Raw genomic sequence first — 922746 nt, 5'->3', positions numbered from 1 at the left:
GGGCAAGCATTTACTGGCCGACCATGATCTCGTACATTATCGTTGGTCTGACCTGGAAGTGGATATTCGGCGATTCGTTCGGCATTCTGAATCACATCCTGAACACCCTTGGCTTCGGGTCGATTGGCTGGCTGACAGATCCGTTCTATGCGAACTTATCGGTCATCATTGCTACCCTCTGGTCGAGAGTGGGATTCTTCATGGTCATTTTCATAGCAGGGCTGCAATCCATTCCTGTCGATATGTACGAGGCCTCTAGTCTGGATGGAGCTTCCCGCTGGAGAACGTTCCGGGATATTACGCTTCCGATGCTCAAGCCGACCAGCCTGCTTGTCTTTATGGTGGCGCTCATCGACGCCTTCAAGGCTTATCCGCTGATGTTTGCCCTCACAGGAGGAGGCCCCGGCAAGGAGACCACGTTCATCGTACAGTACATTTATGAAATTGGCTTTTCCAAGCAGGAGCTTGGTATGGCCAGTGCGATGTCTGTCATTCTATTCGTAATTATCGGGGCGTTCACGGCCTTGCAATTCCGTCTTTCGAAAGGAGGAGCTGACTAATGCTGATGCGACAAGCGAAGATAGGCACTTATGTGATCTTGATCGCCCTAACGATGATCTGGTTATTCCCGGTTCTCTGGACCGTGCTGTCCTCCTTCAAGACGGAGTCCGAGCTATATAGCTGGCCGCCTGCAATTCTGCCGGAGAAATTCTCTCTGGAGCACTTCATCACAGCTTTTGCCAAAGGGAACTTCGGGACCTATTTCCTGAACAGCACCATCGTTACCATTACATCTACGATTCTATTGTTGCTAATCAACACGATGGCCGGCTTTGCCTTAGCCAAATATCGGTTTAAGGGCGATACGATTCTGCTCGTCGGATTCATCTCTACCCTGATGATCCCGCTGGAGGTCATTATGATTCCGATCTTCAAGGTCATCTCATTCCTGGGCTTGTTCAACAGTCTCTGGGGCATCATTATTCCGCCAGCAGCTACACCAACAGGGGTATTTCTAGTGCGACAATATTTGCTGTCTGTCCCGGATGAGCTGCTGGAGGCCGCACGTATGGACGGTGCGGGGGAGTGGAAGATCTTCTGGAGTATTATCCTACCGATTGCCAAACCGATTATTGCCGTGCTCGCGATCTTCTCGTTCATGTGGCGGTGGGATGACTTCCTGTGGCCGCTCATCGTTATCAGTGATCCGGCGAAATACACGATTCAGCTGGCATTATCGAACTTTATCGGAGAGTATAACGTCGATTGGGGAAGTCTGCTGGCGATGTCGACGATTACGATGATTCCTGTGCTGGTGGTATTCCTTGTGTTCCAACGTCATTTCATACAAGGCATTACGACATCAGGGATGAAGGGGTGAGGAAGCTATGACAACGGATGATCATGAACAACGTAACCAACACGAACAACACAGCCAACGTGACGAGCATGTGCTAACGTATGCCCCGCTGCAGCTGAAGCATCGTGTGATTAATAGATGGCTTATCAGTGGAATCCTGACTCGCAGCGTGCGTTTCGAGCCCATGACGATGGAAGGGGATATCAACGATTGGCTGATTAAGGGCTTCTCGATTCATGAGAATCCCTGCCGCAAGGAATTCGTGGATGAACGCAGGGCGACGCCCCCACAGCTACCGTTCACGGTGCCGCCAGTGTTGGGGGACAGGGTCTTCTTGTGGGAGACGGAGGCCAAGTGGGACATCTATTTTCCATGGGGCAACTCACGGGTAGAGGCTTCCGGCTTCTATTATGTGCCGACGCACATGCTGAGGTACGGGCGTACTCTTGTAGTGAGTCCTGTCTCACATACGGCAATCTTCAACTTGAAGACCTGCGGTGGAGTGGCGCTATGGGTAAACGGGCATCTCGTTAGCGACTTTACGCCATTCACCAGAAATATTGAGCAACAGACGCAGGTGGAGATCAAGCTTGAGGCGGGAACGAATGAGTTCTTCGTCTGTCATGAGGACCTGGCGGAGCGGGATACATTGTACCATTTTACGCTGGAATACACCGGCCCTGAGTCGATTGCGATTCAGCTTCCGCTTACGGAGTCGGAGAAGGCAGAAGAGATTATGGTGATGGAGCGAGCGCTCGACATGGCGTACTTTCCGACGAGTACAGCCCAAGACGAACAGCTCCGCATAGTCTTCGACAAGCCGTTTAACGAGGACGTTCGTTTTGGCGTGTCCTACAACAGCTTCTTCGATGGCCGATATACGATGCAGCGGGAATTGAAGGCAGGGCAGCAGGAGCTTATTCTGGGCCACACGGATGATTTTGGCGCGGACTATAAATATTTTGAGTTGATTGTTCAGATCGGAACCGCAGAGATTCGCAAGCTACTCGGTATCGAGGTGTACAATAGTCGCTTTCAGCCACAGGACAGCGAAGTCCTGAGTGTACAAGAGCGCAAGCGCATCGCGCTGGAGTGCGTGGCTACCCTCGGCATCCCGAATATTCATACAGCGATGGCCAAGCTTGCGACTGGAGGCGACCCAGCGGTTGCGCGGGATATGATTGTTCAAGGACTCATTGGCATACGAGAACGGCGGGACTGCGCTGATTTCTACCTGGTCGCCCTGTTCCGGCTGTGGAGAGATTATCGCGATAAGGGCATATTCGAGGAGGAGGTCTGGCAGCAGATCAAGGAGACCATGCTTAACTTCCGATATTGGATCGACGAGCCGGGCGATGATGTCATGTGGTTCTTCAGCGAGAACCATGCACTGCTATTCCACACCTGTCAGTTGCTGGCGGGCCAGCTGTTCCCTGACGAGGTGTTCACGAACAGCGGTGAGACAGGCACGCAGCGCAGGCTGAAGGCGGAGGGGCAGCTAGTGGAGTGGTTCGAACGCTTCTTGACGGAAGGGTTGGCCGAATGGAATTCGAGCGCGTATATCCCGATTGATTTCCTGGGCTTGATCCAGCTGCATGACCTTGCGGAGCTGCCGATTCTGCGGGAGCAGGCCAAGCGAGCGATGGATCTACTGTATTCGTACATGACAGCGGAGGCACATGAGGGGCGTCTAATGACGACCTTTGGCCGTAGCTACGAACGAGAGCTGATCGGCGGCTATACGGCAGGGACGACCTCGCTGATCTGGGCTGGCTATGGCGTGGGAAATGTGAACAGCACCAGCTTCAACGTATCCGTATACCTGTCAGACTATACGCCTCCGCAAGACTTTGCTGAGCGAATCAGGCTGAATCCTGAGGAAGAACTGGAGTTCCGCCTGGAGCAAGGAAAGGACGGGTACGCGAAGCTTATACATTACCGGACAAATGCATATGTCATGTCCAGCATTGCTGACTTTCGGGCAGGCTTGAAGGGCTATCAGGAGCATGTGCTGCATCTCGCGTGCTCGCCTGAGGCACAGGTGTGGGTGAATCATCCTGGCGAGATTTACGCGCACGGCTCGGGACGGCCTTGCTTCTGGGCAGGTAATGGCTACTTGCCGAAGGCAGGACAATATAAGGGGCTAGGCCTCCTGCTATTCGATATTGATGAGAATCATGATGCAGATTATACACATGCTTACTTCCCGACCTATGCCTTCGAGCGTTATGAGCAGCACGGGTCTTGGTGCCTGGGCAAGAAGGGTGACGCTTATGTTGCGCTGTATGCCGCCAACGGCCTGCAGCTCACAGAGCAAGGAACGAACCGGGGACGGGAGCTCATCTCGAAGGGTCGACGCAATCTGTGGCTGGTCCGGGCGGGAGATCGCCAGGAGTTCGGTTCCTTCGAGAGCTTCAGCGAGCATGTGATGAAGATGCCGCTCACAGTCTCCGTGGAGACATTGACGATTGGATTGGTTGATCCGGCATATGGGGAGGTAAGCTTCGGCTGGCAGGAGCTCTTGATGGTGAATGGAAAGCCAGTTCACATCGAGGGCAGTGGAGTAGAGGGACGATTGATCCGTAAAGGGAGGCTGACATCTTGCATTTGACACAGGATACGATGCTTGGCGCGATCGAGCGGGTGTCTGGCGCCATGCGATCCATGACAAACGAAGGAATGGATGAGATCTATCCGATCGGATTGATTGATATTCATCTATGGGAATGGCCTCAGGGCGTAGGTCTATACGGCATGTACCAATATTACGAGGAGACGAAGGATGCAGGAACACTTCAGTTCCTGAAGGATTGGTTCGATGCTCGCATTCGCGAAGGACTCCCGGAGAAGAACGTCAACACCTGTTCGCCGCTGCTTACACTGATCTCGCTGTGCGAGCTGACAGATAACGCTGAATACACTCAGGTATGCGACGAGTGGAGTCGCTGGATTATGGACCCGGAGAACGGATTAATTCGTACCGGAGATCATGCCTTTCAGCATATGATTACTGGTGATCCGAATGACGGACAGATTCTGATCGACACCTTGTTCATGACGGTCCTTTTTCTAGCGAAGGCAGGGGCATACTTCCAGCGCCCAGCGTATATCGAGGAAGCAAAGAAGCAATTCCTGATTCATATCAAATATTTGTATGATCGCCATTCAGGATTGTTCTTCCATGGGTGGGATTTCCAAGGAAGACACAACTATGGTGCTGTTCGTTGGGGACGCGGTAACGGCTGGTATACCTGTGGGCTGGTGGATTTTCTGGACATGGTGGAGCTGGAGGATGGAATCAAGCAATATTTACTGGATACGATGCACAGCCAGGTAGAGGCGCTTGCGGCTCTACAGGCAAGTGATGGCATGTGGCACACGGTTCTGGATGATCCCACGTCTTACGCCGAGACATCGTGTACGGCTGCCTTTGGGTATGGCATTTTGAAGGGCGTACGCAGAGGCTATTTACCGCAGGAATATTTACAGGTCGGACGCGAAGCACTGCAGGCGGTGCTCCAACGCATCGACGGGAATGGGGTGGTCGGGGAGGTCTCGTACGGCACTCCTGTCGGTCAGGATGCGCAATTCTATAAGGATATCCCGATAAGTCCCATGACGTATGGTCAAGCGTTAACACTTCTGATCTTGATGGAAGGGCTGCGTTACGCCAATACTTCGAACTGATATCGTGATGTAATCGTGGCGTCATTCCATGTGGGGTGGCGCCCTTCCTTTACTCCGCAGAGGGGGGAAGTACGTAGTCGTATGTCTGTGTATTCAAAAATATAACAGTGAGGGGCAACAGCGGATGAAGATAAGTACGAAGCTTATAAATGTAGAAAACAGCGCCCGTCATCTCGACTTGTTCACGAATGCTGCCATATTCCGAGTGATGCTGCTAACGGATGATATCGTGAGAATTCGCTGCACGTTTGAGGAGGATTTTCCCGAGGAGGCCTCTTACGCACTAGCGATGACTGCTTGGGAAGACAAGCTCAATTCTGTGGTCCCTGACCGTAGAACAATTGAAGCTCTCCCTGTACAGTACGACGATGAGGGCACTCACCTCTTCTTGTCCACACGGACATTGCGTATACGCATCTACAAGGAACCGTTCGCCATAGAGATCAGGGATACAGACGGGAATCTGCTGCACGCCGACCTGAAGGAAAGATCCTATGTTCGTGATATGCAGGGCAGACTCTATCATTATACTTGCCTGGACGATCAGGATTATTATTATGGCTTTGGTGAAAAGGCAGGGTACCTGAACAAAAAGCATCGCCGTATGAGGATGCACAATGTGGACACTATTGGGTATGACTCGGAGCATACAGACCCCTTATACAAGCATATTCCGTTCTATATCAAATGGAGCGGCAGTAATCGCACAGCCAGCGGGCTGTTCTACCACAATTCGCATGACTCCGTCTTCGACATGGGGTGCGAGCGGAGTGGCTACTGGAATAAATACTCCTATTTTTGCGCCGATGGTGGCGAACTGGACGTGTTCTTCATTCATGGCCCTCATATTCGTGATGTAGTAAGGCATTATACGGACCTCACCGGGAAAACGGTGCTCCCTGCCAAATACTCACTTGGGTATATGGGGTCCACCATGTATTACACGGAGCTGGAGCAGGATTCAGACCAGGCCATTCTGGGCTTCTTGGATAAATGTAAGGAAGAAGGAATTCCTTGTGACGGCTTCTTCCTGTCCTCGGGATATACGACCGGGTCCGATGGGAAGCGGCATGTGCTTCACTGGAATCATGATCGCTTCCCCGATCCGAAACGATTCGTTGAGGAGATGAAGAAGATGGGCGCAGCGCTGGCTCCGAACATCAAGCCGGGCATGCTGGCGACGAATCCGTTGTACAAGGAATTCGATGAGGCTGGTGCCTATATTCAAAATCCGGCAGGAGAGCAGTCACACTTGGACCGATTCTGGGGTGGGCCGGCCTCGTTCGTAGACTTTACGAATCCGCAGGGTAGGGCCCTGTGGAAGAAGCATTTGCAGCATTCTTTGCTGTCGCTCGGGATTACCTCTATCTGGAACGATAACAATGAGTATGAAATCAATGATTCGCAGGCGCTATGCCATGTCGAAGGAGATCCGAAGCCTATTGCAGGCTTGCGTCCTATTATGCCGAATCTGATGGCACAGATGGCGTATGAGGCCATGGATGAGGCCGCTCCAACCGTTCGCCCATATATTGTGAACCGGGCTGGATTCGCCGGTATTCAGCGGTACGCACAGACCTGGGCAGGGGACAATAACACCAGCTGGAAGAGCTTGAAGTTCAACATTCCCGTTATTCTCGGCTTGGGGCTATCCGGTGTTGCCAATCAGGGCTGTGACATCGGTGGTTTTTTTGGTCCGGCTCCTGATTCCGAATTGTTCGTACGGTGGGTACAGAATGGAATCTTCCAACCCAGATTCTCCATTCATTCGTGCAACACAGACAATACGGTGACAGAGCCGTGGATGTATCCGGCCTACACACCTTATATTCGGGAAGCGATTCAGCTTAGATACCGACTCGTGCCTTACCTCTACTCCCTGCTGTTTGAAGCATCAACAGAGGGGGCACCGATAATGAGACCGCTCGTGTACGAGTTCCAGGATGACGATCGGGTGTATGGCGAGAGCTTCGACTTCATGGTGGGTACCTCGCTGCTGGTTGCGAATGTACTGGAGCAAGGCGCTTGTACAAGGGAGCTATACTTGCCGAAGGGGACGGAGTGGGTTGAGTGGAATACGCGGACAAGATACGCTGGCGGGCAGACCGTTCAGCTTGATGTTACGCTGGGATCTATTCCGATGTTCATCCGAAGCGGCGGCATCATTCCCATGGCACCGGGGCTGATGAATATCCACCAGGATCGGGTCGAGCATCTGCATCTGCTGGTGGAGCCATCGGAGGAGGCCTGCTTTGTCTGGTACGATGACGATGGAAGCAGCAACCGATATAAGCAGGGAGACTATGCAAAGACAACAATCTGCATCGAGAAGGACAAGGATACCCGAATCTCGTTCATGCATGAGGGAGACTATCGCACCACCGTGCAGACCATGGTTGTCGAGGTGTTATGCAGAGAGGTAGCCCCCGTTCAAATTAACCTGAAAGGCATGAAGCTCCCGATGTTCCTTAGGAGAGAGCAATGGGAGGCTTCGGCCGAGGGCTGGTTCTATGATATGGAGCAGAAGGCAGCCATCATGAAATATGACAATCCGCACGAGGACTATGACATTCGTATGAACTTCGATGTAAAGGATCTGATTTCGATTTAACCAATATCTTGGGGGGGCAACTGTGAGTATAGGGCCGCTGCAAGCGGGGAGCCCTGTCGACCACTGTTACGCTCGCTGTTCTTTTGGACGAATATTAAGCAGATGAACGGCAAGCTTAAAAGGCGGAGTCTATGCTTCCGAAGCAGCTTTTTTGCAAAAAGCTTTCAACTTCGTTTCTTTAGGACTTTCCCGCTTTCCGCTCACCACTACGCTCCTAGAGCATTAGGCATGACGGAGACCGGATCATACACTGACCGGTCTCTCTTCTGTATCAATCCTCTATATCAATCTTCTATATCAATCTTCTATATCAATCTTCTATATCATTCCTCTGTAATCCCCTTCACCGTCTCTCCTTCGACTAGCACAGGCGAATAGTAGGTACTGTTCGGCAGATCCTTCTTACCCTGCAACTTCTTAATCACCCAGTCCGCAGCATCGCGTCCCATCTGTTCCTGAGGGTGAGTCAGGGTGGTAAGACGGATATTCGCATTCTTGGCGATATAGGAATTGTCCTGCCCGATAATGGATAATTCATCGGGGACGGAAATATTCAGCTGGCGGCACACATTCACCACTTCGAGCCCTACCTCATCGTTATAGCAGACCACAGCCGTCAAGATGTCTCGATTCTCCTGCAGGAAGGTCTTCAGGCTGGTGGAGAGCTCCTGCTTCGTCTCAGTATCGAAGGAGAGAACTTGCTCCGGGTGGAAGCGTAGTTTGGCTTCACCAAGCGCCTTGATGTAGCCCTTCATTCGATACTTGCCTTGCAGGTCATCCATCTTGGAGATAATACCAATCTGAGTGTGACCCTTGGAGATCAATTCCTTGGTCGCCAGATAGCTGGACTGCACATCATCAAGGCAGAAGAAGGGAACCTCCAGCTCTTCATAATAAGCATTAATCATGATGAAGGGGACTTCCTGCTCCTTGAAGGAGAGATAGTAGGCGATATTAGGATTGAACAAATTGCTCTTCGTAGGCTCCACGATCAAGCCATCCACGCCGAAGGACAGCATCATTTCCAGTGCCTTCTTCTCCTGAGCCACGTCATTATTGGTGCTGGCTAGCAGCAATGAGTAATTATCCTCATTCAGTCGACCTTCAATCCCGCGAATAATGGACGGAAAAATATAGTCAGAAATGTACGTCGTAATGACACCGATCGTTTTGTTACCCGTATTTCCGCTGGCCTTGGCCCGATATTGGTGGCTAACATAAGTGCCAGAGCCCTTCTCGCTTCTCAAGAATCCCTCATTTGATAATTCCAATATAGCCTTGCGAACCGTCTGACGGCTCACCTGATATGTATCCTGCAAAGCCGATTCTGTCGGGATTTGTTCGCCTACATTGTAGACCCCGGACAGAATGTTGCTTTTGATATCGTCAATGATCACCTGATATTTTGGCTTCAATTTCACTCACTTCTTCCATAGTTGTTCGCATACGAATTCACGCTTCTGAATTATTTGTGTGGACATATTTTAGCATGATATAGAGATTATTCAAACCGTTCGCCAGCTTGTACATACAAAGAAAGATACTGAACATAGACTGATTCGCACAGGATTCATAACAATCTATATATAGTTGTGTGTATATATAATAATGATAATTGACAAATGTACGTACAAAAAAATATACTAAGGCTGTAAGTAAAGGAAAGCGCCTTCTTTCGATTATTAGGCTATTCATTACCGTATCAGAGAGGGGACCAACGTGAGCATGAATCATGAGCAGATTCAACAAGCGGTTACCGGGGGAGACACGTCCCTTGGGATCGAATTCGGTTCCACCCGCATCAAAGCCGTGCTGATTGATCGTCGCTTCGAGACGATCGCATCAGGTAGCTATGAGTGGGAGAACCTCCTGAAGGATGGTTATTGGACGTACAACTTGACGGATATTATTACAGGTATGCAGGAAGCTTACCGTGAGATGAAGGAAGAAGTGGAGCGGACGTATGGAGTCTCTCTTCAAAAGATAGGCTCGATAGGGTTCTCGGCCATGATGCATGGATATATGGCATTTGACAGCACAGGGGAGATGCTGGTTCCATTTCGGACCTGGCGTAATGCGACAACTGGCGCCGCTGCCAAGGAGCTGACCGAGCGATTCCAATTCAATATCCCTGAACGCTGGAGCATCGCGCATCTCTATCAGGCTATGCTGAACGAGGAACAGCATGTGCCTCGCATTGATTTTATAACGACATTAGCTGGGTTCATTCACTGGCTGTTGACAGGCAATAAGGCTATTGGTATCGGGGACGGCTCCGGTATATTCCCGATTGATGAAGCCACGCAGGATTACAATGCTGCGATGATTCAGCAGTTCGATGAGCTCGTGGCCGCCAAGGGTTATCCGTGGAATCTGAAGGATATCCTTCCCCGAGTGTATGGCGCAGGGGAGCAAGCAGGGGTACTCAGTGAAGCCGGGGCCCACATGCTGGACGTATCACAGCAATTACAGCCCGGTATTCCGCTCTGTCCACCGGAAGGTGATGCCGGGACAGGGATGGTAGCCACGAATAGTGTACGGAAACGCACCGGGAACGTCTCGGTAGGTACTTCTGTGTTCGCCATGATCGTACTGGAGAAGGAGCTCTCCAAGGTATATCCAGAGATTGATCTGGTCACGACGCCGAGTGGTAGTCCTGTTGCCATGGTGCATGCTAACAACTGCTCCAGCGATCTCAATGCCTGGCTGGGTATATTCCGTGAATTCTCTGAAGCCATGGGCGTGAAGGCTGATCCGAGCCAATTGTTCGGTGTACTGCTGAATAAAGCACTGGAGGCCGACCCGGACGGTGGTGGCTTGCTCAGCTATGGATATTATTCGGGCGAAAATATTACAGGTCTGGAGCAGGGACGGCCATTGTTCGTCCGCTCACCAGAGAGCAGATTCAATCTCGCTAACTTTATGAGGACGCATCTATTTGCAGCCTTTGGTGCTCTGAAGCTTGGTATGGATATTTTGACCAAGGAGGAGCATGTGGCTATTGATGGCATTCTCGCTCATGGCGGGCTGTTCAAGACCCCTGTCGTGGGGCAGAAAATGGTGGCAGCGGCCATGAACGTGCCCATCTCCGTGATGGCAACAGCTGGAGAAGGCGGCGCGTGGGGCATGGCCATTCTGGCTTCCTATATGGCAAATAAAGAGCAGCAGGAGACTCTGGAGGACTTCCTTGATGAGCAGGTCTTCAAGGATGTCGACGCACAGGAGATGGCTCCAGATGCCTCGGATGTGAAGGGCTTCGAGCTATTCATCGAGCGGTATAAGCAAGGTCTTGCCATTGAACAGGCAGCAGTTGAGCATTTTCTGGAGAATGGAGTGAACTAACATGTTGGAGCAACTGAAAGAGGAAGTATACCAAGCGAATCTGGAGCTACCCAAGCAAGGGCTCATCAAATATACCTGGGGCAATGTGAGCGCTATGGATCGTGAAAGCGGTCTGTTCGTGATCAAGCCCAGCGGCGTGTCTTATGAGAACATGAAGCCCAGTGACATGGTCGTGGTCGATCTGGACGGCCAAGTTGTCGAAGGAGATATGAGACCTTCATCCGATACAGCGACACACGCCGTGCTGTATAAGCATTATGCCGAGATAGGCGGCATCGTGCATACGCACTCCACCTGGGCGACCGCCTGGGCACAAGCGGGGCTGGATGTACCTGTCATGGGAACGACACACGCTGATACCTTCTACGGCTCAGTACCATGTGCCCGTTTCCTGACCCAGGAAGAGGTAGACCGTGGCTACGAGGCAGAGACAGGCAGGGTGATCATCGAGACATTCGAGGAGCGTGGGCTGGATATTCTGGCCGTGCCCGGCATTTTGCTGCAAGGTCACGGGCCATTTACCTGGGGCAAGGATGCCAAGTCAGCGGTCATGAACAGCGTTGTACTGGAGGAAGTGGCGAAGACGAATCTGTTCGCTCGTCAGTTGAACCATTTTGCACCAGAGCTGCCGCAGCGCATATTGGATAAGCACTATTTGCGCAAGCACGGCAAGGATGCCTATTACGGGCAGAAATAGCTGCAACCAGTGGGGTTGAATGATCTTACGAGCATTGTCGTTAGCGGAAAGTGGGGAAGCCCTAGAGAAACGAAGTTGAAAGCTTTTTGCAAAAAAGCTGCTTCGGAAGCATAGACTCCGCCTTTAAGCTTGCTGTTCAACCGTTACTTATCTTAGATGACGGAACAACAAGCTTAACAGCGGTCGACAGGGCTCCCCGCTTGCAGCGGCTCTACACTCACTTACATTTAATCCGATCGAGAAACTACATTCTAAATATTGAGTCCATATCCTAGAAAAGAGGTAGAATGACCATGACAACCGCAGTGAAAAAGGAATTCTGGTTCGTTGTAGGCTCCCAGCATTTGTACGGGGAAGAGGCATTGGCGGAGGTTAAGGCACATGCGCAGGAGATGACAGATGCGTTGAATCAAAGCGGCATCCTGCCTTATCCACTTGTGTTGCAGGATCTGGCGGTCAGCGCAGACAAGATTACGACGATTATGAAGGAAGTCAACTATCGCGATGAGGTAGCCGGAGTCATCACCTGGATGCACACCTTCTCCCCAGCAAAAATGTGGATTCGCGGAACCAAGCTGCTGCAGAAGCCTTTGCTCCACTTGGCTACTCAATACAATGAGAGTATTCCTTGGGCCACCATTGATATGGACTTCATGAACCTGAATCAGGCTGCCCATGGAGACCGTGAATATGGATTCATCAATGCTCGCCTGCGGAAGCAGAATAAAATCGTTGTAGGCTACTGGGAGCGCCCAGAGGTACAACAGCAAATTGCAGATTGGATGGACGTAGCTGTAGCATACAACGAGAGCTTCAGCATCAAGGTAGCCCGCTTCGGGGACAATATGCGCAATGTCGGCGTAACCGAAGGCGACAAAGTAGAGGCCCAGATTCAATTCGGGTGGACCGTAGACTACTTTGGCATTGGAGACCTCGTGCAGGTCGTGAACGCTGTGAAGGACGAGGAAGTCGACGCATTGTTCGCTGAATATGCAGAGCTGTATGAATTTGATTATGGCACCAACAGCAAGGAATCCTGGGAGGCTAGTGTAAAAGTACAAGCCAGATACGAGATTGCCATCAAACGCTTCCTGGATGCAGGTGGCTACAATGCCTTCACTACGAACTTTGAGGATCTGCATGGCATGAAGCAGCTCCCTGGTCTGGCTGTGCAGCGTCTGATGGCACAGGGGTATGGCTTCGCGGGCGAAGGAGATTGGAAGACGGCCGCCTTGGATCGTCTGCTCAAGGTCATGAGCCACAATGAATCGACGGGCTTCATGGAGGATTACACCTATGAATTGGCCGCGGGGCAGGAGGCCATCCTGCAATCCCATATGCTGGAGGTAGACCCGTCACTGGCTAGCAGCAAGCCTAAGATTGTCGTGTCTCCACTAGGCATTGGCGATCGTGAAGATCCAGCTCGTCTGGTCTTTGATGGTAAGGCTGGAGACGGTGTCGTGGTGTCCATGGCGGACTTTGGCACACATTACAAGCTCCTCATCAACGAGGTTACCGCTTTCGAGCCGACTGTACCGGCTCCCAAGCTCCCTGTAGCTCGTGTGCTCTGGGAGGTCAAGCCGAACTTCCAAGACGGCGTAAAAGCCTGGATCGAGAATGGCGGCGGGCATCATACCGTGGTCTCCCTGAATCTGACGACAGATCAGATTGTGACGTATGCGAAGCTGGTGAACCTGGAGTACGTCATCATTAAGTAATTAGTTGAGGTAATTCTAAGTAATTATAAGTAAGTAATCCTTGGGTTAGTCTACTTCGAAGGTAGATACGAAGGAATTAGCTTACGTGGCCCGAGGAGAAATAGGCCTATATAGTATCATAATGAGGACCGTCACCGTGTGCAGTTGGTATAATAACCAATAGCAGTGGTTGCGGTCCTTTTTCCTGTTCCAAGACGTCCAATGTGTAAGGGGACGAAATGGTAAAGGAAGCAGCGGAAGATCAAAGGGGAAAATGAAAGGATATTACAGGATGTCCATGGAAGATAAGCTCAGTGAGGAATTGCGGAGTAATATGGTTGAGAGTAACGATTTGCTGGAGCTAAGAGAGCTCCTTGTTACCTTCAAGGATAAAGGCATGTCAAAGGATAGCATGTATACATGCCTGAATCAGCTGAGAGGTAGCGTCGAAGAGGATGACATTATACTAGAGCTGTTAGATTTTGTTGTGGGGTATTGTCGACCTGAATTGGACCTATTCAAATAGCTGTATATACCTCAAAATACTACAATTAGAAGGGGCGGGGGAATTCCATGTTCCTAGATACATTGAAGAACCAGTTAGCTCAGCATCAATCCTTATTTATCGGGGAGTCTACGGCATTTCGCTGTGCGGTCATGATTCCGTTGGTCCAGGTGGGGGGCGAATGGCATGTTCTATTCGAGGTCCGCTCCTACACGATGCGCAAGCAGCCTGGTGATATCAGCTTCCCTGGGGGGCGTATTGATGCGACAGATGCATCACCACTCGGAGCCGCTTTGCGAGAGACTCATGAGGAGCTGGGGATTGATCCCGAGTCGGTGCAGATTGTAGGACCGTTAAGTCCGTATGTGGCCTCGCCGTCCTTCGTAGTCTATCCCTTCGTAGCGAAGGTGGATTACGACATGATCATTCATGCGTACAATAGGGATGAGGTGGAGGAGGTATTTACGGTGCCGCTCCAGTGGCTATTAAGCTACGAGCCTTATATGCATCAGGTGTCGGTTGAGCCTGTGCCCGCACCCGATTTTCCTTACGACAAGATCATGAACGGGGCCAACTATCAGTGGAGAACTCGGCCCATTGAAGAGTGGTTCTATGATTACCAGAGCTATACCATATGGGGCTTAACGGCCAGGATTCTAAAGCATTTTATAGAGATTATAAGGTAGCGTGTTGCTTTGCTTGCAGACCTCTCTTGAGTAAGTCAGGGGAGGTCTGTTCATGGTACCTACTTGTACATCCGAGTAATCGGATGAAGTACAAGTACTGGTTGTCCAATTATAGGGTTATCCTATAAAGGCTATTTGTATTATATATTTGAACAATAATACATTGACACTTATGATACCCTTATAGCTTACTGATCGTTCATTGAATTCATGATTAGTGGGAGATTCAAGGGAGGTAGGGTGAAATGTCGATATACCAATTCCAAGTGAACAAGATCGATGGCGGCTCCGTTCCATTAACTGCTTACCAGGGCAAAATTCTAGTGATCGTCAATACAGCAAGCCAGTGTAGCTATTCCCGTCAATTCGCTGATCTTCAGCAGCTTTACGATGGCTACAAGGAGCAAGGGTTAGAAATACTCGCCTTTCCCTGTAACCAGTTCAACGATAAAGAGCCGGGCAGTAACGCTGAAGTGGAGCAATATTGTAGAGGCACTTTTGGCGTGACGTTCCCACTGTTCGAGAAAATAGAAGTGAGAGGACAGAGTGCACATCCATTATTTCAATATTTAACGCAGCAAGCACCATTTCAAGGCTTTGATCTTCAGACTTCGAATGGTCAATGGATGGATAATTTTTTGCAAAATAAGTACCCGGACATCTACGCTGGGGATGGGGTTAAGTGGAACTTCACCAAATTTGTGATTGATCGTCATGGACGTGTACAAGCTCGCTTCGAAACGACGACGGAATTGATAGAGATTGAGCCGATTATCCAATCGTTGCTTTAGCCATAATTTTGCTCCGTCCCACTGACTAGGGAACCCACTCGGGTTGCGGCAGGATTACCTAAAAAACTCATCCTTTCGCTGATTTGCCCATTCATCTATCCTGAAATAACATGGTCCAGGTCTATGACCGTATGATGTTATGGAAGCCTCGAATTTGCCGAAGGGAAATTGACGCCTTCTGTGACATTTCATCTTCTGCTGGTGCAGCCTGAATTGGAGGCAGATCCAAGCTTAATGCGGTCCCAATCGATAATGAACAGCTGTCCATCGTCGGCAACAATAACATTCTGTGAAGTAATATCGCCGTGTATCAATGTGGGACGCAGTCTTTCCTTCGCCAAAAGGTCTATAATCTCCGGGCTCTTTAATTCCGTCTAGGGCCGATCCGCAAGCTGGTTACAGGATGGGCCGAGCCTTTTATACCATGTGTGGACCCAGCTATTCGTTTGGCTTGCTGCTGCCATCCGTCTGCGAAAGAGACGGTCATGGTTCTGCCATATGCGGATATGATCGTAAAAGGGGCTTTTATCGGACAGGAACGACTGGATGCTGCATGCAAGGAGGAAAGGGCCCGTCCGAGCTTTTCGAAATCCTCTTGATTGTCCATGCTTCTTCCATTGATCCATGTGGTGAAATATAAAACGGCAATAACAAGCTCTCAGGATGGTTTTCCCAAGAGCTTGTTGGCTAGCACGATTACACCTGTCTTACAACATCATCCGCATCGGTGGCGTAGGCCAGATCTTTCTGCGCTTCCAATGCGTCCAGTCTCTTCAGCAGGGCGGCACGGATCTGCTCATAGGCGTCGCTCCCCAGCGCCATCCGTAATGGGCCCTCTCCCTGATCTACACGCTGTATGATTTGCTCTGCCATTTTATCCGGGTCGCCAACCACCATCTGATTGAATGCGCTCATATCGATGCCCGGCAGCTCGCCCTTCATGAGGCTGACAAATTGGCCAGCCTCCTGGTCCCGATATACATCCATCCGTTCTCCGAAGACGGCATTACTGGTAATGAAGTTCGTACGAATGCCTCCGGGCTCCACCATAGTAGCCTTAATGTGAAATGGGGCTGCTTCCCTGGCGAGCGCTTCGAAGGCTCCCTCAACGGCCCACTTGGATGCACAGTATAGTCCCATGCCTGGAATGGAGTAGTGTCCTGCCATGCTTGAGATCTGTACGATGTGCCCGCCGCCCTGCTTGCGGAAGTGAGGCAGGATGGCACGCGCTGCACGGATGGAGCCTAATACATTCGTCTGGAACAGATGCTCGATCTGCGTGTCGCTTGCTTCCTCAACAGCGCCATACAACCCATAGGCTGCGTTGTTGACAAATACATCAATCGTCCCCAGCTCGGTGAAAGCATGCTCCATCACTTCTGCAATCTGCTGCGGATTCGTCAGATCCAGATTAGCCTGCCACAGCTGGGAGCCATACTGCGCTTGCAGCTCATCCAGTACACCCGGCTTGCGGACCGTTGCGGCGACCCGGTCGCCCCTGTCCAGCAATCGCTGCGTTATACGTGAAGCTAGGCCGCCTGAAGCACCTGTAATAAGCCATGTCTGCATATACCACACAACCTCCAATCGTTGTAATCCTCTGTATCATATAGACAATTGGAGGCAGCTAACCACAGCATGCTTATACTATTAATGCTAGTAACAGGCTAACGAGAAGCGTCCTCTTCCAGCAGCCGCAGCAGTCTGTCTTCCGTGCCCGACCCGGACACGGGGACAAAGAAGCACCAATGCAGTCCCGGATCGTTGTCTATAGCAGAGGCGGAGTGGATGACGAACTCCAGCTCCTGACCGCCAGGAAGACGAAATAAAGCCGTGGCTACGCGCTTTTGCTTGATTTCATAGAGCTCCCAGTAGTAATTGAACTGTGCACTTTCTCGTCGTAAACGTTCGAACCGTTCCATGTACAGCAGGTTGTCCTTGAAGCGCTCAAAGCCTGCTCGCATGACCGCTGCGCTGTAACGGGCAAAGTCCTCCCAATTTACCAGCCTTTCGCGGTATTCCGGGTGCAGGAACGTAATGTTCATCATATATCGTTCACTCTCCGGCAGGCTGCCGAAATCCGCCACGATCAGCTCCGCAGCCCGATTCCAGGCGATCACATCGGTACCTTCATCCGTGACGAAGGAAGGATAATGCAACTGATCTACGATCTGTTGCAGAAATCCGGTATTCCTTCCGCCACTATTCAATGTGGTACCTATACTAGCCGGGTCCATACCGGCCAGATCCAATAGATGCTTCTGCTCATCTTCGTCAAGCTGTAGCGCAGCGCCAATACTCAACAGCACCTCTGGCGAAGGGTTGACCTCTCTACCCTGCTCCAGCCAGGTATAGTAAGTCACACTGATGTTGGCGAGATAGGCGACCTCCTCTCGCCGAAGCCCCGGCGTGCGTCTGCGTCCCGGCAGCGGGTCAATGCCTGCTTCTCTGGGCTGCAGCCGTTCCCTGCGCGACTTGATGAATTCGCCGAGCGTGGATGCATGACGGTTTGTTTTCATATAGATCACCTTCCTTTCATACACCAGCCTATTGCACTGCTAATCCTCAAACACAGAACGAACAATCATAGATACGGTATCATCATATAGCTGAATGACCTCTTCTTCGCGCCCCAGCTGCCCGCCCAGATATAGATGAATCACCCCGTGCAGCGGTGCCCAGATCAAGCTGACCATCAATGTAACATCACGCTCATGCCCCTCCCGGGATTGCTTCTCTGCAGCCCCAATCAGGGCCGATACTTGGCTGAGGGCGGTCGTTATCCCCTGAAGGCTATCCTCATCTGGCTTGAACTGGGCAAAGGCTCCCCCGAACATCACCTGATAGAAGCTGGTATGCTCTTGACTGAACCTCCAATACGCCTCGGCAAGCCGTCGCATGTCGTTGGCAGGATCACCTGTCAATGAGACAGCTTCGAACATCTGAGCGAGCACGCGACAGCCTTCCAGGTAGAGGTGCTTGGCCAGGCCTTCTTTATTGTCAAAAAGGTTGTAAATAATCTTGGTGGAGCATTCCATTCGCTCCGCAACACGACGTACGGTTACCGCTTCGGGGCCTGCCTCTCGCAGTAAAGCAATGGCTGCCTGAACAACGCTTTGACGTAAATGCTCCGAATGCTGCTGTCGTGCTTCCTGAAGCGTGGAGGCGGTTGTCTTCAAACTTTGTCTAGACGAAGAGTTCATAGCGATTCATCCTTATTTTACATTTGAGTTTTTCATAGGAAACACTGTTACTACCGAGCATTGTACTGGCTTTACGATGGTGGGTCAAATGTAATGAAACTTGTATGGGCTCCTAATGGCTGTTGACAGGGATGATCACATTGGGTTACATTGTTATCTATAAGAAACAGTGTTACCAACAAAAAACTATGTTATCGAAAGGGATGAATAATTATGACAAAGCAGCAACAACGACATGGACAATGGGCATTAATTACAGGGGCTTCTTCGGGGATTGGTCAATCCTTCGCTAATGAGCTTGCTTCCCGAGGAAATAACCTTGTGCTAGTAGCCCGTTCCTCAGCAAAATTGCAGGAGCTTGCCAAGAAGCTTCAGCGGCAGTACCGCGTTAAGACAGAGGTAATTATAGCGGATTTATCACTGGCAGAAGCACCTAAGCAGGTATACGAGGAGTGCAGGAAGCAGGGAATCGAGGTGGATCTGTTGGTTAATAATGCAGGCTTTGCCACCCATGGCCTGTTTGAACAAGTGGAAGCTCTGCGTCAGCAGGAAGAGATCATGCTTAATGTCCTGGCGGTGATGAACATGTCGCACTTGTTCCTTCCAAGCATGCTACGCAAAGGTAGCGGAGCAGTCATCAATGTGTCCTCGACGGCAGCCTTTCAGCCTGATCCTTACATGGCTGTGTATGGAGCGACCAAGTCATTCGTGCTCTCCTTCACTGAGGCCTTACACGAAGAGAATCGCCAGCGCGGAGTCAAGTTCCTAGCCCTGTGCCCGGGTGCTACAGAGACTGCATTCTTTGATGTGGTCAATGCGGAAGAGGCCTCGGTCGGACGGAGGGATACGCCGGAGCACGTTGTACAGGTTGCTATGAACGCACTGGAATCGGGCAAGTCTTATGCGGTTCCTGGTGGACAGAATTATATGGTGGCGCAGCTGTCCCGTTTCTTGCCGCGAAGATCAATCCTGAGCATTGTGGGTGGCATGCTTCGACCGCGTCATTCGCGAGAGGCCACAGCATCTCAGGGCTGAGATCTTAAGTGATGTAATACCTACTCCATGAATGATACTGTGAAGCCCCTCCGGTTCACTCTTGTCTTGCTTCTGGCAAATTGCTGCTCGCTTGCTCCATGTTCATGGGGATTTCCTTCGGGGAGCCAAGGATTTAACGATATCGGTAGCGTGGGGGAGGCAGTATTCAGCTATGACCGTACCTTAACCGCACACTCCATCGCCTTTGTCGGGCTGGTCATGCCGCACATGCAAGGAAGCTGGTCGGTGTGAATTATACCTACGTCATTTCGCACATTATCAATTCTGTAGCAGCTATTAGACTAAGTGGTTGTGGCTGCTATTTACTGTCCGGTATGCTCACTATACCAGTCATTGGCCTCCTGCAGCACCTCGGCTCCGCCAGCACCCATGAACTCTTTAACGAACTCGTCAAAATACGATAGGGGCTTCTCACCCGTGATGATGGCAACGTAGGCTTTATTCTTCAGCTTCATCAGCTCGGGTCCATACCTGCTCAAGGCTGGAGTGGCAATCTCCAAGGCATTGTAGATACCGTCTCGGTCAAGCTTCTGCGTCGAGGCCCACTCTGCGCCCCGGTCTGTGGGCATCCGTGGTACCGTCATGCCAAGATTGGCGCCGATCTTGTTCTGATAGCTAAACATGCTGTTGTAGGGCGGCAGGACGATGACATCCTTCCTGCTGGCATCAGCCCATTCCCAATGCCTGCCCATGACGCCATAATTCATGGACGTATATTCGTCCAGATCGGGATTGGCACTGACGTAATCCAGCATTTGCAGAATTCGCTCCATCTTGCCTGGCTCCTTGGCGGCATCGGCCCCGATAGCCGTGAAGCTCATCAGCATATCGTAGGCCTTGGAGCCTCGTTGTCCATAGGGTCCCGTGAAGGGCTGACCGAAGGTAATTCTTGCGTCGGGTTCCTTCGCGAGCAGCTCCCGAGCATTGAAGGTTGCGTCTACAGGTGACTCTTCCGCAGCCATCCCTTCGCGGTAGTGCAAGGTCTTGTAATCGCCCTGCTGGACCCAATGATAATAATTACCCTTGGAGGTCATGCCGATTCTGCCCTGAATAAAGGCGTGCGAGAGGTGCTTGTAGCCGCCCTTGTTCTCACCAGTGATAAATTCGGGATCAATCACGCCATCCTGGTACCATTTGCGGAGGTATTGCAGAGACTCCTTCATCTCTGGCTCCAGAGCGCCGATGACCAGCTCCTGATCCTTCTTACCAAAATACAGCTGATCTGCGAAGACGATCTGACCGAAGGCGCCGAAGACGACATTCATGCCCTCACTCGATAGACCATAGGTGTCCTTGAGGCCATTGCCGTCAGGATCGCCATTCGCAAAGGCGTAGATAACCTTCTCGAACTCCTCCAGCGTCTCAGGTACCTTCAGACCAAGCGTGTCCAGCCAATCCTGGCGATAGACCACTGGAATCCGGTAGATATTCGTAGGATTCACGACAGGGATACCGTAATATTTGCCATCAATGGTGCCATAGTTCTCATAGGATGGAGCATGCTCGCGGATCGCCTTCAAGAGGTTGGGGGCGTTCTGCTCCAGCATGTCTCTTGGTATCTCTGCGAGCATGCCTTGCTGCTGATACTTGAGAAGATCCTGCGGCTGTCTTATCCTGAATAGATCAGGAATGGCTCCTTGTGCCAGCTTCATGTCGAGAAGTGACTCATAGCGGTTATTCTCAAGGTTCCATATATCCAGTCGTAGGTTGAATTTGTTCTCGACATACCGAACCATCTCGGCATCCTCCGGCACGGGGAGATTCTGATGCATCGTCCAGGAAATATGGAATTCAGGAGCAGCAGAGGCTACTGAGGCCCGAGGTTCGTCTATGTCTGTAGTGGATCTCACTACCGAATCACAGCCGCTAATGAGGCCTAGCCATATGACTGCGGCAAGAACGCCGAAGCGCTGTAATCTCTTCATTTTCATGCTGTGGAACCTTCCTATGCGTTATTCGGACTCGTAGGCTGCAGGCCAGCGGTAGATGCTTTTCATGTACAAGATGTCAGCTTCACGTCCGTTACGTCTGCTCTACGTGTGCTATGTCTGCTTTACTTGTGTTAGGTCTGCTTCAAAGTACGCAGGTAATTGCCTGGCGTACAGCCATGGATTTCCTTGAATTTTTTGATAAAATAAGCCGCTGTGCCATAGCCTACTGTAGCCGCGACCTGCTCGACGGTCATGTCGGTGGTCTCAATCAGCGCTTTGGCCTGCTCCATACGCTGGTTGGTTATATAGCTTGTGTACGTGACACCGAGTTCTTCCTTGAAGAGCTTGCTCAGGTACTTTGGACTGATATACACCTGTGCAGCTACCGCCTCAAGTGATAGATCCTCTGCCAAGTGGCTATGGATATACTCCCTCGCAAGTTCAATGCTGGAGACGGCACGTTCACTGTTGCGCTTTTCCATCTGCATCATGAAGTCGGCAACCACATCCACGAGCCAACTCCGGAACTCCAGAATATTCTGAATCTCCATATACTGATAGTACAAATCCAGCTTCCCTTGCTCAGGGTGGCTGTACCGAACATTCTTCATATAATCGGAGACGGTGAACACCGTGTTCGATAGTATAAAATGACAGTAATCCGCAGGATAGTTATCCTCGCGCATAGCGGCGACGAGCTGGTCAAGCACGATTGTGACTTCATCCGCTTGTCTGGCATGCAGCTTCTCACGGAAGCGAACGAGAATGGATTGTGGCAGCTCCTCCAGACTATGCTCTCGCTCCAGTAAATGATGATCCCGCAGAATCGGCATCTCCGGCAAGAAATACCCGTATTTCATCAAGGCTTGTGCCTTGTTATAGCTCTCATGGATGTCCGTCAGCTCCTGCACCCAGGAGCCCCACGCGAGCTGAAAGTCCAGACTGAGTTGCTGCCGTCCTACCGTGAGTACGAATGCAGACAGCTCCTCCAGTAGCAGATTGTTCGCTTCTTCGGCACCCAGTATGATCACCAGCTTTTTGTCAGGCAGCTCTTCGGCAAGGATGTGGCTTCGCGGATGGCTTAGTGAAGGACTATGCGACAGGGAAGCCTCCTCCAGCTGCTTGATCATTTCATGTACCACATATTCCATATGGCTGGAGCTTAGCCGGGCGAACACTTCTCCAGAGTTCACGACTATACAGGCATAATGGCGAAAATCATGCGGGAGACGCAGGTGACTTCGTTCATTCGACCATTCCTCACGGGAATAGCCATTGCGGAGCAGGGTCAGTATCGTATTATGCTTAATGACCGAGCTGCTCGCGAGCAGGGTCTCTTCAAGGCTTGAGACCTTATCGCTTAATCGAAGGAAGGCTGTGTCGATCAGCTTGAATTCATTCGTGACCTGCGCAGCCCCAGGATCGAGCGAATCCTTAATTTTGCCGACCAGCCGTTTGATCGGACTGTAGCTTGCTCTGGCCAGAAAGCCGGATAGTGCAATTCCGATTAGAATGACCAGCAGACAGATACCGAGAATCAGCTTCTGCACGACAATGGTCTTCTCATAATAGGAGCTGGCAGGCATGGCACTCATGATCTTCCAGCCTGTGGATGGAAGAGTCTCATAGGATACTACATAGGAGGTGTCATTGACCATATTGTGAAAACTTCCGCTCTCCGCAGAGGACATGAGGACGTTGATCACCTCAGAGCCATAAGCTGGAGTCGGCCCCTCCTGAGACAGATCGGAGATGCTGGTGCCAGAAGAATCTACTATAAACGTACTACTGTATGGAGATGGCATCATATTTTGAATGATACCGTTAATGGCGCTTTCTTTGACATCAATAGCAATCATCAGATCGGCGTTCTCGCCAGAGGCTTGAAAGGGGTAGCTGTGGGCATAAGTGATCAAGCCAGCATCATGGTTATCAGGCAGGCTGGATGGGGCATCAACTGGAGCCGGACGGACTCCTGTCCATAGGCTACTGTGCTCGTTGCTCCGCATACCTTGGACCCAATCGGCCAGCACGCTCGAGCTACTGCCTTGATCTGCTTGATATTCAAGCCCGTAGATGGAAGAGAGCAGAATATTCTGCTTCGGATTATATAGATGAATAGCATGTACGATGTCCGAGTTGCTGGCTACTTTGGACTTAAGCAGCTCCTGCAGATCAATGACCCTGCTCAGGTTGCTGTCCAGGGATGAATCGGCGAACCATCGCACATCAGCGTTCCTGTTCAGTGAGATATCCAGATAGATCTGCTGGACTCGCTCCAGAACAGATGTCTCAATTGTATGAGCTGTATTCTCAAGAATCATCTGATGCTTGTCGTGTAATTCTTGTTTGTAGTTATTGGAGAAGTATATATAGAAGACAGAGCAGAGCAGCAGTACAATGACAAGCACAATAGAAATGTAGGAAAATGCCAGATTGGCGAATACGGAATTCCACTTTTTCAAGATATACTCTCCCTCCCGCTGCGATTATACACCACACCTTTCAGGGCTTATACACAAGAAACTGTCGAATTTCATTAACGGAATGTAAAATTAGCACCTTCATTATAGACGATATTTGCTTGGTTTTTACATAAATCTTCATAAACTAGTGAGAGCATCCCAAATTGATATAAAGGAGAAATTGTTATATTGCTGTAGAGCACGCTCCGATGCTAGATTGGGGTCGAATCGTTCGATATCCAAAAAGATGGGAGCAGACAAATTGAAAAAGAAGTCCACTCGAAAGCTAGTATCTGTGACGTTGGGATTGATGTTGCTGTCCAATGGCGTTGCCTTAAATCCTTCTTATGCTGTATCGGGCGAGTCACGGACTCCATCCACGGTTGAACTACCGGCAGCTCCGGTATGGGGGCATTTTGTAGATACCTACAAAAATAATACTTCCGTAAATAAGGAGGTCTACTCGAACCCTTCGATCGGGGTATTGTCTGGCTTCCTGGAGCTGTGGACCCCGGGAGATTCCTGGGATAACGGGACAAAGCTGAACAGCAGCGTGCTGGATGCCAACATTCAGTATGTGGTCGACTTGTCTAAGACCCGTAGTGCAGCAGATGAGGAGCGAGCCTACTACGATGACCGCCGGAATCAGTCCTATGGTGCTGTTGAGGGTCTGGGGTCTTTAACTGAGGTGTACCGTGAGAAGTCCGGCACATATACGACGATTAACAGCATTCCTGAGAATGCTACATCGGTCAAGTACAATGATGGCAACGGCTCCAATAAGGCGGGAGACTCCGACTCCGAACTGGGCAAGATGGTTGACCTGATCGGGAAGCTGCGCGGTAACTATGCTTCGACTCAACAAGCAAAAAATTACTATAGCTACGCTCGTCCATACCGTTGGGCTAACGATACTTCGATCATCGTGCCTACACTGGTGCCAGCGATCAGCCAGACGCCAGCGACGGACGGAGGATTCCCGAGTGGTCATACGAATGCTTCGTATCTGGCGGCTCTGTCACTCGCCTATGCTGTGCCTGAGCGCTATCAAGAGATGCTGACCCGAGCTTCCGAGATGGGGGATAGCCGTATTGTAGCCGGGATGCACTCCCCATTGGATGTCATGGGTGGGCGTGTCCTAGCAACGGCGCTGGCTGCAGCTACGCTGAATGATCCCGACAATGCTGAGCTCAAGAAGGCAGCCTATGATCAGGCACACGAAATCTTGCTGACCGAGACAGGGACCGCAGAAGATCGCTTTACCAATTATGAGCAGAACAAGGCGCAATTCAACCAGCGTCTGACCTACAATTTCCCACAAATTACTTCGACTACGAAGCCTGTGAGTGTACCTAAGGGCGCGGAGGTCTTGTTGGAGACTCGTCTGCCTTACCTGAGTGGTGAACAGCGCCGTGCAGTGCTGGCTACTACTGGACTGCCATCAGGCTATCCTTTACTGGATGATCCAGAGGGCTGGGGACGCTTGAATCTGTTTGCAGCGGCAGACGGATACGGTGCCTTCCACAACGATGTAACGGTGACGATGGATGCCTATCAGGGTGGATTCCATGCAGAAGATCGCTGGCGCAATAACATCTCCGGCGTCGGCAAGCTGACAAAGGAGGGGGCAGGTACCCTGAAGCTGCAAGGTCGCAATACTTACTCCGGTGGTACACAGATTAATGCAGGTACCCTGGAAGGGGACTCTGCAACAGCCTTCGGTAGCGGGGATGTATTCAATAATGGGGGTACCGTTGTAGAGAATGTATATGGTGCCATGACGATTGGCGGTAACTTCACACAGACAGCCGGTAGTACCCTGGAGCTGAACCTGATTCGCTCCGATGACGTGGTCGATATCCAAGGCACCGTCCAACTGGCAGGGGCTCTGCACGTGAAATTCGCAGATGGCTATGTACCAGGCAGAGGCTCGATTACCTTGATCACGCACGGAGCGAACAAGCGGACAGGAAGCTTCGATGCCGTAACGATCACTGGCGTACCAAGTCAGTATAATGCCAAGATCGTCTATCAGACAGACAAGGTTGTGCTCTCCATCACGTCCAAGTCAAGCTCTGACAGCTCATCCGATGGCTCAGGCTCTACAGGTGGATCATCTGGTGGAACGAACAACGGAGGAACCTCGACAGGGGGCTCAACTACTGGCGGCACAAATAGTGGCGGGACGACTCCTGCGACACCTGCGGATACTGGTGCAGCGTCCGAGCAACCAAGTGGCGTGAACCCGTTCCAGTCAAACGTCATTACAAGGCAAGCTGTGCTGCAGGCGATCACTGATGCCATTGCTGCGGCAAGCAACAGAACGACATCATTCAATGATACAGCTAATCATTGGGGTAGTGAAACCGTTGGAACAGCGGTCAAGCTGGGCGTCGTTGATGGATACAGTGATGGTACCTTCCGTCCTGACGCTACGGTGACGAGAGCGGAGTTCGTAGCCATGATTGCCCGTGCATTTGGTCTGACAGCGGGCTCGGCTTCCACTGATTTCAAGGATACCTCTGCTCACTGGGCAGCAGGCTATATTGCGACGCTGGCGGAGAAAGACATTGTGAACGGATACGAGGATGGTAGCTTCAAGCCGAATGCGACCATCTCCCGTGCTGAAATGGTAACGATCATTTCGCGTGTGCTGAATCTTGAGGTATTGGCTACAGGTACGCCAGCCAGCTTCACGGACGTGAGCAGTAATTACTGGGCAGCGCAAGCCATCCAGCAAGCCTCGTCTGCTAATCTGGTGCAGGGGATGTCCGCATCCACCTTCGTTCCTCAGAATCATGCTACTCGTGCCGAAGCCTTGACGATCATTATCCGTGCTCTGAAGACGGATAGCTCTATTAGTGCATTAATTGAAGGGCTGTAATGATATTCAAATGAGTTAGAGAGAAGGGCCATATCCCTCCGCTACGGGGAGGGATATGGTTCTTTCTTTATTTAACGGTTTTACCATACAATTTTTCTTAAAAATTTCGAAAAATTATTAAAATCTTTAAGTAATAGTGATACACTAATATCAAAATCATCCAGAAAGTTGTGTGTGAGTAGGTGACACACGGATTTGTTAGGCGACTAAGCAGGAGCGCAAGCATCCTTCCTGCAAATTGTAGGGGAGAAGGACGGTATAATGAGTAACCGAGAATTGAACACAGACGTTATTTTAATTGGTGCCGGAATTATGAGTGCAACGCTGGGAGCACTGCTAAAGGAATTAGTGCCGGAATGGTCAATATCCGTGTATGAACGGCGAGCCAGTGCAGGCGAAGAAAGCTCCAACGAATGGAATAATGCGGGTACAGGCCATTCCTCGCTGTGTGAGCTGAATTACACCGTAGAACAACCGGATGGATCTATTGATATAAGCAAGGCTATCAAGGTCAATGAAGAGTATCAATTTTCGAAGCAATTTTGGTCATATCTTGTGAGCAGCAACCGGATTTCAGATCCGCGAGACTTTATCGTACCCGTACCACATATGAGCTTTGTGCAGGGCGAACAAGATGTGATTTTTTTAAAGAAGCGTTTTGAAGCGCTTTCAGAAAATCCGTTGTTCGAAGGCATGGAATTTACAGACGACCCGGCCAAGCTGGCTGAGTGGATTCCGCTAATGATGGAGAATCGGGTAAGCAACCGACCGCTAGCAGCGACCAAGATCGACTCTGGTACAGATGTTAACTTTGGCGCTTTAACGCGCATACTATTCAAGCATCTGCAGCAGAGCAACGTGAACATTCATTATAATCATCAGATCGAAGATATAACACGGAATGCGGAAGGCCTGTGGGAGCTGAAGGTGAAAAATCTGGAAAGCGGTGTCACAGAGCGTCGCTCCGCCCGGTTTGTCTTCATTGGCGGCGGTGGCGGCAGTCTTCATTTGCTCCAGAAATCGGGTATTCCAGAAGGCAGAGGAGTTGGTGGGTTCCCGGTTAGCGGGCTCTTCATGGTATGTAAGAAGCCGGAGATCGTTGCCAAGCATCGTGCCAAGGTCTATGGTAAAGCCTCCGTCGGTGCACCGCCAATGTCTGTACCGCATCTGGATACACGAGTGATCGATAAGAAGGAGCTATTGTTTTTTGGGCCTTTTGCAGGATTCTCACCCAAATTCCTGAAGTTCGGCTCTATCCTGGATCTGCTCACCTCTGTCAAGCACGATAATCTGGTGACGATGCTGGCGGCAGGTGCGAAGAACTTCCAGTTGACCAAGTATCTCATCGGGCAAGTCATGCTATCCAAGGAGCAACGCATGGAAGCTCTGCGTGAATTTGTGCCTGATGCGAAAGGTGAAGATTGGGAGCTGGTCGTCGCAGGCCAACGCGTGCAGATTATCAAAGATACGCCAGCCGGTCGCGGGACGCTTCAATTCGGTACAGAAGTCATCAGCGCAGCAGATGGCTCGATCGCAGCTCTGCTGGGAGCCTCGCCAGGTGCATCAACAGCAGTCTCCGTTATGCTGGAGGTCATTCAAAAATGCTTCCCGCAGCAGCTGCCTGCCTGGGAGGCGAAGATCAAGGAGATGATCCCGTCGTATGGGGTGTCCTTGTCCAAAAATCCGGAGCTTCTGCAGGAGATACACAGAAATACCAATCGTGCGCTGGCATTGACCAACGAAACATGGGAGCAAGAGGAGAAGAAGGCGGTCAGCAATTAATTAAATCATGCTCCATTGGGAGCGTGGATATACACATCATATTAGAGGGTGTGGCATGAAGGAGGGGGGGGCCCCTCTTTTTTGTTGTTTCTTCAATATTATTGATATGATGGTTGGAGTGACGAGCAGTTCTAGAACGGTTAGTGACGATTATGCTGATTTATAATTAATCACGTTGGTGTGCTCATCCTACGTCACGGCTGCCTGCCGTATGGTGCATGAAATGTCGGAAAGGGCGACATTGCCTTTGCTATGCTTGATTAGGGAGGTGCTGACATGGATTCATTGGAGCAATTGAACAAAGCGCTGGATTACATTGAGGCGAATCTGACGGAGCCCGTGGATTATAAGGAGGCGGCCAAGATCGCCTGCTGCTCTGAATACCATTTTACACGAATGTTCTCATTTCTTGCGGGTATATCTCTGTCGGAATATATTCGGCGGCGACGCCTGACACTGGCTGCTTCGGAGCTAAGCAAGGGGAACAACAGAATCATAGATGTTGCGTTGAAGTATGGATATACCTCGCCAGACTCCTTTACGAGAGCCTTTCAGGTCTTGCATGGTATCACGCCCTCGGAAGCCAGAGTTCATGGTCAGCCGCTGAAAGCCTTCCCGAGAATGACATTTCAGTTAACGATCAGAGGAGGCAGTGAGATGAACTATCGTTTGGAAGACAAGGAAGCTTTTCGCATTGTAGGAATCAGGAAAAGGGTCCCGATCCAATTTCACGGTGTCAACCCTGAGATCGCCGCCATGTATGCGACCTTGACACCTGCATGGATTGCCGAGATCAAGGAGCTGTCGAATATGGAACCAGCAGGACTAATTAGTGCATCTATTCATTTCAGTGAGGGACGAATGGAAGAGAAGGGAGAACTCGATCATTATATTGGTGCCGCCACGACAGAGCATGCGCCAGAGGGAATGGATCATGTCGAAGTGTCTCCCTCTACGTGGGCTGTTTTTACGGCGGTGGGCCCTTTTCCATCAGCACTTCAGGAGACTTGGGGAAGAATCTACGCTGAATGGTTCCCGTCCTCGGATTATGAGCTGAGCGAGGGGCCGGAGATGCTCTGGAATGAGCACAAGGATACTTCTTCGCCCAACTATAAAAGTGAGATATGGATTCCTGTTCGCAAAAAACGTCAGCAGTAGCTCTATCCTGCATAGCGGTATAGCAACATCAATTGCGCTCATTCCACGAGGGATGGGCGTTTTGGCATGCTCGTGCACTCATGGATCGTAGCTGTATTCCTGCTGTGGTGGTAGCTTCTGTATGTCTGGGCTCTGTAAGGGCTGCAAGATACTAGTCGTTATAAAATGTTCTGGAGAATTGGCAGGGGGATATGAATGTGTCATGGCGGTCTATTAGATACCCAAGCCTTCCTACGAAATATGCATAGTATATAGAGAACTCAAAAAGAACCAGAGTTCGACAAGCGAAGTCTAATCATGGGGGGGAGATGGGATGAAAGGGTTAATCTTGTGTGCCGGACGCGGGACAAGACTCCAGCCTTCCACGTATACCAAGCCCAAGTGCATGTTGCCTGTCAATGGAGAGTATATTCTGGTATCAATCATCAAGCGACTGATTGCTGTGGGAATTAGTGAGATTGGCATCGTGGTAAGCCCTTTACAGAGCGAAATTCAAGAGACGATCGGGACGGGGGAGCGCTGGAACGCATCGATCACCTACCTCCAGCAAAAAGAAGCGAAGGGATTGGCGGATGCCGTCAGATGTGCGCAGTCATTTGTAGCGGACTCACCCTTTTTGTTGATGCTTGGCGACAATGTGTACGATGGGGAACTGTTGCCACTGATTCAATCGCTGGAGAACAGGAAGGCGGCGGCTTCCATATTGCTGCAGCAGGTGAAGGACCCGCGTCAATTTGGGGTAGCGGTCGTCCGGGAGGGACGGATCATTCATCTTGAAGAGAAGCCTAGTGTTCCCCAGTCTGATCTGGCTATCATCGGTGTGTATGCCCTGACTGCGGCGATCTGGCCAGCCATTGAGCAACTGAAGCCATCTGCACGCGGTGAATACGAGATGACTGACGCGATCCAACGGCTGATTGCAGGGGACAAGCATGTAGCTTACAGTATTACTTCAGCTCGATTTTTTGATATAGGCACACACGAGCGTTGGCTTGAGGCCAACCAGTATACAATGGATCAGGACCCTGATAATTTTACGAGACCAGCCCATCTGGACCCTTCAGTGCAGTGTATACCTCCAGTCAGAGTTGATCCGACGGCCCGTGTTACGAACAGCGTCATTGGACCTTATGTCTATGTTGGACCAAGCAGTATTGTTGAGCATAGCATTCTGAGGAACAGTATTCTGACCGAGCAAGTGGAGCTGTCCCATATACATGCGGAGAGCAGTGTGTTCGGGTCTCGCGTACGACTACAAGAACAGACAACTCAAGAAAGCCCGGCACGTCATATCCTGGGAGATCAGGCGACGGTCACCAGAAGCCCATCCGATGTGAAGGAAGGCTCAAAATAAACCGGGCATCCCTTGGGGATGAGTCCAATCCAGTGCTCGGGATACACATACCCTAAAGTATTCTAATGCATTAGACCATTATGCAAAAGAAAACTTCCAAGGGGCAGGTGATCCTGAGCATGGTTGAGTTGGTATTAACGCTCAATGATAAAGACGGGAGCTACACGAAGCATGCAGGCGTAGTGCTTGCATCCGTGTTCTCCCACACCCAGCAGACACTGAATGTACACATTGCGCATGATGACACCGTTAGTGAAGAGAATATTTCGAAACTGATCCAGTTGGCAGAGGACTTCGGTCATAACATTTACTTTTATCGTGTAGAGATCCCGGAGGATCTTAGGGCTGTAGCGGCCACTGTAAAGAAGATTAACTACTGGACGATGGCGAGCATGTTCCGGCTGCTGTTCACGAACTTTATCGAGGCAGAGCGCGTGATCTATCTGGATTGTGATATTCTGGTCAGTCTGGACATCAATGAGCTATGGAGTATTGATCTGGGCAATCGCTACCTCGGTGCTGTTCTGGACCAAGGGGCCAACATGCAGGAATACTGTGCTTCCATAGGTCTAAACGGAGCGCGGTATTTTAACTCCGGGGTGATCCTGTTCCATCTGGATAACATCCGCAATCATCCGAGCTGGTACCAAGAAGTGCTTCAATTCATGCAAAGATACCCACTCATGAGATTGCCGGATCAGGATATCCTGAATGCGGTGTATGGTCCCAATTATCTGACACTGGCTAAACGATTCAATACCTTCGCCTATGATGAGCTGGATCTGAGCAATAAGATTGTTCACTTCGCCGGCGATTCGAAATGGTGGGAGCCCGACTCTCCAGCATTTCCATTGTATAATCACTTCTTATCCATGACGCCATGGGGTAAGGAGCTGCCGGCAGCCGAAGGAGTTCATACAGATCAGGCTGTTGTCCCTGTGGATGCACCTTCAAAAGTTGTACATCTTGTGGGAGAGTCGACGCCTGAAACTCAGCAGGAAGCACATCATGCTGCAGTACAGCAGGCTGAAGTGCAGCACGCCGCAGCACATCTTGCTGAAGTCCAGCAGATTGAAGTCCAGCACGCAGCAGCGCATCATGAAGCAGTCCAGCAGATTGAAGTCCAGCATGCCGCAGCGCATCATGAAGCAGTGCAGCAGATTGAAGTCCAGCATGCCGCAGCGCATCATGAAGCAGTCCAGCAAATTGAAGTCCAGCACGCAGCAGCGCACCATGCCGCAGTACAACAAGCTGAAGCGCACCATGTTGCAATACAGCAAGCTGAAGCACAGCAAGCAACAGCAAGACATGAAGCAGCACAACATATAGTAGCTCAACATGCAGCGCAGCAAGCGGCAGCATACCACGCAGCCGTGCAGCATGAAGCAGCCCATCAAGAAGCTGCACCGCTGGTAGCAGCCCAGCATGAGGCCTATCATGCAGCTGTCGAGCACGTAGAAGAGCATGCTGCGGATGTGCACCATGCAGAGGCACAGCCTGTGGAAGCAAGAGCAACCATACAGCCAGCGCCTGTGCTGCCACTTCAGCCGCTATCTATCGGGGTGAAGCCACATGCGACGAAGAGATGTCCCGCGAAGAGGCATAGACTATCTTATGGTAAAGCACGGCGCTTGAAGATCAAATGGAGAAGAAAGCAATGGCTTCGCGCCAAAGCTCGTCGCTGCGCGCGATCCCGTTCTGGCAAAGCTTTGGTAGTCGTGCGTCTGGGGCTGCTCAAGCGTCTGTATGCGAAGAAGAGAGCCATGCGAATCAGACAACAGAAGCTGCAGAAGTGTGCATTGCGATCGCGTAGAAGCAAGTGTGCCCGACATTAATCAGTGAGGTTAGCGCAGCTGAATGAAGCTTGACTCCCACGTCTTCAAGATACTGGCATATTGCTCGTGGTCAGGCTTGGCAAACGGCACACGCTCGATAACCTGCCGAATCACAGTAAAGAGGTCACTCTTCAGCTGCTCATCGCTGGTGTAGGGGGCTATACCTGCCGCATACTGAAAATAAGCATCACGATTAGGGAGTTCTTTCATTTCACCAGGCAGTAAATCGTTGTCATCCGTAGCCATGATCAATACGGCCTCACCGAACGGTGAGGCCATTTCGACTTGCTCCAGCTTGTCCATTAAGCCCATCAACTCGGGAGTGATTCGGTGGTATGCTTTCGTGTATGCTCTGTTTTTGGACACAACAGCGATAGAAAATTGAATAGTAGTTCCCTCCTGAAAAAAGAGATTTGGATGCCGTATAATAAAAATTATAGAAATTTGGGATGGACGCAGCAAGGCTCAAGGTATAATGAAGAAGTGAAAATAGGATAAAAGATATTAAAAGAAACTAAAAGAAGCTAAAAGAAGCTAAAAGAAGCTAAAAGAAGGGTGGATACCACATCTATGGAATCTCAATTCATCAGTTACAGATTGGAGAGCGACGGCACAACCTACACGAATGAGAATATTAACGCCTCACTGATTACCGAGTTAATTACCAATCTCGATCTGCAGGAATACGTTGTGCTGGCGCCGTCCAGACCGATAGGGAATAGCATATATCTGCAAAGTGCCTTTATGCATGACGAAGGTCGACTAGTAGTAGAAACCCGACTGCAATATGAAGATGGTAGCTTCAAGCATTATAGTCACATCACAGATGATCCCCAAGAAATTATCCCTCTCTTCCTTGATTATTGGGGACAAGAGAAGCTTCCGAATCTCGATGGCTGGCAAGATATCACGCATGAATTTTAATTAGAAAATACAGACAAATATATATTTATATGAAAGTCTTTCACTAACCTTGTCCTAATTGATTGCATAAGCACACAAAATGTTGTGATTGTCTCATGTTGCCGTAGCGACAGGTCTGATATAGTGAAAGCGCAGTTCAAATTGAAAGCGCTTCATATACATAGAGGGTGCTGCGCTCAACAAGACGGTGAGAGGGGATATGCGAATGAGAACAACTAGACAGGCCTGGTCGCTGCTGCTGGTCGTGGCCATGGTGCTGAGCATGTGGTCATGGCGGCAGGCGCCTGCGGCTGCGGCAGGAGAGGCTTGGAGTGTGGCAAACGGAGGGTTCGAGACGGATTGGTGGGCCGATGCCTCATGGCAGGTGACCCCATCAGATTGGGGACAGGTGAGCATCGAGCGCTATAATTATGCCGATGATTCCTTCATGACACCGTATGAGGACACTTATGCATTCAAATATTGGATTAAGGATACAGCGTCAGTCCAACAGGATATTAAGATTAGTCAGACGCTGTTGGATGTGCCGGCAGGCAGCTATGAGCTGTCAGTGCATTCCATGGGCGGCGATGGCGAGCAGGCAGGTCAGGTGCAGATTTTTGCCAATGGGGACAGCAGCAGTGTAGCTCCTACTACTGGCTACAACCAGTGGGGAGCGGTGGCGCTCAAGTTCGTGCTGACCGAGGATGCTCCGCAGCTGAGCATTGGCGCGAGGATCAGTGGTCTACCAGAGGCTTGGGGCTATCTGGACGGCTTCGAATTGAAGCAAGTGAGCACGGATACGAGCCAGCCAGTGCAAGCAGATATCTTTGTGAAGAAGGTTGAGGGGCTGAAGTCTGATTTCATCAAAGGTGTGGATATATCGAGCGTGATTGCTCTGGAGCAGAGTGGGGTCCGCTTCTACAACGAGGAAGGACTGCAGCAGGATCTGTTCCAGACGTTCCAGGAATCTGGCGTGAACTACGTCCGGGTGCGTATTTGGAACGATCCGTATGATACTGCAGGTCGTGGCTACGGCGGAGGTAATAATGATTTGGCCAAGGCCATCGAGATGGGTAAGCGGGCTACCGCGAATGGAATGAAAGTTCTGGTAGACTTCCATTATTCTGATTTCTGGGCCGATCCGGCCAAGCAGCATGTACCGAAAGCGTGGACGGGCTTGTCCTTTGCTGAGAAGGAGCAGGCTTTGTACGATTTCACCAAGCATAGTCTGGAGCAGCTGCTCGCAGAGGGCGTAGATGTCGGTATGGTGCAGGTCGGCAACGAGACGAACAAGTCGTTCGTGGGCGAGACGGATTGGGCGAAGATCAGTGCTTTGTTCAATAAAGGAAGTCAGGCCGTAAGGTCGGTCGATCCGAATATTCTAATTGCGTTACATTTTGCGAATCCAGAGTCGTCTGGTCGCTATGAATCCTATGCCAAGGCTCTGGCAGATCATCAAGTAGATTACGATGTATTCGCCAGCTCCTACTATCCGTTCTGGCACGGTTCACTGAGTAACCTTACGTCTGTGCTGAAGGACGTGGCAGACACCTATGGCAAGAAGGTCATGGTCGCAGAGACGTCCTATGCCTATACGGCGGAGGAAGGAGACGGGCATGGGAATACTGCGCCAAAAAGCTCAGGTCAGACGTTGAACTACCCGATCACAGTACAGGGACAGGCGAACTCTGTCCGGGATGTGATTGAGGCAGTTGCCAAGGTAGGTGATGCAGGGATCGGTGTATTCTATTGGGAGCCAGCCTGGCTGCCAGTCGGACCGAAGGAGAATCTTGAGCAGAACAAGCTGTTATGGGAGCAATATGGCTCAGGCTGGGCAACCAGCTATGCATCTGAGTACGATCCTGACGATGCAGGCAAATGGTATGGCGGAAGTGCGGTTGATAACCAGGCATTGTTTGACTTTACAGGCCATCCGTTGCCATCCATTAATGTGTTCAAGTATGTAAATACCGGAGCAGTGGCCCCACTAAAGGTAGACGGGGTCAAGGACGTGTTGCTTACTGTTCATGATGGTGAACCCGTAACCCTGCCAAGTGTGGTCACAGCCACCTATAATGATGGCAGCACTGGCAAACTCACGGTAGTGTGGGATCAGGATGCGTTATCTCAGGCTCTGAGCAAGGGGGCAGGTAGCTATATCATTCCAGGAACCGCAAAAGGTGGACATCCAGTGCAGGCACAGCTGGAGATTCTTCGACAGAATCTGCTGAGTAATGGTGGCTTCGAGCAGAGCGACCGAAGCATGTGGGAGATCACGTATGGTGCTGGATTAGCACCGCATACGGATTATCAGCATAAAGCAGCCGATGCAAAGTCAGGGGAATATTCCTTGCATTTCAATTCAGATCAAGCTGTGGATTTCCAAGTACAACAGACAGTCACTGGTCTGAAACCGGGATACTATGATGTCTCCATGTTCATCCAGGGAGGCAATGCGAATAACGCAGACATGAAGCTGTTCGTAGAAAGCGGAGAACAGAAGCTGGAGGCGGCAACAGGAGTGAGTGGCTGGGTACAGTGGGATCAGCCAGAGCTTCGTGATGTGAAGGTAACGGATGGCACACTCACGGTTGGTGCGCGGATCCGGGCAGATGGTGGAGCATGGGGAACGCTGGATGATTTCTATCTTACGTTCGCTAGAGAATTGGAGGGTGCAGGTTCAGGTGAGGGAGAAGGTCCTGAGCCGAACCCAACACCAAACCCAACACCGAACCCAACACCAAGTCCGATTCCTACGCCTTCTGAAGGCTCCAAGGATCGCTCGTCCTCCGGTGGCGGAGTGTCCGCTCCAAGTGAGCAGGTGCAGGTCCAGGTTGATAACGGCTCGAACGGTCTGTCATCGCTCGCTAATGTGACGATTGAGCGCTCCACACAGGCGGATGGCACCAAGAAGGACAAGCTCACTTACCAAGCAGCTCAGGCAGTTGAGGCTGTAGCAGCACTGAGCAAGGACAAGAGCGCAGGACAGACGGGTATCCGGCTGGTGCTGCCAGATCCCAAGGATGAGGTATCCGAGCTGGAGTTCAATCTGCCAGTAGATACGGCCCGGACGCTGGCGACTGGGGAGCTTAGTCTTGAATTGCACATGAATGCCGTGCGCCTCATTCTTCCAGCCTCCACACTGGCTGCATTGAATGGAGATCGTCAGATGACATTCAAGCCGATCAAGAACGAGACTGCCATTCGAGAGCTCTCGAATCGTGCGAAGCAAGAGCGTATCATGCAAGTTGCCGCAGGGCAAGGTGAGGTAAGCGTTATTGGTCGCCCTGTTACCATAGATACGAATATTCAAGGACAACAGGTGGAGCTGGTACTACCACTGTCACAGCAGTCGCTTCCGACTGCTGGAGAAGCGCGTGAGGCGTTCCTCAGCAAGCTGGTCGTGTATGTGGAGCATAGTGATGGCACCAAGGAACTGGTACAGCCAACTATTGTACAAGCAGGCGATGTACCTACGGGTCTTGCCTTCACCGTGAACCGATTCAGTACCTTTGCCCTGCTGTATCTGGAGCAAGGTGAACAAACGGGTACAGAACAGGCTAATAAAGGACAGACAAGCTCACAGCCGTATATGCAGGGTTATCCGGATGGTACCTTCCGTCCAGACCACACTGTGTCACGGGCGGAGCTGGCCGCTATTCTGTTCCGTCTAAGCACAGGGCAGGAAGAGCAGCTCATCTCCTCTTCTACGGCGAACCAAAGTGTAAGCTATGCTGATGTAGCACAAGCAAGCTGGGCATCGGAGCCGATTGCAGCCGTGACAGCAGCAGGGTGGATGAAGGGCTACAACGAAACGGCCTTCGGACCTGAACGTCCGGTGACGAGAGCCGAGATGGCAGCCGTGCTCGCTCGTTGGGCGAAGCTGGACGGGGAAGCCACGGCTTCGTTCCCCGATGCAGTTGGGCACTGGGCACAGGCTGATATCGCACTTGTGCAGCAAGCGGACTACATTCAGGGCATGCCTGACGGTACCTTCCGTCCAGACCAGACTCTGAGCCGGGCCGAAGCTGTCACGTTGTTCAACAGGGTACTCAAGCTGGAGGCTGCAGGCGATGCGGCTACTTCTCCATGGTCGGATGTGCCGTCCAGACATTGGGCTTCTGCGGATATTGCCACAGCGACAACCGAGTAGGACTAAGCAAGCTTGGACTAGATGTAGTTATATATTTGAAATAGTTTGAACCTTGGTTTCAGACCAAGATAGTAGATGAGAATCCCCTTACAGAAGACGGTATCCTGAGAGCTATGGAGCTCAGGTACGGTTGAATGCAAGGGGATTTTGTTCATATCAACAATACGGGCCGGCAAGCTGGCTCTATTTCTAGTTGAGCACTTGAAGCTGAATGGATTGAATCTAGTTATAGATACAAGGATCAGTATATTGGTGAATATATTCACATGAAAGTGGAAGTAAGCTATACTTCTTCTATAAAATAAGCAATACAGGGATAGATTGTAGCGAGTTGACCTTGCCCCATAAGCTCTAGCGGGTCTTTACTAGGGCGGGAATTGTACATTGCCGCCTGTTTTCATATAGTATGTGTAATAACTATGTATTCAGGATACGCCTAGTCGCAGAAGGAGGATAAAATATGAAGTCAATCACCGTGCAGAAATTAATCGACACGTTCAAATTGGAGGTGCTTGCGGGAGCCAGTCGTCTGGATCGCACGGTTACGCGTCCACGTACGCATAGGCCAGGTCTGGAGTTTGTTGGTTACTTCGATTTTTTTCCTATGGAACGAGTACAGGTGCTCGGGCGTAAGGAGATCACCTATCTACTAACGCTTAGTGTAGAGGAACGCAAGCTACATATCGGAAATATTGTCAAATATCATCCGCCATGCTTCATTGTCACGACGGGACAGCAGGAGATCCCATACCTGCAGCTATTCTGCGATCAGGAAGGCATTCCCCTGCTGCGTACATCCGAGACGACGACTGAGTTCATGCCGAAGCTGGATAGCTATCTGGTGAAGGCTCTAGCTCCTGAAATGGCAATCCACGGCGTATGCGTCAATGTCTCGGGCATCGGCATCCTGCTTAGAGGTAAGTCCGGCATCGGCAAGAGTGAGACGACCCATACCCTTATCCGTCGTGGTCATCGCTTCGTGGCTGATGATATTGTGGTCTTGAAGAAGCTCGGACCTGAGACGCTGCTGGGAACACACAATGAGACGACCCGCGAATTCTTGGCGCTCCGTAGTATTGGGCTGATTAATGTCGTCAGGCAATATGGGCGGAAGGCATTCCAGGATGAGACGCGCATTGTGCTCGATATCGAGCTATCTCCGTGGCGGGAAAATGCACTCAATAACGAGCTTGAGGTCGTACCACAGTTCACGGAATATCTGGGGGTCCAGATCCCTCATATTGAGGTCCAGCTTCAGCCAGGGCGTGATGTAGCGGGATTGATTGAGGCTGCGGCCAACAATTGGTACCTCAAGCAGCTAGGCTATAGTGCGGCTGAAGAATTCATGCAACGTATTCATGACGGAATGCAGTCCTAAGCGCTGTAGCTATGGCTTGGCATAGCCGTGGTCACTATGATGTAGCCCAATGGATACCCAACATGTCCACGGCTTGTAGCTTGTAATGCTTCATATCTTTTAGCCCATTTTTTTAGCCACGGTTACTGGGCGCAGCTGTTGGGCCATGCATGATGTTATTTGCTGTGTTTAGGCAGTGTGGCACCATAAATTCGACCACCTGATTGAATCAGTAGCTGTTGGTCTACAATCTCGATCCCGATGAAATGACCTGAAGCGACCTTGTAGATGGCCTCGTCCATCATGGTCTGAGTATCTTTTGCTAATAGGCGACCATTATCCAACCCAATCCATAGCTTATCCATAATATCTAGATGAGTGATACGAGAGTCCGATGTGTAGACAGGCATTGCCTTGGATTGTGTTGGTGCGTTAAAGGCGATGCGAGACAAGGTGCTGCCACCATGATCATTCGCCTGTACAAAATAAATGAAGTCCTGTGTTGCATCTACAAGATAAGCGGACTGCTGCTCTACAAAGTCTACAGGTTCATACTGGAAGGTCTGAAGCATTTTTCCGGTACCATACTCAATCCGGTCTATAGTCAGCGCATAGCCTTGGTCCAGACCGTTATTATTTCTTACGGCGTTAAGGGTGCCGTTATCTCCACTCATGATCTGCTTGTAATCACCATCCAGGGCCCATTTTACTTGACCTGTATACGTGCTGATCCCGTATATTGGGTTAGTTGTGATAGCACCGCTACTCACGGAGCTGGCGACGATTGTTCCACCTATGTACTCTATTTTGTAGCCATAGCCCGTCTTGCTCTCGGCGTTCCACTTCAGCTTGCCAGAGTTCACGTCATATGCTGCCATCCCATGGTGATCGGCTACGATGACCATTCCATCATATACTTCCACACCGCTTGCCTCGTAGGGACCTTCCTTGGTCTTGGCACCGACACCAGGCTTGACCCATACCCCTTTGCCTGTCTTGCCATTGACCTTGTGGATTCGTCCAGCTGTGTCAGCATAGTATACATAATTGGAGCTATATGCGGGGGGAGAAGCTGGTGTGCTTTTGTACGTCCATTTTGCCTTACCTGTCTTAAGATCAGCAGCAGCGAGATATACACCCGCTTTGTAGATGACCAGACCCTCGTTGGTAATTGTGGTATCGAACTGCGTTTTATCTTGAGCCGCTACAACCTTTTGCCAAGGTGGCTCGATTGTCTGGACCGTTTCATTCGTTGCTGCAGTTACTGGATATAGATCAGAGACCGGAGCCAGCAGCCCCCCGAGCAGTAAAGTTGCAGCTGTGAGTGTAAGTATTCTTTTGGCTGGATTGAATTTTGTTGTGTTCATAGATAGAGTACCTCTCCTTCTGCTTCCGATAATAAACGGAGGTCCTATCTTAGACGAATAATTATAGGTAAATGTTGCATATAAAGAAGCGTGCAGTGAGGCCTTATCAGTTCTGTAATGATCGTGGCTGACGCTTTGCGTCACCGCCAGACAAGCATGTGTCTTTCAGTTGGATTGGAGGGGTCATAAGAATGAATAGAAGGCATATGCCAGCGATGATTCAGTGGCATCTGGATCCGGCTCGTTTTCCTGATGGTGAATGGATGCGGGACATGATTGTGATGCTTGGTGACCATGAGAATCGTCAGGATGGCAGGTCTGTGGGTGGCTCCTGGACAGTACTTGTACGAGTTATGGAGCGTAGCGAAGGTACATGGGATACATTCGGAGATGTCGCCTTTATTACGGATGAGGCGCCGTGGCACCTCTTGACTCCGGGCTTTACTTTCGAGTTGTGGGCGGGACGTGATATTGCAACGGTCACCGTCATGTAAGCACAGGGATGCCCAATGAATGAACCAGCTGAGGGCATCCGCTGAGTGTGTATTTTTTAACCTTCTCTTGAAAATAATTTATGACGTTGGAGGAGAGTGAAAAATGCTATTCGAGTATTTCGTCTGCGGAGCCAGCCACACCATCCCAGTCCCCCGATATACGTTGACCAGTCCTTCACCAGACATAGCCGATCCTAACCGGGTCTTACCGGATTTCTCGACACTGAAGTCCAAGGAATGCGACCACATGATGGCAAAATCACCATCCACCTTCAGCACATCATTCTGCAGCTCGACGACTACAGCCTCTTCGGTTGGGATCGCTACTTCCACAGCTAGTACGCCTCTACCTCGGGCACTAAGATTGAACAACCCCTCTCCGCCCAAGGCGGCAGAGGATAGCGTCTTGCGCGCGACGACAGACAGCTTAAGCGAATTCTCACACGCCAGGAAAATACCATCCTCCATGACAATTTCATCGTTATCCACATCAATCAGCCATATGTATTTATAGGTGGTCTCTGTCAGGATTGTGCCATTGCCCCGGTAGACTGGCTTGACAGCACTGGTCCCCGTCACTTTGCTTGATATGAGATTTCGTACCAGGCCTCCTACGCCCTGCACACCAGAGGTCATCTCAATGTTACCGACCATGTATTGCATAGCTCCTGAATTCAGAGTCACTTCATTGTTGTTGAGTTCGATCATGAGCTGCTTGCTGCGCATATTACTTTTGCTCATGAAGAAATTGGACTGTGCCTCAGCCAGTGTTGTGCTGCTCAAATCCTCTTTATATTCTATGACTGCAAAGCCGCCAATCTCTTGCTTAATCACAACATTTGGATTATCTTTCAGGTTGTTAATGGTGTATGCCATATATGCTCTTCCCCTGTCTGAAATAATGTGAGTCATCAGTAACCTGACATTTCTGACATGCGTGCCTGCTGTGAATTTGAACGCTTAACCCACCTCGCCTCTTCACATATTTGCCCACTCACCCCAGATTATAACGCCTTCCAGACCTATAATGAACCAGAATTCCTATATGTTCCTGCTGTTATTTTTGAAATGGACAAATTCACTGTGGCATTATCAGTGCTTAATAATAGAAACGTTTGACACATGTAAATAGTTAAGGGCACCTTTTTCATTTCATTTTATGCTCCCTGCGTAGCAGATAGATGAAGTAAGGTGCGCCAATGATGGCGATCACGATTCCGACCGGGATCTCGCGCGGGATCAAGACAGTCCGACCTACCCAATCACCCAGTAGCATCAGATTGGCTCCAATCACTGCCGACACAGGCAGACGCCATTGATTGCGGGCCCCGACCAGTGCTCTGGCGATATGAGGAGCCAGCAGACCGATGAAGCTGACCGCGCCAACAGCGGAGACGGCCACCCCTGCCAGGGTAACGGATAGCAGTATCTGCCACAGACGTTCTTTGCGCACGAACAATCCCAGTGACTGGCTGAGATCGTCTCCAATCTGCAGAATATTCAGCTTTCGAGCTTGGAGCAGTACGATGGCAAGCATTAGTATGATCAGCGGAGCGAGGGGAGTTAACTGATCCCACCCTCTCCCCCACAGACTCCCTGACATCCACAGCAGCGCCATATTCACATTGGCTGGATGGGTCACCATGAAATACTGAATGCCAGCCTGGAACACGGCACCGACGGCGACTCCGACCAGAGCAAGCGACGCCGGAGACAGTGTGAGTCTACGGCTAGTCAGGATTAGAATCAGGAAGGACAGCATGGCTCCGGCAAAGGCGGCTACAGGCATCCATTGTGCAGCCGCGCCCGGAAGCAAGAAGATCAGTGCCACAGCGGCAAAGCTTGCTCCCTGTGTTATACCAATCACGTCAGGACTCGCAAGTGGATTGCGGAGCAGCGATTGCAGAATAGCACCAGCTACCGCAAGACCTGCGCCAGCGCAGATTCCGACCAGTACCCGGGGCAGGCGAAGCTCATGCACGATAAAATAAGACGGGCTCTGCGGTTCTGTTAGTCCGCTAAGAACCTGTGGTGCAGTGATAGGTACTGCTCCTGCTGCAATCGAGAGCCAACATAGCAGCACCATTAATACGAGACCGCCGATAAGCAGTAAGCCTCTCTTCATCCTTTACCTCCTCCTTGGCGACGAGCTAGATAAATGAAGGCAGGAGCTCCGACCAGTGCCGTTACGATGCCCACTGGTGATTCGAACGGAAAAGCAATCCAGCGGCTAATGACATCGGCCAGCAGCAGCAGAATGCTGCCCAGCAGGATCGTGAATGGAGCAAGCAAGGTTAGTCTGCTGTTCTTGCCAAGCAATGCCCTCGCAATATGCGGAACGATGAGGCAGACGAAGCTGATCGGCCCACAGATGGCGACTGCCGAGCCAGCGAGCAGCACTACGAGCAGCATGACCCCGGCTCGGACAGCATGAAGCCTCGTGCCAAGTCCGACAGCGACCTCATCATCCAGTTCTAGCATGCGCAGCGAGGGTAGTAGGCACACAAGGATAACTAGTGCGCCGCACAGGATAGGAAGCAGCAGTTGTATATGCTGCCAGCTGGCATGATTCACGGAGCCTACTAGCCAGACGATCATACTCTCTGTTGAGTATTGATTTAGGATCATGGCTCCTTCGGTCAACGCAGCGAACAGGAAATGCACGGAGATACCCGCCAGTGCAAGTGTAACGGTTCGCCGAGGACCGCTTCCAGCCAAGGACCAGACGGTTAATGCACCGACTGTAGCTCCTACGAACGCTAGACCGATTGAGGATAGCAGGCTGGTAACTGGCAGGAACAGGAGCCCTCCTACCACTGCCAGTGAAGCCCCTGCATTAATGCCGAACACATGCGGAGAGGCGAGTGGATTCTTGGTCACTAGTTGAGTGAGTAGACCCGCTAGTGCGAGCATTCCACCGACGATGCTGGCTAGAATGGCCCTCGGCAGCCTAAGCGTACTGATATATAGATGCTCTTTGGACGTTGGATCAGCATGCACAATAGCTTCAAAGATGGTTCGCCACTGCATCTGAGCAGGTCCGACCTTGAGACTGATCAGGAAGCAGATGATGAGTAGCACGAAGCTGCCGAGAAACAGAAGCAGCAGAACCGCTACGCGGTTCTGCTCTTGCTTGTCATGATGGGTATGTGTTGCGTCGCTCATCTTATTGACCCAAGCTTGTCGTAATGTCAGTCATGATCTGCTCCGATCCAAGCAAGCCACGGGACAAAGACCAGTTGCGCCGCTCGACCGTGAAGATGCGATGGTGACTTGCAGCATCGACTTTACTCCACAGCGGATTTTTCTCCCATTCATTGACAACGGTTACTTCCTCGGTCGGCATCAGGAACAGCACCTCAGGATTCAGTTCTACAAGCTGTTCAAGTGTCAGCTCAGGATAGGACTTCTCGTTCTGCAGAGGATCGGTGAAGCCCAGGAGCTTGACGATAGAGCCGGTATACGAATGATCCGAGTGGCCGAAGAAGCCTTTGGGATTCACGACAGCTGGAAGCACAGTAAGGCCTGAAGTGGACAGCTTCTGCTTGGCTTCCTTCACGAGCTCTTCATGCTTCTGCAGGCGTTCTGTCCCCTCCTTCTCTTTGCCTACAGCCTTGGCAATGATATCGAAGTTCTTTAGCATTTGATCATAGTCTGCCTGGAAATCATCCAGCACCAGAACAGGTGCAATTTGTTCCAGCTGAGACAATGCTGCACTGTGTTTGTTAATGTCAGCAATGATGAGATCCGGCTGTACAGAGCTGATCAATTCAATATTGGGCTCATAGCGTGAGCCAAGTGAGGTGTACTGGCCCAGTTGATCCTTGACGCTATCCATGAACAGCTCCGGTGTGCCGTCATCAGCAATGCCTACAGGTTGCACACCCAGCGATACCAGCATATCCGTAAAGCTGAAATCCATGGATACAATCCGCTCGGGTACCTTGTCCAGCTTCAGCTCCCCCCGTGCATCCTGTATAGTAATGGAACCAGCAGCCGTGCCTGAGTCGGTAGTGGCCGCTGATCCTGAATCGGTATGATTTGAGCCTGCTGTAGAACCTGTATTACTTGCCTGACCACAAGCTGCGAGACTTACCGCAAGAATGAGGATTAGACTTAAAGAAAAGAAGTGTTTGATACGATGCAGCATGATGCTCCCCCTTGATAATGATAATTATTATCGGTAATTTTAACACTTCATTTTCTGATTATACATGTCTGAATCCACGATTCATCATGCTGAATTATTCGATTTCATGAAGCTGCTGTATATACTGGGTCGGGCTGCTCCCCGTGACTTCCTTGAATGTACGACTGAAATGAAAATAATCGTTAAATCCGACGCTGTGTGCCGCCTTCTTGGCAGACGTCTCCCCCTGCGCGAACAGTTGCTTTGCCCGCTCCACACGGAGCCGTTTGAGGTAGCCGCCCACTGTGAGGCCTGTCTTCTCCTTGAACAAGACACTGTAATGTCCCTTGCTAAGGCCTGTCCGCTCCGCCAGCATAGGCAGTGTCAGCTTAAGCATGTAGTGCTCCTCGATATATTGAATGGACTTCTCCATCTGCGAACCCGAGGCTCGTAGCTCTCCACTTAGCTGGCTCTCGTACATACAGAAGCTCAGAATTCGCTCCAGCATCATGCGGTTGCGGAAATGCTGTGCCTCCACCTCATCCTTATTTTGTTCCGGTGGATTCTCCTGAGCTTGCAGTAGCCCATCGACCATATATCTGACCTTCACATCGCTTAAGAGACGTTGGGGTCCATTCCAGTCCCAAGGCGCATGCTCTGGTAAAATTCGATACACAATGACGGCATATTCTGCTGCTCGTCCCGTCGGGATTCGGACCTCAAGCGTTCCGGCTCCTGAGTGGCAGGCGTATCCATGGGAGATTGGTATGGACTCCCCCGTCCCCGTTACCATAATTAGGTATCCCTGCTGCACAATGATCAGCTTCTCATATCCCGTCTCAGGTATGATTGTACAAGGCTCATGGAATATTTCTATGTGCTCAAATACCGGGATGACTGCGTTTAGCTGCTCAAAGCTCATAAAAATTCCCCTTTTATATAGTTTGCAGTAATTCATATGTGTTCTTAATATAGCATGACTTATGGCTGTTATTTAGCTAATTGTCGACATATGAGGAAGCTGATTTATTCCGTTTTAATAAAGGATTTGACATTTGGTCGAGTTGTAACTAGAATGGTTATAACGGTGGTGATCTTAATGAAACAAATTAGCAGCAGGTTCTCGATCGCCGTCCATATTCTGACCTATGTCTCATGCATGCCTGAACAGTGTACAGGGGATGATATTGCTGATAGTGTGAACTGCAATCCGGTCATTGTACGCAAGATTATGGGAATGCTGAAGAAGGCTGGGCTTGTCGAGGTCCGTGCAGGTATTGGCGGAGCACATTTGACCAAGTCTCCTGAGGAGATTACCCTTCTCGATGTATATCGTGCTGTGGATGTTACGGAGGATAATCAGCTATTTGGTTTCCATAACCCGGTACCGGCATGTCCTGTAGGCCATGCGGTGAATACGGAATTAAGCATGCATTTGAAAGCGGCTCAGGATGCGATGGAGCAACGCTTGAATCAGGTTACGATCCAGCACATTATAGTTCAGCCACAGCTACTATAGCGTTCGAGAACGAACATAAGAGGATGGCTGTTTGTGGTGTGTCACACGATATCGGAGAGTGAATGCTCCAGACCTTACTCTCTGGTATCTTTTATATAGATGCTCATCAATGAGCCTTTTTTTAACCCCGCGTTGTAACTATATATGTTATAACTGTTTTTGTTACGACGTGATGATATATACAATCCAATAACGATTTCAGATGAATATGGAGGAAATGAACATGGCAAAATTGTTAGTAACAGGAGCAACAGGACAACTGGGAGCATTGGTGGTTGAGTCCCTACTAAAATGGGTGGAGGCTAAGGATCTGGCGGTCAGCGTACGAGATCCTAAGAAGGCTGAGCATCTAAGCAAGCTGGGTATTGATGTGCGTCAAGGGGACTTCACCGAGCCGGAATCACTGCGTGCTGCATTTGCGGGTATTGATCGTCTTCTCCTGATCTCCAGCGCTAGCGGCGATCGGATTGCACAGCATAAAGCGGCTGTTGATGCAGCTAAAGCAGCAGGCGTTCAATTCATTGCCTACACCAGCGTAGCTAAGGCTCAAGAGAGCGGGCTGTTCCTGGCACCGGATCATCGGGAGACAGAGAATGCAATTCGTGAGTCAGGCATCACTTATGCTATTTTGCGCAACAACTGGTATTTGGAAAATGAGGCTAGCACCATTCAGGCTGCACTGCAGGGAGCCCCATGGCTGACTTCTGCTGGCAGCGGTAAGGTGAGTTGGGCTGCACGGCGTGATTATGCTGAGGCTGCTGCTAAGGTGCTGGCAACAGAAGGGCATGAGAATGTTATCTATGAGCTGTCCGGCAAGCCTCTGACCCAAGAAGAGTTGGCCGCCTTGGTTCAAGAGGCGAGTGGCAAGGACATTCAAGTTCAACAGGTTAATGATGAGGCCTACACCGAGACCTTGAAGGGTGCTGGTGTGCCTGAGGGAGCATTGCCGTTCCTGTTACTGATCCAACAGGGAATTCGTGCGGGCGAGCTGGATGTAGAGAGCACTGACTTCGAACGCGTATTGGGACGTCCGCTGACTCCTCTGAAGGTTGCACTTGGGCAGATCATCAACCAAGGCTAATGCTCCATTTCACTTACTAATCTAAGATATCCATTCCCGTAAGCACGGGAGTTCCCTGCCCGACTCCGTAGTCGGACCCAGCAGGTTCATATATTAACGAGAGCCTTCCGTATCACTGGAAATATAGTGGTGGAAGGCTCTCGCTGTATTTAAAGGGATGATTTTGTGCTAAGCCACGTAGTTATATGTAGCTGGTATTTGAAAATATAGAACCTCTCGACTATTTCCTAATCGCCCTGAGCTTCTGGTAGAATAAGGAGAGCTAATCAGATGCATCCGGATTCCTGCATAGCGCCCGTCGCTATCCCCATGCGAGTGAACAGGGTATACGGCTTGCATGCATTCGGAGGCCAAGTGGAAGAGGGAGGTATACATAGATGGATCAGGAATTAGAAGCGCGTTTGAATCAGTGGCATGAGGATGATGAATTTGATGAGATTGTAGAGGCGATCACGGCAATCCCTTCTGCTGAGCGAGATTATGATATGGTGGGGCATCTGGCCAGAGCCTACAACAATCTGGGCGAATATGATGAGGCACTGCAGCTGCTGCTGTCTGTAGCAGAGCAAGGCAAGGAAGATCCGGTGTGGCAGTATCGAATCGGATATGCCTACTACTACTTGCTTCAGTATCCTAAGGCAGTAGAAGCTTTTGCTAAAGCCCAAGAGCTGGAGCCAGATGAGCATTTAGCGGAATGGGTGGAGATCAGCCAAAAGAAAGCGGAGCGTCATGAGCGGCAAGAGCAGCGTGCAGCAGCAGCAAGGGCCAAGCTGGATCAGAGTCGGGTGAATCTAGCAGATGCGGAGCCATTCGCCGGAATGGACCTATCAGCGTTCTGGGACGATTCTGAATATGCCACTACAACCTATGTGTCCGAGCCGCCAACAGAGGAGCTGATTGCCTCCGTGGAGGAGGAACTGGGCTATAAGCTGCCAGCTTCGTACATCGCCTTAATGAAGGTGCAAAATGGTGGCGTACCACGAAATACGAGCTTTCCAACAGAGGAATCGACCTCATGGGCAGAGGACCATATCGCCATTTCGAGCATTATGGGAATTGGGCGCGACAAGTCAGAATCCCTGTGCGGAGATTCCGGTAGCCGATTCATGATTGAGGACTGGGGTTATCCAGACATTGGTATAGTGATCTGTGACTGCCCGTCTGCCGGGCATGATGTGGTGATGCTGGATTATCGTGCTTGTGGCAAGGATGGAGAGCCTACAGTCATTCATGTCGATCAGGAAGCGGATTACGAGATTACGTTTCTGGCCCCGGACTTTGAGAGCTTCATTCGTGGTCTGCGTCCAGATGAGGATTTTGAGGTCCCCGAGGAGGAGCGGAAGGCAGAAGAGCTGCACAAGGTGAATACGGGATCATTCTCTCCGTTGCTAACGGAGCTGTGTGCGGCAGTGACGGAAGTTGAGGATATCGAGCAAAGGCTTCGTGCCGTCGCAGCGCGCATTGTGGAGGAGAAAGGACATTTTGCGTTGCATGCAGATGAGCTTTCTCTGCTGATGTATGACGTACAGTTCTTGCTCTATACCCGTGTGCATCCGAATCCTACTCGCGATCAGTATCTGGAGGCATATCGGGACATTATTGCCTTTGCGCCGGGGTTCGGGACGGGTGGCTATGCGGAAGCCTTCATTACAGACTGGCTGGATGATCGGAATTGGCAGGGCATCATCTTGCGGGATCAGGGCAAGCTCCGGCTGGCTGACCAAGCGGATAGTGATATTATCGCACGTCTGAAGGCTGCTGCTGAGCAGATCTGATTCGCTCGAAGTCGGAGTTGAAGAAGCTGGAGTCTAGCCTGGGGAGGAGGCAGTATGTACAATCCATGGTATCGAACAGGTTGGAAGAGCCTGTCTAGCGATGAGAAAGACACACAGATGCGCGAGCTCGCACGGCAATTGCCACCGGGATTTACCTATGCAGGGCTGAGTCGCTTTGCCCGTCATGGGCAGGAGCTGGAGACGGGGGTCTTCGAGCGGACGCGCTCCCGCTTTGTGTTCGTTCCGGGTGACCAGGTCACGCTCGGTTGGGAAGCGTCTCTGCACCAGATGGACGAGGCTACGCTCACCGAGCTGAACGAGAGTGCTGCAGAATTTGGCGTTGATAACCTGGAGGAGCTGCTGGGTCAGCAGATGTCTCCTGTTCGTGAGGCGGAGATTACACCGCTGCTTGTCGAATGTGGCCTCAACTCCCTCGGCTGGACTCAGGTAAGTGCTGAGGAAGCCGCGGAATATGGGGGAACGGAGTTGCAAGAGGCCATCGCCCATCTCGAAGAACGCAGCAGCCACAGCTATGAGCTGTATCAATCCTTTCGCGTGGAGCGCCGGAAGAACGGTCAGGGCTTTGATTACTATTTGTTCAACGAGGATCTGCTCTTGGAGGAGTTCGTCGAAGAGGTTCATCGTCTGGGTTATGACCTGTTGACGGAGGATGAGTGGGAATATCTATTCGGCGGCGGGGCACGCTCGCTATTTCCCTGGGGGGACAGCTGGAATTACAAAATGAAGCTGCGGCATCTGGAAGAACTGGCGGAGGATCCGCATCAGGACTATGTCCTGGAGCTACCTAATGGCTTTGGCATCCAATTCGCAGGTGACCCCTATAAATACGAGCTGACGGTACCGCATTCGGAGGGCTCGAAGCATTCGGAGCCATTCATACCCAAGGGTGGGGATGGTGGAAGTCTGCTATGCGGTGGCTCTGGCGTAGTGATGGGATATCTCCCGGCCACGGCTACTTCGTATCGTGATCTTTTTTATAAGGAGCTGGAGTGGGAAGAGATCATGGATACCATGTACTTCAGAAGAATCGTAAGATTGGAGTCCAGAATTGCAGCGATTTAACAATGATGGACAGGAATAAAGAGGGCTAAGCGCAGATGGAGGTTCATACATTCATCTCAATTCATTGACCCGAGCTCTTTACATTTTGGTTGAATGTATTCAGAAAAAGTCCGCCAGTAGCCATCTTGATGATGGACTGACGGACTTTGGTGTCTAATTAGAGTTGGTGTGGGACTGGATACTGAACAGTACGCAGCTTATCAGGATTAAGCATGACATAGAGTTGCTCAATATGTGCTTGATCCGGGGTCAGCTTCAGACAGATGGCGCCGATTACCTTGCCAGCCTCCAGTAAGGCAAGCTGTAGCTCGCCATTCATGATGGTAGGTGCCAGCTTGAGGTCACGCAATGAAGTAAAGACCTTGCGAGAGGTCAGAAGCGCAAGGACACCCTTCTGTCCGTGCATCGGTCTGGCCACGGTGAAGACCTTCCCACCGCCGTCCGAGATCAGCATAGGCTTCTCTGCCAGCAGCTCCAGCATGGCATGAATATCATATGCCATAAAGGCCGCTGTGAAGCGGTCCAACAGAGCTGCCCTGCCTTGGTCCACTCTGTTCCGATCTACTTGGTCGCTGGGTGCCGTCATGCTCCTGGCTGATTTGAGGAATTCTGTGTGAGTTACTTTGGCTGCTGTGCTCCCTGTTTTTTCTACAGAGTCCATATGCTCGCCAGTACCTGTTCCCGACTGCAGGCGACGCCGGGAACGACTGTAGAGCTGACGACAGTTACTCTCGGTCATGTCTAGCGTCTCGGCTATATCTTTGTAGGGATACTGAAAGGCTTCCCGCAGCACGAAGACGGCACGCTCCTCAGGTCTGAGCTGCTCCAGCAGTACCATGAAGGCATAGGACAGCTGGTCCTTGCGTTCCGTGAGCACCTCCGGGCTATCGACAGCTTCTCCGAGTGGCTCAGGCAGCCAGGCACCTACATAGGTCTCTCGCTGCATACGTGCAGAGTTCAGGCGGTTGATGCTGCGATTGACGATCATTTTCGCAATGTAGGCCTTGAAATCCCGCACCTCTGTCAAGGATCGAGCCTTCAGCTCGATGAAGCAGTCCTGAACGATATCTTCTGCATCAGTGACAGTGCCAAGCATGCGATAGGCCACGGCAAAGGCATACCTGCGATAATCGTGGTACAGCTCCTCCAGAGTAGGAACGTCATCGCTGCCATTGGTTGACTTGCTGTCCTGTGGATTCTGCCTGCCCGGTCGGTTCTGATGATGTGCCGCTTGTGCGTCCATGGAATATCTCCTTCCGGTGGGTAGTGACCTTTAGGCCTCGAAGCAGCCTGGATACATACCTGTAGAGATCGCGATCCGGTTCCAGCTATTTATCGTATTTATCGCTACGATCAGATCCACGTAATCTTCCTCGCTATAGTGCTCCCGCACTCGCTCATATAGCTCCAGCGGTACACCTTGCTCCGAGATTCGAGTGACCTTCTCGGCCAGTTCCAGCATAACCCGCTGTGGGGCTGTGAAGATCGGGGCTTCACGCCAGACCGGCAGCAGCATGATCTGTTCACTATAATTGCCAAGCTTCATCAGGTCCTTGGCGTGCATATCTACGCAGAAGGCACATCCATTAATCTGCGATACCCGAATTTTAAGTAGCTCATATAATACCTTGTCTGCAAAACGTGAGGATGTATGAGCCTCCATCGCCATCATGGCCTTGAATGCTCCTTCATTTGCCGTTTTGTAATTGAATCTCAGATTCATAGTGAATCGCCTCCTGAATTAGTCTTCAATACAGAAGACCATTCAGGAAACGATTCTGTGACAGAGGGGCTGAACTTTTTCACATGAAATCAAAGAAGTAACGAACAACGTGGAAAAATACAGGCGAGGTATACGCCAGGCTGTCCACTCGACTCAGGTAGCTCTGCTTGAGCGCCACGAATTTATCGTCATCTCCAATCAGCAAGTCGCGCTTCAGTACGGATACCGTGAGACTACCGAAGAAGCCGCTTAGGCTGATCAGCATTCCACATACGATACCGAAAACGGGATCAAGTGGCGTTAGATACGGATAGATCAGATAGGAGACAGCTGTCGTCACAACGAATGCGCTGATGAAGCCCTCCCAGGTCAGGCTGGGGTTCGCCGTCGGAACGACCTTACGTCTGCCCCAGTAGAGCGAAGCCAGATAATGCACCACATCATTCAGCTGTGTCAGCACGACAAGGAACAGCACCAATCCACCGCCATATTGCGGGGTAGCGAATTGGAAATACGCCAGATGGCTCAGTCCGAACACCATGAGCATGAGTCCCCATTGGGTCGAGCTGACACTGCGCAGAAATCCGACAGTTCCTTTGTTAATAAGCCGTGGAATGGGCAGCAGCAGGAAGACATAGAGTGGAATGAAGACAATGAACATGCCATACCACTCGATATAGATCCAGTAGAACTGAATGGGAATCGCCAGGTAAGCCCACAGGAACAAGCGCCGATCAGCTTTGCGGGTACGAATCATGGAGAAGTACTCCTTAAGCGCGAAGAACGTGAGCAACATGAGCGATAGTAAGGACACGACCGGATTAAACAGGGTAGCTAGGCAAAAAATAAAAAACATGCCCCACCAGGTCTTAATCCGCACGCCAATAGCGCTATAATCTTTGTCAGGCTGGAGGCGGGCTATAATCGTGTAGGCGAGATGAACGGCTGCAAGAGCTACGAAGATCAAGCCAAGCGTAAATAGTGAACTGTGAAATAACTGGTCTATGGCAATCACCAACTTGTCTATGCGATATGGAAAGTTACTTGAGTGGGCACGGGTCAGGGTTCCTATATCCGCACCCTATGTTGTATTATGAAGCAATAATGCCATCCTGATAAGGAGAAATGTTCGAGATGACAGCTGATCAGTCCATTTATATTCTGCTCACCAATACGGGAACTCTGTTCACCAAGGTGATTCAATCCTATACAAAGGCACCTTATAATCATGCCTCGATTGCATTCAACCGTGAGCTGTCCGAGCTGTATAGCTTCGGTAGAAAGCATCCTAACAATCCGCTACATGGCGGCTTCGTGCGAGAGGATATCAAGAAAGGCACCTTCAGCAAATATCCTGAGACCACATGTGTGATCTATGAGCTTCGTGTCACAGGGCGTGAGGTCGAGAAGATGAGAAGGGTGCTGGATATCTTCATTCGCAGTCGCCAGAAATTCATGTACAACCTTCTTGGTGTCATCGGGATTACACTCAAGGAGCCCGTCGAATTCAGCAATTCGTACTTCTGCTCACAGTTCGTGGCCGAGATTTTGCAGCGTTCAGGCATCAAGATCTGGAACAAGCTCCCTGCGCTGGTCACGCCGGACGATTTCAGGCAGACGGATCGGTTAGAGCTGATCTATGAAGGGAAGCTGAGCGATTATGAGCCGAATGAACCGATACCTGACAGCAGGTGAGTGATGGCTTCGTCCAGGGCGTGTTCTCCTTCCTGATCGCCATAATTTAGCATATGGGGCATAATATTCACATAGCAGCACTCCCCGCTCTGGATGTAACGATATACAATCTGGGCTTCATCAATAGCATCCCGACTCATGCTATGCTGAGGTTCTGCGAGAGTAGTGTTTCCTGAATCTTCATCATCTTGCATGCCCTGCAATCCATGTATAATAGCAGAACGCAGCGTTCTACGTTGCTCTGTAGCTGTAAGCTCCAGGACATCCAGCAGCGTAGAATCCATAATTCGGCTGCCTGTGACCAGCATCAGCTTGGCACGTCCGTCTTCCATCCGCTCCAGCACAGCGATCTGATGATTCACGGCTGCAAATTCCACGACCTGCTCATGACGCAGCAGGAATCGTACGGCTTTTAACTGATCCCTGATTCGGGCGGCTACCTCAAACTCATATGCTTCGCCAGCCCTATACATGCGCTGCTCCATGTCCTCTAGTATGCTCTGATCCTTCCCTTGTAGCAGAAGACAGATTCGTTCTACCCGTTCATTGTACTGCTGGATGGCCTCCAGCTCTCCTGTACATACCCCAAGGCATAGTCCAAGCTCATAGTTCAGACAAGGAGAACTGCCTGAAAGCATCGCCCCACGTCTCAGATGTGGATGGCTGCACAATAGCTGCAGTGCTTCCTGAAGACCATATAATGCTTGCTCAATCATGCTTCTGCTTGTGTAAGGTCCCCAGCTTCGCTCAACCTGAATGTCCTCAGGAGTGTCGATAATCTCTATATGCTTCAGTGCCCCGTTTGAACGCAGTGCCAGATAAGTATAGGCCAACGGATTTTTCATCTTGGCATTGTACATCGGCTTCCATTGCTTAATCAGCCTGCATTCCAGCATGAACGCCTCGAACTCTGTATCCGTGTGGAGTACCTCCAGATCCCGGATCTGCTGCACCAGACGCTTGACCTTGGGAGAATGAGCCGTATTTTGGTGAAAATACGATTGAACCCGCTTTCTCAGAGCCTTCGCCTTTCCAATATAGATGATGGTACCGAACTGATCCTTCATGAGATAGACACCGGGGGTTAGCGGTAGATGATTCACCTTTTCCGTCAAATTCATGACAAGTCCTCCGATCTATACGATGTACCCTACATCTATTATAAGATTATAGAATGGATTAGCCGCCTGGTGAAGCCCGAGGCAAGAGGAGTGAGAAGGGAACGTACTAGTACGGAAAGTGGGATTTGAAGTGAACCTGAGGATCGTAGGCCTTGAGTAGGTCTTGACAGGAACGGGATATTCATATATTTTGTTATTATCAATTAGTTATTATTAAATAAAGAATAACAAAAAAGCTATACGTGACAGGTTCATTTAGACGCAAACACATTCTTTAGTGCCTTCGTTGATCTTACAGTAATTTGTTGTAGGGAAATGAGTGCTGGATGTAACTTGCAGAAGACGACATATGACGATGATACAAGAAGCTACATAGGGCAAGTAGATACATGGGGGAGGTAGACGAAAATTATGATCTATAATGTGGAACAGCTGCGCCGTGCTTATCAGGCGGGGAGCCGCTTTAAATATATGATGTTCTGGGGCCACACACCGCCTGCTGACGGTACACTGAATGCGAGCTGCTTCAGTCAATGGTGGAAGTGTAGCTTTGAGATTGAGGGCGTGACGTACTCTTGCACCGAGCAGTATATGATGGCAGAGAAAGCGCGGCTGTTCGGAGATGAGGAGATGCTGGAGAAGATCCTGGAGGCACGTCATCCGAAGGAAATGAAGGCTTATGGTCGAGCAGTGAAGGACTTCGATCAGCAGCTCTGGGAGCAGCAGCGCTATGATATCGTTAAACGAGGGAACGTGGCCAAGTTCACGCAAAATCAGGATCTGGGCCAAGTGCTGATGAATACGAAGCAGCGAATTCTTGTCGAAGCGAGCCCACGAGACCGTATCTGGGGTATTGGAATGGGGAAGAACAACCCGGATGCCGAGAATCCGATGAAATGGCGTGGGCAGAATCTGCTAGGCTTCGCCTTGACAGAGGTGAGGGACCAGCTGGCTGCGTCTCGGTAACAGAATCGGCTTCGCAGAAATGCGATCGACAGCTTTTCCGATGGTGACATGAATATCAATGCTGAAGAGTAGAGAGTAGAATTTGCTACATGTCTGTCTGGTCTGCACGGTAGATATGTCTTGATTCAGGAGGTTAGGATGACATTTCAAGAGCGGGAACAGGATTTATTCACTGTAGAGGAGCGCTATCTGCTGGCGCATTGTATCTCTGCTGATGCGAAGATGGGCGCGGGCATTGCGGTTGCCTTTTGTCAGCATTTTGATCTGAATTCGCTGCGGGAGCAGGCGAGCATCAAGCCACTGGATGTAGGAAGCTGTTATCAGGTGGGCCGTGTGCTGAACCTGGTCACGAAGCCGAAATATTGGCAGAAGCCTTCGTATGCCACGCTGACAGCAGCGCTCGTGGACATGAGGAACCAGTGTGTGCAGGCAGGAATCGACAAGATCGCCATGCCTCGTATTGGCTGCGGACTGGATCGGCTTCGTTGGGATAAGACCCGGCAGATCATTCAAGAAGTTTTTGAAGAGACGGATATAGACATTGTGGTATGTTCGCAATAGATAGGCTTGAAGATTAACAGAGAATATAAGTAGTTTGTTTCTAGCACGAGTGTAAATAGTAGACAGAGTTCCACAGGAAACAGATTGAGTATGAGCTCGCCTTGGACAGGCGAGCTTATTGGTTGTGCATTCCAATGCTACCCTAGTAAGCAAAGTGAAACTCAGTTTATAGTATGTATAATTGTTATAACTACTACAAAGTCTAGGACGGAGGTTGTCATCATGCTAAAAGACGAACACGTACTACAACTAATAGCAGAGAGCGGTCTCGACCGTATGGGAGGAACACTGGAGCAGACGACTCTTTTGTCGAACCGGATACATGTCACTCCTTCGACCGATGACGAAATCGCAGTCGGGAATTCAAAAATCGGAGGGAATCCTGACCTGCACGCTTCCGTTGACTGGCCGATGTATGACGGAAAGCCTCTGACGTTTATCGCACAAATACAGCTGAACGAAGTACCATGGAAGCCTGAACCACTACCACAGTCAGGGCTATTGTCCTTTTTCTATGAAGCAGTCGATCAACCGTGGGGCTTTGATCCAGAAGAGGCGGGGCAATGGAAGGTAATATATGTCGCAGACATGGCAGGACTTGAACGCAAAGCCAAGCCTGCAGAACTAGTGAATCGTGACGAAGCCGAGGCGGAGGCACTCGCAGTCAACTTTTCTGTGCAAACGACGTTGCTTCCACCGAGGACGCTGGAGATGAAACGGCTGGGACCAAATGCTGATGAAATGGATAAGTACATGGATCTCAGGGAGAGCGTGGTTGAGCATAACGGCGCAAATACAGTTATCCATCGCTTCCTCGGACATCCAGACCCAATTCAGGGCGACATGCAGTTACAAACTCAATTGGTATCAAACGGAATTAATTGTGGCGATGCCTTCGGCTACCGGGATCCAAGGCGCGAGGAGCTGGAGCCGGGTGCAGAGGGCTGGAAGCTACTGCTCCAGATTGATTCTGTGGAGGAGCTGGGACTGATCTGGGGTGACTTCGGAATGATCTATTTCTGGATACACGAGGACGATTTGAAGAACGGTGATTTTGAACGAGTCTGCGTCATATTGCAATGTGGCTAAATCAAGAGGGACTGCCTTTTCAGGCGGTCTCTTTATTTTGTATATCGTTATTCATCAATTCACTCTCTGCTAGTCATTAATCATCCTGAGCTCGGGACACACAAGTGAGCAGTTCGATCTCATCAGGAGGGTGTGTCCTATTTCTCAAGTGAAAAGGGTTCGATGATGGATAGCTCAATATGGGCTGAATGTCTAAACGTGTCGAAAATTACAGAATAAACGGGTATATTTTTATGATTTCTGGGATATGGAGCACTGTGTCCCCCGTAATTAGTCGTATATAATCATACTGGGGATGGAAGCGCTGGATAAGCTCCCCTTTTGTTACATACTACTGCAATAGACTGGAGTCAGGCCGCCTTCATTGTCAGGCTAATAGGAATAGGCGGCTAAGATAAGGGGGAAAGCGGTCGGTGTGCGGATAACAGCGGATATCCATCTATGATGACGGTTCCTAGATTTGGCTGACATCGAGTTGGCCGGAGATCAGTGAAACGGTAACACCGTATGAAGGCAAGAAGGAGTTGAGAGATGATGCCCCTGCATTTGAAAGAGGTCCGTCCTGAGGACCTCGGCGAAGTTACACTGCTCGTGGGCGACCCAGCCCGAGTAGCGGTATTGGCGGAGGCCTGGGACGAGGCTGAGGAGATCTGCAACAATCGTGAGTACAAGCTGATAAGCGGATATTGGAAGGGGCGTAAAGTCTCGGTCTGCTCCACGGGCATCGGAATCAGCTCCACAGAGATTGCGGTCATCGAGCTGATCGAACTGGGAGCCCGTATGCTGGTGCGAGTCGGTGGCTGCGGAGCCTGGCAGAAGCACATTGCCCCTGGGGATCTGATCGTGAACCACGCTATGGCACGTGAAGCGGGGACATTAGGAGCATATGTGCCAGATGGTTATCCTGCAGTTGCTGATTCATTACTGGTAGGAGCTCTCCTGCGAACTGCGCATGAGCAAGGCTTCACTGTACATACCGGAATTGGGCTTACGACACAGACATATTATCTGGGCCAAGGACGTAAGCCAGCGATCGGGCAAGGACCTAACCCTGAGGATTTGATGTCCTATTGGCAGCTACGTGGAATTCTGAATTGCGAGATGGAGACGGCAGCCATCTATGTGCTTGCCTCGATGTATGGGGTCAGAGCAGCGAATTGTCTGGTTGCTCATGTCAGCCGGACAACGGAGCAGTGGGTGCCAGATGCGGATTATCATACGATTCATGCCAAGGCGGCTACGGCGGTTCTGGATGCGTGTTTTACGTTAAGGAATGACATCTGAATTCTTAAGTATGAGGACCAATTACAGCACGACATATCAGAAAAGGGGTGTTCATCGACGTGACGACAGCCGCAATTCGCATACAGGATGTAAGCAAGGTCTACAAAAGCAGTGGTGGACGGGAAGTACAGGCTCTCACACATATCAATCTGGATGTAAGACAAAGTGAATTTATCTCGATCATCGGTCCTTCGGGCTGTGGCAAATCAACCCTGCTGAGAATCTTGGCCAATCTGGAGCCGCCCACAAGCGGCCAGATGGACTGGAAGGATTCGGCCGACAACATCGGATTTGTATTTCAGGATGCTACGCTACTTCCTTGGAAAACGGTACTACAGAACGCCAGATTCCCGCTTGAGGTAAAGAAGCTGCTGAGCAAGGACAGTTTAAGCAACCTGGATAAGCTACTGGAGCTAGCTGGGTTAAAAGGGTTCGAGAACGCTTATCCTCGTGAGCTATCTGGTGGGATGAAGCAACGTGTATCCATTGTGCGTGCGTTATCCTATAATCCGGATGTACTGCTCATGGACGAGCCGTTCGGCGCACTTGATGCGCTGACCCGTGACAAGATGGGCATCGAGCTGATGCGAATCTGGGATGAGACGAAGAAGACGATCCTGTTCGTTACCCACAGTATTTCCGAAGCTGTATTCTTATCCGATCGGGTCATTGTCATGTCTCCCCGTCCTGGCAAGATTGATCAGGTTATAGATATCGAGCTGCCTCGTCCCCGCACGGTAGAGGTGAAGGAGACGCTTGAATTCGTTAATTATGTCAAGACTCTTCGGGAAGTGTTGGGATAGGATGGCTAGACTTAGAGTAATCGGGGAATATGTCGCAGCCGTCTTCATTCTCTTGTTGATTTGGTCGTTATATGTTCATTTTTTTGATGTCCCAGCATTCCTCTTGCCTACACCCTCAGCTGTAGGAGTAGCTATGATTGACATGTTCACCACGCAGGATCTCATGTTTCATTTCTCCGTGACAGCAGGCGAGGTCTTTGCCGGTTTCCTGTTTGGTATACTTCTGGGCTGTGTAATGGGCTATCTAATTGGCAAAGTCAAGCTACTGGAGGAGGCCTTGATGCCTTATATCCTCTTGGCACAGACCGCACCCAAAATTGCATTGGCACCCTTGTTCGTCATCTGGTTCGGGTTGGGAATTACCTCCAAGCTGGTACTGATTATCTCGATGGTCTTCTTTCCGGTGATGTTGGGTACGATCTTCGGACTCAAGAGTATTACATATAACCTGAAGGGCCTGATGCAGATTACAGGCTTGAACTGGTGGCAGAAGGTGCTGCAGGTGGAGCTTCCGTATTCCATGCCACAGATCTTTGCTGGTCTGAAGGTGGGGATGGTGCAGGCCGTTATTGCGGCTATTGTAGCGGAATGGATTTCTGGCGAGAATGGCCTAGGGTACCTGCTGGTCTTCAACAGCACCACTTACAACTCACCCATGCTGTTCGCCTCCATTATTTACACTATTATTGTGGGCATTATTTTCTATGCGTGCATCGGCCTATTGGAGAATCGTCTCTTGTTCTGGCACGACTCCAAGCAGAGCAGATCATAGCTGGCCTGCGCAGAGCTGTTCGTCTTAGTAATGCTAAGGTCTAGATATAAAAAAATATTACACGTAGGGGGAACATGGTATGAAGAAAGTAATGATGTTACTGATGTCTGTGTTGTTGATCGGTGTGCTGACAGCGTGCGGAGCAACGGGGAGCAGTGATGGCTCTGCGAACACAGGTCAGGATTCCGGGAAGAAAGAGGCTGCTAACGGTGAGCTACGCAAGGTTACTGTTCAGATTGATGGGGCAGCGGTACCTTATTATGCTCCAATGTATGTCGCCAAGGAGCAAGGCTTCTTCAAGGAGCAAGGACTGGATGTGGAGTTCCTGTATGCCGATGCCGCTACTATCATACGGAATGTCGCTGCTAATAACGTACAGTTCGGCTTTCCGAATGCAGACACGGTAGTTACAGCCAAGTCTCAGGATCTCCCGGTAAAAGTCGTACACACTACATACCAGCATGGCCTGGGTGCCACGATCTTCAAGAAGAGCAGCGGTATCAGTACTCCTGCGGATCTTAAGGACAAGACGATTGCCGTGACCAGCTATGGCAGCCCCAACTACATACAGCTGCAAGTATTGCTTGAAAGCCATGGACTTAGTATTCGTGACGTTAACGTGAAGATTGTAGGCAGCGGCGCGATCGTGAATGCTCTGGTTGCCGATGAAGTAGATGCGATCATCTTCTCCATGCTGAGAACGGTGGAACTGCAAAATAGCGGTGAGGATGTCGCAGAATTCCGCTCCGATGAAGTCCTCCCCTCCTTTGGTAACGTTGTCGTGACCTCCGAGTCTTATCTAGCGTCCAATAAGGAGGATGTTATCGGATTTACCACAGCACTGGATCAAGCGCTGGACTACATTATTAAGGAAGGCAACATAGAATCCTCCATCCAAATGTCCGTCGAGAAGTACGCTCCTACTTTTGCAGGTAAAGAAGAAGTTGTAGCCAAGATCTTCAATGACGTATTCGTTCCTTACCTGTGGCAAAGTGAGCTCACCAAGACAGAGGGTTACGGAGCAGCAGACATGGCAAGATGGCAGACAGCTATCGACAGTCAGCAGAAGTTCGGCATTATTGCCGAGTCGTTCCCAGCCGAGGAATTGGTACTGACCAATCTGAAGTAACACAGGTGATAATATGAGGAAGAGTGTACGCAAGACCACTATTACGCTGTTGACCTTTCTGATCTTCGTGGTCCTGTGGCAGATGTATGTATCTGTGTCTCAAGTACCTGCGCATATATTGCCTGGACCGATGAAATATGTTTCAGAATTTCTTCGGATTACTAGTACAAGCAGCTTCAGTGAGCATGTTACAACTACATTGTATGAGATTGCTGTCGGCTTTGGCATTGGCTGTGTGCTTGGTTTGGTCTTCGGATATGTGCTGGCCAAAAGTGAGCTGATGGAGCGTCTAATTACGCCCTATGTTGTGCTTGCCCAAATTACGCCCAAAATCTCAATCGCTCCATTGTTTATCTTATGGTTTGGTCTCGGGGCGAGCTCCAAGATTGCACTGGTGATCCTGGTTGTATTCTTTCCCATCATGGTGAACACCATCATTGGGATTCGCTCCGTGGAATCCAATATGAAGGACCTGTTACATGTCCTTAGAGCTCGTCCGCTCCAGAAGTTCCTCTCGGTGGAGATTCCGTATTCTCTGCCTTCCATTATGGCGGGTGTGAAGGTGTCAACTACCTACGCGATCACAGGGGCGGTCATTGGAGAAATGATCGGCGCCAAGGCTGGACTCGGCTATCTGGTCATCCTTGGTAGTGAGACCTATGATATCAACCTCATTATGACAGCGGTGCTGATCCTCAGCGTCATGGGACTGGTATTATACACGCTGTGTGGGTACGCAGAGAAGAGACTACTGCATTGGCATGAATCTCAGGAGCAGGTCATGTAATATAAGTGGGCTAGAGCAGCCTGAACTAAGCAAGATCAATGGGTGGCGAGCAAAGCAGCTCAAAATGTGGCTACAAGGCAAGATACAGTAGGATCGGTACATGGGATATCACCCATGACCGATCCTTTTTGGCTGAAGCTGAACAGCGGTCGACAGGACTTCCGCTTGCAGCAGATATATACTCACATTTACATATAGTCCGGTTAAGGTACTAGGTGCGACGTGAGATGTGTAATGTGTAATGTGTAATGTACATGAGCAATGGTTGATCAGGGTTCCTCTACATAGTCTTGAAGAGCCCGCAGCTTGTCATCCCAGTACGGCTCGAAGAAGTGAACCCATTGCTGCACCTGTGACAGCGGTTCGGATTGAAGGGTATAACGCGTCTCGCGTCCTACTCGCTGCGACTGGACCAGTCCGGCTTCTGTCAGCACGAACAGATGCTTGTTGATCGCAGTACGTGTGATGGGAAATTGTCTTGTGATGTTAGCGACCGCCATCTCCTGGCCTACAAGCAGATGCAGAATCTGGCGGCGTGTAGGGTCGGCAATAGCCTGGAATACATCATATTTGGTAGCTGTAGCAGACATAGTTAACCCTCAACATACTGGACAAGCCTGTCGTGAACGATGTCTTCCCAGCCCCCGTTCATTCGTTCCCTGATGGCTGCATGTGGTTGCCCGAATTCGGTAACCGTCTCTTCATCCCAGCCTGTGTGAATCAAGGTGAATTCAGTCGTGTGGGAGGTAATAGCCCGCAGCTCAAAGATGAGCCGCCAGTCCTTGCCCCAAGCGATCTCCAATCGTGAATTAGGGTCAATATCGATCACTTTGCAAGGAGAGTCTCCGAATGGCCCGGCATGAAGAGTGAACTCATATCCGAGAATGGGCTCAAATGTACTCGGCATCCACCAGGCTGCTATGCCTTCGGCAGTGGCTACGGCATTCCAGACCTTCTCGATCGGGGCTTTCAGTTGCACGGTTTTTCGAATGTCGGGAATAGATGATTTTTCAGGCATAAGGGCCTCCTTTATAATGTGACACCTAGAGGTGTTCTTTTTGTTTTGTTCAATATAACACCTAAGGGTGTTATGTTACAAGTCTTCTGTTATTTTCATACTGGAACCTGTAACTTGTAGCTCTATAACTTGTGGCTCTGTATCTCGTAGATCCGTATTGGAGACAGGGACATTTGTATCTACGGTGAATCCTAGTCTTCCCGAATGATGATTGAGCCAACCAGAATTGTGATTCATAGAGCTGCATGTTATGGTGGGATTGGACAGCGATTCAATGTCGATTCTTAAGATGGAGGTGTCAGACGTCATGAAAGCATTATTCATTGGAGGAACGGGGACGATTAGCTCTGCCATTACAAGCTCTCTGCTGGAGCAGGGCTGTGAGCTGTACTTACTCAACCGGGGAACGCGAAATGCTTCTCTGCCGGAAGGTGCTCGCCTTCTACAGGGAGATATTCATGATGAGACGCAGGTGTCCAGTCTGTTGGAGGGACATGAGTTCGATGTGGTGGTGGATTTCATTGCATTTGATCGGAAGGATGTAGAAAGGGATTTTCGCCTTTTCCAAGGCAAGACCAGGCAATATATCTTCATCAGCTCTGCTTCCGCTTACCAGAAGCCGCTATCCGACTATCGGATTACGGAGGGAACTCCACTCGCCAACCCTTACTGGGAGTATTCACGAAATAAGATCGACTGTGAGCATTACCTGATGACACAGTACCGGGAGCAGGGCTTTCCGGTCACGATCGTAAGGCCTAGCCATACCTACAGTGAGCGCTCCATTCCACTTGGGGTATCGGGTGCCAAGGGTAGCTGGCAGGTTGCCAAGCGGATGCTGAATCATCAGCCTGTAATCATTCACGGGGATGGTACCTCGCTGTGGACGATGACGCACAGTAGTGATTTTGCCAAAGGCTTCATCGGGCTTATGGGCAATATCCATGCAATCGGGGAGGCTGTGAACATCACCTCTGACGAGACAGTAACCTGGAATCAGGTGTACAGTATCGTAGCTGATGCGCTGGGTGTACCACTCAAGGCCGTATATGTACCGTCGGAATTTCTGGCTGCATGTGGTGGTGCCAAGGATTATCGCGGTGGGCTGCTGGGCGACAAAGCACATTCGGTCGTCTTCGATAATGCCAAGCTGAAGCGCTTGGTCCCTGACTTCGTGGCTACGACGCGCCTGGATCAGGGGATCCGTCGTACCGTGCAGCATATTCTGGAGCATCCTGAGCTGCAGACAGAGGACCCGGAATTTGATGTGTGGTGTGACAAGGTTATATCTGCACTAGAAGTAGCAGTGAACACGGTGCGAGGCGAATAGATAGATGTACTAATGTAGGGTTATTTGAACTCTTGTATGGCCTGAACTCTTTAATCATTAAAAAGTAGTCGATCCCAGAGAGCGTGTTCTCCGGGATCGGCTATTTTTCGAGGTCGGGGCAAGGGTAGCGTAGCCTTGCTACCGAATTCCATGGACATCCTTAAGGCTGTGATTGGCCTGTAACGCTATTGCCTGATTTCGTAATATAGTAATCCAGCTTGGCTCCGCTCCAGAAGTGGAAGGTCAGCTTAACCTGTCCATCACGTACAGAATTGAAGAATTCAGGCTGCAATTGAATGTGCTGTGCGTTGTACTGCGGAACAAAGGTGGTGTGGAATTCTTTGAACGATGTCCAGTCGTGCGGGCCAGCATTGCCGCCTGACGTATATACGGCCTCCATGGTGGCCAGTCGATCTCCCTTAAATTGAGTCGGAATCTGGAAGCTGTTAGTCGTGCCTGTAGCGCTGTCTAGCTGCGGTGTGTCGTATACGATGATGTGCCATTTCCAGTCTGCTCCACCGCTGAATTTGGCTGTCAGCACGGCTTGTTGGCCATGAGTATTATTGGAGATCAGGCCTTGCAGTGTTCCAGCCTTCAAAGTAAGGGTATTACCGCTGATTGTGTAATCCTCGCCTTCCACCAAGGCTGTGGCTCCTGCTTTCAGCGAGACCAGTCCGTGTCCGTTCCAATTCATGGGCAGTGGCTTGTCTGTAATGGACTCTCCGGCTCTCAGAAATAACAGATCGCTATTCCCTGTTGCAGAGCGTCCTGTCCAGCCTGCCTTCAGAACGGCAAATAGATCAGGATCAGACCATGTGAAGGATTGACGGCCAAAGTGCTGTCCATTATCCCATAGCATCGGGGCAATTCCTTTATCTTGCAGATAGTGTCCCAGGAACTCGAAGAATTTCAGCTTCTCTCCCTGTTGAATGACGTCGGTATTCTTATCAAAGCCGAGGAGTCCATATTCACCCAGGATGACCGGAATGCCGCGTGCGACAAATGTGTTGTATACTCGATCAAAGGTGTTCGTGATGTCACTGCGTACCTCCTGATTGAAGGTGGTAAATCCAGCAAGATTTACGCTGAAGGGCCAAAATCCATAAAAGTGGACGGTGGCTATCAGATTCGGATCATCCAGTTGCTCAATCGTGTCGTAGAGCTCGTCCATTCGTTCTTGTGTTGGTGATGCCTCCAATGTGGAGAGCACAAGCGGACGTGTGGCATTCTCACCGCCTGAGCTGCGTACGATATTGTGGAAGGATACGTTCAGCTCCTCAAGCATGCTGAAGGACAGGGCTTCGCTGGTAGTACCGCCATCGCTGAAGCGAGGCTCGTTGACGCTCTCCATCATCAGCTTGGAGGAATGGTTCTTGAAGCGTTCAGCAATCTGCTCCCAGGCAGCATCATAGCGGGCTCGGACCTGTGTACGATTCTGCTCCATATGGCTGATCCACACCCAGGAATCATGATGGAGATTGATCATGACGTATAGATCTTCGTCAAGTGCCCAGTTCACGACTTGCTCTACCCGATTCAGATAGGCAGGATTAATGGTGTAATCAGGTGCAGGGCCGATGTGAGCGTTCCAGGTGACAGGAATACGTATACTCTTGTACCCTTGGGCTGCGACGTTCTGAATTAATTGCTGTGTGATGGGTGGATTGCCCCATGCAGTCTCGTCAGAGCCTACAGCGTCCAGTGAATTACCAAGATTCCAGCCGGGAGCCATATCCTCAACGTAGGACTGCAATGAACTCGGAGTAGCATTGGAGGAGGTGACTATGTCCTCACGGCCTGATTCCTGAGCAGAAGAGGCGGAGGGGAATACACTGAGGAGCAAAGCGGCAATGACGGCTAACGGTAGAAAGACCTTTCGTTTACGCTTGATCATGGTTACTTGTCTCCTTCACCATATATTGTAAGCGCTTTCTCATACAGAGTAACATACAAAATTTGGAATAAATACCCTCATTATTCGTCTTGATTTCATGTAATAATTAGAGTTATATCCTTTTATTTACATAATGTGAGCCTTGAAAAGATGCCTGTCTCCACATACATCTTAATTACGCACAAAATTTGATGAATGAGGCTTGCAAGTATAGAGAAAATAGTTCAATATAAAGATAAGTTGTGAGTAGAATTAAGTAAGTTGCTAACCAAAAGGTTGTAAATATGATATTCAAAAATCATCGTACAGGGAGGCTATTAACATGGAAATTGGAATTACAACATTCGTGGAGACTTCACCGGATGTGAAGACAGGCGAGGTCATGAGTCATGCGCAGCGGCTGCGTGAGGTAGTAGAGGAGATCGTATTAGCTGATCAGGTTGGCCTGGATGTCTATGGTGTCGGCGAACACCATCGTGTGGATTATGCAGCCTCTTCCCCTGCTGTTGTACTCGCTGCGGCTGCTGCTCAGACTTCCCGAATCCGGCTTACCAGTGCGGTTACGGTCTTATCCTCAGACGATCCTGTACGGGTGTTCCAGGATTTCGCGACATTGGACGGGATCTCGAATGGTCGTGCTGAGATCATGGCGGGGCGTGGCTCCTTTATCGAGTCGTTCCCATTGTTCGGCTATGATTTGAATGATTACGACGAGCTATTCGATGAGAAGCTGGATTTGTTGCTGAAGCTGTGTCAGTCGGAGAAAATCACTTGGGAGGGCAAGCATCGGCCAGCTATTCATAATCTGGGTGTGTACCCGCGTCCAGTACAGCAGACATTGCCTGTCTGGATTGGAAGCGGCGGTAATCAGGAGTCCGTTGTTCGTGCTGGCTTGCTAGGTTTGCCACTGGTATTGGCCATTATTGGTGGACGCCCCGTACAATTCGCTCCACTGGTGGAGCTGTACAAGAAGGCAGCAGCACATGCAGGACATGATGTCTCCAAGTTAACCGTTGCCTCTCATTCGCACGGCTTCATTGCGGACGATGATCATACAGCAGCTGAGAAGTTCTTCCCTCCAGCTCAAGCTGTCATGAATATGCTGGGCCGTGAACGTGGCTGGGGCCATTACAGCCGTGCGACCTTCGATGCGGCTCGTAGTCCTGAAGGTGCTCTGTATGTCGGCGATGCTGAGACTGTAGCCAAGAAAATCATTCACCTGCGCAAGGAAGTCGGCATCACTCGCTTCATGCTGCATGTACCGCTGGGTACAATGCCTCATGAGGAAGTCATGCGGGCAATTGAGTTGCTCGGGACAGAAGTAGCCCCACGTGTGCGTGAGGAGATTGCAGCGTGGGAGGCGGCAGGTCAGCCGAAGGAATAAGTCACGTCAACGGCCAACGTCAACTCATCTGCGAACGTAAGGTATGTCATATCCGAGCCCGGTTCCCTTCGCTATAATTATTTAGTTAAGCCATTAATACCTTGACCGAGTCTAAGTTCATGTGAGTGATCTAGGGAAGCGTCTCTACACTCACATTCGATCTGGTCAAGGTAACGAGGCGAATTCAGGAACCGGGAGGGTATCTTCTTTGACCGTAGGAAATGTATACAAAGCACTTGAGCTGCAGGAGCCAGATCAATATGAGCTGGATGGGCTGGAGGTTGGTGTAACTTCGAATTGTAATCTCAAATGCGACTACTGCTGTGCCTATAAGCGTGATGACGGAAATTGCATCAGCGGCCAAGAGGTCATTCGCGTGATCAGTGAGCTACCTACGCTGAAGCGGGTGCGCTTGTCCGGCGGTGAGGTCACCCTGAGATTTCAGGATTGTCTGGACATTATTCAATACTGCTCCAGCCATGGGATTGATACACAGCTGAATACGAATGCCAGCCTGCTTAATGAACGGCGTGTCATGCAGCTACATGAAGCTGGTGTGTCCAATATTCACATTTCATATAACTTTACGGATGCTGAGCGGTATGCTGCTTACTATCGAGTGCCTGCCCAAGTTCATGCGAAGATCGAACATAACATTCGAGCTTGTACAGAAGCAGGTATCAGCACCGTGTTGGAGACGCTACTGTTCGATGAGACACAGGGCCGGATGCTGGACATCAGTGATCGTGTATATGATCTGGGTGTCAGAATCCATGAGATCCAGAACAGCATCATTATGGATCATCGCGGCTGGAACAAGATCGCTTCACGCGAAGCACTGGTTCGTTCGGTTCAGGAGCTCATTGCGCATAAGCAGGAAGATATGATGCTGTACTTTACATGTATGGATCGCTTTGCAGATCGTCTCGGACTTCAAGGCCAGCCTGGGGTGTATTTCTCCAATTGCGTAGATGGTACTCGTCAGCTTCATTTGCACGGGAACGGAGATATCATTATCTGTGAGCTCTGTCATCCGGTGGTGATCGGCAATATCTATCAAGGTACGTCTCTGAGTGATATATATCAGAACAGGCCACAGGCCTTACAGGAATATTTGGAGAAGCTGCCATGCCCGGCGTATGAAGCACTCTTCGGCGGTGAGTGAACCTAAGTTATCAATTAATCTTTAGCTTGTGATAGCCAGTACGCTTGTTCATCATATGAACCATGTGGCCGGATACATTCGTATCCGGTTTTTTGGTATACCCTGAGCAGGAAGGACCATACTATGCAGACAGTGCATGGTTAGGGATATCCGTGTTCAGTCATCCAGAAAGGGATGAAGTGAAGCATCGGGATTCATTTCGATATATGGGGCAAGAAGTATGATCCATGGCTGTGGTATGTATTCAAGCTGGGAGGCTGTGTAATGGGCAAAAAGATGAACCTGCTAATCTTCAGTGGGGATTACGATAAGGTCATGGCTGGATTGATTCTGGCTAATGCTGCTCGGGATATGGACGTGGAGGTGACGCTTTTCTTTGCATTCTGGGGGCTGTTGGTGCTGCGTGACCCCGAACGAATGACGAACGAAGGCAAGACGCTGCATGAGAAAATGATGAGCTGGATGACACCCAAGGGACCGGAGGAGCTGCCGCTCTCACATATGAACTTCAGTGGACTGGGCAAACAGATGATGACAGATATGATCGAGGAGCACGAGGCTCCAAAGCTGATTCATTACCTTAAGGGGGCACGCAAGAAGGATGTCCGGTTCTGTGCCTGCAAGCTGTCTGTCGAGATCATGGGCTTCAAGCCAGAGGAGTTCATTCCAGAAGTTGAGATTATGGATGCCCAGACATATTTGGGGGATGCACTTCAGTCGGATATGCAGCTGTTCATATAGGCAAAATTCCAAAAAGCCCCTGCATACATTGCAGGAGCTAACTCGGGCTTCATTTACGCTGAATAGCTTCTAAATACCTAAAGTGAATAGGCTAGCTGCGAGGCTTGAAAATACCAAACGGACGTCCTACAGGAAGGAACACTCGTCCAAAATGGACATTCAGTACTGCTGCGCCTGCGCCATAAAGGGATAGCAAACCGATCGCCATCTCAGAGTATGCTGCCAGTGCGTGTGATGCTTCCTCTGCAATTCCGAAGGCGTTCAGTGTGAGTCCAAGGAACAGGAAGTCGATCAGCAGGAAAATGAAGAATAGTACCTTGTGTGTCTCCATGGCCCCGATGGTCATGAAGATGGTGAAGATCAGGTACCCTGCGAATGCAAAGCCAAGCTGACGTCCATCCACCTGAGCGGCCAGCTCAGGGCCGAACGTACCGAGCTTGATCATCCAGCCAGCTGCCATAGAGAACCAGAAGAACGCATAGGCTCCGAAGGCTGTCATGCCGAAGGTGTTGTTGTGCTTGGCATCCAGCAGACATGCTAGTAGCTGGGCACAAGCTCCCAGGAATACGGCCCATGGAATGACGAGGCCAAGGCCTTCAGTCAGGCCCAGCTTTTGGGACGAAGCGACGAGTGTGACGATCGCCAGCCCGAATAGACCAATCCCGCTAGGATCGGCCGTTACAATCTTGACTTGAGTATGCGATGCGCTTTGCATGTGTTGCCAATGCCTCCAATATTATGGGTTCGTCATCTCCGCACGGAAATGATACAGCCTACAGTATAACGGATGTGAACACGTTCGCATAGAGCATAAATTGGGAAAGCTTTGTGTCGGGAATGGACTGCTGCTGCGGAGCTCAGTACATAGTGAACAGATGTGATTGTAGCCTACTCAGGAGGTATATTCATGATTAATAGAATAAAAGAAGAAAAAAAAGAGACCTGATTCAGAGTGAGTCAGGTCTCTTCTATGCACAAATGCTGTATACTGCATGCTGTTATAAGAAATTAGTATTTGTCTCCAGAGAACTTCGGATTAGGTCCATACTGATTATCCGTTGGCTCGCTATCAAGGCAAAGGAAATACAGTACAACAAAAGCACCGAATGGAACGAAACTAAGCAAGTACCACCAACCGGATTTGCCAATATCATGTAGACGACGAATAATTACAGCCAAACTAGGAAGCATAACAGCCAGAGAGTACAGGTAGACTAGTAGAAGCTCAATGCCAATCAGTTGCCCTATTATCGCAAGAACTAGAACAGCGATAGCATTGAATAGCGCAAACATCCAGTACTCTTTGCGTCTTGCTCTTCCAGAGAAGCCAACATAATTTTTCAACACCTTTAAGTACCATTCCATAATAAAATAAATTCCTCCTCAAAAATATGTAATATTAATCACAGCATTCAGCATCCGACAAATTATACCTTAATTAGCGTATGTCGGAAAGACCATAATATTCCTGAAAAGATAAAATTAATAACATAAATAGATTTTTTTAAGTCATATTGATGTGAGCTTTGAATTTTGGCTATGCTAGCAGTCTGAATACGAGATTATAAGCATATACATAGGATCAAATAAAAATAAGCTTATTATAAGCATGATATGATATATTTGAGAAAATATGACTATTAGGGGGAGCAACTTTGGTAGGACGTAGTGGTAATCCGACATTAAATGACAACACTTTTGAACGGGACGACTTTTATGGCTCACACGAGCCAATGACGATTGGGGGCACGGTCAACAAGGCATTCATGACATTGGCCATTCTAATCGGTGCAGCTATCGTTTCCTGGACCATGTATTTCAACGGGTATTCAGTGGGAGGACTCATCATCGGTGGAGCTATTGCAGGATTGGTTCTGGCCTTGATCATTTCCTTCAAACCAACAACAGCGCCATATTTGGTACCTGTATACGCTATTGCGGAGGGCCTGTTCGTGGGAGCGCTGTCTGCGAACTACGAGGCTTTATACTATGGAATTACCCTGCAAGCCGCTCTGTTGACCATGAGTGTATTTGTAGCTCTGTTGTTGGCTTATAAATCAAGGGTCATTCAGGCTACCCAGAATTTCAGATTAGGCGTATTTGCTGCCACTGCAGGCATTGCATTAATGTACCTGCTGAGCTTTGTTCTGAGCTTCTTTGGTATTACCGTACCTTATCTTCATGATAACAGTCTGATCGGTATCATTATATCGCTCGTCATCGTTGTAGTAGCTGCGCTCAATCTGGTCCTGGACTTTGACTTCATTGAGAGAGGGGCTGAGCAGGGGGCACCCAAGTATATGGAGTGGTACGGTGCTTTCGGCCTGATGGTTACGTTGGTGTGGCTGTATCTGGAGATGGTCCGTCTTCTCGCGAAGCTGCGCAGTCGTGACTAATTTGGGTAATGTCATCCTGTAGCTTTACAAATGGCTACTATGTAGAAGCAATCTTCCTAGTGAAGATTGCTTTTTTTGTGCTTGTGCGCACGAAGTGATAAGCCCTATTAAGTAGAGCTACTCTAATTCGGTTTGCCTTTAATCAGAATGTTCGAGGCCTTGCCGAAGTCAATACCTACTTTACCCGTCAACTCGGCCACCTTTTGTGCCAGGACGACTGCATTCACACCACAACAAATCAAAGCCACATCGAACTTGTCGCGGTTTCGAATCATGAATTGCAGGGCTTCGGTCATCTGTCCGTATTGGGAGAACGGGTAGGTCAACGTAATCTGCATCCGGTAAGGATCATTCTGAAGTACGCTCTTCAGTTGCGCAATCGATTGATACATGAGCATAATTCGTCGTCCGTGCAGCATGGCCCAGAACCGCGGGTTCTGCGCGAGCTGGCGATTGATCCATGCTGGACAGGTGTGTGTGGGATGGATTTGATAGTGGGTCATGATCTTGTTCGTCAGCTCTCGTTTGAGATAAGTAGGAGCCTGGATAATCTGATCTCCGGGGGGGAGCAGACCTACAATACTGGCTCTGCGGATTGAACGGACCAGTAGATTCCTGAGTGAAATATTAGGAAGCTTTACCCCCTTGTGTCCCTGATTGGCTTTGATGACCCAAGGCTCCTGCAAAATCTCATCCATGGACATGATGGTATTTTGTGACAGTACCAGGTTCTCCCCGTCGCCAATCCGAACCAGTGAAAAGGGTTGCCCTTTCTCCAGGGCCATACCAATTCTTCGGATGACTTCTTCTTGCCCCAGATGGACGCTATTGGCCATATCAGCACACTCCTTTGCAGCTTGCATCTCCTCGTAGAGATTCTATGAACAAAAGCGTGCGGACGCTTGTACTCCAGACCTGATTGGAGTCAGAAAAACAACCTGTTCCGCCTTTGCACCTGATACCATATCGCGGCAGAGCTAGCGAATAACTATCTTTTGCTGATAGCTAGCGATTGTCCATTCCAATTGAAAGGATCATTCATAAGTTAATATATGCTGCGAGCATAGGAGAAGGATATCAACGCAAGGAAGTGAGTGAATGTCAAGCAAAAGAGTTGTGATTGAAATCAATTTCAACAACTATGGCATCGACCCTGCAAGGCTGACGGAGTCGTGGATTGCCAACCGGATCGCCATCTTTCATAAATATACGCTGCGAAGTCTGAAGAAGCAGACGAATCAAGATTATTTGTGTCTCATCAAGACAGCAGGCGACTGCGAGCAGATCATCAAGTCTGTTCTAGGCAAATATCCACCGCTTCCACCGCATATCCGCTTTGTGACCAGTATCGAGGCCAAACGTCAGACCGAAGCCTATATTGCAGGCTATGAGGATTTGTACATCGCCCGCCAGGATTCGGATGATCTCTTTCACAAGACCTTCGTCCAACAGCTCCACCAGTTCAAGCATAAGCCTATCACCCAAGTACTGATTACCCAGAATGGCTACATGTGGGATACCGTAGAGAACAGCATGATACCGATGTATTTTGAATCACCGCAATATTATACCCTCATCTATAGTGTCAAAGCCTTCATGGCTGGCAAGCGCTATAAGCTTCCCGGAGGACACGGCTATGCCATCAAGATGCGCCATGAGCTACTGAAGCCGCGTAACTATGTCAATATCGTGCATCCTTCCATAACCTCTAAGAAGCGGCTGCCGGCGCATATTACCAGACTGACCCCCGCTAATATGAAGAACATTCTGAATGACTTTATGTAGTTAGCATTTGGGCATTCAAATCCAGAGTAGGACAATACCGAACCGGTAGCTACCTTTAACATTCCAAGACAGGAAGGAGATTCTCATGTTCAAAGACAAGACGATTCTGATCACAGGCGGTACGGGATCGTGGGGGTATGAGTTGACTCGGAAGCTGCTTAAGAAAGCCCCGCGCGAGATTCGTATCTTGTCCCGTAATGAATTCTCTCAGGTCAAAATGCAGCGAACGTTCCAGTCGGATGTAATCAAGTTCATCATTGGTGACGTACGGGATTATGAGGCCGTTCATGAGGCTTGCCGCAGTGTGGATTATGTATTCCATCTCGCTGCGCTCAAGCATGTGCCTGTCTGTGAGGAATACCCGCAGGAAGCGCTCAAGACCAACGTGCTTGGCACGGAGAATATTATTAAGGCCAGTATTGAGCAGCGGGTGGAAAAGGTTATTGATGTCTCTACCGACAAGGCTGTGGACCCGATTAATTTCTACGGCATGACCAAGGCGCTCGGAGAGAAGCTGATGATTCGAGCCAACCGGTTGAGTCCGCATACCCGCTTTGTATGTATCCGCGGAGGTAACGTGCTGGGAACGAATGGCAGCGTGGTGCCACTGTTCAAGCAGCAGATTCTGGATGGTCAGGATCTCACACTTACGCAAAAGGATATGACCCGGTTTTTCCTAACCGTATCGGAGGCCATTGATCTGTTGCTAGAGGCTTCACATGCGGCAATTGGCGGGGAGACGTTCGTGATGAAGATGAATGCTTGTCTGATTACGGATCTGGCCAAGACACTGGGCAAGTACTTAGCCAAGCGTGAGGTAGGCTTTAGAGAGATCGGGATTCGCCCGGGAGAGAAGCTGCATGAGGACCTGGTGTCACCGTATGAATCTCCATACACCTACAAGTACAGCGAGCAATACTATGTCATATTGCCTTCCCATCCTTCAACGGAGCTGGTGGAGAGGTATAAGACATATCCAGCGGTTACCTTTGACAAATACCATTCCAATGCAAATCTTCTAGATGAAGAGGGGATTGCGAATCTGTTGAAAAGAGGCGGCATGCTGGCCGCGGATGCCCGTCCGCTCAGATAACCGCTTGAATAATAGGCGGGAGGTAGAGTCAGATGGCGAATAATGATCAGGTGAATCTGCGCTATTATGGCTTGGTGAATTCCGAGCAGTCCCATGAAGCTACACGCCAGCGCGTACACTGGATATGCAAGCGAGTGGTGGGGAACACAGTGCTCGACATTGGCTGCAGTCAAGGGATCACCTCCATATTGCTAGCCCGCGAAGGCTTTCAGGTCACAGGAATTGATATTGAGGATACAAGCATCAAGTATGCCAAGAGTGAGCTGATGAAGGAATCGTTGCTGGTGCAAAAGAAGGCGCGTTTTCTACTCAAGGATATAACGATGCTGCAGCCTAAGGAAGGTACGTATGACACGGTCATCATGGGGGAGATTCTGGAGCATTTCTCTCAGCCTAACAAGCTGCTGTCAGCTGCTCATCGTCTGCTGAAAAAGGGGGGGAGGGTCATTATTACGGTGCCCTTCGGCTACCTTCCCTTTCATGATCATAAGCAGTCCTTCTATGTGGGCAGCTTGTGCAGACTGCTGGAGTCCTATTTCGATGAACTGAGTGTCGAGGTACAGAGCAAATATATATGCTATGCAGGTCGCAGGAAGGATCAGATTAGCAAGCAGATTGATACGGAATTCAAGGTTCCGCAATTACTCAAGTGGATGCAACAGGATCAGGCCCAGTATCTCAATTATGAGAAGAAGAGCGATAAGCTACTCAGGGAACGCAAGCAGTATATGGACAGCAGGGATAAGAAGCTGCAAGAGCTGCGTCAGCAATCCGAGCAGCTTGGCAAGCAGATTGAGGTGCTGCGAGCTCAATTGGCGCAGGAGCGAGTGAACGTTGCCCATTTGCGAGGACAGCTGAACAGCGGACCAGGGAAATAAGATTCAGAATGCTTGTCATAGTACGTAATGCTACGGATTCAAGTGTGCATGAGCGTCTCTGCCAATGGGCAGTCCATGATCAAGCTATAGAGATGAATAGTCAGACTATGGAAAGGATGTGAAGGCTGCCTAAGGGCAGCCTTCTTGTCTTGGAATTAGACCATGCAGCGGTGGCCACTTCCCGCAGTATTGGCTACCTTGTAATGGTGGTTGTATTCACGATATGGAGTCCGTCCACCTGCTATTCTCTACACATGAAGTGATGGTTCCATCCGCATGGGTCTGCTCAGGTGTGATTATTCTACGGGCAGGCGATATACAGCAAAAGGCTCCTGATGAATATAACGGCTGCTCGCATTCTCCAGCCGCTGTGCAATATCGTCACTGTAGGACAAGTCTACACTTGGCAGGCTTTCAAGCAGCTGCTCTGGACGAGTGGCACCTACAATAACCGTAGAGACCGCAGGTTGGTGCATGAGCCAAGCCAGTGACAGAGCTACAGGACTGGTATTCAGCTCAGCAGCCAGCGTTCCAACCTCTGTCCCGAGTTGAATCCGATCTGGACTCAGAAAGCGTGAGAAGTTAGGGTCCGTGTCTGCTCTGGACCCTGAAGGAACTTGTCCCTGAGCATATTTGCCTGTCAGGATTCCTCCAGCAAGGGGGAAGTAAGGGATAATACCGATGTCCTGATCAAGGCAGAGAGGCATCAGTTCTCTCTCAGGAGTGCGATCTGCAAGGGAATAACTGACCTGGACAGATATATAACGAGCGAACCGCTGCTGCTCACTGATGCTGAGTGCCTTCATGAGCTCCCAGGCTGCATAGTTAGATGCTCCGATATAGCGGATTTTACCGGCAGATATCAGATCATCCAATGTGCGAAGAGTCTCTTCCAGTGGTGTTGATGGATCGAAGGTGTGAATCTGATACAGATCTACATAGTCTGTCTTGAGGCGACGAAGACTATCCTCCAATTCGCGCTGGACATGGAGACGCGAAGAACCAGCTTGATTCGGCCCCTGTCCGCGAGGTAATCCGGCCTTGGTCGCTAGCACAGCCTCATGCCGTCGCCCTTGCAGCGCAAGACCGATGATGCGTTCCGACTCGGTGTTGGCATAGATATTGGCGGTATCCAGGAACTGTATCCCTGCATCGAGCGCGGTGTGGATGATTCGAATGGAGCTCTCCTCGTCAGCTCGTTTCCCAAAGGCATTCGTACCCAGTCCTAATGCAGATACCTGTAGACCACTGTGCCCCAGACGGCGGTAATGCATGTTGCTCACTCCTTTGCATTCAGTTGGTCCTATTATTGCAAATACTCACTGGGCCATGCAATGTGCCAGCTACAGTGTCAATGCGCTCTTGCTAAAGTGACCCATTCATGCCGCGTGCAGATCCTCGTGCTTGGCGCCCTCCTCTTGGTCCTACTGCGTGTCATACGCTAGTCTGCTAAGTGTGCGAACGGACAGTATTCGCATGTGCGGTGGTGGTTGTCTCTTGCCGCTGTAGACTGAGACTCCATAGAACCAGCAGTACAGCTAAAGCGACCATGAGTCCACCCACCCAGGTGGTATGGATCAGCCCGATACTTGCGGTTACTTGTCCGCCGATGAATGCACCTAACGCAATCCCCGCATTGAAGGCTGCGATATTCAGGGCAGAAGCGAAATCCACGGCAGTAGGAGCATATCGCTCAGCCAGAGTAACAACATAAATCTGCAATCCTGGTACATTCATGAAGGCCAGCAAGCCCATGAGCAGTACCGTTATTAGCCCAAGCACGGAGTCCGCTGCAGTCCAACCGAGAATGAACAGGACGACGGATTGAGCTATGAACATGAATAAGAGTGCTCGTAGCGGCTTTTGATTGGCGCCTCGCCCTCCAATAATATTACCGAGCGCAATAGCTAGCCCATAGATTAATAAGATGACGGCCACCGTCGATTCACGATAGCCTGAGATATTTTGCAGCAATGGTGCGAGATACGTGAATACCGCGAAGGTTCCGCCATAGCCTAGAGCAGTCATGGCAAAAGCCAGCAGCAGCCGCTGATTCGTAAGCAGCTTGATCCGGTCTCGCATGGAAGCTAGCGAGCCTCCGCGTAGATCTGCAGGTACTAATAGCTGATTGGCTATCAAGCTCACTATACCAATAATGACGATCGCAATGAAGGCAACGCGCCAGCCCCATTGTTGTCCAATCATGGTACCCAGCGGAACCCCGGTAATGGTTGCTACTGTTAGGCCGGAGAACATGATGGCGATGGCACTGGCCCGTCGGCTTGCAGGCACGAGATCGGCAGCAATGGTGGAACCGATGGACATGAATAGACCATGGGCGAGAGCAGATAGCACTCTGGCTACCAGCAGCAGGACAATACCTTGAGCCGCAGCAGCCAGGCTATTGCCGAGAATGAAGACCAGCATAATCCCGATCAGCAGGTGCTTACGCCGTATTCCTGAGGTCAGGGAGGTTAGAATCGGTGCTCCGAGCATGACGCCCAGCGCATATAAGGTGACGGTCAGGCCAGCAGTCGTAACGGATATATGAAGATCATTGGCGATCAGGGGAAGCAGCCCTACGCTAATGAACTCGGTCGTTCCAATGGCAAATGCGCTAACGGCAAGAGCTAGCAGAGCCAGCCTGCTCCGTGCATTAGATGTAGACATGAAATGGATCACTCCTAAATATTGAGATGTGTAGCAGGTAAGTGCTATTATGACTGGAAGGAATACAGATGAATAGTACGTACTTTTTAGTGATATAAGTACCTGAAAGTAATGTAGGTACTTTTTGGTGCCTATTAGAACATACAAAGCGATAGGATAATGGAGGTAATGAACGTGGGAAAGAAATATAATATTTCTGTGGAAGCAACACTTGAGGTAATCGGGGGGAAATGGAAATGTGTGATCCTCTGCCATCTGACACATGGCAAAATGCGCACCAGTGAATTGAAGCGCGTGATGCCCAGCATTACGCAGAAAATGCTGACCCAACAGCTGCGAGAGCTGGAGGAGGATGGCATTGTGAACCGGATCACCTATAACCAGGTGCCCCCGAAGGTTGAATATGAGCTGACAGAGTATGGTAGAAGTCTGAAGCCCATTCTCGATTCGCTCTGTGCCTGGGGGGAGCAGCACATTGTTCGGGAGTATGGCGATAAGCATACGGTACTGGTAGATAGTCCGTTAAACCGGTAATTTTGAGCCCTATAGCAGGGTCCGAAACAACCATTAGGAAGGCTATAGACAGTCTCAGTACAGGCGTAAGTTACTGGGACCAACTGCTTTTACCGTTCAAATGATCCTTAATGAAGATTTTAAGGAATCGGAGTAAATTATTTACTTCTTAATTCCGATATATTATTGATAACATATACTTCATTGAAGAGAGAGTGGTCCGCGATGCAAATGAACGGTATTTATGCATCATCAACTTCAAGCACTGTGGCAGTAAAGAATAATCAGTCTGCTACAAGATCGCTTGCCCCTGCAGATAACAAAGCTTCGGACGCAGTAGAGACGTACACCCCGAGTGTGATTGACGAAGGACAACAGGAGCTTCGTGCATTGGGAGGGCGGTGGATTGGTGGAAGGGAATTTGGTTCGCTTCACGGTACGGACTACTCAAAGAATTTTCAGGATGATGTGAGCGGATTTTTAGTAAAAAGCGCATATGAACGTGATCAACTGCTTCAGCGTTACACAGGAGACGAATTGAATCAGCGTCTTGAGCAGTACGATAAGCAAGTTCAACTTAAAATAGAGGATATTGCGCAGACAACTGCAGATACCTTGGCCAACTATCTGAATTATGAGAGTGATTCATTATTTGAATTTGACAACGCTATGCAGAAGGAGTTTCTCTCTACCTACGAGCCCATCTTCGATAAGGATCAGTTGGCTGGTCGAATTAAGAGTATGCTACAGGAGCAGCAACAGATATTAGGCAAGTTACAGGCAGAGCAAGGAGACAAGTGGAATCAGGTTGTTGAGCAGGGTGGTAAAGGACTTACAGACTTCCGAGACCAATTGAAGCAAGCAACAGGCCAAGCTTTTGCAACGGAGTCTACATCCTTTCAGGATATTAGCTATCAGGACGTGGCGGAAGTATTTAATGCGTTGGTCCATACGAGCACCAGGGCATTCAATTCAACGAGTCTTAATCCCGATTGGATAGCCAACACGCTGGGAGCCGCACGTCTCAAGTTGGATTTGTATTTGCAGCAATCGCCAATGTCTTCTGCGATCAAGGAGCAGCTGAGCCAGTCTGTGGATGCTGCGATGAATAACAAGCTGAGGGTCGCCGAATTCAAAGACTACAGATCTTCGCTTATGATTAATCCTAGGTTCCGGGAGAAATTCAAGTCTTATGATGAGATGTCATTAGAGATTAAACGTATGTTCGACAAGCAAATGCAGGACCCTGACGCGAAGAAGACTGTAGGAGTCATCATGTGGGAGAGTATGAAGGGGCTTCTGAATCAGAAGCCGGAAGATCTTCGCAGTGGCCTGATTAACGCCTTTAATAGCTTGCATCATAACATGATATCTGCACCGAGTATGGAAGGGGATGTAGAGCCCAAGGCCAAGCTTGAATTTGCCAATCAAGTTCGAGATGAGAAAGTGGAAGACTGGAACAGCTTCATTTCTTCCCTGAATATGGACCAGCAGCAAAAGAGCACGCTAACTATACCCAAGAATAGCATTGATATCAAAGTGTAGTCGTGTATAACATAGAGCCTCCGTTCGGTGTCTAGCCGGACAGAGGCTCTTCATGTATGTGCTAGTTCGAGGCTTCAATTCCCGATTAGGGGAATATCAAGCTGAATAGGCGAATCGATCTGTAAAGGGTAAGAGCTAATCGTCATCAGCATTGGACCGTGGGCATTGGCGCCATTTTAAAATACATACTTTCAAAATAAACGGAGCGCTCATTTCCTTTAGTTAATGCGATATCACTCTTCCAGCTTCGTCCTCTTTCATCGACCAGTTCCAGCTGTGAGAAGTTAAATATCTCTTTCTGCAATAACTCCATCTAGTTATCTGAATCATTCCTTTCGATATCTAATGGATTGCGCAGCTGGTCCAAGGCCCTGGCACAAAAGGTCAGTATTAGAAGCATTACTAACAACCATTCCCTAGACCCATTCCCAGTGTATAACAAAAAGGCAGTGCGACTCGCACTGCCTGTCTGAAAAATCATTAAATATTACCATAGATCTTTAATGAGTATCACAGGCCTAATTTCTATGACCATGGTCAGTAATGAATTTCTATTACCTTAAATCAGGCCAGATTGCTGTAGCAATCTTCTTAGAATGGCTGCTGTCTCAGCTCTTGTTATCGACTGCTGTGGTGCAATCGTGTTCGATCCGCGGCCAGTGACCAGTCCAGTGTGGATGCTCGTTGCGGCTGCTTCCTTCGCCCAGCTCGCTACCTGGGCTGCATCTGTGTAGCTGGACAATTGCTGTACCGCACCTGCAGGTACTTGGCTGTCTAGTCCGGTTACTTTCATCGCCCGCGCGATCAGAGCCATCGCTTCCTGACGGGTAATGCGCTCTTGCGGACGGAATGTACCGTCCTCGTAGCCACCGATCAGGCTGTAGCTGGAGGCAGTGTTTACGACATCTGCATACCAGTCGCTATCACTGACATCACTGAAGCTGTTGCTTCCTTCACCTGGCTTCAGACCAAGTGCACGTACGACGACAGCTGCGAATTCTGCGCGTGTAATGCTGCGATCCGGCTCGAATGTATTGTTCGAGACGCCGCTGACAATCATACGCGATCCCATATCATTCACTTCAGTCTTGCTCCAGTGGTTCGCTACATCCGCGAACGTTTGCGGGTTATAAATGGCACTATATGCACTATTAGTCAAGCTGTTAATCTGTGCATGATATACGCCATTGACTTGCGTGACTTTAGTTGGTACATGACGAACGCTGCCATCAGACTCAAGTACGATGCCTGTTGTAATCTGACTAGGATCGATGTTGGCTGGAAGGGTAATCGTGCGCTCTACGTAGCTGTTGAATTGGTTCACAGCTACTTTTTTACCGTCATAAGTAGCAGTAACGTTGAATTCCACAGGTGATCCGACAAGGGTATATCCGCCTTGTTGTGCAGCAGATTCGGCTGCCTGTACCGTAGTATTGCTCAGACGAGCGATCTCTACCTGCAGTTTGATGTTCTCCAGGGAGGCATTGCTGTTCAAGCCAAGCTGTTGAGCCAAGCTGTTAATCTGGATCTGCTGTGCAGGCAAAGTGTAGGTTGCTGCTTCGGTCTGGAGCACGAGTACCGCCTGCTTGTCCTCCATGAGCTTCACGGTCTGTCCGTTCAGTTCACCGATGACTGCATCTGCATTCTCACTATCGCTGCCTGAGACCGGAATAGTCACTACGGTACCCTGACTTTCGGAATTCAGCTTCTGGGCAATAGCCTCAGCATTTACAGTAATCGTCACTACCTTTTGCCCGTTCACATCAGTAGTCGTCAACGTTCCAGCAGATTCGGCTTGTCCGTTCACCAATACCTGAACGCTGTTGCTTGTGTTATTGCCAGTCGAAGGAGGTGTTGCTCCACCTCCACCAGTTGAACCACCAGTGCTTGATGAGCCTCCAGTCTTACCGTTATTAATGGTGTCATCAGAGCTGCTGGTTCTGCGGGTAATGAGCAGTGTGTAGGTCTTCTTCGTGCTACCATCTGGTGCAGTTACTTCGATGGTTACGGTATTACGACCACTTGTGAGAGCTATGTCTGCACTGTTTCCACTTGTGCCATTGATCAGAATGCTTGCACCCTCTTGGGCTGTAGCAATGCTAATCAACACGGAGCGAGTTGCATTGTTCACTGTAGCAGTGTACTGCTCTACATCCGGGTTGAAGGCTGGAGTCAGATTCAGTCCCGGAATTGTGATGGCTGTCAGGGCGGCATCCTGTGATGGAGCTACGGCCTGACGAGTCACATGAATGATGTATGTCTTCGTTTGTCCATTTTGTGCAGTTACCACGATCGTAATTGGATTGCTGCCTACAGACAGGGTAATAGGCCCGCTCGCCACGCCACTTGTCACGACAGAACCATTCACTGTCATGGTTGCATTCTCGTCGTCAGTAGCTGCAGTAACTGTGATGCTGCGAGTTGCATTATCGACTTCCACATCGTAGACTGCTGTCTTCGGGGCGAAGGCCGGAGATAGTGCACCACCAGACAATGTCAGCTCGCCCAGATAAGCATTGTTACTAACCAGGCCAAGGCGATTTATCACCAGATTGTAGGTATTGCTATTGCCGTTCTCGGCAGTAACCTTGATCTGTACAGGATTCAAGCCCTCTACCAGATCAGAAATGGTATAGGTATATACCTCGTCTGTTACGGATTGGTAAGTCACTCCTGTGACCGACAGTGTCTGACTAAGCTCTGGTTTGGTCAAGGAGAACTTCAGGCTTGTTACTTCAGGAGCCACATCGACTTCATAATCCAGTTCTTCAGGCGTGAAGCTTGGCTCTAGCGTACCTTGTTCGACACTCAAGCCAGATAGGATGGCAGAAGCCGATTTCCATTTCGCATACAGTGTGATATGGCTAGTCACTGGCGTATGGAATTCATAAGCCTGAGTCAGTTCGCTGTCTGTGTACCAGCCGAAGAAGGAGTAGCCAGGTCTCTCAGGAGACGGAGGCTCCACTGCAGCATGGTTGTAGCTTACTTGTTGGCTATCAATGCTCGTACCTCCGTTGGTTTCGAAGGTTACAGTTGCATCCGCATTTTGCCATTGGGCGTAAAGGTTGACGTCCGCATTGTCGATTGTGAACGTATCATCCGAATTATACTTGATGCCGGTTCCGTCTGCTGCTGTGTTCCAGCCCGCGAAGGTGTAGCCCGCTCTCTCCAGATTCCCTGTATTTCCAGCTACGGTGACTGTAGGGGACACAGTGGAATAGCTATTGTTGTCTACTGGTGCAATACCTGCATCCGCGCCATTGCCATTGTAAGTGACATTATATTGGGTAACCAGTGACTTCACCGTTAATTTACTACTAACTGATTGATCTGTATAAGCGACATACGGAATGTCATTGGAGTCCAGAGCAAACGATACAGACTGTACTTGATTAGTAGTAGTAGGTCCTGTAAAGTTACCTCCTCCAACAGGCTGCCACTGATTACCTACGAGCTTTCTGATAGCTCCAAAAGGCGGCTGCACGAAAGGAGTCCCGTTGTCGCTATAAGCAACATAAGGGGTTCCTTCGGAATCGAAGGCCAGAGTGTTGTCTCTTGTACTGCTAACAGAGAAGCCACTGTTTCCTACAGCCTCCCACTGGGTTCCAGTGAACTTTAATACAGTAGTTTTATAAGAAACGTCTCCATTTGAAAAAGCAATATAAGGAACATCGTTGGGGCCGATTGCGATCGCGTGATTCGTAGATTGACCGGCTGTGAGCTTGTTAGCCCCCACGTAATTCCATTGCGTACCGTTGAACTTCTTAACGGACAATCTGTAATTGTCTGTTCCGTCACTGTACACGACATAAGGGGTGTCTTGAGAATCCAGAGCGAGAGCCATTTCATTGGCAAAGGTTGTGGTCACTGGCGCTCCACCCACGGTAGACCATGCATTATTTGTGAACTTTATGACTACAGCTCTAGTCTGATTCGGGTGATCTCTGAAGAGTACGTAGGGATTATTTGCGGAGTCGAAAGCGATCTGCATACCATTCGCTGCACCTGGTGAAAGGTTGCCACTCCCTACAGATTCCCATTGGCCAGCAGTGAATTTCTTAACTGCTAGTCCATAACTGTTGGCCCCATCCTGGTAAACAAGGTATGGTGTACCTTGCTTGTCAATTGCCAGGAACAATTCATTAGCTTCTCCCGAAGAGAGCCCAGGGGTTCCCACGGCTTCCCACTGGCCATTCACAAATTTCATTACTGTTGCCTTATCGGCGTTCCCTACATCCTTAAAAGCAACATAAGGAATATCTTGAGGGTCCACTGCTACTGAGATATATTCGGCTTGTCCAGCACTGATTCCAGCACCACCCAAGGCAGTCCATGTGTCAGTAGCTGCATGAGCACGGTCTCCCCCCCATATGTTAAATCCAGGGATACCACCAAGGACTAGTAGACAGGCGAGTATCGTTGATACAGCTTTTTTTGCATTCAGGAAATTCCTGTTCATTCTCGACTTCCTTTCTCTAGTTGGTCTGTAAGTCACAAGTCTTAAGGACTATTGTAACGATGATCACTGAACCGATTCTGAACAGGAATCCCCATGCTTTCTCTCTTGTGTTCATCTTTAAAATTTGGGACAATGAGCAATAGGGCAAAAAGCAAGTAGTGTTTGTGATAAAGTGGCTTGAAATTGTCGTATACGAGGATCATTATGGAGATTGAAAAGAGGATAGCTATGAATAAGCCTTCTATATATGGATTAACGCTGGAGCAGCTGACGGGATGGCTGGGTGAGCGCGGATACTCCAAGTTCTGGGCCACACTGGTGTGGGAAGAGCTGTACCGCCGGAGAGTTACGGATTTTGAACGAATGACAGAGGTTAAGCCAGAGATTGTACAGCTGCTGTCAGAGCAGTTCGTCATGCATACGCTAAGTGAGCATGTGAAGCAGGAATCGCGAGACGGCACGGTCAAATTCCTCCTGAGACTACAGGATGGCAATCTGATTGAGACGGTGCTGATGCGGCAAAAGTACGGCATGTCTGTCTGTGTAACGACGCAGGTAGGCTGCAACATCGGGTGTAGCTTCTGTGCCAGTGGCCTCATCAAGAAGAGCCGGGATTTGTCGGCAGGCGAGATTGTGGAGCAGCTGATGAATGTGCAGCTGTATCTGGATCAGCGTGGACAAGATGAACGAGTCACTCACATTGTGGTGATGGGAATTGGCGAGCCGCTGGATAACTTTGAGCATGTATCTAACTTCGTCCGTATTATTAAGGATCACAAGGGCTTGGCTATCGGGCCAAAGCGTATAACGGTCTCAACAAGTGGTCTGCCAGAGAAGATCAAGGAATTTGCGGATAGTGACCTGCAGGTGCACTTGGCGATCTCTCTGCATGCTGCTACCAATGATCTGCGGACACGAATTATGAAGATTAACCGTGCTTTCCCGATCGAGCAGCTGATGGAGGCTGTCGATTATTATGTGGAGCGCACGAAGCGCCGGGTGATGTTCGAATATATCCTACTCAAGGATGTGAACGACCGCAGAGAGGATGCAGTTGAATTGGCACGGCTGATTGCACCTCGTCGTGGAAGCTCTAGTATTAATCTTATCCCCTACAATCCTGTTGATGAGCACAGCCAATATCAGCGTAGCGAACAGGAATCTATTGTTGCATTCTATGATATTCTGAAGAAGAATGGCATTAACTGCACGGTACGGCTTGAACATGGTACGGATATCGATGCAGCATGTGGACAGCTTCGTAGCAAGCAGATGAAGAAGGATGCAGCAGATCGCAAGCAAGTAACAGCCGGTTAAGGGGCGGGCAGAGGAAGAAGCGTGTACCTCGATGGGCGCGCTTCTTTTTTTGGATTTTTCATATACAGTGATTCGGATAAAGACATGACAACTAAGGGATGTGATTGCTAGAGATGAAGAGGCGTACAAGCAGTCTTATACTTACAGGTACAGTGACGCTGGTCGTGGTAGGCGTAGCTCTTGGATGGTGGTGGTATAATAGCATGGCTGATAAGCCCTCACGTGCCACAGAGCAATTCATCCTGAAGCATATGACGAATTCAAACGGCACGTTGGCCTCCTATCTACAGGCTGATATATCCGAGCATCCAGATATCCCTGCAGGCCGAGAGGCATTGTCGGAGTCATTGGGACTGTGGATGGAATACGCAGTCATGAAGGAGGATCAGCAGCTCTTCGAGAGTAGTTATCGTGTGTTAATGGATCGCTTCCTGAACGATCAGAAGTATGTGACCTGGAAGCTGGAGCCGGATGGAAGCTCTACCGTGAATACGAATGCCCTGGGAGATGATTTTCGAATCATCCGTGCTTTGTTAGAGGCCTCCAGTGTATGGGAGCAGGAAGGAGGAGCTTACGAGCAGACTGCTGAAGTGATATCCAAGACATTGCATGAACAGGTACGTAACCAGGGCTATTTTGTTGACTTTAATGATTTCAAGCATAGCTATGTCCCCGAGACGTTAAGTCTTGTCTATGTGGATACGGTTGCCCTGCGCGGCATGCGGGACAAGGGATGGATTGGACAGGAGGAATACAACCAGTATGAGCAGATGCTGTTAACTTTACCGGAGGATGGGACCTTCTTCCCTAGAACCTTCAATGTAATAAGCGGGGAATATCAGTACGCGGACGAGGTGAATCTGATTGACCAGCTGATTGTAGGCATCCACATGGTGGAGGCTGGTCGTAGACCAGAGGCGCTCATAGAATTCATGAAGCGTGAGTTCGCAGAGCATGGGGGATTGAAGGGGCGCTATGCGGCAAGCACATTGCAAGCGCAGGTGGAGTATGAATCTCCGGCTGTCTATGGGCTGGCCATTCTTTTGGCGCTGGATATGAATGACCGTCCATGGGCTGAGCAGCTATACGCCCGTATGATTACCTTCCGTAAGAATCATGGTGCCTATGCTGGAGGCTATGTATTTGATCAGAATACACATATGTTCGATAATCTGCTTCCATTGTTGGCTGAGAGGGCGCTTGGAAAATAGCAGGAGGTGGTAGCCTATGAAGAAGCGAAGTGTGCCGCGAGGAGCCGTCTGGGCATACGTTGTCTTAATCAGTATTGCAAGCTTGCAGCAAGTAGCGCTATATCTGCATAGCCGTATCCATGGTGCCTATCAGTTGACGGAGCTACTACTTCTGATAGGTAGCCTTGTGGCTTTGGTCGCTGGCTTGTTACTTTCTGTACGCAGGACTATCATTTGTGTGGGGATGTTCCTGATTGCCTATCCAATCTGGCTTGTCTCATACAACAACATCGGTGCATGGAACTTGTTCTGGCTGCTCCTTATTCCGGGAAATGCAATCATCGCATCTCGTATACAATCGCTCTTGCGCCGCGAATCTCCAACAGAGAGTCTATACGGACCGCAATCAACCAGCCCAGGTCTCAGGCTATGTACGAATCTGGGCAATAAGGAAGCGTTACAAGAGGCTGTCATGAGACACTCCAATCTGGCACGTCGCTTTCCTGAATGCTATAGTCTGTGCATTATGATGTTCAAGGTAAAGCCGCAGCCAGCGGATACGGAGCCACTAGATTCTGTAGGCTGTGCACGATTGTTGATGGATCTATCCAATTCGATTCAGAGGGAGCTAAGATTCGATGACTACACTTTCTTCATAGGAGAGGGGAGGTTCGTCATTCTATGTCCTATGATGAATGAGGATTACATACAGTTGCTCATTGGGCGGCTGAAGGCGGCTCTGATGGAGGTGGAGTATATTAACAGCCAGGGACATCATATACAGATTATTGTTCGTTCCGGAGCTATGGTGTTTCAGCTGGAGCAATGGGAGCAGTACCCATGCATTGATACTGTCATTTCCGAGCTGGAACACCATTCACGAACAGATCTGGATGTTCAGGGGCTATCAGTAATAAGGTAGGATTATCTTTGGCTAAAATGCGTTTAACAAGGATAACGGATGCCCTATGCTCACTGGCTGTCCCTGATGATCGGAATCCCCGTAGTACTGCCATTCATTTGTGCTTGCGTCATATACGTAGTCTGATTGCCATTGTGCGCCGTGATCTGCGATTGCCTCAATCGCGGATAAAATGTATTCGATCTCCTGATCTGTCATCACTGGATGCAGTGATATTCTCACCCAGCCAAGCTTGAGCGACATGTTGCCCTGATCAATCTGGTCTGTCATGGCCTTAGACTCAGATGGTCCAAGCTGGAGCAGATAGTGTCCATAGGTGCCAGCACATGAGCAGCCTCCTCGTGCCTGAATCCCGAAGCGATCGTTCAGTAGACGTACAGCCAGATTATAGTGAACTCCCTCAATCAGTAGAGATACAATACCTGCACGATCCTTATGCTGTCCTGCCAGCACAGAGACTCGGCTGATACGACTCAACCCTTGAAGCAGTCGTGTAGTGAGCTGCCGCTCACGCTGTTCGATGCGACTTATACCCATCTGCTCCTTCAGACGAATTGCCAGTGCCGCACGGATAGCTTGCAGGAATCCCGGTGTTCCTCCGTCCTCTCGCGCTTCAATATCACCTAGATAGCGATGCTCTCCCCATGGATTCGTCCATGATACAGTTCCACCTCCGGGCTGTTCCGGTATTGAACTGGTGTATAGCCTGGAATTCATAATCAGCACTCCACAGCTACCAGGACCACCAAGGAATTTGTGCGGTGAGAAGCAGATTGCATCCAGTTGCTCCAGTGGATTACTTGTATGCATGCGAATCGTCTCATATGGTGCACTTGCTGCGAAATCCACGACACAAATGCCACCGTGCTCATGCATGATGCGGGCCATTTCATGGTACGGAGTGCGGAGACCTGTTACGTTCGAGCAGGCTGTAAAAGCACCAATCTTATACTTGCGCTCACGGTGCTGGTAGAGCACGGCCTCAAGAGCGTTCAGATCGACCAATCCATCTGTTCCAGGGGGAAGGCACCATACCTCCGCATAGGTCTCCGCCCAGGAAATCTGATTCGAATGATGCTCCATATGGGTGACTATGATTAGTGGACGATCCTCAGATGCCAGAGGCAGGAGCGGCGTTTTTTTCAAGCCTAACAGATGCTGCAGCTTGTGGACTGCACCGGTCATTCCTGTTCCAGCGAACAGGATAACATCCTGCTCATCTGCATGGACATGTCTCTTGATCATCGCTTTTGCCTCATGGTAGGCATCTGTCATGGCTGCACTGGTGAGATTCGAGCCTGTATGGGTGTTGGCAACTAACGGTCCTATGTCATGAATCATGTAATCCTCGATGGGACGATACAGTCGTCCGCTGGCCGTCCAGTCAGTATATAGCAATCTTTGTCTCCCGTATGGCGTCGCGAAGATGTGGTGCTGGCCGATGACCTGATTACGATACCATTGAAAATAATCCTCCGATGTACTGCGCGGCGCATAGGTGGCACGGCCAATTATTGCCTGGAGCATCATGAGCCTCCTTTTGCATTCAGTCTGCTATGTAGCCTACGCTGGAAGGTGCTCAAAGGTTAATGAAAGCTAAGTATTTTCACTGTTCCGACTTAAATGCTAACTCCAGGTGCAGATACCCACCTAGGCAAGATACACCGGAGCTTGCACTTGCGGTTGTGCCTCCGAAGCTGACTACTCAGCAATTTGCCTCATATACCAGCAGCCGAACAACAGAATCTGAAGCATTCTCCAGCCCGTGACTCCAATTCGGTTTGTTCAATATCACATCTCCTGGCTTTACATCCCTCTCTTTCCCGTTTACCGTCATTCGTCCCTGGCCCTCCAGAACCACGTACACTTCCTCATTCTGCTTGTGCCCGTGATAGCCGATAGACGTGCCAGGGGGAAGCTCCATGTAGTAGAAAAATCGTAGCTTACTGTCATAATCCTCTTCACCGAACAGCTTGACGGATTTCACCTCTCCTTTGCCCTGATGGCTGCTGGCGATTCGCAGCGGTGCCTCCAAAAAATTTCTGACAATCATCCTCTATCCCTCCTATAGAAATTCCTAAAAACAACCACACATTTGTCTCGGAGCTTAATCGTTCAAATTGGTATTTCGCTAAAGATTCGGACAAAGCCTGCATACGTTCCTCATCTCTTGAGGCCATGCTGGTGCTCGTTGATGCTGCTTATGACATCCGGTGTGGGCTAGTTGCATAGACTCGTTGGTGCTTACAGCTCTGTGCTAGCTGTGGAATTCTGAATTAACTTCGTCAGCTCCTCATACCAGGCGCCAATCTCCTCATCTGTTGCTGCTGTATCCAGCTCGCTCAGCTCTGACAGTAGTATGCGTTTGTCCTCTGGGCTCAGCTTGCTGGAACCATTGTCCTGATCTGCGAAGGCAGAGTTGAGATTCATGACGAACGGAGGCAGCATACCGTTCATGGCTAACAGTTCCGAAGGAATCCCGCTAAAATCACTTGCCTCTTCCTCTGCTTGCCTCATTGGCGGCTGTGGTCTCAGGCTCTCCATAAGCTCCATAACCTGATCAAACAGCTCGGATACTTCCTCATCTGTAGCTACCGAGGCATCAAAATCTGTCAGAATATTCTGCAGCTCCGCAAATGGATCGATCTCCTCTTCTGTTCCTCTGGAAGATTGCCCTGTGACCGAGCTGGACGTTGAGGCTTCTGCAATAGCTTGCTGGATCGAGCTGAGCAAGGATTTCTCCTGATCCGTGGTCAGCGGTTCCGGTCGTGGTGGCCTGCTGTAGGTACCTGTTGGAGTAATGGCTTGCTCTCCAGACGTGTGTTCGGTGTATTCTGCACTTAACTGCAGCGAGTCGTGATTTCCTTGTTCTTGTCCCGCAGGCTTGGGAGGCAGTGCAGGAGAGTTCTTCTGTGCATGGTTTACACTCCCGTATTCTGTAGTTGTGTAAGATAAGAGATTACGGTAATAGTCGGTGCTAATAGACATAGTGGAGTCCCTTTCCTTTCAGCGTGATCAATTTGGTTTGTTGTCTATCCTCTTTCACATTCAACGCCCTATTGCAGCGCCCACAGAGCAGTTCATCGGCTGCGAAGCTGAATTTAGACTGAAGGTAAGTTGAGTAATTGTTGAAGATGTAGGGCGTTATGTATGGAGTTGGGGGGGAGTGATGCGAGAACGGTAGATGCATGAGACCACCAAAGGTGGGAAGTGGGGGAGGGCTATGGATATACGTGAACTGGAGTGAGGTTCGTAAGACAGCACAAAAAAACAGCCAGATGAACAAGGGGACGTTGCTCCCACATGGGATTAATAGCGGACATCTGACTGTCTATGATATAGGATTAGTTTGGCTGAACAGATTATGGTCATGTGGTAGGCATCAAATAGCTCTTCGAATAGGATAGTGTATAGGCCGCACTCTCTTCATGAATCTCGTTGTTGTTACTGAGCGGGCGAGGACTCCGTTTATAAGTCAAGCGATTGTATTTATTAATAAGCTCGTCCAATACCATGGATTGCTTCAACACAATCGGGTGACTCAGATCATAGTGCTTGGCCAGGTTATAGAGCTGCTGTCGAGCTACATCAATGCTCTGCTGCAAGGACTTCTGATGGATCAACCCTACACACCTCCTTCTGTTGGGTTATTCTGTGTGTGTGGGCCGTATCTATCAGTAGCTAGAATCCCACATCCTTAGTTTAGGGGGATATGTCTATATCTGGGTGTAAATAATTTGGACATGTTACATATCCAGTTGCAGGTTGGAATGTCATGTGGAGTGAAGCCTGAGGAGCTTGAAACCTAGGTTAATTATCTTCACTAACAAAATAAAAAGGTAATACGAGATTTAGCTCTCATATTACCTGTCTACGCCAAATTACTTATTTAATTAACAAAAAATTTCCATGTTTCTAATATTAGATACTGATATTTAAAAATGAACCTAATTAACCAGATCCATGTTGGTCAAGGTTGGTAGTAAAAGGAGGTGCAAATTTTCCTATACCATGAACGTATGGGAATATTACAAAGCTAAATGCTATGAATATTATGAAAGCTTTCTTTTTCATAGGGTTTCCCTTTCTGTAAGGAGAATATTTTGGTAACTAGTCTTAATTTCTATGGATGCATAACCTCTGTAACGCTCAAATAAACGGATACTCTTTAGTATACTATCTATATCATTGATATTAATAGATTTTTTGAATCCGTCCAGTAGGTATTTAAAACCATATGAGTACATAGACTTTTCTAAATAATATAAAGCTAACTCATAGAGAAAACGAACAGATTGCTCAGCCACCATTTGTTCTGTGTAATTTCCTAATGCTTCTTGCTGCTCCATCCATCTACTGATTTCGGATTCATATCGAATGAGTATCGGATCAACGTCCGCATGATAGCGATTTGCTACGACAATGATATTTAATAACGCAGATGAAATCTCATATTCTTTAGTCTCAATATATGCGATGTAATCAGGTAGTATACTTATGTCACCAGACATTAATTTGTTCACCAAGGTATTAGCTTCAGCCCATTCCTGAAAAAGTGACTTCCATCGCAAAGTTTCAGTGTCGTTCTCTTTAACCCAATTAAGATCGGCATAATCGTATGTAAATTGGAGCGCTTGATCATAATCACGAGAAGCTTCACTAGCACCTGCACGTAGAAGATTACAATAGGCGATATAAAAGAAGAGGGGTCTTCCGGGTGTTTTCTCATCGGCTACTCTGCGCCTTCTAGAACTCTGAGACATGAAATATAAAATCTCTGCTTTTCTACCCATTTCCTTGGCGACCTCTTCAACCTTATCCCACCGTCGCAAGGAACGATAGGTATTAGCCAGATCCTTGAGTGCATCCAACTGATCAATCTCATCCAGACGCTCCACGAACGGCTCGAACTGAATGGCGGCTTGCAGATTCTTGGAATGATCCTCTCCCAATCTTAAGGAGAAGAGACGATATTGACACAGAGCCAGGCGCTCTGAATGCTGTCTGCGCTCACTGGAGGCAACGACATCGTAAAGGATTGCCGCAGCTTCACGCTTGTTATCCTGAAAGAAATCCTCGGCCGTCTCGAACAATAATGGAGAGTACGTCAAATTATCAATTAGCAGGGCTACAGCCTTCTCCATACAGCTCAGCTTGCCGAGCTCAGCACATCGATACAGGAAGGGTCTGATCCTCCGCCAGTTCAGTGGCGCATTGATAAGACATTCTTCAATGTACTGTTCGTAAAAATGCCCATGCTCCAGCCCCATTACGGTGGTAATGCGGTCAAGCTGGTCCACGGCAATCACTTTGTTACCGCTTAGAATTGAACTGATCGTTCCTGGATTAAGGCCTGAGATTTTTCCCAGTTGACTAATATTAAGTGCTTTCAACTCCATGTAGTTCTCAAGTTCTGTGCGAATCGTGGTTGCCTGTGCCAATATAACCACCCCTTAAAGCTTAACATTAGGATCTGATGAGCGTCCAGATATACGTTTGGAATAATTTATTAAATTTTTAACTACAAGAACGCTACTATGTAAGGGAGCCTCATCTTCAATCCATCATCAAATTCATATGTAATTTTTTTCCTTATGATTGTTACAAATATAACCATTTATTGGACGTTGGTCAATTGTTTTCTTCAAATTTCTATTAATCTGGGTTGGATAACAGGATTTCTTCTCTCTTCGACCTTACACAGCTATGCTAAAATAAACTCCAGTTCAGTTCATTAAGAAGGAGGAGAAGCAAGATGAAACGAATGGGCTGTTTGCATGCTCACTATTCGAATATCTCCTATATTGAAGAAGCATTTCACGATAAAGGGATTCAGTGGATGCATTTTGTAGACCCAGGGCTTGTATACAGCTCAGACCCAGAGCGTGATCCGGGTGATGAGGGGGCGAAGCGGCGTGTTAGGGAGCAATTGGATTGGATGCAGCGATGCCAACTGGATGCAATTCTAATCACCTGTACCTACTATGCTGCTTTGCTGTCACAGCTCAGCGATCCCATATCCAGTGATATTCCGATTCTAACGATTGATGAGCCTTATTTTGTGGAGCTTTGCCGTATGAATACCCCTCAACTACTCCTGTTCACCAACCCCGAGACGGTACAGGGGACGATGAACCGTTTACAGCAATATGCCGTTCGTTCAGGTCAGACTGTGCAGGTGGAGACGGATGTCATTGACGGGGCCTTTCCACTCCTTATGCAGGGAGACAAGGAAACGTATGATGCCGTTATATCGGAGCGTATTCGTCTGCTGCTAGAGCAGAAGCCTGATTATAGACTCTCTGTAGCTCAGCTATCTATGGTAGATGCTGTGAAAGGGCAAGTGGATCACAGGGGGAACCAGATCGGACATCCGCTGAAGCCGCTGGTTCGCGAGGTGTTGTCAGTATTGCAGTTGGAATCCTGAGCAGGTTATCATCGGTTAGGCGAGAAATGAGACAGACACACAAGTGACTGTAGCCAAGACCTTTTCACGGGGTATGCTGTTACACGATCTTGATACTTTTAAAGACGGGAATAGAAGCAGTTCAGGAAATGTGGAGGACGTACATGTATCGTATTGTTATTTTTCAAGGGCCAAGCGCTTCGGGTAAAAGCACGCTTCAGGCTATGCTGGGACTGCCGCGTGTAGTCACCTGGACCTCTAGACCACCTCGGGACGGTGAGAAGCATGGACAGCATTATTTCTTCGCTACGCGAGAAGAGCTGGAGTTCATGTACAGACAAGGTCGTATGGCAGAGATGTCCACCTATCACGGGGAGCTGTACGGAACTTCACTTCGCTCACTGCAAGAGGCCATAGAGGGAGGAATGACCGTCTCTACTGTTATGGATGCACAGGGGGCAGCAGTGGTTAAGGCGCTTTTTCCTGACCAGACGCTTCTAATTGGCATCGCAGCAGACCGGGAGCAGATTCACAAGCGACTGCTGGAGCGCCAGAGCTCTCCTGAGGAGATCAAGCGCCGTCTCATGGGCTTTGATCAGGAGATACAAAGTTTGGGGCAGTGTGATCTAATCATTAATAATAATGATGAACAGCTGCAGAAGGCCGAGGGTGTAATCCAACTTCTGAAGCAGGCACTGTTAAAGTAGTTGATGTAGTATTTTGTGTGGGGCGGAAAGGCTGAACAAGGGCCCGCGAAATGAACACAGCCACTGTGAATAGGTTAATCCTATGACAGTGGCTTGTGTGATATACTTCCAGATTATCGGTTAATTGAATAACTATAGCATGATCCTGCGCTCGTTTTGAAGGTGAGTGATTCATTTCACATGTGAAATCCGCCCTTTGTATTATAGTGAGAGGAATGCAAAAGGGGAGGTTCACTGTGGCTAAAGTAATCTCAAATGTCCGGTATGCTCCGGATATCAGTGTGTTGAAGGTGGAGGGCGATTATGCAGGCGCGATGGGGCAATTTTATATGCTGCGCTGCTGGGACAGCTTTCCCGTGTTGTCACGTCCGATCAGTATATATGACATAGGGGACGGCTATATCGCATTCATGTTCCGAATCGTCGGCACGGGGACAGAACTGCTCTCTGAATTACAGCCAGGAGATGAGATCCAACTGGAAGGACCTTTTGGTCAAGGCTTCCCCGAGGTGGAAGGCCGCATAGCACTGGTAGGGGGAGGCATGGGAACAGCACCTCTATATATGGCTGCCAAGCGGTATACACAGGCTGAGGTATTTCTGGGATTTTCGACAGCGGCCTTTGGCGTGTCTGCTTTTGAGGAACGGACAAGTCAGGTCAAGGTTACGGTAGGTGCCGAGAGTATTTTGGAGCATGTCCAGCCTGAGCGCTATGAGTATATTTTTGCCTGTGGTCCACATCTGATGCTGGAGGCGTTGGCTCACAAGGTAGAGGGGACTGGAGTAAGATTGTTCCTGTCTGCTGAGAAACGTATGGCCTGTGGGATAGGGGCCTGTCTGGTATGCTCTGTGCAAGGACCCCATGGCAATCGCAAGGTATGTAAGGATGGACCCGTATTTGAAGCAGGGGAGGTGGATTGGAATGCACTCCATGACCTGTAATATAGCAGGGGTAGAGCTGAAGAATCCGGTCATTATGGCCTCCGGTACCTTCGGCTTTGGACGGGAATATGCGCAGTTCTATGATCCTTGTCTACTGGGAGGGATTTCTGGCAAGGGCATTACGCTTCACCCTCGCGCGGGGAACAAAGGCTCGCGGATGCAAGAGACAGCATCAGGAATGATGAACAGTGTAGGTCTGGAGAATCCGGGAGTGGAGGCCTTTCTAAGGGATGAACTGGAGTCCATGACACAATGGGATACCGCAGTTATGATCAATCTTGGAGGAGCCGACATCGAAGAGTACGTGAAAGCAGCGAGTATTATCAATGATGCCTGTGCTGCCCAGCGTCGGGAAGGATTACGGACAGCGGATATGCTGGAGCTCAATATTTCCTGCCCGAATGTGAAGGAAGGCGGTATGCAGTTCGGTATCCGCACCGAGGTGGCTCGTCAGGTCGTACGAGCGGTACGAATGGCAACAGCTCTTCCGCTGATCGTGAAGCTGTCTCCGGGAGCGGAGGATTTGACGGCTATGGCGGTCATGTGTGAAGAGGAGGGAGCGGACGGCATCTCGCTGGTCAATACCTTTCAGGCCATGAAGATTGATATCCGTCGCCGTCGCAGCGCCTTCCAGCAGACTTATGCGGGTCTATCGGGACCAGCGATCAAGCCAATCGCTCTACGGATGGTCCATCAGACAGCCCAAGCGGTGCGCATTCCGGTCATAGGAATGGGGGGCATCACCTCCGCTGAGGATATCGTAGAATTCATCATGGCAGGGGCTGCTGCCGTGCAGGTTGGGACGTATAATTTCATGAATCTGCGAGCCGGGGTGGAGCTAATCTCAGGTCTGGAAGCATGGATGAGACAAGAAAAGGTACAAGCTCTGGATGAGATTAGAGGAATTGTATAGTTTTATATATTTTTGTTCGCTTTTCGTTCTCTAAAACTGCGGCATATGTTATAATATTCCATAACAACAGAATGGCTTAGATGGGCGGTCGGCTAGTCTCCTGTAGGGGAGGTGAAGCCTGTGGAGGTGAAGGATGCACTGACACTCATGATGACGTTCGGTTCGCTGCTGATTGCGCTGATTGGACTTGTCGTCACTATTGTCGTTGCACTGACCCAAGACAAAAAGAAATAGACCGCCCTGTCGAAAGGTAAGCGGTCTATCTCATGTACCAATGCCTGCAGCCTACCGCCCTTGTAAGCGGACTGTTGCCGAAGAGTAAGGATGCGCCAACATCCTTACTCTTTTTCTATAGACGATAGAATATAATCTGTCTACAGTGGAGCGAACCATTCTATCATCATAAGAAAAACTTCCGCTAAGTGCGGTCTGTCTTCTGTGAAGCAAGTCGACAGATGTTATTCTTAGGGTACACAATCTTTTTACATTTTATCACAAAGTTGGTCATATTGACAACGGAGCATACGCCTTAATCTGCAGCTTTCATGGGCTATTGTCTACAGGAGTAGGTCTCAATCCCATCCACATTAATCCTGCCCTACGCTCTCCAGAATGGCATCCCCGGCAGCGCTGATACGGATGTGAGCATAGCGGGCATTTGTCTGTACATCCAATCCAGTGCCTTCTGGCACAAAATAGCTCTCAATACCATAGTAGATCCCACCACCTCCGGACATCCTGCCGTTCAGCACGAGCTCTCCGGTCTCAAGCGTCTCACCAGGCTGATATAGTCGTTGGAAGGTGTAGACCCCGTCGGCACCCGGGGCAAGCACGACGCTTACCCGTGCTCTATAAGGCATTGCAATCAGCTTCTCCTGTGCTGGAGATGGCGGATTTGAGATGGTATAGCCCAGTTGTACATAGTCCCCTTGCAGCAGTGAGCGGGGGTCCACTGGCATGAGCTCCAGCTTCACCGTTGTTCCTGACTGCAGCAGTGTCTCCTTGTAGACTGTCACAGAGCCGATGTAAGCCAACTGCAGTAGAATCACCAGCCCGATGGCAATCGTACGTCTGCGAATCAAGCTGTTGTGCGGTATGGAGTCAGCGGCCTCGGAGCTATCTGCGGCCCGACGGGCAGCTATATAAGCGAGCGCCAGTGCAAGGATCCCCAAGAGAGCCAGTGTCAGAGACTTGTGCAGCAAGGGCCATAAAAGGTCATAATACTGGAAGCCGATAAACAAGAACCAGAACACCACGCTTATAGTCGCATGAAGTATCCTATGCTGCTGGAGGTATCGGAATGCCAGATAAGTGACTACAATAAAGTTCAAAATATTGAACATTAAGTGACCGTAAGGGATTGCGGACTGTAGGAAAGACAGCCACAACAGGAAGAGCAGCGTGAAGAACAAGCTGCTTTCTCCGAGATGCTTGCGTGCATTCTCATGCAAGGACGGGGCTGTCAGACGGGAGTGAGCAGCCAGAAGTCCTCCGTTGATCAGAGCCAATATCATCATCATGTAAGTGAAGCTGCGCGGTACGTCGTCCAGCAGCTGATACAGCATCATGCCCATGCTGAGATTCCAGATGGCATGCGTGGCCCATAGCTGTGTCCGTCCTTCGGAGCGCAGCCATCCAAGTCCGATCAATAACGTGATGATCATGGATACAGCGAGGTTATCTATCCATAGTGCAGCGATGACCCCGATAATGTACCCGATGCAGAGCATTGTATAACGAATCACGGAATCCACGGAACGCCATATCGTCATGGAGACCATGAAGATTAGACTCAGAGCGAGCAATCCATACTCTGGATGCGACAGTCCGGTGGTAATGAGCGCTAGCCCGATCAGGGAAATGCTTCCGATCAGAATCCCTACGATCTTAATGATTCGGGATACGAGTACGCTCATGATCGAACGTGCATCGTGTGTCGAATCTGAATCTGATGGTACAGGCTTCGATTCTAAGCTGTCTGCCGGGGCAGCGATCTCCCGATCAGTGTGTGCTTCATCGACACCAGATTCGGCATTTCTGGTCTGCTCCAGCCTGCGCAAATAGCGGAAGAACAGTACATTTCCCGTCAGCAGCGCTGCGACGAAGATCAGGCCGTACAGAAAAAATAGCGTCGACGAGTGATACACCGTCAGCTCAATGAATTTGAAGACCGCGAAGCCCGAGACAGCCAGTGCATTCAGAGCTACGAAGGTCGTATTGAAACGCACATGAAGGAAGTAATAGAAGCCTGCTGCCAGCATCCCCACCCAGAGCACGTTCAAATACACTCCATAGGTCTCATAATAGAAGGAGTTGGACAGGAACCAGAGTGTAATGTGCAGCACGACGAAGCTAAGTATACGCAAGGCAGGTGAACGTAATCTTCGACTCTCGATCAGGATGAATAGCACCAGATTCACCAGCAGGAAAATGAATCCATACATAAGCATATAGGGCTCTTCATACGCCATGAATACAGAGGACGGTATGAAGTAGAACCATAGCGCCAGATGTACCAGGAAGTACGACAATACATAAAACGCTGGATAGCGCGTAATCCAGGCCAAGAGCAGTGCAGGGATGGACCAGACCAGAAACAGTACATAGCTATTGGCGTGAGCATTGTAGATCTGATCCAATAAGGCAACCGCCGTTCCGAAGGAGATACAGCCCCCGACTAGCACAATATTTGACAGGAAATGCTGATGTCCGAATAGCCCCTTCATGCGGCTCAGCACAAAGGATACTCCATAGAACAGGATGACAAGTCCGGTCGCCAGAGAAATTTTCCCCAGCCGATCCATACCACCCCAGTTCGCAGCGAAGAAATAGATCATGGCTGACAGAATGAGCGAGATTCCCAGCAGAAAGCCCAGTCGCACCGCTTGAAGTCGTAACATGAGTTCCACAGATCCTTTCCCGGTTGCGCGTAATGTGATTGTAGATGCTTTCATTATAGAGGACTTTACCTTTGGCTCCAAATGATAAATCAGGTAAGAATTCAGGTATTGACCCTCACGCTTCGTGATACTTTATAGTCAGTGGTGAAGGGAGGATGAATCATGGCCATGAGAGTAAAAGAGGTCGCCAAGCTGGCAGGCATTAGTGTGCGCACACTGCATCATTATGATGAGATCGGTCTGCTCGTCCCCAATGAAGTGACTACAGCAGGGTATCGCCTGTACTCGGAGGATGACCTAGCTCGGCTACAGCAGATTCTGTTTTTCAGGGAGCTGGATTTCCCGCTCAAGCAGATTCAGGAGATTCTGAGCAGTCCTTCCTTTGATCGGGTAGAAGCACTGGAGCTGCAGCAGAATATGCTGCGTGAGAAGCGACGGAGGCTTGATGTGATGCTGGATACGATTGAGAAGACTCTGCAATCTACAAGAGGAGAGATAACGATGACAGCAAGCGAACAATTTAAGGGTTTTGATTTCGGGAGTAATCCCTATGAGGAGGAAGCGCGCAAGCGCTGGGGAGATGAAGCCGTGGATGGGGCCAATGCCAAAGTCAAGGGAATGCCCGCAGATGAGAAGCAGGCCATGTCTGATCGCATGAATGCTATCTACTTCAGGCTCGCTGCACTACGAAATGGTGTACCAGACAGCACTGAGGCACAGGAAGCCATCGGGGAGTGGTATGCATTTCTCAATAGCATGGGTAGTCACAGCTATACGCTGGAGGCCTTCAAGGGCTTGGGGCAGATGTATGTGGACGATGAACGTTTTACCCGCAATATCGATCAATTCGGAGAAGGACTTGCTCTGTTCATGCGAGATGCCATGGCGATCTATGCTGTTCGGCGGGAGGACTTACAAGAGAATAGCTGACAAGAGAAGAAAGATAAGAAACTCACAGTTGATCTAATCGTGGTGCTAGTTGTGAGCAGGAGCCCAGTAGGAAGAAGAGCGCAGGCCGCTTCAAAGTCCATGATTTCGGTGGCACTTGGAGCGGCCTTATTGAGCATATATTTTATGCTGACGTGATCGAGCCCGACGACCTTGTGGATGCTGTATCGAATCGTCATACCTGGCAGAGCTAGTGAACATATTACTCCTCCTCCTCGCGACGACGAGCCGAGCGCAATCGGTGCACAATCGTTACCGGAGCTAGCGTGCAGATGGTGGCAACGGCCCCCAACAGCAGACCCTCGGTCCATGGTTGATCGTTGGATAACGCCAGGTAGAGGACGAAGACCAGCACTCCAAGCATGAGGCATCCCAATACTTTATAGGAGTAGGGCCTGAGGGAAGCCGTCTTTGGCTCCTCATGATCTACAGAAATATGCAGTTGAGCATAACCGAGTACCACCGCACTTAGCATGAATACAAGCCACAATGGATTGGCGATCATCTGACGGGGGCCCTCCGACACTGCCTGATAGCCCAGTATAGCCAGAATTCCCAGGGACTGCACCATAAAAGCGAGCTTGATATGCTTAAGCTGTGCAAGTACCAGCCGTTCGTCTGTAATTTTCTTGAACATCGTTATTCCTCCTTATCCTTCCAAAATAACTCATCCAGTGATTTGCCTACTTCGTGACAAATATCAAGACATAATTTGAGCGAGGGATTGTAGCTTCCCTTCTCAATGAGGCTAATCGTCTGTCTTGTGATGCCTGTCTTGGCGGCAAGCTCCTGCTGGGTCAGCCCCGCAGCCAGTCTGGCAAGTTTGACCCGGTTGTCCAATGAAGACAGCACCTCCCATCTACTTTAGATTGTAACATATATATTCCATAATGGAATATATAAATTGCATTATTCTTATTTTTAATACCCTATACTCTTAACACCTCTTCCGTATCAAGGGATTATAATCATATTCATTCTCTGCGGGTAGGGGATAGAATTTATAAGGTAGAATGCATAGAAGTCGGCCTAGATAATGGAGGAAGGAAGCGAGGAGCAATGAACCGATACGCTGAGTTGAAGATAGCTCTCTCCAGTCTTATGGAGGAACACGGTACTCCGGGGATGAGCGTGGCTGTCCTGCAGGGTGGACAGATCGCGTGGAGTGAGGGGCTAGGAACGCTAGAGAGAGGCAATGATCGTCCAGTAGCACGAAATAGTCTGTTCCATGCCTGTTCCATGAGTAAAATGGTGACAGCATTAGGAGTGCTACGTCTTGTGCAGCAGGAGCGGCTCAGACTGGATGCAGATGTGAACGAGTATCTTGAGTCCTGGAAGCTGACAGAAGGCCCGAACATGAGGAATTCTATGGAACAGGACATGGGTCATGAACGGGAAAAGGACATGATCGGAGATCGTGGTAAGGAGGTAGACCAGCATATCCTCGTCAAGCATATGGATGAAGTGTCAGATCAGAGACCGCGCTACCAGATCAGTGTTACGTTATCGCAGCTTCTGGCTCATCAGGGAGGGCTGGAGGACCCGGAGGGCAGCTTTGATGCATGTCGGCCTGATGATCAGGTGCCCGAGCTGGAGGACATTTTGGCGGGACGCACCCGGTATCTCCAGCAACCGCTGAAAGTAAGCTATGTACCAGAGAGTCGGTTCAGCTACTCGGATGCGGGGTATTGCGTCATCGAGCTGATCGTTGAGCAGGTGACAGGTTTGCCTTTTGCGGAGGCCATGGATGAGCTGGTCATAGGACCACTAGGGCTTCGACACACGTCATTCTGGAATTCGGCTGCCGATCCTGAAGGAAGGACATTGCCCATGGATATTGAAGATATGGATATTGAAGGTGGGCGCGGTATTGCGGCAGGTCATAATGCTCAAGGAGAGGTCATTCCTGACAGACGAGCCTATTATCCTTATCAGGCAGCTGCAGGGCTGTGGACCACGGCGGAGGATTTGGCACGAATGCTGGTTGCGCTTATGGAAGCTTGGCGAGGGGAGTCTCAAGCATTCCTGCGACCAGAGCTGGTTCGTTATATGCTGACAGGCTTTGGTTGTGAGCCAGCTGCGGGGCTTGGTATCTTCCTGCATTCCGCCGATGATGTCCTTCAGATCTTGTCCAGAGGCTGGGGAATCGGCTTCCAAGGCATGATGATAGCTTTTCCACAGCTCGGAATGGGTGCTGCTGTCCTGACGAACATGGACCCCGGCAGACCGCAGCAGGAGTCGGTGGTGGGGGCTGCACTTCGCGAGATAGCCAAGGCCTGTTCTTGGCCCGGGTCTCAAGGGTAGATGATAGGATTATATTATGGAAAAAAAGAATATTGGTTGTCCTAGTACCAGGTCCTAGGATTTAGGAGTATAATATACATAGCTACACAATTGATCATAAGGGAGAGACCTGTCTTTGAATTTTGAACAGTGGATTGCACCTGAATATTATAATCTCACGTCCGAGATGGAGAATCACCCGGCGGAGCGTGTGGCGCTGCGTTGGCTGAGCGACCATGGAGACACGGAGGAGATTACATATGGAGAGCTTCTCGATCAGGCGAATCGTCTGGTGGCTGGGCTCCATGGCCTAGGATTAGAGAAGGGAGATCGTGTGCTCGTCATGGTCCCTAGGCAGATAATTGCCTATATCATTTATATTGCTTGTCTCAAGCTGGGCTTAGTTATCATTCCATCCTCTGAAATGCTGAGAGCCAAGGATCTCGAATATCGCCTGCGTCATTCTGAAGCTCGTGCTGTCATTGCTTGGTCCGATACGACGGAGGAGGTGCAGAAGATTGAAGCTGATCTGCCTGCCCTGGCACACCGTATTGTCGTTTATTCTTCTACGAGCATGCAGGAAGATGCATCCGTGACACCATCAGGCTGGGTGAATCTGAGTGAGCTTATGCAGGGAGCACCAGATGCGCCTATTTCTGTACAGACTCATCGGGATGATATGGCGATCCTGGCTTATACTTCAGGAACGACGGGCAATCCCAAGGGCGTGGTCCACAGCCATGGTTGGGGATACGCTCATCTGCGGATTGCTGCATCCTTGTGGCTGGACATTCAGCCTTCAGATACCGTATGGGCTACTGCCGCACCTGGCTGGCAGAAATGGATCTGGAGTCCGTTCCTGTCCGTGTTGGGCCGGGGCGCGACGGGCTTCATTTACAATGGTGGGTTCAAGCCTGGACGTTATCTGAAGCTGATTGAGCAATATGGAATTCAGGTATTGTGCTGCACGCCTACTGAATATCGGCTGATGGCGAAGGCAGAGGATCTGCCTGGCTACGATCTGTCCAAGCTGCGCAGTGCAGTATCGGCGGGAGAGCCGCTGAATCAAGAGGTGATCGAGATCTTCCAACGGCACTTCCATCTTACAATTCGCGATGGCTATGGACAGACCGAGAGCACGCTGCTGATTGGCAGTCTCAAGGATGCTCCGCTTCGGATTGGCTCCATGGGACAGTCCATCACACCGGGGCTAATCGAGGTCATTGATGAGGAAGGACAGCCACTACCGGCAGGTGTGGTGGGAGATATCGCTGTCCATCAAGATATGCCGGCCTTGTTCCGCACGTATTATCTGGACCCGGGTCGCAAGGAAGCCAGCATGCGCGGAGCCTATTTTGTCACGGGAGACCGGGCGAGCAAGGATGAAGAGGGGTACTTTTGGTTCGAAGGTCGCGGGGATGACATTATTATCAGCTCGGGCTATACCATCGGTCCATTTGAGGTTGAAGAAGCGCTTATGAAGCATGAATTAGTCAAAGAATGTGCAGTCGTTGCCAGTCCTGATGAGATGCGGGGGCATGTCGTTAAGGCGTTCGTGGTGCTGCGCAACGAATCTGCAGCTTCCCCAGAGCTGGCGAGAGAGCTACAGAATCACGTAAAGGCGATTACGGCACCTTACAAATACCCGCGCAAGCTTGAATTCGTGAGCGATCTGCCGAAGACCAGCTCTGGCAAGATTCGACGGATAGAACTCCGTGAGCGGGAGAATAACCAAGCGTAAAAGACTAAGCCAAGGGACCAAGGGTCAGCAATCAGGCACAAGCCAGAGTAGTGTGGTTGAATTTACATGATGAGGTGAAGTAGAGAAGCCTAAGCTTCATATTCATCGGGTGATCAGCAGAAGCTGAATCATTGCCCTGTAGCAGATGCTGAGTAGCTCTGCACATACATCAAGAAGGACACACGTAGCGACCCACCTTATAATAAAAGGGCCTGAAGCCGGGATACACTCTCCTTTGGCTTCAGGCTATTTGCATTGGATTATGAATCACACCACGGACTGCACCTGCCGGATATAGAAATACCTAACGATGACGAAGTATATGAACTGGATGAGACAGAAGATACCTAGCACGGAGGCGGATTCCCAGAATAGGGAGTATTCGAACATGTTCGACAAGGCTGTCAGGGCCACGGCACCGTGCACTAATGCTATTACAATGGGAGTGAAGAACAGCAGGGAAATTTGCTGTGTAAGCACATGGCTCAGCTCCTGCTTGCTCAGTCCCAGCTTGGCAATAGCTTTGAATTTCTCTTTATCCTCATCCAGATCGCTATAGAGACGGAAGTAGAGGAAGCTGCCAGCTGATACGAAGAATACAATGCCAATGAACAGGCCGATGAATAGGATGGGGGCATAGCCCTTGATCGTATCATCCAATTGATAGTCCCTCGGAAGGAATTGATATTGATCTCCATATTGCTTAAGCGTGCCCAGCAGGGCTTTACCTGCTGCAATAGCGCCGGGTTGTCCTGCTCTACCGTTCCACGCATAATAATGCTCTTGCTCGGCTGGCTTGCCTAACTGCGATTCGATATGATCTGGAACGATAAGATAGTGTAGTGAACCCGGCAGTAGATGGGATGTGACCTTCTGCTCTGCCCGGAGAGTGAGCTTGGATGATGTGATGAGCGGCTTGCTCAGCAGCTCGGAATCTTTCGGTGCAGCAAAACCGTAATCAGCCCCTACGACTATTGGAGCGTTGCCCGCAAGCTTGATCGGATCTGCCTGCATCAATCCGGCAAAGCGGTTATACTCTGATAAGCTGATCATCAAGATAGGTTGTTTTTGACCCTCGATCTGATAGTAATTCAGTCGGACATCGCCTCGCGTAGCCTGAATCTGCTCACGTTGAAGTGTCGATTCGATCAACTGCAGATGCATCTGCTGCTCAGTGTCTCCTTGCTTGGATACATAGTGGAAAATGTATGGGTTTATTTCAATGAGCGGCTTGGTCAGCACCGTGCGGAAGCCATACAATGAACCAATAGAACAGAAGGCGACAGTTGAGATAATGGCTACCAAGAAGAACGTACGTGCATTATCCTTCATGCGGTAGGACAGGTCCGAGAATAACAGCATGTTCGTCTTCTTCCAGAAGATTTGCTCCTTCGATTTGAGCTTGCGAATCAGATAGACGCTAAGCTGTGTGAAGAATAGATAAGTGGCGATGCATACCATGATGACTACAGGAACCAGCAGAAGTACCACTTCTACTCCCTTGGCCTTCATGGATAACGTATAACTAATGCCAATCAAGGCAACTACCAGTAGCGAGAGTAGTAGGGAAGCCTTGGGCTCTCCCTTGGATATCTTGTTGCTCTTGATCAATTGGATAAGCTTGCCGCTACGCAGCACCAACGCGATGAACAGAGAGATGAGCACGAACAGAATCAGAAATGCGATTAGTGTTACTGTGATAGCCTGCCACGGAATGTAGAAGGGCAGACTGCCCCCAAGCTGGAGAATGTTCTCTCCGAGTAGCAGGATGGCTTTGGCGAATATAAGTCCAAGCCCGATACCTCCTGCTGAGGCTGCGAGGCCGATCAGCATATTCTCCAGGAAGACCATGCGTCGCAGTTGCCCATCCGACATGCCCTGCAGCATCAAGAGACCGAACTCCCGCTTACGGGATTGCAGGAACGTACTCATGGAGTACAGCACGAAGAAGAAGGAGAATACATAGATAATCCATTTGGAGGAGGACAGGGCTGTAGCGGCACTGCCATGCACATTCTCTCCGCTGAGCATCGGATGATAAGCGAAGATCGAGAAGGTGAAGAACACCATTACCGTGAAGAGGCTGCTTAGGAAATAGGCGGCATAGAGACGCTTGTTCCTGAGGACATTATTAAATGCGAATTGACGAAATGTCATGGGTATGGCCTCCTAACAGTGACAGCGTATCGATAATCTTTTGGAAAAAGGTCTGTCGGTTATCGCCACGGTTAATTTCGGTATACAGCTGTCCGTCGCGGATGAAGATGACCCGGTGGCAGTAGCTTGCTGCCATAGCGTCATGAGTTACTAGCATCATGGTTGTGCGCTGCGTATGATTGATCCGCTCCAGCATTTCCATGACATCGCGCGCAGATTTGGAGTCCAGATTACCAGTAGGCTCATCCGCTAGCAGTAGCTTGGGCGTGTGAATCATTGCTCTGGCAATGGCTGCCCGTTGGGCCTGCCCGCCTGATATTTCGTATGTGCGCTTGTTCAGGATGCCAGTAATGCCTAGCTCATCGGCAATATTGCGAGCCTTCTCCTTCATATCCTGCACCTTGTGACCATCCAGGGTGAGAGGTAGAACCATATTCTCCTCTACCGTAAGAGTGTGCAGTAGATTGAAGTCCTGAAATACAAAGCCCAGCTCCCGCCGGCGAAATCGGGCCAATTCGTGCTTCTTCAGCTTCCCTGTGTCCCGGCCATCCACCAATATACTCCCGGTTGTTGGTTCATCAATGGTAGCAATCATATTTAGCAGTGTTGTCTTCCCGCTACCCGATGGTCCCATGATTCCGACGAATTCTCCCTCCTCAATGGTGAACTCGATATCCGTCAAGGCTCGATAAGCGATATTGCCAGTATAGATTTTACTAACTTTATTGACATTCAGCATGACAGCTTCCCCTTTCGTCAGCATGCCGCATAAGCCTCGCAAGATCAGCTACCCTAACAGGATGGACCTTCATCGCATCGACTATGCTGGCTGCCTTTCAGTTGTGCATCTATCAGATGTTCACAGTATAGTGCTGATGTCTCCATCTGAACCATCGAATCAGCTTTCACTTTTATTACATGCGTGTAAGGTTGGGGGTGCCTTCCATGCTTCGTTCCACTCGTTCAGGCGGATTCATGGTGGAAGGAGGAGAAGAGAATGCGGACGGTTGTCCTTTCGCCTTCTATGGATTCCAGCTCAATACGATGATCCAGGCGGTCAGCAGCCTCCTTCGTCAGATACAGACCCATGCCTGTAGATTCGCGGAAGCCTCGACCATTCGCCCCAGTGAAGAACGGGCTGAAGACACGCTTAAGATCCGCAGCCGGGATACCAACACCTTGATCCCGGACTTCGATGTAGGCCTGCTTCCCCTTCGCGCCAGAGGTAATGAGTACCTTGTCATGCTTTCCGGCGGAGTACTTGACCGCATTAATCACAATCTGCGAAATCATGAAGAAGAGCCATTTCTCATCAGTATCGACGCGAATGTCTTGTAGGGTACGAACCTCTGGATATACGTGACTGCGAATGAATAATCGCTTGTTATCATGCAGCACCTCGTTGACGAGCTTGGCCAAGGTCACGGATCGGACGTGAAAGTCCTGCTCAAAGCTACGCAGCCGGGCCATGTACAGGACGGTGTTCAGATTGGAGCGCATTTGCTCCAGCTCTGCACGAATGCTCGCTCCCTCAGGCTCATCCATCTGTTGTACGGTTAGCTCGATGACCGACAGAGGGGTCTTCATCTGATGCACCCATTGGTCCATGAAGGTCAGATGCTGACTTTGCTGTGCCTGGGCATGGTTCAGCTGGGTCTGGTAGTGCTTGTATTGGGTATGCAGTAGCAGCTCCAAAGCTTCGGAGATCGGTGCTGTGTCCATGGTGCGGAAGGAGGCATCCAGCTTGAGCATAGGTTCACTCAGACGCTGATAGTAGCGACGTCGGCTGATGTAGTGGTAGATAAGATAGCAACTGAGCAGGAATATTCCAAGGAAGATAGAGTAGAGCGCTGGCCGAAGATTACGGTAGCCGTCCATCCAATAGATGGACAATATGAGTACAAACTGAAGGCATTGCACTACAACCAATAAGGCGTGCTCTCGCAGGAATAATCTCATCGCTCCTCCTCCTGCAGCCAGGAGGTATTCAGCCGGTACCCTGTACCGCGCACGGTCTCAACAGCATCCTCGACGCCCAGCTCCTGGAATTTTTTGCGGACCCGAGTGATATTGACGTTCAGTGTATTCTCATCTACGAAGGCTTGGTCGTCCCACAGCTTCTCCAGCAGAGCTTCTCTACTAGCTACCCGGGGATGGCGTTCCATCAGGCTCTCGATAATATCGGATTCCTTGCGTGTCAATGTCACGGTTCGGTAATCCAGACTCAATTCCAGTCGCTCTGGGTAGAGGCGTAGCCCGGCCTTCTCTAGTATCTGCTCCGTATGTTGAGCGGCATATTCTCCATAGGCACGACGCAGATGGCTGCGGATCTTGGCCATCACGACTCCATAATGAAAGGGCTTCGTTATATAATCATCTGCCCCGTTCTCCAGCGCCATGATCTGATCCATCTCACCAGCACGAGCGGAGATGAACAATACTGGGCACGTAGAGACAGCCCTGATCTGTCGGCACCAATAGTAGCCATCGTAACTGGGCAGATTCACATCCAGCAGGACCAGATCAGGGGAGTGGGTGTGGAATTCATCCAGTACATGCTCGAACCGGTGGGGCTGAACCACTTCATAGCCATACTTTGATATATGTGATTGCAGCAATTCTGCAATTTTGGGGTCATCCTCGACGATCATAATTTTTTGCATCACATAGAACGCTCCTTATTTAGCAAGGTGTACTTGTACTCATATATCTTAACCTTACATCGTACAATTGTACTGATCATATTCAGCATGAATCTACGGACTATTATAACATTCGTGTGCAAAACGTATCGATCAAGTCCATCGTGGGCGGACAGGTATGCTGTGAGAGATGTCCCTCCACTAGCTGCTGCGGCGGTTATTAACATATAGGCTAGACAAGTATGCTAAAAATCCTTGAAACCTGTCCGCAGAAGGTGTACTATACATGTTACCGTCAAAATGCATTTTGTCTGATTCGTGAGATGCAGACAAGACAAAATGCCAGCTCATATAATCTTGGGGATATGGCCCAAAAGTTTCTACCGGATGACCATTGCAATCGTCCGACTATGAGTGATAGCGTATCTAGGGTTCCGTTTCTTTGCCGTGGGCAGGGAAGGGCTGGTCCGAGCGATACGGGCACAGGATGACTGTGCTACACCTACAGGGACAAAAACCCAGAAGGACAGGTTCACTTGAGCGAAGTACGTCAAGGGATCTGTCCTTTTTTGCGTTTTCTGGACAACTGCACATAGAAGGAGAGAGATTCGAGCATGAAAGTATTACAAGAGCGTATTCGCCAGGAAGGCGAGATTCTGTCCGATACGGTCCTGAAGGTAGACTCCTTCCTGAATCATCAGGTGGATCCCATGCTGGCTTTGGAGATTGGAAGGGAGTTCAGTCGCAGGTTCCGGGACGAGCAGATTACCAAGGTACTGACCATTGAAGCGAGCGGGATTCAATTCGCCATGGCGACGGCGATTGATCTTCAGGTTCCATTTGTCTATGCCAAGAAGAAGAAGGCAATTACACAAGGTGAGCAGGTATTCTCTGCACCTGTCCACTCATTTACCAAAGGCGAGACCTATCAGATCAGCCTTGCACGCAAATACCTGACCTCGGGGGATAAAGTGCTGATCGTCGATGATTTCCTGGCTACGGGTGCTGCCTTGGTAGGTCTGGCAGATATGGTTGCTGAGTCAGGTGCTGAACTTGTCGGCGTTGGCTGTGTCATCGAGAAGAGCTTCCAGGAGGGACGCGGATTGCTGGAGGAGAGAGGCATTCGAGTGCACTCACTGGCGCGTATCGCTTCGATGTCCCCCGGACAGATTGAGTTTATAGAAGAAGAGATGTACATCTATTGAGTCGTAAGAAAGAGATATCTATATAAGGCAAGTAACTGCACAAGATAAGTAACTGCACAAGATAAGTAACTGTACAAGATAAGTAACTGTGTAAAAAAGAGTACTGGTGAGTTCGATTGAATTAGAGGAGAAGTGAACGTGAATATGTTAAGTAGACAAAAGATTTTCGCACTAGGCTTCCAGCATGTCATGGCGATGTATGCCGGTGCTATTGCGGTGCCGCTCATTGTAGGTGGAGCTTTGGGACTGACACCTGCCCAGATGGCTTATCTGGTCGCAGCAGACCTGTTCACCTGCGGGCTGGCAACACTGCTGCAGATTATGCGCAGCAAGTATTTCGGCAGCGGTCTTCCGGTGGTATTGGGTTGTACCTTTACAGCGGTGGGACCCATTATCGCCATTGCTTCAACCTCGAACCTTGCGACGGCCTATGGCGCCATTATACTATCCGGGTTATTCGTCGTGCTGTTCGCACCACTATACGGGAAGCTGCTTCGCTTCTTCCCAACTGTAGTGACGGGCTCTGTCGTTACCATCATTGGGCTTACACTTATTCCGGTAGCGATGAACAATGTAGCAGGTGGTCAAAATATGCCCGATTTCGGCGAACCACGCAATCTGTTGCTGGCTCTGGCTACACTAGTGATCATACTGCTGGTTAATCGACTGGCTACAGGCTTCCTGCGTGCCGTCTCCGTCCTGCTGGGCTTGGCTGTCGGTACCGCTATGGGCTACTTCATGGGTATTGTTAGCTTTGAAGCTGTTGGCTCGGCGTCCTGGATTAGCATTGCACAGCCCTTTTACTTCGGTAAGCCCGAATTCAGCGTGATGGCTATTATTACGATGATTATCGTGAATATCGTCAGTATGGTGGAATCGACGGGTGTGTATCTTGCAGTTGGGCGTGCTACTGATCAGAAGGTAGAGCAGCGTCAGATTGTGAACGGACTTCGCTCAGAGGGAGCGGCGATTATGCTCGGTGGCCTTCTGAATGCATTCCCGTATACCGCGTTCTCTCAGAACGTTGGCCTCATTACCTTGACGCGAGTGAAGACACGCAAGGTAATCTTCGCGGCGGGCGCAATTATGGTCGTGCTTGGGCTGCTGCCCAAGCTGGCCGCATTAACGACGGTGATTCCTAATGCTGTTCTGGGCGGAGCCATGATTGTGATGTTCGGCTCGGTAGCTGCGGCGGGTGTATCTATCCTGTCCGAAGTGAATCTGCGCAAGGAGAGCAATCTGCTTATCGTGGCTTGCAGTATTGCCGTGGGTCTTGGTTCAGCTGCCGTGCCGCAAATGTTCGATCAGGTGCCGGAGTGGCTCAAGATGCTCCTGCAAAGCGGCATTGTGACAGGTTCCATTACAGCGATTGTATTGAACATATTCCTTGGCAATCGTGGAGAGGAGCCAGAGGTGTCGACCTCGGATCTGCCAGCTCCAGATGCGCCTGCTACGAATTAAAGAGCGTATCGGATAGATGAATAAGCTTATAAGTTTATAAACGTATGGACGAAGCTTATAGAAGCTTGTACTTGTACTAGGATAAAACCGTTGTGATTGCGGCTCATGGCTGTGATCACAACGGTTTTTTTTGCTAAATAGGACTTCACCAGCTCCAAGTGTGTTTATAGTACAGATAAGCTCCACTTTATTCCTTGGCATTCCAATTTACTCATGGCATCCACCTCAACTTTGAGGCCTCAGACTCATCTAGCCTGTCTTGCCTCTAGGCTACCTAGAATAGTCTCTTCAACTCTACTCCGCTGCTTCTACTCCGTAGACCTCTCTGTACAAAATTCCCCGATAGTCCTTGAACTGCTGCGGCGTTAGTGGAGAGGGATAGCTCATGATAAGCAGCTTCAATTCATCCGCATTCTGGCGAAGTGGAGGCTGCACATAGTCGAATGCATTGAGACAAAAGCCAAGTCGTTCATAGAATCCGATGCGTCGCTTAGCCATCTCTTCCTCCGGTGGCTCTACCTCCAGAATAATCGGTCCCTCTGCTTCTCTCTCCTGTATGAACTGTTGAATCATGCGTGCCCCGACACCTCCCCCTCTTAGCGTGGGGTCTACTGCCAGATGCTCAATGAATGAGAACCCCGGCAGTCTCCACCCGGCTAGGAGGGCGGTAACTCTACCGGATGCGTCTTGCTCTGTATGAAGGGAATAGAAGGCATGATGTAACAGCTGCTGTTGATGCTCGAATATACGGAATTCGCTCTCTGGAAAGGATAGCTCCATGAGCTGATACACTTCTGTGAATGGTGTGTAATTCATAGTGGATGTCACGTCTCCATTTTGTAATGTGATTGTGATAAATATGATTTTGAATCGCGCCCCGTAAGTTTATTGTAACGCAAAAAGCCCTTCCTGACCCCTGACGGAGCCATGGAAGGACTTGAATTAGTGTATTCTATACTCGTCCTACATATTCTACGATGTACAGTACGGGCTACAGTATGGCTCACGAAGACGGCTTGTCCGGTGCGAGCTGAATGACTGTAAGGATGCTCAACATAAGTGAGCGGTATAATGGTCAGGCGCGGATAGCTGAGTATACCCCATTTAACACCTCATGGGCGGGTGCGCCGTTCATGTTTTTCGAAATGACTCTTGTCTTGGCGAAGTCACATTCCTTGGATAGCTCCGCGGCCAGGGCTTTCTCACCTGTGAAGATGAGCTCCTGCCAACGCTTTTGCTTGGAGAAACGCTGCAATACAGGGATGATTCGTTTCATCCAGCGCTGTTTATTCACGGCGATCCGCTCATCGTAGTTCTCCTTCTGAGTCCGACCTGACACTTTCTTGACGCTCTCGGCACCGATATGCTCACGCCAATTCTCCGTCTGACTGTCCCAATCGAAGCGATACTCCTGATGAATGTTGCCGAGCAGAGTATCCAGCACCCGGATATGGTCACTACCGACCTGAATGACACCTGCAGCCGGATATTGAGTGAATACCTCGTTCATCTCATCAAGATGGGGAGAAGACTCCCAGTAGAACGCATTGGGGAGCTGCACCTGCAGCTTCTCCAGAAAATACAGATCGCCGGAGGAGCTTGCAATGACAATAAGCCCTTTCTTTAGCGTTGTGCGATGACTGTTGATGTCCTTCTCGACCTTGGCACAGAGTCGCTTGAGCGTCTTCTGCTGCTCAGAACTTTCTCCTGAATGAGAGTACTCCATGAGCTTCTTCAGCCCATTCTTCAGACGTAGCGGCCATTCGGCGTTGGCACCATTGGCGGTCTCGGTATTGAGATAGATGGTCAGGAAGCATTCGGATGAAGATTGTTCATACTGCTGAACGGCCTTCCACTTATCAATCCATTTCATGTATGCATCATCCTCCTTAAGCTTGATTACCACACATGAATAAAAGTAAACAAGCTAGTTATAGAATACAAATATGGAAAAACGGAGGGAAATAGAGCCTGGACTACCATGGTGGAGGAATAGGTTGATTAGAGGCAAGTCGACAAAATTTTTCAGGGTGCAATCCGCTATAAAAGTTCCAGAGGTCTGTGTTCAATCTGGCCTAAGGTCCAGTAGGGAATCCGTGCGCAGGTCTGTTCTTGAGCAGCAGGGTTGGAATTTATAATTAGCCTCAGTTCGTTGTAATGAGGTGAATCGGTAATGAATCACAATAGGGAAAAGGTTCGGCACATTCACAAGCGCGATGAGGCCAGTCTATATGTCCTTCTGACAGACACTGGCACATGGTTCAGCACGCTCATCAAGCAGGTAACGTCGGCACCATACAATCATGCGTCGTTGTCGCTGGATGCCAATCTGAAGAATCTATACAGCTTTGGACGGAAGCGGCCCTATAATCCGTGGGTAGCGGGCTTCGTCCGCGAGGACGTGTATGGGGGGGTCTATCGGCGCTTTCCACATACGAGGTGTATGCTGCTTCGTCTGCCCGTCAGTTATGGACAGAAGGAGAAGACAGCGGGCCTGCTGGAAGCCTTTGAGGAGCGTGAGGGTGTCTATCGGTACAATCTGGTAGGGCTATTCGGTGTATTGCTGAACTTTAGTGTTGAGCGGGACAATGCATTTTTTTGCTCGCAATTTGTGGCAGAGGTACTTGGACGGACAGGAATCCAGCTGTGGGAGCGTTCATCTGGGCTGGTAACACCGTTTGATTTTGGTTGTCATCCTGCATTTGAGATCATCTACGAAGGGTATCTGTATGATTACGCAGGACTGGATCAATCGCAGTTCCATGAGAATTGTCCTGTATCCGTTCAAGCATTGTAGCGCACAAAATAGAGCTTAAGAAGTAGGTCCCTCCCTTGGAGGGGGATGGACTACTACTTTGGTACCATGTGACCGTATGCTTAAGTAGTGGATATATTCGACTAGAGAAGTATAAGATATGGGTCTTGGCATCCCATCCATAAATATTTTTATTCCTTTTACTTTTGTTCAACCTTCCGTAGATATGCTTTATAGTAATCTAAAAGGAGGGCGTGTATGATTACAATTCTTATCGTTGAAGATGATGAGATGGTGCGTCTTTTGACGAAAGCGAAGCTGGGCCCGTTATATAAAATCAAAGAAGCAGCTGATGGCAAAGAAGCGTTGGAGGTTCTCGACCGCGAACATATTGATCTGCTCATCGTGGATATTCAGATGCCAAACATGAATGGGTATGACCTGGTGCGGTCCCTGCGGAATGTCAACGATATGACGCCTGTGATCATGCTGACGGCCATGAACACCTTTGCCCACAAAAAAGAGGGATTTGCCTCGGGCGTGGATGATTACATGACGAAGCCTATCGACTATGAGGAACTTATTTGGCGTATAGAGGCACTGCTGCGGCGAGCACAGATTGCCAACGAAAAGCGAATTGTGATCGGTAACCTCTCGATGGAGCAAAACACCTTTTCCGCTAAGTATAACGAAGAGACCATTCCACTAACAAACAAGGAATTTGAACTGCTGTACAAGTTTCTCTCCTATCCCAATGTCGTATTCACCAAACAGCAGTTGATGGATGAGATTTGGGGTTACGATTCCGAAACGGAGTACGATACTATCAAAACCTATATCAGCCGTCTGCGTAACAAGTTTTCGATGTGCAAGGAATTCGAGTTGGTATCCATTCGGGGGCTAGGATATAAAGCGGTCATCCATAAGATGGGAGGCGGCCATGAAACGGTATAAACAAGACGAAGTCTTTAGGCTGGTTCAATTCCGGTGGGTTCTCATTGCAGATGCAATCGTAGTTGTCGGCGGAGTGATGGCCTATGGGCTTATCGCTACATACTGGCTGGGCATGACGAGAGATAACGCTTTTTCCATGCTGGCAATCATCCCGCTTATGATGATTGCTGTCGGTTTGGGAACATTTTTTACGCTACGATCCGTCCGCAGGAAAATGGGTGATCTGTTGATTGGAATAAAAGAAGTATCCAACGGCAATCTAGAGGTGCGGTTAGACAGCAGAAAGGCGGAAGAATATGCACCCATCTATGATGGATTTAATCGCATGACTTCAGAACTGAAAAACACAAAGGCAGAGATGCAGAACTTTGTGAATGAGTTCTCTCATGAATTCAAAACGCCGATTACTTCAATCTCCGGATTTGCCCAACACCTTATTGATACAGGAGATGGCATTGAGAGCCCAGAACGGATTCAGTATCTTCAGGTCATTGCCGATCAATCCCTTCGTTTGTCTGCTCTATCTCATAACATGCTTCTGCTTTCCAAGGTCGAAGCCTGCGAGATCATCACTGAAAAAGAAGCATTCGATTTATCTGAGCAAATAAAACGTTGTGTAATCCTGCTGCTTCCGAAAATTGAACAGAAGAAGATTGAGCTGGAGCTGGATGTAGACGATATATTTTATGTGGGCAATGCGGAGCTGATCGAACAGGTATGGATCAATCTGCTTAGCAACGCCATCAAATTCACCCCTGAATATGGGGAAATCAAAATCTCCGCCAAATGCACCTCAGATCAGCTTACGCTTACATTTTCAGACAGTGGCGTGGGCATGGACGAAGCAACCGCCGCGCGTATCTTTGAGAAATACTACCAACACGATACAACCTCCACTGTGCGGGGGAACGGTATTGGCCTGTCCATTGTTTTACGTATTATCTCCCTGTGTGGCGGTAAGATTCGTGTAGAGAGTACACCACAGGAGGGAAGTACCTTTATCATCGAGCTTCCCATTTAATAAGTGCATTATAAACGAGTGCAGTATAAATGAGTGCAGTATAAATGAGTGCAATATAATAGAGATAAAAAACAGTTGAAGCACAAACCTTGGTGAAGGTTCGTGCTTCAACTGTTTTTGCTTAAGCACACTTATCATGAAAGAATCGGTTTGATTTTACTTTGGTTCAACCTTCGCAGGCTAAGATACGAATATCAACAAGAAAGGAAGTACCTTTGTTCGACGACCCGCTGTCTGGTAGGCAGTAAGTCTATTAATCTGATGAAATTATGAGAGGAGAATCATTATGAACAAAAATATAACGAAGGTGTTGGTGGCGGGTGCGACAGCCTTGGCCATCATGGTTGTTGCTGTGGGGTGTGGAGCGAAAACGGGCTCGGGTCCTGCTGTGAGTGCGGCAAGTTCGATCCCAAGTGAGTCTGCGGTCGTTATTTCTGATTCCTATGATAATACTGAGGAGCTGTCGGCTACTTTTCCGGTCATCAACCCTACTCCTATTGACACACAAATGGGGAAAAACATTCAGAATAGACTGCTGAATGGGTTTGAAAACTGGAACAGAGGCTATGATGCATGGGAAACCTGGGGCGACATTCTGTATACTGAGGATTCCCTGTACAACGTTCATGGTGTGAAGCTCACCTTGAAGGAATATCAGGATTCCATGAATGCGACGCTGCAGTCCAGCGACATTCAAATGGGCAACTTCAATAATATGATCATCTCCGGTGACTGGGCTGCGATTCGCTACGATATTTCAACGACCAACAGACAGACCCAAAAAACTTCAGATGGAAGTGTGATGGAGTTTGTGCACTTCAAGGACTATGGAGATGAGCTGGGCACTCGAGTTGTGGAAGGCTGGGCAGGAACAAAGGGTGCAGATTTTGCTGGTCTGACGACCTTCCAGACTGACGCTGCGAAGACGGCGCAGCAGGCGGCATTGGATGCCATCGTGAATGCGACGATCCCTGATACAACGGATCTTGTAGCCAAGTATCCTGTTACCTATCCTACGCCGATCGAAGATGATATGGCTAAGGATATTCAACAGGCCATATTGAACGATTTTGAAAATTGGAATAAAGGGATGGATGCTTGGACGGAAGGCGCAGATTCCTATTATGACAGCAACCTGCAGTACCATACGAATGATACAACCATGACTCTTGAGGAATACAAGGCTTCCGTCAAGAACGCTTCTGAATCTACCGAAGTAAAGCGTATTCGCTTTGATAGTATGATAATCAGTGGAGATTGGGCCGCCATTCATTACAGAATTACCAATCAGGACACGAAGACTGGCGAGAAGACTGCCGGTGATGTGATGCAGTTCTTGCATTTCGCGAAGGACGGCGACAGCGTGAAAGTGATTGAAAGCTGGACCAAATAATAAGCCCATCTATGTTTGACTACACAAAAACAAATTATTAAAGTCAAGGACAAGGATGATGAGCGCTGCGTCAAAGTCGCTAATTACAAGTCCAGATTTGCCTGACAAGCAGAAAACATAGCAACCACGCGAAGTGTCTGACAACAGATTCTTCACGTGGTTTCTTTACATTAGATCAATGTTTACTATTGTATATCCCTAGTGCCACAGCATGATTGAGTTCCATTTCAAGTCCTCCTGCCGTATAATGAAGTCGATTTTAATTTCATACAACTCACACTCAGCATATCGTATGAATCAGGCCCATTCCTGATGATTTCTGCTGTGTTTTCCCCTTGGGCAATTAGGGGATGCTGAGGGATAACATATTGGCTATTCGGAAGGACAGTGCATTGTGAAGAACATACTTTTTATTAATACCGGGGGGACTATTTCATCCTCTCACCAAGAGCATGGATTAACCCCGACGCAATCGGCAGATAACATTCTGGAGCAGATTCCCCAGCTGCGCACGATCTGTCACATTGATGCGCATGATCTTATGAGCATGGACAGCACGAATACGCAGCCAGAGGACTGGGTGCTGATGGCGCGACTGGTGCGAGATTCGTTGCCGAAGTACGACGGGATTGTCATTGCACACGGTACAGATACGATGGCCTACACCGCCTCAGCACTGAGCTTCATGCTGGGTGCGCTGGATAAGCCGGTAGTATTGACCGGATCACAGGTGTCTATTCTGGCCGAGAATAGCGACTCGCAAAGGAATATCATTGATTCCTTCGTGACAGCCTGCAGTGAAGCAGCAGGTGTGTTCGTTGTATTTAATGGCAAGATTATCAACGGCCCGCGCTCCTCGAAGATCCGCACGCGTAGCTACAATGCCTTTGAGAGCATTAACTATCCTTATATTGGACTCGTGGAGCAGGGCACGATTGATTTCACGGAGGGGCTGTTGCCTGCTGCACCCATGGACCATGTATATAATGAGAGCTACTCGGCGGGCGTATTCCTGCTGCGCCTGATCCCGGGCACGAACCCGGGGATCTTCGACGCGATTCAAGCTCTTGGCTATCAAGGGATTGTCATCGAGGGCTTCGGTATGGGCGGTGTGCCATTCAAGGAGCGAAGTCTGATCGACAAGATTGAGCAGCTCATGAAAGCGGGCATTAGCATAGCCGTGACGACTCAGTGTCCGTATGAAGGTGGCGATCTTACGATCTATGAGGTCGGCCAGAAGGTGCTGGAGAAGGGGGTTATCCCCGGCTATGATATGACGACAGAAGCACTTGTGACCAAAATGATGTGGGCACTCGGTCAGTCCACGGATTCGAAGGAGGTTGCCCGCATCATGGCAACCAACTATGCGAATGAAGTGACCATTCCGAATTCGTGACGCCAAGCTGAGCTTCTCGGGCACTAGCGATCATCATTTAGCGTCCGACCAAGGTTAGAGACTATTCTTCTCATCGTCCATTACCTCATGCTTCGGGTGGGAACCATACCCGCCGCAGATCCACCCATCCCTGACTGTTGAAGGTAACGCCGCGCAGGGAGGGGAGGAATGCGGTCTGTACTGGATGCTCATATAAAATATACAGCTGATGCTCCTTCATTAGCAGCTCCTCAATCGTCCGAAAGCCGGTATCTCTCGCAGCTGCGTCGGGCTCACGAATGATGGCTTCCAGCCTGGATCGGATGTCTGTACGAGTATGTGGCTCGACATGCTCGCTAATGGTCGAATACAGATCGTACAGGCGAAGCTGCTCGTCGCGGTCCCGAATGAGCGAGAAGACGATCAGATCGGCTTCCAGCCGGATGGGCCCCTTGAATTCCTCAGCCGAGGAAGAAAAGACCTGACAGGCATAACCACATGCCTGAAGACTTACAGCAACCTGTTCCGCATCCGCCTTGTAATGATTAATGGTGGCAATGCGCAGCGGCTCGAGGGCTTGCTCCTTATTATTGGTAGTCGAGGGTGCCTTTTGCTGCGCGGCTGATTTCGTCGTTGACTTTGCTGCTTCCTCAGCTACCATAGTCCCTCTCTTCAGACCATTCCATATGGCGGCTCGTATGGCCGGATCGCTCAGCGGTCCGGTCTTTTTGGTGTTGAAGGTCACGAATTTGCGGACAGATACATCCGAGTGAATCTGACTCCAGGCAGCGGAATCCCTCACGGCTGGATTGTGAATAACGTGGAAAGGAGAGAGTGGCTCGTTAGACCCTGCCTCCATGTCGATCCCGGTGTCGACCTCACCAGTCGAGCCTTCTGTCATCTGCCAGGGAACATGTACAATCTCAACTCGATCCAGATGAGCGCGTTCCTGATAATAATGCTTGAACACCTCCAGCACACACAGATTGTCGTTCATCTCGCGCAGCTGGAACGGGCCGCTCCCAATGGGTCGCTGTCCGAATTGCTTGTCACCGAGCTGATCCAGGTCTCGGGGTACAATAGCCGCCCGGCTAGTACACAGAAAAGGCAGAAATAGCTCATTCGGCTCCTTCAGCTCCATGGTCACCATGTAGGGATGGAGTGCACGAACTGATTGCAGTTGCTTGAATATCGCGCTGTACAGCATCCGCTGCGAGGTCTGCATTAATCGTTCGAACGTATAGACCACGTCATAGGCAGTCAGCATTTTACCATTGTGAAACAGCACCTCCTTGCGCAGATAAAAGGTATACAGCTTGCGCGAAGCATCTGTCTCCCATGCATGGGCAATGCCAGGCACCAGCCCTCCAGTGGTGTTCGACTTGCGGACCAGGCCGTCAAAGATATGGCTGGACACGAAGGATTCAGCAAGTAGATTCATGTAAAGTGGATCGACCGTATGCAATTGCTGCCGAATCGGCAACCGTAGCATGTCGATCTGCTTGTTGCTGCGAACCTCCGAGTGACGTCCGAAATAGGTCATGAACCAGCCCTGCAGCCGTTCCTGCAATGTAGCCGACGGAGAGTGTGATTGTAGTTGGTCCATGGCTCGCTGAATATCGCGACGATTGATGGCCTGCATCATCGACTGGACGGCGATCTCCTCAGGTCGGGTCAGGAACGTTAAGGTAGACCGACGTCCGCGTCCGCGCTGCGGTGTCCAGCGAATCCAGCCCATCTGGGCCATCCGGTTGATGATCGTGAGAGCATTACGATGGGTGCAGTCAAAGGTTACAGCCAGCTCGTCCATCGTAACGAAAATTTCATTATTTTCCCCATAACGGGCGTGAAGCCTTAGAAATTGGCTATGTAATTTCATCCTCGTGTTCACTCCTAAAATAGGAAGTTTGTCATCTTTTTTCTTCTCTTTATCTTCTTATTTTATCATCTACAATAGGTCATAGAACACGATGGAGGTAATATTTAAATGGAAAATTCATGGCTCTATTCCGATCGTCGTCCCTTATATTCCTTGTTAGGTGCATTCGTGCTGGCGGTTGTTCATCAATATTTATTTTTTGGTCATGATCCGGCCGTCTCTTATCCAATCTTTGTTGCCTGCTTGTACGGCTACATGTATGTATTCGCAAAGGATAAGCTGCGTCCATTCACCTGGTTCGGCTGGTTGATGTTCACCGTGATTATGCTGTTGTCGTTGACCTATGTACTGTTCTCGAATGTGGTATTTTATGTCATGAATCTGCTGGTCATTCCTGGATTGTTCTTCATACATATGGCCTATTCCCTCAGTGAACGCCGTCTGGACTGGTCTGTGCTGAAGCTGGTGGGAGATGCGCTCGATCATGTGATCGTCCAGAGCCTACGCCATGTTCCTACTATCTTCCGCGTCGTGAGAAGCACGAGTGGGCGCAGTATGGATGAGGAGCATAAGCGGACACTTGGCAAAGTGTTGATCGGACTACTCATTTCGTTACCATTACTAATCGTTGTCGTCACCTTGTTATCTTCAGCGGATGGGGGCTTCAACCACATTCTCTCACTGCTGCCGAACTGGCTGGGACGTCAGGTGAGCTTCGGAGAGGGAACGGCACGTTTCTTATGGGTGATCTTCTTCGGACTGCTGTTCTTCATGTATCTGTGGGGGTTCATTGACTTCAAACGTTATGAATCGGAAGCCAAAACAGGAGATGCACTGGAGGAAAGACTGGCTGAATGGGCTGCAGATGTCGAGAAGCCAAGACTGGACCCTATCATTACAGCCACTGTGCTGATTGCGATCAATATGGTCTATGTGTTGTTCGTAGCCATTCAGTTCAGCTACCTGTTCGGGGCGGGGCAGGGGCTGCTGCCAGAGGGACAGTCCTATGCGGAGTATGCACGTAGCGGATTTCTGGAGCTCGTCGTAGTGACAGCGATTAACTTCACCATCATACTAATTGTAATGCTGCTGAGTGGAGAGGAAAAAGGTCTTGTACAGTCCATGAATCGCGTTATGCTGTATGTCCTGCTTGCCTGCTCTGGAGTCATGCTGTATTCGGGATATCAGCGTCTGCTGCTGTACGAGGAGATGTATGGGTATACCTATATACGTTTTCTTGTCCATGCATTTATGATCTTTCTTGGCTTGCTGCTAGTCATTGCTGGTTGCCGGATTCGCTGGAAGCAGATTCCTCTGGCCAAATGCTACATTGTACTCGGTCTATGCGCATATGTCTTAATGAATTATATCGGAATGGACCAGATCATTGCCGAGAAGAATATCCAGCGCTATCGTGAGACAGGGCGAATTGATGCCATATATCTGAGCAATCTGTCGGTGGAGGCGACGCCGAAGCTGATTGATTTCTCGAAGGAATATCCAGCGATGAGAGGCTACTTGCAGGACCGGTATGATGTTATGACATCGACGGGTCACGAAGGCTGGCAATCGTTCAATCTATCACAGTATCGAGCGATGCGGAATCTGGAAGAAGCTCTTGGTGAGGTCGCCTTCAATTATATGAAATAAGAGTCTCTTGGATAACGAACAACAAATAACAAATAACAAATAACTAATAACTATAAGAATATCTGACCGTTGTACGTTGCTTGGCTTCACAGCTGCGAAAAAGGACTTGATAATAATTATCATTATTGCTACAATGAGATAAGATGAATTGAAGCTATTGGATAATGAAAAAAGGAACCCTGGCAGGGGCTCCTCTTATGGAAAACATAAATGGCTATACAAGATGAGTTAAAGTCTTATTTAGCTTCGAAGGTTTTGCAGTCAGTTTGCTCAGAGTTTTTAGCCTTCTCTGGAGAGTGGCTGACAATGTAGATGGAGCTTGCGCTGCATTTGTTGTTCTCAGCCCAGAAAGTGCAGGCGTTAACTTCACACAGTACGTCTTTTGCCATATTGTTCGCCTCCTTTACGTGGTGTAATTAGGCAAGCAATTGTAGCTAGGTACAGGCAAAGCCTGTCCGAACGATCCTCCTTGTAGGGCAAGGGGGATTTTGCTATACCTGAATATAACAATATCAAAATTCACAGCAACTTGCAATCTGGAGCTTGCTACATGAATGAAGCAAGCTACGCGAGCATGGTTGCAGGGCTATTTTAAAGGTATTAACCATATTCGACAGCGATATAACTACCGAATTTTTTGATGGCAACATTTTTGAATTTCGTAACTGTTTGACTTGTGGACTCCGTAACAGTTGTGACGACATGGATGACTCCACTAAATGGAATACCTTCACTACTGATTTATTTGCGAATTTGCAGTTATATAATATATGAAGAAGGACGCCGAGAATTCGGCGTCCTTTCGTGCATTTTTAAGGCTCTTTTTAGGGCATAGTGTACGGTATGACGTATGGTTGCGTGTATTCTATGCATATATCCTATAGGAATATGAGTACGGCCAGTCCTGCCAGCAGACAGTAGATGGAGAAGACCAGCAGATTGCCCTTGGCCATAATGCCCATGAACCAGCGTAATGCAAAGTAAGAGGCAATCAACGAGCAAATGAAGGCCAATGAATAAGGCACTAGCAATTGACCCAGCATCGGGTCTTCCAGCATGTTGCGGCCCTCCAGCACCATCGCTCCGATACTGACCGGAATGTACAGGAAGAAGGAGTAGCGCAATGCCGTCGCTGGCTTCATCCCTGTGCCCATAGCTGCTACGATCGTAGAGCCTGATCGGCTAATTCCCGGAAATAGCGCCACACACTGTGCCAGGCCCACAATGATTGCATCACGGTAGCGAAGATCGTTATCCTGCTTGCGTCCTCGCATATTTCGAATCAGCCACAGCGCGATCCCTGTAATTAGCAGTGTTACGCCAATGACATTCAGGTCCTTGGAGTAGCGATCCAGCAGTCCGCCTAATAGAGGCTGGAAGATGACAATGGGGACTGTACCGACGATGACATAAATGATGAACATGAAGTCCGCACGAGCCTCAGGCTCTCTTTTTCGCAGATACAGCCAACCATTCCCAGCAATCCTTACGATATCATGACGATAGATAATCAGTACCGCGATCAAGGATGCAAAGTTAACCAGCACCTCAAAGCTCAGCCCTTCGATATGTATGCCCAGTAGATGCTCCGCAATAATCAGATGCCCGCTGGATGATACAGGAATTGGTTCGGTTACTCCCTGTAGAAGCCCCAGAAAGGCATACTTTAACAATTCAAAGAAATCCATCAGTATCTCCTCTCTCCTATATATTGGTCGGGTTAATCTATGTTACTGCCCGCTCATCTAAGTATTGTACTAAAAAAGTATAGATTAGAAAAATATAGCGATAATAGAGGTGCATTTTCTTACTGACCTAGCTGACATCTTGGGATATAATATGAGGAATATCGACAGAGAGATGATTAAGGGGGATTTTATGAGTTTGGGCAAAGGAACATCGAATACACAGTCGTCAGGGGGGGAGCGCTTCTCGTCCTTCGGCTTTATTATGGCTGCCATCGGTAGCTCTGTAGGATTGGGGAATATGTGGAAGTTCCCTTATATTACAGGACAGTATGGGGGAGCGGCGTTCTTCCTGATCTTTATTGTCTGCTTGTTGCTGATTGGTATGCCGGTCCTGCTGGCAGAGTTGTCTATTGGCCGGAGTGGTCGGGGCAGCGCGTCTTCGTCCTTCACCAAAGTTGGCGGTGGACCCATCTGGGCTCGCCTCGGAATACTGCAGGTCATTACGCCATTTCTGATTCTTTCGTTCTATGTCGTCATCGCAGGGTGGACATTATATTATGCTTTTGCTGCGTTTTCAGGTCAATTGTTCAAGCAGACGGATTTCAGTGGGCAATTTGGCAGCTTCATTACAGGTTATGGTGCGCTAGGCTTCCAGCTTGTAGCTTTAGCCATTACGGGCTGGGTTGTAGCACGCGGTATCTCACAAGGCATTGAGAAATTCAACAAAATTCTCATTCCTGGTCTGATTATCCTCCTTGTCATTCTAATGATTCGTGCCGTCACACTTCCAGGAGCGGCAGAGGGAGTAGCCTTCTTCCTCCAGCCAGACTTCTCCAAGCTGACAGCACAGTCGGCGTTGGTCGCATTGGGACATGCCTTCTTCTCACTGTCTCTCGGGATGGGGATCTTAATCACTTATGGTGCTTATGTGGATAAGAGACAGTCCTTGGGTGCCGCTTCATTGGCCGTTGGGGCAGGTGACTTGATCTACGCATTTGTTGCAGGTCTGATTATTTTCCCAACGACGTTCTCATTTGGTATCGCTCCAGACTCAGGACCATCTCTAGTATTTATTGCACTCCCGGCTGCTTTCTCGGCTATGCCGCTTGGAGCCATCTTTGGGGGCTTGTTCTTCGTATTGCTAGCCTTCGCTGCGCTCACTTCGGCGGTCTCCATATTGGAGGTCCCTGTTACGTATGCTATGGATCGTTGGGGCTGGACTCGCAACAAGGCTGTTGTCATCACTTCGGTACTAGCATTTTTGCTGGGCGTTCCGGCGGCGATGTCGCTCGGGATGGTACCTGAACTGACCTTTGGCGGCAAAGCCTTCTTCGACTGGCTTGATTTCATTACATCGAATATATTGCTTCCTGTTTGCGGATTTATTATCACGATATTTGTAGGCTACTTCTGGAAAAATGCAGGAGAGGCTGCTGGATTATCTGCGGGCTGGTTCAAAGTATGGCTGTTTATGATGCGTTACGTGGCACCAATTCTCGTCTTGCTGGTGCTTCTGCATTCTACGGGGATCATCAAGTTCTAATCCCGTCATAGTCATGCATGCTGTGCATATTGTAAAATGCGTAGAATCAAACGAAAAGTAGGGGGGCTCCAAGCCAACAAATGGCTGGAGTCACCCCTTTTTTGTGCTTCCAATGTGAATATAGAGCCTCTCGAACAACAACAAGCTTAACAGTGGTCGACAGGGGTCCTTGCTTGCAGCGGGCACTATGCGCATATTCGGTCAATGTGCTAGACTACGATGCCCCGGAGCCTAAGAACGGTTCTCCGTTTCTCCGTATGCTCAGTGGTACATCCCTCAGCTCTGATCCCAGAGCATCCTGCAGTTGGAACAGTTGCTCGCTATGATAGACGCCCTGTGGCATAGGTACACGATACAGGAGCGCTGCGATCGCTGCTGCTACGCGGGCTGTCATGGCGGCCTCACTACTACCTTGCAGCATATATTCCATGTACATCGGCTTGTTATTCACGCTACCCCGTGCATCCACCTTGACGGCAAATACAGGTTCACCCGCCCGCAGCTTACTGAATAAGTAGACAGCAGCCCGGCGCAGCGGGCCGAACCGCAGCAAACGGAATACGCCTGCCGCCCGCAGCCAGGCCAGCAGTCTGCTGACGATAGCCGAGTCCAGACACAATCGTGTGGAGACGGTCGGGATCGCAAGTGTGCGTGGCAGAATATGCTGGTCCGAGAAATTAAATCTGTAGGCGGTGTGTCGTCCCAGCGTTTGACCGAAATCAATGACTTTGCCATCCTTGAAGCTGGAGACGGTAGTCGGGACCCCTTGCTCTATGACTTCGTATTCGGTGTTCATGTTATCAATCGTCCATTCAATGGCAGCCTTGCCGTGGGAATCGCCCAGTCCAAGCATGACGGATATGTCTACTTCATGTGTCTCATCCATGTGATCAGCGGCATGCCGGCTCAACAGGTTCGTCAATCCGGGTGCCAGTCCAACGCTCAATACAGCAGTAGCACCCTGCGATAGAGCAATCGGGTGGAGGGCTTCGACCTGAGACAGGAACGCCCCATTTGCTGAAATATCAACGTAATGAATCCCCATGCTCAGACAAGCGTGAACAAATGCTGTGTCAGTCTGATCCATACACATGACAACCAGTCTGATGTTCTGGAATAGTTCCGGGCGCCAGTCGCTATGGATGTCCAGTTGTAATGGAAGTACTTGCCCATCTGTAGTAGCGCAGAATTGTTCTGCGCGCTCCATGCTTCTACCTGCTGCGAATATTTTCCCAGGATAGGTGGCTCCCAGTGCTCTGCAGATCATCTGCCCCGTATGCCCGTATCCTCCGATTACAATAATCTGATCTCTCATCCGAATAATCCTCCATTCATATAGCTGATACCGATCGCGGCTCCTACGGCCATCCCTGTGTTGCGGGAGAGTGCGATCATGCTGCCTGTAGAGCCTGCCAGCCCAGCTGGCGTATGCCTCATAATGAAACTGTTGTTGGGTGATACCGTTAATCCCATCCCGAGCCCTAGCAAAATAAGCATGCAGCTTATCCCTACAGTTGGCATGTCGTTCAGATTCAGCACTAGCACAAGAACACAAGCCGCTGTAATCGCTATTCCGATCAGCATCCACTTTCTCGGACCGTGTCGATCGGAGAGATACCCGGCGAGAGGTCCTGACACAGCGAGCATGAAAGGATAGGCGCTTAACATCAATCCAGCCGCTGAAGCTGGCAATGAGCTTCGCAGTAGATAGAACGGCAAGGCAGTTACAACCGCGTTCGTAAGCATGAATGAGGCACAGCTGACGATTAGCCCCAGACGTACAGCCGACATGCGCAGGCTTGCCACCGGAACGAACGGATCAGGATGACGCCGCTCACAGCGGTATAAAGCCATCAGGATAAATACAGCTGCAGCGGGCATGACAAGAGGATGCCAACCGAGTGAACTGCCTTGCGTAAGATTTGTGATCAGCAAGAGCATGAGGGTGATGAATAGTACGGCACCTGTATAGTCAAAGGCTTTTCGCACCTGCGTTGGTATAGCTGCGGGAATATAACGGTAGGCCAGCCAGGTAGCCAGGCTGGCAGCAGGCATATGTACGATGAATAGTGAGCGCCAGTTAACCCATTCCACTAGTAATCCACCAACAGCAGGGCCCGCCATTCCTCCCAAGGCTACTGCCGTACTGACCAGGCCGAACGCTCGTCCTTTATGGCTTTGAGGCAAATGAATACTGATCAGAGCCATATTAGTGGCCTGAAACATGGCTGCACCTGCCGCTTGCATGATCCGTGTGACTAGCAAGAGGGTCAGGTTGGGGGAGCAAGCCGCCAATATGGAGCTTATGCCGAACACAATATACCCGAGATTATGTATGGTTCGACTACCATAGCGGTCAGCAAGCTTGCCCATCACAGGCAGCAGGGCAGCAATCGCCAGCAAGTATCCCGTTGTAATCCACTGCACAGTATTCGCACCGCTATGAAAGACAGCTGCAAGATGAGGCAGGGCCATATTGACGACACCTGCTGTAAAGTGTGAAATAAATACTCCTATACAGACAGCAGCCATCATGGGGAGATAGGAAGAGGGACGTGCTATGGTGCATGATGTATTGTCTGGCTGCAACTTAATAACCTCCTGTAGCCATATAGATTTTGTTCATACATATAACGCTTTTTCTGTTACTGTTAATTTCGTTTTTTTTGTTTAGTAACTATACTATTATGACAAAAAAATAAGCTGCCAACCTGGCATCTTGATCGAATATCGTATCAGATTGAATGATATGGGGAGCGTCGTGGTCAACAGGACTCCCCGCTTATGGCGAATATTCTCCAATTTGATCTGGTCAGACTAGCGCACCCATAAACTAGTGCTCCAAAAAAGAATTAAGCTTCTCTATACAATGCTCGAAAATTTCAATCTCCTGCTCGCTTAGCTGCAAGCGTAGCTGCTCATAGAAGCGGATGTGCACCTCTTCGTGAGCTATATAGGCCTCCTTCCCTTTATCTGTCAGTGAGATCAGTACACCCCTTGAATCTGTTGGGTGCGGGGAGCGCTGGATGAGCAGCTTATCCTCTAATTTTGCCGTGAGTTGGGTCACAGCCCCCTTGGTAATTCCGAGACGGTTGGCCAGCTCGCTCATGAGCAGGTCCCCATTTGGGCCGATGGCATCAATGGTGTGAATCTCACTAGGCGTCAGAGCTCCTGCTGCACCAAAGCTGTACGGCTGTCGCTCCAGGCGGCGAAGCTGCATAATGAGACGTCCCAGATTACGGGAGCCTTGCTCGGATCGTTGTCTTCTGTCCGGCATAGGTTGATCGGTAGCATTATTGTCCATGCATTTAGTTTAGTTTCTAAACTTATAAAAATCAAGCCAAAGATTCTGACCATAGAAAATAAACATTAGAATATAGTCCCAATGCACTCACGGGAAGGTTACAATGGTTCTATAACCATGCGAAAATCAGCACCAAGGCGCTCACGAGAAGGATACAAAAGTTCCGTAACCATACGTTAGTTCCGTAGCCATGCGTGGAAGCCCCCAAGCTTGCTGTTATGCAGATGAACGAATAATATCTTCTCAACTATCTTCTGTTGATGGAACACCGCTCTTGGAATGTATACAAAATGCTCTCTCCAAGGGGTTGTTCACGAATGTAGAAGGGAAATACACATGTGGTATCAGAGAGGAAGTACATATGTGTTGTAGGAAAGGATGTACAGATGAATGCAGATTTGATCATGACAATTCTGACCGGTTGCCTTGTAGTGGCTGGTCTATTGATCTTGATATCCATAGTGCTGTATAGCTGGCGTAATGGCATCTCTCCGATGCCCTCGCCCATCGAGTCGCGGGCTGCCGTGGCTGCGGAGCTACAGCGTCTGGGTCCATATGGAACTCTCCTAGAGGCAGGCTCTGGCTGGGGCTCATTGGCGTTCTATCTGGCTCGGAATTGTCCGGGCTGGCGGATTACAGGGGTAGAGAATTCCATGGTTCCATATGCATGTGCCTGGCTGCGCCTCGGAGTCGTTAGCTTCTTGCTGTCTTGGGGCCTGCCTTCCCGCCCTGATCAATCGCTTGGGAAGCGTCTTGTATTTCGAAGGGCCGATCTGTATGAATGGCCCTTGGAGCAGACAGATGTTATCGTCTGTTATTTGTATCCTGCCGCTATGAAGCGGCTCAGTGGCTTGTTCCATGAGCGTCTATTGCCGGGAGCAATTATTATTAGCGTGTGCTTTGCCCTGCCAGACTGGCAACCAGAGCGTGTCATTGTCTGCAAGGACATCCAGCGGACAAGGGTGTACGTCTATAGAGCCTGAGTGATTCATGGGTAAGTGGCTTTTGCATAAGGGACGGCGATTGTACGGACAGAGAATTCTGTTTGGGCAGTCGTCTTTTTTGTTTCTTTTTCAATTTTGAAAATGAGGACTTAAGTTAATTTTGTTTGTTTATTTATAGATAATATTTAATTATGTCTACAAAATAATATTGACTAACTAATGGATGATGCTCATAATACGAAGGGTAACATCCGGCCGGATGAAAGTGATGATTGCGGGCTGCGCCCGCTTGGAAAGAGGTTGGTACAGGTGTTGAAGAACCGGTATGTGCTTACGGTCATTTTCTCGCGTGTATGTCTGCATTTGGGGATATGGATACGGAATTTTGCAATCTTGCTCTATGTTACGGAGCTAACGAATAACAATCCTGTCTATGTATCTGTGATCTCTATTGCTGAATATGCACCTATATTTGTATTTGCGGTCATTGGTGGGACCTTTGCGGATCGGTGGCTACCAAAGCGGACGATGATCTGGTGTGATGTGTTATCAGGCTTGTCCGCCTTCGTGGTGCTACTGACGCTGGGAACCGGCTCGTGGTACGGCTTGCTGCTGGCTACACTCGTGTCTGCGATTCTATCCCAGTTCTCCCAGCCATCGGCAATGAAGCTGTTCAAGCAGCATGTTCCCGAAGAGCAGCTACAAGGGGTCATGGCGATGTTTCAATCGCTCACTGCAATATTCATGGTCATTGGTCCTGTCGTAGGAACCTTTGTATATCAGCAATACGGAATTGTTGTCTCCATGCTGCTGATGGGTGGCCTGCTGTTCAGCTCAGCACTGATTCTGGCACAATTGCCCAAGGATACCACAGAGCGTGCTGCTGCCCGCTATGATTCGTTCATCCATGAGCTGAAGGCAGGGCTTCGGTACGTGTGGTCTAGCTCTGTCCTACGGACGCTCGGGGTAGTATTTGCCTTCACAGGCTTGGCCTCTGGGCTGATTCAGCCTTTGTCTATCTTTGTGGTAATGGAGAATTTGGGGCTGGATAAATCCGCTCTGAAATGGTTCATGATGGCGAATGGAGCGGCGATGCTGCTCGGGGGAGCTTGGTTAATGGGAATGGCTGGCAAGATCAGACCACAGACGCTACTCGCTGTAGGCCTCTTGTTCAGCACGATCGGTACGCTTGGAACGGGCTGGTCTCATAGTGTTCCACTTACGATTGTATTGCAGATGTTGAATGGCCTTGGCTTCCCATGCATCCATATCGGGATCAATACGCTTCTGCTGCGCAATACCGAAGCAGGCTTCGTGGGAAGAGTGGGTGGTACGCTAATGCCAGTGTTCACGGGGCTGACCGTTATTGGAATGTCTATATCGGGGCTGCTGAAGGTTAGCTTCTCGTTAATGGGTGTATTCGCTGCGGCAAGTCTTCTATTTCTGGTGGCAGCGTTGTGGTTGGCTCCGATGATGAGAGGAAAGGGGATGCGTACATGGGGCAGTAGCACGGAGGGCTAGAGTTAAGCAATAATCTTGAATAGCACCCATCAATCCCTTGGCTGTCCATGTATAATGGGGGAAGAGATTCGATGGCGAAGGATGTTGCCAGTATAGAAAAGTGGTGATCTGCTTGTTCAAGATTATGCTGATCGAGGACGATGTGTCCTTGTTCACAGAGATACGAGATCGGTTATCTCAGTGGTCCTACGAGGTGCATGGGGTACTGGATTATGACCGTGTGCTGCAGGAGTTCACGGTATTGAAGCCGGATCTGGTCATTATGGATATTCAGCTCCCCCGCTATGACGGGTTCCATTGGTGCAGGATGCTGCGCTCGCACTCGAATGTGCCGATTCTCTTCCTGTCCTCACGGGACCATCCGATGGACATGGTCATGTCTATGCAGCTAGGCGGGGACGATTACATCCAGAAGCCTTTTCATTTTGATGTGCTAATTGCCAAGATCCAGGCTATCCTGCGGCGTGTCTATAATTACAGTACACAGCAAGCAGAGCTGCGAGTATGGCGGGGAGCTACAATTGAGTACGGCAAAAATACACTAACGTGCGCACAAGGAAGCGTGCAACTGACGAAGAACGAGATGCTGATCCTCAAGCTGCTGATTCATTGTAAGAACCAGATCGTCGGACGGGAGGAACTCATTCGCGCCCTGTGGGATCATGAGCAATTCGTCAGCGACAATACCCTAACGGTGAATGTGAACCGTCTGCGAAGGAAGCTGGAGCCACTGGGTTTGGACGGCTATGTCGAGACGAAGGTTGGCCAAGGTTATATCGCTACGGATGAGGATTGCATATGATCCGCAGATATGTGAGAGAGAAACGTAGCTGGCTACTGCTCATTCTGATTCTGCAGGGACTAACGATATTCGTTGCATTTGTGGACGTGAGTGTTCCACTGCTGCCTATCTTATATATTGTTGGGCTGAATTGGCTCATCTGTATAGCGTTTATGGTAGTGAGATACCACAAGGAGACACGCTATTACCGTAGTCTAGAGATGTGGGATCATATCAATGATCTGGATGACCTACAGCCCGCTGATCGCCCGTTCGAATCTATAGTGCACGAGGCATTGAGCGGCCAGTCTGCACGCTACGAGACTGAGGGTGCTGTGCGTCTTCGGCAGCTGGAGCAGGAGAAGGATGAGCTGCTATCCTGGATTCATGAGGTCAAAACACCGCTGAGTGCGATGCGACTCATGCTGGATCGTGTTGGAGACCCGGAATTGAGAAATGGGCTATCTCATGAATGGCAGCGAATCCATCATCTGCTCGATCAACAGCTGCACCGGAAGCGGATTTTGTCCATAGAGAACGATCTAATGATTACCGAGACGCTACTGGAGCCTGTATTGAATACAGAAATCCGTGCTCTGCAATCGTGGTGCATGTCCAAGGGCATCGGCTTTGAACTGAATCTGGATGCTAGGCAGGTGCTGACAGACCCCAAATGGCTAAGCTTCGTATTGCGGCAGCTCCTTACGAATGCAGTGAAATACAGCGAGTCATCGGACATTCTCATCCACAGTCACGAGCGCGCTGGGCATGTCCAGCTCATGATTCAGGATGCCGGGCGGGGAATAGAGAGGCGTGATTTGCCGCGCATTTTCGAGAAGGGTTTCACCTCCTCGCGCAACCGCCAGCAGGGTGATGCGTCGGGAATGGGACTGTACCTGACCAAGCAGGTGACCGATGCGCTGCACATTCAATTGGAGGTCACGTCGACACTGGAAGAAGGCACTTTGTGCGTACTGTCTTTTCCCAGGCGCAATAGCATGATGGATATATGGGGCGTGTGACAATAATGTCACATGCTTCTTCCTTTTGTTCGGCGAAACGAGCGACAGTGGGGTGTATCACCCGTATGATGAGGGTTAGAAGGAGTTGATATGAGATGTGGATACTGGAAGCTCATAATATATCTAAAGTATACGGCAACAAGTGGAACCGCCAGAAGGTGCTCAAGGGAATTGATTTGCGAATTGAAAAAGGGGAGTTCGTCGGGATCATGGGAGCCTCCGGCTCTGGAAAGACGACATTGCTGAATGTGCTCTCCTCCATCGACAAGCCCAGCGAGGGCAGTATTGTGATCGAAGGGCAAGAGTTCACTGCTATGAAGGAACGGCAGCTTGCGGAATTCCGTAAGCATCACCTGGGGTTTGTATTTCAGGAATATAACCTGCTGGATACACTCACTGTGAAGGAAAATGTGCTGCTACCTCTCTCCATCACCAAGCTTTCGAAGCAGGAGGCACACACAAGGTTCGAGGCAATTGCCAAGGAGCTCGGCATCTATGAACTCAGGGACAAGTACCCGTCCGAAATCTCCGGTGGACAGAAGCAACGTACTTCGGCAGCAAGGGCCTTCGTGCACAGGCCAAGTATTATTTTCGCTGATGAGCCAACGGGGGCTCTTGATTCCAAGTCCGCCTCTGATTTGCTGAACAAGCTGGCAGAGCTGAATGTCAGCGAGCAAGCCACGATTGTGATGGTGACGCATGATCCTGTCGCAGCCAGCTTTTGTAGCCGCGTTGTGTTCATTCGGGATGGACAGATCTACACCCAGCTATACCAAGGAGATCAATCGCGACAGGATTTTTTCCATGACATTATGACTACGCAGGGGGTATTGGGTGGTGTTCGCTCATGACCTTGAGCTATCTAATAGTTAGGAATTTGCGGAAAAATCTCACGAATCATTACCTGTATGTGATTGCACTCATCTTCAGTTCAGCCCTGTATTTCTCCTTCGTGACCCTGCAATATGACCCCTCGCTGAAAGAGATGAAGGATTCTATTAAAGGCTCGGCGGCACTTGGAGCCGCCTCGGTGATGCTCGTAGCGATCATAGCTATTTTCCTGCTCTACGCTAATACAATGTTCATTAAGCGGCGTAGCAAGGAGATCGGGCTGCTTCAATTGATCGGTCTGACGAAGGGACGGATTTTCGGGATATTAAGCGCGGAGAATCTACTGCTTTATTTTGGCTCGCTGATATGTGGTATTGGAGCGGGGTTTGCCGTCTCCCGGCTGCTGCTGATGGTCCTGCTGAAGGTGATGGGATTGCAGCAGGAAGCAGCACTTCGCTTCTCGGTGGCTGCGCTACTGCAGACGATCCTTGTGTTTGCCGCGCTATATTTGCTGATTATGATTATGAATTACGGCTTCATACGGGCACAGAGCATCCTGTCTCTCTTCAGTGCAAACTCACGCCCGCAGCAGCGTGCAGGTCACTTATCCCTCTGGGAAATGGTCATTGGCTTCCTCGGAATCGGCCTTATCCTGCTTGGATATTACATGTCGGCACGAATGTTTGAGAAGGACCCATCCAATGCCCTTCAGCTCATGTTGATGATGCTGTGGATTCTGGGTTCTGTGATTGTAGGGACATATATGTTCTATAAAGGCTCGGTTAGTCTGATTTTCTACTATATAAGGCGAAGCAAGCAGGGATATTTGAACATTCAGGAAGTGCTGTCTTTATCGTCTCTGATGTTCCGTATGAAGTCCAATGCACTGCTTCTCACGATCATTACGACGGTATCGGCACTTGCAATCGGGCTACTGTCCCTCAGTTATATTTCCTATTACTCGGCCGCAGCAGTGGCGAGAGAAAATAGCCCTGATGATTTTGCTTTCGTTGATGCATCGTCCAAGGAACGGTTCACCGCCGCTTTGACGGGGCAGAGAATCCATTATACAGAGGTTGAGCGACCAAGTGTAGCGGTCTCCGCGAACATCTTGGGAGTGCTCTCAGCCGAAGCCGTTCCCGATCAGCGATGGTCTCACCTAGAGCTCCGGGTTGTAAGTGACAGCACTGTGGAGGGAGTAACCTTGGGCCCTGATGAGGTATTGTTCATGGGCTATGGAAGTATTGCTCGAATACAGGTCCCGCTGCACGAGACCGGGCAGGTAACGTTCGCTCTGCGAGAAGGTGTGGCAACGCTGCAGCTTGTCGGCCTTGATGAGACTTCTATTTTGCCGGGCTATTATAGTCGATTGGTCCCCGTAGCCGTGGTATCGGCTGCCACATTTCAGCACATTGCGAAGTACAGCTCACCCATCCTACAACAGGAGCCATCCACCTACTATGGTATTCGTATATCGAATTACTCTGATCAGACGGAGGCTTACGAGATCTATACCAATCAGCAACATGAGCCTCCTAGCACATCTCAACAGCAGCTTATGCTGAACGGGCGTGCTCGGATGGGTCTGATTATGTTCATAGTCGGGTTCCTGGGGCTGACCTTTCTGCTGACATCTGGGTGCATTTTGTACTTCAAGCAGATGGACGAAGCGGAGGAGGAGCGAAGTAGCTATACAATTCTGCGTAAGATTGGATTCGCTGAGGATGATCTAATGCGGGGCATTCGACTCAAGCAGTGCCTCAATTTCGGTATTCCATTGTTGATCGGACTGAGCCATAGTTATTTTGCGGTGAAGTCGGGATGGTTCTTTTTCGGTACAGAGCTAGTTACCCCGATGCTGCTTGTGATGAGTGTCTATACCTTGCTGTATTCATTATTCGGTGTGCTATCTATACGTTATTTCAAGCAAGTTATTCATACCTCTCTATAAATAAAGTTGAAATTTGTCGGAAAAATGTGACTAATGTCATTGCGAATGTATAAAAAGCCCGGATTATTTTACCGATACATTGATTGTTATATGCATCTTCATGAAATTCATTTAGGTCTATATTAACAATTATCGGGAAAAAAGGTGGCTCACGACATGAGAAGCATGAGCATTGGCACAAAAATAAGTATCATCCTGATTGGCATCATTCTCGCCTATTCGGTAGCCATAGGAATCAGTGTGGCTTATGAGATGAAGCGCGGTATAGCTGCGTTCGCTACGGAGAAGGCCAAGCGGGATCTGGACATGACAGAACGTTTAATTCAATACAAGCATCCAGGTGACTGGGAAGTGCGAGACGGACAGCTATACAAAGGGACCACCTTGATGGACGGAAACTTTGAATTGGTGGATGAGATTGGTGAAGCCTCTGGGGATACCGCGACAATCTTTCGGGGAGATGAGCGTGTAGCTACCAATGTCATGATCGACGGGGAACGGGCGGTCGGGACCAAAGTATCCGGGGCTGTGGCTGAGGCTGTGCTGAAGCAGGGGCAGAGTTATTATGGGGAGGCTGTGGTGGTCGGCCAGACGTATCAGACCGCTTATGAGCCGATTCGCAATGCGACTGGAGAGGTCATCGGTATTCTCTATGTCGGTGCTTCCCAATCGCTGATGGATGTGATTATGGCCTCATTCTTACGTACCTTTCTTATTGTGGGTCTATTGGCGATGACAATTACCTTGGTGCTGATCTTATGGTATATACGACGGGTCAGTCGCCGGATTCAGCGCGTATCGGCTGCGATTAGGCAGGCAGGTACCGGTGATTTTACACAATCGGTTACAGATCCGGTGCAAGATGAGATTGGTCAACTGGCCGGTGGCTACAATGAGATGAGACTGAATCTGCAGGAGATTATTAGCCGAGGACTGCAGGCAGCTCATAAGGTCAAAGCATCAACAGGAATGCTGCAGCAGATTGCCGAGCAGACCCGTAAAGAGTCACAGCACATTGCTTCTACTGCAACGCAGGTTGCTGATGGGGCGGATAGTCAGACCAAGAGCACTGCAGAGAATCTGAAGGCGATGGAGGAGCTGTCTGCAGGTGTGCAGCGTATCGCTGAGCGTGCAACTTACATCTCCAGTTCAGCAGCTTCCTCGCGGAGCCAGGCATTGATTGGCGGCGAGACCGTACAATTATCCGTCAGACAGATGTCTGCGATCCATACCTCTGCCCAAGAGACGGAGCAGGTCATTAGCCTGCTGGAGCAGAAGTCGCACCAGATTCATCATATGGTAGGGGCTATTCAGGACATTGCGCGCCAGACCAATCTGCTTGCGCTGAATGCATCCATCGAAGCGGCCAGAGCAGGAGAGCATGGGAAGGGCTTCTCTGTCGTATCCGAGGAGGTGCGTAAGCTGGCTCAGCAATCGGCGGAGTCGTCCACCACCATTGAGAAGCTGGTTAGCGCCATGGAGCTTGAGATGAGCCAATCGACGGCCTCCATGTCACATGTAATCCGCGAGGTCGAGGAAGGACTGCGGTTAACGACAGAGACAGAACGTCATTTCGGGCATATTCTGGAGATGAATGCCCAGATCGCCGGGGAGCTGGAGGATATGGTGGCCACTACGGAGGAAATGTCGGCAGGAGTAGAAGAGATTACAGCTTCGGTACATGAGATCAGCCACCACGCTGTGCAGGCCAGCCTGAACGCACAGCAGACCGCGAGCTCGGCAGCCATGCAGCTGGATTCGATTGAGCAGGTGAAGACCTCTTCAGATGCTCTTTCGGAGGTATCGGATGAGCTACATACCTCGCTGAGTCAGTTCAGAATCTAGAGCAATTAGAATCTATAGCAATATGTAAATAAATCCCTCTAGGCTGCAACAATCCCCCATGCTCATACGTCCAAGGGCTGAGGTGAGGATATGAGACCGAAGGTTGTGTGGTTGGGAATTTGTATCTTGGCATTGCTGCTTACGGGAACTTGGACTATGGCTCCCGCTCCTGCATATGCGTGTTCCTGTGTAGAGCCGGGTCCGGTGGAGGAGAGACTGGAGCGAAAGACGGCTGTATTTCAAGGGACGGTAACCAGCATCAAGGAGCCTGCCCTGAAGAAGATGATGTCCAGCGAAGATCCCGTGCAGGTTACTTTTGCAGTGAAGCAATTGTGGAAAGGGGAGCCTCATGCAGAACTAAGCATACGCACAGCTATGTCTGGGGCAAGCTGCGGCTACGAGGGCTTCCGGGTGAATGAGGAATATGTGGTATTCGCCTATGGAGACCCGGATGATCTCAAGACGGGGCTCTGCGAGGGGACGAAGCCTGTCACTGAAGCTGGCGAGGAGCTTACCGTATTGGGGGAAGGATACTTGCCAGATGATCTAGAAGCATCAGATGGCTCTGGGCGAACGGGTCAAGTGGACTCCTCTGGACAGCAGAGTGAGTTGTCCGAGCAACAGGTGGGCTCTGGAAGAACGGCGTCTTCTGGCCATCTAAGTCCCATACTTGTGGTGCTAATCGCTGTAGTAGCTATTGTTGTACTGCTATTGGGTGCGCGCAGGTTCTATACCCGCAGAAGATAAACTGCACAGGCAGGCCTATCACCTGTAGGAGAACAACGTACGTCTATACACAAGAGAACAAGAATTTTTGAATTAACAGTTTTCAACGTTTTTTTATAAGAAGGGGGCTGTCCCTAAGGCCAAGTTAATGACCTTTGGGGACAACCCCAAACAAAAAGTGTATCTCGCTGATAAGCTGACGATCAGCTATTTTTAAGCGAAATAACGTTCTCCGCCGCACTTACAATATCCTTTACTGTCAGCTTATAGAACTCTTTTAGGTATTCAAGCTTACCGACCTGACCAAATTGTTCATGGACTCCGATTCGCCGCATTCGGGTAGGGCAATATTCGCTTAGAACCTCGGCCACTGCGCTTCCCAGACCGCCAATAACATTATGGTTTTCCGCCGTGACGATTGCTTTTGTTTTTTCGGCGTACTTCACAATTAAATCTTTATCGATTGGTTTAATGGAGAACATATCGATTACAGTTGCTTCGATTCCTTGTTCTTGCAGCAGGTCTGCCGCTCTCAAGGATTCCGCCACCATAATACCGCTTGCAATAATGGTGACATCGCCTCCTTCACGCAGAACCTTGCCTTTCCCTGCTTCAAAGACGTCATTTTCAGGATACAGCTTTACTGCATTTTTGCGGATCGTTCGGATGTAATGAATACCGTGCTCTTTTTCGATTTTGCGAAGCAAGTAACGCAGCATGGTGGAATCGCTCACTTCGTATACATGAGCACCGGGAATCAGACGAACTAGACCGAGATCTTCGAATGCCATATGGGTACCGCCGTTATGCTCAGCTGTTACTCCGGCATCAGAACCTAATATTTTGATATTCGTTTTTGCATAACCGCCTGAAATGAACAGCTGGTCAAAGGTGCGGCGGGTAGCGAACTGGCCGAATGTATGCACATAAGGGATTCTTCCTGTAAGCGACAGGCCGGCTGCAACCCCCATCATATTCGCTTCCATAATGCCGGTATTGATGATTTGCTCCGGAATCTCTTTGATAATTTTATTCGTGGAGATCGCGCTCATTAAATCAGCTTCCAAGCCGATGACATTGGGATTCGCCTTCGCCAGCTCCATTAACGTATTGGCATACATTTGACGCATTTCTACGTTCTCTAATTCATAGTGTTTGGCACTTGCGTTCATCATGACTCCACAGCCTTTCCAAGTTTAGTTTCCAATTCCGCAATCGCACTTAAAATAGCGGCTTCATCTGCTTCACTGGGGCGAATATGATGATTGTCGGCCTTTTCTTCTAAATAAGGAACGCCTTGCCCTTTGACCGTATCTAAAATAATCGCAATCGGCTTATTCTTTTGTGCTTTTCCCTTTTCAATAGCTTCATAGATTTCCTGTAACGAACTGCCGTCTACCTTCATAGTGTAAAAACCAAAGGCATTAAACTTCTCCTCAAAATCCAGCGGATCAATAATATCCTTCGTCAAACCGTCCAACTGCTTCTTATTGTCATCCACAAATACAAAGAGACGGTTCAGCTTATGATGTGCCGCGAATTGGATAGCCTCCCAGCACTGCCCTTCGTTTAATTCGCCATCACCCACGATACAGTAGGTGTAATTCTCTTTATTTGATAGTTTATGAGAAAGAGCTACTCCAACAGCCGCCGAAATTCCTTGGCCTAGAGATCCTGTTGTCATATCAACGCCAGGTGTTAAATTTTTGTCGGGATGTGAAGGGAGCTTCGTGCCATTTTGATTTAACGTATACAGAACCTCTTCGGGAAAGTAGCCTTTAGCCGCCAAAGTGGCATAAAGCCCCGGTCCGCCATGGCCTTTGGAGAGAATGAAATAATCACGTTCCTCCCATTTGGGGTTGGCTGGGTCCAGCTTCATCACTTCGCCATATAATACAGCCAGGGCCTCAACAATGGACAAGCTGCCGCCGTAATGGCCAAAACCAAGGTGATGCAGCTCTTTTAATGTTTTTAAACGGACCTCATCACGAAACAACTCCAATTTTTGCCAATCCAAACTCATTATAATTTCCTCCCTTTTGTATACCCGCGATACTGTCAACAAAACTGGAAGTACTTCCTGAAGCAATCATATATTAAATCGTTTTCAACATGACATGTGATTGGGAACAAACGATGTTCAGAATAGAATGACAAAGTTGTGCTAAAGCTAGTTTTGGACAAAATCCTGTTCCTGGAATAGACCTTTTCCGGACGGTTCAAAAGTTTTCTGCAAAAAGTGATATAATCCGTCTTCTTTATATGAATAATCTGTTATAGCATCCGCATGTTTTTTAACAAAATCAGAGGCGTTTGTCATGGCAACAGCATAGGAGGCCAACTTGAACATAGGAAGATCATTTTCCCCATCCCCTACTGCCATGATGCTGTCTTTAGACAATCCGAATTTGTCGAGTAAATGCTCAATGCCGGTTGCTTTTGAGACATTAGCCACTGCTACTTCCACGCTATGCTCCGAGGAGGAAGTACTGGTAAATGCTATTTGTTTCTTTAAATTGTCCAGCTCCATTTTCCATTCGTTAATGAGCTCCGCATTCTTACTGAAAAAATATACTTTCAAAATATTTAGTGCATGTAAGCGATCTAGCCAATCCAACCTCTCGTTTACGGACATTTTCCTGGACAGCCATTCATTTTCTTCGACTGTATCCGGTTTAGGGTCTGTTATACGCTCGCATATATAAGGTTTGTCTTGCTTGAGAGCGAAGCTCGGTCCTTCATTCGGATGAACTTCATAATAGATTCCCTTACTCCTTGCCTTCTCCACCAATTCCGACACAAGTGCAGGAAGAAGCGTATGTTCGACAATCTGCTCCTGACCAACGAAGACGGACATCCCATTGGCAGTAACCAGACCATCTACTTCTAAATCATGGGGCCAGACGTCTCTGACTTCTTTCAAAGTCCTTCCCGTTGCAATAAAAATAAATTTTCCACTTGCTCTCAGTTCCATAAAATATTTTTTTAGCCTATCACTTACACGGCTATACTCATCAAGCAAAGTGCCATCCATATCTAATACAATAATTTGATAAGGCATGTTCTCACCTTTCTATCCTTCCATAACATGGTCCAGGCCTATGGCCGGATGATGTTATGGAAGCCTCGAATTTGACGAAGCGAAATTGAGGGCCTTCTTTAAAAATAAAGGGGCTGCTTCAGCCTGAGCCGAAACACCCCCGGTGAGCCTAATCATTAAGCTTCATTGGCCAGCGAATCATGGTTTGCTTTGTTTTTCTTGAAGAAACCGAATACGACTGCCAATAGTACCAGTCCAACGACCGTTACGGTAACACCTGTAGCTCCAAACGATTTGGCGATATTTCCAAGAAGAATTCCGGAAGCCGCAAAGTCGGCATCAGAGAACGTTGTACTTGCAAAACCGAGGTTGCCGAGAACTGGCATTAAGAATACAGGCAGGAAGGTAATTAACAATCCATTCACAAAAGATCCCAGGGTAGCGCCGCGAACACCGCCTGTTGCATTACCGAATACCCCTGCTGTCGCACCCGTAAAGAAATGGGGAACTACACCTGGCAAGATGATAACGGACCCTGTAGCGGCAAGAATCACCATTCCCACGATCCCGCCAAGGAAGCTGCTGAAGAATCCAATTAACACCGCATTTGGCGCATATGGAAAAACAACCGGACAATCGAGAGCAGGCTTGGAGTTGGGAACAAGCTTGGTAGAAATCCCTTTGAAAGCGGGTACAATTTCAGCTAATACAAGCCGGACCCCAGAAAGGATGACGAATACCCCTGCCGCAAAGGTAACGCCCTGAATAACAGAGAACACAAGGTAATGAGTACCGCCGCTAAGTTCTGTCTCAACATAGGATGGGCCGGCAAAGAGAGCAATGATGACATACAGAACTACCATCGTTAACGAGATGGTCACAGAACTATCACGCAAGAATCCCAACCCTTTAGGAAAATTAATCTCCTCTGTTGAACGGGAGCCTTTCCCGACAAGCTTCCCTATAAGTCCAGAAGCAACGTAACCTAAGCTGGAAAAGTGCCCGAATCCTACGCTGTCGTTACCCGTGATTTTCCGCATGATGGGTTGGCAAATGGCCGGAAAAACCGCCATGATTAGACCTAAAGCAAGGGAACCGACAACAATCAGCGGGGCTCCTTTTAGACCTGAGACAACTAGAATAACAGCAAGCATACAAGCCATGTATAAGGTATGATGACCCGTTAAGAATATATATTTTAACTTTGTAAAGCGGGCAATCAAGATATTCGCTATCATGCCAAAAAACATAATAAAGGCGGTGACACTGCCAAATTCATTAAGAGCCATGGCAACAATGGCCTCGTTATTCGGAACAACGCCTGTTACGTGAAAGGCGCTCTGGAACATTTTCCCGAATGGATCCAGAGACTGAACAATGATTCCAGCCCCTGCGGAAATGACCAGAAAGCCCAGGAACGTCTTGGTTGTTCCTTTAACGATCTCACTTGTAGGCTTTTTCTGAATAATGAGTCCCACTAGAGAGATTAACGCAACCAAGACGGCTGGCTGGCTCAAAATATCCATCATCAATTTGAGAATTCTTTCGCCCATGATATCTGTCCCCTTTTATTTTCCTTAGAATAGAGCTTTCTTCCGTGATTAGAGCAATCCCTTTTCCTGGAATACATCCTTAAGCTTCGCACGAAGACCGTCCATATCTATAATGCTATCAATAACAATAACCTCCCCTAAATGCCCCATTCCTGTGGCAATATCCTTTGCAGCGATAAAAAGATCCGCTGAATCCGGAGTTGCCGAGCTAAGATCGGAATGGTCTACTTCGATACCGTTTAAACCAAACTCCGACAGGATTTGTTGAACATTCATCTCGAGCATGAAGCTGCTTCCTAACCCTGTACCGCAGATTGCCAATATTTTCATGATAATTCCTCCAACTTTTAATTTTTAATAGCTTCAGCATTCACTTATGAAGACCATTGCGTATTACGCCGTAGCAGAATATAGCTTAAATAAGTCAAGAATTTTCTCGATGGACTCTTCCTCTTTTAAAAGCTCTATGTTCTTGGTATCGCTGAGAAGCTTCGTTAACTGAGTAAGCGCCTTAAGATGTGTCTTGTTATCATTGGCCGCAACACAGAATAATAGCCGGACAGGGTACTTTTCGTCATTTAAGAAATATACCGGCTTATTTAGCTTTAAAAAGCTCATCCCTACTTGATTCACTCCCATTTTAGGACGTGCATGCGGGATCGCCACTTCATTGCCAATGACTACATACGGGCCTAAGGTCTTAATATTTGAAATCATTGCATCAATATAGGAAGGCTCAATCGCTCCCTTTTCCAGCAACGGTTGTGCCGCTGCTTTTATGGCCTCTTCCCAATCGAGGAGTTGTTCCATAACTTGAATCGTTTCTTCTTTTAATAAATCGCTTAGCACAGGCTGGTTCCTCCTCTGAATATCTATTTTTTTATGAAAAGTCAGTTGACTTAATGCGCCGGACAATCCTTTCTCATCATAGATGTTTGCATAACGCTCAATCGTTTGGAGAAGCTCCTTCAAGGATATGTCATGGTACTCAATACCAAAGAGCTGCTGATACACTTCATTGACTAATCTGTTTTTTTCATTTGGAGTCATGATTGGCTTTACATAAAAGTATGGAAGCGTTGATTCGAGCTCTACCGTCGAGAAGATAAGATCATATTGATCGATATTCTCATTTTGGTATCCCTGTAAAGACAGTGTTTTTTCTACGGTGATTTCCGAGAAAAGCGACTCTATCAGGTGTTTTACCATCAAAGAAGAGCTTACTCCGCTTGGGCAAACGACAATCGCTCTTTTCTTTTTCGGCATGGCTTGCTGCGGTTTTGCCAACAGTGCGCCAAAATGCATCGTAATAAAGCCGATTTCTTCCTCTGGAATATTGATGCTTAGTAGCGATCCAATGGGCTGAAGCAGCTCTTTTACAATGGTATACAGCTCATTGTGTTCACTTTTAATTTGATCGAGAAGCGGATTATGAATAGGAATCCGATATTTCATTCGAAAATAAGCCGGCTTCAAATGCTGATATAATGAGTGAATGACTTCATCCTTTTTTTCGAAAACAATGGCCGCTTTATATTCAAAATCAACGACGAGCTGTTCACATAAGTTAAAGAGCAAGTCCCGGCTCCCGTCCTGAACAGAGCGGCTTCCTAAAGACAACCCTAGCAATTGAGTGGTGAAATAGCATAGTTCATTGTCATCTTCCTCAAAACCCAGATGATGAAATAATGCTTTTGCCACGGACCACATCTGATCTTTTCTTAATAGCTCGATTTCATCACTATGAAATCGCACGAATTTTCTTTCCCGATGACGGTAAGCATAGACAATGAGAAAATAGGCAAATTGATGTACACGTTCCTCTACGAAATATAGATGAAAGTGCTTCTCCACCTGCACAAGAGCACTGTGAATAGAATTTAACGGAATTAGTTCTTTTCGATCACGTACTAGATAGTTGATTAATTTTCCGAAATAAGGAATTTGCATCAGCTGTGCTAAATGGTGCTGAACCAGTGTCCTCTTATCAGACTCTGTACCCCGAAGATGATAGCCTCCCTGCCTGGAATAACGAATTTCGACCAAGAAAGGTTGATTCATTTCATTTGCCTTTTTCACATCGGAAATCACTGTGTTTTTACTTACCTGTAGAAGCTGTATTAAGTGAACCGATGAAATGTGCTCTTGGCGTATAAAGAGGTACAGGTAAATGAAAATCAAACGTTCCTCTTCTGTTAAAAACAAATCTTGTTTTTGATTCTCCGATTGTTGCTTCCGATAAAAGTTCACCACCTCTTCCGGCACCATGATGTGATTCATTCCTTTGTACGGAATGGCAGGAAGTGTTCTCTCTTTCAACCAATAATTGATTTTATCCAAATCATAGGCAATTTGCCTTTTGGTTAATTGAGAGTGCTCCATGAGCTGATTCATGGTTGTATTCTTTACTTTTAAAAGGTGCTTCAGCAGAAAGGCAGGTCGTTTATCAATCATCACTCGGAAACACCTCCTGAAATCATCATATAATAAACCGCTTTCATTTTGGTGAGTCATTGAGAACAAACGATGGTGAGGAGAGAATAACAAAATTGTGCTGAACCTAATTTTGGCCAAAACCCTGTTCGTACCCCTGTTACATTTTTAACATCCCCGCCAGGCTGTCTGATGATGCGTAAGGCAATCCGGTCTTGCACAGCAAACGAACAAAACATTTCGATCTACATATTGAAGATTGAATAATACTTGGGGATTTATGCAAAATGCTCAATGTAGTAAAATATTGGAGAAGTCCCTGTTGTCCCAGATTTCTCTAGTTGCTATACATATTATTCATGGCTTCATACATAACATTGGAAGTGGGCAGTCCATAGTCTATCGGACTGTTCAAGCGGAGGATAAGCATGAAAGACTTCAGAGAACAGCTCCGGCACATTCAAGGTGGTCAGGAGCGACTGCTGCAGGAGTATGAATCCCTCGTGCGGGAATATGAATCACAGGATCTGCTGCTGGAAAATCAAGTGCTTCGACAGCAGGCAGAGGAGCGGCAGAAGCGTCTGGCAGAGCTCCAGCTTCGACTGCGCCAGCTGGAGGAGGAGAATGGAAGATTGCGGACCTCCTTGGCCGAGCAGATGATGGATGAGAAGCTGAATATCCTCAAGGTATCCCGTGAGAAGCTGAGTACGTACTTCGGCACACAGTCAGCGGGGCACATGAACAGGCTCGCTGCGCTAGAGATGGAGACGCGCACACGGATCATCCGACTCTTCCAGCAGGCTTCAGCAGAGCTGAAGACAGAGCAGCAGGAGCTCGCCATGATGATGCAGCGGGTGTCGGCAGAGCTGAATCAACGGATTGAGCGTCACCGGGAGAAGGTTCAAGCTGCACAGAGTCATCTGCGGGAGCAGGTCACAGGTCGTCTGGATGCTATGGCGCATGAGGAACTGGATGAGGCCACCATTCAGCGGAGAATCAAGCAAAATCAGATCGAAATGAAGATCGGCCTGAACTGGATTAACAAGCTTGGTATTTTGCTCATTATTCTGGGAGTAGGTGCAGCATTTCGTTATAGCTATGCAACCTGGTTCAACAGTTATATGAAAGGAAGTGCGTTCTTCCTGCTCGGCCTGCTTCTGCTGGGTGGAGGCGAGTGGTTATTCCGACGTCAGAAGCAGACTTTTGCATTAGGACTGCTAGGCGGAGGAATCTCGGTGTTGTATGGGTCCATTTTCTATAGTTATTTCTTGTTGGATATCATCAGTCTGTGGCTCGGTCTAGCCATGTCTGTGATTGTATCCTTGCTGGCAGTGCTCTTGTCATTGCGTTATCAGTCCCGTACGATTCTCGGCCTGGCACTGGCAGGTGGGTATATGCCACTGATGTCCTACATCTGGGCGAGCTCAGGTCTGGAGGGGAATGCAGTCTATGCTGCTATGGTGTACCTGTTCCTGTTGAATGCAGCGATCCTGATCGTGTCCTTCCGAAGACGGTGGGAGATTATTCATCAGATCAGCTTCGTCCTTCATACACCATCTTGGCTGCTGCTGCTGTCCTTCACGGAGAACGTGCCTGCCGCTATCCTGTATACGATGCTGTCCTTCCTCATGTATCTCGGCATTACTTTGGGCTACCCGTTCTTGCATAAGGCCAAGCTGAAGGTAACGGACATCGTACTGCTGGCCTTGAATACCATGATTAGCTGCGTGTTGGTCTATGGATTGTTCAATCAGGCCGGCTGGCAGGATTATCGTGGATTGCTGGCATTGCTATTCTGCGCTGCTTTCTGGGGACTTGGGAAGCTGACCGAGAGAACGGCACGTCAGGAAAAGTCGGCTGTCATCCTTTTCTATATCACTTCATTAACCTTTGCCATTCTGATGATTCCATTCCAGTTGGGTATGCGCTGGCTGTCCATGGGCTGGCTGGCAGAAGCGGTGCTGCTCATTATTTATGGCAGCAGGCATCAACTGAAGTCGATGGTACGTGCAGGCTGGGGGATATTGGTGCTGTGTCTGGCAGCATTTCTACTCGTGGATGCTACGGTCTATCAGCTGTTTGGCGTGGATGAAGCCTTCTTTGAGCTAAAGTACACCTTTGTGATCGCAGGTATGCTTGGAGTGACCCTCCATTATGCTGTCAGCCAAAGGCGTGGGGAAGCTATGGAGTTCATGCCCTATGAGTGGACGCTAATCAGGGTCTTTAAATGGATCACCCTCATCAGTCTATGGTTCTATTTCTTGTATGAGGGGCACGTAAATTATACACGTTTCGTACCGCAGGATTGGGTGCATAATGACTATTATCATGCGCTGCTGCTGGCAGGCCTCACCATCGGGCTATCCTATATACTGGACAGGATTCAGATCCTGGAGGACACTGTAGTTCGTTATTACCGTGCGGCTCTCTATGCGGTAGGGTATCTCATCTGTCTGTATGTTCTGCTGGCCATACCTACGTTCCAGTGGGAGCGTGATATGCATTCCATTAGTGAATACGTAGCTCTGGTCATCCTGTTCGTGGTGCATGCATTCATCTTCCTTCATGTACGTGATGTGCTGCTGCGCTTCATGCAACAGCGCTACGCCAATGCTGAGCTGTATCCAGTCATTATGGGATTGTACCTGCTCTGTATGCTGACGGTGTTCATGCTGGTGCAGCTGCGACTTGGGGACTTAGGCTACTTGTTCAGCATGATGTATCTGTTGCTGGCAATCGGCTATATCGCTTATGGCTTCCGTGGGAGGTATATCTACATCCGTCGTATGGGCTTGGGACTGACCCTGCTGGCGACGGCCAAGCTAGTTCTCCTCGATATGACGTATGTTTCTGCTGGCAGCAAGATTGTCTCTTATTTTGTTTTTGGTGTAATTCTGTTAGGCATTTCGTATATGTACCAAAAGGTCTCCAGTAAGCTGGGGGGATCGGAATCAGAGGAGAATCGGAGGAGAAGCGAGAGTGAGCAAGAAGCGTCTACCCATACCGATGTCTAGCCTACTACGTAGAATGGGCTGCCTGCTTGGCACAATCAGCCTCCTGTTAGTCCTGAGTCCCTCTTCCGTGACGCATGGAACGGAAGCCGACCCGACGTCAGCATGGAAATTTAAAAAAATGATTGAAATACCGAATAGTAGTACATACTATAGTGTGCTTCTGGATGAGGAGGTCTACGCAGAAGCAAGTGCAGGGCTGGAGGATATTCGGATCGTGGATTCGACGGGCCAGTTTATCCCTTTTTATATGGAGAATACGGATATGTACGTTTCTGCGGGACAATTGAATGAGGGGCAGCAGGAGAAGGTGAGCAAGCAATATCACACCTCTCTATTGAGAACTACGAGGGCGGATGGACATACCTCTTTTGATTATAAGGTGATGGTAGAGAGGGAACTCACGGACCCAGTCATTAATCATCTGAACTGGACCTTGCCGTCAGCCATGTTCCTCAAGCAAGTCGAGGTATATGGGAGCTATGATGGAGCAGAGTGGACATTTCTGGATAAGGCTCAGCTGTATCGCACCGATAAGAATCAGAAGAATAGCATCGAATGGGAGGAGGCTCAGCGCTTTCAATATTACCGTCTGCGGGTATTGGATAATGCAGAAGAGCTTGCTTTTCCAGAGCTGCTGCTGGAGCAGAAGGTGCGAATAGACGATATTCGTCAGCCGATCAGCAGACAGAAGGTACCTGCTTACGATATCTCTGAAGCGGGGACTCGGACTGTGATAACTTTACACAATCCTGAGCGGCTACTGATTAGCAGATTTGAGCTGGAGCTGGAGGGGAGCTTCAAGCGAACCTATCGGCTTCTGGATGAGACAGGTCAGCTTGTGGCGAATAAGGAAGGATCTGAGTTGTATCAGCTATCTACCAACGACACCAGATCGGAGCCGTTGACCTTGACACCGGAGCTACCCTTGAAGGATAGTCGTCTGCAGATCGAGATCGACAATGGCGATGACAGACCACTCAGCATCTTGGCCATCAGGAATGAATATATATTGGACCGTCTGGTATTCGAGGCGCGTGGGACTGCTCCTTATGCGCTACTCTATGGCAATGAAGGCGCTGGGGCTCCCAATTATGATCTGGCTGCATTCAAGCCCTACATTGATCAAGCACATCCAAGTGATATTCTTCTCGGCACCCAACAGGCTAACACAACTTATCGTGAGCCGACGGGAGAACTTCTATGGTGGTTTCAGACAGAGAAGTGGTTTCGTGTTATAATGATGATCGTAACCATCCTGTTGGTTATATATCTTGTCCGTAAACTAAGCTACACCAACAACAAGTCATAATGAGGAGTTGAAATGAATGAGTGAAAAGGTGAATGAGCTGGAGCTGGTCCAGTTCATAGCAGATGAAACCAAGATCGATTCCAAGAGCATTATGCTTGTATTGAAGCATGAGCAGGACTTTATCAATAATGCTCAAGCAGATGTGAATGGCGAGGTGGACATTGATAGTGATGAGTTGGTGGATTACATTCTAAGCCGTTCTGACGTGAAGTTGGATGAAATTACGGTGGAGACGATTCTTGACACGGAAATGGACTATTTTATGGACAAAGAGTTAGGCGGGTTCGAGGACTAAGCAGCATCGAAGGACCAACGACTGCTTCGATACATCCATAAATATTTGTATACTGAATACTCTCTTAAGCTCGCGTGGAATCATGCGTTTTTAAGGGAGTATTTTTTTGTCGACTTATTACGACTTTTTTCATATTATATTGACATAAATCTACTTGTTTCACATCAATTGAAGCTGGATAATAAGGTACTACGACCTAGTCTAAAGGTCTTGGTGAGGGGGAGCTCATGTGAATATTACCAAGAAACTATCGTTCAGCTTTGCTGTAGTTCTATGTATTACACTGATTGTGGGCGGCGCGGGATGGTTCCAGATTCGTGATATGGAGCAGTCGTACCGTGAGTTATTCGCCAATCGGGTGGACAAGATTGTTCAAATCCAGGATTTGAAGAGCAATGCGCTTACGCAGACCAAGAATTTCCGTGCTTATCTATTGACGGGAGAGATATCCCAGTATGAGGAATATGAGAAGAACAGGGTGGCTTTTGCAAATAGGCTGAAGGACTTTGAAGCTAGATTAACTCCTGTAGAAGCTGAGCAGATGACAGAACGCTTCGTTGCCATGGAACAGGAATATGCAGATGTAGTACAGGAGATCAAGGCTTATAAAATGGTGGAGGATCGCGAAGCCTACACCCGTCTGGTCATGGAGAAGTGTGTTCCCATGGCGCAAGCGCTATCAGATACGGCAGACGAGCTGGCTGCATACCAGCAGAAGCTGCTTGATCAGTCCCGCGATGAGCTGACGGCTAAGGTTGAACAGATTGAATCATTCATTCTGATCACCGTGCTGCTTGCAGTAGCCGCTGGGGCTGTCTTGTCCATTTGGACTACACGCTTGATTGCACGCCCAGTGACGATGGTGGCAGCGGCTGCCAGACAGATTGCCGCCGGGGATCTAACGGGGGCAGATCTGCAGATCAAACAGCGGGATGAAGTAGGGGATATGAGCAGGGACTTTAACATCATGAAGCAGCAGCTGCAATCCCTGTTGAAGGCTGTCGCAATGAATGCGAATCAGCTATCTCGTGCATCAAGTGAACTGTCAACTCTGTCTGCGGATAGTACAGGCGGCGCAGAGCAGATGTCGGAGGCAGTCCGTAATATTAACGAATCAGCAAGCTTCCAGGTAGAGCGTAATCGGGAGAATCAGCAGGCGGTCAGACACAGTGCCGAGCGGATTCGGGTCATTGCTGAATCTTCCGCAGTTACAGCCGAGCTGTCGGAGCAGGCAATATCCCAAGCCAAGCGCGGGGAGCAGCAGCTTGAGCATACTGTGGAGCAGATGGCCCTGATTAATGCATCCATTGAGCAATCTGCCGGGCTGATCTTCGAGCTGGGTGAACAATCCCAGAGTATCGTCAAGATTACGCAGTTAATTCAGGATGTTGCCCGCCAAACGAAGATTTTGTCACTCAACGCTTCGATTGAGGCTGCTAGAGCTGGAGTACAGGGGAAGGGCTTTGCGGTGGTAGCTGAAGAGGTACAGCAGCTGTCGGACAAGACGCAGAAGGCCTCAGGCGAGATAGCCGAGCGCATTCATGACATGGTACATACAGTGTCCAAGGCCGTACAGGCGATGAGGGCAGGATCACAGGAGATGGATACCGGGTCGAGAATGATCCGCGATACGGCAGGTGTATTTCATGAGGTGCAGCAGGCGGTCCATACCGTAGCAGAGCATTCCCAGGAGGTGTCAGCCGCAACCGAGGAACTGTCAGGACTGACCGAGCAATTGCTGGAATCCGAGCGGAAGCTCGTCGGCTTGTCCATGGGGATCTCCGGACAATCGCAAGGTGTTGCGGACACCTGCCAGGAGCAGCTTGCATCCATCGAGCAGATATCTGCTTCAGCAGAGGGACTACAGCAGATGGCAGACCAATTGCTGCGGGAAATGAATCAGTTCAGGCTGGAGGCTACGCAGGAGGTTGGCGACCCGATGGTAAGCGCTCCGGTCCGTAAGGAGGACTATGAAGAGGAGCAGCCAGCTTTTTGATGAATGTGTGTCTGCGTGGGTAATATACAATGAGATGCCTAATTTTGTATTTGGAATCCATGTATATCATCGAACCCTACTCGCTAGGATAAGGAGGCAGCAATCATGAAGATACTAGTAATTGGCGCAAACGGTCAGATTGGACAGCATGTGGTCCAGCTGCTGGAGAAGGATGAGAATCATTCTGCAAAAGCCATGATTCGCAAGGAGGAGCAGGCTCCTGCTCTTGAGCAATGGGGAGCCGAGACGGTTATTGCCGATCTGGAAGGCTCGGTCGAAGATATCGCTGCGGCTGCGGCTGGCTGCGAGGCTATCGTATTCACCGCAGGCTCTGGTGGACATACAGGAGCGGACAAGACCCTGCTGATTGATCTGGATGGCGCGATCAAGGCGATGGAGGCTGCGGAGCAGGCCGGCATCCAGCGCTTCATTTTGGTAAGTGCGATGTATGCGGATCAGCGGGAGAAGTGGCCAGAGGAGATCAAGCCTTACTATGTAGCGAAGCACTTTGCGGATCGAATCCTGATGAATAGTAATCTGGACTATACTATCATCCGTCCTGGTGGATTGGTAAATGAGGAGGCGACAGGCGGAATTCAGATTGGAGAGGATGCGTCCCGCCGCACCATTCCTAGAGCGGATGTAGCTGCTATCGTTGTCGCTGCCTTGAATGAGCCTACGACGATCAGGCGTGCTTTTGACGTCACTTCAGGTAATATGCCCATTTCACTTGCTCTGCAGCGGCTGTGAGTATATTAGATATTTTGAGGATATTTTAAAGACAAGATCATACAGGAGCCTTTACTGGCAGGCTCGGAACACTGAGGCGTGACAGCTGCCTTGCAAAGTATCAGGACGGGATAACCGTCCTTTTTTTTGTGGTCCAGGGCATTCCTTAGAAAAGTTCACAACATTAGAACAGAGATACTATCAATAGTTAGACTTATTTGGATAGATATATTAACATAATAATTAGATGAAATAGAATATCATTCCAGTGAACAGTCGAGCTGATCCAAGAAGGAGATGTGTCATGCAGCAACTGAAGATGGTATTTCGAAATTCTAGTTATGTAAAACTGTTTCTCGCTAGTCTAACTTTTCAGCTAGGCAATGTGATTGGCCTGACAGCATTTATGTTCTATCTACTTAATCGCTTCTCCAATCAACCAGCTTATGCAACCTTAGCCGAGCTAATGTACTCTTTGCCAACGCTGGTGGTCTTTCTCCTTGTCGGTGTCGTTGTAGATCGTCTTGACCGGCAGAAAATTGCTGCTCATTGTAATTCGATTAGCGCGATTCTATCCATCGGTCTATTGCTAGCAATCTGGATGAACTGGATGCCGCTGATTTTCATGTTTTTATTTCTGCGAAGTGCTGTCTGTAAATTCTTCCTTCCTGCCGAGAGCTCGCTGATTCAAGGAATACTGTCCAAAGAAACCTATACAGTTGCAGCGGGCCTCAATCAAGCACTGGGAAGTCTATTTGTCTTGTTCGGCAGCGCTCTTGGCGCTGTGGCCTATTGGAATATCGGAATTATGGGAGCGATCCTGATCGATGCGATCTCCTTCACCGTCGCGACTTTTCTGATTCGAGCTTGCTCGATCGAGGAGAAGACACGTATTCCTAATGGGGAGAGTGGATGGAGGAACATGGGCATCAGAATGATAGCGAGTGACTTCAAGGAAGGCTTCATATACATCTTAAGAAGCAAATTGTTACTATCGCTGATTATGGGATTTTTTGTGTTCGGTATAGTTAATGGCGGATTGAGTGTCATGCCTATCTTCATTCTGAAATATAAGCTGGTCCCCGACACCTATGAACAGTACTCGGTGTGGATGGGGATGATTGTCGGTGTAGCTCTATTGATAGGAAGCCTCGTGGCCTCAATGATCTCTTCTAGATTCAAGCTGTATCAGCTTATATCCGTTGGTCTGCTGATCAGTGGAGTGATGCTCGCTGCTGCTGGGCTCATGAACAATATATACAGCTTTTTTGTTTTTAGCTTTCTAGGATATTTCGCATTACCTGCCGTGAATATTGGTCTGGGCGGTTGGCTACCGCGCATCGTTGCTCCGCAAATGATGGGACGTGTGCAGGGATGGATTAATCCACTGATGATGTTATCTCACTCGCTTACTCTGGGGATGATTGGAATCAGCTTCCCGGCTGCGATCTCCATTGAAGCGTTGTTCCTGCTGATCGGTGCTTGCCTACTAGCTGTAGCTGTATATTATCTGGCTACACTTCCTCGATATACGGAGGATGAACCATCTCCGCTTACTCAGACAAAGACTGTGGAGAATGCTCCTTCTCTCTAAGTCAGTATCTCGGCGTTCCTTTCTACACATAAAACAAGCGTTACCGCTGTCAGCAGGAGGCTAACAGCAGTAACGCTTTTTGATATTCATTACATGTCTGATCCGTTGTTGCTATTCGGCTGTAGTGTGCGTCTGTAGTATGCGTCCTGCAATCTCTTGAATGATTTGCTGGATCAGAAGTCCATTTGCTTCTATAAAGCCTGCTTCCAGCAATACATCATGGCTACCCATAACGTCATACTCAGCATGATGTCCTGTTGTTGCATTTCTCCATAACAGCTCATCAGTGTCTCGCATCTGTCCTGTCTGTAGACCATTCGCAACTAATCCGTGAATATTGGCATTGACAGTGCCGTCATTGATCAGCTCATTTCTGTATTCGGTATATGCCTTGATTTTGTTCCGGACTCTCTCACGTTCACTCGGATCTTCAAGCAATGATCGGTAGCTCTCAGAGACACTGGCAAGGAGCATATCAATAATATCATTCATCTCTTGCGGTGACATGACTTCCTTGCTCGTCTCGCGTAATGCATCGACCATGATGATATCAGAGACGGTGTGACCGCGACGTTCCATGGCTTTGGCTACCTCGAACGCCAGATTGCCACCCAGCGAGTAGCCGAGGAATACATATGGACCTTCCTTTTGGACACTCACGATCGAATCAACGTATCGTTCCAGCATTTCTTCACCTGTATAACGATCTCCGATGAACTCCAAGCCGTACACGATGCTAGTGTGCTCCAGCTGTCGGGCCATTTCATAATATCCCAGACCATAGCCGACTCTTGGCGGGAATGAGAACAGGCGGATGGAGCCGTGCTCATTCAGTTGAATCATCTCACTCTCTTCATGGTCTACGATTGCTGCAAATCCGGATTTTACAATTTCCAGAGCCATATCCTGAACCGTAGGTGCATTAAATACAGCATGAATCGGAAGTGCCACGTTCATTTTAGAGCTAATCTGCTGGATAAGCTGCAGTACTTTTAAAGAGTGACCACCGAGATCAAAGAAGTTATCCTGCATACTGATCTTTTCGATTCCAAGCACTTCCTGCCACACAGTAGCCAGCTCGCTCTCCAGTTGAGTACGAGGTGCGATATATTCGCCATGGGTGCGTACGACGCTCTCTGGCTGTGGCAGTGCTTTGCGATCTAATTTGCCATTTGGCGTCAGCGGCATACGCTCTAATTGGATAAAATAAGTTGGCATCATGTAAGCAGGCAATCCCTCTATCAGAGCGCCTCTCAGCTCGCCAAGAGCCAACTGGCGATTCGCCACCAGATAAGCACACAGCTGCTTCTGGCCCCGTCCATCCTCATGCGCTATGACAACCGCTTCCTGTACAGGTGGAAGTTTCAGAATCTGTGCCTCTACCTCACCCAGCTCAATTCGATAGCCACGAATTTTGACCTGATGGTCGATCCGACCCAAATATTCGAGATTGCCGTCAGGCAACCATCTTGCCAGATCGCCGGTCCGGTACATCCGATCTCCTGCTATGAAGGGATGCGGGACGAATACATCGGCTGTTAACTCAGGACGATTGTAGTATCCTCGGCCTACGCCGTCACCAGCAATGCACAGTTCCCCAGCGACACCAATCGGAGCTAGCTGCTGTGTACTGTCCATGATCCAGACCTGCACATTGTCAAAAGGCTGACCAATCGGCACATTAGTCGCATGCAAAATGTCGCGATTTGTTGAGTATTTCGTGGCGTAGACGGTAGCTTCCGTTGGTCCGTAAATATTCTCCAATTGTGCATTCGGGGTCAGTTGGTAGTATTCCTCCACCAGCTTGGCCGGCAGAGCCTCCCCACAGGCGAACAAGTATTTCAATGCACGCATCTGCTCTACTCCCGCTTCTTTCATATACTGTACCAGGATGCTGAGCATGGAAGGTACAAGATTCAAGTGTGTAATTCGATGCTGCTCTACAGCCTTCAGTAGCGCGGCCGGGTCCTTGTCCAAGCCCTGAGGCAGTATGACCAGCTTACCTTGACCGAAGAACCAGCTGAACAATTCCGGTACAGAGAAGTCGAATGTGAATGTCGTCTTCAACAGGAATGCATCGTCGTCTAGCATCGGGTACATGCGCTCCAACTGACTTAAAGTATGAACAGCGGAGCGATGCTCGATCATAACCCCTTTTGGCTTGCCGGTTGAGCCTGAAGTATAGATGACATAGGCTAGGTGGGTTGGCCCCGCGACAGCCTCCAGATTCGTTCGATCCCTATGGTAGACCAACGGATCATCGAGATTAACCATGCTGCCGTCAAATGGGGTCTTCTCCAGCGCATGTTCTCGGGTGAGCAGCAATTGTGCACCAGAGTCCTCCAGCATATACCGAATGCGCTCTTCAGGGAATTCAGGATCAATCGGCACATATGCACCGCCCGCCTTGAGTATGCCCAGAATACCTACGATCATCTCCAGTGAACGTTCTACCATGATCCCTACAACCTCATCTGGCTGGACTCCCTCGTTTCGGAGAGTGCGGGCCAGAGCGTTCGACCGTTCGTTCAATTCCTTGTAGGTCAGATGATGATCTTCGAAGACAAGAGCTATGTTCTCCGGTCTAGACTCGGCTTGAGCTTCAAATATCTGATGAAGCGTTGCATGGTGCATGTAGTCAACTGGAGCTCCCTGGAAGCTGCTAATTTGCTCTACCTCTTGTGTCGTAATCACCTGCAAATCACGGAGCCGAGCATATGGATGATCCAGTACTTGTTCAAACAGACGAATCAAATGTCCTTGAATTCGCTGAATCGTCATCGTATCAAATACTAGCTCATTGTATCTCATATGAAGCTTGAGCTCTGTGCCTGGTGCGATGGTGAGCACAAAATCATAGTTCGTTTGCTCGAACATCGTCACATCAGAAATCCTTAGATCACTAGCATCATCTTGACCCAATTGGCTAAGACGTTCCTCAACAGGATAGTTCTCAAATACCATGACGTGGCTAATCAGATTTTGCTTTTGACCCGTCTGCGCCTGTATTTCATAGAGTGGATACGTATCGTAAGCATGTGAAGCCAGATATTGATCTTGTTGTGTTCTCAGTAAATGTGCAAAAATCGTCTGCTCCTCTGATCGAACACGAACCGGGACGGTATTGATAAATAAGCCGACCATGTGCTCAATACCTGGTAATTCAGCAGGTCTACCCGATACGATGTTTCCGAATACAACGTCAAGACTGTTATTATACCGCTGTAAAAGAATACCCCACACGGTCTGCAAAATAGTGCTGACTGTTACCTGCTGTTGCTTGGCTAGCTGTTCAATTCGCTTGGTCATGTCTTCACCAAGGTTACAGATGAGCTCTCTTAGTACATACTCGCCAGCCTTGCCATGATTCGTGTCCTGTGGCAGTAGAGCCTGCTGCTCATAATCTTCGAGGTACTCTCTCCAGTATTCTGCTGCAGCGTTCAGATCACGTTGCTCCAGCCATTCGATATAAGTGCTGTAGGATGGTGCTGGAGCAAGCTCCGGTTGTCGTTGCTCTACAATCGCAGCATAGTGCTCGAAGATCTCCTGCATCAGGTGAGGCACGCTCCAGCCATCAATAATAATATGATGGAAGCTCCAGATGAGACGATAGCTGTCCTTGCCAACACGGAGAATCGAGATACGTAACAGTGTATTCTGCGTCAGATCGAATCCTTGGGATCGATCCTGTACGATGAAGCTGTCTGCATAGGCACTGCGTTCGGCGGGAGCCATTTCGAGCAGATCCTCAAAGTAAAACGCGCTGCGCTTATGGCGATACACGACCTGCACAGGCTCGGCCATACCACGATAAATGCCTGTACGAAGGGCATCGTGTCGCTGCATCAAGGCATCCAAGGCTTGTGAAAATGCCTGAATGTTCAGCTCTCCCTGGATGGCGAATGCAGACTGCTCGAAATAGGAGCCTGGATTCGAATCTGTGAGGCTTAAGAAGAGCATTCCTTTCTGCATCGGCGTAAGTTGGTATACATTCTCAACCTCACCAATATGTCGAGTGTCCTCCACTAACTTGTCCAATTCGTCCAGTTCAAGTCCCTGCAGCAGCACATCGCTTGGTGTCAGCTCTGCCTGTTCCTTGCTTGTGCAATTATGAATAATCTCCTGAAGCTTGCTCTGGATCAGAGCGGCTAGCTTCTCCATGGTCTCCTTGCGATATTGCTGCCCGCTATAGCTGATAGCGAGCTTTAGCGTGCCATCGACAATCATGCCGTTGATGTCCAGCACATAGTTTCGTACGTGGCTCTCACTTATAGCCACACCTGTTGGATAGGAGGACATGTGTATGGCATTGCTGTCCAAATCCTGATCAAACTGCCCCAGATAGTTGAAGCTGATATCGGGATGTAGAGGAGATACATGGTGCTCATGCGCGCCACTACCGGATAAGTATGTGAGTATGCCGTAACCGATACCTTTATGTGGGATGCAGCGCAAATCCTCCTTGACGCGCTTGATATGGCGCGATACATTCTGCCCAGATTGGATCCTCAGCACGACTGGATATTGGCTGGTGAACCAGCCCACGGTTCGATTGATATCAATATTCGGTATGATTGCCTCACGACCGTGTCCTTCCAGGCTGACCATAACTTGTTCCATACCAGTCCATTCGTGAACTGCCATACCCAGAGCCGTCAGTAGCAAATCGTTTACTTCCGTATTGTAGGCGCGATTAGCCTGCGTAAGCAGCTGAGAAGTCTCTTGCTCAGTCCACTGGGCCATGACCGTCTCTGTGTCTTGGACACGAGCGATAGGCTGTTCATAATCCTGTGGCAACGAATCAATGGCTGAAGCCATCTGCTCTACCTGTTGCCAGTAGGCCCGTTCCGCCTCGATGGCTGGGCTTGTGGCATATAAGGATAGCTGCTGCGCCCAGGAGCGGAATGAGTCTGTCTTATATGGCAGCTGAATGTCCTGTCCGCTTATGGCTTGCTCATATCCGCTGGCAATATCCTCGAACAGAATTCGCCAGGACACACCATCCACAACCAGATGATGAATGACGATCAGCAAGTGATCCCCGTCTGCGCAGTGGAACAATCCAAGCTTCAATAAAGGTCCCTCATTCAGCTGGATGCTGCGCTGAATCGCATTAGCCTCTGCCTCGATCGCTGCAGTACAATCCGCTTCATGGCGGACATCGGCAACGTCCAGTGAATAGAGCTCACCTTCATGAATGCCGCGATTCATGGCCTTATATCCATCATCTGTCAGACGGAATACAAGCCGCAGTGCATCATGATGCTCCACAATCCGCGTCATCGTCTGGTGCAGTGCCGTCAGCTCAAAGCCATCTGCCCGATATAGCATGACCGCATGATTGAAATGCTGTGGATCTGCTGGTGTCTGCTCGAAGAACCAGTGCTGGATCGGGAGCAGCGGTGTCTCGCCGACGACCTCTTCTTGATCGGCAGTGTGTACAAGGGTCTGAACATACGGGCTAAGTTCCGCAATTGTCGGATATCTGAACAAGTGCTTCATGTCCAGCTTGTAGCCAGCCTGCATCATTCTTGAAGATACCTGAATAGACTTGATGGAGTCGCCCCCTAGGTCGAAGAAGCTGTCATGAATGCCGACTCTTGCTACGCCAAGCACGCTCTGCCAAATAGCGGACAACGCTTGCTCCATCGCCGTCCTTGGGGCTACGAAGTCGCTTCCTGTAGGGAGACTACTGTCAGGCTTCGGTAATGCCTTACGGTCAATCTTGCCGTTCGGAGTATGCGGTAGCTGCTCCAGCTGCACAAAGTATGACGGAATCATGTAGCCAGGCAGCTCCTGGGACAGCGCCCCGCGAAGCTCCTTCGCTGTCAATAGCCGGTCAGCGACCAGATAGGCGCACAGCTGCTTTTGGCCATCCTCGGCGGCATAGGCGGTGACAACGACTTCTTGTATAGCATCCACCTTCAGTAGCTGAGCTTCAATCTCGCCCAGCTCAATGCGGTAGCCGCGAATCTTCACCTGCTCATCCATCCGACCCAGGTATTCGATATGACCGTCGGCGAGTCTGCGGGCCAGATCGCCAGTGCGATACATGCGACCGCCTGGTACGAACGGGTTGTCCACGAATTTCTCTGCGGTCAGCTCCGGTCTGTTCAGATAGCCTCGTGCTACACCGTCTCCGGCAATGTACATTTCCCCAGGCACTCCGATCGGTACAGGATGACCCTGTGCGTCTAGCAGATAGATGCTCACATTGTCAGCAGGTACGCCAATCGGTACAGACTCCCGTGTATCCCGGACTGGATCGTAGCGGTAGATCATGCAACCGACAACGGTCTCAGTCGGTCCATATTCGTTAAAGATCTGGATATCGCCGCCGAACAGCTCAGTGATGCTGCTCGCCAGATGGGTGCTGAGATTCTCCCCACCCACGATGAGCTTCCGAATGCGGGAGCGTCCTGCCGCTGCCCAGGTCATGTCTTTGATGAGACTCAGGTGTGTTGGCGTCAGCTTGATAATGTCGACTTGGTTGTCCTCGACGATCTGCTGGATTAACAAGCCCTTATCTTCACCGGCGTAAATCCGGATCGTGTTGCCTGTAATCAACGGTGTGAACACCGAAGTAACCGTCAAGTCAAAGGAAATGGACGAGTACAGTGGGAAATCGAGTGAATCCTCACCCACATATACCTTCTTGGCCCACCAAATATAGTTGACGAGTCCCTGGTGTGTGATCATAGCCCCCTTAGGCAGTCCGGTTGTGCCAGAGGTGTAGATGATATAGGCCAGGTCATGTGGCATAACGCTCACGTTCGAATTATCCGATACGTCCGAGTAGGCCTGTGCATCATCCAGACTCACCAGCTTGCCCTCGAAGGTTGCCAGCTCAGGCTTCTCCTCTCGCAGATGGCTTTGCGTCAGGAGCAGGCTAGCCCCAGAGTCCTGCAGGATGTAGCGAATTCGCTCGTCCGGGTACTCCGGGTCGATCGGGACATAGGTAGCGCCAGCCTTCAGGACGGCGATAATACCAATGACCATCTCCAGCGAACGCTCGACCAGCAGCCCGACAATGTGCTCGGACTGGACGCCTTCGGCGCGAAGATAATGGGCAAGCCGATTGGCCTGTTCATTCAGCTCGCAGTAGGTTAATTGCTGATCTTCGAGTACCACCGCCACGTGATGAGGGGTTCGCAGCACCTGCTCCTCGAACAGCTGATGAATGGCTTGCTGCTTCGGATACGCTGCTGCTGTCGCATTATACCTCTCCACCAGTTGAGTACGCTCTTGTGGTGCTACGATGTCTACACCAGACAGCTTCTCATGCGGATTGCTTACAATAGCATCAATGATCTGCAGCAGATGCCCAGCCATCCGTTCTATCGTAGTCTGGTGGTACAGAGCACTTGCATATTCGAAGCTGCATACAAGCTTGTCATCATGCTCAGCCACATACAGCGTCAGATCGAATTTAGCCGCTACATGCTCTTGTGGATAAGGCTTGAATTGCAACCCGGCAATCTCTCGCTCACTCTGCTCTGTATTCTGAAGCACAAGCATGGTGTCGAAGAGAGGGTTGCGGCTCAAATCCCGCTTGAGATTCAGCTTAGCTACGAGTTCCTCGAATGGATAGTCCTGGTGCTCGTACGCTTGAAGAGCCGTTTCTTTGATTTCTTGTGCGTAGTCGATGAACGACTTCTCTCCACAAGGATAGCTGCGAAGCGCCAGCGTTCCCACGAACATACCGATTAGCCGCTCCAAGTCTGCATGTGGTCTTCCTGCAATTGACGTACCGACAATGATATCCTCTTGTCCGGTATATTTATGAAGCAGTGTAGTATACGCAGACAGCAGCACCATGTACAATGTGGACCTGGTCTGTTCCGCGATCTGCTTCAGCCCATGCATTTGGTCTGAGTCAATGTCGAAATCCAATTGCTTACCTTCAAAGCTTCGCTGTGACGGACGAGGTGTATCGGTAGGTAAATCGAGCACAGGTAGCTCTCCACGGAACACATCCAGCCAGAAGTCCTCCTGCTGCGCGATACGTTCACCGTGAAGCTCCGAATGCTGCCATACGGCATAATCCTTGTACTGCACACGAAGCGCTGGCAGAGCACTTCCTTCGTACAGCTGGATGAATTCCTCTACCAGCACGTCCATCGAGGCACCATCAGAGATGATATGATGCATATCGAACAGCAATAGGTGGCGCTCCGGCTCCAATTCAAGTAGACCAACCCGAAGCAGGGGAGCTTGCTGGAGATCGAAGGGACGAATGAACGCACGGATGTGTGCTGACGTCTCGTCTTCTCTGATCTGCGCGTATTCCACCATAAATGGCACTTCATCCCTTACACGCTGTACAGGATCACCCTCGACAATCTCGAAGCTCGTTCTCAGTGTCTCGTGCCGGGCGATGAGCTGGCGGAAGGCTTCCTCCAGCTGTGCACGATCGAGCTGTCCCTCTACCAGCATGGAGCCTGGCATATTGTAGCTAAGCTCACCGCCTTCAAGCTGGCTAAGCACGTACAAGCGCTTCTGTGCCGAGGATACAGGATAATAGCTACGCTTCTCTACGACAGGTATGGACACATGAGCTTCCTGATTCCTGCTCTCCAGCAGCTCAGCAAGCTGCTCAATGGTCGGGAACTGGAATACCTCTCGGAGTGTGAGCTGTCCACTCATCTCTCTGGAGATCCGTGCTACCAGCGTGGTGGCCCGCAGAGAATGACCACCGATCTCGAAGAAGTTATCCCGGATGCCCACGTTATCAAGTCCCAGCACGTCCTGCCAGATGGTCGCCAGCTGTGCTTGGGTAGGCGTCCTTGGCGGCTCCTGTTGTGCAGCATCCACCCGGGTGACTTGTGGACTAGGCAAGGCTTTGCGGTCAATCTTGCCGTTTGGAGTATGCGGTAGCTGCTCCAGCTGCACGAAGTATGACGGAATCATGTAGTCAGGCAGCTCCTGGGACAGCACCCCGCGAAGCTCCTTCGCTGTCAATAGCCGGTCAGCGACCAGATAGGCGCTCAGCTGCTTTTGCCCGTCCTCGGCGGCATAGGCGGTGACAACGACTTCTTGTACAGCATCCACTTTCAGTAGCTGAGCTTCAATCTCGCCTAGCTCAATGCGGTAGCCGCGAATCTTCACCTGCTCATCCATCCGACCCAGGTATTCGATATGACCGTCAGCGAGTCTGCGGGCCAGATCGCCAGTGCGATACATGCGACCGCCTGGTACGAACGGGTTGTCCACGAATTTCTCCGCGGTCAGCTCCGGTCTGTTCAGATAACCTCGTGCTACACCGTCTCCGGCAATGTACATTTCCCCAGGCACTCCGATCGGTACAGGATGCCCCTGTGCGTCTAGCAGATAGATGCTCACATTGTCAGCAGGTACGCCAATCGGTACAGACTCCCGTGTATCCCGGACTGGATCGTAGCGGTAGATCATGCAGCCAACAACGGTCTCAGTCGGTCCATATTCGTTAAAGATCTGGATATCGCCGCCGAACAGCTCTGTGATGCTGCTCGCCAGATGGGTGCTGAGATTCTCCCCGCCCACGATGAGCTTCCGAATGCGGGAGCGTCCTGTCGCTGCCCAGGTCATGTCTTTGATGAGACTCAGGTGTGTTGGTGTCAGCTTGATAATGTCGACTTGGTTATCCTCGACGATCTGCTGGATTAACAAGCCCTTATCTTCACCGGCGTAAATCCGGATCGTGTTGCCTGTAATCAACGGTGTGAACACCGAAGTAACCGTCAAGTCAAAGGAAATGGACGAGTACAGTGGGAAATCGAGCGAATCCTCACCCACGTATACCTTCTTGGCCCACCAAATATAGTTGACGAGTCCCTGGTGTGTGATCATAGCCCCCTTAGGCAGTCCTGTTGTGCCAGAGGTGTAGATGATATAGGCCAGGTCATGTGGCATAACGCTCACGTTCGGATTATCCGATACGTCCGAGTAGGCCTGTGCATCATCCAGACTCACCAGCTTGCCCTCGAAGGTTGCCAGCTCGGGCTTCTCCTCTCGCAGATGACTTTGCGTCAGGAGCAGGCTAGCCCCAGAGTCCTGCAGGATATAGCGAATTCGCTCGTCCGGGTACTCAGGGTCGATCGGGACATAGGTAGCGCCAGCCTTCAGGACGGCGATAATACCAATGACCATCTCCAGCGAACGCTCGACCAGCAGCCCGACAATGTGCTCGGACTGGACGCCTTCGGCGCGAAGATAATGGGCAAGCCGATTGGCCTGTTCATTCAGCTCGCAGTAGGTTAATTGCTGATCTTCGAGTACCACCGCCACGTGATGAGGGGTTCGCAGCACCTGCTCCTCGAACAGCTGATGAATGGCTTGCTGCTTCGGATACGCTGCTGCTGTTGCATTCAATTGCCCAATCAGCTGCGATTGTTCAGCCGGGGTAACCAGTTCAAGCTGGCTGACCAGCATGTTCGGCTGAGCTGTAAGCTGCTCCAGAATATGCACGAAATGTCCCTGGATTCGCTCAACAACGGACTTCTGATAGATCAGACTGTTATAGCGGTAGCTGATTCGAAGGGTCTGCCCCGGTATAACAATTAGGTTGAAATCATAGTTGGTCTGTTCGAACATGTGAACGTCCGTGATCTCAAAAGCATCCTCACTAGCGCCTGTAGACTGTTCAAATTGCTGCTCCATCGGATAGTTCTCAAACACCATGATATGGGAGATCAAGCCTTGTTTTTGTTCAGCATGAGCTTGAATCTCATATAGCGGGTAGGTGTCATAGGTGCTCGATGCCAGAGCTGACTCCTGAGCTGCCTTGAGCACATCCAGGCAAGAAGCATCATCATTGGTTCGTATGCGAATCGGAATCGTATTAATAAACAAGCCGATCATCGTCTCGATTCCGGAAATATCAGCTGGTCTGCCGGATACGACGCTTCCGAATACAACATCACGGCTTCCGTTATATCGTTGCAGAACTAGACCCCAAGCGGTCTGCATCAAGGTATTGACGGTGACGTGATGCTCTTTGGCCAACGCTTCCATACGCTGGGTCAGTTCCTCGCCCAGGTCACATACCCATTCTTCAAGCACATAGCCCGCGTCCTTGCTTACCATGCTGTGCTCGGCATCCTGCGGCAATTGCGTCTGCTGATCGTATCCCTCAAGATAGTGAAGCCAGTAGGAGGAGGCTTCATCATCATGCTGTTGCGCCAGCCATTCGATATATCTGCTATAAGGAACAGCCGGTGTTAAGCTGGGCTCTCGATGCTGTTGGATAGCCGTGTAGTGCTCAAATACCTCCTGCATCATCAGTGGCACGCACCAGCCATCCAAGATGATGTGATGGAAGCTCCAGTATAGACGATATGTCTGCTCCCCCGTGCGGAAGACGGATACACGCATGAGTGTATCCTGCATTAGATCAAAGCCGGCCCTAGTATCGCGGCTGCTGACGGCTTCGATATATGCATCGCACTCCGCTTTGTGCATATGGCGCAGATCCTCGTAAAGAAATCCACAAGGCCTGTTTCGATAGACGATTTGTACGGGCTCATTCAGACCATCATAAAAACCGGTACGCAGTATATCATGGCGCCGCATTAGAGCATGAAGGCTTTGGGCGAATACTTCGGCATCCAGTTGCCCTTCAAGCCCGAATGTAACCTGTTCAAAATAGGCTGCTGACTCCGGCTCCAGTTGACTATGGAACAGCATCCCTTTTTGCATGGGTGTAAGTCTGTACACATTATCAATCTCGCCGATCTTGCGGGTCTGTCCCACAAGCTGCTCCAGCTCCTCCATGCTGAGCTCGGATAGCAGCAGATCACTTGGTGTCAGCTCTCGCTGCTCCTGGCTGGCACAGTGCAAGAGTACTTCACTGAGCTTCGCCTGGAGAAGGGTAGAGAACTGTTCCATCGTGCCTTGATGATACTGAAGTCTGTTGTAGGCAACGCTTAAGGACAGTACACCGTCCGAGATCATACCGTTAATATCGAGTACATAGTATTGGGCCTGCTTCTCACTTAGAGAGGCACCCACAGGATAGGATGACATCTGTAGCTTGTTGTTGTCCATATCCTGATCGAATTGCCCCAGGTAGTTGAAGCTGATGTCTGGATGCAGGAGCAAATCATGGTCAACACTTCCTTGGCCACCAGACAAATAGGTCAGGATTCCGTATCCAATGCCCTTATGTGGTATGCGCCGCAGGTCTTCCTTTACACGCTTGATCATACCTGATACACCCTGACCAGAGCCGATGTCCAGTATCACGGGATACTGACTTGTGAACCAGCCGACAGTGCGGGTAATATCGACATTCGGTACGATTGCCTCTCGTCCATGGCCTTCCAGGTTCACTAATACTTGACTACTTCCAGTCCAGGCATGGACAGCCATGCCAAGGGCTGTGAGCAGCAGATCGCTTACTTCCGTGTTATAGGCTTGATTGGCCTGCTGCAACAGGAGTAAGGTCTCTTCGGCGCTCCATTGCACAGTAATAGTATCGACATGACTCCGCAACAGGCTATCCTGGGACTCGTCCTTTGGTAGCGGTGCAATGGCTGAGGCCGTCTGCACAAGGTTCTGCCAGTAGGCTCGTTCGGATGAGATAGCTGGACCTGCTGCATACAAGGACAGCTGCTGTGCCCAGGTGCGGAATGAGTCTGTCTTGTGCGGTAGCTGAATGTCCTGCCCGGTTAACGCTTGCTCATACCCTGAAGCAATATCCTCAAACAGGATTCGCCAAGATATACCGTCAACAGCCAGATGGTGAATCACGATCAGCAGATGGTCGCCATCCGGACAGTGGAACAATCCGAGCTTCAGCAGGGGCCCCGTATTCAGATTGATGCTGCGTTGAATCTCGCTAGCCTTTGCCTCAATCACTGTATGACAATCAGCTTCATTACGAAGATCGGCAATATCCAGCGTATACAACTCGCCCTCATCAATGCCTCGAATCATCGCTTGATATCTATCATCTGTCTGTCGGAACACAAGCCGCAGTGCATCATGATGCTGTACAATTCGGGTCATCGTCTTGCGAAGGGCAGTGAGATCGAACCCTTCCGCCTGATGCAGCATGACCGCGTGATTAAAGTGATGAGGGTCTGTGGATGTCTCCTCAAAGTACCAGTGCTGGATCGGTAGCAGTGGCGTCTCGCCAACCACCTCGCTCTGGTCGGCGGTGTGAACGAGAACTTGTACATGCTGGCTGAGCTCCGAGACCGTAGGATATCTGAACAAATGTTTCATATCCAGCCTGTAGCCCGCCTGCATCAGTCTTGAGGACACCTGTATGGCTTTAATGGAGTCGCCTCCAAGATCAAAGAAGCTATCATGAATACTGATTCTGTCCATCCCGAGTACGCTTTGCCAGATTGCAGCGAGTACTTCTTCTATCGCTGTCCGTGGGGAGACATATTCGTGTCCCATGGACAGACTGCTCTCCGGTGCTGGTAATGCCTTGCGGTCGATTTTTCCATTTGCGTTCAGCGGCATATGGGTGAGCTGCACGAAGTATGATGGAATCATATAGCCTGGCAGCTCTTGCGCCAGTGCTCCCCGAAGCTCGCTTACTACCAGGGCACTATCTGCCGTAAAGTAGGCGCACAGCTGCTTCTGTCCATTCTCTTCTTCACGTGCAACAACGATAGCCTCTTGAATAGCACTAACCTTGAGCAGCTGCGCTTCAACCTCGCCCAGTTCAATCCGGTAACCACGGATTTTCACCTGGTGGTCTATACGACCCAAATATTCAATGTTGCCATCTGCCTGCCAGCGTACAAGATCGCCTGTGCGATACATGCGCCCTCCTGGAACAAATGGGTCGGCTACAAACTTGTCGGAGGTTAGATCTGGACGATTCAGATAGCCCCTGGCTACACCGACCCCTGCGATGCATAATTCTCCCGGCACGCCAATTGGCTGCAGCTTTCCTCCCTCGCTAAGGACATAAAGTCGAATATTGGAGATCGGCCTACCGATTGGGATCGCTCTATAAGTGATGTTCGGGTGCACCTCGAAATAGGATACTTCGACTGTTGCTTCCGTCGGACCGTACAAGTTCACTAGCTTCGCCTGACTGACTGATGAGACATATTGATGGAATCTCTCAGCTTGAGATGGCGTCAATGCCTCACCACTTGTAGCCACCAGCTTCAATGAAGATAACTTGCTTTGTGCCGGTATGCCCCGACGCTCAACAAACTCCAAGAAGACATGCAGCATAGCCGGTACGAAATGGATTCTGCTAAGCCTGTGTGTAGCAATGGTGTCTAGGATGACCTCAGGGTCTTTCTCTCCGTCCACCGCAAGCAGACACAAGCTTGCCCCCACCAGCGACCAGCCGAACAGCTCCCATACGGATACGTCGAACGTAATCGCTGTCTTCTGCATGATGATTTCCCCTGGCTCGAACGGGTACAGCTCCAGCATCCAGTTCAGGCGATTGATGACCGAACGATGCTCGACCATCACGCCTTTTGGCTTACCTGTGGAGCCAGAAGTATAGATCACATAGGCCATGTCCAGTGGTCCAGCCACCGGCTGCAAATTTGAACCATCCATGTGATATGACTGCGCCTCGTCGAGCTTCAAGGTCTGTCCAGCAAATTGAATTGGTGGTTGCAAATGACTTGGCAGCAGCAACAGCTGTGCGCCCGAATCCTCCAGCATATAGCGGATACGATCCTCCGGGTAGCTTGGATCAATCGGCACATAGGCTCCACCGGCCTTCAAGATCGCGAAGATCCCTACCATCATTTCTAGCGACCGCTCCGTCATCAGTCCAACACGCTGATCCACCTGTACACCTGCGGCCCGCAGCGTCCTGGCTAATTGGTTCGCACGTTCATTCAGCTCCTGATATGTCATGCTAGTGTGTTCGAAAATGATAGCGGTCTTCTCAGGCGTTCTGGCCACTTGCGCCTCGAACAGCTGATGAATCGTTGTATCCTTTGGATAGTCGGCTATGGTCGCGTTGAATTGCTCCATAATCTCCAGCTGCTCTGCTGGCGTAATCATGTCGATCTCAGCCAGCTTCGTCTCGGGTGCATGAATCACCGCATCAAGAATCTGTACGAAATGGCTTGTGATCCGCTTAGCTGTATCTGGTCGGAACAGCACGGTGGCATATTCGAGACTGCACGCGAGTTCATTGTCTTGCTCGGTCACATTGAGCATGAGGTCAAACTTGGCGACCTGGTGCTCGTGTGGGTAGGTACTGAAGGACAGACCGTCAATCCCCCGTTCTACCTGCTCAAAGTTGTGGAGTGCGAACATCGTGTCGAATAATGGATTACGGCTGAGATCCCTTTTCAAATTCAGCTTCGAGACAAGCTCCTCCAATGGGTAATCCTGATGCTCGTAGGCTCGTAAGGCGTTCTCCTTGACCTCCTGCAGATAGTCGAGGAACGTCTTCTCCCCAGAAGGGTAGTTACGGAGTGCCAGTGTGCCGACGAACATACCGATCAGGTGCTCCAGCTCACTATGTGGTCTTCCCGCAATAGGGGTACCTACAACCAGATCCTCCTGACCCGTGTACTTGTGCAGAAGGCAGGTATACGCAGATAGAAGCACCATATACAAGGTAGATCCTGTACTTGCTGCAAGCTGTCTGATCGCATCACTTCTGGCGGCGTCGATCACGAATTCGATCTGGTCTCCCTTGAAGCTTTGAAGCGCTGGTCTGACACCGTCGGTAGGCAGGTCGAGCACAGGCAGCTCACCACGGAACACATTCAACCAGTATTCCTCCTGCTGAGACAGGCGTTCGCTATGAAGCTCGGAATGCTGCCATACAGCATAGTCCTTGTACTGCAGTTGAAGTGCTGGCAGTGAATTCCCTTCATACAGCTGAATGAATTCTTCCACCAGCACACCCATCGAGGCTCCATCGGATACGATATGGTGCATATCGAACAGCAACAGATGGCGCTTAGGCTCCAACTCTAGCAAGCCGACTCGAAGCAGTGGAGCCTGCTGGAGATCGAAGGGACGAATGAACGCACGCATGTGCTCTGATGTCTCTTCTTCTCTAATCTGCTCGTATTCCACCATAAATGACACTTCATCCTGTACGCGCTGTACAGGCTCGCCGTCGACGATCTCGAAGCTTGTTCTTAGGGTCTCATGCCGAGCGATGAGTTGGTGGAAGGCTTCTTCCAGCCTTGCCCGGTCAAGCTGTCCTTCCACCAGCAGGGAGCCCGGCATATTGTAACTAAGCTCACTGCCCTCCAGCTGGCTCAGTACGTACAAACGCTTCTGCGCCGAGGATACAGGGTAATAGCTTCGTTGCTCCACAAGCGGAATGGACACGTGAACTGACTGTCCTCGGTTATCCAGTAGCCCGGCAAGCTGCTCAATGGTCGGGAACTGAAATACCTCTCTGAGGGCGAGCTGTCCATTCATCTCCCTAGAGATGCGTGCAACCAGATTGGTAGCCCGCAGGGAATGACCGCCTAGCTCGAAGAAGTTGTCTCTGATGCCCACGCTGTCGAGTCCCAGCACGTCCTGCCAGAGGGTCACCAGCTGTGCTTCGGTAGGCGTCCTTGGTGGCTCCTGATGTGCACCGTCTGCCCGGCTCACTTGTGGATCAGGCAATGCTTTACGGTCGATCTTGCCGTTCGGAGTCAGCGGCAAGCGATCCAGCTGAATCCAATAAGCTGGAACCATATAAGCTGGCAGCACTTGTGTTAGCTCCTCTTTCAATGTACCTTCGGACAGCAAGGTGCTGGCTGCTGTATAGTAGGCTGCCAGATGCTTCTGTCCCGTGCGATCCTCATAGACGACAACGACAGCTTCTTGTACCGAATTCAGCTTCCGTAAATTCGCTTCTATCTCGCCCAATTCAATGCGATAGCCACGAATCTTCACTTGTGCGTCAATACGATCTATATACTCGATCTGACCATCTGGTCGCATTTGGACCAGATCGCCTGTCCGATACAAGCGTTCACCGGCTACGAATGGAGAAGCAATGAAGCGCTCGGCAGTCAGCTCCGCTTGGTTCAAATAGCCCAGGGCCAATCCGTCACCACCAATGTATAGCTCCCCAGGGACACCTGCTGGTAATGGATGAAGATCCAGATCCATAATGTAGGCTGAGGTATGACTGATCGGTTGGCCAATAGGCACCGTATGTGCGGCCTCGTCCAGCTCGTTCACCGCATGGTAGGTGGCGAATACTGTACTTTCCGTCGGTCCATAGACATGAATGATGCGACCGGGACCGAGTCTGGCCAAGGCCTTCCGCACATGCCCAACAGACACCTTCTCCCCACCAAATAGGAGGGTATCCAGCGTGTCGAAGCAGCTCACATCAATATCTGTGAGTGTATTGAAGAGGGCGGTGGTCATGAAGCACTTCGTAATGTGCTCTGTCTGCAACACATCCGCCAGCTCTCGCGCATCCAATACCTGTTCGCCGCGAATTAACACCAGTGAAGCTCCGTTCAGAAGAGCCCCATAGATGTCGAATGTCGAGCCATCGAATGAGAAGCTGGACAACTGAAGGACACGATCCTGTGGAGAGAAGCGGATATAGTTCGTGTCCTTCACGACGCGACTAATATTGTAGTGCATCGTCAGGTTGCCTTTCGGCTTACCAGTCGAGCCGGAAGTATAGATGATGCATGCCAACGAATCAGGACCATTCACAGGTGTCGGGTTGCCAGTGTCGTACAGATCGTTACCCTCTGCGGATAGATTCAGTATGAGTCCGTTGAACGCTTTCGCTCGATCCCTGACCTGCGGATGAGCCAGCAGTACGGTGGCATGTGAATCCTCCAATATAAAGCGAATGCGTTCCTCCGGATATTGCGGATCGATAGGCACGTAGGCTCCGCCTGCTTTTAGTATGGCAAGCAGACCAACGATCATCTCCAGCGACCGTTCCGTCATAATTCCGACAGGCTGATTGGCCTGGACACCGTATGCACGCAGTGTATGCGCCAATCCATTGGCCTTCTCATTAAGCTGTCTATAGGTCAGTTGCTCATCTCCGAAGACGAGAGCTGTGTTGTCAGGGGTAGACTCGACCTGCTCCTCGAATAACTGCTGCAGTGTCTTCTCCTTCGGATAAGCTATCACTGCATTTTGGCTGAGGAGTGACAGCTGTGCTTCCTCATGTGGTGTTGCCAGTGTTAGCTCACTCACACAAAGATCCGGTTCGTTAACCACCTGCTTGAGCATATGAACGAAATGTCCCTGAATCTGTTCAATACTGGCCTGCGTATAGACAAGCTCATTGAAGCGGAATACAATGTTGAACTCCTCGCCTGGCAATACAATTAGATTGAAATCATAATTCGTCTGCTCAAAGAGCTCGGCATCTGTAATTTTAAAGGCAGCCTGATCGCCACCCAACACTTCGATCTGCTCCTCTACGGGATAGTTCTCAAACACCATGATGTGGTTAATCAAATGCTGCTGTCCTGTCTGCGCCTGTATCTCATATAGAGGGAACGTATCATGGGCGTGAGAGGACAGATATTGCTGCTGCTGGTGCTTAACAAGCTCAGAGACACGTATAGTAGCATCAGCCTTCACACGCACTGGAATGGTATTGATGAATAAGCCTACGATGCTCTCAATGCCTGGAATTTCGGCAGGTCTTCCCGATACAACACTGCCGAAGACGACATCTCTGCTGTTGTTGTACTTTTGCAGGACAATACCCCACACGGTCTGCATCAGGGTATTGACCGTCACCTGCTGCCCTTTGGCTACCTGCTCGATACGCTTGCTTAGTTCCGTACCCAGACTGCACGCCAGCTGCTTGGAGACATAGGATGCTGACTTGCTGCTGTGCAGCGCCTGTGGAAGCTGTGTGTGTTGCTCGTAATCAGCCAAGTAATCATTCCAATACTGAGCAGAGGACTCATGGTCCTGACGCTCAAGCCATTCGATATAAGTGCTATAAGGCACAGCTGGCGCCAGCTCAATGGCCTGCTGTTGCTGAGCAGCCAAATAGACATCGAATACTTCCCGCGTGATGAGCGGTACACACCATCCGTCCATGATGATGTGATGGAAGCTCCAGATCAGCAGATAATCGTCCTTATCCTTCTTCAGTACAGATACACGGAGTAGCACATCTTGCGTCAGATCGAAGCCCCTGGTCCGATCACTATCAATATAGTGCTTAATCTTGCTTTCGCGCTGAAGCTCATCAAGATCGCTCAAATCCTCATAATTGAACTCACTGTGTCTGGTGCGGTACACGATCTGTATCGGGTCACCCCAGCCATTATGAAAATTGGTGCGAAGTGCAGAATGTCTTTGTAACAAAGCGTCCAGACTCTGCTTGAAGCCCTGCGGATCGAATGGGCCATGCCACTCGAATGTGGCCTGCTCAAAATAGGATGATGAATCAGACTCCAGAAGACTGTGAAAGAACATGCCCTTCTGCATAGGCGTCAGCATGTAAGCATTCTCGATCTCGCCGATATGACGATGCTGCTCTGACAGCTGCTCAAGCTGCTCGATGCCAAGTCCCTTCAGTAGCAGGTCGCTAGGCGTCAGCTCTGGGAATTCTTTGGCTGCACAATGCTGGATGACGCTCTGCAAGGATGTGTGAATAAGGCCAGCCAGGTGCTCCATCGTCTCTTGGTGGTACTGGGTAGGGCGATAGCTGATGTCGAGCTGCAGTATCCCTCCGTTAATCCATCCGTTCATGTCCAAGGCATAGATCTGCTCGGCATGCTCACTCACTGCACGACCCGTCGAATAAGGGGACAGGCGCAAGGAGCTATGGCTCAGATCCTGGTCGAATTGGCCCAGGTAATTAAAGCTGATATCAGGCTTGAGATGATCGAAATTCTTCTCCGTGTGCTCGGACAGGTACTTCAATAAGCCAAATCCAATCCCCTTATGGGGGATAGTCCTCATGCTCTCCTTGATCTTCTTAATCTGGTATGACAGCTCACTGTGACCCATATCCAGAACAACAGGGAATTGGGTGGTGAACCAGCCGACAGTACGCGTGATATCAATCCCCGGGATAATTGGCTCCCGTCCGTGTCCTTCCAGATTGACCATTACTTGCTCGATACCGCACCAGGATTGAATGGCTAGGCCCAGTGCAGTCAAAAGCAGATCATTCGTCTCCGTGCTATAGGCCCGGTTAGCCTGTCTAAGCAGGAGCTCTGTCTCTTCTTCGCTCCATTGAACTGTGACCGTAGCAGAGTCAGTTATTGTAGACGTAACTAGTGGCTCATCGTTGGGCAGTGGCTCCAGCTGGATATCACGATATTGCTCCCAATACAGGCGCTCTGATTCCATAGCCTGCCCATCAGCATACAGTGACAGCTCTTGTGCCCAGGCCTGATACGAATCGGTCTTTAACGGCAACTGGATCTCCTGGTCATTCATGATCTGCTCATAGCCTGCTGAAATATCCTCGAACAGAATTCTCCACGACACACCATCCACAGCTAAATGGTGAATAACGATGAGCAGATGATCTCCATCTGTGCATCGGAACAGACCCATTTTCAACAAAGGACCATTCGTCAGATCCATGCTTCCTTGAATCTCATTGGATTTAGCCTCTATGGCTGCGCTTGGGTTAGCCTCTCCTTGAAGGTCAAGACACTCCAGGGTGAATAATTCACCATCCGAGATGCTGCGATTCCATGCCTGATATCCTGAATCCGTCTGACGAAATACGAGACGTAGCGCATCGTGATGCTCAACAACTCGTGTCATGACACGACGAAGCGCCGCTTCTTGGAACCCATCTTCCCGGAATAGCATAACTGCCTGGTTAAAATGGTGCGCAGAGGCTCCATACTGTTCAAAAAACCAATGCTGTATAGGGAGCAGGGCAGTGGAGCCTGTAACGACACCTTGCTCAGCAACGCGACCTGCTGCTTGTACATATGGGCTCAAGCCTGCAATTGTCGGGTTTTTGAAGAGCTCCTTCATTTCCAGACGATAACCGGACTGGAACAGCCTGGAGGATACCTGAATCGACTTGATAGAGTCGCCACCCAGATCGAAGAAGCTGTCATGAATACTGATATTACGCACACCAAGCACGCTCTGCCAGGCAGATGCCAGTGCTTGCTCTACCGCAGTCCGTGGTGCCACATATTCATTTCCGGTATGAACGTTAACCTCAGGGGCAGGCAGCATCCTGCGATTGACCTTCCCATTGGCTGTCAGTGGCAATTGCTCGATCTGCACGAAATAGGATGGAATCATATAGCTAGGCAGCTTGTTGCCCAATGTGCTCCGTAGCTCACGTGCATTCAGCCGGCTATCGGCTGTGAAGTAGGCACACAGCTGTTTTTGTCCATGATCGTCTTCACGTGCAATGACGACAGCCTCCTGGATTTCCTCCAGTTGTAACAGCTGTGCCTCAACTTCACTTAGCTCAATCCGATAGCCACGGATTTTCACCTGCTCATCTATCCGACCTTTGAATTCAAGCGTGCCGTCAGGCCGCCAGCGCACCAGGTCTCCGGTACGATAGCAGCGTTCACCTGCTCGAATCGGGTCTTGCAGGAACTTCTCTGCCGTCAGCTCCGGACGATTCAAGTATCCACGTGCTACACCATCCCCGCCGACGATCAGCTCACCCCAGGCCCCAATTGGGACAAGCTTCATCATGCTATCTACAACATAAGCTGTAGAATTGTTAATGGGGTGTCCAATGGGTGCTGATTCCATGAGCAGGCCAGGGATCTGATAGGTAGTCGAGAAGGTTGTATTCTCAGTCGGGCCGTAGCCGTTCACAATGTGGAGCGCTGGATTGTCCTGGAGTACCCGGTTAATATGTTGCACGGAGAGTACATCCCCGCCGCTAATCAATGTCTTCATAGAACGGAACATCTGGCTGTTCTGCTGTGACAGCTGATTGAAGAGAGGGGAGGTCAGCCACATTGTCGTAATGCCATAATCTTCAATGGTCTGTTGCAGCTTGTAGGCATCCAGGATGACATCCTTGTTAGCCAGATAGAGCTGACCGCCATTCAGCAAAGCTCCCCATATTTCAAAGGTAGACGCATCAAACGTAATCGCACCTGTCTGCAATATACGTGTGTTGTCATCAAGCACAGCATAATTCGTATTTTTCACCAGACGAACGACATTCCGGTGTTCAATCATGACGCCTTTGGGCTGGCCAGTTGTTCCTGAAGTATAGATTACATAAGCCAAATCAGTAGGCATATTCACGGAATCAAGGTTCGTGCCGTCTTGTGCGTAGATCTCGGTGTCATTCAAATGAAGCATTTGGCCAACAAAATCAATATCTGTACGATCCAGATCATGACCACGGGTAAGCAGAAGCTGTGCTCCCGAATCCTCCAGTATGTAGCTGATACGCTCGGCTGGATAATCTGGATCAATAGCTACATAAGCTCCTCCGGCCTTGAGAATGGCTAGAATACCAACCATCAGCTCAGTCGAGCGATGGGCCACGATCGCTACAGGTTGATCCCGAACGACGCCATGCTCTCTAAGTGTTCGCGCTAGCTGGTTAGCTTGACTGTTAAGCTCGTGGTATTGAAGCTCTACACCCTCATATACGAGAGCAACCTGCGTACCATTCAATACGGCTTGCTCCTCAAATAGCTGATGAACTGTGCTATTGCGTGGATAGTCTGCTGCAGTTGCATTGAACTGCTCCACAATCTGCACCCGTTCCTGAGGTGTAATGATCTCAATCGCTGACAGCTTCGTCTCAGGTCTAGCTATGATAACGTCAATCAACTGCTGCAGGTGCTGCGCCAACCGTTCCACAGTATCTTGCTGGAATAGCGAGGTAGCATATTCCATGCTGCATGCCAACTCGCTGACGCCCTCGGTGATCTGGAGTGTCAGATCGAACTTGGCTGTCTGATGTGAATGAGGATAGGGCTTGAATTGTAAGCCATCGAGCTCCTGCGTATCTTGCTCAACATTTTGCAGCACAAATAACGTATCAAACAGGGGATTGCGGCTTAGATCGCGCCGGAGATCCAGCTTGTCTACAAGCTCCTCGAACGGATAATCTTGATGTTCAAAGGCTTTTAGGGAGGCTTCCTTTGTTTCCTGTACATACTGAACGAAGGTCTTATCCGCAGCCGGATAACTACGGATTGCCAGTGTATTCACGAACATTCCGATGATGCCGTCCAGATCAGCATGTGGTCTGCCAGCAATGGGTGTGCCTACAATGATGTCTTCTTGTCTGGTGTATTTATGAAGTAATGCGGTGTAAGCCGAGAGAAGTACCATGAACAAGGTAGAGCCAGTCTGTGTAGCAAGCTGCTGCAATGCCGCCGTACGGGATTGATCCAATACAAATTCCACTGAGTTCCCGGCGAAGCTCTGGACAGGTGGTCTTGTAAAATCTGTTGGCAGCTCCAACACCGGTAATTCATCCTGGTACAAATTCAGCCAATATGTCTCTTGTGTGCTCATACGGTCAGTGTGTGCCTGCCTCAATTGCCAGCCTGCGTAGTCTTTGTACTGTATTCGTAGCGCGGGAAGACCCAGTCCCTCGTACAGGCGATTGAATTCATCCACCAGTATACGAATGGATACTCCATCGGAAATAATGTGATGCATGTCAAAGAGCAGCAAATGACGATTCATGTCCAGTTCGACCAATCCTACACGGAGAAGAGGAGCCGTCTGAAGGTCGAATGCTCTAATGAAACGATTAATGCAGACTTCTGCGTCTTGCTCCTTCGCTTGAGTGTACTCGATGGCAAATGGAACCTCTGCGTGTACACGTTGTACGGGCTCCCCACCAACTATGTCAAAGCTCGTTCTTAATGTTTCATGCCGCTGAATCAGCTGTTGGAAGGCTTTCTCCACACGCTTACGGTCCAGATTACCCTCAACAAGCATCCCACCAGGCATGTTATAGCTAATCTCTCCACCCTCAAGCTGGCTCAACAGATACAGCCGCTTTTGAGCCGAAGAGACCGGGTAATACGCCTGTGTCTCAATAACAGGGATAGCTGTGTATGTGCTATGTGCTCTTCCTTCCAACAACTGAGCCATTTGCTCAATAGTCGGTGCCTGGAATACCTCTCGCAAAGAGAGGTTCATATTTAATTCTTTCTCTATACGGGCGGTCATGAGCGTAGCGCGTAGGGAATGACCCCCGATCTCGAAGAAATTATCCTTCACGCCAACAGCTGTTAGCCCCAGTATGCCTTCCCAGATCCGTGCAAGCTGTGCCTCACGTTCATTGCGAGGTGCTATATAAGCTTCACCCGTGTTCATATGGCCTTCAGGCGCTGGCAGTGCCCTGCGGTCAATCTTGCCATTGGATGTTAACGGCATGCTCGGAAGCTGTATGAAGTAGCCCGGGAGCATATAGGCTGGTAAATTCTCCGAAAGTCTGTCTTTGAGCTCTCCGACAGTCAGAGGCCGACTTGCCACGAAGTATGCGCATAGCTGCTTCTCTCCGTGAGTATCTTCCTTGGCCAATACGACGGCCTCCTGAATCTCCTCCACTTTGGCGAGCTGCGTCTCTACTTCTCCTAGTTCAATCCGATAGCCACGAATTTTCACCTGATGGTCAATCCGTCCCAAATACTCGATGTTACCGTCCGGCAGCCAGCGAGCGAGGTCACCGCTACGATACATTCGTTCCCCGGGCTCAAAGGGATTGTCCACGAATTTCTCCGCTGTCAATTCCGGGCGGTTCAGGTAACCACGCGCAAGTCCATCTCCAGCTACATACATCTCCCCAGCTACGCCAATCGGTAACAGTCTTCGGTGCTCATCAAGCACGTACACCTTTAGCGTCGGAATAGGACCGCCGATATTGCTCTTTGCCTGCTCAATCTCGACTTCGGTAATTTCTTTGTATGTAACGTGGACCGTTGTCTCTGTAATTCCATACATGTTGATTAGCTGTGTATTCGGGTAGGCGGCCCGCCACTCTTTCAAGAGCTGTGGACTCAGGGCCTCGCCTCCGAAGATCACTTGGCGTACCCTCAGCTTTTGCTGCGGAGCAGCCAGCGCCTCGCGCAACAGCTGATAGAAATACGTAGGTGTCTGGTTCAGAATCGTGATCTCCTGCTCTTCCAGCAGCTTCAGGAACTGTGCCGGATTCTTGGCAGTAAGGGAGGGTACCAAGACCAGCTTTCCGCCGTATAGCAGCGCTCCGTACATTTCCCAGACCGAGAAGTCGAAGCAGAAGGAATGGAACATAGTCCATGAATCAGTGGGTCCGAATGCGAAGCGATTGTGACTGTTAAAGAGAAGACGTACTACATTTTTATGCTCAATAAGCGTACCCTTTGGCTTGCCCGTCGTTCCTGATGTATAGATGACATAAGCGAGGTCGGCTGGAGTGTTGATCGATGGCAGATTGGTATCATCCTCGCTGCTATAGGTCACATCCTCCAGGAATACGATACGTCCGGCAAACTGCACACGATCCTGCAAATGAGCCTGCAGCAGCAGCAGCTCTGCCCCGGAATCCTCCAGCATGTAATGGATGCGTTCCTCCGGGTATTCTGGGTCGATAGGGACATAAGCTCCGCCAGCCTTCAAAATGGCCAGAATACCTACGATCATATCAAGTGAGCGTTCTGCCATCAGACCAACGAGATGATCCGCATGGACTCCTTGCTGTCTCAGCGTACGGGCGAGCTTGTTCGCACGGGCATTCAGCTCCCGGTAGGTGAGGCAGTTGTCGCCGAGTATGACGGCTACTTGCTCCGGGGTCTGCATGACTTGCTCCTCGAATATACGATGAATGGTGTGCTCTCTAGGAAAGTCTGCTTGAGTATCATTAAATACTGTTAATATGGTATTGGCTTCTTGCTCATCCATTAGGGATATCTCTGAGATGCTGTGCTCGGGATTGTGCACAATATACCCGGATATGGACATGAGCTGCCGAATGATGTGGGCAATCTCCTCAGCGTCAAATAGGTGAATGCGATAATCAACATGCAGCACCAATTGATCTTCATCCAGTAGTTCTGCAATATGCAGCACGAGATCATTAACCTCGTCTCCACCAAAATCATAATCTGTATGAATGCGAACATCATCCAGGTCCACCCAGCTCACCGGGCGATATTCCATAGATACTCCGAACAAGCGCTGAATGTCCTTGTGGTGCTGAGAGGATCTTAAATCCTGAATGAGAAGGTTATAAGGATACTTTTGATGGCGTAGCAGGGCCATTTGCTCCTTGGCTACGCTTAATACAAAGCTCATCAAATCGACCCCAGGGTCGACAAGGGATCTAGCGGCGATGGTGCTCACGAACATACCTACCGTATTTTTTTCCTTCTTGGTCGAACGGTTGGCAAAGGAGGTGCCAATGGCGATGTCCTTCTCGCCAGTCGCCTTATGAATGTAGATGTACATGGCCGCCATAAAAAATTGAAACAAGCTGACCCTGTTCTCCTGACAGAATTTTTGAATCTGCCTATATAATTCATGGTCTACGGTGAAGTGTTCTCTACGGGCAGCGGTGCTGAGCAGTAAGGGATTGTATGGCTTCAGTCCTGTCATGTCTGGAAGCTCCGCAAATTTATCGTTCCAGAACGCTTTATCCTTGGCGAAGCGATCAGACTCCACGTATGTATTCTCCGCCTCGATATATTCGATATAGGAGTGCTGCTCACCCAGGGATGGAGCCATACCCCGGATGAATTCGATATAATATTCCGTCAGCTGATTTCCGAATAGTATCATCGATATGCCATCCGAAATAATGTGATGCATCTTGACGCTCAACCAGTACTCATCATCACTGATTTTTATGAATAGGAAATGGAAGAGTTCATTCTCCAGAAGCTCAAATGGTGTCTGGATATGACGCTCCAGCCAGGCATTCAGTTCGTCTGCTCCAGCAAAATCGGCTGCATCCAGACAAGTGAACTCCTTATATTCAAAAGGAACGATATATTGCAGAGGTATCCCGTTCTCGGACGTAATGCGGATGCGAAATGCATCGTATTGCTCGATCACCATATTAATGGAGCGCATCAAGGCATCCAGATTCATGTTTCCTTTGAATTTTACAGTCCCTAGAAGTAGAGAGACGGAGGTATTCGGATACAGCAGCTCGGTATACCAAATTCGCTGTTGGGCATTGGTTAACGGGAATAACTGAACATCATCATGCATAAATATTACACCCATCCTCTCGATTGTAAGGTGCCATCATCGTCATGCAGGTATGTGTTATGAATGGAGGTTGCCTTCAGTCTGCTTTTGGCGTGTATGACACGATTTCTTCAGCTTTGACAATAATACGATCTCCTACCGTAGCCAGGCCTTTGCCTACCAAAAATCCTCTTTTTCGCTTCGTTACTTCAAAATAAAGATCCAGTCGGTCTCCAGGCACAGCCTTCTCATGCATCTCTACTTGGTTCAATGAGGTCAACAGGGATATTCCCGTCTCATCCAGAGAGGCAAAAGCCCCGAGCTGTGCCAGAGCTTCAATGACCATGGTATGGGGCATGTAAGGATTCGTTTCCGTGACGAACCAGTCGTTCCAGGTGACATTCTTATAGCCACGAGCCCATTTCGATAGCTCATAGCCTGTAACGTGATCCAGCATGATAAAAGGGTAACGGTGTGGTAGCACATCAAGTATGCGTACGTTATCCGGGCTCATAGACTATTCCCCCTGCCATTTACGCACAGCCAGACATACGTTATGACCACCGAACCCGAAGGAGTTGCTTATCGCTCCCAGCACCTCGCGCTCCTGATACACGTGTGGTACAAAGTTCAATTCGGGATCTTCAGGGTCGTGACAGTTCAGGGTCGGAGGCACTTTGTTATGAATCATGCTTTGCACAGTGGCTACGAGCTCGACGGCACCTGCTCCACCCATTAAGTGTCCTGTCACAGATTTGATGGAACTGATCGCCAGGGAGGGGGCGTGTGGACCAAATACGGTCTTGATCGCATTAATCTCCATCTGGTCATTGAAGGGTGTACTGGTACCATGGGCATTAATGTATTGAATGTCGGTCGTGTCCAGGCCTCCATCCCTTAATGCATTACGGATAGCTTCGGCCGGTCCGGAGCCGCTCGGGTCAGGGGCTGTAATGTGAAAAGCATCGGTGGTACAGCCATAGCCAACCAGCTCAGCCAATATGGTAGCACCCCTGTCGAGCGCATGCTGAAGCTCCTCAAGTACTACGATGCCAGCTCCTCCACCAATGACAAAGCCGTCCCGGTTACGGTCAAAAGGACGACTGGCTTGCTGTGGTGCATCGTTTCGTCTGGAGAGGGCATGGATATTAGCGAATGAAGCTAGATCCAATGTGCTGAAGTTCGCCTCCGAGCCGCCTGCAATCATCACATCTGACGTGCCATATTGAATGGTGCGCATCGCCTCGCCTATGGCGTTGCTGCCTGTGGCGCAGGCTGTGACCACTGCGAAGGAGGGGCCTTTGGCTCCTGTCGCAATCGCAATCTCTCCGGGTGCAGAATTAATCATCATCGACGAGACATAGTAAGGGCTGACACGTTTCGGACCCTGCTGATTCAGCCGCTTGAAGTTCTCTTCGACAACATCGAGTCCACCAGCTCCTGAACCGACCACAACCCCGATTCGGTGTGCGTTGCTATCATTTACTACAAGGCCGGACTGCTCCATGGCCTGCTTGGTTGCAGCCACGGCAAACTGCGTGAACTGCGCCCATTTACTGGCGTCCTTTTTACTCATATATTGCAATGGATCGAAATCCTTAACCTGTGCACCAATCTTGGTGGGCATATCGGTGGTGTCGAATCCCGAGATAGGGGCAATGCCGCTGTGTCCTTCAATCAGAGAGGTCCAAAAATCGTTAACATTAAGTCCAACCGGAGTTATTACACCTTGGCCTGTAATTACTACTCTTCTCTTCAACGAAACCCCACCTTTTGTCATACTGGAACTACATGATCTGATTATCAAATACAGGAAAGTCGCCGTATATGTTACGAATCTTCTGATGCACATCCTCAAGTGCAACCTTGACCATGACAATCACCAATTTGTTCATTCGGTATCTCGTAAGTGCCAAGGTGAGTTGGGATTCCAGCTCGGACTTCTCTTGAATGTTGATCATCTCGATGAAGTCATGATGGCTCCAATTCATATGCTCAAGTGGGGCATCTGTCACGAACTGAAATGGGCGCCCCTCGAAGTTGTATTGATTGAGTTGATATTGCAGCCATCCGTAGCCGCCGTTATTCATCACGATATAGATGAGCGGAATGTGGTGCTGGATAGCTGTAATCAGGTCTGACTGGAACAAATTGAATGCACCATCTCCTACAAGCGCTACGACAGGGCGGTGATCTGCAAGACTTGCCCCGACGGCAGCAGCGGCTCCGAAGCCAAGGCTGGTCTGATCGCTAGGGACGATTGATAGACTATTGTCCTCAAACTGATAGAAGGGATAAAAATATGACCACATGTCCTGTAGTCCATTCTCTTGTACTAAAATGCATGGCTCCGTTAATTGAGACTGAAGTGTATCAAGTACTTCCGATACATGAACTGATGGGAAGCCCTTAATCTCGTGCAGACAGGCCTCCCGATTGCGGAAGGCTTCGCGCTTACAGTGGGAAATGAGTTCAAGCCAGCTGGAGTCAGCCTGCTGTGCAAGCAGGGATAACCATGCTTGCACAGCTGCGTCACCGTCTCCAAGCAGCTTCATTCCCCGATACTGGTGTGAGAAATCCTCGATACTGACATTCACCTGAATCAAGGGCGTGTGCTCAAGAAGGGTGTCCCACTCGAAGGTGGCCGTCTCCTCCAAACGGCTACCCAGCGTCAGTACGGTATCTGCTTCCTCCCAGATTGTTCTTATGCTGGGATCTGTGTAGAGACCTGCGATACCACAAAACAAAGGATGGCTCTCGTTAATAGCCGTTCTGCCAGAGGCCGTGGCAAATATAGCAGCACCTAATCGCGCTGCCAATGGCTCAATGACTCCTTTAATTCCAGACTTCATTCCTCCGCCAACCACGATAATAGGCTTGCGGGCTTCACGGAGCACCTCAGCTGCCATCTCTAGTTCGTGGGTTGACGGTGCGCAGTTCAATCTCACCAGCTGCTGAAAAGGATGCTGAACCGTCACGGTCTCTTCGGCAATCTGCTCTGGCAGCTCCAGATAGACAGGCCCCCTGCTGCCATTCATGGCAAGGAATGCGGCCCTCTCCAGCGCCCATACCAATCGGCTCGAATGCTCGATTCGATATGCCCATTTGACTAGAGGCTTCACCAGCGTTAGCTGATCGGCTTCCTGAAAGGCTTTGGTACCCAGTTTTTCACTGCTGGTACCAAGAGCAATTAACAGCAGGGGCACCCCTGAATGCTGTGCTTCAAGCAAGCCTGTTAAGGTATTGGTTAATGCAGGACCTTTGCCAACGATGCACACCCCCAGGCGATTCGAGGCGAGCGCATAACCAGAAGCCATGAACATGCAGTTTCTTTGATCCCTGCCCATAATGAAGCGTACGGACGAGTTCTGCAGTGCGGTGAGTACCTTCAGATCGTCACTCGGAAGCCCAAAAATATGGTCTGTACCAATGGACTCGATATATTGAATAACCGTCTCCCATGCGTGCATGGTCTGTGTCATACTTCTGCCCTCTTTTCGGTGAGAAACTCAGCAACTACTTCGGAGATCAGGATCGGCTTTGAGATCAGCTGCATGTTGTAATAAATATAGTTGGACATGGTTCCATAGCCCCCGAAGGCCTTGTTTCCTTGCTCGACATCCTCCAGCGTCTGATTGATGGTCAAGGTATGCTTTCTTCGCAGGACGTCAGCCAAATGAAGGGAGCCATAAAGACTGCAGCCCATGGCCCGTTCACTAAAGTAGCTCGAACGAATGCGCTTGAGTAGCTGCTCATCATCCTGATAGCTGACCACGTTGAAGATCGGAGAGAAGTACTCCATAATCTCAAGTTCTTCATCCAAGGAGCTGTATAAAATAGTCGGTTCCATTTTCTTTGTCCGGAAATCAATGCCTCCTCCATAAGCAATGTACTTGTCGTTATTGTTCAAATATTCCGATACGGTGATTAAGGTGTCCTTATAATAGATTGGGCAGTAGTTGGCTTCGGGATCGTCATTCGCACCGAAGGATAGCCCTTGTATGGCTTGAGTGAGTTGGTCTCGGAAGGTGTTGCTGATATTCTCGTGCACCAGGATAATATCTGGACCTAGGCAATCCTGTCCTGAGTTGAACAGCCTCATGCGAATCACGTCATTAACCGCAAGTGGGATATCTGCGTCTGGACCAATAATGAACGGATTGATACCCTGTCCGAAGAATATGTAGAGCTGTTCTTTCCTGATTTGTTTCTTGATCTGCTCCGCATTCGTGTAGCTTCCAGTGAACACGACGATGTCAGCAGGATGAACGGATTGCTCCAGGAATTTTTTCTGACTGACCTTCATGTTCTCAACGGGCAATTGATGAACGGCACTGAGCTTCTCATGCAGTAGAGCGACGAATTCGACGACATGTGAGGAAGCCCGGAATTCAATCTTTTCTACATATAAAGAGGGGATTAGCAGGTACAGAGCATAGGAATACAAAATTACGTTAGACGGCATGAACACAGCCATGGATTGCTGCCAGCCAGGTCGGTAGGCCTCAACTTCCCCGAGGGCCCCCTGCAGCGTCGTAATGGTGGAGTCTATCTCGGCATTCGCTGCCCGGCATGATGAGATATTAAGGAGAATACTCATCACTTCATCACGGTTGGTCGTTAAGTAGTCCAGGCATCTGCGAATGGCTTCACACCTTTGCGCGAATACAACGTTTTCTTGCGACAACAGGTTCATATTCATTTGCCTCATCCTCTCTTATTGTGCATTTACCCTACATCATGAATGGTTCTTTGATACGCCAGACGTTCCAATTCCAGTCGGTCTACCTTGCCATTTCGATTCAAAGGGAATGAATCAACGACAAGTAAGGTGTCAGGATACATATAGGTGGGAAGCAAGCGGTTGATATCTTTTCGGAGAGAAGAATGCTCTTGTCCGTCATTTCTCTCGACAAAGACGATTAGTGAGGCGCCCTTCCTCTCATCATCCAGGGCAATGACGCAAGAGCGATAGCCCAAGCGGCTGATCTGATTCTCGATATAGACAGGCGAGAAGGTGTAACCCATACGGGTGACAGACTTACCTGCGCGTCCAATGACATATAGCATTTCTTCCTTCAGAAAGCCGAGGTCCCCTGTCTTGAACCATCCGTCCTGCAACACCTCCTGTGTCAAATCTGGTTGGTGCAAGTAGCCTTCCATACACCCAGGTGTACGAATCCATATTTCTCCAATCCCCTGTTCCAGCTCATCTACTGAATTTCGGGTTTCAATTCTCGCTTCGACTCCGGGAAGAAGGCGACCGCAGCCCATAGGGCTAGCGAGCGTTCCCATAGAAACGTTCCCCAGCTCTGAAAGACCATAACCATTAAGCAGTGGTTGTCCGACAATGTCCATGAAGCTCTCCTCCAAGTCATTCGTAAGAGGAGATCCACCGACGCACCACATGCGAACAGGTGATTGCTTCAATCGTTCGAGAAGCTCGGGCTTTCTTTCTAGCATCCGTAGAATCATATAATAGGCAGATGGATTGGCATCTATGACGGTGGCCTTGTCCTGGTCTAGCCAGGTGATGACGCTCCATAGATTTTTAGGCTTGCAAATGAGAATAGAGCATTGGGTGAACCACCAGGAAAAAATAAGCGAGATTCCATAAAAGTGCGAGTAGGGTACAACAGGGAGGAGACAATCTTCAGACTTGTAAGCCATAGCTTGGACGGATAGCTTGATATTGTCGATGAATGAACGGCCTGACTTGACAATCCCTTTCGGTTTTCCAGTCGTGCCAGAAGAATAAAGAATCAGTGCATCATTTTTGTGCATCCATGAGTCGAGATTAATAAGGAACGATCGATCCTTAGCGTATAGGTATTGGTATAATTCCAATTCCTCCTGCAGGGTGCTGAACAATAACGTGTTGGCCTGTGGGAGTGCCAGCTCATGGTCCGTTACGATACAACAGGCTTCGACCTCGTGATAAATGTTCTCTAATTCATCTGTCTGGATCTGCTCATCAACGACAGTAATCGAGGCAGCGAGCTGACAGAGAGAGAATAGAGATACTATGAACCAGTATGAATTTTCTGCCTTGAGAATCACACGACTCTCTTCATGAATACCGTTGATATGCATCAAGTGCGAGAAGCCCAAGACATCCCTCTGAAACTCTGCCTGGTCTATCAACTTCTGAGAGGTGATGATCTGGCCATGCATTTGAGTTACAGGCATGCTGTTCACTCCTTACATTCCCGTGATATGGTATCCTGCATCTACATGAATCACTTCCCCAGTGATCCCTCTTGCCAGCTGGGATAGTAAAAATAGAGCAGTGTCTCCCACTTCCGAGGTGTCTACCGTCTTGCGTAGCGGGGCAATGTCCTCGATCTTTTTGAGTGCGGTCTGAAAATCCTTAATGCCATAAGCAGCTAATGTCCGGATTGGGCCTGCAGAGATTGCGTTAACCCTGATGCCGTGCTGCCCTAAATCATGTGCCAGATAACGAACACTGGCCTCCAAGGATGCCTTCGCCACGCCCATGACGTTGTAATTTTGAATCGCACGCTCGGCTCCAATGTAAGTCATGGTCACAATACTTCCTCCCTCGCTCATTAACGGGAGGATTCGTTGGGTTACAGCGGCTAGTGAGTATGCGCTAATGTCCTGTGCGATGCGGAATCCCTCGCGAGAGGTCTCGACAAACGTCCCTTCCATATCTTCACTTTGGGCGTAAGCGATGCTGTGAAAGTAACCATGGAGGACCCCGACATGCTCTCTTAGAAAGAGCTGCAAGCGATCAATCTCGGTATCTTCAGCCACATTGCATGGGAACAGCAAAGAACCCGGTAATGTCTCTGCGAGCTTGCTTACTCGTTCCTCTACCCGTTCGTTCTCATACGTGAAAATAAGCCTGGCTCCAGCAGAGGAGAGGGACTGCGCGGTTCCCCAGGCAATGCTCCGGTTATTGGCTACGCCCATAACCAGCACATTTTTTCCATCCAACAAATGATTAGTCAGAAGTATCATCCTTTCCAATACTTTGGCGAGAATATTTATGTTTTGGTTATTATGTAATAAATTGAAATAAAATAAATAATAATAGAATAAAAAGGAATATTTATGTATTTTCGTTCTAGATAATACCATATCATTATACAAAATGTATACTAGGATCTTACATTTTTTTGTACTGATTGTGTAAAAAATACATATATATACTTTGTTTACATGGGTTTATATGTAAAAAGACGCTTCTATCCCATATGAAAGGGAGAAAGCGTCTATGTTGGCAGCTAGTAGCATCTGTAACGGAATATCATTTTATGGTATGGAAGAGTAGATTATAAGGTCGGCTACGGAAGGATTACAGAACTATCCTTTGCTTTTCCTTGGGAACCAAGTGTAGCTAAAGCAAATGAAGAAGTCGATTACAAGCACCGTACTCCAGATGGACATCACTTCATTTAAGGAGGTTGTTTGCGAAGGGTCGCCAACATACGTAATCATAATCAGCATAATACCGTTACCGATCAGGTACCCCAGCAAGTGTAAGTACCAGCTTTTCCGCTCTTCTCTGGCATGCTCTTTCCCATACTTAGGGGCTGGCTTGGGTCCACCAGCGAACCAATAGGAGAAGCGGGTATCCGCCCAGTGAATGAGCCGATGACCAAAGGCGACCGTAATCCCAATGTAACAAGCAGCAAGAGCACTGGCGAGTGTGATCTCTCCACCATTGCGCAAATTGACAAAGATAGCGACGAGCAGGATGAGATCAATCAGCGGTGTGACGAGCAGCAACAGAGCGCCTAGTCGCTTTTGCCGAAAGATATATCGGGCAACCAGGCCAGCGACTACAAATACCCAAAATAAAATCTCGCAAGCAATAATTAACCAGACAACCATGATCACATTTCCTTTCTTTTATATGATTCTGGATAGAAATCTGGATAGAAATCATATCTTGCTAGTCATCCTCCTATTGAACACACCTCATTTCCTTCCGACTTTACCAGAATATGCACAGATGATTATAGCGCAGCGAACAAAATATTACCAATTTTAGTATCTAATTGTGTGAGTGTGTGTGAATCCAGTAAGGAGATTATTATAGGTTATTCACTGGAAAAAACCTTTAGTATATGGACAGGCTCCTACTAATATAAAGTTTGAATTAACTAATAAGGTTAGTTAGTATGGTAATGAACCATTAAATTAATGATCCGAGTGGGAACTGACCATTTCGTGATACTAGCGAGGGATTGAATTCAACATGTCACCAAGACGCGGACTGACCTTAGACGAGATATTACAGGCCACCGAGGAGATGGCCAATGAGCAGGGAATTCATGCCGTCACACTTGCCACGCTGGCTCAGCGCCTCCAGATCCGGCCTCCTTCCTTGTACAATCATGTGGATGGGCTGAAAGGACTGCACAAGCTCATGGTGATGAAGAGCACCCAGGAGCTGGAAGCGGCTCTGATGGATGCTGCCGTAGGCAGAGCTGGGGAGCAGGCGATTCGGGCGATGGGTCAAGCTTATGTGGACTTCGCCCGTCAGAGGCCTGGGCTCTATGAAGCAATGGTTTATTCATCCCTACAGCCGGACGAGGAGGTCCAGCAGCTTAACACTAGGGTAGGAGGGCTGATCATGAGGGTCATGAAAAATGGCTTCGGCATGTCTGAACTGGAGACCATTCATGCAACACGAGGTCTGCGCAGCATTCTTCATGGATTTGCCTCTCTGGAACGTAGCCGTGGATTCCGCATGGCCGTTAGCACGGATGAAAGTCTAGAGGTTATTTTGGGTATCTTCATTGCAGGTCTGGGAAGCCGTTCATTCGCTGCCGAGGGCTATGAGGATTAGCATTAGGATGACTTTCGAAGCTTGTGGGTCTAATTAATTTGTCCTAATCAGGTGTAATGATGTGCCCTTGCCCCACACCCGCGCTGGCACCTTCGTCGATATGCTAAGGTGGTCATCGCCCGCCACGCATTGCACAAATTGTCTACCTAGAGCTGATATGAGCTTCATATTGTGCGCTATTCCTGCCGCTTTGCTGTCAAGTGATGACAACGGAGCGGCTTTTTTTCTGTAAAAGCATTGCGTTTCATGTGGGAACATAATAAACTAACTATTATAATTTTAAAACTAATTAGATTAGTTAAAGTTTCTGATATCTCGACGAAACATAACTGTGGGTTTAGCTTACAACAAAGGAGAGAGCCTGCTTATGCGAGTAATTACCAAGGATCGTCTGCACCAAATCACGTTCATGCCCGTCATCTTCCCCGTGAACTGTTATCTAGTGGATGAGGAAGATGGTTTCACCTTGATTGATGCCGCTCTACCCGGAACGGCGCCGGCCATCTTACGTGCTGCCGCGCAGCTCGAAAAGCCGATTCGGCGCATTGTACTTACCCATGCTCATGATGATCATGTCGGAGCACTGGATGCCTTGAAGGAAAGGAACCCCCAGCTTGAGGTGTATATTTCCAGTCGGGATGCGCGTCTGCTGAAGGGGGATACTTCATTGCTTCCTGGTGAGCACGATACTCCTATCAAAGGCGGGGTACCAAAGAAGTTAAAGACTCAGGCTGACGTGCTGCTATCAGAGGGGGATCGGATTGGTTCGTTGGAGGCAATCAATGTCCCGGGACACACCCCGGGCTCGATGGCATTTCTCGATATTCGTACAAGGGCACTGATGGTGGGAGATGCGTTCTGCACGAGAGGAGGGACTACTGTGTCTGGAAAGCTGGTACCGACCTTCCCCTTCCCTGCGCTGGCTACCTGGAGCAAGGCTGAGGCTTGGCGCAGTGCAGATAAGCTGCTCGCCTATTCACCCACTCTTTTGTGTACAGGGCATGGCCCCATGGTGGAGGAGCCTCTTGAGGAGATGAGACGGGCAGTTGCTATGGCAGGCCGCCATTTTACGAGCTGAACCAGAGTACTTGCGAGGGTCCGTACACTCATCTATGCGGAACTATAAAGCATGGCGATGAATTGGAACAAATCTTTTCAACCCAGCTCCCGATTGGGTATAGGATAGAGTGTAGAAGAGCTGTGAGGAGGACAAGAGGTTGAAATTATTTATTCACCGTAAAGATTTACGAGTGGAGGATATGATGGCTTTTGAGTATCTGCATCAGCAGGGAGAGGAGAGCATGCACCTGCTCATCCTGGACCCGTTTCTGCTGCGCAATGGGAGAGAGCGTGAGCATAGCGGAAAGAATTTCCTGCGGCATGTCGCTCGTCTGCGTGCACAGTACAGGGAGGCAGGAGCTCCGCTGCATGTGCTGTACGGTGAGCCGTCCAAGGTTGTGGAGTATGCGTTGTCACACTATCCGGTCAGCGAGGTAGTGCTTCATCGGGATTTCACACCCTATGCCCGCAAAAGAGATCGTGAGCTGCAGCAGCTATCAGCAGCACATAGTGTAAGCTTCACAGCCTTGACGGATCATATGATGATCGATGTAGAGGAGTTTGTGCGTTACGTCAACAAGCCGGGGTACTACAAGGTATTTGCAGCCTTTCACCGCAGATGGCTCGAATATTTGGAGGAGCATGCAACGGCGCCCGGACAGACCCATCTTCGTGATCTCCGAATGTTCTCTCTGGAGGGGCATATGCCTTGGCCAGACTCATTTGATTGCCCGGAGGAGCTACTTCAGGTAGCGGAGGCAGAGGGATATGCTCATCTGCTGCAGGAATTCATTGAAGATCGGCTTACAGGATATGATGAGCGTCGTGATGAATTTGGAGAGGATAACACTAGCCAGCTAAGTCCTCATATGGCTGTAGGTGCTGTGTCGATCCGCAAGCTATACCACACAGCCCGCCCCCTGTCAGGACATGACGGATGGGTACGACAGCTGGCATTTCGGGATTTCTATCTATATCGAGCCATTTATGAGGAGAACTACTTCCAGTACGAGGACCGGTATGATCTGTCTGCACTGCATGATGAATATTTCGAACGCTGGTGCCGTGCCGAGACAGGGATTCCGATTATTGATGCGGGAATGACGGAGCTGAATACGACGGGACGTATGCCTAACCGGATTCGAATTCTCTGTGCAACGTTTCTGGTCAAGAATCTGCAATGTCCCTTCTATCTGGGAGAGCGCTATTTTCGGCGGAAGCTGCTGGATTATGACAATACCCAAAATCGGGGCAATTGGCTGTTCTGCGCATCCCTGGGTGTCAACGCGGCTCCTTATTTCCGTGTGAACAATCCCGTGACCCAATCAGCCACATTTGACCCGGAGGGCAGTTATATAAGGCGCTGGCTTCCAGCACTAGGGGAGGAGAACGATAAGCAAATACATCTCCCTCGGCCAGATGCGATCGTCGACCTCAAACTTTCCCGCCAGCTGGCTCTGGAGACATATAAGGTCATTGTGAACAGCTTCCAGCCCTGAGTAAGCATTTGCTATCCCTCTATCTATAGTGTAAAAAAAGATTGATAAGAAGAAGTAAGATGCAACAGAGTACTGCTGTAATTCCGTGGAATCATAGCAGCACTCTGTTTGGTTATGGGTGCAGGATGCATGACGGATATAGTGTAAGTAGAAGGCATGCTTCAGATCAGCCATCTACGCAGTCTACGTGTATCCTATAACAGCCAGCGGCAGGTTGCCTCAGCGTGCTGCCCATACCGATACGCTGCCTGCATTGACAGGAAAAGAAGCCCATCCTTCCTTATCGATGACAATATGGTCCTCGCGGTTACCGGTCAGATCAACCCATTCCTTTCCGGCATGGGCGGGTCCTACGCACATTCGCTTCTCACTGTTTCCTTTGTTGGAGATCACGACAGCACAGCCTGATTTCTCAATCTCGGGGGTGCCTTGCCGGACCCAACCGATCGTATTGGGATGGTCGAAATAATCTATCTGCTCTCCGTAGGCCCTATTCATTCGTGCGTAAAGCAGCGGATCAATCTCCGCTTGCTTGCCTGCAACAGGATGGTCGCCTTGTATACCGTAGTAGTCGCCGTAAAACACGCAAGGATAGCCATCCCGGCGCAGTAGAATCAGGGCATACGCGATCTGTTTGAACCAATCCTCTACCCAGGATTCAAGAGCCTCCAATGGCTGCGAATCATGATTATCCACGAACGTAACAGCATTAAGGGGATGCGTGTTGACCAGTGTATTCTTAAAAATAGTAGACAGGTCATAGGAGCTACCTGCGAGCGAGGCATTGTGCAGATTATAGTGCAGGGATACGTCGAACAGGTCGATTTTATAATCAATCGTATCAAGGAATTCCTGGCATGCCTTGAGATCAGGCTTCCAAAACTCGCCCACCATGTAGAAGTCCTGACCACGTTTGCGGATCATCTCGGTGGCGAATTCATGAACGAATTCATGGTTAATGTGCTTGATGGCGTCGAGTCGAAATCCGTTGCATTGCAGCGTATCCACGAGCCATTTTCCCCACCCGATCATCTCTTCCCGGACGTCTGGATTGTTATAGTCAATGTTGGCGAACATCAGATAATCGTAGTTGCCGAACTCGCTGTCTACATTCTCATTCCACTGCTTGTTCTTTCCGAGAATACGAAATATCCCCGTACGATCCTTGCTCGCATCATAATCTGTTCCGTTAAAGTGCTCGAAATTCCACTTGAAGCTGGAATATTGATTGCCGCGGCCAGGAAAGTTGAACTTGGTCCAGCCTTCAATGTCGAAGGGCTTCGAGATGACCTCGTTTCGATTCTCCGGATTGACCTCGACGACCTTGAAGACCTCCGTCTCATCGGCTCCCGCTTTATGATTCATGACGAGATCGACGTATACGGCCAGTCCGTGCTGTACGCAGGCAGCCACGGCCTCCAGCAGCTCTCCCTTGGTACCGTACTTGGTGCGCACAGCGCCTTTCTGATTGAACTCTCCCAGATCATATAGATCGTAGACACCATAGCCGGTATCGTCGGGGGATTGGCCCTTCGTCACGGGTGGAATCCAGAGGGCATCAATGCCTTTTGACTTCAGCTCAGGAGCCCGCTCAATGAGTCTCTTCCAATGGTTGCCGTCAGCTTCTACATGCCATTCGAAAAATTGCATCATCGTATGATTTCTCTTCATCATCAGGAGTCCCCCTTTGCATATATCCAATTACCCACGATCCTAGCCTGTCTAAACCTGGGCAAAAGCGTAAAGAAGCGCGAAGCAAGTGTGAGACCTAACTGTCTTGTCCATGCTTGTATTGTACACCAATCGAAATAAGCGGTTAAAGTCAAGGTATCGAAGGCGTGGTCTTTCGATTTGAATCAGGATATGCATGGCACACAGTGAATGCTTCGCCTGTAAAGAGGGATAGCGGGTTCAGGGTTCCTCTGTGATACAATAATAACCATCTACAACAAGCATATACTCCCCTGTAATCGTTTCTTGTGAAGATTTCAAGACGGGATGAACGGGCGCGATGATCATACGCTCTAATTTTGATGAATCAAGCGTTCCTTTTTCGATAAATTATTCGTTCCAAATGAGTTGGAAATGAGTTAAAAATGAGTTAAAAATGCATTTCAATATAGTATTCCCCCTACGGAGGTGAACAAGAACGGGCAATCCCGGTTCTGAATAGGATGGACTCACAACAACAGCATGCCCACAAGCAGTGTCCTGGCTGCCAGATCAGCAGGCCTCTGACAGACTTCCGGCGCAGGACAGGCCGCAGGTCCAGTCCCAACTCTCGCCGCGGCCTATGCCGCGAGTGTCGTCATAGCCCACCCGCACAGAACTCGTCTGCTACCAGCAGCATGAAGCATGGACCATCGGCTGCAACGGCTGCGGTAGAGAACGTACAGTTAGCCGCGGTTATGAAGAAGCCAGCTATAGCAGGCAGGCCTCGTTCGCAGCAGCGGCGCAAGCCAGCGATTCCCCGCTTTGCGCATGAAGATCCGGGACATATCCCTCTGTCCATCTCCGGCAAGCGAGAGCTTGATCCACGAGATACATCACGGCTGCGAGCGAATGGGAATGGACTTGTGCGCATGAGAGGGAAGACGGATAAGGGGAGAAGATGGCAGCAAGAGATTGAGATGGAGCTGGCCCATACGCTGGTTAGAGAGCATATGGCTGTCATCGTGAACCGTACCACGATTCGCCGATTGTACAGCAACAAGGAATTCAGGAATATGATCATGAAGCGTGACAACTATACCTGCTATTATTGTGGCCAATACGGGGATACACTCGATCATCTATTGCCCCGGGCGCGCGGAGGACATACGACACCCGTGAATTGTGTATGTGCCTGTAATGAGTGCAACCAATCCAAGGCGGCCCGCGACGTCGACGAGTTCATCGAATCCCGGGAGGCGTCATTGTCAGATGAATAGATAAGCAATAGATAGGTCATGGCACACCATGCAACGCAGTAGGGGCGGGCTGACGTGGCAGCAGGACGTCGTGGGCGTGGTCACACTACACCTCGCGCATAGCACGCCAATAGCACCAGAGCATCAGCGGTAAGCCGACGCGTTCTGGTGCAGGGGAAGCTTGAATGCATGCTCTTAAATACTGTGTAGAAAATAGGGGCACGTGGTAGAGCTTGCTGGCGTACTGCTTATGGCTGTGCTGCTATATTGCTGTACTACTGTACTGCTATAATTCTTACTGCTGCATGTCCGAATAGAGCTCTACTTCAAAGCCGGATTCTTTCCATGCTGTCGTGCCGCCTTGAATATAGGCAACGTTCTCGAAGCCCATCTGTTGAAGAATATAGGCACCGATGGCTGCTTGACCTCCTGCTCCGCAGGTCGTTAAGATCGGGCGGCTCCGGTCGGACAGACGTTCGTCGCGCAATTGCTGCGGCACCTCCAGATCTGCACGAATCGGCAGCATGCCCAGCGAAATATTTTCACTGCTGCGGATGAGCCCGCATGCCCCGGCATCTACTGAATCCTGTACGTCGATGATGAACGTGTTAGGATCGGATTCTATCATCTTCTTGGCTTCCTCGGAGCTTACCCCTTTGACATGAGCCTCAGCCTCTCGTACCATATCTGCGAATGTTTTTGCCACGGTTCATTCCTCCATTTCCGAATACACGGTTAGATTGCTGATTTGATTTACTTACTGATTTAAGTTGCCCCACAATCTATTTCTCAATTGTATTACCCAAGGTTTATTACCCTCCGTACGGCCGCTTGCCTTCAGTTTCCTGAAAATTCATAGAGATTTATGCAGAAAAATATGTTTAGATTTTGTGACAGACACAATTTTCCCGACACAGGAATGCCGTTAGATCTCCTTGATATTGCTGTATTTCCAAGGCCTTTCTGGAGTTTGACGTGAAGTTTTTTATAGTTTTTTCTGAAAATATTAAAATTGTTTCGACGTTAGGCTTGTGAAAGGTGTAATATAGGGGTATAGAGTTCCGTTTCGGCCTGTTTTGATTCTGGATCAGATTCACGATGGCATGGAAGCAGTATGAACACCGGAGACCGTTATTTGCCGATGCATCGGGCTGCTGGAGAACCCGGTGACGCCTAGTTGCGTCCTCAGGGTGGCTTTTTCGTGTGACCGTGTATTTATATCAATCTTCGGGATTATGCAGCCAGTGTACTGCGTGGCAGGTTACAGGAGAGGAATGGACTTCTATCCCAGAGTAAAGGAGGACGTTCGCGTCATGTCAGAAAATCAACAAGAGGTGGCAGTTACTCAAGAGGCTACACAAGAGACTCGCGATGTGCTGGATCAGCTGATGAAGCCAGAGGTTCAACAGTCGTTGACAGTCCTGGTAGAAAATCTGCCGAAATTAACTGAGATGGTTACAGTGATGACCAATGCGTACGATGTAGCGAGAAGCTTGGCGACAGACCCGGTATTTATCGGTGATATGAAAAGCTCCATGGGAGAGTTTGTGAAGCCAGTAACAGAATCGGCCAAAGGCCTTGCATCTGCTGCTATTGAAGCTGGTGATCGTGTGCAGACAGAATCGGGTTCCGTGGGATTGTTTGCATTGCTCAAAATGTTGAAGGACCCTAATGTACAAAAGACGCTTCGCTTCAGCCAGGCTTTCCTGGAAATCCTGAACGAACGCCAACGTGAGAGTAAGTAATACAATCTAGAAGGTAAGAACGAACGGAGGATGGAAATGTCGAAGCAAATTTTGATTCTTGGTGGCGGCTACGGCGGCGTGCTGGCTGCACTGTCAGCTCGTCAGCATATGAGCTCCAGCGAGGCTACAATTACTGTAGTTAACCGCTATGCCACTCATCAGATTATTACAGAGCTGCACCGTCTGGCAGCAGGTACAATTCACGAGAAGGCTGTTGCACTTCCTTTGGAGAAGCTGTTCCGCAACAAGGATATCAATCTGAAGATTGATACCGTGAGCGAGATCAGCACAGAGAGCAAGAAGGTGACCTTGGCTAGCGGCGCGACCCTGAGCTATGATGCGCTGGTTATCGCACTGGGCAGCCAAACTGCATACTTCGGAATTCCGGGGCTGGAGCAATACAGCCTGACACTGAAATCCGTAGATGAAGCGAACAAGATTCGTGCGCATGTGGAAGCTCGTCTGGATGCTTACAAGCAATCTGGCAACAAAGCAGACGCTACGATTGTTGTTGGTGGCGGCGGTCTGACAGGCATCGAGCTGATTGGAGAATTCGCTGACAAGCTGCCAGAAGTATGCCGTGCAAAAGGTATCAACTATGAAGATATCAGCCTGTACTGTGTGGAAGCAGGTCCTTCCATTCTGGCAGGCTTCGCTCCAGAGCTGATCGACCGTGCGGTTACCAGCCTTGAGAAACGTGGTGTTCAATTCGTGACTGGCGTGCCGATCACGGAGATGAAAGAGAAAGAAGTTCTGCTGAAGGACGGCCGCTCCATTGAGACGAATACGCTCATCTGGACTGGTGGGGTACAAGGCAACGTGCTTGTAGGCGCTTCTGGCATCGAAGTAGATCGTGGACGCGCAACGGTTACAGGTGCACTGCAATCCACTTCCCATGAGGATGTATTCGTAGCTGGTGACAGTGCTGTAGTATTCCCAGGCGAAGGACAGCGTCCTTATCCGCCGACAGCACAGCTGGCATGGCAAATGGGTGAGACGATCGGCTACAACCTGTTCGCATACTTCAATGGTCATACCATGGAGCGCTTCACTCCAGTATTCTCTGGTACACTGGGAAGCTTGGGCAGAACAGATGCGATCGGTTCCGTAGGCGCGAACCAGACCCAATTGAAAGGCGCTGTAGCAACTTTGATGAAGGAAGGCAGCAACATTCGCTACCTGTCCCATATCAAAGGTCTGTTCGCATTGGCCTACTAATCTTTTTAACAATATTCTTTCATACGTATTGTATGAAATCTCAACGCGTGCCAGGCTTCTGGTACGCGTTGTTTGCTTTTTGGTAGTATAGAATAGCAATCATCAGGGAATGTGTTTATAATAATTAGGATATTTCCGTGGGGAACATAATTCGAAATATGCTGTGCAAGCATAGCATGTGAAATTCAGTTTTGTAGCCTGTAAGTAGAGGGGGAGTTCAAGATTGTCGCTACGAATCTATATTCTCGGGTCCTTGTATTATAGAGAGCTGCATCCGTATGAGATTAAGAAGAAAATCATGGAAGCCACCGACAATAAAATGAATATCACGGATGGTAATCTGTATTATAATTTTGAGGCCTTGCTGAAGAAGGACTATATTCGCAAATCAGAGACGGTTCAATCGGAGAATCGTCCTGAGAAGACGACTTATCGCATTACAGAGGCGGGGCAGGAGGCACTCAAGGAAGGGATATATGCTGCCTTCAAGAATCCCAAGTCTATTGAATCTCTCTTTGCTCCTATGCTATTCATTGAGTTGGTCGATATCCAGCGGCTCATCTTTTTTATTCAGGAGATCATTACTGAGTTAGAGAAGGACATCGAGCAATACGATGATAAATCGGTGAACTACTCCAAAAGAGTGCATGAGGCCATTCAGACGGAAAAGGGGCAGTACGCCCGCTTCATAGTGGATCATGTATGGAATCGGAAAAAGCTTGAATTGGATTCATTCACGAAGCTCCTGAACATCTTGAAGAATTCATAAGGTATCCAAGCTGCAGCTCCATAAGTCATAGAACCACAGATCATAGAACCATAGAGCTACAGAGTCACAAAAGTACAGATCCATAAATTCATAGAACCCTAGCGCTCCGTAGCGTCTTGATAGTGCCAAGATCGACATTATGGACCAGATAAGCCTTCAGGCTGTGCCCGTGCGAATTCGCAACTGGCATGGCTTGAAGGTTTTTTTTGAAGATAATAGCGTTCAAATGAGCATGACATGAACAATCAAACATATTGACAACAATTCAGGAGTTAGCTACAATCATTATCAAATTACTCTGTACAGAGTAATCTATACAGAACGGGTCTTTACTTCTGGTTCGCCATCCTCTTAGCCAAAGAGGTTTTTTTCTGCATGCTGGATGCTTAAAGCTCGAAGGTGCCACATCTATGTAGAACATTTATGCGAAGGGAGAGCCAGGGAGGAAGGTACAAGAAAGACACGAGAAAGGTACCAGAAATGTGCCTAAGTGGTCGACAGCCCGGATCAGCTTAAGACAAGAGCGTAGGGTCCGGCATTGGAGGCTGAGGAATTGGTTTTTAGAAAAATACAGGCTGTAGAGGTGGATGTAGTGAGTAAAAAGCAACTTTATATCGTGCTTATAGTGCTGGTTATACTGAGCGGCGGTGCCTTGGGATTCTATTATTGGTATCAAGGTACCCACTATGTGACAAGTGATGATGCCCGGATTGCTGCGGAGCAGTACAAGGTTATGCCGCAAATGACGGCCAAAATCAATGAGATTCAGGTCGAGGAAGGCGATGTGCTGAAGCAAAATGAGATGATTGCTGTACAGGATACGGCAGGTCTTGACCCTAGCTCGATTAGTAAATCTGTACTGCGTGCTCCTATTGATGGGACAGTAATCAAGATTTTTGCCAGGGAAAAGGAGATTGCCTCACCAAGCTCCGCAGTGGCGATCATGGTAAATATGAACAATCTGTATGTCGCGACGAACATCGAAGAGACCGAGATTAGCCGGATCAAGCCAGGCGCACTTGTGGATGTCACGCTGGATGCCGCGGGGAGCCAAGTGATTCAAGGGAAGGTCAGAAGAGTAGGGCAGGCGTCGAACTCGGTATTCTCGGTGATTCCGTCTGTGAACACCAGTGGCAATTTCAATAAAGTTACACAGCGCATTCCTGTAGAGATTGCATTGAATGTACCGGAGGGCTTGAGTTTGATCCCGGGAACGAACGTAGAAGTCAAGATTCATACGCCATAAGGAGGGAAGGTCATAGTGTCCAGTGATACAGTAGCCGTTTCTCCTCCCAATGACTCTCCCAAGGAACGCTGGCTGGCTTTTGTCGCCATTGTTGTAGGGGCTTTTGTGGCAGTGCTGAACAACAGTCTGATTAATGTGGCGATCCCCCAACTGACTACAGATTTAGGGTCTACTACGGCTCGAATACAGTGGGTTGTGACGGGCTATACGCTGGCTTCCGGGATTATCGTACCGATTACGGGCTTTATGGAGCAGCGTGTAGGATATAAGAAATTTTTAATCGGAGCCTTGTCCGTCTTTACCCTGGGGACTGCAATGTGCATATTTGCCTGGAATGATCTGTCCTTGATATTTGCACGTATTCTTGCAGGGCTTGGCGGTGGAGTTATTATTCCGCTCAGTATGACAGTTGTGTATAAAATTATCCCGCGTGAGCAGGTGGGGTTAGCCATCGGAATCTGGGGCATCTCTTCCATGGCGGCACCAGCCATCGGTCCGACACTGAGTGGCTATCTGATCGAGTGGTTCAGCTGGAGGTTTCTCTTCATCGCTTGTGTTCCATTCGGGCTACTCGCCATTCTGCTCGTGTGGTTGCTCATTAAGGAACCGCCCAAAGGGAAGCCGATCAAATTCGATATCGTAGGCTTTGTTCTGGCAGCTACCTGTGCGGGAACCCTGCTATATGCCCTTTCCAGTGCGTCATCCGACGGTTGGACATCCTTCAAGATTGTCGGATTGTTCTTCATTTCCATCTGGTCATTGATATTCCTGATTGTCGTCGAGAGCGGCAAGGAGAATGCTGTAATTGATGTGTCCTTATTCAAAAATTATAGGTTTACCATCAGCGTCATTACGTCCAGCTTTGTCATGATGGGCATGTATGGGGGTACATTTCTGGCACCACTATTCTTGCAAAATATTCAGTCCGTATCTCCGATTGAGACAGGGATGATTCTTCTGCCGCAAGCTGTGGCGATGGCCATGGTCATGCCGATTGCCGGTAAGCTGCTGGATAAGGTCGGTATCGTTCCCATTGGTCTATTCGGTCTGACACTAACAAGTGTGATGACCTATCATCTGGTCTCATTGACACCGCAGACCTCACATACCTGGTTCGAGGTCGTGACCGTATTACGTGGGATTGGGATCGGCCTGTGCCTCATGCCGCTGTCGACCATCGGTATGAACGCCGTATCGAGTGATAAGGTGGGGAATGCATCTGCTGCATCCAATCTCATTCGGACCATTGCGGGCTCGATGGCTATTGCCATCCTGACCTTCCTGATGCAGAGTCGTACAGCGCTGCACACGCAGCATATTGCAGAGTCGATACCTGTGGAATCTGTTCAGGTTCTGCAGTCCACCTTGGGTAGCTCATGGACATCTACGGTATCAGGATTAATTTCGCTGGATGCGTATTCCCGAGGCATTGCAGATACATTTTTACTATCCTCCATTCCTTTGTTTTGTTCGATTCCGCTGATTCTATTGTTCATAGAACGACGGAAATCATCCAAGCGGGCAGCAGTGGAGACGCAGGCATTGAATAGTTGAAGTATATATAAGTAATTGATTCGGAGAGGGGAAGGGCTGTACAAATGAACAAATGGAGAACGACCGCAGCCGTGCTTTTGACGGGTACGATGATCTTGTCTGGCTGCTCGACAGGAAGTGAAGCAAGTCAAGAATTGAATGTGACCGTGAAGGTGAATCAGGCTCAGACAGGCATGCTGGGCAGCGGAGAAATCTATACAGGTAAGATTACTCCTGCCGAAGCTGTAAATATTACACCCAAAATATCTGGGAAGGTATCCTCCATCTCGGTAGATGTGGGAACTGTGGTGAAGAAGGGACAGGTACTGGTCAAGCTGGAGGACGAGGATCTTCGTAACAAGCTCAAAATTGAAGAAGCCAATGTCTCTGCAGCCGAGACTGCGATTATGTCTGCCAGAGATTCCCGCGAATCGGGTATGGTGTCGGCGAACTCCGGTGTAGTGAGTGCCAAAGGCGGGGTAATCTCCTCCCAGAACGCCATTGCGCAGGCAGAATCGGGAATCAACTCGGCAGAAGCAGCCGTGAATCAGGCTCGCACAGCCATTGCTACAGCCAATAATACGGTGAAGCAGTCCAAGGAGCAGCTCGACAAGGCTAAGAAAAATCTGAGTCGTACGGAAACACTGGTGGCTAGCTCATCAGCCACGCAGGTTCAGCTGGAGGAAGCTCATGCTGCGCTTACGAGTGCTCAGGCGACCTATGACAATGCTCTGAATACCCGATCCAATGCTGAAACGCAGCTTGCTACCGCACAAAAATCATTGGCGACGGCAAAGGTGGCCTACCAGAATGCCAAGAACAGCTATCAAAATGCAAATAGCGGGTATAGTAATGCAGCAAGCCAGCTGAAGGTAGCCCAGAGCACTGCTGGCATTGAAACAAGTCAGCAGAGACTGGAATTGGCAAAGGTGAATCTGGAGATTGCTCGCAATAATCTCGACAATGCAGCCATTGCTTCTCCGATCAGCGGTGTCATTCAGCGACGTAACATCGAGGTGGGTGAGATGGCTTCCCCATCTTCACCGCTGCTCGTCATCCATAATCTTGATTCCGTGAACCTCTTGATCTATGTACCGGCAGATCAAGTGAACACGATCCAGATGGACGATTTGTTGCAGGTTCGGGTACCTTCCTCCAAGGTAATGACTACAGGTAAAGTCAAGAGCATCGGCTCGGATGATGCGAATGGGAATGGTTTTCCCGTCCAGATCACCGTGTCTAATCCCGATGGCAAGCTCAAATCAGGTATGCTGGCAGATGTAAGCTTTATCGGCACAGATGCTCAGGAAGGTGTTATCGTGCCTACCAAAGCCGTGCAGCAGGAAAATGACAAGTCTTATGTATATGTAGCTGAACAAGGTCATGCTGTACGCAAGGAAGTATCCGTCGGCTCACAGTCCGGCTCACAGACCCTCATTACAAGTGGCTTGACAGATGGAGAAGAGATCATTGTGAATAATCTGGCTCTGCTCGATAATGATACAGCGATTACGATTGCACAATACTAAGCAGTAACATAGTTGTATACTTAAAAAAGTAACTTTTATAAAATAGCAACTATAGGGATTCAAATTATGCTTCTTGTAATCCAATTAACTGAAACTAACTCTTAGACAAAGACAAAGACAAAGACAAAGAGCCCAAATTCCATAATGGAATTTGGGCTCTTTGTATCGCATAACTGTTATTAGAATGTATCCAATCTCACACTCTTATCATCAGCGTCTCTAACATAACCAAACACTGTTTTTGTTGTGTACTCCCGCTTGAAATCATTCAGGAACGCTCTAGTGAAGTCTGATTTCTCAGTACTCCCCAGCTTGTTCCATTCAAATCGATTGACGTAAATGTTAGCAACTACTTCACTGCTATCCCCGTCCAAGGTTACTTCAGTAACACTCACACCTTTGTTACCATTAAAAGTGGCACGTAAATCGCGAGCAAGTGAAGAGAGATTTGTGTTAGAGTTAGTTGTCTCAGTAGTAATCGTCCCGCGACTATTTGTTTCGAACGTCAGCAGCTTGTTGGAGTTGCTGTCATCATACACTGTACCTGTGATGTTAGCTCTAGAATACTCTCTAATGATGTCATCAGCAATGTCTTGCAGGAAGCTCTTCTGCTTGCTGCTGGACAGATTGTTCCATCTAGCCTTGTCGACATCAATGTTCACTGTCACATTCCGATCGTTACCTTTCAGCGAAATTTCAGCATATGTTCGCTCGTAATCGCCATAATCGTCATTCAGGTCATCTTCCAGGTCACGAAGGCTTATAGAACTGGAGCTACTGTTGTTATTGTTTTTGTTTTTATTTACCTGCTCCTGCAGAGCAGCTTTATCTTTTTCCAATTGAGCGATCGTAGTGTCCTTGCTAGTCACTTCCGCTTTGGTGGTTGCGAGCTGCTGTGTCAGGTTATTGATCTGTTGGTTCAATGCAACAACAGTAGTGTTGTCTACAGGAACAGCATTGTCCTCGATCACGACACGCTTGTTGTTACCGTCCCAGGATACTTTCTTGTCCAGTGCAGTACCTGCTACACGAAGAGGTACATAAGTCGTGCCGTTAATCATAAACGGCTCAGTGCTAGCATCCGTAGATACTTCGTTACCGTTATATACGATTTTGATGTTGTTATAGACGGCTTGAATAGACTTTGTAGCTTGGGCAGCATACGTAGAAGGCAAGAAGAATGCTCCGGATACGGCCAACGCCGATACGGCAGTGATAATTACGGGTTTTTTAATAAATTTCATGCGTTTGTCTGCTCCTTTTCATCATAAAATCTGGGTCTTGCTTGACTCATTCGGACAGACGAAGTCCCCCTCCTGATGTCCTGAACCTAGCAATTGTTGGATTGCAATGCTAATACTAGAGTAACATTAATAGACTTGAATTCCAACAGCACCAAGGAAAATAGGTAAATTCCACCGTTCCTGTATGTTTAGACGCAGAAGCCCCCTGAATGGTTGCTAAATTCATTAATTTTTTTTCGTGAATAAGCCAAGCGAATATGTACAGACTGAATAATTGAGGTTGTTAATATCCATTTAATAACATATTCCGTCTGTTCGATTGTTGCAGGATATTAGGTAATATCAGCAATGAATGTACCTGCAGCAGAACCACCAACAGCGAAGTACCAACAGGAGAAGTGCTAACAACAGACATGCTGACAGCGCAGAAATGCCAAGCGGTCTCGCCGCTTGGCCCTCTGGACGATCATTCGACCGTCTATGTGTATGCCCAACAGAGATTCATAATGAGCTCATGCTGTGAATCTTGCTGTAATCTCTGTTTGAGCTCAGCTACAGAGCTGTACGGTTTATTTACCGTCTTTTATTTTGCCTGCAGCTTCCTGCAGATTGCCCTTGATCTTGTCTTTCTTACCCTCGGCCTGTAGGGAACGATTGTTGGTCGCATTGCCGATCTGATCCTTAATTTCTCCCTTAGCCTTATTGACAGCACCCTTTACTTTATCACTTGTTCCGTGGTTACTCATGTTTGTCATCTCCTTTGGAATGTGTAATGTGTAACGTGTGATGTGTGTAACCTATATATACCCGCTCAGTAGGATCACAAACATTTTGCTTTCTTGAACATGTTATGATAGTGACTATCATGTCTGCGTAAATACGCAATCCTACTGTGAAAGGAGTGTCACCTATGGCTCAAATTCTGCTGTTCATCTTCGGAATTCAAATTATATATGTCTCTGCCTACACCTTGCGGATGATTCTGACATTGAAGGGTCAAAAATATGTTGCTGCGCTTATTAGTACCTTCGAGGTCGTGGTGTATGTTCTGGGTCTGAATCTGGTACTGAACTATCTGGATCAGGTGACCAGTCTGATTGTCTATGCTCTGGGCTATGCCTTGGGCATTCTGATCGGTGCATGGATTGAGGAGAAAATCGCCCTTGGGTATGTCACGGTCAAGGTGATTAGCAATGAATTTGATGGCGGGATTGCCAATAAACTGCGGGACAAGGGCTACGGTGTAACGGCCTGGTTAGGCAGTGGCAGGGATGGGGATCGACTGGTCATGGAGATTCTGGCTAAGCGAAAAAATCAAAGCAGGCTGTACAAGTCCATTCTGGAGCTAGACCCGAAGGCCTTCGTCATTACTGTAGAGCCCAAACAATTCCATGGAGGCTTCTGGACCAAGTCTATCCGCAAATAGCGTCTGAGGCCGAGCACGGTCTTATAACGCTTTGAAAAAGCGAGTACTTGCTGGAAAATGCTCGTTCATCCTTGGGGTATGTACAGTAACACCAGCTGGTTGTCAGTCATATTTGCACACAAAATTGCATACAATGTGTATTATTTCCTGGACAAGGCGCATATTAATACCGGCACAGGGTGATTCATTCACAGGCGAAACGAGCACGTCTTGATTACGCTTAAAGAATAGGGGGAGTATCCATGTACCGACGTCATGTTCCTGAGCCTGTTCCCGAGGAGAATACCCAGATCTGGTCTTGTACCCAAGAGGCATGTAATGGATGGATGAGAGCAGATTATACATTCACAAGCCAGCCTGACTGCCCGTTCTGTTCCTCACAAATGGAGCCTGAGACGAGAATGCTGCCGATCCTGAACGCAGCTGGCGGCCAGTATTCAACCCACAGCTAGGATAGCGAATGCGGTTCGGAAGGTGACGGGCAGCAGCCCAGTTCCGAACTGAACTTACAGCAGACAACCCATGAGCACATTGCTCATGGGTTGTCTGGCGTGGAGTGATGGGTGCGAACAGAATCCCGATAGATAATATTGCCTTGTACCTGCACGCGTCCGAAGCGGCGGTTAGGATTGTCGATCTTCTTCAGTATGGACTGCACAGCAACACGAGCCATCTGTTCCATGTCCACCTCGACGGTAGTTAGCTTTGGATCGCAGAGCGTGGCATAGATATCGTTGTCGAAGCCAGTCACAGAGCAATCCTCCGGGATACGAATGCCCATCGAACTGAGCTTCTGTACCAGCAGATGAGCTACCTGATCACAATTACATACAAATGCTGTCGGTAGCTGCTCGGGCAGCTCCATATCGACAAAGCTTCCCCGCTCGTCCCGATCATTCACGATCAGATCCGGAAGGAGCGTCAGACGATGCTCCAACAACGATTTATAATAGCCCAGGAAACGGTCCTGAATGCTGCTTGTGGAATGCAGATTGCCAACATAGGCGATACGTCGGTGTCCCTGTTGAATCAGATAGTTAGTCAACTCGTAGGCCGCATAGAAGTTATCTGTCACGACAGAATCGATCTCGGCATGCTCGTCATAGAAATCCAGAAAAATCTTGGGCACGCTCATCGCCTGTACCATCTCGATATAGGCTTTGCTGACCTGTCCCAGCACAATGAATCCGTCGACCTTATTGTCGCTATACAGCTTGGGCAAGATCAGGGCCTGCTCATCCTCTTCATTGAGAATGTGCAGAATTCCGTAGTATCCCTGAGCCTCCAGGTGCTTGCTGATATGCTGGAAGACGCGGACGTAGAACGATTGTGTCGGACCTGTAAAGCGTTCAGGAATGATTACACCAACATGGTGAGTTAGTCCTTCCTTCATGGAACGGGCCGCCGCGTTATAGCGGTAGCCCATCTCTACGGCCAGGACCTTGATTCGCTCCTTTAGCTCCTCACTGACGCCTTCTTTGTCGTTCAATGCTTTTGAGACGGTCATACTGCTGACCCCGAGCCGGTCGGCGATGTCCCGCATGGTGATATTGTGTCTCAGCTTGGTCGCCTCCTCAGGCCAGTGTCATCTTGGTATTTACATCATACATCGTTACCTGCCATGAATAAAGGCATTCATAGCGGAAAATGGTCGTCTTAACGCGGGATACCCTCGCTCGTCAGTAGCGCTTCATTGCGTTCGATCAGCTGCCGGCGCTGGGCTGCACTACCAAGAGAACGCAGGGGATCCGCGGGCGTGTTGAAAGTATAGTCGACCAGCTTCTCAACTGTCGTCGTGACGACATGAATGCGGGTATCACTGGAAGCATAGTAGATGAACACTTCATCCCGCTCGTTGACGATGGCTCCGTTACAGAAGACTACATTCGATACGTCCCCTGTACGCTCGTCATCATATGGTGCCAGGAAATGTCCGCCTGGCTTGGCAATGACACGTGCAGGATCATGCAAGTCAGTGGCAAAGGTATAGAGCACATAACGCAGCCCAGCCGCCGTGTTCCGAACCCCATGAGCAATATGAATCCAGCCGCGCTCGCTCTTGATCGGGGCAGGGCCCTGCCCGTTCTTCATTTCGGATATGGTATGGTACAGTCGTTCATCCATCACGATCTCCTGCTCTATGACCGGATTCAGGATGTCCTGACATAATCCGAAGGCGATGCCGCCGCCAGAGCCTGTCGAGATGAAGCCGTCCTGAGGACGAGTGTAGAAGGCGTATTGTCCGTTCACGAATTCGGGGTGAAGCACTACGTTCCGCTGCTGTGGAGAGGGGGTCGACAGATTCGGAAGCCGCTCCCATTGCTTGAGATCCTTCGTACGGACAAGTGCTGCTTGGGCTACCGCGCTTGACGTGTCGAAGGGCTCTGCAGCAGGGTCCTTACGCTCCGAGCAATAGATGCCATAGATCCAGCCGTCCGCATGCTGTACAAGTCGCATATCATACATGTTCGTCTCTTCCGGATCGATGTCATCCCAGATGAGGGGGGCATCCATGAATCTGAAGCCGTCGACCCCGTTGTCGCTCACGGCGAGTGAGAAGATGGACTTGCGATCCAGTCCCTCTGTACGGACAACAAGCACATATTGTCCCTTGTAGTAGATGGCGCCAGGATTAAAGGCAGCATTGACACCCAGACGTTCCATAAAATGCGGGTTCGTCTCCCGATTCAGATCGAAGCGCCAGTGCAAGGGGACATGATGACGGGTCAGAACGGGGTATTGATAGCGGTTATAGACTCCGTTGTAGAATTCCGTGTTCACTGGATTACGGCGGCTCAGCAGCTCCTCTTGTCTGGCTTGACGAATTGCATATTGCTCGTGGATCATCGCGCACTCATCCTTTCTATAATTTCGATGCACATACGGCTGTTATGATAAGGACACTTCCAGGGCCCGGCAATCTCCAGGCTTGAAGGGGTCCCTGTTGCATCTATAGACCAGTACCACTCACCATGAGGACGTGGGTCAATGAGATGTCCTCTCGTGTATTGCCATAGTTCCTCCACCAGCCTGAGAAAATAGGAATCACCTGTACGCTCAAAGGCATTGAGAAAACCTACCATGCCCTCCGCCTGTACCCACCAGATCCGAGAAAGGTCACGTCTGCTGCCCTCCTGCTCATTGATCAGGGAGCCATCGCTCTGGATGGCACTCTCCGCTACCCTATAGGCCAAGGCGGCAACCATATCTGCATATATTGATTGCTCCAGTCCCAACGTCTTCAGCGTATCGTCGATCAGCCAGCTGGCTTCAATGTCATGCCCGAAGGAAGTCAGGTCCAGCAGAGGGTTCCACTGCTTGTCGAAGAACACACCAAGCCGGCGCTCCTCTGGGTCATAGATGCGTTCGTGCATTACAGTGAGCAGTTGCTCCAGTGCTTGGCGTACAGCGGGGTCAGGCCACACCCGGTAGAGATTGGTATAAGCCTCCAGTACGTGGATATGGGTATTCATGGTGATCTCGGCCATGACGCCATTCTCGCTGAGCATCTCGTTAGGCTGCTCTTGCCAGCCACGGTCAAATTCCTCACGATAGGCCTGATTTGTGGCGTCATATCCCTTGTTCTCTATGAGCTGGAAGAGCGCCTGTGCCTCCTGCAGAGCTGCCTTCGAGCCTGTGGCGCGAACATACTCACTTAGAGCATAGATCGCAAAGGCTTGAGCATAAATATGCTTGCGGGTATCCAATGGCAATCCGTCATAGCTGCTCATCCAGTAAATCCCTCCATATTCCCGGTCCAGCAAATGCTGTGTGAGATACAGATAAGCATGGTCTGCCAGCTCTCTGTGGGCTTGAAGGCCTGTCGTCCGATAGGCAGCGGAGAATGTCCACAACAGGCGTGATGTAGCGATGCCGCCCTTGGGAGCATCGTGATCTGTCTTCAGGTCCACGTGTACCTTCCCATAGAAGCCGCCATGACGTTCATCCTTAAGCCTAGACCAGAACGGCAATATATGCTGTGTCCATTCGCTACGAAGCTCGGCTGTCACATCTTGCAGCATGAAGCACCTCCTTGATTCGTATAGTTATCGTTAACTTTACAAGATTATAATAATTAGAGATTATTGAGGTGTCAATTCATTCTGTTTAAATAAAAATATATTTATTTATGCAGTAATAATTGACAAGTAAGCGTTACCATTTTAGAATCTAATCCGTAAGCTTAACGATAACTTCTATTATGGAGAGGGGTCAGAATAATGAAGTGTGTTCAACGAATCATGCCGTTTCTAGCCTTCTTGCTTGTCATCGGATTGCTGGCAGGCTGCTCGGGAAGCCAGGGAGCCGAACAGCCTGAGAGTACCGATCCTCAGGATATGAAGGGTGAGATTACGGTCATTACGCAGCGTACGGATATTGTAGATACGGTGTTCAAGGAATACGCCCAGAAATTCAATGAGCAATATCCGAACGTGAAGGTGAATTTTCAAGCACTCGCAGACTATGAAGGACAGATCAAGATTCGGATGAGTACCGATGATTATGGAGATGTCCTCCTTATTCCTACCAGCATTCCGATTGCTGACATCCCTGATTTCTTCGAGCCCCTTGGCTCATACGATGAAATGAAATCAAAGTATACAGGTATCGAGGAGCGAATGGTGGAGAACAAGGTGTATGGTATTCCGATTGCGATGACCTACTCGGGAGTGATCTATAACAAGAAAGTATTCGAGAACGCGGGAATTACGGAGCTGCCACAGAAGTTCGAGCAATTCCAAGCCGCACTGCAGCAGGTCAAGGATCGGACAGAGGCTGTACCTTTGTTTACGAATTATGCATCCGGCTGGGCGCTGACCCAATGGGAGGCTGATCTTACCACGGTTGCCGGCGATCCGGCCTATGTGAATGTTACGCAGCCGAACAGCGATGATAATTTTGTGCCTGGCCAACCGCATTACCAGCTGTATAAGGTCATGTATGACACCGCCAAGGCTGGTCTCATCGAACGAGATCCCATGACTACCGACTGGGAGCAATCCAAGGCTGACATGGCTCAGGGCAAGATCGCTGCGATGATTCTGGGCTCCTGGGCGATTGACCAGATCAAAGGCCTGGCGGATAACCCGGACGACATTGGATTCATGCCGTTCCCTACAGATGCCCCTGAGGTCATCGTGCCATTGGCAGCTGATTATAATCTGGGCGTGAACGTCAATAGCAAGAACAAGGCAGCAGCCAAGGCGTGGGTAGAATGGTTCACGAACGAATCGAACTATGCGACAGAGCAAGCGGGCAGTGTCAGTCCCGTAGTGGGCTCAGAGCTGCCAGCCATTCTGGAGGAGTACGGCAAGACCGGGGTGAAGTTCGAGATGATCACGCCTGCCGATGAAGGACAGGAAGGGCTGGTAGACCAGATTGATAAGGAAGCAGAGATTGGTCTGTGGCAGCCTGATTTCAAGAAGCTTATTATTGAAGCCGCGATCGGCAATCGCAGCGAGTCATTCGACGATATCATGAAGAAGCTGAATGACGATTGGGTGAAGGCACGGGCTAAAGTGATGGCCCAGTAGCATTCAGAGGCTGATTTTAAGAAAGGGCCTTGGAGGTGTGTCATGTTCAAATTTTCTGAATTAAGCTACTCGGCCCAGAGAAGGTTCATTATTGTGTTGTTCTCCCTGGTGCCCATAGCCTTGCTGTTAACCTTTGCCTATCTTCCGGTGTTCAATATGTTCAAATACAGCTTCACCGATTGGAATGGCTTGCGCAAATCCATGAATTTCGTGGGCCTGGACAATTACAAGACCATCTTCACAGACCCGGATTACTTCGTTGTATTCAAGGTCAGTCTGTATTATTTCGTAGCTACCTTCATACAGATGGGCCTGGCACTCTACTTTGCCACCATACTCACCTTCAGGACGCGTCTCAAAAATTTCTTCAAAGGCGTATTGTTCTTCCCTTATCTGATGAACGGAGTAGCCATCGGCTTCATCTTCCTCTTCTTCTTCAAGCCAGATGGCACGCTGGATACCTTCCTGCAAGCCGTCGGATTAGGGCAGTATGTACAGCTGTGGCTGGGCAATCCGGATATTATCAATATCTCGCTGGCAGGTACCTCGGTGTGGCGGTATATGGGATTTAATTTCATCATCTTCCTGGGTGCGATCTCCTCGATCTCTAGTGATATCTATGAGGCCTCGGATATTGATGGAGCGAATCGCTGGCATCAGTTCGTGCATATCATTCTGCCCAGCATCAAGCGAATTCTCCAGCTGAATCTGATTCTGGCCATCAGTGGGGCCATCAGTGCCTTTGATATTCCGTACATCATGACGGGAGGTTCCAACGGTAGCAAGACCTTCGTCATTCAGACCGTCGATGTGGCCTTCAAATATGATAAATTCGGGCTGGCCTCAGCCATGGCGGTCGTGCTGCTGTTGATCGTCATCGTCGTCACCTTAATCCAGCGGCTGGCGATCAAGGAGGAGGGATAGAGATGCATAGGCTGAAATACGGGCTTGGGGCTGTGCTCAAATATACTTCATTGCTGCTGGGCGTTTTTGTAGCGATTCTGCCGATCCTCGTTGTGTTCTTTGCGTCGCTCAAGACAAAGGAGGAGTATGCATCCACAGGATTGCTGACACCTCCGTCGAATTGGCTGAACCTGAGCAATTACAGTCAGGCCTTTCTGGAAGGAAACATGATGACAGGCTTCATCAATACGACGTTCATTCTGCTGATCTCGATTCTGGGAGCTACCCTGACCGGTTCGATGATTGCCTATGTGCTGAACCGGTTCAAATTTCGTGGCAGTAAGGTGCTCGTAGGTGCCTTCCTGCTGGCCACGCTCATTCCGGGCGTCACCACACAGGTTGCTACCTTCCAGATCATCAAGGGTCTGGGCCTGTTCAATACGCACTGGGCTGCGATTCTCCTGTACTTAGGGACAGACATTATCGCTGTCTATATTTTTCTGCAATTCCTGGACTCCATAGCGGTCGCACTGGATGAATCGGCAATGCTCGATGGCGCCTCCTACTTCACGATTTATTGGAAAATTATCCTGCCGCTACTGAAGCCAGCTATCGTAACGGTCATTATCGTCAAGGGAGTCAATATTTACAATGATTTCTATACGCCATTCCTGTATATGCCGGGATCGGATCTACAGGTGATCTCCACCGCCTTGTTCAAGTTCAAGGGCCCGTACGGCTCACAATGGGAGGTCATAAGCGCAGGCGTTATTATCGCCATCATACCGACATTGATTGCCTTCCTCGCGCTGCAAAAATACATCTACAACGGATTCTCGCAGGGCTCTGTGAAGTGATGAAGCTATGTAAGTTCAACTTAGGAATGGAAAGGAGTAGATAAGCATGATTAACCAGAGCAAGACGGTCCATATTCTAGGGGAGGCGTTGCCCCACATGCCATGGCAGGACAGACCCGAGTCATATCCAGGTCCGGTATGGAGGCACCGGGATAATCCCGTAATTAAGCGCAATCCAGCGCCCGGCATCGCCCGTATATTCAACAGTGCTGTTATGGCATACGAAGGGCGATTTGTAGGTGTCTTTCGCGCAGAGACGGTGAACGGACGTCCGCATCTCCATTTGGGGTGGAGCGATGATGGCCTGAACTGGAGTATTAATGAAGAGCGCATTGAGTTCGTGGACGAGGATGGACGCCCCTATCAGCCGAATTATGCCTACGATCCACGGCTCGTGAAGGTGGAGGATTCGTACTATATTATCTGGTGCACGGATTTCTATGGAGCTGCGATCGGACTGGCGCGTACGGATGACTTCAACAGCTTTGTTCGGCTGGAGAATCCGTTTCTGCCTTTCAACCGCAATGGCGTGCTATTCCCGAAGAAGATCAACGGCAACTATGTTATGCTGTCCCGTCCAAGTGATAGCGGACATACGCCGTTCGGAGATGTCTTCCTTAGCGAAAGCCCGGATCTCGTCTACTGGGGCAAGCATCGGCATGTCATGAGCAAAGGAGGGCAGGGCTGGTGGCAAGCGGTCAAAATTGGTGGTGGTCCTGCACCGATCGAGACGTCGGAGGGCTGGCTCATGTTCTATCATGGAGTCACGGGTACCTGCAATGGCTTCGTGTACAGCATGGGAGCTGTCATTCTGGATCACGATGAGCCCTCCCGGGTCAAATACCGCTCAGCCAATTACGTGCTTACGCCTGAGGAGTGGTATGAGGAGCGGGGCTTCGTGGATAATGTGGTCTTCCCCTGTGCGACACTACACGATGCCAAGACAGGCCGAATCGCCATCTATTATGGAGCGGCTGACACCTATGTCGGCGTGGCCTACACAACTGTCTCCGATATCGTTGAGTATGTGAAGGCTACGGATGAGGTCGTCTCGGACGATCATGAGCTGGGCAGAATGTAGCGTGGTTAATAGGGGTGTAATGTAGCATGACTGAGAGGGGAGTAATGCAATATGCACACTGATTTGCCGCTTGAGGAATTGAAGCAGTATATGGGCAGCAGCCCACGGCCAGCTGACTTTGATGACTATTGGGAGCGGGCCTTGCATGAGCTGGAGCAGCAATCCATGGAGTATGAGCTCGTTCCGGCCGCATTCTCTTCTCCGCTGGCGGATTGCTATCATCTGTACTTCACAGGTGTAGGAGGAGCGAGAGTCCATGCAAAGCTTGTACGTCCCAAAAGCGTCAGCGAGGACGCAGCAGGGCCAGCCCTGGCGATGTTCCACGGATATGCCTGTGACAGTGGGGATTGGTTCGATAAGATCTCTTATGCTGCGCATGGCATAATGGTGCTGGCGCTGGACTGTCGGGGACAAGGAGGGTTATCCGAGGATAACCTGATGGTGAAGGGCTCGACGGTCCGGGGTCATATTATTCGGGGGATCGATGATCCAGACCCGGATCGACTGTATTACCGCAACGTATTTCTGGACACGGTGCAGATCGTTCGCATTCTGATGAGCATGCCGGGGGTAGATCCGGATCGGATCGGAGCCTATGGTTGCTCGCAGGGAGGTGCTCTGGCCACAGCCTGTGCGGCGCTTGAACCAAGGGTGAAGGCAGCGGTGCCTGTGTATCCTTTCCTGGCTGATTACAGGCGTGCTTGGTCATTGGAGCCTACTACCTCAGCCTACGAGGAGTTGGTCTATTATTTCCGGTTCTTCGATCCTCATCATGAGCGGGAGGAAGCCGTATTCAACAAGCTAGGCTACATTGATATTCAGCATCTAGCGAGTCGAATCAAGGGGCGAGTTCTGTTCGTAACGGGGCTGGTAGATACGATCTGTCCACCCTCCACACAATTTGCCGTCTACAATCGTATTCAAGGGGAGAAGGAGCTACTGGTGTATCATGAATATGGTCATGAGCATCTGCCCTACCTGTCGGACCGTGTGCTGGAGTTTCTTTTGAGACAGTAGGTTCAAGCAGTAGGTGCTACTAGGTGCTACTGTTGATGAAGGATGAAGTAAGTCAGACCTAAGCTCGTAGCTCTGTCATTATGATACAATGGGGCATATGGCATTGGAGGCATGCTCCTCCGCTCAGAAGAAGGTAGGGCTACAGGTGATTCCCAAGTCCGTTCTGCTGAGCTTATATTACTTAATTATTGGATTACACTCATGGAGCAGCCTGGAACGGTGACAACCGGTTTTGGGGTAGCTCCATTATTTTTTTCGTCGAACGACTGGGAATATGCATGGCAGGGGAGGGGCTGCGGTTGAAGGATAAGGTGCTGGAGAAGAAGCACGAGCGTCTGGTGCGGATAACAAGCCTGACACGGATATGATTGGAATCAAGGAGGGGGGATGACAAGTGAGCCTCATGGACGTCTTGAAGGATGGCAGTATAGTAGAAGTAGATGTTACGAAAGTGGCAGGAATGGTCGATCAGGAGTGGGCCCAAAAAGGCCTGTATACCGAGGAATCGCGGCTTCGCCCCTTAAGCAGTGAAGAGTTAACGGAGATGATATCCGTTCTACAGGGGATGACGGGCTTTGAAGAGCTGCTCCCGCTATGGACGAACGATCATTCTGATTACATAGGAGTCTATGCGAGTGGGATTTTGCGGGGCAAGGTGTGCCATATTAGTCATGAAGAGACAGATCTATCACCAGGCTTTCGCAGTGTGGAGACCTTTCTTACTGCCATTCAGCAGTATCCCGAACAGGATTGGGAAGAATTGACCAAGGATTATCCCACGGGCCAAGAGCTGAGCCAACAAGAGGAAGTGGAGGATATTCAGTGCCTGAGCGGGCTACTCCTGCAGATTGAGCGGGAAGAGACAGATGAGGAGGAGCGGTGTATGCTACTCTACTCTGTCATGGCTCTGACTCCGATCTCCCGATTGGATTCGTTGCTTCCGTATTTGGACGATGAGGATATGTATGTGCAGGAGCGAGCATGTGATGTACTGGGTCATCATCGTTATGAACCGGCCAAGGAGAAGCTTGAAGTAGTGGCGAAGCAGGGGACGCATAACGGCAAGTCTGCAGCCGCTAGGGCATTGTCACGTATTCGACAGCAGGAGTGGCGGGGCAGGCAAACTTAGATTCATCCGTAGGCTCTTCAGCGAGAGAAACTGGAGTGCTCACCCGTAGAGCTTGATTTCTACAATGATCATTATAATTCAGTCAAATAATCAAGCTTTAACGGCGATTGTAAGATCCAGCGATCGTAAGACCCTCCAAGCCCGTAGCAGTGCTTGCGAAGGACAGATGTTGAGCCTTGTTTTTGATGTTGCTGCGGTGTGGCAGAATATTAGATTGTTCGGGTATAGAAAATGTGTTATATTGAACAGTAATTATGAAGAAGGAGGTGAGGTAGGTGAATCACGAGATGGCGAATAACCGTATTAGCCAGCTGCCTATGGCTATGGCTGGCATCGTTCATGCTTTTCCATACAACGGGAGAAGTCTGTCCATTTTTAACTATACGGTTATGAACTATCGCGAGAAGACGCCTACCTTAACTCGATCGGCTGTCGCAGATATTCTGTAATGGAATGCTGTGGACCATGTGAAAGAGTCGCGGGCTTAGCTCCTGCGGCTCTTTTTCGTGTTGTGTTGCGCTGCAAAGGGCACGGAGAGTAGGGTCTATCGCTTAATACACAAGCCTTAGGGGGACCTTATTATGCATATTGTTAGCGGACAACAACTCATCGCCTATCACGGGGCGAATCTGATATTGAACGGAGTTACTTTTGAAATTCATGAGGGAGAGAAGGTCGGTCTGATCGGTCGCAACGGGAGTGGCAAGACGACCTTGCTGCGCTTGATTGCCAGATTGGGCAAGCCGGATGCGGGCCAGCTCATTCTCAAGAAGGATAGTCGTGTCGGCTATTTACCGCAGATTCCAGTGGAGTATGACGCTCTTACAGTCTATGAGACGCTGGCCTACGAATACCGGCAGTTAATGGAATGCAAAGCGAATATGACGCTACTGGAGCAAGACATGTCCAATCCCGTCATTGCAGAGGATGCTGAACGTCTGGAGCAGCTGTTGAAATCCTATGCGAGCATGCAGGAGCAATTTGAGCACGGTGGCGGCTATGAGATGGATGCACATATTCAGTCGGTGGCGGATGGTCTGCGTATTCCTGTAGCGATGTATGATAGGCCATTCAGCTCCTTGTCTGGCGGGGAGAAGACACGAATTGTGCTCGCATCCCAGCTCATAGGCCGTCCTGACCTGCTGCTGCTGGATGAACCGACGAACCATCTGGATCTGAAGGGCATTGAATGGCTTGAGCAATTTTTGCGCAGCTACACCGGGGCTGTCCTTGTCGTGTCGCATGATCGGTATTTTCTGGATAGGGTAGCAGGTAAAATGCTGGAGCTGGAGGATGGCGAGGCTCACACGTATCTAAGTAATTATAGTGGGTATGTGAGGGAAAAGGAGGAGCGTCTGCTCATCCAGTTCGCCGATTATCAGGAACAGCAGAAGCAGATCAAGAAGATGAAGGAGGCCATCAAGCGCTTCGAAGAGTGGGGGCGCATCGGGGATAATGAGAAATTCTTCAAGAAAGCGGCTTCGATTCGCAAAGCTCTGGAGCGGATGGACAGAATCAAACGCCCTGTACTGGAGCGCCAGAGTGCAGAGTTCGAGCTGAATCCACAGGAACGCTCGGGACGGAGAGTCCTGCAATTTGAAGGAATCGTCAAAGCATACGGAGGCAGGCAGATCCTGCAGGGGGTCGAGGGTGGTCTGGAATTCGGTGATAAGATTGCGTTGCTGGGGGATAATGGATCGGGAAAATCAACCCTACTGCGTATCCTGCTTGGTGAAGAGTCCCCGGACGCCGGCGATGTGACATGGGGGTCTCGTGTGGAATACGGTTACCTTGCGCAGCAGGAGACGCGTGGGGAGGCAACCGGTACTGTCCTGTCCTACTTCCGGCAAGAGGTCGGTGTAGAGGAGGGGGAAGCACGCCATATTCTGGCCGCATACATGTTCTATGGTGCGGACGTCTTCCGTTCCGTGAGCACGCTATCTGGCGGAGAATGGAGCCGTCTACGTCTTGCTCTGCTCGTTATGCAGAAGCCCAATTTGTTACTGCTGGATGAGCCAACGAATCACCTGGATATTGATTCCCGCGAGGCTCTGGAGGAAGCACTGGAGTCCTATGGCGGAACTGTGCTAGCCATTTCTCATGACCGATACTTCGTCAATAAGCTGGCTGGTCGTGTGTGGGAGCTGGAGCAAGGACAGATTACGTTCTATCTCGGTAATTTTGACGACTTCCGTGCCAAGAAGCAGGAGCTACAGCGGCTGGAAGCCACCAGCAATGACGCTGCTGCGCTAATGTTGAGGTCAGGAGCTGGATTACCCTCGGCGGGCGCGTCCTTATCCAAAGCGTCCTCCTCCAAAGCATCCCCCAGCGCTTCATCAGCAGCCACTGCTGGTGCTTCATCCAGCAAAGCGAGGAGTAATGCCACAGGGAAAAGGGAGAAGAAGGCAGATTCAACAAAGGCCGTCGTGTCTCGCGAGCAACTGGAGCAGCGGATTGCTGATCTGGAGCAAGCTTTGCACACAGCTGATACGGAGCTGGAAGTGTTGGCTTCAGGTGCGGAGACGGGCGGACCATCAGGTGCCAGTGCTGAGGGCAAAAGTCTTCAGCAGCTGTGGGAGGACCGTGAGCGTCTGCAGGAGGAGCTTGACCGTGTCTTGGAGGCGTGGGTAGAGCTGTAAGAACAGTAAGCTTAGCAGCGGGCGCCAGGGCTCTCCGCTTGCAGCGGCTCTATACTGACATTTGATATAGTTAAGGTAACTAAGGGCTCTGGAACAGTGTTGCCAGGGCAGAACGGCACTTGGAGGAAGGAATTGACTTGCAAAGCCTACCTCCAAGTGCTTCAATAAGTAAAGCTTTGAGTTAACGAGGAGGATTACATATGGCAGACCAACGTAAAGTCATTATTGACACGGACACCGCTGGCGATGATACGATTGCCATTCTGACGGCACTGCATTATTTTCAGGTAGAGGGCATTACGATTACGGGCGGGAACGTACAGTTTGACCAGGAGGTTGAGAATGCACTGTATACGGTGCAGGTTGCCGGTCATGGTGGCAAGGTTCCTGTGTACAAGGGTTATGAGCGTCCGCTTCTGGCCTATGGTAAGGCGCAGCATCGCACGGTAGAGGATGTACACGGCGATGACGGCATGGGCGGGGCACATTTTCCCAAGGCTGTGCAGCGTCCAGAGAGTGGACATGCTGTAGATTTTATAATCGACAAGATCCATGCTCATCCGGGAGAAATCTCACTGCTGGCTATTGCACCACTGACCAACATTGCTGCGGCTATCCAGAAGGACCCTACCATTATTCCCGAGATTGCTCACTTGTACATCATGGGCGGTACGAACAATGCACTGGGCAATATTACCCCGGCTGCAGAGTATAACTTCTACGTAGATCCTGAGGCGGCCAAAATTGTCCTGCATTCAGGCATTCCGATCACGATGGTGGGTTGGGAGATGTGTACGCAGTATTCCGTCATGGACGATGATGATCATGCCGAGATTGCGGCGCTGGGCAGTGCGGGTAGTGAATTCTTCATAGCGATCAACAAAGTGGTTATGCAGTTCAACAAATCCGTGCACAAGCTGAATGGAACGACGCATCCCGACACATTGCTGATGGCTGTAGCTGCAGACGAGTCCGCTATGACCAAGTCAGGTCATTACTACGTGGATGTAGAGGCTGCAGGCGAGCTGACGCGCGGCTATAGTGTCGTGGACATTAATGGACGTTTTGGCAAAGAACCAAACGTGCGCGTCTGCGAGGCGATCGACCGACCGAAATTCAAATCCATGCTGCTGGATGTTCTCACGGCTATAAAATAACAAGAGCCCAACCGATTTCGGAGATACGCCTCAGGGTGCACTTCTGGAAGGGTTGGGTTTTTCTTTTGACCTGTTCTCTTTTGGCTTTCGGCTTTATAGCTATGGTACATTAGTTAGGAAGCGTTACCGTCTGTCCAGATAGGCGTACAGCGGAATAGATTGCTACAGGCAGGAGGAACAACAGATGCTGTTTTATATCATAGCGCTCCTAGTCACTCTGGTTGATCAGGGGACAAAAATAGCCGTGCGGCTGTATATGGAGGTCGGTCAGGTCATACCGCTTGGCGATTCGGGTATGCAGCTCCATCATTACGAGAATAGCGGGATGGCAGGTGGCTTGCTCCAAGGCTACGCACGTCTCTTCGGAGTGATTGCTGTGCTGTTCATTGGTGGTGTGCTCTACTATAGGCGAAAAGGAGAGATTCGCGGCTTCCTTATGGAGTCAGGAGCAGGCTTCATGGTCGGCGGAGCCTTGGGCAATGCGATTGATCGTTTTATGTTCGCCAAGGTTACTGACTTTCTCGTATTTCCATCCGGGCGCGGGATTCTCAATCTGGCCGATGTGGCGATCAACATAGGCGTGGTACTAATCATATTAGGGATGCTCAAGCATGCCTTCCAGAGCTACCGTGAGAAGCGTCTACGAAATATGCTCCCCAAAGCATAAGAACGGAATAACAGCGAATGAGCTTATTCTCAGAGCTCTTTTCATAAAAAGAAAAACTAATACATATGGAATACAGGATCATTCCAGTCCTGAATTACCTGCTCGTGTGGGTTATTCATGCAACGGGTGCTCCTTTTTTTATTGTGCAGATTCAATCTTTTTGGACACTAGCTCCGTCTAACTTAGGATTCATAACGATGCTCATATTCTAGGAAAAAGGATTGCCAGATCGTAGGATCAACAGGTTCTAGGGCCGGCAGGAGACTGGTAGAACTGGTAGGGGCTGTGCTTATGTATCCGGCGCTATAATCATGACTTTTAATTTCCGAAGCCTACATTATATATAGAAAGGGGGCGGCGAGGATGGGGGAGCTTGTAAGTGGAGACGACACAAGGGACAGTGCAGTGATGGATGAGGAAGCCTTTTTCGAACGCCTCTATGCGGAGCGTCACAAGATGTATGCCATAGCTCTAAGTTATCTGCGGAAGGAAAATGATGCTCTTGAGGTCGTGCAGGAGGCATCCTGCCGGGCCTGGATGAAGCGAGACAAACTAAGAGATGAGCAATTCTTCAGCTCCTGGATTATTCGTATTACCTTGAACTGCTGTGTGGACGAGCTTCGACGCAGGAGGCGTATGCTTCCGGTAGATAACATAGACGAAGGGACTGCGCAGGAGATGAGGAGCAATGACCGAATTGACCTGGAGCGTGCGCTAGAGCACATGAAGCCCAAATATCGACATGTCGTGACGCTGAAATATTATCAGGATCTGACGATTGCCCAGATTGCCCAGGTGCTCAGGAAGCCCGAGGGGACCGTGAAGACCTGGCTGCGAACCGCGCTGAAGCAGCTGCGGGACCATCTGTGAGGATACAAGGGAGGAGTGATGAGTATGTCAGAGCATGAGGAGCGTCTGCTTCGTCAGCGTGCTGGTGAGATCAAGAGGCAGGCAGAGAGTCTGCAAGAAGAGAGGTTGTATGCAGCTATGCGAAATGGAATTAAGCAGGGGCGCCAGCGTGAGCGGAAACGGGGCTATACACAGGGGATACTCGGGGCCGTGGCAGTCGCTGCTGTAGTATTGCTGGTATTCTCCATGGGAGGGGCTCTGCAGGATAGCAAGGTCAACGATAACATTGTCAAAGGCTCGGTTCAAAGTGACAGCACCAGCGTGTGGGATGACTACCAGATTTACCGTCAGGATGATACTCGTCTGAATCCCACTCTAGCAAGCGCGCTGGAGCAGAACCTGGTGCAGCCCGTTCGTCAGCGTGCAGTGAATGGGGACTACACCTTGGATGTGGCTGGAGCTGTGACGGATGGTCGTCAGGTATTTGTACTATTCAGTGTGCAGAATCGTTCAGATACGGAAATGATGATTAGTGATTTCTCGCTTCAATTCGGTGATGTGAAGAACAGCTACCCGTACCGTGGGGCTTCACTGGACTTTGTGGGCAGGGGGGATAACCGCATACTTCCGGGAGATTCGGTGGATTTTATTTTTGCCAATAAGCTATCACCTGATATGTCTTATGATAGGAATGCCAAGCTGGATATAACATTATCGCCCACATATGGAGATAATGCTTCTACCCAAACGAATCAGAGTACAAGAAAGCTCGGGCTGGAGGTGGCCTTTGAGCTAGACGCGGATATGCTCAAGGAGCGAGAGTATGCAGTGACCTTTGATTGGACCCTAACGGTCGATGGACAGCAGATTACGGTGAAGCAGGTACAATATACACCGCTGGCTTCGTATGTAGATGTGGAGTTTGACCCATTGAATTCTAAGCATATTTTCCAGCTGCTGAATCCGGTGCTGGTGAATCAAGGCGGGGCAGGCGAGGAGAAGATATTTTATCCAACCTATATCACGTCTAATAATTCCGAGGTATATACCGATGGTTCGGCTGTCACGTTGGTCTTCAACAAGAGCCGCTATAGTCAGCCCGAATCGGCATCCTTACGCATGGCTGGCATTGTCGCTGTAGAGAAGGAGCGCATGAAGATCGTAGTTGATCTGAATAAGGAGCAGCTGCTCGCTGCGCCTGGTGAAGATCTTGAGTTGGTACAGCCAACAGCAGAGACGGGCTGGGAGGAAGGCCAGCTTCTGTTCCGCCAGCGTCAGAAAGATCCTTATGGGAGTGGCTTCGGGATGTGGCTAGGGAGCAGCTTTACCGACGCACAGGGACAAGTGCATGAACGGGCCTCCAAGACAGCAGAAGGAGGTAGTTTTGGCGGATACATGTCCTCCTCGGATGGGAACAATGTCGATGAGAAAAGCTACTTTTTTGGGCCGGAAGCGAAGGATTACCCACAGCCGCTAACGATACCGGTAGAACGCTATTGGAAGCCGATTCTGGATGCACAAGTTGTTCAGCTGTTTTCTGCTTTGGAGTAATAAGCTAGAATGAGTATACGCTACATCCCATGATATACGTGGCTAGCGAGCATAGGGGTCTGTGAGTGCAGATAGATTCAGCAATTCAACTCCAATGAACATAAGACAGGCCCGCACAGCTGGTATGAACCAGTCGTGCGGGCCTGTTCTGAGCTAGACATCCCATGCCTTTGTCATCAAGCCTTCGGGATTGACAGTGGCTTATTTCAAAATGCTCTCGGCAAGCTCGATCAGCTCTGCCTTAGTAATCTTTCTAGTGGCCTCTATATAGTAGCTAATATGATACTCGCTATTCGGGACATCATAGATGAATTGAATGGATCTGTTTTTGCTGCGTTCATCAGCTTCCTTATACAGTACATCCACACCGTGTATCTTCATTCTTTCCTTGGGAGCTACATGCTCCTTATTTAAATGGATTGTTAGTTTATCCTTTTTCTTCCATGGTTGTATCACGATCTGACCATCTGCACTCTTGTAGCTAATATACATGTTCCAGTTATCCTTGAGCGTCTCAAGAGGGGCCATGGCATACCCAACATCGGATTCCAAAGCTTGCCGCTTGAGTTTCTCTGTCAGTGCGGTCTCAGCTTCGGCTGTCAGTGGCTTCGGGGAGCGATAGCTCAGATTAGTGCGATCAAAGGAATACACCTGCCTGCTTGTACGGATGCTGCTCGTGAGCTTGATCCCCTGATTCTTCAGCTCCTCTGTCAGTGCATCTGCATCCTCGAAGTACAGGCTTGGGCCAGTGACCAGGTTCAGCATTTGGTGGGGATTGTTCGCGGTAATGTATAGAGCCGCAGATTCACCGGGCTTCAGCAGCTTATAGCTAAGTTGAGTAGCCTCACGATTACGCAATTCGTCTTGAGGATTCTTCTCCTCCAGAATGGATGGCTCGGAGATCCTTTCCTCATAGACGGTCACACCCTTGCTGTTGGTCAGCGAGTAGAGATGCACGGCAGCGAAGGCTGTAGAAATGCTGAGCAGCATGCAGGCTACTATAATCACACTAACCTTGTATTTCAGGTAGCGTCGCCCGAAGCCTCGCCGCTTTGGTAGTTCATCTTGCAGCTTTTTCATTACAGGCCCGGACAGGTCTGCATGGGGCGGCTCTGCTCTATGAAATAGTTCTCGAAGATCCTGATCGTTGCTTGGTTTCATTGTGGCTCGCTCCCTTCACTGGATAATAGTGCTTGCGGAATTTGCCGACCGTTCGTTCATACTTCTTGCGCAGATAAGCATTGCTTCGCTGGAGAATCGTGCTGATCTCCTCATAGGTCTTGTCCTCTACACATCGCAAAATGAGCAGGCTGCGTTCCTCCGCCGACAGTCTATGCATGGCCTGAAGCACCTGTTCATCAAAATAAATGTCCTCGATTCGCTGGTCTATCGGGCTATAATCTCTGGTGGAATGATATAGAAATGGCAGGTACTTCACGAGCTTGCGTTTGCGCAGAGCATCAATGCACTGATTGTATGCAATGGTATACAGCCAGGCCTCGAATGATTTCTCCGGGTCATACCTACCCATATGTCGAAAGGCCTTGAGGAAGACCTCCTGTCCGCAGTCCTCGGCCTCGGCATAGTTATTCAGCATATGATAACAGTAGAGAAAGATTGGTCTCTGATATTTATGCATGATCCTCTCGAACTGTGTGGTATCGCCGTTCAGGATATCGCTTATGATCTGGCGAAGATCCGTGTCATCCAAGTCTCCACCCCTTTCTTAAGTGTTTTACGAAGGAGACACCTCGAAATGTGCCAGCATCCTACTTCAAATACGATTCAGCCAGCTTGATCAGCTCCTGCTTGCTTAGCTTGCTGCCGATGTCTTCAATATGGTACCGGATATGAAACTCGCTGTCAGGGATGCTGTGCACGAATGTAATGCCTTGACCTGAAGACTTGAAATCCTGAGTCTCGGATTCACTGTAAGACGAATAGAGCATTTCCGTCCCGCCGGCCTTGATCAGCTCCCGCTGGACTCCAGTCTTAACGGAAGGCCTATAGAGCGTCATTTTTTCATTGGATTTGGAAACCTGAATCAGCAACTCGCTGCTTCCATTCTTATACGTGCTGAATAGGTTCCAGTGCTTGCCGGTCAGCTTGAGCTTTTGCATGGCATAGCCTTTGCCAGACTGTGCGGCCTGCTGCTCCAGTTGATCGGTCAGCTTGGCTCGCTCGGTATCCGACAGAGTTGGATGATAGGTTACGCTAGCGCTGTCAAATTTGTATTTCTGCTGAATGCTATCCATAATTTTAATCGATTGTCCCTTTAGCTGCTCACGCAGCTTGGTTGCTTTCTTGAAGCTCATCGAGGTTCGCTCCATGTTGGTCATGCGCTCTGGATTATTCTCGGCAATATAGAATAGGGCGGCTTCCCCTTCCTTCAGCAGCTCGTTAGCCAGACTATGGCTCTTTGAGGAGCGAAGCACATCCTCACGAGAGTATGGCTTCATAGAGGCATCGTAGGGCTTCTCCTCATAGACAACCTCCCCCTTGCTGTTGGTTAACTTAAAGACCTGATCGCTGGGGGTACCCCCGGCAAAGGCTGTGGCTGGAATGAGCAGCATAGCTGCTGTCAAAGCAATTAGACTGCTCTTGTATATCATGTTCCGTTTCGTGTTCATTTTCATGTTCGCGTTCTGTTTCTGTTTCATGTGGAATTCTCTCCTTTGAATTGCTGTATTCATAAGGTACTACGTACAAGATGTGCCAGAATGTGACAGTCGCTGATCTTTTTATGAGAGAATTACGCGGATGGGGCTGGAGGAGGCTAAGTGGATGTAGTCGCTGCCGAGTATGCTACAATAAATAGACAGGTGTAGGGTGAAGGAGAGAGGCAACATGCCAGATCAAGTCGGAATGCGTGAGATGACCATACTGAAGACCATTGCAGAGACGCTGAACAGCTCCAATGATCTGTCAGGCATGCTCGATACGGTGATGGAGAAGCTGCTGGAGCTGACTGGTCTTGCGGCAGGGTGGATCTTCTTCAGTGACGGGAAGCCAGAGTATAGCTGTGCTATTGATCGGAATCTTCCGCCAGCGCTGCGGATTAATAATAAGGAGCCCATGCATCAAGGCACCTGCTGGTGTCTGAACCGTCTGTGGGACGGGCGACTCAAGGTCGCGGTGAATATTCTGAACTGCAAGCGTCTGGAGGATGCGTTGGAATATCGGTGGGGGGATACCGGAGGAATTACCCATCATGCTTCCATACCACTGCGCTCTGGCGAGCAGGTCATCGGTCTGCTCAATGTGGCTGCGCCGGGGAAGACACTCTTCACAGACAGCGAGCTGGCACTGCTGCAATCTGTAGCCTACCAGATCGGTAGTGCTGTGGATCGCATGCGGCTGTACCGTCTGGAGCAGTACCGGGCAGAGCTGTATGCACAGTTGGGCGAGCTTAGCGTGGAGTTAGGCACCATGGTAAATGAATGCAGCAGGGATATTAGGGAATTGTCCGAGTGGGTGGTCTTGCTGGCCCAAAAATATTTTCACTGGCCCTTCACGGTGCTCATCTATCGTGAGAATGGAGTGTACTCCGTTCAGGCTGCTGGGAAGCAAGGAACGGCGTTCAACTGTAATACGGAGGCACCCGCTGTCTTGCAGGAGCTGGAGCAGATCTGTCGGCAGGAAGTGAGGCGTTCAGTTCAGGTGTCAGCCGAACAGCTTGAGGCTGTGGCAGCACATATGGGAAGCGATTCATTACCAGATGCCTCCTATCCGCGACTGTCGGCAGGAATGCTGGTGCAGATTCCTTTCAGTCTACCCGAAGAGAGCGGCATGCTGCTGATTGGCAAGTCGGACTCGGCTTGGTATACCTCCGCTGAGCAGGAGATCATCGAAGTGCTGGCTGAGCACATCGCAGCAGCCTGGGAGAGTCTTCGACTGGTGGAGCAGCGACGCGAGCTGGCTCGGCTGGAGGAACGGAATCGATTGGCGCGTGATCTTCATGACTCGGTGAATCAGATGCTATTCTCACTGTCACTCACGGCCAAGGGTGTGGAGAGTATGCTGGAGCGTGAGCCTACTCCTCATCCTGCTGCCGAATCTGTGAAGGATATGCGGCTGCTGTCGCAGCAGGCATTACAGGAGATGAGAGCCCTGATTCTACAGCTTCGCCCTATAGCGCTGAACTCCGGTCTGCTGGCAGCTTTACAGGAATATGGCGCTAGACAAGGGCTGCAGGTACACATGATGAGTGAAGGCCAGGAGCAGCTGCCACCTAATATAGAAGAAGGCTTATGGAGAGTTGGGCAGGAGGCGCTTAATAATGTACGTAAGCATGCGGGTGTAACGCAGGTAAGCGTGACTTTGCGAAATACAGGCCAGGAGGTGGAGCTGAGCATCTCGGACCGCGGTCAGGGAGGCGCCAAGCGGCGGGGGCGGGACTCCTCCTCGCGTTCTCTGGGCTTGTCCATTATGAAGGAACGGGTAGAATCGCTGCGGGGGCGCTTTGAGCTGACCAGCTCAGCCCGTAGGGGGACGACAGTTACAGCTATTATCCCACTGCCGTCCTCTAACCATGCCGTTCAACGACAGGAGTAACGAAGATGACTATACGATTATTGATAGCTGATGATCATGCGATGGTCCGCAAGGGCCTGCAGGTCTTCCTGGCGACTCAACCGGATCTGGAGGTAGTCGGGGAGGCATCCAATGGCCAGGAGGCGCTGGATCAGGCCGAGCTGCTGCAGCCGCATGTCATATTGATGGATCTGCATATGCCCCTACTGAGTGGCATTGAGACGGCAAGCCGTCTGCGCATATCGCATCCTGAGACGAAGGTGATCGTATTGACCTCGTTCGCGGATCAGGAGCATGTCGTCCCGGCTATTCGAGCTGGTGTGAAGGGATATCTACTGAAGGAGATTGAGCCTGACGAGTTGATGCGAGCAATCCGCCGTGTGCATGCAGGACAGGTAGAGCTTCACCCTGCTGCTGCCGAACAAATAATGCAGGCCATGGCTGATCCCGATGCTGCTGTGAATTCTGTTCCTCATGTGGGGGAGGAGAGGAAAGAAGTGGCCCCAGCCCGAGTCCTGGAGCAGCTAACCAAGCGGGAACGTGAAGTGCTCGGACTGATTGCCCAGGGAATGAGCAATAAGGATATTGCGCAGCAATTGATCATTACGGAAAAGACGGTCAAGACGCATGTCAGTCATATTTTGGACAAATTAGAGCTGGCTGACCGCACGCAAGCAGCTATATATGCCGTCAAAAGTGGCTGGATGTCTGATCAGGAGCCGAACTAGAAGCCGAACACAAAACGAGCAGAAGTAGAACCAGAAATCGAACTATAAATCGAACTATAAATTGAATTAGAAGCTGAGGGATTAGTCGATATGCACGCTCATCTCAGTCTAAAGTCGTAGAGAAGTCCAAGCGAACTCAACCGGAGGGTTGAGTTTTTTTGTGTTGAAATTTCATCCTGACTACTGACGATTCGAGTACAGGAATGAATTAAGATGGAGGCAGAAGCAAGGCATGAGAGACGGAAGCCGAGTGAAGGGTACAGGGAGCGGGGTACATTCATCGGTGTTAACGGGATCAAAACTCAGTGGTGTTCGTGCGTGCCTGCTAGAATGCGATACATTGATTTCATCGGGAGGAATGACTATGAACATTCTGATAGTGAACGGCAGCAATCGAAAGGCTGCTACCAGCACGAGGCTAGGACAATACGCAGCAGAGTGGATTGCTCATCACGGGCATGAGGTTCATATATTCGATCTCCATGAGCAGCCACTTCCGTGGTACACACCAGATGCAGTTGGGGAGGAGGATGCAAATGTGGCAGAGCTGAAGAAAAGCATGCTCGCCGCGGATGCGATCATCCTGACGACACCGGAATATCACGGCAGTATCAGTGGGGTCCTCAAGAACGCTCTGGATTATTTGGGACAAACGTACATGGGAGGCAAGCCTGTCCTGTCAATCAGCTCAGCCGGAGGTGCAGTCGGAGTGAGTGCTCTCCTGCAGCTACAGGCGATTGTACGGAATATGCATGGAGTTAATGCGCCAGAATGGATCTCGATTGGCGGAATGCAGAGACAGCGTTTTGAAGAAGGTTATGATGAGTACGAGGGCGGGCAGGAGGTTGAGGATCGGGTCCACCGTGTACTCAGTTCCTTCCTGGCTCTGGCTGATGCAATTGTTACGGTGCATTGAATTTATATATATCTAGCGAAAAAGGAGGCCATACGATGATAGATGGTATTTTTGAGACTCATCTGAATGTGAGAGATCTGGAGAAGTCAGTACTCTTTTACAAAGACATACTGGGTCTGACACTTGCCTATACGCAATCGGAACGAGATAGGGCGTTTTTCTGGGTCGGCGGCGAGGGGAAGGCTATGCTCGGGCTATGGCAAAAAGAACCGTCACAGGTGTTAAGGCAGCATTTCGCATTTCAGGTTTCTTTACAGAATATGCGCAAGGCCGTCTCCTATCTGGAGGAGAAGGGGATACAGACTCATAATTTCCTGAACGATGATAGCGCTGAGCTATATGTATTTGGCTGGATGCCGGCAGTGTCGGTCTATTTCACAGACCCGGATGGTCACACTTTAGAATTTATCTCCATGCTGCCAGATAGACCGAGATCTGATCTGGGTATGGTGCCATGGAATACTTGGGAGCAGCTGCAAGGGAGGGCATAACTATGTATATTGAGCAAGTAAAGCTGTTCACCGCTAAGCTGAATGAGACGCGGCATTTCTATGAGCATACGTTGGGGTTAAAGGTAGTAGAGGAGGATGAGACCTCCTTCACGGTACAGCTTGGGTCGACCTGTTTGACGCTCGCGGCGAGCGAGCCGGGGACAGAGCCCTTCTATCACCTTGCCATGATGATTCCGAACAATCTATTTCAGCAGGCCAAAGTCTGGGCAAGAGAGCGCCTCCAGCTAACGAAGCTTGATGGGGATCAAGATGAAGTGTTCTTTCAGAACTGGAATGCCTATTCTATGTATTTCGATGACCCAGCAGGTAATATTCTGGAGCTCATTGGGCATCCGGATCTTCGTCATAATGTGGACGGGCCGTTCTCAGCACGGCAGCTACTATGGATCTGCGAGGTGGGAATTGTGACTGACGATGTACTCGCTCTCGTCGAGCGACTTCGTGAGGAGCATGGGCTGGAGTGCTGGCGTGAACCGAGTGAATGGTTCTCACCTGTCGGAGACCGATACGGGTTACTTATTGCGGTCAAGCAGGGCCGAATATGGTTCGCATCGGATCGCCCGGCACAGCGCTTCCCACTGGAGCTGACGATTCGAGATATCGGGCCGCTAAGATTCGGATAGAACAAGATGTATATCGGATAGGACAAAAAGCAAGTAAATCAGACACGGTAAATAGTAAAAAAGTAGAAAAACCCACTGTACAGGGCTTAGAGAAATATAAGTTCTGCACAGTGGGTTAAGTTCGATGGAGCAGTCTCTATAGAGACTTAGAGGCGGACGAGAGTTCTTCCCGTCGCTTGGCCTTGCAGAATCTTGCCCAATGCCTGTGGCAGCTCGTCCAGAGCAATCTCCTGCTCGACAAGCAGCTCAGTTTGTGGGGGCATCAGGTCAGTGGCCATCCGATTCCATAGCGTCCGTCTTAGTTCAGTTGGGCAGAATACGGAGTCGATCCCAAGCAGGGAGATGCCACGCAGGATGAATGGATGCACGCTCGTCGGTACGGCTGTTCCACCTGTTAGCCCGCTCACCGCTACAGCCCCGCCGTAGGTAATTTTGCTGAGCACAGCAGCAAGCGCATGACCACCCACAGGGTCCACGGCAGCTTGCCATAGCTGCTTATCCAGTGCTCTGATCTTCTCGCCGTCGTACACATCCTCGCGAGTCAACAGGTGCTGCGCTCCCAGCGATTGTAGGTACGAATGTGACGAGGTCTTGCCAGTGCTCGCGCTAACCTCGTAGCCTCTATGAGTCAGCATGGCTATGGCCGTGCTTCCGACCCCTCCGGTAGCCCCTGTCACTAGCACAGGGCCTGCCTCAGGTCTCATGCCATGCTGCTCCAGCTTGTGAATGGATAGTGCAGCTGTGAAGCCAGCAGTACCGAAAATCATGGCGTCCCGTAGTGACAGACCCTCTGGTAAAGGCACGACCCATTCCTTAGGTACACGCACATATTCACTGAAGCCACCGTACTGGGATACCCCTAGTCCATACCCAGTCACCAGCACGGCTTGTCCTTCACGGAATTGGTCATCAGTGGAGGATACAACGGTGCCGGAGCAGTCGATCCCTGGTACGAACGGATAGGACTTGACGATCCCGCCATTGGCTTTGCTGGCCAAGCCGTCTTTATAGTTGACGCTGGAGTAAGAGACGCGGATCAGTATGTCGCCTTGTGGCAGCTGATCTTGAGTCAGAGTTCCCACATGCGCAGTAACCTCTGCATCTGCCCCTGTCTGGTCAACTACCAGCGCTCGAAAAGAAGCTGTCATTTGAGAAATCTCCCCTCTCTGCACAATAGTCTTAGTCCCTTTCACTTATAAAGGAAAACGGAGCTCAGGTCAAAGAGCTATGTCACAAAGCCATCTCACGGCATAAAAGAAAAGCCTGTAATCCTCCTTAGGAGAGACTACAGACTTACATAACTATGGTATGCTTGACCGATCACAATAGAATAGGCTTAAGAGGGCGGTCGGCCAATCTCCTGGAAGGGAGATGATGGCTGTGGAAGTTTATCAAGCACTGTCATTAATGTTCATGTTCGGCATGTTCATTGTTGCGTTTCTGAACGATCTGAAAAAGAAATAGACCGCCTTCTGTAAAAATCCACCCTCTACATCTATGTATTCTTCTTCATAACCTTAGATAATCAGGCCCGATGAAGGTGATAAATGGATTCTTTCAATTCGTTTCAATATATTTTCGAAAAATGGGATGTATTTTCAGGAAGACTGTGCTAACATACGGTTGGCTTATGAATTTACGCGAAGAAAGGTGACATCATGACCGCGAAAGCAGCACAGTCTGGATCGGCAACGTCCGGCTCCAACCAGCTTAATATTGTTCATTTGACGTGGCCGATTTTTCTTGAATTATTCTTATTTATGCTGATGGGAAGTGTGGATACCTTCATGCTCAGCTCGGTATCGGATAATGCCGTATCGGGTGTAGGTGCTTCCAATCAGATTCTGTCTATTGCCATTCTTATTCTCGAAGTGATTGGTCATGGCGCAGCTATTGTCGTGGCTCAATATATTGGCTCCAAAAAACTACTGGAGGCCGCTCGGGTCACAGGTACAGCCATCACGCTGAACCTGATCGTCGGTCTGATCCTGAGTGTGATCTTCCTCGTCTTCGGCACACACATGCTGCAGCTGCTGAATGTGCAGGGCGAGATTCTGGTGTATGCGAAGTCCTACATGAGTATTGTTGGTGGAGCGATCTTCCTGCAAGCACTTATTAATGCTTTGGCTGCGACCATTCGTACTTATGGCTTCACAAAGGAAACGATGTACATCTCCGTCTTCATGAACGTTATTCACGTGGTCGGGAACTATATTCTGATTTTTGGTCACTTTGGTGCGCCTGCACTGGGTGTGGAAGGTGCTGCTATTTCGACTGTAGGTAGCCGGTTCATCAGTCTGTTGATCTTCTTCTGGCTGCTGTATCGGGTGACACCGGTTCGTATTCAAATAGAGCACTACCTGAAGCTGTCGAAGGATTACATTGTGAAGATTCTCCAGATCGGAATTCCATCTGCCATGGAATCCATCATGTATCAGTGCTGCCAGCTGGTGTTCACATTGTACGTGACCTACCTCGGGGCTGAGGCGATGGCGACACGTCAATATGCCGTGAACATCTCCAGCTATATCTATCTGTTCAGCATGGCCGTAGGCATGGGTACAGCGATTATCGTCGGCAGACTGGTTGGTGCCAGACAGCCGGATTCCGCGTATACTCGCGTACTGACAAGTGTGAAGTGGGCCCTGGTGGTCACACTGGCTATTGATGCGCTGGTCATCTTGTTCCGTGTACCGCTCATGGGGATCTTCACCACGAATGAAGAAATCATTCGCTTGGGCGCACAGGTGCTGCTGCTCAGTATTATTCTGGAGAGCGGACGTACGACGAATATTGTCATCATCAACTCCCTTCGGGCGGCCGGCGATGCCAGGTTCCCGGTATACATGGGCATCCTGTCCATGGTCTGCATGAGTCTACCGCTTGGCTACCTGCTTGTATTCCAGCTTGATATGGGATTGGCAGGGATCTGGCTCGCGATTGCCGCAGATGAATGGACTCGTGCAATCATTATGTACTTCCGCTGGAAGAGTCGCCTATGGGAGAAGCATGCGTTGGTCGAGCCGGAAAAAGAAGAACCCGTACCTGCTCCAGCCGCAGCTCTGTAAGGGCTAGGTAAATAGAACAGTTCACAACCTTGAGTAGCGGTATGCTACGATGAGACAAGGTGTGAGCTGTTTTTTTTATGAAATCAGGCCGATTTTGTGATCCTTGATTGTTATATAGAGTAGAACGGCAGGAGGTGAGGATGACGGCACAGGAGGAAGCTTGGAATGAAGAACGGATAGAAGAACGGATAGAAGAACAGATAGAAGAACAGATAGAAGAACAGATAGAAGAACAGATAGAAGAACAGATAGAAGAACAAAATGAAAGACTCATTAAAGAACAAAGTGGACATCAAGTCAAGCAGCATATGGAGCAGAACCAACGATTAATAGAAGAGATGGTGGTCAGAGTTCAGCGCGGGGAGAGCGAGCAATTCGGCTACATTGTGGACAGCTATCAACAGCAGCTATTCCGGTATTGCTGCAGACTACTCGGCAATCAGCAGGATGCGGAGGATGCGGTGCAGGATATTATGGTGAAGGCCTATCAGAGCATTCGTAGGTACAAGGCTACTGTGAGCTTTAGCGCCTGGTTGTATCGTGTCGCCGGAAATCATTGCTTGAATCTATTGCGGAGACGGCGTGTATACCGGCAGGTGCTTCAATTGTTTGGATCAAGGCAAGTCACAGCCGGTCCTGAGGAGGAGCTGGCGGCACAATGGTACAGCTATCCCTTGGAAAAGGCATTAGCTCAGCTAACTCTGCAAGAGCGAAATATTCTGGTGCTGCGGGCACTGGAGCAGCGATCTTATGAGGAAATGAGCGACATTCTGAACGTTAGCGCTAATGCCCTGGCGAAGCGGATGCGCAACATCAAGCGGAAGGTACGTACAGCCATAGAAGCAGAGGAGGGAGTGACCACATGTCACGACACGGATTCGGTGATGAGCACCAAAATATGATAGATCAGGACGTCCTGGATGATCATTGGTTGAGAGCTGCTGAGGATAAGAGACATCTTCCAAAAATTGATGTTACGGCCCGAGTCATGGAGCGCATTCAGCATCAGCAGACTTCCAGTTATAAAGTCTGGAGGCGGCTGACTACCCCGATTGGAGCGGTGATAGCATTGTGCTCCATGCTACTGGCTGGAGTATCTGCATATGCGGCAGTGGAATGGATTCAGATCCGCGATTCTACAGGCGAGGTCAAGGTGGAATATACCGCGCCTGAGCTACGTGAGACGGAGACGGATGAGGACATATACAACCAATATGGGCGGGATTCATTGATAGCGGCCAGCCACATTGCCAGCTACAATAAATATGAGCAGCAGGCATTGGCGGCGGCCAAGCCAGGCGAGCTCATGGCTTATTACGTAACGGGGAAGAAGGAGCTCCCGCTTGCCACATCTACAGTTGCAGCGTCTCCACAAGCCGCCCCACAGCCTGCGCTGTACTTTGCATACAAGGAACGACTGTATACAGAATATGATAGGTTCCTGCAGGAAATGAAGCGGGTCAGTATGCCCATCCTTCCAGCACAGGCAGGGGAATATATCTTTGATGTCGGCAGGGTAAGCCCGAGACAAAATGTGTACTACACCGCGAATGCAGATGCTAGCAACACGGTCGATGTCTTAGCCCGCGATACATTGGCTGAGCTAATGACCAAGGCACATCAGGCTCCTGATGGTAAGATATTCATGAAGCCGATCGCCTGGAAGGAGCCGGGATTCTTCGCGGGGACCTATACCTCCAAGAGAGGAGGCCATATAGGGATTAGTGCTGCATTTGTGGACAAGGTGCAGGTCTATCAAGAGAAGGGAAATTCCCCAGAGGTCATCCAGGTAGCGGGGCGGAGTGTCATTTATAATGATGTTATGACGGATAGAATCAATACTAGGAACGAGCAAGTCACTTATCATTATCTGAATTGGTATAACGAAGAGCAGGATGCCTACTATACAATTAGTACCTATGGCGATCATATTCTTGATAAGGCAGGACTGCTCGAACTGGCGCGAGAACTAATAGAAGCTGGATTGTAGAATGGTACTCAAGGTTACATGGCCTGTATTCTCCTCTTGGAGTGTAGCCCTGATGTGCGTTATGATAAGAGGCATAATTCAGGTTCTTATATACAGGGGGGCATCTTAATGGTCAAGCCAGCCATTGTCGACAATGTCATTCGCACACGTACCAAGCTGCGCCGGGATACGCTCATCTCGGTGCTGGAAGAGTTCGATGAGAAGCTTATGGAGCTGGATCGGGAGAAGCGAGCTGAGAAATACCGTAAAATGATGCAGACGCCGTTCTCTTTCTTCCGGGGAAGTGCCTATCTGTTCTACTATGATGCTACACGTCATTATTTTCCCTATCACACATCGGTAGAGCAGCCGACATGGATTCAGGGCGATCTGCACTTTGAGAATTTCGGGGCCTTCTGTGATGAATCGGGCCAGATTGTGTATGATGTGAATGATTTCGATGAAGGCTACATCGGCTCCTATCTGTATGATGTACTGCGGATGTCTGCGAGCATTGCGCTGGTCTGCCGTCAGCTCGGTTACGACCCGGAGCGCCAGCTCGCCATGCTGGAGCATTATGCTCTGGCCTATTACAAGCAGATTCGCCGTTATGCCAAGCACAAGGCGGACCCTGGCAAGTTCGTGATGGACAAGCAGCACGCCAAGGGACTGATCCGCAAGCTGCTTCGCAAGCTGGAGAAGCGTCAGCAAGGACACTTTCTGGAGAAGGTGACAGCCGTCATGCAGACCGATCGGGTGTTCCTGGAGAATAGTGAGCTGGTTGCGCCCACACCCGAAGAGCAGGAGCAGCTGGAGAGTGCATGGCCGATGTATCTGTCTACACTTCGTTCTTCCATGGAAGAGACAGGGTACTATCGGATCAAGGATGTTGCGATCAAGCATGGCTCAGGTACCGCTTCGATCGGGCTGGATCGGTATTATGTTCTTATTGAAGGGGGTCAGAGTCAGCGGGGAGAGGATGACATCGTGCTGGAGGTCAAGGAGGTACGCGTGCCCGTGCCAGCGTATTTTCTGCCGTATGCCGACGTATTCTGGGATAGCTTCGATCAGCAGGGTAAGCGAGTGACTGCGACTCAGCAGGCGATGCATCACAAGGCAGATCCTTATCTCGGATACCTGACGCTGGAGGATAGGGATTTCTATGTGCGGGAGCGCTCACCATATAAGAAGCGACTCAAGCTGGAGCAGATTCGGGATACGGAGGATATGGCTGATATCTTGTCCGCTATGGCGTGCCTGACCGCCAAGATGCATGCCCGCGCGGATGCGGATGTGGAGCAGGGAGTCCTGGCCTATCATAGCGAGTATGCCATCTATGAGGCGATGGGTAACAGTCCTGAAGGCTTCGTGAAGCACATTTCTCGCTGGGCCTTCGGCTATGCGAATCAGGTAGAGCAGGACTATCAGCTATTCTGCGAATGGGCAGAGAGTCTGTAGACTATCTTTTATACTGATAGTGATAGCCACGTTGTCTGAAGGCGCATCTGTTACGAAGAACAGCAGAGCCTACCGAGGCTACCAACCTGTAGCGGTGGGTCTATATGATTCAATCATAAGAAGCTTATCAGCCTATGGAGGCATGGATAAGCTTCTTTTAACTATATATAAATTCTATATTTGGAATAATTTTGCAAGATACTCGTAGAGAAGGTATAATAAGAATGTTGGTATATACATATAATTTCCATTACATCATAAAAAAAGAAAATGGGAAAGGAGGATTCCGTTGCATACAGCTACAATTCGGACAGAGGTCAGAGATTATCTGCTGGAGCATGATCTGAACATGAGTGAGTTCGGCGTGGCGGCAGGTCTGAATCCAGGTACGGTGAGCGGCATTGTGATGACGAACCGTTCGATCTCTGTACACCAGATGGACTGCATTACCAAAGCGATGGATAAGCCGGAGGACTATTTCTACAGTCGATATGTACAAGAGTACATGCGGGATACCCCTTTGAATTGGCGGAGGGTCAAGCCTTTCTTGCAGCGTTGTATGGAGCTTCATAGATTGGATTGCATGGAACAGGTTGTAGGCATACTTATGGAGAATGTAACCTACTATGCTCCGCTGGTGTTCGAGCTGGCTGAGGATTTTTTTGGACAGGAACGGCATGAGGCAGCGGCACTATTATATAAGAATATAGCATTTAGCGAGAAGAACCAGCATTCCGAGCGATTGGCGATATGTCAGTACAGGCTGTTCAAGATTCGCATTGGCGATGATCAGATACAGAATTTGAAGGCGGCTGTGGAGTTTGGTCCATATGCCGAAAGACTGGGTGAGCTAGAGCAGCTCGACGCCCTGAAGGATCTGGCGAACCTATATCGTTCGTTAGGGCACTGGGATACGGTCTTTGAACTGGCTCAGGACATGGGCCAGAAGGCGAGAATTCAGTATGAGTTGAAGCATAGATTGGAACGAGGGGATTCAGATTCTAATTATGAACTGAGTCGGCCATTTTTCTTTTATATAGCCTATTCGGACTTTTTGATCGCAAGTGCAAGCGATGAGAAGGGTGACTATGATCAAGGTCTCAGGCATATACAAGCTTATGCCAATTTGAGCTGGGTGAAGGAACAGGATGGGGATACTAAGCAGTGGATTGATTCATTTCAGCAATGGGCCAAAGTTAATACCTGTGTAAATCGCTTAATGGCTGGAGATATCAGTGTACTCCCGGAGTATGTTGATTACATGGAAGGAAAGAAAGAAGTGTTTGCAGAGCTTTTGAATGTGGTAGAAGCCGCCAATAGGCATAATATAAATATTGATTATATCCTGGAACGGTTTGAACATCAGCTTTATCGGGATGAGCGTGTAGAGTCGGATGATATTTATTCAAATCAGGTTCTTACGGAGCAAGCTGCTCGCTTTTGGTATAAGCTTGCGAAGTATAGATTTAATAGGAATGATTATGATAATGGCTTTAAAAGTTTGTTATTTTCTTTGATAATAACGAGTAAAATCAATCATAGAATGCTTATGATGAATTGCATTGGGTTATTTGAGGGGCACAGAGCCTTTTCAAAACCAGAGATTCAGGAGCAGTATGAGAGTTTGATAAGAAAGGTGTGGATGGTGCATGATGAGAAGGATGGTTTCTTTCTTCGTGATAATTAGTTTGTTATTTGTAGGGAGCTTGCCTTTCTATTCTTCAGGTGCAGGATCAACAAACCAATTTTCAATAAAGTTACAGCCTCAAGATCATATCGGTGGGGGTTAACTTACTCTCTTGGATTCGAAAAGTTAAAATGAATAATTAGGTATTAAATTTAATGTGCAATGCATATTTGAGACTTTTAGATCATTTCCAACATCAGACGTGAAGGCACGGTATAAGGCTCTGATACGAAAGGTGTGGGAAGGGAATGATCAAGAAGACGGCGTATTTCTTAGTAGTTCATAGTTTCAGCCTTGCCTGTATTCTAACTGTAATAGAACACAATCATCTAATTAAGACTATCCAAGTTATGGGTCATATTGGCGGGTTCTAGTTAGAATAAATAATAGAAACGCTATTAATTTGATTTAATACTTGAATTAATTTCGACCGAGTTCACTATCTTTACTTCAGCACAAACGCTCTATGTATATGTGACTTTGAATGAACAAAGCCACTACATAGAGCGTTTCCTTGTATTATGGGGTTCTCTCTGAAGCTATCAGAGTCAGCTTAGGTTTGATGAAGGGTGGTTATTGGAATGAAGGAATGTCCTTTATGTAATCTTGACTTAGTGGAACAGCAACAAGTAATAATCCAAAATGAACATTGCATTTTCCTGCAAACTCCACAAGAAGTTTTAATTGGTTCAGGACTCATAGTTCCTACTAAACATCGTGAAACTGTATTTGACTTAACAGAAGAAGAATGGTCTGCAACATATTCATTATTACAAGAAGTAAAATCTATCCTGGATGAAAAACTTCAGCCTAATGGATATAACATTGGCTGGAACTGTAACGCTGTTGGAGGTCAGCATATCATGCATTCACACCTACATATTATTCCACGCTTTAGTGACGAGCCTTATGCCGGCAAAGGTATTAGACACTGGCTAAAAAGCGTAGACAACAAGCGAAATACATTATCTCGTTTTAAATGATATTATCGTATTAGAATTCGGTTCATGGCACGATACGCATAGAAAATTGCATTTCACATCTACGGGTTGAACTTACAACTTTCAAGTAACAATAAATCTATTAATGATATATGCGTAAGTCCAGCGGTGGCTTGAAGATCGAATCTCGGATTTTGTAATTTGACAGAGGTAAACCATACCTGACCATGCTTTGCCAAGGCGGTAACAGATATCCTGTCAAAGCTCGACTGGAAATACCGGATAATGCTCACGCGTAGCTCGTCCTCCAGTTTACAAACGGGTGTGGTGAAATATACGAAATCAATCTCGTCCTCCTGCCTTACCCAATAATGTAATAGGAGCAATTTAATAAGAGGGTTACTAATACATCTAGGAACTGGACTACATTCTTGATCAACATGCTCTCCATCATAAATAACAATATCTGTGTATCTGTCGTCAAAAGGATCATAGTCATCTAATTTATCGAATTGCGAAAATAACTCAGCCCAATACATATATTCATCAGGTAACTGTCTGGAGTGCAACAAGCTTTGGATGACCTTCCATATCTCAGGCTCTAAATTAATAAGACTGATCTGATAATAATCTTCGTGTTTGTGTACTTGAGCATCTTTAAACAAACTTTGATAGCTTGTTAAATTAAGTCTGTGTAGATCACTTAGTTCAATGTACAGATCGGTGCTATATTCATAAGTCTTATTGTTAACAAAATAGTGACTCATGATAATGTGAAGTGGATAAGAATAAGCGGAAAAGAGTGAAGTATTCAATCGATTACCTCCTTCTTCAAGAGCTGGTTGTGTAATTGGGATTATTATAAATCTTTTCACAAAAATACCCAAACTCCCATAAGGATTAGGATAGTCTGGGTATACTAATTGCTTGTTATTGAAGTATAGGCTTGAAAGACTCTTCGTATAAATGTACATCTTCTTCTACAATTATTGCCCGCCTGAGCGTCCCTTTTTCCTTCTAATCATCAGTAACGTCCCCGCAACAATTCCAACCCCTGCGGAAGACAGTATTGCAATGGTTCCAGTATTTGTGGCTCTTGGTGTGGATGACGAGCTGTATGCCGAACTGCCACCTGATCTTGGCTCAGAAGGATCGGCATCGGCATTGCTGGCATCAGCCTCGGCCTGGTAAGCATCCAGCATTTCTTTGAGCTCATGAATGTTGTACACTACAAATGGCTTTAAATCGGGCAATGCGCTGCTTTCACTCAGGAGAACAAGGACATCCTTGTCATCTATACGTGAGACAAGGGAGACAAGGGTTAGCCGATTATCATAAATCAGCTTGCTGTTCTCATCAATACCGATCAATTCTTCAGCCTTTGCCAGGTCACTAGCTAATGTAAAGTCATCAGAACCCCCAATAATTCGTGTCCCTTCCAGATCAGTTTCTACGATGCCGTTACTTACACCATTGCTGCTAATGGGAAAGATGTAACCAATAAAGTCGAGAATCTCATCTGCTTGCTGGATAGGTCCATTGGGCAGCGAGTCTCCCTCAACTATGTATTGCTTCATCCCCTCACCAAGGATAACTTCCTTTGCATTTTCCGAATTGAGGTGGAATTCCCCGTGAGCCACTAATGAGTTCTTGAATCGGTTCAAATCCTGTCGGATCGCCTGTTCTACCTCCGCAGTATTTGATCTGAGGCGAGCGCTGATAGGGGAAACAGGAATACACAAGCTAATGCTATACCCAAGGCTCTTGTAAATAACATTGTAATTTCCCCCATTTGGTTATTTTGTCTATGAATCGAAATCTGTTTCTTTTCGTGGTGTAATTTCCGGTTTTACTCTAAAGCAATGGCGGAATAGCAGCCCTTTGTATTGATGGCTGCTCCTAACAAAATCCCAATCTAATATTTTCTTGAAAAATTCATTACAGACTGTAGGATGAGTGAAAATAGTTTATCTTAAAGTCCCGTATTATTTCCATTTATTTGTTATGTACTTATAGAGAAAGCATAGAACCAGTATTGTAAATATTGCAACAAAGCTATAGTGAATGAACGTAATAGTATTTTTTTCATTAAGTAAAACGGTCACTAATGAAATGATAGATATTAGAGCTAATCCTGCATTTTCTTTATTATGCTTGCTGAATTTATATCTAAAGATACGAAATAATAGAAAAAAGATCATAGCCACGAATATGATATTATAATAAATCAAAAATATTGCCCCCTTTTTTGGGTTTTTCGTGAAAAGTACAGTTGTACTTCCTTTATTTTACTTTATTTATTGAAAAAATTACCATAAGCAAAGTGAGGACAAATCGAGGACATACCAAGGACACAATATTTTCCAAAATATAGAGAGGCTTATTTTTTTCATAACCCCTTACCTTGAAGGCTAACAAGGAGGGATGAGGCCATGATGACAGGTATCCTATATCAGATCGAGAAGGAACGGCAGCAATTGCATAAGCTTCAGTCACTGTTCGGTATGCGTGATGAATGCGTGCTGATCCAATCCATGCGGCTTGATGAATTGATTAATCAGTATTACAGAGTGAAGGCTCTGGAGCGGTCGTAATACTCACCTCCTAGTAGAACAGCTCCGTATATATGTCTAAATTAGTAAGCCCACAGATATTGTCATGTGAATACAAAATAGAGATTAATATAGCTGATAGTGAACTCAACCACACGTGGTTTGTCACGAATATGGAGGAGAGGCCGGGATGAATGTTGCTCTATTTACGGATGAGGAAAGCATAATCCAATTTTTCAAGTATCTGTTGGCGAAAGTTCCTTTCTCTATATATCCAATAGAAAGTTTGAATTCTTCAATATGTAAGAGCTATAGCTATGTGATCGTGGGAGCAACGCAGATCTATGAGGAGGATACGAAGAAGCTTCACGAAGTTCTAGCTAATGGGCCCAAAGTATACTTGGCGACTCATAAAGAAATGACCAAGAGCGAAGAAGAGCATATCGAGTTGCTTGGCATAAGCTGCATTCTAAAGGTGCCTGATTATCGGCTTTTACAAGAGAATGATAGTCATTGGGGTCAGGTCCTGACTCAATTGGCCTGTTCAGTACATACAGCAAGTGAGAATAACGATACCGTACCCGTACCTGTGCTCGTGGAGATTGGGCGAGATACGTGGTATCACCCCGAACAGCTGTGGGTGCAGTCTGATGGAGTGAAGTGAAGAGGGATTTAACAGAGAAGCAGGCGAAGCTCTTGCAGTATTTTCTGGATCATGAGGGAGAAGTAGTGACCAAGTATGAGCTGGCGGATTACATATGGGGAGGGTATATCAAGCCCGAGGGGATTCCGAAGTTCATAGCTCGGCTGAAGGACAAGCTTGGCCCTGCGGGAGCTCTTATTACTTCTAGGGCTATAGGTGGGTTTCTGTATGTCCGTGAGCCGTGATTCGTGAGCTGTACAACACGAGCTATGGACAGAATAAGTTCAATCGTTCCTGCAGGTCCTTTAAAATTTCCTCTGGTGCCTCTCTGATCTTCATATCTTTGCCCAAGAAAAGTAGCCAACTGGTCCATTCGCTTAATTCTTCGGGATGATGAACAGGGATGAACGTCTCCAGAATGGCTGTAGTCTGGTAAGGATTCGTATAGAATAGGGATACCTTTAAGGGATGATACTTTTTGAACTGGGCAATCGCCGCTGGACCAAGCTCCAGGACAAGATTAGTGGCCTCTTTCTCTTTACTTAGTTTCTCTAGAATCTTCTTCTTGCTTATTCTATTTTTCACACGGTATGGTTCAACATCTGTAAGGTTGTCGACAGGAATCATCCGTCTCTTCTCCTCATGTAGGTCATAGCCTTCAATGAACCACAGACTTTTCTCACGATACAAACGCAAGAGGTAGATGGGATAAGACCTTATTCGCTTCTCAGCCTGAATGGAAATCAATAAATAATGGTCTACAAGCAGGACTCGAATGAGTTTGTCCAACATAGGGTGGGGAAGGTCAGACAACTCCAGAAGATCAGGATTGTTAGGATGGGTCCCTTCGAACAGCAGAATTTGATTTAACAGCACCAGATCATCCTGCTGATGGTCTGACAGAAGGCCAAGTAACTTTTCAGCCAGAGACTGACGACTCTTCAGATAGGGGAGCTGTTGATTTCTCGTGGCCATAAAAGCAATAAAGAGAGCTTTGATCTCATGATCGGTAAATTGAACGTTAGGCAAGACGGAGTTGTTCATCACAAAATAACCCCCATCTCTTCCTACCTCGGCGACAAGTGGCATGCCCATCGCTTCAATTTCTTTGATATCCCTAATGGCCGTCGAACGTGAAATGTTGAATTCGAGCATGATTTCAGAAATGGTAAAATGGGCACGATTATTGATATACCGCATCATGGTATTAATCCGTTCAACTTTTTTCATGCGGCCTCCCTAAACAGTATCACTTTTTGACATGGTTTAAGGCTATTATAAGACCATCAAGTGAAAATACAAACTCATTTGATCAATCTAATGAAGAGGCAGGTATTGAATATGGCGGAGTATACTTTAGAAGAAAAAGACAGCTTTATCGTTGTTGGTTTGGGTACAGAGCTTAAGAGCAATTACACAGATTATGCAGGCATTAACAAGGAAAAGTCAGACTTCTGGCATGCCGTCCAGCAGGATGGAAGGCTCGCTACTTTAAAAGCTATAGCTACAAATGACTACGTGTTTGTTGTGAATGAAGCCGTGAATAACAAGATGATGCACTATGCTGGTGTCATGTCAGAGGCCACCCTGCCCGAAGAGGAATCAAGAGTTATCCAATTTCCCAAGGGGTACTACGTAGTGGTGAGAGGGGAAGCGCAGACAACAGAAGAGTTAAGCAATCAGCTCTCGGGAATTGCCTTTGGTCAGGTCTTACCTGAAGCAAAGGATGTTGCCTATGTTGGTGGGCCCAATGCAGCCGTGCAGATGGGAGAGCGAAATGGATTGGTGTATGGTGAAATGTGGATTCCGGTCGTTAAGAAATAACACTTCAAAAAATAATAGGTGGGATGAAGATGTCCTATGTCGTTGATTTCAAGCATGTGTCTACCGTTGGTCTAGAGTCTTCGCCAGTAGCTGAAGCGTTAGCTGGTCTGCGTGCGAATGAAGCCCGTTACTTTATGAACAAATATAAGCATGAATTTACGGTCGTACCAGCGAGCGAATCCCGTGACACTCTTGATTATGTGAATCAGATTTTGAAGCAAGAACGTGATATTGAATTTGCGGCTAGACCTTTAGAGACATCACGCTTTCGAGTAGAGAATATCGACTGGGCTTATGTCTTCTTTGAGGACGGTCTTGAAGTTAACGTCTTGTATACGGTGGACGAGTCCAAGAAGCGTGCCGTTGGTTTTAAGCTGTCTGAGGGGATGGAAATCCCCAAGGAGTTAGAGGGCAAATTTAAATTTGCTCGGCAAAAGTCCAAGCTTGCAGGAACGATTCGAGGCTCATTTTTTGTCATTAAAGGGGAATATTAAAGTCAGCGCATGTGGAGCAGCTCAGCCATAAATACAACTTGTTCAATCAGGATTGTCTCACACACTCCAATGAAGCGAATCCTGATTGAACAAAAAAGACGACGTCAACGAGGGTCGTTCTGCAAATCAATCCGTTGACTATTAATCTGGATTGTGTGGTTATTCTCCCATTCCACATCCGCCTGATCTTGCCTTCTCTCATAATAAAGGTGCTTCTTGAACCAAAGTGGCCCTTGTTGTTCGGCTAAAATCCCATAGGTGCCCATAGCGCCCGCGTCCATTTTATAAATATGTATGGTATATGCCCGATCTGGGGACAACGAAGTAGTCATCAGCTCTTTGTGTCCTGAGAACATGTTCGTGAATGAGACCACAATGAGTAAAGCGAATAGTAGTAGGAACGAAAGAATGGTAGATAACCAGCTCCTTAACCTTGCGAACCGGCTGGAGGTATCTTGAAAACTGAGGATGGACACAAGGAAAACTAGAGTAGAAGAAATAAGAGTCACGTAGTGAGGTGGGGTGATGACCCACTGATTATACATACTGGAATAGAGCGAGTACAACGATATCGTAATTAAGATTAAGACTAAGATAAGTGCAAGCCAACTAAGCCTTCTTACCATTATTCAATCACCTCGTTTTTACGTGAGTAGAGTTTAACTGATTCACAAGAGTTCGATAGCTTTTGGGAATTTTGATTATGGTATAATACAACTAGAAGTATATTGGTTAGGAAAGGTGGACATCCTTAGTGCATATTAATGTAATAAGTCAAAACCACAAGGGATTGATTCGATTGAGAAGACTTTCAAAGCAAAATAAACTGGCTCTGCAGTATGCTCGGGCAACTCTTGCAATCGAAGGTATTCATTTTACAGCAGAAGAGAACCAATTACTGCTAGACAGAAGTAACGGACGAATGAAGAATTCTGAATTTCTAGCTCGTGCATTAGAAATTGCCAAGAATGTATAACAGTGAGGAGTCTCGATATTGTTATCCTGGTACTGATATTTTAATAAACATTCCTGGACTTATGCAACAAAAGCAGCTAGATGCTTATGAGCGATTAGTAACAGCTGACCGATTGAGAGTACTTGCTTTAAAACCGATAAAGGGTGTTTTTAACTTAAAGCACTTGTGCGCCATTCATAGATTTATTTTAAAGACGTATACCCTTTCGCGGGTATGTTACGTGAGGAAGACATTTCAAAGGGGAGTTTTCGATTTGCTCATGTGAGATTCCTTGTTAACCAGACCAATCAACTTCTAACTGAGCTAAGACAAGAAAGTTTGTTAAAGGGCCTGTCAAAACCAGTATTTATAGATAGGCTAACATACTATCTAACCGAACTAAATGTGCTTCATCCTTTCCGTGAGGGGAATGGTAGGGTTCAACGTGAGTTTATCCGTTGTTTGGCTCTAGACTCCAATTATTTCATCAATTGGGCCAATGTTGAACCTACCAGAGTTTTAGCTGCGATGATTCAGTCACCTTTTGATGATTCGCAATTAAGAGACATACTAACTTTACTAATTGAAGAAGTAGAGTGACATTTAAATTCAATTATTTCTACGTTTGTGATCGAGATCAAATACGTCCTCTCCTTGTTGTGTTATGTTACATGGACAGCGAGAATTCAGGCAACCGCCTTTCGGGTTAACCCGGTCGGGTTGCTTTTTGTTGTTGGACAGAAAGGAGAGCTGACCTATGGATAGCTGCCAGCATTGCAGTGACGCACTGTGTACACGTAAGGTTCCGATTTTTGCATCATTGACAGATGAAGACCTTGGCAAGATTAGCAAGATGGTCAAGCATCGTAAATATAAAAAGGGCAATGCACTCATTCTGGAGGAGCAGCCTTCGGAGACGCTGTTTATCGTTAGGAAGGGCTATGTTAAGCTTCTGAAAATTACTGCACTGGGCAAGGAGCAGATTCTGCGGGTGCTGTCCACAGGGGATTTCTTCGGGGAGCTAAGTATATTCAACAGCGAGGAGACCAGCAATTTTAGCGCCTATGCGCTGGAAGACACGGATATTTGCTTGTTGACCAAAAGCGACATGCAGCAGATCATTCAGGAAAATCCGGATATCTCCTTCAAGCTGCTCCAAAGTATTACAAGACGGCTCGCAGCCACCGAGAATCTGGCTCAAAGTCTGGCTACGAACGATCCCGAAATACGTATTGCCTATATGATTTTGGAGCTCGGTCATAAATATGGCCGTCCTGATCGAGATAAGCTCATCATTCACCTGCCGTTGTCACGGGAGGAGATGGCCAACTATGTAGGGGTCACACGGGAAACGATCAGCCGTAAATTCAGGAAATTCGAGCAGGACGGCATCATTGAGATCAACGGCACCAGAGAGATTGCGATTCGTGATATGCAGAGACTGAATGCGTATGTAGACTGAATCGTGAATAGATTAAAGGTTATATGCAACGCATGAAGTTGAAGAGAAGGGGTTCCCCGTTTCTCGGTATGTGGTAACAGAGAGAAGCGGGGAATACAGAAGCTGTCAGGAGCTATTTTTCCTATTATGGAAATCACGTGTGGCTTTCATGATATGAGCGCTAATCATTACATCTGACCCTATTGCTCAAGCGGCAGGAAGTGACTCTTGTCATCGCCGCACACGGGACATACCCAATCCTCGGGGAGATCCTCGAAGGCTGTACCAGGCACGATATCCTCATCAGGATCACCTACAGCCGGATCATAGATATAGCCGCAAGGCTGGCAAATATACTTTTTCATGTATAACATCTCCTTCTATTATGGTACTCGCCCTACTACATAACTCAATCAATTATGAAACTCGATCTATTACGTAACTTAATCAATAACGGAATCTGATATCAGCGCACTTAACATCAAATAGACTAGATGGAATGTACCTGTAACCCAGCTTCCTCAAGACTTAGGCCTTGCTCTATGGCTGTCTTATAAGGCAAAGCTGCACTTACATTATCGAAAATGATTGCCCCGCAAATCGAGCCATCCCTCACAAACACACGAGTATATGTCTCTGTATCCGAGCGGCGTCCACTATGGTCACACTCCTGCTCATTCACTTGTCCAATGGAGACGAGCGGCATATCAAAGGCGCCCGACACTGTCATGGGAATGGGTCTTGCGTAGACAGCCACGTCATCAGCCATATTCGTACCAGCAACTCTTCCCTGCTCCATGGCACTATTCCACAAGCCCTCTACTTTCCCCTGACACTCTGCTGCATCGCCTGCGGCATAGATATTCTGTGCACTAGTCTGCATTTGCTCATTCACGAGAATGCCAGTATTCACTTCAAGGCCGCTCTGTCGTGCCAGCTCTGCATTGGGAACTACGCCAATCGAATACACGACATGCACGCACGGCACAATTGAGCCATCTGCTAGCTCCACCGCCTCTACCGAGTCCATGCCTACAATGCTTCGTACGGCTTGCCCCAGCCTTACTTCATTACCTGTCGCCTGAATGCGCTCTGCCAGAATCGTACTAGCTTGTTCATCCAATTGACGAGCCATCAGTCGTGGAGCTTGCTCTATAATCGATACGGGATGGCCTGCTTGAATCAAAGCCCAAGCGGTCTCTACTCCCTGGATGCCACCTCCGATTACACATACGGAATCTCCGCTATGCAAGGACTGTTTCAGTTGATCTGCGTCATTTCGGGTGCGGATATGATGCACTTGGGGCAGGGACGCCCCCTTCAGCTCTAACGTCCGGTTCGTGGCACCGGTACAGAGGAGGAGCTTGTCGTATTTCACATGCTCTTCCTTCCCGGTCAGGATCGTGTTGTTTAGTGGGTCGATGGAAGTAATAGGCGTCTCGGGATAATAAGCAATCTGGTTATCGCGGAACCATTTTTCCTTTTTGATAAGTACTTTGTCGCTATGCAGGTCGGTAAATAACCCCTTGGATAATTTGACCCGGTTATAAGGAAGACCGGATTCATTGCCGTAGATCGAAATGGTAGCCCCCGCGAGTCGATCACGAATCGCCTTCGCGGCACAGATGCCAGCCACTCCCCCTCCGACAATGGCGAAATGTTGCTCGGACATAATTACTTCTCCTTCCATATGGCCCACAGCTATTTTGTATCTTGCTTGTATTTTTGTATTTCTGCATTTCTGTATTGCCTGTGATTGACGTATGACCTCAGATGGCGCTCAGCAGCAGATCCGACACGAAGTTGGCTGCATGCTTGATTTTTTGTACTTTCACCTCATCATTGGGGGCAAACCGTATGCGAACCGGGAACTCTACATGAGTCATACCCGTTGTCTTGATGACATTGGAGGTGCTCTGTACGTCCATATTGGTGGCATTCAAGTAATCCTGCACGACTTCAATCGCCTCACCGCTCCATCCGTAAGAGCCAAAGGCTGCCGCAAGCTTGCCCTCCAGATTCATATCCGCGAGCTGCTTCAGGAGACTCTCCAGCTTGCCGGTCATGTCTGCATACTTGGTGGAGCTGCCGATCCATACGGCGTCAACGGCTGCGATACTATTCAGTACATCCTGCTCATTCGCCTTGTCGATGTCCCACAGCTCGACGCTGATCTGATTGTGCTCGAAGGTGTCCTTTAGCATATTGGCAATCTTCTTGGTGTTGTTCTTGAGCGTCGTATATACGATAGCGACCTTCTTGTCCTCCGTCGTCTCTGTGCTCATGTCTGCATACAAGGAGATGAAGTTATTAATATTGTGGCGCAGGATATACCCGTGTGACGGGGCAATCATCTGGATGTCCAGATCCTTGACCGCTTCAATCAGTGTCCGAACATATCTTCTGTGTGGGTGAATGATGGCCTTGTAGTAACCAATGAAGTCTTCTGTGACATCAAATCCGGCTTCGTCGGCGAACAGGCTGTTTACGGCTACGTGTGTACTGAAAATATCGCAGGGGAACAGGATCTTGTCCTCCAGGCAGTAGGTAATCATCGTTTCCTCGGTATGGAGGTAAGGTGTCTCCTTGAACAGGAGTGTCTTCCCGCCAATGTCGAGCGTGTCTCCATCCTTGACAACCAGATAGGAACGGTGCTGCAGCTTGTACATTTGTTGAATCTCGGGTACGGCGACCTCGGTGCAGACGATCGTGGCATTGACTGCCCGAGCAGCCAGTGCAGCTAGACCACCCGAGTGATCCGGCTCCGTATGATTGATGACAATGTATTGGATATCGAGGGGATCGATAAGTCCTGTAATATGCTCAGCGAATTCTCTGCCGAATTCCATGTCCACCGTGTCGATTACGGTAGGCTTGCCTGTCTTCAACAAATAAGAATTATAGGTTGTGCCCTTCGTCAGCAGCAGTCGATGGAAAGGCACCTCACGATCATCAATTTTCCCGACCCAATAGATATCCTTGCTGATCTCAAATCCTGGTTTCATATAGTGATGACCTCCTGAGTGAAATGTAAGAACAACTTCATTGTAGTCCTTGAAGGACACTGAGGAGAGGACCCCGGTCAAGCGATAATGGAATCTGAGTGCTTGTATCATGTGATTACAATCCTTGTTGCGGAGATGGAGATGGGTATGGAATATCACAAGCTGCAACACTTGCACGCAAAAAAGCCCCTTGATCTCCAAATGCTTGAAGGCCAAGGGGCTATGAGAAATTAATACCAGCGATAGGGGGATACGAGCCTCCGCTATTTGTGCTGCTTGTCTTAGCTGTCTATCTGGTTGTCTATATAAGCAGAGCTACCTGGCTACAGCTGGAAACGCTCCAATTGACGGTGCATCTCGGCACTGATATCCCGGAGCTCCTTGACCTTGCCGGAGGCTTCCTCGAAGGACCGCTGCTGCTCGGCTGCAGATGCCGTAATCTCTTCACTGCTGGCGGCAGACTGCTCCGTAATGGCACTGATGTTCTCAATAGCCGTCTGAACCAGAATGCTGAGCTCATGCGATTGCTGCATCTCCTCCGCTACGTTCCGGATTTGCAGACTGATTCGCTCGACGCTGTCGCCGATCGAGGAGAAGGTCTGTCCTGTCTGCTCAGTAGCCGCTTCCTGCTCCGAGGATAGAGTGATGCTATTCGTTACCGACTGCTTCACCTTGTCCATGGCGGCTGTGATCTCCGTAATAGCTGTGTAGATATGCTGTACGGATTGCTCCGATTGCTCAGCAAGCTTCTTCACCTCACTGGCGACGACGGTGAATCCACGTCCAGCCTCACCGGCACGTGCGGCTTCAATCGAAGCATTGAGTGATAGGAGTGTCGTCTGGGCAGCTATGTCGGATACGAAGGCTGTCATTTCCTTGATCCGAACCGTACTGCCCTCCAGCTCCTGGAAGGTCTGCTCCATTTCAGCCATTGCCCTGCGATTGACCTCACTCAGCCGCTGCTGCTCCTGCATGACCGTGCGGCCTGCGGTTACGGTACCTAGTACCTCATTGCCATAATGCACGGATTCGGTGGTAGCCTGCAGATTGCTCTGGAAGGTCTGCTGCATCCGATCCACGACCGATACCGTCTCGCTCAAATCCTCCGCAATCTTCTGGCTGCCTTGAGACAGCTCTTCCGTCGTGCGTGTCACCTGCTGCACGATGGCCTGCATGGTCTCATTGCCGCGGTCGATATCCTGTGCCATTGAATCCACACGATACCCGGCTGCACTGATGGATTGGATCATCTGGCGTATGCTGTCGATCATCTGACGGAAGGAGACGTTCAGCTCAGCCAATTCATCCTTACCCTGTGCAGGTGGGAGCTGAACCTTGAGGTCGCCTTGAGCAATCCGGCTGGCGGCATCCTTTAGTGTCTGAATACGTCCAGCCAGCTTGCGCGAAGTATAGATGTTGAACAATGTGCTTGCAATGAGAAGGACGAGTGCGCCTGCAAGCGCGAGCTTCCAGGTGTTCTGGATGTCGTTCTCCAATGTAGCGGTGAAGGTATCGTATTGTTCACGAGTCAGCTCATTCAGCATGTAGATATCGTTCTGAATGCCTTTGACCCGGGAGCTGTAACGCTTGGCCTCCGAGCTGTTCATCTCCGCCATCGCTTGGGTAGCCCCCGCAGACAGCTCTGTCATTTTCTCCTGAATGGAGCTAATCAGGCTCATCTGACGTTCATCATGTATGAGGCTCGTCGCGAGCTGGTCGGAGATCTGCTGACCTTCCTCCAGTAGCTGTGCTACAGCGTTCTGATTCGCTGCCGACATCGAGGTGGAATAGACGTCTAGGGCCTGCTGGACCTGCATCTGGTTGGCATTCAGCTCGGATACCTTCAGCATGGCAGGCACGAGATTCTGGTTCCCGGCGTTCATTCCGAGCAATTGAAATATGATGTATGCCACCAGCATCAGGGAGGCTAGCAGCGTAATTAAGGCGTAGCTGATTAGTTTGCCTTGTAGCTTCATGGATGTGCTCCTATCTCTGATTGTGATTGGTCTTCCGTAGACAATGCTGCATTACTTCTGTAGGTTCACCTTCACTTCACCAGAAGCGAGCTTGGCCTTCAGGTCCTCGAACTGCTGCTGCTGTGCATCCGTCAGCTCAATGTTGTGAAGCTCCGTGAGCCCTACGCCATTCTCAGCCATTCCATAGACCATCACCTTGTCAGGGAAGCTATTGTTATTGCTCTTGAAGGTATCAACAGCATTTCGCATGGCGACATCGACATTTTTGAGCATCGACGTCAGGATTGCTTTTTCCGCGAGGAAAAATTGATCCGTGTCCACTCCTATAGCGTGCTTGCGCAAATCCTGAATTTCCGAAAGGGCTCCGACGCCTGTAAGTCCCGCAGCTACATAGATGACATCTGTGCCTTGCTCGTTAATCATCTGTGAAGCGAGCTCTGCTCCGAGCTCTGAGTTACCGAAATCATTTGCATAGACAGCCTCGACATTGGCATCAGGATTCACAGCCTGTACCCCTTGCTCGAAGCCCTGCTGGAAATCACGCAGAACCGGGATGTCCATGCCACCCAGGAAGCCGACCTTGTCTGCCTTGGTAGCGAAGCCTGCAATGATACCAGCCAGGAAGCTACCGTCTTCGGCTTTGAACAAAATGGAGTGCACATTAGGAAGCTCGGATTGACTATCTACAATTAAAAAGGTCTGCTCGGGATATCGCTCTGCAACCTTCTCCAGATCCACCTTAACGGTATCACTGAGCCCGATAATGAGATCTACCTTGTCTTGGGCAAAATGCTCGAAGGCCTCTTCTGTCGTCATTCCCTTCCCAGGCTCTCTATAATCAAAAATAATACTGTTCTCATTGCGTTCCTGCGCCAGACCTTCAAATGCAGCATCGTTGAAGGAACGATCCCCCAGTCCTACATCAGTAAGGACGATACCGACGGTAATTCGCCCATCCTTGCCGTCCTTGCCTGCTTCACCACCAGGTGCTGTGCATGCCGACAGGAGCAGCATGACTAGAGCAAGCTTGAAGATCAGCAGCAGCATTTTACCGTGTGTGTTTTTCATGTACGTGTGCCCTCGTTTCTTTCAATAATATCGTTGTCGTTTTATATAAGAAGGTATGTACCACTTCACATTTATCGGAAAGGTGGAGGGGGATTTTCATATGTTCAGCTGAAAGTTTACTGAAATATAACATTATTCATGAAATATTCACTATTTTCAATATTGAAGTTTGTCTTCGTGTTAGCCTCATGAGCCTGCCTCGTTGTTAGTGAACTGGTAAAAATATGCATAAAAAAAGTCTATTCCGAACCGCTTATTACGCTATTCCTCCAGCACGCTAGTACCGATATAAAAAGCATAGGCATAATAGAACATAACAACATCACAACAGAATAAGGGGAATTCATATGTCCACACTCAAGACAAAAATCCTTCTGATGGTCCTTTCCATGTGTATCCTGCTGTCGATTCCACTATCGGTGGTCTCTTTGATCAATATTGAGAAGGAAGCGACGAGGGCCGTACATTTTGAATTGCAAGGTACTGTACAGAAGGCATCAGCCAATATTAATGGCTGGGCACTTGCGCAGGCGAAGGTCGTCGAGACCCTGGGTACGACAATTCAGAATACAACTCCGCTTCATGATATTACATTAGAGCACCTGCAGGCCTATCAATTGCCTACGAACAAAGAGGATATTGCAACGATCTATTTCGGGCTAGAGGATGGAACCTATATGGATGGTGCTGGCTTCATTCCTGATGCCTCATTCGATGCTCGGGAGCGTCCATGGTACAAGGCCATCAAGGCTTCTGATCAGCTTACGATCAGTGATGCCTATGTGACTCAGGCAGGTGTGCAATCCATATTCATCGGGGTTCCATTGCATGACGAGAACGGCCAATTCCAGGGAGCCATCTCGGAGAATATTTCCTTGACCTCCATTAAGGATGAAGTGAATGCGTTGAACACGGAGCATAGCTTCAGCTTCTTGCTGGATACCGCTGGTGTGGTTCTCTCCCATCCTGACGAAACCTTGCTCAATACTCCTCTAGTCGAGCATGAAGACTATAAGGATACTGTACAAGCGATGCTGCGTGACCCAAGTGGTATGTCGGAGTATACCTATAATAACGATCGTCAGCTAATCTATTTCGAGAAGGTCCCACAGACGAACTGGATTATAGCTACTTCGATCTCGAAGGCTGCGGCTTTTGCAGAGTATACCAACGTCAGAAACTTCATCATAATCTTCGTGGTTCTGTTCTCGCTACTGATGATAGCCATTGTGTACTTCTTGTCCTATCGGGCGATCAAGCCTCTTATTGAAATGAGGGATAGTGCTGCGAAGCTGGCTGCTGGTGATGTTACTGTACGAGTCTCCATAAAGGGCAAGGATGAGATTGCGCAGCTAGGCGCCTCCTTCAACGAGATGTCAGCTTCCCTGAATGGCTTGATCAAGCAGGTGGACCATTCTGCACGACAAGTGCAGACGTCATCTCAATTAATGTCGCAGGATGCAACAGGAAGTAATGAGATCGCTATGCAGGTATCGACTGTTATCGAGGAGATTGCTAAGGGAGCGGCAGAGCAGGCTGGCTCGATTCAACTGGGTGCCGAGAGAATAGGCGAGATTAATGAAACGATTAACCAGATCTACAGTCAGACGGATCATACGCGTTCCGTAGTCGGTGACGTCACGCAAGCTATGGACAGCGGGAATGAGTCATTCGAGCGGCTGATTGCGTTGTCGGATTCAAGTCGGGAGTCGACGAGCAGGGTCGAGGCTGCCAATGAGCTGTTATTGAATAAAATTGTTGAAATCTCAACGATCACAGAAAGCATCAAGAACATCGCGGCGCAGACGAATTTGTTAGCCTTGAATGCATCGATTGAAGCAGCGCGGGCCGGGGAGCATGGCAAGGGCTTTGCCGTGGTTGCGGGGGAAGTGCGCAAGCTTGCTGAGCAATCGGCACAATCCATCGGTGGAATCAATCAGTTGCTGGGCGAGCTTGATCAGGCAGGAAATCAGAGCTCCGCAGAGCTGGAGAGGTTCCGTCAGAACAGTGCCTCCCAATTGGAGTCGATTCAAGAGACGTCAGGGTCTTTCGCCCACATTCGTCACTCGGTTGACGTCATCATTAATGCGATCAACGCCATAAGCTCCGCTATGGAGGAATTGCAAGCGGGAGCTAACCAGGTCTCCGAGGTCATGACAGGGCTGGCGGCTGTAGCGGAAGAAAGTGCAGCTTCTACCGAAGAAGCAGCTTCCTCTACGCAGGAGCAGTCCCGAACAATTAGCAACATTTCAGAGGCAGCCAGTGAACTGCTGCAGCATGCTGATCAATTGTTGGCAGAAATCAGTCGTTTCCGTACAGACAATAAAAGATAAAGATAACAACAAAACAGCGATTCTCCTTTAATCGGAGAGTCGCTGTTTACGTGTGTGGGTCCTATGCAATTTGCTGTATTAATTCTGTCAAAGCTCCTGAGAGAACGGCGGTCATACAGCCTTCCGCTTCTCTACCATATAGTAACTCAAGATAGCTCCAACCGTACCGATCGCGGCAATCAATCCTCCGACAAGGGGTACATAGACCAGTCCAGCCTGTGTGAGCACTACACCGCCAATGAAGGCACCAGCAGCGTTCCCCAGATTGAGTGCGGAATGGCTGGATGTAGCCGCAAGGCGTGGTGCCTCATGTGCCAGATTCATAATGCGCAGCTGAATACCTGGCATAATGCCGAAGGCCGCCATTCCCCATAGAAAAATAAAGATCAGTGCCAGAACCGGAATATGCAGCACGCCCGACAGGATCAGTAGCAGCGCGGACAAAATGATGAAGATGGTAATCACTGAAGGCATCAGCTTCCAGTCCGCAAGGCGCCCGCCAATGAGATTCCCCAGCGTCACACCAATTCCATACATGACCAGAATCCAGGTTACGCTACTCTCCTGAAAGCCGGCGACATCTGTCAGCATGGGGGTAATGTACGTAAACACTGCAAACATGCTGCAGCATCCGAATGCTCCCGTAGCCAGAATCAGCAGCACCTGAGGCTGAAAGAGGCTGCTGACCTCCTTAGCTAGGCTTGGTTGCTCCGTCTGTTCAATCTTGGGAATCATCGTAATAATCCCGATCAGAGATATGATGCCCATAATTGTGATAGCCCCAAAGGAAGCCCGCCAACCGAGCTGCTGCCCGATCAAGGTACCGAATGGCACGCCGATAATATTGGCAATGGTCAATCCTGCGAGTACCATCGAGACCGCGGCAGCCCGTCTATCTGGACGAACCAGTCTGGCCGCAATCAAGGACCCTGTGCCCAGGAAGGTGCCGTGGGCCAGCGCGGTAACGAGACGAGAGCCCATCAGCAATCCATAACTAGGGGCCAACGCTCCAACCAGATTCCCGATGATGAAGATGACCATCAACAGGCACAGCAGCTGCTTCTGAGCGATTTTACTAGTGGCAATGGTCAGGATGGGCGCCCCCAAGGCTACGCCAAGTGCGTAACCAGTGATCAGCTGTCCCGCCTGTGCGATCGTAACGTCCAGGTCTCTGGCCACATTGGGCAACAGCCCCATGATGACGAATTCCGTCATCCCGATGGCAAATGCCCCGGCCGTGAGGCAGAATAAAGCTAACGGAAAGCGCCTGCTGTTGCTCAAGCCTTGCTGTGATGTTTCTACTTTTTGCATGGTTTCTCTCCCGTTTTCTGAAATCTCTATCTTTTCAATATGTACATCCTATCATCTAAAATTAAAAATGAACATGGTTTCTCTTTACCATGCTCGGGACAAGCTTAATAATAGTTTTATAAAACGTTATAGAAAATTTACTAAAAAAAAAGTATACTTCTAATACAACTGTTGCGGGGATGGGAGACAGGCTAATAATGACCCGCAGGTCGGACTTGTCCGACTTACCATATTCCGCGGCGTGTAAGGAGATTAGGCATGAAAAGGTTAACGATTGAGGATGTGGCCCAGAAGGCCGGTGTATCGAAGAGTACCGTATCGCAGTATCTGAACAAGCGTTATAAATATATGAGCGATAGCACCAAGGAACGAATCGCACAGGTGATCAAGGAGCTGAATTACCAGCCGAACGGGGCTGCGCGAAGTCTGAAGAACAACCGCTCCTTCATGATCGGTATCATCGTGGCGAATCTGGACTACACGTTGTCCATCCAGGGCATCCGGGCTATCGAGAATGAGCTGCAGCAATATGGCATTCAGGTTATTATTTGCAACGCTGATGAGAATCCTGACAAGGAGAACAAGCACATTGAGATGCTGATCGCCAGGCAGGTGGATGGACTGATTATTTTCCCGACAGGCAAAAATGCAGAGGCCTACAACCGCTTGGTGGATGAGAAGTTCCCACTGGTCTTCCTGGATCGTCTGGTGGAGGGAGTCACGACGCAAAGTCTGCTTCTCGATAATGACATGGCTGTCAAGATCGGCATTCAGGAGCTGGTACAGCATGGACATCAGCGTATAGCTCTTCTGACGCCTCCACTGGGCGTGAACCGGATTACGCCCCGGGTTGAACGGGTTAGCGGGTATAAGAAGGTCATGGAGGAGTACGGACTGCCGATCCGTGAGGACTATATTCGCAGTGTATCGCGAGACGAGATCTTCTCCACACTGGATGAGCTGTTCGCGCTCGATGAGCGGCCTACCGCATTACTAGCCGGGAACGATATTGTGCTGGCGGAGATTCTCCAATATATGAATGCAAAAGGGATGCGCATCCCGCGTGACATCTCGATTATCGGCATAGATGACGCTCAGTTCGCACATATATACAATCCTTCGATTACGACGATTCGGCAGCCGATTGCTGAGATGGGCAAGCAGGCAGCCAAGACGCTGCTGTCCGCTATTGAGGAGGAGGGCGACGCGGTGCCGATCATTTATCGCTTCGTGCCGCAGCTGATTCAGGGCGAATCCGTCAGCAAGCCCGAGAACTGATCAGAGCGAAGTGACAGGATAGAGGGTCTCTGGAAAGGCATTGGGATAGAGTGTTATTGGTTGCTACTGATTATTGAGTTATCTAATGGAGCATGAAGTCCTGTTCATGTGGTAAGAATTAGATACGAGGAGCTCTCTGGCGATGCAGCTTGTTTGCGGCCGAAGAGCTCCTTTTCAGCGATTATTTCTATTCGTTCCGTTGATTGCATTGCTTGAGCTGTAGTGATGATTACATATGCTCGGCCAGTTGTACCTCGAATCCGTCCGGGTCAGCGATGTATATAAAACGCAAATGGGGATTCGGCTGGATGGGGCCGCGTACAATGGGAATACCCAATGCTATCAGGCGTTCTATAGTTTCCTCTAGTGACCTCACCTCATAACCGATGGACACGCCAGCTTCGGGTTTGAGAACGACTTCGCTGCCCTCAATCAGTTCAAGTGCTGTTTCATTTTCCATGCCCAGCATGGCAATTTGCCGTCCACGGCTTTCAAATCTGCGCTGTATCTGGAGCCCGAGCTTTCCGTGATAGAAGTGGATGGATGCCTCCAGATTGCGTACGCGCAGCGTGATCCAGTTGAGTCTGATCAACACAGTGAATCTCTCCTTTTTACGTCATATGGACAAGCGATTTCAACTTTTTTGTGATTATTCCTATTCGTTCCGTAGACTGCGCTGCTTAAGCTGTGACCTCAGTCGTATCTTTCCCGATATTCCAGAGGGGACAGCCCTGTCCAACGCTTGAACTGCCTGCTGAAATGAGAGGCGTTCTTGTAGCCAAGCCGCTTACTGATGGACTGGATCGAGAGACCAGGCTTCTTGACCAGCAAGCGCGCTTCCTTCAGCTTCAATTGGGATAAATATTGACGAGGCGACAAGCCGTATACCTTTTTGAACACCTCATATCCGTAGCCTGCACTGAGTCCGATGGATTGAATAATGCGCTCAATATACAGTCCCTCGTCCGTCTCTGCCGATTCAGGGTGGAGCACCTGCTGCTTGAACGACGTCTTGATCATCTCGGCGATTTCCTTGGCGTACTTGGTGTTGTTGATGCCTGCGGGTTGAAGGGGAGAAGGACTGCTCTCCAGCATTCGATCCAGGGCGATCAGCAGCTCCGAGAGGATGATCTGGACCTCCATTTTCGTTCGGAAGGAATAAGGGGCTTCCCGGTCGGTGAGAGCAACCCAGCGCTTCAGAATCTGCTGTAATTCAACGTTGTACTCGTGGTTGTGGCGGTACAGGATCTCGCATTTCTGAATCATGGTAGTCATGAATACAGGGTCATCAATGTCAAAGTGAGCACAAAAATACGTCATGCCCTGCGGATCGGTACAGTGAATCTCGTGCTGGAAGCCGGGCGGAATGATCAGGATATCGCCTTGCTTGACTTCATAGCTGTCCTGCTCAAGCTGTGTGGATTGGCTGCCCTCCAGCACCCAGATCATCTCGAAGGCCAGATGCAGGTCAGACGGTACATGCCAGCCTTTATCCACCTTCTGGGTATGGGCCCCGAAGAAGCTGATATTCCAATCCAGTACTGGAAGCCGCCGGGCATTCGTTAAGAGCGGGTTATCTATGGAATGATGCTCATTCATCTATATCACCTTTGATTTGGGTAAATTGTCCCCCAGGATTGACTATATTCATTCTACACGATTATCTACATAATGAATAATAAGCATGATTGACGAAGCGCTTACATGAATCCATTCGAGGAGGAGTCGCAAGTGAGCTACAAGCCCGAAAAATTATATTATGGTGTTGCCTACTACGATGAATATATGCCGTATGACCGATTGGAAGAGGACATTGCGCTGATGAAAGAAGCGGGGATCAATCTGGTGCGGATCGCCGAGAGTACATGGAGCACGCATGAGCCGCAGGATGGTGTATTCGACTTCAGCTCCGTGGATCGCGTACTGGAAGCCATGCACCGCGCTGGTATTGATGTCATTATCGGCACGCCGACCTATGCCGTACCTACCTGGCTCGTCAAGGCCTATCCCGAGGTGCTGGCCGTTACGAAGAATGGACCGGGACGCTATGGTGCCAGACAGATTATGGACATTACGAGTCCAGTCTACCTGCGCTATGCAGAGCGTATCATCCGCAAGCTGATAGCCCGTGTTGCGGAGCATCCGGCCGTCATCGGCTTCCAGGTAGATAATGAGACGAAGCATTATGGAACGGTCGGTCCCAACGTTCAGTTCATGTTCGTCAAGTATATGAAGGACAAGTTCGGTGGCGACCTGGATCAGCTGAACCATGAATACGGACTGGACTACTGGAGCAATCGCATTAACAGCTGGGAGGACTTCCCGTCTGTCGTCGGCACCATCAATGGAAGTCTGGGCGCGGAATTTTCCCGTTTTCAGCGGCAACTTGTAACGGACTTCCTCGCTTGGCAGGTGGAGCTGGTACGGGAATATGCGCGAGAGGATCAATTTGTCACCCATAACTTTGATTTTGAATGGCGGGGCTATTCCTATGGTATACAGCCAGACGTGAACCATTTCGAGGCCTCCAAGGCTCTTGATGTGACAGGGGTAGATATCTATCATCCGAGTCAGGGAGAACTGACTGGGCTGGAAATATCCTTCGGCGGAGACATTATACGCTCGACCAAGCACCAGCCATACTTCGTGCTGGAGACCGAGGCGCAGGCATTCAAGCAGTGGGTTCCATATCCTGGCCAGCTTCGTCAGCAGGCATATAGCCATCTCGCCTCCGGGGCGGTCATGGTCGAATATTGGCACTGGCACTCGATTCACAATTCGGCGGAGACATATTGGAAGGGCTTGCTCAGTCATGACCTGCGGCCGAATCCGGTATATAACGAAGCGAAGATCATCGGGCGCGAATTCGCTCAGATCTCTGGCCGACTGACTGGCTTGCGGAAGCAGAATAAGGTAGGTATGGTCATCAGTAACGAGAGCTACACCGCACTTGAATGGTTCCCATTCGCAGGAAGACCGTTCAGCGGGCAGACGCCTTACAATTACAACGATGTATTCCGTTTGCTCTATGACCAGCTCTATCGCATGAATATCGGTGTCGACATTCTGAACCCGGAAAATGGACAGCTGGAGGACTATGACCTCATCGTCGTGCCACCGCTGTACACCGTGTCTGATTCATATTTGCAGCGCTTGAACCGCTACGTGGAGCAGGGGGGACATGTCGTTTATGCCTTCAAATCCGGCTTCACCGACGAGAACGTCAAGGTGCGTACAGTCATGCAGCCCGGGATTATCAGCGAGGCGTGTGGAGCGACCTATCAGCTGTTCGTCGAGCCACGGGGCACTCGCCTGAAGAGTGGCGTACTGGAGCTTGCAGGGCTGGATACAGAGGTGAAGGAATGGATGGAGCTGCTGGTACCAGAGGGTGCAGAGGTACTGGCCTCTTACGATCATCCGCATTGGGGTGAGTATGCAGCCATTACAAGGAATCGCTTTGGCAAAGGCAGTGCGGCCTACATCGGGTGCTTCACGACACCGGAGGTCATCCGTGCGGTGCTGGAGCACATTGTAAGGGACATCGGTCTATGGGGCGCGGATCAGGAGCTGTCATTCCCGGTTGTTGTGAAGCATAGCGTGAATGAGCAAGGCCAGCAGGTGCATTTCTATTTCAACTATTCGGATGAGCCGCTATCTCTGAACTATACGTATGGTGCTGGACATTCTCTTTTGAGTGACGAGCAGATTACACAGGGGCAGCAGCTTACACTGGAGTCATGGGGAACCGTTATTATTGAGGAGCAGTCGTAATTGTTCGGATATTAGGTGCGTGAATGCTTGTTCGCTTTTGGCAAGTCTTGCAGAATAAGTGAAGTATATTGCATATCTATACTCTGTTCAATAATCGTCATACTTCCTCTCTTGCAACAAAGAAGGACCACCGCCCTCCAAGGAAATTGGAGAGGCGGTGGTCCTTAACTATTTCAGTCAGGAATGCTGCCTATATGGTCCATACGTCTAGTAAAGGTACAGTACCAAGATATAGTGCCAAGGTATAGTGCCAAGATATTGTACCTTGTTTACTTATGAGTAGCAAATGAGTAGTAAAGTTTACTTATGAAGGACAAAAATTACTTATTACCGACAAAAGTATGTCCCTGCGAATTATAGAACGCTTCCAGACCCTCGCGTGTCGGCAGTCCATCCATATCCCCCGGAGACATGACCGCCAGTGCACCAATGGCATTACCACGGCGTACCGCATCTTCCAATGCCAGATCCTCCAGCAATGCGCTGATGACACCAGTCGCGAATCCGTCACCTGCTCCCACAGTATCGGCTACCTTGTCTACCTTGAAGCCCTTCACGAAGCCAGAGGTCTCTGCAGTTCTGAAATAGGCTCCCTCAGCTCCCATCTTGATGACGACGAGCGATACACCACGATCCAGATAGAAAGCAGCTACAGCTTCAGGATCGGAGTACCCTGTCAGGATCTTCCCTTCGCCGATACCTGGCAGGAACCAGTCGCAATGAGCAGCCAGCTCGTTAATCGTCTTGGCCATCGTCTCGGTATCCGGCCACAGCTTCGGACGCAGATTCGGGTCAAAGGAGATCGTCTTCCCTTGCTTGCGCATGAACTTCATCGCGTGCAGGGCGAATTCATGACAGCTCGCGGAGAGTGCTGGTGAGATACCGGTCATGTGCAAATGACGAGCCGAATTGAAATAATCATCGTTAAAGTGAGCCAGACTCAGCTTGGAGGCGGCTGAATTTTTGCGGAAATATTCTACCGTTGGGTCCCCAGTCTCCACCTTGGATTTCACCAGCATGCCTGTTGGATGTTGGTCTGTAAAATGAACATTCGAAGTATCGATGCCCTCATGCAGCAGTGTATTTTCAATAAATTTACCGAAGCTGTCCTGACCCAGCTGTGTAACCAGGCCGACCTTCTTGCCAAGGCGGGACAGGCCTGATGCTACATTCGTCTCAGCCCCGGCCATCGCCTTGGAGAAAGAATTAATTTCATGTAAAGGACCCACCTCATTGGCATAAAACATGGCCATGGGCTCTCCGAACGTAATGGCATCCAAGGTATTATTCATCCTTATGTTCCTCCTTGATTTAGTTCCAGTTTATTAAACGTAGTAGGGTGTACCTTATTCCTCATGAAAATAACACATAAATCGGTTTTTAACAATAAACGATTCGAGATTGCCTGAAATAAATATAGCACAACGCTCTATTTTCTTTATATTGTAAATAAAACGTTACCATTTCGCCAAAATTGCGTAAATTGTGTAGAATTGCATTGACATTAGTTCTAATTCTAATTAGTATTTGCGGTGTAGACATAATTAAATTAGTAAATAAAGAATAAAATTTTATCTAACGGAGGCTTTGAGACATGGACAAACGTTATTCCACTCATCCCGAGCATGCCAAGACCTTTACCACGGAGGAGCTTCGTGAGCACTATTTGATTCAAGATCTATTCGTAGCTGATGAAGTGAGAGCTTGCTACTCACTGGAGGATCGTCTGATTACTGGCGGTATTCTGCCTGTGAACGGACCAGTCGAGCTGAAGGGCTATGACGAGATTAAAGCTGATTACTTCCTGGAGCGCCGGGAGATTGGTATTTTCAATGTTGGCGGACCTGGTTCGATTCGCGTAGATGGCGAGACTTACCCGATGGTGCTGAAGGATTGCCTGTATGTGGGCCTGGGCAGCAAGGAGCTGATCTTCGAGAGCGAATCCTCCTCCAACCCTGCGAAATTCTATTTCGTATCTGCTAATGCTCATAAGACATATCCGATTCAGAAGCTTGCCTTCTCCGAAGTGCCTGCTGATGACCTCGGCTCTCAAGAGACTGCCAATAGCCGTGTGCTGCGCAAATACATTCACGAGGACGGCATCCAAAGCTGTCAGCTGTGTATGGGGATGACTGCCCTGAATGCAGGCAGCGTGTGGAACTCCATGCCTACACACGTGCATGACCGCCGCACAGAAGTATACTTCTACTTCGAGATGGCTGAGCAAGTTCGTATGTTCCATATGATGGGCGAGCCGACTCAGACGCGCCACATTGTCATGAAGAATGAGGAAGCTGTCATTTCCCCGCCTTGGTCTATCCACTGTGGATCGGCGACAGGTAACTATACCTTCATCTGGGCTATGGCCGGAGAAAACTACACTTACAAGGATATGGACGCTGTAGCCATGGATGAGCTGCGTTAATCCGGGAAGGATGCAACAATGAACAAAATGAGAGTGCTGAACAATCTTCAATCCCTGGGTGTCGTGGCTGTTATTCGTGCCAATGATCCGGATTCTGCCTTCAAGATGTCTGAAGCTTGCATCGAGGGTGGTCTGACCAATATCGAGCTGACGTTCACGACGCCAGAGGCAGATCAGGTCATTCGTAAGCTCAAATCCATATTCAAGGATAAAGCTGTGATCGGTGCAGGAACGGTACTGGACCCGCTCACGGCTCGGATTTCCATTATTGCTGGTGCAGAGTTCGTGGTGAGTCCTTCCTTTGACGAGGAGACTGCCAAGATGTGTAACCTGTACAGCGTGCCTTACATGCCTGGTTGCATGACGCTGAATGAAATGAAGGAAGCCCTGAAGCTGGGCGTGGACGTGCTCAAGCTGTTCCCGGGTAGCGCACTGGGTCCTGATTTTGTAAAAGCGGTCAAAGGTCCAATGCCTCACGTGCAAATCATGCCAACAGGCGGCGTAGACCTGGACAACATTCAAGAGTGGCTGAACAACGGCTGTATCGCTGTCGGCATCGGCGGCAATCTGACGGCTCCGGCCAAGGATGGACGCTACGATCTGATCACCGAGACGGCTGCACAATATGTAGCCAAGGCGCAGCAGGTCATTAGCAAGAAATAGCTTTTATGTGCTGGTAATCAGGCAATATTGCTTTGATTTTGTATAGCGGGCGGGCAGCCGGGAGCGCTGGTGATCCGGTTCGTACATTAATTATTGGGGGAATCCACAATGAGTCTGGAACAATTTTCGTTAGACTTTTTTAGTCTGAAAGGCAAAGTGGCAATCGTGACTGGCGGTAACAGCGGCCTTGGTCAAGGATATGCTGTAGCATTGGCAAAAGCAGGCGCCGAGCTCTTCATCGTTACGTATGATCAGAACTGGGATGAGACGCGCGAATTAATCGAGAAAGCAGGCTCCAAGGTAGCGTTCCATCAAGCTGACCTGACAGACAAGTCCGCTCTGGACGGTGTAGTACAGGCATGTTTGGATGCCTACGGTCGCATTGATGTGCTGGTGAACAACGCGGGTACAATTCGTCGTGCTCCGTTGCTTGAGTATAAGCCAGAGGATTGGGATGCAGTTATGGAGATCAACCTGAACTCCGTATACTTCCTGAGCCAAGCGGTAGCTAGAGTCATGGTTGAGCAGAAGAGCGGGAAGATCATCAACATCGCTTCCATGCTGGCCTTCCAAGGTGGTAAATTCGTTCCTCCTTACACAGCAAGTAAACATGCGGTTGCGGGTATTACCAAAGCCTTCGCTAATGAGCTGGCTGTACACAACGTACAGATCAACGCGATTGCTCCAGGTTATATCGAGACAGCCAACACGGCTCCGATCCGTGCAGACGAAGTGCGTAACCAAGAGATCCTGTCTCGTATTCCTGCGGGTCGCTGGGGAGCTCCATCCGACCTCATGGGCGTCGTAGTATTCCTGGCAAGTCGTGGTTCTGACTACATGAACGGTCACATTCTGGCCATTGATGGCGGCTGGCTCGTTCGTTAATCACGGCTTATATTTTAGTATTAAAAGTAGACATTATAGTAGTATCTATTGAAGCTTTAGAGTGAGTGTACGTTAGCTTTCTATGTGCAGTCTAGCTTTCATGGATGGGGTCCGTGAAGAGGGGTGTTCCTTGGGTAGTTTCTTACCGAAGGCCAGTCCGCGATCGTAACATATAAGGCAAGGTTTGGATGCAAAAAGAGCGAGGTCTGTAGCTGCAATAGCTGCAGACCTTGCCTTTTTGTATGGCCCTCTTCAATAGAGAGTGGGCTAGGTGAGAAGACACGTCGCTAGGACATGAACATTGCTTAATTGCTGGAAGCTGCTGTGAGCGCATGTTTTAAGTGCTGATAGAGCTTTTGGCTCGCCAGTTGGAAGGGATAAGTCGATTCTGTGCATAGAATTCCGAATGCCATTTCGACAAGATGTCCGCTAATGGCCCTGGCGATTGTACCTTTACTGATGGAAGCTACTGTGATTCCCGGAACCAGTGCGATTCCCAGTCCGCTCTCGACGTAAAATTTCAATGCCGTCATGCTCCCGATCTCCATAGTGTCAAGCGTAATATTCTCCTCGTGCAACGCCATTTCCAGCTTTCTGCGGTATGGACAGGTTGCTGCAGTAATGAGCAAACGATGCCCTTGCAAATCTTTCAGGTCTATTATCGTTTTGTGGACCAGCGGATGATCTTCTGGAACAAGCACCACGAATTCTTCGTTGAAGAGTGGCTCAAAGTACAACTCCGATCCCAAGCTAGGTGCTGTACAAAGGGCAAAATCGAGTTCACCTCGAAGTACCTGCTCGCTGAGGTGAGGGGTACTCGAGACCTCGACAGAAATTTTCACTTTGGGAAAGCTGACCATGAAATCCTTCAGAATACCTGGTAAACGGTAGCTGGCTGTGGGCTCCGTGACGCCAAGGCGGATGTGTCCAGATTCTCCATTCTTTAGATCGGAGAGGTTGGATTGGAGCTGTTCCATATTCTTTACAATGTCTCGGCTCTGACTGTAGAATAGCCTACCTGCCTCTGTCAGACGAATTCCTTTCCCACGTTCTATAAGCCGAATGCCCAATTCCGCTTCGAGCTTCTGTATCTGCATGGTAACCGTGGATTGGACATAATTCATTTCTTGGGCAGCGCGGTTGAAGCTTCCAGCCTGTACAATCCTGTGAAAGGTTATTAATTGTTTGAAATCCACCAGTGTCCTCCCCGTTGTGTATGTCTTTATATGATTTTATATGATTCACAAAAAATGAATTTTATGTTCGATTAATTCAATTATACAAATAACTTTGTTGTCTGTACAATAAAGCTCACCGACATTAGGGGAGGGGATTTTGAATGGATTTGCAAAACAAGGTGGCTCTGGTTACGGGCGGCGGGACCGGGATTGGACGGGCGACCAGTCTTGAATTAGCCAGCCGCGGGTCAGCCGTGGTCGTCAATTATTCGCGCTCCGAAGTTGAGGCCATGGAGACGGTACGGAGCATTCTTCATGCTGGAGGGAAGGCGATGGCCATACAGGCTGACGTTACCAAAGATGAGGAAGTCAGAGTAATGGTCGAGAATGTCGTTCAGCAATTCGGCTCCATTGATTTGCTCGTTAATAACGCTAGCATTACCAGTCATATCCCGATGGAGGATTTGGAGTCAGCTACAGAGGAGGTGTGGGACAGTCTATTTGCCGTGAATGTAAAAGGGATGTTTTTCTGTGCGCGTGCAGTTGCCACTCATATGAAACGCAGTAAGCAGGGGGCAATCATCAATCTGGGCAGCATTGCCGGGCAGACCGGGCTAGGCTCCTCGCTTCCCTATGCTGTATCCAAGGCGGCGGTTCATGGGCTGACAAAATCGTTGGCTAAGGCGCTGGCACCTGATATTCGCGTGAACTGTATCGTGCCGGGAGCCGTGGCTACGAGATGGTGGGCGGGGAAGGAAGAGCAGATGCGCCGCCTTGCTCCCCGCCTGCTTTTGCAGCGCATTTCCGAGCCTGAGGATATCGCTGCTATGATCTGCGCAGCTTTGGAGCAGGAGGCCATGACGGGTCAAATGATCACGGTTGACAGTGGACAAACATTGTAAGTCTACATCTAGCTAAGCAATTGCTACAAAAACTTTATGACGTCAGAGATGTCTGCAGCCTTTCCGATAAGGATACATGCATGGTTACGATGAAACTGTCTTCGGAAGTACACGGCTCCTCTTGCTTGTCCATGCTATACTGGGATAGAAGCTTGCTCTATTCAAATAAGTACAAAAGAATTCAAAGGATGATAGACAGATGAAAGCTGGAGTGGAAGAACGAACAGCCCGGACCTCCCGGCAGCAAGCCGGAGCCGGGCTTCTGATAGTCGGAATTATTCTTATTGCTATGAATTTGCGAGCTCCATTCATCTCAGTGGGGCCACTCATCGGGCTGATTAGGGAGTCGCTTGGCTTGTCCAGTGCCATGAGTGGCATGCTGACAACTTTGCCGCTGCTCGCCTTCGCCGTGTTATCTCCGGTTGCACCCCGATTCGCAAAGCGTTATGGCTTATCCAATGTGCTTGGTGCGGCCTTGCTGCTGCTGACCATCGGAATTGGAGTCCGATGGTTGGGCGGCGTGATTCCGTTGTTCGCAGGCACAATTCTTATAGGTGCGGCAATCGCAATATGTAACGTGCTGCTGCCAAGCTTAATCAAGAAGCGCTTTCCCGGGAACACTGGTCTGATGACCGGAGTATACAGTGTGTCCATGAACATCTCGGCTTCCATTGCTTCGGGAATCAGTGTCCCGCTCGCGATGCTGCTTGCTCAGGGCTGGAGTGGCTCACTGGCTATCTGGCTCTGTACAGCGGGGGCAGCTCTCTTGCTATGGGTTCCACAGCTGCAGAGCACCAAGTCCCCTGTAGTACAGATCTCCACTACTCGCAGTGCAGGCATGTGGACGAGTCCTTTAGCCTGGCAGATTACGATTTTTATGGGGCTGCAGTCGATTTTGTATTATGTCTTTGTTGCCTGGTTCCCGGAAATGATGGCCGTGAGAGGGATTTCCTCTTCTGCCGCAGGGTGGATGATGTCATTAATGCAGCTCTCCCAGCTGCCATTGACATTCCTGGTGCCGATATGGGCTGGAAGGATGAAAAATCAGTTACCGCTCGTATGTATAATGAGTCTCTTGTACATAAGTGGACTTAGTGGTCTATGGCTTGGGGGAGACGAATGGATTTTGTTCTCGGTCATTAGCATAGGGATTGCAGGCGGTTCGGCATTCGGGCTTGTCCTGATGTTCTTCACGCTACGCACGCGCACAGCCCAAGAGGCAGCAGAGATCTCGGGCATGGCTCAGTCTGTAGGCTACATGCTCGCAGCTGCTGGTCCTGTCCTGTTCGGATATTTGCACGATATGACCGAGAACTGGTCGGTGCCGCTAATTCTGTTGATAGTCCTGAGTCTCTGCTTACTCATGGTGGGGATAGGAGCTGGCAAGAACCGATATATTCGTTGATACACAGCTGCAAGTCATTTGCCGCTCGATTGGAACAGCAATGGATAGAACTGGAGGCTTGAAGTGATGGCAGTACTCAGCTTCGATCATACACAACGGCGAGTCAGTGACGGGGGGAGTACCGTGGAGCTACTGGCCAAGGAATATGCATTACTGCAATGTCTGTATCGGCACCGCGGGCAGGCTCTGTCACGAGAACAGCTGCTTGATCTGGTATGGGGGCTGGAGAGTCCTGTGGAACGAACGGTGGATGATCATGTGTATCGTCTACGGCGCAAGCTGAAGCGGATCGGCAGCATACAGATCTATACGATCCGGGGCTATGGGTACAGCCTCGCGGTTGACCAGCCAGAGCAGATATCTGTTCCATCCTGGAAGGACCAAGAGATGCAGGACGCTGTCCAACAAATGCTGCGCAAGTATCATTTGTTCGGGCAGGGGCATTCATTGTCGATGCTTGCCGCTCAGCAGCAAGTGCTTGGCGTGGAGATCGACCCCTACTACTTGATGTATATTCATTTTCTGGACGCGGATGCGCTATGGTTTCTGGAGCAGACCCAGCTACCTCCAGAGGAGCGGATGTACTGGATGCTGCTCATCTATGCCGCGACAGCTCCGGCTACTGCTGAAGGGCTGGCGATGGGAGAGCGAGCACTTGCTGATCGCAGGCTGTTTCCCGAGCAGCACCGTGAGCTACGAATATTGAATATTCTTGATTTCTATATTGAATATGGAAGACTTGAAGAGGTGCTTGAACGGCTCAAGGAATCCTATGAGGTTGTTCAGACGGAGCAATTGGATGGATTCCGAATGCCTGTTGCTCTCGTCGAGATGAGCCTGTATCTCGCTCAAGGTGATCTGGTCCGGGTTGCTGCTATAGCTGAGCGCCTGGAGCAACAGCTGCAGGACGCCCCTTACCTGCGTGAATTGGCTGGGTATCGTGTGAACCAGGGACTGTGGCGTCTGTTGGAGGGCCGGGAAGCGGAGGCCGAGGCGCTATTGCAGGAGGGGATGGGTATCTTCGAGATGGCTCGGCAGAGCCTGCTACAGATCAAGGCGGTGTGCAGAATCCAATCTTTTTTGCGGCGCTATGCTCCTCATGAGCGCTTGGAGAAGGTATATGCAGAGCATTATCAGATGCTGGACGCAAAATATAACATCACTGAGCAGCGTCCTCGGCTGGAGCAGTGGTTGAGGACACATTTACGCATGGGCTAGTATCTTGACTAGATCAACTGTACGTATAGAGTTGCTATCCGTTAACCACTGCGCTCTTTAGTTTTTTACCTGAAATCAGTTCTGGCAGGACTGGAGATTTACTTCTGATTGCCATGAATGCCAGATGAGCTATTCCCTCTGATAAACCTCTGACATAACGCAGTTATACTGTCTCTACAGATCAATGAAGAGGTGGAGACTATGCCATTTTTTGCTCGACGAAAAGACACATCAGGACTACTGCGTAATCGCTCCTTCCGCTTGCTATTCTCCGCTCACGCCCTAGCTTCGCTAGGGGAATGGTTCGACGCTATCGCTATTCAGGTGCTGGTTGTCTACCGCTGGGGAGCGGACCCCATGATGATTGCCCTCATTCCGGTGGTGATGGCACTTCCGGGCTTGTTGCTCAGCTCGCTGGCGGGGACGCTGGCTGATCGGCTGCCACAGGCGCGGCTTATGATGCTGAGCGATCTAGCTGCTGCTTGCCTGACGCTCGCAGTGCTGTTCGCTCCAGGAGTAGCCTGGCTGCTACCCCTGCTCGCCCTTCGCGCCTGCGCGTCTGTCTTTCAACTGCCCGCCCAGCAGGGGCTGACCCGGGTCATTGTACCTTCGGACCAATTGCTGCAGGCAGCCTCGTGGAATGGCCTAGTTGGACAGGGGTCCAAGGTGGCTGGTCCCTTGCTCGGAGCGATGCTGCTAGTGTTGCTGTCGCCTCAGCTGTGCATTGCGCTGAATGCGGTGACCCGACTTTGCTCGGCTGCACTGCTGTGGCCGCTGCGCGGACTGTCCAGCAAGCAGGTGATTGCGCCGTCCGGCATGATGACGTCAGATGAAGACAGAGGACAGGGGTATGAACAACCCTTCGGGGAAGGGACATGCATTCAGGAGCAAGGACAGAGCGCCCCTCTTCAAGCTGCCATAGATGCAGACGAATCGACTGGACAGGATGAAGAGGGCTTTCTGGCGCAGTGGCGTGAAGGCTGGGCATATATTGTGAGGACGAAGCGACTGCTGCATACCCTGATCTTCGGCTTGTTCGGCATTATGGCTATCCTGATGATTGATTATCAGTTCGCTACATTGCTGAGAACCATCTATCCAGGGAATGAGTCATTGGTAGGCTGGCTGATCTCGGCGATCGGCATCGGGGCGGTGGCTGTAATCATGGTATTGAACCGGATGAATCATATTGGGGCAGGCTGGGGGCTTGGCGGAGGCTACCTGTGCATTGGCGGTGCTATTGCTGTGTTGGGCGTACTGCCACCTGGTAGTCCGATCTGGCTCCTGCTGGTTGCTGGTGTCCTGATTGGGCTTGGTAACGGACTCTATATGGTGACGCAAAATTACATCCTCCAATCCGAGACGCCAGCTCACCTTGTAGGCAGAATATTTGGAATCCAGAACACCGTGCTAGGCGCCGTGATGATTGGTGCGCCACTAGCTGGGGGTGTACTTATTCAGATGGCAGGGCCGGGTCTATCGTTCTTGGCGATTGGCAGTGTCGTAGGGCTGCTTGGCGTTAGCGGTATGCTGCTTCAGTCCATGATCTGGGGCCATGAGCCGAAGACGGATGCAGGACGTTATGTCGAACGAGGGGAACTGTGAAGGTCTGATTTATTTTGATTGTGATGGGATGGTGTGAACCAGTTGAGGAAGCTGTGCTTCTAAGTGAGTATAGAGCTGCTGTCGGCTAACGACTACGCTCCTCGGGTCATTCAACCTAAAATCAAATTCGGTCAAGGTACTAGCCATTCTGGCTGAGTGAGACCTGCATGAAGCCCCTGATCGTCATATAGATGATCAGGGGCTTATATTTGCTTCTGTATACTCAACCAAGCGCCTGACTAGCGATGGCGAAATAAGTGTCCTGTCTCGGTGGTAGCTGCTCGGAATTCCTGAGCATTACCGGCGGATGAGAAGAGGACTGAAATCCTAGCTGAAGGAGAAGATCGCGCAGCTCCTCCTGTCCCTCAGGAATATCTATTCTCAGAGTGCTGGATGCGTCCTTGGCAAGTGCCTTGATGAGCTGTAATGCCATTGCCGCATTTGTACCCACGATAGGACCTAGTACGAGCTTGTCACTAACCGGTACAGCCATACCGTAGCCGACAAGCGTTCCATCTGACTTCGTTGCGACCATGACCCTGTCAGCCTGCTGTATGCGCGCTTTCATCAACTGCCTCCGATCTGCTCCAATGGAGGACTTGTCCAGCCGCGTCAGTGCAGGAAGCAGCTCCTCAGAGAACGGGACGATGCTATATTCCATTGGGGCTTCGCGCTCCGGTAGTGGAGTGACAGTGCTGTCTCGCAGCAGCTTGTACACGCTGGATACCGTCTGAAAGCCCAGCTTTTTATACAATGGTTCACCTTGCGTGGTAGCGATTAGCATAAGTGGGACGTGCTCAGGGATTGCCTCTATGCAGGCTTGCATCAGACTGGCCCCAAGACCGGCCCCTCTGTATCGTTCATTGACAATGACCAGTCCGATCGAGGCCAGTCGATCTCCATATGGAAGAATGGCCGCACTGGACACAATCTGCCCGCTGGGGTCGCGATGACCGAAGAGGGTACCGACCTTCAGTAAGGTGTGTACCTCCTGCTCGCTATAATCCCACTGTACGTGGGTGGTTAGCTGCAACAGCCCAGTTGTATCTTCTATGCTCAGTTGTTCGAGTGTCAGTTCGGTCAAGTGGGTGCTCAATGTATGTCATCTCCTATCCGGCATGTGGTTATAATTGTATGAAGGAATTTGGTTATCATAAATTATCGTTGCTGCAAGCGCTGAACGCAAGCTATCCTCTTCCTGTTCGTATTACGCTTCATTGATTAGGTGCCCCAAAATACCCGTTTAAAGATTACCCTCTCTGATCACCCTCTCTCTTAGCCATTCAGGCCATTCCAGTACTTCTGTGATCCTACTCACATTTTTTCAATTTCTGTAGCCGATTTTGTGATTATTATCACAAATAAAAAAATAGGCTTCTGACACAATACTTTCAGAACGCATTTCGCGGAAATTGATGTGAATTTTTTCGCAAAATGCAAAAACGTTAAGACGAAAGGAAGGACAAGGTCATGGACCCGTTAATGCTGTCGCGTATCCAGTATGCGTCGACCACGATTTTTCACTTTTTATTTGTACCTGTATCCATTAGCCTGGCACTCTTCATTGCGATTATGGAGACGTTGTATGTCATCAAGGGCAAGCCTGCGTACAAAGCCATGTCCAAGTTCTGGGGCAAGCTGTTCCTGATTAACTTTGCTGTTGGGGTCGTGACGGGAATCCTTCAGGAGTTCCAGTTCGGGATGAACTGGTCGGAATATTCGCGCTTCGTAGGGGACGTATTTGGAGCACCGCTGGCTATAGAGGCACTGCTGGCCTTTTTTCTGGAATCTACCTTCCTTGGCCTCTGGATCTTCGGTTGGGAGCGTCTGTCCAAGAAGCTGCACCTGATGTGCATCTGGCTGGTCTTCATCGGAACGTTGTTCTCGGCGTTCTGGATTCTGGTGGCGAACTCCTTCATGCAGCATCCGGTAGGCTTCCAGATTAATAATGGCCGTGCCGAGATGAACGATTTTCTCGCGTTGATTACGAATGGGCAGGTATTGGTGGAGTTCCCGCATACGATCTTCGGAGCGCTCATGACAGGTGGTGCACTTGTAGCAGGCATTAGCGCATGGAAGATCATGAAGAAGCAGGACGCTCAGCTATTCGGTCATTCCTTTCGGATCGCAGTCATCATGCTCGTCATCTCCTTCTTCGGCGTGGCCTTCTCAGGGCATTTCCAGGCTCAATATCTCGTTAAGACCCAGCCGATGAAGATGGCGGCAAGCGAAGCACTGTGGGGCAAAAGTGGGGACCCCGCGGGCTGGAACGTCATTGCTTTCATTGATCCGGATGAACAAAAGAATAACTGGGAGCTGCAGGTACCGGGGCTGCTAAGTTATCTGTCCTACAGCAAGTTCTCGGGTGAGGTCAAAGGCATCCACGAGCTGCAGGCCGAGTATGTGCAGACTTACGGCGAGGGCAATTACATACCCCCTGTACGCACGACCTTTTGGAGCTTCCGCATTATGATCGCGGCGGGCTGTCTGAGTCTGCTGCTGGGCGGCTACGGCATCTATCTGTCGCTTCGTGGCAAGCTGGAGCAGGCGAAGCCATGGTACTTCAAGATGATGGTATTCGGCATATGTCTGCCATTCATCTCGAATACTTCCGGCTGGATTATGACGGAGATTGGGCGGCAGCCTTGGACGGTCTTCGGATATATGACTACGGAAATGGGCGTATCGCCAAATGTCAGCAGCGGCATGCTGCTCTTCTCCATCATTGCGTTTACAGGAGCGTATGCTGCGCTGGCAGCGATTACGGTGTTTCTGTTCGTGAAATATATCAAAAAAGGGCCGGACTTGAAGAGTGAAGCCGAACAGCCGGTACATGATCCGTTTGGTGTAGAGGGGGGCGCTTATGCTGTCTTTAAATGAGCTGTGGTTCATTCTGGTGGCCGTGCTGTTCATTGGTTTCTTCTTTCTGGAGGGCTTCGATTTCGGGGTAGGCATGTCTACTGCATTGATTGCGAAGACGGACGGGCAGCGTCGTGTGCTGATTAACGCGATTGGTCCGTTCTGGGATGGGAATGAGGTATGGCTGCTCACGGCGGGTGGAGCCATGTTCGCGGCATTCCCGAATTGGTATGCGACGATGTTCAGCGGCTTCTATATTCCGCTCGTCTTCCTGCTGCTGGCCCTGATTGGGCGCGGCGTAGCCTTTGAATTCCGGGGTAAGGTGGATAGTGCACGCTGGCGCAAGAGCTGGGATATTGTGATCTTCATGGGTAGCTTCCTGCCTCCATTCCTGTTGGGTGTTGTATTCGCGACGTTCATGCAGGGGTTGCCCATTGATGGCGACATGCATATGCGAGCAGGATTCTTTGACATTGTGAACCTGTATACCGTAGCTGGCGGAGCAGCGGTAACGTTACTGTGCCTTGTGCATGGCTTGCTGTTCACGACGCTACGCACGATGGATGACCTGCAGGAGCGCGCACGCAAGCTGGCAGGCAAGCTGCTCATTCCGCTAGCGGCACTGCTTCTGATCTTCGCGGTACTAACCTTCCTTTACACAGACGTATTTGCTGCCAGAGGAGGAGTACTCGCTGTAGTTGCCGTGCTGGGTGCAGCTGCTTATGTGCTGGCAGGCTACTTTATTAATCAGGGCCGGGATGGCTGGGCCTTTGCGATGACAGGTACAGTGATTGCGTTAGCTATTGCCTCTGTCTTCATCGGGCTGTTTCCACGGGTCATGGTCAGCTCGCTGGGAAGTATGTACGATCTGACCGTATATAATGCTTCCTCGGGACCGTACTCCTTGAAGGTCATGACCATCGTAGCATGTAGCCTTCTGCCTTTCGTGCTCGGCTACCAAATCTGGAGCTACATTGTATTCCGCAAGCGGGTACATGAGAAAGGGCATTTGGAATACTAATGGGACACGATGTATTGCGTTTGAAGGGTGCGCGGCTCACCTTTGTATGTATTGCCGTATTGATCATCATCCAGTCGCTGGCGATTCTCATGCAGGCCAAATGGCTGTCTGAAGCAGTCGTGGGGCTCTTCGACGGGGAGTCACTACGCCAGCAGCTGGAAAGGATTGATCTGTTCTTGTGTGCCTTCTTGTCCAGGCAGGCAGCAGATGCGGCTGTGCGACGGATTTCATTCGATTTTGCAGAACGCACAGGTTCGAGTCTACGGCGTGAGCTGCTCACACGGTTGTTGCATCAGGGTGCGCGTAGGTCTGCCAAGGAAGGAACAGGTCATTTGGTTACCTTGATTCGGGAGGGAATCGGGCAATATCGTGCCTATGTGGAGAAGACCTTTCCCCGGATGGGAGCTGCGGGGATCACCCCCATTTTCATATTGGTCTATGTATGGATGCAGGATCGCATGTCAGCGGTAATCCTTGCCGTTATGCTTCCATTATTGATCGTGTTCATGATTCTGGTGGGGCTGACGGCAGGGAAGCATACGCGGGATCAGCACAACGTCTATCGCAAGCTGTCGAACCATTTTCTCGATTCGGTCAGAGGATTGGAGACGCTCAAGCTACTGGGCAGATCCAAGAAGCACGCTGCCTCGGTAGAGAGCATCAGTGAGCGCTATCGGCAAGCGACGATGAAGACGCTGAGGCTGGCATTTCTATCCTCCTTCGCGCTTGAATTCTTCACCATGCTGGCGGTCGCCATGATCGCTGTGGGGCTCGGATTGAGACTGGTTAACGGTCAGATGGAGCTGCTGCCTGCTCTCATCGTGTTAATGCTGGCACCGGAATACTTCATGCCTGTGCGTATGATGGGTGCGGATTACCATGCTACGATGGATGGTAAAGAAGCAGGCCGATCCATTCGCAAGCTCATGGATAGCTTGCAGGAGGTGGGTGATTCACCAGATTCTCACCGATCCGCCGAAGACAGCCTGTATGCGAATCTAGCAGAGACGATTCAGCTACAGTCAGAACGGATGTCAGAGAGCTCCTTCTATCCATTAGATGTGGAACAGCCAGATGGTATACGGAACAAGACTTATCCAGATCGTGACTCAGACAGGACTCAGGGAGGGGCGGTATTAGCTTCAGGTCCTCAGGATGAAGAGCTACATCGTGTACACTCTGATGAGGAGCAAGAAGAGCGCGAGGAGCATATGAGATGCAAGGGGTACAGGGAATACGAGGATCAACAAGAACAACAAGAACAAGATAAACATGAAGCTCAGAAAAAGCAGAGGACAGCTCCGCAATCAACCGGGTCCAAGCTTTTGGGCTTAACGATTGAGCTACAGCATGTCTGTGTTCAGCATCAAGATGCTGCTGCCCCTGCGCTGGCTGGAATTACGACCCGTTTGAATGGACCGACGACCATAGGGGTTATAGGCGAGAGCGGAGCGGGCAAGTCGACGCTTATCGCGCTGTTAGGGGGATTCATGACCCCTGACAACGGGAGCGCTATAGCAGAGCTACGCTATGCCAACCGTGGTCGAATCGAGGCAGTTGCTCTATCCGCTCAGGAGTGGAAGCGTCAGGTAGTCTATATTCCGCAGCACCCTTATCTGTTCAGCATGTCATTGGCAGATAATGTACGCTTTTACGCCCCGGATGTAGAGGATGATAGGGTGAAGGAGGCCATTGAAGCAGTCGGCCTTGGGCCGTTTGTAGCCAAACTGCCTGATGGTATGCATACGCTGCTCGGCAGTGGTGGAAGACAGCTCAGTGGCGGTCAGGAACATCGGATTGCGCTGGCTCGGGCCTGGCTGGCTGATCGCCCAGTGTTACTATTAGATGAACCAACTGCACACCTGGACATTGAGACGGAATACGAGCTGAAGCAGATGATGCTACAGCTGTTCGAATCGAAGCTGGTAATCCTGGCTACCCACCGGATGCACTGGATGAATGACATGGAACGGGTGCTCGTCGTCGAGCAGGGCCAGATTGTAGAGGACGGGTCTCCAGCCCAACTGCTGGAGCTTAAGGGAGCGTATTGGCACATGCTTGACGCACAGTGGGAGGGGATCTTATGAAGCAGCATGGAGGATGGTTGAATCCACATGTCGCAGGCCTGAAGTGGCGATTGTCCCTGTCAGCCGTGCTTGGTATATTAACGGCCGCTTGTTCTGTAGCACTGCTATTCACCTCTGGCTACCTTATCTCCAAATCGGCCCTACGCCCGGAAAATATTCTGATGGTCTACGTACCGATTGTCGGTGTCAGAGCCTTCGGTCTGGGTCGCGCTGCCTTACGCTATGCAGAACGGCTCAGCAGCCATGATGCCATCCTGCGCATGCTTGCAGGGATGCGAGTTCGCCTGTACCGTGTGCTGGAGCCACAGGCGCTACAGCTCCGCTCGCGGTTTCGTGCGGGGACGCTACTAGGCTCGCTCGCTGACGATGTGGAGCACTTACAGGATGTATACTTACGAACAGTTCTGCCTTGCATCACTGCATTATTCATGTATGGGGGAGCCGTAGCGTTCCTTGGCTGGTTCGACCTGTATTTTGCTGTATTCATGGGGCTATACACCTTACTGCTCGCTGGGGGGCTCCCCTGGTGGTCATTGAAGAGGACCCGGGATACCCGTATTGCTCATCAAGCACAGCGTTCATCATTGTATAACACGTTGACGGATGGGATGCTGGGATTGACGGATTGGGTCATTAGTGGACGCTCGAAGGAGCTGGTTGAATGCTGCGAGACGGATGAGCGAGCGGCAATGGAGCTGGAGCGCAAGCTGGCGGACTGGGCATCCGTGCGGACCTTTCTGCTGCAGTTGGGTATTGCGGGCTTGATCCTTATGCTGCTCATCTGGAGCGGGCTACGTACCGCTGATGGGCATCTGACGGTGACCTTCATCGCAGCATTCGTATTGATGGTGCTACCGCTAAGCGAGGCGTTCATTCCTTTGCCAGAAGCGGTGGACCGGATTCCGGAATACAAGGAGTCGCTAAGACGACTGAATAACCTCGACTCAGCGAAGACCACAACGTTGCACGAGACCAAGGATACTCTAGTGAATGATGACACGGTCCTGTTTCAACCGATTCATGGACATGAACTCATGTCTGCTTCTAAGCAGGCGAGTGAACAGAATGAGGTGCAGGGTGCGATACAACAGGCTGTGAGTATGGAGCGTCCGCCGCTAGCGCAAGCGTTGGCTGTATCCCTGGAGCATGTCACCTGTGGCTACGAGGACGAGGATGTGATATTGAAGGATATCTCTCTTCAGCTTGAAGAGGGTAGCCGGATCGCCATCCTGGGACGAAGTGGAGCAGGGAAATCTACCTTGCTCAAGGTTATTCTGGGGGCTATATCTCTGCAAGGTGGGCAGGCGAGCCTCTTCGGAAGCCCTGCCGCTCAGGTGGGACGGCCCGAGATGGGAAGGGTAGACGTACTGCAGCAGAAGCCGTATCTGTTCGACACGACGATCGCTAATAACATTCGATTGGGTAGACCGGATGCGACGGATGAAGAGTTGGCTGCAGTCATTCAGCAGGTGCGCCTTGGACCTCTGCTGGACACGCTACCGCTTGGCCTCGATACGCCGATGCTGGAAGCAGGTCAACGTTTCTCCGGTGGAGAACGACAGCGGATTGCGCTGGCTCGTATTTTGCTGCGACAGGCTCCTGTGGTGCTACTGGATGAGCCGACGACGGGGCTTGATCCCAGAACGGAACGCGCTCTGACCGAGACGCTGCTCGATACACTGCAAGGACGTACAGTCATCTGGGTTACTCATCACTTGGGAGCAGCGGCCGCTATGGATCAGGTTGTGTTTCTGGAGGAAGGCTCGATCATGCTGCAGGGCTCTCATCAAGAGCTCCTGAGGCATTCGCCCCGTTATCAGGCGCTATATGAGCTGGATCATCCTTATCGAGACAAGACACGGAGACTGTCGGGAGCTCAAAGTACTGAGGAACCTGAAGCGATCAAGGCCTCTGTGGAACGGAAAGAATCTGGAAAGCATGCGGATCTGACTAGTGAGCAGCTTCGGCAGCCTGGATTCCGTCAGCCTGTATAACGAAGTGTTCCTCCGCCGGGTATGCCAGTTAATCATCGTTCGAATATTCTGTTGAATCTTATATTCTTATATTCTATTTTATAGAGAAGCTGCCAGACCGTATGAGAGACTACGATTTTAACTCATGCTGATCTGGCAGCTTTTCTACATATTTACGTTAATAATAACCTATGTTATTATTAACACAAGTTATCTATAACATTAGAGGTGCGAACATGTCTATACAATATGCGATACTTGGCATTCTCAGCTGGAGGCCTGCTACAGGCTATGAACTAAAAAAGGTATTCGAGGAATCCACCATCCTGTACTGGTCCGGCAACAACAATCAGATCTATAAGTCACTGGTACAGCTGCTAGAGGAGGGCATGGTAACCAACGAAATTCAGCATCAGGAGAACTCTCCCTCCAAGAAAATCTACAGTATTACAGAGAAGGGGCTTGCTGGCTTGAAGGAATGGGCTCTCTCGGAGCCGGAGGTTCCCGATTTCAAGAATGCCTTTCTCGTTCAACTGGCTTGCTCGGATCAGTTAAGCAACGAGGAATTAAAAGAGCTGCTGCTGCAATATAAAGACCGGATTAACGTACAGCTTGTATATCAGCAAGAGAAGATCCGACGCGGGATGTCTTCCCCTCGTCGCAACGCACGCGAGGCTGTGGTGGCAGACAAAATAGCTGACAACCTGCTGTCCTTTTACCGCAATGAGCTTAAATGGGTGCATGAGCTTCAGAGTGAGCTTGAAGAGCTGTACACCAGACAAAAGGAGGAGTCACAGTCCATGAACTATCAAGTAGTACAGAATGGGGAAACAAAATATATCGAAGTGATCTCTGCAGAACCGCCGCTGAGTAAGGAACAGGATGCTGTTGATCTGGTTGCTCTAAGTATGGAGAATGATGTACATCTGATGCTGCTACACAGTCAGGCGTTATCGGAGGATTTTTTCAAGCTCGGCACGGGTGTGGCTGGGGGAATGATTCAGAAGTGGATCAACTATCAGCTTCAGGTGGCCGCAGTCATCCCGGGCGAGCTGATTCATCAGGGCAGATTCAAGGAGATGGCGGTGGAAGCCAATAAGAGCAATCACTTCAGGGTATTTGAAACGAAGGTGGAGGCGGAGCAATGGCTCTTGCGCGGCTAAGGATGAGGATAAACGGCTAGAGTCTAAGCGAAATGTTGAGAGCAGCAGTATGCTGATCCTGCAATAAACGTGAAATTGAAAATTACGCTTGAAGTATACACCTTGTTAGGATGAACTCATAGTTGGAAGTATGAACTGATAAATATAAGAAACGGCCTGTGTCGATAAGCTCGATACAGGCCGTTATGTGTATACTTAGGCTGAGTGTCGTCACTAGCATTACTATATACCTTTAGTACCTTAAGCGAATCTGTATGCCTTTAGTACCTTAAGCAATCTGATGTCAGGTCGAAAGGGCCTTAACCCTCGGATACTACCGTAAAACGAGTGTTCACATGCTGTGGCTTCTCAATCTCATCTACCACGGCTACAGCATAGTCCTCATAGCTGACATAGCTCTTGCCCTGAGAGTTCACAAGCAGGTTGTCCTTACCAAGCTGGTAGGAGCCTGTACGCTGACCAAGTGCGAATTCAGCAGAAGGACTGATGAATGTCCAGCTCAGATTAGCACTGTTCTTGAGATCGTTCAGATTCTTGGACTGATTGTCTGCTGTCGGAAATACGAAGTCCGGGAAGCCAGGAGTATCCTTCACAAGAATTGTCTGGGCTTCATCTGCATACAGGCTCCCTGCACCGCCTACGACGATCAGTCGAGTAGACGTGCCTTGCAGAGCTTGGATCAGTACCTGGCCTGCTTCGACGTGCAGCTGCTCTTGCCCCATCGGAGCGGCAAATGCGTTGACAACTACCTCATACCCGTTCAGGTCAGCAGCAGTCAGGGACAGGATATCTTTCTCCACTACACTGACTCCGTTCTCTGTAACCTTGGCGCGATCTCTGACGATAGCTGTCACTTCATGTCCGCGATCCAGCGCTTCCTTCAGAATACGGCTTCCGGCTTTACCACTGGCTCCAATTACTGCGATTTTCATAATCATTCATCCTCTCATTTGTATGGAGTGAAGGTATCTGATGAGTACACCTACACTCGTATATAAAATTTAATGTAACTAAAAATGTTACAATTGCATCTGTGATTGATTATAGAAGATGTAATTCCACCTGTCAAATGGTAACGACAGAAACCCCTTGCAAGAGGGGCTTTGTGTATGTAGCAAGATCATGATATATGCTTGTGTTAAGTGGAGGGGAGGTGCTGAGGAGGTCACATCATTTTCTTCCGAAAAATACGGCAAAGTCAAAGTATTTATACATACAATCAACATCTTGAAATCCTGCTTGCTCCATCCAATTGATTTGGTCATCTAATTTTGCATTGATATCCAACGTTCTTCTTTCTACAGATGCATCTACCGCTTTCTTGGGTAAGGCCACTTTCGTTAATATGCTGTAGCCAGCGTCGTTTGAAAAAATCATCGGTTTGAAAATTATTACCCGCTACTTGGTCTGCATTTACAAAAATACCGCCGTCATTTAATAACTGATAAACTGTAGAAAATAATTGCCTTTTGGCTGTATGAGTCAAATGGTGTATCGACAATGAAGAAATGACGATTTCATTTTAACAACAGGACTTTAATTGGAAAAATATATAAATTATATGTAGACGATAGGTAATAACTATAAATGACGTGATGTTATAATCACCGAGCTGGTCCTTCTACATAAAATCGGTGCTTTATATAATGGCGTTATATATAATGTAATTTGTGTGTTCTGTATATTGAATATAAGGAGGCGTGATATGCCATTTTACGGACAGCACATCGTGCCTGCGGCCAAGAATGTCAAGCAGTTCGAGAGTCTCCTGGAGAGCAACTATGAGGTAGCGGTATTCCTGGATACGCATATTGGCCAACTGCGCATGCTCCATGATCTGGCCCGTCAGGGCAAGAAAAAAATGCTTCTGCACGCCGATCTGATCCAGGGTCTGAAGAACGATGAATATGCTGCTCAATACTTGTGTCAGGAGATTCGTCCCTTCGGGCTGATCTCGACCCGCTCCAGTGTGATTATGACAGCCAAGAAGCGAGGCATTCTGGCGATTCAGCGTGTCTTCATGCTCGATACGATGGCTCTGGAGAAAAGCTACACCTTGCTGAAGAAAACACAGCCAGATTATATAGAGGTGCTCCCTGGCATTATGCCACATATGATCGCGGAGGTCCGTGAGCGTACGGGTATACCGATTCTCGCAGGCGGTCTGATTCGTTCCACAGAGGACGTGGAGCGAGCCTTGGAGGCTGGGGCTGATGCGGTCACTACCTCCAACAAGGAGCTTATCCAGCATTATGAATAGTCCGTAGCTCTTCGAATAAGCTCTGATGGTACACACCTGAGGAGCAGGCCTTCTAAATATGTGAAACGAATCACTGATACTTCAAATTTACATATTCAAATTTGCAGGTTGACGACGCTTACAACAACATATTATATTTAAATTAAGTTAATACCCGTGACGGAGACGAGGAGAGCCACACAGACATTCCCTGCCTTGGGCAGAGGTACGGGTTTGTGAGGGGTCTCCTTTTTTGTGCGTGTATTAGGAATGACTGCTGAGTAGGCAGGAGTCATTTTGAAGAACGTGTATGACATAGAGGGGGATCACGACATATGGAAAAATACATTTTGGCATTGGATCAGGGAACGACTAGCTCAAGAGCGATCTTGTTCGATCAGGAAGGGAATGTATTCTACTCTTCACAGAAGGAATTCCCGCAGTATTTCCCGCATCCGGGCTGGGTTGAGCATAATGCCAATGAAATCTGGAGCTCGATTCTGGCGGTCATTGCCTCCTGTCTGTCTGAATCTGAGGTGAAGGCGAGTCAGATTGCAGGGATCGGCATTACGAATCAGCGTGAATCGGTTGTGGTCTGGGACAGAAATACCGGGCATCCTGTCTACAACGTACTCGTGTGGCAGTCGAGACAGAGCGCGGACATCTGCGAACAGCTCAAGCAGCAGGGGCATGAGAAGCTCTTCCATAGCAAGACGGGACTGTTGATTGATCCGTATTTCTCAGGTACGAAGGTGAAATGGATTCTGGACCATGTTGAAGGTGCGCGTGAACAGGCTGAGCGCGGAGAGTTGCTGTTCGGGACGATCGACTCTTGGTTGATCTGGAAGCTGTCGGGTGGAACGGCGCACGTTACGGACTATTCCAATGCAGCGAGAACGCTGATGTTCAATATATATGAATTACGCTGGGATGAGGAGCTGCTGGACATTCTTGGCATACCGCAGAGCATGCTGCCAGAGGTAAGACCTTCCTCGGAGGTATATGGGCACACTGTAGCGTATCACTTCTTCGGGGAGAGCGTGCCGATTGCCGGGGCAGCTGGGGATCAGCAGGCGGCGCTGTTCGGCCAGGGCTGCTTCGAGCAAGGGATGAGCAAAAATACGTACGGCACCGGCTGCTTCATGCTGATGAACACAGGCGACCAGCCTGTAGACTCTACGCATGGTCTCATCACGACCATCGCTTGGGGACTGGAGGAAGGCAAGGTGCAATACGCCCTGGAGGGCAGTATTTTTGTGGCAGGCTCTGCAATCCAGTGGCTGCGTGATGGTGTGCGTATGATCAAGTCCGCCAAGGACAGTGAGACTTATGCCAGTCGTGTAACATCCTCTGAGGGAGTGTACGTGGTTCCTGCATTTGTAGGTCTGGGCAGCCCTTACTGGGATAGTGAGGTGCGTGGTGCTGTCTTCGGTTTGACGCGGGGCACGACTAAGGAGCACTTCATACGCGCAACGCTGGAAGCATTGGCGTATCAGACAAGAGATGTACTGACAGCGATGGAGATTGATTCCGGGCTGAGCGTCAAAAAGCTGCGTGTCGATGGTGGTGCGGTGCTGAATAATTTCCTGATGCAATTCCAGAGTGACATTCTGGATGCCCAAGTCGAGCGTCCGCTCATTCATGAGACGACGGCACTCGGTGCGGCTTATCTCGCCGGACTTGCAGTCGGCTTCTGGAAGAACACAGAGGAGCTGAAGAGCAGGGTCCGCGTCGAGCGTACCTTTACGCCAGAGCTTGCGGAAGAGGAGCGAACTGCTCTTTACGAGGGCTGGAAGAAGGCAGTCTATGCTGCGCAGGCCTTCAAGTGAAAATTTGACGAATAGGCAGTAGAGATAGTTCACTTTTGCAATATACTATGTTAAGATGTCACTAAGTTAATATTCCTGTCAGGAGATTTGGAGAGACCATGATGCACTCGGCTGTTGCCGTAGTGATTGTTCATGGTCTCTTTTTGCGTGCAGCTGCAGCAGATCGTATGTCATCGGCATATGGTCCATGCGCAGGCAGAGTCTGGTCAATTGGCGGGAATTCCACTACAGAGATACCGGGAGGAATGAGTCATGACAACCAAAAGCTTTGCTGGTCATGCCAGGGGAGAGCGACTGCAATCCATGACAGAGAAGAATTATGATGTATTGATAATCGGTGGAGGTATTACAGGTGCAGGGATCGCGCTAGATGCAACGGCACGCGGTATGAAGGCGGCACTTGTGGAAATGCAGGATTTCGCAGCGGGGACCTCAAGTCGTTCCACGAAGCTGGTGCACGGGGGGCTACGTTACCTGAAGCAATTCGAGGTGAAAATGGTAGCCGAGGTCGGCAAGGAACGCGCCATCGTCTACGAGAACGGTCCGCATGTCACGATACCGGAAAGAATGCTGCTACCTATGCATAAAGGCGGAACTTTCGGCAAATTCAGTACCTCCATCGGCTTGCAAGTATATGATCGGTTGGCTGGCGTGAAGCATAGCGAGCGTCGCCGGATGCATAGTGCACGTGAGACCCTGGATAAGGAGCCACTGCTCAAGCGCGATGGCCTGAAGGGTGGCGGTAGCTATGTCGAATATCGGACAGATGATGCACGGATGACAATCGAGGTTATGAAGAAGGCTGCCCAGACTGGCGCAGATCTGGTCAATTACGCTCGCGTCGAGCGACTGCTCTATAATAACGGTCAAGTCGTGGGCGCGCACGTTCGGGATCAGATAACCGGTGAAGGCTACGATATTCATGCTACCGTCATTATTAATGCTGCGGGGCCATGGGTGGATACGCTCCGTGAGATGGATGGGTCCAAGAAGGGCAAGATGCTGCAGCTGACGAAGGGCGTGCATCTGGTGTTCGATCAGAAGCGCTTCCCGCTCCGGCAGGCCATCTACTTTGACACGCCAGATGGACGAATGATCTTCGCCATTCCGCGTGAGGGTAAGACCTATGTGGGCACGACAGATACGGTATATAAGGAAGATACAGCGAATCCGCGTATGACGCTTGCAGATCGCAGCTACATCATGAATGCTATTGCATACATGTTCCCAGACGTTAAGCTGACCCTGGATGACGTCGAATCCAGCTGGGCAGGTGTGCGTCCGCTGATCTATGAAGAAGGCAAGGACCCTTCGGAGATCTCCCGCCGCGATGAGATTTGGGAGTCTGCTTCAGGGCTGGTTACGATTGCTGGAGGCAAGCTGACTGGATATCGCAAAATGGCAGAGATGGTCATGGATCGCGTAAGCACATTGCTCACCAATAAGACGGGTGAGAGCTGGAGCAAAGCGAACACGAAGCAAATCAAGATGTCGGGTGGCGATGTCGGCGGATCTGCCGGGTTCGAGGGGTTTGTACAGGATTCCATTAAGCAAGGCAACAGCCGTGGTATTGCTGCTGAGCTGTCCGAGCAGTGGGCCAGACGCTATGGCTCCAATATCGCACGCCTGTTCGAGCTAGCGGCTCGTCCACGCCAGCTTGCGAGCGAGCAGGAGCTTCCAGACGAGATCAGAGTACCTCTTCTCTATGCATTGGAGGAGGAGATGGCGGTGACACCTGTCGATTTCTTCATTCGTCGGACGGGTGCTATCTTCTTCCGTATTGATTGGGTACGTAAGTGGAAGAGTCAAGCGATTGACCTGATGGCAGAGTATTATCAATGGAGCATCGAGGAGCGCCAGCAGCATACGGAGCGTCTGGAGACAGAGTTGTATTATGCGGTAGAGCCTGTGGATGCGGATATCACCAAGGTCGCTGGTTACGTCGGCTAGGATATCATTGCTGTACAGTAAATCATGCCATTTAATTATTAATCAATAGGAGAAGCCCCTTCGTGAAGACCGTAATATTACGGCAACGAAGAGGCTTTTCTACATTTCTATCCACGATGGATAATCATGAGATGGGTATTTACTGCTATGCTTCCAGTCATGCTTCATAAAGTTCCTTCTGCATACAGGTCTTAACAGCTTCCGCGCTTATGGCTGAAATAGGCTCATCAGCAGTGGAGCACCAGCCAAGGTGAACATCGCCGCCAGCACCATGGATATACTAGATATCGTGCCTGTCAGCATGCTCCATTCGAAGGCTTTGGAGGTGCCGGTTCCATGCGCTCCTGTGCCCAGCAGCACACCGCGTGCGACTTCGTTATCAATACGGAGCAAGCGTACAGTCATCGGCCCGATCAGCAAGCCCGACAGGCCTGTCAGGATGACGAATACGGCAGTAATCGTCGGATTGCCGCCCAGCGTCTGCGATACACTCATGGCAATAGGCGTCGTAATCGAACGCGGAATGATGCTATGCAGCAGGGAAGCGTCCAGATGCATCCACTGTGCCATCATAAGGGATGACAGTACCGCGATCAGAGAGCCACTCAGAACACTGACGATAATCTCCAGTGCATGCTTCTTGAGCACGTGAAAATATTTATACAGCGGCACGGCGAAAGCGACCGTAGCTGGTTGCAGGAGCAATGACAGCCATTTGCCGCCCTGATTATAGGATTGATAGGATACACCTGCCAGCAGCAGAATGATAATAATAGCCACAGGCGTAATCAACAGCGGAGACAAGTACACCTTTGGAAGCGTGCGATACATTTTTTTGGCCATAGCATAGATGCCCAGGGTGAGCAGCATACAGAGGATCGCGATCATGAAGCTTTACTCCCCTTTCTTTTCGAGATGAAGGTAGCCACAAGTCCGGTGACTGCCATGACAATGAAGGTGCCTAGCAATACAATGAATAATATACTCATGCCATCATGCTCCAGCAGTGGCAAATAATCCATCACGCCGACCGCGGAAGGGATGAAGAAGAGCAAGAGCTCGGCCAGTAGCCAGCTCGCACCGATCTCGATCCAGCTCAGGCGAATAACTCTGGTCTGCAATAGAATAAATAACAGCAGCATACCAACGATGCTCCCCGGAATAGGCCAGTGCAGCCAGCCCACCAGCGCATTCATGCCGACTGAGAATAGCAGCAGCACTCCGATCTGCAATATACCTTGCGCTATTTTCTTCATAGGGCGGTTGCTCCTTTCCTGTCTTGTTTCCTGAGGTGTTATGAAAATTTTACAGCAGTTTCTTTCATAGGTAAAATGCATATTAAGAATGTTTTGTATTCCATTTGGCTATGGATGATAATGAAACAGTAACAGGAGAGTAGCAAAAGAGTAACAGGAGGGAAGCTATGGATATCCGGCATTTGCAGTACTTTTTGGAGGTGGCGCGCCATAAGAGTTTTACTAAGGCCGCACAGAGCCTGTTCATCACGCAGCCTACGATTAGCAAGACGATCAAGAGTCTGGAGGAGGAGCTGGGCGTCCAACTGCTGGACCGGATTGGCAAGCAGGTCGAACTGACCGACGCAGGAATAGCGATAGAGCGACAAGCGCAGGTGATCGTGAAATCCTTTCAGAATCTATCCTCCGAGCTGAGCGATCTGATGAATCTCAAGCGTGGTCATATTCGGATTGGCTTGCCGCCGATGATTGGTGCCAGCTTTTTTCCCCAGGTTATTGGTGAGTTCCATAAGGCCTATCCTGAGATTACTCTGCAGCTCTTCGAGGACGGGGCAAAGAAAGTAGAGGTGGATGTCGCTTCTGGCGCGCTGGATATCGGTGTCGTGGTGTGGCCGACAGGAGAGGATGTATTCGAGTATTTTCCCTTCGTTGAGGATAAGCTGAATGTGCTGGTGCACCCGGAGCATCGACTGGCGGGCAGAACACGGATTACATTAAATGAGCTGGCGGACGATTCATTCGTGCTGTTCCAGGAGAATTTTGCCCTCCATGATCGAATTATCGAGGAATGTGTTCGTTGTGGCTTCCAGCCAAAGGTGGTCTATGAAAGCTCGCAGTGGGATATGATTGCCGAGATGGTGGCTGCCAAGCTAGGAGTGGCCCTGCTGCCTGATACCATGTGCCGGGAGCTGGACCCTAAGCGGGTTAGGGTATTACAGCTACAAGACTCTGTGATTCCGTGGAATCTGGCCATGATCTGGCGCAAGGATCGCTATCTCTCGTTCGCAGCACGGGAATGGATCTCGTTCACGCAGCAGTTACTGCGCGGCAAGAGAGGGAGAAGCTAAGGTGGTCATGAGCTTGCTAAAAAGGCGAATGCCGCGATCCTTCACGGATGGCGGCATTAAGTGATATATGGTATAGGCTCTGGAGGATATAAGCTGAGATCATTGCCGTATTAATTGCTACGTGCTGATTGCTTCGTACGCTGGTATACATTTAGTATACGATCCAGCCTCAGGGACTTGTCCAACACCCGGTTGTCCCCTAAGCCATGCTGGTCTACCATGCGGTTAAGCTCCATGCGTTCTTTCTCCAATAGTCGCTGCAGATGCTCGAGCTTCATAATCCACCTCCGGCTATGGATTGAATTACCTGCATATCTAACCTTACGATGACAGGTATTTCAAAGATAGTTATCGACAGATTACCCTAAATAATTAATATTCTAACATATATTTCATGGTTTTTATTTCAAATTTTAGACAATTTCGTGATCGTTTTTCCAATAAGTCTAGCTTAGTTCATTTCTTCCTCCCTTCCTTATTTTATCCTGTGAACTCCTTACCTTTCCGTTCAGAACATGATAAAGTGAAGGGATAATAACCAGAACAGGTGATCTCGTGCAAATTCCCCCCGTGATTCGTATCTCTGTCAGGCCGCTTGTCGAATATGTTTATCGTAGCGGAAGTATCGTAGCTGGCTTTCGAACCGCCAGTAGCATGCAGGAAGGTACCCGCATTCAACAGGAAATTCAGCGGGATTATCAGCCAAGCGACAGGAAGGAGCTGCATCTGAATACCGAGCTGGCTCAGGACGGGCTGCTCTTTCAGCTCGAGGGCCGCTGTGATGGTCTGATCTGGGAGGACGAGCAGTGGACTGTGGATGAGATCAAATCCTATTCCGGCACTGCAAGCGCCCCCGGAGCAGATGGGCACACGGTCCATTGGGCACAGGCCATCTGCTATGCGTACATGGTATCGGTGTCTGAGCAGCTGACAGCTGTGCAAGTGCAGCTGACTTATGTAGATGTGGCTACGGGAAGTGTGAGCCGCTTGAGGCGCAAGCTGTCCGCTGCCGAGCTCGAAGAGCAGGTGCGGAGCATCCTGTCGGCTTATGCTCCATACGTACGAATGCTGCTCGCTCATGAGGAGCAACGCAATCGCAGCATCATTATGCTGGAATTTCCATTCGCACAGTATCGTGCGGGGCAACGAAGATTGGCAGGTGCCGTCTATAAGACGGTTGAGGAAGGGGCGGATCTGTTCGTTCAGGCCCCAACGGGAATTGGCAAGACGATCTCGACAATGTTCCCGGCGGTAAAAGCCTTGGTGACGGAGCATGCGAGCCGGATGATGTATCTGACGGCACGAACGACCACCAGAGCGGCTGCCGAGGATGCGCTTCGACTCATGCAGTCAAAGGGTCTACAAGTGCATGCCGTGACCCTAACGGCGAAGGATAAAATATGCTTCAAAGAAGAGCAAGGCTGTGATGCGGGTCAATGCTCCTTGTGTGACGGGTATTATGACCGGGTCAACCACGCCGTGATGGATATACTTAAGCATGAGACGATTATGACCCGCGAGATCCTGGAGCGCTATGCCCGCAAGCACCGCGTCTGCCCGTTCGAATTCTCTCTCGACGTAGCCTACGCGTCGGACTGTATTATTTGTGACTATAATTATGTGTTTGATCCCCGAATCTCACTCAAGCGTTGGCTGGAGGAGCAAAAGCGCAAGACTATACTGCTCGTTGATGAGGCTCATAATCTGGTCGATCGAAGTCGGGAAATGTTCTCGGCAGAGCTTAGTAAGCGCCCCTTTCTAGAGCTCAAGCGAGCGTACAAGCAGCGAAGCGGAGTGCTGGCTACCGCAGCGAGCCAAGTGAACAACTATTTTATTAAGCTGCGCAAGGAGCTGTCGAGCTCAGGAGCGATCACCCGCGGAGAATTGCCAGAGGAGCTGCTGTCGCTGCTGGAGCCCTTTGTGGATGTGGCAGAGAGAGAGCTTCTTGCGATGGGGGCTGGAGGAGCGGATGCGGACCATGCCCTGCTGCTGGAGAGTTATTTTGCTGTACAGAACTATTTGCGCATTGCAGGCTTGTACGATGAGCGTTATGTTACTTATATAGAGCAGAATAGCAGTGACGTCATCCTCCGTCTGATGTGTCTGGACCCGTCCAAGCTGCTTGAGCGGAGCGTCAAGTCTTATCGCTCTGCCGTGTATTTCTCGGCTACGCTCAGGCCACTGGCCTACTACAGAGAATTGCTTGGAGCCGGTGAAGATGATTACACCTTAACGGTACCTTCGCCTTTTCGACAGGAGCAATGGGACGTCAGACTGCTGCCTGTGTCGACTCGCTATCATGCAAGGCAGCAGTCGATTCGCCCGATTACAGAGCTGTTGACTCGGTTAGTACAGGAGCGTAAGGGCAACTATTTAGTATTTTTCCCGTCTTATACTTATCTACGGGACATAGCCCTGGCCTTCGAGCAGATGGGTACTGATGCCGAACTGCTCGTGCAGAGCTCAGGGATGACGGAGGAGGAGCGCACCGCATTTTTGGATCGTTTCCAGCCAGACCCGCCCAGAAGCTTGATGGGAATGGCTGTACTGGGAGGCGTTTTTTCAGAGGGCGTCGATCTGCCTGGTGAACGTCTGCATGGTGTTGTCGTTGTTGGTGTGGGACTTCCTCAGGTAGGAGAGCAGCGGGATGTATTGAAGGATTATTACCAGCGTGAGGGCAAGAATGGCTTTTACTATGCCTATGTTTATCCGGGGATGAACAAAGTGCTGCAGGCGGGCGGAAGATTGATTCGTACGCTTCAGGACTATGGGCTGTTAGTACTCGTTGACGATCGGTTCATGCAGGAGCCATATGCTTCCCTGCTGCCCGAGGAATGGTGCACATACCGGATCATATCGCCTTCCTCAGAATTAGATCATTCAGTAGAAAGGAATAGCCATGAACTTTAACTTTCACAACGATTCGATTCGCAAGACGCTTCGCAAGCGTGGTGCTACGGATCAGGACCTTATGGATATTGAGACCTTTGTATCGTTCGCCCATCTGGCTAATGGGATATTCCGTGATATGAACCGTGACTTTGCGCGGATTGGAGTGTCGCAGGGGCGAATTATCGTGTTGAGTGTGCTGCTCAGCCATGCTCCACACGATATGACCCCATCCGAGCTCGCCGAGGAGGCCGATGTGACAAGGGGCACGATGACCGGATTGATCGATGGTCTGGAGCGTGACGGCATGATTGAGCGGATTGCCCACTCCAGTGACAAGCGTATGATCACGATTCGTCTCAAGGAGAAGGGCAGAGACTTTCTGAGTCGGGTCATTCCGTATTACAGAAATCTCATTCAGACGATGCTGTCTGAGTTCACGCTGGAGGATCACCAGCTTATGAGGGGATTGCTGGACAAGATGAAGAGGGGGTTTGAAGCCTGTGAGGCGCAGCCATCCTTCACTATTCAAGAGCCTAAGCAGTCCTCCTGCCAAGATGATGGGGAAGGCTGAGGAAGAAGTCTGCGTCGTTTTACTAAAACTGTACGGAACGAGGGGGCTATTTTGTGAAAATTGGCTTGTTAATCATTGATTTGCAGCATGTACATTTGGAAGAGGAGCCTGTGGAGAAGAGCCTGCTTAACAAGGCATGTATTCACATTAACTATGTGTCTAAGCTGCTACGCTCACAAGGCCATGTCATTGTACATATTCAGGATATTGAAGGCATGAATGACAGCAATCAGGCTAGCTATGATATTATTTCAGATATTCAGATCAAGGACGGAGACCTCAAGCTGACGAAGGAGATGCCGAACGCCTTCTGGCAGACGGAATTGGAGGATATGCTGCGCAGTCGTGGGGTCGAGCTACTCATCATTGCAGGCTTCGCGGCTGAGCATTGTGTGCTGTTCACCTTCAATGGTGCCAGTGAGCGGGGCTTCAAGCCGGTTATATTGCAAAATGGTATCGTCAGTGCCAGACAGGACGTTATCACCTCTACCTATCGTGATCGCAATCTGATCTCCTATCCTGTCGTAGAAGCGCTTGTGCAGCAGGGCTGATGTCCCTGTTACACCCAAGCGAACAGGAAGGTGAGCCTATGAAAAGTCTGTTTGAGCTTGTCAATGCGGTTACCGATGAAGCTTCATTCCTCTACTTCTTGCAGGAGCTCGCGCAGGACAAGGCAGAGGGGCATGAGTGGGCTAATGAGTCTGTCGAGGCGTTTCTGGAGGCTGCTCAGGAGTGGGGCAAAGCCTCTATTCAAGGCCCGGAGTATTATGAGAAGCCTCAGAATCCCTGGAAGCGATGTGCCCAGATGCTGTATATGGGCAAAATTTACGAGTAGCCCATAAAGCCATACATTGTTGAATAACAAAGCGGACCCGCCCAGTCTCGGACTACGAGGACATGGCATAGGGTCCGCTTCTTTTATTTAGGCTGTTTGAATGTAGGCTGTTCAGATGATGGTTGCCGCTCAAGTACCGGTTCGGGTTGCTCCTTGGATGGCGGCAGCAAGAGTGCAGATGGCTCATGAGAATCAGGGACCTCAAGCGGTTCAGTTGTGATTTGTGGCGTCTGTGCATCCTGGACCGCTGCCGCGAGATTCCGTTGCTCCAGAAGATGCTTCGCTACCTCGTAGCATTCATCGACATGGCGATTGCCTATGATCCGCATAGCGGTATAGCCAATGGCTGCGGAGAGTCCTTGCCCGAGGATGGGCACAAATCGAGATACCTGCTTGGTTGCAATCCTTACCCCCATTTTGCGAAGGAGTTGGAGAATCAGCTCATGCGTAACGACGCGACCAATGATCTTGCTGCCAACAGAAGTAATGAATCCATAGATCATGGATTTGGTCTCGGCATCCAGGCCCTCTAGCTGTTCCTGTGATAGCTTGAATTTTTTATTAATTGAAGGTAGCAGCTCCATCAGGATACCCACATCCGTCAGGACATCTGCTCCTGGAACCGGAAGCAGGGATACCGTACCGGATACTGCCGCTCTCTTGGCCACCATGGACCTGCATTCTTCCCGTATGAGATCCAGCTCAGCGATCGTTTGCACCATGGTAATCACTCCTTTAATGACAGATTCAAATGGATAAGTTCAGTTATGCTGACTATTGTACCTTATACATACCCCAGAATGACATGTGTTGACTCGCTGGGACAGCTCGCACCGTTTATGGCCCTACCTCTTAGGGGTAATCTTATAGGGGGGCTTACATAGCTGCAATAGGAGGTGTGAGTATGTTCCGCAAAGCGCTACTAATCTATAATCATCATGCAGGTAAGGCGGGTGCAGACAAGCGTCTCGGTGATGCCGTAGCTGTCCTTGCTCCGCATATAGCGGAGCTTATGCTGCGTCAGATCGAATTCCCCGGTGATGGCGAACGAATCTGTCGCAGTCTGTCATCAGAGATAGAGGCTGTGTTCATCCTGGGTGGGGATGGCACGGTACATGAGTGTATGAATGGACTCGCTTCCCTGTCGCATCCTCCGAGTGTGGGCATTCTGCCTGGAGGCACCTGTAACGACTTCTCACGCTCACTCGGGATTTCCCAGGATATACCAGAAGCTGCTCGAATGCTGCTGGAGGGGACAAGCCGCAGCTTGGATATCGGGGTAGTCAATGACCGGGTATTTACGAATTTTTGCGGCCTTGGCCTAATTACGGAGACCTCGGAAAATATTGATCCTACCCTGAAAAACTCGCTTGGCAAGCTCAGCTATTTCATCAGTACACTACAGACGTTACGCAGTGCGCAGCCCTTTCGTTTCACGATGGTAAGTAATGGTGAGGGCAGGGAAGAGGAAGCGATTATGATCCTGGTGGCGAATGGCCGCTATCTGGGGACCCATCCCTTGCCGCTGCAGCCTGATTCCTTGTGCGATGGTCATCTCGATGTTCTCATTATTCGTGAAGCTGGATTACCCTTGCTTAAGGAGCTGCTTGCACGTAAGTCGGAGGAGCCCTGGGAGCCCAAGGACAAGGCGATAGAATACTTTAGAGCCACTTCGCTTACGATTCAGACACATGAGCCAATGAAGGTGGATACGGACGGTGAGATTTATCTCCAGACACCTATAGAGCTGAGTCTGCTCACTACACCGCTCAAGCTGTTGGTTGGAGCCGGATGATCCGATAACTGTAACCCTTGAGCATAGCGACAGAAGCGCTGTCCCAAATCCTGCATTTACGGGCCCGTCTACTTTACGGCATAATATAGGAGACAGCTTCGAAATTGCAGGAACAGGAAGGAAGAGATCAATGAGCAAGCGTAATGTATATTTCAATCATGATGGAGGCGTGGATGACCTCGTCTCATTATTTATGCTTTTGCAAATGGAAGATGTTCATCTGACAGGGGTATCCGTGATCCCTGCAGACGGCTATCTGGAGCCAGCTACGGATGCCAGTCGCAAAATTATTGACCGTTTTGGTCATGGAGCACAGGTAGAGGTAGCCAAGTCCAACTCCCGTGGCAAGAACCCTTTCCCGGCAGCATGGCGTCTCCATTCCTTCTATGTAGATGCCCTGCCTGTTCTCAATGAGACGGGTACGATGGAAGCTCCACTGTCCCCATTGCCTGCCCATCTTCACTTGATTGAGAAGGTACGTCAGGCTGATGGCAAGACGACATTGCTGTTCACAGGCCCGCTCACGGATCTGGCTCGCGCACTGGATGAGGCGCCGGACGTAGAAGAGCGGATTGAGAAGCTGGTATGGATGGGTGGCACCTTCGAGAAGGGTAATGTCGAGGAGCCAGAGCATGATGGGACTGCGGAATGGAACGTATTCTGGGACCCAGAGGCTGCCCTGCGTGTATGGCAGAGCGGGATTCCCATTGACCTGGTCGCACTGGAGAGCACGAATAAAGTACCACTGACCCCTGCGGTACGCAGACTCTGGGCCAGCCAGCGCTGCTATGAAGGTGTTGATTTCATCGGGAATTGCTATGCAGGCTGCCCGCCGCTGGTCTACAGTGAGACAAATTCTACTTACTATCTGTGGGATGTACTGACGACAGCTGCGCTTGGACGTCCAGAGCTGGTACGCAGAAAGACCGTTCATTGTACGGTTATTGCAGATGGACCGAGTCAGGGCAGAACGGTAGCCCAGGCGGATGGCCGTCCGGTTGAGCTTGTATATGATACAGATCCGGATGCGTTCTTCACCTATATGACAGATCTCGGCAAGAAGGCAGCACCTAAGCGCTATTAAGTGATTACATGGCTATAGGAGCGGAGCGACCCAGAACGGGTCGCTTTTTCTTTAGATAACAGAATTTATAACCTTTCAGTGGAGCTGGACGTTCCAATTGTTATAAGGAAAAATCTCCGCTAGATGCGGTCGGTCATCTGTGAAGGTACTTCGATAGCTGTATATCTTATAATTATGGCCTCTGTAGTTTGCAGTATAATGGTTCCATGCGTAAGGGAGGGTGCGAGAAATATGAAGGAGAAGATTGCAGCAGCTTACGATAGACTGGCTAAGGATTATGAACGAAATGTGGACGTGTACAGTGGACATAACGCCTATTACGAACGACCTGCTATGCTGAAGCTGATGCCTTCAGACATGAAGCAGCTCACGGTATTGGACGCCGGCTGTGCCGCAGGATGGTATACCGAACAACTGCTCAGTCGAGGGGCCACAGTGACAGCTGTAGATCTAAGTGCAGAAATGGTGGCGGCATGCCAAAGACGCGTCGGCGACCAAGCCACTGTGCTTCAATGCGACTTGTCGGAGCCCCTTCCTTTTGAAAATGAATCATTCGATCTGATTGTCAGTTCCTTAACACTCCATTACATTGAGGATTGGAAGCCTACATTTCGCGAATTTCATCGTGTGCTGAAGGCAGGAGGGAGCCTGCTCTTCTCGGTGCATCACCCTTTTATGGATTTCACGCATTTCGACCGACCAGACTATTTCGCACATGAGCAACTGCGTGAGGTGTGGCATAAGAAGGAGTCAGGTCCCGTGGAGGTCACGTTCTACAGGAGGCCGATTCAAGACATCATCAACGTAACTGTGGAACAGTTCTCCATTCAATGTATGGTCGAGCCACAGCCTGTAATGGATAATAATGCAAGGGAAGCGTTTGAAATCGCCAATTGGTACGACAAGTGGTTCGAGCGACTGATGACCCATCCTCATTTTCTAGTCATTCATGCCCGCAAGCGCTCATAATACATCAATGCAGAATCTGTATTTACCAGGAATAAAGCTCTGATATTCTCAGGAGGAGTCATGGATCGTATTGAATATTTGTCACAGTTCAACCTGCTGCGTTCGCTGTCCAGGGAGGATTTGATTGAGATGGATAAGCTGACCTCCGTCACAACGTATCCGAAGCATACGTACATCCAGACGCCCGATACTTTTGTTGAAGGGTTGTATTTTGTGAAGAGGGGAACCGTGCGGCTGTATCAGCTTAATGAACAGGGAAAGCAGTTCACCTTGGATATTTTGAGTGAGGGGAATATCTTTGGCGAGATGGGTGATATATCGTTGGGAACGAGGCGATTACTGATTGAGGCGGTTGAGGACTGTGACATTTGCGTGATGGACCGGGAGCGGTTCGAGAGCTACCTCATTCAGCATCCAAGGTTCATGATGAATATGATCAAGGCCATGAGTCAACGCTTGTCTCAGCTGAGCAATCTGGCCCAACATCTGGCGCTGGGCAGGCTGCACGATAAGATCATTCATGTGCTGGCTGAGCTTTCAGGACGCTATGGTGTTCAGGATGAGGGCAATGATTATTGCCGTATCGATATGCCCCTGTCACATCAGGAGATTGCTCATTTCGTGGGCGCTTCGCGGGAGGCTGTCTCTGTGGCGCTGAAGGAGCTTGTGGAGGTGGATATGATTCGTACTGAATTCCGAACAGTATCTATCCGCTATGACATTCTTGCAGCAATACATGAAAATGCTACTGACTACAGCTTGTAATCTAGATTACATCTATTGACTCCTTTCGTCTCGTATCCTTGGTGAAAGACCTGGATTCTATAACGAAATGGAGCAATTTCCATGAAAGACACAATGAAACATAAGGTTGGAGGGTGCTGCTGATGGTGCTCGACAACAAAGCTCTCATTCCAGAGGCTATAGTGCATCGGAAAGGAGCCCGTAAAGCCGGCGATATTCTACCCGAGGTGCTCGAATGGTTGAATTACGGTCGAATCGAGTCCGTCAATCTGACCGAATGGCTGGCTGTCGATCATATCCAGTTGCTTAAGCACGTTCTGAATGAATGTGGGCTACACCAACGAACTCATGAGGTAATGTCTGCCTTGGAGGGCATCATGGGACAGTCGACTATGAAGATGGTCCCCGCTATTGCTGGCGAATGGCTTGGCATTCTCCGGGAGCAGTCGGATCAAGAGCGTGCGAAGCTATTCGTGCACCTCTCGACGCATCGCTCGGATAGTGTGCGGTGCTGGGCAGCCTACGTAGTAGGATTGGATCAGCTAGAGCTAGATTACAAGCTAGAGCTCATTCGTCCGTTCGCTGCAGATCTTCACTTTGGCGTGCGCGAACTCGCTTGGATGGCCATGCGGGAGACTATTTCACAGCAAGTGAAGCCAGCAATTCATCTGCTCAGCAATTGGGTGCTTGAGGAGGACGATAACATTCGGCGGTTCGCCGTCGAGGCGACTCGTCCGCGCGGAGTGTGGGCTCGGCATATTGTGGAGCTTAAGGATAATCCAGCGTGGGGACTCCCCTTGTTGGAGCCGTTAAAATCGGATCCATCCAAATATGTGCAGGACTCGGTGGCCAACTGGTTGAATGATGCTGCTAAAACTTCGCCAGATTGGGTGGCTTTTGTATGTGATGCATGGCTGAAGGCATCGGACGGGAAGACAACCAAGCGAATCACTATGCGTGCACAACGTAATTTGAAGTGCTAATATGTGGAAGTGAGACGGAAGCTATTGCAACAGATTCGCAGGAGCAGTATACTAAACGTCTATCTAGGAGAATACTGCCGTCTTATGTCAGTTACCTGAGCCTGGATGTGGATACTAACAATAATGATAAATGAATACATGCAGATACACCTCATCCTATGATGAGGTAGAGGTCGCGGATGTGATCAGTAAGCTGAGGGAGGCGCAAGGAACCGCCTATGAATTCAGCCGAAAGGCACATCCGCCGAAGTCCGCGGGACCGTTTCCTTGGTTCGTCCTGCGCGGCTGGGGCTGCTGCCGAAAGGAGCAGAACTGTCACTGGAGACCAGGCATTATCGTATGTCTGACTCCTGTGTTGAGCTATCTTCATCATCAGGACAGGTGCGAACGTTCATGGAAGAACCGCGGCCTACAGCCTGCGGTTCTTTTTGCTATACCTGGATGCAGGGGATTGCCGCTTGTGGTAAGCGCCTTGTGGGGAGCACGGAGTTCACCGAGATGAATGCTGACTGACTTTTAATAGATGCCCCGCAATGCTGATCTTCTTGATCGCATGTATGCTCCGTTGACCGCTGCTGAATCATTCTGACCCATCCTGGGGACCCTGAGCCTCATACGGTCGGTCGGGATTCACTCTCTGTGTGTCTGTTCGTTATCAGCTATTCAAGAAGGAGTGTTCTCATTTGCAAGCAAGCCATCATACAAGTAACAATCAGAGCAGTACCCACCATCAATCCAGCAATAATAGTAATAACAGCAACAGCAATCCTCCCACTCTAAAGAAATCGTTGCGTGCTCGTCATATGACGATGATTGCACTGGGTGGATCGATCGGAACAGGCCTGTTCCTCGCCAGCGGTACAGCGATCTCCAGTGCCGGTCCTGGCGGCGCACTGCTCGCTTATGCAGCGGTCGGCATCATGGTCTATTTCCTGATGACCAGTCTGGGGGAGCTCGCGACGTTCATGCCGGACTCCGGGTCATTCAATACGTACGCAGCCCGCTTCGTTGATCCAGCTCTGGGGTTCGCGATGGGCTGGAATTTCTGGTACAACTGGGCGGTCACGATTGCTGCCGAGCTGGCAGCGGCCACGGTATTGATTAAGTACTGGTTCCCGGAGAGCAACTCGATGCTGTGGAGTCTGCTCTTCCTCGTGCTTATATTCGGGCTGAATGTCATGACTGTAAAAGGCTACGGAGAGTCCGAGTACTGGTTCGCGATTATTAAGGTCGCTACGGTGATTATCTTCCTGACGGTCGGGGTGCTGATGATCTTCGGCATTCTGGGCGGCGAGGCTGTCGGCTTCACCAATCTGACGATAGGAGATGCCCCGTTCCATGGCGGATTCTTCGCTGTGCTTGGAGTCTTCATGGCAGCGGGCTTCTCGTTCCAGGGCACGGAGCTCATTGGTGTGGCTGCTGGTGAGAGTGAGGAGCCTGCCAAGAATGTCCCGCGTGCGATCCGGCAAGTATTTTGGCGCATCTTGATTTTCTATATCCTGGCCATTCTTGTTATCAGTCTGATCATTCCTTATACCCACCCGAACCTGCTCAAGGACGGGCTGGAGAACATCGGAGTCAGTCCGTTTACGCTCGTCTTCGAGAAGGCAGGTCTTGCGATGGCGGCTTCGGTCATGAATGCAGTCATCCTGACCTCTGTCCTGTCAGCTGGCAATTCCGGGATGTATGCGTCAGCCCGGGTGCTCTACGCTCTCGCCAGAGACGGTAAGGCACCGCGTTTCCTGAAGCAGCTGAACAAGCGTGGCATCCCGATGAATGCGCTGCTGGTTACGACAGCTGTAGGTATGCTGGCCTTCCTCGCCTCGCTCTTCGGAGATGGCGTCGTATATACCTGGTTGCTCAACGCCTCTGGGATGTGCGGCTTTATTACCTGGCTGGGTATTGCTATCAGCCACTACCGCTTCCGCAAAGCCTACGTCGCACAGGGACGTGACCTAAGTGCACTGCCATACCGTGCGCGCTGGTTCCCGTTCGGACCGATATTTGCTTTTGTGCTCTGCATCATTGTGATTCTGGGACAAAATTATCAGGCATTCACAGGGGATCGAATCGACTGGAACGGTGTACTGATCTCGTACCTTAGCGTACCGCTCTTTCTGGTGCTATGGCTGGGATACAAATGGATTCGCAGGACCCGTGTGGTTCCGCTGCTGGAGTGCGACTTTACGCCGCCTACCGATTCTGAGCCAAGCAAATGAGGTTCCAGACCCTAAGTCCCGGGTCCAATAAGTCCCGGGTCCAATAAGTCCTGGGCTCAATAAGTTCCCAGACAGTGTGCACCCTCCTCCCTCTGCTGGCTAGTGTTTTGAGAAGCACAGTCTCAGAGGGGATTTTTTTAGGGTGAAATGGTGAATTGTTCGCTTTTTGCAGAAGTGAGCTATGGATTTTGGTATTTTACTTGCTCTCTATTATATAATTATGTATAATCGAACGTGTTGGCGGTCCAAATGTACGTTAGTCTCTTGATGAGGGTGTGTTCATGAAGCTGCTGGACAGTAATGAGAGCAAGAAACGAATGTGTCAGATTTATAATGAGATCTCCAAGGAATTGTTCGGCTTCGGTACCACGCTCTTACGGGCTACTGTTGAGAACAATATGGTGACCTTCGTAGCGAAGCACCGCCGCTCACCGAGATCAGCTGCACTGGAAGGGGAAGCCCCCGGCTTGAAGCTGGAAGTGGATTTCCGAATGTCCATGCTGTTCAAGAAGCGGCTGCGCGAGAGGCTGGAGCAGGTTATGGAGCTGGAGATTGATGCTTTGCTACGCGATTATGATGCAGCTACACAATGGGCGGTTACGAATGTGATGCTGAAGGAACCTTCGGCATAGCCATGATGAATTGCATAGATTGGCTTCTCGGCTTCGGATCTATCTGGGCGGAGGCCCTGTACTGCCTATAGCGGGTGTCGCTTATTCTTTGTTTACGGAGAAAAGCGTTCTTGTTCAACACGACAAGAATGCTTTTCTTTTTTATTTTTCATAATAAGACCATATTATCCAGCAGGAGGATGAATCAAATGAAAAAATGGTTAGGCGGAATGGTGACAATGGCGCTTGCGTCCACTCTATTGGCAGGCTGTGGGGGCACTGAGCCAGCAGCCGATGGGGGAGCATCCAATACGGGAGCCAAGCAGAAGCTGGTCATCTCGACCTGGGGCTTCTCGGAGGATTTCTTCAAGAAGGAAGTGTACGCTCCCTTCGAGCAGGAGCACAATGTGGAGATTGTCCTTGAGATGGGGAACAACGCTGAGCGTCTGAACAAGATCCGTCAAGGCAGCTCCGACGTCGATCTGATCTATCTGTCGGATTATTATGCGCAGCAAGGTATTCAAGAAGGCTTGTTCGAGACGGTCGATCGCTCGAAGCTGACGAATCTAGAGCATGTGTATGACATTGCCAAGGCTCCACTTGGTGAGGAATATGGTCCTGCTTACACGGTAGGTCGTCTGGGAATTGCCTACAATCCAGGGATGGTATCGAAGGAAGTCACCTCGTGGAGCGATCTGTGGGGCCCTGAATTCGCAGGCAACGTAACGCTGCCGAATATTACAGCGACGGCTGGACCTATGGTCGTGGATGCAGCTTCCAAGGTAGCCGGAAATGCTGAATTTAATGAGGATGCTGCTTTCACGAAGCTCGCAGAGCTGAGCCCGAATATCGTGAAGTTCTACAGCCAGACCTCGGAGTTCGTGAATATGTTCAGCCAGGAAGAGATTGCTGGTGGGCCGATTATGGAAATGTACTTCAAGGATCTGAAGGCGGCGGTACCTGATGCCAAATTCGTAGCACCATCCGAAGGGGCATATGCCGTAATGAATACACTGAATATCGTGAAGGGCTCCGATCAGAAGGAGCTCGCTGAGGAATTCATGAACTGGCAGCTGAGCAAGGAAGTACAGGAGAAGTCTGCTAAAGCCAAGGTAGACTCCCCGGTAAATACCGAGGTGGTATTGTCTGGTGAAGAGACCGAAGGAATTACTTATGGCGCGGACGTAGTTGAGAAGCTGGTGAAGCTGGATATGGCGTTCGTGAATAGCCAGATGGCAACCTGGACGGACCGCTGGAACCGGGAAATTGCTCAGTGATGAAGAAAATTATACTGGATGTAGACACAGGAATTGATGATGCACTGGGAATCATTCTGGCCGTCAAGAGCAAGCAGCTCGATATCCAGGCCATTACTACCGTGTGCGGCAATGTATCACTGGAGCAGGCAACAGTGAATACGGGCAAAGTGCTGGATCTCTTGGGTAGACCGGATATTCCGGTCTACCGTGGGGCGGAGACGCCCCTGATCCGCCCGGAGTTCAATGAGACACGTATTCACGGTCAGGATGGGATAGGGGGAGCGCTGCCGTATGCGGTCCCTTCTACTGCTCCTGCTTCAGGGTTCGCTGCCGATCTGATGATCGAGCATGCACTGAACCTAAAAGGCGGGCAGGACAGGCTTACGCTGGTCTGCACAGGACCACTCACCAATCTCGCTCATGCACTGCTCAGATATCCTGAGCTACCCAAGCATATTGAGGAAGTCATCTTTATGGGTGGCGTCATTCATGGCTGCGGCAATGTCACTCCAGTGGCTGAGTACAATATGTACGCGGACCCTGAGGCGGCACGCATCGTATTCCATGCGGGCTTCCGCAAGCTGACTCAGGTCGGTCTGGATGTGACGCGCAAGGCGCTACTTACCGCCGAACATATTGCTCAGATTGCTGATCCGCAGATTCGTAATTACGTGGAGCAGAGCACCTCTGAATATACGAAAAGATATGAAGCGCGTAACGGCGTCCGTGCCTGTGCACTGCATGATCCGTTGGCTGTTGGCGTTGCCTTATGGCCGGAGCTACTGGACACGAAGCCAATGTATGTGGATATAGAGACATCCAGTCGCCTGTGTGACGGACAGACGGTCGGAGATATACAGAATCGTCTTGGTCACCCTCCCAACATGCAGGTCAGCGAGGGTGTTGACCATGAAGCATTTTTGACACGGTTCGTTCATGTGACAGGACAAATGTAAAGGAGTTAGTCATGAAGAAAACGTACTTGTACTGGCTGCTGCTTCCGGGACTGCTCTTTTTGATGGTATTTATGATTATTCCGATCGTACTGACGATCGGCTCGACCTTTGTCCGGGACAGCTCGTTCTCACTTGAGGGCTATCTTCATTTCTTCAAGGACCCTTACTTTCTGAAAATATTGCTGACTACGCTGCAGGTCAGTGTCATTACGACCCTGATTTGCATTGTAATGGGCTTCCCCACAGCTTACTATATCTCGCAAAAGGCACCCCGGCGCAAGGGTATCCTATTGGCCTTGGCGATCTTCCCGCTGCTTACGAGCCCCGTAGTACGCTCCTTCAGCTGGATGGTGATTTTGGGCCGCAAGGGGCTGCTGAATAATACGTTGATCAGCCTTGGAATCGTGGATAAGCCGCTGGAGATTCTATACACCCCGGCTGCTATGGTCATCGGTCTGGTGCACTTATTCCTGCCGCTGATGATCATCTCATTGGTCGGTGTGCTGGAGAATATTGATCATGATCTGATCCGGGCCGCACAGAGTCTGGGAGCATCGCGTATTGCGGCCTTCCGCAAAATTGTCTTCCCGCTCGCTGTGCCGGGGCTCATCATCGGCGGCATTCTCGTCTTCGTAGGTAGCCTGACTGCATATACTACGCCGGCCTTGCTGGGAGGCAAGCAGCGTGTCATCGCTACATTCCTGTATCAGAATGCCATGACGCTGAACGATTGGTATCTGGCTTCGGTCATCGCGACCATTATGATCGTTATTACATTTCTGGTTATCGGCTTGGTGAATAAGGGAGCCGCCAGACTGAATCCGAAGGGGTAGGTGGATTATGAAGGACAAACAATATGGACTTGGCTTGTTCAGTCTGCTGGTCTTCGTGTTCCTGCTGGGCCCGCTTCTGATTATTTCGGCCACATCCTTTGAGCCAGGCACAGTGCTGAAGTTCCCGCCAGAGGGCTTCTCCTTGCGGTGGTATGAGAACATATTCGAGGTTAGCATGTTCATGAAGACCTTCAAGACCTCCATGATCGTATCGTTGTGCGGCAATGTGCTGGCGCTGCTGCTGGGCGTACCAGCGGCTTATGCGCTGAGTCGCTTCTCCTTTCGGGGCAAAGCACTGCTTAACGCCATATTTCTCTCGCCTGTACTGATTCCGGGAATCGTGCTGGGCTTCACACTGCTGAAATACCTGATTGTCGTATATCAGCTGCCGATCTATGCCGGACTCCTGATCGGTCATACGGTCATTATGCTGCCGTTCATTATTCGGGTCATCGCCTCCAGCCTGTCCAACTTCGATTTTGCTATTGAGGAGGCGGCGCTGAGTCTGGGGGCGGGCCGCTTCGAGACCTTCGTGAAGGTTGTGCTGCCTAATATCCGCTCAGGGATTATTGCGGCGGTGTTGATTGCTTTCCTGGAATCCTTCAACAATGTAGACATCTCTGTATTCATGACGGGTCCAGGCTTCAGTACACTGCCGATTCAGATGTTGACCTATGTAGAGAACTATTTTGACCCGACCATTGCCGCATTGTCTGTGCTACTGATGGTGTTGACGGGTGTGCTGATGTTCGTGATCGAGCGAATGATGGGATTATCATATTTCACTAAAAGGTAATGGAGGTGCAGCCACATGGCATTGCTGACATTGGATCATGTATCCGTTGCATACGAGAATCAGCTGATACTTAAGGATTTTGATCTCAAGCTGGAAAAGGGTCAGCTCTTGTCCTTGCTCGGACCAAGCGGCTGTGGCAAGACGACAACACTGCGTCTGATCGCAGGCTTTCTGGAGGCGAAGCAGGGTCAATTCCTCTTCGGTGGGAAGGACTATACCCGTGTTCCGGTGAACAAGCGGAATTTCGGATTCGTATTCCAGAGCTACGCCCTGTTCCCGCATTTGTCGATCTTCGACAATGTTGCGTTCGGACTTCGACTACGCAAGGTCAAGGAGGACGAAGTGAAGCGTCGTGTAATGTCCATGCTGGACACAGTAAGCCTTACTGGCTTCGAGAAGCGCTTCCCTGCCGAGCTGTCTGGTGGACAGCGGCAGCGTGTAGCGATTGCCCGCGCACTAGTCATTGAACCGGATCTACTTCTGTTTGACGAGCCGCTGAGCAATCTGGATGCGAACCTGCGTGTGAACATGCGCGTGGAGATTCGCCGAATCCAGCAGGAGTTAGGGATTACGACCGTGTACGTATCTCACGATCAGGAGGAATGCTTCTCGATCTCCGATCAGGTCGCCATTATGAATAAGGGTAATATCGAGCAGCTTGATGCGCCTCCGGCCATCTTCAAATATCCAGCGACTGAATTCGTGGCTCGTTTTATCGGCTTCAATAACTTTCTGGAATTTGACGGACCTGCCGTGGCGGAAGGAGAGCATTTGCGTCTGACTGCGGGTGACGGCACGTTCCGGCTCACACGCAATCCAGGTACTGCTACGATAGGTGCACGCAAAGGTGCTATCCGTCCAGATGACCTCGTCATTCGTGATGCTGCAGGCGAACTGGGAGATAATGAGCTAGCCGGAATTGTCAAGGTCAGTACGTACCTGGGGCGCAGCTATCAATATGTCATTGAGACGGCTCACGGTAGCTTCACCGCCAATCAGGAAATGGACACTCCATATCAGAGCGGACAGCAGGTACGTCTATATGTGCCGCAAGACAAAATGGTATTGGTGCAATGAAGGAGAATCCGGATATGCGTGAAATGCGAGCGGACAAGCTAATTAAGCAAGTGAAGGTGTACAACAGTTACTTCAGACGATTCGAGGAAGGAAATGTCGCTGTACTGGATGGCCGTTTCATCTATATTGGCAATCGAGGACAAGAGACATTCCAGACGGCTGAGATCATAGACGGTAGTGGAAAATACATGGTTCCTGGGCTCATTGACATTCATCTGCATATTGAGAGCTCCATGGTGACACCAGCCTCGTTCTCTCATGGACTGATACGTAGCGGAGTGACAAGCATTGTCCCCGAACCGCATGAGATGGCGAACGTGTTCGGACTTGAAGGCATCGAAGAGATGATGGCTGTCAGCAAGTCATGTACCGCAGATATGTTCTACTCAATCCCCAGCTCCGTCCCGGCTACGGGCCTGGAGACAACAGGGGGCGAGATTGATATCCCTGAGATTGAGGCGCTCTTGCAGACGGGCGAGATGATCTGCCTCGGAGAGATCATGAATTACGTAGATGTCATCCGGGCTCCTGAGAGCAAGACGAATCGGATTCTGGAGTATGTACGGACGCATCACCCCGATCTCATCATCGAAGGCCATACGCCGAAGCTGTTGGATCTGGATCTACACCAGCTCATCAGCGCGGGTATTGGCTCGGATCATACGCATCAGAGCATCGAGGGTATGACAGCCCGCATCGCCGCGGGCATGTTCATCGAGATTCAGGAGAAGTCGATGACCGCTGAAGTGATGGACTACCTCATTCGTGAGGATGTGCATCAGCATTTCTGCTTCGTGACGGATGATGTAATGCCGGACTCCTTCATCGAGCATGGGCATCTGGATCACATTGTACGCAAGGCGATTGGCATGGGAATGAAGCCCGAGCACGCGATCTATGCAGCTACGTTCACCCCGGCATCACGGATGCGGATGCATGATCGTGGCAGTATCTCGCCAGGCAAGGTAGCGGATTTTGTACTGCTGTCGGATCTGGAGTCTTTTGCGATTGCACAGGTCTACAAGGACGGCAACAAGGTCTATGATCATACGGAGGAGTATCGGCAGGAGCGTCATATCGGAGCATTCCCCGAGCATTTCTACCGGAGCGTGAAGCTGGAGAAGCTGTCAGAAGCGGACTTCTGCATTCATACCAGTGAGGCAGAGGGTGAGCACAGCTGCCGGATGATGATGGTGAAGGATGGCTCGACGTTCACGGAGGAGGCTATCGTCAATGTTCCAGTGAAGGATGGACAGGTGAAGTGGGAGGGCAGTGGTCATGCTCTGATCGCTACCTTCGAGCGGTATGGCAAGAATGGGAACCGTGCTTATGGTCTCATTGGCGGGGATACCATTCAACGAGGAGCGATTGCTACAACCTACTCTCACGATAACCATAATCTGCTGGTCATTGGACATAGTGTGCCGGATATGATCCTCGCGGCGAATACCGTCATTGAGAGTCAAGGCGGATTCTGCGTGGTGGATGCCGGACAGATCAAGTCACATCTGAAGCTTCCGGTAGGCGGTATTCTGACCGAGGAACCGCTGGAGGAGGTCGCTGTGCAGGTGGAAGAGCTGCGTGCAGCGATGCTTCAGCTGGGCTATCGACATTACAACCCGATTATGTCTCTGAGTACCCATTCGCTTCCGGTCAGCCCAGCCCTGAAGATTACGGATTATGGACTGATTGATGTGAATGAAGGCAAGGTTGTGCCGTTGATTGTACAACGTTGATTGTTCAGTAATGGTTGTTTAGCAATGGTTATTCAGAAATGTTTATTCAAAATGATTGTTTAATAAGGAAAGCCAGGGAACTCCCGCGAAGGAGTCACCTGGCTTTTTGGTAGTGAGTAGCTACAGAGTAGCTTGGAACGAATAATTAAGAGTAAATAAATGCTTGAGTGAAAGTAAGCAAGTATGGCAGTGAGATGATAGTGTACTGGTGCTAGTACTGAATGTTTGTAGCCGCAAGGGGGACTTCATCAGTACGCATACTGTGACTGACATCCGTTTAAGCATCAGCTAATATACATTTTGGCTTACTTTGTGACACTCAGCCTTAATTCTGTCCTCAGACGACAGGGAGCTTCACCTGCACCTGATACAGTGCCCCCGAGTCCAGATCCTTTAACACACCGTCAGGGATCAATCTGCCTTCAACATATACTTCTGTAGCAGATACCCCGGCTGCTCGCGTGATCTGGATGTCGAGCAGGGCACCACGGAAGCTGCGTTTGATTGCCGCCTGCTGCCATGCTGAAGGGAGCTGAGGCTGGATACGTAGCCCTTGGGCAGTACCCTGAACGCCGAATAGTCCATCTACGAGACAGCGATATACCCACGGTGCCGTCCCTGTATTGAAGAGATGACTGGAGCGGCCAGCTGTCTTCGGAAATTGGCGATAGGCTCCGCGATAATAATTCGGAATGAAGACGGGAAGCTGGCCGCGCTGGAGGATGTCCTCGCGATCGGGTCCAGGCAGCATCTTCCGCAGGAGCCGGTAGGCGTGCTCCTGCTCACCAGCCTCATAGAGACCATAGATATAGAAGGCAGCAGCATGATTGTACACAGCTCCGTTCTCCGCACTGCCTGGATGCTTCTGGGTTACGCGTCCCACATCCTCACGCATAGCTGTGAAAGAGGGAGCGAGCTTTTCCACCCCATAGGGTGACTCCAACTGTTCCTCCACAGCACGGATCAGCTTCTGTTGCTGAGAAGCATCCGCAGCGCCACTTAGCAATGCCCAGCCCTGTGGATTAATGAAGATACGTCCTTCCTTATCGGTGTGGACTCCGAACACGACATTATCGTCCGTAATGCCGCGCGCGTACCAATCGCCATCCCACAGATACTGGTTAACGATCGCATTCGTCTCCTTCGCGGCCAGCCGGTGCTGTGCTGCATGTTCCGCATGCCCACCTGCCTCGCAGATGTCGGCCCATACATTGAAGGCATATGCAGTAGCAATGGTGAGCCAGCCGGATACGCCCTTGCCCTTATAGCCGACCATATTCATTGGGTCGCACCAGTCACCCTGCCGGATGTAATTCAAGCCGCGTTCGTCCCGGTCCTGTGCCAGCCATTGCATGGCTCGGTTCATATGCTCGAATACAGTTGCAGGTTCACTGCTGTCGGCAAAGGGCAGGATTTCGGCCAGCAGTGCATAATCGTTCGTCTCATCCAGATACGTACTGAGGCAGATGGGCAGCCATACACAATGGTCCGTATGAGGGACCTGATTAATGTATTTCAGCTCCGCATCCGGGTGCAGGATAATCCCGTCTGGCATCGCGCCGCTGGACTCTTGCTGAGCGAGAGCCGTTATGAATGCATTTCTGGCTACCTCAGGCATGATATAGCTCATCCCCATATGATCCTGAAGGTAATTCCGTGTCTGCGGGTCGGTCGTCAGGCGATTGGTTGCCCCGTGATAATACATCTGGCGCGGTAGCCAATGATTGACGAAATTGTCCAGATCCGCGTCGGGTGTATGAATCTCCAGCGGTCCCTTGCCTGCGCTGATATATGCGGCATACTCCTGTGCAGCAGCAGTGAAGCCGTCCTGAGCTGGCGTGCTCAACGAGTTCTCGTTTGCTGCATGCCTCATCGTCTCTGTATGTTCTCTATCCCCTGTATTCTCTACATCAGAATAGGTATCCTTGCTCTCGAATGAGCGCTCTAATGATCCCGAGGTAGCGGTGGAGGTATGCGCATAATCCTTCAGATCAGTATGCTTAGCAGGCTCAGTAGGCTCAGTAGGCGAGAAATACCTGCGGCGTATATCTGCGATCTCGCTCTCATGCTGTGCCGGACCGAACACCAGCCGAAATTCCTGCTCCTCGCCTGCCTTCAGGTCGAGCTTGTATTGCAGCACGGCTGCAGGGGTCTCGTAGCGGGCTTCGCCGCCAGCGAGAGTATCCGCATGCAGGGCAGAGGGATGCATAATGCCGCCTTCTCCCTCGAATTCCTCCTGATTGGCTTCCCAGGCTGTAGGCTCGCGCTCTGCCAGCAGAAACGTTTTATCCTTCAAATGCTTAATCTTATCGTAATCCTTGTATTTCTGGTAAGGGGTGATGGAGGAGGCCACAATAGCTTGTAGGTCAGGCCGATACTCGCCAGACTGATTCATCCACGACATATAGCCGATTGTAAAATAGGGATACAGGCTCACCCTGCGGTGTGCCCCGGACACATTCCTCACCGTGATCTTCCATAGCTCATGCGGATCATTTTTGGGCAAGGTTAGCGTCATACCGATCTCAAGCCCGTTATGGAGCACTTGCCAATGTATATCATGCTTTCCTACCGAGAAGGAATACTGCTCAAGCTCAGCGCGGACGGGCTCGTATGGAGCAGAGAAGACAGTTCCATCTTCCTCGTCCTTCACATACACGAATCGTCCGGGGTGGTGTGCATAATAAGGCTGCTCCGGCTGCATGAAGGTCTTGGCCTCCAGATTCGGCGCATGGGAATACTTCGCAGGCTCTGGCTGCATGAATTGAGCCACGATATATCCGCGGCAGTTGACATGCACCATCATGCTCTCGTTCCACAGAAAGCCCGAAGCTCTCGGCAGCAGGGTGGGGCTAAGCAGTTCGTAGCGTTCATCATTATGGGTGGCTTGAATCATACGATATCCCTCATTTCATTGGAAATGTGCTTGCACGGAATGGAGTACGGAAAGGAATAATGAGAAAATTTGTCAGCGCTTACTCTACACCTTACCACAGGTTCGCCCGGAATGCAGTGTAGGAGTAGAGCATGGAAAACAAAGCGTATAGAATCCATGGAGTATGGACTGAATAGAGCGCGGAATAGAATGGGGATGGAAGGTGCATCGAATGGATGGTGCATGGAATGGCATGAACAGAGCGTCGAAGTATGGAATAGATCCAATTGAATGACTAGATAAAATGGAACGGATCGTCAGATTGCTTGTTGCTGGAAAAGGTGTGGAGATGCAGTGAACAAATAGGCAATGCCCTGATGGGTTGTTGTATAAGAGCGTATAATATGAACACAAGCACATTCAATATTCTGGAATCTACTCAAAATGCCATACAGTAGCGTCATACCGTACAGAAGGTAGCAAGAGTCATAGTATAGCGTGAAGTATGGGAGAAAAGTACATGAACGGTGCGGTTATACCGCAGGATGGAGGAGCAGGATGTCGCAGATAGAGCATTCCGAGCTTATACAAGAAGCAGAGCAATTCATACATACAGCCTATCAGGAACTGGGGCGTAGCCCGGAGGAGGCTGAGCAACGTCTACAGGTGATTCGGCAGAATATTCATGACCGCGGCACCTACGAGCATAGCTATGAGGAGTTGGAGCATGGTGCTCGTATGGCTTGGCGCAATAGCAACCGTTGCATTGGACGCTTGTTCTGGGACAAGCTCCGTGTGCGTGATGAGCGCCATTTGACTGATAGCAACGCCATTGCAGGGTCCCTGCTGGAGCATATTGAGCTTGCTACGAATGGAGGCCGGATCATTCCGACCTTGACCGTATTTCGCAGCGCACAGCCTGCTCTGCCGACGATCCGCATCTGGAATCACCAGTTGATCCGGTATGCCGGTTACCATACGGACCACGGGATTATCGGCGATCCGCTCTCTCTGGAGCTAACAGCCTGGTGCCAGCAGCAAGGCTGGCAAGGGAAGAAGACCGACTATGACATCCTACCGCTCGTAGTACAGATAGGCGATCAGGATCCGACGCTTCATCCAATCCCGGATGGACTAGTGCAGGAGGTAGCTATTGAGCATCCCGATATTACAGCCATTAACGAGCTGAGGCTTCGTTGGTATGCCGTGCCGATTATCGCTGATATGATGCTGGAGATCGGAGGGATTGAATACACTGCGGCTCCCTTTAATGGTTGGTACATGGGCACGGAGATTGGTGCTCGCAACTTCGCAGACACATTCCGTTATGACAAGCTACCTGCAGTGGCCCATGCTATGGGGCTGGATACGGGAAGTGATACGACGCTCTGGAAGGACCGTGCATTGGTGGAGCTGAATGCAGCTGTACTCTATTCGTACAAGCGAGATGGGGTAAGCATCGTAGATCACCATACGGCAGCGGCTCAATTCAAGCTATTTGAGGAGCGTGAGCAGAAAGCCGGAAGAGAGCTGACAGGGAACTGGACCTGGCTGATACCGCCAATGTCTCCGGCAGCGACACACATCTTCCATTCCTCCTATGATAACAAGCTGGTACGGCCGAATTTCTTCGCACAGGACAGGCTCTATCCAACTGAGCATTGCGAAAAAGCTGCTTCCAAGTTGGATCAAGGTGCGGGTGCAGCGAGAGACTCAGAAGTGATGCATCAGCAGCATAGTAGGAAGACCGGAGGCGGCTGTCCGTTCCATTAATGTTTTGAGGAGATTATGAACAAAGCAGAGGAGTTGGCGTTCGCATGCCGAGGCGAGGCCATACCTTGCTGTACATAATTTAACCCAAAGGTCGCCCTTCAGACAGGCATTAATATGCGCTGCTGGGGGCGACCTTATTTGTCGTGTTCAAAGCTTTAAGCCTTCTCATATGGTCGTGAGTGACCAAGGGTACTCGTGCTGGAAAATGGGGATTATGCCCGTAGTACAGACTTTAGCTGATTACAAGGCACTCGCAGCTCAGCAATCTGTTCCAAAAAGAGCAGAAGTGCCTTGACGTGTGCAGTCTCGTGTAATGTCTCAGATAGCTCGGCTTGAAGGAGCTCAAGAATGTGTTGATACTCACTTGGGTCTACATTTGGTATAGGGTCCTTTTGTAAAAAGTCGTGCATATTTGCAATTATTGAAGTGATCTGCTGCCAACGATTCCATGGTTTTCCCCCGACCATATCTTCACTTCTGGAGGGCTTCCACATGATGGCGTGATCGTTATTCGGATCGTTCATTCCTTGCACCAGCATATCTGTAATACTCATTACAAAATCAGCCAGCATCTGATGCTCAGCCGTGCTGAACTCCAGGCTGCTCATTCTCACATAGCTGATGAGCATACTTTTGATGACAAAAATAATGTCATAATAGTAGTGGTAGCCTTCCTCACCATACAGATTGGTCATTAAGTGCAGTAATCGCTCGGACAAGCTATTTTCAAGAGCTTCCACCCTCTGCGCAATGCTCTGATCGGTGGAGCCCAGCAGTGGTACTGAGAAAATAAGCAGATGCATCTTGCTTTGATAGACGCGCTCAAGAACAATGATATAGAACTGAGTTAGCTTCTCGCGAGTAGATAGTCTGGAATCGAGATAGATGAGCTCCAGTTGCTTTTCCATATCCTCTTGCACAAAAGCAATCGTGCTTTGCAGCAGCTCTTCTTTACTTTTGAAATACTTGTAAAAGGACGCCTTGACCATACCACTTCGACGTGCAATCTCATCTACGGAGGTGGCCTCGTAGCCTTTCTCGGAGAATAGCGAAAGGGAGGCCTGGATAATATCTTCACTGGTTATTTTTTTCATGGTTCCTCGTTTCAGTTCAGGTTTTGTTCAGCAGCTTTGAGCATAGCTGGTTCCACCTTTGTTCTGGTCCTTCGTCTCCGCTGCGATCTGGCGTTCATGAGGTACAATGCTGGTACGACGAACATGGTGAGCAGGGTGGAATACATTAGTCCAAAGATGATCGTATAGGCCAGCGGCCTGAATAGCAGTTCCCCGATGGCCGCAATAGGAATCATTCCCACAATCGCCGTCACCGATGTCAGCAGAATTGGACGGAAGCGGGCATACGTGGCTTCGATCACGGCCTCTTCCAGCTCCGCTCCTTCACGACGAGCATCCTCGATGAATTCGAGCAATACAATGCCATTACGTACAACAATGCCTGCAAGTGCAGTCATGCCTAGAATCCCCATGAAGCTGATGGGCATATTCAGAATGAACAGGCCAAGGACGCCGCCTGCCGCGGCCATATACACGGTGGTCAGGATGATAGCAGGTGCAGAGAAGGAATAGAACTGCAGGAAAATCAGCATGAAGATGAGCAGGATGACGACGATATAGAGCTGCCCCAATTCAACTAATATATCATTTTGGCCTTCCACCTCACCTCCAATTGCCCAGGTGAATCCTGTCGGAAAGGAGGCTTGCTGCAGCTGGCTTGTGATTTCCCTCATGACCTCGTTGGTTGTCCGACCACGTACTTCGGCATCTATGGTTAAGGTACGTTTTAAATTATAGTGATTAATTTGCTGAGTTTCAAAAGACGGCTTCATGTCCACCAGCTGAGTCAACGGAATTTGCAGGCCTGATGCATTGGTCACCTGCAATTGCGAAAAGAGCTGTTCTGGCTGGTCATTGAGTCGCCCCAGTCTCATATTCATCCGTATCAAATCATTGCCTGTATCGAATTCGCTGAATTGTAGCCCATTGCCCATCAATAATAGCGTATTGCTTAGGCTCCGGTAACTGACCTTGTGCTGGTCCATCGCTTTCTTGTCTACTCTAAATTCCAGAGTATAGCTTTCATTTTCAGTCCGCCTATGAACATTCTCTGTCCCTCGCGTATCCATAATCTGCTGCTTCACGGAGTCGGCCAGCACTTGTAGCTGAGAGAAATCATTTCCCGAGATACGAATGGAGACAGGCTTACCTAGCGGCAGTCCCATTTTAGGGATCTTGAGTGTGATGGATTGACCGGGATATCGCTCTTTTAAGGCGGCAGACCATTCCGAGAGAGCTTGCTGGGTATCCAATTTTCCGGCTATCCCAACCACAGCCACCTGCCCAACTGTAGGTCCGGTGCGGTCGTCAGCAGTCATATCCTGAAACAACATAGGCGCACTGCCGCCAGCTGCGTAGGTCACTGTCCGAATATGCGGCTGCTGCTGTACCCAGCTTGCGATATCAGCGGTGATTTCCCTTGTCTCATTGATCGAGGTACCCGCAGGGGTAAGCACATTTATGCTGATATGAGGATCATCAGTTGTCGGAAAAAGATCCAGTGGTACAACAAGGAGTAAACCATACAACAGAGTGCTGACGAGTAGCCCACCTGTCGCATAGAAGGCAGGCCGCTTCAACACTTTTGGGATCATCTTGCCGGAATAGAAGTCACGAAGTTTATCAATCTGAGTACCTAGCAGTCCAGCAGAAGTCGGAGACTTGTGCTTGTGCTGCGCGTAGCGCTTTTCCCCATACCATTTTCTGAAAATTGGAATGATGGTCAGCGACATCAGCATGGAAGCCAGCAGCGTGAAAATAACCGAGTAAGGAAGCGGTCGGGCAAATGAGCCGGCATCCCCCGTCAAAAAAAGCAGCGGGCCAAACGAAGCGACCGTAGCCAGAGTGGCGGTTAAAATGGATATAGCCACTTCTTTGGTTCCGCGCAGCGCAGCGTCTTCCGGGGATTCGCCCAATGCGTGCATTCTCCGCTCAATGTTGTCATTAACTACTACTGCATCATCCACTAGAATACCCATCACGATGATCAAGCCAATCACCGTTACCTGATTCAGCGTAACCCCCACTATTGGCAAAATGATCAGACCAATAGCAATAGAAATTGGGATAGCCAGTGCTACAAATGCAGAAGTAATCAGATTCAATCCCAGCGTACACACAATAATCACGGATGCTATGGCAAACATCATTTCACGTGATAGGTGATGGAAGATATCCGCTACGCGCTCTGTCTGGGAGTACAATGTCTGCAGTGTATAGTCCGAAGGCAGCGTGTCCTTGAGGAGAAGCATTTCCTGATCTACAGCTGCAAAGATGTCCTCCACATCTCCACCTGTGTCTCCCATGATGGTCAAGATCACTGCAGGCTCCCCATTATAGTAAGCCAAATAGTCAGACTGACTATGGGTAAGCAGAACAGTACTGATATCCTTCAGATATACGGGGGCATCATCGGCAGTTCGTCTGATCATAATCTGCTGAAGATCTGCTGTGTTCCGGGACTGATCCACCTTCAGCTGATAGGTCATTTCATTGTAGTCCAGATTTCCAAGCGGACTGCGTTCATTTTCATTTTGAATCGCCTGCATGACTTCTTCCCAGGTGATCTGATACTGCTGTAGCCTGGATGCATCAATCTGAATCTGGACTTCCTGATCGGGAAGACCCTCTATGTGGATTTGGGCAACCCCCGGAACGGTATTCAACTGATCCTTCCAATTCTGCATCAGGTCATGTAGCTTGAGAAGCTCTTGGGTAGAATTGGAGGTGATTGCGTAGGAGTGGATGAGTGTTTTGTTCAGGTTTTCGTTCATCATTGGCTTCTGGGCGTCCCCGGGCAAAATGGACTCTGCATCATTAATTTTGTTCCGAAGTTCTTCCCATACGGCTTTGGCGTCCGCCGTGCCTTCGGTCTCAATACGAATGGTGGACATCCCATACTCCGAGGTGGACTCCAGTGTCTTGATATGCTCGACCTCTCTGAATTTTTGCTCCAGCGGGGTAGTGATTTCCCGTTCTACTTTTTCAGGATCAGCCCCGGGATAGATTGTCATAACGACTGCATTTTTCTGGATAATGTTAGGCATCTCTTGTCTGGGAAACTGAGAGAATTCGAAGGCACCCAGTACGATAGCCATTACAAAAATAAAGATGGTCAGCTTCTGCTTGCGGATAAAATATTCAATCATGTGACTGCTCCTCCACCGCCTGCACAGCTAATCCGTCATACACAGAGCCGGCCCCGGATGTAACAATAACATCCCCAGCGGATAAGCCCTCGGTAATCTCCAACTGATTGCCAGCCAGAGCTCCCGTTGTCACTACCGTTTTTACGGAATGTTGGTCTTCAATGCGGTACACATATGTCTCGTTGCCGTTGCTGAGCACAGCCTTGGCAGGGATGAGGAGTTGCTCGGCCTGCTGCTTGCTCAGAGCTGCTTGAACTACCTGTCCGGGTGCCCAGCTATGATCAGAGTTCGAGAGGGTTACCTCTACATCTACAGTGCCTGTATTGGAATTGGTCGCTGGATGGATGACACGGACCGTTCCGGTTCTCTTCTGGTCGTACAGGCTCAGGCTCACCTTGTCTCCTGCTTTCCATTGTTTGATTTCCTGATCGGGAATCGGCAGAAGCAACTTCAATTGGTCTATTTGTCCGATCCGATAGATGCTCTGTCCAGAGAGTGCCATCTCACCCACATTCATGTTCTTATCCAGAATCACTCCAGAGATTGGCGAGGTGAGCGCAGTTTTGGATAGGGACAGCTCGGCTTCCTTACTCGCAATGATAGCTTGCTGATAGAGCGTGTCCGCTTGATCGTGTGCTGCTGTAGCCCGCTGCAATGTTGCCGAGGCAGCTAATTTGGCAGCTTGAGCCTGCTGAACGCCAGATTCTGCTGTAGCCAGATCCTCTTGGGTAGCTCCCTCTTCCAAAAGAGACAAAGCATGTTGAGCATCCTCAAGGTCCTTGAAAGCGTTAGTGAGTCCAAGTTGAGCTTGCTCATATTCGTTCTTAGAGACGGCTCCCTGCTCGTAGAGGGATTTTATGCGGGTCGTATCCGCTTGCTTCTGGGCCAGGGCCGATTCTGCTCTAGAGACCTTCGCGCGCGCCTGGTCCTTCTCCTGTTGCCTTGCTCCCTTGGTGGTCTTGTTCAGTGCTGCTCTGGCAGCCACAATCTGAGCCTCGGCAGAGGCTACGGAGGCGTCTGCCGCCGCCATCTCTGCTGCTGCATTTTTTATGCCCGCTTGGGCTTCGATGATTGATTTTTTTGCCTTATCCAGCTGAAGCTGATAAGCGGAGCTGTCCAGTCTAGCTAATACCTGATTCTGCAGGACGGTATCCCCAATCTCGAAGGAGGTCTCCTGGACCAGACCGGATAGTTCAAAAGCAATGTCAGCCTCCTTGTAGGCCTCCAGTGTTCCTGAGAAAGTTCGGATGACAGAGACTGATTGAGATCGGACGATAGAAGTTCCGACTGTTATCAAGTCAGCATTTATATTGGAATCCGTGGCTCCTGTAGACGTACACGCTGAACTGATTACCATACTGCAACTGATAGCCACAATACATAGGGCTCGCTTCATGGATAGATAATCTCCTTTCTCAAATGTACTTTAGAGTATAAAAATAAACTATTTAGTATAATGGAGAAAATTATAGGTAGAGAACGTTTTGTTGTCAATAGGAATGTGCTTATTAAGGCTGTGTGTAAAATCCACTAAAAGTTGTTAACTAGCGGAGCACTAACTCAGTATTTTGCCAGTGCAAAACAAAAAAGCTGCTCCCGAAAGGAAGCAGCTTTGCAGAAATCACACGTATTCAATTAAAGTATTAATGTCAATTCGGAAAACGATACAAGGGCTTATTGCGGATTCGTTGTCCAGATGCCTGCAGTCTTGATGAATACACGCTTCGGTAGCTTAAGTACGGATACAATCAGTTCAGCGACATCCTCTGGCTGCATCATGCGATCCTCATCGCCGATCCCAAGTCCTGCATTTACGGCAAGCTCCGTATTTACGGTACTCGGTGTCAGAGCCGTCACGCGGATATTGGACTTACGAACTTCCTGCATTAATGCCTCGGTGAAGCCCATAACCGCGAACTTGGAGGCATTATAGGCAGAGCCTGTCGCAAAACCGCGCTCCCCAGCAGTAGAGGCTACATTGATGATAGCACCGCTGTTTTGAGCGATCATGCTCGGCAGGGCAGCTCTGGTAATGTAGTAGGTTCCCATGAGATTCACATGTACGATGCGCTCCCACTCTTCAGGGTCCATGTCTATGACTTTGCCGAAGGAAGCCGTTCCCGCATTATTAATCAGAATATCCACAGCACCGAGCTCTGTCTCCAGAGAGGCGATTGCTGCTTCTGCCTGTGTGCGGTCAGATACGTCCGCTACAGCACATACGACCTTTACACCGTATTCGGAGGACAATGTCGCTTGAAGCTGCTCCAGATCGGCTACGGTACGGGCAATCAGTCCCAGACTAACGCCCTCCTTCGCCAAGGCGATAGCTGTGGCTTTGCCGATTCCTTTACCAGCCCCGGTAATGATAGCTGTCATGTTCTTAAGTTCCATTTTGTTCGTTCGCTCCTTTGTAAAATGCGTTCCTTGGCACTGGCCAAGTCTTATAGCTGAATCGAAAGGTTGTATGTACATGAATGGGTACCAGGTGTGCTGCGATTAAGCAGGAATAGTAGTCTGATTAATCCTCTGCAGAGATATGAGCCAGCAGCTCATACTGATCGAGAGAGGCTCCCAGGATATCTTCGTTCTTCCCCCGTCCCTGATGGGCCTTGCGGAAGCTCTCGCTCTGGGTCCACCCACGGAAGGCCTCTTCATTGTCCCACAGCGTGGACACCTTGATTTCTTCCTGATCTTTGTTTACCCCATGCCATACTTCCATACGTACAAATCCGGGCATTTCCGAGACACCTTCGCCTTCACTGAATCGTTCTGCCAGCTTCGCTCCGGTTCCCTGCTTGACTTTGATCGTATTCGTTACTACGAACATGGTAATCTCCTCCTGAGAAAGTAAGGTCCGCAGACACTGCGGTCAGGCTCTCCTTTATTATACTTGGATTAAGCAGGCAACACCAAATACAAGGAAGATCCATAAGGAGCATTCTGCTCCACAAAGATGAGATTGTCTTAGAAGAAATTGAGAAAGTGGTAAAACGCTACTGACATACTGTTGGCAAGAGGGGGGATGTACAATCGAGATATTAAAAATGAAATACAAAGGAGGACATTTCATGATGTCAGCAATTGGACCCGACTTCATTTCACTTCAAGTAACTAATCTTGAAGACTCTGCAGAATTCTATCAAAACTATCTTGGGCTTGTCCGCTCACAGGCGGGGCCACCTCATGCTGTGGTCTTCGATACAAAGCCTATTGCATTTGCTCTTCGTGACCTTATGCCAGGAGTAGAGCTCGGCTCGGGTACTCAGCCTGGACTTGGTGTCGCCCTGTGGCTTCATGCTCCTGATGCGCAGGAAATCCACGACAAGCTTGTTCAAGCAGGAGTAAAGATTACATCTGCGCCAATAGATGGACCCTTCGGGCGAACCTTTACATTTGCCGACCCAGATGGTTACCTAGTTACCCTTCATAGTAAAGCCTAATACGCGAATATATCCACCTACACAAGCTAAACACATACACACTCAGCACACGGATCATTAATAAAAGGTGCTAGCCATTCCTTCAAGAAAAACCGTCAGGGTCACTTCACACCTGGCGGTTTTTCAATCTAATACTTTAATTTTCAGTCCAGTCTCGAAGTTTCGTTGGACATCTGACACTCGTTTTGGCCAAATACGATTACGGGTGTGTAAGAATCTGCAGAGAGCGTAGTTAGTAGAGAACGTAGTTAGTAGAAAGCGACTAAACACTCCTGTTTGATCTGGTCAAGGTGTTAGTTAGTGATGACTACATCGCCGGAAGTTGCACGTACCTTAATGATATGCTTAGCCTGTGCGCTGGAAGGAGGAGTCACGATATCACCGGAGGTGGTGCGTACATCATAGATGGCCTGTGATCCAACTGGAGTCTCGATGCGGACATCTCCCGACTTCATGGATATATCCAGTCCCCCAGCTTCTCGTTGACTGATCTCGACACCACCAGAGGTCGCCTGAACCTTCCCTTCACCACGTAGCCCGTCAACCTTAATATCACCGGAGGTCATCTGAAGGTCAAGGTTCGCAGTAGCATTGAGGATGCTGAGTTCTCCTGATGTCATTTTACTTGTGAAGTGATCTGCGGTCAGGTTGTTCAGATTCAAATCGCCAGAAGTTAGCTGGACGGAGGTCTGATCTGCATGAACATCCTGGAGATTATAGCTGCCTGACGTGCCGCGGACATCCAGATTGGACAGCACTGCACCTTGTGGCATATGAATCGTCAATGTGCTTTTATTGGATTCATAAATTCCGAAATTAAAGAAGGATATCCTTGTCTCCGGCTTCATGATAAGCTCAAGCTGTCCATTCTGGATGTGAGCCTGCTCAAGCTGAGCAAGTACCTTCTGGTCGAACCGTCCTTCTAATGTGATTGTCCCTTGTGTATCCTGACTGTCCGCGAATTGTACATATAGATCATCGCTTAGCAGTTCAACTTTCAAGGTCTGCAGCTCATCAGCGGCAAAGCTCCATTGCTGCTCATGAGCGACTCGCTCAGAATTGTTCGAGCCTAAGATGCCTTGGTTAGCATCAAAGCCGAGTGCAGCCATCCCGGCTATTCCGACCAGCATGCAGAGTATAGCCGTCATTATCCACTTGCGCTTCATGATGATTTTCCCTCCACATAATTCAGATTCTTGCGCCAATACTGCACGGTAAAGTGAGCCAGTCGCCGCATCCATCGTCTAACTGCCATGAAGAGCAGTATGCCTGCTCCTGTCATGAACAGGGATAAGAACAACTTGAACAAGTGGAATTCGCGATTCATGACCCACTCTGCGATCAGAGCCAGCGGTGCGACCAGACAGGATATAGCAATGGCAGCAAGTGAGAGCCAGAGGCTCCAGATCACGGAGAATACGGGAAGTCCGATCATCAGATTCAATAGTACAAGTCCAATGATGATAAGGGCTGTCGCTACCGGGTGTCTCTTTTTTACAGGTGCAGATGTCCAATCTTGCATTGTCGAAGCTTGTAGGGTCTCATCTTGTATTCCCTCAACCTGTGCAGCCGGAAATTCCTCTAGTGCTTCGATCGCAATATCAACGGGATGACCCAACTCCCTGGAGATATCCTCCTCGCTCTTCCCGCTGGCCATTCCGAATGTGAAGTGCTGCTCCATATCCTCCAGCAAATCCCTGCGAATGTGCGGTGGCAGTGGTCTAAGATGCGTCTCTAACTCTTTCATAAACTCATGCTTCTTCATGCCCGTGTCCTTCCTCCAAGAGATTGGTGACATTGTGTACAAAATGATTCCATTCCATATGCAGGACCTGCATATACTCCCTGCCCGTGGGAGTGAGGTGATAATATTTGCGTGGCGGCCCTTCGCTCGATTCCTGCAAGTAGGTTGTGCAGTAGCCCTCAGTTACTAGACGACGCAACAGAGGATACAGCGCCCCCTCCGCGACCTCTACATGCTTGGACACCGCCTGCACCAACTCGTAGCCGTAACGGTCTTGGCGGCTTATTAATACAAGAACGCACAGTTCCAATACGCCTTTTTTAAATTGAATATGCACGTTCAATGGCTCGAACCCTCCAAATTCGTAATCAAAATGTGAATCAACAACGAATCATATCCAGGAGACATGATCCATGCTCCATGAATCGTCATGAGCTATGCAACGTTCAGTACTGTGCATTGAACAGTAGCTGGATATAACTTATCACCCTCTACTGAATAATGCAAGGTACTGGTCATGAAAAAATAACCAGCGTTCTTCGGAACAGTCAAGGAGCTGTTGAAGATTGCTGGTTAGTTAGGGATGGATTAGTCTGGAATCCTGTACTGAACATCTGAGCTCTATTGAGAGCTACCAGCGGGCAGAATCTGAGAGGACCACCCTCTCCTTGTTCGCCTGATCAGACCAGAGCACGCAAGCTCCGGCCCGGATACTGGCTGGCACATCGACAAGGCGCTGATTGCGGCTACCCCGGAAGGGGAGAGACACATCCTTCTCGGCCTGAACGAAGCGTCCATCCACGATCACATCGCATAGCTCGGCAAGCGTCCGCCGCTCCTCATCCTCCAGTAGCTCTTCATACACGAATCCGGTATAAGCCCAGACGCTCCGACTCGGACAGCTTTGTCTGAACTTGCGTACGAATTCAGCACATTCTCCGGCGGAGAAGAAGGGATCTCCCCCGCAGAGGGTCAGCCCGTCCAATAGCGGATTGCCCGCAATCTCTCGAATGATCTCCTGCTGGCGGACTTCCGTGAACAGTTCTCCGCTGCGGAAGCTCCATGATTCCGGGTTGAAGCAGCCAGGACAAGCATGCCGACAACCGCTGATGAAGACTACCGCTCGCAGGCCTATACCTTCATTCAGTGATTCAGGGATGTATCCGAGCAGATTCACTGGTGCTTCACCCGATCACGAACTTCCGCCTGCTTGGCTCCATTGAAGCGTACAGTGTAGTCCCCAGTAAGGTAGCCGGTCACGCGGCGCAGACGCTGGAAGTGGGTCGTGCTCTCTTCGGCTTCACATTTCGGGCATTCGGAGCCAATAATCCCTTCATAACCGCAGCATGGGCAACGGTCAATCGGGTGATTGATCGAGAAGTAGCCTACATTTTGGGACAGCGCGTATTGTACAATCGAACGGAAAGCAACAGGATTACTACGTACATTACCATCCAGCTCAATATATGAGATAGCGCCCGCATTGCACCAGAGGTGGAAAGGAGCCTCCAGTTCGATCTTCCGTGCAGCTGGTAACGGATAGTATACCGGAATATGGAAGGAGTTCGTGTAGTATTCACGATCTGTAACTCCTTCGATAACGCCGAACTCACGCACATCCAGCTGTGTGAATTTGCCAGACAGTCCTTCGGCAGGTGTTGCGAACAGCGTAATATTCAATTCATGCTGCTCACTCATCCGATCGCAGAAGCTCCGCATGGCTGTGATGACGCGTTGAGCTTCACGATAGACCGTATCATTCTCTCCGTGATGCTGACCGTACATCGCCTTCATGCATTCAGCCACGCCGATGAATCCCAGAGCAAGGGTCCCGTGCTTCAGCAGATCGCCGACCTTATCCTCAGGGGATAGCTGCTCGCCGCCCTCCCAGACTCCTTCTCTCATCATGAAGTCCGAAGCCTTCGCAGGCTGATTCGCTTGAATACGATAACGATGGATCAGACCCTCGACAGCGATCTCCATCATCTCTTTGAGCTTGTCATAGAAGCCTTTGATATCAGGCACGGTGCGTTGTCCCTGGCAGGTTCCGAATTCGATGCCCAGACGTGGGAGATTGATGGTGTTGAAGGACAGGTTGCCCTTGCCGCTCTGCCGGTTGCGTCCGAAGCGGTCGCCGATTGTACGGGTTCTGCAGCCCATGGTAGCAATGATGGTATCAGGTTCATTTTCACGGTAGTATGGCAGGTTGAAGCTCGCATCCACATTCACGAAGTTCGGATACATCCGCTTGCTGGAGCATTCAACGGCGAGCTGGAACAGATCATAGTTCGGATCTTCAGGAGCCTGATTTACTCCTTGCTTACATTGGAAAATATGCTGTGGAAATACCGGAGTCTCTCCGCTACCTAGTCCACGAATCGTGGATTCGAGCAGGCTCTGAGCGACCAGTCTTCCTTCCATTGAGGTACACATTCCATAGTTCAGCGATGTAAAAGGAATCTGTCCACCTGCCCGGCTGCTCATCGTATTGAGGTTGTGGATCAGGGACTCGGCAGCTTGTCTTGTCTCGCTAACGGTCTCTTCATGAGCAAATGCCCATGAACGTGGGCACTGAGCTTGTACCTCTTCGTTGCTCATCGTAATTAGCTGTTCTTCCATTGTCGTAGACTCGCCGAACAAGCGCATTCCTTTCTGGAAATGTCTACGGAAGGAGCGGGCTACGTAAGGAGCCAGATCCCAGTCAATCTTGTTCGCGGATACCCCGCCGAATTGGCTGTTCTGCTGCGCCTGGAAAATGATGGCGACCAGCGCCATAGCAGACATGATCGTCTGCGGCGTACGGACGGAGCCGTTGCCTGTGTTGAAGCCGGAAGCCAGCAATCGATCGAAAGGAATAAAGATGCAGTTCGTCGTACCGAGCGCATATTGATCCATATCATGCACGTACACATAGCCATCATCAATAGCCTTCAGCAATGCTGGAGGCAGCACCTGCTCTCTTGTGTACCATTTTGCATATTCCGAGCCCAATTTACTCATCTTACCGCTGAAGGAATCTCCGTTCAGATTCGCGTTTTCCCGCAGCATTTCAAGATCTTGAGCTCCAATGACACGTTCGCCTATAGTATGAACAGATGTTCCTGAGGTTGTCTTCATATGGGGTTACCCTCCGTCAATTCACAATATATTGTTATATGATTGTCCCATTGTATCTACATATGGTGTTTTTTGAATGTGACATTGATCACACCGAGTAGGTGCCCAATGCCGGAAAGCCCACAGTGTACGGGGAAGTGAAGCTTGAGATATTTTTTGAGGTTCGATATGATGAAACAGTTGTTAACGTTTACATTAAATGATGCGAAATGTGTAGTTCCTTGAAGTTCCCTGGTGGTTCACGTACAATATATTAATTCGGTAAGTCCAAATGGGATCGAGGTGTCCTGGGGTTGTGAGCAAAGAGAAAAGAATGCGTCAAGCCACGCCTAAATGGCTTGGTGTAGCTGTGCAGGCGCTATTGTTCCTGGAGCGTGATGGGCAAATGTGCGCTAGTGGAGATATAGCTGCTTGTATCGGTAGTGAGGTGACATTGGTCCGCAGAGTGCTTGCACGGCTGGTACAGGCCGGACTCATTACGGCGAAGGAAGGGCGAGTTGGAGGGTATTGTCTTACTCGGTCCTGCGAGGAGATTACACTGGCTGATGTATATCGGGCTGTGGAGATCTATGAGCCTATATGTCCAGGTATGATACCACCGTCGCCCAATACCTATTGTGCAGGTGTGACATCTGCTCTTACGAATATCATACAGGAATCGGAGCAGCAGATGTTGAAGTCATGGGAGCAGCATACACTGGCCTCACTCGCTGTCTATTGTGAGAATTAGCAGAGCTGGAGCGGATCTCTTGTACATCTGAAGAGATTTGCTGGGATGTGTAGATATGAGGGTGGACAGGCAAAATGGTGTAAGATTAAGTCGGGAATTTGTGCTGTGGATATGGATAAGGTAAAGAATAATTAAAAAAATTGAACCGAGATGAGGCCTGCTGGCTTCATCTTTTTTTCATCTTCTTGACGATTTATGGATTTAGATTTATACTAGGTCTAAATTGTTATTTATACTCATTACAAATTAAGATAAAATACAAATCGTTGATATAGAAGGAGTGATTCTTATGAAATCCTTGAATCTCACCATTCAAAGACAGGCTGTATATGATGTTGTACGTGAATCACACGATCACCCAACAGCCGCTGATGTGATGGAGCGCTTGAATGAACGGGGATATAATCTGGCTTACGGTACCGTCTACAATTCACTTCGTTATCTGAGTGACAAGGAGCTCATTCGGGAGCTGAAGCTTGGAGATACAGCAAGTCGCTATGATGGATTGATGGATGATCATCAGCATGTCATTTGCCAGGTATGTGGTCGTGTGGATGAGGTCATGAGCAGAGTGCCCGATGCATGGATGAAGCAGGTTGCTGTCGAGACAGGCTACGATGTAGCTCACGCCCATGTCGTATTCGGAGGAGTGTGCCCTGAATGCCAGAGCAAGCGAATCAGGTAACATCAGGAATTTCCATGAATCAAGTGAATAACGTACAACAGGCGAATTCCGGGAATCAAGTGAATGATGTGAATCTCTATGAGCCGTTGTATTGCCCTGTGACGAGTCGGATTACTTTGATAAGCCCGGTGCCTGCCCATGTCCAGACTTGGATCAGCATGCTCTCGGCCTCCTGCTATGATGTGATGGTATTCCACCGTTGGGAGCCGCAAGTCCAGGGACAGCTGACGACGGATCTGCTGGTACTCGACTGCACCTCACTGCATGGCATTGGCGAGCTGAAGAGCTGGTACGACCAGACTCGTCCTGAGCTGGAAGGGCTACAGCGTATGTTGCTGGTCACTCCAACGGTGCTGGAGGAAGCTGGGTCACTACTGCCCGATGAAGAGCTGCTCGCTTGGCCAGCCTCGGCGAATGTGACGATCAGTCGGGTAGAGGAGCTAATCAGTCGTCTGCCAGCTACCGCTGGGCAGCAAGCAACCAGCCGCAGAACCGTGTTCAAGGACATCTGGATTGATCAAGACAGGATGACCGTCCAGCTAAGCGAGCAGAGCATCAGCCTGACCAAGACGGAATATGACCTATTACTCATGCTCATTGAGGCGCAGGGTCGTGTTATTTCCAGAGAACAAATGATGAAGGAGATCTGGGATACGGATTTTGCGGGTGGAAGTAACGTGGTGGATGTCCATGTGAAGAGTCTGCGCAAGAAACTGGGAGACAGTGCGTCGGCCCCGAAATATATAGCTACGATTAGAGGAGCAGGCTATCGTCTGGCGGACTAGCTAACTAGCTGGGACTAACTAATTTAGATTGACCCGAACTCTTAACATTCTCAGTTCAATCTATATATATCATAAATTGACGAAATCAGGAATTTGACTTTCAATTAATAATCACTACAATGAGTAGTGTGAGGTGTGCATGATGAAGAGACTCAACTTCAAGGGCGGAGAGACAGGCTTGAACCGTTTTTTTGGACCACTGGAATCCAAAATCATGGATCAGCTGTGGAATCAGCCAAGACAGAGCATCAAGGAAGTTCAGACGGCACTTGAGCATGACAAGGACATCAGCTTCAATACGGTTATGACGGTCATGAATCGCCTGGTGACCAAAGGAATTCTGAGCAAGCAGCTACGTGGGCGGACCTCGCTCTATGAGCCTGTTCTAACGAGAGAGGAATTCATGGAGGCCCAGTCCAAGGAGCTAAGTCATGATCTTCTGGAGCAATTCGGACCGCTGGCTGTCAATCACATGATTGATGCGCTGGAGGAGGCCGACCCTGAGTTGATTGAGAGGCTTGAACAAAAAATCAAACAATGGAAAAAGGATAGGTGACCATGTGGAAAAGCCGTTCCCGATTGCTTTTTGCTGCCGGAGCGGGCTTGTCCGGCCTGATGCTGGTGCAAATGTTCATGTATGCTGGGCATACGTTATTGAACTGGGATTTGAACTTTAATGTATTTCAAATCTGCAGACAGTTGTTGGAATCCCTGCATATTGGTTATCTTGTAGATGGCTTGAATCTGCTGGTCCTGCTGACGTTTATAGTGTCCTTGGTCATGACCATTCGGCAGATTGCTGCTGAACGAGCCGCCCTTCGACATCTGGATAGCCTGGAGCATAGCGTATGGACGAAGCAACTGAATGCGACCTATACCACTGCGGGATTAGGGCGAATTCAGGTCATTGAGTACGATCGTCCTGCGGCCTTTACATTGGGATTGCTGCAGCCCCGGATTATAGTGTCAACAGAGCTGCTGTCCATGCTGGACGAGGAGGAACAGGCCGCTGTCATCTATCATGAGGCCCATCATATGCGACATTATGATCCGCTGAAGACCTGGACGCTTCAGCTCAGCGCCGTGCTATTGTTCTATATTCCCGTCCTGCGTCACATTCTTGAGCACTATAAGACAGCACGTGAGATTCTTGCAGACAATGAAGCGATCCATCGCACAGGGAGCCCTGCTGGTCTGGGCAGTGCACTACTGAAGCTACTGAAGAAGCCTTCGGCAGATGTCACGCCGGTCACAGGAGCAGTACATTCCTTCTTTGCGGGCACTTCTATTAATTACAGAATCCTGCGGATTCTTCATCCTGATCAGGATCTGCCGCCACGAATGCCACGCAAGCCCGTCATGATATCGGTACAAGTATTATCGGTATTAACTTTGTTATTCGCGTTCGCTGTGATCTAGCATCACAGCAACGTTTATTTTTACAAACAACACTACATATTGTAGTGAAACAAAAAAAAGGAGGAAATATGATGAATCAAAAGACGCTTCATATTGGATTGTTATTGGTGAGGTTGATGACAGGTGTAATCTTCCTGGTGCATGGTATGCAGAAATTTCAGGGACTGGAAGGGACGGCCGGCTTTTTCTCAAGCATAGGCATTCCGGGGCCACTGGCCCCTGTCGTTGCAGCAATAGAACTGCTGGGTGGTATTGCCCTGATTCTCGGCCTGGGTACTCGCTTTGCCGGCGCTGCCTTGACCGTGATCATGTTAGGTGTCCTGCTGACAGCGAAGATGGGACAGCCTTATATGGCTCTGGAGCTCGATCTGATCGTATTGTTCGCTTCTCTTCAGCAGGCGCTCGTAGGTAGTGGCCAATATGGACTGGATGCCGTTCTGTTCCGCAAAAAATCAGCCCCAGCGATCAGCGCGTAAACGAGCCTGAGAATCTGGTAGTCTCCACGCTGGATGTGACAACGACTCCCGTGGGTATTCCGAATACGTAGTGAATGGTTGGAACCTAGCATAATCCTATCTGAAAATCAAGTACTATGAAGCGGCCAAGCTCTATCGGCCGCTTTTTGTCATGTCGTCATATGCTGATCGGAATGCCCTTAATTCTTGTAACAATAGAATTAAGTTACTCATATTGATGTGCCAATAATTACTAAAATAAAGAAGCAATTTTTAAATTTATTTAATTAAACATCAGGTTCTCTACTGCCGATAATTAACACTGCTAGTCATATAAAGAGGCTAAAAGGGAGAGGTAGAATGAGACGAGGATTGAAGTTCAAATCTGATCAAGAGACAAGGGTGGTAAATAACCAAGCAGCAGAGATGCAGGGTCACACCCCCGAGGTCCGTAAGCGCAAATTTGTACTGACGCTGCGTCTCCGACTGTATGTGGCATTTCTATTGGTCCTGTTAATTCCAAGTGTATTTATCGGATGGATGACCTACTCTACATCACGTGACACAGTAGCTAACCAGATTAGAGAGGATGCGGCCGAGGCGGTCTCCACTGCTAACATGATGATTGAATCCAGTGTCTCGTCTAAGTGGCATAATGTCGGCTACCTGTCGGAGCAGTTCGATGGCTCCATGATTGATGGCAACCATAGCCCACTGATTGAACCACGGCTGGTAGAATATGTGCAGCTGCATCCTGATGTGATAGATACTTTTATAGGGACTCCTGAGGGTCTGATGATTCGCGGAGTACCCAAGGAAGATGAGAATGGATTTGATCCACGTACTCGAGAGTGGTACAAGCTGGCTATGGAGCAACCAGGGAAGACTGTAATTGCTCCAGTGAATATTAATTCATCGGGAATCCCGGTCGTTGTCATGGCGAAGACACTTCCTGACGGTTCAGGTGTTCTGGGTATGTCCTTGAATCTGGAGCGTGTCCAGGAGCAGGCCTTGATTAAAGTCGGCAAGCAGGGGTATATTCTTATCCTGGATGGTACCCAAAAGGTGGTGGTCCATCCTACCATTGAATCTGGGGAAACGGTAGATGCTGACTATTTGTTGAAAATGTATGATGCACCAGGCGGGTATTACGCTTATTCGAATGAAGGGCAAAACATGAGCCTTGATTATGTAACGAACGAGACGACAGGCTGGAAAATTGCAGGTACCATGTCCAGCTTAGAGATTGATGACACGGTCGCAGGAATACGTAATACGACACTGATTGTAATCTTGGTGTCACTGGTGGTGGTTGTTGCGATAATTACAATTATTGTGCGTGCGATTCTGGTGCCGATTCGTAGACTACAAGTCTCTGCCGAGCGGATTAGCCAGGGCGACCTGAGCGGGAAGATCGAGACGGGTCCTGCTGATGAGATCGGTATGCTGGCACGTTACTTCCAGCAGATGGTGGAGAATCTGCGTACCATGATTCAAGGAGTAGGTGAGACGACGAATCGTGTCAATGCTGCTGCAGAGGAGTTAGCTGCAGGGGCCGAGCAGACAACACAGTCGATCGAGCATGTGACGGTAGCCATTCAAGAGCTGGCTGAAGGAAGCGAGCGTCAGATTGAGCGCATGGGTAACAGCTCGGATCGAATGAATGAGGTATCCAGCAATGTAGGTAGCGTTACCGGGCAGATCAGAGATATGTCTGACCGACTGCGTAGCACGTCTGCATCCGCCCAAGAGGGTAGCGGTTCTGTATTGCAAGCCGTGGAGCTGATGCATGGGATGCAGCATACCGTGAATGATCTGGGGCAGGTCATCGAATCACTTACGCTACGGTCTGCCGAGATCGGGGGCATCGTAGAGGATATCTCAGGCATTGCCAAGCAGACGAACCTGCTGTCCTTGAACGCTTCGATTGAGGCATCGCGGGCAGGTGAGCACGGCAAAGGTTTTGCGGTCGTCGCGAATGAGGTGCGCAAGCTAGCGGAGGACTCGGCTGGATCGGCTGCCCGAATTGGCAGACGAATTGCGGCTATTCAATCCGATATGGACAAGGCCCAGCGTGCTATGCGTGATACGCAGGAGCGTATGACGGAGGGAGTAAGTGCAGTGCAGAACTCCGGGGAGTCCTTCAATCTCATTCAGGCTGATATCATAGCGGCGTCTACGAGTGCCGAGGTGATTCGGGAGGCTGCTCAGGAGATGGAGAAGAGTACATCCGAGGTGGTTCAGTCCATACGCGAGATTCTGAATCTGTCCTCGGAGTCTTCTGCGAATACACAGTCGATATCCGCAGCCGCGGAAGAGCAGCTTGCGTCTATGGAGGAAGTGTCTTCCGCAGCTACAGACCTGAGCAGCATGGCAGAAGAGCTTCAAGGAATGGTAGGCCGCTTCCGCGTCTAGAGCAGTATAGTATAAAAAGTTAGATTGACTCGCTCAAGCCGATTGTATGGACAATCGGCTTTTTGCGTGTGCCATGTAACCGGAGTTCCTGATTGTATTGGTTCAGCCATAAGTCCAGTTGCTCGGAGTGCTCAAGGACCTCGGGATGGAGCAGATTATCCCGTTCCTCCGCAATCTTATGTAGCTCTGCTCGGGCCAGCTCAATTCGTGGCTGTAGATAGCTTAGATTAGCCATGCTTCTCATCCACCTCCTATTGTCATATTTTAGAGGTTATTGCTAGATTATAGATTGTAATTTGTATTGCAGAAGATAGGGAACTTGAGCGAAGCATACAAAAGAAAGGAGGCCACTCAGGCGAACGAGTGACCTCCAATTATGATAAGCAGGCTGTTCGGCGTTATAGCCCCGTTTTCTTCGTCTTTTTGATATCTCCATTCTTGATTGCATAGTAATGGGTCTGGTCCTCTGCTCCGCCCATGTCGTCGTGGACTTGAAAGGTGGAGGCGTCAGCAGACTTTTGCACGCTGCCTGTTACAAAGCTGAAGACAGTTTGCATATCCTTTCCCCAGAACCGATTCAGCATCATAAAGCTATTGCCGTCCACTCCCTTGACGGTACGTTTGCCGTTAGCATTATAGAGATGGGTCTGGTCCTTTGCCCAGCTTTGTGGCTCATCGTTGAACAGAAACTGAAAGCTGGCCCTATCTATGGCTTTGGCGAGTGTACCCCATAAATAGACGTTATTCACGTCTTGCGCCCAGCTTCCTGTAGGAGACAACAATTCAAAGCTGGCGGGATCTGCACCTTTCATAGGAACCAGCACCTGATCAGGATGCCCGAAGGGCAAGCTTGTCCGCACGAAGTCGGCATGGTACACATGATGCGTGTCCTTGGATAGGCCGTGGTGACTGGCTGTTGGGTAGGATACAAAGCTAGCGGAGTCCGCATCGGACACCATATAACCGTTGTAGTACACATGGTTCTTATCGCGCCCGCACATATCGTCTAGCGGAACAAAGGAGCTGGGGTCGGCTCCTTCGATGATACGCCAGCGGAAATAGACATGCTGCTGATCTCGCGCGAATTGTTCGTTGAGAGGCTCGAAGGATGCAGGGTCCGCTGCACGCACCAAATTGCGCGTCGTCCGCGTTATGTCGCCGCGCCAGTCGCTTGAATCCACGACATAGAAGATAGCTCTTCCCGTCGTATGCCAATTCCATTGCAGAGGCTGTAGCCCGGCTTCATTATGTTCATAATCGGGATGCCACCAGCCGCGAATGTGAGGGTAGTTGTCCAACAGCCAATCCTTTATTTCATCTTTGCTTTCGTTGGCATAGGTAAGCGAATTGAAGTAATGGAAGAGATGATCCTGATCCGTCACGTATTGTTGATAGGCAATGGCGGTTGAGGCATCCACCTCGCTCATGGTGAAGAAGTGATTGCTTCCTTTGACATACAGTCTATGCTTGTCTCGTGCAAAGTAAGGGGAGTGAGGCAATAGCTCGAAGCTGGCGGGGTCGGCTTCAGGGATGAGCTTGTCCTCCAGAAACACGTTCTCGTCATCCAGGCCGTAATCATCGTCTAGAACGGTGAAATTCCCTGAGTCTTGCGTCTTGCTTATGCGAGAGGCTTTGTTGCTGCGCCCGTTGTACCACCAGACTCCGCCGCCATCACGCAGATACCCGAAGGGAATCCATCCTCGTGTGAACAGGTGAATAACCTCGAAGTGATCCGCCGAAATCCCGCCTTTGACTGCAACGGACTCACCGTTCTCCCTATCTGTGCGGACAACCTGATGATTGTGAATCGACAAGATATTTTCTACCACGCGATTACGCTCCGATCCGAGTTTTTACCCAATAGTAACCAGCTCGTCGGCGATTGAAAATAGGAGCTGCCGTACCTGAATCCAACTGTGGCCTTTTATATCAAAAAGCCGTCCAAATCCGCGTACCCCATATCGGTCAATAAGTTATTACCGTTTAGCTCATGCACTTTCTTTGTTGTCAGATCTAAATCCAGATCAAGAATATATTGAAGAATCTCCGCAACATACTTGGGTTGATTAAAGTTAATGGAGTAAAGCTTATTCTCTCTAATCACGCGTAACCCTTCATTCAAAGGGCTGCCGGTAGTTGGTGTATCCTTGGTAATAAACTGAACTATAAATTTTATATCTCTTTTCTCAGTAATAATAGTCAATTTGGATCTGCAGTACATATCTCTGACTGCTCTATAATTCCACATGTACGTATGTCCACTAACTACTAGTTTTCTCATAACACGATAGCCCTCATTTCTGTAAAGATGGTACAAGTCCTGATGAATGTTGAATACGTATTCCTCTTGGTGAAGCGGGACTTAGCGGGACTTTTTGTCCCCTTTTTTATTTTCATCCAACTTATCGTGAATACTTAGCAATATCCCTATGATGATAGAGCCGTAGAAGAACCATGCGTCTGCATTTGGGCCTTCACCAATATTGACACCGATCAGACCGAATAACCAGGCTGCTATCGTAACAGCTATAAAGGTGCCTATAATGTACACGAAGATCATAATATTCCCTCTCAGTCTATTAAGTTTTGTTTATGAGGTGAAATTATGGAGATATGGTGTTCCGTTGAGTTAAGTACTATTTTGAATGCGTAATACCGTGGTATATAACGAGCAGGCCAATAATACCTGCCAAAGTTCTACCAATAAATTCAGCAGAAATCATAATGGGGTCAACAATTCGCCCTGGATTATACAATTGTCCCGTTATGAGTACGGGGACTAAAATGATGATTACGCCTATCACAAGGCTTGCCCATAGTTTTTTATTCAACAATGTTGCTCCTCTCTCTCTACAAATATTAAAGTGCCTTACAGCAGTAAATGGAAGATTCAAAGGTGAGGGGGAAAGACATAAACTCTGAAATATAATATGGTGAGAAATGAATGTTAATATGGGTATTTTCACAGAATAATTCAAGAGGCTTTGCCAGAAACGGACAAATATACATAAATGAGAGAGAGATTAATGCAAGTTGAATCACCAAGCAGGGAAATTCATTGTTAAAGATGGAGTTGCAAAAATCCCGGTATTAATAGAAACAATAATGTTGTTAATAAAATCCCAGAAGTTAGAAGTGGTAATATAATGATATGAATCGGAGCTATCTCTACATTGATAAAAGTTTTGACAAATGCATACACAGCTTTGTTCGAATGGATCAGTTATACGGATTTTAAGGTTATCTCTATTCCAAAACAGCAAGTAGTGCCGTAGTCATTCTTGGTTATTTTTTAAGCGTTGAGGATTCTTAGGGTCTAATTGATGCCACCTTGAAACATCTCCGTCTCCATCTGTGAAAATATATTTGGTTTCAGGATCATCCGAAAAAATAACATAGACAGGGAATTTCGGCATAGAACTCAGCTTAGCTTCTATACTAATAATCTCATCTTCTTTATAGCCTTCAACATTTATAAGATGCTGGCGTAGACTCGTTTCCAGAGAATTGTATTTGACTTGTAAGGATATAAAAAAAGCGCCTATTAATAATAGGACTAGAATTATAGTACCAACTAGAATAACTTCTATAGTCCGCTTTTTTTTCATAGTAAACCTCCTATCGGGATCGATATTGGATAACCCTTTTTAAGGTTATAGTGAAAAAAAGTAGTTTTTTTGATATTTAAGTTAGGATCAATTTTGAGTTTATCAAAATAACTTTAAACTATAAAGAAAGAAACTCTGTAATTTCTGAAAAGACAGAGTTTCTCAAAAATGAAATTATCTATTCTAAGTGTAATTCTAGGATTAGTTGTGTACAGCTTTGAAAGATGTTGTATAAACAAAATGGTTAGATCTTGTAAATGCCGAAGGAGTTACAAAAAAATTAGTATCACCGGTCATCCCTCTATCAGTAATATCAATACCTTCACCATAGTAAAATGCTTGCCACATAAATTTAGAACAATAATTTGGAGTAAGTGTATCTAAGGGCGAGTCGAGTTGGATGAGATACTCTGTAGCTCTTTTGTAGTTATACACTGCCCATTTAGCTGCTTCGACACCACGTCCATTTTTGGGTCTATATACCTTTATTGTTTCCCCTGCCCCATGTCTCCACATGTAATTAGCCATGTTATCTACAGTTCCGCCATTTACAGGCAAAGTTACATGAACAACCTTGAAATTTGAATTTACTATACCCACATGACCGACAATTTGTGAACTACCACCTAATGTTTTAGTAGAGTATAAAACATCTCCAATTCTCATCGTCACATTAGTACCCGGATAGGTAGGTCCGATTGCTGCATAAGGGCCGACTAGAGAATCTGTTTGATATATCTCATTTGTAACTGAATTTTCTTCATTCTGATAGACTGAATCTGATACACTGATCTCCACTTCTGCATCTGATAAAACCCGATGAGTACTGAGCATTGAGTCAGAAATGTTTGCACTAGCTGTAGATTGCCCTACAGGTAGCATTCCTAGAACTACTAACATAGATGTTAATATTAGTAATCCTTTTAATAGAAACTTTCTCAATAAAATTCCTCCTTGAGTTAAAAGTAATATTCAGAAACTATTTTGATTTAAAAACCAATTTTTCTTTATGTATAATCTAAGAGGTGTTTTCACGATCATTTTGTAGTATCTAGGTGATTGTAGTTTTTTTACATATATCACCCCCCTTGTTATATATAATATACTTTTCTGCCAATATTTTGTTGTTTACTTGTATTGCAGTAGATTTAGATTATTAGGAGAAGTTGTGATAGCAAATGCGGAATTATGAATGGGTATGTTGTAGGCAGTAATCGTATGAAGAGTATTTTGGATTTTAGAAGGATAATTTTTCGGGTTTTTCAGAAGATTTGCTATGTTGCTGGAAATAAATAAACTGAGACCTCGGTTCCAATATGAGAGGGATAGTAATCTTATTGACATGATAAAGACACCCTCAGGATGATCACAATCAGATCACCTTGAGGATGTAGAGTAGTTTTTATTGCGCTGAGAGCTTACTAATTAAGTAAGTCTAATTTTAAAAAAGAATTGTTAACCACCGTGTCCATGCCCGTTTGTTGTTGCTGTAAGGTGTTGCGCATGATCTTTGGAAAGTTCTGTAACAGTTAAGGTAGATGGGAGTAGTAAGCTAAATATTATTAAAATATTGAATAAATTTTTCATAGTTATATTTGCACCTCACTCGCTAAATTATTGAATTCACTCTTTTCTATGCTTGTTGCGTGTACTCTATACTTTTCAAATAGAACCATGCATCTAACAATACTTTTTTCACTATTTATTCTAATAGAAAACTGCAACGCCTGTAGGATATATTGTATCCCTTCATTTCTATTATAAGATAAATGATACTTTGCTAATTCACTTAATAAACACGAGTACTGCTCATCCATGATCTGTTGGTCGTATTCAGCTATTTTGTTCCGGTAACTTCTGACAGAAATATGCGAAGAGAAGCGGTCCAGAACAGAATCAATATTATAGCTGTGACGGTTAGCAGACTGGACTAGTTTATAAATTGCTGTGAATAATTCATCCTCATGAGAGGATATAAAATTTAGATATTTAGGCAGTACTTCAAAATCCCCAGACATCAAACGGTATAGCATTATATTGGCAACCGCCCACTCCTTAAACTGTTCCTTCGTTCGTTTGGAATCTTCTTGAAAATCTTGTTGTAGCCAATCAGGGTTGGCGTACAAATGCACATAGTGAAGAGCTTGTTCATAGTCCTCGTTTTCCTCGCAAACTACTGAGCGTAGCATCAAAGCATATAATGGATATGAGCATAGAGGTCTTTTCGGTTGTCTTTTGTGACTCTCTAAACGTTTTGATTTCGAGCTTCTATGTAATTTATATTCAATAATTGAAATTTTATACAACTGCTGTGCTAGTTCATCTACCTTGTTCCAGCGTCGCAAAGCGCTATAGGTATATGCTAATTTAAGAAGTGCATCCAACTGATCTGACTCGTCGAGATAATTGACATAACCTTCAAATCGAATGGCAGCTCTAAGGTTGGCGTCCAGATCCTGACCAAGCGAAATAATAAACATACGGTAGTGACACAGAGCCAGCCGCTCAGAGTGCTGCATTTTCTCGCTCTCCGCCACGCGCTGGTAGAGCACCATTGCTGCCGCCTTGTTATCCTCTCCGAACCACTGCTCAGCCAGATCGAATAGCATAGGAGTGTATGAGAGATTATCCATAATCTCGTTCGTCACCTTGGTAATACAGTCGAGCTTCCCGAGCTCCGCGCAGCGGCCCAGAAACGGACGCAGCCTTCGCCAATCCGCAGTAGCGCCAGCAATGTACTCATCTATGTATAGTACGTAAAAAATGTCCTTCTGGCAAAGCCATACCCGACGTGATGCCATCCAGATGCTGCATGGAGATCGGGCGAGTTCCGTTCAATATACCGCTAATGGTTCCTGAATTAATGTCAGAGCGCTGTGAGAACTGACTAATGGAAAGTGTATTTGATTTTATATAATGCTCCAACTGATCGCGTATGGTTACTTTCGATTTCACTACTGTATCCTCCCTTGTATCATGTGAAGATAACCTAATGATTTTACTCACTTTATTAAAAAAGTAAATGTATTCCATCTATCGCATTGATTATACATCGTTTTCCAAAATGTGGTCAATTCTGGCGTATTGCATAATATTGAGTAACGAACACGGTTATCGACTGCTAAAGAACATTTCATCGCGGTATTCCGCTTTGCCTGTTCGAATTGTATACTTGTACCAGATTAGAATAATTATTGCGAGCTAGAGCCCTGAATCGACGATGTAAGCGGAATGATCTGTTCAGAAGCAAGATAAGATGAATTGAAGGATTGGGAGGATGGCATGGTGGCACAACGTATGGCAGGTAAAATCGTAGCCTTGGCGGGTCCGCGCAAATCAGCAGAAATGGCAACATTGGTAGAGAAAATGGGAGGTACCGCCTGGCTGCTTCCAGCACAGGGGACGGTGTTTCTGGATGATGCGGAGCTGCGCAAATCCTTGGAGCAATGGCTTGCGGCTCCACCGGAATGGGTGATTCTGACGACGGGCATGGGACTCGACGCGATCTTCAGTGTGGCTGAAGAGGCAGGCGTCGCGGAGCGCCTCTTGGCGGTGCTGCAGCACTCCAATATTGCCGCTCGCGGCTACAAGACCGTGAATGCGCTGAAGAAGAGAGGTCTTACGCCTAGTGTACGGGACGACGACGGTAGTACAAGCGGGCTGATTCGTTCCTTTGGCGAGACACAGCTTCAGGGACAACGTGCGATCCTCCAGCTTCATGGCGAGTCTGCGCCAGAGCTGCTCGCCTGGCTGACAGAGCGAGGCGCGGATGTCACGCAAGTCCTTCCTTACAAGCATATTCCGCCACAGGAGGAGCATCTGGAGAAGCTGCTGCATAGTATCGTTACTCGCGAGCTGGATGCAGTCACGTTCACCAGTCGTCCGCAGATTCATTTCCTCGCAGCGTATGCCCGTGAGAAGGGGCAGTTCGATGAGATGCTGGAGGCTTTTCGTGACAAGGTGGTAGCCGTAGCTATAGGCAAGGTGACAGCACAGGCGATGAGGGAGGAAGGCGTTGAGCCACGGGTTATTCCTGAGGAAGAACGGATGGGCAGCATGATGGTAGAGCTGGGACGTTATTTTGCGGACAGGAGCTGATGTGATTGCAATCCATTTGTGTATTTGCAGGGTCGAATGACGGACGATCTGCGAACTATCGAGAGCAGGCTGTTGCTCTGGGTACTTCACTCGCGAAGCAAGGAATTCGCCTTGTCTATGGCGGCTCCAGCTATGGGTTAATGGGAGCAGTGGCAGATGCCGTGCTGGAGCATGGCGGACAGGTGACGGGGATCATGCCGACAGGGCTATTTCGCGGCGAGATTGTACATACCGGCTTGACGGAGCTGGTCGAGGTAGCCGACATGCATGAGCGCAAGGCGACCATGAATCGGTTGGCAGATGGCTTCATTGCTTTGCCCGGTGGTCTGGGGACCTTTGAGGAGCTGTTCGAGGTGCTATGCTGGGCCCAGATCGGTATCCATACGAAGCCGATTGGACTGCTGAATGTGAACGGCTATTATGATCCTCTGGTAGAGCTGATTCGCCATAGCGTACGGGAAGGCTTCGCCGGGGAGACGCATCAGAATCTGATTCGGGTCGCGGAGCAGGCTGAGGAATTAATCGGACAATTGCAGGCCTATACGCCGCAAACGCTCGGGACCAAATGGAACATCAAGGCACCAGAAGGAGAAGCATGAACAGAGAGCTAGGCAAGACATTTCAAGCCTTTGTACTAGAGGGACGGATACCGTTCCCCTTTGAGACACCTTTGGAGGATGTCCAGCAAGCGCTGGGCACCTCTACTACATATCCTATGGATCAGAAATACGGCTCGTATGCTGTCTATGCGGATGGAGTGGAGCTGTAAAGGACGGGTATATTGCCCGTGCCTGCGAATTTGCCAGCTATGGCTTGCTTGTGGCCGGAAGAGCAACGGCACTTAAGAAGGAGTTCAGACGTGTCCTGAGCCAAGCGAATCTCGACTGATTGAGGCAAGCCTATGCGGGACTGTTTTTGTCTTGCGCTGGTGACGGGGCGAGGGTATCATAGAGAGCATAATCATATACAGCCACAGACTGGGTGCCTTTGCTTCACACAAAGGGTAACAGGGAATCGGGTGCAAATCCCGAGCGGTCCCGCCACTGTAAAGGGGAGGTCTACTTCATCACGTCACTCGAGTACCACTACACGGGGAAGACGAAGTAGACCAACGAGCCTTAGCCAGGAGACCTACCCAGTCTATTTCACCGTAGTCCTTCGCGGAGAGGAGCAAGGTGTACCGAATCAATTGAGAAGTGACCAGCTAAAGTTCACACAGGCTTGCTGAATCCTCGTGTTCAGGTTGACGGCAGACTATGCGGCGCAGCCTGGGACAGGTGTGCCTTGCAGTAGTGAAGGGGTGGCTGTGCTTCTCGTTGTTATTTGAGTACATATTTGAGGCCCGATCCGAACAGGATCAGGGTCTTTTTTAATGGATTCTTCCGCCTGTGAGAGGGAGCGCCTGACGACATACAACCAGACTAAGCACATATAGTGAGCATTTTGCATACAACCATCGAGCGACTATCATCCACAGTACGATTATGCAAACTGCCGATAATAGGTATTTCATTGAATGGAGGAAAGAGTGTGTTCACACGACGTCGATCGATGGTTTTTGCTGTACTGGTGCTTGGCTTTACCTTGTATTTCCTACTGGCCTCTCCACAGGAAGTGTACGCGATGCATATTATGGAGGGCTTCCTGCCACTCGGGTGGGCTGTGTTCTGGTGGCTATTGTTTATTCCGTTCTTCGCTCTTGGCGTGCGCAGGCTCATCCGCATTACGCGTGAGCATCCCGAGCTGAAGCTGATGATGGGACTGGCCGGGGCATTTACCTTTGTATTGTCGGCCTTGAAGCTTCCATCTGTCACGGGTAGTAGCTCTCATCCGACGGGGACAGGACTTGGGGCGATTATGCTGGGTCCACTACCCATGAGTGTAATTGGCTCAATCGTGCTGCTATTTCAGGCTGTTCTGCTGGCACATGGGGGACTCACAACGCTGGGGGCTAATGCCTTCTCCATGGCGGTAGCTGGACCGTTCGCAGGCTATGCCGTGTACAAGCTCCTGATGAAGGGAAAGGGCAGGGAGAACATTGCTGTGTTCTCAGCGGCGGCGGTAGCGGATATGACTACATATCTTGTTACTTCCTTGCAGCTCGCACTAGCCTTCCCTTCCGCTCAAGGCGGGGTGCTGGCATCCTTTGCGAAGTTCGGCGGCGTATTCGCTATTACCCAGATTCCGCTCGCAATAACCGAGGGCTTGTTGACTGTGCTGCTATGGAATTGGTTGAAGTCCTACAGCCCTCATGAGCTATCCATCCTGAGCCGTCATGAGAGAGGAGCGCGCCAAATATGATGAGTAGAGGTCAAGTGGTCTGGATCTTGGTGGCGGTCATTTTACTGGCGGCTCTGCCACTACTGCTGGTGCAGGGGGATTTTGGCGGAGCGGATGGAGCGGCAGAGGCGGTCATTCAGGATATTAGTCCGGAATATGAGCCATGGTTCCAGCCGCTGCTGGAGCCTCCCGGCGAGACGGAAAGTATGCTGTTCGCGCTTCAAGCCGCGCTGGGTGCAGGGCTAATCGGCTACGTACTCGGTCTCATGCGAGGGCGTAGAGAGCAGCGGGCCAACAATCTATCTAATCCATCTAGTGTATCTAGCGTCTCCGATGCCTCGCTATCGACTGAGACTAGAGATGAACAACCGAATAGCAGCGTGATGCATTCCTCCCAGTCTCATGCTAAGAACCATTGATTCGGTCTCGTATGGCAGTCGCTTTCGCAGGTATTCGCCCGTATGGAAATGCGGCTTCGCTGTAGCGCTGCTCCTGCTAGCCTACGTGACGCATCCGTGGGTACAGGCTATTTTATGGTGCTGGCTGGTCGTCTGGACGGTCGGATATGCGGCAGTGTCATGGAAGCTCTATGCCGTCCTGAGCGGCAGCGTATTCCTATTCTATCTCGTGAGCCTGCCTCCGTTGCTGCTGGAGATGGGCTCGCCTGAAGATCACGGGATCGTCTTGTTGGCGAGGGACACATGGTCTGTCTATGTGACACAAGAGCACATTCAGCGGGCGCTGCAGCTAGGAGTTCGAATAGGAGCCTGCACTGCCTGCCTGATGTTCCTGATCCTGACTACTCCATTCGCCGATCTGCTCGGCGTAATGGCGCGAATGAAGCTGCCGGCCATTGTTACAGAGCTGATGCTCATTATGTACCGCTTTTTATTTTTTCTGTCCGACACGGCTTCGGGGCTCATGCGTTCACGGCGGCTGCGTGGGGGAAAAGGTGGTGCCCGCGCCATGATCAGGGATGCCTCTGCGATGGCGGGACAATTGTTCATGAAGACGATGGGACGATACAGAGGACTGGAGCAAGGACTGGCTGTGCGGGGATATGACGGCACGCTGCCGCTATACCTGACTGCCACGGACCCTATGCCGCTCAGGTATCGTATGGAGGGCTGGGCAGGCGTGGTTATTCTTGCTGTGCTGGAGCTATGGTACGTGCTGTTCATCCGCTATTCATCTTAGATCTAAGAACAGCAAGCTTAACAGTGATCGACAGGGGCTCCCCGCTTGCAGCGGCTCTACACTCATACGTGATCTGGTCAAAGGTACCAATCTGATCCTACCCATGGATTAAGTCATGATTAGGTGGTCTTAGCATGAAATTCATATTGGAATGGAACGGAGTTTCCTATCTCTATCCATACACCCGGCTTCCGGCATTATCGGACCTGTCGGTAGCGATTCCACAGGGAAGCCGAACTGCCATCATCGGGCACAATGGCTCTGGCAAGTCTACTATGCTTCTGCACGCGGTGGGCTTGGTACAGCCCTCTGAAGGTAGCGTGGAATTCGCTGGAGCGAGGCTTGGCTACAGCAGGAAGCAGCTTGCAGCACTGCGACAACGGATCGGGCTGGTGCTTCAGGACCCCGAGCAGCAGATTATTATGAACACGCCGCTGGCGGATATCGCCTTCGGATTGCGCAACCTGGGGCTGGATGAGGTGGAGATTGGTGATCGAACCAGACAGGTGCTTGAGCTGCTAAGGCTGCAAGAGCTTGCTGAGGTACCTGTCCATCATCTGAGCCTGGGGCAGAAGAAGCGAACGGCACTTGCCGGAATCCTAGCTGTAAGGCCAGAAGTGCTGCTGCTGGATGAGCCTACGTCCTATCTGGACCCCCATTCCGAGCAAATGATGCTGCAGGGACTAGCTGAGGTACATGCTGCGGGGACCACGGTAGTCATGGCTACCCATGATATGGATCTGGCGTATAGCTGGGCGGATTGGGTGATTGTGCTAGAGAAGGGCACCTGTCGTATGCAGGGGCGCCCGGAGGATGTGCTGGCACAGCAGGAGATGCTTGAAGGGGCAGGACTTGCGCTGCCATTGCTCGTCGAGCTATGGCTCGGGCTTCCGCCGGAACTCCGGAGAGGACGGCCTGCACCTCGGAGCAAGGAGCACATGAAGAAGCTGTTGCGGGAATGCTTAACGGTTCAACAAGAGTCGAGTATGACAATACATGATGGAGATTCATCGAATGGGGGAGACGAATGAGTACACTTGGCAAGCTGCTGGTGATTGGTTTTGGACCTGGGGATATGGAGCATATCACCAAGCGGGCACTGGATGCTCTCGCGGAGAGCGAGGTCATTATTGGCTATAACACCTATGTGGATCTGATCCGGCCGCTGTTGACGGCTGAACAGGAGATTGTGCGTACAGGGATGACGGAAGAGGTGAGTCGTGCCCAGGAAGCGGTGAGACAGGCCGAGAATGGGAAAAAGGTGGCGGTCATCTCCAGTGGAGATGCCGGCGTTTATGGGATGGCCGGACTGATCTACGAGGTGCTGATTGAGAAAGGCTGGACAAGAGCAGAAGGCGTCGAAGTCGAGGTCGTGCCAGGTATCTCGGCTATTCAGTCCTGTGCTTCATTGCTGGGGGCTCCGGTCATGCATGATGCCTGCACTATTAGTCTTAGTGATCACTTGACGCCATGGGAGACTATCATTCGCAGAGTTGAAGCGGCTGCTTCGGCGGATTTTGTAATTGCACTATATAATCCGCGCAGTGGACGGCGGACCCGGCAGATCATGGAGACGCAGGCGATGTTGCTCCGTTACCGTGATCCGAAGACACCCGTAGGACTGGTCAAGAGTGCATATCGCGATCGCCAGCAGGTCATTGTCACGACACTTGAGGATATGCTCAATCATGATATCGGCATGCTGACGACGGTCATCATCGGCAATTCCTCCACGATGGAGTATGATGGCCTGATCGTGACACCGCGCGGCTATCAGCGCAAATATACGTTGGATGCCGAGGTACAGCCATTGCGGCCGCATGAGCGTCTGCGGACGGAGGCTGAGCCATGGTCCCTTAGTGCAACGGAGTCCAGTAGCACAGAGCCAGAAAGCTCGGCGGGAGCGCAGGATGCGGGGACCCCTGTATCCAGCTCTGGTGTAGCTGTGAATCTAGCAGCATCAGCTACACCGATGAGCCAGCAGGCAGGTGGATGGACTGGTAAACAGATTGGTGAACAGACTGGTGACCACGCACAGCCAGCCCTCTCCTCACTCGCGCTGGCTGAAGATGCGCTACGCAGACTTGCTGCCGGATCTACTGGCACGGAGAGCGAGGAGGCTGCCTTTCAGCAATTGTGGGGCCAACCTACGAATAGTGGAGCTGTAGCGGGAAGCCTCGAAGCTACTACAGGCGCGACTGTAGCAGGCTTAGCAACGGCAACAGCAGGGTCCGCAACTACAGCAGCTGTAACAGCAACCGGAGGCGTGGCAGTATTGGCATCCTCGCCAGCTCCGGCAACGTCCCCTACAGCAGCCACTGCGGGTGGAGCAACGCGTAGCTCAGCTATGACGCCACGTGCTCCTATCTTCGAGGTAGGCGTGGCACCAGGTGTCGGCAACAAGAAGTTCAATGCCAGACAGATGGCCCTGTTGGCAGAACTAGCCGGGGAAGAGGGAGAGCTAGAGTACACGACGGACCATCAGATCATTCTGCGTGTGCCGTGTGCCGAGCCTGAGCAGCTGGTAGCCAGCCTCCGTGCAGCCAGTCTCATTGTGTCTCCGATCGGGGACGTCTTCAAGGTGAAGGCCTGTGACTTCTGTGATATGGAGAAGAATGATGCCGTGCCGACCGCTGAGCGCTTGCAGGCTGTAATAGGTGGTCTGAAGGCCCCCAAGACAACGAGTGTCGCTGTAAATGGCTGTGCCATGGCATGCTACGGTGCCGTATTGGAGGATATTGGGGTAGTGTACCGCAAAGGAGGCTATGATCTCTTCTTGGGCGGTAAGAAATTCGGCCGGAATGCTCACCCTGCGCAGTCTGTCGCAGAAGGTCTGACCGAAGAGCAGATTGGCGCAGTCGTGGAGCAGGTTGTCGCGGAATACAAGGAGAAGGGCCATCCAAACGAGCGATTCCATAAATTTTTCAAACGTGTCGGTGTTGTGGCCGGGTTCCGTCATGAGGATGCACCCGCTACCGTTGAAGTGAACGTCGTATGTGGCGATTAAGAGCATATAAAGGATCAATGTAAGCAAAAAAATCTACTAAGAGCTACAACCTGAGAGGAGAGGGAAGACTGAATGAATGCAATATTACTGATCGGACATGGAAGCCGCGACCCGGAGGGGAATGAGCAGCTACTTGCCTTTGCGGAGGCGATCGCAGCCAGAGTACCGGATACCTGTGTGGAGACGTGCTTCCTGGAGCTGACTCGTCCCACGATTGCAGAGGGTGTCACGGCTTGCGTGAATCGGGGAGCGACCCGCGTTGTACTAATTCCGATTATTCTGTTCGCGGCAGGACACGCGAAGATTGATATTCCGATGGCAATCGATCGAGCGAAGGCAAAATACCCTGAAGTGGAATTCGTGTACGGAAGACCGATTGGAGTACATGAGAAGATTGTGCGTATTCTGGAGACTCGTCTGGAAGGAGCTGCAGCGGTACTTACCGCTGGAAACGAGCTGTCTGGCGGGACGTCAACCGCAGTAGCAGATGTGGCAGCTGAGGATACTGCCGTGCTGGTGCTCGGGCGAGGAAGCAGCGACCCGGATGCGAATAGTGACTTTTATAAAATTACCCGTATGCTGTGGGAGAAGCTCCCGTACAAATGGGTGGAGAGCAGCTTCATCGGCGTGACGCAGCCGTCCTTCCCGGAAGGGCTTGAGCGTTGCTTGCGCCTCGGTGCCAAGAAGATTATTGTACTGCCTTACTTCCTGTTCACAGGCGTCCTGATCAAGCGTATTCAGGAGATGACGCTGGAATTCGCTGAAGCGAATCCTGATACCGTTGTAGAGATGGGTGATTACTTCGGCTTCCATCCGCAGCTGGAGGAGCTGGTGCTGGAGCGTGCAAATGAAGGGCTGAATGGACGAGTGATGGCCAACTGTGACAACTGCCAGTTCCGCTTGATTGCTCAGGAGCATCATCATCACCATCACCACCATGATCACGACCATGACCATGACCATCATCACGATCACGATCATCATCATGACCACGACCATGGTCACCACCACGATCATGATCATCATCATCATAGTCACGGGCATCACCAGGATCAACACGCGCACGGGCACGATCATGACCACCATGACCACAGTCACGACCATGATCATGAGCATGATCATAATGAGCACCACCATGAGGACCATGCGGCGAAGAAGCAGCTGTCTGGTTCCGGGGGGAATCGAGCATGATCTTTATGCTGTGTGGCACAAGTGATGCCAGAGAGCTGGCGCTAAGCATTCAGGCTGCCGGATATGACGTGCTGACTTCTGTGGTTACCGATAGTGCAGCTACAACGCTCAGGGAGGCAGGCTTGTCGGTACGGACGGGTAGACTGACGGCTGATGAGATGGGGGCACTGGTAAGAGAGCATGGAGTACGTGTTATCGTGGATGCAAGTCATCCCTTTGCCGAAGAGGCCCATCGACAGGCCATAACCGCTGCGCAGGAGCAGCAGATTCCATATATTCGCTATGAGAGAGCAGGGCTGGTATACGACAATCACCCGTTGCTACATGTAGTTCCTACCTATGAAGCGGCAGCAGAGGTTATAGACCGCATGAAGGGCTCAGTCATGCTGACTACGGGCAGCAAGACATTAGGAGTATTCACGAAGCGACTGCTGTCAGACCCTGATATTCGCCTGGTTATTCGGATGCTTCCTCGCCAGGACAACATGGAGAAGTGTGCTGAGCTAGGTGTCGAGCAGAAGAATATTGTTGCCATGCAGGGGCCATTCTCGCGTGAACTGAATGAGGCGCTATATCGACATTTCGGAACGACGATCATGGTGACGAAGGAGAGCGGCAAGACTGGAGCGGTGGACGAGAAGGTGCAGTCGGCGTTGGAGCTGGGCATTCATGTGGTATTAATTGCACGGCCTGAGGTAGACTTTGGGACGGTATTCGATCATTATGAAGGGGTGTTAACGGCACTGTCTGAGCTATTTTAGCCTTAATTTTCATATTTCAAATTTGCCGCGCAAGTCATGTACAACAATCAAAGTTGGGTAAAGGAGCGGGATGAATGGATTTCAAGACAGAATTTAAGCCATTAACGGTGCAGCCTCAGGAGATTGAGGGCAAAAGCTTTGAGATGATTACCGAGGAGCTGGGCGAGCATCCTTTCACAGAGGAGCAATACCCGGTTGTACAGCGGGTCATCCACGCTTCGGCTGATTTTGAGCTGGGACGGAGTATGGTGTTCCACCCGGATGCGATTACCGCAGGGATTCGTGCCATTCAGGCAGGAGAGCCACTGGTAGCCGATGTACAAATGATTCAGGCGGGTATTAGCAAGGATCGTCTTGCCCGTTTCGGTATGGACGTTAATGTATATATTTCTGACCCGGATGTCATTGAAGAGGCGAAGCGACTCAATACGACCCGCGCCATCATCTCGATGCGCAAGGCGATCAAGCGTGCGGATGGTGGGATCTATGCAATCGGTAATGCGCCTACAGCGCTGCTGGAGCTGATCCGTATGGTCAAGGAGGGCGAAGCGAAGCCAGGGCTGATTATCGGCATGCCAGTGGGCTTCGTATCCGCTGCAGAGTCCAAGGATGAGCTGCGCAAGTTGGACATTCCATATATTACGAATATCGGACGCAAGGGCGGCAGTACCATTGTCGTCGCGGCAGTGAACGCCTTGTCCCTCATGGCAGTACGTTGATCCAGGTCTGCATGCCTTGTGTCTTAAAGGAGGAATAGCGATGGAGAAGGGAGCAGCAGCGAGCGGCGAAGGTCGCCCCAGACGTCCCAAGAATGGAGAGGCACCTGCACCGGACAAGCCGATGCGCTCTGGGTTCACCACCGGGGCTTGCGCGGCGGCAACGGCCAAAGGAGCAACCGAACTGCTCGTCACAGGCCAGGTGCCGCAGCATGCTGTCATTTGGCTGCCGGCTGGCTTTGACCACCAATTCGAGCTGATCGACCAGCAGCTGGAGGGTGGCAGTGCGACCTGTGCCACGATCAAGGATGGCGGCGATGACCCGGATGCCACGCATCTGGCCAAGATCGTAGCTACGGTAAGCTGGCGGGACGAGCCTGGCATTGAGCTGGACGGTGGTATTGGTGTAGGAAGGGTGACGAAGCTCGGTCTACCTGTGCCAGTGGGCGAGGCGGCGATTAATCCAGTGCCGCGTCGCATGATTACTGAAGCCGTCAAGCAGGTGCTGGACGAGTACGGTGTGGAGACTGGCGTGAGGGTCGTCATCAGCGTGCCTGCTGGTGAGGAAATCGCCCTCAAGACCTTGAACGCGCGGCTCGGCATCCTCGGCGGGATCTCCATTCTGGGTACTCGGGGAGTTGTCGTGCCGTTCTCTACCAGCGCATACATGGCGAGTGTTGTGCAGGCCATCTCTGTCGCACAGGCATCAGGCTGCAAGGAGATTGTGCTGACCACGGGAGGAAGAAGCGAGAAGTATGCGATGGATATGTATCCTCATTTGCCAGAGGAGGCCTTCATTCAGATGGGGGAATTCGTTGGATTCTCCATCAAGCACGGCAAGCGTCTTGGCATGGAGAAGGCGACGCTCGTCGGGATGCCAGGCAAGCTATCCAAGGTAGCCCAAGGTGTCATGATGGTTCACTCCAAGAGTGCACCTGTGGATTTCGCATTTCTGGCTGAAGCCGCCCGCGAGGCGGGAGTATCCCCGGAATTGGTGGAGGCTGTGGCGGGAGCGAATACCGCTTCCCAGGTAGCGGAGATGATGGTGCAGGCGGAGTGCTACAGTTTCTTTGAGACGCTGTGCAGCTATGGCTGTCGCCATTGTCTGGAGCATGTTGGCGGTGGTCTGACGGTGGGCATGGTCCTTGTTGCTATGGATGGAACCTTATTGGGTAAGGCAACCGTCAGTGATCCCGACAGCGGTACGACTGAGTAGGTTGATTCAATAGATTGACTCGATAGATTAATTCAGTAGATTAATTCAATACTTAATGGATAGTGCGACCAAATAGATCCAGTGGGTTGAAAATGAAGGAGAGGCAGAGCAAATGCCTGGCATCGGCTCTGCCTGTCCTTGATGTACAAGAGTGGGGGGCAATGATGAACAAGATTAAGGTGATCGGAGTCGGGGAGTGTGGAGCCTCCAGCTTGACGGATGAGCTCATTCATACGATACATAAAGCCGATCTATTGGTCGGCGGAGAGCGTCTGCTTTCTTTTTTTCCTGAGGCTAAGGGAGAGCGTGTAGTGTTAAAAGGTGGACTCGCAGCTGTCGTGGAGCGACTGGCTGAGCTTGCTGAGGGCCAATCGGCGGTTGTTCTGGCATCTGGGGACCCGCTGTTCTTCGGAATTGCGGGATATCTGTCTTCCCGTCTCGGGAGAGAGCGTCTGGATATCCTTCCGCATCTCAGCTCCGTTCAGTTGGTGTTCGCCAAGCTCGGCGAGAGCTGGCAGGATGCTCAGCTTGAGAGCCTGCATGGTCGGCCGATACAGGGTTTGGCTCAGCGCCTGGATGGCCGGGCGAAGATCGCACTGCTCACAGATGACGTGAACACACCATCCGCACTCGCCGCCTATCTGCTTCATTTCGAAATGAACGAATATGAGGCCTTTGTAGGAGAGGATCTGGGCGGGCCTGATGAGCAATTTACGCACTGGTCACTTGCGGATATGGCCGAAGCTGAATTCGGACCACTGAACGTAGTGGTGCTGCGACGACTGAAGGACACACCTCCGGCCCGTGTCGGGTTCGGCTTTGCGGACGAGGAATTTCACCAGCGCAAGCCGGAGAAGGGCCTGATTACAAAGCGAGAGGTCCGTGTCTTTAGTCTGTCCGAGCTGCGGTTATCGGAGCGAAGCGTCGTCTGGGATATCGGGGCAGGCTCTGGCTCCGTCGCCGTGGAGTGTGCTCGCCTTGCGAAGTATGGGCAGGTATTTGCCATTGAGAAGAATGAAGGTGACCTGCAGAACGTCGAAGCGAACAAGATCAAATTCAGAACGGACTTTCCGGTAATTCATGCCAAGGCACCAGAGGGGTTGTCCGAGCTTCCTGACCCGAATGCAGTCTTCATTGGAGGCAGCGGCGGTGAGCTGAAGGAATTGATTCATCTGTGCGGAGAGCGTCTGCAGAGCGGCGGACGCGTCGTGGTGAACGCAGTGACCATTGAGACACTCCACGATGCTATGAAGAGTATGCAGGAGGCAGGCCTTGCCCCTGAGGTGACTTTATTGCAGACCGCGCGCAGCAAGCCGATTCTGAATATGACCCGCTTCGAGGGTCTGAATCCGATCTACGTGATTACCGGAACGAAGTCCTAACCCTGACAGAATATAATTTAAGGTTACATGTTCTGGCGAGCATCGTCGTTAGTGGAAAGCAGGGAAGTCCTAGAGAAACGAAGTGCCCGCATTGAAGCTTGCTGTTCAACCGTTAAAGGCACCATTTACGCAACGAAGCAGTCGCACAACGAAAGAGCACACGGATAACAGTGTATCATCAAGCGAAATTCATGCCGTGCAAGCATGGCTGAACAGATAGGAGAGAGTGGAATGGATGCAGTGACAGGCACACTGTACGGTGTCGGTGTGGGACCCGGCGACCCGGAGCTGATTACGGTCAAGGCGTACCGGATGCTACGTGAATGCGAGGTCATCGCATACCCGAAGAAACGAATGGGCGGCAAATCCTATGCCCACGAGATTGTGGAGCTATATGTGAATCCGTCTGAAAAAAACATGCTCGGTCTGGTATTTCCAATGACCAAGGACCCGGCGGTGCTGGAGCGGGAATGGAATAAGACGGTAGCCCTGTGCTGGGAGGAGCTGAGTCAGGGGAAGGATGTTGCCTTTGTAACCGAGGGAGATCCTAATCTCTACAGCACCTTTATTCATTTGGCGAGGCTGATGCGAGAGCTTCATCCTGAGGTGCCTATCGTGTCAATTCCGGGGATTTCCTCGGTACTGGGAGCAGCCGCAGCTCTGGAGCAGCCGCTTGCTGACGGGGATCAGCAGGTAGGGATCATTCCGGCTACTGATAATCGTGAGGATATGCGCAGAGTCATAGAGCAGCATGATACGGTCGTCTTCATCAAGGTAGCCAAGGTGCTCGACCTGATCCTGGATGTATTGGAGGAGCTACAGCTGGGTGATCGGGCCTCGGTCATCACGAAGGTGACGTCTCCGTATGAGATGGTATGGCGTGACGCGCGCGAGCTGCGCGGTCAGGAGCTGGAATATCTGAGTCTGATGGTGGTGAGCAAATGAGTGCGAATGTGCTGAGTCCAAAGGTGTATATCGTGGGTGCGGGTCCTGGTGATCCAGAGCTGATTACGGTCAAAGGCATGCGGATTCTGTCTCAGGCGGATCTCGTGCTCTACACCGATTCTCTTGTGAATGATGAATTAATAGCCAAGGCAAAGCCGGACGCGGAGGTATTGCATAGCTCTGGTATGGATCTGGAGCAGCAGGTAGAGCTCATGGTGAAGGCTGTACAGGCTGGGCGCAGTGTAGCGAGAGTGCACACAGGCGATCCTGCAATGTATGGCGCGATTCTGGAGCAAATGGTGCTGCTCAAGCAAGCCGGGGTTACCTATGAAATTATCCCGGGTGTGAGCTCTGTATTCGCTTCAGCAGCGGTATTGGGAGCTGAATTAACAGTGCCCGATCTGACGCAGACCGTCATTCTGACCCGTGCTGAAGGACGGACGCCTGTTCCTGAGCGGGAACGATTACGCGACCTGGCAGCTCACCATTGTACGGTGGCCTTATTCCTTAGCGCAACACTGGCGAAGAAGGTCGTTGCCGAATTCTTAGCTGCAGGCTGGAGTGAGGATACCCCGGTGGCTGTCGTACAGCGGGCGACGTGGCCTGATCAGAAGATCGTACGTACGACGCTGGCGCAGCTTCCCGCGGATCTGCGAGCTGCCGGAATTACCATGCACGCTATGATTCTGGCAGGCTGGGCGCTTGATCCAGGCCTGACGGACAAGGACGCGCATCGCTCCAAGCTGTATGATCGATCCTTCACGCACGGCTATCGCAAGGGAGTGAAGCCTGGTGAGTAACCCTTTTGCCGTTGTTGCCATTACGAAGCACGGTGTGGAGATGATGCGCGATCTGGGTGCGCGTTTTCCAGGGACAGATGTATACTACATGGCCAAATTCGCACGCGGAGATGAGGAGGAGCTCGGCATTCAGATGTTCGAGGGCTCTGTCCGTCTCATTCTGGGTGATCTGTTCAAGCGGTACAACGGCATCATTCTGTGTATCTCGCTTGGCGCGGTCGTACGGATGATTGCTCCGCTGCTGGTTGATAAAAAGGTCGATCCTGGCGTCATCGTGATTGATGATCGCGGTGAGCATGTGATCAGCGTGCTCTCTGGCCATCTGGGCGGTGCCAATGAGCTGACGCGTCAGGTGGCTGCAGTGCTGGGTGCTCGTCCGGTCATTACGACGGCTTCGGATGTACAGGGCACCATTCCGGTCGATCTCTTCGGGAGGGAGCTGGGCTGGACGATTGATAGCTTCGATAAGGCCACGCCAGTAAGCGCCGCCGTCGTGAATGAGGAGCCTGTGGCATTAATCCAGGAGACAGGAGAGAAGAATTGGTGGCGATATGATAAGCCACTACCTTCGCATATCCAGATCTACAGCAGCACAGCCGAGGCATCTTCGACCTCCTTCTCAGCAGCATTGGTCATTACAGATCGACTGTTGGATGAGACGGAGCAAGCGCGTTATATGAGCAACGGAGTGCTGTATCGTCCCAAGAGCCTTGTCGTCGGCATCGGCTGTAACCGGGGAACACCAATGGAGGAGCTGGAAGAGGCGCTGCTGGAGACACTGCAAGAGCTGAAGCTATCCATAAATAGTGTCCGCAATCTGGCAACCATTGATCTGAAGAAGGATGAGGAGGGGCTGCTGGCCCTATGCGCCAAGTACGGCTGGGAGCTGACAGTCTACACGCCTGCCGAGCTGAATACAGTGACATTGCCTCATCCTTCGGAGACAGTCTATAAGTACACTGGAGCTTATGGCGTCTGCGAGCCGGCTTGTCTACTGTCCTCCGGGGCAGATGGCTGGCTGCTGGAGAAGAAGAAGAGCGGGAATCTGACACTGTCAATCGCGCGCATTCCTTTTCCGGACGAGCCGAATAGTGTGAGCGCGAATGATGCTAATGTCGGGAACAGTGCGAATGATGGGAACAGTCTCAACGGTAGGAACAGTATAAATGGCCAAAGCGGCGTAACCCAAGCGACCAACGTGATTAACACAACCAACGCGATTGACGCCACCAGCGCAATGAAGACAGATGACAAGCAGCCGGAGGATCGCACATGATGCATGCATCAGGTAGCTTGAAGCGGCCACGACTGGTCATCGCGGGAACTGGCAGCGGAGCAGGGAAGACGACGATTACGCTGGGCTTGATGCGGGCATTTGCAGACCGTGGCTTGCAGGTACAGGGCTTCAAGTGCGGACCGGACTACATCGACCCTACTTATCATACGGCTGTTACAGGCAGGCCCTCCCGCAATCTGGACAGCTGGATGACCTCTTCGGAAGATGTTCACAATACCTTCTGTCGCGTATCCGAAGGATCAGATCTGTCCATCATTGAAGGTGTCATGGGGCTCTACGACGGCAAAGACCCGAGCTCCAACACAGGCTCTACGGCGGAAATCGCCATGCTGACGGACACGCCTGTCCTGCTGGTCGTGGATGTACGTAGTATGGCACGCAGCGCAGCAGCTATCGTACTGGGCTTCCAGCAGCTGGAGCCAGGGCTTCGGATTGCAGGTGTCATCGTCAATCGCTGTGGCAGCGCCGGGCACTATAAGATGGTGAAGACGGCGATCGAGCAAATGTGTGGTATACCTGTGCTGGGCTGGCTCCCGCGTGATGAACAGCTTCATGTACCCGAGCGGCATCTGGGGCTGGTGCCAGCTGTAGAACGTGGGGAGCTGGAGCCACTGTTCCAGCAGATGGCAGCCAGAGTCGCAGAAGGCGCGGATCTGGACAAAATATTCGAGCTGGCCTGCGCGGCTTCCCCGTTGGACCCTCAACAGCAGCAGCTGTCCCATGCTGACGGCATGACTGTTGAGGATATCCCGCGCTGGAGCGCACAGGAAGACCAGCAGGGCTCGGTAGAGGATACGCCAAATCACACACCAGGCACAGGGCAGAAGGTCAGCAGCGAGTCGTCCATAAATAGGGGCAATCTCCTTCAACAGAACCTGGGAGCAGAGAGTACAGTTCTCGCTTCGTGCTCTGAGCGGCCTGTCATTGCGGTGGCTCGCGATGCGGCATTCAACTTCTACTATGAGGACAATCTGGAGCTGCTGCAGGTGGCTGGAGCAGCCATCGCTTACTTCAGTCCACTTGCAGGTGAGCGTATTCCAGAAGCGGCAAGCGGGGTATATCTCGGCGGTGGCTTCCCAGAGGAATTCGCAGCGGCTATTGCCGCCAATCATACCTTCCTGGAGGATCTGCGCCGTGCGGCTAAGCAGGATATGCCGATATTCGCTGAGTGTGGAGGCTACATGGTACTGGCTCGAACTCTGACGGACCGCAGTGGTCAACAGCATACTATGGCGGGGCTGATTCCAGCCGATGTGCGCATGCAGGAACGACGCGCAGCACTGGGCTACCGTGAAGCAAAGGCGCTCCAGGATTGCTTGCTGCTCAAGGCTGGAGAGACGCTAAGGGGGCATGAGTTCCACTACTCGGTCATGAGCTTCGAGGAGGAGACATACTCTTTTGCCTATGAGACCAAGGGACTGCGAGGCAGCACCCGGGAAGGCTACGCCTCGGGCCGACTGATGGCTGGCTACACGCATATTCACTTGGCCTCCCATCCTCCTGCAGCAGGTCGGTGGGTTGAAGCATGTGCAGCCTTTGCAGCGGCTAATCAGTAGATGCTACAGCCTTATCCTCTAACAAGACTCTTCACTTGTAGCGGCCCTACACTTATATTGGATTTGATTAAGGTACGCGATGCTCGGTGTAGGCACCATCATGCTGATACGACAGCAAGACGTCGTGGGCACAATCATTACACCGCGCGTGCCCCAAAAATAGTAGCGGAGGCCTGTCCATAAGGGATCAGCCTCCGCTATTTGTGTTCCTGTATTGTATTTTCATTCAAACGGCCATTACAGCAGGATTCAGTTACATGAGTTTTTTTAGCTGCGAAACTCTTCCTTGACTAATGCCGAGCATGGAGGCCAGTTGCTTTTGCGATGAATGAGGGTGTTCTTGCATAAGCTGCTTCATCTTGGCGAGGATGTCGTCTGTACGCCGGTATGATTTCTTGACCGGTGCAGCAGTTGGAGAGGGGACAGCGACGGGACCAGGAATGGGTACGGGCTGATGCTTAGCTACCTTGAGCTCTGCAGCACAATCGTTGCAGATAAATTGGTCCTTGTAATAGGTGTTGGTGTCCAATGATCCGCAAAAGGTGCAGTTCGTGGACTTGTACTTACGCAGCATTAGTGTCTTGTCTTCAATGAAGAATTCCAGCGGGTCACCAATCTCGATCTCCATCGTCATACGCATTTCTTTGGGAAGTACAATTCGCCCCAGGCTATCCAAGGGCCGGGTCATTCCAGTCCTCTTCATGTGGTAACCTCCAATTTTTAATTTCAGTATTTTGCATAGATCAGGCAACAACATACACAGAATTTAACCAGAATTGACGACATACAGCCTACTCATTCCATCGTGGAATAGCTCCTAAAACGATTTATGCAAAATACATATTGCCTGATGCTCTAAGAGTATAACACAGTAAAACGCTTTATTTGGTTTTGAATTTCAATATTGCACGTGTAATTATTATATAAAATATGAATATAAATGTCAGTATGTCCTTTATTAATCTTTTTTTAAATTTTATAAACAGATCATTTCATAATAAAGCAACTTTTTCATGCTATATGATAGGCATATTTCTTTTTTGGGTATCATTTTGGTATGAGCCTGCTGTATCCCCTCCCATTCACTTCATTATGAAATGGTTAACAACAATTGTGTAATGTGGCTGAATATTAAACTTATTTAATCCTATCTTCCAAAAAAGGAGTTCTCAATTCGTGTGTGGAACTGTACTGTGTAGTGACCCAAAGGAATTCAAGATCAGGATGCAACTTAAGCAGAGTCTAACCGAAAAGATAAGCTTGCATGAAGGGAGACACTCATGAGCAAACGTAAGGCACTTCTAATAGGTGATTATACATATCCCGAATTTCATCCGTTGCAGGGGATTGATGAGGAGCTTAGCTCTATTTTACAGTCGTTGCTGACTGTACAATGCAGTGAGAATCGTAAAATGCTGTTGAAGGAGAATATAGCGGCCTTCGATCTGTGTATTGCTTATACGGATAATCGAAAAGATGCCCTGTCACCCCAACAGACCTCCGGTCTGGCTTCCTATGTGAGTGGTGGCGGTGGATTGCTTGTTATTCATAATGGCATTACCCTGGGGCAAAATTATGAGATTGCCCAGCTGATCGGGGCTCGCTTCAAGCGTCACCCTGCTTATGCGAAGCTGGACTTCAAGGTAGCTTCACCTGAGCATCCGATTATGGAGGGGATTGCGGATTTTGAGATGGAGGAGGAGCCGTATCGCTTCGAATTCGACCCCTTTACCCCCAAGACAGTCCTGCTGGAATACGTGCATGAAGGAGAGTCATGGCCTGCGGCATGGGCACAATCCTACGGGCTGGGTCGAGTGGTGTATATGATGCCTGGGCATCATCAGCCATCCTTCCAGCATGAACCCTATCGCCAATTGCTGCTGCAGGCTGCCAAGTGGGCAGGTCGTCTGCCAGGATAACGAAGCCGGGTTCGGCTATTGCCGTTTTTGGATTTGGAGTAATTCACGGTATAATATTCCCATCCGGATGAAGCATGTATGGCTGCCGGTCTAACAGCGCAGGGAGGAATAATCATGAGCGACTTGTTGAAGAGAGCAATTTCGTTGGGTTGGGGCCTCACAGTGGTTAGCAAGGAGAAGGTAGAACGTATTGTGGATGATCTGGTCAAGCGTGGGGAATTGGCTCCGACGGAATCCAAGGCCCTGATTGAGAGGTTAATGAGCCGTGGAGAAGAGGACCTGGGCCATGTCAAGACACTGGTTCGAGAGCAGATTGCCCGTGGGCTGGAGGAGCTGGATGTCCCGTCTCAGAAGGATATTCGTACTCTTGAGCAGCGTATAGCGGTGCTGGAGAGTCAGATAGCTGAGCTGAAGCAGGGGCAGCCGCTGACTACTGCGGAAGCAGCTGTGGCACCAGAGGTACCGGTGGCGGAAGAGAAACGGTCGGAGTAACATGGCTGTTCGCGTAAGGCATGCTGGTCGTTATCGTGAGATCGCCATGGCGCTGGTGCGTCATGGCTTTGGTTATATGGTTGAGGAATTAGGACTGGTGCACATTCTGACATTGCCGCGCAAATGGTTGACTCGGGAAGAACCTACGACGAAGACGCTAGGTGAGCGGATTCGGCTACTGCTGGAGGACCTGGGCCCGGCATTCATCAAGCTGGGGCAGCTGGCGAGTACTCGCGCTGATCTTATTCCGGCTTCCATTGTTCAGGAATTGACCAAGCTACAGGATCAGGTGCCTCCGTTCTCTCACGAGACAGCGAAGGGAATTTTGGAGCAGGAGCTGAATATGCCACTGCATGACATGGTGTCCTGGTTCGAGGATACACCACTGGCAGCTGCTTCTATTGGGCAGGTTCATTTGGCGAGGCTCCACAGTGGTGAAGAGGTAGCTATTAAAATTCAGCGTCCAGGTGTGGATCGAATCATCCGCCGAGATCTGGATATCCTACGAGATTTCGTGGGACTGGCTGCCAAGCGCTGGGTATGGGTCGAGCAGTACCAGCTACCACAGATGGTGGAGGAGCTGGGCAAATCGCTCATTCATGAGCTGGATTATAGTCATGAAGCGCGAAATAATGAGAAGATCGCGATGCATTTTCCAGAGGACCCGGATGTCCATATTCCCAAAGTATTCTGGGAGTTCACAGCCTCGCGCATCCTCACCATGGAATATGTGGAGGGGATTAAGCTCAGCGATCGTGAAGAGCTGATTCGTCAGGGCTATGATCTTCCCGAGATCGCGCGTAAGCTGGTCAACAGCATGTTCCAGCAGATCTTCATGGATGGCATCTTCCATGCCGATCCTCATCCAGGAAATCTGATGGTGATGGAATCGGGGAAGCTGGCCTATATGGATTTTGGCATGGTAGGTCGGCTTAGTGAGGAGATGAAGAGTCAGCTCGCTGCCTTGATTATCGCCTTGATGCGCAAAAATACGGATGCCATGATTCGGGCGATCGAGAAGCTTGGACTGATTGATGAGGATGCAGACATCCGAGGGCTGCGCCGGGATCTCAATCTGCTGCGGGAGGAATATGGTGATGTCCCGTTCGCCCAGATTCGGCTTGGACAGGCAGTGGATGATCTGTTCAGCGCTGCACGCAGGCACCGGATCGGTATTCCATCCGATGTGCTAATGCTCGGTAAGGCGTTGCTGACGATGGAAGGCGTCATTGCCAATCTCGATCCCAGTCTCAGCATTCTGGACATGGCAGAGCCATTCGGGCGCAGACTTTTGAAGGAGCGCTATAGCACCCGCAATATCGGGGATAAGGTATTGGGCGGGGTCCTTGAGCTGGCTGAAGCACTGACTCAGCTACCGGGTCAGGCCAGACAGCTAGTCACTACAATGAGTAAGGGCAAGCTCAAGCTGGAGGTCACGGTACCTGAGCTGGAGCAGCTGCTGCGACGGCTGGATCAGATTAGCAATCGGCTATCGTTCAGTATCGTGCTGCTGGCCTTTAGCATTATTATGGTGGGGCTAATCATCGGTTCATCCCTGACGCATCAGACGACGGTCTTATGGAATGTTCCGGCTATTGAGGTGGGCTTCATAGTAGCCCTGCTGATGTTCGTATTTCTTCTGTATTCGATATTCAAATCAGGCAGATTCTGACCACGCTGTGGCTCAGGGTTTGTCTGATTTTTTTTGTAGCATGGGCCTGGACTCAGGAAAGTTTCAGTTTATACCTGTATAGATGAAGAAATGTAGAGAGTTTTCATTTAATAGAGGGTACAGCTGCTCGAATAATAGAGGAGTACATCACGAAGAGATAATTTATACGATGCTTGAAATAGTTAGAATTTTAGTGATTAATAGAGTATTCAGGAGGAAAGTAGGGATTTGGTTCGATGGATAACTCATAAATATACATAAGTTAAGTTATAATGGTGGACTGAACATAACGGGTAGAAGGTCTGAGAGGGGCCTTCAAAAAATGAAGATCGGATAGGATTGCAGCACGGCATACCTGCACCGAACTGCAGAGGGCAATCCAGTCATCCGGTTCAGCTATATTCAAGGAGGGTAACTTAAGAATCTATGAAACTCAGACAACAATGGCTCGGTAATATCCGGGCCGACATATTGGCAGGAATGACAGTCGCACTCGCGCTTATTCCTGAAGCTATTGCCTTTTCCATCATTGCAGGTGTGGACCCGATGGTCGGTCTATATGCCTCGATCTCGATCGCTATCGTTATCTCCATTGCTGGAGGTCGACCAGCCATGATCTCGGCGGCTACAGGCGCCATGGCCGTCCTGATGGTCGGTCTGGTGAAGGATCACGGAGTGGAGTATTTGTTCGCGACTACGATTCTGACCGGCATTATTCAGTTTGTATTGGGCCTATTCAAGGTTGGACGCTTCATCACCTTTGTCCCACAATCCGTCATTACCGGCTTTGTGAACGCGCTGGCCATACTGATCTTCATGGCGCAGCTGGTTCATTTCCAGGGGGCAGGCTGGGTGATGTATGCGATGGTTGCGGGTACACTGGCGATCATATATATTCTGCCACGCTTCATTAAGGCCGTCCCGGCTCCATTAGTGGCAATCATTGTCATGACCATTCTTACCGCGCTCCTGAATCTCGATATCAAGCGTGTCGGTGACATGGGAGCTCTAACGAACACCTTGCCTATGTTCCATCTTCCACAGATCGAGTGGACAATGCAGACTTTGAGTATTATTGCTCCATATGCCTTTACGATGGCTCTTGTCGGATTGCTCGAATCCTTGCTTACCGCTACGATTGTTGATGAAATGACGGATACCCGCAGTAGCAAGAACCGTGAGGTGCGCGGGCAGGGGATCGCGAATGTGGTTACAGGCTTTTTCGGCGGGATGGCAGGCTGTGCTATGATCGGGCAGTCCGTTATTAACGTGAAGTCGGGTGCTCGCGGGAGACTGTCTACACTGACGGCAGGAGTGTTCCTGGCCTTCCTGTTGCTTGTATTAGGCAGTGTGGTGAAGCAGATTCCAATGGGGGCCTTGGTGGGCGTGATGTTCATGGTGTGTATTGGGACCTTCAATTGGAAATCCATTATGACGATTCACCGGGTACCGCGTGCAGAGGCGTTAATTATGGTCATCACTGTAGCTATCGTCGTCTACACACATGATCTGTCCAAAGGTGTCATGGTGGGTGTGCTGCTCAGTGCCCTGAACTTCGGCTGGAGCATGGCCAAGATCAAGGTACACGTACGTAGCGATGAGGAGCTAAAGGTATATGAAGTGTCTGGCCCGATGTTCTTCGGATCGGCTTCGCATTTTCTAGAGCATTTTAGCCCGGCACAGGACCCTGCACAGATTGAGATTAACTTCACGCGCTCTCACATCTGGGACCACTCCGCTGTCACGGCCATTGGCAAGGTGCTGAATAAGTACGAAGAGACAGGCCGTAAAGTGGAGCTTACGGGATTGAATGAGGAGAGCCGGAATCTTCTGAGTCGGATGGACCTCCGCTCTTTATCTGGCCATTAGTAACGCGCTAATGCAGTGCTAGTGCAGCCTTAAGTTGGAAACAGTGATCAACATCGCGTATACTGGGATCAACTTGATATGAACGGTTCATGATATATCTATACTAGATTAGGGAAGTGGTTGAGTTTGAGTAATAATTTTGCTTCATTAGGTATACAGTCTCATTGGGTAGATGCTCTGAAGGAGCAAGGCATTGCGGCGCCAACGCCAGTACAGCGTCAATCTATTCCTCAGTTAATGGCCGGGAAAGACGTCATTGCAGAAGCACATACCGGAACAGGGAAGACGCTCGCCTTCCTGCTGCCTATTTTTGAGCAGATCGAGCGGAGCAAGCGTTATCCGCAAGCACTTATTATTGCACCTACGCGTGAGCTGGCCTTGCAGATTACAGAGGAAGCCAAACGTCTGGCTGCTACGACCGAGGGAATCTCCTTGCTAGCAGTATACGGAGGACAGGATGTGGAGCGACAGCTGCGTAAGCTCGAAGGTGGTGCGCAACTGGTCATTGGTACACCTGGGCGTCTGCTGGATCATATGCGGAGAGAATCACTGAAGCTGGGCGGCCTGAAGATGCTGGTGCTGGACGAAGCCGATCAGATGCTTCATATGGGCTTCCTGAATGAGGTCGAGACCATTATTCAGGCGACTCCTGGGCAAAGACAGACTATGTTGTTCTCGGCGACAATGCCACCTGCGGTGCGCAAGCTTGCAAGAGCATATATGAACACCCCTGTAGATGTAAAAGTCGAAGCTGCATCACCGGTGCCTGTGCGGCAGATTCGTCAGCTGGTGGTGGAGTGCACGGACCGTACTCGGCAGAAGGCACTTGTGGACATGATCAATGCCCATCGTCCTTATCTGGCTGTGATCTTCTGCCGTACGAAGCGGCGGGCAGCCAAGCTGAATGAAGAGCTGCAAGCCATGGGCTATAAGAGTGGTGAGCTGCATGGGGATCTGTCGCAGAATAAGCGGGAGCAGGTCATGAAGGCGTTCCGTGAAGCGAAGCTTGAGCTGCTGGTCGCTACCGATGTCGCTGCTCGGGGTCTGGATGTGGAAGGTGTCACTCATGTATTTAATTATGATATGCCACAGGATGCCGAGAGCTATATTCACCGGATCGGTCGCACTGGACGTGCTGGTGGCAAAGGGGTAGCTGTCACTTTCGCAGCTCCGGGAGATATGCAGACACTGCGAATCATTCAGAAGACAGCGGGACTAGAGTTCTCGAGGGCGGAATGGTCTGGATCAAGCCGCAAGGAGTCTGAATCAGATTCGGAGTCCTTCGGACAAGTTAGCCGCCGTGAATCGCGCCGTGATGGCTCAGGGCCGAGTCGTAGACACGGAGGCCGTGATAGCTCAGGTCGCGGACAAGGAAGCCGCGATAGTCGAGGCCGCGCGTCATCCTCCTCTCATCGGGAGAGGGATTCACGTCGGGGCTCAAGCTCAAGCCAAGGACGAGGTCAAGCTCAGGGTCAAGGTCGCGGTCAAGGTGATGGTCAGGGCCAAGGTCGCGGTCAAGGTCGCGGCAAGCAAGATGTGCGTAGCTTCGAACGCGCGAGCCGTACAGAATCCGGGCAGAGTGAACGTTCGGGGCAAGGTCGAGTAGGCCGGGGTAGTCGTGCTGGTCAGAGCAGTCAGGGCAACCGAGGCAGCCAAGGTAGCCAGGGTAGCGCTTCTCGTGGACGTGGTGGTCAAGCAGGAGGCCGTCGAGGCGCAAGAGGTAGATAGAGACAAGGAAGACCCTGACGGGCCAATTCGATCGAAGAACAAGTGCACGAGAGAATTGTATACAGAGAGGTAGGAATGTATGGAGAATAACCTGGACTGGAGAGACCGATTCAAGCGATTCTTTCTGAACAACAAGTTTGTCTTGTTCTTGCTGGTTACCTTGTTAATCGGGCTGAACATTCTCATTTTCACACGTATCTCATTTGTGTTCGATCCATTTGTCGTGTTTCTCAAAACGGTACTGCTGCCACTGATCCTGACAGGGGTTGCATTCTACCTGTTGAACCCGATTGTGGACATTCTGGAGCGCTTCAAGGTGAAGCGTGCTTACTCCATAATTATTCTATATCTGGCAGTGGCGGGCATTATCACGATCATTATTACTTCGGTTATTCCGGTCATTCGTGACCAGGTAACGATGCTCGTTACAAATGTTCCTACCTACACGGAGCAAGTGCAGCTACAGTTCGAGGCACTGATCGGCAGTGACTTTATGGCTCAATTCCAGAGTGCTATCAACATTCGACCTGAGGAGCTAATGAGGCAGGCGACAACGCGCATTACGGATGTCGTAAACAGTGCGTGGACAGGAGTGGGTACTTTCCTGGGAGCGGTGACCGAGACGCTGATTGCCGTTATTACGGTTCCCTTCATCCTATTCTATCTCCTCAAGGACCGTAGGAAGCTGCCCGCATATATTCTGAAATTAATACCGACAGCTCTGCGTGAGTCCTCGCACCGGATTATGACAGAGATGAATCACCAAGTGAGCTCCTACATTCGTGGTCAGATTATCGTGAGCTTCTGTATTGGTGTGCTGCTCTATATCGGTTATCTGATCATCGGCTTGGACTACTCTCTTACGCTAGCTGCGATTGCAGCCTTCACCAGTATCGTTCCTTACCTCGGACCTGCGATTGCGATTACTCCGGCGCTGATTGTAGCGATGGTAACCTCTCCAATTATGCTGTTGAAGATGATTGTGGTCTGGACAGTGGTCCAATTGATCGAAGGGAAATTCATCTCGCCACAAATTATGGGTAAATCCCTTAGTGTGCATCCGATTACAATTATCTTTGTTATTTTGACGGCGGGTAATCTGTTCGGGGTCGTGGGGATCATTCTCGCGGTGCCTGGCTACGCTGTGTTGAAGGTCGTTGTTACGCATCTTTATCGCTGGTTCCAGGAGCGCTCCCATTTATATGAAGAGAAGGTACCTGGCTATGATGTTGATCGGAGTAACAAGGTTGTGAAGCATTGAGGCAATCTCAGCGGCTACATCACATCTCATTTCAGTTGCCACATGCTCTGCTATCGTAAAATGAGTACTTTATCCAATAGAGCCTTCTGCCTTGAGCAGGAGGCTTCTTTTGTATGGATAAGAAAACACATGAACACAGGCATACTATTGTTTTGACCAAATATGCTTAAGCTTGAATGCTCTGGAAGCTTCTGGTTAGCAAAAAGCGGGGAAGCTCTAGAATGGATGCAAAAAAATGTCCGTGGCTATTGACACTTGATAATGATTATCAGTATCTTTAATAGAGTGAAGATGAAGATTACATGAAACCATCATCAAGATATCGTAATGAAAGAGGCTTAAGCATGAATCGCTCCGCAATAAAGCAGGAAGAGCTGCAAAACCGAATATGGTCCCGTCCAGGGACTGCGATTGCTGTCATTTTCCTTGGAATAGCAGCATTGATCCTGATGATGGCACTGGGGATTGCAGTCGGTGCCAGGAAGATCCCATTGTCTATTGTGGTTCAAGCCCTTACGTCCTTTAACCCTGATCTCACCGATCACCAGATCGTATGGGATTTGCGTCTGCCCCGTGTAATCGCGGCCATGATGGTAGGAGCTGCTTTTGCAGCCTCAGGAGCTATTATGCAAGGGATGACGCGTAATCCGCTGGCGGATCCAAGTCTGCTCGGTATTAATGCGGGCGCAGGGTTTGCCTTGGCTATATCCTTTGCTTTTTTACCGTTTTTGACATTTAACGGACTGATGCTGATGTCCTTTTTGGGAGCAGGCCTTGGAGTATTCCTCGTCTTTGGGATCGCACAATTGTCGAGGGGAGGGCTCACTCCCGTTCGCATGGCATTGGCTGGGTCTGCGATATCGGTGCTCCTGTATAGTCTCAGTCAGGGAATCGCACTGATCAATAAAGTCGCTCAGAATATTGATTTCTGGATCGCTGGGGGGGTAGCGGGTACACGCTGGGAGCAGCTGATGTATACCTTTCCCTGGATTGCTCTTGGCTTAGTCGGGGCCTTGCTTTTATCCCGATCCATCACGGTGCTCAGTCTGGGGGATGATGTAGCGTCTGGACTGGGTATGCGCACAGGTGTTGTCAAACTGCTGGCATGTCTTGTGGTCATGATGCTTGCTGGTGTATCTGTAGCTATTGCCGGAGCCGTAGGCTTTATTGGTCTGGTCATTCCTCATATCGCCAGATTCCTGGTCGGTAAGGATTATCGCTGGATTATTCCCTGCTCTGCGGTATTGGGAGCCCTGCTCATGGTCGCGGCGGACATTGCGGCACGTCTGGTTCATCCCAATCACGAGACACCTGCAGCAGCGATGCTTGCGCTAATTGGTGTCCCTTACTTCCTCTATCTTATTCGAAAAGAGGTGAGGGATTAGCATGGAACCCAATCTGTGGAGCTCCAGTCGTCAATCCAGGCTGCTCAAGGTATCTGGGCTGTTATTTATATTAATTGTGATTGTATTTGTCATTAGCATGAACACCGGCTACACGGCGCTGTCTCCGCTGCAGGTCATGAGAACGTTGTTCGGTATGGGCAGCAGCAAGGAGTCGCTCATTTTGTTTGAATTCCGGCTGCCGCGCATTGTCATCTGCTTATTGATCGGAGCCGGCTTAGCGGTGGCGGGCGCAGTCCTGCAGGGGGTATCGCGCAATGGACTTGCTGATCCGGGAATTCTCGGGATTAACTCGGGTGCTGGTCTGGCGGTGACGCTATTCATCACCTTGAATCCGCTTGGTACAGGCGCTTCGCCGTTCCGGCTACCGTTCATCGCTATAGTCGGTTCGATGGTAGCTGCATTGTCTATATATTTGCTGGCCTACCGCCGACATAAGGGTCTGTCTACGACCAGACTGCTGCTTGCTGGTATTGCTATGGCGGCTGGCATTCAGGCTGCGATGCTGGTGCTGGTCATCAGACTGGACGAGAGACAGTATGACTTTGTAGCGAACTGGCTGGCAGGCAGTATATGGGGGACAAATTGGACCTTTGTGGCCGCTCTGCTGCCATGGATATTGATTCTGATTCCGTTTGTGCTGACGAAGGCCAGACAGATGGATGTATTCATGCTTGGAGATCAGACTGCAGTGGGTCTTGGCAGCCGTCTGAATCGTGAACGTCTGGTGCTGCTGATCGCCGCTGTGGCTTTGAGTGCCTCCTGTGTCTCGGTGAGCGGAGGGATTAGCTTCCTTGGTCTGATCGGACCGCATGTGGCACGTAGGCTTGTCGGGCCACGGCACTTGTATTTCATCCCCGTATCCGCGCTTGTGGGCGCGTTAATCATGCTGGTAGGGGACAGCATTGCACGAACCGTCATTCAACCGTCAGGAATACCTACAGGTATTGTGGTAGCCGTGATTGGTGCACCATACTTCCTGTACTTGCTGGCAAGATCACGTGGCTAGTTAGCTTTTAGTAGAAATGAAGCTTAGGTAACAGTCTAAGCAGTCCATATAACGATTCGCATAGTACACATAATTGAGAGGGATGATGAGCATGTTCCGTTTGAATACAGTCGGTCTGAATATTGCCTATGAGGAGCGTCTTATTGTAGAGGATCTGAATATTGAAATTCCACAAGGAAAAATTACGGCATTGGTCGGCGCGAACGGCTCAGGCAAGTCTACTATTCTCAAGACCATGGCCCGGATCATGCAGCCCAAGGGAGGAACGGTCCTGCTCGACGGCAAATCCATCCATAAACAGTCAACTCGGGAGGTGGCCAAGCAGCTAGCCATTCTGCCGCAGAATCCGACTGCGCCTGAAGGACTTACAGTGACTGAACTGGTATCCTATGGACGCTTTCCGTATCAGAAGGGCTTTGGTTCCCTGAAGGCGGAGGACCGTAAGATTGTGGAGTGGGCTGTTGAGGTGACGGGCATGACGGAATTCCACGATCGCCCGATCGACCAATTGTCTGGTGGTCAACGTCAGCGTGCATGGATTGCCATGGCGCTTGCCCAAGAGACGGATATATTGTTTCTGGATGAGCCTACAACTTTCCTCGATATGGCTCACCAGCTAGAGGTGCTGCAACTGCTGGAGCACTTGAATACGGATGCGAAACGGACTATTGTTATGGTCGTACATGATCTGAATCATGCAGCTCGTTATGCGAACCACATGATAGCTATTAAGAAAGGCAAGGCACAGGCTGTCGGTTCTCCTGCTGATGTAATGACTTGTGAAGTATTACGGGATGTATTCGGCATTGAGGCAGACATTGTGACGGATCCGCGTTCTGGCGTACCGCTGTGTCTCCCGTATGCTCTGGCAGGTCATCATACACCAGTAAATACAGCCTCTGATTCTGCAGCTGCTCCGGCAGAACAAGTAGAGCATCTGATTCGCGTAGCTGCTGGGCGATAAGTCTGTAATGTGCGTTGATGCGTTGTTAGCCTGCTGTAGTTACAGTGCAACCACTGCAAAGCAAGACAAGATGATTGCAGTAGCGAGCGAGATAAGAAGGTACGTGGTTGTGTAGAATAACAGGCATGTGCTTAGTCATGTAGCGGCAGACTATGATGTTGTGGAGTTATGTTTGATCAGATACCTTAGATGTCTGAATGACAGGCGGCATGGACAGCCGTCTGCAGAAAGAAGGCGATACAACAATGAAGCCGATGGACTATGAGCTCCTCGCGCGTTATGGCCAGATTACATTTACCCATCCAGAGCAGGCAGTCTACTCTGTTCCAGCTTCAGATCTGAGCAATCCCGGTGCGGCACTGCTATTGGCTAACCGGTTCCTCGATCATATGGATTGCGATGATATTGTGACAGCAGGGGTATACTGTGCCGGTTATATGCGAGGTCTGGTGATGGCACAGCATTATATGGTGTCGGTCATGAATCGAACGGTCAACCTGGCGCCATCCAACCTCGTCATTCATGTGAAATATGCAGACGGTTATCCGTCACTGCAATTCCAGCCACTAGATGATATGGAGTCTGGCCCTGAGCACCCGGAGCTACGCGATAGCTGGGCTGATGAGCAGTTCAACACCTTCTTCTCGGATACGATCTGTCCCATTCTGGAGAATTTGGCTGAGGCGGTATCCGCCCCCATCGGACAGCTGTGGGGACAAATGCCACTCGGGCTGCTCTATTTCCGAGATCAGGTCTTACCGATGCTAGAGACGGAAGGGGAGCGTGACAGACTGGAGCGAGACTATGGCTATGTAACCCATACAATGGAGGGAGCCCTCTTCGGACGGACACGGAACCCCTTCAGTATTCGATTTGTCGAGTTGGATAACCCGCATAATCCAGGGACAACGATGTATATGAAGCCTTCTTGCTGCCAGTACTATAAGACGGGTGAAGGAGAGTATTGCTACTCTTGTCCCAAGCTAACACGGGCGCAGCGCGAACAGCGTCGTCAGGAGATTATGCTCCAATCCGGATAGGCATATCGCCAGCCTCCCAAGTACACATTTGGATTATCCAGCCAAATTGAGTATGATAGATATGATCGAAAGTTGAACATATAAGGAGGATGAGCTACATGTCAGTACATTCATTTCAAGCAATAACCCCTGCCAATCAGGTGCAATCCCTGGAGACCTACGCAGGCAAGGTTCTGATCATTGCCAATACGGCCAGCGAATGTGGCTTGACTCCACAGTACGGTGAATTGCAGAAGCTATATGATGAATACAAAGATAGAGGATTAACTATACTAGCATTTCCTTGCAACCAATTTGGTGGGCAGGAGCCAGGCACGAGTGAGCAAGCTGAAGAGTTCTGTAAATTGAACTACGGCGTGAATTTCCCGGTGTTCGCGAAGGTAGAAGTGAACGGTCCGGACACCACCCCGCTATTCCAGTATTTGAAGCAAAAGCAGCCAGGGGACCAACCGGAGGGTGAGATTCAGTGGAATTTCACCAAATTCGTAGTGGATCGCAGTGGTGCTCCTGTTGCGCGCTTCGAGCCGAAGGAATCCCCTGAGTCCATGAGATCTGTGATCGAGGGACTGCTATAAGCAACAGTCAGTAAGCTTTGCAACATGCATGTATCAGCAAGCCTTACCAGAAGTGTGCTATGTCTTGGACAAGCTGACACTATTTTGGTTGAGGCTTGTTTTTTTGTTGTACGTTATGATTCTTGGCCACACATACTGTGAGATAAATCGCCCATATTAAGCGAATTGCACGTAGGCTGGGTCTAATTGTGGAACATAGTTTTATCAGTTCTACAGAATGTGAAATTGTGAACAAACAATGAACTAACTGAAAATCTATTGCAATGTGAAAAAAGTCACACTATAATACCAATATAAAGTGAATTAAATCACAACCGCGTAATCATTAGTGAAAAACATCACATGTCGCATTTGTATAAACCAAGCCAAACGAATCAGACTATGCAAGAGGAATTCAACTTCGAGGAGGAACCACCATGAAAGTAGCAGTTATCGGATGTACACACGCAGGCACAGCAGCCATTGTCAACACAGCAAAGCTATACCCTGACGCGCAAATTACCGTGTATGAGCGTAATGATAATATATCGTTTCTATCGTGTGGAATTGCATTGTATGTAGGGGGTGTAGTAAAGGACCCTGAGGGCCTGTTCTATTCGTCGCCACAGCAGCTCGCAGAGCTCGGAGTCGTAACCAAGATGCTGCATGAGGTAACCGAGGTGGATACTCAAGGCAAACGCCTGAAGGCGCGTGACCTGACTACAGGTCAAGAGCTGGAGGACACCTATGACAAACTGATTGTGACAACTGGTTCGTGGCCGATTATTCCGAAGCTGGAAGGCATCAAGCTCGATAACATCCTGTTATCGAAGAATTACAATCACTCCAATACGATCATTGAGAAAGCCAAGGATGCCAAGCGCATTACTGTTGTAGGAGCCGGGTATATCGGGATTGAGCTTGTAGAGGCATTCCAAATGAACGGGAAAGAGGTCACACTGATCGACAGCATGGACCGTATTCTCAACAAGTATCTGGACAGTGATTATACAGATCGGATTGAGGCTTCCCTTGAGGAGCATGGAATCAAGCTGGCTCTCGGACAGACGGTGACGCGTTTTGAAGGTGAGCAAGGCAAAGTAAGCAAGGTTATCACCGACAAAGGTGCGTATGAGACAGACCTTGTGATCCTGTGCATTGGCTTCCGTCCGAATACGGATCTGCTGAAGGGCCAAGTCGATATGCTTCCGAACGGGGCAATTATCGTCAACAAGTATATGCAGAGCAGCCAGCCAGATGTGTTCGCTGCAGGTGATAGCTGCGCTATTCATTACAACCCTACAGGTAAGAATGCTTATATTCCACTGGCAACCAATGCAGTACGTATGGGAACACTCGTAGCGCGCAATCTGGTGGAGCCTACGATACCTTATATGGGCACACAGGGCACCTCCGGGATCAAAATATATGAGCAAAATATTGCAGGTACAGGTCTGACAGAGTCCGCTGCAGTGGATGAGGGACTAGACGTAGAAGCGGTCTTGATTGAGGATAGCTACCGTCCGGAATTCATGCCGACAGCAGAGAAAGTGCTATTGAAGGTTGTATACGAACGTGCTAGCCGCCGCATCGTCGGTGCCCAGCTGATGTCCGAGGTGGATTTGACCCAGTCGATCAATACCTTGTCCGTATGCATTCAGAATCATATGACCGTAGACCAGCTGGCCTTTATCGACTTCTTCTTCCAGCCACACTATAACAAACCATGGAATTTCCTGAATACAGCAGGACTACAGGCTTTACCAGCTGTAAAAGCTAGAGAAACCATTACTGTATAACATTCGCTGCGCGGATGGCTATGATATTGTTCACTACTTTGTCATGAATTTCGAAAATTCACCCCTTAACTATGATGTATAATGGTTTGTAATTAATCATGTTAAGGGGGACCTACCATGGCAATGTTCTGGATTACTTTCATGATTGTCATTGCTATTGTATCCGTAGTAAGTATCAGCTGGTTCATGAAGCAAATCGAAAAAGAAGAATATAATTAATCATATGCTTGCGCCACTTCACTCACGTTTAAGTGTGTGGACGTGAACAAGTAAGATGATTGAATGCCAGGATGGAAGCAGCTTCGTATAGAGGCTGCTTTTTTGTATTTTACATGCTAATGATGTGCTAAGTTTAGGGCAGCCTGATTTCCAACTCTCAAACAGCAAGCCGTATGTTTCAATTTCATGTCATGTGATTTATTTCACGACAACCCTCCTGATTACCATTTACAATGAATTACATGAATAATTGGGAGTTATAGAAGCAGGCTAAAAAGGAGAGAGAGTTATGGCAACCTATAAACCGGCACAGATCGCGGCCAAAACCGTGGAGACCGGCATGCATAAGGCACACAATTCCTGGCAGACAGCTGCTATTCTTGGATTTTTGGCAGGGGCCTTCATTTCACTTGGCTTCCTACTCGATATTCGCGTCATTGCGAGTGCACCTGCATCCTGGGGGAGCTTTGCGAATTTTATAGGCGCGGCTGTGTTCCCTGTCGGACTGGTGCTTGTATTGTTGGCAGGCGGAGAACTGCTGACAGGCAATATGATGGCGGTGCCGCTGGCTCGTATGGCGGGGAAAATTACAACAGGCGAAGCCGTACGCAATCTGATCATCATTACACTTAGTAATTTCGTGGGCGCGTTGTTCGTTGCCTACTTTTTTGGACATGTGTTAGGTCTCACAGGATCTGGCGCCTTTCTGGATAAGCTGGTCGATATGGCTGGGCACAAAATTCACGATAGCTTCCTGCAAGCCTTCGTCTCCGGTATTGGCTGTAACTGGTTGGTAGCACTTGCGGTGTGGCTGTCTTACAGTACGGATTCCATCAGTGGCAAGATTCTGGGCATCTGGTTCCCGACAATGGCGTTCGTTGCGATCGGGTTCCAGCACGTTGTCGCTAACATGTTCCTGATTCCAGCAGCGATCTTCGAGGGGTACTATTCCTGGGGCGACTATATTATGAACTTCATCCCTGTATGGCTTGGCAATTTGGCAGGAGGCAGTATATTCGTAGCAGCGGCATATTGGATGGCTTATTTGCGTAAAGCACCTCACACTTCTGCGACTAAGGCGGAAGAGCATCCAATGAAGGGTGCGGCGACAGCTGAACAAGTGTAGCGAGCAAAATTAAGTTGCATGGAAGTGACATCAAGGTGCATGGAGGCAGTATCAAGGTACATGAATAGAAGCAATAGATGGAAAGAGTAAGTGAACAATAACAGCCGCTAGATGTACGGAAGCACATCAAATCGCTTTTTACAGCAGCATCAATTGTATAGCTGAGAGCAAGCCTTCTAAAGTAAATGTTCTACAAACAACAAATTCGCCATGCCAGGTTCGGGGGAACGAAACTTGGCATGGCGAATTTTTTTGGGAGTGGTCCATGATATGGCATTAGAGGGAGTGTGCTCTCGCCTCTTGCTGCCTTGATTCTCATTACCCAGAGGCACTCATGAATGAAACAGTCGGATTTTTTATTTTTGGTGGATACTTCAAATTTTTAGTATGATAGATAAAATGGAATTCGATGTAGGACAGGACTGAAGGGAGTGCCACAGAGATGAGCAGCAAAATTGTTGGGGATGGAGAGCCCCGGAATATGCACTTGGACGGAGACCGTACAGCGGCACTCGGGAGTAATGCAGTTGATAACGAAGTGGTCGAAGGGACATTCACGCCTATGAAAGAGCAGACCGATGGAATATTTCCGGCAGTATGTCCGCTGGACTGTCCTGACACCTGTGGCTTGCTGTTACATAAGCAGGATGGACGCATCGTGAAGGTAACGGGCAACCCTGAGCATCCGATCACCAAGGGAGCCATTTGTAATAAAGTCCGGCATATGACCGAGCGAGTCTATCACCCCGAGCGGCTACAGTATCCCATGAAGCGCGTTGGCGCCAAGGGTAGTGGCCAATTCGAGCGCATTAGCTGGGATGAGGCTATTGCAGAGATCACGACCCGTTTCCAGGGGCTGTCCCGCGAATACGGGTCCGAATCCATATTGCCATATAGCTTCTACGGCAACATGGGCTTGCTCAGTGTGGATGGAATGGATCGACGATTCTTTAACGCTCTGGGAGCCAGCCAATTGGAGCAGACCATCTGTAATTCGGCAGGCACGGCTGGCTGGAAAGCGACAATGGGCTTCAATGGTGGAGTGAGTCCAGAGGATACCGAACAAGCAGAGCTGATCATCATATGGGGTGCCAACCTGATCAGTACGAATATGCATCAGGTGGTTCTCGCCGAGAAGGCAAGGAAGAAAGGTGCGAAGATCGTTGTCATCGACGTGCATCGCAACCGTACCGGGCAGTGGGCTGACTGGTTCATTCCACTCTATCCGGGGACAGACACGGCCTTGGCGCTTGGGCTGATGCACCTGCTGTTCGAGCGTGGCTATACGAACCAGGAATTCATGGAACAGTACACAGTAGGACATGAGGAGCTACGGGAGCATGTTCGGAGTTATACACCTGAGCGGGTCGCCCGTATAACGGGTGTGCCGATTGAGGATATTACGCGCCTGGCAGACTTGTATGGTACCTCCAAGGCGGCTTTCATTTACATTGGAAATGGTCTGCAGCATCATGACAATGGGGGCATGAATGTACGTACTATTGCCTGTCTGCCTGCACTGACGGGACAATGGTTGAATCGCGGGGGCGGCGCACTCAAGGGGAATGGTGGCTATAACTCGATGAACGATGCGGCACTGGAGCGTCCTGATCTGCGTCCGAATCCTGACGCGCGTGCAATTAACATGAATCGAATCGGGGAAGCCCTGCTTGAGACGGAGCATCCGATTCGAGCCTTGTTCGTCTACTGCAGTAATCCGCTGGTCGTAGCGCCAGATACCCTAAGGGTACAACAGGGCTTTGCGCGAGAGGACCTGTTCACCGTCGTGCATGAGCTATTCATGACAGATACGGCTAAGTATGCCGATATTGTGCTGCCAGCAGCGTCTTCCTTTGAAAGCACGGACCTATATGCTTCCTATTGGCATCACTTTATTCAATTGCAGGAGCCCGTCATTGCACCAGTGGGAGAGAGTAAGACGAATGTTGAGTTGTTCTCGTTACTGGGCAAGGCAATGGGATTTGATACGGAGGCATTCGAGGAGAGTCCAGAGGAGATGATCCGGGGGGCGCTGAACAAGCCAGACAATCCTTATTTGCAGGGAGTGACGCTGGAGGCGCTACAGGAGCAGCGATTCGTCAAGCTGGACATGTCGGCGCAGTCCGAATATTTAGATCGTCTGAACACGCCTTCAGGTAAAATTGAGCTGTATTCGCAAGCTTTGGAGGCTGCAGGGCTTCCTCCTTTGCCTACCTACATTCCATTGGTGGAGGGCTTCGACGGTGAGAAGCTGACTCAGCAGCAAGAGCAGGAGCAAAGTGGGCTGAGGCAGCAGACAGAGGAGCTAGTGGAACGAGAGCAGCCAAAGCGTTATCCACTCATGTTCATTTCACCACCGAACCACAATTTCCTCAATTCGAGCTTCGGCAATGTAGGCAAGCATCAGCAATTGGAGAAGGAGCCACAGCTCCAGCTTCATCCTGAGGATGCAGCTGCTCGGCGTATTGTGGACGGGGACCTCCTTCGAGTATGGAACGATAGAGGTACCTATGAGCTACGTGCCAAAGTAGTAGACGCCATGCTGCCAGGCACGGTAGTCAGTCAAGGCCTCTGGTGGGGAACGAAAGCAGGACAGCGTGCTAATACCTTGACCTCCTCTCGACTGGCCGATATGGGGAAGGGAGCAACCTTTTTCTCTACTCTGGTCGAGGTCCATAAGCATGAAGCGGAAGAACGCTGTGCCGAAAAGTAAAGGAGTCACGCCCCGCTCCTGATCTGATCAGGTTGCTCAGCTTCATCATGATGTCGTCAGGGAGGAAGAGACCTTTGCAGCTGTCAAAGGGGCTGTCCCAAAAGCCATGTAATGGTTTCTGGGACGCCTCCTTTTTTTGAGTAAGATCAACGTGTGCACTTGAGTGGACGCTCCGCGAACGGACCGTTGTTTCAATCGCTGTGCTCTCCAGATTTTTTTCATTCCCCTAAGCGGTGAAAATCCGGAAACCAAGGCGACCGCTACCGCTTTTCCACAATCAGTCCGTCCTCTCCACTGTTTAAGCGGAAAACGAACATGGAAAAAGTGACGCTTGAGGTCGGTTGGCTTCCGCTTGCCCATAATATGCTGAAGCAAGCCACGGTGGACCAAAAACGCAAGGCCGCGATACTCCTACAACAGGAGAATCGTGGCCTTGTTGTCTGTTTACTGCCTCTTGAATAAATATGGGCTGTTGCTTTTGTTGAAAATCTACTTATGAGACAGCCCCTTTTGGAATTTTCTTATTCAGAGGCTTCTTTATTATCGTACAATCCTTGGAGTTGATCTGAATCTATGGGAATGATCATCTCCAGCTCTTTCAAATACATTTTCTTTATATCTCCATTGGCGTCCCTTGCAAAGGGCCCACTGTTCGTGTTGGGCTGCTGCATGACGGTAAGAAATGGCTTGATCACGATATAGGCTGGAGGAGATTGGAATCGGTCATATAGTAATTGGTAGTGCTTCTGCATATGCCTATCATCCTCGTAATCTCCAAATGCTGAAAACCAGTCCAACTGTCTGCCTTGATCATCCAGGATGTCTATCCAGAACTGTCGATACTTCTCTCTGCTTTCAGGGGCATGATGCTGTAGCATCAAGTTGTAGCTCGTAGAGAGCGGCGTGAATGTGATCCTCTGGAGTGTGAGCGTGACTTCGGATGTCTCCTTGACGATGTTGAGTGTATGTTCACTTTGATCCATATTGTTTTTAACTGGAAATTTCAACGTGAAAGGCTTGTCTATGTCTTTCAGTTTGATCTGAACTGTAAACTCGAATTCCTCCGGGAGGTTTGAACTATTTGAATGAGCCCTGGTATAGTTGTGAATCTTGAATAAGACAACGTTAGGGTTGGCTCCCTTGCTTGGTATCAGGCGACTAAGCCCGTCTAGAGCTTCCCCGTTGACCATCGAGCTAGAGTGTTCTATATTCGTCCGGAGACTAGAGACCTCATCCATATTAACTACAGTAGAAATTTTACTTAAGGATCGACGACTGTTGGTATCCACATCATGTTGATGTTCACGCATCACCGTGAACATCAATACTCTACCATCATAGGCAACCTGCGGGACTCGTAAGGTGATGCCATCATGTGTATCACTGACCTCCGGCTCCATTAGCCGTCCTTGCTCATCAGCGGTCTGCACACCAAGATGATCCATCACAGCAAGAAGTCCTCCGACTACGGGGAGCTTGCTTAACGCATGTGCAAGAGAGGGGGAAAATAGGCTTGCTACAATCAACATCAGCAGCAATGAGGCTGCAGCCGAAGTTGTCACCAGCATGCCTCGCCATATATTGCGTTTGTACCCAGCTTTTTTTCTGACCTCTGCAGCTTGGTGTTGAGTTATGTCGGTAGAATCCACATGAGCCAGTGTGTTGAGCCAGATCCTCTCAGTCAGCTCCGGTGGGCATTCCAGCTCTTTGAGGGAACTGAGAGCAGAATTTGACGGGTACTCATGATTGCTTTTGGACATACACGTTCTCCTCACTTTCCGTTTCTAACCAAATGGAATGCCTTCGAAGCTGCTTCAGAGCCGAATGGTGTCTAGATTTTACAGTTCCTACCGGAAGGTCTAGTACTTCAGCAATCTGGTTGAGGCTATAATCATGGAAATATCGCAGCAAAATAACAATGCGAAGCTTGTAGGATAAGGAATGAACAGCTTGAAGCAATTCACGGCTTGTCTCCTGGAACACAATAGCGTGTTCTGTGTTTGGCCCTTCCGGGGTCAGCTCCAGCCGTGTTTGTTTCTCTATGATTCGGAATTTTCGCCACATCTTACGTCTCCAATCCTGGACTTGCCGGATAACCAAGCCGTGAAGCCAGGGGCGAAAGGGTCTGTCCGTATCATAATTACCAATAGAAGCCCACACCTTGATGTATATCTCATTCATAATGTCTTCTATATCCTGCTGATGAGTAGTAAGAAAGACTACTGTTCGATATACATCATGAACAGTAGTCTCATATAGATGTCGAAAGGCTGTCCGGTCGCCCTCCTTGATTTTCCGAATCCAGATACTGAATTGCTCCTGCTCCTTCAATGTGTTTCTCCTCCGCTTATATTCGTCACTATAATATATAATTCGTCGGTTTCTTGAATAAGGTTCAGTATTATGAAGTAAATGAGTCTGCGTAGTGAACTCTAGGATAAGGAATTTCTAAGGAGGGCCTTGTCAGTGTAAGCTAAGCCTTAGCTCACACTATAGGGTGTTCTCGTTTTTATCCAGTGGAGGTCACTGCGCACGTTCCATGATATAGAACTCCCCATTCGTATTGTACTGGCCAGAGACTGTCGGAGCTCCTGGCTTGGTGAAGTGGACAATGCCTGTCATCTTAGGGTCCTTCTTGGCCGTATAGCCGTTCAAGTCAAGCTGAAGTAAAGCAGGTGCTTGCTTGATGGCTTGCTTTAGCAGTTGGGCCTCGCTGATGCTATTGAGCTTTTTTAGCGATTGGACAAATTCCTCCTGCGAACCTTGTAATTCAGGGGCATCGACTTTCAGGATAACTCCTGTTGCTTTGTTAATGTCAATGTATACCGGGTTGTTACTGCTGCCAAAGGCGAGCTTATAGACCTCCTTGTCTCCTTCGCGAGTCAGCCAGGACTGGCTTCGCTGAAGCTCTCCCTGCTTGATACCACTCCATCCCTTGAATATACTTTGGACCTTCTCAAGTATAGCCGGGTCGATGCTAGTATTCGTCAGAATTTGAGTATGTCGGGTTAGTTTGCCGTTATGAATAATGATGATATGGTCCCCAGATCTGACGTGTATCTGGATTTCGCCCTTATTCTTCAGATGATTCGAATGATCGATGGATAGTGATATAGAATCAGGCGTCTTGAACTCCGATAGAGTTTGTTTCATAATGTTCTGGATTTGTTGTTGATAGGACGGCTTCAGTTCGCTCCACTTTTGCTCCATTTTAATACTCCGCACTTTGCTATCTTTCATGAGAACCTGTGAGATTTCAACTCCTTTGATTCTCAGATCCCAGATCATTTCGCCATTGATCGTGACTTGGGAGGCTTCTCCTATGGAATAGGAACGGCCAGTGAACTCCTTCAGAGCCTTCTCGGCAGCGGTGACGATAGCCTTGCTAGGCTTGCTCTGTTTGCTGGCAGAGGCTGATTTTGCAGTAGCCTGTGCGTTCGATCCTGGGAGTATAGCGGACAACGGGGTGCCTATAAGCAATCCTGCGGCTGTTAGAGATACGATGATTTTTTTAGAAATGTGGTGCATATCAAATCCTCCTTATGGAATCCGTTATTGAGCTCGTTCCATCATATAGAACTGCCCATTCGCATTGTATTGACCGGTGATCTTGGGAGCTCCTGGCTTGGTGAAGTGGACAATGCCTGTCATCTTAGGGTCCTTCTTGGTCGTATAGCCGTTCAAGTCAAGCTGAAGTAAAGCGGGTGCTTGCTTGATGGCTTGCTTCAGTAGCTGGGCCTCGCTAGTGCTATTGAGCTTATCCAACGACTGAAGGTAAGCTTCTTGTGATTCCTCCAGCTCTCCAGCCTGCACCTTCAGAATGGTCCCCGTTGCCTTGTCAATGTCGATAAATGCAGGGCTATTCCCACTGCCAAAGGCGAGCTTATAGACCTCCTTGTCTCCTTCACGAGTGAGCCAGGACAAGCTTCGCTGGAGTTCGCCCTGCTTAACACCCTCCCACCCTTTGAATACATCTTGTGCAGTCTTGAGGACTGCAGAATCCATGGAAGCATTCGTCAGGATTTGAGTATGTCTGGTAAGCTCTCCATCGTGAATGATGAGTATGTGCCCATTGGACCGGATGTAGAGCTGTGTCTTGCCAATATGATCCTGCCGCTTATCATAGGTTATGGATACATCGACAGATGTCGGCGTTATCTGTGACCCAAGTGTATTCATCATGACCTTCTGAACCTGCTGTTTATAAGACTCTTTGAGTTCATCCCATGGCTGTTCGATTTTTATACCTTGCACCTCAGTACCTTTCATGAGTATTTGGGAGTAATCTACGCCCTTTACACTCAGGTCCCATATTTGCTCGCCGTTGATCTTAACAAGGGAGGTATTTCCGATGGAATAGGTGTTGCCTGTAAGATTTCTAAGTGCCTGTATTGCAGAGTCGATTATGGGCTGATCTGGCTTGGATACCTTGATCTTCGTTGCTGATGCTGCCAATGCCAAGCTGGATGGCGTATAGTTCAGCAGGCTGGTATTCGCAGCCGAGGCTGGCAACGATGCAATCATGCTTGATCCTGCAAATAGACTAGCGGCAGTCAAAGCTACAATGATTTTTGTGGATTTTAATTTCATGTGTCTTACCTCCATTCATGATTACAGAGCCGTTGCGCAACGTGCTTTCACCCTTATCTTCGCTCAAGGTGTGTCAAAGGTTCACTGCAGTTGTCAAAGAGGAAGCGGACATTAAGAAGAAGCAGGCATTAAGAAGAAGCTAGTGTGGGTATCTTGTGTCCTGGAGGATATGATCTGGCTTGCCGGTTTACAGAATTTGTGAGGGAACGTATGTACGAGAATCCTGGTCTGTGATACAATACGTGAATGTGATTTTACAACTTAAAGTCCAGGAGAAACCTATACCTATGCATGCCCTGATGAAGTACCCCAAAGAAATCAAAATTTTCCTGATCGCCAGTCTAGTGAGTTCACTGGGTGGTTCTCTCATGTGGCCACTAGTGTCCATGTATGTATTTGATGAGCTTGATCGTAGCATGACGGATGCAGGCACTGTGATCCTGATCATGTCCCTCGGAGGGATCTTCGGGCAATTGCTGGGTGGTTCCATGTATCATCGACTGGGCGTCAAGCGGCTGATCGTCGGCTCGCAGGCACTGAATGCAGTCTCTTTGCTCATGCTCCCCTTTACCACAACGACCTGGTCATTGTTTGTCGTGATGATGGGCTTCGTCGGCTTCTTTAATGCGATGTCGTTTCCCGCCATTCAGGCGTTCGTTGGATTCCGATTCGCTGACCGGCGTGGAGAGCTGTTCAATGTAATTTATGTAGCGAACAATATCGGTGTTGCTGTCGGCACAGCCCTGAGCGGCGTACTGGCGGACGTCTCCTATCACCTGAGCTTTATTTTGAACGGAGTGACCTCCGCAGTCTTTGCCTTATTCTTCCTTGTGTACCTGAGCCGGATCGATCATATGGAAGGACAGGTACAGGCCGGCGGGAAGAAGCTTAGACATACAACGGATGCCCCTGTGGCGCTTCTACTACAAGATGTTCGGATCTATATGTATGTAGGTGTGGGCGCGATGTTCCTGTGGCTGGGGAATTCCGTCTGGAATACAGGGGTGTCACCTTTCATCATTGAGGAAGGACTGCCGAAGAGTCTCTATGGCTTGCTATGGACGCTCAACGGAATATTGATCTTCGCGGCACAGCCGCTACTCTCCTGGATCAAGCGATTATGGGCAGGCACCACATCCCGCCAGCTTACGCTTAGCGGAGTGTTCTACCTGTTAGCCTATATTGTCATCCTCTGTACAGGGCATTACCCCGGAATGGTGGCTGCGATGGTATTGGCCACATTGGGTGAGATGCTGGTTGCACCTGCTATACCGGCTTTCTTGTCTGATCACGGGGGAAGAGGGGCGCCTTTCTACATGGGCCTGGTTGGAGGTATTGGTGCCGCTGGACGGGTATTGGGTCCTTTCATGATGGGAGGGCTGTATGACCATGGAGGTCTTGAACCTACTGTATGGCTGGCTGCTGGAACGGCTGTACTATGTGTGCTGTTCTTCCTCTTGCATGGCTGGCTGAACCGCAATCGGGCTGTAGTAGACCTACATGCTCCACGGACGGGAGAGATTCAGGCAGGCAGCTCATCCTAAGGATATGTAGTATCGCGAAGTAGGATTAAGTGGCAACATAAGCGGTACTACAAGCAGTAATAAAGCAGTAATACAAGCAGTAATACAAGCGGCAAGAACAAGTGATTAAGCACAGCTGGTTTGTGGTTAAATGGAATATGGAATACGTGCACAAACAACTTGCGATTCTTGTACAGTTGTTGCTTGAACTGGAAGGAGGAGCCGATGTGCTTCTCCTTTTGTTGTGTTACAATGAATGGAAAAAAAGCTACAGCATTTATGTGAAGGGTTGGAAGTGACGTGTCTATAGGACAATCGATTATTGTAAGAGATTCAGAAATTAAGGACGCTCCCGGGCTGATGGCACTCGATGAGCTTGTGTGGAATGAACGGACAGCACCGGCCTCATTGTCTTGGAAGACACGTGGAGAATATCTCCGGCATACTCCTCCGGGAACTCAGCTTGTAGCTGTGCAGGACGAGACCTTGTGCGGTTATGTAGGCTTTCGTCCTCCGACCCTTCTGGCAAGCAACAGTCATGTATTAGAGATTAATATTGCTGTGCATCCCCGATATCAGCGGCAAGGAATTGCTTCAGCGTTAATGAAGGCTTTGTTGGAGCTGGCTGCTCAGCGTGGAGTTAAGAAGATTAGTCTACGTGTCCTCTCCAGCAACATCAGTGCGCTTACCTTTTATCGGAAGTGTGGATTTGTGGAAGAGGGGCGTCTCTTCGGGGAGTTCTATATTGAGGGACAATATGTAGACGATATTCTGATGGCGTATTACCTGGATGGCATCTATTCCCGGATCACTTGGCAAGAAGGCTCATAATTGTAAACGGATGCAGAGGATTGCTTTGATACGTTATTAGGTGAGATGTAGGGAGCGTATGGATCTGAATCTGGAGGATAAAATAAGAGCTAGTAGTTGCATCTAGCAAAAAACAGACGGTAGTCGAGGCACACTTGCTTCGGCTATTATTGACATAGAGAATGATAATCATTACCATCTATATTGTACTAAACTTTATGGATGGAAATGAGGAACGTAATTATGGCAAGTAGAACTGGAACACGCCGTATGCGCTGGATGCAGGCGATGATGAGTCTGGTGATGATTCTATTGCTGTCAGCTTGTGGTCAGGCAGCGAGTACAGGCACCAATGATACAGGAGAACAGGCGCAGGAACAGATACAAGAGCAAGACAGGGTTGTAGTAGACGGGATGGGCCATGAAGTCATGATTCCTGCTAAGCCAGAGCGTGTACTAGCCTCATATCTGGAAGATCATCTGGCTGCGCTGGGTGTGACTCCAGTAGCACAATGGTCCGCACATTCAACTTCGAAGCAGGATTATTTGCAGGATGCCTTGGGGGATGTTCCATTAATCGATAGTAAGCTGCCACCAGAGCAGGTTGCTTCTTTCCAGCCTGATCTGATCATTGTGGAAAATGCAGCATCCGTTGAGAAGGGGCTCTATGAGCAGTATCATGCCATTGCTCCAACCTATGTACTGAGTGAGGAGGAGACTGGGGATTGGCGGAAGGCCTTCCTCAAGGTCGGAGAGCTGTTAAACAAGAAGGCAGAGGCTGAACAGCGTCTTGAAGAATATGATCGTAAGCTTCAGGGAGCGAAGGAGCAGATTCATGCAGCGATTGGGGACGAATCCGCTATAGTGCTATGGGTAACGGAGAAGAATGTATACATGGTTGATCCAGGCAGATCCAGCGGAACGGTGCTGTATCAGGATCTGGGGATCAACAAGCCAAATCTGGCGCAGGAGCTAGAGAGCACAGGAGCGAACTGGATGCCTGTATCTCTGGAGAAGCTCGCAGAGCTGGATGCCGATCACATCTTCCTGGTGAACAGCGAGGGTGCAGGCACTGCCGAAGCATTAAAACGCTCAATATGGCTATCCTTACCAGCGGTCAAGGCAGGACATGTATATACGATGCCAAAGGAGCGAAGCTGGCTATATTCCGGTATCATTGCTAATGAGGGCATTGTAGACGATGTATTGCAGTCGTTAGGCGTAGAGGCAACTAACTGAACAAGCTCGCTGTTGAGGAGATGACCAGTTAGATGGCACAATAATTGCCCTGCCTATGGGCTTATACCCGGTGGGACGTATCCTATCGCGAGCGATAGGGGGAAGTATCCTGAACAGAGCTTGATGGAAGTTTGAACTTTATATTAGGGGTTAAGCTTGATACTAAAAAAGGTATGCTGACGAGTAACGGCCAGCATACCTTTTTTAATAATATCTGATAACATCCTATGGTACTGGGGAGAGTAGTGCTCTATGCTCACATCTGAACCCAGGTGATGGCTTGAAAAATACTAAACGTAATATTCCTCTTATAAAATGAAAAGCACGCTGCACTGCATCCAGGTTCTTATCGCAGTTGCTTCCACTCGGATTGGAGCATGCCATATACGGCATGATTCACATAACCCTGCGGCAGCTTCTCTGCTTCGCGAATAATCCCTTCCAGCACAAATCCCAGTCGTTCCGGAATCCCACGGCTACGCCGGTTGGCGGTAGCGCAGCGAATCTCGACCCGGTGCAAATCAAGCTCTACCAAGGCGTGATCTACGAACACACGGCAGGCATTCGTCATGATGCCTTGTCCCTCATATCCATGTCCCAGCCAGTAGCCAATGCTTACTGAACGATGCTCCCAATTGATTGCATGGTATGAAATGATGCCAGCTAATTCCCTGTCAATCCATATTCCAGCGGTAATGGCGCCCTTCTCGGCGGCGATCTGCAGAGCCCCCTGCACATACTGCTCGGTATGACTCATCTCGGTGGTATGGTCTACCCAGGGAAGCCACTGTCGAAGACGCTCACGTGACAGCTCGGTCAATTCGAATAGGGGTTGAACGTCCTCGCGCGCAAGCGGCTTCAGATATGTTCGCTCGTCCAGCGCGTATGTAAACATAATGGATACCCTCTTTCTATCCTGTAGTAGCCTGTGATCCAGTGCGGCGGCTCATCTATAGTTATGCTACATGATTCCGTCATACTCGTCAAAAGACTACGGCACTAGCCGAATTAGACCTACCTGAAATCCCCCATCAACGTAATCGTAATCTATCTCAAGGTCGGCGACATACTCCGATGGGAAGATATACCCAGAGGCGTGGAGTGTCAGCTTCTGAGGAGACGTAGAATAGATCTGATAGGAGTGAAAATTAATCGTATCCGAGAATAAGGAAGGATCGGCATAAAAATCAGAACGATTACGGGTGGAGCTGTAGTTCTGACCGTCAATTTCGATATCCCACTGAACGGTAACCTCGCCCACATTGACCTGGGTCTGTACCCGTTGCTCGATAGCTTCCTGTGCCATTTCTACCGGATGTTCCATCATCGTGTGTGGATCAACTACATGAATCTGCTGTACCTCGACTCCTGTCCCGGATATTTGCGTAAGAATGGCAATAATCTCGGGCTGTCCGTCGCCTGTGACATCCTCCAGATAGAGTTGAGGCTCCGCAGTGGGCTGGGCAGAGCCTGTCCAAGCATACTGAGCTGAGCGCTGCCCGCTCTGTAGCATGACACGCTGAAACATCCCTTGCTTAGCAGGACCGCGGAAGAGCTTGACAGATGAATCCTCTGAAGCAACAGCATGCAGCTGTTTTGGCTGCATCTGTGCGATGGCTTGGATCGGGTCGTCCGATGAGATCATCACGGACCATACGAGGGCGACTATAAAGCTGAGCATAACCCGACTCCTTTCATGATGTAGATCTGTCGTTCTAGCTTACGTTATGTTAGCTACACATCGTAGGCTAGATATAGTTACACTATATAGAAAAGTGAAGCAGAAGTCGTTAACTCTTTTTAACTTTTGGCGGGGAAATTGTGGCTGACATCAAGCTTTGTGCAGGCCAAGACCGAATACATTGATCTATCCGGCAGGAAAAGGTATATTTAAGAGTAACGAGTTGGAAACTCAGGATAGGACTCTCATGTTCAAAGCTGATTTTATGTAGAGAAAGGTTGATACGTGTGGAGAAGCCAAGCACTCCCCCGAATTTTATCAAGGCGGTTATTGAGGAAGATATTCGTAGTGGCAAGGTAAAGGAAGTCGTTACCCGTTTCCCTCCAGAGCCTAACGGTTATTTGCATATTGGTCATGCCAAAGCGATCTGGATTGATTTCACGCTGGCTGACGAATTCGGTGGCCGCACCCATCTGCGGTTCGATGATACGAATCCTGCCAAAGAGGATATAGAGTACGTTCAGTCGATCCAGGAGGATATCAAGTGGCTCGGCTATGAATGGGAGGCTAAATTCTATGCCTCAGATTACTTCGAAGAAATGTACAAGCGGGCCCAATTACTCATTCGCAAAGGCAAAGCCTTCGTGGACGATCAGACGGCTGATCAGATTCGCGAGACACGCGGAACACTGACAGAGCCAGGGACGAACAGCCCGTATCGTGATCGTTCTGTGGAAGAGAATCTGCAGCTCTTTGCCGAGATGCGTGAAGGCAAGTATGCGAATGGTGAGAAGGTGCTGCGCGCGAAGATTGATATGGCTTCACCGAATATCAACCTGCGTGATCCGGTTATTTACCGTATATCCCATACTCATCATCACAATACCGGAGATCAGTGGTGCATTTACCCGATGTATGCTTATGCTCACCCGCTTGAGGATGCGATCGAAGGTATTACGCACTCACTGTGCTCTCTGGAGTTCGAGGATCAGCGTCCGTTCTACGACTGGGTCGTAGCGGAGTGCGAGATGGAGAATGTACCTCGTCAATACGAGTTCGGTCGCCTGAACCTGGCACAGACGGTTACCAGCAAGCGCAAGCTGAAGCTGCTCGTCGACGAAGGTCATGTCGATGGCTGGGATGACCCAAGAATGCCGACGATCTCCGGGTTGCGACGCCGTGGCTATACGCCAGAGGCTATTCGTGATTTTGTGTATGAGACAGGGATCTCGAAGGCGTACGGGCAAATTGATTTGCAGGTGCTAGAGCATTTCGTACGTGAGGATCTGAAGCTGAAGTCCCCTCGTACAATGGCGGTTATTGACCCGCTCAAGGTTGTCATCACCAATTACCCTGAGGGACAGGTCGAGATGCTGGAGGCTGAGAACAACAGCGAGAATCCAGAGATGGGAGTTCGTCAGATCCCATTCTCTCGTGAAATCTATATCGAGCGTGAGGATTTCATGGAAGACCCTCCTAGCAAGTACTTCCGTCTATTCCCGGGCAACGAGGTTCGTCTGAAGCATGCTTATTTCATCAAGTGCAATGACGTCATCAAGGATGCGGACGGCAAGGTGATTGAGCTTCATTGTACGTACGATCCTGAGACGAAGAGTGGTACAGGCTTCACTGGACGTAAGGTGAAAGGGACTATTCACTGGGTAGAGGCCACTCAGGCTGTACCAGCGGAATTCCGTCTCTATGAGCCGCTGGTTAAGGCAGAAGAAAAGCTGGTAGAGGAAGAGGAGATCGTCGAAGAATCCGGCGAGGAGAAGACATTCCTGGACGAGCTGAACCCGAATTCGCTTCAAATTATGCACGGTTATGTGGAGCCGAATATGAAGGAAGCACAAGCACAGGATAAGTTCCAATTTTTCCGCCATGGATATTTCAATGTAGACCCTAAGCTATCCGAGCCTGGGCGCCCTGTATTCAACCGGGTCGTGTCGCTGAAGAGCTCCTTCCAGCTACCAAAGTCCAACTAATTGAAAGATAAGATGAATTGCAAGCCACATCTATAAGCTAGGGCTGCATGATCATAGCAATATAAGCAATAGAAGTGTATCTGGCAAAAGCCGCAGACAGACCCGCTGATTCATTCAGCCAGGGCCTGTACTGCGGCTTTTGTCTTTGTTTTAACGTTCTTCTTCAAGCAATGTTAGTGTAGTCTCTATGCTGTGCTTGATAAAGACAGGATCAGGGCCTGACTTCGTCAAGACGGTCAAGCCGATCATCGTGATGACAAGAGATTGAGCCAACGCTCCCGCATCCAAGCTGTTGGAGAGCTCCTTGCTCTGTTGCCCCCTCTCGATGACCTCCTTGAATATAGCCGCTAAATATAGCTGATGCTCGCGAGTAAGTATGGCAAATCGGGGATCATGCGGAGCGAGCTCCACCATTGTGTTAATACAGAAGCAGCCGCGCTGGCAGGAGGCAAGTGTCTCATTCACTGCGCCAATCCTCTCGAACAATCCCCGGAAGGCAGCCTTGACGGTGCTCTCTTGCTGTAGCCATGTCCTGATCTGTGCAGCATGCTGGGCGGTATACCTGCGGAGTGTAGCCTCAAATAGTCCCTTCTTGTCGCCAAAGGCGGCGTACAGGCTTGGCCGTTGGATTCCCATGGCTTGCGTCAGGTCCGTCAGGGATGTAGCTTCGTAACCTTTTTCCCAAAATACCTGCATCGCAGCATCAAGAGCCTTTTCCGTATTAAACTCACGTGTTCTTACCATAGTGCCCCACCTTTTCATACCGATAAGTATATTAATCATAAAGAAGTGAATCAGGAACGTCAAGCAGGTGAACGTAATCAAGATACGATGATACATATTCCATATTAATTACAGTGTTAGGATGATTAGCTTGGCGAAATCACGGAGATATTCAAGTTGTTATTGACACTTGTGTAGAAGTTGAAGTATGTTAATTCACGTATTATATTGTACCCATCGGTACATTATAAATGAGTGTGATTACTTTCAACTAAGGTGGAATGTATATGAGTGCTAGCAAGGAAAATCCGGTTCATGCTGCCGCATCGTTATATGTATTATCTCGTTCTATAGTTCTCTTATTGGCGCTATGCAGCGGTCTGTCGGTGGCAAATATCTACTACGCTCAGCCTTTGCTGGAGTCTATAGCTCATGAATTTGGGGCGTCACCTTCAATGATTGGCATGGTTGTTACCGTGACACAGGTGTGTTATGCGGCAGGATTACTACTGCTTGTCCCACTTGGAGACCTGTTGAACAAGCGGAGACTAATTGCTATGCAAATGCTATGCTCGGTAGTGGCATTAATAGGGGTGTCGATCTCATCGAATATGACGACTTTGCTCGTGGGAATTGCCATGGTTGGACTGTTAGCGGTTGTAGCACAAACGATGGTAGCCACCGCAGCTGTATTCAGCACGGCGGCAGAACGTGGGCGTACGGTCGGCCTTGTGACCAGTGGTATTGTTATAGGAATCCTGCTAGCACGTACAGTAGCGGGAACACTGAATGATTGGCTGAGCTGGCGAGCAGTGTATGTTGTCTCTGCAGGACTTACGTTGCTTGGCGGACTTGCACTCTTCTTCCTTTTGCCCAAATCTGAGGCACGTCGGGATGAACGACTGAGCTACAAGCATATGCTTCTGTCGATATTCCAGCTCTACCGTGATCTGCCTGTTCTGCGGATACGCTCTTTGCTGACGCTGCTGATCTTTACTTGCTTCAGTATCTTGTGGACCTCCATGGTGCTGCCACTAAGTGCTCCTCCGCTGTCTTTGTCCTACACCACCATTGGGATGTTTGGACTTGCTGGTGCTGCCGGAGCCTTTGCTGCAGCTCGTGCGGGGCGATGGGCAGATGCAGGTTTCGGCCAGCGTACGACAGGCTTCTCATTGCTAGTGCTACTGTTGGCATGGCTACCCATTGGACTGATCTACCATTCAACCGTGTATCTGGTGGTCGGAGTGATTCTGCTGGATCTGGCTGTACAGGCGATTCATGTCACGAACCAAAGCCTGATCTATAGAGAGCGCCCAGAGGCGCAGAGTCGATTGACGGCTGCGTATATGATTTTCTATTCGATAGGCAGTGCTATAGGCTCCATCGCTTCTACGCAGATGTATGCTTGGGCAGGATGGGGTGGTGTGTGCTGGTTGGGGGCCGCCGTAAGCGGTCTGGCATTATTGCTCTGGGGTTATGAGATGTATAAGAGGCGAATAGTTGAGTTATAGACGGTTCACTGATTGGGAGTCAGATCTGGATGTGCAGGTTGGCACAGGTGCGTGTGTCATTACGCCGCGCGCAGGAGTTGCACGCGGCGTGGAACTCCTTTGTCAACGTTGTCGAGCTCAGGAGATTTCTGTCAGGCCTTCTTCTTGAGGGGGGCTATACCCATGCTTGCGCAGCATATACCACATAAGACCGAATCCAGTGGCTCCAAGTAGGGCGAGGGTGACACCGACCTTGTACATAATCTCACCGCCAAAGTTCTGGAACAGCCACCCTCCAGCTAAGCCGGCAATAATACCCGAGATACCAGCCCAGGTTAATGTGTACAAAGCCTGACCGGATGAACGGAATTCGCGGGGCACGAACAACAGCGTCAGTTGTGTACCTACATAGAAGTAGCCCCCGAAGGTAATGCAGTGCATCCCTTGAATAAGGATGATATGCATTGGGTCCGTGGCAGCGGACATAAGCCACCAGCGTAGCGCGAACAACAGGCTGACTAGTGTCAGACAGCCGATCATCGTCGTCATTTTGCGACCAAGGAGACGATCAAACAGCAGAAAGACGACCACCTCAAGGATGGACGAAGCGAAGACAGCTGCACCGACGGACCCAACCGACCCACCGAGTTCTGTAATGTACAGGGACATGAAGGCACTGTTGATGGCGTTGGGGATCGAGACCAGAATGCCTAATAGAATGAAGGTCATAAAGTAGCCGTTCATCAGAATTTTGCCAAATCCCCGAATATTCACGCTGGGCGCATCCGAGCTGGCACGTAATGGAGGCAGCAGTAGCAGGGCCGCTACTGATGCAATCAGCAGGACCGTAAATATCGTGCTGATGCTGCTGGCCCCAAAGCGGTCAATCACTGGCCCAGCGAGCAGGGCAATGAGAGCCCAGCCAAGTGAGCCCCAGATCCGGAATGAGCCGAATTTGCGATTAGTCCCATCAATATATCCAAGAATCATACTGTTCGTCTGGGTGAATAGTGGACTCTGAAAGAAAAAGAACAGAATCATCGAAGAATAGATCAACGTATAGGTATGTACATAGAAGATCGCTTGCAAAAAAAGCAAGGTTCCCCCGATCATGATCAACAGGATGCGGCGAATATTTTGGGATCGGTCACAGGCATATCCCCAGAACGGGTTAGCGAAGACAGACACGAAGGGCCCAATCGCCATCAGAGTTCCGATCTCCAGCTTGCTCATTCCGATATCCTGGAAATACAGGGGCAGAAAGCTGCTGAAGATGGCAATGGCACCATACAGAAAGAAATTATATAATTTCAGAGAATGCAAGGGTGAAGGCATCGTTGGTTGCGTATCGTTCTGCAATTACAGCCATTCCTTTCCTGAAGGATGGTGAAGAGCGGAATGCGAGCATCCGCATAAGCGCTTACTTTTATGTATACTGTATCACTTGTTGAAAAGCTAAACAAACCATGCGTGACATAAAAAAGTAATATTTTTGTAATCTATTTAGAGAGGTAACAATATGGACATAACAGGAATTGTATTAGCTGGTGGTATGTCGAGCCGCATGGGCACGAATAAGGCGGAGCTGCTAATCGAAGGCCAGACGGTTGTACAGAGAATCGCTTCAGAGATGAGCGCTGTAGCTTCAAGGGTGATCATTTCGGCCCAGGATACCGAGGCGTATGCCTATACCGGTCTTGAGGTCGTGGCCGACTTGCACCCGAGGCAAGGTCCCCTTGCGGGATTGTATGCGGGAATGCAGGCATCCCGCACGGAATGGAATCTGGTATGTGCGTGTGATATGCCCCTGTTGCATGCCGGGGTCTTTCGAGCGCTTGCTGCGTGCATCTCCGAGCAGACTGATAAGGAGCAGCTTCAGTCGTATGAAGGAGCTGCGAAGCCATTGCAGGCTGTTGTACCCACGGTAAATGGGCGCTTACAGCCATTAGCGGCTATCTATCATATAAGCGTGTTGCCAGCACTTGAGGCCTGTTTGCAGCAGCAGAATCTTCGTGTGCAGGACTGGCTAAAGGGCAAGCATGTGTATGAGATTAGCTCGTCCCCTACCTATGGGTGGGACCCGAAGGAGGCGGAGCAGCTATTTATGAATATGAACCGACCGGAGGATTATATTCAAGTATGCAGGTTGTTGTCACAAGAACAATAGGTAAGACCATCTGCAGTTAGCAGAAAACAGCCAAAAATTCGTGTAAAAAACGTCTTCCGTACGGCTACACTTTCCAGAATAAATCTTATAATGGGATAAATAGGAACTGATGTTCCCATTCTGGGATAGGGAGGTACGGATGATGGAATTCAGAAAGAATGATGGCTGGAATCGTGAGTATGCAGGCATGCCTACCGAGCTCAATGACGAGATCAATGTTTATCCAGATAGCAACGACGAGTGCCTGCATGATAGACAGATGGAATATTATACGGGAGTAATCCGCCGTAAGGCGTGGAGATTGCAATATCAGGCACGATCCAAGTACCGACGCGAAAGTCCAGGTCAAGATTACGAATGGACTGAGCCGTCCTTCACGAGCACAGTGGAGGGCGACCTCTGGGTCGAGCAAGTGTTGGATGCATTACCCTCGGCTACAGGCAGAGAGATTATGAAGGCGCTGTATCTGCGAAATTGTTCAGAGAAGGAAGTGGCTCTTGAATTAGGCATGAGTCAGCAGGGGGTGAATCGATGGAAGCACAAAATGCTGCACCAACTCCGGCAATATATGAAGCTGTGAATGAGGTGACTCTCTGGAGCAGACGCGATCAGCCCGCGTGGCCCGAGATGTCCATGCTGGAGCTTCTGGATACGTTCGAGCCCACGATGCATGAGCTAGCCCGGTTCATTCCCATACCAAGGGAGGACGCCCTCCAAAGCATGAGGCTAGAGCTGCTGGAGCACTTCAGATGGAATAGCAGTGGTCAGCGAGAGCGGAGCAGCGGGGAGGAAGCCTTCTTCGACTACAAACGAGCTGTCTGCAGCAGCCGAAGATATATCCCTTTAAAATGGAAATAAGCCTTGTATTCGGGGAAATCAAGCTCGTGGTACTGCAGTGTAATTTCGTTGTATTTACGGTGAGCCACCCTGTGTAGCTAAGTCAATCTATGTAGATAAGTCACCCTATGTAGCTATAGTAATCGTAGCCTGAATGTCAGAGAACAAGTCATTTACGGTGTCTAATTCTACAAAGCCTGCCATCGCATGCATGGCTGCGGCAGTACCGCAGGCTGCACCATAGCGTAGTACCTCCAGTGTACTTCGTTGCTGCAACTGGGCTGTTACCAGTCCGGCGACCATAGCATCCCCACTACCTAGCGGGCTAACGATGGAGAGTGGAGGCAGCGAGACCTCGTATAGTCGGCCAGCATGGGCTGCCACTGCTCCTCTTCCACCCATGGAGATCACAACCATTCCTGCACCAGCCTCTGTAAGTCTGAGAGCAGCCGTCTGTAGATGCTCCCTACCGCTCGACACAGCTCCTGCATAGCGGACAGCCTCTTCCTCATTTGGCTTCACAAGATCAGGTAGCCCCTCTAGTCCTGCAAGCAGGGCCTCACCACTGGTATCGAGAGCTACCTTGGCTCCCTGTGACTTGGCTAACTGGCATAGCTCGGCATACAGATCGACAGGACAGCCTGCGGGCAGACTTCCTGAGAAGATAACCCAGGATGAGCGCGCCGCCAGCAGCTGTACTTTGTTACGCAGAGAGATGAGGTGCTTGTCTTCGACAGGGGGTCCTTCCTCAATGCATTCCGTCTGAGTTCCCGTTAGCGGATCGAGCATGGTAATCGCCAGCCGTGTCTCACCGTGACCTATATCTATGAAGTCAGCAGGTACGCCCTCCTGATGAAGACCGTCCAGCAATAGCCGTCCGTTGTGACCCGCAATTAGGCCCGTAGCCGTGACAGGCTGGTTCAGGCAGCGCAGCACTCGAGCGACGTTGATTCCTTTTCCCCCAGGAACGGTGATCGGGTCCTGCACTCTGTGTGCTTTGTTCAACGCGAAGCCTGGAAGCGTAAAAATTTTGTCGATCGCTGCATTCAAAGTTACGGTAGTAATCATCCTCAAATCGAGCCTCCTCAGAGCTGGGTTTTGCTATCGTGAAGGGATCAGGATACCAGCTTTAGCCCGACAGCCCCGCACAATACCATCGCTATAAAAATAATCCGTCTGCGTTCACTAGGTTCGCCGAATAGCAGCATACCTACAACGGCACTGCCCACCGTGCCAATCCCGGTCCACACAGCATAAGCTGTTCCCATAGAGATCGTCTGCATAGCGTAGGTTAGTAGTGAGAAGCTTATTGCGAACGATCCAGCCATGAGTAGATATGAGGTCCAGCCTTTACGCATCGTAATGCCTTTCATGCCTATAACACCTGTAATCTCCGCGCAACCAGCAATCAATAATGCAAGCCATGCCATCACGCCGTCCCCCCTTGTCTACTGACTGAATCACTGTCTGTAACTAGCTTGAGGCCAATAATACCGGATAGGAGCAGCAGTGTCAGCAGTACCTTCGGCCAACTGAACGGCTCTCCGAAGATGACCATCTCAGCCATCACGGTGCCTGCCGTCCCCAAGCCGGTAAATACCGCATAGACGGTTCCGATCGGCAGCCTCCGAGCTGCCTGTAAAATGAGATAAAAGCTGGTAGCAAGCGCTACTGCGGTCACAAGCCACTCCAGAAGGGTAGAAGCATGCTTAAGCCCGGATACCCAGACAATCTCCAGACAACCTCCTGTAAATATATATATCCAGCCACGTCTCATATCTGTGTTACTCCTCTCCAATGCTCATTCCGTGCCACATAATCGGCCATACGGCCTCGACACGTCGTCTATAAGCTCTTCCCTCATCGTATAAAAGATCTACGATCGTCCCATCGACCATCGTTGTGAATGCTAAGGCTGCCTGGGCCGGGGATGTGCGCAGCAACTTCTGCGAGGCATCAGCCTGAAGCATGTAGGACTGAAGTAGTCTTTCCATCTTCGCATAAAAGGGAATCACTACAGCCATCACCTGCTGTGTGAGATTCACCGGAGGAAAGAAAGACATTCTTAATACAAACTTGGCTGTGCTGCAATTGTGATATTCCCCCTCGATCCAGGCAAAAAAGCCATACAGTACCTCTTCCAGCGTCTTGTGTGCATGTGACGAGAAATAGCTGACAATTCGCCGTTCCTCAAGACGAAATGCATGCTGCACCACCTGGAGAAAAAGATCATCCTTGCTGGCATAATGGGCATACAGAGAAGGGGTCTTGATGCCGACGGCACCTGCGATCCCGCTAAGGGAAGTGCCTTCATAGCCATGCTCGGCAAATTGGGATAATGCTGCATCCCTGATAGTGTGAAGACGAGTCATTTTGAACCTCCCTAACGATCGTTAGGTAACTATCTCACGTTATATGTTAGATGTCAAGGTGGGTGGTGAACAGCTTATGTGCCCAGCTAACGATAAAAAAATAAATAATAAAGCTATCCATTTTAAAGAAATCAATCATAAAGGAATCCGGGATGAAAAAAAATATGCTACCCTTCTTGGGAAGTGCCCGTTAATTCATGTACAATATAAGTTGGTCAACCTGTGCCATGAGCAGCAGGAGTCGGCTGTTCCGCAGTGCCGGGGATGCCCCGGTGTAGTGCTGCAGGGACAGGCCACGAATGGACCGGACCTTCAACCGGAAGTGAGGATGAGTATGAGACGCGGTCTACTGGCAATCTTGATTGCAGCCGTTATTTTTGTAAGCTATTATTTCGGTCTGTTTGGCTTTATCGGTACTAATGAAGGGACAATCATCAGTATTTTCTCCACCTTGTCAGTAATCTCGATTAGCTTGATTATCTTCATGGAGAACCGTAATCCGTCGACGACGATGTCATGGATTCTTCTGCTAGCGTTACTGCCGATTGTAGGACTTCCACTGTATTTCTTGTTCGGGCAAAATGTATTCAAGCGTCGTAAATACAATAAAAAGGCGCTCCTGGATCAGGAGGCCTATGAGCGAATCGATAACTATGCATTGCGTAAGGAGCAGGAGCTGACACGGTTCAGCCAGAATCAGCGCCAGCTGCTCCAGCTGTCACGGCGTCTGGCCCGCTCGCCGGTATCCTTTAACTCCGAGACACGGGTGCTCACCAATGGTGAAGAGACCTTCTCGACGCTCCTGGAGGAGCTGCAGAAGGCCGAGCACCATATCCATATGGAATATTATATTTTCCGTGATGATGATATCGGGACTAGCATTCAGCAGATTCTGATTGCAAAGGCCAAGGAGGGTGTGAAAGTACGGTTCATGTACGATGCCGTCGGCAGCATCCAGTTATCGAAGGCATTCCTGCGGGAAATGAAGCAGGCGGGTATTGAGGTCGTGGCCTATGGAGGAGCCAAGATTCTCTTCTTCTCCAGTCGGGTCAATTATCGGAATCACCGTAAAATTGTAGTGATCGACGGTACTACAGGCTTCATTGGCGGTCTGAATGTAGGGGACGAGTACCTTAGTCGTAACAAGGCATATGGTTTCTGGCGCGATACACATATGATCGTCAAAGGTGAAGCTGTGCGCACCCTGCAGATTATTTTCCTGCAGGATTGGCTGCATATGACCGATCAGAAGATTCTGGAGCCAGAGTACCTGTCTCCTGATATGGAGCATCGCGGGGATGGGGCCATTCAGATTATTGCCAGCGGCCCGGATAACGAGCGACGGGCACTGAAGAATATATTTTTCGCCATGATTACGTCAGCCCGCAAGTCTGTATGGATCGCCACGCCGTATTTCATACCGGATCAGGATATATTGACTGCACTGCGCACGGCTGCTCTATCTGGCCTGGATGTCAGGCTTCTATTCCCGGCCAAGCCTGATAAGTGGCTGCCCTTCCTGGCATCACACTCGTATTTTCCGTCCTTACTGGAGGTAGGGGCGAAGATCTACGAATATGAACGCGGATTTCTCCATTCCAAGCTCCTCATTATTGATGGGGAGATGGCTACGATCGGCACAGCCAATATGGACATGCGCAGCTTCCATTTGAATTTCGAGGTCAATGCTCTGCTGGTCAATACGGAAAGTGTCCGCCGCATTGTGTACGATTATGAACGGGATCTCAAGTACACGAAGGAGATCGTCCATGAGGAGTTCATGAACAAGCGCATTACCAAGCGCGTACTGGAATCCGCTGCCAGGCTACTATCTCCGCTGCTGTAACTGCCAAGGAAGACAGCTAGACCCTATAGAACACTAGAACGTGGTAAAGCCCAGTATATTCTGCAAATGATACACGATATCCTTGAGGAACACCGTATCCTCCAGATAGGCTTCAAGGGCAAGACTGTACTCAGCATCACGGTTATTCCAGATACGGTCGAAATAATCACGAACCTGCACGGCCAGAGGACTATCGCCAGGAGCAGCTACCCATAGCTCATTCTCCAGGTTCAGATCCTTCAGATTCCGCTTGGTGAAATTAGTGGAGCCTCCGATGATCAGGTGCGGGCCCTCAGCCTTGGCGATGTACATCATTTTTGTATGATACTGCTCGAATGTGGTGTTGTACCATCGGATCTGGATGCTGCCGTTCGATTGTTCATGGAGTTCATCAGCCACAGGGCGGTTCGGGATACCAACCTTCTCCTGTCCGAAGGCATTTTCATTTGGGTCCAGCAGCAGCTGCACCTTGACGCCGCGACGATCAGCTTCCAGCAGTGATTTCAAGACCGCCCTATCCGCCAGATAAAACATGCCCATGTGAATGGTATCTCCTTTATTCGTTTCCTGAATCATTCGTAATACTTCCTGATAGACCTTCCCCTCGGTCAGATACTTCATCTGGTACAAGCCCTGATCGGGGGAGGTCATCTGCTGTAGCTGTGATTGAACGTCTGGAAAAGGAGACTCACCGGATAGGCGCAGCACAGCTTGCTCACTCTCTATGATCTCTGCGATGATGGGGCCGCTTACCTCCAGTGCCATATTCGAATGATAGGCGCTTGCGTCATGGACGTTGCCTGAGGAAATTAAGGCGCTCTTCTCGCTGGCAACCACCTTGCGATGGTTAGCCTTCACATTTAGTAGCTTAAGGTAAGATCTGGCCGTCATATTAGGCCCCTCATCTGCCATTAGGTTGGGCAACCACCCTGTGCCCTGCTGACCGAACCATTGAAAAAAGGTACGCCAGACGGCGGAATAGAGCGGCGTAGAATCTCGCAGGGGATCGACATTCGTCTGTACGACACGAATCCCTGCCTGCTGCATACGGGTCAGCAGTGGATTAGGACCCGAATGATAGTTCGTATTAATCTCGTCTGTAATGAACAGAATGTCCATTTGTGGGCGTTCTGTTTTTTTATCGATCAGAGCTTTCGTAAGCTGAGTGCTTACTAACGGGAAGTGTTGATCGCTATGCGTATAGCCGTTGAATAAGAACATATCAATGACGAGAAATTGCTCGGCTTCATCGACGATCTGCAATATCCGGTCTGTTATCTGTGCCTCCTGCGTGAGCTGGCCTTCTGCCGAGGGATAGGTCAGGTCTGTCCAGAAGCGGATGTCGTCCGTATGGTATAGTTCACTCTCGTAAGAGATCCCCGCAGGCAACGGCTTATTCGTCTGGTACAGCATCACAGCCCCTAGCCATAGGCATAGTCCCACCAGAATGCATACTACGGGATGCTTGCGAACGAACTTTCCTGCTTGATTCTTAAAGGAGCCTGCCTTTAGTTGTGAAGATTGCATGTGCGTTCCATCCCCCTTCCTTCATGCTCCTATTTAACGCCATCCGTGTCAGAGTGACGCACAGCAAATGGATCGACATTCGGATTTTGCAGGTGTATAATCGCCGTATATTGTTTGTATAAGGTTCCTTTTCGTGCGAAGGCTGATGTCCTGATACGGAGTAATCTGTTCGGAAGCCCAGCTCATTTTTTACACAAGAGCAAAGAGGACCGTGTAAATTTTCTTCTTGAAATGATTGAAAGTGGTGAACAGGATGTACACGATTCGACAGGTGTCTGCCATGCTGGGTATTCCCTCCGTCACACTTCGCGCTTGGGAGAATAGATACGGAGCGGTGCAGCCGCAGCGAACCGAGACCGGATACCGCACTTATAGCATAGAGGATGTCAACGACCTGCGGTGGCTCAAGGAGCAGGTAGAGACTCATGACGCTCCCATCTCTCAGGCTGTTAAGCAGCTGAAATCGCGCAAGCAGCAGAGCGAGAGCCTTCACCCAGCCATGGAGCACATGGCCCAGGACTCCTATAGTGATCTCGCAGAGCGGATCTACCAGGTACTGCTTCGGTTCGATGCGGCGCAGGGGCACTCTATGATTGATATGGGATTCACGATGCATGGCTATGATGCCATGTTCTACAGAGTGCTATCTACCATTCTCATTCGGGTCGGAGACGATTGGGAGCAGGGCAAGGCGACAGTGGCTCAGGAGCATTTTATTACCCAGCTCATCTCGCAGCGTTTCTATCAATTCTTCTATCTGTTCCCGGTTAACACTCGCTATCCAAAGGCGCTGGCCATCTGTCCAGAGGGCGAGCACCATCAGGTGGGGCTGCTTCAGTTCGCCCTGTTTCTTCGCAAGAAGGGAGTAGACGTACTCTACCTGGGTGCGAATACACCACTCGATGGACTACGGGCGTTGATCTCGGATCAGCACGTCGAACTCATCTGCATGTCTGTAACCGGAGCAGAGCGTGTCGTACAGGCGGATCAGATGGTTCAGCAGCTGCACAAGCAGCATCCCTCTCTTGACTTTATTCTAGGGGGCAAAGGCTATGAACAAGCGACAGCACCCCGCTACCCGCAGTGGATCGTGAAGCAGCATCCTGATGACTGGCAGGAATGGTTTGGCACGAAATTCTCAGATATCTGATATCTGACTTGTGAACATTTGATAAATAGTTAAAATTATTCTCTTTTCATTTCTGTATAAAATTCGTATTATGATTGTATAAGGTTTGTATACTTATTTTATACAGAACGGAGTTGAATCCGTTCGAGCTGTTTAATAATCATTATAAAAAGCTTGTAATGCGAAGGGAGTACGCGATGAGCAAGGATCACTCCACAACACGTGCCTCGGTGATTGGCGCAGGTCCGGGAGGCCTCGCCGCTGCCATGCTGTTGGCCGCCAAAGGATATCATGTTGATGTGTATGAGAAGCAGCCGCGCATCGGTGGTCGTTCCTCCCGGCTGGAGCTGGGGGAATACCGCTTTGACCGCGGAGCCACTTTTTTGATGATGCCATCCTTATTGGAAGAGCTGTTTGAAGCAGCCGGGCGCTCTGTCCATGATTATGTGGATTTGAAGAGACTCGACCCTCTGTATGCTTTGCATTTCGGAAATACCGTATTCACACCGTCATCTGATCTGGAGCAGACTGTCGCACAGATTGAGAAGCTGTTCCCGGGTAACGGGGAAGGCTACAGGCGGTTCATGCATGAGGAGCAGTTGAAGTTCGACCGTGTCTCGCCTTTGCTAAGAAGACCTTTCACGAGCTGGACCGACTATCTGCGATCAGATCTGCTGCGTGCTCTGCCGAGGTTGCATGCGCTCGATACAGTCTACGGACGGCTGTCCAAATACTTCACGGATGAGCGTCTTCGCTGGGCCTTCACCTTTCAGTCGAAATATTTGGGGATGTCACCATGGGAATGTCCGGGTACCTTCACCATCTTGTCCTTCATGGAGCACCGTTATGGTCTCTATCACCCGATTGGGGGGGTGCATGCACTCTTTGATGCTATGGCTAAGGTCATTCAGGAGTATGGAGGGGTTATCCATACCAGTTGCGGGGTCCGTGAGGTCACAGTAGAGCGGGGTAGAGCAACCGGGTTGATCCTGGACAATGGAGAGCGAGTGGAGGCCGATCATGTTGTCGTGAATGCTGATTTTGGTACGGCGGTAACGAAGCTGTTCGCTCCTGGAGTACTGAGGAAGTACACGCCAGCTCATATGGAACGCAAGAAATTCTCACTCTCGACCGTAATGCTGTATCTGGGCATTAAAGGCACGGTGGATCTTCCCCACCATTCGGTTCATTTTGCAGAGGACTACCGCCAGAATGTCGATGACATTACCAAGCATATGCGGCTCTCGGAAGATCCTTCGATCTATGTGCACAATCCATCACTGCTCGACCCGACGCTGGCTCCTGCTGGCAAGTCTTCACTCTATGTATTGATGCCCGTACCGAATCTCGGAGCGGATGTAGACTGGGACCGGGAACGGGACGCTGTATTGGAAAAGCTGCTAGCTCGACTGGAACGCATTCCTGCGCTCGCCGATCTTCGGACTCGGATCGAGGTGGCCCATCATATGACCCCGCTGGAGTGGCAGAACGAGCTGGATGTCTATAAAGGAGCAACCTTCAACCTCGCGCATAATCTGGGACAAATGATGGCACTTCGGCCACACAACCGATTCGAGGAAGTTGAGGGAGTATGGCTGGCTGGAGGGGGTACGCATCCGGGAAGCGGCCTGCCGACCATCTTCGAGTCTGCCCGTATTAGCGTGGATCTGATCGATCGCGAGGATCAGCGTCATAGACATCGCACTACCGTCATGCACAGTGCAGCAGATACGAGGCATAGCCTATGAGCAAACGTATAGCGGTTGTTGGATCAGGCATTGGCGGATTGACCAGTGCATTGTTGCTAAGTCATAGAGGCTACGAGGTTACCGTGTATGAGCGGTCTGATCGTCTTGGGGGCCGAATTGCCTATGAATCGGATGGTCACTACCAGATTGATCAAGGGCCTACGATTGTGTTGTTGCCTGAGGTTATTCACGAGATCCTGGAGCAAGCGGGTATGAGTCGCGAAAGACTTCGTTTTATACCTTGTGATCCACTCTATCGCATCCACTATGCCGATGGGCGAATCATGACCAAGTATAGAGACACGGAGCAGCAGGCAGAAGAGCTGGAACGGATATTTCCAGGAGAGGCCGCTGGCTTTCGACGATTCATGGCAGATATGTCAGAGCTATTTCCAGCCGGTCGTGCTTCCATACTCGAACAGGATTTCCCGAGCTATCGCTCATTCTTTACGCGTGAACGACTATCCTTACTGCGCAAGTTGAAGGCCTACAAGAGCATGCGTGGTGTAATCGGTGACTATTTCCGTACCGAACAGCTGAAGGATGCCTATTCTCTCCAAAGTCTATACATTGGAGGGGCGCCTTTCTCGACACCTGGTATTTACTCTCTTCTGCCCTATGCGGAGCATGCGTACGGTGTATGGATGCTAGAGGGTGGATATGCTTCATTGCCAGCTATTCTAGGTGATGAATTGAAGAGGAGAGGCGTCACGTTCCGACTCCATACAGAGGTGCAAAGTCTATCTGTAGTGGATGGCGTATGCCGTGGACTGACCAGTGGGTCAGAGACGGAAGCCTATGATGGTGTGCTGTACAATGGCGACTTTCCGAATATTCACAATCTACTTGATGCCGGGACAATGCCGGCAAAGAGAAGGTTCCGTCCATCTTCTGGCTGTGTCTTGCTGTATGTTGGCGCGAATCGACGCTGGGAGAAGATGCTGACCCATCAATTTTTCCTGCCGCAGAGTCTTCAGGACAATCTGAAGCAGGTGTTCCGCCATTCGCAGCTGCCGGAAGATCCGTCGTTCTATGTGTTTAATCCCGCAGCCCTCGATTCGAATGCGGCTCCTGCCGGGGAGAGTGTACTATATTTCCTGATTCCTGTCCCGAACAGCACAGATATGTTCTGGGAGGAAGGAGCGGAAGCATTGGCTGAACGGGTCATTGCAAGCGCAGAGGAGAGAGGCTTTGACGGTCTGAGACAGTCCGTGAAATGGCTGAAGATTCGTACGCCACTGGAGGCAGAACGCGATGGACTCTATGGTGGAGGCAGCTTCGGTATCGCCCCGGTATTATGGCAGTCTGGTGTCTACAGACCGCAGCCGCGACCATTTCCCATTCGGCGCTTGGCTGCTGCGGGGGCATCTGTCCATCCAGGCGGAGGCGTACCGATCGTCATGCAAGGGGCCAGAATGGCCGTTAATCAACTGATAAAGGAGTTGGAATAATGACACACCCGGAGAAGATGCTGGAATCCGTATTTCATTCATGTGAACAGATGATTCGCAAGGGCTCTTCGTCTTTTTATCACGCATTTAGCGGGCTACCCTCGCCACGTAAAGAAGCCGTGTATGTGATTTATGCCTTTTGCCGGATGATTGATGATAGTGTAGATGAGCCGGAGCGCTCACCATATTCCATTTATGAGCTAAGAGGGCATTTTATGCAGCTGGACCGAGCAGAAGGACACTTTATCTGGCCTGCACTTCGCTGGCTGTTCGTGACCTTCCCGCAGCTGGATCAGCAGCCGTTCCTGTCGCAGATGGATGGTCAATTGCGTGATCTGTCTGTGACGCACTATGATTCGATGGAGCAATTGGAGGATTACTGCTATCTGGTAGCCGGTACAGTCGGAGAGATGCTACTGCCTGTGCTGCGAGAGGATCGTAGTGAAGCTGCTGTTGAAGCGGGAATCCGGCTGGGCAAGGCGATGCAGATCGTCAATATCATGCGTGACGTAGGGGAGGATCGTGACCGCGGACGCCGCTATATTCCGCTGGAGCTTATGCAGAAGCATGGTTACTCGGAGGCGGCATGGCTGCGTGGTGAGATCAACTCTGACTTCAAAGCGATGCTCGGTGAATTGAAGGAGATTGCATTGAACTGGTTCCAGAAGGGACTCGCAGATGTAGAGTCATACCCGCCAGCTAGCGGCATGGCTGTAGAACTGGCTGCCACCTTCTACGCTTCCATTCTCAATGCCATTGAGGATAACGATTATGATGTGTACACGAAGCGGGCCTTCGTCAGTGACGAGGATAAGCATATGATGTTCGGACTCATCCTGGCGCAATATGATGCGCATGTCATGGAGGCCGCTTCAACGGCGGTGTCCTGAGATGATTCATATCGTTTTTTGGGCATGGTATGCCATAGGCACATTGTTGCTGTGGACGATTGGTGTACCGGATGTACTACAATTTTCAAATGGATTGTTTCTCGTATTCTACGGCCTTTATGCGCTATCTCTGGTGTTCACACTGTCCGACCAGTCAGTCAAATGGTGGCGAAGAGGTCATACCTGGCTTGCAGCGGCCGTGATCTGGACTGGAGGAATGTCCGTCGAATGGCTGGGGGTTCATACAGGCTGGCCATTCGGTCAATATGAATATTCACGTATTCTGGGCTGGCATCTGTTCTGCGTTCCTGTGACGCTGGGCTTTGCCTGGATTGGCGTGGTATGTAGTGGGGCGCTTCTGGCGAGCAGACTTCCAGGGGGCCGTTCTAATCTATGGATTAGAGCCTTGCTTACCGCAGTCTGGGCAGTGCTTCTGGATCTGGTGCTTGATCCCGTGGCCCATCTGCGGGGCTTCTGGTCTTGGGAGGAGGTAGGCGGGTTCTATGGGGTACCCCTCAGTAATTTTGCAGCCTGGTTCATTGTAGGTGGGCTGCTCTCACTGATACTGCCAGCCTTGCAGCTAGATGCTCGTCGAGACCTACGCGCCGTGAGACTGTATCAGCTGATATTGCTGATGTTCGGCGTCCTTGGGCTTCAGGCAGGCTTGTGGTGGTGCGGGTTGGTGATGGTGCTCGGTATGTTGCTCGCGGAAGGGAGTAGAAAGATATGATCGCCGCCGCTAAATCACGAGTGTTCCACAAGATCTTCCGCCGATATAACGAGTGGTATTTACTACGACGCGCCTTCCGCTCGGTAGCGGCCGCAGGATCGCCCGATCCAGATATTGCTGGTAGCAGACCTGTACTCTATATAATGAACCATAGTTCCTGGTGGGATGGCCTATGGTTCTATCATGCTATCCAGTGTTTGTCCCATGCAGATTGGGCGCAATATTATGTCATGATGGAGGAACGACAGTTATCCTCCTTTCGTTTTTTTCGGCGGCTCGGTGCGTATTCAATTGATCGTGAAGGGGTGTCCGATATTCGATCAAGCTTCAAATATACGGCTGGGCTGTTGAACAAAGGCCACCGTGTACTGATCTATCCACAAGGTACAATCACGCATGCGGATGCCGGACCGCTGGAGTTCAAGCGGGGGGTTGCTGTAATTCTGCAGCAGGCTCCGCGTACACTTGTGGTGCCCGTCACCGCCTATCATGGGCTGCTTCAGCATGATCGTCCAGAGGTCACTCTTCGCTTCGGTGAAGGGCTGTACCCTCCGAACGATACATGGAGGAGCATGACGAGCCGGGAAAGTGTTGACCTGCTGCAATCTGTGTTACAGAGGCAGTTGGATCGGCATCGACATGAATTCGTTCAGTCGCTGGGTGCTGTGACAGAGTCGGACCCGAATTACATTCAATTGCTTCCAATGGGTCAATCCATCAGTGAGGTATACAGCAAATGCAGAGCTAAGGTGATACCATGGAACCGCTAGTAGAGGGGTGCATGGTCATCCTGCTGGTCATAGGCTGTGCTCTGCTCCTGCAATGGGGATTTTCCCTCTGGAATGCATCTGTCCTACCTGTACTGGGGCAGTCGGATGGCTTGAATGCAGACAGCCTTAGATTCGAGGCTAGAGAGCCCTCTGGGAAGCCTGTATTATCCATTCTGATTCCCGCCCGAAATGAAGAGACCCATATTCAGGCTTGTCTGGAGCATGTACTGTCATGCGATCGTCAAGGAATCACACTGGAGCTACTTATCTTGAATGACAGGTCGGAGGATGCTACTGCTGCGCTTGTAAAGGAATGCATTGCCCGCCAGGCTACAGCAAGTGTGGACGATTCATCGCTAAGCATTCGCATGCTTCAGGGAGCAGAGCCTCCTAAGGGCTGGCTTGGCAAATCTTATGCCTGTCATCAACTAGCGACTGCGGCACAGGGCACTTGGCTGTTATTTATGGATGCGGACGTGCGTCTTGCGCCGGATGCTCTGCAAGCTGCTCTGCGGACAGCAATGGATCAAGGCAAGGGTTTGATCACAGGCTTTCCGCGTCAAGTGACGATGACCTGGCTGGAGAGACTGATTGTGCCAATGATGATGTTCACGATTATTTGCCACCTTCCCATAGTCCTGATCAAGCATTCGCGCTCACCATTGTTCGTTGCAGCTATGGGAGCTTTCCTGCTAATTCACAGGGACAGCTATTCGGCAGCAGGTGGACACGAGGCTATCCGGGCTGCGATGGTGGACGATATGAGTCTCGCCCGTGCAGTCAAGCGAGCCGGGCATCCGGTTACGCTTGCTTCAGTGTTCACTCATGTTCATATGCGGATGTACTGTAATGCTGCAGAGGTATGGAATGGCTTCACCAAAAATGTATATGACGGAATTGGCAGGCAGCCCTGGCTGCTGGTCCTGTTAATTCTAAGCTACAGCGCAATGTATCTAATCCCTGTGCTAATACTGGGAGGGGCTGTGGTCTTAGGGGAATCGACTCTGGCTGGCGTGTCCCTTGCTGCTGTTCTTCTGGGAATGGCGATCAAACGAACAGCTGACAGAGCTGCAGGAGGCCAGCCTTTATGGCATGCGGCGTTCTTGCCGCTATCCATTGTCGGGTTGTTGCTGATCGCCATACGATCCTGGTATGGAGCTGCTTCGGGCAAGGGCTATTACTGGAAAGGTAGATGGTATTCATGAGAGACGGAGTTATGTCTGGAAAGTCTGCGGGAGCTATCGTCATCGGTGGTGGCATCGGTGGATTGTCGTGTGCCATCAGACTTGCAGCTGGAGGTGTCCCTGTGAAGCTGCTGGAGAAGCAGCCACGAGTGGGCGGCAAGCTGCAGCGTGTGGAGCTGGAGGGGTATCATTTTGATCGCGGTCCGAGCACGATAACGATGCCTGATGCCTTCCGTGCAGTATTTGCTTCGGCAGGTGCAAGGCTGGAGGATTACTGTGAGCTGTATGAACTGGAGCCGCGCACGCGAAATATATTCGCGGATGGGACGATTGTGGACCTCAGCAAGGACCGGGTGTGGATGAAGGAGCAGATTGCGTCTTACAGTACTGCCGATGCACGGCGCTATGATGCCTTCATGCAAGAGGCGGCAGCGCTGTATCGGGAGGCGGACGCACGTTTCTTACATAAGCTGCTGTTAGGGCCACGTGACAAGCTGAATATGGGGATGCTTCGCGGCTTGCTTCGGGTACGTCCGTGGCTGACCCTGCACAAGCTGCTGCGCCGATATTTTAGCCATCCTCATACGCTTGCGATGTTCGGAAGATATGCCACCTATGTGGGCTCATCCCCCTATCAGTCGCCGTCGATCTTCGCCATGATGGCCCATCTGGAGGGAGACCTTGGCGTGTATGGTGTACGGGGTGGGACCTCCGCACTGGTCGACGGGCTGGAGCAGCTGGCTATGGAGTGTGGGGTAGAGATTATGACCGGAACCGAGGTGAAGCGAATTGTGGTCAGAAATGGCAAAATACAGGGCGTCGAGACGACAGCCGGCTTCTGCCCTTCCTCGCTGGTCATTGCGAACGGAGATGTACTATCTGTAAATTCAAGGCTGTTGGCCCCGTCAGAGCGACCATCAATGAGCAATGCCAGCATTGCCGGATATGAGCCCTCGTTGTCTGGCTTCGTGACGTTAGCGGGGATTCACAGGCAATATGAGCTGCTGCGCCATCATACGGTCTTCTTCCCGGAGAACTATGAGCAGGAATTTGAGTCCATATTTGTCCAGAAGCAGCCGCCAGTGGACCCTACCATATATATCTGCTATTCGGGCTACTCCGAGGCCGGACTTGCACCTCCAGACGGGAGTAACTTATTCCTACTGACCAATGCCCCGTATGTATCAGCACATTGGAACTGGGAGCAGGAGGCAGAGGCCTATCGAGCTCGACTGCTACGCAGACTGGCGGCATGTGGAATCGACGGCTTAGAGCATGCTGATGTGCTGCTGAGCTATACCCCGGAGCAGCTCGCGGCTGATACTTATGCACATCGGGGAGCGATCTATGGCATTTCCTCCAATTCAGTCCGACAGACCTTCGCAAGACCCGGGAACAGAAGTCGTGATGTAGAGGGGCTGTGGTATGTCGGGGGGACGACACATCCCGGAGGCGGGACACCCATTGTTGCCTTATCTGGCCAGTTGGTGGCTGAGCGTATTTTGCAGGAGAGAACTTAAATGTGTGTACATTCCACTGTTGATCCACCGACTGGAATGTTCCGTGTCTTCTAGGACACCATGAGCAAGCCTCGGCAATACTCTAATGGGAGTATGAAAGAAACTCCGAAAACCCATTACATAGAAGGATTTTCGGAGTTCTTTTTTTAAGGGTCAGCCCTGCACAGAGCTATCCTTCATTTTATAGATATTTTGAAGCGTACGGACAAGGTTAGTCTTCTCGTCATCGTCGTCTGTATGGATATATCCTTCCACCAGCCTGTATCCAAATACGAGCAGGATCATCTCATAGACGCAATGATCGGCGATAGAGGCTCCATCCGCATACTCCGAGAAGCCTTTATAATACGCAGGGACACATCGCTGATAGTATTCTACCATGTGGTCGATATCTGCTTCATCGGCAATCAGGCTTGCGAGATCTTCGCCAAGGTAGCCCCATCCGGATGTATCCCAGTCAATGACCGCGATGTTCCCATCAGTATAGAACAGATTGGTCACCCAGAAATCCCGGTGGCAGAGCACGAGGGGTAATTGTTCGATGCGAGCGAATATTTCGTCTGCGTGCTCATCAATGTCGATGAGCATTTGCCGGACGTGCTGAGGGAGTTCGCAGCTCTCTGAGCGTATATAATTGTAGACAACTGGCCATGACCGGTAATGCAGATACGTATTCTTCATAAGATCAGCATTGCTCAGATTGGTCAGGCTCTGCAACACAGGAGGTTGCTCGGCATACAGCTTGCCTTGATAGCGACCTAGCTCCCGCGCGAGCTGTTCATACATGTCACCGGTTAAGTTCGAGCCTGTTACGCCATCGATATATTCCAGCCACAGCTGGCATTCATCTTCTTCAGCATTCATCTTGGCGTGATAGCAGGTCGGCCAGCGAAAAGCAGCCGAGAACAACGATCCCAGATCGGATATATAGAGATCATATTCACGGCGCCATGAACCCGGATCGCCGTAGCGTGCCCATTTCTTCTGAGTTTTCAGTACGATCTGGTACGTCAATTTTTCGCCATCCGCAGCTTCGGCGCTACCTGTTACCAGGTGCACATCTCCCACAGTTCCGCCCTGCAAAGGGACGGTTTGGTAATCTGCTGATGAGATATCCTTCTTGAACCGTTGGCCTAAGACATAGATTAGCGTCTCGAATTTAATATTCATTTCTTCCGCCCTCCGCTCTTCTTCGTTTGCTTGTTCAGCATAGCGATTGTCTTGTCTCGAGCTCTCTTGTCGATGAGGTAGCTTGTTTTGTCATTGACATACTTGCTCTCATGTCGCTGAGCAACATATTGCTCCCACCGTCCATGAGGCAACGAACCGTCAGCAAGCGCGGCGAGCACGGCACAGCCTGGCTCGGCCTGATGGCGGCAATCCGAGAATCGGCATTGAGAGAACCATTTTTCAACATCGGTAAAGCTTGCTCGTATACCTTCGTCAGCGGCAAACAGCCCAAGCTCACGCATACCTGGCGTATCGATGACCATTGCACCAGAGGGGAGTAAAAACAGCTGACGGTGTGTTGTCGTATGACGCCCCCGGCTATCGCCCTCCCGGATCGCCTGAACCTTCATTACGTCCTGTTCTATTAATGCATTGAGCAGAGAGGATTTGCCTACGCCGGACATGCCGAGAAAGACGACTGTGTTACCAGGCATCAAGTAGGGACTCAACTCGTTCAGCCCCATGCCTGTGTGACTGCAGATCGCGTGAACTGGTACATCAGGGATACTTTGTGCGATTTCTGCTAGTGGGACATTTATTTCCTCCACGAGATCAGCCTTGGTCAGAATGATGACGGGTTGGCCGCCACTCTGTCTGGCTTGTGTCAGGTACCTCATGATGCGGGCAACGTTGAAGTCCCCATTCAGAGAAGAAAGAATAAACACATAGTCAAAGTTGGTTGCAACGACTTGCTCCAACACGGTTCTGGCAAAGCTTGCGGCATGCCCTGAGTAATCCGCGCGTGAGAACTTGGAGCGGCGGGGTAGTACCGTAACGATGAGAGAATCTCCACTCTCGTTGTGGTGCAGTAGGACAAAATCACCGACGCACGGAAAGTCAATGCGCGTCGCCGAGCTATGGTAGAACGTTCCTTTGAGCACCGCTTTTACTTCGCCCATTCCAGTCATGACCGTGAAGCGCTCGCGTCGAAGCTCTGTCACCCTACCGGGCAATAATCCGTCGGGAATTGCTTCTATTTCTGTGTAGCCATAAGTTTTGAAATCAATCATGGTTGTTTATTAGCTCCTTTAATGTTGTTTTTGGACGCAAAAATGCCACGGACAAGCAGCCTCTAAAGAAGCTGCTGTCGCGCGGCATCAGGACGCAAAAAAGATACGACCTTCATCGTATCCTGCAAACAGCAATATTCACGAAAGGTTACTTTGGATGGCATACCAAATAATACGGGGAATTCCCGCCTTTTGTGTACGCCAACTATTCAGTTTTAAGACCGAACCACCATATAAGTAGCTGCCATTAAAAACATCTCCCTTCGTGTCAGGAACTTGCTTATTGCTAAGCTGTCTATAAAATAACCTTTTTTGGTAAATAAATCAATACAATAAATCAATACAGAATAATGAAAACTGTGAACAATCCCACAAGTATATTCAAATAATCGAATATGAGTGGATTCGGATATGCCCTGATATCGGATATAATGATAGATGATGAACATGAGAATGCCATGAACCCACTCGAACGCAGGGTGGTTCATTGAGATATCAGACGATGAGAGGTGCAGAGAGGGAGTGAGCGCATGAGCCGACCGGATCACGACGAGCAGAGGGAAGACCAGATAGAGGAGCAACCGGAAGGACAGTTGGAAGAACTGCTGGAATCGCAGGAGGAAACGGTACGAACGGGTGAGCGAAAAATGGAGCATGTGCGGCTATGCCTCCGCGAAAATGTAGCTGGTGAAGGAATTAGCAGCGGGCTGGAGCAGTTAGTATTCAAGCATAACCCGCTGCCTGAGGTGGATTTTGATGACATTCAGCTGGCAAGCTATTTTCTGGGACACCAGTTGCAGGCGCCGCTCCTTATTAGCTCTATGACAGGGGGGAGTGCTGGCACAGCACAGATCAATCAGCGGCTTGCTGCAGCAGCAGAGGCCAGAGGCTGGGCACTGGGACTTGGCTCTATCCGCGCTGCTGTGGAGAAAGAGGAGCTGGCTTATACCTTTCAGGTACGAAAGCAGGCCCCGAGCATTCCGATCATCGCCAACCTGGGCGCCGTGCAGCTGAATTACGGCTTTGGTGTAGAGCAGTGCCAGCGTGCTGTGGATATGGCGGAGGCTGATATGCTGGTCTTGCATTTGAACAGCCTGCAGGAGGTATTTCAGCCAGAGGGCAACACGAACTTCAGCGGACTGCTCTCCCGGATTGAGGAGGTATGCAGTAGGCTAACGGTCCCTGTCGGAGTTAAGGAAGTAGGCTGGGGCATTGATGGCGTCGCAGCTGCCAGACTTTTCTCGGTAGGCGTATCATTCATCGATGTAGCTGGTGCAGGCGGGACGAGCTGGAGTCAGGTGGAGAAGTTCCGTAATACAGATCCGATCAAACGGGCTGCCGCCGAGGCATTCGCTGATTGGGGTAACCCTACGGCGAGTTGTATCAGGGAGGTTCAGGAGCTCGAACAGGGGGCAGTGATCGGTAGTGGTGGACTGGGAAATGGAGTCGATGCAGCTAAGGCGATCGCGCTCGGTGCGGATCTGGCCGGATTTGGGCGCTCCCTCCTAGGGGCGGCAGTAGAATCCGAAGAGCTGGTGATCGAGCGATTGGCTCAAGTGGAGTTGGAGCTGCGTACAGTGATGTTCGGCATTGGTGTGCGTGATATCGAGCAATTGAGAGGGACCTCTCGTCTTAGACAACGCGCAGGCCGAGGGGGTCTGTAGTACGAGTTATAACAAGGGCAACAACGGATCAACCATGGACCAATAACGGAGTAATAGCGCTATAATAGACCTGTAAATACGCTTGTAATACACCTGTAGCAGCATAGCAGGCCAGGACTTTAAATATTCGACCATTTTGCCGTCATTTCAGGCTATCGAAGCAGTACGGGCTGTGGCGATAGCCTGAGGTGTAATGATCCTTTGAGATACATGAATTATGCTGTGAACGTTCGATGGCTCACAGGCTGGCCCCGATAATGTATGGCTTCCTCGTAGTCCGTGATCAGCCCGTCAAAAATATGCCTCCACGACCGCATCTGTGCAAGCCTTCTTCCTTCGAGACCCATCATCCTCAATTGGTCCATATGATCTCCCCATAGACATAATTCCCGAATAAGTGCTTCGGCATTGTTAGGTTCGAGTAGAATCCCGCTGCGATGCTGCGAGACCAGATCCTTTACCCCACCTGCGTTCGCAGCTATGACAGGCAGACCTGAAGCCATCGCCTCCAGCACTACGTTCCCGAACGTCTCGGTACAGGAAGGGAATACGAATATATCTGACGAAGCATATACGGCAGCAAGCTCCTCTCCATGAAGGTACCCAGTGAATGTTGTGTTCGCAGGAGCGTGTAGACGCAGCTTGGGCAGTAGTGGCCCGTCTCCGACGATGAGCCAGTGCACGCGGGCTTGCATGCTCTCGGGCAGATGCTTCATCGTGAGCATCAAGGTGTCGATATTCTTCTCGTGGGCAATTCGCCCGACGTAGAGGAGAATCAGAGGAGCTGTAATGCCGTAACGCTGCCGAATATGCTGATGGCGTCGATCGGGATGATATAGCTCGCAGTCAATGCCACGCGACCATAGCTTCAGACGTTGGATACCTTGTAGCTGCAGGGAATTCATAGTTTCGAGAGAGGGTGTAAATGTAGCATCACAGGCTCTGTGGAACCATTTGATATACTTCCAATAAAGAGGAATCATGCTTTTCAATTTGTAATATTCGAGATAGCGGTCAAAATGAGTATGATAGGAGATGACGTGCGGAAGCTGATGCTTCAGTGCGTATTTCAGGCCGAGGAGACCCATGTTGAACGGAGTGGCCAAGTGCAGCAGGTCGGGACGAAAGCCTCGCAGCTCTTCATGAATGGCTAGTCTATTCGGCAAGGCTATACGACACTCGGGATAAAGGAAGAAAGGGACATTGGCGACAGTGCGCACAGCAGCAGCATGGGTACCCTCAATGATGGATTGCGGAGTGAACAGCAAATGTTCGATTCCTCTGAGATTCAGATGCTGACTGAGGCGTTGCAGTGTCCGAGCGACCCCATTGGTATCCGGAGCGTAGGTGTCAGTGAACAAGGCCAGGCGCATGGTATCCCTCCTATGACAATGACTCTTGATGACACCATCATAACAACGGATCATCATGCCGAGGTTAAGCCCAGGTTAACTTGCTGAGCCTTCCTGTAAATTACTTGGGAGCAGTCATAATGCAATATATGAACGCATAAGGAGGATGGAATAGGGAGATGGACAAAGACTTGAGCAAGGCTACGAATCAGAATACAAATGAGGATACGAATGAAGCTGCAATTGAGGTTTCGAGTGAAGTGTCGGGCAAGAAAGCGAATATGGCAGATACGGGCACAGCCACGGAGAAGGCCCGCGGGCTACAGGACAATATCCAACTCCGTCGCATGAATGGTGAGGAATATGAGCGCTTTATCAAGCGGTTGATTCAGGATTATGCCGCTGACAAAGTGCAAGCAGGGACGTGGACGGAGGAAGAAGCACCACGCCTTGCGGAGGAAAGTCTTCATACATATTTGCCACAGGGACTCGATACTCCGGATGCTTATCTATATGTGATAACACTTCGCGAGCAGCAGGGGGATGAGCAGGGGATCGGGATCATTTGGTTCAACATTACCGATACTCCCGTGGGCCCAGAAGCGTTCATCCTGGAGTTCTGGATCGAGGATGCTTATCAAGGACAAGGCTACGCCAAGCAAACGCTACGGGCTCTCGATGAGGAAGCACGCAATCGCGGGATACGAAAAATCGGACTGCATGTATTCGGACATAATACCCGTGCCTTCGAGCTGTACAAAAAAAGGGGCTACGTCGTGACGGACATTCAAATGTCCAAGGAGCTGTAAGCCCGGTGTTGCTGGAGTATATGTTCTCATATATAATGATTTAGACTGTTATCTGCTAATTGGTGCTTGGTTGGGTGTGAGGAAGCATGCGCTGTGCATGCGGCACCCCTGAAATTTATCCGAAAATAGGAGTTGTCATATACATGGCTTTGAAAGCTGGAATCGTAGGCCTGCCTAACGTCGGCAAATCTACATTGTTTAATGCAATTACACAAGCTGGCGCAGAATCGGCTAACTATCCGTTCTGTACGATCGATCCGAACGTAGGCATTGTAGAGGTGCCGGATGAGCGTCTGGACAAGCTAACTGAACTGGTTGAACCGAAGAAGACCGTTCCAACGGCCTTTGAATTCGTAGACATTGCTGGTCTGGTACGCGGTGCGAGCAAGGGTGAGGGTCTGGGTAACAAGTTCCTGGCTCACATCCGTGAGGTGGACGCCATTGTTCATGTGGTGCGCTGCTTTGAGGACGAGAACATTACTCACGTGGATGGAAAGATTGATCCAGTCAGCGACATTCAGACCATTAATCTGGAGCTGATTCTGGCCGATATCGAGAGCATCGAGAAGCGTATTGAACGCTCCAAGAAGAATATGAAGGGCGGCAACAAGCAGTACGTGCAAGAGGTTGAGGTATTGGAAAAGGTGAAGGCTGTTCTGTACGAGGACAAGCCTGCCCGTAGCGTGGATCTGACGGACGAAGAGCGTCTCATTGTCCGTGATCTGCACCTGCTCACGCTCAAGCCTGTACTGTATGCGGCTAATGTGTCGGAGGATGAGATCGCTGATGTTGCCAACAATCCGTATGTGAACCGTGTGAAGGAGTTCGCTGCAGCTGAGAATGCTGAAGTGGTGCCAATCAGTGCCAAGGTTGAGGAAGAAATCTCTGAGCTGGAAGGCGAAGACAAGCAGATGTTCCTGGAGGAGCTGGGTATTCAGGATTCTGGTCTGAATCTGCTGATCAAGGCTGCGTACAAGCTTCTCGGATTGTATACGTATTTCACAGCTGGGGTGCAAGAGGTTCGCGCCTGGACGATTCGCAAGGGAACCAAGGCTCCAGGAGCAGCGGGAGTGATCCACACGGATTTCGAACGTGGCTTCATTCGTGCTGAGGTGGTATCCTACGACGATCTGGTTGCGGCTGGTTCTATGAACGGTGCCAAGGAACGCGGACAGCTTCGCCTGGAAGGTAAAGAATATGTCGTGCAGGATGGCGACGTTATGCATTTCCGTTTCAACGTGTAATAAGAGGTGTGCTAGCACAGTCCTGTATTAGCAAGGAACACACCAATACACTAATATCAAGCAATGCATTATCGAATAACCTAGTAGCATAGTAATGATATTCAGGGCAAGCCTTTAATTGTGTAATTAGCCTGCTGATCTTCTTAGGAAGACGGCAGGCTTTGTTCGTTGCTGATTGTTTTTAGCTGACGGATATATTAATATGCAAGCAAGCGTTGTTCTTCTTACGAGTAGTCCTCGACAGCGCCTACCGTGTGTGGTATTCGGCTACAGTATTTAAAGTGCTGACCTGTATTAACATACAGCATGTTGACAAGATATTATTGGGTATCCAGTGGGTATAGTTACTGTTCAGGCCTTCGATAATATGCTATAATTAAGAGTCGTATACCTTATTGATTTCTACTTTTCAGTAAAGGATTTGATGACGTTGTAGCGAGCTTGGGCGTCGAGATGTAAGTTAAAGAGTATGTCGAGGCATAGGTTGAAGAATATATTGTATGAACTAAAGTGAGAGCTTCTGTCCAGGTAACTCATGTTCTGAGTAAGCAGTCAGGATGTATGTGGCTTAAGTTCCGGCTTGAATTGAAGTTATAGATGAAATATGAGCACATAGCAGATGTAACGAATTGAATTGAAATTGATACGTGAGGTGACCCATCATGTTGGATAAATTACAGGCTTTGGCCGACCGTTATGAGAAGCTCAGCGAGCTGCTCTGTGACCCGGATGTAGTAAATGATAGCAAGAAGCTGCGCGAATATTCGAAGGAGCAATCCGATCTGCAGCCAGCCTACGAGGCATATACTGAATATAAGAACGTTAGCGAAGAACTGGATGCAGCGAAGCAGCTCCAGGGCGAGAAGCTTGATGACGAGATGCGCGAGATGGTCAAAATGGAGATCGAGGAGCTCAGCTCACGGCAGAAGGAGCTGGATGAGCATATTCGCGTTCTGATGCTGCCGAAGGATCCTAACGATGATAAGAATGTGATCGTGGAAATTCGTGGCGCGGCTGGAGGAGACGAAGCTGCTCTGTTCGCAGCGGATCTGTACCGGATGTACACTCGTTATGCAGATACGCAAGGCTGGCGTGTGGAACTGATGGACGCTAATATGAATGATCTGGGTGGCTTCAAAGAGGTCATCTTCATGATTACGGGCAGAGGCGCATATAGCAAGCTGAAATTCGAGAGCGGTGCCCACCGCGTTCAAAGAATTCCAACGACAGAGTCTGGTGGACGGATTCATACCTCCACATCCACTGTATCCGTTATGCCTGAGGCAGAGGAAGTGGATATCGAGATTCTGGATAAGGATATTCGTGTAGATACCTTCTGCTCCAGTGGTGCTGGTGGACAGTCTGTTAATACGACGAAGTCTGCTGTGCGGGTAACGCATATGCCAACTGGCATTGTAGCTACGTGTCAGGATGGGAAATCGCAGAACTCCAACAAGGAGAAGGCGCTTCAGGTCTTGCGTGCACGTATCTCCGATATGATGCGTCAGGAAGAGGAAGCCAAGTATGCTGGCGAGCGCAAGAGCAAGGTGGGTACCGGAGATCGCAGTGAGCGTATTCGTACCTATAATTTCCCACAGAGTCGTGTCACGGATCATCGCATCGGTCTGACCATGCACAAGCTGGATCAGGTCATGAATGGCGAGATTAATGAGATTGTATCTGCGCTTACGATTGCCGAGCAGGCTGAGCTCATGGAACAAGAGGTATAAGCTTTGACACGTGAATCTTATCGGATGTCGCCAGGACGGAGCATCAGAGAAGCCTTGACTGAGGCTTCTTCTTTTTTAGCAGAAGCAGGTGTATTAGAGCCACAGCATAATGCACGTCTCCTGCTGGAGCATGTATTGGATATGCAAGGTGCTGCTTTCTACGCAGAGCTGGGGCAGCCCTTTCCTGCTGGCAAGCAGCAGGATTGGGAAGCTGTAGTGAATCGAAAGGCAGCCGGTGAGCCAGCTCAGTACATTATAGGTGAGCAGGAGTTCTATGGACGTCCCTTCAAGGTATTGCCAAGTGTGCTCATTCCTCGTCCAGAGACGGAGCTACTGGTGGAAGCGATCCTTCAGTATGGTGATCAGCTCTGGCCGGGTGGCAACCCACGGGTGTTGGATATCGGGACGGGTAGCGGAGCGATAGCTATTACAATAGCAGCGGAGCGGAAAGGGTGGCAGGTGCTAGCGGGAGATCTGTCCCCTGATGCGCTTGCTGTAGCCCGGCTGAATGCTGCGGCTGTCGGTGTAGAGCTGGCAATGAGACAGGGTGACCTGCTGGCTCCATTTGCTGGAGAGGTTGTTGATATCCTGGTGTCGAACCCACCTTATATTCCGGCTGCGGAGATTGAAGGCTTGCAGCCTGAGGTCAGTCTTCATGAGCCGCGGCTTGCGCTGGACGGCGGACCAGACGGACTGGCTCCTTACCGGATCATGATGCAGCAGCTGTCTCTGCTGCAAGCACCTCCTCGGCTGATTGGCTTTGAGCTGGGTATGGGGCAGGCATCACTTGTCGCGGAATTGCTGAGGCAGGCAGGCCACTGGAGCCGCATTGTGGTTGTCCCAGATCTGGCTGGCATTGAGCGTCATGTACTGGGTCTGGCCGATTAGCCCCTAAGGCAGGCATTAGAGCCACATGTAGGTAAGCTGCATATGATCTCGGTGGAGTCCAGTATCGAAGGCCATCATGGTGTATTTTCTTTTTGAGCGCTGATCCTTTACAATGATAAAGGTGGATTATCCAGAGAGTGGCCTTTTACACATTTTGTGCGAATGGCCAATCCTCAATAAGCTTCAGGGGGACAGCATGTTTCAGAAATTTAAGAGAGTTGACACGCCGATCATAGTAATCCTGGTGCTGCTGATGGTCATTAGTGTAATCATACAGTATAGTGCAGGCCAATATTGGAATGGCCATGGCAATGACTATAAGAAGACATTGATCTATTATGCACTGGGGTTCATAGCGATTCTGGGCCTCACTATAGTGGATTTTCGTGTATTTATTCAAAATGCACTCTACATCTATGGTGGGGGCATTCTGCTGCTGCTGCTGGTCTTCTTTTTCGGGCAAAATTTGAATAACGCACAGGGCTGGCTCAAAATTGGCGAACTTAGCCTTCAACCAGCGGAGTTCTTCAAGCTAGCGCTCATCATCTTTTTGTCGTATGTATTGATGCGAAAAAGGAATAGCGAGCTGCGTTTTATTCGGGACGTACTCCCGATCGGGTTTATTACCTTTATTCCTTTCGCAATTGTTATGGCGCAGAATGACCTCGGAAATGCACTTGCGTATCTCGTTATTCTGATCGGCATGCTATGGATCGGTAATATCAAATCTACCCACGCTATGATTGCCCTGGTGATTTTCACCGTGGTCGTGGGTGGAGGCATTAAGGCATACATGACCTTTCATGAACAGATTTATAATTTCATGGTGAGTATTGACCGGACACACTGGACTGACCGTTTGGACCCTTGGCTCATGCCTGATGAAGCGTCAGCTGCGGCGAAATGGCATACGGATAATGCGAAGCGTGCTATTGCGTCCGGAGGCATGCTTGGTGAGGGCTTCCTTAATGGCTCGTCTGTACAGTCCGGGCGGGTACCTTATACGTATTCGGATTCGATTTTTGTAGTGGTAGCTGAAGAATTTGGATTTATAGGCTCATCGGTCTTATTACTACTCTATTTTATACTCATCCATCGTCTCATTCTAATTGCTCTGGAGTGTCGTGATCGCACCGGACCATTCTTGATTGTCGGAATTGTCGCGATGATGCTGTACCAGATTTTCGAGAACATCGGTGCATTTATTGGTATTATGCCGCTGACAGGGATTACCCTTCCGTTTGTCAGTTATGGGGGTACCTCGCTGCTTATTAACATGGCTAGTATGGGGCTCATCATGAGCATCAAGGTACATGGACAGGAGGTAGACGATGACCTTCCTGATCCAGTAGCACGTCCGAGAGTGCAGGTGCTTCAGGATGGGGGGATAGCTGAAGAGCAGCCGACAGGCATCTCCCGTTGGGCTCGCAGTCTGCGAGAATCCAAGCCAGCCAAGCTGATTCAATCAAGCAAATCCCCGAAGGATGCTAAGAATAGTGTGAGCCAAAAGGATTCGGAGTAGACAGCTCCACACAGAAGAATAGACACACTTCAGAACGGACTGTGGATCTCCAATAGATCGGCAGCCAGGACGAGGTGTGTTTTTTTTGTACGGAAGTCGTATCGTAGAATGATCGTAGAATTTAATAGATTGCTAGGTTTAATCTCTCTCTCACCGGACATACTGATAGACATGATAGAGTTCGGGGAGGGCATTGAGATGAGTAGAAGCGGATGGAGACAATTAGCCATGCTAGTCATGTGCTTGATGATATGGATTATGTCGTGGGAAGGTCAGAAGGTGGATGCTGCTGTACCTGGGTGGATTCAACAATCCGATGCCATTCCACAAGCATCCATCAGACTCAGAATCCTGGCGAATTCCGACCAACCAAGTGACCAGCTGTTGAAGCTGCAGATTCGTGATGCTGTAGTTCAAGAGATGAACACATGGGTCTCGGAGCTGGATCAGCCGCAGAGTCTCCAGGAAGCACGTCGGATGGTGCGTTCCCGTCTTCCTGAGATTGAAGCAACGGTGGGCGAGCAGCTTGCCCTGCGGAATGTGAATTATACATACAATGTTGAGCTCGGCAATGTTCCGTTTCCGAACAAGTGGTATGGTAATAGACTGTATCCGGCAGGCGACTACGAAGCTGTAAGAATCACGTTGGGCTCAGGCCAGGGACAGAATTGGTGGTGTGTGCTGTTCCCGCCACTCTGCTTCGTCGGGGCAGCAACGGGCGAAGGGAATACCGCAGCGGCGGCAGCAGCAGTGGGTGATGCCCCGTCATCGGTAACGGCTGGCGAGGAGCCGGAGGTTCGCTTCTTCCTGTGGGATATGCTAGTGAAGGGCTGGAACTGGTTAAGTAGCTTGTTCGCCTGAACGATCTTTCCTGTACATGTATCCCTCAATGCACAGTAAGACCCTGTCTACGGATACAGGGATTGAATATGATATAATAGATCATAACAGGCATGCTAAGTATGGATGCGAGCCATGATTATACAGTATAGGATGAACTCATATGAATGATGAACGTGTGCCTGTGACAGGCTCACTACCAAGTAGAGCTGACCAGCGGGTGGAGACCCGCTACTGGTCGTTGAGCAGTACACCGCGGCTCAGCGGAGATGATCTGCCAGTCGCAGCGGATGAACCTTATGTTCCGGATGCGAAGACAGGTGCTCAGGTAATGGAGACTACAGCGGATATTGCTGCTTTTCAGGAGGCAGCTGCTCTTCTCCGCCATGGAAAGACGGTGGCATTTCCGACCGAGACCGTATACGGTCTGGGAGCGGATGCCCGTAATGATCAAGCTGTATCCTCTATTTTTAAGGCCAAAGGCCGACCCTCGGACAACCCGCTTATTGTGCACATAGCTGACCGTGCTCAGCTCGATGAGCTCGTTGAGCATGTTGATGAGCTGGCGGAGCAGCTGATACGGGAATTTTGGCCTGGACCGTTAACGCTGGTGCTGCCAGTGAGAGCTGGAGTGCTATCGGCCCGGGTCACGGCAGGTCTGAATACGGTAGCGGTTCGTATGCCGGATCATGCAGTGGCCTTGCGCCTGCTGGCTGAGGCTGCATGCCCGGTAGCGGCTCCCAGCGCGAATCTGTCCGGTAGACCTAGCCCGACGACGGCTGCTCACGTGTTAGAGGATCTTGGTGGGCGTATTGATGGTATCCTCGATGCTGGCCCAACGGGGGTAGGTGTGGAGTCAACAGTCGTTGAGACAAGTCCAGATGGGAAGGTCACGATTCTTCGCCCGGGTGGCATTACTGCTGAGCAGTTAATGGCTGTCTCTGGCGTGAAGGCTGTCTTGGTGGACCCTGGGTTGAAGGAAGCGGCTAATGCTACTGATGGGCCTACAGCACCGCGTTCCCCAGGGGTCAAATATACGCATTATGCTCCGCGCGGTACAATGTACATCGTAGAGGGCGGATCAGTGGACGTCGTAGCTGCACGAATCCGCACAGAGCTGGCGAAGGCAACGGAGAGCCACAAGCGTGCAGCTGTGCTTGCTTATGATGAGCATCTCGCAGCTTATCCACATCCATGTGTCTATTCGCTGGGGAGTCTTGCTGCGCCAGAGCAGGCGGCTCAGAGGCTCTACTCCCTCCTTCGTCGCTGTGATGAAGAAGGGGTGGACCTCATTCTGGCGGAAGCATGCCCCCTCAAGGGCATGGGAGCAGCTGTCATGAATCGCATGCTGAAGGCCGCAGGGAACCGAATCATTCACACAGGGAATTAGACGAGCTTGGTATGAAGTCCCCCTTGTCCGCATATCGTGTACAAGATTGATAATGTACATGGGGGAATGTGGATGCAGGAATTTGCAGCTCATACAGGGCAGTTCATGACCATTTTGATGATGGCTTTGGCACTTGGCATGGATGCCATGTCGCTTGGTGTTGGGGTCGGTATGAGAGGAATTCGATTTCTCGATGTGCTTCGGATTAGTACGGTAATTGCATTGTTTCATATCATTATGCCACTACTGGGGATGTTCACCGGTCAATATATGAGCGCGATTCTGGGTCAGGTTACGGTCTATGTGGCTGGTGGGCTGCTTATCCTGCTTGGCGGACATATGATCTATAATGCTATACGTGGGGAAGGTATCCCCATGCTCGATTACCGTTCCACCCTTGGGATGGTGCTATTCGCGTTGGGGGTGAGCATAGACTCCTTTTCGGCAGGTATTTCACTTGGAATGTTCAACAGTGATCTAGCGCTGACGGTCATTACCTTCGGGATATGTGGAGGCGCGATGTCCATGCTCGGTTTGCTTCTGGGACGCAAGGCTAGTGTACAGCTAGGAGCCTATGGAGAAATGGTCGGAGGTACGATACTATTGACCTTTGGCTTTATGTTTATTTTTTAGTTGCTTACGGTATTGGGAGGCTGATCGCTATGAAGCATATTTTGTTTGTCTGCACAGGTAATACTTGCCGCAGCCCTATGGCAGAGGCAATGCTACGTAAAATATCAGCTGAACGAAAGCTAGATCTGGAGGTTCGCTCCGCTGGCGTGGCTGCAATGGATGGAGCTACGATATCCCGTCATGCGAAGGCTGTGCTGGAGGATCATGATATCTATGAGGAATTTCGATCATCCTCGCTGAATCCGGAATTGATGAACTGGGCAGAATTGATCCTGACCTTGACCCAGGGACATAAGCAGCATGTGCTGCAGCGATTCCCACAATCGGCAGGGAAAGTATTTACCTTGAAGGAATACGTCGAGGATGACGAGCGAGTGCTACGTGATCTGCAGGAGATGGACGAGTTAGCTGCCTCCTTGGAGCTTGCAGCCGCTTTAGGGCAGGAGCTGTCGATGGAGCAGCGTGAAAAGATTATCGAGTTGCGACAGCGCATTCCAAGCTTTGATATCTCCGATCCGTTCGGCGGCTCAAGGGATGATTATGAGGTGGCTGCTGCCGAGATTCGGACGGCCCTGCATCGACTGGTGGACAAGCTTACTAGGGGATAGGGAGCACTGGGGATTGTGCATGAAAGAAATGAACATTTTTCCAATGAAAACTGCTACTCCAATATTGATTTCCGCTTGCAGATGAATTATGATGTTCATGTGTTAAGAGAGTCTGGTGTAACTGGCGACAAAAGTGGGCTGAACCACGATGGAGCACCAGATATACGGCCGGTCGCCTGGGCAAAAGAGCAACGCTGCGTAGCAGCAGACTGCTCTTTTTTTCATTTTTTAAGCTTCAACTCCTTCCTTTGTTGCTCAAGTATTTGAATTTTATGAATTGCTAAGTCAATAATCCGCTATAATGAAGACGATAGAATGTCAGGCGGAGAAGCCGGGTTTATTGGGCAGGATAGGGAGGAGCGCGGAATGGGCAATGTGAAGCATATAGAGGAGCTGCAGGCTGCGGTATCTAGCATTGTACGCGAGCTGGCGGAGGCTGCTCATCTGGGGCCAGGTCATCTGCTGGTCGTGGGTGCAAGTACTAGCGAAGTGGTGGGACAGCGAATCGGAACCTCTGGTGCGCTTGAGGTAGCGAAGCAGCTGCTGGCAGGAATTGAAGAAGTTCGCTTGGAGGCTGGCTTCGCTGTTGCTTATCAGTGCTGCGAGCATCTCAACCGGGCCTTGGTGCTGGAGCGTGAGGTCCTGGAGCGAATGGGCTTCAATGAAGTGGGTGCTGTCCCCGTACCAACGGCAGGTGGGTCCATGGCAGCCGCAGCTTATCAATTGATGCAGCAGCCTTGCTTGGCTGAGCGCATTCAGGCGCATGCGGGCCTGGACATTGGCGAGACTCTCATCGGGATGCACTTGCGAAGAGTGGCGGTTCCTTACAGATCATCACTTCGTTATGTGGGACAGGCGCGTGTGACGGCAGCCTTCACTCGTCCTCCTCTTATTGGCGGAGAGCGAGCTGTGTACAAGGTCTTGGGCGAGACGGATACAAGTGGAAACTGTGACTGAATCCTATGCCTTAATGCGGTGCCATGAATGCCGTTATTCCATGTTTTAATGCCATTCTATGATGCAATGTCGTTATTGATGTGGTAACGGGTAAGGATGCTATCTGATGTAATTTATTCTAAAATGATTATAAAATCACAGGGAGGATTATCTATCATGATGGAACATTTGCGTAAGAACGATCCGGCTGTACTGGAAGCTATGGGACTGGAATTGAAGCGTCAGCAGAACAATATTGAGCTGATTGCATCCGAGAATATTGTAAGTGAAGCAGTCATTGAAGCCATGGGCTCAGTGCTGACCAATAAATATGCTGAAGGCTACCCGGGCAAAAGATACTATGGCGGCTGTGAGCATGTAGATATCGTGGAGGACATCGCGCGTGACCGTGCCAAGGAACTGTTCGGCGCCGAGCATGCCAATGTTCAGCCGCATTCCGGTGCACAGGCGAATATGGCCGTGTATCTGGCAGCACTGAAGCCTGGGGACACCGTTCTGGGTATGAATCTGGCTCATGGTGGTCACCTGACGCACGGTAGTCCAGTTAATGCTTCAGGATTGCTGTATAATTTCGCGGCCTATGGAGTTCGTGAGGACAACTTCCTGATTGATTATGATGAAGTACGCAAGGCTGCCTTCAAGCATCGTCCTCGTCTGATCGTTGCAGGAGCGAGTGCTTATCCACGTACGATTGATTTCGAAGCCTTCGCGTCCATTGCTAATGATGTGGGTGCTCTATTCATGGTTGATATGGCTCATATCGCAGGTCTGGTTGCAGCTGGATTGCACCCGAATCCGGTTCCTTATGCCCAATTTGTAACGACAACAACTCACAAGACCCTTCGCGGACCGCGCGGTGGTATGATTCTGACTCGCAAATCCTGGGCGCAAGCCATCGATAAGGCTGTATTCCCTGGTTCCCAAGGCGGGCCATTGATGCACGTGATCGCTTCCAAGGCAGTAGCCTTCGGAGAGGCACTCGATCCATCCTTTAAGGAATATGCGCAGCAGGTTGTGCGCAATGCGCAGGTACTGGCGGAGACTCTTGTCAAAGAAGGGATCAATATCGTATCAGGTGGTACAGACAATCACCTCATGCTGATTGATACCCGCAATCTGAATATTACAGGCAAGGATGCGGAGCACGTGCTGGATTCCATTGGGATTACAGTGAACAAGAACGCGATCCCATTTGACCCGACTAGTCCGTTCATTACGAGTGGTATTCGGATCGGTACACCAGCTGCAACCTCTCGTGGTATGAAGGAAGATGCCATGCTGGAGATCGGCAGCATCATCGCAGGTACGCTCAAGAATGCGAAGGATGAGACCAAGCTGGGCGAGCTGCGCGCGCGTGTTACCCGCTTGACTGATCAGTATCCAATCTATCCAAGTGTGCAGTACTAATATCCAGGAGTGAGATTTTAATCGAATAAGCAGGGATATAAGCGTAAGGATTCGCGGTCATGTACCGCGTAAATTCCTTGCGCTTTTTTGTCGTTGTGCTGTTCTGTCCTGTGAGATAAACGTAATCGTCTCATCTCATTGAGTAAGCTTAAATATGTAATTATTGGGTAATTAACAAAATAGATATGGTGTGCAAGGGTATTCATTTTATAGCAAAGGAGCGGATGATATTGAATCGACAGGGTTCAGCACTTATGAGACAGCTTGTTTTTGTCGGTCCGATGATGATATTTTTCGTGTCCGTTGTAGTGGTTCCCTTCGTATTGGGGCTGTACTACTCCATGACAGACTGGGATGGAGTATCGCAGCACAACCGCTGGCTAGGATGGGATAATTATGTTCACATTCTGACGAAGGACCCTGATTTTCGAAATGCATTCTGGTTCACCGTACGCTTTACCTTATGTGGTGTCGTATTAACCAATGTGCTAGGCTTTCTACTGGCCTTCTTCTTGACCAGGCCCTTGCGAACACGCCTTGCGCTCAGGACAGTTTTCTTTATGCCGAATATGATTGGCGGGTTGCTGCTCGGCTTTATCTGGCAGTTCATATTCGTGAGAGGATTCTCAGCGGTAGGAGAAGCTACAGGCTGGTCCTTTTTCACTCTACCGTGGCTTGGTGATGCATCAACGGCCTTCTGGGGCACGGTCATCGTATTCGTATGGCAATATGCAGGCTATCTGATGGTGATCTACATATCTTCGCTTAGTAATATACCTCAATCCTTGCTGGAATCCGCTCAGATGGATGGTGCAGGCCGTATGCAGGTACTGCGCAAGATTATTATTCCGCTAATTATGCCTGCGGTGACGGTCTGTCTGTTTCTTGCGATCTCCTGGTCGTTCAAGGTGTTTGAATTGAATCTGGCGCTTACTAAGGGTGGACCGTACAAATCAACAGAATCTGTAGCGCTGGACATATATAATGAAGCTTTTACCAATAATCGTCTCGGTCTGGGGACGGCCAAGGCTATGATTTTCTTCGTAATTGTCGCGATCGTTACACTCATTCAGGTGCGCATGACCAAGCAGAGGGAGGTTGAAATGTAAGATGGAGCATACATCAAATAAGTATCGTTTAAGCACATTTGCCGCTGAATTGATTCTGATCCTGATTGCATTGATCTTTCTGATCCCTTTCTATTTTCTGCTGGTGAATTCGGTGAAGCCGTTCGGGGAGATATTGTCTGATGCAGCCTCCTGGCCTGCCTCCTTCCAATGGAGCAATTATGTGCAGGCTTGGCAGGCCATAGAGTTTCCAAAGGCTTTTGTGAACTCGCTCATTGTGACGATTGTCAGCAATGTACTGCTGCTGCTAATCAGTTCGATGGCTGCTTACCAGATGGTCAGACATGATACGGTATTTAACCGCATATTATTCGTGATCCTGGTGGCGGCCATGGTCGTACCGTTCCAATCCATTATGCTGCCGCTGATGGAGGTAACGAATCTGCTGGGCCTTAATAATAGCCTGTTCGGCCTGATTATCTGCTATCTGGGCTTCGGTACATCCTTGTCCGTGTTCCTGTTCCATGGCTTCATCAAGTCCGTTCCACTGGAGATTGAACAGGCGGCCCGCGTGGACGGCACCTCGCGCTACGGGGTATTCTTCCGTATTGTCTGTCCGCTGCTGCAGCCGATGTTCGTGACCGTACTAATACTTAATACGCTTTGGATCTGGAATGACTATTTGATGCCTTCGCTGATTCTGTCTGACCCGGATCTGAATACAATTCCGATTGCAACCTATATGCTGTTCGGTCAATTTACCAAGCAGTGGGATCTGGCTTTGCCCGCACTTGTGCTCGGGATTGCTCCAATCGTTATCTTCTTCCTGTCGATGCAAAAATACATCGTGTCCGGCATTGCAGCCGGTGCGGTAAAGGGTTAAGGGGGTGAGAGCATGCTTGGACGCCGAAGATTCAGTCGCATATTCAGTCGAAAATCCATAAGCTTCCCCCTCCTGCTTGTCCTTGTACTGTTGCTTATGACTAGCTGCAGCAATGGAGCACAGGAAAGTACGGATTCCAAGACGATTCACATCTACCAGTTCAAGGTCGAGATCTCTGAGCCGCTGAAGGCGATGGTAGCGGAGTATGAGAAAGAGCACCCAGGTATTCGTGTCGAGGTATTATCGGTCGGAGGAGGTATGGATTACGCAGCTTCTTTGAAGGCAAAGTTCTCATCTGGTGATGAGCCTGATATCTTTACCAATGAAGGGTATCAGGATATGGAGACGTGGTTCGAATATCTTGAGGATTTATCCGACCAGCCATGGGTGAATGAGCTTGATGATTTCGCGAAGCGGCCCATGACGAAGGATGGCAAGCTATATGGGCAGCCGATGAATCTGGAGGGATTCGGCTTCATTTATAATAGGGACCTGTTCGAGCAAGCAGGGATTACAGATCTGCCACAGACCTTAACGGAGTTGAGGCAGGTAGCACAGCGTCTAGAGGAGCAAGGAATCATTCCATTTGCCAATGCTTATCAAGAATATTGGGTGCTTAGCAATCATTTGGCGAACATCCCGTTCTCGAGACAGGAGGAGCCTGAGCGATTCATAGAAGAACTGGATGCCCAGACGAATCAAATACCCGGAAATCCGGTGTTCGACGACTGGGTACAGCTGATGGACCTGATGCTGGAGTATAGTAACCCCTATCCACTTACAACGGATTATAATACACAGGTGACGTTGTTCGCGACAGGGCAGGCAGCCATGATGCCACAAGGGAACTGGACCCAGCCTCAGATTGACGGGATCAATCCGGATCTCAACATCGGCATTCTACCGACACCGGTCAATGATGACCCTGCATTAGCTGATTACCTGGCCATCGGCGTTCCGGCGAATTGGGTGGTCAACAAGAACTCACCAGTGAAGGAGGAGGCCAAAGATTTTCTGAATTGGATGGTCACCTCAGACACGGGGAAAAGATACATCACAGAGGAGTTCAAATTCGTGCCTGCCTTCCAGAGCATCAAGACAAGTCCGGATATCGTCGGTGACCTCGGTGCCGAGATTATCCGTCGTGTAGAGGAAGACAAAGTGCTAAGCTGGAACTTCTCACGTTTTCCCAAAGGCTTGAATCATGATCTCAGCAGTATTATGCAGGCCTATATCGCAGGCGCGATCGCCAAAGAAGATATGATGCAGCAATTCCAAGAGGCATGGGATAATCTGAAATTCAGATAGTCAGATGAGGGAGTCTTCGTCCGAAAGGCGAGGGCTCTTTCATTTCTCTAATTCGTTACCACAGGCAGGTGTTAAAAGCGGCAAGGAATGATATAATATACGAGATTTGTGGATCGATAGCACCTATAGTTGGGCAATGAATGAATATAGACCCTCACTGCATTATACGATTGCTTAGTATTTGAAATAATAATGAACGTATAGTGGAGTACATGCGATTACAGCAAGCTGCAATCACCTGTGGTCTATACGCGAGACTACAGCGTGCTAAGGAAATGAAGTAGGATACCGGAGGGACTTAATATGGGTAAACTGGTGATATGCGATCACCCATTAATTCAACACAAACTGACCTTCATTCGGGATGTACGCACGAATACGAAAGACTTTCGTGAATTGGTCGATGAAGTAGCGACGCTGATGGCTTATGAGATTACACGTGACATTCCACTGGAGAGCATTGTGGTACAGACTCCTGTGGCAGAGACGGAAGGCAAAGTCATTTCCGGGCGTATGCTCGGTCTGATACCGATCCTGCGAGCAGGACTAGGGATGCTGGATGGCGTAGTGAAGCTGCTCCCTGCAGCCAAGGTAGGTCATGTCGGGCTGTTCCGTGATCCGGAGACACTGCAGCCTGTTGAATATTATACGAAGCTGCCGACCGATGTTACTGAGCGTGAGCTGATTGTCATCGACCCGATGCTTGCTACGGGAGGTTCGGCAATTGCAGCGATTGATGTGCTCAAGAAGCGTGGCTGCACGCAGATTAAAATGATGAACCTGATTGCAGCTCCCGAAGGCGTCAAAGCGGTTCAGGATGCACACCCTGATGTGGACATCTATGTAGCTGCACTGGACGAGCGTCTGGACAGTCATGGGTACATTATTCCTGGTCTGGGGGATGCCGGAGACCGACTCTACGGCACTAAGTAAAGCCAGCAAGCAGGAAGTTTGCAGTTGGGTTGGGAAGTATTCATAATGTAATTTATGGAAGTATCTATTATAAGCAGATAATATGGCCCCGGACACATGAACATACCATTGTTACCGGGGCCATGCTTTAATGTGAAAAGGAGCTTAATCATGTCCAAGATTAAAGTAATGACGATTTTTGGAGTACGGCCAGAAGCGATCAAGATGGCCCCGCTTATTCTGGAGCTGGAGCGCCATCCCGAGCATATTGAATCCATCGTGTGCGTAACTGCTCAGCATCGTCAAATGCTGGATCAGGTGCTGGAGGTATTCAACATCCACCCGGATTACGATCTGGATGTTATGAAGGACCGGCAGACCTTGAACGAAATCTCCATTAGAGTGCTGCAGGGTCTGGAGCCTGTGCTTCGGGAAGCCAAGCCAGATATCGTACTGGTGCATGGAGATACGCTTACGACGTTCTTAGCTAGTTATGCGGCCTTCATGCAGCAGATTCAGGTCGGCCATGTCGAAGCAGGGCTGCGGACCTGGAATAAGCTCTCTCCATACCCAGAGGAGATGAATCGTCAGCTGACGGGCGTGTTATCGGATCTACACTTTTCTCCTACGGATCTGTCAGCAGGGAACCTTCGGAAGGAGAATAAACTGGAAGAAAACATCTACGTAACTGGAAATACAGTTACGGATGTTTTCCAGTATACTGTGCGTGAGGACTATACGCATCCGGTGCTTGAATGGGCACAGGGCAAGCGTCTGATTCTCATGACCGCGCATCGTCGCGAATCACAGGGTGAGCCACATCGCAACATTTTCCGGGCTGTGAAGCGCATTGCGGATGAGTTCGAGGATGCAGCGATTGTCTATCCGGTCCATCCAAGCCCTGCTGTGAAGGAGCCTGCATTCGAGATCCTTGGGAACCACCCACGCATTCGTCTGATTGATCCATTGGATGTAGTGGACCTGCACAATTTCTATCCGCATACTCATTTGATTCTGACAGACTCTGGCGGATTACAGGAAGAAGCGCCTTCCTATGGTGTGCCTGTACTGGTATTGCGAGATACAACTGAGCGTCCAGAGGGGATTGAGGCCGGTACGCTTGAGCTGGTTGGGACTGACGAAGAGAAAGTCTATGCGCGTGCACGTGCTCTTCTGACGGACAAAGGGTTATATGAAACGATGAGCAAGGCTGCAAATCCATACGGAGACGGAAAAGCTTCGGTTAGAATTGTCAATGCGATTCTTCACCATTTCGGAGTCAAAGCTGAGCGTCCGGAAGAGTTTCACAGAATGTTCACAAAATAGTTGTATTCGATATTATACAAGCCGTACAGTTAGCATACAGTTCAACTGTACGGTTTGTAAGGAATTTTACCCTTTTTAGGGGGAGTTTCCACCCGTTTTTTTCCCACTGGAAAGCCATTAGCATTCAATTGACAAAGTGTCTTATATTTAAGTAAAATGGACTGGAATTACAGGGGTGACACGAAAATGGTCAAGCAAGCCAAGCCCAAGGACTCGGGAAATGTTTGGAAGGCCGCTAGCGTGGTCAGTGTTCTTGGCGTGAATCTAGTCGTATGTGTGTATGGCGGATTTCTCATCGGAAACTGGCTCGGGAATCGTTTCGGACATCTTGGGATTTGGATTGCCGTAAGCGTTATCGTAGGCTTGGTTGCAGGTATCTCAAATGTCGCTCTTGTCATAAGAAAGGTACTGAGGGACAATAATGAGTGAGACAAATCGGTTTCAAAGAGCGCTTTGGGTGGTCGCATTGTTCTTTATTGCGCTTTGTTTCCTTGTATCAGCACTAATGCCCCACCACCGTGACGTTGGTCACGGACTAGTCTTAGGAACTATTGTAAGCTGTCTAAATGTATTTCATATGTCTTTCAAGACACGAAAGGTTCTGGATGCTGCAGCAGGTGAATCACGCAAAAAGGTATTTGGGACCGGGTTTATTTTTCGAGCCGCAACCTCCATACTGGCCATGGTGCTGGCATTGGAATTCCCGTGGTATTTTAACGAAATTGCCGTAGCGGCAAGCCTTGTGTCCGGGCATCTTGCATTGCTGGTGATTGCCATCATCTTCTCTCTGAGAGAAGACCAGAAGCACCACTGAGAAAGGAGGGAGAAAAACATGCACGAATCACCGATCATTGAGCTTGGAGGATTACATATCGACTTGTCGATTGTATTGATGCTCATTGTTACCAGTACGATTGTATTTGTCCTTGCCCTCCTTGCAACTCGCAATTTGTCTGTCGAGAATCCAGGGAAATTGCAAAATTTCATGGAATGGGTCGCAGAATTTGTTCAAGGCCTGATTTCCAGTACAATGGATCTCAAGAAAGGTAGACCGTTCCTGTCCCTGGGGATGACACTCATTATGTTCATCTTCGTCGGGAATATGCTGGGCTTGCCCTTCGGGATCGTTACCTCTTATGACTCGGCTGAAGCGGCTACTATTTTCAGTAAGCCACTGCTGAGCGTTCAGGAGGTGTTCCACTCTGCGGCACCAGGTTCACACCCGCATGCAGCTGTAGCATGGTGGAAGTCACCAACAGCTGACTTGAGCGTAACCTTGGGACTGGCTCTAATCGTCTTTGCCATCGTTCACTTTATGGGGATGACACGCAATACCAAGGCATACTTTAAGCACTATGTGCAGCCGTTTCCGCTGTTCCTGCCGATTAACCTGATTGAGAATATTTCCAAGCCACTAACACATGGTATTCGTCTTTATGCGAATATTTTCGCAGGGGAGGTACTGATCTCTGTTATCCTGCAGATGTCGGCTCTGGGTATCGGCGGATATATCGCTTCAGTAGCCGGATTGATTGCATGGCAAGGCTTCAGTATTTTCATTGGCTCGATTCAGGCGTTTGTCTTTACAATTCTGACCTTTGTGTATCTGTCGCAAACGATTGATACGCATGAGGAGCACTAGGTTTCAACGTTAAGTATTGAAGCTAGCTTCACACTTAACTGTATATAATTAATTTTAAAATACACGTATTTGAGGGAGGATTTTTTCAATGGGAGTTTGGGCATTATTGGCAGCAGCTATCGTAGTAGGTCTGGGTGCGCTTGGAGCATCCATCGGTAACGGTCTGATCATCAGTAAAACAGTTGAAGGTATCGCTCGTCAGCCGGAAGCTAAGTCTTCCCTGCAAACGGTAATGTTCATCGGCGTTGGTCTGGTTGAGGTACTGCCTTTGATCGGTGTAGTACTCGCGTTCATTTTCTACGCAGCAGCTTAATTCATGATATATAAGGTTTGGCGGGGAAGGCACAGCCATCCGCGCCTTCTTTGTTGGATATCATCAATGAGAATTATGGAATAGGCGTTCACCGGAAAGGAGTGACTTCAATTGCATTTTGAATGGACATCCCTCGTGCTTGCTCTGATTGCCTTCGGGATTTTATATTGGTTGCTTGACCGTTATGCATTTGGACCGCTGTTCTCCATCATGGAGAAACGGCGTGAACTGGTTCAGCGTCAAATGAAGGAAGCAGCAGAAACACGTGAGCAAGCTACGGCTTATGTAGAGGAGCAAAAACAAGCACTGCAACAGGCTCGTCAGGAAGCTTATGAAATCTTGGAGCAATCCAAGCAGACAGGTACGAGACAGGCAGAGCAAATCATTGGCGAAGCTCGTGAAGAAGCTACTCGTCTGAAGGACGAAGCTGTTCGCGATATCGAGAATGAGCGTAACAAAGCAGTGGCCACTCTGCGTAATGAAGTGGGCAGAGCCTCTGTACAGATTGCTTCCAAGCTGATTCAAAAAGAAGTGAATGAGAGCCAAGTTCAAGAAGAGCTTGTGGACAAATACCTTAAAGAGGTAGGAGGCAGAGCATGAACCGTGACTCAGTAGTTGCTAAGCGGTATGCTAAAGCCTTGTACGAAGTAGCAGAGCAGCAAGGCCGGGTCATCGAAACGGAAGACGAACTTAGAGCTTTCGTAAAAGCTGTCTCGGGCGACAAGCAAATACTGAGCTTCATCAATTCTCCCAACATTACTGAAGCGGTCAAGCTGCAAGTGCTGGCTGAGAGCTTTCAGGACAAGTTGTCGGCTCCTGTGATCAATACGATCAAGCTGTTGGTGGGTCGGGGCAGAGCCAATCTGTTCGAAGAACTCCTGCAGGGCTATCTGGAGACTGAGGGAGAGAAGCTTGGACTAGCTGACGCTACGGTCTATTCTGCATATGCACTCAATGATGCGGAGAAGGCGGAAGTATCCGCTCTGTTCGGAGCCCGTGTGAACAAGAAGATTCGTGTGGAAAATGTAGTCGATCCAGAGGTGCTTGGTGGTCTGAAGGTCGTCATCGGGGATACGTTGTTTGATGGCAGTCTGGCAGGCAAGCTGGAGCGTCTTGAGAAATCTTTTAACAGACGAGTATAGAAGATAGGGGTGAACCTAGTTGAGTATCAGACCTGAAGAGATCAGTACATTGATCAAGAGTCAGATTGAACAATATAAGACGGATATTGAAGTGGTTGAGGTCGGTACAGTCGTAGAGGTCGGCGACGGGATCGCCCGCGTATACGGACTGGAAAATGTTATGTCCGGAGAGCTCGTTGAGTTCGACAACGGCGTACTGGGCTTGGCCCTTAACGTAGAAGAGAGCAACGTAGGTGTCGTTATTCTCGGTGAATTCATTGATATTCGTGAAGGCGGCCAGGTGAAACGTACAGGCCAAATCATGCAGGTGCCAGTAGGCGAAGCATTGATCGGTCGCGTCGTGAATCCACTGGGTCAGCCAGTAGACGGTAAAGGACCTATCGCAACTACGGAATTCCGTCCAGTTGAGAACCAGGCTCCTGGTGTTATGGCTCGTAAATCTGTACATGAGCCGATGCAAACAGGAATAAAAGCGATTGACGCGATGGTTCCAATCGGTCGTGGTCAGCGTGAGCTCATCATCGGTGACCGTCAGACTGGTAAGACATCTGTTGCAATCGATGCGATCCTGAACCAAAAAGGCAGTGGCATGAAGTGTATCTATGTAGCGATTGGTCAAAAACAATCCACAGTTGCACAAGTAGTGGAGACACTGCGTCGCAACGGTGCACTGGAATACACAATCGTTGTAACGGCATCAGCTTCTGAGCCGTCTCCATTGCTCTACATTGCACCATATGCTGGCGCAGCTATGGGTGAGTACTTCATGTACAAGGGCGAGCATGTCCTGATCGTATATGATGACCTGACCAAGCAGGCTTCTGCATATCGTGAGTTGTCCCTGTTGCTTCGTCGTCCTCCAGGTCGGGAAGCTTATCCAGGGGATGTATTCTACCTTCACTCTCGTTTGCTAGAGCGTGCAGCGAAGTTGAACGATGAGCTTGGCGGTGGCTCCATGACGGCGTTGCCGTTCATCGAGACACAAGCTTCTGATGTATCAGCTTACATTCCTACGAACGTAATCTCCATCACGGATGGTCAAATATTCCTGGAGTCTGAGTTGTTCTACTCCGGTCAACGTCCGGCGATCAACGTGGGTATTTCCGTATCCCGTGTTGGTGGCTCCGCTCAGATCAAAGCCATGAAGAAGGTAGCAGGCTCCCTGCGTCTGGATCTGGCTCAATATCGTGAGCTTCAAGCGTTCTCCCAGTTCGGCTCCGATCTGGATAAGTCCACCAAGGCCCGTCTGGACCGTGGTGCACGTATGATGGAAATTCTGAAGCAAGGTGTTAACCAACCACTGGCGGTTGAGCTTCAGGTTGTCAGTCTCTATACAGCAGTAAAAGGATATCTCGATGACATCCCTGTAGCGGATGTTAGAAGATTCGAGAAGGAATTCCTGTTGTTCATGCAATCCTCTCATGATGCAATTCTTCAATCCATTCGTGATACGAAGGATCTTGTTGCAGATAACGAAGCTGCATTGAAGGCTGCTATTGAGCAGTTCAAAAAATCGTTTGCCACTTCGGTCTAATCATTATCATTGAACCATGGCTGCGTTAGATCATTGCTCTAATGAATACGCTCTGGGTGTACTCCGGAGCTGTAAATAGCTTGAGTAAGCTCCGATTCGACTGGAGTGCGAATCGACAGCGTACAATACTGCTTTGACGGAATCATCACCTGGATATATGAATCCGAGAGAGTGTATGATTTCGTCAAAGCATAGCGAGTCTTTACGAAGTAACTTTGACTCCGTCAAAGCCTAGTAGATGCTTACGAGTAACTTTGACTCCGTCAAAGTCTAGCAAGATGTTTACGAAGTAGCTTTGACTTCGTCAAAGCTTGAAGGTGGTGAAATCATGGCAAAAGGTATGCGCGAGATTAAACGCCAGATCAAGAGTGTTCAGAATACGAAGCAGATTACCAAGGCAATGGAGATGGTAGCAGCTGCCAAGCTCAGAAGAGCGCAAGAGAAGGCAGATGCGGCACGTCCTTATGCTGAGAAGCTAAAAGAAGTAGTTGAAAGTATCGCGACTGGACAGAATGATGTGCAGCATCCGATGCTGCAGAGCAGACCTGTCAAGAAATCAGCTTATCTGGTGATTACTTCGGATGCTGGCCTCACAGGTGGCTATAACGCCAATATCCTGCGCCAAGTCACAACTACGCTGGCTGAACGTCATCAGTCCAAGGACGAATACGAGCTGTTCGTAATCGGACGTAAAGGAAGAGACTTCTTTACCAGACGTGGTCAAGTGCTGCAGGATGTCGTTACAGACCTGTCTGACTCTCCAGTGTTCGCAGATATTAAGGCGATTGCCCACAAAGCGGTTCATGGCTTCGAGCTGAGTCAATATGATGAGCTATATGTATGCTATAACCGTTTTGTTAATGCATTGACCCAAATTCCTACTGTAGAACGTCTTCTGCCAATGGCAACTCCAGAAGCTACCCAGTCAGCTGAGCGAATAGATTATGAGTATGAGCCTTCTGCTGCTGGCGTGCTTGAGGTACTGTTGCCTCGTTATGCAGAGACGCTGATTTATGGTGCTTTGCTGGAAGGTAAAGCTAGTGAATTAGGTGCGAAGATGACTGCAATGGGCTCTGCAACGAAGAATGCAACCAAAATGATTAATGAATTGTCACTTACCTATAACCGTGCCCGTCAGGCGGCGATTACGCAAGAAATTACGGAGATCGTAGCTGGGGCTAACGCACAGGTATAACATTCATGCGAATGAGCGTCTGGTCTAGCCGTAATTATGATTGCGGATAATCCTGAATGCTACGCGCTAAGGTATATAAAATGACGGCTTAACGGCGCAAAAAACAAAGGTAACAGTAGCGGGATTTGCAGCTGTGCAAGCATGTAGGAGGGAAACAGGAAGATGAACAAAGGACGTGTTGTGAGCATCATGGGTCCGGTAGTCGACGTTGAATTCGAACGTGGTCACCTTCCAGAAATTCTTAATGCAATCACGATCCAAGCAGAGATAGAGGGCGGTCGCAAGGTTGATCTGACCCTGGAAGCTTCCAAGCATTTGGGTGATAATCGCGTACGTTGTATCGCGATGTCATCTACGGATGGTCTCGTGCGCGGATTAGATGCAGTCGATACGGGGGCGCCAATTGCGGTGCCTGTTGGTGAAGTAACTCTTGGACGTGTATTTAACGTACTGGGTGCACCAATTGATGAAGCGGGAGATCTATCCGATGCGACCCGTAATCCGATCCACCGCAAAGCACCTTCATTTGATGAACTGACTACTCAGGCAGAAATGCTGGAGACAGGTATCAAGGTTATTGACCTGCTGGCTCCTTACGCAAAGGGTGGTAAAGTTGGCCTCTTCGGTGGTGCGGGTGTAGGTAAGACGGTTACCATTCAGGAGCTTATCAACAACATCGCACAGGAGCACGGTGGTATTTCTGTATTTGCAGGTGTGGGCGAGCGGACTCGTGAAGGTAATGACCTGTATCATGAAATGAAGGATTCCGGTGTAATTAACAAGACAGCGATGGTATTCGGACAAATGAACGAGCCTCCAGGCGCTCGTCTCCGCGTAGCGTTGACTGGTCTGACGATGGCGGAGTACTTCCGTGATCAAGAAGGCCGTGACGTATTGCTGTTTATTGATAACATCTTCCGTTTCACCCAAGCGGGCTCCGAGGTATCTGCCCTTCTTGGACGTATGCCATCGGCGGTAGGTTACCAGCCAACTCTGGCAACGGAGATGGGACAATTGCAAGAGCGGATCACTTCCACGAAAAAAGGTTCCGTTACTTCCATTCAGGCGATTTACGTGCCTGCGGATGACTATACTGACCCGGCTCCGGCTACGACATTTGCTCACTTGGATGCAACGACCAACTTGGAGCGTAAAATCTCCGAGATGGGTATCTACCCTGCGGTAGATCCACTCGCATCCAGCTCCCGGATTCTGGCACCAGAGGTTGTTGGTGAAGAGCATTACAATGTAGCTCAAGGCGTCAAGCAGATTCTGGCCCGTTATAACGAGCTTCAAGATATTATCGCAATCCTTGGTATGGATGAGCTGAGTGAAGAGGATAAAATGCTGGTAGCACGTGCACGTAAAATTCAGCGTTTCCTGTCCCAGCCATTCCACGTTGCAGAAGCATTCAACGGCATTCCGGGTAAATATGTTCCGGTTAAGGAAACGGTGCGCAGCTTCAAGGAAATTCTTGAGGGCAAGCATGACAATCTGCCGGAGGCGGCATTCCTGTTTGTCGGAACTATTGAAGAAGCAGTCGAGAAGGCCAAGCATCTGTAATGGTGCTTAACCGCACATAGCCTTTAGGTGGGCTGTCTTGCGGACAGCTGTTCAGGAGGGATGGAAGTGAGCACCTTTTTGTTGGAGATTGTAACTCCGGACCGGCAAGTCTATTCCGAGCAAGTGAATGGCTTGAGTGTAAGAGGCGTAGAAGGTGATCTGGGAATATTGCCAGGACACATTCCAATGGTTACTCCACTGCAGATCGCCCCTATGCGTATTAAGACCGGAGGCAATACAGAGGTTATTGCTGTGAACGGCGGATTTGTTGAGGTACGTAAGGAGAAGGTCATCGTTCTTGCTGAAAGTGCAGAGCGAGCTGAAGATATTGATGTGGAGCGTGCTCGTGCCGCAAGAGAGCGTGCAGAGCTACGTGTCCAAAGCAACCGCACTGACATCGATCATCTGCGTGCAGAGATTGCACTGCAAAAGGCTTTGAACCGTCTGAACGTCTCAGGAGGCGCCAAGAAATAGGTATTTTGAATCAGTTCTCAAAAAAAGCCCGGCAGATGTGACTGTCGGGCTTTTTGATGCATAGGATAGTGCATACCCACTCGGATGTGGAAGTAAGGCGATTATAGGAATCATATTGTCCCGTTTTGGTGAATACTACCAGCAACAAACAGAATTTGTCGAAAAAAAGCAGTTCTTTATGAATTAGGACTAGATTGTTATGCGTTTGCCAAGTATTATAGAGTAGTCAATTAAGCAGGCAAGCAATGTTTAATCTCATTTTGCTGCCCGCTATATATAACAAGAATTAAAAATACAGTATTCATGCAGAGCACTCCTGTTCATTACAGAAGAGTCTGCGTTACGGGGGTTGAACTATGAGTGATGAGTTGACCCGGCAGCTGAGTCAGGCTGCAAGCGCCAATGGCTTAATATCCATGCTGATCTCTCTTTTATGTATCGGTCTGTCATGGTGGGCGCTCCAGAACTTCAAGCTGGATCTACTGATCAGGCACCCTAAGGGACCGCAGGGCAGATTGCTGCATCTATTGTTTGCGATCGTGCTTGGACGCTTCGTGGCTGGTTTCATTTTGGATTATATGTCCTGGAGCCAGATGCTGCGTCATTTGTTTTAAGGGTATACCCTTTGGTTAATCACTTGTAGGCTGGAAGACAGGGATTGTCGAACGCTGACTGGTTCTGAAGGGTAAGCCATCAAAAAACGCTTGAATCCAAGTTTTAAACGATGATATGATGCAAGTTAGTGAGTTCACAATGAAACGCCCGTGATGGGCACGAAAATAGCGGATTACGTTCTTTTTCGGACCGAAAAGGAACACGAACGCGCGGAGGGAAATCATAATGAGCAAATTTATCGTCCGCGGTGGCAACCGATTGGTCGGAACAGTGAAGGTAAGCGGGGCTAAAAATTCCGTTCTTCCGATTATCGCAGCTTCTCTGCTGGGAGAAGAAGGAGAGAGTGTCATTATCGATGCGCCTCCCCTAGATGATGTGATGACGATTAATAAAGTATTGGAATCTCTGGGTGCGAGCGTTACATACCAGAATGAGACAATTCGTGTAGATGCAAAGTCCATTACCTCTTGTGAAGCCCCTTATGAATGGGTCCGTAAAATGCGGGCATCGTTTTTGGTTATGGGGCCTTTGCTTGCGCGTATGGGACATACACGTATCTCGTTGCCAGGCGGTTGCGCCATCGGTACTCGTCCGATTGATCAGCATCTGAAGGGATTTGAAGCGCTTGGCGCCGAGATCAGCATGGGCCAGGGCTATGTAGAGGCTCGCAGTGCAGGACGTCTGCGTGGAGCCAAAATCTATCTGGATGTGGCTAGCGTAGGAGCAACCGAGAACATCATGATGGCAGCGGTGCTCGCCGAAGGTACTACGATCATTGAGAATGCTGCCAAGGAACCGGAAATTGTGGATCTGGCTAACTATCTGAACGGCATGGGCGCCAAGGTTCGTGGGGCGGGTACCGGCATGATCCGCATTGAAGGTGTGGAGAAAATGCATGGCACTCGGCATGTTGTCATTCCGGACCGTATTGAAGCGGGGACCTACATGGCAGCTGCGGCCATTACAGGTGGAGATGTCTATGTAGAAGGCGCAATCTCCGACCATCTGGGTCCAGTCATTTCGAAGCTTGAGGAAATGGGTGTCACGATCCAACCGGATGAGAACGGCATTCGCGTCATCAGCGACAAGCCACTAAAGGCTGTGGATATCAAGACTCTTCCATACCCTGGGTTTCCAACCGACATGCAGTCCCAGATGATGGCATTGCAGTTGGTGGCCAAGGGCACAAGTGTCATCACGGAGACGGTCTTTGAGAACCGTTTCATGCACGTGGATGAATTCCATCTTATGAATGCAGAGATTAAGGTTGAGGGCAGAACATCCATTATTACGGGTGAGGCTCAGCTGACAGGCGCGAAAGTATGTGCGACGGACCTGCGGGCAGGAGCAGCTTTAATTCTTGCTGGTCTGGTTGCAGAAGGCACAACTGAGGTGTCTGGTGTGCATCATATCGATCGTGGATATGTACATTTGGCCGAGAAGCTCTCCAAGCTCGGAGCGGATATCTATCGTGTAGTAGTTGAAGAGACCAAGAACGAGCCTGCTGCTGAGAGCCTGCTGAAGGAAGAAACCTCTCCTATTTTCAAAGTACAACCTACATTAGCTTAATCAACAGTAACCTGTTTTCACAAGGTTGCACATATAGCCATGGTGCTTACCACTGGCTACGGTCGTCCATCGCATTTGCGGTGGGCGATTTTTTTGTTTGTACGTCAACATCGTTGGCCCCGATCCTTCCTTCGATTCTCTCAAGCAGGCTCTATTTAAGAGTTCTATTTGCTAGATGGTCTTCATAAGATTCAGTATCCGGCAATGCAAGATAGCTGGAGCTTAATCATGGTATGGAGGCTGCACAATAGATGAAAGAATATCGAGGCAACACTCGCTGGACTCCGTCGAAGCCCCCTGGACAGGCTGTTCGCCCATGGCTCCCATTAACTGGCGCAGCTGTCTTCTTCGCTTTGGTTCTGGTGATTCCGACGGTGTTAGTTGGCCCTGGGCATGAATGGCCAAATCCACCAGCTACGGATCAGTCGTCAGCTTCCTCTGAAGCTGGTAGACATCCAGTAGGAACGCAGAGTACAGCATCTCAGGACATTCAAGTGACGGTGCTACTTAGCGCGTCAGGCACTACTGAAACCGTCCTATTAGAAGACTATGTGGCTGGGGTGGTAGCTGCCGAGATGCCAGCTTCGTTTGAAACGGAGGCACTTAAGGCCCAGGCCATTGCTGCACGAACCTTTATCGTAAGGCGACTGTCCGCGCAAGACCGTAGCGGTTCACCTGGTGCAGATGTGACAGATACCATTCAGCATCAGGTCTATCTTTCAGAGGAAAGCCTGAAGAAGAACTGGGAGAATGCTGGCAAAGCGGAAGCTCTCGCAAAAATTCGAAAAGCGGTACAAGACACTAGAGATATTATTATGGTATACGGTGGACGACCGATTACGGCTTCGTTTTTTTCAACAAGCAACGGATACACAGAGAACTCTGAGGATGTGTGGCAAGCCAGAGTACCCTATCTGCGCAGTGTCCCGAGCCCATGGGATCAGAAGATTGCACCTGGTTATCGGAAGACGGTCAGGTTCACAAGGGACGAGCTGATTCAGAAGCTTAACCTCCCGCGAAAGGCCATCGCCACGCTTTCGTCGAACAAGAGTCTCCCGGAAATGCGCACAATATCGAAGACAGCCGGGCATCGCATTGAGAAAATTCGTATAGGAGACGAGGTCTATTCCGGAGTGGAGGTTCGTAGTAGACTAGGACTCCGATCCAGCGAATTTACCTGGCAGGAAGACTCGCAGGGCGTTACCATCACTACCTTTGGAAATGGGCATGGAGTGGGGATGAGTCAATGGGGAGCGAATGGCATGGCCAAAGAGGGCTATACGACGACGAAGATTCTTCAACACTACTACACGGGAATCTCCTTCGCTAAGGCTTCAAAACTGTTAACAACCAGGCAGGAAGGATAAATTTTCAAATTTTCTGAGTTTACGAGTATAAAAGAGTTGCACCCGGTAACACTTGTTACTGAGGTGATAATCATGAATGAAGAAAACAAAAACCAGAATCATGAAGACTCTTCCAAAACAAAAATGGGAGAACAAGGCGCACAGTCGTCTTCATGGAGGAAGCTGTTGTCTAAAAGGTGGGTCTATCCTGCAGCCTACATTGCCGCAGCAGCCATTATATTAACTCTCGTGTGGGTCTATCAGGATGGCAGCAAGACACCTCTTCAGCAAGACCCGACCGAAGCACAGCAAGTCTCAGTTGGCGAAGACGTTGGTATGACAGGAGAGCAGGATAGCATGGAAGTCGTCGCTCAGTCGGAGAACATGGTATGGCCTGTAGCGAATGCTACAGAGGTACAAGTCGTGAAGCCGTTTTTTGACACCAATGCCAGTGAAGAAGAACAAGCCTCTGCGATGGTAGAGTATGACCAGACCTTCACAGCTAACACAGGAATTGATCTGGCTCGTGCGGATGATCAGGTATTTGATATCCAGGCTGCTATGAGCGGAAAAGTAACTCGGGTAGAGCAGCATCCACTAATGGGCAGTATTGTGGAGATTACGCATGACAACAATCTCAAGACGGTCTACCAAAGCCTTGATCATGTGAAGGTCAAGGAGGGCGATGCCGTCAAGCAACAGGATGTAATTGCGGTAGCTGGACGTAGTGAGATGGAGAAGGATCTCAAGAATCACCTTCATTTCGAGGTTATCCAGGATGGTCAGCCAGTAAATCCAGTGACAGTTCTGCCGAAGCAATAAGCTTTCTAAGCTTGTCCATCAACAAAGTGATATAAATCAATCGCAAGGCTGTATGAAGCGTCATGCATTACCATATCTACGTTCATGCAGGAAAGTCCCTTCACCATGCATACATGATGGTGAGGGGCTTTTTTTTTTGGAAACGTATAAGTATTCATCATTGTGTTCCTTGATGCCATCCGCAAAATAAAAGGGCCTCCCGATGCTTGTCACACCGCCAAAGCAAGAATATCTAGGCACGCCACTCATATAATGTACCAAACTATCCACAGTAGGGAGGCGGGAGCGTGCACGATTACATCAAGGAACGGACCATCAAGATCGGTCGCTGTATCGTGGAAACAAGGCATACGGTCCGAACCATCGCCAAGGAATTCGGTGTCTCAAAGAGCACGGTGCATAAGGACCTGACGGAGCGGCTACCTGAAATTAATCCGGACCTAGCGGATCAGGTGAAGCATATTCTCGAATATCATAAATCGATCCGCCATCTGCGGGGAGGAGAGGCGACCAAGATTAAATACAAAAAAACGAGCAGTAAGAAAAGAGACGTGCTGGTGTCAGCCAAATCCTGAAATAATTGAGTAAATTGATAAGGTATAGCTGACAAATCCATTGAATACTTCCCCTGAAGTATGATATGTTAAAAGATGGTACAAGATCGAATTATGACATGTAATACTCGTTTAATACATACAATTGCCGTTTCTTGTCGACATTTTTTAAAATATTACTTTGGGGGCTCTTTATATGATTAGCAAGGACATCGGAATCGATCTCGGCACGGCCAACGTGCTAATACACGTGAAAGGAAAGGGGGTCGTACTTGACGAACCCTCTGTCGTGACGATTGAAAGTGATACCAAGAGGGTCCTTGCTGTCGGTGAAGAAGCCCGGCGGATGGTAGGACGGACACCTGGTAATATCGTGGCGATTCGACCGCTGCGTGATGGTGTTATCGCTGATTTTGAGATTACGGAGGCCATGCTCAAGTACTTTATCAGCCGCGTAGGCGGCAAGAGCTGGTATAGTCATCCACGCATTCTGATCTGTGCGCCGACGAATATTACTTCTGTTGAGCAGAAGGCGATTCGTCAAGCAGCGGAGCGGAGCGGAGCCAGAGAGGTATTTCTCGAGGAGGAGCCGAAGGCAGCTGCGATTGGCGCAGGTATGGACATTTTTGAGCCTAGCGGCAACATGGTGGTGGACATCGGTGGCGGAACAACAGATGTAGCAGTATTATCTATGGGTGACATCGTGACAGCCTCATCGATCAAGATGGCAGGGGACAAGTTCGATGAAGCCATTATGAAGTCCATCAAAACGAAGTACAAGCTCCTGATTGGGGAGCGCACCTCGGAGGATATCAAGATCGCTATTGGGACTGTGCACCCGCAAGGTAAGCAAGCTGAGATGGATATTCGCGGACGTGACATGGTGACAGGTCTTCCGAAGACCATCACCATCACAGCGGAGGAAGTACAGGATGCTCTGACAGACCCCGTGACGGCTATTGTAGCTGCAGCAAAATCGGTACTGGAGCGGACACCTCCTGAGCTGTCTGCTGATATTATAGATCGTGGCGTAATTCTGACAGGTGGGGGAGCATTGCTTAACGGCTTGGACGAGCTATTGGCTCAAGAGCTGCGCGTACCCGTACTTGTCGCAGAGGACCCGATGCATTGTGTCGTTAAGGGAACTGGAATTATGCTGAATAATCTTGATCAAGTGGTTAAGAAAAAGTTCTGACCTGCCGATAAACAATTGTAGATACATGTGTGACTTTTATCTTTACAAGCGTTGCAAGACGCTTCCACTATAGATTATGCGAGGTGCGCCAGAATGCTAAGAGGATTATACACCGCAACTGCCGGGATGATGACCCAGCAGCGTCGTCATGATACCGTTACGCAGAATATTGCGAATATGAATACTCCCGGATATAAACAGGAATACAGTGTGCAGCGGGCTTTCCCTGAGGTGCTTATTTCCATGATGGGTGGTCATTCCGATAATCCGAATCGTACCATCGGTAGGCTGAATACTGGCGTATTCGCGGAAGAGAGCCTTACCCCGTATGTGTCGGGGATTATTACAGCTAGCGGAGAGAATACGGATTTTGCATTGGAAGCCGACCTTGAAGTGCTGGACCCGACGACCAATGAGCCAATCCCTTTTGACTCGACTGGCAAGTATGTGAATGCAGACGGAGAAGTATCGTACAAGCCGCAGGCATTTTTTACCGTCCTTGACGCCAACAACGAATTGCGGTATACCCGAGGAGGGCAATTCAATGTGACTCCAGATGGACAACTGGTAACGTCAACGGGCTTTCGAGTGGCCGATACGAATGGAGAGGCCATTATGGTGACGGGCCCTACTTCGGATTTTAAGGTGAATTCCCGCGGCGAAGTGCTGGATGCGGATGGTCAGCCGACAGATGTAACTCTTGGCATCAGTGTTATCGACAGACCATACCAGCTTATGAGAGAAGGCAACGGTAATTTCAGGCTGGATGATCGAGACGGAGCTGTGGCACGCTATTTAGGAGCAGAAGATAACGTCCAGCTTAAGCAAGGCTTTGTTGAGAGCTCCAATGTGGATTCCACCCAGTCGATGATTGATATGATGGCTGCGGCAAGAGCTTATGAGGCGAATCAGCGTGTCATTCAATTTTTTGATAAGAGTCTTGAGAAGGCCGTCAATGAAGTAGGTCGTGTATAACGGGAGGTAGATGATGAATAACTCCATGATTGGCGCAATGGTAACGATGTCCAGCGCACAGCAAAGACTCGATATGATTGCGAACAACGTAGCAAATGTGAATACAGTAGGCTTCAAGAAGGACGAGGGTAGCTTTCAAGACGTGTTGTCCCGTGTTCAGCAGCAACCCGAGACATATCGTCAGACGGGGCGCGCGATGCCGCTTGGCTACAACCTCGGCTTTGGCGTGAAGATGGCATCCATGACCAAGGACTTGGAGCAAGGCAGCATGCTGGAGACAGGCAATCCAACGGATCTGGCGATTGTGGGAAATGCATTATTTGCCATTGATGCCAATGGTGAGAAGGCATGGACACGTAACGGCGGCTTCAGCTTTGTACCTGATCCAGCGAATCCGCAAGGCAACGAAGTGCTGCTCGTAACCGCAGATGGGCATCGTGTACTAGACCGTACCGGTAATGAGATCACTGCTCCGGTTGGCTCCAAGGTGGCTATTGATGAACAAGGACGAGTGATTATTCGGATTGAGGGCGAGGAAGATTATTCTCTTCAGGAAATCCAGTTCGTGAATGTTCAGCGTTATCAGGGGCTTGAGCTGCGAGACGGCAATATGTTTGTCCTGGGTACAGGTGTAACGGAAGATGACGTATTTGGAGCGGGAGCAGCTGCTACCATTCCTGATAATGCAAAAATCCGTCAAGGCGTGCTGGAGCAATCCAACGTCAATCTGACGGAGGAAATGACAACAATGCTGCAGACGCAGCGCATGTATCAGATGGCTTCACGAGCTCTTACCTCCAGTGACACTATGATGGGCTTGGCGAACAGCCTACGGGCTTAGGCTGGTATGATGACAGAAGAGGTTAAGCAACCTGCACCGGTAAAGGCTTCGGGCTGGAGATTCCTGCGGTTACTGATTATACCACTGCTCCTAGTGATCGCTTTAGCTGGAGGTATGGTTACAGGATATGTGGTCTTAGGCAAGCAGGAGCTGGCAGAGGTGCTCGATCTGAACACCTGGAAGCATGTATTTGATTTGGTATTTGCGCCTTAGATGTAGCACGCTGTAACGCTCTAATTTAATATACTTATTCTCAAATGAGGACTTCCTTTGCTAGGATCGATTAGTTGGGCATATTCGATCAACAGAAGGGAGTCTTTCTTTGAATATATGCATCCTATATTCTGGATTCGATGTTATAATGAGGATGTTTTGTTTTGAAGATTGAAAGGGGATAGTACTACATGAATAGAAAAATATCTTTAGTAATGGCGATGCTGCTTCTACTTCACCTTGTGCTGAATCTGGGGATTTCAGGCCGAGCGCTGGCGGCTGGGGAGGCACCGACCGTGGTTGAACAGACACCAGTTAGCAACAGTATAACTGGTACAGTTATAGACTTCACAATGACCTTCGATCAACCTATTATGAAGCAATCAACAGGTAGGGTGTATGTAAAGAGGGCTTCAGATGATTTCGTGGTATTCGATGAGCGTGTTAATAGCTCCAAACTTAATCTTTCGTCTGATAAGAAGCGAGTGATATGGGGCGTAGAAGGACTGGAATATGGCCAGAAATATTATGTGCTGATCACTGATAATGCCTTCAAAAATAATAAAGGGAATTTTTTTGAGGGGATTATTGATAAGGAGGCCTGGACATTTACAGTAGAGGGCGCTTCTCCACAAACGATTACCAGTCCTTCAGTAGATGAAGCGACACCGTTGCAGCTAGTAGCGGTTACACCTGCTGACAAGGCCTGGAACATCCCGGTTGATTATCAAATTGCAGTTTACTTTAATGAGAAGATCAATATCGGCGATAAGCAGGGCATTCGTTTGAGGGTGAAAGGTAGCTCCGCAGAGGTAGAGAGTGTGATTGAGACGGTGGGTCAATCCCTGAGGATTACACCCGTACAACCGCTTAACCCAGGAAGTACATATCTGATAACCATCCAATCAGGAGCTGTAATTGATTCCCTGACAGGCGCTAAATACACGGAAACAATTGAAACTGTCTTTGAGACTCAAAGCAACAGCAGTCCAGAGATTCAACAATCGCTCACGAAGCCCGAACTTCAGTCTGTTGATGTTCAGAATAACGTCATTCGACTGCGTTATAATGTGCTCCTTGGAGAGCGTGACAATCTTCCTGTATCAGGCTTTAAAGTAATGCTGAAGAAGAGCCGGCTACAGGTATCCAGAGTGTATACAAGCGGAAATGATCTTTATCTAGTGCTACGGGTCAAGCCTTCATCTGACGATGAATTGTCGATATCTTATAACCCCAAGGGCAGTGGCGCCATTGCGGGTACGGGGTACTCGCTTGTCGGGTTCGACAACTATAAAGCAGTGATTGTAAGTGAAGCCAGTAATTCACCAACATTAAGGCCACAATCCATTTCAGCTGCGGGTAGTGAGGTTATCATTACTTATCCCAACAGATTGAGAACGACTGTGTTAAAGCCAGAGCAATTCACCATTTATGCGAATAGCACCAAGCGTACAGTTACGAAAGCCAGAATTTCAGGGAATCAAATCATCCTGACCTTGTCGGTTCCTGTAGCGGCAAGCACCAACCTGAAGGTGTCCTTCAACAAGGGTGCAGATCCGATTGTTGATGTGAACGGTAATGAGATTACGATTTTCGTGGAATATGAGGTGACTGCGGAAAGCGCAGCTGTTGCCTCAAGTAGCCCGAAACAGCCATCATTTGTTACAGCGAACTCAAGTGCATTGTCCGGAAATGGTGGCTATGTACTGAACATAAATACTGCCAAAGCGGTTAAAGTCAACTCTAGCAGCGGTAACGCGATTACAAGATATATGATTCACAGAGGACAGCTTGAGGAAGCGCTGCGCTTCGTGATCCAAATTCATGAGAACCAGGGAACAAACAAGTCAGTCAAGCCATTGATCTTTAACGTGCCTGACACGGAAGGCTCAGCGGAGTTGGTTGTGCCAGTAAGTGCAGTGTACAGGGCTTGGCAAGAAGCAGGTGATGGTGGCAAGCGTTCTGTGTTCGCGGTGCAGTACAAGGGAGCGATGTATGAGATTCCTTTGAAGGAGCTACCTTTTGCAGAGATTGCCAGATCGCTTGGGAACGGTGCATTAAGTGTGGACACCTTAGATACACTTTATCTTATTATTCAAATTGAATATGTATCTCCTGATCAGTTGTCCGTGTCACCTGTAATCAACGGCAGTCAGGCTAAGCTTATGCAAGAGGCAATACAGATCAGAGTCATTGTCATATCGGGGACGGCAAACTCTGGCGAGACAGATGAGTATGGTAAACTGGACGGAGTGGATGTCAATCGTTCCAATTCGATCATCAATTTGTCGCACATTGGAAAAATTTATTTACGTATCATCATCAATTTAGGAAGTGCGGATCAGACAGCACTGGTTCGATATGACACGGTCAATAAAAGACTGATTCTCTTATCCTCCGGGGCAGCAAAGGCTAATGGCCAGCTTATTCTAATCGGGTATGCAGACCCGAATAAATCGGAGGGCTCTGGTGGCAGTGCAAATGCTGGGGGAACTACAGGAGCAGCAGCAGCAGGGCAAGGGTTGATTATTGGTGGGGTGAGCCTAATATCAGGGAACAATGCCTCCACTAATTCCGGATCTAGTAACGGAGCAAGTGGAGGTGTGAGTAGTGCCTCGGGTGGAGAGGCTAGTTCTACTGACTATACGGACACCAGCAAGCACTGGGCCAAGGCAGAGATCGATGCTCTAACCTCAAAAGGTATTATTGGCGCAAGAAGCAGCAATACGAATGCATTTGAGCCTGACCGTAATATTACACGGGCTGAATTTGCAGAATATATTTCTAAGGCATTGAACCTGGCACCTAACTTGGAGGAAGCTAAGATTTATCCTGACGTGAATCAGGATGACCAAGGTGGATATATTGGAGCAGCCAATGAAGCTGGAATTATTGCTGGGTATCCTGACGGATTTTTTAGACCAGATCAATTTATCACCCGTGAGGAAATGGCATTAATGATGGTACGTGCCCTTAAATATGGTGAGGTTAATACTTCCTTAACTGGCACACCAGAGCAGGCACTAACGAAATTTCGTGATGCATCGAAAATCCGTTATAAGGAAGCTGTGGCGCAGACTGTCCAAAGTGGAGTAATTCAAGGAATTAATGTCAATACCTTTCAGCCTAAAGGCAATGCGACACGTGCGCAGGCAGTGGTCATGATTAAGCGCGTGCTGGACAGAATAGGAGAGTTGCGCTAAAGGTAATTGACGTAACAAAGAACCGCCTTGCTTTTTGAAGGCGGTTTTTTCTTGTCTTCTCTAAATAGCTTGTGGTCATAGGAAGTAGAGAAAATGGTGCTTTTGCGGAGTTTTCTTTTTTCACTCGAAAAATGTATAATGATGGGGGACTTTATCGCAAGCAGACAAAAGGGCCTTTTCACGCCCGTTTCCCGTGTGGAAAACGGTGGAAAAAGCCCCTTATCTCAACCTTCACTCCTGCAGAAAGTGTAAGGATAGATATAGTTGTTACCGCTTTAGCTGAATTTTATGCAGTCCATTGGAAAAAGCTAAGTTCTAATGAAGGTTGCTGAGCAAAGCTTGTGGAAAGCAGGTATGTTCGGCTGAGTATAAGCATTCTATAGATTGGAAGGGGACTTTAACGTATTATGGTGCAACCACAGCAATTGGACGTCAATCAGATTCAGGAGATTATTCCGCATCGGGCACCTTTCTTATTGGTGGACCGCATTATTGAGCTGGAAGAAGGTAAACGAGCAGTTGGCATTAAAAATGTAACGATGAATGAACCGCATTTTATAGGCCATTTTCCCAAATATCCTGTAATGCCTGGCGTTCTTATTACAGAGGCTTTGGCACAGGTCGGAGCAGTTGCTCTGCTGCATTTGGAAGCTAATCGCGGGAAGATCGGCTTCCTGGCAGGGCTAGATGGCTTCCGCTTCCGTGGACAGGTCGTACCTGGTGACACTTTGAAGCTGGAAGTAGAAATTACGAGATCCAAGGGCTCCATAGGGAAAGGAAAGGCGACAGCCTCGGTAGATGGCAAGGTAGTCGCTGAGGGAGAGATCATGTTCGCTTTGTCTGACCCTTTGTAAGGAGATTGCATAAGGAATATCCAACCATCAGCAATACATAGTCATGGTGAGATTAATTCTATTCGTGGGGAAGGGGTATTACACATGGAACAATTAAGCACACAAGCTCAGGAGACGTTGGAGCAATGGCTTCAAGACCCGGTAATCGATGAGGCTACGAAGCAGGAGCTTCGTGAACTGGGTGGTCAGGCCAAGGAATTGGAGGATCGTTTTTATAAAGAGCTGGAATTCGGTACTGGGGGCCTCCGTGGTGTAATCGGTGCAGGTAGCAACCGGATGAATCGTTATGTCATCGGCAGAGCGACGCAAGGATTGGCACGTTATATTCTGGAGCAACACGGAGATCGGGAAGGCAAGCCGTCGGTGGTCATTGCTCATGATTCTCGTCATTTCTCACCTGAATTCTCTTTGGAAGCTGCTCTGGTGCTGGCTGGTAACGGTATCGTCGCTAAGTTATTCCCTTCCCTGCGTTCTACACCGCAGCTATCCTTCAGTGTCCGGCACCTGCAGGCTACTGGGGGGATCGTCGTGACTGCAAGTCACAACCCACCCGAGTACAACGGCTATAAGGTCTATAACAGCTCAGGAGGACAGCTTGTTCCTCATGAGGCGGAGCAGGTTATCCAATACATTCGCGAGGTGCCTTCGTTTGCTGACATCCGTAGAATCAGCAAGGAGGAGGCTGAGGCCCAAGGCTTGCTCGTATGGTTGGGAGAGAATGAGGATCAAGCCTTCACAGATACCGTCGCAGAGGTGAGTGTGAATCGTGAGCTGATTGCGAACGGCCCAGGCAAGGACTTCAAGCTGGTCTTTACGCCCCTGCACGGTACGGGTAATATCCCGGTTCGCGATGTACTGGCGAAGGTCGGCTTTGAGCAGGTGCATGTCGTTCCAGAGCAGGAGCAACCAGATGCAGAATTCTCTACGGTGAAGTCTCCAAATCCAGAGGAACGCGATGCGTTCAAGCTGGCTATTGAGCTTGGTACGAAGGTCGGAGCCGATCTGCTCATCGGAACAGATCCTGATGCGGACCGCATGGGTGCCGTGGTGAAGAACAAGCAAGGTGAATACGTAGTGCTCTCAGGGAATCAGTCCGGGGCAATTATGATATACTATTTGCTAAATCAGCTTCAGGAGGCTGGCAAGCTGCCTGCTAATGGAGCCGTCGTCAAAACGATTGTAACCAGTGAAATGGGAGCAGTTATTGCTGAGCATTTTGGAGCCACTGTATTTAATACGCTGACTGGCTTCAAATATATTGGTGAGAAAATGAACGGCTTTGAGCAGAGTGGAGATCATACCTTCTTGTTTGGCTACGAGGAGAGCTATGGTTATCTCGCTGGCAACTATGCACGTGATAAGGACGCGGTACTTGCATCTATGCTGATTGCGGAAGCTGCTGCTTACTATAGTACGCAAGGGAAAACGCTGTACGATGTATTGGAGGAGCTGTATGAGAAGTTCGGCTATTTCCTTGAGAGCTTGGAGTCTCGTACACTTAAAGGCAAGGATGGCGTAGCTCAAATTCAATCCCTTATGACTCAGTGGCGTACAGAATCCATTGCGGAGATTGCTGGGATCAAGGTGAAGGAAGTATTGGACTACTCCAAGGGCTTGAATGGTCTTCCTAAGGAGAATGTACTTAAATTCATGCTGGAGGATGGGTCTTGGTTCTGCTTGCGTCCATCAGGTACAGAACCGAAGATTAAGGTGTATTTTGCCGTCCGCGGAACATCCATTCCTGATGCGGAGAGCAAGATTGCTTCGCTGGTGCAAGCCGTCATGTCTCGGGTGGATGCTTAAATCATCTTTTTAGCTTCAAGAAAATATTTAATAATTACATTGTGTTCCGGCAACCTCTCATACGGCAAGAGCTGCAAGCCGGAGAGGTTGCCTGTTTATTAGGAAGATATGTATCACAGTGTATTGGTTTTGCAATGATGAGGAGGTACTTTGGTGGTTCAGAAATGGCAACGTTGGAATATCGCTACACGTAAATGGTTATGGATTATAGTCATTCTGGGGCTTGCGGCCTCAATTCCTGTAATTGTGGACAGGCTGGCAACGGAGCGATCCTCCAAGACTGTGGAAATCGCAATGGATTATAGGAATTTGACAGATGTGGCCTCTTATCAGGCCCGTCCACTGGAGTTCCTGGATCAGCAGTTGGACAGATTGCATGATGCAGGAGTTACTACGATGTCTCTTTACGAGAGCACGCTGGAGGATTTTCGAAAAGCACGACGTCTCGTAATCTATAACGAGCAGGATGCTTCCAGACTGATGAATCAGCCGGTGGAGGCGAGTCGGAATTTTACATATGTGCTGTTCACCAGCAACGAGAACGGACAAGCGCTTACTCCATTAATAGAAGAGACCTTCAGTACTTTGGACATTCCAGTACAGCGCTGGGAGCTGAATGGTCTGCCGGGTCTGATCATTGAGGCTGCTCCAGAGGATGCTACGTTGAAGCCGACCCAAGCGGACCCGATTGCCATGGAAAACCTGCGCTCCAAGGGCTTCTTCATTATGCCGCGACTGAACGACAGTATGCCTTATGACCAACAGAGGATGGAGAGACAGCTCGCGACTTTCCAGCAGTTTGGTGTAAAACGTATTTTGTTTGAAGGTGATGCGGTAAAAGGCTTCGCTGAACAAGCCAATAAAAACAGCTTAAATGGCTTTGCCGAGCTATTGAACAAATATGATATTGGACTGGCAGCCATCGAGAACTTGAAGCAGCCACAGTTGGGCTTCAACAAATTGGCTTATCTGACTGACTATAATGTTGCTCGCCTATATTCCTTGAGCCAGGCTGACTCTGCTCTGGATATTGAGACGTTGGCAGATCGTTTTGCGCTAGCAGCGAAAGATCGCAATATTCGGATCATGTATGTGAATCCAGGAGTTACACGTAATGTGTCAGAAGCCAAAATCAAGGATTCTCTGGATAATATCGTGCATACTTTGCAGGCTCCGGGCAACGCAATACAGCGGATTGAAAATAATGGCTTCACACTTGGACAAGCTGAAGCTTTCCAGGTTAGCGATTCAGCCGGGCAGCGTTACTTCAAGCTGGGCGCAGTTGTAGGTGCAATCGCCTTGATCTCTCTAATGGTGTCGTTCTTTGTGCCTGTCCTGACAATACCGGCTTTTGCAGCTGGTCTCGTCGGCTCTGCGGGGCTATATGTCTTGAACTCAGCGCTTATGGAGCAGGCGATTGCACTGCTTGCAGCCATCAGTGCACCTACGATTGCTGTGGTACTGGCTGCTCGCCAGATTAGCAAGAGTCAGGCGAAGGAACCAGAACTGTCAGCTAGCAGCAGATTGGGCAAGTCCTTAACGATCTATGTCTGGACTTCTCTTCTCTCCCTGGCAGGGGCGCCTTTCGTCATTGCCTTGCTGAATAACATTAGCTACAGCTTGGTGCTTAATCAATTCAGAGGTGTAAGCCTGCTTCACTTGGCACCAATTATGCTTGTGGCTGTATATATTTTCTTTTACCGTGGCATGTCCATACGCACTGAGGTTCCGAAGCTTCTTCGTCAACCTGTAACGATTCTTATGGCTATTCTGTTAGCTGTTGTAGCTGTTATTGTGTGGTATTACTTAAAGCGGACGGGGAACGCAGGATCAGTCTCTTCCCTGGAAATGAGCTTCCGTACATTCCTGGAGAGCACATTTGGCGTGCGTCCTAGAAATAAAGAGTTCCTGATGGCTCATCCAATATTCATCGCAGGGACCTTCATTGCCCTGAAATATCGCAAAGCAATTTATGTCCTGATTATTGCTGTGATTGGCCAGCTCTCGATGGTGGATACCTTCGCGCATATTCATTCCCCTGCGGATCTGTCGTTGATTCGTGGAGTGCTGGGTCTGGTGCTGGGCTTGATCATCGGTTTGATTGGTATTGGATTGTGGCAGTTGGTAGAAAGGGGTTGGAAGAGATGGTCGCCCCTGTTAAAACAATAGTCATCTCCGGGTATTACGGCTTTCGCAATAGCGGAGATGAGGCCGTCCTTAAATCCATCCTGACTGCGCTAGCGCGTGCTGGTGAGGAAGCGGGTGTCCGCATTGAGCCTGTTGTCCTGTCAATTGATCCTGAATGGACTTCAAGCATGTACGGCGTCAAGGCTGTTCACCGGATGAAGCTTGCTGAGGTGCGAAGCGCCATTCAGCATAGTGACGGCTTGATCAGTGGGGGCGGTAGTCTGCTGCAGGATGTCACCAGTCCCAAGACGATTCCTTACTATCTGGGCGTCCTCAAGCTAGCACAGTGGGCCAAGAAACCGACCTTCATCTACGCTCAGGGAGTAGGTCCTGTACAGCGTAAAATTTTTCACCCACTGATCAGATCAGTGTTCCGCAAAGCCGCTTATATCTCGGTCAGGGATGAGCAATCTGCAGATCTACTTTCCAGTATGGGTATGGCACGAAGTGGCATTGAGGTCGTACCTGATCCGGTCATGGGTCTACCCTTGCCAGAGAATACGAACGCTGTGTCGGTCAGTGAGTCGGGCATTCTGCCGACGATTGGTGTGTCGGTGAGGTATTGGGATAAGGAACGTCGTGAATTGTCCGCGTTGGCACGCGGGCTTCGCCAATTGGGGGAGCGTCAGCGTGTGCATATTCGCTTGCTTCCATTTCATTTGCCGGACGATGTTGAAGCATCGCGTGAGGTCATGGCACAGGTAGGGAGCTTTAGTGAAGGGAGCAGTCAGATCAGTATTGCCGAGGATGTCTTGGATCCGCAGCAAATGCTGCTGGAGGTCAGTCGTTGTAATCTGGTGATAGGCATGCGTCTGCACAGTCTGATCTATGCGGCTTCTCGCAGCATTCCTCTGCTTGGAATATCGTATGATCCGAAGATTGATCATTTCCTGAAGCGTTTGGATAGCGAACCTGTTGGGACTACAGCTACACTTACGGCGGAACAACTTGCAGCTGAGGCAGAGCGTATCCTTCAATCTCCTTCGGAATGGATACGAAGCAGGGAAGCCAAGATTCGTGAACTGCAGGAAGAAGCACGCAGACCGGCGGAACGAATCGTTCATTATTTGAGGAACAAAGGGTGAAGGAACAGTGAGACAGTCAGAGCAAGTGCCGACCATATCGATCTTCGGGTTGTCAGTATCCCGGATGAATATGAAGGATACGGTGGAATATTTAACAAAGGCTATACAATCCAGACAAGTACATCAGGTGATTACGGCTAATCCCATTATGATCATGACAGCCCTGGAGAACCCGTCATACATGCAAGTCATGCAGAATGCAGAATTGCTGGTTCCGGATGGGACAGGCGTCGTATGGGCGGCCGAGAAGGCGGGAAGTCCCGTGCCTGAGCGCGTAGCGGGTTTTGATTTGTTACATGAATTGCTTCGCGTCGGCGAAAGCTACAAATGGCGGGTGTATCTGCTGGGGTCTACCAGCGAAGTGATTGAAGCAACGGCATCGCGGTTAAAAGAGCTTTATCCCGAAGTTGTGATCTGTGGGCTTCGAGACGGTTTTTTTGGACCGAATGAGGATCAAGGGGTTATTGAGCATATTCGGAAAGCTGAACCGGACCTGTTGTTCGTAGCTCGTGGAGCCGATACGCAGGAGCCGTGGATCAACCGTTACAAGCAGGAATTGAATGTTCCGGTCATGATGGGTGTTGGTGGAAGCTTCGATGTGATCTCTGGAAAATCCAAACGTGCACCCAAGATTATGCAAAAACTTCGTATGGAATGGCTGTATCGTCTAATGAAGGAGCCTAGCCGCTATAAAAGAATGCTTGCGCTGCCGAAATTCGCAATGAAAGTGCTGCGTGAGCAAGAAAACATGACGAAAGCTAGGTAAATAGCCTGAATTTGCGTCTAAAACCGCCTAAATTGCCATAAAACGAAGGTTGGTATTTGGAATCGTTCGGAGTATAATTCAATGCGGTTGGGTCCGATTCAGTTGATGTGATGTGTTGGTTAAAAATTGAAGAGGATTCGCTTTAAAATTGGGGGTCGAATGATCAAATGTTACCGATCTATATTATTGGATTTATCGCTGCACTTGTACTAGCACTAGTCCTGACACCGCTGGTTAAGAGGTTTGCTATTCGGGTTGGCGTTGTGGATGTCCCGAATGCCCGCAAGGTGCATACGAGGGTTATGCCTCGACTAGGTGGAATGGCTATATTCTTGGCCTTCATTATCGGGATACTGGCTGTGCTTCCATTTGTTCCTGACGGCGTACTTACGACCCGGGATATTAACTTCATTCAGGCGTTTTTGGTTGGTGGAGCGATGATCACGATACTCGGTGCACTTGATGACCGTTTTGATCTGAATGCAAAGCTGAAATTCGTCGTACAGATTGCTATTGCTTGTATGGTTGTATTTGCTTTTAATATTCGTGTGGATTTTGTAAATATCCCATTTGCTGATTCTTACTCCTCCCTTGAGGGATGGATCGCTATACCGCTAACAATCTTCTGGATTGTGGGTGTAACGAATGCCATTAATCTCATTGATGGGCTGGATGGCTTGGCTGCTGGCGTTTCCGGGATCGCTATCAGTACGATCTTCGTGATGTCCCTGCTTATGGGCAACATTGCGGTTGCTATGCTTTGTCTGGTGTTGCTGGGCAGTATCGTTGGATTCCTGTTCTTTAATTTCCACCCGGCCAAGATCTTCATGGGTGATACAGGCTCCTTGTTTCTGGGCTTCTGTCTTGCGATGCTATCGCTATTAGGCTTCAAGCAGATTGCTGTAGTCTCCTTTATTACTCCGCTGATCATTATCGGTGTGCCATTATCGGATACGTTTTTTGCGATCGTTCGTCGTAAGCTGCAGAAGAAGCCGATTTTCTCACCTGATAAAGGGCATCTGCATCACCGCCTGCGAGAGCTTGGCTTTAGTCACAGACAGACGGTATTGATCATTTACGGCATTGCTGCTTTCTTCGGTGTGCTGGCTGTGATTCAGTCGTCTGCGGCATTATACGAAGCGAACTGGGTGACGTTCGTAGTGATTTGTATCATGATGTTCTTTTTGCAGCTTGGTGCAGAGATTATCGGGCTGGTCGGCAAAACAAAGCGACCTATCATTAATATGCTGCTGCGTCTCAAGGTAAAGCCAGAATCGCAGCGTTCGAAATTATAATTTGATCTTAAATAGCAACCTGTGGAGTAGAGCGAAGCTCTGTTCTACAGGTTTTTTTGCATTTTGGCTATTTATTTTCTCATACTTCTCCTCTCTCTTTTTTGTGAAACTCCTAAAATTATGTATGTTTACTGCCGATAAAGAAAATATGTATCGGTGCGTACCCAAGGTGCGACAGACTGAAGGAGGATAATAATTTGAAGCGAATATTTTCCATGCTTTTGACGTTTGCCTTGGTCGTTGGCATTTTGCCAACAGGCTGGATGGGAACGGCAAGTGCTGCAGGGACGTTTTTCATCTTTCCTGATCAAAGCTATGACATGAGCTTGCCTAAGACAGTGAACACAGAGCGTGTTACTTTCAAGGGGTCCATTAACGGAGTAAGCAGTAATTCGATTTCTTACAGTGTGGTTCAGCTATCAAATGGTGTAGCTACGAACAACAAATCGGAGAATCTTAGAACAGGACTGGCCTTTGCAGGATCGAACATTACAGTAAGCGACCTGAAGCTGTATCCTGGTATGAACAAGATCACATTTTTCAGTAATCAGAATTCTTCAAACATGCAAGACAGCATCTACATCGAGTATCAGGATGGTCCTAAGTTATCCAATCTGACAGCTACATTAGGTAGCCAGACAGAAGGGCTTCCTGAAGGAAAAACGACTGTTCTGGTGGATAATAACAACTCTGGGACAGACGATGTAAGAGTGATTATAAGAGGTACTGCCACAAATGCAACAAGTGTGACCTTGTCATCTGACAAGAGTAACACGACCTACAGCGTGTCTAGTGCTAACAACTATTTATTTACAGGCTCTGTTACGTTAGCTCCAGGGAGCAATAAGGTAACGATTAGAGCATTCAATGGAACACAAAGCGTAATTGGAGAAAGAGAAATTACGATCTATACAGGTAACCCTGAATTTTATGATGTAGTTCTACAACGAGATGGAAATACATCGGCTGATCTGTCAACATCGCCAGATTTTACGGTAGCTGGTAATACTGGAGTTCAGATTTCTGGTAAAATGCTAGTTCCAGCTGGGAGTACCTTCCCAGTAGTTAATGAAGTATTAGGTACGTTCAGTAATGCAGATCTGACCTCAACAGATGTGGCTATGGTCACAGTAGATGCTGGAACTACAGGTGGTTACAAGACCTATACCTTTAGTGGTACCGTTCCAGCAGGGGTAGGCTTTGATAAGCGTACAAGAGTAGCTCTTGCTGCGAAATATACAGATGGCACAACTTCATCTGCATCTGTGCTTCACTTCACATTGCGCAACAGCACTGTACCTTATATCTACAGCGTTAATTATTTGCCGGATTTCAATTCACAGTTGCTCACTAGAATCAATGCAAATGATAATACGGCAATTACGACAGCAAAAACACTAACTGGAACGTCTATGAAGGACACAACAACGGATATTCAATCCCTGCCGGTGGGTATGGAATTCATTATTGTGAATGGATCAGGAAATCCACAACTGGCTCCAGGTATTGCAGGGTCTCTGGTAGTACCAGCTAACTTGCAGAGTGATGAGACGCGTGTCATTAACGGTAAGTCTACTCCTGTGCGAAAAGTAATTGGATACATGCAAACATTGCCTAAGGAAGGCACCAACGATCTGAGTTTCTATGTGGGTTCAGATCCAACCAAAACGGTAAAGGCAACGGTTAATTTGCTCTATGGACCATTTGCCAAGTTCAATAGCATTTATGATGGACAACGCATTGAACTCGATACTTCAAAGGGCAACACGAATACGGCTAAGCTGACTGCTATGGGGAACTTTGCCGGTCAATTGTTGAATATTCCATCTTCGTCGAGCGTAATTTATACGGGCTCAAACAAAAACCTGTTTCTGTACATTAATAATGTAGAAGTCGAGCTTAGTGCAGCATCAGGTGGCTTTACGTTGAATATTGCTGATAATGACAAGGCTGCGGGTGCCTTGAATATCGGTAACAATGAAATCAAGTTGGTATATCGTTCTGCGAATGGTTCCTATGAGAACACGATCAATGTTGTGTTTGCACAGACCAATATTCCAATTATTCCATTCCCGGGTACACAGGGTGTATTGCCCTATACCGTAATTAGTGGACTGGAAAGAAAGCCGGAGTATAAGGAACTCGCACCAAAGGCAACAGACAAGAACTTCACTAAGATTAATGATAACCAATATACGACGAATCAAAGTAAAATGAATGTCTTTGGTACGTTCCAACTTGTAGATCTTGGCAAGTCAGAAAATGATGTGCAGTCCGAAGTTGATCTTGTTACTAACCGCGGTAACTATATTCTCGAGATTACGCCATCTAGTGGAAATACTACGACATGGACTCTAAATGACGAATTCATTTCAGCTAATAATAAAACTAAAATTTACAATGAAGGCAAAGCTGTAGATGGCTTGGTTGTATACTACCATCCAGACAAAAAGTACTTCAGCTTCATCTTGCGCGATCAGGAGATTCCACAAGACGGTTCTGCTGTGGTGTACAATATCGCATTGTACAACAACGGTAAAGGTGGCCAATCCGCCACGTTCCGGCTTCAAGTATCGGGACAATCTACAGGCTTTACGCTGCTGCGTCCTTTGCCTGAGAAGCGCATCTTGAATCAGAATTTCGTAGAAGTAATAGTAGATGCGGCTAATGCAGATTCTGTTGTTGTAAATAAAATAGCAGCAGAGCAGACTGGTTTTGATTCCAATTTCGATGGTGTTGTGGATAAACCATCTGCTTGGAAAGCGATTATTACAGGACTAAAAGCGAATACGGACACCAAAGTAACTGTGACCGTGACTTCGGGAGGCCAGAAGGTTGATCAGACCTTCACCGTGAGATATGTACCAACGAATATTCCGGGTGCACAGTTCATGGAAGCCATGAAATCATCCCATAAAATATTCGATGGTGATGTAACACTGGCATTCCCAAGAGGAACCAGCCTGATTCGTCGAGATTATGATGTACCACAGCAATTTAAAAATCAGGTCTTTTCGGGGCACACACTCTACTTTGCTATAGCAAATAGCACAGATGGTGTAGTAGATCGACACGAATTTGAACTAGACCAAAATGGCAATGATATAAAAGATATGGAAGACATCATATCTAGAGGGGCTACTTTCTTTGGACGGGGCTTCCCTGAAAAGTTCATCAAATCCAGCCCGGTATACTGGATAGATCCGGGAACAGCAGATGATATTAATACTAGTAATGCTTATGACCCTGTAAAATATGGTGCTGATCCATATCAGTTGCTGGATAATCCGAAGCTAAGCACAAAGCCTACAATCCGTAGCTTTTACAATCGTGATGCCAGAAATGAATTAGTGCCATCAAAAACAGCTACATTAACATTGAAATACGATGACAGTGTTGCTAATGATGCAGGAAAAGGAATTACTGTATTCCGATTTGATTCGGATATTAACGCTTGGCAAAATATTGGTGGTGTCGTTGACGCCAAGAAAAATACAATAAAGGTACCACTTGACCGCTTTGGGTACTATGTGGTTGGTAAAGTAGGAGAGTCATATTCTGATATTATCAGTCATTCCTATGCCAGAGAATTCCTGGAGACCATGTATGCCAAGGGTGTTATGAACCCAGTAGACCCTGTAAACCGTTTTGGACCAGATCTTTATATTAATAGAGGCGAGTTCACGGCGATGATTGTTAAGGGGCTTCAGTTGCCGTTGAACTACAGTGGAGCAAAACATTTTGACGATGTCAGTGATTCTCTAACGACTGTATCACCAACTGCATTGTATGATTTCAGATATATTGAGACAGCAGCTCGAGCAGGTATTGTAAAGGGTTCGCAACCAAGAACCTTTGGTCCAGATAACCCGATTACGCGCCAGGATGCTGCCGTCATCATTGCGAAGGCACTTGACCTGAAGCTGGAGACCAATCGTGATAAAGTCACTAAAGATCTGTCCAAGTACTTCAAGGATGCTAACACAATTGATTATTATGCACAGCCTTCTGTTCTAGCGATTGCGAAGAAGGGGATTATTGCAGGTTCGCCAATTGATGCTAGTGATCCTAAGGCAGGAGCTAATTTTAATCCTACAGCGTTGACGCTGCGCGGAGATGCCGCGATTATTATGGCGAGAGTCATGATTGATAAGAAATTGCTTCCTAAGATGTAATCTAGGCGTTCCCTTTATACGCTTCATGCCGGATGGCTGAGGCGTATAAAGGGAAGCTTTTTTACGTCCTCTAACCGGGGGATATCTCCATTTGACCGGGTGTACAAACATGTGCAATAATAAATTTAAATGTAGGTTTTTTTTTGGCAATTTATTTTAAAATGTAACTATTATAAAAAAATACGTTTTATCTAGGGCCAAACTGAAACCTGCTTGTATTACTGGCGTAATACCAGTAGATGCAGTAAAAAAACGAGACAGATTCATAGTAATTGGGGAGTGGTGAGATGTCACAGTTTTCCATCCGTCGTCCGGTCACTGTATTCATGTTAATAGTGACCCTATTAATTGGAGGCGGAATATTCGCACTAAGACTTCCAGTAGAGCAGATGCCTGATATTAACCTGCCGATTGCAGCGGTTGTTACCAGCGCACCGAACTCTACACCAAGTGAAGTCGAAGAATTAATCACGAAACCGATTGAGGGTAGTCTGGCATCCGTCCAAAATGTTGACACCATCAGTTCACAGTCGTCGGAGGGCTCCTCCATGGTTATGATTCAGTTCAATTGGGGAATTGACCTGGATCAGGCATTGCTTGATGTTCGCGATAAGATTGATTCGGTCAGAGGTGCTCTGCCCGACTCAGCGAACGCTCCCCGCATCCTGAAGATCGACTTGAATGCCACTCCGATCATCAATTTGGCTTTCACAGGCGATATGGATATCAACACTTTGAAGAGTGTTGCTACCGAGACGATTCAACCCGAATTGGAGAGAATCGGCGGAGTTGCATCCGTATCGATCGCAGGTGGTCAGGATCGGATGATCCGCATTACGCTCGATCCAGGTAAAATGCAGGGTTACGGCATCACATTGGATCAGGTAAGCCAGATGTTGGCCGCGAACAACCTGTCTGGTTCTGCCGGCTCCGTTACACGGGGCGATACAGAAATACAGATCCGCGTACAGGGTGAGTATCAGGCAGTCTCTGAAATTGGAGAAACGCTGATACCAGCAGGTAGTGGGACTGTGAGATTGAAGGATATCGCCACAGTGGAGGATAGTCTGGCTGACATCGACTCCATCTCGACCTTCAACGGTAAGCCGAGTATTAATATCGGGGTCACCAAAGCTTCAGGTGGCAATACGCTGTCAATAGCAGATGCTGTTAAGGATAGGCTGGACTCCGTTAGAGCCAAGCTTCCTGCAGGCACGGAGTTAACGCTCGTGACTGATGCATCAGAGCCTGTTCGTGACTCTGTATATTTGCTAGTAGAGCACGCCATTCTGGGTCTGGTCATTGCTTCGGCAGTGTTGCTTATGTTCCTGAACAGCCCACGCTCTACGATTATTGCAGCTGTAGTAATCCCGATTTCCTTTATTGCGACATTTATGATGATGTACTTTACAGATCAGACTGTAAATATCATCTCGCTTAGTGGTTTGCTTCTCGGACTCGGCTCCTTCGTCGATTTTGCCGTCGTTATTATTGAGAATATATTCAGGCAAAGACACGAGGGTAAGAGCATGCTTCAGGGGGCGATTGATGGCTCCAAGCAGGTAGGTAATGCGGTTATGGCCTCTGCCTTGGCCCAGATTGTCGTGTTCCTGCCAATTGTCTTCGTAGATGGTATTGCAGGTGAGATGTTCAAGCCACTGGCGCTGACGGTTATCTTCTCACACATTGCGGCTTTGGTCGTATCATTGATGATCGTTCCAATGCTCAGCTCCATCTGGCTGCCTAAGGTGCCTGACGAGTCTATATATACTTCCGGTACATACCGCGGAGCGAACCCAATCATTTGGTTCAATATCGGCTTTGAGAAGTTTAAGGCATTCTATACTAGAATTTTAAAATGGAGTCTTGGCCACCGGAAATCCATCATAGCAATTACGATTCTAATGTTTATTGGCGCAGGTATGCTGATACCATTCGTCAAGGCTGAATTTGTACCGGCTGGTGATGAAGGTAACTTCACGGTTACTTTGGAAATGCCTAATGGTACCAAGCTGGAAGAGACCGAGAAGGTCGTTCAGCAGATTGAAGCCGAGATACAAAAAATCCCGGAGCTCGATATGATGACTGCAACGGTAGGGAGTTCAGGTGGCTTCAGCGCTGCCGCTGGGAATTCAGGGAGCTTGACAGTTACTCTACTGGATGAACGCGCACGTTCCACTAATCAAGTAGTAAGTGAGCTTCGTGGCAAGCTGAGCCAAATTCCAGATGCAGATATTACTATTGAAGCTACCGTAGGCTTCTCGACAGGTTCAGCGGTACAGATCAACCTACGCGGTGATGATATTGATGTATTGCGTGAGCTGTCAGATAGTCTAGTTAGCGAAGTGGGCAAAATTGAAGGAGTAGTTAACGCTACAAGCTCACTCGATGCTGTACGTGAAGAGTATGAGATTCTCGTTAATAAACAAGTTGCTTCACAGTATGGTCTATCGGCATCACAGATATTGTCTACTGTCCGCACTTCATTTAATGGATCAGTAGCAACGTCATTCCGTACAGGAGATGACCAGATCGACGTCCAGATTACTTTGCCGAAGGAGTACCAACAGGACTTCTCTTATCTGGAGAACCTGCGTATTACCACAGCACAAGGGATTGACGTACCTTTACTGTCTGTAGCCACGATGCAACGTGTAGATGTACCGCAGACAATTACCCGTGAGAACCAGGTGAGACAGGTACAAGTAACGGCAGGAGCTGATACGAACGCTAATACAGTCGAGATTAACCAAAAGGTTACTACATTGCTCAACAACCTGAAGCTGCCAGAGGGCTATACAGTGGATACTGGTGGCGGCCAGCAGGAGCAAATGATGGAGTCCTTCACTAGTCTTGCCATTGCGATCTTGCTATCAGTAGTATTGATCTACATGGTTATGGCTGGTCAGTTCGAATCCCTGTTTACACCGTTCGTCATTATGTTCTCCATTCCACCGACACTCATTGGAGTAATCTTTGGTCTGGTAGTAACAGGCACAAGTCTTAGTATCACCGCCCTAACCGGATATATTATGCTTGCAGGGCTCGTGGTGAATAACGCGATCATTATGATTGATTTCATCATCCAGCTTCGTCAGCAGAAGGTAGAGCGAGAGGAAGCTATTCTAAGAGGGTCGTCGGAACGTTTACGGCCAGTCTTGATGACGACGTTATCAACGGTACTTGCACTCTTACCAATGATGCTCTCATCCAGTTCTGCTAATGAAATGATGGCGCCTATGGCGGTCGTTGTAGTCTTTGGTTTGTCGTTTGCATCCGTTATTACGTTGATTTTGATTCCGGTAGTGTACTTGATATTTGATAATATGATTGAGAAACGCAAGAATCGCAAACTGAAAAGACAGCAAAAAAGAGAAGCCAAGCTGCTTAAACGCAGTGTTCAGGTCTAAGTGAGGTGGGGGAACCGTGAAGAAGAAAAGTATTGTGTTATTATCTGCTTTAGCTCTGTCGGTAGCCTTGGCGGGTTGCACAGGAGGAGAGCCTCCTGCTGCAGCTCCTGAGGAGCAACAAGCGGTATCTGTTGAGGTATCACAGGTGACGCAAGGCAGCATTAACGATGAAGCGGGTATTATTGCCAATCTCGCAGCCAATGAGACCGTACAGGTCTCTCCTAAGGTTAGTGGCAAAATTCAAAGCATTAACCTGAAGATTGGTCAGCAAGTAAAGCAAGGAGATGTGCTGTTCACATTGGATCCTAAGGATACACAGGACAGTATCAGACAATCTGAGGAATCCTATCAGGTCGCTCTTGCGAACTTGAAGCAGGCGGAAAGTGGCTATCAGCAAAGCGTCCAACAGGCTAAATCAGCAGTAGACCAGGCGAAAAGTGGCCTAACCCAACAAAAAAGTGCAATTGGCCAAGCGCAAAACGGAGTAGCTGATGCAGAAAGTGCATTGAGAGATGCGCAGAATGCTGCACAGCGGACCCAGCAGCTACATGCAGCTGGAGCTGTATCCCAGTCTGAGCTGGAGCAAGCTCAAACGGGCCTAAGACAGGCTCAAAGTGCATTGAACAACGCTCAAATTGCGCTTAGCAACGCACAAACTAGCTTAGAGAGCGCGCAAACCAGCTATGACAATGCTCAGAAGTCCTACCAACTGGCGCAGCAAAGAGCTGGAATTGAAGTGGCACGTGCTTCTGCCAATCAATCCAAAGCCGCTCTGGATACTGCACGCAGCCAGCTTGCAGACCTTACAGTGAAGGCCCCGATTTCCGGGAGTATAGCTGCTGTTAATGGTACAACCGGCCAAATGGTAGGTCAGAGCGCTGTAGTTACGATTGCCAATACCAACCCTATTGTGGCGAAGGCCAACTTGTCAGAAAGCGATATCCAGAAGCTTAGCCTGGGCTCGCCGGTTACGGTAGGAGTTGCAGCATTAAATGAACGAATCGAGGCCAAAGTGACGGCTATTAGTTCGGTTATGGACAATGATCTGCGTGCCTATCCTGCGGAGATTTCCATCCCTAATAATGGTGGGGCCCTGAAGGCTGGTATGATCGCGAATATATACTTTAAGTCTGAGGGTGAGCAGGGCTTGTTGGTGCCTCAGAGCGCCATTGTGGAGCAGTCTGGTCAGAAGTACGTCTTTATAATAGAAGGAACTGTTGCAAAACGTGTAGAGATTAAGCCGGCAGCAGAGAGCTCTACCCAGGTACAAGTCAGCGAGGGTCTTACTGCTGGACAACAGATTGTCACTAAAGGGTCCAGTATGCTGACAGATGGGGCAACCGTCAATATTGTGAATTCAAATCAATAAAGAATAGAATGTCCGACTGTCTCTCCGCATATGCTGGTATGAGGGGGGCAGTCATCTTTGTTCGGTCTTTGCTTTACTATTTCTAGCGTCTACCACTTGTCCAAATTAGGGTTAATAGGAAAAAGTTGTTGGGTGACGATAGAATAGGTTTAATAGTATAATTATGACTAAAGGAAGCATGGTACATAATTTTTTAAAAACATTGAAAAAATTTTTTAAAAAAGACGCAACTTTTTAGAACCTGCTCACGTCTAATTGTGTGAGTATGGTACAGAGAGGTTACAATGGGTTACAAATTCGTAAAGACAAAAAACGCTAAAAAACTTCTTTACGACAATGTCATCGCATTGTATAATACTGGAGTAAGTTGTGGCCATACGCTTTCTATGAATTTTGATTCCAAGCTTCTGTGATATTGTCACAGATATCATTTTATAAGGGTTAGGTAAAGCTCGGAAAGGAGGTGTAACGACTGATGAGTGACAAGATCCGACAAAAAGAAAAGAATATGGATATGCATGATATTCAAGGAGGAGAAAAAAAGGTTATGACAAAGTTTAACAAAAAGATGATCAACGTGTTCGCAACTGCAGCTCTCGTAGCTGGCGTAGCAGCACCTGTAGCAGCTCTCACTGCTCCAACTGCAATTCACGCAGCAACTGGTATTTCCGTAACTAACACACCAACTGTAAGTGATGGTGGAATCTCTGCATTCGGTACTGTAAACTTCACGATTGGTGAGAATGCTACTATTCGCCCTGGTGATTCTGTAACTATCAACTTGCCTTATGATCTTCCAGGAGCAAGTGACAATGTAACAGGTGCTACCTACACAGCTGAAAACGGAAGTCAATACGTCTTCAACCCTAACCTTGGCCAAACTTCTGGTCCAAACGGTATTCGCTGGTCTGCTTCCAGTGATCTGTCTGGTGTAGATGTTACTGATTTTGCAGTTGTACTTAAATCTGCAGACCGAGTTGAACTTCGTTATGTAGGTGATGAGACTGCTTTTGTTGATGGTGACGATGTTAAATTCTCCTTGCGTCTGGGTGCACTGAAAGTAGATGAAGGCGATAACGGCGCTGCAGAAGTTAACTTCCAAGCACCAGGTTCTTCTGCTTTCCCTACTGGTAAAGTAGTTGTAGGTAACGTGAATGACAGCAACGATCTGAACCTGTCCTTCTCTAGCCTCGATACTTCCAACAACGAATTCACGCCTAAAATCGTAATCGTTGAGCCTACTGCAGGCGCATTGGATGGCAACACTGAGATCAAGATCAAGCTGCCTAACGGTTATGCTTGGACTGGTCTGGCTACTGGCAAATCCATCGATAGAATCTATGGTAACGTGCCAACAGCTGCAATTGAACTGGATAGACAAAATAATAACCAAGAACTGGTTATTACTTATAACGCTAGCAAAGACACTCGTTCTGCTTCCGAAAAAACAGCTACTAAGCTGGAAATTCCTTATAACTTCGCAGTAGAAGATTCTTCCCTGGTTAAGAAGGGTGATGTTATCGCTCGCGTATCCGGTAAGACTACTACGAACCTGGCTGATGCTAAAATCGGAACTTACGGTGACTTCGGTACTGGTCTGACAGCTACTGATGCTCCTACTATCGTTGCTGGTAAGCATGAGCAAGATACTGCTGATCTGATCCTGAAGCAAAACATCGATGATAGCTTGATCAACGGACGTACTATCGAACTGACTCTGCCAGAAGGTACTGCATGGCAGGCAGTATTCGAAGCAGTATATGAAGATTCTGCTCGTCCTAACTACTCCAACCTGGAAGCTCCTGGTGGAAAATCTTCTATCAAGAACAAAGATGTTACTTTGAGATTCGATGGATACACTGGTACTGACCGTCGTACTGCTAAGTACACGATCCAAGGCCAAGGTGAAATCTCCGAGCTGAAGTGGGACAATGTTGAAATCGCAACAGCTGCTGACTTCACTGGTGATGTAACAGTAACTCTGGGTGGTAACGCTGGTGTAACTGGTTCTGCAGTAATCGCTAAGGTAGTTGCTCCTGTAACTGCTGCAGCTGCTACTAAGCCAAACGTAATTATCGGTTCTACTACTCAAAAGGCTGCTGACTTCACAATCACTGAAACTCAAGCTGAAGCCTTCAAGTATGACAGAACTGTAGTTCTGGACCTGCCAAACGGAGTATACTTCACTTCTACTCCTAAGGTTGAAGTAACAAGTGGTGACCTGAGAATCTCCAACGTGAAGAGACTGGCTGGCGACAACCAAGTTCAATTTACAGTAGATTCCGATAGCTCCACTGCAAGTACAATCAAAGTGTCTGATGTAAACATCACACTGGATCGTACTGTACCAGAAGGTGACGTTACTCTGGAAGTAACTGGACGTTCCGTTAACGAAACTTCCGTTTACACTAGCTGGACTAACTCTTCTGTAGCTAAAGTAGCGATTGCTAACACTGCAACTCCTGCTCCTACAGATCAATCCGCTGTTGAAACTGTATTCACACTGGGAAGCACTTCCTACACTGTGAACGGTGAAACTAAAACAGCTGACGTAGCTCCTTACAGCGAAAACGGACGTACTTACCTGCCAGTTCGTTACGTTGCTGATGCTCTGGGTGTTACTCCACAAAACATTCTGTTTGACAAAGCTACTTCCACAGTTACCCTGCTTAAAGGTGACCGTGTAGTACAAATCAAACTGAACACTAACCAATTGATCATCAATGGTTCTGTAGTTCCTATGGATGTTAAAGCAGTAACTAAAGACAACCGTACAGTATTGCCTATCAGATGGGTAGGTCAAGCGCTGGGCGTTAACGTTAGCTATGACGAGACTGCTAAAACTGTAACAATCAAGTAATTTAGCACTCATCTATTCTTGAATAACGAAAAAAGGGTTCCTTATGGAACCCTTTTTTCAATAATGAAAGTCCGGAGGTAACCATACATGAAACGTTTAGGTTCTGCTTTTTTGTCGACGTTGCTGCTTTCTTCTGCAGTCGCAGGAGCGGTGTCAGCACAGACAGCAACTACTCCAATCCGCGTATTGATTAATGGTGTTGAACAATCATACTCCCAGCAACCGTTCAAGAGTAACGATCTGACCCTTGTTCCACTGCGTTCACTTTTTGAAGGACTTGGTGCAGAAGTAAGATATGATGCGGCTACAGGGAAGATTACAGCCCTTAAGGGAACAGATACACTGAGTTTGCAATTAAATTCTAAGACTGCTTATAAAAATGGACAGTCCATTATTCTGGATGTACCAGCACAATCAATTAAGGGTTCAACCTTTGTTCCGTTACGCTTTGTTGGAGAGTCGTTAGGCGCCAAAGTAAATTGGAATGCATCCAACTCAACGATTGAAATTACGACGGAGCCTACTACAACTCCAGTAAGTGAAGTTGGGACCACGCCCAAATCGGATAGCTTACCAACACCTGCTACAGAAGCTACTTATGAAACGAATACAGAGCCTTTGAAATTTGATGATGCTGTGGCTATGGCACTTAAAACAAGTAATAGCCTCAAATCACAGGAGGCTTCGTTGCAGCAACAAAGCAACAAATTAGATGATGCAGCAGACAATCTGGATTTCATTCCGGCCCCACAAAGTGGAACAAGTGAGGCTGCTAATGCTGGATTTAATGCTTATACGCAACAACAGATTGGTTATCTTGGTTCACAGAAACAACTTGAAATTACCAAAGATAGCTTGGAATATCAAGTTAAAAGTGCTTATAATTCCATTATTACAAATTTAGAAGCCAAACGTATGGCTGATCTAAACCTTGAAGATGCACAAAGAAGCTTGCGTATTATACAAATTAAGCGCTCCAATGATATGGCAAGTGACTTTGAAGTAACGCAAGCAACCTCTAAAGTACAGCAACAAGAAGCGGCTAAGGAAGTTGCCCTAAAAACACTTGAGGATTCGTATCGTCAATTAAACACATTAATTGGCTACAAACCTGATCAAAGATATGCTCTAGTTGATGCCCCGGAATTCAGCGTGTTTGAATCAGATGTTGAAACCAAAGTAAGCCAGGTGGTAACAGGCAGCCCAGTGGTATGGTTGCAAGAGCAACGTGTGAAAGTAGCTAACCTCAATATAAATTATTTTGTGTTCACAGGGCAGACTGCAAATTCCTATGATAACACCAAGATTGAGATTGAGAAGGCTAAATTAACGTCGGAAGACACAAAAAAACAGCTCGCAGATAGCGTAAGAAGTATGTACAATAAGATCAAAGAGCTGGAAACACAATATGCTCAACTACAAAGCGGAAAAGTAACAGCAGAGAACGCATTGAGTGTCGTGAAGAAGCGTTATGATCTTGGCATGGCTACCGAATATGAAGTGTTTCAGGCACAGCTGCAGCTAGAGACGTTAAAGCATCAAGAATTGTCGATTGTTACTGGATTGGACAACCTTAAGCTGGCTTATGAAAAACCATGGGCGGCATCGGCTGGTGCTGGAGCTTCCTCTTCCAGCGAAGGCTAAGTTTTATGCATGATGTATTAGAACGTAATAATTGTACTTGCTATCATCCCCTCATGTAGGGGATTTTTTCTTGTCCTAACCGTGGATTGCCTTTATAGTTAAGTTAATTAGAGAATATCCCTCCCTTGTATTGGCTGGAGTGAATAGGTCGACAGAGGGGCACATCACTGAAATACAGATAGCTAGGTAGTAAGGAGGACTTTATGAAATCAACTTATAAAATTGCATTAGCGGCGTTCCTGATCGGTGGAGGCATTGTAGCAGGTACCGTCATGAATAGCTCCGTAGATGGAGCCTCCAGTGGAGGGCAACCTGGTACTGCAGATGATCCTGTGGTTACGAAGAGCTATGTAGATCAGCAGATCGCCAATGCACTGAAGGGTGGCAGTTCAGCCGGATCGTCTAGCGCGCCTGCAACTATGACTCCGCCACCAGCACAGACTGGCAGTTCTAATAGTGCAGCCTCAGGTGGAGCTTCCACTGGAAATACATCGTCAGGAGAAGCTATTAAAGTAGTAGAGCTGACACCTGGTAAAAAGCTGCTTGCAAAGGCTGGAGCGGAATTTATCGTGAGAAATGGCCGTGCAGTTGTATATAGTATGGATTCCAGTGGTGCAATAGATATTACGGATGGTAAAGAGATTTTTCACAACCAGGCAATTACGAAGAATCATCTTATATCCTTTCCAAGAGATGACCGTGGTATTCAAGTCAAAGAAGGCGAAACCAATGGTATCGTGGTAATGGTAAGAGGCGGATACAGTGTACAGTAAGAGTCATTAATGTTTTAGCCATCTTAACCAATAAGTTCTTTGTCTGAATCCTGTTTGTTATCGGCACAATAACTTCATCAACTACATGATGGAGGTGAGTGTATGGCAGCGGGACGCAGAAGACAAGTAGTACCTGCAAGTCGGCAAATGCTTAATGAACTCAAATATGAAATTGCCGCCGAATTCGGATATCCAGTAGTAGGAGCAAATGTTGGTGGGATGGATACTGAATTCGCATCGGAGCTCGGATCTGAACAAGGAAGCCAAGGTGGATATATCCCATGGGGACAATTAACCTCTCGTGAGAATGGCTCCATTGGTGGCGAGATCACCAAGCGTCTGGTTAGCAATGCTGAGAAGGAGCTTTACAAGCTTAATTGAAAATACATTATCTATAATTAAAAGTACATGAATGGTCCAAATCACCCATCTCTTCTTAAGAATATCCAGATATTCATTAAAGGATTCATTCACCTCGTATAAATTGACACCTTGTACCAAATAAGCTAATATGAAATTTGAGGCTTGTACGCAACCTTTTCCGACAGGAAAAGGTTCATTTTTTGTAGGCGTGTATAAGTTGTAAATTTTGCTCATTATGTTACGATAGGCAAGAACCATGACATGCTTAGGAGCATTGTATAAGAAGACCATTGCCTTATGCATTTTATTACCAAGCTTGAGCATATACACATACGCATTGTGATAACGATTATATTTTGTATCTGAAAATAAGCGTTATCGAACATATGAAGCTGTGTGATGTTGATATCCATTATTTCTTGTAGGAGGTTGACTTAATGTCTGTAAAAGGCCGTCATTTGTTTACGTCCGAGTCCGTAACAGAAGGACATCCGGACAAAATCTGTGATCAGATCTCAGACGCTGTACTTGATGCATTTTTGACCAATGACCCGAATGCTCGTGTGGCCTGTGAAGTATCCGTAGCAACTGGACTTGTATTGGTTATTGGTGAGATCAGTACCAAATCTGAATATGTGGACATTCCGTCCATTGTACGTAATACTATCAAGGATATTGGATATACTCGAGCCAAATACGGCTTCGATTACAATACATGTGCCGTGTTAACGTCTTTGAATGAACAATCCCCTGACATCGCTCAGGGAGTTAACGCTGCTCTGGAACACCGCGATCCTGCAGAAGTGGCTCAAGAAACAGCAAACATCGGTGCCGGAGACCAAGGGCTCATGTTTGGCTTTGCGACGAATGAGACTCCAGAACTTATGCCATTGCCTATTGCTATGTCCCACCGGATTGCCCGTCGTTTGTCCGAAGTTCGTAAGGATGGTACGCTTAATTATCTCCGTCCTGATGGCAAGACACAAGTGACAGTGGAATATGTAGATGGCAAGCCAGTGCGTATTGATACGATTGTAGTATCTACCCAACATGCTGAGGAAATTACGCTGGAGCAAATTCAACAGGATATCAAAGAAAAGGTCATTCTGCCTGTAGTGCCTGCTGAACTGCTAGATGGAGAGACAAAATACTACATTAACCCAACTGGACGCTTCGTGATCGGCGGACCACAAGGCGATGCTGGCTTGACTGGGCGCAAAATTATCGTGGATACTTATGGTGGTTATGCACGTCATGGCGGCGGTGCTTTCTCAGGTAAAGACCCAACGAAGGTAGACCGCTCTGCAGCTTATGCAGCGCGATATGTTGCCAAGAACCTGGTTGCTGCTGGATTGGCCGACAAGGTCGAAATTCAATTGGCTTATGCCATTGGAGTGGCCACACCGGTCTCCATTAACGTGGATACTTACGGAACAGGTAAAATTAGTGAGGAAAAGCTCGTTGAGCTTGTTCGCAATAACTTTGACCTTCGCCCAGCTGGCATCATTCGCATGCTGGATCTGAGACGTCCAATCTATAGACAAACAGCTGCATATGGTCACTTTGGCCGGACAGATCTGGATGTTCCATGGGAGCGCGTAGATAAAGCGGATCTCCTGAAGTCGCAAGCTGGTCTGTAAACACCATATCTCTAAGTAGCATAGAGCTATATTATATGAAATGAAAAAGGGACACCCTTTCGTCAAATCAATTGATGAAGAGGGTGTCCCTTATTCTATTGAAATGGGTACAAGCTGATAGGGTCGAGTGTTACCTTGATCTGACCTTTTAAACATCTCTAGTTCAAGCTATATTGAATAGAAATTGCTAATGGATCTGTTAAGGCTGCACTGGTAACAAGAGATCGCGCAGCCGGGAACAGTATTTCACCAGCTTTTCATAGTTCTCCAGATATGCAATTAAGGCCTTTAGCAAGGGTGAAGAAGGTGATTCAGCACGGGTTTCCTTTTTAATCTGCTCCAAAATCTCTGCATAATCATCCTTTTCGGCTGGTGACAATCGACTCTGGCGAATCTCGTCAGCAAGCTGATCGAAGATCGCGGCGATTTCACGACCATCATGCAGGGGATTGTCCGCTCCAGGGGTTTCGTACCAGCCCTTGTTTCCCCATAGTGTGTAGGGCTCAATATGACCTGTTTTCATGCCTTCTATTAAGATCTCCAGCACATAAAATGCAAACAAGGCCAATCGTTCACTTGTCTGATCATCCATCAGATCGCCAAAAAATCGAATAGATTCAAACACGAGACTCATCAGAATGAAACTGATGTCCCACACATTATCTTTAAGTTCAGAGCCGAATACTTCTAACAAATTAATATGCAGCCACTCCAGCAGATTCTTATGCAATCTCTGGGTTGCCTCGTCCATAGCGCATCCGTCAGCCATGGAGAATGGATCAATGTGAACCATTAAATGAACTTTGTTGGCTATGATTTGATCGAGGTACAGCTTCACTATCCGAAACAACTTCTCTCGTGCATCTAAGTTATTTTGACTATGAATAGCTCTGATACCATGTTTAACTTCTGTGGCGAATTGGTCCAGAATAACGAGCGGTAACTCATGCTTTCCTTGGAAATATTTATAGAAGGAGGCTTTGGCCATCCCGCTCTCTCTGGCGATCTCCTCCACTGACGCGGCTGCAAATCCCTTTTTGGAAAATAAAGAAATCGCTGCTTGGATGATATCTTCTCTTTTACTATCCAATGCGGTACCTCCTGTAGATTAGTGATCTGACATATAGACCTGACCCAGGCTCCCGTTCTTGTGGTCTATTGCACTGATCCTACCGCATTAGTTCTGCTGCACCAACCTTACTACACTTGGTCAGATGCCTTGAGCTTGCGTGAGACCTTCCATCGTTGCTTCAGACGGGCTACAATCAGGTACAGGGAAGGAACTACGAATAGGGTCAGCACTGTTGAGAATAACAGGCCGAACATGACTGTATAGGCCAATGGGCGGAAGAGCAAGCTTCCCAGCCAGGCAATAGGCATCATTCCGACAATAGCCGTCAATGACGTTAGCAGAATAGGACGGAAGCGAGCTGCTGCCGAGGCGATGACGGCCTGCTCCAGTGGAGTGCCTCGATGAAGCTCCTCCTGGGTAAACTCAATCATAACAATACCGTTACGAACGACCATTCCAGCCAGTGTAATTACGCCCATAATGCTCATGAAGCCGATTGGCATGCCAGTAATGGCCAAGCCAATAATTCCTCCAGCTGCTGCCAGATATACAGTCGTCATAATGATGAGTGGCACGGACAATGAATTGAACTGCATCGTAATCAGAATGATGATTAAGAATAGGACGATAATAGACAGCGTTCCCAGATCGGCAAATATTTCATTTTGCGTCGAGGTCTCTCCACCGAGCTGCCACTTATAGCCGTCAGGGAAGGAGATAGCTGCCAACTTCTGGTTCACATCGTTGGAAACCTCCGTGGCTGTACGCCCCGTTAAGTCTGCTTCAACCGTAATCGTTCTTTCCATATTATAGTGTTTGATCTGCTGGGTAGCAAACGCTGGCTTGGCTTCGGCAAGCTGAGCTAATGGAATAGGGGTGCCTGCCGTGTTGTGAACAGTCAATTGCTGAAATAGTACGTTCGGGTCAGCTTGGGGCTGTGTCAAATACAGCTTGATGTCAATCAGCTCGCTGCCCTTATCCAATTTGCTGACAGGTAGCCCTTCATTTAATAGCATCATGGTGCTGGTGAGGTCCTTGTAGCTTACCATATACTTATCCATGGCTTGCTCATTCACTTCGAATTCCAGCGCATGGCGGTCCTCCCCGGTATCATCTACGATATTTATCGTTCCGGGTATGGTAGCTATTGCTTCCTTGACCTGTTGAGCCAACTGCTGCAACTGCTGCATATCACTTCCGGATACTCTCACAGCGATCGGCTTGCCGACAGGCAGACCCAGTCGAGGCACGTAGGTGCTGACTCGAATGTCTGGATATTTGTCTTGAAGCTGATCCCGCCAGGCTTGAGGAGTTGTCTTCAGGTCAAACGAATCCTCATTTCCCAAAACGGCTATCTGAGCATATACATCACCATCGTTAATATTGCCGCCTCCTGTAAGGTCACTGTAGGCAATGGGCGCATTTCCGCCAGCGGTAAAGGTTACCCTGCTCGCCTCTGGCTGCTCCTGCACCCACTCAGCCGCTTCCTTCACAATACGATGCGTCTCCGATAATGAGGTACCGACTGGCATGGTCAGATTAATCGCCATATGTGGGTCCTCTGACTCCGGGAACAGCTCTATTGGCGTGAATAGAACCAATCCATAGGCAGCTGTACCAACTAATAAGCCGGCTAGGCCAGTCAACAAGGGACGCTTGACAACCTTAGGCATCAATTTCCCAGAGTACAGTTGATTCAGCGCTTGAATTTGTCTGCCAAGCAGACCTGCCGGCTTAGGCTTTCCATTCAGTTCAACACGCTTCCGGCGCTTCTCATACCATTCCCGGAAGATCGGGATAATGGTAAAGGACATGAGCATGGATGCCAGCATTGCGAGTGAAATGACGATAGGAATGGGCTTAATGAAAGCACCGACGTCTCCCTTCAGGAAGAGTAATGGGGCAAAGGCAGATATGGTTGCCAGTGTAGCAGTCAGAATGGATATAGATACTTCCTTGGTACCATTAAGCGCAGCCTCCTTGGGGCTTTCCCCAAGCTCCGTCAACCGTCGCTCGATATTGTCATTCACAACAACCGCATCGTCTACCAGAATGCCCAGAACAATAATCAGTCCTACGACCGAAATTTGATTCAAGGTGACACCGAGCATCGGAACAAAAATCATGGCAATCGCAATCGAGATCGGAATCGCCATGGCGACGAAGGAGGAGGTCAGCAGATGAAGCCCCATTGTACAAATGAGGACGACTGCCGCAATGGCAATGATAGTCTCCTTGGTGAGACCGGCAAAAATGTCCGCTACCTTATCTCGCTGCGCGAATACGGTCTCAAAGGTTATATTTTCAGGCAGAGAGGAGGTCAGTTCATTAAGCTTGTGCTCTACTCGCTCATTCATGGATGGAATGTCTGTGCCGTTCTTGGCATGAATCTGTACCGTAATGGCAGGCTTACCATCCACGTAGGATAATTGCTCATCTTTATCAAAGGACAGAGTAGAGTTCCCTATATCCCGCAAATATACAGGTGACCCACTCTCGGAGCGAGCAATCTGAACAGCATTTAGTCTTTCCGGGTCTGTTGTGTCGCGGATTACTACCTGATAGTTGCGCTGATCATAGTCAAGATTGCCTGTGGGCACTCGGTCCATATGGCCCTGGATGGCCTGCATTACCTGCGCCCAAGAGAGCTGGTACTGAGCCAGCTTCTGGGTGTCTATCTCAATACGTACTTCCTGGTCGGGAATGCCAGAGATCGTCACCTTGGATACTCCTTCTACAGTACGAAGCTGGTCCTCCCAAATCAGCATGGTATCCTTCATGGTCAACAGTGCTTCTCTGGAATCGCTAGTCAGGGCGTAGGACCCGATGAAGGCCTGAGTTAATTGATCATCAATTTCGGGTACCTCTGCATCTGATGGTAGGTCAGCGCGGGCATCCTGTACCTTTTTGCGCATCTCATCCCAGACCGCTGCAGGAACGGCATCCTTTTGTGATTCGACAATAATACTGGAGTATCCATTCCCGGAGGTAGAGCGGATTGTCTTGACATCCGCGACCTCCTTGATCTTCTTCTCAAGTACCTTGGTTACGCTCTGCTCCACCTTCTGCGGAGATGCCCCCGGATAAATGGTAGTAACGAGGGCCTGTTGGACGGTAACATCCGGCATTTCCTGCTTGGGTAGACTTGCAAAGCTGATAAAACCAACAAGGGTAGCTATGGCGAAGAATAGCAGGGTGATTTTTCGTTTCTTTACAAAGTATTCAATCATGGGGTTGCTCCTTCCGCCTCATTCAGGCTGTCCCCCTCGAACACCTTGGTCGCTCCTTTGGTGACGATTAGATCTCCATCCTGCAGTCCAGAGACAATCGACAGCTGGTTGTTGATCATTTGGCTACCTAGCGTAACTGGTATCTTGACGGCAGTTCCATTCTCGCTCTTGAATGCATAAGGCTGGTCGCCTGTGCTGATGACAGCTTCGGCAGGGAGGAGAATTCCCTTCTGTCCTGATGTCTGGGAGGCAGCCTTCACCACCTGACCCGGGAGCCAATCATGCTCGGGATTGGAAATAAGCAATTCAACATTAATCGTTCCGGTTCCGTTATTGGTGGCGGCTGAGATCTGGGATACCTTGGCTGTTCTAGTGCTGCCGTACAGACTGACCTCTACGGACTGACCTTTACTCCACTGCTGGATCTCCGAATCTGGCACAGGCAGGAGCAGCTTGAGCTGATCAATATTGCCTACACGGTACACGGGTTGACCAGCCTGCATCAACTCACCTGGCTGAATCAGCTTTTCCAGCACTACGCCATGGAAGGGGGCCTTTAAGGCTGTGCGGGAGAGGGCCAGCTCTGCTTGCTTCCTCGCAGTTATAGCCTTCTCATAGGCTGCGGACGCCTGAGTCTTGGCGGCCAGTGCCTGCTGGTAGGAAGCATCCGCTACACCTAGTCCTGCCTTTGCCTCCTGTAGCAAGGCATTAGCAGCATCGATATCCTCGCTGGTCGCACCCTCCAAAATAAGTGACAGTGAGCTTTGCGCTCTCTCCCAATCTTTTTGGGCGTTAATCTCACCCAGCTCAGCCGCCTCAAAGTCAGCTGTTGAAGCTGCACCTGCCTGCAGAAGCTGGCGGATTCGCTCCTTTTGTAGTTTGGCCTGCTCATAGGCACGTTTGGCCTGCTCAGCTACCGCCTCGGCTTGGGCTTTTTCCTGTGTACGTGCACCATTCTTGACCTTGCGTACACTGGCTGTAGCATTGGCTACACGTGCCTCCGCAGAGGATCTCGAAGCTGCAGCAGTCTGAATGCCGGCTTCTGCGCTGGATAATGCTCCCTTGGCCTCCATAATGGCTGCGTCAGCCTGCTCTAGCTGTAGTCGGTAATCGGCCTCTGCGATGGATGCTAGTACAGCGCCTTGCTGGATGGGACTACCTGCTTCAAATGAAGCATCAGCTACTCTGCCTCCGTACTCGAAGGATAGTGCACGCTCCTCAAAAGCTTGCAGCGTCCCGGAGAGATCATATGCAGTATTCAGTGGCTCCTCTGTTACCTGTTGAAGTCCCACTATCGTTGTTCGCACATTGCTGCTCTCTACTACATCAGAGGTTGTACTGGAGCAGCCTGCAGCCATCAGGCTGATGGCGGCAACACCAAGCCAGGCCATGCGATGTTTTTTCATGATTGTTGTCCCCCTAGTCTTCTTTATTCCTAAGTGAATCGAATGCAGGAGCTATTCGTTGTTCACGCTTGAACTAATCAGTATGTATTGAACTCATTGGTTCAATGTGATTATAGAAGGAGGATTGGGCGTTTGTCAATTGTCTTGCTTTTGAAGTTTCAGAAACCTGCAAGAAAATAAAGAAAGAACTAGCAATGACTAATCAAAAAATAGAAGTTTTCCGTAACTTTTCTAATAATCAACAGTCTATAATTAAGAGAGCGAAATCTAGTATGATAGAGATGAATGAAAGGGCTAAAATCAGGATAAGATGGGAGCGTTTATATCTATATGGCTTTACAACGAGGTAACACGAGATGGTCAGGAAAGAGAACGATCAAGAACATAGCGATCGTATCCATAGCAGGCATATTGTGGGTTAGTCCCGTTGCGGGAATGATTGGGGTCAACCCTCTGATTGAGCTTAGCGGCTCTACTGTCAGTGCGGCTTCAGCGGTGAAGACTGGCGAAGAGATCATTACCTCTGGGGCTATTTTGATGAAATACAAATACAAGACTTCCTCCGGCACGGCTCTAGCTGATGTCGTCCGGGTGGATATGAATAATCCATACGTTAAGCTTGACGTGATGACAGGTAAGAACGGTCAATTCACAACCAGACAAAGTACAGAGGGCATGGCCAAGGAGACAGGGGCTGTAGCAGGAATTAACGGGGATTATTTTAATACCTCACGTGAAGGTGCGCCGATTGGTGGTCAGGTATCTGATGGTGAGCTGATGTCCACTCCGTCGGATATTTCGGGCATGTATGCGTTTGCTGCTGGCAAAGACAATAAGCTAATGATTGAGCAGTTTACCTTTGAAGGCACCTTGACTGCACAGGATGGGTCATCCTTCCCGCTTAGCGGTATTAATAAGGTGGCCTACACACCAGAGACCTCTGGCAGTAGCTACAGCCATTCGAACACCATGTTTATTTATACATCCGCATGGAAAGCGCTGGAGCGGCCTACCAACAGCTCCACGACGCCAACAGAGGTGCTGGTCGAGAACGGAGTCATCACGCAGATTTCCGAGAATTCGGCTTTGCCTGTGACAGTACCTGAAGGTGGATATATTCTACGGACCCATGGTAAGGCTGCTGAGTATGTGCGTCAGCACTTGGCTGTCGGACAGAGTGTTAGCACCAACTATCAACTCAAGATCAAATCATCAGGCAAACTGGTAGATCCCTCTACGCTACAGACGATGATTGGTGGACACACCATCCTTGTGAATGAAGGCAAGAAGTCCTCGTTTTCCCGCAGTGTATCAAGTATTGGTGGTACCCGCGCGCGCACAGCACTAGGATACTCCAAGGATCAGCGCTATGTGTACCTGATTGCCGTAGAGAAAAATAATAGCAGCACAGGCATGTCCCTGAGTGAGCTGCAATCCTTTATGGTGGATATTGGTGTATGGAAAGGGCTCAACCTTGATGGTGGGGGCTCTACAACTATGGTCACTCGTCCGCTTGGTGACACCTCGGCAGCGCTGACCTTTGATACCGAATACGGGAAGCAGCAGCGAAGCATCGTGAATGGACTCGGTGTATACACCGAGGCACCAAAGGGCACTCTCAAGGGCTTCACGGTGGGAGGAACCAAGACACTGCTGATTGGTCAGACCGGCAGTTATAGTCTCAAAGGCTATGACACGTACTACAACCCTTACGATGTAGCTGCTACCAATGTGAGCTGGAAGTCTAGCAACTCTGATATATTGGCTACAGGCGGAGGCGTGATCAAAGGCGTGAAGCCTGGCACCGCAACGCTCACGGCAACAAGCGGCTCAGCAAGTGCCGCCATGAAGGTAACGGTAATGGGAGCTGAAGAAATCTCCTCGCTGACAGCAGGCAGCGGTACAGGAGAGCTTAAGGCTGGTGCTGCCATTGCAGTTCCTGTCACAGCGAAGACGACAAGCGGCCAAAGTGTCCAGATTGCTGCTGATGCGCTGAAATGGGAATTCGTCGGCTTCAAAGGCAGTGTGAAGGGTGATCAGCTTACGGTATCTTCTGTAGATGCTGGGACTCAGACAGGCTATGCCATTGGACGTTATGACGGCTTCAGTGCAGTAGTTGTCCTGACATCAGGTGGCAGTAGTGGAACTTGGGAGAATTTCGAGAATGTAAATTATCCAATTGACTTTACCACCAATGCAGCAGGCGTGACAGGAAGTGTATCCATCGTTCCGGGAAGTGGTGAGAAGTCGAGCTCCAAGGTACTTGAGCTACAATACGATATGACTGCTGGCAGCGGTAAAATGTATGCCTACGCACAGTTGAATGGTACCTCTGGCAAAACGATTCCATCAGGCGCCACAGGGATGACGCTGGATGTCATGGGAGATATGAGCCTGAACTGGCTCCGCGCAGAAGTACAGGATGCCAACGGGCAGACTGTATATCTGGATCTTGCCAAGGTCATTGATTGGGAAGGCTGGAAGACGATAAGTGTGGATCTGAGTGGTTCAGGAATTGCTTATCCTGCCAAGCTGAAGCGTCTGTATGTTGTAAATGTGGAAGAAGGCCAAGATGAGCGCGCCAAGACGGGCACGGTGGCCTTTGACAATATTACTTTGAATGCACCTGGAGCGGTGGGAACTGCAGGACTCAAGACAGGTACGGCTCAAATGTTCATTGGGCAGAGATCCATGACCGTGAATGGGCAACAGGTATCCATCGATTCGGCTCCAATCCAGCGGGGGGGCTCCACTTATGTGCCAATCAAGTATGTGCTTGATGCCTTCGGTGGGCAGGCACAGTGGAATTCGTCCGCACAACGTATCACAGTCATCCGTGGTGGAGTACTGATCGATCTGACTGTAGGACAGAAGAAATATGTAGTTAATGGAAAAAGCAAAACTACCGATGTAGTTCCAATTGTGCTAGATGGTAGGACTTTAGTCCCTCTTCGTTTAGTTTCTGAGCAGCTTGGACTGACTGTAAAATGGGAACAAAACACTAAGACCGTCACCATCCAATCATGATATGGTATGATATATACCTGATAAGCTAGGATTGGAGATTAAATTCGTGGATTTTCAAGCCGATGTCATAGACCGCGTAATTAAAAACGCCCTCCAGGTTATGGAGAACAGCAAGTATCAAATGTTCGAAATTATGGACGCGGCTCGCGGAGAGCTGGTCTCGTTAAATCAAGAGCTTAAGGCTGTTCTGAAGGAAACGGCAGAGACACTTGAAAAAGTGGATCAGCTGGAAATGAATTACCGACGCTCGCGAATCCGGCTGACGGAGGTCAGCCGGGACTTTGTTCGGTATTCAGAAGAAGACATCAAGACGGCCTATGAGAAGGCCACTCAGCTGCAGCTGGATGTGATGATCTACCGTGAGAAGGAGATGTATCTCAAGGCCCGACGAGATGATCTCCAAAAACGGGTGAAGAACGTCGAAGCTTCTGTAGAGCGTGCCGAGACGATTGGTTCCCAAATGGGCGTCGTACTGGAATACCTGTCTGGGGAATTAGGGCAGGTTACCAGGATTATTGAGTCTGCCAAGAATCGGCAACTCATTGGTTTGAAAATTATTCTGGCCCAGGAAGAAGAACGCAAACGGATCTCACGTGAAATTCATGATGGACCCGCACAGTTGCTCGCTCATCTAGTTCTTAGGACGGAAATTGTAGAAAGAATGCTTGCCAAGCAGGAATTTAAGATGGTCCAGGACGAAATAGTAGATCTAAAGAGGCAGGTTCGTTCCAGCTTGGAAGAGATGCGTAAGGTCATATTCAATTTACGTCCTATGGCACTGGATGATCTGGGCTTGATCCCTACTCTCCGGAAATATGTTCAGGATTTTGAGGACAAGACCAAGATCAGAGCCATCTTTGAGACAAGGGGCAAGGAACACCGTCTTTCTTCTGCGATGGAAGCGGCCATTTACCGTTTGGTCCAAGAAGGCCTCACCAATGCTGCCAAACACGCATATCCAACCCACGTACTAGTCGAAATTACATATCAGGCACAATTGGTCAAAATTGTTGTGCAGGACAACGGACTAGGGTTCAAGCCAGAGCTATTTGAACAAAAAGGCAAAGATCATAACCACTTTGGGTTGATTGGCATGCGTGAAAGGGTTGAATTGCTAGAAGGGAGAATGGAGATCGAATCTGCTGAGAATCAGGGGACCAAGATCGTCATTCATATCCCTACCAACGTAGAGAAGGGAAAGGAGTAACACATGGAAAATCAGAACATCCAGACTACAGCAATCAAGGTGCTACTAGCTGATGATCATCAGCTATTTCGCGAAGGCTTAAAACGTATCCTGAATATGGAGGAGGACATTGAGGTCATCGGCGAGTGCGGCGACGGTATTCAGGTGCTGGAATTCTGCAATGAGGAGAAGCCAGATATCGTGCTCATGGATATTAACATGCCGCTTGAGAACGGTGTTGAGGCGACCGAGAAGCTTCGGGAGCTATTCCCGGATATCAAAGTTATCATTCTGTCCATTCATGATGATGAGAGCTATGTATTTGAGACGCTTCGCAAAGGAGCTAATGGCTATCTCCTGAAGGATATGGAGGCAGAGTCCCTAATTAACGCTATTCGTTCGGTGCATGAAGGCTACGCCTTTATCCACCCTAAGGTAACCGGTAAGCTGATCATGCAGCTGCGGCGCATGACCTACCTGAACGAGACTGGCGCAATGGCGGAAGGGAACACCAAGGAAGCTGGTGTGAAATTCGTCGCTGGCGACAACAACCCGCTTACACGTCGCGAGGCAGAAGTGCTACGGCTCATGGCAGAAGGCAAGAGCAACAAGATGATCGGCGAATTCCTCTTCATCAGTGAGAAGACGGTGAAGAACCATGTCAGCAGTATTCTGCAAAAGATGGAGGTCGATGATCGCACGCAAGCGGTTATTAACTCTATCAAATATGGTTGGGTTACCCTGTAATTAGGGTACTACGCGGAGCCGAATTGTAACACCTCCTTACCTCAGAGCATATATTGTCGCATAGGAGGAGGTGGCTTCCATGACACTGCAGCTGTTATGGATTGTGCTCGCGTACGGTATGGCTGCTGCCGCGGTCCGACTGCTTTATATATGGCATTCGACCTTCCTGAAGGCTTCTGATGAAGATCAGAAAGCCGGCAGCCAGCGTGAACATTATATTATCATGACTTCTAACCACGAGCATCAGGTAGAATGGCTTATCCGAATGTTCAAAATTCGTTCATGGATTGTAAGCTCTCCAGTAAAGGTAACTGTGATTGATCATGTCTCCCAGGATCTCACTGTGCCTATCGTGGAGCGACTTCAGCCCTGTGGAGGAATTGAACTGGCGGTAATGAGCGCAGCCTCGGGCAGTGGGCAGGAAGTTCAGCTTCCCGATCTTGAACGTTGCACCGTAGTCGATTTGCGACAGCACGAAACAGAGTCGGGTTATGTAGGGTAATAGCGCTTTGCTGAGTAAACGCGTCAGGACAGTACAGTGAAGTGTAGCTCATGGTGCAGTGCTGGTGCAGTCAGCAATTTGTTAATTATTCTACAAGCAAGGCATTGTCCTGAACTCGGATGTATGCTTTAATCAGAAGTAGTAGCATGTAGGCTGTTACAAGAGCTGATAGCGTTACAATTTCATAGATTGACTGTATACATCTGTAATAGATGGGTGAAGCACACTCCGTAGCGTAAAGCGCGGTGTGTGCTTTTTTTGTTGCCCTAGTGTAGCCAGAGAAAATAAGAGAAAGGATGATTGGAATGAAGGTCGCTGTATACGTGCATCGCGAGGAGACAAGCTGGAGACTCTGCATTTCACTAGCGATGAGCATGGATGTGTGGTGGTGGCTGGATGGAGGGTTTCAACGAGCAGGGTATCTCATCATGCTAGGTGATCGTATCCCATTGCCTTGGGCTATACAGTTGCGTGAGAGCTTTCGCAGCTTGGCTGTCATGGATAATTGGAAGGAGCGGGAATGGAATGGTTGGATGGTGCGAGAGCTAAAAAGGGAGCTGGAGAGCCTGTCAGAGAGCGGCGAAGATCATCACCTGGGGGAGAAATACATACTATATCCAGCAGGGAGAGAGGTTTCTCGGTACAGTCAGAGCTATCAGGATGGTGATGGGTTCCCACGTATGGGGACCAATCTCCTTCGTGATGCTCAGTACTTTAGCCAGATTATGGAGGGTCGCCAGCTATTTGCGGACGAGGTGAAAACCCTATGGGAGCAGAATGGAATCCATAATGAGGATGAGAACAAGAGAATATTTCCGAACTCTATACAATCAAGCTCTCAAATGGGTCTGTCTTGGCAGGAAGCCGCTCAATTGGCTTATCTACAAGGGACCATTCATTATGACACCGGAATCGCCTCACAAATCACAGGAGTTCGACGTGCGAGTAGGATGAACCGAAGCTCTGGACGTCCGCATTGCAGACGCTGCGGTACAGCTACAGTAGAGAGCACACCTTGCGCTTCTTGCGGTCTGTCGGCATGTGCCTACTGTGCGGCTTGTCGCACCATGGGTAGAAGCCGTGCTTGTTCCCTGCTGCTATACCATGAAGAGCACAAGCAAACCGCATTCCTCGGTGGGAACTTGGGGATGCCAGGCAGTATGAAGCTGGACAAGTGGGGCCTTAGTCCGGCACAACGTGCGGCAACGACCAGAGCGCTTCAATTCCTCGCAAGTCCTAAAGATACAAACCCAGTAGGCATTAGCGTGGAGAGGACGGGCAGCAAGGATAAGAATGATGAAGTTCCCTATTTTGTAGATTGGCGTATGGGCTGGCGCCGCTTTTGGCCGAGAGCGAGTTCACATACCAGCGAAGAAGGATTACGCCTTGAGCGTCCTCGACCGCTAATCACAGGCAGGAGAGATCCAGATCAGCATAGGAGGGGGAACAGTCAACTTCAAGATCAAGGACGTTTTTTGCTATGGGCCGTAACCGGAGCTGGCAAGACCGAAATGATATTTCCCTTACTGGATTACGTTGTATCCAGAGGGGGGCGTGCGCTCGTCGCAACGCCGAGAAGGGATGTAGTGCTGGAGCTGGCACCGCGGCTTGAAAAGGCTTTTCCCCATATAAGGATAACGGTGCTATATGGCGGAAGCACGGATCGCTGGGGCTCGGGGCAGATTACACTGGCGACGACCCATCAGCTCATGCATTTTCGGAGCGCCTTTGATCTGGTCATTATTGATGAACTGGATGCCTTTCCATATCACAACGACCCAATGCTTGCTCATGCGGCTGCCACCTGTTGTAAGCAGAAGGGGAAATTTGTTTATTTATCTGCCACACCGCCGCTCAAGCTGCAGCAAGAAGTTCAGCGGGGGCTTCTGCCCTATGCAAAGGTGCCTGCCCGGTTCCATGGCCATCCTTTGCCAGTACCTGTTCGCATCTCGGGGAGTTCGGTTGTCAAGTGCCTGCAACAACGCAGACTGCCTAAGGAGCTTCTCTCTTCCTTGCAAATTTCGCTGAAGCGGGGGGGACAAATTTTTGTGTTCGTGACAAGAATTGCACAGATTCCTTCCCTGGTTCATTTGTTATCGACCTACTTCGCTGGAATTTCAATAGCAGGAACCTCCTCCGAGGACGAGCATCGAGCTGATAAAGTGAAGGCTTTTCGCGCGGCAACGATTCGAATGCTGGTCACCACGACGATATTGGAGCGAGGAGTCACGATTCCACGCAGTGATGTCTACATTCTCGATGCCGATAACAGCTTGTTCGATGAAGCTTCACTGGTACAAATGGCTGGGCGAGCTGGCAGATCCAAAGAGGACCCGGCAGGCAAGGTGGTTTTTGTATCTCCAGAATGGACACGAGCCCAGCGCCAAGCGATCAGACAAATACAGAGTATGAATGAGCTTGCCCATCGAGGTGGGTATTTGAAGAAGATGGGAGGCTGAACCCGATTGAATATCGTAGATCGATGCCTGCAGAGATGGTTAGCTCCTCCCGCACATAGTTGCCTGGTCTGTGGTAGTCGAGTCTTCACCAGCGGCCAGCTCGGAATCTGTAGCAAGTGTGAGCGGCGTATTCCGTGGATTGAGCATATTCGCTGTACCTGCTGTGGCCGGCAAGTCGGGTGTCCTGATTGCCTCCGACCTGACAGAGTGAGCCGTTCGTTCGAATGCAATCGCAGTTCTGTTCAGTATACTAGTGATATGAAGGAGTGGATCAGCGACTTTAAGTATAGAGGTAATGAGAAGCTGTCGCCTTTATTCGGCAAGATGCTACAGCTGGCCTATCAGGCACTACAGGAAGAGAGGACAACCATGGAACACTTCAGCCTCGATTCACTTATCCTTGCTAATGGCCATGAACAAGGGAAGTCTGCTATGAGCAGTCGTAGTCATTCGAAGACTCATCCTGATTGCCGTCCTGTACGAAGGAGCCACATTCGGGAGTCCAAGCGATGGCCATGGAAATGCTGGAGAGCTAGCCCAGTCTGGGAGGCAGAGCTGGTGACATATGTGCCTGTTAGCGCGTCCAGACTGATGGAGCGAGGATTTAATCAGGCGGAGTGTATGGCCCGTGAATTATGCAAGCGGCAGAAGCTTCACATCTGTGAACTGCTGATTAGGTCCAGAGACACCGGGAAGCAAAGCTTCAAAGGCCGCAAAGAGCGTGGACATTCCATTGCTCATGCCTTTGCACCAGCCAGGGGAGCCAGAGATTGGTTATTTCAGGCGTATGAAGGCAGACGACATGGACGCTCTGAGCGAACACCGCTCCGTATACTGCTTGTGGATGATATCTATACAACAGGTAGTACTCTTGAGCAATGCAGCAGTGTGTTAAGAGCCTTGGGGCAAGAGCTGAACATTCCCCTAACCATATACGGCCTTACTTGGGCACGTTCTTGAATGAACTACAAGGATAGAAATGCTCTATTACATGAAGTGAAATCTCTATCAACCCTTTTATAGAAGGAATTGCTGCTAATTTCCTACTACAATAAATTTTACAAGAAAGCCTTTTCCATCTGGACGAGCTTTGTGTAAATAAGGTAAATTAGTACTACAGATGTTGACTACCAGATTATTGAAGGGGGCGTGTACTCATGAATCTTGCCAATTGTCCTCGCTGCGGGCGTTTGTACTCCATTAACATTAGAGAGCTGTGTCCTAATTGCATTAAAGATATAGAACGTGAATATGAAGTGTGCGTTGCTTATTTGCGCGAAAATAAAGGTGCGAATATTCAAGAGCTGTCTGATGCGACCGAGGTACCGATCAAGCAGATCACTCGCTTTATTCGGGAGGGAAGAATCTCCATCGCCAATGCACCGAATATGATGTATCCTTGTGAGGTGTGCGGGACACTCATCCGTGAGAATAATATGTGTGATTCCTGCAGGTCACGACTTACGAAGGAATTAACACGGGCTTCCGTAGAGAAGAAACAGGACGAAGGTAACAATGTGGGTTCAGCTACCTACAATGCTATTGACAAAAAGCGGGATTACTAGTTCAGTGGAATTAAAAACGATTACAGCTATTCAAAAAGTTTTAAAGCACGCCGATAATCTTAGTAAAGCTTATCGGTGTTTTTTTTATTTGAGCGAATAATCCAAACACTTTTATGAAGAGTACAGCGCCCGTATGTTGCATCGCAGCGGAGCTTAACTATTCTGCAAGCGCAGGAATTGCCCGCCCAATACGGCCTGTTCATCTGTGCAAGTACGCCGATTAACGTTTTTCTAATACCACGTATTTTATAAATAATGAGGAAGGTGGAAGTTAAGTTATGAAAATTAACGAGACCAACCGCATCAATGCGATTAATCCATACCAACGTAACCAGGAGACTGGACGCCAGGAAGAACAGAAGAAGAGCCGGCGCAAGGATGAGGTGTCCTTTTCTCCTGAAGCTATGGAGATGCTGCAACGCAGTAATGACACCGATCGTGCTGAGCGGATTAAGGAATTGAAAGCACAAGTATCCTCGGGTACATACCATGTGGATGCATCCAAAATTGCCGACAAGCTGTTGCCTTATTTCAAGTCATCTCAGGAATAACAGGAGGGGAAAGATTTGACTTTACAGCAGGTGACAGGGACCTTGCAACAATTAATTCATTTTCATACCGAGTTGATTGATGTTGCCAAAGAAAAGCAAGCGGGGATTCTTGCGAATGATATCAGCATTGTATCTCGTTGTGTTTTAAAAGAAACAAAGTTAATCAAAAAAATCAACGAGGTGGAAGAGGAACGAACAAGCGCTTTGTACTCTTTTCTTAGAGAGAAAGGCATTCAGTCACAACTGAACCTGAACATTACAGAGATGGCTCGTTTAGTGTTTGACCCAGATGATCGACAACATCTAATGGATCTGAAAGATGAATTGTATGATCTACTCACTTCCCTAAAAGCTGTAAATGCTGTGAATAAGGAAATGGTAGAACAGTCGTTAACCTTTATAGATTATTCAATGAATTTATTTACTAATCACCCGGAAGATCACATGCTGTATCATGATCCTTCCAAGCAAAAAGTAGAACCTGTCAATAGAAGTTATTTTGACACAAGGGCATAGAAAGTGAGGGAGTATAGTGAGATCAACGTTCCATAACCTTGAGATTGGTAAACGTGGGGTAATTGCGCAGCAGACTGCATTAAGTACAACCGGTCACAATATTACCAATACGAACACAGAGGGCTATTCAAGACAAGTAGCGAGGCTTACTGCTTCGATCCCTATTGAATTTCCAAGTATGACCAAATCAACAAACCCTAACCAACTTGGGATGGGTGTTGAAGTGGATAGTATACGCCGAGTGCGCAATTACTTGATGGATATTGAGTTTCGCAATCAAAACTCTACACTTTCTACTTGGAAAACAAAACAAGAGGCACTAGGCAAGATTGAAGGGATCATTAATGAACCGTCAGAGGATAGTATTGCTACTGTAATCTCCGACTTTTGGAATTCGTGGCAGGATTTAAGTAAAAATCCTAGTAGCTCTGACTTATCAGCTAGAACAATTGTTCAGCAGAAGGCTGTAGCACTAACAGAAACATTCAATCATGTGGCTTCACAGTTGAATGTATTAAGCAATAATTTAACGGATCAACTCAATTCTCAAGTTAACGATGTGAATGCATACGCTGATCAGATTGCTGCTATTAACTATTCTATCAAACGAATTGAAGCCATGGGGGATAATGCCAATGACTTGCGGGATAAACGTGATTTGTTGGTAGATAAATTGTCTGAACTAGGAAATATCCAAGTGATTGAAACTGATGATGCCTATACGGTTAACTTCGGTGGGATGCAGCTCATTAATGATGATGTAGTTACACCTTTCAATGTTGCTAATGTAGGCGCAATAACTCAGGGTGCTATCGCGGGTACGGTTCAATCCAGGGATGTGCATGTTGCTGAATATACTCGGCAGTTAGATATTATGGCAAATACCTTGGCGAATGGCAAGATTTCCGTTACCTTACCAGCAGGGAGTATTCTTCCAGTAGGTGTAACGATACCCAATGCGGTTATGGATCCGACGAATCCGCGTAAATTAGCCCAAGATACACCATATGAAGTCGATGGCCTCAATGGACTGCATAAATTAGGATACACACTCCAAAGCCCTGCAACTGCGGGTCAGAACTTTTTTGTCACTTCGGATAATAGTGTTACTATCACTGCTGCGAACATTCGCGTTAATTCTAATATTATTAATGATGCGGCCAATATAGCAGCTTCGATGCGGACAGAGATTGTAACTAATGCAAATGGCACCACTACAGAAAAAGTGCTGCAGGGTAATGGTGGATTGGCATTACTGATTGCCGGTCTGTCTGAAGGAAAGTTCAGTTTTGATCCGCTTAGAAACAATGGTGCAATAACGGATGTGTCTACCTTTGGCGGATACCTTCAATCTGTGATTGCTCAGTTAGGTACTGATGCAGATTTGGCCAACAAAATGGTTGAAAACAACACCCTTCTTACGAATCATTCCGATAACCTGCGTGCATCTGTTAGCAGTGTCTCCCTGGATGAGGAAATGGCCGATCTTATCAGATTTCAGCAGGCCTACAGTGCTTCTGCCCGTGTCATTACAACGGTGGATGAAATGTTGGATAAGTTAATTAACGGTACCGGCGTAGTTGGTAGATAGGAGATGATATAAATGCGTATTACTCAATCCATGATGAGCGGTACAATGATGCATAATTTGCAAAATAACTATAACCGCATGAATAAATATCAGGAGCAACTGCTGACGCAAAGACAGTTAAATCGTCCCTCAGATAATCCTGGTGGTGTTGCGAGTGCGTTGAATTATCGTCAAGAGGTCTCTTTCACTACGAAGTTTAGCGAAAATGCGGAAGATGCTGATTCCTGGATGAAATTCACAGATAGTGTCATGCTTGAGACTACAAGTATTGTACAGCGCCTTTCTGAACTTGCGGTGCAAGCCGGAACGGATACAATGCCTGAAGATGCTCGGATCAATATCAAGCAAGAAGTTGATCAACTGTACGAACAATTGGTACTCCTGGGTAATTCTCAATTTAAAGGGAAGTATATTTTTAATGGTGAGCGTGTAGACCAGAAGCCATATCCTGAAGATCCTGCCAACCAAAACTATACTCTGGATACTGGCGTTGTTGAATATCAGATTGGAGCAGGTGTAACGGTACCTGTGAACATGGTAGGTAATTCTGTATTTGGTGAATTCGGCTCTGCTGATGGTCTATTCAAAGTGGTTGATAATATGAAACAGGCCTTAAATAATGACAATACAGCAGGGATTCAAAATGTGATTACTCAACTGCAGACCTCGCTACAGAATATCACCAGTGCTCAAGCAGAGATAGGGGGTAAGCAGAATCGTCTGGAGTTCACTTTAAGTCGCTTGGAAGATCTTAATCTGAATTATTTGGACCTGCAATCCAAGGTAGAGGATACGGATATGGCCAAGGCGATAACAGAGCTGAAGACTGCCGAGAGTATTTATCAGTCTTCGCTCGATACTATTGCTAGGATTATTAGACCAAGCCTACTAGATTTCTTAAGATAAGGGAGGGTACCTATGGACTTTCCTAAAATTCAAATTCAACAGGGATATAGCAAAATAGGATTGGAAACAACCAAGGGCCAATGGAGCATTCAACAGCCTAAGGCGGAGCTTAATATGCATCAAGCATCTGGAGAATTGAACATCGAGTATACTCCAGGTAAGTTGGATGTGGATCAGAGCAAGGCTTGGTCTGCTCTTGGGTTGGCAAGAAGCATTGAGATGTTGGATCGCATTGCACAGAATGCGTGGGATTCTTCCATGCAGAATATCGCGGAGATTGCTCAGGCCGGGGATCAAATGATGGCTATTGAGAATAAGCAGAATGCATTCGCAGCGATTGCCTATCAAAATGCCATGAAAGACAGGCCCATGGAAATTAGAGGTCCTGCCTCCTATGATAACGTCGACATCACCTATACGCCTGGCATAACAGATATTCAGTATACAGCTAATCAGGTGAAATATGATCCAGAGTATAATAAGCCAATTATTGAGTATAGTCCCGGGGGGCTAGAAATTTACCTGACTCAAAAAAATTTCATACATTTTAGTACAATTGGCACTCAGTTGGATGCAGTTGTATGAAATACTGCTTACAATAGCTATAATGGACAAGTTCATATAGCTATTTTTTTATATTCAGAGGAGGTTACTTCATGCTAGTTCAAACGGTTAGATTTGGGGAGCTTGAAATTGATGATACATCTATTATTCACTTTATAAGCCCGATTTTGGGATTTGAGGAAGAACGTAAATTTGTATTTGTACCTTCATCTGATGAAGAAAGTCATTTTGCATACCTTCAATCAATTGAAGATGCTAATTTAGCATTTGTATTAGCTGACCCTTTTCCCTTTTATACAGACTATGAGTTTGATATTGAGGATAAGTGGATACAAAAATTAAAGCTGGATGCTAAAGAAGACGTTGAGATCAGGGTCGTGACTACCGTAAGATCGCCACAGGATATTTCTGTGAATCTAAAGGCTCCTATTATAATCAACCGAAAAAACAATGATGCTGCTCAAATTATATTGGATAGCTCCCAATATACAACTCGTCATTCGTTATTTAGCAATCCCTCACAAGGAGGAGAATGATATGCTAATTTTATCAAGAAATAAGGGCGAGAAAATTATGATTAACGATGATATTGTAATCTCTGTAATCGAAATATCAGGAGATCAAGTCCGACTTGGTATTACCGCTCCCTCCCATGTGAGTATTTACAGAGAAGAGATTTATGCTATCATTCAGAATCAAAATAAAGAAGCAGTTCACTTGAACGATAATATAGAAAATATTCTTTATCAAATTCAAGTACCCAAAAAGAAATGATTTTTTTAAAAAAATTAAGATAATCTATAAACATTGCTATGAACTATCCGATATATATATCATGGACAGCATATCTGGTTTTGACGGCCGCAGATCAGAAATGCACCTAATCATGGGTGAAGCAAGGATGCTAATCACCAACACATTCCAAGGAGGAATTATATCATGCGTATTAACCACAATATCTCTTCTTACAACACACAGCGTCAACTGACAGCTAACAACAATGCACAATCCAAATCCCTCGAGAAATTGTCTTCCGGTTACAGAATCAACCGTGCAGCTGACGATGCAGCTGGTCTGGCAATCTCCGAAAAAATGCGTAACCAAATCCGTGGTCTGGAGCAAGCAAACCGTAACGCTCTTGACGGTATCTCCCTGATCCAAACAGCTGAGGGTGCGTTGAACGAAACTCACTCCATGCTGCAACGTATGGGTGAACTGTACACTCAAGCAGCGAACGAAGTTTTGACAACAGAAGATACTGCAAAAATCGATAAAGAGATTGCACAGCTTTCTTCCCAAATCGATGCGATCTCCAGCCAAACTAAGTTCAACACTAAAGACCTGCTGAGCACAGCTGTTGCTAATACAGCGTTGACTTTCCAAGTAGGTGCTAATGCTGGTGACACTATTTCTCTGTCCCTGGCATCTGCTGATACTCTTACTCTGGGTGTTAATGGTTTGAAATCTTTGAGCACAACTACAGCTCTGAATGCTGATGCTTCAGCTAACTTGACATCTGTACAAGCGGCTATTGACAAAGTATCCGAAATGCGTTCTGACCTGGGTGCTGTACAAAACCGTCTGGAGCACACAATCAACAATCTGGGAACTACTTCAGAGAACCTGCAATCCGCTGAGTCCCGTATCCGTGATGTAGACATGGCGAAAGAAATGTCTGAGTCCACTAAAACTAATATTCTTCAACAAGCTGCTACTGCAATGTTGGCTCAAGCTAACCAACAGCCACAAGGCGTTCTGCAGTTGCTTCGTTAATCTTATCATTAACGCAGGAGCCGGCCGGATTATCCGGTCGGCTCTTTCTTATATTACGTAATGGGGGTTGAGAAGGATGCGTTTGGGATCATTTCCGGATAAGGCCCTCCCATCATATGATTCGAAGACAGTTAGTCATAATGCAGAACTCCAATCGAGTCTGTATGAGGGGGATCAGGATAATAACTCCATCATCAATGAACAACGACTCAGAAATTTAATCGATCATGGTAATAAGGTGCTACAGCGACTGGATACAAAGTTGCAATGGTCGGTTAACGAGAAGAGCAATCAGCTCTTTGTCAAGGTTGTGGACACCCAAACGAATGAAATACTTAGGGAGATCCCTCCGGAAAAGTATCTTGAGCTTGTCCAAAATCTTTGTGAGCAGGTTGGTTTGTTCCTGGATGAGAGAAAATAAAAAACTGGGGAGGTGAAGATTTGGCTATATCAAATATCAAGTTAAGTGGTTTGGTTTCAGGACTAGAGACTGACACAATCATTAATCAGCTCATGAAAATTGAGCGTTCACCACTGGATAAGCTAAATCAGCAAAAAACCAAGATATCTTGGAAGCGAGAGGCATACCGCGAGGTGAATACTAGCCTTTCAAATATCCAAACTTTGGTTAATAAGCTAAGGTTTTCTAGTTCTTTCTCAAAGCAAACTGCGACAAGTAGCGACAACAGTGTAGTAACCGCCACCAGTTCCTCCTCCGCTACAAGCGGAGGATTCTCCATTAAGGTTAACAGTTTGGCATCAAGTGCCATGGTCGCAGGAACGACCAAAAATGTGACAACCAAAGATTTAGTGGCTACTACGGGCTCGTTTGAAATTGTCGGTCCTAAGGGCACTGCTACGGTAAATGTGACAGCTGATTCGACTTATGATTCGGTAATGAGGCAGGTTAATAGTTCAAATATTGGCGTTACAATGAGCTACGATAGCATCAATGGCCGCTTCATGATGAGTAGTAGTACAACGGGCGATAGCTCCTTAATTCAGATTAATGATGCGGGAGGAACAGCCAGCTCTTTATTTGGCTTAAGTACACCAACAGCTGCCAAGGGAACAAACGCATCTGTTGAAGTTAATGGTCAACCCATGACTTTCAGTAACAACGCGTTTGAATTAAATGGTGTGCGATTTGATTTAAAAGGTGTGTCTACCTCAACAGTTTCGGTTACGGTTGCTAAAGATACTGCTGGTATTGTCGATCAGATCAAGGGCTTTGTAGAACAATACAACAGTTTGGTAACCAGTGTCACCTCAAAGACGAAGGAGACTGTCAACCGAAACTATACACCGCTAACTGATGAACAGAAAAAAGATATGACTGAGGATCAAATTAAGCTGTGGGAGCAAAAGTCGAAGGCAGGAATTCTGTATAGAGATGACATTCTCACTGATGCACTTAGCTCACTGCGCTCTGCTTTAAGCCAGAAGGTAAGTGGTCTGAGCAGCGATATGGACTCACTATCAGACATAGGAATAACCTTCAAACCCTTTTCTACAGGTACGGGAACGAGTGAGTTGGGCAAGCTGGAGTTAGATGAGACCAAGCTAACAGAAGCCATTAACAAAGATCCAGAAGGCGTAGCCAAACTTTTTACCCAAACTAGTAATTTGGACAGTAACGATCCAAACTACAAAAAAGAGAGTGGCTATGGGGATAGACTTTATAATTCTCTAACTACTTCTATTAATAAGATTATCAAGCGGATTGGCTCATCAACTGTAGCATCTGATGCAGCCGACCAAAGTCAGTTGGGTAAAAAAATAGGTGATATCAACAAAAGAGTGGATACGCTGGAGGATAGACTTAAAGCTATCGAAGATCGTTATTATAAGCAGTTTACCGCTATGGAGATTGCATTGCAAAAATTAAACAGCCAAGGTTCGTGGCTGACTTCACAGTTGAGTGGTTAACTAATTTGTTTGATTAGCCATATTCATTTTCAACTTTTATATATAAAGGAGCGTTTATTTTATGATTACATCTAGCTATCAACAACAGTACTTGAAAACCAAGGTGGAAACGGCGAGTCCGGGTGATCTGACCCTCCTTTTATATGAAGATTTATATCGGAAATTGAATATGGCTAAGTTACATTTTAGTAAAAATCAGGAGACGGAGATGCTGGAACGCATTCATGGTGCAAGAGCAATCTTCTATGAACTGCTGGGCACGCTGAATTTTGATTATGAGATTGCTGGACAACTCCGTGACCTATATCAATTTTATTTATCTTTGTTGAATGAGTTTACAGTGAATAAACAGCCTGAAAAGCTAGATTATGTTATTGAGTTTGCTAGGGGATATGCGGAAACGTGGAAGCAGGCTCTTCAAATTGTAAAGACCAGCAAGGGGAATTGATATGGAACGTTATCAAACGCTGCAGCAAATCAAGCTAATCTACGAGGAAATTTTGGATGTTGGAGATGCAAAGCTTTATTTGCAAAAAGAGGCGGAGTTGGACAGACTATATCATTCTTTGCAATCCAAGGTGGATTCACCTTACAGTCAGTCAGAAAAAGATATGCTGCATATATTGTCCCAACTGAACCATTCCATGCAATCATTAATCTCCAATGCCATGACTCGGATGCAAAGAACCCACAGCATGTCTCACAGAATGTCAGAGCACTATGAAGCACCTGCCTACACGGATTCGTACTTCTTTGATAAAAAACATTAAGTAGGAGGTATCGTATGAAGAAGTTTAATAATTTCTTCTTGTTTCTGCTTGTAGCGATCGTAGGTTTTGCTATCCTGCCATTATCTACAGCAGAGGCAGCGAATTATGTTAATGCAACAAAAGCAGTTAATCCATCCAGTATTCTGGTTGGGGAAGAGACAGAGGTGACATTGGATATTACGGGTACTCCCCCGGTCAATGTGGTGAGACCTAATGACGTAATCCTGATCATTGACCGATCAGGTAGTATGACTCCGCAGTATAATCCAGATAGAGAAGATAAAATGACTAGTGCAAAAGAGGCAGCAAAAGGTTTTATCGACTTGATGGACCTAACGAAGCACCAAGTGGGTATTGTGGATTATTCAGACTCGACCAAAGAGCTTCCTCTAACATCAGATGGTAGTTCAGTGAAAAATTATATTAATGGAATTACTGCCAATGGCGGCACCGGCACAGGGAAAGCCATTTTAAAAGCAAAAGAGCTGCTTGCTAATCACAGACCGGATGCTCAACCAGTCATTGTATTGATGACAGATGGTGACGCAACGATCGGTGGGGACGGGCTCAGTGCTTATGATTATACTTTGAAAATGGCCAATGATGCCAAGGATGAAGGAATTGTATTTTACACTATAGCACTCCTAGGTAAATCTGAGAATCCAGAAGCTAGTGGACCAAACAAGCTGCTGAAAGACATGGCTACCACTTCTCATCACCATCATTTTGTATTAGGTTCAACAGGGCTATCTCAAATCTATGCAGCTATTGTCAAGGAGATCGGCCTTGCAAGTGCATATGATGTTGTTGTAACTGATACAATACCTGATACGTTCGAGATCGTTCCAGATTCTTATAATAATAATATACCAAAACCAGTTGTGTCAGGGAATACATTAACGTGGAATTTTTTAGAATTAAAGAATAATACTTTGTCATTTAACTACAAAATTCGTCATAAAGCAGAGGCCAAGAATGGAACCTTCCCAGTAACGCAGGTTGGCTCTAACATCAAGTATAAAGATTATACTGGGGCAAACCGGACTTATAATCTTCCATCTCAAAATCTCGTAGTGAAGTATCCTGCACCGATTATTACTACAGTAACTCCTGAGAAAGGAATTATCACTGGAGGAGAAACGGTTACAATCCAAGGTGAAAACTTTCTGCCGAATGCCAAAGTATTTGTAGCCAATTATGCTGCCAGTAATGTTGTAGTTGTGAGTGACAAAGAGATTACTTTCACTACACCAGTTGGAACGCAGGGGAAAGTGGAGGTCAAGGTTACCAATACAGATAATCAATCGGCAACAGGTAGCTTTAATTACTACGCAAATCCAGAAATAACGAGTCTGTCACCAAACAATGGTCCAATTACAGGTGGAGGCACCGTTATTATGACCGGTAAGTACTTTATGAAAGGTGCTACTGTAAAATTTGGTGAGGAATTATCTTCCTCAGTCTCAATTAACAACTCCACCAGTGCATTTGTAAGAGTGCCAGCAGTTACAAAATGGGGGCCAGTAGACGTAACTATTGAGAACACTGATGGTACCTCGGCTGTTTTGAAGAACGGATATACGTACAACGAACCTCCAAAGCTCCTGTTCACAAGTGCAGCTCCTGACAAAGGTGCTACAACAGGGAATGAGAACGTCATTCTGACAGGACAAGAATTCAAGACTGGCGTTAAGGTATATTTCAATTCCGTTGCAAGCCCATCAGTTGTATTTAACTCCAGTCAACAGTTAACCGTTAAGACCCCAGCATGGTCCCAAGAAGAGACTGTAGATATTAAAGTTGTGAATCCGGATGGAACTGAGGCGGTCCTTACGCAAGCATTCACATTCGTTGCACCGCCACCACCACCTGCACCAACGATTACTTCAATAAGTCCGAACTCAAGCCGCATGGATACTAGCGCAATTGTATACGTTGATGGGAAGGATTTTGTGTCTGGCGCTAAGGTGGCTTTTAACGGAACAACGGAAGTGGCGACTAGCTTTATTTCTGCAACAAGATTACGTGTACAAAGTCCTACTTGGAGTGAAGCGACCACTGTAGATGTCAAGGTGACGAATCCTGATGGACAGTCTGCAGTTAAGGAGCAGGGTTTCACTTTTGAACCTAAGCCGGCCCTTCCTGATCCAACCATTAAAAGTGTGACACCAGCCAATGGACCGATGGCAGGTGGAACTTTGATCTACATTGATGGAGCTAACTTCCAGTCAGGAATTAAGCTTCATTGGATCCAAGGTAGTCAGGAAACAGAACTAGCGCCTCAATTCATTAATGCTACACGTGTGAGATTGGTTACTCCTTCAAGTACACAAGCTGGCCCAGTTGACTTGAAGTTGATAAACCCCGACAATAAAGAGGTTATAAAAGTAGCTGGATTTACTTATGATGCACCTCCAGTATTTGCTGATCCGGTGTTGACTTCTGTGTCACCAAATTCCGGCAACAAAAACGGTGGCAATATAGTCGAGATTAACGGAGATGAGTTCCAGAAAAATGCGAAAGTGCGTTTTGGCTCGACAGAAGTTAACCTATATGCTTTTGTTGACAAAACCCGTGTTCGGGTAATTGCACCTTTGTCAGTTGAAGCTAAATCAGTAGATATTACTATCATCAATCCGGATGGTAAATCGGCAACACTCTCCAATGCATATACGTATGAAGAGTCCAAGCCTGAGATCAAGAGTGTGACGCCTTCCAACGGGCCTTTGGCTGGTGGGACCATCGTGTATGTGGATGGTTCGTATCTTGAATCGGGACTGGCCATTACATTTAATGGGTCACCTGTTAGCTATAACTATGTTAACAGTACAAGAATCCGTTTTGTAACACCGAAGGGTGCAGCTCCTGGGGCAGTACCAATTGTGATTACTAACCCAACAGGGGCAACGGTGACGGCCCAGTTCACTTATGATGCACCTCCTCCTGTACCAGCGCCTACACTTAGAAGCGTGGCACCTACTAGTGGGCCAATTAGTGGAGGTACCATCTTATATGTGGATGGTAGTAATTTCCAAAATGGAGCAGTAGTTAGCATCGACGGTGTAAACTATGCTGCGAGCTTCATTAATACTACCCGCGTCAGACTGGTAACACCTCAGGCTGCGGCTCCAGGAGTTGTAGCGGTGAAACTTATCAACCCTGACGGTCAGGAAACGGGAAGTTTGAATTTTGAGTATAAATAATAGAGAGATTACACTATAATTATTTATTGTAAAAGGAGTCCTCAAGGACTCCTTTTTTCTTAAGTTAAAAATGTAGTGGAAATGGGATGCCTGCTTGAAGTACTCCGTTAAAAAATATGAGGTGATGTCCACAATGACACTTCCAATAAGTGTATGCATATTAGCAAAAAATGAAGAAGAACACATCGTTAAAGCTATACGGTCGGTAGCTAGCTTTGTGGAAGAAGTACTAGTTCTTGATACTGGGTCGACGGATAATACTGTTGAACTGGCAAAGCAAGCTGGGGCAAAAGTGTATAGTACAGCATGGAAAGACAATTTTAGTGAAGCACGTAACGAACTAATCCAATTAGCTAATTCAGAGCTGGTGCTGATGATGGATGCTGATGAGCAGTATGTAGGCAGTGAGCGTGAGTTGAAAAGCTGTGTTGATGAAGCAGCGCCATTCGCTGGGAGTGTCAAAATAATTAATCTGTTAGACGATCATGATCAAAGTGAGACGTACATTACTCGTATTTTTACTAGACGACACTATAGCTATGAAGGAAGTATCCATGAGCAGCTAACTTATAACGGAATCCCAACTGAAGCAAAGATTACAGAAATCTCAGTACTACATTATGGTTATAGCAAAAGTGTGATTGAAAAAAAAGGAAAGACACAGAGGAATCTTACTCTATTGCAAAAAGAATTGAAGAGCAGGCCTAAAGATCCCTATCTGTTATTTCAAATAGGGAAGACATTATATGTTGCACAAGATTATAGCCAAGCCAATAAGCATTTCCATGATGCTCTAAACATTCTTAGTACCTTGGAGGATGAGTATAAATATACAAGCAGTGTGGTTGTACAGTATGCCTACTGCCTACTAAAAGAAAAAAAATGGATGGAGCTAGAAAGAATATTGTCAGAAGCTATCGAAAAATACCGCAATTATACCGATCTATACTATATATATGCGGCTTTAATTGTCGAATCACGTGATGCCGCACGATTTCACTTGCTCCCTGGACTTTATCAAGCATGCTTAGAACTGGGTGAAGCGGACTCCCGACGTTATGAGTCTTCCAAGGGTGTTGGTAGCTATAAGGCCCTCTATAATCTTGGACTATACTATGAAATCACCGGTCAAACACAGGAGGCTGCACAGTGCTATGCGAAGAGCAGTGAAATGAACTACGAGCCATCTAAGAAAAGATTAGGTTTATTAAATTGATGACAGATAAGGGGCAGCGTAATGAAGCATCAAACGATATCGTTATGCATGATTGTCAAAAATGAAGAAAGAACATTGGAAAGATGCCTGAATAGTATACAGGGAATCGTAGATGAAATTATTATAGTAGATACAGGATCAACGGATCGGACTTTAGAAATTGCACAACAATTCAATGCGAAGATCTATAACTTTGAATGGACTAGTAACTTCTCGGATGCACGAAATTATGCAATCCAATACGCAACAGGTGACTATATTCTATCTCTGGATGCAGATGAGTACCTTGATGAAAATAGTAAGAAACTGCTTCTCGAACCGTTGAATGCAGCCTATTACTTTTTAAGAATACGTAATCTAATCCGAGCAGGGATCGTGGATACACATTCTTTTATACGCCTGTTCTCAAGAGGTGTTGGGTATATATATAAAGGCGCAATTCATGAACAAATAAATATTTTAGATTTTCCAGAAGCCAAAGGAGACGGCATCCCGGTTTATATCAATCACGATGGTTACAATAAAGTAATTATTGAAAGTAAAGATAAAAATGATAGAAACATGAAGATTATTGAAGAAGAATTGAAAGTAAATCCAACTGCCTTTGGATACTTTAATCTTGGAACACAATTCAAATCCATTGGGGAAATGGATAAAGCAGTTCAGGCCTTCAGCAAATCATACTCGTTAAATTCGGACACTGTATTTGCACCAAAGCTAATCATTTACCTTGTCCAATGTTTGACGGATTTATCTAGGTATGAAGAAGCACTGCAGGTTCTACAGGATTCGACACAACTCTATCCATTTTATACCGACCTCTATTATCAAATGGGGATTGTGTATAAAAAGTGTGAGTACTGGAAGGATGCCGAGCGAACTTTTCTAAAATGCTTGGAACTAGGGGAGGTAAGCGACCATCTTTTTTCATCCTTAGAAGGCGTAGGATCCTATTTGGCACATGCACATCTTGCAGAGATATATATACAATTAAATCAGCCAGAGTTAGCACGGAAATATATCGTTAAAAGTCTGACTCAAAATAAAATGCATTTAGCGTCTTTGCGAATTTTTTTGGATTTGTTTATCAACTCCAATCCCGAGGACGTTATGAAGCAGTTGCAGGTCATTTACACAATCGAATCATCCGAGGAAGCTAGCCTATTAATGCAGGCCTTATATTTATTTAGAAATCCTTTATTTGTTAGCTTATCTAAATTCATCAGTCATAAATTGGATGATGAGTTGAAAGCTTGGACTTTGCAAGTAGAAGGGAAACTAGAGTCGGCCAAGGAATTATGGTTAACTTTGCCGGAAATTACTGAGGGGACTCAACGGGATCTATTATTTGCTTCTATGGTCACAGAAGATGAATCCTATTTTAAGAGCTTTGTGGACCAATATAATCTTCGCTCGAAAGATAAAACTCTGCTTGGAAAGCTGATTCGAAGAGAAGTAATAACGAAAGCTGACATTACGCCTGAGTTGAACGAATATTTCTCCAATCTTTGTTATGATTTGCTAATGCTTCGCAAGTATGATGTTATTGAATATCTGATTCAGGCGGTTCAGGTGCCAATGCTTCGTTTTGAACTGGCTAAAATGCTGCATAGGTTTCAGTTCACCGACCTGGCCTTGCAAGCTGTTATGGAACCTGAGAAAAGACTAGATAAAGCAGAAGTGTATAATTTGACTGGGGATTTGCTGAATGAGTTGAAAATGTACGGGGATGCTTACGAATACTATATGAGATCCAGTGAAATCACAGAGAAATTTGAAATAATATTTAAAATCTATACGTTGGCAAGCATGGTGGGGGATGAATCCATTAAGCGGCAAGCTATGGATAAAATGAAATCAAGGTCTCCTCTTTCAGTATGGGCTCAGCAGAATTACGGATAAATAATTTCAAGTTATAAATTATAGGGGGCGCTTATGGAGCAGAGGACATTACTGCCCGAGTACATGAAATCTTTTCAGTGTATTGGTGGGGACTGTGAAGATACTTGCTGTTCAGGTTGGGCGGTCACGATCGACAAAAAAACTTATAAAAATTATCAAAAGGTTCAGGATCTTGAACTGAAAAACAAACTGAAGAATAGTATGAGGAGAGTTAAGGAAGCCGATTTTAAAAGTGATGAAATATATGCACGATTTTTAATGGGTCAAAATAATTGTTGCAACATGCTGACTGAAGATAAATGGTGTCAGATACAGAAGGAGTTAGGTGAAGAAGCTTTATCTGTAACTTGTGCAAGTTACCCTAGAAACTTAAATAAATTGGATCAAATCTACGAGCTTTCAGCCAGGGTTTCCTGTCCTGAAGTAGCTAGATTAGCTTTATTGGAGCCTAAGGGTATAGACTTTGAGGAGCTTGATTTTGAATTGTCTGAAGCGTTACCTTTTTACAAAACCCAACATACATCAAGCACCGCATTAGGCCAATATTTCTGGTCTATTAGGATGTTAGGTATAGAAATAATTCAAAATCGTACTTTATCTGTATCGGACCGTATTGTATCTTTGGGGGTGTTTGTACACGCTTTGCAAAACAATATAGATCAGAGTAATGGTGCAGGGTTAGGGGAAATAATCGATTATTATCGAGTCAAACTTTCCAATACGGAGTATCTGGAGTGGATCAGCAGCATAAATTCCAACCTTGATGTACAGCTTCAAGTTATATATGAAATAACTAAATATCGGATAAATATGGGGATTGCAAGTGAAAGGTATCTACAAACTGTTGAGGAAATGCTAGTTGGCCTAGGGCAGGAGTCAAATAAGTTAGACATTAAACTATTTAAAGAAAGTTATGTGAAGAACTATCAATTGTTTTATAGCCCTTATTTTGAAGAGAAGAGCTACATTTTGGAAAACTATATAGTTAATTTGCTATTTAATACGTTGTTCCCTAATCTCAATAAAAATTCTGTTGACCTATATGGGGAGTTTGTTTCAATTACTGTTATCTATGCTATGTTGAGAGTTCATCTTGTAGGTGTTGCTGGTAAAAATAAAGGATTAGATGATAATTTGGTAATTCGCACAATCCAGTCATTTGCTAAAATGATAGAGCATAATGAACACTATATTAAAACTGTTATAAATGAACTGAAAGCCAACAATCACATTTCACTGGCCCATATGACTATGCTAGTGAAAGATATGAATGAATCTATAAATTAAGCTCGTAGTATGAGGTTATCAGTTATAGTCCCATCAAGCATACAATGAAATAGAGTGTTTTATTAGGCGGCGACCTTTTCTAGATATGGGAAAAGGTCGTCGAGTTGTTTGTTATAGAAAAATGCGCGGCAAACCGTAAGGAGAAGAAACGAGGGTCTTCTCACAATCAACTTTAGTGTGCGAAAGCTGATTGTAACTAACAATAACTAGTTCAGCTACCGATAATTTATTTAAAGGTAATTGCTTTTAAATAAGGAGAGATACCTCAATGGAACAATTAACTAAAATCAAGAAATTAATCGAGGCAGGAGAAATTTCAGAAGCGAAATCCGAGATAAACCAATTTGAAAACGAATTCTCTCAGCTTCCTGAGTTTTATTCAATGAAATCTGTCATAGCTGTAATGGAAGAAGATTATGAAGAAGCAGAGAGAGTACTCATACATGGATTGGAAATTGACACTAACCATGTCGATTTATTATATAATATGGCTTTTATATGTGATATGAAAAAAGATTTTTTGCAGGCACGAATTTATTATAAACATGCATTGAGAAATACCCAATCTGCCGAACTGAAGACATTAATTTGTGATGAATTAGAATCCTTGCAGCTTAAGATTAATGAGACGGATACTAGTTCACCTCTCGTAAGTATTGTTGTATTAGCTTACAATAATTTGGAATACACCCGATTATGCGTTGAGTCAATTTTACAATTTACAAGTCATATCAATTATGAATTAATAACTGTTGATAATGGTTCTTCTGATGGAACGAGAGAGTATTTCCACTCGATACCGAATGCAACTGTAGTTTGTTTAAAGGAAAATATCGGACCGACCAGGGGGTTTAATGAAGGAATTAAAGCGGCAAGAGGTAAATACACCGCTTGTGTATGTAATGATTTTATATTTACACCCCGTTGGTTAGATAACTTGCTTCAGTGTATTGAGTCGGATGATTCCATCGGGTTTGTGTCGCCAGGTGCCAATCATATTAGCAATATGCAGCAGATTAAAGGGGACTACAGCACAGTACAAGAAATGTTACATTTTGCTGAAGAATATAATCATTCAGATCCGAAAAAATGGGAAGAAAGGGTTAGGTTACTTCCTTGTGTATTAATGGTAAGAACACCTTTGTTAAAGGAACTGGGTGGATATGATGAGCGTTTTTATTTTGGTGAGTTTGCTGATGACGATATTGGCTTTAGAATTCGACGTAGTGGCTACAAACTAATATTTTGTAAGGATACGTTTACTTTCCATTATGGTTCTATAACGACTGGTCATGATCAAAGAGTGAATAATTCCTTGCAGAAAAGTCGACAAATTTTTTATCACAAATATGGTGTAGATGCATGGTCAGATGCAGTATTTAACCCATTACTGACCCGGAAATTAGCTGAGAATCCTACTGCTGCTAACGTCCAAATTCTCGGTATTAATTCGAAATGTGGTGGGAATCCGCTACAATTAAAAAATTACCTTCGGGAAAATGGAACAAAACAAGTTCTGATTACAAATTATTGCATAGATGAAAAATATATTATCGATTTAAAAACTGTTTCTAATCGTACTATATACGGTCAGTTATCTAATATAACTCATGGCTTGGAGAACGAAAAATATAATTATATTATTTTAGAACACAAACTAGCTGCTTTTAAGGAAAATCCAACTTTATTACAACAAATAGATGAATTACTTATAGAGAATGGGTATTTTGGATTCCTTCTTGAAATGAATGGAGAAGAAAAGAAAGCAGATACTTTGATTGCCTCTCTGAATGAACAAGGTTATACAATTCTTGCTCAGCATCTCTTTTCAGATATAAATGGGGAATCTTTAATTGTCATTGGACAAAAGGGAGGAGGCTATTAATGAAAGCAGTGATTCTTGCAGGCGGATTGGGAACTCGATTGAGTGAAGAAACGACAGTTAAGCCAAAGCCTATGGTTGAAATTGGCGGAAATCCTATTTTGTGGCATATTATGAAGTCATATTCTCATTATGGTATCAACGATTTTGTTATTTGTTTAGGCTATAAAGGATATATGATCAAGGAATTTTTCTCGAATTATTTCCTTCATCAATCGGATGTTACATTTGATTTATCTACAAATAAAGTAGAAATTCATAATAACTATAGTGAGCCGTGGAAAGTCACTCTTGTTGATACAGGGAACCACTCAATGACAGGTGGGAGGTTGAAGCGAGTGCAACATTATCTGGAGCAAGAAACGTTTTGTTTTACGTATGGTGATGGAGTAGGAGATGTGAATATAACGGAACTTATCAACTTTCACAAAGAGCAGGGAACAGTAGCTACTCTTACAGCTGTTGAACCACCGGGTAGGTATGGTGCGCTTAACATGGCTGACAATAAGATTACTGAATTCATAGAAAAGCCTCGCGGCGATAACAGCTGGATTAACGGAGGTTTTTTTGTATGTGAACCGCAAGTGTTTGAATATATTAGTGATGATGCAACTATATGGGAGAAATCCCCTCTCGAAACATTAGCACAGGAGGGCAGACTTTCCGGATACAAGCATCATGGCTTTTGGCAACCAATGGACACTTTAAGAGACCGGATGCATCTCGAAGAACTTTGGAATTCGGGGAAAGCTCCTTGGAAGGTGTGGGGAAATTGAGTTTTTGGTCCAAAAAGAAGGTATTGATAACAGGTCATTCTGGCTTTAAAGGGAGCTGGCTGTCACTATGGTTGCAGCAGTTGGGAGCAGAGGTAATAGGTTACTCTAGTGCCCCCCCAACTCCTATTAATCTATTTACTTTAGCTAAAGTATCGGACCAAATGACCTCGATTCACGGTGATATAAGAAATAGTGAATATTTAACAGAGATTATTCAACAATATAAGCCAGACATTTTATTTCACATGGCTGCTCAGTCACTGGTTAGAAAGTCTTATGAGGATCCAATTGATACCTTTGATGTCAATGTGATGGGGACTGTTAACGTACTTAATGCTATACGTAAGAGTGACAGTGTTAAAGTGGTTATTAATGTTACTAGTGACAAATGCTACGAAAATAATGAATGGCCTTGGGGCTATCGCGAAATAGATCCATTCGGAGGTTCGGACCCTTATAGCGCAAGTAAAGGATGTGCCGAAATAGTTGCAAATGCATTTCGACGCTCCTTTTTTAAGGACAATGATATTTATTTAGCAAGTGTACGTGCTGGAAATGTTATTGGGGGAGGGGACTGGGCTGAGGATCGGCTAATTCCTGATATCGTTCGGTCATGCCATCTAGGGAAGAATCCGATTATCAGGAATCCTAACGCAATTCGACCTTGGCAGCATGTGCTAGAGCCCTTACATGGATATATGACTTTAGCAAAAGCCTTATGGAATACAGGGGAGACTTATGCGGAAGGCTGGAACTTTGGACCAGATAATGAAAATGTACTTAATGTTGGAGAGATAACTCAGCGGTTTGTAAATAGGTGGGGAAACGGACTTGAATGGGCTTATGACCGTTCAATCCAACCTAAAGAGGCTCAGGTACTTCGTTTAGATTGCTCCAAAGCAAGAACAAAGCTCCTATGGAAGCCTATACTGACCTTGGATCAAACGATAGAGTGGACTATCGATGCGTACAAGCATCACTATAATGGTTTACAACTAAAAGATATAGTAATGGAACAAATATTAGCATATGACAAATTAAGGAGTCATGAACAGTGAGACAAAGTACATGCAGGTTCTGTAAAGCACCGTTAAAACATTCTTTTGTGGACTTGGGGCTTTCGCCGATTTCCAATGCATTTGTAAGCCCGGAAGAAGCTAATACTGCGACCAGGTATTATCCTTTACATGCATTTGTATGCCAAGATTGTTTTCTTGTTCAATTAGATGAATTTGAATCTCCAAAAGAAATCTTCAGTGACGACTATGCCTATTTCAGTTCTTTTTCGGAAAGCTGGTTGAGGCATGCTTATAACTATGTGGAAATGATGGTGAGTAAGCATGGGATTACAAATTCGTCCAAGGTGGTGGAGATTGCATGTAATGATGGATATTTACTGCAGTACTTTATTGAAAAAAATGTACCTGTTTTAGGAATTGAACCTGCAACAAATGTTGCCAAAGTGGCTGAGGAAAAAGGCATACCGGTTATTTCTGAATTTTTCGGAGAAGAATTTGCGGTTGGCTTAAGCAAAGATCACGGTAAAGCTGATCTGATCATTGGAAATAATGTGCTTGCACATGTTCCTGACATAAATGATTTTGTTAAAGGTATGAAGGAATTATTAAGTGATGAAGGTATAATTACTTTAGAATTTCCGCATCTCCTTAATTTAATGAAAGAAAATCAATTTGATACTATATATCATGAACACTTCTCTTATTTATCGTTTTTAACGGTAAGTTCTATTTTTTCTGAATTTGGCCTTGTTATTTTTGACGTTGAAGAACTCCCTACGCATGGTTCATCATTGCGTATATTCGCCAAACATATAGATGATCATTCTAAGCAGATTACACCTGCTGTGGAGAAAATGATGATGCTAGAAATCGAAGAAGGACTTAATCAGATTACAACTTATAATGATTTTTCGGAGAGAGTGGCAGCAACAAAACGGGAGATTCTTAGCCTTCTTATTCATTTGAAAAATAACGGAAGGTCTATTGTAGGTTACGGGGCTCCAGCTAAAGGGAATACTTTATTAAATTACTGCGGTACTGGTAGGGACTTTTTTGATTATATAGTTGATAGGAGCCCACACAAACAAGGGAAATTGCTCCCAGGTACTTTGATTCCAGTATATTCACCAGAAAAGTTGAAAGAAACAAGACCCGATATTGTTGTAATCATGCCATGGAATATTAAGGAAGAGATCATTGAACAAATTTCATTTGTGCGAGAGTGGGGAGCGCAGTTTGTAACCCTTATTCCGAATCCGAGAGTGTGGTAAAAATGAAATTCACGGAACTAGCGCTAAAAGGAGCTTATTTATTGGAAATAGAACCCGTTGAAGATGAACGAGGTTTTTTTGCTAGATCCTGGTGTGCTAAAGAGTTTGGAGAGTTGGGGCTTACAACAAATTTTGTTCAATCTAATATATCCTATAACAGGTACAAGGGGATTTTAAGAGGTATGCATTATCAGGAGGCTCCCTATGAGGAGGCTAAGTTAGTTCGATGCGTTATAGGATCAATTTATGATGTAATTGTTGATTTGCGCCCCGACTCGCCGACATACAAAAAATGGATATATATTGAATTATCTCAGAATAACCGTTATTCCTTGTATATACCCAAAGGTTTTGCACATGGTTTTCAAACTTTACAGGATCATACTGAGATTCTGTATCAGATGTCTGAGTTTTATCATTCCCAAAGTGGTAGAGGAATCCTTTGGAATGATCCACAATTCGGTATTCAATGGCCCATAAAAAATCCTTTACTAAGTAAAAAGGATCAGAATTATTCCTTATGGTAGGGGGAGAAATATGTTGCAGATTTCTGAAAAGGCTAGTATCTCCAAACTGGCCGACATTGAAAAATCCGTCAGAGGAACTGTAATAAAAATTGAGGATGGAGTTATGATTGATTCATTCGTAAAAATAAAACCTGTTGGTGGCATGGGGGATTTTTATATTGGGGAGAACAGTTGTATAAATTCTGGTTGTGTGATCTATACAGGTAACGGAGTCAAAATAGGGAAAAATGTACTTATAGCTGCAAACTGCACGTTTGCTCCTGTAAATCATGAGTATCGGTCTAAGGACCTTCCCATAAATGAACAACGTTTTAAGGAGAGTAAGGGTGGAATAATAGTCGAAGACGACGTATGGATTGGAGCTAACAGTGTAATTTTAGATGGAGCAATCTTACGTCAGGGATGTGTTGTAGGGGCCAATTCACTTGTTAATAGTGAACTTGAACCATACTCCATTAATGTCGGGAGTCCAGCAAAAAAAGTAGGGATGCGTGAATGAAAACGACAGTTATTGGTGCAAGTGGATTTATAGGGCGGCATGTTGTCAGAAGGCTTGCTATGCTAGGAGAGGTATATAATACCCCTCATCGAGACGACAGTTCCGTTTATAGCTCACCACTTGGGCATGTCATTTATTGTGCGGGTCTAACATCTGATTTCCGGAAGAGACCTTATGATACTGTGCGTGCACATGTTAGTTACTTAGCGCAATTGTTGGAGAAGGCAGATTTTGAATCTTTTCTTTATCTTTCATCAACAAGAGTGTATTCTCACCAATCGTATAGTTCTATTGGAAGTGAAGAGGGTACTTTATTGGTAGATCCGTGTCATAAGGAAGAGTTATTTAATCTATCAAAATTAACAGGTGAATCCCTTTGCTTAACTGTTGACCGTCCAAATGTACGCATTGCTCGTGTGTCTAATGTGATAGGCAATGATTTTGAGTCGAGTAATTTCATTTATTCGATAATTAAGGATGCAGTTAATCATAAAAAAATATTTCTTCACTCAGCATTGGATTCGGAAAAAGATTATATAAGTGTTACAGATGTTGCTGATCTGTTAATTCAAATATCGCACCGGGGGAAATCCAATTGTTATAATGTGGCTAGTGGTATTAATGTTACTAACGGAGAATGGGTTGATTTAATATCTAAAATTACAGGGTGTTCAATTGAAGTGGCTGAGAATGCGAAATCAATTAAATTTCCGGTCCTAAGTGTAGAGAAAATAACTAATGAGTTTCAATTTTCACCCCAACACATTTTGAAGATGACACCTGAATTAATAAATTACTATATGAATGGAATGAAGGGGTAACCGTGGAATTATCATTGTCATATAGAGATTTCAAAGATTATGTATCTAGACAGATTAATCACTTTTTTCCTGATAATCATTCGGTGGCATTTAAAGATATTGATCCAGTTTTCGATATGACTATAGAGAGAACGGAGTATTGTTTTAAAAATGTAACTCTGAGCTCTTACAAAAAAGAAGGTAGACCATTTTTAAATCATCTTCATTCAGATCAATATGCTGTATTTCTTTGGTTTCTTTCAAATAATGTGTGGAAAGAAACACATAATGAGTCACTTTCGAACAAGATATTTTATCTAAACAAAACTTTAAACGGGTTTAGCTGTATGTATGATACTAAATTACCTGAAATCTTTTTGCTTCTGCATAATGTAGGGACAGTTCTCGGAAAAGCTGAATATAGTAATTATCTAGTGGTTTCACAGGGGTGTACAGTAGGAGCCCAAAATGGACAATACCCTAGATTAGGGCGTGCGGTAGCCCTTTTACCTAACTCATCTATTATTGGTAAGTGTGAAATTGGTGATAAGGTATCAATAGGGATAAATACAACTATATACCAGCGAAGTATAGGAAATATGACTGTCGCATTTACAGGAGAAGACGGTAGACTGAGTTTTAAGGAGAGTTCAAGATCTTGGGTTCAAAATTTATACTCTATAGATCTATAACAATTAGTAATTGTTTAGCTCTCTTTCCACCATCTTGAGTCTAGGCACACATCATTTATTGTTTTTTTAATGTACATTATCAACAAGTAGGCTATATTGATCTAGTTATACTTGATTTTGGTTCAACTTCCCTCGAATGGTTTATAAAATAATAAAGTGTACTCAACCCAATGGATTCGACAAACATCTACATTAAGGTGACATTATATTACAAAAAAACATTTACATTTCCAATTGACAATGGATAACCTTGGATGGTATAGTCGGAAATGTGGGCGAGAGCTTCACTTCATTTGATGACGAAGGGAATGTTAGTGCATGCAAGGTAAAGTAAAATGGTTTAACGCAGAAAAAGGTTACGGTTTCATTGAAACAGCCGAAGGCGGCGACGTATTCGTACATTTCTCCGCAATCCAATCTGAAGGCTTCAAAACCCTCGAAGAAGGACAAGACGTTGAATTCGATATCGTTGAAGGCGCTCGTGGTCCGCAAGCAGCTAACGTAATCAAATTATAATCATCCCGGCTTGGCCGACCTACATAATTGGTAAGATGGTTAGCAATTTAGACAACGCTAGCAATAACCCTGGAACAGGATTCCAGGGTTTTTTTATATGTTTTGAGTCTATGAATCTATTATGAAAATGCTTTCTTCGTGTCAAGAAAACTTTCATGAAATGTCGAAATTACACAAAAGAAAAGATGTGAACGCAATAATTTTTTCTTTTAACAAATTGTTCGAATTCTGCTTCATGGCTTTTACGTAAGGTTAACACATGTGGTATAATGAAGAAGCAAAGGAGGCGTGTCTTATGAACTTTACAGTTCGAGGTCAACAAATCGAGGTTACTGACGCTTTGAAAGAGTATGTTGAGAAAAAGCTTAGCAGACTTGAGAGATACTTTGATGCACCCCCAACATCTGATGGAAGTGTCACGTTAAGCACCACAAGAGGACTTCACACCGTAGAAGTTACCATTCCTTTGCCGGGGTTAGTACTCCGGGCCGAAGACGAAAGTGAGGATATGTACGCATCCATCGATGCAGTTACGGACAAGCTTGAACGTCAGATCCGCAAGCACAAAACAAAGCTGAACCGCAAATTCCGCCAGGATCGTGGCTTGAAGACGCTGTTTGTAGAAGAGCCGGTTACGAATGGCTCCGCTAGCGCTGATGAGCTGGATCATGATGATCTGGAGGTCGTGCGTACCAAGCGTTTCCTCTTGAAGCCAATGGATGTGGAAGAAGCGATTCTGCAAATGAATATGGTTGGACATAATTTCTTTGTATTCTCCAACATCGACAATGAAGAAGTGAATGTAGTGTATAAGCGCAACGACGGCAAGTATGGCCTGATCGAGCAAGAGTAAGGACAAGCCAGCCGAAGTGGTCGCTATCTATATGGAACTAACTCATTGCCATCTGTAATAATTGCATATTGTACATTCCAAGCCCTTGTCTGCGCTGTATTAGCCAGACGGGGCTTTTTTGATAACGTAGAGCTACGGTAATGGGGTGTAAAGAGGTGGGCCTGTCGTTAACGCATGGTAGCGTATAATGGCAAATTCACTATGTGTGCTTCTTACCTTACATGCTGTTATATAGATAGCTGCGATCTGACTGTTCGAGTAAGCGGACGCAATGGCCGGTGATTTCCCCTACACATCAGAAGTCGAGCTAACAATAAGTTGATGTTACTAAAGCTATCGTGAAGCGGTGTAGCGATGTCTCATTCAATCCCTTATATACCAAATTAAGTATGTACGGAACTAAAGCTACACTTGACTCGTCTATAAATTAGGTAGCAGCCAGAAGAGGGTTGTAGATTGTATGAACTTTTAATAGTTGTAGTTAGCACCAACTTTAATAGTAGCAGGCCGTGTGTGTTGCGGCATCTTCTACAAACTGTTACAATTTATCCAAAGACTTTTTTTGCGAAAAAGGAATCAATTTCACCATGGTCCCTTTATGAACATCGGGGATTAGCAGCTTCTGATAAGTCTGCATCTGGCTGATTCCCAAGGATATACACCTACATTTGCTCAGAGTGAGCTGTTATATGGCTGTCTGCATTCATTTGGGCGGCTGTGAGGCTGTCTGTCGTCAATGGATGTATAGCTGATTTTTGTATTTTTGTGAAATTGATTTCTAACCATTGTTGTTGCACGAAAGGGGTAAGCCATGCTAGGCATTGTTAAGAAGATTTTTGGAGATACAAATGATCGTGACGTGAAGCGTCTTATGAAGACCGTGGATATGATCAATAAATTGGAGCCGGATATTGCTGCGTTATCAGATGAGCAATTGAAGGGCAAGACAGAGGAATTCCGTTCACGCCTGGAGCAGGGTACCAATCTGGATGAACTCTTGCCAGAAGCATTTGCTACAGTTCGTGAGGCTTCCAAGCGTGTCCTGGGCAAGCGCCACTATGATGTGCAGATGCTGGGCGGTATTGCGCTGCATGAAGGTCGCATTTCCGAGATGAAGACAGGTGAAGGTAAGACACTGGTAGGGACGCTGCCGGTGTATTTGAACGCGCTGGCTGGCAAAGGCGTGCATGTAGTAACAGTCAATGACTATTTGGCGCAACGTGACAGTGCCGAGATGGGACAGATCTATGAGTTCCTCGGCATGACAGTGGGTCTGAATTTGGCGGGTATGAGGCATGAAGCGAAGCAAGAGGCTTATGCCTGCGATATTACCTATGGTACGAATAATGAATTCGGCTTTGACTATCTGCGTGATAACATGGTTCTGTACAAGGAACAAATGGTTCAACGCCCATTACACTTCTGTATTATTGACGAAGTTGACTCCATTCTCGTGGACGAGGCTCGTACACCACTTATTATCTCGGGTGCAGCAGAGAAGTCGACAGAGCTGTATTTCGCAGCTGATCGCTTTGTGAAGAACCTGAAGGTGGACGAGGATTACACTGTAGATATCAAGGTCAAATCTGTGGCGTTGACGGAGAATGGTGTATCCAAGGCTGAGAACTTCTTCGGGCTGGAGAATCTCTATGACCAGAAGAATGTAACGATTAATCACCATGTCGTACAGGCACTCAAGGCCAATGTCATCATGAGACGTGACGTTGATTACGTCGTGACTGAAGATGAGATCATGATCGTGGATGAGTTCACGGGTCGTCTTATGCAGGGCCGTCGTTATAGTGATGGTCTGCACCAGGCTATTGAAGCGAAGGAAAACATTCATGTTCAGAATGAGAGCATGACGCTGGCGACGATCACGTTCCAGAACTACTTCCGTATGTACCGCAAGCTTGCAGGGATGACAGGTACAGCGAAGACAGAGGAAGAGGAGTTCAAGAAGATTTACGGTCTGGAGGTACTGCAGATTCCGACGAACCGTCCGAATCAGCGTGTGGATATGCCAGACGTAGTCTACAAGAGTGTTATTGGCAAGTTCAAGGCGGTAGTTGAAGAGATTCAACAACGTCACCAGAAAAAACAACCAGTCCTCGTCGGTACGGTCTCCATTGAGAACTCTGAGCTACTGTCCGAAATGCTGAAGCGCAAAGGCATTCAGCACAAAGTCCTGAACGCCAAGTATCACGCAGAAGAGGCAGAGATCATCACGAAGGCTGGACAAGCCGGAGCTGTAACGATTGCCACCAACATGGCTGGTCGGGGTACGGACATTATGCTGGGTGAAGGTGTGGCTGAGATTGGCGGTCTGCATATTATAGGTACAGAGCGCCACGAATCTCGCCGGATCGATAACCAACTGCGTGGACGTGCGGGCCGTCAAGGTGACCCAGGCTCAACGCAGTTCTACCTGTCCATGGGTGATGAGCTGATGAAACGCTTTGGTGCAGATAATGTACTAGCGATGATGGAGCGTCTGGGCTTCGAAGAAGACCAACCTATTGAGAGTCGGATGATCAGCCGTGCGATCGAGTCTGCTCAAAAACGGGTGGAAGGCAACAACTTCGATATGCGTAAAGTCGTCCTCCAATATGACGATGTCATGAATCAGCAGCGTGAGATTATCTACAAGCAACGTAAAGAAGTACTGGAATCCGAGAATATCAAGCAAATTGTATTCGATATGATCAAACCGACCATTGAGCGTGTGGTAGAGGCTCATTGTAGCGATGATATTCCGGAGAACTGGGAGCTTGAACAAGTTGCTGAGTATGTGAACAACAATATGCTCGAAGAGAATGCTGTATCGCGTGATGAGCTGTGGGGTAAGGAACAGGAAGAGATTGTGGACTTCCTCTTCACCAAGGTCACAGATAAATACAATGCACGTGAAGAATCCATTGGCCAGGAAATGGTCCGTGAGTTCGAGAAGGTTATTGTGCTGCGTTCGGTAGACAGCAAATGGATGGATCACATTGATGCGATGGATCAGCTTCGTCAGGGTATCCATCTCCGTGCATACGGCGGTACCGATCCGCTGCGTGAGTATCAATTTGAAGGCTACGAAATGTTCAATGCGATGATTGCAACGATCCAGGAGGAAGTCTCCAAGTACATCATGAAGGCTCAGATTGAGACGAATCTGGAGCGTCAAGCGGTAGTCGATGAGAACAAGATTACGACTAGCGGCGACTCTGCGGAGAAAAAGCCGGTTCATGTCGGTGAGCAAGTTGGCCGTAATGATGCTTGTCCTTGCGGAAGCGGTAAAAAGTATAAGAACTGTCACGGTCAGAACGCATAATCCGATATTTGTCGGAATAGCGATACCCGGTCCATGCGGGTCTGTTCGTAGATGGGGTTAACAAGCTCCCCGAAGAGTGTATGTATGATGGCTGGTGCGTTACAAATGGCCAGCGGTACACACTAGCCGGGGAGCTATCTTTGAAATGATGGTCTTTCATCAAGTGAGGCATAACTAATGAGGCAAAAGGAGCAATGAACATGATAGATCCAAGTGTTAAGCATGATCTGCGTGAAATTGGCAAGAAATTAAATAACCTTAGGGGGTCTCTTTGACTTAGATCTCAAACAGGAAATGATTGCGAACTTTGAAGAAAAGATGGCCGCTCCGGATTTCTGGGACGACAATGAAAAAGCACAATCTGTCATTGCCGAGATGAATGCTGTGAAATCGGCTGTAGATGAGTATAACAAGCTGTATCAGGAATATGAGGATGCTTCCATGATGGCCGAGCTGGCGGATGAAGAGAGCGATGAGGAGCTTGCAGGAGAGACAGCCGAGCAGGTGACTGCACTTGTTGGTAAGCTGGAGGCCTTTGAACTGCAGCTGCTGCTGAACCAGCCTTATGATCGGTTGAACGCCATTCTTGAGCTTCACCCCGGTGCGGGGGGCACGGAGTCTCAGGATTGGGGACAGATGCTACTGAGAATGTACACGCGTTGGGCTGACAAGCGCGGGTTCAAGGTAGAGACGCTGGATTACCTGCCTGGTGATGAAGCGGGAATCAAGAGCGTGACGCTGTTGATAAAAGGCTTTAATGCCTACGGTTATCTGAAGGCGGAGAAAGGGGTCCATCGTCTTGTCCGGATATCCCCGTTCGACTCCTCTGGACGTCGTCATACCTCCTTTGTATCCTGTGATGTGGTACCGGAAATTGCGGATGATGTGGAGATTGAAGTGCGGACCGAGGATCTCAAGATTGATACCTACCGTGCGAGCGGCGCCGGTGGTCAGCATATTAACACGACAGACTCTGCGGTACGAATCACGCATATCCCTACAGGCATTGTCGTGACCTGTCAGAATGAGCGCTCCCAGATCAAGAACAGGGAACAAGCGATGACGATGCTGCGCTCCAAGCTATACGAACGCAAGATTGAAGAGCAGAAGAAGGAGCTCGATGAGATTCGGGGGGAACAATCCGATATCGCTTGGGGCAGTCAGATTCGCTCGTATGTATTCCATCCGTATAGCATGGTGAAGGATCATCGTACAAGTGTGGAATCCGGTAACGTCGGAGCGGTAATGGATGGAGAGCTAGATCCCTTCATTGATGGCTATCTGCGTAGCCAGATCAAATCCGAAACTGAATCCTGATAAAATTCCTGCAGAGCGCCTCCTGAGTTGGTGAGAGGGTACTCTGTAGGAATTTTTTTGTGCTTTACTGTACATACCTAAATGATTCGAGATTTCAACTTGGAAAAGGAGAACCAACATGGCACCTTCAAATAGCTCTTCTTCAGCCCGGACTACCCCATCTACACGTAGAAAGCGATTGTCCGATGTGATTCCCGCGAATGGTCCCTGGCGCACTTTGCTGGATATCATCCTGATTGTGACAGGCTCTCTGATTACGGCCCTGTCTTTTAATATGTTCCTGCTCCCTAGTCGGATCGCCTCTGGCGGTGTATCTGGTCTGTCTATTCTCGTGCAAGAGCTGCTGAGCATTGAACCAGCCTATACCCAATGGGCCCTGAACATTCCCTTATTTATTGCGGGGGTTGCACTGCTCGGCAAGCAGTATGGGGTTCGTTCCTTGCTTGGCAGCATTCTGTTACCGCTCTTCGTGTACCTGACGAAGGATCTGCCTGTGCCTACGACGAACATTTTACTGTCCTCCCTCTATGGAGGAATCGGTGTCGGTCTGGGACTGGGTATTGTATTCCGCGGACGTGGCTCCACTGGCGGCCTGACGATCCTCGCCCAGATCATTCAGAAGTATACGGGCTTCAGCTTCTCTTTGTCTGTCGTACTGCTGGATGGTACGGTCATTCTACTGGCTGGCATACTGCTGACTCCAGAGAATGCACTCTACGCGCTCATTGGGTTATATGTCACTGGCAAAGTAATTGATGCTGTCGAGATGGGGCTAAGCTATTCGAAGGTGGCGTACATTATATCAACGGAGAAGGAACGAATGGCGGAAGTTATTTTAAATGATCTGGATCGTGGCCTGACAGAGCTGGCTGGACGCGGCGGATTCACGCAGGAGGAGCGACCGGTATTAATGGTTGTCGTCGGTCAGAATGAAATTACCAAGCTGAAGATGCTCGTTCGCATGGTGGACCCGGATGCTTTTGTCATTATTGGCGATACGCACGAGGTGCTGGGTAAGGGCTTCAAGCGTGAGTCAGCCTAAGTAAGAGGCCCACTCAGGAAAGTGAAAAATAGCAGCTTTTGAATGTGAGAAACAGTTCGGTGAAACGGGGAGGTCGTAACAGAATTCAGCTTCCTTTTAATAATGCTTGTAATGTCTCGATGAATGCGGATACAAAAGAAAAAGTCGATTAGATACTTGGACCCATTCGTTCTTACGAAGCTTGTTTCATGCGTCTAGTTCTAAATGCATTGTTTTGGCATTGAAAATTCTCGGTCCTTAGTAGCGATTTGTCCATTTTCTAAAAAAATTCTCTAAAACGTCTAAAATGTAGCCGATACTAAGAGTACTTGGTGCAGACAAGCTAAATATGGAGTTGGGCCATCTTAACGGCTTGGCTCTGTATTCCATATATGAAGCTGTTCGCATTTACTTTTCGGAGGAGGCAATTCGGATGAGAGTTCACGTGAGGGACCTTCAGCAAGGGGATCTATTGAAGGATGATACATTTAACAAATATGGTGTCCCTTTATTAAAAAGAGGTGCTGAAATTAACAGTGATGGACTATCTTTGCTGCTTCAACATGGCATTGATTATGTAGAGATAGAAGAGGAAGATATTAAAGAAGCAAAGGAAATGACCGCAGAGCCTACCTATGATGTATTAGGTGGGGATTTAAATGGTGCGTTGACAAAGAATGCAAATGATGCAGAGATCAAAAATGCAAACAATGTAACGAACAGTAATTCGAATGTTGCATCAATCGGGGATTCAAACAATGCAACAATCAAGAAGGCACAAGATCTATCCTTGGGGAATGCAAACAGTATATTGAATACAAACAGTATATCTCCCAAGATTTCGGAGAATGAATCAACCGGAGATTCATTTGATGCATCAGCCGAAAAGTTGAAAAAGAATATTGATAGTACGGTGGCTAGCTATCAGTCCTTATTCTTAGACGTGATCACAAAGAAAACAATATCGAATGAGAGAATTGATAACAGCTTGTCGGAATTGCTGGATAGTTTAGAGGAACAGAAAGATGTAGTATCCCTTCTCTTAATGCTGGAGCGTGAACATACCAATACATACGCACATTCACTAAAGGTGGGAGTGTTGTCCTACTACATAGCGAAATGGCTAGGTTACTCCGAAGAGGAAGTGTATAAGATCACTAAGGCAGGGTATCTTCATGATATCGGCATCAGCCGGATCTCACCATCTCTGCGTAACTTGTCATTGGATCTGACTGAAGCGGAGCAGGATGCTTTTAAGCGTCATACAGCTTATGGCTATCAGATTATTATTAACTCTATTCAGGATGAAACGTCTGCATTAGTGGCCTTCCAGCATCATGAACGTGGCGACGGTAGTGGCTATCCGAAGGCGCTTACCAAGGATGAGATTCATCCATATGCCCAGATCGTAGCGGTAGCGGACGTATTCGTTGAAATGGGACTGACGGGACCTGGTCAGATTAAGGAGGGTTTCCTGACAGTGATGCGCAAAGTGCACGAAATGAGCTTTGGCAAGCTTAGCGAGAAGCCTGTGCAGGTTATGATGCAGCATCTACTACCACATTTGATTGGGAAGCAAGTCAGCTTGAGCAATGGAGAGTTGGCCGTTATAGTACTGAATAATCCGCTCGATTTCTTCCGACCTCTCGTGAAGGTTGGAGAGCAATTCCGTGATTTGTCCAAGGAGCAGCAGATTTCAATGGTTGACATCGTTGAAGCTGTCTAACTTACCGTAACCGGTGCACTTTCTATGGATGATAATCCCTTTGCTATATTCGCCTACAGGCGGGAGGCGAAGGGATTTTTTTCGTACATAAACTTAACATGCAGTGGTTGTATTTATATGAGTAGAGTCGTATAATAATACACAACTCGATAGCTTCGGATGGGAGGAGCAGCATGGTTAACAAGGTAAAAGTGGCAATTGTCGGTTCCACCGGCTACGGCGGGGTGGAACTGATTCGTTTTTTACAGCATCATCCACAGGTAGAGATCGTATCGGTTATTTCCTCTTCCAGTAGTGGTAAGCCGATCAGTGAGGGGTTTCCTCATTTAACGAATATTGTGACACAGAATCTGGATGGAGTGCATCCAGCAGAGATTGCAGCTAAGGCAGACCTCGTATTCACGGCTACTCCTTCCGGTATTAGTACAGAGCTGGTGCCTCAGCTACTGGAGGTCGGACTGAAGGTTATTGACCTGTCAGGAGACTTCAGGCTCAAGGAAGGCGCTACCTATGAAGAGTGGTATAAGAAGCCTGCAGCACCGGAAGCCTACTTGGAGGAGGCCGTGTATGGCCTGTCCGAGGTGTATGGCGACCAGGTGGTTGATGTTCGATTCATCTCGAACCCTGGCTGCTACCCGACTGCTACGCTGCTTGGTTTGATTCCGGCGGTAGAAGCGGGCTGGATTGATCACCGCAGTATTATCATTGATGCGAAGTCTGGTGTATCCGGGGCAGGACGCGGAACAAGCCTGATGACTCATTATGCGGAGATCAATGAGAATTTCAAAGCCTACAAAATCAACAAGCATCAGCATATTCCCGAGATCGAGCAGGTACTGGGCAATGTCGCGGGAGAGCAAGTAACCGTAACCTTTACAACACATTTGGCACCGATGACACGCGGTATCATGTCAACGATGTATGCCTCGTTGAAGGGTGCTCACTCAGAAGCAGAGCTGATTGAGCTCTATCGCAACTACTATAAAGATCGTCCATTCGTGCGTGTGCGCGATGAAGGCATTTGGCCTTCTACGAAGGAAGTATCCGGCTCGAATTATTGCGATATCGGCTTTGCGGTGGATTCCCGTACGAATCGTCTGACGGTTATTGCAGTCATTGATAATGTCGTCAAGGGAGCGGCTGGGCAGGCTATACAAAACATGAATCTGATGATGGGATGGAAGGAGAGTCTCGGACTGGAAATGACACCAGTGTACCCGTAAATGGGCCGAGGCATACACATATGAGCATGAGTGCACATGGTTTTGAGATTGTGGAGGGCGGCACGGTTGTGACGCCGAAGGGATTCACGGCTGGTGGCATGCATTGTGGCTTGAAGAAGACGGATCGTAATGATATTGGAGCGATTCGTTGTGAGGTGCCAGCTACAGCTGCAGCTGTGTACACGACGAATATTTTCCAAGCAGCACCACTGCAGGTAACCCGAGAAAGTCTGGCTAACGGTAGACTTCAAGCGATTATCGTAAATAGTGGAAATGCGAACGCCTGCACAGGACAGCAGGGAGAAGAGGACGCTTATGCCATGCGTGCTGCAGCAGCTAGGGAACTGGGCGTGGCTGAACAGGATGTTGCAGTAGCCTCTACTGGCGTCATTGGTGAAGTCTTGAACATGGATGCCGTGCATCATGGTATTGCAGGACTTCCCGCGCTGATGTCTGCGGATCAAGAAAGCGCAGAGGCTTTCTCTCAAGCCATTCTGACGACAGATCTGGTCAAAAAGGAAGTATGTGTAGCCGTTCAGGTCGGCGGACAAACGGTGCATATTGCAGGAGCAGCCAAAGGCTCGGGCATGATTCATCCGAACATGGCTACGATGCTGGCGTTCATGACCTGTGATGCGACGATCCAACAGGAAGCGCTACATGGCTTGCTGAAGCAGGCGACCGATCAGACCTTCAACATGATTACTGTGGATGGGGACACAAGCACGAATGATATGCTGGTGGCGATGGCTAGCGGTCTGGTTGCCCATGAGGAGCTCAGTGAGCAGCACCCGGACTGGAAGAACTTTGCCGATGCTTTTACTTACGTATGCCAAGTGCTGGCGCAGGCGATTGCCCGCGATGGCGAAGGCGCGACGAAGCTGGTTGAAGTATCGGTGACGGGCGCGGTGAGCGAACAGTCTGCGCGTGCCATTGCGAAGACTGTCGTCGGCTCCAGCCTTGTGAAGTCTGCTGTATTCGGCGCAGATGCTAACTGGGGACGGATTATTGCAGCTGTGGGACGCGCGGGTGAGCCTGTCAACCCTCATACGGTAGACATTCGGCTCGGTGACATCGTCGTGCTGAAGGGCTCACGGCCGATTTCCTTTGATGAAGAGGAAGCGTTGGCCTATCTTCGTGGAGACACCGTGCGGATCGTAGTGGATCTGCACCAGGGTGAAGGACATGCGACGGCGTGGGGCTGTGATCTGACATACGATTATGTGCGGATTAATGCAGCTTACCGAACTTAGTCCTAAGTAGGCTAAACGACGATAAGGTAGACCCACTGGAATAGTGAAATTGTAGTAAGTACCTTGGTGGACCAGGTTTCAGCTTGAATGCTCACTTTGATATATAAGGATTGTGCAATGTAAGTAGAGGGAGGCTGTTATGGAGCAGCAGTTTGTAATGAAATGCGGAGGCAGCACCCTGGCAGCACTGCCAGATTCCTTTTTTGACGATCTGGTATCCCTGCAGCAGCAGGGGGTTCAGCCTGTGATCGTGCATGGTGGTGGACCGGCTATCTCTGAGAACCTCGCCAAGCTCGGCATTCCTACCGAATTCGTGCAGGGACTTCGCAAAACGACTGAGGATGTGCTGGATGTCGTGGAGATGGTGCTGGCAGGCAGTATTAATAAGCAGATTGTACGCAGGATTTTGACCCATGGGGGTCAATCGCTGGGCTTGTCCGGCTCTGATGGATTGCTGATTCAGGCCAAGCCCGTTCATAATCATGCAGAGGTCGGTTGGGTCGGTGATGTGACCAATGTCAAAGTAGAGATTATAAGCGGTGTGCTCGGCATGGGCTATATGCCGGTGATTGCTCCAGTAGGAATCGATGCCCAGGGACAGCGTTACAATATTAATGCAGATACGGCTGCGGGCGCAGTAGCCTCCCATCTTGGGGTAACCCGTATGATCGTGGTTACGGATGTGCCGGGTATTTTGAAGAATGTGGACGGAGACAAGCGAGTGCTACCATCCGTAACGGTCCAGGAGATTGAGGACATGATTGCTACGGGTGAAATCTATGGGGGGATGATCCCTAAGGTTCGTGCAGCCATTGCATGCATCCAGGGTAAGGTGCAGGAAGTGGTCATCGTTGATGGCAGTGAGCCGAATGTGCTGAGCCGAGTGCTACGTGGAGACGGGATCGGGACCCGAATCGTTCGTATGTAGTTGAAATTGAAGACCATATAACGCATGGAAATGGCAATAAGCCAAAGGATATTTCTGATGATATGAACAGGAGCGTGATTAAAATGAGTCAGGGTGAACATACAGCAGTCGCACAGTCGGGACAAGACGTATCTAGTCCATCGCTGAGTAATAAGAATAGCAAGCAGGAGAGTTCGTTATTTCCGACCTATGCCAGATATCCGGTTGCTTTGGTTAAGGGGAAGGGAAGCTGGCTGTGGGATGATCAGGGGAAGAAATATCTCGATTTCATGTGCGGCCTTGCTGTAACGAACCTGGGTCATGCTCCTGATGTGGTCGCAGAGCGGCTGAAGCAGCAGATTGACGAGCTGTGGCATGTATCCAATCTGTTTCACATTCCAGGACAAGAGCAAGCCGCAGCGCTGCTGACGGCCAATAGCTGTGCAGACGCCGTCTTCTTCTGCAATAGTGGAGCGGAGGCGAATGAGGCTGCCATCAAGCTGGCTCGCCGCTATCATCAGAAGGTGAAGGGAACCGGCCGTTATGAGGTGATTACCTTCACGCAGTCCTTCCATGGCCGTACATTGGCAACCTTGACTGCTACAGGGCAGGATAAGGTGAAAGAAGGCTTTACACCGCTGCCAGCAGGCTTCAAGAGCGTTCCGCTCCATGATGTTGACGCGTTGAAGAATGCGATCGGAGATCATACTGCGGCGATTATGCTGGAAATGATTCAGGCCGAGGGCGGTGTATATCCGGTACAGCCGGAATTCGTACAGCATATCGTCAAGCTCTGCAAGGAGCACGGACTTCTATTGATCATTGATGAGATTCAGACCGGAATGGGTAGAACCGGCAAGCTGTTTGCGTTCGAGCATTATGGTATCGAGCCGGATATCTTCACGGTAGCCAAGGGCATCGGCAGTGGCTTCTCCGTGGGAGCTATGCTGGGCAAAGGGTATCTGAAGGAGGCATTCACCGCAGGTAGCCACGGGTCTACGTTTGGGGGCACACCACTGGCTATGGCAGCTGTCAATGCAACGGTAGAGACGATCGTGTCTGAGAATCTGCCTGAACGTGCGGCGAGCATGGGTGCTTATCTCATGGAGAAGCTGGAGAGCCGCTTCGCGAAGGTTCCTTTTGTGAAGGAGATTCGTGGCAAAGGCTTGCTGATCGGTATGGAGTGTGCAGGTCCTGTAGGTGACATTGTACTGGCTGGACAAAGCAAGGGGCTGCTGTTCGTGACGGCAGGACCGAATGTGATCCGGTTGCTTCCGAATCTGTATGTGACGGAGGCCGAAATTGATCTCTGCGTAGATATGCTTGAGCAATTGATTAGCAGTCATGTTCAGGGACTGGAAAAGGAGAGTAACCATGAGTAAGACAGCAGAACAGATGAAGCTTGACCTCAAAGGTCGGGATTTTATAGAATTAAATGACTTTACTACCGAGGAGATTGAATATCTGATTCAGCTTGCGGTAGATATTAAGAAGAAGCACAAGAGTGGAGAGGTCTATCAGCCTTTGCAGGGCAAGACTCTGGGATTGATTTTTGAGAAATCCTCTACCCGTACACGTGTATCCTTCGAGGTAGGCATGTATCAGTTGGGCGGTCACGCCTTGTTCCTGAGCAAGAACGATATCCAATTGGGGCGTGGGGAGACGATCAGTGATACAGCACAAGTTATGTCCCGCTATCTGGACGGCATCATGATTCGTACCTTTGGACATCACAATGTGGTGGACCTCGCCCGGTATTCGACGATTCCGGTCATTAACGGACTCAGTGATCTGGCTCATCCTTGTCAGGTGCTGGCTGATTACCAGACGGTCTATGAGCACAAGGGCAAGCTGAAGGGACTGAAGGTCGCTTATATCGGCGATGGCAACAATATGGCGCATTCACTCATGATTGGCGCAGCCAAGCTGGGAATGCACATCTCGGTAGCTAGTCCAGAAGGCTATGCACCTGATGCGCAGGTCGTAGCGGAAAGTCAGGATATCGCTGCAGGTACAGGAAGCCGTGTGGAAGTAACTACCGATGTTCAAGCCGCTGTGAAGGACGCGGACGTCATCTATACGGATGTATGGGCGAGCATGGGTTTTGAGGAGGAGCAGAAGCAGCGTGAGCTGGCGTTTGCCGACTATCAGGTCAATGAAGAGCTGGTAAAGCTGGCTAAGCCCGACTACTTGTTCATGCACTGTCTGCCAGCACATCGCGGAGAGGAAGTCTCGGCGGGTGTAATTGACGGACCGAATTCCGTGATCTTTGACGAGGCAGAGAATCGTCTCCATGCACAGAAGGCACTACTCGTCGCTTTGATGAGCTAATGTGGATCAGCTAATCATGTAGCACTTATTTAAGCATATGACATGACCTTACAGGGAGGATTTATTAATTCATGGCTAAGGAAAAAATCGTACTCGCCTATTCAGGCGGTCTGGATACATCCGTCATCTTGAAATGGCTGAAAGAAACTTATGATGCAGAGATCATCGCTTTTACGGCGGATATTGGCCAGAAGGATGAGCTTGACGGTCTGGAGGAAAAGGCACTGGCTACCGGAGCCTCCAAGGTATATATTGATGACCTGCGAGATGAGTTCGCAAGTGACTTTATCTACCCTATGTTCCAGGCTGGCGCTCTTTATGAGGGACAATACCTTCTCGGGACCAGCATTGCACGTCCGCTGATCGCCAAGCGGATGGTCGACATCGCCATTGCTGAGGGCGCTACAGCTATCGCACATGGTGCTACCGGTAAGGGGAATGACCAAGTACGCTTCGAGCTGAACGCTGCGGCACTTACACCAGATATCAAGGTCATTGCGCCTTGGCGTCTGGAGGAGTTCCGCAACCAGTTCCCGGGCCGGGCCGAGATGATTGCATATGCAGAGAAGCATGGCATTCCGGTGACTGCGTCTGCAGCCAAGCCGTATTCGATGGACCGCAATCTGCTGCATATCAGCTATGAGAGCGGCGTGCTGGAGGACCCTTGGTTCGATCCGAGTGCCCCGGAAAATAAGGATATGTTCCTGTTGAGCAATGCTCCTGAAGATGCACCGGATGAGTCCGAATATCTGGAGCTGGAGTTCGAGAAAGGGGATTGCGTAGCGCTGAACGGCGAACGTCTCAGCCCGCTTCAGGTCATGGAGAAGCTGAACGAACTGGGCGGCAAGCACGGTATTGGTCGTGTCGATATGGTCGAGAATCGTTTTGTCGGCATGAAGAGCCGCGGTGTCTATGAGACACCTGGCGGTACGATTCTGTTCACAGCTCACCGCAAGATGGAGTCCATCACCATGGACCGTGAAGTCATGAATCTACGTGATAGCCTGATTACCAAGTACGCTACGTTGGTGTACAACGGCTTCTGGTTCGCACCAGAGCGTCTCGCACTGCAGGCTCTGGTCACGGAGAGCCAGAAGAATGTGACAGGTACGGTACGCGTGAAGCTGTATAAAGGTAATGTCATCGGGGCAGGCGTGAAGAGCCCTGTGAGTCTGTATAACCCGGATATCGCTACGATGGAAGCTGACCCTACACAGGCTTACGACCAAGGTGATGCTACAGGCTTCATCCGTCTGAACGCACTGCGTCTGAAGGTAAACTCTGGCGTTAACCAGAATAAGTAAGCATAATGAGCATAGTACCTTGACCGAATCTGATTCGGTTGGATGGGCTTGGGCATCGTCGTTAGTGGAAAGTGGGGAAGCCCTAGAGAAGCGTAGCGTCCGCCTTTAAGCTTGCTTAACAGCGGTCGGCAGGGCTCCCTGTTTGCAGCGGGCTCCATACTCACATTTAATTGAATCAAGGTACTTGAATTTCATCATTTCAGCGGGCCGCCTTTGTCCGGGAGACAAGGGCGGCCCGCATTATAGAAAAGGAGACTGACCAATGAGCAAGCTATGGGGAGGCCGATTCACCAAGCAGACGAACAAGCTGGTGGAAGAGTACACAGCCTCTATCAATTTCGATAAGCAATTGGCTGAGGAAGATATTCAAGGCAGCTTGGCACATGTGACTATGCTAGGCAAATGCGGCATTATTCCACAGGAGGATGTAGAGGCGATCAAGCAGGGTCTGGACAAGGTGCTGCATCGTATTCGCAAGGGTGAGATTGAGTTCTCGGTATCCGATGAGGATATCCATATGAACATCGAGAAGAACCTGATCGAAGAGGTTGGACCCGTGGGCGGCAAGCTACATACGGGCCGTAGCCGCAATGATCAGGTCGCCACAGACATGCATCTGTACCTGCGCAACCGTGTCGTATCTCTGGTCGGTATGCTGCATGCTGTACAGGAAGCTCTGATTGGACAGGCCAAAGATAATCTGGATACGATTGTACCAGGCTACACTCACCTGCAACGCGCACAGCCAATCCTGTTCGCACATCATTTGCTAGCGTATGTCTCCATGCTGGAGCGTGATATTGATCGTCTGAAGGACAGCTACAAGCGCATCAATGTGCTCCCGCTCGGCGCTGGGGCACTCGCGGGAACAACCTTCCCGATTGATCGGCATTTTGTGGCTGAGCAGCTAGGCTTCGATGGTGTCTATGAGAATAGTCTGGACGCCGTAAGTGATCGTGATTTTATCGTTGAATTCCTTGCTGGCGCCTCACTGATTATGGCGCACTTGTCCCGTCTCAGCGAAGAGCTTGTGCTGTGGAGCAGCACAGAATTCGGCTTCGTGGAGCTGGATGATGCCTTCTGCACAGGCAGTAGCATTATGCCGCAAAAGAAGAACCCGGATGTTCCTGAACTGGTGCGCGGCAAGACAGGTCGTGTATATGGTAACCTGATGGGGCTGTTGACGGTGCTCAAATCCTTGCCGCTTGCGTACAACAAGGACATGCAAGAGGATAAGGAAGGCATGTTCGATACGGTAGCTACCCTAGAGGGTGCGCTGCAGCTATTCGCTCCAATGATCGCTACGATGAAGGTGAACAAGCAGCGGATGCGGCAGGCCGTAAATCAGGATTTCTCCAATGCGACTGATATTGCAGACTTCCTGGTGAATAAAGGCCTTCCGTTCCGTCAGGCGCATGAGGTAATCGGCAAGACGGTGTTGTACTGCATTCAGAACAACAAGTATTTGCTGGATCTGACCCTTGAGGAGTTCCAGCAGTTCTCCGAGCTGTTCGATGATCGGATCTATGCGGTGCTGCAGCCTGAGGCCGTCGTGAATGCACGGAATGTGTATGGGGGTACAGCAACGCCGCAGGTTCGCGAGGCAATTGGCCGCAGCGAGCTGTTGCTCAAGACCACTGAGGAATGGGTTGCGTTGCGTCAAGGCAATGTGGCTTCCAGCTCGTAAATACTAGTTGTTATCCATATCAATCATCCATACCGGTTATCCATAGGCGTAGGTAAGGATGCATTCGCCCATCTCAGTAGAAATTACTCCAGTGGGGTAAATCATACGCAGAAAAAAGGTCGAGGACAGGCTCCATGAGCGCTTGTCTTCGACCTTTTTGGTATTGACTTTAATTAGACCAATAGGTGCCCGAGCACGAGTCCACCATAGGCAAAAGCTGCTACAATGACTAGCGCCGGGTGAATTTTGCGTATATTCATCGCCCAGAAGGCAATAGCGGCAATACCAAGGGATTGCCATATCCCGATGGAGGCAAGCGATTCGCTACCCATTTGCCAGGTCACGATCGCCATCATCACCGCAATGACAGGCTGTACGAGCAGAGTCATTCCTTTGACAACAGGGGACTGCCGATGCTTGGCCATTATGCGTAGCAAGATGATAAGGGCTACACATGAGGGGATGATGGTCGCTGCATGTGCAATGATAAAGCCCATCCAGCCCGCTACATCGTACCCGACGAAGGCCGCGATCTTCGTAGCAATAGGACCCGGCAGGGCATTAGCCAATGCCAGCATATTGGAGAACTCTTTATCATCTAGCCAGCCGTAGTGGGTGACGACCTCTTGATAGATCAGCGGAATGGATGCAGGTCCGCCCCCATAGCCCAGTACATTTGAGATGAAAAATCCAAGTAATAATTGCAGCCATTCCATCATGAGGAGGAGTCTCCCTTCTGCTGACGACGTGCTTTCAATTTGGTCACTAGCCGGAAATGCACGGCTCCGTAAGCAAGGAAGAGAATGATAACGATGCCTGGGTGAATATCAATCCATTGCAGCATAAGCAGTGACACAATAAAGAGTCCTACTCCCATATATTTGCCGAGGCCCTTAATGGCCTTCTCGCCAAATTCATAAGCCATCGTGCCGAGCATTACGGCAATAACAGGGGTGACAGCTCCGATCATGCCAGCCACGATTGGTGAGGTGCTAAGGACACGTACCATGGATAGCAGGGCAATCATAGCTATGCTGCTAGGTAGAATATGAGCGATGACGGCAATGATAGCGCCGAGCACTCCCTTTTGCTGATAGCCCAGGTAGGCTGCCATTTTGGTTGCGATCGGTCCAGGCAGGGCATTGGCAATCGCGAGTGTCTCTCCGAATTCATCATCGTTCATCCATTGATAGCGTGTTACTGCCTCATAGCGAATTAACGGAATGACTGAGGGACCGCCTCCATAGCCGAGAATCCCTGTCCGCAGCATGGCGGCAGAGAGGTCGATATATTTGTTTGTTGATGTTCCCATAGACGAAATATCCTCCTTAATCCTTACAGTCGCATTCCCATGCGGCTCTTGTATCTATGAATAAGCACCTGACAGTCCACGTCCGTGATGCCTGGTAGCGGGTATAGCTTATCTTTGAGGAAGCTTTCCATCTCCTGATGATTTCTGAACAGCCCATGCATGTGCAGCTTACTTGGTCCTGTCATATGATAGAGGCTTGTGACAACGGATTCCTCTGCGAGTACCTCGGCTACCTGCTGCAAGAACTTGGGCTCTACCTCCACGTTAAAAAAGGCCGATACATTAATGCCGATCTTCTCAGGATTAATAACAGCGGTGAAGCGCTCAATCACACCGTCATCCATCAAGGATTGTATTCTGGTCTGAACGGCTACCCGTGATAGTCCAACCTCCTTTGCCAGGTCTGTATAAGAAATTCGTGCGTGCTCATGGAGCACAGCAATAATGCGTTGATCGATCTCATCCAGGCTAGACCGGCTTCCAGAATCCATATTTGTCATCTCCCATACGTTACTCATTTTCAATGTGGAATAACTAAATGTAATTATAATAGATATATATCTTACCAACTGTAATAATATAAGCCTGATTATGTACATTAATCAATAGAAAATGGTTGTAAGAATTCTTTTTGTACGAAATAAAAACAAAAAACAGATCTTTACCCAAAGGCTGAGATCTGTTTTTCATACTCATATTTTACTCACTCACTCACTTACTCAATCAATCAAACAATTACCCACTTACTTCTCACTCACTCAAATCACTTAATCGCTCTATCATAGCTTTATTAGCCCGATAAGGGTGCTCACCGTTCACAGTAGCGTTTTACTAGATTCAATATAGGCTACTCTGAAATGGTTCTTAGGACCTAAGTGGCCTTGCCTTATTCAGTTAATCTGTTACGCAGCGGTAACCAGTCCAATACTCGCTGAATTTGCTGGTCCCAATAGCCCCAGTCATGCCCACTAGGACCTTCCTCATAGGTCAATGGAATATTAGTCCGTTGGCAGGCTTCTCTGAAGCTGAGATTTTCACGGTATAAAAAGTCTTCTGTCCCACAGCATTGATAGAGCATTGGCCGTGGAGCGTTGGATTGCTGCAGTCGGCTCAGCAGCTCAAGCAAATCATGCTCCGAACCTTCCACCGGCTCAGGGCCGAAGATTCGGAGCCATTCCGACTCGGACATGACACGTAGTGCAGGGTCTCTTCTCGTCAGCCCAATATCGAGTGCCCCGGATAAGCTAGCAGCGGCCTTGAACTGCTCTGGCTTGCGTAGGGCCAGCTTGAAGGCGCCATAACCGCCCATAGACAGGCCGGCTACAAAGTTGTCCTCGCGGTCGGCAGATAGCGGGAAAAAGGAGCGTGCCAGCATAGGTAGCTCTTCGCTAATGAAGCTCCAGTAGGCTCCTCCCTCAGACATATCTGTGTAGAAGCTACGGTGCACCTGAGGCATGACTACGGCAAGTCCCAACGAAGCTACGTATCGTTCAATGGAAGTACGACGGACCCAGATTGAATCATCGTCTGAGAGTCCGTGCAAGAGGTATAGGACGGGGTGGGGGCCAAGCCCCTGTGCATTGTGCATCCCGATCTGTGATGTGGTCTGTTGTGGCAGGATGACACGCATGGAAGTGCTCAGTCCCAGTGTCTCGGAATAAAACTGACATTGAATAAGCGCCATGTTCGTAACCGCCTTTTTGATGGTTTTTGTGTCCAATTTACTATAGCGCAATCCAGAAATTCTGTCGTGAGAACAATTGGTTATTTGGGATCATTTTCATGAATTTTGCTTCCCATTGTTTAATTTTCTGGTAAATTGTTTTAAGTAATTTACAGCGGCGGTTCATCCGGCGACATTGCCATCAGAGGCAAACCACTTCGTTTTTCAAGGACTTGTGAACATGATTGCATGTCACAGTCACATCTAAAAGGAGGCTGAAGCAATTATATGAGCAATAAACATAAGCAGGTTCGTAAAGTGTTGGCGGGTACATTGGGAGCAGGTCTATTATTCAGTGCATTTGGGAGCGCTTCTGCGGCAACCGAGAATCTGTCCAACCATTGGGCGGGAGATCAGTTGCAGCGCTGGGCAGCCACGGGCTACCTGAGCGGGTACGCTGACGGTACACTAAAGCCAGATTTGACAATTACCCGTGCAGAGTTCATATCGCTGGTGAATCGTAATTTTGTGGTGACAGGTGCCGATGCGGCAGTCACAGACGATACTTACGGCTCCGGGTTCACGGACCTGCCTTCCAATCACTGGGCCTATGATGCAATGATGAAAGCAGTAAATGCTGGCTTCATCGGGGGCTATGCCGATCGTACAATCAAGCCGAATGCAGTGGTTACTCGTCAGGAAGCGGCAGCTATTCTGGCCAAGGCTACGGGTTGGGCGCCGGGCTCAGCCTCAAGTCTGACGAGATTCTCTGATTATGAAGACATCGCTTCCTGGAGTAGAGCAAGCGTAGCGGCTGCCATCAGCCAGGATGCTATGAGCGGATATCCGGATGGCACCTTCCAGCCAACCAAAGGCTTGACGCGTGCTGAGGCCATCGTTATTATTGATGCTGCATCCGGTTTCAATCTGGATGGTAGCACCACGGTAACCCCTGGTGGACCAAGCACAGGTGTCATTGATGATACTTATGGTGAGGATAATACCGGTGTGGTAACACCTCCTGAAGAGGAAGAGACGCCAGCGACGGAGGTAGACTCCGAAGATACAACGTCCCCAGAGGATACAGTAGATGAGACAGAGACTACAGATGACGCGACAACTCCTGCTGATACAGAGGATAATGCGGATGATGAGGATACAGCTGATGAGTCCGCAGTAGCTGCACCTTCTGTTGACCCTGTTAAAGCCGGCGACAGCACGATTCAAGGTACTGCTGAAGCAGGTAGCATCATTCGTGTCTATTCCGGCAATACGCTGCTCTCTAGCATAACAGCCAGACCAGATGGAAGCTTCAGCGTGCTTGTGGGCACACAGCCTGAGGGCGTTGAACTGACCGTGTATGCGGAAGATGTGGACGGCAACGAAAGTGAGCATCTGACAATTACCGTGCTGGATGAGGATGGAAATGCCCCTGATGATACAGAGGCTGATGTTACTACAGACAGCTTTGAAGAGCAATAAGCTGTAAAAGGCAAGCATTCCAGAGAAGAAGCTATGAAGAATACCGTCCTGATTCATTAAGGACAGAATCTGATTGCTTCGTTCTGATACAACATAAGCCTCCCTAGCTACCTTTGAGTGGTTAGGGAGGCTTTTAATTTATGATCATTAGTACATTAGCAGCGCATGAACGACGGTCGACCGAGCTTGCTTTTGCAAAATACCAGCTTACCTGAGTAGCAATCTTTTATTGCTGGCTTCGTACGCCATCCTCCACCAAAGGAGCCTCTTCCGTTCGTGGCTCTTCCAAGCGAGGCGTGCCATTGGAGGTGTGACTGTTTCGGGCAATGACTCTTTTCTGGGCCCGATAGGTGTCACGGGAGATCGTCTCACGTTCAACCGTTTTGCCAGCAATAAGCTTGGTACGATAGGTCTCCACTACATAGCCTGGTTTGCCGGGGATTAACACTTGGGACTGTCCAGGCAGGAGAGAGCTACTTTGCACATAGCTTTCCGGGATGGAGATGGTGCTCACAGTCTTGGATTCGATCTGATAAGTTACTTCTTCTGGGAAGGTACCGAAAAATTTGACGACGAGCTGTCCAGCCTCTACATTCGCTCGAAGAAGCAGATGCTTACCGGTGTTATTTTTGAAACGGAAATTAATGGAGCCTGTAGCAAAGGTCGCATCCTGTCCCTTGGGCAGGTAGCTGACCGGGAGCGAGTGATTGCGGCGTTCGACAATGCTTAGCCCTGTCTGCAGAGCCGCATGATACAGCGTGCTGGATACCTGACAGATTCCGCCGCCAATCCCGGGCTCAAGCCGACCATTTACAATGACAGGAGCTTCGCGGAAGCCATATTTGCTCTCGGCATCAGCAATAACTTTGGCATAATCAAATACCTCATCTGGTCGAAGTATCATGCCATCGACTATCTTGGCTGCGGCCTGCACATTATGGACCCGGCCCGTGGAGCTGCTGCCCAGTGAAGTGGAGAATCGCACAATTCTTCGCTCTATCCCCTCCTCCTTCAAGCTCTCAACAGTACGCTTCGGCTCCAAACGGCTCAGTGGCAGCTTCAGCGCTAACTCCTTCATATCGTCCTGATCGAGTGCCCTGAAGTCCCTGGGCAGCTGCTGCCCGAGCTCCTGAATGAGACGGTTACGATCTAGCCGATAGACTGATTTTTCAGGAATATAGCGCACCTGATCATTACTGGTGATTTGTCGTACAGCATCGACTGGATGACCATAGCGCCGCTCCTCCCAGTCCTGGTCCAGCAATGAATTCATCGTATCTGGTTCTATATGGACGTCAATATCCCAAGATGCTCCGAAGGAACGTCTGGCTTGCACCCTTTCCCAGAGATGCCCTTGGTCCAGCTTCTCTACCGCAGTGAAAAAAGCATCGGCGTGATAGGATACACCAGCTGTACCCAGCGTCAGCTTCATATCTACAGCCTGCTCCTCATCCTCCAGATGAAGGGGGAGCTGCTCCAATTCCTGTAACTTCTCCTTAACAAGCTGCGCCGCCTCTTGTCGGTCCATCCCTCCAAGCTGTAGCCCTCCTATTTTCGTATCTTTCGGTAAGCTGGAGCGATCTGCATACAGATGCAGCCCCCCATACGTCATGCAGCCAGCCAATAATGTAACCAACAATACAATCAGCGTGATGTGGGTTTTTTTCATAGTCAAACTCTCCTAGTCAGGGATCTATTCGGGCAAATTACGGACTCTATCCATGTATATGCGTGCCTTTATTCGTTCATCCCATACGATGCTTGTATGAAATTGAAGATTACAGGTACTCAAAAGGTAACGAATTTGTTACAATAATGAATAACGTGGTGAAATTTGGGCCATTGCAAAGGAATTGGCTGGAATATGTCGAAATAGTATGAGTTGAGTATGAAATACATGCATCGGGAAGTGATAGAGTGATAGAAATGCAGGACGTGTGGAAGACCTACCAGAATGGAACCCACGCACTTAAGGGCGTCTCTGTGAAAATTGACCGCAATGAATTTGTATACCTGGTTGGCCCATCCGGCGCCGGGAAGTCAACATTCATGAAGCTGATTTATAGAGAAGAAGCACCTACCAAAGGCCAAATATCCGTAAACGGTTTTAATATCGGTAAGCTCAAGCAACGTAAGATTCCTTATGTTCGCCGCAATATCGGAGTCATCTTTCAGGATTTCAGGTTGCTACCTTCACTGACAGCCTATGAAAATGTAGCTTTTGCCATGGAAGTTATCGAAGCACCCAACCGTCTGATCCGCAAGCGTGTTCCTGAGGTGCTGGAGTTGGTGGGTTTGAAGAGTAAGGCAGACCGTGAGCCTTCCCAGCTATCTGGTGGGGAACAGCAGCGGATTGCGATTGCTCGTGCCATTGTGAATAATCCTTCCGTAATTATCGCGGATGAACCGACAGGCAACCTTGATCCTGAGACCTCATGGGGAATTATGCAGCTGCTGGACGAGATTAATTTCCGGGGTACCACCATCATTATGGCTACCCACAACAAGGATATTGTGAATTCCATGCGTAAGCGTGTCATTGCCATTGAAGATGGCAACATTGTGCGAGATCAGGTGAGAGGAGAATACGGATATGACTTTTAACACCTTCTTGCGTCATATGCGGGAAGGGTTCAAGAACATATTCCGCAATGGATGGATGTCCGTGGCGTCCATTACCTCTATCGTTGTTTCCCTGTTTGTCTTGGGAGTCTTTATTATGTTGGTGCTGAATGTGAACTCGCTGGTGGATGAAGCAGACAGTCAGGTGCGCATCAATGTATTTTTGGAATTAAATGTAGAACAGCCAATGAAGGATCAACTGATGACCGAGATCGGCAAGATGCCGGAAGTAAGCAAGACTACGTATGTTCCCAAGGAGCAAGGCCTGGAGGAGCTTCGTACAGATATGGGTGAGAGTGGCAAGGAACTGCTAGAGGGATTCGATAAGGATAACAACCCACTTCCTGACAAGATCATCGTAGAGGTTGTAGAGCCAACTACGGTTCCATTCGTATCAGAGAAAATTCAGGCACTGAACGATCAATATGCAGAGAAGCCGATTCTGAAAGTGAAGTACGGCGAGGGAACGGTAGAGACCCTGTTCAAGATCACTCGATTGATCCGTAACGTTGGCTTCATCTTCGTAGCTGGGCTTGGGCTCATGTCCATGTTCCTGATCTCCAACACGATTCGCGTCACGATTCTGGCCCGTCGTCGTGAGATCAGCATTATGAAGCTGGTGGGAGCCACAAATTTCTTCATACGCTGGCCCTTCTTTATCGAGGGTGCATTAATAGGACTGATTGGCTCGCTGGTTACAATTGCAGCGCTGTTCGTTGGTTATAATCGACTTGAAGCAGGTCTTGCGAATGACTTGTCCCTCTCCATGATCAAGCTGTTGCCACTTGGAGATATCTGGATTCAGATTGCAGGACTGCTGACGATACTTGGAGTACTTGTTGGCATACTGGGCAGTACACTGTCCATCCGTAAATTTCTTAAGGTATAGTTACTGAAATAATAGGACGTCATGATTCAGATCGCCTGACTGCTGGATAACGATCAAGCGGGGAATCCCGGCTTCATATTGGAACAAAGGATGGGGAGTGCAAGTTGAAAAAAACAGTTACTGTATTGGCTGCCGCATTGCTGATTGCCACGATCTTTCAGCCCGCACAGGGACAAGCCAAGAGTCTGTCGGAAGTCAACAGGGAGATTAATAAGCTGGATAGTCAGTCTCAATCATTCAAGAAGCAACAACAACAAGCAGAGGCGGACAAAGAGGAAGCCGAGCATTACAAGAACAAGACGATCAAGGCGCTTGAGATTGTCATGCAGCAGATTGAGGATGTCAGTAATCAGCTAGCCCGTGTAGCACTCGATATTGAGAACACGGAGGAAAGCTTGCGCCAGACGAAGAAGGAGCTTGAAGAGGCAACGAACCGGATTGGTGCTCGTGAGAAGACGCTGGAGACGCGTGTACGTCTGATGTATACCGACGGCACCGTGTCCTACCTGGATGTATTGCTATCATCAACGAATTTTAATGATTTCATAACACGTGTGGATTCGATCAAGACCATCGTGGACCAGGATCAGTTCTTGCTCGATGAGCACAAGAAGGACAAGGCTCTGGTAGTATCCAAGAAACAACAGCTTGATTCAGAGTATGCTTATGCAAAGAGTCTGTATGAGATCAAGCAAAATGCACGGAAAGAGCTGGATGCAAAGGAGCAGGAGAAGCAACGGCTGATTGCTGGCTATGATGATCAAATCATCGCAGCAGGGGATATCTCGGATGAAGCGAATGAGATGCTCGTGCAGTTGGCTAGCAAGCGTTCCACGCTCATTCAGCAGCAGAACAAGCTGAAGGCTGAGCAGGCTGCGCGAGCAGCGGCAGCACGGAAGGCAGCAGCCAAGAGATCGGCCTCCACAGCTCCGGCCAGCTTCTCAGGTGGCAGCGGCATTATGGGTATGCCGATTGGTAGCTATCGTATGTCCTCCGGTTTCGGTCCGCGAACCCATCCGATTACGGGGGTAAGAGGGAAGATGCATACGGGAATTGACATGGCTGCACCTCAAGGCTCTGCGATCTATGCTGCCGAGGATGGCGTAGTCATTTTGGCGGAATGGTGGAGTGGTTATGGCAACACGGTCATCATTGATCATGGCGATGGGCTGTGGACTCTCTACGGGCATATCCGTAGTGGGGGGATCAAGGTTAGCAATGGACAGACTGTCAAGCGTGGTCAAAAAATTGCCGAGGTCGGCTCTACGGGGAACTCCACGGGTCCTCACCTCCACTTTGAAGTCCGTGAGAATAACGTTCCGGTGAATCCGAATAAATATCTGTAAGCTCATATGAACTAATACAAGCGCTAGTAGCAGCCCTATTCATGTCTGATCTGGATATGAATAGGGTTTCGTGTTTGATATCCTACGCTGAACAAGCGATAATATGAAAGTAACCATGTGGGTAGCCAGGTCAAGATGCAAAGAGTCTTCAAAGTCCTATTCGGATGATGTGGATACATGAAGGTGGATAATGGCAAAATGAGTTGCCCATACTGGAGCTATGGTGAAAATATACAAAGGCGGTGAGCAGGTAAATGATGAAGAAGGGCACGGCACTTATGCTAATGGTGATCGGACTTCTTGGTGGCAGTTTGCTGACGTTCGCATATACAGGCGCAGCTATTCCCAGCGCAGTAACAGGTGAGGGACTGCTGGCTAGCGTCACAGGCAGCGCCTCCTCCAAGAGCGATCTGAAGAAAATAGAAACCGCGCTAGACCTGATTCAGGGCCAATACTACCAGGATGTTGACCGTACGAAGCTGGTGGATGGTGCCATCAAAGGGATGATGGATGCGCTGGGAGATCCGTATTCTTCATATATGGGAAAAGAGACTGCTCAGCAATTCGAGGAATCCATTGAGGGCTCGTTCTCAGGGATCGGGGCAGAGGTCTCGTCTGAGAACGGAAGTGTCGTCATTGTGTCTCCTATCAAAGGATCACCCGCAGAGAAAGCAGGACTGCGGGCCAAGGATGTGATCCTGTCTGTGAATGGTGAGTCGCTGGAGGGATTGGACCTGAACGAGGCAGTATCCAAGATCCGGGGACCCAAGGGCAGCGAAGCTAAAATCCAGATCAAACGTGAGGGCACGGCAGAGCCCATGGAATATACAATCGTCCGTGACGATATCGATCTGGAGACCGTTTCTTCACATATGGAAAATGACGGTATAGGTGTCATTACGATTACCCAATTCTCGCTAAATACGGCTGATCGCTTCAAGGAAGAGCTCACGAAGCTGGAAAAGCAGAATATTAACGGACTCGTCATTGATGTGCGTAACAATCCGGGTGGTGTCTTGTCTGTCGTTATTGATATTGCTCAGCAATTCGTTCCGAAGGGCAAAGTCATCGTTCAGGTGGAGGATAAGAACCAGAAGCGTGAGAAGGAGTTGTCCAAAGGCTCCAGCAAGCCATATCCGGTGACCGTGCTGATGAATAAAGGTAGTGCCAGCGCTTCCGAGATTCTGGCTGGTGCATTGCAGCAATCGGCAGGGGCTACCCTGATCGGAGAGCATTCCTTCGGGAAGGGGACTGTACAGACCAGCTACGATAAGCAAATGGGAGACGGAAGCCTGCTGAAGATTACTATTGCGAAATGGTTGACGCCAGATGGAAGCTGGATTCATCAGAAGGGTATTGAGCCAGACATTGCTGTAGCTCAGCCGGAATACTTCTCGGTCGCTCCGATTAACAAGGAGAATACCTTGAAATACAATACGAACAGCTCCGACGTCAAGAGTGCTCAGATCATGCTGGAAGGACTCGGCTATGACCCGGGTCGAGAGGACGGATACTTTGACAAAGCGACAGAAGAGGCTGTTAAATCCTTCCAGAAGAAGGAGGGCATTGCGGTGAATGGAGTCGTTGATGCCAAGACGGCCACTCAATTGGAAACCAAGCTGATTGAGAATATACGTGATCCGAAGAATGACACGCAGCTGCTGAAGGGAATCGAACAGATTCGGAAGGAGATCGCAAGCTCCGTGTCGAAATAAGAGAAGGGCTGAAGGGGGCTGGAGACAGCCTCCTTTTTCTAAGATTATGGAGAGTTGTGAGCGATCAGTAACTTTGAACTTTTGTATGACGGCAAGATTAACCGCTGCTATGTGCGTTTTAGTTGTGAAATTACGATAAAATATGTTGTTCTTACATAACCCTGCATGGCGTTCTTGATCATGGGCGGGAAAGGAGTGAGTGAATGTTGGAAGGGATTATACCATGGGGCTGGAGCTTGCTATACGGGGGCATTCAACTGCTGGCGCAGCCTTTTTACTATATTGCGATTCTGCTTGTTGCGTTAGCCTATCGGCGCCAGATTCAGCTGGAACGGAGGTTGCTTCATACCAGACTGCATAGCTGGGTGAGACAGACGTGGGAGACGGTCATTGCAGGATTGGGTGCAGGCCTACTTGTGAGTCTTCTCGGTATGTTCATTGGCATTCATTTAACAGGAGCCGGAATCGTATGCTTATGGGTAACCGTTGCGGTTCTGATGCTATTCCGTATTCGATACCTGTGCTTCGCTTATGCCGTCGGGTTATTGGGTGTCGTCCAAGCCATATTGCTCTGGACCGGAGAGTGGCGTGCGGATGGCTGGCTGGGACTCGTTGTACAGACTGTCCGTGAGCTTGATATGGTGGCCCTGCTGATTATTGTAGCCCTGTTGCATGGCGCTGAGGCGTTGCTGGTCGCTTGGCGGCAGGGGAGAGATGCCACACCTGTGTTTATGGAGGGGAAGCGTGGCAGATTGGTGGGTGGCTATCTTATGCAAAGCTACTGGCCGGTTCCGCTACTGCTGCTAGTGCCAGTAACAGACGGTCTGTCCCTGCCTTGGCCTACCTTATTGGGAGGAGAGGGGCTGTACATGTTGGCTGCTCTTCCAGTAATGATGGGCTATAGTGGTATGACCACAGGCTTCTTACCCCGGCAAAAGACAGGAATGGCCTCCCGGCGGCTGGTCCTGTACAGTGTCCTGTTGTTAGGCCTGAGCTTGATTGCTGCATGGTGGAGTCCATTCATGATCGTGGCGGCATTGTTCGCTTTCCTAGCCCATGAGGCTTTATTCTGGTACGACAGCTACGAGGAGCGGAATGCCCCTCCCCTGTTCGTGCATCCTGAGGAAGGTTTGCGTGTACTGGCTGTGTTGCCAGGCAGCCCTGCTGAAAGTTTGGGCATACAGGCGGGAGAGTCGATCTATAAGGCCAATGGAATTTTGATTCACACGAAGGAGGAGCTGCACCGGGCGCTTCGCTTGAATGCTGCGTTCTGCAAGCTGGAGATACGGAATCTTCAGGGAGAGAGCAAGTTCCTACAGCGTGCGCTGTATGAGGGAGATCATCATCAGCTCGGGTTGGTGCTGGCGCCCGATGAGGCAGCAGGCTGGGCTGTATCGGGGAGACAGATGTCCGTCCTTCAGCTGCTTGGCATGAAGAAGGGAGCTCGGCGCAAGACGAGGACCAGTACAGCTTCCTTACCAGAGAGAAGCGAGCAGCGAGCGGCGAAATCCTAGAAGCATACAACAGTTGGGAAGACAACGAATGTCCCTGTTCAAAATAAATAAGCTGATCAGTCTAGGACATATTCCTACATTGATCAGCTATTTTATTGCGAAAAATAGTCGTATAAGTGCTGTGAGCTGTAAAGCATGTAGCACTGTTCTTGTCATCTGGACTGTTGCCTCTTCCAATACATAATGGCAATTTGGGTACGATCGCGCAGGTGCAGCTTGCTCAGAATATCCGTGACATAATTTTTAATGGTTCCTTCGCTGAGGTAGAGATGCTGCGCAATCTCCTTGTTGGTCATTCCCTCTGCAATCAAGGTAACCACCTGATCCTCGGTTGGCGTCAGCCCATATTCGGACGACCATGCCATGCTTTGCTCATGGTGTACCGGGGATGGTGTCCTGAGCAGCTCCGTAAGCTTGCGGGCGATGTCGGGGTGAATGAGCATATCTCCATCATGCACCGTCCGGATTCCCTGGATGATCCGTTCTGGTGAGATATTTTTGAGCAAATATCCGCGGGCACCGTTCCGTAGCGCTTCAATAATGAATTCATCATCGTCAAAGGTTGTCAGGATCAGTACTTTGCTGTCCGGGGAGGCCTCCTTCATGAGACGAGTTCCCTCAACACCGTCACAGCCTGGCATACGAATGTCCATCAATACTACATCAGCCTGGACCCCGCCTTTGACCAAGCTTACGGCTTCCAGTCCATTGGCAGCGGTTCCTGTCACCTGAATATGCTCATTTAGCCCCAGAATCATCCTCATACTCTCGCAAATGAGAGGATCATCATCCACAATCATAACCTGAATCATCGCTTATCCTCCTTGCTGCGAAGTAGACTCATAGAAATCCTGATGCTCAGCGTAGCTTGCAGGCAAGCGGGTGATTACCGTATACGGGGTATCCGTACAATGAACGGTGACCTCCCCCCCTATGATCGAGGTCCGCTCCAGCATTCCCGTCATACCTAGCCCCATGGGGCGCTTGTCTTCCTTGGGAAGCGAGCCATTATTGCTGACCAGCATGGTAACTTCATGCCGGGTATAGTGTAGTCTGATTGTAATCTCGGTAGCTTTTCCGTGGCGCAACGCATTGGTAATCGCCTCACGTGCGTTCTGATATAGAACAATTCGCAGGCTCGGGTATAAGGGAAGGGCATTCCCTTCTATGATGAGCTGTGTGAGGATTCCGGTGCCTCTTCCGGTCTCCTCCAGCAGGGAGTGCAGAGAATATGCATCTTCGAATCGAGGCTCTGGATGAATGCGTCTGACAATCTGACGCATGTTATCCATGCTGGAAGCAAGCTCATCCCGGATCTGTCTTAGCAACTCCAGTCCTTTGTCGGCATCCTTTGGGGTTACTTGAAGGGCGGCCTCAGATAACAGCTTGGTTCGTATAAGCCGATGCCCGATATCATCATGTAGATGTCTGGAAATGCGTGTGCGCTCCTCCATCTGAGCGATGAATTCAACCTGACCTGCATATTGAAGTAGCTGGCTGCGGACATCATTCAGCTCGTAATTTTTTTTGCGTAGCTCATCGTATAACTGATCTGTAAGCCGCCGGTCCTCAGTCGTCCGGTACAGTCGATGGAGCAAAAATGCTCCTGCGGCATAGAGAAGCAACAGTAAGCCTTGATGAAGCATCGGTAAAGTCTGTGCGGACCAGAACAGGAACGCGAAATGCCCTAGCAACATGAGGTATCGTGATTTTGTACTCGGAAAGGCCATGTATCGTGTCATAGTCGATAATGCGGGAACAAACCATACACCACCATAATACCAGCTTAGCCCAGTTGCGCACACCAGCTCCAATCCGCAGCTAGCAATCATGCTACGTCCGGGACGCAGGTTATCGCTGATGACGGCTAAGGCCAGAAAAGAGAAGAAATGAAGCGTATAGGTATCACTCAGTGCTACCCCCTGAGCATACATGCCAAGTAAGCCTGGTCCGATAATGAGACCATACCGCAAGGGCCACAGATCATGGCGTATGGATTTCATCCGGGTCTACTCCATTTCTCCTCCAAAGCCCCGCTTTGAGGAATATAGTGTCTGCCTTTTACATGCTTGCTACATTATATCACAGGACGTACGGACGTCTGAGGTGACTTAAGTCATCCGAAGGTCGTGACCTCAGTGACCTTACGAGGTGGCCTCAGGTAGGTAAAATATGAAATAGAAGTGCTGGTGAGCGCAATCAGATCATCATGTGTAATGCCACAAGTATTCTGACCAATAGAAATGCCCTAAATGGCAGGCGCACTGGAATGGATAACATGCTGCAAAAATGAATCACACAAGAGGAGAGGGAACCCATGGCTTATATAGAGCTTAAGGATGTCATTAAGCGTTACGGACCCAAGCTATCTGTCGATCACTTGAATCTGAGCATTGATAAAGGGGAGATTGTGGGCTTGCTAGGTCCTAATGGCGCTGGGAAGAGCACTACGATTAACATGATTCTGGGCCTACTGCCTCTCGATGGAGGAGACATACGGGTGGATGGACGTTCTGTCCAATCCCATGCAAGGGAGATCAAACGCTATATTGGTCTTGTGCCTCAAGATATTGCTGTCTATGAGCAAGTAAGTGCTGCGGATAATATTCGCTTTTTCGGACGGCTATACGGACTAAAGGGCCAGCTTCTGAGTGACCGAGTACTTGAGGCGCTGGAGTTCGTTGGTCTGGAGAAGCATGCCCGCGAGCTGCCATCAACCTTCTCGGGAGGTATGAAGCGTAGGCTGAATATCGCCTGTGCCATCATGCATCGTCCCCAGATTATCATCATGGATGAGCCAACCGTGGGCATTGACCCACAATCCCGCAATCATATTCTGGAGTCGGTACGTAGCTTGAACCGAATGGGCTCGACCATCATCTATACGAGCCATTACATGGAGGAGGTCGCAGCGATTAGTGACAGGGTAGCGATTATGGACAAAGGTCATATTATCGCATATGGCACGGAGCAAGAGCTGAAGGAGCGCGTGTTCCGGGAAGAGAAGATCATCTTGGAGGTATCGGGCTGGAAGCAAGCGGCGTGGGAAGAGCTGCAGCAGCATCCGCGCATTACCCGTGTTGCCGAAGAGAACGGTCGTGTCGAGATTGCGCTACCCTCTGCTCAGGGCTGCCTGCAGGATGTGCTATTTATTTGTGGGCGGCATGAGGTTGTTATTCTCTCCCTTGTCTGCGAGGAGCCCAATCTGGAGTCCCTGTTCCTGCAATTAACCGGACGATTGTTGCGGGATTAAGGAGGTAATGTGATGCTGACGATTGCTTGGTTTGAATTAAAGCGTATGCTACGACTAAAAGTGGTGCTGTTGAATCAATTTCTGCTGCCTGTCCTGCTGATCTTTATATTGGGAACAGCTCTGTCATCTGTTTTTGAGGGGAGACAGGAATTGAATTGGACACCTATGAAGGTGGCTATCGTGCAGCAGGGGAACGCCGATGAACAACAGATCTGGAATAGCTTTATAAGTTGGCCATCCCTGAATGAGTTGCTCCGTTCCTTTACGACGGAGAGCCGTGAGGAAGCACAGAAGATGCTTCGCAGTGGGGAGGCGGATTTTGCCGTCGTTGTCCCGGCTGACTTCGAGCAGCAGATTGTCACAGGAGGGCAGACCCGGCTGGAGCTCATCCGTGGCAGAGATGCTACAAGAAATATGGTAGCAGAATCGTTATTTAATAACTTCGTGAAGCAAGCCAACACAGGCCAGACGGTGACGATGATTATGAGGGAATCCCCTCCAGAGGTAGAGACATGGGAGCAGTGGTATAGTGCTGAAGCCAATGAGAGCTTGCTGAAGCCTGGTAAGCTTGGAGAGCATGGCAGCTATACGGCCTTTCAGTTCTATGCAGTCTCCATGCTCATCATGTTCATGTTGTATTGTGGAATGACGGTTAGCCATAGTCTGAACAATGAGAAGGGCTTAGGAACGTTAGCCCGAATGTATGCTGCTCCGATTCATGGCAACCATATTTTCTTCGGAAAAATCTTGGGGAATATGCTTGTCTCGATGGTACAGGTGCTGTTCATCATCATGGCGACCCACTGGATCTTTGGGGTGAACTGGGGTAGTCATCTGTGGATGCTGGCTATAATCAGTATACTGGTTATCTTTATCTCCATGTGTATGGCTGTGATTCTCACCTTCAGCATAACAGCACCTTCAGTAGCATCGACGGTCATTAGTATGATAATTGTTGTTATGACGTTTATCAGTGGCGGGATGACTCCTCAATTACCCGGTTGGTTGAGCGTAATTGGTAAGGGGACTGTGAATTACTGGGGAATGGAAGGCATGCTGTTACTGATGCAGAATGGGGAGCCAGCTCAGATTTGGCCATCCATCGGCGCTTTATGTGCGATAGCACTTGGACTGCTATTGATCACTGGACTGATGTACAGGAAGGTGGGCTATCAATGAATATTCCGATTATAGCTGCAATAGCCTGGAATGTCATAAGGAGAACGATAGGTACACGTAATGGAATATTAGGTTTACTGCTGCTCCCTTCTGTCGTGGTATCGCTGACCTATGTGTTGTTGGGCGGGATACAGGAAGAGGAGCCGCGCGTTGCATTCATGATTCAGGATCAAGGAGCAGAGGCGGCGGTGATTCGTGGTGAGCTGCAATCCATGGATGGAATAGAGATAATGGAGATGACTGAACTGGATGCAATGCGCAAGGTTGTGACGGATAAACGAGCGGTCATTGGCATTCGAGTGCCCGAAACATTCTCGACAGAGCTGAGATCAGGGGCAGCTCCCTCCGTTGAATTTTATGAGATTGCAGTTAGTGAATCAGGCTATGCTGTCAAGGCTACACTGGAGAGTGCCATCCAGCGCATGAGTCATACCATGGCTATGCTGCAGTCCCTACCGACAGAGCGTCGTGAGTCTGCGATTCAGAGCTGGCTTGCAAGGGAGCTGACACCAGCGATCACGGTCTCGACAATAGACGAGAATCTGTATCCGAAGCAAGGTCTTCGCAATGGTACAGGCTTCATGCTGCTATTCCTACTGGGATTGGTGACCAGCGCTGTGACACTAATGACGAGAGACCGCAATTCACATATACTGGCCAGGATGTACATGGCTCCAGTAAGCTCGGCAGAGATTACGTTGGGTTATTTTATGGGGAGCCTTGCGGTAGGCTGTTTTCAGATTGTGCTCATTTTGGGAGTAACGCGTGGTATATTCGGATTTGATTATGGTGTTCCTTTGTTGCCGCATTTTGTGATACTGATGTTCTTTACTATTGTAGCTTTGGGATTATCCAGCACGGTAGCAGGAATGATTCGTAATCAGACCAATGCGGGCATGCTGAATCCGCTTATCGTGTCACCTACCTGCATGTTGGGAGGCTGCTTCTGGCCCATTTCCATCATGCCGGATTTCTTGCAAAAGCTAGCCAACTTTATGCCGCAAAAATGGGCTATTCAGGCCATTGAGACGATGGCTGCAGGCGGAGAATGGGCGGATATTATGGTCCCGCTGGCCATTCTGGGTTGCATGGCCATCATTCTGATTATACTGGGCGCTACAATTCTGAGACCCCATGAGGCTGGCATCAAGGGCTGAGGGCAGTGATATCCTGGATATCTAAAAAAAAATCCCCGATAAGCTCGTGATGCTTCACAAGGCTTGTCGGGGATTTTCTATGAGTGGCTATAGATAGTTATTATTGTTGCAGCTGACGAAGCACGGTGATCTCAACCCGTCGATTCTTCTGACGTCCGGCCTGAGTGGAATTATCTCCAGCAGGACGTGTATCTGCATAACCAGCATATTGGAAATACTTAGGGTCCAGCTGCCTGCGTTCAATGAAGAAGCGCAGCACAGATAAGGCACGCGCACCCGACAAATCCCAATTATCACGGTAAGCGGAGCCAGAGCCCACAGGAATGTTATCGGTGTGACCCTCAATGCTGATTGGCGTATTCAGATTACGAAATAGACTGGCGAGCTTATCCAGTATAGGGGCTGAGCCTGACTTGAGAGACGCTTGGCCGATATCGAACAGGAATCGGTCGCTAAGGGTGATAGATATACCGCGTGGCTCGTCAGCCACGAAGACCTGGTCGTCCAATTGGTTCTCTGTGATGTACTCCTGAATCATGCCCATAAGATCCATTAATTCCTGCTCCTGCTGCCGGAAAGCGAGCTCTCGTTCGGTCATCACTTCAGAGCCAGGCTCCTCGCCGCTTACAGCTTGGCCGTCATTGCCAGGTCCGTTGCCCTTGCCCTCCTGTGCTGCAGGAGGGTTTTTGCTGGTATTCACATCTGCAGTGCCAGTAATCCCTGAGCCTTGCTCCAGGATGGAGTCCGCAGAGCGAAATGTCCCCTGAATGGACTGTGAGACGACTTCATATTTACTTGCATCCAGTCGACTCATGGCATACATAATGACGAAGAAAATCAGGAGCAAGGTAATAAGATCAGCATAAGTAATCAGCCAGCGATCTCTGCTATCATTTGCAGGAGCAGCTTTTTTGTCTCTAATTCGCACTCTCATGGAAGCCCTCCTCGGCCTTGGCGATCGGACGACTGCGGCTGTCCGTACCGCTGGTGCGGTCAAACAGGCTTAGCTTTCGCTGAACGAGCTGAGGGTTCTCACCATTTTGTATAGCAATGATTCCGTGCATGAGCAGCTCCATGGTATGGACTTCCAGTTCACCCCTGGCTTTGATCTTCGAGGCGATGGGCAGAAATACCAAGTTGGCGCTGGCTACCCCATACAATGTAGCGGTGAAGGCAAGGGCGATGGAGGGTCCGAGAGATGTTGGCTCTGTGAGGCTGCTGAGTACGTGAATCAGACCCATAACTGTACCGATGATCCCCATCGTAGGAGCGTAACCGCCAGCCGATTCGAACACCTTGGCATAACCCTCATATTCCTGCTCTACTGCGTCAAGCTCCAGGGACAGCATTTGCTTCAGCTGCTCCTGATCGGTACCATCTACCACAAGCTGAATGCCCTCCCGCAAAAATGGACTCGGATGGTCCATTGAATTGCGCTCCAGAGCCAATACCCCTGAACGGCGGGCAATGGTAGCCATATTCACAATATCCTTAATATAGCGTCCATTAGGTATATCTTCACGCCCGAAGGCGACTTTCAATGCTGCCGGGATCGTACGTAGCTTGGATTTGGGAAAACTGATAATGACAGCAGCAGCGGTACCACCAAATACAATCAGAGCAGCAGTGAACTGCAACAAGCCGCTAAATTCTCCTCCATCCATCAGAAAGCCGCCTACAATAGCTACGAGCCCTGCAATGATGCCAATCCAAATCGTGATGTCCAAAAGTTAATCACTCCCAATGAATACTTATCGTTTGCATCCGTAATATGAAAGAGGTATAATATGACGGGAACAAACATTCTTATAGCAAGTGTTCCGTGTCATTTCTCGGGAAATAACGACAGCACGAGACACACGGAATAAGTCAGCTGTGACCGTCTGAGGTGACAGCTAGAATAGTGGGTATAAGAGATAGAACGGCTTTATTCCTGCATAACTTTAGATTGCGAGCCTCTCGCAGGTAAAATTACGCAAAAAGTCGTACAAACTAGCAGGTACAGGGTAACAGTCTTGTGCGCAAAGAAGCATAATGTCTCGAAGGCCATAAGGCTGTGATTCGGCTACCTTTGCTCTAACTGCAAGGTCTCATCGCTAGCACTTGGATGGAGTTGAAATTGACTGTAGAGCTACAACATGAGCCTTGCCCAATGAACCACTACTAAACGCGGTCTGTCTCCCATGGATGTACATTGATCGACGTTTTTCTTTCATAGATGTAGCAATAACTCGTTTTTTGTAAAAACAGGATGATTTTATTTTAGACGATAAGGGTGATGCAGGGCAATGAGTGATATTGTCATTAGCAACAAGACGTTTGAAGTTGAGTCCGAATTCTCGCCACAGGGTGACCAGCCAAAGGCCATCGTGGAGCTAGTGGAGGGTGTGCTGGCGGGAAAGAAACACCAGACACTGCTAGGTGCGACGGGAACAGGTAAGACCTTTACAATTGCTCAGACCATTGCGAAGCTTAACCGCCCCACCCTGGTAATCGCACATAATAAGACGCTGGCGGCACAGCTCGCAAGTGAGTTCAAGGAATTTTTCCCGAACAACTCGGTTGATTATTTTGTCAGTTACTATGACTACTTTCAGCCAGAAGCCTACATTCCGTCTTCTGATACGTACATCGAGAAGGACTCCAGTATTAATGAAGAGATCGATAAGCTTCGCCACTCTGCGACCAGCTCTCTGTTCGAGCGGCGGGATGTCATTATTGTAGCGAGCGTATCCTGTATCTACGGTCTCGGTTCACCAAAGGAGTATGGTAGCTTGTTGCTATCCCTGCGAGTGGGAATGGAGAAGCCGCGTAATGAAATTCTATCAAGACTTGTTGACATCCAGTATCAGCGTAATGATATCAATTTCGTACGGGGGACCTTCCGGGTGCGTGGGGATGTGATTGAGATCTTCCCTGCCTCGCAGGGAGAGCATGCTGTGCGTGTTGAGCTGTTCGGTGACGAAGTAGAACGAATTACGGAGATTGATGTGTTGACTGGAGAGCTGATCGGCGAACGAGATCACGTCGCCATCTTCCCGGCTTCTCACTTTGTTACCAAAGAAGAGACGATGAAGGTCGCGCTGGTTAACATTGAGCGTGAGCTGGAGGAGCGCCTGACAGAGCTAAGAGCGAATGGCAAGCTCCTGGAGGCACAGCGACTAGAGCAACGTACACGCTATGATATTGAGATGATGAAGGAAGTTGGATTCTGCTCAGGGATTGAGAACTATTCAGGTCCCTTGACTTTCCGGGAGCGCGGAGCCACTCCATATACGCTACTGGATTATTTCCCGGACGATATGCTGGTAGTCATTGATGAGTCCCATGTGACATTGCCACAAATTCGCGCCATGTACAATGGAGACCAGGCTCGCAAGAATGTGCTGGTGGAGCACGGCTTCCGCCTGCCTTCTGCGCTGGACAACAGACCGCTTCGCTTCGAGGAATTCGAGGATAAGGTAGATCAGATTATATATGTATCTGCCACACCAGGTCCGTACGAGGCAGAGAAATGCGACACCATGGTAGAGCAGATTATTCGACCAACAGGTCTGCTAGACCCGATCATTGAGGTACGACCGACTAAAGGACAGATTGATGATCTGATCGGTGAGATACGCGTTAGAGTGGATAAAGACGAACGTGTCCTGGTGACGACACTCACGAAGAAGATGGCCGAGGATTTGACAGATTATCTCAAAGAGGTTGGCATTAAGGTCCGATACATGCACTCCGAGATCAAGACATTGGAGCGGATGGCAATATTGCGGGATCTGCGTCTAGGTGTCTTTGACGTGCTGATTGGTATTAACCTGCTGCGGGAGGGGCTGGATTTGCCAGAGGTATCTCTGGTGACCATTCTCGATGCAGACAAGGAAGGCTTTCTGCGTTCAGATCGTTCCCTCATTCAGACGATTGGCCGGGCTGCCCGCAACAGTGAGGGTCTCGTAATCATGTATGGTGATAAGGTAACAGACTCCATGGATCGTGCCATCAAAGAGACGGCAAGACGACGAGAGCTACAAATCAAGTTCAACGAGGAGCATGGCATTACTCCACAGACAATTCGTAAGAAGGTTCGTGATGTCATAGAGGCAACCAAGGTTGCCGAGGCCAAGAATGAATATCTGCCAGGGGATACTGGAAAAATGTCCAAGAAGGATCGTCAGACACTTATCCAGCGCCTAGAGAAGGAAATGAAGGATGCTGCAAAAAATCTTCAGTTCGAGCGGGCCGCAGAGCTGCGTGACGCTTTGCTGGAATTAAAGGCTGATTAAGCAAGGGAGATGACGCAATTGGCAAGAGAAAGCATCATAATCAAAGGCGCACGAGCGCACAATTTGAAAAATATTGACGTGACCATTCCGCGTGATAAATTCGTGGTATTAACAGGTCTCAGTGGCTCAGGAAAATCCTCCCTCGCATTCGATACCATCTATGCGGAAGGACAGCGCCGTTATGTAGAATCCTTGTCAGCCTATGCTCGTCAATTTCTAGGTCAGATGGAGAAGCCTGATGTCGATTCGATTGACGGTCTGTCTCCAGCGATCTCCATTGACCAGAAGACCACCAGTCGCAACCCGCGTTCGACGGTAGGTACGGTAACCGAAATTTATGATTATCTGCGTCTGTTGTTCGCGAGAATTGGTCATCCCCACTGTCCCGAGCATGGCATCGAGATTACCTCACAGACCGTAGAGCAAATGGTCGACCGGATCATGCAGTACCCTGAGCGTACCCGTCTGCAGATTCTTGCTCCAGTTGTGTCCGGACGAAAGGGAGAGCACAAAAATCTGTTCGCTGACATTGCGAAGCAGGGATTTGTGCGTGTGCGGGTGAACGGAGAACTGCGGGATCTATCCGAGAATATCGAGCTGGAGAAGAATAAGAAGCACTCCATTGAGGTCGTCGTTGACCGGATTGTGACTAAGCCTGATGTAGCCTCCAGACTCGCCGATTCTATTGAGACGGCTCTCAATCTGTCGGGAGGACAGCTGCTGGTAGATATTATTGATCAGGAAGAGCTACGTTTTAGCTCCAACTTTGCTTGTTCAGTCTGCGGCTTCAGCATGGAGGAATTGTCCCCGCGGATGTTCTCGTTCAATAACCCATTCGGAGCCTGTCCGGACTGCGATGGCTTGGGAATGAAGATGATCGTCGATCCGGATCTACTCACCCCAGACCCAACGAAGAGCATTGAGGATGGCGCGTTTCAGGCATGGGCTGGCGGAACATCCACGTATTATCCGCAGTTCCTGCAATCCGTGTGTGAGCATTACGGTATTCCGCAGAATGTGCCAGTTCAGGATTTGGGCGAAGAGCACATGAAGACCATCCTGTATGGGACAGGCAAGGACAAGATCCGTTTCCGCTATGAGAATGACTTCGGGCAGCGTAAGGAAGCCTTGGTGACTTTTGAGGGAATTATTCCGAACCTGGAGCGTCGCTATAAAGAGACAGCCTCCGACGGCATTCGTGAATTCATCGAGGGCTTCATGGCGGCCAAGCCTTGTAATACTTGCAAGGGCCACCGTTTGAAGAAGGAAGTGCTCGCCGTAACCATTCAGGATAAGAATATGGCTTATGTCACCAGCCTCTCCATCAGTGATGCTAGCCAGTTCTTTTCTACACTCGAATTGAGTGAGAAGGAACAAGCAATTGCTAACCTGATTCTGAAGGAAATTAATAGTCGTCTTGGCTTCCTTGTCAACGTCGGCTTGGATTATCTAACGATGAGTCGTGCTGCTGGAACTTTGTCTGGTGGTGAGGCGCAGCGTATCCGGCTGGCTACCCAGATTGGCTCAAGCTTGATGGGAGTCTTGTACATTCTTGATGAGCCTAGTATTGGCCTCCATCAGCGGGATAATGACCGTTTGATTCAGACATTGGAGCACATGCGTGATCTAGGTAATACCTTGATCGTTGTGGAGCACGATGAGGATACGATGATGGCCGCTGACTATATCATTGATGTGGGGCCAGGTGCCGGCATTCACGGGGGACAGATTATTGCTCAGGGCACACCGGCCGAGATTCAGGAGAATCCTGCTTCCTTAACGGGTCAGTACTTGAGTGGGCGTAAGTTCATTCCGGTGCCAGAGAAGCGCCGCGAGCCTTCGGATAAGCATCTGGAGATTCGAGGAGCCAAGGAGAATAATCTTAAGAATGTGAACGTCAAAATTCCACTCGGTCTATTCGCTGCAGTAACTGGGGTGTCTGGATCAGGTAAATCGACGCTTGTTAACGAAATTCTATATAAGACGCTGGCAAGGGACCTTAATCGTGCACGAGTACGTCCAGGGCAACACAAGGAAATTCGGGGTCTGGAGCATATCGACAAGGTCATTGATATTGATCAGTCTCCGATCGGGCGGACGCCTCGCTCCAATCCAGCGACCTATACAGGGGTATTTGATGATATCCGTGATCTGTTCTCCCAGACAAACGAAGCGAAGCTGCGGGGATACAAGAAGGGCCGCTTCAGCTTCAATATTAAAGGTGGACGCTGTGAGGCTTGCCGTGGCGATGGTATTCTCAAGATTGAGATGCACTTCCTGCCTGATGTCTACGTTCCATGTGAGGTATGTAAGGGCAAACGGTATAACCGTGAGACGCTGGAAGTGAAGTACAAAAACAAGAGTATTTCGGATGTGCTGGAGCTAACGGTTGAGGATGCGGTCAAATTTTTTGAGAACATCCCGAAAATCCATCGTAAGCTCCAGACCCTGCTTGATGTGGGACTGGGCTATGTGAATCTTGGACAGCCAGCAACAACACTGTCAGGTGGGGAAGCTCAGCGGGTGAAGCTTGCCTCTGAGCTGTATCGTCGTAGCACAGGGAAGACCATGTACATTCTGGATGAACCGACCACGGGACTACATGTTCATGATATTGATCGACTGTTGACTGTTCTGCATCGCTTGGTGGATTCTGGTGAGTCGGTGCTCGTCATTGAGCATAACCTGGATGTCATCAAGACAGCTGATTACCTGATCGACCTCGGCCCAGAGGGTGGCAGCGGCGGCGGTACAATTCTGGCTACAGGTACACCGGAAGAGCTGGTTCAGGTAGAGGCCTCCTATACAGGTAAATATCTGAAGCCTGTTCTGGAGCGGGATACCGCTCGCAGCAGAGCGCTACAGACCGCAGAGCTGTAGGCTCAAGCCCTGATAAGCCAACAATGCATTGCTAAGGCTGCTGTGGGGTAAACGTAGCACTGGCATATAGCCATAACGAGTAATGCAGCTTAATTCCAGTAAAAGCTAACAGTGTTCATAGACCCTGAAGGAACTGATCCATGATGAACGGTCAGTCTCTTCAGGGCTTTTTTGTATGTTGTGGTCATATTTCTTAAATTTTGTTTAATTCTCAGTATTCGTCATTTTAAGACATAGCCATTGGAGGTCATCCCCTGTACAATAGTGGCAGATCAATCATACGTGTTTTGGGAAATCTGGAATCGGTTATATAAGACACAGGCTTGAACTACAGAGATCCTGCCACGTAATCGCAGTATCAATGATGCCGTAGAGAAGTCGTTGGTCATGAATTCAGTCAGCAGAGGCATATCCATGAATAACACCATGGGACAATGCATTGTAGATTACAGAGAGGGGATCTTCGCAGTGAAATGTAATTATTCAATGGGTATCCAGGGCAAATGGGTGCAGGTGGTATCGGGTATAGCTTTCACAGCTGTAATTATCGTCATGTTGCTGGGGGGACCTGCCTATGTACAAGCTTCTGAAGGTACCGAGTCATTATCGGAATCTACGCAGACAACCGAGCTAGAAAGTTCAGCTGAAGTCGAGGCAGTCACAGAACGTGCTCGTGTTACCACTGAGCTGGAGAGTGGACCTTTCATGGGCGAAGTGAATGATCCGTCGCATGCAAAAAACTATATTCAGCAGACGAGGCAGGGGGGAATTGCTGCGCTGAGTCTAAAAGAGGACCAAGCGGCCAATGTATTACAGGTTACCTATGGACAGTGGGATAGCTCGCTCCAGCAGCAGTGGCAGCAAGAGAGCACATTACCATTAGCTGCGGGTGCTACGCCCGCTAAGGGAGTACAGCGGGAGACCTACAGTGGTGGGCAGCTGTGGCTAATATCATATATGAAAGCGGAATCAGGAGCCGAATGGCTGGCAGTACATACAGCAGCTGATGGTCAGGTGCTGTGGTCCAGACCGCTTGAGACGGATGGAATGGCCACGGGACAGGAGAATGCTTCTCTTGGCCTTGAGCCTTTACCGCAGGGGGATTTTCTTGTATATACGATTGATCAGCAACGAACGTTAACGACCTATCACTATAACCGAGATGGTGAACTGGATTGGACCCGAAGAACCGGTGGAGTAGAGACTGGCTGGCTAATTGCTGCGGATGATGGGTACTACAGTATATTAAATACTGATCGAGGTGTGAAATCCGTACTCTCCGATGTATATGGGCAGCCCAAGCGGAACCAGGTATGGAATGGCTGGGGCAAACGCAGGGTGCTGGATGTCCATGAATGGAAAGATGGCATTGCCGTTACGGTTACTGGCAAATCGCAAGCGTCCGCCAAGAAACGCACACTCATTTTTGACCATCAAATGAAAAAGCGCAGCGACACCGGAGATTATGATGCTAACCTCTATTATATACCTGAGGATGGTGCATTTCTCTCCGTATCAGATCAATATGAAGCAATGGGCGGAAAAGGAAACATGTCCATGCATGGAATTACGATCACAAGTCTGAATCGCAAGGGGAAGGAGCTGTGGTCGACCAATACCGTATATAAGGAGGACGATTATTTCCGAGTTACGCTAGATGGCTCGCTATTCTACAAAACTCCTGAAGGCTATGTGATCTTGAGCCGAACGGAGAGTAATGGTGCAACAGCTGTAATGCTGGATTTGATGAAAATTCTGGTTCATAAATAAATAAATAAATAAATAAGTGCAGAGCAGCCAGTTGCGGTTTTTCCAGTGACTGGCTGCTAGCGTGGAAATAGCTCTCCTGAATAATGAACTTTAGTATTGCGGTCGAAGCACATTATAGATTGTAAGTCTTAAAATGCCTGATAGGAAGCGAACGATGTAGGGGAAGAAGTTTATTCCATATATTGATATATAGGCGAAAAAATGTTCTGTGGAATATTTAAAATCAATATCTTTTTTTTGGTAATGCCTGTTACAATAGAGTCAGAGATTCGTAGTATTTACATATGAGCATGGATGCCTGCATTAGGTGGGGGCTTCTATAGAAGAAGCTAAGAGATGATATGGGATTCGCTCTGAGCAGGCATTGTCCGCAGGTGTTCGGAAGTCTCCAGACTGACGGATTGACGTGAAATGCTGAACAGAGATGTATGTGCTCGTAAGACATCGCAGTAGGGGAAGAGGGGTACATAAATATATGAAAATTGTGAGCAACAAGTGGGCTGTTGCCTCTTTGGCAGTTGTACTAGGGGCAAGCCTTGGTGTGCCTGCGAGCGTACAGGCCGCAGATGTATCACTGCAAGCGAAGAAGCTTGAAGGTGGTATCTACGTGAACGTGAATGAGCTGAACAAGGCACTGGGAACGACAGGCTCCTATAACAGCTCTAGTGGTACATATTCGTTATCCTCGGGGTTAATTCCATCCGTCGTCAAGAAGGTATCTCCCTCAGTCGTCGGTATCATAGGACGCTCCAATACCAGCAGCTATGGGATGAGCGGGGATCGCTACAATCTGGCGCATGGCACCGGCGTTATTGTCAAATCCAACGGCTGGATTGTCACGAATGCACATGTGATTACCGGGCTGGATGATGCAGTGGTCGTTACCTCCGATGGTAAAACCTACGGCATTACAGACAGCTATAGTGATCCGGTGAGTGACCTTGCCATTATCAAAATCAATGCTTCTTCACTCAAGCCAGCTACCTTTGCGGATTCGATTCAGAATCTGGCGGTAGGAGAGCAGGTCGTTGCAATTGGTACGCCAATCTCCTTCTCGCTCCGTAACTCTGCTACAGCAGGAGTAGTCAGTGGTTTGAACCGTGGGGTAAATGCATCCTATCGGCTCATCCAGAGTGATACTGCCATCAACCCCGGTAACAGTGGTGGGCCGCTGGTGAATATGAAGGGCGAGGTCGTAGGGATTAATACGATGAAATTTGCGGCTGTGGGCGTCGAGAATATGGGGTTTTCGATTCCAGCCGATACGGTCAAATATGTCATGAACCAATATTTCAAATATGGAGAGGTGCGTAGGGCAAGTCTCGGACTGAAGCTCGAAGAGAGCTGGTCTGCTATAGTAGGTCTTCCTACGGACGATCCGCTGACAGTAACTGAAGTGAGCTCGACCGAAGCACTTCAGGCCAAAATCCATGAAGGTGATGAACTGTACAGCATTAATGGGCAGCGTGTCACGTCCATCATTGATATTAACGAGCTGTTGAAGGCTTACCAGCCAGGACAGACCGTGAATGTGCTAATGCAGTCAGATGGAGATATTGTCCAGCGGAAGCTCAAGCTTAGTCGTGATCAGGGAGGCATGCTGGAGGCAGCCGAGGCGGCGGCAGACAGCTTCGAAGCAGGAGAGGACTTTGAAGGTCTCGAGCCATAGTCTTCTGTTGTTGTCTGATTTCAGAGAAGAGAACTGTCTAGTCGATGATTGCAGCACTATCTATGTACTATATTAACAATTGGGAGAGCCGTATTGTCAGTGAACAGTACGAAAATCTCTTTACAGGATTTATGTAGAAATCATTTGATTTTATTGTATTGCTTCAATCATTGAACTATATATAGGATGCGGGAGATCAAAGATGAACAAAACCCATGCAAAAATAGCTCGCTTACTGTCCGTAGGTGTCCTCACAGGTTCATTAATCCTGTTGGCGCTTCCAGCGGCAGCAGATCAGGAGTTGACTGAGCTCTATATTCAGGGCGGAAGTGCCAAGGCTGCAGTGAATGGCCAGGCCATGACCATTGCTGCTCCATATAGCAAGAACGGAACGATGATGGTCCCAGTCGGTGTGTTCAAGAAGGCCTTCAACACGCAGGTTCGCCTGGAATCGGCCCGGAACGTGAAGCTGATTAGTGGCTCGCGTGTCGTGTCCATGACCATTGATAGCCGCACGGCTTATATTGGAGGCAGCAAGGTAACATTATCAGCTGCACCAGAGATGAAGAACGGTTATCTTATGGTACCACTGCGGCCGGTCGCAGAAGGGCTTGGAGGCAAGCTGACAGGCAATGCAGGTGGAGTCACCGTACGCATGGCAGCACAGGAAGATGAGACGGAGATCATATCTGACACCCCGCAGATCGATCAGGATCAGGGCAAGAGCAAGATTGGCAATAGCTACTATGGGTGGTCCATGAACTATCCGACGGGCCTTGTCATTGGCCAGACAGGTAGCGATGAGAGCACCTCCACTTTCATGGATGAGAACGGGGATTATTACATGGAAGTGCATGTTACGCCACAGCCGATTCCATTGGATGGAGATGATCTGCTGCAGCAACTGGTGCAGGAAGCCAAGGATACGGGAGAAATGATTCTGGATCGTAAGTCCTTTGGCGAGGGTGAGGTCCCTTATGCCCGCGTGATTACCAAAGGTACAGATGGCTCTATGTGGGAAAATCGGATGTACTACGCTCATGACAAGCTCTATACCGTCTATCTGAGCGACTCTGCTGCGACGAACTATAAGGATCTGAACAAGCACTCAGCCTTGCTGGGCTCCTTCAAGACGTCCTTCAATACACAGGACAGAACGATTAAGGACTTGTCTACAGTAGAGGGCGGAATGAAAAGTGTGTATAACAGCGATTATGGTATTTCGCTCCAGGTCCCTGCGGGCTGGCTCATTGATAACAGTCAGTTGAACTTTGAAGGCAACGATTCTTCTTATCTGAGCATTACGGTCAGCTCTGCCCCGGCAGAAGCCAAGGAAGAGGATTGGAACGCGCAGCTGCAGCAGTGGTTGAGGGATTCCTTTACCGCCTCTGCTTATCAGGCTGTAAAGACTTATCCATTGGAGGTAGCTGGCGAAGCTGCTATTGTGCATGAGTACCGCTATAATTTCGGGGATGGCTGGGTCAAGGAATACGATGTCATGCTGCAGGTGGCCGGCTATCGTTATTTTGTAGAATATTCAGTGCCTGATGATGAATCGAACAAGGGTAAGGATGAATTCCAGAAAATCATTTCCTCCTTGCAGATTGATTACTCCGTAGTAGCGGAGAATTTCGGGCAGCTAGACGATAATCAATATCTAACGGATAAGACAACAGCTGCGAAGAAGATATCCAAGGCATACGAGTATAGCGTAGAAATACCACGTTACTGGACTGCGGTCAGCGATCGTTTTGAATCTGGCTATGTGGAGTACCAGTTCGTAGGCGGAAGATTTGCCATTCGGATCAACTCGGACGATCCGTTCGACATGCAGGTATCCCGCTTGAAAGACTTCTATGCTGACGAGGCGAAGGGCTATTCGAATCTGAAGGTGGAGCAAGTGAAGGATATCCAATTTGCAGGTGTACCTGCGGTATCCTTTACCTTCCATCGTACAGATAACGGTGTAGGCTACACGGGACGTCAGATCTTGCTTGAGCACAATGGCTCGACTTACACGATTAGCACTGTCCTGAATGACGCGAACAACACGGCCGCCCAAGCAGTGGCGCTGGATTCAGCCTTGAATTCTTTTACACTAGTAAAATAGGTGGGCTGACTGGCTCAATGATGATGTAAGCATAATCAGAGCAAACGCGAGTATAGAGCTGCTGCATGTGGGGAGCCCTGTCGACTGCTGCTAAGCTTGCTGTTCGTTGGAATAAAGAATCACGAGCAGATGAACAGCAAGCTTAAAGGCAGGCACTTCGTTTCTCTAGGGCTTCTCCGCTTTCCGATAATCATCACGCTTTTCATATCATTCAACATAGAATCAAATTTGGTCGAGGCACTAGCATCTTAATTACTGCACAGTGCTTTTGCTAAGATTAGGTAAAAATTGGCAGCCTTCTTGATAGTCTCAGGAGGGCTGTTTTTCTATTATATTGATAATTCTTTGAAAGGAATCTATGGAAACAGTAGAACGAGAGGCCACAGTCTGGTACACTGGATTAGTTAAAATATTGTTGAATGTTTGTTACGGAAACATACAGGCTTACAGGGCGCTGAGCAGGGCACGATGAGGCAGGGTGAGGATCGAGTATCCAGTATCCAGGCAGTCTCGCGGGATGTCGTAGAATCAGTCGCCCTCCTTGATGTGAGGCTGAAGAAGTGAGGGGGCTTGGGAGGGATAAACTTCTCCGGTTCGCGTCATGTACCTTGCTGGTTATCGCTGACAAGAAGTCTGTGCAATAGATGATGTAGCTGGATTTGTAGTTGGATTATAGTTGTTGGCTGTACTGCTGAGGCCTGATTCGTGGATATACTTTAAAATAGAGCTATTAATCGTGATTAGGGCCAGTGGTGACGGATCGTATGAAATACGCATATAGAACAAGGCGGCTTACGAGTCGTTCAAGGAGGATATAATGGAAGTACAATCATTACGTAGAGAAGATGTGGAGCTGTTGGCTCCAGCTGGAGATTGGGACTGCATGCGAGCTGCGGTAGCCAACGGGGCGGATGCCATATTCTTTGGTGTTGAGAAATTCAATGCACGGGCACGTGCGAATAATTTTCGTATGGATGAGCTGCCGGAGATTATGGCGTTTCTGCACAGCTATGGGGTGAAGGGCTTCCTGACCTTCAACATCCTAGTCTTCGAGGATGAGCTGGCCGATGCCAAGCAACTGATCGATGCTTGCATTGATGCGGGTGTAGATGCCGTGATCGTTCAGGACCTGGGGCTGGTGAAGATGATTCGGGAGATATCCCCGGACTTTCCGATTCATGGCTCTACCCAGATGACCATTACCTCGCCGGAGGCGGTCGAGTTCACAAAGCCCTTCAATATGGAGCGCGTCGTACTCGGACGTGAAAATAATCTGAAGCAAATTCAGAAAATCGGGGAGCAAGCCAAGCTGCCTATGGAGGTTTTCGTGCATGGAGCGTTGTGCGTATCCTATTCTGGACAATGTCTCACCTCGGAGATGTGGGGCGGTCGTTCAGCGAATCGTGGGGAATGTGCACAGGCCTGTCGTCTGCCGTATGACTTGATGGTGGATGGGGAGCAGAAGCCGATGGGAGACGTCGCTTATCTGCTGTCACCGAAGGATCTGGCGGCGATTGACATCATGCCGGAGCTGATCGAGGCAGGGGTTACCTCCTTCAAGATCGAAGGTCGCTTGAAATCGCCCGAATATGTGGCGAATGTCGTCAGTAAGTATCGCAAGGCAATTGACCTCTATTTCGATGGTAATACGTCTACGCCAAGCCGGGAGGAGATTCGTGAGCTGCAGCAGAGCTTCTCGCGTGGCTTCACACATGGCTTCCTGGAGGGGACGAACAACAAGAAGCTGGTAGACGGTACCTTCCCGAAAAGCCGGGGCGTCTATCTGGGACGAGTCGAGCAGATTCTGCGGGATGGTGTGGTCTGCCGCATCGAAGCACCACTGAAGCGTGGGGATGGGATCGTATTCGACGCCGGAGACCCGACGAAAAAAGAAGAAGGCGGCAGAGTCTATGATCTGCGTCGTAAGGGCGTCAAGCTGGAGGGCGAAGCCGGTGAAGGCTGGATTATCGACATCGTTCCAGGACGAAATGATGTGGATCTACGTCGTCTGCACGTCGGTGACCGCATCTGGAAGACGAATGATCCAGCGCTGGATAAGCGGCTGCGCCAGACCTTCGAGACGGAGAAGCCTTACCGGGTATTCCCGGTTCATGTCAAAGCGGTCGGACATCCGGGCCAACCGCTTACAACATGGTGGACGGATGTGCAGAAGGGAACGACCATCCGCGTCGATTCAGAGCTGGAACTGGAGATTGCCCAGAAGCGTCCGATGACGCGCGAGCTGCTCGAAGAGCAGTTCGGTCGTCTGGGCGGCACGGTGTTCCAGCTGGAGGAGCTGGACGTCCATCTGCATGGGGACGTCATCGTGCCCATGCGCGAGCTCAATCAGATCCGCCGGAAGGCGGTAGAATTGCTCGCGGGCGAACGGCCCAAACCGCCCGTCTACATCAAACGGGCGGTGGAAGTGTACGGCGATGTGGCTACGCCAGCATCGCCAGTGTCGCGCGGTGCCGCTGAGCTGACCGCACTATGCCGCAGCCTCCCGCAGGTCGAGGCTGCACTTGCGGCCGGTGTCGGCTTCATCTACGCCGACTTCGAGTTCATCAAGCAGTTCCCGGCAGCGGTGGAGATGGTTCGCGCAGCGGGACGCAAGATCGCGCTCGCGACGCCGCGTATCCACATGCCGGGAGAGAATGGATACCATAACAATATTCTACGTTTGCAGCCCGATGCAGTGCTGGTGCGGAATACAGGTGCTTTGTACTTCTACTTGCGTCACCGTATGGAGCACCCGAATGAGTCGCATCCTGAGCTGATCGGCGATTTCTCGCTGAATATCGCGAACCATAAGGCAGTGGAGCTGTTCCTGGAGGCTGGCTGTGATCATGTGACGCCATCCTACGACTTGAACATTCAGCAGATGATTGATCTGCTCGGTCGCTCCCGCACGGACAAGCTTGAGGTAGTCATTCATCAGCATCTGCCGATGTTCCACACCGAGCATTGCGTATATTGTACCTTCCTCAGCGAAGGGACCGACTTTACAAATTGCGGTCGTCCTTGCGAGGATCATAACGTATCCTTACAGGATCGGATCGGTATGTCACACCCTGTACGTGTTGATGAAGGCTGTCGTAATACGGTGTACAACGCAATCGAGCAATCGGGCGCCGAATACCTGCCGAATTTCCAGGAGCTTGGTGTATCCCGTTATCGCGTAGAGTTCCTGGAGGAGACTCCTGAGCAGGTGCAAGAAGTGATTGAGCTGTACCAGCGTGCGCTTCGTGGCGAAATTAGCGGTACACAGGTATGGAAGACGCTAAAGGCAACGAATCAGCTTGGCGTTACCCGTGGGCAATTGGTGAAATAGATTAACGGTGACCGTAGAATAGTTTGTATTCAAGGCACTTGCTTATGAGCATTACCATAGCAAGTGCCTTTTTATAGTGGAAGTAACTTACTTTCGTCTTTTAAAACTATTTTCGGCTTAAATTCGACTTTTCCTGATATAATGATACATGAAAGTTTGTACTTTTGATTTTTAAGAGCTGGATATTAGAAGGATTACTAAAGGAGATCAAGTATGAAAATTCGTAAAGCAATTATTCCAGCAGCTGGCCTGGGAACAAGATTTCTTCCTGCTACCAAAGCCATGCCGAAAGAGATGCTGCCTATCGTAGACAAACCAACGATTCAATATATTATTGAAGAAGCAGTAGCGTCAGGAATTGAAGATATCATTATCGTCACAGGTAAGGGGAAAAGAGCAATTGAAGATCATTTTGATTCGTCTTTTGAGCTTGAGCATAATCTAGCATCGAAAGAGAAGTGGAAGCTACTTGATGAGGTGCGAAGACCCTCTGAGATGGCTGACATTCATTACATACGCCAAAAGGAGCCAAAGGGGCTCGGTCATGCGATCTGGTGTGCGCGCAAATTTATAGGAGACGAGCCATTTGCGGTATTGCTGGGTGACGATATTGTGGAGGCGGATATTCCTTGTCTACAGCAAATGATTCATATTTTTGATCGTTATCACCAACCAGTAGTGGGAGTTAAGCAAGTGCCGTGGAATGAAGTTCACCGCTATGGTATTGTCGAAGGCAGACCGATTGAGAATTCTCTTGTTCAGGCTACACGCCTTGTAGAGAAGCCAGCACGTGAAGATGCTAACTCCAACCTCGCAATTATGGGGCGCTATATTCTAACGCCGGAAATTTTTGATCTGCTCGGAGAGCAATCGGTAGGCGTAGGTGGAGAGATTCAATTGACCGATGCGTTGTTTCGTCTAGGGGAGGATAATCCTATTCTGGCATATGAGTTCGAAGGTGAGCGGCACGATGTCGGAGAGAAACTGGGATTCATCGAAACAACGATTCATTATGCGCTACAGCATGAAGAAATTAAGGATGAAGTGCTAGATTATATGAAGAAAATCATAAATAAAGAGTGAATTTAAACATTATATGTCCGATACGTGGAGAGATCTAATTATTGGACTCGCGAAATTTAGATTGCCCCAGAGGACATCTATAGGAATTTATTAACCCAGATCAAAAAAACTATCATTTGTATAGGCTAGGTGGGCAATCTAATGGTTAGAAATGTTGGGCTTGATTTCACAAGATCAATAGCTATATTAATGGTTTTGATTTGTCATGGTTTATCATTCTTCTTTTTGGATTACAATGTTATTGGATATGTTTATGTATTTGGATATTGGGGTGTAGAGTTATTTTTTGTACTAAGCGGTTTTCTCATAGGCACTATTATGCTGAAAGATATATATCATGATGCAAAGTGGAAAAAACTTTATGAGTTTTGCGCAAAAAGATGGTTTAGAACGTTGCCCGCTTATTTTTTCATGGTCATTATTTTGTATATTGTACAAAAGGACAAATTTAATATAGAAACACTATTCTTTCTACAAAATTTCAGAGCAGAGCATCTTGATTTTTTTGCTGTATCATGGAGCCTTTCGATTGAAGAATGGTTCTATGTCCTGTTCGCTATCTTTTTCTTATTATTAGCCAAAATAAGCAATTCAAAAAAGAGCTCATTTATTATAGTTATTGTATCGCTATTAATCTTATTAAGTGCAACCAGAGTATACTATGTTATAAATTACTCACCCGTGTGGGATTTTGGTGTAAGAAAACAGATACCGTTAAGATTCGATAGTATGCTTGTTGGTGTGTTTTTAGCTTCGATTAGGCTATATTATAATAAAATTTATGAATATATAGCCCGAAATCGGTTTTACTTGTTAGTCAATTCGCTCGTTTTATTTTTCTTTGGCCTGCTTTATGTATACAATGGCATAGTTAATGAAACTATTAATTCTTCATTTTATGGTAGAACTTTCTTGTTTATCATTGTTTCTATTTCTTGTGCATTATTTATTGCGTATTTTGAGAGGGGCAAAATTAATAATTTGTCACAAGGAGCCATTAGGAAACTCATAACATTTTTGAGCAAGACAAGTTACTCTGTATATTTGGTTCATTTTCCGATCTTCATGTTTATAGCAGGAAAGTACCAAACTAATCCTTCTGTTATATCTTCGATACTTTTAATGTTAATATCATTAGTTGTAACATATGCAATTGCCATTCTTATGTTCCGCTTTATAGAGACACCTTTTATGCAATTGCGCGATAAATTGTTCCCCATTCATGCTAAAGATGGAGTAGGAAGGTATTAAAATGAAAAAGAATATTGCCTATATAGACTCGCTAAAAGGAATAGGCGCCTTAATTATTGCTTTTTATCATATTATTGGACTTATTGGATTGCCAGATAGTCACACTAATCTATTTAATAAAATAATGTATACTGTATCTGTTATAGGCTATATTCCAGTAGAAATGTTCTTTTTCTTTTCAGGTTACTTAATGATATACAATTATTCCGATAAAATTAAAGATGTTGAATTTTTAGATTATACGAGAAAAAGAGTAAGTATGGTATATCCCTTGCTATTTGTCAATCTAGCCTTATGTTCTTTATATGTTGTAATTGGCGGAGGGCAAATCAATATATACGACACTTTTTATAATTTGCTATTTCTTCAGAGTGGATATATTCCAGGTAGTGGTGATTATCGAATTGATATCGCTGGCGGAGGAACGTGGTTTTTAGCACCTTTATTTCTAGCATACAGTCTCTTTTTCTATATTTGTAAATATAAAAGTGAAGAAAGAGCTTTTGGAATATATGTAGTAATAGTTATTATTGGCTTAATAGCACTTAAAAATGAATGGAATTTCCCGATTTTAAATGGTTATATGCTGAGAGGGCTATTAGGCTTTTTTGTAGGATGCATCTTTAGTGTGATCGTAAAGAAATATGGGCTTAAAATTAATATATTTGGTATGTTGGCTGCAATAATAATTTTCATATCATATATCATTATTATCTATCGTGGTGAGTATGCGAACACAATAGATTTTATCATAATTACTGATTTGGTTATTTTGCCTTGTACTATAATATTAATCGAGAAAATATCTTGGGTTAGAAAATTTTTATCACTCGGAATATTACAGAGAATCGGGTCTTTATCAATGCAGTTATTCTTTTTGAATCTTCCAGTAGGCTACTTCTTTAAAATGTTGTTAGGCGATAGCATTACAATCAGTAGATACTATCAATATGGACTTTACTTTATTGTTTTGATTTTAACTTCTTTACTATTTGATTATTCAATAAAAAGTTACAGGAAATATAGAAGCATTTAAATGAAATCAAAAGAACTAATCAAAGAAATTCTCAACTTCATTACCAAGCTCATGACAATGTAATTAAAGCGAAGAACGCTTCTCTTAAGATTTAAGAGAAGCGTTTTCCTGTTCCAGGTACATTATCGTCGTGTAAGTCACAGATTTCTTTTAGTTCGGAATAGCGGTGGAATTAGAGCATTTTGTGGCGCTATTTACAAAATGTCATTTGAAGTTAGGATGATTCATTTTAGGGGGCAGGTATATATAAAAACTGGAGCGGCCCCAAAAGACCGCCCCAGTCAGATCCAATGCTTCTAGCCTTGCTTAAAGTATTATTGCATATTATTTAGTTGTTCGAGTAATTGCTTCTCTTCCGGATCAGCTTGGATTAGACGATCCTGCCAGACTTGGTCAGCTTGGCCTAGCTTCTGCGTCGCAGCAACATAGTACCGCGCAATCTCTTTGTTGGTAGCGTTGCTAAGATCCTCATTCAAGAAGCCTTGGAGAAGAGTTGTAGCCTCGGCTACTTGGCCAGAGATGAACTGAATTTTTCCGATATTCAATGCTATATCTGGCGTAACTCCGAATGCTCGACCGGGGATTTGACCTTCTGGAAGAGCCTCAATGTGCTTGACTCCCTCCAGTATTCGATTATAAGCATTCATTCCTGTCGTAAAGTATTTCTCTTCGGCCACACTATCCTGCTGTTCTCTAGCCTGATTACCCAAATAGTAAGCGTGAGCAATAAGATTTTTGTACCAATTAATATCCCAGTTATAGTGTGGAATGGTACTCTCCAAGATCTCGAACACTTTGGCATTATCGTTTTTCAATTGATAATGATTCATAAGATTCGTGATAAGTGACTTGTTGTATGGTTCCTGCTTCAGGGCGCGATCGAGCAACTCTTGATCTGCAGTATAGAATTGGTCGTCTTGTGTCTGTTGATAGAAAGACTGATACACCGAAGACAGCATGATAACCGATTCTGGATGAGTTGGCCTTACAGACAAAGCATCCTGTATCGAACTCTGAATTTGTTCCGCTGAGCCACCTGTATTATATAGACTTCTGGCTTCATTAATCGCCCCGTTGGATTGTAGGTAACGCAGTCCTGTAAAGAGCACGATGACCGTCAGAATTCCCATAGTGATCGAATATACTGGCTTGAATGCAGACCCCATCAACAGGCGCTTGAGAGGCTTAGAGTCCATGGCTGCGGCCATCCCTCCCAATCCCATGAACACCAGCATACCCATGAATACATAGCTTAGGTTAAAGTCCAGGAAGCTGTGCACCAGAATGGATAAAGTGATGATAACATACAGGAAATGCCCTTCACGCTCTTCGTTCGTTTGCTTCATATAACCACGAATATATTTATAGAACACATACAGCACGAAACCCATAAAGATTACAAATCCTAAGATACCAACTTCTACAAGATACTGAATGAAGAAATTGTGAGCCTGTGCACTGGTATATGGATAATCCTGATAGGTCTGATACAGAGATGACCAGGCACCGCCACCGGCCCCAATCACAGGATAATCTGCCAGCAGCTTGAGTGCATCCTTGTAGAAGGTGAAACGCTCCAATACACTGTGCGTCTGAAAGTTAATGCCTTCAATCCGTATCTGCACGTTCTCAGGCAGAACGTTACGCAGACTTGTCCCAATCAGTAGATAAGCAACGATTGCTACAACCACTACTGAGCCAAGAGGTAGCCACAAATTCGCAAATCTACGTGTGTTCCAACCACTATCTTCAGTGGTCAACTTTGGAGCCAGCTTTTGCTGAATGAACCATAGTACTGCTGCTGTGACAGCGGAGGCTGCAATAAGGATCAACCAAGCCTTGGCAGCTAAGCCTCCACTATAGGTCTCATTTAACTGCAGTCCCATGTTCGTAATCGGGACTAGAACAATAACAGACGCGATCCCGGCAACCGCACAGTGGATGATCCATAAGAGCTGCTGCCCAGGCTTGAAGAATAATAGAAGGATAACAAAAACAACTGGTAGCAACACTAATCCCCCACGTGACAACGTCAGGAACAGTGAAACAAGAATAGGTACTAGCATAAATGCGTGCGTCATCCGCCCATACCAAGTCTTGGATTTCATCAAGCAGAATACTGCAGCGAACAAGAATGCCATCAGGAAGGCGGCATATGTATTGGCATATTGGAACACTGATGTAAGACGAAGACCGTTCGAATCGGTCATAACAGCATTGATATAACGATCGTTATGCACCATGCTGGAGAACCAGCCAACGAGCTTGCCGGCGAACACCCACTGCCCGAACCAGTTGATGAAGCCAAAGCCCACAATGATGTAAGCCAGTGACATTATCATGGTGTGCATGATTTTATTTCCCAATCGGTCTTGCATTAGGTACAATGAAAGGATGAATATGGAAGCATAGACACATTGCGCGAGTACCATATTCATAGCCAAGTAGTGCGAGGCAGCTGTGATTAACGAAATAATATATGACAACGGCAACAGAAGTACTATAATCGCCAGCCAGTCTCTTTGCTCTTCCAGCTTGAATTTCTTATAATAGGTTACAATGCCTGGGATGAACAAAAGTGAGGAGATGACTACAGCCCAATATAGCGGTCTTTCGAAATTCAGCTGTTGTCCGTTGAACAGCGCGGCCTGAAATGGTGCCCAGGTCCATAAGAGTATAATGCCAACAATTAACACCCAAAACATAGACGACCTTTTATCGTCATGGGTCGACGTTCGGGTCTGTTTCCCGTATACTGGATTCGACAAGGTTTACAATCTCCTTTTCTTGTAGATACGTCAATATTTTAGCACATATTTCACTAGTAAAACACTGATCTTTGATTTGATCTATTAGGTACATTATATAAATTTAGGAGGAACAAAGAATGAAAGGAATTATACTTGCTGGGGGATCAGGAACAAGGTTGTATCCATTAACAAGGGCTGTATCTAAACAATTGCTCCCAATCTACGACAAACCAATGATTTATTATCCACTCTCTGTACTGATGTTAGCAGGCATTAAAGAGATATTAATAATTTCTACTCCCAGGGATCTCCCATTATTTCAGGAGCTATTAGGGAATGGTGCATCACTAGGCATCACTATTGAATACAGTGTGCAAGAACAACCGAATGGACTTGCAGAAGCATTTGTAATCGGTGAGGAGTTTATTAATGGAGATCCTGTGGCATTGGTTCTTGGAGATAATATATTTTATGGTTTGAATTTCAGCAAAACTCTTCAAAAAGCTGCTCAGCTCACAGAAGGCGCTGTTATTTTTGGATGCAATGTAAAAGATCCTAGAGCATATGGAGTAGTAGAATTCGATGCAGCCGGTAATGTGCTTTCTATAGAGGAGAAGCCAGACAAGCCAAAGTCCAACTATGCAGTACCTGGCTTGTATTTTTTTGATAGTGAAGTAGTATCCATCGCCAAGCAAGTGTCTCCATCAGCACGTGGGGAGCTTGAAATCACTTCAGTCATTGATGAGTACCTCAAGAAGTCGAAGTTAAAAGTAGAACTTCTAGGGAGAGGAATGGCTTGGTTAGATACAGGCACTCACGAGTCTTTATTAGAGGCGTCTAATTTTGTGGAGGCTATTCAAAAGCGCCAAGGGCTATACATAGCTTGCATAGAAGAAATTGCTTATCGCATGGGGTATATTAATAGCTCTCAATTGTCTTCTTTGGCAGAGCCGCTTTTAAAGACCGAGTATGGTCGCTATCTATTGGATATCGTGGCTAATGGATAAATATATAGTTCAATTCTCATTAAAGGGGTAATTTTTTTGCATTTGCATAAGAAATTAAAGTGGCTTTTAGTATTTTTCTTAATAGTTACTGCATGTTCATTTTTATTGAATATAGTTGTACAAACTCCTAGTACGATGCATCTGAAGGCAAATATCACAAACGAATTCACGGATGATTTTCAACTTTACCTATTAGACTCAGCTGATGACGAACTCTCTGAAGAAAATTCTGTGAAAGCAAACTATGCTACACCTAATGTCACTCAAGAACTGAAATTTAAAATGGATACTAATGTATTTAAAGTTAGATTTGATTTAGGGGCGCAACCATCTAAGCCAACTTTGTCTGACATAAAACTGACTTCTATATATCAAGATTACGACTTGCCACTAAGTAATATAACTATGAAGAATAGTAACCAAGTCTCAGATATTAAATTTAACGAAACTAGTGTCTCGTTTCAAACAGATGGTACAGATCCGTATGTTTATGTCTCCATTCCTAATAGCATTAAGAATGATGTCCTTAGAGATAATGCATATATTAAATACTTTTTGGTAATTGGCATCTCTTTGATTGTGTCCATAGTTATGTGTTTATTATTGAAGATTAGGAAGGATATCATTCATCTAATAAGGGAAATGGTAGAACACCGTGAGCTCATTTATCGTTTATCGTTAAATGATTTTAAGACAAGATACGCTGGTTCTTATCTAGGTGTTGTTTGGGCGTTTGTTCAGCCTGTTATAACTGTCCTTATCTATTGGTTTGTATTTGAAGTAGGTTTTCGATCAGGACCAGTGCAAGAGGTTCCCTTTATACTCTGGTTGGTAGCCGGAATAGTACCGTGGTTCTTCTTTGCAGAATCTTTGGGAAATTCAACGAATTCACTTATAGAGTACAATTACTTGGTTAAAAAGGTTGTCTTCCAAATTCGTGTTCTTCCTTTTATGAAGATTATATCGAGTAGTTATGTTCATATTTTCTTTATTCTAATTACGTTACTTATTTATGGAGTATATGGTCTGTACCCTGATATTTACTATATTCAGCTGATTTATTATTCTATTGCTGCTTTTGTTATGGTGTATAGTATTTCATTAATTACGAGTTCATTGATTGTGTTCTTTAAAGATTTAGGTCAGATTGTTAGCTTGGTGCTACAGTTTGGAATGTGGCTTACACCTATCTTATGGAATTCAACCATGCTTCCTAGCCAGTTCAGATGGATACTGAAGATTAACCCAGCTTATTATGTCGTTGAGGGTTATAGAGACTCTTTGATTTATAAGGTATGGTTCTGGGAGAGATATAATCAATCTATCTATTTTTGGTTGCTGACTGCTGTATTCTTTGTTCTGGGTATAGTGATCATGAAAAAACTTAAACCTCACTTTGCTGATGTGTTGTAGGATGGTGTGAACATGGAGAGTTCAATTATTTCAATTCAGAGTATTTCAAAGATATATAAATTATATGATTCGCCTATCCATCGTTTGAAAGAATCTCTTAGTATCAAAAAAAGAAAATATCACAAAGAATTTTTTGCGCTAAATAATATATCCATGTCTGTAAGCAAAGGCGAGATAGTTGGCCTTATTGGGAAAAATGGAGCTGGGAAATCCACACTTCTTAAGATTATTACAGGTGTGGTGTCTCCTAGCTCAGGAGATGTAGTTGTTGAAGGTAAAATTTCTGCATTGCTAGAGTTGGGTGCAGGCTTCAATCCAGAGTATACGGGAATAGAAAATGTATTTCTCAACGGTATGATGATGGGTTTTTCGAGAGAAGAAATGGAAGCGAAGCTACCATCTATTTTAGACTTTGCTGATATAGGCGATTTTGTTCATCAACCTGTAAAATCATATTCAAGTGGGATGTTTGCAAGACTAGCATTCTCTGTTGCAATAAATGTCGATCCAGAGATTCTAATAGTAGATGAAGCTTTGGCTGTTGGTGATTTGAAATTCCAATTGAAGTGTATGGAGAAATTTAATGAGTTCAGAGATAATGGGAAGACTATTCTATTCGTCTCTCATGATATTAATAGTATAAAAAGATATTGTACAAGAGCAATATGGATTAACCAAGGCAAAATCGAGGCCCAAGGTGACACAGAGACTGTATGTGATCGTTATACTGACTTTCTAAAGTATGGTGAAGACAAAACGAAAAAACCGATTTTTGGTAAAGTGCCATCAGAGACAAGGGTATTGAACAAAGAAATTGTCGGTTTTGTTGAAGATGTATCTATTATTAATCAGACTAATGAACATGGTAATGAGATACAAAGTGGTGAGGATTTTAAGATTAAGATTGATTTTGTGATGAATCAAGAAGATATAGATATTGTAGTAGGAGTAGCTGTTCATACAATTGATAATATTTATGTGTGTGGATTGAACACTCTATTAGATAAAGTGAAAATCGACTATAAGAAAGGCCAGAACACTATATATTTAAATTATTCTGATTTTAATCTTCTAGGTGGCAGCTACTATTTTGATGTTGCTTTGTTTGAAAAAAATGCTCATGTTCCCATTGATTATAAAGCACAAGTTTGTGACTTCTTTGTAAAAGCCCCATATGTTGCTGAAGGTCTTTGTGTCTTACCCCATTCTTGGAGTATGAAAGGATGAGCTTAAATGAAGTACGATTTCGAATTAGACTTGAACTCTAATAATTCTTTGGCGCTGATAGCTAAAGAAATTGAGGCTCATGCAACAGTGCTGGAATTTGGTCCAGCTGCAGGAAGATTAACTCGTTACATGAAAGAGAAATTACAGTGCGATGTTTATATCGTGGAAATAGATCAAGAGGCAGCCATTAAAGCTTTACAATATGCAAAAGAGGGAATAGTAGGAGATATTGAAAGTTTAGAGTGGCTGGAGAAATTTAGGGATATAAAGTTTGACTATATCATTTTTGCAGACGTATTAGAGCATCTGTATAACCCGCAACGTGTCCTGGAGTCTGCTGCTTCCTTATTAAAGGAAAATGGCTCGGTATGTATTTCTATTCCGAACATTGCACATAACAGTGTAATCATTGAAATGTTGCATAACAAATTTCAGTATAGACCAATAGGCATTTTGGATGATACACACATTCGATTTTTCACCTATCCTACGTTGATAAATATGATAGAATCCAGTGGATATGTCACAGTTAAGGAAAGTGCCGTAATAAAAAGGGTTGGTGAGACGGAGATCGGCAATTTTTTTGACGGACTCCCCAATTCTGTTTCAGCTTTTCTAAAGACACGTGACTTCGGAGATGTATACCAATATGTGCTGAAGATAAGAAAGAATGACCCGTTGTCTGAAGAGGGTGTACTTAGAAATATTCCTTTAACTAGCAATTACTATTTTTCGCAGTTGTATGTGGATACAGGACAGGGTTTTAGCGAAAGTCAAACGATTATTAATAACAAAACTTACTCTGGCCAGATCACTTTCGAGCTAGATAATTTTGAAGAAGTGAGCCGCCTTAGATTTGACCCATTGAATGTCAGTTGTTCTCTAAAAATTGAGAACATAGAGTTGATTGCGAAGGATGGAACAACTCATACACTTGATTCTTATGAGACGAATGCAGAATACGTACAAGATAATTTTTGTGTCTTTTTCAATTCTGATCCACAAATCCTAATGGATCTACATGGCTTTTTTGATTTGCAAAAAGTTGTAATTACGTTATCTATAATTGATCAAGAATTTGATAAATACAAGTTTATAGACGTTCTGGTAGAAAATATTGAGGAAACTAAGAGAGAACAATCTATACTTTTAGAGCAGTTAGATGAACGAAGTGATACCGTCCGTTTTTCTAACGAAAAATTAAATAAGTTGAAAGAAATATTAGACAATCTGTTGCAAGAAAAAGAGAGCCTGGAAAAAGAGAACGATGAATACGAATCAGATATATACGAAGTAAGGAAAGAGAAAGAAGAATTGACTGTATTAGTAGAAAAGTTAACACAAGATCTAGAAGCTAAAGTACATGAATTTACAAAAAGTATAAATGAACAAACGCAACAATTAGATGAACGTACTCAACAATTAGATGAACGTACGAGAAGCTTCTTAGAACAGGAAGAGAAAATGAAAGAAATGAGTGCGACTATTGGAAATCTAGAAGCAAAAGTTAGTGAACAATCAGATGAATTAAATAGAATTTATGCATCAAAAAGATGGAAATTAATATCTAAATTCAAGAAAATGGGTGTGGATTAATGTCAGTAGGTCATTTGTTGGATACAATTAATGCCGTATTAGATAGAAACACAAAAAAAAATAACATGCTTAGGACCTCTGACGTTTTCAAGACTAATAACGTTAGCAATTTAGGGACTAATGAAAATAACCAATTTTACGTGCTTGAATCGGATCAAGAGGCACAAATAACATTCTCAGTAAGCGGAGAAATTCAATTTGTGAAATTTATTTATTGCATCTTTAATTCTAACGACCAAGGTAAAGTAAGTCTTGTTTGTCACGGAGAACATGGGGAACTACAGAAATTTGATGTAGGGGATTTTAATGGCACAAGTATCCCTTTTTATTTTAAGACGCATTTCAATATATCGAGAATTGATGTCCATCTTAGTTCTTCTGAATCCTTTGAGATCAGCCAGCTTGAGCTAATAGGAATCTCCAAAAGTGAATATGTGTATAATAAACTCAAAATGTATGGGGTAAAACTTAATAAGACGATTAGGCTTCAGCCTCATTTGCGCAAGAGATTCTTTCAGGAGATTAAGGCATCAGGATTCAAATTAGCAATAGCTAAAGTTAAACAAAAGCTATACAGTACTGACCCTCAGACGAATATTATAGAGTTTCATAATCAGGTTACAATTGAAAGCAAGAGTGCTGTAAATAATGAGAAGGCAATTTTATTCATAGTGCATGATGCCCAAAATGCAGGAGCTTCGATCTTGTCATTAAATATGATTAAGATTCTTAAGAGTGTGTATGGTAAAAGGATTATTGCCATTCTACTTAAAGGAGGGCCCCTGGAAAAAGATTTCGCAGAAGTTGCTGAGGTAATCAGTCTACATCAACATTCATTATCTTTTCTTGAAAATGAAAAGGAAGTAAATGATATAGTTCGCTCTTTATCAATGAGTGGTGTAAAGTACTGCATAGCTAATTCAGTAGTTTCAAGTATTCTAGTTAAAACTCTTAAAAACAATGGCATTGAAACGATTTCCTTAATTCACGAATTACCCACTTCAATCCATACGTATAACTTTACAGAGGCCGCCAAGCTTGCAGCTCGCTATGCAACTAAAGTCGTTTTTCCTAACCAGTTTGTTAAGGATAACTTTGTCGAGTATTTCCCTCTTGATGAGGAACGATCTCTGATTATGCCTCAAGGTATATATAAAAAAAGATCAAAGAATTTAGATAAAGAGCTTGCGAAAGCTCAGTTGCATAAAAGGTTAGGGATACCCAATGATGCAACTGTTTTATTGGGTTGCGGATATGGTGACCTTAGAAAAGGTCTTGATTTATTTTTCAAACTAGCTCAGGAGTTGGTTCATAAGAAGCAGCTTCGTCATATGCATTTCGTGTGGATGGGTGAGACTGAAGGAATTCTTGAAAAATGGTTGATGCATGATGCGAATACTTTAGGACTCACCAATAATATTCATATGATTGGGTTCCAGTCTGACCCGCTACCTATTTTTGAAGGAGCCGATCTTTTTGTTTTAACTTCTCGAGAAGATCCTTTTCCCTCTATTGCACTAGAAGCCATTGATAATGGGACTCCGGTTGTTGCCTTTAAAGATGGTGGAGGAATGCCTGAGCTTGTAACTGAGCTTGGTATTAGCCCAATACCTTATCTGGATGTCAGTTCAATGGCTATGGAAGTAGAGAGAATTCTGGGGAATGAAGACATTTACAGTTCAATTGTTAATAGAGGACACAAAGCAATAGAGGAGAAGTTTAATTTTACGACATATGTTGGCGACATTTTGAAGAGTATTGAGCCGTCGACAACTGAAAAACTTGATTATAAGGTTTCAGTAATTATTCCAAATTATAACTACGAATCTTTTATTGAACAAAGACTTCTATCAATTATTAACCAAACTGTAACACCATATGAAATTATCTTCTTGGACGATGTGTCGAGGGACAACAGTGTTAATTTGGCAAGAAAAATTTTGAATGAGCACAATATTAAACACAAGGTTATTGTCAATCAACAGAATGTAGGTTGCTTTGGGCAATGGATTAACGGAATTAAAGAAGCTGAAGGAGATATTATCTGGATAGCTGAAGCCGATGATTTGTGTGAGTCCGTTATGCTTGAAAGATTGCTTCCAGCATTTAAAGATCAGGAAGTTAATCTTTCCTATGCACAGTCTCAAATCATCGATGAACATTCAAATAAAGTAGACTATCATTATACTCAATATACCGATGACTTATCTGTTGATAAGTGGTTACAATCGTATTGTATTAGTGGAAAAGATGAAGTTGTTCAAGGTTTAGGTATCAAAAACACTATTCCTAATGCTAGCGCAGTTCTTATGAGAGCATCTGCACTAGCAGGCATTGACAAAGAGTTGAAGAACTACAAGATCGGTGGGGATTGGTTCGGCTATTTGTTTGTTCTGAAGCAGGGTAAAATTTCATTTACACCTGAAATCTTAAATTACCACCGTAGACACTCTCAAAGCATCATTAGCAGAAATGAACAAAAGGTTGACCTTTATAGAGAGCTGCTAGACATTAAGCAATATATTATTGACACTTATGAATTACCTGTGAGTATGCTGGACAGATTCCTGGAACAAGTTCCTAAAGATTATGAAAGGCTAGGATGTGCAGGTTATAGTAGTAGAAATATCTTTGATAACCCGGAATTAGCAGAGAAAATGAAACTGGTTAAAGAAAATGCAGTGCTAAAATTTTCCGGCACGAACTATTTAAGCGAAACGAAGAATTTACTTTTTGTTACGCCTGATTTTGAAGTTGGTGGGGGACAAATGCTGGTTATAAGACTTGCGAATTTCTTCTCAACTTTCCAAAATGTGTACATTTACAATGCTAGACCTTGGCTGGAGGAAGAATCTGTGCTTAAAATGATTTCTCCTTCTGTGAAGGTGTTGCCTAGCACGGGTAACCCAGAAGAATTAAAATCTTATATTGAAAATCTTAATATTGACACAATTAATTCTCATATTTGGTGGTCTGATAAGATCGTCTTTAATGCAATAAAAGAAAGCAAAGATATAAATTGGGTATTATCTATGCATGGATGTTATGAGGCTCTTCAACAAAATCCTGATTGGGACCATGATTTTTTGAATATAGTCCCGATGGTTTTAGAGAGAGCTAATCATATTATTCACGCAACAGATAAAAATCTGAAGATCTTTGAGCAGGTAAAAGTATCAGAGCCAAATAAAATAAAAAAGGTATACTATGGATATGACTTACAAAGCATTCCTGAAAAAGACAAGGCTATATTAGGTATTAAGCAGAATGATTTTGTATTTGGCTTAGTTTCTCGTGCCATTAAAGAAAAAGGCTGGGAAGAAAGTATACAGGCTATAATAAAATTAAATAAAGAAAGTAACTCGAATTCCCATCTCATCCTGGTTGGCGACAGTGAGTATTCTAAAGCTCTTAAAGAAAAATATAAGAATTATGATTATATCCATTTTATTATGGACTTGCGGGAACCTTCTGAATGGATTGGCTGGGTTAAGGTTTTTGATGTAGCGTTGTTACCAACTTATTTCATCTCGGAGAGCTTACCTAATTCAGTAATCGAGTATTTAGCTTACGATAAACCAGTAATCTCTACCAACATTGGGGAAATTCGTTACATGATTCAATCTCAAGAAGAGAATAAGTCAGCTGGAATTTTACTTGAGCTAAATCAAGGTATTGTTAATGTTGATGACATTGTTGATGCCATGAAGGTAATGACTAATGAACCGGAGAAGTTTTTGGAATATAAAGAGAATACCTCGGTATTGTTCAAACAATTTACTATGCATAATTTTGCAAGTAGATATTACGATTATTTTTGAATAGCTGTTAAAGTCACTGGTCTTAATGATCGGTGACTTTAACAATGTAGAAAGGAAAGACCCTATGAACACAATTGTTTTTGGAGGGGCAGGGTTTATTGGGGCCGAGCTAATTAAAAGGCTTTGTTCTAGAGGCACGAAGGTAACTCTTTATGACCGTAATATCAACAAAAAAAAGTTGCCAGAAGGAAAGTATAATGTAATTGAGGGCGATTTTTTTTCGGAAACTAATTTTAAGAGTTATCTAGAGGGAAAAGATACTATTATTCAGTTAATTAGTAGCGTTACACCCTCTAGTTCAATGGAAAATGTATTGGAGCCATATTCTAAAGATGTTATTAAAACATTAGAGTTAATAGAGGCTGCAAAAGAAGTGGGCATTAAAAAGATTATATTCTTGTCTTCAGGTGGAACTGTATATGGAGAAGTAAATGCTGATTTACTGAATGAGATGATGCCGTGTTCTCCATTAAATCATTATGGAAATATGAAGCTAACAATTGAAAAAATCTTACTCATGTACAACAAGCTATTTAATATGAACAACATTATACTTAGAGTTGCGAACCCTTATGGTGCTGGACAGTCACCTGATAAAAAAATTGGAGCAATCTCTATTTTTATGCATCGTATTCTAAATAATGAACCAATATCCATTTATGGTGAAGGACAAATTGTTAGAGATTACATTGAGATTTCAGATGTGTGCGAGGCAATTATTACATCTTTAAAATATGAGCCTCCGCGAAATGATTCAGATCCGATATTTAATGTAGGCACTGGAAGAGGGTTATCGTTACTTGAAATCATTCGCTTAATTGAAATGGTTACAGGTACTGATGCCATAGTTAAATTCTACAGTGAAAGAAGTTATGATGTTAAGAGAAATGTACTTGATCCCCGTAAAGCTCAGGAGAAGCTAGGTTTCTATTCTAAAGTAGCGGCAGAAAAAGGCATTGAATCCCTATATAGAAGTATTAGAGGAATTAATTAATGAAGGTATCGGTTGTCATTCCGAACTACAATGGTGACATATACTTACAGGATTGCCTTTGTTCTTTGAAAAATCAAACATTCACTGATTTTGAAGTGATCCTAGTGGACAATAATTCGACTGATAATAGTATTAATATAGCTCAGTCTGTCCTTCCTAGTATTACCATAATAAAATTGGCTTCAAATTTGGGATTCAGTAAAGCCGTAAATACCGGGATTATGAGTTCTCAAGGTGAGTTTGTTGTGCTTTTAAATAATGATACAATAGCTTATGCTGACTGGCTTTTTAATCTAGTTCATTGTATCGAGCAAGATACATCAATTTTTTCATGCTCTAGCAAAATGTTGATTTATCATGACCCTTGTTTGGTGGATGACGCTGGAGATACGTATACTATTTTTGGTAATGCTTATCAAGAGGGGCATGGACAACACAAGCATTTTTTTGACAAAGATCAGGATGTCTTTAGTGCTTGCGCGGGTGCTGCAATTTACAGACGGAGCCTCTTTGATAAAATAGGGTATTTTGACGAACGTTTTTTTGCATATCTGGAGGACGTTGATATTGGATATAGAGGAAGGTTATATGGGTTTCGAAATGTCCTCTGTTCTACTGCCGAGATACTCCATATAGGAAGTGCAACAACTGGTGGAGGGTTTTCTCCTCTAAAAGTAAAGCTGTCAGCAAGGAATAATATTTTTTTAATATACAAAAACATGCTTCTTGTTCAAATCTTGCTTAACTCCCCTTTTTTGCTTTTAGGATTATTCATGAAATATCGCTTCTTCAAAAAAAAAGGCTTATCTAAAGAATACATTGAGGGTCTACTAGAGGCGTTTCGTTATTTAAAAAATCAACGAATTGAAAAAAGTCAATATAAGATGAAATATGTCATTTCTGTACAACATTGGCTTGTTAAAAAAGGGGTTTATTCTTTCTGGATTAAAGTTCAAAAACTGCTTAAATAGGGCCACTAGTGTTAATCACCTTTTATATATGTACCCAATATAATAATTAAACTATAACTAGACACTCTAGGTAAATATCTGAGCTTAAGTGAAAGGAGCAAAAATGTGAAAGTAATCTCTTTGAAGCTAGACGGTGCAAAAATAATTGAGCCTGCAGTATACGGTGATCATAGAGGTTTTTTTACAGAAAGTTATAATGATAAATTGTTCCATGATAATGACATCAAGTATAATTTTCTGCAAGATAATCACTCACTCTCAGCAGAGGCTGGAGTATTACGGGGGTTGCATTATCAAATTTCACCCAAAGCCCAAACTAAGTTAGTAAGGGTGATATCGGGAGCGATATATGATGTAATTGTGGACATTCGTAAAGACTCAGCTACTTTTGGTGAATGGGTAGGGGTAATAATAAGTGAGCACAACAAGCGACAACTTCTGGTTCCAAAAGGCTTCGCTCATGGTTTCTGTACACTCGTTCCTAATACTCAGGTTCTTTATAAAGTAGATGAGTACTATTCACCTGAGCATGATCGTGGGATACTGTGGAATGACCCTAACTTGAATATTGATTGGCCTACATCTAAAGTAATCTTGTCTGAAAAAGATACAAAACATCCGCTATTTGAAGAGATTGATTTTGAATTAGTTTGATGTTTTGGACACTAAAATTCATTTGTAATCATGGAGGACTTTATGAAACTTCTCGTCACCGGCGGCGCCGGCTTTATCGGCAGTAATTTTGTTATGTATATGCTTCAGCAGCATCCAGATTATCAAATTATCAACATAGATGCGCTTACCTACGCGGGAAATCTGGAGAATTTGAAATCCATCGAGCAAAATCCCAACCATACCTTCGTAAAGGCTGATATCACAGACGCCCAGGCGATTGATCAACTGATGCAGCAAGGGATTGATGTTGTTGTCAACTTTGCGGCTGAATCGCATGTGGACCGGAGTATTTTGGAGCCTGAAGTATTCGTGAAGACCAATGTGCTGGGAACCCAGGTGTTGCTGGATGCGGCCAAGAAGTATGGTGTAACCAAATTTGTACAGGTATCCACCGATGAAGTCTACGGTTCACTGGGTGAGACAGGTCTCTTCACTGAAGAGACACCTCTACAGCCTAATAGCCCTTACTCTGCTTCCAAGGCCGGTGGGGACTTGCTCGTGCGTGCTTATCATGAGACCTTCGGCTTACCTGTGAACATCACACGTTGCTCCAACAACTATGGACCTTATCAGTTCCCGGAGAAGCTGATTCCGCTTATGATCTCTCGTGCGTTAAATGATCAGCAGTTGCCTGTATACGGAGATGGCTTGAACATCCGTGATTGGTTGTATGTAGAGGACCATTGCAGTGCCATTGATCTGGTCATTCATAACGGTAAGCTTGGTGAGGTCTACAATATTGGTGGCAACAATGAGCGTACCAATGTGCACATCGTTAAGACGATCCTGGCTGAGCTAGGTAAGCCAGAGTCGTTGATTTCCTATGTAGAGGACCGTCCTGGCCATGATCGCCGCTACGGCATTGACCCGAACAAGACGATGAATGAACTGGGCTGGAAGCCGAAGCATAATTTTGAGACGGGAATCAAAGAAACGATCCAATGGTATCTGGCCAATAAAGAATGGTGGACGCGCATTCAGTCTGGAGACTATCAAGCATACTACCAGCAGCAATATGCTTCCCGCTTGGGGGATCAATAGATGAAAGTCATGGTGACGGGAGCGGCTGGGCAACTGGGGACAGATGCCGTACGCATTTTCACGGAACAAGGCCACGAAGTACTTGCTAGTGATCGTGCGCAGCTCGATATTACAGACCAGCAGCAGACGTTAGATGCCGTTACAGCCTTTAAGCCAGACGCTATTGTCCATTGTGCAGCGTATACGGCTGTAGATGCTGCTGAGACAGACGTGGACGGTGCTTATCGTGTCAATGCAGTAGGTACACGTAATCTGGCCGTCGCTGCTGAACGGGTAGGAGCAAAGCTCATTTACATTAGTACGGATTATGTCTTCGATGGCCAATCGGAGCAAGCCTATCATGAATATGACAATACGAACCCCCAGTCCATCTATGGTAAATCCAAGCGAGCTGGTGAGGTTCATACTCAGACGTTATCCTCACGTTATTTCATTGTGCGTACTTCTTGGGTGTACGGCTTACACGGCAATAATTTTGTGAAGACCATGCTGAAGCTTGGACAGGAAAAGCCAAGTCTTCAGGTCGTACACGATCAGAAGGGTTCACCCACGTATACCGTGGATCTGGTGCATTTTTTGGCTGAGCTGATGCCTACTGATAAATATGGAATATACCATGCCTCAGGCAGTGGTGCCTGCACCTGGTATGAGTTCACGCAAGCCATTTTTGAGGAAGCTCGGGACATTATGGGGCTTACTATTCAAGCGGAACTGCACCCTTGCACTACAGACCAGTTCCCACGCCCAGCTCATCGTCCAGCTAATTCGGTGATGGAGCATCTGTCGATTCGTACGAATGGCTTCAGTGACTTGCGGCCTTGGCGTGAAGCACTGAAGGATTTTCTCAAGGAGCTTTCAGCTTAGCCTATACCGAATCATACACTCTTTATGAAAGCAACCTCTCCCTCCAGCGTTAACTGGAGTGGTGAGGTTATTTGTTTTAAGGAGCTGTAGATTGCATGCCGCTTGAGACACGTAATATACTTTGAAGGGTGAGGTTGAGTGTTTTTTAATTTGTGTTTTAGAAGAGGAGGACAGCCGTTGTATACAGTTCTTGTCCTAATGTCCACCTACAATGGTGAGAAGTACATAGATGAGCAAATGCAGAGTTTGCTGGCTCAAGAAGAAGTAAATCTTCATATACTCGTCAGGGATGATGGCTCGAAAGACAATACACTAGAGAGGCTGAGTCATTGGGAAAGCCAATACCCGAATCATATTACGACTATGCTAGCATCCAATATAGGAGTGGTGAGGAGCTTTTTTGAGCTAATAGAGCAATGCCTAGACCAGTACGATTACTATGCGTTCTGTGATCAGGATGATGTGTGGTTGTCTACTAAGCTAATCAGTGCGATTCACAAGCTGAATGCTCACTCCAAGTTATCTACTGAGTTGTCCAATGAACAGGCTGACACACGTCCTCTAATGTATTGCTCTACGACGCAGATGACTGATGAGGCTTTGAATCCTACGAAGCTATGGCCACCTATGCCAGAGAAGAGGCTCAGCCCCTATAACGCGCTGATTGAAAATGTATGTGTAGGTTGTACAATGCTGATGAATCGTGAAGCCATGCTGCTGATCAAGCAACAGATGCCCAAGCAAGTGGATAAGGTCATCATGCATGATTGGTGGGTCTATTTGTCTGTATCTTGTTTTGGTGAGGTGGTGTTCGATGAGAAGTCTTACATCCTGTATCGGCAGCATCAGCATAATGCGCTGGGGGGAGCTACAGACCGGTTATTTAGCAAATGGGTAAAACGGATTAAAAGGTTCATAAAGGGGAAAAACCGATATATTCTCAGCATACAGGCCGATGAATTTATGGCTACCTTTGGAGAGCGTGTCAAGCCTACATATCAGCAGGACATCAACAACTTCCTGAGGGCTTACCGCAAAGGCCCTGTTCGACGACTCCAATATATTCTTCAGACCCCTTTTTATAGACAGTCTGCTTCAGATCATTTTATTTTTAAGCTGGTCTACATAATGGGCAAGCTGTAGTCTGCATTTTCCTCCAGATGCTGGAACTTTTCTCGCAAAGAAACGTCTACATAGATGTAAGACGTTTCTTTGCTGTGTCGAAAATCCCTCAATGGAGCATCTCTACCGTCACAGCGCAGCACAATATGCTATAATCATTGATAGATTATGATGAAGTCAGGAGATTAGCTTTCATGGATGTAAGCATATTGATCGTCAATTACAACACACAACGCCTAACCTTGGACTGTCTTGCATCGGTATACGCGTCACAGACCCGGTTCAGCTACGAAGTCATTGTGATTGACAATCATTCCAGTGACGGCTCTGTGGAGGCGATACGCGCACAATTTCCTGCAGTGGCTCTGATTGCAAATGAAGAGAACACCGGATTTGCCAAAGCCAATAATCAGGGCATGGATGTAGCTTCCGGGCGATACATACTGCTGTTGAACTCAGATACGCTGATGCAGTTGGACACACTGGAGACCATGGTCGACTTGATGGATAGCCGTCCGGATCTCGGGGCAGCAGGCTGTAAGGTCATCTTGCCCGACGGTTCACTGGATAAAGCATGCAAGCGAGGCTTTCCTACACCATCTGCGTCATTTTATTATGCGTTCGGTTTTTCCAAGCGCTATCCCGATAATCCCAAGTATAATCAGTATCAGCTAGGGCACCTGGACCCGGATGAAGAATATCCTGTAGATGTGCTTGTTGGGGCATTTATGCTGGTGCGTCGAGAGACCATTGACCAGGTCGGAGGGCTGGACGAGACTTTCTTCATGTATGGTGAGGATATCGACTGGTGCTACCGAATCAAGCAGGCCGGGTGGGGTATTTACTACTATCCACGCACATATATTGTTCATATCAAGGGAGGCAGCGCCAGACGGCGTCCGCCAAAGATCATCTATGAGTTTCATAGAGCGATGTGGGTGTTTCATCGCAAGCATTATTACAGCAGGTATAATCTACTTACGAATATAGCTGTCTGGTCAGGCATTGCGCTGAAATATACAATGGCCATGGCGATGAATCGTTTCAGGGCACCTGCACCGCCCAGACCGTCGAATACGCATGAAGAATCACGTACCGAGGTGAAAGCATGATTCGCAGAAATCAGCGTTTCCTAACACAACTGTATATTTTGGCAGATTTCGCAGTCATTCAGTTCTCCTTCCTGATTGCCTGGTTCATTAAGTTCGAGAGCGGGCTCATTCCGTATGAGCAGCCGCTTCCTATTGAGGTGTACGGTGGATGGAGTCTGATCTACGGGACCATTGCGGTGTCTATCGGGATTATGATCGGGCTTTATACGACTACTCGTAAGAAACGATATGCCGACGATCTGATGAAGATCCTGCAGACCCATGTTGTGGGCTTGTTCGTTCTCTTGAGTGTCATGTTCTTTGTGAAAGAGATCAACATCTCACGGGGATATCTGGCTATCTATATGGTAGCTAACGTACTGCTGATACTGTGTTACCGTTACTACGTGAAGAAGGTATTAAAGGCTGTTCGTCAGAAGGGCTATAATAAACAGTTCGTATTAATTCTTGGTGCCGGTACACTCGGCAAGACATTCTATGCCAATCTCCAGCAGTATCCCGATCTGGGGTATGAGGTAATCGGATTTCTCGATGACAAGCGTATATGGTCTGAGGAGGAGGAAGGTCTGTATCAGCCGATTCTTGGTACGCTTGGTGATCTTGAGGCTACCTTAAAGCGACTGATGATTGATGAAGTCATTCTGGCTCTTCCGCTGGATGCTCACCACAAGTATCCAAGAATCATTAATCAGTGTGAAAAAGCTGGTGTTCGCACGCTGATCATTCCAGACTTTTTTGATTACCTGCCAGCACGTCCCTACTTCGATAATTTTGCAGGTATGCCGATGATCAACGTCAGAGATATTCCGCTGGATATCGCGGCTAATCGACTGTTCAAGCGGACCTTCGACATTGTGTTCTCGCTGTTTGCGATTATACTTACGTCACCAGTCATGCTGGCTGTGGCGATCGGAGTGAAGCTGACCTCGCGCGGACCTATTATTTTCAAGCAGGAGCGAGTAGGGCTTAACCGTCGCACATTCTATATGTATAAATTCCGTTCTATGCGATTACTCCCACCAGGTGCAGCAGATACAGGCTGGACGATCGAGAATGATCCAAGACGGACAAAGTTCGGTTCCTTTATTCGCAAGACGAGCCTCGATGAGCTTCCACAGTTCTTTAATGTGCTCTTGGGACATATGAGCGTCGTAGGGCCACGACCGGAAAGACCGTTCTTCGTAGATCAGTTTCGTGAGGAAATTCCGAAATACATGGTCAAGCATCACGTGCGACCAGGAATTACGGGCTGGGCACAGAGCAATGGCCTTCGCGGAGATACCTCGATTGAGGAGCGGATTAAGCATGACATTTTCTATATTGAGAACTGGTCGTTGCTGTTCGATATCAAAATTATTTTCCTGACCATCCGCAATGGCTTCAAAAATGCATATTAATCATGAGAAGCACGAAAAGATCTTTTAGTTAGCTTTTGAGGTAGTTATGCTTGTAACCAAGCTATGGTACGTAAGCTATCAAGCACTCATGATCATTATCTATATTAGATTATTATTGAGCCTCATCACGGCGTTCAGGCCGGGTGAGGTTTTTTGTTGTCGCATGGACAGATGTTGATGCACAAGTAAGTTACACAAGGAGGATTGCTTTCTGTTCATTATACAAGGAGAAGTGAGGATTAGTGGGAATGAGGTGGGATCGATTAGAGATAAGCGAAGTAACAACAAGGTGAAGTGCGACTAGTGTTGAAGTGGAGGTGCTATTGTGGAAAAGAAAACGGAGGAATTAATTTTTATCCACAGAAATGAGTGCTAAGAATGCGGATTAAAGACTTAGTCACAGTTTATCAACAGATGTTAACAGGTTATTAACAATATTCACAATACTCATCCACAAGTTATCCCTACTTATAAACAATTTGTGCACAGATTGTGTTTATCTCGGGGATAAATTCGGTATGATCGCCTCTGTTATTCAGTCTTTATCCCTAAAATGTTGAGAAGCTAAGTTTTCCGTTTAGTAAATGTACCACCAACTAAGAAGTTATTCACATTTATGCGCTTTTCGAGTCCCATCTCCAGCTAGTAGCGGAAAGGATATGCACGAGAGGACCCTTCTTTTGAGGACTTGTAAATAAAGCGACCTTTCATACCAGGTCTTTTTAATTCCTTTAGCCCTGCCAATGATTAGTCTTTTATAGGTTTACTATTGAACGAAGGTACTTGTTTATTACATACGAATCGCGAGTAATGCAGCATCCTGAGGGTCTAATTCTGAATAGGTATAAATTGTTCGTATAAAATGCGAACATCAAATTGACTTGCACCCCTCGCTGTCTTAGACTAATCCTAGCAGGTTAACCGTTAACGTGGAGGAATGAGGCTTGAAGGAACAGTTAAGAGCATGGAGGCATGTATTTAAGCTTGATCCGGACAAGAGTATATCGGATGAAGCGCTGGATGCTGTTTGCATGTCAGGCACAGATGCTATAATGATCGGCGGCTCTTCGGGAGTTACCTATGAAAACACCGTTGACTTGCTATCACGTGTGCGCAGATATGAATTGCCGTGTGTACAGGAGGTGTCCGAGCTTGAAGCTGTTGTCCCTGGCTTTGACCTGTATATGGTGCCGATGGTGCTGAACACACAGGATTCCAATTGGATTATGGGACAGCATCGTGTGGGCATCGAGCGATTTGGCTACATGATTCCGTGGGAGCTCGTAGTAGCTGAGGGGTATATTGTATTAAATGAACATGCGACGGTGGCCAAGTTGACTGGCGCTGATGCACGGATTGATACGGATGCAGTAGCAGCTTATGCACAAATAGCCGACAGACTGATGTCCCTCCCGATCGTGTATCTGGAATACAGCGGAACATATGGAGACATGAGCACAGTTCGTCGTGTGCATCGCTCATTAGATCAGGCACAGTTATTTTATGGCGGCGGGATAACTACGGCAGAGCGAGCTGCAGAAGCAGCGGCAGCCGCAGATACTGTTGTTGTCGGTAACATTGTGTACGATGATCTGGAGCAGGCACTAACTACGGTAAGTGCAGTCAAGGATGTTTTACGTAGTTAATTTCAAATTATATAGTAGCTATCTTAGTTGATTAGTAGTTATTTGTTGTGATTCAGAATGGATTATCTATTCAAGTTTATGAAAAATGGGAGGCAACGTAACATGCAGCCGATTGATATACATGAGGCAATACAACGTCTCAATCCACCGCAACGACAAGCGGTAGAAGCGACAGAAGGACCCCTACTGATCATGGCAGGTGCCGGCTCGGGAAAAACACGCGTGCTGACGCATCGCATTGCGTACCTGATCGCTACGCGCAAGGCCCCGCCTTGGAGCATACTGGCGATTACCTTTACGAACAAGGCGGCCCGCGAAATGCAGGAGCGTGTATCCAAGCTGATTGGTTCAGCTGGCCGGGACATCTGGGTATCGACATTCCACTCCATGTGTGTTCGAATTCTGCGCAAGGATATTGAACGAATTGGCTTTACCTCGAACTTCAGCATTCTGGACTCGGGAGACCAGCTCTCCGTGATCCGCGCATGTATGAAGGACCAGAACATTGATACGAAGAAATTCGAGCCTAAGGCTGTACAAGCTATGATGAGTGCAGCCAAGAACGAGCTGGTGACCCCGGAAATGTATGAGCGCAAGATTGGCGATTATTTCGAGGGGATTGTGTCCAAAGTATATACCATGTACCAGAAGCGTCTGAAGAGCAACAACTCTCTGGACTTTGATGATTTGATCATGACTACGATTCAGCTCTTCAAGGAAGTGCCGGAGGTACTGGATTTCTATCAGAAGAAGTTCCAATACATCCATGTCGATGAGTATCAGGATACGAATCGGGCCCAGTACATGCTGACCCGTATGCTGGCAGACAAGCATCATCGTATTTGTGTGGTAGGGGATAGTGATCAGTCCATCTATCGCTGGCGTGGAGCAGATATCTCGAACATTTTGAATTTTGAAGAGGATTATCCTGAGGCACGTACGATTCTATTGGAGCAAAATTACCGCTCGACCTCCAATATCCTGAACGCAGCGAATGAAGTCATTGCCCAGAATAGCGGACGTAAGCCCAAGAAGCTGTGGACTGACAAAGAAGGCGGACCGAAGATCAAGGTCTATCGGGCAGACTCGGAGCATGATGAAGGATACTTCATTGCTTCGGAGATTCAGAAGAACGTTAAGGCTAACAAGAACTACAGCAATCATGCGATTTTGTACCGTACAAATGCTCAATCCCGGGTTGTGGAGGAAATACTCATCAAGTCGGATATTCCTTACCAGATTGTAGGGGGCGTGAAGTTCTATGATCGAAAGGAGATCAAGGATCTGCTTGCGTATCTACGTCTTTTATCCAACCCTGATGATGATATCAGTCTCATTCGCATCATTAACGTGCCCAAGCGGGGAATAGGTGATACTACGGTAGCCAAGCTGCAAGGTGCTGCGGCTGAGCGTGGTATTTCGATTTTTCGAATCCTGCAGGTTGTGGATGATCTAGGCTTCGCGGGACGCACACGTAATGCGCTCGTTGAATTTTACGATATGATTGCGGCTCTACATCAGATGGTGGAGTATCTGTCTGTGACGGAGCTTACGGAAAAGATACTGGAAATGTCCCAGTACCGAATGGAGCTGCAGCAGGAAAATACACTGGAGTCCCGAGCTCGTCTGGAGAATATTGATGAGTTCTTATCTGTGACGATGGAATTCGAGAACAAGAATGATGATAAGTCATTAGTGTCATTCCTGACGGACCTTGCCCTCATTGCGGATATTGATTCCATGAATGATGATCCTGAGGAGCAGGCGGATTCTGTCATTCTGATGACCATGCATAGTGCCAAGGGGCTGGAGTTCCCGGTTGTCTTTATCGTGGGCATGGAGGAAGGAGTATTCCCGCATAGCCGTGCTTTCCTGGACCAAGAAGAGCTGGAGGAAGAGCGTCGACTGGCTTATGTAGGGATTACTCGGGCAGAGCAGCAGTTATTCTTGTCCTGTGCGCAAAGCAGAACCTTGTTCGGACGGACTACGGCGAATCCACCCTCCCGCTTCCTGGAGGAGATTCCTGAGGAGCTTAAGGAAGATACCGGAGTGGCAAGGGATCGCTATCGACGTGGAAGTAACATCGGAGGCTCTTATGCTGGAAAAGGTCTTGGCTCCAGTGGAAACAGCAATTTTGGAGGCAGTCGCTCTTTCGATGCCTTGAGTCGTAGTGGCTCCACTGCAACCTCTACCTCTAGTTCGCGGGTTACCGTATCTGGCCCAGGCGCCAAGCCAGCAGCTCCAAGCAAGGCAAGCGACGGTTCCTTTGCCGCAGGCGATAAGGTGCAGCATGGCAAATGGGGAACAGGTACGATTGTGGCAGTCAAAGGCACCGGCAATGATACGGAGCTTCAAATTGCGTTCCCTGCTCCAGTGGGCGTCAAGCGGCTGTTGGCAGGCTTCGCCCCCATTACCAAAGTGGAATAATGAATAAAGGAGTGGCTTCTTAATGGACCCTATGCACAGAATGGAAGAGCTAGTCACTGAGTTGAACCGTTATAACTATCATTATTACACCTTGGATGAGCCTTTGGTCAGCGACAAGGAGTATGACGTATTGTACGACGAGCTACTTCGCTTGGAGCAGGAAAGTGGCGTAAGCCTACCGGATTCTCCGACGCAACGCGTGGGTAGTGAGATCCTGAAGGGCTTTACACCACATCGTCACCTGGCTCCGCTCTGGAGCCTGGATAAGGCCCAAAATACGGAGCAGCTTCAGTCATGGAATGCTAGGGTTACCAAGCTAGTTACGGATTACAATGCCAAAAACCCGGATCAGCCACTCCCTGTACCGAGCTATGCAATTGAGCTCAAGTTCGATGGATTAACCTTGAATCTAACCTATACAGATGGCAAACTGGTTCAGGCTTCTACTCGGGGTAACGGTGTCACGGGTGAGGGCATCCTTGCGCAAGTCAAGACCATTAAGTCTGTACCATTGAACATTCCCTATCGTGAGGGGACGATTGAGGTGCAGGGCGAAGGGATTATGAACCTGTCTGTATTGGCTAAATATAATGAGACCGCAGCGGAGCCACTCAAAAATGCACGGAATGCAGCTGCAGGAGCCCTGCGCAACCTGAATCCGAAGGTCACGGCAGAGCGCAAGCTGAATGCTTTCTTTTACAATGTGGGCTACAGTGACGGAATTCAATTTGACAACCATCAGGAAATGATGGCATTCCTGAAGGATAACCAGTTTAAAGTGAATCCTTACTTGACTTACTTCGATAGCTTTGAGGAAGTCATCGAGCAATTGACGGAGATCGAGCAGGGAAGATCCGAGCTTGATTTTCTGATCGATGGGGCTGTTGTGAAGATCACAGATATGCGTACGCGTGAAGTGCTTGGATATACTGACAAATTCCCACGCTGGGCGGTTGCCTATAAATTTGAGGCAGAAGAAACAACCACTGTGCTTGAATCTGTAAGCTGGAATGTGGGGCGTACTGGCAAGGTGACTCCGCTCGCGCGAGTGGAGGCGGTAGAACTGGCGGGCGTCACCGTTCAGAATTGTACCTTGAATAATGCGGGAGATATAGAACGCAAGAATCTTAAATTTGCACTGGGGACACGTGTGTTCATTCGACGTTCCAATGACGTCATTCCTGAGATTTTGGGAAAAGTGACGGAGGAGCAGGACGGAGAGGAAATCGTCACACCAGATCATTGTCCAGCTTGCGGCTTCCCGCTGGAGCAGCGAGGTGCGCATTTGTTCTGTGACAACAAGCTGGGCTGCAAGCCGCAGATCGTTGCACGTATTTCGCATTTTGCCTCCAGGGATGCGATGGACATCGAGACTTTCAGTGACAAGACCGCTATCCAATTGCATGACGAGCTGGAGCTTCGTGAGCCAGCTGATCTGTACAGCCTGGAGTTTGATCAGTTATTGAAGCTGGAGCGGTTCGGCGAGAAAAAGGCGAATAATCTGCTAGCGGCGATCGAGAAGAGCAAAGATCGTGATCTGGCTTCCTTCCTGTATGCGCTAGGTATTCCTAACACGGGCAAATCTACTACACGTATGCTTGCTGATCACTATCGGGATCTGACACGTGTGATGGAAGCGACGGTCGAGGAACTAGTGGAACTGCCGGATGTCGGCGGTATTGTAGCGGAGAGCATCGTGGCCTTTTTCGCAGATCCGTTCACTCGTGCGGCCATTGAGAAGATGCTGAATGCTGGTGTCAAGGCAGAAGCTCCTGCGGCAGTGGGGCCTGTGCAGACAGATAGTTATTTCAGTGGAAAGACAGTCGTACTTACGGGAACTCTCCATCAGCTCACGCGTGATGAGGCCACTACTCGTCTGGAACGTCTTGGGGCGAATGTTACTGGCTCGGTATCCAAGAAGACGGACCTTGTTATCGCAGGTGAAAAAGCGGGGAGCAAGCTGGCGAAGGCCAAGCAACTAGGTATTGATACGATTGAAAGCGAAGATGAGTTCATTCGTTTGCTTAATGAGCAATGAGTAGAAGATACGAGTGAGGTTTTTTTTGACCCTTAGTTCACAATTGTATATTAGCAACTGTAAATGTAACATGCTGCACGGCTCGGGCTTGCCCTGGGCCGTTTTTTATTAATGTTGTTGAGACATCAATGGAATGAATATCTCTCTACAATACTTTTGCGTGGGGGAGAACATCATGGGCATTATTTTGGTTAGGCAATTGTAAAAGGGCAGTGATTAAAAAAAGCTTGCTTTGTTAGGTTGGATGTGATAAATTATTATTCGTTGCCCCGATATGAAATATATCGAGCGGAAACGACAAAAAATAAAATGTGTTGACAACAATGTTCGACACATGATATTATCAAATTCCTGACGCAGACGATTGAATGTGTCAGACAAGTTCCTTGAAAACTGAACAAATGGACGATGTAATATAATGAGATATGAATCTCGTCAGATTCAAAATGAGCAATCGCTCTTTTCAATAACTTTATTGGAGAGTTTGATCCTGGCTCAGGACGAACGCTGGCGGCGTGCCTAATACATGCAAGTCGAGCGGACTTGATGGAGAGCTTGCTCTCCTGAGAGTTAGCGGCGGACGGGTGAGTAACACGTAGGCAACCTGCCCTTTGGACTGGGATAACTACCGGAAACGGTAGCTAATACCAGATAATTCACTTCTTCGCATGGAGAAGTGAGGAAAGACGGAGCAATCTGTCACCGGAGGATGGGCCTGCGGCGCATTAGCTAGTTGGAGAGGTAACGGCTCCCCAAGGCGACGATGCGTAGCCGACCTGAGAGGGTGATCGGCCACACTGGGACTGAGACACGGCCCAGACTCCTACGGGAGGCAGCAGTAGGGAATCTTCCGCAATGGGCGAAAGCCTGACGGAGCAACGCCGCGTGAGTGATGAAGGTTTTCGGATCGTAAAGCTCTGTTGCCAAGGAAGAACGTCCTTAAGAGTAACTGCTTAAGGAGTGACGGTACTTGAGAAGAAAGCCCCGGCTAACTACGTGCCAGCAGCCGCGGTAATACGTAGGGGGCAAGCGTTGTCCGGAATTATTGGGCGTAAAGCGCGCGCAGGCGGTCATTTAAGTCTGGTGTTTAAGCCCGGGGCTCAACCCCGGATCGCACGGGAAACTGGATGACTTGAGTGCAGAAGAGGAGAGTGGAATTCCACGTGTAGCGGTGAAATGCGTAGAGATGTGGAGGAACACCAGTGGCGAAGGCGACTCTCTGGGCTGTAACTGACGCTGAGGCGCGAAAGCGTGGGGAGCAAACAGGATTAGATACCCTGGTAGTCCACGCCGTAAACGATGAGTGCTAGGTGTTAGGGGTTTCGATACCCTTGGTGCCGAAGTTAACACATTAAGCACTCCGCCTGGGGAGTACGGTCGCAAGACTGAAACTCAAAGGAATTGACGGGGACCCGCACAAGCAGTGGAGTATGTGGTTTAATTCGAAGCAACGCGAAGAACCTTACCAGGTCTTGACATCTGAATGACCGGATCAGAGATGATCCTTTCCTTCGGGACATTCAAGACAGGTGGTGCATGGTTGTCGTCAGCTCGTGTCGTGAGATGTTGGGTTAAGTCCCGCAACGAGCGCAACCCTTGACCTTAGTTGCCAGCACCTCGGGTGGGCACTCTAGGGTGACTGCCGGTGACAAACCGGAGGAAGGTGGGGATGACGTCAAATCATCATGCCCCTTATGACCTGGGCTACACACGTACTACAATGGCTGGTACAACGGGAAGCGAAGCCGCGAGGTGGAGCCAATCCTAAAAAGCCAGTCTCAGTTCGGATTGCAGGCTGCAACTCGCCTGCATGAAGTCGGAATTGCTAGTAATCGCGGATCAGCATGCCGCGGTGAATACGTTCCCGGGTCTTGTACACACCGCCCGTCACACCACGAGAGTTTACAACACCCGAAGTCGGTGGGGTAACCGCAAGGAGCCAGCCGCCGAAGGTGGGGTAGATGATTGGGGTGAAGTCGTAACAAGGTAGCCGTATCGGAAGGTGCGGCTGGATCACCTCCTTTCTATGGAGAATCGCTTCCTGCAACGGAAGCATTCAAATCGGCAGAAGCATCTGCCAAAAGCATTTGTCCATTTGTTCAGTTTTGATGGAATTTGAGGGGCTATAGCTCAGCTGGGAGAGCGCCTGCCTTGCACGCAGGAGGTCAGGGGTTCGATCCCCCTTGGCTCCACCAAATCGATTTCATCAATTTAATTGCACCTTGAAAACTGGATACCGAAACGAAACATTGCGTTTTAGAACATCTTTTAGCTGAACTTGTGTAAGCAAGTGAAGTAATAAGTGTGACGCGAAATATCGGATGACGGAAGATCCTTTGGGAGTTTCTTTCTACCTCTGACTGGCTTAGTCCAATCGAGAAAGAAAGGGACAACAGAGCTATCCGGCATGCGATACGAGCGATGGTTAAGCTAATAAGAGCACACGGAGGATGCCTAGGCGCCAGGAGCCGACGAAGGACGTGGCGAACGACGAAATGCCTCGGGGAGCTGTAAGCAAGCTTCGATCCGGGGATGTCCGAATGGGGAAACCCGGCTACTGTAACAGGTAGTCACTCTTTGGTGAATACATAGCCAAAGGAGAGGCAGACCAGGGGAACTGAAACATCTAAGTACCCTGAGGAAGAGAAAACAATAGTGATTCCGTCAGTAGCGGCGAGCGAACGCGGATTAGCCCAAACCAGGAAGCTTGCTTCCTGGGGTTGTGGGACGTCTCACACGGAGTTACAAAGGTGTACCCTAGATGAAGAGGTCTGGAAAGGCCCGCGATAGAGGTAAAAGCCCTGTAATCGAAATGGTACACCCTCCGAGACGGATCCCGAGTAGTGCGGGGCACGTGAAACCCCGTATGAATCCGGCAGGACCATCTGCCAAGGCTAAATACTCCCTGGCGACCGATAGTGAAGCAGTACCGTGAGGGAAAGGTGAAAAGCACCCCGGAAGGGGAGTGAAATAGAACCTGAAACCGTGTGCTTACAAGAAGTCAGAGCCCGATCTATGGGTGATGGCGTGCCTTTTGTAGAATGAACCGGCGAGTTACGTTCCCGTGCAAGGTTAAGGTGAAGAGCCGGAGCCGCAGCGAAAGCGAGTCTGAATAGGGCGACTATAGTACGTGGACGTAGACCCGAAACCGGGTGATCTACCCCTGTCCAGGGTGAAGGTGCGGTAACACGCACTGGAGGCCCGAACCCACGCACGTTGAAAAGTGCGGGGATGAGGTGGGGGTAGCGGAGAAATTCCAATCGAACCCGGAGATAGCTGGTTCTCCCCGAAATAGCTTTAGGGCTAGCCTCGGAAAAGAGAGTCGTGGAGGTAGAGCACTGATTGGGTGCGGGGCCCGCAAGGGTTACCAAGCTCAGTCAAACTCCGAATGCCATAGACTTAGTTCCGGGAGTCAGACAGTGAGTGCTAAGATCCATTGTCAAAAGGGAAACAGCCCAGACCATCAGCTAAGGTCCCCAAGTGTGTGTTAAGTGGGAAAGGATGTGGAGTTGCACAGACAACCAGGATGTTGGCTTAGAAGCAGCCACCATTGAAAGAGTGCGTAATAGCTCACTGGTCGAGTGACTCTGCGCCGAAAATGTAACGGGGCTAAACACACCACCGAAGCTATGGCTTGATGCTTGCATCAGGGGTAGGGGAGCGTTGTATGCAGGTTGAAGGTGTACCGTAAGGAGCGCTGGACAGCATACAAGTGAGAATGCCGGTATGAGTAACGAAAAGATCAGTGAGAATCTGATCCGCCGAAAGCCTAAGGGTTCCTGAGGAAGGCTCGTCCGCTCAGGGTAAGTCGGGACCTAAGGCGAGGCCGAAAGGCGTAGTCGAAGGACAACAGGTCGAAATTCCTGTACCACCGTAAACCGTTATGAACGATGGGGGGACGCAGGAGGGTAGTGACGCGGACTGATGGATGTCCGTCCAAGCAGTGAGGCTGATGTGTAGGCAAATCCGCACATCGTAAGGCTGGGCTGTGATGGGGAGTGAAAATTACAGTAGCGAAGGTCATGATCTCACACTGCCAAGAAAAGCCTCTAGTCAGGTGAAGGTGCCCGTACCGCAAACCGACACAGGTAGGCGAGAAGAGAATTCTAAGGCGCGCGGAAGAACTCTCGTTAAGGAACTCGGCAAAATGACCCCGTAACTTCGGGAGAAGGGGTGCCTCGGTAGGGTGAATAGCCCGAGGGGGCCGCAGTGAAAAGGCCCAAGCGACTGTTTAGCAAAAACACAGGTCTGTGCGAAGCCGCAAGGCGAAGTATACGGGCTGACGCCTGCCCGGTGCTGGAAGGTTAAGGGGAGTGGTTAGCCGCAAGGCGAAGCTATGAACCGAAGCCCCAGTAAACGGCGGCCGTAACTATAACGGTCCTAAGGTAGCGAAATTCCTTGTCAGGTAAATTCTGACCCGCACGAATGGCGTAACGACTTGGGCGCTGTCTCAACGAGAGATCCGGTGAAATTTTAATACCTGTGAAGATGCAGGTTACCCGCGACAAGACGGAAAGACCCCATGGAGCTTTACTGCAGCTTGATATTGAATTTGGGTACGATCTGTACAGGATAGGTGGGAGCCGTTGAAGCAGGAGCGCAAGCTTCTGTGGAGGCGTCCTTGGGATACCACCCTGATCGTATCTAGGTTCTAACCTGGTACCGTAATCCGGTACGGGGACAGTGTCAGGTGGGCAGTTTGACTGGGGCGGTCGCCTCCTAAAGAGTAACGGAGGCGCCCCAAGGTTCCCTCAGAATGGTTGGAAATCATTCGAAGAGTGCAAAGGCAGAAGGGAGCTTGACTGCGAGACCTACAAGTCGAGCAGGGACGAAAGTCGGGCTTAGTGATCCGGTGGTACCGCATGGAAGGGCCATCGCTCAACGGATAAAAGCTACCCTGGGGATAACAGGCTTATCTCCCCCAAGAGTCCACATCGACGGGGAGGTTTGGCACCTCGATGTCGGCTCATCGCATCCTGGGGCTGAAGTAGGTCCCAAGGGTTGGGCTGTTCGCCCATTAAAGCGGTACGCGAGCTGGGTTCAGAACGTCGTGAGACAGTTCGGTCCCTATCTGTCGTGGGCGTAGGAAATTTGAGAGGAGCTGTCCTTAGTACGAGAGGACCGGGATGGACGTACCGCTGGTGTACCAGTTGTTCCGCCAGGAGCACCGCTGGGTAGCTATGTACGGACGGGATAAGCGCTGAAAGCATCTAAGCGTGAAGCCCCCCTCAAGATGAGATTTCCCAATTAGTAAGACCCCTTGAAGACGACGAGGTAGATAGGCTGGGGGTGGAAGTGCAGTAATGCATGGAGCTGACCAGTACTAATCGGTCGAGGGCTTATCCTATAAGTAAAATGCAATGATTCGTTTCGGTTCCAGTTTTCAGGGTGTAACACCTTGAATGATATGCTGCAACATTCATACACACAAATGTGTTGTACCGAATGTCTTGCATGCCGTGTTAGTCACACGGCAGAGGAATGATATTTTCTCACAGCGATTTCAAGAAGCGTAGCTTCGAAAAATCACGTTTGGTGGCGATAGCGGAGGGGTTCCACACGTACCCATCCCGAACACGACCGTTAAGCCCTCCAGCGCCGATGGTACTTGGACCGAAGGGTCCTGGGAGAGTAGGACGCCGCCAAGCACAAGAACCACTGCCGATTTTCGGTGGTGGTTTTTTTTCTGTGATATTACGTCAATAGACGCTTTTCTTATGCAAGTTATAAGGACCTGTTCCGAATAGCCGTATATAATAGCCACGGAACAGGCCCTTTTTCTACAAATCGCCTTTGCTACTAGTAACGCTCTAGAATTTGTTGTGTCTTTAGTCCGTCTGCTGGAATAAGCCACCCTTGTGTGTCAAGCTCATCTAATAATTCGTGGCGCATGTCTGCTGCAGTTGCCGGATCATCCGTCTTAAACGAAATTTCGACGATCGGCTCAATGCCGGTACCTGCCTCGTTGCGAACAGGCCATACTTCAAGAGTCATCTCCTGCCCGTTCCAGGTCCCTTTATAGCGTTCGAAGGTTAATGGACCATAAGCGCGTGAGTCATTCAGTCTCTTCTTACCCCAATTAGAGGAGGACCAGTCTTTTAATTTTCCAGGCAGCTTGTCCAGCAGCATCTCCAGCGCCTTCTCTTCGGATGGCAATACGGCTCCTTTATCTTTAGTGTCTACTTTTTTGGTATTAGAAAAGCTTAGCGTCTGCTTGCCATATCCCCAATCAATCTCAGCATCATAGTTATCATCGGACGCATCGAATCCCTCTTTGTTGGCTAGCGTAAGAGCAGCTTCTACATCGCCGTTTAGGATGGGATAGCGTTTTTTGTAGGTTAACTCATAATTGGATTTGTCTTCTTTTTTCCGAAAACGAACATTCCAGCCTTCATCGTTGAGGTCAAGCTGGTCTGTATCAAAATATTCTACTCGAATAGCCTCTGCATTGGCTTCCAGTCCGAAGGTATTCAGGACATCCCTGCTTGGATTTCCATTCTCGTTTAATACGAGCGCTGGGTCTACCAGAAATTTAACCTCGTAGGAGGGAATGGCATTGGCAGCGGCAGATACCTTGGCAGTCTCTAGTCCTCCAATACCAGTAATACTACCTCCCCAGGCTACCAAGCCGAGCATGAATGACAGGGTTATCTTTTTCCACTTGTTCATTTCACATCACTCCTATATTCTGAATTTTGTTTACATGGCTCATTGTACGAAGTGAGCATAAGCGAATGGTTAACACCAGATAGTGATTAGGTAAATAATGTATAGAGTTCCTCAATGGCTCCCAATAGTTTTTGCGGATGAATTGACTTCCTTTCACAGCTTTGAGACACTCATGTAGTGTGCCAGATGATACGGTCACGCATGTGAATGCTAAAGTCTGCTGGATAAAAATCAGAATTGAGGTGGACCAATGATTATTAGACAATTCAGGGCAGATGAGTTTGATAAAAATATGGCCTTGTCAGAGTATGCATTTCAGGCTCGATTAACAGAAGAGCAACGTGAGACTATACAGAAGCGATTTAAGCCGGAGGATAGCTGGGGGATATTTCAGGGCGAGGATTTACAGGCAAAGCTTACTATAATACCTCTGGAGACTTATATTCATGGACAGACCTTTCTGATGGGAGGAATCGCTGGGGTAGCGACTTGGCCAGAGAAACGGCGTGGGGGAATGGTGTCCCGACTACTAGTCCATGCCCTTGAGGAAATGAAGCGTGCTGGTCAGACTCTATCATTTTTACACCCATTCTCTTTCCCGTTCTATCGCAAATTCGGGTGGGAAATCTATACAGAGTATCGTAAGTATACGATTCCAGCGGAGAAATTCCCCCTCAAGACAGTGGAGGAAGGCGAGGTCCGACGGGATATTCGTGATATTGCCATTTTAAGCTCAATTTATGACGTCTATGCACGTCGATATAACGGAACCTTGGCACGTAGTGAGAGCTGGTGGCAGGAGCGGGTATTCCGTGACCACCGCTATACAGCAGTATATTATAACGTCAAGGGTGAACCTGAAGGTTACGTGCTGTATAAGATTGAAAATAGAGAGCTGTTGTGTAATGAATTGGTCTTCACCACTGAACGGGCTAGACGTGGGCTATGGACTTATTTAGCCAATCACGATTCAATGGTGGAGCGAGGCATCTTTACATACGTTCCTATGGATGACGCAATGCCTTACCTGCTTCAAGACCCGAGGATACAACAGGAGATTATTCCTTATTTCATGGGTAGAATTGTCGATGCATCTGCATTCTGGTCCCAGTATCCTTTTGTTCCAGCTGCAGAGGAGACCAGGTTCACGCTTGCACTTACAGATCCATATGCACCTTGGAATGATGGTGTCTGGGAGATCGTTATCTCAAGTAGTGGTCAGGGTAGCTGGCGTCCATCCAACCTAGAGGCAGAGAAGGCTGATCTCACCTGTGACATTCAGGCTTTGACTGCCATGATGATCGGCTACAGGGATCCGATTTATTTGTCCACATGGGAAAAGCTCCAAGGTAGCTCTAGTATCGCTGCCACATGGGCAGCGCGCTTACCACAAGCTACTACTCATTTAATGGATCACTTCTAAGCGGACCCTTTCAAAGTTGCAGAATTGTATAGTTTAGCATAAATAAGTTCAATAACACAGGCTCCTATGTTAGGGGCCTGTGTTTTATATTTGGAACGATTTGCGGCGAAACCTCTCTGGAACGATTAAGAACGCCAAAAAGTGCAAAAAATAAAAACAGGATGACTTGGCAAATGAGAAAATTATGTTATAATAAAAACAAAGTCAAAGAAAGTCAAAGTCAACGAAGTTCAAATGTCTATGTAGCTTGGGTAAGCTTTGGTCTTTTGGAACAGTCTTTGATTTTTCAGACCGTGTAGGTCGAAAAACGAATCAAGCGTTATGGTGGATAAGGTCCTTTTTACAGGGGTTGAGCTGCTGTAGGGCTTATTTTTGCAAGATTCGTGGCTTTAGTCTTTGGTTAAGTTGTGTATACGGCACACTCTGTGGAGCACAGAGCAATTCCTGTGTCTTCATCAGTGGAGGATGATGAAATGCGTAATGTTTCTGATATTATCGAACAATATCTGAAAAGCATGCTGGTCGAGAGTCCTGAAGGATTAGTGGAAATCCAGCGCAACGATTTGGCTGACCGCTTCTCTTGCGTGCCTTCCCAAATTAATTATGTTATAAGTACACGGTTCACCCTTGAGAAAGGCTATCTCGTTGAAAGTAAACGCGGAGGCGGCGGGTATATTCGCATTCAGCGAATTGAGCTACCAGCTCAGCACATACTGCATACTCATCTGCACCATACGATAGGAGATGAGATTAGCCAGACCGCAGCAGAAGGGTTAATCTATCAGTTGGAGGAAGCCCGTGTGCTGAACAGGCGGGAGGCAGCAATCATGAAAGCAGCGATCTCCAGAGAGTCTTTGGCATTAAAGCTTCCACTAAGGGACCAGTTGCGGGCGCGAGTCTTCAAGGCGATGCTTATAGCACTTCTCGCCAGATAAAGCCTTCTTCGGCAGTATAGAGCAGGACCGAGTTCCACTCAGTTGAGCTACATCTATAGTGCTGATGGAGGTTGAACCAAGACATGTAGCCTGATGGGATTAGTCCGTTGGTCAGGAATTCTTGACTGATTGTGATCAAGTCTGGGTTACATTATAAAGGAGGTACTTGTATGCTGTGCCAAGAATGTAATAAGAGGCCGGCAACGCTCCATTTCACCAAGATCGTGAATGGAGAGAAGACGGAATTTCATATCTGTGAGGCCTGTGCCAGGGAAAAGGGTGAGCTCATTCCCGGAACCTCTAACGGATTTTCTATTCACAGTCTATTATCAGGCCTTCTTGATTTTGATCCTGCTAATAAGAGTCAGATGCAGGGAGCTTCCGCACCACAGGCTACACGGTGTGAGGAATGCGGAATGACCTATTCTCAATTCAGCAAGATCGGGCGCTTTGGCTGCAGCTCTTGCTATAAATATTTTGATGAACGACTAGATCCGTTGTTCAAGCGTGTGCATGGTGGCACTACACATGTGGGCAAGGTGCCTGTGCGTACTGGCGGCAAAATGAAAGTCAGACGGCAAGTGGATGAACTCAAGCGTGAGCTGCAATTCAAGATCCAGCAGGAAGAGTTCGAATCAGCTGCACAATTGCGCGATCAGATCCGCGAGCTTGAAAAACAGATAGCCCAAGAGTAAAGTTGGAAAAGTAGGAGGGATGCGACATGCCTAATCTCCGATTCACCGAACAGCCCTTAAGTGAGTGGATGCGCAGCGATGCTGTGGACTCTGAGATTGTAATAAGCAGTAGAGTCCGGATCGCACGCAATCTACAGCATTTTCCCTTCCCTATGCTTGCCACGAACCAGCAATCGGAAGCGGTGTTGAACAAGCTCAGTGAGGTGCTGGAGCAAGAGGAAATGAAGGAGTACGGTGCTTTTCATTTGCTTAAGATTCCCGAGACCAGTGATCTGGATCAAAGAGTGTTGGTGGAGAAGCATCTGATTAGTCCAAATCTGGCCAGTGAATCTCGCAATGGTGCCGTGATGATCAGCGAGAACGAGGCCGTAAGTATTATGATTAATGAGGAGGATCACCTACGTATTCAATGTCTGTATCCCGGCTGTCAGGTCAAAGAGGCTTGGCAAAAGGCAAGCAGTATTGATGATGTCTTTGAGGCAGCTGTAGATTATGCCTTTGATGATCGACGTGGTTATCTGACCAGTTGTCCGACCAATGTAGGTACTGGACTGCGGGCCTCTGTCATGATGCACCTGCCAGCTTTGGTTATGACCCATCAGATTAATCGAATTTTGTCTGCTGTCTCACAAGTGGGGCTGACGGTTAGAGGAATTTATGGGGAAGGCAGCGAAGCAGTAGGGAATCTGTTCCAGGTCTCCAACCAGATTACGCTGGGACAGACCGAGGAGGAGATCATAGAGAACCTTCACGGTGTCGTACTGCAGATTATTGAGCATGAGAGAGCAGCCAGAGAGCGTCTGATGAATGAATCGATATTGCGGATTACAGACCGCATTATGCGATCCTACGGTATCTTGTCTTATGCCACTGTCGTCGAATCCAAGGAAGCCGCTCAGCGGTTATCTGATGTACGACTTGGTGTGGATATGGGCATCCTGGAGGGACCCTCGATTCAGACATTAAATGAGCTGCATGTCATGACGCAGCCGGGCTTCCTGCAAAAGAAATTTGGAGGTGAGCTCGACAATGCTGGGCGAGACACCTATAGAGCAACATTGATTCGGGAGCAACTTCGTTCCTCAGCTTCCCGAGCATGATATAGTCATTTAGTTTAATGAATATTGGATTACAAAGAAATACACTATATATGGAGGTGCAACACATATGATGTTCGGAAGATTTACAGAACGAGCGCAGAAGGTACTCGCATTGGCTCAAGAGGAAGCGGTCCGTCTTGGACACAACAATATCGGTACAGAGCATATCCTGCTCGGACTAATTCGAGAGGGTGAAGGAATCGCTGCCAAGGCCCTGATTGGTCTGGGGCTGGGTCTTGAGAAAATTCAGGACGAAGTAGAGACGCTAATCGGACGCGGTCAAGAGCAGCCTACGAATATCGCGTATACACCTCGTGCGAAGAAGGTTATTGAGCTCTCCATGGACGAAGCTCGCAAGCTGGGTCATACCTACGTAGGCACAGAGCATATTTTGCTGGGTCTTATTCGTGAAGGTGAAGGTGTAGCTGCTCGTGTACTGAATAATCTAGGCATTAGCCTGAACAAGGCTCGCCAGCAAGTGCTTCAGCTGCTTGGTAGCAGTGAAGCGGTATCCAGTCACAGCGGCACACAAGCGAATGTGAGCACTCCTACACTGGATAGCCTGGCTCGTGATCTGACAGCCATCGCAAAGGATGGTAACCTTGACCCTGTAATTGGCCGCAGCAAAGAGATTGAACGGGTCATTCAGGTGCTGAGTCGTCGTACGAAGAATAACCCAGTGTTGATTGGTGAGCCAGGGGTAGGTAAGACGGCGATTGCGGAAGGTCTTGCTCAGAAGATTATCGCTAATGAGATTCCGGAGACACTACGCGATAAGCGTGTTATGACACTTGATATGGGCTCTGTTGTAGCTGGTACAAAATATCGCGGTGAATTCGAGGATCGTCTGAAAAAGATTATGGACGAGATTCGCCAAGCTGGTAATATTGTACTGTTCATTGATGAGCTGCACACATTGATCGGCGCTGGTGGTGCAGAGGGAGCGATCGACGCGTCCAATATTCTGAAGCCTGCACTGGCACGTGGCGAGCTGCAATGTATCGGGGCCACCACCCTGGACGAGTATCGTAAATACATTGAAAAGGATGCAGCCCTGGAACGACGCTTCCAGCCTATTACAGTGGATCAGCCATCTCCAGAGGAAGCCATTCAGATTTTGTATGGATTGCGTGACCGCTATGAGGCACATCACCGTGTGAAAATTACGGATGAAGCGATTGAAGCAGCTGTTAAGCTGTCTGACCGTTATATTACAGACCGTTTCCTGCCGGACAAAGCGATCGATCTGATTGATGAAGCGGGTTCTAAAGTAAGACTGAACTCCTACACCGTACCGCCAAACCTGAAACAGTTGGAGAACCGTCTTGAGGATATTCGTAAAGAGAAGGATTCGGCTGTACAAAGTCAAGAATTTGAGAAGGCTGCTGCGCTTCGGGATACAGAGCAGAAAATGCGTGAAGAGCTGGATCTGACCAAAAATCAATGGAAAGAAAAACAAGGTCGTACTGATTCCGAGGTGACACCTGAGGATATCGCGCAGATCGTAGCACTCTGGACGGGCGTACCTGTCAGCAAGCTGAAGGAAGAAGAAACGGAGCGTCTCTTGAACATGGAGCAACTGCTGCATGAACGTGTAATCGGTCAGGACGAAGCCGTCAAGGCAGTCAGCCGTGCGATCCGTCGTGCACGTGCTGGTCTCAAAGATCCTAAGCGTCCAATGGGCTCCTTTATCTTCCTTGGTCCTACAGGGGTAGGTAAAACTGAGCTTGCTCGTGCACTAGCCGAGTCCATGTTCGGTGATGAAAATGCAGTTATCCGTATCGATATGTCCGAGTACATGGAGAAGCACTCTACATCACGTCTGGTCGGAGCGCCTCCAGGGTATGTAGGCTATGAGGAAGGCGGTCAGCTGACGGAGAAGGTTCGCCGCAAGCCATACTCCGTCGTATTGCTTGATGAGATTGAGAAAGCTCACCCTGAGGTCTTCAACATCCTGCTGCAAGTGCTGGAGGATGGACGCTTGACGGATTCCAAAGGTCGCGTAGTTGACTTCCGGAATACGCTCATCATCCTGACTTCCAACGTTGGAGCAGAAGCGATCAAGCGGAACTCTACGCTGGGCTTCACAGCTGTGGTGGATGCTGGGGCAGACTATGACAATATGAAGGGTAAGGTCATGGAAGAGCTTAAGAAGAGCTTCCGTCCAGAGTTCCTGAACCGTATTGATGAGATCATCGTGTTCCACTCCCTTGAAGAGAAGCACATTGGTCAAATCGTTTCCCTCATGTCCGAAGAGCTTCGTAAGCGTCTGAACGAATACGATGTGGACTTCGAGCTGACTGACAAGGCTAAGGCGTTCCTGGCTAAAGAAGGCTTCGATCCAGCCTACGGGGCACGTCCATTGCGTAGAGCGATTCAGAAGCATATCGAGGATCGTCTGTCCGAGGAGCTGTTGAGCGGAACGATTACCAAGGGGGATTCCCTGCTGATCGACGAGATCGATGGTGGCTTGAAGGTTAGTAAGAAAACGAATGTTCCCACTCAATCCTGATGAATATAGCGTTTGACAAGTGAGAACTATATAGAAAAGGGTTGCTCCCGTTATGTACTGCGATGTGCTGCATACAATGGGGGCAACCCTTTTTTTCATTTCGAGAGGTAGCATCTTCATGTTCGTGATATGCTGTCATATATTAATCTTATCTGCCTTGAAATCCGGGCATAGTCATGCTCGATCATTCAGAATTTTGATTGATTACAGTGATTGGAAAAGTTTGTGATATTGCTTTACGGTTGCTCTGCTTCAATGGTACACTTTTAGTATTGGAGCTTTTTGAACAAGGAGAATCGAATGGCTAAAGTAAAAACCAAATTTTATTGCACGGAATGCGGCTATGAATCGCCTAAATGGTACGGAAAATGCCCAGGGTGCCAAGCATGGAACTCCATGGTTGAGGCAACAGAGACTGTTGTAAAGACAGCAGGGATGAGCTCATCCCTTTTTCATAACCAGACGCAAGAGAAGCCTTTGTCGATTACCGAGGTCGAGAGTGGGAAAGAGCCGCGTGTGCTCACTGGTATTGGAGAGTTGAATAGGGTGCTGGGTGGAGGACTTGTTCCAGGCTCATTAGTTCTCGTCGGCGGAGATCCTGGAATCGGCAAATCCACGCTACTACTGCAGGCGTCTAATGAACTGGCACGTTCAGGCTTGCGTGTGCTGTATGTATCTGGTGAAGAATCAGTTCGTCAGACCAAGCTGCGTGCTGACCGACTTGGAGTGCTTTCGCCTGAATTATATGTACTATGTGAAACGAATCTGGAGACCATTGAGACAGCTGTAGATCAAATGAAGCCCCAATTTCTGGTCATTGACTCAATCCAGACTGTCTATTTGCCAGATGTGACAAGTGCGCCGGGCAGTGTATCCCAGGTGCGAGAGTGCACAGCTCGTTTTATGCGCATCGCCAAAGGTCTTGGCATAGCCACGGTCCTCGTAGGTCATGTTACCAAAGAAGGAGCCATTGCAGGTCCAAGGCTGCTTGAACATATGGTGGACTGTGTACTGTATTTTGAAGGGGAGCGTCATCATACCTATCGCTTGCTTCGGGCCGTCAAGAATCGATTTGGTTCCACCAACGAAATGGGGATCTTCGAGATGGGAGAAGGAGGCTTGCGGGAGGTAGAGAATCCTTCAGAGCTATTCCTATCCGAACGTCCACTAGGAGTAGCAGGCTCAACAGTAGTTGCGAGTATGGAGGGCACGAGACCTGTATTGGTGGAGCTGCAGGCGTTGATTGCAAGTACCCACTTTCCTTCCCCGCGGCGAATGGGCACGGGCATTGATCACCACCGCTTAAGTTTGATTATTGCGGTGCTGGAGAAGCGTATGGGAATGTTCTTGCAGAATCAGGATGCGTATCTGAATGTAGCAGGAGGCGTGAAGCTAGATGAGCCGGCGGTAGATCTGGCAATTGCCGTCAGTATTGCTTCAAGCTTCCGTGATGTACCTACGAAGCCTTATGATGTGATTTTTGGTGAAGTAGGACTGACTGGTGAGGTACGTGCTGTGTCCAGAGCAGAGCAGCGGGTGCGTGAAGCTCATAAGCTCGGATTCAAACGAGTGATTTTGCCGGAAAAAAGTCTGAAAGGCTGGACGCCACCTAAAAATCTGGAGATCATTGGGGTAGGGACTGTGTCTGAAGCACTGGCAGCCGCATTAAATTAGGGGGAAAAATACAATGAAGGAAACGAGCCAACTCGGTAAAATGAACGATTTATTGCGGCTTGTAGCGCCGGGTACACCCTTTCGTGAAGGTCTAGAAAACGTACTCAGGGCTAAGACCGGAGCACTTCTCGTCGTCGGCTACAGTCCAGAGGTTATGGAAGTGGTAGATGGAGGCTTCTCCATTAATTGCGACTTTTCACCGAACTATCTGTATGAATTGGCCAAAATGGATGGGGCCATCATTTTGAGCGAAGATTTGAAGCGGATTTTATATGCGAACACGCAGTTGATACCGGATTCCTCCATCTCCTCCATTGAGACCGGAATTCGTCATAGAACGGCCGAGCGTGTTGCGAAGCAAACGGGGAAGCTGGTTGTGTCCATTTCTCAGCGTCGTAATATCATTACTTTGTATCAAGGCACGCTTCGCTATGCCCTTAAGGAAATTGGTGTCATATTGACCAAAGCCAATCAGGCTATTCAGACGCTGGAGAAATACAAATCTGTACTGAATCAGGCCCTGACGAACCTGTCTGCCTCCGAATTCGAGGAGCTGGTAACCATCCCGGAGGTTATCAATGTAATCCAGCGGACGGAGATGGTCATGCGGATTAAGATGGAAATTAAGCGTTATGTCAACGAGCTTGGCAATGAAGGCCGTCTGATCAGCATGCAGATGGAGGAGCTTGTGGGGACCACAGAGGAAGAAGCTTGGTTACTCTATAAGGACTATGCCAAAGAAGACAGTGATGAGAAAATCCGCGAAATTATTAATGGTCTAAAGCATTCAACGGATGAAGAACTGCTCGATGCCCATCATATAGCGCGATTGCTTGGTTATCCTTCGTCCGCGGCCACTTCAGAGGAAACGGTATCCCCAAGAGGCTATCGTGTACTGAATAAAATTCCAAGGCTACCTAATGTGATTATTCATAATCTGGTAGACCAATTCAGTGAGCTGCCACAGGTTATGATGGCTTCCATTGAGGAACTGGATGAGGTGGATGGCATTGGTGAGGTGCGCGCCCGTACCATCAAGGAAGGGCTGAAGCGACTGCAGGAGCAAGTGTTCATTGACAGGCAGATGTAATTGCAATATCATCAGTGGATGATATTGGAACTAGAGCTTAGCTTATGAGGTGAAAATATGATAGCCAAATCAATTCCGAACATGTTTACTTTGGGTAATCTGTTCCTTGGAATGATTGCCATGATGCTTGCGGTAGACGGTAAATACAGCTATGCAGCCATTATGGTTATTGTTGCAATGTTGCTTGACGGATTGGATGGCCGTGCTGCGAGAGCACTTAATGCACAGAGTGATTTCGGGAAAGAGCTTGATTCTTTGTCGGATATGGTTTCTTTTGGCGCAGCACCTGCTGTAATTATGTATATGGTTAGTTTCCATGATGTACATCCAGCACTGGGCTGGACGGCTACGGCCATTTTTCCTATGTGTGGTGCAATGCGCCTAGCGAGATTCAACGTGCGTGCGGGGATTCCAGGCTATTTTACGGGACTTCCGATTCCAGCAGCGGGCGGTGTGCTAGCGACTCTGTCCCTGTTCCATGCAGATATATCTCCTATACCGATGGCTGTAGCGACGATGCTACTCTCATACCTGATGATCAGCTCCTTAAAGTATCCTAACTTCAAGAAGGTTGGTCTTCCGAAGAAAGCGATATGGATTGCACCTCTGGTTGCAATCGGGGCCGTGTTCATTGCGATCCAGTTCGCTGATAATCTCTCCAAGCTGATTTTCGTACCTCTGGTGCTCTATGCGCTCTACGGTATGAAGCATCACCTGGAAAGAATCTTCGGCAGACGACGGAAGAAGCGTAAATCGTCTGATGATCAGTATCGCCACTCTGAACGTTAATGTTTGTACGCTAATTATGCGACAGCTAATACAAGTTACAGGAATTATTCGTATCACAAATGCTTTGGAATAGATTTAGCGATTATGCTGTTATCCATGTTTACTAGAATCGAGTATTGGCTGTTGGCTGTGGCCATTTCAACAAAGCAAAAGGAAAAGCATGTATGTCTCATGAATGGGGCACACATGCTTTTTTGTGCTTAGGGCACTAGCGTGGATACTTAGCGTCCCAAGCCTTCTATGATGTTGATGAGAAGCATTGTTCAGGTAAATGAAAGCATTAAGACATATTGAATAGTCCCAGCGTCGAGCACTTCTGAGACTCGCGCTCCACCACATCTTCCAAATTGATCTCCAGCAGATTGCAAAGAGCGGACATGTAGAAGAGGCTACGACCAAGCTCGGACATAATAACTTCCTTACAATTCTCACAAAGCGACCCTTGAACGTGGTTATCCAACTGAGCTTTGGCATCCTCCAGACTGGACTCCAGCTCATAATCCTGTTTTTTGGCGTGGACCTCAATGCAGCCGCATTCCGTTATTGCTTTGGCAACGGCACGGTTCACAGAGGCGCCTGATTGCCCAGTTTTGGACAGAACATCTAGCAGACTGCGGTGACGGAGCAGCAGTTCGGATACCTGATCTTGAAAAGCGTGCAAGCTTTGTACGGTCATTTCGCTACCCACCTCTGATTTATAGGAATAAATTCATTATATGCCAAAAAAATATACCCTTTCAATATAAAGATCAAGGTTGCTCGTTGACTCTCCCTGTCTAGCTTGGGAAAAAAGTTCATCAACCCACGGTTAACCCTGGCTGAATTAGACCATACTGGATAAAGAATCCAGATAGAAATGGATACCAAGGAAACAGAGGAGGTGCGGGGGTTCATGTGGAAAAGAGCCATTTTAACTTTTACAGGATTGTGCGGGGCATGGTTCGGCTATACGTTATATGATAGAGTTGCAGGGACTGTTCGCTGGCTGCCGGTATGGATGCAGGATTCTCCTGCGGGTGGCGTGATTTGGACGATACTGGGTGCGTTGGTGTTTCTCGTTAGCTGTTCAGCTGCGGGCTCAGCGCTTTCCAATCGATTACAACGAGGAATTGATAGGCTGGCCGGCATCCCAATTCATGAGATTGCTTCGGGCACAGTAGGCTTGCTGAGTGGTCTGCTGTTTGCGATACTCATTTATCCAGGGCTGTCCTGGCTCGGAGTTAGTGGGCAGATCCTCGGTCTGGGCATCATGCTCGTGTGCGGATATGTCGGTATGATGGTGGGATTGGAAAAGCGTGATGAGCTTACGTCTCTATGGACTTCAGGACGCTTTCACCACACGGAGGAGCCTGAGGAACGCTGGCTGGAGGAACACAAGATTCTGGATACCAGCGTCATCATTGACGGCAGAATAGCTGATATTTGCAAGACGGGATTCATTGAAGGCACGATTGTTATTCCAGAATTCGTACTGGAGGAGCTCCAGCATATTGCGGATTCATCCGATCTACTCAAGCGGAATCGTGGGCGCAGGGGGCTCGATATTCTGAACAAGATTCAGAAGGAGCTTGATGTGAAGGTGCTTATCTATGAGGGTGATTTTGAAGAAATCTCCGAGGTGGATAGCAAGCTCGTCAAGCTGGCGAAGCTTTTGCAGGGCAAGGTCGTGACCAATGATTTCAACCTGAATAAGGTATGTGAGCTGCAGGGTGTGTCTGTACTGAATATCAATGATCTAGCCAATGCGGTGAAGCCAGTCGTGCTGCCGGGTGAAGAGATTGTCGTGCAGATCATTAAGGACGGCAAGGAGCACGGTCAAGGCGTCGCTTATCTAGATGATGGGACCATGATCGTAGTAGAGGGTGGACGGGATTACATTGGCACGACCATGGAAGTGCTTGTGACGAGTGTGCTGCAGACCTCTGCGGGCCGCATGATCTTCGCCAAACCGAAATTATTGGAAAAAGCTCAGTAAACACGGTATGATGGAAGGGTCGGTGTTACCGACCATAGCCATTCCGGCATACTGACTGTTAAGGTAGGGATTGGAGCGATGGACAATAGTCTCGGTGTCATCGTTGTGGCCGCAGGACGCGGAACCCGAATGGGCACGACAGAGAGCAAGCAATTTTTGAAATTAGGGGACAAGCCTGTTTTTATATATACTCTTGAGGTGTTCGCCCGTATGCCTGAGATTCAGGAGATCGTACTCGTCACTGGTGAAGGAGATACTGACCGCTGTCGTGACTGGATTGATGAATTCGGCATTGATAAGGTGTCATCTATCGTCGCTGGTGGTGCTGAGCGTCAGCATTCGGTCAAGCGCGGTCTTGCGCGGCTGAATACGGAGTGGGTCATGGTTCATGATGGGGTACGCCCTTTTGTGACCCGGAAGGCCATACGGGACTGTCTGGAAGCTGCTCGCGAGCATGGAGCATCCGTGCTGGGTGTTCCTGTCAAGGATACGATTAAGCAGGTGGATCAGGACGGTAAAGTTGTGGCAACGCCAGAACGCCGAAGTCTGTGGAGCATTCAAACGCCACAGACTTTTCGTCTTTCCGATTTGGAAGAGGCATATGTGCTGGCGGAGAAAGACGGATTCCTGGGTACGGACGATTCGATGCTGGTAGAGCGTCTTGGTATCCGTGTACAGATGGTAGAGGGCAGTTATACCAATATCAAGATTACTACCCCAGAGGATCTGGAGATCGCAACATTATGGACGGGCAGAGAGGAAGAGGAGACAGAATGATTCGAGTAGGACAAGGATTCGATGTTCATCAGTTGATCGAAGGAAGGCCGTGTATTATCGGGGGCGTAACCATTCCATATGAGAAAGGTCTGTTGGGCCATTCTGATGCGGATGTACTGTTGCATGCGATTACGGATGCGATCTTGGGAGCCCTGGGTATGGGAGACATCGGCAAGCATTTTCCTGACAATGATCCTGCATTTAAGGATGCGGATAGCCTCAAGCTACTGCAGCATGTATGGCAATTGGCCAAGGAGCAGGGATACGAGCTTGGCAATGTAGACAGCACGATTATTGCCCAGCGGCCAAAGATGGCTCCATATATTCCACAAATGGTAGATGTTATAGCAGAAGCACTTGGAGCGAAGGAACGTTCACAGGTTAACGTCAAGGCTACAACGACTGAGCAGCTTGGCTTCACGGGGCGTGGTGAGGGAGTCGCTGCACAATCGGTTGTGTGCCTTGTCAAGGGTATGCTATCATCATGAGTTGAGAGATAAGTTAGGCAGCTTTCCGAAATAAAGTACCGCTAATTTGCTGACAAAGCTCCTTGAACCATGGAGACTTTGCCAGCAAAAGCGGGTACTAATTTCGGAAAACGCCCATTCGGAGGGGATTGTATGAGCACGGAAGTCCGTGTACGGTATGCGCCAAGTCCAACGGGACATCTACATATCGGAAATGCAAGAACAGCACTGTTCAATTATTTGTATGCTAGAAATCAGGGCGGTAAATTCATTATTCGTATTGAAGATACCGATGTGAAGCGTAACATTGAGGGTGGCGTGGAGAGTCAGCTCAAATATTTGAAGTGGCTTGGCATCGACTGGGATGAAAGCGTGGATGTTGGCGGTGAATACGGCCCTTATCGTCAGACCGAGCGTCTGGATATCTATAAGGAGCAATGGCAGTCCTTGCTGGACAATGGGCTTGCTTATCGTTGTTATTGCACGGAGGAAGAGCTCGAGAAAGAGCGTGAAGAGCAGATGGCTCGTGGCGAGACGCCTCGCTACTCTGGCAAGCACCGGGATTTGACTGAAGAACAATGTAAGGCCTTCGAGGCAGAGGGACGTGTGCCGAGCATTCGTTTCCGGGTACCGGAGGACCGTGAATATACATTTGATGATATGGTGAAGGGCTCCATTACGTTCAACTCCAAGGAGAGTGGCGATTTCGTTATCGTCAAGAAGGATGGAATTCCGACCTACAACTTCGCGGTAGCGGTGGATGATCATTTGATGAAGATTACTCACGTCCTGCGCGGCGAGGATCACGTATCCAATACTCCGCGGCAGCTGATGATCTATGAGGCGCTTGGTTGGGAGCCGCCGATTTTTGGACACATGACTCTAATCGTGGGCGAGGATCATAAGAAGCTTAGCAAGCGGAATGAATCCATTATCCAATTCATGGAGCAATATGACCGTCTTGGCTATTTGCCAGAGGCTATGTTCAACTTTATCGCACTTCTGGGATGGTCACCTGAGGGAGAAGAAGAGATCTACGATCAAGAGCAGTTGATCTCCATCTTCGATCCGAATCGTCTGTCCAAGAGCCCAGCTGTATTTGATCCGCTGAAGCTGGCTCATCTGAATAATCACTACATCAAGCATGCTGACCCTGCACGGATTACGGCAATGGCTATTCCACATCTGCAGGAAGCTGGATTAATTCCACAGGAGCTAACAGAGGAGCAGGCTGCATGGGCCGAGGCTCTGGTACGCTTGTATCAGGAGCAAATGACAGCTGCGTCCGATATTGTCAAATTATCAGACGTATTCTTCCGCTCACATCTGGAGCTTGACGGGGAAGCCCAGGCTGTGCTGGCAGAAGAGCAGGTCCCAGCTGTACTACAGGCATTTGTGGACAAGGTACAGGCAAGTGAAGAGTTCACAGCAGCACGTATGGCTGCTCTCATCAAGGAAGTGCAGAAGGAGACTGGCTTCAAGGGCAAGCAGCTATTTATGCCGATTCGTGTCGCGTTGACGGGCCAGACCCACGGAAGAGATCTGAACGAGACTATTTATCTTCTTGGTCGGGATAAGGTCATTCAGCGTCTGCAATCCCAGATCAAAGGCTAATTCCTGGAATGGAATTGTTGTCAGTTTGTTGCCTTTCCGCTATAATGGGTGTCACCAACGAAATGATTGATGACGGCGTATTTGCGCCGTAACATAAAAGCAACGAGCAGGAGAAGTACATTGCAATAGTCATCTAACCAGAGAGGACAGACGAAGGCGAAGGCCGGGGCTGTGAGTTGTCCAGATGGCCAGCAGTAGAAATGCGCCTGGGAGCTGTTCGATTGAACCTGAGATGCCGGATCGGTAGCCCAGGACAGGTTGAACCGTGTCATCCGCGTTACTGGATGTGAAAGATGAGAGGTCGGCATATGCTGCGACATCTCAAGCAGAGTGGAACCACGGTAAAACGTCTCTGCAGCTTTGGCTGCGGAGGCGTTTTTTTATGCCTTATTTGCCTTATTGCATGTATGGAATCTCGACCGAAGCAAAAAGGGGGCTCCTATGTTCAGGAAGATGAAGTCGGACATTCAGGCGGTGCTGGATAACGACCCGGCAGCTACAGGGCCGCTTGAGGTTATTTTTACGTACTCCGGGATTCATGCCATTTGGTTTCACAGAGCAGCTCATGGCCTTTATCGCAAGGGCTGGCGTACACTGCCTCGCATTATATCGCAATTTTCGCGCTTTATGACAGGAATCGAGATTCATCCGGGTGCCCGCATCGGAGATCGTCTATTCATAGACCACGGTATGGGTATCGTCATTGGTGAAACCTGTGAGATCGGAAATGATGTCATTTTATATCAGGGAGTTACTCTTGGGGGAACGGGAAAAGAAAAGGGTAAAAGGCATCCTACCATTGGTAATAATGTAGTTATCGGCTCGGGCGCGAAAATACTGGGGTCATTCACTGTCGGAGATCAGTCCAATATAGGCTCCAACTCAGTGGTCCTGAAGGAGGTTCCTCCATATAGTACGGTAGTAGGCATTCCAGGACGTATTGTGAAGCAAGCGGGAATTAAACAGGATCGCTTAAGCCACCAGCTTCCAGACCCGATCGTAGATTCCATACGGAGTCTGCAGGCTGAAATTGAGCTACTGCGCACAGAGCTTGCTGAAGCGAAAAGTAGCCCATCTTCGCGGGAAAAGCTTTACGATGAGCGTATGCATGTCCCATCGGTAAAAGACGAGCAGGATTGAGAAACGTCGTGGCAATCAAGTAAGATGATATTAATACAGCAAAGCTGTCCGGATATAGCTTCTCATGCGGTGCATGGGATTCCGGTTAAGGAGGAATAGCGTATGACGCTTCAGGTCTATAACACGATGCATAGGAATAAAGAGGTGTTCGTCCCCCAAGAACCTGGAAAGGTTAAGATGTATGTATGCGGACCGACGGTGTATGACTATATTCATATTGGCAATGCCCGTCCAATTATCGTGTTTGATATGGTGCGTAGCTACCTTGAGTATTCAGGATACGAAGTTAACTACGTTACGAATTTTACCGATGTGGACGACAAGCTGATCCGTAAGGCGGAAGAGCTTGGCACAGATGTACCTACAGTGGCTGAGCGCTTCATTAACGCTTACTACGAGGATATTGCGGGGCTCGGCATACTTGCGGCCACTCTTAATCCGCGAGTTACCGAGAGCATGCATCTGATTATTGAATTCATCCGTGAGCTGGTTGAGCGTGATTACGCCTATGAGAACGGCGGAGATGTATTCTACCGTACCGAGAAGTTCAAGGACTACGGTAAGCTGTCAGGTCAGAATCTGGAGCAGCTGCAATTTGGCATTCGGATCGGTGTCGATGAGCGCAAGGAGCGCCCGGAGGATTTTGTACTATGGAAGGCTGCCAAGCCAGGTGAGATCTATTGGTCCAGTCCGTGGGGGAATGGCAGACCCGGCTGGCATATCGAGTGCTCTGCCATGGCCCGTCATTATCTGGGCGATACGCTGGATATTCATGGCGGCGGACAGGATTTGCAGTTCCCGCACCATGAATGCGAATGCGCACAATCAGAAGCGTTGACTGGTCAGCCACTATCTCGCTACTGGATGCATAATGGCTATATTCGAATCAATAATGAGAAGATGTCGAAATCACTCGGCAATGGTATTCTTGTCAAGGATCTGCGGGCACAGTATAAGAAGGAAGCCATACGTTACTTCATGCTGTCTACGCATTATCGCAATCCACTGAATTTCAATGAGGAGACCATGAGTCAGGCTGAGAAAAGTGTCGAACGTATTGCGAATGCTGTCGCAAATGTAACACACCGCTTGAAGACGGCATTGCCAGGTGATGGTCAAGTAGGCCAAGAGCTAGAGAGCAAGCTGCAGCAAATCCAGTCTCAGTTCCGCGAGAAAATGGATGATGACTTTAATACGCCAGATGCGATTACAGCACTGTTCGATTGGGTAAGTGAAGCTAATCAGACATTGCAGCGGGAGGTAGTGATTTCTGCTGAGTTGACAGCTCTCCTGAAGACCTTCGAGGGGATGAACAGTGTGCTGCGACTCTATGACGCTACGAGCAGTGAACTGCTGGATGAGGAAGTAGAACAACTGATAGCAGAGCGCGTAGAGGCAAGAAAGTCGAAAAATTGGGGCAGAGCTGATGAGATTCGTGACCTGCTGGCAGAACAGGGCATTCTGCTTGAGGATACGGCTCAAGGCATGCGCTGGCGGCGGAGATAAGCGGAGGGAAAATGGAATTGCAGAAGCTTTGGTTCCCCTATCCCCCTTCCAAGCCAGCAAGACTCATCCCCCCTATATCGTTGGCTTATATTGGGGACGCTGTATATGAGGTTGCCATCCGCCAATTTTTGCTGAGCCAGACTAACTTGCGCCCACACCATCTGCACCGCAGAGCGATAAGTCTGGTGTCAGCCAAGGCACAAAGTGTGATGCTGCAGAAGCTCGAAGCGATCCTCACAGAAGAGGAGCAGGATATTGTACGGGCTTGTCGCAATGCTAAATCAGGCAGCATCCCCAAAAATGCGGACGTGCTGGAGTACAGACATGCTACAGCTCTGGAAGGGCTGGTAGGATTCCTGTACTGTGATGGTCGACTGGACAGGCTCACGGAGCTGCTTGATGAGGGGATTCGGGCGATGGAGTCTAATGTCTAGTATTAACTAGGCGAATTTCGACAAAAGGTTTGAAAGCTCACTTTGGGCAAATACTTTGTGGACATACAATAAAGAAATTATATAGTGCATGTAAGAAGTGGGCAGGAAGGCTTCATACAGCAGGGAGGTCACACGGATGGAAGAAGAATGGATTGCCGGTAAGCACTCGGTTATCGAGGCTTTGAAGTCAGGCAGGACAATTAATAAAATATGGCTGGCTGAGCAAGCACAGAAGCACTTGGTTCAGCCAATCATTGCGGAGGCTAAAAAAGCGGGTGTCATCGTACAGCAGGCGGACAAGCGAAAGCTGGATCAGATGGTTCCAGGCATACAGCACCAAGGAGTAGTCGCACAGGCAGCGCCATATGCCTATGCAGAGGTTGAGGACCTGCTCGCAGCTGCTGCGGCAAAAGGACAAGCTCCTTTTCTGATATTGCTGGACGAAATAGAGGACCCTCATAATCTGGGCTCCATTCTACGTACAGCTGACTGCACAGGTGCTCATGGCGTAATCGTACCCAAAAGACGTTCTGCATCCATCACGGCAACGGTCTCCAAAACGTCAGCGGGGGCAGTAGAATATGTACCCGTCGCTAGAGTGAGTAACCTTGGACAGACCATTGATCGTCTGAAGGAAGCTGGTATATGGGTGGTCGGCACCGATGTCGAAGCTACAGAGCCGGTGTTCGGTAATAATGTATTCACAGGACCGGTCGCTGTCGTGATTGGAAATGAAAACAAGGGGATGGGGCGGCTGATCCGTGAAAAATGTGACGTCCTTGTCAAGTTGCCGATGGAGGGTCGAATTAATTCCCTGAACGCTTCCGTAGCTGCCGGGGTCGTAATGTACGAAGTGCTGCGCGGTCGATTGGCCGGGAGCTAGCCTATGGCTGATATGCGGGATGTTCTGCTTGTGGACGGTTATAACATGATCGGGGCCTGGTCCGAACTTTCCGCATTGGCGCAGCACAGCTTGCAGGAGGCACGGGACAGTCTGCTGGAGAGGCTCGCGGATCATCAGGCCTTTTCGGGGAGAAGGGTCATCGTTGTATTTGATGCGTATCGTGTACCCGGGCTTGGCAAATCTTTTACACATAGCAAAGTACAGATTTATTTTACCAAGGAGAAAGAGACGGCAGATGAATGCATCGAGCGTCTGGTTCGGGAGTTAAGTACGAGGCGTCGAACGATCTATGTGGCAACAAGCGATCAGGTGGAGCAGCATGTGGCTTTTGCTCAGGGAGCTCTACGGGTATCTGCCCGAGAGCTGAAGATTGAGGTGCAGGAGTCCGAGCGACAGGTGAAGCAAAGGATTGAGCTGGATCAGCAGCGCTCAAAGGGCAATACACTGGATGCAAAGCTTTCGCCAGAGATGAGAAAGCTATTCGAGCGCTGGCGCAGAGAGTGATCCTAATCTTCTCCAAATAATTTTAAATTTTTACAAATTACACATTAATTATCCTCCTTTATGATAATTGTGGAAAGTTCAGTTGACGTTGTCGTATGCGTTCGCTTATACTTGTCGTATATTTTGAGAGAAGTAACGGGGACCTTGCGTTGCGGCCGGAGGGATTGTTAAGTGAGTGTCGACCTCAAGGATATCATGTTATCTGATTATGATTACAGGGATGATGAAGACATTGTTGCAGCGGTCCATGAAGGTGACAGCGAGGCTCTGGAGTTCCTGATTAACAAGTATCGGAACTTTGTTCGCGCGAAGGCCAGATCTTACTTTCTGATCGGTGCCGATCGCGAAGACATCATTCAAGAAGGCATGATTGGTCTGTATAAGTCCATTCGTGATTTCAAGGGTGATAAGCTGGCTTCCTTTAAAGCGTTTGCGGAATTATGTATCACGCGACAGATTATTACGGCGATCAAGACGGCCACACGTCAGAAGCATATTCCTTTGAACTCTTACGTGTCGCTGGACAAACCTATTTATGATGAAGAGTCGGATCGTACATTGATGGATGTCATCTGCGGTTCGCAGGTCAGTGACCCTGAGGAATTAATTATCAATCAGGAAGAATTTGTCGGCCTGGAAGACAAGATGTCTGAGATATTGAGCGATCTGGAGCGCAAGGTATTAATGTTATATCTCGATGGGCGTTCCTATCAAGAAATTGCAGTGGATTTGAACCGTCATGTGAAGTCCATAGACAACGCTTTGCAGCGAGTCAAACGAAAGCTTGAAAAATACCTAGAAGTTCGCGATAATTAGTATATACGTTTCGAGAAAAGGCTCAGTGATTCGAGTCTTTTTTTGTTGGAGACTATTCTGCAAAGTCTAAAGTGAGTAATCTGAAGTGTAGTCTCCAATTTCAGCAATGAGGGATCGAAATGATTCATCCGTATTTCACAGAGCAATGACATCAAACGGTACAAAATGTTGGTTGTCGACAAGTCGGAGGTTTATAACGCTGCGATTTGATAAATACTGGCATATGAATGTATGGATATCCAATCTGGCGATCGTGGCCAGAAGCCTTTAGCCGTTTGGGATTTAGACAGCAAGATGCGGAAAATAAATCAGAGAAAATGACTACAAACATTCGTTGACATGACTACCCCCTTGTGATAAAGTGTTTTAGGTAGGCCTAAATTCGCGTTTTTTTAGGATCAATTTAGAGACTCCGTCTTTTTTGGATGTCTTCGGGAGGTGCACATCATGCGGGTAATAATTACTTTGGCTTGTACAACTTGCAAACAAAGAAATTACACTACGACCAAAAACAAGCGTAATCACCCTGACCGCATGGAGATGAAGAAATTCTGCAAGTTCTGTAACGAGCAGACTCCTCATCGGGAAACTAGATAGTTTTTTGGAGGTGTAGTCGGCGTGAAACGTAGTTTCAAGTCTCTGATTTCCTTTTTCTCTGAAAGCTGGGCTGAACTCAAGAAAGTTCGCTGGCCCAATCGTAAAGAGTTGACGAACTATACGTTGATCGTTATCGGTACAATTGCGTTTGTCACAATTTATTTTTGGGTTCTGGATATCGGCATCTCTGCTGTGATCGAAGCGATTATTTAAGAAGGGTCCCAGGTGGCTTGATATGGAAAAAAGATGGTATGTCGTTCATACCTATTCTGGGTATGAGAACAAAGTCAAAGCCAATTTGGAAAAACGCGTTGAGTCCATGGGCATGGAGGACAAGATATTCCGAGTTCTTGTTCCGATGGAAGAAGAACTGGTAAACAAAGACGGTAAGAAAAAGACTGTCATGCGTAAAGTTTACCCGGGTTATGTCTTGGTCGAAATGATTCAAACCGATGATTCCTGGTATGTTGTACGTAATACACCGGGTGTAACCGGATTTGTAGGATCGACGGGTTCTGGTTCCAAGCCTACGCCTTTGCTTCCTGAGGAAGTTGAGCAGATTCTGAAGCATATGGGTATGGTCGAGCCGAAACCGAAGATTGAATTCGACGTGAAGGAATCCGTTCGGATTAAAGTTGGTCCATTTGCGAATTTTGTGGGCTCCGTGGAAGAAATATTGGCTGACAAAAGCAAGTTGAAAGTGCATGTCAACATGTTTGGACGGGAAACCCCGCTGGAGTTGGATTATACTCAAGTGGAGAAAATATAGGTTTTCTTAAGGTTTCTTGTGGGAGGATCATTTGATCCATTGTACCACTATTGAGTCAAGGAGGTGTCACCATGGCAAAAAAGGTAATCAAAATGGTAAAACTGCAGATCCCTGCAGGTAAAGCGAATCCAGCGCCTCCAGTAGGTCCGGCTTTGGGTCAAGCAGGTGTCAACATCATGGCATTCTGTAAGGAATTCAATGCTCGTACTGCTGATCAAGCAGGCCTGATCATTCCGGTTGAAATTTCTGTGTTTGAAGATCGTTCCTTTACTTTCATCACAAAAACTCCACCGGCTGCAGTTCTGTTGAAAGTTGCTGCTAAAATCGAAAAAGGTTCCGGCGTGCCGAACAAAACGAAAGTAGCTACTGTAAAACGCGATACTGTTCGTCAAATCGCTGAGCAAAAAATGCCTGACCTGAACGCAGCTTCCGTTGAAGCAGCTATGCGTATGGTTGAAGGTACTGCTCGCAGCATGGGTATCACCATCGAAGATTAATCGTAAGCTTCGACAATCGGCTTTGTACCGATTCATGTGGGAGGTATATCCGCTAATACCACAAAGGAGGAAATGAAAATGGCTAAACACGGTAAGAAATACCTGGAAGCTGCTAAGCTGATCGATAGCGAAGCAACTTACGAGCCTTTGGAAGCCGTTGAACTGGTGAAAAAGGCAGCGACTGCAAAATTCGACGAGACCGTTGAAGTAGCAGTTCGTCTGGGCGTTGACGCTCGTAAACAAGACCAAGCCGTTCGTGGCGTAGTTGTATTGCCGCACGGTACTGGTAAAACCCAACGCGTCTTGGTGTTCGCTAAAGGCGACAAAGTAAAAGAAGCAGAAGCAGCTGGTGCTGATTATGTTGGTGATCAAGATATGATCAACAAAATCCAACAAGGCTGGTTCGAATTCGATGTCTGCGTAGCTACACCAGATATGATGAGCGAGGTTGGTAAACTGGGTCGTCTGCTCGGTGGTAAAGGTCTCATGCCTAACCCTAAAGCAGGAACAGTTACTTTCGATGTTGCCAAAGCTGTTCAAGAAATCAAAGCTGGTAAAATCGAATACCGTCTCGACAAAGCTGGTCAAATTCACGCGCCAATCGGTAAAGCGTCCTTCACAGCTGAGCAACTGGGTGAGAACCTCAAAGCTTTGGTTGATGCCCTGAACCGCGCGAAGCCTGCGGCTGCTAAAGGTGTATACCTGAAGAACATCGCAGTATCTTCCACAATGAGCCCAAGTGCTCGTGTAAACACAGCTAGCTTTAGATAATAAGTTTTGATTGACTAGTTCAGTCTAATCTGTTATTATATTAAAGTTGGTTACGGAAGATTGACCGTTAAATTTGAATATGCTTACCGTAGACAGTAGGTGCCATCAGGCTTAATTTCCTACCGAGGTGTTATGATAGAACGACTCATGCGGCGGTTGTTACCGCTCATGTTGATTTATCAAGCCTTCGTGATTGCTACGGAGGCTTTTCTTGTGCTCAAGTAGCCTACTTGTAGTGAGATCTAGGGATCTTCATTAGAAGTGAATAAATTTCATCAGGAGGTGTACAGTTTGGCAAATGCAAAAGTGATTCAAGCAAAACAAGAAGCCGTTGAAGCTGTAACTGCAAAGCTGCGCGAGAGCGCAACTACTGTTGTTGCTGACTATCGTGGTCTGAATGTTGCTCAAGTAACTGAGCTGCGCAAGCAACTGCGTGAAGCAGGCGTAGAACTTCAAGTACTGAAGAACACATTGTTGCGTCGTGCAACTGCAGCTGCAGAACTGTCTGAACTGGACGAAGTATTGACGGGTCCTACCGCAATCGCGTTCAGCGTTGACGATGCTGTTGCTCCAGCAAAAATCCTTAATGATTTTGCTAAAAAGAACGATGCTTTGAAACTGAAAGGCGGAGTAGTAGAGGGTCGAGTAGTTGGTGCTGAAGAAATTAAAGCACTGGCAGAACTGCCATCCCGCGAAGGTCTCCTTTCCATGCTCCTCAGCGTGCTTCAAGCTCCTGTGCGCAACTTCGCGCTTGCAGTTAAAGCTGTTGCCGAGAAGGAAGAGCAAAGCGCATAATCGATTATTCGATTCTGCGACGGCAGTAATGGTATAAACAAAAAAACTATTATATAAACGGAGGTTCAACCATGAGTAAAGAGCAAATCTTGGAAGCAATTAAAGGTATGACTGTACTGGAACTGAACGATCTTGTTAAAGCAATCGAAGAAGAATTCGGCGTAACAGCTGCTGCTCCTGTAGCAGTAGTAGGTGGAGCTGCTGGTGGCGCTGCTGAAGCTGAGCAATCCGAGTTTGATGTAGTTCTGACTAACCCAGGCGCATCCAAAATCAACGTTATCAAAGCAGTTCGTGAAGTTACAGGTCTCGGCCTGAAAGAAGCTAAAGAGCTTGTTGACAACGCTCCAAAGCCAGTTAAAGAAAAAGTGGGCAAAGAAGAAGCTGAGTCCATCAAAGCTAAGCTGGAAGAAGCAGGCGCTACTATCGAGCTGAAATAGTATTTTGCTATGAGGTTAGTAATAAACCCCTTGGAGTATTCTTCAAGGGGTTTATTGCTGTAGTTTGTTCAGTATAGATGTCTGAAAAAACCTGGAGATGGATAGGATGTTAAGAAACCCTCTATCATCGTACTCTCAGGAGACGGACCGCGATCATAACAAAACCAAAGGTGGGCAGATGATGTCTGAGCATTATTATTCCAATAGCCCGAGTGTGGGACATGATCGGCGTGTGCTGGAGACGGAGCTGCGCGGACATTCTCTTCGCTTTATTAGTGATGCCGGGGTATTTTCTAGGGATGGAGTGGACTATGGCAGTAGAGTATTGATTGAGGCCATGGAGCTGCCGGTGGGTGCGAACATTTTGGATGTGGGCTGCGGATATGGACCGATAGGTCTTGTGGCAGCACGCCTGAATCCTTCGGGCCATGTAACGATGCTGGACATTAATGAGCGGGCAGTTCAGCTGAGCAAAGAAAATGCAAGCAACAACGGGATTAAGAATGTGACTGTGATGCAGAGTGATCGGCTAGAGGCTGTGCAGGGACGGCAATTCGATGTGATTCTGACCAATCCGCCTATACGGGCCGGTAAGCAAACGGTGCATTCGATCTTTGAACAGGCGGCGGTTCATGTGAAGGAAGGCGGAACACTTTGGGTAGTCATCCAGAAGAAGCAAGGTGCGCCATCGGCACGAGCCAAGCTGGAGGAGTTATTTTCACAGGTCGAGGAAGTCACCAAGGACAAAGGTTATCGGATATTTAAGGCAAGTAAATAATTACAGAAAATTCGAATAAGACCATTGACTTAGGTCATAGCCTATGATATTATTGTATAATGTCAGTATTAGGATGCCCTTTATGGCTTTAGTTTGCTGAAATGTCAACTATTTTATACGAGAATTAGGCATGAATAAGTCCTTCTCTACGTATAATATAACCATTTTGGGTAAATCTACAAGTAATAATGTGGTTCCGGCAGGAAGACCTCACAGATGAGTCGCTCTTTTTTCGAATGAATTCGAGTAAGGGCTTTTCTTTATTTGTGTGGTATGTATGTTACATGCTCTTCTGTATGAGTTCATTATACGGCTCCAAACAGAGGTTCGCAATGAAATTTTTAAGTGAGTAGACATGAGGGGTGAGTTAAAGTTGGCAGGACATCTTGTTCAATATGGTCGACGCACTCGGCGCAGTTATGCACGAATTAACGAGGTACTCGAAGTTCCCAATCTGATTGAGATCCAGCAGAAATCGTATGACTGGTTCCTTGAAGAAGGATTGCGTGAAATGTTCCAGGATATCTCGCCAATTCAGGATTTTACGGGAAATCTGGTGCTGGAATTCATCGATTACAGCCTCGGGGAGCCTAAATATACAGTTGACGATGCTAAGGAACGCGACGTCACGTATGCAGCGCCTCTGCGTGTAAAGGTCCGGCTTATTAATAAAGAAACCGGAGAAGTTAAAGAGCAGGAAGTATTTATGGGAGACTTCCCGCTGATGACCGAGACCGGTACGTTTATTATTAACGGTGCGGAACGGGTTATCGTCAGCCAGTTGGTTCGCTCTCCCAGCGTCTATTTCAGTACTAAAGTAGATAAAAACGGTAAACAGGCCTATACGGCAACAGTAATTCCTAACCGCGGTGCCTGGCTTGAGCTGGAAATGGACGCGAAGGATATTATCTATGTCCGCATTGACCGTACCCGTAAGATTCCGGTTACTGTTCTGCTGCGTGCTCTGGGGTTCGGCACCGATGCCGAGATTCTGGATTTGCTTGGCAATGACGAATATATTCGCAACACACTGGACAAGGATAACACCGATTCTACGGAAAAGGCCCTCATTGAGATTTACGAGCGTCTTCGTCCGGGTGAGCCGCCTACGCTGGATAACGCCAAGAGCTTGCTCGTAGCGCGTTTCTTTGATCCAAAACGTTATGACCTGGCTAATGTAGGTCGTTACAAAATCAACAAAAAGCTGCACATCAAGAACCGTCTGTTCAACCAACGTCTGGCGGAGTCACTGGTAGATACCACTACAGGTGAAATCATTGCCGAGGCGGGTCAAATGGTGGACCGTCGTCTGCTGGATGAGATCATGCCGCACCTGGAGAGCACTGTTGGCCACCGCACTTATCATGTAGCGAGCGGCGTACTGGACAGCAATGATATTCCTCTCCAGACAATTGACGTGTTCTCGCCGATCGAGGATGGTAAGGTAATCAAGTTGATCGCTAACGGCAATATTGATAAATCCGTGAAGAACGTAACACCTGCGGACATCATTTCGTCGATTAGCTACTTTATCAACTTGCTTCACGGAATCGGTAGCACCGATGACATTGACCACCTGGGTAACCGTCGTCTGCGTTCTGTAGGTGAGTTGCTGCAGAATCAGTTCCGTATCGGTCTATCCCGTATGGAGCGTGTAGTTCGTGAGAGAATGTCGATTCAGGATGCAAATGTGATTACACCACAGGCCCTGATCAACATACGTCCCGTTATCGCATCCATTAAAGAGTTCTTCGGAAGCTCCCAATTGTCTCAGTTCATGGATCAGACCAACCCACTGGCTGAACTGACGCATAAGCGTCGTCTATCAGCACTGGGACCAGGCGGTCTGACACGTGAGCGTGCGGGCATGGAAGTACGGGACGTTCACCCGAGTCACTACGGTCGTATGTGTCCAATCGAGACACCGGAAGGACCGAACATCGGTCTGATCAACTCCTTGTCCACCTTTGCGCGGATCAATGAGTATGGCTTCATTGAAGCACCTTATCGTTGGGTTGATCCTAAGAACAGCCAAGTTACTACGCAGATTGATTATCTGACGGCTGACGAAGAGGATAACTATGTCGTGGCACAGGCGAATGCGGAGCTGACAGAAGAGAATACCTTCAAGGATGAAGTCGTAATTGTGCGTTACAACAAGCAATCCGACAACATCATTCCGATGCAAAGTAGCCGTGTTGACTATATGGACGTATCACCGAAGCAGGTTGTATCCGTAGCGACGGCGCTCATTCCGTTCCTTGAGAACGATGACTCCAACCGTGCGCTCATGGGATCTAACATGCAACGTCAGGCTGTTCCGCTTCTGATTCCGAAGGCTCCGCTGGTAGGTACAGGAATGGAGCATAAGGCTGCGAAAGACTCTGGTGTGTGTATTGTGTCCAAATATGACGGAATTATTGAGCGTTCCTCTGCGAATGAGATCTGGCTGCGCCGGGTTGAATTAGTGGACGGTCAAGAAGTCAAAGGCGACATTGTTAAATATAAATTACACAAATTTATGCGTTCGAACCAAGGAACATGCATCAATCAGCGTCCAATTGTGAAACGTGGGGATGCCGTCAAGAAGGGCGACATTCTTGCAGACGGACCATCCACAGAGATGGGCGAATTGGCATTGGGACGTAACGTAGTCGTAGCATTCATGACTTGGGAAGGTTACAACTACGAGGATGCGATCCTGCTGAGTGAGAAGCTTGTGAAAGAGGATGTATACACCTCCATTCATATTGAGGAATACGAATCCGAAGCACGTGACACGAAGCTTGGTCCTGAAGAAATTACGCGTGATATCCCGAACGTGGGCGAAGAAGCGCTCCGCAATCTGGATGAGCGTGGTATTATCCGTATTGGTGCCGAGATTGGCGCAGGCGATATTCTCGTAGGTAAAGTTACACCGAAGGGTGTAACGGAGTTGACGGCGGAAGAGCGTCTCTTGCATGCGATCTTCGGTGAGAAAGCGCGCGAGGTGCGTGATACCTCCCTGCGTGTACCACACGGTACTGACGGTATCGTTGTGGACGTTAAGGTGTTCACTCGTGAGAACGGTGATGAACTGCCACCAGGTGTGAATCAGCTGGTTCGCGTATACATTGCCCAAAAACGTAAAATCTCCGAAGGCGATAAGATGGCCGGACGTCACGGTAACAAGGGTGTCGTTGCCCGTATTCTACCAGAAGAGGATATGCCGTTCCTGCCGGACGGTACTCCGGTTCAGGTCGTACTGAACCCGCTGGGGGTACCATCACGGATGAACATTGGTCAGGTACTCGAGGTTCACTTGGGTATGGCGGCAATGCGTCTGGGTATTCACGTTGCTACTCCAGTCTTCGACGGAGCGAACGAGTACGATGTATTCGACACCATGGAAGAAGCAGGTATGCAGCGTAATGGTAAGACCGTGCTGTACGATGGACGTACAGGCGACCGTTTTGAGCGTGAAGTTACAGTAGGCGTCATGCACATGATCAAACTGGCGCACATGGTTGATGATAAAATCCATGCCCGTTCCACTGGACCATACTCTCTCGTTACGCAGCAGCCGCTGGGTGGTAAAGCTCAGTTCGGTGGACAGCGTTTCGGTGAGATGGAAGTATGGGCACTTGAGGCTTATGGTGCTGCTTATACACTTCAAGAGATCCTTACCGTCAAATCTGACGATGTGGTCGGCCGTGTGAAAACGTACGAATCCATCGTGAAGGGTGAGAATGTTCCAGAACCAGGCGTGCCTGAATCCTTCAAGGTATTGATCAAGGAGCTGCAAAGCTTGGGGATGGACGTCAAGATTCTCTCTGAAGACGAGCAGGAAATTGAAATGAAAGAAATCGACGACGAGGACGATAACACAGGCGACAAGCTGAGCCTTAACTTGGAAGGTGCTGAAGTCGGAGCTGAATAAGCTCCGGCAAGTGCCGCTGATATTCGTCTACAGCAATGGTATTCTGCAGGCTCCCGTACCGGAGAGAATCCTCTCCGGTGTGGAACCTAGAACATAGGATTGGGTTAAGGAGGGTTGCTCCTTGTTGGACGTCAACAATTTCGAATATATGAAGATCGGGCTTGCTTCCCCGGAAAAAATTCGCTCTTGGTCCCGCGGAGAAGTCAAAAAACCGGAGACAATTAACTACCGTACGTTGAAACCGGAAAAAGAAGGACTGTTTTGCGAAAAGATTTTCGGACCGACGAAGGACTGGGAATGTCACTGTGGTAAATACAAACGTGTCCGTTATAAGGGCGTTGTATGTGACCGTTGTGGTGTCGAAGTAACCCGCGCCAAGGTTCGCCGTGAACGGATGGGCCACATTGAGCTGGCTGCTCCAGTTTCGCATATCTGGTATTTCAAAGGGATTCCAAGCCGTATGGGCCTTGCGCTCGATATGTCTCCAAGATCCCTGGAAGAGATCATCTACTTCGCTTCCTACGTAGTCACTGATCCAGGTGATACACCGCTCGAAAAGAAGCAATTGCTCTCCGAGAAGGAATACCGCAGCTATCGTGAGAAATACGGCTATGGATTCCAGGCTGGTATGGGAGCAGAGGCTGTTAAGAAGCTCCTTCAAGATCTGGACATCGAGAAAGAACTGGAGTTCCTGAAAGAAGAGCTACGTACAGCTCAGGGACAACGTCGTAACCGTGCTATCAAGCGCCTTGAGGTTATTGAGGCATTCCGCAACTCTGGTAACCAACCAGACTGGATGATTATGGATGTTCTTCCGGTAATCCCGCCAGAATTGCGCCCAATGGTACAGCTCGATGGTGGACGTTTTGCGACCTCTGACCTGAACGATCTGTATCGCCGCGTAATCAACCGTAACAATCGTCTGAAAAGACTGTTGGACCTCGGTGCTCCTGACATCATCGTACAGAACGAAAAGCGGATGCTGCAGGAAGCTGTCGATGCGCTGATCGACAACGGTCGTCGTGGCCGTCCTGTTACTGGACCAGGTAACCGTCCACTGAAATCCCTCAGCCATATGCTGAAGGGTAAGCAAGGTCGTTTCCGGCAGAACCTTCTCGGTAAACGGGTTGACTATTCCGGTCGTTCCGTTATCGTAGTAGGTCCTTACCTGAAAATGTATCAATGTGGTCTCCCGAAAGAAATGGCTCTGGAGCTGTTCAAGCCATTTGTTATGAAGGAGCTTGTTAATAAAGGGCTGGCTCATAATATCAAGAGTGCGAAGCGCAAGGTTGAACGCGTGAGCGCTGAAGTATGGGATGTTCTTGAAGAAGTTATCAAGGAGCACCCGGTTCTGTTGAACCGTGCCCCTACGCTTCACCGTCTTGGTATTCAGGCATTCGAGCCAATCCTGGTAGAAGGACGTGCGATTCGTCTTCATCCACTCGTATGTACAGCCTACAACGCTGACTTCGATGGTGACCAAATGGCGGTTCACGTACCATTGTCCGCTGAAGCACAGGCTGAAGCACGGCTTCTGATGCTCGCTTCCGGTAATATCCTGAACCCTAAGGACGGCAAGCCTGTTGTTACTCCGTCTCAGGATATGGTCTTGGGCTCTTACTATCTGACAATGGACAACAAAGAAGAAATCGGCAGCAACATGGTGCTGCGTGACGTTCATGAAGCGGTATCCGCATACCAACGCGGTATCGCCGGTCTGCATGCGCGTGTAGCCATCCCGGTTAAGTCTTTGGGCAAAACGAGCTTTACTGAAAAACAACAAGGTGCTTTGCTGATCACAACGATCGGTAAAATCATTTTCAATGAAATCTTCCCGCCAAGCTTCCCGTATATTAACGACGCTACCCGTGCGAACCTGTTGCAAGGTACAGCTGAGGAGTTCTTCGTATACGAGAAGGGTGTCAATCTGAACGAAGCTATTCAGAATGCGCCTCAAGCTGGTGGTGTTGGTAAGGATTATCTGGGTAACATTATCGCCCGCTGCTTCGAAATCTACCATACGACTCTGACTGCAGTGATCTTGGATAAGATCAAGCAGCTTGGCTTCACGTACTCTACTCGTGCGGGTGTAACCGTAGCCGTAGCAGACGTAGTCGTACCGCATGAGAAACAGGAGATCCTGAAGGCATCCGATGATAAAGCGCAAATCGTTACGAACCAGTACCGTCGTGGTCTGATTACGAACGAAGAGCGTTACGATAGAATCATTGATATCTGGTCCAAGGCAAAAGATGATATTACCGAAGTGTTGATGAAGTCCATGGATCGTTATAATTCCATTATGATGATGGTGGATTCCAAAGCGCGTGGTAACAAATCGCAGATTACCCAGCTGGGCGGTATGCGTGGTCTGATGGCGAATCCATCAGGTCGTATCATCGAGCTCCCAATTAAATCAAACTTCCGTGAAGGTCTTACGGTTCTCGAGTACTTTATCTCCACACACGGTGCACGTAAAGGTCTGGCGGATACGGCGCTGCGTACAGCGGATTCCGGTTATCTGACTCGCCGTCTAGTAGACGTAGCTCAGGACGTTATCGTTCGCGATGAGGATTGCGGTACGGATAAAGGCTTCACAGTAAGCCGTATCCAAGACGGTAAAGAGGTTATCGAGGATCTGTATGATCGTATTGAAGGTCGTTACTGCTTCGAGACCGTTCGTCATCCAGAAACGGGTGAAGTGTTGGCTCGCCGTAACGAGCTGATCGATTCTGACAAAGCCGAAGCTATTGTCAAAGCTAGTGTAGCTAAGCTGCAGATTCGCTCCGTGCTCAGCTGCCGTGCGAAGCACGGTGTCTGCAAGAAGTGCTATGGTCGCAACCTTGCAACTGGTAAGCACGTGGAGATCGGTGAAGCGGTCGGTATCATCGCAGCTCAATCCATCGGGGAGCCAGGAACACAGCTCACGATGCGTACGTTCCATACAGGGGGCGTAGCTGGAGACGATATCACACAAGGTTTGCCTCGTATTCAGGAGCTGTTCGAAGCACGTAACCCTAAAGGTCAAGCTACGATCAGTGAAATTGACGGTGTCGTCAAGGAAATCCGCGAAGGCAAAGACCGTCGTGAGATTGAAGTTGAGGGTGAAGCAGAGACTAAGACATACTCTGTTACCTATGGCTCTCGTCTGCGCGTAAGCGAAGGCATGACCATTGAAGCAGGGGATGAGCTGACCGACGGTTCTATCGATCCGAAGGAAATGCTGCGCATTAAAGGCGTTCGCGGTGTGCAGAACTACATCCTGCAAGAGGTTCAACGTGTATACCGTAACCAGGGTGTTGAGATCAACGACAAGCACGTTGAAGTTATGATTCGTCAAATGCTGCGTAAAATTCGTATCATTGACGCTGGTGACACGACATTGCTGCCAGGCTCCTTCGTGGATGTTCATGAATATGAGCAAGCCAATAAGATTGCCATTCTTGGTGGTAATGAGCCGGCTGTTGCCAAGCCAGTCCTGCTCGGTATTACGAAAGCTTCCCTGGAGACAGACTCCTTCTTGTCTGCGGCTTCCTTCCAGGAGACGACACGCGTACTTACCGATGCTGCAATCAAGGGCAAGGTAGACCAATTGCTTGGTCTGAAAGAAAATGTTATCATCGGTAAGCTGATTCCAGCGGGTACGGGAATGAACCGTTACCGCAGTGTAAGATTTGCCGAGGCTGACAATGGTGAATTGTCTGCTGAAGAGCTGGAGACAGCTAGCGTTGAATAAGCTGCTGTAACGTACCCATAAATATTCAGGAGCGCTGTCTGATGCAGACACGCTCCGCATTAAAAAATTCCCGAAAATACTGCCTCGATGTATGGCCGTAACTGGTCGTGAATTGCGATGTAGCAGTATTTTCGGAGTTTTTTTGTGAAATAGATATATGTCTTGACATTGTCTATTAGGAATGCTAATATAGCAAAGGTGCGTGAGTTGCAGCTGAGATATTCAGGTCTTTTCGGAGGAATGCGAAATGTCTAACAATGAATATGCACTGCAAGATGCTCATGTCAAGATCGGTACCAAGCAGACACTTAAGACTGTCGAATTGGGTTTGGCCTCAGAAGTATATCTGGCGCAGGACGCAGATCCACGCCTCGCTTCACGCTTGCTTGAGCTGTGTAACAGACAAGAAGTGAAGGTTACGCTTGTAGCTACCATGCAAGAGCTTGGTAAAGCTTGCGGAATTGAAGTGGGAGCAGCGATGGCTGCTATCGTAAAACAATAACGTAAGGAATGTTTTTGTCAGTGCTTCTGTAAGCATCAAAGGCAAGAACTTTTCATTTGTTCTTTTATGAACCGCCTGGGTCTGTGGACTTAAAAGTGAGTTTGCAAAAGATCATTTTAAAAATCGAGGAAGGAGGTGGCAATTAACATGCCAACTATCAATCAATTGGTGCGTAAAGGCCGTAAAGCTAAAATTTACAAATCCAAATCACCAGCTCTGCAAAGAGGATTCAACGCTCTGAAACGTGAGGCTACTGAGATCAGTGCTCCACAAAAGCGTGGTGTCTGCACTCGTGTAGGTACAATGACTCCGAAAAAACCGAACTCCGCACTTCGTAAATATGCTCGTGTTCGTTTGACGAACCGTGTAGAGGTGACTGCTTACATTCCGGGTATCGGACATAACCTGCAAGAGCACAGTGTCGTGCTGATTCGTGGAGGTCGGGTAAAAGACCTTCCAGGGGTACGTTACCACATCGTTCGCGGTGCATTGGATACTGCAGGTGTTAACAACCGTATGCAAGCTCGTTCCAAATATGGTGCGAAGCGTCCAAAAGCTAAAAAAGCTTAATGAATTCAATCCCGGCATGAATGTCGGTGAATATGTGAGAAAGGGGGATATCCATGCCACGCAAAGGTCCAGTTACCAAGAGAGACGTGCTGCCTGATCCGGTATACAACAGCAAGTTGGTTACTCGTCTGATCAATCGCATCATGCTCGACGGAAAACGCGGAGTTGCTCAAAACATTCTGTACAATGCGTTCAAGCTTATCCAAGAACGTACTGGGAATGACCCAATGGAAGTTTTCGAAGCAGCTATCAAGAATATCATGCCAGTCCTGGAAGTTAAAGCTCGTCGTGTAGGCGGCGCTAACTACCAAGTACCAATCGAGGTTAAGCCAGAGAGACGTACTTCCCTGGGACTTCGTTGGCTCGTGAACTACTCCCGCAACCGCGGTGAGAAGACAATGGAAGAGCGTTTGGCTGCTGAGATTATCGATGCATCCAACAACACAGGCGCTTCCGTTAAGAAACGCGAAGACACGCACAAAATGGCTGAAGCGAACAAAGCATTCGCTCACTACCGCTGGTAGGATTCAGTTTTACAAAATAACTTCTATTTTGAAGGGAGACCCATTTCATGGCAAGAGAGTTCTCCTTGAAAAATACACGTAATATCGGGATCATGGCTCATATTGATGCGGGTAAAACTACGACAACTGAGCGGATCTTGTTCTACACAGGCCGTACGCACAAAATCGGTGAGGTTCACGAGGGCGCTGCGACAATGGACTGGATGGAGCAAGAACAGGAGCGCGGAATTACGATTACATCCGCTGCGACTACAGCCGCTTGGAAGGGTCACCGCGTTAATATCATCGACACCCCGGGGCACGTTGACTTCACTGTTGAAGTTGAACGTTCCCTTCGTGTATTGGACGGAGCAGTAGGTGTTTTCAGTGCGAAGGAAGGCGTTGAGCCTCAGTCTGAAACTGTATGGAGACAGGCTGACCGCTATGGCGTTCCACGGATCGCATATGTTAACAAAATGGATATCATCGGTGCTGACTTCCTGAACGTTGTTGCTGACATGCGTGATCGCCTGCAGGCAAACGCTGTTGCAATCCAATTGCCAATCGGTGCTGAGAATGACTTCCAAGGTATCATTGACATCGTTGAGCAAAAAGCTCACATGTACAAAGATGATCTGGGTCAAAACATCGAAGAGGTAGAAATTCCAGATGAGTTCAAAGACCAAGTCGAGGAGCTCCGCAATGAGCTGATCGAGAAGGTTGCTGAGTTGGATGAAGAACTGACTATGAAATATCTTGAGGGTGAAGAGATTTCCGTAGCGGAAATCAAAGCTGCTCTCCGTAAAGGTGTAGTAGAAGTTAAGATCTTCCCAGTTATCTGTGGATCTTCTTACCGTAACAAAGGCGTTCAATTGATGCTGGATGCAGTTATCGACTACCTGCCAGCACCAGTTGACGTACCAAGCATTCAAGGTCATCTGGAAGATGGAACTGAAGTAGAGCGTCACTCTTCTGATGAAGAGCCATTCTCTGCCCTGGCTTTCAAAATCATGACTGACCCTTATGTTGGTAAATTGACATTCTTCCGCGTATACTCCGGTGTTCTGCAATCCGGTTCTTACGTATTGAATGCAACGAAAGGCAAGCGTGAGCGGATCGGACGTATCCTGCAAATGCATGCTAACAGCCGTCAAGAGATCACTGAAGTATTCTCTGGTGATATTGCAGCAGCTGTAGGTTTGAAAGATACTGGAACAGGTGATACACTGTGTGATGAGAAGCATCCAGTTATCCTTGAGTCCATGAACTTCCCTGATCCGGTTATCGAGATCGCGGTTGAGCCTAAGACTAAGGCTGACCAAGACAAGATGTCCGTAGCTCTGGGTAAGTTGACTGAAGAGGATCCAACTCTTCGCGCTTCTACTAACGAAGAAACAGGACAAACTATCCTGGCTGGTATGGGTGAGCTTCACTTGGATATCATTATCGACCGTATGCGTCGTGAGTTCAAAGTGGAGACGAACGTAGGTAAACCACAAGTTGCCTATCGTGAGACATTCCGTGCTCCTGCACGTGTTGAAGGTAAGTTCGTTCGTCAATCTGGTGGTCGTGGTCAATACGGTCACGTATGGGTTGAATTCGAGCCGCTTGAAGCAGGTACAGGAAGCCAGTTCGAAAGTAAAGTGGTTGGTGGATCTGTTCCGAGAGAATATATCGGACCTGCTCTTGCAGGGATCGAAGAGCAAATGAAGAACGGCGTAATCGCAGGCTTCCCGCTTGTTGACGTTAAGGCTACCATCGTTGATGGTTCCTACCATGATGTTGACTCCAACGAAATGGCATTTAAAATTGCTGGTTCGATGGCGCTGAAAGCTGCGAAAGATAAATGTAAGCCGGTATTGCTTGAGCCGATTATGAAAGTTGAAGTAACGGTTCCTGAGGAGTACATGGGCGACGTTATGGGTATGCTGAACTCCCGTCGTGGACGCATCGAAGGTATGGATGCTCGCGGTGGTGCTCAAATCATCCGTGCGAAGGTGCCTTTGTCCGAGATGTTCGGATACTCGACAACTCTTCGTTCTGGTACACAAGGACGCGGTGTGTTCTCCATGGAACTCTCTCACTATGAAGAAGTTCCTAAGAGCATTGCGGACGAAATTGTATCCAAAACAAAAGGTGAGTAATACACCTGAAGTGTAACTGGACTGGCGGAGCTTCACTCATAAGGTGTCGCCCCGACAGTCTACACATAAAACCAAGATATTGAGGAGGACTTGTTCAAATGGCAAAGGCTAAGTTTGAGCGTAATAAACCGCACGTTAACATTGGTACTATTGGTCACGTTGACCATGGTAAAACAACTCTGACTGCTGCAATCACAACTGTATTGTCCAAAACTTACGGTGGTGCTGCAGTAGCGTTCGACCAAATCGATAAAGCTCCAGAAGAAAGAGAGCGTGGTATCACAATCTCCACAGCTCACGTTGAGTACGAAACTGACAACCGTCACTATGCGCACGTTGACTGCCCAGGTCACGCTGACTATGTTAAAAACATGATCACTGGTGCAGCTCAAATGGACGGAGCAATCCTGGTTGTATCCGCAGCTGACGGCCCAATGCCACAAACTCGTGAGCACATCCTTCTGTCCCGCCAAGTAGGCGTACCTTACATCGTTGTATTCTTGAACAAATGCGACATGGTTGAAGACGAAGAGTTGCTTGAACTGGTTGAAATGGAAGTGCGTGACCTGCTGAACGAATATGAGTTCCCAGGCGATGACACTCCAATCACTCGTGGTTCCGCTCGTGAAGCTCTGCAAAACCCTGATGGTGAGTGGGCTCAAAAAATCGTTGAGATGTTCAAAGAAATCGATACTTACATCCCAACTCCAGAGCGCGACACTGAAAAACCTTTCTTGATGCCTGTTGAGGATGTATTCTCCATCACTGGTCGTGGTACTGTTGCTACAGGTCGTGTAGAGCGTGGTACTGTTAAAGTCGGTGACGAAATCGAAATCATCGGTATCCAAGAAGAAACTAAGAAATCCGTTGTTACGGGCGTTGAAATGTTCCGTAAATTGCTGGATTCCGCTCAAGCTGGTGACAACATCGGCGCACTGCTTCGTGGTGTAGATCGTACTCAAATCGAGCGCGGTCAAGTACTGGCTAAACCAGCTTCCGTTAAACCACACACTGAGTTCACTGCTCAAGTGTATGTTTTGACTAAAGAAGAGGGTGGACGTCACAAACCTTTCTTCACTGGCTACCGTCCACAGTTCTACTTCCGTACAACTGACGTAACTGGTATCATCAACCTGCCAGAAGGTACTGAAATGGTTATGCCTGGTGACAACATCACAGTTACAGTTAACCTGATCGCTCCAATCGCGATCGAAGAAGGTACTCGCTTCGCGATTCGTGAAGGCGGACGTACAGTAGGCGCTGGCGCTGTAGCAACAATCATTAAATAATAAGGGATTATCCCTTATCACATAAGCAACATTGTACTGGAACGAGTAACATTGTACTGTAACGATTCGGAAGCCTCCACCTTCGGGTGGGGGCTTTTTCATTAGCGTATCTGCAATGATATTATTATTTTATATTTTTTTGGTTTAATGCTTGCATTAAGCCTATATATTCTATATAATAAGAATGTTGTTTGTGACTGTGCGATGATGTGAGAGGTTACTGACACACCCGGCCCCTTTGCCATGGGGTGGTGGTTAGAAAATTTTCACGGAGTATGTCCGATACCAAATTGGGCGATAGAAGGAGGGACTACAATGGCAAAGCAAAAAATTCGTATTCGTTTGAAAGCATACGATCACAGAATTCTTGATCAATCCGCTGAGAAAATTGTTGAGACAGCAAAACGTTCGGGTGCAGGTGTATCTGGGCCAATTCCGCTGCCAACTGAAAAACAAGTTATTACTATTCTCCGTGCGGTGCACAAGTACAAGGATTCCCGGGAGCAATTCGAGCAACGCACTCATAAGCGTTTGATCGATATTGTGAACCCAACTCCACAAACTGTGGATGCCTTGATGCGCTTGGATCTGCCGTCCGGTGTAGATATCGAAATTAAACTGTAATAAGTAGATGTAACTAAGGAAAGGAAAAGAGGTGTCAACATGAAAGGTATCTTAGGAAAAAAACTTGGAATGACCCAAGTGTTTACCGCTGAAGGTAATGTAGTTGCGGTTACAGTAATCGAAGCTGGTCCTAACGTTGTTCTGCAAAAGAAAGACGTGGAAAACGATGGCTACGAAGCGATTCAACTGGGTTACTCAGATAAGAAAGAAAAGAATGCCAATAAACCAGAAGCAGGACATGCCAAAAAGGCTAATACTGCACCTAAGCGCTACGTTCGTGAATTCCGCGGTGTTGATTTTGCTGCCTACGAAGTAGGTCAAGAATTGAAAGCAGATATCTTCGCTGAAGGTGAATTCGTTGACGTAACCGGTACTTCCAAAGGTAAAGGTTTCGCTGGTGTTATCAAACGTTGGGGACAAAGCACAGGTCCTATGTCTCACGGTTCTCGTTACCACAGAGGTCCTGGTTCCATGGGTTCCATCCAAGCGAACCGCGTACCTAAAGGTAAACGTCTGCCAGGACACATGGGTCATGATACAGTGACGATCCAACGTCTTGAAGTTGTTAAAGTCGATGCAGAACGCAACGTGCTGCTCGTAAAAGGCTCCATTCCTGGACCTAAAAACAGCTTAGTGAAAATTAAAGAATCGGTGAAGAAATAAGGACTGAAGAAAGGAGGAACACGAAATGCCTAAGGTAGCACTTTACAATATTAGCGGAAGCCAAGTTGGCGAAGTTGAACTGAATGATGCGATTTTCGGAATCGAGCCGAATAAGCACGTTCTTCACGAAGCAGTTGTTATGCAACTGGCATCCCTGCGTCAAGGTACTCACAAAGTGAAAGGGCGCTCTGAAGTACGTGGCGGTGGACGTAAACCTTGGAAACAAAAAGGTACAGGTCGCGCTCGTCAAGGCTCTATTCGCTCTCCACAATGGAAAGGCGGCGGTGTTGTTTTCGGACCTACACCACGTAGCTATGCCTACAAACTGCCTAAGAAAGTTCGTCGTCTTGCCATCAAATCGGCACTGTCTTCCAAAGTGATCGCGAACGAAATTATCGTATTGGATGCACTCACTATGAATGCTCCAAAGACGAAAGAATTCGCTGCTATCCTGAACAACCTGAAAGCAGACCGCAAAGCGTTGATCGTAGCGCCTAGCTATGATGATAATGTGGCTCTTTCCGCCCGCAATATTCCTGGGGTGAAGTTTGTTGCAGCAGACGGTATTAATGTTCTTGACGTGCTCAAACACGACAAGCTGATCATTACGAAAGAAGCAGTCCAGAAAGTTGAGGAGGTGTTCGCGTAATGAAAGATCCTCGTGATATTATCAAACGTCCTATTATCACTGAGCGTACAGCTGAGATGATGGGCGATATGAAATATGTGTTCGAAGTGGATATGCGTTCCAACAAGATCGAAATCAAACAAGCGATTGAAGCTATTTTTAACGTAAAAGTTTCCAATGTGAACACTCTGCGTGTTCCTGCGAAGCCAAAACGTTACGGTCGTCACTCCGGCTACACTAGCGAGTGGAAGAAAGCTTTCGTAACGCTGAGCAAAGACAGCAAACCGCTTGAGTTCTTTGAATCGGTATAAGAAACCTTTAAAGTAAGGAGGGAAAATCAGTGCCAATTAAAAAGTACAAACCGACGTCACCTGCAAGACGCGCAATGTCCGTATCTACTTTCGAAGAGATCACGACTAATCAGCCGGAGAAATCCTTGCTGGCGCCTCTGAGCAAAAAGGCAGGACGTAACAACCAAGGTAAAATTACGGTTCGTCACCACGGCGGTGGACACAAACGTAAATACCGTATCATTGACTTCAAACGTACCAAAGATGGAATACCGGGCCGCGTTGCTACAATCGAGTATGACCCGAACCGTACTTCCAACATCGCGTTGATTCATTATGTGGATGGCGAGAAGCGCTATATCATCGCTCCTAAAGGTCTGAAAGTAGGAGACGAGGTAGTGTCCGGACCAGCTTCCGACATCAAAATCGGTAACTCCCTGCCACTGGAAAACATTCCTGTAGGTACAGTGATCCACAATATTGAGTTGAAGCCAGGTAAAGGCGGACAATTGGTCCGTGCAGCTGGTACTGAAGCTCAACTTCTTGGTAAAGAAGAAAAGTATGTAACAGTTCGTCTGTCCTCCGGTGAAGTTCGCCGCATTCTGAAAGTTTGCCGCGCTACAATCGGCTCCGTTGGTAACGAAGATCACGAGCTCGTGAAAATCGGTAAAGCGGGACGTAATCGTTGGTTGGGCAAGCGTCCTGAAGTCCGCGGGGTAGTAATGAACCCTAACGATCACCCTCACGGTGGTGGTGAAGGTCGTGCACCGATCGGACGTAAGTCTCCAATGTCTCCTTGGGGCAAACCGACACTCGGATTCAAAACTCGTAAGAAAAATAAAGCTTCTGATAAATACATCGTTCGTCGCCGCACGAAATAATGCACGCATTGCTTAATGCGTGCCTGGACTAAGAACGAGAACGTTTGACGAAGGGAGGATTCACATATGAGCCGCAGTCTTAAAAAAGGACCATTCGTAGATGCATACCTGCTGAAAAAGGTAGAGGTTTTGAATGAAACGGACAAGAAAGTAGTAATCAAAACCTGGTCCCGTCGTTCCACAATTTTCCCGCAGTTCATCGGACACACTTTCGGTGTATACGATGGTCGCAAGCACGTGCCTGTATATGTAACTGAGGATATGGTTGGTCACAAGTTGGGAGAGTTCGCTCCTACCCGTACTTACAAGGGCCACGACGACGACAAGAAAACAAGAAGATAATGAACCACTGCTATGTTTGAGAGGAGGGTAACTCAATGGAAGCAAAAGCACATGCTAGATCTATTCGGATCTCCGCACGTAAAGTTAAACTCGTTATTGACTTGATCCGCGGCAAGCAAGTGGGTGAAGCGGTCGCAATCCTGCGCCACACACCAAAGTCGGCTTCTCCAGTAGTAGAGAAGTTGCTGAACTCTGCAATTGCTAACGCTGATCACAACTATTCCATGGACGTAAACAAATTGTATGTATCCGAGGTATTCGTAAACCAAGGACCAACAATGAAACGCTTCCGTCCACGCGCAATGGGTCGTGCTAGCCGGATTAACAAACGCACTAGCCACATCACTTTGGTGGTATCTGAAAAATAAGGAGGGAAAACGTGTGGGACAAAAGGTAAACCCCGTAGGACTCCGAGTCGGTATTATCCGTGATTGGGAATCCAAATGGTACGCAGGCAAAGATTTCGGTGATCTTTTGCTGGAAGACGTAAAGATTCGTGAACACCTGAAGAACAAACTGAAAGACTCCGCTGTTTCCCGTATCGAGATCGAAAGAGCAGCGAACCGCATCAACGTAACAATCCACACTGCGAAGCCAGGTATGGTAATCGGTAAGGGTGGTTCTGAAGTTGAAATTCTGCGTGGTGAAATCACCAAAATCGCAGGCGGTAAAAAAGTACACATCAATATCTCTGAAATCAAAAACCCTGAACTGGATGCAATTCTGGTTGCTGAAAGCATTGCACAACAACTGGAGCGTCGCGTATCGTTCCGTCGTGCTTTGAAACAAGCAATTCAAAGAACTATGCGTTCCGGTGCAAAAGGGATTAAAACACAAGTGGGCGGCCGTCTTGGCGGTGCTGAGATCGCTCGTTCAGAAGGCTACAGTGAAGGAACTGTTCCACTGCACACGCTTCGTGCCGACATCGATTATGGTACAGCGGAGGCTCATACTACTTATGGTCGTATTGGCGTAAAAGTATGGATCTATCGTGGAGAGGTTCTTCCTACGGCTAAGAAACAAGCTGCTCAGGAAGGAGGCAACTAATCATGTTGGTACCAAAGCGCGTAAAACACCGCAAGCAACAACGCGGACACATGAAAGGCCGTGCTAAAGGCGGCACAACGCTGAACTTTGGCGAATACGGTCTGCAAGCTGTTGAACCAGCTTGGATCACTAACCGTCAGATCGAATCTGCTCGTATCGCGATGACACGTTACATCAAACGTGGCGGTAAAGTGTGGATCAAGATTTTCCCAGACAAACCGATTACACAAAAGCCTCTTGAAGTGCGGATGGGTAGCGGTAAAGGTAACGTTGAAAAATGGGTTGCAGTCGTGAAGCCAGGTAAGATCATGTTCGAACTTGCTGGCGTACCGGAAGAGGTTGCTCGCGAAGCAATGCGTCTTGCCGCTCACAAGCTGCCAATCAAAACTAAGTTTGTGAAACGTGAAGAATTGGGTGGTGAAGTAAATGAAGGCTAGTGAATTTCGCAACCTAACCACTGCTGAACTTGAACAAAAAATTACCGGGTTTAAAGAAGAACTCTTTAACCTCCGCTTTCAACTCGCTACCGGTCAGCTCGACAACCCGACTCGCATCCGCGATGTTCGTAAGGAAATTGCTCGTGCTAAAACCGTAATCCGTGAGAGAGAACTTGGGATTAGCTAAGAACTCATACCAGACGAGGACATCGTCTGTAATTAGGAAGGAGGCCAACAATGAGCGAACGTAATGCCCGTAGAGTACAAGTCGGCAAAGTAGTTAGTGACAAAATGGATAAAACGATCGTGGTAGCTGTAGAAACTTACAAAAAACATGATCTCTACCATAAACGTATCAAGTATACGAAAAAGTTCAAAGCACATGATGAGAACAACACTGCACAAATCGGTGATACTGTGAAAATCATGGAAACTCGCAAACTTTCCAAGGATAAGAACTGGAGACTGGTCGAGATCGTTGAGAAAGCAGTAATTATCTAATACAGAAGCAGTTTTGTCCGAAAGGAGGATATCTAAATGATTCAACCATTTACACGTTTGGCTGTGGCCGATAACTCTGGTGCTAAGCAACTGATGTGTATCCGTGTATTGGGCGGAACTGGACGTCGTACAGCCCAAATCGGTGATCTGATCGTTTGCTCCGTCAAACAAGCAACACCAGGCGGCGTTGTCAAAAAGGGTGATGTAGTTAAGGCGGTTGTTGTTCGTACAAAACGTTCCGTGCGTCGTAAAGACGGTTCCTACATCGGCTTTGACGAAAATGCAGCGGTAGTTGTAAAAGAAGACAAGAGCCCACGCGGAACTCGTATTTTCGGACCAGTTGCTCGCGAGCTTCGTGATAAAGACTTCATGAAAATCGTTTCTTTGGCTCCGGAAGTAATCTAAGCAGAGACCCTGCCCGTATACAGCAAGTTATAGGAGGTGTACGAAATGCCAAAAGTGAAAAAGGTTCTGGAATCCCACAACAACAAGCTGCACGTCAAAAAAGACGACACTGTTATGGTGATTACAGGCAAGGATAAAGGTAAAAAGGGACGCGTAATTGCTGCTTATCCTCGTGAAAACCGTGTGCTTGTGGAAGGTGTTAACATGATCAAAAAACACCAAAAGCCTAACCAGCAAAATCCACAAGGCGGCATCATCGAGAAAGAAGCTCCAATTCATGTTTCCAACGTGATGCATATCGATCCAAAGAGCGGAAAAGTAACCCGTATCGGTTACAAAGTATTGGATAACGGTAAAAAAGTGCGCGTTGCTAAACGTTCCGGAGAACAAATCGATAAATAATCTTTAAAGGAAAGGAGGACCATTGTTCATGGCTATTCGAATGAAAGAGCGTTTTCTGAATGAAATCACTCCTGCTCTGATGCAGAAGTTCAACTATACGACTGTAATGCAAGTGCCTAAGATCGAGAAAGTTGTAATCAACATGGGGGTTGGCGAAGCTGTTCAAAACTCCAAAGTGCTTGATTCCGCTGTTAACGATCTGCAGCTGATTACTGGTCAAAAGCCAGTTATCACTCGTGCTAAGAAATCCATCGCAGGCTTCAAGCTGCGTGAGAACATGCCAATCGGGGTTAAAGTAACACTGCGCGGCGAGCGTATGTACTACTTCCTAGATAAGCTGTTCAACATCACACTGCCACGCGTTCGTGACTTCCGTGGTGTATCCACTAAAGCCTTTGACGGCCGTGGTAACTACACACTCGGTCTGAAGGAACAATTGATCTTCCCTGAGATCGAGTATGATCAAGTGGACAAAGTTCGCGGTATGGATATCGTTATCGTAACAACTGCGAACACTGACGAAGAGTCCCGTGAGTTGCTGACTCAACTGGGAATGCCTTTTGCAAAGTAATATTGGCTTAACGTTGTGGGCAACTGCCCATTTCTCCGAATCTATCTAGGAGGTGTCAGGCTAAGTGGCAAAAACTTCGATGAAAGTTAAACAACAACGCACGCCGAAATTCAAAGTTCGCGCATACACTCGTTGTGAGCGTTGTGGTCGTCCACATTCCGTGTTGCAAAAATTCAAGATCTGCAGAATTTGCTTCCGTGAATTAGCTTATAAAGGCCAGATTCCTGGCGTGAAAAAAGCAAGCTGGTAAAAAGTCCTGAACGGGAAGGAGGTTTATACACAATGACTATGTCTGATCCAATTGCAGATATGCTTACTCGTATTCGTAACGCGAACACTGTTCGCCACGAGACAGTTGAGATGCCTGCTTCGACAATGAAAAAGCAAATCGCAGACATTCTGAAGCGTGAAGGCTTCATTCGTGATGCGGAATTTGTTGAGGATAACAAACAAGGGATTATCCGTGTTTTCCTGAAATACGGTGCTAATAACGAGCGTGTTATTACTGGTCTGAAAAGAATCAGTAAGCCTGGTCTGCGCGTGTACACGAAGAGTAATGAGATTCCTCGCGTACTGGGTGGACTCGGAATCGCGATCATTTCTACATCTAAAGGTATCATGACTGATAAAGAAGCTCGTCAGTCCAAAGCCGGCGGAGAAGTTATTTGCTACGTGTGGTAATACAAAGCTAAGAAGATAGGAGGTGCAATACATGTCCCGTATTGGTCGCAAACCAATCGCAGTACCAAGTGGTGTGGATGTAACACTGAATAACGCAGTGATCACTGTTAAAGGACCGAAAGGAACTCTGACTCGTGAACTTCACAAAGACATGCAGGTTACTGTTGAAAACAATGAAATTAACGTAGTTCGTCCTTCTGACAACAAACTTCACCGTTCTTTGCACGGAACAACCCGCTCCGTTGTCAATAACATGGTAAGTGGTGTAACTGAAGGATTCGCTAAATCTCTGGAACTGGTTGGGGTCGGATATCGTGCAAGCAAATCCGGAGATAAAATCGTTCTGAATGTTGGTTACTCCCATCCGGTAGAAATCACTCCAGAACCGGGCATCGAGTTCGAAGTTCCTTCGAACACTAAAATCATCGTTCGCGGAATCGACAAAGAGCGCGTAGGTGCCTATGCTGCTAAAATCCGTTCCGTTCGTGAGCCTGAGCCGTATAAAGGTAAAGGTATTAAGTATGAAGGCGAACGCATCATCCGTAAAGAAGGTAAAGCCGGTAAGAAGAAATAACTTTCTTACCGCCTTTCTGTGGTCTTCCGTCTTGGGGAGACTACGTGCCTCTTTTTTACCCAGTGCGTCTTGATCTGAAGCTGTTAAAGGCAAACTGAAGGGAGTGAAAGAAGAAGATGATTACGAAAAAGGATAAAAACAAAGCACGTGTGAGAAGACATCTGCGTGTTCGTAAAAAAATCCAAGGAACGGCTCAACGTCCTCGTTTGAACGTATTCCGTTCTGAAAAACATATCTACGCTCAACTGATTGATGACGTAGCAGGCGTGACATTGGCAGCTGCATCCACTATGGATAAAGAGCTGAGCAAAGACATCGCTAACGGTGCTAGCGTGGAATCCGCACGTAAAGTCGGAGAACTCGTTGCTAAGCGCGGTAAAGAAAAAGGTGTTACTGCGGTTGTTTTCGACCGTGGAGGCTACCTGTATCATGGACGTATCCAAGCGCTGGCTGAAGCAGCTCGCGAAACTGGACTTGAGTTTTAAGACATTTTACAAAAGGAGGTTAACGACTTGCGTGTAGATCCGAACACTTTAGAACTGTCTGAAAGAGTTGTAAATATTAATCGTGTAGCTAAAGTTGTAAAAGGCGGACGTCGCTTTAGTTTCAGCGCACTGGTTGTTGTCGGTGACGGCAATGGCTGGGTTGGTGCTGGTATCGGTAAAGCTGGCGAAGTACCTGAAGCGATTCGCAAAGGTGTGGAAGACGCTAAGAAAAACCTGGTACACGTTCCACTCGTAGGAACTACAGTTCCTCACTTGGTTACTGGTAAGTTCGGCGCAGGCCGCGTTCTGTTGAAGCCAGCATCTGAAGGTACTGGTGTAATTGCAGGCGGTCCTGTTCGTGCGGTGCTCGAACTGGCTGGCGTAGGTGATATTTTGACAAAATCTCTGGGTTCTTCGAATTCCATGAACATGGTCAATGCGACTTTGGAAGGTTTGTCCCGCTTGAAACGCGCTGAAGATGTAGCGAAATTGCGTGGCAAAACTGTCGAAGAGCTGCGCGGTTAAGGAGGATATGTCATGAGTAAATTAGAAATTACCCTTGTCCGTTCTTTGATTGGCCGCCCAGGAACTCAAAGAACAACTGTGAACACTCTGGGACTGCGCAAGCTGAACCAAACTGTAGTTCACAACGACGATCCTGCCATTCGCGGTATGATCAACAAAGTAAGTCATCTGGTTTCGGTTAAAGAAATCGAAGCTTAAGAGATACAGAAGTTCAACAAATAATCAAGGAGGTGCAACGAACGATGAAGTTACATGAGCTGTCCTCAGCTACTGGCTCCCGCAAAGAACGCAAACGCGTAGGTCGCGGTACTAGTAGTGGTACAGGTAAAACATCAGGTCGCGGTCATAAAGGTCAAAACTCACGTTCCGGTGGTGGTGTACGTCCGGGCTTCGAAGGTGGCCAAAACCCATTGTATCGTCGCTTGCCTAAGCGCGGTTTCGTGAACCCAACTCGCAAAGAATATGCAGTTGTGAATATCGAAGATCTGAATAGTTTTGCAGAAGGTACTGAAGTGACTCCTGAATTTTTGGTTAACAGCGGAGTTGTGAAAAACACAAAATCCGGAATCAAAATTCTTGGTAACGGTGAAGTCACTGTCAAGCTTACTGTAAAAGCTAACAAGTTTTCTCAATCTGCGGTAGAGAAAATTGAAGCTGCCGGCGGTAAAACCGAGGTGATCTAATGTTCAAAGCCCTTTCTAATATATGGCGGGTTGAAGATCTGCGGAACCGCATCGGGTTTACACTTATGATTCTCATAGTGTTCCGTATTGGCTCATTTATTACAGTACCAGGAGTCGACAAAAATGTATTTGCTAATGATACAGCAGGCAGTGAGCTGTTCGGCCTACTGAACACCTTCTCTGGAGGTGCGCTGTATCAGTTCTCTATCTTTGCTCTCGGGATCGTGCCGTATATTACGGCTTCGATCATCGTGCAGCTCCTATCCATGGACGTCATTCCGAAGCTTGCGGAATGGGCAAAGCAAGGAGAGCATGGTAAAAAGCAGTTGGCGCAAGTTACACGTTATGGTACGGTAGTACTGGCGCTCATTCAGGCATTTGGTACCTCCATCGGATTTAATCGTCTGTATGGAGCACAAATGATTCCTGGAGCAACAGTTGCAGACTACATCCTGATTGCGATCGTGCTTACAGCGGGGACTACGTTCCTGATGTGGCTTGGAGAGCAAATAACGGAAAGAGGTATTGGTAACGGTATTTCCATCCTCATCTTCGCAGGGATCGCAGCTGGCATACCAAGACACATTCGGACAATTGCTGAGTCGCAGTTCATCCAAGCGGATCAACTGTTCATCAATATTCTCAAGGCGATTATTATCGTTTTGGTAATCGTGTTGATTGTCGTGGGTGTTATCTTTATCCAGCAAGGGATTCGTAAGATTCCTGTGCAGTATGCCAAGCGCGTTGTGGGGAACAAAATGTACGGTGGCCAGAATACGCATATTCCGATGAAAATTAATGCGGCAGGCGTTATTCCGGTTATCTTCGCAGTGTCGTTGCTGCAGTTCCCGATTATTATTGCAAGCTTCTGGGCGGATAAGGTATGGGCACAATGGGTAACTACTCACTTGTACTATGACAAACCGCTCGGTATGGTGTTATATGTTGTAATGATCATCGGCTTCACATTCTTCTACACCTTTGTGCAGATGAATCCGCAGCAAATGGCCGACAATATGAAGAAGAACGGCGGCTACATCCCAGGCATTCGCCCTGGTAAAGCCACTGAGACTTACCTGACGCGGGTAATGTCCCGTCTAACTATGACTGGGGCACTGTTCTTGGCAGTTATCTCGGTTCTGCCGGTATTCTTCGGTGCACTTTCCGGTTTGCCTCGTTCTGTACAGATCGGTGGTACTTCATTGCTCATCATCGTTGGTGTTGCATTGGATACCATGAAGCAAATCGAAAGCCAGCTCATTAAACGCCATTACAAAGGCTTCATCAATAAATAGTCAATAGGTTCCGGGACAGGATTATGCCTGTTCATCGGCACCTATTGTGCTGTTTCTTGTGTAGGGGTCGTTCCTGAGGAGTGAGAGAGTGAACATTCTGATCATGGGCCCTCCTGGGGCTGGAAAAGGCACACAAGCTGAAGTAATCGTTAATGAACTCGGTGTCCCACATATCTCTACAGGTGATGCATTCCGTCTGGCTATGAAGCTCGGTACCCCAATCGGAATCAAGGCCAAAGAATACATTGATCGTGGAGATCTGGTACCCGACGATATTACGATCGGTATCGTAGAGGAGAGACTCCAGCAGCCGGACTGCAAGAAAGGCTTTCTGTTGGATGGATTTCCAAGAACTTTGGCACAGGCTGAGGCGCTGGACCAAATTCTCGGACGTCTGGGCATGTCGCTTGATCATGTTGTCGATCTGAAGGTAGACCGCGAACGTCTGCTGGCCCGTATTACGGGACGCCGCATCTGCAAGACCTGTGGTGCAACATACCATCTGGTATTCAATCCACCAAAGGTAGAAGGCATTTGTGACAAAGACGGAGGCGAGCTGTACCAACGCGCTGATGATAATGAAGAGAGCGTTGCGACACGGCTTGATGAGTATAGCAACAAAACGGCACCACTCCTCTCGTTCTATGAGAACAAAGATCTTTTGCGTCAAATCGACGGGGAGCAGGATATTCATCAGGTATCTGAAGATCTGGTATCCTTGCTGCGGGGTTAATTGTAATGATCGTTTGCAAGTCCGAAACGGAATTGAGCTATATGAGGGAAGCCGGACGCATCGTAGCTGAGACCCACAAGATTCTGGCCGAACAGATCGAGCCCGGCATAACCACCGGTGAGCTTGATCATATAGCTGATCAGTACATTCGCAGTCAGGGAGCTGTGCCGTCTTTTAAAGGTTATAATGGTTTTCCTGCTAGCATTTGCGCTTCAGTCAACGAACAATTGGTGCACGGGTTCCCCGGCAGCCGCAAGCTAGACGAAGGTGATATCGTTACGTTTGACATTGGTGCGCAGTATCGGGGGTACCATGGGGACTCCGCATGGACATATCCAGTTGGCAGCATCTCAGATGCCGCCCAAAGGTTATTAGATGTGACGGAAGGCGCCCTGATGGAGGGACTGTCTCAGGTCAAGCCGGACGTTCGCCTGTTTACAATCTCGCATGCGATTCAGAGATACATTGAGGAAGCTGGCTTCTCAGTAGTGAGGGAATATGTCGGTCACGGCATAGGTGCCAAGCTGCATGAGGATCCGCAAATTCCGAACTACGGTATCCCGAACGTGGGACCGAGGCTCAGACCAGGCATGGTACTGGCGATTGAGCCCATGGTCAATGCCGGCTCCCGGCATGTACGGACGTTGGAAGACAACTGGACGGTCGTAACGGTGGACGGATCACTTTGTGCTCATTTTGAGCATACGGTCGCGGTAACGCCGGACGGCATGGAGATTTTCACTATACTGAAATCGTAGGTGGTAAGCATGAAAGCACAAAGCAGCCTGCAGATCGGTCAGATTGTGAAAATCCTGAGAGGTAGAGATACCGGTCAGGCAGCTGTCGTAGTATCCATAGCGGATGATCGTTTTGTATATATTGCTGATGGCAACAAGCGCAAGTTTGATCAGGCCAAGAAGAAGAATATTCTTCACCTGATGCCGCAGCCAGTAATTAGCAGCGAAGTTGTGAATAGTTTGCAGGAATGCGGTCGGGTAACGAACGGAAAGCTGCGTCATGCAGTGAATGAATTCCTGGATTCCACCAATCCAACAACTGAAGAGAAAGGAGACTAGCTGTGGCCAAAGAAGATGTCATTGAAGTAGAAGGTACTGTGATCGAACCTCTTCCCAACGCAACATTCAAGGTGGAGCTCGAGAACGGTCACCAAATTCTTGCTCATGTTTCCGGAAAGCTGCGGATGCATTTTATCCGCATTCTGACAGGCGACAAAGTGGTCGTTCAGTTATCGCCTTACGATTTAACCAAAGGTCGTATAACGTACCGGAAATAAATCGTGTGTTATCTTTTGTTCCAAAAACTATGAATGGTTATGAAACGAGTTTTACCAGGGTAAGACTTGGAGGAGGTAATTAGCATGAAGGTAAGACCTTCTGTAAAGCCCATTTGCGAGAAATGCAAAGTCATTCGCCGCAAAGGCAATGTAATGGTTATTTGCGAAAATCCGAAACACAAACAAAAACAAGGTTAAAGAAGGGGGTGTAGCGTAAAATGGCTCGTATAGCTGGTGTGGATTTGCCACGTGACAAACGCGTTGAGATCGCCTTGACTTACATTTTCGGAATCGGTAAAACGACTTCTCAGAAAATCCTTAAAGAATCAGGCATCGATGTGAACACTCGTGTTCGCGACTTGACAGAAGATGAAGTGAGCAAATTACGTGAAACAATCGACGGATCGGTAAAAGTAGAAGGTGATCTGCGTCGTGAAATTTCCTTGAATATTAAACGTCTGACTGAGATCGGTTGCTACCGCGGTATTCGTCACCGTCGTGGTCTGCCTGTTCGTGGTCAACGTACAAAAACGAATGCCCGTACACGTAAAGGTCCTCGTCGTACTGTAGCAAATAAAAAGAAATAAGAAAGGAGGATAACATTCAATGGCTAAACCGAAAAAAGTTGTACGCACCAAACGTCGTGACCGTAAAAATATCGAATCTGGCGTGGCACACATCCGTTCCACGTTCAACAACACTATCGTTACAATTACGGACCCTCACGGTAACGCAATCTCTTGGGCAAGCTCTGGCGGTCTTGGATTCCGCGGTTCCCGTAAATCCACTCCGTACGCTGCACAAATGGCTGCTGAAACAGCTGCCAAGGCTGCAATGGAGCATGGCATGAAGAGTGTTGAAGTTATGGTTAAAGGACCAGGCGCAGGCCGTGAAGCAGCGATTCGTTCCCTGCAAGCTGCGGGTCTGGAAGTTAACCTGATTAAAGACGTGACTCCGGTACCTCACAACGGATGCCGTCCTCCAAAACGTCGTCGTGTCTAATGAGATTTATCCTGTACGTGTAGTATAAAACCATTGCAATCTGCTAATAATGATTGTTTAGACAATACTGCATGGTTAAAAATGGATATGGTGAAGGTTTCATATAGGAGCGACGTTTTGAAGGAGGGATATTGCAGTGATTGAAATCGAAAAGCCGAAAATTGAGACGGTGGACGTCAATGATGATGGCACCTATGGGAAATTCGTAGTAGAACCTCTGGAACGCGGATACGGTACGACGCTGGGCAACTCGCTTCGTCGTATTCTGCTCTCCTCTCTGCCGGGTGCGGCAGTGACATCGGTGCAAATCGATGGAGTTCTGCACGAGTTTGCAACAGTTCCAGGTGTGATGGAAGATGTAACGGAGATTATCTTGAACCTGAAGGCTCTCTCGCTGAAGATCCATTCCGATGAAGAGAAAGTGCTCGAAATCGATGCGGAAGGCGAAGGAACTGTGACGGCAGGAGATATTCGTGCGGATAGTGATGTTGAAATCCTGAATCCGGATCTTCATATCGCCACATTGGGGCCGGGTTCGAGACTTCACATGCGTATTTTCGCCAATCGCGGTCGCGGCTATGTTAAGCAAGACCGGAACAAACGCGAAGATCAGCCGATCGGCGTTATCCCCGTCGACTCCATCTATACACCGATCTCACGTGTAAACTACGGAGTGGAGAATACGCGTGTTGGCCAAGTAACCAACTACGATAAGCTGACACTCGAAGTATGGACCGACGGAAGTATTCGACCTGAAGAGGCTGTAAGTCTCGGGGCTAAAATTTTGACTGAACATCTTATGCTGTTCGTTGGCTTGACTGATGAAGCCAAGGACGCTGAGATTATGGTTGAAAAAGAGGAAGACAAGAAAGAAAAAGTATTGGAAATGACGATTGAAGAACTGGATCTTTCCGTCCGTTCCTACAACTGCCTTAAGCGCGCTGGTATCAACACGGTACAAGAGCTTACAACGAAATCTGAAGAAGATATGATGAAGGTCCGTAACTTGGGCCGCAAATCTTTGGAAGAGGTTCAAGAGAAGCTGGAAGAGCTTGGTTTAGGACTTCGTACGGAAGAATAGTTTAGCAACGTCCTGAGTGAAGGAGGGAAAACACATGGCATATCAAAAATTGGGCCGTAACTCCAGTGCACGTAAAGCATTGTTCCGTGACCTGGTAACGGATCTGTTCCTGTATGAGCGTATCCAAACTACTGAGGCGAAAGCGAAAGAAGTTCGTTCTATCGCTGAAAAGCTGATCACTAAAGCTAAAAAAGGTGATCTGCATGCACGTCGTCAAGTAGCTGCTTATGTTCGTCGCGAGACTTTGGACGGCGATCAGGATGCAATCCAAAAACTGTTTAGCGATTTGGCTACTCGTTACTCCGAGCGTCCAGGTGGATACACTCGTATCCTGAAACTGGGACCTCGTCGTGGCGATGCTGCTCCAATGGTTTACTTGGAATTGGTTGACCGCGCGTAAGCAGGTGGAAGAGGAAAGGGTGGCAGAATCCGATGATTCTGAGCGGCCCTTTTTTTCTTCTGTGGGAGAAGCTCCGTAAGGGCTTCTCCTTTTTAATGAATTGATTAACGGTCTTCGGTCCCCTACATTCTCTATAGCCAGAGAGGACCCATTGGATGGTGTCCGCTGGACTCCTGCAAGCTTGGTGGTAGGTGGGTCAGGGCCATTGTAATTCTAAGCCATACACGATCCATAAGAAGGTGCGATTTCAGACATGCGGAATATTTGCATGAAAGTGAACTATGATGGAACGAGCTATTACGGTTTTCAGACACAGCCTGGCGGTAATACGATTCAGGATTATATTGAAGATGCCATCTTTTCCTTAACAGGAGAAAGGCTCAAGATAACTGCTTCAGGGCGTACAGACGCAGGCGTGCATGCGTATGGGCAAGTCTTCAACTTCCTAACGGAATCACGTATCCCGTTACACCGCTGGTGTCTGGCGCTGAATGCGTGGTTGCCGGAGGACATCATTCTTACGGAGGCCACAGAAGTGCCGCTGGAATTCCACGCACGTCATATGGCCAAGCGTAAGACGTACCGCTATACCGTGAATGCCAATCGCTTCCCGGATATTTTTCATCGCAGGACGCAGATGCATCATCCAACTCGTCTGGATGTTGAAGCCATGAAGCAGGGGCTTCAGCTCCTCATCGGAACGCATGATTATACATCGTTTGCTTCCCGGCATTCGCAGAAGACGAATCATGTACGGACCGTGTATGATGCCCATATGACGGTGGATTATTCCTTTTCTAGACCAGATTCGGATGATCAAGGAATTATTCATACGTATTTTACCGGCAATGGCTTCTTGCAGCATATGGTTCGGATCATGATGGGAACGCTGTTGGAGATTGGTGAAGGCAAGAAACAGCCTGAGGATATCCCGCATATTTTGGCTGCCAAGAACCGAAATGCGGCTGGTCCGACTGCCGTGGCTCATGCCCTGATGCTGTGGAAAGTGGATTATGAAGAAAACACATAAAACAGTTAAAAATACATGATAATTTGCTTGCGGAATTGCAATATATCGTGTAGTATATAAGTTGTGTTTTCTTAATGGCTTTCCCACAGCCCCAATTAAGATGTACACCTAATGAGCAAATATCCATCACAAATGCAATAACTTAATGAACGAAGATAAATGAATATTAATGATTGTAATGATCTGAGGGAGGAACATTTTCATGCGTACTACGTATATGGCTAAGCCAAGTGAAGTTGAGCGCAATTGGCATATCATTGATGCTGAAGGCAAAACTCTTGGTCGTCTGGCTAGTGAAGCTGCTGCATTGATCCGCGGTAAGCACAAGCCACAATTCACTCCACACGTTGACGGCGGTGATTTCGTTGTCGTTATCAATGCGGAGAAGATTGTACTGACTGGTAAGAAAATGGAGAACAAAAAATACTACCGTCACTCGCTGCACCCAGGTGGTCTGAAAGTGACTGTTGCTCAAGACATGGTGAAAAACAAACCTGAGCGTATGCTGGAACTGGCTGTTCATGGTATGCTTCCTAAGACTCGTATGGGCGAAAAAATGAAGCTGAGATTGAAAGCTTACAAAGGCACTGAGCATCCACATGCAGCACAAAAACCTGAAGTTTACGAACTTCGCGGATAATTAAAAGGAGGACAGTTTCATGGCACAAGTACAATACTATGGGACAGGTCGTCGTAAACATTCGGTAGCTCGTGTTCGTCTTGTACCGGGTGAAGGACGCATTGTCATTAACAAACGTGATATCAATGATTATTTCGGTGTAGAAACACTGAAGATGATCGTAAGACAACCACTGAACCTGACTGAAACAAATGGTAACTACGATGTTGTAGTTATCGCACATGGTGGTGGTATCTCTGGTCAAGCTGGAGCAATCCGTCACGGGATTTCCCGTGCCCTGCTCAAAGCAGATCCAGAATTCCGTCCAGCTCTGAAAAAAGCAGGATTCCTGACTCGTGACCCACGGATGAAAGAGCGTAAAAAATACGGTCTCAAAGCCGCTCGTCGCGCACCTCAGTTCTCCAAACGTTAATATTTCTTGCTATCAAGAATATGCAGCTCTTGGCCTTATGGCCAGGAGCTGTTTTTATTTAAGAGCTGTTTAAATAGAACATAGCTGACGTAGTGAATAATTTACTCGGTGAAGTTTTTGCTTTTGGGCTGCTTCCGATTATGAGAATTGGATTCGATCTGATGAACTATCTCTTGAACAAAGAAGGTGTGTATTTGTAGGGTACATGATTCTCTTCAACAAATAAAAGCCAACCAGTTGGTTGGCTTATAAGTAAAGCTACATTGCGTACGATCGAGCTAAAGCGAATTTATATTTAGAGTAAGATCTCCGTAATCTTTCCGCCCTCAAAGATCAGTGCTTTGAAGTAAAAGGATCGATCTCCATAGACCCATATTTCCACACCAGATTCCTTGCTTTTGACTGTAGGTCTTCCCCAGGCAAATTCAGCTTGTGTAGTATTCATCCCAAAGCTTACCTCGTTACGTTTGATACTGTTCCAGGTGGAGGTAGACCAGTTATATTTCTCATAAGGATTGTAGGTCAGGAATTGATCTGAGTCAGACAGCATGTCTGGTATACGTGAAGCGCCAATATCAGCTGGTGTTCTATACACTTGACCATTAGGCGTTTTGAATACAACACTGAAGGATTTCACTCCCATAGCGTCTGAGCTCACCTCAATATCCTGAATGGTCACCTTTTCAAATCGCTCTCCGGCATTGTAATAATTGTTCACCCAGTAGCTTTTGCCAATAAGATTCACCAGATTTCCGAGCGCGATGGACTTCTTGATCTTCCCGGTGGCAGAGGACTCTACAATTAACTTGGAGCCTGCGATGTCTAGTATAGCCTGCTGAAGCTTATTGTCCCATTGAGCTGTACCTTTCTTTAGATCCGTAAGGAGACTTGCAGGGAACACTGTCTGCCCATTAGCAGTCTGTATTGCCCCTTTAAGTGTGATGGTTTGTCCATTAAGTGATGCTGTAGTACTTCCCTTACGAAGTACAATGACATCCTTACCTAGTCGCACAGTGAACTTCTGTCCCTCAACCGCAACGGTGCCTCCTAATGTCTTGAATACAGGTTGTAGAGGCAGATATGCTTTGCCTTCTAGCATCGCTGCACCAGTCAATGGCTGAACGGTTGTCACGGATAGTGCTACAGCAGAGCTAAAGCCTCCAGTGCTAAGATTCACAGTTGAAGAGCCTATGCCACGTACCTTCAATGTACCTGGATCCTGAAGCGAAGCTACCTCAGTCTGATCGACGGTAATTTCTCCTGTATTGGGGTCTCGAACGAGCTGGTACCCATTCGAGTACATCTCCTTGACCTGTAGATGGATCGTATCACCGACAGCTGCATTCCTCTCGCTACTCATTAAGGACACACTGCTTAGAACAGGAATAGTTAGTGGCGTAGACACCCCATTTTGATATCCAATCCAGGAACCGTCCCGCAGCTGTACAAAGAGCTCATTTTTGGAATCGACGAGCTTTACTGCATTCGTAATTCCGCTCAGTTGGGTAGGCTTATAACGCTGCATACGGTCATAGCTCCATACGGAGCCGTCTTGATGAATGGTGAAGAGGGTATGAGTGCCTTTCTTCCAAATGATATAGCTGATGCCCTGTCCCACTTCAATCGGAGCCTCATCTGTCAAAAGATCAAGCATAACGACGCGCCCATTCGTCTGTAGTACAGCTGCATAGGCGCTGCTCATCTGGATATCAACAGCATGATCTACATGACCGACAATTCTAGGCTTGGAGCCAGTATAACCAGACGAGTACCATACATCGCCGGCATCCGTAATTGCTGTGAATTGTTCTTCACGTTTGTCGCCATCCACAATGTTTGATAGTCCATTCACAATTCGGCCACCTACGAGCACCGTCCCATCTTTTTTAACGGCAAATCCTTCTCCTGAGATCTCCTTAATGTTCGCCGATTGAGTGGGTACACTGGCTTGACCGGTTGCGGTGTTCCAGGACACCGAGTGCCCGTCCGTGGTCCAACCATAATGACTGGAGCCCTTCCCCGCAGTGATGCCGATAAGGTCCAAGTGTTCTAATACAGGTCCATCGACACTGGAAGTCCACAATGAACCATCCTCAAGCAAATAATTGTTGCGATCAATGACATCTGATATTTTGGCGCTCTTCCATGAATCATTCACAGCAGATTGAGCTACCACCGCTGAATAGCTAGCCGTAGGTAAATATGTCGCTACTAAAAGTGATGCTGCCAAAGCCGTTGTTACAATCTTCTTCATAAGTGCTCCCCTTTATGTGAATACATCTGATTCTTTTGACCTGAATCCAAGGTCTTATTATTATTCTGGAGGCGCCCTTATTTTTCCTTCAATGGATGAGCATTGTGTCAGACCAAGCCAGAGTTAGCCATTAAGCATAAGATGAAGGAGACAGAGCGATGGGGAGAACTCACTCAGACTAAGAAGGCTGAGATTAGGTAATCGATTAGGTACTTGAGACAGAGTAGATATTGAGTTAGAGGGGAATTGAGATAGGGAGAAAATCTGAGCTTGAGCATGGGATGGTTGCAAAGGGCAAGGGCATATAGATCGACATATGAAAAAGGGGGTGAGATCATGCAGCGAGGGACGAATTGGCGGAGAAAGCTATCCAGCCGTAAGTTCTGGGCATTGCTAGCTGGCTTGGTTACTTCCATTCTATCGGCTCTAGGCTACTCGGAGAGTATTGCGATTCGGGTGACGGGTATTATAACAGCAGCCGGTGCAGTTATTGCTTATATTCTCGCCGAGGCATATATAGATGGCAAGCATGTTGAATCGCAGTATATGAGAAAGGAAGACCATCAGATTCAGCAGGAAGGACACCCATCCCCTGATTCAGCGTCGAATGCTCCGCCTTCTGACACGGGAACCCAGTGACTGGATTAAGTTCAAGTATGAAAATCGGACATATGCAATTTATCATTTGACACCATGCCCGTAGAGCGGTCTCTCAGAATGCCAATAAGCAACAGATCTTCCCGAGGGACAATCTGTTGCTTATTGGTGTTGTGTCGTTGCTATGAGGATTCCATCAATATCATGGACAACAAGAGGATGCTGGTGTGCTTATAGATAGATGTCAGTACCGTTGTTGTATCTTCATTTAGTAGCTCATCACAGGCTCGGATGCGTGAATAGGTCTATATTGTGGCTCCCATACGAGACTTCGGATAGCTGTAGCAAGATCCTCAGGCTGCTCCCGAGCTACATGATCCTCGATAGCCGCCTGAGCTACTGCTATGGCAACCTGGAAGGATACCTTCTTTAGCTCCTCAATGCTAGGCAGTAGAGATGCACCCTGACGGTCTAGACGAGTGCTTTTGGCTACGGCATCTGCAGCTGCTGTGAACATGTTGGGTGTAATCATGGATGCTCGAACTGCAATTGCGCCCAAGCCTAGACCTGGAAAGACAAAGGCGTTATTGGACTGTCCAATTTCGTATGTAATTCCCTCGAAGGATACGGGCTCAAAGGGACTACCTGTCGCTACAAGTGCCTTACCATTAGTCCAGCGGATGAGATCCTCAGGCATGGCTTCAGCAAGAGTAGTAGGGTTGGACATCGGCATAATGACGGGACGTTCCACGTGACAGGCCATCTCCTTGATAATTTCTTCTGTGAAGGCTCCGCTTACGCCACTTGTTCCGATTAGGATCGTCGGCTTCACCTGACGGATTACCTCAAGTAAGCTGATTGCACCATTCAAGTCCCGCTGCCAGTGCATTGTCTCTTCTGCTTGACGTACATAAGGCTGTTGGAATTCCAGGATGTCCTCCATACCTTCTGTTAAAAGACCGCGATAGTCGATGGCCCAGAATCGTGCGGAGGCTTCTTCTTTTGTAAGTCCATCTCGTACCATGGCATCACGGATTTGATCAGCATTCCCAATTCCCGCTGCCCCCGGACCAAATACGACCACACGTTGATCGCGCAGTGAGCTACCGTTTATCTTCAGGGCGGAAATAATTGCGGCCAGCGTTACAGCTCCAGTACCTTGAATGTCATCATTGAAGGTCAGGATCTGTTCGCCATAGCGGTTAATAATGTTGCGTGCATTTACATTGCCAAGATCCTCCCAATGCAGCAGAGCTTTAGGAAATTGTCTTAGAGCATGTTGGACAAACAGATCAATGAACTCTTCATATTGCTCTCCACGAATGCGGTAATGACGATTGCCTATGTATAAGGGATCTTCCAGCAGCTTTTCATTATTAGTACCTACGTCCAGTACGACTGGAAGCACTCGGGCCGGATTAATGCCAGCCGCTGCCGTGTATACAGCGAGCTTACCAATCGCAATATTGATACCGCCTACTCCCCAGTCACCAATGCCGAGAATACTTTCCGAATCCGTAACGACAATAAGGTCTACATCCTCCTGTGTGAGACCGGTATTCGCAAAGGCTTGCTGAATGCCTTCCGGATCATCAATGGAGAGATATATACCACCTGGGCGATGATATTCATGACTGTATTCCTGTATAGCCTGGCCTACGGTCGGGGTATAGACTACAGGCAGCATTTCACTCAAATGATCCGAGAGCAGTCTATAGTAAAGCACTACATTTCGATTGTACAGGTCATTAAGGGATGCATTGCGGCGAAGCATGGTTGGCTGGGCGAGGAATTGCTCATAGGCTCTCTCCACCTGTTCCTCCAGCGTTAATACGGTTGGGGGTAAAATGCCGTTCAATCCCAGCCTTTGGCGCTCCTCGTAGGTAAAAGCCACCCCTTTGTTGAGGAGCGGATTCGCCAGTACATCCTTTCCTTTTAGTGAAGTACATAAAGACCCGTCTTCTCGAATATAAAATGCTTCCATTTCCTAAATACCTTCTTTCTCATTTTTCATTACATTTTTTTGCTAAGCTGCGCAGAATACACGCCTCTCTTATCTTACGGGCAGGGGACGTGTGGGTCCAATTAAATTTCTTTGACTTTATGATAAAAGAAAAGGCAATCCAACTCGTGGGGCAAACTGCTGCAAACGCGTTGACTTTTTACCAAAAAGAATTATACTTAACTTAATAATTCATATTTGATTAGTAGGTATTGTGTAGCAGCCTAAAATGAATGAAGGAGCTATGTGAATCATGAACCTATTGGAAAAGGAACGCTTGATTGAAGTGAAAGCCGTGGAGCTGGAGCATGCATCACCAGAGGATATTATTCGGTATGCTGTGGAGACCTTCCCGAACATTACATTTGCTTGCAGCTTTGGGGCAGAGGATGTTGTATTGGTTGATATGCTTCAGAAGATAAGCCCATCCACAGACATTTTCTATCTGGATACCGATTTTCATTTTCAGGAGACCTATGATACGCGTGATCGACTGGCAGACCATTACAACATTGACTTTGTAAAGGTAGCGCCGCAGATCACACCGGAGGAGCAGGCGCAGCAGCATGGTGAAGAGCTGTGGAAGTCAGACCCCAACGCATGCTGCAACATTCGCAAGGTAGAGCCACTTACTAGAATCCTATCGCAGTATGAGGCCTGGATTACGGGGATTCGCAGAGATCAGGCGCCTACACGTGCCAATGCCAAAAAAATCGAATATGATCAAAAATTCGGACTTGTAAAATTCAACCCGATTGCTCACTGGACTTCAGAGGATGTATGGCAGTACATCAGAGACAACGGAATTATCTATAATCCGCTGCATGACCGCAATTATCCAAGCATTGGTTGTGAATATTGCACCAGACAGGTGGCTGCAGGAGAAGACCCGCGTGCAGGTCGTTGGTCTGGTAATGATAAGACAGAATGCGGACTTCATAAATAAGCTCTTATAAATCAATACAGCTCATTAGCCGGAATACGAATAGACGCATCATTTTATCACCTAGCAAGAAAGGCATTCATTTATCTTATAGTAACCACTATCGTAAGGAGTGAGAAAATGTCTGGCTTAGCACCGCACGGCGGCACCTTGATCAATCGTATCGTGGAAGGAGAGGAACGTACTTCTCTTTTACAGATCGCTTCTGGCTTGGAGAGCATTCGTATCAATACGTGGGCAATTTCGGATTTAGATCTCATTGGGGTTGGGGCATTTTCTCCATTGACAGGGTTTATGGATGAGAGAGACTATTTGTCCGTTGTGTCGACCATGCGTCTGCATGATGGCACCGTCTGGAGTATCCCGATTACATTATCAGTAGATGAGGACACAGCTAGTAGTCTTACTGTCGGGGAGAAGGCAGCTCTGATCGGAGCAGAGGATGACGTAGTCTATGGTGTTATTGAGATTACAAGTCTGTATCGTCCGGATCGTGGAGAAGAGGCGGTCAAAGTATTCAAGACGGATGACCCTGCGCATCCTGGTGTGCAGAAGTTGCTGGAGCGTCCACCTGTGAATGTAGGCGGTCATATTCAGGTATTAAATCGTCCTCAGCCGAAGCGGTTCGCCGAGTTCTATTTCGATCCGGCTCAGACGCGCGAGCATTTTGCCAAGCAGGGATGGAAGACAGTCGTAGGATTTCAGACGCGTAATCCGGTCCACAGAGCTCATGAGTATATCCAGAAGAGCGCCATGGAGATTGTCGATGCGTTGTTCCTGAATCCACTTGTTGGTGAGACGAAGTCTGATGATGTTCCGGCAGATGTTCGCATGAAGAGCTATCTGACGCTACTGGAACATTATTATCCTTCGGATCGTACATTTCTGGGGGTATTTCCAGCTGCGATGCGTTATGCGGGGCCAAGAGAAGCTATATTTCATGCAATGGTCCGCAAAAATTATGGCTGCACGCATTTCATTGTTGGTCGTGACCATGCTGGGGTGGGTGATTATTATGGTACCTATGAGGCTCAGGAGATATTCCGTAACTTTACCGCTGAGGAGCTTGGAATAACTCCGCTGTTTTTTGAGCATAGCTTTTTCTGCACGACTTGCGGCAACATGGCGTCCAGCAAGACTTGTCCACATGGCAAGGAATCCCATCTCACGTTATCGGGTACCAAGGTGAGGGGATTACTACGTGAAGGGAAATGCCCTCCGCCGGAGTTCACGCGACCTGAAGTCGCACAAATACTGATTGAGGGGATGTCCGAGCAGGTTCATTCCTAATGGATCGTTAACCATTTCTAATAACCTTCAATCAATCCTGAAAAGTTCTAATTGAGCGCCTTGTCCCATATAGATTATAAGAGTCTGTATGGGAACGGAGGCGTTTTTTTGACGATTCTAGAATGTGTGAATTCTCAGCGGGGCTGAGCCATTCTACAATCACAAGAAAAACCTTCCTTGAACCCGGTCTATCTTCCTGGAAAGTACGCCGATAGGAGGTTTCTTGTATGTCTAAGCATCGTCATCGCACCACCATGATGTGGATACGTTATAGCACGGTCAAGAGGATAGGGGTCTTATTAGGGCTAGGGGTACTCCTGGTCACCCTTGTGCTATATGAGAATCCTGTATCGCGAACCTGGAATTCATGGGGATTGCCACTATCGGGAAAAGTCATTGTACTGGATGCTGGTCATGGCGGGCCAGATGGTGGTGCAGTAAGTAAGGGGGGGGTCATCGAAAAGGATCTTAATCTCGCCATTGCTCTCTATCTACGTGATTATTTACAGCAGGCGGGAGCTATGGTAATCCTGACACGGGAACGGGATCATGATCTGGCTTCCCCCGATACACGGGGCTATGCCAGACGCAAGACGGAGGATCTCAAGCAGCGAGTCCGAATGATCGAGGAACAGAGTCCGGATTTGTTCGTCAGCATTCACATGAATAGTATGCCTTCCAGTCGTTGGAGTGGTGCTCAGACCTTTTACTACCCTAATCATGCAGATAATGCGACAGTTGCTGAATTGATTCAGGATGAGATCAGACGCAGCATGGAGAATACGGACCGGGTGGCCAAGACTGTGAATACGGTGTATTTGCTACAGAAGCTGCAGGTGCCCTCGGCACTGGTGGAAATCGGCTTCTTGTCCAATCCTGCCGAAGCAAGACTGCTGGCAGATGAAGCCTATCAGCGCAAGGTGTCAGCTGCTCTCTATAAAGGCATTCTCCGCTACATGTCTGGCGAAAAGCTGAATCCTTCGTCATAGGCTAGGAGATAATGGTATAATGGAAGCTCAGTACGACATACATACCATTCTATGAAGCAGAGGTGCTTTCATGATGCAATCTAAAGAAGAGATTCTGCAGAAGCTGGAGCCAATAGTTGAACCCCGAACTGGCAAGAGCTTAACAAGCCTGGATTTTGTACGTGATATTGTCGTAAGAGAAGATCGAATTTCACTGACCGTGGTGCTGATGGATGCGACAGAGGAAGAGAAAGAAGGCCTTCTTCAGGAGATTCAAGGGCATTTGAACGAAACGGAGAACCTTCATATCCATGTTCGGTTCCGCGAGGCCTCGGAGCATGAGCGTTCTACAATTGGCGAATCCACAGTAGCTGACCCAGCAGAAGACCCTGTTCTAACGAAGGGACACGCTGCGGGGATGGAAGGACATGAGCTGCTGGATGAGGCATCAGGGGTGGAATTTATCGCGATTGCCAGTGGAAAAGGTGGTGTCGGCAAGTCTACCGTAACGGTTAACCTTGCGGTTGCTCTTGCTCGCGCAGGTAAGCGTGTTGGTGTTATAGATGCGGACATTTATGGATTTAGCGTGCCAGACATGATGGGGATCGAGACGTATCCTGAGGTTGTAGATGGTGTTATTCATCCTGTCGAGCGCTTTGGTGTCAAGGTCATGTCTATGGGATTCTTCGTACGTGAGAATAATCCGGTAGTATGGCGTGGGCCTATGCTGGGCAGAATGCTGAGACAGTTCTTTAGCGATGTGGCCTGGGGCGAGCTAGACTATCTACTGCTTGATTTGCCACCGGGAACAGGAGATGTAGCACTAGATGTACACCAGATGATTCCACACAGCAAAGAGATTATCGTCACCACACCTCATGCAACAGCAGCCTTTGTAGCAGCAAGGGCCGGAGCCATGGCTATTCAGACATCGCACGAGATTCTTGGTGTAGTCGAGAATATGTCTTATTACATCGCATCCAATGGGGAGAAGGACTATGTGTTTGGAAAGGGGGGCGGGGCTATGCTTGCAGACACTGTGCATGCACCACTTCTGGCACAGATTCCATTGGGTGCCCCGGATAATCATCCTTCAGAGCCTGATTTTTCCCCGTCGGTGTACAAGCCTGATACCGTTCAGGGAGAAATATACGATGAGATGGTACGCGGACTTTTGGCACGTAAGGTGAATTCGTAGGTTGGTGGGCATACTACGGAAATATTAATGTGAAAAAGCTGGCCGAGGCCAGCTTTTTTTGGAAATGTAGCTGTTTGTTTACTGAGAAGCGCCGCCTTGTTGACCTTGACCTTTTTCTTCTTCGCCGGACTTGGATTCGCCCTTTTTTTCTTCCTTCGGTTCGAGTTCTTCTTTGACAGCTGTCTTGAGCAGGCTCAGTACTTCCAAGCGGAACAATGGATTTTGCATAGCCTCCTGCATAATGGACATGGTCTGCTTACGATATTCCGGTGATTTAGTCATCTCCAAGAGCATTTGTGAGACCTCTGGTGACTTGAACATGTCTTCCATGGACTTCTGATAAGCTGGATCCTTGATAAGCTCCATGTGTAGCTTCTTATTCTGAGCGGTGATGACCTTGGCAAATTCGCCAGCGAATTTCGGATCTGTCATGATCTTCTCGAATTCCTTCTGGTAAGCAGGAGACGTGAGCGTATCCTTTACAGCCATACGAATGTCATCATTCGTTCTTGAGGGCAAAAGCATCTTCATACTCATGCCGCCACCGGAGGATTTCTCTTTGCCTTCTCCGCCTTCTTCGTTCTCACTGCCACCACCACTAGAGGAACTTTCAGAGCTGGATTGGCCAGTAAGAGCCTCTTCTACGGCTTTTTTGCCATCGTCACTTTTAAGAATGTCAATGACCATGGACTTCGTTTCCTTATAGCTGCTCTGAGGAGGAGAGGAATAATTTTGATCAGATCCGCAACCGCTCAGGATGATGCCGAGTACAAGCATTAAGCTGAACCAACGATAATCCGGCCTTTTCATGCTGTAGCCTCCTTGTCTTTACTGTGGGTAGTATGCGACGAACAAGGCGGAATTATAATCAACACAAATAAGAGCCAACATTTGTTAGCTCCAATATAGATCCATTTGTTTTTGCTTGATGCCTTTTGCTCAATGCTTTCTGTTTATTTGTTGTTCTGATGCTATTACAGAATCATTTAGGGATTCGTATAAGTTGCGGCCTGGTCACGAACTTCCTTGCCTTGGGCTGTGCCTTGCTGCAGTAGCTCGGATACAGAGACGAACTCATAGCCCTGCTCTCGTAGCTTATCTATAATCACTGGCAATGCTTCATGCGTCTGGGTCACAGAATCACTCGCATGCAGTAGGACAATATCGCCTGGATGAGCTTTACTTACAACCCGATCAATAATGGCCTGAGTCCCTGGATTCTTCCAATCCAATGAGTCAGTATCCCATTGAATGGCGGTATAGCCAAGATCGGATGTAATTTGTAGCACGCGTTTGTCAAAATCTCCATTAGGCATGCGAATTAATTTAGGTTCTTTCCCTGTTAATTCGGTTAACATAGTATGAGCAGTAGTGATTTGTTTGCGGATGTCCTCGTCACTCAGGCTAGTGTAGTTCTCGTGCTTATGACCATGGCTGCCGATTTCAAAGCCACTGTCCTTGATTTCATTTACAAGCTCGGGATGGGTCTTGCCCCAGGGGGAGGAAAGGAAGAATGTCGCCTTTTGTACATTCTTGTCCTTGAGTACCTGTAGAATAGGCGCTGCTCGCTTCTCACCCCAACTGATGTCGAAGGTCAGTGCAATAACCTTTTTGTCGCTTGGTACGCTATACACAGCTGAGGGTGCCTCTTCAGAGAAGACGCTGATGTCACTGGTCTCCACATAAATAATGCCTAGCGCAAATATTGCTGCAGCTATTGCTATAAGACTTCGTTTAATGGTCTTGCCGCTAATTACATAAAAAAACGAATTCATGATCGATTCCCCTTTCCCGCAATGCTTGTTCAGCTTGTTTACTTATCCCTATTTCAGCAACAAGTAAAATATGACTTCACCAGAATATAGGAGGACAGACAATGGGGTTGAAAAAATTTCTGGGTATCTTGCGCTCCATGAGCGCCTTGATTTGGATTACTACAATCATTTTTGGTCTCAGTATGGCTGCAGGTTGGTTCAGCACGGGGGCTATACAGTCCCTGCTAGTGAATCAACTGGATCAGCTTGGAGAGGTGGCTCAAGGGCTGCAGCAATCGGATAATGCACAGCTCAGCTTCTTTATCTTTATATTTTTGAATAATGCAATTAAATGCGTACTTGTTATTTTTCTCGGGGCGGCCTTTGGCATCTTTCCATTATTGTTTATTACGATTAACGGAATGGTTATCGGTTTTCTTGTACATATGGTGGCGTCCAGTGGAACAGTCAGTTTATATGACCTTATCGTCAAAGGCTTATTGCCACATGGCATCATCGAACTACCGGTACTTGTCATTGCCTGTGCGTATGGCCTGAGATTCGGGGGGATGGTATGGTCATCCATTACAGGGGCGATCAGCGGGGAGCGAAGTACGAGAAGGGACTGGCCCACATTTATGCGTGAGACAGGGAATATGTCCTTGTGGGTGGTCGTTCTGCTGTTCATAGCAGCAGTCATTGAGAGTACAGTAACTTACAGCCTGCTAGGGGGATAAGGGTTGTGCCAAAGGTAAGGTAGATTGCCGGAATCGGTTACTGCTGATCATCTTTGAGCTGCCTGGACAAGCCTATCAAAGGATATGAATAACCTTCATGCTCTGAGTCTCAACTTCGCTAGATTTGTTTAATGAATGTATAAAGCATGGGACAACGATACAGAATGAACTAGTGCATGCAACAACGAGTTAACATAGGCATTCCATACATGCGGTAGCTTGCTCTACTCAATTCATCTGTTGAAGGCGCTAGTCTGAGACAGGTGGATTACTCCTTGGTTATGGCTTGGGGCGTGTGTGGGATGAGTCTTGCCTTAATACTACTATTTGCTAAGGGGTCTGGTTCTGATGATGGGTATGCTTTTCAATGAAAAAGAGTGCAAGGAACTGGATTATGTACTCCGACGTGAGTTAGACGAAATGCTGATGGAGATGGGGGACAAAAGGCTTGATCAGGATATTCGCAATGCCATTGCTCTGCGGTATAAAACGGTATTTCGTATGTATGCGCGTTTTGCGCCACCCAAGCAATTGTCCAAGTATGCTCGCAAAATGAAGCTCCCTTATTCATGAAATTCAAATATGTATTGACTTTATAAGTCTTAACGTGATAAATTAAATTTCGCTCGTTTCGAAGAGCAGGACTTAAGAAAAAACGTTGATTAAATAAAACGCGAAAAAAAGTCTTGTCAAATGAAATTGAGTGTGATATATTATAAAAGTCGCCGCTGAGATGCGGTGGTAACGCAAGAAAAGAAACAAATGAATGAAGTTGATCTTTGAAAACTGAACAACGAGTGAGCGGATTTTGTGAAGCAAAATCCAACGCGAAGGTTTTTGGTACATGTCTTTGACTGTATGGAAACTGGAGCAAACTAATGAGATATTAAATCTCGTCAGATTCAAAATGAGCTATCGCTCTTTTCAATAACTTTATTGGAGAGTTTGATCCTGGCTCAGGACGAACGCTGGCGGCGTGCCTAATACATGCAAGTCGAGCGGACTGATGAAGAAGCTTGCTTCTTCTGAGGTTAGCGGCGGACGGGTGAGTAACACGTAGGCAACCTGCCCTTTGGACTGGGATAACTACCGGAAACGGTAGCTAATACCAGATAATTCACTTCTTCGCATGGAGGAGTGAGGAAAGACGGAGCAATCTGTCACCGGAGGATGGGCCTGCGGCGCATTAGCTAGTTGGAGAGGTAACGGCTCCCCAAGGCGACGATGCGTAGCCGACCTGAGAGGGTGATCGGCCACACTGGGACTGAGACACGGCCCAGACTCCTACGGGAGGCAGCAGTAGGGAATCTTCCGCAATGGGCGAAAGCCTGACGGAGCAACGCCGCGTGAGTGATGAAGGTTTTCGGATCGTAAAGCTCTGTTGCCAAGGAAGAACGTCCTTAAGAGTAACTGCTTAAGGAGTGACGGTACTTGAGAAGAAAGCCCCGGCTAACTACGTGCCAGCAGCCGCGGTAATACGTAGGGGGCAAGCGTTGTCCGGAATTATTGGGCGTAAAGCGCGCGCAGGCGGTCATTTAAGTCTGGTGTTTAAGCCCGGGGCTCAACCCCGGATCGCACGGGAAACTGGATGACTTGAGTGCAGAAGAGGAGAGTGGAATTCCACGTGTAGCGGTGAAATGCGTAGAGATGTGGAGGAACACCAGTGGCGAAGGCGACTCTCTGGGCTGTAACTGACGCTGAGGCGCGAAAGCGTGGGGAGCAAACAGGATTAGATACCCTGGTAGTCCACGCCGTAAACGATGAGTGCTAGGTGTTAGGGGTTTCGATACCCTTGGTGCCGAAGTTAACACATTAAGCACTCCGCCTGGGGAGTACGGTCGCAAGACTGAAACTCAAAGGAATTGACGGGGACCCGCACAAGCAGTGGAGTATGTGGTTTAATTCGAAGCAACGCGAAGAACCTTACCAGGTCTTGACATCTGAATGACCGGATCAGAGATGATCCTTTCCTTCGGGACATTCAAGACAGGTGGTGCATGGTTGTCGTCAGCTCGTGTCGTGAGATGTTGGGTTAAGTCCCGCAACGAGCGCAACCCTTGACCTTAGTTGCCAGCACCTCGGGTGGGCACTCTAGGGTGACTGCCGGTGACAAACCGGAGGAAGGTGGGGATGACGTCAAATCATCATGCCCCTTATGACCTGGGCTACACACGTACTACAATGGCTGGTACAACGGGAAGCGAAGCCGCGAGGTGGAGCCAATCCTAAAAAGCCAGTCTCAGTTCGGATTGCAGGCTGCAACTCGCCTGCATGAAGTCGGAATTGCTAGTAATCGCGGATCAGCATGCCGCGGTGAATACGTTCCCGGGTCTTGTACACACCGCCCGTCACACCACGAGAGTTTACAACACCCGAAGTCGGTGGGGTAACCGCAAGGAGCCAGCCGCCGAAGGTGGGGTAGATGATTGGGGTGAAGTCGTAACAAGGTAGCCGTATCGGAAGGTGCGGCTGGATCACCTCCTTTCTATGGAGAATCGCTTCCTGCAACGGAAGCATTCAAATCAGATCGATGTTCCATCGATCCTAAGAAGAGGAATTCGGTACTGCGCTTAGCGCGTATGAAATCCTCTTCGCAGCTCACTCGTTGCTCAGTTTTGAGAGTTCAACTCTCACAAAAGCATAGCAAGACGTTTGGTGGCGATAGCGGAGGGGTTCCACACGTACCCATCCCGAACACGACCGTTAAGTCCTCCAGCGCCGATGGTACTTGGACCGAAGGGTCCTGGGAGAGTAGGACGTTGCCAAGCGCACAACCCGGGAAGGGTAACACCTTTTCGGGATTTGTTATGGGCCCTTAGCTCAGCTGGTTAGAGCGCACCCCTGATAAGGGTGAGGTCGGTGGTTCGAGTCCACTAGGGCCCACCATAAATGAATACGTAATAAAGAACCAGATATGGGGCTATAGCTCAGCTGGGAGAGCGCCTGCCTTGCACGCAGGAGGTCAGGGGTTCGATCCCCCTTGGCTCCACCAAAAAAAGTTCTTTTACGAACAAAGAAGCTGTGTTACAATCACAGCATTGCACCTTGAAAACTGGATACCGAAACGAAAACATTGCGTTTTAGAACATCTTTTAGCTGAACTTGTGTAAGCAAGTGAAAGTTATTAGTGAACTGATATTTTGCCTGTGGCAAGAATCATGGTTAAGCTAATAAGAGCACACGGAGGATGCCTAGGCGCCAGGAGCCGACGAAGGACGTGGCGAACGACGAAATGCCTCGGGGAGCTGTAAGCAAGCTTCGATCCGGGGATGTCCGAATGGGGAAACCCGGCTACTGTAACAGGTAGTCACTCTTTGGTGAATACATAGCCAAAGGAGAGGCAGACCAGGGGAACTGAAACATCTAAGTACCCTGAGGAAGAGAAAACAATAGTGATTCCGTCAGTAGCGGCGAGCGAACGCGGATTAGCCCAAACCAGGAAGCTTGCTTCCTGGGGTTGTGGGACGTCTCACACGGAGTTACAAAGGTGTACCCTAGATGAAGAGGTCTGGAAAGGCCCGCGATAGAGGTAAAAGCCCTGTAATCGAAATGGTGCACCCTCCGAGACGGATCCCGAGTAGTGCGGGGCACGTGAAACCCCGTATGAATCCGGCAGGACCATCTGCCAAGGCTAAATACTCCCTGGCGACCGATAGTGAAGCAGTACCGTGAGGGAAAGGTGAAAAGCACCCCGGAAGGGGAGTGAAATAGAACCTGAAACCGTGTGCTTACAAGAAGTCAGAGCCCGATCTATGGGTGATGGCGTGCCTTTTGTAGAATGAACCGGCGAGTTACGTTCCCGTGCAAGGTTAAGGTGAAGAGCCGGAGCCGCAGCGAAAGCGAGTCTGAATAGGGCGAGTTAGTACGTGGACGTAGACCCGAAACCGGGTGATCTACCCCTGTCCAGGGTGAAGGTGCGGTAACACGCACTGGAGGCCCGAACCCACGCACGTTGAAAAGTGCGGGGATGAGGTGGGGGTAGCGGAGAAATTCCAATCGAACCCGGAGATAGCTGGTTCTCCCCGAAATAGCTTTAGGGCTAGCCTCGGAAAAGAGAGTCGTGGAGGTAGAGCACTGATTGGGTGCGGGGCCCGCAAGGGTTACCAAGCTCAGTCAAACTCCGAATGCCATAGACTTAGTTCCGGGAGTCAGACAGTGAGTGCTAAGATCCATTGTCAAAAGGGAAACAGCCCAGACCATCAGCTAAGGTCCCCAAGTGTGTGTTAAGTGGGAAAGGATGTGGAGTTGCACAGACAACCAGGATGTTGGCTTAGAAGCAGCCACCATTGAAAGAGTGCGTAATAGCTCACTGGTCGAGTGACTCTGCGCCGAAAATGTAACGGGGCTAAACACACCACCGAAGCTATGGCTTGATGCTTGCATCAGGGGTAGGGGAGCGTTGTATGCAGGTTGAAGGTGTACCGTAAGGAGCGCTGGACAGCATACAAGTGAGAATGCCGGTATGAGTAACGAAAAGATCAGTGAGAATCTGATCCGCCGAAAGCCTAAGGGTTCCTGAGGAAGGCTCGTCCGCTCAGGGTAAGTCGGGACCTAAGGCGAGGCCGAAAGGCGTAGTCGAAGGACAACAGGTCGAAATTCCTGTACCACCGTAAACCGTTATGAACGATGGGGGGACGCAGGAGGGTAGTGACGCGGACTGATGGATGTCCGTCCAAGCAGTGAGGCTGATGTGTAGGCAAATCCGCACATCGTAAGGCTGGGCTGTGATGGGGAGTGAAAATTACAGTAGCGAAGGTCATGATCTCACACTGCCAAGAAAAGCCTCTAGTCAGGTGAAGGTGCCCGTACCGCAAACCGACACAGGTAGGCGAGAAGAGAATTCTAAGGCGCGCGGAAGAACTCTCGTTAAGGAACTCGGCAAAATGACCCCGTAACTTCGGGAGAAGGGGTGCCTCGGTAGGGTGAATAGCCCGAGGGGGCCGCAGTGAAAAGGCCCAAGCGACTGTTTAGCAAAAACACAGGTCTGTGCGAAGCCGCAAGGCGAAGTATACGGGCTGACGCCTGCCCGGTGCTGGAAGGTTAAGGGGAGTGGTTAGCCGCAAGGCGAAGCTATGAACCGAAGCCCCAGTAAACGGCGGCCGTAACTATAACGGTCCTAAGGTAGCGAAATTCCTTGTCAGGTAAATTCTGACCCGCACGAATGGCGTAACGACTTGGGCGCTGTCTCAACGAGAGATCCGGTGAAATTTTAATACCTGTGAAGATGCAGGTTACCCGCGACAAGACGGAAAGACCCCATGGAGCTTTACTGCAGCTTGATATTGAATTTGGGTACGATCTGTACAGGATAGGTGGGAGCCGTTGAAGCAGGAGCGCAAGCTTCTGTGGAGGCGTCCTTGGGATACCACCCTGATCGTATCTAGGTTCTAACCTGGTACCGTAATCCGGTGCGGGGACAGTGTCAGGTGGGCAGTTTGACTGGGGCGGTCGCCTCCTAAAGAGTAACGGAGGCGCCCCAAGGTTCCCTCAGAATGGTTGGAAATCATTCGAAGAGTGCAAAGGCAGAAGGGAGCTTGACTGCGAGACCTACAAGTCGAGCAGGGACGAAAGTCGGGCTTAGTGATCCGGTGGTACCGCATGGAAGGGCCATCGCTCAACGGATAAAAGCTACCCTGGGGATAACAGGCTTATCTCCCCCAAGAGTCCACATCGACGGGGAGGTTTGGCACCTCGATGTCGGCTCATCGCATCCTGGGGCTGAAGTAGGTCCCAAGGGTTGGGCTGTTCGCCCATTAAAGCGGTACGCGAGCTGGGTTCAGAACGTCGTGAGACAGTTCGGTCCCTATCTGTCGTGGGCGTAGGAAATTTGAGAGGAGCTGTCCTTAGTACGAGAGGACCGGGATGGACGTACCGCTGGTGTACCAGTTGTTCCGCCAGGAGCACCGCTGGGTAGCTATGTACGGACGGGATAAGCGCTGAAAGCATCTAAGCGTGAAGCCCCCCTCAAGATGAGATTTCCCAATTAGTAAGACCCCTTGAAGACGACGAGGTAGATAGGCTGGGGGTGGAAGTGCAGTAATGCATGGAGCTGACCAGTACTAATCGGTCGAGGGCTTATCCTAAAGTAAGATGTAATGATTCGTTTCGGTTCCAGTTTTCAGGGTGTAACACCTTGAATCATATGCTGCAACATTCATACACACAAATGTGTTGTACCGAATGTCTTGCATGCCGTGTTAGTCACACGGCAGAGGAATGATATTTTCTCACAGCGATTTCAAGAAGCGAAGCTTCGAAAAATCACGTTTGGTGGCGATAGCGGAGGGGTTCCACACGTACCCATCCCGAACACGACCGTTAAGCCCTCCAGCGCCGATGGTACTTGGACCGAAGGGTCCTGGGAGAGTAGGACGCCGCCAAGCAATCCTTATTCCCTGATAGCTCAGTTGGTAGAGCACTCGACTGTTAATCGAGTTGTCACAGGTTCGAGTCCTGTTCGGGGAGCCATGCTCTCATAGCTCAGTAGGTAGAGTGCATCCATGGTAAGGATGAGGTCACCGGTTCGATCCCGGTTGAGAGCTTTTGAGGCCCGTTGGTCAAGGGGTTAAGACACCTCCCTTTCACGGAGGTAACAGGGGTTCGAATCCCCTACGGGTCATAAGGCTATTATATAGCCGTTTGAAAGTTTGCTGGAATAGAAATGTTCTTGTTTTCAAAGAACATGCTCTTTGGAGGCTTAGCTCAGCTGGGAGAGCATCTGCCTTACAAGCAGAGGGTCGGGGGTTCGATCCCCTCAGCCTCCACCATTCTTAATTTTGGGATTAAGTTCGCAAAATTTGTGTATGATATTCCTATAGGGGATTAGCCAAGCGGTAAGGCAACGGACTTTGACTCCGTCATGCATAGGTTCGAATCCTATATCCCCTGCCATTTACTCTCTTAATGAGAGCCATTAGCTCAGTTGGTAGAGCACCTGACTTTTAATCAGGGTGTCGAAGGTTCGAGTCCTTCATGGCTCACCATAATGTATCATATGCGCGTGTGGCGGAATTGGCAGACGCACTAGACTTAGGATCTAGCGTCTTTGACGTGGGGGTTCAAGTCCCTCCACGCGCATAGGTTTTGCGGACGTGGCTCAGCGGTAGAGCATCGCCTTGCCAAGGCGAGGGTCGCGGGTTCGATTCCCGTCGTCCGCTCCAAATAAGTCCCCTTAGCTCAGCTGGATAGAGCGTTTGACTACGAATCAAAAGGTCGGGAGTTCGAATCTCTCAGGGGACGCCATATTTATTCAATATCGGGACGTAGCTCAGCTTGGTAGAGCACCTGGTTTGGGACCAGGGGGTCGCATGTTCAAATCGTGTCGTCCCGATCTTATATGTGCGGGTGTAGTTCAATGGTAGAACTCCAGCCTTCCAAGCTGGTAGCGTGGGTTCGATTCCCATCACCCGCTTTTATAATGTAACAGTTGAGCCTATAGGCTCTTTTTTTATTATCTATTTTTAATATTTATAATGACGTGGAATCACGAGTAACATGTGCAAGCAATTTTTATTATGATATGTTGGGTGCTATTGGAGCTTCTCGTGAATTTAATCTGTACATATGACTCATCCTACCCATGTCTCTTCCTGTTGTTATTGCTAACTGATGTGACCATCACTTCGCCCCTTGCCCTTGCAACTATTCATTGAATCCTTCCTCTACTAGGGAATATTTGCTTGTATTTCAGTCACACTGATCTTAACAAATAGATGCCCCAACCCATATTTCACACTATTACTGTAATAAGGTATTGATTTATTGTGCTAAAGAGTGCTACACTCAGTGTCATACTTTGGACAAATTCGAGGAGATGTAGAAAAATCACATTTTTACAAAAAAAGTAAGGCTTATTTATGAATTTTTCTAGCTTAAAATTGAAGCTTTTCAGGTGCTTTTATTGTATGATGTTAAGAAAGTGTCAATTTCGTACTTATGGAAGCGGATGAGATGGGAGGAAAAGCATGACTGAGCTTACGTTAACCGCAAACAAAAATCAATCGAACAATTCATTGCGGCGAGACGTTCGTTTTTTAGGAAACATTCTCGGAGAGGTACTAGTACACCAAGGCGGCAATGAGCTGCTGGAGACCGTAGAGAAGATCAGAGAAACGAGCAAATCCTTGCGTGCGGAATTTCTACCTGAGTTATTCCAGGATTTTAAAGCCATGATCAGTAATCTGGAGCCTGATACTCGGCATCAGATCATTCGTGCGTTTGCTATTTATTTTCAATTGGTGAATATTGCAGAACAAAACCATCGCATCCGTAGAAAAAGGGACTATGAGCGCTCTGTTGGTGAAGAGCCGCAGCCAGGCTCTATCGAGAGCTCTGTGCGAGAGCTTCAAGAGAATGGCTTCACTGCCCAGGATGTGCGTGACATGCTGGAGGAGCTCTCCCTAGAGCTGGTAATGACCGCTCATCCGACAGAAGCCATGCGGAGAGCAATTCTGGATATTCATAAGCGAATATCCGAGGATGTCATGCTGCTCGATAATCCTACATTGACATTCAGAGAACGCGAGCAGACACGGGAAAACCTATTAAATGAGGTTAGTACACTGTGGCAGACGGATGAGCTTCGAGATCGCAAGCCAACTGTACTGGATGAAGTGCGTAATGGAATGTACTTTTTCCATGAGACTCTGTTCCATGTTCTACCTGATGTATATCAGGAGCTGGAGCGGTGTCTTAAGAAATACTATCCAGAATCGCAATGGCACATTCCGACTTATCTTCGTTTTGGTTCATGGATTGGTGGAGACCGGGATGGCAATCCATCCGTAACGGCTGACGTTACCTGGAATACCCTGCGTATGCACCGTAAGCTGGCAGTTCGGGAATACCAGCGGATCTTGGTTGACCTAATGGGCTATCTTAGCTTCAGTACCAGCATTGTAACTGTCTCCGATGAGCTTATCACCTCCATCGAGGAGGATCGCAATAATGTTACGCTCAAACGTTTGGAAATTTGGCACAATGAGAAAGAGCCTTATCGCATTAAGCTGGCGTATATGATTGCCAAAGTTAACAACGTAATGGACGAAAGCAAGCGGGGAACATCTGAGGCATACAACAGTGCTGAGGAGCTTATTGCTGATCTGAAGATTATCGACTCCAGTCTGCGGCATCATTTTGCTGACTATGTAGCCGATACTTATGTACAGAAGATGATCAGACAAGTGGAGCTGTTCGGCTTCCACACGGCAACCCTGGATATCCGGCAGCATAGCCAAGAGCATGAGAATGCTATGACGGAGATTTTGGCGAAAATGAACATCGCTCCAAATTACGGTCAGCTGACAGAGGACGAGAAGATTGATCTGCTGGAACGACTCATGAACGATCCTCGCCCAATCACTTCTCCGTACTTGAATTATAGTGATGCAACAGAAGAGTGTCTCAATGTATATAGAACAATTAATAAGGCTCAGAAGGAATATGGTCAGCAATGCATTACCAGTTATCTAATCAGTATGAGCCAAGGGGCAAGTGATATTCTGGAGGTTATGGTACTGGCGAAGGAAGCGGGACTTTTCCGTAAGGAAAAGGATGGTTCCGTCGTGTGTACACTGCAATCGGTACCTTTGTTCGAGACGATTGAGGATCTACATGCAGCGCCAGCGATTATGCGTAAAGTACTTGGACTACCGGTATATCGTGAGTCCGTAGCTGCGATGCATGATCTCCAGGAAATCATGCTCGGCTACTCTGACAGTAACAAGGATGGCGGAGCAGTAACTGCCAACTATGAGCTACGTGTAGCGATGAATGAGATTACCAACGTAGGTAATGAATTCGGTGTGAAGCTCAAATTCTTCCATGGACGTGGAGGGGCGCTAGGACGTGGCGGCATGCCTCTGAACCGCAGTATTTTGGCTCAGCCACCACACACAATCGGTGGAGGTATCAAGATTACAGAACAGGGTGAGGTGTTATCCTCCCGTTACTCCTTGAAAGGTATTGCTTATCGGAGTCTGGAGCAGGCGACATCAGCATTGCTGACAGCCTCGATGTATCGCCGTACTGGCAAAGAGGAGCATTTGGAGGAGCGCTGGGAGGAAATCGTTAAGCATATTTCGGAAGTGTCCTTACACAAATATCAAGACTTGATCTTCCGTGATCCTGACTTCTTCACCTTCTTCAAAGAGTCTACACCATTGCCTGAGGTTGGTGAGCTGAACATTGGTTCTCGTCCTTCCAAGCGTAAGAACAGTGACCGCTTCGAGGACTTGCGAGCAATCCCATGGGTATTCGCTTGGACCCAAAGCCGCTACTTGCTCCCAGCTTGGTATGCTGCTGGAACAGGATTGCAGAGCTTCTATCAGGATAAGGAAGAAAATATGGCTGTCCTGCAGCAGATGTATCAGGACTTCCCATTCTTCCGCACATTGATTGATACACTGCAAATGGCAATTGCCAAAGCAGATCTGATCATTGCAAAGGAATATGCAGGAATGGCGCAGAATGAGGAAGCCAGCCAGCGCATTTACGGCTTGATTGAGGAGGAGTTCAAGCTCACCTCATCTCTGATTCTTAAAATCACAGGCCAACAGGAAATTCTGGACAATGTACCTGTGATACAGGAGTCCATTCGTTTACGTAATCCGTATGTTGATCCACTAAGCTATCTGCAGGTACAGCTTCTCAGCGAGCTGCGTAGCCTTCGTGATCAGAATGAAGACGATGCAGAATTGCTGCGCGAGGTACTGCTTACCATCAACGGAATTGCTGCTGGATTAAGAAATACAGGCTGATGCCAAGAACTATTCGAATCGGGCGCCGCAAGGCTCCCGGTTTTGTTTTGTGCATACTGCATTTTTTTGAGCTTTTGAAGAGGAAAATCCTTGCTTTTTCACTTCAGATAACATATCTTTAATAGTTGTATAAATTCGAGAACCCATCAGCAAGTCTGGGGGAATATATGGTGGATTATTTGGAGAGCCGCTTAGTCAACCTGGTCCTTAAAGGAGATCAGAGGGCTTTTGCTGAGCTTGTAGAACTGTATAAGGATAAAATATTTCATTTGACGTACCGGATGCTGAATAATCGGCATGAGGCAGAGGATATGGTTCAGGAGACTTTTCTGCGAGTATACAGGAATCTGGAGAAATATGATCATAATCAGAAGTTCTCTACCTGGATTTACCGGATCGCTACCAATCTATGTATAGATCGGCTGCGAAGAAGAAAGCCTACATATTCACTGGATGCTGAGTTGAATGATCAAGAGGGGTCAGATGGCTATGCCATGCTGCCCAGCGATGATCGTACACCTGAGGGTGAGACACTATTGCTGGAGACGCAGACCATTATTCGTGACGCGATAGCTACGCTACCACCTAAATACAAGACGGTGATGGTGCTTCGCTATCTTCAGGACATGTCATTGCAAGAAATCAGTGAGGTCGTGGACCTTCCGGTGACAACCATCAAGACAAGGGTACATCGCGGACGTGAATATTTGCGTAAAAAACTGGAACATAAGCTGTAAATTTATAGCTCGGATTTTTTTGAAACATATCCGTCTGCAAAGCGTATGGTATGTTGAGTAGCTGTGTTTTCGTGCTGAGATGTTGCAGATTAAGCTTAGGTGAATAGAGGCAGCATGCTGACATCACAGTACCGCAGGAGTTAATTGAAAGGAAAGGACTGGCTCATATGGAATGCAAACAGGCCATTTCTTGGATGCATGATTACTTGGATCATGAGCTGCCGAAGCAAGAAGGACTAGAATTGCAAGAGCATTTGCGCTCGTGTGAGGATTGTCGTATACGTTTTGGAGAGCTGGAGCGGACTGAAATGCTGCTGTTTGGGACTCGTGATTCCCTGCCTCCTGTATCGGATGCATTGACAGAGCAGATTTTGAAGGTCATGCCACAGCAGAAGCAGCAACGGACTTGGGTCCGATGGATCAAGAGGCATCCGGCACTAACTGCGGCTGCTTTGTTTCTGGTTGTCATTGTATCCAGCGGCTTGAATTCATGGGGACAAGGAGATCAATTGATTGTCCGTGTCAAGGGGGATAACCCCGAGAACGTGATCATTCAGGGCCATAAGGTCATTGTGCCAGAGGGCACCTCCATAGCTGGGAACCTTACGGTGGAGAATGGCGAGGCAGAGGTATACGGAGAAGTTCAAGGGAATTTGACAGTTATTGACGGTTCGTATTTCAAGGCTTCCACGGCCCACATCTCAGGTGAGATCAAAAGTATAGATCAAGCGCTGGATTGGGTATGGTACAAGGTATCTGATATCTTCACAGAAGTAGCATATCGTTAAGAAGTTATAGTATAATTGAGGGAAGCGCCTGTTCTGGTGGACGGGCGCTTCTTTTCGCAAAAAAGGTACCAAATATTCTCAGAAAAGACGTATTCGGCTATGAAGCAGCGACATGACTTGCAACATGGCTTGTAACGTTATAACCTAGATACACAATCCACAATATATACATATGTGAATTGGGGATAACCCACTATTTATAGAAATACGGGGGCATGCGCATGCTGGATTACTTTGCGAATATGACGTGGCAGGAATCCATTAAGGATTTAATCGATATTTTGATTGTAACCTATATTATTTATCAGATTATCTTGCTAGTCCGTGGTACACGGGCAGTGCAATTGCTCAAGGGGATATTGGTGCTGGTCGTGATCTGGGCGCTAAGTACCTGGTTCGATCTGTTCACGCTAAAATGGCTGATGAATCAGATGTTTACCTTTGGTGTACTGGCCATCTTCATTATCTTCCAGCCTGAGCTTCGTAGGGGTCTTGAGCAGCTTGGTCGAGGCAAGCTGTTTGGCCGGAGTCCGATGGAGGATGAGGAGCTCAATAAGTTTATAGGTGAAATTATTAAAGCCGTAAATTATTTATCACGTCGAAAAATTGGTGCTCTGCTCGTGTTCGAGCGGCAGACAGGGTTAAATGAATACACTGAATCAGGGATTAAGATGCAATCCTTGATTAGCTCCGAGCTGCTCATTAATATTTTTATTCCGAATACACCTCTTCATGATGGGGCGGTCATCGTGCAGAATAATCAGATTGCAGCAGCAGCCTGCTATTTGCCGTTATCTGAGAATCCTTTTATCAGCAAGGAGCTAGGGACTCGGCATCGGGCGGCTATCGGTGTCAGTGAGGTTGCGGATGCCGTAGCCATCGTAGTCTCTGAAGAGACTGGACATATTTCACTTGCCATGAATGGACAGGTTGTCCGTGATATAAAAGAAGAATCCTTAATCTCTAAATTATATGAAGAGCTGCGTCCGGCTGCAGTTCTAAAAGAAAAGCGTGGCTCTTTCTGGAAGCGGGGAGGAGGCGGCAATCAGGCATGATGGAGAAATGGTTCAACAATAATACAGTAGCCAAAATTCTGGCACTTGCAGTAAGTATACTGCTATGGGCGATGGTTCATCTGGATAGCGGTACGACAGCACCTTCTCTGACTACATCTTACGGGACGCGAACTATTGATAATGTGAAGATTCAGACGATTGGTCTTGATGATTCACGCTATGAGTTGACCGGGATGAATACGGATCGTGTTCGTATCCAGGTGAGAGGACAGCGTTCTGCCCTGACCTCATTTTTCGGTGATGATTATAACGTAAGTGTAGATCTCAGCCACATGCAGGAAGGCACAGAGACTCTGCCTCTAATGAAGCCAGACGTTCCATTCGGCGTGGAAGTTGTATCTATGGAGCCTTCTATGATTACTGTAACGGTCGAGCAGAAGCAGACAAAGGCATTCAACGTCAAGATAACTCCTACCGGAGAGGCAGCAGAAGGGATGCACGTTGGAGCAGGGGTGGCTGATCCGACTACCGTCAATGTGACCTTGCCTACTAGCAGGATGGAGACCGTGGCAAGTGTGCAGGGATTTGTGGATGTGAGCAAAGCGTCAAGCAATATAGAGAACCGAAAGGTGAAGCTCAAGGCATATGACAAGAATGGTAAAGAGATCGAGGGTGCAGTCCTTGAGCCAGACACTGCTTCTGTTGTTGTACCGATCAGTCAGGGCTACAAGTCCTTACCTATCAAAGTGAGCTACACTGGCGAATTGCCAGAGGGTCTTGTGCTCTCCGATGTAAATCCCAGTGTGACTGAGGCTGCTGTCTATGGTACGCCGGATTATCTCAGCAAGGTTCAAGGGAGCATTCATGCTACACTTGACTTGAGCAGGCTTGAGGCACAGGGGACGACAGGGGTGCAGGTTGCGTTGACGAAGCCTGAGGGGGCTGAGCGTATTACTCCAGAATCGGTGGAGCTACAAGTTACCGTAGCACCTTTTGGAGAAGTTCAGGATATCAGGCGCACTATGACAGACATACCCGTGACCCTTCAGGGAGCAGCTAGTGCAGAAGCCGCTTCGATTACTGAGCCCCAGAGCCGAAGCCTGAATATCGAGGTAAGTGGTCCTGAGAATTTGGTGAATAATCTTACGAATGATGATATCATGCTAGTGGCGGATGTTACCGGGCTCCAGGCTGGTGATCATTCAATTCCTGTACAGATTACACTTCCAAGGTACATTACAAGACCTGAAGGCAGTCAGCCACTGATGGTCACAGTTAATGTTCAGGAGGCTTCTGTGCCGGCAAATACGCCAGAGCAGACAGCACCAGAATCTTCGCCTGATGCAGAGAATAATCAGCCTGTACAGGGAAATGGTGAAGCTACACCTTCTACTACAGACCAAGCTGGAAATACAGGGGAGTCTAGTCCAGAGACATCCAGTGATGATAGCTCCCAAGATAATAACAATAGCCAACCTTAGGGCGACTACAAAGAACATACAACAAAGACTATATGATAGGGGAGTCATGAAGTAATGGGGAAATATTTTGGTACAGACGGTGTCCGTGGAGTTGCCAATAAAGAATTAACCGCAGAGATGGCATATAGCATCGGTCGGTGTGGAGGATATGTCCTTGCAGGTAATGTGGAGAAGCCTACCGTAGTCATCGGAATGGATACGCGTATCTCGGGTCTGATGCTGGAGTCTGCGCTTGTTGCTGGGCTTCTGTCCATTGGTGCTAATGTCATTCGACTAGGCATCGTATCGACACCAGGAGTAGCTTATCTTACGCGATTGCTCCAGGCTGATGCGGGGGTCATGATCTCGGCTTCTCATAATCCCGTTGAGGATAATGGCATTAAGTTTTTCGGGGGAGACGGCTTCAAGCTGACAGATGAGACCGAACTGAAGATCGAGGAGCTGATGGATGCGGAAGAGGATACGCTTCCTCGCCCGATTGGTGGTGCACTTGGTGCCCTGCGTGTTGATAATGAAGCACGTTACAAATATCTGGACTATCTGAAGACAACAATTAGCCAGTCTTTTGAAGGACTTAAGGTTGTTCTTGATTGTGCTAATGGAGCGGCTTATGAGCTTGCACCTAAGCTATTCGAGGAGCTTGGAGCGGAGGTAATTGCGATTGGCGCGGAGCCTAACGGTCTGAATATCAATGATCATTGTGGTTCTACCCATCCAGAACAATTGAAGGAAGCTGTGCTCCAGCACAAGGCAGATATTGGTCTTGCCTTTGACGGAGATGCGGACCGTCTGATTGCAATCGATGAGAATGGGGCAGAGGTAGATGGTGACTTCATCCTTTGTATTTGTGGAGATGCCATGAACCGTGCTGGCAAGCTGAAGGATTCTACCATCGTAACGACGGTCATGAGTAACATTGGTTTCTATAAAGCTACCGAGCAGCTCGGCATTCAGACGGCCAAGACTGCGGTGGGGGACAGATATGTGATGGAGGAAATGCGCCGTGGCGGGTATAATCTGGGCGGTGAGCAATCAGGTCATGTCATTTTCCTCGACTATAACACGACTGGTGATGGCATCCTGACAGGGATTCAACTGATTGACACGATGAAGGCTACTGGCAAAAAGCTGAGTGAGCTGAAGTCGCTGATGACGCAATATCCACAGGTGCTCGTGAATGTGCGTGTGCAGGATAAGAGCAATTATCCAGGCAATGTTGCCATTGCAACTGCGATTGAGAAAGTTGAGCAGGAGCTTGGTAGCAATGGCCGTGTGCTTGTAAGACCATCGGGAACAGAGTCGCTGATTCGCGTTATGGCTGAAGGACCCGACAAGGCAGAGCTGGAGAAATATGTCGATGAGATTGCTGAGGTCGTAAAAAAGGAACTAGTTTAGAAAAAATGGTGACCTTTGGTGACTAGCTAACATATGCTGTGATGTGGGCTGTTGAACGGTTCAAGCCGTTTCGACAGTTCATGTTACGGGTATTCGTTACAGAAGCTCATTGCAAAACTGTAGCCGAATGCATATAATGATTGAGTGCATTTTAATTTGAAGTAGAAAGTGAGGATCGTAAGGTATAACCACTTAAGCGCCAGAGCTTGCTCATGCGCGGGGAACATGTTGGTACAGCTTCTAGGGAGCTTATTTGCATGGACGGCTGCTGCAAGCTGACGAGGTGGGGGTGTTCGAAATATTCGGCGGGGACCTCCCGGTTGTATCACCAGACCGTGAACCGATGCTTGGAAAATGGATGGGTGACTGTCCACACAACAAGCCGGTTGGTGAACCATAATATACTTGAACAGTTCATTTCATGGATGTACGGCATCAGAAGAGGGTATGCGGTACAGAAGAAATGCGTAGCATTCGTGAAGCCTGTTGTTTTAGTGATGCGTAATTGTATATCTCATATAGGATAACTTCATAACTGTACACATTTCGACATGTACCGCATGAGTTTCCTTCTGTTGTCCTGTCAGTGAAATGACGAACGGAGGAAACGAACATGTGTGGTATTGTTGGATATATTGGTAATCAGAATACGCAGGATGTACTGATTGATGGTCTCAAGAAGCTGGAGTACCGTGGATATGATTCTGCTGGTATTGCTGTTTTTACAGATAAAGGATTGCAAGTGTCAAAGGCTAAAGGTCGTCTGGCTAACCTGGAAGCGAAGCTGGAGGATGCTCCATTGGTTGGTTATGCAGGTATCGGCCATACACGTTGGGCTACTCACGGTAAGCCTTCCGATGTGAACTCCCATCCACATACAGATGAGAGCCAGAAATTCTCAGTCGTCCACAACGGGATTATCGAGAACTATCTGGAGCTGAAGGAAGAATTGATGGCTGAAGGTCATGTGTTCGTATCGGAGACGGATACAGAGATCGTATCGCACCTGATTGCACGTGAGTATGAGGGTGATATTGTTAAAGCTGTGCAAAAGGCGATCACTTATATGCGTGGTGCATTTGCATTGGGTGTATTGACTGAGCATGAGCCGGATAAATTAGTAGCAGTTCGTCAAGCGAGCCCACTGGTTATCGGTGTTGGTGAAGGGGAGAACTTCATTGGGTCTGACATCCCTGCGATTCTGAAATATACGCGTAATGTATTTATTTTGGAAGACGGAGAGATGGCTGTTCTGACTAAGGATGCTGTCGAACTGCTGACGATTGAAGGGAACTTTATTTCTCGGGAAATGATTCGTGTCGATTGGGATGCAGTCACTGCAGAAAAAGGCGGCTTTGAGCATTTCATGCTGAAGGAAATCCACGAGCAGCCGAAGGCTTATCGTGATACGATGCTGGGACGGATTGATCACAAGAATCATCAAGTAGTGCTTCCAGAATTGAAGCTTACGGATGAGCAGATCAAGAACATTCGCAACATTCACATCGTAGCTTGTGGTACGGCATACAATGCTGGCCTAATCGGACGTACAGTGATTGAGAAATTTGCACGTATTCCAGCGGAAAATGATGTGGCTTCCGAGTACCGTTACCGCTCACCAATCATTACACCAGAGACGCTCGTGATTGTAGTCAGCCAATCTGGCGAAACTGCTGATACACTGGCTGCCTTGAGAGAAGCACAGGCTAATGGCGCTCATGTATTGGCTGTTACCAACGTCGTAGGTAGCTCCATTGCTCGTGATGCAGATGATGTATTGGTGACACTGGCAGGACCAGAGATCGCTGTAGCCTCCACCAAAGCATACTCCTCACAGCTGATTGCGTTCTATCTGCTGGGCCTGTACCTGGGTCAAGTTCGTGGTACAGTAACCAAGGAAGAGGCTAGTGAAGTGCTGGCAGCCATGGAAGCTCTGCCTGAGCAAGTCGAGAGCATGCTGAAGCAAGCAGATGCTATCAAAGCCTATGCGGAGCAAATCTCCAAGCATGAGCACCTGTTCTTCATTGGACGTGGTCAAGACTACGCTGTAGTACAGGAAGGTTCCCTGAAGCTCAAGGAGATTTCCTACATTCACTCCGAAGCCTATGCGGCAGGTGAGCTGAAGCACGGAACGCTGGCACTGATTGAGGATGGAATCCCAGTTATTGCGCTGGTAACCCAAGAATCCGTAATGGAGAAGACGGTCAGCAATATTAAGGAAGTTAAAGCTCGTGGTGGTGACGTACTTGCAATTACTTACGAAGAGCATGCAGCTGAGCTGATGAAATCGGTAGACCAAGTGTTCGCGATTCCGAAGACATTGCCAATTCTGTCTGCTGCCGTCTCTGTCGTGTCCTTGCAGTTGCTGGCATACTATGCAGCTCTTGCTCTGGGTCATGACGTGGATAAACCACGTAACCTTGCGAAGAGTGTAACGGTGGAATAAGGGACGTTTCAGGCTGACATTTGTTGTCAAAAGAAAATAAAGTATTAGACTGAAAAATAAAGTGTTAGACTCGGAAAATAAAGTATTAGACTAAGAAAATAAAGTTGTAGACTGAGGAAATAAAGTATTAGACTAACAAATTTGGCCATACTACTACTAGAAGCTCTTCTACTGTCTACAGAACTGACTTCCAGATTAACATCATGACTCCAAACGGGGCTGCCTTCAGGTAGCCCTGTTTTCTTTTAAGGAGGCGTAACCATGGCAAAGCGTAAGCGTGAAATCACGGATGCCAAAATTAATAGATTCATCAAAGAAGGTAGTGGTCAAGGAACAGGAGCCGATTACCTTCCTTGGTTGCGAGTGTTGGAAGAAAATGAAGTGTTAGACTCGGGAAATAAAGTTGTAGACTGATAAAATGGAGTATTAACTGATAAATTTTTGCTGCAATATTATGGAATATCAATACCAAAGCTTAGTGCCATATTGCTAATAAATTCATCTTCGTTCAGTTTCTCACGTGCCTTCATTAAGTCTTCGCCGGTATGGTATCTCAATTGGCTAGATGGATCGGTTACCGCCTTGTAAATCAATTCAGCGTATTGATGCAATCTGATTCAATTGAACGCAAAAAATTCGTACAAGGCTTGATAGCCAAATAAAGATCGGTTTAGGCTCATTCGTACTTGATTCCAAACCGATCTTTTCAATGCTTTTAAATCCACTATTTAAGCTTTATTGCATGAACCCAACAATTGGGCTATTGGACATGAAAATAATCAAAGTCGACGAATCCTCCAGTCTGGCGTGTAGCGAAATGGAATAGGGCAAACCGGTAGCCCATGAAATGAGGCAACGTGTACGACATCTGCAATGTGTTTCCAATGGTGGTCCATTGGGTTCCATCAAGACTGTAATAAAAATAGGCCTTGTCTGTCTGATTGGTAAAGTCACATAACACCTTGAAGTATACTCGATTCTGGGTAACGGGAACATTGGCCACTTCCGTCATGGCTCCTGAGCTTGCATTGACCATCACAATGGATGTGGAGGAACCTGTCTTCTTCACACCCACAAACCCATATTTGTCTTGAAAGGCTGCCAGCCCGGCATAATCTCCATCTTTCATGCCCTCTGTCTCCATCGCGATGATTCCGGTGCTCCGAGGTCCAAATGTTCTTTGTGTGAGCGTATTTCTGGCATTGAGAATACTTGTACTAAGCGTTCCTGTCGTAAGTCGCAGGAAGCCAGGGCGCTGCGTAAGCGACCAGTTGGCCGGATCCGGATTATGATTCCACTGCCAGAATTTCGCCAGCTCGGAGGAGGCTTCTGCGGTAGCAGTGCTTGTGAGTGAGACATCGTCGAGATAGAAGTCCATTAAATCATTCGCGGAATCAGGTGATGCTTGATAGGGCGTCTCCACGAAAATAAAGCTTTGCGAAAGGTCAGCCTGAGCAGGAAGGGTATAGGTTCCTTGAATGGTTCCCCATTGTCCCTTGGTTAACGTAGTGCTGCCCATAATGGAAATGCCGGTATAGCTGGGGCCGTGCTGGATACTTAGTTGAAACGGCTTGGTATCCGGTCCTGTCAGATATTTGACTTTCGCTGAGAACTGATAGACCTCACCTGGTTTCAACTTGCCAGTCAATTCCTGCTTTGGACCGGCAGCAGTCTGCCGCCTACCACTGACGAATAGGCTCTGATTCCCACTGAATTTCTCGGCTTGAGTCTTGTCGATGTTCGCTGTGTTATTAGGTTCCCAAGGGCTTGTGTCATTATTCTCAAATCCTCCATTTACAATCAACTGCTCTGCTGTGGTTGAAGCGGAGAAATCGTCAGATCCATAGATTTTCTTCAGTGGATGACCTTCTGCAGGAAGCTCCATCGTCAGCGGTACCTTACCATTCACACCAAATACCGGCCATTGATCGGTCCAAGTGACGGGGACAAGGTAAGGAATACGTCCTATGGCGCCACTGTCCCTGAAGAGCATGCCGTACCAGGAGCCTGATACAGTGTCGACAATCCCACCCTGTGCGATTCCTGAATCCTTAAGGACAACTTTTCCCGTATAAGGGCCAGTCAGGCTATCAGCACGATAGCATATTTGAACTCTTCCCTCGCCAGAGGGCCAAGCAATCAGGAAAATATAGTATTTGCCGTTGATTTTTTGTATATGAGCTCCTTCTGCCTTCAAGATCAGGTTGGAGCCCGCGACCTGGCTGGCATTGGGTATGATGACCTGCTTCAGGCCGCCAGATTTAATAGCTGTAGCATCCGGGGTCAGCTCTACGATACTGATCTGGTCACTACCATAGACAAGATATACGCGTCCATTATCAAATAGCAATGAAGCATCATGGTAATAGCTGCCCAGCACGTTCGAGGTCCAGGGACCTTCTTCAATGTTACGTGTCTGGTAAACATAGGTCTTGCCAGTAGAAAGAGAGCCATAAGCAACGTAGTATATTCCATTATGGTACCGAAGGCTACTTGCCCATGAACCTCTCCCATATTCATTCTGACCATTTTGCAGATTGTGAGAAGCTTGATCGGCGTAAGTATCATACACGTAATTGACAATCTCCCAGTTGACGAGATCATATGATTTCATGATCGGAACACCAGGGTTCATGTGCATAGTTGTACTGGTCATATAATAGGTGTCCCCTACCCGAATGACATCATTATCTGGAACATCTGCATAAATTACTGGATTGTTGAAGGATGCAGCTGACGATAGATTACCCATTGGAAACATGACCATGAGGAGTGGAAGGATCATGAACAGCAGCCCTGCTTTCTTTAACATATTAGTGCCTCCTGACCAATTCTAGAGCTTCTATGAGAATGACCTATAGCGAAAACTCAATATAGTCAACGTAGGCGTCCCAGGTCCCGTCATCGGATGTCAGGGTAAGCTTGACCTCCTGGTCTCCTGTGAGGTGAGTAATATTGGATAGGGTCTGAACGGTCGGCGTTGTGCCTGTAAAATAGAACGAACCTACAGTAGCTCCGCCAATGATCAGGTCCACTTTGGCCGTAGCTGCATTACTTGAAGCTCCACGTACCGATATCTGGTGGGTAGGGTTAGCAAAGAATTGGGTATAGGATGCATAATCTTGGTTGGCATATAAGGCAACACCTTCAAAAGGGCTACTAATCTTGCCTGCATAAGTCCCGCCGATATTCATATTCTCCGCCTCAACCCGCGTTGCGGTATTGCCGCCGCCCGAATTAGGTGTGAATTGCCAGGCATCCAGATTGAAGAGTGGATTGCTGCCGGCACCAGTGAACACGAGATAGACATTACGCACTCCGGTTGCATTGTTGATGGTAGTCTCTAGTTCTTTCCATGTCTGCATGCCTCCAGTGGAAGGAACATTCAGTGTACCGACCAAAGGGCCAGTCTCACTGTCAAGTCGGATTTCAATATTACCGCCGACATTCGCGGCGACATTGGCCTTGAAGGACTTTGCCCCCGTAGAGCCAAAGTCAGCCTTGCCGACTGCAATCCAGTCCCCATTGTGTATGTTGGTCACATTCAGATTACTGATTGGACCACCACTGGCTTGTGTTGGCTCCGTCGTCACACCTGCCTGCCACGCAATGGTCTCGGCTTCGACGCGGGTGTAAGGATTCAGATTGGAGAGCTGAGCAATTCCTGTCAAATTGCCCTGAACTTCGGCAATACTCCCATCTGAGTTGTGGACTAGCTTGTTGATATGCGGAGAACGGTAGCCCATTCCAGCCCCGATTTGCGCTTTGCTAACGGTCTGGGCATGGTACACGACATACCATTCATTTTTAAAATTGAATACAGCATGGTGATTGTTGCCACCTACACCGAAGAACGTATATGGATTTTTCAGAAAATGCCCCTTATAGGTGAAGGGCCCCATGGGACTGTCGCTGACCATATAGCCAATCTCGCCTGCAGGATATTGGGGCGGGTGCGTGCCAGCAAAATTAATGCAGTACGAATAATAGTACTTCCCGTTATATTTATGCATACCAGAATCCTCGAATAGATAAGGGGCATCAATAGTGGTAGCGCTTCCAATAATACTTGTCATGTCTGCCCCCAATTTGATAACTCTGGCGGTCTTTGGATTCGCAATGGAGGCTGGGTCGGATGTGTTCGGAATTCCGCCGCCACTGTATAAATATCCTGTGCCATCATCGTCCACCAGCACGGCGGGGTCAAACAACCAGGTAACACCAGCCATTCCAGGCGTACTATGTGTCAGAAGAGCTCGACCAAGAGGATCTGTCCAAGGCCCGATCGGGGTGTCTGCTGTCAGAACACCAATACCAGCTCCACCATTGGCGAAGTACAGGAAGAACTTGTCCTTTCCGTTAACCTTTTTATGAGCTATGGCTGGCGCCCAAGAGTTGCCTGCCCATTTGGCGATACCTTTGCCATTATTTTTGTTGTTGGCACCAGCGACCGGGATGGCACCATGATCTGTCCAATTCACCATGTCTGCGGAGGAAATGACCTGAATACGATCCAATGCACTGAAGTCATTATCTTGAATAGATCCGTTATTGTTATACACATACGTATCACTGGACATGTAAATATAGACTCTTCCCTCGTGCACGAGGGCGTAGGGGTCAGCTCCCAGCTTATGATCCATAAGCGGATTGGAGTTGCCAGGGAGCTTGGCTAATGGCTGATTAGCAGCATCGGCATACAGTGTGGGGAAGACAGCGAACAATAAAGCCAATGTTAGAAATGAAGCCAGACATCTTTTGATCATCTTAATAACCTCCATGTTTTTTTATATGGTTATATGCCAGGCAGCCCAACATGATTTCAATGCTGCTAGGTAGCACTGGACCTGAACCCAGGATAAAAAATGACATGTAAATCCTCATGCGTGTATTTAACAAGATAGAAATGGAATCGCTTTCATAAACCTGCAAGCATCGTATAGGCCAAGGCGTTCTATGAAGTCTCATGGCGTTCTGTGAAGTCTGTGCGTGAGCGTTGAAACTATGTAGTGAGTCATGCCACGAGCAGAAATGTACAGCAGTAGAGAGGAGTTGAAACAGCTGATTGTAAGAGAAATGTGTGTGTTCTAAGAGAATGCAGCGCAATCAGAGTTAACGGAATAGCCGGAAAAAATGAAATAATATGTAATTGTTTGGGTTTAAATGGGTTTTGTTGGCGCAATAATACCATTTTGTATCATAAATTACAATATATTTATTTGTGAGGTGAGGTCAATTGCGAGTAAAGCGGAGCAAAGGTTTCCTGTTTTGACATGGAATCGTATCAGCTGGCATTCGGATATGACACCACATGTATTACTTTTTTCGTAAAAAACAACACAAAAGCAGGATCTACGTCCGCGATGGAAATAAATCCTGCTGTGTGAGAGCCTGCTCACTTGGACAGCATGGAGGCTTGGACCAAATGACTATCGACGTATTGCTTGAAGCGTACAATTTTTCCGTTCTCGACCCGCCAAATATGCACAAAGTCTGCCTCGAAAAATTTGCCTGTCAGCTTATAGGTGCCGAAGTAGACACCAACGACGATGATGGTATTTCCGTCCTCATAGAATTCCTTTGGCTTCGCCATATAATTATCCCATTCACTGCCTAGCCGGGAAAAAACGTTGTGGAAAATCTCTTCGTAGCCCACATACGTGCCAGCATAAGGAAAACCTGCGGCTTCTGTCCATTCGGCGTGCTCGGCTAAATAAGCTTGATATTTCAAACCGTTTTCCTTAGCGTCGCCTTCATAAGTGCTCTTGACCATTTCCAGATTGCTCAGCATAATTCACCTCATAAATAAGGGTATTGTTCGTTCATTATTGGATAGAGCATCCATCGTCACTGCAAGTACCATCGGAATCCGAACCGCGCACTTCGCCCAGAATCTGTAGAGGCTGCGATTCGCCCCAGGACGTATTCAGCGCTTGCAGGAAGGTGTCGCTCGCTTGCGCACCAGAAATAGCATATTTACGGTCAATGACAAAAAAAGGAACACTGGTAACACCTAATTGCTGTGCTTCCTCTTCATCCTGTCGAACCTTGTCTGCAAATTCCGAGCTTGCGAGAAGGCGACGTACAGAGCTCTCATCTAACCCAGCTTCAAGGGCTAATTGAATCAACGTCTCGTGATCTCCCAGATGACGACCGTCTGTAAAGTAGGCTTTGAATAAGTCCTGAAATATAGCTGCTTTTCCTTGTTGGTCTGCATACTTCGCTAGGCGGTGGGCATCGAAGGTATTGGTCAGCTGGATAGCGTCGAATTGGAAGTCGAGCCCCGACTGGGCTGCTTGCACTCCAATGTTATGATTCATCGCAATGGCTTCCTCACGCTTCATACCATACTTGCCAACCAGCATGTCATGCACGTCATGCTCTTCACGCACAGGTGCATTTGGATCAAGCTCAAAGCTTTTGAATACGATCTTCACGTCCTCCTTGTGTGAAAATTGCTCCAGTGCTTGCTCAAATCTCTGCTTGCCAATATAGCAAAACGGACAGGCAAAATCAGACCAAATTTCAACATTCATGATAAAGCTCCTCTCAGATGAAAACCATATTGTAGTCCTTGCATCGGTAAAATGAATGTTGTATCGTTCGTCTTAATGTAACAATAATAGTTACAACAATATTTTCTGTCAAGTAAATTTATTAAATCAAAAAGGCCTTCATTCCCATTAAGGGAAGAAAGCCTTTAGGATGAATCACTAGTGGGAACTATGTCTCCAGTGCAAAAGCAATGATTTGATCCTTGGTCAGGGACTTGCCCTTGTTCCATATGTCCTGCCACTCCTGCTCTTCAAGAGCATTCTGTGCCATATGAAATGCGTGTCGGTATTCCACTGGATAATTTGGAGACGTAGACCCACCAGAGGCTTCGCGGTATTTCTCGGCAGCACTCAGAAGAACAACGGTATCAGGGTAGGCTTGCTGGGTACACAAGGCAATCGCCAGCCCTTCTATACTTCGCGATAGTACCCAGGTTCCTTTATAGATATGGCTGATCGCCACACTTTTCTTGAAATATTCTACGGCCTGCTCCACTTGTCCAAGCTTCAATGCGGAGTAGCCAAAGCCTTCGTAAGGACCCGACAATTCCCATTTATCCTGTATCTGTTCGAAGCATTGGATGCTTTCTTGAAATAACAGGACAGCTTTACTGTACTGATTTTGTAGAAGCTCAAGCTTACCCCACGCATGCAATGAGCCTCCCAGATTCCAGAGATCGTGGGCTTGTCTGGAGATATTTACGCTTTCTTGGACGAAATCCCGGGCTTCCTTCAACTGTTCGAGACTCATATGGATGAATCCCATCAGTCGCAGCGAGGAGGCAAGTAGTCCCGAATGATTCAGGCTGCGCGCGAATGCCACACTGGTGCCTGCCGAAGCTCTCGCCTGTTCCAGTCTACCAGAGACGAAGAGAATAACCCCTTGTCCGTGTAGTGCTTTGGTGGTATCAGCATGGATCTGTTTTTCGTCGATAGGCTCCTCCATATGGATATCGTCCAGAAATCGTCCCAGCCACAGCAACCCTTGATTCCAGGTGCCCTCGTGGAGCCAGAACCAGTATAATGCGGATGCCATCTGAATGCCGATGGGCCGGGCTACCTGATGATGATAAGCCCACTGTAGCACATTACTTACATTTGCATATTCGCGTCGGACATTCTGTAGACAGGCATCTCGTTCATGGGTACGGAATTTAGCCTCGGCACTCATCAAATAGCAGCTGTAATACCGGGTATATCGCTCCGACAGGAGATGTCTGCCCTGGTCAGCCGATGCCTCAAGCAGTCGCTCTGCGGCATATTCCTTAATGGATTCCAGCAGGGAATAGCGCATGGAATTATGGTCATGGCTTGGATCGACACCTACCAGTGATTTATTCACGAGACTGGATAATAGATCTAGCAGTTCTAGCTCTGTAATATTGTCCGGGCGATTAACGGCTCCTGGTTCACAGCTGCACACCGACTCAGCGGCATCCAAAGTAAAGCCTCCCGAGAAGATGCTTAGCCGCTGTAAGAGAAGCTGCTCCTTGGCTGTGAGCAAAGTATAGCTCCAGTCGATCGTCGATTTTAGCGTTTGTTGGCGGTGGATTGCCGTTCTCCTTCCAGCAGTCAATAACGTGAGCAGACTGGAAAGACGCTCAACGATTTGTTCCAGGGTCAATACATTCATTCGCGCTACAGCAAGCTCAATGGCTAGAGGAATACCTTCCAATCGTTTGCAAATTTCGCAAATGAGCCGCAAGGATTGCATAGTTGGTTGAAAATGGGGAGTAACGGTTCGGGCCTTTGCCAAAAACAGCTGCACCGCTTCATATTGTTGAATGTCCTCCGCAGGCAACTCCTCCACAGCATCCGCCAGATGTGGCGTTGTTAGGGGTTGAACCCGGTACATATATTCACCATGGATGTTCAGAGCTTCTCGGCTCGTGACGAGAATGCTTAAGGATGGTGCAGCGGATAGAAGAGCTTCCGCCAAGGCGCTGCTTGCATTAATGAGGTGCTCACAATTATCAAATATGAACAATTGCTTTTGGCCAGATACAAAGCTCACGAGTGATCCTATGTCACTTTGCGCTGGCTGATTTTGCAAGCCCAAGGTCGACAACAGGAACTGACTTACAAGATCAGGGTCACCTACGGAGCCCAGCTCGAACAGCCAAATACCGTCTGGATACAGCTCGGTAAGCTGTGCAGCCACCTGTATGGCAAGCGATGTCTTGCCAATACCTCCAGGACCCAGGAGGGAGACGAGGGAGTGCTCTCGCAGCAATTCCTTAATCTCGGTCGTTGCTTCACGTCGTCCAATGAAGAGAGGAAGAGAGCCAGGCATATTGCCTTGTGACTTGGAGGAGTAGGCTACTTGATCTCCCTGTCTACGCACTGGATGATGACCTGCCTGACCAGAATCTGAGGCTGTCGCGTCCGTGCTGGAAACAGCCACGTTGGCGGGACTCATAATCGTGTCGAACCAATCCTCATCAAAGTCGGGAAATTCTCGGTGTGTGGCGGAACGGGCCTCCGACAATCGTTTGACTGCAAGCCATAGCTCGCTAGCTTCCTTCTGCTGGGCTCCTTCCAGCAAATGTCCTTCCTCCAGAAACACTTGAATCAATCGCTTCAGACTACCGATGCTGGGTATGCGATCACCATTTTCCCATTGCTGAACGGTTCGGGGGTCAACGCCGACCTGAGCTGCCAAGTCCACTTGGCGCATTTTTTTTCGTGCGTCCTCTCGGACGGGTCTGGATCGGAATTTTTTGATCAGTTCATGAGGCCACTCTTTGGTGAATTTCCGGTCATCCATTGTATCACCTGAAATCTATTAGTTATGGTCACAGCATTTCAATGTCCGGCAGCTAGGTTGCATACCCTATGCTGTGCCTTGCACGAACAAATACGAACTCATATACATTCGTGTTCAGGATTCTATCAGATAAGCTATACCATATCAACACACAAATCCAACAAGGAGGTGCACGACATGCCTTTGACACGTATTTCCATGCTTGCAGGTCGTTCGAGTGAGGCAAAAGCACAGATTAAGGAAGTGGTATCTCAGACAGTCGTCGATAAGCTGCATGTACCGGCGAGTGACCGTTTTGTACTTATAGAGGAATTTGACCGGGAGAATTTCAGTTATGATCCCAACTGCCTGGATATCGAGAGAAGCGATGGATTCCTCATTGTCCAGATTGTCCTGAATGCAGGAAGAACGTCCGATGTGAAAAAAGAATTTTATGAAGCCTTGGCGGAGCAGCTCCATCAGCAATGCCAAATTCGTACCGAAGATGTGTTCATCAATTTAGTTGAAGTTACCAAGGATAACTGGTCTTACGGTAATGGAGCTGCGCCATTCATTCTGTAAAAAATTCAAAATAAGAGAGGAAGTTACGACCATGTCAAAAGTTCTGTATATTACTGCCCATCCAGGAAATCCCACTCAATCCTATAGCCTTGCTGTAGGGGAGCAATTTGTACAAGCCTACAAAGAAAATCATCCAGGGGACACGGTGGAACACGTAGACCTGTACCAATTGACGATTCCGCAGATTGATGCAGACGTATGGGGAGCATGGGGACAGCTTCAAGCTGGAGCTCCATTTGATCAACTGACTGCTGCCCAACAAGAAAAGATAACTCAACTGAACCAATTGCTTGAGCAGTTCATGACGGCTGATAAGTATGTGTTCGTTAACCCAATGTGGAATTTCTCCTACCCTCCAGTGATGAAGGCCTACATCGACTCCTTCTGTGTTCGTGCCAAGACCTTCAAATATACGGAGAATGGACCAGTGGGTCTGCTGAGCAACAAAAAGGCGTTCCATATTCAAGCAACTGGAGGTGTGTACTCCGAAGGTCCAGTGCAGGATCGCGAGCATGGAAGCAGCCATCTGAAGACGGTTCTGAACTTTGTCGGTGTCACCGAGTTCGAAAGCTTGTTCATAGAAGGAATATCCACCGCAGGAGATCGCGCTCCACAAATCAAAGCTGAAGCGATTGAAAAAGCGCGTGAGGCAGCCAAAGCTTTTTAATAAACACGTGTACTGAACCATAAAATCATTCTCCTAACCGTTACAAGCAAGCTTCTGCATAACCGTAGTACCTATACAAGCGCTTAAGAAAAGAAATTCATCATTCTTTGAAAGACAATGAGTATAGGAGGATTTAAAATGAATATTTCATATCATGGACATTCCGTTGTTCGCATCCAGACGAACGGAAAAACTATACTTATTGACCCTTTCTTGAGGGGCAATTCTGCTACAGATCTGGATGCAGCCACTGTGGAGGCGGATGTTATTATTTTGACTCATGGGCACGGAGATCATGTAGGAGACACAGTAGAAATAGCAAAGAGAAATAATTCGCTGGTCATTGCTTCGGCAGAGCTTGCGGATGTGCTCAGTTGGGAAGGGGTGAGAACCCATGCCATGAGCATTGGGGGCGCTTATACGTTTGCTTTTGGAAAAGTGAAGCTGACTCAAGCCTTTCATAGCTCCAGCTATGTTAACCAGAAGACGAAAACGATCGTCTACACCGGCATGCCTACGGGGATTCTGTTCACTGCGGAGAATAAGACCATTTACCATGCAGGAGATACAGGGTTGTTCTACGACATGAATGTGATTGGAGCACGCCAGAGCATTGATGTGGCCTTCCTTCCGATTGGGGACAACCATACGATGGGACCAGAGGATGCTGCACTGGCGGCTGAATGGCTCCAAGCCAAGCAGGTAGTGCCGATCCACTACAATACGTTCCCTTTTATTGAACAGGACCCCAACAAGTTTGTTTCGCTTTTGCCAGAAGGCGTCGGAGTTGCATTGAAACCAGGGGAACAAATATCAATCTAAAGATAAGGAGCCATCTCTATTGAGACGGCTCCTTATCTTTAGATTGAAAGGTAGCAGATCATCTGGTATCAAGGTTTGGGTAGGTTGGATAATTTTGTCTTAGGGGTAAAGTGAGTTATAATATATCATGTTGTCTAACAAATTAGTTATTTATATAATGGTATTATTAACGTTGATGGCTTTGTGATATTGAGGAAACGAGAAAATAAGGAGGTGAGTTCCATTCAGTTCAATCGCGTATCCAGTAACAAGCTCTATATACAGATATATGATCAGATTCTGTCACAGATCCAAAGTGGAGCGTTTCAGATTGGTGACAGACTACCGACCGAACGGGAGCTGTGTGCGCAGTTCGGAGTTAGCAGAGCACCGATCCGGCAGGCCCTTAGTGCTCTTGAAATGAAAGGATACATCTACTCTCGTCAAGGAGAGGGAGTATATGTCAAGAATACGAGCACGTCTGCGGAATCGTTGACGGAGGATGCCTCCTTCATTGATTCCATAACCCCGGAGGATATTGTGGAAGCTAGAATGAGCATAGAGCCACTTATCGCCAAATTTGCAGCTCAAAGAGCAACGGATGAAGACGTCGAGCTTCTGCGCAATACGATCGACCAGATGGAAGCTGAGACCCGAACAGGCAGCTATGTGCCTGAGACGGATGAGAAGCTGCACATGGGGATTGCCAAGGCTTCCCATAATGATGTGTTCATTCAGTTCATGACTGTCATCACGCAAGCGATGAAGCAGCAGGAAATGTGGAAATTCATTCGCGATCGAACCGTGACCCGGCCTGACTATAGAGACACTAACTTCAGTGAGCACAAGGGCATTATTCATGCGATAGAGAACAAGCAGGCAGACAAGGCGTCCAAGCTCATGTCTGAGCATATGCAGCATCTGTATAATCGCTATTGGAAAGATTAATTCATACCAGGAATCCTCTGCCCGTTGATAGGTGCAGGGGGTTCTTATTTTATGTGACAATTATTATAGCAAACAACAGTTGACATTTAAAAAGTATGCTATTATACTCAAGTCACAAGTTCACTTGGTATACAAGTTATCAAGTGAACCAATTTTTCAGGAGGTGTTGGAAGCGCTTAATTACATGATGGAATATTTCGATTCAGGAAATACTTTCATAACAGACTATTTTTATTTATCGTGTTGAAAGCGTTTTAAAATCTTGGCGTGAAGCAGTGCATCATCTTTTGGGAGGATTTCATATGGATCTGCAGCAACTGGAGAAATCTACAGTCCGTAAAGTTACCTTACGGCTTATTCCTTTCTTGTTCCTTTGTTTTACAATATCCATTCTGGATCGTGTTAATATTGGGTTTGCCGCTCTTAGTATGAATGAGCATCTGGGCTTTTCCGAAGCGGTATACGGATTTGGTGCAGGAGTGTTCTTCCTCGGCTATTTCCTGCTGGAGGTACCTGGCAGTGCTATGATGGCGAAGATTGGCGCAAGACGGTGGATCAGTCGTATTATGATTTCATGGGGAATTATAGCGATTATTATGGCATTCATTCAGACTCCAATCCAGTTCTACATTGTTCGCTTCTTACTGGGTGTAGCCGAAGCAAGCTTCTATCCTTGTATGGTGCATTACTTGAGCGGTTTCTATCAGACTAAGCACCATGCCAAGGCGATTGCAGGGTTCATGATTGCAATTCCAGCAGCGAACGCTATCGGTTCTCCGATCTCGACCTTCCTGCTGCAGATTGATTGGATGGGACTTGCGGGGTGGCAGTGGTTATTCATTTTGGAAGCGATTCCAGCATTGATTCTTGGGGTTGTGTGTTACTTCTATCTTACAGACCGGATTGAGGAGGCAACATGGCTGACGAGCAGTGAGAAGAACTGGCTGCTTGAGGTTACTAAAAAGGAAGCTCTGGAAAAGCAAAAAGTAAAGAAGCCCACGTTCATGGAAGTATTGCGTGATCGGGATGTACTGATTCTGGCAGTGGGGTATTTCTTCTGGATGTTCGGTTACTATGGAATTAATATGTTTCTGCCCACCATTTCCAGAGGTCTGACGCAGACGACCGGGCTGACCTTGCAGAGCATCGGCTGGCTGCTCGGATTAATGTACTTGTGTGCCATGGTAGTTATGTATCTGGTGGGTAAGAACTCGGACAGAACGAATGAGAGAAAATACCATGTGGCGTGCTGCTTGACTGTAAGTGCTGTAGCTATGATTGTCAGTGTCTTTGTAGCAGAATTCAGTCTGGTCGGAGCTTTCGTATTATTGACCATCAGTCTTTGTGGAGCTTTTGGTGCTTACTCGCCATTCTGGGCCATCCCGCCATCATTTCTGACAGGCGTCGCCGCTGGGGGAGCCATCGCATTGATTAATAGTATTGGTAATCTTGGTGGATTTTTCGGTCCATATTTCGTAGGCTTCATGAATGACATGACGGGTTCGCATAATCTGGGTATGGTAACCTTGGGGATTAGTATGCTGATTAGTGTCACCATTATCGTGCTGCTTGTAAAGCAATCTGGAAAAAGCAAGACGATGACCGTGGATAGAAACCCTCCAGTGGAGCCGGTTGGCAAATGACAGAGCTGCTGCGCAACGAAGACTATTAACAAAACGGGTATATACGCCATTCACAAATACTCGTTTTTTATTTACAATAACTTAGGATACAAGTTAACAAGATTATAAGATAACAAACATCTATTGAGATTAAAAATTCATGTTGAGGTGAGCCAAATGACAAATATCAGCGTCCATGAGCTTGAACAGAAAGCCGCTGAGCTTAGACAGACAGCTCTAACGATGATTTATAAAGCACAATCCGGACATCCTGGCGGGTCGCTGTCTGCCGCTGATTTTGTAACAGCCCTTTATTTCAGAGAAATGAATATCGATCCAGAGAATCCGAAATGGGAAGATCGTGACCGTTTTGTACTCTCCAAAGGACATGTTTGTCCAATTCAATATGCTGCACTGGCGCATCGAGGTTACGTTCCGATGGAGACCATTCATACACTCCGGCAATACGGCTCTCCATTTCAAGGCCATCCTGATATGAAAAAGTGCCCTGGCATTGACATTTCAACAGGCTCGCTCGGTCAAGGTCTGTCCTGTGCTGTAGGCATGGCTTTAGCAGGCAAACGGGACAACAAGGACTATCGGGTATTTGCCATCCTGGGCGATGGAGAATGTCAGGAAGGACAAATATGGGAGGCAGCTCAGACCGCGAATAAGTATCAGCTTGATAATCTGATCGTCTTTGTCGACGACAACAATCTGCAGATTGACGGTACATGTGATGAAATTATGCCAAATCTGGATCTGGAGCTTAAGTTCAAGGCCTTCGGCTTTGAAACGAGACGCATCGACGGTCATGACATGCAGCAGATTGTGGATACGTTGGATGAGGTGCGTGAGCTGAAGAACAAGCCTATCTGCATCGTGTGCAATACGATTAAGGGCAAGGGTGTATCGTTCATGGAAGATGTGTGTGGATGGCACGGAGTTGCGCCCAAGGAAGCAGAGTATTTGCAGGCACTAGAAGAAATTGCGGGAGGTCTGAAAAAATGAGTGTACAAGAGAATACAGCAGTAGTGAAGAAAATTGCAACTCGTGAAGCCTTCGGTCATGAAATTGTGGAGCTGGGTAAGAGCAATAAAAATATCTACGTCGTGGATATTGATATCGGTAAGTCCTGTAAGACTACGGAGTTCGCCAAGCAGCTCCCGGACCAACATGTTAATGTGGGCATCGCCGAGCAGAATGCGGCTGGCCTGTCTGCGGGTCTCGCCACTACCGGCAAAATTCCCTTCATTAGTACCTATGCGGTGTTTGGCTCGCTTCGTATGGCAGAACAGATCCGCCAAGAAGTCTGCTATCCTAACCTGAATGTGAAGATTGCATGCTCGCATGGAGGGCTGACACCTGCGAATGATGGAGGCAGTCATCAGGCTATTGAGGATATGGGCGTGCTCCGCACCATTCCTAATATGACGGTTATTATGGGCTCCGATTATTACTCTACCCGTAAGCTGGTGGCTCAAGCTGCCGAGCATTACGGCCCGGTCTATCTCCGTTTCACTCGTGATGCGATTCCTGTGATCTACGACGAGAATGAGGAATTCCAGATCGGTAAGGCCAAGAAGCTGAAGCAAGGCAAGGATCTTGCCATCATCGCCAATGGTGATACCGTCTATCTGGCTATACAAGCAGCCGAGCAATTGGAGCAGGAGGGAATCTTCGTTACCTTGCTCGATATGCATACGCTGAAGCCGCTGGATCGGGAAGCTGTCGTGGAGTGTCTGAGCACCGGGCACATCATTACCGTTGAGGATCATAACATTCTCAATGGCCTCGGTAGTGCTGTCAGCGAGGTAATAGCCGAGGAAGGTGGAGCAGTTCTTCGCAGAATCGGAATCCAGGATAAATTTGGGGAGTCGGCACCATACGAAAAACTGCTGGAGCTTAATGGAATTACTATTGAGAACATCGTTAATACAGCTCGTACCATGCTCAAACGAAACTAATTATATATAAATTGATCAAAGGAGTGTTTAAACCATGTTTGAACTAACCAATCGCGTAGCTATTGTAACTGGAAGTGGCTCCAAAAGAGGAATCGGACGCACGATTGCACTGACTCTGGCCAAGCAAGGAGCGAAGCTATGCATCGCTGATATCAATCAGGAAGGTATTCAGGAGACGGTGGATGCTATTAAGGCAGCAGGCGGGGATGCAATCGGGGTTGAACTGAATGTAACCAGTGAAGAGTCTACAAAGGCTATGGTGGCACAAGTGTTGGAGGCGTATGGAAGAATAGATATTCTGGTCAACAATGCTGGTATATCTCAAAAGGCAACCGTTGCAGAGATGACCCTTGAGGATGTGACACGGGTATTTAACGTCAACATGTTCGGACTGTTCCTGTGCACGCAGGCTGTACTTGAGCCTATGAAGAAGCAGGGATATGGTCGAATCGTCAATCTCTCTTCAGTCTCTGCGAAGCGTGGTGGGGGCGTATTCGGAGGTGCACATTATTCTGCATCCAAGGCGGCTGTATTGGGCTTCTCCAAGAATCTGGCGCGTGAAGTGGCAGCGGACGGGATCACCGTTAACTCCGTTGCGCCTGGTCTGGTGAATACGGATATCTGGAAGTCGCTCGATAAAGAAGTGGCTGATGGTGTTATTGCAGGCATCCCTATGGGACGTCCTGGTGAGACGGAGGAGATTGCCGCAGCTATCGCATTTCTGGCTTCTGAGGAATCCTCGTATATTACTGGCGAAGAGATTGACATCAATGGTGGTTCGCACATGGATTAATAGTAGGTCGCAAGCAGGAACAGGCATCCTGACATGCAAGCATACAGGTGCACGGAGGGATGTCTGGAGTGCAGGCTCAGCTATAAATATATTAACAAGGAGCTCCTGATCGGGGAGCTCCTTTTTGACGTATGATCTTTATGTAGAATGCATTTGAAATTGATGTATAACATTTTCGCTCCATATGTATTCCATAAGACTCCATAAGAACGACGTGTGACTTATGTTCCGTTCTCATTATTGAATATAGGGTAGAAGGGCGATTACGAACTCGTATACAAAATAGAACGCAAATCCCAGCAGAAGAATGCCTGCAATAATAGAAACGATCTGAATCATTTTGCGGCTCATGACTTTTCGCGTGACAGACACGATAGTCAGCAAGCCGATGTCATGAATGAGAATGCCGCTTAGTACACCGCTGGCGGCGATGGCAAAGCTTCCTTTATTGCCTGCGCTATAGGAATCGGTCAGGACAGCACCGAATACGGACACCCAAAAAATCAGATTACCCGGGGATACGGCTACCAGCAGTCCATTCCGGTAAGTACTCCAAAATGATTTATTCGTTCGTTCATCTGCCGGGGTGATGTTCTTATCAGCATTTTTGATAGAATCGTAGCCCAGGTAGGCAAGAAAGCCTGCGCCAGCAATCCACAGCGGGATCTGGACAAAGGGAAGAGCGAGTATAGAAGCAAAGCCGTCGTACTGTCCTTCCATTACCAATAAATTCATACCTCAAGGAGACATATGACATTCAGTGTAATATAACCCAATTCATAATTCAATATTTTTATGGCTAGCTAGCGGGTAGGGCTTGTTACTGTATCCATAACCACTCCAAACAGGGAGCGAGGTGGAGTATAATTACAACAACAAGAATGGATGTTTCATGAAGGAAAGGAGATAACTGCTATGACGAAAAAAGCTTACTACCTTCGCCGCCCTGTCATGTCTGACGCCCAGGCTGTCTGTGATCTTGTAGCTGCCTGTGACACGGAGGATCTGGGGGCACCTGATATCGTGCTAGATGATGTTCTGGACATGTGGTCTGGCTTCGATCTCAACAATAATGTGTGGGTCGTGGCAGATGCAGACTCCGCATTGATCGGTTACGCATTTTTGGAGGAGGACAGTGAAGAGAAGCTGTTCAGCTACGGGTGCGTGCTTCCCGCGGCACGGGGCTACGGTGTTGGTTCTGCGTTGATTTCTGCGCTGGAGGCACGTGCTGATGAGCTTCGTGAAGCTTCTGGAATAACGAAACGGCTGCAAAGCATGATTCCCACCTTATGTGGGGATGCCAACCATTTACTGAAGTCTAAGGGCTTCGTTCCGGTCCGCTATTTCAAGCGAATGGCAATACGTTGGAACGAGGCACCACCCCCAGCCATTCCACTGGAAGGCTTCACGATCAAGTCTTTTGTGAAAGGGCAGGATGAGCAGTCTGTCTATGAGGCCTATATCGAATCGTTTGCCGATCATTGGGACTTCACCGTGCCTGCCTTCGAGAAATGGAAAGAGAAGACGCAGCTTCCTACATTCGACGAGCAATGGTGGATGGTAGCTTGGGATTCGACAAATACCGTGGCTGGCTTTGCCCTGTGCCGGATGCGTGAGGATATGCTCTTCATTGAGCAGATTGGTGTGCGGCGACAGTATCGTGGACGCGGTCTAGCGCAGCTGTTGCTGCATGCTGTATTCGAGAGTTCCTATCGGGCAGGGCAGCCACATATTTCGCTTGGCGTCGATGCCGCCAATCCTTCAGGTGCATATCGCCTCTATGAGAAGGTGGGCATGAGACCAGACCACGAGATCAGCATTTATGAGAAGCTATTTCCGCATTCCTAAGTTCTACATGGATCATTGAAGGTGACTTCAGCTCCTTAGGTGTGAGGTACAGGTTGGATTTAATAGGGTCACCGCGTAATGCGTTATCTAATTAAGAGGGCTGTCGAGAATTGTATCGCAGGTGATATAAAGGAGGGAGGAATGAAGCGAAGTAGCTCATTCTTCCCCTTTTTCTTTTTGTAAAACAAGAAATTCTCCAGAGGATAATTTCTCTTTATCGAGTGCCCATCCTTCGTTATCATATTGATAACGGCAAGTAACTAGTAGAATGTGGTAAATGCGCGATACTATAAAAGACGGAGGGAGTAGGGAAATGTCTATACTGCTGTCTATTGGTCTGCTATGCATGATCCTGCTTATCTTGTTCAGAAGATCCATCATAGGAGCTCTACGAATTGAAAATCATGTCATAGTGCAGCAATTAAGCACGGCTAAGTGGTATCGGAACCATTGGCTAGGAGGTCTATTCTTATTCATGCTCAATACGGTGTTATTTGGCGGCACGTTGCTTGCACTCTATATAACTACATTTTTCCTAATCCCCTATGTACATATAGTAATCATGCTATTGGCGGTTCTCCTTAGTGTCTACTTGTGGTCTATTCTAGGCAAAGCGTGGCAGGGTGATCGGAGTGACCGTCTTAAGATGGGGATGGTTGGGGGAAGTTTTTATTTGTTGCTGGCCTTGCTGTGTATGTATGGGCTCGTTACGCTGACGCCTGCTTATCCCGGTGAAGATACATTTATGAGCGCTATAAGCTTCATATTTGGTATAGTAGTTACAACCGTGGCCTTTGTAGTTTGTCTGATGTTTACGGGCTTTTCGCGCATTAGGAATTAAGGCTGATCAGTTAGGCGAACGGGATAAATGTATTGGAAAGTAGGGAACTAGGCTTTGGCACAATCCACAAGTAACACCGTAAGATTAGATCCGTTATCCTTCTCGTTCATTCGCTTCTATATATTAGCTTTTCTATTTTTTGCAGCGAATTCGGCATTAACGATCATTCTTCCGCTACGCAGTGAGTCTGCTGGCCTCAGTGAGGCCGAGATTGGCTTGATGATGGGCTCGTATATGTTCACCTGTATGCTGCTGCGGCCCTTCGCGGGACAGCTGCTCGGGAAATATGGTCCTCTTCGCGTCATGAAGGGACTATTGCTGTTGCACGCCATTACGCTGCTGTTGTTCATGATCGCCGGGGCGGAGAGCTATCTCTGGCTTCGGGCGCTACAGGGTGTAGCTACAGCGTTCTTTTCCATGACCATGCAGGCAGGCATTATGGAAAAGCTGGAGGATAAGGATCGTGCTCAGGGCTTGTCGATGTACACGCTGTTCACGATGGTCCCATCGCTCATCGTTCCTGTGCTAGCTATTCAGATCTGGGAGCAGGCCAACCACATGTGGTATGTATTCCTGCTATGTGGACTAGCAGCGCTGCCGCTGCTGTTCGGCTATAATCTGGATTTGCCGCGAAGCACGGTACAGAATGCATCATATACGCTAAAGGATATGCTTCGTTCTCTGAGTGGGCTCTGGCGCAGTATTCCCTTACTGGTGAGTACACTGATTATGCTCTGTGCTTCGTGTGTCTTTGGAGCTACAGCTACATTTTTACCCCTATATATGATATCTTCGGGCACGGGAAGTGTCGGTCTGTTCTTGGCCGTTCAAGGACTGGTGGTCATCCTGTGCAGGTTCATGCTGCGTAAAAAAATCCCGTCAGACGGTAGCTGGAGCCCTTGGCTTATGGGCGGGCTGTTGCTCTCTGCTGCGATGGGAACCCAACTGCTGGTGCTGCTGGAGTGGCTTGGACCGTTCGTATACGTGTCCGCTATATTCAGTGGATTTGCACTGGCGCTGCTGTATCCGACGTTAACAACGTATCTGTCTTTTGTGCTGCCTGCAGAGTCGAGATACGTAATGATGGGTATCTTCATGTCCTCGTATGATCTGGGCTTTGCGCTTGGTGGGTTCGCGATGGGCATGATTGTGCAGATCAGCTCATATTCGACAATGTTCATGGTCTGTACGTTGCTGTCTCTACTCGCTGTAATTCCGATCGTGGGCTACAGGAAGCGAATGGGGGAAGGGACCATGGTATAGGTCGGCAGCATTTGAAATCCCAAGCATTGTATGCGACAGCCGTTTCCCGGAATTCCAACGGAAACGGTTTTTTTGATTTTTATAGTGTAAAGATGATGAAAGTAAATTATTACAATTTACACTATTGACGAATGCCCTTTAAAAGGGTTTATAATTGTATATAATTCCATGTATGGGATTAGAAGGGTTATACGACTTGCCGGGTGGATCATCCAGAGAAGCTCGCCTGCGCCCGCCCCTCGCTTTCCGGCCGTCTGGCCGCCCAAGAAAAGGAGGAGGAATTGAAATGCAGAGCCAAGTAATCCGCATGATTAGTGAAGTGAAGGAAGACCACGAACTCCCCGGGAAGCTGGATGGCACCTCGGATATTATTCATGACGCAGGTCTGGACTCCCTGCAGCTGGTGCATTTTATGCTGAAGATTGAAGATGAATTTGACGTGGAAGTCGACTTTGACAATTTTGAACTGGAATACTTAAGTTCCATTGATGCTTTCTGCGATTATATCCGGCAAATGAAGGAACACTCTGGATTGACGGAGACAACGGAAATCGGGACAATATGACGTCATGACGCGCTAAAGCTCTATCAAATCGATAGCGAGGTGCATAACGATGCAGCCGAAAAGCCATGTATTGATTGACGAAAAGGCGTTCAAGCTGATTAAAAGAAATTTGAAAAATGCTTCGGTTTCCTACCGTAACTCCGTCAAGGACCCAGCCTTCAGAACGGACATGCCCCATACTATTGGCATCAAGCTGACCAACCGCTGTAATCTCCGCTGTACTCACTGCTTTGAATGGAACGAGGAAGGCTACCACCATCAGATGGACAAGGAAGAACAGAATATGGATTTGGACCCTGCGTTGCTCAGACAAATTTTACAGGAGACACAGGAGGTCAAATCCCGTTTGTATATGTGGGGTGGGGAACCGATGTTCCACCGCCGTTTTGATGAAATTTTGGACGTGCTGGCCGAGGACCGACGGGAGATGACGTTCTGCACAAATGGTCTGCTAATCGACAAGCATCTCGATCGAATCCTGGAATTGTCCGACAATCTGGAGCTGCTGATCGCCGTTGAAGGCTTCGAGCGCGAGCATGATCTGATCCGCGGCAAAGGCACCTTCAAAAAAACGATGGCACAGATGCAGCGGCTGATCGAGCTTCGTGATCAAGGCTTGTATAAAGGTAGAGTAACCGTGCATGCAGTCATTAATGACAACATGATCGGACGTATGTTCGAATTCCTCGAAATGTTCGAGACCATGAAGCTGGATCTCGTTCTGCTTACATTCCCATGGTATATCTCCAAAGAAACCTCACTCAAAATGGACGACTATTTTTCCCGCAACTTCTCCTGGCTACGCGAGCTTGAAGAAAACAATATCAGCAGTTGGCATGCCTTTAAGTACAAAATCAATCCGGACCGTATCGATCCCCTCATGCAGGAGCTCCGTCGTATCAATGAGCGCGTATGGAATATCCGGGTTCGTTATCAGCCAGGTCTCGACTTCGAGGAGATCGACAAATTCATTCATGGCGAGGAATTGGTCAGTCGCTGCTCCTCGCGCTGTCTTGCCCTGAATTCACGCACAGACATTTTGCCTGATGGAAAGGTCATGCCCTGCAAGTTTTTCAGCGAGTTCACAATCGGAAGCCTACAGGAGAACACGCTGAAGGAAATCTGGGAATCCGACAAATATGAAATGACCCGCTCTATCATCAACGAAAAGGGGCTGACTCCTGTATGCTCCAAATGCAGCGTGCTTTATCTTCATGGAGCCGGTTCACTGAAATATATTTGAGCAGCAGCCGAACTGGTAGAGCAGCTTTTAAAAGGAGATGCACAAGATGGATCTTGCTTTGGATGTGAATTGGCTGACGGCGCTCTCCACAGACCGCGATCGTTATGTATTCGTGTGGCTGTTCAATATTGGCGCTGAGGAAATATGGCATCCCGGTTCACGGGCCGTTGCTGACCCGGCGGAGCAGATTGTCGTGAACCGGATGGAGGACATGAATCTGCTGCTTTGTCGCAGTCAGGATATTATCGTGCTGAGAGAGCAGCCACAGCCTCATTTTCTGAAAATGCTGCAGCACATAGGATTCGACATTCCTCGGATTGAGGTGCCGGAGCCTTCTGACCCGCTGACGCCCATTACTGAACTGGTGCTTGCCGATGAAGAGCTGCTGCAGCGGCTGCGAATCGCATCAGAGGAAGCAGGCGGCGCTTATCTGGTGCCATATGCTGTCACGTGGAAGGAGGAGGAGGTTGCGGAACGTGGCTCCCTGACCTTGCTCGGAGCGGATGCGGAGCTGTGTGCTCGTGTGAATGACAAGATTTTCAGCCGCCGCCTAGCCGAGCATCTCGGCTTTCCGGTGACAGAAGGTGCCGTGTGCAGGAATGAAACGGAGATTCAGGAAGCGTGCGACCGCATTGCGGCAGCAGCGACAGGTCCCGTTCGTTTTATTATCAAGCAGCCGCACGGAGCCTCCGGCAAAGGCATGTTTCTTGTTGAGGACCTGTCCCGGCTGAATACCATTGTTAATGTAATGAAGCGCTTTGCCGGTCGCAATTCACTTGCAGGTGGCTGGCTGGTGGAACGGTGGTATGGGAAACAGCTGGATTTGAATTATCAGATTTATATTAGCCCTGAAGGCGAAGTGACCATGTTCTCGCTAAAAGTGCAGCAGCTTGCCGGAACCGTATATACCGGCTCCCGTATGCCTGCGGAGCTGGGGAAGGGGCTGGAGGAGCAGGTCCTCAGCTATGCGGAACAGCTCGGTTCCTCCTTGTGTGCTGCCGGTTATTTCGGGATAGCATCCATTGACGGTTTTGTGGATGAGGACGGCCTGCTCTTTCCGGTCATCGAAATTAACGGCAGGTTTACACTATCGACCTATATTTCGTTTGTATCCGCTGTGCTTGGAGAACGTAAGTTTTTGTCCCGCTATTACCGGGTTGTCTCTAACGAGCCGCTGACGTATGAATCATTGTGCGCACTGCTCCGGGAGAATCGGCTGCTGTACGGGCCTGAGCACCGTGAAGGGGTGATGGTGTATACCGCCGGCACCCTTTCTCCAGCCCATCTGAAACAGGGATTCATCAACCGTATTTTTGCTCTGATCGTCACGGACAGCTGGGAGGGGGCTGAGGACTACGCACGCCGGCTGGAGCAGTTGTTCGCCGCTGGGCAGCAAGTTCAAGCCATGAACTCATGAAAGGCATGGAATAGATAGTCTAGCTTGGGCGCTCTAGCTTAGATATGAAGGTCTGAACATACCCAATGAATGGAGGAGTCTGAATGGAGACAGGTGTAAGTATCGTGCTGCCTTTGCTGGAAAGAGTGCTGAAGCTGTCTGAGGGCGAGCTGGCGGGAATGGAAGCGGACCGGGATTTACGGAGCTTGGGATTGAATTCACTGTCCGCCATTGAATTGATTGTGGAGCTGGAGAACGAGCTCAACATTGTAATCGATGACGATGATCTGCTGTTGGACAAACTGTCCACGCTAAGTGAGATTGAACAGCTGCTGAGCAAATATGTATAAGGCCGGGATAGCTTCACACAGGCAATCTGTGTTTGGAATAGATCGGGTAGGCAAGCATTGCCTTTATTCTTCCCTGTGCGGGTTGCTACTACGCCGAGGTATTGCAACTGCTGAGGCAGATTTGTTTCTACTAGCGGGCAGCATGAATGCGGAATACGAGGGTGAGCTGCGTCCATTTGGCCCGGGAACCTTCGGGAACCAGCTGCGCAGAATCACGGCTTCCGGAGGTCCTGACCTCCGGGTTGAAGCCTGGGACCCGCAGGACCGCGATCCGCACAAGCTGTTGAAGGCTCTACCTGATGGGTACAGCGCGATGCTGCACGTATCCAGCGCAGCCCTGACGTATCACCAGATTTATGTTATCAACCGTGCACGCGGACATGTGATCGAGCTGCATAGCCTGGATGAAGAATCACGGACTGCCCATGTATCGGACAGCTTTCTGCTGGACTCATCAGGCCGGGCATTTCAATACACGGGCGAAGCCCGTCTTGACGATCTGCTGGGCGGAGTGCTGGATTATGCGTGGCTGGCGGGAGCGCCAGTCGAGCCTTCACCGACAAGGATATTCCAAGCGTGCGCCCTGCATATTCGGGATTATCTATCAAGTCGGAGCGACGCGCCTCAGTTCCGAAAAGGGGATGCAGCCTATCGCGCCTTTATAGCAGATTTTCAGCTGCTGTCCGATCTGAACGATCAGGAGTTTCGGTACCAATGTGCAGAGATTTATTATCAGCTGCGAATCGGCACCGCGCTCACTCTGGCGGATTATCTCCACGATTTTGCCATGCTCCATCAGGATACGCTGGGGGCTGGGGCGGGTTTCATTGCCGACGGGGCCACAGAGCTCTACGCCGGATGGCACCGCCTGAATTTGCAAATTTACAAGACAGGCCTGCAGCTTGGCAGGCATCGTGTACAGACACTGATCAGCCGTGCGAACGAGCTAGTTGACCAGCAATACAGGCTGCTTGAACAGCTCCTGCCGCTTGTGGAAGACGCTAGACAACAGTAGGGAGGGAATCGTTTTGCCGGTTATTACACTGAACCGATTGTCAAAAACATTTACGTACTACAAAAAAGAACCGGGTGTGCGGAAATCGCTGCAAAACCTGTTCCACAGGGAGAAGCTGGCCAAGGAAGCCGTTAAGGAGATCAGCTTTTCCGTCAGGGAAGGTGAAATGGTCGGTTTTCTTGGGCCGAACGGGGCGGGCAAAACGACAACTCTGAAAATGCTGTCAGGTATTCTGCATCCGAGCAGTGGTGAAGCTTCCGTACTGGGATTTACGCCCTGGAAACGGCAGAAGGAATTCAAGCGGCAGTTCTCCATCGTCATGGGCCAAAAAAACCAGCTGTGGTGGGATTTGCCTGCAAGCGAATCCTTTGCGCTGAATAAGTTGATTTACGAAATCGGCGACCATGAATTCCGCTCTTCACTGGACGAGCTGGTCACACTGCTTGGTGTAGAGGAGCAGTTGCATGTGCAGGTGCGGCGTCTGTCGCTTGGAGAGCGCATGAAAATGGAGCTGATTGCCGCGCTGTTGCATCGGCCGAAGGTGATTTTGCTGGATGAGCCGACCATCGGTCTGGATATGGTATCCCAGCGCAGGATTCGGGAATTCTTCAAGGCATATAACCGACAGCACCGGACAACAGTGCTGCTGACCAGTCATTACATGAAGGACATCGAGGATTTATGCTCACGGGTAATGATCATCAGTGGCGGGAGCCTTGTGTATGACGGAGATCTGAAGAGCATCAACGAGCGGCTGGGGGCCCGTAAGCTGCTTAAAGTCAGACTGACCGAGCCCGTAGCCCCGAAGCAGCTCGCGGGACTGGGAAGTGTCCGATCAAGCAGCCAGCTGGAGGTTGTTTTTGAGGTCGATGCGGAAGACACACTCGGATGGTCGAAAAAGGTGCTTGATGCGTTGCCTGTTACAGATTTTACGATTGAGGATGTCCCACTGGAGGAAGGCATTGAAAATTTGTACAACGAAGGCAGATGGGCCGATGCGAAATAATCCGCTTGAACATAACAAGTATGTCAAAGTGTTTTTACTTGGCATGCAGAATGAGATGGAGTACAGGACGAACTATTGGCTGCAGCTGTTTTCGTTCATTTTGCCGTTGATGACGCAAATTTTTCTCTGGCTTGCTGTCTTTGGTTCTTCGGGTGAACGGCAGTTGCTCGGCTACACCCTGGAGGAAATGCTTGTGTACGCCGTAATGGCAGCAGTTACCGGCAGGCTGATTGCAGCCGGTTTTGAATACGAGATTGCGGAGGATATCAAGGAGGGAGGGCTTGGTAAATTTCTTGTACAGCCCGTGCACTATTTTGCCTACCGTCTTTTTCGGTTTGTCGGGGCCAAGGCTGTGCAGAGCGCTGTTATCTGGACAGGTGCTGTCTGTATGCTGGTCGGGCTCAGTCTGTGGGGCGGCGGCAGCTTTTCAATCATTCATCTTTTGCTGTATATGCTGACCCTTCCCGGAGCACTGCTGCTAAACTTCCTCATCTATTATACGCTTAGTGGCATGGCTTTCTGGATTACGGAATCCGTGGGACTGTTCTATACCCTGTCCCTCGTCATCTACGTTGCGAGCGGAACTGTCTTCCCGTTGACGATTTTTGGGGAGGCGGTGGGAAAGCTACTGAGCATGCTGCCGTTTGCCTATACGGTGTTTTTTCCCGTCAATGCGGTAACAGGTAAACTGAGCGGCTCCCTCATAGCAGCAGGCATCGGCCTGCAGGCCTTCTGGATTGCCGTACTCCTGATTCTGTCGGGGATTGTCTGGCGTGCGGGTGTCAGACGCTTCGTAGCGGTGGGAGGATAACATGAAAAAACTGCTGCGGACGTGTGTCCGCTATGTCAGGTTGTACATGCGCTTCGTCAAATTTTCTGTCATCTCGCAGATGGAGTATCGCATAAATTTTGTTACTGCATTTCTGGTGGAGACGGCTTACCTGCTCATCAAGCTGCTCTATGCCTCAGTCCCATACCGGACAGGCACGGACATCAACGGCTGGTCCCCGGATGCGGTGCTCTTGTATATCGGAGTGTTCACGATTATGAGCGGCCTGTACAGCGGGCTTTTTTATAGCAATTTTACCGGGCTGCCGACCAAAATCCGCACAGGCTCGCTGGATATGCTGATGACCCAGCCGGTCTCCCTGCAGTTTATTGTCACCCTGCGACAGTTCAATCTGGGCTATACCATCCCCAATGTTGTTGGAGGTGGCATTATGGCAGGCATCGGCTGGCATCGCCTGCAGCTGCCGTTCACCTGGGAGGCGATTGGCGGCTTTTCCCTGCTGCTGGCAGTCGGTGTGCTCACCGCTTATTCGGTCTTCCTGTTACCGCAAATGCTCGGTTTCTGGACCATCCGTACGAACGGGGTGACGGAATTATCAAACAGCCTGTTCGACACGAATACCGTGCCGATGTCGGTATACAGCAAGCTCATTCAGAGAATCGGCATGTTTGTACTGCCCATATTCGTCATCTGCAATTTTCCGCCCATGTTTGTACTGGGCATGATGAATGGCAGCCTGCTGCTGTGGGCTGTATTGGTCCCGCTTTGGCTCCTGCTGATTGTGCGGCTGGTCTGGCAGTTCGCGCTGCGCGGCTATACAAGCGCAAGTCAATGACTGGAGCGGGAAAGAGCTACATTCTTATTTCTAGGGAGGGAAGAGTGAATGACACCGGATGTACCTGCACTGAAGCGCATATTTATGGGAACGTTTGAGGCGGAGGCTTATTGGAAAGATCCAGATACAGCGTCCCTGCCCACTCTGCCGGATCGGTCTGGTGCGGCGATTGTCGCCGCCATGGATGAGCTGCTGTTCTGCTTCTGTGGGCAGGAGGATGTGCTGCTTACCCGTTACGCCATGTCCCCTGTACACTGGCAGTATATATCTGGATTTGGCTTCAGGCCTGCTGTCAATGCGCATGATCTGTCCCGTGATGAAACCGTTGTGCTAGGCTCATCTGCTTCCGTCTTCGAGCTGCTCTGCCAGCGCCGGGAGGACGGTGTGCCGGGGTTGCCGGATTTGCAGGATGGCCTGCTAGCCCCGTTTGCCTACCTTCCTTACACGGAGGAAGCGGCAAAAGCGTGGGGTATCCGCCTTCATCAGCCGTCTCTTGAGACGGTCCGCAAAGTGAACGCCAAGACTTACTCCTCCAGGTTGAAAGAGCGCTTGGGACTGAGCAATCCCGGCCAGATCGTCACGAGTGCCGATGAATTGGAGCAGGAAGGGCGGAAGCTGCTAATGGAAGGCACTTTTCTGGTAAAGGATGATTTTGGCGTATCCGGCAAGGGCAATCTGCATATTACTTCACTACAAATGCTGGAACGGATCGTGGCGTATCTGAGGCAGCAGGAGCGGAAGGGGAAGAGAGTATGCTTCATATTGGAGCCTTTTCTGGAGAAGGAGCAGGATTTTTCCTGCCAATTTGTTGTGTCCGAAGCAGGTGAGGTGGATATTGTATCTGTGCAGCTGCTGGCCAATTCAAGCTTTTCCTACAGAGAGTCGCTGCTGCCTGATGCAGGATTTATGGAGATGCTGGAGGACAAGGGTTATTTTTCGTTCATGAAGGCGATTGGCAGTCAGCTGTGGGCGGACGGTTACTTCGGGGATGTGTGTGTCGATTCCATGACGCTCAGAGACGGAAGCCTTGAAGAAATTGTCGAGATCAATGCGCGGCGTTCCATGAGCCTGATCAAGCACCACCTTGATGTGTTCCTGACGGAGCGCTCGCTGCTTGGCAGCATGACCAATTATACGCTGTCCCACCAGGGGACGCTATCGTACGAGGCTTTGCTGGATAAGCTGGAGCAGGCGAAGCTGCTGTTCACGGACAGCCGTGAAGAGGGCGTGATGCCGCTGTCGGCCAATACGTTATATGTGAATACAGGGGGGAGGGATGCGCCCAATCCTGACAACGGTATGAATGGAGGCACAGACACGGGACGAAAAGGAAAAGGGCGGCTCTACCTGGCGATGATCGCCGAGAATCAGGACAGAAAGGCACAATTGACTCAGCGGCTGGAGCATTTTTTGGCTGATAACCAGTTTGCTGTATTAAATTAGCTGGCATGGGTGAACAGACATTCATATTTCGAAAAAGCTGGGAGGAAGGGAAATGAAGGTTACGATATTATGCTCTGGCTTCGGGTTGGGATTCTATACGCCCGGATTACTGATTGAAGCGGGACTGAGCAGACTTGGCATGGGTACGGCCGTTCATGTATTCGAGAATATGCTGCCAGAATCAGCGCGTACCAAGGTGGACCAGAATCGTAAAGCCTATCATGACAACTTCAAGATTGCACTGATGTCACAAAAAATCCCGCAGGATATGAGTGAATCCATTGATTCGGAAGCTTTGGAGCAGCTCCTGTCCTTATGGTGCGAGGAGGATCGACGCCATTTTATTTGCCTGTCAGGCCACTGGATGTACGTCCTGGAGGAATACCGGTCCCGGCGGAGCGGGGTTCCTCTGCACATTGAGCTGCTGTACATGGATTCTACGCCATCCCCTTCCTGGAAAAATTTAATGCGCCACCGGCCGCAATTTGCTGAAGGCTGCGGTCAGCTTACTCTGTTTGACCATGCCACAGGCAGCATAAACTGCTATATTGATGTGTCTGTTCCCCTTGTACCCTACAGGGAACGGGAGCATCGGTTGTTCATTCACGGCGGCGGCTGGGGCATGGGCACCTATCGCGACAAGCTGGACGAGCTGGAAGCCGCCGGCTATGGGCTTGATATCATGCTGTATAACGAAGACGCTCCTGACGCACAGGCCGGTAGCCGCAAATATTACCGGATGGATCCGCAATGGCGGACATGGCAGACAGGAGCGGACGGTAGACACAGCTTCCCTCCGTTTGCCGAGGTCCGCTCTGGCGAAGAAGTCCTGTACCGCAATGAGCAAGAATATCACCTGTTGTATGTGCGGCAGCGTCAGATGAAGGCCATTGTCAGCAAGCCAGGAGGGGGAACCATGACGGATTCCTTTGTATCCGCGACACCACTGATCATGCTGGAGCCTTTCGGTGCGCATGAGAAAGACAATGCAGATCTGTGGGAGGAGCTTGGATTCGGCATCCGCTACGAGCGCTGGGTCTCGGAATACGGAGGCGGTGCGGATATTCTGGAGAAGATGCATAAGGACATGCTGGAAACGAAAAAGCGGACCCCGGAATGCTCGCGGCTGCTGGCTCAGCGCCTTGGTCTGTACTCTGCGCAGACCGTTCCCGATGTGGAGGAGGGGAGCTGATGAACGCTGTCGCAGAAGCATGGGTGCCGCCTTCCCCGGCAGGAGAGCCCGTCCGGTTCGGCGTCATTGGCTGCTCGTCCATCGTCCCGCGTGCATTGCTTGAGCCGGCCCGCTATGTGGAGCATTCGGCTATTGTGGCCGTTGCGAACCGGACTGCCGCAAAAGCCGAGTTGATGGCTGAGCAGTACGGCATCCGCACGGTGCACCGGACCCCTGCAGAGTTATTAAACGACAGTGAGGTCGATGCCGTATATATTGCACTTAGTAACGATCTGCATGCGGAATGGATTGCAAGAGCGCTGATCGCAGGCAAGCACGTACTGGTCGAAAAGCCGCTATGCCTGCACACAGATGAACTGGACCTGATCGAGTCGGCCCTGCGGGCAGGTGGGCCATACCTGCTAGAAGGAGTCATGGTCAGGCATCATCCCTGGCAGGACAAGCTCCGTACTATGGTAAGCGACCGTAGCTTCGGCAGGCTACGCTCGGTAGAGACCAGTCTGTGCATCCCGGCCAAAAACGGGCATAAAGACAACTACCGGAGCCGTCTGGAGCAGGGAGGGGGCTGTTTCAGAGATTTGGGTGTGTACTGGCTGCAGTTTTTGCAGATGCTGGTTGGATTGGACGGGGCCAGCTTTCAAGGACAATCCTCCTTCGATGGGCCGGGCGGCTGTGATTGGACCTTCCAGGCGCAGGCGGAGTACACGGACGGCTTGAGGGCGACGGCCCTATGCTCATTTGAGCGACCTTACCGCTGCTCCCACACCCTGACCTTCGACGATGCGGTCGTTTCGCTGAATGACTGCTTCCGTGCGAATCTTGGATTTTATAAAATGACGCTGCGTATTCGCCGGTCCGGCGAACTGTCCGCCAAAGCCGAATTCCGGCCCATGAATTATTATGTGAATCAGCTCGATTACTTTTGCCAGATGGTCCATGGGACAGCTGTCTCTGTTCCTTTCGGGGAATCGGCAGAACGGATCAGGCTGCTGGATTCCATTTACCAATCGGCCCGCCAGAGCAGGGTGAAGTGAAGGAGAGGATTTCGTGAATCTATCCGATGATCAACTGTTGTCCGTAACACGGAGCCACAGGACCCCGTTTTTTCTATATGACGGAGATGCCTTGTACTCCCATGTACGGAGTATACTCGCCCGTCTGCATCCTTCAGTCAAACTGCATTATGCGCTGAAGGCAAACGGAAATGTCAGCATCGCTGCGCTGCTCTGTTCCCTTGGCTGCGGGGCGGAGATTGCATCGTCAGGAGAGCTGTATACAGCTCTTACAGCAGGCTATGAGCCGAAGGATATTATTTTTGCTGGGCCGGGGAAAACAGAATCCGAGCTGAATGAAGCTGCTGAGACAGGAATCGGATGTGTCAATGTTGAATCGGTTCGCGAGCTGCGGCTATTGGAAAAAGTGGCGGCACGAAGCGGTATCCATGTGCGGGTGGCCGTCCGTATTAATCCTGACGCGGATGTATCCGGGGCGACGATAAAAATGGGCGGAGTAGCCCGCCCGTTTGGTGTGGATGAATCCCAACTGGACGTTTTCTTTGCAGCTTTGCAGGAATGTAGACATATTCAATTTCAGGGCATCCAGATCTATACAGGCACTCAGATGCTGAAAGCGGAGGAGATTATTGGATCGTTCGCGAATACCGTCAGACTTGCCGGGGAGATTGGTGAGAAATACGGCCTGCCTATTCACAGCATTAATCTGGGCGGCGGCTTTGGCATTCCTTATTTTGCTCACGAACAGTCGCTCGATATGGATCAGGTACTCCAGCATCTCAACAGACTGGCGGTAGAGGCGGTGCAGCGTATGCCAGGCGTCCGTCTGATTATTGAGAGTGGTAGGTACCTGGTCGCCTGCTCCGGAGTGTATGTGACAAAGGTACTGTATACCAAAACATCGAAAGGAGAGAAGTTTGCCGTCACGGATGGAGGCATGAACCATTACGCTTCCGCAGCTTTCCGGGGCCGCAGGCTGCGCGATAATTTTCCGGTGAAGGTCTTCAGCGCACACAAGCAGCAGCCGGACGTGGATAAAGCCGGAGAGGCCAGGCAGCAGGAGGAGGAAATCACCGTCGTTGGCCCCCTCTGTACTCCCGAGGATTGTCTTGTTCGGCAAGCGAAGCTGCCACTCATCAGGGAGGACGACTACATTGTTATTCCTAATGCGGGCGCGTACGGACTCAGCTATAGCCCTGTTGATTTTCTGGGTCATCCGTCTCCAACAGAACTGCTTGCAGCCGGTGGGCAGGTATATGTGATCCGGGAACCTGGCAATGGGAAGGATGCCATGCGTCATCAGCGTCTGATCGTGCCGAATACGCTCCAGCAGATCTAGCAAGAGTACACATTCTGTATTTAAAGCAATAATTCGTATACGGTTCTTCCCTCACTATGGTGTGCAAGTAGCATTCTTAAGCCGAGTTTCTCCTAACAGGAATTCGGCTTTTTTTGCTATGTATTTGCTAGGCAGACTACCTTCGTTCCTTACCTATGTTTTGCCTGGAAAATCTCGATATGTATGCATAACATGCAAGCTCTTCTCCTATTTTCATGATAGAATGAGCTGAATTTAAAATAGACAGATAACAAGAGACAGGGATTGGAGTGGGGAACCGTGATAGGTATTACACATTTTGGACTGTTTGTGATTACGGCTCTGCTTGTGAATTTTACCCCCGGGGCTGATACCATGTATATCGTAAGTCGAAGCGTGTCGCAGGGGAAAAAGGCGGGCCTTTACTCTGTGCTGGGCATTTCTTCGGGCATCCTCGTACATACCTTTTTGGCTGCTGTCGGGTTATCACTGCTACTGACCACATCGGTTATGCTATTCACAGCAGTGAAGCTAATTGGGGCGGGATATCTGGTGTATCTGGGCATTCGCATGCTGATGCAACGCTCGTCCAGCTTCGAGCTGGCGCACAAAAAGGAAGCCTCCTACAAGAAGATTTATGTCCAGGGACTCATTACGAATGTGACCAATCCGAAGGTCGCGCTCTTCTTCATCTCGTTCATTCCGCAGTTCATTGCTCCGAACCAGATTTATGGGTCCTTGCCATTCATTATCCTGGGGCTTACCTTCGTCCTGACGGGCACACTGTGGTGCTTACTTGTGGCATTCTTCTCAGCGCTACTCACGAACAAGCTGCGGGAGAATCCGAAGGTAGAGCTGATTTTGAACAAGATTACCGGCCTGATTTTTATCGTGATGGGCATCAAGCTCTTCCAGACCAAAGCTGCTTAGTGAGACACGCTTGAATGCGCCTTTTTGGAAACATCTTTCTGATTCCGATATAATAATAAGGCATGTCTTTCTAAAAAAATGTGTTGAATTAGGAAATTCGCGTGTGTTGAAGCTTATAATTAGAGGAGAGTGTGACAGATGTATACGACTATTAATGGATTTTTGAACGATTGGAAGCAGGAAGCTGCGTTTACGCTGCAAGTGCTGGACAAGCTGACGGACACCTCGCTGAGCCAGGCGGTATCGAATGAGCAGCCTCGTACGATTGGCGAAATTGCGTGGCATATCGTGCAGAGCGTACCTTTTTTTGTGAATCAGATCGGATTTCAACAGGAGGTTCCAGCTCCTCAGGAAGGCTCCGCATCAGCAATCGCACAAGCGTATCGCCGCGCAAGCGAGGCGGTAGTTGCGGAATTGAGCGCACATTGGGCGGATCAGGATGACAAGCTGCCACAGCCGATCAAATTGTTCGGCGTCATTGACACGACTGTCGCTGGCGTGTTGAACACACTTGTTCGCCATCAGATTCACCACCGTGCCCAACTCACGATCCTGATGCGTCAGGCAGGGCTGGTAGCACCGGGTATATACGGGCCGAACGAGGAAGAGACGGCAGCCATGAAGGCGGCGCAAGCCAAGTCGTAGTGTTGATAATCAAGATTAAGTCTGCTGCTCTAAGTGAAGCGGCAGGCTTTTTTTAACGAGTGACCATTCGCTTGTTGAAGTAATCCCTACTGTCATAAAAATTGAACGACGTTAATGATTAAGCTCCCAAGTTATTAAGGCGTTTAATTGAAGGTACACCGCTAAAAGGACAGATGACAGTTCATCTGTCTTTTGCTGTTCATTCATGAGTGCATCGGATTTGCTCCGTTGTTCTATGGGAATTATTATAGTACTGTTAGTGACACTACTATAAGCAGGATTCAAAAATTCAGAGTTGCAAGGACCCGGAGCAGTAACTAATTCAGCATATTTATATACAAAAATACATTCAACGAAATTCCAGCAAAAGGGGGAGTGTACGTGATCAAGGTGCTTGTCGTAGATGATGAAGCTAGTATCTCCAGTGCCATTGCTTATGCGCTAGGCCGGGAAGGCTTCACGGTCGAGACGGCTGCAGACGGGGAGGAGGCATTAAGAAAGGTTGCGGCCTTCCACCCGGAGGTCATGGTACTGGATGTGATGATGCCGAAGCTGAACGGATATGAGGTATGCAAAAGGCTGGATGACAGCAATAGACCAGCCGTCATGCTGCTGACGGTCAAGAATGACATTGTTGACAAGGTGCTGGGACTTGAGCTGGGAGCGGATGATTATATGACCAAGCCGTTCGATATTCGTGAGCTAATAGCCAGAGTCAAAGCCTTGGCCAGACGTAGCCACCGCCAAGAGCCTCCTGCATCAGAGGCGACTGTTGAGGGACGCATTGAGCTTGGTACGCTGTGGATTGATGTACCGAGTCGTACAGTAAAGGTAGCCGGACAGGAGCTGGAGCTGACGCCGAAGGAGTTCGACCTGCTGACTCTGCTCGCGGGGCACCCCGAGCGGGTGTATACAAGGGAGGCATTACTGGAGCAGGTATGGGAGATGGACTTCGCTGGAGGTACACGTACCGTAGACATCCATGTGCAGCGTCTGCGTAAAAAGCTAGGGGAGCAGCAAGAGCTCATTCAGACAGTTTACGGCATCGGCTATAAAAGCAAGAGGCTGCCTACATGAGCGGCTCCGGCCATCCTTCAGCATCCTCATCACGTTTGCAGCGTAGGAGATGGCTTCATATTGGTCTGAAAGGCAAGATTGCTCTGCTGCTGGCCCTGCTGCTAGCCTTCGTCATTCTACTGCTCAGCATCCTGGTGCTAGCGGGCATCCGTGATGATCAACGGACCCGCATGGAGCAAAGTCTGGCCCACCAAGCGGATGCGGCCAACCTGCGTGTGCGTGAGGCCTATCTGACTGGCAAGCGCGTAACACCAAAGGCTTTCATGGAGCAAAGTGGTCAGCGTCTGGCTGTGGATCTGGGTGGGCAAAGTGGTATGGCGGTGACATTATACGATCCGGACGGTAGCTTTGCAGGCACATCCTTGCCGATTCAGCCGCTAACGGATGTGAAGGCCGCACTCAGGCATACAGCTCAAGGACAGTCAGCGTATATAACCCAGGGTGAGCAGCTGCTGTATCTGGCACCGTTATACAATGTGGATGAGCTGCTCGGCACGGTGCAGTTCCATTATTCGCTCAAGGAGCAGAATGATTTTTACAGCCAGATTAAGCAACTCTTCATGGGGATCGGGGCGGCTGTTCTGGTGGCAGGCTTTCTGATCGGGTACGTGTATGTCTGGCGACAGGTGCATGTACTGGGCAGGCTGAATCAGGCTGCGCGAGATATTGGGCAGGGTCGTTACTTGAGCGAGCCTCCAACTCAGCGGAATGACGAGCTAGGTGAGCTGGCACAAGGCATCTATGATATGAGCGGCCGGATCTTCTCCTATGTCAGCGAGCTGAATGAGGAGAAGCAGAAGCTGCTTGCTGCCATTATCCGCCTGCAGGAGCTGGAGCAGCAGCAAAAGCAATTTATCGGGAATATCAGTCATGAACTGAAGACGCCATTGACGTCGATTCTTGCTTATTCGGATCTGCTGGACATGTATAGCGATGATCCGGCACTGCTGGAGCATGCGCGTACCCAGATTGGCAAGGAGGCAGAACGGCTTTATGCGCTAGTCGAGAAGGCATTGCAGCTATCTGCAATGGATGTCTACGAATTTGAGACGAATGCTTCCCGAGTGGAGATTCGGCCTTTGCTGGAGGAGGCGTTGAATCGGTTGCATATGAAGGCAGAGCAGCGTGAAATCTTCTTGACTTCGGCATTAAATGAGGATACGGCCTGGGTGGATCGTGATAATGTCATGCATATGGTAGTCAATTTGCTGGATAACGGAATCAAATATAATCGGCCTGGCGGGACGGTCAAGCTGTCCAACCGTTCAGTGATCACTGACTCCGGCGAGCGAAGCGTGATCATCGAGGTCGAGGATACAGGAATCGGGATACCACAGGAGCTACAGGAGCGGATTTTCGAGCCATTTTACACCGTGAGCGATGATCGTTCCCGCGATACCGGGGGGACAGGACTAGGTCTTCCTTTGGTGCGAAGCCTGGCAGCGAAGCAGTACGGATCAGTGAGGCTGGTTGCCTCCGGGCCTGACGGCTCACATTTCATGGTTACTTTACCCGGTGATCCTCCGTTTGATCCAGAGGCTCACTAATGTATCCCATTGCTGCGCCTTGTCAATGTGTCCTGTTGCTGTGCTGCCGCTTCTGTTACAAGTTCGATACAAGCTGGATATGCTTTGGAGACATCGCTCCATTATTATCGAAGCAAGCAGCAAGCTTAACAGAGGTCGACAGGGCTAGGGCTCCCCGCTTGCAGCGGCTCTATACTTATATTTATATATTAAGGGAAGTATCAACTTACTGAGGATAGTGCCAGCCTATGAGAAGGCAGCATTGAAGGTAGCTTCATGCCAGAAGAATGCATTGTATTGTATACATTAAGCATATTAGGGCAGGAGTACCTTTGGACATGATGAAGGATGCAAGTGAAGTGATGAAGACTACGACCTAAGGAAGCATGAAATAGGAAACTGGAGGATGGAGAAAGGGGGGAATCCATATGAAATCCATACTTGTCATGCTCAAGCTGGGGGCGGCCCTAACGTTAATGACAGGACTGATAGGATGTGCAGCTGCTCAGTCTCCATGGGGACAAGCAGATCAGAATGCCCCCAAGGGACAAGGGCAATTGACGGTTGTGGAGGGCTCTGGTCCGAAGTCAGAGCAGGGGATTGTGGTAAAAGCCATTCATCGGCTGGAGGGGGCCAATATTGAGCAGTGGTTATCCGATGATGAGCTGCAGATTAGCCTGACCAAGCTGCTTAAGCCAGGTACAGCGACAGAAGAGCCGAAATATGAATATAGCTCCCAGAAGGTCAATTTGGACAGCAATGAACAGACTGCGATTACAGACCAGGCAGATTCAAATATAGTTCGCAAGGTGCAGGTTTCTCCAGATGGTCAGTATAGCTTCATCCAGCAATGGCAAGATAAATATACTGCACGTAATTTTATCGAGAATCGAGGCACGGGCCAAGTTACAGAACTTCATGAAGAGAACTATTTGGAGCAGGGGAGTTGGTTGAACAACGACACCTATGTGCTTGCAGCAGGCTCGATGCAGGGGCCCGGCCCGATTCTCTCCATTCATGTGGATGGTACGATTACGCCATTGCCACTTCAGGACCCGGAGCTAGATAACTTTACGAGCTTTGGGGCAGGACAGGACCGGATTTATTATACCGATAACAAGAGAGTCTTGAAGCAGATACAACCTGGTACTGTACAGCCGACCGAGCTGTTAAAGAATGTAGTGAATTTTGAATTGTCCCCGAATGGCAAGCATCTTGCTGTAGAGACGACTCCTGTACCGGGGCAAGTGGGTAGTGAGCTGCGCATGTTCGACGGCAATGGTAGTGCGGAGAGTATATTGATCGCCAAGGGAGATCTGATTCCTTACATCGCGTGGTCTCCAGACTCTACCAAGCTGGCTGCAGCTCTGTATACCGAGGATTCAAGGGGGATGAACGGGGTGTATATTCTGGATTCGGACTCTGGCAAGGTCTCGCCAATCGGGCTGAATTATTTTCCACAGTTCCCATTACGCTGGAACCCGTCTGGTACGCGTCTTGGTGTGACCATTGATGGTCAGGATGGGCTGCCAATGACGCAGATTATTGATTTCAAATGAGTAAGTGGTCGAGTGAGCAATTGAAGCTGTTGTGGCTGAGCTGGAGTGCAGGTGCATTCCATTACGCCGCGCGGCTTCTTTTTTTATAAATAATAGATACAAAAACAAGCTCATACATCAGCGTATAAGTGTTACAAGTTCGATACAAGCTGGATATGCTTTGGAGATATGGCGGTTCTATACTAAGTTCATCAGGAAGGAACAACAAGCTACAGCATAACAATCACATGACTTCCGCCATTGGCGGCATAGACAAAGGAGAGAATTGATATGAAGAAGAACAACGTAAAGAAATCCATTACAGCGTTGATGGTAGTAGGCATGACCTTAACAGGGGCAGCGGGTGTATACGCTGGAACCAACCTCCAGACGATTCAAGCGTACGTGAATAACAAGATCAGCTTCAACGTGAAAGGGTCTGTATTCGAGCCAAAAGACGCTAACGGAAAGCCATTGGCACCCATCCTGTATAATGACACCACATATCTGCCTGTTCGTGCACTATCGGAGGCATTGCAAGCGCCAGTATCCTACGACAGCAAGACAGGAGTCATTACGATTGGCGCACCTACGAGCGGCGTACCTGGGAATGGAAATGGAGATGGTCAGACAGACACATGGGTGAAGCCAAGCTATACAGCCGCCCAACTGGAAGCCATTCAAAAGGCTTTCGCAGGCTTTGACGGATTCGAGACGGCCTATGCACCACAGTTGATCAAGAAAGGTGATGCGCTGCAAAAAATAGTCGCAACGGATGATGGAGTGAACTTCATCTTCGCACAAATGACGGTTAACGTATCTCCACGGGATTATTCCGCAGGCTACACAGGTACTGAAGTGACATGGTCGAACGGTCATACAGGAAAATGGTACACCCCAAGCGATACAGCTATGCTGACCGTGAAGCAGGATGACCGTTATGTAACGCTTAGCTCCCCGAATGGTAAGCTGAGTAAAGCAGAGCTGGAGAAGATAGCTGCGAATGTAATGAAGGTGAATAGCTCTCAAGCGGGTACGGTGCAGCTGAGTGAGCTGAAGTATACCGAGGCTCAGCGTAAGGCCATTAAGGCGGAGTTTGCAAAATTTGACGGCTTCAAAACAGCGTATGCACCTATGCAGATGGCAAAAGGCGACACGTTCCAAAAGGCAGCCGCCGGCGGAGACGGCGTGACCTTCCGCTTTCAACATATGAATGTAAGTATCTCACCACGAGACTACTCCTACGAATATGATGGTAAGAATGTGACACTTTCCAATGGTGTGAAAGCTAAATGGTACACGCCGAGCGATACAGCCATGCTTACCTTCGAGTTGGATGATCGTTACGTGACGCTTAGCTCCCCGGATCATAAGCTTAATCAGGCACAGCTGGAGCAGATCGCCGTAGGCGTGGCCAAATTGAAATAAGACGGATTTTCGTTGGCCCAACGTGTATTTAATGCAGGATAGATAATATCAGATCAACAACCGCCAGCATGAAAAACTGGCGGTTGTTTAAAATGAAAGTAGCCCATACACTCACTTTAATGTAAAATATAGATAGAAATATAAGTCAATTTAACGAGGTGGGAATGATGATGAAAAAACATCGTACCGTGTATATAGCTTTAGGCACTTTGTTTCTTTCTATTATCTTCATTTATGGAAACTCAGCTACGACTAATCAACAGCCTGTTGGATCAATAATGGTTCCTCTGTAGCTTTAAATGATGGCTACATTCCAATTGAAAACAATCTTGATCAGGATAATCCGCTGGTAGTTCCTATCACCGATGAAGAAAAAGCTCCCGTTCAACTGCTACCGAATTATAAGCAAGAAGATACTCCACGGATTAAACCTTTACCATCCGAATAGTTGTCTGAACAGCCTTTTGCACAGGCTGTTTTTTTGTCAGGAAGCGTGTGTTCTCATTTCTCAAAGTAGCTGCTCATACGATCCCACTTTATATAAATCTATACGCAAAGGCAATTTCCATGTGAAAATCGTTCTTGTAAAGTGGCATGGAAGTAACTAAATTTCGAAACCCAACTGTTTGAAAGAGGAAAGTTATGAAAATCCAAGCTCACAAATTATTCTATTCCATCAGCTTTTTGCAATTTTTTATGAGTGAAATTACAGGGACGACATTAATTCTCTTTCTTCTTTTCAAGGGTTTGTCTTTAGAGATGGCTAATTACTTACTTGTGATTTTATTTCTAAGTGTGTTCTTGTTAGAGGTTCCTACAGGTGCGATATCGGATAAATACGGACGCAAGATATCTATGCTGTTAGGGCTAGTGTGTTTTATGATCTACAGTGTATTGTTCGTAATGTCCGAGGATATGTGGCTACTGATGATCGCGCAGGTTTTTGGAGGATTGGCTATTTGCTTACAGTCTGGTTCGTTGGAATCCTGGGTGGTTGAGCACAGTGATCGTCCGATAGAAACACTATTCACGAATGCTAATAGCATCCGATATATCTCGGGTATCCTTTGCGGATTACTCGGTGCTGCATTAGCCAGTTACAGCTATGCACTTCCGTGGTTTATCAGCATGATTTCAATCGTAGTAACTTTTATTCTGGTTGCGGGTTTTATGATAGAGCATCATGTGGAGAAACGTCGGCAAAGCAGCCTTAAGCTTACGGATATCGTTAAAGAAAGCATCCACATAGGGATGAGTAATAAGGCTATTTGGATCGTCTTCCTCATTGGTGTGTTCATCAGCTTCTCTAATTCAGCAGGGAATACCTTTCAACAACCACGATTGGTTGGTCTGTCTGGAGAAGGGGTCTGGATTATGGGGATGATTAAAGCAGGCTATTCATTGTGTATGACGTTAGGCAGTCTTTTGGTCCAGCGTCTGTATCGGAAGTATCAGGATGTTACCATTCTTATTTTTTCGTGTCTGATGTTGGGCATATGGTTATTTGCAGCTGGTGTGTTTAATACATTTTACCCGGTATTAGTGACCTTTCTGATTTACGAAGTAGGGCGGGGAATGTACCCGGCAGCTAAGCAAATCTTCTTGAATAAAAGAATCAGTAATGAGTACCGTTCTACGCTGCTATCTCTGGATTCGGCTATTTCCCAGTTGGGAATGTGTATTGGACTTGTTGTCACAGGAATCATCAGTCGCAATTTCTTGGACCTGTCATCCGATCAAGCACCTATTCGTTTGTCGTGGATTATTTGTGGCTTAATAGCGATTGTACCGGTTTTTTTCTTGTTGTATCATTCCAGATCAGCAAGAGAGAGCCATTCAGCGGAGTCTGCCACTAAGATACCCGGCAAAGAAACGTTCTAAGAAAGCTTATTATACACAATGAGGCTCTATCATATTAAAAATAGGCTGTAGTACAACAACAAAAGTAGCCCGTTATCGAGGAAATCCTCTTTAACGAGCTACTTACTGTTTATATTGCTATTCAGATGCCAGCTAGCTACGTCTATGATGACTTCGTTTGACTTGTCTCACTTCATCTGACTTCATTTTTTGCCGATGCAATGTCTCGAATTCGTTTACTCTACAGCGCGCAGACGGAAGGTCAGACTGGCGAAGTCGCCTTGGAGATCGGAAGTGACCAGACCAATTCGCATCAGCTGATCGCCGCCAAAGCTCTGTCCACCAAAAGCTTCAGTAAATGTAGCAGTCTCGCTACTAGCATCAGTAGCGGAATCAGCAGGAATATGCGCTACACCGGATTCAAGACGATATTTCTTGTTCGGGTCCAGTCCCTTGAGCGTCAGGCGACGGATCGGCCCGTTGGCCTCCGCCAGTACACGGAAGAAGGCCACGAATGCCTCCGATTGGTCCTCATTCACGAACATCCACGCTGTACTGCCACGTCCCTCGAACGGGCTGAGAAGACGGTGCATATCGCCCTGCTGTACGAGAGAACGAATCTCCTTGTATTGGGCAACCTGTCTTGCAGCCAGAGCCTGGTCCTCAGCAGACAGTGCGGTCAGATCAAGCTCATAGCCGAAGTTACCGCTCATGGCGACGTCGCCGCGCATCGTAAGGGAGGTGATACGGTGCACCTGATGGTTCGGCACATTCGATACGTGCGCACCCATCGTACTGGCTGGATATACGATACTCGTGCCGTACTGGATTGCGAGACGCTCAATCGCATCGGTGTCATCGCTGGTCCAGGTCTGCGGCATATAATACAGCATTCCTGGGTCAAAACGTCCACCACCACCGGAGCAGCTTTCGAACAGAATATGCGGGAAGCTGGTGGTCAGACGCTCCAGGAGATCATACAGTCCAAGCATATAACGGTGTGCCGTCTCCTGCTGATGCTCACGGGAGGCAGACGCCGAGGTGACTTCTGTCATGTTGCGGTTCATATCCCACTTCACATAGGTGATTGGGGCCGATGAGAAGACAGCGCTTAGCGTATCGTACAAATAATCGATAACGTCCTTCCGCGACAGATCTAGCACGAGCTGGGAGCGGCCTTCTGTACGACGACGGCCTTCAGCGTGCAGGCACCAGTCCGGATGCTGGCGGTACAGCTCACTTTCTGGAGAGACCATCTCAGGCTCTACCCATAGGCCGAACTGCATGCCCTTATCGTTGACACGCTTGGCAAGATCAGCAAGACCTCCCGGCAGCTTGCGCCGATCCTCGAACCAGTCTCCGAGGGAGCTGTCATCATTGTCGCGTTTGCCGAACCATCCGTCGTCCAGAACGAAGAGCTCGATGCCAAGCGGGCTTGCTGCTTCGGCAATCGCCTCGATCTTGTCAGCATCAAAATTGAAGTAGGTCGCTTCCCAGTTGTTGATCAAAATCGGACGTACCTCGTCTCTGTGGTTACCGCGGCACAGGCGAGTCCGATACAGGCGGTGATAGGTGCGGGACATGCCGCCCAGTCCTTGGTCAGAATAGACCATTACAACCTCAGGCGTCTGGAAGGACTCTCCAGAAGCAAGCTGCCATGAGAAATCAAATGGATTGATACCCATGCTCACCCGTGTCTGACCAAATTGCTCGACTTCGGCTTGGGCGACAAAGTTGCCGCTGTACACGAGGCTGAACCCGTATACGTCACCGACATCTTCGGTGGCGTCTGGACGGAGCAAGGCCAGGAAGGGGTTCATCTGATGGCTGCTGGAGCCGCGACGGCTCTCCAGACGCAGCGCGCCAGGACCGAGCTCTCTCCGCTGAATATGACGCTCACGTACCCACGCACCTGGCAGGTAGAGAGCCTCGTACTGGGAATCGCTGAAATCAATGGATGCGCTCATAGCCTCATCCAGCTGGATTGACCCATTACCGTTGTACTCGAAGAAAGTCGAGCGTGTAACCGCGCTATGATTGGCAAAAACGGTGTATAGCAAAGTTACCTTGAGGCCAGAATAATCATCCTTAAGCTCCAGATAGAGCGTTGTAGCTTCCTCATCTGCTTCCGTATAGACCGCAGGAAGTCCAGTCAGCTTGGGTTTGCCCGCTTCAATCCGATAGCCGCTGTATTTCAGCTCGGTAATTCTGCTGCCATCCGCAAGCTTCACTTGATAAGCAGGCTGGCGGAAATCGCTGGTGCCATACTGCGGATACTCCTGAGGAAGCGTGTCGAGCGAGATGTTGCGATTCGCAGGCACCGGATTCGGCGAGAAGGAGCAGCGCTCACGCAGCTCCACTATGTGGGCCAGACTGGTGTCATGATTCAACTGTGCACCCCAATACAGATGGGCAGGGTAGCCTTCAATGATCTGGAACAGATAGCTGCTGTCCTTGGATTGCAAATGGAACAAGCCTAGTGTCTCGTCTACATAAATATTCATCAGATTCACTCCCGATTTTTTATAGTCTGGTTGTGACGCCATCATTACATTCGTAGCGTTACATTCTTACCGAACATTCGTATCATTACATTTTTGAAGTTGAAAACGACATCCGTTTAATTTAGCTACACTTCAATCATTGAGAATTTGCATCTGCCCCTAAGCCAGTGCTAATGCCTGAGCTTTCCCGAACGATGAGCTTGGTCCCGATGACGCTATGTGCGGGGGCCTCCCGTCCTTCCAGTCGCTCGGAGAGTAGCTGGACAGCAGATCGACCCATCTGCTCGGGATACGCCCGAATAGTGGTGAGTGCAGGCTGCAGGTAAGCAGCCATCTCGATGTCATCGAAGCCGACGACAGCCATGTCCTGTGGCACCTGAAGCCCATGTCCGTGTAGGGCACGCAGTACACCGACGGCCAGTGGGTCACTCGCGGCGAAGACGGCGGTAGGCCGCTCGGCTCCTGTCAGCAGATCATTCATCATGCGGTACCCGTCAGCGCTGCTCCAAGCACCCACACGAACGAAGTCAGGGTTATAGAGACCTCGCTCCTGCAAAAGTTTCTTGAAGTAGTGAGCCCGTCGTTCTCCGTTACTCTCGCCACCTACGAAGGCGATGCTGCGATGCCCAAGCTCAACCAGATGGCCAAGAGCCTGATCGACAGCCTGGCGAAAGTGTACCCGAACGGTGTCATAATCCAGTAACTCCTGGTACTGATCGACCAGGACAATCGCTTCCTTGGTGACAGGCAGGGGGGTAATCTCTTCCGGATCGACACCACCGACGACGATCAGTCCGTCAGCAGGCTGCAATTGAGCAATGGAGTGGCGCCCCCGCAGGGTCTGACCCAGAGTCAGTCCAAGCTCCTCACAGCGGATCTCGATGCCGCGTCGAATGGAAGCATAATAAGGATCGTCACGTTCCTCCTCAATGGAGCACCAGAGCAACAGTGAGACTGTTTTGCCAGCACGCTGCATGTTCCGCTTGAGCTGCCCCAGTCGTTTGGGCTTATATTGAAGCTGTTCCGCAATGGCGAATATATTACTCCGGGTATCCTCACTCACGGACAGAGACAGATCATTATTCAGCACTCTGGACACGGTTGCGGCGGATACGCCGGCTTGCCGGGCAATGTCCTTGATCGTTGCCAACTGCGCTCACACCTTTTTAGTTAATAAATTTACTAAAACTACGCTTTAAGCCTATCACACTCTACAAACGATTTCAATAACCGCTTACATCCTCCCAGCTCTCTGTGAATTTTCTATCTACTCCTCGGTGAAGAAGTTGTGTTAACATGATGAATATTCTTCGATTTCGGGGGCAGATCATGTACAAGTTCATGTCTTGGGCACAAAAATGGTTCGGGCGACTACGCTTCAAGAGTAAGGTAATCGCCTTATTTCTACCCTTGATCATACTATCCTTGGTTATTCTTGGGGTCGGATCGAGCCAGATCTTCAGCCGCTCTCTGATTGAGCGGACGACCAGCAATGTCATGGATGAATCTCAACTGATTCTGTCCAGAACCGATTACATTTTCAGCAGTGTAGAGACTGCCGCGAATATTATGGTGACGAATATTAATCGCTTGTATGAATCGAATGGCAAGCCTCCAGCATCCACGGTCGAGCAGACGCGTTTTGCCAATCTCATGCAGAGTCGTCTGTCCATTGATGTATCAATCTTCAAGGAGGTAGACGGGGCTGTATTCGTGGATAGCAACGGATATATATATGCTTCCTATGATGAGAAAGGGGATGCCGATCAGATCCGTAAGCTGGTGCGTAGTGGTCAGGAGATGGACAGCTACGGACGAGCAATTTGGATGGGGATGGAACGCAGAGACCTACTGACCCCGGACCCGAGCTCCCCAATGCTGACGCTCCGCAAGACGGTCATTCACATCGACAACGGGGAAGTGTACGGTACGTTGTTCCTGCTGGTGAAGGAGGAGCGGTTATCCGCATATCTGAAATCCAGTGATGCTTCTACGTCGAAAGCCTACTATTTTCTCGATCGAGGCCATCAGGTGGTGGTAGCTGAAGATAATGCCCAGCTAATGCAACCCATTAGCTCCGAGCTGGCGTCGTCGATGCAGTCCTGCGGCAGTCAATCTTCCGCTGGAGCGTGCTCATTCCAGGAGGACGGAAATCTGATTTCGGTAGTCGATTATGATCGAATGAACTGGAAGCTCGTGAATGTCGTGTCTTTGAATCTGCTCATGGCGGATGTGCGCACAAATGTCGGCTTGACCGCAGCGATTGGCCTATTCTGTTTGGTGCTCTCCTGGCTGGGCGCGAGCTTCCTGTCCCGAATGGTTGTAAGTCCGCTGGAGCAGGTGACCGGGGCGATGCGAAAGGTAGTGAACGGAGATATTCATACGGTAGCGCCTGTGCGTTCCGAGGATGAGATCGGTACGATTGCCGAGGCCTTTAACTATATGGTCAGACGGGTACGGGAGCTGCTTGATACCGTCAGGCAGGAGCAGAATCGCAAGCGTGAATTTGAGCTCGCCTTGATGAGTGCACAGATTAAGCCCCATTTTCTATACAACACGCTGGATACCATCTATGCGCTGAATGAGCTGGATCGCCATGATGAAGCGAGAGATACGACCAAGGCGTTGGCTGATTTTTACCGGATGGCCCTGAATAAGGGACGAGAGCTCATCATTCTAGAGAAGGAGACAGAACTGACGGATGACTATCTGACGATTCTACAGATTCGCTATCCAGATGTATTCCGCTACGAGATTGATATTCCATCTGAACTGGCGGGTACCCCGATTCCGAAGCTATCTCTCCAGCCTCTGGTAGAGAATGCGATTTATCATGGACTGAAGGCCAAAGGAATCAAGGGGTTCATCCGTATATCTGCCTTCACTCAGGATGACAAGGTTATTATTCGGGTGGAAGATAACGGTGTAGGGATGGACTCTGCACAGGTAGAAGCCATCATGTCACGTGATTCCTTCGAGGAGGGTGCACGTTCAATCGGCACGTATAGCGTTCAGCAACGATTGAATTTGTATTTTGGTGAGGAATACGGAATTATGGTGCACAGCGCTCCTGGAGAAGGGACAAGGGTCGAGCTGTCGTTGCCGATGCTGCAAAAGGGGAGTGGGACACAGCATGTATAAAGTGATGATCGTGGATGATGAACCTTTATTTCGTGATTTTCTGCGTCTGAAAATGGATTGGGAGAGCCATGGCTTTCAGGTCTGCTGTGAGGCGAGAAATGGACAAGAGGCACTTCAGGAGGCAGAGCTGCACAAGCCGCATTTGGCTCTGGTCGATATCAATATGCCCTTCATGGACGGGATTGAACTGGCGCAGCGGCTGAAGGTCCGGTTCGAGCGGATGGCCATTGTATTCATTTCTGGACATAACGAGTTCGAATATTTGCAAAAAGCAGTGCGCACAGGCGTTAAGGATTATTTGCTTAAGCCGTTTAATGCAGAAGAGATGAGCGCGATGCTGACACGGATTGGACCGGACCTGCCGAAGCTGCCTTCATCAGAGAAGCGCGGCGAAGCTAGTGAGTCAATCGGAGCTACTGCTGGCGTCCGGGCTGTACCGCCTGATCTTGGCAGCCTGCGCGATGCGGTCGTCCTGGGCCTGATCATGAAGGACAGTGAGTGCCTGGAGGAGGTCCGCAGGGCCGTGCGGCAGCTTCGAATGTATGAGTGGGGAGACGAGTATGCGGATGCGACACTGATGGGGATTGTGTCTCTGGCTCTGACCTTCGCCAGTGAACGGGGCATAGGCTATGATCAGCTATGGGATAACGGGGATGCGGTCTCACCCTACGATTACTTGCGAGGACTTGGAAGCTGGGAGGCCGCCGAGGAATGGTTGGCATCGCTATACCATCGCCTGATTCGACTAATGGAGCAGATTCGCCCGACGAAGGCCGCAAATCTGTTCGCTGCAGCCATTCATTACATTCAGGAGCACTACTCCGATCCAGACCTGTCTGCAGAGCAGGTATCCGGTGGCGTATTCGTCGATCCCAGCTATCTGCGGCGCGTCTTCCGCAAGGAATCTGGCTTCTCGATCGTCGATCATATTACACATATTCGGATGAAGAAGGCTAAGGAGCTCATGCTGGAGGGCAACCGCAAGCTATATGAAATCGCGGAGAGCGTCGGCTATAGCGACCCGAATTATTTCAGCAAATCCTTCAAGAAATGCTTCGGTATGACCCCGACAGAATATGAGCAGCTCAGGAAGAGATAGATTGTGTCATCGTTAGGCAGGATCAGATAAGTAGGATTAGATGAGTAGGGGTAGGTCAGTAGATTCGTGCGGATGGAATGGATTAGTCATAGAGAGCAGCTATTCTTCATTTGAAGGGTGGCTGCTCTTCATTTCAGGGAAAAACGTGAATTTCGTGAAATTCGTGAACGCTCTACGGGGATTTGTCCCGTTTTTTACAGATAGCGCCCGTTTTGTGCCTTAAAGAACCATGTCCGTGTTGACTATACTATAGCTACAGCAATGAAAACGCAGTCAAAGAGAGCTGCACAAGGGGGCAATGAAATGAAAGCACAGAATCACAAACGATTGAAGGCTGTATTGCTAACGCTTACAATGTCATTGGTCTTGGCTGCTTGTGGGGGAACTGAATCCTCCTCCTCGGAAGCATCCAATTCATCTGGTGATGGAACAATCAAATTGAAGGTGTATGCGCAGCATTTTGATGATGATACGTCCAAGCCGTTCGACTATGCAGTGGAGAAGCTTAAAGAGGAAATGCCGAATGTAGAGATTGAGCTGGACGCTGCGGTGCAGGATGGCTATCAAAAGCTAAAGACATATGCGGCAACGGGCAATATGCCTGATATCTACTTTACAGACTGGTCGACACTGCAGACGATGGCCAAATCCAAAAATGTCGAGCTGCTGGATGACTATGAAGCTACTACTGAATTCAAGCAGAACCTGAATCCAGGCGTAGAATCCCGTCTGGTGGCGCCGGATAATCATGTCTACGCGTATCCCGATACGGGAATTGAGTTCCAGATCATCTACTACAACAAAGCGATCTTCGAACAGGTTGGCATCCAGACGCCGATCAAGACGATTGATCAGATGGCAGAGGCTGCACAGAAGCTGAAGGCTGCTGGGTTTGTACCGATGTCCATATTTGCAAAAGAAAAGTGGATTACAACCGCCTTCTATAACGGTCTTGTGACCCGGGAGCAGCCGCAGGGCTTCGGTGCAATCGGTCAGGAGGGCTTGAAGCAGCTGCCTGAGGCTTTCGTGACGGCTGCTCAGCAGATGAAGCAGCTGCAGCAAGCGGGATTATTCGATGCGAATGCAACGAATACCAACTATGATCAGGCGTCCTCCTTGTTCTATCAAGGCAAAGCTGCCATGTTCGTAAATGGTCAGTGGGAGATCTATAGCTCGCAGGAGAAGCTGGGAGATCAGGTGAACTGGATGTACTGGCCAGCCAAGGATGAGGCTACTTATGAGCAATCCAAGTATTTCATCAACGGGGCGGGAGCTCCGCAAGGCTATGCCGTATACCCTGGCAGCAAGAACAAGGATACAGCGGTCGAGGTCGCTGCGTTCCTGGCAGCCAAGTCTGCCGAATACCGTTACACACAGCTAGGTAGCCCGATCGTATCCCCTAAGGTTGACCTGCCGATCGCTTCGGATGTACCTGCGATGATGCAGCGCGTAGCAACAGAGCTTCTGCCAAATGCAGAGAATTACGCACAGCTACTGAGCAATACGGCTATTACAAATGCCATCAATGACGGCACGCAGTATCTCATGGTGGATAGCTACACGCCGGAGGAATTCGTCGAAAGTCTGAACCGTGTATTGGATAAAGAGAACTAATAACTAGGAACCCGGCAGCCCTTGGTGATTCATCATCAGGGGTTGCTCTGACAGATAAAAGGGGTGGAAGGAACACATGAATAAATATTTAGGTAACAAGACAGCATTGACTCTGTTTTTGCTGCCAGCACTGCTGATCTATAGCGTTGTTCTGATATATCCCGTACTTCAGACGGTATTTCGTAGCTTCTATGATTGGGACGGGCTGAGCACGCCCGAATTCGCAGGGCTCAGCAACTATATTGAGCTGTTCCATGACCCGCTACTCATCACTTCGTTGAAGAATGGGGGCATCTTCGCTCTTGTCCTGATCGTCTTCCAGATCGGACTTGGTACGATCCTTGCCCTGATCTGCGCTGACCCCCGTACTCGTGGTCGAAAATTCCTGAAGACCGCTTACTTTATTCCCGTGGTGCTGTCAGTTACGGTCGTATGTCAGCTCTGGATTGCGATGTATGATCCGACCAACGGACTCATTAACCGTCTGTTCACGCTGCTGAATATTTCGTACCAGCAGAACTGGCTCACTTCTCCGACTGCATCTATTATTGCAATTGCGTTCGTCAATGCCTGGCAGTTCATGGGATATCAATTCGCACTCCTGTATGCAGGTGTGAAATCCATCCCAGAGGACTACTTCGAGGCTGCCACTATTGATGGCTGTAGCAAATGGAAGGCGCATTTCTACGTCACCCTGCCCTTGATGAGAGAGACGTTCAAGTTCTGCTTCATCATTGCGATTACTTCAGGGATTGGTGCGTTCGTGCAGATGTTGATCATGACCAGTGGAGGTCCAGGTACGATTAACTACACCCTTACCTACATGATCTATCGCTATGCCTTCATGGAAAGCAACTATGGCTATGCATGTGCTGTATCCGTAGTGCTAGTAACCATCTCGCTGCTTGCTACCGTCATTATTAACAAGGTATTTGATCGCGGGCAACATGCCTGATATTCCATGAATGCAACTAGAGATGTAAAGGAGAGCAAAATGAGTATAACCGCTGTGCGCAAAATCGGACAATTCGTCTTACAGCTACCGCTGTGGCTGTATGTGATCGTATCCATCTACCCGCTATTCTGGATGATTTCCTATTCATTGAAAAACAATGATGAGATATTCGTAACCAATCCGTTTGGATTCCCGACGACCTTTCGATTTGAGAACTATATCAACGCCTGGCAGCAATTCAATATTCCACGCTATTTCATGAACAGCTTTGTGGTATCGACAATATCCACCCTGCTGATTATGCTCATGGCTCTGATGTTTGCTTTTGCCGTGGCCCGCATGAAATGGCGCTTCAATTCACTGGCGCGAATGTACATGATTATCGGGATGTTCATGCCGTTGCAGGTCATCATGATCCCACTTGCACTGCTGGTTCGTGATTTTCACCTGACCAATACCTATGGAGCCTTGATTCTGCCTTATGTAGCTATTGGTCTGCCATTTTCTACTATGGTGTTCTATGGCTTTCTGATGGGAATTCCGAAGGAGATTGAGGAAGCGGCTTGTATGGATGGAGCCAGTATCTATCGACTGTTCCTGAGTATCGTTGTACCGCTCGCACTTCCAGCCATTGCTACCGTAGCTATTTTCCAATTCTTGAACAACTGGAACGAATTTACCCTGGCATATATTCTGATCTCGGACGAGAATATGAAGACACTACCGCTGGGTCTATTATTCTTCCAGGGCTCCTACAGTACAGATTGGGGAGCGATGGGAGCGGTCATGACGATCGCGTCTCTGCCGATGGTCCTCGTCTATCTCCTCCTGAGTGACCAGGTTGAGCGTGCGATGACGGTAGGCTCGGCAGTGAAGGGCTAATCGGAGATGGTGTAAGGGTACCTTGACCAGATCACTTGTGAGGTAGAGCTACTGCAAGCGGGGAGCCCTGTCGACGACGGCTAGCGCTTGCTGTTCTAATGAACGAGGATCAAAATTAGATGATAACTCGTGATACTATAATCTTTTGACGTCAAGGAGGAACGGGAATTGAAGACGGATCTGCTTCATCTCAGAGCACCAGGTCATTGGATCAACGACCCGAATGGCTTCATCTACTACAAGGGCGTGTATCATTTATTCTATCAGTATTTCCCCTATGGTACGATGTGGGGCACTATGCACTGGGGGCATGCAATGAGCAGGGATCTGGTGCATTGGGAGCATCAAGGCGTCGCGCTTTTTCCCAGCAAGGGCTATGATCGAAATGGCTGTTTCTCAGGCACTGCGCTGGAGGTGGAGGGGAAGCTGCATTTGTACTATACAGGTGTCAAATATGAGGTCTTTGATGACGACAATATACACCGGATTGTAGATGAGCAGTTCGAGTCCAGCCAAGCTCTGCTAATCTCCGAGGATGGGTGGAGCTTCGACAACTTCCAGCAAAAGCATCTTGTGGTGCCTCCCATTACGGACCCTGAGCTCGGTGACCGTGCACATACGAGAGATCCGAAGGTCTGGAAGGGGCAGGACGGGTATTATATGGTGCTGGGTTCGAAGGCAGCTGGACAGGGGAAGCTGTTGTTCTATAAAAGCGACGATCTGCTGCAATGGCAATACGTGAGCAGCTATTCGAAGCCGGGGCTGGGCTATATGTGGGAATGCCCTGATCTGTTCAAGCTGACGGATTCAGATGGGACGGAGCATTCGATCCTGCTGATGTCACCGGAAGGCGTGCCACAAGGGCAATTCTATACAAGCCATGCCATCTGCGGCTTGGTTTCATTTCAGGAGGAAGGTGCCCAGCTGGCTATTCCAGATACCTACCAGTTGGTCGATTATGGCCTCGACCTTTATGCGCCGCAGACGAATCTCGATGCGGAGGGTAGACGAGTCCTCATCGCCTGGATGCGTATGCCACGCAGGGTCCAGCGGGCAGGAGAAGAGCCGTGGATTGGCATGATGTGTCTGCCCCGAGTGATTGAAGTGGTGGAGGAGCATATTTATTTTCGTCCCCACCCACAGGTGCTGGACAGCTTCTCTAGCAAGCTAGAGCAACCGGATCAGATCGATTTCACAAAGCCCTACTATCTTCAAGCCACACTCCACAACGGGGATGAAGTATGTATCGGAGGGTATAGAATTTGGCTACAGGATGGTGTACTGCATACGAACCGATCAGAGGTGTTCGGAGAGCTGGAGGGCTACGATACGCAATTCAAGACCCCTCAGCTGGATGCAAGCTGTAAGCTCGATATCTTCGTGGATGCGGATATCATCGAGACTTTCGTTGATGAGGGAAGATATGTAGTTAGTAACATTGTGTATGATCTACAGGGTGGACTCACCAGTACAGTAGAATTATCAGTGAGTGTACAGTAGAGCAGGGCAGCATAGAGCATGACTTTTGACGTAGTCTTAAGCAAAGGCATTGGCAAGCATAACAAAACCCGGCAATTGCGGGCGGGAAATGCTCGGTTGTAGAGCATCTTTCCCTTAACGCAATGCCGGGTGTTTTTGTATTGCTGTAGGCTATCTGATGAGCGCTACCGTCAGATCAGGCCAGACTCACGAAGCAAGCGCTCCAGAATCGTAGCGATCTCTGCGCGAGTGACGACCTGCTCCGGGGCCAGACGATTACCGCTCATTCCAGTGATCAGGCCAGCCTGAACACTGGAGGCTGCTGCCTCACGAGCCCAGTTAGGGACGCGATCTGCATCAGTGAACTGCTGGACAGCAGTACTGTCTCCAGAAGCACTGCCAGACAGTCCCGTGAGTGTCATTGCCCGAGACAGCATAACCATGGCCTCTGCGCGGGTGATGCTCTGCCCTGGGCGGAAGGTACCATCCGAGAAGCCAGTAATCAGTCCATAGTCCGCAGCGGCGGAGACCGATCCGTTGTACCAGGAGTTAGTAGCTACATCCGCAAAATTTGCCTTGTCATTAGTGGGTTCTAGTCCAAGACCCTTTGACAGGATGGAGGCGAACTCTGCCCGGGTGATTGCACGCTGCGGCTGGAACTGTCCAGCTCCCGTACCGGACACAATCAGTCGATTGCCCATATTTTCAATGGAGCTTCGTGCCCAGCTGCCTGAAATGTCCGTGAAGATCTGCTCCTGTCGGACGAGCATATAACTGCTGTTGCTAAGACTCTTGATCGAAGCATACCAGCGGCCATCTACGTTAACGATCCGAGTCGGTACATGACGCACGGAACCGTCAGGGTCCACAGCGACTGCCGTGGTGATCCGATCCGGTTGCACATCCTCCGGTATTGGAACCAATCCTTCCACGTAGGTGGAGAAGCGGTTAGTGGCTGTTGAACTACCGTCACTTACCTCAGTGATGTCGAACTGTACAGGTGGAGTTAGGCGTTCCAACTGATTTGCTGTGGCCGCACGATCTGCTGCCTCGGTCTGAACAGTTGAAGCCGCCGCGACTCTGATCTGAACGTCCACGTTGGACATATCATTCGAGCTAGCCGATTGCAGCTCGATTTGCTGTGCAGGTACAATATAGTGTCCGCTTACTGTCTGGACAGACAATAGGGCGGACGCTTGCTGCATTTCACGCATCAGATCGCCGTCGAAGTTCGCGATGAATGCATCACCAGCCGGCAGGTCTGTAAATGGTACAGTTACCGTAGCTCCTAGCGGTTGGTCATTCAATACGCTGCGGATCAGCTCCCGATCCACTTGAATGGAATGAACCGTCTGACCATTTTGCGTACGGGTTGTTAAGACACCAGCCTTTAGAATCTGCCCGTTCACCAACACATTCACCAGCTTAGAGGTGTCTACTGGCGGGGTCACTGGTGTTTGGACCGGAGGAACAGACGATCCGCTATTGTCGCCACTATCCATGTCCGATGAGCTACTTGACCTAGTAGTTACATTAACGGCATTGGATTGAGGGCTTGCAACGCCATTGATCATCTGAACTACATAATAGCTGCCTCTGGATGAAATGTTACTAAAGCGATAAGTGCCATTTTCCTGCTCTGTAGGCTGCATGGCAAGCGCCTCTTGGGAAGACGCTCGGTACAATCTAAGTGTAGCACCAGGGTACACATTTGTGACCTCAACGGTACCTCTCCCGCCTGTTGCAACAGGTGTGCGCAGAACAGGATTGACGAAGACCGAATTGATGCTCTCAATCCCATAGACGGACTGGGTTACATAATAGTACTCCGCCTGTGGCACGACATGCTCAAAGCGGTATTTACCATTCCCGAGATCCGAATACGTGCTGGAGACCACGTTATGGTTCGCCGCATCATACAGCTTCAAGGCCGCTTGCGCAGACACGTTGCTGACATCGATATACTCGACACCTGCTGTAACCAGCGGAGTACGTAATAACGGATTGAAGAAGCTTGAATTGACGCTTTCCTCACCATTCAGAGTCTGGGTCATGTAGTAATAATCAGGATGAGGCAGGATGTCGTCAATCGTATAGACCGATCCCGTTACACTGGAATAGATACCTTGCAGGACACCAGCTCCAGTGTACAGCTTGAGAGTTGCACCAGGTGTGTACTCGCTGACTGTAATCGATTCCTCGCCGCCGATAGCCAAGGGAGCACCAGGGATATGGACGGTTACGACCACTTGGTTGGAGTGGGAGCTAGTAAGTCCATTGATCCTCTGTGTTACATAATAACCAGTCCCGGCTGCAACTGAATTGAAGCGGTACACACCGCCCCCCAGATCCGTCGGATTCGAAGCGACGATCGTTCCATCCTGTCGATGCAGATGTACGGTGGCGTTTGGGTAGATATTTGTAACGTCTACCGATTTCAGTCCACCAGTCGCACTTGGCACCCGCAGCGATGGTGTAACGAAAGTGGAATTGCTACTGCTGATGCCATCAATGGATTGAGTGACGTAGTAGTAGTCGCTATGCGGTACAACGTCAATCAGACGATACATACCATGACCCCGGGACTCTACGTTAGCAGCGACAGATTGCCCTGTGGAAGCATTGAAGAGCTTGAGCTCTGTGCGATCGGATACGTTGGAGACATCAATGTACTCGATTCCAGCGGTAGCTACAGGAGTACGCAACGTTGAGTTAATAAAGCTGGAATTGAGGCTCTCTCTACCATTTACGGTCTGAGTGACATAGTATTGATCAGGATCAGGCAGCACATCCGTAATGGTATAGCTTGAATCTGTGATATTCGGATAAGTCCCTTTCAGGACGCCTGTGGTGGTGTACAGCTTGAGTATTGCACCGGATACAAAATGAGTAACCGTGATAGCTTCCTCGTCACCCGTTGCTACGGGAGCCACGGGTGTATTGTCAGTGACAACAACAGCATTAGAGCTTGCGCTATGGATGCCGTTAATGATCTGGGTTACATAGTATCCTGTGCCCGATGCGACGGATTCGAAGCGGTATACACCACCGCCTTGATCGGCTGGGTTCGTGGCAATGATTGTTCCATCATTGCGATGGAGCCTCACAGTAGCGCTTGGATACACATTAGATACATCCACATATTCCCCGCCACCAGCCGCACTTGGTACCCGAAGCGCTGGTGAGACGAAGCTGGAATTAATGCTGCTGATGCCATGAATCGATTGCATGACGTAATAGTAGTCACTATGCGGTGCAACGTCAACGAGACGATACACACCATTGCCTTGGAACTCTACGTTAGCAGGTACCGGCTGCCCAGTCGAAGCATTGAACAGCTTGAGCTCTGTGCGATCGGATACGTTGGAGACATCAATGTACTCTAATCCAGCATTAACAACAGGGGTGCGCAGTGTCGGGTTAACGAAGCTTGAATTGACGCTTTCCTTGCCGCTCACGGTCTGGGTGACATAGTATTGGTCTGGATCAGGCAGCACATCCGTAATGGTATAGCTTGAATCCGTGATATTCGGATAAGTCCCTTTCAGGACGCCTGTTGTAGTGTACAGCTTGAGTGTTGCACCGGATACATACTGGCTGACGACGATTGTTTCTGCTCCGCTAGTCGCTACAGGAGCATCTAGGACATATTCTGTCACATCAACTCTACTGGAGTCTGCACTGTTCATGCCGTTGATGGTCTGGGTTACATAGTATCCTGTGCCCAGTGCGACGGATTCGAAGCGATACACGCCACCGCCTTGATCGGCTGGGTTCGTCGCCATGATTGTCCCATCATTGCGATGGAGCCTCACAGTAGCGCCTGGATGCACATTGGAGACATCTACATGACCCAAGCCGCCCGTTGCTGTCGGTACGCGCAGCGATGGTGTAACGAAGCTTGAGTTCGAGCTAGTGGTTCCGTTCAGCGTCTGGGTGACATAGTAGAGGTCGCTATGTGGAACGACATTGATCAGTCGGTACATATTGCCGCCCAGATACACAGGATTTGCAGGTACCTCTTGGCCTGAAGTGGCATTGAATAGCCGTAGACTCGGGGTGCCTGATAAGTTGGAAACATCAATATACTCTACCCCGGGAGTCACAACAGGTGTACGTAGGGGTGGATTGACTAAGCTGGAAGGGGGGCTTTCTTCGCCGTTTACAGTTTGTGTTACATAATACTGTCGTGAATCAGGCCATACAGGGACATGTAAGGTACTATTAGCCGGGAGATTTTGGTGTGAAACGTACACCTGTCCGTCTGATGTATACACAGTTATGGTGGCCCCGCCGGGATATCCAGAAATGATTAGTTGCTCCGTGGCAGTTATTATATTAGGCGCTGGTGGTGGAGCCGCATAGGCAGGCTGCAGGAATGAGATCGACAAGATTGCACATAGCATCATCAATCCGATCGGCCTGAATACCTGTTTGCTGAAGTCTAGCTTGTTCATTGAATCCCCCTTGTAATTGATGTGAAGCATGATTCATAGCGAGGTGCCATTCTCGAGTATGAGTAGCTGCGGATTGGGTTCTTTTGCTAATCTAAATCATTATACCTTACTTATTATTATAGTGATTTTTAAGTTTTATTTAAATTTATTTGGCTCAAAAGCCAGATCTGAAGTCAGTTCTAAAGCCAGAACCAGAAGTCAGACCTTCTAAAACAGAACTCTTAAGAGAGTAGAGCGGACTGTCATTGCATCGTCAAGATACAGATTGTAGAATGGTTAGGTAGCATAATAGACAGGCCTGTAATGTCAGATGTTGTGCATGGCTGTTGAGATGAGAGATGGGGGAAGATAGAAAGATGATGGATTTACCGAATTGTCCTAAATGTAATTCAGCTTATACCTATGAGGATGGTAGCCTGCTGATCTGTCCGGAATGTGCTCATGAGTGGACTCCCGGTGCCGAGAATGAAGGTGCTGAGGAGCAGAAGGTTGTACGGGATGCCAATGGCAATGTATTGCAGGATGGAGACTCCGTGACCATTATTAAAGATCTGAAGGTTAAAGGCAGCTCCTCTGTCCTAAAGATCGGTACGAAGGTGAAGAGTGTCCGTCTGGTGGATGGGGATCATGATATTGATTGCAAAATTGATGGGTTCGGTGCCATGAAGCTGAAGTCCGAATTCGTGAAGAAAATCTAATCGTCGGTGACACTGCAGGAATTAGGCGAGGTAGGGAATGTATCATATAAATTAATTATGACGATAGGAAGCACAGGCATTTGGCCTGTGCTTTGTTGTGCTTTGTGAAAGTTAAGTTAGTTGTGTTAGATGATATCACACGTTCAAATGGTGAAGGCAGCGACTTGAGCTGATATTGTGAAGCAGACAGACAGCTTGTTAACATAAATTTAACTTTATTTTAAAATGTTGTCATTCACATGTCATTCTTCTTCTTTGTGGTTTTGGTATAATTTTTCCAGATCGAATTATGAAAAATGCTAACTAGTCAGGAGAGGAGATTATTGTGTTGATAAGAAAAGTAGGCGCAGCCTTCGTGCTTGGCGCTATCATGCTGTCGGGGTGCAGCTCACAAGAGGTGGCCCCAATTGCACCAGAGCCAGAAGAGTCCCCCAGCAAGCACGTGTCGATGCAACTGGAGCAAGAGAAGCATGACGAATGGATAGCGGCTTCTGCAGATGGACAAGTAAAATTGTATGCCAAGAAGGACACGGGGCATGCAATCGAAGGGGTAACGCTGGAGATCAATGGAGTACAAAAGGAATGGGATTGGCAGATTCCCAATACAGGAACTGACCCCCAGGTATTCTATACGGATCTTACAGGAGATGGTCAAGAGGAAGCTGTCATCATCATCCAGACCGGACGAGGGACAGGGCTGAGCCTCTATGAGATTCATGTGGTGGATGCCAAGGACGCTACCGAGATCCAGGTACAGGGCTATGAGGATATTGTTGCGGAACAGATTGAATCGCATGTAACCCAACAAGCCGATGGTACATTAGGGATTAGAGTAAAGACGCAAGGCCAGGAATACAAGCTCGAATATCCACTAGATGCTGAAACAACGGTCGATCAAGAGGAGCTTTACTTCGGTGGTGTTGTGCTCTATTCCTTAGAGGGGCAGTCAATCAAGCTGTATATACCGGGCTCTGTCGGCGTATCCCCCATGTATGTGTGTGATATTAACGTCGTATATAAGTTCGATGATGCCAAGAATCAATTCGTAGTGGATCAGATCGAAGTGAAGCCTGTCGAGTCCTAATATGGCTAATAACATATGCCAACACGGCCTTAGTCTCAAGTATCGGGGACTAAGGCCGTCTCTATTATTACGTACTTCTTAATTCACAATGTAATCAAAGAACATATGCGCACCAATCGAGATTTTTGAGCTAATCTGGACCGTGCTTCCCCCAGGGAACTTATAATAGAGCTTCCCGTTCTGGGTGTAGCTCAGCTCTTCGAATCTCTTGTTTGTGTTGTAGAAGCATTTTGCGGCGATCGGATTGGCAGAGCTGCTAAGATTGGAGGCCAGATTTACGATGTTCTTCCAGGCTGCGCTGCTGGTATCAGGCCGAAGACAATGAGCAAGGTTGGGATCATTATCGTTAAAGCAGCTGAAGGCATACGGATGAAGCACAACCGCCTCAATCGTGTTGAGATTTTTGAATTCGTTGTAAATCTTGTTGCTTTTACGATTCGAAATGACATAGGCTACACCTACGCGAGAAGCGGAGTCACCTCGGGTCTCTCCATAGAGTGTTCTGGCCAACAGATCCACGCTGTCGCGTCCTTTAAGCTGAGATTTCGAAGTTAATGCATCACCAATTGCCATGATTATTCCCCCTCTTTGAATCTGGAGCGTCTAGTAGAGACGTTCACTATATAAGGAGATTTGTGAGAGGGAATTACAACTAATTTGCCTAGAGGTATACATATAGATTTCACGGTAAATGCACAAAATGCAAAAAAGCCCGCATGCACTATGTAGCACTCGGGCCTGGACAAGAAGTTCGGCAAGCCAGTCTTGCGTGATATGACGGCAGCCTATACGCCTGTACATATTAGTCCTCTGTAGGACGTTCCTGCTTCACAGATTCACCTTCGAAAAAATCACCCTTACGCAGTCGATCCACAAAGCCCTGCAACCATTTGTAATATTGCTCGGCTTGCTCAAGCTTGTGTAAATCTTGCAAAGCCGTCTCACGCTCCGTGGAAGACGTCTCTCTCGACAGAATGAATTCAATCAGCTCTGGCTTGACCTGCTGGAGACTGTGCGTCATGACATCCACCTCTCGTTGAAGCTTATCCCCGAAGAAATTTTGAAATGTCAGGTAGAAGTTAGTCTCAGCTACATACAGGTCCTTCCGTTCCTTCTTCTCCTCCAGCTTATAGATCATTTGGGATTCAGTCAGGGCACGCACGGCATAGCTCATGTTGCTCTTGCTCATCTGCATGGCTTCTTTCATTTCTTCGAGGGTCATCGGTCGATCCTCAAAATACATAATCCCGTATAGCTGGCCAAACGTATGGTTCACGCCATACAAATCCATCGTGCTCGCAATCGCTTCAATCATTTCTGTACGATGCTTCTGTGTAGTACTTAGCCCGGAGTTATCCGGTGTCAAGGCCTTTTGATCCTTCATAAGGTCACCTCGAGGGGGGAGTTAGCAGGCATACTGCAATATTTGGGAAAAAATTTTTACATGGACACCCGTTATTTTAACATAAGTCAGGCTTACATTTATCAAAAGCATCGTACAATCATTTTTGTACACAAGAAAAAAAGTCATCCAACACAGCCGATTAACTTGTTGGTAACAGAAAAGTTAAAACTTAAGGACGTGATTGAATATGAAAGTAAGGCTGATGAAGGAGACGGAGGCTGTAATGTTCACTCTGCCGGCGCTTCTTCCATTGCTGCTATTCTGGCTGTGGCCGCTGGGTTACATCGTATACCTAAGCTTGACATCGTGGGATTTCATGAGTCCCGACAAGCTGTTCGTCGGTTGGGAGAACTATCAATATTTATTTACGAGCTCGGATTTCTATCAGGCCTTGCGGGTAACGCTGCTATTCGGGCTTGGCAGTGTCATTCCGACGATGGTAGGTGGGCTTGGGCTAGCATTGCTCATGAACCAAAAGATGAAGGGCGGAAGCCTGTTCCGAATGCTGCTTTTCTCACCATGGGTTACCCCGACAGTAGCTGTGTCCATTGCGTGGTCCTGGATCTTTGAGCCAGAGGTAGGTCTGGCCAATCTGTTATTGGGCTGGTTCGGTGCTTCTCCTATTAGCTGGCTTCGTGATGGAGATTGGGCGCTAGTCGCTGTACTAATTGTTACTCTGTGGAAATCCATTGGTTGGTGTATGGTGTTCTATCTCGTGGCCCTGCGTAATCTTCCGGCAGACTTGCTGGAGGCGGCAGGCATTGATGGGGCTGGCTGGTGGGACAAATTCAGAGCCATTATCCTGCCACTGATCTCGCCTACGACCTTCTTCTTGTCTATCATTCTGACAATTCAATCCCTGCAGGCCTATGACCAGATTAACGTGATGACTCAAGGTGGACCGGCAGGGGCAACCCGGACATTGCTCTATATGTACTATCAATCCGCATTCGAATCCTTCAATGTAGGTGAGGCTTCGGCTATTGCGGTAGTAATTATTCTGATCTGCGTACTCCTGTCAGGAATCTCCTTCCTGCTGGGTAGACGCCTGGTGCACTACTGATGAACATGACCGTGATTCCTAAAAAATTACCGAAGCAGGCGCCGAGCCAAGCGACAGGTCGTCCGCGGAAGCTGGCTTGGTTCAACCGGGAGCGGCTTCTGAATCTTCTACGTTATATCCTGCTGGCGGCGGTCAGTCTTGCAATGGCCTTTCCATTCTATTGGATGGTCACCAGTGGCTTCAAGACGAATGATGAGATTTGGCAGTTCCCGCCAACCTTTTGGCCACAGGAATTCCGATGGAGCAACTATCTGGATGCCTGGCATGCGGCTCCGTTCGCTCGTTATATGTTGAATAGCATCGGCGTGGCTGCTGCGATCTGTGTACTACAAGTGATCAACTCCAGCATGATGGCTTATGCCCTTACGCATATGCAATTCCGTCTGAAGGGTCTGCTGACAGGTATCGTGCTGCTCGGATATATGATTCCGAGCACGGCAGTCTACCTGCCGAGCTACCTGATATTAAGCAAGCTGCAGCTGCTGGATACCTATACAGGACTGATTTTGTCCAACTGTGTCAGTGTATTCTCGATTTTCCTGATCCGCCAAGCCTTCCTTCAGGTATCGCATGAGCTTGTTGAGGCGGGGCAATTGGACGGGGCCTCACATTTCCGAATTTTGTGGACGATTGTGGCGCCGCTGATTCGCTCGACTTTTGCGGTAATGGTCCTGATCACATTCATCGAGCAGTACAACAACTACTTCTGGCCCATGCTGATTACGAAGGACCCAAATCTTCAGCTCGTGTCAGCGGGCTTACGAAGCTTCTTCGTTGAGGGTGGAGCCTATGGGCTGGCCTGGCCGCAGATTATGGCTGCTGGAGCCTTCACGATTGCGCCGCTGCTGCTGCTCTTCGTATTCACCCAGAAGACGATTATGGAGAGCGTTAATATCACGGCAGGCGTGAACAAGAATTAAGTCGTAACAGGCACGAGCAAGAATGAAGTGTATTCGCGAAGTATCAATTTCAATTCACATAGGGGGATATTATTCATGAAGTGGAATCATCTGTATAGCAACATGCGCACCATGTGGTCACAGCAATGGAAGAGAGGTACGTCGCTGGTGCTGGCTTCGAGCTTTGCCCTGCTTACAGCGTGTGGCAGTGCTTCTACAGCAGGAACTTCTGATACAGCAACAAACAGTAGTCCGTCGAATGCGCCGGCAGCAGCACAAGCTCCGGTAGAGATCGAGTTCTGGTATGGTCTTGGGGGCAACCTGGGCGACAATATGAAGAAGATGATCGACAACTTCAACAGCTCGCAAGATAAAGTTGTGGTAAAGGGTATCGTACAGGCCGACTATACGGAGACCGAGCAGAAGCTTCAGGCAGCTATTGCATCGGGCAAAGTACCTGCTGCCGTGCTTGGCTCCAACGTGGATTGGGCGCGCAAAGGCTACTATGCTTCGGTGGATGACCTGATTGCCGCCGATCCTGAATTTAATAAAGAGGATTACGTACAGACCTTCCTGCAGCAGGGTCAAGTGGACGGAAAGCAATATTTCCTACCCATGTATGGAACGACACAAGTGATGTACTACCGTATGGACACCCTGAAGGAGCATGGCATTGATCCTGCCACCCTGACGACTTGGGAAGCCCTGGCTGACGCTGCAGCCAAGATGACCAAGCAGGAGAATGGAAAAACCACATTCTATGGCTGGGAGCCAATGTGGGGCAAGGATAACATGATTGATGCTGTATTTAGCAAAGGTGGCCAAATCCTTAGTGATGATGGCAAGACCGTGATGATTGATTCCCCGGAATGGGTGGAGACTTGGGAGCTGTTCCGCAAATGGATTCATGAGGATAAGATCATGGGCATCCAATACGGCGGACAAGGCTGGGAATATTGGTATAAGACGATTGATGATGTCTTGAAGAACAAAGCAGCAGGCTATACAGGCTCCAGTGGTGATCAGGGAGATCTGGACTTCAGCATCGTAGCTGCAATGGAACAGCCGGGCTGGGAAGGTATCGGAGAAGGTAAGCCAGTGGCAGAAGCACGTATGGCAGGGATTTTGGCAAAAGCAAGCCCAGAGCAGCAGCAAGCAGCCTTCGAATGGCTGACGTATTTCTCTGAAGCTTCCAACACGGCTCAATGGTCGATGAACACAGGTTACATTGCAGTTAGACAATCTGCGCAGGAAGATCCAGCCTTCAAGGAATTCAGCGCAAAGAATCCACAGATTACAGTACCACTGCAACAGGCTGCTCATGGCTCATCGCCATTCCAGGACCCTACAGGCGGTAAGATTAACGAAGCGTTGAAGGATGCGGCAGACGAAGTGCAGATCAAAAATGTACCAGCGGCTGAAGCATTGAAGAAAGCAAAAGAAAAGGCACAGAAAGAGCTGGATCGTCTGAATAAGTAAATAAGCAAGCAAGGTAAAGCAAGCAAGTCCATATGTAATTTATAGCAAGCGTAAAATACATGAGCCAGCCATCGGTGATGCGATATGGAGCACATATTGCTTAGCTGATGGCTGCTTGTGACGGATGGGGAAGGAGTGCGGTACATGTCGAAGCTGATAATCCCTGGTGCTCCAGCACCAGTAGAGGCAGTGTTGTTCGATAAGGATGGCACATTGCTGGATTTCACATATCTCTGGGGCCATTGGACTGATGTCGTGCTGACTTGCTTTCAGGAGGAGTTGGCCCGCCAAGGACGGCTACTCGCTGCGGAAGCACTCCCTGCAATCTGGGGAACAGAGCACGATGAACAGGGGCGGGTGATCGGTTATGATGCTCGCGGGCCGCTTGCGATGGGCAGCATGGGAGAAGTAGAGGCTGTGCTCACATGGCATGGCTATCGAGCTGGCGTATCCTGGGCCGAGGCGAAGCTGATGGTGTCACAGAGCTTGAACCATGCAGAACTGGAGCTGGAGCGCACTCGCCCTGTCAGGCTGATGCCGGGTGCCCGCGAATTTCTGGAGCATTGCCGGAAGGCACGGATTCCCATGGGTGTTGTAACAGCGGACGAGACCCGTCAGGCAGAGCGACACTTGAGCTGGTTGGGAATCAAGGAGTACTTCGAGGTCATTATCGGCAATGATCAGGTGGAGCGGGGCAAACCGTTTCCTGATATGGTGCTACTTGCCTGCGAACGAATGAAGGTAGCGGCGGAGCGCGCACTTGTTATCGGGGACACGGACGGCGATATGAAGATGGGAATTCAGGCTGGTGTACTATGGAAGGTTGGAATTGGGGAACCTGAGCGATTGTCGCTGGCGGACGCCAGCATTCATTCATTTATTGAGCTAATGGAAGGCGACTAACAGGATGACAAATCAAAATTATATTGGCTGGGGCCTGCTTGCTCTGGCGATTGCACTGGAAATCAGCGGCACGATCATGATGAAGCTGTCAGGCGGTTTTACACGGCTATGGCCATCGGTGCTGATGTTTGTCTGTTATGGTGCAAGCTTTACGATGCTGAACTTCGCCGTGAAGCATATACCTCTCGGTGTAGCTTATGCAATCTGGTCAGGGGTAGGTATTACGCTGATCGGTCTTTTTGATCATTTTGTATTTGGCGAACGAATAAGAGCAATGTCTCTGGTATGGATGGGATTCATTCTGATTGGGGTCATCGGATTGAAATGGGGGAATTCTTGATGAAGGACGAAACAGCAATTCACTATGCAAGCAACCAGAGTAACAACCAGAATAACAACCAAATCAGTACAAGTGAGAGCGAGCAGCTGGACCTGCTCTCTGGTGAGCAGGAGGGTTCTCGACAAGTGAAGCCATTGGCAACGTTCCAGGTTATTACGGACACCCATGTCACGGAGGAGCCACAGCATATTCATAATCTTCATTTGGAGCGTGCACTAACGGACCTGCTCTCCTTCAGCGAGGGAAGCAGTGGGATTATGCATATTGGAGATGTAACGGATCATGGGAGACTGGGGGAGTATCACGAGCTGCATCGAATCCTGAAGCCCTACCGGACGCTCCTGCCACCTATTCGGTATACGCTGGGCAATCATGACGTGGGAATAGGGCTGGTGGACGAGCCCCCGGCCCATCTGCTAAGTATGAGCAGTCAGGAGATTCATGCATGGGTGCAGGAAGCAATGACGAAGAGTGCCAAGGCACCTATGCAGGAAGAGCAGCTTGGCGACTTCTGGGAGAAGCGGCTTGGTATGTTCATGAAGGCTACAGATTCGCAGGCACCGTATCATGATCATTGGATCGATGGGTATCATTTCATATTCCTGGGCACAGAGCAGCCGCATCCCAAGGATTGTGAGATGAGCAGCACACAGCTGCAATGGCTGGAGACGACGCTGGCCGAGAAGGCTGTACCGAATCGCCCGATCTTTGTCTTCCTGCATCAGCCACTGTTGAATACAGTAGCTGGCTCTATGGAGGAGCAGGGCTGGTACGGTGTCAAGCAGGATGCGGAGCTGAAGGCTGTGCTGAATCGCTATCCACAGGTGATGCTGTTCACGGGACATACCCATTGGACGCTGGATAACGAGCGTACCCGCTATGGTAACGATCAGCAACAGCCTAGCATGTTCAATGCAGCCTCGGTAGCCTATCTCTGGACGGATGAGGATGAATATCTGGAAGGAAGCCAAGGCTTACATGTGGAGATCTATGAGGATCGTGTAGTCGTACGTGGCCGGGATTTTGTGCAGGGCTGCTGGCTTGAGGGAGTCGAGTACACGGTGAGTTACCCCGTTAGCCACGAGGTAGAACCAACTCTCTAGAGCATTGAGCTTGAAGTATGGGAATAACGGCTTGTTGCCGCCTAATGGTGACAGACCAAAGGTCGAGAACGAGGAGAAGCTTTCCTCGTATCTCGACCTTTTTTGGGTTAGTTCGTGTTGGTGATCGGCTGTGTTGCTGATAGCTTAAGAATGATGGATTTATTGCTGCTACAGCTTGAACCTCGCTACAAGCTGCTGTAGATCATTTGCCATACTGGAGAGCTCCTGTGAGGCCGAAGAAATCTCCTCCATGGCAGCGATCTGCTGCTGAGCTGCTGCCGAAGTATTCTGTGCGCTATCCGAGGAATGTCTGGACAATGTAGCCAGCTCCGCTACCGTTGCAGATACTTGCTCTGTGCTGGCAGAGATCTGCTCAGCCACGGCGGATATGCCTTGAATTTGATCGACAATATTTTTGGTAAAGCTCTCGATGCTGCTGAATACCTCAGCTGCCTTGCCGCTGATCTTGAGCCCTTCATCAACTTGGCTGCTCACATCTCCGTTCATCTTCGTGGTGGAGGCGCTGATCAGCTCGAACATTTTGTCCAGTGTGGCACGGATGTCCTCGGCAGTCCGCTTGGACTGCTCTGAGAGCTGACCTACCTCGGCGGCTACGACGGCGAAGCCTTTACCATGCTGCCCAGCTCTGGCTGCTTCAATGGAAGCGTTCAGGGACAATAGATTCGTCTGCTTGGCAATATCCGCAATATCGGTGTTCATTTTACCAGCCTCTGCCGACAGGTCAGACAGCTCAGTAATCATACGCGAGGATTCCTGGATCGCTGTGAGAATACGTTGCATCTGCGTCCGTACCTCGTTCACGGTCAGGCTTCCTATATTTACTGCTTGGGCAGTATCTTGAGCAGCATCGACGATGCTATTCGCGGACTCTGCGATGTTCGCTACGCCACGGGCCATCTCTTCTACCGCCTGAGCTGTCTGCTCGGAGGAGGACGCACTGCTGGCAGCTGTCTCTGCGGCCTGGGCAATCGTCTCCGTTACACGCTGCACCGAATTCGTGGTCTGCTCTGTACTCTCCTGTATTTTCTGAGAGGAGGTGCTAAGCTTATCGGAGGTCAGTGTCAGCTCCGTAACCATCGTTTGTAGAGCAATGGTCATTTGGTCAAAATCTTCGGCAAGTACGCCAAGCTCGTGCTTGCTCTTCAGGTTCACACGAGTGGAGAGATTTCCGTCACGCACACGGCGAGTAGCGAGCTGCAACTGCTTCAAAGGCAACAGGAAGGCACGCAGGATCAGGAAAATGACGACACTGGCCAGCATGACGGAGATCACAAGAACCGTTACACTGACGTTGAGGATGGGCTTGGCAGCTTGGCTGAAATCACCATGCCCGATGATCGCAACATAATTCCAGCCTGTTAACGGGTCCACACCCGTGTAGATCTCCAGGGCACCGCCCATATAGGGAATTGTATGTACATTGAACCCTAGCTCTCCATTCTCATCCAGAGTCGATTCAGTCTGCGAATCCACGATGTCGAGCATTTTCCCACCTAGGCTTACGGCACCGGATTTGGCGGCTGAACCTGCCGCAGCGAGCACCGTCTTGTTCCGGTCCATAATGACCATGTTGCCGTCACCACCAATGTGAACGTTGGCTAATTGCTCGGCTAGCGGCTTCAGGTCCTGAATCACGGTCAGCACGCCTCTGCCATCGGGGAGCTGTTTGGAGAATGCCACAAGTAACTGGCCAGTCGCCTCATCTGTATACACATCTGAAATAAACACATCACCCTTGCGATCCATGCCACCGGTGTACCAGGCTGCCGCAAGAGGATCGAAATTCGGATCGTTACTAACAGGAGCTTTGACAAAATCACCATCTGCATTAGCCAAGACGATCGAACTCAGATGGGCACGGGTCGCTAACAGTTGATTAAAAGTGTCCTGAACCCTCTGCTTGTCTGCGTTTATGGAGGCGGAATTAAATTGAAGAGCTGTAGTATTGAGATCATCAAGTGTAGAGCGAACATCCTGGTTCACAGTCTTGCCGACCAGACTCATAATCTGCGGTATGGCCGATGACATTTTGTTGCGCACCTCTTCCTTGGCACTCTGATAGGAGAAATAACCAATGAATGCACTAGGAAGAATTAGCACAGCAATAAATGCAGCAATCATTCGGGTTCTTAGAAGTAAGGTTTCTTTTTTGATTCGTTTTAAGACTGCTGAGATATGTCCCCTCTTTTTCAACAAGACCACTTCTTTCTATAAACTTTAGGATGTATATTATGTCGTCAAATGCTGGGAATAAATAAAGTTAATTTTCGAAAAAAAATGAAATTTACATAAAATTCATAAAACATCTTATATATTTCAAAATTGCCCTATATGGCAAATCCCAAGGACGTTATAATAGGCGAGATGAGCTTTGTTAATTCATAACTAAGGTGCGTGGATCATGGTGAACATCCGATGGTGAAGATCAATTTCTATACCAAATTCGTAACGATATTAGTAATTATGCTGATTCCCGTAATGGTGCTTTATTTTTATTCCAACAAAACGACCACCGATGTCCTTAGCGAGGAGCTGGACAAGTCCAATCTGGCGCAGCTGGCGTTCTTCCAGAGTCAGGTGAACACCCAGATTGAGCTGGTCTCCTCCTGGCCTAACCTGCTGATGCATGATCCAGACATCTCCAGCTTTCAGGATATTTATCTGGAGGATGACTATCTGAATCTAGACACCATTAATCTGGTCAAGCGAATCCAGACCAAGCTGAGCATTCAGGAGAATTCCTCCAATTGGAAAGCGAGTCTGAGCATCTATTCTCCTTCCCTGAATCGTGTAGTGTCCGAGCGTGATGCGCGGGAGCTTGATCGAGAGGAGCTGGAAGCAGTCATTCATCCAGGCTGGAAGATTGAGCCCTACGAAGTGAATGGTGAGAACCAATATACCTTCTCGTTCTTCTCATCGACTCCATATGCCGTGCAGATTCGCCCCGATGAGGTGCAGATGGTCATTAAGGTGGAGTTCGATAGCAGCAACATCCAGGGCATGCTGGATGGCTTCAAAAATGATGGTGGACAGGAGCCGTTCTACTACAAGCAGGGGACGGGGGTCATCTTGAATCGCACAGCCGATCAGGAGCTGACGAACAAGCTGATTCAGGAGCTATCCCATGAGAAACTGCAGGAGATGGAGAATCGCACGGTGCATGTTGATGGGAATACGTATCGTGTGAACATCGTCTTGTCCAAGCTGACAGGCTGGTATTTGATTGACTACTCGCCACTGTCAGATATTTTGGAGCCGATCCACAAGTCCAATCAGCTGTTCTATGGTTCAGTAGGAGGGCTACTGCTGCTAAGCTTTCTTGCGGCGTACATGCTGTATTCACAGGTACAGGTGCCGATCCGGCAGCTGGTACGTGGTTTTCATCGCCTTATGCAGGAGGATTATTCCGTGCGAATGAAGGTGAAGGGGCAGAATGAATTCAGCTTCGTGGCCCTTCGCTTCAACATGATGGTGGAGCAGATTCAGCAGCTGTTCGAGAAGGTGTATGTGGAGAAAATTCACGTGCGCGAGGCCAGACTCAAGCAGCTGCAATCGCAGATTAACCCGCATTTCTTCTATAACTGCTTCTCCTTCATTACGTCGATGGCCAAGCTGAAGAATCATGAAGCGGTCATCGCCATGTCTCACCATCTGTCCCGTTATTACAGGTATACGACGAGACAGGAGCGAGATATGGTATCGCTACAGGAGGAGATTGCCTTCACAGCGCACTATCTGGAGATTCAGACGATGCGGATGAAGCGACTTCAGTACAAGATCGAGCTACCCAGAGACATGGAGAAACTGCAGGTGCCGCCGTTACTGATCCAGCCTTTTGTAGAAAATGCGGTCATCCATGGGATTGAGCCCTCTTCCGCTGAGGGGTTGATCGAATTGTCGGCTGAGCATCGCGATCAGGATATCCTCATTCATATTGACGATAATGGCACAGGCTTGAGTGAAGAAGCGTTGCACAATCTTGCATCTAGACTTGTCCAGCCGATGGACGAGCATATGGGGTGTGGGGTATGGAATGTGTATCAGCGAATGCGGCTGCGTTTTGGCAGCTCATCCACGCTGTCCTTTTCCCATTCGCCCCTGGGAGGTCTGCGAGTGACAATACATTGGAGCTTGAATGATTCAGACTCAGATTCAGAGCAAGGGAGGCATACCATATTATGATTCATGTATTGCTGGTAGATGATGAGAGCTATGTGACGGAGAGTCTGGCACAGACCCTGCCGTGGGAGGAATGCGGTGTCAGTACGGTCTATCAGGCAGCCTCGGCTCAGGAAGCACTGACGATTATGGAGGAGCAGGATGTGGACATTCTGGTCACGGATATTCGCATGCCGGGTATGGACGGACTGGAGCTGATTGAGGAGGTAGCCAGCCGTTGGCCGAATGTCCGCTCTATGGTGCTGACAGGACACTCCGATTTCGAATATGCCAAGAAGGCAATCCAGCTTCAGGCGTTCGATTACGTCCTGAAGCCGGTGAATGATGAGGAGTTCCTCGTTAGTCTGGGCGGTGCGATCGAGTCCTTGAAGGATGAGTGGGAGGCCTTCGATAAAATGCACAAGATGCACTACAACCGCAAATCGGATTTTACGGTACTGCGGGCACATCTGATGCATGATCTGGTGCTGGGACGTCAACTGTCTCCCAAGACGATTCAAGACAAGCTGCAGGCGTATGAAATTCCATTTCAAATCGACACGCCAACGGTGATGCTGTTGATCCAGCCAGACCGTTATTTCAGCACGATGGACCACCACTCGCTCTCACTTATGGAGTATGCGATTGGCAACATTGCCGAGGAGGTATTCGCAGAGACGTTCCAAGTGCTGCATTGCACGGCTCCTCATGACTGTCTGATGCTTGTCGCGCAGCTGAAGGAGGTTCGGCAAGAGCATGAGCAGCTGGATGATCGCTACAGGAAATCACGCAGGGAGCTGCTGCAACGCAATGTGGAGAGCTTCCAGCGCAATGTGAGCAATTATCTGAAAGGGCATATCTCCATTACGGTTACTCGCTGGTTCACCTTTCCGCAAGGTATACCGGATGCCTACAAGTCGGGATTAAGCTCGATCTACCAGGATGAGCACGCCATGACAGAGATGGGGGCCGTTATGTATCTGGAGGATGGACAAGGATCGACGGCCAGCTCTGTCCGCTCTCTGGAGGGCTTGTATAGGCCACCTGCACTGATTCATCTGCTGGAATCCAAGCAGTGGGATAGCGCTCGTGCCAAGCTGGAGCAGGTGTACGCCGATATGGAGCAGGAGTCATTTTCCAGGGAGCACCTTTATGAGGTATTCTTGTCCGTGACCAATGCGTTCATGTACATTGCGCATAAGCAGGGACGCTTGTTCTATCAATTGAATCAGAGCGGTATTGATCCGATGATCAGTCAAGGGACGCTCAGATCCCTCCCTCAGTTAAGGGAGTGGTCACTGTCTGTCCTGGATTCTCTGGAATCCGACCTGTCAGAGAATGAGCAGCATACGAAGAGCTATGTCATCAAGCAGGTACAGGATCTGATCTTCCACGATCAGGGTCAGGAGCTGTCTGTTAAGACACTGGCTGATCAGGTGTACCTGCATCCCGTGTACCTGTCCAAAATCTATAAAGCCGAGACTGGAGAAGGCCTCGGGGATTACATTATTCGAATGCGGATGGAGAAGGCCCTCTACCTGCTCAAGCATACGAATAAGAAAATCTATGAAATTACGACAGAACTGGGATATCAGAATCCGCAGTATTTCAGCAAAATGTTCAAAAAGCACTATGGTATGACACCAAATGAGTTCCGTGACCAATAGGGGCGAAGCAGGCGGAGCTGTGTCGGGAATAGGAGGAGCCTGTCTGGAATAAAAGAAATCTGTCTGGAGCAGAGTGAACTGTGTCTTAATATGAAGACTCATTCTGCACCAGAACTCAAGATGTTGCTAAAGGTGCAGAAATCTTAATTATGTGTCATAGGCTGTCGTCTTCGTCCGACCTATAATGAAAGGGTAATCATTTTGATATTGAGGGGGAAGAGCATTGAGAGCGAAATGGACCAAAAAGAGATGGATATCGCTCCTCGCCATTACAGCATCCTTGAGTATGCTACTGGCAGGTTGTTCGGGATCAAATAACGGAGCTAATAGTGCTGACACGAGCTCGTCAGCTCTTGAAAACGAATACAAAGAAAAGTACGATCCTGAAGTGACCGTTACTACAGCATGGGGGATCGACCCGGCATTGGAGTTCAAGAACGGTGAGAGCATTGAGGACAGTGTAGCCACCAAGTGGGCGAAGGAGAAATTCGGCATTAACATCAAGTCTCTCTGGTCTGTCACCGACACGAATAGCGCATTCGCAACGAAGCTGCGTCTGGCGATGTCCTCAGGACAAGAAATGCCGGAGGTCGTGACCATTGGAACAGCTGACAACCTGCTGGCACAGGATCTGATCGATTCTGGCATGTATCAGGAGGTCGGCCCGCTGTTCGACAAGTTCGCATCTGATAATTGGAAGAAAGCCATGGAGCAAGATCCGAATGTATGGAATCAATACAGCCGTGATGGCAAGCGCATGGGTATTCCAGTGCTGGATTACGCGTACAACCATGACTATGTACTGTGGATTCGTCAGGATTGGCTGGATAAGCTAAATATGAAGGCGCCAACGACCATTGCAGAACTGGAGCAGGTCATGGAGGCATTCAAGAACAACAACCCTGACGGTCTGGCACCTGCCAAGGTCGTACCGCTGAGCATCGGCTTCAAGACCTCCATGAATACATGGATGGGTGATCCTTCCTGGGTATTCGGTGCTTACGGTACACTGCCGCAGCAATGGAATCTTGGAGCGGATGGTAAGCTGGAATACGGCTCCATTAATCCAGGTATGAAGGATGGTCTCGTGAAGCTGAACGAGTGGCTGACGAAGGGCTATATTCCCCAAGAGGCTGCACTTTGGGATGAGAATAAGACATCAGAGCCTGCTATTGCTGGTACCGCTGGAATGATTCCAGGACCATACTGGATGAGCGGCTGGCCACTGCAGGATACGGTCAAGAATGTGCCGGGTGCTGTATGGAAGCCTATCGCAATTCCGGCTGGACCTGATGGCAAGGCGATGCGTCACGGCACGCAGTTCACGAACGGTGTGACATTGATCAAGAAGGATATGGCACACCCAGAAGCATTCTTCACGTATCAGAACTACCTGTTCGACAACTATGCGAACCCGGAGCCAGGCAGCGAGTATGATAACGGTCTGTTCGCAGGCTACGACTACCAGCTCGATGCGGAAGGCAAGCAAATGCCAATTGACAAGATCGATGGTGGATACGTCAATGCTGTGCGTTACCTGCTCGTTCGGGACGGTGCTCGTATTCCTGATGCACAGATGAAGGCACTCATTAATCTGGCCGAAGGCAAGGAGCCTGTAACGAAGCTGGAGAAGGACGTGGCGGTGAACTATGGTAAGGAGACTCCTGCGGCTGCTCAAATCCTGATGAGCCAAGAGGATATTTCCTTCAAGAACATGTTCACTGGCCCTACTACTCAGACCATGAAATCCAAGCTGGATTATCTGAATAAGATTGAGAATCAGACCTTCAACGAAATTATCTATGGTAAGAACCCGGTAGATGCCTTTGACACGTTCGTACAGACCTGGAAAGCAGGCGGAGGCGATCAAATCACCGAGGAAGTTAACACATGGTATGATGGCGTGAAGAAATAAACGGTTAGTACAAGCAATGACGTCAGGCTGAGGCTTGCTCAATCCAACGTCTGTCTGTAGCTCCGCTCTTTGATTAGAGTGGGGCTACAGCTTTTTTTTGTCCAAAATACAGCAGCTGATTTATGAGCATTTCGCATCATGTATTGAATGATTTCCAACTTACAGTAGCAGGTGCAGCATCCTTGCGGAAAGAGGTTGCTTTTGTGCCATTTATATTGCTTTTATGTGCTGTTTGGCGCTCTGGGACGGTTGATATAATCGCATTATAGGAAGCTTGATGGAAGCTTGAGAAGAACTACAGGGGGACTAAGATGAAAACCTTAAAGAAAACCTGGCCATTTCACGTCATGCTGCTGCCGGCCGTTGTATTTTTGATCATATTCAATTACATCCCGATGGGCGGGATCGTAATGGCGTTCCAGAACTATAAGCCCTGGCTCGGTATTTCTGGCTCGGAATGGGTAGGATTGGACAACTTCCGTTACCTGTTCGAGCGTGAAGACAGCTTGCAGGTCATCTGGAATACCGCGATTATTGCTGTGCTTAAGCTGTTCTTTAATCTGTTCGTTCCGTTCATATTTGCAATTCTGCTGAATGAAGTCCGCAAGGTATACCTGCAACGGACGGTGCAGACACTGGTCTATTTGCCTCACTTTCTGTCCTGGGTTATCTTGGGCGGCATCTTGATAGATCTGCTGGCCACAGATGGCCTGGTCAACCGGGTACTCGGCATGTTCGGAGCTGGCCCGATCTTTTTCCTGGGTGATAATGATTGGTTCCGCTTTACAGTGATTCTGACCGATGTCTGGAAGGAATTTGGCTATAATACGATCGTTTTCCTGGCGGCACTTGCGGGGATTAACCCGGCTCTGTACGAAGCAGCCGAGATTGACGGCGCTGGCCGGTGGAAGCAGACGCTGCACATTACGGTGCCTTCGCTTGTTCCGATGTTGATGGTAGTAGGTACACTGGCTCTCGGTAACGTGCTGAATGCAGGCTTTGACCAGATATTCAACCTGTATAACCCGCTTGTATATAAGACAGGAGACATCCTTGATACATTTGTGTACCGGACAGCGATTGTGAGCGGTGAAATGGGCTTTGCTACGGCGATTGGCTTGTTCAAGTCCATAATCAGCATGGTGCTAATCCTGATCTCCTACAGGCTTGCTTACAAATGGGCTGGATATCGTATCTTCTAACTGCTGCCAATTACAGTATGAAATGAGGCTCAAATCAAAATATCAGTGGTTGACTGTTAGCAGGGTGCAGAGCGGAGGGGCTGAGGATTTCTGAAGAAACGTAGTGGTCGCTAAAAGCTTTCTGGAAGAAAGCTGCTTCGGAAGCATAAGCTTAAGCCAGATTTCAACAGTAGACTTGGTCCAATTCAGAAATCAGGCTTGAACAGTGATCGCAAGAAACCTCAGCACCCGTAGCAGCTCATCGCCCGCCAATCAACCACTAATTAGGGCTTGGAGCCTGACATGAATCAAGAAAAGAGGGAGAACCGTGTATCATAAAACATTACCATACCGCGTATTCAGCATTTTCAATACTATCTTCCTGATTACTCTGGCGATTATGTGCATCATTCCGCTGGTGCACGTGCTGGCGGTGTCCTTCAGTGCGAAGTCAGCGGCTGACGCCAATATGGTTAACCTGTGGCCGGTAGGCTTCTCGCTGGAATCCTACAAAAAGACGATGAATAATCCTGTCTTCCTGAATTCTATCGGAATCTCGATTATGCGTACGATCATCGGGACTGCGCTTACCCTGCTCCTCACGTTTTTGGCAGCGTACCCGCTGTCCAAAGAGAATTCGGTGTTCAAAGGAAGAAATGTATACTCCTGGATATTCGTATTCACTATGATTTTTAACGGAGGCTTGGTTCCGTTCTATATCGTCATTCAGAAGCTGAATTTGATGGATAATTTCCTTGTGCTGGTGCTTCCGGGAGCGGTCAACACGTTTCTGGTCATTCTGATGCTGAATTTCTTCCGTGGTATTCCAAATGAATTGGAGGAGGCTGCGCTGATTGATGGAGCAGGTCATTTCCGAACCTTGTTCAGCATCTATCTGCCGATCTCCCTGCCTTCGATTGCGACGATTGCACTGTTCAGCATGGTATTCCATTGGAATTCCTGGTTCGATGGCCTGCTCTATATGAACAATGCCAACAACTTCCCGCTCGCGACGTTCCTGCAGACCGTCATCATTCAACGTGATATGAGTTCAATGAGCGTGAACCCGATCGAAATGGAAATGATCTCGCAAAATACGGTCAAAGCCGCTCAGATCTTCATTGGCAGTGCACCGATTCTGATCGTCTACCCATTCCTGCAGCGCTTCTTCGTAAAAGGGATGACATTGGGCTCGGTTAAAGGTTAATAGATGAAGTAACTATAACAAGCTGGAGTGGGGGAGTAGTGGTGGGCTATAAGTACAAGCCTTTCATTCAAGGGATGGATGTGTCCTTTATGGATGAAATCGAGCAGCATGGTGGGCACTATTATGATGAGCATGGCAGAGCGCAGGATTTGCTTGCCATACTTAAGGATAATCATGTGAATGCCGTACGTCTACGGATCTGGAATGATCCGCAGGGCGGCTTCTGCAACCTGGAACGTACCGTAGCTGTAGCTAAGCGAATCAAGGAGCAGGGCATGCAGTTCCTGCTGGACTTCCACTACTCAGACCGCTGGGCAGATCCAGCCAACCAATGGAAGCCAGCCGCGTGGGAGAAGCTGTCCTATGAGGAGCTACAACGCGCTGTGTGTATGTATACCGCAGATGTGCTGCGTGAGCTGCAGGAGCATGATGCTCTCCCCTATATGGTACAGATCGGGAATGAAATTACGCCTGGCATGCTGTGGGGTGAAGGGCGCGTCGATGGGGAGCATAATACGGATGAGCAGTGGGAGCAATTCGCGGGACTTGTGAAATATGGGATCGCTGCCGTCAAGTCCGTAGACCCGGACATTCAAGTGATGATTCATATTGATCGTGGCGGGGATGCTGCGGCCAGCCGTCAGTTCTATGACCGCTTTGAAGCGCTTGGTGTCGAGTACGATACAATAGGCCTGTCCTTCTATCCTTGGTGGCATGGTACACTCGAAGCCTTGCGGGATAACATGAATGAGCTCGCGGAGCGTTATCGTAAAGACATTATCGTTGTAGAAACCGCTTATCCGTGGACGCTGGAGCAGCTCATGGATCATGAATGGATCTTCAATCAGGAGGAGCAGCTTCTGCCGGGCTACCCAGCTACAGTAGAAGGACAACGCCATTACCTGGAAGATCTGCTACGTATCATTCGTGAAGTCCCAGACAATCGTGGAGTAGGCTTCTACTATTGGGAGCCTGCCTGGATTCCATCCAAGTCTGAATGGTCCGTTGGTCATCCGAACAATTGGGGGAACCTTACGATGTTCGATTTCAAGGGACGCAAGCTGGATTCGTTCTCTGCACTGCTGCCGGTCTATTCACTCTGACTTGTGTCACTAGCCATTCAGCAAGTACATAACGAGCGGCAGCCGATACAGGCTGCTGCTTGCAGCTGTATTGACGGACTGACTCCATCAGTAGCAGGTAGAGGGGCATTCCCTACGCGTCAGATATGTCGAGAAGGCTTGAAGATTGTTAAAACATACTAAATGTTTCCAAATCACCCTTCCTGATCGCAAAAGATAGCGCTTACAATACTAGAGTAACCCGTTATCTTATATTTTAGGGAGGATGTCATTATGAGAGGCATGAAGTCGGTATTATTGCTTGTATTAAGCTTGTCCTTGCTGCTAGTCCCATGGAGTACCGGAGCATCCACGACTGTGGAGGCGGCGCCGGCCTTTGCCAAGGGTGCTGACATCAGTTGGGTGGCCGGAATGGAGGCGCAGGGCTACACCTGGAGGAATAAGCAGGGAGTACAGAAGGATGTACTGCAAATTTTGCGCGATGATTATCAGATTAATTCGGTACGGATTCGTGTATGGGTAAATCCTAATATGAACGATTATGGTAACGGCTATATGAACGCTGACAAGGCTGCCGAGCTGGCTGCTCGTGCCAAGAAGCTGGGGATGAGCGTCATGCTGACGTTGCATTACAGCGATTCCTGGGCTGATCCGGGCAAGCAAAATAAGCCTTATGCATGGCGTAATCATAATTTCCAGCAGCTGATGGATGCAGTGTGGAGTCATACGGTCTATGTCATGAACACGATGAAGAACAAGGGAGTTACACCGGATTGGGTGCAGATTGGCAATGAGACCAGTGACGGAATGCTGTGGCCGGACGGCAGAGCATCGCAAAATATGAAGAATTATGCGTGGCTCGTGAACACGGGGCATAATGCCGTCAAGTCGGTTAGCAGCAGCACCAAGACCATCGTACATCTTGCTACCGGTGAGGATCGCTCGTTGTTTGAATGGAATATTGGCGGACTGATTGACAATGGCGCTAATTTTGATATGGTGGGTATGTCCCTGTATCCTTCCAAGTCCGACTGGCAGAGCAAAGTGAATCAGACGATTCAGAATGCTAATAATGTGATTAGCAAATACAAAAAAGATGTTGTGATTTCGGAAATCGGTTTGGAGTATAATGAAGCTGCGGCTGCTAAAAGCTTTATTTCGGATATCAAGCAGAAGGTAAGGAATCTATCGGGAGGAAGAGGCAAGGGCATATTCTATTGGGAGCCTGCCGCGACTCCGGGCTACAACGATGGCTATAATAAAGGAGCCTGGGGAACAGACGGCCGACCTACGCAGGCCCTTGAGGGCTTCCTGAATTAATTTGAAAGCCTATGAAAGCTACTAGCTCATTCAGAGTGAACGCTGTGGACCAATAAGATATCTGCGATCACCAATCGACAAAAGGCGAGCATATGGCGAAATAGGGCAATCCGTGCAGGATGAGGGCAGCATCAGCCGCAGGTGTATGAAGTATAGTCTTATATTTGGAGGAAATTGAAGATGACATCAGAATTGTTACAGCAGCAGACATGGCAGCAAGTTTTGGAGGAGCTATACGGAGCAGCGAAGCTCAGCGAACAGACAGAACGCTATACCGCATTGTTGAAAGCGTATCAAGAGCATTTTGGTGCTTCGGCTCCTGTGTTGTTCAGCTCTCCTGGCAGAAGTGAGATCGGAGGGAACCATACGGACCATAACCATGGTAAAGTACTCGCAGCCAGTATTGATCTGGATACGATTGCAGCCGCTTCCAAGGTAGATGCTCCAGTCATTACGATCATTTCTGAAGGATATGCAGATAAGTTCGTCATTGATATTAGCGATTTGTCCCCTCAGTCTGGCGAAGGCGGTACAGCAGCGCTGATTCGCGGCATTTCCGCAGGCTTTGCAGCACAAGGGCTGCAAGTGGGAGGTTTCCAGGCTTATGTGAGCACAAATGTAATCCCGGCCTCTGGCCTTAGCTCCTCTGCTTCCTTCGAAATGCTGATCGGAACGATTCTGAACACATTCTACAATGAAGGTTCACAGGATACGGTTGCACTGGCCAAGATCGGGCAGTATGCAGAGAATCACTTCTGGAACAAGCCTTCCGGCCTCTTGGACCAAATGGCATGCGGCTATGGTGGATTCATCGCTATTGATTTTGCCAATCCGGCTACACCTGTCATTAATCCTGTACCCTATAATTTCAGAGAGAGCGGCTACTCGCTTGTCATCGTCAACACGGGCGGCAACCATGCAGATCTGACAGAGGATTACGCAGCTGTGCCGAATGAAATGAAGGCGGTTGCTCGTCTGTTGGGTGCGGAGGTACTTCGTGATGTGACGGAGGAGCAGATCTACGCGAATCTGAAGCAGCTGCGAGAGCAAGCAGGGGACCGTGCGGTTATGCGTGCATTGCACTTCCTCGCAGAGAACGACCGGGTAGATGCCCAAGTGGAAGCTCTGACAAGCAATCAATTCGATGACTTCCTGACTTTGATTACCGAGTCGGGGAACTCCTCGTGGAAATGGCTGCAGAATGTATATCAGGATTCCAACGTCAAGGAGCAGGGGATTTCTATTACCCTGGCCGTGACTGAGCTGTACCTGAAGCGTATCGGTCAGGGAGCTTGTCGTGTGCATGGTGGTGGATTTGCTGGTGTTATTCTGGCGATCCTGCCGGATGAATATGTAGCTGGCTATGAAGAGCTGATCAAGAAGACGGTCGATACATCAACCTTTGTCATTCATGTGCGCCCATATGGAGCGATCTGTCTTAATGACTTGCTGAAAGGCTAAATTTCCTCTACAGCCTGTGAAACTCACATCTCATTGATGATGGTAACTCGTCATCGCGACATGATCCGGTCCTGTCCCGCATAGACTGAAGCAAGAGTGTTCAATTCTTGAGTTCAGGTTCTTTGGGGACAGGGGGGCATGGTATGAAGGTGCTCGTATTGATCAGGGCTGCAGATGAGAGAAGTGAGGCCTTACAGTTGGAGGGGTGTCAGTCTTATGTGCTGGAGAAGGGCTGGGAGAGCGGAGAGGTGGTTCGCGTGCGAGCGCAGGAGGAATATGAATTTGATCCTGAGCAGCTAGCGTCCCGGTTGGACCAGGCTGCCATCGTGTTGACTCCAGACTTGTCCTGCATTACGGACTCCATTTATGTATTTCATCGGTTTCTGCGGCAGCTGCATGCCCAGCGGCTCTCTCTTCATACCGTAAAGGATGGAGAGGTCGTAGATTTTTCGCCAATTCATGTCCTGGACTAAATCAGGACCAGGATGGGGTTTCTTCAAGAACTTTAAGACTTTAAGATTGCAAGAATTCAAGATTGCCAGGTCTACAAAAGCTGCAGAGGCTTTAAGGCCTATACAACCTATAAGGTCGGCAAGCTACTACTCTCATGCTTGGGAGGGTGCTTTGCAGGCCTTATTTTGCTTTTAATGAGGTTAACAACGAGTGAATAAGCAGAACTGCAATCAGAATGCTTCGGGTGTTGGACTTGGGTTATAATTTCAATAGGAAAATGTCAACAAGGGGCGAAGGTCACTATCCGATCCAAGCTTAATACGGATTGTAGAGGGAGGCGGAAATGAGCAGATTAGATGACAATACCTTTGGGCGGGAGCCGTTTTTGCGGGCAGTTCGGCTTCTTCGGGAGATGATTCCACATGACTCAAGCTATCCGTTTAATTTGGGGGTCGTCAGGCAGTTGTCGGAGCTACAATTTCATCCTGCGGTCACATATATAGTAGGCGAGAACGGTGCAGGAAAGTCCACACTGATGGAAGCGATAGCCGTAGCTTGGGGCTTCAACGCCGAAGGTGGAACGCGAAATAATGCTTTTTCTACGCAGGCAACACATTCCTCGTTGTATAACTACTTACGACTGGTACGGAGCACGCGTCAGGCACGAGATGGTTTTTTCTTCAGAGCGGAGAGCTACTACAATTTGGCTACACATATAGACGAACTGGATCTGGACGAACTGGATGCAGTGCCAGGGCCCAAAATCAAGGATGCCTATGGTGGGAAATCATTGCATGAGCAATCGCATGGTGAGTCGTTCTTTGCTGCTTTTGTACATCGTTTTCGTGGAAATGGACTGTATATTCTGGATGAGCCGGAGGCTGCCCTATCCCCGCTTCGCCAAATGGCTATGCTGACTCGCATCCATCAGTTGGTGCGGCAAGGCTCCCAATTTATCATTTCTACGCATTCTCCGATTATTATGGCCTATCCGCAGTCATGGATTTACAAGGTGGATGAGGAGGGGCTGAATCGGTGCAGCCTGGAGGAGACAGATCATTATATTGTTACCAAGGAATTCATGAACAATCGGGAGCGTATGCTGAGTGAGCTACTGGATGATGAGGATGAGTGAACAGATCACATGTGAGTATAAAGTCGCTGCTGGCTTATGTGATGCGTTAACTCGGCTTATATATTATGCTAATTTCCTGCTGTCTCCTTAGTGCTTCCTCCAAAAATATGCTGGAATGGTTTACGTAAGATAATACCTCTCTTAAGATGGTATCACGTTGAACCATGGCTACTTGGGTGGCAGCATGGACAGTTGGACTGCAATCAAGGTCCTCTGGAAGGAGGTCTGAACATGAAGCAATCACACAGTGCAGTGTTCCGATCCGTCGCCGTGGAGCCTCTCGCTGAGGGTATACTGAGCGGTCTGAGCTTCATGGTGAAGGATGTATTTGCCGTCAAGGGCCATACCAATAGTGCGGGCAATCCAAGCTGGCTCTCCTCGCATACTCCGGCTGAGCAGCATGCCGAGGCAGTGCAGCTCCTTCTGCAGCAAGGGGCGAAGCTGTCGGCGATGACGCATACGGACGAATTGATGTACAGCCTGAACGGTGAAAATGTCCATTATGGAACACCATTAAATCCCGAGGCCCCGGATCGCATACCCGGAGGCTCTTCCAGCGGCTCCGCCTCTGCTGTAGCCTCCGGACTGGCTGATTTTACGCTAGGAACAGATACGGGCGGTTCAGTTCGAGTGCCTTCAGCTTATTGTGGCGTGTACGGGATGCGGCCAACATATGGCAGTGTGTCATTAGACGGCGTCATCCCCTTGGCAGGTAGCTTTGATACGGTGGGCTGGATCGCTCGTGATCCTGAGCTGATGCTGAAGCTTGGCCGGGCATTGTTGCCTTCTAACCGCTTCGGAGAAATCGGATTCACGCGCATGCTATTCCCCGAAGAAGCGTGGGAGCTGGCTGATGAGAGCAGTCGTGGTATTCTGGAGAATGAGCTAAGCAAGCTGGGGAGCTTACAAGTGGAACGTGAAATGGCACGTATTGCTCCAGAGGGGCTAGCTGAGTGGATGAGCGTATTTCGTATCATACAGGGCTACGAGATATGGCAGACCCATGGCGAATGGATCGAGCGCACGAAGCCTGTCTTTGGGCCCGACATCACAGAGCGCTTCGCTTGGGCTCGCACCATTGAGCAGGTGGACTATAGAGAGCAACAGCACCGGAGACAGCAGATGATGAAGCAATTGACTCGTGTGCTCTCAAACGGGGAATTGCTCGTTATTCCGACTACGCCGGGGGCTGCTCCCAAGCTGGGGCTTGCCGGGGCACACATCGAGAGACGCAGAAGCCAGACGATGCAGCTGACCTGCATTGCTGGATTATGCGGACTACCTCAGCTAACGATTCCCCTTGGCACGGATCAGGGCTGTCCACTGGCAATCTCCGTAATTGCGGGTCAGAATCAGGACCTACGCCTTCTGGAATGGGCTGTGAGCATCCTTCCTGTATTGAAGTCATAGTTGCAAGAGACAGATTTGGTTGGGTACTAGGCTCGCATCAAAATCATATTAGCCAAGCAGAGCAGCGTTCTCCTAGTGGAGAATTGCTGCTCTTTTGCATATACGAGGTGTAGTTTATTTCGTTAAAGGAGGTAAAGAGTTTGCATTCTGAATCGTTATATCGTAATATATGAATATAACGATTTTGTGAAGGGGATTAGTACTGATGCAAAAGGATGTCATCACAACGTATGGAGAAGCTGCAGAACTGCTGAAGGCGCTGGCCCATCCTGTAAGGCTATGTATTGTCAACGGGTTGCTGACCAAGAAGGAGTGTAATGTGGCCTTCATGCAGGAATGTCTGGATCTTCCACAATCAACAGTATCCCAGCATTTACAGAAGCTGCGTAGCGCAGGGATCGTCGAGGCGAAGCGCAATGGCCTGGAAGTATACTATACGATTGCGAACGACCGAATCAGACAACTGGTAAGGGTGCTCGTTGCAGAGGAGGAAATATTTCATGGGTAAGAAAATTGTCATTGTCGGCGGGGTCGCAGGGGGGGCATCTGCTGCGGCCAGATTGAGGAGACTGGATGAGAGTGCCCACATTGTTCTGGTTGAGAGGGGCTCGTATATATCCTATGCGAACTGTGGTCTACCCTATTATATAGGTGGAGTGATTACAGACCGTTCCAGGCTAATGGTGCAGACCCCGGAAGCTATGCGACAAAGGTTCAATCTGGATATTCGGACGGATAGCGAAGTCATTGGTATAGATCCGGACAGGAAGATTGTCCATATTCACAGCAAAGAACGTGGAAGCTACGAGGAGAGCTATGATCAGGTTATTCTGTCTCCAGGTGCACGACCACTGAGGCCACAGCTTCCGGGCATAGACAGTCCACGTATTTATACGCTGCGCAGCATCCCAGATACAGATCGAATCAGACAAATGATTACCGAGGACGGCATTTCATCAGCCATTGTCATCGGGGGCGGCTTCATCGGCGTGGAGATGGCTGAGAATCTGCGAGAGGCTGGTCTTGCTGTCACGCTGGTCGAAGGAGGTCCTCAGCTCCTGTCACCATTGGATTCAGAAATGGCTGGGATTGTTGCGAAGGAGATGGAGCAGCGTGGTGTCGAACTGCTGATGTCCCGCAAGGTTCAATCGTTCCGGGATGTAGCAGATGGTATTGAGGTGCACATGGTGGATGGCTCCTTTATTCAAGGTAATATGGTGCTGCTTGCTATTGGTGTTACCCCGGACACGGATTTTCTGCGGGAGAGCGGGATCGAACAGGGCCCTCGGGGCCATATCCTTGTAAATGAGAGATTGGAGACAAGTCTTGGAGATGTGTATGCAGTAGGAGATGCTGTGGCTGTAAGAGACTATGTCAATGGGGCAATCACAGCGGTGCCTCTTGCCGGTCCTGCCAACAAGCAGGGGCGAATTGCTGCAGACAATATCTGTGGTCTGAACAGAACATATGAAGGCTCACAGGGTACGTCCATTTTGAAGGTGTTTGATATGACAGCAGCGTCAACGGGGAACAATGAGAAAACGTTGATCAGAGAAGGTATACCTTATCACGTGATCTATGTCCATCCTTCCTCACATGCGACTTATTATCCAGGAGCAATGCCAATGACCATCAAGCTCCTGTTCAACGATGAGGGGATCATTCTGGGTGCGCAAGCAGTGGGCTACGAGGGCGTGGATAAGCGTATAGATACCCTCGCGACGGTCATCCGCATGCGGGGCACGGTGACGGAGCTGACGGAGCTGGAGCTGGCTTACGCTCCTCCCTACTCCTCGGCCAAGGACCCTGTGAACATGGCAGGCTACACTGCAGACAATGTATTAATGGGACTGGTGGATGTATTCGTCCCACAGGAGCTGCAAGGACGTGATCCCGAGCATACGATTCTGGTTGATGTACGAACAGAGCTAGAGCATAACAATGGTCACATCCCGGGTTCGTTACTTATTCCAGTAGATGAGCTGCGAGATCGATTGCAGGAACTGAATATAGAGAAGGAGATTTGGGTCTATTGTCAGGTGGGTCTTCGAGGATATACGGCCTCAAGAATTCTAAGTCAGCTTGGTTATAAGGTTAGGAATCTGACAGGAGGATACAAGAGCTATCAAATGTTCATGTATCAGCCGGGGCGAGGCGATGACAGTAGCACAAGGCAGACAGTCAAAAGGGAGGTAGCAGCAACGGGCTCTGCCTCGGTATCAGCTGTACATGAGTCATTAACCCACAGCATGTCAGGTGAGACTAATAGGAATGTTGCCCATGCAGACGTTGTGCTTGATGCCTGTGGACTATCCTGTCCTGGTCCGTTAATCCAGGTACGCCAGCAGATGGATCAGCTAAGCGAGGGTCAGGTACTCCATGTTATTGCGTCAGATCCTGGCTTCTACGAAGATATTCGCTCTTGGGCGAATATGGTTCAAGCTGAGCTGCTTCAGCTTAACAGACTGCCAGGTGGGCGAATTGAGGCCTATATTCAGAAGGGGAAAGGCTTAGAGCCGAACGCTGAATTGAATCGAGGGGCATCTGCGTCAGGCACCAGTATGGTTGTATTCAGTGGCGACCTGGATAAAGCTATTGCATCATTCATCATTTCTAATGGAGCAGCAGCTAGCGGGAAGAAGGTTACGATGTTCTTCACGTTCTGGGGATTGAATGTCATTCGCAAGTCCACCAAGACACCTGTCGTCAAAAATGGGATTAGTCGTATGCTCGGTCTCATGATGCCGCGTGGTAGCCGTAAGCTCCCGCTGTCACGTATGAACATGCTTGGTGTCGGCCCCAAAATGATCCGTGGTGTCATGAAAAGCCAGGGAATTCTCTCTTTGGAGCAGCTGATCGAGACGGCGATCGAGCAGGGAGTGGAGCTTGTCGCCTGTCAAATGTCCATGGATGTCATGGGCATCAAGCCAGAGGAGTTGATTGACGGTGTACGACTTGGCGGAGTGGGCTACTACCTGGGACAAGCGGATCAATCCGGAATTAATCTCTTTATCTAAATCGACATCCAATGGGGCTATCCCAAATTGGCTGTGCAGGACTAGTGGACTTTTTTACACATAGGAACTTTATTCAGTCAGGGAGTAACTTGATTCACCATAGACAGGCCGTCATCCAGGATCATGGGTGACGGCTTATTTCTATTACTATAGTACTTTTATTATTGTGTTTTTCTACGATATGCTAATTTTTTCATTTCCTTTACATAGAATTGAATTCGCTCTGATATTTCAGCAGTATGATAGTTCATGTTTGGTATAGTTCCAGAGTGTTAACAAATCTACCAAAAAAGGGGTCAGTGTACGTGAAAGTCAAAAACAGATTGATGTTTGTAGCCCTGTGGATCTTAGTTATAGGGTTGATGGCAGGCTGTGCATCCGGAGGTACAGGTACCACTACAGAAAGTAACGGAGCCGGAACGCAGCCAGCAGGGGAAACCACTGGGGATACCTCTTCCGCAAACAAGGAAATTCCGGAGCTGAAGGTGAGCTTTGTACCATCCAAAGATCCGGATCAAATCGTAACGACAACCGAGCCGCTTAAGGAGCTTCTCAAGAAGCAACTGGAGACGGAAGGCTATACAGTGGGTAACGTAGACATCAATGTTGGAACCACATACGAAGCTGTTGGTGAAGCACTGTCAGCGGGGACTACAGATATCGGCTTTATTCCGGGAGGTACTTATGCTTTGTATGATGATGGAGCAGACGTCATTCTGACGGCAACTCGTGCAGGACTGTCCAATGACTCCGATGCAGCGAAGGATTGGAATGACAACAAGCCGACAGACCCTACAAGTGATCAAGTTACTTATTACCGCAGCCTTTTCATCGCGGGTCCTACGGACAAGGGTAAAGAGCTGGCTGAGAAAGTAAATAAAGGTGAGCAATTGACTTGGGAGGATCTGAACAGTGCGAACTGGGCCGTTATGTCTTCCTCATCCTCGGCTGGATATATCTATCCTACCCTGTGGTTGCAGGACAATTTCCAGAAGAGCCTGACAGATCTGGCTCATGTTACACAATCGGACTCCTACGGTAGTTCCTTTGCGCGACTGGCTTCCGGACAAGCTGATATTATCGTAGCTTATGCGGATGCAAGAAGAGACTACGTGGATCAATGGACAAAGGACTTCGGTCGTAGCGGCACGATCTGGGATGAGACTAATGTTATTGGTGTAACACAGCCAATCTATAACGATACCATCAGTGTCAGCAAGACAAGCCCAATCATGGACGATGCCTTCAAGGCTGCACTGCAAAAAGCGTTTATCGCTATTGCACAGACACCAGAAGGCAAAGAAGTCATCGCAGTCTACACGCATGAAGGCTATAAGGAAGCTACAGCAGCTGATTACGATGGCGAGAGAAAAGCCCAAGAGCTGCTCAGAAATATGAAGAAGTAAGACAGCAACGGGCACTTACGATAAATATCAGAGATGGCCCATCATGGAGACCAATGAGAACATCGGCTTTTTGGATGTTCTCATTGGTTTTATGAATCTTCCCGCCATGTTATTAAGCTTCTCACGGGGTTATGAATCTCTCACTAATAACGATTGGAGTAGTTCCATGATCGAATTTAATCATGTTGATAAGACTTATAGCAATGGAACGACGGCATTGCGAGATATTAATCTGAAGATTGAGCAGGGGGAGTTCGTAGCGGTCATCGGTCTCTCCGGTGCTGGCAAATCTACGCTCATTCGCTGCATTAACCGAATGCATGACATCACTGGAGGCACACTGCTGGTTGATAAGGTAGATGTGGCCAAGCTGAAGGGAAAGCAGGTTCGACAGTTTCGGCGGAGAATCGGAATGATCTTCCAATCCTTCAATCTGGTGACGAGGACGACGGTCATTAACAATGTATTGGTCTCCTTTGTGCCGGACCTGCCGCATTGGCGTAAATGGATAGGGCTGTACACGAAGGAACAGAAGATCAAGGCATTGGAGGCCTTGGATAAGGTCGGTATACTCGACAAGGCATTCGTCCGTGTAGATCAGCTATCAGGTGGTCAGCAACAGCGGGTAGCGCTGGCGCGTACCTTGGCCCAGAGCCCTGATATCATTTTGGCGGATGAGCCGATTGCCTCACTGGACCCGGTGACGTCACGTATCGTCATGGACGATTTCAAGAACATTAACAAGGCTATGAATATTTCCGTCATTATGAATATTCACCATGTGGAAATCGCGTTGGAATATGCAGATCGTATTATCGGAATTAACAAAGGCGAGGTCGTATTTGACGGCGCAGCTTCCCAAGTGACTACAGATATTCTGGAGCACATTTATGGAGGCAAATTTGAGGAGGAGAAAGCATCCTTTAACGAGCATGCAGCAGAGCCCGTTGCCGTAGGAGGAGGCTCTGTCTATGGTGGATAAGCTCTTTCCTCCACACCAGATCAAGCTACCCAGTGGCAAAGTCGTCCTGCAAAGAAGATCAAGAACACCGCTGGTCATCATTATTCTGCTGATCTGTACCATCTTCTCGGTTCAGTTCACCGGCTTCAAACTGGATGTGCTGTTCTCGCGGATCGGTCAATTTTTTGTCATTATCGGGAATATGATTCCTCCCAATTGGAGCAGCTTCTCATCCATATGGGGACCGCTGCTGGATACGCTCAAGATGTCCTTGCTCGGCTCCATGATCGGGGCGGCGCTTGCCCTGCCGGCGGCTGTGCTGGCTTCCTCGAATATTATTCATAATAAAGTCATCGTCGTCATCAGCAAGACATTACTGAGTCTGCTGAGAACAATGCCAACCCTAGTGACTGCACTGATTGCTACCTTCATCTTCGGATTGGGGCCGATGGCAGGAACGGTAGCAATCATGCTCTTTACCGTATCGTATGTGGGGAAGCTGGTCTACGAGCAGATTGAAAACGTCGATATGGGAGCCTTTGAGGCTATGGAGTCCATCGGAATGACGAGAATTCAGGCTTTTCGTTACGCGACACTCCCGCAGATTCTTCCGAGCTATCTGTCGACCTCCCTATTTTGCTTTGAGGGCAATGTCCGTTATGCAGCGATTCTGGGGTATGTCGGGGCCGGAGGGATCGGACTGCTCATCAATGAGAATCTGGGCTGGCGGGAGTATTCCAGCGTCGGCATGATCATTTTGTCGTTGATCGTCACCGTATACATCATTGAGACGATAAGCGAGTATTTCCGGAAAAAGTTAATCTAAGAATAAATTTCATAATACCTTTAGCTGCTTCAATGTATGACTAGATATAGATCAAAACGGTTTAGTTTGTCTGTATCTAGTTACCAAAAATCGTGTTGATTCATTTATGAAATTTATTCCTAAGGGAGAATATAGGACCTATGACGACAGTAGAAAAGGAGCTGCAGGCTGCACCACGCAGTCATCGCTACCTCCTGACCATTATGGCAGTCATTCTCGTGCTCTTTGTATGGTCACTGACGACAGTGAATCTGAAAGATATCGATCAGAGCGGAGCAGGGATTGCGATTAATATTTTTAAAGGGCTGTTTCAGCCGGATTTCGCCCTGCTCTTTAATTTCACGGAGCAAGGCGTGTTGTACCTGCTGCTTCAGACCGTGGCCATTGCCTTTTTGGGGACGCTGGTAGGGTCTGTGTTGGCTGTCCCGCTTGCCTTTCTGGCTGCATCCAATGTAGTACCAAGGCCCGTATCCTGGGTTACAAGGCTATTGCTTATTACGATTCGGACCGTTCCAGCGCTGGTATATGGTCTGATGCTGATTCGTGTAACGGGCCCTGGGCCGTTCGCTGGCGTGCTTACCGTGGGGCTCGTCTCCATCGGTATGCTGTCCAAGCTTTTCGTGGATGCGATTGAGGAGCTGGATACGAAAGTCCTAGAATCGATGACCTCGGTTGGCTGTACGACATTTGAGAAAATCCGCTTCGGTATCGTACCCCAGTTGTTCTCGGTCTTTCTGTCCGTCATGATCTATCGCTTCGATATGAATATGCGTGAGGCATCCATTCTAGGTCTCGTCGGCGCAGGTGGAATTGGTGCACCGCTGATCTTCGCCATGCGAAGCTACAAGTGGAATCAGGTCGGAGCCATTCTCATTGGGCTGGTAGTCCTGATCCTGATCATCGAGTGGGTATCCAATCGACTTCGTTCCAAGCTGGTCAAGGGCTAGCGGAGCATGATGTGAGCATGGAGCCGCTGCAAGTGGGGGCCCTGTCGACCGCTCATATCCAGCAATATAATTGGCAGCAAGATATTGATATCTAGTCTCCCAAAGGTGATTGAACCCGAGTTATGTAATATGCTGTACAAAAACAGGAGCTACCAGGATTAATTATCCGATAGCTCCTATTTTTTTGTAATTGCAGTACTCGTAGTTTAGTTGGAGAGTGGGTGTCAGCTCTTGCTGATTACGCGCCAGTTATGGTTCACGGTGGTACTAATGGTTCGTTTCGAACGGATGTAGTCGGCGAGCAGCTCTGCCATGTCCGTCTGTAGCTCCTTAATGACAGGCTTGCCACGGAACATATCGAACCCGCCACCGCCGCTTGCGCGGTAATTGTTCATGACTACTTCATATTCGGCCTCGGGCTGAAGCGGCTTTCCGTCGATCTCCAGCATCACTACCCGCTCTCCCACAGGACGTGATACGTCAAGGGTGTAGCTTACGCCCTCCCACATATCGTAGTTATAGGGCTGGGGCTTCGGCAGGAGGAAGGATGGATGAACACCGATGCGGCCATCTGCCTCCAGCAAGAAATAGGTGGCTGATAATTCAAGTGCCTCACGGATATCTTGTCCCGTCACCCTTAAGACACGCAGCGTATTCGGAAATTTGTAGTTGGCGAGAATATCTCGCATTGAGATCCGCTCACCGAAGCCAGGGGCATAGTCGTCGAACAGGGCAGAGCAGGAGACGGCTGCTCCGCTAACCTCCATTTGCACCCTGTTGATCCATTCAACGAAGGGATGCTCCTCCAGACGTGCCTGATGCACATCCACCAGGCGCATGTCATTAGCGGTCTCGCCAATCGGCTGGTCCAGCCAATGCTGCAAGCGCTCCTCGACGGGAGCCGTCCGTTCGAGAATGTGCTCCGCTGGCTCCACTTCGCCTGCGGCAAGCAGCTCGGAATGGGCCGAGAGCAGTCTCCAGCGAGGCTTAGGGTCGGATTGGCTGTCCGATAGCTTCGCGGTGGGAAGATGCTTCAACGGCTGCGTGTCCAACTTCAACGCGGGTTCCATCCATGGCTCCAGCTTTGGCTGCAATGCTGAATCGGATTCCGATGCTAACTCCAGCTCCAATATGACTCTGCCAAGAAATTGCCCCTGCGTGCCTGACTGGATGACACAGACGCCGTTCACATGAAGACCCTCAATCTGTCTGTGCTGATGCCCGGTCAGCAGTACATCAATGCCAGATACCTCGTGACAAAGCTCGTAGCCCTGATTTTCACCCGTCAAGGCCTCGGTGGGCTCCCCGGACCGAAGATCTCGCTCAAAGCCACCGTGATAGGAGACAATGACGATATCCGCCTCCAGCTGCCCCCTGAGATAAGGCACCCAATGCCGGGCACAAGCTACCGGGTCTTCGAAGCGAAGGCCCTCGATATGCTCTGGCAGCTCCCATACGGGAATATGCGCGGTAGTCAGGCCCAGTACGGCGATCCGAATCCCTTCTGATGTGTCGTGCAGCAGATAAGGTTGACCAAAGGCTGGCTCACCAGTGGATGCAGATACCGTGTTGGCCGAGAGCCACGGGAAGTCGGATTGCAGCATGGCTTCTTGCAGGTGGGCAAGTCCAAAATTGAACTCATGGTTGCCAATGACAGCTCCAGCACAATGGGCCGCATTCAAGGCCGAGACGACGGCGTTGTCGGCTGAGCTATCAATTTTGGCCTGATAATAGGTTAGCGGCGAGCCCTGCAGGCTGTCACCATTGTCCACATAAAGCATGCGATCGCCCCATCTGTCACGCTCCTCTTGAAGCAGTGTTGCGATTCGGGCGAAGCCGAGATTGGACGGTCCGCCCTCCATATACGAATAGGGTTGAATGTACCCGTGAATATCACTTGTTGTCAAAATAGCCATTTGACGGCGCACAGCTGCGGTCACGATCATGTTCCTCCTCTTATGACGCAGTCCTAGGCGATATTTCCTATAATGCCTCGCCCAGAACTACGTGTGTAAAGTCACCTCTTAAGCTTAGCGCTCGGAATGCTTTACTCTGTATGCGTTGTGTAAAAGCAATGTAAAAAAACTGCCCTCCTGTCAGGAGACAGGGGGCAGTCTGGAGCTTGAATAGAGTCATCTAATCTCAACTAATTTCAACAGACTAAATGAAGCTTTGGTGAGGTCTTAGTAAGCCTGAAATATTTCTCTAATCAAGCCTTGATGAATTTGAATGAGTCTATATAAGCCTTAATGGATCGGATATATCTAGGCTGAGCATGCTCAGCTTGCGAGAGCTTCAGAGTAGCTCGATATCGAAGGATGCAACGGAATGATCGGTGCTGCGGATGTCGTCGCGCTTCCAATGGTAACCGACTCGGTCAGCAGATTGTTGCTGCCTTGTCTGAGTCGCATGCTAGCTTGGCCTGCAGCGCCAGCCTTCAACTGGAAAGTCAAGGTGTACACTGCCTTTCCATCATTGTCGGCTGTAGCTGCAAAGGTCGGACTGTATCCATAAGAAGACCAGCTACCGTTAGCACTCTGGAAGCGGGCAATTTGCTCACCGCCAGGTAAGTAAATGCCAGCACGGAGATCCGATACGGTCTGTCCAGGGTTCAAGCCTTGCGCTGTGACGGTCAAGGTGTATGTCCCACCAGCTGTGAGATTACCAGGGACGGACAGGCTGTAGCCAGCGGTTCCACCCGAGCTTTGAGTAGCACCGTAGGAGCCGGGCTTGAACGTTGTCGGATCATACCACAGATAGCCTGGAGCTGGTTCTGCCCATGGCTCTGGCTGTGGTTCTGTCGAATTCGCAGGGATCTCCATGGGCAGCAGAGACGTTGGTGTGTCCAGCGTCAAGCCGTCCACCTGATCGAAGCTGGTGTAATTTTCTTGCATCGCCAGCCATTTCACTGTATTCACGAGGAATACAGCGTCGTCCTGTTCCTTGAAGCCGTCATAGGTTTTTTTAGAAGTACCTGTCTCTTCACGTAAATATTTCGGAGTCGCATCCTCTACCGGAGAGGAATCGCCGATAAAGGCAGCCTTGCCGAGACCTCGTTTGGAGATCGCTGCATAAGGGCCCTCAGCCTGGCCTCCACCGTTGTAGACCCCTTGATCCACAGCATAGCTCCAAGCAGGGGTGTTGCCTTGCGGAAGATACACGATTCCTTTAGCTTGTGCAGGATCAATGATCGCCAGCGTCGAGCCAGCGTGCATCGCTACACCACTTACACCTGCGGTAATGCCGAAGGCTTGGGAAGGAGCAACGATATCTGTGGCTGTCACATCACCAATTGCATTGTAACGGAATCGTAATCCGAAATGATCAGCCAGCCAATCGGAGCTTACGATATCCTGCATGGCAGGTGAGGCTGCTTCGGCAGCAGACATGCCCAGTGTCGGATTGTTATATGCTCCGCGGCGGTAGCCATTCATGACTTCTGAGGAATCCCAGCGATTCTTGTTACGGTCCGCGTTATAGTGATCCGAGATGAAGAACAAGCCGCCGCCTTCATCCACGAAGCGCAGGATAGCGTCTTGCTCGGATTTCTTGAATGGAATATTGGCTTCACCAACGATGAATACATCATAATCCTTCAGCTTGTCATACGTAATAGCCTGTTCTCCAAAAGTATAAGGGATCGAGCGTTCGAGCTGATCCACCTCGAATTGCTCAGCCCTCAGCCCATCGGCAAAATCGGAGAATGCACCTTCGATGACCCAGTCTGCTGCTCCGGCTGTCTGGGCGTGGGTGTTATCGAACAGAACTTTTTTGCCGGCCCCGTTCTCCAGTGGAGGTACGTTGTCGCCGGGATCAGTCCCGCCGTCATTATCACCACCGTCGCCATCTCCGTTACCGCCGCCGTCGCCATCTCCAGGAGTACCGTTATCATCAGTTGCCAGAGTGATAGCGCTTGGGCTTCTCAATCCCGGGAAATTATTATAGGCCGCCAGTGTACCCGTTACCCGCACCTTGGTGCCGATCAGGTCAGGGTTCGTCTGCAGCCCGTAATCACCACGATATGAAGCAGTGAGCTGTACATTCACAAGCTTGGTCTTGTCCTTTTCATCCGCAGTATCTGCGATCAGTACATTGAAGTCGTTAGCAAAAGGGGCCTGGAATTTTGCAGCATTAGAGCCAGTAGCATGTCCAATGATATAGCCCTCTACCGTTGCAGAACTACCGTTGTTGCCTAGAGCAATAGCTTCGCTAACGGTCAGCGCGTCTGCCGCTGCCGCCTGCTGTACCGAGGTCCCCGTCCATGATGATAATAAGAGCGTGAAGATGAACATCAGGCTTGCTGCGTGTTTGAAGCATCGATTTCTCACTTTGCCAATCCCTCCTGCATGTAATTTTATCCAACACACTTTGAGGGTAACGAAGGAATGATGATTTTACTACCTAATTTTGTAATAAAAATATAAAATTTCGAAAAATAGGTCTTTATGCACAGATGTTTTTCGCATTTTGTGTAATGTTGTTTTATCGTGTTTTGTCGTCAAAGCTCGATTCTAATACAAAAGCCCGCTTTCGTTGGAACTCATGAAAGCGGGCCTTTGAAAAAAAGGACGACGTGTAATTAACGTTTGGCGGTAGAAGCCTCCGCAGTGGCAGGCAGCTCAATCCAGCGAGTCGCCCAATGGGAGATATCATCAAATAATGGGGCGAGCTCTTTGCCTTTGTCCGTAAGGGAATATTCAATGCGTACAGGCTTCTCGGGATATACCGTCCGCTGAACGATACCTTCCTCTTCCAGCTCCTTCAGACGTTCGGATAGAACCTTACCGCTCAGATGAGTCAAGGAGTTCTCGATCGCAGCGAATCGCTGGGGACCATTTAACAATTGATAAACAATAAGCGTGGTCCAGCGTTTACTCAAAATCTCAACCGCTCTCTCGAATCTGGGACACAATTGTGGGAGTTCTATAGTAATCACCTCTTGTTATCATTATATCTAAACTATGCAAATTATACAATGTTACTTTACTAAAATTATATACTTGACGGAAGTTTGTTATTTAAATATAATTCGTTACATAAAGTAATTAGATGATTTGAAGTGTACTTCTTCTTTTGGAGTGTGTACTCGTTCTTTTAAAGTGTACTTATTCCATGAAGTTTCGTTTGTTATGCAGTCTTTATCTTAAGAAAATAAACATTTGTTATCTTAATATCAATGGGTGGAGCTTATGATAAATCTGGATTATGAAGTATGTATTGTTGGTGGTGGTCCGGCAGGGGCTTTGCTTGCTTGTCTATTGGTCGAGAATGGCATCTCTACAATCTTGCTGGAGAAGCAGACGTCGATTGGAGCAGCCTTCCGAGGTGAACTAGTGAATGAAGAAGGCTTCAAGGTGCTGGAGAGGCATGGGATTTTGAAGGAAATGCCCACGGATGCTTATCTGAAGCTGGAGCGCATTGAATACTGGGCACAGCAGCATATTCTCAAGACCATCGTTCCGCAGGAGGAGGTCGGTCATGTGGGCATCCACATATCGCAGACCGAGCTGCTTCATGCCATTCTGGAGAGAGCCAGCCGATATGAGCATTTCAAGCTGCTTACCGGGGCAACGATGATTGATCTGCTTCAGAATGAACAGGGGTACTATTGCGGTGTTACCGTTCGTATGGCAGATGGTGAGCTTCTGGAGGTCCATAGTACAGTTGTTGCAGGCTCGGACGGACGCTATTCCACCGTACGCAAGCGGGCTGGCATTGGGGTAGAGAAGGCGGGACACGGATATGACATGCTCTGGGCGAAGATTCCTACCCCATCCGGTTGGGAGCCCATTTCCAGATTTGCCCTCGTGAATGGGCATCAGCTATCTCTCTTTACTCAGACTCATGAGCATGTACAGATTGGCTGGAATATTGAAGAGCGTTCCTATCCTGCGTTGGTAAAAGGATCTTTCGAGCCGTTCATTCAGCTGTTTGCTCAGGCATTCCCTGATCTGAATGAGCAGGTGAGCAGACATATTACCTCATGGAAGGACTTCGTACTGCTGCAAATATTCAGTGCCATCTGTGATACCTGGGTGAAGGATGGACTTGTGCTGTTCGGTGATGCCGCTCATACGATGACGCCTACGGGGGCCTTCGGCTTGAATGCTGCGCTCGCTGATGCCGATGTGCTCGCAGACGAGCTGCTTGCCTGCCTAAGAGCAGGGGATGTGTCTGCAGCTCGATTGAGTCGCTTTGAGTATAAGCGACGAGCAGCAGCCGAGCAGCAGCAGGAACGGCAGTTTATGATGGAAGAAGCGTTCAGCCAGCATTTTGAATATAGCGAGGTCTAACGAAGTCTAGCGATGTCTAGTGAGATCTAGTGAGATCTAGTGAGATCTAGTGAGATCTAATGAGATCTAGTGAGATCTAATGAGATCTAGTGAGATCTAATGAGATCTAGTGAGATCGACAAGCTGTCTTAACCATCCATCCAGTGGCGGGTGGAAGAAGAGCTCTGTCACAGTAGGCTGACCTCTTGGGAAATACGTAAATATTTTAAAGATTTCATGGTTCGTTACAGTGGTTCATGAACAGGGGCTATTGAGAACGATCATTTACGATGGATAAATACACAGAGCCAAAGGATGGTGCTTCTATGCTTCAACATAATGCAGTAGAATTGCTTCAGGATAAGATTCATAACGTAGTCTCCGAGACAGCCTCCAATATATTAGTAGGCCCGATTAAGCTTCCGGTCAATCTGGATGGGGAGACTGTGGTCTTTCAATGGTACTGCTGGCTTCCAGTGAAGGACCAAGAGGACCGGGAGCTGTGCCGGACGGCAACAGCGGAGACCTTGATTAAGCGCTTGTCATCCTTTAATCTGGCAGAAGGACAACAATCCAGCGTATTGGTGTACGGCGATTTTGCCCATGCTGAGCACGCGATGATCCGCATGCACAGTATCTGTCATACGGGGGATATCTTCGGCAGTAAGCGTTGTGATTGTGGCTTCCAGTTGCATCAATCTATGAAGATGATTGTAGAAAACGGAGCAGGGGCACTGTTTTATCTGGCTAATCACGAGGGTCGTGGGATCGGCTTGTTCAGCAAGGCGATGGCGTATATTCTGCAGGAGCAGGGCTTGGATACGGTTGAAGCTAACCTGGAGCTGGGCTTCAAGGATGACTCACGTGATTATACCGATGCCATCAGCATTTTGCAGCACTTGAGACAGCTGCCTGTGAAGCTGATTACGAACAACCCCAAGAAGCTGGAGGCTCTAAGATCGTCCGGAATGAATGTTGAGGGCAGAGTTCCGTTATGGGGCGATGTATCCGAATATAATGCTAGATATCTGAAGACGAAAGTGGAGCGTTCAGGCCACTATGGAGAAAATGAGGGGATCTATCATGAATACGCATGAGGATTTCATGCGTCTGGCATTGAACAATGCCAAGATGACAAAGGGGCAGACGACACCGAATCCCATGGTTGGATCAGTCATCGTGAAGGATGGCAGAATCGTGGGGATCGGAGCACATCTGAAGCCAGGTGAGCCTCACGCCGAGATTCACGCCCTCCGTATGGCTGGAGAGCAAGCTAGAGGGGGGACTATCTATGTCACGCTGGAGCCTTGCTCCCATCACGGACGGACAGGTCCTTGTGCCGAGGCCATCGTAGAGGCGGGGCTGAGCAAGGTAGTTATAGCTGCAATGGACCCGAATCCGCTCGTATCCGGACGTGGCGTACGTATTCTGGAGGAAGCAGGCATTGAGGTCATCCGTGGTGTGCTTACGGAGGAATCCGAGGCTATGAATGAAGTGTTTAACAAATTCATCGTGACGAAGCGCCCCTTCGTCACCTTGAAGGCAGCCGTCACGATGGACGGCAAAATTGCGACTCGTACGGCCAGCAGCAAGTGGATTACCTCCGAGCAGGCGCGTGAGGATGTACATCAGCTCCGCCATGAAGCGGGAGCTATTCTGACTGGCGTGCAGACCATCATTCATGACGATTCGCAGCTGACGACAAGGCTGCCAGGAGGGAGAAATCCGCTGCGTATCATTCTGGACAGCAAGCTACGAATCCCACTTGAATCCCGTGTTGTGAATGATGGCGAGGCTCCAACCTGGATTTTCACGGCGGCTAGCTACGATGAAGGCAAGCGTCGTGAGCTGGAACGGCTCGGAGTCCGCGTCATTCCTACTCAAGGAGCGGACCGTGTGCAGCTGGAGCAGGTATTGGATGAGCTGGGAGCGAATGAGATATCCTCGCTGCTCGTGGAGGGTGGCGGTGAGATCAACGCTTCCTTCGTGGAACAGCGGCTCGCTGATAAGCTGGTGCTCTATATGGCACCGAAGCTCGTGGGCGGACAATATGCTCCTACCTTCGTAGAAGGTACAGGAGCGGCCAAGATGGATGAAGCGCTACGCTTGAACCGCATGACTGCCGAGATGATGGGACCTGATCTGAAGATTCAGGCTTACTTTCGGTAACGATATCCCGTGCAGATAAGGGAATAATATAGAACCTGGCAGAGTCGATATAGGGCTCTGAACAGTATTCGAGCCAGCTTAGGAATCGTCTTTAGAATAAGCGTTGCATCTTACCCCTGCCTTGGCGGGGGTTCTTTGTGTAGATTCAGTGATTTCCAATTGACGAATAATACGGCCCCCCTTAATATTAAAGTCATATTCGAATTCTTGTGGTGTAAGATTGACTGACATGTACCTCATGCGTCTTAGTTTGCTTTATTACTTTCCTAAGGAAAAGCAAGGATGCATAGAAGCGTCGAACCGACTATGTCTCACCGCATTGAAATTTACTATGGGAGCAGGTATACAGAAAGGGGTCATTGAGATGAAAAAAGCACTTACTAGTTTGATGCTGGCTGGCCTGTTAATTGCAGCGGGTTGCGGCAACAGTACAGGTGGCGAGCAGACTGCTGGCGAGAACGGAGCAGGAGGGGCAGGAGATAGCAAGAGCTACAAGATTGCCATCTCACAAATTGTAGAGCATCCATCGCTGGATTCCACTCGTGAAGGCTTCCTCGCAGCATTGAAGGAAGCTGGTCTTGAAGAAGGTAAGAATCTGACCGTAGATTACAACAACGCTCAGGGCGATGCAGCCACGAACCTGTCCATTGCTCAGAAGATTGCCTCTGGTGACGCGGATCTGTCACTTGGTATTGCTACGCCATCCGCGCAGGCACTCGTGCAGCAGATTCAGGACAAGCCCGTCTTGTTCGCAGCTGTAACTGACCCGCTAGGTGCCAAGATTGTCGACAATCTGGATCAGCCGGGTGGTAATGTAACCGGGGCTTCGGATACGAATCCAGAAGCTGTAGTTGAGCTGGTAGACTTCATCGCTACAGAGCTACCTAATGTGAAGAAGGTTGGTCTGATTCTTAATGAAGGCGAGCCTAATGCAGTGGTCATGGCTGAGAATGCGCAGCAAGCTTTTGCCAAGCATAACATTGAAGTAGTCAAAGCACCGATTACGAACACCTCCGAAGTCAAGCAGGCTGCTGACTCTCTGGTAGGGAATGTAGATGCGATGTTCATTACTCTTGATAATTCTGTAGTCAGTGCCGTGGATACAATCATCCAGGTTGCGAATGATAATGACATTCCGTTCTTCTCCAGTGATCGTGATACGGTGGAGAAGGGAGCCATGGCAACTGTTGGCTTCAAATATTTCGATCATGGTTATCAAGTGGGTCAAATGGCTGCCCAGATTCTCGTAGATGGAGCTAAGCCAGGAGACCTCAAGGTTACAGTACCTGATAAGCTGGATCTCATCCTGAACGTCAAAGCAGCGCAAGAACAGGGTGTAGAAGTAACGGATTCCATGAGATCCAAGGTGCAGGACCCGGACAATAATATTATCGAATAGACCAGCAGTGTCTGTACACGGATCAGTTACCTACGTCTAGGCGGGGAGCTGGGATAGGGCGTTTCGTTTCTGCCGAAACAGCCCTATTCTCTTTTTCGAATCAAGAGGGGGTCCACGAATGAACGCTGCTTGTTACGTATTTGTGGCAGGAGGTTATGATATTGATTTTGTTAACTATTCTTAAATCATCCTTTTTCAGCTCACTGGAGATTGGATTGCTGTATGCTTTGATGGCACTCGGTGTATATATTACGTTTCGTATTCTGGATTTTCCCGATCTCACGGTGGACGGTAGCTTCACGACAGGAGCAGCCATCGCGGCGATTATGATCTCGAACGGCACCCCCGCCTGGATAGCTTGTGTTGCGGCCTTTATCGGTGGTCTGGCTGCTGGCGCCTGCACAGGCCTGCTGCATACGAAGGGCAAGATTAACGGACTGCTGTCCGGTATTCTGATGATGATCGCGCTCTACTCGATTAACCTGAGAATACTGGGCAGACCGAATGTGTCCCTGCTTGGTGCGGATACAATCTTCTCGGATCTGCCGCGTAAGGTATGGGAATTTACCTCTATCACCCTCGTTATGCTTGTCGTTACGCTCGTGTTCAAGCTGGCACTTGATTGGTTCATGAAGACTGATCTGGGTCTGGCCTTGCGCGCGACAGGCGACAACAAGCGCATGATTCGCAGCTTTGGCGCAAATACAGACACGACGACGATTGTCGGTGTCAGCTTGTCCAATGGACTGGTGGCCTTGTCTGGGGCATTCATCGCCCAACAATCGGGCTTCGCTGATATTACGATGGGGATTGGCATGATCGTGATCGGGCTGGCCTCCGTTATTATCGGGGAAGCGATTTTCGGGGCCAAAACGGTGTTCCGGGCGACAATTGCTGTCATTCTGGGCTCTATCGTCTATCGTTTCGTTGTGGCCATTGCTCTACAGATCAAATGGTTCGAATCCTCTGACTTGAAGCTGATTACTGCTATCATCGTCATTATCGCTCTCGTCGTGCCGACCATTCGGCGAGCCCTGAAGCAGAATGCCATGGCCAAGATACGCTCGGCTGAACTGCTGGGCTCAGGGAGCCAGAGCAAGGGAGGTCGAGGCTGATGCTAGATATCGTAAATGTATCGAAGCTCTTCAATCCAGGGACTGTAGATGAGAAGATTGCGTTGATCGGAGCGAATCTTCATCTGAAGCCTGGTGACTTTGTCACAGTGATCGGGAGTAATGGAGCGGGCAAGTCTACGCTAATGAATATCATCTCTGGTGTCATGAAGCCAGATACGGGCGAAGTCCGCATCGCGGAGCGGAATATTAGTCAGCTCCCGGAATTCAAGCGTAGCCGCTGGATTGGACGCGTATTCCAGGACCCAATGGCAGGTACGGCACCAAATATGTCCATTGAAGAGAATCTGGCGATGGCATACACCCGCGGTAAATCGCGCAGCTTCGGCTTCGGCGTTACGGCTGCCAAGCGCGATCGCTTTCGTGAGGAGCTACAGCGGCTTGGTATCGGACTGGAGAATCGTCTGGGTGCTAAGGTGGGATTGCTCTCTGGTGGGGAGCGGCAGGCGCTTAGCTTGCTCATGGCAACCTTCACCCAGCCGGATATTCTACTACTGGATGAGCACACAGCAGCACTTGACCCGGCCCGGGCTGAATTGATCACCACACTGACGGAGAGCATAGTTCGCGATATGAAGCTGACCACGCTCATGGTCACCCACAACATGGATCAGGCAATCCGCTTGGGTAATCGCCTGATTATGATGGATAAGGGCCGCATCATTCTGGATGTCAATGAACAACAGAAGAAGGGGCTGACCGTGGAGCGGCTGCTTGGTGAATTCGAACGGATTAGCGGTGAAAAGCTGGCGGATGATCGGATCGTGCTTGGCTAGAGAGCTCAAGAAGTGTGTTGCTGGCATGCGAGTGAACGATTCGCAATCGTACAGACAGTTACACAGATCATCACACAAACAATCGTAAAAGTAATTAAACAAAGGTATGCGTGATAATAAACAAAGGTAATCGTGATAACAAACAAGTTGTTCATGACAAGAGGCTAGCCCGTTCCAGGGTCTGGCCTCTTTTTCATACGCTACGAACCGAATATAGTCCATCATCATCCGTATTCTGTTTATGTTCCCGTCGATGAATGTGGCGTATGATCAAGATATAATGATGGGTAGGGGAGTTCTGGCCTGAGAAGCATAAGTCACGATTAGGCTTGTACCAAGAATGAAGAGCATGAAAGCCTATTACATGATGGACACTGGCTTGGCCATTCCTGAAGACGTGATGTTCAATGGACGTATATAGCACAATTGATTTGTTGGTGCGGTACTCCAGGCGTTAGGCGGAACTCCAAGAGCTGAGGCGTTGTAATCCCCCTTCATGGCAGCGCTACCATATGCGTGTTGCTATTGATGGACTTTATTTATTAATTTTTCAGTTCCATTCAAAGCACTCGACTACATTCAAAGCGTTCATCGTATTCCGACTTAAAGGAGAGATTGTTGCATGAAGCATCTGGAATTTACATTGCAGCATCCGAATCAGACCATTACCCCTGGGCGTATGGCTACGTGCGGCGGTCAGAGCCCGCAAGGAGAGCAGCTTGGCTTCACGAATTATTATATGACGCGTAATCAGCAGCCATATATTCCGGTAGTTGGGGAATTTCACTATTCTCGCTTCTCTTATCTCCAGTGGGAGGAGGAGCTATTGAAGATGAAGGCTGGCGGCATCGAGTTTGTCGCAACCTATGTGTTCTGGATCATGCATGAGGAGCTGGAGGGGGAATTCTCTTGGGACGGGAATCTGAATCTGCGGCATTTTGTGGATCTATGTGCCAAGCATGGGCTGAAGCTGATTGTCCGCATAGGTCCATTTTGCCACGGTGAGGTTCGTAATGGAGGAATGCCGGATTGGTTGTTCTCTTACCCGCTTGAGGTTCGTTCTAATGATGAGAGATATTTGCATTATGTGACTCGACTGTATCAGCAGATTGCCCGTCAGCTGGAGGGGAGGCTGTTCCAGCAGGGTGGGCCCATTATAGCAGTGCAACTCGAAAATGAATACATGCATGCCGGGGCGCCTTTGGATGCATGGGGTTACAACAGCGGGCGCTTCCTCACCTCGGGGAAGGATGGACAGAAGCATCTGGAACGGCTGCGTCAGATCGCTGAGGATGCAGGTATACGTCCATTATTCTTTACTGCTACTGCTTGGGGTGGCGCAGCGGTGCCAGAGCAGGATACGTTGCCTATGCTGGCAGGCTACGCCTACACACCATGGATTCCGAATCAGCCACCCAGCGGCGAGTATATCTTTCGGAATCTACATGAGACTCCTGCAGAGCCTGTGGATTATGATACGCGTGAATACCCTGCGGCTTATTGTGAATTGGCGGGTGGAATGCAGGTCAGCTACAAGGCACGCCCTGTCGTAGAGGCGGACAGCGTAGAGGCCATGTCCGTCGTCAAGCTGGCCAATGGCAGCAATCTTATCGGCTATTACATGTATCATGGAGGCTCCAACCCGATCGGGAAGAGGTCCTTCATGAATGAATCCGGCCTGCCCAAGATCACCTATGATTATCAGTCTCCTCTGGGCGAGTTCGGACGGGTAGGGGATTCGTACCATCGCATTCGTCTCCTGTCCCTCTTCCTGCAGTCATTCGGTCATGTACTGGCCCCAATGGGAACCGTTCTACCAGAAGGACAAGAGAGGATCGTCCCAGAGGATGTAGACTCCATTCGCTGGTCCCTTCGCCAGCGCGATCAGCAGGGCTTCGTGTTCCTGAACAACTTTCAGGATCATGTGGAGATGCCAGAGCAGGAGCTGGCGCTGACCTTGCATTCATCGAAGGGAAGCGTTCGTTTTCCAAGTAGCGGGAGCATGAAGCTAGCTACCAGTAGCAGCATGATTCTTCCGTTTCATCTGAATATTGCAGGTCTCAAGCTCTTAAGCGCCACTGTACAGCCGCTCACGATACTGGAGGGTGTAGAGGAGACAGCGATCGTCTTCTTTGCCCGCGAAGGGATTCCGGCTGAGTATGTGCTGGATCAGAACACTGTAAGTGGCGTTCATGCTGGAGATGCAAGCCTTGCGAAATGGGAAGAGCAAGCGGGACGCCTCGTCATCAGACCACAAGTCGGGAAGGAGCATGAACTGATGCTCACGCTTCCGGAAGGGAAGCGAATCCGTCTTATCACCTTATCCCGAGAGGAAGCATTGCAGGCCTACCGCTTGCGGGTATGGGGAGAGGATCGGCTTATTGTGAGTGAAGGCCATGTCTATGTACAGGACGAGCAGCTAGTCTGTACATCTGAGCAAGCAACACTCACGGCCTGGGTCTATCCGGCTCCATCGAGGGAGGCTGCAGCACCTTACGGAGAGCTGTCTACGTCCACGCATGCAGGCTTTCAGATCTATGAATGGCATTTCCCAGCCTATGATGCCGGACTGAAGGCGCAGTACCCAGCAGATAGCACGGCTTTGCTCTCCTTGAAGACGGACTGGCCGTCTTATGTAGCAGATGTCTGGCTTCGCATTGACTATGACGGCGATGTTGCAGCTGCATATATCGGTCAGCGCTTGTTAACGGATCATATCCATTATGGCAAGCCCTGGAGCATCGGCCTGCAGCAATTTCGACTGGAGCTGGCAGAGGAGCAGCTGCACCTTTCCATTACCCCTTTGCGTAAGGGTACCGTTCACAGCTACGTGAATCAGGCGTATATTGAACGCTTTGAGGGTGTGGAGATTGGCTTGTATCACCATATTGAGGCGATCCCAAGCTACCGGGGTACCGCGTACCTTCGTACAGACTGGTCCTAATTATTAGGGCTCAGGCGAGAGCTCTTGATGTATTCACACGAAGCAGTGTCATAAGTCCATCAAGATTAATTATTGTAACTGGATATAGACTAATTAAATCATTTTAATGTGCATCTAGCCTTGATTGGAGCAGCCACAGGTATTATGAAATGGATTCACGCCAATTTATCTTTTGGGGAGGAAGCTATGCATACACAGATACCCGAGCATTTGCCGCAACGATTAACCATTACGATGTGGGATTTTTCCTGGTATACGATGACTGCTCCTGGTGAGCCCTATAGTGATTTGGAGGCCCGCTTTGCAGAAGCTGTAGAGCGGGGCTATAACACGATCCGCATTTGCGCCATGCCGTATTTTCTGTTCACAGCTGAGGGCAAACGTCCAGGACCACTCCGTCTGGGTAGCCTCGGCCAAATCGGTCAGCGCACCCGTTGGTACAATTGTCAGGGAGGTGTGGAGCTGGATGGGCATGCGCATTTACTGGAGCTGTTCCGGCAAGCCAGACGTCACGATTGTTACATCATCCTGTCGTCGTGGGAGTATCAGCAGAGTCCTAGCTTCCTGGAGGGACCTGAGCTGTTCGAGGAGCTGCTGGCTATTCCTTCAGAGAAGCGATTCATGGAGCTGGCGCGCAGCATGGATCAACTGCTGCAGTTCCTGAAGCAGGAGGGCTACGAGGATCGAATTGCCTATGCAGAGCTTCATAATGAAGTGGAGTTCGGACGGCTGGCCCAGGTGGCCGTTGATCATAATATTTCGGCGGATGCCGCAGGGAAAATCATTCATTGTATGAAGCCATACATTGAAGAGGCGCTGGATTATCTGCGCACAGGTCATACCGATCTGCTCATCACTAGCTGCTATACGTTGAACCAGGCCTACCCCAAGGAATATGTGGCTGAAAATGAGCAGGTTGCTCATTTTCATCTGTACCTGAACGGTGTGCTACAGGAATTGATGGACGCAGCCGCGCTGCATGATCATGAGCAAGAGTATCCGAACGCTTTTGTCCGTTCACTGCTTCGCGAGGGTGCTCCGCCATTTGCGGAGTGGAAGCTGCCTGCTTCGGAGGAGTGGCGTCTGCATGGCAATCCGGTCGGTCTTCGACTCTTGTATTTACATGATTGGGCCGATCCGGACCAGTGGGACTTGTTCTTGTATGATCATTACGGGGCGCATAAGCTAGCAATGCTGCAGAAGATTGATTTGCGGCTGGATGAGCTGCAGGAGTGGGCAGAGGAGAAGGGCCTGCCAATTGTCATCGGTGAGGGCTACGTAGGCTATACTCCGTTATATGCAGGGTTCGAGGAAGGACCTGTGGGCAAATTCATTGCCGAGTATGCCATCCGCAAAGGGATTAAGCTGGGCTTCTGGGGGATGGTGCTCTGCTCCAACTGTGCCCCACATCATCCATTCTGGCAGGATGTTGCCTGGCAGCAGCGCTGGAATGAAGCGATTCTTCAGCAGGCTGTACCCGTTCGCTAGAGTGGTATTATTGCTATTTGTACGTCTGGAACATGTGAACAGCGTTTGAAAAGTATTGCAAATAAGAGGCCGTCTCAAAATGTGGCATTAGGGTGCATCCATAACTGTAAAATGAGGCAACATCAAGAAACCCAAGGGATAAGGCGGCATGTTCCCGCTTTGTTCCTTGGTTTTTTCGCGTCCATTGCGGCTTTCTTCAGCACGGTCTCAGGGATATTGCGGAATTTTTCTTATCATCCATTTTTTGTGTTTTTATAGTTATGATTATAAAAGTGAGCAATCAATCAAATGGAGAAAGCGTAGGAGGGATAAAACAAAAGATTACTTTTTCTGATCGAAGTAGTTACTGATGAAATAATATAAGGACATTATTAAGACAATCCATGGAAACAAAGATACGAGTTCATTAAAAGGATTGAAGTAGATACTGTTATCCACTAAGTCCACAAGCATGAACATAAAAAGTGAAGAAATAAAGGATATGACTGCTATTAGTCTCTTCAAAATAACGACTCCTTTGGTTTGATTTATAAGTCCATTATATTCCCAAAATACCAGGCTGACCGATGCAAGATTAAGGTCGACCTATCCTTAGTAAATTTGAAGCTATTATCTAATGTCCTGGAGCATGAAGAAAACGAAATCTATAACCAACATAATTCGGATGGTCAGCTCATTCATTAATTTTCTATTCGTATGGTGGTAGGCGCCGGGTCATCTCTTATTGGGACGATGGGCTGGCATATTGGAGGTTAACTTTCACCTGATTACGGAGTTGTTGTCTGTTGTCCCTCCATTTTACCAAGGAACGGTTTCTTTGGTTGTGATTTGAAAGAAACAAGTTGTGCGACCGCTTCAGTAGCGGAGTGGACGGACTGATTGTGGAAAAGCGGCAGCGGTCGCCTTTGTCCCCGATTTTCACCGCTTAGGAGAATAAATTAAATCTGGGGACAACAGCGATTGTAGCAACGGTCCGTTCACGGAGCGTCCGCCCAAAAAGCCTACGTATGCCTTACTCCAAAACCAAAGGCCGGCCCAACAGCCATTTCGTGGCTTATGGGACGGCCTTTCTTAGCCCTATTCAGGGTTACGCCTGAGTGGAGGCAATCAACGCATCTACGCTGAGCAACGGGACACTACGTCCTGACTTTTCAATGATGGTAGGGAAGATGGTGCGCAGGCGCTCATCCTCATGAGCTGCAATCTCCTCTTCCTCTGCTGTAATGGTGTCATCCAGTTCATTGACGAGCAGTGCTACCTTATAGCGGCTTAGCAGAATGATTTTGTCCTCAGCAGTGCCCTTCTGATCCGACAAGCCAAGCTTCATGGACAGATTGATCAGAGTGAATAGATCGCCGCGAACGGTAATCATGCCTTCATGCCAAGGTTGGGAGAAGGGCAGTGGAGTACCTGTCTTGGCATTTTGGATTTCTTCAATTTCCTGAAATGGGATGCCAAAGTCTTTGCCTTGCAATTTAAATATAATGAATGGTATCACGATGGACACGCTCCTTACTGAAAATAGGTTCAGTGATTGAACCCTGCTGTACACCTCAATGTCCCTAACATGCTGAGACCCCTTATTATGGGACTGCTGCTGCCAGCCACTTGATCGGTAATCCGTTGGGAATAGCCCATGTGGCGGCAGAGAGCTTACATATCATATATCGGCATAAATCCAGTCGGGTTTTACAGATTATGAGCAATCCTTCAGACCTTTCACCCAGAATACATTTTGGAAACTGTGAGGGAATAGCGTTTGCGGGTATTCTCAGTGCCTGCCAAACAAACCACTCAAGTGAAGCTGTGGGACTGCACAACGGTGGAATATAAGTACCCCGAAACTATGTTATAATGGATGAGATTATGATGAAGGAGTGAGCATCTACCATGGCTAGATCACAGACACAGAAGGCAATACGCAAGGCAGAAAGGGCAGGCCGCAGAAGCAGTGCCCATGATCGCCGGACCAATGAGGATTATGGTGTCATATCCCAGCATGTACGGGTACTGCCAGGCAAACAGGAGAAGCTACAGCGAATAAAGCACAAGAAGCGGATCGGAGACGATGGCGCTTCTTTTTGTTTTATATTGGAGAAGGTACAATTCTATGCAGCGGCTGTGATATAGTATTAGCATGGTACAAATTTAATTGCTCAAAATATTGCATCTTTGTTGGGTGAATGACATGGAGGTTCATATATGCAGCTTATTGATGAAATAGAAGTACAGCATAGGCTTGATGCCTTAAGAGAAGAGCAGGTATATCTTCACCTGGAACTAACCACTGGAGCCTATGCCTCTCATCTGGACAGCTCTCGTCATCCTGCGGGTAACTTTATTTCCAATGCCCGTATTCGGTATTCCCATGGGTCCATCTCGGGCCAGCATCCTTTTCGTGTAGGCTTGAAGACAGAGGAAGGCTGGGTCTATGCCGAGGGGCTGACTCATTGGGATGAAGAGGACGGAGAGCGTCTGATTCTGGCTGGGCATGATGCACAGGGCAAATTGATCGTAGCCCTCCAGTTGAGCCGGGAGCCGTTCTGATGTGGAAGGAGATGAGATAGTTGACACAACGCATTCTTGTTATTTTACCCCATCCTGATGATGAGGCGTTTGGTCTGTCAGGCACACTTGCTTCATATATCCAGCAAGGCTATGAAGTGACCTATGCCTGTCTGACACTAGGCGAAATGGGACGTAATATGGGAATTCCGCCATTTGCGAACCGGGTGACGTTGCCGAAGATCCGCAAGCAGGAGCTGCAGGAGTCCTGTGATGCGATTGGTATTCAGGATCTGCGTATGCTCGGATTTCATGATAAAACGATTGAATTTGAGGATCAGCCGTATTTGGAGCGGGTGATCAGCGAGTTGCTAGAAGAGTTGACACCCGAGCTGGTGTTCACATTCTACCCGGGATACAGTGTGCATCCAGACCATGATGCTACAGGGGCTGCGGTCATTCGCACGATCGCCCGTATGACGGCTGAATCCAGACCGACAGTGCAATGCCTGGCCTTTTCCAGAGATTGTGAGCAGGCGTTGGGCAAGCCGGACGTGGAATATGATGTCAGAGCTTATTTACAACAGAAGGTGGCTTCGATCCGAGCACATCGTTCCCAATTTCAGGCTGCCGAGCTGATGGGCACCAAGACCCTGACAGAGCAAGAGCTGAACACTCGCTATGGCTGGGAGAGATTATGGACCTACCAATTCGCGGATTGATGTCATGGTGGATGCAGTACACCGCAATCACATGAGACGACATGCCAACGCATATGACATGTGACAGACATGGCAAGCATCGCTAGTTAATCTACAACCAAAAGAAGCTGTCCCTGAGTAGATGGGACGGCTTCTTTTGGTTGTATGCTGTACATCCTCTTGTAATTATTCGATGCTCGGGCCAGACGGACTTATTTATGTTCAAGTCCATTTCATATTCATATTCATATTCATGTAGTGGTCCATGCTCATACTCATACTAATGCTTATGCCCAGACCCATGCCCAGTACAGCTAATCTGGTGCTTACGATCTGCTGGCTCGCCATTGAAGAACGGCAGTCTGCAGTCTAGACATAGCCTCCTCCAGCGTCTGACGGGTACAAGCCATGTTCATCCGCATGAAGCCTTGTCCCTCTTTTCCGAAGGATACTCCTGCATTCAGTCCAAGACGTGCCTCTTTAACGAGGAATTGGAACAGCTCATCATCTGGCATTTCTAACTGTCTGAAGTTCACCCATAGTAGATAGGTCCCCTCAGGTTCGTTCACCTGTATTTCCGGTAAGTGAAGCTTGCAGAATTCTCTAACGTAGCTCATGTTATCTCGCACATGGTCAAGCAGCGCGTCCAGCCAAGGACCTCCCTCGGTGTAGGCAGCCTTTGTGGCGACAAGCCCCAGCGGGGTGATTTCTTGTAGGCTGTATAGCTGCAGTGTCTTCAAAATTCGACTCTTGAGCTCGGGGTTCGGGATAATCATATTAGCAGTCTGGAATCCGGCCATATTGAAGGTCTTGCTTGGCGACGTACAGACAATAGAATGCTGCTGAGCGTAATCAGAGAGCGTGGTGAATGGCGTATGTGCTCCTTGCTCGAAGATCATATCGGCATGGATCTCATCCGATACAAGCATCACCTTCCACTTCTCACATAGCTCAGCCAGACGGGTAAGCTCAGCCTTGGTCCACACCCGGCCTACTGGATTGTGCGGACTGCACAGAATCATCATACGTACTTTTCCTTCAGCGAACTTCCGCTCTAGATCCTCGTAATCCATCCGATAGGTGCCATCCTCATCCCGAACAAGCGGGTTCTTCACCAGCTTGCGCTTGTGGTTCAGTACGACCTTATAGAATGGTGGATACACCGGGGTCTGGATTACAATCTGATCACCTGGCTCGGTGAAGGTCTGAACAATGAAGTTCAGTGCAGGTACTACCCCAGGCACGAACTGAATCCATTCCTTCTCCACGGTCCATTGGTGACGGGTCTGCATCCATTGTATGATGGCCTCGTAATAAGCCGGAGTAAAGGTAGAGTAACCGAATACACCATGCTCAACACGCTGTGATAATGCCTCCTTGACGGCGGGGGGTACGGCGAAATCCATATCTGCTACCCATAGAGGCAATACTTCGGTGGATTGGAATACTTCGAGCAGGTTATCCCACTTTTGGGAAGCTGTATTGATACGTTCAATCTGCTGATTAAAATTCAACAAGGTTTCCTCCATTTCCGTTACTGATGCACATATTCTATAGGACTTCTCTATCAATGACAATCCTTGCCTGGCCTGTATTGGTCCACCTTAAGGCTTGCATAATCGGACAAAATTCGTCAATGCGCAATGAAATGCATATATATTGTCAGATGGTGCAAGTTTTGATCTTGGAAAAAGTACAGTTTTTGCCGATAATAAGAAATAACAGATTCTTTGTCGAAATGTGTAGCGTTGGAGATGGCGCAGAATCGATGGATGGCATATGCTGTATTACAGATCATATTTTTAGATGGAGGTTGAGGCTCATTGGACTCTTACAGCAGAGATGAGATTTCGCTCATTCATTGTATTTCAGATCCGGCACTATCTCTGGATCACAAGGGCATCATTACTGCGGTAAATGCCCCCATGGTCAGAATGACCGAATACGATGCAGAGTACTATGTTGGCCAATCCATACAGAGCTTCTTCGATATTGCAGGATGGGACCAATCATTGCAGTGGGATACACGGCTCACACATTTTACTGGAAGAGAACTTCCACTTCAGCTAACAGTGCTTCCTCATTCGGGCAGTAACGATGGAGCTATTTTGCTGTGTCGGGAGATTAGTAGTAAGGGGCCTTCATATGTAGCAGAGCAGGATGAAGATTTACTTTTACAGAGTCCCAGTCATTTTGGCTGGTTAACCGAGAAACAATTCGCACAAATGGAGCATGTGCTGGAGAACATTACAGACGGGTACATACGACTAGATCAGGATGGAAGAATCATCTACTGGAACCATGCAGCCGAACGCATGATGGGCATGTCGCGCAGGGACGCACTGGGTCGTATGGTCATCGATCACATCCCTGATGAAGTGTCGCAAGCTTTTCAGGATGCGCTGGGCAAGCGAGAGAATACGACTATAGAATATTATGTACAGGATCGCAACAGCTGGTTCAATGCTCGTCTTGTCCCCTTTTATAGTGAGACATCTATCTATCTGAAGGACGTGACGGCGCTCAAGCAGGCAGAGCAGCAGATCAACCAGATGGTCTTCTATGACAGTCTGACTGGGTTGCCGAATCAGAAGCAGATGAACAAGCACCTTAGCAAGCTGGTAAATCGAAGCAAGCCGAAGGAGAACACCTTTGCGCTACTGGTCATGGATATTGACCGTTTCAAGGTGCTGAATGACTACCTGGGCTATGATCACGGAGACGCTATAATGGTATACGTTGCCCGCTTAATCTCGGCGAACATAAGGGAGTATGACGTCGTCTTTCGTTCTGAAGGAGATCAGTTCACGATCATCCTCCACCAGGTTAATTTGACCAAGGCCAAGCAGATTGCAGAGCGCATTATGGAACGGTTCCAACAACCTATCGTTGTGGCTGAGATGGAGATTGTCATTACCTTTAGTATTGGGATTAGCGTCTATCCGCTGCATGGGGAGAACCCTGAGCTGCTATGGAATCGTGCAGAGACAGCGATGCGTGTGGCCAAGAAGCTGGGCAAGAACGGCTATCAATTGTATCAGAGTAAAATGGACACTCGCTCCTCTCTTGTACTGGAAGGCGAATTGCGCAAGGCTATCTTCAAGGAGCAGCTAGAGCTGTATTACCAGCCGAAGATGGATATCCGCACAGGGCGTATGATGGGGGTAGAGGCACTGATTCGCTGGAATCACCCTGAGCGGGGGATGATCCCCCCGGATCAATTCATCCCACTCGCGGAAGATACGGGATTAATTATCTCCATTGGTCATTGGACACTCATGACGGCATGTGCCCAGAATAAGGCTTGGCAGGAGAAGGGGTACAAGCCGCTTGTCATGTCGGTCAATCTCTCTCCGCGTCAATTCAATAATCCAGATCTGGCCGAGACGGTCAGGAAGACGTTGAAGGAGAGCCAGCTGGCACCAAAGTATCTGGAGCTGGAGATTACGGAGAATATCATGCTGAATACGGAGGATGCATTAGGTACACTTCAGGAGATCAAGCAGGATGGTGTACGTATTGCCATTGACGATTTTGGAAAAGGCTACAGCTCGCTTACATATCTCAAGCAATTTCCGATAGACACCTTGAAAATTGATCGCTCCTTCGTGGAAGACTGCACGGAGAATGATAGTGATGCCAAGCTGCTTAGATCCATGCTTAGTATGGCCATTGATTTCAATCTGTCCGTCGTGGCCGAAGGAGTGGAGAACCGACAGCAGCTGGACTTCCTGCGACGGAACGGCTGTCATATTGCACAAGGCTTCCTGTTCAGCAGACCGCTTCCAGTAGCTGAGCTGGAGGCCAGTATCCGTCAACTGATCTGATGCCTTGCCACATTTCTGTATATACGCAATGCCAACAGCACTGCGTAAAACGTAGTTGATAAGTAGTCGATAGATAGTTGAAAGATAGTTGATAAATAGTCATGCCAGAATCTTCTGTTCAAATTGCAAAAAACCTTTGACAGAAGATGTGGCAATGGCTATTATGTGTATATAACTCACTAAACAGGTAGGTATAATACAATATCGTTCTCACCGTACCGACGGAGGAACTCCTTGTTATGCAGCGAGCAGACATGGTCTAGGACCAGTCAGACCCTGCTGCCATCAAGGGATTCCTCTGTTTTTTTGTGCACATAGGATCCGATACATTCCAAGTTCAACATACAAAATACACACGTAGGGGGATTTGAAGATGAGAAGACGAGGTAAGCGTGGACTACAGACTGGAATTGCAATGCTGGCATTGGCGGTGCTGCTAGCTGGATGCGGTGGCAACAACGCCCAGAGTGGAGCACAATCTGGTGAACAGACCGATGGTTCCTCACCGCCCAAGGAAGTCGAGCTGCTGAACGTATCCTATGATCCTACGAGGGAGCTGTATGACGAGTATAACAAGGCATTTGCTGCACATTGGGAGCAGGAGTCCGGGCAAAAGGTAACGATCAAGCAATCCCATGGTGGCTCCGGCAAGCAGAGTCGCTCCGTGTTGGATGGGCTGGAGGCCGATGTAGTCACGTTGGCGCTAGGCTACGATATTGATGCTTTGCAGGAGAAGGGGCTGATTGAGCCTGAGTGGCAGAGCCAATTTGAGCATAATAGCTCTCCATATACCTCTACAATTGTGCTGCTCGTGCGCAAGGGGAATCCTAAAGGCGTGAAGGATTGGGATGATCTGATCAAAGGTGACATACAGGTGATTACCCCGAATCCCAAGACTTCTGGTGGAGCACGGTGGAACTATCTGGCTGCGTGGGCATATGCCCTTGAGAAGAATAACAACGATGAAGCTGCGGCCGAGGCCTTTGTCTCAGAGCTATTCAAGCATGTACCTGTGCTGGATAGTGGCGCTCGTGGGGCGACTACGACCTTCGTGGAGCGTGGGATTGGGGACGTGCTGATTGCCTGGGAGAATGAAGCGCTGCTTAGCGTGAAGGAGCTGGGGGAGGACAAATTTGATATTGTGTATCCGTCCATTAGCATTCTGGCAGAGCCACCTGTAGCCATTGTCGATAAAGTGGTAGACAAGAAGGGAACGCGCAAGACCGCTGAAGCCTATCTGGAGTACCTGTATAGCGAGGAAGGACAGCGCATTGCTGCCGAGCATTACTATCGCCCTACACTGGATCGTGTGGCTGCCAATTATAAGGAGCAATTCCCTGAACTGAAGCTGATTAAGCTGGGAGATGTATTTGGTACATGGATAGAGACACAGGAGAAGCATTTCAAGGATGGCGGTGTCTTTGACAAAATCTATGTTCCCCAATAAGCAGGCAACTGTAGCAGCGAAGAAGAAAGGAGTGATCACATGGCCTATGCACAGCCCAAAAGGCGGCAAGTACTTCCTGGCTTCGGGCTAACCATGGGATACAGTATGCTGTACCTCAGTCTGGTTGTGCTGCTGCCCTTGTCAGCGCTACTGCTGAATTCAACAGGGCTCACATGGTCAGGCTTCTGGGAGGCTGCTACAGATCCACGGGTGGTTGCTTCCTATAAAGTAAGCTTTCTGTGTGCTGCGCTGGCAGCTTTTATCAATATGTTTATAGGCCTGCTGGTAGCCTGGGTACTGGTACGATACGACTTTCCGGGGAAAAGGCTGTTCGATGCCGTTATTGATCTCCCATTCGCGCTACCGACGGCCGTAGCGGGTGTGGCATTAACAGCGATGTATTCACCGAACGGATGGTTAGGCGGCTTCTTTCAGCCTTTGGGCTGGAACCTTGCCTTCTCCCGCACAGGTATTACATTGGCGCTCATGTTCATTGGCATCCCGTTCATCGTAAGGACTGTGCAGCCTGTACTGGAGGAGCTGGATCGCGATGTGGAGGAGGCAGCGGCTACACTTGGGGCTGGGCGGTGGCGGACCTTTTGGACGATCCTGCTGCCTCAGCTTGTTCCACCACTTCTCACTGGCTTCTCACTGGCCTTTGCCCGAGGAATCGGGGAATACGGATCGGTTGTCTTTATCTCTGGTAATATGCCGATGAAGACAGAAATTGCACCCCTGCTGATCGTAACCAAGCTGGAGCAATATGATTATGCTGGAGCTACGGCTGTAGCTATTATGCTGCTCGCCATTTCCTTCGCCTTGCTGCTGCTTATCAATACATTACAGCGGTGGACAAGACGAAGAAGTATGGGGTAGGGCGAGCAGTGCTGAGTATGCATTCGAATATGAGCATGTGCAAATTTATTCCATAGATATCGTCTTACAAGAGTGTGTGAGGGGGGATTACATGGTACAGGAGGAAGTGGCGAATGGCCTAGCTGTGGCTCGCCCACGGCCTAATCGTCCGCGAGCGAATCGTGCAGTGGACGAAGCTCCGTGGGTCAAATGGCTACTGATTCTGTCTGCTGCCTTGCTTCTGGGCTGGCTGCTGATTCTGCCGCTGATCGTCGTGCTTACTCAAGCAATCAAGCAAGGCTGGGGTGTCTACGTGGCAGCGCTGACGGATGCAGATGCCCTGTCTGCCCTGCGCTTGACCTTGCTGGTGGCGTTGATCACCGTTCCACTGAATACCATATTTGGTGTGGCTGCTGCATGGCTGCTCACAAAGTTTCAATTTCGGGGTAAAAGCATCCTCGTCACGCTGGTGGATCTGCCATTCGCTGTCTCGCCTGTAGTTGGAGGGCTGATGTACGTGCTGGTCTTCGGGGCACAGGGCTGGCTTGGACCGTGGCTGCAGGAGCATGATATCAAGATTATTTTTGCCGTACCTGGTATTGTGCTAGCGACGCTCTTCATCACATTTCCCTTCGTAGCCCGAGAGCTGATCCCTCTGATGGAGGATCAGGGGACGCAGGAGGAAGAAGCTGCGATTACCCTCGGTGCCAAGGGCTGGCGAGTATTCTGGCAGGTGACCTTGCCCAATATCAAGTGGGGGCTTCTGTATGGCATCATTCTGTGTAATGCCAGAGCGATGGGAGAGTTCGGTGCGGTATCTGTAGTATCCGGCCATATCCGTGGAGAGACGAATACGCTGCCCTTACATGTCGAGATATTATATAACGAATACCAGTTCTCAGCCTCATTTGCTGTGGCTTCCTTACTACTTCTGCTTGCACTGGCTACGCTCATCGTGAAGAGCTGGCTGAGCAGCAGACTTCCCCGCCCCTGAGCGTTGACAGGGATTGGTGGTCATGATAAATTATATCCAAGTATACAAATTGGAGTTATGTAAATTAAGCGTTGGATGTCATTTGAATATTGGATCATGGCCGCATGAATGTAGCAGCATAAATAATGTAGCAGCATAAATAACGTAGTGATCTTGTCGGGCATGCTCCCGGCCCAAGGAGGAATCCGTGTGGCAAAATCGCTGAAGGTAGATGGCGTGTGGTTGAATCGTATTGCGGAGCTGCTGAATGACATGGAGTTCGGTTCGTTGCATATTACTGTACACGAGGGCCAGATTGTTCAGATGGAGCGGACAGAACGCAAGCGTTTCGGGAATAGCCCGTCCTTGCAGGCTGTTCGGAAGACGAATTCAGGTCATAATTGATCTGGTGAAGCGGACTACTATTCGTAATTACATCTGTGTTCCCATCTATATTCACAAAGATACCGCTCTTATTGGTGTTATACGAGAACACCAGTAAGAGCGGTAAGCTGTGTGAATGGGGCAGTGCCCCGCCGATCAATCAGGAATTATACCCAGAATGTACGGCTAATGATAACCAGCAGGATGAAGAGAACCAGAATGACACCTGTAGAAGTCCATGCTCCTCCGCAGTAAGCGCCTCTTTCTTCGCTCATGTGTACACCCCCTTTATCGGATTGAGTTGACTATGTGAGATTCTGATTATTAATGTGCATTCATGATCCACTACGTCTAGCGAGTTAGATCAAGAACGCCTTAGAGATGATAACCAACAGAATGAAGAGAACCAGAATGGCCCCTGTGGATGTGAAAGGTACACCTGGATAGTTACCGCGTTCCAACTCAGCTCCCATGGTAAATCCTCCTTTGCCTTGTATAATTAAGCTTCTGCCTCGGCATTATGAGCATGAGCTTAATTTCAAAAGCATTATATTCAGCTCTCTGCCGGGATGGAATTCAGCAGGAGTCTATTTTAGAGCCTGGACTTTCCGGGCTTGTTTGACAAGATCGCGTGCGGGGATTAGGATAAATGAATTAAGATAGTACGCAGCACATTTACGCAGACATTATTGAAGGAGAGCATGGACTATGAGTATTCCCAAAACACTAACAATTGCCGGCTCCGACACTAGCGGAGGCGCAGGCATACAGGCTGACCTGAAGACATTTCAGGAGCTTGGCGTATATGGTATGACCGTATTAACGACGATCGTGGCGATGGAGCCAGGAACCTGGAACCATCAAGTCTATCCGGTCGCACTGGATGTCGTCGAATCGCAGCTTAAGACGGTTCTGGATGGGATCGGCTTTGATGCCATGAAGACAGGCATGCTGGGGTCTGTGGAGATCATCGAGCTGGTGGCGCGTTACCTGAACAAGCATAATCCACAGCGTGTCGTCATCGACCCGGTTATGGTATGCAAAGGCACAGATGAGGTATTGCAACCAGAGAATACAGAAGCGATGCTGGAGCTTCTCATACCAGGGGCGGATCTGGTAACTCCAAATCTGTTTGAGGCCTCTCAATTGGCTAAGACAGGCCCAATTCGCACTGTAGAGCAGATGCAGCAAGCCGCTGCCATCATACATGAGCGCGGAGCCAAGCACGTTCTGATTAAGGATCGTGGCAAAGTGAAGGCAGGACAGGCTATGGACCTGCTGTATGACGGTAAGGAGTTCCATTGGTTCGAGACAGCTGCGGTAGAGACGCACTTCACACATGGAGCAGGCTGCACCTCTTCCGCTGCAGTAACCGCGGGTCTGGCCCAAGGACTGACCGTACCGAAGGCAGTGGAGCAAGCGAAGAATTTTATCACGCAGGCCATTGCTGGCGGCTTCCGGTTGAATGAATTCGTTGGACCAACCCTGCATGCTGCTCATCGGCTGCACCGGGCTTAGCGCATCACACGAAGTATATTTGAGGCTGCATTCTGATATCGGCCCCAGTACTCTGAATGGTCAGATCAGGATCAAATAGTCTGATGGTCAGAATGATGAAGAATATGTCTTGATGTAGAGCCCAGACAGAGCTTAGAGCCCGTGAACAGCGGGCTCTATTTGCTGTATTGTCGTATGCATGCACGGCCTGACGGAAATCCTAACCCGACAGTCAATTTTCAGCAAATTTCGGCATTTATCGCAACTATTGCCATCGGATTCTCGTCTACACATAGTGTATATAGAGTACTACACAAGATTTATGATTATCGGAGGAAATGCAATGTTGTTCAACAGATACCTCTCATCGACTAGTCAAAAATTCATGAATTCCTGTAAATGGCTGATACTTTTCCTAATGTGTCTGGCATTGTTCGGTGACGGGCGTCATGCTGTGCAGGCCAGCTCCAATACGATCAGCATCATGGTGGACGGAGCCAAGACGCAATGGTCCACTGCACCCTATATCGCTTATGGGACGACTTATGTACCGCTTCGGGATGCAGCAGCTTCACTGGGCGCTCAGGTACGCTGGAATGAGGCATCGAATAGCGCTATAGTGACCAAAAATGGGGACACCATTACGTATAAATTAGGCTCGAATATTGTAAACGTGAACGGTTATGCTTGGAAGCAGACCTCTCCCCTAATTTATGTACGAGGGACGCTTACCCTACCGTTGCGTGGAATTACTGAGCCGCTCCGGGCAACGGTAATCCCTACGAAGAGTTCAGTAGGTACACAGATTGCCATAGATACAGATACAGAGACTATTCGAGATAGCCGTGTATCTGGTGTCGATGCTTATTTGCTGAAGCAAGGCTACTCCGGCATGGCATTGGTGGCAAAGGATGGACAAGTACTGCTCCGCAAAGGGTACGGCCCCGCGGGTGAAGGCACATTCAACCGTCCTGACATGCCAAGTCGAATCGCTTCATTGTCCAAATCCTTCACTGCTGTAGCTGCCTTGAAGCTGGTGGAGGAAGGGAAGCTGTCGCTGGACGATACCGTGTCCCAGTTCATTCCTGGATTTCCGCAGGGAGACAAAATGACGGTACATATGCTGCTCAGCCATACGGCCGGCTTGCCGGCGAATTTTCCCCGTACAGAGGGGATGACTTTGGAGAGCACGGTGAATCAGATCAAAGGGATGAAGATGCAATGGGAGCCCGGGACGATATTCAATTACAGCAATTGTGGGTATGTCGTCATGGCCTATATCATTGAGAAAGCCAGCGGGCAGAGCTATGGTAGCTATATGAAGAACCATGTACTACATCCGCTCGGGATGGACCACACCGGGGAAGCCTCACGCTCAACCCCTACAATCAAGGGGCATACCTATGTGAAGAAGCAGATGGCAGAGGCTCCATACTATGTCTCCGTATCAGGGACTGGGACGCTGTACTCTACCGTGGATGATCTGCTGCTGTGGAATAGTGCACAGGGGTTCGAGCAACTGCTGAGTATGGACTCACTGGCGAAAATGCTAACTTCTTATTCCGTCAAGAATTATGGCTATGGCTTGTTAATCCGTAATAACGAGCACGGACCAGGTATGACAATCTATCATAATGGAAGTGGTACCGGCTACAAGACGGGAATGATGAGGGACACGGGCACGGGATTGACCGTTATTTTGCTCGGGAACCGTGATGGCCTGGATACCGTGCCTATGATGAATGAGATAATGAAGCTGGCTCGCTGACAGCAGTAGCAGGATGAAGGAGCAGATGTGGAATTCACGAGTTCTAAGTAATTCTGAAGTATGCTGAATACGAAAATAAAGCTTCCAGCAAAGGATCCCGAACGGGAGTTGCTGGAAGCTTTTTTGTTATTCAGAAGAAGCTATTCATAAAATGAGCATATACTCTAGAGCTTTGTTATTTCTCATGCGTGAGGCTTCGTATCAAGCGGCTTGAGATTAGCCTCAATGTCAGCTCGTCTCCCTTCCAGGAATGGAGGCAGTGACAGGGCTTCTCCCAGATGCTCCAGATCTTCATCCGTAGCGAAGCCAGGGCCATCCGTAGCCAGCTCGAACAGGATTCCGTTCGGCTCACGGAAATACAGGGAACGGAAGTAGAAGCGATCTACGAAGCCAGAGCTGCCGATCTTAGAGTTGCGAATGTGCTCGACCCACGTCCGTAGCTCTTCCTCGTCAGCGACACGGAAGGCCACGTGATGGACGCCTCCCCGACCAAGTCGTTCTGCAGGCAGATCGGTTCTCATCTCCAAGTGGATCTCGGCACCGTTGCCACCCTCTGCCATGTCAAAGATGACAATGTCGGGCTGACCAGCAATCGTAGAAGGATAGGTGCCTTTTCGGCGCATCCCCATAATATCTGTCAGCATCCAGGCAGTCTGCTCTTCATTAGGCACAGTCAGTTGCACGGGACCCAGACCAATGATCGCATACTCCGCAGGAACGGGGCTAAGCTTCCAAGGCTTGCCGGCTGGCACACCTTGATTATGCTCATCGGAGATCAAGAAGAAGCGCTGCCCTTCAAAATCCTCGAATCTAAGGATACGGTGACCAGCTTGTTCTGTGATCTCTTCATGAGAGACATTGTGCTTGTCGAAGCGGTCTTTCCAGTAACGGAGAGCCTCGTCATTCGGTACACGCAGCGAGAGGGAAGAGATGCTGTTGTTACCGCGACGGGTCTGTCCTGCGTTCGGAATTTCGAAGAAGGTCACCTCTGTACCGGCATTACCCTCCTCATCTCCATAGAACAAATGATATACGCGCACATCGTCTTGGTTAACTGTCTTCTTGATCAATCGCATCCCCATGATCTCAGTGTAGAACTGATAGTTCTTCGGAGCCGATGCTGTCAGGGCGGACACGTGATGCAGACCTAATAATTTCATAATAAATTCCTCCAAGTAGAGTAGTATGTGAATGTGGAAATAATCAATTTCAAATATCTTAATTTAAAGATAAACTACAATTCAACTTTTGTCAATATGTTGAACACAACAAATAAAACACGCTAAATTCTCATGCTATAAGATACATGTTTCATTGACAGCACAATCCAGATTGTTATAATAGTTCAAAGGGTTATTTAACGATAATGATTATCATTATCGTTATCGCTTGATCAGTATTATTATTGCCAGAGCGAGCATGAGTGTATGCGGACTGATCCTGTAGCAATTAACGCGCAGTCGATTCTTATTGAAGCCGACTGTGGGGAAGATGCTCTTTATCATCATGGATCAAAAAAATGAACGAAGCTTTCTAGAAGAGGGGAAATATATGCTCATACATCACCGGATCGGAGATTACTCAGTTGCTGTATACGCACCGCCGACTTGTCTGAATGGTCAGAAGTCTGCTCCGGTATTGTATGTTCAAGACGGTGATACCTTGCTCCCGGATGGTCTGGAATCTCTCGGGCAGCAGTATAGAGAGGGGCAGCTACCTCACCTGATTCTGGTAGGGATACAGCCCCTTAACCGTCTAGATGAATATTCACCATGGCACAGTCCAGCACTGGCTGAAGGAAGACCGGCATTCGGAGGGAAAGCAAATCGGTATTTATCCTTTATAACAGGGTATGTACGTCCCTATATTGAGGCTCGTTATCCTGTGATGGCGGGTCCAAGGCATACGGGAATAATGGGGGCTTCATTAGGTGGACTTGTCTCTATGTATGCCGTCTATCGGCATCCTGAAATATTTGGTCATGCAGCGACCTTGTCTGGCTCCTATTGGTATCCTGGCTTCGTAGATTTCATGCAGTCTGAGACATGGACAGGCTATGATGGGCGCTACTACATGTCCGTAGGAAGCAAGGAAGGAGAGGGTAAGCATACAATCCAGAAGGACATGCTACCTCTCACTATAGCGGCACATGATACATTGCTGCAGCGTGGGGCCTCCTCGGATCGTACCCATTTGGAGGTCATCCCGGATGCAGTGCATGGTCATGAAGCCTTCGTGAAGCAGTTTCCTTCAGCGGTAGCGTGGCTGCTCGAGGGGATGGATTCGTGAAGGAACCACGCTATGGATTCATTATTATGAAGAAGTCTTCTGTGCTCTGTTAGAGACGGGAGGCTTCTTTGTTGTAGATCTGAGCAGCTGTATAGCCACAGTTACTCAGATCCATGTATTAGTACCTTGACTCAAATGGATTTCAGGTTGGGATGGTCTGGAGAGATCGTGGTGAGCGGAAAGCGGGTAAGCCCTGGAGAAACGACAGTGGCCACTTTTAAGCTTGTACAAATCTCGGATTCGACTTGAAGGAGCCCTTGGTCTTGCGGTACCATATTGATTATAGCTAGTGTAGTTACAGGTTCAGCTAAGGAGAGGGAGGCGTTACCGATATGAATAAGAACCAATTGGGGCGGTCCGAACTGCAGATTGGCGAAATCGGACTCGGGTGCATGTCCATTGGAACCGACGAGAAGCAGGGCGTATTCATTATTCATGAAGCTCTGGATAGAGGCGTTAATCTGCTGGATACGGCTGATCTCTACGATAGTGGACGTAATGAAGAGATTGTCGGACAAGCGATCAAAGGGCGTCGTCAAGATGTCATTTTGGCTACCAAGGTGGGGAATCGTCGAATTCCGGGGAAGGATGGATGGAGCTGGGACCCATCGAAGGCTCATATTTTATCCGCGGTAAAAGATAGCTTGCGTCGTCTTGGGACAGACTATATTGATCTGTATCAGCTGCATGGCGGTACTATCGAGGACCCGATTGATGAGACAATCGAGGCCTTTGAGCAACTGGTCAAGGAGGGTGTGATCCGTTATTACGGTATCTCCTCGATTCGTCCTAATGTCATTCGGGAATATGTCAAGCGGTCCAATATAGTCAGCGTCATGAACCAGTATAGCCTGCTGGATCGTAGAGCAGAAGAGGAGATCCTGCCGCTGCTGGAGCAGCATCAGATCAGTCTGATTGCTCGTGGGCCTGTAGCAGGTGGTGTACTGGCTGAAGATGGGCGTACAAAAGCCACAAAAGGCTATCTGGAATATAACGAGAGCGAACTGATTGACATTCGTGACGAATTGAATACAGTAAAAGGAATGGAGCGCAGCATGGAGCAGACCGCCATTCGGTACAGTCTGGCGCACCCGGCTGTGGCAGCAGTTGTATGCGGAGCGAGCCTGCCGACGCAGATCGAACACAATGTGGGAGCCTCTGCCGTACCGCCTCTGTCTCCACAGGAGCTCAGTCGTCTGCGTGGTATTACCAGAGCCAATACGTACAGTCAGCATCGTTGAGCTGACGAGTAACTTGACCGAATATGGTTCGGATTTGAATGAACTGTAGAGTACGCTGGTTAGCGGAAAGCGGGGAAGCCCTAAAGAAACGAAGTGCTCGCCTTTAAGCTTGCTGTTCAACTGCTATCCATCTAGATCGAAGAACAACAAGCTTAACAGCGGTTGACAGGGCTCCCCGTTTGCAGCGGCTCTCTACTCACTTTTGATCTGGTCAAGGTACTAATCGTTTGCTAAGATTCCTGAAGGTTGTCAGCAAAATACACAAATTCTAACTACACGTAGACTGAAAGGACGATAGACATGGAACGAATTACGACACAGCAACAATATGAAGAGCTTATTGGACGGGACGTATTGACCGTTATCAAATTTGATGCAACCTGGTGCCCTGATTGCAAGACCTTGGACAAATTCATGGGAGGAATTATCGAGCAGCACCCGGATAAAGAATTTTATGCGCTGGATGCCGAGCAGCTTTTGCCCGTTGCTGAGGCCAATCAGGTGCGTGGGATTCCAAGCCTGCTCGTATTCAAGGGTGGGGAGAAGCTGGCTCACCTGCATAGCAAATATGCGAAGACACCGACTCAGGTCTCAGAGTACCTTGAGACCATGGAATCCAAGCAGTAAAAGCAGTGCAGTCCTGACATAAGAGGATTTTTTTAAGCGACGAGCTTCGGTAGAGGACAATGTCTGGATAGTAAGCAAATGCAGTCAATTTTCAATTGTTATACCAAAAAGACTCCGCACCACAAATTGTGGGCGAGCTGTCACGATGATACGTAGTCAGAACTGACCTCTACCATCTTGTAGCTCGATGCTGGAGTCTTTTTTTAGATAAAAGAATTTATAAGTTTTCAGCGAGGCTGAACCATTCGATGATCGCCAGAAAAACTTCAGCTAATGACGGTCAATCTTCTATGAGAGCAGGCCAATAGAAATTTTTCTTATTTTCGAGCAAGCTATGAACTTAGGCAAGCCAATATTCTCTACTCTACTTACAGAATGATGAAGAAGAATACGGCGGCAAGTACAAAACGATATACAGCAAATACCGTCAGACTCAGACGCTTGAGCAAGCCCAGGAACGTCTTGATCGCAAGCATGGCCACGATGAAAGCGGCAATAAAGCCTGCTGCGAAGATCGGGAAATCAGACATAGATAAGTGTCCCATACTTCCAAGCAAATCGACCCCCGTTGCTCCGATCATGATCGGGACGGATACCAGAAATGTAAACTCAGCCGCAGCAGTATGGCTTACTCGGGCAAGCAGACCACCAGAAATGGTGGAGCCGGAGCGAGAGAAGCCAGGCCAGAGCGCCAAAATCTGGAACATGCCGATAACAAAGGCCTGCTTGTATGTAATGTCATCGACGGTCTCCGCTGTAGCCTTTGGATGGAGTTTCTCCGCAATGATCATCAGTATACCGCCAGCCACAAGACTGTATACAACGGTCTCAGGTCCGAATAGATAAGTCTTGATCACGTCGCGGAGCAGTACGCCCAGTAGACAAGCCGGAATCATCGCTATGATGATATGAAGCAGATTGAGCCTCGGCTGTAGGGAGTTGCGGGTCTTCTGTCTGAAATCAAACAGACTGAGGAACTTCTCCCAGTACAGCACCACGACAGCGAGTACAGCACCCAACTGAACGATGACCTCGAAGGTCTTGACCGCCTCACTATCCGTATTCAGATTCAACAGATGTGAAGTCAAAATCATGTGACCGGTCGACGAGACAGGCAGAAATTCCGTCAGGCCTTCAATGATTCCCAGTATGATTGCAGATATAAAGTCCATGTACTCCAGTCTCCTCCTACACATATATAGAGGGCAACGGGTAAGACCCATTGCCCTGTCCATTATTGTATACAGTTGTAGGAGTGGAAGTAAAGTCCACAATCTGGAGGTGCACCGGACCAGACGTCAAGAACCGCATGACACCAAGAAAAGTTTAGTCTTTAGGCTGCTCTTCTGCTGCTTCCTCAGCCTTCTCAATGATAATCTCGACGCGACGTACCCGGTTTTTGCCCATCTCACGAATGATGACCCGGACATGATCTTCAGTGAACTCTTTACCTATTCTTGGCTCAGGCACACGGCTGTATACCCAGCCACCTACAGTATCCACTTCTTCATCCTCCAGATCCAGCCCCGTCAGGTCGCTCAGATCGGACAGGATCACCTTGCCATCCACGAGGTAGCTGTTCTCCGACAATGGCTCAACTTCCCTACGTTCATCTGTATCAAATTCATCCCGAATCTCGCCGACGATCTCCTCGATGATGTCCTCAATAGTAATCAGTCCCGAGGTACCGCCATATTCATCTACCAGCAAGGCGATGTGCACCTGCTGCTTCTGCATGCGCTTGAGCAGGTCATTGACCGGAATGACCTCAGGCACCGTCAAAATGGGCTGAATCAGAGAGTTGAAGTCCACCTCGGGATTCTTGTTGTGCTCCAGGAACAGCTGCTTCGTATTAATCATCCCGATGATCTGGTCTTTACTATCCGTAGCGACTGGAAAACGGGTATATTGTTCTTCCTGTATCGTCTGCATGTTCTCCTGAAGCGAACGGGTCGTATACAGAACGACCATGTCCGTACGAGGAACCATGATTTCTTTGGCAACGGTCTCGTCAAAAGCAAAGATACGATTCACATATCCGTATTCTGTATTGTTGATCTTGCCGCTCTCCACACTCTCGGACAGAATGATCTGAATCTCCTCCTGGGAGTGAGCTTCTTCATGCTCGGAAGCTGGCTGTAGTCCGAAGAGACGCACAAGACGGTTAGCCGAACCATTTAAGAGCCAGATGAAAGGATACATAATCCGGTTGAACCAAATGATTGGCTGCGAGGTCAGCAGGCTGACGCTCTCTGCCTTGCGAATGGCCAGCGTCTTCGGTGCCAATTCACCAATAACGACGTGCAGGTAAGTAACGAGAATGAAAGAAATGACAAAAGCAAGAACGTGACCTAATTCGTCGTTAATGTGCAGACTGAGGAACAAGGGCTCCAGCAGTTTGACCACGGTCGGTTCACCGAGCCAGCCAAGTCCCAGCGCTGTGATCGTAATACCGAGCTGACAGGCGGACAGATAGCCATCCAGATTGCTAACGACCCGCTGAAGTGCTAACGCATTTTTGCGTCCCTCAACCACCAATTGGTCTACCCGGCTGGAACGGACCTTGATGATTGCGAACTCCGTAGCTACAAAAAATCCGCTCAATATAATCAATAGCGCAAATAAGAATAGACTGACACCTATGTCCATATGATTTTTACTCATTCCTTTTCATATATATTTAAGTTCATATGAACTTATTGTAAGAACTTAAAATCAATATGACAACTGTCAAAAAGAAAGCTATTAACCTTCTAAGGGCCGAATTAGGCGGAAAAGAAGGAAGAATGGGGCTCACTCGTTCCGTAGCGCTCTTTTGTATCTCCCCTTTACAAGGACACTTCCGGGGGCGTATGATGGGTTCGCATGAACTTCAAATGACAGCTTGCTTCGTTGATAGCTGAGCTCTGAAAGGAGGAAGGACTATGGAATCTTTTACCCTGACACGCCGAGATATGGCGCATTTACTGCTTGCTCTGGATCACCGTCGAGAGCAACCGCCCTTGACTGTACTTCAGGCAGCCTGGAGAAAAAGTCATGCGGACAAGCTTGGTTCTGGCAGGGCGCTGCCTACGTTTGTAAGCACCGAGATCCATCCGGTACTGGACAAGATTATCAAAGGAAAAAAACACGGAGCCTTCTCTCTCCAGGAGATCGCTTCCCTCGCACAGCTGGTGGAATATAGCCACGTCTCGCTTGCCTCGATGCAGAACTGGGTCAAGCGTGACTTTCGCGAATTTTTGGGTGCTCCCAAAATTGGCAAGAAATACTCGGTGAATCAAGCAGCGTTGCTGTTGATTATTGAGGATCTCAAGTCCAGTCTTGATTTTGAATCCATCCGTAGATTGTTCCAACTGCTGTTCGGCCAGCCTGACGATGATGCGGATGATCTGATGCAGCCTGTGGAGCTGTATGCAGCCTATGCGTCTATGTTCGAGGAGCTGGATGCGAACGAGGACGGAATGTTCGACATTCCATCGGGAGCCGCTGCGGGCGGCTTGGGCGGAGTATTGACCGAGGATATGCTGCTCCGAGTAGCTGCCAAATACACGGAGAATCTGGGACATCTCCAACCAGCTCAGCGTGAGGCGCTGTGCAATACTTTACTGGTGGCCGTCGTGTCCGTGCAGAACTCTTATTTTTTGTCCATGGCCCGTCGCTATGTGAACGCAACCCTGTTTTTGGATTATTGAAATGATTTCCTTCTGCGAATGGAACCACAGCGTGTATAGAAGCGTTAAGCCTCGGCAGCTTACGCTTCTTTTTTATGCCGAAGTACCTGATTTATAGATAGAGCTTATCCCCCGGAATTCCCTACGCATACCCGCCTGGTCTTGCTTTTCGATACCCTGAGATGTCTTATTCCATAAGGTGTTTGCTCATATTGACCCATGTAAAAAGTATACGAAAGTGGTATGTACAGTCTTTTGTACACACAGCTACAATTGAGTTATTAAGAACCAGCAATTGGAAGAATGAGGCAGGAGGGAATGGAGCATGTCTGAATTGTCCATCATTATATGCACCCGTAATCGGATTGAAGATCTGACGCGCCTGATTCGATCCATTTCCATTCAGCAGAACCTGGAGGGAGATGCGGTTGAACTGCTTATTGTGGACGACGGAAATATTCCGGAAGAGGTGCTCGGTGAATTTAGAAGCCTGCTCTCCCGGCTGTCTGGCAGTCGTGTAGTCTATTATAAGAAATCGAAGCCAGGAGTGTGGCTGTCTCGCTATGAGGCCCTATCCATGGTTCAATACGATATTGTGCTGTATTTTGATGACGATGCGGAGCTAGATGATCCGCTATATATCCGGCGGCTGTTGGATACCTATCACCAGGATGAACGGATTGTAGGTGTGGGAGGCATCGCCAAGGGGTTGAGTACGAGCCGGGCCGGGAAGCTGCTCGGTATTTTGACATTCCAGATGTCAGCATCTCTTGGCAGATTGTCAGCAAGCGGGCTGGCCGGCTCACTGCTGCGGTGGCATGAGGCGGAGCAGCCATTTCGGACTGAATTTTTCCATGGCTGCAACATGTCATTCCGTCGCAAGGCACTGAAGGATATGCTGCCATATCCGTGGATGACAAGCTATGCTGTGGCAGATGATCTATATATGTGCCATCTGGCGAGCCAGTACGGCACACTAATCATCGATCCCAGCCTTCAGATCCTGCATCATGAATCGCCTCGTTCCCGGGATAATGCGGGACGCGTCGCTAAGGCAACGGCAGTGAATCATTATTATTTCCTGAACCTGAAGCAGGCAGGCATGAGGCATTATGTGGCCTTGCTCTGGACGCTAACGTATCTCATGGGGAAGGAATCCCTGAAGCGCAATTTTAATGCCGTGAAGGGCTACGCAGCAGGAATGCTGTTCGTCCTGAATCCCCGCAAAGAATCGTATAAGGAATATATGAATGCCCGGTTATCGCCGGAGAAGGCATGATGAATCATGGCAGATGAGAGGAGGAGCACGGATGGATTTGACGATTGCTATATGCACGCGTAACCGGGAGGAGGATCTGGCCCGCTGTGCCGCTTCCATAGCAGCTAGCCGAATGACGGAGCCCTCTCTTCAAGCCGAGGTGCTGGTGGTGGATGATGGAGATCTATGCCCCAAGCTAAGAGCTGAGATGAATGAGGGATTGGAGCGGGCAGGCTTTTCCTTTCGTTACTACAGGAAGGACCAGCCCGGACTGTGGCTGTCCCGGGTCAAGACGGTTGAGATCGCAGCCGGCGATATCATTCTGTTCCTCGATGATGATGTTGAGCTGCCTGTGGATTACATTGACAATCTGATGAGGACTTACCGCGAGAACCCCGATGCTGCAGGTGTAGGCGGTATCGCGCTTGGGATGAGGAACAGCCTGATGGGTACGCTTCGTTGCTTGCTATCCTTCCAGCAGTCTCCTTTTATGGGGCGGCTGTCGTTAAGTGGCCAGTCTGGCTCCATGTACAACTGGCACAGAGCACGTCGTACCTTCAAGTCTGAATTCTTTCACGGCTGTAACATGTCGTTCCGACGGGAGGCCATTCGTTCGATCAAGCCTGTCAGTTGGCTGCAGAGCTATAGCGTTGGTGAGGACCTGTTGCTGTCACGGATCGCACGGAAACACGGGCCATTGTTGATCAATCCGGTGCTGAAGCTTCAGCACCATGAGTCCCCGTCCTCAAGGGATAACATGGAGCATGTAGCGTATATGAGAGTTATGAATCATGTGCATCTGCTGCGGGATGAGCGCGCAGGAGTGGTGCCCTATGCAGCACTGTGCTGGACTACACTGTATTTTATATTACGAGAAAGACCCAAGAAGAATAATTCGGCCATCCGTGGATATACCAAAGCACTCAAGTCCATGTTCTCCAGGGAGGCGCTTGGTTGAATGCATTCGAATGGTATAGTGGCGTCAGAAGGAGGTGGAGTGAATGAGCGCATGGACATCAGCGAAGCAGTTCTTCTCAGGTGAAGGACTCGCCAAGACCATCATGCGAACGAGCTTTAACAATTTTTTTGTGCTCATCGTCACGACTCTGACCTCGATCCTGACTGCACGCATGCTGGGTGTAGAGGGAAAAGGAGAGCTGGCCGCGGTGATCTTCTGGCCGGTGCTCATCGGGAGTGTGCTCAGCTTCGGACTGCCGACCTCGCTGATCTACAACGTGAAGAACAAGACGGGCAATACGGAGGACCTGATCGGCCTATCGCTCTTGATCCAATTACCAGCCAGTCTACTCTCAGCGGGCATTGCTTGGCTCTTCATGCCGATGTGGCTGAATGGATATGGACCAGAGATCATTCAACTGGCACAGCTATATGCCATAGCTGCCATACCGGCAGCGGTACTTACGGCTCTTACAACGGCGCTCTCTCAAAGCCTTGAGAAATTCAAGGTTTATAACGGGTTGCTATTCCTGTATCCATTTGTTAACTTCGTTGGTCTGGTTGTCGTCTGGCTGATGGGGCTCTTGACGGTGCAGATTGCAGCAGCCATCAACCTCGTGGCTAGTATCGCGGCCCTGCTATGGGCGCTGTATCAATTAGGTGGGTCACTCAAGCTTCGCTCCTTCAAGCACTTCATGGACCGCAAGGTCATGCGCCCTTATTACAATTACGGAGCCAGAGTGTACGGTATGGAGCTGATGGGCACCTTGTCTACCCAGACGGATAAGATTGTCATCGTAGCGCTGCTATCCCCACGTGACTTCGGGTTATACTCCGTCGTCTTTGCGCTCTCTCGTGTCTTCAATGTCGTGCAGAACGCGGTTACCAACGTTACCTTCCCCAAGGTAACGGGGATGGCACAGCAGAAGATTATCGAGACGGTGGGGCGTGCGTTCCGCATCTCCATGGCGCTTATGCTGATCGTGATTGTCCCCAGTCTCTTTGTTGGTCGATATATGCTGGGTCTGCTCTACGGATCGTCATTTCTGGAGGCATCCACGACCTTCTATCTATTGTCGCTGGAATGCATAGTCGGAGGCGGCTCATGGATTCTGGCTTCAGCCTTCAACGCGCTTGGTCGCCCAGGGCTTGTGCTAATTCGGCAAATCGTCGCCTATGCGATTACCGTAGTTCTGTTCTTCGTATTTACCCCTCTGCTAGGGCTGGAGGGTATTGCGCTTGCTCTGTTGTCCGGGGCCTGTGTCAGACTTGTCTTTTCCGTTTTTTCATTCCCTGTATTTTTTGGGGTTCCGCTCCGGCGAATCATATTCGACAGACACGATTTTACTTTCCTCATGGAAATGATACACAAGAAGCGCAAGAAGGGAGAACTGAACGATGGCAAACTTGCATCCAATGGATGAGCTCAAGAACAAGCTGAAGATGATCCTGAAGGTGGTCCCGCCAGGCTCAAACATCGCTTATGTAGACTACCCGGTGTATAACAACGGCGGAGACGTGCTGATCATGAAGGGAACGGAGGCGTTCTTCAAGGCAAATGGTATCCGTGTCCGTGCCCGATATAGTGCCATGGATTTTCCCGATAAGCTGAATGTCCCGAAGGACTGGATTATCGTCTGTCACGGGGGTGGGAACTTCGGGGACTTGTATCTGAATCACCAGAATCTCAGAGAGAAGGTCGTGCGTGACTTTCCAACGCATCGGATTGTAGTCATGCCGCAGACGATCCACTTTCAGAGTGAGGCCAAGGCCAATGAAGCAGCGACGTTGTTCAACAGCCATCCTGATATGCACATCTTTGTAAGGGATACACGTTCTTACGCCTACGCCTCTGAGAAATTCAACAACTGCGATATCCAGATGTGTCCGGATATGGCGCATCAATTATGGCCGCTCAAGACGACTTCTGCCCCACAGCAGGAGGTGCTCTATTTCCTGCGCAATGATATTGAGACGGTGAAGGATCAGCAGCAGTTCGATCGTGAAGCAGATGCGGATCATCGTCGGGATTGGGATACCTTGTTCACACCGTTCGAGATTCGTGGCATAGAATATTTCCAGAAATTTTACCGTCTTGACAAAAAGATCGGCGGCCCGCTTCCCACACGGGTATTCTGGTATAAGTATACAGACCATCTAATGAGTAAGGCCGTGGATCTGTTCAGCTCCTACCGTGAAGTGCGTACCTCCCGTTTGCATGGACATATTCTTGCATGCCTCTTGGACATTCCGCATATTGTAATTGATAATTCTTACGGCAAAAATTCACTGTATTTCCAGACCTGGTCGACGGGAAATGCCAAGGCCAAGCTGTACAGTGAGGAGTCAGCTCCGGTGGAGCAACTCTCCTGAGCAGCAAGCGGAGATGAATTAAATCTCAATCGTTTTTCGGTCTTGGTCAAGAGATTACTAGCCAGCCAAGATACTGTAATAAGCAGGCCAGCGCCTCGGATACACATACACAGAGCCCTTGTGCGGAGATCACGTACAGGGGCTCTTTCTGTTACTTCATGCCAAGTACCTGTTTGGAGCAGCGATCAAGCCTGTCGATCTCCTCTGCTGTCAGTACGAACTCCAATGCCTTTACATTTGCCTCAGCATGATGCTTCTTGGAAGCGCCGGGAATTGCAAACACCTGCTCTCCATGCGCATTAACCAGCCAATTCAGGGCAACTTGTGTGGGTGCTACGTTATAATGGCTTGCTATGTGTTCAAGCTCCTCAATTAAGGGTCTGGATTGCTCCAGCCCAGAAGGACGAAAGGCTCGAGTCCATTTGCGCGGGCCTTTTATGGATCGAATCAGTGATGGATTCTCATGAAATTTCCCGGTCAATATTCCTTGCATCAGCGGGGAGTAAGCGATGATGGCCACCCCCAGCTCCTGAGCGGTTTCCAGTACCCCATTCCTCTCAATGGTACGGTCGAGCAGGCTGTATTTTACTTGATTGGCTGCCAATCGAAGCCCGTATTCTCGCAGCACGCGATCCGCTTCCCGCATTTGCTGTGCAGAGAAGTTGCTTACTCCCACATATTGAACCTTTCGCTGTACAGCGAGACTAGCCATTTCCTTCATAACAGCTTTGACAGAAGAGAAGGAGTAGGGAGAGTGCACCTGGTAAAGGTGAATCGTCCGGCCATCCAGCTGTCGAATACGCTCATCAATCGTTGCTGGAATGCTGCCAGCCGTGCGAAACGCAGGCCACCATTTGGTGGCAATCCTGGCCTCATCTGCGAGTGTACCTCCAAGCTCCTTCAGCATGGCAGCCAGCAGCTGCTCGGACTGACCGCCACCATAGGCTTCAGCCGTATCGAACCAATTGATCCCGCCCTCCAGACTCGTCTGAATGATGTCTCTCATCACCTCTTTGGACATGGCTGGCCAAAATTTGCCGACAAGCCCCTGTCCATTACTGAACTGCCAGCACCCAAGCCCAAGTGCCGATAATCTCAGATCGGAGTTCCCTAGCCTGCGTAGTTGCATGGAAGGTGTCTTTGTCATATTTGTCCCCATCAATTCATCACTCGCTCCTCATGCTTGTTGGATTTTTATGTATAAACAAACTCTTTTTTTGAATTCTATACTGTATTTGATGTTAATTAAAGATTTTTTGTTTTTCCCTATAGATCATATGTCTTACAATACATTCTTTAATGATCATACAATAACTTTAATGTAATTTTTTATATTTTACACTAAAATACTATATTTTTTTAAATTATTTCCGATATTTAAAATAGTGTATGTAAAAGTTAGCCATACACCATACAGCTTCTGCCTTCTGCCAGTAGGTCGAGCGAAATATAGTAAGGAAAAGGGGGATGAAAAGGCTCGGGTTATCGCTTTAACGGATCAGTGCGGTATTGAAACAAGACAATTGTAGTTGCCATAAATATGCCTAGAAAAGGAGAGATTGCAATAATGATGAACATGAGCATGATCATCAGTGAGGAATATCCGTTAAGTGCTTATCAGAAGGACATATGGCTTGAGCAATGTATGCATCCAGACAAGCCTATATACAACATCGGGGGTTATATAGAGGTAAAGGGTCCACTTGATGCAGGACGGCTGGAGAGGGCTATCATGAGGCTGATCCATGACAATGATTCTCTCAGAATTCGCCTGACGGATCACAAGGGGGAGCCTCGCCTGACTCTATTGCCCGAGGTGGACTATAAGCTGCCATTTCATAATTTTTCTAAGCAGGAAGACCCGAAGAAGTATTGCCAAGCGTGGATGAGAACGGAATTTTTGAAGCCATTTCAGTCTGACGATTACTATTTTCAGTTTCATTTGTTACAAGCAGATACTAATACATATTTCATACTACTCAAAGGCTACCATCTCATAATTGACGGCTGGGGATTTGCCCTGCTGATTAATCGAATGATGGATAACTACAATAGCCTAGCACAAGGCATAGTAGATTCGAATACAGCGACTTACTCCTATACTGATTTCATCCTCGACAATCAGGAGTACCTGCAGTCTGCGACGTTTTTGAAGGATAGAGAGTTTTGGAAAAACAAGCTGGCCACCCTTCCAGAGCCACTCTTTGGCAAGGAGGCAGTCCGTGGAAGGGACAGTGAAGATTCTATATGGAGCGATAGACAGACGCTGGCTATTCATAAGACACAGTATAATCAGATGCTGGAATTCTGTAAGGCAGAGGGCTGCTCTTCCTTCCATTATTTCTTGGGACTGCTGTTCCTGTATTTCAGCCGGGTGTGTAACCGCAGCGAGCTTGTGATCGGCGTGCCGGTCTTTAACCGCAGTAAGGTACAGTACAAGCAGACGCTTGGACACTTTGCCAACGTTCTACCGCTGCGGATCAGCCCGGGGCAGGACATGACCTTCAAGGAATTGCTGAGATTCATTAAGAGAGAACTGATGCAGTGCTACCGCCATCAGAAGATGCCTCTCGGGGAAATACAGAGAGCTGTGTACGAGCATTCCCAGAATAAAGGGAATTTGTTCGATATTTCGCTGTCCTTCGAGGAACAGGATATTAGCAACGCCTTCCAAGATACGATCTGCGGCAACGTAACGATGACGCATCATCATGAAAGAAATGCGCTCACACTCCTGATCTGGGGACATGAAGGAGAGGGGGATGTAGCTGTTAATTTTGACTATCGCATTCAGACTTTTGCTGGATTTATTCCTATGGAGGATGTTATTCGCCATTTCAGGCATTTGTTTGCGCAGGGAATGGAACACAGCGATAGGCTGATCTCGCACATTAACATTGTGCCTGAGGATGAGCGTAGCGTCCAGCTTCAGGACTTTAATCAGACCGCCGTGGACTATCCGCGAGAGCAGACCATACAGCAGCGATTCGAGGAACAGGCTGCGAGCAGGGCAGACCATCCGGTCCTCGTGTGGGATGGACAGCTGCTGACCTATCAGGAGCTGAATGCACGGGCGAACCGTCTGGCTCGTACGCTGAGGGGACGAGGCGTGCAGCCAGATGATATCGTGGCGATCATGATGGAGCGCTCACCGGAGATGGTCATCGCCGTCCTGGCGACACTCAAGGCCGGCGGAGCCTATCTGCCGATCGACCCGAACTATCCCGAGGAGCGGATTCAGTACATGCTGGAGGACAGCGGAGCCTCGTTGCTGCTGACCCAACAGCATCTGCTCGACAAGGCAGGGACTTACGCAGCGGACAGGATCATCGAAGTAGGCGCAGAGTATGTTCAGGTAGCCGCACCGGAGGATAGCATCAATCTGGAGCAGGTGAACAGCCCGAATGATCTGGCCTACATCATCTACACCTCAGGCTCGACGGGACGGCCTAAAGGGGTCATGGTGGAGCATCGAGGCGTGCTCAATCTTCAGCAGTACTTCGCGGACCACTGGGGCGTGAGCGGAGCCGACCGGATGCTGCAATTCGCCAGCAGCTCGTTCGATGCCTCGGTCTGGGAGATGTTCACAATCTGGCTGGGCGGCGGCACGCTGCATTTGATCTCGCGGGATGTGATCAACCATCTGCATGAATTCGTTCGCTATATGAACGAGCAGGAGATTACGATCGCGTTGCTGCCGCCAACGTATCTGGCGAATCTGGAGCCGAAGAGCCTGCCAAAGCTGAGGAAGCTGGTGACCGGCGGCTCGGCGATCACGAAGGAGCTGGTGACGCGCTGGAAGGACCACGTGGAATACATGAATGCCTATGGCCCGAGTGAATCGACGGTCATAGCCACGACGTGGACCTATCAGGCAGCGGATATGGAGCTCTCTACGGTGCCGATTGGCAAGCCGATAGCCAACACCCGCGTCTATGTGCTGGACCCCCAACAGCAGCTGTTACCACTCGGAGCAGCAGGTGAGCTGTGCATCGCGGGAGACGGTCTGGCGCGAGGATATCTGAATCGACCGGAGCTGACAGCGGAGAAATTCGTGAACCATCCGTATGATGCGGGGCAGAAGCTGTATCGAACCGGAGATCTGGTGCGCTGGCTGCCAGGAGGAACGCTGGAGTTCCTGGGCCGCATCGACGATCAGGTGAAGATTCGCGGCTTCCGGATCGAGCTGGGCGAGATTGAGCAGCAATTGCAGAGGCATCCTTTGGTGTGGGAGGCGGCTGTAGTGGCCCGCTCGGACCAGCAGGGAGAGAAGTATCTGGCGGCGTATATTACAGCGGAAGCTGAGCTGGAGCCAGAGGAGCTGCGGCAGCAGCTGCTGGAGGAACTGCCAGACTACATGGTACCGTCGACCTGGATGCAGCTGGAGCAGATGCCCTTATCATCGAGCGGCAAGATTGACCGTAAGGTGCTGCCTGAGCCGATTCAGCGGACGAATACAGGAACGGTAGCCTACGTGGCACCCCGCACCGTAATTGAACAGATCCTGGTGAAGGTATGGGAGCAGGTCCTGAAGGTGGAGCGAGTCGGCATCCGAGACCACTTCCTTAACCTTGGCGGGGATTCCATTAAGGCGATTCAGATTGTATCCAAGCTCCATGACTACAAATTGCAGCTGCAGCTCAAGGATCTGTTTGACCATCCGCTCATTGAGGAGTTAAGTGCCTGTGTCCAATCGGAGGTGCGGAGGGCATTCCAGGGCACGGTAAACGGAAGGATCGTAACGACTCCTATCCAGAGCTGGTTCTTTGAGCAGCCGTTTGCTGCCAAGCATCATTTCAATCAGTCGGTTCTGCTGCGTCGGGCAGAGGGCTTTGATGAGGCGCTGCTAAGACGTGTATTTGACAGACTGGTAGCACATCATGATGTACTGCGCCTGGTAGTGCGAGAGCACGAGGGACAAGCAGTTCTGTTCAACAGGGACATGGAGGGTCAGTTCTATTCATTGGAAGTGAAGGATTTTACAGCTCTTGACCAGCCTATCGAAGCCGTCAAGGAAGCTTCCGCCGAGCTGCAGCAAGGTATGGATATTCAGCAGGGTCCATTGGTGCAGGCAGGTCTGTTCCGAACGACAGTCGGGGACTATCTCTGTATAAGCATTCATCATCTTGTCGTAGATGGCGTATCCTGGCGTATTCTGTTCGAGGATATGGCAATGGGGTATCGTCAGGCGGAAGAAGGGCAGCCTGTCACGTTTCAAGAGAAGACAGATTCCTTCCTGATGTGGTCTGAGCGGCTTCAGACCTATGCTGACAGCGAGGAGCTGAAACAGGAGCTGGCTTATTGGCGGGAGTTGGATCAGCTGGAGATCAAGCCTGTTCCGAAGGACTACCCTGTGCAAGAACGAACCATGGCAGGTATCAGACAGGTAGAGGTCATGCTGGATGAGCTGGAGACCACCCGACTGCTGAAAGAAGTGAACAAGGCCTACAATACAGAAATTAACGATATCCTATTGACCGCGCTAGTTGAGGCTGTTCACGAATGGACAGGAGAAGAGCAAGTGCTTGTGAATCTGGAGGGGCATGGTCGCGAGCAGATTGTCAGTGATATCAATATCAGCAGAACAGTAGGCTGGTTCACGGCTCAATTTCCTGTCGTGCTGGACATGGCGGGGGCCGGGGAGTTGTCCTCCCGGATCAAGAGCATCAAGGAAGGGCTACGACGTATTCCACATAAAGGGATGGGCTACGGTATTTTGAAGTATATGTCAAAAAATAAAGAACAAATGAGCCCTATATCCCGGTTGCAACCAGAGATCAGCTTCAACTATCTCGGGCAATTTGACGAAGACACTGATATTGGCGTCTTTACCATTGCAGATGTACTCACGTATGGAACGGTGTCACCAGACATGCCTAGACCTTACTGTCTGGATATTAACGGCAGCGTAAGAGAAGGTAGACTGTGTCTGAGCTTCGCTTATCATAAGGACGAATACGATAATGCCACGATGAAGCGAGTAGCGGAGAGCTTCAGACGCCATTTGCAGCACATCATTGAGCATTGCGCGACGCGGGAATATACGGAGCTGACGACAAGCGATATAAGCTCCAGCGATATCACTTCATTAGAGATTGAGGAGGTCTATCGCAGGTTCGCGGGTGTAAAGGCCAAGATTACAGACATGTACACGCTGAGTCCGATGCAATCCGGCATGCTGTTTCATTTTCTGAAGGAAAAGGACTCCCCTGCTTATTTTGAGCAAGCTGTGCTGCATCTGGAGGGAGAGCTCGATAAAGAATTGCTGGAGCAGTCCTTCCGTCACTTGATCCAGCGGCATGATATTTTGCGTACAGCCTTTATCTATGAAAGGGTGGAAAAACCCATTCAGGTCGTACTTCAGAAACGACCAGTGGACCTATTCTATCAATATATCTCTTTCTTGTCGGAGAAGGAGCAAGAGAACTATCTACAGTCATATCTGGAGAAGGACAAGGCAAGAGGTTTTGATCTTACTCGGGACCCGCTGATCAGAGTTGCCTTAATCCGCATGAGCACAGACAGCTATCGTCTGGTCTGGAGCTTTCACCATATCATTATGGATGGCTGGTGTCTTGGGATTGTCTTCAAAGAACTATTGGAGGTATACCATTCGCTGCAGCAAGGGAAAGAACCTCAATTAGGACCTGCATATCCTTATGGCCAATATATCCGCTGGCTGGAACAACGGGAAGACCATGAGACGGCCTCCTATTGGGAGCGTTACTTGGCCGATTACGAGAACCCGGCGCTACTGCCTCGCAACCAGAATGGCATAGTCCATGCGAGGTATCAGCAGGATGAGTATGACTTTGTAATTGCTGGGGAGACGAAAATGAGCCTGGAGAGCATCGCTAGGGACAATGGTGCCACACTGAGTACATTAATGCAGGCAGTCTGGGGTGTGCTGCTGCAACGGTATAACAATACGAGAGATGTCGTATTCGGATCCGTCGTATCAGGAAGACCTGCGGAGATTCAGGGCGTGGAGCGGATGGTAGGCCTGTTCATCAACACGATCCCTGTCAGGGTTCAGGCAGACCAGGATGAGACCTTTTCAGCCTTGTTAGGCAAATTACAGCGTGAGGCACTGGAGGCAGAGCAGCATCACTATTCTCCACTCGCGGAAATCCAGTCACGGACAGCTCAAGGCAGTGAATTGGTGCACACGCTAATGGCTTTCGAGAACTACCCAATGGAGGAGGTCGTTAAGGGACGTAGTGGAACTGACACTGATGTGCGCATTCTGGCCGCGCAGGTGTCTGAGCAGACGAACTATGATTTTAATTTCATAGTGATGCCTGGAAGCGGGTTGCAGATCAAGTTCCGTTACAATCGCTTGGCTTACAATAGAAGCTTTGTGGAACGGCTAGCATCACAAGTACGGAGGGTGATCCGTGAGATTATCCAAGCCCCGGGCATACGGATTGATGCCATTGAGGTCGTAGCGGAGGACGAGAGAAACGTACAGCTTCATGACTTCAATCAGACCGCCGCAGACTATCCGCGAGAGCAGACCATCCAGGAGCGATTCGAGGAACAGGCTGCGAGTAGGTCAGACCATTCGGCTCTCGTGTGGGATGGACAGCTGCTGACCTATCGGGAGCTGAATGCGCGGGCGAACCGTCTGGCTCGTACGCTGAGAGGACGAGGCGTGCAGCCAGATGATATCGTGGCGATCATGATGGAGCGCTCAACGGAGATGGTCATCGGCGTCCTGGCGACGCTCAAGGCTGGCGGAGCCTATCTGCCGATCGACCCGAACTATCCTGAGGAGCGGATTCAGTACATGCTGGAGGATAGCGGAGCCTCGTTGCTACTGACCCAGCAGCAGCTGTGCGACAAGGCAGGGGCTTATGCAGAGGACAGGATCATCGAGGTAGGTGCAGAGTACGTTCAGGTAGCCGCACCGGAGGATAGCATCAATCTGGAGCGGGTGAACAGCCCGAATGATCTGGCCTACATCATCTACACCTCAGGCTCGACGGGACGGCCTAAAGGGGTCATGGTGGAGCATCGGGGCGTGCTCAATCTCCAGCAGTACTTCGCGGACCACTGGGGCGTGAGCGGAGCCGACCGGATGCTGCAATTCGCCAGCAGCTCGTTCGATGCCTCGGTCTGGGAGATGTTCACAATCTGGCTGGGCGGCGGCACGCTGCATTTGATCTCGCGGGATGTGATTAACCATCTGAATGAATTCGCTCGCTATATGAACGAGCAGGAGATTACGATCGCGTTGCTGCCGCCAACGTATCTGGCGAATCTGGAGCCGGAGAGCCTGCCGAAGCTAAGGAAGCTGGTGACCGGCGGCTCGGCCATTACGAAGGAGCTGGTGACGCGCTGGAAGGACCACGTGGAATACATGAATGCCTATGGCCCGAGTGAATCGACGGTCATAGCCACGACGTGGACCTATCAGGCAGCGGATATGGAACTCTCTACGGTGCCTATTGGCAAGCCGATAGCCAACACCCGCCTCTATGTGCTGGACCCCCAACAGCAGCTGTTACCACTCGGAGCAGCAGGTGAGCTGTGCATCGCGGGAGACGGTCTGGCGCGAGGATATCTGAATCGGCCAGAGCTGACAGCGGAGAAGTTCGTGGACCATCCGTATGAGACCGGGCAGAAGCTGTATCGGACCGGGGATCTGGTGCGCTGGCTGCCAGGAGGGACGCTGGAGTTCCTGGGGCGCATCGACGATCAGGTGAAGATTCGCGGCTTCCGGATCGAGCTGGGCGAGATTGAGCAGCAATTGCAAAAGCATCCTTTGGTGCGGGAGGTGGCTGTGGTGGCCCGCTCGGACCAGCAGGGAGAGAAGTATCTGGCGGCGTATATTACAGCGGAAGCTGAGCTGGAGCCAGAGGAGCTGCGGCAGCAGCTGCTGGAGGAACTGCCAGACTACATGGTGCCGTCTGCCTGGATGCAGCTGGAGCAGATGCCTTTATCACCGAGCGGCAAGATTGACCGCAAGACATTACCTGAGCCTGCATTAGGACAGGCTAGCACACTCGTCCCACCAAGAAATGACGTGGATGCGACCATCCTGAAGGTGTGGAGGGACATTTTGAGTGTGGAAATGATCGGCATTGATGATGAATTCTTCAGACTTGGCGGCAATTCCATTAAGGCGATTCAGGTGGTCTCCAGGCTTGCTCTTGATTTCGAAGTAGGAATTAACGATATTTTCGAGCACCCGACCGTTCGGACCTTGGCGGATCATATTAAATATTCCAAGGATCGGTTGAAGGGATTCGTACAAGCTCTTCAACAAGCTTCTGCTACCGGGCAGACTGGAGCTACTATTCTTGATGGTGGTATCCGCAGAAGCCTGAGAGAGTACCGGATGAGAAATCGAAATTATGACCATATCAACCTTACCGAACGGTCAGATTATCATGATATTCTGCTGGCCGGTGCAACGGGATACCTAGGCATCCATATTCTCTATCAATTGCTGCAGAAGACAGATTACACAATTCACGTACCTGTACGCGGAGCGAACGATGCCGAGGCGCTGGAACGGCTGCAGGCAAAGCTGAGGTTTCATTTTGGGAGTGAGCTTGGCTGGCAGCATGGCTGGGAGGGCCGGCTGATTGTGTTCCGCGGGGATCTGACCGAGGAGGCCTTCGGACTGAGCGAGGAACGTTATGAGCGCTTGGCGAACACGGTGGATGCTGTCATGAATACAGCGGCGAACGTGAAGCATTTCGGGCATTATGAGGAGTTCGTAGCCGTCAATGTGGAAGGGAACCGCAGGCTGATTGATTTTGCTAATGCCGGGAAGAAGAAGGATTACAATTTCGTCTCCACGACAAGCGTGGGAAGCGGATGGATAGAGGATCAGAGCAGCATTCTGTACACGGAGTACGATGGTCATGTCGGGCAGAGCTTGGACAACTATTATGTCATGACAAAGCTGGAGGCTGAGCAAGAGATCGTTGAAGCCCGGAAGACAGGATTGACATCGAATGTATTTAGAGTAGGTAACCTGGTATTTGATTCACATTCAGGGGTGTTCCAGGAGAATATCTCGGACAATGCCTTTTATTCTCTTATCAAGTCACTTGTGACGCTTGGCAAGGTGCCGGATATCCAGCAGAAGACGATGAATTTCTCCTTTGTAGATGAGGTAGCCGAAGCCGTCGTGCTTCTATTTGACCGGAAACATCTGAGTAATGAGACTTATCATCTGTACAATAGCCATCAGATCAGCATGAGGGACTTTGCCGATCTGCTAGGCCAAGCGGAAATACATGTCGAGGCAATGCCTATGAATGAATTCACTGAATATATGCTTGCACAATATAATCAACCAGATACACAGCAGGAGATTGCCCGGATTTTGGTCCACTCGAATGTCTTTTTTGAGGGGGCAAGCAAGACGCTCTTCCTGTTGAGGAACAGCAAAAGTGACCAGCTTTTGCGCAAGCTTGGATTTGAATGGTCCCGAGTGGATGATCACAAGGTAAGACTGATGATGGAGCATATTCGTAAGGTCGGATTTATGTAAGCATTTTTCATGTTTATGTAAGACAAGAATAAGAAAGGGGGATGACCCGTATGGATGCAATCAAATTGGCAAGCACGTACTTTTTCGGGACAGAAGACTATCTGTCAGCGAACAGCATGATTGCAACGATCACTTTCAAGAGAAAAATATCACCCGCCACAATGTATTCCAGCTATCGCTTGCTGATCCTGAACAACCCCCTGCTGCAAGCCAAGAAAGTGGAGTTACCCGCCGAGGACAGCTTCGTATGGGAGCCATTTACAGAAGACGAGCTGGACCGACTGCTGGCGCTGGAGCAAACAAAGCAGGCCACGTACCGTACAGAAGCGGAGATTCTCGCAGACTATGCTCCCACTAATGATCGTCTTCCGTTTCGCATTGATCCGATCAACGAATTTACGATGATCTTTGCGATGAATCATGCAGTGGCCAATGGTCTTAGCCTCGTATTCTGGATTCAGCGGTGGCTGGAGTTGTATTCCGGTGCACGAGAGGTACAGTCAAATGTCACCAGCCCAGAGCAGTCTTTACCCATCAGACGAACGGTCAATCTTGGCAAGAAGGTGGCTGCTTACTCCTGGATGCCAGTATTTATTGCGGGCTTCTTATTCAAGGCTATGGGGCGAGGAGGAGGAGTGAGCGGTACCGTTGATCTGAGCGGAGGGAGAAAACCGGAGACAGGTGGCACCCATGCCAAGAGATCGTATTGCTTTAGCCAGGAGGAGACGGCAGCGATCTTGCGGCATAGCCGGAATCGGGATATGACGTTAACAGAGTACGTCTGTTACCGGATGACTGAGGGACTGCTGCAGCATGCACCGAAGCAGCAACGTGTATTTGTATCCATGCCGATGGATCTGCAGCATCTGCTCCACTATTCGCCGGAGACGATGCATGGGAATTATGTAGCCAGTCTTCCGATGCAATTTTTTCGATCAGGAGATGTGGCCAAGCAGGTAAAGCGGGAATTCAGATGGTTCAAAAGGGGAGTCCCCTACGCGCTCTCAATTTTCTTTGCATCGTTCTCCAATTCATATCGGAAGTATAAAGAGCAGTGCCTGCAATTGTCTATGAAATCAATGCCTGAGCGGTTTCCAGCGTGGAATTTTTCCATTACCCTGTCCAATCTGGGGAGAATCACGCATCCGCTGCTGGAGGAATGGATAGATACCATCTATTTCTCGATCAAAAACCAGTCGGTGCTACTCACCACCGCTACCTTATCAGAGCGGCTAATGATGGAGGTCAGCGTCTTGGAGAAGCTTTACGATTCAGAGGAGGTATTCGGCCTGTTCGATCGAATTCTGTCTCCAGATCATCTGCTGAGTCAGGCAGAGTCCGTCTCTTGATGTCCTGTTCTTACAATTCATATGTGCATAGATTCAGGCGCCCCGAGGGGCGCCTCATTTGTTATTGTCCAGCTTGTTATGTTCAGTTTGTTATTGTCCGGAGTCATTCTGACAGGTGCCCCACCAAAAGATCGAATTCTAAATACGTCAATAAATACATTTTTTTGACAGAAAACGGCTATCCTCGCTATAATCGTACATGTGAATCTTTTACATAAATTCAATGAGTGTAACCGATTGTTGATACAATAAGGCTACTACAAGAGTCATTATACAATCTTACTGATATATGAACTAATGCAGGTGTGATCATTAGAGCATTGGCCCAAGATCTGAATAAGAAAGTTGAGGCTATCTATGTCCATAATCAAGCCATTAGCCCCTCCGTTGTTGCTGATGAAGGATATTATTCGAGAAGGTGCTCCAGCATTGCATAGACGTGCTGTAGCGGTGTCGTCACCTCCGGACGAAGAAGACAGACATTACATGCAGCTTATGATGGAATACCTGAAGAACAGCCAAGACCCTAACGTAGCCTCGCGATACGAGCTGCGAGCGGGCGTAGGTATGTCTGCCAATCAGATCGGCTTAGATAAGCGCATGTGCGTAATCTGCATTCAGAAGCCAGAGCTTCAAGTGGAATACGAGCTGTATAATCCTGTTCTGATCAGTCATTCCGATACAATGATATTCTTGGCGGCTGGTGAGGGCTGCTTGTCGGTTGATCGATATGTTCCGGGCTTCGTGCCGCGCTATGAGTGGGTAAAGGTTCAGGCCGCGGATGCATGGGGCACGGTAAATGAGTACACATTCCACGATTACACTAGTATTGTTGTGCAGCATGAGCTGGACCACCTGGACGGTGTCCTGTTCTATGATCACATCTCTATACCGAATCCATTCCAATTGCCTGATCATGTGAGTGTCCGGCCTATTATCATGTAAGCGCTTGATAGGAGGGGAGGGCTTGTATGGTTTTGTCAGCCAGACTACTTCGTTTTATTAACAATGTTCGTCTTCGCAACAAGCTCTTATTCTCTTACGTATTCGTAGTCATGCTACCCGTGCTACTGGTAGGGGGGACCGTCATTTATCATTTGCGTGAGCAAGCCCTGGAATCGGCGATCGCCCAGACCGTCAACAATGTCAACAAGCTCAAGAATCAGACAGATAATTTACTTAGAGTGCCGCTGGATATCTCGAACCGACTGATGTTCGATAAGGTTTTCGCCGGTATAGTGAACAAGCGGTACAGCGGCATGCTGGAGCTTACAACTGCCTATAATGATTTTCATGAATTCCAGACCTATCGAGATCAGTATCGGGAGATTGAGAATATCCGCTTCTACTCCTTTAATCCAACGCTCGTCAACAATATGGAGTTCATCCCCGTTCAGTCAAGCCAAATGCATGAATCATGGTTTCAGTCTGCAATGCAGGGTACGAGTGTGCATTGGCTCTATGTGCGCGATTCTGTTAACAATCCCATATCCGGACTAAGCCTTGTCCGCCAGATTCCATTTCCTGAATATCGGAGCAGGGGAGTGCTTGTGGTCGGAATCAACCGGAATGAGCTAAACAATATGTTAAGCATAGAACCCTTCAATACGATGATTATTGATCAACAGGGGATTATCGTAGCTTCCAAAGATCCAGCCATGGTCGGAACCAAGGTGAGTCGACATACGGTTGGCGCGGAGCTGCCTGAACTAAGAAAAGGCATTTACAAGGCAGAACTGCAGGGACAATCCTCCCATATTATTGTAGATGAGCTGATTCCCCGTGGCAGCAAGAATGGTCTTACGTTCATCTCCATATTCTCGAATGAGAGCATCGTCCGCGAGGCGAACCGTGTCATTCTTCTAGGAACGATCTGTGTTGTGACTGTACTATTGGCGGGCCTTCTACTGGTCATGCTGATTTCCTTTCTGATTACAAGACGCCTGCATCTGCTGAGCAGTGAGCTGCATGATGTAGCCGGGGGCAATCTGACGGTTGTATCCCGTGTCGAGGGGAAGGATGAGATTGGTGATTTGTCACGGAAGTTCAACACAATGGTAGCTAGCATCCAGCAGCTGATGGTGGAGGTCTATGAGACCAGTGAGCAGAATGCCCGCCTGGAAGTAGCACAGAGGGATATCAAGCTGAAGATGCTGGCTAGTCAGATTAATCCGCACTTTCTTTTTAATACGCTCGAATCTCTACGCATGAAGGCACATATGAAAGGTGAGAAGGAGATTGCCCATGTCATCAAGCTGCTTGGTACTCTCATGCGACGCAAGCTAGAGATTGGTAGCGGCTATACGACGATTCAAGAGGAGCTGGACATGGTCCGCTCCTATCTGGATATTCAGCGCTTCCGATACGGTGACAGGCTACGGCCTCAGGTGCTGTGCGAACCCGGAATCGAGAGCGTTCGAATTCCTCCACTGCTCATTCAGCCCTTGGTGGAGAATGCCGTAATCCATGGTCTGGAGAACATGGAGGATGCCGTTACTGTGCAGGTAACTGTCACTCTGGAAGAGGCTAATAGGCTTGTAAAGGTCGAGGTCAAGGATAACGGGAGTGGCATGTCTCAGGAACGGTTGCAACAGCTGGAGCAACATCTGCAGCGCTTGGAGGAGGACAATAGCGGCATTGGCATGCGAAATGTACATCATCGACTGCGGCTGATGTACGGTGAAGCCTATGGATTGCAGGTGCAGACCAGGGAAGGGGAAGGCACATCAGTCCGATTCTTAATACCGGTAGAGGAGGATGAATGATGTATAGAGTGCTGATTGTAGATGATGAGCCTGCCATTCGGGAAGGATTGACGACCCTGATTGATTGGGAGGCCTGTGGCTTTCAGGTGGCAGACACGGCGGGTAATGGTCGGGAAGCGCTGGAGAAGCTGGTGAAGCTTGCGCCGAGACTTGTTATCATGGACATTCGAATGCCTGGTATGAGTGGATTGGAGGTCATTCGCACAATCAGGGATCAGTACTCATCAGACACATCGTCTCATCATATGTCCCCCCACGTGTTGTTGTTAACTGGCTATGCGGACTTCGAGTACGCGCGTCAGGCGATTGCCTACGGTGTAGATGGCTATCTACTTAAGCCAGTGGATGAGGAGGAGATGACCAGCGAACTGAAGCGAATCCACAAGCTCATCACCTCCGAGCAGCAGCAACAGCATACATGGCATCACAAAGGACAAGAGCAGCAGAGTGCAACTCTCGAAAGAATTATGGAACCCCTACTGCTTGGCACATGGGAGATCGTGAAGGAGCATCTGCAAGAGCCTATGCAGACAATCCATATTCCGTCAGGACTGAGGGATTGGTCGGCCTATCAGGTGCTTCTGCTTGGATGGACTTCAGCATCAGCAGATAGCCATCTGCCGTTAACAGCCCTGAAGCAGAGGCTTGATGAAGCATTTGCGCAGGAAGGGGATACAGTATCGTTCATATTGGCGGGTGGGCTAGGCTTGCTGTTGCAGCAGCCCCTGACAGGGAGACATCAAGCTGCCTGGATGCAGGAAAAGCTGGAACGAGTATTCAAGCCGCTGGCGTTGTCCCCTTATGCTGCTGCCGGTCCTGTCGTGGCCGAGATGCAACTTATACACCAATCGTACCTGCATGCCTTGCGCCTGCTTGAGGTTCGCTTTGCACTTGGTGGCAACCGAGTTCTGCTGGCTAGCGATGCGCCTGAATATGATCTGGAGCTGCAGGGAGATACGACCATCTCTATGGAGCAGCTGCAGCCGTATGGCGAGCGACTCTATTATGCGGTGGAGGTAGCCAATAAAGAGGCAGTAAAGGGCATACTGAATGAATTAAGGGAGGAGCTCATACGCTGCTCCCTATCTGAACAGGTGCTCAAGGACGCCTGTGCTCAATCCTTTACCCTGGTGTTAAATAAGCTGTTCACGGGTCGACATGAACGGTTATTTCGTGATTATTCCGGCGTGATCACGGAAGTCTATGCCCGAAAGACGCTCCAGTCTCTACTGGACCATGCTTATGAGCAGCTAAGTGAGATCGCCGATCGGCTGCATGATGATACCCGTGAGGGAGCCATGAAGCGGATGACCGACTTCATTCAGGCTCATTACCATGAGAATCTGAAGTTGGAGCTGCTCGCTGAGACGTTCAGTTACAATAGCGGCTATCTGGGGAAGTTGTTCAAGAGCCATACGGGTGAGTCATTCAATGTCTATCTGGACAAGGTTCGAATCGAGCAGGCCAAGCGGCTTTTACTGGAAGGAAAGAAGGTGCATCAGGTAGCGGTCGAGATTGGCTATGCGAATGCTGACTATTTTCATGCCAAGTTCAAGAAATACGTCGGCTGCTCTCCGTCGAGCTATCGGGCTAGTGCGATGAAATAAAAGATTTAGATTATGTTTACAATATGATTTGTACTAGAGGGTTTACTGCTTGGTAAATACATGATATTATATTTCTGCAAATATAGAAATAATGGCAAGGAGGTATATTTTTGAACGAGCCAGCGGACATGCAGCAAGCTGTGAAAATATATAAAGCGCTTGGCGAGCCCACTCGCCTCAAAATCGCGTTTCTCCTGACAGAAGAAAGCGATCAGTGCTGCTCCGTGCTCGGTGACAAGCTTAAGACGGTTGCCATTTCCACACTGTCTCATCATCTGAAGCAGATGGCTGAGTGCGGCTTGCTCACATTTCGTAAAGAAGGAACATTTATATACTACAGCCTAGATAAAGAAACAGCTGCGAAATATGCTCCTTACTTGTTAAACTAAATTTTTTTTGCCATTATTTCGATATTTTTAAAAATATAATAACAAAGAGAAGTATGTAGCTTATTGAAGGAGTGAATTAGACCTTGGTAAACCATAGTATGTGGAAAGTGTACGTGTTAGCGTTAGTTAGCTTTTTAGTGGGGACTTCCGAATACATTATTTCTGGTATTCTGGATCAGATTGCACAGACTCTGGGCGTATCGGTGGCTGCTGCGGGACAACTCATTACTGTGTTTTCGCTGACTTACGCGATAGGAACACCTGTTCTCATGGCAGTAACAGCTAAGCTAGATCGGCGTAAACTACTATTGTACTCGTTGGGCCTATTCATTATGGCTAATCTTCTTTCTTTTGTTTTACCCGGCTTTGGAATGTTCATAGTGTCCCGTATTGTGATGGCGTTAGGTGCAGGAATGGTCGTCGTGACTGCGCTAAGCATTGCTGCCAGTATCGCTGCCCCTGGCAAACAGGCCAGTTCCATCGCTACCGTGACTATGGGCTTTACCGCCTCGCTTATTGTCGGTATACCGATCGGTAGAGAGATATCACAATTGTTCGGATGGAAAGCAGTATTTCTGGGGATTGCCGTCAGTGGAATGGTAGCTCTGATCGTACTCGCTTTAACGATTCCCCGTATGAAAGGGGATGAGCCAGTGCCTCTTGGCAGGCAAATTGGATTACTCGTCAGACCTGACGTTGCTCTGGGACTTGGAATTACATTCTTTTGGCTGGGCGGCTACTCCTTAGCATATACTTATATCTCGCCTTATTTGCTGGAGGTGTCCCAACTCAACGAGTCGTTGCTAAGCATGGCCTTGCTTGTATTCGGGATTGCCAGTCTTGTCGGTTCCAAAGCGGGTGGTTTTTGGACGGATAGACGGGGAGTGACGTTTACACTAATCGGAGGGATGATGCTGCACATCATTTCGCTCCTCTTGCTTGCTATGGCTCATTCCATAATTAGCGTGTTTGCCTTTCTAATTCTGTGGTCGTTCGCAGCCTGGTCATCAGGGCCTACCCAGCAGTATAATCTCGCTTCACTTGCTCCTGAATCCTCTGGTGTGATGCTCAGTCTTAATCAATCCACGATGCAACTGTCAATGGCTGTTGGCGCTGGACTCGGTGGCATCATTATCGAGCAAATATCTCTGGCTTCGGTGATCTGGTTCGCTGCACTAGGTGTTGCGATCGCTGCCGTCGGAGTCTTGATGCTGAGTCGTGTAGGCTCAAGCAAATCCCTTGCAGGCTCATCCAAATAGCTCGTAGTAAATATGACATATAGCTGTCAAGTATAGTGCATTACAATGCATAGGGGTGATGAAATGGCTGAACCATTAAGAGATATGTACAATCCAGTAGTGCTGGAGCAATTAGCAGCGCACCTGAAGCAGGTATATGCTCCTTTCCAGACGGCAAGCTTCATGAAGCAAATATTCGATGATACGTGGGAGTCACTTGCACTTAAAGAGCGCATTCGCCATATAACTCGGGCATTGGGGGAGCATTTGCCTGCTGATTATAGTGAGGCAGTCCAACTCCTCATAAGTCTGGGGAATGATCGACAAAAGGGACTGTTCGTGCTGTTTCCTGATTTTGTAGAGGTGTACGGCCAGCAGGAGGAAGACTGGGAGCTGTCGATGCAGGCTTTGGAGCACTTTACTAAGGGCTCCTCGTCCGAATTTGCAGTACGGCCATTCCTGCTTCAGCATCCAGAGCGAATGATGGAGCAGACGCAGCGCTGGGCATGCAGTGATAACGAGCATGTCCGAAGACTGGCTAGCGAAGGCTGCCGTCCCAGATTACCTTGGGGACAAGTGCTACCCATGTTCCGTGAGGACCCGCTGCCTGTACTTCAGGTGCTGGAGCTATTGAAGGAAGATCCGTCTCTGTATGTGAGAAAAAGTGTGGCGAATAATCTGAACGATATTTCCAAGGATCATCCTCAGCTCGTACTAGAGCTGGCCAATCGGTGGCGCGGGCAGCATCCGGGCACCGACTGGATTGTTCGGCACGGCTGTAGAGGGCTGTTGCGCACAGAGCGCGCAGAAGCCTATGCCTTGTTCGAATATGCGGATCTAAGCCAGTCTCCGTCACGGCTTCAGCATGCACGGATTGATTCTGAGCCAGCCCGCGTAACTATGGGTGAATCCTCGGTGCTCAGCTGGCAGTTGACGATCACGGAGCCGATGACAGAGCGGGTTCGAATCGAATATGCCATTGATTTTGTGAAGGCCAATGGAAAGTCCTCCCGCAAGAAGTTCCTGTTGGTAGACCATATATTCTCACAAGCGGAGACCTTCCATCGGACGCGTACGCATCGCTGGGCTGATCTCACGACCCGCAAGCATTATCCGGGTATACACAGAATTACGCTGCTTGCAAACGGAGTAACCCTGGCAGAGACAGAAGTGGTAGTCATAGAGAGCAGCATCGAATGATAGCAGCATCATAAAATAAGGTAGGACATTATGTGCCAACTGTTGTATGCAGTTGGTCTTTTTTGCGTTGCTCATGCAGCAGGGAGCAATGCATCGTGGCAATCACTAATTTTGACCTGAAATTACCGCCAATCCCTTGGGTATGATGCCAAACTCTCCCAAAGTATGATTAAAGAAACAGCATACCTGGGAGGGATTTAAATGGAAACGCTACCAAAAAAGTCTTCTGGACGTTCGGATGCATCTCTCCTTCTGAATGCCCGCAAGACGGGGTTCTGGAAGACGGCACGCAAGCAGAAGTATCTTTACTTTATGTCCATTCCATTTGTGATCTGGGTGTTTGTATTCAGCTATTTACCGCTCTGGGGCTGGACGATGGCTTTTCAGAATTACAAGCCAGCCAGATCGTTTTTTCAGCAGGAATGGGTGGGCTTCAAGCACTTTGTAGAGCTGTTCCAGGATGAACGTTTTTACCTGGTACTACGCAATACCCTTGCGATGAGCTCTATGGGGATTATATTCGGCTTTACGATTCCGATTCTGTTTGCAGTGTTGCTGAATGAGCTACGCGGCATGATTTTCAAGCGTTTTGTGCAAACGGTTTCATATCTTCCCCACTTCGTATCCTGGGTTGTAGTTGCTGGGATTGTGACCAAGATGCTCTCCATTGACGGCGGGGTCGTGAATGATCTGCTTCTCGCCTTGCATATTGTGGATGAGCCTGTGACGTTCATGGCCAAGGGCAGCTGGTTCTGGTACATCGTGACGGGAGCAGATCTATGGAAGGAGACAGGCTGGAATACGATTATCTATCTGGCTGCTATCGCAGGTATTGATCAGGAGCAATATGAGGCGGCCCGTGTGGATGGGGCTAGTCGTATTCGGCAAATCTGGCATATTACCCTGCCAGGCATCCGTACGACGATAGCGGTGCTTTTCATTATGTCCATTGGACATCTGATCAGTATAGGCTTTGAGAAGCAGTTCCTTCTCGGCAACAGTCTGGTCACCGATTATTCCGAGGTCCTTGACCTGTATGCGTTGAATTACGGTCTGAACATGGGACGATTCTCTTACGGAACGGCGATTGGGATCTTCAACTCGCTCGTCAGCATTACGCTGCTGTTCGTTGCCAATGGTCTGTTCAAGAAATATACCAAAGAAAGCATTATGTAGGAGGTAAATGTGATGACGAACCGTGCTTTCAACGCCACTCGTTCCGAGAAGCTCTTTGATATTCTGAACACGGCATTCATGTGTCTGGTAGTCGTCGTAACGCTGTACCCCTTTCTGAACGTGCTCGCCATCTCGCTGAATGATTCTACAGACACCGTACGTGGAGGGATCTATATCTGGCCGCGTGAGTTCACACTCCAGAATTACTCCACGATCTTCCAGTATGAGGGCCTGCTGCAAGGTCTTTATATATCGGTGTTGAGAACGATATCCGGTACGCTGCTCGGGCTATTCAGCTCATCCATGCTGGCTTATACGCTAAGCCGGATTGACTTTCAAGGCAGAAGATTCATCTCCGTCTTCCTCGCTTTAACGATGTATTTCACAGGTGGTCTGATCCCGGTATATATTCTGATGCGTGATCTGGGGCTGATCGGCACCTTTTGGGTGTACATTTTCCCCGGAATGGTCAGTGCCTTTAACGTATTTGTCATTCGTTCCTTCATTGATGGCCTGCCCTATGCCCTGCAGGAATCAGCCAAGCTGGACGGAGCAAATGATTTCACCATATACTGGCGGATCATTCTGCCGCTCTGCAAGCCTGTGCTGGCTACGATCGCATTGTTCCTTGCTGTTGGTCAATGGAATGCGTGGTTCGATACGTACCTCTATAACGGAGGCAAGGCACATTTGACCACGCTGCAATACGAGCTGATGAAGGTGCTGCAGAGCACACAGCAAGGAGGAGCAGGGATGAACAATGTTAACGATATGGCGCGGCAAATGACGCAGATCTCGCCCGAATCCATCAAGATGTCCATTACCATCATCGTGACCGTACCAATCCTGCTCGTGTACCCGTTCCTTCAAAAGTATTTCGTCGGGGGTATGACACTCGGAGCTGTGAAGTCTTGAGGTACTAGTGAAGTTCTGATTGAGGTACGAATGAAGTATGCGGTACAAGTGAGATTCATAGGAATGAACCTAATTATGCGGCATGAATAGATACAACTAACATGACTAGAGATAAAGTCAACGATAGAGACTGGGAGGAGACTATATATGATCACCAAAACCTGGAAGTGGCTCGGAGCTGTATTCATAACCACAACTCTTCTTGCTGGCTGTGCAGGTGGATCTTCTGCACCGACTGGCGATACAGGCACTGAACCTATAACGCTCACATTCTTCGGAGCCGACTCAAGCCCCCAATGGAACAATATGAAGGATGAGGTCGGGCAAGAGATTATCAAAAGAACGGGGGTTACGCTCAATGCCGAGTTTGCGGTCAGCGGCGGAGGGAAGGACCGACTGTCTCTCATGGCTGCCAGTGGAGAGTACCCTGATCTGATCTCGGCGAAGACAGAGGTTAGCAAGCTTGTAGACGCAGGAGCGATGCTGGATCTGACTGATCTGATCGAGGAGCATGCCCCGAATCTGAAGAAGATGTTCGGCCCGCATATGAATCGCTTGAAGTACAGTCTGGAGGACCCATCTATCTATGTCATTCCTAGCTACAGTCAGGTAGACCAGACGACCTTCGATGCAACGGCTGGATTCGAAATACAGCACAAGGTTCTGAAGGAGCTAGGCTATCCCGAGGTCAAGACGGTGAAGGACTTCGAGAATGTCTTGCGTACCTATTATGAGAAGCACCCGACGACGAACGGTGGACCAACCATTCCACTGACCCTCGATGCGGATGACTGGAGAATTATGATCACTGTCACCAATGCGGCGTTCCTGACGACTGGTGCACCGGATGATGGAGAGTATTTCATTGACCCGAATACGTATGAGGCCAAGCTGCATTACAAACGCCCGGAGGCACGGGAATATTTTCGCTGGCTGAACCATATGTCCGCCGAAGGTCTACTGGATAAGGAGTCCTTTGTACAGAAGAGCGACCAATACAAGTCCAAGATCGCCAGCGGACGAGTGCTCGGTCTGATTGATGCGGAGTGGGGCTATCAGGATGCGGAGGATGCGCTGAAGGCGGCTGGTATGGAGGATTCCTCCTATGCTCATTTCCCTGTCACGTTAACGGAGGAGTACAAGGATCATTCTTTTCAGGATGCAGGATTTCTGTCCGGGTATGGTGTAGGCATTACGACCTCCTGCCCAGATCCTGTGCGTGCGATCAAATTCCTGGATTTCCTGGCATCGGATGAAGGTCAGGTGCTAACGAACTGGGGGATTGAAGGCAAGCATTATGTAGTCGAGGATGGCAAGCGTGTCATTCCTGAGAATGTGCTGGACGAGAAGGTGAACAATGCGATCAATTTCAAAAGAACCAGCGGCATTGAGCTTTATGCTCTCATGAGTGGTCGTTATGGCGATGGAGTGAAGGATGCTACTGGCAACTATTACACGACCCGATTCCCCGAGCAGATCGTAGAATCGTATTCCGAGCCTGAGAAAGAGACGCTGGCTGCTTATGGAGCTACAACGTGGAAGGATCTGTATCCTCGTAAGGAAGAGTTCCCGGTAAAGCCATGGGGCGCAGCCTATAACATGACTATGGAGAATGACTCCAGCTATGCAGTCGCCTTTGAGAAGACACAGGATATTATTCGCAAAAGAATCCCTGAAGCGATCCTGACTTCGCCAGACAACTTTGACGCGGTCTATGACACCATGCTGGGGGAAGTGGATGCAGCAGGAGCCATAGAGATGGAACAGGAGTATTCCAAGATGGTGCAGGACCGGGTGAAGCTGTGGAACGGCGAATCCTGATTCCCATAATGATGACCTGATTCCACAATGATGAGCTGATTAGCATATGATGTTCTAATTAACCTAATTATATTCTGATGTAGACAACGATAAATTCAGATGAACCTAATAGATGACAGGCAGGAGGATTGGGGACTGGAGCGTAGCTTCAGTCCTGCTTGTCATGTTTAGGAGGATGTACAGAAGGGTTAAATAACAATTATAAGCGAACTGCAAGCAAGACATGCATCAGCAGGCTACAAGCAAGTATGCATGATCAGACCCGCAAGTTGGGATACTTAGTGTAGGCTCATGGGATAGCTTCAAGGAATAACCTTTGGACGCTCTGCAGAGTGTAGAGGAGGGATCAAGTTGGAGACCAAGCAGAAGCAAATGAAGGGTACGGAATCATTCATGTCCATTCTGGCATGGGTGGCTGGTATTATCGGTATTATTCTAATCGTCGTAAATGTGGGCTTCTTCAGTGATCGTAACCTGGGGCTGATGATTGGTATCGGGTGCGTCGTTGGTGGCATATTCATTTACATGATCGGCAAGTCGCTCGGAACGGCTCGTATGAAGGAAGAGCAGGAAGAGGGAAAACGCTAAATCGGTATCACATGGAAATCTCCGGTCGTAATTCCGACTCAGCCGGAGATTTTTTTGGTTGGAAATGCATGCGCTTTCACTTTAAAAATCATAGTGACTTTCTTTCATAAGACAAGCTCGTTTGGCAAGAGGAAATTATTTTTTTGCGAACTATTTCACAAAAACAAGAATAAATATCGACAAATTTGTTAACAACGCAAAAATCGGAGTGATTTTCTGCTATCTTATATAAGGACAGAATATTAGGGTAGTTCGAAAAGTTTGAGCACTTTTTAAAGAGAGGGGAACATCATGAACAAAAAACCAAAAGCTATTATTGCATTGGTTTTGACCGTGCTCACGGTTGCGCTGATCATTTGGACGTGCTTCTTTGCCGGCGGCAGCTATTGGGTGTTTGATCCAAAGGGCCCCATTGGGCAAGCGCAGAAAGAGCTTATTATCATTACGACGGCTCTCGCAGCAGCGATCATTCTGCCAGTCATGATCATGACATTCGTGATTATATGGCGTTATCGCGAGAGACCTGACAGCAAGGCCAAATATAAGCCGCACTGGGATGACAGCTTCAAGCTGGAGACCGTGTGGTGGGGGATTCCGATCGTGATCATTCTGATCATCTCCATCATTACAGCTAGATACACGTATGCATTGGAGCCTTCCAAGCCGCTTGCTTCGACGGAGAAGCCAGTAGTCATCCAAGTGACTTCACTGGACTGGAAGTGGCTGTTCATGTATCCGGAGGAAGGGATCGCTACGGTGAACACCTTGACGATTCCTGAGGGTGTGCCTGTGCGCTTCGAGTTGACCTCGGATGCTCCGATGAACTCCTTCTGGATTCCACAGCTGGGTGGTCAGATTTATACGATGTCCGGGATGGCTATGGTACTGCATCTGCAGGCGGATGAGCCAGGGACGTATTATGGCTCGGGTGCGAACTTTAGTGGAGAGCACTTTGCACAGATGAAGTTCGATGTGAATGCCGTATCCCGAGAGGATTACAATCAATGGGTTGCGAAGGTGAAGCAGGATACGAATCCGTTGACAGAGGAAGGCTACGAGGCGCTTGCTAAGCCTGGCGTATCCAATGTGACGACGTACTCCGAGTTCCCTGAAGGCCTGTTCTTCCGAATCGTTACCAAGTATGTAGTTGAAGGCTCCCATAACCCTCATGCAGGCCACGGAGCTAACAGCATGGGCGATATGGATATGTCGCAATACCGCACTGCACCGGATGCCAATGCTGAGCATGGCGAGAGCAGTGAATCACATTCTGGACATTAATTGACGATGGGAAAGGAGGCCCCCAATGTTAGAGAACCTTAAAGAGTTCGCACAGTTCTTCTTCGTTACTGGCGATCCGCTGATCTACGGAGCGATGGTTACCATCGCACTGGCGTCGATCGGGATTGTAGGAGGACTGACGTACTTTAAAAAATGGGGCTGGCTCTGGAAAAACTGGTTAACGACTGTTGACCATAAAAAAGTGGGGATTATGTACATCCTCGCAAGTATTCTGATGCTGTTCCGTGGTGGTGTGGATGCGCTCATGATGCGTGCCCAGATCGCACTGCCAGGTATAGATTTCCTGCATCCTGAGCATTACAACCAAGTATTTACGACACATGGTACGATCATGATCCTGTTCATGGCGATGCCACTCATGTTCGGTCTCTTCAATATCGCCGTGCCATTGCAGATCGGCGCGCGCGACGTTGCATACCCATTCCTGAACGCACTGAGCTTCTGGTTGTTCTTCATGGGTGCAATGCTGTTCAACCTGTCCTTCGTCATCGGCGGTTCGCCAGATGCAGGCTGGCTGAGCTATCCGCCACTATCGGAGCTTTCGCATAGTCCTGGTGTCGGACAGAACTTCTACATCTGGGGGATACAGATCTCAGGTATCGGTTCCCTGGCAACAGGTATTAACTTTATCGTAACGATCATCAAGATGCGTGCTCCAGGCATGACCTGGATGAAAATGCCGATGTTCACATGGTCGGTATTCGCGTCCTGTATCATCATCATTTTTGCATTCCCGATTCTGACGGTAACTCTGGCGATGCTGTTCATCGACCGCTTCGCTGGCGGACACTTCTTCACGCTCGATATGGGCGGGAACCCGATGATGTATATCAACTTGATCTGGATGTGGGGACACCCTGAGGTGTATATCGTAGTTCTGCCTGCATTCGGTATCTATTCTGATGTCATCGCGGCCTTCTCCAAGAAGCGTCTGTTCGGTTACAAATCCATGGTATTCGCGATGCTGATCATCAGCGTATTGTCCTTCTTCACATGGGCTCACCACTTCTTCACGATGGGCTCGGGGGCGGACGTCAATGCCTTCTTCGCGATAAGTACAATGGCGATAGCAATCCCGACAGGGGTTAAAGTATTCAACTGGCTGTTCACGATGTACCGTGGTAAGCTGACCTTCCCGACGCCGATGATGTGGGCGATTGCGTTCATTCCGAACTTCCTCATCGCGGGTCTGACAGGGGTTATGCTGGCCGTTGCACCGGCAGACTTCCAGTTCCATAACAGCTACTTCCTGATTGCTCACTTCCACTCTGCTCTGATCGGTGGTGTGGTGTTCGGTTACTTTGCAGGTCTTTACTACTGGTGGCCGAAGATGTTCGGCTTCTGCTTGCCGGAGACGCTGGGTAAATGGGCATTCTGGTTCTGGAACATCGGCTTCTATGTCTGCTTCCTGCCGCAATACTCACTCGGTCTGATGGGTATGACGCGCCGGATCAGCACATATGGCTGGGATACAGGGTGGGCGCCGCTCAACTTCGTATCGACAATCGGTGCCTTCCTGATGGGGATTGCCTTCCTGTTCCAGGTTGCGCAGATTGCTGTAGGTATTCTGAATTATCGCAAGCTGAAGGATACAACTGGAGATCCATGGGATGCTCGTACGCTTGAGTGGTCCATTCCTTCTCCGGCTCCTGAATATAACTTCGCCACTCTGCCACAGGTAACTGACCGTGATGACTGGTGGGAAGAGAAAGAACGTCGTAAGCAAGGCATCTTCAAGAAAGAACAACCGATCGAACCGATTCACATGCCGAAGAACTCTGCAATTCCATTCATCATGTCGGTGTTCTGGTTCATTGCTGGCTTTGGCTTCGTATTCGGCTGGTGGTTCTTCTACATTCCGGGCCTGATCGGCGTAGCAGCTTGTATGATTGCACGTTCGTTCTACTCCTACGACAACGATTATTATATCCCTGTCGATGAGGTAAAACGTACGGAAGCGGCTATAAGGGGGTCAGTGTAATGGCACAAGCAGCAGCTCATAACCATCATGGCCATGATCATGGGCATCATGATCCTCAAGAGATGAAGATGCTTGGCTTCTGGATATTCCTGGTGACGGACGTTATCCTGTTCAGTACGATCTTTGCTACCTTTATTGTGTTGCAGAATAATACGGCTGGTGGTCCGGGACCTGAGCTATTCAATATGACAGGTATCATTATCTCGACCTTCGTGCTCTTGACGAGTAGCTTCACAAGCGGGCTTGCTGTTCTGGAAATGAACAAAGGCAAGCTCAAGCCAATGCTGTTCTGGCTGGCAGTTACATTGCTGCTGGGTCTGACGTTCCTAGGGCTTGAAATTCATGAGTTCCGTGAACTGGTACATGAAGGAGCAGCGATCTCAACGAGTGCCTACTGGACGGCGTTCTATACGCTGGTAGGAACGCATGGTCTTCACGTTACCGTGGGGGCATTCTGGCTCTTCGGTCTGATGCTTCAACTGAAGAAGCGCGGCATCACAGCGGATACCAAAGGCAAGGTCAACACGCTCAGCCTTTACTGGCACTTTTTGGATGCCGTCTGGATCTTCGTATTATCCGTTGTTTATCTGATGGGGGTGATGTAAGATGGCGCAGCATCATTCAGATTCCCATGAGCATGAGAGTCATGGTTCAGTGAAGTCGTATGTAGTTGGCTTCATCCTCTCGATTGTGCTGACGATTATTCCACTCGTTATCGTCATGAACGATATGGTGGATCGTCTTGGTACCTTGATCGTGATCTTCGTAACTGCCGTGCTGCAGTTCATTGTACAGCTGTACTTCTTCATGCATATCCGTGATGGCCAAGGACCTCGTTGGAATGTGATGACTCTGATACTTGGAGTGACCATTCTGCTGACGATCGTAGGCGGCTCTATCTGGATCATGGGGAACAACACAGTTGCTCACTGATTCATATTCGGGGATGATTTCCCTTGCATAACAGCTTCAATCGGGTGCTCCGTGACTGTACTGGTCCGGGGCACTTTTTTTGTGATTGATTGCGGTAGTTGTGGCTCATCTCTTCAGGTAAGGGACAAAAAACTGTCCTCCAGGCTTCAGTTCGGTGTATCATAGTTAGTATGTGAGAGGCTGAGAAAAGGAGCTGATATGTGCTATGGGGATGTTCTCCAGATTAGCGGAGCAGAAGATTGCCGAGGCTATGGCAAAGGGAGAATTTGATCATTTACCAGGAGCAGGCAAGCCTCTTGTCATGGAGGATTTATCCCATGTCCCGGAGGACCTGCGCATGTCGTATAAGCTCTTGAAAAATGCCGGCATCCTTCCGGAGGAGCTGCAGCTTCGTCAGGAATGCATCAAGCTGCACGACTTACTGCATGCTTGCCATGAAGCAGGGGAGAAGGAGCGGATTAGCCGCAGGTTGACGGAAAAATCCTTGCGATTGCGGATGCTTTTGGAGGAGAGAGGGCTTGGCAATTCGCCTGTATTCTATGAATATGAATCAGCTGTGCGTAAGCGCCTAGAGGAATAGAGACGCCGGACTGAGCAAACTGAATGCAGTGGCTAAGACAGAAGTCAGTTTGGCAAAATCGTCGGCAATTGGTATGATAACGAAGTGAAGATATTACTTATATGGAGGAATACTCATGACCCAGCAATCCCTAACCAGCATTATTGATCATACGTTATTAAAGGCGGATGCCCGCCGTGAGGATATTGTAAAGCTGGCTGAGGAAGCCAAGCAGTTCAAGTTCGCCTCGGTCTGTGTGAACCCGGCATGGGTGGCTACAGCCTATGAGGTGCTGAAGGACACACCCGAAGTGAAGGTATGCACCGTGATTGGTTTCCCTCTGGGCGCTTCTACACCGGAGACGAAGGCATTTGAGACAGGTGATGCTATTGCCAAAGGTGCAACTGAAGTGGACATGGTTATTAACATCGGAGCTCTCAAGAACGGAGAGGATGATCTGGTGCGCCGTGATATCGCTGCTGTCGTAGAGGCTGCGCGTGGTAAGGCATTGACCAAGGTCATTATTGAGACCTGCTTGCTTACGGACGATGAGAAGGTACGAGCATGTAAGCTGGCTGTGGAAGCAGGAGCTGATTATGTGAAGACCTCCACAGGCTTCTCTACAGGTGGAGCAACCAAGGAAGATATCGCCTTGATGCGTAAGACGGTAGGCCCGGACATCGGTGTGAAGGCATCAGGTGGTGTACGTAGTGCTGAAGACGCCCGTATCATGGTTGAAGCCGGTGCTACACGTATCGGAACTAGTGGTGGGGTTGCAATCGCGAAGGGCGAGGAGTCCCAGTCGGCATATTAATGAATGAGCTCGAATTGCAGCTCAAGAAACGGGGTGAGACGATGAATTCCGAGACAGAGGCCATGGAATGTGAGCAGACGTGTCATGGATCGGGTGAACAGGAGCTTGATCATATCAAGTCTTCCATCATTGAAGATGACACAGCTTACAAAATGTCAGAGCTATTCAAGGCACTCGGTGACCCAACCCGCATTAAGCTCATCTATGCCCTGGCACAAAATGAATTGTGCGTGCATGATCTGACAGTCATTCTGGATATGGGTCAATCCGCCGTTTCCCATCAGTTGCGCTATTTACGAAACGTTCGTATTGTGAAGCGCAGAAAAGTAGGCAAGACGGTCTACTATTCTTTGGACGACAATCATGTCGAGCAGATCTTCTTGCAGACCCATGAGCACATAACGCATAAATGATTCGCAACAAAAAACAGGCAGGAGCTGAACATGTTCAGTATCCTGCCAGTTTTTTTGTGCGCTCCAGCTCTGTAAAGCGTGGGGTGAAGGAGGAACGGAGAGTGTTAATTAGCGCTTTCGGCTCCAGTACGAGAAGCCAATCCGGCCAAGGACGATCAGTAGAATCAGGACGCATCCAAGGATCAGGCCGGTATAAGGTAATTCGTCTTCAAAGACAATGTACCCCTTGGTCGGAGCCGGAGTCATTTCTACTTGATTACCGTTTTCATTGTCATGTGAATTTGTTGTACTCGTATTGTCGATGCTAGCTACAGGTACAGCATCAGCTCCGCTAGACCCGGCAGCGGCTATGTGGGCGCTAGGTAACAAAAGGAACACGCTTAACAGCACCATACGCAGCATCATAAAAAGCTTATTGTTCATGGGGACCCCTTTCGTAGCTTGATTAAAATTTAAAATAATCGCTATACTTCAAATTGTAGTGGATAAGCACCGTCTGGAATAGCCCTTCTTGAAGAATTCAGTAATTGTTCATATGTTAGCATTTTGCACCATTCGATATCAATTACTTGAAGCTATAAGTCGTGGGTTGCTCTTAGGAATGATTCATCATGCTCAAGTGTTTGGTATTCCCGAAAAAATTCCGTTTGATCAGGCAAATGTGGTTGACTTACCAAAGTAGGGGTGAATATAATAACTGTATAAACCAAAACATGAACAATTGCTCATATGTTATTTGTTAAGGGATGAGGTGCTAACATGAGTACGGCTCAAGGAAGCGTCAAGCGGGAATGGATATTGGAAGGACTGGATTGTGCGAACTGTGCCCGTAAGATTGAGGATGGAGTACAGAAGGTCGAAGGTGTGACTTCATGCTCCGTGAATTTTGTAACCAAGAAGTTAACGCTGGAAATGAAAGAAGAATTGGCTGAAGCAGTTGCGGAGGGAGCGCGTAAAAAGGTTAAGAGCCTGGAGCCCCATATTCAGATGATGGATGCCGGGGCTGTCGCACGCCGATCGAAAGCTGGTAGCAACAGAACTGCGCATAGTTCTGGCCAGGCTGGTCACGACCATGCGGGCCAAGCGCATTCACACAAGCATGGTGGACACTCACATGCAGATCATGATCACAATGATCACAGCCATGACCACGGCGAGGATGCTCATGCCGGACATAGTCACGATCATGGCGAAGGTGCGACACGAAAGATGCTGTATCGTCTAGGAGCAGCGCTGGTGTTGGGGATTGGTGGATTTTTATTGAACGATCAGTTTTGGCCATCATTTTCTCTTTATGCACTAGCTTATCTCATTATTGGCGGTGACATTGTCTATCAGGCTGTAAGGAACCTCTTTAGAGGCAATCTTTTCGATGAGTATTTCCTGATGTCCGTAGCCACACTGGCCGCGTTCGCTATTGGTGAATATCCTGAAGGCGTGGCAGTTATGCTATTTTACCAGGTAGGCGAAATGTTCCAGGGAATTGCGGTGAATCGTTCTCGCAAATCGATTACCTCGCTTCTTGATATCCGTCCAGACTCCGCTAATTTGTTAGTGAATGGAGAGGTACGCCGTGTCCCGCCAGAAGAGGTAGAGGTAGGTGATCACATTCAGATCAAGCCTGGGGAGAAGGTTCCGCTTGATGGTAAGGTCATTTCGGGCCGGTCTATGATTGATACTTCAGCGCTCACAGGTGAATCGGTGCCACGGAGTGTCGATGTAGGAGAACAAGTGCTGAGCGGTACGGTTAACAAGAGCGGTGTGCTCACGGTGGAGGTTACTAAGGAATTCGGGGAATCCACAGTATCGAAAATCTTGGAGCTGGTGCAGAACGCGAGCAGCAAGAAAGCGCCGACCGAGAAATTCATCACTAAATTTTCAAGATACTATACGCCTGTAGTTGTCGTGATTGCGCTCCTGATGGCGGTCATTCCTCCGCTTGTGCTTGTTGATGCGACTTTTACGGAGTGGATCTATCGCGCGACAATCTTCCTGGTGATTTCCTGCCCTTGTGCGCTGGTCGTATCCATTCCACTTGGCTTCTTCGGCGGGATCGGTGCGGCCTCCAGAATTGGCGTATTAATTAAGGGAGGAAACTTCCTGGAGGCCCTTAACGATGTCAGCTACGCGGTATTTGATAAGACGGGAACATTGACCAAGGGAACTTTCAAAGTCACTGCCATCTATCCGGCAGAGGGCTTAAGCGAGAATGAGCTGCTGGAGACAGCTGCACTGGCAGAATTGCATTCCACGCATCCTATAGCAGAATCTGTACGCTCTGCTTATGGACATCCGTTAGAAGCTGGGCGTATCACACAATATGACGAAATATCTGGTCACGGAATTCAAGCGGTCATTGATGGTCATCAGGTACTGGCAGGCAATGTTAAGCTAATGAAGCTTGAGAGCATCAACTTCACACAGGCAGAGAGTAGTGGTACGGTTGTACACCTCGCTATTGATGGCACCTATGCAGGATATCTGAACATCGCTGATGAGGTGAAGGAGGACTCTGCGCGGGCGTTGGCTGAATTGAAGAAGCTGGGGATCAAGAAGACAGTCATGCTAACCGGCGATGCGCAAGCAGTGGGGCAGGCGGTTGGTGAGCAGCTAGGCCTCGATGAGGTATATGCAGAGCTGCTTCCACAGAATAAGGTGGAGCAAATTGAGCGCTTGGCTGCGAGCAAGGCCACTAAGGAGAAAATTCTGTTCGTAGGTGACGGGATCAATGATACCCCGGTGCTGGCAAGAGCTGATGTAGGGGTGGCAATGGGAGGACTAGGCTCGGACGCAGCTATTGAAGCAGCGGATATTGTCATTATGAATGATGAGCCGTCTCGACTGGCAGATGCGATAAAAATTGCCAAGCGCACGCGCACGATTGTATGGCAAAATATTATTTTTGCCTTGCTGGTCAAGACAGCGTTTCTTACTCTCGGGGCTTTCGGTATTGCAACGATGTGGGAAGCAGTCATATCTGATGTAGGGGTTACTTTGTTGGCCGTACTAAATGTGATGAGGGTGCTAAAAGTTGAAACAGAGGATACGGGAGCATCTGATCAACCAACCACCGCAACAGGGTAAACGGTTCTCTAATATCGTCAAGATCAATTAGCAGGTAGTGAAGAGTCAGTTCATGTTGACGAGTCGAAGGCATTGCAGTTCTTGGGAGCTGCGGTGCCTTCTTTTATTGATCCATCCATTAATCGGCATAAGGGAAGATGGAAGCTAATATGGTAATTCTAGGGCTGCTGATAACGCTTTATTGGAACCATCATGCAGCGTGAATTAGTGTATTCAATATGAGTTGGAAAGGATGAGCATGCATGAGCGCAAGACGAGGGGAATTAAGGCTTGAGGAGCATGCTGGCCAAGACAGGGTAGCTAGAGTCAGGGAGTCTGGCACGCTGAGTAAGCGATCAGGCATCCGTATGGATCTGTCCAGGTATATGATGGATTTCTCTCATCCGTCATGGCCTGAGGTGCCCGCCAGCGTAGATGGGGTGTTCCTCAGGGGAGATGCCCAGTTCATGGCAACGAGCCTACTTGAGCTTGTTGAAATGTACAAAGGATCGCCTCCCGATACCCGGCTTGTGTGGGGAAGAAGAATGAGGGCTATACTCGAAGCCCAATATGATTCATGCATGTCTGTGCTGAGCGGGCAGGCGTTGTCTGTAGCTCTGGTACATTCGGTACCTGAGGCAGGTCTGTTGCGCGAGCTCCAGGATATTCAAGCCGAAGCTTTGCTACGAGCAGCCTGGACCTCCATTCGCCAAGGAAAGGAGCTTGAACTGGAGATTGCGATCCCAGATCCCGACAGTATAAGTACCTTCCGTCAGATGGACGAATGGCTGGAGCAGGTGAGCAGGCAGACACTACTTGGCTACCGTGGCTCAGTACGGTATCGGGTTGGAGCCATCTACAGTGGGATCGACTATACACGGATTCATGTGGATATGGCGAGAATCGCAGATTTTGTCATTCTGGATGGGCTCCCCAAGACGACTGCAGACACATGTAGCAGCTATAACCATCTCGCATCAGCCGGAGAGTGGGCGGGGCTGGCTCATGCACTGAGCGGTATCAAGCCGCATATTAAGGTATGGGCGACGGCCAAAGGGCAGCAGCCTTGTGCCATAGAGCGCTATCTTGAAGACGTGACGCTGGGTGAAACTTACGGCTTCATCTGCGAGCCGGGTGTATTTACTCAAGCCTGACCAGCTTACAACGTCATTATAATGAGACATTAGCAGGGCATGCCCATGGGCGCTGAAAAAAATATGATCCCGTCTAGGCACACATCTCGCGGAGATGTGTGCCTTTTTTGCTGTGTGTAGCATACGATATTGCACCTCAGCGATTTGCCCTTTACAGCTATACAATAGGAGCGTATAATGACTGCATAAGTTGCATTTGGTAAAAATAATTGTATAAGGTAAACAATGATTATCATTCTCATTGTCTGACATGCTGCACCGGTTCATATCGGTGCAGCATGTGTCATTTTCAGGGGACTAACAATGGCTCTCATTCTCATTAAGGACAGAATTATGATTGGACAGAAAGGATCGTGATGGTCATGCAAGCTATTAACAAAGGAATCGTACGTCCACAGAAAGAGGACACCAAGAAAGCCCAACTGGGCCGTCCGGGATCAGGACCACAGCCAGGCTCTCGAATGCAAGCTCTGATTCGCAACAAGGAGATGCAGGCAGCATTGGGTAGTGGGGCACTTATGCTGATTGCATGGGGAGTAACGGGCTACTCCTACTGGTTGTCTGTAGCGCTCTATATCGTATCTTATACTCTCGGTGGGTGGTCCAAGGCTCGGGAAGGTCTGGAGACACTGCTACAGGAACGGGATCTGGATGTGAATCTGCTCATGATTGCTGCCTCACTTGGAGCTGCTGCCATCGGCTACTGGAACGAAGGGGCAATGCTTATCTTTATCTTTGCCCTGAGCGGAGCCCTGGAGAGCCTGACGAATGAGCGTAGCAGCCGGGATATATCGCAGTTGGTGGCGCTTCAGCCTGAGACTGCTGTCCGAATGACAGACGAAGGGATGGAGCTGGTCTCGATTGAACAACTGATCCCTGGTGATCTCATCCTTGTTCGTCCAGGAGAGCTGATTCCAGCAGATGGCATCATCGACCGCGGTCGCTCCGCTGTGAATCAGTCATCCATTACGGGAGAATCTGTACCCATTGACAAGACGATTGGAGCCGAAGTATATGCGGGGACCGTGAATGGAGAGGGTGTACTGTATGTGGAGGTTAGTCGCTCATCAGAGGGATCGGTATTCGCCAAGATCGTCAAGCTGGTAGAGGAAGCCAAGACAGAGGTTCCGCAATCCCAGCGCTTCATTAAGCGGTTCGAGGGGATATATGCCAAGGCTGTAGTGGCGATTACGGTGCTGATCCTTGCTCTGGCACCGCTGCTGTTCGGCTGGAGCTGGCAAGAGACTTTTTACAAGGCGATGGTATTTCTCGTGGTGGCATCCCCCTGTGCGCTGGTATCTTCGATTATGCCTGCCACGCTGTCAGCTATCTCCAACCGGGCAAGACGTGGGATTCTGTTCAAAAGCGGTAGCCACATGGAAAATATGGCTCTGACCTCCGTGGTGGCCTTTGATAAGACGGGAACATTGACTAAGGGGGCTCCACAGGTTACAGACTGGTTCACGGCAGATGGCTTCGATCGCCAGGACACCATGACCGCTGTAGCAGCGATCGAAAGTCTGTCCAAGCATCCGCTGGCCAAGGCAGTCGTAGCTAAGGCTGAAGAGGAAGGGCTGGAGCTGCCTGAGGCCGAGCAAGTGAGGTCTATTACCGGCTGGGGGATGGAAGGTCGAGTAGAGGGAATCGAATGGAAGATTGGTCGCTCTGACGTGCTGACGCAGCTGCCGAACCTGGCTCCGCACTGGCAGGAGCTTCGAACGAAGCTGGAGCAGGAGGGCAAGACGGTATCTGTTATTTTGCGGGAGGATGCCCTTGTTGGTCTGATTGGAGCACGGGATGAACTGCGCCCACAGGCCCGAGAAGCAATACAACGTCTACGTGCCATTGGGGTAAAGGTAGCGATGCTATCGGGGGATCATCCCGACACCGCAGCTGTCATTGCACGAGAGGCAGGAGTGGATTGGGTATATGGCGGACTGACGCCGGAGCAAAAGGTGGAGCATGTGCGGCAGCTGCGAGAGCAGCATGGTCATGTCGTGATGGTGGGGGATGGTGTCAATGATGCCCCGGCTTTAGCCGCTGCTACAGTGGGATTGGGGATGGGCATGAATGGCAGTGGTGCTGCGCTGGAGGTGGCTGATGTGGTTTTGATGAATGATGGCATTGAGGAGATTGCCTCCACGATTATCGTAGCTCGCCGCGCTGCACGTATCGTGAAGCAGAACATGATCTTTGCGATTCTGGTCATTCTAATCCTCATCACGGCGAACTTCCTGGAGAATATTGCGCTCCCGCTGGGCGTAATCGGACACGAGGGCAGTACACTGCTTGTGATCTTGAATGGTCTAAGACTGCTGCGACCTGTCTCACAGGGAACGAATCAATGAAGCAGGTGACAACACATGTTACGCCAAAAACGCTACTGACGGTTCGATGTCAGTAGCGTTTTTTTGCAGCTAGTATCCGCAGTCAGTATCCGGGAGAAGCGTGATGTAGTTAGAAGACAGCTGACGGTTGGTAGGAGATTTTCAATAGCATTGGTATATCTCCGATTAGCTATAGCAGTACCGTTAGACCGATCATCGTTAGCAATCCCAGGATGAATGAGATGGTCGCAACGCGCTGGTTGCCGTCCCCATGACTCTCCGGGATCAGCTCCTTGTAGACGATGAACATCATTGCACCGGCTGCAAAGGCGAGTCCGTAAGGCACCAGCCCGGCAACGAAGGAACTAAGATAATAGCCAATGAGACTCGTAATGATCTCGACGGCACCCGTCAATGTGGCGATACCAAGTGCCTTGAATCGTCCGATATTCTGATGCACCAGAAAGAGGGCAACGAGGAAGCCCTCAGGAGCATTCTGTAATCCGATTGACAGTGCGATCAGATTCCCGAGACTCTCATTCTCGCTCGCATAGCTCACACCTACAGATAGCCCTTCAGGCAGGTTATGCAAGGTGATTGCAGCGATGATCATGAAGGCCTTAGACTCCAGTTGGAAGATCTGCGGCTGGGTCGGGTCCTCCAAATCCACGTGAGGGATATACATTTCCAGTACAAGCAGTACAACAGCTCCCAGTAGCACACCTAACGACAGCACCAAAAAATTAGATTGATTCAAGGACTCCGGAATCAGATTGAATACAGAAGCTGAGGTCATAATGCCAGCCGCATAGGCCAGCAGGATATCACGCAGGCGATGCGTGACCCGCTTCATGAACAGAATAGGTATAGCTCCGAGTCCGGTAGACATCGCTGAAATGAAGCTACCGATAAATACATCATTCATTTGACGGACAAGACCTCCCCAAGTACTTATATAAATAATTTCGAGATTCCATAATTAATTGTTCAATATTTAATTACTTCATACTAGATTGCTTCATGAAAACTTCATTTGACCTTTTCTCTCCTATTCCGCATAATTAAGTTACACATTAGAATGATTATAAACTACAACAGTAGGAAATGGCTATTTCAACCTAGACTTTTGTTCAAAAGTAGTTCAAACGTAATTAGAGAGTAGCCTGCATCCAGCCATAGATAAAGATTCGAGCTTTCCTGCTCGGGCCCTTACCTAGTATATGCCGAGGGTGCTCATCCATGTAGCTTGTCTTTCCTTAATTCACATATTGGAGGTTGATCTTATGTATAAATCTATCATTATCGGTACAGGACCTGCGGGTCTGACAGCAGCAATCTATCTGGCTCGTGCGAACATGAGCCCACTCGTCATTGAGGGCCCACAGCCTGGCGGTCAATTGACCACCACTACTGAGGTTGAGAACTTCCCAGGCTTCCCGGAAGGAATCATGGGCCCTGAGCTGATGGAAAACATGCGTCAGCAAGCAGAGCGTTTTGGTGCGGAGTTCCGTACAGGATGGGTCAACAAGGTCGATACGTCGAGCCGCCCATTCAAGCTGGAGGTCGAAGGTCTGGGTGAGCTCGTAACCGATACCCTCATTCTGTCCACGGGTGCAACTGCAAAATATCTGGGTATCCCTGGAGAGCAAACGAACATTGGACGTGGTGTCAGCACATGTGCAACCTGTGATGGGTTCTTCTTCCGCAACAAAGAGATCATCGTGGTGGGCGGTGGAGATTCCGCGCTGGAGGAAGCGAACTTCCTGACTCGCTTTGCTTCCAAAGTAACGCTGGTTCACCGTCGTGACGAGCTGCGTGCTTCCAAGATCATGCAGGATCGTGCACGTGCTAACGAGAAGATCGAATGGGCGCTCAACCGTACACCGCTGGAAGTCGTTGCTCAAGAGAATGGCGGCGTAACCGGACTGCGTATGAAGAACAACGAGACAGGTGAGGAAGAGCTGCTGGAAGCAAGCGGTGTGTTCGTAGCGATTGGACATCATCCGAATACAGGCTTCCTGAACGGTCAGATTACTACGGATGAGAATGGTTATATTGTAACGAAGGCAGGCACCTCCGAGACGAACATTCCGGGCGTATTCGCTTGTGGTGACGTACAGGATACTCGCTACAGACAAGCAATCACTGCTGCAGGTAGTGGATGTATGGCTGCAATGGATGCTGAGAAATATATTGAAAGCCTGGAGCACAGCTCGGTAACGCTGTAAGTTGTTGTAGGTTATTACAGGCTGGCTTGAAACGTTGATTGGCCATGTTTTACAATAGTGCTAAGACATTTGTTCGAGGCATTCATCCGGAGCATTGGAGCTCTTGGAGGGAATATTTTTTACAAATCTAATGATGAGGTGATTTCGATGGAAAAAGCGATCGTATATACATCCAGTAACTGCCCACACTGCAAACAGGTGAAGAGCTTCCTGACCGAGCAAGGCGTGGAATTCGAGGAACGCAACATTGAGACGAATGACGCTTATGCACAAGAGGTGTGGGATATGGGAATTCGTGCAGTACCCCTGACCTTGATCGGGGATGCTCGTATCTCTGGTATGAACAAGACCCAATTCAACAAGGTGCTGAACCCAGAAGGTTAATAAGGTAAGAGCTTTTGCTGAGAAGCGGCAAAGGGCCCAATCTATACAGAAGCCAGTTACTCTTAGGAGTGCTGGCTTTTTTTGTGTGCGGACACAGACATGTCTGAGAAATGTATAAAATATATCTATTTGGCGTGCGACAGTCTCTGCGGATGTTTCATGGTGTCGTAATCGCATTCGATGGAAAAAGTAAATATGTTACATAATAACTTTGAATTATACGAATTATTAATCAATTGTCTTTTGCGGGTGGTAATTTATTTTATAAGAGGGTGAGGTAGGCACTGGGTGGAGCAAATGACGGTAATACGTTCAGAGATAGAGTGCTATATGATGGAGCAAGGAATGAATATTACGACATTAAGCAGGCTCAGTGGCCTGAACGTGGGTACAGTTAGCTCCGTATTGAACGGCCACAAGCTCATCGCTGTTGATCAGCTTGACCGGATCACCTCGGTTATGGGATTGCCACAAGGACACTATTACTCACGGTATATTCAGGAATCCATGGTCGATACGCCACCGAATTGGTGCCGAATAAGACCTTTATTGTATCGCTGCGTGGAGCTGAATCTGCTTGATTGTATAAGGCAAATTGTTAATTTACTATTGGATAACCTGATGTATTCCGCATTGCTATTTGAGACGGCAGAGGATATGTATCAGATGCAGCAGGGGGAGGCGGCCTCGATATTGTATGAAGGCGTAGCTCAGAGTGAGTTGCGACAGCATTCTGAGCGGCTTGCCGTGTGCCAGTATCGTCTCTTCACTCTCAAGCTGAGTGAGGATCAGGCACGTAATCTGGAGGCGGCGATCCAGTTCGAGCCTTACGTAGAGCGTCTAGATGAGATTGAGCAATTGGATGCGTTGCGGGATTTGGCTAATATTTATCGCTCTTTGCGCAGATGGGATAAAGTAGAAGTGGTTGCACGAACGATGGGAGAGAAGGCTAGCATTATTTACAATCTGCCTCGAAATCCTGAACTGAATAGACGAGAGCATCCTAAGAGAGCGATTAGACCATTATTTTTTTATATTGCCTATGCAAACTTGCTGCTTTCCAATGCATACGATGAAAAAGAAGATTATGAAAATGCCATGTACTTTATAGGTTTATATGGAGATATGTCCTGGGTAAAAGAAACGGATGAAGAGACGTTGCACTGGAGAAGTCTGTTTTTAGAGTGGGCTGAAGCTAATTCATATGTTTGTAGGCTCGCGATGGGTGATGAATCAGTTGTTCCTTCTTATATAAAATACATCCAGACCAAGGATCAGGAATTACTTCCTGGATTGATCAATATTGTACAAAATGCAAATAAAAACGGATTTGATATAAGCGTTTATTTGGATGAATTGGATGGCACGTTACAACAGATGATTTCACCGAGTCCAAATCATGATATGGGTGTGTATACCCAGCAGATGTCTAACAGCAGATTCTCACATCTTTTCTATGAGCTTGCGGTCTATTATATAACTCGGGGTGATCGCAGTAGAGGCAGGCAGTATATCGAGGTCTGGAAAAAGTATACGACGTTGAATAATGAGCAATCTCTTCTCAGGTATCATACGCTATTAGACATGCTGACTTCTGGTATAGATAATGACACACCAGATGCTCATTAGTCTTACACATGTGGAACTTCTATAAGTGTTACTTGGATAGGCTTCCGATTTTAAATCATTGCTGTACACAGACTAAAGCCAGAGCTATGAACGTGCTGGCTTTTTTTTGTATTTAAATCGTTGTTGGTGTGAGGTTCAGTATTGACCAACTTATCCCATGTGCTATACTTGGTGAATAAAAGTAAAAATATTACATAATAACTTCGGATTGTATTTGTAGTGTATTATATGGATTTCAAAGCGTTTACGCTTCCTTAATAGCTAAGGGGTGGTTACTTTGGAGATGACGAGCACAATACGTTCAGAGATTGAGCAATTCATGGATCAGCAACAATTCAAGGTTAGCCAGCTAGGAAGACAGACAGGGCTGAATCCAGGGACGATCAGCTCTATTCTTAATGGCCATAAGCTCATTGCTGTTGATCAGCTTGATCGGGTAACTTCAGTCATGGGGCTGGAGGAAGGGTATTTTTATTCGCAATACATACAAGAATCTATGGTAGATGCACCTCCGAACTGGCGCAGGCTGAAGCCGTTATTATTTCGCTGTGCGGAGTTGAATCGTCTGGATTGTACTCAGCGCATCGTTAATTTGCTGTTGGATAACCTGACCTATTCCCCTTTGCTATTTGAGACGGCTGAGGAGTTGAGGGATCTTGGGGAGCTTGCAGCAGCAGCCCTGTTGTATGAAGGTGTGGCCCTCAGTGAACGCAGTCAGCATTCAGAGAGACTTGCCCTATGTCAGTATCGACTCTTCACGCTGCGATTGGGTGAGGACCAGGGGAAGAATCTGGAGGCGGCAATTCATTTTGAGCCTTATGTAGAGCGTCTTGATGAGATGGAACAATTGGACGCTCTGCGGGATTTAGCTAATGCTTATCGCTCACTGAGAAAGTGGGATAAGGTAGCAAATATTGCTCATATTATGGGCAAGAAGGCGAATATCATGTATGAACTGCTACATAATACCGAGCTGAGAAGAAAAGAGGAGCCTGTCAGAACGCAAAAACCTCTGTTTTATTATAGAGCTTTTGCTGACCTCCTCATGTCAAATGTAAGCGCAGAAAAAAAGGATTATCAGCAAGCCCTCCATTATACACACTTGTATGAAGATCTATCCTGGGTGAATGAAACAGATTCTGAGACATTACATTGGAAAGGAAGATTTTTTGGATGGGCGGAAGTCAATAAGTATGTAATCGGATTATTGGCAGGAGACCAGAGTGTACTTCCAAGCTATGTAGACTATATTTTTACAAATGAAGGGGAAGTACTTCCAGGTATATTGAACATGATTCAGGCTGCAAATAACTCAGGACTAAATATTAATAATTATTTAGAGAAGTTTCAAAATGCACTTGAAGAAATAATAAATAATAACAAACATAAGGGCGTATATACTCAGCAATACATTGATGAGCGATTGACTAAAGTACTCTATGAGTTTGCTTACTATTTTTTGAATTATAAGGTATATAGTAAGGGATTTGATTATTTGCTTAAAAGTTTGGAGAAATCACTTATAATCAACAATGAACAAAGTATACTTAATTGTATGAGATTATTTGAACGATTCCGGCAGGTTGCTTCATGCAATGTGAGCAGGGACTATCATATACTAGTTACAAAGGAGTGAGATAATAATGGGGAGATTCATGACCTCTACAGTAACGTTTTATACGATTTCAATCTTGTTGTTAATATCTAAAATCAACTATTTTTTTGGACCATTTGCCGAAATTCACGGCGGATGATTAAAGATGTTACTACTTCATAAAAGTGTAATTTTCAAAAAAAACCATTAGTTAGGTTTTTTTGATCAAATACATACATTAACCACTGTGAATTTTTATGCCAGAAGCCAACAGTTCTTTGAATGTTGGCTCTTAGCTGTTTTCTGTTAAACTTCAATTCTAACAATACATAACTATAGCGACACCCGAACATGCCCCAAATACGCAGAGATCGCCGTATAGGCTGCACCGAGCATGGTGGAGCGGCTGCCAAGCTGGGCGAAACGAATGTTCAGCTCCCGACGATGGTAGGGAAGTGTACGCTCCGCGACAATATCCTGCAACGGCGTTTCCAGCCATGCGCGAGCCTCGGATAGATTTCCTCCGATGATAATCAGCTCTGGATTGAAGCTGTTCACAATATTCGTAATCCCGATTCCCATATAGGCACCGATCTCATGAAATAGCTGCTGCACCTGCGTATTGCCATGACTTGCATGCTGTAATAGCTCTGGTGTGTGAAGCGTGGGCAATGGTGGCTCGGAACGCGTGTAGTATCTTTCGGACGCATACAGCTCCCAGCAGCCCCGACTACCGCAGGAGCAGCGAAGCCCATCCCAGTCAATCGACATGTGACCTGTCTCCCCGGCATAACCCCATGATCCTTTGTACGGCTTGCCATCCATAATGATGCCCGATCCAATCCCTGAGCCTACACTGATGTAGACCAGATTCCTTGTACCATAGCCTTCCTCGCCAGCCATCCCGTAATGTAGCTCACCTTGTGCTCCGGCATTAGCTTCATTGTCTACAAGTACGGGCATCTGGAGCTCTGCCGCCAGCTGTTGTCCAAGAGGCACCTCTTCCCAGCCCAGATTGGGAGCGAATAGTACTGTACCATCGGCATCGACCATCCCCGGCACTCCTATACCAACACCAACAATGCCATGTCTTGAAGAAGGAGCAAGCGCTGATAGCTGGCGCACCATCGCCTGAATATATTCCAATACCGACGGATAGTCTGTACGCTCCAGCGGGAGGGACTGCTCAGCCTCTACATGCCCGTGCAGATCCGTCAGTACTCCCTTGAGATAGCTGACGCTCAGCTCCAGACCGATGGCGAAGCCAGAACGACCATTGAACAGCAACAGCAACGGCTTGCGCCCTCCACTGGATTCACCTGGCCCCATCTCTTGAATCAAATCCTCCGTAATTAGCTCGGCTACGAGGTTGGATACCGTGGCTTTGTTCAAGCCGGTTCGCTGTGACACCTGCACGCGTGACAAGGGAGCATACTGCCGAATCGTATCCAGCACAATGGATTTATTTATTTTTTTGACAAGTGCCTGATCACCTGTAACCTTCATCGTGTACACATCCTGTTCGTTAACGTGTTCTTTATGGCTTTAGTAGCTTGGCTTACCATGGCAATAATGCCCGAAACCATTTCAACAAATAGTGTCTCTATCATAAAAAATAAACTTAGTTTAAGCAATAGACAAAGTTTGATGGGTTGTGTTAGTATAACGGTGTAAATGCTCCCGGATCGTCCGGGAAGCTAATTAAATCCTGACAAATCTGGGGAGGCGTCAACATTATGGCATACTTTGAAAACGTTTCAAAAGTAAACTACGAAGGCAAGAACTCATCTAATCCATATGCATTCAAATGGTACAATCCTGAGGAAGTCGTAGCAGGCAAGACGATGGAGGAGCACTTCAAATTCAGCATGGCCTATTGGCATACGCTGACAGCTGGCGGTAGTGACCCGTTTGGTGTAAATACAGCCGTTCGTCCGTGGGATCATCTGACAGGAATGGAGCTGGCCAAGGCTCGTGTAGAGGCTGCCTTCGAATTAATGGAGAAGCTGAACCTCCCGTATTTTGCATTCCATGATGTGGACATTGCACCTGAGGGCGCTTCCCTGAAGGAATTCCATAGCAATCTGGATACCATCGTCGATCTGATCGAGCAGCAAATGAAAGCAACGGGCAAAAAGCTCCTCTGGAACACAGCGAACATGTTCTCGAATCCACGTTATGTGCATGGTGCAGCTACGACCTGTAATGCGGATGTATACGCACATGCAGCGGCTCAGATCAAGAAGGGTCTTGAGGTGGGTAAGCGTCTTGGTGCAGAGAACTATGTCTTCTGGGGCGGACGTGAAGGCTATGAGACACTGCTGAACACAGACATGCAGCTGGAGCTGGATAATCTGGCGCGTATGTTCCACCTCGCAGTGGATTATGCCAAGGAGATTGGCTTCGATGCACAATTCCTGATTGAGCCGAAGCCGAAGGAGCCAACCAAGCACCAATATGATTACGATGCGGCTACGACGATTGCATTCCTGCAAAAATATGATCTGGATAAGCACTTCAAGCTGAACCTGGAAGCGAACCATGCGACGCTGGCTGGCCATACGTTCAATCATGAAATGCGTGTAGCTCGTATTAACGGCATGCTGGGCTCGCTGGATGCCAATCAGGGAGATCTGCTCATTGGCTGGGATACCGATGAATTCCCGGTAGACATCTATGATGCTACGCTCACCATGTATGAGGTGCTGATGAATGATGGGCTCGGTAAAGGTGGCATTAACTTTGACGCCAAAGTAAGACGTGCATCCTTCGAGGCAGAGGATCTGTTCCTGGCTCATATCGCAGGAATGGATACGTATGCGAAAGGACTGAAGGTCGCTGCCAAGCTGATTGAGGATCGCGTACTGGAGGAGTTCATTGAGAAGCGTTATAGCAGCTTCAAGGAAGGTATTGGTGCTGATGTCGTAGCTGGCAAGGCAACCTTGGCTTCACTTGCTGAATACGCCCTGAACAACGAGAATCCACGCCGCAATGAATCCGGACGTCAGGAATGGCTGAAGGCGAAGCTGAACCAATATATTCTGGCCGATTAAGGAGCTACCTATGATGAAGGAGCGATATGTTATTGGTGTAGACCTTGGCACAAGCAGCGTCAAGACGGTACTTGTGACCCCAAGCGGACAGGTAGCTTATGAGACCTCGGAATCTTATGAGCTGCTACAGCCGCAAGCAGGCTACAGCGAGCAGCGTCCCGAAGACTGGGTAAGGGGTACGATTGCATCCCTGCGCAGACTGGTAGAAGGTGCTGGCATTGCGCCTGATAGCGTAGAAGGCATCAGCTTCTCCGGACAAATGCATGGTCTTGTGCTTGTGGATGAGCAAGGCCAGGTGCTGCGAAATGCAATATTGTGGAACGATACGCGGACCACAGCCCAATGCCGCCGTATTGAAGAGAAGCTGGGGGCAAGCTTGCTGGAGCTGGCTCGAAACCGTGCGCTGGAAGGCTTCACGCTGCCCAAGCTGCTATGGGTGCAGGAGCATGAGCCAGAGCTGCTGGCACAGGCAGCACATTTTATGCTGCCGAAGGATTATGTACGCTATCGGCTGACAGGCGAGCTCGCTATGGAGTACTCCGACGCAGCAGGAACCCTGCTGCTAGAGGTGGGGGCGAAGCACTGGAGTGAAGCCATCGCTGAGGCGTTCCAGCTGCCGCTCAGTCTGTTCCCGCCACTCGTGGAGTCCTTCGATCAGACTGGCGGATTGCTGCCTGAATGGTCCGAGCAGACCGGACTTGCTGCTGATACGGCTATCTTCGCTGGTGGAGCCGATAATGCGTGCGGCGCGATTGGTGCAGGGATTCTACAGGAGGGCCAGACGATGTGCAGCATCGGCACCTCCGGGGTCGTGCTGTCTTACGAGGAACGCAAGCACATTCAGCTGGAGGGGAAGGCGCACTTTTTCAATCATAGTGAAAAGGATGCGTTCTACATTATGGGCGTGACTCTGGCAGCGGGCTATAGTCTGCAGTGGTTCAGGGAGACCTTTGCTCCGGGGCAGCCATTCGAGGAGCTGCTGGCCGCCACTGGAGATGTTCGTCCAGGGAGCGGAGGACTGCTGTTCACACCGTATATTGTAGGGGAGCGGACACCGCACCCGGATGCGAATATACGCGGAAGCTTTATCGGCATGGACGCCGGGCATAAGCTGCCTCATTTCACCAGAGCCGTATTGGAGGGGATTACCTTCTCGCTCCGGGAGTCCATTGATATCCTGCGTGCGACGGGCAAAACGGTGAACGAGGTAATCTCGATTGGCGGCGGTGCCCGTAGTGATATATGGCTGCAGATGCAAGCGGATATCTTCCGGGCTGACGTGATCAAGCTGGAAAGTGAGCAGGGGCCTGCGCTTGGCGCTGCCATGCTGGCTGCGTACGGTGCTGGCTGGTTCGACTCACTACAGGCTTGTGCGCAGGAGTTCATTCGTCCGGCCAGACGATTCTCGCCGCGATCGGAGACGGCAGATCAGTATGATCTTTTGTATGCCCTGTATAAGGAAGTATACCCTGCGACCCGTGCTCTGAATGATGGATTGTCTTCCCACCGATGAGCTGGGGAATATGCTCGGAAGGATGTCTAGATGAAGAAGAATTCTTCGAATAGAACTAATATTATAGGGGCTGGCGAGGTTGGCATTGCCATCTCGGTCGACATGGATACGAAAGTGGTTCATCAGACAAACAGCTTGTTCTGGGATACCAAAGGAAATGATGTCCTGGGGACAACCGCACTTCCTTTTTATGGAGCATTTGTCACAGAAGAAAAGTGTCAGCTTTTTGGGGATGTCACAGGAAAAAAGGTGCTGGAGATCGGCTGTGGAAGCGGTCAATCCTTGCAATATCTCGGGGAGCGCAAAGCATCCGAACTATGGGGCATGGATATGTCAGAGAACCAGATCGAGAAGACAAGGGCACATTTGACGGGGTGCGGTCTCTCGGCACAATTAATTTGTTCTCCCATGGAAGCGGAATGCGGCATACCAGCGGATTACTTTGACTTTGTGTATTCGATTTATGCCATAGGCTGGACTACCGACCTTGAGGGGACTTTATGCAGGATTGCTTCTTACCTGAAAAAAGATGGCATATTGATCTTCAGTTGGTCTCACCCTATACACAAATGTGTTGTTGCAGAGAATGACATGCTTGCGTTTAAAAAGTGTTATTTCGATGAATCCTGGTATTCGGTATCCCTTGACGAAGGTAAGCTAACCTTATCAGATCGCAAACTATCCACTTATGTGAATGCGTTGGCAAAAGCGGGATTTGTCATTGAGCAAATGATTGAGGAATCTGATGATGACATCATACAGTCAAGTGACAGTGATTTTGCCAAAAAAGCAAAGATGCTTCCTGTAACTTTTGTAATGAAAGCAAGGAAGCTATAAGTGAACAGGAAATGGATTCGAGTGCCAGTTATGAGGAGCAACATCATTGAGAGGCCATTGTTGAAGTAGCTTCGATTGTTAGTACAACAAATCAGCGACAGTCTGGGGGATATACTCACCCATGGCTGTCGCTGATTTTGGTGTTGGGACCAGTCCAAGGACTATTATATTCAAGGATCATTGCATGCACGAGGAATGAGGGGGCGATAAGCATGCCTTAGGTAGACTTGTGCAATTCTCAGCTCAATACCTTATACAACTACTGCTATATCATTTAACTATTACGTTGACTCAGGTCTATTATGTTCCACGTTCTTTGACTTGTCAGGTGCAGGAGGGCAGCCCGGACATGCTCCAGTCGACGCACAGCCAGCACATGCCCCCTGACGACTCTTACGCCAGAAGCGTACTCCAATCCAGCCTGAATAGCCTAGCACGGCAACAATAATCAGAATATCAATCATGGGTCAGGTCTCCTTTTCCGATGAAGATATGGGTTCAGGACAAGCCCAGCAGATGCCCGCCCTGGTAAATCAGCATGGATATGACGTAAGCAATTACCAGCGGATAGAGCATCGAAATCATCGTCCAGCGGAAGGAAGCAGTCTCCTTGTGAATGACCCCGACAGTCGCTAGACATGGAATATACAGCAATAAGAATGCCATGAAGCTAAAGGCGCTCAGCGGTGTAAATACCGCGTGTATGCTAGTCTCCAGCCCGCTCATATCCGGCGCATGATAAATGATATTCATCGTCGAGACGACGACCTCCTTGGCCATGAACCCGGTCACCAGTGATGCCCCAGCCTGCCAGGTACCAAAGCCAAGCGGTGTCAGTAGCGGTGCCAGCCAGCCACCGAGCATGGCGAGCAGACTGTCGTCCATCTCGCTTCCGAAGCCATGCAGCCCCATATTCGACAGGAACCAGATGATGACAGAGCCCGCCAGAATGATGGTCCCAGCTTTGCGAAGGAAGCCCTTCACCTTCTCCCAGGTGATACGGAACAACGTCAGGGCCTGGGGCATGCGGTATGGTGGAAGCTCTACAACGAATAATGATGGCTCCTTGGTGACGAAGGGAAGCGCAGAGAACGTCTTGGACAGTAACAGAGCCAGAACGACACCGAGCACGTACATAAGCATTACAACCGATGCCTGATGCTCCCGAAAGAACACCCCTGCGAACAGGGCATATACAGGCAATCTGGCGGAGCAGGACATGAAGGGAACGAGCAGTGTAGTCAGCAAGCGCTCCTTGGGCTGCTCAATCGAACGCGCGGCCATAATCGCTGGCACATTGCAGCCGAAGCCGATGATGAAGGGGATGAAGGCTTTCCCGTTCAGTCCTACGGATTCCATCAGACGATCCATCAGCAGGGTCACGCGGGCCATATAACCCGAGTCCTCGACGATGGATATGATGAGGAACAGCAGCACAATCTGCGGTGTAAATACTAATACACCCCCGACCCCGGCAATAATCCCATCTACAATTAATGCCTGAGTGAAGGAGGAAGCCCCAAGGCTCTCCAGCAAGGCTGTTACCGTGTCGCTCACACCGCCAGCAATCCAGCCGTCCAGCACGTCCGAGAGCGGATTGCCGAGCCAGTCAAAGGTAACCTTGAAGGTCAGGAACATGAATAGCAGGAACAGTGGCAGTCCAAATACTCGATGGGTTAGAATCATGTCTGCTCGCTCTGTCCATGTCTTGCGCTGTTCTGTGGAGCGGACCATGACCTGTTGACAGACATAAGCAATCCAGTTGACGCGTACGTTGCGTAGATGAGCTTCGGGACTGGTACTGGAAGTCGGGTCAGCCTGCATGAGGGCTGCCCGGCATTCCGTTATAATTTGCGTGATTCCAGCATATAGATTAGGGTCCGCTATTTCCGCCCATACAACAGGATTACGCTCTAGCAGCTGGAGGGCAAGCCATCTCGATTCAGCACTATATATGTCAGGGAGGATAGCCATGATGCGGTCTATTGCTTGTTCTACCTCGGGCCCATAGTTCAGATGCAGCGGCTTGTGAGAGATAGAGGCCGACTTCTCATGAACAGCAGCCAGTACCTCTTTACTACCTGCTCCGGTGCGTGCACTCATTGGTATGACAGGGACACCTAGCTCGGATGAGAGTTTCTCAGGGCTTACGGTAATTCCGCTGGAGCGCGCAACATCCATCATATTGAGACCAAGCACCAAGGGAGCTCCGTACTCCAGCAGCTGGACGGTCAGATACAGATTGCGTTCAAGCTGAGCAGCGTCCACGATATTGATCAGGGAAGAAGGAGGCTGCTCAAGCAAATAGCGCGCGGCTACACCTTCATCAAGGGAAAAGGGTAATAGAGAGTATAGTCCTGGGAGATCCACCAGCACCCCGCTTTTGTTGCGAAGGAGCCCGCTTTTCATAGATACGGTAACCCCAGACCAATTCCCAGTCTCCGCATAGGTGCGGGTTAGTTTGTTGAACAGAGAAGTCTTCCCGGTGTTCGGATTCCCGAATAACGCAATCGTATTCATGCGGGACAGACCTCCATATGACCAGCTTGTTTCTGTCTCAGACCAATCAGTTGGCCATTGCATTCAATAATAACCGGACCGCCGAGTGGCGTGACCTTGTGAAGACGTATTGTGGCTCCGGTCCTTACTCCCATATCGGTGAGTCTTCGGTGTACCAAAGGATCGAGTGCATCAAGAGACATAAGCTGCCCAGTACTTCCGGGCTTCAGCTTCAATAAGGAAATACCGATAGACATCAGCAATCACCCTTCATGCGAAAATGAGAATCAATATCATTCATTTGGTGAATGTAATGTAGCACAGCCCACTTTTCCAGACAGTGATGAATCTCTCAGTGTGAAGCCAGATGATGAAATGGTGAGGGAATGTGCCATGCGACAGAGTAATTCCATAAATTAGCACGCATAATCAGCTTATTGTGTCTTTTATGTGGTAAAATGACCTTAACTTCATGAATGAAGCCGAATCTCCGATATAAAAGGTGTAACAGACAAGCTGGAAGGGGGCACATGGATGATGAATCGAGTACGTCCGCGACTGATTAAGTTGCTATTGTTAAGCTCTGTACTGGCATTAGGCATTCCTCAGGTAGTGGAGTGGAGCGAGGTCTATGCGGCTGTCAATCCGTCAGTCGAGGTGACTACAGGGCAATTGGAGGAGAAGCTGCTGGCGGCCATGATGGACCGTAAAGACAGCTTGAATTTTACATATAAGGGACAGGTCAAGAATCTGAAAAAGGATCTGCAGACCGCCATTGATGAGGCCATGCAGAGCGATCCTTATGTGAACTATACTTTGAAAAGCTATGCCTACAATTATAAAGGCTCGTCCAACTCGGCACAGGTTACCGTGACGCTCAAATACCGTGAGACCAAGGAGCAGACAGCTTTTGTGGATCAGACGGTACGCGCCGCACTGAAGGAGCTAATTAAGCCGGAAATGACCGACCACGAGAAGGTCAAGGTCATTCATGATTGGGTGGTCGTGCGTCTGGCCTACGATGAGACACTACAGAAATATACAGCTTATGACGGGCTGGCTACAGGTACTACAGTATGCCAAGGCTATGCACTTTTAACCTACAAGATGCTGAACGAAACCGGAATTACCAACCGCATTGTGGAAGGAAGAGCCGGGGGGCAGCTGCACGCGTGGAATCTGGTCCTGCTGGATGGCAAGTGGTACCACCTGGATACGACATGGGATGACCCGACACCGGACCGGCCGAATGAAGTGAGCACCGCCTACTATCTGTTGACGGATGCGCAGATTCGCAAGGATCATTCCTGGACGAAGAAATATCCTGCAGCAAGTACCGTCTATGAACAGACGCTCACGCAGTTAATCACTGCCGGAGGGGCCAAGGCCAAGGTCTACCAGGAAATGTACAATGAGCTAGAATACGCTATGTATCAGGAGGGCAATCTGGTATCATCAGCTCCGCAAATGGTAGAGAAGGCACGCAAGGCCATGTCTGCGGGGACCAAAACACTAGTGTTCGCCTATAAGGGGACGGAGAAAAATCTGGAGAAGGATCTGCAGGTCCTCTATCAGCTAGGGATGAAATCCATCTCCTATCGCGTAACGAATCAGCACGATTCTAATCACCTTAGAGTCAGCCTGTCCTGGACGATCTAGTCCGGGGCGGGCTGCTCCACTTTTAGCGGGCTGCTCCATTTTTATAGGAAGGCGTGAAAGTACATGTAAGAAGCTCCTGTACTGTTGAAGTATACAGACGCATAGGTTGCAACCCCGATTCTATTTGTTGGCTCTAATCATTATAAGGAGAAGACTATGTTGTACAAAAAATCGTTCTTTTGCCTGCTCGGCACACAGAGCATGGCAAATGCTGCCGATGTGCTATATATTATGGCACTGGTGTCACTCATCTTTAATAGCACTGACTCTATCATCACAGCCATACTCATTCCCTTGCTACGCATGGGAGCCCAGATGATCAGCGGTTTTTTTGCGCCGCTATTGCTCGTCAGATATCAGCTTCCTTTTATTTTGTTCATATCCCAGACCGGTCAGCTGGCCTTCTTCACCTTACTCGTGCTATATATCAATGCGGCACACCCAGCCACGGATTGGTTGGTTGTATTCTCACTTGTGCTGGGCATGTCCTTCCTGGATGGCTGGACGACTCCTGCAAGGAATGCGCTGGTTCCGCGTCTTGCGACGGGAGATGCGTTAATGAAGGCTAACAGTATGATTTCCGTCAGTGATCAGACGGTACAGCTCGCGGGCTGGGGGCTGAGTGGAATGCTTGTGGCTTTCGCAGGAGCGGAGAAGACACTGATAATTGCCGTCGTGCTATATGCCATCGCCATGCTCTTCACTGCTCTGCTGCGTGATCCAATGGAAGCGGAGCGCTTCTTCTTGCTTCGACCGCATACCTTGGTGAAGAGTGGAGATCAGAGGCTGCCCGAGGAACCGACTCCGATCCATTCGGCTTCTGCGGTGACGGCTGGCTCTGAGCAACATCAACCATCGAGAGATGGAAAATGGGCCGTACTACGAGAAGGCTGGATGTTGATTGGCAAAAGCACTCGCCTGCGGATTCTCACCTTCATGGATATGGTCGACATGCTGGGGGGCTCCGTATGGGTCGGTGCATTCACACTGGCCTTCGTCCAGCAGGTGCTGCTTAAGGACGAGTCCTGGTGGGGATATATTAATGCCGCATATTTTGCGGGGACGATTGTCGGCGGCCTGCTGGTGCTTATGCTAGTGAATCGCCTTCAGCACCGATTGTTCCCGGCTATGTTAGCTGGAATGACTGGTTATGCTATTCTGACCATACTGTATGCTGTAAATGTATTACCCCTGATTAGTCTCATCGTGGTGCTAATTATGGGCTTGCCCGCTGAACTGGCTGTAGTATCCAGAAGGACTCTGATTCAGAAAAGTGTGGCGGTACATGATCTGCCGAAGGTGCTCTCGGCACAGGCAACGCTTATGAGCTTCACTTTCTGTGTATCCTTGTTACTGATGGGCTGGATCGCCGAACGGTTCGGAATTGTCAATCTGTATGTATTCGCTGGGCTGTTATCAGGAACGGCGGTATTGATTGGTTGGCTTGGTCGCAGATCCTTCGCGAGGGATGGCAACACCTCATCTGAACCTATTTCTGCACAGGGCGTGAATTAGTCGGCAGCAATAGTATCTTGCCCCGATTATCACACGTAAGTACAGAGTCGCTGCAAGCAATGAGCCCTGTCGGCTGCTACTAAGCCTACTGTTCTTTTGAACAAAGATCGTAAGCAGGTGAACAGCAAGCTGCAAGGCAGAGACTTTGTTTCTCTAAGGATTCGCCGCTTTTTGCTACGCTGTGCTTCCCAGATCATTCAACATGAGCTCAGAATAGGTCAAGATGCTCGTACGCTGACCGAATCTGGAGAGCTTGCAGCGACTCTATACATCTCTATACATCCCCATACAACCCTATGCAACTATAGGGTCTGCAATGGTTCACGCCTTGGTATATCTCATAAGTATTAGTAAGCGGGAAGGAGGAGTCTAATGGATACAGTCCAAGACCATCTGGACTATGGGTTGACGATTGTCTTCGTCGGCTATAACCCCAGTCTCCGCTCAGGCGAGACGGGTCATCATTACGGTCATCCCGGGAATCGGTTCTGGCGGATACTTCATCAGTCTGGTCTGACCCCGCGGCTGTACAAGCCAAGCGAGGATGGCGAGCTGCTGAAGCTGGGATATGGCTTCACGAATATTGTAGCAAGGCCCACCCGCACAGCGGCCGAGATTACCCGTGAGGAATATGAAGAGGGAAGAAGCCTGCTCTATGACAAGCTGGCGAAATTTCGCCCTAGCTATGCTTGCTTTGTTGGTAAAGGAGTGTACACAGAGTTCAGTCGTCTGTCTGATGTGCCATGGGGATTACAGGAGCATTCTGTCGTGGATGGTGTGCATGAATTCGTAGCCCCTTCTTCCAGCGGACTTGTCCGTATGCCGCTGGAAGAGGTTGTGGGCATGTATACACGTCTGCATGAGCTGATTAGCGAATAGCTGTGCTTCATTCAAACGGTGGGTGAGGGTATTAAGAATTTCTGCGGGCCATTTGTTGCCATACCGTCCCAGCGGCCTGCTCACCGGATTCAATACGTTCTAATGCCATTCTGGCCTGCAGGCTGACCTCGAATTCAGGGTCCTGAGCTGCCTGCTCCAGTGCTTCCCGGGAATCCTCCGTGCCTACCTCGTACAGGAATCTGGCCGCGCGCCAGCGCACGAGCTTGCTGCTGTCGGACAAAGCCTCAATCATGGCAGGTGTAGCGGCAGCATCGCCGATATCGGACAAAGTATCCCCTGCTGTCCGGCGCACAGCAGCCGACGAATCCTTCAGCGCTTGATAGAGAAGCTCCATGGCCTCTGGTGTCTTGAGATCGCCGAGGTACACGACAGCAAGCCGGCGCAGCTGCATTTTGTCATCCGATAAAGCCTGACGTAGTAGTGGAAGATGCTGCGGCTCGGGCTCCAGCGCATCCAGCGCGGCGTAGCGTACACGCCAATCTGCCTGCTGCATGGCTTCTTGTAGCTCGGCATCTGTGTAGCTGCGACGCTGCTCCACGAATTCGCCACCGTCTATGCTGTGCGCAATCGCCTGCTCGATCAGCTTGCGCAGCCGTTCTTGCGGATAGGCCGCCTCCAGCTCCTGCTCGACCTCCCTGGCGATGTCCGGCAATTCACCGTATCGTACTCCATAGTCGCTCAGCTTCCGTTCCTTGATCAGCGTAGCGCTGGCAATCTCGGTGACAGCTTGCACGAATCGCTCCGACAGGGAGATTCGCTCCTCCTGCTGCCCGGCTTTTACCCGAATCTGCATCGGTACGGCCCGGAAAAATTGCACGAATACCTGTGCTTCCCCGTAATGCTCTCCGGCTCCTTCCTCTGGAAGCTCCCAATCGGCCTCCTGGCCATCTTCACCGAATTGCTCCCTCACCTCGCTTAGAACCGTCGACCAGTCTGCACTGCCCTTACGATCCAATGCCACGAAGTCTGCCGTATGAAATACACTCTTCACGCCTTCAATGCGCAGCATGCGGCGAATGAAGGGAGGAGCTGAGCGCTCGTTGTCCAGCGTATAAGTCTTGCGAATGCCGTCCTCCAGACGTTCATCCAGATGAAGCATCATGGTGTTCGGACTTGGGGTTGGCTCTATAGAAGTTACTTTCATAACCTTGATTTCCTCCTTATTTCGAATTGCAGTTTCCTGAATTTTAACTAACTCTATTGTACATGATTCTATTGTCTGTGCCAAAAGCAAGGTACCTTACATTCCGATGAGGCCGAGCAGAATTCACTGAACAGGATTCACGTTGGCATTTGGTTAAAATGTGGAAATTTGGACAACAATGTAATTATCGGCATATCGGCTGATACGAAGCGAATCAGGAGGTGGTATGAATGTTCCGCAAGCAGGAAAAAGCTCTGATTATTGTATGCTGTGTGATTGCAGTCATCATGCTGTACTCCCTGATTAAAAGTATCAGCCGCTTGATGTCGTAATACCGATTTGTTCAAAGGAGTGTAGCTGTATGTCCGCGCTGGACCCCGTGATCCTGAGCCGGCTCCTCACCGGCATTACGCTGTTCGTACATATTATATTTGCTTCCATCGGGGTAGGAATCCCGCTGATGATTGCGTTGGCAGAATGGAGAGGTGTGCGGACGGGTGATCCTCACTACACTCTGCTAGCCCGCCGCTGGGCTCGTGGCTTCGTCATTACCGTCGCTGTCGGCGTTGTAACAGGCACCTCGATCGGTCTCCAGCTCAGTCTACTCTGGCCGACCTTCATGCGGGTGGCGGGGCAGGCCATTGCTTTGCCGTTATTTCTGGAGACGTTCGCCTTTTTCATCGAGGCTATCTTTCTGGGTATCTATCTGTACACCTGGGAGCGATTCCGTGGTAAATACACGCATCTACTGCTCTTGATCCCGGTAGCCGTTGCTTCATCCGCCTCCGCCATCTTCATCACGACAGTGAATGCCTTCATGAACCAGCCACAGGGCTTCGCGCTAGTGAATGGGATTATGACGGACATCAATCCGCTCGTAGCGATGTTCAATCCGGCGACCCCGACCAAGGTCTCTCACGTCCTTGCGTCCTCCTACACGTTGAGTGCAGGCGTACTGGCAGGCATTGCAGCCTATAGTCTGCTGAAGGGCAAAAATCATGCGTATTTCAAAAAAGCGCTGAAGCTGACGACAGTCTGCACCTTTGTATTCGCGCTTGGAACGGTACTGATTGGAGATGCGTCCGGTAAATTCCTGGCGAAGTACCAGCCGGAGAAGCTGGCAGCTGCGGAGTGGCACTTCGACACGATGTCCGAGGCTCCGTTCGTATACGGAGGATATATGGACAAGAACGGCGATATCAAGTATGCACTGGAGATTCCCTATGCGCTTAGCATTCTGGCTGGCAATAGCCCGAATACTGTGGTCAAGGGGTTGAATGATTACCCAGAGGACCTGCGCCCTCCGTTGTCGATCCATTATATGTTCGATCTGAAGATTACGACCGGTGTGCTTATTCTCTGCATTCCATTGCTCTATATCCTGCGAAAATGGCTTCCGGGACGCAAGCCTTATCCGAAGTGGCTGCTGCTCGCGCTGCTGCTTGTTGGTCCGATGGCCATGGTGGCGATTGAGCTAGGCTGGATGTTCGCGGAGGTCGGAAGACAGCCGTGGATTCTACGTGGTTATATGAAGGTATCTGAGGCCGCAACAACCTCTGGCAGTGTGGGGTGGATGCTGGTGATGTTCATCGTTCTCTATCTGGTGCTGTGCTTATCAGCTATACGAGTGCTCAGCAAGCTGTTCCGCAACAAGGATGCGCTTGAAGAGATTCGGCAGCTTGGCATAGAGGGGGCATAGGAGCATGAGCTATGAACTGATAGGTATCACGGTGCTCTGGACGTTCCTGTTCGGGTACTTGCTTGTGGCCTCCATTGATTTTGGGGCAGGCTTCTTCAGCTTCTACAGCGTACTGACTGGTCACCGCAACCTGATCCACAACATTATCCAGCGCTACCTGTCACCAGTGTGGGAAGTAACGAATGTGTTCCTGATCTTCTTTGTAGTCGGATTGGTCGGATTTTTCCCGGATACGGCTTACTACTATGGTACAGGGCTACTGGTCCCGGGAAGCATCGCGCTGGTGTTGATTGCAATTCGTGGGGTGTACTATGCATATAACACCTATGGCAACAATGGGGACAATAACATCATTTACATGGCCTTGTACGGGGCGACAGGCCTGCTCATCCCTGCCGCTCTGTCTACAATCCTCGCGATATCCGAGGGCGGGGTTATTGAAGAGCGGGATGGACTGGTCACGCTAGGCTGGGGGACGTTCTTAGCGAACCCCTACACATGGGCAGTCATCCTGCTTGCGCTGGTGAGCGTCCTGTACATCTCCGCGATGTTCCTGTCGTATTATGCCAAGCGTGCGGGGGATGACTTGGCTTTCGAGGTGGTCAGAGGATATGCTCTGCTCTGGAGCGGGCCGACAATTGTCGCGAGTGTCCTCGCCTTTTTCCAGATTAATCGTCAGAACCCGGAGCATTTTGCGAACATGCTTGATCAGGCCTGGATATTCATAGCCTCGTTCATATGCTTTGTGCTGGCGGTCTATTTATTGTGGAAGCGGCGGAATCTGGGGACCAGTTTCATCTTCGTGATCCTTCAGTTCGCATGTGCCTGGTACGGCTATGGGGGCACGCATCTGCCCTATATTCTGTATCCCTACATATCCATCTATGAGAGCTTCACGAATGATGCCATGGGTATTGCGCTGATAACGGCCTTTTGCGCGGGGCTGCTTGTGCTGATCCCTTCGCTGATTCTGCTACTCAGACTGTTCCTGTTCGATGCGGCATACATTCGCGGACATAACCGCGGGAAGGGGTGAGGTGGATGGCAGCCTTTGAGCATTTTACGATCATGTACGAATCTCCGCTAATTATTCTTGCGGTTATTGTATTCCTGTTCATCTACACAGCCAGATACAAGAACCCGGAGGATTAGGGTAGGACAATCCCGGCCTGGATGGAGAGTAGCATGGATTATCGCAGCCAAGAGAAGCAAGAGAATCGAGTGAATGATAAGGACAACATGGAATATAAGGACTATGGGGACTACGAGATAAACGAGCTCCACCAGCTCCACCAGCTTCACCAGATCCATGAGGTCCAAAATCCATGAGATCCACAAAATCCATGAGAACCACGAGAATAGAGACCGTCTGTGAAGGAAGTGTAGAATTCGACAGATCGCTCAGCCTTGTAGAAGTACAGGAGGAATGCGGCACAATATGTCGTTTTTTGACATCGACCGTACGGGGCAGTATGCTTCCAGAGAGAGGCATAATGCTGCGTGCGGTTTTTGGCATGCTGCGGGTTCTGGATGCTGCCGGTTCGTGACGGCATGCTGCGGGTTCTAGCTACTTCCAGTTCATGACGAAATGACGTGATCACGGGGCATTCTGCTAAAGACGAAATAAAAGCGAGAGTTTCAGGATGGATGAGGGTGTTAAATGTATTAAAAGCCTCGTCAGGAAGGAGAAGCAGTGACCATGCCAAAATTCCGATTCAACAATATAGATAATGTCAGCACAGACAAGACCCTGAAGCAGTTCCGGCAGTGGCGAGAGGAGCGACGACGCAAAATCAAGGATTATTCCTTTGTAGTCCCCAGCCATGCACCAGAGCTGACCTATTTGCAGGAAAATAAGGAGACGACCACGATTACGTGGGTAGGGCATTCTACGTTCTTCATTCAATATATGGGATTGAATATCGTGACCGATCCGGTATGGGCTGAGCGCATGGCCTTTAACCGCAGGCTCACTCCACCAGGCATCCCCATTCATGATGTGCCGCCACTTGATGTCATTCTGCTGTCTCATTCGCATTATGATCATATGCATATGGCATCCCTACGGAAGCTGTACAGTGCGGGTACTACGGTAATCGTCCCGGTGGGCTTGAAGTCGAAAATGATCCGCAAGGGCTTCCACCGCTGTCAGGAAATGAATTGGTGGGAGCATGTGATCGTGGGAGGAGTGCGTATCTCCTTTGTGCCTGCTCAGCACTGGACGCGTCGGACTCTGATGGATACGAATACATCCCATTGGGGCGGCTTTGTGCTCCAATCCGAAGCGCATGTGAGCGGACACGGCGGCACACTGGATGCAAATCCTGAGGTAGCGTCCGAGGAGCTGGCCCCGATGCCGCCTACTATATATTTTGTCGGGGATACCGGCTATTTCCGTGGCTTCAAGGAAATTGGCGAGCGGTTCCCGATTGATCTGACCTTAATGCCTATTGGTGCCTACGAGCCGGAATGGTTCATGACCTCCCAGCATGTGACGCCCGAGGAGGCGTTGCAGGGCTTCGTTGAGACAGGCTCCAAGCTCATGGTGCCCATGCATTATGGCACGTTCAAGTTGGCTGATGATACGCCTCGGGAAGCGCTTGATAGGCTAGAGGTAGAGCGTGAACGACTCGGCATTGCGCCAGAGCGGATTCAGGTGCTGGGCCACGGTGAGACTTTGAGGGTAGAGAATCATCTGCTCGGATAGGTATATGTTGACACCCAAAAGAAACCATCCTTTGGAAAATGCGGACACCGACCACACATTTCAAAGGAAAGGTTTCTTTTGCTTTGTTAGGAGGGATAGTTCAAGATCATGCTCAGCCGGGTCATGCTCTGGCCGGAATTGTGGTACGAGTGCGGTCTGTCTGCCTTGAAGCGGATGGCATCCCCGGCATGCAGCGTGTACTCCTCGTTACCGACACTCAAGGACAGCTCGCCATCGAAGACAGTAATCCATTCCTCGGTTCCTTCAATATGTCCGCTTGCATCCAGGCTACCACCGGAATCAATCTCCACGTTATACACCTCACTGCGTCGCTCTTCATCAAAAGAAAACATGGAATAGACACGATATCTACCACCATCCTCTAGCAATGGGCGAATATCCTTTCTCTTCACAATCGTAGTATCTGGCTGAGGCTGGTGAATCAAGGAGGAGAAGGATATTTTGAGGCCATTGGCGATCTTCCAGATCGTCGTAATGGTAGGTGTCGATTCCCCGCGCTCGATCTGACCGATCATCGTCTTGCTGACGCCAGTTAATTCGGCAACCTTCTCCAGACTGAGCTTCTTGTCTGCTCTGATCTTCTTGACGTTCTCGGCGATAATGGCATTAATATTCTCCATGTGAATTCCTCCAAATTCTATTTACTTTATAACGACCGATATGTACAATAAAAAGATCAAATGCTATATAACGTCTAATTCGTTCGTTATAACATATGATAGGGGGAGCACAACGTGCTGGGTTCTTTACTTATTTTTGCATTGGTCGCGAGCTTTACGCCTGGACCCAATAATATCATGGCGCTGATGCTTGCCAATCGATTCGGGCTGAGCAGAACGGTGAAGTTTTGTCTTGGTGTGGGGACCGGCTTCTTTATTATTATTCTGGTGTGCTGCTTCTTCAATGTAATGTTACATAATACATTGCCCAAGGCCGAGCCTGTGATGGCTGTGCTTGGCGCGCTATATCTAGTCTATCTGGCATTTAAAATGATGACAAGCAAGCTGGAGAATGATTCTGACTCGGGAGCTCGCCATAACAGCTTTCATGCAGGTATGCTGCTGCAATTCATTAATCCCAAAGGGATATTGTACGGAATTACAGTAACTTCAACTTTTATTCTTCCCAATAATTCCTCGTACGCTACCTTGTTGAGCTATTCTGTCATTGTAGCACTGATCGGGTGTATGGGTACCTTTAGCTGGAGTATCTTTGGTTCAGTCTTTCATAGTCTGCTGGCGAAGTATCAGAGGGGGTTTAATGTGGTGATGGGGTTGCTGCTGATTTATTGTGCGGCTACCATTGTGATTCACTGAGTAGGCAGGGATACGGAGATACTAACTATTTTCAACAATAAAAGCCGTGAGATCAAGGACGAGTGCCCTGATTTCACGGTTTTTTGCAAGCTAAGCTATAAGTGCTAGTATCAACGGATAGCGGGGAAGCCTTGGAAACGTCTTGGAAAAGCGGATTGTCCGTTTCCAGGCTCGCTGCTCTCAGCTGTTCATCTTAGCCTGCCTCAGACTCACTCAAAAATGCACTTTCGTTGGAAAGGGGATGGCGGACGATTTTGACATCATAGAAGGAAATCTTGTTATCCAGAATGTAATCCGGAATCTGACGATGGGAATGGGATTCACGGAATGCATCGCTGCGGGTCCACGCCTGGAAATTCTCTCTTGCTTCCCAGCGTGTCACGACAGTCACTTCATCATAATCGCCCTTATGGTCAGTCAGCATGACCTCCAGTCCCAAAAAGCCCTCCATAGTCTCTACCTTGCCTACCTTATTAAAGCGTTCGATGAGCTGATCTGCATAGCCTTTTTTCAATTGCGAAGTGTTCGTTACAATTACCATTCTTATTACCTCCTATGATGTAATCCTGTACTCGGAATGATTAAGGGATATCCGTCCATGAACGTCACCCTGGCCTCCAGTTCGTAGACCTGACGCAGGAAATCTGCGGTTAACAGCGTGCTCGGCTCACCATCTGCGACGATGCGTCCACGCTTCATGGCAATCATGTAGTCACAATATGCAGCAGCCTGCTGCATATCATGAAGCACCATGACGATGGTAAGCTTTCGCTTGCGATTCAGGTCTGTCAGCATGTTCATTAAATCCAGCTGATGAGCCATATCCAGATAAGTGGTTGGTTCATCGAGCAGCAGAATATCCGTTTGTTGGGCGAGCGCCATCGCAATACGCGCCTTTTGCTGTTCACCTCCAGATAGAGTATGGATAAGCCGATCCGCGTAAGCCAGAACTCCCGTAGCTGTCATTGCTGCCTGGATAGCTTCTTCGTCCTCATCATTCAGTCGTCTGCTCAGCAGACGCTTATGGGGAGAGCGACCATAGGCTACAAGCTCCTTGACGGTTAGATCGGGGAAGCCCTCGCGGGACTGGGGAAGCATAGCCACCAATGTGGCGAATTGTCTGGGCGATAACGTATCCGCAGGCTGCTCCATGATGTGAATCTGACCCTGCTGTATACGTAGCAGACGAGTAACGGCCTTAAGGAGTGTGGATTTGCCAGAGCCATTCGGCCCAACAATTGCTGTCATTTGTCCCTGTGGGAACAGGGCCTCAATGTCCTTCAGACGGAAGCCGCCACGCTCTACGACAAGCTCCCTAATATCAATGGCCTTCATGTCATGGCTCCTCGCTTCCTTAATAGGATCAAGAAGAATGGGGCACCAAGGCAGGCCAGCAATATTCCTACCGGCAGCTCGATCGGATCGAACCAGGAGCGTGCGATCGTATCCGCGAATACGACCAGCGCTGCTCCACCCAGCATCGAGGCTGGTAGCAGCACACGGTAATCCTCTCCGGCGATCAGCCGAATCATATGCGGTACGACGAGACCTACGAATCCTACCAGCCCAGCGACGCTTACTGCAGCTCCTGCCAGCAGTGAGGCTAGTAGGATAATCAGCACACGCTGCAGCTCTACTCTCTGACCGAGCAGCTTGGCGGCATCGTCTCCGAGAAGCAGCACATTCGCCGGGCGAATAGCAGCCAGAGAGAGCACCAGTCCGATCAGCGCATAGGGAGTAATGAAGCTTAGATGATACCAGCTACGACCGTTCAAGCCACCGGCGAGCCAAGGTAATACGGCTTGAACTCTATCGCTGTAGATGACCATAATGCCGTTGGTAACTGCACCGAGAAGGGCGTTAACCGCAACTCCTGCAAGTACAATCTTCACCGGCGAGGCCCCTTTATCCCAAGCGAGTACATACACTACAACTGAGGTGAGGAAGGCGCCAGCGAATGCAGCAACAGGGAGCAGGTACCCCAATTGTGGCAGCATGACCATGCAGATCATGGCCGCCAGCCCACCGCCAGCCGAGACGCCTATAATTCCTGGATCAGCGAGAGCATTCCTCATCACACCTTGGAGCAGTGCACCCGAGGCTGCGAGGCAGGCTCCGACCAGGAGTCCAGTCAGCACACGCGGAATCCGAAGATCCATGATGATGGTGGTGTAGGCCGTGTTGTCTTGGCCTGTGAGCGTCTGCACAATATCCCGCAGAGAGATAGGAACCGAGCCATAGGTAAGGCCATACAGGCATGAAGCGATGAGTAGAACAGGCAATATCAGCATGACGAGGCGTCTGCGTCGATCCCGCTGCTGTACTTGGGGCATCAACGGACATCCCTCAGGATGCTACCGAGCACATCCAGGGCTTCAGTGACCCGGGTGCCCGGGTTCGTACCGAACAAATCCGAAGGCAGGACCTCGACACGACCGGATTGAATGGCACTCATCCGATTCCAGGCCGCATTGACTTGCATTTCTTTTAGAAATCCACTCTTGACGGCCTCTGGATTCCCGTGGGTAATGATCAGCACGAATTCGGGATCTGCTTCAATAATTCGCTCCGTGTTCAGCTGTGCATATTGTGGATAGTTCTCTAGCTGTGGGAAGTCCGCAGCAATGTTAGCTCCACCAGCAAGGCTTAATAGATCCCCGCTTAGTGAATTGGGGAGAGCAGCCATGTAAGTGCCTGGTGCCCCATAGACCATCAGTACACGTGGCTTATTAGCTGGAACCTGCTGGGACAAGGTAGCAAGCTTGCCATTGAGTGTCTCAATCAGCTTGGTAGCTTCAGCCTCCTTGTGCAGCATGCTGCCGAACAGCTCAATCTGTTGCTTGATATCTGCCACCGAGTTAGCACTGGTAAGGACCATTCTGGAACCAAGGCTCTCAACGGTTGCAGTATCCTTGGCATTCAGAGCGGCATTACCCAGTACAACGTCAGGCTTGACGTAAGCGATCTTCTCCAGATCCAGCTCGTGGGTCGTTCCGATCTGCTCGACCTGTTCAGCCGCCTCTGGAACAGGCCCGCCCTCTACTGCAGGTCTACCAACAAGCTGTCCGCCAAGTGCATAGATGACATCCATATCCCCGCTGCTTAGTGCGGCAATTCGCTCAGGAACCTGATTGAATGTAATGGATCGTCCGGCAAAATCAGTAATGCTGTAGGACGCTGCGGTGTTGGAGGAGGGGGAGGGACTGCCAGCACCGGATGCCGATAGGTGGGCATCTCCAGTACCAGTAGCACAGCCTGATAGGGCAAATAGTAGAAACCCAGCACCAAGCAGGCCGTTTATTTTTGTACGCATAAGACAAACACTCCTGTGGTCAATCTGATAATAAAGATTCAAAATGTGAAAATTAAAATTCGTGGAAATTAATAGAAAGAGAAGCAATTTGATTAAATGATAATGAATATCAATATCACTGTCAACAGAATTATGAAATAATCTTAATGAATTTTACAAACCTATTGACAACTTAAAAACGAGTGGGCTAATATCAAGGCGAGTTGTCATGTCATGCCTGTTTTTTACATATATCAAAGAGGTGAGGCCTATAGGTTGCTTGAAAGTGCTATTTTTAAAATGCTGTTAAAAGAATTTGTGTAGTCTTAATTGCACCTAAAACGCACCTAGAGCTTGAGAGCTAAGTAACTGTAAAAAGCACTGAAGTCAGGCATGCTGACGCAACAAAGATACACATCAAAAAGCAAAAATTGCCTGCCGAGGGCAATATTTTTTCAGGATTTATTGAGAATGATAATCAATTGCTATTAACTTAGATTTTGATTATCACTCGGTGGACTTTGGTAAGGAGAGACAAGAAATGTTCAAGAAAAAGTGGTTCGGTCCTGTCCTGTGGGCAGCGATTATCGGAGTAGGTCTTACTTGGGGGCCAGGATTGCAGGCTTCAGCGGCAGACAAGGCATTGAAGAATGGAGAATACACGTTGGATTACAACATTCTCAAGGCGGAGAATGACTCGGTATCCATGGCTAACGATTACTTTGAGAAGCCTGCCCGGATCTACGTCAAGGACTCGAAGATTGAGATGGAGATCCAATTGAATCATAGCGAATGGATTACAGATTTCAAGACGGCTCGTGGCAGTAGTTATTCCGATGTGCGTGTAATCAGCAATAACGCGGCCAAGGATACTCGCGTGGTGCGATTCCCGGTGGAGAGTCTTTCGACTCCGCTGAAATCACAGATTCACGTGACGGTACCTTCCGTCGATTATGATCACGATTACACCATTCGCTTTGACTTCAAGCAGGACAGCCTTACCCAAATCAACGCATCACAGACCGCACAGAAATCTTCTTCTGCCTCCGGCACTGCAGCTTCCAAGGATACGAAAGTATCTAAGGACGTCAAGGCTGCTTCTGGATCAGCTCCAGCAGCGTCTGCAAGCACCGAGAGCAAGCAGTCAACGGATACCAAGGTAGTATCTTCCTCGTCACAGGTAGCATCGTCAACAGGTGGCCAAGCTGCTGGAAAAGCATCCGTTGCCGAATCTCAGCAAAGCGGTGCGGTGGCCGCGAACACTGTAAATCAGCCAATAGAGGATAATCCGCATACTGGAGATGAGGTTCCTTATGGCTGGCTGCTTGTAGGCCTTGCTGTATCTGCCCTGTTCATCGGAAGAACGGTGCTGGCGGCTAAGAAATAAGCTTGACGAACACGAATGGATTCCAACCAAACCCCAATAAAGAGGAGAATGATATCCATGAAAAAAATGATGCTTCCCGTAATGGCTTTGATCCTGTCCCTGTTCACAGTACTTGGTTCTGCTTCAGCAGCAACAACAGCAACAACAGCAACAGCAGCAGCCCCGGCTGACGGCAATTATACAGTTCAATTCAAGGTGCTTAAGGATGGTACAGATACGGCTTCCATGATGGATACTTACACCGTGAAACCAGCCCAAATCAAGGTGACTAACGGTCAGGCTTATGCTTACGTGACTTTGAAGAACAGCAGCTGGATTACTAAATTCCAGGTAGAACAAAATGGACAATATGTGAACGCTGAAGTGATCAGCACGAACCCAACAGCGAACACACGTGTTGTGGGATTCCCGGTAGCAGACCTGTCCGCGAAGCTGAATGCATACACTGAGGTGTCTGTACCAGCGATCAACTACAGTGGCCAATATGAAGTGCAGATCAAATTCGACACAGCTACACTGGCTGTTGCGGCCCAATAATAAAGCAAATCTAACAACCTTTGTTTTTTACGAGCACTCCAGCTGTTGCAGCCGCTGCTAGTGGCTGCGACGGATCTGGGGGCCGGTTCATTATGAATATAAACAGCGGACGCGAGCAGATCGCGGCTACATTTGATTAAGGGGAGAACATTACATTGAATAGATTAGTCAAGCAGACTGCCTCTGTATTTTTCGCGCTCTGTCTATTATTGAGTTCCTTGCAAATACCAGGCTGGGCAACTACAGCTTCGGCTGCCTCGGGTGAAGAGGCGCGTCTTACGGGATCTGCACCAGATTCCAATGGTGAAGTACGTGTGAATGTAGGCTTTGGTGGAGTTACAGACAGTGTATACACCAGCGTATATGGTCATACAGCTCAAATTTCTTATGATGACCAGAAGCTTGAACTGATTACCTCGAAATCCTTGCTGAATGGATTTAGCGTACAGACTGCTCCGCAGGGAACAGGCAAGGTATTGGTACAATCGACGGCGGATTCCCTCGAAGATGGTGGGGCTGCAGTCAATCAAAATGCAGTACAACTGGTGTTCAAGACCAAACCAGCAGCACAGGCTGCGAATACGACAATAGCGCTGGAAGCGGCTTCTGTAACGAATGTTAACGGGGATTCTTTTAGCTTTGCTAACCTGGGTTCCTATGATGTGACGATTCCGGCAGCAGCAGCTTCTGCAGCGATCCCGGACGGGACATATAAGCTAGGCTTCAACATTCTTAAGGATGGCACAGATGATACTTCTGTTATGTATCAATATGTGGATGCAACCAGTGGCAAGCTGGAAGTCATTAATGGCAAGCAGTATGTTTCTTTCGAATTAACGCAAGATCAGGAGATCACAGGCTTTAAGACTGAGATCAACGGACAATTGCAAGATGCAGCAAGAACGTCCGTCGAGGACAATCGGGCCATCGTTCGTTTTGAAGTAGCGGATGTAAATGAGCGACTGAATGGATGGGTCAAAATCTACTGGGATATGACCGCTATTATGGGCTTCCCATTCATTTATGATGAAGAATACAATGTCGACCTGACTTTTGATACAAGCGGTATTGTGATTACTCCTCCTGCAAGTACAACTCCTATCAAGTTCAACGTTCTGAAAGACGGTACGGATGAGACATCGTCCATGAGCAGAAGTGTGGATCTGAACAGTGGTGAGCTGAGTGAAGTGAACGGGAAGAAATACGTATCCCTCAAGCTGCTGAGCAGCAGCATGATTACCTCATTCCAGACGGAGCTGAACGGTACATTCGTGGAGACGGAGAAGGTAAGTGAGGATGCGGAAACGAATACGCGGATCGTTCGCTTTGAAGTAACGGATCTGACGAGCCGTCTGAAAGGAAAAGTATCCGTGAATGCAGGTCCTATGGGCTTGATGGTCCATAATGTGGATCTGGTGTTCCCGGAATACTACCAAGCAGAAGCTCCAACAACTCCTATCAAGTTCAATGTATTGAAGGATGGCACAAACGATGTATCATCCATGAGCAGAAGTGTGGACCTGAACAGTGGCGAGCTGAGCGAAGTGAACGGGAAGAAATACATCTCCTTCAAGCTACTGAGCAGCAGCATGATTACCTCGTTCCAGACGGAGCTAAACGGTGCATTCGTGGAGACAGAGAAGGTAAGCGAGGATGCGGCGACGAATACGCGGATCGTTCGCTTTGAAGTAACGGATCTGTCGAGCCGTTTGAAGGGGAAAGTATCGGTAAATGCAGGCCCTATGGGCTTGATGGTGCACAATGTGGATTTGGTGTTCACAGACTATCTGAGAGTAGATACTCCAATCAAGTTCAATGTTCTCAAAGATGGAACGGACGAGACATCGTCCATGAGCAGAAGTGTGGATCTGAGCAGTGGTATATTGAGCGAAGTAGGCGGGAAGAAGTACGTCTCCTTCAAGCTGCTGAGCAGCAGTATGATTACTTCGTTCCAGACGGAGCTGAATGGTGCATTTGTGGAGACAGAGAAGGTAAGTGAGGATACGGCGACGAATACGCGGATCGTTCGCTTTGAAGTAACGGATCTGACAAGCCGTCTGAAAGGAAAAGTATCCGTGAACGCAGGCCCTATGGGCTTGATGGTGCACAATGTGGATCTGGTGTTCACGGACTATTTCAAAGGCGATACTCCTGTAACTCCTGAGCCTGTTCCTAACCCAGATCCAGAGGTTATTGCCGATGGAACCTATCCGATTGCATTCAATATCCTCAAAGAGGGTACGAATGAATCATCCGTTATGTACACGTATGTAGACCAGAACAGTGGCCAACTGACTGCTGCTAATGGCAAATACCATGTAACGTTCACATTGAAGCAAAGCAAGGAGATTACCAGCTTCAAGACCGCAGTTAACGGCGTACTCACCGATACGGAAGTGGTAAGCCAGGATGCGGGAGCTAACAAACGTACCGTTCGTTTTGAAGTGCCTAATCCAAGTGAGCGCCTGAAAGGCTGGGTGCAGATTGATTGGCCTGCGATCTCGTACCACGAAGCATACAATGTGGATCTGGTATTCTCACTGGATAATGTCCCTGGAACCCCAGTAACACCTGGTAATCCAGAGACACCAGTCACTCCAACACCTGTACCAGGTGGCGGTGGTGGCGTGGCACCTCCTAAGAGTGAGGATGGCGTGTACAGCATCAACTTCAGAGCGTTCTATCCGGATGGTGTGAAGGAATCCCGTATGTCTACGTATCTGGTAAGCCCGGCGACACTTAATATTATGGGCAACCGCAAGACCATCTCGATTACGGTCAAAGAGAGCAACTATATTCTCGGCATGCAAGTGAACAACGGTAGCGGATATGAAGAAGTGACTACGGTAAGTTCCGATTCTGGACAAAACACTCGCGTCATTTCCTTTGATGTCAATGATCTGAATCAGCCGGTATGGTCCAAGGTTCAGGTAGATATTCCAGAGATCAACTATTCTGGTGATTACGATGTACTGTTGGTATTCTATCCAAGCACGATCAAAGAAGGAGCACCAGACCCATATGTGAGCTCTGGTGAAGTGCCAGCAGTAAGTCTGCTGGAGGATGGAGAATACTCCATTCCACTGGAGGTGAAGGATACTGCAACTGGTCGTCTGTCGTCCGTGCAGGATAGATTCATCAGCCCGGCTGGCTTGATTGTAAGCAACAAGAAAAATGAAGTTCAGTTGACGATTCGTCAAAGTGATACAGTGTCCGATATCAAGATTGATAGCGGTGAGGCTTATAAAAAACCGACGGTAGTCCGTGAAGATGCGAAACAGAATGCTCGTGTCATCAAGTTCGCAGTTATCGATCTGACGAAGCCAATCTTCATGAATGTAAACGTGGCAGGTAATGAGCACAAGCTGCAAATTACCTTCAACATTGGCGACATCGAAAAGGGTCTGCCTAAAGCTTATGTAGAACCAGCACCGCTTCCGGAGCCTGTTCTGGAGGAAGGACAGTATAACGTTGGCTTCAAGCTGTCTGGTCCGGAAGGTGTCGATCAATACTTCGGAGAAGGAGCATCTCTCACAGTTAAGAATGGCAAAGTTCAAGCAAGTGTTACTTTGAACCGTAGCTCATCTGTGAAGGACTTCACTGTGCTGCAAGGCGACAGCTATGTATCACCAGAGGTGAGCGCTAATGACGAGACGCAGGATCAGCGTCAGGTAACGTTCACACCAGATTCATTGGTTCAACCGCTAAAAGCGAAGCTGCACATTGCAGCACCTGTAGCTCCTGCTCCGGCTGCTGATCAGGCAGGTGTGACAACAGGATCTGCAAGCTTCGAGCAACCGCTGTTCCTGAGTGCACTATCTGCTCTGACAGAGAATGCTGCAGCAGCTCAAGCACTTGAGCAGCAAGCTGAGATCGTATTGGCTGATGGTGAATATGATTTGGAGCTCACGTTCGATGCGAATAGCATTAAGCGCGTTCCTGTAGCTGCAGCTGATACGGCTGGACAGAATGGAACGACTTCCGGGTCCGGTGCTTCTGCAGCCACCACAGATACTTCAACCAACGGAGACAGAACGCCGAATTCCTCTACTGATAAGAATGCTGCGGCTACTACACCGGGTAAAGCTGGTGTGAACGGACAAGAAGGTGCACAGCCTGCCTTTGACCGCAATGCAGATGCGAATCAGGCAGAGGCACGGAATGCCTCGATTACGGGCACAGAAGCAACAGGAGTGGCAGGAGCACGTAACTCTGACAATCCTTCAACGGGTGATAACTCTCCTGTAATGCTCTATGCCATGCTGATGGCGGGATCTGCAGCGATGCTGATTCGCTTCCGTCTGCAGCGCAAAAAACAGCAATAAGTAACAAGAAGCACCCATATTACGATAACAGTAATAGCTCTATAACGGTAATCGTTGGATAACAATAGTAGACAGTGCTTGGCATTCACTAAGCCAGTTACAACACATTACCTGATGTAATCACGTATATCAATCTTGGCGGGCTTCCATAGCTCGCCAAGATTTGCTTTAGGATGATGACTGCAGTAAATATATCAATGCTATTGCATAAGGAGAGCATTCATGTTGAGCAAGCAACGATTTAGTAAAATATATGGCCTGTCCGTCTTGCTCCTGCTACTCGTTCTGGTTGGCTGTGGGGGCACTCCAACAGCGGGGCAAGTAGACCAGCAGGCAGAGGAGACTGCTTCATCGTCATCTGCACAGGAGCATAGAATCGTATCCACGACCGTTGCTGTCACAGAGATTATGGACGCACTGGAGATCGATCTGGTCGGCGTGCCAACGAGCACCAAGACTTTGCCAGCAAGGTATGATGGGCTAACTCCGATTGGCAACCCTATGAGTCCTGATATGGAGGTAGTGAAATCTCTTCGTCCAACGGAGGTTCTGTCCGTATCGACCTTGCAATACGATCTTCAGCCTACCTTTGAGAAATTCGGTATTAAGGCTGATTTTCTGAATCTGCAAAGTCTGGGGAATATGGAAGAGACTATTACGAGACTTGGACAGACGTATGATCGCGAGGAGCAAGCTACAGCGTTGATATCCCGTTATGAGGAGAAGCGTGCTCAGATTGAGCAGGCGGTTGCTGGAAAAGAAAAGCCGAAGGTTCTCATTCTGCTAGGCGTGCCAGGAAGCTATCTGGTAGCTACGGAGAATTCATTTATCGGAGATCTGGTCAAGCTGGCGGGGGGAGAGAATATCGTTCAGAACGAGAAGGTGGAATATTTGGCCTCCAACACAGAGTATTTGCAGCAGGCGAATCCTGATGTCATTTTGCGTGCCGCGCATGGTATGCCTGATGAGGTCGTCAAGATGTTCAACCAGGAGTTCGCAACCAATGATATCTGGAAGCATTTCAGTGCTGTTCAGAATGGTAGGGTATATGATCTGGAGGAAAGTCTATTCGGAACTACAGCCAATCTGGCCGCTGATCAGGCATTGGATGAGCTGCAGAAGATGCTCTATCCGTAATTGTCGCTGTATTCATGGACATCTATTGCAGTCTAGGATTTTGTAGCTAAGGTCTGTATAGTCCTGGGTTTGTATAGTCCAAGACTTGTAGAGTCCAAGATTTGTAGAGTCGAAGTTACATTGCTTGACCCATTCTAAGTAAACATAAGGAAGTATTCTCTCATGAATAAAAAAGTATGGAGCTTTGTCATTGTCATTGCTCTCCTGGGATATATGGTGATTTTGTCTGCAGTGACCGGCAGCCTGAAGGTGAGCTTCGGGGAGTTCCTTCAAGGAATGTGGACAGGGAATAATGAGACTGTCGAGGTCATCAAGGATCTGCGCTTACCACGGATTATCGTAGCGATGTTCGCTGGAGCGGCGCTTGCCGTAGCAGGGGTGCTCCTGCAGGCGGTCATGCGTAATCCACTAGCTGATGCAGGCGTGATCGGGATCTCTGCGGGGGCTAACTTTATCCCCACGATTGTCATTTTTCTACTGCCACAATTGTATTATTACTCGCCTCTGATGGCCTTCGTAGGCGGGGCGCTTGCTTGCTTCCTGGTCTATACCTTATCCTGGAAGTCAGGATTAAGTCCCATTCGCATCGTGCTCGTCGGGATCGCAGTCAATGCTATGTTCACTGGACTGAACGAAGCGTTCATTATCGCCTGCAGCTACATTATGGGCTCGAATATCAATCCGTCGACAACCTCCAACATTACGATGCTGACATGGATGGATGTACAGACGATGGTGACCTATGGCGGCATTGGCCTTGTTTTGTCCCTCCTGCTGGTAACCTGGTGCAATATGCTCTCCCTGCAGGACAAGACAGCCAGCAATCTGGGGCTGCGTGTCACCAGAGCAAGACTTCTCATATCCGCTGTTGCCGTATTGCTGGCGGGTACGGCTACTGCGATTGCTGGCGTCATTTCCTTTGTCGGTCTGTTGATTCCGCATATTGCCCGGCTGCTAGTCGGCTCGGACCACAAGCTGCTGATTCCTTTCTCAGCTCTCTCCGGGGCGCTGCTGATTCTGACAGCAGATACACTTGGCCGGACGTTGGTAGCACCATTGGAGATTCCGGCATCCACGCTGATGGCAGTTATTGGCGGACCATTTTTCATATTCCTGTTGAGAAAGAGTGACCGCATCTATGGAAATTAAAAATGTTACCTTCTCCTATGACCGTAAAATCAATCGCCTGCATAGCATTGAGGCTGAGGTAGAGACGGGTCGGATTACGACGATTATCGGTCCCAACGGGTGTGGCAAGTCCACCCTGCTCGGCGTGATGTCGCGGCATCATGCTCCAAGTAGCGGGGAGGTCGTGCTGGATGGCAAGACGATCAGCACTTATACGCCCAAGGAATTTGCCCGCAAGCTGGCAGTAGTCCACCAACATAATCAGGCGCCCTCTGATCTGACGGTTGAGAAGCTCGTCCAATATGGGCGCATGCCGCATCGTAAATGGCTATCTGCGGATCGGGAGGAAGATGAGCGGGCGGTAGAACGGGCCTTAACGGGTACGAATCTGCTGGAGAAGCGCCAGCAGCGCATTGACGGTCTCTCTGGGGGAGAGCGACAACGAGTATGGATTGCCATGGCACTGGCGCAGGATACCCCGATTCTCTTTCTGGATGAGCCTACTACCTACCTGGATATCTACTATCAGCTGGAGATTCTTGAGCTCGTGAAGCGGCTTAATGAGGAGTTCGCGATTACCATCGTGATGGTGCTGCATGATATCAATCAAGCCATTCGTTATAGTGATCGCATTATCGTCATGAAGGATGGTCGCATCCATAGGACTGGCGTACCACAGGAGATCATTACAGAGCAGCTCATGCAGGAGGTATATGGGGTGGAGGTCAGCATTCGGCATGAGGATGACATTGGTATGCATATCATCCCGACAGGTATTGCGCAAGGAATGATCGAGCATGGATAACGCGCCGAAGCATGGAATAGGTTCAAGCCGGAAAAGGCTGCTGAATCGCTGCATGCTGGTTGTGTGGATAGGTGTCTTTTTGTTCTCGGGTGGCCGACTGCTTCAGATTGCGATGGACGATTATATGAACCGTGAGCTGATGAAGGAGGCTGCGGCGCTGTATCATGGGGAACAGGAACCCAGCATGACGACAGCGGCTTCTGAAGAGAGGGAAGGCAGCGGATGGACGGCTGCTGGCTCTGCTGAAGCAGGCAAGGTACGCCCACAATTCGACCCGCTACTAGCGGTGAATGAGGATGTTGTCGGCTGGGTGACTATAGATGGGACACCTATTGACTATCCGATCGTGCAGGCACAGGACAATGCCTATTATCTGAACCGCAATTACAAGCAGGAGACGACACGGGCGGGAAGCATCTTCATGGATTACCGCAATCGTGTAGGTGGACAGGATCGAAATACGATCATCTACGGACACCGAATGAAGGACGGAAGTATGTTCGGCAGTCTGAAGCATTATTTGGAAGAGTCGTATTTCAAGGAGCATGGGAAGCTCTATTATGATGATCTCTACGCTGGATACGATATTGAGATTTTCGCCGTCTATACCACCACATCTGATGTGAATTATATACGGACCGATTTTGCGACAGATGAGGAATATGGTGCTTTTCTCTCCGAAATGCAGGCCCGTTCGATCTATAACACGGGTGTGGAGGTTACCCCTGAGGATCGTATCATCACGCTCTCTACGTGCGATTATATACTGGACCCCGACTATGGTAGATTGGTGGTGCAGGGCAAGCTTGTACCGCGTACCTCCAAAGCCGGAGTCTAGTACCTTGACCGAATATGATTTCCATTGTGTATGATTGGGAGAACTCGTGGTTAGCGAAAAGCGGGGGCTTAACAGAGTTCGGCAAGATTCCCCGCTTGCAGCGATGCTACACTCACCTTGGATATAATCCAGGTACTGGTAGGAATAGGAGCGAGAAGGTTCCTTATATTTCATAATTCATGTATAAGATAGGGTATAGCGAGATTTTTGGAAGAGAGCATAGCTATATTTCCTATGATGCATGTTTCCTATGATGTGTACTTCTTAGACTGGCCACGATGGCACATTGAAAGGGGAAACGACCCTATGAATACCTTCTTCGGTGAGATCACACCTGCCAAGGCAAAATTTCGATTAATTATGAATCTGGCACTGTTTTTCCTAGTTATAGGAACCATTTTTTACGCTAGAATTACCTATCCTATTGACTCTCAAAGTATGCAGTTTCAGCATTGGGCTGCAGGAATTGTTGGGTTATCATGTGTAGCAAGGTCAGCCTACTATGCAGTGAAGCTGTACAAATATCGACAATTCGCATGAGGCTGAAATGATCTATTGAAGGCTGTAGACTCCGTGAAGGGGTCTTTTTTGTTGCAGACGTTGCAATTTGCTGAATTCAAGCCCTCGATGTGTTATAATACATAGCTAGTATGAGGCTTTCATGCCAAAACGTATAAAGGACGGTAATGCACATATGATCAGTACAAGCGGCGTAACGCTCCGTTATGGCAAGCGCCCACTTTTCGAGGATGTTAATATCAAATTTACGCCTGGCAACTGTTACGGTCTGATTGGGGCCAACGGTGCTGGTAAATCTACGTTTCTGAAGATTCTCTCTGGCGAGATCGAGGCGAATTCCGGCGAGGTGCATATGACACCTGGCGAGCGCCTGGCCGTGCTGAAGCAGAACCATTATGAATATGATGAGTTCCCGGTGCTGGAGACAGTTATTATGGGACATACACGTCTATATGACATTATGAAGGAAAAGGATGCACTCTATGCGAAGGCTGAATTCTCGGAAGAGGATGGCCTGCGTGCAGGGGAGCTGGAAGGCGAATTCGCCGAGCTGAATGGCTGGGATGCGGAGCCAGATGCCGCTGCCTTGCTGATTGGTCTGGGGATTCCTCGCGATCTGCATGATAAGCAAATGTCTGAGCTTAGCGGTAACGAGAAGGTACGTGTCCTGCTCGCACAAGCGCTCTTCGGTCGTCCGAATAATCTGCTGCTTGACGAGCCTACGAACCATTTGGATCTCGAATCTATTCAATGGCTGGAGAATTTCCTGATGGACTATGAAGGTACCGTTATTGTGGTATCTCACGACCGTCACTTCCTGAATAAAGTATGTACGCATATTGCGGATATTGATTTTGGTAAAATCCAGATGTACGTGGGTAACTATGACTTCTGGTACGAATCCAGTCAACTCGCGCTGACATTGGCTCGCGACGCCAACAAGAAGAAGGAAGAGAAGATCAAGGAGCTGCAAGCCTTTATCCAACGCTTCTCGGCGAATGCCTCCAAGTCGAAGCAAGCGACTTCCCGGAAGAAGCAGCTCGACAAGATCACGCTGGACGATATTCGTCCATCGAACCGTAAGTATCCGTTCATTAACTTCAAGCCTGAGCGTGAGGCTGGCAAGCAATTGCTGACCGTAGACCGTCTGAGCAAGACGATCGAAGGCGAGCAGGTACTGAATGATTTCAGCATTGTCGTGAATAAAGGTGATAAGATTGCTTTCGTCGGACCTAATGGCTTGCCGAAGACGACGCTCTTCGAAGTTCTGATGGGTGAGAAGGAAGCAGACGCTGGTGAGTACACCTGGGGTGTGACGACCAGTCAGGCTTATTTCCCGAAGGACAACTCCCAATACTTTGACGAAGTCCAACTGAACCTCGTGGAGTGGCTGCGTCAATATTCCAAGGATCAAGATGAGACCTTCCTGCGTGGCTTCCTGGGACGTATGCTGTTCTCCGGCGAGGAAGCGCTGAAGAAGGCGAGTGTATTGTCTGGTGGCGAGAAGGTGCGTTGTATGCTGGCAAAAATGATGCTTAACGGCGCTAACGTGCTCATCATGGAAGAGCCTACGAACCACTTGGATCTGGAATCCATTACTGCGCTCAATAACGGCTTGATTGACTTTGATGGTACACTGTTATTCACTTCGCATGACCATCAGTTCATTCAGACAATTGCGAACCGCATTGTGGAGATTACACCGAACGGGGTCATCGACCGTGTTATGACGTACGATGAGTACCTGGAGAGCGATGAAGTCAAGCAGCTCCGTGAACGGATGTATCCAGTAGAGGCTAACTAATCGCAGGCTCTCGGTTTGCAACACCCATACACAAGGGCTTCAAGCTATAAATCTAAAGAACCTCAATTTGCTCGATAGGAGCGGGTTGAGGTTCTATTTGTGCTGTAGAGATTAGTGACATTTTCCGATGAAAATGTTAGGTGTGATGATAATCATATACATAATTAGTAATATTTTGTATTTTTTTATTACTTAAACCTAAGGAGGGATTGTATGCTGAGGAAAAGTAATTTGACTCCTATTTTGCTTCTAGCAGCTATATGCTTATTAGGTTTTGCCACTAGCGTGTCTGCTTACGTAGGGTATGAAACACTAGATATTCCTACTCAAAAACAACAAGATACCCAATGGTGTTGGGCAGCCAACTCTGTCATGGTTATTGATTTTCTAGGTAACGCTCCTACTCAGAGACAATTTGTCAGGTATGTAAAGGGAGAGGTTGTAAACGATACCGGAAGTATATATGAAATTGTTGATGGGTTGGATCATTGGGGAATACATTCAAGAGCAGTGCTGGACTACTTGTCATTTTCAAGAATAGAGAACAGGATTAATAGAGGACAACCCATAATCGCCAGAATAGGATGGACAGGCGGGGGCGGGCACTTTTTTACTATTAGAGGTTATTATGAGAATACTGACACTGATGAACAAGATGTTTATTTTATTGATTCGTTAAAAGATGAGAAAACACACAAAATTCAGAATTATGATAGGTTCGTTAGAAACTCTAACTTCAAATGGACACATTCGGTAGATTATATTTATGTTAACTAAGGGGGGATTGTATTGAAGGCAGGTAAAAGGCTCGTCTTCTGGGCTATAAATATTCTATTGATATCAACGATAGTATGGAGTATACCAGTAGATGCAAAATTCGCTTCGATTGATATACGTGATCAGATCAAACAGGATTTTGAATCTTACATTCCTTCTTTGGAGAAAGATAAGAAAAATTTTGGCATGGATGCGGATGATCAGGCAGACCAAGTGAAACTTGGCGAAGGATATCCTTATTATAAGGTTGCTGTGTCCTTCCTTAAACAATCAGCGGTTGCTGAAGAGGTATATAGTGAAGATATTTTGGAAATGGCGGGGTATAATTTTCCGATTTATCTGAAGGGCCAGTCTGTTGGTGTGGTACATGGTGTTTTGGAGGAAGAGAAATGGATTGTGGATTACATATCGAGCGACTTTTCATTTGAAAAGACCTGGAGGGCGGGGAGAGAAAATTTTGATACTACCCAACCTGTCAAGCTCATAGATGATCCAAGGCTAGGAATTTATGCAATGTCTGGTGTGAAGGATGGCATGGAGCAGGTCGTTTCGATTCAGGCTGATCCTGTGGAGAAATTGGCTCAAAGTTCTGAAAAAAATCTAATGAGCCTTCAGCAATTTGGAGAACAAGCCTATGAGCGGCATCAGGAGATTATATCTGACGATCAAGATGGAACGGGAGGTGGTGCTGGGGGGATAGAAGCCTCAGCTTCACAAGAATCTGCTGTAGAGCCATTCATGTGGGCAGCTATTCTATTGGTGCTCATGATCACTGGGATCATCGTATACAGAAAGGTATACGGGCACAATAGCAACAGATAAGCCTAAAATTTCAATTTCAAATGGACTCATTGAGCAAAAGTATGAAGCTTCTACCTTGGTTTCCTGGTGGGAGCTTCTTCATGCTGATGGTACACTGTTATTCACTTCGCATGACCATCAGTTCATTCAGACAATTGCGAACCGCATTGTGGAGATTACACCGAACGGGGTCATCGACCGTGTTATGACGTACGATGAGTACCTGGAGAGCGATGAAGTCAAGCAGCTGCGTGAACGGATGTATCCAGTAGAGGCTAACTAATTAGTGATCTGAATAGTAAGCTTAAGACCTCAAGTTACTCCTACGAGTAGACTTGAGGTCTTTTTTTGATCTATCTTACCGTAGTTGTGCAATATATTACCGATCAATCTCCTCCTGTGCTTAGTTGATGGAATGGCTGTTGCCCTTTTCTGCGTGTGCGTTCAGCTTAAATGAGCATGCAGAAGTAAGGATAGCCAGTAATATAATACTTCCTGCAAATCCACTAATCTGCTCAATACCTGCATATTCAATCACGATCCCGCCACTTGCAGCACCTAGTGCCATACCCATATTCATTAATGCAGTGTTCAGGCTAAGTATGATCTCGGAGGACCGGGGCTGGAGCGTAATGAGATAGTATTGATTCGCTGGTGTCGTAGTCCATGTAGCTGCTCCCCATAGCAAAAGAATCACGAAAATTATGGGTGTGGAGACAGCCGCGAATGTAGATTTAAGCAAGAACAGCGCCGCAGCATGTAATGTCAGACTAATGATGATTGTACGTGCGGGTCCCCAGCGGTCAACTGCATAGCCTCCCAAGCGTGAGCCGATCAGAGCCGCTATTCCGAGGACGAGCAGGGAGGAGCTTATCATTTCCAGTGAAAAGTCCATCAGACTACTTAAGAGGGGAGCGATATATGCGAATACCATAGTGTATCCTAATATCCAGAACACCGTTGTAAGTAGCCCGGTAAGCATGCGTGAATCTCTCAAGAGAAGCCATTGCTCCTGCCATGTGAGCGCTATTGACCCTTCAAGCCTTGAAATGTACTGCTGAAGAAGAGCTGCGTTGACAAGTGCAGCGATGGCAAGGAATAGATAGATGTAGCGCCAATCCATATAGACGGACATCAGTGTTCCGAATGGTACTCCAAGCACCAGTGAGATGGAGAAGCCAGTAATGACAGTGGCGATCGCTCTACCTTGTTGTTGTTTGGGAGCGAGACGCGCTGCATAGCTTGTAGCTACAACCGTATATAATCCGCCACTTGCTGCCATGACAATACGGGACAGCATCAGTACTGCAAAGTTCATGCTGAGGAATGCAAGGATGCTCCCTGCAATAAATGCTATAAGGGAGTAGACAAGTACCTTTTTGCGCTCATAGCGTGCTGTTACCATGACAAGCACAAGGGCGCCAACGGCATAAGAGATAGAGTAAATTGTAATGAGTTGTCCCGCGGCCGCAATAGAGATTTGTAAGTCGCTTGCAATCAGCTCAAGGATCCCCGATACGACAAATTCTGCTGTGCCTGTGATAAAGGCTCCTATCGCTAATAGATATACAGCTAGACGATTCAATGACTTCACTCCTTTTGTAGAAATTGCTGCTATGTAGCCTGCTACAACGATTGTGTTCATTTTAGCTGACATGTTATCATGAGGGAAATTCATGTTTTTAATGAAGGAGATGAGTAAATACTCATGTCTATAGCGCGTTTCGAGGTTTTTGTGCACATTGCTGAGACTCGAAATTTCACCAAAGCAGCAGAGCGACTGAATATGACGCAATCCGCTGTAAGTCATGCTATTGCAAGTCTGGAGAAAGAACTAGGGACGACACTGCTGATTCGCGACCGCAGGAAGGGGGTTATGCTGACGGAAGTGGGGCAGAAGGTGCTTGGCCACATGCGAGAAATCTTGTGCCGAATGGAAATGATCCAGCAGGAAGCGGCTCTGGCAGCCAATCTGGAGACGGGGACAGTCCGCATTGGAACATTTGCAAGCGCATCTTCCTGCCTGCTGCCCAAGCTGTTATCCAGGTTTCAGAAGAAGCATCCGCATATTGAATTTCGATTTTATGAAGGCTCTTATGAAGAAATTACAGAGTGGCTGAATACAGGCGTGATTGACATCGGATTTGTGGTAGAGGAGGATTCACCAGTATTGTTCGACTGTGTGCCGCTGATTCAGGACAAGATGGTTCTGGGCTTCTCAGCCGAGCACAGATTCAATGGAAGAACCCAGATTTCCATGAAGGAGCTACAGGACGAGCCCTTTATTATGCCGACAGGCATGTATCAAGCTCATATTCTGGCCATGCTTGAGGAGATGAAGGTGCAACCGAAGATTCGCTTCGAAGTGTATGATTGTAACACCATCGCCAATATGGTTCAGGAGGGGCTTGGCATTACGATTGGGCCGGAGCTATTTCTGAAGACACAGCAGCATATCCAAGTGGGGTATCTGGATATTACCAGATGGCGTAATGTTGCTCTGGCATGCCCATCACAATCCAGTGCTTCGCCTGCTGCGAGAGCCTTCCTGGCAGTAGCTCAGGAGATTTTCCTACAGTCAACGGAAGCATGAAGAAGAAGCTCCTACCTTTAATTCGGTTGGGAGCTTCTTCTTCATGCTAACAGCTGTATGCAAATGTATGCAAAAGTTATACTTTATGATCCGCCGGTACGTCTGCGCTGATTGTTAGGCTTTTTGTTGTTCTGGCTCTTCAATGCCTTGGTCTGATTGCCCTGGAACCCGCCATTTTGTTTTTGGGAAGCGGCCAGCTTCTTCTCGGCCAGCTTCTGTCGAACGGCCTCAGCCAGGTCAATTTTACGGACTTCCTTCTGATTATCGCTCATCCCTGTTCCTCCTGTAATGTCTAAGCTGTATTTCATTTTATACGTTTTTAAAAGGGGGGACAAGGGCAACAATGAATAAAGACTACCATGACGATGCTTGCCGTGTCGGGCCCCACCTATATCGCATGTTCAAGCTGTTCTGAATAGCTTAATCATAAGTATTTGTCTAAGTCGTAGCTACCAACTTTTTGTTTAGAAGGAGTGTACTGCAAGTGACTGATGTGTATGGTGAAATTCGTAAAGGGGAGCGGGGCGCTTGGGTAAGTATTATCTCCTACATTGTGCTCTCGTCTCTGAAAGTGTTCTGCGGATACGTGTTCATGTCCAGTGCGCTCCTTGCCGACGGGTTCAACAATATGACGGATATTGTAGCGTCTGTAGCTGTGTTAATTGGTCTGCGCATATCCCAAAAACCACCAGATTCCGATCATACCTACGGACATTTCCGGGCAGAGACCATAGCGGCCATGATCGCCTCCTTCATTATGGCTCTAGTCGGTATTCAGGTATTGGTGGAGGCGATTCGCTCTATATTTGAAGGAAGCAAGGCACAGCCGAGCATGCTGGCTGCAGTCGTCGCTGTAGTGAGTGCACTGGCTATGGGAGGGGTATATCTCTACAACCGGAAGCTTGCTCGTGAGATCAAAAGCCAGGCACTCATGGCAGCAGCGAAGGATAATCTGTCAGATGCGCTTGTCAGCATAGGAGCGGCCATAGGCATTTTTGCATCCCAATTCGGCTTCCCCTGGATGGACACGGTTGCTGCCATTGCAGTCGGGCTTATGATCTGTTACACGGCATGGGGAATTTTCCGTGATTCCACACACTCGCTAACGGACGGCTTTGATGAGAAGCATTTGTCGGTACTGCGCGGTACGATCTCCAAAACACCAGGCGTAGAGAGCATTCGAGACGTAAAGGCACGTGTGCATGGCAGTCATGTCATGGTCGATGTGGTGATTGAGGTTGATCCGACACTTACGCTCATTGAAGGGCATGAGATTAGTGACCAAATTGAAGAGCGCTTGAAGAAATTCCATAATACGATGCATGTACATGTGCATGTGGAGCCTAGAGCGAGTGAGCATATAAGCTCTACCCAGCTCCAGCACTAGCATCTTGGCCAGGTTACCAACCTGAAATCATACTGGGCCAAGGCACACTAGGTAAGGGCAGCATGTTTTCCTACTGAATGGAGTGCAGACAGGCTGTCTGGGTGCATATAGTAAGCTAAGAAGAGTCTCCGCGGATGATCGCGGAGACTCTTCTTTTGCATCCATTGATGATCCCACTGTTCAGATGTGGCAGGCTTTCCGGTTATTTGAGTACTCCAGTAGTTCAGTAGTTCACATCCTGTCGTTTCACTTTTCCTGCAACAGATTAATAACAAGGTAGGTATATGGGGAATGGAAATACCTTCCTGCAACAGATTAACCCGTAATTACCGATATACATAACAGCGGGATACATAAAAAGACAAGTTATCAGATTGCAGAAGAACATGGGTAATTGGGATCACATCCTCAATGTATGTGTCTTTTTTTGTGACTTTTGCATCATGCTTATATTCCTTGTGCTTGACTATAATGAGGTCAGATGGGGAGTATTTCACGATATTTGCATGAATTATGTACGGAGAAGCATGGTGAGACGGTGATTAGCTAAGTACACGGATGTTCGGCATCCTGCAGCATGTCTTGTCAAGATTCGTGAAGTAATCGGGAGGTTAGGAACAGCATGAACAAACGCGTTTGGGGAACACTTGCAGTTGCTGCGGCATTATGGTCAGTTATGGATGTGACTTCAAGCAGTCATGTCTCAGCGGCTGCTGTCACGATCCCGGCAGGGGAGCAGGGAATCATACAGGCACCGGTACGGGTACGAATCTCTCCTTCCATGGAAGGGGACACACTGAGCTTTCTGAGTCAGGGTGATAAGGTGACCGTATTGGAAAAGACAGTGAATCAGTGGTATAAGGTCAAGACGGCTGATGGAACCATAGGCTACACGAGCATCTCGGAAAAGTACATACTGCCTGTCGGGAAGGCTGGAGTCAGCGTGTCCGGCGCATCTTCCACAGCATCCCGTGCAGTGGCGGTACCAAGTGCGGCAACAAGCACTAATGGCGCATCCTCGGCAACATCTACAGCAGGACAAGCTGTAGCCACCATTCAATCTGCGGTCAACCTGAGAAGTGAGCCTGCCAACACAGGAGCCATTCTCGGATTGCTTAGCCCCGGACAGCAGGTGAAGCTGTTGGACACCAGTAATAAATATTGGTTCAAGATCGCTACTGATGCGGGAGTCACCGGTTATGTAGGAGCATCGGACAAATTCATCAAAGCAGGAATCGTACCCGTGGCTACCAATGCTAGCTCAGTAAATGTGAACTCCGGCTCAGGGCAGAATGTGGCTGTGCCAGCATTTTCCGCTGCTACCGTACCAGCCTACCAGCCCGTGGTGATGCGGGAGGAAGGAATCTACAGAGGTCGTGATGTAGATACGGCAATTGAGCAGATGATTAGTACGGGAATGACGTATCTGGGGACACCGTATGAGTATGGTTCGGACCGTAATTCGACGGCCACCTTCGATTGCTCTGCATTTACGCAGCGTATTTTTCTGGAAAGCATGGGTCTACTACTTCCGGGAGATTCCAGATCGCAGGGGAACTGGGTTAGACAGAATAGCCAGCCAGTACTGGATATATCGGAGCTGAAGCGAGGGGACCTGGTCTTCTTTCGGGATTATGCGGTTCCAGCAGGAGATGGCCTTATTCAGCCTGATCCGTTCTTGCAGACCATTACCCATGTAGCTGTGTACTTGGGAGATTCACGCTTGCTTCACACCTTCTCTGTAGCAGCAGGTGGGGTGAAGGTAACAGATTTTAGCCAATCATGGCAGGATCGGTTCCTCTATGGTGGAAGTGTAGTAGATCGGGTGCTCTAATTGCAGCAGCCTTGGTCCTTCGAATTACTTCGGGGCCCGTAACGGGCTTCCGAAGTTTTTTTGGATAAAGAATCTATAAGTTTTCAGCGGAGCTGAACCATTCGAACATCCTAGGAAGAACTTCCGCTAAGTGCGGTCTGTCTTCTGTGAAAGTACGTCCAGAGGCGTCTTTCTCATCTTCCTCATTGGTGTCGAACCTTTGTTTCGGGCTAACACCCAGAGGGTAACTAGAATATACATAATGGAGAGCACGCCCAGATTGGAAAGAGAGGTTACGTCATGTTAATGGAAATTAGTGTTTTTATTATTGCTTTGGCTTTTGTAGTGCTGGTGCTGTATTTGGTCAAGACCTTGAAAGCCGCGCAGGGCTCCCTGGACCGGGTATCCGTTACGCTGGAAGAGGTACAGAAGACGGTAGATGAGCTAAGCTACGAGGTCAAGCAGACGATTCGTCATGCGAATGGCATTACAGCGGATGTAGAGCAAAAGATGAAGAAGATCGACCCTATTATTACATCCGTAGAAAATCTGGGCGAGGTACTTAGTGAGCTGACCTCTGCAGCCAAGCAGGCGTCTGCTACATTGATGAATCGATTTCAAAAGCCCAAGCAAAAAGATGTAGCCTCTACAGCTATAGTGTCGCCACAGCCTCCTGTTCCTGAGAGCCAACCATTACCTCAGGATCGCGTCATCGGAGGAGAACCCCGAAAAGCAGGCCCTGAATGGTTAACGTACGTAGATATTGCTGCTGGTGTGTGGCAAAAAATGCGGCGTTAGCAGGGTAGCGGCGGTGTGACGGTGCTCAGAACCATCATTCCATTGAAAGGGTGAGATACGATGATACAACTACTTCTTTGGCTAGGTTTGCTTTCTCCCTTTTCCGCTCAGGAAACGGTTCAGGCTACGGCTCCGCCGTATGCAGCCGGAAAAATAACACACGCTGTGGACGTTCGTGGTACAAGTGTAACTGGTGCAGTCTATGAGGAACGCTTTGAGACGTTAAATGATATTTCCCTTGATGATCGGACAGAGGATGTTCTACAGAAGAAAGGCCAGCCGATCCGTACGTATGAGGACCCTATTCTGCGCTCTACTGAATATCACTATGAGGATGTGGTCGTCGGCGTTCGGGATGGCTATGTCAATTACGTACATGTGGACAATAGCTCTGTACGGGTGAAGGTGAATGACCGCTGGCTACCGCTGGACCGTAGCACGCTGGATCATGAGCTGGGAGGTGCTCAGTTCACTGCAGAGGATGGAGAGGTATACATTCGGGGGCATCATGCCATCAAGGTATACACGGATCAAGACAGCGGGGAATTAAAGGCTGTTGAATTGTTTGACGAAACCTCATCACCTTGACGTTTCAGAATGAGACGGACGGGTTAATGTTACAACGTGAGGATGCACCTCCAGGGTCATCCAAGCAAGTATCTTACATCCATCCCTGAAGTGGGATGAAATATACGAGATACTGAATTTTGTAACAGGGAGAGTGAGAAAAATGAATTCAACGAATGCTCAAGCTTATGCAAAAGTGGTGGAGAATGGAGTTCAAGCGGTAGAGACAGTCAAGGAGCTGCGCAACGCTGGCTACCGTTATGAGGATGTATACGTGCTGGCTCATAGTCAGGATCGTACGGATCGCATTGCAGACACCGTAGATGCGAATGAGATTGGCATCAAGGAAGAAGGCGTTTTTGACTCTCTGGCGAATCTGTTCCGTTCTCGTGGTGATGAGCTGCGTGCCAAAATCGTCTCGATGGGCTTCCAGCAATCCGAGGCTGAATTTTACGAAAAAGAACTGGATCTTGGCAAGGTGCTCGTCATCGCCAAGGCCAAGCCATAATATGTTGCGACCGCATTCTTCACGGTGCCTGGGTACGGTCGATAACTGAAAAACATAGATAAGGAATGGGATTCCAGCAATCCCATTCCTTATCTATGTTTTTCATATTTAAACCTACAGGATCAGAAGTTATAGTTATATATAGAACTCCAACCAGATATAAAGGAGACATCCATGAAAATTCTAATCGTCGATGATAATCCAACGAACGTAATCATTATCCGTGAAATATTGAAGAAGGAAAATTACAGAAACATCGTCTCCGCCAGTTCAGCCAAGGAAATGCTGGAGCGACTGGGAATAGGTGATCGTACCTTGGATATTAGGCCAGTTGCTTCGGACATTGACCTGATTCTGCTGGATATGATGATGCCGGAGATGGATGGCATTGAGGCTTGTGGCATCGTGCAGCAATATGAGCATTTGAAGGATATTCCTATTATTATGGTTACTGCTGTTGGCGACTCTAAGAAGCTGGCCGAAGCGCTGGACGCGGGAGCAACAGATTATGTCACCAAGCCGATCAACAAGGTAGAGCTGATGGCTCGTATTCGGCTGGCTCTACGTCTGAAGCTGGAGAAGGACTGGCACAAGGAGCGTGATCAACGAATTCAGGATGAGCTGAAGCTGGCCTCTCTGGTACAGCAGGCAGTGTTAAGTCCGGCAATCAAGGATCCCGTTCTGCAAGCCCACGCCATCTATCAGCCTTCATTTGAGCTGGCGGGAGACCTCTATTCCTGGTATTCGCTCGGAGAAGGAAGATATTGTGTCATCCTGTTGGACATGATGGGACACGGCATTTCTTCCTCTTTATTTTGCATGTTCATCGCAGCAGTTCTCAAGGATACAGTAACCACGTATGTGGAGCCGGAGAGGGTGATTCAGGAGCTGAATCGACGCTTTGGCCAGCTTGATCTGGGTAGACAGCTCGTTCAGTACTATTTCACGGCCATCTACATGGTCATTGATACGCGTTCCAAGAAGATCGATTATGTGAATGCAGGGCATCCGCCTGGCCTGATGTTCCGCAACGATGGCACCGTGCTTCAGCTGAGTAGTGGAGCAAGTCCGGTTGGCTTGTTCGACCAGATCGAGGTAGAGACACAGACGATCCAATATGAGGATGGGGAGCGTATTGCTCTCTATACAGATGGTCTGCTAGAGATCGTTCAGGGTGAGCATGAAGAGCAGCTTGAGTTCCTGATTGATCAGCTACGGGACCGAGTGGAATGGGATGAGGACGCGATGCGTAAGGCCTTCATTCAGCAGGAATCGTCGAGCACACACGATGATGATAAATGCCTGGTATGGATATCATTGAAAGAAGGAGCGAGCTTGGCATGAAAATTAGAAATAAGCTGCTCATTGGCTTCAGCCTGCTAATGTGCATCATTATAGCGCTTACGGTCATCAGCTATGACAGGCTGGGGAGCATGAGCGAGCAGTTGAACAAGGTATATGAGGAGCGATACATCAAGGTGAGACAGACGGCTGCACTTCGCTCCCAGGTCAACGAGAAAGCCAAGATCATGGCTAACCAGCTCCTGAATCCCGGGATATCCGTGGAGGACAGCATAAGAGAGCTTGCGCAGGTAGCCACTATTGGCGGTGATTTGCTTACCCGTATGCAGGAAGGAAATTCGAATCCTGAGGAAGACCGATTGATGCGGGAGGTAGTGAGATCGTGGCAGGAGTTCAACAGCTACGAGGATCGCTTGATGAATCTGCTCTCCCAGAATCGGATGGACGAAGCGAATGCCCTGCGTAACAGTACAGGGCTACCGGCACAAAGCGATGTTCTGGACAGTATTAATAACCTGTCACGTTATCAGGATAGTGCTGTCGATGAGGAAATGGCCGTATCCAGGCAGATGTTCTCGGAGGCCATACAGACAACTACCCTGATTATGGCTGCAGGTCTGCTGCTGTCACTCGGCATTATTCTGTGGGTGCTTCCAAGCATTACCCGTGGTCTGAATACATTATCCATGATGATCTCTGGCTTCGGCAAAAGCCGATTCAAAGCGATTGGCCGGATGAAGGTCACCACGACCGATGAGATCGGGCAGGTGGCTCTGGTCTTCCAGGAGATGGCTGAGGACCTGGAGGAGAAGCGCCAGTTAGAGCAGTCGATCATTCAATCGCAGAAGGATCAGACATGGCTGAGTGCCAATACGGCCAGAGTGACGGAGCTACTGCGTGGCATCAATTCTCCCGAACAGATTGCACAGACGTTCATCAGCGAGTTCACTCCGATTCTTGGGGCGAGCTATGGCTCCATCTATCTTCTCGATGAAGAGAAAGGGCCAGACAAGCTCTTCCTTAGCGGTAGCTATGCCCGTAATGACGAAGATCACCATACCAAGGAGACGTTTCTCATCGGTGAGGGACTGCTCGGTCAGAGCGCATTAGATCAGAAGCCAATTCTGCTGGAGAATGCCCCCGAAGGCTATCTGACGATCGGATCAGCGCTTGGTTCGACAGAGCCGACAGGGATTATGATCTATCCAATTATGTTCGGGGAGGAGCTGCTTGGAGTCGTTGAGATGGCTTCCTTGGGATCGTTCTCAGCCCTTGAGAGGGACTTGATGGATCGTTTGGTGTCGAATCTTGGGATTATCCTGAACAATATTCGCCGTAGAATGCGTGTCGAGCAGCTGCTGCGCGAATCACAGGCTCTCACTGAGGAGCTACAATGCCAGTCCGAGGAGCTACAGACTCAGCAGGAGGAGCTTCGTCGCTCTAATGAGAATCTGGAGCAGCAGACAGAAGAGCTGAAGCGTTCCGAGGAGATGCTGCAGAGACAGCAAGAGGAGCTTGAACATTTCAATACCGAGCTGATGTCCAAGACCAGAGCGCTGGAGGAGCAGGTGCGCGAGGTGGAGGAGAAGAATCTTGAGATCGAGAAGGCTCGTGCTCAGCTGGAGCAGCAGGCCATGCAGCTTGCGGTTACGAGCAAATACAAGTCGGAGTTCCTGGCGAATATGTCGCATGAGCTGCGAACACCGCTCAACAGCTTGCTGATCCTATCTCAACTGTTAGCCGAGAATAAGGATGGCAATCTGAGTAGCAAACAAAAGGAATATGCGCAGACCATTTATATGTCTGGCTCGGACTTGCTCAAGATGATCGATGAAATTCTGGATCTGTCCAAGGTCGATGCAGGGAAAATGGACATTAACTATGAGACGGTCAGCCTGAAGGGGCTTCAAAAATTCGTCGAGCAGAATTTTGGTCCTATGGCGGCCAAGAAGGAGCTTCAGCTGATTACCGAAGCCGATCGTGAACTGCCTACAGCCATTATGAGTGATAGCTATCGCGTGAAGCAGATCTTACGAAATCTGCTCTCTAACGCCTTTAAGTTCACAAGCACAGGCTCGATCACCTTCTCCATTTCACCTGCAGCAGCGGAGCAATTGCCTTCTTATTTGAATGAGAATCAGGCTTATCTTGCTTTATCTGTAGAAGATACGGGCATCGGTATTGCACCGGATAAGACGGACCTGATCTTCGAGGCCTTTCAGCAGGTAGATGGTACGACAAGTCGTAAATACGGGGGAACCGGGCTTGGTCTGTCTATCAGTCGTGAGCTGGCCCGCTTGCTGGGTGGTGGCATTGAGCTGACCTCCGAGCAAGGGAAAGGAAGCTGCTTCACCCTCTTCCTGCCTGCGGACCCTGCACAGACCTCTGGCTATACCCAAATGGAGCATAGTCAGGATCAGCAGTACAAGGCTAGACAGGAGGTGGCCCCGATCGCGGAGCACAGAGCAGATACGCGCTCAAGCTTAGCTGTCTCTCCAACACCGCCTGCTGCATCAACGAATAGGAGTAAGACGGCGGTGTCGGAGCCACTGAATGATGATCGTGAGAACATTCAAGCGACAGATCAGGTGCTGCTGATTATCGAGGATGATGAGAAATTCGCGAAGATCCTCATGGAGATGGCTAGAAGTCGTGGTTACAAGGCTCTGGTTGCTCTACAGGGGGATGCTGGGCTTGATATGGCGAGAACCTACCTGCCCAATGCCATCATTCTGGATATTCAGCTGCCTGTCATGGACGGCTGGGCCATCCTGGGCGAGCTAAAGGCATCCTCTGCCACGAGACATATTCCTGTGCATGTCATCTCGGTCGTCGATGATGTGAAGCAGGGACTTATGATGGGAGCTATTGCGTATCTGAAGAAGCCTTCCTCCAAGGAAAGTCTGGATCGTGCGTTCGCCCAAATCTCCTCTTACACACAGAGCACGGTGAAGAAGCTCATGATTGTGGAGGACGATGATGTGCAGCGGCAATCCATTATGGAACTGATCGGTCACGACGATGTTGCCATCACAGCTGTATCCACGGGCAAGGAGGCTCTGGAGGAGCTGAACAGACAGCATTACGACTGCATGGTGCTGGATCTGATGCTCAGCGATATGACGGGCTTCGATCTGCTTGATCGGATCCGGGATGACGAGAAGCTGAATGATCTGCCGATTATCATTTATACGGGCAAGGAGCTTGATAACAAGGAAGAGATGCAGCTGCGAAAATATGCGGAGTCCATCATTATCAAGGATGTCAAATCTCCGGAGCGACTGCTCGATGAGACAACATTGTTCCTTCACCGTGTGGAAGCCAACCTTCCGGAGGATAAGCGGAGAATTCTACAAAAGCTGTACAACAAGGAAGAACTGTTCGAGGGCAAAAACATCCTGCTAGTGGATGATGATATCCGCAATGTCTTCGCGCTGTCGAGCGTGCTGGAAGGCTACCGCATGAATGTCACCTTCGCAGAGAACGGCAAAGAGGCCCTTCAGCTTCTTGAGAATAATAGCAATTACGATCTGGTATTGATGGATATGATGATGCCGGAGATGGATGGCTATGAGGCGATGACTCGCATTCGCCAGATGCCTCAATTCGAGAAGCTACCGATTATTGCCTTAACGGCCAAGGCTATGAAGGATGATCGGGCGAAGTGCATTGAAGCAGGTGCGTCAGACTATGTCAAAAAGCCAATCCAAACGGATCAGCTTTTATCCCTGATGCGTGTCTGGTTGTATTCGTAGACCGAAAATTGGGGTAAATAAAGGTTAACGTAGACTGATGAACTGGAGAGATAGTATGACCTCGAATGAACTAAGTGCTGGAGCCAAGCTGGCAACGAATCATGACGAACGTGAACTGATAGAGATTGAATTGCTGTTAAGCGGAATTCATCGGCTGTATGGGTATGATTTCAGAAATTATGCCCTGCCTTCTTTGAAACGGCGTATTTATTACAGTATCCAATCTGAGAATGTGAATTCAATCTCGGGCCTCCAGGAAAAGGTGCTTCACGATCGATCTTGCTTTGAGCGCCTGGTACAGAGCCTCTCCATTCCCGTGACCGAAATGTATCGTGATCCGGACTTGTTCAGAACGTTCCGCGAAAAGATTATTCCAATCCTGCGCACGTATCCTTACATTCGCATCTGGCATGCAGGGTGTTCGACCGGTGAAGAAGTCTATTCAATGGCGATTATGCTGTATGAGGAAGGGCTGTACGACAAGGCCCGCATCTACGCTACGGATATGAATTCCCGTTCACTGATACAGGCCAAAGAAGGGATTTACGGGATTGACCGTATGAAGACGTACACAAAAAATTATATGGAGGCTGGAGGAAGCCAGTCTTTTTCGGAATACTATAGTGCTAAGTACAATTCAGTAATATTCCACCCTTTTTTGCGTAAAAATATTATCTTTGCTGAGCACAACCTGGCAACGGATCGTTCCTTTAATGAGTTCAATGTCATTTTCTGCCGCAATGTCATGATCTATTTTAATGATGAGCTACGCAATCATGTTCATGGCTTGTTTTACGAAAGCTTAAGTCGATTTGGCGTACTGGTCCTGGGCTCTAAGGAATCAATTCACTTTACGGATTATACGGATCATTACGAGCCCCTGGATCGATCGGAGAAAATATACCGGAAGATTAAATAGAGACGCTTAGGAGGGTCCCATGGGTTTGCATGAGCCGATACACATTCTATTAGTCGATGATCGCCCCGAGAATTTACTTGCTCTTGAGGCGGTGCTTGAGAGTGAGCAATATCATCTTGTCAAGGCTACGTCTGGCGAAGAAGCGCTGCGATGTTTGTTAAAGGACGAATTTGCCGTCATTGTGCTGGATGTGCAAATGCCTGGTCTTGATGGCATTGAGACCGCCAAATTGATCAAGGCCAGAGAGAAGACGAAGGATATCCCGATTATCTTCATCTCGGCCAACAGCAAGGAAGCGGAGCATCTATTCGCGGGCTATTCTGCTGGTGGTATCGACTATATGGTCAAGCCGTTCATTCCCCAGATCCTCAAGTCCAAGATTGAAGCGTTTGTTCACATGTACCAGACGAATAATCGGCTCAAGACTCAATCGGCGCTCCTGCATCAGAAGACTCAGGAGCTGGAACGGATGAATCATGAGCTGGTCGTGGCCAAGGAGGCAGCAGAGATTGCTGTCAAGGCTAAGACCGAATTCCTGGCCATGATGAGCCATGAGATTCGTACACCGATGAATGGTGTCATTGGAATGATTGATCTGCTGATGGAGACCGAGCTCAAGGGAGAGCAGCGTGAATACGCCGAGATTATTCGTCGCAGCTCGGATGCACTCGTGGCGGTCATTAATGACATCCTGGACTTTACGAAGCTGGAATCTGGCAAGCTAGAGCTGGAGGAGCATCCTTTTGACCTGGATTCCTGTATCAAGGAGGTATTCAGTCTGTTCACGGTTGAAGTCGGCAAGAAGCAGCTGGATCTTCAGTACCGTACGGATGATCACATTCCTCCATTGTTATATGGAGACATGGCTCGCTTGCGTCAGGTATTGATCAATCTGATCTCAAATAGCGTGAAGTTCACGGATCAAGGCTACGTAAAGCTACATGCCTCCTTGCGTGAAATAGAACAGGATAACGTCATGCTGGAATTCTCTGTACAGGATTCAGGCGTTGGAATTGACCCAGCTAAGGCAGATCGGTTATTTCAGCCGTTCTCCCAACTGGATTCTTCGATGACTCGTAAATACGGCGGAACGGGACTCGGATTGGCTATATGCAAAACCTTAGTGAAGATGATGGGCGGCGATATTCATGTGGATACAACCGTCCAGGAGGGGGCACATTTTAAATTTACGGTGAAAATGAAGAAGGCTCACAGCCAGACAGATACCTCCAAGGAGAATGAGGAATTGGAGCACCTGGCAGGAGAGGAAGCCTCCGTCAGACCAGCGGCTCCGGTATTAGTCGTGGATGACCATCCCATTAATCAGAAGCTGATGGTCAGTATCTTAGGTCGTCTTGGCATGAAGGCGGATGTGGCTATGGACGGGCAACAGGCTCTGGATAAGGCGCTGTCTGCTCAATATAGCTATATTTTCATGGATCTTCACATGCCTGTGATGGATGGTCTGGAATGCACCAGACAAATCAGGGATCAACTCCAATCTTCCATTCAACCAGCGATTATCGCCATGACAGCAAATGTAATGGAGGGCACACAGACGTTGTGCCTGTCGGCAGGGATGAACGACTACATCAGTAAGCCAGTCAAAATGAGCAGCGTCAAGCAGATGCTACTTCGCCACACGGTCGATGAACGAAGCTTAAGAAATATTGAACATATACACGAGGCCTAGTTCCTGAATTTGGCATATGCAATGCAGCGTTAGATTGTTTCGATTGGAGTCCATCTGGGTTATTAGGTAGGGTAATCATTTTTATTACAGGGGAGAGCAGTCTATGAATACACATAAAAGCGAGAAGTTCAATACAAGAACCGAAGTAAGCAGCGGGGCAAATGTCGTCCACCTAACCGGTGAGCTTGATTTGTCTGTCGCTCCTGATTTCCGGCTTGTGATGGAGCCGCTGGTGGGGGAATCTGAGAAGGATTTAATCATGAACCTGAAGGAGCTGAAATACATTGACAGTACGGGGATCGGTATTCTGCTGTCAATTTTGAAAGCTAGGCATGCGGCTGGCTCCAAATTTTACGTGGAAGAAGTACCTAGCCAGATTCAAAAGCTCTTCGACATGACGGGCATTGCCAAGTTTTTCACTACACAGGAGAATTCCCAATAGGAAAGGAAAGAATAGCATGAATGTTCTGCAGAAAGTAACGCTTAATTTGCCGGCTACTGCTGAGTTTGTCGATATTGTCAGATTAAATTTATATGGGATTGCATCCAAGATGGGCTTCTCCTACGAGGAGATTGAGGACATGAAGGTTGCTGTCTCGGAGGCTTGTAACAATTCGGTGCTCTATGCTTATAACGACGAGCATGGCACGGTAGAGGTGACCTTTGAGTTCGATGATACCTCTCTGCACATCAAGGTCAAGGATGAGGGCCAGAGCTTCGAGCGTCTGGAGCAGGCGGGGGTACGTCCGACGTTGCATGAGAAGGAGCTTGACGATGCTCAGATTGGCGGACTTGGATTCTATTTGATGCAGGCGCTAATGGATGATGTCAGTGTCGTGAATGAGGCTGGAAAAGGTACGGAAGTCGTATTGATTAAGCGCATAACAAGAAGCGAGGAGAAAGTATGAATGAAAAGGTAACTCCCCCAGAGTCGATGGATGAAGCCGTTAGTCTAATCTGGGAGTACCAACAGACCAAGGACAATGAAATCGCTACTGTGCTGATCAAAAAGTATGAGCCTATGGTCAAGATGGCAGCAGGCAAGATTGCCCGCAACCGCCCTGATCTATATGAGGACCTGTATCAGACCGGCCAAATGGCGCTTATTCGATTATTGCAGCAGTACGATATCGGGCTTGGTATTCCTTTTGAGCCATATGCAATGAAAAGTATGATTGGTCACATGAAAAATTATCTGCGAGATAAGTCCTGGTACATACAGGTTCCGCGGAGAATCAAGGAAAAGGGAGCCTTGGTTCAGCATGCGATTGATGAGCTGACAGTGAAGCTGGAACGCTCTCCTGATGTCAAGGAAATTGCAGAATATCTGGATCTATCCGTAGAGGAGACGATTGAGGTGTTAGCGGGCAGAGAATGCTACCACTATGTATCGCTGGATTCTCCACTATCTCAGGATGAGAGTGCTGCCACACTAGGTGAACTGATTAGTGCGGATGCCAATGATTATGATGCGGTCGAGAAAAGGATGGATTTGCAGCAGGCGATGAACCAGCTTAAGGAGCAAGAGCAGCAGGTGCTGCTATTGGCGTTCCAGGATGGACAGTCACAGCGGGCTATTGCGCAGAAGCTCGGCGTATCGCAAATGAGCGTATCCCGAATTCAGAAGCGGGCCACGGAGAAGCTGAAGCAGATTATGTCTAATCCGGCTTCGTCTGGTTGATGGTCATTATGAACAGTGATCCCGCCTTTATTCTACTAGTTGTTCCAGTTGTTCCATAATAAGGACACGTATTCATTGAAAGAATGGATACCGTGTCCTTTTTTGAGAAGTTGTATTTGATACTCACATGTGTTGTAGCTATAAGCTGTGGCTATAAGAAGTCAGATATCTGAGGGAGTGGTTCTGTGCCGCATAATACATCTTTCTACGAGACACACGTATTTCATGATGGCCAATGGGAATGGTGGGATGTCCAGCTTGAATCCTCCTCTGATCCGAGGCTGACCAAGCTTGGTCAACTAGCTCCAGAAGCAGAGATGTGGTTGAAGATGCTGCCTGACATGGATGTGGACTTTCTGACGGTTCGTTTCCCGGATGGAAAGGAGCCTGTGATGTTCGGAGCACTGCAGTATTCCATGAAGGAGAGGCTCCAAAGTACGCGTGGCTGTCATCATTTCTATTTTTTCATATCGAGGGAGAGGTTGATTACGCTCAATCTGGACGAGCAGACCAGACAGACGATGCTGGGACATGAGCGCAGACAGATGATGGATGCATGTAGGACCGGGATGGATGGCATGTTTGTGCTGATTCGTACGCTGCTGCATTATTTTCATGGGGGTCTGGATCAGTTCGCCAAGAACCTGAGAGAGCTGGAGGAGCTAATGCATAGGCATAATCGCCGTACCCTGATGGATCGAATTGTTGAGGCGCGCTTCGAGCTGCTGTACTGGAGTAATCTGTTTGCCCCATTTCGGGAACTGCTCTCTGCTTCACGCGAGGCCTGTCTGAAGGAGCTTGATGACAATCCGTTTTTCCTGAGGCTGCTATACCGTATGGAGCGGATGGAGGTGCTATTTGAACGGTATGAAAAGGAGATTGACACCATGATATCTATGGATAATGCGATCTCTGGCTTCCGTGGGAATGAGATTATGAAGACGCTTACGATTGTCACCACAGTATTTACTCCCGTAATGGCTGTAGGTGCTATATGGGGAATGAATTTTGAGAACCTGCCCTGGATTCAGACCAGACTCGGCTTCACAGGCGTCATGCTGGGGACGCTCCTGATTACGGCGGGCATGTATTATTGGATGTACTTGAAGGGCTGGACCGGAGATCTGCTAAATAATCAGCGTCAAGTAAAAGATGATTAGAGCGAGCCGCAGCAAGCGTACGAGCCCGGTCGACCGTTGTTAGGCTTGCTGTGGCTCTAATCTCACATTTGAGTTGCCAAGGTACTTGGGCTTGGCTAGAGAGACGTATGTCTTACGTGGCTTTGCTCAGCCAGAAGTGTGAGGCTAGATACTACCTGTCTCTGGCCGCGTCTACATATTTCAATAGCTCTGCCAGAAAATCGCCAATCACAGGCAGATTCAACTGAACAAGGGCGCTGAGAAGCCAAGCGAGGAGGGCGATGACAATGATTGTTCCCAGGGACAAGCCTAGTCCTCGTGCGATGCCTGCCGTGAGATTGCTAATGAGTCGTTTCTTCGGATTGGAATAGGTCTGGAGAATATCTGCAATCTCTGCCTTCTCCAGCATGTCTGAAATTTTATCCAATCTGCTGTTCAGGTGCTTGATCTCGTGCCGGAGCTCGAAAGGATGCTCATCTATAGGATTCGCTGGCGTGTGTTTTCGATTGATTTCACTCATCTCGATCCCTACCTTTGCTGCGAGTCTGTTCATGCAAACAGCCAGCTTCAGAATTGAGCTGGCTGTTCTGGTTCAATTTGTAAAGAAAGAAGGAGTTCGGATTAAGAACGGGACAACGTGTTCAGCTCTTCATTAGCTTCCTTGGTGGCCTGCTCGGTAGCTTCCATGATCTCCTGATCGGCCTCCGCAGCCTCCTCGGCAATATCGGCTGAAGCATTCTGGAGACTGGTTACGACGTTGTTCTTGCTGTCGACGACGGTCTTGACTACTTCTGAGGACTTGGTGGACACGGTTTTGGCCAGATCGCTAGCTTTTTCACCGACAACATGAGCTACATCCTTGGTCTTGTCGGTTACGACGTTCATTTTGTCCGTCAAATCGCTTCTCAGGTCACGTCCTGGCTTCGGTGCGAATAGCAGTGCAGCTGCTGCACCAAGGAGACCTCCGATAAATACGCCTTTGGCAAAGGATGAAGCCGGGGTTGAACATTGTTGATTATCTTCTTTATTCATACTGAATCACTCCTTTGATAGATTCAAACTTGTGCAACTATATATAAAGTTAGGTTGCCCGTCTGATTAGCCTGGACACGAGTCCGAGCAAGAACACGAAGATGGCGGTGCCGATAATAGCAGGGACGATAGCAAAGCCGCCAATGACTGGTCCCCAATGTCCGAATAGCATGGCTCCTAGCCAAGCTCCAACCCATCCAGCAACCATAGAGCCGATGATGCCGCCAGGCATTTCTTTACCAGCAATGGCATTTCCAATCAGTCCAATAATGACTGCCATGATGATACTGAGTATAATCCCCCACATACAGATGGCCTCCCTTCGAAGATACCATAGCCAAGCATACTAACTATTGAATACGTAAGAAGTGGCTATACGTTACAGATCTCTCATCTGCTTATTTGGTATATAAACTTCGAAAGGGGGGACTGAAACAACAGCTTGCATGGTAATGAGCGGAAATACATAGGACAAGCGGCAGCTCTCATGGCCTGACGTGTTAAGCTAGTCGAGCGGCTCTACGGTATAACGGGGGGAGCATGAGACACAGCCACATGCCTCCCGCTAGCATACCTGCGATGACATCGCTGGCATAATGTACCCCGAGGTAAATTCGGCTGATGGCGGTAATCAAACTGTACAGTATCCCCAGAATGACAGGCAGCAGCATGGACTTGCGCCGGATACGTCTTTCAATGGCCCATAGTCCAAATAGCATCCCATAGAAGCCGGTAGCAATCATCGCATGTCCACTTGGAAAACTATAGCCCGTCACCTGGATTAAATAATCCAGCGGTGGACGTTCGCGCTGAAGAATGTACTTCAGCAATGTATTCAGTCCCCACATGGACGCAAAACTGCTTCCTACGGCAAGGATATATGTCCGCGGCTTGCGTAGTATCCAGCATAGGATGCACACAGCAATCGTGAGCAGGAGAGTTCCCGGGAAGGAGCCAGCCGTGCTCATGAGCAGCATGAGGGGAAGCAGGGCTTGCAATACAGGTGACGAAGTCTCGGAGCGACCAGGAAAGAGTAGGTCATGCAGTGTACGATCAAGATGCAATATACCCTCGGTACCGAGTAGCTTGAGCACATAAACGATCAATAGCATAGCTACAGGGATGACGATTAGAGCAACCATCATGCTCCGAATGTATGAATTTTGAATCGATGGATACTTAATCATGCAGCTTGAAAGCCTCCAGGTAGTATAAGTTAAATGAGCTACAGCCTTCCGATGAACAGCCAGTGCAGGTAAATAGCTTGTACAAAAAAACACCAGTCAGAGCTTGCTGTAATTCGCATACAGAAAATTCTATACTGGTGTTGGTGCATCAGGATTTGCGCAGGCGTCCAAGTTCGGACACGACAGCTTCCACCTCAGAGATGCTCAGGCTTGGCTTATTCATAACCATCTCGTAT

General features: G+C 48.8%; 772 protein-coding genes, 14 tRNA genes, 7 rRNA genes, 2 pseudogenes, 4 riboswitches and 1 other annotated feature (2 of these 800 only partly in view). Of the genes and pseudogenes, 603 read left to right on the top strand and 192 right to left on the bottom strand.

All coding sequences use genetic code 11. From position 1 onward, the window contains the following. The 5 genes from MKX74_RS27315 to MKX74_RS27295 all read left to right on the top strand — a co-directional run. Nucleotides 1–560, top strand: partial view of a carbohydrate ABC transporter permease gene (locus tag MKX74_RS27315; RefSeq protein ID WP_445667295.1) — the 3' portion only. Its footprint begins 358 nt before the window's first position; 560 of the gene's 918 nt are visible here — the last part of the coding sequence; its start codon lies beyond the left edge, outside the window; it ends in the stop codon at nt 558–560. Continuing rightward, on the top strand, nt 560–1381 hold the full coding sequence (locus tag MKX74_RS27310; protein ID WP_018883782.1) for a carbohydrate ABC transporter permease: 822 nt from the start codon (nt 560–562) through the stop codon (nt 1379–1381). The genes MKX74_RS27315 and MKX74_RS27310 overlap by 1 nt, the downstream gene beginning before the upstream one ends. 7 nt (nt 1382–1388) lie before the next feature. Then, nucleotides 1389–3971: a hypothetical protein gene (locus tag MKX74_RS27305; RefSeq protein ID WP_341180420.1), complete on the top strand. Its 2583-nt coding sequence runs from the start codon at nt 1389–1391 to the stop codon at nt 3969–3971. Then, nucleotides 3962–5047: a beta-galactosidase BglB gene (gene bglB / locus MKX74_RS27300; protein WP_018883784.1), complete on the top strand. Its 1086-nt coding sequence runs from the start codon at nt 3962–3964 to the stop codon at nt 5045–5047. The genes MKX74_RS27305 and bglB overlap by 10 nt, the downstream gene beginning before the upstream one ends. Nucleotides 5048–5171: 124 nt before the next feature. Next, on the top strand, nt 5172–7658 hold the full coding sequence (locus MKX74_RS27295; protein WP_341180419.1) for a TIM-barrel domain-containing protein: 2487 nt from the start codon (nt 5172–5174) through the stop codon (nt 7656–7658). Nucleotides 7659–7981: 323 nt separating this feature from the next. Here the strand turns inward: MKX74_RS27295 and MKX74_RS27290 are convergent, their stop codons facing one another. Next, nucleotides 7982–9073: a GntR family transcriptional regulator gene (locus MKX74_RS27290; RefSeq protein ID WP_025680559.1), complete on the bottom strand. Its 1092-nt coding sequence runs from the start codon at nt 9071–9073 to the stop codon at nt 7982–7984. Nucleotides 9074–9383: 310 nt separating this feature from the next. Here MKX74_RS27290 and MKX74_RS27285 point away from each other — a divergent pair, with 310 nt between their 5' ends. The 6 genes from MKX74_RS27285 (at nt 9384) to MKX74_RS27260 (ending at nt 15376) form a co-directional block, all read left to right on the top strand. Then, nucleotides 9384–11000, top strand: a complete 1617-nt coding sequence (locus MKX74_RS27285; RefSeq protein WP_341180675.1) for a xylulokinase — start codon at nt 9384–9386, stop codon at nt 10998–11000. 1 nt (nt 11001) lies between these two features. Then, complete coding sequence (locus MKX74_RS27280) at nt 11002–11697, top strand: L-ribulose-5-phosphate 4-epimerase (RefSeq protein ID WP_028590607.1); 696 nt, start codon at nt 11002–11004, stop codon at nt 11695–11697. A 293-nt stretch (nt 11698–11990) separates the two neighbouring features. After that, nucleotides 11991–13415, top strand: a complete 1425-nt coding sequence (gene araA, locus MKX74_RS27275; protein ID WP_018883789.1) for an L-arabinose isomerase — start codon at nt 11991–11993, stop codon at nt 13413–13415. 271 nt (nt 13416–13686) lie between these two features. After that, a complete protein-coding gene (locus MKX74_RS27270; protein WP_341180418.1) occupies nt 13687–13920 on the top strand; it encodes a hypothetical protein in 234 nt (77 codons plus the stop codon). Nucleotides 13921–13967: 47 nt separating this feature from the next. Beyond that, nucleotides 13968–14585: an NUDIX hydrolase gene (locus MKX74_RS27265; RefSeq protein ID WP_341180417.1), complete on the top strand. Its 618-nt coding sequence runs from the start codon at nt 13968–13970 to the stop codon at nt 14583–14585. Nucleotides 14586–14830: 245 nt separating this feature from the next. Next, nucleotides 14831–15376 carry a glutathione peroxidase gene (locus tag MKX74_RS27260; protein ID WP_341180416.1) on the top strand — a complete coding sequence of 182 codons (546 nt, stop codon included), beginning with the start codon at nt 14831–14833 and terminating at the stop codon, nt 15374–15376. A gap of 188 nt (nt 15377–15564) precedes the next feature. Here the strand turns inward: MKX74_RS27260 and MKX74_RS27255 are convergent, their stop codons facing one another. The 5 genes from MKX74_RS27255 to MKX74_RS27235 form a co-directional block, all read right to left on the bottom strand. Continuing rightward, nucleotides 15565–15717, bottom strand: a complete 153-nt coding sequence (locus MKX74_RS27255) for a phosphotransferase family protein (protein ID WP_341180415.1) — start codon at nt 15715–15717, stop codon at nt 15565–15567. Between the two features lie 23 nt (nt 15718–15740). After that, nucleotides 15741–15983 (bottom strand): hypothetical protein, encoded by a 243-nt coding sequence (locus MKX74_RS27250; RefSeq protein WP_341180414.1) that lies wholly within the window; start codon nt 15981–15983, stop codon nt 15741–15743. 89 nt (nt 15984–16072) lie between these two features. Then, nucleotides 16073–16945, bottom strand: coding sequence for an SDR family oxidoreductase (locus MKX74_RS27245; protein WP_341180413.1), 873 nt, complete (start codon nt 16943–16945; stop codon nt 16073–16075). A 98-nt stretch (nt 16946–17043) separates the two neighbouring features. After that, on the bottom strand, nt 17044–17895 hold the full coding sequence (locus MKX74_RS27240; RefSeq protein WP_341180412.1) for a helix-turn-helix transcriptional regulator: 852 nt from the start codon (nt 17893–17895) through the stop codon (nt 17044–17046). Nucleotides 17896–17934: 39 nt separating this feature from the next. Then, nucleotides 17935–18579, bottom strand: coding sequence for a TetR/AcrR family transcriptional regulator (locus tag MKX74_RS27235; RefSeq protein ID WP_341180411.1), 645 nt, complete (start codon nt 18577–18579; stop codon nt 17935–17937). Nucleotides 18580–18792: 213 nt separating this feature from the next. Here MKX74_RS27235 and MKX74_RS27230 point away from each other — a divergent pair, with 213 nt between their 5' ends. Together MKX74_RS27230 and MKX74_RS27225 are read left to right on the top strand one after the other, a co-directional pair. Beyond that, a complete protein-coding gene (locus MKX74_RS27230) occupies nt 18793–19614 on the top strand; it encodes an SDR family NAD(P)-dependent oxidoreductase (protein ID WP_341180410.1) in 822 nt (273 codons plus the stop codon). A gap of 27 nt (nt 19615–19641) precedes the next feature. After that, complete coding sequence (locus MKX74_RS27225) at nt 19642–19866, top strand: hypothetical protein (RefSeq protein WP_341180409.1); 225 nt, start codon at nt 19642–19644, stop codon at nt 19864–19866. Nucleotides 19867–19937: 71 nt separating this feature from the next. Here MKX74_RS27225 and MKX74_RS27220 read toward each other — a convergent pair whose 3' ends face one another. Both MKX74_RS27220 and MKX74_RS27215 read right to left on the bottom strand, forming a co-directional pair. Beyond that, complete coding sequence (locus MKX74_RS27220; protein ID WP_341180408.1) at nt 19938–21566, bottom strand: extracellular solute-binding protein; 1629 nt, start codon at nt 21564–21566, stop codon at nt 19938–19940. A gap of 131 nt (nt 21567–21697) precedes the next feature. Beyond that, nucleotides 21698–24031, bottom strand: coding sequence for an AraC family transcriptional regulator (locus MKX74_RS27215; RefSeq protein ID WP_341180407.1), 2334 nt, complete (start codon nt 24029–24031; stop codon nt 21698–21700). A gap of 247 nt (nt 24032–24278) precedes the next feature. Here MKX74_RS27215 and MKX74_RS27210 point away from each other — a divergent pair, with 247 nt between their 5' ends. The 5 genes from MKX74_RS27210 to MKX74_RS27190 all read left to right on the top strand — a co-directional run bounded on the left by MKX74_RS27210 (nt 24279) and on the right by MKX74_RS27190 (nt 33044). Further along, nucleotides 24279–26915: an S-layer homology domain-containing protein gene (locus MKX74_RS27210; RefSeq protein ID WP_341180674.1), complete on the top strand. Its 2637-nt coding sequence runs from the start codon at nt 24279–24281 to the stop codon at nt 26913–26915. 261 nt (nt 26916–27176) lie between these two features. Then, nucleotides 27177–28697, top strand: coding sequence for a malate dehydrogenase (quinone) (gene mqo, locus MKX74_RS27205; protein ID WP_341180406.1), 1521 nt, complete (start codon nt 27177–27179; stop codon nt 28695–28697). 276 nt (nt 28698–28973) lie between these two features. Continuing rightward, nucleotides 28974–29855, top strand: coding sequence for an AraC family transcriptional regulator (locus tag MKX74_RS27200; protein WP_341180405.1), 882 nt, complete (start codon nt 28974–28976; stop codon nt 29853–29855). Between the two features lie 313 nt (nt 29856–30168). After that, entirely contained in the window at nt 30169–31209 is a 1041-nt protein-coding gene (locus MKX74_RS27195; RefSeq protein ID WP_341180404.1) for a sugar phosphate nucleotidyltransferase, read from the top strand. Between the two features lie 80 nt (nt 31210–31289). Next, nucleotides 31290–33044: a glycosyltransferase family 8 protein gene (locus tag MKX74_RS27190; protein ID WP_341180403.1), complete on the top strand. Its 1755-nt coding sequence runs from the start codon at nt 31290–31292 to the stop codon at nt 33042–33044. Between the two features lie 9 nt (nt 33045–33053). Here the strand turns inward: MKX74_RS27190 and MKX74_RS27185 are convergent, their stop codons facing one another. Next, nucleotides 33054–33356, bottom strand: coding sequence for a hypothetical protein (locus MKX74_RS27185; RefSeq protein ID WP_341180402.1), 303 nt, complete (start codon nt 33354–33356; stop codon nt 33054–33056). Between the two features lie 258 nt (nt 33357–33614). On the opposite strand from MKX74_RS27185, the gene MKX74_RS27180 reads away from it, so the two are divergent. The 3 genes from MKX74_RS27180 (at nt 33615) to hprK (ending at nt 39481) form a co-directional block, all read left to right on the top strand. Further along, a complete protein-coding gene (locus MKX74_RS27180) occupies nt 33615–33968 on the top strand; it encodes a hypothetical protein (protein ID WP_025681586.1) in 354 nt (117 codons plus the stop codon). 205 nt (nt 33969–34173) lie between these two features. After that, on the top strand, nt 34174–38103 hold the full coding sequence (locus MKX74_RS27175; RefSeq protein WP_341180401.1) for a glycosyl hydrolase 53 family protein: 3930 nt from the start codon (nt 34174–34176) through the stop codon (nt 38101–38103). A gap of 460 nt (nt 38104–38563) precedes the next feature. Further along, nucleotides 38564–39481 carry an HPr(Ser) kinase/phosphatase gene (gene hprK, locus MKX74_RS27170; RefSeq protein ID WP_018883807.1) on the top strand — a complete coding sequence of 306 codons (918 nt, stop codon included), beginning with the start codon at nt 38564–38566 and terminating at the stop codon, nt 39479–39481. A 155-nt stretch (nt 39482–39636) separates the two neighbouring features. Here hprK and MKX74_RS27165 read toward each other — a convergent pair whose 3' ends face one another. After that, nucleotides 39637–40827, bottom strand: coding sequence for an outer membrane protein assembly factor BamB family protein (locus tag MKX74_RS27165; protein ID WP_341180400.1), 1191 nt, complete (start codon nt 40825–40827; stop codon nt 39637–39639). Between the two features lie 191 nt (nt 40828–41018). Here MKX74_RS27165 and MKX74_RS27160 point away from each other — a divergent pair, with 191 nt between their 5' ends. Next, on the top strand, nt 41019–41321 hold the full coding sequence (locus MKX74_RS27160) for a hypothetical protein (RefSeq protein ID WP_341180399.1): 303 nt from the start codon (nt 41019–41021) through the stop codon (nt 41319–41321). Between the two features lie 78 nt (nt 41322–41399). Here MKX74_RS27160 and MKX74_RS27155 read toward each other — a convergent pair whose 3' ends face one another. The 5 genes from MKX74_RS27155 to MKX74_RS27135 all read right to left on the bottom strand — a co-directional run bounded on the left by MKX74_RS27155 (nt 41400) and on the right by MKX74_RS27135 (nt 46372). Next, nucleotides 41400–42197, bottom strand: coding sequence for an AIM24 family protein (locus MKX74_RS27155; protein ID WP_018883809.1), 798 nt, complete (start codon nt 42195–42197; stop codon nt 41400–41402). Nucleotides 42198–42468: 271 nt separating this feature from the next. Beyond that, the gene (locus tag MKX74_RS27150; protein ID WP_341180398.1) at nt 42469–43446 is read right to left on the bottom strand and encodes a FecCD family ABC transporter permease; all 978 of its coding nucleotides are present in this window, start codon (nt 43444–43446) and stop codon (nt 42469–42471) included. Beyond that, nucleotides 43443–44486 carry a FecCD family ABC transporter permease gene (locus MKX74_RS27145; RefSeq protein ID WP_341180397.1) on the bottom strand — a complete coding sequence of 348 codons (1044 nt, stop codon included), beginning with the start codon at nt 44484–44486 and terminating at the stop codon, nt 43443–43445. The genes MKX74_RS27150 and MKX74_RS27145 overlap by 4 nt, the downstream gene beginning before the upstream one ends. 1 nt (nt 44487) lies before the next feature. After that, entirely contained in the window at nt 44488–45471 is a 984-nt protein-coding gene (locus tag MKX74_RS27140) for an ABC transporter substrate-binding protein (RefSeq protein ID WP_341180396.1), read from the bottom strand. 94 nt (nt 45472–45565) lie between these two features. Then, on the bottom strand, nt 45566–46372 hold the full coding sequence (locus tag MKX74_RS27135) for an AraC family transcriptional regulator (protein WP_341180395.1): 807 nt from the start codon (nt 46370–46372) through the stop codon (nt 45566–45568). A 177-nt stretch (nt 46373–46549) separates the two neighbouring features. Between MKX74_RS27135 and MKX74_RS27130 the strand changes: the two genes are divergently transcribed. The 4 genes from MKX74_RS27130 to MKX74_RS27115 all read left to right on the top strand — a co-directional run bounded on the left by MKX74_RS27130 (nt 46550) and on the right by MKX74_RS27115 (nt 50908). Beyond that, the gene (locus tag MKX74_RS27130) at nt 46550–46969 is read left to right on the top strand and encodes an Rrf2 family transcriptional regulator (RefSeq protein WP_025681579.1); all 420 of its coding nucleotides are present in this window, start codon (nt 46550–46552) and stop codon (nt 46967–46969) included. 223 nt (nt 46970–47192) lie between these two features. Beyond that, nucleotides 47193–48050 (top strand): SDR family oxidoreductase, encoded by an 858-nt coding sequence (locus MKX74_RS27125; RefSeq protein ID WP_025681578.1) that lies wholly within the window; start codon nt 47193–47195, stop codon nt 48048–48050. 377 nt (nt 48051–48427) lie between these two features. Continuing rightward, the gene (locus MKX74_RS27120) at nt 48428–49825 is read left to right on the top strand and encodes an SMI1/KNR4 family protein (protein WP_341180394.1); all 1398 of its coding nucleotides are present in this window, start codon (nt 48428–48430) and stop codon (nt 49823–49825) included. 54 nt (nt 49826–49879) lie between these two features. After that, nucleotides 49880–50908 (top strand): hypothetical protein, encoded by a 1029-nt coding sequence (locus tag MKX74_RS27115; RefSeq protein WP_341180393.1) that lies wholly within the window; start codon nt 49880–49882, stop codon nt 50906–50908. 157 nt (nt 50909–51065) lie between these two features. On the opposite strand, the gene MKX74_RS27110 is transcribed toward MKX74_RS27115, so the two are convergent. The 3 genes from MKX74_RS27110 to MKX74_RS27100 all read right to left on the bottom strand — a co-directional run bounded on the left by MKX74_RS27110 (nt 51066) and on the right by MKX74_RS27100 (nt 53637). Continuing rightward, entirely contained in the window at nt 51066–52151 is a 1086-nt protein-coding gene (locus tag MKX74_RS27110) for a sigma-70 family RNA polymerase sigma factor (protein ID WP_341180392.1), read from the bottom strand. A gap of 30 nt (nt 52152–52181) precedes the next feature. Next, nucleotides 52182–52631 carry a carboxymuconolactone decarboxylase family protein gene (locus MKX74_RS27105; protein ID WP_341180391.1) on the bottom strand — a complete coding sequence of 150 codons (450 nt, stop codon included), beginning with the start codon at nt 52629–52631 and terminating at the stop codon, nt 52182–52184. Nucleotides 52632–52710: 79 nt separating this feature from the next. Further along, nucleotides 52711–53637: a phosphatidate cytidylyltransferase gene (locus tag MKX74_RS27100; RefSeq protein WP_033412316.1), complete on the bottom strand. Its 927-nt coding sequence runs from the start codon at nt 53635–53637 to the stop codon at nt 52711–52713. Between the two features lie 128 nt (nt 53638–53765). Here MKX74_RS27100 and MKX74_RS27095 point away from each other — a divergent pair, with 128 nt between their 5' ends. Continuing rightward, nucleotides 53766–54326, top strand: a complete 561-nt coding sequence (locus MKX74_RS27095) for a hypothetical protein (protein WP_018883821.1) — start codon at nt 53766–53768, stop codon at nt 54324–54326. On the opposite strand, the gene MKX74_RS27090 is transcribed toward MKX74_RS27095, so the two are convergent. Further along, nucleotides 54290–55447 carry a GIY-YIG nuclease family protein gene (locus tag MKX74_RS27090; RefSeq protein WP_341180390.1) on the bottom strand — a complete coding sequence of 386 codons (1158 nt, stop codon included), beginning with the start codon at nt 55445–55447 and terminating at the stop codon, nt 54290–54292. The two genes, MKX74_RS27095 and MKX74_RS27090, sit on opposite strands and share 37 nt — an antisense overlap. A 411-nt stretch (nt 55448–55858) precedes the next feature. Here MKX74_RS27090 and MKX74_RS27085 point away from each other — a divergent pair, with 411 nt between their 5' ends. From MKX74_RS27085 to MKX74_RS27050, 8 genes are all read left to right on the top strand, one after another. Next, nucleotides 55859–56413 (top strand): NADAR family protein, encoded by a 555-nt coding sequence (locus MKX74_RS27085; protein ID WP_341180389.1) that lies wholly within the window; start codon nt 55859–55861, stop codon nt 56411–56413. A gap of 138 nt (nt 56414–56551) precedes the next feature. Beyond that, nucleotides 56552–56974, top strand: a complete 423-nt coding sequence (locus MKX74_RS27080; protein WP_018883824.1) for a macro domain-containing protein — start codon at nt 56552–56554, stop codon at nt 56972–56974. 222 nt (nt 56975–57196) lie between these two features. Next, nucleotides 57197–58063 carry a YwqG family protein gene (locus MKX74_RS27075; protein WP_341180388.1) on the top strand — a complete coding sequence of 289 codons (867 nt, stop codon included), beginning with the start codon at nt 57197–57199 and terminating at the stop codon, nt 58061–58063. Between the two features lie 531 nt (nt 58064–58594). Continuing rightward, complete coding sequence (locus MKX74_RS27070; RefSeq protein ID WP_025681571.1) at nt 58595–59347, top strand: phosphorylase family protein; 753 nt, start codon at nt 58595–58597, stop codon at nt 59345–59347. A gap of 59 nt (nt 59348–59406) precedes the next feature. Beyond that, nucleotides 59407–60150, top strand: coding sequence for an ABC transporter ATP-binding protein (locus MKX74_RS27065; protein WP_025681570.1), 744 nt, complete (start codon nt 59407–59409; stop codon nt 60148–60150). A 1-nt stretch (nt 60151) separates the two neighbouring features. After that, complete coding sequence (locus tag MKX74_RS27060) at nt 60152–60922, top strand: ABC transporter permease (protein ID WP_341180387.1); 771 nt, start codon at nt 60152–60154, stop codon at nt 60920–60922. A 79-nt stretch (nt 60923–61001) separates the two neighbouring features. Then, complete coding sequence (locus tag MKX74_RS27055; protein ID WP_341180386.1) at nt 61002–62051, top strand: ABC transporter substrate-binding protein; 1050 nt, start codon at nt 61002–61004, stop codon at nt 62049–62051. Between the two features lie 13 nt (nt 62052–62064). Then, entirely contained in the window at nt 62065–62838 is a 774-nt protein-coding gene (locus tag MKX74_RS27050) for an ABC transporter permease (protein WP_025681567.1), read from the top strand. Nucleotides 62839–63107: 269 nt separating this feature from the next. On the opposite strand, the gene MKX74_RS27045 is transcribed toward MKX74_RS27050, so the two are convergent. Further along, nucleotides 63108–63428, bottom strand: a complete 321-nt coding sequence (locus MKX74_RS27045; protein ID WP_341180385.1) for an ArsR/SmtB family transcription factor — start codon at nt 63426–63428, stop codon at nt 63108–63110. A gap of 2 nt (nt 63429–63430) precedes the next feature. Beyond that, nucleotides 63431–63856, bottom strand: a complete 426-nt coding sequence (locus MKX74_RS27040) for an SRPBCC family protein (RefSeq protein ID WP_341180384.1) — start codon at nt 63854–63856, stop codon at nt 63431–63433. Between the two features lie 307 nt (nt 63857–64163). Between MKX74_RS27040 and MKX74_RS27035 the strand changes: the two genes are divergently transcribed. After that, entirely contained in the window at nt 64164–65186 is a 1023-nt protein-coding gene (locus MKX74_RS27035; RefSeq protein WP_341180383.1) for an SDR family oxidoreductase, read from the top strand. Nucleotides 65187–65346: 160 nt separating this feature from the next. On the opposite strand, the gene MKX74_RS27030 is transcribed toward MKX74_RS27035, so the two are convergent. Beyond that, nucleotides 65347–67080, bottom strand: a complete 1734-nt coding sequence (locus tag MKX74_RS27030) for a cellulase family glycosylhydrolase (RefSeq protein ID WP_341180382.1) — start codon at nt 67078–67080, stop codon at nt 65347–65349. A gap of 322 nt (nt 67081–67402) precedes the next feature. Here MKX74_RS27030 and MKX74_RS27025 point away from each other — a divergent pair, with 322 nt between their 5' ends. The 4 genes from MKX74_RS27025 to MKX74_RS27010 all read left to right on the top strand — a co-directional run bounded on the left by MKX74_RS27025 (nt 67403) and on the right by MKX74_RS27010 (nt 70370). Beyond that, on the top strand, nt 67403–68464 hold the full coding sequence (locus MKX74_RS27025) for an LLM class flavin-dependent oxidoreductase (RefSeq protein ID WP_341180381.1): 1062 nt from the start codon (nt 67403–67405) through the stop codon (nt 68462–68464). Between the two features lie 208 nt (nt 68465–68672). After that, nucleotides 68673–69629: a radical SAM protein gene (locus MKX74_RS27020; protein ID WP_341180380.1), complete on the top strand. Its 957-nt coding sequence runs from the start codon at nt 68673–68675 to the stop codon at nt 69627–69629. A gap of 62 nt (nt 69630–69691) precedes the next feature. Next, nucleotides 69692–69853, top strand: coding sequence for a hypothetical protein (locus MKX74_RS27015; protein ID WP_155988690.1), 162 nt, complete (start codon nt 69692–69694; stop codon nt 69851–69853). A 40-nt stretch (nt 69854–69893) separates the two neighbouring features. Further along, nucleotides 69894–70370, top strand: a complete 477-nt coding sequence (locus tag MKX74_RS27010) for a DsrE/DsrF/DrsH-like family protein (RefSeq protein ID WP_025681560.1) — start codon at nt 69894–69896, stop codon at nt 70368–70370. Between the two features lie 91 nt (nt 70371–70461). Here the strand turns inward: MKX74_RS27010 and MKX74_RS27005 are convergent, their stop codons facing one another. Beyond that, nucleotides 70462–71085: an acetate uptake transporter gene (locus MKX74_RS27005; protein WP_018883838.1), complete on the bottom strand. Its 624-nt coding sequence runs from the start codon at nt 71083–71085 to the stop codon at nt 70462–70464. A 293-nt stretch (nt 71086–71378) separates the two neighbouring features. Continuing rightward, nucleotides 71379–71735 carry a DUF805 domain-containing protein gene (locus tag MKX74_RS27000; RefSeq protein ID WP_028590648.1) on the bottom strand — a complete coding sequence of 119 codons (357 nt, stop codon included), beginning with the start codon at nt 71733–71735 and terminating at the stop codon, nt 71379–71381. A 290-nt stretch (nt 71736–72025) separates the two neighbouring features. On the opposite strand from MKX74_RS27000, the gene MKX74_RS26995 reads away from it, so the two are divergent. Continuing rightward, entirely contained in the window at nt 72026–72766 is a 741-nt protein-coding gene (locus MKX74_RS26995) for a Bax inhibitor-1/YccA family protein (protein ID WP_018883840.1), read from the top strand. Nucleotides 72767–72888: 122 nt separating this feature from the next. On the opposite strand, the gene MKX74_RS26990 is transcribed toward MKX74_RS26995, so the two are convergent. Next, the gene (locus MKX74_RS26990) at nt 72889–73602 is read right to left on the bottom strand and encodes a GT-D fold domain-containing glycosyltransferase (RefSeq protein ID WP_341180379.1); all 714 of its coding nucleotides are present in this window, start codon (nt 73600–73602) and stop codon (nt 72889–72891) included. A 262-nt stretch (nt 73603–73864) separates the two neighbouring features. On the opposite strand from MKX74_RS26990, the gene MKX74_RS26985 reads away from it, so the two are divergent. The 3 genes from MKX74_RS26985 to MKX74_RS26975 all read left to right on the top strand — a co-directional run bounded on the left by MKX74_RS26985 (nt 73865) and on the right by MKX74_RS26975 (nt 76522). Next, nucleotides 73865–74551 (top strand): glycosyltransferase, encoded by a 687-nt coding sequence (locus MKX74_RS26985; protein ID WP_018883842.1) that lies wholly within the window; start codon nt 73865–73867, stop codon nt 74549–74551. Nucleotides 74552–74636: 85 nt separating this feature from the next. After that, complete coding sequence (locus tag MKX74_RS26980; RefSeq protein WP_341180378.1) at nt 74637–75644, top strand: polysaccharide biosynthesis protein; 1008 nt, start codon at nt 74637–74639, stop codon at nt 75642–75644. Nucleotides 75645–75676: 32 nt separating this feature from the next. Then, nucleotides 75677–76522: a class I SAM-dependent methyltransferase gene (locus MKX74_RS26975; RefSeq protein WP_341180377.1), complete on the top strand. Its 846-nt coding sequence runs from the start codon at nt 75677–75679 to the stop codon at nt 76520–76522. Nucleotides 76523–76818: 296 nt separating this feature from the next. On the opposite strand, the gene MKX74_RS26970 is transcribed toward MKX74_RS26975, so the two are convergent. Both MKX74_RS26970 and MKX74_RS26965 read right to left on the bottom strand, forming a co-directional pair. Beyond that, entirely contained in the window at nt 76819–77796 is a 978-nt protein-coding gene (locus tag MKX74_RS26970; RefSeq protein WP_341180376.1) for an aldo/keto reductase, read from the bottom strand. A 175-nt stretch (nt 77797–77971) separates the two neighbouring features. Next, on the bottom strand, nt 77972–79192 hold the full coding sequence (locus MKX74_RS26965; protein WP_341180375.1) for an MFS transporter: 1221 nt from the start codon (nt 79190–79192) through the stop codon (nt 77972–77974). 168 nt (nt 79193–79360) lie between these two features. On the opposite strand from MKX74_RS26965, the gene MKX74_RS26960 reads away from it, so the two are divergent. After that, nucleotides 79361–79726 carry a winged helix-turn-helix transcriptional regulator gene (locus tag MKX74_RS26960; RefSeq protein WP_084165470.1) on the top strand — a complete coding sequence of 122 codons (366 nt, stop codon included), beginning with the start codon at nt 79361–79363 and terminating at the stop codon, nt 79724–79726. A gap of 246 nt (nt 79727–79972) precedes the next feature. Continuing rightward, complete coding sequence (locus tag MKX74_RS26955) at nt 79973–81250, top strand: hypothetical protein (RefSeq protein WP_341180374.1); 1278 nt, start codon at nt 79973–79975, stop codon at nt 81248–81250. Between the two features lie 559 nt (nt 81251–81809). Here the strand turns inward: MKX74_RS26955 and MKX74_RS26950 are convergent. Beyond that, a complete protein-coding gene (locus MKX74_RS26950) occupies nt 81810–85709 on the bottom strand; it encodes a cadherin-like beta sandwich domain-containing protein (RefSeq protein WP_341180373.1) in 3900 nt (1299 codons plus the stop codon). Nucleotides 85710–85937: 228 nt separating this feature from the next. Here MKX74_RS26950 and rlmN point away from each other — a divergent pair, with 228 nt between their 5' ends. The 3 genes from rlmN to MKX74_RS26935 all read left to right on the top strand — a co-directional run bounded on the left by rlmN (nt 85938) and on the right by MKX74_RS26935 (nt 89138). After that, nucleotides 85938–87026, top strand: coding sequence for a 23S rRNA (adenine(2503)-C(2))-methyltransferase RlmN (rlmN, locus tag MKX74_RS26945; protein ID WP_028590657.1), 1089 nt, complete (start codon nt 85938–85940; stop codon nt 87024–87026). A 113-nt stretch (nt 87027–87139) separates the two neighbouring features. Then, nucleotides 87140–88237, top strand: a complete 1098-nt coding sequence (locus MKX74_RS26940) for a glycosyl hydrolase family 8 (RefSeq protein ID WP_341180372.1) — start codon at nt 87140–87142, stop codon at nt 88235–88237. A gap of 16 nt (nt 88238–88253) precedes the next feature. Further along, complete coding sequence (locus tag MKX74_RS26935) at nt 88254–89138, top strand: hypothetical protein (RefSeq protein ID WP_025681548.1); 885 nt, start codon at nt 88254–88256, stop codon at nt 89136–89138. A 12-nt stretch (nt 89139–89150) separates the two neighbouring features. Here MKX74_RS26935 and MKX74_RS26930 read toward each other — a convergent pair whose 3' ends face one another. The 5 genes from MKX74_RS26930 to MKX74_RS26910 form a co-directional block, all read right to left on the bottom strand. Continuing rightward, a complete protein-coding gene (locus MKX74_RS26930; RefSeq protein WP_341180371.1) occupies nt 89151–90665 on the bottom strand; it encodes an aminotransferase class V-fold PLP-dependent enzyme in 1515 nt (504 codons plus the stop codon). A 178-nt stretch (nt 90666–90843) separates the two neighbouring features. Then, a complete protein-coding gene (locus MKX74_RS26925) occupies nt 90844–91191 on the bottom strand; it encodes a cupin domain-containing protein (RefSeq protein WP_341180370.1) in 348 nt (115 codons plus the stop codon). Nucleotides 91192–91382: 191 nt separating this feature from the next. After that, nucleotides 91383–92126, bottom strand: a complete 744-nt coding sequence (locus MKX74_RS26920; RefSeq protein ID WP_341180369.1) for a hypothetical protein — start codon at nt 92124–92126, stop codon at nt 91383–91385. 380 nt (nt 92127–92506) lie between these two features. After that, nucleotides 92507–92761 carry an aspartyl-phosphate phosphatase Spo0E family protein gene (locus MKX74_RS26915; RefSeq protein WP_018883857.1) on the bottom strand — a complete coding sequence of 85 codons (255 nt, stop codon included), beginning with the start codon at nt 92759–92761 and terminating at the stop codon, nt 92507–92509. 447 nt (nt 92762–93208) lie between these two features. Continuing rightward, on the bottom strand, nt 93209–94579 hold the full coding sequence (locus tag MKX74_RS26910; RefSeq protein ID WP_341180368.1) for a transcriptional regulator: 1371 nt from the start codon (nt 94577–94579) through the stop codon (nt 93209–93211). 314 nt (nt 94580–94893) lie between these two features. Between MKX74_RS26910 and MKX74_RS26905 the strand changes: the two genes are divergently transcribed. The 5 genes from MKX74_RS26905 to MKX74_RS26885 all read left to right on the top strand — a co-directional run bounded on the left by MKX74_RS26905 (nt 94894) and on the right by MKX74_RS26885 (nt 98339). Beyond that, nucleotides 94894–95565, top strand: a complete 672-nt coding sequence (locus MKX74_RS26905) for a hypothetical protein (RefSeq protein ID WP_341180367.1) — start codon at nt 94894–94896, stop codon at nt 95563–95565. A 143-nt stretch (nt 95566–95708) separates the two neighbouring features. After that, nucleotides 95709–96251 (top strand): guanylate kinase, encoded by a 543-nt coding sequence (locus MKX74_RS26900; RefSeq protein WP_341180366.1) that lies wholly within the window; start codon nt 95709–95711, stop codon nt 96249–96251. 236 nt (nt 96252–96487) lie between these two features. Continuing rightward, nucleotides 96488–97192, top strand: coding sequence for a dihydroorotate dehydrogenase electron transfer subunit (locus MKX74_RS26895; protein ID WP_341180365.1), 705 nt, complete (start codon nt 96488–96490; stop codon nt 97190–97192). Continuing rightward, complete coding sequence (locus tag MKX74_RS26890; protein WP_018883864.1) at nt 97173–98105, top strand: dihydroorotate dehydrogenase; 933 nt, start codon at nt 97173–97175, stop codon at nt 98103–98105. Before MKX74_RS26895 ends, MKX74_RS26890 begins: the two co-directional genes overlap by 20 nt. Nucleotides 98106–98225: 120 nt before the next feature. Next, nucleotides 98226–98339 carry a putative holin-like toxin gene (locus MKX74_RS26885; protein ID WP_018883865.1) on the top strand — a complete coding sequence of 38 codons (114 nt, stop codon included), beginning with the start codon at nt 98226–98228 and terminating at the stop codon, nt 98337–98339. A gap of 353 nt (nt 98340–98692) precedes the next feature. Here the strand turns inward: MKX74_RS26885 and MKX74_RS26880 are convergent, their stop codons facing one another. Further along, nucleotides 98693–101005 (bottom strand): GDYXXLXY domain-containing protein, encoded by a 2313-nt coding sequence (locus tag MKX74_RS26880; RefSeq protein WP_341180364.1) that lies wholly within the window; start codon nt 101003–101005, stop codon nt 98693–98695. Between the two features lie 162 nt (nt 101006–101167). On the opposite strand from MKX74_RS26880, the gene MKX74_RS26875 reads away from it, so the two are divergent. Next, nucleotides 101168–101935 carry a MerR family transcriptional regulator gene (locus MKX74_RS26875; protein ID WP_341180363.1) on the top strand — a complete coding sequence of 256 codons (768 nt, stop codon included), beginning with the start codon at nt 101168–101170 and terminating at the stop codon, nt 101933–101935. A gap of 220 nt (nt 101936–102155) precedes the next feature. Here the strand turns inward: MKX74_RS26875 and MKX74_RS26870 are convergent, their stop codons facing one another. Both MKX74_RS26870 and MKX74_RS26865 read right to left on the bottom strand, forming a co-directional pair. Further along, nucleotides 102156–102590 carry a branched-chain amino acid ABC transporter substrate-binding protein gene (locus MKX74_RS26870; RefSeq protein ID WP_341180362.1) on the bottom strand — a complete coding sequence of 145 codons (435 nt, stop codon included), beginning with the start codon at nt 102588–102590 and terminating at the stop codon, nt 102156–102158. 2 nt (nt 102591–102592) lie between these two features. Then, nucleotides 102593–102793 (bottom strand): helix-turn-helix transcriptional regulator, encoded by a 201-nt coding sequence (locus MKX74_RS26865; protein ID WP_028590669.1) that lies wholly within the window; start codon nt 102791–102793, stop codon nt 102593–102595. Between the two features lie 219 nt (nt 102794–103012). Between MKX74_RS26865 and MKX74_RS26860 the strand changes: the two genes are divergently transcribed. Both MKX74_RS26860 and MKX74_RS26855 read left to right on the top strand, forming a co-directional pair. Continuing rightward, the gene (locus MKX74_RS26860; protein ID WP_341180361.1) at nt 103013–104257 is read left to right on the top strand and encodes a serine hydrolase domain-containing protein; all 1245 of its coding nucleotides are present in this window, start codon (nt 103013–103015) and stop codon (nt 104255–104257) included. 166 nt (nt 104258–104423) lie between these two features. Further along, the gene (locus MKX74_RS26855) at nt 104424–105977 is read left to right on the top strand and encodes an acyl-CoA synthetase (RefSeq protein ID WP_341180673.1); all 1554 of its coding nucleotides are present in this window, start codon (nt 104424–104426) and stop codon (nt 105975–105977) included. Between the two features lie 267 nt (nt 105978–106244). Here the strand turns inward: MKX74_RS26855 and MKX74_RS26850 are convergent, their stop codons facing one another. The 4 genes from MKX74_RS26850 to MKX74_RS26835 all read right to left on the bottom strand — a co-directional run bounded on the left by MKX74_RS26850 (nt 106245) and on the right by MKX74_RS26835 (nt 110797). Further along, entirely contained in the window at nt 106245–108134 is a 1890-nt protein-coding gene (locus MKX74_RS26850; RefSeq protein ID WP_341180360.1) for an ABC transporter permease, read from the bottom strand. Then, complete coding sequence (locus MKX74_RS26845) at nt 108109–108873, bottom strand: ABC transporter ATP-binding protein (protein ID WP_341180672.1); 765 nt, start codon at nt 108871–108873, stop codon at nt 108109–108111. Before MKX74_RS26845 ends, MKX74_RS26850 begins: the two co-directional genes overlap by 26 nt. Nucleotides 108874–109097: 224 nt before the next feature. After that, nucleotides 109098–110093, bottom strand: coding sequence for a sensor histidine kinase (locus tag MKX74_RS26840; RefSeq protein ID WP_341180359.1), 996 nt, complete (start codon nt 110091–110093; stop codon nt 109098–109100). Continuing rightward, nucleotides 110090–110797 (bottom strand): response regulator transcription factor, encoded by a 708-nt coding sequence (locus MKX74_RS26835; RefSeq protein WP_341180358.1) that lies wholly within the window; start codon nt 110795–110797, stop codon nt 110090–110092. The genes MKX74_RS26840 and MKX74_RS26835 overlap by 4 nt, the downstream gene beginning before the upstream one ends. 306 nt (nt 110798–111103) lie before the next feature. Further along, nucleotides 111104–111207: riboswitch (purine riboswitch) on the top strand. Between the two features lie 183 nt (nt 111208–111390). On the opposite strand from MKX74_RS26835, the gene MKX74_RS26830 reads away from it, so the two are divergent. Then, nucleotides 111391–111981 carry a xanthine phosphoribosyltransferase gene (locus MKX74_RS26830; RefSeq protein ID WP_341180357.1) on the top strand — a complete coding sequence of 197 codons (591 nt, stop codon included), beginning with the start codon at nt 111391–111393 and terminating at the stop codon, nt 111979–111981. A 144-nt stretch (nt 111982–112125) separates the two neighbouring features. Next, nucleotides 112126–113442: a nucleobase:cation symporter-2 family protein gene (locus tag MKX74_RS26825; protein ID WP_341180671.1), complete on the top strand. Its 1317-nt coding sequence runs from the start codon at nt 112126–112128 to the stop codon at nt 113440–113442. A 294-nt stretch (nt 113443–113736) separates the two neighbouring features. On the opposite strand, the gene MKX74_RS26820 is transcribed toward MKX74_RS26825, so the two are convergent. Continuing rightward, entirely contained in the window at nt 113737–114258 is a 522-nt protein-coding gene (locus MKX74_RS26820; RefSeq protein ID WP_341180356.1) for a GNAT family N-acetyltransferase, read from the bottom strand. 259 nt (nt 114259–114517) lie between these two features. Beyond that, nucleotides 114518–115315 (bottom strand): VLRF1 family aeRF1-type release factor, encoded by a 798-nt coding sequence (locus MKX74_RS26815; RefSeq protein WP_341180355.1) that lies wholly within the window; start codon nt 115313–115315, stop codon nt 114518–114520. Between the two features lie 300 nt (nt 115316–115615). On the opposite strand from MKX74_RS26815, the gene MKX74_RS26810 reads away from it, so the two are divergent. The 5 genes from MKX74_RS26810 to MKX74_RS26790 all read left to right on the top strand — a co-directional run bounded on the left by MKX74_RS26810 (nt 115616) and on the right by MKX74_RS26790 (nt 120961). Beyond that, nucleotides 115616–116239, top strand: a complete 624-nt coding sequence (locus MKX74_RS26810) for a hypothetical protein (RefSeq protein ID WP_341180354.1) — start codon at nt 115616–115618, stop codon at nt 116237–116239. A gap of 216 nt (nt 116240–116455) precedes the next feature. Next, nucleotides 116456–117151, top strand: coding sequence for a response regulator transcription factor (locus tag MKX74_RS26805; protein ID WP_341180353.1), 696 nt, complete (start codon nt 116456–116458; stop codon nt 117149–117151). Next, entirely contained in the window at nt 117138–118172 is a 1035-nt protein-coding gene (locus MKX74_RS26800; RefSeq protein WP_341180352.1) for a HAMP domain-containing sensor histidine kinase, read from the top strand. The genes MKX74_RS26805 and MKX74_RS26800 overlap by 14 nt, the downstream gene beginning before the upstream one ends. A gap of 286 nt (nt 118173–118458) precedes the next feature. After that, nucleotides 118459–119565 carry a nuclear transport factor 2 family protein gene (locus tag MKX74_RS26795; protein WP_341180351.1) on the top strand — a complete coding sequence of 369 codons (1107 nt, stop codon included), beginning with the start codon at nt 118459–118461 and terminating at the stop codon, nt 119563–119565. A 394-nt stretch (nt 119566–119959) separates the two neighbouring features. Continuing rightward, nucleotides 119960–120961, top strand: a complete 1002-nt coding sequence (locus MKX74_RS26790) for an asparaginase (RefSeq protein ID WP_341180350.1) — start codon at nt 119960–119962, stop codon at nt 120959–120961. 85 nt (nt 120962–121046) lie between these two features. On the opposite strand, the gene MKX74_RS26785 is transcribed toward MKX74_RS26790, so the two are convergent. Next, nucleotides 121047–122819, bottom strand: coding sequence for an ABC transporter substrate-binding protein (locus tag MKX74_RS26785; protein ID WP_341180349.1), 1773 nt, complete (start codon nt 122817–122819; stop codon nt 121047–121049). Between the two features lie 108 nt (nt 122820–122927). Here MKX74_RS26785 and MKX74_RS26780 point away from each other — a divergent pair, with 108 nt between their 5' ends. Further along, on the top strand, nt 122928–124469 hold the full coding sequence (locus tag MKX74_RS26780) for a DUF4153 domain-containing protein (protein WP_341180348.1): 1542 nt from the start codon (nt 122928–122930) through the stop codon (nt 124467–124469). 236 nt (nt 124470–124705) lie between these two features. On the opposite strand, the gene MKX74_RS26775 is transcribed toward MKX74_RS26780, so the two are convergent. Both MKX74_RS26775 and MKX74_RS26770 read right to left on the bottom strand, forming a co-directional pair. Then, on the bottom strand, nt 124706–124858 hold the full coding sequence (locus tag MKX74_RS26775; protein WP_018883887.1) for a DUF1540 domain-containing protein: 153 nt from the start codon (nt 124856–124858) through the stop codon (nt 124706–124708). Nucleotides 124859–125347: 489 nt separating this feature from the next. Next, on the bottom strand, nt 125348–126157 hold the full coding sequence (locus MKX74_RS26770; RefSeq protein WP_341180347.1) for an undecaprenyl-diphosphate phosphatase: 810 nt from the start codon (nt 126155–126157) through the stop codon (nt 125348–125350). 190 nt (nt 126158–126347) lie between these two features. Between MKX74_RS26770 and MKX74_RS26765 the strand changes: the two genes are divergently transcribed. Continuing rightward, complete coding sequence (locus tag MKX74_RS26765) at nt 126348–127700, top strand: sodium-dependent transporter (protein WP_341180346.1); 1353 nt, start codon at nt 126348–126350, stop codon at nt 127698–127700. Between the two features lie 214 nt (nt 127701–127914). On the opposite strand, the gene MKX74_RS26760 is transcribed toward MKX74_RS26765, so the two are convergent. The 3 genes from MKX74_RS26760 to MKX74_RS26750 form a co-directional block, all read right to left on the bottom strand. Beyond that, the gene (locus MKX74_RS26760) at nt 127915–129015 is read right to left on the bottom strand and encodes a saccharopine dehydrogenase family protein (RefSeq protein WP_341180345.1); all 1101 of its coding nucleotides are present in this window, start codon (nt 129013–129015) and stop codon (nt 127915–127917) included. Next, entirely contained in the window at nt 129012–130289 is a 1278-nt protein-coding gene (locus MKX74_RS26755) for an MFS transporter (RefSeq protein WP_341180344.1), read from the bottom strand. The genes MKX74_RS26760 and MKX74_RS26755 overlap by 4 nt, the downstream gene beginning before the upstream one ends. Nucleotides 130290–130533: 244 nt before the next feature. Beyond that, nucleotides 130534–131004 (bottom strand): MarR family winged helix-turn-helix transcriptional regulator, encoded by a 471-nt coding sequence (locus MKX74_RS26750; protein WP_341180343.1) that lies wholly within the window; start codon nt 131002–131004, stop codon nt 130534–130536. A 404-nt stretch (nt 131005–131408) separates the two neighbouring features. Between MKX74_RS26750 and MKX74_RS26745 the strand changes: the two genes are divergently transcribed. The 8 genes from MKX74_RS26745 (at nt 131409) to MKX74_RS26710 (ending at nt 140646) form a co-directional block, all read left to right on the top strand. Then, nucleotides 131409–131987 carry an SAM-dependent methyltransferase gene (locus tag MKX74_RS26745; protein ID WP_341180342.1) on the top strand — a complete coding sequence of 193 codons (579 nt, stop codon included), beginning with the start codon at nt 131409–131411 and terminating at the stop codon, nt 131985–131987. Between the two features lie 270 nt (nt 131988–132257). Further along, complete coding sequence (locus MKX74_RS26740) at nt 132258–133469, top strand: MFS transporter (protein ID WP_341180341.1); 1212 nt, start codon at nt 132258–132260, stop codon at nt 133467–133469. A gap of 112 nt (nt 133470–133581) precedes the next feature. Beyond that, nucleotides 133582–134271 carry a response regulator transcription factor gene (locus MKX74_RS26735; RefSeq protein ID WP_341180340.1) on the top strand — a complete coding sequence of 230 codons (690 nt, stop codon included), beginning with the start codon at nt 133582–133584 and terminating at the stop codon, nt 134269–134271. Then, nucleotides 134268–135272, top strand: a complete 1005-nt coding sequence (locus tag MKX74_RS26730; RefSeq protein WP_341180339.1) for a sensor histidine kinase — start codon at nt 134268–134270, stop codon at nt 135270–135272. The genes MKX74_RS26735 and MKX74_RS26730 overlap by 4 nt, the downstream gene beginning before the upstream one ends. Nucleotides 135273–135367: 95 nt before the next feature. Further along, nucleotides 135368–136123: an ABC transporter ATP-binding protein gene (locus MKX74_RS26725; RefSeq protein WP_341180338.1), complete on the top strand. Its 756-nt coding sequence runs from the start codon at nt 135368–135370 to the stop codon at nt 136121–136123. Further along, entirely contained in the window at nt 136120–138054 is a 1935-nt protein-coding gene (locus MKX74_RS26720; RefSeq protein WP_341180337.1) for an FtsX-like permease family protein, read from the top strand. The genes MKX74_RS26725 and MKX74_RS26720 overlap by 4 nt, the downstream gene beginning before the upstream one ends. Before the next feature lie 156 nt (nt 138055–138210). Further along, complete coding sequence (locus tag MKX74_RS26715; RefSeq protein WP_341180336.1) at nt 138211–139899, top strand: methyl-accepting chemotaxis protein; 1689 nt, start codon at nt 138211–138213, stop codon at nt 139897–139899. A gap of 90 nt (nt 139900–139989) precedes the next feature. Beyond that, nucleotides 139990–140646 (top strand): hypothetical protein, encoded by a 657-nt coding sequence (locus tag MKX74_RS26710; protein WP_341180335.1) that lies wholly within the window; start codon nt 139990–139992, stop codon nt 140644–140646. 182 nt (nt 140647–140828) lie between these two features. Here the strand turns inward: MKX74_RS26710 and MKX74_RS26705 are convergent, their stop codons facing one another. The 6 genes from MKX74_RS26705 to MKX74_RS26680 form a co-directional block, all read right to left on the bottom strand. Continuing rightward, entirely contained in the window at nt 140829–141800 is a 972-nt protein-coding gene (locus MKX74_RS26705) for a transketolase family protein (RefSeq protein ID WP_341180334.1), read from the bottom strand. Beyond that, nucleotides 141797–142648 carry a transketolase gene (locus MKX74_RS26700; protein ID WP_341180333.1) on the bottom strand — a complete coding sequence of 284 codons (852 nt, stop codon included), beginning with the start codon at nt 142646–142648 and terminating at the stop codon, nt 141797–141799. The genes MKX74_RS26705 and MKX74_RS26700 overlap by 4 nt, the downstream gene beginning before the upstream one ends. Before the next feature lie 147 nt (nt 142649–142795). Then, on the bottom strand, nt 142796–143686 hold the full coding sequence (locus MKX74_RS26695; RefSeq protein ID WP_341180332.1) for a Cof-type HAD-IIB family hydrolase: 891 nt from the start codon (nt 143684–143686) through the stop codon (nt 142796–142798). Between the two features lie 155 nt (nt 143687–143841). Beyond that, nucleotides 143842–145218 carry a PTS ascorbate transporter subunit IIC gene (locus MKX74_RS26690; protein WP_028590703.1) on the bottom strand — a complete coding sequence of 459 codons (1377 nt, stop codon included), beginning with the start codon at nt 145216–145218 and terminating at the stop codon, nt 143842–143844. Between the two features lie 48 nt (nt 145219–145266). Next, a complete protein-coding gene (locus MKX74_RS26685; protein ID WP_341180331.1) occupies nt 145267–145548 on the bottom strand; it encodes a PTS sugar transporter subunit IIB in 282 nt (93 codons plus the stop codon). A 63-nt stretch (nt 145549–145611) separates the two neighbouring features. Continuing rightward, nucleotides 145612–147672 carry a BglG family transcription antiterminator gene (locus tag MKX74_RS26680; RefSeq protein WP_341180670.1) on the bottom strand — a complete coding sequence of 687 codons (2061 nt, stop codon included), beginning with the start codon at nt 147670–147672 and terminating at the stop codon, nt 145612–145614. Between the two features lie 407 nt (nt 147673–148079). On the opposite strand from MKX74_RS26680, the gene MKX74_RS26675 reads away from it, so the two are divergent. From MKX74_RS26675 to MKX74_RS26650, 6 genes are all read left to right on the top strand, one after another. After that, on the top strand, nt 148080–150665 hold the full coding sequence (locus MKX74_RS26675) for a DUF2339 domain-containing protein (RefSeq protein WP_341180330.1): 2586 nt from the start codon (nt 148080–148082) through the stop codon (nt 150663–150665). Continuing rightward, a complete protein-coding gene (locus MKX74_RS26670) occupies nt 150631–151974 on the top strand; it encodes a DUF3999 family protein (protein ID WP_341180329.1) in 1344 nt (447 codons plus the stop codon). The genes MKX74_RS26675 and MKX74_RS26670 overlap by 35 nt, the downstream gene beginning before the upstream one ends. Nucleotides 151975–151990: 16 nt before the next feature. Continuing rightward, nucleotides 151991–152269 carry a hypothetical protein gene (locus MKX74_RS26665; RefSeq protein WP_018883900.1) on the top strand — a complete coding sequence of 93 codons (279 nt, stop codon included), beginning with the start codon at nt 151991–151993 and terminating at the stop codon, nt 152267–152269. A gap of 229 nt (nt 152270–152498) precedes the next feature. Then, nucleotides 152499–154265, top strand: coding sequence for a methyl-accepting chemotaxis protein (locus MKX74_RS26660; RefSeq protein WP_341180328.1), 1767 nt, complete (start codon nt 152499–152501; stop codon nt 154263–154265). A 105-nt stretch (nt 154266–154370) separates the two neighbouring features. After that, nucleotides 154371–155015: an SDR family oxidoreductase gene (locus tag MKX74_RS26655; RefSeq protein WP_341180327.1), complete on the top strand. Its 645-nt coding sequence runs from the start codon at nt 154371–154373 to the stop codon at nt 155013–155015. A gap of 283 nt (nt 155016–155298) precedes the next feature. After that, nucleotides 155299–156588 carry an MFS transporter gene (locus tag MKX74_RS26650; RefSeq protein ID WP_341180326.1) on the top strand — a complete coding sequence of 430 codons (1290 nt, stop codon included), beginning with the start codon at nt 155299–155301 and terminating at the stop codon, nt 156586–156588. 111 nt (nt 156589–156699) lie between these two features. On the opposite strand, the gene MKX74_RS26645 is transcribed toward MKX74_RS26650, so the two are convergent. The 8 genes from MKX74_RS26645 to MKX74_RS26610 all read right to left on the bottom strand — a co-directional run bounded on the left by MKX74_RS26645 (nt 156700) and on the right by MKX74_RS26610 (nt 191478). Further along, nucleotides 156700–183639 (bottom strand): non-ribosomal peptide synthase/polyketide synthase, encoded by a 26940-nt coding sequence (locus tag MKX74_RS26645; RefSeq protein WP_341180325.1) that lies wholly within the window; start codon nt 183637–183639, stop codon nt 156700–156702. 76 nt (nt 183640–183715) lie between these two features. Further along, nucleotides 183716–184132: a 3-hydroxyacyl-ACP dehydratase FabZ family protein gene (locus MKX74_RS26640; RefSeq protein WP_018883905.1), complete on the bottom strand. Its 417-nt coding sequence runs from the start codon at nt 184130–184132 to the stop codon at nt 183716–183718. Nucleotides 184133–184135: 3 nt separating this feature from the next. After that, nucleotides 184136–185398 (bottom strand): beta-ketoacyl-ACP synthase II, encoded by a 1263-nt coding sequence (gene fabF / locus MKX74_RS26635; protein ID WP_341180324.1) that lies wholly within the window; start codon nt 185396–185398, stop codon nt 184136–184138. A gap of 7 nt (nt 185399–185405) precedes the next feature. Next, on the bottom strand, nt 185406–187100 hold the full coding sequence (locus tag MKX74_RS26630; RefSeq protein WP_341180323.1) for a thiamine pyrophosphate-binding protein: 1695 nt from the start codon (nt 187098–187100) through the stop codon (nt 185406–185408). Next, nucleotides 187097–188320 (bottom strand): aldehyde dehydrogenase family protein, encoded by a 1224-nt coding sequence (locus MKX74_RS26625; protein ID WP_341180322.1) that lies wholly within the window; start codon nt 188318–188320, stop codon nt 187097–187099. Before MKX74_RS26625 ends, MKX74_RS26630 begins: the two co-directional genes overlap by 4 nt. 26 nt (nt 188321–188346) lie before the next feature. Next, entirely contained in the window at nt 188347–189807 is a 1461-nt protein-coding gene (locus MKX74_RS26620) for a class I adenylate-forming enzyme family protein (RefSeq protein ID WP_341180321.1), read from the bottom strand. 12 nt (nt 189808–189819) lie between these two features. After that, nucleotides 189820–190602, bottom strand: coding sequence for an enoyl-ACP reductase FabI (gene fabI / locus MKX74_RS26615; protein ID WP_036632359.1), 783 nt, complete (start codon nt 190600–190602; stop codon nt 189820–189822). 345 nt (nt 190603–190947) lie between these two features. Continuing rightward, entirely contained in the window at nt 190948–191478 is a 531-nt protein-coding gene (locus tag MKX74_RS26610; protein ID WP_341180320.1) for a hypothetical protein, read from the bottom strand. A gap of 367 nt (nt 191479–191845) precedes the next feature. Between MKX74_RS26610 and MKX74_RS26605 the strand changes: the two genes are divergently transcribed. From MKX74_RS26605 to MKX74_RS26595, 3 genes are all read left to right on the top strand, one after another. After that, nucleotides 191846–192439 (top strand): TetR/AcrR family transcriptional regulator, encoded by a 594-nt coding sequence (locus MKX74_RS26605; protein ID WP_341180319.1) that lies wholly within the window; start codon nt 191846–191848, stop codon nt 192437–192439. A gap of 367 nt (nt 192440–192806) precedes the next feature. Next, nucleotides 192807–193517: an MBL fold metallo-hydrolase gene (locus MKX74_RS26600; protein ID WP_341180318.1), complete on the top strand. Its 711-nt coding sequence runs from the start codon at nt 192807–192809 to the stop codon at nt 193515–193517. 139 nt (nt 193518–193656) lie between these two features. After that, on the top strand, nt 193657–194997 hold the full coding sequence (locus MKX74_RS26595) for a cryptochrome/photolyase family protein (RefSeq protein WP_341180317.1): 1341 nt from the start codon (nt 193657–193659) through the stop codon (nt 194995–194997). Between the two features lie 219 nt (nt 194998–195216). Here MKX74_RS26595 and MKX74_RS26590 read toward each other — a convergent pair whose 3' ends face one another. Further along, entirely contained in the window at nt 195217–196668 is a 1452-nt protein-coding gene (locus MKX74_RS26590) for an alpha-amylase (protein WP_341180669.1), read from the bottom strand. Between the two features lie 503 nt (nt 196669–197171). Between MKX74_RS26590 and MKX74_RS26585 the strand changes: the two genes are divergently transcribed. After that, nucleotides 197172–197927 (top strand): HNH endonuclease, encoded by a 756-nt coding sequence (locus MKX74_RS26585; protein WP_341180316.1) that lies wholly within the window; start codon nt 197172–197174, stop codon nt 197925–197927. A 274-nt stretch (nt 197928–198201) separates the two neighbouring features. Here MKX74_RS26585 and MKX74_RS26580 read toward each other — a convergent pair whose 3' ends face one another. Next, nucleotides 198202–198612 carry a rhodanese-like domain-containing protein gene (locus MKX74_RS26580; RefSeq protein ID WP_018883917.1) on the bottom strand — a complete coding sequence of 137 codons (411 nt, stop codon included), beginning with the start codon at nt 198610–198612 and terminating at the stop codon, nt 198202–198204. A 607-nt stretch (nt 198613–199219) separates the two neighbouring features. On the opposite strand from MKX74_RS26580, the gene MKX74_RS26575 reads away from it, so the two are divergent. From MKX74_RS26575 to MKX74_RS26550, 6 genes are all read left to right on the top strand, one after another. Further along, nucleotides 199220–199651, top strand: a complete 432-nt coding sequence (locus tag MKX74_RS26575; protein WP_018883918.1) for a DUF1641 domain-containing protein — start codon at nt 199220–199222, stop codon at nt 199649–199651. Nucleotides 199652–199687: 36 nt separating this feature from the next. Next, nucleotides 199688–200869: an NAD(P)/FAD-dependent oxidoreductase gene (locus MKX74_RS26570; RefSeq protein ID WP_018883919.1), complete on the top strand. Its 1182-nt coding sequence runs from the start codon at nt 199688–199690 to the stop codon at nt 200867–200869. 223 nt (nt 200870–201092) lie between these two features. Beyond that, nucleotides 201093–201638, top strand: a complete 546-nt coding sequence (locus MKX74_RS26565; RefSeq protein WP_341180315.1) for a PadR family transcriptional regulator — start codon at nt 201093–201095, stop codon at nt 201636–201638. A gap of 592 nt (nt 201639–202230) precedes the next feature. Next, nucleotides 202231–202884 (top strand): HlyD family secretion protein, encoded by a 654-nt coding sequence (locus MKX74_RS26560; RefSeq protein WP_341180668.1) that lies wholly within the window; start codon nt 202231–202233, stop codon nt 202882–202884. Nucleotides 202885–202899: 15 nt separating this feature from the next. Then, nucleotides 202900–204438, top strand: a complete 1539-nt coding sequence (locus MKX74_RS26555) for a DHA2 family efflux MFS transporter permease subunit (RefSeq protein WP_028589910.1) — start codon at nt 202900–202902, stop codon at nt 204436–204438. Between the two features lie 44 nt (nt 204439–204482). Then, nucleotides 204483–205946, top strand: coding sequence for an efflux RND transporter periplasmic adaptor subunit (locus MKX74_RS26550; RefSeq protein ID WP_341180314.1), 1464 nt, complete (start codon nt 204483–204485; stop codon nt 205944–205946). Nucleotides 205947–206125: 179 nt separating this feature from the next. Here the strand turns inward: MKX74_RS26550 and MKX74_RS26545 are convergent, their stop codons facing one another. Further along, entirely contained in the window at nt 206126–207190 is a 1065-nt protein-coding gene (locus tag MKX74_RS26545; RefSeq protein ID WP_341180313.1) for a stalk domain-containing protein, read from the bottom strand. Between the two features lie 569 nt (nt 207191–207759). After that, the gene (locus MKX74_RS26540) at nt 207760–207936 is read right to left on the bottom strand and encodes a CsbD family protein (protein ID WP_081750272.1); all 177 of its coding nucleotides are present in this window, start codon (nt 207934–207936) and stop codon (nt 207760–207762) included. Nucleotides 207937–208100: 164 nt separating this feature from the next. Here MKX74_RS26540 and MKX74_RS26535 point away from each other — a divergent pair, with 164 nt between their 5' ends. Both MKX74_RS26535 and MKX74_RS26530 read left to right on the top strand, forming a co-directional pair. Continuing rightward, nucleotides 208101–208616, top strand: a complete 516-nt coding sequence (locus tag MKX74_RS26535) for a DUF2179 domain-containing protein (protein WP_018883926.1) — start codon at nt 208101–208103, stop codon at nt 208614–208616. A 242-nt stretch (nt 208617–208858) separates the two neighbouring features. Next, nucleotides 208859–209068: a cold-shock protein gene (locus MKX74_RS26530; protein WP_018883927.1), complete on the top strand. Its 210-nt coding sequence runs from the start codon at nt 208859–208861 to the stop codon at nt 209066–209068. Nucleotides 209069–209151: 83 nt separating this feature from the next. On the opposite strand, the gene MKX74_RS26525 is transcribed toward MKX74_RS26530, so the two are convergent. The 3 genes from MKX74_RS26525 to MKX74_RS26515 all read right to left on the bottom strand — a co-directional run bounded on the left by MKX74_RS26525 (nt 209152) and on the right by MKX74_RS26515 (nt 212635). Further along, a complete protein-coding gene (locus tag MKX74_RS26525; RefSeq protein WP_018883928.1) occupies nt 209152–210159 on the bottom strand; it encodes a substrate-binding domain-containing protein in 1008 nt (335 codons plus the stop codon). Nucleotides 210160–210272: 113 nt separating this feature from the next. Continuing rightward, nucleotides 210273–211463, bottom strand: a complete 1191-nt coding sequence (locus MKX74_RS26520) for a glycoside hydrolase family 130 protein (RefSeq protein WP_341180312.1) — start codon at nt 211461–211463, stop codon at nt 210273–210275. Further along, on the bottom strand, nt 211460–212635 hold the full coding sequence (locus MKX74_RS26515) for an AGE family epimerase/isomerase (protein WP_445667338.1): 1176 nt from the start codon (nt 212633–212635) through the stop codon (nt 211460–211462). The genes MKX74_RS26520 and MKX74_RS26515 overlap by 4 nt, the downstream gene beginning before the upstream one ends. A gap of 201 nt (nt 212636–212836) precedes the next feature. Between MKX74_RS26515 and MKX74_RS26510 the strand changes: the two genes are divergently transcribed. The 13 genes from MKX74_RS26510 (at nt 212837) to MKX74_RS26450 (ending at nt 226000) form a co-directional block, all read left to right on the top strand. Beyond that, complete coding sequence (locus MKX74_RS26510; protein ID WP_341180310.1) at nt 212837–214150, top strand: ABC transporter substrate-binding protein; 1314 nt, start codon at nt 212837–212839, stop codon at nt 214148–214150. Nucleotides 214151–214192: 42 nt separating this feature from the next. Next, complete coding sequence (locus MKX74_RS26505; RefSeq protein ID WP_341180309.1) at nt 214193–215074, top strand: carbohydrate ABC transporter permease; 882 nt, start codon at nt 214193–214195, stop codon at nt 215072–215074. 2 nt (nt 215075–215076) lie between these two features. Next, the gene (locus tag MKX74_RS26500; protein ID WP_018883933.1) at nt 215077–215910 is read left to right on the top strand and encodes a carbohydrate ABC transporter permease; all 834 of its coding nucleotides are present in this window, start codon (nt 215077–215079) and stop codon (nt 215908–215910) included. Between the two features lie 46 nt (nt 215911–215956). Further along, a complete protein-coding gene (locus MKX74_RS26495) occupies nt 215957–216991 on the top strand; it encodes a glycoside hydrolase family 130 protein (protein WP_028589902.1) in 1035 nt (344 codons plus the stop codon). A gap of 51 nt (nt 216992–217042) precedes the next feature. Beyond that, complete coding sequence (locus MKX74_RS26490; protein WP_341180308.1) at nt 217043–218008, top strand: acetylxylan esterase; 966 nt, start codon at nt 217043–217045, stop codon at nt 218006–218008. 188 nt (nt 218009–218196) lie between these two features. After that, nucleotides 218197–218376: a hypothetical protein gene (locus tag MKX74_RS26485; protein WP_341180307.1), complete on the top strand. Its 180-nt coding sequence runs from the start codon at nt 218197–218199 to the stop codon at nt 218374–218376. A gap of 35 nt (nt 218377–218411) precedes the next feature. Next, nucleotides 218412–219137, top strand: coding sequence for a HEAT repeat domain-containing protein (locus tag MKX74_RS26480; RefSeq protein ID WP_341180667.1), 726 nt, complete (start codon nt 218412–218414; stop codon nt 219135–219137). A 275-nt stretch (nt 219138–219412) separates the two neighbouring features. After that, nucleotides 219413–219586 (top strand): RAxF-45 family protein, encoded by a 174-nt coding sequence (locus MKX74_RS26475; protein ID WP_197031810.1) that lies wholly within the window; start codon nt 219413–219415, stop codon nt 219584–219586. A 132-nt stretch (nt 219587–219718) separates the two neighbouring features. Next, a complete protein-coding gene (abc-f, locus tag MKX74_RS26470) occupies nt 219719–221776 on the top strand; it encodes a ribosomal protection-like ABC-F family protein (RefSeq protein ID WP_341180306.1) in 2058 nt (685 codons plus the stop codon). A 200-nt stretch (nt 221777–221976) separates the two neighbouring features. Beyond that, nucleotides 221977–222933 (top strand): nucleoside hydrolase, encoded by a 957-nt coding sequence (locus MKX74_RS26465; RefSeq protein WP_341180305.1) that lies wholly within the window; start codon nt 221977–221979, stop codon nt 222931–222933. A 184-nt stretch (nt 222934–223117) separates the two neighbouring features. Next, on the top strand, nt 223118–223600 hold the full coding sequence (gene lspA / locus MKX74_RS26460) for a signal peptidase II (RefSeq protein ID WP_018883940.1): 483 nt from the start codon (nt 223118–223120) through the stop codon (nt 223598–223600). Between the two features lie 363 nt (nt 223601–223963). Next, complete coding sequence (locus MKX74_RS26455) at nt 223964–224470, top strand: sigma-70 family RNA polymerase sigma factor (protein ID WP_341180304.1); 507 nt, start codon at nt 223964–223966, stop codon at nt 224468–224470. A 24-nt stretch (nt 224471–224494) separates the two neighbouring features. After that, nucleotides 224495–226000: a hypothetical protein gene (locus MKX74_RS26450; protein WP_341180303.1), complete on the top strand. Its 1506-nt coding sequence runs from the start codon at nt 224495–224497 to the stop codon at nt 225998–226000. A 201-nt stretch (nt 226001–226201) separates the two neighbouring features. On the opposite strand, the gene MKX74_RS26445 is transcribed toward MKX74_RS26450, so the two are convergent. Genes MKX74_RS26445 through MKX74_RS26435 form a run of 3 tightly spaced genes read right to left on the bottom strand, consistent with a single transcriptional unit; the run spans nt 226202 to nt 228660 of the window. Beyond that, nucleotides 226202–227161: a hypothetical protein gene (locus tag MKX74_RS26445; protein ID WP_341180302.1), complete on the bottom strand. Its 960-nt coding sequence runs from the start codon at nt 227159–227161 to the stop codon at nt 226202–226204. Beyond that, nucleotides 227118–227711, bottom strand: coding sequence for an RNA polymerase sigma factor (locus MKX74_RS26440; RefSeq protein WP_028589894.1), 594 nt, complete (start codon nt 227709–227711; stop codon nt 227118–227120). Before MKX74_RS26440 ends, MKX74_RS26445 begins: the two co-directional genes overlap by 44 nt. Nucleotides 227712–227769: 58 nt before the next feature. Continuing rightward, the gene (locus MKX74_RS26435) at nt 227770–228660 is read right to left on the bottom strand and encodes a hypothetical protein (RefSeq protein ID WP_341180301.1); all 891 of its coding nucleotides are present in this window, start codon (nt 228658–228660) and stop codon (nt 227770–227772) included. A gap of 187 nt (nt 228661–228847) precedes the next feature. Here MKX74_RS26435 and MKX74_RS26430 point away from each other — a divergent pair, with 187 nt between their 5' ends. The 5 genes from MKX74_RS26430 (at nt 228848) to MKX74_RS26410 (ending at nt 233312) form a co-directional block, all read left to right on the top strand. Next, nucleotides 228848–230554: a GAF domain-containing sensor histidine kinase gene (locus MKX74_RS26430; RefSeq protein WP_341180300.1), complete on the top strand. Its 1707-nt coding sequence runs from the start codon at nt 228848–228850 to the stop codon at nt 230552–230554. 5 nt (nt 230555–230559) lie between these two features. Beyond that, complete coding sequence (locus MKX74_RS26425) at nt 230560–231261, top strand: response regulator transcription factor (RefSeq protein WP_341180299.1); 702 nt, start codon at nt 230560–230562, stop codon at nt 231259–231261. Nucleotides 231262–231625: 364 nt separating this feature from the next. After that, a complete protein-coding gene (locus tag MKX74_RS26420; RefSeq protein WP_341180298.1) occupies nt 231626–232177 on the top strand; it encodes an NADPH-dependent FMN reductase in 552 nt (183 codons plus the stop codon). 35 nt (nt 232178–232212) lie between these two features. Next, on the top strand, nt 232213–232668 hold the full coding sequence (locus MKX74_RS26415) for a VOC family protein (protein WP_341180297.1): 456 nt from the start codon (nt 232213–232215) through the stop codon (nt 232666–232668). A gap of 2 nt (nt 232669–232670) precedes the next feature. Then, entirely contained in the window at nt 232671–233312 is a 642-nt protein-coding gene (locus tag MKX74_RS26410) for a VOC family protein (RefSeq protein WP_341180296.1), read from the top strand. Between the two features lie 146 nt (nt 233313–233458). Here MKX74_RS26410 and MKX74_RS26405 read toward each other — a convergent pair whose 3' ends face one another. Continuing rightward, complete coding sequence (locus MKX74_RS26405; protein WP_341180295.1) at nt 233459–234460, bottom strand: acrylyl-CoA reductase family protein; 1002 nt, start codon at nt 234458–234460, stop codon at nt 233459–233461. 223 nt (nt 234461–234683) lie between these two features. On the opposite strand from MKX74_RS26405, the gene MKX74_RS26400 reads away from it, so the two are divergent. From MKX74_RS26400 to MKX74_RS26370, 7 genes are all read left to right on the top strand, one after another. Beyond that, entirely contained in the window at nt 234684–234776 is a 93-nt protein-coding gene (locus MKX74_RS26400) for a putative holin-like toxin (RefSeq protein ID WP_341180294.1), read from the top strand. A gap of 194 nt (nt 234777–234970) precedes the next feature. Next, a complete protein-coding gene (locus tag MKX74_RS26395) occupies nt 234971–236380 on the top strand; it encodes an MATE family efflux transporter (protein ID WP_018883951.1) in 1410 nt (469 codons plus the stop codon). 140 nt (nt 236381–236520) lie between these two features. Then, the gene (locus tag MKX74_RS26390; protein WP_341180293.1) at nt 236521–237282 is read left to right on the top strand and encodes an RNA polymerase sigma factor; all 762 of its coding nucleotides are present in this window, start codon (nt 236521–236523) and stop codon (nt 237280–237282) included. Then, nucleotides 237243–238370: a hypothetical protein gene (locus tag MKX74_RS26385; RefSeq protein WP_341180292.1), complete on the top strand. Its 1128-nt coding sequence runs from the start codon at nt 237243–237245 to the stop codon at nt 238368–238370. Before MKX74_RS26390 ends, MKX74_RS26385 begins: the two co-directional genes overlap by 40 nt. A 108-nt stretch (nt 238371–238478) precedes the next feature. Further along, the gene (locus MKX74_RS26380; protein WP_341180291.1) at nt 238479–239807 is read left to right on the top strand and encodes a DUF2252 domain-containing protein; all 1329 of its coding nucleotides are present in this window, start codon (nt 238479–238481) and stop codon (nt 239805–239807) included. Between the two features lie 289 nt (nt 239808–240096). Beyond that, on the top strand, nt 240097–241494 hold the full coding sequence (locus tag MKX74_RS26375; RefSeq protein ID WP_341180290.1) for a transcriptional regulator: 1398 nt from the start codon (nt 240097–240099) through the stop codon (nt 241492–241494). Between the two features lie 581 nt (nt 241495–242075). Continuing rightward, the gene (locus MKX74_RS26370; protein ID WP_341180289.1) at nt 242076–242477 is read left to right on the top strand and encodes an HIT family protein; all 402 of its coding nucleotides are present in this window, start codon (nt 242076–242078) and stop codon (nt 242475–242477) included. Nucleotides 242478–242536: 59 nt separating this feature from the next. On the opposite strand, the gene MKX74_RS26365 is transcribed toward MKX74_RS26370, so the two are convergent. Continuing rightward, nucleotides 242537–243250 carry a hypothetical protein gene (locus tag MKX74_RS26365; RefSeq protein ID WP_341180288.1) on the bottom strand — a complete coding sequence of 238 codons (714 nt, stop codon included), beginning with the start codon at nt 243248–243250 and terminating at the stop codon, nt 242537–242539. 171 nt (nt 243251–243421) lie between these two features. Then, nucleotides 243422–244012, bottom strand: coding sequence for a hypothetical protein (locus MKX74_RS26360; RefSeq protein WP_341180287.1), 591 nt, complete (start codon nt 244010–244012; stop codon nt 243422–243424). Between the two features lie 855 nt (nt 244013–244867). On the opposite strand from MKX74_RS26360, the gene MKX74_RS26355 reads away from it, so the two are divergent. The 3 genes from MKX74_RS26355 (at nt 244868) to MKX74_RS26345 (ending at nt 245875) form a co-directional block, all read left to right on the top strand. Then, nucleotides 244868–245029, top strand: a complete 162-nt coding sequence (locus MKX74_RS26355) for an aspartyl-phosphate phosphatase Spo0E family protein (protein WP_341180286.1) — start codon at nt 244868–244870, stop codon at nt 245027–245029. Nucleotides 245030–245306: 277 nt separating this feature from the next. After that, complete coding sequence (locus MKX74_RS26350; RefSeq protein WP_341180285.1) at nt 245307–245651, top strand: hypothetical protein; 345 nt, start codon at nt 245307–245309, stop codon at nt 245649–245651. After that, on the top strand, nt 245648–245875 hold the full coding sequence (locus MKX74_RS26345; RefSeq protein ID WP_341180284.1) for a helix-turn-helix domain-containing protein: 228 nt from the start codon (nt 245648–245650) through the stop codon (nt 245873–245875). Before MKX74_RS26350 ends, MKX74_RS26345 begins: the two co-directional genes overlap by 4 nt. Nucleotides 245876–245897: 22 nt before the next feature. Here MKX74_RS26345 and MKX74_RS26340 read toward each other — a convergent pair whose 3' ends face one another. Beyond that, nucleotides 245898–246860, bottom strand: coding sequence for a helix-turn-helix transcriptional regulator (locus MKX74_RS26340; RefSeq protein WP_341180283.1), 963 nt, complete (start codon nt 246858–246860; stop codon nt 245898–245900). A gap of 111 nt (nt 246861–246971) precedes the next feature. Between MKX74_RS26340 and MKX74_RS26335 the strand changes: the two genes are divergently transcribed. Then, the gene (locus MKX74_RS26335; RefSeq protein ID WP_133569246.1) at nt 246972–247454 is read left to right on the top strand and encodes an effector binding domain-containing protein; all 483 of its coding nucleotides are present in this window, start codon (nt 246972–246974) and stop codon (nt 247452–247454) included. Between the two features lie 29 nt (nt 247455–247483). Beyond that, complete coding sequence (locus tag MKX74_RS26330; RefSeq protein ID WP_341180282.1) at nt 247484–247948, top strand: phage tail protein; 465 nt, start codon at nt 247484–247486, stop codon at nt 247946–247948. A 104-nt stretch (nt 247949–248052) separates the two neighbouring features. On the opposite strand, the gene MKX74_RS28265 is transcribed toward MKX74_RS26330, so the two are convergent. Next, nucleotides 248053–248493 carry a DUF5412 family protein gene (locus MKX74_RS28265; protein WP_445667337.1) on the bottom strand — a complete coding sequence of 147 codons (441 nt, stop codon included), beginning with the start codon at nt 248491–248493 and terminating at the stop codon, nt 248053–248055. A gap of 209 nt (nt 248494–248702) precedes the next feature. On the opposite strand from MKX74_RS28265, the gene MKX74_RS26325 reads away from it, so the two are divergent. The 3 genes from MKX74_RS26325 (at nt 248703) to MKX74_RS26315 (ending at nt 250365) form a co-directional block, all read left to right on the top strand. Then, nucleotides 248703–248924: a hypothetical protein gene (locus MKX74_RS26325; protein ID WP_341180281.1), complete on the top strand. Its 222-nt coding sequence runs from the start codon at nt 248703–248705 to the stop codon at nt 248922–248924. A gap of 213 nt (nt 248925–249137) precedes the next feature. Further along, nucleotides 249138–249503, top strand: coding sequence for a Fic/DOC family protein (locus MKX74_RS26320; RefSeq protein ID WP_341180280.1), 366 nt, complete (start codon nt 249138–249140; stop codon nt 249501–249503). A 157-nt stretch (nt 249504–249660) separates the two neighbouring features. Further along, nucleotides 249661–250365: a Crp/Fnr family transcriptional regulator gene (locus MKX74_RS26315; RefSeq protein ID WP_018883972.1), complete on the top strand. Its 705-nt coding sequence runs from the start codon at nt 249661–249663 to the stop codon at nt 250363–250365. Nucleotides 250366–250544: 179 nt separating this feature from the next. On the opposite strand, the gene rd is transcribed toward MKX74_RS26315, so the two are convergent. The 5 genes from rd to MKX74_RS26290 form a co-directional block, all read right to left on the bottom strand. Beyond that, on the bottom strand, nt 250545–250709 hold the full coding sequence (gene rd / locus MKX74_RS26310; RefSeq protein ID WP_018883973.1) for a rubredoxin: 165 nt from the start codon (nt 250707–250709) through the stop codon (nt 250545–250547). A 125-nt stretch (nt 250710–250834) separates the two neighbouring features. After that, nucleotides 250835–252016 carry an NAD(P)/FAD-dependent oxidoreductase gene (locus tag MKX74_RS26305; protein ID WP_341180279.1) on the bottom strand — a complete coding sequence of 394 codons (1182 nt, stop codon included), beginning with the start codon at nt 252014–252016 and terminating at the stop codon, nt 250835–250837. Between the two features lie 97 nt (nt 252017–252113). Continuing rightward, nucleotides 252114–253349 (bottom strand): FprA family A-type flavoprotein, encoded by a 1236-nt coding sequence (locus tag MKX74_RS26300; protein WP_341180278.1) that lies wholly within the window; start codon nt 253347–253349, stop codon nt 252114–252116. A gap of 323 nt (nt 253350–253672) precedes the next feature. Beyond that, nucleotides 253673–255325 (bottom strand): methyl-accepting chemotaxis protein, encoded by a 1653-nt coding sequence (locus tag MKX74_RS26295; RefSeq protein ID WP_341180277.1) that lies wholly within the window; start codon nt 255323–255325, stop codon nt 253673–253675. Between the two features lie 51 nt (nt 255326–255376). Further along, a complete protein-coding gene (locus tag MKX74_RS26290; RefSeq protein WP_341180276.1) occupies nt 255377–256393 on the bottom strand; it encodes a BMP family lipoprotein in 1017 nt (338 codons plus the stop codon). 347 nt (nt 256394–256740) lie between these two features. Here MKX74_RS26290 and MKX74_RS26285 point away from each other — a divergent pair, with 347 nt between their 5' ends. Then, nucleotides 256741–258726, top strand: coding sequence for a methyl-accepting chemotaxis protein (locus tag MKX74_RS26285; protein ID WP_341180275.1), 1986 nt, complete (start codon nt 256741–256743; stop codon nt 258724–258726). A 111-nt stretch (nt 258727–258837) separates the two neighbouring features. Here MKX74_RS26285 and MKX74_RS26280 read toward each other — a convergent pair whose 3' ends face one another. Then, nucleotides 258838–260037 (bottom strand): MFS transporter, encoded by a 1200-nt coding sequence (locus MKX74_RS26280; protein WP_341180274.1) that lies wholly within the window; start codon nt 260035–260037, stop codon nt 258838–258840. Nucleotides 260038–260295: 258 nt separating this feature from the next. Between MKX74_RS26280 and MKX74_RS26275 the strand changes: the two genes are divergently transcribed. Next, the gene (locus MKX74_RS26275) at nt 260296–261315 is read left to right on the top strand and encodes a LacI family DNA-binding transcriptional regulator (RefSeq protein ID WP_018883980.1); all 1020 of its coding nucleotides are present in this window, start codon (nt 260296–260298) and stop codon (nt 261313–261315) included. A 229-nt stretch (nt 261316–261544) separates the two neighbouring features. Here the strand turns inward: MKX74_RS26275 and MKX74_RS26270 are convergent, their stop codons facing one another. Continuing rightward, complete coding sequence (locus tag MKX74_RS26270) at nt 261545–261910, bottom strand: VOC family protein (RefSeq protein WP_341180273.1); 366 nt, start codon at nt 261908–261910, stop codon at nt 261545–261547. Nucleotides 261911–262008: 98 nt separating this feature from the next. Further along, the gene (locus MKX74_RS26265; RefSeq protein ID WP_341180272.1) at nt 262009–262914 is read right to left on the bottom strand and encodes a helix-turn-helix domain-containing protein; all 906 of its coding nucleotides are present in this window, start codon (nt 262912–262914) and stop codon (nt 262009–262011) included. Between the two features lie 105 nt (nt 262915–263019). On the opposite strand from MKX74_RS26265, the gene MKX74_RS26260 reads away from it, so the two are divergent. Further along, the gene (locus MKX74_RS26260; protein ID WP_341180271.1) at nt 263020–265086 is read left to right on the top strand and encodes a beta-galactosidase; all 2067 of its coding nucleotides are present in this window, start codon (nt 263020–263022) and stop codon (nt 265084–265086) included. Between the two features lie 320 nt (nt 265087–265406). Here the strand turns inward: MKX74_RS26260 and MKX74_RS26255 are convergent, their stop codons facing one another. Beyond that, entirely contained in the window at nt 265407–266378 is a 972-nt protein-coding gene (locus tag MKX74_RS26255) for a sugar kinase (RefSeq protein ID WP_341180270.1), read from the bottom strand. 302 nt (nt 266379–266680) lie between these two features. Here MKX74_RS26255 and kduI point away from each other — a divergent pair, with 302 nt between their 5' ends. The 3 genes from kduI to kduD all read left to right on the top strand — a co-directional run bounded on the left by kduI (nt 266681) and on the right by kduD (nt 269059). Next, nucleotides 266681–267511, top strand: coding sequence for a 5-dehydro-4-deoxy-D-glucuronate isomerase (kduI, locus tag MKX74_RS26250; RefSeq protein ID WP_018883988.1), 831 nt, complete (start codon nt 266681–266683; stop codon nt 267509–267511). 18 nt (nt 267512–267529) lie between these two features. Continuing rightward, entirely contained in the window at nt 267530–268174 is a 645-nt protein-coding gene (locus MKX74_RS26245; RefSeq protein ID WP_018883989.1) for a bifunctional 2-keto-4-hydroxyglutarate aldolase/2-keto-3-deoxy-6-phosphogluconate aldolase, read from the top strand. Nucleotides 268175–268282: 108 nt separating this feature from the next. Further along, nucleotides 268283–269059: a 2-dehydro-3-deoxy-D-gluconate 5-dehydrogenase KduD gene (gene kduD / locus MKX74_RS26240; RefSeq protein WP_341180269.1), complete on the top strand. Its 777-nt coding sequence runs from the start codon at nt 268283–268285 to the stop codon at nt 269057–269059. Between the two features lie 305 nt (nt 269060–269364). Here kduD and MKX74_RS26235 read toward each other — a convergent pair whose 3' ends face one another. After that, nucleotides 269365–270255 (bottom strand): LysR family transcriptional regulator, encoded by an 891-nt coding sequence (locus MKX74_RS26235; RefSeq protein WP_025679963.1) that lies wholly within the window; start codon nt 270253–270255, stop codon nt 269365–269367. A 143-nt stretch (nt 270256–270398) separates the two neighbouring features. Between MKX74_RS26235 and MKX74_RS26230 the strand changes: the two genes are divergently transcribed. The 4 genes from MKX74_RS26230 (at nt 270399) to MKX74_RS26215 (ending at nt 275367) form a co-directional block, all read left to right on the top strand. Beyond that, nucleotides 270399–271139 (top strand): SDR family NAD(P)-dependent oxidoreductase, encoded by a 741-nt coding sequence (locus tag MKX74_RS26230; protein ID WP_025679962.1) that lies wholly within the window; start codon nt 270399–270401, stop codon nt 271137–271139. A gap of 199 nt (nt 271140–271338) precedes the next feature. Beyond that, nucleotides 271339–272544, top strand: coding sequence for a CynX/NimT family MFS transporter (locus MKX74_RS26225; RefSeq protein WP_025679961.1), 1206 nt, complete (start codon nt 271339–271341; stop codon nt 272542–272544). A 66-nt stretch (nt 272545–272610) separates the two neighbouring features. Further along, nucleotides 272611–273762 (top strand): winged helix-turn-helix domain-containing protein, encoded by a 1152-nt coding sequence (locus tag MKX74_RS26220; protein WP_341180268.1) that lies wholly within the window; start codon nt 272611–272613, stop codon nt 273760–273762. A 201-nt stretch (nt 273763–273963) separates the two neighbouring features. Then, entirely contained in the window at nt 273964–275367 is a 1404-nt protein-coding gene (locus MKX74_RS26215) for an MFS transporter (RefSeq protein ID WP_341180267.1), read from the top strand. Between the two features lie 223 nt (nt 275368–275590). Here MKX74_RS26215 and MKX74_RS26210 read toward each other — a convergent pair whose 3' ends face one another. Continuing rightward, complete coding sequence (locus MKX74_RS26210) at nt 275591–276463, bottom strand: GNAT family N-acetyltransferase (RefSeq protein WP_341180266.1); 873 nt, start codon at nt 276461–276463, stop codon at nt 275591–275593. Between the two features lie 374 nt (nt 276464–276837). Here MKX74_RS26210 and MKX74_RS26205 point away from each other — a divergent pair, with 374 nt between their 5' ends. The 5 genes from MKX74_RS26205 to MKX74_RS26185 all read left to right on the top strand — a co-directional run bounded on the left by MKX74_RS26205 (nt 276838) and on the right by MKX74_RS26185 (nt 284470). Further along, nucleotides 276838–278247, top strand: coding sequence for a cytochrome ubiquinol oxidase subunit I (locus MKX74_RS26205; protein WP_018883998.1), 1410 nt, complete (start codon nt 276838–276840; stop codon nt 278245–278247). Next, the gene (gene cydB, locus MKX74_RS26200) at nt 278231–279247 is read left to right on the top strand and encodes a cytochrome d ubiquinol oxidase subunit II (RefSeq protein WP_341180265.1); all 1017 of its coding nucleotides are present in this window, start codon (nt 278231–278233) and stop codon (nt 279245–279247) included. Before MKX74_RS26205 ends, cydB begins: the two co-directional genes overlap by 17 nt. Further along, a complete protein-coding gene (locus tag MKX74_RS26195) occupies nt 279247–281334 on the top strand; it encodes an ABC transporter ATP-binding protein/permease (RefSeq protein ID WP_341180264.1) in 2088 nt (695 codons plus the stop codon). Before cydB ends, MKX74_RS26195 begins: the two co-directional genes overlap by 1 nt. Continuing rightward, complete coding sequence (gene cydC / locus MKX74_RS26190; protein WP_341180263.1) at nt 281331–283328, top strand: thiol reductant ABC exporter subunit CydC; 1998 nt, start codon at nt 281331–281333, stop codon at nt 283326–283328. Before MKX74_RS26195 ends, cydC begins: the two co-directional genes overlap by 4 nt. A 215-nt stretch (nt 283329–283543) precedes the next feature. Beyond that, nucleotides 283544–284470, top strand: coding sequence for a DUF4180 domain-containing protein (locus MKX74_RS26185; RefSeq protein ID WP_341180262.1), 927 nt, complete (start codon nt 283544–283546; stop codon nt 284468–284470). A 299-nt stretch (nt 284471–284769) separates the two neighbouring features. Here the strand turns inward: MKX74_RS26185 and MKX74_RS26180 are convergent, their stop codons facing one another. Both MKX74_RS26180 and MKX74_RS26175 read right to left on the bottom strand, forming a co-directional pair. Further along, entirely contained in the window at nt 284770–285402 is a 633-nt protein-coding gene (locus tag MKX74_RS26180) for an NAD(P)-dependent oxidoreductase (protein WP_341180261.1), read from the bottom strand. Nucleotides 285403–285640: 238 nt separating this feature from the next. Next, entirely contained in the window at nt 285641–285847 is a 207-nt protein-coding gene (locus MKX74_RS26175; RefSeq protein WP_341180260.1) for a hypothetical protein, read from the bottom strand. Between the two features lie 328 nt (nt 285848–286175). Here MKX74_RS26175 and MKX74_RS26170 point away from each other — a divergent pair, with 328 nt between their 5' ends. The 3 genes from MKX74_RS26170 to MKX74_RS26160 all read left to right on the top strand — a co-directional run bounded on the left by MKX74_RS26170 (nt 286176) and on the right by MKX74_RS26160 (nt 290488). Next, entirely contained in the window at nt 286176–286730 is a 555-nt protein-coding gene (locus tag MKX74_RS26170) for a glycerol-3-phosphate responsive antiterminator (RefSeq protein ID WP_028589848.1), read from the top strand. A gap of 314 nt (nt 286731–287044) precedes the next feature. Beyond that, nucleotides 287045–288538: a glycerol kinase GlpK gene (gene glpK / locus MKX74_RS26165; RefSeq protein ID WP_341180259.1), complete on the top strand. Its 1494-nt coding sequence runs from the start codon at nt 287045–287047 to the stop codon at nt 288536–288538. Nucleotides 288539–288790: 252 nt separating this feature from the next. Continuing rightward, nucleotides 288791–290488, top strand: a complete 1698-nt coding sequence (locus MKX74_RS26160; RefSeq protein ID WP_341180258.1) for a glycerol-3-phosphate dehydrogenase/oxidase — start codon at nt 288791–288793, stop codon at nt 290486–290488. Between the two features lie 207 nt (nt 290489–290695). On the opposite strand, the gene MKX74_RS26155 is transcribed toward MKX74_RS26160, so the two are convergent. Next, complete coding sequence (locus MKX74_RS26155) at nt 290696–291376, bottom strand: LrgB family protein (RefSeq protein WP_018884008.1); 681 nt, start codon at nt 291374–291376, stop codon at nt 290696–290698. After that, complete coding sequence (locus MKX74_RS26150) at nt 291373–291744, bottom strand: CidA/LrgA family protein (RefSeq protein WP_025679747.1); 372 nt, start codon at nt 291742–291744, stop codon at nt 291373–291375. Before MKX74_RS26150 ends, MKX74_RS26155 begins: the two co-directional genes overlap by 4 nt. 167 nt (nt 291745–291911) lie before the next feature. On the opposite strand from MKX74_RS26150, the gene cidR reads away from it, so the two are divergent. Continuing rightward, nucleotides 291912–292811 (top strand): cidABC operon transcriptional activator CidR, encoded by a 900-nt coding sequence (gene cidR, locus MKX74_RS26145; RefSeq protein ID WP_341180257.1) that lies wholly within the window; start codon nt 291912–291914, stop codon nt 292809–292811. A 110-nt stretch (nt 292812–292921) separates the two neighbouring features. Here the strand turns inward: cidR and MKX74_RS26140 are convergent, their stop codons facing one another. Then, nucleotides 292922–293089 (bottom strand): aspartyl-phosphate phosphatase Spo0E family protein, encoded by a 168-nt coding sequence (locus MKX74_RS26140; RefSeq protein ID WP_018884011.1) that lies wholly within the window; start codon nt 293087–293089, stop codon nt 292922–292924. A gap of 277 nt (nt 293090–293366) precedes the next feature. On the opposite strand from MKX74_RS26140, the gene MKX74_RS26135 reads away from it, so the two are divergent. The 4 genes from MKX74_RS26135 to MKX74_RS26120 are packed head-to-tail and all read left to right on the top strand — an operon-like array spanning nt 293367 to nt 297109. Beyond that, entirely contained in the window at nt 293367–295721 is a 2355-nt protein-coding gene (locus MKX74_RS26135; RefSeq protein ID WP_445667294.1) for an ATP-dependent DNA helicase, read from the top strand. Further along, complete coding sequence (locus MKX74_RS26130) at nt 295711–296274, top strand: MarR family winged helix-turn-helix transcriptional regulator (RefSeq protein ID WP_341180256.1); 564 nt, start codon at nt 295711–295713, stop codon at nt 296272–296274. The genes MKX74_RS26135 and MKX74_RS26130 overlap by 11 nt, the downstream gene beginning before the upstream one ends. 53 nt (nt 296275–296327) lie before the next feature. After that, nucleotides 296328–296825 carry a cysteine hydrolase family protein gene (locus MKX74_RS26125; RefSeq protein WP_341180255.1) on the top strand — a complete coding sequence of 166 codons (498 nt, stop codon included), beginning with the start codon at nt 296328–296330 and terminating at the stop codon, nt 296823–296825. 38 nt (nt 296826–296863) lie between these two features. After that, nucleotides 296864–297109 (top strand): DUF7660 family protein, encoded by a 246-nt coding sequence (locus MKX74_RS26120; protein WP_341180254.1) that lies wholly within the window; start codon nt 296864–296866, stop codon nt 297107–297109. Nucleotides 297110–297192: 83 nt separating this feature from the next. On the opposite strand, the gene MKX74_RS26115 is transcribed toward MKX74_RS26120, so the two are convergent. Then, on the bottom strand, nt 297193–297831 hold the full coding sequence (locus MKX74_RS26115) for a hypothetical protein (RefSeq protein ID WP_341180253.1): 639 nt from the start codon (nt 297829–297831) through the stop codon (nt 297193–297195). Nucleotides 297832–298013: 182 nt separating this feature from the next. Between MKX74_RS26115 and MKX74_RS26110 the strand changes: the two genes are divergently transcribed. The 13 genes from MKX74_RS26110 (at nt 298014) to MKX74_RS26050 (ending at nt 312171) form a co-directional block, all read left to right on the top strand. Then, on the top strand, nt 298014–298904 hold the full coding sequence (locus MKX74_RS26110; RefSeq protein ID WP_341180252.1) for a diacylglycerol/lipid kinase family protein: 891 nt from the start codon (nt 298014–298016) through the stop codon (nt 298902–298904). A gap of 130 nt (nt 298905–299034) precedes the next feature. Then, entirely contained in the window at nt 299035–299988 is a 954-nt protein-coding gene (locus tag MKX74_RS26105) for a nucleoside hydrolase (protein ID WP_341180251.1), read from the top strand. A gap of 231 nt (nt 299989–300219) precedes the next feature. Then, on the top strand, nt 300220–300957 hold the full coding sequence (locus MKX74_RS26100; RefSeq protein WP_341180250.1) for a class I SAM-dependent methyltransferase: 738 nt from the start codon (nt 300220–300222) through the stop codon (nt 300955–300957). Nucleotides 300958–301017: 60 nt separating this feature from the next. Beyond that, complete coding sequence (locus tag MKX74_RS26095) at nt 301018–301722, top strand: Crp/Fnr family transcriptional regulator (protein ID WP_018884019.1); 705 nt, start codon at nt 301018–301020, stop codon at nt 301720–301722. A 122-nt stretch (nt 301723–301844) separates the two neighbouring features. Next, nucleotides 301845–302684, top strand: coding sequence for a DNA alkylation repair protein (locus MKX74_RS26090; RefSeq protein ID WP_341180249.1), 840 nt, complete (start codon nt 301845–301847; stop codon nt 302682–302684). Between the two features lie 159 nt (nt 302685–302843). Further along, nucleotides 302844–303055, top strand: a riboswitch (Lysine riboswitch). A 312-nt stretch (nt 303056–303367) separates the two neighbouring features. Next, a complete protein-coding gene (locus MKX74_RS26085) occupies nt 303368–304903 on the top strand; it encodes an amino acid permease (protein WP_341180248.1) in 1536 nt (511 codons plus the stop codon). Nucleotides 304904–305184: 281 nt separating this feature from the next. Next, a complete protein-coding gene (locus MKX74_RS26080) occupies nt 305185–305535 on the top strand; it encodes a Na-translocating system protein MpsC family protein (protein WP_018884022.1) in 351 nt (116 codons plus the stop codon). 188 nt (nt 305536–305723) lie between these two features. Further along, nucleotides 305724–306791, top strand: a complete 1068-nt coding sequence (locus MKX74_RS26075) for an ABC transporter substrate-binding protein (protein WP_018884023.1) — start codon at nt 305724–305726, stop codon at nt 306789–306791. Continuing rightward, nucleotides 306791–307729: a nucleoside hydrolase gene (locus MKX74_RS26070; protein WP_018884024.1), complete on the top strand. Its 939-nt coding sequence runs from the start codon at nt 306791–306793 to the stop codon at nt 307727–307729. The genes MKX74_RS26075 and MKX74_RS26070 overlap by 1 nt, the downstream gene beginning before the upstream one ends. A gap of 11 nt (nt 307730–307740) precedes the next feature. Continuing rightward, nucleotides 307741–308562 carry an ABC transporter permease gene (locus MKX74_RS26065; RefSeq protein WP_028589829.1) on the top strand — a complete coding sequence of 274 codons (822 nt, stop codon included), beginning with the start codon at nt 307741–307743 and terminating at the stop codon, nt 308560–308562. 7 nt (nt 308563–308569) lie between these two features. Next, on the top strand, nt 308570–309358 hold the full coding sequence (locus MKX74_RS26060) for an ABC transporter permease (protein ID WP_018884026.1): 789 nt from the start codon (nt 308570–308572) through the stop codon (nt 309356–309358). A 15-nt stretch (nt 309359–309373) separates the two neighbouring features. Next, complete coding sequence (locus MKX74_RS26055; protein ID WP_341180247.1) at nt 309374–310435, top strand: ABC transporter ATP-binding protein; 1062 nt, start codon at nt 309374–309376, stop codon at nt 310433–310435. A 23-nt stretch (nt 310436–310458) separates the two neighbouring features. After that, a complete protein-coding gene (locus MKX74_RS26050) occupies nt 310459–312171 on the top strand; it encodes an adenine deaminase (RefSeq protein WP_341180665.1) in 1713 nt (570 codons plus the stop codon). A 337-nt stretch (nt 312172–312508) separates the two neighbouring features. On the opposite strand, the gene MKX74_RS26045 is transcribed toward MKX74_RS26050, so the two are convergent. Continuing rightward, nucleotides 312509–315067, bottom strand: coding sequence for a GH36-type glycosyl hydrolase domain-containing protein (locus MKX74_RS26045; RefSeq protein ID WP_341180246.1), 2559 nt, complete (start codon nt 315065–315067; stop codon nt 312509–312511). Nucleotides 315068–315604: 537 nt separating this feature from the next. Here MKX74_RS26045 and MKX74_RS26040 point away from each other — a divergent pair. Continuing rightward, nucleotides 315605–316819: a nitric oxide synthase oxygenase gene (locus MKX74_RS26040; RefSeq protein WP_341180245.1), complete on the top strand. Its 1215-nt coding sequence runs from the start codon at nt 315605–315607 to the stop codon at nt 316817–316819. Nucleotides 316820–317031: 212 nt separating this feature from the next. Here MKX74_RS26040 and MKX74_RS26035 read toward each other — a convergent pair whose 3' ends face one another. The 5 genes from MKX74_RS26035 to MKX74_RS26015 form a co-directional block, all read right to left on the bottom strand. Next, nucleotides 317032–317913 (bottom strand): TetR/AcrR family transcriptional regulator, encoded by an 882-nt coding sequence (locus MKX74_RS26035; protein ID WP_341180244.1) that lies wholly within the window; start codon nt 317911–317913, stop codon nt 317032–317034. Between the two features lie 11 nt (nt 317914–317924). Next, entirely contained in the window at nt 317925–321041 is a 3117-nt protein-coding gene (locus MKX74_RS26030) for an efflux RND transporter permease subunit (RefSeq protein WP_341180243.1), read from the bottom strand. After that, complete coding sequence (locus MKX74_RS26025) at nt 321034–322437, bottom strand: efflux RND transporter periplasmic adaptor subunit (RefSeq protein WP_341180242.1); 1404 nt, start codon at nt 322435–322437, stop codon at nt 321034–321036. The genes MKX74_RS26030 and MKX74_RS26025 overlap by 8 nt, the downstream gene beginning before the upstream one ends. Nucleotides 322438–322715: 278 nt before the next feature. Continuing rightward, a complete protein-coding gene (locus MKX74_RS26020; RefSeq protein WP_018884033.1) occupies nt 322716–323435 on the bottom strand; it encodes a 3-ketoacyl-ACP reductase in 720 nt (239 codons plus the stop codon). Between the two features lie 127 nt (nt 323436–323562). Continuing rightward, on the bottom strand, nt 323563–323871 hold the full coding sequence (locus MKX74_RS26015; RefSeq protein ID WP_018884034.1) for an antibiotic biosynthesis monooxygenase: 309 nt from the start codon (nt 323869–323871) through the stop codon (nt 323563–323565). A gap of 241 nt (nt 323872–324112) precedes the next feature. Between MKX74_RS26015 and MKX74_RS26010 the strand changes: the two genes are divergently transcribed. After that, nucleotides 324113–324484: a VOC family protein gene (locus MKX74_RS26010; RefSeq protein WP_341180241.1), complete on the top strand. Its 372-nt coding sequence runs from the start codon at nt 324113–324115 to the stop codon at nt 324482–324484. Nucleotides 324485–324777: 293 nt separating this feature from the next. Here the strand turns inward: MKX74_RS26010 and MKX74_RS26005 are convergent, their stop codons facing one another. The 5 genes from MKX74_RS26005 to MKX74_RS25985 all read right to left on the bottom strand — a co-directional run bounded on the left by MKX74_RS26005 (nt 324778) and on the right by MKX74_RS25985 (nt 329345). After that, complete coding sequence (locus tag MKX74_RS26005; RefSeq protein ID WP_341180240.1) at nt 324778–325650, bottom strand: DUF4097 family beta strand repeat-containing protein; 873 nt, start codon at nt 325648–325650, stop codon at nt 324778–324780. Beyond that, nucleotides 325647–326249 (bottom strand): DUF1700 domain-containing protein, encoded by a 603-nt coding sequence (locus MKX74_RS26000; protein ID WP_341180239.1) that lies wholly within the window; start codon nt 326247–326249, stop codon nt 325647–325649. The genes MKX74_RS26005 and MKX74_RS26000 overlap by 4 nt, the downstream gene beginning before the upstream one ends. Further along, nucleotides 326236–326571 (bottom strand): PadR family transcriptional regulator, encoded by a 336-nt coding sequence (locus tag MKX74_RS25995; protein WP_018884038.1) that lies wholly within the window; start codon nt 326569–326571, stop codon nt 326236–326238. The genes MKX74_RS26000 and MKX74_RS25995 overlap by 14 nt, the downstream gene beginning before the upstream one ends. Nucleotides 326572–326859: 288 nt before the next feature. After that, nucleotides 326860–327405: an anaerobic ribonucleoside-triphosphate reductase activating protein gene (gene nrdG / locus MKX74_RS25990; RefSeq protein ID WP_341180238.1), complete on the bottom strand. Its 546-nt coding sequence runs from the start codon at nt 327403–327405 to the stop codon at nt 326860–326862. Continuing rightward, a complete protein-coding gene (locus MKX74_RS25985) occupies nt 327402–329345 on the bottom strand; it encodes an anaerobic ribonucleoside triphosphate reductase (protein ID WP_341180237.1) in 1944 nt (647 codons plus the stop codon). The genes nrdG and MKX74_RS25985 overlap by 4 nt, the downstream gene beginning before the upstream one ends. Nucleotides 329346–329640: 295 nt before the next feature. Between MKX74_RS25985 and MKX74_RS25980 the strand changes: the two genes are divergently transcribed. The 7 genes from MKX74_RS25980 to MKX74_RS25950 all read left to right on the top strand — a co-directional run bounded on the left by MKX74_RS25980 (nt 329641) and on the right by MKX74_RS25950 (nt 335834). After that, complete coding sequence (locus tag MKX74_RS25980; RefSeq protein ID WP_341180236.1) at nt 329641–330075, top strand: Rrf2 family transcriptional regulator; 435 nt, start codon at nt 329641–329643, stop codon at nt 330073–330075. Nucleotides 330076–330364: 289 nt separating this feature from the next. Beyond that, on the top strand, nt 330365–330760 hold the full coding sequence (locus MKX74_RS25975; RefSeq protein WP_018884042.1) for a Fur family transcriptional regulator: 396 nt from the start codon (nt 330365–330367) through the stop codon (nt 330758–330760). After that, nucleotides 330736–331545 (top strand): response regulator transcription factor, encoded by an 810-nt coding sequence (locus tag MKX74_RS25970; protein WP_341180235.1) that lies wholly within the window; start codon nt 330736–330738, stop codon nt 331543–331545. The genes MKX74_RS25975 and MKX74_RS25970 overlap by 25 nt, the downstream gene beginning before the upstream one ends. Before the next feature lie 142 nt (nt 331546–331687). After that, nucleotides 331688–332101 (top strand): BlaI/MecI/CopY family transcriptional regulator, encoded by a 414-nt coding sequence (locus MKX74_RS25965; protein ID WP_018884044.1) that lies wholly within the window; start codon nt 331688–331690, stop codon nt 332099–332101. A 2-nt stretch (nt 332102–332103) separates the two neighbouring features. Continuing rightward, nucleotides 332104–332964 carry a M56 family metallopeptidase gene (locus MKX74_RS25960; RefSeq protein ID WP_341180234.1) on the top strand — a complete coding sequence of 287 codons (861 nt, stop codon included), beginning with the start codon at nt 332104–332106 and terminating at the stop codon, nt 332962–332964. A 71-nt stretch (nt 332965–333035) separates the two neighbouring features. Further along, nucleotides 333036–333440 carry a DoxX family membrane protein gene (locus MKX74_RS25955; protein WP_018884046.1) on the top strand — a complete coding sequence of 135 codons (405 nt, stop codon included), beginning with the start codon at nt 333036–333038 and terminating at the stop codon, nt 333438–333440. Nucleotides 333441–333779: 339 nt separating this feature from the next. Further along, complete coding sequence (locus MKX74_RS25950) at nt 333780–335834, top strand: methyl-accepting chemotaxis protein (RefSeq protein WP_341180233.1); 2055 nt, start codon at nt 333780–333782, stop codon at nt 335832–335834. Between the two features lie 19 nt (nt 335835–335853). Here the strand turns inward: MKX74_RS25950 and MKX74_RS25945 are convergent, their stop codons facing one another. From MKX74_RS25945 to MKX74_RS25905, 9 genes are all read right to left on the bottom strand, one after another. Then, nucleotides 335854–336069: an aspartyl-phosphate phosphatase Spo0E family protein gene (locus MKX74_RS25945; RefSeq protein WP_341180232.1), complete on the bottom strand. Its 216-nt coding sequence runs from the start codon at nt 336067–336069 to the stop codon at nt 335854–335856. 163 nt (nt 336070–336232) lie between these two features. Then, on the bottom strand, nt 336233–337663 hold the full coding sequence (locus tag MKX74_RS25940) for a DKNYY domain-containing protein (protein ID WP_341180231.1): 1431 nt from the start codon (nt 337661–337663) through the stop codon (nt 336233–336235). A gap of 95 nt (nt 337664–337758) precedes the next feature. Beyond that, on the bottom strand, nt 337759–338037 hold the full coding sequence (locus MKX74_RS25935) for a hypothetical protein (protein WP_341180230.1): 279 nt from the start codon (nt 338035–338037) through the stop codon (nt 337759–337761). Nucleotides 338038–338196: 159 nt separating this feature from the next. Next, a complete protein-coding gene (locus MKX74_RS25930) occupies nt 338197–338394 on the bottom strand; it encodes a hypothetical protein (RefSeq protein ID WP_133569093.1) in 198 nt (65 codons plus the stop codon). Between the two features lie 76 nt (nt 338395–338470). Beyond that, nucleotides 338471–338665, bottom strand: a complete 195-nt coding sequence (locus tag MKX74_RS25925; protein WP_133569094.1) for a hypothetical protein — start codon at nt 338663–338665, stop codon at nt 338471–338473. 444 nt (nt 338666–339109) lie between these two features. Beyond that, nucleotides 339110–339442, bottom strand: coding sequence for a DUF3139 domain-containing protein (locus MKX74_RS25920; RefSeq protein WP_341180229.1), 333 nt, complete (start codon nt 339440–339442; stop codon nt 339110–339112). A 201-nt stretch (nt 339443–339643) separates the two neighbouring features. After that, complete coding sequence (locus MKX74_RS25915; RefSeq protein ID WP_341180228.1) at nt 339644–340384, bottom strand: hypothetical protein; 741 nt, start codon at nt 340382–340384, stop codon at nt 339644–339646. A gap of 647 nt (nt 340385–341031) precedes the next feature. Next, entirely contained in the window at nt 341032–342075 is a 1044-nt protein-coding gene (locus tag MKX74_RS25910) for a transcriptional regulator (RefSeq protein ID WP_341180227.1), read from the bottom strand. A gap of 106 nt (nt 342076–342181) precedes the next feature. After that, nucleotides 342182–342397: a hypothetical protein gene (locus MKX74_RS25905; RefSeq protein ID WP_341180226.1), complete on the bottom strand. Its 216-nt coding sequence runs from the start codon at nt 342395–342397 to the stop codon at nt 342182–342184. Nucleotides 342398–342727: 330 nt separating this feature from the next. Between MKX74_RS25905 and MKX74_RS25900 the strand changes: the two genes are divergently transcribed. From MKX74_RS25900 to MKX74_RS25820, 17 genes and pseudogenes are all read left to right on the top strand, one after another. Then, nucleotides 342728–343540, top strand: a complete 813-nt coding sequence (locus tag MKX74_RS25900) for a uroporphyrinogen-III synthase (RefSeq protein WP_341180664.1) — start codon at nt 342728–342730, stop codon at nt 343538–343540. 5 nt (nt 343541–343545) lie between these two features. Then, nucleotides 343546–344139 carry an LOG family protein gene (locus tag MKX74_RS25895; protein WP_341180225.1) on the top strand — a complete coding sequence of 198 codons (594 nt, stop codon included), beginning with the start codon at nt 343546–343548 and terminating at the stop codon, nt 344137–344139. Next, nucleotides 344136–344309 carry a hypothetical protein gene (locus MKX74_RS25890; protein ID WP_341180224.1) on the top strand — a complete coding sequence of 58 codons (174 nt, stop codon included), beginning with the start codon at nt 344136–344138 and terminating at the stop codon, nt 344307–344309. The genes MKX74_RS25895 and MKX74_RS25890 overlap by 4 nt, the downstream gene beginning before the upstream one ends. A 193-nt stretch (nt 344310–344502) precedes the next feature. Beyond that, nucleotides 344503–344693, top strand: a riboswitch (cobalamin riboswitch). A 398-nt stretch (nt 344694–345091) separates the two neighbouring features. After that, on the top strand, nt 345092–345841 hold the full coding sequence (locus tag MKX74_RS25885; protein ID WP_341180663.1) for an energy-coupling factor ABC transporter permease: 750 nt from the start codon (nt 345092–345094) through the stop codon (nt 345839–345841). Continuing rightward, nucleotides 345841–346104, top strand: a pseudogene (locus tag MKX74_RS25880) (energy-coupling factor ABC transporter substrate-binding protein); the annotation flags it as partial. The gene MKX74_RS25885 and the pseudogene MKX74_RS25880, both read left to right, overlap by 1 nt. Before the next feature lie 118 nt (nt 346105–346222). Beyond that, nucleotides 346223–347017, top strand: coding sequence for a cobalt ECF transporter T component CbiQ (gene cbiQ, locus MKX74_RS25875; protein ID WP_341180223.1), 795 nt, complete (start codon nt 346223–346225; stop codon nt 347015–347017). A 134-nt stretch (nt 347018–347151) separates the two neighbouring features. After that, nucleotides 347152–348048: an energy-coupling factor ABC transporter ATP-binding protein gene (locus MKX74_RS25870; protein ID WP_341180222.1), complete on the top strand. Its 897-nt coding sequence runs from the start codon at nt 347152–347154 to the stop codon at nt 348046–348048. After that, nucleotides 348045–350024 carry a precorrin-3B C(17)-methyltransferase gene (gene cobJ / locus MKX74_RS25865; RefSeq protein ID WP_341180221.1) on the top strand — a complete coding sequence of 660 codons (1980 nt, stop codon included), beginning with the start codon at nt 348045–348047 and terminating at the stop codon, nt 350022–350024. The genes MKX74_RS25870 and cobJ overlap by 4 nt, the downstream gene beginning before the upstream one ends. 72 nt (nt 350025–350096) lie before the next feature. Beyond that, on the top strand, nt 350097–351215 hold the full coding sequence (locus MKX74_RS25860; RefSeq protein ID WP_341180220.1) for a sirohydrochlorin chelatase: 1119 nt from the start codon (nt 350097–350099) through the stop codon (nt 351213–351215). After that, entirely contained in the window at nt 351212–351976 is a 765-nt protein-coding gene (cobK, locus tag MKX74_RS25855) for a precorrin-6A reductase (protein WP_018884069.1), read from the top strand. Before MKX74_RS25860 ends, cobK begins: the two co-directional genes overlap by 4 nt. Nucleotides 351977–352050: 74 nt before the next feature. After that, a complete protein-coding gene (locus tag MKX74_RS25850) occupies nt 352051–352695 on the top strand; it encodes a precorrin-8X methylmutase (RefSeq protein WP_018884070.1) in 645 nt (214 codons plus the stop codon). A 40-nt stretch (nt 352696–352735) separates the two neighbouring features. Continuing rightward, nucleotides 352736–353908: a cobalt-precorrin-5B (C(1))-methyltransferase gene (locus MKX74_RS25845; RefSeq protein WP_341180219.1), complete on the top strand. Its 1173-nt coding sequence runs from the start codon at nt 352736–352738 to the stop codon at nt 353906–353908. A gap of 161 nt (nt 353909–354069) precedes the next feature. Beyond that, nucleotides 354070–355290, top strand: coding sequence for a precorrin-6y C5,15-methyltransferase (decarboxylating) subunit CbiE (gene cbiE, locus MKX74_RS25840; protein ID WP_341180662.1), 1221 nt, complete (start codon nt 354070–354072; stop codon nt 355288–355290). A gap of 231 nt (nt 355291–355521) precedes the next feature. Next, nucleotides 355522–356235 carry a precorrin-2 C(20)-methyltransferase gene (cobI, locus tag MKX74_RS25835; protein WP_018884073.1) on the top strand — a complete coding sequence of 238 codons (714 nt, stop codon included), beginning with the start codon at nt 355522–355524 and terminating at the stop codon, nt 356233–356235. Then, nucleotides 356232–357035, top strand: a complete 804-nt coding sequence (gene cobM / locus MKX74_RS25830) for a precorrin-4 C(11)-methyltransferase (protein WP_018884074.1) — start codon at nt 356232–356234, stop codon at nt 357033–357035. The genes cobI and cobM overlap by 4 nt, the downstream gene beginning before the upstream one ends. Further along, nucleotides 357028–358311, top strand: a complete 1284-nt coding sequence (locus MKX74_RS25825) for a cobalt-precorrin 5A hydrolase (protein WP_341180218.1) — start codon at nt 357028–357030, stop codon at nt 358309–358311. Before cobM ends, MKX74_RS25825 begins: the two co-directional genes overlap by 8 nt. Beyond that, entirely contained in the window at nt 358308–359888 is a 1581-nt protein-coding gene (locus MKX74_RS25820) for a cobyrinate a,c-diamide synthase (protein WP_341180217.1), read from the top strand. The genes MKX74_RS25825 and MKX74_RS25820 overlap by 4 nt, the downstream gene beginning before the upstream one ends. Before the next feature lie 253 nt (nt 359889–360141). On the opposite strand, the gene MKX74_RS25815 is transcribed toward MKX74_RS25820, so the two are convergent. Next, nucleotides 360142–360591 carry an AbrB/MazE/SpoVT family DNA-binding domain-containing protein gene (locus MKX74_RS25815; RefSeq protein ID WP_018884077.1) on the bottom strand — a complete coding sequence of 150 codons (450 nt, stop codon included), beginning with the start codon at nt 360589–360591 and terminating at the stop codon, nt 360142–360144. 577 nt (nt 360592–361168) lie between these two features. Here MKX74_RS25815 and MKX74_RS25810 point away from each other — a divergent pair. From MKX74_RS25810 to MKX74_RS25745, 14 genes are all read left to right on the top strand, one after another. Continuing rightward, a complete protein-coding gene (locus tag MKX74_RS25810) occupies nt 361169–361807 on the top strand; it encodes a ThuA domain-containing protein (RefSeq protein ID WP_018884078.1) in 639 nt (212 codons plus the stop codon). A gap of 114 nt (nt 361808–361921) precedes the next feature. Further along, nucleotides 361922–362299 carry a phasin family protein gene (locus MKX74_RS25805; protein WP_341180216.1) on the top strand — a complete coding sequence of 126 codons (378 nt, stop codon included), beginning with the start codon at nt 361922–361924 and terminating at the stop codon, nt 362297–362299. A gap of 1 nt (nt 362300) precedes the next feature. Next, nucleotides 362301–363971: an ABC1 kinase family protein gene (locus tag MKX74_RS25800; protein ID WP_018884080.1), complete on the top strand. Its 1671-nt coding sequence runs from the start codon at nt 362301–362303 to the stop codon at nt 363969–363971. A 426-nt stretch (nt 363972–364397) separates the two neighbouring features. Next, nucleotides 364398–365840, top strand: coding sequence for a SulP family inorganic anion transporter (locus tag MKX74_RS25795; protein ID WP_341180215.1), 1443 nt, complete (start codon nt 364398–364400; stop codon nt 365838–365840). A 126-nt stretch (nt 365841–365966) separates the two neighbouring features. Beyond that, nucleotides 365967–367568 (top strand): DEAD/DEAH box helicase, encoded by a 1602-nt coding sequence (locus MKX74_RS25790; protein WP_341180214.1) that lies wholly within the window; start codon nt 365967–365969, stop codon nt 367566–367568. A 79-nt stretch (nt 367569–367647) separates the two neighbouring features. Further along, the gene (locus tag MKX74_RS25785; protein ID WP_341180213.1) at nt 367648–368829 is read left to right on the top strand and encodes an AI-2E family transporter; all 1182 of its coding nucleotides are present in this window, start codon (nt 367648–367650) and stop codon (nt 368827–368829) included. 344 nt (nt 368830–369173) lie between these two features. Next, a complete protein-coding gene (locus MKX74_RS25780; RefSeq protein ID WP_341180212.1) occupies nt 369174–370214 on the top strand; it encodes a FecCD family ABC transporter permease in 1041 nt (346 codons plus the stop codon). A gap of 1 nt (nt 370215) precedes the next feature. Next, nucleotides 370216–371241, top strand: a complete 1026-nt coding sequence (locus MKX74_RS25775; protein WP_028589786.1) for a FecCD family ABC transporter permease — start codon at nt 370216–370218, stop codon at nt 371239–371241. A 91-nt stretch (nt 371242–371332) separates the two neighbouring features. After that, the gene (locus tag MKX74_RS25770) at nt 371333–372205 is read left to right on the top strand and encodes an ABC transporter ATP-binding protein (protein WP_028589785.1); all 873 of its coding nucleotides are present in this window, start codon (nt 371333–371335) and stop codon (nt 372203–372205) included. A gap of 197 nt (nt 372206–372402) precedes the next feature. Further along, nucleotides 372403–373245, top strand: a complete 843-nt coding sequence (locus MKX74_RS25765) for a (2Fe-2S)-binding protein (RefSeq protein ID WP_341180211.1) — start codon at nt 372403–372405, stop codon at nt 373243–373245. 98 nt (nt 373246–373343) lie between these two features. Then, nucleotides 373344–373820: a glutathione peroxidase gene (locus tag MKX74_RS25760; RefSeq protein ID WP_018884088.1), complete on the top strand. Its 477-nt coding sequence runs from the start codon at nt 373344–373346 to the stop codon at nt 373818–373820. 416 nt (nt 373821–374236) lie between these two features. Beyond that, nucleotides 374237–375598, top strand: coding sequence for an FAD-dependent oxidoreductase (locus MKX74_RS25755; RefSeq protein ID WP_341180210.1), 1362 nt, complete (start codon nt 374237–374239; stop codon nt 375596–375598). Between the two features lie 508 nt (nt 375599–376106). Next, nucleotides 376107–376943, top strand: coding sequence for a formate/nitrite transporter family protein (locus tag MKX74_RS25750; RefSeq protein WP_018884091.1), 837 nt, complete (start codon nt 376107–376109; stop codon nt 376941–376943). A gap of 562 nt (nt 376944–377505) precedes the next feature. Further along, nucleotides 377506–379656: a molybdopterin-containing oxidoreductase family protein gene (locus tag MKX74_RS25745; protein ID WP_341180661.1), complete on the top strand. Its 2151-nt coding sequence runs from the start codon at nt 377506–377508 to the stop codon at nt 379654–379656. Nucleotides 379657–380177: 521 nt separating this feature from the next. Here the strand turns inward: MKX74_RS25745 and MKX74_RS25740 are convergent. From MKX74_RS25740 to MKX74_RS25725, 4 genes are all read right to left on the bottom strand, one after another. Beyond that, nucleotides 380178–381416, bottom strand: coding sequence for a DUF4179 domain-containing protein (locus MKX74_RS25740; protein WP_341180209.1), 1239 nt, complete (start codon nt 381414–381416; stop codon nt 380178–380180). Then, complete coding sequence (locus MKX74_RS25735; RefSeq protein WP_341180208.1) at nt 381397–381987, bottom strand: sigma-70 family RNA polymerase sigma factor; 591 nt, start codon at nt 381985–381987, stop codon at nt 381397–381399. Before MKX74_RS25735 ends, MKX74_RS25740 begins: the two co-directional genes overlap by 20 nt. Nucleotides 381988–382179: 192 nt before the next feature. Next, a complete protein-coding gene (locus MKX74_RS25730; protein WP_341180207.1) occupies nt 382180–383184 on the bottom strand; it encodes a hypothetical protein in 1005 nt (334 codons plus the stop codon). A gap of 24 nt (nt 383185–383208) precedes the next feature. Beyond that, the gene (locus MKX74_RS25725; RefSeq protein ID WP_341180206.1) at nt 383209–384246 is read right to left on the bottom strand and encodes a hypothetical protein; all 1038 of its coding nucleotides are present in this window, start codon (nt 384244–384246) and stop codon (nt 383209–383211) included. Nucleotides 384247–384533: 287 nt separating this feature from the next. Here MKX74_RS25725 and MKX74_RS25720 point away from each other — a divergent pair, with 287 nt between their 5' ends. The 3 genes from MKX74_RS25720 to MKX74_RS25710 all read left to right on the top strand — a co-directional run bounded on the left by MKX74_RS25720 (nt 384534) and on the right by MKX74_RS25710 (nt 387818). Further along, nucleotides 384534–385790, top strand: coding sequence for an MFS transporter (locus MKX74_RS25720; RefSeq protein WP_341180205.1), 1257 nt, complete (start codon nt 384534–384536; stop codon nt 385788–385790). 279 nt (nt 385791–386069) lie between these two features. Beyond that, nucleotides 386070–386600, top strand: coding sequence for a GNAT family N-acetyltransferase (locus MKX74_RS25715; RefSeq protein ID WP_341180204.1), 531 nt, complete (start codon nt 386070–386072; stop codon nt 386598–386600). A gap of 222 nt (nt 386601–386822) precedes the next feature. Further along, nucleotides 386823–387818, top strand: a complete 996-nt coding sequence (locus MKX74_RS25710) for an ABC transporter substrate-binding protein (RefSeq protein ID WP_341180203.1) — start codon at nt 386823–386825, stop codon at nt 387816–387818. Nucleotides 387819–388164: 346 nt separating this feature from the next. Here the strand turns inward: MKX74_RS25710 and MKX74_RS25705 are convergent, their stop codons facing one another. Together MKX74_RS25705 and MKX74_RS25700 are read right to left on the bottom strand one after the other, a co-directional pair. Next, a complete protein-coding gene (locus MKX74_RS25705; RefSeq protein WP_018884097.1) occupies nt 388165–388713 on the bottom strand; it encodes a GNAT family N-acetyltransferase in 549 nt (182 codons plus the stop codon). A gap of 96 nt (nt 388714–388809) precedes the next feature. Further along, nucleotides 388810–389499, bottom strand: coding sequence for a hypothetical protein (locus MKX74_RS25700; RefSeq protein ID WP_341180202.1), 690 nt, complete (start codon nt 389497–389499; stop codon nt 388810–388812). A 287-nt stretch (nt 389500–389786) separates the two neighbouring features. Here MKX74_RS25700 and MKX74_RS25695 point away from each other — a divergent pair, with 287 nt between their 5' ends. Further along, on the top strand, nt 389787–391484 hold the full coding sequence (locus MKX74_RS25695; RefSeq protein WP_018884099.1) for a glutamine--tRNA ligase/YqeY domain fusion protein: 1698 nt from the start codon (nt 389787–389789) through the stop codon (nt 391482–391484). A gap of 150 nt (nt 391485–391634) precedes the next feature. On the opposite strand, the gene MKX74_RS25690 is transcribed toward MKX74_RS25695, so the two are convergent. After that, entirely contained in the window at nt 391635–392228 is a 594-nt protein-coding gene (locus tag MKX74_RS25690) for a TetR/AcrR family transcriptional regulator (RefSeq protein ID WP_341180201.1), read from the bottom strand. A 266-nt stretch (nt 392229–392494) separates the two neighbouring features. On the opposite strand from MKX74_RS25690, the gene MKX74_RS25685 reads away from it, so the two are divergent. Beyond that, complete coding sequence (locus tag MKX74_RS25685) at nt 392495–393718, top strand: MFS transporter (protein WP_341180200.1); 1224 nt, start codon at nt 392495–392497, stop codon at nt 393716–393718. Between the two features lie 117 nt (nt 393719–393835). Here MKX74_RS25685 and MKX74_RS25680 read toward each other — a convergent pair whose 3' ends face one another. After that, a complete protein-coding gene (locus tag MKX74_RS25680; RefSeq protein ID WP_341180199.1) occupies nt 393836–395032 on the bottom strand; it encodes an MFS transporter in 1197 nt (398 codons plus the stop codon). A 184-nt stretch (nt 395033–395216) separates the two neighbouring features. On the opposite strand from MKX74_RS25680, the gene mobA reads away from it, so the two are divergent. The 3 genes from mobA to MKX74_RS25665 all read left to right on the top strand — a co-directional run bounded on the left by mobA (nt 395217) and on the right by MKX74_RS25665 (nt 396722). After that, on the top strand, nt 395217–395864 hold the full coding sequence (mobA, locus tag MKX74_RS25675) for a molybdenum cofactor guanylyltransferase (RefSeq protein ID WP_341180198.1): 648 nt from the start codon (nt 395217–395219) through the stop codon (nt 395862–395864). Between the two features lie 139 nt (nt 395865–396003). Next, nucleotides 396004–396444, top strand: a complete 441-nt coding sequence (locus MKX74_RS25670; protein ID WP_341180197.1) for a sigma-70 family RNA polymerase sigma factor — start codon at nt 396004–396006, stop codon at nt 396442–396444. Next, on the top strand, nt 396396–396722 hold the full coding sequence (locus tag MKX74_RS25665) for a hypothetical protein (protein ID WP_341180196.1): 327 nt from the start codon (nt 396396–396398) through the stop codon (nt 396720–396722). The genes MKX74_RS25670 and MKX74_RS25665 overlap by 49 nt, the downstream gene beginning before the upstream one ends. 105 nt (nt 396723–396827) lie before the next feature. Here the strand turns inward: MKX74_RS25665 and MKX74_RS25660 are convergent, their stop codons facing one another. From MKX74_RS25660 to MKX74_RS25645, 4 genes are read right to left on the bottom strand one after another with little or no spacing between them, the layout of a single operon-like run. Then, on the bottom strand, nt 396828–397769 hold the full coding sequence (locus MKX74_RS25660) for a 1-phosphofructokinase family hexose kinase (RefSeq protein ID WP_341180195.1): 942 nt from the start codon (nt 397767–397769) through the stop codon (nt 396828–396830). Nucleotides 397770–397816: 47 nt separating this feature from the next. Then, complete coding sequence (locus MKX74_RS25655; RefSeq protein ID WP_018884108.1) at nt 397817–398131, bottom strand: DMT family transporter; 315 nt, start codon at nt 398129–398131, stop codon at nt 397817–397819. Then, a complete protein-coding gene (locus MKX74_RS25650) occupies nt 398131–398478 on the bottom strand; it encodes a DMT family transporter (RefSeq protein ID WP_341180194.1) in 348 nt (115 codons plus the stop codon). The genes MKX74_RS25655 and MKX74_RS25650 overlap by 1 nt, the downstream gene beginning before the upstream one ends. Before the next feature lie 7 nt (nt 398479–398485). Next, a complete protein-coding gene (locus tag MKX74_RS25645; protein WP_018884110.1) occupies nt 398486–399073 on the bottom strand; it encodes a TetR/AcrR family transcriptional regulator in 588 nt (195 codons plus the stop codon). A 334-nt stretch (nt 399074–399407) separates the two neighbouring features. On the opposite strand from MKX74_RS25645, the gene cls reads away from it, so the two are divergent. Next, a complete protein-coding gene (gene cls / locus MKX74_RS25640) occupies nt 399408–400919 on the top strand; it encodes a cardiolipin synthase (protein ID WP_341180660.1) in 1512 nt (503 codons plus the stop codon). 33 nt (nt 400920–400952) lie between these two features. On the opposite strand, the gene MKX74_RS25635 is transcribed toward cls, so the two are convergent. Then, nucleotides 400953–402446 (bottom strand): phospholipase D family protein, encoded by a 1494-nt coding sequence (locus MKX74_RS25635; protein WP_341180193.1) that lies wholly within the window; start codon nt 402444–402446, stop codon nt 400953–400955. A gap of 253 nt (nt 402447–402699) precedes the next feature. Between MKX74_RS25635 and MKX74_RS25630 the strand changes: the two genes are divergently transcribed. The 8 genes from MKX74_RS25630 (at nt 402700) to MKX74_RS25595 (ending at nt 411868) form a co-directional block, all read left to right on the top strand. Next, complete coding sequence (locus tag MKX74_RS25630; protein WP_341180192.1) at nt 402700–403596, top strand: MerR family transcriptional regulator; 897 nt, start codon at nt 402700–402702, stop codon at nt 403594–403596. 176 nt (nt 403597–403772) lie between these two features. Further along, nucleotides 403773–405323 (top strand): phytoene desaturase family protein, encoded by a 1551-nt coding sequence (locus tag MKX74_RS25625; protein WP_341180191.1) that lies wholly within the window; start codon nt 403773–403775, stop codon nt 405321–405323. Then, a complete protein-coding gene (locus tag MKX74_RS25620; RefSeq protein WP_341180190.1) occupies nt 405320–406774 on the top strand; it encodes a phytoene desaturase family protein in 1455 nt (484 codons plus the stop codon). The genes MKX74_RS25625 and MKX74_RS25620 overlap by 4 nt, the downstream gene beginning before the upstream one ends. Next, nucleotides 406774–407664, top strand: coding sequence for a phytoene/squalene synthase family protein (locus MKX74_RS25615; protein ID WP_341180189.1), 891 nt, complete (start codon nt 406774–406776; stop codon nt 407662–407664). Before MKX74_RS25620 ends, MKX74_RS25615 begins: the two co-directional genes overlap by 1 nt. Nucleotide 407665: 1 nt before the next feature. Beyond that, entirely contained in the window at nt 407666–408394 is a 729-nt protein-coding gene (locus MKX74_RS25610) for a carotenoid biosynthesis protein (RefSeq protein WP_341180188.1), read from the top strand. Then, a complete protein-coding gene (locus MKX74_RS25605) occupies nt 408391–409164 on the top strand; it encodes a lysophospholipid acyltransferase family protein (protein WP_341180187.1) in 774 nt (257 codons plus the stop codon). The genes MKX74_RS25610 and MKX74_RS25605 overlap by 4 nt, the downstream gene beginning before the upstream one ends. Then, the gene (locus MKX74_RS25600) at nt 409152–410369 is read left to right on the top strand and encodes a glycosyltransferase (RefSeq protein WP_341180186.1); all 1218 of its coding nucleotides are present in this window, start codon (nt 409152–409154) and stop codon (nt 410367–410369) included. Before MKX74_RS25605 ends, MKX74_RS25600 begins: the two co-directional genes overlap by 13 nt. Beyond that, a complete protein-coding gene (locus MKX74_RS25595; RefSeq protein ID WP_341180185.1) occupies nt 410357–411868 on the top strand; it encodes a phytoene desaturase family protein in 1512 nt (503 codons plus the stop codon). Before MKX74_RS25600 ends, MKX74_RS25595 begins: the two co-directional genes overlap by 13 nt. Before the next feature lie 153 nt (nt 411869–412021). On the opposite strand, the gene MKX74_RS25590 is transcribed toward MKX74_RS25595, so the two are convergent. Both MKX74_RS25590 and rsgA read right to left on the bottom strand, forming a co-directional pair. After that, nucleotides 412022–413038: an aminoglycoside phosphotransferase family protein gene (locus tag MKX74_RS25590; RefSeq protein WP_341180184.1), complete on the bottom strand. Its 1017-nt coding sequence runs from the start codon at nt 413036–413038 to the stop codon at nt 412022–412024. Next, a complete protein-coding gene (gene rsgA / locus MKX74_RS25585) occupies nt 413035–414108 on the bottom strand; it encodes a ribosome small subunit-dependent GTPase A (RefSeq protein WP_341180183.1) in 1074 nt (357 codons plus the stop codon). Before rsgA ends, MKX74_RS25590 begins: the two co-directional genes overlap by 4 nt. 530 nt (nt 414109–414638) lie before the next feature. Here rsgA and fni point away from each other — a divergent pair. Further along, on the top strand, nt 414639–415772 hold the full coding sequence (fni, locus tag MKX74_RS25580; RefSeq protein ID WP_341180182.1) for a type 2 isopentenyl-diphosphate Delta-isomerase: 1134 nt from the start codon (nt 414639–414641) through the stop codon (nt 415770–415772). 215 nt (nt 415773–415987) lie between these two features. Here fni and MKX74_RS25575 read toward each other — a convergent pair whose 3' ends face one another. After that, nucleotides 415988–417145, bottom strand: a complete 1158-nt coding sequence (locus MKX74_RS25575) for a glycosyltransferase family 4 protein (protein ID WP_341180181.1) — start codon at nt 417143–417145, stop codon at nt 415988–415990. A 158-nt stretch (nt 417146–417303) separates the two neighbouring features. Here MKX74_RS25575 and MKX74_RS25570 point away from each other — a divergent pair, with 158 nt between their 5' ends. From MKX74_RS25570 to metK, 50 genes are all read left to right on the top strand, one after another. Continuing rightward, the gene (locus tag MKX74_RS25570) at nt 417304–417933 is read left to right on the top strand and encodes a GNAT family N-acetyltransferase (protein ID WP_341180180.1); all 630 of its coding nucleotides are present in this window, start codon (nt 417304–417306) and stop codon (nt 417931–417933) included. Between the two features lie 143 nt (nt 417934–418076). Continuing rightward, nucleotides 418077–419177, top strand: a complete 1101-nt coding sequence (ychF, locus tag MKX74_RS25565) for a redox-regulated ATPase YchF (protein ID WP_018884127.1) — start codon at nt 418077–418079, stop codon at nt 419175–419177. A gap of 662 nt (nt 419178–419839) precedes the next feature. Continuing rightward, the gene (prfA, locus tag MKX74_RS25560) at nt 419840–420907 is read left to right on the top strand and encodes a peptide chain release factor 1 (RefSeq protein ID WP_018884128.1); all 1068 of its coding nucleotides are present in this window, start codon (nt 419840–419842) and stop codon (nt 420905–420907) included. Nucleotides 420908–420931: 24 nt separating this feature from the next. Further along, a complete protein-coding gene (gene prmC / locus MKX74_RS25555; RefSeq protein ID WP_445667336.1) occupies nt 420932–421795 on the top strand; it encodes a peptide chain release factor N(5)-glutamine methyltransferase in 864 nt (287 codons plus the stop codon). Between the two features lie 196 nt (nt 421796–421991). Beyond that, nucleotides 421992–423317 carry an FtsW/RodA/SpoVE family cell cycle protein gene (locus tag MKX74_RS25550; RefSeq protein ID WP_018884130.1) on the top strand — a complete coding sequence of 442 codons (1326 nt, stop codon included), beginning with the start codon at nt 421992–421994 and terminating at the stop codon, nt 423315–423317. Nucleotides 423318–423515: 198 nt separating this feature from the next. Then, on the top strand, nt 423516–424178 hold the full coding sequence (spoIIR, locus tag MKX74_RS25545) for a stage II sporulation protein R (protein ID WP_341180178.1): 663 nt from the start codon (nt 423516–423518) through the stop codon (nt 424176–424178). A gap of 142 nt (nt 424179–424320) precedes the next feature. Continuing rightward, on the top strand, nt 424321–425547 hold the full coding sequence (locus MKX74_RS25540; RefSeq protein ID WP_445667293.1) for an L-threonylcarbamoyladenylate synthase: 1227 nt from the start codon (nt 424321–424323) through the stop codon (nt 425545–425547). Nucleotides 425548–425619: 72 nt separating this feature from the next. Continuing rightward, nucleotides 425620–426180, top strand: a complete 561-nt coding sequence (locus tag MKX74_RS25535) for a manganese efflux pump MntP (RefSeq protein ID WP_341180658.1) — start codon at nt 425620–425622, stop codon at nt 426178–426180. A gap of 29 nt (nt 426181–426209) precedes the next feature. Further along, entirely contained in the window at nt 426210–426788 is a 579-nt protein-coding gene (locus tag MKX74_RS25530) for a low molecular weight protein arginine phosphatase (RefSeq protein ID WP_018884134.1), read from the top strand. A gap of 107 nt (nt 426789–426895) precedes the next feature. Then, a riboswitch (ZMP/ZTP riboswitch) is annotated at nt 426896–426977 on the top strand. 177 nt (nt 426978–427154) lie between these two features. Continuing rightward, nucleotides 427155–427745, top strand: a complete 591-nt coding sequence (locus MKX74_RS25525; RefSeq protein WP_341180177.1) for a TIGR01440 family protein — start codon at nt 427155–427157, stop codon at nt 427743–427745. A 156-nt stretch (nt 427746–427901) separates the two neighbouring features. Continuing rightward, a complete protein-coding gene (glyA, locus tag MKX74_RS25520) occupies nt 427902–429152 on the top strand; it encodes a serine hydroxymethyltransferase (RefSeq protein ID WP_341180176.1) in 1251 nt (416 codons plus the stop codon). Nucleotides 429153–429406: 254 nt separating this feature from the next. Further along, complete coding sequence (locus tag MKX74_RS25515) at nt 429407–430261, top strand: carbohydrate ABC transporter permease (RefSeq protein WP_404821474.1); 855 nt, start codon at nt 429407–429409, stop codon at nt 430259–430261. Nucleotide 430262: 1 nt separating this feature from the next. After that, a complete protein-coding gene (locus tag MKX74_RS25510) occupies nt 430263–431102 on the top strand; it encodes a carbohydrate ABC transporter permease (RefSeq protein ID WP_341180175.1) in 840 nt (279 codons plus the stop codon). Between the two features lie 96 nt (nt 431103–431198). Beyond that, nucleotides 431199–432410: an ABC transporter substrate-binding protein gene (locus MKX74_RS25505; protein WP_445667335.1), complete on the top strand. Its 1212-nt coding sequence runs from the start codon at nt 431199–431201 to the stop codon at nt 432408–432410. A gap of 303 nt (nt 432411–432713) precedes the next feature. Continuing rightward, nucleotides 432714–433343: a uracil phosphoribosyltransferase gene (gene upp / locus MKX74_RS25500; RefSeq protein WP_018884140.1), complete on the top strand. Its 630-nt coding sequence runs from the start codon at nt 432714–432716 to the stop codon at nt 433341–433343. 150 nt (nt 433344–433493) lie between these two features. After that, nucleotides 433494–434648, top strand: a complete 1155-nt coding sequence (wecB, locus tag MKX74_RS25495; RefSeq protein ID WP_341180173.1) for a non-hydrolyzing UDP-N-acetylglucosamine 2-epimerase — start codon at nt 433494–433496, stop codon at nt 434646–434648. A gap of 186 nt (nt 434649–434834) precedes the next feature. Continuing rightward, nucleotides 434835–435077, top strand: a complete 243-nt coding sequence (locus tag MKX74_RS25490; protein ID WP_018884143.1) for an AtpZ/AtpI family protein — start codon at nt 434835–434837, stop codon at nt 435075–435077. Next, nucleotides 435070–435462 carry an ATP synthase subunit I gene (locus MKX74_RS25485; RefSeq protein WP_026281033.1) on the top strand — a complete coding sequence of 131 codons (393 nt, stop codon included), beginning with the start codon at nt 435070–435072 and terminating at the stop codon, nt 435460–435462. The genes MKX74_RS25490 and MKX74_RS25485 overlap by 8 nt, the downstream gene beginning before the upstream one ends. 18 nt (nt 435463–435480) lie before the next feature. After that, nucleotides 435481–436290 carry a F0F1 ATP synthase subunit A gene (atpB, locus tag MKX74_RS25480; RefSeq protein ID WP_341180172.1) on the top strand — a complete coding sequence of 270 codons (810 nt, stop codon included), beginning with the start codon at nt 435481–435483 and terminating at the stop codon, nt 436288–436290. Between the two features lie 88 nt (nt 436291–436378). Further along, nucleotides 436379–436603 carry a F0F1 ATP synthase subunit C gene (atpE, locus tag MKX74_RS25475; protein ID WP_018884146.1) on the top strand — a complete coding sequence of 75 codons (225 nt, stop codon included), beginning with the start codon at nt 436379–436381 and terminating at the stop codon, nt 436601–436603. A 111-nt stretch (nt 436604–436714) separates the two neighbouring features. Next, on the top strand, nt 436715–437203 hold the full coding sequence (gene atpF, locus MKX74_RS25470; RefSeq protein WP_018884147.1) for a F0F1 ATP synthase subunit B: 489 nt from the start codon (nt 436715–436717) through the stop codon (nt 437201–437203). Further along, entirely contained in the window at nt 437200–437745 is a 546-nt protein-coding gene (locus MKX74_RS25465) for a F0F1 ATP synthase subunit delta (RefSeq protein ID WP_025681507.1), read from the top strand. Before atpF ends, MKX74_RS25465 begins: the two co-directional genes overlap by 4 nt. A 19-nt stretch (nt 437746–437764) precedes the next feature. Continuing rightward, nucleotides 437765–439279, top strand: coding sequence for a F0F1 ATP synthase subunit alpha (gene atpA, locus MKX74_RS25460; protein WP_018884149.1), 1515 nt, complete (start codon nt 437765–437767; stop codon nt 439277–439279). Nucleotides 439280–439607: 328 nt separating this feature from the next. Next, nucleotides 439608–440474, top strand: coding sequence for an ATP synthase F1 subunit gamma (atpG, locus tag MKX74_RS25455; protein ID WP_018884150.1), 867 nt, complete (start codon nt 439608–439610; stop codon nt 440472–440474). 162 nt (nt 440475–440636) lie between these two features. Then, nucleotides 440637–442037: a F0F1 ATP synthase subunit beta gene (atpD, locus tag MKX74_RS25450; protein ID WP_018884151.1), complete on the top strand. Its 1401-nt coding sequence runs from the start codon at nt 440637–440639 to the stop codon at nt 442035–442037. A gap of 66 nt (nt 442038–442103) precedes the next feature. Then, nucleotides 442104–442511: a F0F1 ATP synthase subunit epsilon gene (locus MKX74_RS25445; RefSeq protein WP_018884152.1), complete on the top strand. Its 408-nt coding sequence runs from the start codon at nt 442104–442106 to the stop codon at nt 442509–442511. A gap of 356 nt (nt 442512–442867) precedes the next feature. After that, on the top strand, nt 442868–443125 hold the full coding sequence (locus MKX74_RS25440) for a DUF1146 family protein (RefSeq protein ID WP_018884153.1): 258 nt from the start codon (nt 442868–442870) through the stop codon (nt 443123–443125). 226 nt (nt 443126–443351) lie between these two features. Continuing rightward, nucleotides 443352–444695, top strand: coding sequence for a UDP-N-acetylglucosamine 1-carboxyvinyltransferase (murA, locus tag MKX74_RS25435; RefSeq protein ID WP_341180171.1), 1344 nt, complete (start codon nt 443352–443354; stop codon nt 444693–444695). 251 nt (nt 444696–444946) lie between these two features. Further along, nucleotides 444947–446062, top strand: a complete 1116-nt coding sequence (gene spoIID, locus MKX74_RS25430) for a stage II sporulation protein D (protein WP_341180170.1) — start codon at nt 444947–444949, stop codon at nt 446060–446062. Nucleotides 446063–446134: 72 nt separating this feature from the next. After that, nucleotides 446135–446863 carry a M23 family metallopeptidase gene (locus MKX74_RS25425; RefSeq protein WP_025681505.1) on the top strand — a complete coding sequence of 243 codons (729 nt, stop codon included), beginning with the start codon at nt 446135–446137 and terminating at the stop codon, nt 446861–446863. Between the two features lie 287 nt (nt 446864–447150). Beyond that, nucleotides 447151–447438 carry a sporulation transcriptional regulator SpoIIID gene (gene spoIIID, locus MKX74_RS25420; protein WP_018884157.1) on the top strand — a complete coding sequence of 96 codons (288 nt, stop codon included), beginning with the start codon at nt 447151–447153 and terminating at the stop codon, nt 447436–447438. Nucleotides 447439–447613: 175 nt separating this feature from the next. Then, a complete protein-coding gene (locus MKX74_RS25415) occupies nt 447614–448612 on the top strand; it encodes a rod shape-determining protein (RefSeq protein ID WP_018884158.1) in 999 nt (332 codons plus the stop codon). A gap of 93 nt (nt 448613–448705) precedes the next feature. Next, the gene (locus MKX74_RS25410; protein WP_028589733.1) at nt 448706–449587 is read left to right on the top strand and encodes a flagellar hook-basal body protein; all 882 of its coding nucleotides are present in this window, start codon (nt 448706–448708) and stop codon (nt 449585–449587) included. A 13-nt stretch (nt 449588–449600) separates the two neighbouring features. Beyond that, entirely contained in the window at nt 449601–450428 is an 828-nt protein-coding gene (locus MKX74_RS25405; RefSeq protein ID WP_028589732.1) for a flagellar hook-basal body protein, read from the top strand. 6 nt (nt 450429–450434) lie between these two features. Further along, entirely contained in the window at nt 450435–450641 is a 207-nt protein-coding gene (locus MKX74_RS25400; protein WP_018884161.1) for a DNA-directed RNA polymerase subunit beta, read from the top strand. 191 nt (nt 450642–450832) lie between these two features. Continuing rightward, entirely contained in the window at nt 450833–453844 is a 3012-nt protein-coding gene (locus MKX74_RS25395; RefSeq protein WP_341180169.1) for an S-layer homology domain-containing protein, read from the top strand. A 407-nt stretch (nt 453845–454251) separates the two neighbouring features. Continuing rightward, the gene (gene fabZ / locus MKX74_RS25390) at nt 454252–454698 is read left to right on the top strand and encodes a 3-hydroxyacyl-ACP dehydratase FabZ (RefSeq protein WP_018884164.1); all 447 of its coding nucleotides are present in this window, start codon (nt 454252–454254) and stop codon (nt 454696–454698) included. Between the two features lie 84 nt (nt 454699–454782). Beyond that, on the top strand, nt 454783–456501 hold the full coding sequence (locus MKX74_RS25385; protein ID WP_018884165.1) for a phospho-sugar mutase: 1719 nt from the start codon (nt 454783–454785) through the stop codon (nt 456499–456501). Between the two features lie 153 nt (nt 456502–456654). Next, entirely contained in the window at nt 456655–458670 is a 2016-nt protein-coding gene (locus tag MKX74_RS25380; protein WP_341180168.1) for a DUF5693 family protein, read from the top strand. Continuing rightward, on the top strand, nt 458646–459773 hold the full coding sequence (csaB, locus tag MKX74_RS25375; RefSeq protein ID WP_341180657.1) for a polysaccharide pyruvyl transferase CsaB: 1128 nt from the start codon (nt 458646–458648) through the stop codon (nt 459771–459773). The genes MKX74_RS25380 and csaB overlap by 25 nt, the downstream gene beginning before the upstream one ends. 64 nt (nt 459774–459837) lie before the next feature. Continuing rightward, a complete protein-coding gene (locus tag MKX74_RS25370; protein ID WP_341180656.1) occupies nt 459838–460539 on the top strand; it encodes a WecB/TagA/CpsF family glycosyltransferase in 702 nt (233 codons plus the stop codon). Between the two features lie 167 nt (nt 460540–460706). Beyond that, complete coding sequence (locus MKX74_RS25365; protein WP_018884169.1) at nt 460707–461834, top strand: glycosyltransferase family 4 protein; 1128 nt, start codon at nt 460707–460709, stop codon at nt 461832–461834. A 197-nt stretch (nt 461835–462031) separates the two neighbouring features. Then, complete coding sequence (locus MKX74_RS25360; RefSeq protein ID WP_341180167.1) at nt 462032–466009, top strand: S-layer homology domain-containing protein; 3978 nt, start codon at nt 462032–462034, stop codon at nt 466007–466009. Between the two features lie 287 nt (nt 466010–466296). Continuing rightward, on the top strand, nt 466297–469419 hold the full coding sequence (locus MKX74_RS25355) for an efflux RND transporter permease subunit (protein WP_341180166.1): 3123 nt from the start codon (nt 466297–466299) through the stop codon (nt 469417–469419). 16 nt (nt 469420–469435) lie between these two features. Next, nucleotides 469436–470788: an efflux RND transporter periplasmic adaptor subunit gene (locus tag MKX74_RS25350; RefSeq protein ID WP_341180165.1), complete on the top strand. Its 1353-nt coding sequence runs from the start codon at nt 469436–469438 to the stop codon at nt 470786–470788. A 475-nt stretch (nt 470789–471263) separates the two neighbouring features. Then, on the top strand, nt 471264–473648 hold the full coding sequence (locus MKX74_RS25345) for a copper amine oxidase N-terminal domain-containing protein (RefSeq protein WP_341180164.1): 2385 nt from the start codon (nt 471264–471266) through the stop codon (nt 473646–473648). Nucleotides 473649–473735: 87 nt separating this feature from the next. Next, nucleotides 473736–475292: a stalk domain-containing protein gene (locus MKX74_RS25340; protein WP_341180163.1), complete on the top strand. Its 1557-nt coding sequence runs from the start codon at nt 473736–473738 to the stop codon at nt 475290–475292. Nucleotides 475293–475495: 203 nt separating this feature from the next. Further along, nucleotides 475496–476065 (top strand): hypothetical protein, encoded by a 570-nt coding sequence (locus MKX74_RS25335; RefSeq protein ID WP_341180162.1) that lies wholly within the window; start codon nt 475496–475498, stop codon nt 476063–476065. Between the two features lie 102 nt (nt 476066–476167). Continuing rightward, nucleotides 476168–476446, top strand: a complete 279-nt coding sequence (locus tag MKX74_RS25330) for an alpha/beta-type small acid-soluble spore protein (protein WP_025681494.1) — start codon at nt 476168–476170, stop codon at nt 476444–476446. Between the two features lie 419 nt (nt 476447–476865). Continuing rightward, the gene (gene metK, locus MKX74_RS25325; protein ID WP_341180161.1) at nt 476866–478068 is read left to right on the top strand and encodes a methionine adenosyltransferase; all 1203 of its coding nucleotides are present in this window, start codon (nt 476866–476868) and stop codon (nt 478066–478068) included. Between the two features lie 199 nt (nt 478069–478267). Here metK and MKX74_RS25320 read toward each other — a convergent pair whose 3' ends face one another. The 3 genes from MKX74_RS25320 to MKX74_RS25310 all read right to left on the bottom strand — a co-directional run bounded on the left by MKX74_RS25320 (nt 478268) and on the right by MKX74_RS25310 (nt 483776). Continuing rightward, a complete protein-coding gene (locus MKX74_RS25320) occupies nt 478268–479158 on the bottom strand; it encodes a TetR/AcrR family transcriptional regulator (RefSeq protein WP_028589716.1) in 891 nt (296 codons plus the stop codon). Between the two features lie 110 nt (nt 479159–479268). Next, the gene (locus MKX74_RS25315) at nt 479269–482370 is read right to left on the bottom strand and encodes an efflux RND transporter permease subunit (RefSeq protein WP_341180160.1); all 3102 of its coding nucleotides are present in this window, start codon (nt 482368–482370) and stop codon (nt 479269–479271) included. After that, entirely contained in the window at nt 482367–483776 is a 1410-nt protein-coding gene (locus MKX74_RS25310; protein ID WP_341180159.1) for an efflux RND transporter periplasmic adaptor subunit, read from the bottom strand. Before MKX74_RS25310 ends, MKX74_RS25315 begins: the two co-directional genes overlap by 4 nt. A 330-nt stretch (nt 483777–484106) precedes the next feature. On the opposite strand from MKX74_RS25310, the gene MKX74_RS25305 reads away from it, so the two are divergent. The 45 genes from MKX74_RS25305 (at nt 484107) to argH (ending at nt 534393) form a co-directional block, all read left to right on the top strand. Further along, a complete protein-coding gene (locus tag MKX74_RS25305) occupies nt 484107–486803 on the top strand; it encodes a stalk domain-containing protein (protein ID WP_341180158.1) in 2697 nt (898 codons plus the stop codon). A 46-nt stretch (nt 486804–486849) separates the two neighbouring features. Next, nucleotides 486850–488010, top strand: coding sequence for a sensor histidine kinase (locus MKX74_RS25300; RefSeq protein WP_018884183.1), 1161 nt, complete (start codon nt 486850–486852; stop codon nt 488008–488010). A gap of 3 nt (nt 488011–488013) precedes the next feature. Continuing rightward, the gene (locus MKX74_RS25295) at nt 488014–488736 is read left to right on the top strand and encodes a response regulator transcription factor (RefSeq protein WP_018884184.1); all 723 of its coding nucleotides are present in this window, start codon (nt 488014–488016) and stop codon (nt 488734–488736) included. A 79-nt stretch (nt 488737–488815) separates the two neighbouring features. Further along, the gene (locus tag MKX74_RS25290; RefSeq protein ID WP_341180157.1) at nt 488816–489238 is read left to right on the top strand and encodes a hypothetical protein; all 423 of its coding nucleotides are present in this window, start codon (nt 488816–488818) and stop codon (nt 489236–489238) included. A gap of 305 nt (nt 489239–489543) precedes the next feature. Continuing rightward, nucleotides 489544–491697 carry a DEAD/DEAH box helicase gene (locus tag MKX74_RS25285; RefSeq protein ID WP_341180156.1) on the top strand — a complete coding sequence of 718 codons (2154 nt, stop codon included), beginning with the start codon at nt 489544–489546 and terminating at the stop codon, nt 491695–491697. Between the two features lie 70 nt (nt 491698–491767). Beyond that, a complete protein-coding gene (locus MKX74_RS25280; RefSeq protein ID WP_341180155.1) occupies nt 491768–491908 on the top strand; it encodes a hypothetical protein in 141 nt (46 codons plus the stop codon). A 47-nt stretch (nt 491909–491955) separates the two neighbouring features. Continuing rightward, nucleotides 491956–492657: a ComF family protein gene (locus tag MKX74_RS25275; protein WP_341180154.1), complete on the top strand. Its 702-nt coding sequence runs from the start codon at nt 491956–491958 to the stop codon at nt 492655–492657. Nucleotides 492658–492854: 197 nt separating this feature from the next. Further along, a complete protein-coding gene (locus MKX74_RS25270) occupies nt 492855–493262 on the top strand; it encodes a TIGR03826 family flagellar region protein (protein WP_341180153.1) in 408 nt (135 codons plus the stop codon). A 278-nt stretch (nt 493263–493540) separates the two neighbouring features. Further along, on the top strand, nt 493541–493813 hold the full coding sequence (gene flgM, locus MKX74_RS25265) for a flagellar biosynthesis anti-sigma factor FlgM (RefSeq protein ID WP_341180152.1): 273 nt from the start codon (nt 493541–493543) through the stop codon (nt 493811–493813). A 15-nt stretch (nt 493814–493828) separates the two neighbouring features. After that, nucleotides 493829–494329 carry a flagellar protein FlgN gene (locus MKX74_RS25260; protein ID WP_341180151.1) on the top strand — a complete coding sequence of 167 codons (501 nt, stop codon included), beginning with the start codon at nt 493829–493831 and terminating at the stop codon, nt 494327–494329. Nucleotides 494330–494345: 16 nt separating this feature from the next. Then, nucleotides 494346–495920 carry a flagellar hook-associated protein FlgK gene (gene flgK / locus MKX74_RS25255; protein ID WP_341180150.1) on the top strand — a complete coding sequence of 525 codons (1575 nt, stop codon included), beginning with the start codon at nt 494346–494348 and terminating at the stop codon, nt 495918–495920. A gap of 12 nt (nt 495921–495932) precedes the next feature. Next, the gene (flgL, locus tag MKX74_RS25250; protein ID WP_341180149.1) at nt 495933–496826 is read left to right on the top strand and encodes a flagellar hook-associated protein FlgL; all 894 of its coding nucleotides are present in this window, start codon (nt 495933–495935) and stop codon (nt 496824–496826) included. 12 nt (nt 496827–496838) lie between these two features. Then, nucleotides 496839–497411, top strand: a complete 573-nt coding sequence (locus tag MKX74_RS25245) for a DUF6470 family protein (protein ID WP_341180148.1) — start codon at nt 496839–496841, stop codon at nt 497409–497411. A 71-nt stretch (nt 497412–497482) separates the two neighbouring features. Further along, nucleotides 497483–497926: a flagellar assembly protein FliW gene (gene fliW, locus MKX74_RS25240; protein WP_341180147.1), complete on the top strand. Its 444-nt coding sequence runs from the start codon at nt 497483–497485 to the stop codon at nt 497924–497926. 1 nt (nt 497927) lies between these two features. Then, a complete protein-coding gene (gene csrA / locus MKX74_RS25235) occupies nt 497928–498164 on the top strand; it encodes a carbon storage regulator CsrA (RefSeq protein ID WP_341180146.1) in 237 nt (78 codons plus the stop codon). 165 nt (nt 498165–498329) lie between these two features. Then, the gene (locus MKX74_RS25230) at nt 498330–499163 is read left to right on the top strand and encodes a flagellin N-terminal helical domain-containing protein (protein WP_341180145.1); all 834 of its coding nucleotides are present in this window, start codon (nt 498330–498332) and stop codon (nt 499161–499163) included. Between the two features lie 76 nt (nt 499164–499239). Further along, nucleotides 499240–499584, top strand: coding sequence for a flagellar protein FlaG (locus tag MKX74_RS25225; RefSeq protein ID WP_341180144.1), 345 nt, complete (start codon nt 499240–499242; stop codon nt 499582–499584). A gap of 20 nt (nt 499585–499604) precedes the next feature. Then, the gene (gene fliD / locus MKX74_RS25220) at nt 499605–501092 is read left to right on the top strand and encodes a flagellar filament capping protein FliD (protein ID WP_341180143.1); all 1488 of its coding nucleotides are present in this window, start codon (nt 499605–499607) and stop codon (nt 501090–501092) included. 61 nt (nt 501093–501153) lie between these two features. After that, on the top strand, nt 501154–501540 hold the full coding sequence (fliS, locus tag MKX74_RS25215; RefSeq protein WP_341180142.1) for a flagellar export chaperone FliS: 387 nt from the start codon (nt 501154–501156) through the stop codon (nt 501538–501540). Between the two features lies 1 nt (nt 501541). Next, entirely contained in the window at nt 501542–501862 is a 321-nt protein-coding gene (locus MKX74_RS25210) for a hypothetical protein (protein ID WP_341180141.1), read from the top strand. A 14-nt stretch (nt 501863–501876) separates the two neighbouring features. Next, nucleotides 501877–505065, top strand: coding sequence for an IPT/TIG domain-containing protein (locus MKX74_RS25205; protein ID WP_341180140.1), 3189 nt, complete (start codon nt 501877–501879; stop codon nt 505063–505065). 133 nt (nt 505066–505198) lie between these two features. Then, nucleotides 505199–506281, top strand: a complete 1083-nt coding sequence (locus MKX74_RS25200) for a tetratricopeptide repeat-containing glycosyltransferase family 2 protein (RefSeq protein WP_341180139.1) — start codon at nt 505199–505201, stop codon at nt 506279–506281. Nucleotides 506282–506329: 48 nt separating this feature from the next. Further along, nucleotides 506330–508183: a glycosyltransferase family 2 protein gene (locus MKX74_RS25195; protein WP_341180138.1), complete on the top strand. Its 1854-nt coding sequence runs from the start codon at nt 506330–506332 to the stop codon at nt 508181–508183. A gap of 33 nt (nt 508184–508216) precedes the next feature. Next, complete coding sequence (fliB, locus tag MKX74_RS25190) at nt 508217–509470, top strand: flagellin lysine-N-methylase (RefSeq protein ID WP_341180137.1); 1254 nt, start codon at nt 508217–508219, stop codon at nt 509468–509470. A 268-nt stretch (nt 509471–509738) separates the two neighbouring features. Further along, nucleotides 509739–511355, top strand: a complete 1617-nt coding sequence (locus MKX74_RS25185) for a glycosyltransferase family 2 protein (RefSeq protein WP_341180136.1) — start codon at nt 509739–509741, stop codon at nt 511353–511355. Continuing rightward, nucleotides 511355–512128 (top strand): glucose-1-phosphate cytidylyltransferase, encoded by a 774-nt coding sequence (gene rfbF / locus MKX74_RS25180; protein WP_341180135.1) that lies wholly within the window; start codon nt 511355–511357, stop codon nt 512126–512128. Before MKX74_RS25185 ends, rfbF begins: the two co-directional genes overlap by 1 nt. Further along, the gene (gene rfbG, locus MKX74_RS25175) at nt 512116–513186 is read left to right on the top strand and encodes a CDP-glucose 4,6-dehydratase (protein ID WP_341180655.1); all 1071 of its coding nucleotides are present in this window, start codon (nt 512116–512118) and stop codon (nt 513184–513186) included. The genes rfbF and rfbG overlap by 13 nt, the downstream gene beginning before the upstream one ends. Further along, a complete protein-coding gene (locus MKX74_RS25170; protein ID WP_341180134.1) occupies nt 513183–514418 on the top strand; it encodes a class I SAM-dependent methyltransferase in 1236 nt (411 codons plus the stop codon). The genes rfbG and MKX74_RS25170 overlap by 4 nt, the downstream gene beginning before the upstream one ends. Nucleotides 514419–514420: 2 nt before the next feature. After that, nucleotides 514421–514945 (top strand): dTDP-4-dehydrorhamnose 3,5-epimerase, encoded by a 525-nt coding sequence (gene rfbC, locus MKX74_RS25165; protein WP_341180654.1) that lies wholly within the window; start codon nt 514421–514423, stop codon nt 514943–514945. 10 nt (nt 514946–514955) lie between these two features. Next, a complete protein-coding gene (locus MKX74_RS25160) occupies nt 514956–515444 on the top strand; it encodes an acyltransferase (RefSeq protein ID WP_341180133.1) in 489 nt (162 codons plus the stop codon). After that, nucleotides 515441–516265 (top strand): NAD-dependent epimerase/dehydratase family protein, encoded by an 825-nt coding sequence (locus tag MKX74_RS25155; RefSeq protein WP_341180132.1) that lies wholly within the window; start codon nt 515441–515443, stop codon nt 516263–516265. Before MKX74_RS25160 ends, MKX74_RS25155 begins: the two co-directional genes overlap by 4 nt. A 2-nt stretch (nt 516266–516267) precedes the next feature. Then, the gene (locus MKX74_RS25150; protein ID WP_341180131.1) at nt 516268–516936 is read left to right on the top strand and encodes a hypothetical protein; all 669 of its coding nucleotides are present in this window, start codon (nt 516268–516270) and stop codon (nt 516934–516936) included. Between the two features lie 318 nt (nt 516937–517254). Further along, nucleotides 517255–517452: a cold shock domain-containing protein gene (locus tag MKX74_RS25145; protein ID WP_018887618.1), complete on the top strand. Its 198-nt coding sequence runs from the start codon at nt 517255–517257 to the stop codon at nt 517450–517452. 295 nt (nt 517453–517747) lie between these two features. Next, on the top strand, nt 517748–518305 hold the full coding sequence (gene hpf, locus MKX74_RS25140) for a ribosome hibernation-promoting factor, HPF/YfiA family (RefSeq protein WP_018887619.1): 558 nt from the start codon (nt 517748–517750) through the stop codon (nt 518303–518305). A gap of 811 nt (nt 518306–519116) precedes the next feature. After that, nucleotides 519117–521624, top strand: coding sequence for a preprotein translocase subunit SecA (gene secA / locus MKX74_RS25135; protein ID WP_028589692.1), 2508 nt, complete (start codon nt 519117–519119; stop codon nt 521622–521624). A 200-nt stretch (nt 521625–521824) separates the two neighbouring features. After that, nucleotides 521825–522941 (top strand): peptide chain release factor 2 gene (gene prfB, locus MKX74_RS25130; protein ID WP_133569191.1). Its coding sequence is split into 2 segments (ribosomal slippage): nt 521825–521896 and nt 521898–522941, totalling 1116 coding nucleotides; the frame shifts between segments, so codons are not numbered across the junction. 118 nt (nt 522942–523059) lie between these two features. Next, the gene (locus MKX74_RS25125; protein ID WP_341180130.1) at nt 523060–523983 is read left to right on the top strand and encodes a YitT family protein; all 924 of its coding nucleotides are present in this window, start codon (nt 523060–523062) and stop codon (nt 523981–523983) included. Between the two features lie 412 nt (nt 523984–524395). Next, entirely contained in the window at nt 524396–525688 is a 1293-nt protein-coding gene (locus tag MKX74_RS25120; RefSeq protein ID WP_341180129.1) for an HD-GYP domain-containing protein, read from the top strand. 173 nt (nt 525689–525861) lie between these two features. Next, nucleotides 525862–526911: an N-acetyl-gamma-glutamyl-phosphate reductase gene (gene argC, locus MKX74_RS25115; protein WP_341180128.1), complete on the top strand. Its 1050-nt coding sequence runs from the start codon at nt 525862–525864 to the stop codon at nt 526909–526911. A 26-nt stretch (nt 526912–526937) separates the two neighbouring features. Beyond that, nucleotides 526938–528164 carry a bifunctional glutamate N-acetyltransferase/amino-acid acetyltransferase ArgJ gene (gene argJ / locus MKX74_RS25110; RefSeq protein ID WP_341180127.1) on the top strand — a complete coding sequence of 409 codons (1227 nt, stop codon included), beginning with the start codon at nt 526938–526940 and terminating at the stop codon, nt 528162–528164. A gap of 139 nt (nt 528165–528303) precedes the next feature. Continuing rightward, nucleotides 528304–529092 carry an acetylglutamate kinase gene (gene argB, locus MKX74_RS25105; RefSeq protein ID WP_341180126.1) on the top strand — a complete coding sequence of 263 codons (789 nt, stop codon included), beginning with the start codon at nt 528304–528306 and terminating at the stop codon, nt 529090–529092. An 83-nt stretch (nt 529093–529175) separates the two neighbouring features. Further along, nucleotides 529176–530453, top strand: a complete 1278-nt coding sequence (locus tag MKX74_RS25100; protein ID WP_341180125.1) for an acetylornithine transaminase — start codon at nt 529176–529178, stop codon at nt 530451–530453. Then, nucleotides 530446–531402, top strand: coding sequence for an ornithine carbamoyltransferase (gene argF, locus MKX74_RS25095; protein WP_018887628.1), 957 nt, complete (start codon nt 530446–530448; stop codon nt 531400–531402). The genes MKX74_RS25100 and argF overlap by 8 nt, the downstream gene beginning before the upstream one ends. Nucleotides 531403–531473: 71 nt before the next feature. Further along, nucleotides 531474–532706 carry an argininosuccinate synthase gene (locus MKX74_RS25090; protein ID WP_028589684.1) on the top strand — a complete coding sequence of 411 codons (1233 nt, stop codon included), beginning with the start codon at nt 531474–531476 and terminating at the stop codon, nt 532704–532706. A gap of 262 nt (nt 532707–532968) precedes the next feature. After that, nucleotides 532969–534393, top strand: coding sequence for an argininosuccinate lyase (argH, locus tag MKX74_RS25085; RefSeq protein ID WP_018887630.1), 1425 nt, complete (start codon nt 532969–532971; stop codon nt 534391–534393). A gap of 173 nt (nt 534394–534566) precedes the next feature. Here the strand turns inward: argH and MKX74_RS25080 are convergent, their stop codons facing one another. The 4 genes from MKX74_RS25080 to MKX74_RS25065 all read right to left on the bottom strand — a co-directional run bounded on the left by MKX74_RS25080 (nt 534567) and on the right by MKX74_RS25065 (nt 537389). Continuing rightward, nucleotides 534567–535112, bottom strand: a complete 546-nt coding sequence (locus tag MKX74_RS25080; protein ID WP_018887631.1) for a chromate transporter — start codon at nt 535110–535112, stop codon at nt 534567–534569. Further along, entirely contained in the window at nt 535109–535705 is a 597-nt protein-coding gene (locus MKX74_RS25075; protein WP_341180124.1) for a chromate transporter, read from the bottom strand. The genes MKX74_RS25080 and MKX74_RS25075 overlap by 4 nt, the downstream gene beginning before the upstream one ends. Before the next feature lie 23 nt (nt 535706–535728). Next, nucleotides 535729–536196 (bottom strand): Lrp/AsnC family transcriptional regulator, encoded by a 468-nt coding sequence (locus tag MKX74_RS25070; RefSeq protein WP_341180123.1) that lies wholly within the window; start codon nt 536194–536196, stop codon nt 535729–535731. Between the two features lie 395 nt (nt 536197–536591). Next, nucleotides 536592–537389, bottom strand: a complete 798-nt coding sequence (locus tag MKX74_RS25065) for an alpha/beta hydrolase (protein ID WP_341180122.1) — start codon at nt 537387–537389, stop codon at nt 536592–536594. 267 nt (nt 537390–537656) lie between these two features. Between MKX74_RS25065 and MKX74_RS25060 the strand changes: the two genes are divergently transcribed. Next, entirely contained in the window at nt 537657–538850 is a 1194-nt protein-coding gene (locus MKX74_RS25060; RefSeq protein WP_018887635.1) for an S-layer homology domain-containing protein, read from the top strand. A gap of 226 nt (nt 538851–539076) precedes the next feature. Here MKX74_RS25060 and MKX74_RS25055 read toward each other — a convergent pair whose 3' ends face one another. Next, nucleotides 539077–540519 (bottom strand): VanW family protein, encoded by a 1443-nt coding sequence (locus MKX74_RS25055; protein ID WP_025678664.1) that lies wholly within the window; start codon nt 540517–540519, stop codon nt 539077–539079. A gap of 248 nt (nt 540520–540767) precedes the next feature. On the opposite strand from MKX74_RS25055, the gene ftsE reads away from it, so the two are divergent. The 5 genes from ftsE to MKX74_RS25030 all read left to right on the top strand — a co-directional run bounded on the left by ftsE (nt 540768) and on the right by MKX74_RS25030 (nt 546936). After that, complete coding sequence (gene ftsE / locus MKX74_RS25050; protein WP_025678663.1) at nt 540768–541454, top strand: cell division ATP-binding protein FtsE; 687 nt, start codon at nt 540768–540770, stop codon at nt 541452–541454. Then, nucleotides 541444–542361 (top strand): permease-like cell division protein FtsX, encoded by a 918-nt coding sequence (ftsX, locus tag MKX74_RS25045; protein ID WP_018887638.1) that lies wholly within the window; start codon nt 541444–541446, stop codon nt 542359–542361. Before ftsE ends, ftsX begins: the two co-directional genes overlap by 11 nt. Before the next feature lie 104 nt (nt 542362–542465). Beyond that, entirely contained in the window at nt 542466–543707 is a 1242-nt protein-coding gene (locus MKX74_RS25040; protein ID WP_025678662.1) for a murein hydrolase activator EnvC family protein, read from the top strand. A gap of 254 nt (nt 543708–543961) precedes the next feature. Next, nucleotides 543962–545422, top strand: coding sequence for a S41 family peptidase (locus MKX74_RS25035; RefSeq protein ID WP_018887640.1), 1461 nt, complete (start codon nt 543962–543964; stop codon nt 545420–545422). Nucleotides 545423–545625: 203 nt separating this feature from the next. Continuing rightward, nucleotides 545626–546936: a PDZ domain-containing protein gene (locus MKX74_RS25030; RefSeq protein ID WP_341180121.1), complete on the top strand. Its 1311-nt coding sequence runs from the start codon at nt 545626–545628 to the stop codon at nt 546934–546936. A 152-nt stretch (nt 546937–547088) separates the two neighbouring features. On the opposite strand, the gene MKX74_RS25025 is transcribed toward MKX74_RS25030, so the two are convergent. Further along, nucleotides 547089–547748, bottom strand: coding sequence for a response regulator transcription factor (locus tag MKX74_RS25025; protein ID WP_025678656.1), 660 nt, complete (start codon nt 547746–547748; stop codon nt 547089–547091). A 3-nt stretch (nt 547749–547751) separates the two neighbouring features. After that, on the bottom strand, nt 547752–548939 hold the full coding sequence (locus tag MKX74_RS25020; protein ID WP_341180120.1) for a sensor histidine kinase: 1188 nt from the start codon (nt 548937–548939) through the stop codon (nt 547752–547754). A 314-nt stretch (nt 548940–549253) separates the two neighbouring features. Between MKX74_RS25020 and MKX74_RS25015 the strand changes: the two genes are divergently transcribed. Genes MKX74_RS25015 through MKX74_RS25005 form a run of 3 tightly spaced genes read left to right on the top strand, consistent with a single transcriptional unit; the run spans nt 549254 to nt 552525 of the window. After that, nucleotides 549254–550189 (top strand): ABC transporter ATP-binding protein, encoded by a 936-nt coding sequence (locus MKX74_RS25015; RefSeq protein WP_341180119.1) that lies wholly within the window; start codon nt 549254–549256, stop codon nt 550187–550189. Between the two features lie 12 nt (nt 550190–550201). Further along, a complete protein-coding gene (locus MKX74_RS25010; RefSeq protein WP_341180118.1) occupies nt 550202–551368 on the top strand; it encodes an ABC transporter permease in 1167 nt (388 codons plus the stop codon). Beyond that, on the top strand, nt 551365–552525 hold the full coding sequence (locus MKX74_RS25005) for an ABC transporter permease (protein WP_036631843.1): 1161 nt from the start codon (nt 551365–551367) through the stop codon (nt 552523–552525). The genes MKX74_RS25010 and MKX74_RS25005 overlap by 4 nt, the downstream gene beginning before the upstream one ends. Before the next feature lie 100 nt (nt 552526–552625). On the opposite strand, the gene MKX74_RS25000 is transcribed toward MKX74_RS25005, so the two are convergent. Both MKX74_RS25000 and MKX74_RS24995 read right to left on the bottom strand, forming a co-directional pair. Beyond that, nucleotides 552626–553459, bottom strand: a complete 834-nt coding sequence (locus tag MKX74_RS25000; RefSeq protein WP_018887647.1) for an OmpA/MotB family protein — start codon at nt 553457–553459, stop codon at nt 552626–552628. Continuing rightward, nucleotides 553443–554252, bottom strand: a complete 810-nt coding sequence (locus MKX74_RS24995) for a flagellar motor protein (RefSeq protein ID WP_341180117.1) — start codon at nt 554250–554252, stop codon at nt 553443–553445. Before MKX74_RS24995 ends, MKX74_RS25000 begins: the two co-directional genes overlap by 17 nt. Before the next feature lie 561 nt (nt 554253–554813). Between MKX74_RS24995 and uvrB the strand changes: the two genes are divergently transcribed. The 9 genes from uvrB (at nt 554814) to MKX74_RS24950 (ending at nt 571935) form a co-directional block, all read left to right on the top strand. After that, nucleotides 554814–556805 (top strand): excinuclease ABC subunit UvrB, encoded by a 1992-nt coding sequence (gene uvrB, locus MKX74_RS24990; RefSeq protein WP_018887649.1) that lies wholly within the window; start codon nt 554814–554816, stop codon nt 556803–556805. Between the two features lie 18 nt (nt 556806–556823). Beyond that, nucleotides 556824–559685, top strand: a complete 2862-nt coding sequence (uvrA, locus tag MKX74_RS24985) for an excinuclease ABC subunit UvrA (RefSeq protein WP_341180116.1) — start codon at nt 556824–556826, stop codon at nt 559683–559685. A 414-nt stretch (nt 559686–560099) separates the two neighbouring features. Continuing rightward, nucleotides 560100–561455, top strand: coding sequence for a hypothetical protein (locus MKX74_RS24980; protein ID WP_341180115.1), 1356 nt, complete (start codon nt 560100–560102; stop codon nt 561453–561455). Nucleotides 561456–561930: 475 nt separating this feature from the next. Further along, nucleotides 561931–563124, top strand: a complete 1194-nt coding sequence (locus MKX74_RS24975) for a S1C family serine protease (protein ID WP_018887652.1) — start codon at nt 561931–561933, stop codon at nt 563122–563124. 202 nt (nt 563125–563326) lie between these two features. Beyond that, nucleotides 563327–565234, top strand: coding sequence for a stalk domain-containing protein (locus MKX74_RS24970; RefSeq protein ID WP_341180114.1), 1908 nt, complete (start codon nt 563327–563329; stop codon nt 565232–565234). An 817-nt stretch (nt 565235–566051) separates the two neighbouring features. Further along, a complete protein-coding gene (locus MKX74_RS24965; RefSeq protein ID WP_341180113.1) occupies nt 566052–568565 on the top strand; it encodes a U32 family peptidase in 2514 nt (837 codons plus the stop codon). 213 nt (nt 568566–568778) lie between these two features. Next, the gene (galU, locus tag MKX74_RS24960) at nt 568779–569648 is read left to right on the top strand and encodes a UTP--glucose-1-phosphate uridylyltransferase GalU (protein WP_341180112.1); all 870 of its coding nucleotides are present in this window, start codon (nt 568779–568781) and stop codon (nt 569646–569648) included. A gap of 141 nt (nt 569649–569789) precedes the next feature. After that, complete coding sequence (locus tag MKX74_RS24955; protein ID WP_341180111.1) at nt 569790–570899, top strand: acyltransferase family protein; 1110 nt, start codon at nt 569790–569792, stop codon at nt 570897–570899. Nucleotide 570900: 1 nt separating this feature from the next. Next, nucleotides 570901–571935 carry an acyltransferase family protein gene (locus MKX74_RS24950; RefSeq protein ID WP_341180110.1) on the top strand — a complete coding sequence of 345 codons (1035 nt, stop codon included), beginning with the start codon at nt 570901–570903 and terminating at the stop codon, nt 571933–571935. A gap of 314 nt (nt 571936–572249) precedes the next feature. Here the strand turns inward: MKX74_RS24950 and MKX74_RS24945 are convergent, their stop codons facing one another. After that, entirely contained in the window at nt 572250–574703 is a 2454-nt protein-coding gene (locus MKX74_RS24945) for an O-antigen ligase family protein (RefSeq protein ID WP_341180109.1), read from the bottom strand. A gap of 119 nt (nt 574704–574822) precedes the next feature. Here MKX74_RS24945 and rfbA point away from each other — a divergent pair, with 119 nt between their 5' ends. From rfbA to rrf (MKX74_RS24845), 20 genes are all read left to right on the top strand, one after another. After that, a complete protein-coding gene (gene rfbA, locus MKX74_RS24940; protein ID WP_028591721.1) occupies nt 574823–575692 on the top strand; it encodes a glucose-1-phosphate thymidylyltransferase RfbA in 870 nt (289 codons plus the stop codon). Between the two features lie 36 nt (nt 575693–575728). Continuing rightward, nucleotides 575729–577105 carry an ABC transporter permease gene (locus MKX74_RS24935; protein ID WP_226383650.1) on the top strand — a complete coding sequence of 459 codons (1377 nt, stop codon included), beginning with the start codon at nt 575729–575731 and terminating at the stop codon, nt 577103–577105. A 12-nt stretch (nt 577106–577117) separates the two neighbouring features. Next, nucleotides 577118–578332: an ABC transporter ATP-binding protein gene (locus tag MKX74_RS24930; protein ID WP_028591723.1), complete on the top strand. Its 1215-nt coding sequence runs from the start codon at nt 577118–577120 to the stop codon at nt 578330–578332. Nucleotides 578333–578338: 6 nt separating this feature from the next. After that, a complete protein-coding gene (locus tag MKX74_RS24925) occupies nt 578339–579928 on the top strand; it encodes a methyltransferase domain-containing protein (protein WP_341180108.1) in 1590 nt (529 codons plus the stop codon). Then, nucleotides 579928–583749, top strand: coding sequence for a glycosyltransferase (locus MKX74_RS24920; protein WP_341180107.1), 3822 nt, complete (start codon nt 579928–579930; stop codon nt 583747–583749). Before MKX74_RS24925 ends, MKX74_RS24920 begins: the two co-directional genes overlap by 1 nt. 25 nt (nt 583750–583774) lie before the next feature. Then, nucleotides 583775–584743 carry an NAD-dependent epimerase/dehydratase family protein gene (locus MKX74_RS24915; protein ID WP_084165523.1) on the top strand — a complete coding sequence of 323 codons (969 nt, stop codon included), beginning with the start codon at nt 583775–583777 and terminating at the stop codon, nt 584741–584743. Beyond that, entirely contained in the window at nt 584743–585714 is a 972-nt protein-coding gene (locus MKX74_RS24910; protein ID WP_341180106.1) for a glycosyltransferase family 2 protein, read from the top strand. Before MKX74_RS24915 ends, MKX74_RS24910 begins: the two co-directional genes overlap by 1 nt. A gap of 105 nt (nt 585715–585819) precedes the next feature. After that, complete coding sequence (gene rfbC, locus MKX74_RS24905) at nt 585820–586368, top strand: dTDP-4-dehydrorhamnose 3,5-epimerase (RefSeq protein ID WP_341180105.1); 549 nt, start codon at nt 585820–585822, stop codon at nt 586366–586368. Nucleotides 586369–586410: 42 nt separating this feature from the next. After that, nucleotides 586411–587430 (top strand): dTDP-glucose 4,6-dehydratase, encoded by a 1020-nt coding sequence (gene rfbB / locus MKX74_RS24900; protein WP_341180104.1) that lies wholly within the window; start codon nt 586411–586413, stop codon nt 587428–587430. Continuing rightward, nucleotides 587431–588294, top strand: a complete 864-nt coding sequence (rfbD, locus tag MKX74_RS24895) for a dTDP-4-dehydrorhamnose reductase (protein WP_133569223.1) — start codon at nt 587431–587433, stop codon at nt 588292–588294. A gap of 177 nt (nt 588295–588471) precedes the next feature. Beyond that, on the top strand, nt 588472–589437 hold the full coding sequence (locus MKX74_RS24890; protein ID WP_341180103.1) for a glycosyltransferase family 2 protein: 966 nt from the start codon (nt 588472–588474) through the stop codon (nt 589435–589437). A gap of 173 nt (nt 589438–589610) precedes the next feature. After that, on the top strand, nt 589611–590528 hold the full coding sequence (locus tag MKX74_RS24885; RefSeq protein WP_341180102.1) for a glycosyltransferase family 2 protein: 918 nt from the start codon (nt 589611–589613) through the stop codon (nt 590526–590528). Continuing rightward, on the top strand, nt 590525–591925 hold the full coding sequence (locus MKX74_RS24880; protein WP_341180101.1) for an undecaprenyl-phosphate glucose phosphotransferase: 1401 nt from the start codon (nt 590525–590527) through the stop codon (nt 591923–591925). The genes MKX74_RS24885 and MKX74_RS24880 overlap by 4 nt, the downstream gene beginning before the upstream one ends. A gap of 944 nt (nt 591926–592869) precedes the next feature. Beyond that, a complete protein-coding gene (locus MKX74_RS24875; protein WP_341180100.1) occupies nt 592870–593571 on the top strand; it encodes a heptaprenylglyceryl phosphate synthase in 702 nt (233 codons plus the stop codon). A 102-nt stretch (nt 593572–593673) separates the two neighbouring features. After that, nucleotides 593674–595998, top strand: coding sequence for a DNA helicase PcrA (pcrA, locus tag MKX74_RS24870; RefSeq protein WP_341180099.1), 2325 nt, complete (start codon nt 593674–593676; stop codon nt 595996–595998). Between the two features lie 22 nt (nt 595999–596020). Continuing rightward, the gene (gene ligA / locus MKX74_RS24865; protein ID WP_341180098.1) at nt 596021–598036 is read left to right on the top strand and encodes an NAD-dependent DNA ligase LigA; all 2016 of its coding nucleotides are present in this window, start codon (nt 596021–596023) and stop codon (nt 598034–598036) included. A gap of 472 nt (nt 598037–598508) precedes the next feature. Continuing rightward, nucleotides 598509–600060: ribosomal RNA gene (locus MKX74_RS24860) — 16S ribosomal RNA — on the top strand. 95 nt (nt 600061–600155) lie between these two features. Then, nucleotides 600156–600231, top strand: a tRNA-Ala gene (locus MKX74_RS24855). Between the two features lie 228 nt (nt 600232–600459). Further along, a 23S ribosomal RNA gene (locus MKX74_RS24850) occupies nt 600460–603383 on the top strand. Nucleotides 603384–603567: 184 nt separating this feature from the next. After that, nucleotides 603568–603684: ribosomal RNA gene (gene rrf / locus MKX74_RS24845) — 5S ribosomal RNA — on the top strand. The 16S, 23S and 5S rRNA genes sit together here with 1 tRNA gene alongside, the layout of an rRNA operon. Before the next feature lie 151 nt (nt 603685–603835). On the opposite strand, the gene MKX74_RS24840 is transcribed toward rrf (MKX74_RS24845), so the two are convergent. Continuing rightward, nucleotides 603836–604705, bottom strand: coding sequence for a CYTH domain-containing protein (locus tag MKX74_RS24840; protein WP_341180097.1), 870 nt, complete (start codon nt 604703–604705; stop codon nt 603836–603838). A 250-nt stretch (nt 604706–604955) separates the two neighbouring features. On the opposite strand from MKX74_RS24840, the gene MKX74_RS24835 reads away from it, so the two are divergent. The 8 genes from MKX74_RS24835 (at nt 604956) to pssA (ending at nt 614923) form a co-directional block, all read left to right on the top strand. Further along, on the top strand, nt 604956–606128 hold the full coding sequence (locus MKX74_RS24835) for a GNAT family N-acetyltransferase (RefSeq protein ID WP_341180096.1): 1173 nt from the start codon (nt 604956–604958) through the stop codon (nt 606126–606128). A 473-nt stretch (nt 606129–606601) separates the two neighbouring features. Then, nucleotides 606602–607063, top strand: a complete 462-nt coding sequence (locus MKX74_RS24830) for a CtsR family transcriptional regulator (RefSeq protein ID WP_028591608.1) — start codon at nt 606602–606604, stop codon at nt 607061–607063. A gap of 170 nt (nt 607064–607233) precedes the next feature. After that, nucleotides 607234–607758, top strand: a complete 525-nt coding sequence (locus tag MKX74_RS24825) for a UvrB/UvrC motif-containing protein (RefSeq protein WP_341180095.1) — start codon at nt 607234–607236, stop codon at nt 607756–607758. A 26-nt stretch (nt 607759–607784) separates the two neighbouring features. After that, nucleotides 607785–608858, top strand: coding sequence for a protein arginine kinase (locus MKX74_RS24820; RefSeq protein ID WP_018888192.1), 1074 nt, complete (start codon nt 607785–607787; stop codon nt 608856–608858). 67 nt (nt 608859–608925) lie between these two features. Next, nucleotides 608926–611370, top strand: coding sequence for an ATP-dependent protease ATP-binding subunit ClpC (clpC, locus tag MKX74_RS24815; protein WP_018888193.1), 2445 nt, complete (start codon nt 608926–608928; stop codon nt 611368–611370). Between the two features lie 300 nt (nt 611371–611670). Next, on the top strand, nt 611671–613044 hold the full coding sequence (gene radA / locus MKX74_RS24810; RefSeq protein WP_341180094.1) for a DNA repair protein RadA: 1374 nt from the start codon (nt 611671–611673) through the stop codon (nt 613042–613044). A 13-nt stretch (nt 613045–613057) separates the two neighbouring features. Then, nucleotides 613058–614134 (top strand): DNA integrity scanning diadenylate cyclase DisA, encoded by a 1077-nt coding sequence (gene disA, locus MKX74_RS24805; protein ID WP_018888195.1) that lies wholly within the window; start codon nt 613058–613060, stop codon nt 614132–614134. A 57-nt stretch (nt 614135–614191) separates the two neighbouring features. Beyond that, the gene (gene pssA / locus MKX74_RS24800; RefSeq protein WP_018888196.1) at nt 614192–614923 is read left to right on the top strand and encodes a CDP-diacylglycerol--serine O-phosphatidyltransferase; all 732 of its coding nucleotides are present in this window, start codon (nt 614192–614194) and stop codon (nt 614921–614923) included. Between the two features lie 280 nt (nt 614924–615203). On the opposite strand, the gene MKX74_RS24795 is transcribed toward pssA, so the two are convergent. After that, a complete protein-coding gene (locus MKX74_RS24795) occupies nt 615204–615599 on the bottom strand; it encodes a hypothetical protein (RefSeq protein ID WP_018888197.1) in 396 nt (131 codons plus the stop codon). Nucleotides 615600–615815: 216 nt separating this feature from the next. On the opposite strand from MKX74_RS24795, the gene MKX74_RS24790 reads away from it, so the two are divergent. The 59 genes from MKX74_RS24790 to rpsI all read left to right on the top strand — a co-directional run bounded on the left by MKX74_RS24790 (nt 615816) and on the right by rpsI (nt 659993). Next, the gene (locus tag MKX74_RS24790; protein ID WP_018888198.1) at nt 615816–616898 is read left to right on the top strand and encodes a PIN/TRAM domain-containing protein; all 1083 of its coding nucleotides are present in this window, start codon (nt 615816–615818) and stop codon (nt 616896–616898) included. Between the two features lie 78 nt (nt 616899–616976). Then, nucleotides 616977–617675 carry a 2-C-methyl-D-erythritol 4-phosphate cytidylyltransferase gene (gene ispD / locus MKX74_RS24785; RefSeq protein WP_341180093.1) on the top strand — a complete coding sequence of 233 codons (699 nt, stop codon included), beginning with the start codon at nt 616977–616979 and terminating at the stop codon, nt 617673–617675. Further along, nucleotides 617672–618163 (top strand): 2-C-methyl-D-erythritol 2,4-cyclodiphosphate synthase, encoded by a 492-nt coding sequence (gene ispF / locus MKX74_RS24780; RefSeq protein ID WP_341180092.1) that lies wholly within the window; start codon nt 617672–617674, stop codon nt 618161–618163. Before ispD ends, ispF begins: the two co-directional genes overlap by 4 nt. A gap of 132 nt (nt 618164–618295) precedes the next feature. Beyond that, on the top strand, nt 618296–619756 hold the full coding sequence (gene gltX, locus MKX74_RS24775; RefSeq protein ID WP_341180091.1) for a glutamate--tRNA ligase: 1461 nt from the start codon (nt 618296–618298) through the stop codon (nt 619754–619756). Nucleotides 619757–620197: 441 nt separating this feature from the next. Then, nucleotides 620198–620896: a serine O-acetyltransferase gene (cysE, locus tag MKX74_RS24770; RefSeq protein WP_341180090.1), complete on the top strand. Its 699-nt coding sequence runs from the start codon at nt 620198–620200 to the stop codon at nt 620894–620896. Nucleotides 620897–620998: 102 nt separating this feature from the next. Then, nucleotides 620999–622402 (top strand): cysteine--tRNA ligase, encoded by a 1404-nt coding sequence (gene cysS / locus MKX74_RS24765; protein ID WP_341180089.1) that lies wholly within the window; start codon nt 620999–621001, stop codon nt 622400–622402. Between the two features lie 11 nt (nt 622403–622413). Further along, complete coding sequence (locus MKX74_RS24760) at nt 622414–622836, top strand: Mini-ribonuclease 3 (RefSeq protein WP_051289926.1); 423 nt, start codon at nt 622414–622416, stop codon at nt 622834–622836. Nucleotides 622837–622972: 136 nt separating this feature from the next. After that, nucleotides 622973–623719, top strand: coding sequence for a 23S rRNA (guanosine(2251)-2'-O)-methyltransferase RlmB (rlmB, locus tag MKX74_RS24755; RefSeq protein WP_018888205.1), 747 nt, complete (start codon nt 622973–622975; stop codon nt 623717–623719). Nucleotides 623720–623722: 3 nt separating this feature from the next. After that, nucleotides 623723–624244 (top strand): NYN domain-containing protein, encoded by a 522-nt coding sequence (locus MKX74_RS24750; protein WP_028591596.1) that lies wholly within the window; start codon nt 623723–623725, stop codon nt 624242–624244. Between the two features lie 171 nt (nt 624245–624415). Beyond that, nucleotides 624416–625060, top strand: coding sequence for an RNA polymerase sporulation sigma factor SigH (sigH, locus tag MKX74_RS24745; RefSeq protein ID WP_018888207.1), 645 nt, complete (start codon nt 624416–624418; stop codon nt 625058–625060). Nucleotides 625061–625507: 447 nt separating this feature from the next. Next, nucleotides 625508–625657 (top strand): 50S ribosomal protein L33, encoded by a 150-nt coding sequence (gene rpmG, locus MKX74_RS24740; RefSeq protein WP_081625363.1) that lies wholly within the window; start codon nt 625508–625510, stop codon nt 625655–625657. 21 nt (nt 625658–625678) lie between these two features. Then, a complete protein-coding gene (gene secE / locus MKX74_RS24735) occupies nt 625679–625870 on the top strand; it encodes a preprotein translocase subunit SecE (protein ID WP_018888208.1) in 192 nt (63 codons plus the stop codon). A gap of 22 nt (nt 625871–625892) precedes the next feature. Beyond that, nucleotides 625893–626426 carry a transcription termination/antitermination protein NusG gene (gene nusG, locus MKX74_RS24730; protein WP_018888209.1) on the top strand — a complete coding sequence of 178 codons (534 nt, stop codon included), beginning with the start codon at nt 625893–625895 and terminating at the stop codon, nt 626424–626426. Between the two features lie 71 nt (nt 626427–626497). Then, a complete protein-coding gene (rplK, locus tag MKX74_RS24725; protein ID WP_018888210.1) occupies nt 626498–626923 on the top strand; it encodes a 50S ribosomal protein L11 in 426 nt (141 codons plus the stop codon). 78 nt (nt 626924–627001) lie between these two features. Then, nucleotides 627002–627694, top strand: a complete 693-nt coding sequence (rplA, locus tag MKX74_RS24720; protein WP_018888211.1) for a 50S ribosomal protein L1 — start codon at nt 627002–627004, stop codon at nt 627692–627694. A 68-nt stretch (nt 627695–627762) separates the two neighbouring features. After that, nucleotides 627763–627915, top strand: a sequence feature (ribosomal protein L10 leader region). Between the two features lie 70 nt (nt 627916–627985). Then, nucleotides 627986–628489 (top strand): 50S ribosomal protein L10, encoded by a 504-nt coding sequence (gene rplJ / locus MKX74_RS24715; RefSeq protein ID WP_018888212.1) that lies wholly within the window; start codon nt 627986–627988, stop codon nt 628487–628489. A 71-nt stretch (nt 628490–628560) separates the two neighbouring features. Continuing rightward, nucleotides 628561–628926, top strand: coding sequence for a 50S ribosomal protein L7/L12 (rplL, locus tag MKX74_RS24710; RefSeq protein ID WP_018888213.1), 366 nt, complete (start codon nt 628561–628563; stop codon nt 628924–628926). Nucleotides 628927–629107: 181 nt separating this feature from the next. Further along, nucleotides 629108–629704 (top strand): class I SAM-dependent methyltransferase, encoded by a 597-nt coding sequence (locus MKX74_RS24705; protein WP_341180653.1) that lies wholly within the window; start codon nt 629108–629110, stop codon nt 629702–629704. 373 nt (nt 629705–630077) lie between these two features. Then, the gene (rpoB, locus tag MKX74_RS24700; protein ID WP_018888215.1) at nt 630078–633623 is read left to right on the top strand and encodes a DNA-directed RNA polymerase subunit beta; all 3546 of its coding nucleotides are present in this window, start codon (nt 630078–630080) and stop codon (nt 633621–633623) included. Nucleotides 633624–633744: 121 nt separating this feature from the next. Continuing rightward, nucleotides 633745–637359 (top strand): DNA-directed RNA polymerase subunit beta', encoded by a 3615-nt coding sequence (gene rpoC, locus MKX74_RS24695; RefSeq protein WP_341180088.1) that lies wholly within the window; start codon nt 633745–633747, stop codon nt 637357–637359. A 247-nt stretch (nt 637360–637606) separates the two neighbouring features. Continuing rightward, nucleotides 637607–637861 (top strand): ribosomal L7Ae/L30e/S12e/Gadd45 family protein, encoded by a 255-nt coding sequence (locus tag MKX74_RS24690; RefSeq protein WP_018888217.1) that lies wholly within the window; start codon nt 637607–637609, stop codon nt 637859–637861. A 147-nt stretch (nt 637862–638008) separates the two neighbouring features. Continuing rightward, on the top strand, nt 638009–638431 hold the full coding sequence (gene rpsL / locus MKX74_RS24685) for a 30S ribosomal protein S12 (protein ID WP_018888218.1): 423 nt from the start codon (nt 638009–638011) through the stop codon (nt 638429–638431). Nucleotides 638432–638484: 53 nt separating this feature from the next. Then, nucleotides 638485–638955: a 30S ribosomal protein S7 gene (gene rpsG, locus MKX74_RS24680; protein WP_018888219.1), complete on the top strand. Its 471-nt coding sequence runs from the start codon at nt 638485–638487 to the stop codon at nt 638953–638955. A gap of 47 nt (nt 638956–639002) precedes the next feature. Then, nucleotides 639003–641078 carry an elongation factor G gene (gene fusA, locus MKX74_RS24675; protein WP_018888220.1) on the top strand — a complete coding sequence of 692 codons (2076 nt, stop codon included), beginning with the start codon at nt 639003–639005 and terminating at the stop codon, nt 641076–641078. 98 nt (nt 641079–641176) lie between these two features. Continuing rightward, nucleotides 641177–642367 (top strand): elongation factor Tu, encoded by a 1191-nt coding sequence (gene tuf / locus MKX74_RS24670; protein ID WP_018888221.1) that lies wholly within the window; start codon nt 641177–641179, stop codon nt 642365–642367. 315 nt (nt 642368–642682) lie between these two features. Beyond that, complete coding sequence (gene rpsJ / locus MKX74_RS24665; protein ID WP_009226637.1) at nt 642683–642991, top strand: 30S ribosomal protein S10; 309 nt, start codon at nt 642683–642685, stop codon at nt 642989–642991. 39 nt (nt 642992–643030) lie between these two features. Further along, nucleotides 643031–643654: a 50S ribosomal protein L3 gene (gene rplC / locus MKX74_RS24660; protein WP_018888222.1), complete on the top strand. Its 624-nt coding sequence runs from the start codon at nt 643031–643033 to the stop codon at nt 643652–643654. Nucleotides 643655–643679: 25 nt separating this feature from the next. Then, nucleotides 643680–644303 carry a 50S ribosomal protein L4 gene (gene rplD, locus MKX74_RS24655; protein WP_018888223.1) on the top strand — a complete coding sequence of 208 codons (624 nt, stop codon included), beginning with the start codon at nt 643680–643682 and terminating at the stop codon, nt 644301–644303. Then, nucleotides 644303–644593, top strand: a complete 291-nt coding sequence (gene rplW, locus MKX74_RS24650) for a 50S ribosomal protein L23 (protein WP_018888224.1) — start codon at nt 644303–644305, stop codon at nt 644591–644593. The genes rplD and rplW overlap by 1 nt, the downstream gene beginning before the upstream one ends. A 29-nt stretch (nt 644594–644622) precedes the next feature. After that, on the top strand, nt 644623–645453 hold the full coding sequence (rplB, locus tag MKX74_RS24645) for a 50S ribosomal protein L2 (protein WP_018888225.1): 831 nt from the start codon (nt 644623–644625) through the stop codon (nt 645451–645453). Between the two features lie 66 nt (nt 645454–645519). After that, nucleotides 645520–645795 carry a 30S ribosomal protein S19 gene (rpsS, locus tag MKX74_RS24640; RefSeq protein WP_018888226.1) on the top strand — a complete coding sequence of 92 codons (276 nt, stop codon included), beginning with the start codon at nt 645520–645522 and terminating at the stop codon, nt 645793–645795. 35 nt (nt 645796–645830) lie between these two features. Beyond that, nucleotides 645831–646163: a 50S ribosomal protein L22 gene (gene rplV, locus MKX74_RS24635; RefSeq protein WP_018888227.1), complete on the top strand. Its 333-nt coding sequence runs from the start codon at nt 645831–645833 to the stop codon at nt 646161–646163. A gap of 13 nt (nt 646164–646176) precedes the next feature. After that, nucleotides 646177–646842: a 30S ribosomal protein S3 gene (gene rpsC, locus MKX74_RS24630; RefSeq protein ID WP_018888228.1), complete on the top strand. Its 666-nt coding sequence runs from the start codon at nt 646177–646179 to the stop codon at nt 646840–646842. A gap of 2 nt (nt 646843–646844) precedes the next feature. Continuing rightward, nucleotides 646845–647279, top strand: coding sequence for a 50S ribosomal protein L16 (gene rplP / locus MKX74_RS24625; RefSeq protein ID WP_018888229.1), 435 nt, complete (start codon nt 646845–646847; stop codon nt 647277–647279). Further along, nucleotides 647269–647466 carry a 50S ribosomal protein L29 gene (gene rpmC, locus MKX74_RS24620; protein ID WP_018888230.1) on the top strand — a complete coding sequence of 66 codons (198 nt, stop codon included), beginning with the start codon at nt 647269–647271 and terminating at the stop codon, nt 647464–647466. Before rplP ends, rpmC begins: the two co-directional genes overlap by 11 nt. A gap of 50 nt (nt 647467–647516) precedes the next feature. Next, the gene (rpsQ, locus tag MKX74_RS24615; RefSeq protein WP_341180087.1) at nt 647517–647780 is read left to right on the top strand and encodes a 30S ribosomal protein S17; all 264 of its coding nucleotides are present in this window, start codon (nt 647517–647519) and stop codon (nt 647778–647780) included. A gap of 36 nt (nt 647781–647816) precedes the next feature. Beyond that, complete coding sequence (gene rplN / locus MKX74_RS24610) at nt 647817–648185, top strand: 50S ribosomal protein L14 (RefSeq protein WP_018888232.1); 369 nt, start codon at nt 647817–647819, stop codon at nt 648183–648185. Between the two features lie 45 nt (nt 648186–648230). Then, nucleotides 648231–648587, top strand: coding sequence for a 50S ribosomal protein L24 (rplX, locus tag MKX74_RS24605; protein ID WP_018888233.1), 357 nt, complete (start codon nt 648231–648233; stop codon nt 648585–648587). A 28-nt stretch (nt 648588–648615) separates the two neighbouring features. After that, the gene (gene rplE, locus MKX74_RS24600) at nt 648616–649158 is read left to right on the top strand and encodes a 50S ribosomal protein L5 (RefSeq protein WP_018888234.1); all 543 of its coding nucleotides are present in this window, start codon (nt 648616–648618) and stop codon (nt 649156–649158) included. A gap of 64 nt (nt 649159–649222) precedes the next feature. Then, a complete protein-coding gene (locus MKX74_RS24595; protein ID WP_013312154.1) occupies nt 649223–649408 on the top strand; it encodes a type Z 30S ribosomal protein S14 in 186 nt (61 codons plus the stop codon). A gap of 32 nt (nt 649409–649440) precedes the next feature. Further along, entirely contained in the window at nt 649441–649839 is a 399-nt protein-coding gene (rpsH, locus tag MKX74_RS24590; RefSeq protein WP_018888235.1) for a 30S ribosomal protein S8, read from the top strand. 31 nt (nt 649840–649870) lie between these two features. Continuing rightward, on the top strand, nt 649871–650413 hold the full coding sequence (gene rplF / locus MKX74_RS24585) for a 50S ribosomal protein L6 (RefSeq protein WP_018888236.1): 543 nt from the start codon (nt 649871–649873) through the stop codon (nt 650411–650413). A 116-nt stretch (nt 650414–650529) separates the two neighbouring features. Beyond that, nucleotides 650530–650898, top strand: coding sequence for a 50S ribosomal protein L18 (gene rplR / locus MKX74_RS24580; RefSeq protein WP_018888237.1), 369 nt, complete (start codon nt 650530–650532; stop codon nt 650896–650898). Between the two features lie 27 nt (nt 650899–650925). After that, on the top strand, nt 650926–651423 hold the full coding sequence (gene rpsE, locus MKX74_RS24575; protein WP_018888238.1) for a 30S ribosomal protein S5: 498 nt from the start codon (nt 650926–650928) through the stop codon (nt 651421–651423). 12 nt (nt 651424–651435) lie between these two features. After that, nucleotides 651436–651621 carry a 50S ribosomal protein L30 gene (gene rpmD, locus MKX74_RS24570; protein WP_018888239.1) on the top strand — a complete coding sequence of 62 codons (186 nt, stop codon included), beginning with the start codon at nt 651436–651438 and terminating at the stop codon, nt 651619–651621. A 44-nt stretch (nt 651622–651665) separates the two neighbouring features. Further along, nucleotides 651666–652106, top strand: a complete 441-nt coding sequence (gene rplO, locus MKX74_RS24565; protein WP_018888240.1) for a 50S ribosomal protein L15 — start codon at nt 651666–651668, stop codon at nt 652104–652106. Beyond that, on the top strand, nt 652106–653401 hold the full coding sequence (gene secY, locus MKX74_RS24560) for a preprotein translocase subunit SecY (RefSeq protein WP_018888241.1): 1296 nt from the start codon (nt 652106–652108) through the stop codon (nt 653399–653401). The genes rplO and secY overlap by 1 nt, the downstream gene beginning before the upstream one ends. A gap of 88 nt (nt 653402–653489) precedes the next feature. Further along, nucleotides 653490–654134: an adenylate kinase gene (locus MKX74_RS24555; protein WP_341180086.1), complete on the top strand. Its 645-nt coding sequence runs from the start codon at nt 653490–653492 to the stop codon at nt 654132–654134. Between the two features lie 5 nt (nt 654135–654139). Beyond that, a complete protein-coding gene (gene map, locus MKX74_RS24550; protein WP_018888243.1) occupies nt 654140–654892 on the top strand; it encodes a type I methionyl aminopeptidase in 753 nt (250 codons plus the stop codon). A gap of 9 nt (nt 654893–654901) precedes the next feature. Next, nucleotides 654902–655210 carry a KOW domain-containing RNA-binding protein gene (locus MKX74_RS24545; RefSeq protein WP_341180085.1) on the top strand — a complete coding sequence of 103 codons (309 nt, stop codon included), beginning with the start codon at nt 654902–654904 and terminating at the stop codon, nt 655208–655210. Nucleotides 655211–655212: 2 nt separating this feature from the next. Then, on the top strand, nt 655213–655428 hold the full coding sequence (gene infA, locus MKX74_RS24540; RefSeq protein WP_006212898.1) for a translation initiation factor IF-1: 216 nt from the start codon (nt 655213–655215) through the stop codon (nt 655426–655428). Nucleotides 655429–655512: 84 nt separating this feature from the next. Next, a complete protein-coding gene (gene rpmJ, locus MKX74_RS24535; protein ID WP_003333770.1) occupies nt 655513–655626 on the top strand; it encodes a 50S ribosomal protein L36 in 114 nt (37 codons plus the stop codon). A 20-nt stretch (nt 655627–655646) separates the two neighbouring features. Continuing rightward, on the top strand, nt 655647–656015 hold the full coding sequence (gene rpsM, locus MKX74_RS24530; RefSeq protein WP_018888245.1) for a 30S ribosomal protein S13: 369 nt from the start codon (nt 655647–655649) through the stop codon (nt 656013–656015). 19 nt (nt 656016–656034) lie between these two features. Then, nucleotides 656035–656430 carry a 30S ribosomal protein S11 gene (rpsK, locus tag MKX74_RS24525; RefSeq protein ID WP_018888246.1) on the top strand — a complete coding sequence of 132 codons (396 nt, stop codon included), beginning with the start codon at nt 656035–656037 and terminating at the stop codon, nt 656428–656430. Nucleotides 656431–656566: 136 nt separating this feature from the next. Next, nucleotides 656567–657511 (top strand): DNA-directed RNA polymerase subunit alpha, encoded by a 945-nt coding sequence (locus tag MKX74_RS24520; protein WP_018888247.1) that lies wholly within the window; start codon nt 656567–656569, stop codon nt 657509–657511. A 34-nt stretch (nt 657512–657545) separates the two neighbouring features. Continuing rightward, a complete protein-coding gene (rplQ, locus tag MKX74_RS24515; RefSeq protein WP_018888248.1) occupies nt 657546–657911 on the top strand; it encodes a 50S ribosomal protein L17 in 366 nt (121 codons plus the stop codon). A 253-nt stretch (nt 657912–658164) separates the two neighbouring features. Further along, nucleotides 658165–658941 carry a tRNA pseudouridine(38-40) synthase TruA gene (gene truA, locus MKX74_RS24510; protein ID WP_341180084.1) on the top strand — a complete coding sequence of 259 codons (777 nt, stop codon included), beginning with the start codon at nt 658165–658167 and terminating at the stop codon, nt 658939–658941. Between the two features lie 202 nt (nt 658942–659143). Beyond that, nucleotides 659144–659581, top strand: a complete 438-nt coding sequence (gene rplM / locus MKX74_RS24505) for a 50S ribosomal protein L13 (protein WP_341180083.1) — start codon at nt 659144–659146, stop codon at nt 659579–659581. Nucleotides 659582–659600: 19 nt separating this feature from the next. After that, nucleotides 659601–659993, top strand: coding sequence for a 30S ribosomal protein S9 (gene rpsI, locus MKX74_RS24500; protein WP_018888251.1), 393 nt, complete (start codon nt 659601–659603; stop codon nt 659991–659993). Between the two features lie 295 nt (nt 659994–660288). On the opposite strand, the gene MKX74_RS24495 is transcribed toward rpsI, so the two are convergent. After that, entirely contained in the window at nt 660289–662247 is a 1959-nt protein-coding gene (locus MKX74_RS24495) for a copper amine oxidase N-terminal domain-containing protein (protein ID WP_341180082.1), read from the bottom strand. Nucleotides 662248–662583: 336 nt separating this feature from the next. On the opposite strand from MKX74_RS24495, the gene MKX74_RS24490 reads away from it, so the two are divergent. Beyond that, nucleotides 662584–662886: a hypothetical protein gene (locus MKX74_RS24490; protein ID WP_341180081.1), complete on the top strand. Its 303-nt coding sequence runs from the start codon at nt 662584–662586 to the stop codon at nt 662884–662886. Nucleotides 662887–663112: 226 nt separating this feature from the next. On the opposite strand, the gene MKX74_RS24485 is transcribed toward MKX74_RS24490, so the two are convergent. Continuing rightward, complete coding sequence (locus MKX74_RS24485) at nt 663113–664828, bottom strand: NAD-dependent malic enzyme (RefSeq protein ID WP_341180080.1); 1716 nt, start codon at nt 664826–664828, stop codon at nt 663113–663115. A gap of 271 nt (nt 664829–665099) precedes the next feature. Here MKX74_RS24485 and MKX74_RS24480 point away from each other — a divergent pair, with 271 nt between their 5' ends. The 4 genes from MKX74_RS24480 (at nt 665100) to MKX74_RS24465 (ending at nt 669245) form a co-directional block, all read left to right on the top strand. Beyond that, nucleotides 665100–665792, top strand: coding sequence for a phosphoadenylyl-sulfate reductase (locus MKX74_RS24480; protein WP_028591583.1), 693 nt, complete (start codon nt 665100–665102; stop codon nt 665790–665792). 117 nt (nt 665793–665909) lie between these two features. Beyond that, a complete protein-coding gene (gene sat, locus MKX74_RS24475; protein WP_341180079.1) occupies nt 665910–667079 on the top strand; it encodes a sulfate adenylyltransferase in 1170 nt (389 codons plus the stop codon). 227 nt (nt 667080–667306) lie between these two features. Next, nucleotides 667307–668068, top strand: a complete 762-nt coding sequence (gene cwlD / locus MKX74_RS24470) for an N-acetylmuramoyl-L-alanine amidase CwlD (protein ID WP_028591581.1) — start codon at nt 667307–667309, stop codon at nt 668066–668068. 73 nt (nt 668069–668141) lie between these two features. After that, complete coding sequence (locus tag MKX74_RS24465) at nt 668142–669245, top strand: P-loop NTPase (RefSeq protein ID WP_341180652.1); 1104 nt, start codon at nt 668142–668144, stop codon at nt 669243–669245. Between the two features lie 78 nt (nt 669246–669323). On the opposite strand, the gene gerD is transcribed toward MKX74_RS24465, so the two are convergent. After that, nucleotides 669324–670055, bottom strand: coding sequence for a spore germination lipoprotein GerD (gene gerD / locus MKX74_RS24460; RefSeq protein ID WP_018888318.1), 732 nt, complete (start codon nt 670053–670055; stop codon nt 669324–669326). A gap of 176 nt (nt 670056–670231) precedes the next feature. After that, the gene (gene pdaB, locus MKX74_RS24455; RefSeq protein ID WP_025679953.1) at nt 670232–671020 is read right to left on the bottom strand and encodes a polysaccharide deacetylase family sporulation protein PdaB; all 789 of its coding nucleotides are present in this window, start codon (nt 671018–671020) and stop codon (nt 670232–670234) included. Between the two features lie 101 nt (nt 671021–671121). Between pdaB and MKX74_RS24450 the strand changes: the two genes are divergently transcribed. From MKX74_RS24450 to MKX74_RS24315, 28 genes are all read left to right on the top strand, one after another. Continuing rightward, nucleotides 671122–671736, top strand: coding sequence for a stage II sporulation protein M (locus tag MKX74_RS24450; protein WP_341180078.1), 615 nt, complete (start codon nt 671122–671124; stop codon nt 671734–671736). A 348-nt stretch (nt 671737–672084) separates the two neighbouring features. Beyond that, complete coding sequence (locus tag MKX74_RS24445; RefSeq protein ID WP_018888315.1) at nt 672085–672309, top strand: hypothetical protein; 225 nt, start codon at nt 672085–672087, stop codon at nt 672307–672309. Nucleotides 672310–672669: 360 nt separating this feature from the next. Next, a 16S ribosomal RNA gene (locus tag MKX74_RS24440) occupies nt 672670–674221 on the top strand. A gap of 166 nt (nt 674222–674387) precedes the next feature. Next, nucleotides 674388–674504: ribosomal RNA gene (rrf, locus tag MKX74_RS24435) — 5S ribosomal RNA — on the top strand. A gap of 41 nt (nt 674505–674545) precedes the next feature. Continuing rightward, nucleotides 674546–674622: transfer RNA gene (locus tag MKX74_RS24430), tRNA-Ile, on the top strand. A 30-nt stretch (nt 674623–674652) separates the two neighbouring features. Next, nucleotides 674653–674728 (top strand) — tRNA-Ala (locus MKX74_RS24425). A gap of 168 nt (nt 674729–674896) precedes the next feature. Next, nucleotides 674897–677819, top strand: a 23S ribosomal RNA gene (locus tag MKX74_RS24420). A gap of 183 nt (nt 677820–678002) precedes the next feature. Then, nucleotides 678003–678119: ribosomal RNA gene (gene rrf, locus MKX74_RS24415) — 5S ribosomal RNA — on the top strand. A 9-nt stretch (nt 678120–678128) separates the two neighbouring features. Beyond that, nucleotides 678129–678204, top strand: a tRNA-Asn gene (locus MKX74_RS24410). A gap of 1 nt (nt 678205) precedes the next feature. Beyond that, nucleotides 678206–678278: transfer RNA gene (locus tag MKX74_RS24405), tRNA-Thr, on the top strand. Nucleotides 678279–678283: 5 nt separating this feature from the next. Then, nucleotides 678284–678355, top strand: a tRNA-Glu gene (locus MKX74_RS24400). A gap of 72 nt (nt 678356–678427) precedes the next feature. Then, nucleotides 678428–678503: transfer RNA gene (locus MKX74_RS24395), tRNA-Val, on the top strand. A 49-nt stretch (nt 678504–678552) separates the two neighbouring features. Further along, nucleotides 678553–678627 (top strand) — tRNA-Gln (locus MKX74_RS24390). A gap of 16 nt (nt 678628–678643) precedes the next feature. Then, nucleotides 678644–678719 (top strand) — tRNA-Lys (locus MKX74_RS24385). A gap of 13 nt (nt 678720–678732) precedes the next feature. Continuing rightward, nucleotides 678733–678813 (top strand) — tRNA-Leu (locus tag MKX74_RS24380). An 8-nt stretch (nt 678814–678821) separates the two neighbouring features. Beyond that, nucleotides 678822–678896, top strand: a tRNA-Gly gene (locus tag MKX74_RS24375). A 5-nt stretch (nt 678897–678901) separates the two neighbouring features. Beyond that, nucleotides 678902–678978: transfer RNA gene (locus MKX74_RS24370), tRNA-Arg, on the top strand. A gap of 14 nt (nt 678979–678992) precedes the next feature. Then, nucleotides 678993–679066: transfer RNA gene (locus MKX74_RS24365), tRNA-Pro, on the top strand. 10 nt (nt 679067–679076) lie between these two features. Next, nucleotides 679077–679147 (top strand) — tRNA-Gly (locus tag MKX74_RS24360). 553 nt (nt 679148–679700) lie between these two features. After that, nucleotides 679701–682493 (top strand): phosphoenolpyruvate carboxylase, encoded by a 2793-nt coding sequence (gene ppc, locus MKX74_RS24355; RefSeq protein WP_341180077.1) that lies wholly within the window; start codon nt 679701–679703, stop codon nt 682491–682493. 170 nt (nt 682494–682663) lie between these two features. After that, nucleotides 682664–683230: an RNA polymerase sigma factor SigW gene (gene sigW, locus MKX74_RS24350; protein ID WP_025681218.1), complete on the top strand. Its 567-nt coding sequence runs from the start codon at nt 682664–682666 to the stop codon at nt 683228–683230. Nucleotides 683231–683397: 167 nt separating this feature from the next. Further along, the gene (locus MKX74_RS24345; RefSeq protein WP_018887941.1) at nt 683398–684018 is read left to right on the top strand and encodes a zf-HC2 domain-containing protein; all 621 of its coding nucleotides are present in this window, start codon (nt 683398–683400) and stop codon (nt 684016–684018) included. 221 nt (nt 684019–684239) lie between these two features. Continuing rightward, nucleotides 684240–685073: a diadenylate cyclase CdaA gene (gene cdaA / locus MKX74_RS24340; protein ID WP_018887940.1), complete on the top strand. Its 834-nt coding sequence runs from the start codon at nt 684240–684242 to the stop codon at nt 685071–685073. After that, entirely contained in the window at nt 685070–686515 is a 1446-nt protein-coding gene (locus MKX74_RS24335; RefSeq protein WP_341180076.1) for a CdaR family protein, read from the top strand. Before cdaA ends, MKX74_RS24335 begins: the two co-directional genes overlap by 4 nt. A 54-nt stretch (nt 686516–686569) precedes the next feature. Beyond that, nucleotides 686570–687910 carry a phosphoglucosamine mutase gene (glmM, locus tag MKX74_RS24330; RefSeq protein WP_018887938.1) on the top strand — a complete coding sequence of 447 codons (1341 nt, stop codon included), beginning with the start codon at nt 686570–686572 and terminating at the stop codon, nt 687908–687910. Nucleotides 687911–688163: 253 nt separating this feature from the next. Further along, on the top strand, nt 688164–688310 hold the full coding sequence (locus tag MKX74_RS24325; protein ID WP_156897635.1) for a hypothetical protein: 147 nt from the start codon (nt 688164–688166) through the stop codon (nt 688308–688310). Nucleotides 688311–688523: 213 nt separating this feature from the next. Beyond that, a complete protein-coding gene (glmS, locus tag MKX74_RS24320; RefSeq protein ID WP_133569917.1) occupies nt 688524–690356 on the top strand; it encodes a glutamine--fructose-6-phosphate transaminase (isomerizing) in 1833 nt (610 codons plus the stop codon). 261 nt (nt 690357–690617) lie between these two features. Next, nucleotides 690618–690770: a hypothetical protein gene (locus MKX74_RS24315; RefSeq protein WP_341180075.1), complete on the top strand. Its 153-nt coding sequence runs from the start codon at nt 690618–690620 to the stop codon at nt 690768–690770. Between the two features lie 346 nt (nt 690771–691116). On the opposite strand, the gene MKX74_RS24310 is transcribed toward MKX74_RS24315, so the two are convergent. The 5 genes from MKX74_RS24310 to MKX74_RS24290 form a co-directional block, all read right to left on the bottom strand. After that, nucleotides 691117–693168, bottom strand: a complete 2052-nt coding sequence (locus MKX74_RS24310; protein WP_341180074.1) for a beta-xylosidase family glycoside hydrolase — start codon at nt 693166–693168, stop codon at nt 691117–691119. A 43-nt stretch (nt 693169–693211) separates the two neighbouring features. After that, the gene (locus tag MKX74_RS24305; RefSeq protein WP_341180073.1) at nt 693212–695122 is read right to left on the bottom strand and encodes a carbohydrate-binding protein; all 1911 of its coding nucleotides are present in this window, start codon (nt 695120–695122) and stop codon (nt 693212–693214) included. 629 nt (nt 695123–695751) lie between these two features. Next, on the bottom strand, nt 695752–696147 hold the full coding sequence (locus tag MKX74_RS24300; protein WP_445667292.1) for a nuclear transport factor 2 family protein: 396 nt from the start codon (nt 696145–696147) through the stop codon (nt 695752–695754). Between the two features lie 34 nt (nt 696148–696181). After that, a complete protein-coding gene (locus MKX74_RS24295; RefSeq protein ID WP_341180072.1) occupies nt 696182–696892 on the bottom strand; it encodes a DsbA family oxidoreductase in 711 nt (236 codons plus the stop codon). 187 nt (nt 696893–697079) lie between these two features. Next, nucleotides 697080–699677 (bottom strand): helix-turn-helix domain-containing protein, encoded by a 2598-nt coding sequence (locus tag MKX74_RS24290; RefSeq protein WP_341180071.1) that lies wholly within the window; start codon nt 699675–699677, stop codon nt 697080–697082. Between the two features lie 177 nt (nt 699678–699854). On the opposite strand from MKX74_RS24290, the gene MKX74_RS24285 reads away from it, so the two are divergent. The 8 genes from MKX74_RS24285 to MKX74_RS24250 all read left to right on the top strand — a co-directional run bounded on the left by MKX74_RS24285 (nt 699855) and on the right by MKX74_RS24250 (nt 707036). Continuing rightward, on the top strand, nt 699855–700238 hold the full coding sequence (locus MKX74_RS24285) for a tautomerase family protein (RefSeq protein WP_028590168.1): 384 nt from the start codon (nt 699855–699857) through the stop codon (nt 700236–700238). Nucleotides 700239–700269: 31 nt separating this feature from the next. Next, on the top strand, nt 700270–700905 hold the full coding sequence (locus MKX74_RS24280) for an FMN-dependent NADH-azoreductase (RefSeq protein ID WP_028590169.1): 636 nt from the start codon (nt 700270–700272) through the stop codon (nt 700903–700905). A 138-nt stretch (nt 700906–701043) separates the two neighbouring features. Further along, complete coding sequence (locus MKX74_RS24275) at nt 701044–701727, top strand: metal-dependent hydrolase (RefSeq protein ID WP_018887927.1); 684 nt, start codon at nt 701044–701046, stop codon at nt 701725–701727. Nucleotides 701728–701940: 213 nt separating this feature from the next. Continuing rightward, the gene (locus MKX74_RS24270) at nt 701941–702654 is read left to right on the top strand and encodes an FCD domain-containing protein (protein WP_155988681.1); all 714 of its coding nucleotides are present in this window, start codon (nt 701941–701943) and stop codon (nt 702652–702654) included. A gap of 302 nt (nt 702655–702956) precedes the next feature. After that, complete coding sequence (locus MKX74_RS24265; RefSeq protein ID WP_341180070.1) at nt 702957–704297, top strand: MFS transporter; 1341 nt, start codon at nt 702957–702959, stop codon at nt 704295–704297. Between the two features lie 156 nt (nt 704298–704453). Further along, complete coding sequence (locus tag MKX74_RS24260; protein ID WP_018887924.1) at nt 704454–705287, top strand: transketolase; 834 nt, start codon at nt 704454–704456, stop codon at nt 705285–705287. Next, nucleotides 705284–706243 carry a transketolase family protein gene (locus tag MKX74_RS24255; protein ID WP_341180069.1) on the top strand — a complete coding sequence of 320 codons (960 nt, stop codon included), beginning with the start codon at nt 705284–705286 and terminating at the stop codon, nt 706241–706243. Before MKX74_RS24260 ends, MKX74_RS24255 begins: the two co-directional genes overlap by 4 nt. Before the next feature lie 34 nt (nt 706244–706277). Then, entirely contained in the window at nt 706278–707036 is a 759-nt protein-coding gene (locus MKX74_RS24250; RefSeq protein WP_018887922.1) for an SDR family NAD(P)-dependent oxidoreductase, read from the top strand. 237 nt (nt 707037–707273) lie between these two features. Here the strand turns inward: MKX74_RS24250 and MKX74_RS24245 are convergent, their stop codons facing one another. Beyond that, nucleotides 707274–707771: a LysE family transporter gene (locus tag MKX74_RS24245; protein WP_445667291.1), complete on the bottom strand. Its 498-nt coding sequence runs from the start codon at nt 707769–707771 to the stop codon at nt 707274–707276. A 180-nt stretch (nt 707772–707951) separates the two neighbouring features. Between MKX74_RS24245 and MKX74_RS24240 the strand changes: the two genes are divergently transcribed. The 22 genes from MKX74_RS24240 (at nt 707952) to MKX74_RS24135 (ending at nt 732179) form a co-directional block, all read left to right on the top strand. Beyond that, complete coding sequence (locus MKX74_RS24240; RefSeq protein ID WP_341180068.1) at nt 707952–708884, top strand: GNAT family N-acetyltransferase; 933 nt, start codon at nt 707952–707954, stop codon at nt 708882–708884. A 313-nt stretch (nt 708885–709197) separates the two neighbouring features. Further along, nucleotides 709198–709725 carry a hypothetical protein gene (locus MKX74_RS24235; protein ID WP_341180067.1) on the top strand — a complete coding sequence of 176 codons (528 nt, stop codon included), beginning with the start codon at nt 709198–709200 and terminating at the stop codon, nt 709723–709725. Nucleotides 709726–709779: 54 nt separating this feature from the next. Continuing rightward, complete coding sequence (gene cntE, locus MKX74_RS24230; protein ID WP_341180066.1) at nt 709780–710988, top strand: staphylopine family metallophore export MFS transporter CntE; 1209 nt, start codon at nt 709780–709782, stop codon at nt 710986–710988. A 286-nt stretch (nt 710989–711274) separates the two neighbouring features. Beyond that, nucleotides 711275–711553 (top strand): phosphopantetheine-binding protein, encoded by a 279-nt coding sequence (locus MKX74_RS24225; RefSeq protein WP_018887917.1) that lies wholly within the window; start codon nt 711275–711277, stop codon nt 711551–711553. Between the two features lie 49 nt (nt 711554–711602). Continuing rightward, nucleotides 711603–712796, top strand: a complete 1194-nt coding sequence (locus tag MKX74_RS24220) for a radical SAM/SPASM domain-containing protein (RefSeq protein WP_018887916.1) — start codon at nt 711603–711605, stop codon at nt 712794–712796. Nucleotides 712797–712842: 46 nt separating this feature from the next. After that, nucleotides 712843–714213: a preATP grasp domain-containing protein gene (locus MKX74_RS24215; protein ID WP_341180065.1), complete on the top strand. Its 1371-nt coding sequence runs from the start codon at nt 712843–712845 to the stop codon at nt 714211–714213. A gap of 83 nt (nt 714214–714296) precedes the next feature. Beyond that, nucleotides 714297–714542, top strand: coding sequence for an acyl carrier protein (locus tag MKX74_RS24210; protein WP_341180064.1), 246 nt, complete (start codon nt 714297–714299; stop codon nt 714540–714542). A gap of 28 nt (nt 714543–714570) precedes the next feature. Further along, nucleotides 714571–715557, top strand: a complete 987-nt coding sequence (locus tag MKX74_RS24205) for a BtrH N-terminal domain-containing protein (RefSeq protein WP_341180063.1) — start codon at nt 714571–714573, stop codon at nt 715555–715557. Nucleotides 715558–715570: 13 nt separating this feature from the next. Continuing rightward, nucleotides 715571–716563, top strand: coding sequence for an ABC transporter ATP-binding protein (locus tag MKX74_RS24200; protein WP_028590183.1), 993 nt, complete (start codon nt 715571–715573; stop codon nt 716561–716563). Further along, nucleotides 716520–717374, top strand: a complete 855-nt coding sequence (locus MKX74_RS24195; RefSeq protein ID WP_341180062.1) for an ABC transporter permease — start codon at nt 716520–716522, stop codon at nt 717372–717374. Before MKX74_RS24200 ends, MKX74_RS24195 begins: the two co-directional genes overlap by 44 nt. 1 nt (nt 717375) lies before the next feature. Further along, entirely contained in the window at nt 717376–718188 is an 813-nt protein-coding gene (locus MKX74_RS24190; protein WP_341180061.1) for an ABC transporter permease, read from the top strand. Nucleotides 718189–718236: 48 nt separating this feature from the next. Continuing rightward, a complete protein-coding gene (locus MKX74_RS24185; RefSeq protein WP_341180060.1) occupies nt 718237–719631 on the top strand; it encodes a hypothetical protein in 1395 nt (464 codons plus the stop codon). A gap of 52 nt (nt 719632–719683) precedes the next feature. Continuing rightward, nucleotides 719684–720823 carry a UDP-glucuronosyltransferase gene (locus tag MKX74_RS24180; RefSeq protein WP_341180059.1) on the top strand — a complete coding sequence of 380 codons (1140 nt, stop codon included), beginning with the start codon at nt 719684–719686 and terminating at the stop codon, nt 720821–720823. Beyond that, complete coding sequence (locus tag MKX74_RS24175) at nt 720823–721857, top strand: Gfo/Idh/MocA family protein (RefSeq protein ID WP_341180058.1); 1035 nt, start codon at nt 720823–720825, stop codon at nt 721855–721857. The genes MKX74_RS24180 and MKX74_RS24175 overlap by 1 nt, the downstream gene beginning before the upstream one ends. A 13-nt stretch (nt 721858–721870) precedes the next feature. After that, on the top strand, nt 721871–723175 hold the full coding sequence (locus MKX74_RS24170) for a type III PLP-dependent enzyme (RefSeq protein WP_341180057.1): 1305 nt from the start codon (nt 721871–721873) through the stop codon (nt 723173–723175). A gap of 279 nt (nt 723176–723454) precedes the next feature. Then, nucleotides 723455–724084, top strand: coding sequence for a LysE family translocator (locus MKX74_RS24165; RefSeq protein ID WP_018887904.1), 630 nt, complete (start codon nt 723455–723457; stop codon nt 724082–724084). Between the two features lie 138 nt (nt 724085–724222). Continuing rightward, the gene (locus MKX74_RS24160) at nt 724223–724729 is read left to right on the top strand and encodes a DinB family protein (RefSeq protein WP_341180056.1); all 507 of its coding nucleotides are present in this window, start codon (nt 724223–724225) and stop codon (nt 724727–724729) included. Nucleotides 724730–725110: 381 nt separating this feature from the next. Then, nucleotides 725111–725806, top strand: a complete 696-nt coding sequence (locus tag MKX74_RS24155) for a response regulator transcription factor (protein ID WP_341180055.1) — start codon at nt 725111–725113, stop codon at nt 725804–725806. Further along, nucleotides 725803–727353 (top strand): sensor histidine kinase, encoded by a 1551-nt coding sequence (locus MKX74_RS24150; protein WP_341180054.1) that lies wholly within the window; start codon nt 725803–725805, stop codon nt 727351–727353. The genes MKX74_RS24155 and MKX74_RS24150 overlap by 4 nt, the downstream gene beginning before the upstream one ends. Before the next feature lie 407 nt (nt 727354–727760). Further along, nucleotides 727761–728891, top strand: a complete 1131-nt coding sequence (locus MKX74_RS24145) for a TolB family protein (RefSeq protein WP_341180053.1) — start codon at nt 727761–727763, stop codon at nt 728889–728891. A gap of 270 nt (nt 728892–729161) precedes the next feature. Beyond that, nucleotides 729162–730298 (top strand): stalk domain-containing protein, encoded by a 1137-nt coding sequence (locus MKX74_RS24140; protein ID WP_341180052.1) that lies wholly within the window; start codon nt 729162–729164, stop codon nt 730296–730298. Between the two features lie 642 nt (nt 730299–730940). Then, the gene (locus MKX74_RS24135; RefSeq protein ID WP_341180051.1) at nt 730941–732179 is read left to right on the top strand and encodes an MFS transporter; all 1239 of its coding nucleotides are present in this window, start codon (nt 730941–730943) and stop codon (nt 732177–732179) included. 215 nt (nt 732180–732394) lie between these two features. Here the strand turns inward: MKX74_RS24135 and MKX74_RS24130 are convergent, their stop codons facing one another. After that, a complete protein-coding gene (locus tag MKX74_RS24130; protein ID WP_341180050.1) occupies nt 732395–734662 on the bottom strand; it encodes an alpha-galactosidase in 2268 nt (755 codons plus the stop codon). Nucleotides 734663–734798: 136 nt separating this feature from the next. After that, nucleotides 734799–735812: a LacI family DNA-binding transcriptional regulator gene (locus MKX74_RS24125; RefSeq protein ID WP_341180049.1), complete on the bottom strand. Its 1014-nt coding sequence runs from the start codon at nt 735810–735812 to the stop codon at nt 734799–734801. Between the two features lie 146 nt (nt 735813–735958). Between MKX74_RS24125 and MKX74_RS24120 the strand changes: the two genes are divergently transcribed. From MKX74_RS24120 to MKX74_RS24095, 6 genes are all read left to right on the top strand, one after another. Next, entirely contained in the window at nt 735959–737803 is a 1845-nt protein-coding gene (locus MKX74_RS24120; RefSeq protein ID WP_341180048.1) for a cache domain-containing sensor histidine kinase, read from the top strand. Beyond that, nucleotides 737796–738902: a response regulator transcription factor gene (locus MKX74_RS24115; protein WP_341180047.1), complete on the top strand. Its 1107-nt coding sequence runs from the start codon at nt 737796–737798 to the stop codon at nt 738900–738902. The genes MKX74_RS24120 and MKX74_RS24115 overlap by 8 nt, the downstream gene beginning before the upstream one ends. Before the next feature lie 303 nt (nt 738903–739205). Next, nucleotides 739206–740516 carry an ABC transporter substrate-binding protein gene (locus MKX74_RS24110; protein ID WP_341180046.1) on the top strand — a complete coding sequence of 437 codons (1311 nt, stop codon included), beginning with the start codon at nt 739206–739208 and terminating at the stop codon, nt 740514–740516. Between the two features lie 76 nt (nt 740517–740592). Further along, a complete protein-coding gene (locus MKX74_RS24105; protein WP_341180045.1) occupies nt 740593–741471 on the top strand; it encodes a carbohydrate ABC transporter permease in 879 nt (292 codons plus the stop codon). Between the two features lie 39 nt (nt 741472–741510). Continuing rightward, entirely contained in the window at nt 741511–742353 is an 843-nt protein-coding gene (locus tag MKX74_RS24100; protein ID WP_018887888.1) for a carbohydrate ABC transporter permease, read from the top strand. Between the two features lie 168 nt (nt 742354–742521). Beyond that, on the top strand, nt 742522–743853 hold the full coding sequence (locus MKX74_RS24095) for a glycoside hydrolase family 32 protein (protein WP_341180044.1): 1332 nt from the start codon (nt 742522–742524) through the stop codon (nt 743851–743853). A gap of 170 nt (nt 743854–744023) precedes the next feature. Here the strand turns inward: MKX74_RS24095 and MKX74_RS24090 are convergent, their stop codons facing one another. After that, nucleotides 744024–748289: an S-layer homology domain-containing protein gene (locus tag MKX74_RS24090; protein ID WP_341180043.1), complete on the bottom strand. Its 4266-nt coding sequence runs from the start codon at nt 748287–748289 to the stop codon at nt 744024–744026. A gap of 356 nt (nt 748290–748645) precedes the next feature. Here MKX74_RS24090 and MKX74_RS24085 point away from each other — a divergent pair, with 356 nt between their 5' ends. Both MKX74_RS24085 and MKX74_RS24080 read left to right on the top strand, forming a co-directional pair. Further along, nucleotides 748646–748987: a zinc ribbon domain-containing protein YjdM gene (locus tag MKX74_RS24085; RefSeq protein WP_341180042.1), complete on the top strand. Its 342-nt coding sequence runs from the start codon at nt 748646–748648 to the stop codon at nt 748985–748987. A 328-nt stretch (nt 748988–749315) separates the two neighbouring features. Further along, on the top strand, nt 749316–750071 hold the full coding sequence (locus MKX74_RS24080; protein ID WP_341180041.1) for a hypothetical protein: 756 nt from the start codon (nt 749316–749318) through the stop codon (nt 750069–750071). 78 nt (nt 750072–750149) lie between these two features. Here MKX74_RS24080 and MKX74_RS24075 read toward each other — a convergent pair whose 3' ends face one another. Then, nucleotides 750150–750644 carry a cell wall hydrolase gene (locus MKX74_RS24075; protein WP_341180040.1) on the bottom strand — a complete coding sequence of 165 codons (495 nt, stop codon included), beginning with the start codon at nt 750642–750644 and terminating at the stop codon, nt 750150–750152. Nucleotides 750645–750873: 229 nt separating this feature from the next. Further along, on the bottom strand, nt 750874–751455 hold the full coding sequence (locus MKX74_RS24070; protein ID WP_341180039.1) for a GbsR/MarR family transcriptional regulator: 582 nt from the start codon (nt 751453–751455) through the stop codon (nt 750874–750876). 208 nt (nt 751456–751663) lie between these two features. On the opposite strand from MKX74_RS24070, the gene MKX74_RS24065 reads away from it, so the two are divergent. The 6 genes from MKX74_RS24065 (at nt 751664) to MKX74_RS24040 (ending at nt 757263) form a co-directional block, all read left to right on the top strand. Next, on the top strand, nt 751664–752539 hold the full coding sequence (locus MKX74_RS24065; protein WP_341180038.1) for a carbohydrate ABC transporter permease: 876 nt from the start codon (nt 751664–751666) through the stop codon (nt 752537–752539). Further along, entirely contained in the window at nt 752539–753459 is a 921-nt protein-coding gene (locus MKX74_RS24060) for a carbohydrate ABC transporter permease (RefSeq protein ID WP_018887880.1), read from the top strand. Before MKX74_RS24065 ends, MKX74_RS24060 begins: the two co-directional genes overlap by 1 nt. 75 nt (nt 753460–753534) lie before the next feature. Further along, complete coding sequence (locus MKX74_RS24055; protein WP_341180037.1) at nt 753535–754917, top strand: ABC transporter substrate-binding protein; 1383 nt, start codon at nt 753535–753537, stop codon at nt 754915–754917. Between the two features lie 144 nt (nt 754918–755061). Continuing rightward, nucleotides 755062–755820, top strand: a complete 759-nt coding sequence (locus tag MKX74_RS24050) for an HAD family hydrolase (RefSeq protein WP_341180036.1) — start codon at nt 755062–755064, stop codon at nt 755818–755820. A 4-nt stretch (nt 755821–755824) separates the two neighbouring features. Next, nucleotides 755825–756160 (top strand): DMT family transporter, encoded by a 336-nt coding sequence (locus tag MKX74_RS24045; RefSeq protein WP_028590220.1) that lies wholly within the window; start codon nt 755825–755827, stop codon nt 756158–756160. After that, complete coding sequence (locus MKX74_RS24040; RefSeq protein ID WP_341180035.1) at nt 756160–757263, top strand: metallophosphoesterase family protein; 1104 nt, start codon at nt 756160–756162, stop codon at nt 757261–757263. The genes MKX74_RS24045 and MKX74_RS24040 overlap by 1 nt, the downstream gene beginning before the upstream one ends. 168 nt (nt 757264–757431) lie before the next feature. Here the strand turns inward: MKX74_RS24040 and MKX74_RS24035 are convergent, their stop codons facing one another. Further along, the gene (locus MKX74_RS24035; RefSeq protein WP_341180034.1) at nt 757432–759405 is read right to left on the bottom strand and encodes a methyl-accepting chemotaxis protein; all 1974 of its coding nucleotides are present in this window, start codon (nt 759403–759405) and stop codon (nt 757432–757434) included. A gap of 294 nt (nt 759406–759699) precedes the next feature. Here MKX74_RS24035 and MKX74_RS24030 point away from each other — a divergent pair, with 294 nt between their 5' ends. The 17 genes from MKX74_RS24030 to phnE (MKX74_RS23950) all read left to right on the top strand — a co-directional run bounded on the left by MKX74_RS24030 (nt 759700) and on the right by phnE (MKX74_RS23950) (nt 781430). Continuing rightward, nucleotides 759700–761466, top strand: coding sequence for a sensor histidine kinase (locus tag MKX74_RS24030; RefSeq protein ID WP_341180033.1), 1767 nt, complete (start codon nt 759700–759702; stop codon nt 761464–761466). Next, complete coding sequence (locus tag MKX74_RS24025) at nt 761463–763109, top strand: response regulator (protein ID WP_341180032.1); 1647 nt, start codon at nt 761463–761465, stop codon at nt 763107–763109. Before MKX74_RS24030 ends, MKX74_RS24025 begins: the two co-directional genes overlap by 4 nt. A gap of 286 nt (nt 763110–763395) precedes the next feature. Beyond that, nucleotides 763396–765024 (top strand): sugar ABC transporter, encoded by a 1629-nt coding sequence (locus MKX74_RS24020; RefSeq protein WP_445667334.1) that lies wholly within the window; start codon nt 763396–763398, stop codon nt 765022–765024. Between the two features lie 311 nt (nt 765025–765335). Beyond that, nucleotides 765336–766226, top strand: coding sequence for an ABC transporter permease (locus tag MKX74_RS24015; protein ID WP_018887195.1), 891 nt, complete (start codon nt 765336–765338; stop codon nt 766224–766226). Between the two features lie 307 nt (nt 766227–766533). Next, a complete protein-coding gene (locus MKX74_RS24010; protein WP_018887196.1) occupies nt 766534–767412 on the top strand; it encodes a carbohydrate ABC transporter permease in 879 nt (292 codons plus the stop codon). A 41-nt stretch (nt 767413–767453) separates the two neighbouring features. Continuing rightward, nucleotides 767454–768515 carry a glycoside hydrolase family 53 protein gene (locus MKX74_RS24005; protein ID WP_341180030.1) on the top strand — a complete coding sequence of 354 codons (1062 nt, stop codon included), beginning with the start codon at nt 767454–767456 and terminating at the stop codon, nt 768513–768515. Nucleotides 768516–768767: 252 nt separating this feature from the next. Continuing rightward, a complete protein-coding gene (locus MKX74_RS24000; protein ID WP_341180029.1) occupies nt 768768–769814 on the top strand; it encodes a glycoside hydrolase family 53 protein in 1047 nt (348 codons plus the stop codon). A gap of 180 nt (nt 769815–769994) precedes the next feature. Beyond that, the gene (locus tag MKX74_RS23995; protein ID WP_018887199.1) at nt 769995–771275 is read left to right on the top strand and encodes a galactokinase; all 1281 of its coding nucleotides are present in this window, start codon (nt 769995–769997) and stop codon (nt 771273–771275) included. 143 nt (nt 771276–771418) lie between these two features. Then, nucleotides 771419–771748, top strand: coding sequence for a hypothetical protein (locus MKX74_RS23990; protein ID WP_025678995.1), 330 nt, complete (start codon nt 771419–771421; stop codon nt 771746–771748). Nucleotides 771749–772071: 323 nt separating this feature from the next. Next, entirely contained in the window at nt 772072–772863 is a 792-nt protein-coding gene (locus tag MKX74_RS23985) for an AAA family ATPase (protein WP_445667290.1), read from the top strand. A 231-nt stretch (nt 772864–773094) separates the two neighbouring features. Further along, nucleotides 773095–774273, top strand: coding sequence for an amidase (locus MKX74_RS23980; RefSeq protein ID WP_341180028.1), 1179 nt, complete (start codon nt 773095–773097; stop codon nt 774271–774273). Between the two features lie 205 nt (nt 774274–774478). Continuing rightward, nucleotides 774479–774781: an ArsR/SmtB family transcription factor gene (locus MKX74_RS23975; protein ID WP_018887203.1), complete on the top strand. Its 303-nt coding sequence runs from the start codon at nt 774479–774481 to the stop codon at nt 774779–774781. Beyond that, on the top strand, nt 774774–777290 hold the full coding sequence (locus MKX74_RS23970) for an FAD-dependent oxidoreductase (RefSeq protein ID WP_341180027.1): 2517 nt from the start codon (nt 774774–774776) through the stop codon (nt 777288–777290). The genes MKX74_RS23975 and MKX74_RS23970 overlap by 8 nt, the downstream gene beginning before the upstream one ends. 305 nt (nt 777291–777595) lie before the next feature. Further along, nucleotides 777596–778696: a phosphate/phosphite/phosphonate ABC transporter substrate-binding protein gene (locus tag MKX74_RS23965; protein ID WP_341180026.1), complete on the top strand. Its 1101-nt coding sequence runs from the start codon at nt 777596–777598 to the stop codon at nt 778694–778696. Between the two features lie 166 nt (nt 778697–778862). Next, the gene (gene phnC, locus MKX74_RS23960) at nt 778863–779678 is read left to right on the top strand and encodes a phosphonate ABC transporter ATP-binding protein (RefSeq protein WP_028590234.1); all 816 of its coding nucleotides are present in this window, start codon (nt 778863–778865) and stop codon (nt 779676–779678) included. Then, entirely contained in the window at nt 779668–780483 is an 816-nt protein-coding gene (phnE, locus tag MKX74_RS23955; protein WP_341180025.1) for a phosphonate ABC transporter, permease protein PhnE, read from the top strand. The genes phnC and phnE (MKX74_RS23955) overlap by 11 nt, the downstream gene beginning before the upstream one ends. A gap of 140 nt (nt 780484–780623) precedes the next feature. Next, nucleotides 780624–781430 (top strand): phosphonate ABC transporter, permease protein PhnE, encoded by an 807-nt coding sequence (gene phnE / locus MKX74_RS23950; RefSeq protein WP_341180024.1) that lies wholly within the window; start codon nt 780624–780626, stop codon nt 781428–781430. Nucleotides 781431–781654: 224 nt separating this feature from the next. Here the strand turns inward: phnE (MKX74_RS23950) and MKX74_RS23945 are convergent, their stop codons facing one another. The 3 genes from MKX74_RS23945 to MKX74_RS23935 form a co-directional block, all read right to left on the bottom strand. Then, entirely contained in the window at nt 781655–783376 is a 1722-nt protein-coding gene (locus tag MKX74_RS23945; RefSeq protein WP_341180023.1) for a bifunctional metallophosphatase/5'-nucleotidase, read from the bottom strand. Nucleotides 783377–783709: 333 nt separating this feature from the next. Continuing rightward, a complete protein-coding gene (locus MKX74_RS23940) occupies nt 783710–785722 on the bottom strand; it encodes a DUF6359 domain-containing protein (RefSeq protein ID WP_445667333.1) in 2013 nt (670 codons plus the stop codon). 287 nt (nt 785723–786009) lie between these two features. After that, the gene (locus MKX74_RS23935) at nt 786010–786357 is read right to left on the bottom strand and encodes a winged helix-turn-helix transcriptional regulator (protein ID WP_341180649.1); all 348 of its coding nucleotides are present in this window, start codon (nt 786355–786357) and stop codon (nt 786010–786012) included. A 262-nt stretch (nt 786358–786619) separates the two neighbouring features. Between MKX74_RS23935 and MKX74_RS23930 the strand changes: the two genes are divergently transcribed. From MKX74_RS23930 to MKX74_RS23895, 8 genes are all read left to right on the top strand, one after another. Further along, nucleotides 786620–787723, top strand: coding sequence for an FAD-dependent monooxygenase (locus MKX74_RS23930; RefSeq protein WP_341180021.1), 1104 nt, complete (start codon nt 786620–786622; stop codon nt 787721–787723). A gap of 305 nt (nt 787724–788028) precedes the next feature. Continuing rightward, on the top strand, nt 788029–788799 hold the full coding sequence (locus MKX74_RS23925; RefSeq protein ID WP_018887213.1) for a GTP cyclohydrolase II: 771 nt from the start codon (nt 788029–788031) through the stop codon (nt 788797–788799). Further along, nucleotides 788786–789871 (top strand): bifunctional diaminohydroxyphosphoribosylaminopyrimidine deaminase/5-amino-6-(5-phosphoribosylamino)uracil reductase RibD, encoded by a 1086-nt coding sequence (ribD, locus tag MKX74_RS23920; RefSeq protein WP_341180020.1) that lies wholly within the window; start codon nt 788786–788788, stop codon nt 789869–789871. Before MKX74_RS23925 ends, ribD begins: the two co-directional genes overlap by 14 nt. A gap of 364 nt (nt 789872–790235) precedes the next feature. After that, complete coding sequence (locus MKX74_RS23915) at nt 790236–791270, top strand: ABC transporter substrate-binding protein (RefSeq protein WP_018887215.1); 1035 nt, start codon at nt 790236–790238, stop codon at nt 791268–791270. Between the two features lie 230 nt (nt 791271–791500). After that, the gene (locus tag MKX74_RS23910; protein ID WP_233426236.1) at nt 791501–792385 is read left to right on the top strand and encodes an ABC transporter permease; all 885 of its coding nucleotides are present in this window, start codon (nt 791501–791503) and stop codon (nt 792383–792385) included. Next, on the top strand, nt 792385–793179 hold the full coding sequence (locus MKX74_RS23905; RefSeq protein ID WP_341180019.1) for an ABC transporter ATP-binding protein: 795 nt from the start codon (nt 792385–792387) through the stop codon (nt 793177–793179). The genes MKX74_RS23910 and MKX74_RS23905 overlap by 1 nt, the downstream gene beginning before the upstream one ends. 622 nt (nt 793180–793801) lie before the next feature. Beyond that, on the top strand, nt 793802–796123 hold the full coding sequence (locus tag MKX74_RS23900; protein ID WP_341180018.1) for a beta-galactosidase: 2322 nt from the start codon (nt 793802–793804) through the stop codon (nt 796121–796123). Between the two features lie 186 nt (nt 796124–796309). After that, nucleotides 796310–797611, top strand: coding sequence for a cellulase-like family protein (locus tag MKX74_RS23895; protein WP_018887220.1), 1302 nt, complete (start codon nt 796310–796312; stop codon nt 797609–797611). A gap of 1087 nt (nt 797612–798698) precedes the next feature. Here the strand turns inward: MKX74_RS23895 and MKX74_RS23890 are convergent. Next, nucleotides 798699–799109: a chemotaxis protein CheW gene (locus MKX74_RS23890; RefSeq protein WP_018887221.1), complete on the bottom strand. Its 411-nt coding sequence runs from the start codon at nt 799107–799109 to the stop codon at nt 798699–798701. Nucleotides 799110–799501: 392 nt separating this feature from the next. Here MKX74_RS23890 and MKX74_RS23885 point away from each other — a divergent pair, with 392 nt between their 5' ends. The 3 genes from MKX74_RS23885 to bshB2 all read left to right on the top strand — a co-directional run bounded on the left by MKX74_RS23885 (nt 799502) and on the right by bshB2 (nt 800838). Then, nucleotides 799502–799741 (top strand): hypothetical protein, encoded by a 240-nt coding sequence (locus MKX74_RS23885; protein ID WP_018887222.1) that lies wholly within the window; start codon nt 799502–799504, stop codon nt 799739–799741. A 72-nt stretch (nt 799742–799813) separates the two neighbouring features. Next, nucleotides 799814–800158 carry a YojF family protein gene (locus MKX74_RS23880; protein WP_018887223.1) on the top strand — a complete coding sequence of 115 codons (345 nt, stop codon included), beginning with the start codon at nt 799814–799816 and terminating at the stop codon, nt 800156–800158. Nucleotides 800159–800178: 20 nt separating this feature from the next. Continuing rightward, entirely contained in the window at nt 800179–800838 is a 660-nt protein-coding gene (gene bshB2, locus MKX74_RS23875; RefSeq protein WP_018887224.1) for a bacillithiol biosynthesis deacetylase BshB2, read from the top strand. 305 nt (nt 800839–801143) lie between these two features. Here bshB2 and MKX74_RS23870 read toward each other — a convergent pair whose 3' ends face one another. Then, entirely contained in the window at nt 801144–802331 is a 1188-nt protein-coding gene (locus MKX74_RS23870; protein WP_018887226.1) for a MalY/PatB family protein, read from the bottom strand. A 309-nt stretch (nt 802332–802640) separates the two neighbouring features. On the opposite strand from MKX74_RS23870, the gene MKX74_RS23865 reads away from it, so the two are divergent. The 5 genes from MKX74_RS23865 (at nt 802641) to MKX74_RS23845 (ending at nt 808324) form a co-directional block, all read left to right on the top strand. After that, on the top strand, nt 802641–804644 hold the full coding sequence (locus MKX74_RS23865) for a sensor domain-containing protein (protein ID WP_341180017.1): 2004 nt from the start codon (nt 802641–802643) through the stop codon (nt 804642–804644). Nucleotides 804645–805017: 373 nt separating this feature from the next. Next, nucleotides 805018–806091 (top strand): sulfate ABC transporter substrate-binding protein, encoded by a 1074-nt coding sequence (locus MKX74_RS23860; protein ID WP_018887228.1) that lies wholly within the window; start codon nt 805018–805020, stop codon nt 806089–806091. 39 nt (nt 806092–806130) lie between these two features. Further along, nucleotides 806131–806967, top strand: coding sequence for a sulfate ABC transporter permease subunit CysT (gene cysT / locus MKX74_RS23855; RefSeq protein WP_341180016.1), 837 nt, complete (start codon nt 806131–806133; stop codon nt 806965–806967). A gap of 91 nt (nt 806968–807058) precedes the next feature. Further along, the gene (gene cysW / locus MKX74_RS23850) at nt 807059–807940 is read left to right on the top strand and encodes a sulfate ABC transporter permease subunit CysW (RefSeq protein ID WP_018887230.1); all 882 of its coding nucleotides are present in this window, start codon (nt 807059–807061) and stop codon (nt 807938–807940) included. A gap of 189 nt (nt 807941–808129) precedes the next feature. Next, on the top strand, nt 808130–808324 hold the full coding sequence (locus MKX74_RS23845; protein WP_018887231.1) for a YezD family protein: 195 nt from the start codon (nt 808130–808132) through the stop codon (nt 808322–808324). A 146-nt stretch (nt 808325–808470) separates the two neighbouring features. On the opposite strand, the gene MKX74_RS23840 is transcribed toward MKX74_RS23845, so the two are convergent. After that, a complete protein-coding gene (locus MKX74_RS23840; RefSeq protein WP_018887232.1) occupies nt 808471–808578 on the bottom strand; it encodes a hypothetical protein in 108 nt (35 codons plus the stop codon). A gap of 84 nt (nt 808579–808662) precedes the next feature. Further along, a complete protein-coding gene (locus MKX74_RS23835; RefSeq protein WP_018887233.1) occupies nt 808663–808776 on the bottom strand; it encodes a hypothetical protein in 114 nt (37 codons plus the stop codon). 235 nt (nt 808777–809011) lie between these two features. Between MKX74_RS23835 and thiD the strand changes: the two genes are divergently transcribed. Then, nucleotides 809012–809821 carry a bifunctional hydroxymethylpyrimidine kinase/phosphomethylpyrimidine kinase gene (gene thiD / locus MKX74_RS23830; RefSeq protein ID WP_018887234.1) on the top strand — a complete coding sequence of 270 codons (810 nt, stop codon included), beginning with the start codon at nt 809012–809014 and terminating at the stop codon, nt 809819–809821. 397 nt (nt 809822–810218) lie between these two features. After that, nucleotides 810219–811568 carry a serine hydrolase gene (locus MKX74_RS23825; RefSeq protein ID WP_341180015.1) on the top strand — a complete coding sequence of 450 codons (1350 nt, stop codon included), beginning with the start codon at nt 810219–810221 and terminating at the stop codon, nt 811566–811568. Nucleotides 811569–811750: 182 nt separating this feature from the next. On the opposite strand, the gene MKX74_RS23820 is transcribed toward MKX74_RS23825, so the two are convergent. Then, nucleotides 811751–812728 (bottom strand): ring-cleaving dioxygenase, encoded by a 978-nt coding sequence (locus MKX74_RS23820; protein WP_341180014.1) that lies wholly within the window; start codon nt 812726–812728, stop codon nt 811751–811753. A gap of 346 nt (nt 812729–813074) precedes the next feature. On the opposite strand from MKX74_RS23820, the gene MKX74_RS23815 reads away from it, so the two are divergent. The 3 genes from MKX74_RS23815 (at nt 813075) to MKX74_RS23805 (ending at nt 815725) form a co-directional block, all read left to right on the top strand. Next, the gene (locus MKX74_RS23815; RefSeq protein ID WP_341180013.1) at nt 813075–813857 is read left to right on the top strand and encodes an alpha/beta hydrolase; all 783 of its coding nucleotides are present in this window, start codon (nt 813075–813077) and stop codon (nt 813855–813857) included. A 332-nt stretch (nt 813858–814189) separates the two neighbouring features. Continuing rightward, the gene (locus MKX74_RS23810) at nt 814190–815098 is read left to right on the top strand and encodes an aldo/keto reductase (RefSeq protein WP_341180012.1); all 909 of its coding nucleotides are present in this window, start codon (nt 814190–814192) and stop codon (nt 815096–815098) included. 300 nt (nt 815099–815398) lie between these two features. Beyond that, on the top strand, nt 815399–815725 hold the full coding sequence (locus MKX74_RS23805; protein WP_018887240.1) for a thioredoxin family protein: 327 nt from the start codon (nt 815399–815401) through the stop codon (nt 815723–815725). Nucleotides 815726–816093: 368 nt separating this feature from the next. Here the strand turns inward: MKX74_RS23805 and bacA are convergent, their stop codons facing one another. Next, nucleotides 816094–816897: an undecaprenyl-diphosphate phosphatase gene (gene bacA / locus MKX74_RS23800; RefSeq protein WP_028590259.1), complete on the bottom strand. Its 804-nt coding sequence runs from the start codon at nt 816895–816897 to the stop codon at nt 816094–816096. A gap of 154 nt (nt 816898–817051) precedes the next feature. Continuing rightward, complete coding sequence (locus MKX74_RS23795) at nt 817052–818374, bottom strand: hemolysin family protein (RefSeq protein ID WP_028590260.1); 1323 nt, start codon at nt 818372–818374, stop codon at nt 817052–817054. A gap of 275 nt (nt 818375–818649) precedes the next feature. Here MKX74_RS23795 and MKX74_RS23790 point away from each other — a divergent pair, with 275 nt between their 5' ends. From MKX74_RS23790 to MKX74_RS23770, 5 genes are all read left to right on the top strand, one after another. After that, nucleotides 818650–819417 (top strand): DUF1836 domain-containing protein, encoded by a 768-nt coding sequence (locus tag MKX74_RS23790; protein WP_018887243.1) that lies wholly within the window; start codon nt 818650–818652, stop codon nt 819415–819417. Nucleotides 819418–819721: 304 nt separating this feature from the next. Beyond that, on the top strand, nt 819722–820675 hold the full coding sequence (locus MKX74_RS23785; RefSeq protein WP_341180011.1) for a glycosyltransferase family A protein: 954 nt from the start codon (nt 819722–819724) through the stop codon (nt 820673–820675). 31 nt (nt 820676–820706) lie between these two features. Further along, on the top strand, nt 820707–821612 hold the full coding sequence (locus tag MKX74_RS23780) for a glycosyltransferase family 2 protein (protein WP_341180010.1): 906 nt from the start codon (nt 820707–820709) through the stop codon (nt 821610–821612). 43 nt (nt 821613–821655) lie between these two features. Beyond that, nucleotides 821656–823035, top strand: coding sequence for a lipopolysaccharide biosynthesis protein (locus tag MKX74_RS23775; RefSeq protein ID WP_341180009.1), 1380 nt, complete (start codon nt 821656–821658; stop codon nt 823033–823035). After that, complete coding sequence (locus tag MKX74_RS23770) at nt 823010–823984, top strand: polysaccharide pyruvyl transferase family protein (RefSeq protein WP_028590264.1); 975 nt, start codon at nt 823010–823012, stop codon at nt 823982–823984. Before MKX74_RS23775 ends, MKX74_RS23770 begins: the two co-directional genes overlap by 26 nt. 151 nt (nt 823985–824135) lie before the next feature. On the opposite strand, the gene MKX74_RS23765 is transcribed toward MKX74_RS23770, so the two are convergent. Further along, the gene (locus MKX74_RS23765; RefSeq protein ID WP_341180008.1) at nt 824136–825131 is read right to left on the bottom strand and encodes an aldo/keto reductase; all 996 of its coding nucleotides are present in this window, start codon (nt 825129–825131) and stop codon (nt 824136–824138) included. 420 nt (nt 825132–825551) lie between these two features. Here MKX74_RS23765 and MKX74_RS23760 point away from each other — a divergent pair, with 420 nt between their 5' ends. The 19 genes from MKX74_RS23760 (at nt 825552) to MKX74_RS23670 (ending at nt 853544) form a co-directional block, all read left to right on the top strand. Further along, nucleotides 825552–834494, top strand: a complete 8943-nt coding sequence (locus MKX74_RS23760; protein ID WP_341180007.1) for a non-ribosomal peptide synthetase — start codon at nt 825552–825554, stop codon at nt 834492–834494. 50 nt (nt 834495–834544) lie between these two features. Next, a complete protein-coding gene (locus MKX74_RS23755) occupies nt 834545–835843 on the top strand; it encodes a hypothetical protein (RefSeq protein ID WP_341180006.1) in 1299 nt (432 codons plus the stop codon). Between the two features lie 396 nt (nt 835844–836239). Then, the gene (gene def / locus MKX74_RS23750) at nt 836240–836788 is read left to right on the top strand and encodes a peptide deformylase (RefSeq protein ID WP_341180005.1); all 549 of its coding nucleotides are present in this window, start codon (nt 836240–836242) and stop codon (nt 836786–836788) included. A 26-nt stretch (nt 836789–836814) separates the two neighbouring features. After that, nucleotides 836815–838608, top strand: coding sequence for a cache domain-containing sensor histidine kinase (locus MKX74_RS23745; protein WP_341180004.1), 1794 nt, complete (start codon nt 836815–836817; stop codon nt 838606–838608). After that, nucleotides 838605–840215, top strand: coding sequence for a response regulator transcription factor (locus MKX74_RS23740; RefSeq protein ID WP_341180003.1), 1611 nt, complete (start codon nt 838605–838607; stop codon nt 840213–840215). The genes MKX74_RS23745 and MKX74_RS23740 overlap by 4 nt, the downstream gene beginning before the upstream one ends. Before the next feature lie 128 nt (nt 840216–840343). Further along, on the top strand, nt 840344–840604 hold the full coding sequence (locus MKX74_RS23735) for an ArsR/SmtB family transcription factor (RefSeq protein WP_445667332.1): 261 nt from the start codon (nt 840344–840346) through the stop codon (nt 840602–840604). Nucleotides 840605–840702: 98 nt separating this feature from the next. Next, a complete protein-coding gene (locus MKX74_RS23730; protein ID WP_341180001.1) occupies nt 840703–841863 on the top strand; it encodes an MFS transporter in 1161 nt (386 codons plus the stop codon). 63 nt (nt 841864–841926) lie between these two features. Continuing rightward, on the top strand, nt 841927–843042 hold the full coding sequence (locus MKX74_RS23725; protein ID WP_341180000.1) for a DNA alkylation repair protein: 1116 nt from the start codon (nt 841927–841929) through the stop codon (nt 843040–843042). A 201-nt stretch (nt 843043–843243) separates the two neighbouring features. Further along, nucleotides 843244–844218, top strand: a complete 975-nt coding sequence (locus MKX74_RS23720; RefSeq protein WP_018887252.1) for an ABC transporter permease — start codon at nt 843244–843246, stop codon at nt 844216–844218. Between the two features lie 12 nt (nt 844219–844230). Then, entirely contained in the window at nt 844231–845133 is a 903-nt protein-coding gene (locus tag MKX74_RS23715; RefSeq protein ID WP_018887253.1) for a carbohydrate ABC transporter permease, read from the top strand. Nucleotides 845134–845280: 147 nt separating this feature from the next. Then, entirely contained in the window at nt 845281–846954 is a 1674-nt protein-coding gene (locus MKX74_RS23710; RefSeq protein ID WP_341179999.1) for an ABC transporter substrate-binding protein, read from the top strand. Between the two features lie 351 nt (nt 846955–847305). Next, the gene (locus MKX74_RS23705; RefSeq protein WP_018887255.1) at nt 847306–847542 is read left to right on the top strand and encodes a hypothetical protein; all 237 of its coding nucleotides are present in this window, start codon (nt 847306–847308) and stop codon (nt 847540–847542) included. Nucleotides 847543–847833: 291 nt separating this feature from the next. Next, complete coding sequence (gene cyoA / locus MKX74_RS23700) at nt 847834–848823, top strand: ubiquinol oxidase subunit II (protein WP_018887256.1); 990 nt, start codon at nt 847834–847836, stop codon at nt 848821–848823. 25 nt (nt 848824–848848) lie between these two features. Beyond that, nucleotides 848849–850825, top strand: a complete 1977-nt coding sequence (locus MKX74_RS23695) for a cbb3-type cytochrome c oxidase subunit I (protein WP_018887257.1) — start codon at nt 848849–848851, stop codon at nt 850823–850825. Beyond that, nucleotides 850825–851430, top strand: a complete 606-nt coding sequence (locus tag MKX74_RS23690) for a cytochrome c oxidase subunit 3 (RefSeq protein ID WP_018887258.1) — start codon at nt 850825–850827, stop codon at nt 851428–851430. The genes MKX74_RS23695 and MKX74_RS23690 overlap by 1 nt, the downstream gene beginning before the upstream one ends. Nucleotide 851431: 1 nt before the next feature. Beyond that, nucleotides 851432–851758: a cytochrome o ubiquinol oxidase subunit IV gene (gene cyoD, locus MKX74_RS23685; protein ID WP_028590279.1), complete on the top strand. Its 327-nt coding sequence runs from the start codon at nt 851432–851434 to the stop codon at nt 851756–851758. 205 nt (nt 851759–851963) lie between these two features. After that, complete coding sequence (locus tag MKX74_RS23680) at nt 851964–852338, top strand: DnaJ family domain-containing protein (RefSeq protein WP_341179998.1); 375 nt, start codon at nt 851964–851966, stop codon at nt 852336–852338. Between the two features lie 115 nt (nt 852339–852453). Beyond that, entirely contained in the window at nt 852454–853131 is a 678-nt protein-coding gene (gene deoC / locus MKX74_RS23675) for a deoxyribose-phosphate aldolase (protein WP_341179997.1), read from the top strand. 41 nt (nt 853132–853172) lie between these two features. Continuing rightward, nucleotides 853173–853544 (top strand): ArsR/SmtB family transcription factor, encoded by a 372-nt coding sequence (locus tag MKX74_RS23670; protein WP_025680746.1) that lies wholly within the window; start codon nt 853173–853175, stop codon nt 853542–853544. A gap of 108 nt (nt 853545–853652) precedes the next feature. On the opposite strand, the gene MKX74_RS23665 is transcribed toward MKX74_RS23670, so the two are convergent. Continuing rightward, nucleotides 853653–853967: a hypothetical protein gene (locus MKX74_RS23665; RefSeq protein ID WP_018887265.1), complete on the bottom strand. Its 315-nt coding sequence runs from the start codon at nt 853965–853967 to the stop codon at nt 853653–853655. 336 nt (nt 853968–854303) lie between these two features. Here MKX74_RS23665 and MKX74_RS23660 point away from each other — a divergent pair, with 336 nt between their 5' ends. From MKX74_RS23660 to MKX74_RS23650, 3 genes are all read left to right on the top strand, one after another. Beyond that, nucleotides 854304–856628, top strand: coding sequence for a heavy metal translocating P-type ATPase (locus MKX74_RS23660; protein WP_341179996.1), 2325 nt, complete (start codon nt 854304–854306; stop codon nt 856626–856628). A gap of 242 nt (nt 856629–856870) precedes the next feature. Further along, nucleotides 856871–857761: a hypothetical protein gene (locus MKX74_RS23655; protein WP_341179995.1), complete on the top strand. Its 891-nt coding sequence runs from the start codon at nt 856871–856873 to the stop codon at nt 857759–857761. A gap of 362 nt (nt 857762–858123) precedes the next feature. After that, entirely contained in the window at nt 858124–860109 is a 1986-nt protein-coding gene (locus MKX74_RS23650) for a heavy metal translocating P-type ATPase (protein ID WP_026281332.1), read from the top strand. Between the two features lie 169 nt (nt 860110–860278). Here the strand turns inward: MKX74_RS23650 and MKX74_RS23645 are convergent, their stop codons facing one another. Further along, entirely contained in the window at nt 860279–861013 is a 735-nt protein-coding gene (locus tag MKX74_RS23645; protein WP_018887269.1) for a ZIP family metal transporter, read from the bottom strand. Between the two features lie 358 nt (nt 861014–861371). On the opposite strand from MKX74_RS23645, the gene trxB reads away from it, so the two are divergent. The 4 genes from trxB to MKX74_RS23625 all read left to right on the top strand — a co-directional run bounded on the left by trxB (nt 861372) and on the right by MKX74_RS23625 (nt 865965). Beyond that, nucleotides 861372–862316 carry a thioredoxin-disulfide reductase gene (gene trxB, locus MKX74_RS23640; protein WP_341179994.1) on the top strand — a complete coding sequence of 315 codons (945 nt, stop codon included), beginning with the start codon at nt 861372–861374 and terminating at the stop codon, nt 862314–862316. 147 nt (nt 862317–862463) lie between these two features. Further along, entirely contained in the window at nt 862464–862700 is a 237-nt protein-coding gene (locus MKX74_RS23635; protein ID WP_018887271.1) for a glutaredoxin family protein, read from the top strand. A 330-nt stretch (nt 862701–863030) separates the two neighbouring features. Then, nucleotides 863031–864329, top strand: a complete 1299-nt coding sequence (locus MKX74_RS23630; protein WP_341179993.1) for a transcriptional regulator — start codon at nt 863031–863033, stop codon at nt 864327–864329. Between the two features lie 448 nt (nt 864330–864777). Next, entirely contained in the window at nt 864778–865965 is a 1188-nt protein-coding gene (locus tag MKX74_RS23625) for a transcriptional regulator (RefSeq protein ID WP_341179992.1), read from the top strand. 291 nt (nt 865966–866256) lie between these two features. Here the strand turns inward: MKX74_RS23625 and MKX74_RS23620 are convergent, their stop codons facing one another. Then, nucleotides 866257–867429, bottom strand: coding sequence for an ROK family transcriptional regulator (locus MKX74_RS23620; protein ID WP_018887274.1), 1173 nt, complete (start codon nt 867427–867429; stop codon nt 866257–866259). Nucleotides 867430–867659: 230 nt separating this feature from the next. Here MKX74_RS23620 and xylA point away from each other — a divergent pair, with 230 nt between their 5' ends. From xylA to MKX74_RS23605, 3 genes are read left to right on the top strand one after another with little or no spacing between them, the layout of a single operon-like run. Beyond that, nucleotides 867660–868976 (top strand): xylose isomerase, encoded by a 1317-nt coding sequence (gene xylA, locus MKX74_RS23615; RefSeq protein WP_018887275.1) that lies wholly within the window; start codon nt 867660–867662, stop codon nt 868974–868976. A gap of 13 nt (nt 868977–868989) precedes the next feature. Next, nucleotides 868990–870489, top strand: a complete 1500-nt coding sequence (xylB, locus tag MKX74_RS23610) for a xylulokinase (RefSeq protein WP_341180648.1) — start codon at nt 868990–868992, stop codon at nt 870487–870489. Between the two features lie 30 nt (nt 870490–870519). Next, a complete protein-coding gene (locus tag MKX74_RS23605; RefSeq protein ID WP_018887277.1) occupies nt 870520–871326 on the top strand; it encodes a class I SAM-dependent methyltransferase in 807 nt (268 codons plus the stop codon). Nucleotides 871327–871607: 281 nt separating this feature from the next. On the opposite strand, the gene MKX74_RS23600 is transcribed toward MKX74_RS23605, so the two are convergent. Genes MKX74_RS23600 through MKX74_RS23590 form a run of 3 tightly spaced genes read right to left on the bottom strand, consistent with a single transcriptional unit; the run spans nt 871608 to nt 874082 of the window. Further along, nucleotides 871608–871790: a FeoB-associated Cys-rich membrane protein gene (locus MKX74_RS23600; protein WP_018887278.1), complete on the bottom strand. Its 183-nt coding sequence runs from the start codon at nt 871788–871790 to the stop codon at nt 871608–871610. 34 nt (nt 871791–871824) lie between these two features. Beyond that, nucleotides 871825–873846, bottom strand: coding sequence for a ferrous iron transport protein B (gene feoB / locus MKX74_RS23595; protein WP_341179991.1), 2022 nt, complete (start codon nt 873844–873846; stop codon nt 871825–871827). Beyond that, complete coding sequence (locus MKX74_RS23590) at nt 873843–874082, bottom strand: FeoA family protein (RefSeq protein ID WP_018887280.1); 240 nt, start codon at nt 874080–874082, stop codon at nt 873843–873845. Before MKX74_RS23590 ends, feoB begins: the two co-directional genes overlap by 4 nt. A gap of 277 nt (nt 874083–874359) precedes the next feature. On the opposite strand from MKX74_RS23590, the gene MKX74_RS23585 reads away from it, so the two are divergent. The 3 genes from MKX74_RS23585 (at nt 874360) to MKX74_RS23575 (ending at nt 877878) form a co-directional block, all read left to right on the top strand. After that, nucleotides 874360–875484 carry a transglutaminase domain-containing protein gene (locus tag MKX74_RS23585; protein ID WP_018887281.1) on the top strand — a complete coding sequence of 375 codons (1125 nt, stop codon included), beginning with the start codon at nt 874360–874362 and terminating at the stop codon, nt 875482–875484. A gap of 159 nt (nt 875485–875643) precedes the next feature. Beyond that, nucleotides 875644–876999 carry an MFS transporter gene (locus tag MKX74_RS23580; protein ID WP_341180647.1) on the top strand — a complete coding sequence of 452 codons (1356 nt, stop codon included), beginning with the start codon at nt 875644–875646 and terminating at the stop codon, nt 876997–876999. A gap of 372 nt (nt 877000–877371) precedes the next feature. After that, the gene (locus MKX74_RS23575; protein ID WP_018887283.1) at nt 877372–877878 is read left to right on the top strand and encodes a mismatch-specific DNA-glycosylase; all 507 of its coding nucleotides are present in this window, start codon (nt 877372–877374) and stop codon (nt 877876–877878) included. A gap of 31 nt (nt 877879–877909) precedes the next feature. Here MKX74_RS23575 and MKX74_RS23570 read toward each other — a convergent pair whose 3' ends face one another. Then, nucleotides 877910–879043, bottom strand: coding sequence for a virulence factor (locus MKX74_RS23570; RefSeq protein ID WP_133569837.1), 1134 nt, complete (start codon nt 879041–879043; stop codon nt 877910–877912). Nucleotides 879044–879404: 361 nt separating this feature from the next. Here MKX74_RS23570 and MKX74_RS23565 point away from each other — a divergent pair, with 361 nt between their 5' ends. From MKX74_RS23565 to MKX74_RS23545, 6 genes are all read left to right on the top strand, one after another. Next, nucleotides 879405–880742, top strand: a complete 1338-nt coding sequence (locus tag MKX74_RS23565) for a cytochrome ubiquinol oxidase subunit I (protein WP_341179990.1) — start codon at nt 879405–879407, stop codon at nt 880740–880742. Between the two features lie 4 nt (nt 880743–880746). Continuing rightward, nucleotides 880747–881778 carry a cytochrome d ubiquinol oxidase subunit II gene (locus tag MKX74_RS23560; RefSeq protein ID WP_018887287.1) on the top strand — a complete coding sequence of 344 codons (1032 nt, stop codon included), beginning with the start codon at nt 880747–880749 and terminating at the stop codon, nt 881776–881778. A gap of 5 nt (nt 881779–881783) precedes the next feature. Continuing rightward, a complete protein-coding gene (locus MKX74_RS28260) occupies nt 881784–881894 on the top strand; it encodes a hypothetical protein (RefSeq protein ID WP_018887288.1) in 111 nt (36 codons plus the stop codon). A 33-nt stretch (nt 881895–881927) separates the two neighbouring features. After that, nucleotides 881928–882071: a hypothetical protein gene (locus MKX74_RS23555; protein ID WP_341179989.1), complete on the top strand. Its 144-nt coding sequence runs from the start codon at nt 881928–881930 to the stop codon at nt 882069–882071. Nucleotides 882072–882085: 14 nt separating this feature from the next. Beyond that, the gene (locus MKX74_RS23550; RefSeq protein ID WP_341179988.1) at nt 882086–882289 is read left to right on the top strand and encodes a hypothetical protein; all 204 of its coding nucleotides are present in this window, start codon (nt 882086–882088) and stop codon (nt 882287–882289) included. 152 nt (nt 882290–882441) lie between these two features. Continuing rightward, on the top strand, nt 882442–883449 hold the full coding sequence (locus tag MKX74_RS23545) for an MBL fold metallo-hydrolase (protein WP_018887290.1): 1008 nt from the start codon (nt 882442–882444) through the stop codon (nt 883447–883449). Nucleotides 883450–883535: 86 nt separating this feature from the next. Here MKX74_RS23545 and MKX74_RS23540 read toward each other — a convergent pair whose 3' ends face one another. Further along, complete coding sequence (locus MKX74_RS23540; protein WP_018887291.1) at nt 883536–884090, bottom strand: helix-turn-helix domain-containing protein; 555 nt, start codon at nt 884088–884090, stop codon at nt 883536–883538. A gap of 114 nt (nt 884091–884204) precedes the next feature. Here MKX74_RS23540 and MKX74_RS23535 point away from each other — a divergent pair, with 114 nt between their 5' ends. Continuing rightward, entirely contained in the window at nt 884205–884786 is a 582-nt protein-coding gene (locus tag MKX74_RS23535; RefSeq protein ID WP_341179987.1) for a LysE family transporter, read from the top strand. Between the two features lie 193 nt (nt 884787–884979). On the opposite strand, the gene isdG is transcribed toward MKX74_RS23535, so the two are convergent. Genes isdG through MKX74_RS23515 form a run of 4 tightly spaced genes read right to left on the bottom strand, consistent with a single transcriptional unit; the run spans nt 884980 to nt 888099 of the window. Further along, complete coding sequence (gene isdG / locus MKX74_RS23530) at nt 884980–885327, bottom strand: heme oxygenase (protein WP_018887293.1); 348 nt, start codon at nt 885325–885327, stop codon at nt 884980–884982. A gap of 5 nt (nt 885328–885332) precedes the next feature. After that, a complete protein-coding gene (locus MKX74_RS23525; RefSeq protein WP_341179986.1) occupies nt 885333–886121 on the bottom strand; it encodes an ABC transporter ATP-binding protein in 789 nt (262 codons plus the stop codon). After that, nucleotides 886118–887119, bottom strand: coding sequence for a FecCD family ABC transporter permease (locus MKX74_RS23520; protein ID WP_018887295.1), 1002 nt, complete (start codon nt 887117–887119; stop codon nt 886118–886120). Before MKX74_RS23520 ends, MKX74_RS23525 begins: the two co-directional genes overlap by 4 nt. Further along, the gene (locus MKX74_RS23515; protein WP_341179985.1) at nt 887119–888099 is read right to left on the bottom strand and encodes an ABC transporter substrate-binding protein; all 981 of its coding nucleotides are present in this window, start codon (nt 888097–888099) and stop codon (nt 887119–887121) included. Before MKX74_RS23515 ends, MKX74_RS23520 begins: the two co-directional genes overlap by 1 nt. A gap of 520 nt (nt 888100–888619) precedes the next feature. Here MKX74_RS23515 and isdC point away from each other — a divergent pair. The 11 genes and pseudogenes from isdC to MKX74_RS23460 all read left to right on the top strand — a co-directional run. Then, nucleotides 888620–889465: a heme uptake protein IsdC gene (gene isdC, locus MKX74_RS23510; RefSeq protein WP_341179984.1), complete on the top strand. Its 846-nt coding sequence runs from the start codon at nt 888620–888622 to the stop codon at nt 889463–889465. A 57-nt stretch (nt 889466–889522) separates the two neighbouring features. Further along, nucleotides 889523–890002, top strand: coding sequence for an NEAT domain-containing protein (locus tag MKX74_RS23505; RefSeq protein ID WP_341179983.1), 480 nt, complete (start codon nt 889523–889525; stop codon nt 890000–890002). A 155-nt stretch (nt 890003–890157) separates the two neighbouring features. Beyond that, nucleotides 890158–894327, top strand: a complete 4170-nt coding sequence (locus MKX74_RS23500) for an NEAT domain-containing protein (RefSeq protein WP_341179982.1) — start codon at nt 890158–890160, stop codon at nt 894325–894327. A 222-nt stretch (nt 894328–894549) separates the two neighbouring features. Continuing rightward, a complete protein-coding gene (gene isdE / locus MKX74_RS23495; protein WP_018887300.1) occupies nt 894550–895464 on the top strand; it encodes a heme ABC transporter substrate-binding protein IsdE in 915 nt (304 codons plus the stop codon). A 162-nt stretch (nt 895465–895626) separates the two neighbouring features. Then, nucleotides 895627–896613, top strand: coding sequence for a FecCD family ABC transporter permease (locus tag MKX74_RS23490; protein WP_018887301.1), 987 nt, complete (start codon nt 895627–895629; stop codon nt 896611–896613). Continuing rightward, a complete protein-coding gene (locus MKX74_RS23485) occupies nt 896603–897397 on the top strand; it encodes an ABC transporter ATP-binding protein (RefSeq protein ID WP_018887302.1) in 795 nt (264 codons plus the stop codon). The genes MKX74_RS23490 and MKX74_RS23485 overlap by 11 nt, the downstream gene beginning before the upstream one ends. Before the next feature lie 16 nt (nt 897398–897413). Continuing rightward, entirely contained in the window at nt 897414–898235 is an 822-nt protein-coding gene (srtB, locus tag MKX74_RS23480) for a class B sortase (protein WP_026281336.1), read from the top strand. Nucleotides 898236–898929: 694 nt separating this feature from the next. Further along, nucleotides 898930–900558 (top strand): ABC-F family ATP-binding cassette domain-containing protein, encoded by a 1629-nt coding sequence (locus MKX74_RS23475; RefSeq protein ID WP_025677916.1) that lies wholly within the window; start codon nt 898930–898932, stop codon nt 900556–900558. A 213-nt stretch (nt 900559–900771) separates the two neighbouring features. Next, nucleotides 900772–901335 (top strand): papain-like cysteine protease family protein, encoded by a 564-nt coding sequence (locus MKX74_RS23470; RefSeq protein ID WP_028590375.1) that lies wholly within the window; start codon nt 900772–900774, stop codon nt 901333–901335. Between the two features lie 12 nt (nt 901336–901347). Continuing rightward, nucleotides 901348–902157, top strand: a complete 810-nt coding sequence (locus tag MKX74_RS23465; protein WP_341179981.1) for a hypothetical protein — start codon at nt 901348–901350, stop codon at nt 902155–902157. Between the two features lie 73 nt (nt 902158–902230). After that, nucleotides 902231–902419: pseudogene (locus tag MKX74_RS23460) on the top strand (ABC transporter ATP-binding protein); the annotation flags it as partial. A gap of 120 nt (nt 902420–902539) precedes the next feature. On the opposite strand, the gene MKX74_RS23455 reads toward MKX74_RS23460, so the two are convergent. Beyond that, on the bottom strand, nt 902540–903721 hold the full coding sequence (locus tag MKX74_RS23455) for an MFS transporter (protein WP_018887306.1): 1182 nt from the start codon (nt 903719–903721) through the stop codon (nt 902540–902542). 123 nt (nt 903722–903844) lie between these two features. On the opposite strand from MKX74_RS23455, the gene MKX74_RS23450 reads away from it, so the two are divergent. Then, nucleotides 903845–904729 carry a LysR family transcriptional regulator gene (locus tag MKX74_RS23450; protein ID WP_018887307.1) on the top strand — a complete coding sequence of 295 codons (885 nt, stop codon included), beginning with the start codon at nt 903845–903847 and terminating at the stop codon, nt 904727–904729. Between the two features lie 83 nt (nt 904730–904812). Here MKX74_RS23450 and MKX74_RS23445 read toward each other — a convergent pair whose 3' ends face one another. Continuing rightward, entirely contained in the window at nt 904813–905001 is a 189-nt protein-coding gene (locus MKX74_RS23445; protein ID WP_018887308.1) for a hypothetical protein, read from the bottom strand. Between the two features lie 212 nt (nt 905002–905213). Here MKX74_RS23445 and MKX74_RS23440 point away from each other — a divergent pair, with 212 nt between their 5' ends. The 13 genes from MKX74_RS23440 (at nt 905214) to MKX74_RS23380 (ending at nt 920312) form a co-directional block, all read left to right on the top strand. Then, a complete protein-coding gene (locus MKX74_RS23440) occupies nt 905214–906116 on the top strand; it encodes a cation diffusion facilitator family transporter (protein WP_018887309.1) in 903 nt (300 codons plus the stop codon). Nucleotides 906117–906738: 622 nt separating this feature from the next. Beyond that, on the top strand, nt 906739–907950 hold the full coding sequence (locus MKX74_RS23435) for a C40 family peptidase (protein WP_341179980.1): 1212 nt from the start codon (nt 906739–906741) through the stop codon (nt 907948–907950). A 279-nt stretch (nt 907951–908229) separates the two neighbouring features. After that, nucleotides 908230–908727, top strand: a complete 498-nt coding sequence (locus tag MKX74_RS23430) for a DUF948 domain-containing protein (protein WP_018887311.1) — start codon at nt 908230–908232, stop codon at nt 908725–908727. A 60-nt stretch (nt 908728–908787) separates the two neighbouring features. After that, nucleotides 908788–909315 carry a hypothetical protein gene (locus MKX74_RS23425; protein WP_018887312.1) on the top strand — a complete coding sequence of 176 codons (528 nt, stop codon included), beginning with the start codon at nt 908788–908790 and terminating at the stop codon, nt 909313–909315. Between the two features lie 142 nt (nt 909316–909457). Beyond that, nucleotides 909458–909802 carry a general stress protein gene (locus tag MKX74_RS23420; RefSeq protein WP_018887313.1) on the top strand — a complete coding sequence of 115 codons (345 nt, stop codon included), beginning with the start codon at nt 909458–909460 and terminating at the stop codon, nt 909800–909802. 174 nt (nt 909803–909976) lie between these two features. Next, nucleotides 909977–911146, top strand: a complete 1170-nt coding sequence (locus tag MKX74_RS23415) for a SpoIIE family protein phosphatase (protein WP_018887314.1) — start codon at nt 909977–909979, stop codon at nt 911144–911146. After that, nucleotides 911143–914859 carry a response regulator gene (locus MKX74_RS23410; protein WP_341179979.1) on the top strand — a complete coding sequence of 1239 codons (3717 nt, stop codon included), beginning with the start codon at nt 911143–911145 and terminating at the stop codon, nt 914857–914859. Before MKX74_RS23415 ends, MKX74_RS23410 begins: the two co-directional genes overlap by 4 nt. Before the next feature lie 55 nt (nt 914860–914914). Further along, entirely contained in the window at nt 914915–915778 is an 864-nt protein-coding gene (locus tag MKX74_RS23405) for a CheR family methyltransferase (protein ID WP_018887316.1), read from the top strand. A gap of 19 nt (nt 915779–915797) precedes the next feature. Continuing rightward, nucleotides 915798–917471, top strand: a complete 1674-nt coding sequence (locus MKX74_RS23400) for a response regulator (RefSeq protein WP_341179978.1) — start codon at nt 915798–915800, stop codon at nt 917469–917471. Nucleotides 917472–917574: 103 nt separating this feature from the next. Then, a complete protein-coding gene (locus MKX74_RS23395) occupies nt 917575–917913 on the top strand; it encodes an STAS domain-containing protein (protein ID WP_028590383.1) in 339 nt (112 codons plus the stop codon). Nucleotides 917914–917929: 16 nt separating this feature from the next. Further along, on the top strand, nt 917930–918379 hold the full coding sequence (rsbW, locus tag MKX74_RS23390; RefSeq protein ID WP_018887319.1) for an anti-sigma B factor RsbW: 450 nt from the start codon (nt 917930–917932) through the stop codon (nt 918377–918379). Then, nucleotides 918376–919152 carry a sigma-70 family RNA polymerase sigma factor gene (locus MKX74_RS23385; protein WP_018887320.1) on the top strand — a complete coding sequence of 259 codons (777 nt, stop codon included), beginning with the start codon at nt 918376–918378 and terminating at the stop codon, nt 919150–919152. Before rsbW ends, MKX74_RS23385 begins: the two co-directional genes overlap by 4 nt. Nucleotides 919153–919337: 185 nt before the next feature. Continuing rightward, nucleotides 919338–920312: a magnesium transporter CorA family protein gene (locus tag MKX74_RS23380; protein WP_018887321.1), complete on the top strand. Its 975-nt coding sequence runs from the start codon at nt 919338–919340 to the stop codon at nt 920310–920312. Between the two features lie 151 nt (nt 920313–920463). Here MKX74_RS23380 and MKX74_RS23375 read toward each other — a convergent pair whose 3' ends face one another. From MKX74_RS23375 to MKX74_RS23355, 5 genes are all read right to left on the bottom strand, one after another. Then, nucleotides 920464–920811 carry a DUF5665 domain-containing protein gene (locus MKX74_RS23375; RefSeq protein WP_018887322.1) on the bottom strand — a complete coding sequence of 116 codons (348 nt, stop codon included), beginning with the start codon at nt 920809–920811 and terminating at the stop codon, nt 920464–920466. Nucleotides 920812–920912: 101 nt separating this feature from the next. Next, nucleotides 920913–921323 (bottom strand): YtxH domain-containing protein, encoded by a 411-nt coding sequence (locus MKX74_RS23370; RefSeq protein WP_018887323.1) that lies wholly within the window; start codon nt 921321–921323, stop codon nt 920913–920915. Between the two features lie 49 nt (nt 921324–921372). Beyond that, complete coding sequence (locus MKX74_RS23365; protein WP_018887324.1) at nt 921373–921630, bottom strand: GlsB/YeaQ/YmgE family stress response membrane protein; 258 nt, start codon at nt 921628–921630, stop codon at nt 921373–921375. Nucleotides 921631–921823: 193 nt separating this feature from the next. Then, on the bottom strand, nt 921824–922510 hold the full coding sequence (locus MKX74_RS23360) for a phosphatase PAP2 family protein (RefSeq protein WP_018887325.1): 687 nt from the start codon (nt 922508–922510) through the stop codon (nt 921824–921826). A 148-nt stretch (nt 922511–922658) separates the two neighbouring features. Continuing rightward, nucleotides 922659–922746 carry the 3' portion of a DUF1128 domain-containing protein gene (locus MKX74_RS23355; RefSeq protein ID WP_018887326.1) on the bottom strand. 137 nt of this gene lie beyond the right edge of the window, so only the last 88 of its 225 coding nucleotides appear in the window; its start codon lies beyond the right edge, outside the window — the gene reads right to left on this strand; the stop codon is at nt 922659–922661.

This window comes from Paenibacillus sp. FSL K6-1230 (assembly GCF_038002385.1).
Taxonomy (GTDB): Bacteria; Bacillota; Bacilli; order Paenibacillales; family Paenibacillaceae; genus Paenibacillus; species Paenibacillus massiliensis.
Note: the sequence above shows the minus strand (reverse complement) of the source record. Positions and strands in the feature narration are given on the sequence as shown.

Bases quoted from the DNA above. Each gene is read 5' to 3' on its own strand.
- MKX74_RS27310 (WP_018883782.1), top strand. From the start codon at position 560: ATGCTGATGCGACAAGCGAAGATAGGCACTTATGTGATCTTGATCGCC.
- MKX74_RS27305 (WP_341180420.1), top strand. From the start codon at position 1,389: ATGACAACGGATGATCATGAACAACGTAACCAACACGAACAACACAGC.
- MKX74_RS27295 (WP_341180419.1), top strand. From the start codon at position 5,172: ATGAAGATAAGTACGAAGCTTATAAATGTAGAAAACAGCGCCCGTCAT.
- MKX74_RS27285 (WP_341180675.1), top strand. From the start codon at position 9,384: ATGAATCATGAGCAGATTCAACAAGCGGTTACCGGGGGAGACACGTCC.
- MKX74_RS27280 (WP_028590607.1), top strand. From the start codon at position 11,002: ATGTTGGAGCAACTGAAAGAGGAAGTATACCAAGCGAATCTGGAGCTA.
- araA (WP_018883789.1), top strand. From the start codon at position 11,991: ATGACAACCGCAGTGAAAAAGGAATTCTGGTTCGTTGTAGGCTCCCAG.
- MKX74_RS27270 (WP_341180418.1), top strand. From the start codon at position 13,687: ATGTCCATGGAAGATAAGCTCAGTGAGGAATTGCGGAGTAATATGGTT.
- MKX74_RS27265 (WP_341180417.1), top strand. From the start codon at position 13,968: ATGTTCCTAGATACATTGAAGAACCAGTTAGCTCAGCATCAATCCTTA.
- MKX74_RS27260 (WP_341180416.1), top strand. From the start codon at position 14,831: ATGTCGATATACCAATTCCAAGTGAACAAGATCGATGGCGGCTCCGTT.
- MKX74_RS27250 (WP_341180414.1), bottom strand. From the start codon at position 15,983: ATGGACAATCAAGAGGATTTCGAAAAGCTCGGACGGGCCCTTTCCTCC.
- MKX74_RS27245 (WP_341180413.1), bottom strand. From the start codon at position 16,945: ATGCAGACATGGCTTATTACAGGTGCTTCAGGCGGCCTAGCTTCACGT.
- MKX74_RS27240 (WP_341180412.1), bottom strand. From the start codon at position 17,895: ATGAAAACAAACCGTCATGCATCCACGCTCGGCGAATTCATCAAGTCG.
- MKX74_RS27235 (WP_341180411.1), bottom strand. From the start codon at position 18,579: ATGAACTCTTCGTCTAGACAAAGTTTGAAGACAACCGCCTCCACGCTT.
- MKX74_RS27230 (WP_341180410.1), top strand. From the start codon at position 18,793: ATGACAAAGCAGCAACAACGACATGGACAATGGGCATTAATTACAGGG.
- MKX74_RS27225 (WP_341180409.1), top strand. From the start codon at position 19,642: ATGAATGATACTGTGAAGCCCCTCCGGTTCACTCTTGTCTTGCTTCTG.
- MKX74_RS27220 (WP_341180408.1), bottom strand. From the start codon at position 21,566: ATGAAAATGAAGAGATTACAGCGCTTCGGCGTTCTTGCCGCAGTCATA.
- MKX74_RS27210 (WP_341180674.1), top strand. From the start codon at position 24,279: ATGGGAGCAGACAAATTGAAAAAGAAGTCCACTCGAAAGCTAGTATCT.
- mqo (WP_341180406.1), top strand. From the start codon at position 27,177: ATGAGTAACCGAGAATTGAACACAGACGTTATTTTAATTGGTGCCGGA.
- MKX74_RS27200 (WP_341180405.1), top strand. From the start codon at position 28,974: ATGGATTCATTGGAGCAATTGAACAAAGCGCTGGATTACATTGAGGCG.
- MKX74_RS27195 (WP_341180404.1), top strand. From the start codon at position 30,169: ATGAAAGGGTTAATCTTGTGTGCCGGACGCGGGACAAGACTCCAGCCT.
- MKX74_RS27190 (WP_341180403.1), top strand. From the start codon at position 31,290: ATGCAAAAGAAAACTTCCAAGGGGCAGGTGATCCTGAGCATGGTTGAG.
- MKX74_RS27185 (WP_341180402.1), bottom strand. From the start codon at position 33,356: ATGGGCTTAATGGACAAGCTGGAGCAAGTCGAAATGGCCTCACCGTTC.
- MKX74_RS27180 (WP_025681586.1), top strand. From the start codon at position 33,615: ATGGAATCTCAATTCATCAGTTACAGATTGGAGAGCGACGGCACAACC.
- MKX74_RS27175 (WP_341180401.1), top strand. From the start codon at position 34,174: ATGAGAACAACTAGACAGGCCTGGTCGCTGCTGCTGGTCGTGGCCATG.
- hprK (WP_018883807.1), top strand. From the start codon at position 38,564: ATGAAGTCAATCACCGTGCAGAAATTAATCGACACGTTCAAATTGGAG.
- MKX74_RS27165 (WP_341180400.1), bottom strand. From the start codon at position 40,827: ATGAACACAACAAAATTCAATCCAGCCAAAAGAATACTTACACTCACA.
- MKX74_RS27160 (WP_341180399.1), top strand. From the start codon at position 41,019: ATGAATAGAAGGCATATGCCAGCGATGATTCAGTGGCATCTGGATCCG.
- MKX74_RS27155 (WP_018883809.1), bottom strand. From the start codon at position 42,197: ATGGCATACACCATTAACAACCTGAAAGATAATCCAAATGTTGTGATT.
- MKX74_RS27150 (WP_341180398.1), bottom strand. From the start codon at position 43,446: ATGAAGAGAGGCTTACTGCTTATCGGCGGTCTCGTATTAATGGTGCTG.
- MKX74_RS27145 (WP_341180397.1), bottom strand. From the start codon at position 44,486: ATGAGCGACGCAACACATACCCATCATGACAAGCAAGAGCAGAACCGC.
- MKX74_RS27140 (WP_341180396.1), bottom strand. From the start codon at position 45,471: ATGCTGCATCGTATCAAACACTTCTTTTCTTTAAGTCTAATCCTCATT.
- MKX74_RS27135 (WP_341180395.1), bottom strand. From the start codon at position 46,372: ATGAGCTTTGAGCAGCTAAACGCAGTCATCCCGGTATTTGAGCACATA.
- MKX74_RS27130 (WP_025681579.1), top strand. From the start codon at position 46,550: ATGAAACAAATTAGCAGCAGGTTCTCGATCGCCGTCCATATTCTGACC.
- MKX74_RS27125 (WP_025681578.1), top strand. From the start codon at position 47,193: ATGGCAAAATTGTTAGTAACAGGAGCAACAGGACAACTGGGAGCATTG.
- MKX74_RS27120 (WP_341180394.1), top strand. From the start codon at position 48,428: ATGGATCAGGAATTAGAAGCGCGTTTGAATCAGTGGCATGAGGATGAT.
- MKX74_RS27115 (WP_341180393.1), top strand. From the start codon at position 49,880: ATGTACAATCCATGGTATCGAACAGGTTGGAAGAGCCTGTCTAGCGAT.
- MKX74_RS27110 (WP_341180392.1), bottom strand. From the start codon at position 52,151: ATGGACGCACAAGCGGCACATCATCAGAACCGACCGGGCAGGCAGAAT.
- MKX74_RS27105 (WP_341180391.1), bottom strand. From the start codon at position 52,631: ATGAATCTGAGATTCAATTACAAAACGGCAAATGAAGGAGCATTCAAG.
- MKX74_RS27095 (WP_018883821.1), top strand. From the start codon at position 53,766: ATGACAGCTGATCAGTCCATTTATATTCTGCTCACCAATACGGGAACT.
- MKX74_RS27090 (WP_341180390.1), bottom strand. From the start codon at position 55,447: ATGAATTTGACGGAAAAGGTGAATCATCTACCGCTAACCCCCGGTGTC.
- MKX74_RS27085 (WP_341180389.1), top strand. From the start codon at position 55,859: ATGATCTATAATGTGGAACAGCTGCGCCGTGCTTATCAGGCGGGGAGC.
- MKX74_RS27080 (WP_018883824.1), top strand. From the start codon at position 56,552: ATGACATTTCAAGAGCGGGAACAGGATTTATTCACTGTAGAGGAGCGC.
- MKX74_RS27075 (WP_341180388.1), top strand. From the start codon at position 57,197: ATGCTAAAAGACGAACACGTACTACAACTAATAGCAGAGAGCGGTCTC.
- MKX74_RS27070 (WP_025681571.1), top strand. From the start codon at position 58,595: ATGATGCCCCTGCATTTGAAAGAGGTCCGTCCTGAGGACCTCGGCGAA.
- MKX74_RS27060 (WP_341180387.1), top strand. From the start codon at position 60,152: ATGGCTAGACTTAGAGTAATCGGGGAATATGTCGCAGCCGTCTTCATT.
- MKX74_RS27055 (WP_341180386.1), top strand. From the start codon at position 61,002: ATGAAGAAAGTAATGATGTTACTGATGTCTGTGTTGTTGATCGGTGTG.
- MKX74_RS27050 (WP_025681567.1), top strand. From the start codon at position 62,065: ATGAGGAAGAGTGTACGCAAGACCACTATTACGCTGTTGACCTTTCTG.
- MKX74_RS27045 (WP_341180385.1), bottom strand. From the start codon at position 63,428: ATGTCTGCTACAGCTACCAAATATGATGTATTCCAGGCTATTGCCGAC.
- MKX74_RS27040 (WP_341180384.1), bottom strand. From the start codon at position 63,856: ATGCCTGAAAAATCATCTATTCCCGACATTCGAAAAACCGTGCAACTG.
- MKX74_RS27035 (WP_341180383.1), top strand. From the start codon at position 64,164: ATGAAAGCATTATTCATTGGAGGAACGGGGACGATTAGCTCTGCCATT.
- MKX74_RS27030 (WP_341180382.1), bottom strand. From the start codon at position 67,080: ATGATCAAGCGTAAACGAAAGGTCTTTCTACCGTTAGCCGTCATTGCC.
- MKX74_RS27025 (WP_341180381.1), top strand. From the start codon at position 67,403: ATGGAAATTGGAATTACAACATTCGTGGAGACTTCACCGGATGTGAAG.
- MKX74_RS27015 (WP_155988690.1), top strand. From the start codon at position 69,692: ATGTGGCCGGATACATTCGTATCCGGTTTTTTGGTATACCCTGAGCAG.
- MKX74_RS27010 (WP_025681560.1), top strand. From the start codon at position 69,894: ATGGGCAAAAAGATGAACCTGCTAATCTTCAGTGGGGATTACGATAAG.
- MKX74_RS27005 (WP_018883838.1), bottom strand. From the start codon at position 71,085: ATGCAAAGCGCATCGCATACTCAAGTCAAGATTGTAACGGCCGATCCT.
- MKX74_RS27000 (WP_028590648.1), bottom strand. From the start codon at position 71,735: ATGGAATGGTACTTAAAGGTGTTGAAAAATTATGTTGGCTTCTCTGGA.
- MKX74_RS26990 (WP_341180379.1), bottom strand. From the start codon at position 73,602: ATGGCCAATAGCGTCCATCTGGGGCAAGAAGAAGTCATCCGAAGAATT.
- MKX74_RS26985 (WP_018883842.1), top strand. From the start codon at position 73,865: ATGTCAAGCAAAAGAGTTGTGATTGAAATCAATTTCAACAACTATGGC.
- MKX74_RS26980 (WP_341180378.1), top strand. From the start codon at position 74,637: ATGTTCAAAGACAAGACGATTCTGATCACAGGCGGTACGGGATCGTGG.
- MKX74_RS26975 (WP_341180377.1), top strand. From the start codon at position 75,677: ATGGCGAATAATGATCAGGTGAATCTGCGCTATTATGGCTTGGTGAAT.
- MKX74_RS26970 (WP_341180376.1), bottom strand. From the start codon at position 77,796: ATGCATTACCGCCGTCTGGGGCACAGTGGTCTACAGGTATCTGCATTA.
- MKX74_RS26965 (WP_341180375.1), bottom strand. From the start codon at position 79,192: ATGTCTACATCTAATGCACGGAGCAGGCTGGCTCTGCTAGCTCTTGCC.
- MKX74_RS26960 (WP_084165470.1), top strand. From the start codon at position 79,361: ATGAACGTGGGAAAGAAATATAATATTTCTGTGGAAGCAACACTTGAG.
- MKX74_RS26950 (WP_341180373.1), bottom strand. From the start codon at position 85,709: ATGAACAGGAATTTCCTGAATGCAAAAAAAGCTGTATCAACGATACTC.
- rlmN (WP_028590657.1), top strand. From the start codon at position 85,938: ATGAATAAGCCTTCTATATATGGATTAACGCTGGAGCAGCTGACGGGA.
- MKX74_RS26940 (WP_341180372.1), top strand. From the start codon at position 87,140: ATGAAGAGGCGTACAAGCAGTCTTATACTTACAGGTACAGTGACGCTG.
- MKX74_RS26935 (WP_025681548.1), top strand. From the start codon at position 88,254: ATGAAGAAGCGAAGTGTGCCGCGAGGAGCCGTCTGGGCATACGTTGTC.
- MKX74_RS26930 (WP_341180371.1), bottom strand. From the start codon at position 90,665: ATGCTCCAGGCAATAATTGGCCGTGCCACCTATGCGCCGCGCAGTACA.
- MKX74_RS26925 (WP_341180370.1), bottom strand. From the start codon at position 91,191: ATGATTGTCAGAAATTTTTTGGAGGCACCGCTGCGAATCGCCAGCAGC.
- MKX74_RS26920 (WP_341180369.1), bottom strand. From the start codon at position 92,126: ATGTCTATTAGCACCGACTATTACCGTAATCTCTTATCTTACACAACT.
- MKX74_RS26905 (WP_341180367.1), top strand. From the start codon at position 94,894: ATGAAACGAATGGGCTGTTTGCATGCTCACTATTCGAATATCTCCTAT.
- MKX74_RS26900 (WP_341180366.1), top strand. From the start codon at position 95,709: ATGTATCGTATTGTTATTTTTCAAGGGCCAAGCGCTTCGGGTAAAAGC.
- MKX74_RS26890 (WP_018883864.1), top strand. From the start codon at position 97,173: ATGCACTCCATGACCTGTAATATAGCAGGGGTAGAGCTGAAGAATCCG.
- MKX74_RS26880 (WP_341180364.1), bottom strand. From the start codon at position 101,005: ATGTTACGACTTCAAGCGGTGCGACTGGGCTTTCTGCTGGGAATCTCG.
- MKX74_RS26875 (WP_341180363.1), top strand. From the start codon at position 101,168: ATGGCCATGAGAGTAAAAGAGGTCGCCAAGCTGGCAGGCATTAGTGTG.
- MKX74_RS26870 (WP_341180362.1), bottom strand. From the start codon at position 102,590: ATGTTCAAGAAAATTACAGACGAACGGCTGGTACTTGCACAGCTTAAG.
- MKX74_RS26860 (WP_341180361.1), top strand. From the start codon at position 103,013: ATGAACCGATACGCTGAGTTGAAGATAGCTCTCTCCAGTCTTATGGAG.
- MKX74_RS26855 (WP_341180673.1), top strand. From the start codon at position 104,424: ATGGAGAATCACCCGGCGGAGCGTGTGGCGCTGCGTTGGCTGAGCGAC.
- MKX74_RS26850 (WP_341180360.1), bottom strand. From the start codon at position 108,134: ATGACATTTCGTCAATTCGCATTTAATAATGTCCTCAGGAACAAGCGT.
- MKX74_RS26845 (WP_341180672.1), bottom strand. From the start codon at position 108,873: ATGCTGAATGTCAATAAAGTTAGTAAAATCTATACTGGCAATATCGCT.
- MKX74_RS26840 (WP_341180359.1), bottom strand. From the start codon at position 110,093: ATGAGATTATTCCTGCGAGAGCACGCCTTATTGGTTGTAGTGCAATGC.
- MKX74_RS26835 (WP_341180358.1), bottom strand. From the start codon at position 110,797: ATGCAAAAAATTATGATCGTCGAGGATGACCCCAAAATTGCAGAATTG.
- MKX74_RS26830 (WP_341180357.1), top strand. From the start codon at position 111,391: ATGAAAGTATTACAAGAGCGTATTCGCCAGGAAGGCGAGATTCTGTCC.
- MKX74_RS26825 (WP_341180671.1), top strand. From the start codon at position 112,126: ATGTTAAGTAGACAAAAGATTTTCGCACTAGGCTTCCAGCATGTCATG.
- MKX74_RS26820 (WP_341180356.1), bottom strand. From the start codon at position 114,258: ATGAATTACACACCATTCACAGAAGTGTATCAGCTCATGGAGCTATCC.
- MKX74_RS26815 (WP_341180355.1), bottom strand. From the start codon at position 115,315: ATGAAATGGATTGATAAGTGGAAGGCCGTTCAGCAGTATGAACAATCT.
- MKX74_RS26810 (WP_341180354.1), top strand. From the start codon at position 115,616: ATGAATCACAATAGGGAAAAGGTTCGGCACATTCACAAGCGCGATGAG.
- MKX74_RS26805 (WP_341180353.1), top strand. From the start codon at position 116,456: ATGATTACAATTCTTATCGTTGAAGATGATGAGATGGTGCGTCTTTTG.
- MKX74_RS26800 (WP_341180352.1), top strand. From the start codon at position 117,138: ATGAAACGGTATAAACAAGACGAAGTCTTTAGGCTGGTTCAATTCCGG.
- MKX74_RS26795 (WP_341180351.1), top strand. From the start codon at position 118,459: ATGAACAAAAATATAACGAAGGTGTTGGTGGCGGGTGCGACAGCCTTG.
- MKX74_RS26785 (WP_341180349.1), bottom strand. From the start codon at position 122,819: ATGAAATTACATAGCCAATTTCTAAGGCTTCACGCCCGTTATGGGGAA.
- MKX74_RS26780 (WP_341180348.1), top strand. From the start codon at position 122,928: ATGGAAAATTCATGGCTCTATTCCGATCGTCGTCCCTTATATTCCTTG.
- MKX74_RS26775 (WP_018883887.1), bottom strand. From the start codon at position 124,858: ATGGCAAAAGACGTACTGTGTGAAGTTAACGCCTGCACTTTCTGGGCT.
- MKX74_RS26770 (WP_341180347.1), bottom strand. From the start codon at position 126,157: ATGGATTTCTTTGAATTGTTAAAGTATGCCTTTCTGGGGCTTCTACAG.
- MKX74_RS26765 (WP_341180346.1), top strand. From the start codon at position 126,348: ATGAGTTTGGGCAAAGGAACATCGAATACACAGTCGTCAGGGGGGGAG.
- MKX74_RS26760 (WP_341180345.1), bottom strand. From the start codon at position 129,015: ATGAGAGATCAGATTATTGTAATCGGAGGATACGGGCATACGGGGCAG.
- MKX74_RS26750 (WP_341180343.1), bottom strand. From the start codon at position 131,004: ATGGACAATAATGCTACCGATCAACCTATGCCGGACAGAAGACAACGA.
- MKX74_RS26745 (WP_341180342.1), top strand. From the start codon at position 131,409: ATGACAATTCTGACCGGTTGCCTTGTAGTGGCTGGTCTATTGATCTTG.
- MKX74_RS26730 (WP_341180339.1), top strand. From the start codon at position 134,268: ATGATCCGCAGATATGTGAGAGAGAAACGTAGCTGGCTACTGCTCATT.
- MKX74_RS26725 (WP_341180338.1), top strand. From the start codon at position 135,368: ATGTGGATACTGGAAGCTCATAATATATCTAAAGTATACGGCAACAAG.
- MKX74_RS26720 (WP_341180337.1), top strand. From the start codon at position 136,120: ATGACCTTGAGCTATCTAATAGTTAGGAATTTGCGGAAAAATCTCACG.
- MKX74_RS26715 (WP_341180336.1), top strand. From the start codon at position 138,211: ATGAGAAGCATGAGCATTGGCACAAAAATAAGTATCATCCTGATTGGC.
- MKX74_RS26710 (WP_341180335.1), top strand. From the start codon at position 139,990: ATGAGACCGAAGGTTGTGTGGTTGGGAATTTGTATCTTGGCATTGCTG.
- MKX74_RS26705 (WP_341180334.1), bottom strand. From the start codon at position 141,800: ATGATGAACGCAAGTGCCAAACACTATGAATTAGAGAACGTAGAAATG.
- MKX74_RS26700 (WP_341180333.1), bottom strand. From the start codon at position 142,648: ATGAGTTTGGATTGGCAAAAATTGGAGTTGTTTCGTGATGAGGTCCGT.
- MKX74_RS26695 (WP_341180332.1), bottom strand. From the start codon at position 143,686: ATGCCTTATCAAATTATTGTATTAGATATGGATGGCACTTTGCTTGAT.
- MKX74_RS26690 (WP_028590703.1), bottom strand. From the start codon at position 145,218: ATGGGCGAAAGAATTCTCAAATTGATGATGGATATTTTGAGCCAGCCA.
- MKX74_RS26685 (WP_341180331.1), bottom strand. From the start codon at position 145,548: ATGAAAATATTGGCAATCTGCGGTACAGGGTTAGGAAGCAGCTTCATG.
- MKX74_RS26680 (WP_341180670.1), bottom strand. From the start codon at position 147,672: ATGATTGATAAACGACCTGCCTTTCTGCTGAAGCACCTTTTAAAAGTA.
- MKX74_RS26675 (WP_341180330.1), top strand. From the start codon at position 148,080: ATGAAAGACTTCAGAGAACAGCTCCGGCACATTCAAGGTGGTCAGGAG.
- MKX74_RS26665 (WP_018883900.1), top strand. From the start codon at position 151,991: ATGAGTGAAAAGGTGAATGAGCTGGAGCTGGTCCAGTTCATAGCAGAT.
- MKX74_RS26655 (WP_341180327.1), top strand. From the start codon at position 154,371: ATGAAGATACTAGTAATTGGCGCAAACGGTCAGATTGGACAGCATGTG.
- MKX74_RS26650 (WP_341180326.1), top strand. From the start codon at position 155,299: ATGCAGCAACTGAAGATGGTATTTCGAAATTCTAGTTATGTAAAACTG.
- MKX74_RS26645 (WP_341180325.1), bottom strand. From the start codon at position 183,639: ATGCATGATGATGTTCAGTTATTCCCGTTAACCAATGCCCAACAGCGA.
- MKX74_RS26640 (WP_018883905.1), bottom strand. From the start codon at position 184,132: ATGAGCCCGGATAACGTACGCATACTTGATGTGCTACCACACCGTTAC.
- fabF (WP_341180324.1), bottom strand. From the start codon at position 185,398: ATGACAAAAGGTGGGGTTTCGTTGAAGAGAAGAGTAGTAATTACAGGC.
- MKX74_RS26630 (WP_341180323.1), bottom strand. From the start codon at position 187,100: ATGACACAGACCATGCACGCATGGGAGACGGTTATTCAATATATCGAG.
- MKX74_RS26625 (WP_341180322.1), bottom strand. From the start codon at position 188,320: ATGAATATGAACCTGTTGTCGCAAGAAAACGTTGTATTCGCGCAAAGG.
- MKX74_RS26620 (WP_341180321.1), bottom strand. From the start codon at position 189,807: ATGCCTGTAACTCAAATGCATGGCCAGATCATCACCTCTCAGAAGTTG.
- fabI (WP_036632359.1), bottom strand. From the start codon at position 190,602: ATGATACTTCTGACTAATCATTTGTTGGATGGAAAAAATGTGCTGGTT.
- MKX74_RS26610 (WP_341180320.1), bottom strand. From the start codon at position 191,478: ATGGTTGTCTGGTTAATTATTGCTTGCGAGATTTTATTTTGGGTATTT.
- MKX74_RS26605 (WP_341180319.1), top strand. From the start codon at position 191,846: ATGTCACCAAGACGCGGACTGACCTTAGACGAGATATTACAGGCCACC.
- MKX74_RS26600 (WP_341180318.1), top strand. From the start codon at position 192,807: ATGCGAGTAATTACCAAGGATCGTCTGCACCAAATCACGTTCATGCCC.
- MKX74_RS26590 (WP_341180669.1), bottom strand. From the start codon at position 196,668: ATGAAGAGAAATCATACGATGATGCAATTTTTCGAATGGCATGTAGAA.
- MKX74_RS26585 (WP_341180316.1), top strand. From the start codon at position 197,172: ATGGACTCACAACAACAGCATGCCCACAAGCAGTGTCCTGGCTGCCAG.
- MKX74_RS26575 (WP_018883918.1), top strand. From the start codon at position 199,220: ATGTCAGAAAATCAACAAGAGGTGGCAGTTACTCAAGAGGCTACACAA.
- MKX74_RS26570 (WP_018883919.1), top strand. From the start codon at position 199,688: ATGTCGAAGCAAATTTTGATTCTTGGTGGCGGCTACGGCGGCGTGCTG.
- MKX74_RS26550 (WP_341180314.1), top strand. From the start codon at position 204,483: ATGAACAAATGGAGAACGACCGCAGCCGTGCTTTTGACGGGTACGATG.
- MKX74_RS26545 (WP_341180313.1), bottom strand. From the start codon at position 207,190: ATGAAATTTATTAAAAAACCCGTAATTATCACTGCCGTATCGGCGTTG.
- MKX74_RS26540 (WP_081750272.1), bottom strand. From the start codon at position 207,936: ATGAGTAACCACGGAACAAGTGATAAAGTAAAGGGTGCTGTCAATAAG.
- MKX74_RS26535 (WP_018883926.1), top strand. From the start codon at position 208,101: ATGGCTCAAATTCTGCTGTTCATCTTCGGAATTCAAATTATATATGTC.
- MKX74_RS26530 (WP_018883927.1), top strand. From the start codon at position 208,859: ATGTACCGACGTCATGTTCCTGAGCCTGTTCCCGAGGAGAATACCCAG.
- MKX74_RS26525 (WP_018883928.1), bottom strand. From the start codon at position 210,159: ATGCGGGACATCGCCGACCGGCTCGGGGTCAGCAGTATGACCGTCTCA.
- MKX74_RS26520 (WP_341180312.1), bottom strand. From the start codon at position 211,463: ATGATCCACGAGCAATATGCAATTCGTCAAGCCAGACAAGAGGAGCTG.
- MKX74_RS26510 (WP_341180310.1), top strand. From the start codon at position 212,837: ATGAAGTGTGTTCAACGAATCATGCCGTTTCTAGCCTTCTTGCTTGTC.
- MKX74_RS26505 (WP_341180309.1), top strand. From the start codon at position 214,193: ATGTTCAAATTTTCTGAATTAAGCTACTCGGCCCAGAGAAGGTTCATT.
- MKX74_RS26500 (WP_018883933.1), top strand. From the start codon at position 215,077: ATGCATAGGCTGAAATACGGGCTTGGGGCTGTGCTCAAATATACTTCA.
- MKX74_RS26495 (WP_028589902.1), top strand. From the start codon at position 215,957: ATGATTAACCAGAGCAAGACGGTCCATATTCTAGGGGAGGCGTTGCCC.
- MKX74_RS26490 (WP_341180308.1), top strand. From the start codon at position 217,043: ATGCACACTGATTTGCCGCTTGAGGAATTGAAGCAGTATATGGGCAGC.
- MKX74_RS26480 (WP_341180667.1), top strand. From the start codon at position 218,412: ATGGACGTCTTGAAGGATGGCAGTATAGTAGAAGTAGATGTTACGAAA.
- abc-f (WP_341180306.1), top strand. From the start codon at position 219,719: ATGCATATTGTTAGCGGACAACAACTCATCGCCTATCACGGGGCGAAT.
- MKX74_RS26465 (WP_341180305.1), top strand. From the start codon at position 221,977: ATGGCAGACCAACGTAAAGTCATTATTGACACGGACACCGCTGGCGAT.
- lspA (WP_018883940.1), top strand. From the start codon at position 223,118: ATGCTGTTTTATATCATAGCGCTCCTAGTCACTCTGGTTGATCAGGGG.
- MKX74_RS26455 (WP_341180304.1), top strand. From the start codon at position 223,964: ATGGGGGAGCTTGTAAGTGGAGACGACACAAGGGACAGTGCAGTGATG.
- MKX74_RS26450 (WP_341180303.1), top strand. From the start codon at position 224,495: ATGTCAGAGCATGAGGAGCGTCTGCTTCGTCAGCGTGCTGGTGAGATC.
- MKX74_RS26445 (WP_341180302.1), bottom strand. From the start codon at position 227,161: ATGAAACCAAGCAACGATCAGGATCTTCGAGAACTATTTCATAGAGCA.
- MKX74_RS26435 (WP_341180301.1), bottom strand. From the start codon at position 228,660: ATGAAACAGAAACAGAACGCGAACATGAAAATGAACACGAAACGGAAC.
- MKX74_RS26430 (WP_341180300.1), top strand. From the start codon at position 228,848: ATGCCAGATCAAGTCGGAATGCGTGAGATGACCATACTGAAGACCATT.
- MKX74_RS26425 (WP_341180299.1), top strand. From the start codon at position 230,560: ATGACTATACGATTATTGATAGCTGATGATCATGCGATGGTCCGCAAG.
- MKX74_RS26420 (WP_341180298.1), top strand. From the start codon at position 231,626: ATGAACATTCTGATAGTGAACGGCAGCAATCGAAAGGCTGCTACCAGC.
- MKX74_RS26415 (WP_341180297.1), top strand. From the start codon at position 232,213: ATGATAGATGGTATTTTTGAGACTCATCTGAATGTGAGAGATCTGGAG.
- MKX74_RS26410 (WP_341180296.1), top strand. From the start codon at position 232,671: ATGTATATTGAGCAAGTAAAGCTGTTCACCGCTAAGCTGAATGAGACG.
- MKX74_RS26405 (WP_341180295.1), bottom strand. From the start codon at position 234,460: ATGACAGCTTCTTTTCGAGCGCTGGTAGTTGACCAGACAGGGGCAGAT.
- MKX74_RS26400 (WP_341180294.1), top strand. From the start codon at position 234,684: ATGATGGCTGTGGAAGTTTATCAAGCACTGTCATTAATGTTCATGTTC.
- MKX74_RS26395 (WP_018883951.1), top strand. From the start codon at position 234,971: ATGACCGCGAAAGCAGCACAGTCTGGATCGGCAACGTCCGGCTCCAAC.
- MKX74_RS26390 (WP_341180293.1), top strand. From the start codon at position 236,521: ATGACGGCACAGGAGGAAGCTTGGAATGAAGAACGGATAGAAGAACGG.
- MKX74_RS26385 (WP_341180292.1), top strand. From the start codon at position 237,243: ATGTCACGACACGGATTCGGTGATGAGCACCAAAATATGATAGATCAG.
- MKX74_RS26380 (WP_341180291.1), top strand. From the start codon at position 238,479: ATGGTCAAGCCAGCCATTGTCGACAATGTCATTCGCACACGTACCAAG.
- MKX74_RS26370 (WP_341180289.1), top strand. From the start codon at position 242,076: ATGAAGGAATGTCCTTTATGTAATCTTGACTTAGTGGAACAGCAACAA.
- MKX74_RS26360 (WP_341180287.1), bottom strand. From the start codon at position 244,012: ATGAAGCAATACATAGTTGAGGGAGACTCGCTGCCCAATGGACCTATC.
- MKX74_RS26355 (WP_341180286.1), top strand. From the start codon at position 244,868: ATGATGACAGGTATCCTATATCAGATCGAGAAGGAACGGCAGCAATTG.
- MKX74_RS26340 (WP_341180283.1), bottom strand. From the start codon at position 246,860: ATGAAAAAAGTTGAACGGATTAATACCATGATGCGGTATATCAATAAT.
- MKX74_RS26335 (WP_133569246.1), top strand. From the start codon at position 246,972: ATGGCGGAGTATACTTTAGAAGAAAAAGACAGCTTTATCGTTGTTGGT.
- MKX74_RS26330 (WP_341180282.1), top strand. From the start codon at position 247,484: ATGTCCTATGTCGTTGATTTCAAGCATGTGTCTACCGTTGGTCTAGAG.
- MKX74_RS28265 (WP_445667337.1), bottom strand. From the start codon at position 248,493: ATGTATAATCAGTGGGTCATCACCCCACCTCACTACGTGACTCTTATT.
- MKX74_RS26320 (WP_341180280.1), top strand. From the start codon at position 249,138: ATGTTACGTGAGGAAGACATTTCAAAGGGGAGTTTTCGATTTGCTCAT.
- MKX74_RS26315 (WP_018883972.1), top strand. From the start codon at position 249,661: ATGGATAGCTGCCAGCATTGCAGTGACGCACTGTGTACACGTAAGGTT.
- rd (WP_018883973.1), bottom strand. From the start codon at position 250,709: ATGAAAAAGTATATTTGCCAGCCTTGCGGCTATATCTATGATCCGGCT.
- MKX74_RS26305 (WP_341180279.1), bottom strand. From the start codon at position 252,016: ATGTCCGAGCAACATTTCGCCATTGTCGGAGGGGGAGTGGCTGGCATC.
- MKX74_RS26300 (WP_341180278.1), bottom strand. From the start codon at position 253,349: ATGAAACCAGGATTTGAGATCAGCAAGGATATCTATTGGGTCGGGAAA.
- MKX74_RS26295 (WP_341180277.1), bottom strand. From the start codon at position 255,325: ATGAAGCTACAAGGCAAACTAATCAGCTACGCCTTAATTACGCTGCTA.
- MKX74_RS26290 (WP_341180276.1), bottom strand. From the start codon at position 256,393: ATGAAAAACACACACGGTAAAATGCTGCTGCTGATCTTCAAGCTTGCT.
- MKX74_RS26285 (WP_341180275.1), top strand. From the start codon at position 256,741: ATGTCCACACTCAAGACAAAAATCCTTCTGATGGTCCTTTCCATGTGT.
- MKX74_RS26280 (WP_341180274.1), bottom strand. From the start codon at position 260,037: ATGCAAAAAGTAGAAACATCACAGCAAGGCTTGAGCAACAGCAGGCGC.
- MKX74_RS26275 (WP_018883980.1), top strand. From the start codon at position 260,296: ATGAAAAGGTTAACGATTGAGGATGTGGCCCAGAAGGCCGGTGTATCG.
- MKX74_RS26265 (WP_341180272.1), bottom strand. From the start codon at position 262,914: ATGAATGAGCATCATTCCATAGATAACCCGCTCTTAACGAATGCCCGG.
- MKX74_RS26260 (WP_341180271.1), top strand. From the start codon at position 263,020: ATGAATCCATTCGAGGAGGAGTCGCAAGTGAGCTACAAGCCCGAAAAA.
- MKX74_RS26255 (WP_341180270.1), bottom strand. From the start codon at position 266,378: ATGAATAATACCTTGGATGCCATTACGTTCGGAGAGCCCATGGCCATG.
- kduI (WP_018883988.1), top strand. From the start codon at position 266,681: ATGGACAAACGTTATTCCACTCATCCCGAGCATGCCAAGACCTTTACC.
- MKX74_RS26245 (WP_018883989.1), top strand. From the start codon at position 267,530: ATGAACAAAATGAGAGTGCTGAACAATCTTCAATCCCTGGGTGTCGTG.
- kduD (WP_341180269.1), top strand. From the start codon at position 268,283: ATGAGTCTGGAACAATTTTCGTTAGACTTTTTTAGTCTGAAAGGCAAA.
- MKX74_RS26230 (WP_025679962.1), top strand. From the start codon at position 270,399: ATGGATTTGCAAAACAAGGTGGCTCTGGTTACGGGCGGCGGGACCGGG.
- MKX74_RS26225 (WP_025679961.1), top strand. From the start codon at position 271,339: ATGAAAGCTGGAGTGGAAGAACGAACAGCCCGGACCTCCCGGCAGCAA.
- MKX74_RS26220 (WP_341180268.1), top strand. From the start codon at position 272,611: ATGGCAGTACTCAGCTTCGATCATACACAACGGCGAGTCAGTGACGGG.
- MKX74_RS26215 (WP_341180267.1), top strand. From the start codon at position 273,964: ATGCCATTTTTTGCTCGACGAAAAGACACATCAGGACTACTGCGTAAT.
- MKX74_RS26205 (WP_018883998.1), top strand. From the start codon at position 276,838: ATGGACCCGTTAATGCTGTCGCGTATCCAGTATGCGTCGACCACGATT.
- cydB (WP_341180265.1), top strand. From the start codon at position 278,231: ATGCTGTCTTTAAATGAGCTGTGGTTCATTCTGGTGGCCGTGCTGTTC.
- MKX74_RS26195 (WP_341180264.1), top strand. From the start codon at position 279,247: ATGGGACACGATGTATTGCGTTTGAAGGGTGCGCGGCTCACCTTTGTA.
- cydC (WP_341180263.1), top strand. From the start codon at position 281,331: ATGAAGCAGCATGGAGGATGGTTGAATCCACATGTCGCAGGCCTGAAG.
- MKX74_RS26185 (WP_341180262.1), top strand. From the start codon at position 283,544: ATGTCTATACAATATGCGATACTTGGCATTCTCAGCTGGAGGCCTGCT.
- MKX74_RS26180 (WP_341180261.1), bottom strand. From the start codon at position 285,402: ATGAAAATCGCAGTAATTGGAGCCAGTGGTAAAGCCGGAAGCCGTATT.
- MKX74_RS26175 (WP_341180260.1), bottom strand. From the start codon at position 285,847: ATGATTTTTTCAAACGACGCTGGCTACAGCATATTAACGAAAGTGGCC.
- MKX74_RS26170 (WP_028589848.1), top strand. From the start codon at position 286,176: ATGCCATTTTACGGACAGCACATCGTGCCTGCGGCCAAGAATGTCAAG.
- glpK (WP_341180259.1), top strand. From the start codon at position 287,045: ATGGAAAAATACATTTTGGCATTGGATCAGGGAACGACTAGCTCAAGA.
- MKX74_RS26160 (WP_341180258.1), top strand. From the start codon at position 288,791: ATGACAACCAAAAGCTTTGCTGGTCATGCCAGGGGAGAGCGACTGCAA.
- MKX74_RS26155 (WP_018884008.1), bottom strand. From the start codon at position 291,376: ATGATCGCGATCCTCTGTATGCTGCTCACCCTGGGCATCTATGCTATG.
- MKX74_RS26150 (WP_025679747.1), bottom strand. From the start codon at position 291,744: ATGAAGAAAATAGCGCAAGGTATATTGCAGATCGGAGTGCTGCTGCTA.
- cidR (WP_341180257.1), top strand. From the start codon at position 291,912: ATGGATATCCGGCATTTGCAGTACTTTTTGGAGGTGGCGCGCCATAAG.
- MKX74_RS26140 (WP_018884011.1), bottom strand. From the start codon at position 293,089: ATGAAGCTCGAGCATCTGCAGCGACTATTGGAGAAAGAACGCATGGAG.
- MKX74_RS26130 (WP_341180256.1), top strand. From the start codon at position 295,711: ATGAACTTTAACTTTCACAACGATTCGATTCGCAAGACGCTTCGCAAG.
- MKX74_RS26120 (WP_341180254.1), top strand. From the start codon at position 296,864: ATGAAAAGTCTGTTTGAGCTTGTCAATGCGGTTACCGATGAAGCTTCA.
- MKX74_RS26115 (WP_341180253.1), bottom strand. From the start codon at position 297,831: ATGGTGCAAACGATCGCTGAGCTGGATCTCATACGGGAAGAATGCAGG.
- MKX74_RS26110 (WP_341180252.1), top strand. From the start codon at position 298,014: ATGTTCCGCAAAGCGCTACTAATCTATAATCATCATGCAGGTAAGGCG.
- MKX74_RS26105 (WP_341180251.1), top strand. From the start codon at position 299,035: ATGAGCAAGCGTAATGTATATTTCAATCATGATGGAGGCGTGGATGAC.
- MKX74_RS26100 (WP_341180250.1), top strand. From the start codon at position 300,220: ATGAAGGAGAAGATTGCAGCAGCTTACGATAGACTGGCTAAGGATTAT.
- MKX74_RS26095 (WP_018884019.1), top strand. From the start codon at position 301,018: ATGGATCGTATTGAATATTTGTCACAGTTCAACCTGCTGCGTTCGCTG.
- MKX74_RS26090 (WP_341180249.1), top strand. From the start codon at position 301,845: ATGGTGCTCGACAACAAAGCTCTCATTCCAGAGGCTATAGTGCATCGG.
- MKX74_RS26080 (WP_018884022.1), top strand. From the start codon at position 305,185: ATGAAGCTGCTGGACAGTAATGAGAGCAAGAAACGAATGTGTCAGATT.
- MKX74_RS26075 (WP_018884023.1), top strand. From the start codon at position 305,724: ATGAAAAAATGGTTAGGCGGAATGGTGACAATGGCGCTTGCGTCCACT.
- MKX74_RS26070 (WP_018884024.1), top strand. From the start codon at position 306,791: ATGAAGAAAATTATACTGGATGTAGACACAGGAATTGATGATGCACTG.
- MKX74_RS26065 (WP_028589829.1), top strand. From the start codon at position 307,741: ATGAAGAAAACGTACTTGTACTGGCTGCTGCTTCCGGGACTGCTCTTT.
- MKX74_RS26060 (WP_018884026.1), top strand. From the start codon at position 308,570: ATGAAGGACAAACAATATGGACTTGGCTTGTTCAGTCTGCTGGTCTTC.
- MKX74_RS26055 (WP_341180247.1), top strand. From the start codon at position 309,374: ATGGCATTGCTGACATTGGATCATGTATCCGTTGCATACGAGAATCAG.
- MKX74_RS26050 (WP_341180665.1), top strand. From the start codon at position 310,459: ATGCGAGCGGACAAGCTAATTAAGCAAGTGAAGGTGTACAACAGTTAC.
- MKX74_RS26045 (WP_341180246.1), bottom strand. From the start codon at position 315,067: ATGATTCAAGCCACCCATAATGATGAACGCTACGAACTGCTTAGCCCC.
- MKX74_RS26040 (WP_341180245.1), top strand. From the start codon at position 315,605: ATGTCGCAGATAGAGCATTCCGAGCTTATACAAGAAGCAGAGCAATTC.
- MKX74_RS26035 (WP_341180244.1), bottom strand. From the start codon at position 317,913: ATGAAAAAAATAACCAGTGAAGATATTATCCAGGCCTCCCTTTCGCTA.
- MKX74_RS26030 (WP_341180243.1), bottom strand. From the start codon at position 321,041: ATGATTGAATATTTTATCCGCAAGCAGAAGCTGACCATCTTTATTTTT.
- MKX74_RS26025 (WP_341180242.1), bottom strand. From the start codon at position 322,437: ATGAAGCGAGCCCTATGTATTGTGGCTATCAGTTGCAGTATGGTAATC.
- MKX74_RS26020 (WP_018884033.1), bottom strand. From the start codon at position 323,435: ATGGAACTTAAGAACATGACAGCTATCATTACCGGGGCTGGTAAAGGA.
- MKX74_RS26015 (WP_018884034.1), bottom strand. From the start codon at position 323,871: ATGTTCGTAGTAACGAATACGATCAAAGTCAAGCAGGGAACCGGAGCG.
- MKX74_RS26010 (WP_341180241.1), top strand. From the start codon at position 324,113: ATGATGTCAGCAATTGGACCCGACTTCATTTCACTTCAAGTAACTAAT.
- MKX74_RS26005 (WP_341180240.1), bottom strand. From the start codon at position 325,650: ATGAAGCGCAAGTGGATAATGACGGCTATACTCTGCATGCTGGTCGGA.
- MKX74_RS26000 (WP_341180239.1), bottom strand. From the start codon at position 326,249: ATGAAGAAGCATGAGTTTATGAAAGAGTTAGAGACGCATCTTAGACCA.
- MKX74_RS25985 (WP_341180237.1), bottom strand. From the start codon at position 329,345: ATGAAGACAACCTCAGGAACATCTGTTCATACTATAGGCGAACGTGTC.
- MKX74_RS25975 (WP_018884042.1), top strand. From the start codon at position 330,365: ATGAAATCCTTGAATCTCACCATTCAAAGACAGGCTGTATATGATGTT.
- MKX74_RS25970 (WP_341180235.1), top strand. From the start codon at position 330,736: ATGCCAGAGCAAGCGAATCAGGTAACATCAGGAATTTCCATGAATCAA.
- MKX74_RS25965 (WP_018884044.1), top strand. From the start codon at position 331,688: ATGAAGAGACTCAACTTCAAGGGCGGAGAGACAGGCTTGAACCGTTTT.
- MKX74_RS25960 (WP_341180234.1), top strand. From the start codon at position 332,104: ATGTGGAAAAGCCGTTCCCGATTGCTTTTTGCTGCCGGAGCGGGCTTG.
- MKX74_RS25955 (WP_018884046.1), top strand. From the start codon at position 333,036: ATGAATCAAAAGACGCTTCATATTGGATTGTTATTGGTGAGGTTGATG.
- MKX74_RS25950 (WP_341180233.1), top strand. From the start codon at position 333,780: ATGAGACGAGGATTGAAGTTCAAATCTGATCAAGAGACAAGGGTGGTA.
- MKX74_RS25945 (WP_341180232.1), bottom strand. From the start codon at position 336,069: ATGGCTAATCTAAGCTATCTACAGCCACGAATTGAGCTGGCCCGAGCA.
- MKX74_RS25930 (WP_133569093.1), bottom strand. From the start codon at position 338,394: ATGATCTTCGTGTACATTATAGGCACCTTTATAGCTGTTACGATAGCA.
- MKX74_RS25920 (WP_341180229.1), bottom strand. From the start codon at position 339,442: ATGAAAAAAAAGCGGACTATAGAAGTTATTCTAGTTGGTACTATAATT.
- MKX74_RS25910 (WP_341180227.1), bottom strand. From the start codon at position 342,075: ATGGATAATCTCTCATACACTCCTATGCTATTCGATCTGGCTGAGCAG.
- MKX74_RS25890 (WP_341180224.1), top strand. From the start codon at position 344,136: ATGAACAGAGAGCTAGGCAAGACATTTCAAGCCTTTGTACTAGAGGGA.
- MKX74_RS25885 (WP_341180663.1), top strand. From the start codon at position 345,092: ATGGTTTTTGCTGTACTGGTGCTTGGCTTTACCTTGTATTTCCTACTG.
- cbiQ (WP_341180223.1), top strand. From the start codon at position 346,223: ATGCTAAGAACCATTGATTCGGTCTCGTATGGCAGTCGCTTTCGCAGG.
- MKX74_RS25870 (WP_341180222.1), top strand. From the start codon at position 347,152: ATGAAATTCATATTGGAATGGAACGGAGTTTCCTATCTCTATCCATAC.
- cobJ (WP_341180221.1), top strand. From the start codon at position 348,045: ATGAGTACACTTGGCAAGCTGCTGGTGATTGGTTTTGGACCTGGGGAT.
- MKX74_RS25860 (WP_341180220.1), top strand. From the start codon at position 350,097: ATGAATGCAATATTACTGATCGGACATGGAAGCCGCGACCCGGAGGGG.
- cobK (WP_018884069.1), top strand. From the start codon at position 351,212: ATGATCTTTATGCTGTGTGGCACAAGTGATGCCAGAGAGCTGGCGCTA.
- MKX74_RS25850 (WP_018884070.1), top strand. From the start codon at position 352,051: ATGGATTTCAAGACAGAATTTAAGCCATTAACGGTGCAGCCTCAGGAG.
- MKX74_RS25845 (WP_341180219.1), top strand. From the start codon at position 352,736: ATGGAGAAGGGAGCAGCAGCGAGCGGCGAAGGTCGCCCCAGACGTCCC.
- cbiE (WP_341180662.1), top strand. From the start codon at position 354,070: ATGATGAACAAGATTAAGGTGATCGGAGTCGGGGAGTGTGGAGCCTCC.
- cobI (WP_018884073.1), top strand. From the start codon at position 355,522: ATGGATGCAGTGACAGGCACACTGTACGGTGTCGGTGTGGGACCCGGC.
- cobM (WP_018884074.1), top strand. From the start codon at position 356,232: ATGAGTGCGAATGTGCTGAGTCCAAAGGTGTATATCGTGGGTGCGGGT.
- MKX74_RS25820 (WP_341180217.1), top strand. From the start codon at position 358,308: ATGATGCATGCATCAGGTAGCTTGAAGCGGCCACGACTGGTCATCGCG.
- MKX74_RS25815 (WP_018884077.1), bottom strand. From the start codon at position 360,591: ATGAAGAGGACTGGAATGACCCGGCCCTTGGATAGCCTGGGGCGAATT.
- MKX74_RS25810 (WP_018884078.1), top strand. From the start codon at position 361,169: ATGAGCAAACGTAAGGCACTTCTAATAGGTGATTATACATATCCCGAA.
- MKX74_RS25805 (WP_341180216.1), top strand. From the start codon at position 361,922: ATGAGCGACTTGTTGAAGAGAGCAATTTCGTTGGGTTGGGGCCTCACA.
- MKX74_RS25800 (WP_018884080.1), top strand. From the start codon at position 362,301: ATGGCTGTTCGCGTAAGGCATGCTGGTCGTTATCGTGAGATCGCCATG.
- MKX74_RS25795 (WP_341180215.1), top strand. From the start codon at position 364,398: ATGAAACTCAGACAACAATGGCTCGGTAATATCCGGGCCGACATATTG.
- MKX74_RS25785 (WP_341180213.1), top strand. From the start codon at position 367,648: ATGGAGAATAACCTGGACTGGAGAGACCGATTCAAGCGATTCTTTCTG.
- MKX74_RS25780 (WP_341180212.1), top strand. From the start codon at position 369,174: ATGAATCGCTCCGCAATAAAGCAGGAAGAGCTGCAAAACCGAATATGG.
- MKX74_RS25775 (WP_028589786.1), top strand. From the start codon at position 370,216: ATGGAACCCAATCTGTGGAGCTCCAGTCGTCAATCCAGGCTGCTCAAG.
- MKX74_RS25770 (WP_028589785.1), top strand. From the start codon at position 371,333: ATGTTCCGTTTGAATACAGTCGGTCTGAATATTGCCTATGAGGAGCGT.
- MKX74_RS25765 (WP_341180211.1), top strand. From the start codon at position 372,403: ATGACAGGCGGCATGGACAGCCGTCTGCAGAAAGAAGGCGATACAACA.
- MKX74_RS25760 (WP_018884088.1), top strand. From the start codon at position 373,344: ATGTCAGTACATTCATTTCAAGCAATAACCCCTGCCAATCAGGTGCAA.
- MKX74_RS25755 (WP_341180210.1), top strand. From the start codon at position 374,237: ATGAAAGTAGCAGTTATCGGATGTACACACGCAGGCACAGCAGCCATT.
- MKX74_RS25750 (WP_018884091.1), top strand. From the start codon at position 376,107: ATGGCAACCTATAAACCGGCACAGATCGCGGCCAAAACCGTGGAGACC.
- MKX74_RS25745 (WP_341180661.1), top strand. From the start codon at position 377,506: ATGAAAGAGCAGACCGATGGAATATTTCCGGCAGTATGTCCGCTGGAC.
- MKX74_RS25740 (WP_341180209.1), bottom strand. From the start codon at position 381,416: ATGTCCAAAAGCAATCATGAGTACCCGTCAAATTCTGCTCTCAGTTCC.
- MKX74_RS25730 (WP_341180207.1), bottom strand. From the start codon at position 383,184: ATGCACCACATTTCTAAAAAAATCATCGTATCTCTAACAGCCGCAGGA.
- MKX74_RS25725 (WP_341180206.1), bottom strand. From the start codon at position 384,246: ATGAAATTAAAATCCACAAAAATCATTGTAGCTTTGACTGCCGCTAGT.
- MKX74_RS25720 (WP_341180205.1), top strand. From the start codon at position 384,534: ATGCATGCCCTGATGAAGTACCCCAAAGAAATCAAAATTTTCCTGATC.
- MKX74_RS25710 (WP_341180203.1), top strand. From the start codon at position 386,823: ATGGCAAGTAGAACTGGAACACGCCGTATGCGCTGGATGCAGGCGATG.
- MKX74_RS25705 (WP_018884097.1), bottom strand. From the start codon at position 388,713: ATGTTTACATACGCGCTGGACGAGCGAACATATCTGAAGCCGCTTGCG.
- MKX74_RS25700 (WP_341180202.1), bottom strand. From the start codon at position 389,499: ATGCTCAGCTTTATAGTCGCCCTCGTATGGTCCGTGATGATCTCATCG.
- MKX74_RS25690 (WP_341180201.1), bottom strand. From the start codon at position 392,228: ATGGTAAGAACACGTGAGTTTAATACGGAAAAGGCTCTTGATGCTGCG.
- MKX74_RS25685 (WP_341180200.1), top strand. From the start codon at position 392,495: ATGAGTGCTAGCAAGGAAAATCCGGTTCATGCTGCCGCATCGTTATAT.
- MKX74_RS25680 (WP_341180199.1), bottom strand. From the start codon at position 395,032: ATGCCTTCACCCTTGCATTCTCTGAAATTATATAATTTCTTTCTGTAT.
- mobA (WP_341180198.1), top strand. From the start codon at position 395,217: ATGGACATAACAGGAATTGTATTAGCTGGTGGTATGTCGAGCCGCATG.
- MKX74_RS25670 (WP_341180197.1), top strand. From the start codon at position 396,004: ATGATGGAATTCAGAAAGAATGATGGCTGGAATCGTGAGTATGCAGGC.
- MKX74_RS25665 (WP_341180196.1), top strand. From the start codon at position 396,396: ATGGAAGCACAAAATGCTGCACCAACTCCGGCAATATATGAAGCTGTG.
- MKX74_RS25660 (WP_341180195.1), bottom strand. From the start codon at position 397,769: ATGATTACTACCGTAACTTTGAATGCAGCGATCGACAAAATTTTTACG.
- MKX74_RS25655 (WP_018884108.1), bottom strand. From the start codon at position 398,131: ATGGCATGGCTTGCATTATTGATTGCTGGTTGCGCGGAGATTACAGGT.
- MKX74_RS25650 (WP_341180194.1), bottom strand. From the start codon at position 398,478: ATGAGACGTGGCTGGATATATATATTTACAGGAGGTTGTCTGGAGATT.
- MKX74_RS25645 (WP_018884110.1), bottom strand. From the start codon at position 399,073: ATGACTCGTCTTCACACTATCAGGGATGCAGCATTATCCCAATTTGCC.
- cls (WP_341180660.1), top strand. From the start codon at position 399,408: ATGAGACGCGGTCTACTGGCAATCTTGATTGCAGCCGTTATTTTTGTA.
- MKX74_RS25635 (WP_341180193.1), bottom strand. From the start codon at position 402,446: ATGCAATCTTCACAACTAAAGGCAGGCTCCTTTAAGAATCAAGCAGGA.
- MKX74_RS25630 (WP_341180192.1), top strand. From the start codon at position 402,700: ATGTACACGATTCGACAGGTGTCTGCCATGCTGGGTATTCCCTCCGTC.
- MKX74_RS25625 (WP_341180191.1), top strand. From the start codon at position 403,773: ATGAGCAAGGATCACTCCACAACACGTGCCTCGGTGATTGGCGCAGGT.
- MKX74_RS25620 (WP_341180190.1), top strand. From the start codon at position 405,320: ATGAGCAAACGTATAGCGGTTGTTGGATCAGGCATTGGCGGATTGACC.
- MKX74_RS25615 (WP_341180189.1), top strand. From the start codon at position 406,774: ATGACACACCCGGAGAAGATGCTGGAATCCGTATTTCATTCATGTGAA.
- MKX74_RS25610 (WP_341180188.1), top strand. From the start codon at position 407,666: ATGATTCATATCGTTTTTTGGGCATGGTATGCCATAGGCACATTGTTG.
- MKX74_RS25605 (WP_341180187.1), top strand. From the start codon at position 408,391: ATGATCGCCGCCGCTAAATCACGAGTGTTCCACAAGATCTTCCGCCGA.
- MKX74_RS25600 (WP_341180186.1), top strand. From the start codon at position 409,152: ATGGAACCGCTAGTAGAGGGGTGCATGGTCATCCTGCTGGTCATAGGC.
- MKX74_RS25595 (WP_341180185.1), top strand. From the start codon at position 410,357: ATGGTATTCATGAGAGACGGAGTTATGTCTGGAAAGTCTGCGGGAGCT.
- MKX74_RS25590 (WP_341180184.1), bottom strand. From the start codon at position 413,038: ATGAATATTAAATTCGAGACGCTAATCTATGTCTTAGGCCAACGGTTC.
- rsgA (WP_341180183.1), bottom strand. From the start codon at position 414,108: ATGATTGATTTCAAAACTTATGGCTACACAGAAATAGAAGCAATTCCC.
- fni (WP_341180182.1), top strand. From the start codon at position 414,639: ATGAGCCGACCGGATCACGACGAGCAGAGGGAAGACCAGATAGAGGAG.
- MKX74_RS25575 (WP_341180181.1), bottom strand. From the start codon at position 417,145: ATGCGCCTGGCCTTGTTCACTGACACCTACGCTCCGGATACCAATGGG.
- MKX74_RS25570 (WP_341180180.1), top strand. From the start codon at position 417,304: ATGGACAAAGACTTGAGCAAGGCTACGAATCAGAATACAAATGAGGAT.
- ychF (WP_018884127.1), top strand. From the start codon at position 418,077: ATGGCTTTGAAAGCTGGAATCGTAGGCCTGCCTAACGTCGGCAAATCT.
- prfA (WP_018884128.1), top strand. From the start codon at position 419,840: ATGTTGGATAAATTACAGGCTTTGGCCGACCGTTATGAGAAGCTCAGC.
- prmC (WP_445667336.1), top strand. From the start codon at position 420,932: ATGTCGCCAGGACGGAGCATCAGAGAAGCCTTGACTGAGGCTTCTTCT.
- MKX74_RS25550 (WP_018884130.1), top strand. From the start codon at position 421,992: ATGTTTCAGAAATTTAAGAGAGTTGACACGCCGATCATAGTAATCCTG.
- spoIIR (WP_341180178.1), top strand. From the start codon at position 423,516: ATGAGTAGAAGCGGATGGAGACAATTAGCCATGCTAGTCATGTGCTTG.
- MKX74_RS25540 (WP_445667293.1), top strand. From the start codon at position 424,321: ATGAATGATGAACGTGTGCCTGTGACAGGCTCACTACCAAGTAGAGCT.
- MKX74_RS25535 (WP_341180658.1), top strand. From the start codon at position 425,620: ATGCAGGAATTTGCAGCTCATACAGGGCAGTTCATGACCATTTTGATG.
- MKX74_RS25530 (WP_018884134.1), top strand. From the start codon at position 426,210: ATGAAGCATATTTTGTTTGTCTGCACAGGTAATACTTGCCGCAGCCCT.
- MKX74_RS25525 (WP_341180177.1), top strand. From the start codon at position 427,155: ATGGGCAATGTGAAGCATATAGAGGAGCTGCAGGCTGCGGTATCTAGC.
- glyA (WP_341180176.1), top strand. From the start codon at position 427,902: ATGATGGAACATTTGCGTAAGAACGATCCGGCTGTACTGGAAGCTATG.
- MKX74_RS25515 (WP_404821474.1), top strand. From the start codon at position 429,407: ATGAGACAGCTTGTTTTTGTCGGTCCGATGATGATATTTTTCGTGTCC.
- MKX74_RS25510 (WP_341180175.1), top strand. From the start codon at position 430,263: ATGGAGCATACATCAAATAAGTATCGTTTAAGCACATTTGCCGCTGAA.
- MKX74_RS25505 (WP_445667335.1), top strand. From the start codon at position 431,199: ATGACTAGCTGCAGCAATGGAGCACAGGAAAGTACGGATTCCAAGACG.
- upp (WP_018884140.1), top strand. From the start codon at position 432,714: ATGGGTAAACTGGTGATATGCGATCACCCATTAATTCAACACAAACTG.
- wecB (WP_341180173.1), top strand. From the start codon at position 433,494: ATGTCCAAGATTAAAGTAATGACGATTTTTGGAGTACGGCCAGAAGCG.
- MKX74_RS25490 (WP_018884143.1), top strand. From the start codon at position 434,835: ATGGTCAAGCAAGCCAAGCCCAAGGACTCGGGAAATGTTTGGAAGGCC.
- MKX74_RS25485 (WP_026281033.1), top strand. From the start codon at position 435,070: ATGAGTGAGACAAATCGGTTTCAAAGAGCGCTTTGGGTGGTCGCATTG.
- atpB (WP_341180172.1), top strand. From the start codon at position 435,481: ATGCACGAATCACCGATCATTGAGCTTGGAGGATTACATATCGACTTG.
- atpE (WP_018884146.1), top strand. From the start codon at position 436,379: ATGGGAGTTTGGGCATTATTGGCAGCAGCTATCGTAGTAGGTCTGGGT.
- MKX74_RS25465 (WP_025681507.1), top strand. From the start codon at position 437,200: ATGAACCGTGACTCAGTAGTTGCTAAGCGGTATGCTAAAGCCTTGTAC.
- atpG (WP_018884150.1), top strand. From the start codon at position 439,608: ATGGCAAAAGGTATGCGCGAGATTAAACGCCAGATCAAGAGTGTTCAG.
- atpD (WP_018884151.1), top strand. From the start codon at position 440,637: ATGAACAAAGGACGTGTTGTGAGCATCATGGGTCCGGTAGTCGACGTT.
- MKX74_RS25440 (WP_018884153.1), top strand. From the start codon at position 442,868: ATGAGTGATGAGTTGACCCGGCAGCTGAGTCAGGCTGCAAGCGCCAAT.
- murA (WP_341180171.1), top strand. From the start codon at position 443,352: ATGAGCAAATTTATCGTCCGCGGTGGCAACCGATTGGTCGGAACAGTG.
- spoIID (WP_341180170.1), top strand. From the start codon at position 444,947: ATGAAAGAATATCGAGGCAACACTCGCTGGACTCCGTCGAAGCCCCCT.
- MKX74_RS25425 (WP_025681505.1), top strand. From the start codon at position 446,135: ATGAATGAAGAAAACAAAAACCAGAATCATGAAGACTCTTCCAAAACA.
- MKX74_RS25415 (WP_018884158.1), top strand. From the start codon at position 447,614: ATGATTAGCAAGGACATCGGAATCGATCTCGGCACGGCCAACGTGCTA.
- MKX74_RS25410 (WP_028589733.1), top strand. From the start codon at position 448,706: ATGCTAAGAGGATTATACACCGCAACTGCCGGGATGATGACCCAGCAG.
- MKX74_RS25405 (WP_028589732.1), top strand. From the start codon at position 449,601: ATGAATAACTCCATGATTGGCGCAATGGTAACGATGTCCAGCGCACAG.
- MKX74_RS25400 (WP_018884161.1), top strand. From the start codon at position 450,435: ATGATGACAGAAGAGGTTAAGCAACCTGCACCGGTAAAGGCTTCGGGC.
- MKX74_RS25395 (WP_341180169.1), top strand. From the start codon at position 450,833: ATGAATAGAAAAATATCTTTAGTAATGGCGATGCTGCTTCTACTTCAC.
- fabZ (WP_018884164.1), top strand. From the start codon at position 454,252: ATGGTGCAACCACAGCAATTGGACGTCAATCAGATTCAGGAGATTATT.
- MKX74_RS25385 (WP_018884165.1), top strand. From the start codon at position 454,783: ATGGAACAATTAAGCACACAAGCTCAGGAGACGTTGGAGCAATGGCTT.
- csaB (WP_341180657.1), top strand. From the start codon at position 458,646: ATGGTCGCCCCTGTTAAAACAATAGTCATCTCCGGGTATTACGGCTTT.
- MKX74_RS25370 (WP_341180656.1), top strand. From the start codon at position 459,838: ATGAATATGAAGGATACGGTGGAATATTTAACAAAGGCTATACAATCC.
- MKX74_RS25365 (WP_018884169.1), top strand. From the start codon at position 460,707: ATGTTACCGATCTATATTATTGGATTTATCGCTGCACTTGTACTAGCA.
- MKX74_RS25355 (WP_341180166.1), top strand. From the start codon at position 466,297: ATGTCACAGTTTTCCATCCGTCGTCCGGTCACTGTATTCATGTTAATA.
- MKX74_RS25345 (WP_341180164.1), top strand. From the start codon at position 471,264: ATGAGTGACAAGATCCGACAAAAAGAAAAGAATATGGATATGCATGAT.
- MKX74_RS25340 (WP_341180163.1), top strand. From the start codon at position 473,736: ATGAAACGTTTAGGTTCTGCTTTTTTGTCGACGTTGCTGCTTTCTTCT.
- MKX74_RS25335 (WP_341180162.1), top strand. From the start codon at position 475,496: ATGAAATCAACTTATAAAATTGCATTAGCGGCGTTCCTGATCGGTGGA.
- MKX74_RS25330 (WP_025681494.1), top strand. From the start codon at position 476,168: ATGGCAGCGGGACGCAGAAGACAAGTAGTACCTGCAAGTCGGCAAATG.
- metK (WP_341180161.1), top strand. From the start codon at position 476,866: ATGTCTGTAAAAGGCCGTCATTTGTTTACGTCCGAGTCCGTAACAGAA.
- MKX74_RS25315 (WP_341180160.1), bottom strand. From the start codon at position 482,370: ATGATTGAATACTTTGTAAAGAAACGAAAAATCACCCTGCTATTCTTC.
- MKX74_RS25310 (WP_341180159.1), bottom strand. From the start codon at position 483,776: ATGAAAAAACATCGCATGGCCTGGCTTGGTGTTGCCGCCATCAGCCTG.
- MKX74_RS25305 (WP_341180158.1), top strand. From the start codon at position 484,107: ATGGCTTTACAACGAGGTAACACGAGATGGTCAGGAAAGAGAACGATC.
- MKX74_RS25295 (WP_018884184.1), top strand. From the start codon at position 488,014: ATGGAAAATCAGAACATCCAGACTACAGCAATCAAGGTGCTACTAGCT.
- MKX74_RS25290 (WP_341180157.1), top strand. From the start codon at position 488,816: ATGACACTGCAGCTGTTATGGATTGTGCTCGCGTACGGTATGGCTGCT.
- MKX74_RS25285 (WP_341180156.1), top strand. From the start codon at position 489,544: ATGAAGGTCGCTGTATACGTGCATCGCGAGGAGACAAGCTGGAGACTC.
- MKX74_RS25275 (WP_341180154.1), top strand. From the start codon at position 491,956: ATGAAGGAGTGGATCAGCGACTTTAAGTATAGAGGTAATGAGAAGCTG.
- MKX74_RS25270 (WP_341180153.1), top strand. From the start codon at position 492,855: ATGAATCTTGCCAATTGTCCTCGCTGCGGGCGTTTGTACTCCATTAAC.
- flgM (WP_341180152.1), top strand. From the start codon at position 493,541: ATGAAAATTAACGAGACCAACCGCATCAATGCGATTAATCCATACCAA.
- flgL (WP_341180149.1), top strand. From the start codon at position 495,933: ATGCGTATTACTCAATCCATGATGAGCGGTACAATGATGCATAATTTG.
- MKX74_RS25245 (WP_341180148.1), top strand. From the start codon at position 496,839: ATGGACTTTCCTAAAATTCAAATTCAACAGGGATATAGCAAAATAGGA.
- fliW (WP_341180147.1), top strand. From the start codon at position 497,483: ATGCTAGTTCAAACGGTTAGATTTGGGGAGCTTGAAATTGATGATACA.
- csrA (WP_341180146.1), top strand. From the start codon at position 497,928: ATGCTAATTTTATCAAGAAATAAGGGCGAGAAAATTATGATTAACGAT.
- MKX74_RS25230 (WP_341180145.1), top strand. From the start codon at position 498,330: ATGCGTATTAACCACAATATCTCTTCTTACAACACACAGCGTCAACTG.
- MKX74_RS25225 (WP_341180144.1), top strand. From the start codon at position 499,240: ATGCGTTTGGGATCATTTCCGGATAAGGCCCTCCCATCATATGATTCG.
- fliS (WP_341180142.1), top strand. From the start codon at position 501,154: ATGATTACATCTAGCTATCAACAACAGTACTTGAAAACCAAGGTGGAA.
- MKX74_RS25210 (WP_341180141.1), top strand. From the start codon at position 501,542: ATGGAACGTTATCAAACGCTGCAGCAAATCAAGCTAATCTACGAGGAA.
- MKX74_RS25205 (WP_341180140.1), top strand. From the start codon at position 501,877: ATGAAGAAGTTTAATAATTTCTTCTTGTTTCTGCTTGTAGCGATCGTA.
- MKX74_RS25200 (WP_341180139.1), top strand. From the start codon at position 505,199: ATGACACTTCCAATAAGTGTATGCATATTAGCAAAAAATGAAGAAGAA.
- MKX74_RS25195 (WP_341180138.1), top strand. From the start codon at position 506,330: ATGATTGTCAAAAATGAAGAAAGAACATTGGAAAGATGCCTGAATAGT.
- fliB (WP_341180137.1), top strand. From the start codon at position 508,217: ATGGAGCAGAGGACATTACTGCCCGAGTACATGAAATCTTTTCAGTGT.
- MKX74_RS25185 (WP_341180136.1), top strand. From the start codon at position 509,739: ATGGAACAATTAACTAAAATCAAGAAATTAATCGAGGCAGGAGAAATT.
- rfbF (WP_341180135.1), top strand. From the start codon at position 511,355: ATGAAAGCAGTGATTCTTGCAGGCGGATTGGGAACTCGATTGAGTGAA.
- rfbC (WP_341180654.1), top strand. From the start codon at position 514,421: ATGAAATTCACGGAACTAGCGCTAAAAGGAGCTTATTTATTGGAAATA.
- MKX74_RS25160 (WP_341180133.1), top strand. From the start codon at position 514,956: ATGTTGCAGATTTCTGAAAAGGCTAGTATCTCCAAACTGGCCGACATT.
- MKX74_RS25155 (WP_341180132.1), top strand. From the start codon at position 515,441: ATGAAAACGACAGTTATTGGTGCAAGTGGATTTATAGGGCGGCATGTT.
- MKX74_RS25145 (WP_018887618.1), top strand. From the start codon at position 517,255: ATGCAAGGTAAAGTAAAATGGTTTAACGCAGAAAAAGGTTACGGTTTC.
- hpf (WP_018887619.1), top strand. From the start codon at position 517,748: ATGAACTTTACAGTTCGAGGTCAACAAATCGAGGTTACTGACGCTTTG.
- secA (WP_028589692.1), top strand. From the start codon at position 519,117: ATGCTAGGCATTGTTAAGAAGATTTTTGGAGATACAAATGATCGTGAC.
- MKX74_RS25125 (WP_341180130.1), top strand. From the start codon at position 523,060: ATGGCACCTTCAAATAGCTCTTCTTCAGCCCGGACTACCCCATCTACA.
- MKX74_RS25120 (WP_341180129.1), top strand. From the start codon at position 524,396: ATGAGAGTTCACGTGAGGGACCTTCAGCAAGGGGATCTATTGAAGGAT.
- argC (WP_341180128.1), top strand. From the start codon at position 525,862: ATGGTTAACAAGGTAAAAGTGGCAATTGTCGGTTCCACCGGCTACGGC.
- argJ (WP_341180127.1), top strand. From the start codon at position 526,938: ATGAGTGCACATGGTTTTGAGATTGTGGAGGGCGGCACGGTTGTGACG.
- argB (WP_341180126.1), top strand. From the start codon at position 528,304: ATGGAGCAGCAGTTTGTAATGAAATGCGGAGGCAGCACCCTGGCAGCA.
- MKX74_RS25100 (WP_341180125.1), top strand. From the start codon at position 529,176: ATGAGTCAGGGTGAACATACAGCAGTCGCACAGTCGGGACAAGACGTA.
- argF (WP_018887628.1), top strand. From the start codon at position 530,446: ATGAGTAAGACAGCAGAACAGATGAAGCTTGACCTCAAAGGTCGGGAT.
- MKX74_RS25090 (WP_028589684.1), top strand. From the start codon at position 531,474: ATGGCTAAGGAAAAAATCGTACTCGCCTATTCAGGCGGTCTGGATACA.
- argH (WP_018887630.1), top strand. From the start codon at position 532,969: ATGAGCAAGCTATGGGGAGGCCGATTCACCAAGCAGACGAACAAGCTG.
- MKX74_RS25080 (WP_018887631.1), bottom strand. From the start codon at position 535,112: ATGATGGAATGGCTGCAATTATTACTTGGATTTTTCATCTCAAATGTA.
- MKX74_RS25075 (WP_341180124.1), bottom strand. From the start codon at position 535,705: ATGGGAACATCAACAAACAAATATATCGACCTCTCTGCCGCCATGCTG.
- MKX74_RS25070 (WP_341180123.1), bottom strand. From the start codon at position 536,196: ATGGATTCTGGAAGCCGGTCTAGCCTGGATGAGATCGATCAACGCATT.
- MKX74_RS25065 (WP_341180122.1), bottom strand. From the start codon at position 537,389: ATGGCGCTTATTCAATGTCAGTTTTATTCCGAGACACTGGGACTGAGC.
- MKX74_RS25060 (WP_018887635.1), top strand. From the start codon at position 537,657: ATGAGCAATAAACATAAGCAGGTTCGTAAAGTGTTGGCGGGTACATTG.
- MKX74_RS25055 (WP_025678664.1), bottom strand. From the start codon at position 540,519: ATGAAAAAAACCCACATCACGCTGATTGTATTGTTGGTTACATTATTG.
- ftsX (WP_018887638.1), top strand. From the start codon at position 541,444: ATGACTTTTAACACCTTCTTGCGTCATATGCGGGAAGGGTTCAAGAAC.
- MKX74_RS25035 (WP_018887640.1), top strand. From the start codon at position 543,962: ATGATGAAGAAGGGCACGGCACTTATGCTAATGGTGATCGGACTTCTT.
- MKX74_RS25030 (WP_341180121.1), top strand. From the start codon at position 545,626: ATGTTGGAAGGGATTATACCATGGGGCTGGAGCTTGCTATACGGGGGC.
- MKX74_RS25025 (WP_025678656.1), bottom strand. From the start codon at position 547,748: ATGATTCAGGTTATGATTGTGGATGATGATCCTCTCATTTGCGAGAGT.
- MKX74_RS25020 (WP_341180120.1), bottom strand. From the start codon at position 548,939: ATGAAATCCATACGCCATGATCTGTGGCCCTTGCGGTATGGTCTCATT.
- MKX74_RS25015 (WP_341180119.1), top strand. From the start codon at position 549,254: ATGGCTTATATAGAGCTTAAGGATGTCATTAAGCGTTACGGACCCAAG.
- MKX74_RS25010 (WP_341180118.1), top strand. From the start codon at position 550,202: ATGCTGACGATTGCTTGGTTTGAATTAAAGCGTATGCTACGACTAAAA.
- MKX74_RS25005 (WP_036631843.1), top strand. From the start codon at position 551,365: ATGAATATTCCGATTATAGCTGCAATAGCCTGGAATGTCATAAGGAGA.
- MKX74_RS25000 (WP_018887647.1), bottom strand. From the start codon at position 553,459: ATGAGAGTGCGAATTAGAGACAAAAAAGCTGCTCCTGCAAATGATAGC.
- uvrB (WP_018887649.1), top strand. From the start codon at position 554,814: ATGAGTGATATTGTCATTAGCAACAAGACGTTTGAAGTTGAGTCCGAA.
- MKX74_RS24980 (WP_341180115.1), top strand. From the start codon at position 560,100: ATGAATAACACCATGGGACAATGCATTGTAGATTACAGAGAGGGGATC.
- MKX74_RS24975 (WP_018887652.1), top strand. From the start codon at position 561,931: ATGAAAATTGTGAGCAACAAGTGGGCTGTTGCCTCTTTGGCAGTTGTA.
- MKX74_RS24970 (WP_341180114.1), top strand. From the start codon at position 563,327: ATGAACAAAACCCATGCAAAAATAGCTCGCTTACTGTCCGTAGGTGTC.
- MKX74_RS24965 (WP_341180113.1), top strand. From the start codon at position 566,052: ATGGAAGTACAATCATTACGTAGAGAAGATGTGGAGCTGTTGGCTCCA.
- galU (WP_341180112.1), top strand. From the start codon at position 568,779: ATGAAAATTCGTAAAGCAATTATTCCAGCAGCTGGCCTGGGAACAAGA.
- MKX74_RS24955 (WP_341180111.1), top strand. From the start codon at position 569,790: ATGGTTAGAAATGTTGGGCTTGATTTCACAAGATCAATAGCTATATTA.
- MKX74_RS24950 (WP_341180110.1), top strand. From the start codon at position 570,901: ATGAAAAAGAATATTGCCTATATAGACTCGCTAAAAGGAATAGGCGCC.
- rfbA (WP_028591721.1), top strand. From the start codon at position 574,823: ATGAAAGGAATTATACTTGCTGGGGGATCAGGAACAAGGTTGTATCCA.
- MKX74_RS24930 (WP_028591723.1), top strand. From the start codon at position 577,118: ATGGAGAGTTCAATTATTTCAATTCAGAGTATTTCAAAGATATATAAA.
- MKX74_RS24925 (WP_341180108.1), top strand. From the start codon at position 578,339: ATGAAGTACGATTTCGAATTAGACTTGAACTCTAATAATTCTTTGGCG.
- MKX74_RS24920 (WP_341180107.1), top strand. From the start codon at position 579,928: ATGTCAGTAGGTCATTTGTTGGATACAATTAATGCCGTATTAGATAGA.
- MKX74_RS24915 (WP_084165523.1), top strand. From the start codon at position 583,775: ATGATCGGTGACTTTAACAATGTAGAAAGGAAAGACCCTATGAACACA.
- MKX74_RS24910 (WP_341180106.1), top strand. From the start codon at position 584,743: ATGAAGGTATCGGTTGTCATTCCGAACTACAATGGTGACATATACTTA.
- rfbB (WP_341180104.1), top strand. From the start codon at position 586,411: ATGAAACTTCTCGTCACCGGCGGCGCCGGCTTTATCGGCAGTAATTTT.
- rfbD (WP_133569223.1), top strand. From the start codon at position 587,431: ATGAAAGTCATGGTGACGGGAGCGGCTGGGCAACTGGGGACAGATGCC.
- MKX74_RS24885 (WP_341180102.1), top strand. From the start codon at position 589,611: ATGGATGTAAGCATATTGATCGTCAATTACAACACACAACGCCTAACC.
- MKX74_RS24880 (WP_341180101.1), top strand. From the start codon at position 590,525: ATGATTCGCAGAAATCAGCGTTTCCTAACACAACTGTATATTTTGGCA.
- pcrA (WP_341180099.1), top strand. From the start codon at position 593,674: ATGCAGCCGATTGATATACATGAGGCAATACAACGTCTCAATCCACCG.
- ligA (WP_341180098.1), top strand. From the start codon at position 596,021: ATGGACCCTATGCACAGAATGGAAGAGCTAGTCACTGAGTTGAACCGT.
- MKX74_RS24840 (WP_341180097.1), bottom strand. From the start codon at position 604,705: ATGAACAAGTGGAAAAAGATAACCCTGTCATTCATGCTCGGCTTGGTA.
- MKX74_RS24835 (WP_341180096.1), top strand. From the start codon at position 604,956: ATGATTATTAGACAATTCAGGGCAGATGAGTTTGATAAAAATATGGCC.
- MKX74_RS24830 (WP_028591608.1), top strand. From the start codon at position 606,602: ATGCGTAATGTTTCTGATATTATCGAACAATATCTGAAAAGCATGCTG.
- MKX74_RS24825 (WP_341180095.1), top strand. From the start codon at position 607,234: ATGCTGTGCCAAGAATGTAATAAGAGGCCGGCAACGCTCCATTTCACC.
- MKX74_RS24820 (WP_018888192.1), top strand. From the start codon at position 607,785: ATGCCTAATCTCCGATTCACCGAACAGCCCTTAAGTGAGTGGATGCGC.
- clpC (WP_018888193.1), top strand. From the start codon at position 608,926: ATGATGTTCGGAAGATTTACAGAACGAGCGCAGAAGGTACTCGCATTG.
- radA (WP_341180094.1), top strand. From the start codon at position 611,671: ATGGCTAAAGTAAAAACCAAATTTTATTGCACGGAATGCGGCTATGAA.
- disA (WP_018888195.1), top strand. From the start codon at position 613,058: ATGAAGGAAACGAGCCAACTCGGTAAAATGAACGATTTATTGCGGCTT.
- pssA (WP_018888196.1), top strand. From the start codon at position 614,192: ATGATAGCCAAATCAATTCCGAACATGTTTACTTTGGGTAATCTGTTC.
- MKX74_RS24795 (WP_018888197.1), bottom strand. From the start codon at position 615,599: ATGACCGTACAAAGCTTGCACGCTTTTCAAGATCAGGTATCCGAACTG.
- MKX74_RS24790 (WP_018888198.1), top strand. From the start codon at position 615,816: ATGTGGAAAAGAGCCATTTTAACTTTTACAGGATTGTGCGGGGCATGG.
- ispD (WP_341180093.1), top strand. From the start codon at position 616,977: ATGGACAATAGTCTCGGTGTCATCGTTGTGGCCGCAGGACGCGGAACC.
- ispF (WP_341180092.1), top strand. From the start codon at position 617,672: ATGATTCGAGTAGGACAAGGATTCGATGTTCATCAGTTGATCGAAGGA.
- gltX (WP_341180091.1), top strand. From the start codon at position 618,296: ATGAGCACGGAAGTCCGTGTACGGTATGCGCCAAGTCCAACGGGACAT.
- cysE (WP_341180090.1), top strand. From the start codon at position 620,198: ATGTTCAGGAAGATGAAGTCGGACATTCAGGCGGTGCTGGATAACGAC.
- cysS (WP_341180089.1), top strand. From the start codon at position 620,999: ATGACGCTTCAGGTCTATAACACGATGCATAGGAATAAAGAGGTGTTC.
- MKX74_RS24760 (WP_051289926.1), top strand. From the start codon at position 622,414: ATGGAATTGCAGAAGCTTTGGTTCCCCTATCCCCCTTCCAAGCCAGCA.
- rlmB (WP_018888205.1), top strand. From the start codon at position 622,973: ATGGAAGAAGAATGGATTGCCGGTAAGCACTCGGTTATCGAGGCTTTG.
- MKX74_RS24750 (WP_028591596.1), top strand. From the start codon at position 623,723: ATGGCTGATATGCGGGATGTTCTGCTTGTGGACGGTTATAACATGATC.
- rpmG (WP_081625363.1), top strand. From the start codon at position 625,508: ATGCGGGTAATAATTACTTTGGCTTGTACAACTTGCAAACAAAGAAAT.
- nusG (WP_018888209.1), top strand. From the start codon at position 625,893: ATGGAAAAAAGATGGTATGTCGTTCATACCTATTCTGGGTATGAGAAC.
- rplK (WP_018888210.1), top strand. From the start codon at position 626,498: ATGGCAAAAAAGGTAATCAAAATGGTAAAACTGCAGATCCCTGCAGGT.
- rplA (WP_018888211.1), top strand. From the start codon at position 627,002: ATGGCTAAACACGGTAAGAAATACCTGGAAGCTGCTAAGCTGATCGAT.
- rplL (WP_018888213.1), top strand. From the start codon at position 628,561: ATGAGTAAAGAGCAAATCTTGGAAGCAATTAAAGGTATGACTGTACTG.
- MKX74_RS24705 (WP_341180653.1), top strand. From the start codon at position 629,108: ATGTCTGAGCATTATTATTCCAATAGCCCGAGTGTGGGACATGATCGG.
- MKX74_RS24690 (WP_018888217.1), top strand. From the start codon at position 637,607: ATGTCTAACAATGAATATGCACTGCAAGATGCTCATGTCAAGATCGGT.
- rpsL (WP_018888218.1), top strand. From the start codon at position 638,009: ATGCCAACTATCAATCAATTGGTGCGTAAAGGCCGTAAAGCTAAAATT.
- rpsG (WP_018888219.1), top strand. From the start codon at position 638,485: ATGCCACGCAAAGGTCCAGTTACCAAGAGAGACGTGCTGCCTGATCCG.
- fusA (WP_018888220.1), top strand. From the start codon at position 639,003: ATGGCAAGAGAGTTCTCCTTGAAAAATACACGTAATATCGGGATCATG.
- tuf (WP_018888221.1), top strand. From the start codon at position 641,177: ATGGCAAAGGCTAAGTTTGAGCGTAATAAACCGCACGTTAACATTGGT.
- rpsJ (WP_009226637.1), top strand. From the start codon at position 642,683: ATGGCAAAGCAAAAAATTCGTATTCGTTTGAAAGCATACGATCACAGA.
- rplC (WP_018888222.1), top strand. From the start codon at position 643,031: ATGAAAGGTATCTTAGGAAAAAAACTTGGAATGACCCAAGTGTTTACC.
- rplD (WP_018888223.1), top strand. From the start codon at position 643,680: ATGCCTAAGGTAGCACTTTACAATATTAGCGGAAGCCAAGTTGGCGAA.
- rplW (WP_018888224.1), top strand. From the start codon at position 644,303: ATGAAAGATCCTCGTGATATTATCAAACGTCCTATTATCACTGAGCGT.
- rpsS (WP_018888226.1), top strand. From the start codon at position 645,520: ATGAGCCGCAGTCTTAAAAAAGGACCATTCGTAGATGCATACCTGCTG.
- rplV (WP_018888227.1), top strand. From the start codon at position 645,831: ATGGAAGCAAAAGCACATGCTAGATCTATTCGGATCTCCGCACGTAAA.
- rplP (WP_018888229.1), top strand. From the start codon at position 646,845: ATGTTGGTACCAAAGCGCGTAAAACACCGCAAGCAACAACGCGGACAC.
- rpmC (WP_018888230.1), top strand. From the start codon at position 647,269: ATGAAGGCTAGTGAATTTCGCAACCTAACCACTGCTGAACTTGAACAA.
- rpsQ (WP_341180087.1), top strand. From the start codon at position 647,517: ATGAGCGAACGTAATGCCCGTAGAGTACAAGTCGGCAAAGTAGTTAGT.
- rplN (WP_018888232.1), top strand. From the start codon at position 647,817: ATGATTCAACCATTTACACGTTTGGCTGTGGCCGATAACTCTGGTGCT.
- rplX (WP_018888233.1), top strand. From the start codon at position 648,231: ATGCCAAAAGTGAAAAAGGTTCTGGAATCCCACAACAACAAGCTGCAC.
- rplE (WP_018888234.1), top strand. From the start codon at position 648,616: ATGGCTATTCGAATGAAAGAGCGTTTTCTGAATGAAATCACTCCTGCT.
- rpsH (WP_018888235.1), top strand. From the start codon at position 649,441: ATGACTATGTCTGATCCAATTGCAGATATGCTTACTCGTATTCGTAAC.
- rplF (WP_018888236.1), top strand. From the start codon at position 649,871: ATGTCCCGTATTGGTCGCAAACCAATCGCAGTACCAAGTGGTGTGGAT.
- rplR (WP_018888237.1), top strand. From the start codon at position 650,530: ATGATTACGAAAAAGGATAAAAACAAAGCACGTGTGAGAAGACATCTG.
- rpmD (WP_018888239.1), top strand. From the start codon at position 651,436: ATGAGTAAATTAGAAATTACCCTTGTCCGTTCTTTGATTGGCCGCCCA.
- rplO (WP_018888240.1), top strand. From the start codon at position 651,666: ATGAAGTTACATGAGCTGTCCTCAGCTACTGGCTCCCGCAAAGAACGC.
- secY (WP_018888241.1), top strand. From the start codon at position 652,106: ATGTTCAAAGCCCTTTCTAATATATGGCGGGTTGAAGATCTGCGGAAC.
- map (WP_018888243.1), top strand. From the start codon at position 654,140: ATGATCGTTTGCAAGTCCGAAACGGAATTGAGCTATATGAGGGAAGCC.
- MKX74_RS24545 (WP_341180085.1), top strand. From the start codon at position 654,902: ATGAAAGCACAAAGCAGCCTGCAGATCGGTCAGATTGTGAAAATCCTG.
- rpmJ (WP_003333770.1), top strand. From the start codon at position 655,513: ATGAAGGTAAGACCTTCTGTAAAGCCCATTTGCGAGAAATGCAAAGTC.
- rpsM (WP_018888245.1), top strand. From the start codon at position 655,647: ATGGCTCGTATAGCTGGTGTGGATTTGCCACGTGACAAACGCGTTGAG.
- rpsK (WP_018888246.1), top strand. From the start codon at position 656,035: ATGGCTAAACCGAAAAAAGTTGTACGCACCAAACGTCGTGACCGTAAA.
- rplQ (WP_018888248.1), top strand. From the start codon at position 657,546: ATGGCATATCAAAAATTGGGCCGTAACTCCAGTGCACGTAAAGCATTG.
- truA (WP_341180084.1), top strand. From the start codon at position 658,165: ATGCGGAATATTTGCATGAAAGTGAACTATGATGGAACGAGCTATTAC.
- rplM (WP_341180083.1), top strand. From the start codon at position 659,144: ATGCGTACTACGTATATGGCTAAGCCAAGTGAAGTTGAGCGCAATTGG.
- rpsI (WP_018888251.1), top strand. From the start codon at position 659,601: ATGGCACAAGTACAATACTATGGGACAGGTCGTCGTAAACATTCGGTA.
- MKX74_RS24495 (WP_341180082.1), bottom strand. From the start codon at position 662,247: ATGAAGAAGATTGTAACAACGGCTTTGGCAGCATCACTTTTAGTAGCG.
- MKX74_RS24490 (WP_341180081.1), top strand. From the start codon at position 662,584: ATGCAGCGAGGGACGAATTGGCGGAGAAAGCTATCCAGCCGTAAGTTC.
- MKX74_RS24485 (WP_341180080.1), bottom strand. From the start codon at position 664,828: ATGGAAGCATTTTATATTCGAGAAGACGGGTCTTTATGTACTTCACTA.
- MKX74_RS24480 (WP_028591583.1), top strand. From the start codon at position 665,100: ATGAACCTATTGGAAAAGGAACGCTTGATTGAAGTGAAAGCCGTGGAG.
- sat (WP_341180079.1), top strand. From the start codon at position 665,910: ATGTCTGGCTTAGCACCGCACGGCGGCACCTTGATCAATCGTATCGTG.
- cwlD (WP_028591581.1), top strand. From the start codon at position 667,307: ATGTCTAAGCATCGTCATCGCACCACCATGATGTGGATACGTTATAGC.
- MKX74_RS24465 (WP_341180652.1), top strand. From the start codon at position 668,142: ATGCAATCTAAAGAAGAGATTCTGCAGAAGCTGGAGCCAATAGTTGAA.
- gerD (WP_018888318.1), bottom strand. From the start codon at position 670,055: ATGAAAAGGCCGGATTATCGTTGGTTCAGCTTAATGCTTGTACTCGGC.
- pdaB (WP_025679953.1), bottom strand. From the start codon at position 671,020: ATGAATTCGTTTTTTTATGTAATTAGCGGCAAGACCATTAAACGAAGT.
- MKX74_RS24450 (WP_341180078.1), top strand. From the start codon at position 671,122: ATGGGGTTGAAAAAATTTCTGGGTATCTTGCGCTCCATGAGCGCCTTG.
- MKX74_RS24445 (WP_018888315.1), top strand. From the start codon at position 672,085: ATGATGGGTATGCTTTTCAATGAAAAAGAGTGCAAGGAACTGGATTAT.
- ppc (WP_341180077.1), top strand. From the start codon at position 679,701: ATGACTGAGCTTACGTTAACCGCAAACAAAAATCAATCGAACAATTCA.
- MKX74_RS24345 (WP_018887941.1), top strand. From the start codon at position 683,398: ATGGAATGCAAACAGGCCATTTCTTGGATGCATGATTACTTGGATCAT.
- cdaA (WP_018887940.1), top strand. From the start codon at position 684,240: ATGCTGGATTACTTTGCGAATATGACGTGGCAGGAATCCATTAAGGAT.
- MKX74_RS24335 (WP_341180076.1), top strand. From the start codon at position 685,070: ATGATGGAGAAATGGTTCAACAATAATACAGTAGCCAAAATTCTGGCA.
- glmM (WP_018887938.1), top strand. From the start codon at position 686,570: ATGGGGAAATATTTTGGTACAGACGGTGTCCGTGGAGTTGCCAATAAA.
- glmS (WP_133569917.1), top strand. From the start codon at position 688,524: ATGTGTGGTATTGTTGGATATATTGGTAATCAGAATACGCAGGATGTA.
- MKX74_RS24315 (WP_341180075.1), top strand. From the start codon at position 690,618: ATGGCAAAGCGTAAGCGTGAAATCACGGATGCCAAAATTAATAGATTC.
- MKX74_RS24310 (WP_341180074.1), bottom strand. From the start codon at position 693,168: ATGTTAAAGAAAGCAGGGCTGCTGTTCATGATCCTTCCACTCCTCATG.
- MKX74_RS24305 (WP_341180073.1), bottom strand. From the start codon at position 695,122: ATGATCAAAAGATGTCTGGCTTCATTTCTAACATTGGCTTTATTGTTC.
- MKX74_RS24300 (WP_445667292.1), bottom strand. From the start codon at position 696,147: ATGCTGAGCAATCTGGAAATGGTCAAGAGCACTTATGAAGGCGACGCT.
- MKX74_RS24295 (WP_341180072.1), bottom strand. From the start codon at position 696,892: ATGAATGTTGAAATTTGGTCTGATTTTGCCTGTCCGTTTTGCTATATT.
- MKX74_RS24290 (WP_341180071.1), bottom strand. From the start codon at position 699,677: ATGGATGACCGGAAATTCACCAAAGAGTGGCCTCATGAACTGATCAAA.
- MKX74_RS24285 (WP_028590168.1), top strand. From the start codon at position 699,855: ATGCCTTTGACACGTATTTCCATGCTTGCAGGTCGTTCGAGTGAGGCA.
- MKX74_RS24280 (WP_028590169.1), top strand. From the start codon at position 700,270: ATGTCAAAAGTTCTGTATATTACTGCCCATCCAGGAAATCCCACTCAA.
- MKX74_RS24275 (WP_018887927.1), top strand. From the start codon at position 701,044: ATGAATATTTCATATCATGGACATTCCGTTGTTCGCATCCAGACGAAC.
- MKX74_RS24265 (WP_341180070.1), top strand. From the start codon at position 702,957: ATGGATCTGCAGCAACTGGAGAAATCTACAGTCCGTAAAGTTACCTTA.
- MKX74_RS24260 (WP_018887924.1), top strand. From the start codon at position 704,454: ATGACAAATATCAGCGTCCATGAGCTTGAACAGAAAGCCGCTGAGCTT.
- MKX74_RS24255 (WP_341180069.1), top strand. From the start codon at position 705,284: ATGAGTGTACAAGAGAATACAGCAGTAGTGAAGAAAATTGCAACTCGT.
- MKX74_RS24250 (WP_018887922.1), top strand. From the start codon at position 706,278: ATGTTTGAACTAACCAATCGCGTAGCTATTGTAACTGGAAGTGGCTCC.
- MKX74_RS24245 (WP_445667291.1), bottom strand. From the start codon at position 707,771: ATGAATTTATTGGTAATGGAAGGACAGTACGACGGCTTTGCTTCTATA.
- MKX74_RS24240 (WP_341180068.1), top strand. From the start codon at position 707,952: ATGACGAAAAAAGCTTACTACCTTCGCCGCCCTGTCATGTCTGACGCC.
- MKX74_RS24235 (WP_341180067.1), top strand. From the start codon at position 709,198: ATGTCTATACTGCTGTCTATTGGTCTGCTATGCATGATCCTGCTTATC.
- MKX74_RS24225 (WP_018887917.1), top strand. From the start codon at position 711,275: ATGCAGAGCCAAGTAATCCGCATGATTAGTGAAGTGAAGGAAGACCAC.
- MKX74_RS24220 (WP_018887916.1), top strand. From the start codon at position 711,603: ATGCAGCCGAAAAGCCATGTATTGATTGACGAAAAGGCGTTCAAGCTG.
- MKX74_RS24215 (WP_341180065.1), top strand. From the start codon at position 712,843: ATGGATCTTGCTTTGGATGTGAATTGGCTGACGGCGCTCTCCACAGAC.
- MKX74_RS24210 (WP_341180064.1), top strand. From the start codon at position 714,297: ATGGAGACAGGTGTAAGTATCGTGCTGCCTTTGCTGGAAAGAGTGCTG.
- MKX74_RS24190 (WP_341180061.1), top strand. From the start codon at position 717,376: ATGAAAAAACTGCTGCGGACGTGTGTCCGCTATGTCAGGTTGTACATG.
- MKX74_RS24185 (WP_341180060.1), top strand. From the start codon at position 718,237: ATGACACCGGATGTACCTGCACTGAAGCGCATATTTATGGGAACGTTT.
- MKX74_RS24180 (WP_341180059.1), top strand. From the start codon at position 719,684: ATGAAGGTTACGATATTATGCTCTGGCTTCGGGTTGGGATTCTATACG.
- MKX74_RS24175 (WP_341180058.1), top strand. From the start codon at position 720,823: ATGAACGCTGTCGCAGAAGCATGGGTGCCGCCTTCCCCGGCAGGAGAG.
- MKX74_RS24160 (WP_341180056.1), top strand. From the start codon at position 724,223: ATGTATACGACTATTAATGGATTTTTGAACGATTGGAAGCAGGAAGCT.
- MKX74_RS24150 (WP_341180054.1), top strand. From the start codon at position 725,803: ATGAGCGGCTCCGGCCATCCTTCAGCATCCTCATCACGTTTGCAGCGT.
- MKX74_RS24145 (WP_341180053.1), top strand. From the start codon at position 727,761: ATGAAATCCATACTTGTCATGCTCAAGCTGGGGGCGGCCCTAACGTTA.
- MKX74_RS24140 (WP_341180052.1), top strand. From the start codon at position 729,162: ATGAAGAAGAACAACGTAAAGAAATCCATTACAGCGTTGATGGTAGTA.
- MKX74_RS24135 (WP_341180051.1), top strand. From the start codon at position 730,941: ATGAAAATCCAAGCTCACAAATTATTCTATTCCATCAGCTTTTTGCAA.
- MKX74_RS24130 (WP_341180050.1), bottom strand. From the start codon at position 734,662: ATGAATATTTATGTAGACGAGACACTAGGCTTGTTCCATTTGCAATCC.
- MKX74_RS24120 (WP_341180048.1), top strand. From the start codon at position 735,959: ATGATGAATATTCTTCGATTTCGGGGGCAGATCATGTACAAGTTCATG.
- MKX74_RS24115 (WP_341180047.1), top strand. From the start codon at position 737,796: ATGTATAAAGTGATGATCGTGGATGATGAACCTTTATTTCGTGATTTT.
- MKX74_RS24110 (WP_341180046.1), top strand. From the start codon at position 739,206: ATGAAAGCACAGAATCACAAACGATTGAAGGCTGTATTGCTAACGCTT.
- MKX74_RS24105 (WP_341180045.1), top strand. From the start codon at position 740,593: ATGAATAAATATTTAGGTAACAAGACAGCATTGACTCTGTTTTTGCTG.
- MKX74_RS24100 (WP_018887888.1), top strand. From the start codon at position 741,511: ATGAGTATAACCGCTGTGCGCAAAATCGGACAATTCGTCTTACAGCTA.
- MKX74_RS24090 (WP_341180043.1), bottom strand. From the start codon at position 748,289: ATGAACAAGCTAGACTTCAGCAAACAGGTATTCAGGCCGATCGGATTG.
- MKX74_RS24085 (WP_341180042.1), top strand. From the start codon at position 748,646: ATGATGGATTTACCGAATTGTCCTAAATGTAATTCAGCTTATACCTAT.
- MKX74_RS24075 (WP_341180040.1), bottom strand. From the start codon at position 750,644: ATGGCAATTGGTGATGCATTAACTTCGAAATCTCAGCTTAAAGGACGC.
- MKX74_RS24070 (WP_341180039.1), bottom strand. From the start codon at position 751,455: ATGAAGGATCAAAAGGCCTTGACACCGGATAACTCCGGGCTAAGTACT.
- MKX74_RS24065 (WP_341180038.1), top strand. From the start codon at position 751,664: ATGAAAGTAAGGCTGATGAAGGAGACGGAGGCTGTAATGTTCACTCTG.
- MKX74_RS24060 (WP_018887880.1), top strand. From the start codon at position 752,539: ATGAACATGACCGTGATTCCTAAAAAATTACCGAAGCAGGCGCCGAGC.
- MKX74_RS24055 (WP_341180037.1), top strand. From the start codon at position 753,535: ATGAAGTGGAATCATCTGTATAGCAACATGCGCACCATGTGGTCACAG.
- MKX74_RS24050 (WP_341180036.1), top strand. From the start codon at position 755,062: ATGTCGAAGCTGATAATCCCTGGTGCTCCAGCACCAGTAGAGGCAGTG.
- MKX74_RS24045 (WP_028590220.1), top strand. From the start codon at position 755,825: ATGACAAATCAAAATTATATTGGCTGGGGCCTGCTTGCTCTGGCGATT.
- MKX74_RS24040 (WP_341180035.1), top strand. From the start codon at position 756,160: ATGAAGGACGAAACAGCAATTCACTATGCAAGCAACCAGAGTAACAAC.
- MKX74_RS24035 (WP_341180034.1), bottom strand. From the start codon at position 759,405: ATGATTGCTGCATTTATTGCTGTGCTAATTCTTCCTAGTGCATTCATT.
- MKX74_RS24030 (WP_341180033.1), top strand. From the start codon at position 759,700: ATGGTGAAGATCAATTTCTATACCAAATTCGTAACGATATTAGTAATT.
- MKX74_RS24025 (WP_341180032.1), top strand. From the start codon at position 761,463: ATGATTCATGTATTGCTGGTAGATGATGAGAGCTATGTGACGGAGAGT.
- MKX74_RS24020 (WP_445667334.1), top strand. From the start codon at position 763,396: ATGCTACTGGCAGGTTGTTCGGGATCAAATAACGGAGCTAATAGTGCT.
- MKX74_RS24015 (WP_018887195.1), top strand. From the start codon at position 765,336: ATGAAAACCTTAAAGAAAACCTGGCCATTTCACGTCATGCTGCTGCCG.
- MKX74_RS24000 (WP_341180029.1), top strand. From the start codon at position 768,768: ATGAGAGGCATGAAGTCGGTATTATTGCTTGTATTAAGCTTGTCCTTG.
- MKX74_RS23995 (WP_018887199.1), top strand. From the start codon at position 769,995: ATGACATCAGAATTGTTACAGCAGCAGACATGGCAGCAAGTTTTGGAG.
- MKX74_RS23990 (WP_025678995.1), top strand. From the start codon at position 771,419: ATGAAGGTGCTCGTATTGATCAGGGCTGCAGATGAGAGAAGTGAGGCC.
- MKX74_RS23985 (WP_445667290.1), top strand. From the start codon at position 772,072: ATGAGCAGATTAGATGACAATACCTTTGGGCGGGAGCCGTTTTTGCGG.
- MKX74_RS23980 (WP_341180028.1), top strand. From the start codon at position 773,095: ATGAAGCAATCACACAGTGCAGTGTTCCGATCCGTCGCCGTGGAGCCT.
- MKX74_RS23975 (WP_018887203.1), top strand. From the start codon at position 774,479: ATGCAAAAGGATGTCATCACAACGTATGGAGAAGCTGCAGAACTGCTG.
- MKX74_RS23970 (WP_341180027.1), top strand. From the start codon at position 774,774: ATGGGTAAGAAAATTGTCATTGTCGGCGGGGTCGCAGGGGGGGCATCT.
- phnC (WP_028590234.1), top strand. From the start codon at position 778,863: ATGATCGAATTTAATCATGTTGATAAGACTTATAGCAATGGAACGACG.
- phnE (WP_341180025.1), top strand. From the start codon at position 779,668: ATGGTGGATAAGCTCTTTCCTCCACACCAGATCAAGCTACCCAGTGGC.
- phnE (WP_341180024.1), top strand. From the start codon at position 780,624: ATGACGACAGTAGAAAAGGAGCTGCAGGCTGCACCACGCAGTCATCGC.
- MKX74_RS23945 (WP_341180023.1), bottom strand. From the start codon at position 783,376: ATGATCGTGACCGCAGCTGTGCGCCGTCAAATGGCTATTTTGACAACA.
- MKX74_RS23940 (WP_445667333.1), bottom strand. From the start codon at position 785,722: ATGTTCATCTTCACGCTCTTATTATCATCATGGACGGGGACCTCGGTA.
- MKX74_RS23930 (WP_341180021.1), top strand. From the start codon at position 786,620: ATGATAAATCTGGATTATGAAGTATGTATTGTTGGTGGTGGTCCGGCA.
- MKX74_RS23925 (WP_018887213.1), top strand. From the start codon at position 788,029: ATGCTTCAACATAATGCAGTAGAATTGCTTCAGGATAAGATTCATAAC.
- ribD (WP_341180020.1), top strand. From the start codon at position 788,786: ATGAATACGCATGAGGATTTCATGCGTCTGGCATTGAACAATGCCAAG.
- MKX74_RS23915 (WP_018887215.1), top strand. From the start codon at position 790,236: ATGAAAAAAGCACTTACTAGTTTGATGCTGGCTGGCCTGTTAATTGCA.
- MKX74_RS23910 (WP_233426236.1), top strand. From the start codon at position 791,501: ATGGCACTCGGTGTATATATTACGTTTCGTATTCTGGATTTTCCCGAT.
- MKX74_RS23905 (WP_341180019.1), top strand. From the start codon at position 792,385: ATGCTAGATATCGTAAATGTATCGAAGCTCTTCAATCCAGGGACTGTA.
- MKX74_RS23900 (WP_341180018.1), top strand. From the start codon at position 793,802: ATGAAGCATCTGGAATTTACATTGCAGCATCCGAATCAGACCATTACC.
- MKX74_RS23895 (WP_018887220.1), top strand. From the start codon at position 796,310: ATGCATACACAGATACCCGAGCATTTGCCGCAACGATTAACCATTACG.
- MKX74_RS23885 (WP_018887222.1), top strand. From the start codon at position 799,502: ATGGCTAGATCACAGACACAGAAGGCAATACGCAAGGCAGAAAGGGCA.
- MKX74_RS23880 (WP_018887223.1), top strand. From the start codon at position 799,814: ATGCAGCTTATTGATGAAATAGAAGTACAGCATAGGCTTGATGCCTTA.
- MKX74_RS23860 (WP_018887228.1), top strand. From the start codon at position 805,018: ATGAGAAGACGAGGTAAGCGTGGACTACAGACTGGAATTGCAATGCTG.
- cysT (WP_341180016.1), top strand. From the start codon at position 806,131: ATGGCCTATGCACAGCCCAAAAGGCGGCAAGTACTTCCTGGCTTCGGG.
- cysW (WP_018887230.1), top strand. From the start codon at position 807,059: ATGGTACAGGAGGAAGTGGCGAATGGCCTAGCTGTGGCTCGCCCACGG.
- MKX74_RS23840 (WP_018887232.1), bottom strand. From the start codon at position 808,578: ATGAGCGAAGAAAGAGGCGCTTACTGCGGAGGAGCATGGACTTCTACA.
- MKX74_RS23835 (WP_018887233.1), bottom strand. From the start codon at position 808,776: ATGGGAGCTGAGTTGGAACGCGGTAACTATCCAGGTGTACCTTTCACA.
- thiD (WP_018887234.1), top strand. From the start codon at position 809,012: ATGAGTATTCCCAAAACACTAACAATTGCCGGCTCCGACACTAGCGGA.
- MKX74_RS23825 (WP_341180015.1), top strand. From the start codon at position 810,219: ATGTGTCTGGCATTGTTCGGTGACGGGCGTCATGCTGTGCAGGCCAGC.
- MKX74_RS23820 (WP_341180014.1), bottom strand. From the start codon at position 812,728: ATGAAATTATTAGGTCTGCATCACGTGTCCGCCCTGACAGCATCGGCT.
- MKX74_RS23815 (WP_341180013.1), top strand. From the start codon at position 813,075: ATGGATCAAAAAAATGAACGAAGCTTTCTAGAAGAGGGGAAATATATG.
- MKX74_RS23810 (WP_341180012.1), top strand. From the start codon at position 814,190: ATGAATAAGAACCAATTGGGGCGGTCCGAACTGCAGATTGGCGAAATC.
- MKX74_RS23805 (WP_018887240.1), top strand. From the start codon at position 815,399: ATGGAACGAATTACGACACAGCAACAATATGAAGAGCTTATTGGACGG.
- bacA (WP_028590259.1), bottom strand. From the start codon at position 816,897: ATGGACTTTATATCTGCAATCATACTGGGAATCATTGAAGGCCTGACG.
- MKX74_RS23795 (WP_028590260.1), bottom strand. From the start codon at position 818,374: ATGGACATAGGTGTCAGTCTATTCTTATTTGCGCTATTGATTATATTG.
- MKX74_RS23790 (WP_018887243.1), top strand. From the start codon at position 818,650: ATGGAATCTTTTACCCTGACACGCCGAGATATGGCGCATTTACTGCTT.
- MKX74_RS23785 (WP_341180011.1), top strand. From the start codon at position 819,722: ATGTCTGAATTGTCCATCATTATATGCACCCGTAATCGGATTGAAGAT.
- MKX74_RS23780 (WP_341180010.1), top strand. From the start codon at position 820,707: ATGGATTTGACGATTGCTATATGCACGCGTAACCGGGAGGAGGATCTG.
- MKX74_RS23775 (WP_341180009.1), top strand. From the start codon at position 821,656: ATGAGCGCATGGACATCAGCGAAGCAGTTCTTCTCAGGTGAAGGACTC.
- MKX74_RS23770 (WP_028590264.1), top strand. From the start codon at position 823,010: ATGGCAAACTTGCATCCAATGGATGAGCTCAAGAACAAGCTGAAGATG.
- MKX74_RS23765 (WP_341180008.1), bottom strand. From the start codon at position 825,131: ATGACAAAGACACCTTCCATGCAACTACGCAGGCTAGGGAACTCCGAT.
- MKX74_RS23760 (WP_341180007.1), top strand. From the start codon at position 825,552: ATGATGAACATGAGCATGATCATCAGTGAGGAATATCCGTTAAGTGCT.
- MKX74_RS23755 (WP_341180006.1), top strand. From the start codon at position 834,545: ATGGATGCAATCAAATTGGCAAGCACGTACTTTTTCGGGACAGAAGAC.
- def (WP_341180005.1), top strand. From the start codon at position 836,240: ATGAAGGATATTATTCGAGAAGGTGCTCCAGCATTGCATAGACGTGCT.
- MKX74_RS23745 (WP_341180004.1), top strand. From the start codon at position 836,815: ATGGTTTTGTCAGCCAGACTACTTCGTTTTATTAACAATGTTCGTCTT.
- MKX74_RS23740 (WP_341180003.1), top strand. From the start codon at position 838,605: ATGATGTATAGAGTGCTGATTGTAGATGATGAGCCTGCCATTCGGGAA.
- MKX74_RS23735 (WP_445667332.1), top strand. From the start codon at position 840,344: ATGCAGCAAGCTGTGAAAATATATAAAGCGCTTGGCGAGCCCACTCGC.
- MKX74_RS23730 (WP_341180001.1), top strand. From the start codon at position 840,703: ATGTGGAAAGTGTACGTGTTAGCGTTAGTTAGCTTTTTAGTGGGGACT.
- MKX74_RS23725 (WP_341180000.1), top strand. From the start codon at position 841,927: ATGGCTGAACCATTAAGAGATATGTACAATCCAGTAGTGCTGGAGCAA.
- MKX74_RS23720 (WP_018887252.1), top strand. From the start codon at position 843,244: ATGGAAACGCTACCAAAAAAGTCTTCTGGACGTTCGGATGCATCTCTC.
- MKX74_RS23715 (WP_018887253.1), top strand. From the start codon at position 844,231: ATGACGAACCGTGCTTTCAACGCCACTCGTTCCGAGAAGCTCTTTGAT.
- MKX74_RS23710 (WP_341179999.1), top strand. From the start codon at position 845,281: ATGATCACCAAAACCTGGAAGTGGCTCGGAGCTGTATTCATAACCACA.
- cyoA (WP_018887256.1), top strand. From the start codon at position 847,834: ATGAACAAAAAACCAAAAGCTATTATTGCATTGGTTTTGACCGTGCTC.
- MKX74_RS23695 (WP_018887257.1), top strand. From the start codon at position 848,849: ATGTTAGAGAACCTTAAAGAGTTCGCACAGTTCTTCTTCGTTACTGGC.
- MKX74_RS23690 (WP_018887258.1), top strand. From the start codon at position 850,825: ATGGCACAAGCAGCAGCTCATAACCATCATGGCCATGATCATGGGCAT.
- cyoD (WP_028590279.1), top strand. From the start codon at position 851,432: ATGGCGCAGCATCATTCAGATTCCCATGAGCATGAGAGTCATGGTTCA.
- MKX74_RS23680 (WP_341179998.1), top strand. From the start codon at position 851,964: ATGGGGATGTTCTCCAGATTAGCGGAGCAGAAGATTGCCGAGGCTATG.
- deoC (WP_341179997.1), top strand. From the start codon at position 852,454: ATGACCCAGCAATCCCTAACCAGCATTATTGATCATACGTTATTAAAG.
- MKX74_RS23670 (WP_025680746.1), top strand. From the start codon at position 853,173: ATGAATTCCGAGACAGAGGCCATGGAATGTGAGCAGACGTGTCATGGA.
- MKX74_RS23665 (WP_018887265.1), bottom strand. From the start codon at position 853,967: ATGAACAATAAGCTTTTTATGATGCTGCGTATGGTGCTGTTAAGCGTG.
- MKX74_RS23660 (WP_341179996.1), top strand. From the start codon at position 854,304: ATGAGTACGGCTCAAGGAAGCGTCAAGCGGGAATGGATATTGGAAGGA.
- MKX74_RS23655 (WP_341179995.1), top strand. From the start codon at position 856,871: ATGAGCGCAAGACGAGGGGAATTAAGGCTTGAGGAGCATGCTGGCCAA.
- MKX74_RS23650 (WP_026281332.1), top strand. From the start codon at position 858,124: ATGCAAGCTATTAACAAAGGAATCGTACGTCCACAGAAAGAGGACACC.
- MKX74_RS23645 (WP_018887269.1), bottom strand. From the start codon at position 861,013: ATGAATGATGTATTTATCGGTAGCTTCATTTCAGCGATGTCTACCGGA.
- trxB (WP_341179994.1), top strand. From the start codon at position 861,372: ATGTATAAATCTATCATTATCGGTACAGGACCTGCGGGTCTGACAGCA.
- MKX74_RS23635 (WP_018887271.1), top strand. From the start codon at position 862,464: ATGGAAAAAGCGATCGTATATACATCCAGTAACTGCCCACACTGCAAA.
- MKX74_RS23630 (WP_341179993.1), top strand. From the start codon at position 863,031: ATGATGGAGCAAGGAATGAATATTACGACATTAAGCAGGCTCAGTGGC.
- MKX74_RS23625 (WP_341179992.1), top strand. From the start codon at position 864,778: ATGGGGCTGGAGGAAGGGTATTTTTATTCGCAATACATACAAGAATCT.
- MKX74_RS23620 (WP_018887274.1), bottom strand. From the start codon at position 867,429: ATGAAGGTTACAGGTGATCAGGCACTTGTCAAAAAAATAAATAAATCC.
- xylA (WP_018887275.1), top strand. From the start codon at position 867,660: ATGGCATACTTTGAAAACGTTTCAAAAGTAAACTACGAAGGCAAGAAC.
- xylB (WP_341180648.1), top strand. From the start codon at position 868,990: ATGAAGGAGCGATATGTTATTGGTGTAGACCTTGGCACAAGCAGCGTC.
- MKX74_RS23605 (WP_018887277.1), top strand. From the start codon at position 870,520: ATGAAGAAGAATTCTTCGAATAGAACTAATATTATAGGGGCTGGCGAG.
- MKX74_RS23600 (WP_018887278.1), bottom strand. From the start codon at position 871,790: ATGATTGATATTCTGATTATTGTTGCCGTGCTAGGCTATTCAGGCTGG.
- feoB (WP_341179991.1), bottom strand. From the start codon at position 873,846: ATGAATACGATTGCGTTATTCGGGAATCCGAACACCGGGAAGACTTCT.
- MKX74_RS23590 (WP_018887280.1), bottom strand. From the start codon at position 874,082: ATGTCTATCGGTATTTCCTTATTGAAGCTGAAGCCCGGAAGTACTGGG.
- MKX74_RS23585 (WP_018887281.1), top strand. From the start codon at position 874,360: ATGATGAATCGAGTACGTCCGCGACTGATTAAGTTGCTATTGTTAAGC.
- MKX74_RS23575 (WP_018887283.1), top strand. From the start codon at position 877,372: ATGGATACAGTCCAAGACCATCTGGACTATGGGTTGACGATTGTCTTC.
- MKX74_RS23570 (WP_133569837.1), bottom strand. From the start codon at position 879,043: ATGAAAGTAACTTCTATAGAGCCAACCCCAAGTCCGAACACCATGATG.
- MKX74_RS23565 (WP_341179990.1), top strand. From the start codon at position 879,405: ATGTCCGCGCTGGACCCCGTGATCCTGAGCCGGCTCCTCACCGGCATT.
- MKX74_RS23560 (WP_018887287.1), top strand. From the start codon at position 880,747: ATGAGCTATGAACTGATAGGTATCACGGTGCTCTGGACGTTCCTGTTC.
- MKX74_RS28260 (WP_018887288.1), top strand. From the start codon at position 881,784: ATGGCAGCCTTTGAGCATTTTACGATCATGTACGAATCTCCGCTAATT.
- MKX74_RS23555 (WP_341179989.1), top strand. From the start codon at position 881,928: ATGGATTATCGCAGCCAAGAGAAGCAAGAGAATCGAGTGAATGATAAG.
- MKX74_RS23550 (WP_341179988.1), top strand. From the start codon at position 882,086: ATGAGAACCACGAGAATAGAGACCGTCTGTGAAGGAAGTGTAGAATTC.
- MKX74_RS23545 (WP_018887290.1), top strand. From the start codon at position 882,442: ATGCCAAAATTCCGATTCAACAATATAGATAATGTCAGCACAGACAAG.
- MKX74_RS23540 (WP_018887291.1), bottom strand. From the start codon at position 884,090: ATGGAGAATATTAATGCCATTATCGCCGAGAACGTCAAGAAGATCAGA.
- isdG (WP_018887293.1), bottom strand. From the start codon at position 885,327: ATGGTAATTGTAACGAACACTTCGCAATTGAAAAAAGGCTATGCAGAT.
- MKX74_RS23525 (WP_341179986.1), bottom strand. From the start codon at position 886,121: ATGAAGGCCATTGATATTAGGGAGCTTGTCGTAGAGCGTGGCGGCTTC.
- MKX74_RS23520 (WP_018887295.1), bottom strand. From the start codon at position 887,119: ATGCCCCAAGTACAGCAGCGGGATCGACGCAGACGCCTCGTCATGCTG.
- MKX74_RS23515 (WP_341179985.1), bottom strand. From the start codon at position 888,099: ATGCGTACAAAAATAAACGGCCTGCTTGGTGCTGGGTTTCTACTATTT.
- isdC (WP_341179984.1), top strand. From the start codon at position 888,620: ATGTTCAAGAAAAAGTGGTTCGGTCCTGTCCTGTGGGCAGCGATTATC.
- MKX74_RS23505 (WP_341179983.1), top strand. From the start codon at position 889,523: ATGAAAAAAATGATGCTTCCCGTAATGGCTTTGATCCTGTCCCTGTTC.
- isdE (WP_018887300.1), top strand. From the start codon at position 894,550: ATGTTGAGCAAGCAACGATTTAGTAAAATATATGGCCTGTCCGTCTTG.
- MKX74_RS23490 (WP_018887301.1), top strand. From the start codon at position 895,627: ATGAATAAAAAAGTATGGAGCTTTGTCATTGTCATTGCTCTCCTGGGA.
- MKX74_RS23485 (WP_018887302.1), top strand. From the start codon at position 896,603: ATGGAAATTAAAAATGTTACCTTCTCCTATGACCGTAAAATCAATCGC.
- MKX74_RS23475 (WP_025677916.1), top strand. From the start codon at position 898,930: ATGATCAGTACAAGCGGCGTAACGCTCCGTTATGGCAAGCGCCCACTT.
- MKX74_RS23470 (WP_028590375.1), top strand. From the start codon at position 900,772: ATGCTGAGGAAAAGTAATTTGACTCCTATTTTGCTTCTAGCAGCTATA.
- MKX74_RS23450 (WP_018887307.1), top strand. From the start codon at position 903,845: ATGTCTATAGCGCGTTTCGAGGTTTTTGTGCACATTGCTGAGACTCGA.
- MKX74_RS23445 (WP_018887308.1), bottom strand. From the start codon at position 905,001: ATGAGCGATAATCAGAAGGAAGTCCGTAAAATTGACCTGGCTGAGGCC.
- MKX74_RS23435 (WP_341179980.1), top strand. From the start codon at position 906,739: ATGAACAAACGCGTTTGGGGAACACTTGCAGTTGCTGCGGCATTATGG.
- MKX74_RS23430 (WP_018887311.1), top strand. From the start codon at position 908,230: ATGTTAATGGAAATTAGTGTTTTTATTATTGCTTTGGCTTTTGTAGTG.
- MKX74_RS23425 (WP_018887312.1), top strand. From the start codon at position 908,788: ATGATACAACTACTTCTTTGGCTAGGTTTGCTTTCTCCCTTTTCCGCT.
- MKX74_RS23420 (WP_018887313.1), top strand. From the start codon at position 909,458: ATGAATTCAACGAATGCTCAAGCTTATGCAAAAGTGGTGGAGAATGGA.
- MKX74_RS23415 (WP_018887314.1), top strand. From the start codon at position 909,977: ATGAAAATTCTAATCGTCGATGATAATCCAACGAACGTAATCATTATC.
- MKX74_RS23410 (WP_341179979.1), top strand. From the start codon at position 911,143: ATGAAAATTAGAAATAAGCTGCTCATTGGCTTCAGCCTGCTAATGTGC.
- MKX74_RS23405 (WP_018887316.1), top strand. From the start codon at position 914,915: ATGACCTCGAATGAACTAAGTGCTGGAGCCAAGCTGGCAACGAATCAT.
- MKX74_RS23400 (WP_341179978.1), top strand. From the start codon at position 915,798: ATGGGTTTGCATGAGCCGATACACATTCTATTAGTCGATGATCGCCCC.
- MKX74_RS23395 (WP_028590383.1), top strand. From the start codon at position 917,575: ATGAATACACATAAAAGCGAGAAGTTCAATACAAGAACCGAAGTAAGC.
- rsbW (WP_018887319.1), top strand. From the start codon at position 917,930: ATGAATGTTCTGCAGAAAGTAACGCTTAATTTGCCGGCTACTGCTGAG.
- MKX74_RS23385 (WP_018887320.1), top strand. From the start codon at position 918,376: ATGAATGAAAAGGTAACTCCCCCAGAGTCGATGGATGAAGCCGTTAGT.
- MKX74_RS23375 (WP_018887322.1), bottom strand. From the start codon at position 920,811: ATGAGTGAAATCAATCGAAAACACACGCCAGCGAATCCTATAGATGAG.
- MKX74_RS23370 (WP_018887323.1), bottom strand. From the start codon at position 921,323: ATGAATAAAGAAGATAATCAACAATGTTCAACCCCGGCTTCATCCTTT.
- MKX74_RS23365 (WP_018887324.1), bottom strand. From the start codon at position 921,630: ATGTGGGGGATTATACTCAGTATCATCATGGCAGTCATTATTGGACTG.
- MKX74_RS23360 (WP_018887325.1), bottom strand. From the start codon at position 922,510: ATGATTAAGTATCCATCGATTCAAAATTCATACATTCGGAGCATGATG.